The 710,240-nt window shown below is 69.4% G+C and carries 640 protein-coding genes, 2 tRNA genes and 3 pseudogenes; 375 read left to right on the plus strand and 270 right to left on the minus strand.

Features of this window, described 5'->3' with window-relative positions:
• Positions 1 to 340, plus strand: a pseudogene (locus tag C9F13_RS06165) (aldehyde dehydrogenase family protein); the annotation flags it as partial.
• A 47-nt stretch (positions 341 to 387) separates the two neighbouring features.
• Here the strand turns inward: C9F13_RS06165 and C9F13_RS06170 are convergent.
• The gene (locus C9F13_RS06170) at positions 388 to 1,215 is read right to left on the minus strand and encodes a helix-turn-helix transcriptional regulator (protein ID WP_108445368.1); all 828 of its coding nucleotides are present in this window, start codon (positions 1,213 to 1,215) and stop codon (positions 388 to 390) included.
• A 248-nt stretch (positions 1,216 to 1,463) separates the two neighbouring features.
• Here C9F13_RS06170 and C9F13_RS06175 point away from each other — a divergent pair, with 248 nt between their 5' ends.
• The 10 genes from C9F13_RS06175 to C9F13_RS06220 all read left to right on the plus strand — a co-directional run bounded on the left by C9F13_RS06175 (position 1,464) and on the right by C9F13_RS06220 (position 14,704).
• Entirely contained in the window at positions 1,464 to 2,408 is a 945-nt protein-coding gene (locus tag C9F13_RS06175; protein WP_108445369.1) for a cobyrinic acid a,c-diamide synthase, read from the plus strand.
• 47 nt (positions 2,409 to 2,455) lie between these two features.
• Positions 2,456 to 3,643 (plus strand): toxic anion resistance protein, encoded by a 1,188-nt coding sequence (locus C9F13_RS06180; RefSeq protein ID WP_108445370.1) that lies wholly within the window; start codon positions 2,456 to 2,458, stop codon positions 3,641 to 3,643.
• A 109-nt stretch (positions 3,644 to 3,752) separates the two neighbouring features.
• Complete coding sequence (locus tag C9F13_RS06185; RefSeq protein WP_108445957.1) at positions 3,753 to 5,057, plus strand: ATP-grasp domain-containing protein; 1,305 nt, start codon at positions 3,753 to 3,755, stop codon at positions 5,055 to 5,057.
• Between the two features lie 42 nt (positions 5,058 to 5,099).
• Positions 5,100 to 7,133 (plus strand): CocE/NonD family hydrolase, encoded by a 2,034-nt coding sequence (locus C9F13_RS06190; RefSeq protein WP_108445371.1) that lies wholly within the window; start codon positions 5,100 to 5,102, stop codon positions 7,131 to 7,133.
• A gap of 50 nt (positions 7,134 to 7,183) precedes the next feature.
• Positions 7,184 to 8,539, plus strand: coding sequence for an MFS transporter (locus C9F13_RS06195; protein ID WP_108445372.1), 1,356 nt, complete (start codon positions 7,184 to 7,186; stop codon positions 8,537 to 8,539).
• An 84-nt stretch (positions 8,540 to 8,623) separates the two neighbouring features.
• A complete protein-coding gene (locus C9F13_RS06200) occupies positions 8,624 to 9,145 on the plus strand; it encodes a retropepsin-like aspartic protease family protein (protein WP_108445373.1) in 522 nt (173 codons plus the stop codon).
• 70 nt (positions 9,146 to 9,215) lie between these two features.
• The gene (locus C9F13_RS06205; protein WP_108445374.1) at positions 9,216 to 9,524 is read left to right on the plus strand and encodes a monooxygenase; all 309 of its coding nucleotides are present in this window, start codon (positions 9,216 to 9,218) and stop codon (positions 9,522 to 9,524) included.
• Positions 9,525 to 9,556: 32 nt separating this feature from the next.
• Positions 9,557 to 10,600 (plus strand): NAD(P)H-dependent flavin oxidoreductase, encoded by a 1,044-nt coding sequence (locus C9F13_RS06210; protein WP_108445375.1) that lies wholly within the window; start codon positions 9,557 to 9,559, stop codon positions 10,598 to 10,600.
• A gap of 32 nt (positions 10,601 to 10,632) precedes the next feature.
• Positions 10,633 to 12,384, plus strand: coding sequence for a VRR-NUC domain-containing protein (locus tag C9F13_RS06215; protein ID WP_108445376.1), 1,752 nt, complete (start codon positions 10,633 to 10,635; stop codon positions 12,382 to 12,384).
• Complete coding sequence (locus tag C9F13_RS06220) at positions 12,377 to 14,704, plus strand: ATP-dependent DNA helicase (RefSeq protein ID WP_108445377.1); 2,328 nt, start codon at positions 12,377 to 12,379, stop codon at positions 14,702 to 14,704. The genes C9F13_RS06215 and C9F13_RS06220 overlap by 8 nt, the downstream gene beginning before the upstream one ends.
• 32 nt (positions 14,705 to 14,736) lie before the next feature.
• On the opposite strand, the gene C9F13_RS06225 is transcribed toward C9F13_RS06220, so the two are convergent.
• Positions 14,737 to 16,554 carry a monovalent cation:proton antiporter-2 (CPA2) family protein gene (locus tag C9F13_RS06225; RefSeq protein ID WP_108445378.1) on the minus strand — a complete coding sequence of 606 codons (1,818 nt, stop codon included), beginning with the start codon at positions 16,552 to 16,554 and terminating at the stop codon, positions 14,737 to 14,739.
• A 154-nt stretch (positions 16,555 to 16,708) separates the two neighbouring features.
• On the opposite strand from C9F13_RS06225, the gene C9F13_RS06230 reads away from it, so the two are divergent.
• Together C9F13_RS06230 and C9F13_RS06235 are read left to right on the plus strand one after the other, a co-directional pair.
• On the plus strand, positions 16,709 to 17,374 hold the full coding sequence (locus C9F13_RS06230) for a cupin domain-containing protein (RefSeq protein ID WP_108445379.1): 666 nt from the start codon (positions 16,709 to 16,711) through the stop codon (positions 17,372 to 17,374).
• 132 nt (positions 17,375 to 17,506) lie between these two features.
• Positions 17,507 to 17,686, plus strand: coding sequence for a PLDc N-terminal domain-containing protein (locus C9F13_RS06235; protein WP_108445380.1), 180 nt, complete (start codon positions 17,507 to 17,509; stop codon positions 17,684 to 17,686).
• A gap of 76 nt (positions 17,687 to 17,762) precedes the next feature.
• Here C9F13_RS06235 and C9F13_RS06240 read toward each other — a convergent pair whose 3' ends face one another.
• From C9F13_RS06240 to C9F13_RS06280, 9 genes are all read right to left on the minus strand, one after another.
• Positions 17,763 to 17,978: a DUF3565 domain-containing protein gene (locus C9F13_RS06240; protein ID WP_108445381.1), complete on the minus strand. Its 216-nt coding sequence runs from the start codon at positions 17,976 to 17,978 to the stop codon at positions 17,763 to 17,765.
• Positions 17,979 to 17,987: 9 nt separating this feature from the next.
• Positions 17,988 to 18,647 (minus strand): CerR family C-terminal domain-containing protein, encoded by a 660-nt coding sequence (locus tag C9F13_RS06245; RefSeq protein WP_108445382.1) that lies wholly within the window; start codon positions 18,645 to 18,647, stop codon positions 17,988 to 17,990.
• Between the two features lie 4 nt (positions 18,648 to 18,651).
• A complete protein-coding gene (locus C9F13_RS06250) occupies positions 18,652 to 21,756 on the minus strand; it encodes an efflux RND transporter permease subunit (RefSeq protein WP_108445383.1) in 3,105 nt (1,034 codons plus the stop codon).
• A 7-nt stretch (positions 21,757 to 21,763) separates the two neighbouring features.
• Complete coding sequence (locus C9F13_RS06255) at positions 21,764 to 22,921, minus strand: efflux RND transporter periplasmic adaptor subunit (protein ID WP_108445384.1); 1,158 nt, start codon at positions 22,919 to 22,921, stop codon at positions 21,764 to 21,766.
• Between the two features lie 103 nt (positions 22,922 to 23,024).
• On the minus strand, positions 23,025 to 24,053 hold the full coding sequence (gene mgrA / locus C9F13_RS06260; protein WP_108445385.1) for an L-glyceraldehyde 3-phosphate reductase: 1,029 nt from the start codon (positions 24,051 to 24,053) through the stop codon (positions 23,025 to 23,027).
• Between the two features lie 59 nt (positions 24,054 to 24,112).
• Positions 24,113 to 25,804, minus strand: coding sequence for a sensor domain-containing diguanylate cyclase (locus C9F13_RS06265; protein ID WP_108445386.1), 1,692 nt, complete (start codon positions 25,802 to 25,804; stop codon positions 24,113 to 24,115).
• A gap of 183 nt (positions 25,805 to 25,987) precedes the next feature.
• The gene (locus C9F13_RS06270) at positions 25,988 to 26,308 is read right to left on the minus strand and encodes a hypothetical protein (protein ID WP_108445387.1); all 321 of its coding nucleotides are present in this window, start codon (positions 26,306 to 26,308) and stop codon (positions 25,988 to 25,990) included.
• A 413-nt stretch (positions 26,309 to 26,721) separates the two neighbouring features.
• Entirely contained in the window at positions 26,722 to 27,960 is a 1,239-nt protein-coding gene (locus tag C9F13_RS06275; protein WP_108445388.1) for a ribonucleotide-diphosphate reductase subunit beta, read from the minus strand.
• Positions 27,961 to 28,045: 85 nt separating this feature from the next.
• A complete protein-coding gene (locus C9F13_RS06280) occupies positions 28,046 to 30,949 on the minus strand; it encodes a ribonucleoside-diphosphate reductase subunit alpha (RefSeq protein WP_108445389.1) in 2,904 nt (967 codons plus the stop codon).
• Between the two features lie 355 nt (positions 30,950 to 31,304).
• Here C9F13_RS06280 and C9F13_RS06285 point away from each other — a divergent pair, with 355 nt between their 5' ends.
• Both C9F13_RS06285 and C9F13_RS06290 read left to right on the plus strand, forming a co-directional pair.
• Positions 31,305 to 32,018 carry a winged helix-turn-helix domain-containing protein gene (locus tag C9F13_RS06285; protein WP_108445390.1) on the plus strand — a complete coding sequence of 238 codons (714 nt, stop codon included), beginning with the start codon at positions 31,305 to 31,307 and terminating at the stop codon, positions 32,016 to 32,018.
• Between the two features lie 3 nt (positions 32,019 to 32,021).
• Complete coding sequence (locus C9F13_RS06290; protein ID WP_108445391.1) at positions 32,022 to 33,638, plus strand: ATP-binding protein; 1,617 nt, start codon at positions 32,022 to 32,024, stop codon at positions 33,636 to 33,638.
• Here the strand turns inward: C9F13_RS06290 and C9F13_RS06295 are convergent.
• The gene (locus C9F13_RS06295; protein ID WP_108445392.1) at positions 33,625 to 34,539 is read right to left on the minus strand and encodes a LysR family transcriptional regulator; all 915 of its coding nucleotides are present in this window, start codon (positions 34,537 to 34,539) and stop codon (positions 33,625 to 33,627) included. The genes C9F13_RS06290 and C9F13_RS06295 overlap by 14 nt on opposite strands.
• Positions 34,540 to 34,642: 103 nt before the next feature.
• Between C9F13_RS06295 and metE the strand changes: the two genes are divergently transcribed.
• The 3 genes from metE (at position 34,643) to C9F13_RS06310 (ending at position 38,585) form a co-directional block, all read left to right on the plus strand.
• A complete protein-coding gene (gene metE / locus C9F13_RS06300) occupies positions 34,643 to 36,949 on the plus strand; it encodes a 5-methyltetrahydropteroyltriglutamate--homocysteine S-methyltransferase (RefSeq protein WP_108445393.1) in 2,307 nt (768 codons plus the stop codon).
• A gap of 151 nt (positions 36,950 to 37,100) precedes the next feature.
• Positions 37,101 to 37,856, plus strand: a complete 756-nt coding sequence (locus tag C9F13_RS06305) for a COG3650 family protein (protein WP_108445394.1) — start codon at positions 37,101 to 37,103, stop codon at positions 37,854 to 37,856.
• Between the two features lie 120 nt (positions 37,857 to 37,976).
• Positions 37,977 to 38,585 carry an FMN-dependent NADH-azoreductase gene (locus C9F13_RS06310; RefSeq protein WP_108445395.1) on the plus strand — a complete coding sequence of 203 codons (609 nt, stop codon included), beginning with the start codon at positions 37,977 to 37,979 and terminating at the stop codon, positions 38,583 to 38,585.
• Between the two features lie 81 nt (positions 38,586 to 38,666).
• On the opposite strand, the gene C9F13_RS06315 is transcribed toward C9F13_RS06310, so the two are convergent.
• Positions 38,667 to 39,734 carry a metal-dependent hydrolase gene (locus C9F13_RS06315; RefSeq protein WP_108445396.1) on the minus strand — a complete coding sequence of 356 codons (1,068 nt, stop codon included), beginning with the start codon at positions 39,732 to 39,734 and terminating at the stop codon, positions 38,667 to 38,669.
• 117 nt (positions 39,735 to 39,851) lie between these two features.
• Positions 39,852 to 40,388 (minus strand): DNA-3-methyladenine glycosylase I, encoded by a 537-nt coding sequence (locus C9F13_RS06320; RefSeq protein ID WP_108445397.1) that lies wholly within the window; start codon positions 40,386 to 40,388, stop codon positions 39,852 to 39,854.
• Positions 40,389 to 40,464: 76 nt separating this feature from the next.
• Here C9F13_RS06320 and C9F13_RS06325 point away from each other — a divergent pair, with 76 nt between their 5' ends.
• The gene (locus tag C9F13_RS06325) at positions 40,465 to 40,914 is read left to right on the plus strand and encodes a DUF411 domain-containing protein (RefSeq protein ID WP_108445398.1); all 450 of its coding nucleotides are present in this window, start codon (positions 40,465 to 40,467) and stop codon (positions 40,912 to 40,914) included.
• Between the two features lie 17 nt (positions 40,915 to 40,931).
• The gene (locus tag C9F13_RS06330) at positions 40,932 to 41,372 is read left to right on the plus strand and encodes a VOC family protein (protein WP_108445399.1); all 441 of its coding nucleotides are present in this window, start codon (positions 40,932 to 40,934) and stop codon (positions 41,370 to 41,372) included.
• A 24-nt stretch (positions 41,373 to 41,396) separates the two neighbouring features.
• On the opposite strand, the gene C9F13_RS06335 is transcribed toward C9F13_RS06330, so the two are convergent.
• Positions 41,397 to 41,801, minus strand: a complete 405-nt coding sequence (locus C9F13_RS06335) for a DoxX family protein (protein WP_108445400.1) — start codon at positions 41,799 to 41,801, stop codon at positions 41,397 to 41,399.
• A 103-nt stretch (positions 41,802 to 41,904) separates the two neighbouring features.
• On the opposite strand from C9F13_RS06335, the gene C9F13_RS06340 reads away from it, so the two are divergent.
• On the plus strand, positions 41,905 to 42,357 hold the full coding sequence (locus C9F13_RS06340) for an META domain-containing protein (RefSeq protein ID WP_108445401.1): 453 nt from the start codon (positions 41,905 to 41,907) through the stop codon (positions 42,355 to 42,357).
• 170 nt (positions 42,358 to 42,527) lie between these two features.
• Positions 42,528 to 43,997, plus strand: coding sequence for a DUF3360 family protein (locus C9F13_RS06345; RefSeq protein ID WP_108445402.1), 1,470 nt, complete (start codon positions 42,528 to 42,530; stop codon positions 43,995 to 43,997).
• 80 nt (positions 43,998 to 44,077) lie between these two features.
• On the opposite strand, the gene C9F13_RS06350 is transcribed toward C9F13_RS06345, so the two are convergent.
• The 4 genes from C9F13_RS06350 to C9F13_RS06365 form a co-directional block, all read right to left on the minus strand.
• Positions 44,078 to 46,924 (minus strand): valine--tRNA ligase, encoded by a 2,847-nt coding sequence (locus C9F13_RS06350; RefSeq protein ID WP_108445403.1) that lies wholly within the window; start codon positions 46,922 to 46,924, stop codon positions 44,078 to 44,080.
• A gap of 261 nt (positions 46,925 to 47,185) precedes the next feature.
• On the minus strand, positions 47,186 to 47,623 hold the full coding sequence (locus tag C9F13_RS06355; RefSeq protein ID WP_108445404.1) for a DNA polymerase III subunit chi: 438 nt from the start codon (positions 47,621 to 47,623) through the stop codon (positions 47,186 to 47,188).
• 278 nt (positions 47,624 to 47,901) lie between these two features.
• Positions 47,902 to 49,002: a branched-chain amino acid aminotransferase gene (locus C9F13_RS06360; protein ID WP_108445405.1), complete on the minus strand. Its 1,101-nt coding sequence runs from the start codon at positions 49,000 to 49,002 to the stop codon at positions 47,902 to 47,904.
• A 146-nt stretch (positions 49,003 to 49,148) separates the two neighbouring features.
• Positions 49,149 to 50,669 carry a leucyl aminopeptidase gene (locus C9F13_RS06365; RefSeq protein WP_108445406.1) on the minus strand — a complete coding sequence of 507 codons (1,521 nt, stop codon included), beginning with the start codon at positions 50,667 to 50,669 and terminating at the stop codon, positions 49,149 to 49,151.
• 135 nt (positions 50,670 to 50,804) lie between these two features.
• Between C9F13_RS06365 and lptF the strand changes: the two genes are divergently transcribed.
• From lptF to bfr, 5 genes are all read left to right on the plus strand, one after another.
• Complete coding sequence (lptF, locus tag C9F13_RS06370) at positions 50,805 to 51,887, plus strand: LPS export ABC transporter permease LptF (protein ID WP_108445407.1); 1,083 nt, start codon at positions 50,805 to 50,807, stop codon at positions 51,885 to 51,887.
• Positions 51,884 to 52,948: an LPS export ABC transporter permease LptG gene (lptG, locus tag C9F13_RS06375; protein WP_108445408.1), complete on the plus strand. Its 1,065-nt coding sequence runs from the start codon at positions 51,884 to 51,886 to the stop codon at positions 52,946 to 52,948. Before lptF ends, lptG begins: the two co-directional genes overlap by 4 nt.
• A gap of 12 nt (positions 52,949 to 52,960) precedes the next feature.
• Positions 52,961 to 53,434, plus strand: a complete 474-nt coding sequence (locus C9F13_RS06380; protein WP_108445409.1) for an RDD family protein — start codon at positions 52,961 to 52,963, stop codon at positions 53,432 to 53,434.
• A 117-nt stretch (positions 53,435 to 53,551) separates the two neighbouring features.
• Entirely contained in the window at positions 53,552 to 53,758 is a 207-nt protein-coding gene (locus C9F13_RS06385; protein ID WP_108445410.1) for a (2Fe-2S)-binding protein, read from the plus strand.
• 155 nt (positions 53,759 to 53,913) lie between these two features.
• Positions 53,914 to 54,396, plus strand: a complete 483-nt coding sequence (bfr, locus tag C9F13_RS06390) for a bacterioferritin (RefSeq protein WP_108445411.1) — start codon at positions 53,914 to 53,916, stop codon at positions 54,394 to 54,396.
• 119 nt (positions 54,397 to 54,515) lie between these two features.
• Here the strand turns inward: bfr and C9F13_RS06395 are convergent, their stop codons facing one another.
• From C9F13_RS06395 to C9F13_RS06410, 4 genes are all read right to left on the minus strand, one after another.
• The gene (locus C9F13_RS06395; RefSeq protein WP_108445412.1) at positions 54,516 to 54,740 is read right to left on the minus strand and encodes a DUF1653 domain-containing protein; all 225 of its coding nucleotides are present in this window, start codon (positions 54,738 to 54,740) and stop codon (positions 54,516 to 54,518) included.
• Between the two features lie 44 nt (positions 54,741 to 54,784).
• Positions 54,785 to 55,615, minus strand: a complete 831-nt coding sequence (gene tcdA, locus C9F13_RS06400; RefSeq protein ID WP_108445413.1) for a tRNA cyclic N6-threonylcarbamoyladenosine(37) synthase TcdA — start codon at positions 55,613 to 55,615, stop codon at positions 54,785 to 54,787.
• 4 nt (positions 55,616 to 55,619) lie between these two features.
• Positions 55,620 to 56,369 carry a pseudouridine synthase gene (locus C9F13_RS06405; RefSeq protein WP_108445414.1) on the minus strand — a complete coding sequence of 250 codons (750 nt, stop codon included), beginning with the start codon at positions 56,367 to 56,369 and terminating at the stop codon, positions 55,620 to 55,622.
• Between the two features lie 132 nt (positions 56,370 to 56,501).
• Complete coding sequence (locus tag C9F13_RS06410; RefSeq protein WP_108445415.1) at positions 56,502 to 56,978, minus strand: peroxiredoxin; 477 nt, start codon at positions 56,976 to 56,978, stop codon at positions 56,502 to 56,504.
• A 265-nt stretch (positions 56,979 to 57,243) separates the two neighbouring features.
• On the opposite strand from C9F13_RS06410, the gene aceK reads away from it, so the two are divergent.
• From aceK to C9F13_RS06430, 4 genes are all read left to right on the plus strand, one after another.
• On the plus strand, positions 57,244 to 58,989 hold the full coding sequence (gene aceK / locus C9F13_RS06415) for a bifunctional isocitrate dehydrogenase kinase/phosphatase (protein WP_108445958.1): 1,746 nt from the start codon (positions 57,244 to 57,246) through the stop codon (positions 58,987 to 58,989).
• Positions 58,990 to 59,071: 82 nt separating this feature from the next.
• Positions 59,072 to 59,491: a SpoIIAA family protein gene (locus C9F13_RS06420; protein WP_108445416.1), complete on the plus strand. Its 420-nt coding sequence runs from the start codon at positions 59,072 to 59,074 to the stop codon at positions 59,489 to 59,491.
• Between the two features lie 249 nt (positions 59,492 to 59,740).
• Positions 59,741 to 60,481, plus strand: coding sequence for an SIR2 family NAD-dependent protein deacylase (locus C9F13_RS06425; RefSeq protein WP_108445417.1), 741 nt, complete (start codon positions 59,741 to 59,743; stop codon positions 60,479 to 60,481).
• Positions 60,482 to 60,533: 52 nt separating this feature from the next.
• Positions 60,534 to 61,286: a tRNA-uridine aminocarboxypropyltransferase gene (locus C9F13_RS06430; RefSeq protein ID WP_108445418.1), complete on the plus strand. Its 753-nt coding sequence runs from the start codon at positions 60,534 to 60,536 to the stop codon at positions 61,284 to 61,286.
• A 57-nt stretch (positions 61,287 to 61,343) separates the two neighbouring features.
• On the opposite strand, the gene C9F13_RS06435 is transcribed toward C9F13_RS06430, so the two are convergent.
• The 8 genes from C9F13_RS06435 to def all read right to left on the minus strand — a co-directional run bounded on the left by C9F13_RS06435 (position 61,344) and on the right by def (position 69,497).
• A complete protein-coding gene (locus C9F13_RS06435; protein WP_211310918.1) occupies positions 61,344 to 61,685 on the minus strand; it encodes a c-type cytochrome in 342 nt (113 codons plus the stop codon).
• A gap of 285 nt (positions 61,686 to 61,970) precedes the next feature.
• Positions 61,971 to 63,209: a TraB/GumN family protein gene (locus C9F13_RS06440; RefSeq protein ID WP_108445419.1), complete on the minus strand. Its 1,239-nt coding sequence runs from the start codon at positions 63,207 to 63,209 to the stop codon at positions 61,971 to 61,973.
• 88 nt (positions 63,210 to 63,297) lie between these two features.
• Complete coding sequence (locus tag C9F13_RS06445) at positions 63,298 to 64,746, minus strand: TrkH family potassium uptake protein (RefSeq protein WP_108445420.1); 1,449 nt, start codon at positions 64,744 to 64,746, stop codon at positions 63,298 to 63,300.
• A 43-nt stretch (positions 64,747 to 64,789) separates the two neighbouring features.
• Complete coding sequence (gene trkA / locus C9F13_RS06450) at positions 64,790 to 66,163, minus strand: Trk system potassium transporter TrkA (protein ID WP_108445421.1); 1,374 nt, start codon at positions 66,161 to 66,163, stop codon at positions 64,790 to 64,792.
• 117 nt (positions 66,164 to 66,280) lie between these two features.
• Positions 66,281 to 66,487: a dodecin gene (locus C9F13_RS06455; RefSeq protein WP_108445422.1), complete on the minus strand. Its 207-nt coding sequence runs from the start codon at positions 66,485 to 66,487 to the stop codon at positions 66,281 to 66,283.
• 36 nt (positions 66,488 to 66,523) lie between these two features.
• Positions 66,524 to 67,876, minus strand: a complete 1,353-nt coding sequence (rsmB, locus tag C9F13_RS06460) for a 16S rRNA (cytosine(967)-C(5))-methyltransferase RsmB (RefSeq protein ID WP_108445423.1) — start codon at positions 67,874 to 67,876, stop codon at positions 66,524 to 66,526.
• Positions 67,873 to 68,862, minus strand: a complete 990-nt coding sequence (gene fmt / locus C9F13_RS06465; protein ID WP_108445424.1) for a methionyl-tRNA formyltransferase — start codon at positions 68,860 to 68,862, stop codon at positions 67,873 to 67,875. The genes rsmB and fmt overlap by 4 nt, the downstream gene beginning before the upstream one ends.
• A gap of 122 nt (positions 68,863 to 68,984) precedes the next feature.
• Positions 68,985 to 69,497 (minus strand): peptide deformylase, encoded by a 513-nt coding sequence (def, locus tag C9F13_RS06470; protein WP_108445425.1) that lies wholly within the window; start codon positions 69,495 to 69,497, stop codon positions 68,985 to 68,987.
• Between the two features lie 170 nt (positions 69,498 to 69,667).
• Between def and C9F13_RS06475 the strand changes: the two genes are divergently transcribed.
• Genes C9F13_RS06475 through aroE form a run of 5 tightly spaced genes read left to right on the plus strand, consistent with a single transcriptional unit; the run spans position 69,668 to position 74,322 of the window.
• Complete coding sequence (locus C9F13_RS06475; protein WP_342747783.1) at positions 69,668 to 70,765, plus strand: LysM peptidoglycan-binding domain-containing protein; 1,098 nt, start codon at positions 69,668 to 69,670, stop codon at positions 70,763 to 70,765.
• Between the two features lie 49 nt (positions 70,766 to 70,814).
• Positions 70,815 to 71,936 (plus strand): DNA-processing protein DprA, encoded by a 1,122-nt coding sequence (gene dprA / locus C9F13_RS06480; RefSeq protein ID WP_108445961.1) that lies wholly within the window; start codon positions 70,815 to 70,817, stop codon positions 71,934 to 71,936.
• Between the two features lie 58 nt (positions 71,937 to 71,994).
• Positions 71,995 to 72,552 (plus strand): L-threonylcarbamoyladenylate synthase type 1 TsaC, encoded by a 558-nt coding sequence (tsaC, locus tag C9F13_RS06485; RefSeq protein WP_108445426.1) that lies wholly within the window; start codon positions 71,995 to 71,997, stop codon positions 72,550 to 72,552.
• A gap of 31 nt (positions 72,553 to 72,583) precedes the next feature.
• Positions 72,584 to 73,513, plus strand: a complete 930-nt coding sequence (hemF, locus tag C9F13_RS06490; protein ID WP_108445427.1) for an oxygen-dependent coproporphyrinogen oxidase — start codon at positions 72,584 to 72,586, stop codon at positions 73,511 to 73,513.
• Positions 73,510 to 74,322 (plus strand): shikimate dehydrogenase, encoded by an 813-nt coding sequence (aroE, locus tag C9F13_RS06495; protein ID WP_108445428.1) that lies wholly within the window; start codon positions 73,510 to 73,512, stop codon positions 74,320 to 74,322. The genes hemF and aroE overlap by 4 nt, the downstream gene beginning before the upstream one ends.
• Before the next feature lie 62 nt (positions 74,323 to 74,384).
• Here the strand turns inward: aroE and C9F13_RS06500 are convergent, their stop codons facing one another.
• Positions 74,385 to 74,645, minus strand: coding sequence for a hypothetical protein (locus C9F13_RS06500; protein ID WP_108445429.1), 261 nt, complete (start codon positions 74,643 to 74,645; stop codon positions 74,385 to 74,387).
• A 17-nt stretch (positions 74,646 to 74,662) separates the two neighbouring features.
• On the minus strand, positions 74,663 to 75,463 hold the full coding sequence (locus tag C9F13_RS06505) for a M48 family metallopeptidase (RefSeq protein ID WP_108445430.1): 801 nt from the start codon (positions 75,461 to 75,463) through the stop codon (positions 74,663 to 74,665).
• 133 nt (positions 75,464 to 75,596) lie between these two features.
• Between C9F13_RS06505 and C9F13_RS06510 the strand changes: the two genes are divergently transcribed.
• Positions 75,597 to 76,463, plus strand: coding sequence for an ATP-binding protein (locus tag C9F13_RS06510; RefSeq protein ID WP_108445431.1), 867 nt, complete (start codon positions 75,597 to 75,599; stop codon positions 76,461 to 76,463).
• 65 nt (positions 76,464 to 76,528) lie between these two features.
• Here the strand turns inward: C9F13_RS06510 and C9F13_RS06515 are convergent, their stop codons facing one another.
• The 15 genes from C9F13_RS06515 to trmJ all read right to left on the minus strand — a co-directional run bounded on the left by C9F13_RS06515 (position 76,529) and on the right by trmJ (position 90,662).
• Positions 76,529 to 77,149 carry a hypothetical protein gene (locus C9F13_RS06515; protein ID WP_108445432.1) on the minus strand — a complete coding sequence of 207 codons (621 nt, stop codon included), beginning with the start codon at positions 77,147 to 77,149 and terminating at the stop codon, positions 76,529 to 76,531.
• A gap of 196 nt (positions 77,150 to 77,345) precedes the next feature.
• Entirely contained in the window at positions 77,346 to 78,749 is a 1,404-nt protein-coding gene (gene der, locus C9F13_RS06520) for a ribosome biogenesis GTPase Der (RefSeq protein WP_108445433.1), read from the minus strand.
• The gene (gene bamB, locus C9F13_RS06525; protein ID WP_108445434.1) at positions 78,746 to 79,894 is read right to left on the minus strand and encodes an outer membrane protein assembly factor BamB; all 1,149 of its coding nucleotides are present in this window, start codon (positions 79,892 to 79,894) and stop codon (positions 78,746 to 78,748) included. The genes der and bamB overlap by 4 nt, the downstream gene beginning before the upstream one ends.
• Positions 79,891 to 80,547 (minus strand): YfgM family protein, encoded by a 657-nt coding sequence (locus tag C9F13_RS06530; RefSeq protein WP_108445435.1) that lies wholly within the window; start codon positions 80,545 to 80,547, stop codon positions 79,891 to 79,893. The genes bamB and C9F13_RS06530 overlap by 4 nt, the downstream gene beginning before the upstream one ends.
• A 28-nt stretch (positions 80,548 to 80,575) precedes the next feature.
• Positions 80,576 to 81,886 (minus strand): histidine--tRNA ligase, encoded by a 1,311-nt coding sequence (hisS, locus tag C9F13_RS06535; protein ID WP_108445436.1) that lies wholly within the window; start codon positions 81,884 to 81,886, stop codon positions 80,576 to 80,578.
• Positions 81,887 to 81,912: 26 nt separating this feature from the next.
• Entirely contained in the window at positions 81,913 to 83,028 is a 1,116-nt protein-coding gene (gene ispG / locus C9F13_RS06540) for a flavodoxin-dependent (E)-4-hydroxy-3-methylbut-2-enyl-diphosphate synthase (RefSeq protein WP_108445437.1), read from the minus strand.
• A 10-nt stretch (positions 83,029 to 83,038) separates the two neighbouring features.
• Positions 83,039 to 84,043: a RodZ domain-containing protein gene (locus C9F13_RS06545; RefSeq protein WP_108445438.1), complete on the minus strand. Its 1,005-nt coding sequence runs from the start codon at positions 84,041 to 84,043 to the stop codon at positions 83,039 to 83,041.
• Positions 84,044 to 84,073: 30 nt separating this feature from the next.
• Complete coding sequence (gene pilW / locus C9F13_RS06550; protein ID WP_108445439.1) at positions 84,074 to 84,820, minus strand: type IV pilus biogenesis/stability protein PilW; 747 nt, start codon at positions 84,818 to 84,820, stop codon at positions 84,074 to 84,076.
• A 122-nt stretch (positions 84,821 to 84,942) separates the two neighbouring features.
• Positions 84,943 to 86,070, minus strand: a complete 1,128-nt coding sequence (rlmN, locus tag C9F13_RS06555) for a dual-specificity RNA methyltransferase RlmN (protein WP_108445440.1) — start codon at positions 86,068 to 86,070, stop codon at positions 84,943 to 84,945.
• A 62-nt stretch (positions 86,071 to 86,132) separates the two neighbouring features.
• A complete protein-coding gene (gene ndk, locus C9F13_RS06560; RefSeq protein ID WP_108445441.1) occupies positions 86,133 to 86,558 on the minus strand; it encodes a nucleoside-diphosphate kinase in 426 nt (141 codons plus the stop codon).
• Positions 86,559 to 86,817: 259 nt separating this feature from the next.
• Complete coding sequence (locus C9F13_RS06565; protein WP_108445442.1) at positions 86,818 to 87,144, minus strand: HesB/IscA family protein; 327 nt, start codon at positions 87,142 to 87,144, stop codon at positions 86,818 to 86,820.
• A gap of 25 nt (positions 87,145 to 87,169) precedes the next feature.
• Entirely contained in the window at positions 87,170 to 88,327 is a 1,158-nt protein-coding gene (locus tag C9F13_RS06570) for an IscS subfamily cysteine desulfurase (protein WP_108445443.1), read from the minus strand.
• 43 nt (positions 88,328 to 88,370) lie between these two features.
• Positions 88,371 to 88,838, minus strand: coding sequence for a Fe-S cluster assembly transcriptional regulator IscR (iscR, locus tag C9F13_RS06575; protein ID WP_108445444.1), 468 nt, complete (start codon positions 88,836 to 88,838; stop codon positions 88,371 to 88,373).
• Between the two features lie 82 nt (positions 88,839 to 88,920).
• A complete protein-coding gene (gene cysE / locus C9F13_RS06580) occupies positions 88,921 to 89,817 on the minus strand; it encodes a serine O-acetyltransferase (RefSeq protein WP_108445445.1) in 897 nt (298 codons plus the stop codon).
• A gap of 80 nt (positions 89,818 to 89,897) precedes the next feature.
• On the minus strand, positions 89,898 to 90,662 hold the full coding sequence (trmJ, locus tag C9F13_RS06585; protein WP_108445446.1) for a tRNA (cytosine(32)/uridine(32)-2'-O)-methyltransferase TrmJ: 765 nt from the start codon (positions 90,660 to 90,662) through the stop codon (positions 89,898 to 89,900).
• 146 nt (positions 90,663 to 90,808) lie between these two features.
• On the opposite strand from trmJ, the gene C9F13_RS06590 reads away from it, so the two are divergent.
• Positions 90,809 to 91,603 (plus strand): inositol monophosphatase family protein, encoded by a 795-nt coding sequence (locus tag C9F13_RS06590; protein WP_108445447.1) that lies wholly within the window; start codon positions 90,809 to 90,811, stop codon positions 91,601 to 91,603.
• Positions 91,604 to 91,716: 113 nt separating this feature from the next.
• Here the strand turns inward: C9F13_RS06590 and secF are convergent, their stop codons facing one another.
• The 5 genes from secF to queA form a co-directional block, all read right to left on the minus strand.
• Entirely contained in the window at positions 91,717 to 92,640 is a 924-nt protein-coding gene (gene secF / locus C9F13_RS06595; RefSeq protein WP_108445448.1) for a protein translocase subunit SecF, read from the minus strand.
• Positions 92,641 to 92,649: 9 nt separating this feature from the next.
• The gene (gene secD / locus C9F13_RS06600; protein ID WP_108445449.1) at positions 92,650 to 94,500 is read right to left on the minus strand and encodes a protein translocase subunit SecD; all 1,851 of its coding nucleotides are present in this window, start codon (positions 94,498 to 94,500) and stop codon (positions 92,650 to 92,652) included.
• Positions 94,501 to 94,658: 158 nt separating this feature from the next.
• Positions 94,659 to 94,994 (minus strand): preprotein translocase subunit YajC, encoded by a 336-nt coding sequence (gene yajC, locus C9F13_RS06605; protein WP_108445450.1) that lies wholly within the window; start codon positions 94,992 to 94,994, stop codon positions 94,659 to 94,661.
• 64 nt (positions 94,995 to 95,058) lie between these two features.
• Complete coding sequence (gene tgt / locus C9F13_RS06610) at positions 95,059 to 96,177, minus strand: tRNA guanosine(34) transglycosylase Tgt (protein ID WP_211310919.1); 1,119 nt, start codon at positions 96,175 to 96,177, stop codon at positions 95,059 to 95,061.
• A 117-nt stretch (positions 96,178 to 96,294) separates the two neighbouring features.
• Positions 96,295 to 97,347 (minus strand): tRNA preQ1(34) S-adenosylmethionine ribosyltransferase-isomerase QueA, encoded by a 1,053-nt coding sequence (gene queA, locus C9F13_RS06615; RefSeq protein WP_108445452.1) that lies wholly within the window; start codon positions 97,345 to 97,347, stop codon positions 96,295 to 96,297.
• A 141-nt stretch (positions 97,348 to 97,488) separates the two neighbouring features.
• On the opposite strand from queA, the gene C9F13_RS06620 reads away from it, so the two are divergent.
• The 10 genes from C9F13_RS06620 to C9F13_RS06655 all read left to right on the plus strand — a co-directional run bounded on the left by C9F13_RS06620 (position 97,489) and on the right by C9F13_RS06655 (position 104,737).
• A tRNA-Leu gene (locus tag C9F13_RS06620) sits at positions 97,489 to 97,575 on the plus strand.
• Positions 97,576 to 97,675: 100 nt separating this feature from the next.
• Complete coding sequence (locus C9F13_RS06625) at positions 97,676 to 98,953, plus strand: tyrosine-type recombinase/integrase (RefSeq protein ID WP_108445453.1); 1,278 nt, start codon at positions 97,676 to 97,678, stop codon at positions 98,951 to 98,953.
• Between the two features lie 98 nt (positions 98,954 to 99,051).
• Positions 99,052 to 99,867, plus strand: a complete 816-nt coding sequence (locus C9F13_RS17465) for a hypothetical protein (protein ID WP_157955174.1) — start codon at positions 99,052 to 99,054, stop codon at positions 99,865 to 99,867.
• Between the two features lie 91 nt (positions 99,868 to 99,958).
• Positions 99,959 to 100,219, plus strand: coding sequence for a helix-turn-helix transcriptional regulator (locus C9F13_RS06630; RefSeq protein ID WP_108445454.1), 261 nt, complete (start codon positions 99,959 to 99,961; stop codon positions 100,217 to 100,219).
• Positions 100,216 to 100,674 carry a hypothetical protein gene (locus tag C9F13_RS06635; RefSeq protein ID WP_108445455.1) on the plus strand — a complete coding sequence of 153 codons (459 nt, stop codon included), beginning with the start codon at positions 100,216 to 100,218 and terminating at the stop codon, positions 100,672 to 100,674. The genes C9F13_RS06630 and C9F13_RS06635 overlap by 4 nt, the downstream gene beginning before the upstream one ends.
• A gap of 87 nt (positions 100,675 to 100,761) precedes the next feature.
• On the plus strand, positions 100,762 to 101,727 hold the full coding sequence (locus C9F13_RS06640) for a primase/helicase family protein (RefSeq protein WP_157955175.1): 966 nt from the start codon (positions 100,762 to 100,764) through the stop codon (positions 101,725 to 101,727).
• Positions 101,717 to 103,654, plus strand: a complete 1,938-nt coding sequence (locus C9F13_RS06645; protein WP_108445457.1) for a DUF927 domain-containing protein — start codon at positions 101,717 to 101,719, stop codon at positions 103,652 to 103,654. Before C9F13_RS06640 ends, C9F13_RS06645 begins: the two co-directional genes overlap by 11 nt.
• Positions 103,651 to 104,331 carry a hypothetical protein gene (locus tag C9F13_RS06650; RefSeq protein WP_108445458.1) on the plus strand — a complete coding sequence of 227 codons (681 nt, stop codon included), beginning with the start codon at positions 103,651 to 103,653 and terminating at the stop codon, positions 104,329 to 104,331. Before C9F13_RS06645 ends, C9F13_RS06650 begins: the two co-directional genes overlap by 4 nt.
• Positions 104,328 to 104,546, plus strand: coding sequence for a hypothetical protein (locus tag C9F13_RS17470; protein WP_157955176.1), 219 nt, complete (start codon positions 104,328 to 104,330; stop codon positions 104,544 to 104,546). The genes C9F13_RS06650 and C9F13_RS17470 overlap by 4 nt, the downstream gene beginning before the upstream one ends.
• Entirely contained in the window at positions 104,543 to 104,737 is a 195-nt protein-coding gene (locus C9F13_RS06655; RefSeq protein WP_108445459.1) for a ribbon-helix-helix domain-containing protein, read from the plus strand. Before C9F13_RS17470 ends, C9F13_RS06655 begins: the two co-directional genes overlap by 4 nt.
• A gap of 154 nt (positions 104,738 to 104,891) precedes the next feature.
• Here the strand turns inward: C9F13_RS06655 and C9F13_RS06660 are convergent, their stop codons facing one another.
• The 5 genes from C9F13_RS06660 to C9F13_RS17475 form a co-directional block, all read right to left on the minus strand.
• Positions 104,892 to 106,943, minus strand: a complete 2,052-nt coding sequence (locus C9F13_RS06660) for an acyltransferase family protein (protein WP_108445460.1) — start codon at positions 106,941 to 106,943, stop codon at positions 104,892 to 104,894.
• A gap of 272 nt (positions 106,944 to 107,215) precedes the next feature.
• On the minus strand, positions 107,216 to 107,350 hold the full coding sequence (locus tag C9F13_RS17780; RefSeq protein ID WP_281261064.1) for a hypothetical protein: 135 nt from the start codon (positions 107,348 to 107,350) through the stop codon (positions 107,216 to 107,218).
• Between the two features lie 452 nt (positions 107,351 to 107,802).
• Positions 107,803 to 108,627: a DUF1206 domain-containing protein gene (locus C9F13_RS06665; protein WP_108445461.1), complete on the minus strand. Its 825-nt coding sequence runs from the start codon at positions 108,625 to 108,627 to the stop codon at positions 107,803 to 107,805.
• 40 nt (positions 108,628 to 108,667) lie between these two features.
• Positions 108,668 to 109,276 carry an exopolysaccharide biosynthesis protein gene (locus C9F13_RS06670; RefSeq protein WP_108445462.1) on the minus strand — a complete coding sequence of 203 codons (609 nt, stop codon included), beginning with the start codon at positions 109,274 to 109,276 and terminating at the stop codon, positions 108,668 to 108,670.
• Entirely contained in the window at positions 109,266 to 109,421 is a 156-nt protein-coding gene (locus tag C9F13_RS17475) for a hypothetical protein (protein WP_157955177.1), read from the minus strand. Before C9F13_RS17475 ends, C9F13_RS06670 begins: the two co-directional genes overlap by 11 nt.
• Before the next feature lie 213 nt (positions 109,422 to 109,634).
• Between C9F13_RS17475 and rnk the strand changes: the two genes are divergently transcribed.
• Positions 109,635 to 110,048: a nucleoside diphosphate kinase regulator gene (gene rnk, locus C9F13_RS06675; protein ID WP_108445463.1), complete on the plus strand. Its 414-nt coding sequence runs from the start codon at positions 109,635 to 109,637 to the stop codon at positions 110,046 to 110,048.
• A gap of 74 nt (positions 110,049 to 110,122) precedes the next feature.
• Here rnk and C9F13_RS06680 read toward each other — a convergent pair whose 3' ends face one another.
• A complete protein-coding gene (locus tag C9F13_RS06680) occupies positions 110,123 to 110,353 on the minus strand; it encodes a hypothetical protein (RefSeq protein WP_108445464.1) in 231 nt (76 codons plus the stop codon).
• Positions 110,354 to 110,613: 260 nt separating this feature from the next.
• On the opposite strand from C9F13_RS06680, the gene C9F13_RS06685 reads away from it, so the two are divergent.
• Positions 110,614 to 111,231: a LysE family translocator gene (locus C9F13_RS06685; RefSeq protein ID WP_108445465.1), complete on the plus strand. Its 618-nt coding sequence runs from the start codon at positions 110,614 to 110,616 to the stop codon at positions 111,229 to 111,231.
• Between the two features lie 172 nt (positions 111,232 to 111,403).
• Entirely contained in the window at positions 111,404 to 112,624 is a 1,221-nt protein-coding gene (locus tag C9F13_RS06690) for an EAL domain-containing response regulator (protein WP_108445466.1), read from the plus strand.
• On the opposite strand, the gene C9F13_RS06695 is transcribed toward C9F13_RS06690, so the two are convergent.
• Positions 112,564 to 114,219, minus strand: coding sequence for an acyl-CoA dehydrogenase family protein (locus C9F13_RS06695; protein ID WP_108445467.1), 1,656 nt, complete (start codon positions 114,217 to 114,219; stop codon positions 112,564 to 112,566). The two genes, C9F13_RS06690 and C9F13_RS06695, sit on opposite strands and share 61 nt — an antisense overlap.
• Before the next feature lie 119 nt (positions 114,220 to 114,338).
• On the opposite strand from C9F13_RS06695, the gene C9F13_RS06700 reads away from it, so the two are divergent.
• The 5 genes from C9F13_RS06700 to C9F13_RS06720 all read left to right on the plus strand — a co-directional run bounded on the left by C9F13_RS06700 (position 114,339) and on the right by C9F13_RS06720 (position 119,415).
• Entirely contained in the window at positions 114,339 to 114,908 is a 570-nt protein-coding gene (locus C9F13_RS06700; protein WP_108445468.1) for an NUDIX hydrolase, read from the plus strand.
• The gene (locus tag C9F13_RS06705; RefSeq protein ID WP_108445469.1) at positions 114,883 to 115,809 is read left to right on the plus strand and encodes an AAA family ATPase; all 927 of its coding nucleotides are present in this window, start codon (positions 114,883 to 114,885) and stop codon (positions 115,807 to 115,809) included. Before C9F13_RS06700 ends, C9F13_RS06705 begins: the two co-directional genes overlap by 26 nt.
• Positions 115,806 to 116,762, plus strand: a complete 957-nt coding sequence (locus C9F13_RS06710) for a DUF58 domain-containing protein (RefSeq protein WP_157955178.1) — start codon at positions 115,806 to 115,808, stop codon at positions 116,760 to 116,762. The genes C9F13_RS06705 and C9F13_RS06710 overlap by 4 nt, the downstream gene beginning before the upstream one ends.
• A complete protein-coding gene (locus tag C9F13_RS06715; RefSeq protein WP_108445471.1) occupies positions 116,759 to 118,864 on the plus strand; it encodes a transglutaminase TgpA family protein in 2,106 nt (701 codons plus the stop codon). The genes C9F13_RS06710 and C9F13_RS06715 overlap by 4 nt, the downstream gene beginning before the upstream one ends.
• A 65-nt stretch (positions 118,865 to 118,929) precedes the next feature.
• Positions 118,930 to 119,415, plus strand: a complete 486-nt coding sequence (locus C9F13_RS06720; RefSeq protein ID WP_108445472.1) for a glutathione peroxidase — start codon at positions 118,930 to 118,932, stop codon at positions 119,413 to 119,415.
• A 13-nt stretch (positions 119,416 to 119,428) separates the two neighbouring features.
• Here C9F13_RS06720 and C9F13_RS06725 read toward each other — a convergent pair whose 3' ends face one another.
• Positions 119,429 to 119,815 carry a DUF7079 family protein gene (locus C9F13_RS06725; RefSeq protein ID WP_108445473.1) on the minus strand — a complete coding sequence of 129 codons (387 nt, stop codon included), beginning with the start codon at positions 119,813 to 119,815 and terminating at the stop codon, positions 119,429 to 119,431.
• A 199-nt stretch (positions 119,816 to 120,014) separates the two neighbouring features.
• Here C9F13_RS06725 and fabV point away from each other — a divergent pair, with 199 nt between their 5' ends.
• The 4 genes from fabV (at position 120,015) to C9F13_RS06745 (ending at position 123,504) form a co-directional block, all read left to right on the plus strand.
• Positions 120,015 to 121,211: an enoyl-ACP reductase FabV gene (gene fabV, locus C9F13_RS06730; protein WP_108445474.1), complete on the plus strand. Its 1,197-nt coding sequence runs from the start codon at positions 120,015 to 120,017 to the stop codon at positions 121,209 to 121,211.
• A 62-nt stretch (positions 121,212 to 121,273) separates the two neighbouring features.
• Positions 121,274 to 121,489: a hypothetical protein gene (locus tag C9F13_RS06735; protein WP_108445475.1), complete on the plus strand. Its 216-nt coding sequence runs from the start codon at positions 121,274 to 121,276 to the stop codon at positions 121,487 to 121,489.
• Between the two features lie 106 nt (positions 121,490 to 121,595).
• Complete coding sequence (locus C9F13_RS06740) at positions 121,596 to 122,573, plus strand: GlxA family transcriptional regulator (RefSeq protein ID WP_211310920.1); 978 nt, start codon at positions 121,596 to 121,598, stop codon at positions 122,571 to 122,573.
• A gap of 22 nt (positions 122,574 to 122,595) precedes the next feature.
• Positions 122,596 to 123,504 carry a DMT family transporter gene (locus C9F13_RS06745; protein WP_108445476.1) on the plus strand — a complete coding sequence of 303 codons (909 nt, stop codon included), beginning with the start codon at positions 122,596 to 122,598 and terminating at the stop codon, positions 123,502 to 123,504.
• Here C9F13_RS06745 and C9F13_RS06750 read toward each other — a convergent pair whose 3' ends face one another.
• Positions 123,505 to 124,122, minus strand: coding sequence for a class I SAM-dependent methyltransferase (locus tag C9F13_RS06750; protein WP_108445478.1), 618 nt, complete (start codon positions 124,120 to 124,122; stop codon positions 123,505 to 123,507).
• 370 nt (positions 124,123 to 124,492) lie between these two features.
• Here C9F13_RS06750 and C9F13_RS06755 point away from each other — a divergent pair, with 370 nt between their 5' ends.
• From C9F13_RS06755 to C9F13_RS06795, 9 genes are all read left to right on the plus strand, one after another.
• Positions 124,493 to 126,019, plus strand: coding sequence for a Na+/H+ antiporter NhaC family protein (locus C9F13_RS06755; protein WP_108445480.1), 1,527 nt, complete (start codon positions 124,493 to 124,495; stop codon positions 126,017 to 126,019).
• A 189-nt stretch (positions 126,020 to 126,208) separates the two neighbouring features.
• Positions 126,209 to 127,423, plus strand: a complete 1,215-nt coding sequence (locus C9F13_RS06760) for an aspartate aminotransferase family protein (protein ID WP_108445481.1) — start codon at positions 126,209 to 126,211, stop codon at positions 127,421 to 127,423.
• Positions 127,424 to 127,473: 50 nt separating this feature from the next.
• Positions 127,474 to 128,547, plus strand: a complete 1,074-nt coding sequence (locus C9F13_RS06765) for an arginine N-succinyltransferase (RefSeq protein WP_108445482.1) — start codon at positions 127,474 to 127,476, stop codon at positions 128,545 to 128,547.
• On the plus strand, positions 128,547 to 129,593 hold the full coding sequence (astA, locus tag C9F13_RS06770) for an arginine N-succinyltransferase (RefSeq protein ID WP_108445483.1): 1,047 nt from the start codon (positions 128,547 to 128,549) through the stop codon (positions 129,591 to 129,593). Before C9F13_RS06765 ends, astA begins: the two co-directional genes overlap by 1 nt.
• Positions 129,593 to 131,062, plus strand: a complete 1,470-nt coding sequence (gene astD, locus C9F13_RS06775; protein ID WP_108445485.1) for a succinylglutamate-semialdehyde dehydrogenase — start codon at positions 129,593 to 129,595, stop codon at positions 131,060 to 131,062. The genes astA and astD overlap by 1 nt, the downstream gene beginning before the upstream one ends.
• Entirely contained in the window at positions 131,059 to 132,447 is a 1,389-nt protein-coding gene (astB, locus tag C9F13_RS06780) for an N-succinylarginine dihydrolase (RefSeq protein ID WP_245888719.1), read from the plus strand. The genes astD and astB overlap by 4 nt, the downstream gene beginning before the upstream one ends.
• A 103-nt stretch (positions 132,448 to 132,550) precedes the next feature.
• Complete coding sequence (zapE, locus tag C9F13_RS06785; RefSeq protein ID WP_245888720.1) at positions 132,551 to 133,714, plus strand: cell division protein ZapE; 1,164 nt, start codon at positions 132,551 to 132,553, stop codon at positions 133,712 to 133,714.
• Positions 133,715 to 133,784: 70 nt separating this feature from the next.
• A complete protein-coding gene (locus tag C9F13_RS06790) occupies positions 133,785 to 134,552 on the plus strand; it encodes a trimeric intracellular cation channel family protein (protein WP_108445487.1) in 768 nt (255 codons plus the stop codon).
• Between the two features lie 92 nt (positions 134,553 to 134,644).
• Complete coding sequence (locus tag C9F13_RS06795) at positions 134,645 to 135,700, plus strand: DUF3541 domain-containing protein (RefSeq protein ID WP_245888721.1); 1,056 nt, start codon at positions 134,645 to 134,647, stop codon at positions 135,698 to 135,700.
• Here the strand turns inward: C9F13_RS06795 and C9F13_RS06800 are convergent.
• From C9F13_RS06800 to nhaD, 5 genes are all read right to left on the minus strand, one after another.
• Positions 135,688 to 136,500: a PEP-CTERM/exosortase system-associated acyltransferase gene (locus C9F13_RS06800; protein WP_108445489.1), complete on the minus strand. Its 813-nt coding sequence runs from the start codon at positions 136,498 to 136,500 to the stop codon at positions 135,688 to 135,690. The genes C9F13_RS06795 and C9F13_RS06800 overlap by 13 nt on opposite strands.
• Positions 136,501 to 136,554: 54 nt before the next feature.
• A complete protein-coding gene (locus C9F13_RS06805) occupies positions 136,555 to 139,389 on the minus strand; it encodes a bifunctional diguanylate cyclase/phosphodiesterase (RefSeq protein WP_108445491.1) in 2,835 nt (944 codons plus the stop codon).
• Between the two features lie 33 nt (positions 139,390 to 139,422).
• On the minus strand, positions 139,423 to 140,643 hold the full coding sequence (locus C9F13_RS06810; RefSeq protein ID WP_170121133.1) for a hypothetical protein: 1,221 nt from the start codon (positions 140,641 to 140,643) through the stop codon (positions 139,423 to 139,425).
• On the minus strand, positions 140,612 to 141,043 hold the full coding sequence (locus C9F13_RS06815; protein ID WP_108445492.1) for a hypothetical protein: 432 nt from the start codon (positions 141,041 to 141,043) through the stop codon (positions 140,612 to 140,614). Before C9F13_RS06815 ends, C9F13_RS06810 begins: the two co-directional genes overlap by 32 nt.
• Positions 141,044 to 141,442: 399 nt before the next feature.
• Positions 141,443 to 142,924, minus strand: a complete 1,482-nt coding sequence (nhaD, locus tag C9F13_RS06820; protein WP_108445493.1) for a sodium:proton antiporter NhaD — start codon at positions 142,922 to 142,924, stop codon at positions 141,443 to 141,445.
• Between the two features lie 256 nt (positions 142,925 to 143,180).
• Between nhaD and C9F13_RS06825 the strand changes: the two genes are divergently transcribed.
• From C9F13_RS06825 to C9F13_RS06845, 5 genes are all read left to right on the plus strand, one after another.
• Positions 143,181 to 143,894: a DUF3581 domain-containing protein gene (locus C9F13_RS06825; RefSeq protein ID WP_108445494.1), complete on the plus strand. Its 714-nt coding sequence runs from the start codon at positions 143,181 to 143,183 to the stop codon at positions 143,892 to 143,894.
• Between the two features lie 130 nt (positions 143,895 to 144,024).
• Positions 144,025 to 144,993, plus strand: a complete 969-nt coding sequence (locus tag C9F13_RS06830) for a magnesium transporter CorA family protein (protein WP_108445495.1) — start codon at positions 144,025 to 144,027, stop codon at positions 144,991 to 144,993.
• Positions 144,994 to 145,088: 95 nt separating this feature from the next.
• Positions 145,089 to 146,324, plus strand: a complete 1,236-nt coding sequence (locus C9F13_RS06835) for a DUF3422 domain-containing protein (RefSeq protein WP_108445496.1) — start codon at positions 145,089 to 145,091, stop codon at positions 146,322 to 146,324.
• A gap of 182 nt (positions 146,325 to 146,506) precedes the next feature.
• Complete coding sequence (locus tag C9F13_RS06840) at positions 146,507 to 146,959, plus strand: hypothetical protein (protein ID WP_245888722.1); 453 nt, start codon at positions 146,507 to 146,509, stop codon at positions 146,957 to 146,959.
• Positions 146,960 to 147,004: 45 nt separating this feature from the next.
• Entirely contained in the window at positions 147,005 to 147,589 is a 585-nt protein-coding gene (locus tag C9F13_RS06845) for a GNAT family N-acetyltransferase (RefSeq protein ID WP_108445497.1), read from the plus strand.
• A gap of 55 nt (positions 147,590 to 147,644) precedes the next feature.
• Here C9F13_RS06845 and C9F13_RS06850 read toward each other — a convergent pair whose 3' ends face one another.
• From C9F13_RS06850 to C9F13_RS06860, 3 genes are all read right to left on the minus strand, one after another.
• Entirely contained in the window at positions 147,645 to 147,860 is a 216-nt protein-coding gene (locus C9F13_RS06850; RefSeq protein ID WP_108445499.1) for a DUF3820 family protein, read from the minus strand.
• A 64-nt stretch (positions 147,861 to 147,924) separates the two neighbouring features.
• Positions 147,925 to 148,866, minus strand: a complete 942-nt coding sequence (locus C9F13_RS06855) for a sensor domain-containing diguanylate cyclase (RefSeq protein WP_108445501.1) — start codon at positions 148,864 to 148,866, stop codon at positions 147,925 to 147,927.
• Complete coding sequence (locus tag C9F13_RS06860) at positions 148,863 to 149,684, minus strand: EAL domain-containing protein (RefSeq protein ID WP_108445503.1); 822 nt, start codon at positions 149,682 to 149,684, stop codon at positions 148,863 to 148,865. The genes C9F13_RS06855 and C9F13_RS06860 overlap by 4 nt, the downstream gene beginning before the upstream one ends.
• A gap of 257 nt (positions 149,685 to 149,941) precedes the next feature.
• On the opposite strand from C9F13_RS06860, the gene nfsA reads away from it, so the two are divergent.
• A complete protein-coding gene (gene nfsA / locus C9F13_RS06865) occupies positions 149,942 to 150,673 on the plus strand; it encodes an oxygen-insensitive NADPH nitroreductase (RefSeq protein WP_108445505.1) in 732 nt (243 codons plus the stop codon).
• Positions 150,674 to 150,988: 315 nt separating this feature from the next.
• Here nfsA and C9F13_RS06870 read toward each other — a convergent pair whose 3' ends face one another.
• The 5 genes from C9F13_RS06870 to C9F13_RS06890 all read right to left on the minus strand — a co-directional run bounded on the left by C9F13_RS06870 (position 150,989) and on the right by C9F13_RS06890 (position 155,443).
• A complete protein-coding gene (locus tag C9F13_RS06870) occupies positions 150,989 to 151,606 on the minus strand; it encodes a TPM domain-containing protein (RefSeq protein ID WP_108445506.1) in 618 nt (205 codons plus the stop codon).
• Between the two features lie 62 nt (positions 151,607 to 151,668).
• Positions 151,669 to 152,430 (minus strand): TPM domain-containing protein, encoded by a 762-nt coding sequence (locus tag C9F13_RS06875; protein ID WP_108445507.1) that lies wholly within the window; start codon positions 152,428 to 152,430, stop codon positions 151,669 to 151,671.
• Complete coding sequence (locus tag C9F13_RS06880) at positions 152,427 to 153,047, minus strand: LemA family protein (RefSeq protein WP_108445967.1); 621 nt, start codon at positions 153,045 to 153,047, stop codon at positions 152,427 to 152,429. The genes C9F13_RS06875 and C9F13_RS06880 overlap by 4 nt, the downstream gene beginning before the upstream one ends.
• A gap of 278 nt (positions 153,048 to 153,325) precedes the next feature.
• A complete protein-coding gene (locus C9F13_RS06885) occupies positions 153,326 to 154,096 on the minus strand; it encodes a DUF1499 domain-containing protein (protein ID WP_108445508.1) in 771 nt (256 codons plus the stop codon).
• An 18-nt stretch (positions 154,097 to 154,114) separates the two neighbouring features.
• Positions 154,115 to 155,443, minus strand: a complete 1,329-nt coding sequence (locus C9F13_RS06890) for a glycerophosphodiester phosphodiesterase family protein (RefSeq protein WP_108445510.1) — start codon at positions 155,441 to 155,443, stop codon at positions 154,115 to 154,117.
• 178 nt (positions 155,444 to 155,621) lie between these two features.
• Between C9F13_RS06890 and C9F13_RS06895 the strand changes: the two genes are divergently transcribed.
• Positions 155,622 to 156,005, plus strand: a complete 384-nt coding sequence (locus tag C9F13_RS06895) for an HAD family hydrolase (RefSeq protein WP_245888746.1) — start codon at positions 155,622 to 155,624, stop codon at positions 156,003 to 156,005.
• Between the two features lie 147 nt (positions 156,006 to 156,152).
• On the opposite strand, the gene C9F13_RS06900 is transcribed toward C9F13_RS06895, so the two are convergent.
• Both C9F13_RS06900 and C9F13_RS06905 read right to left on the minus strand, forming a co-directional pair.
• The gene (locus tag C9F13_RS06900) at positions 156,153 to 156,644 is read right to left on the minus strand and encodes an Lrp/AsnC family transcriptional regulator (protein WP_108445512.1); all 492 of its coding nucleotides are present in this window, start codon (positions 156,642 to 156,644) and stop codon (positions 156,153 to 156,155) included.
• Between the two features lie 493 nt (positions 156,645 to 157,137).
• Entirely contained in the window at positions 157,138 to 158,586 is a 1,449-nt protein-coding gene (locus C9F13_RS06905) for a dihydrolipoyl dehydrogenase (protein ID WP_157955179.1), read from the minus strand.
• Between the two features lie 679 nt (positions 158,587 to 159,265).
• On the opposite strand from C9F13_RS06905, the gene C9F13_RS06910 reads away from it, so the two are divergent.
• From C9F13_RS06910 to C9F13_RS06935, 6 genes are all read left to right on the plus strand, one after another.
• Positions 159,266 to 160,066: an enoyl-CoA hydratase gene (locus tag C9F13_RS06910; RefSeq protein WP_108445515.1), complete on the plus strand. Its 801-nt coding sequence runs from the start codon at positions 159,266 to 159,268 to the stop codon at positions 160,064 to 160,066.
• A gap of 158 nt (positions 160,067 to 160,224) precedes the next feature.
• On the plus strand, positions 160,225 to 161,865 hold the full coding sequence (locus C9F13_RS06915) for an acyl-CoA synthetase (protein ID WP_108445516.1): 1,641 nt from the start codon (positions 160,225 to 160,227) through the stop codon (positions 161,863 to 161,865).
• 99 nt (positions 161,866 to 161,964) lie between these two features.
• A complete protein-coding gene (locus tag C9F13_RS06920; protein WP_108445517.1) occupies positions 161,965 to 163,683 on the plus strand; it encodes an NADH-ubiquinone oxidoreductase-F iron-sulfur binding region domain-containing protein in 1,719 nt (572 codons plus the stop codon).
• A 10-nt stretch (positions 163,684 to 163,693) separates the two neighbouring features.
• A complete protein-coding gene (fdhF, locus tag C9F13_RS06925) occupies positions 163,694 to 166,552 on the plus strand; it encodes a formate dehydrogenase subunit alpha (protein WP_108445518.1) in 2,859 nt (952 codons plus the stop codon).
• 33 nt (positions 166,553 to 166,585) lie between these two features.
• Positions 166,586 to 167,068 carry a methylenetetrahydrofolate reductase C-terminal domain-containing protein gene (locus C9F13_RS06930; protein WP_108445519.1) on the plus strand — a complete coding sequence of 161 codons (483 nt, stop codon included), beginning with the start codon at positions 166,586 to 166,588 and terminating at the stop codon, positions 167,066 to 167,068.
• Complete coding sequence (locus tag C9F13_RS06935) at positions 167,065 to 168,108, plus strand: methylenetetrahydrofolate reductase (protein ID WP_108445520.1); 1,044 nt, start codon at positions 167,065 to 167,067, stop codon at positions 168,106 to 168,108. Before C9F13_RS06930 ends, C9F13_RS06935 begins: the two co-directional genes overlap by 4 nt.
• 258 nt (positions 168,109 to 168,366) lie before the next feature.
• Here C9F13_RS06935 and C9F13_RS06940 read toward each other — a convergent pair whose 3' ends face one another.
• The 5 genes from C9F13_RS06940 to C9F13_RS06960 form a co-directional block, all read right to left on the minus strand.
• Positions 168,367 to 169,941 carry a BCCT family transporter gene (locus C9F13_RS06940; protein ID WP_108445521.1) on the minus strand — a complete coding sequence of 525 codons (1,575 nt, stop codon included), beginning with the start codon at positions 169,939 to 169,941 and terminating at the stop codon, positions 168,367 to 168,369.
• An 80-nt stretch (positions 169,942 to 170,021) separates the two neighbouring features.
• Positions 170,022 to 170,882 (minus strand): bifunctional methylenetetrahydrofolate dehydrogenase/methenyltetrahydrofolate cyclohydrolase FolD, encoded by an 861-nt coding sequence (gene folD / locus C9F13_RS06945; protein WP_211310921.1) that lies wholly within the window; start codon positions 170,880 to 170,882, stop codon positions 170,022 to 170,024.
• A gap of 14 nt (positions 170,883 to 170,896) precedes the next feature.
• Positions 170,897 to 171,886 carry a formyltetrahydrofolate deformylase gene (purU, locus tag C9F13_RS06950; protein ID WP_425432870.1) on the minus strand — a complete coding sequence of 330 codons (990 nt, stop codon included), beginning with the start codon at positions 171,884 to 171,886 and terminating at the stop codon, positions 170,897 to 170,899.
• Between the two features lie 27 nt (positions 171,887 to 171,913).
• Positions 171,914 to 172,378: a methylenetetrahydrofolate reductase C-terminal domain-containing protein gene (locus C9F13_RS06955; RefSeq protein WP_108445523.1), complete on the minus strand. Its 465-nt coding sequence runs from the start codon at positions 172,376 to 172,378 to the stop codon at positions 171,914 to 171,916.
• A gap of 212 nt (positions 172,379 to 172,590) precedes the next feature.
• Positions 172,591 to 173,760 (minus strand): glycine cleavage T C-terminal barrel domain-containing protein, encoded by a 1,170-nt coding sequence (locus C9F13_RS06960; RefSeq protein ID WP_211310922.1) that lies wholly within the window; start codon positions 173,758 to 173,760, stop codon positions 172,591 to 172,593.
• A gap of 502 nt (positions 173,761 to 174,262) precedes the next feature.
• Here C9F13_RS06960 and C9F13_RS06965 point away from each other — a divergent pair.
• From C9F13_RS06965 to C9F13_RS06985, 5 genes and pseudogenes are all read left to right on the plus strand, one after another.
• Entirely contained in the window at positions 174,263 to 175,192 is a 930-nt protein-coding gene (locus tag C9F13_RS06965; protein ID WP_108445524.1) for a LysR family transcriptional regulator, read from the plus strand.
• A gap of 432 nt (positions 175,193 to 175,624) precedes the next feature.
• Positions 175,625 to 176,335: an IclR family transcriptional regulator gene (locus C9F13_RS06970; protein ID WP_108445525.1), complete on the plus strand. Its 711-nt coding sequence runs from the start codon at positions 175,625 to 175,627 to the stop codon at positions 176,333 to 176,335.
• Positions 176,335 to 177,282: a formimidoylglutamase gene (gene hutG, locus C9F13_RS06975; RefSeq protein ID WP_108445526.1), complete on the plus strand. Its 948-nt coding sequence runs from the start codon at positions 176,335 to 176,337 to the stop codon at positions 177,280 to 177,282. Before C9F13_RS06970 ends, hutG begins: the two co-directional genes overlap by 1 nt.
• An 83-nt stretch (positions 177,283 to 177,365) precedes the next feature.
• Positions 177,366 to 178,571, plus strand: a pseudogene (gene gltS / locus C9F13_RS06980) (sodium/glutamate symporter).
• 406 nt (positions 178,572 to 178,977) lie between these two features.
• Positions 178,978 to 179,346: a nuclear transport factor 2 family protein gene (locus tag C9F13_RS06985; RefSeq protein ID WP_108445527.1), complete on the plus strand. Its 369-nt coding sequence runs from the start codon at positions 178,978 to 178,980 to the stop codon at positions 179,344 to 179,346.
• Between the two features lie 88 nt (positions 179,347 to 179,434).
• Here the strand turns inward: C9F13_RS06985 and C9F13_RS06990 are convergent, their stop codons facing one another.
• Positions 179,435 to 179,722, minus strand: a complete 288-nt coding sequence (locus C9F13_RS06990) for a sll1863 family stress response protein (protein ID WP_108445528.1) — start codon at positions 179,720 to 179,722, stop codon at positions 179,435 to 179,437.
• A gap of 350 nt (positions 179,723 to 180,072) precedes the next feature.
• Between C9F13_RS06990 and C9F13_RS06995 the strand changes: the two genes are divergently transcribed.
• The 4 genes from C9F13_RS06995 to C9F13_RS07010 all read left to right on the plus strand — a co-directional run bounded on the left by C9F13_RS06995 (position 180,073) and on the right by C9F13_RS07010 (position 183,294).
• The gene (locus C9F13_RS06995) at positions 180,073 to 181,473 is read left to right on the plus strand and encodes a selenium-binding protein SBP56-related protein (protein WP_108445529.1); all 1,401 of its coding nucleotides are present in this window, start codon (positions 180,073 to 180,075) and stop codon (positions 181,471 to 181,473) included.
• The gene (locus tag C9F13_RS07000; RefSeq protein WP_108445530.1) at positions 181,474 to 182,145 is read left to right on the plus strand and encodes a hypothetical protein; all 672 of its coding nucleotides are present in this window, start codon (positions 181,474 to 181,476) and stop codon (positions 182,143 to 182,145) included.
• A gap of 213 nt (positions 182,146 to 182,358) precedes the next feature.
• A complete protein-coding gene (locus C9F13_RS07005; protein WP_108445531.1) occupies positions 182,359 to 182,688 on the plus strand; it encodes a DUF427 domain-containing protein in 330 nt (109 codons plus the stop codon).
• Positions 182,689 to 182,751: 63 nt separating this feature from the next.
• Positions 182,752 to 183,294 (plus strand): DUF6624 domain-containing protein, encoded by a 543-nt coding sequence (locus tag C9F13_RS07010; protein WP_108445532.1) that lies wholly within the window; start codon positions 182,752 to 182,754, stop codon positions 183,292 to 183,294.
• A gap of 38 nt (positions 183,295 to 183,332) precedes the next feature.
• On the opposite strand, the gene C9F13_RS07015 is transcribed toward C9F13_RS07010, so the two are convergent.
• Together C9F13_RS07015 and C9F13_RS07020 are read right to left on the minus strand one after the other, a co-directional pair.
• The gene (locus C9F13_RS07015) at positions 183,333 to 184,349 is read right to left on the minus strand and encodes a TauD/TfdA dioxygenase family protein (RefSeq protein WP_108445533.1); all 1,017 of its coding nucleotides are present in this window, start codon (positions 184,347 to 184,349) and stop codon (positions 183,333 to 183,335) included.
• A 108-nt stretch (positions 184,350 to 184,457) separates the two neighbouring features.
• Positions 184,458 to 186,650: a heavy metal translocating P-type ATPase gene (locus tag C9F13_RS07020; protein ID WP_108445534.1), complete on the minus strand. Its 2,193-nt coding sequence runs from the start codon at positions 186,648 to 186,650 to the stop codon at positions 184,458 to 184,460.
• 122 nt (positions 186,651 to 186,772) lie between these two features.
• Between C9F13_RS07020 and C9F13_RS07025 the strand changes: the two genes are divergently transcribed.
• Positions 186,773 to 187,255 carry a MerR family transcriptional regulator gene (locus C9F13_RS07025; protein ID WP_108445535.1) on the plus strand — a complete coding sequence of 161 codons (483 nt, stop codon included), beginning with the start codon at positions 186,773 to 186,775 and terminating at the stop codon, positions 187,253 to 187,255.
• 25 nt (positions 187,256 to 187,280) lie between these two features.
• Here the strand turns inward: C9F13_RS07025 and C9F13_RS07030 are convergent, their stop codons facing one another.
• On the minus strand, positions 187,281 to 188,237 hold the full coding sequence (locus tag C9F13_RS07030; RefSeq protein WP_108445536.1) for a LysR substrate-binding domain-containing protein: 957 nt from the start codon (positions 188,235 to 188,237) through the stop codon (positions 187,281 to 187,283).
• Between the two features lie 122 nt (positions 188,238 to 188,359).
• On the opposite strand from C9F13_RS07030, the gene C9F13_RS07035 reads away from it, so the two are divergent.
• A complete protein-coding gene (locus tag C9F13_RS07035) occupies positions 188,360 to 189,064 on the plus strand; it encodes an FMN-dependent NADH-azoreductase (protein ID WP_108445537.1) in 705 nt (234 codons plus the stop codon).
• A gap of 17 nt (positions 189,065 to 189,081) precedes the next feature.
• On the opposite strand, the gene C9F13_RS07040 is transcribed toward C9F13_RS07035, so the two are convergent.
• The 10 genes from C9F13_RS07040 to C9F13_RS07085 all read right to left on the minus strand — a co-directional run bounded on the left by C9F13_RS07040 (position 189,082) and on the right by C9F13_RS07085 (position 200,219).
• Positions 189,082 to 190,077, minus strand: coding sequence for an ion transporter (locus C9F13_RS07040; protein ID WP_108445538.1), 996 nt, complete (start codon positions 190,075 to 190,077; stop codon positions 189,082 to 189,084).
• 176 nt (positions 190,078 to 190,253) lie between these two features.
• Positions 190,254 to 191,468 carry an MFS transporter gene (locus tag C9F13_RS07045; protein WP_108445539.1) on the minus strand — a complete coding sequence of 405 codons (1,215 nt, stop codon included), beginning with the start codon at positions 191,466 to 191,468 and terminating at the stop codon, positions 190,254 to 190,256.
• 3 nt (positions 191,469 to 191,471) lie between these two features.
• On the minus strand, positions 191,472 to 192,404 hold the full coding sequence (locus tag C9F13_RS07050; protein ID WP_108445540.1) for a hydroxymethylglutaryl-CoA lyase: 933 nt from the start codon (positions 192,402 to 192,404) through the stop codon (positions 191,472 to 191,474).
• Positions 192,401 to 194,362 (minus strand): aconitate hydratase, encoded by a 1,962-nt coding sequence (locus tag C9F13_RS07055; RefSeq protein ID WP_108445541.1) that lies wholly within the window; start codon positions 194,360 to 194,362, stop codon positions 192,401 to 192,403. The genes C9F13_RS07050 and C9F13_RS07055 overlap by 4 nt, the downstream gene beginning before the upstream one ends.
• Complete coding sequence (locus C9F13_RS07060; RefSeq protein ID WP_108445542.1) at positions 194,355 to 194,876, minus strand: TRAP transporter small permease; 522 nt, start codon at positions 194,874 to 194,876, stop codon at positions 194,355 to 194,357. Before C9F13_RS07060 ends, C9F13_RS07055 begins: the two co-directional genes overlap by 8 nt.
• Before the next feature lie 10 nt (positions 194,877 to 194,886).
• Positions 194,887 to 195,933: a TRAP transporter substrate-binding protein gene (locus C9F13_RS07065; protein WP_108445543.1), complete on the minus strand. Its 1,047-nt coding sequence runs from the start codon at positions 195,931 to 195,933 to the stop codon at positions 194,887 to 194,889.
• A gap of 58 nt (positions 195,934 to 195,991) precedes the next feature.
• The gene (locus tag C9F13_RS07070) at positions 195,992 to 197,281 is read right to left on the minus strand and encodes a TRAP transporter large permease (RefSeq protein ID WP_108445544.1); all 1,290 of its coding nucleotides are present in this window, start codon (positions 197,279 to 197,281) and stop codon (positions 195,992 to 195,994) included.
• Between the two features lie 12 nt (positions 197,282 to 197,293).
• Entirely contained in the window at positions 197,294 to 198,499 is a 1,206-nt protein-coding gene (locus C9F13_RS07075; RefSeq protein ID WP_108445545.1) for a CaiB/BaiF CoA transferase family protein, read from the minus strand.
• A gap of 42 nt (positions 198,500 to 198,541) precedes the next feature.
• On the minus strand, positions 198,542 to 199,237 hold the full coding sequence (locus tag C9F13_RS07080) for a GntR family transcriptional regulator (protein ID WP_170121134.1): 696 nt from the start codon (positions 199,235 to 199,237) through the stop codon (positions 198,542 to 198,544).
• A gap of 325 nt (positions 199,238 to 199,562) precedes the next feature.
• A complete protein-coding gene (locus C9F13_RS07085; protein ID WP_108445546.1) occupies positions 199,563 to 200,219 on the minus strand; it encodes a 5'-methylthioadenosine/S-adenosylhomocysteine nucleosidase in 657 nt (218 codons plus the stop codon).
• A gap of 432 nt (positions 200,220 to 200,651) precedes the next feature.
• Here C9F13_RS07085 and C9F13_RS07090 point away from each other — a divergent pair, with 432 nt between their 5' ends.
• Positions 200,652 to 201,116 carry a DUF2846 domain-containing protein gene (locus C9F13_RS07090; protein WP_108445547.1) on the plus strand — a complete coding sequence of 155 codons (465 nt, stop codon included), beginning with the start codon at positions 200,652 to 200,654 and terminating at the stop codon, positions 201,114 to 201,116.
• 350 nt (positions 201,117 to 201,466) lie between these two features.
• Here the strand turns inward: C9F13_RS07090 and C9F13_RS07100 are convergent, their stop codons facing one another.
• The 5 genes from C9F13_RS07100 to recC are packed head-to-tail and all read right to left on the minus strand — an operon-like array spanning position 201,467 to position 214,112.
• The gene (locus C9F13_RS07100; protein WP_157955180.1) at positions 201,467 to 202,099 is read right to left on the minus strand and encodes a DUF2290 domain-containing protein; all 633 of its coding nucleotides are present in this window, start codon (positions 202,097 to 202,099) and stop codon (positions 201,467 to 201,469) included.
• A gap of 51 nt (positions 202,100 to 202,150) precedes the next feature.
• The gene (locus tag C9F13_RS17480; RefSeq protein WP_157955181.1) at positions 202,151 to 204,238 is read right to left on the minus strand and encodes a DEAD/DEAH box helicase; all 2,088 of its coding nucleotides are present in this window, start codon (positions 204,236 to 204,238) and stop codon (positions 202,151 to 202,153) included.
• 39 nt (positions 204,239 to 204,277) lie between these two features.
• Positions 204,278 to 206,476: an exodeoxyribonuclease V subunit alpha gene (gene recD / locus C9F13_RS07115; RefSeq protein WP_108445549.1), complete on the minus strand. Its 2,199-nt coding sequence runs from the start codon at positions 206,474 to 206,476 to the stop codon at positions 204,278 to 204,280.
• On the minus strand, positions 206,473 to 210,495 hold the full coding sequence (gene recB / locus C9F13_RS07120; RefSeq protein ID WP_245888723.1) for an exodeoxyribonuclease V subunit beta: 4,023 nt from the start codon (positions 210,493 to 210,495) through the stop codon (positions 206,473 to 206,475). The genes recD and recB overlap by 4 nt, the downstream gene beginning before the upstream one ends.
• Positions 210,492 to 214,112 (minus strand): exodeoxyribonuclease V subunit gamma, encoded by a 3,621-nt coding sequence (recC, locus tag C9F13_RS07125; RefSeq protein ID WP_108445550.1) that lies wholly within the window; start codon positions 214,110 to 214,112, stop codon positions 210,492 to 210,494. Before recC ends, recB begins: the two co-directional genes overlap by 4 nt.
• 183 nt (positions 214,113 to 214,295) lie before the next feature.
• On the opposite strand from recC, the gene C9F13_RS07130 reads away from it, so the two are divergent.
• The 4 genes from C9F13_RS07130 to C9F13_RS07145 all read left to right on the plus strand — a co-directional run bounded on the left by C9F13_RS07130 (position 214,296) and on the right by C9F13_RS07145 (position 217,773).
• Positions 214,296 to 214,784, plus strand: coding sequence for a metallophosphoesterase family protein (locus C9F13_RS07130; RefSeq protein ID WP_108445551.1), 489 nt, complete (start codon positions 214,296 to 214,298; stop codon positions 214,782 to 214,784).
• A 76-nt stretch (positions 214,785 to 214,860) separates the two neighbouring features.
• Positions 214,861 to 216,351: a glutamate-cysteine ligase family protein gene (locus C9F13_RS07135; protein WP_108445552.1), complete on the plus strand. Its 1,491-nt coding sequence runs from the start codon at positions 214,861 to 214,863 to the stop codon at positions 216,349 to 216,351.
• Entirely contained in the window at positions 216,352 to 217,380 is a 1,029-nt protein-coding gene (locus C9F13_RS07140) for a M14 family metallopeptidase (protein ID WP_108445553.1), read from the plus strand.
• A 57-nt stretch (positions 217,381 to 217,437) separates the two neighbouring features.
• On the plus strand, positions 217,438 to 217,773 hold the full coding sequence (locus C9F13_RS07145; RefSeq protein WP_108445554.1) for a hypothetical protein: 336 nt from the start codon (positions 217,438 to 217,440) through the stop codon (positions 217,771 to 217,773).
• Between the two features lie 36 nt (positions 217,774 to 217,809).
• On the opposite strand, the gene C9F13_RS07150 is transcribed toward C9F13_RS07145, so the two are convergent.
• Positions 217,810 to 218,301: a methylated-DNA--[protein]-cysteine S-methyltransferase gene (locus tag C9F13_RS07150; protein WP_108445555.1), complete on the minus strand. Its 492-nt coding sequence runs from the start codon at positions 218,299 to 218,301 to the stop codon at positions 217,810 to 217,812.
• 213 nt (positions 218,302 to 218,514) lie between these two features.
• Here C9F13_RS07150 and C9F13_RS07155 point away from each other — a divergent pair, with 213 nt between their 5' ends.
• Positions 218,515 to 219,129, plus strand: a complete 615-nt coding sequence (locus tag C9F13_RS07155; protein WP_108445556.1) for a flavin reductase family protein — start codon at positions 218,515 to 218,517, stop codon at positions 219,127 to 219,129.
• 159 nt (positions 219,130 to 219,288) lie between these two features.
• Here the strand turns inward: C9F13_RS07155 and C9F13_RS07160 are convergent, their stop codons facing one another.
• The 7 genes from C9F13_RS07160 to dctP all read right to left on the minus strand — a co-directional run bounded on the left by C9F13_RS07160 (position 219,289) and on the right by dctP (position 226,587).
• Positions 219,289 to 220,038, minus strand: a complete 750-nt coding sequence (locus C9F13_RS07160) for a haloacid dehalogenase type II (protein ID WP_108445557.1) — start codon at positions 220,036 to 220,038, stop codon at positions 219,289 to 219,291.
• 85 nt (positions 220,039 to 220,123) lie between these two features.
• On the minus strand, positions 220,124 to 220,726 hold the full coding sequence (locus C9F13_RS07165; protein WP_108445558.1) for a 2-hydroxychromene-2-carboxylate isomerase: 603 nt from the start codon (positions 220,724 to 220,726) through the stop codon (positions 220,124 to 220,126).
• Between the two features lie 8 nt (positions 220,727 to 220,734).
• Positions 220,735 to 222,252, minus strand: a complete 1,518-nt coding sequence (locus C9F13_RS07170; protein WP_108445559.1) for a malonate--CoA ligase — start codon at positions 222,250 to 222,252, stop codon at positions 220,735 to 220,737.
• Positions 222,249 to 223,622, minus strand: coding sequence for a malonyl-CoA decarboxylase (locus C9F13_RS07175; RefSeq protein ID WP_108445560.1), 1,374 nt, complete (start codon positions 223,620 to 223,622; stop codon positions 222,249 to 222,251). The genes C9F13_RS07170 and C9F13_RS07175 overlap by 4 nt, the downstream gene beginning before the upstream one ends.
• A gap of 27 nt (positions 223,623 to 223,649) precedes the next feature.
• Positions 223,650 to 224,978: a TRAP transporter large permease gene (locus tag C9F13_RS07180; RefSeq protein ID WP_108445561.1), complete on the minus strand. Its 1,329-nt coding sequence runs from the start codon at positions 224,976 to 224,978 to the stop codon at positions 223,650 to 223,652.
• The gene (locus C9F13_RS07185; protein ID WP_211310925.1) at positions 224,979 to 225,506 is read right to left on the minus strand and encodes a TRAP transporter small permease subunit; all 528 of its coding nucleotides are present in this window, start codon (positions 225,504 to 225,506) and stop codon (positions 224,979 to 224,981) included.
• Between the two features lie 85 nt (positions 225,507 to 225,591).
• Positions 225,592 to 226,587: a TRAP transporter substrate-binding protein DctP gene (gene dctP / locus C9F13_RS07190; RefSeq protein ID WP_108445562.1), complete on the minus strand. Its 996-nt coding sequence runs from the start codon at positions 226,585 to 226,587 to the stop codon at positions 225,592 to 225,594.
• A 243-nt stretch (positions 226,588 to 226,830) separates the two neighbouring features.
• Between dctP and C9F13_RS07195 the strand changes: the two genes are divergently transcribed.
• Complete coding sequence (locus C9F13_RS07195) at positions 226,831 to 227,511, plus strand: GntR family transcriptional regulator (protein WP_108445563.1); 681 nt, start codon at positions 226,831 to 226,833, stop codon at positions 227,509 to 227,511.
• Positions 227,512 to 227,683: 172 nt separating this feature from the next.
• On the opposite strand, the gene C9F13_RS17620 is transcribed toward C9F13_RS07195, so the two are convergent.
• The 3 genes from C9F13_RS17620 to C9F13_RS07205 all read right to left on the minus strand — a co-directional run bounded on the left by C9F13_RS17620 (position 227,684) and on the right by C9F13_RS07205 (position 231,014).
• A complete protein-coding gene (locus C9F13_RS17620) occupies positions 227,684 to 227,812 on the minus strand; it encodes a putative transporter small subunit (protein WP_211310926.1) in 129 nt (42 codons plus the stop codon).
• 56 nt (positions 227,813 to 227,868) lie between these two features.
• Positions 227,869 to 229,524 (minus strand): sodium:solute symporter family protein, encoded by a 1,656-nt coding sequence (locus C9F13_RS07200; protein WP_108445975.1) that lies wholly within the window; start codon positions 229,522 to 229,524, stop codon positions 227,869 to 227,871.
• Between the two features lie 602 nt (positions 229,525 to 230,126).
• Complete coding sequence (locus C9F13_RS07205; protein WP_108445564.1) at positions 230,127 to 231,014, minus strand: DMT family transporter; 888 nt, start codon at positions 231,012 to 231,014, stop codon at positions 230,127 to 230,129.
• Positions 231,015 to 231,119: 105 nt separating this feature from the next.
• Between C9F13_RS07205 and C9F13_RS07210 the strand changes: the two genes are divergently transcribed.
• Both C9F13_RS07210 and C9F13_RS07215 read left to right on the plus strand, forming a co-directional pair.
• Complete coding sequence (locus tag C9F13_RS07210) at positions 231,120 to 231,986, plus strand: LysR substrate-binding domain-containing protein (protein WP_108445565.1); 867 nt, start codon at positions 231,120 to 231,122, stop codon at positions 231,984 to 231,986.
• A gap of 90 nt (positions 231,987 to 232,076) precedes the next feature.
• Positions 232,077 to 233,546, plus strand: a complete 1,470-nt coding sequence (locus C9F13_RS07215; RefSeq protein WP_108445566.1) for a protein adenylyltransferase SelO — start codon at positions 232,077 to 232,079, stop codon at positions 233,544 to 233,546.
• Between the two features lie 84 nt (positions 233,547 to 233,630).
• Here the strand turns inward: C9F13_RS07215 and C9F13_RS07220 are convergent, their stop codons facing one another.
• From C9F13_RS07220 to C9F13_RS07230, 3 genes are all read right to left on the minus strand, one after another.
• The gene (locus C9F13_RS07220) at positions 233,631 to 234,026 is read right to left on the minus strand and encodes a cupin domain-containing protein (protein WP_108445567.1); all 396 of its coding nucleotides are present in this window, start codon (positions 234,024 to 234,026) and stop codon (positions 233,631 to 233,633) included.
• A 322-nt stretch (positions 234,027 to 234,348) separates the two neighbouring features.
• Positions 234,349 to 236,514, minus strand: coding sequence for a catalase/peroxidase HPI (gene katG, locus C9F13_RS07225; protein ID WP_108445568.1), 2,166 nt, complete (start codon positions 236,512 to 236,514; stop codon positions 234,349 to 234,351).
• A 241-nt stretch (positions 236,515 to 236,755) separates the two neighbouring features.
• The gene (locus C9F13_RS07230) at positions 236,756 to 237,700 is read right to left on the minus strand and encodes a LysR family transcriptional regulator (protein WP_108445569.1); all 945 of its coding nucleotides are present in this window, start codon (positions 237,698 to 237,700) and stop codon (positions 236,756 to 236,758) included.
• 197 nt (positions 237,701 to 237,897) lie between these two features.
• Between C9F13_RS07230 and C9F13_RS07235 the strand changes: the two genes are divergently transcribed.
• The 7 genes from C9F13_RS07235 to C9F13_RS07265 all read left to right on the plus strand — a co-directional run bounded on the left by C9F13_RS07235 (position 237,898) and on the right by C9F13_RS07265 (position 246,953).
• A complete protein-coding gene (locus C9F13_RS07235) occupies positions 237,898 to 239,397 on the plus strand; it encodes a CoA-acylating methylmalonate-semialdehyde dehydrogenase (RefSeq protein ID WP_108445570.1) in 1,500 nt (499 codons plus the stop codon).
• Positions 239,398 to 239,711: 314 nt separating this feature from the next.
• Entirely contained in the window at positions 239,712 to 241,655 is a 1,944-nt protein-coding gene (locus C9F13_RS07240; protein WP_108445976.1) for a DUF3604 domain-containing protein, read from the plus strand.
• A 63-nt stretch (positions 241,656 to 241,718) separates the two neighbouring features.
• Positions 241,719 to 243,614 (plus strand): DUF3604 domain-containing protein, encoded by a 1,896-nt coding sequence (locus C9F13_RS07245; RefSeq protein WP_245888724.1) that lies wholly within the window; start codon positions 241,719 to 241,721, stop codon positions 243,612 to 243,614.
• Positions 243,615 to 243,632: 18 nt separating this feature from the next.
• Positions 243,633 to 244,091 carry a YbaY family lipoprotein gene (locus tag C9F13_RS07250; RefSeq protein WP_211310928.1) on the plus strand — a complete coding sequence of 153 codons (459 nt, stop codon included), beginning with the start codon at positions 243,633 to 243,635 and terminating at the stop codon, positions 244,089 to 244,091.
• Positions 244,092 to 244,229: 138 nt separating this feature from the next.
• Entirely contained in the window at positions 244,230 to 245,003 is a 774-nt protein-coding gene (locus tag C9F13_RS07255; RefSeq protein ID WP_211310929.1) for a hypothetical protein, read from the plus strand.
• A 115-nt stretch (positions 245,004 to 245,118) separates the two neighbouring features.
• The gene (locus C9F13_RS07260; protein WP_108445571.1) at positions 245,119 to 245,961 is read left to right on the plus strand and encodes a peptidyl-prolyl cis-trans isomerase; all 843 of its coding nucleotides are present in this window, start codon (positions 245,119 to 245,121) and stop codon (positions 245,959 to 245,961) included.
• Entirely contained in the window at positions 245,958 to 246,953 is a 996-nt protein-coding gene (locus tag C9F13_RS07265) for a HupE/UreJ family protein (protein ID WP_108445572.1), read from the plus strand. The genes C9F13_RS07260 and C9F13_RS07265 overlap by 4 nt, the downstream gene beginning before the upstream one ends.
• Positions 246,954 to 247,032: 79 nt before the next feature.
• On the opposite strand, the gene C9F13_RS07270 is transcribed toward C9F13_RS07265, so the two are convergent.
• Positions 247,033 to 248,412 carry an FAD-binding oxidoreductase gene (locus C9F13_RS07270; RefSeq protein WP_108445573.1) on the minus strand — a complete coding sequence of 460 codons (1,380 nt, stop codon included), beginning with the start codon at positions 248,410 to 248,412 and terminating at the stop codon, positions 247,033 to 247,035.
• A 514-nt stretch (positions 248,413 to 248,926) separates the two neighbouring features.
• Here C9F13_RS07270 and C9F13_RS17785 point away from each other — a divergent pair.
• The 4 genes from C9F13_RS17785 to C9F13_RS07285 all read left to right on the plus strand — a co-directional run bounded on the left by C9F13_RS17785 (position 248,927) and on the right by C9F13_RS07285 (position 251,849).
• On the plus strand, positions 248,927 to 249,061 hold the full coding sequence (locus C9F13_RS17785; protein ID WP_281261065.1) for a hypothetical protein: 135 nt from the start codon (positions 248,927 to 248,929) through the stop codon (positions 249,059 to 249,061).
• A gap of 154 nt (positions 249,062 to 249,215) precedes the next feature.
• A complete protein-coding gene (locus tag C9F13_RS07275; protein ID WP_108445574.1) occupies positions 249,216 to 250,199 on the plus strand; it encodes a sensor domain-containing diguanylate cyclase in 984 nt (327 codons plus the stop codon).
• Between the two features lie 226 nt (positions 250,200 to 250,425).
• Positions 250,426 to 251,013, plus strand: coding sequence for a peroxidase-related enzyme (locus tag C9F13_RS07280; protein ID WP_108445575.1), 588 nt, complete (start codon positions 250,426 to 250,428; stop codon positions 251,011 to 251,013).
• A 62-nt stretch (positions 251,014 to 251,075) separates the two neighbouring features.
• A complete protein-coding gene (locus tag C9F13_RS07285) occupies positions 251,076 to 251,849 on the plus strand; it encodes an HNH endonuclease (RefSeq protein ID WP_108445576.1) in 774 nt (257 codons plus the stop codon).
• Here C9F13_RS07285 and C9F13_RS07290 read toward each other — a convergent pair.
• Positions 251,846 to 252,520 carry a hypothetical protein gene (locus C9F13_RS07290; protein WP_108445577.1) on the minus strand — a complete coding sequence of 225 codons (675 nt, stop codon included), beginning with the start codon at positions 252,518 to 252,520 and terminating at the stop codon, positions 251,846 to 251,848. The genes C9F13_RS07285 and C9F13_RS07290 overlap by 4 nt on opposite strands.
• Positions 252,521 to 252,743: 223 nt before the next feature.
• Here C9F13_RS07290 and C9F13_RS07295 point away from each other — a divergent pair, with 223 nt between their 5' ends.
• Genes C9F13_RS07295 through C9F13_RS07305 form a run of 3 tightly spaced genes read left to right on the plus strand, consistent with a single transcriptional unit; the run spans position 252,744 to position 257,315 of the window.
• Entirely contained in the window at positions 252,744 to 254,375 is a 1,632-nt protein-coding gene (locus C9F13_RS07295) for a hypothetical protein (RefSeq protein ID WP_108445578.1), read from the plus strand.
• Positions 254,372 to 256,060: a dihydroxy-acid dehydratase gene (ilvD, locus tag C9F13_RS07300; protein WP_108445579.1), complete on the plus strand. Its 1,689-nt coding sequence runs from the start codon at positions 254,372 to 254,374 to the stop codon at positions 256,058 to 256,060. The genes C9F13_RS07295 and ilvD (C9F13_RS07300) overlap by 4 nt, the downstream gene beginning before the upstream one ends.
• 13 nt (positions 256,061 to 256,073) lie before the next feature.
• Positions 256,074 to 257,315, plus strand: coding sequence for an arginine deiminase (locus C9F13_RS07305; protein WP_108445580.1), 1,242 nt, complete (start codon positions 256,074 to 256,076; stop codon positions 257,313 to 257,315).
• Positions 257,316 to 257,349: 34 nt separating this feature from the next.
• Here the strand turns inward: C9F13_RS07305 and senA are convergent, their stop codons facing one another.
• Positions 257,350 to 258,687 carry a selenoneine synthase SenA gene (gene senA / locus C9F13_RS07310; protein ID WP_108445581.1) on the minus strand — a complete coding sequence of 446 codons (1,338 nt, stop codon included), beginning with the start codon at positions 258,685 to 258,687 and terminating at the stop codon, positions 257,350 to 257,352.
• A 94-nt stretch (positions 258,688 to 258,781) separates the two neighbouring features.
• Between senA and senB the strand changes: the two genes are divergently transcribed.
• The gene (senB, locus tag C9F13_RS07315; protein ID WP_108445582.1) at positions 258,782 to 259,771 is read left to right on the plus strand and encodes a selenoneine biosynthesis selenosugar synthase SenB; all 990 of its coding nucleotides are present in this window, start codon (positions 258,782 to 258,784) and stop codon (positions 259,769 to 259,771) included.
• Between the two features lie 19 nt (positions 259,772 to 259,790).
• Here the strand turns inward: senB and C9F13_RS07320 are convergent, their stop codons facing one another.
• Together C9F13_RS07320 and selD are read right to left on the minus strand one after the other, a co-directional pair.
• Positions 259,791 to 260,753 (minus strand): DMT family transporter, encoded by a 963-nt coding sequence (locus C9F13_RS07320; RefSeq protein ID WP_108445583.1) that lies wholly within the window; start codon positions 260,751 to 260,753, stop codon positions 259,791 to 259,793.
• Positions 260,750 to 263,086 (minus strand): selenide, water dikinase SelD, encoded by a 2,337-nt coding sequence (gene selD, locus C9F13_RS07325; protein WP_108445584.1) that lies wholly within the window; start codon positions 263,084 to 263,086, stop codon positions 260,750 to 260,752. The genes C9F13_RS07320 and selD overlap by 4 nt, the downstream gene beginning before the upstream one ends.
• A gap of 130 nt (positions 263,087 to 263,216) precedes the next feature.
• Between selD and egtD the strand changes: the two genes are divergently transcribed.
• Positions 263,217 to 264,179 carry an L-histidine N(alpha)-methyltransferase gene (egtD, locus tag C9F13_RS07330; RefSeq protein ID WP_108445585.1) on the plus strand — a complete coding sequence of 321 codons (963 nt, stop codon included), beginning with the start codon at positions 263,217 to 263,219 and terminating at the stop codon, positions 264,177 to 264,179.
• A 78-nt stretch (positions 264,180 to 264,257) separates the two neighbouring features.
• Here egtD and C9F13_RS07335 read toward each other — a convergent pair whose 3' ends face one another.
• From C9F13_RS07335 to C9F13_RS07350, 4 genes are all read right to left on the minus strand, one after another.
• On the minus strand, positions 264,258 to 267,374 hold the full coding sequence (locus C9F13_RS07335) for a molybdopterin dinucleotide binding domain-containing protein (RefSeq protein ID WP_108445586.1): 3,117 nt from the start codon (positions 267,372 to 267,374) through the stop codon (positions 264,258 to 264,260).
• Positions 267,367 to 268,572: an NrfD/PsrC family molybdoenzyme membrane anchor subunit gene (gene nrfD, locus C9F13_RS07340; RefSeq protein WP_108445587.1), complete on the minus strand. Its 1,206-nt coding sequence runs from the start codon at positions 268,570 to 268,572 to the stop codon at positions 267,367 to 267,369. The genes C9F13_RS07335 and nrfD overlap by 8 nt, the downstream gene beginning before the upstream one ends.
• Positions 268,556 to 269,332, minus strand: coding sequence for a sulfate reduction electron transfer complex DsrMKJOP subunit DsrO (gene dsrO / locus C9F13_RS07345; protein WP_108445588.1), 777 nt, complete (start codon positions 269,330 to 269,332; stop codon positions 268,556 to 268,558). The genes nrfD and dsrO overlap by 17 nt, the downstream gene beginning before the upstream one ends.
• 265 nt (positions 269,333 to 269,597) lie before the next feature.
• A complete protein-coding gene (locus tag C9F13_RS07350) occupies positions 269,598 to 269,882 on the minus strand; it encodes an XRE family transcriptional regulator (RefSeq protein WP_108445589.1) in 285 nt (94 codons plus the stop codon).
• A gap of 392 nt (positions 269,883 to 270,274) precedes the next feature.
• Between C9F13_RS07350 and C9F13_RS07355 the strand changes: the two genes are divergently transcribed.
• The 6 genes from C9F13_RS07355 (at position 270,275) to C9F13_RS07380 (ending at position 277,814) form a co-directional block, all read left to right on the plus strand.
• Complete coding sequence (locus tag C9F13_RS07355) at positions 270,275 to 271,714, plus strand: APC family permease (protein WP_108445590.1); 1,440 nt, start codon at positions 270,275 to 270,277, stop codon at positions 271,712 to 271,714.
• A 139-nt stretch (positions 271,715 to 271,853) separates the two neighbouring features.
• Positions 271,854 to 272,834, plus strand: a complete 981-nt coding sequence (glaH, locus tag C9F13_RS07360; RefSeq protein ID WP_108445591.1) for a glutarate dioxygenase GlaH — start codon at positions 271,854 to 271,856, stop codon at positions 272,832 to 272,834.
• A gap of 89 nt (positions 272,835 to 272,923) precedes the next feature.
• On the plus strand, positions 272,924 to 274,120 hold the full coding sequence (gene lhgO / locus C9F13_RS07365) for an L-2-hydroxyglutarate oxidase (protein ID WP_108445592.1): 1,197 nt from the start codon (positions 272,924 to 272,926) through the stop codon (positions 274,118 to 274,120).
• 168 nt (positions 274,121 to 274,288) lie between these two features.
• Entirely contained in the window at positions 274,289 to 275,248 is a 960-nt protein-coding gene (locus tag C9F13_RS07370; RefSeq protein WP_108445593.1) for a TAXI family TRAP transporter solute-binding subunit, read from the plus strand.
• Positions 275,249 to 275,254: 6 nt separating this feature from the next.
• On the plus strand, positions 275,255 to 275,773 hold the full coding sequence (locus C9F13_RS07375; protein ID WP_108445594.1) for a DUF1850 domain-containing protein: 519 nt from the start codon (positions 275,255 to 275,257) through the stop codon (positions 275,771 to 275,773).
• A 37-nt stretch (positions 275,774 to 275,810) separates the two neighbouring features.
• Positions 275,811 to 277,814 carry a TRAP transporter permease gene (locus C9F13_RS07380; RefSeq protein WP_108445595.1) on the plus strand — a complete coding sequence of 668 codons (2,004 nt, stop codon included), beginning with the start codon at positions 275,811 to 275,813 and terminating at the stop codon, positions 277,812 to 277,814.
• A 58-nt stretch (positions 277,815 to 277,872) separates the two neighbouring features.
• Here C9F13_RS07380 and C9F13_RS07385 read toward each other — a convergent pair whose 3' ends face one another.
• Positions 277,873 to 278,292: a hypothetical protein gene (locus tag C9F13_RS07385; RefSeq protein WP_108445596.1), complete on the minus strand. Its 420-nt coding sequence runs from the start codon at positions 278,290 to 278,292 to the stop codon at positions 277,873 to 277,875.
• A gap of 236 nt (positions 278,293 to 278,528) precedes the next feature.
• Here C9F13_RS07385 and purE point away from each other — a divergent pair, with 236 nt between their 5' ends.
• Positions 278,529 to 279,041: a 5-(carboxyamino)imidazole ribonucleotide mutase gene (gene purE, locus C9F13_RS07390; RefSeq protein ID WP_108445597.1), complete on the plus strand. Its 513-nt coding sequence runs from the start codon at positions 278,529 to 278,531 to the stop codon at positions 279,039 to 279,041.
• Between the two features lie 13 nt (positions 279,042 to 279,054).
• Complete coding sequence (locus C9F13_RS07395) at positions 279,055 to 280,167, plus strand: 5-(carboxyamino)imidazole ribonucleotide synthase (RefSeq protein WP_108445598.1); 1,113 nt, start codon at positions 279,055 to 279,057, stop codon at positions 280,165 to 280,167.
• A gap of 112 nt (positions 280,168 to 280,279) precedes the next feature.
• Here the strand turns inward: C9F13_RS07395 and C9F13_RS07400 are convergent, their stop codons facing one another.
• Both C9F13_RS07400 and C9F13_RS07405 read right to left on the minus strand, forming a co-directional pair.
• A complete protein-coding gene (locus tag C9F13_RS07400; RefSeq protein ID WP_108445599.1) occupies positions 280,280 to 280,831 on the minus strand; it encodes a DUF2231 domain-containing protein in 552 nt (183 codons plus the stop codon).
• The gene (locus C9F13_RS07405) at positions 280,828 to 282,267 is read right to left on the minus strand and encodes an ethylbenzene dehydrogenase-related protein (RefSeq protein WP_108445600.1); all 1,440 of its coding nucleotides are present in this window, start codon (positions 282,265 to 282,267) and stop codon (positions 280,828 to 280,830) included. Before C9F13_RS07405 ends, C9F13_RS07400 begins: the two co-directional genes overlap by 4 nt.
• 191 nt (positions 282,268 to 282,458) lie before the next feature.
• Here C9F13_RS07405 and C9F13_RS07410 point away from each other — a divergent pair, with 191 nt between their 5' ends.
• The gene (locus C9F13_RS07410; protein WP_108445601.1) at positions 282,459 to 283,670 is read left to right on the plus strand and encodes a cation:proton antiporter; all 1,212 of its coding nucleotides are present in this window, start codon (positions 282,459 to 282,461) and stop codon (positions 283,668 to 283,670) included.
• A gap of 72 nt (positions 283,671 to 283,742) precedes the next feature.
• Here the strand turns inward: C9F13_RS07410 and C9F13_RS07415 are convergent, their stop codons facing one another.
• Positions 283,743 to 284,738 (minus strand): YeiH family protein, encoded by a 996-nt coding sequence (locus C9F13_RS07415; protein ID WP_108445602.1) that lies wholly within the window; start codon positions 284,736 to 284,738, stop codon positions 283,743 to 283,745.
• Between the two features lie 111 nt (positions 284,739 to 284,849).
• Between C9F13_RS07415 and C9F13_RS07420 the strand changes: the two genes are divergently transcribed.
• Positions 284,850 to 285,755 carry a LysR substrate-binding domain-containing protein gene (locus C9F13_RS07420; RefSeq protein WP_245888726.1) on the plus strand — a complete coding sequence of 302 codons (906 nt, stop codon included), beginning with the start codon at positions 284,850 to 284,852 and terminating at the stop codon, positions 285,753 to 285,755.
• Here C9F13_RS07420 and C9F13_RS07425 read toward each other — a convergent pair.
• A complete protein-coding gene (locus tag C9F13_RS07425) occupies positions 285,729 to 286,538 on the minus strand; it encodes a TraX family protein (protein WP_108445604.1) in 810 nt (269 codons plus the stop codon). The two genes, C9F13_RS07420 and C9F13_RS07425, sit on opposite strands and share 27 nt — an antisense overlap.
• Positions 286,539 to 286,665: 127 nt before the next feature.
• On the opposite strand from C9F13_RS07425, the gene C9F13_RS07430 reads away from it, so the two are divergent.
• Complete coding sequence (locus tag C9F13_RS07430) at positions 286,666 to 287,385, plus strand: glutamine amidotransferase-related protein (RefSeq protein WP_108445605.1); 720 nt, start codon at positions 286,666 to 286,668, stop codon at positions 287,383 to 287,385.
• Positions 287,386 to 287,501: 116 nt separating this feature from the next.
• Here C9F13_RS07430 and C9F13_RS07435 read toward each other — a convergent pair whose 3' ends face one another.
• The 6 genes from C9F13_RS07435 to C9F13_RS07460 form a co-directional block, all read right to left on the minus strand.
• Positions 287,502 to 288,266, minus strand: coding sequence for a transporter substrate-binding domain-containing protein (locus C9F13_RS07435; protein ID WP_108445606.1), 765 nt, complete (start codon positions 288,264 to 288,266; stop codon positions 287,502 to 287,504).
• A 150-nt stretch (positions 288,267 to 288,416) separates the two neighbouring features.
• The gene (locus tag C9F13_RS07440) at positions 288,417 to 289,148 is read right to left on the minus strand and encodes an ABC transporter permease (RefSeq protein WP_108445607.1); all 732 of its coding nucleotides are present in this window, start codon (positions 289,146 to 289,148) and stop codon (positions 288,417 to 288,419) included.
• Positions 289,148 to 289,852 (minus strand): ABC transporter permease, encoded by a 705-nt coding sequence (locus C9F13_RS07445; protein ID WP_108445608.1) that lies wholly within the window; start codon positions 289,850 to 289,852, stop codon positions 289,148 to 289,150. Before C9F13_RS07445 ends, C9F13_RS07440 begins: the two co-directional genes overlap by 1 nt.
• Positions 289,853 to 289,880: 28 nt before the next feature.
• Entirely contained in the window at positions 289,881 to 290,651 is a 771-nt protein-coding gene (locus C9F13_RS07450; protein ID WP_108445609.1) for an ABC transporter ATP-binding protein, read from the minus strand.
• Positions 290,652 to 291,048: 397 nt separating this feature from the next.
• The gene (locus C9F13_RS07455; RefSeq protein WP_108445610.1) at positions 291,049 to 292,035 is read right to left on the minus strand and encodes a succinylglutamate desuccinylase; all 987 of its coding nucleotides are present in this window, start codon (positions 292,033 to 292,035) and stop codon (positions 291,049 to 291,051) included.
• Between the two features lie 140 nt (positions 292,036 to 292,175).
• Positions 292,176 to 292,715 carry a lipocalin family protein gene (locus C9F13_RS07460; protein ID WP_108445611.1) on the minus strand — a complete coding sequence of 180 codons (540 nt, stop codon included), beginning with the start codon at positions 292,713 to 292,715 and terminating at the stop codon, positions 292,176 to 292,178.
• 139 nt (positions 292,716 to 292,854) lie between these two features.
• Here C9F13_RS07460 and C9F13_RS07465 point away from each other — a divergent pair, with 139 nt between their 5' ends.
• Together C9F13_RS07465 and wrbA are read left to right on the plus strand one after the other, a co-directional pair.
• Positions 292,855 to 293,742: a class I SAM-dependent methyltransferase gene (locus C9F13_RS07465; protein WP_108445612.1), complete on the plus strand. Its 888-nt coding sequence runs from the start codon at positions 292,855 to 292,857 to the stop codon at positions 293,740 to 293,742.
• Between the two features lie 92 nt (positions 293,743 to 293,834).
• Entirely contained in the window at positions 293,835 to 294,431 is a 597-nt protein-coding gene (gene wrbA / locus C9F13_RS07470) for an NAD(P)H:quinone oxidoreductase (protein ID WP_108445613.1), read from the plus strand.
• Positions 294,432 to 294,507: 76 nt separating this feature from the next.
• Here wrbA and C9F13_RS07475 read toward each other — a convergent pair whose 3' ends face one another.
• Complete coding sequence (locus C9F13_RS07475; RefSeq protein ID WP_108445614.1) at positions 294,508 to 295,581, minus strand: tartrate dehydrogenase; 1,074 nt, start codon at positions 295,579 to 295,581, stop codon at positions 294,508 to 294,510.
• Between the two features lie 105 nt (positions 295,582 to 295,686).
• Here C9F13_RS07475 and C9F13_RS07480 point away from each other — a divergent pair, with 105 nt between their 5' ends.
• Both C9F13_RS07480 and C9F13_RS07485 read left to right on the plus strand, forming a co-directional pair.
• A complete protein-coding gene (locus tag C9F13_RS07480) occupies positions 295,687 to 296,637 on the plus strand; it encodes a LysR family transcriptional regulator (RefSeq protein WP_108445615.1) in 951 nt (316 codons plus the stop codon).
• Positions 296,634 to 297,962: a glycosyltransferase gene (locus C9F13_RS07485; RefSeq protein WP_108445616.1), complete on the plus strand. Its 1,329-nt coding sequence runs from the start codon at positions 296,634 to 296,636 to the stop codon at positions 297,960 to 297,962. The genes C9F13_RS07480 and C9F13_RS07485 overlap by 4 nt, the downstream gene beginning before the upstream one ends.
• Before the next feature lie 3 nt (positions 297,963 to 297,965).
• Here C9F13_RS07485 and C9F13_RS07490 read toward each other — a convergent pair whose 3' ends face one another.
• Both C9F13_RS07490 and C9F13_RS07495 read right to left on the minus strand, forming a co-directional pair.
• Complete coding sequence (locus tag C9F13_RS07490; RefSeq protein ID WP_108445617.1) at positions 297,966 to 298,646, minus strand: TVP38/TMEM64 family protein; 681 nt, start codon at positions 298,644 to 298,646, stop codon at positions 297,966 to 297,968.
• Between the two features lie 97 nt (positions 298,647 to 298,743).
• The gene (locus C9F13_RS07495; RefSeq protein WP_108445618.1) at positions 298,744 to 299,916 is read right to left on the minus strand and encodes a TauD/TfdA family dioxygenase; all 1,173 of its coding nucleotides are present in this window, start codon (positions 299,914 to 299,916) and stop codon (positions 298,744 to 298,746) included.
• Between the two features lie 108 nt (positions 299,917 to 300,024).
• Between C9F13_RS07495 and C9F13_RS07500 the strand changes: the two genes are divergently transcribed.
• A complete protein-coding gene (locus tag C9F13_RS07500; RefSeq protein ID WP_108445619.1) occupies positions 300,025 to 300,900 on the plus strand; it encodes a LysR substrate-binding domain-containing protein in 876 nt (291 codons plus the stop codon).
• A gap of 45 nt (positions 300,901 to 300,945) precedes the next feature.
• Here C9F13_RS07500 and ltaE read toward each other — a convergent pair whose 3' ends face one another.
• From ltaE to glcD, 7 genes are all read right to left on the minus strand, one after another.
• Positions 300,946 to 301,950 carry a low-specificity L-threonine aldolase gene (gene ltaE, locus C9F13_RS07505; protein ID WP_108445620.1) on the minus strand — a complete coding sequence of 335 codons (1,005 nt, stop codon included), beginning with the start codon at positions 301,948 to 301,950 and terminating at the stop codon, positions 300,946 to 300,948.
• Between the two features lie 43 nt (positions 301,951 to 301,993).
• Positions 301,994 to 302,815: a M90 family metallopeptidase gene (locus tag C9F13_RS07510; RefSeq protein WP_108445621.1), complete on the minus strand. Its 822-nt coding sequence runs from the start codon at positions 302,813 to 302,815 to the stop codon at positions 301,994 to 301,996.
• Positions 302,816 to 302,819: 4 nt separating this feature from the next.
• On the minus strand, positions 302,820 to 304,391 hold the full coding sequence (locus tag C9F13_RS07515) for a bifunctional GNAT family N-acetyltransferase/carbon-nitrogen hydrolase family protein (protein WP_108445622.1): 1,572 nt from the start codon (positions 304,389 to 304,391) through the stop codon (positions 302,820 to 302,822).
• 140 nt (positions 304,392 to 304,531) lie between these two features.
• A complete protein-coding gene (locus tag C9F13_RS07520; RefSeq protein ID WP_108445623.1) occupies positions 304,532 to 304,933 on the minus strand; it encodes a heme-binding protein in 402 nt (133 codons plus the stop codon).
• A 398-nt stretch (positions 304,934 to 305,331) separates the two neighbouring features.
• The gene (gene glcF, locus C9F13_RS07525) at positions 305,332 to 306,564 is read right to left on the minus strand and encodes a glycolate oxidase subunit GlcF (RefSeq protein WP_108445624.1); all 1,233 of its coding nucleotides are present in this window, start codon (positions 306,562 to 306,564) and stop codon (positions 305,332 to 305,334) included.
• Between the two features lie 21 nt (positions 306,565 to 306,585).
• A complete protein-coding gene (gene glcE / locus C9F13_RS07530) occupies positions 306,586 to 307,689 on the minus strand; it encodes a glycolate oxidase subunit GlcE (protein ID WP_108445625.1) in 1,104 nt (367 codons plus the stop codon).
• A 9-nt stretch (positions 307,690 to 307,698) separates the two neighbouring features.
• Positions 307,699 to 309,198, minus strand: coding sequence for a glycolate oxidase subunit GlcD (gene glcD / locus C9F13_RS07535; protein WP_108445626.1), 1,500 nt, complete (start codon positions 309,196 to 309,198; stop codon positions 307,699 to 307,701).
• Positions 309,199 to 309,390: 192 nt separating this feature from the next.
• On the opposite strand from glcD, the gene glcC reads away from it, so the two are divergent.
• Positions 309,391 to 310,170 carry a transcriptional regulator GlcC gene (gene glcC / locus C9F13_RS07540; protein ID WP_108445627.1) on the plus strand — a complete coding sequence of 260 codons (780 nt, stop codon included), beginning with the start codon at positions 309,391 to 309,393 and terminating at the stop codon, positions 310,168 to 310,170.
• 131 nt (positions 310,171 to 310,301) lie between these two features.
• On the opposite strand, the gene C9F13_RS07545 is transcribed toward glcC, so the two are convergent.
• A complete protein-coding gene (locus C9F13_RS07545; protein WP_108445628.1) occupies positions 310,302 to 312,002 on the minus strand; it encodes an L-lactate permease in 1,701 nt (566 codons plus the stop codon).
• A gap of 338 nt (positions 312,003 to 312,340) precedes the next feature.
• On the opposite strand from C9F13_RS07545, the gene C9F13_RS07550 reads away from it, so the two are divergent.
• Together C9F13_RS07550 and C9F13_RS07555 are read left to right on the plus strand one after the other, a co-directional pair.
• Entirely contained in the window at positions 312,341 to 313,048 is a 708-nt protein-coding gene (locus tag C9F13_RS07550) for a glutathione S-transferase N-terminal domain-containing protein (RefSeq protein ID WP_108445629.1), read from the plus strand.
• A gap of 190 nt (positions 313,049 to 313,238) precedes the next feature.
• Positions 313,239 to 313,595, plus strand: coding sequence for a phasin family protein (locus tag C9F13_RS07555; protein ID WP_108445630.1), 357 nt, complete (start codon positions 313,239 to 313,241; stop codon positions 313,593 to 313,595).
• A gap of 149 nt (positions 313,596 to 313,744) precedes the next feature.
• On the opposite strand, the gene C9F13_RS07560 is transcribed toward C9F13_RS07555, so the two are convergent.
• Entirely contained in the window at positions 313,745 to 314,368 is a 624-nt protein-coding gene (locus tag C9F13_RS07560) for a phosphoribosyltransferase (protein ID WP_108445631.1), read from the minus strand.
• 274 nt (positions 314,369 to 314,642) lie between these two features.
• On the opposite strand from C9F13_RS07560, the gene C9F13_RS07565 reads away from it, so the two are divergent.
• Together C9F13_RS07565 and C9F13_RS07570 are read left to right on the plus strand one after the other, a co-directional pair.
• Complete coding sequence (locus tag C9F13_RS07565; protein WP_108445632.1) at positions 314,643 to 315,515, plus strand: hypothetical protein; 873 nt, start codon at positions 314,643 to 314,645, stop codon at positions 315,513 to 315,515.
• A gap of 181 nt (positions 315,516 to 315,696) precedes the next feature.
• Positions 315,697 to 317,136 (plus strand): uracil-xanthine permease family protein, encoded by a 1,440-nt coding sequence (locus C9F13_RS07570; RefSeq protein WP_108445633.1) that lies wholly within the window; start codon positions 315,697 to 315,699, stop codon positions 317,134 to 317,136.
• Between the two features lie 199 nt (positions 317,137 to 317,335).
• Here C9F13_RS07570 and uraD read toward each other — a convergent pair whose 3' ends face one another.
• Complete coding sequence (gene uraD, locus C9F13_RS07575) at positions 317,336 to 317,860, minus strand: 2-oxo-4-hydroxy-4-carboxy-5-ureidoimidazoline decarboxylase (RefSeq protein ID WP_108445634.1); 525 nt, start codon at positions 317,858 to 317,860, stop codon at positions 317,336 to 317,338.
• A gap of 199 nt (positions 317,861 to 318,059) precedes the next feature.
• On the opposite strand from uraD, the gene uraH reads away from it, so the two are divergent.
• From uraH to C9F13_RS07590, 3 genes are all read left to right on the plus strand, one after another.
• Positions 318,060 to 318,413 (plus strand): hydroxyisourate hydrolase, encoded by a 354-nt coding sequence (uraH, locus tag C9F13_RS07580; protein WP_108445635.1) that lies wholly within the window; start codon positions 318,060 to 318,062, stop codon positions 318,411 to 318,413.
• A 72-nt stretch (positions 318,414 to 318,485) separates the two neighbouring features.
• On the plus strand, positions 318,486 to 319,730 hold the full coding sequence (locus tag C9F13_RS07585; RefSeq protein WP_108445636.1) for a urate hydroxylase PuuD: 1,245 nt from the start codon (positions 318,486 to 318,488) through the stop codon (positions 319,728 to 319,730).
• A 124-nt stretch (positions 319,731 to 319,854) separates the two neighbouring features.
• A complete protein-coding gene (locus C9F13_RS07590) occupies positions 319,855 to 320,595 on the plus strand; it encodes a GntR family transcriptional regulator (RefSeq protein WP_108445637.1) in 741 nt (246 codons plus the stop codon).
• A 90-nt stretch (positions 320,596 to 320,685) separates the two neighbouring features.
• Here C9F13_RS07590 and C9F13_RS07595 read toward each other — a convergent pair whose 3' ends face one another.
• From C9F13_RS07595 to C9F13_RS07645, 11 genes are all read right to left on the minus strand, one after another.
• Positions 320,686 to 322,161, minus strand: coding sequence for an amidohydrolase family protein (locus C9F13_RS07595; RefSeq protein WP_108445638.1), 1,476 nt, complete (start codon positions 322,159 to 322,161; stop codon positions 320,686 to 320,688).
• Positions 322,162 to 322,190: 29 nt separating this feature from the next.
• Positions 322,191 to 323,378: an amidohydrolase family protein gene (locus tag C9F13_RS07600; protein ID WP_108445639.1), complete on the minus strand. Its 1,188-nt coding sequence runs from the start codon at positions 323,376 to 323,378 to the stop codon at positions 322,191 to 322,193.
• A 38-nt stretch (positions 323,379 to 323,416) separates the two neighbouring features.
• A complete protein-coding gene (locus tag C9F13_RS07605) occupies positions 323,417 to 324,106 on the minus strand; it encodes a flavin reductase family protein (protein ID WP_108445640.1) in 690 nt (229 codons plus the stop codon).
• A gap of 33 nt (positions 324,107 to 324,139) precedes the next feature.
• The gene (locus C9F13_RS07610) at positions 324,140 to 325,237 is read right to left on the minus strand and encodes an ABC transporter ATP-binding protein (protein ID WP_245888727.1); all 1,098 of its coding nucleotides are present in this window, start codon (positions 325,235 to 325,237) and stop codon (positions 324,140 to 324,142) included.
• Between the two features lie 13 nt (positions 325,238 to 325,250).
• Positions 325,251 to 326,291 carry an ABC transporter ATP-binding protein gene (locus C9F13_RS07615; protein ID WP_108445641.1) on the minus strand — a complete coding sequence of 347 codons (1,041 nt, stop codon included), beginning with the start codon at positions 326,289 to 326,291 and terminating at the stop codon, positions 325,251 to 325,253.
• An 11-nt stretch (positions 326,292 to 326,302) separates the two neighbouring features.
• A complete protein-coding gene (locus C9F13_RS07620; protein ID WP_108445642.1) occupies positions 326,303 to 327,238 on the minus strand; it encodes an ABC transporter permease in 936 nt (311 codons plus the stop codon).
• Between the two features lie 11 nt (positions 327,239 to 327,249).
• Positions 327,250 to 328,239 carry an ABC transporter permease gene (locus C9F13_RS07625; protein ID WP_108445643.1) on the minus strand — a complete coding sequence of 330 codons (990 nt, stop codon included), beginning with the start codon at positions 328,237 to 328,239 and terminating at the stop codon, positions 327,250 to 327,252.
• 77 nt (positions 328,240 to 328,316) lie between these two features.
• Positions 328,317 to 329,891: an ABC transporter substrate-binding protein gene (locus C9F13_RS07630; protein WP_245888728.1), complete on the minus strand. Its 1,575-nt coding sequence runs from the start codon at positions 329,889 to 329,891 to the stop codon at positions 328,317 to 328,319.
• A gap of 744 nt (positions 329,892 to 330,635) precedes the next feature.
• Positions 330,636 to 332,087, minus strand: a complete 1,452-nt coding sequence (locus tag C9F13_RS07635) for an NCS1 family nucleobase:cation symporter-1 (RefSeq protein ID WP_108445981.1) — start codon at positions 332,085 to 332,087, stop codon at positions 330,636 to 330,638.
• A gap of 95 nt (positions 332,088 to 332,182) precedes the next feature.
• Positions 332,183 to 333,559 (minus strand): NCS1 family transporter, encoded by a 1,377-nt coding sequence (locus C9F13_RS07640; protein ID WP_108445644.1) that lies wholly within the window; start codon positions 333,557 to 333,559, stop codon positions 332,183 to 332,185.
• A 104-nt stretch (positions 333,560 to 333,663) separates the two neighbouring features.
• On the minus strand, positions 333,664 to 334,410 hold the full coding sequence (locus tag C9F13_RS07645; RefSeq protein ID WP_108445645.1) for an aspartate/glutamate racemase family protein: 747 nt from the start codon (positions 334,408 to 334,410) through the stop codon (positions 333,664 to 333,666).
• 434 nt (positions 334,411 to 334,844) lie between these two features.
• Here C9F13_RS07645 and C9F13_RS07650 point away from each other — a divergent pair, with 434 nt between their 5' ends.
• The 5 genes from C9F13_RS07650 to C9F13_RS07670 all read left to right on the plus strand — a co-directional run bounded on the left by C9F13_RS07650 (position 334,845) and on the right by C9F13_RS07670 (position 338,767).
• On the plus strand, positions 334,845 to 335,507 hold the full coding sequence (locus tag C9F13_RS07650; RefSeq protein WP_108445646.1) for an aspartate/glutamate racemase family protein: 663 nt from the start codon (positions 334,845 to 334,847) through the stop codon (positions 335,505 to 335,507).
• 115 nt (positions 335,508 to 335,622) lie between these two features.
• The gene (puuE, locus tag C9F13_RS07655; protein WP_108445647.1) at positions 335,623 to 336,555 is read left to right on the plus strand and encodes an allantoinase PuuE; all 933 of its coding nucleotides are present in this window, start codon (positions 335,623 to 335,625) and stop codon (positions 336,553 to 336,555) included.
• Positions 336,556 to 336,626: 71 nt separating this feature from the next.
• On the plus strand, positions 336,627 to 337,163 hold the full coding sequence (locus C9F13_RS07660; protein ID WP_108445648.1) for an ureidoglycolate lyase: 537 nt from the start codon (positions 336,627 to 336,629) through the stop codon (positions 337,161 to 337,163).
• Positions 337,160 to 337,999, plus strand: coding sequence for a bifunctional allantoicase/(S)-ureidoglycine aminohydrolase (locus tag C9F13_RS07665; RefSeq protein WP_108445649.1), 840 nt, complete (start codon positions 337,160 to 337,162; stop codon positions 337,997 to 337,999). Before C9F13_RS07660 ends, C9F13_RS07665 begins: the two co-directional genes overlap by 4 nt.
• Before the next feature lie 225 nt (positions 338,000 to 338,224).
• Positions 338,225 to 338,767: a GlcG/HbpS family heme-binding protein gene (locus C9F13_RS07670; protein WP_108445650.1), complete on the plus strand. Its 543-nt coding sequence runs from the start codon at positions 338,225 to 338,227 to the stop codon at positions 338,765 to 338,767.
• Positions 338,768 to 338,820: 53 nt separating this feature from the next.
• On the opposite strand, the gene C9F13_RS07675 is transcribed toward C9F13_RS07670, so the two are convergent.
• The 6 genes from C9F13_RS07675 to C9F13_RS07700 all read right to left on the minus strand — a co-directional run bounded on the left by C9F13_RS07675 (position 338,821) and on the right by C9F13_RS07700 (position 344,412).
• The gene (locus C9F13_RS07675; protein ID WP_108445651.1) at positions 338,821 to 339,528 is read right to left on the minus strand and encodes a GntR family transcriptional regulator; all 708 of its coding nucleotides are present in this window, start codon (positions 339,526 to 339,528) and stop codon (positions 338,821 to 338,823) included.
• Positions 339,529 to 339,660: 132 nt separating this feature from the next.
• Positions 339,661 to 340,425: an aspartate/glutamate racemase family protein gene (locus C9F13_RS07680; RefSeq protein ID WP_108445652.1), complete on the minus strand. Its 765-nt coding sequence runs from the start codon at positions 340,423 to 340,425 to the stop codon at positions 339,661 to 339,663.
• Positions 340,426 to 340,541: 116 nt separating this feature from the next.
• On the minus strand, positions 340,542 to 341,822 hold the full coding sequence (locus C9F13_RS07685; RefSeq protein WP_108445653.1) for a TRAP transporter large permease: 1,281 nt from the start codon (positions 341,820 to 341,822) through the stop codon (positions 340,542 to 340,544).
• A complete protein-coding gene (locus tag C9F13_RS07690) occupies positions 341,819 to 342,376 on the minus strand; it encodes a TRAP transporter small permease (RefSeq protein ID WP_108445654.1) in 558 nt (185 codons plus the stop codon). Before C9F13_RS07690 ends, C9F13_RS07685 begins: the two co-directional genes overlap by 4 nt.
• Positions 342,373 to 343,371: a TRAP transporter substrate-binding protein gene (locus C9F13_RS07695; RefSeq protein ID WP_108445655.1), complete on the minus strand. Its 999-nt coding sequence runs from the start codon at positions 343,369 to 343,371 to the stop codon at positions 342,373 to 342,375. Before C9F13_RS07695 ends, C9F13_RS07690 begins: the two co-directional genes overlap by 4 nt.
• A gap of 342 nt (positions 343,372 to 343,713) precedes the next feature.
• Positions 343,714 to 344,412, minus strand: coding sequence for a GntR family transcriptional regulator (locus C9F13_RS07700; protein ID WP_108445656.1), 699 nt, complete (start codon positions 344,410 to 344,412; stop codon positions 343,714 to 343,716).
• A gap of 180 nt (positions 344,413 to 344,592) precedes the next feature.
• Here C9F13_RS07700 and C9F13_RS07705 point away from each other — a divergent pair, with 180 nt between their 5' ends.
• From C9F13_RS07705 to C9F13_RS07730, 6 genes are all read left to right on the plus strand, one after another.
• Positions 344,593 to 345,330, plus strand: coding sequence for a maleate cis-trans isomerase family protein (locus C9F13_RS07705; protein WP_108445657.1), 738 nt, complete (start codon positions 344,593 to 344,595; stop codon positions 345,328 to 345,330).
• Between the two features lie 76 nt (positions 345,331 to 345,406).
• Complete coding sequence (locus C9F13_RS07710) at positions 345,407 to 346,450, plus strand: TRAP transporter substrate-binding protein (RefSeq protein WP_170121135.1); 1,044 nt, start codon at positions 345,407 to 345,409, stop codon at positions 346,448 to 346,450.
• Between the two features lie 52 nt (positions 346,451 to 346,502).
• Positions 346,503 to 347,138 carry a TRAP transporter small permease subunit gene (locus C9F13_RS07715; protein ID WP_108445658.1) on the plus strand — a complete coding sequence of 212 codons (636 nt, stop codon included), beginning with the start codon at positions 346,503 to 346,505 and terminating at the stop codon, positions 347,136 to 347,138.
• Positions 347,135 to 348,436: a TRAP transporter large permease gene (locus tag C9F13_RS07720; RefSeq protein WP_108445659.1), complete on the plus strand. Its 1,302-nt coding sequence runs from the start codon at positions 347,135 to 347,137 to the stop codon at positions 348,434 to 348,436. The genes C9F13_RS07715 and C9F13_RS07720 overlap by 4 nt, the downstream gene beginning before the upstream one ends.
• Positions 348,437 to 348,669: 233 nt before the next feature.
• Positions 348,670 to 350,100 (plus strand): dihydropyrimidinase, encoded by a 1,431-nt coding sequence (gene hydA, locus C9F13_RS07725; RefSeq protein ID WP_108445660.1) that lies wholly within the window; start codon positions 348,670 to 348,672, stop codon positions 350,098 to 350,100.
• 2 nt (positions 350,101 to 350,102) lie between these two features.
• Positions 350,103 to 350,876: a fumarylacetoacetate hydrolase family protein gene (locus C9F13_RS07730; protein WP_108445661.1), complete on the plus strand. Its 774-nt coding sequence runs from the start codon at positions 350,103 to 350,105 to the stop codon at positions 350,874 to 350,876.
• A 137-nt stretch (positions 350,877 to 351,013) separates the two neighbouring features.
• Here C9F13_RS07730 and cynS read toward each other — a convergent pair whose 3' ends face one another.
• On the minus strand, positions 351,014 to 351,484 hold the full coding sequence (gene cynS / locus C9F13_RS07735; RefSeq protein WP_108445662.1) for a cyanase: 471 nt from the start codon (positions 351,482 to 351,484) through the stop codon (positions 351,014 to 351,016).
• A gap of 19 nt (positions 351,485 to 351,503) precedes the next feature.
• Positions 351,504 to 352,163 carry a carbonic anhydrase gene (locus tag C9F13_RS07740; RefSeq protein ID WP_108445663.1) on the minus strand — a complete coding sequence of 220 codons (660 nt, stop codon included), beginning with the start codon at positions 352,161 to 352,163 and terminating at the stop codon, positions 351,504 to 351,506.
• Positions 352,164 to 352,275: 112 nt separating this feature from the next.
• On the opposite strand from C9F13_RS07740, the gene cynR reads away from it, so the two are divergent.
• The 11 genes from cynR to C9F13_RS07795 all read left to right on the plus strand — a co-directional run bounded on the left by cynR (position 352,276) and on the right by C9F13_RS07795 (position 364,193).
• Positions 352,276 to 353,169, plus strand: coding sequence for a transcriptional regulator CynR (gene cynR, locus C9F13_RS07745; RefSeq protein ID WP_108445664.1), 894 nt, complete (start codon positions 352,276 to 352,278; stop codon positions 353,167 to 353,169).
• A gap of 314 nt (positions 353,170 to 353,483) precedes the next feature.
• Positions 353,484 to 355,259, plus strand: a complete 1,776-nt coding sequence (gene gcl, locus C9F13_RS07750) for a glyoxylate carboligase (protein ID WP_108445665.1) — start codon at positions 353,484 to 353,486, stop codon at positions 355,257 to 355,259.
• Positions 355,260 to 355,347: 88 nt separating this feature from the next.
• On the plus strand, positions 355,348 to 356,124 hold the full coding sequence (gene hyi / locus C9F13_RS07755; protein WP_108445983.1) for a hydroxypyruvate isomerase: 777 nt from the start codon (positions 355,348 to 355,350) through the stop codon (positions 356,122 to 356,124).
• A 51-nt stretch (positions 356,125 to 356,175) separates the two neighbouring features.
• The gene (locus C9F13_RS07760) at positions 356,176 to 357,063 is read left to right on the plus strand and encodes a 2-hydroxy-3-oxopropionate reductase (RefSeq protein WP_108445666.1); all 888 of its coding nucleotides are present in this window, start codon (positions 356,176 to 356,178) and stop codon (positions 357,061 to 357,063) included.
• 202 nt (positions 357,064 to 357,265) lie between these two features.
• Positions 357,266 to 358,606, plus strand: coding sequence for a glycerate kinase type-2 family protein (locus tag C9F13_RS07765; RefSeq protein ID WP_108445667.1), 1,341 nt, complete (start codon positions 357,266 to 357,268; stop codon positions 358,604 to 358,606).
• Positions 358,603 to 360,093 carry a pyruvate kinase gene (gene pyk / locus C9F13_RS07770; protein ID WP_108445668.1) on the plus strand — a complete coding sequence of 497 codons (1,491 nt, stop codon included), beginning with the start codon at positions 358,603 to 358,605 and terminating at the stop codon, positions 360,091 to 360,093. Before C9F13_RS07765 ends, pyk begins: the two co-directional genes overlap by 4 nt.
• Before the next feature lie 84 nt (positions 360,094 to 360,177).
• On the plus strand, positions 360,178 to 360,912 hold the full coding sequence (locus C9F13_RS07775; protein WP_108445984.1) for a GntR family transcriptional regulator: 735 nt from the start codon (positions 360,178 to 360,180) through the stop codon (positions 360,910 to 360,912).
• 110 nt (positions 360,913 to 361,022) lie between these two features.
• On the plus strand, positions 361,023 to 361,823 hold the full coding sequence (modA, locus tag C9F13_RS07780; protein ID WP_108445669.1) for a molybdate ABC transporter substrate-binding protein: 801 nt from the start codon (positions 361,023 to 361,025) through the stop codon (positions 361,821 to 361,823).
• Entirely contained in the window at positions 361,823 to 362,491 is a 669-nt protein-coding gene (gene modB / locus C9F13_RS07785) for a molybdate ABC transporter permease subunit (protein ID WP_108445670.1), read from the plus strand. The genes modA and modB overlap by 1 nt, the downstream gene beginning before the upstream one ends.
• Complete coding sequence (locus C9F13_RS07790; protein ID WP_245888729.1) at positions 362,484 to 363,644, plus strand: ABC transporter ATP-binding protein; 1,161 nt, start codon at positions 362,484 to 362,486, stop codon at positions 363,642 to 363,644. Before modB ends, C9F13_RS07790 begins: the two co-directional genes overlap by 8 nt.
• 9 nt (positions 363,645 to 363,653) lie before the next feature.
• A complete protein-coding gene (locus C9F13_RS07795; RefSeq protein WP_108445672.1) occupies positions 363,654 to 364,193 on the plus strand; it encodes a DUF192 domain-containing protein in 540 nt (179 codons plus the stop codon).
• Here the strand turns inward: C9F13_RS07795 and C9F13_RS07800 are convergent, their stop codons facing one another.
• Entirely contained in the window at positions 364,194 to 365,054 is an 861-nt protein-coding gene (locus C9F13_RS07800) for a DMT family transporter (RefSeq protein ID WP_108445673.1), read from the minus strand. It lies immediately after the preceding gene.
• Between the two features lie 206 nt (positions 365,055 to 365,260).
• On the opposite strand from C9F13_RS07800, the gene C9F13_RS07805 reads away from it, so the two are divergent.
• From C9F13_RS07805 to C9F13_RS07815, 3 genes are all read left to right on the plus strand, one after another.
• Entirely contained in the window at positions 365,261 to 366,283 is a 1,023-nt protein-coding gene (locus C9F13_RS07805; protein WP_108445674.1) for a DctP family TRAP transporter solute-binding subunit, read from the plus strand.
• Between the two features lie 96 nt (positions 366,284 to 366,379).
• Positions 366,380 to 366,856, plus strand: coding sequence for a TRAP transporter small permease (locus C9F13_RS07810; protein WP_108445675.1), 477 nt, complete (start codon positions 366,380 to 366,382; stop codon positions 366,854 to 366,856).
• On the plus strand, positions 366,846 to 368,141 hold the full coding sequence (locus C9F13_RS07815; RefSeq protein ID WP_108445676.1) for a TRAP transporter large permease: 1,296 nt from the start codon (positions 366,846 to 366,848) through the stop codon (positions 368,139 to 368,141). Before C9F13_RS07810 ends, C9F13_RS07815 begins: the two co-directional genes overlap by 11 nt.
• 11 nt (positions 368,142 to 368,152) lie before the next feature.
• Here the strand turns inward: C9F13_RS07815 and C9F13_RS07820 are convergent, their stop codons facing one another.
• Entirely contained in the window at positions 368,153 to 368,680 is a 528-nt protein-coding gene (locus C9F13_RS07820; RefSeq protein ID WP_108445677.1) for a macro domain-containing protein, read from the minus strand.
• Between the two features lie 349 nt (positions 368,681 to 369,029).
• Here C9F13_RS07820 and C9F13_RS07825 point away from each other — a divergent pair, with 349 nt between their 5' ends.
• From C9F13_RS07825 to C9F13_RS07850, 6 genes are all read left to right on the plus strand, one after another.
• A complete protein-coding gene (locus C9F13_RS07825; RefSeq protein ID WP_108445678.1) occupies positions 369,030 to 370,007 on the plus strand; it encodes a TAXI family TRAP transporter solute-binding subunit in 978 nt (325 codons plus the stop codon).
• A 126-nt stretch (positions 370,008 to 370,133) separates the two neighbouring features.
• Positions 370,134 to 372,728, plus strand: a complete 2,595-nt coding sequence (locus C9F13_RS07830; protein WP_108445679.1) for a TRAP transporter permease — start codon at positions 370,134 to 370,136, stop codon at positions 372,726 to 372,728.
• A gap of 13 nt (positions 372,729 to 372,741) precedes the next feature.
• A complete protein-coding gene (locus C9F13_RS07835; RefSeq protein ID WP_108445680.1) occupies positions 372,742 to 373,170 on the plus strand; it encodes a universal stress protein in 429 nt (142 codons plus the stop codon).
• Positions 373,171 to 373,493: 323 nt separating this feature from the next.
• Positions 373,494 to 374,309 (plus strand): DUF2189 domain-containing protein, encoded by an 816-nt coding sequence (locus C9F13_RS07840; RefSeq protein ID WP_108445985.1) that lies wholly within the window; start codon positions 373,494 to 373,496, stop codon positions 374,307 to 374,309.
• 143 nt (positions 374,310 to 374,452) lie between these two features.
• On the plus strand, positions 374,453 to 375,010 hold the full coding sequence (locus tag C9F13_RS07845; protein ID WP_245888731.1) for a putative pterin-binding protein: 558 nt from the start codon (positions 374,453 to 374,455) through the stop codon (positions 375,008 to 375,010).
• Positions 375,011 to 375,033: 23 nt separating this feature from the next.
• A complete protein-coding gene (locus C9F13_RS07850) occupies positions 375,034 to 377,211 on the plus strand; it encodes an ATP-binding protein (RefSeq protein WP_108445681.1) in 2,178 nt (725 codons plus the stop codon).
• Here the strand turns inward: C9F13_RS07850 and C9F13_RS07855 are convergent.
• A complete protein-coding gene (locus C9F13_RS07855) occupies positions 377,188 to 377,700 on the minus strand; it encodes a hypothetical protein (protein ID WP_108445682.1) in 513 nt (170 codons plus the stop codon). The genes C9F13_RS07850 and C9F13_RS07855 overlap by 24 nt on opposite strands.
• A 1,298-nt stretch (positions 377,701 to 378,998) precedes the next feature.
• On the opposite strand from C9F13_RS07855, the gene C9F13_RS07870 reads away from it, so the two are divergent.
• The 8 genes and pseudogenes from C9F13_RS07870 (at position 378,999) to C9F13_RS07915 (ending at position 388,391) form a co-directional block, all read left to right on the plus strand.
• Complete coding sequence (locus C9F13_RS07870; RefSeq protein WP_108445684.1) at positions 378,999 to 379,847, plus strand: transketolase; 849 nt, start codon at positions 378,999 to 379,001, stop codon at positions 379,845 to 379,847.
• The gene (locus C9F13_RS07875) at positions 379,844 to 380,881 is read left to right on the plus strand and encodes a transketolase family protein (protein ID WP_108445685.1); all 1,038 of its coding nucleotides are present in this window, start codon (positions 379,844 to 379,846) and stop codon (positions 380,879 to 380,881) included. Before C9F13_RS07870 ends, C9F13_RS07875 begins: the two co-directional genes overlap by 4 nt.
• Positions 380,882 to 380,933: 52 nt before the next feature.
• Positions 380,934 to 381,686 carry an SDR family NAD(P)-dependent oxidoreductase gene (locus C9F13_RS07880; protein ID WP_108445686.1) on the plus strand — a complete coding sequence of 251 codons (753 nt, stop codon included), beginning with the start codon at positions 380,934 to 380,936 and terminating at the stop codon, positions 381,684 to 381,686.
• A 105-nt stretch (positions 381,687 to 381,791) separates the two neighbouring features.
• Positions 381,792 to 382,772 (plus strand): D-2-hydroxyacid dehydrogenase, encoded by a 981-nt coding sequence (locus C9F13_RS07885; protein WP_108445687.1) that lies wholly within the window; start codon positions 381,792 to 381,794, stop codon positions 382,770 to 382,772.
• A gap of 10 nt (positions 382,773 to 382,782) precedes the next feature.
• A complete protein-coding gene (locus tag C9F13_RS07890; protein WP_108445688.1) occupies positions 382,783 to 383,919 on the plus strand; it encodes a glycerate kinase in 1,137 nt (378 codons plus the stop codon).
• Between the two features lie 6 nt (positions 383,920 to 383,925).
• Complete coding sequence (gene tkt, locus C9F13_RS07895; RefSeq protein ID WP_108445689.1) at positions 383,926 to 385,911, plus strand: transketolase; 1,986 nt, start codon at positions 383,926 to 383,928, stop codon at positions 385,909 to 385,911.
• 1,029 nt (positions 385,912 to 386,940) lie between these two features.
• Positions 386,941 to 387,287 (plus strand): annotated as a pseudogene (locus C9F13_RS17860) (ATP-binding protein).
• Between the two features lie 45 nt (positions 387,288 to 387,332).
• The gene (locus tag C9F13_RS07915) at positions 387,333 to 388,391 is read left to right on the plus strand and encodes a LysR family transcriptional regulator (protein WP_211310930.1); all 1,059 of its coding nucleotides are present in this window, start codon (positions 387,333 to 387,335) and stop codon (positions 388,389 to 388,391) included.
• 36 nt (positions 388,392 to 388,427) lie between these two features.
• Here C9F13_RS07915 and C9F13_RS07920 read toward each other — a convergent pair whose 3' ends face one another.
• Genes C9F13_RS07920 through C9F13_RS07930 form a run of 3 tightly spaced genes read right to left on the minus strand, consistent with a single transcriptional unit; the run spans position 388,428 to position 391,260 of the window.
• On the minus strand, positions 388,428 to 389,684 hold the full coding sequence (locus C9F13_RS07920; RefSeq protein WP_108445693.1) for a TRAP transporter large permease: 1,257 nt from the start codon (positions 389,682 to 389,684) through the stop codon (positions 388,428 to 388,430).
• Between the two features lie 17 nt (positions 389,685 to 389,701).
• Entirely contained in the window at positions 389,702 to 390,289 is a 588-nt protein-coding gene (locus tag C9F13_RS07925) for a TRAP transporter small permease (protein ID WP_108445694.1), read from the minus strand.
• On the minus strand, positions 390,289 to 391,260 hold the full coding sequence (locus tag C9F13_RS07930; protein WP_108445695.1) for a TRAP transporter substrate-binding protein: 972 nt from the start codon (positions 391,258 to 391,260) through the stop codon (positions 390,289 to 390,291). Before C9F13_RS07930 ends, C9F13_RS07925 begins: the two co-directional genes overlap by 1 nt.
• 659 nt (positions 391,261 to 391,919) lie before the next feature.
• On the opposite strand from C9F13_RS07930, the gene C9F13_RS17625 reads away from it, so the two are divergent.
• Both C9F13_RS17625 and C9F13_RS17630 read left to right on the plus strand, forming a co-directional pair.
• Positions 391,920 to 392,234: a DDE-type integrase/transposase/recombinase gene (locus C9F13_RS17625; RefSeq protein ID WP_211310931.1), complete on the plus strand. Its 315-nt coding sequence runs from the start codon at positions 391,920 to 391,922 to the stop codon at positions 392,232 to 392,234.
• A gap of 57 nt (positions 392,235 to 392,291) precedes the next feature.
• A complete protein-coding gene (locus tag C9F13_RS17630) occupies positions 392,292 to 392,480 on the plus strand; it encodes a hypothetical protein (RefSeq protein WP_211310932.1) in 189 nt (62 codons plus the stop codon).
• Between the two features lie 79 nt (positions 392,481 to 392,559).
• Here C9F13_RS17630 and C9F13_RS17485 read toward each other — a convergent pair whose 3' ends face one another.
• The gene (locus C9F13_RS17485) at positions 392,560 to 392,847 is read right to left on the minus strand and encodes a hypothetical protein (RefSeq protein ID WP_157955182.1); all 288 of its coding nucleotides are present in this window, start codon (positions 392,845 to 392,847) and stop codon (positions 392,560 to 392,562) included.
• Between the two features lie 329 nt (positions 392,848 to 393,176).
• Here C9F13_RS17485 and nosP point away from each other — a divergent pair, with 329 nt between their 5' ends.
• Together nosP and C9F13_RS07950 are read left to right on the plus strand one after the other, a co-directional pair.
• A complete protein-coding gene (nosP, locus tag C9F13_RS07945) occupies positions 393,177 to 394,334 on the plus strand; it encodes a nitric oxide-sensing protein NosP (protein WP_108445697.1) in 1,158 nt (385 codons plus the stop codon).
• Positions 394,264 to 395,670, plus strand: coding sequence for a hybrid sensor histidine kinase/response regulator (locus C9F13_RS07950; RefSeq protein ID WP_108445698.1), 1,407 nt, complete (start codon positions 394,264 to 394,266; stop codon positions 395,668 to 395,670). Before nosP ends, C9F13_RS07950 begins: the two co-directional genes overlap by 71 nt.
• On the opposite strand, the gene C9F13_RS07955 is transcribed toward C9F13_RS07950, so the two are convergent.
• A complete protein-coding gene (locus C9F13_RS07955) occupies positions 395,662 to 396,351 on the minus strand; it encodes a response regulator (RefSeq protein WP_108445699.1) in 690 nt (229 codons plus the stop codon). The two genes, C9F13_RS07950 and C9F13_RS07955, sit on opposite strands and share 9 nt — an antisense overlap.
• Before the next feature lie 151 nt (positions 396,352 to 396,502).
• Between C9F13_RS07955 and adhP the strand changes: the two genes are divergently transcribed.
• From adhP to C9F13_RS07970, 3 genes are all read left to right on the plus strand, one after another.
• Positions 396,503 to 397,531: an alcohol dehydrogenase AdhP gene (adhP, locus tag C9F13_RS07960; protein WP_108445700.1), complete on the plus strand. Its 1,029-nt coding sequence runs from the start codon at positions 396,503 to 396,505 to the stop codon at positions 397,529 to 397,531.
• 157 nt (positions 397,532 to 397,688) lie between these two features.
• On the plus strand, positions 397,689 to 399,209 hold the full coding sequence (exaC, locus tag C9F13_RS07965; protein WP_108445701.1) for an acetaldehyde dehydrogenase ExaC: 1,521 nt from the start codon (positions 397,689 to 397,691) through the stop codon (positions 399,207 to 399,209).
• A gap of 135 nt (positions 399,210 to 399,344) precedes the next feature.
• A complete protein-coding gene (locus C9F13_RS07970) occupies positions 399,345 to 399,971 on the plus strand; it encodes a class I SAM-dependent methyltransferase (RefSeq protein WP_108445702.1) in 627 nt (208 codons plus the stop codon).
• A 9-nt stretch (positions 399,972 to 399,980) separates the two neighbouring features.
• Here C9F13_RS07970 and C9F13_RS07975 read toward each other — a convergent pair whose 3' ends face one another.
• A complete protein-coding gene (locus C9F13_RS07975) occupies positions 399,981 to 400,922 on the minus strand; it encodes a carbon-nitrogen hydrolase family protein (protein WP_108445703.1) in 942 nt (313 codons plus the stop codon).
• 65 nt (positions 400,923 to 400,987) lie between these two features.
• Positions 400,988 to 402,361, minus strand: a complete 1,374-nt coding sequence (locus tag C9F13_RS07980) for an MFS transporter (protein WP_170121136.1) — start codon at positions 402,359 to 402,361, stop codon at positions 400,988 to 400,990.
• Between the two features lie 140 nt (positions 402,362 to 402,501).
• Here C9F13_RS07980 and gcvA point away from each other — a divergent pair, with 140 nt between their 5' ends.
• Entirely contained in the window at positions 402,502 to 403,404 is a 903-nt protein-coding gene (gene gcvA, locus C9F13_RS07985; protein WP_108445704.1) for a transcriptional regulator GcvA, read from the plus strand.
• A gap of 74 nt (positions 403,405 to 403,478) precedes the next feature.
• Here gcvA and C9F13_RS07990 read toward each other — a convergent pair whose 3' ends face one another.
• The 5 genes from C9F13_RS07990 to C9F13_RS08010 form a co-directional block, all read right to left on the minus strand.
• Entirely contained in the window at positions 403,479 to 404,162 is a 684-nt protein-coding gene (locus C9F13_RS07990) for a hypothetical protein (RefSeq protein ID WP_108445705.1), read from the minus strand.
• A 139-nt stretch (positions 404,163 to 404,301) separates the two neighbouring features.
• Positions 404,302 to 405,012, minus strand: a complete 711-nt coding sequence (locus C9F13_RS07995) for a response regulator (RefSeq protein ID WP_108445706.1) — start codon at positions 405,010 to 405,012, stop codon at positions 404,302 to 404,304.
• Positions 405,009 to 406,448 (minus strand): ATP-binding protein, encoded by a 1,440-nt coding sequence (locus tag C9F13_RS08000; protein WP_108445707.1) that lies wholly within the window; start codon positions 406,446 to 406,448, stop codon positions 405,009 to 405,011. Before C9F13_RS08000 ends, C9F13_RS07995 begins: the two co-directional genes overlap by 4 nt.
• A 146-nt stretch (positions 406,449 to 406,594) precedes the next feature.
• On the minus strand, positions 406,595 to 407,521 hold the full coding sequence (locus C9F13_RS08005) for a LysO family transporter (protein ID WP_108445708.1): 927 nt from the start codon (positions 407,519 to 407,521) through the stop codon (positions 406,595 to 406,597).
• Between the two features lie 83 nt (positions 407,522 to 407,604).
• Positions 407,605 to 408,291, minus strand: a complete 687-nt coding sequence (locus C9F13_RS08010) for a hypothetical protein (RefSeq protein ID WP_108445709.1) — start codon at positions 408,289 to 408,291, stop codon at positions 407,605 to 407,607.
• Between the two features lie 155 nt (positions 408,292 to 408,446).
• Between C9F13_RS08010 and C9F13_RS08015 the strand changes: the two genes are divergently transcribed.
• The 3 genes from C9F13_RS08015 (at position 408,447) to C9F13_RS08025 (ending at position 410,546) form a co-directional block, all read left to right on the plus strand.
• The gene (locus C9F13_RS08015; RefSeq protein ID WP_108445710.1) at positions 408,447 to 409,007 is read left to right on the plus strand and encodes a DJ-1/PfpI family protein; all 561 of its coding nucleotides are present in this window, start codon (positions 408,447 to 408,449) and stop codon (positions 409,005 to 409,007) included.
• Between the two features lie 52 nt (positions 409,008 to 409,059).
• Positions 409,060 to 409,683 (plus strand): TetR/AcrR family transcriptional regulator, encoded by a 624-nt coding sequence (locus C9F13_RS08020; protein ID WP_108445711.1) that lies wholly within the window; start codon positions 409,060 to 409,062, stop codon positions 409,681 to 409,683.
• A 125-nt stretch (positions 409,684 to 409,808) separates the two neighbouring features.
• Positions 409,809 to 410,546, plus strand: coding sequence for an SDR family oxidoreductase (locus tag C9F13_RS08025; protein WP_108445712.1), 738 nt, complete (start codon positions 409,809 to 409,811; stop codon positions 410,544 to 410,546).
• Positions 410,547 to 410,676: 130 nt separating this feature from the next.
• Here the strand turns inward: C9F13_RS08025 and C9F13_RS08030 are convergent, their stop codons facing one another.
• From C9F13_RS08030 to C9F13_RS08045, 4 genes are all read right to left on the minus strand, one after another.
• Positions 410,677 to 412,023: a nicotinate phosphoribosyltransferase gene (locus C9F13_RS08030; protein WP_108445713.1), complete on the minus strand. Its 1,347-nt coding sequence runs from the start codon at positions 412,021 to 412,023 to the stop codon at positions 410,677 to 410,679.
• Positions 412,020 to 412,586: a nicotinamidase gene (locus C9F13_RS08035; protein WP_108445714.1), complete on the minus strand. Its 567-nt coding sequence runs from the start codon at positions 412,584 to 412,586 to the stop codon at positions 412,020 to 412,022. The genes C9F13_RS08030 and C9F13_RS08035 overlap by 4 nt, the downstream gene beginning before the upstream one ends.
• Before the next feature lie 98 nt (positions 412,587 to 412,684).
• The gene (locus C9F13_RS08040; RefSeq protein ID WP_108445715.1) at positions 412,685 to 413,626 is read right to left on the minus strand and encodes a 2-hydroxyacid dehydrogenase; all 942 of its coding nucleotides are present in this window, start codon (positions 413,624 to 413,626) and stop codon (positions 412,685 to 412,687) included.
• 69 nt (positions 413,627 to 413,695) lie between these two features.
• Positions 413,696 to 415,336, minus strand: coding sequence for a methyl-accepting chemotaxis protein (locus tag C9F13_RS08045; protein ID WP_108445716.1), 1,641 nt, complete (start codon positions 415,334 to 415,336; stop codon positions 413,696 to 413,698).
• A gap of 390 nt (positions 415,337 to 415,726) precedes the next feature.
• On the opposite strand from C9F13_RS08045, the gene doeA reads away from it, so the two are divergent.
• The 12 genes from doeA (at position 415,727) to C9F13_RS08105 (ending at position 431,316) form a co-directional block, all read left to right on the plus strand.
• Positions 415,727 to 416,926 (plus strand): ectoine hydrolase DoeA, encoded by a 1,200-nt coding sequence (gene doeA / locus C9F13_RS08050; RefSeq protein WP_108445988.1) that lies wholly within the window; start codon positions 415,727 to 415,729, stop codon positions 416,924 to 416,926.
• A gap of 209 nt (positions 416,927 to 417,135) precedes the next feature.
• Positions 417,136 to 418,149, plus strand: coding sequence for a N(2)-acetyl-L-2,4-diaminobutanoate deacetylase DoeB (gene doeB / locus C9F13_RS08055; RefSeq protein ID WP_108445717.1), 1,014 nt, complete (start codon positions 417,136 to 417,138; stop codon positions 418,147 to 418,149).
• Positions 418,146 to 418,619 (plus strand): Lrp/AsnC family transcriptional regulator, encoded by a 474-nt coding sequence (locus tag C9F13_RS08060; RefSeq protein ID WP_108445718.1) that lies wholly within the window; start codon positions 418,146 to 418,148, stop codon positions 418,617 to 418,619. Before doeB ends, C9F13_RS08060 begins: the two co-directional genes overlap by 4 nt.
• 185 nt (positions 418,620 to 418,804) lie before the next feature.
• Positions 418,805 to 419,674 carry a carbon-nitrogen hydrolase family protein gene (locus C9F13_RS08065; protein WP_108445719.1) on the plus strand — a complete coding sequence of 290 codons (870 nt, stop codon included), beginning with the start codon at positions 418,805 to 418,807 and terminating at the stop codon, positions 419,672 to 419,674.
• Between the two features lie 149 nt (positions 419,675 to 419,823).
• Complete coding sequence (locus C9F13_RS08070) at positions 419,824 to 421,296, plus strand: biotin carboxylase (protein ID WP_108445720.1); 1,473 nt, start codon at positions 419,824 to 419,826, stop codon at positions 421,294 to 421,296.
• A gap of 47 nt (positions 421,297 to 421,343) precedes the next feature.
• Positions 421,344 to 422,342 (plus strand): C45 family autoproteolytic acyltransferase/hydrolase, encoded by a 999-nt coding sequence (locus C9F13_RS08075; protein ID WP_245888733.1) that lies wholly within the window; start codon positions 421,344 to 421,346, stop codon positions 422,340 to 422,342.
• A 53-nt stretch (positions 422,343 to 422,395) separates the two neighbouring features.
• Complete coding sequence (locus tag C9F13_RS08080; RefSeq protein WP_108445721.1) at positions 422,396 to 425,179, plus strand: aminotransferase class I/II-fold pyridoxal phosphate-dependent enzyme; 2,784 nt, start codon at positions 422,396 to 422,398, stop codon at positions 425,177 to 425,179.
• Positions 425,180 to 425,395: 216 nt separating this feature from the next.
• A complete protein-coding gene (locus tag C9F13_RS08085; protein WP_108445722.1) occupies positions 425,396 to 426,877 on the plus strand; it encodes an NAD-dependent succinate-semialdehyde dehydrogenase in 1,482 nt (493 codons plus the stop codon).
• A gap of 131 nt (positions 426,878 to 427,008) precedes the next feature.
• A complete protein-coding gene (locus C9F13_RS08090; RefSeq protein ID WP_108445723.1) occupies positions 427,009 to 428,436 on the plus strand; it encodes an aspartate aminotransferase family protein in 1,428 nt (475 codons plus the stop codon).
• A gap of 105 nt (positions 428,437 to 428,541) precedes the next feature.
• The gene (gene eutB, locus C9F13_RS08095) at positions 428,542 to 429,534 is read left to right on the plus strand and encodes a hydroxyectoine utilization dehydratase EutB (protein ID WP_108445724.1); all 993 of its coding nucleotides are present in this window, start codon (positions 428,542 to 428,544) and stop codon (positions 429,532 to 429,534) included.
• 74 nt (positions 429,535 to 429,608) lie between these two features.
• On the plus strand, positions 429,609 to 430,556 hold the full coding sequence (locus C9F13_RS08100) for a cyclodeaminase (RefSeq protein ID WP_108445725.1): 948 nt from the start codon (positions 429,609 to 429,611) through the stop codon (positions 430,554 to 430,556).
• Positions 430,557 to 430,632: 76 nt separating this feature from the next.
• A complete protein-coding gene (locus tag C9F13_RS08105; protein ID WP_108445726.1) occupies positions 430,633 to 431,316 on the plus strand; it encodes a haloacid dehalogenase type II in 684 nt (227 codons plus the stop codon).
• A 103-nt stretch (positions 431,317 to 431,419) separates the two neighbouring features.
• On the opposite strand, the gene C9F13_RS08110 is transcribed toward C9F13_RS08105, so the two are convergent.
• The gene (locus C9F13_RS08110; RefSeq protein ID WP_108445727.1) at positions 431,420 to 431,989 is read right to left on the minus strand and encodes a carboxymuconolactone decarboxylase family protein; all 570 of its coding nucleotides are present in this window, start codon (positions 431,987 to 431,989) and stop codon (positions 431,420 to 431,422) included.
• Positions 431,990 to 432,098: 109 nt separating this feature from the next.
• Positions 432,099 to 432,716, minus strand: a complete 618-nt coding sequence (locus C9F13_RS08115; RefSeq protein WP_108445728.1) for a TetR/AcrR family transcriptional regulator — start codon at positions 432,714 to 432,716, stop codon at positions 432,099 to 432,101.
• A 129-nt stretch (positions 432,717 to 432,845) separates the two neighbouring features.
• Here C9F13_RS08115 and C9F13_RS08120 point away from each other — a divergent pair, with 129 nt between their 5' ends.
• The 3 genes from C9F13_RS08120 (at position 432,846) to C9F13_RS08125 (ending at position 436,408) form a co-directional block, all read left to right on the plus strand.
• Positions 432,846 to 435,248: a PqqD family peptide modification chaperone gene (locus C9F13_RS08120; RefSeq protein WP_108445729.1), complete on the plus strand. Its 2,403-nt coding sequence runs from the start codon at positions 432,846 to 432,848 to the stop codon at positions 435,246 to 435,248.
• A 169-nt stretch (positions 435,249 to 435,417) separates the two neighbouring features.
• Positions 435,418 to 435,687: a hypothetical protein gene (locus tag C9F13_RS17490; protein WP_157955183.1), complete on the plus strand. Its 270-nt coding sequence runs from the start codon at positions 435,418 to 435,420 to the stop codon at positions 435,685 to 435,687.
• Positions 435,688 to 435,796: 109 nt separating this feature from the next.
• Entirely contained in the window at positions 435,797 to 436,408 is a 612-nt protein-coding gene (locus tag C9F13_RS08125) for a DinB family protein (protein ID WP_108445730.1), read from the plus strand.
• A gap of 45 nt (positions 436,409 to 436,453) precedes the next feature.
• On the opposite strand, the gene C9F13_RS08130 is transcribed toward C9F13_RS08125, so the two are convergent.
• The 9 genes from C9F13_RS08130 to C9F13_RS08170 form a co-directional block, all read right to left on the minus strand.
• Positions 436,454 to 437,143: a DUF3047 domain-containing protein gene (locus tag C9F13_RS08130; RefSeq protein ID WP_245888734.1), complete on the minus strand. Its 690-nt coding sequence runs from the start codon at positions 437,141 to 437,143 to the stop codon at positions 436,454 to 436,456.
• 49 nt (positions 437,144 to 437,192) lie between these two features.
• Positions 437,193 to 437,396 (minus strand): zf-HC2 domain-containing protein, encoded by a 204-nt coding sequence (locus C9F13_RS08135; RefSeq protein WP_108445732.1) that lies wholly within the window; start codon positions 437,394 to 437,396, stop codon positions 437,193 to 437,195.
• Complete coding sequence (locus C9F13_RS08140; RefSeq protein WP_108445733.1) at positions 437,393 to 437,971, minus strand: sigma-70 family RNA polymerase sigma factor; 579 nt, start codon at positions 437,969 to 437,971, stop codon at positions 437,393 to 437,395. The genes C9F13_RS08135 and C9F13_RS08140 overlap by 4 nt, the downstream gene beginning before the upstream one ends.
• 170 nt (positions 437,972 to 438,141) lie before the next feature.
• Positions 438,142 to 438,804 (minus strand): TIGR04282 family arsenosugar biosynthesis glycosyltransferase, encoded by a 663-nt coding sequence (locus C9F13_RS08145; RefSeq protein WP_108445734.1) that lies wholly within the window; start codon positions 438,802 to 438,804, stop codon positions 438,142 to 438,144.
• Positions 438,794 to 439,486 (minus strand): TIGR04283 family arsenosugar biosynthesis glycosyltransferase, encoded by a 693-nt coding sequence (locus C9F13_RS08150; RefSeq protein ID WP_108445735.1) that lies wholly within the window; start codon positions 439,484 to 439,486, stop codon positions 438,794 to 438,796. Before C9F13_RS08150 ends, C9F13_RS08145 begins: the two co-directional genes overlap by 11 nt.
• A gap of 36 nt (positions 439,487 to 439,522) precedes the next feature.
• On the minus strand, positions 439,523 to 440,167 hold the full coding sequence (locus C9F13_RS08155) for an ATP-binding cassette domain-containing protein (RefSeq protein ID WP_211310933.1): 645 nt from the start codon (positions 440,165 to 440,167) through the stop codon (positions 439,523 to 439,525).
• Positions 440,164 to 441,843 carry an ABC transporter permease gene (locus C9F13_RS08160; protein ID WP_108445990.1) on the minus strand — a complete coding sequence of 560 codons (1,680 nt, stop codon included), beginning with the start codon at positions 441,841 to 441,843 and terminating at the stop codon, positions 440,164 to 440,166. The genes C9F13_RS08155 and C9F13_RS08160 overlap by 4 nt, the downstream gene beginning before the upstream one ends.
• Before the next feature lie 43 nt (positions 441,844 to 441,886).
• Positions 441,887 to 443,113: an ABC transporter substrate-binding protein gene (locus C9F13_RS08165; RefSeq protein ID WP_108445737.1), complete on the minus strand. Its 1,227-nt coding sequence runs from the start codon at positions 443,111 to 443,113 to the stop codon at positions 441,887 to 441,889.
• Positions 443,114 to 443,168: 55 nt separating this feature from the next.
• Positions 443,169 to 444,257, minus strand: coding sequence for an aminoglycoside phosphotransferase family protein (locus C9F13_RS08170; protein ID WP_108445738.1), 1,089 nt, complete (start codon positions 444,255 to 444,257; stop codon positions 443,169 to 443,171).
• A 233-nt stretch (positions 444,258 to 444,490) separates the two neighbouring features.
• On the opposite strand from C9F13_RS08170, the gene C9F13_RS08175 reads away from it, so the two are divergent.
• Entirely contained in the window at positions 444,491 to 445,171 is a 681-nt protein-coding gene (locus C9F13_RS08175; RefSeq protein WP_108445739.1) for a hypothetical protein, read from the plus strand.
• Positions 445,172 to 445,337: 166 nt separating this feature from the next.
• On the opposite strand, the gene C9F13_RS08180 is transcribed toward C9F13_RS08175, so the two are convergent.
• Positions 445,338 to 445,742, minus strand: coding sequence for a VOC family protein (locus tag C9F13_RS08180; protein ID WP_108445740.1), 405 nt, complete (start codon positions 445,740 to 445,742; stop codon positions 445,338 to 445,340).
• A gap of 101 nt (positions 445,743 to 445,843) precedes the next feature.
• Between C9F13_RS08180 and C9F13_RS08185 the strand changes: the two genes are divergently transcribed.
• The 6 genes from C9F13_RS08185 (at position 445,844) to C9F13_RS08210 (ending at position 452,225) form a co-directional block, all read left to right on the plus strand.
• On the plus strand, positions 445,844 to 446,158 hold the full coding sequence (locus C9F13_RS08185; protein WP_108445741.1) for a putative quinol monooxygenase: 315 nt from the start codon (positions 445,844 to 445,846) through the stop codon (positions 446,156 to 446,158).
• Positions 446,159 to 446,217: 59 nt separating this feature from the next.
• Positions 446,218 to 447,711: an NfeD family protein gene (locus C9F13_RS08190; protein ID WP_108445742.1), complete on the plus strand. Its 1,494-nt coding sequence runs from the start codon at positions 446,218 to 446,220 to the stop codon at positions 447,709 to 447,711.
• A gap of 58 nt (positions 447,712 to 447,769) precedes the next feature.
• A complete protein-coding gene (locus C9F13_RS08195) occupies positions 447,770 to 448,564 on the plus strand; it encodes a slipin family protein (protein ID WP_108445743.1) in 795 nt (264 codons plus the stop codon).
• A gap of 678 nt (positions 448,565 to 449,242) precedes the next feature.
• Complete coding sequence (locus C9F13_RS08200; protein ID WP_108445744.1) at positions 449,243 to 450,730, plus strand: SulP family inorganic anion transporter; 1,488 nt, start codon at positions 449,243 to 449,245, stop codon at positions 450,728 to 450,730.
• A 65-nt stretch (positions 450,731 to 450,795) separates the two neighbouring features.
• A complete protein-coding gene (locus C9F13_RS08205; RefSeq protein ID WP_108445745.1) occupies positions 450,796 to 451,650 on the plus strand; it encodes a universal stress protein in 855 nt (284 codons plus the stop codon).
• Between the two features lie 212 nt (positions 451,651 to 451,862).
• Positions 451,863 to 452,225 (plus strand): RidA family protein, encoded by a 363-nt coding sequence (locus tag C9F13_RS08210; protein WP_108445746.1) that lies wholly within the window; start codon positions 451,863 to 451,865, stop codon positions 452,223 to 452,225.
• Positions 452,226 to 452,259: 34 nt separating this feature from the next.
• On the opposite strand, the gene C9F13_RS08215 is transcribed toward C9F13_RS08210, so the two are convergent.
• The 4 genes from C9F13_RS08215 to C9F13_RS08230 all read right to left on the minus strand — a co-directional run bounded on the left by C9F13_RS08215 (position 452,260) and on the right by C9F13_RS08230 (position 456,309).
• Positions 452,260 to 453,783, minus strand: a complete 1,524-nt coding sequence (locus C9F13_RS08215) for a PhnE/PtxC family ABC transporter permease (protein WP_108445747.1) — start codon at positions 453,781 to 453,783, stop codon at positions 452,260 to 452,262.
• The gene (locus C9F13_RS08220; RefSeq protein ID WP_108445748.1) at positions 453,780 to 454,502 is read right to left on the minus strand and encodes an ATP-binding cassette domain-containing protein; all 723 of its coding nucleotides are present in this window, start codon (positions 454,500 to 454,502) and stop codon (positions 453,780 to 453,782) included. Before C9F13_RS08220 ends, C9F13_RS08215 begins: the two co-directional genes overlap by 4 nt.
• Positions 454,502 to 455,353: a putative selenate ABC transporter substrate-binding protein gene (locus C9F13_RS08225; RefSeq protein ID WP_108445749.1), complete on the minus strand. Its 852-nt coding sequence runs from the start codon at positions 455,351 to 455,353 to the stop codon at positions 454,502 to 454,504. Before C9F13_RS08225 ends, C9F13_RS08220 begins: the two co-directional genes overlap by 1 nt.
• Before the next feature lie 86 nt (positions 455,354 to 455,439).
• A complete protein-coding gene (locus C9F13_RS08230; protein WP_108445750.1) occupies positions 455,440 to 456,309 on the minus strand; it encodes a MurR/RpiR family transcriptional regulator in 870 nt (289 codons plus the stop codon).
• Positions 456,310 to 456,529: 220 nt separating this feature from the next.
• Here C9F13_RS08230 and zwf point away from each other — a divergent pair, with 220 nt between their 5' ends.
• The 3 genes from zwf to C9F13_RS08245 are packed head-to-tail and all read left to right on the plus strand — an operon-like array spanning position 456,530 to position 459,419.
• Positions 456,530 to 458,026: a glucose-6-phosphate dehydrogenase gene (gene zwf, locus C9F13_RS08235; RefSeq protein WP_108445751.1), complete on the plus strand. Its 1,497-nt coding sequence runs from the start codon at positions 456,530 to 456,532 to the stop codon at positions 458,024 to 458,026.
• A gap of 1 nt (position 458,027) precedes the next feature.
• Complete coding sequence (gene pgl / locus C9F13_RS08240; protein ID WP_425432872.1) at positions 458,028 to 458,705, plus strand: 6-phosphogluconolactonase; 678 nt, start codon at positions 458,028 to 458,030, stop codon at positions 458,703 to 458,705.
• Between the two features lie 51 nt (positions 458,706 to 458,756).
• On the plus strand, positions 458,757 to 459,419 hold the full coding sequence (locus C9F13_RS08245; protein WP_108445752.1) for a bifunctional 4-hydroxy-2-oxoglutarate aldolase/2-dehydro-3-deoxy-phosphogluconate aldolase: 663 nt from the start codon (positions 458,757 to 458,759) through the stop codon (positions 459,417 to 459,419).
• A 173-nt stretch (positions 459,420 to 459,592) separates the two neighbouring features.
• On the opposite strand, the gene pgi (C9F13_RS08250) is transcribed toward C9F13_RS08245, so the two are convergent.
• From pgi (C9F13_RS08250) to ptsP (C9F13_RS08265), 4 genes are read right to left on the minus strand one after another with little or no spacing between them, the layout of a single operon-like run.
• Positions 459,593 to 461,236 (minus strand): glucose-6-phosphate isomerase, encoded by a 1,644-nt coding sequence (gene pgi, locus C9F13_RS08250; protein ID WP_108445753.1) that lies wholly within the window; start codon positions 461,234 to 461,236, stop codon positions 459,593 to 459,595.
• A gap of 32 nt (positions 461,237 to 461,268) precedes the next feature.
• Positions 461,269 to 463,014 (minus strand): PTS fructose-like transporter subunit IIB, encoded by a 1,746-nt coding sequence (locus tag C9F13_RS08255; protein WP_108445754.1) that lies wholly within the window; start codon positions 463,012 to 463,014, stop codon positions 461,269 to 461,271.
• On the minus strand, positions 463,011 to 463,985 hold the full coding sequence (pfkB, locus tag C9F13_RS08260) for a 1-phosphofructokinase (protein ID WP_108445755.1): 975 nt from the start codon (positions 463,983 to 463,985) through the stop codon (positions 463,011 to 463,013). The genes C9F13_RS08255 and pfkB overlap by 4 nt, the downstream gene beginning before the upstream one ends.
• A complete protein-coding gene (ptsP, locus tag C9F13_RS08265; protein WP_108445756.1) occupies positions 463,985 to 466,852 on the minus strand; it encodes a phosphoenolpyruvate--protein phosphotransferase in 2,868 nt (955 codons plus the stop codon). The genes pfkB and ptsP (C9F13_RS08265) overlap by 1 nt, the downstream gene beginning before the upstream one ends.
• 216 nt (positions 466,853 to 467,068) lie before the next feature.
• Here ptsP (C9F13_RS08265) and cra point away from each other — a divergent pair, with 216 nt between their 5' ends.
• On the plus strand, positions 467,069 to 468,076 hold the full coding sequence (gene cra / locus C9F13_RS08270) for a catabolite repressor/activator (protein WP_108445757.1): 1,008 nt from the start codon (positions 467,069 to 467,071) through the stop codon (positions 468,074 to 468,076).
• 18 nt (positions 468,077 to 468,094) lie between these two features.
• On the opposite strand, the gene C9F13_RS08275 is transcribed toward cra, so the two are convergent.
• The 5 genes from C9F13_RS08275 to C9F13_RS08295 all read right to left on the minus strand — a co-directional run bounded on the left by C9F13_RS08275 (position 468,095) and on the right by C9F13_RS08295 (position 474,437).
• Positions 468,095 to 469,063, minus strand: a complete 969-nt coding sequence (locus C9F13_RS08275) for a carbohydrate kinase family protein (protein WP_108445758.1) — start codon at positions 469,061 to 469,063, stop codon at positions 468,095 to 468,097.
• 33 nt (positions 469,064 to 469,096) lie between these two features.
• Positions 469,097 to 469,981, minus strand: a complete 885-nt coding sequence (locus C9F13_RS08280) for a D-hexose-6-phosphate mutarotase (RefSeq protein ID WP_108445759.1) — start codon at positions 469,979 to 469,981, stop codon at positions 469,097 to 469,099.
• Between the two features lie 16 nt (positions 469,982 to 469,997).
• Positions 469,998 to 470,981, minus strand: coding sequence for a glucokinase (gene glk / locus C9F13_RS08285; protein ID WP_108445760.1), 984 nt, complete (start codon positions 470,979 to 470,981; stop codon positions 469,998 to 470,000).
• 73 nt (positions 470,982 to 471,054) lie between these two features.
• Positions 471,055 to 472,941 (minus strand): phosphogluconate dehydratase, encoded by a 1,887-nt coding sequence (edd, locus tag C9F13_RS08290; RefSeq protein ID WP_108445761.1) that lies wholly within the window; start codon positions 472,939 to 472,941, stop codon positions 471,055 to 471,057.
• Positions 472,942 to 473,042: 101 nt separating this feature from the next.
• Positions 473,043 to 474,437, minus strand: a complete 1,395-nt coding sequence (locus C9F13_RS08295; protein WP_108445762.1) for a coniferyl aldehyde dehydrogenase — start codon at positions 474,435 to 474,437, stop codon at positions 473,043 to 473,045.
• A gap of 110 nt (positions 474,438 to 474,547) precedes the next feature.
• Between C9F13_RS08295 and C9F13_RS08300 the strand changes: the two genes are divergently transcribed.
• The 13 genes from C9F13_RS08300 to C9F13_RS08360 all read left to right on the plus strand — a co-directional run bounded on the left by C9F13_RS08300 (position 474,548) and on the right by C9F13_RS08360 (position 485,992).
• Complete coding sequence (locus tag C9F13_RS08300; protein WP_108445763.1) at positions 474,548 to 475,684, plus strand: GNAT family N-acetyltransferase; 1,137 nt, start codon at positions 474,548 to 474,550, stop codon at positions 475,682 to 475,684.
• An 87-nt stretch (positions 475,685 to 475,771) separates the two neighbouring features.
• Positions 475,772 to 476,122, plus strand: coding sequence for a cell division protein FtsB (gene ftsB, locus C9F13_RS08305; protein WP_108445764.1), 351 nt, complete (start codon positions 475,772 to 475,774; stop codon positions 476,120 to 476,122).
• A complete protein-coding gene (gene ispD / locus C9F13_RS08310; protein ID WP_108445765.1) occupies positions 476,119 to 476,871 on the plus strand; it encodes a 2-C-methyl-D-erythritol 4-phosphate cytidylyltransferase in 753 nt (250 codons plus the stop codon). Before ftsB ends, ispD begins: the two co-directional genes overlap by 4 nt.
• The gene (gene ispF / locus C9F13_RS08315) at positions 476,871 to 477,362 is read left to right on the plus strand and encodes a 2-C-methyl-D-erythritol 2,4-cyclodiphosphate synthase (protein ID WP_108445992.1); all 492 of its coding nucleotides are present in this window, start codon (positions 476,871 to 476,873) and stop codon (positions 477,360 to 477,362) included. Before ispD ends, ispF begins: the two co-directional genes overlap by 1 nt.
• Positions 477,355 to 478,470 (plus strand): tRNA pseudouridine(13) synthase TruD, encoded by a 1,116-nt coding sequence (gene truD / locus C9F13_RS08320; protein ID WP_108445766.1) that lies wholly within the window; start codon positions 477,355 to 477,357, stop codon positions 478,468 to 478,470. The genes ispF and truD overlap by 8 nt, the downstream gene beginning before the upstream one ends.
• A complete protein-coding gene (surE, locus tag C9F13_RS08325) occupies positions 478,470 to 479,216 on the plus strand; it encodes a 5'/3'-nucleotidase SurE (RefSeq protein ID WP_108445767.1) in 747 nt (248 codons plus the stop codon). The genes truD and surE overlap by 1 nt, the downstream gene beginning before the upstream one ends.
• A gap of 19 nt (positions 479,217 to 479,235) precedes the next feature.
• Positions 479,236 to 479,871, plus strand: coding sequence for a protein-L-isoaspartate(D-aspartate) O-methyltransferase (locus tag C9F13_RS08330; protein ID WP_425432873.1), 636 nt, complete (start codon positions 479,236 to 479,238; stop codon positions 479,869 to 479,871).
• A 70-nt stretch (positions 479,872 to 479,941) separates the two neighbouring features.
• Positions 479,942 to 480,913 (plus strand): DUF368 domain-containing protein, encoded by a 972-nt coding sequence (locus C9F13_RS08335; protein WP_425432874.1) that lies wholly within the window; start codon positions 479,942 to 479,944, stop codon positions 480,911 to 480,913.
• On the plus strand, positions 480,906 to 482,048 hold the full coding sequence (locus C9F13_RS08340; RefSeq protein WP_108445770.1) for a peptidoglycan DD-metalloendopeptidase family protein: 1,143 nt from the start codon (positions 480,906 to 480,908) through the stop codon (positions 482,046 to 482,048). The genes C9F13_RS08335 and C9F13_RS08340 overlap by 8 nt, the downstream gene beginning before the upstream one ends.
• A gap of 125 nt (positions 482,049 to 482,173) precedes the next feature.
• The gene (gene rpoS / locus C9F13_RS08345) at positions 482,174 to 483,187 is read left to right on the plus strand and encodes an RNA polymerase sigma factor RpoS (RefSeq protein WP_108445771.1); all 1,014 of its coding nucleotides are present in this window, start codon (positions 482,174 to 482,176) and stop codon (positions 483,185 to 483,187) included.
• A 213-nt stretch (positions 483,188 to 483,400) separates the two neighbouring features.
• Positions 483,401 to 484,504, plus strand: coding sequence for an alanine racemase (gene alr / locus C9F13_RS08350; protein WP_108445772.1), 1,104 nt, complete (start codon positions 483,401 to 483,403; stop codon positions 484,502 to 484,504).
• A gap of 22 nt (positions 484,505 to 484,526) precedes the next feature.
• Positions 484,527 to 485,444: an LpxL/LpxP family Kdo(2)-lipid IV(A) lauroyl/palmitoleoyl acyltransferase gene (gene lpxL / locus C9F13_RS08355; protein ID WP_108445773.1), complete on the plus strand. Its 918-nt coding sequence runs from the start codon at positions 484,527 to 484,529 to the stop codon at positions 485,442 to 485,444.
• Positions 485,445 to 485,725: 281 nt separating this feature from the next.
• Positions 485,726 to 485,992, plus strand: a complete 267-nt coding sequence (locus tag C9F13_RS08360) for a hypothetical protein (RefSeq protein ID WP_157955184.1) — start codon at positions 485,726 to 485,728, stop codon at positions 485,990 to 485,992.
• A gap of 105 nt (positions 485,993 to 486,097) precedes the next feature.
• On the opposite strand, the gene C9F13_RS08365 is transcribed toward C9F13_RS08360, so the two are convergent.
• From C9F13_RS08365 to C9F13_RS08390, 6 genes are all read right to left on the minus strand, one after another.
• Entirely contained in the window at positions 486,098 to 487,435 is a 1,338-nt protein-coding gene (locus tag C9F13_RS08365; RefSeq protein WP_108445775.1) for a DUF2254 domain-containing protein, read from the minus strand.
• Positions 487,436 to 487,566: 131 nt separating this feature from the next.
• Positions 487,567 to 489,228 carry an energy-dependent translational throttle protein EttA gene (ettA, locus tag C9F13_RS08370; protein ID WP_108445776.1) on the minus strand — a complete coding sequence of 554 codons (1,662 nt, stop codon included), beginning with the start codon at positions 489,226 to 489,228 and terminating at the stop codon, positions 487,567 to 487,569.
• A 90-nt stretch (positions 489,229 to 489,318) separates the two neighbouring features.
• Positions 489,319 to 489,546 (minus strand): PA3496 family putative envelope integrity protein, encoded by a 228-nt coding sequence (locus tag C9F13_RS08375; protein WP_108445777.1) that lies wholly within the window; start codon positions 489,544 to 489,546, stop codon positions 489,319 to 489,321.
• 195 nt (positions 489,547 to 489,741) lie between these two features.
• Complete coding sequence (locus C9F13_RS08380; protein WP_108445778.1) at positions 489,742 to 490,176, minus strand: PAS domain S-box protein; 435 nt, start codon at positions 490,174 to 490,176, stop codon at positions 489,742 to 489,744.
• 115 nt (positions 490,177 to 490,291) lie between these two features.
• Positions 490,292 to 491,605, minus strand: a complete 1,314-nt coding sequence (locus C9F13_RS08385; protein ID WP_108445779.1) for an MFS transporter — start codon at positions 491,603 to 491,605, stop codon at positions 490,292 to 490,294.
• Positions 491,606 to 491,671: 66 nt separating this feature from the next.
• Positions 491,672 to 492,748 (minus strand): YkvI family membrane protein, encoded by a 1,077-nt coding sequence (locus C9F13_RS08390; RefSeq protein ID WP_211310935.1) that lies wholly within the window; start codon positions 492,746 to 492,748, stop codon positions 491,672 to 491,674.
• Between the two features lie 246 nt (positions 492,749 to 492,994).
• Between C9F13_RS08390 and C9F13_RS08395 the strand changes: the two genes are divergently transcribed.
• Together C9F13_RS08395 and C9F13_RS08400 are read left to right on the plus strand one after the other, a co-directional pair.
• On the plus strand, positions 492,995 to 493,264 hold the full coding sequence (locus tag C9F13_RS08395; protein ID WP_108445781.1) for an Rdx family protein: 270 nt from the start codon (positions 492,995 to 492,997) through the stop codon (positions 493,262 to 493,264).
• Between the two features lie 11 nt (positions 493,265 to 493,275).
• Positions 493,276 to 494,166, plus strand: coding sequence for a DMT family transporter (locus C9F13_RS08400; protein WP_108445782.1), 891 nt, complete (start codon positions 493,276 to 493,278; stop codon positions 494,164 to 494,166).
• On the opposite strand, the gene C9F13_RS08405 is transcribed toward C9F13_RS08400, so the two are convergent.
• Entirely contained in the window at positions 494,157 to 494,846 is a 690-nt protein-coding gene (locus C9F13_RS08405) for an arylesterase (protein ID WP_245888735.1), read from the minus strand. The two genes, C9F13_RS08400 and C9F13_RS08405, sit on opposite strands and share 10 nt — an antisense overlap.
• Between C9F13_RS08405 and C9F13_RS08410 the strand changes: the two genes are divergently transcribed.
• The 18 genes from C9F13_RS08410 (at position 494,845) to C9F13_RS08490 (ending at position 513,648) form a co-directional block, all read left to right on the plus strand.
• Positions 494,845 to 495,561, plus strand: coding sequence for an ABC transporter ATP-binding protein (locus C9F13_RS08410; protein ID WP_108445783.1), 717 nt, complete (start codon positions 494,845 to 494,847; stop codon positions 495,559 to 495,561). The two genes, C9F13_RS08405 and C9F13_RS08410, sit on opposite strands and share 2 nt — an antisense overlap.
• Positions 495,558 to 498,167 carry an ABC transporter permease gene (locus C9F13_RS08415; protein ID WP_108445784.1) on the plus strand — a complete coding sequence of 870 codons (2,610 nt, stop codon included), beginning with the start codon at positions 495,558 to 495,560 and terminating at the stop codon, positions 498,165 to 498,167. The genes C9F13_RS08410 and C9F13_RS08415 overlap by 4 nt, the downstream gene beginning before the upstream one ends.
• Positions 498,168 to 498,174: 7 nt before the next feature.
• A complete protein-coding gene (locus C9F13_RS08420) occupies positions 498,175 to 499,602 on the plus strand; it encodes a polyphosphate:AMP phosphotransferase (protein ID WP_108445785.1) in 1,428 nt (475 codons plus the stop codon).
• Between the two features lie 134 nt (positions 499,603 to 499,736).
• Positions 499,737 to 501,116 (plus strand): translocation/assembly module TamB domain-containing protein, encoded by a 1,380-nt coding sequence (locus C9F13_RS08425; protein WP_108445786.1) that lies wholly within the window; start codon positions 499,737 to 499,739, stop codon positions 501,114 to 501,116.
• A 132-nt stretch (positions 501,117 to 501,248) separates the two neighbouring features.
• Positions 501,249 to 502,517 (plus strand): serine hydroxymethyltransferase, encoded by a 1,269-nt coding sequence (gene glyA / locus C9F13_RS08430; protein WP_108445787.1) that lies wholly within the window; start codon positions 501,249 to 501,251, stop codon positions 502,515 to 502,517.
• A 215-nt stretch (positions 502,518 to 502,732) separates the two neighbouring features.
• The gene (locus C9F13_RS08435) at positions 502,733 to 503,653 is read left to right on the plus strand and encodes an HAD-IIB family hydrolase (RefSeq protein WP_108445788.1); all 921 of its coding nucleotides are present in this window, start codon (positions 502,733 to 502,735) and stop codon (positions 503,651 to 503,653) included.
• Complete coding sequence (locus C9F13_RS17795) at positions 503,650 to 503,772, plus strand: hypothetical protein (RefSeq protein ID WP_281261067.1); 123 nt, start codon at positions 503,650 to 503,652, stop codon at positions 503,770 to 503,772. The genes C9F13_RS08435 and C9F13_RS17795 overlap by 4 nt, the downstream gene beginning before the upstream one ends.
• Before the next feature lie 134 nt (positions 503,773 to 503,906).
• The gene (locus C9F13_RS08440; protein ID WP_108445789.1) at positions 503,907 to 505,316 is read left to right on the plus strand and encodes an MBL fold metallo-hydrolase RNA specificity domain-containing protein; all 1,410 of its coding nucleotides are present in this window, start codon (positions 503,907 to 503,909) and stop codon (positions 505,314 to 505,316) included.
• A gap of 132 nt (positions 505,317 to 505,448) precedes the next feature.
• Positions 505,449 to 506,330: an MBL fold metallo-hydrolase gene (locus tag C9F13_RS08445; protein WP_108445790.1), complete on the plus strand. Its 882-nt coding sequence runs from the start codon at positions 505,449 to 505,451 to the stop codon at positions 506,328 to 506,330.
• Between the two features lie 40 nt (positions 506,331 to 506,370).
• Positions 506,371 to 506,805, plus strand: a complete 435-nt coding sequence (locus tag C9F13_RS08450) for a protein tyrosine phosphatase family protein (RefSeq protein ID WP_108445791.1) — start codon at positions 506,371 to 506,373, stop codon at positions 506,803 to 506,805.
• Positions 506,806 to 506,808: 3 nt separating this feature from the next.
• Entirely contained in the window at positions 506,809 to 508,665 is a 1,857-nt protein-coding gene (locus tag C9F13_RS08455; RefSeq protein WP_108445792.1) for a SulP family inorganic anion transporter, read from the plus strand.
• The gene (locus C9F13_RS08460) at positions 508,662 to 508,853 is read left to right on the plus strand and encodes a YgaP family membrane protein (RefSeq protein WP_108445793.1); all 192 of its coding nucleotides are present in this window, start codon (positions 508,662 to 508,664) and stop codon (positions 508,851 to 508,853) included. Before C9F13_RS08455 ends, C9F13_RS08460 begins: the two co-directional genes overlap by 4 nt.
• Before the next feature lie 33 nt (positions 508,854 to 508,886).
• Positions 508,887 to 509,348 (plus strand): YeeE/YedE family protein, encoded by a 462-nt coding sequence (locus C9F13_RS08465; RefSeq protein ID WP_108445794.1) that lies wholly within the window; start codon positions 508,887 to 508,889, stop codon positions 509,346 to 509,348.
• Positions 509,345 to 509,773, plus strand: a complete 429-nt coding sequence (locus C9F13_RS08470; protein ID WP_245888736.1) for a DUF6691 family protein — start codon at positions 509,345 to 509,347, stop codon at positions 509,771 to 509,773. The genes C9F13_RS08465 and C9F13_RS08470 overlap by 4 nt, the downstream gene beginning before the upstream one ends.
• 137 nt (positions 509,774 to 509,910) lie before the next feature.
• A complete protein-coding gene (locus C9F13_RS08475) occupies positions 509,911 to 510,612 on the plus strand; it encodes a response regulator (RefSeq protein WP_108445795.1) in 702 nt (233 codons plus the stop codon).
• Positions 510,609 to 511,994, plus strand: a complete 1,386-nt coding sequence (locus C9F13_RS08480) for an ATP-binding protein (RefSeq protein WP_108445796.1) — start codon at positions 510,609 to 510,611, stop codon at positions 511,992 to 511,994. The genes C9F13_RS08475 and C9F13_RS08480 overlap by 4 nt, the downstream gene beginning before the upstream one ends.
• Positions 511,991 to 512,686 carry a c-type cytochrome gene (locus tag C9F13_RS08485; RefSeq protein ID WP_108445797.1) on the plus strand — a complete coding sequence of 232 codons (696 nt, stop codon included), beginning with the start codon at positions 511,991 to 511,993 and terminating at the stop codon, positions 512,684 to 512,686. Before C9F13_RS08480 ends, C9F13_RS08485 begins: the two co-directional genes overlap by 4 nt.
• A complete protein-coding gene (locus C9F13_RS08490; protein WP_108445798.1) occupies positions 512,683 to 513,648 on the plus strand; it encodes a c-type cytochrome in 966 nt (321 codons plus the stop codon). Before C9F13_RS08485 ends, C9F13_RS08490 begins: the two co-directional genes overlap by 4 nt.
• Positions 513,649 to 513,720: 72 nt before the next feature.
• Here C9F13_RS08490 and dsbG read toward each other — a convergent pair whose 3' ends face one another.
• Positions 513,721 to 514,479, minus strand: coding sequence for a thiol:disulfide interchange protein DsbG (gene dsbG, locus C9F13_RS08495; protein ID WP_108445799.1), 759 nt, complete (start codon positions 514,477 to 514,479; stop codon positions 513,721 to 513,723).
• A gap of 289 nt (positions 514,480 to 514,768) precedes the next feature.
• Between dsbG and C9F13_RS08500 the strand changes: the two genes are divergently transcribed.
• The 15 genes from C9F13_RS08500 (at position 514,769) to C9F13_RS08570 (ending at position 531,532) form a co-directional block, all read left to right on the plus strand.
• Positions 514,769 to 515,272: a copper chaperone PCu(A)C gene (locus tag C9F13_RS08500; RefSeq protein WP_108445800.1), complete on the plus strand. Its 504-nt coding sequence runs from the start codon at positions 514,769 to 514,771 to the stop codon at positions 515,270 to 515,272.
• A gap of 224 nt (positions 515,273 to 515,496) precedes the next feature.
• On the plus strand, positions 515,497 to 515,985 hold the full coding sequence (gene nrdR / locus C9F13_RS08505; protein ID WP_108445801.1) for a transcriptional regulator NrdR: 489 nt from the start codon (positions 515,497 to 515,499) through the stop codon (positions 515,983 to 515,985).
• Positions 515,982 to 517,130, plus strand: coding sequence for a bifunctional diaminohydroxyphosphoribosylaminopyrimidine deaminase/5-amino-6-(5-phosphoribosylamino)uracil reductase RibD (gene ribD / locus C9F13_RS08510; RefSeq protein WP_108445802.1), 1,149 nt, complete (start codon positions 515,982 to 515,984; stop codon positions 517,128 to 517,130). Before nrdR ends, ribD begins: the two co-directional genes overlap by 4 nt.
• A 206-nt stretch (positions 517,131 to 517,336) precedes the next feature.
• On the plus strand, positions 517,337 to 518,500 hold the full coding sequence (gene ribBA / locus C9F13_RS08515; protein WP_108445803.1) for a bifunctional 3,4-dihydroxy-2-butanone-4-phosphate synthase/GTP cyclohydrolase II: 1,164 nt from the start codon (positions 517,337 to 517,339) through the stop codon (positions 518,498 to 518,500).
• An 85-nt stretch (positions 518,501 to 518,585) separates the two neighbouring features.
• Entirely contained in the window at positions 518,586 to 519,080 is a 495-nt protein-coding gene (gene ribH / locus C9F13_RS08520) for a 6,7-dimethyl-8-ribityllumazine synthase (RefSeq protein WP_108445804.1), read from the plus strand.
• On the plus strand, positions 519,077 to 519,580 hold the full coding sequence (gene nusB, locus C9F13_RS08525; RefSeq protein WP_108445805.1) for a transcription antitermination factor NusB: 504 nt from the start codon (positions 519,077 to 519,079) through the stop codon (positions 519,578 to 519,580). The genes ribH and nusB overlap by 4 nt, the downstream gene beginning before the upstream one ends.
• 12 nt (positions 519,581 to 519,592) lie before the next feature.
• Complete coding sequence (gene thiL / locus C9F13_RS08530) at positions 519,593 to 520,609, plus strand: thiamine-phosphate kinase (protein ID WP_108445806.1); 1,017 nt, start codon at positions 519,593 to 519,595, stop codon at positions 520,607 to 520,609.
• On the plus strand, positions 520,606 to 521,079 hold the full coding sequence (locus C9F13_RS08535; RefSeq protein ID WP_108445807.1) for a phosphatidylglycerophosphatase A family protein: 474 nt from the start codon (positions 520,606 to 520,608) through the stop codon (positions 521,077 to 521,079). The genes thiL and C9F13_RS08535 overlap by 4 nt, the downstream gene beginning before the upstream one ends.
• Before the next feature lie 75 nt (positions 521,080 to 521,154).
• Positions 521,155 to 522,402, plus strand: coding sequence for a DUF945 family protein (locus tag C9F13_RS08540; RefSeq protein ID WP_108445995.1), 1,248 nt, complete (start codon positions 521,155 to 521,157; stop codon positions 522,400 to 522,402).
• A gap of 78 nt (positions 522,403 to 522,480) precedes the next feature.
• Complete coding sequence (gene lon, locus C9F13_RS08545; RefSeq protein ID WP_108445808.1) at positions 522,481 to 524,913, plus strand: endopeptidase La; 2,433 nt, start codon at positions 522,481 to 522,483, stop codon at positions 524,911 to 524,913.
• A 103-nt stretch (positions 524,914 to 525,016) separates the two neighbouring features.
• Positions 525,017 to 526,024, plus strand: a complete 1,008-nt coding sequence (gene thiB / locus C9F13_RS08550; protein WP_108445809.1) for a thiamine ABC transporter substrate binding subunit — start codon at positions 525,017 to 525,019, stop codon at positions 526,022 to 526,024.
• The gene (thiP, locus tag C9F13_RS08555) at positions 526,000 to 527,703 is read left to right on the plus strand and encodes a thiamine/thiamine pyrophosphate ABC transporter permease (protein WP_108445810.1); all 1,704 of its coding nucleotides are present in this window, start codon (positions 526,000 to 526,002) and stop codon (positions 527,701 to 527,703) included. Before thiB ends, thiP begins: the two co-directional genes overlap by 25 nt.
• Entirely contained in the window at positions 527,687 to 528,352 is a 666-nt protein-coding gene (locus tag C9F13_RS08560) for a thiamine ABC transporter ATP-binding protein (protein ID WP_108445811.1), read from the plus strand. The genes thiP and C9F13_RS08560 overlap by 17 nt, the downstream gene beginning before the upstream one ends.
• Positions 528,353 to 528,482: 130 nt before the next feature.
• Complete coding sequence (gene ilvD / locus C9F13_RS08565) at positions 528,483 to 530,327, plus strand: dihydroxy-acid dehydratase (RefSeq protein WP_108445812.1); 1,845 nt, start codon at positions 528,483 to 528,485, stop codon at positions 530,325 to 530,327.
• Between the two features lie 89 nt (positions 530,328 to 530,416).
• Positions 530,417 to 531,532 (plus strand): oxidoreductase, encoded by a 1,116-nt coding sequence (locus tag C9F13_RS08570; protein ID WP_108445813.1) that lies wholly within the window; start codon positions 530,417 to 530,419, stop codon positions 531,530 to 531,532.
• 37 nt (positions 531,533 to 531,569) lie between these two features.
• Here C9F13_RS08570 and nudE read toward each other — a convergent pair whose 3' ends face one another.
• Entirely contained in the window at positions 531,570 to 532,175 is a 606-nt protein-coding gene (nudE, locus tag C9F13_RS08575) for an ADP compounds hydrolase NudE (protein WP_108445814.1), read from the minus strand.
• A gap of 143 nt (positions 532,176 to 532,318) precedes the next feature.
• Here nudE and yrfG point away from each other — a divergent pair, with 143 nt between their 5' ends.
• The 9 genes from yrfG to C9F13_RS08620 all read left to right on the plus strand — a co-directional run bounded on the left by yrfG (position 532,319) and on the right by C9F13_RS08620 (position 542,329).
• Complete coding sequence (yrfG, locus tag C9F13_RS08580) at positions 532,319 to 533,017, plus strand: GMP/IMP nucleotidase (protein WP_108445815.1); 699 nt, start codon at positions 532,319 to 532,321, stop codon at positions 533,015 to 533,017.
• A complete protein-coding gene (gene hslR / locus C9F13_RS08585; protein ID WP_108445816.1) occupies positions 533,010 to 533,396 on the plus strand; it encodes a ribosome-associated heat shock protein Hsp15 in 387 nt (128 codons plus the stop codon). Before yrfG ends, hslR begins: the two co-directional genes overlap by 8 nt.
• 78 nt (positions 533,397 to 533,474) lie before the next feature.
• On the plus strand, positions 533,475 to 534,350 hold the full coding sequence (gene hslO / locus C9F13_RS08590) for an Hsp33 family molecular chaperone HslO (protein WP_108445817.1): 876 nt from the start codon (positions 533,475 to 533,477) through the stop codon (positions 534,348 to 534,350).
• Between the two features lie 279 nt (positions 534,351 to 534,629).
• Positions 534,630 to 536,198 carry a phosphoenolpyruvate carboxykinase gene (locus C9F13_RS08595; RefSeq protein ID WP_108445818.1) on the plus strand — a complete coding sequence of 523 codons (1,569 nt, stop codon included), beginning with the start codon at positions 534,630 to 534,632 and terminating at the stop codon, positions 536,196 to 536,198.
• 95 nt (positions 536,199 to 536,293) lie between these two features.
• Positions 536,294 to 536,791, plus strand: a complete 498-nt coding sequence (gene msrB, locus C9F13_RS08600; RefSeq protein WP_108445819.1) for a peptide-methionine (R)-S-oxide reductase MsrB — start codon at positions 536,294 to 536,296, stop codon at positions 536,789 to 536,791.
• Between the two features lie 56 nt (positions 536,792 to 536,847).
• Positions 536,848 to 539,199 carry a Tex family protein gene (locus tag C9F13_RS08605; RefSeq protein ID WP_108445820.1) on the plus strand — a complete coding sequence of 784 codons (2,352 nt, stop codon included), beginning with the start codon at positions 536,848 to 536,850 and terminating at the stop codon, positions 539,197 to 539,199.
• A gap of 104 nt (positions 539,200 to 539,303) precedes the next feature.
• A complete protein-coding gene (gshA, locus tag C9F13_RS08610) occupies positions 539,304 to 540,938 on the plus strand; it encodes a glutamate--cysteine ligase (RefSeq protein ID WP_108445821.1) in 1,635 nt (544 codons plus the stop codon).
• On the plus strand, positions 540,935 to 541,471 hold the full coding sequence (locus C9F13_RS08615; RefSeq protein ID WP_108445822.1) for a disulfide bond formation protein B: 537 nt from the start codon (positions 540,935 to 540,937) through the stop codon (positions 541,469 to 541,471). Before gshA ends, C9F13_RS08615 begins: the two co-directional genes overlap by 4 nt.
• Positions 541,472 to 541,480: 9 nt before the next feature.
• A complete protein-coding gene (locus tag C9F13_RS08620) occupies positions 541,481 to 542,329 on the plus strand; it encodes an alpha/beta hydrolase (protein WP_211310937.1) in 849 nt (282 codons plus the stop codon).
• A gap of 16 nt (positions 542,330 to 542,345) precedes the next feature.
• On the opposite strand, the gene C9F13_RS08625 is transcribed toward C9F13_RS08620, so the two are convergent.
• The 5 genes from C9F13_RS08625 to C9F13_RS08645 are packed head-to-tail and all read right to left on the minus strand — an operon-like array spanning position 542,346 to position 546,896.
• Positions 542,346 to 543,026: an ABC transporter ATP-binding protein gene (locus tag C9F13_RS08625; protein ID WP_108445823.1), complete on the minus strand. Its 681-nt coding sequence runs from the start codon at positions 543,024 to 543,026 to the stop codon at positions 542,346 to 542,348.
• 1 nt (position 543,027) lies between these two features.
• The gene (locus tag C9F13_RS08630; protein WP_108445824.1) at positions 543,028 to 543,771 is read right to left on the minus strand and encodes an ABC transporter ATP-binding protein; all 744 of its coding nucleotides are present in this window, start codon (positions 543,769 to 543,771) and stop codon (positions 543,028 to 543,030) included.
• Positions 543,764 to 544,780, minus strand: coding sequence for a branched-chain amino acid ABC transporter permease (locus tag C9F13_RS08635; protein WP_108445825.1), 1,017 nt, complete (start codon positions 544,778 to 544,780; stop codon positions 543,764 to 543,766). The genes C9F13_RS08630 and C9F13_RS08635 overlap by 8 nt, the downstream gene beginning before the upstream one ends.
• Entirely contained in the window at positions 544,773 to 545,693 is a 921-nt protein-coding gene (locus C9F13_RS08640; RefSeq protein ID WP_108445826.1) for a branched-chain amino acid ABC transporter permease, read from the minus strand. Before C9F13_RS08640 ends, C9F13_RS08635 begins: the two co-directional genes overlap by 8 nt.
• A 60-nt stretch (positions 545,694 to 545,753) precedes the next feature.
• Positions 545,754 to 546,896, minus strand: a complete 1,143-nt coding sequence (locus tag C9F13_RS08645) for an ABC transporter substrate-binding protein (protein WP_108445827.1) — start codon at positions 546,894 to 546,896, stop codon at positions 545,754 to 545,756.
• Positions 546,897 to 547,196: 300 nt separating this feature from the next.
• On the opposite strand from C9F13_RS08645, the gene rsd reads away from it, so the two are divergent.
• Together rsd and C9F13_RS08655 are read left to right on the plus strand one after the other, a co-directional pair.
• Entirely contained in the window at positions 547,197 to 547,697 is a 501-nt protein-coding gene (rsd, locus tag C9F13_RS08650; protein WP_108445997.1) for a sigma D regulator, read from the plus strand.
• A gap of 233 nt (positions 547,698 to 547,930) precedes the next feature.
• On the plus strand, positions 547,931 to 548,905 hold the full coding sequence (locus tag C9F13_RS08655) for a malate dehydrogenase (RefSeq protein WP_108445828.1): 975 nt from the start codon (positions 547,931 to 547,933) through the stop codon (positions 548,903 to 548,905).
• 88 nt (positions 548,906 to 548,993) lie between these two features.
• Here C9F13_RS08655 and C9F13_RS08660 read toward each other — a convergent pair whose 3' ends face one another.
• A complete protein-coding gene (locus C9F13_RS08660) occupies positions 548,994 to 549,650 on the minus strand; it encodes a histidinol-phosphatase (protein WP_108445829.1) in 657 nt (218 codons plus the stop codon).
• Between the two features lie 209 nt (positions 549,651 to 549,859).
• Here C9F13_RS08660 and C9F13_RS08665 point away from each other — a divergent pair, with 209 nt between their 5' ends.
• Together C9F13_RS08665 and ptsP (C9F13_RS08670) are read left to right on the plus strand one after the other, a co-directional pair.
• Positions 549,860 to 550,351, plus strand: a complete 492-nt coding sequence (locus C9F13_RS08665; RefSeq protein WP_108445830.1) for an RNA pyrophosphohydrolase — start codon at positions 549,860 to 549,862, stop codon at positions 550,349 to 550,351.
• A 66-nt stretch (positions 550,352 to 550,417) separates the two neighbouring features.
• A complete protein-coding gene (gene ptsP / locus C9F13_RS08670; RefSeq protein ID WP_108445831.1) occupies positions 550,418 to 552,679 on the plus strand; it encodes a phosphoenolpyruvate--protein phosphotransferase in 2,262 nt (753 codons plus the stop codon).
• Positions 552,680 to 552,760: 81 nt separating this feature from the next.
• On the opposite strand, the gene C9F13_RS08675 is transcribed toward ptsP (C9F13_RS08670), so the two are convergent.
• Positions 552,761 to 553,537 carry an NRDE family protein gene (locus C9F13_RS08675; protein ID WP_108445832.1) on the minus strand — a complete coding sequence of 259 codons (777 nt, stop codon included), beginning with the start codon at positions 553,535 to 553,537 and terminating at the stop codon, positions 552,761 to 552,763.
• A gap of 124 nt (positions 553,538 to 553,661) precedes the next feature.
• On the opposite strand from C9F13_RS08675, the gene C9F13_RS08680 reads away from it, so the two are divergent.
• The 8 genes from C9F13_RS08680 (at position 553,662) to C9F13_RS08715 (ending at position 561,761) form a co-directional block, all read left to right on the plus strand.
• The gene (locus C9F13_RS08680; RefSeq protein ID WP_157955185.1) at positions 553,662 to 554,768 is read left to right on the plus strand and encodes a response regulator; all 1,107 of its coding nucleotides are present in this window, start codon (positions 553,662 to 553,664) and stop codon (positions 554,766 to 554,768) included.
• Positions 554,765 to 555,559 carry a sulfite exporter TauE/SafE family protein gene (locus tag C9F13_RS08685; protein WP_108445834.1) on the plus strand — a complete coding sequence of 265 codons (795 nt, stop codon included), beginning with the start codon at positions 554,765 to 554,767 and terminating at the stop codon, positions 555,557 to 555,559. Before C9F13_RS08680 ends, C9F13_RS08685 begins: the two co-directional genes overlap by 4 nt.
• A 25-nt stretch (positions 555,560 to 555,584) precedes the next feature.
• The gene (gene lgt, locus C9F13_RS08690) at positions 555,585 to 556,373 is read left to right on the plus strand and encodes a prolipoprotein diacylglyceryl transferase (RefSeq protein ID WP_108445835.1); all 789 of its coding nucleotides are present in this window, start codon (positions 555,585 to 555,587) and stop codon (positions 556,371 to 556,373) included.
• Positions 556,374 to 556,506: 133 nt separating this feature from the next.
• A complete protein-coding gene (locus C9F13_RS08695; RefSeq protein ID WP_245888749.1) occupies positions 556,507 to 557,280 on the plus strand; it encodes a thymidylate synthase in 774 nt (257 codons plus the stop codon).
• A 14-nt stretch (positions 557,281 to 557,294) separates the two neighbouring features.
• Entirely contained in the window at positions 557,295 to 557,813 is a 519-nt protein-coding gene (locus tag C9F13_RS08700) for a dihydrofolate reductase (protein WP_108445999.1), read from the plus strand.
• Positions 557,814 to 557,941: 128 nt separating this feature from the next.
• Positions 557,942 to 559,075 (plus strand): ProQ/FINO family protein, encoded by a 1,134-nt coding sequence (locus tag C9F13_RS08705; RefSeq protein WP_245888738.1) that lies wholly within the window; start codon positions 557,942 to 557,944, stop codon positions 559,073 to 559,075.
• Positions 559,076 to 559,475: 400 nt separating this feature from the next.
• Positions 559,476 to 560,636, plus strand: a complete 1,161-nt coding sequence (locus tag C9F13_RS08710; protein WP_108445836.1) for a porin — start codon at positions 559,476 to 559,478, stop codon at positions 560,634 to 560,636.
• A 93-nt stretch (positions 560,637 to 560,729) separates the two neighbouring features.
• Positions 560,730 to 561,761 (plus strand): hypothetical protein, encoded by a 1,032-nt coding sequence (locus tag C9F13_RS08715; RefSeq protein ID WP_108445837.1) that lies wholly within the window; start codon positions 560,730 to 560,732, stop codon positions 561,759 to 561,761.
• 84 nt (positions 561,762 to 561,845) lie between these two features.
• On the opposite strand, the gene C9F13_RS08720 is transcribed toward C9F13_RS08715, so the two are convergent.
• From C9F13_RS08720 to C9F13_RS08730, 3 genes are all read right to left on the minus strand, one after another.
• Positions 561,846 to 562,064 (minus strand): hypothetical protein, encoded by a 219-nt coding sequence (locus C9F13_RS08720; protein ID WP_108445838.1) that lies wholly within the window; start codon positions 562,062 to 562,064, stop codon positions 561,846 to 561,848.
• Positions 562,065 to 562,154: 90 nt separating this feature from the next.
• Positions 562,155 to 563,354 (minus strand): hypothetical protein, encoded by a 1,200-nt coding sequence (locus C9F13_RS08725; RefSeq protein WP_108445839.1) that lies wholly within the window; start codon positions 563,352 to 563,354, stop codon positions 562,155 to 562,157.
• Positions 563,355 to 563,742: 388 nt separating this feature from the next.
• A tRNA-Arg gene (locus C9F13_RS08730) sits at positions 563,743 to 563,819 on the minus strand.
• A 130-nt stretch (positions 563,820 to 563,949) separates the two neighbouring features.
• On the opposite strand from C9F13_RS08730, the gene C9F13_RS08735 reads away from it, so the two are divergent.
• Positions 563,950 to 564,759: a methyltransferase domain-containing protein gene (locus C9F13_RS08735; RefSeq protein WP_108445840.1), complete on the plus strand. Its 810-nt coding sequence runs from the start codon at positions 563,950 to 563,952 to the stop codon at positions 564,757 to 564,759.
• On the plus strand, positions 564,756 to 565,802 hold the full coding sequence (locus tag C9F13_RS08740; protein ID WP_108445841.1) for a methyltransferase: 1,047 nt from the start codon (positions 564,756 to 564,758) through the stop codon (positions 565,800 to 565,802). The genes C9F13_RS08735 and C9F13_RS08740 overlap by 4 nt, the downstream gene beginning before the upstream one ends.
• An 84-nt stretch (positions 565,803 to 565,886) precedes the next feature.
• On the opposite strand, the gene C9F13_RS08745 is transcribed toward C9F13_RS08740, so the two are convergent.
• Entirely contained in the window at positions 565,887 to 566,270 is a 384-nt protein-coding gene (locus C9F13_RS08745; protein WP_108445842.1) for an EF-hand domain-containing protein, read from the minus strand.
• Positions 566,271 to 566,711: 441 nt separating this feature from the next.
• Complete coding sequence (greB, locus tag C9F13_RS08750) at positions 566,712 to 567,245, minus strand: transcription elongation factor GreB (protein WP_108445843.1); 534 nt, start codon at positions 567,243 to 567,245, stop codon at positions 566,712 to 566,714.
• 149 nt (positions 567,246 to 567,394) lie between these two features.
• Here greB and C9F13_RS08755 point away from each other — a divergent pair, with 149 nt between their 5' ends.
• The 8 genes from C9F13_RS08755 (at position 567,395) to C9F13_RS08790 (ending at position 574,717) form a co-directional block, all read left to right on the plus strand.
• Complete coding sequence (locus C9F13_RS08755) at positions 567,395 to 568,048, plus strand: TRAP transporter TatT component family protein (protein ID WP_108445844.1); 654 nt, start codon at positions 567,395 to 567,397, stop codon at positions 568,046 to 568,048.
• An 82-nt stretch (positions 568,049 to 568,130) separates the two neighbouring features.
• The gene (locus C9F13_RS08760; protein WP_108445845.1) at positions 568,131 to 568,781 is read left to right on the plus strand and encodes an NUDIX domain-containing protein; all 651 of its coding nucleotides are present in this window, start codon (positions 568,131 to 568,133) and stop codon (positions 568,779 to 568,781) included.
• Between the two features lies 1 nt (position 568,782).
• Positions 568,783 to 569,226, plus strand: coding sequence for a DUF1249 domain-containing protein (locus tag C9F13_RS08765; RefSeq protein WP_108445846.1), 444 nt, complete (start codon positions 568,783 to 568,785; stop codon positions 569,224 to 569,226).
• 79 nt (positions 569,227 to 569,305) lie between these two features.
• Positions 569,306 to 570,040, plus strand: coding sequence for a phosphodiesterase (locus C9F13_RS08770; protein WP_108445847.1), 735 nt, complete (start codon positions 569,306 to 569,308; stop codon positions 570,038 to 570,040).
• A gap of 154 nt (positions 570,041 to 570,194) precedes the next feature.
• The gene (gene cysD / locus C9F13_RS08775) at positions 570,195 to 571,166 is read left to right on the plus strand and encodes a sulfate adenylyltransferase subunit CysD (protein ID WP_245888739.1); all 972 of its coding nucleotides are present in this window, start codon (positions 570,195 to 570,197) and stop codon (positions 571,164 to 571,166) included.
• Positions 571,166 to 572,590, plus strand: coding sequence for a sulfate adenylyltransferase subunit CysN (gene cysN / locus C9F13_RS08780; protein WP_108445849.1), 1,425 nt, complete (start codon positions 571,166 to 571,168; stop codon positions 572,588 to 572,590). Before cysD ends, cysN begins: the two co-directional genes overlap by 1 nt.
• A 133-nt stretch (positions 572,591 to 572,723) precedes the next feature.
• Complete coding sequence (locus tag C9F13_RS08785; RefSeq protein ID WP_108445850.1) at positions 572,724 to 573,398, plus strand: zinc metallopeptidase; 675 nt, start codon at positions 572,724 to 572,726, stop codon at positions 573,396 to 573,398.
• A gap of 167 nt (positions 573,399 to 573,565) precedes the next feature.
• Positions 573,566 to 574,717 (plus strand): App1 family protein phosphatidate phosphatase, encoded by a 1,152-nt coding sequence (locus C9F13_RS08790; RefSeq protein ID WP_245888740.1) that lies wholly within the window; start codon positions 573,566 to 573,568, stop codon positions 574,715 to 574,717.
• Positions 574,718 to 574,759: 42 nt separating this feature from the next.
• Here C9F13_RS08790 and cmoB read toward each other — a convergent pair whose 3' ends face one another.
• Positions 574,760 to 575,752: a tRNA 5-methoxyuridine(34)/uridine 5-oxyacetic acid(34) synthase CmoB gene (gene cmoB / locus C9F13_RS08795; RefSeq protein WP_108445851.1), complete on the minus strand. Its 993-nt coding sequence runs from the start codon at positions 575,750 to 575,752 to the stop codon at positions 574,760 to 574,762.
• 1 nt (position 575,753) lies between these two features.
• Positions 575,754 to 576,497 (minus strand): carboxy-S-adenosyl-L-methionine synthase CmoA, encoded by a 744-nt coding sequence (gene cmoA, locus C9F13_RS08800; protein ID WP_108445852.1) that lies wholly within the window; start codon positions 576,495 to 576,497, stop codon positions 575,754 to 575,756.
• An 86-nt stretch (positions 576,498 to 576,583) separates the two neighbouring features.
• On the opposite strand from cmoA, the gene pgi (C9F13_RS08805) reads away from it, so the two are divergent.
• The 7 genes from pgi (C9F13_RS08805) (at position 576,584) to leuA (ending at position 587,508) form a co-directional block, all read left to right on the plus strand.
• Positions 576,584 to 578,266 carry a glucose-6-phosphate isomerase gene (gene pgi, locus C9F13_RS08805; protein ID WP_108445853.1) on the plus strand — a complete coding sequence of 561 codons (1,683 nt, stop codon included), beginning with the start codon at positions 576,584 to 576,586 and terminating at the stop codon, positions 578,264 to 578,266.
• A gap of 28 nt (positions 578,267 to 578,294) precedes the next feature.
• A complete protein-coding gene (locus C9F13_RS08810) occupies positions 578,295 to 578,969 on the plus strand; it encodes a YqiA/YcfP family alpha/beta fold hydrolase (RefSeq protein ID WP_108445854.1) in 675 nt (224 codons plus the stop codon).
• 3 nt (positions 578,970 to 578,972) lie between these two features.
• Positions 578,973 to 580,853: a DNA topoisomerase IV subunit B gene (gene parE / locus C9F13_RS08815; protein ID WP_108445855.1), complete on the plus strand. Its 1,881-nt coding sequence runs from the start codon at positions 578,973 to 578,975 to the stop codon at positions 580,851 to 580,853.
• 250 nt (positions 580,854 to 581,103) lie between these two features.
• On the plus strand, positions 581,104 to 583,356 hold the full coding sequence (parC, locus tag C9F13_RS08820) for a DNA topoisomerase IV subunit A (RefSeq protein ID WP_108445856.1): 2,253 nt from the start codon (positions 581,104 to 581,106) through the stop codon (positions 583,354 to 583,356).
• Between the two features lies 1 nt (position 583,357).
• The gene (gene serB, locus C9F13_RS08825; RefSeq protein ID WP_108445857.1) at positions 583,358 to 584,587 is read left to right on the plus strand and encodes a phosphoserine phosphatase SerB; all 1,230 of its coding nucleotides are present in this window, start codon (positions 583,358 to 583,360) and stop codon (positions 584,585 to 584,587) included.
• Positions 584,584 to 585,441, plus strand: coding sequence for an ion transporter (locus C9F13_RS08830; protein ID WP_108445858.1), 858 nt, complete (start codon positions 584,584 to 584,586; stop codon positions 585,439 to 585,441). The genes serB and C9F13_RS08830 overlap by 4 nt, the downstream gene beginning before the upstream one ends.
• Before the next feature lie 360 nt (positions 585,442 to 585,801).
• Complete coding sequence (leuA, locus tag C9F13_RS08835; protein ID WP_108445859.1) at positions 585,802 to 587,508, plus strand: 2-isopropylmalate synthase; 1,707 nt, start codon at positions 585,802 to 585,804, stop codon at positions 587,506 to 587,508.
• 109 nt (positions 587,509 to 587,617) lie between these two features.
• Here leuA and epmB read toward each other — a convergent pair whose 3' ends face one another.
• Positions 587,618 to 588,655, minus strand: coding sequence for an EF-P beta-lysylation protein EpmB (gene epmB, locus C9F13_RS08840; RefSeq protein WP_108445860.1), 1,038 nt, complete (start codon positions 588,653 to 588,655; stop codon positions 587,618 to 587,620).
• 108 nt (positions 588,656 to 588,763) lie between these two features.
• Between epmB and efp the strand changes: the two genes are divergently transcribed.
• Positions 588,764 to 589,330 carry an elongation factor P gene (gene efp, locus C9F13_RS08845; RefSeq protein ID WP_108445861.1) on the plus strand — a complete coding sequence of 189 codons (567 nt, stop codon included), beginning with the start codon at positions 588,764 to 588,766 and terminating at the stop codon, positions 589,328 to 589,330.
• 199 nt (positions 589,331 to 589,529) lie between these two features.
• Complete coding sequence (gene epmA, locus C9F13_RS08850; RefSeq protein ID WP_108445862.1) at positions 589,530 to 590,516, plus strand: EF-P lysine aminoacylase EpmA; 987 nt, start codon at positions 589,530 to 589,532, stop codon at positions 590,514 to 590,516.
• A gap of 231 nt (positions 590,517 to 590,747) precedes the next feature.
• On the opposite strand, the gene asd is transcribed toward epmA, so the two are convergent.
• From asd to rsgA, 3 genes are all read right to left on the minus strand, one after another.
• The gene (asd, locus tag C9F13_RS08855; RefSeq protein ID WP_108445863.1) at positions 590,748 to 591,587 is read right to left on the minus strand and encodes an archaetidylserine decarboxylase; all 840 of its coding nucleotides are present in this window, start codon (positions 591,585 to 591,587) and stop codon (positions 590,748 to 590,750) included.
• Between the two features lie 67 nt (positions 591,588 to 591,654).
• Positions 591,655 to 592,485, minus strand: a complete 831-nt coding sequence (locus tag C9F13_RS08860) for a sulfurtransferase (RefSeq protein WP_108445864.1) — start codon at positions 592,483 to 592,485, stop codon at positions 591,655 to 591,657.
• An 89-nt stretch (positions 592,486 to 592,574) separates the two neighbouring features.
• Positions 592,575 to 593,621 (minus strand): small ribosomal subunit biogenesis GTPase RsgA, encoded by a 1,047-nt coding sequence (gene rsgA / locus C9F13_RS08865; protein ID WP_108445865.1) that lies wholly within the window; start codon positions 593,619 to 593,621, stop codon positions 592,575 to 592,577.
• 85 nt (positions 593,622 to 593,706) lie between these two features.
• Between rsgA and orn the strand changes: the two genes are divergently transcribed.
• Complete coding sequence (orn, locus tag C9F13_RS08870) at positions 593,707 to 594,306, plus strand: oligoribonuclease (protein ID WP_108445866.1); 600 nt, start codon at positions 593,707 to 593,709, stop codon at positions 594,304 to 594,306.
• Positions 594,307 to 594,388: 82 nt separating this feature from the next.
• Positions 594,389 to 595,426, plus strand: coding sequence for a CNNM domain-containing protein (locus tag C9F13_RS08875; RefSeq protein ID WP_108445867.1), 1,038 nt, complete (start codon positions 594,389 to 594,391; stop codon positions 595,424 to 595,426).
• On the opposite strand, the gene queG is transcribed toward C9F13_RS08875, so the two are convergent.
• Positions 595,423 to 596,529 carry a tRNA epoxyqueuosine(34) reductase QueG gene (gene queG / locus C9F13_RS08880; protein WP_108445868.1) on the minus strand — a complete coding sequence of 369 codons (1,107 nt, stop codon included), beginning with the start codon at positions 596,527 to 596,529 and terminating at the stop codon, positions 595,423 to 595,425. The two genes, C9F13_RS08875 and queG, sit on opposite strands and share 4 nt — an antisense overlap.
• Positions 596,530 to 596,628: 99 nt before the next feature.
• On the opposite strand from queG, the gene C9F13_RS08885 reads away from it, so the two are divergent.
• The 11 genes from C9F13_RS08885 (at position 596,629) to C9F13_RS08935 (ending at position 609,930) form a co-directional block, all read left to right on the plus strand.
• Positions 596,629 to 598,164, plus strand: a complete 1,536-nt coding sequence (locus C9F13_RS08885; RefSeq protein WP_108445869.1) for an NAD(P)H-hydrate dehydratase — start codon at positions 596,629 to 596,631, stop codon at positions 598,162 to 598,164.
• Positions 598,145 to 598,648, plus strand: a complete 504-nt coding sequence (gene tsaE / locus C9F13_RS08890) for a tRNA (adenosine(37)-N6)-threonylcarbamoyltransferase complex ATPase subunit type 1 TsaE (protein ID WP_108445870.1) — start codon at positions 598,145 to 598,147, stop codon at positions 598,646 to 598,648. The genes C9F13_RS08885 and tsaE overlap by 20 nt, the downstream gene beginning before the upstream one ends.
• Positions 598,645 to 600,117, plus strand: coding sequence for an N-acetylmuramoyl-L-alanine amidase (locus C9F13_RS08895; RefSeq protein WP_108445871.1), 1,473 nt, complete (start codon positions 598,645 to 598,647; stop codon positions 600,115 to 600,117). The genes tsaE and C9F13_RS08895 overlap by 4 nt, the downstream gene beginning before the upstream one ends.
• 32 nt (positions 600,118 to 600,149) lie before the next feature.
• Entirely contained in the window at positions 600,150 to 602,126 is a 1,977-nt protein-coding gene (mutL, locus tag C9F13_RS08900) for a DNA mismatch repair endonuclease MutL (RefSeq protein ID WP_108445872.1), read from the plus strand.
• A gap of 168 nt (positions 602,127 to 602,294) precedes the next feature.
• Positions 602,295 to 603,233, plus strand: coding sequence for a tRNA (adenosine(37)-N6)-dimethylallyltransferase MiaA (miaA, locus tag C9F13_RS08905; RefSeq protein ID WP_108445873.1), 939 nt, complete (start codon positions 602,295 to 602,297; stop codon positions 603,231 to 603,233).
• A 122-nt stretch (positions 603,234 to 603,355) separates the two neighbouring features.
• Positions 603,356 to 603,607, plus strand: a complete 252-nt coding sequence (gene hfq, locus C9F13_RS08910) for an RNA chaperone Hfq (protein WP_089847152.1) — start codon at positions 603,356 to 603,358, stop codon at positions 603,605 to 603,607.
• Positions 603,608 to 603,615: 8 nt separating this feature from the next.
• A complete protein-coding gene (gene hflX / locus C9F13_RS08915; RefSeq protein ID WP_108445874.1) occupies positions 603,616 to 604,932 on the plus strand; it encodes a ribosome rescue GTPase HflX in 1,317 nt (438 codons plus the stop codon).
• A gap of 144 nt (positions 604,933 to 605,076) precedes the next feature.
• On the plus strand, positions 605,077 to 606,297 hold the full coding sequence (hflK, locus tag C9F13_RS08920; RefSeq protein ID WP_108445875.1) for an FtsH protease activity modulator HflK: 1,221 nt from the start codon (positions 605,077 to 605,079) through the stop codon (positions 606,295 to 606,297).
• A 2-nt stretch (positions 606,298 to 606,299) separates the two neighbouring features.
• The gene (gene hflC / locus C9F13_RS08925; protein WP_108446002.1) at positions 606,300 to 607,181 is read left to right on the plus strand and encodes a protease modulator HflC; all 882 of its coding nucleotides are present in this window, start codon (positions 606,300 to 606,302) and stop codon (positions 607,179 to 607,181) included.
• A 184-nt stretch (positions 607,182 to 607,365) separates the two neighbouring features.
• A complete protein-coding gene (locus tag C9F13_RS08930; RefSeq protein ID WP_108445876.1) occupies positions 607,366 to 608,562 on the plus strand; it encodes an ATP phosphoribosyltransferase regulatory subunit in 1,197 nt (398 codons plus the stop codon).
• 72 nt (positions 608,563 to 608,634) lie between these two features.
• Positions 608,635 to 609,930, plus strand: coding sequence for an adenylosuccinate synthase (locus C9F13_RS08935; protein WP_108445877.1), 1,296 nt, complete (start codon positions 608,635 to 608,637; stop codon positions 609,928 to 609,930).
• A 75-nt stretch (positions 609,931 to 610,005) separates the two neighbouring features.
• Here C9F13_RS08935 and C9F13_RS08940 read toward each other — a convergent pair whose 3' ends face one another.
• From C9F13_RS08940 to C9F13_RS08975, 8 genes are all read right to left on the minus strand, one after another.
• Entirely contained in the window at positions 610,006 to 612,642 is a 2,637-nt protein-coding gene (locus C9F13_RS08940) for a tetratricopeptide repeat protein (protein WP_108445878.1), read from the minus strand.
• Positions 612,643 to 612,692: 50 nt separating this feature from the next.
• Positions 612,693 to 613,940, minus strand: coding sequence for an alginate lyase family protein (locus C9F13_RS08945; RefSeq protein ID WP_108445879.1), 1,248 nt, complete (start codon positions 613,938 to 613,940; stop codon positions 612,693 to 612,695).
• A gap of 38 nt (positions 613,941 to 613,978) precedes the next feature.
• Positions 613,979 to 614,863 carry a polysaccharide lyase gene (locus tag C9F13_RS08950; protein WP_108445880.1) on the minus strand — a complete coding sequence of 295 codons (885 nt, stop codon included), beginning with the start codon at positions 614,861 to 614,863 and terminating at the stop codon, positions 613,979 to 613,981.
• A gap of 70 nt (positions 614,864 to 614,933) precedes the next feature.
• On the minus strand, positions 614,934 to 616,475 hold the full coding sequence (locus C9F13_RS08955; protein WP_108445881.1) for a PilZ domain-containing protein: 1,542 nt from the start codon (positions 616,473 to 616,475) through the stop codon (positions 614,934 to 614,936).
• A complete protein-coding gene (locus C9F13_RS08960; protein ID WP_108445882.1) occupies positions 616,468 to 618,441 on the minus strand; it encodes a glycosyltransferase in 1,974 nt (657 codons plus the stop codon). Before C9F13_RS08960 ends, C9F13_RS08955 begins: the two co-directional genes overlap by 8 nt.
• Positions 618,442 to 618,451: 10 nt before the next feature.
• Positions 618,452 to 619,798, minus strand: a complete 1,347-nt coding sequence (locus C9F13_RS08965; RefSeq protein ID WP_108445883.1) for a UDP-glucose dehydrogenase family protein — start codon at positions 619,796 to 619,798, stop codon at positions 618,452 to 618,454.
• 308 nt (positions 619,799 to 620,106) lie between these two features.
• A complete protein-coding gene (gene cobO / locus C9F13_RS08970) occupies positions 620,107 to 620,706 on the minus strand; it encodes a cob(I)yrinic acid a,c-diamide adenosyltransferase (protein ID WP_108445884.1) in 600 nt (199 codons plus the stop codon).
• A 65-nt stretch (positions 620,707 to 620,771) separates the two neighbouring features.
• Complete coding sequence (locus C9F13_RS08975; protein ID WP_108445885.1) at positions 620,772 to 622,280, minus strand: RimK family protein; 1,509 nt, start codon at positions 622,278 to 622,280, stop codon at positions 620,772 to 620,774.
• Between the two features lie 130 nt (positions 622,281 to 622,410).
• Here C9F13_RS08975 and C9F13_RS08980 point away from each other — a divergent pair, with 130 nt between their 5' ends.
• From C9F13_RS08980 to pepN, 4 genes are all read left to right on the plus strand, one after another.
• The gene (locus tag C9F13_RS08980; protein ID WP_342747788.1) at positions 622,411 to 622,953 is read left to right on the plus strand and encodes a GNAT family N-acetyltransferase; all 543 of its coding nucleotides are present in this window, start codon (positions 622,411 to 622,413) and stop codon (positions 622,951 to 622,953) included.
• A gap of 48 nt (positions 622,954 to 623,001) precedes the next feature.
• Entirely contained in the window at positions 623,002 to 623,487 is a 486-nt protein-coding gene (locus tag C9F13_RS08985) for a YajQ family cyclic di-GMP-binding protein (RefSeq protein ID WP_108445886.1), read from the plus strand.
• A 152-nt stretch (positions 623,488 to 623,639) separates the two neighbouring features.
• Positions 623,640 to 624,017, plus strand: coding sequence for a YbaN family protein (locus C9F13_RS08990; RefSeq protein ID WP_108445887.1), 378 nt, complete (start codon positions 623,640 to 623,642; stop codon positions 624,015 to 624,017).
• 72 nt (positions 624,018 to 624,089) lie between these two features.
• Positions 624,090 to 626,723, plus strand: a complete 2,634-nt coding sequence (gene pepN / locus C9F13_RS08995; RefSeq protein ID WP_108445888.1) for an aminopeptidase N — start codon at positions 624,090 to 624,092, stop codon at positions 626,721 to 626,723.
• Between the two features lie 91 nt (positions 626,724 to 626,814).
• Here pepN and C9F13_RS09000 read toward each other — a convergent pair whose 3' ends face one another.
• A complete protein-coding gene (locus tag C9F13_RS09000; RefSeq protein ID WP_108445889.1) occupies positions 626,815 to 627,102 on the minus strand; it encodes a hypothetical protein in 288 nt (95 codons plus the stop codon).
• Positions 627,103 to 627,272: 170 nt separating this feature from the next.
• A complete protein-coding gene (locus C9F13_RS09005) occupies positions 627,273 to 628,871 on the minus strand; it encodes a cation:proton antiporter family protein (RefSeq protein WP_211310939.1) in 1,599 nt (532 codons plus the stop codon).
• A gap of 155 nt (positions 628,872 to 629,026) precedes the next feature.
• Between C9F13_RS09005 and yegS the strand changes: the two genes are divergently transcribed.
• The 5 genes from yegS to C9F13_RS09030 all read left to right on the plus strand — a co-directional run bounded on the left by yegS (position 629,027) and on the right by C9F13_RS09030 (position 633,862).
• Entirely contained in the window at positions 629,027 to 629,929 is a 903-nt protein-coding gene (yegS, locus tag C9F13_RS09010) for a lipid kinase YegS (protein WP_108445890.1), read from the plus strand.
• A gap of 83 nt (positions 629,930 to 630,012) precedes the next feature.
• Positions 630,013 to 630,609, plus strand: a complete 597-nt coding sequence (locus tag C9F13_RS09015) for a LemA family protein (RefSeq protein WP_108445891.1) — start codon at positions 630,013 to 630,015, stop codon at positions 630,607 to 630,609.
• A gap of 10 nt (positions 630,610 to 630,619) precedes the next feature.
• Entirely contained in the window at positions 630,620 to 632,596 is a 1,977-nt protein-coding gene (locus C9F13_RS09020; protein WP_114446914.1) for a M48 family metallopeptidase, read from the plus strand.
• A 43-nt stretch (positions 632,597 to 632,639) separates the two neighbouring features.
• Complete coding sequence (locus C9F13_RS09025; protein ID WP_108445893.1) at positions 632,640 to 633,068, plus strand: VOC family protein; 429 nt, start codon at positions 632,640 to 632,642, stop codon at positions 633,066 to 633,068.
• A gap of 77 nt (positions 633,069 to 633,145) precedes the next feature.
• Entirely contained in the window at positions 633,146 to 633,862 is a 717-nt protein-coding gene (locus C9F13_RS09030; protein WP_108445894.1) for a prolipoprotein diacylglyceryl transferase, read from the plus strand.
• 107 nt (positions 633,863 to 633,969) lie between these two features.
• Here the strand turns inward: C9F13_RS09030 and C9F13_RS09035 are convergent, their stop codons facing one another.
• Positions 633,970 to 634,176: a cold-shock protein gene (locus tag C9F13_RS09035; RefSeq protein WP_040187864.1), complete on the minus strand. Its 207-nt coding sequence runs from the start codon at positions 634,174 to 634,176 to the stop codon at positions 633,970 to 633,972.
• A 304-nt stretch (positions 634,177 to 634,480) separates the two neighbouring features.
• On the opposite strand from C9F13_RS09035, the gene C9F13_RS09040 reads away from it, so the two are divergent.
• Together C9F13_RS09040 and C9F13_RS09045 are read left to right on the plus strand one after the other, a co-directional pair.
• Positions 634,481 to 634,906, plus strand: coding sequence for an NINE protein (locus C9F13_RS09040; RefSeq protein ID WP_108445895.1), 426 nt, complete (start codon positions 634,481 to 634,483; stop codon positions 634,904 to 634,906).
• A 72-nt stretch (positions 634,907 to 634,978) separates the two neighbouring features.
• Entirely contained in the window at positions 634,979 to 635,623 is a 645-nt protein-coding gene (locus C9F13_RS09045; protein WP_108445896.1) for a LysE family translocator, read from the plus strand.
• A gap of 83 nt (positions 635,624 to 635,706) precedes the next feature.
• On the opposite strand, the gene C9F13_RS09050 is transcribed toward C9F13_RS09045, so the two are convergent.
• Complete coding sequence (locus C9F13_RS09050; RefSeq protein WP_108445897.1) at positions 635,707 to 637,647, minus strand: transglycosylase SLT domain-containing protein; 1,941 nt, start codon at positions 637,645 to 637,647, stop codon at positions 635,707 to 635,709.
• A 159-nt stretch (positions 637,648 to 637,806) separates the two neighbouring features.
• Here C9F13_RS09050 and C9F13_RS09055 point away from each other — a divergent pair, with 159 nt between their 5' ends.
• From C9F13_RS09055 to C9F13_RS09095, 9 genes are all read left to right on the plus strand, one after another.
• Positions 637,807 to 638,175, plus strand: a complete 369-nt coding sequence (locus C9F13_RS09055) for a YkvA family protein (RefSeq protein ID WP_245888741.1) — start codon at positions 637,807 to 637,809, stop codon at positions 638,173 to 638,175.
• A gap of 45 nt (positions 638,176 to 638,220) precedes the next feature.
• Complete coding sequence (locus tag C9F13_RS09060) at positions 638,221 to 638,730, plus strand: PaaI family thioesterase (protein WP_108445898.1); 510 nt, start codon at positions 638,221 to 638,223, stop codon at positions 638,728 to 638,730.
• Complete coding sequence (locus C9F13_RS09065) at positions 638,723 to 639,205, plus strand: PaaI family thioesterase (protein ID WP_108445899.1); 483 nt, start codon at positions 638,723 to 638,725, stop codon at positions 639,203 to 639,205. The genes C9F13_RS09060 and C9F13_RS09065 overlap by 8 nt, the downstream gene beginning before the upstream one ends.
• A gap of 86 nt (positions 639,206 to 639,291) precedes the next feature.
• Positions 639,292 to 641,196 (plus strand): molecular chaperone HtpG, encoded by a 1,905-nt coding sequence (gene htpG, locus C9F13_RS09070; RefSeq protein ID WP_108445900.1) that lies wholly within the window; start codon positions 639,292 to 639,294, stop codon positions 641,194 to 641,196.
• A 264-nt stretch (positions 641,197 to 641,460) separates the two neighbouring features.
• The gene (locus tag C9F13_RS09075) at positions 641,461 to 643,032 is read left to right on the plus strand and encodes a Re/Si-specific NAD(P)(+) transhydrogenase subunit alpha (protein ID WP_108445901.1); all 1,572 of its coding nucleotides are present in this window, start codon (positions 641,461 to 641,463) and stop codon (positions 643,030 to 643,032) included.
• Positions 643,033 to 643,048: 16 nt separating this feature from the next.
• Positions 643,049 to 644,491: an NAD(P)(+) transhydrogenase (Re/Si-specific) subunit beta gene (locus C9F13_RS09080; protein ID WP_108445902.1), complete on the plus strand. Its 1,443-nt coding sequence runs from the start codon at positions 643,049 to 643,051 to the stop codon at positions 644,489 to 644,491.
• Between the two features lie 141 nt (positions 644,492 to 644,632).
• Positions 644,633 to 645,697: an NAD(P)H-dependent glycerol-3-phosphate dehydrogenase gene (locus C9F13_RS09085; RefSeq protein WP_108445903.1), complete on the plus strand. Its 1,065-nt coding sequence runs from the start codon at positions 644,633 to 644,635 to the stop codon at positions 645,695 to 645,697.
• The gene (gene sixA / locus C9F13_RS09090) at positions 645,694 to 646,197 is read left to right on the plus strand and encodes a phosphohistidine phosphatase SixA (RefSeq protein ID WP_108445904.1); all 504 of its coding nucleotides are present in this window, start codon (positions 645,694 to 645,696) and stop codon (positions 646,195 to 646,197) included. The genes C9F13_RS09085 and sixA overlap by 4 nt, the downstream gene beginning before the upstream one ends.
• Positions 646,194 to 646,514: an antibiotic biosynthesis monooxygenase family protein gene (locus C9F13_RS09095; protein ID WP_108445905.1), complete on the plus strand. Its 321-nt coding sequence runs from the start codon at positions 646,194 to 646,196 to the stop codon at positions 646,512 to 646,514. Before sixA ends, C9F13_RS09095 begins: the two co-directional genes overlap by 4 nt.
• A gap of 57 nt (positions 646,515 to 646,571) precedes the next feature.
• On the opposite strand, the gene C9F13_RS09100 is transcribed toward C9F13_RS09095, so the two are convergent.
• Positions 646,572 to 647,534: an AEC family transporter gene (locus C9F13_RS09100; protein ID WP_108445906.1), complete on the minus strand. Its 963-nt coding sequence runs from the start codon at positions 647,532 to 647,534 to the stop codon at positions 646,572 to 646,574.
• A 406-nt stretch (positions 647,535 to 647,940) separates the two neighbouring features.
• On the opposite strand from C9F13_RS09100, the gene C9F13_RS09105 reads away from it, so the two are divergent.
• The 12 genes from C9F13_RS09105 to C9F13_RS09160 all read left to right on the plus strand — a co-directional run bounded on the left by C9F13_RS09105 (position 647,941) and on the right by C9F13_RS09160 (position 662,281).
• Positions 647,941 to 648,900, plus strand: coding sequence for a 2-hydroxyacid dehydrogenase (locus C9F13_RS09105; protein ID WP_108445907.1), 960 nt, complete (start codon positions 647,941 to 647,943; stop codon positions 648,898 to 648,900).
• 281 nt (positions 648,901 to 649,181) lie between these two features.
• A complete protein-coding gene (kdgD, locus tag C9F13_RS09110) occupies positions 649,182 to 650,099 on the plus strand; it encodes a 5-dehydro-4-deoxyglucarate dehydratase (RefSeq protein ID WP_108445908.1) in 918 nt (305 codons plus the stop codon).
• Positions 650,100 to 650,146: 47 nt separating this feature from the next.
• The gene (locus C9F13_RS09115) at positions 650,147 to 651,196 is read left to right on the plus strand and encodes a type 2 periplasmic-binding domain-containing protein (RefSeq protein ID WP_108445909.1); all 1,050 of its coding nucleotides are present in this window, start codon (positions 650,147 to 650,149) and stop codon (positions 651,194 to 651,196) included.
• Positions 651,197 to 651,298: 102 nt separating this feature from the next.
• Positions 651,299 to 651,742, plus strand: coding sequence for a tripartite tricarboxylate transporter TctB family protein (locus tag C9F13_RS09120; RefSeq protein ID WP_108445910.1), 444 nt, complete (start codon positions 651,299 to 651,301; stop codon positions 651,740 to 651,742).
• A gap of 14 nt (positions 651,743 to 651,756) precedes the next feature.
• Entirely contained in the window at positions 651,757 to 653,265 is a 1,509-nt protein-coding gene (locus tag C9F13_RS09125) for a tripartite tricarboxylate transporter permease (protein WP_108445911.1), read from the plus strand.
• Between the two features lie 37 nt (positions 653,266 to 653,302).
• Positions 653,303 to 654,871 (plus strand): galactarate dehydratase, encoded by a 1,569-nt coding sequence (garD, locus tag C9F13_RS09130; protein ID WP_108445912.1) that lies wholly within the window; start codon positions 653,303 to 653,305, stop codon positions 654,869 to 654,871.
• 35 nt (positions 654,872 to 654,906) lie between these two features.
• A complete protein-coding gene (locus tag C9F13_RS09135; protein ID WP_108445913.1) occupies positions 654,907 to 656,232 on the plus strand; it encodes an enolase C-terminal domain-like protein in 1,326 nt (441 codons plus the stop codon).
• Positions 656,233 to 656,342: 110 nt separating this feature from the next.
• A complete protein-coding gene (locus tag C9F13_RS09140) occupies positions 656,343 to 657,926 on the plus strand; it encodes an aldehyde dehydrogenase (NADP(+)) (protein ID WP_108445914.1) in 1,584 nt (527 codons plus the stop codon).
• A gap of 405 nt (positions 657,927 to 658,331) precedes the next feature.
• Positions 658,332 to 659,090 (plus strand): FadR/GntR family transcriptional regulator, encoded by a 759-nt coding sequence (locus C9F13_RS09145; protein WP_245888742.1) that lies wholly within the window; start codon positions 658,332 to 658,334, stop codon positions 659,088 to 659,090.
• Between the two features lie 253 nt (positions 659,091 to 659,343).
• A complete protein-coding gene (locus C9F13_RS09150) occupies positions 659,344 to 660,159 on the plus strand; it encodes an alpha/beta fold hydrolase (protein ID WP_108445916.1) in 816 nt (271 codons plus the stop codon).
• On the plus strand, positions 660,156 to 661,103 hold the full coding sequence (locus C9F13_RS09155) for an alpha/beta fold hydrolase (RefSeq protein WP_108445917.1): 948 nt from the start codon (positions 660,156 to 660,158) through the stop codon (positions 661,101 to 661,103). Before C9F13_RS09150 ends, C9F13_RS09155 begins: the two co-directional genes overlap by 4 nt.
• Positions 661,100 to 662,281: a patatin-like phospholipase family protein gene (locus tag C9F13_RS09160; protein ID WP_108445918.1), complete on the plus strand. Its 1,182-nt coding sequence runs from the start codon at positions 661,100 to 661,102 to the stop codon at positions 662,279 to 662,281. Before C9F13_RS09155 ends, C9F13_RS09160 begins: the two co-directional genes overlap by 4 nt.
• A 36-nt stretch (positions 662,282 to 662,317) precedes the next feature.
• Here C9F13_RS09160 and C9F13_RS09165 read toward each other — a convergent pair whose 3' ends face one another.
• Positions 662,318 to 662,896, minus strand: a complete 579-nt coding sequence (locus C9F13_RS09165; RefSeq protein ID WP_108445919.1) for a Smr/MutS family protein — start codon at positions 662,894 to 662,896, stop codon at positions 662,318 to 662,320.
• A gap of 118 nt (positions 662,897 to 663,014) precedes the next feature.
• Here C9F13_RS09165 and prmB point away from each other — a divergent pair, with 118 nt between their 5' ends.
• The 5 genes from prmB to phaC all read left to right on the plus strand — a co-directional run bounded on the left by prmB (position 663,015) and on the right by phaC (position 668,112).
• Positions 663,015 to 663,971, plus strand: a complete 957-nt coding sequence (gene prmB / locus C9F13_RS09170; RefSeq protein WP_245888743.1) for a 50S ribosomal protein L3 N(5)-glutamine methyltransferase — start codon at positions 663,015 to 663,017, stop codon at positions 663,969 to 663,971.
• A gap of 41 nt (positions 663,972 to 664,012) precedes the next feature.
• Positions 664,013 to 665,098 (plus strand): chorismate synthase, encoded by a 1,086-nt coding sequence (gene aroC, locus C9F13_RS09175; protein WP_108445921.1) that lies wholly within the window; start codon positions 664,013 to 664,015, stop codon positions 665,096 to 665,098.
• A 57-nt stretch (positions 665,099 to 665,155) separates the two neighbouring features.
• Entirely contained in the window at positions 665,156 to 665,563 is a 408-nt protein-coding gene (locus C9F13_RS09180) for a hypothetical protein (protein ID WP_108445922.1), read from the plus strand.
• A 128-nt stretch (positions 665,564 to 665,691) separates the two neighbouring features.
• Positions 665,692 to 666,129 carry a phasin family protein gene (locus C9F13_RS09185; RefSeq protein WP_108445923.1) on the plus strand — a complete coding sequence of 146 codons (438 nt, stop codon included), beginning with the start codon at positions 665,692 to 665,694 and terminating at the stop codon, positions 666,127 to 666,129.
• A gap of 147 nt (positions 666,130 to 666,276) precedes the next feature.
• Complete coding sequence (gene phaC, locus C9F13_RS09190; RefSeq protein WP_108445924.1) at positions 666,277 to 668,112, plus strand: class I poly(R)-hydroxyalkanoic acid synthase; 1,836 nt, start codon at positions 666,277 to 666,279, stop codon at positions 668,110 to 668,112.
• Positions 668,113 to 668,197: 85 nt separating this feature from the next.
• Here the strand turns inward: phaC and lnt are convergent, their stop codons facing one another.
• The 5 genes from lnt to miaB form a co-directional block, all read right to left on the minus strand.
• Complete coding sequence (gene lnt / locus C9F13_RS09195; RefSeq protein WP_245888744.1) at positions 668,198 to 669,658, minus strand: apolipoprotein N-acyltransferase; 1,461 nt, start codon at positions 669,656 to 669,658, stop codon at positions 668,198 to 668,200.
• A gap of 29 nt (positions 669,659 to 669,687) precedes the next feature.
• Positions 669,688 to 670,557 (minus strand): CorC family transporter, encoded by an 870-nt coding sequence (locus tag C9F13_RS09200; protein ID WP_108445926.1) that lies wholly within the window; start codon positions 670,555 to 670,557, stop codon positions 669,688 to 669,690.
• Entirely contained in the window at positions 670,554 to 671,066 is a 513-nt protein-coding gene (gene ybeY / locus C9F13_RS09205; RefSeq protein WP_108445927.1) for an rRNA maturation RNase YbeY, read from the minus strand. Before ybeY ends, C9F13_RS09200 begins: the two co-directional genes overlap by 4 nt.
• Positions 671,063 to 672,151, minus strand: coding sequence for a PhoH family protein (locus C9F13_RS09210; RefSeq protein WP_108445928.1), 1,089 nt, complete (start codon positions 672,149 to 672,151; stop codon positions 671,063 to 671,065). Before C9F13_RS09210 ends, ybeY begins: the two co-directional genes overlap by 4 nt.
• A 73-nt stretch (positions 672,152 to 672,224) precedes the next feature.
• Positions 672,225 to 673,568 (minus strand): tRNA (N6-isopentenyl adenosine(37)-C2)-methylthiotransferase MiaB, encoded by a 1,344-nt coding sequence (miaB, locus tag C9F13_RS09215; protein ID WP_108445929.1) that lies wholly within the window; start codon positions 673,566 to 673,568, stop codon positions 672,225 to 672,227.
• 417 nt (positions 673,569 to 673,985) lie between these two features.
• Here miaB and C9F13_RS09220 point away from each other — a divergent pair, with 417 nt between their 5' ends.
• Both C9F13_RS09220 and C9F13_RS09225 read left to right on the plus strand, forming a co-directional pair.
• Complete coding sequence (locus C9F13_RS09220; RefSeq protein ID WP_108445930.1) at positions 673,986 to 674,615, plus strand: TIGR04211 family SH3 domain-containing protein; 630 nt, start codon at positions 673,986 to 673,988, stop codon at positions 674,613 to 674,615.
• 2 nt (positions 674,616 to 674,617) lie between these two features.
• Complete coding sequence (locus tag C9F13_RS09225; protein ID WP_108445931.1) at positions 674,618 to 675,247, plus strand: class I SAM-dependent methyltransferase; 630 nt, start codon at positions 674,618 to 674,620, stop codon at positions 675,245 to 675,247.
• A gap of 19 nt (positions 675,248 to 675,266) precedes the next feature.
• Here the strand turns inward: C9F13_RS09225 and C9F13_RS09230 are convergent, their stop codons facing one another.
• From C9F13_RS09230 to ggt, 6 genes are all read right to left on the minus strand, one after another.
• On the minus strand, positions 675,267 to 675,857 hold the full coding sequence (locus tag C9F13_RS09230; protein WP_108445932.1) for a YajG family lipoprotein: 591 nt from the start codon (positions 675,855 to 675,857) through the stop codon (positions 675,267 to 675,269).
• 55 nt (positions 675,858 to 675,912) lie between these two features.
• Positions 675,913 to 677,016, minus strand: a complete 1,104-nt coding sequence (locus C9F13_RS09235) for a sulfate/molybdate ABC transporter ATP-binding protein (RefSeq protein WP_108445933.1) — start codon at positions 677,014 to 677,016, stop codon at positions 675,913 to 675,915.
• Positions 677,013 to 677,840: a sulfate ABC transporter permease subunit CysW gene (gene cysW / locus C9F13_RS09240; RefSeq protein ID WP_108445934.1), complete on the minus strand. Its 828-nt coding sequence runs from the start codon at positions 677,838 to 677,840 to the stop codon at positions 677,013 to 677,015. The genes C9F13_RS09235 and cysW overlap by 4 nt, the downstream gene beginning before the upstream one ends.
• A gap of 1 nt (position 677,841) precedes the next feature.
• Positions 677,842 to 678,708 (minus strand): sulfate ABC transporter permease subunit CysT, encoded by an 867-nt coding sequence (gene cysT / locus C9F13_RS09245; RefSeq protein WP_108445935.1) that lies wholly within the window; start codon positions 678,706 to 678,708, stop codon positions 677,842 to 677,844.
• Positions 678,709 to 678,726: 18 nt separating this feature from the next.
• Positions 678,727 to 679,737, minus strand: a complete 1,011-nt coding sequence (gene cysP, locus C9F13_RS09250; RefSeq protein WP_108445936.1) for a thiosulfate ABC transporter substrate-binding protein CysP — start codon at positions 679,735 to 679,737, stop codon at positions 678,727 to 678,729.
• A gap of 181 nt (positions 679,738 to 679,918) precedes the next feature.
• Entirely contained in the window at positions 679,919 to 681,646 is a 1,728-nt protein-coding gene (ggt, locus tag C9F13_RS09255; RefSeq protein WP_108445937.1) for a gamma-glutamyltransferase, read from the minus strand.
• A gap of 157 nt (positions 681,647 to 681,803) precedes the next feature.
• Between ggt and rpe the strand changes: the two genes are divergently transcribed.
• The 3 genes from rpe to C9F13_RS09270 all read left to right on the plus strand — a co-directional run bounded on the left by rpe (position 681,804) and on the right by C9F13_RS09270 (position 683,764).
• Positions 681,804 to 682,502 carry a ribulose-phosphate 3-epimerase gene (gene rpe / locus C9F13_RS09260; protein WP_108445938.1) on the plus strand — a complete coding sequence of 233 codons (699 nt, stop codon included), beginning with the start codon at positions 681,804 to 681,806 and terminating at the stop codon, positions 682,500 to 682,502.
• A gap of 9 nt (positions 682,503 to 682,511) precedes the next feature.
• Positions 682,512 to 682,799, plus strand: a complete 288-nt coding sequence (locus C9F13_RS09265; RefSeq protein ID WP_245888745.1) for a GIY-YIG nuclease family protein — start codon at positions 682,512 to 682,514, stop codon at positions 682,797 to 682,799.
• Between the two features lie 104 nt (positions 682,800 to 682,903).
• Positions 682,904 to 683,764: a mechanosensitive ion channel family protein gene (locus C9F13_RS09270; RefSeq protein WP_170121137.1), complete on the plus strand. Its 861-nt coding sequence runs from the start codon at positions 682,904 to 682,906 to the stop codon at positions 683,762 to 683,764.
• A gap of 80 nt (positions 683,765 to 683,844) precedes the next feature.
• On the opposite strand, the gene C9F13_RS09275 is transcribed toward C9F13_RS09270, so the two are convergent.
• Positions 683,845 to 685,143 (minus strand): NAD(P)/FAD-dependent oxidoreductase, encoded by a 1,299-nt coding sequence (locus C9F13_RS09275; protein WP_108445939.1) that lies wholly within the window; start codon positions 685,141 to 685,143, stop codon positions 683,845 to 683,847.
• 104 nt (positions 685,144 to 685,247) lie between these two features.
• Between C9F13_RS09275 and C9F13_RS09280 the strand changes: the two genes are divergently transcribed.
• The 5 genes from C9F13_RS09280 to trpC all read left to right on the plus strand — a co-directional run bounded on the left by C9F13_RS09280 (position 685,248) and on the right by trpC (position 690,151).
• Complete coding sequence (locus C9F13_RS09280) at positions 685,248 to 685,913, plus strand: phosphoglycolate phosphatase (RefSeq protein ID WP_108445940.1); 666 nt, start codon at positions 685,248 to 685,250, stop codon at positions 685,911 to 685,913.
• 248 nt (positions 685,914 to 686,161) lie between these two features.
• Complete coding sequence (gene trpE / locus C9F13_RS09285; RefSeq protein WP_108446008.1) at positions 686,162 to 687,658, plus strand: anthranilate synthase component I; 1,497 nt, start codon at positions 686,162 to 686,164, stop codon at positions 687,656 to 687,658.
• A 52-nt stretch (positions 687,659 to 687,710) separates the two neighbouring features.
• On the plus strand, positions 687,711 to 688,295 hold the full coding sequence (locus tag C9F13_RS09290) for an anthranilate synthase component II (protein ID WP_108445941.1): 585 nt from the start codon (positions 687,711 to 687,713) through the stop codon (positions 688,293 to 688,295).
• A 30-nt stretch (positions 688,296 to 688,325) separates the two neighbouring features.
• Positions 688,326 to 689,345 carry an anthranilate phosphoribosyltransferase gene (trpD, locus tag C9F13_RS09295; protein ID WP_108445942.1) on the plus strand — a complete coding sequence of 340 codons (1,020 nt, stop codon included), beginning with the start codon at positions 688,326 to 688,328 and terminating at the stop codon, positions 689,343 to 689,345.
• A gap of 8 nt (positions 689,346 to 689,353) precedes the next feature.
• Complete coding sequence (trpC, locus tag C9F13_RS09300; RefSeq protein ID WP_108445943.1) at positions 689,354 to 690,151, plus strand: indole-3-glycerol phosphate synthase TrpC; 798 nt, start codon at positions 689,354 to 689,356, stop codon at positions 690,149 to 690,151.
• 94 nt (positions 690,152 to 690,245) lie between these two features.
• Here the strand turns inward: trpC and C9F13_RS09305 are convergent, their stop codons facing one another.
• On the minus strand, positions 690,246 to 693,476 hold the full coding sequence (locus C9F13_RS09305) for an FAD-binding and (Fe-S)-binding domain-containing protein (protein WP_108445944.1): 3,231 nt from the start codon (positions 693,474 to 693,476) through the stop codon (positions 690,246 to 690,248).
• A gap of 199 nt (positions 693,477 to 693,675) precedes the next feature.
• Between C9F13_RS09305 and serS the strand changes: the two genes are divergently transcribed.
• A complete protein-coding gene (gene serS, locus C9F13_RS09310) occupies positions 693,676 to 694,953 on the plus strand; it encodes a serine--tRNA ligase (RefSeq protein ID WP_108445945.1) in 1,278 nt (425 codons plus the stop codon).
• A 97-nt stretch (positions 694,954 to 695,050) separates the two neighbouring features.
• Here the strand turns inward: serS and C9F13_RS09315 are convergent, their stop codons facing one another.
• The gene (locus C9F13_RS09315; RefSeq protein ID WP_108445946.1) at positions 695,051 to 695,836 is read right to left on the minus strand and encodes an SIMPL domain-containing protein; all 786 of its coding nucleotides are present in this window, start codon (positions 695,834 to 695,836) and stop codon (positions 695,051 to 695,053) included.
• A gap of 123 nt (positions 695,837 to 695,959) precedes the next feature.
• Between C9F13_RS09315 and C9F13_RS09320 the strand changes: the two genes are divergently transcribed.
• Positions 695,960 to 697,054: an AI-2E family transporter gene (locus C9F13_RS09320; RefSeq protein WP_108445947.1), complete on the plus strand. Its 1,095-nt coding sequence runs from the start codon at positions 695,960 to 695,962 to the stop codon at positions 697,052 to 697,054.
• A gap of 72 nt (positions 697,055 to 697,126) precedes the next feature.
• Here C9F13_RS09320 and trxA read toward each other — a convergent pair whose 3' ends face one another.
• Complete coding sequence (gene trxA / locus C9F13_RS09325; protein WP_089847268.1) at positions 697,127 to 697,450, minus strand: thioredoxin; 324 nt, start codon at positions 697,448 to 697,450, stop codon at positions 697,127 to 697,129.
• Positions 697,451 to 697,794: 344 nt separating this feature from the next.
• Here trxA and cysB point away from each other — a divergent pair, with 344 nt between their 5' ends.
• Positions 697,795 to 698,766, plus strand: coding sequence for an HTH-type transcriptional regulator CysB (gene cysB, locus C9F13_RS09330; protein WP_108445948.1), 972 nt, complete (start codon positions 697,795 to 697,797; stop codon positions 698,764 to 698,766).
• A 101-nt stretch (positions 698,767 to 698,867) separates the two neighbouring features.
• On the opposite strand, the gene C9F13_RS09335 is transcribed toward cysB, so the two are convergent.
• The gene (locus C9F13_RS09335) at positions 698,868 to 699,674 is read right to left on the minus strand and encodes a phosphoadenylyl-sulfate reductase (RefSeq protein ID WP_425432877.1); all 807 of its coding nucleotides are present in this window, start codon (positions 699,672 to 699,674) and stop codon (positions 698,868 to 698,870) included.
• A gap of 6 nt (positions 699,675 to 699,680) precedes the next feature.
• The gene (gene pabB / locus C9F13_RS09340) at positions 699,681 to 701,102 is read right to left on the minus strand and encodes an aminodeoxychorismate synthase component I (protein ID WP_108445950.1); all 1,422 of its coding nucleotides are present in this window, start codon (positions 701,100 to 701,102) and stop codon (positions 699,681 to 699,683) included.
• 204 nt (positions 701,103 to 701,306) lie between these two features.
• Here pabB and C9F13_RS09345 point away from each other — a divergent pair, with 204 nt between their 5' ends.
• The 6 genes from C9F13_RS09345 (at position 701,307) to C9F13_RS09370 (ending at position 709,718) form a co-directional block, all read left to right on the plus strand.
• On the plus strand, positions 701,307 to 702,023 hold the full coding sequence (locus C9F13_RS09345) for a GntR family transcriptional regulator (protein ID WP_108445951.1): 717 nt from the start codon (positions 701,307 to 701,309) through the stop codon (positions 702,021 to 702,023).
• 30 nt (positions 702,024 to 702,053) lie between these two features.
• Positions 702,054 to 702,959, plus strand: a complete 906-nt coding sequence (gene prpB, locus C9F13_RS09350) for a methylisocitrate lyase (protein ID WP_108445952.1) — start codon at positions 702,054 to 702,056, stop codon at positions 702,957 to 702,959.
• Positions 702,960 to 703,003: 44 nt separating this feature from the next.
• Positions 703,004 to 704,131: a bifunctional 2-methylcitrate synthase/citrate synthase gene (gene prpC / locus C9F13_RS09355; RefSeq protein WP_108445953.1), complete on the plus strand. Its 1,128-nt coding sequence runs from the start codon at positions 703,004 to 703,006 to the stop codon at positions 704,129 to 704,131.
• A gap of 73 nt (positions 704,132 to 704,204) precedes the next feature.
• The gene (acnD, locus tag C9F13_RS09360; protein ID WP_108445954.1) at positions 704,205 to 706,847 is read left to right on the plus strand and encodes a Fe/S-dependent 2-methylisocitrate dehydratase AcnD; all 2,643 of its coding nucleotides are present in this window, start codon (positions 704,205 to 704,207) and stop codon (positions 706,845 to 706,847) included.
• A gap of 91 nt (positions 706,848 to 706,938) precedes the next feature.
• A complete protein-coding gene (prpF, locus tag C9F13_RS09365) occupies positions 706,939 to 708,129 on the plus strand; it encodes a 2-methylaconitate cis-trans isomerase PrpF (protein WP_108445955.1) in 1,191 nt (396 codons plus the stop codon).
• A gap of 107 nt (positions 708,130 to 708,236) precedes the next feature.
• Positions 708,237 to 709,718 (plus strand): bifunctional 2-methylcitrate dehydratase/aconitate hydratase, encoded by a 1,482-nt coding sequence (locus C9F13_RS09370; protein WP_108445956.1) that lies wholly within the window; start codon positions 708,237 to 708,239, stop codon positions 709,716 to 709,718.
• Positions 709,719 to 710,240: the final 522 nt, after the last annotated feature.

Consider the following 710,240-nt stretch of genomic DNA (forward strand, 5'->3'; position numbering starts at 1 on the left):
TGTTCGACGGCGTCACCGAGCAGATGGCCATCGGCCGCGAGGAGATCTTCGGCCCGGTGCTGGCGGTGTTCGGCTTCGACAGCGAGGCCGAGGCGGTGCGGCTCGCCAACGACAGCGACTACGGCCTGGCGGCCGGGCTGTGGAGCCAGGACATCGATCGCATCATGCGGGTGACCCGACGGCTGCGCTCGGGCCAGGTGTTCGTCAACAACTGGGCGGGGGCGATCAGACCATGCCCTTCGGCGGGGTCAAGCAGTCGGGCAACGGCCGCGACAAGTCCCATCACTCGCTGGAGGAGTACTCCGACCTCAAGAGCGTATGGATGACCCTCGCGACCTGAGCGTGGCCCGGGCCCCTGACGGCCGCCGCCGAGGGCGGCGCGCCGGCCTAGGGGCCCGCCTGGCGGCGGGAGACCAGGGCCACGTGGTCGAGGAAGAGCCGGAACAGCTGCGACTGGCTCGAGACCGCCAGGCGCTGGTAGATGTGCTTGCGGTGGACCTTGACGGTGCCGTCGCTGATGTCAAGCTCCCGGGCCGCCGACTTGGTGGAGTGGCCCGCCAGCAGCAGCCTGACGATATCGCGCTCCCTGGCGGTGAGGGCCTCCTGGCCGAAGCTGTCGAAGGCGGCCTCCACCGGCTCGCGCTCGGCCAGGCGCTCCTGGAAGCGCTGGCCCTGCCACTTCCAGTACTCCCCCAGCAGCACCTCCAGCACCGGGGCGACATGGCGCAGCGCCTGCAGGCCGCGCCGCGTAAGCCGAGGCGCGTCCTCGCGAAAGCCCAGCGACACCACCATCACCACGTCGGCGTCGACCCGGGCGAACAGGCCGACCTCGTCGGTCAGCCCCAGGGCGCGATAGTAGTGGTGGTAGTAGTCGCTTGACTCGAAGCGGTCCGGGGCCAGCTCGCGCAAGCGGTGGACGCCGCTCGCCAGGCCGTCGTGAACCGCCTTGAAGAAGGGGTCGAGCAGGTAGGCCTCGCTCAGGTAGCGCTCGATGCCCTGCTCGCGGCGCCGCGGCGGGTAGTTGTCGTGGATCAGCAGCGGCCGATGCTGCGCCTGGTAGGTGTTGACCAGGATGGTGTCGAAGCCCACCAGCTCGTGCAGGGTCTGCTCCAGCAGGGCGGGGAAACCGACACCGCCGGCCGCGAGGATCAACTGGGCGAGACGCTGGTGCCAGGCCTGGCTGTCGGCGGTGGCGAGGGTGTCGGTGGAGAGCACGGCGGGGCGTTCCTGACGGCGTGTTGGGGTCCTCGGACGCTCGAGCATAGCATGGCGCGGCGGGCGCTCCGCCGCCTCGCCGTCAACGCCATCGTCCGTGCCGGGGCCCGCGCCGCCAGCCTCGCGCGGGCGGCGTCCCGCCGCTGGGGGTGGCGGGATGGCGCGGCTGGCCTCATCATGGCGCCAGTCACTATCGTCATTCTATCGCCACTGTCACCGCGATCGATCCAAGGGGGCGCGACGACGCCATGCTGGGATTTCTTCAGGGCTTCTCCTACGGCCTGTTCCTGACCTGCCTGCCCTGGCTGCTGGTGGGCCTGATCAATCCGCGCCTGGCCGTGCCGATCGAGCCGCCGGGCCGGCTGCAGGTGATCCTGCGCTACTGCCTGATCGTGCCCTTCATCAGCCTGCTGCTGTGGCTGACCTCGCTATGGGGCGGCTTCGGCCCGACCCTCGCGGGCTGGCTGGCCGGGCTGGTGGCGATCCCCGTGGCCCTGCCGCTGGAGCGTCGCCTGCGTCGCTTCCTCGAGCGTCGGCGGGTGCGCCGCTTCCGCGAGCGCCTGGCCGCCGAGGCCGCCCGGCGGCGGGCCGAGGAGGAGCGCGACGCCCACGAGGCGGGACTGATGGTGCTCGACCCCGCCCGCCCCCCGGCCGAGGCCGACGACCTGGTGCTGGCACTGTGCCGCGCCAAGCAGGCGCTGCTCGACGTGCATCGCCCCGACCTGGCCGTCCAGGCCGACCGCCTCTACAGCCGCTATCGCCACCTGCTGGGCGTGCTCGAGGGGCGCTTCGATCGCGGCGAGCTGGCCTTCGCCCGCGCCCGGGAGCTGGTCTCCCAGGTCGGCCTCGGCGCGGTGGATACGCTGCACTCCATGGCCGCCCAGGCCGGCGGCGTGGTCAACGTGGACGGCGAATTCGTGCGCCGGCGCCTGAGCCGCGAGGGGCGCCGGCTCGGCACCCAGGAGCGCGAGGCCCTGCGCCGGCGCCTCGAGCTGCTCGAGGAGACCGAGCGTCGGCTGGGCGAGCTGGCCGCGCGCAACGAGGCGGCGCTCACCGTGCTCGACGACACCGCGGTCTCCCTGGCGCGCATCGAGACCGGTCGCCCCCAGGCCTCGGTGACCGCCGAGCGGGCACTGGCGGAGCTGAGCCGCTTCGTCTCCCGCGCCGACCGCTACGGGCGCAGCGGCTCGTGATGCCCGCCTGATCCCCCCTATCCGACCGACCCTTTCAGGAGATGCCCATGACCGAGCCATCCCAAGACGGCGACCGCCTGGCGCTGCCGCCGGTAGAGGAGATCGCCCGCGACCTCGAGGGCGCGGCCGGCGAGGGGACGACCGCCCGCGCCGATGACGACGCGAGCCTGGATGCCCAGGCCGAGGCCTTCGTCGAGACGCTGCTGGATGGCGGCGACGCCGAGGCCCAGGCGCGCCAGCGCCGCGCCGTCGACGAGCTGGGCCTGGAGCTCCAGCAGCAGGCCGCCCACCAGAGCGCCATGCTGCAGACCCCGCTGCGCCAGCTGGCCCACCATGGCGACGAGGGCGGCCCGGTGGCCAAGGCGCTGGTCGACCTGCGCGGGCGCATGCAGTCACTGGACCCCGCCCGGCACAACCTCGCCTCGGGGCCGCTGGATCGGCTGCTGGCGCGGCTCCCGGGGGCCGGCAGCCGCCTGCAGCGCTACTTCCGCAAGTTCGAGACGGCCCAGCAGGCGCTGGACGCGATCATCGCCGACCTGGAGGGCGGCCGCGACATGCTGCGCCGCGACAACCTGACCCTCGATGACGACCAGCAGGCGCTGCGCGAGACCCTCGCCAGGCTCACGCGCCAGATCGCCCTGGGGCGGCGCATCGACGATCGCCTGCAGGTCGCCATCGACCGCCGCGACGAGGAAGACCCGCAGCGGCGCTTCCTCGAGGAGGAGCTGCTCTTCCCGCTGCGCCAGCGCATCGTCGACCTGCAGCAGCAGCTGGCGGTCAGCCAGCAGGGCGTGCTGGCCCTCGAGGTGATCATCCGCAACAACCGCGAGCTGATGCGCGGCGTCGACCGCGCCATCAACGTCACCGTCTCGGCGCTGACCGTGGCGGTGACCGTGGCCCTGGCGCTGGCCAACCAGCGGCTGGTGCTCGACCGCGTCGAGTCGCTCAACGCCACCACCTCGGAGATGATCGGCGGCACCGCCCGGGCGCTGCGCCAGCAGGGCGTGGACATCCAGCGGCGCGCCTCGTCGGCGATGCTCGACATGCAGGCCCTGGAGGAGGCCTTCGGCGAGGTGATCGGGGCCATCGACGACCTCTCGCGCTATCGCCGCGAGGCCCTGCCGCGCCTGGACGACCAGATCGATCGGCTGGCGACCCTGGCCGGCCAGGGCGGCGAGGCCATCGACCGCCTGGCCCGAGGCCGCGACGCCGACGATGACGGGGCGCCGGCCTGAGCGCTCCCCCGATCACGCCGGCGTCCCCGCCTTCGCCCCTGCATCGCCCGCGCACTGGACTATGCTGCTCGAAGCGGCCCGGCCGGGCGAGCAGCAGGGGGAACGCGACATGGCGGATGCAAAGAACATCTTCGTGGTGGGGCTCAACGATTTCAATCGCCAGCGGCTCGAGACACTGCGCGGCGCCGAACACTGGCGCTTTCACGGCATCATCGCCCCCGAGGCGGTCTACGACACCGAGGAGTTCGACATCGCCGCCATGCTGGCGGAGGCGACGGACGAGCTCGAGGCCTTCGAGGGGTCCATCGACGCCGTCGTCGGCTACATGGACTTCCCCGTCTCGACCATGCTGCCGATCCTCTGCGAGCGCTTCGGCACCCAATCCACCTCGCTGGCGAGCCTGCTCAAGTGCGAGCACAAGTACTGGAGCCGCCGGGTGCAGAAGGAGGTCATTCCCGACTTCATTCCGGGCTTCACGGCCTTCGACCCCTTCGACGACGAGGCCCTGACCCACATCGGCGAGGCGGGGCTCTACTTCCCCTTCTTCATCAAGCCGATCAAGTCCTCGGGCTCCCGGCTGGGCTTTCGCATCGACACCCCCGAGGACTTCTACCAGGCCATCGAGCAGCTGCGCGACGCGATCGGCCTGATCGCCGACCCCTTCAATACGGTGCTGGAGCAGGCACAGCTGCCCGACGAGATCGCCGCCGTGGACGGCCACTTCTGCATGGCCGAGGAGATCATCGGCGGCTGGCAGTGCACCGTGGAGGGGTACGTCTACGCGGGGGAGGTGGTCAGCTACGGCATCGTCGACTCGCTGCGCTATCCCCAGGTGCTGAGCTTCTTCCATTATCGCTACCCCTCGGGGCTGCCCGAGCCCATCCAGGCCAAGATGCGCGAGTTGACCGACACGGTGATGACCCACATCGGCTACGACAACGCCGCCTTCAACATCGAGTACTTCTGGGACGAGGTGCAGGACCGCATCTGGCTGCTCGAGATCAACACGCGCATCTCCCAGTCCCACTGCGATCTCTTCGAGAAGGTCGACGGCATCAGCAACCAGCAGGTCACCATCGACCTGGGGCTGGGGCAGCGTCCCGACATGCCGCATCGCCAGGGCGACTTCGCCATGGCGGCCAAGTTCTTCTACCGAGTGTTCTTCACCGATGCCCTGGTGACCCGGGTGCCGACGCCGGCCGAGGTCGACGCGCTCGAGGCCGACTTCCCCGGGACGATGATCGACATCCAGGTGGCCGACGGGCAGTGGCTCTCCTCGCTGCCCGAGCAGGACAGTTACAGCTTCGCCCTGGCCCATGTCTGGATGGGGGCGAATTCGGCTGAGGACCTGCTCGCCGACTACGACCGGCTGGCGGCGCGACTGGCCTTCGAGTTCGATCAGATCCAGGGCTGAGCCCGCCCGAACGGGCCCTCACGGAACAGGGAGAGCAGCAGCATGCGCATCGTCAACGACTTCCCGCGTCGGGTCATGGAAGAGGAGACCTGGATCCCGCTGCCCGACGGCAGCCGGCTGGCCGCGCGCATCTGGCGGCCGGTGGACGCCGAGATCCATCCCGTGCCGGCGATACTCGAGTACCTGCCCTATCGCAAGCGCGACCTCACCGCCGAGCGTGACGTGCAGAGCCACCCCTACTGGGCGGGCCACGGCTACGCCGGGGTGCGGGTCGACATCCGCGGCACCGGCGAGTCCGACGGCGTGCTCACCGACGAGTACCTGCCGAGCGAGCTGGACGACGGCCTGGTGATCCTCGAATGGCTCCAGGCCCAGCCCTGGTGCACCGGGGACGTCGGCATGATCGGCATCTCCTGGGGCGGCTTCAACGGCCTGCAGATCGCCGCCCTGGGACCGCCCCAGCTCAAGGCGGTGATCACGATCTGCTTCACCGACGACCGCTACGCCGACGACATCCACCACATGGGCGGCTGCCTGCTGGGCGACAACCTCTCCTGGGCCTCGACCATGTTCGACGGCAACGCCTGTCCGCCGGACCCCGAGCTCGTCGGCGAGCGCTGGCGCGACATGTGGCTCGAGCGGCTCGACGGCAGCGGCCTGTGGCTCGCCCAGTGGCTCGAGCACCAGCGCCGCGACGACTACTGGAAGCACGGCTCGGTGTGCGAGGACTACGCGGCGATCCAGTGTCCGGTCTATGCCATCAGCGGCTGGGCCGACGGCTACTGCAACGCCGTCTTCCGCCTGCTGGCCGGGCTCGACGTGCCGCGCAAGGGGCTGGTCGGCCCCTGGGCCCACAAGTACCCGCACCTCGGCGTGCCGGGACCGGCCATCGGCTTCCTGCAGGAGTCGCTGCGCTGGTGGGACCAGTGGCTGAAAGGGGTCGATACCGGGATCATGGAGGAACCCATGCTGCGGGTCTGGATGCAGGAGGCGATGCCACCCTCGGCGCGCTACGAGGAGCGTCCCGGACGCTGGGTCGCCGAGCCCGACTGGCCGTCGCCGAACATCATCCCCGAGGCCTTCCGGCTCACCCAGGGCCACGATCTGATGGCCGAGGACGCACCGCGAGAGGACCCGCCGGAGGCCACCCTGGACGTCCGCTCGCCGCTCTCGGTGGGGCTCTATGCGGGCAAGTGGTGCTCCTACAATGCGCCCCCGGACCTGCCCCACGACCAGCGCGAGGAGGATGGCGGCTGCCTGATCTTCCAGACGCCGCGGCTCGAGGAGGCGCTGGAGATCTGCGGCTCGCCGCAGGTCGAGCTCGAGCTCAGCGCCGACCAGCCGGTGGCCATGGTGGCGCTGCGCCTCTCCGACATCGGCGAGGACGACAAGGCCACCCGGGTCTCCTACGGCCTGCTCAACCTCACCCATCGCGACAGCAACGAGCATCCCGAGCCGCTGGTGCCGGGCCAGCGCTATCGGGTGTCCATCCCGCTCAAGCACATCGCCCAGCAGTTCCCGGCGGGCCACGCCATTCGCCTGTCGCTCTCCACCAGCTACTGGCCGCTGGCATGGCCGGCGCCCGAGCCGGTGCGGATCACCCTCTGGCCCGGCGCCAGTCGGCTGGTGCTGCCGCGCCGCGACCCTCGCCCCGACGAGGAGGCGGCGCTGCCCGCCTTCGCCGAGCCCGAGGGCGCACCGGCGCTGGCCAAGACGCTGATCCAGCCCAGCCAGGAGAGCTGGCGGGTGATCCGCGACCTGGCCAAGGATCGCACCACCCTGGAGGTGGTCCACGACGAGGGTCGCTACCGGATCGACGACATCGACCTGGAGATCGCCGCCCGGGTCACCGAGCGCTACGGCTACGCCTACGGCAGCTACGACAGCGTCAGCGGCTGGACCGAGTGGCAGCGCAGTTTCCGGCGCGGCGACTGGGAGGTGCACACCCTGACCCGCACCCTGCTGACCTCGGATGCCGACAACTTCCGCATCCGCGCCACCCTGGACGCCTGGGAGGGCGAGACCCGCATCTTCGCCAGGACCTGGGACGAGACGATCCCCCGGGACCTCGTCTAGGGCGGGGGAGGCTGCTATCGTGGCGCCCTGACTCTCACAGGGATGCGCCGATGAGCCTCACCCCCGCCGCCGTGACCGCGACGCCGCGCGCCTCGCGCAAGGAGATCCTCGGCTGGGCGATGTTCGACTTCGCCGGCCAGGCCTACACCTTGCTGATCATCACCGTGGTGTTCGGCGAACTCTTCACCACGGTGATCGTCGGCGATCGCGGCGACGGCTATCGCCTGGCCAACTTCCTGTGGAGCCTGGCGCTGGCCATGAGCTACCTGCTGGTGGTGCTCACCGGCCCCCTGTGCGGGGCGGTGATGGACTACCAGGCGGCGAAGAAGCCCTTCCTGTTCGTCAGCTACCTGGCCACCGTGGCCGCCTCGGCGATGCTCTACTTCGTGGTGCCGGGGGCGGTGCTGCTGGGCGTGGTGCTGATCGTGATCGCCAACTACGCCTTCTCCATGGGCGAGTCGTTCATCGCCGCCTTCCTGCCCGACCTCGGCCCGCCGGAGGACCTGGGCAAGATCTCCGGCTTCGGCTGGGCGCTGGGCTACGTCGGGGGGCTGCTCGCCGCGGGCTTCTCGCTGTTCATGCTGGGCGAGGCCACGGCGGAGAACTTCGAGCGCGTCCGCTGGGTGGGGCCCTTCGCCGCGGGCTTCTTCCTGGTCGCCGCGGTGCCCACCTTCCTCTGGGTGCGGGAGCGCGGCACCCCCCAGCCGCCGGGCAAGACCTACCGCGAGATCGCCGTGGCGCGGGTCGCGACCACGCTGCACGAGCTGAAGCGCTTCCGCGACCTCGGCATCTTCCTGGTCTCGCTGCTCTTCTCCATGGCCGGCGTCTACATCGTCATCGCCTTCGCCTTCATCTATGGCGCCCAGGTGATCGGCTGGGACGAGGCGATCCGCAACCTGATGTTCATCATCGTGCAGATCACCGCCGCGGTGGGGGCGCTGGGCTTCGGCTTCATCCAGGACCGCATCGGCACCCGCATCACCTACCTCTTCACCCTGGCGCTCTGGGTGGCGGCGATACTGGCCATCTGGGCCACACCGGAGGTCACCGCCTTCCTGAACGGCCACTTCGGCCTCGCCTGGGAGGCGCAGCACCTCTTCCTGGTGGTGGGCTGCCTGGCCGGGCTCTCCCTGGGCTCCAGCCAGTCGGCCAGCCGCGCCCTGGTGGGACTCTTCTCGCCGCAGCGCAAGGCCGCCGAGTTCTTCGGCTTCTGGGGCCTGGCCAACAAGCTCGCCGGGGTGATCGGCATCATCGGCCTGGGCCTCTTGCAGTCGCTGGTGGGGCTCAAGGCCTCGATCCTGCTCTGCGCGGCGCTGTTCCTCGTCGCCATCCTGGTCTGCCTGTTCGTCGACCAGGCCCGCGGCCAGCAGGCGGCCCGCGACTGGGAGGCCCGCAACGGCCGCTAGACGGATCGCTGAACCGGCGTGACACGGTGGCGGCCCGCCGCTGTGGCATGATGGCGCCAGGGGCCACTGTCGGGAGGAGCGCACATGAGCGACGAGCGAGCCACACGCCGGGTCGGGCTCGGCATGATGCTGCTGTTCTGGGTGCTCTTCCTGGCGGGCGGCGCCTGGTGGTTCCAGGGCGTCCTCGATGCCCAGCGCAACCCCAACGCCCACCTCGCCGAGGTCGCGGTGGGCGAGGGCGGCCCGGTGGTGCTGGAGCGCAATCGCGCCGGCCACTTCGTGGCCACCGGGCGCATCAACGGCGAGCCGGTGGAGTTCCTGCTCGACACCGGCGCCACCTACGTGGCACTGCCGGAGGCGCTGGCCGACCGGCTGGGGCTCGAGCGCACCGGCAGCGCCTGGTTCAATACCGCCAACGGCCGGGTGCGCGGCGACCTCACCACCCTCGAGACGGTGCGCCTGGGCGGCTACGAGGCCCGGGACGTGCGCGGCTCGGTCAGCCCCGGGCTCGGCGGCGAGGCGGCGCTGCTCGGCATGAGCTTCCTCGAGCGCTTCGACATCGAGATCCGCGGCGAGCAGATGGTGCTGCGCCCGGCCAGGCGCTGAGGCGCCCGGGCTGGCAGGCGGCCGGCGAGACGCTATGCTGGGGGCCCATTCCCAGCCTGGAGGCCGTGTCATGGCCGTGATCCTGCAGATCCACTTCCCCTTCCCGGGCCCCTTCGGCGAGGCGATGGTCGAGGCCCTGACGCCGCTGGCCCAGAGCATCAACGACGAGCCCGGCCTGCGCTGGAAGGTCTGGACCGAGTCGCCGGAGCGCCACCTGGCCGGCGGCGTCTACCTCTTCGATGACGCCGAAAGCGCCGAGGCCTACCTCGACAAGCACAGCGCCCGGCTCGCCGACCTGGGGGTCGAGGGCATCGAGGCCGAGATCCTCGCGGTCAACGAGGGCCTCACCGCGATCACCCACGGCCCGCTCGGCGCCTGAGCGACCGACTCCCCCCATAGCAGGAGATGCCCATGTCATGGACGACCGCCCTCGGCCTGCGCTGGCCGATCCTCCAGGCCCCGATGGCGGGCGCCCAGGACAGCGCCCTGGCCATCGCCGTCTCCCGGGCCGGCGGCCTCGGGGCGCTGCCCGGCGCGATGCTCTCTCCCGAGGCCCTGGCAACGGAGCTCGAGGCCGTTCGCGCGACGGGGGCGGGGCCGATCAACGTCAATGCCTTCTGCCACGAGGAGCCCGCCCCGGACCCCGAGCGCCAGGCGCGCTGGCAGGCGCTGCTGGCCCCCTGGTACGCCGAGTTCGGCCTCGATGTCGAGGCGCTGCCGGCAGGGGGCGGGCGGCGCCCCTTCGATCATGCGGCCTGTGACGTCCTCGCGGCCTATCGCCCGAAGGTGGTCAGCTTCCACTTCGGGCTGCCGGCGCCCGACCTGCTGGCGCGGGTCAAGGCCTGGGGGGCGACGGTGCTCTCGTCCGCCACCACGGTGGAGGAGGCGCGCTGGCTCGAGGCCCGGGGCGCGGACGCGGTGATCGCCCAGGGGCTCGAGGCGGGCGGCCACCGGGGGCACTTCCTGAGCGACGACCTGTCGTGCCAGATGGGCACCCTCGCGCTGCTGCCCCAGGTGCGGCAGGCGGTGCGCGTGCCGGTGATCGCCGCCGGCGGCATCGCCGATGCCCGCGGCGTGGCGGCGGCGCTGGCCCTGGGCGCCGACGCCGTCCAGGTCGGCACCGCCTTCCTCTGCTGCCCGGAATCCCGGGCCTCGGCCCTCCATCGCGAGGCGCTGATGAGCGAGGCGGCGCGCCACACGGCGCTGACCAACCTCTACAGCGGCCGTCCGGCCCGGGGCATCGTCACCCGGCTGATGCGCGAGCTGGGGCCGCTCAGCGAGGCGGCGCCGGCCTTCCCGCTGGCCGGGGCGGCCATCGCCCCGCTGCGCGCCGCCGCCGAGGCGCGGGGGCTGGGGGACGCCTCGCCGCTGTGGGCCGGGCAGAACGCCAGCCGCTGCCGCGCGGTGCCGGCCGAGGAGATAGTGCGCGAGCTGGCCCGCGGCGTGGCGCGCTGACGCCGTCGCGAGGGCCCTGATACCATGGCGGCATGAACCCGATGCCTGCCGCCTCGGCGGTCACCGCCTCCCTGGACGACCCGCGCTACTACCTGGCGAACTTCCGCTTCGTGCTGGAGTGGGTGGTCGAGCGCCACGGCGATCTCCTGAGCGACGCCGAGCACGCCCTCGTCGCGCGCATCGCAGCCCTGCCCGAGGCCGCCCAGGCGCTGCTGGTGCGCATGGTGATGCGCAAGGGCGAGCACTTTCGCACCGCGCGCCTCGACTATCCGGAGATCGGCGACACCGAGGCCGCCCTCGCCCCGCTGATCGAGGCGGGCCTCGTCGAGGCCGACCCGCTCCTCGATGTTGAGACCCTCTTCCAGCAGCTGCGCCTGCCCGAGCTGCGCCGCGCGTTGGCCGCCGAGATCGCCGCGGCAGGGCTGCCCGCCGCCACCGGCAAGGCCGCGCTCCATGAGGCGCTGGCGCCGCGGCTCGCCGCACCCCGCCGGCTCGCTGACTGGTGGCCTGAGGCGCCGGATCGCATCGTGCGCCTCGCCGTGATGGCGACCTGCGACCGGCTGCGGCTGATGTTCTTCGGCAACCTGCGCCAGGACTGGTCGGCGTTCGTGCTCGCCGAGCTCGGCCTGCGCCACTACGAGCGGGTGGCGATCACCCCCGACTCCCGGGCCTTCGGCCGCCGCGAGGAGCTCGACGCCTACCTGGCGCTGCACCGGCTGCGCGAGCGCCTGGCGGCCGGCGAGCCGGTCGAGGCGCTGCACGCCGAGCTCCCCGCACCGATGATCGACAACGCCTGGCTGGCCTCGCGGCACCGAAGGCTCTGCCTCGCCCTGGGGCGCCAGGCGGAGAGCGAGGGGCAGGGCGAGGCGGCCCTTTCGCTCTATCACCGGGCCGGCTGGCCGGAGAGCGCGCCCGAGCGCGGGGCGGCGTCACCGCCGGCCGGCAGCGTGGAGGCGCGGATCCGCCACCTGCGCCTGCAGGAGCGTCGCGGCGAGCACGCCGAGGCGCTGGCCCTGGCCGAGCCCCTCGCCGCCGCCCCGGCGAGCGAGGAGGAGGCCCAGGCGATGGGGCGACTGGTGCCGCGACTCTGCCGCCGGCTCGGGCTCGCCCCTCCGGCGGCAAGGCCCGAGCCCGCCCATGAGCGCTGGTCGCTGACCCTGCCGCCCGGCCCGGTGGAGGCGGCGGTGCGCGATCACCTCCACGACGCGGCGGCCCCGGTGCACTACGTGGAGAACGCCCTGCTCACCGGGCTCTTCGGCCTGCTCTGCTGGGAGGCGATCTTCGCGCCGCTGCCCGGCGCCTTCTTCCACCCCTTCCACCAGGGCCCGGCGGATCTCTACCGGGAGGACTTCGTCCGCCGCCGCCGCGACCGCTTCGACGCCTGCCTGGCCCGCCTCGACGACGGCCGCCACCGCGAGGCGATACGGGCCACCTGGCTCGAGAAGCAGGGGCTCGCCTCGCCCTTCGTGCACTGGGGCGCGCTCGACGAGGCGCTCCTCGAGCGGGCCCTGGCCTGCCTGCCGGCCGCCGACCTGCGCGCCTGCTTCGAGCGCCTGCTGGAGGATCTGAAGGCCAACCGGGCGGGCCTGCCGGACCTGATCCAGTTTCACCCCGGGGCCCCCGAGGGCGAGCCGCGCTACCGGCTGATCGAGGTGAAGGGGCCGGGCGACCGGCTGCAGGACAACCAGCAACGCTGGCTCGCCTTCTTCCGCGCCCGGGGGATGCCCGCGGTGGTCTGCCACGTCGCCTGGCAGCCGGCGGCGGAGGCGCTCGAGGATGGCTGAGGCCGCGCCCCGGCGGGTGGCGGTGCGTGCGCTGTGCGACTTCACCGCCCGGGAGGGCGATCTCGATCATCGCTTCACGCCGGCTCCCAGCGCCCGGGAGGGCATCGCCGGCCACGCCCTGGTCGCGGGGCGGCGCGACCCGGGCTACGAGGCCGAGCTGCCGCTTGCCGGCACCTGCGAGGGGCTGACGGTGAGCGGGCGCGCCGACGGCTTCGATCCCGCGGCCAACCGCCTGGAGGAGGTCAAGACCCACCGCGGGCGGCTCGATCGCATGGCCGACAACCAGCGCGCCCTGCACTGGGCCCAGGTCTCGGTCTACGGCGCGCTGCTCTGCGCCGAGCGTGGGCTGGCCTCGGTGACCCTGGCGCTGGTCTACCTGGACGTCGCCAGCGGCCGCGAGACCGTGCTGACCCGGGAGGCGAGCGCCGCGGAACTCGAGGCCTTCTTCGCCACCCAGTGCCGGCGCTTCCTGGCCTGGGCCGAGCAGGAGGCGGCGCACCGCGCCCGCCGCGACGCGGCCCTGGACGCGCTCGCCTTTCCCCACCCGGACTTTCGCCCCGGCCAGCGCGACCTGGCGGAGAGCGCCTACAAGGCCGCGAGCACCGGGCGCTGCCTGCTCGCCCAGGCGCCCACCGGCATCGGCAAGACGCTGGGCACCCTCTTCCCGCTGCTCAAGGCGATGCCGCGCCGCGGGCTCGACCGCCTGGCCTTCCTGACCATGAAGACCCCGGGGCGCCGGCTGGCGCTTGATGCCCTGGCCGCGCTGGGCGCCGACGGCGATGGCCCGGACGCCGGAAGCCCGGACGCCACCCCGCGGGCGCTGCGGGTGCTGGAGCTCACCGCCCGGGAGAAGGCCTGCGAGTACCCCGGCCGGGCCTGCCACGGCGAGGCCTGCCCGCTGGCGGCGGGCTTCTACGACCGGCTGCCGGCGGCGCGCCGGGCCGCGGTGGCGCGGGGCTTCCTGGATCGCGCGACGCTGGCCGAGGTGGCCCGCCAGCATGGCGTCTGCCCCTACTACCTCGGCCAGGAGCTGGCGCGCTGGTGCGACGTCATCGTCGGCGACGTCAACCACTGGTTCGACGACAGCGCCCTGCTGCACGGCCTGGCCCGGGCCAACGGCTGGCGCACCGGGCTGCTGGTTGACGAGGCCCACAACCTGGTGGAGCGGGCCCGGGGCATGTACAGCGCCGAGCTCGACCAGCGCCGCCTGGCGAAGCTGCGCCGCGAGGCCCCCGCGGCGCTGAAGGGCCCGCTGGGGCGGCTTAGCCGCCAGTGGCAGGCGCTGGTCCGGGAGGCCGGGATGAGCGAGGCCGGCGAGCCGGGGCGGCCGGCCTATCGGGTGCTCGAGGGACTTCCCGACGGCATGGTCGCGGCGCTGTCGGGGGCGGCCAGCGCCATCACCGAACACCTCGGCGAGCATCCGGAGCAGGCCTCCCTGGCGCTGCAGGAGCTGCTCTTCGAGGCGCTGGCCTTCACCCGGCTGGCCGAGTCCTTCGGCGAGCACTCGCTGTGCGACCTCGCCCGCCATGGGCGCGGCCGGGCGGTGCTGGGGCTGCGCAACCTGGTGCCGGCGGACTTCCTCGCCCCGCGCTTCGCCGCCGCCCAAGCGGCCGTGCTCTTCTCGGCGACCCTGAGCCCGCCCCACTACCATCGCGACCTGCTGGGCCTGCCCGAGGCCACCGTCTGGCGCGAGGTCGCCTCGCCCTTCGCCGCCGAGCAGCTCGAGGTGCGCATCCGCGCCGACATCTCCACCCGGCTGCGCGACCGGGAGGCCTCGCTTGCGCCCATCGTCGCCGAGCTGGCCGAGCAGTTTCGCCGCCGGCCGGGCCACTACCTCGCCTTCTTCAGCAGCTTCGCCTACCTGGAGGCGGCCCTGGCGCGCCTTCGCGAGACGCATCCCGAGATCCCCGTGCGCTCCCAGACACGCGGCATGCGCGAGGAGGCGCGGGACGCCTTCCTGGCCGGGTTCACGCCGGGCGGGGCGAGCATCGGCTTCGCGGTGCTGGGCGGCGCCTTCGCCGAGGGGATCGACCTGCCCGGCGACCGGCTGGTCGGCGCCTTCATCGCCACCCTGGGGCTGCCGCCGACGGATCGCTTCAACGAGGCGCTCAAGTCGCGGCTGGCGGCGCGCTTCGGCCGCGGCGACGACTACGCCTACCACATCCCCGGGCTGATCAAGGTGGTGCAGGCGGCCGGACGGGTGATCCGCGGGCCCGACGACCGCGGCACGGTGGTGCTGATGGATGATCGCTTCGCCCGGCGCGAGGTGCGCCAGCGCCTGCCGGCCTGGTGGGGGCCGCCGGGCGGGACGCGTCGCTAAGGGCGAGGGGGCGGCCCCTGGAGCGCCGGCCGTCACGACTCGCGGTGGGGCGGCTCCTCCAGCGAGGTGGTGACATCCTCGTCGGCCTCGTAGAGGGCCTCGAGCTCCCGGGCCGCCTCCTGGACCGTCTGGATCTGCTTCTTCTCGTTGCCGAACACCTCGAGCTGGCGGCGCAGCGTCAGCTCGTCATGGGGCCGGAAGGTGTCGATGGTGTGCTGGGCCTGGTCGCGGGGAATGCCCAGGCCGACCAGCACGTCGCGGGTCAGCTCCAGGCTCGCCGGCAGCAACTCGCGGACCAGGTCCTTCACCCCGGCTCGCATCAGCAGGTGAGCGTGGTAGCGGTTGCGGGCCCGGGCATAGAGGCGCAGGTGGGGGAAGCGCTGCCGCACGCTGGCGACGATTCGCATCGAGGCCTCGGGGTCGCCCACCGCCACCACCAGCACCCGGGCCTGGTCGGCGCCGGCGGCCTCGAGGAGGTCGATGCGGGAGGCGTCGCCGAAATAGACCTTGTTGCCGTAGCGGCGGACGAAGGCCACCTGGTCGGCGTTGATGTCGAGCACCGTGTAGGGGATCTTCAGCCCCTGCAGGGCACGGCCCATGATCTGCCCGAAGCGCCCGAAGCCGGCGAGGATGATCTGCGGCGATTCGTCCGGCAGGGGGTCGAAGTCGGGACGGGCCTTCCGGGTCTTGAAGAGCGGGCGCACCAGCCTGGCGTGGGCCAGGAACATCACCGGCGTGGCGGCCATCGACAGCGACACCACCAGCACCAGCTGGTTGACCAGGGAGGCGGGCAGCAGCGCCGCGGCGCCGGCGGCGGTGAGCAGCACGAAGCCGAACTCGCCGCCCTGGGAGAGCAGCACGCCGAGGTTGAGGGCCTCGCGCCAGCCGGTGCCGAAGGCCCTGGCCGCCGCCACCACGCTCAGGGCCTTGGCCAGCAGCAGGACGCCGGTGAGGCCGAGGATCATCCCGGGGTGCTCGGCCAGCAGGCCGATCTGGGCGGTCATGCCCACCGCCATGAAGAACAGGCCCAGCAGCAGGCCGCGGAAGGGTTCGATGTCCGCCTCGATGCCGTGGCGGTATTCCGAGTCGGCCAGCAGCACGCCGGCGATGAAGGCGCCCAGCGCCATGGAGAGGCCGGCAAGCTCCATCAGCAGGGCGGCGCCGATCACCACCAGCAGGGCGGTGCCGGCGAATACCTCGCGGCTGCGGGTGCCGGCGGCGAAGCGGAACAGCGGCCGCAGCAGCAGCCGGCCGCCGACGATCAGGCCGGCGAAGGCGCCGACGGCCACCAGGATCTCCTGGAGCATCGGCATGAGCCCCTCCGCCAGCAAGTCCTCGGCGGCCAGCAAGGGGATGAGGGCCAGCACCGGGATCGCGGCCAGGTCCTGGAAGAGCAGCAGGGCGAAGGCGTTGCGGCCGTGGCGGCTCTGCAGCTCGTGGCGCTCCCCCAGCAGCTGCAGCACCAGCGGCGTGGAGCAGAGTCCCAGGCTGAAGCCCGTCACCGCCGCGGCCATGGGCGACAGGCCGAGCGCCCAGGCGCAGGCCGTGAGCAGCAGCGTGGTCACCCCGACCTGCAGGCTGCCGAAGCCGAAGACCGCCTTGTGCATCAGCTTGAGGCGCGAGGGCTTGAGCTCCAGGCCGATCACGAACAGCAGGAAGATGATGCCCACCTGGGAGAACTGCAGCACGGCCTCGGCATCGGCCACCAGGCCAAGGGCCGAGGGACCGATGGCGACCCCGGCGGCCAGGTAGCCCAGCACCTCGCCGAGCCCGAGGCGCTTGAAGATCGGCACGATCAGCACCGCCGCGGCGAGAAAGATCAGGGCGTTGAGCAGCAGGTCGATGGCCAAGGAGCACTCCTTGCGAATGGCGGGGGCGGTCCCCATGTTACCCGATGGGTACGACCGCGGGTCAGGCGGGCGCCGTGACCGACGGGAACGGCAGGCGTCATGTCCGGTCCCACTCGTCACCGACGCCCCTTCATTGCCGACAGGAGAGACCGCCATGCGACTCAATGCCGACTTCAGCCGCCGCGCGGTGGTCACCCCCGAGGAGTACCGCTGGGTGGACTCCCCCACGGCCGGCGTGGAGCGGATGATGCTCGACCGCGTCGGCGACGAGGTGGCCCGCGCCACCTCCCTGGTGCGCTACGCGCCGAACAGCACCTTCCCGACCCACGAGCACGGCGGCGGCGAGGAGATCCTGGTGCTGGAGGGGGAGTTTGCCGACGAGCACGGCCGCTACCCGGCGGGCCACTACCTGCGCAACCCCATCGGCACGGCCCATGCGCCCCGGGTGGGCGAGCAGGGCGCGCTGATCTTCGTCAAGCTGCACCAGTTCTCGCCGGACGACACCGAGCAGAAGGCGATCGACACCCGGGCCGGTGACTGGCGGCCGGGCCTGGTCGAGGGCCTCTCGGTGCTGCCGCTGCACGATTTCGAGGGCGAGCACGTGGCCCTGGTGCGCTGGGCGCCGAACACCCGCTTCCAGCCCCATGTCCACTGGGGCGGCGAGGAGATCCTGGTGCTCGAGGGCACCTTCCACGACGAGCACGGCGCCTATCCCGCCGGCAGCTGGCTGCGAAGCCCCCACGGCAGCCGGCACACCCCCTTCACCGGCGAGGACGGCGCGCTCATCTACGTCAAGGTGGGCCACCTGCCGCCCGCGTGAGCGGCCCGGTTACCCCTGCTGACAAATCGCTACCGGCCCCGATTGCGCGTGTCTCGCCCGCTGTGCTACCCCTGAGAGGGACCTTCCCTAGAGCGCCCTTCGCCGAAGGGCCACGGACAAGGAGACGTCATCATGGGTATTGAAGTCGGCGGCCTGCTGGGCCTCATCTGGCTGATCATCGTGATCTGGGCCATCGTCAAGGTGGCCCAGAGTTCGGCCGGGGGGCTCGCCAAGCTGCTCTGGATCCTGGCGCTGCTGGTCTTCCCGCTGGTCGGGCTGATCGTCTGGCTGCTGTTCGGCCCCAAGGGGTAGCGACGCCAGCCGCGATTCCGCCGCCATCGATTCGGGTCACCTGCGGGTGGCCCGACCTCGTCTGGGGGCCTCGCGCTCACGGTACCGGCGGGATGTCGCGGGGCTCGCCCCGGTCGCACTTCACGCACCCGAGCGTCAGGCCGAGCCGCGAGCGTCGGCCCGCCTCGCTGAGCACCCAGGGGCGCTCGACCCAGGGCGGGTTGTGGCGGACGTGCTGGCAGTGGCCGCAGGCGAGCTCGGCCACCCAGTGGCCCTCCTCGTCGCGGTGGTAGCCGACGATCGGCTGTTGCATGGGCCCTCCTCAGGTCGTGCGGGGTGACGCCGGGTCGTCGTCCGGCGCCGCATAGCGCGCGAGGTGCCCTTCGATCACCGCCTCGATGTCGGCGAGGGTCGCCGCGTCGAAGGCCGCGATCCCCAGGCGGCGCAGCAGCGGCTCGCGGCCGATCAGGAAGAAGACGATCTGGCCGATCAGGGTGTGGGTCTCGAGGATCACCCGGCGATCGTCGACCGCCCGGTCGGTGAGCCGGGCGATCAGGCCGCCCAGGGTCGCCTGGACCAGGCCGAAGGCCTCGGCCTGGAGGATCTCGAAGGCCTCGCCGGGATGCACCTGTTCGCGCATCACCAGCAGCAGCCACCGGCGGCACTCCTCGTCCTCGGTGAAGGTGCGCACCATGCGCCGGGTGACGGCGCGCAGCGCGGCCAGGGCAGCGTCGCGCTCACCGGCGGGCGCCGGCACGTCGAGCGCCAGCCGCGTCCTCAGCTGCTCGGCGATATGGCGCGCCGCGGCGAGATAGAGCCCGCGCTTGTGGCCGAAGTGGTAGGCGATGGAGCCGATGTTGGCCTCCGCCGCCTCGGCCAGCTCGCGGGTGGTGGTGGCCTCGAAGCCGTATTCGCCGAACAGCCGGATGGCGGCCTGGATCAGCCGCTCGCGGGTATCGAGGGACGCGGAACGGAGCACCATGGCGTCAGCTCCTCCCCGCCGGGGCGCGGGTGTCGATGCCGAAGAACAGGGTGTAGAGCACCGGCACCACGCCCAGGCTCATCACGGTGCCGATCCCCAGGCCGAAGGCCATGGCCGCGGCCATGCCGTAGAACAGCGGGTCGCGGCCGAGGATCAGCGGCAAAAAGCCCAGGATGGTGGTGATCGCCGACATCAGGATCGGCCGCAGGCGCCGGGCCGAGGCCTTGATCACGGCGTCGCGCCCGGAGAGCGCGGGGTCGGCGCGCTCGATGTCGATGCGGTCGATCAGCACGATGGCGTTGTTGATGATGATGCCGGCCAGGCTGTAGATGCCGAGCAGCACCATGAAGCCGAAGTTGGCGCGGGTGGCCAGCAGGCCCAGCGCCACGCCGACGATCACCAGCGGGATGGTGGCGACGATCACCAGTGGGCGCTTGAAGGAGTTGAACTGCCCCACCAGCAGGATGAAGATCAGCCCGAGGCACAGCGGCAGGTTGGCCTGCAGGGCGGCCTGCCCCTCCCGGGACTCCGCCACCACGCCGTCGAACTCGATCCAGTGCCCCGGGGGCAGCGTGGCCTCCAGCTCGCGCAGCGCCGGCTCGAAGCGCGGCACCATGTCCTCGGCGGTGTAGTGGCGGTTGCGCCCCTCGACCGTGATGGTGCGCACCAGGTTCTCGCGGTCGATGCGGTAGTAGCCGCTGTCGAGGCGCACCTCGGCCACCTGGTTGAGGGGCACGCCCGCCCCGGGGGTGCCCAGCGGATAGACGATCAGCGACTTCAGCCGCTCGACGCTCTCGCGCTGGGCGTCGGCGTAGCGCATCACCACCGGGATGATGTCGTCGCCCTCGCGGTAGTGGCTGAGGCGGTAGCCGTCGATGGCGCCGGTGAGCGAGCGGGCGATGTCCTCGGAGCTGATGCCCGCGCTGCGCGCCCGGGCCTGGTCGACCTCGATGGTCAGCGACGGAATCCGCGCCTCCCAGCTCTGGCGCACGTCCCGGGCGCCGTCCAGGTCGCGCAGGATCGCCTCGGCCCGCTCGGCGGCGGCGAACAGCACCTCCCGGTCCGGCCCCTTGACCTGCACCTTGAGCAGGGTGCTGTCGGAGGGGCCGAGGAACATCCGCGTGACCTGGGGCGAGAGGTCCGGGTGGCGGGTGGCGAGGAAGGTGCGGGTCGCCCGGATCACCGCCTCGACCCGCTCGCGGTCGGCGACGTTGAGCACCAGGAAGCCCTTGTTGGGCGCCGGGTCCAGCGGCGTGAGCGAGAGCACGAAGCGCGGCCCGCCGAAACCGGCGTAGGCGGCCACGCCGGTGACGTCGCCGGCGAGCGCCGGGGCCTCGAGCAGCGCGTCGCTCAGCGCCTGGACGCGCCGGCCGGTGAGGGTCTCGGCGATGTCCGAGGGGAAGTCGATGGTCACCAGCACCTGGTTGCGGTCGGAGTCGGGGAAGAACTTCTTGGGCACCCCCTGCATCATCGCCACCCCGACGACCAGCAGCAGGGCCATGGCGGCCAGGAACAGCCCCCGGTGGTGGAGCACCCCGGCGAGCCAGCGGCCGTAGCGCCGGGCGACCCAGCCGAAGGCGCGGTCGGAGAGCCGGGCCGCTCCATCTGGCTCGGCCGTGGCCGGCCGCTCGGCCGAGGGCGCCTTGAGGAAGCGGTGGCAGAGCGCCGGGGTGACCGTCATCGACAGGAACCAGGAGGTGAGCAGGGTGATGGCGATGACGATGGAGATCGAGCGGGTGTACTCGCCGGAGGCGTGCTCGGCGAGCATCAGCGGCAGGAACACCAGGATGGTGGTCAGGCTCGAGGAGAGCAGCGGCAGGGCGAGCTCGGCGCCGGTCTCGCGGATCGCCGCGTCGCGGTCGCTGCCGGCCTCCAGGCGGGTCTTGAAGTCCTCGGCGACGACGATGGCGTTGTCGACCAGCAGGCCCAGGGCGATCACCAGGGTGGCGAGGCTCGCCCGCTGCAGGGTCAGCTCGGCGAGCCCCATGATGGCCAGGGTCACCAGCATCACCGCGGGGATGATCGAGCCGACGATCAGCCCGGTGCGCAGGCCCAGGAAGAGGATCACCACCCCCAGCACGATGGCCAGCGTCTGCATGACGCTGGAGGTCACCCCGTAGACGGCGTTGGCCACCTGCTCGGGCTGGAAGGTCATGATGTCGAGCCGGTAGCCGGCCGGCAGGGTGGGGCGGATCTCGTCCAGGCGCGCCTTGATGGCGCGGCCGACGTCCAGCACGCTCTCGCCCTCGAGCATCGAGACGGCGAAGACGATCGCCGGCCGGCCGTTGAAGTAGGCGGGCCGGTCCGGGGGATCCTCGTAGCCGCGGCTGATCTCGCCCAGGTCGCGCAGGCGCAGGGTGCCGCCGTCGGGCAGGCGCAGCTCGGTGTCGCCCAGCGCCTCGAGGCTTGGGAACTCGCCGCTGACCTCCAGCGCCAGGCGCTGCTCGCCGGCCTCGAGGATGCCGCCGGGCGGGAAGATGTTGCGGCGCTGGATCTGGCCGGCCAGATCCCCGGGGGAGAGGCCGAGCTCGGCGAGGCGCGCCTCGGCGATGTCGATGAAGATGCGCTGCTCCTGCACGCCCAGCAGCTCGACCCGCTTGATGCCGGCGACCCCGTAGAGGCGGGTGCGGATGTGCTCGGCGATCTCCTGCTGCTCGGCCTGGGGGAAGTCGTCGGCGGTGAGCGCCGCGGTGACCACGGCGACGTCGCCGAAGTCGTCGTTGAGCACCGGGTCCCGGGTGCCGGCGGGCAGGTGGGGCCTCGCCGCCTCGACCTTCTGGCGCACCTCGTCCCAGATCTGCTCCAGGTCGAAGTAGCGGTCCTGGATCTCCACGTGGAGGATCGAGCGGCCGCGCATCGAGGTGGAGCGGATCCGCTCCACCTCGCCGATGGCGCGGATGCTCTCCTCCAGCGGCTTGGTGATGTTCTCCTCCACCTGGGCGGCCGGCAGGCCGGGGAAGTCGGTGGTGACCACGGCCTCGCGCACGGTGATCTCGGGATCCTCCCGGGCCGGCAGGGTGGCGTAGCTGTAGAGGCCGTAGAGCATGGCCACCAGGGTGGCCAGGTAGAGGACCGGGCGGCGCGTCAGGGCGAGCTGGCTCAGGTTCATGGCGGCCTCAGTGGTAGCGCTCGGGGCCGTGGCCGAGCAGGCTCACGGTCTGGCCGGGGCGCACGAACTCCACGCCGCGGGCCACGATGCGCTCGCCCGGGGCCAGTGCGCCGCGCACGCTGGCCCGGCCCTCGCCCAGGCTGACCACCTCCACCGCGACGCGCTCGAGGATCCCCTCCGCGGTGATGCGCAGCACATGGGCGTGGCGGAGGCCGTCGCCCTCGCCGCTCTCCTCGCCATCGCCTTCGCGATCGAACCCCAGGGCGGTCATCGGCACCGGCAGGGCCCCGTCGCCCTCGGTCGCGCGCGGGTCCAGCGATAGCTCGACCCGGGCGGTCATGCCCGAGCGCAGGCCGGGAGGCGGCGCGTCCACGCCGAGGATCACCGGGTAGTCGTTGGAGGAGCGGGGCTGGGTGCCGAGGTGGCGCAGGGTGGCCGCGCTCTCGGCGTTGCCCAGGGCGGGCAGGAGCACGCGGTGGGTCGAGCCCGGCGCCAGGGCGTCGACCAGCGTCTCGGGCACGCTGGTCTCGACCTCGAAGCCCTCCCGGTCGGAGATCACCTCGAGCACCGGCTGGCCGGCGGCGACCCGCTCGGCGGGCTCGGCCCGGCGCCGGCTCACCGAGCCGTCGAAGGGGGCCGCGAGGCGGGTCAGCGTCAGGTCGCGTTCGGCAAGCGCCAGGGCGGCCCGGGCCGAGGCCAGGCGGGACTCGGCGGTGCCCAGGGCGGCCCGGGCGGCGTCTAGGCGCGTCTGGCTGACATAGCCCTTGTCGGCGAGGCTGGCCTGGCGGCGGTAGTCCTCGCGCTTCTCGCGCAGCACTGCCTCGGCCTCCTGCCGCTCGGCGCGGCGCTGGTCGGCCACCAGGCGATAGCGGGCGGCGTCGAGCTCGGCGAGCACCTCGCCGGCGGCGAAGCGCTCGCCGACCTCCAGGGGCAGCCGGTCGAGCTCGCCGGGGATCTCGAAGCTCAGCGCGGTGCGCTCGGCGGCCGTGATCCGGCCCGAGAGGCGGGTGATGGCGGCGCCGTTGCCCGCCTCGATGACGTGGCTGTCGACCACGATGGGCGGCGGCTCGGCGGGCGGGCCGGCCTCCGGCGAGCAGCCGGTGACGAGCCACGAGAGGCCGGCCAGCAGCACGCAGAGGGCCGACAGGCGGCGGGGGAGCGGCATGGGCATTCCTCGACGGCAAGCGATGGGCATCGGGCACGCCCGAGGCCAAGCCGCAGTGTATTAATCAGCTGATTAAATCGCAACGGCGCCCGGCGCCGGCGGCTCAGTGCGCCGAGGAGGCCGCCCAGATGTTGACGCCGCCCTCCACCGCGTAGCGGTCGATCTCGGCGAGCTCCTCGTCGCTGAAGGCCGGCCCCGAGAGGGCGCCCACGCTGTCGATCACCTGCTCGGGCCGGCTGGCGCCGATCAGCGCCGAGGTCACCCGGCCGTCGCGCAGCGTCCAGGCGATGGCCATCTGGGCGAGGGTCTGGCCGCGCCGCCGGGCGATCTCGTTGAGCGCCCGCACCCGTTCGAGGTTCTCCGGCGAGAGGTGGTCATCGTTGAGCGCCTTGCCCCGCACCCGGCGGCTGTCCTCGGGGATGCCGTCCAGGTACTTGTCGGTCAGCAGGCCCTGGGCCAGCGGCGAGAAGACGATCGAGCCCATGCCAAGATCATCGAGGGTGTCGAGCAGGCCGTCGTTCTCGATCCAGCGGTTGACCAGCGAGTAGCTGGGCTGGTGGATCAGGCAGGGGGTGCCCAGCGAGCGCAGGATCTCGACCGCCTCACGGGTGCGCTGGGCATTGTAGGAGGAGATGCCGGCATAGAGCGCCTTGCCCTGGCGCACCGCCTGGTCCAGCGCACCCATGGTCTCCTCCAGCGGGGTCTCGGGGTCGAAGCGGTGGGAGTAGAAGATGTCGACGAAGTCGATGCCCAGCCGCTCGAGGCTGCGATCGAGGCTCGAGAGCAGGTACTTGCGGCTGCCCCACTCGCCGTAGGGCCCGGGGTGCATGCGGTAGCCGGCCTTGGTGGAGATCACCAGCTCGTCGCGGTAGCCGGCGAAGTCGCTGGCGAGGATGCGCCCGAACAGCGTCTCGGCGCTGCCCGGCGGCGGGCCGTAGTTGTTGGCCAGGTCGAAGTGGGTGATGCCGTGATCGAAGGCGGTGCGGCAGATCGCCCGGGCATTGTCGAGGCTCGCGGTCTCGCCGAAGTTCTGCCACAGCCCCAGCGACAGGGCCGGCAGCTTCAGGCCGCTGCGTCCGCAGCGGTGGTAGGGCATGCGCTCGTAGCGCTCGTCCGCGGGGGTGTAGGGCATGGGGATCTCCTGGTGAATGATCGTTGCGCCCGTTCGGGGAACGGGCGGGGCCATGGGCGTCACGCCGGGCAGGCGGCGAGGTGCGTGCGGTCGCGTCCGGCGCGCTTGGCGGCGTAGAGGGCGGCGTCGGCGCGCCGGAAGAGGCCGGGGTAGGGCTCCCCCGGCTGGTGCTCGCCGATGCCGCCGCTGACGGTCACGCCGAGCGTCTGCCCGTCATCGAGGGGCACCCGCCCCTGGCGCACGTGGGTCCGCACGCGCTCGACGATCTCCCGGGCCGCGTCTTCGCTGGCGCCCGGCATCACGATCACGAACTCCTCGCCGCCGCTGCGCGCCACGAGGTCGCCGTCGCGCAGGCACTCGGCCATCCGCGCGCCGAGCCAGCGCAGCACGCGGTCGCCGACGTCGTGGCCGTGGGTGTCGTTGATCGCCTTGAAGTGGTCGACATCGAGCACCGCCAGGGAGAAGGGCGAGGCACCGGCGTCGCGCGCCTGCATCAGCCGCTCGATGTGGCGCTCCAGGGCAGAGCGGTTGGGCAGGCCGGTGAGATGGTCGGTCATCGCCCGGTCGGCCATGCGGTCGCGCTCGCGGCGTACCCGCTCGAACTCGACCTCGTGGGTGATGACGCGCTCCGCGGCGTTGGCGATCAGCCGCAGCAGCTCCTCCTCGATCTCGCTGAAGGCTCGCCCGCGCGGGGCAGCGCTGGAGAAGTTGAGGGTGCCCCAGACCCGGCCGTTCACGCGCAGCGGGATGCCGATGTAGCTCTCCAGGCCGAAGGCCTGGTAGCAAGGGTGGCCGCTGACGCGCGGATCCTCGCCCGCCCTGACGGTGTGGAAGACGTCCGCCGCGTCGAGCATCAGCCGGCAGTAGGTGTCGCCCAGCGCAAAGGTGGTGCCCGGCGCGATCTCGGGGCCGCGGGAGGCGGCCCACCAGACGGTGTAGCGCTCCTCCTCGATGCGGCTGACCAGGCCGATCTCCAGGGAGAGGTAGGCCAGGGCGTCCTGGAGCAGCTGCTCGATGATCTCCCGGGTGCCGATATCGGTGCGGTTGATGCCCGTGTGCACGTCGCGCAGCAGCTGGATCATGCTCGCGTACTCGGAGATGTCCTGGATGATGGCGTAGAACCCGACCACCTCGTCCTCCAGGAAATCGGGCACGTAGTGGACCTTGAAGAAGGCGGTGCGGCCGTCTGCCAGCGTCAGGCGATCCTCGTAGTTGACCTCCTCGCCGGCCAGGGCGCGGCGGAAGCGCGGCGCCACCTTGGCGAAGGAGGCCTCGTCGAGCACCGACGACACCGGCCGGCCGTAGAGCGCCTCGCGGCTGAGGCCGATGAAGTCCAGGTAGGCCTGGTTGTTGAGGCGAAAGCAGCCCGCCGGGTCGACGTAGGCGACCATCACCGGCAGGCGGTCGGCGAGGCGCTGGATCACGCCCCCGTCGTCGTGGGGCTCGGCCGTCAGCCGCAGGGCGACGCTGCCGTCGGTCAGCAGGTAGACGCCGCAGGACTCGGTCTCCAGGGCCCGGGTCTGGCGCGGGCCGGGGGCGCGGGCGGTGAGCTGCTCGAGCAGGGTGGTGGCCAGGTGGGTGCGCGCGGGGGGCAGGGCGTCGAGCGGGCATCCGACCAGGGCCTCCGGCGGCTCCCCGAGCAGCGACACGGTGTCGCCGAGCGCCTCGAGGATGCGCCGCTCGCGGTCGACGTGCAGGTGGACGGTCCGCGACAGGGTCAGGACCTCCTCGCGCCAGGAAGGTGAGATCATGCAGTGAATCGCCTCTCGCTCATGTGACTCTGGCGATTCACGCTGCCGCAAGCCGTGGAGGATGTCCACGAAAAAGCGCCGCCGGCAAGCCGGCAGGCGAACGCTTCGGCATTTGATCGAGCATGCTGCCGCCTTCGGTGCGGGCCTGCGTCCCGCGCCGAAGGCGGTGTGGGGTGAAGGCTCCTAGCGGGGGCCGTGCGAGTGCCGACCGGCACCGGTTGGCCGGCGAATGAAGCGCACCGGCGGGTGGAGCCGGTCCTCCCCGGTGGCCCGCTCCGGGGCCGGACGCACCTGCCAGCCGCGGCGGGTCGCCCAGGCCTTGAGCTCCCGGTAGTCGAGCAGCGGATGTTGTCGGGGGGAGGGGGAGGGAGCAGGAAAGGCGTTGGCGAGATGGGGATAGCGGGCCAGGGCATCGGCGCCGTCATGGGCGCTCAGGGCGCGATCCAGGGCGGTCTGCCAGGCTCTGGCGTTTCGATGAATGCTATTGCCTTGAGTTGTATGCATTGGATTGCCCTCTTTAAGAGCTATGGCCCTGCATTATGTAACTACCAAGAGGCTCTAATAGCTCGAAAAAAGGGGCATCCCCTGGTGGGGAGCCCCTGTAACTGTCAGTTGGGAGTCGAGCGGTAATGCTCAGGAACGCGGACTTTTTTACCGTTTTGGTCGGTCCTTGTGTGCGCAGGCACATGGACCTTTTTTTTGCCAGAATCGGTTTTAGCCATGGCTAATATCCTCTGTCTATGAGGCGGCCAACTTGACCTTGGCTAACCTAGAGAGGACAATCTCTCCGCTTTTGGTAGCTAGCCTACCCGAGCCTTCAGGGGTGGCCACACGCCCTGACGCTCAAGACGCCCGAAGTTGCCGCTTCGGGCGTTTTTTATTGGCCCTTGTTTAGTACAAGGGCCAAATTCTTCCTATCAATCCCAGCTCAGCGCGCCGCCCACCTGGTACTCGGTGACGCGGGTCTCGAAGAAGTTCTTCTCCTTGCGCAGGTCGATGATCTCGCTCATCCACGGGAAGGGGTTCTTCGCGCCGGGGAACTGCTCCTTCAGGCCGATCTGGGCCAGGCGACGGTTGCAGATGAAGTGGAGGTACTCCTCCATGATCGCCGCGTTCATGCCCAGCACGCCGCGCGGCATGGTGTCGCGGGCGTAGGCGATCTCGAGCTCGGTGCCCTCGAGGATCATCTGGGTCACCTCGTCCTGGAACTCGGCCGTCCACAGCTGCGGGTTCTCGATCTTGATCTGGTTGATCATGTCCACGCCGAAGTTCAGGTGCATGGACTCGTCGCGCAGGATGTACTGGAACTGCTCGGCGACGCCGGTCATCTTGTTGCGCCGACCCATGGAGAGGATCTGGCTGAAGCCGCAGTAGAAGAAGATGCCCTCGGTGACGCAGTAGAAGGCGATCAGGTTGCGCAGCAGCTCCTGGTCGGTCTCCGTGGTGCCGGTCTGGAAGTCCGGGCGCGCCAGCGACTGGGTGTGCTTGAGGCTCCAGGCCGACTTGGCGGCGACGGAGGGCACCTCGCGGTACATGTTGAAGACTTCGCCTTCGTCCATGCCCAGCGACTCCACGCAGTACTGGTAGGCGTGGGTGTGGATCGCCTCCTCGAAGGCCTGGCGCAGCAGGTACTGGCGGCACTCGGGGTTGGTGATCAGGCGGTAGAGGGCCAGCACCAGGTTGTTGGCGACCAGCGAGTCCGCGGTGGAGAAGTAGCCCAGGCTGCGCTCGACGATGCGCCGCTCGTCCGCGGTGAGGCCTTCGGCGCTCTTCCACAGGGCGATGTCGGCGTTCATGTTCACTTCCTGGGGCATCCAGTGGTTGGCGCTGCCGTCCAGGTACTTCTGCCAGGCCCACTCGTACTTGAAGGGCACCAGCTGGTTGAGGTCGGCGCGCGCGTTGATCATCTGCTTGTCGTCGACCTCGATGCGCGCCGCGCCCATCTCGAGCTCCTCGAGGCCGGCGGCCACGTCGAGCTCCTCCAGGGAGCGCTTGGCGCGGGCCACGCGGTCCTCGTCGGCCGCGCGGTAGCTGCCGGCGCTCTCCGCCACGGCTGCCGGGGCGGGCTCGGGCGCCGGGGCCGGCGCGGGCTGGGCCGCGGCCGGCTGTTCGGCGACCGCGGTATCGTCTTCGTGAAACTCGTCCCAGTTCAGCATGTCGTGTTCCTCGATGTGTCGTGGGGCCGGAAGGCCGGCGTGGCCTTCCGGGCTTGTCAGGGGGATCGGCGCGGGCGCCGCGGCGTTACTGGCAGGCCTCGCAGCCCAGCTCGTCGATCTCGCCCGCGGAGGGCGCCCGGGAGCCGCTGCCGCTCTTGCCGGACAGGAAGTCCTCGACGCCGCGCGCCTCGGGCTTGGCCTGCGGGCTCGGCGCCGGAGCCGGGGCGGCGTCCGGGGCGGCGTTGCTCACCGCGTTGAGGGTGCCGCGCTCCACGGTGGACTTCTCCACCGAGGTGGCGCCCAGGGCGCGCAGGTAGTAGGTGGTCTTCAGGCCGCGGAACCAGGCCATCCGGTAGGTCACGTCGAGCTTCTTGCCCGAGACGCCCTGGATGTAGAGGTTCAGCGACTGCGCCTGGTCGATCCACTTCTGGCGACGCGAGGCGGCCTCGACCAGCCACTTGGGCTCGACCTCGAAGGCGGTGGCGTAGCGGGCCTTGAGATCGGCCGGCACGCGATCGATCGGCTGCACGCTGCCGTCGTAGTACTTGAGGTCGTTGATCATCACCTCGTCCCACAGGCCGCGCGCCTTGAGGTCGTTGACCATGTAGGAGTTGACCACCGTGAACTCGCCGGAGAGGTTCGATTTCACGAACAGGTTCTGGTAGGTCGGCTCGATCGACTGCGACACGCCGCAGATGTTGGAGATGGTCGCGGTCGGGGCGATGGCCATGACGTTGGAGTTGCGCATGCCCTGCTCGGCCAGCTTGTCGCGGATCCGTCCCCAGTCCTGGGTCTGGGAGGTGTCGACCTCGATGTACTTCTCGCCGCGCTCCTGCTTCAGTTTCTCGATGGAGTCGATCGGCAGCACGCCCTGGCTCCACAGCGAGCCCTCGTAGCTCTCGTAGCGGCCGCGCTCGGCGGCGAGGTCCGAGGAGGCCTCGATGGCGTGGTAGCTGACCAGCTCCATGGAGCGGTCGGCGAACTCGACGGCCGCCTCGGAGGCGTAGGCGATGCCGTGGGCGTAGAGGGCGTCCTGGAAGCCCATGATGCCGAGGCCCACCGGGCGGTGCTTGAGGTTCGAGCGCTTCGCCTGGGGCACCGCGTAGTAGTTGATGTCGATGACGTTATCGAGCATCCGCACCGCGGTGCGCACGGTCTTCTTGAGCTTCTCGCCGTCGAGCTCGCCGTCGGTCATGTGCTGGGCGAGGTTGACCGAGCCCAGGTTGCAGACCGCGATCTCGTCGACCGAGGTGTTCAGGGTGATCTCGGTGCACAGGTTGGAGCTGTGCACCACGCCGGCGTGCTGCTGGGGGCTACGCAGGTTGCACGGATCCTTGAAGGTGATCCAGGGGTGGCCGGTCTCGAACAGCATCGAGAGCATCTTGCGCCACAGGTCCTTGGCCTTGACCCGCTTGAAGAGCTTGAGCTGACCGTTGCGGGTCATCTCCTCGTACTCCTGGTAGCGCTGCTCGAAGGCGGCGCCGTACAGGTCGTGGAGGTCCGGGCAGGTGGCCGGCGAGAAGAGCGTCCACTCCTCGTCGTCGAAGACGCGCTTCATGAACAGGTCCGGCACCCAGTTGGCGGTGTTCATGTCGTGGGTGCGGCGGCGGTCGTCGCCGGTGTTCTTGCGCAGCTCCAGGAACTCCTCGACGTCGAGGTGCCAGCTCTCGAGGTAGGCGCATACGGCGCCCTTGCGCTTGCCGCCCTGGTTGACGGCCACCGCGGTGTCGTTGACCACCTTGAGGAAGGGCACGACGCCCTGGGACTTGCCGTTGGTGCCCTTGATGTAGGAGCCCAGGGCGCGCACCGGCGTCCAGTCGTTGCCGAGACCGCCGGCCCACTTGGAGAGCATGGCGTTGTCGCGGATGGCGCTGTAGATGCCGTCCAGGTGGTCGGGCACGGTGGTCAGGTAGCAGCTGGAGAGCTGGCTGCGCTGGGTGCCGGCGTTGAACAGGGTCGGCGTGGAGGCCATGTAGTCGAAGCTGGAGAGCAGCTCGTAGAACTCGATGGCCCGCGCCTCGCGGTCGTCCTCGTTGAGTGCCAGGCCCATGGCGACGCGCATGAACATCACCTGGGGCAGCTCGTAGCGCACCTCGTCGCGGTGGATGAAGTAGCGGTCGTAGAGGGTCTGCAGGCCCAGGTAGGTGAAGGCGTTGTCGCGGGTGTGGTCGAGGGCCTCGCCCAGCCGGTCGAGGTCGAACTCGGCCAGCGCCTCGTCGAGCTGCTCGAACTCGATGCCCTTCTCGATGTAGGCCTTGAAGGCCGGCGCGTAGAGCTCGGCCATGTCGCTGTAGGTGGCCTCCTCGGCCACGCCCAGGAAGGAGAGCGCCTCGCGGCGGATGTTGTCCTGCAGCAGGCGGGCGGTGACGTAGGTGTAGCTCGGGTCCTTCTCGACCAGGGTGCGCGCGGTCATGGTCAGCGCCTGGGAGACGCCGTCGGCGCTCACGCCGTCATAGAGGTTGCGCACCGAGTCGTCGACGATCTTCTGCGGCTCGGTGTTGGGCAGGTCCGAGCAGGCCTCATAGACCAGGGTCTCGATGCGGCCGAGGTCCAGCGGACGGGTGCTGCCGTCGGGCAGGGTCACGTTGAGGCTCGGGTGGGGCTTCTGGATAGCGTCACCGGCGGCCGCGCGGGCCCGGGCGTGCTCCTCGCGGTAGAGCACGTAGGCGCGGGCGACCTTCTGCTCGCCGCCGCGCATCAGCGCCAGCTCGACCTGGTCCTGGATGTCCTCGATGTGCAGGGTGCCGCCGTCGGGCATGCGCCGCACGAAGGCGTGCTCGATCGCCTCGGTGGACTGGCGGACGAAGTCGCGGACCCGGGAGGAGGCGGCGGCGTTGTCGCCCTCCACGGCGATGAAGGCCTTGCTCATGGCCACGGCGATCTTGTCGGCATCGAAGGGCATGACGTCGCCGTTGCGCTTGATGACGCGCAGGGCCTTGGGTGCGGTGACGGAAACGGACGACTCGTCCGGTGTGACATTGGTATCCATGGCGCCGGGTCCCTGACTCGGTGAAACGTGTGGTGAAGGCCGCCGTGCGGGCGACGGTTGACAGCTGTGGGTGTGATTGTTAGCGGCACATGATGTAGTGCTCGTGCTGGATCGAGGCACAAGATAGTGTGCTTTCTCGGCTTCATCAAGTGGATAACCTGTGGATGGGCTGTGACCTTCCGTGGGGTAGAATCGGGCCTCTCGCCAGGCCCCGTGGTTGGGCCCGGCGACGCCCCCTGTCGCCAGGTGGCGACGGGAAGGCGAGGCTCCGGTTTTCGGGTATCCTTCAGGCAAAGGCGTCGGCTCCGCCCCGGGAGCCCGCCCCGCTCACCTGCGCGCCAGGATGGAACAGAGGATGGACGACAGCTTGCAAGCCCAGGAACTGGATCACGTGCTGATCATCGAGGACGACGAACGATTGGCCGAGCTGACCCGCGACTATCTGGAGGCCAACGGCTTCCAGGTCACGGTCGAGGCCGACGGCGCCCGCGGCGTCGAGCGGATCCTTTCCCTGCAGCCGGACCTGGTGATCCTCGACCTGATGCTGCCCGGCGAGGATGGCCTGTCGATCTGTCGCCGGGTGCGCGGCGATTACGCCGGCCCGATCATGATGCTCACCGCCCGCACCGACGACATGGACCAGGTGCTGGGCCTCGAGATGGGCGCCGATGACTACGTGCCCAAGCCGGTGCAGCCGCGGGTGCTGCTGGCGCGCATGCGCGCCCTGCTGCGCCGCGCCGAGCCCGGGGCCGCCGGCGAGGAGACGCGGCTGACCTTCAGCGACCTGGTGATCGACAACGCGACCCGCGAGGCCTGGCTCGACGGCGAGCGCATCGACCTGACCAGCGCCGAGTTCGACCTGCTGTGGCTGCTGGCCAGCAACGCCGGCCGGGTGCTGACCCGCGAGGAGATCTTCGATCGCCTGCGCGGCATCCGCTACGACGGCCAGGACCGCTCCATCGACGTGCGCGTCTCGCGCATTCGCCCCAAGATCGGCGACGACCCCAACCAGCCGCACCGCATCAAGACGGTACGCAGCAAGGGCTACCTCTTCGTCAGGGATGGCTGACCCATGCGGCGGAGGCTGGCCGACAGCACCTTCCTGCGCGTCTATGTGCTGCTGGCCCTGGCGCTGCTGCTGACCTTCGGCCTGGCCCTGCTGGGCCTGGCCCTGGTCGACCAGGTGCGCCGCGAGCACTATCGTGAGCAGCTGGTCGAGCCGCCGATGCGCGTGCTGAGCCGCTGGGTCGAGTCGCTGCCCGAGGCGCGGCGCGAGGCGTGGCTGCTGGAGCGCTCCGAGCAGCTCGACATGACCCTGCGGGTGGTGCCGGTCGAGGCCCGGGCCCTCAACTACTTCTCGCGGACCCGCCTGCGCTCGGGGCGCGTGCTGGTGATCCCCCGCAAGGACCACGGCTGGCGGCTCTGGCACCTGCTGGACGACCAGCAGCAGCTGCTCGAGGTGGACGTGGCGACCATCAGCGAGCAGCAGCTGCGCGGGCTCACCGAGCTCTTCGCCGAGTGGCTCGCCCGGGTGCCGGCCGCCGATCGCCAGGCGCAGCTCGAGCGCATGGCCGGCGACGCCGTGCCCCTGGAGCTTCTGGTCACCGCCCCCGAGGGGCTGGATACCCGGCAGCTGGTGCGCCTGGCGGACGGCGAGGTGGTCATCCGCCTGATCCCGGGGCGCCTCTCCATGGCGATGTACCGCCTGCTGCCCAGCGACGGGCCCCGGGCGAGCTGGCTGGCCATCGGCCCGGTGAAGGCCTTCGAGCCGCTGCCCCTGCCGCTGCAGCTGACGCTGCTGATGCTGCTGCTCAGCGTGCTGGCGGCGATCATCTACCTGATCGTGCGCGGCGTTGAGGCCCGCATGGCGCGCCTCGAGCTCGCCGCCACGCGCATCGCCGGCGGCCGCCTGGATACCCGGGTCAAGGTCGAGAGCGGCGACTTCCTGGGGCGGCTGGGCATGGCCTTCAACGGCATGGCGGCCCAGGTGCAGTCGCTGCTGCGCGCCCAGCAGGACATGATCCGCGCCGTCTCCCACGAGCTGCGCACCCCGGTGGCGCGCATTCGCTTCGCGGTGCAGATGGTCGAGGACATGACCGATGACCCGGCGATCCGCCGCCAGCTCAAGGGCGTCGACGGCGACATCGCCGAACTCGACGAGCTGATCGACGAGATCCTCACCTATGCCCGGCTGGGCAGCGAGACCGCCAACGGCGGCGAGCTCGAGACCTCGCTGGTCGACTGTCGCGCCATGGCCGAGCGCGTCATCGAGGCCCTGCGGCCGCTGCACGGCGCCATCCGCATCGAGCTGGTCGAGGGGTCGGAGGTGGAAGTCCAGGCCGAGCCCCGCTACCTGCAGCGCGCCCTGCAGAACCTGGTGGCCAACGCCTGTCGCCACGCCCGCAGCCGGGTGGTGATCCGCCTGCAGGGCGAGCCGCGGCTGGTGCGCCTGGACGTGGAGGACGATGGCCCGGGCATCCCCGCCGCGCAACGCTCCGAAGTCTTCAAGCCCTTCGCCCGCCTCGACGACAGCCGCACCCGCCGCTCCGGCGGCTATGGCCTCGGGCTCTCCATCGTGCAGAAGGTCATGGCCTGGCACGGCGGCAGCGTGGTGCTGGATGCCAGCGCCGAACTGGGCGGCGCGCGCTTCACCCTGCTGCTGCCGCGCCGCGCCCCTACGCCGGCCTGATCCCCTCCAGCACCGCAAACGACGTCTCCCGGGCGGTGCGCAGGAAGTCCTCCATCCAGGGCGCGCCGCGGGTCTCCTCGCGGATCGCCGCGAACAGCGTGCTCCATATCCCCTTCTCGCCCAGCGCCACGGCCTTGACGTAGTCGCGCTCCAGGTACTCGGTCAGCGCCCAGTTGGGCAGCGCGCAGACGCCGCGCCCGCTGGCGACCAGCTGCATCATCATGATGGTGAGCTCGGCGGTGCGCACCTCCTTGGGGCGCACCCCAGCGGGGTCGAGGAACTGGGTGAAGACGTCCAGGCGCGAGTGCTCCACCGGGTAGGTGATCAGGGTCTCCTCGCCGAGCTCCTCGGGGGTGACGAAGGGCTTGCTCGCCAGCGGGTGCTGGCGCGCCACCGCCAAAAGCCCCTCGTAGCGGAAAAGCGGCTCGTAGTGCACCCCCGGCAGCGGCTGGGGGTCGGCGGTGATCACCAGATCGAGCTGCTCGCGGGCCAGCGCCGGCAGCGGGTCGAAGTGGTGGCCGCCGGGGATGTCGATCTCCACCTCCGGCCAGTGGTCGCGGAAGTGGTCCACGGTGGGCATCAGCCACTGGAAGCAGCTGTGGCACTCGATGGCCATGTGCAGCCGCCCCTGCTCGTTGCCGGCTAGCCGCGCCAGGTCGCGTTCGGCCATGCGCACCTGCGGCAGCACCTGCTCGGCCAGGGTCAACAGCCGCAGGCCGGCACGGGTGAACTCCACCGGCCGGGTCTTGCGCAGGAACAGCGGGCTGCCCAGGCGCTCCTCCAGGTCCTTGATCTGGTGGGAGAGGGCCGACTGGGTCAGGTGCACGCGTTCGGCCGCCTCCACCAGTGAGCCGGCATCGCGCAGGGCGACCAGGGTGCGCAGATGGCGAAGTTCGAGCATGGGAGTGAGCCTGATTCATCTTTAAGATGTGAAAGTTTAGTTTGATTCACCCTCCATGGCCAGCGAGACTCCCCAGCATCATTCATGAAAAAAGGATGTCATCATGACGATGGCTCATGTTATCGGCTATCCGCGCATCGGCGCGGACCGTGAACTGAAGCGTGCCACCGAGGCCTACTGGCAGGGCAGCCTGGACCGGCAGGCCCTGGAGGCCACCGGCCGGGAGCTGCGCCTGGCCAACTGGGCGGCCCAGCGCGAGGCCGGCCTCGACTTGGTGACCGTGGGCGACTTCGCCTTCTACGACCAGGTGCTCGACGTGTCGGTGATGGTCGGCGCGGTGCCGGCCCGCTTCGGAGCCGACGAGGAGCTGGCCCGCGGCGAAGTGGACCTCGACACCGCCTTTCGCATGGCCCGGGGCCGCGCCCCCAGCGGCGCGCCGGCCGCGGCCTGCGAGATGACCAAGTACTTCGATACCAACTACCACTACCTGGTCCCGGAGCTGCATCCCGGCCAGCGCTTCCGGCTCGCCAGCGCCCGGCTGTTCGACCAGGTGGAGGAGGCGCGCGGCGCCGGCCACGCGGTCAAGGTGGCGCTGACCGGCCCGCTGACCTGGCTGTGGCTCGGCAAGGGGCGCGGCGACGTGCCCGAGGACTTCGATCGCCTCGACCTGCTCGACGGCCTGCTCGACGTCTATGTCGAGATCCTCGAGCGGCTGGGCGGGCAGGGCGTCGAGTGGGTGCAGCTCGACGAGTCGGCGCTGGTGCAGGACCTGCCGCTTGCCTGGCGCCAGGCCTATGAGCGCGCCTATCACCGCCTGCAGGCCGCCCCGGTCAGGCTGCTGCTGGCCAGCCCCTTCGGCGGCCTCGGCGACAACCTCTCCCTGGCGATGAGCCTGCCGGTGGCCGGCCTGCACATCGACGCGGTGCGCGCCCCGGGGGAGCTTGATGCGGTGCTCGACCGCCTGCTGCCCCACAAGGTGCTCTCGGTGGGGGCGATCGACGGACGCAACGTCTGGCGGGCCGACCTGGCGCTGTGGCGCGAGCGCCTGGCCGTGGCGCGCATGCGCCTGGGCGAGCGGCTGTGGATCGCCACCAGCTGCTCGCTGCTGCACGTGCCGGTGGACCTCGCGGCGGAGACCGCCCTGGATCCCGACCTCAAGCGCTGGCTGGCCTTCGCCCGCCAGAAGCTCGACGAGGTCGCGACCCTGGCTCGCCTGCTCGACGGTCGCGCCGACGCCGCCGACCGCGAGCGCGTGGAGGCCGCCAGCCGCGCCCTCGAGGCGCGTCGCGAGGCCGAGCGCCTGCATCGCCCCGAGGTGGCCAAGCGGCTGGCCGGCGTCAGCGACGACGATGCCCGGCGCCGACGCCCCTACGCCGAGCGCGCCCTGGCCCAGCAGCGCCACCTCGCCCTGCCACTGTTCCCCACCACCACCATCGGCTCCTTCCCCCAGACCGGCGAGATTCGCGCCGCGCGGCGCGCCTTCAAGGCCGGCGATCTCTCCCGGGAGGCCTACGAGGCGCAGATGCGCGAGGAGATCGCCCGGGCCGTGGCGCGCCAGGAGGCGCTCGGCATCGACATGCCGGTGCACGGCGAGCCGGAGCGCAACGACATGGTCGAGTACTTCGGCGAGCAGCTCGACGGCTTCGCCTTCACCCGCTTCGGCTGGGTGCAGAGCTACGGCACGCGCTGCGTCAAGCCGCCGATCCTGTTCGGCGACGTGGTGCGCCCGGCGGCCATGACGGTGCGCTGGAGCGAGTACGCCCAGTCGCTCACCGAGCGGCCGATGAAGGGCATGCTCACCGGCCCCGTCACCGTGCTGCAGTGGTCGTTCGTGCGCGACGACCAGCCCCGCGAGACCACCTGCCGGCAGATCGCCCTGGCGCTGCGCGACGAGGTGCTCGACCTCGAGGCGGCGGGCATCCGCGCCATCCAGATCGACGAGCCGGCGCTGCGCGAGGGGCTGCCGCTGCGCCAGGCCGAGTGGCAGGGCTACCTCGACTGGGCCGTGGAGTGCTTCCGGCTGGCCTCGGCGGGGGTGCGCGACGAGACCCAGATCCACACCCACATGTGCTACGCGGAGTTCAACGACATCATCGCCGCCATCGCGGCCCTGGACGCCGACGTCATCACCATCGAGACCTCGCGCTCGGACATGGAGCTGCTCGACGCCTTCCAGGACTTCGCCTACCCCAACGCCATCGGGCCCGGCGTCTACGACATCCACTCGCCGAACATCCCCGAGGTGGACTGGATGGTGGCGCTGATGGAGCAGGCCGCCGAGCGCATCCCGGTCGAGCGGCTCTGGGTGAACCCGGACTGCGGCCTCAAGACCCGCGGCTGGGCCGAGGTGGAGCCGGCGCTCGCCAACATGGTGGAGGCGGCGCGGGTGCTGCGTCAGCGCCACGGCTGAGATCCGCCCTGCAAGCCGGCAGCCGCGAGTGGCTCATGGCGGTGGTTGACGCCGGGCGGCGCCAAGCCGTCCGGCGGCTGGTATCCTGCGGTAACGAAAGCGCACGCCAGGTAAGCGCACGTCAAGGAATCGTCTGCCAAGGAGCCCTGCCATGTCCCGCCATGTCCCCCTTCGTCTCGCCCTGCCGCTGCTGCTGGCCCTGGGGCTGTCCGGCTGCGTCACCGTCGTGAGCGCGCCGGCGCCCGAGCCGGCGCCGTCCTCCCCGGAGGCAGCCGACACGGCCCAGGGCGAGGCCACGGCCAAGGCGCCGTTGCTGCCCTCGACGCTGTTTCCCGGCCAGGCCGACAAGCTGACCGCCTGGCGCTGCACGCCGGCCCAGGACCTGGTCACCGCCGCCACCGAGGAGGAGCTGCGGCTCTGGTCCGCCCAGGGCGGCACGCGCCTCGACCCCGCCGTGGTGGCCAGCGGCGCCCGCTACCAGCAGGGCGACCTGAGCTTCTGGAACAAGGGCCGCGAGGCGCTGGTCGAGAGCCAGCGCGGCCGGCTCGACTGCCGGGTCGACGTCACCAACGACGCCCTGACCCGCCAGGAGCACCCCGGGGTGATGTTCCACGGCCAGGGCAACGAGCCGGGCTGGCACGTGGAACTCGCCAACGACGTCCCGGAGCTGACCATGACCCTGGACTACGGTCGCCGGGAGGTGACCCTGCCCTACCGGGTGACCACCCTGGACAACGAGGCCGGGCGGGTGATCCTGGCTAGCGGCCAGGCGGCGCGCCCCTTCACCCTGCGCATCGAGGCAAAGGCCTGCTTCGACACCATGAGCGGCCGGCCCTGGCCGGCCCGGGTGACCCTGGCCCTGAACGACGAGGTCTACCGGGGCTGCGGCCAGGGCATCGCGCCCTGAGGAGGTGAGCGGGAGGTTTCTTTCGTTTTTATCGAAAGAAACCGGCGGATCTTTGCGCTTTTCGTTGCATTTAGTGCACGTAGAATGGCTCCATCATCCGCTGACGCTCAGGAGATCGCCATGACCACCCGTGCCCTCATCCTCACCTCGTCCATCCTCGGCGAGCATGGCCAGTCCAACGCCCTGGCCGAGCACTTCCGCCACGAGGCCGCCGCCCGCGACGGTCTCACGCTCACCGTGCGTGACCTGGTGGCCGAGGAGCTGCCGCACCTGACCCAGCCGGAGCTCGCCAGCTGGCAGGCGCCGGCCGACGAGCGCTCGGACGAGCAGCGCGCCCTGGCCGCGCGCTCCGACGACCTGATCCGCGAGCTCAAGGAGCACGATGTCGTGGTGCTGGCGGTGCCGATGTACAACCTCGGCGTGCCCTCCCAGCTCAAGGCGTGGTTCGACCGCGTGCTGCGCGCCGGCGAGACCTTCCGCTATACCGAGAATGGCCCCGAGGGCCTGGTCGAGGGCAAGCGGGCGGTGATCCTGACGGCCCGGGGCGGCCAGTACGCCGGCACGGCAATGGACAGCCAGACGCCGCACCTCAAGGGCATGCTGGGGCTGATCGGCATCACCGAGGTGGACGTGGTCTTCGCCGAGGGGCTCGCCATGGGCGAGGCGCACCGCGAGGCGGCGCTCACCGAGGCGAAGCAGGCCATCGCGGGGCTGGTGGAGCGCCTCTGATTGTTCAGGCAGTGACCGAAAACGCGCACGGGGTGGCATCGGCCACCCCGTTCGCGTTCTGGGGCCCGGCACCGCGATCCCTCAACAGGTGCCGGGCGCGCCGATCCACCACTGGCGGGCGACGAAGTCGCTGGTGCAGAGCCGCGGCTGCGGGCTCAACAGGCGCTCGCCGAGCCGCGTCAGCGCCTCGCGGCGGTTGCGCCCGGGGGAGGCGAGCTGCTCGGAGACCGCCACCGGCCGCCAGGCGTCGCCCTCGCGGGTCGCCAGGGTGAAGGCGAAGGGGTGGAAGCCCGGGAAGCCGAGGCGCAGGTCGGTGGCCACCAGGGTGTCGCGGCCGCCATGGTCGCGCGTCTCATAGCGCAGGAAGGGACCGGCGAACCAGTCGAGCCGCCGGCCGCGGCGGCTCTCGAGCGCCTCGGCCTCCAGCTCGGCGCCGCGGGCGTAGGTCTCGAGCAGCGGGGCGCTGTCGCCGTCGAAGACGCCCACCAGGGCCTCGTGGTAGCGCGCGCCGTCGACCACGGTGACGCGCCACAGCAGGATGTTGAAGGGGGTGGGCTGGACCAGCCGCGGGGCCTGCTCGAGCCCCCGCTCGGCCAGCACCGGTTCGATGCGCGCCTCGACCAGCTGCCGGGCGCCCATGGCGAGCACCAGGTAGGCGCAGGCGAGGGCGAGGCCCCAGGTCGCGGGACGCGCCGCCCGGCCGGTGACCAGCGCCACGGCGATGCCGCCCAGCAGCGGCAGGGTGTAGAGCGGGTCGATGATGAAGACGTGGGGCCAGGCCGCGGGCCGCACCTCCAGCGGCCACCAGAGCTGGGTGCCGTAGGTGGTCAGGGCGTCGAGCAGCGGGTGGGTCAGCAGGATCAGTGCGAAGAAGGCGCCCCAGCGTGCCGGCGAGATGTCTCGGTGCTTCGCCAGGCGCGCCGACAGCAGCGTCAGGACCGCGGCGAGCCCCGCCAGCACGAACAGCGAGTGGGAGAAGCCGCGGTGCCGGGTGACGTTGGCCACGGCGTCGCCGTAGTCGATGATCACGTCCAGGTCGGGCAGGGTGCCGAGCACCGCGCCGATCAGCACCGCCTTCCGGCCCAGCCGCCGGCCGAGTACCGCGCCGCCGATCGCCGCGCCCAGCGCGGCCTGGGTCATCGAATCCATCGGTGGGCTTTCCTTCTAAGGAGAGTGCCCGGCCATGATGCCATGATCATGGGCCGTTGCGGGTAGGAGCAGGGCTCGGCGGTTTACCGGAGACAGGCCTCGCTCCGAGACCACGGCTTAGCTACTTGCCCAGGCCGGGCCGGCGGCGAGGATACGTGCCTGCACCGGGCAGTCGTCGCGGTGGGCGCCGGGCAGGTAGCCGCTGCTCATCAGGAACTCGCCGACGATCTCCGGCCCGGTAAAGCGGAAGGTGCGCTTGAACAGGCGCACCCAGTCGCCATGGGCGAGCGGGTGATGGTGCTCCAGCCACGCCTGGAAGCTGCCGTGCTCGGCGCGCAGCGCCTGGATCACGCCGGCATTGTGGATCGCCGCGTCGACCTTGAGCCGGTTGCGGATGATCCCGGCATCCGCCAGCAGCCTTGCGCGGTCGGTCTCGCCGTAGGCCGCGACCCGATCGATGTCGAAGCCCTCGAAGGCGGCCTGGAAGGCCGCGCGCTTCTTCAGCACGGTGAGCCAGGAGAGTCCCGCCTGGTTGATCTCCAGCACCAGGCGCTCGAAGAGGGTGGCGTCGTCGCCGACCGGGAAGCCGTATTCGCGGTCGTGGTAGGGGCCGTGGAACGGATGGCCGGGGGCCAGGTCGCAGTAGTGGCTCATGCTGTCGCTCCGGGGTGGCAGAGGAGCCGGGAGATGCCCGACAATCGACGACACCTTAACCCTTGGAGTGCCCGTCATGACACCACTGCACCGCCTGATCCTCGCCGGCGCCCTGCTGACCGCCGCCAGCCCCGCCTGGGCCGAGGCGCCCCTGGTGGAGATGCACAAGGATCCCAACTGCGGCTGCTGCACGGCCTGGGCCGAGCACATGGAGGCGGCGGGGTTCGAGGTGCGACAGCACGAGACCCGCGACATGCGCGCGGTAAAGATCGAGCACGGCCTGACCCCGGGGCTCGCCTCCTGCCACACGGCGGTGGTCGACGGCTATGTGATCGAGGGCCACGTGCCGGCGGCCGACGTGCGCCGCCTGCTCGACGAGCGCCCCGACCTGGCGGGCCTGGCGGTGCCGGGCATGCCCCACGGCTCCCCCGGTATGGAGACCGGACGCCACGACGACTACGCCGTGCTGGGCTGGCGCCATGACGACCGCACGCCGTCGGTCTTCGCCGAATACACCCACGACTGAAGCGACAGGAGTTCCCCATGCAGTACCTGCACACCATGGTTCGCGTCAGCGACCTCGACGCCTCGCTGCACTTCTACTGCGACCTGCTGGGCCTCAAGGAGGTGCGCCGCAAGGAGAACGAGAAGGGGCGCTTCACCCTGGTCTTCCTCGCCGCGCCCCAGGACGAGGCGCGCTCGGCCGAGCTCCAGGCCCCCGAGCTCGAGCTCACCTGGAACTGGGACCCAGAGGAGTACACCGGCGGGCGCAACTTCGGCCACCTGGCCTACCGGGTGGACGACATCTACGCCCTCTGCGAGCACCTCCAGGCCAACGGCGTGACCATCAATCGCCCGCCGCGGGACGGCCACATGGCCTTCGTCAGAAGCCCCGACGGCATCTCGGTGGAGCTGCTGCAGGCCGGCGAGGCGCAGCCGCCCAGGGAGCCCTGGGCCTCCATGGAGAATACCGGCACCTGGTGAGGGCCGCGGCGGCCGGGCGCTCGATCAGTCCGGCCGCCAGGCCATGCGTCCGCTGCCTAGGAAGACCAGCGCCAGGGCAGAGAGGAAGAACATGCCCTGCAGCTCAAGCTGCCAGCCGCCGTTGTCGTTGAGCATGAACACCTCGCCGGTGTGCACGAGCAGGAAGGCCACCAGCATGTTGCCGGCCATCAGCAGCCCGGCAAGGCGGCTCTGCCAGCCCAGGATGGCCATGATCGGCGCGAGCACCTCGCCGATCAGCACCCCGTAGGCCAGGAAGGAGGGCAGGCCGTAGCCCTGGAGCATGCCGCCGATCCAGTCGAGGCTGCCCGGGTTGAGCAGCTTGGCCACGCCGTGGAAGAGCATCAGTCCGCCCACGGCGAGGCGCAGGATCAGCTTGCCGAGGGCGTCATTGTGAAGCGCTTTGAGCATGTGGGGCGTCCTTGTCGATGGCGATGGTCTCAGCATTGTCCGAAAGGTCGGTTTGGGGCAAGCTTGGCGCCGGACCACTGCCCCGCGCCTCAAGGAAGATACCATGATGATCAAAATCTTACGCAACACCGCCCTGCTGGCCGCCGGCGCCCTGCTGCTCGCCGCCTGCCAGGGCGGGCCGGCGCCCCGCGTCGTCGACGAGCCCTCGGCTCGCCTCGAGGGGCCGGTGGTCGACCAGCGCTGGAACCTGCTGCTGGTGGGCACCAGCGAGCGCCTCGACATGCCGACGCGCCCCTACTTCGTGATCGACGGCGAGGGGCGGGTGAGCGGCAGCGACGGCTGCAACCGGCTGACCGGCCAGGCGGCGCTGGGCGACAACCAGCGCATCGCCTTCACCGAGCTCGCCACCACCCGGCGCGCCTGTCCCCGGGCCGAGGACGCGGCACGGGTAACCGGCATGCTGGAGAACGCCTACCGCTACCTGATCGATCACGACCGGCTGGTGTTCTTCGGTCCCGACCAGCGGGTGCTGGGGGGCTTCCTGCGCGTCGACTGAGCGCGTCGACTGAGCGCGTCGGCGGGGCGTGACGGAGCGGTGACGGGACGCCGCCTGCCACGGACCGGGCGCCCCATTATATTAGCCAAATGTCAGATTGTGGCTCGGGTCGGGCCTCCCTAGAGTGGGCGAGCTTTTTTTCCCACTCCGTCCTTCCCACAAGTGAGCCCATGACCGACTCCCACGACGACTATCGCCACCGCCGCCGGCCGCGCTCGGCCTTCGCCTCCCGGGCGGAGTACCTGGAGCACGAGCTGCAGAGCATGGCGCCCCGGCGCTGGCGACCTAACCTGCCCGGCCGGGACTACCGCTTCGAACTCGAGGACTGGGTGCCGGCCATGGCGGCCACCATCGGCAAGATCGTGATGGTCGCCGCCATCGTCGCGGCCTTCGCCGGCCAGCTCGGGCTCTCCGACGACTTCGTCATCGAGAACGTCCGCTACGAGATGCTGATCGCCGCGCTGCTGTTCGTGGTGCTGGTCTCGGGCTTCCTCAACCCGACCAGCAACCTGGCCGGCACCCACGGCCCGCTGATCCCGCTGGTGCCGCTGATCGTCGCCTCGGGCGGCCACCCCATGGCGCTGGGGCTGATGATCGGCGCCCTGGGCTTCCTGCTGGGCATCAGCAAGGGCGGCAGCCTGCTGGCCCGGCTGACCGGTAACGGGGTGTGCGGCGGCCTGCTGCTCTACCTCGGCTTCATCGGCATCAGCGGCCAGATCGAGAGCCTGTTCGCCTGGGCCGAGAGCTTCGACATGGCCCACCTGGCGTTCGTGGTGATCATCGCCACGATCCTCATGTACGCCTACCTGGAGCACGTCCAGATGCGCTGGCTGGCGATCCCGCTGGGCGCCCTGCTGGCCGGCGCGCTCTCCTTCGCGATGGGCGCGCCCTTCGAGTTCACTACCGAACCGGGCATCCCCACCCTCAACCCGCTCTACTGGTGGGGCGAGGACACCGGCTGGCAGCTCGGCCTGCCGTCGTTCCACCACTTCGTCGCCGTGGCGCCCTTCGCGGTGCTGGCGGTGGCCATGTGGTCGCCGGACTTCGTCGGCCACCGGGTCTTCCAGCAGCTCAACTACCCGCCGAAGACCGACCGGGTGGTGATGAACATGGACGACACCATGGTCACCGCCTCGGCCCGCCAGGTGGCCGGCAGTCTGCTGGGCGGTGGCAATATCAGCTCCTCCTGGGGCACCTACATCGTGCCGGCGGCGATCGCCCGGCGCCCGATCCCCGCCGGGGCGGTGCTGACCGGCCTGCTGTGCGTCGTCGCCGCCCTCTGGGGCTACCCGATGGACCTGGCGGTGTGGCAGCCGGTGCTCAGCGTGGCGCTGATGGTCGGGGTCTACGTGCCGCTGCTCGAGGCGGGCATGCAGATGACCCGCAAGGGCAAGACCACCCAGTCCGCGGCGGTGGTGATCTTCTCCTCGGCGCTGGTCAATCCGGTGTTCGGCTGGTCGCTGACGGTGCTGCTGGACAACCTGGGGCTGATCGGCTGCAAGGAGCGCGGCCGCGAGCTCGGCCACATGGGGCGCTGGATCATCCCCGGCGTGGTGTTCGCGGTCCTCTGCACGGTGATGGCGGGCATCGGGATGTTCCCGGGCGTGCCGGCGCTGTGGGAGAGCTTCCGCGGGCTCTAGGCCCTCGCGATGCGCAACAGAAGGGGCCGGGCGCCTGGCGCCCGGCCCCTTTGCCGTTCGGGATCACGACCCGCGGGTGATCAGAGCGCTTCGATCTTCTCGCGCTGCTCGACCAGCAGCCGGCGCGCGGCCTCGAAGTCGGCGAGCTTGGCGCGCTCCTTCTCGACCACCGCTTCCGGCGCCTTGGCGACGAAGCTCTCGTTGCCGAGCTTCTTCTCGATGCCGCCGATCAGCTTCTCCTGCTTGTCGATCTCCTTGGCCAGGCGCGCGAGCTCGGTGTCCTTGTCGATCAGGTCGGCCATCGGCACCAGCACCTCCATCTCGCCGACCAGCTGGGTCGCCGAGAGCGGCGCCTGCTCGGGGTCGTCGAGCCACTCGACGCGCTCGAGCTTGGCCAGCTTGGAGAGGAACAGGCGGTTGGCCGCCAGGCGCTCGGCGTCCTCCGGCCCGCCCTTGGTGAGCAGCGCCTCCAGCGGCTTGCCCGGGGCGATGTTCATCTCGGCGCGGATGTTGCGCACCGCCACGATCACGCCCTTGAGCCACTCGATGTCGCGGGTCGCCGCCTCGTCGACCAGCGCCTCGTCGGCCAGCGGCCAGGGCTGGTTCATGATCGAGTCGCCGTCCGCCGCGCGGGTGCCGGCGAGCGGCGCGACGCGCTGCCAGATCTCCTCGGAGATGAAGGGCATCATCGGGTGGGCGAGGCGCAGGATCGCCTCGAGCACGCGCACCAGGGTGCGGCGGGTGCCGCGCTTGGCGGCGTCACTGGCGGCCTCGTCCCACAGCACCGGCTTGGAGAGCTCCAGGTACCAGTCGCAGTACTCGTTCCAGACGAAGTCGTAGAGCGCCTGGGAAGCGTGGTCGAAGCGGAACTCCTCCATCGCCCGGGTCACCTGGGCCTGGGTCTGCTGCAGGCGCGAGACGATCCAGCGGTCGGCCAGCGACAACTCGACCTCGCCGCCGTCGATGCCGGTGTCCTGGCCCTCGGCGTTCATCAGCACGTAGCGCGAGGCGTTCCACAGCTTGTTGCAGAAGTTGCGGTAGCCGTCCAGGCGGCCCATGTCGAACTTGATATCGCGCCCGGTGGTGGCCTGGGAGAGGAAGGTGAAGCGCAGGGCGTCGGTGCCGTGGGGCTCGATGCCTTCGGGGAACTCGGCGCGGGTGGCCTTGGCGATCGCCTTGGCCTTCTGCGGCTGCATCATGTTGCCGGTGCGCTTCTCGACCAGGGTCTCCAGCGCGATGCCGTCGATCAGGTCGATGGGGTCGAGCACGTTGCCCTTGGACTTGGACATCTTCTGGCCCTGGCCGTCGCGCACCAGGCCGTGCACGTAGACCTGCTTGAAGGGCACCTCGCCGGTGAACTTGAGCGTCATCATGATCATCCGGGCGACCCAGAAGAAGATGATGTCGAAGCCGGTGACCAGCACGCTCGTCGGGTGGAAGGTGGCGAGCTCCTCGGTCTGCTCGGGCCAGCCCAGGGTGCCGAAGGTCCAGAGCCCGGAGCTGAACCAGGTGTCGAGCACGTCCTCGTCCTGGGTCAGTTCGAGATCGGCGGGCAGGCCGTGCTTCTCGCGGGCCTCGGCCTCGCTTCTCGCCACGTAGACGTTGCCCTCGGCGTCGTACCAGGCCGGGATGCGGTGGCCCCACCAGAGCTGGCGCGAGATGCACCAGTCCTGGAGGTCGCGCATCCAGGCGAAGTACATGTTCTCGTAGTTCTTCGGCACGAACTCGATGTCGCCGTTCTCCACCGCGGCGATGGCGGGCTTGGCGAGCTCCTCCACGGCGACGAACCACTGATCGGTGAGCAGCGGCTCGATGACATCGCCACTGCGGTCGCCGTAGGGCAGGGTGTTGCTGACCGTCTCCACCTGCTCGAGCAGGCCGGCGGCGTCCATGTCGGCGACGATGCGCTCGCGGGCCTCGAAGCGGCCGAGGCCGGCATAGGCGGCGGGCAGGCTCGGGTCGACGTCGGCGAGCGGGCGGCCCTGGAGATCGAACGCCTCGGCGGTCTCGCGCACCGCGGCGTCCTGGGTGAAGACGTTGATCAGCGGCAGGCCCTGACGCTTGCCGACCTCGTAGTCGTTGAAGTCGTGGGCCGGGGTGATCTTCACGCAGCCCGAGCCCTTCTCCATGTCGGCGTGCTCGTCGGCCACCACCGGGATGCGGCGCCCGACCAGCGGCAGTTCGACGAACTTGCCGACCAGCGAGGCGTAGCGCGGATCCTCGGGGTTGACCGCCACGGCGCTGTCGCCGAGCAGGGTCTCGGGGCGGGTGGTGGCGACCACCAGGTAGCCCTTGCCGTCGTCGGTGGTGACGCCGTCGGCCAGCGGGTAGCGGAAGTGCCAGAAGCTGCCCTGCTGGTCGCGGTTCTCGACCTCGAGATCGCTGATCGCGGTGTGCAGGGTGGGGTCCCAGTTGACCAGCCGCTTGCCGCGGTAGATGAGGTTCTCTTCATGCAGGCGCACGAAGACTTCCTGCACGGCCTTGTAGAAGCCGTCGTCCATGGTGAAGCGTTCGCGGCTCCAGTCGACGCTGGCCCCCATGCGGCGCAGCTGGCGAGTGATCTCGCCGCCGGATTCGTGCTTCCACTCCCAGATCTTGTCGGTGAAGGCCTCGCGCCCGAGGTCGTGGCGGCTCTTGCCCTCTTCCGCGGCGACCTTGCGCTCCACCAGCATCTGGGTGGCGATGCCGGCGTGGTCGGTGCCGACCTGCCACAGGGTGTTGCGCCCCTGCATCCGCCGCCAGCGGGTCAGGGTGTCCATGATGGTGTCCTGGAAGGCGTGGCCCATGTGCAGGCTGCCGGTGACGTTGGGCGGCGGGATCATGATGGAGAAGGGCTCGCCCTCTCCGGAGGGGGCGAAGCGGTTGTCGGCCTCCCAGCGCTCGTACCAGCGGGTTTCGATCTGCTCGGGTTGGTAGGTCTTGTCCATGGGGGCTTCCGGGTGTTCAGGGTGGCGTCGAGGCACGGCAGGCCGCGTCATGGCGGCGCCGCAGGGCGCGAAAAATGGGCCCGATTATAGCCTGCCCGGCGGGCCGGCGTCATGGGCGAGGGCCATGGCTGCCGGGACTCCGTCGACAGGTCTTCGAGCGGGGCCGGCCCTCCGGGGGCGCTGTGAACCCTTCCCTGGGCGCTACCGACGTCATCCCTGGCGTAGGACTCCCTCTGTGACCTGTCCCCGGCGTGCTATCTCTCAGGCTTGAGCGCGCAGGTGGTGCGGGGTGACCGGGTAGCCGCGCTTCTTGTAGGTCTGCCAGCACTCGCGCTTGGCGGTGAGCACGTCCTGGTGCTGGTTGATGATCTCGGCGACCCGCTCGAAGCGCGAGAACCACTCCGGGATGCCCGGATGCAGGTTGAGCAGCGCCTGGGCGCCCGGCTCCGGCGGGCCCTCCCAGCCGATGGTCACCGGCACCGTCGCCTCCTGGTCGCTGCCGAGCAGCGCATGGGGCAGGTAGGCGTCGGGGCGGAAGGTCCAGAGCCGGTCGTCGAGCTCGCGGGCCATGGCCTCGTCCTCGGCGTGCAGGTGCAGCCGATAGCCCTTGCGGTAGATCGTCTCGGTCAGCCGGCAGGCGAAGCCGAAGCGGGCCTCCAGGGTGGTGTCGGGGAGGATATAGAAATCGATGCGGGTCATGAGACTCCGTCTAAAACGGACTGCGCTCGGCCATACGGCGTTAAAAATCGGCTCAAGATACTCATTTAACAACCCGTAAACTCCGTTCTTTGACTCGCGACATCCCTGTCGCTCGCTTGGTGAGCAGCCGAGCTGCCCAAATCGGCTATCCTGCCGATTTGTCGCCGATTTTTGCCTTGTCTGGCCTTCGCTCGTCGGCGTTTTATCTCGGAGTCTTGGAAGGTAATGGAGCTATCTTGCCCCCGGCAAAGGCCGTCTTGCCGGGGGCCGGAAAGGGCTCAGGCGAGGCGGGTCAGCCAGCCGCGGGTGTCTTCGCTGCGGCCATACTGCAGGTCGAGCAGGCGGGTGCGCAGGCGCTTGGCCACCTCGTTGTCGCCCTCGGCGGCGAGCCGGATACTGCCCTCCTCGGTGACCAGCTCGCCGACCGGGGTGATCACCGCGGCGGTGCCGCAGGCGAAGACCTCGGTGATCTCGCCGGAGGCGGCGCCCTCGCGCCACTCGTCGATGCTGATCGGCCGCTCCTCCGGGGTCAGCCCCTCGTCGCCGGCCAGGGTCAGCACCGAGTCGCGGGTCACGCCCTCGAGGATGGTGTCGGTGAGGCGCGGGGTGACGATGCGGCCGTCCTTGAAGACGAAGAACAGGTTCATGCCTCCGAGCTCCTCGATCCACTTGTTCTCGGCGGCGTCGAGGAAGGCGACCTGGCTGCAGTCGTGGGCCGCGGCCTCCTTCTGGGCGGCCAGCGAGGCGGCGTAGTTGCCGCCGCACTTGGCGAAGCCGGTACCGCCCGCGGCGGCGCGCTTGTAGTGCGAGGAGAGCCAGATCGAGACCGGCTTCACGCCGCCCTGGAAGTAGGCTGCCGCCGGTGAGGCGATGACGTAGTAGTCGACCTCGTGGGAGGGGCGCACGCCGAGGAAGGTCTCGCTGGCGATCATGAAGGGGCGCAGGTAGAGGCTCGACTCGTCGGCCTCGCTGGCGGGGGTGGGCACCCACGCCTGATCCTGGGCCAGCAGCGCCTTCAGCGAGTCGACGAAGTCCTCGTCGGAGAGCTCCGGCAGCGCCAGGCGGCGCGCGCTGCGGCGGAAGCGCTCGGCGTTCTTCTCGGGGCGGAAGGTCCACACCGAGCCGTCGGCGTGGCGGTAGGCCTTGACCCCCTCGAAGATCTCCTGGCCGTAGTGCAGCACGGCGGCGGCGGGATCCAGGGTCAGCGGGCCGTAGGGGCGCACCTCGTGGCCGTGCCAGCCGGCGTCGAGGGTCCAGCGCACATGGGCCATGTGATCGGTGAAGTAGCGACCGAAGCCGGGGTTGGCCAGGATGTCGTCACGGATCTGTGGCGCGGTGGGCTGGGCGGTCGGCAGCACGGTAAAGCGTTCGATGGACACGGCAAGGGGTCTCCGCTTATGGCGGGGCGCCGTCGGGCGCCCTCGACACGAAAAAGGGAACCGGGCCGGCGAGGGCCCGGTGCATGAGAATCGTCATCCCACATGAAAAGGTCCGCGTGGGGAAAAGGCAACCCCGCCGGCGGCGATCAGTCGTCGGCGACCTCGACCTCGCTGTCGGCCTCGCGGTCCAGCAGGTACTGGGTCAGCAGGCCGACGGGACGTCCGCTGGCGCCCTTCTCCTTGCCCGAGGTCCAGGCGGTGCCGGCGATGTCCAGGTGCGCCCAGGGGAACTTGTCGGCGAAGCGCGAGAGGAAGCAGGCGGCGGTGATGGTGCCGGCCGGACGGCCGCCGATGTTCGCCAGGTCGGCGAAGTTGGAGGCGAGCTGCTCCTGGTACTCGTCCCACAGCGGCAGGTGCCAGGCGCGGTCCCAGGCGGTCTCACCGGCATCCAGGATATCCAGCGCCAGGTCGTCGTCGTTGGAGAGCAGGCCGGTGGCGTGATGCCCAAGGGCGATGATCGCCGCGCCGGTCAGGGTGGCGATGTCGACGACGCTGGCCGGCTCGAAGCGCTCGGCGTAGGTCAGGGCGTCGCACAGCACCAGGCGGCCCTCGGCGTCGGTGTTGAGCACCTCCACGGAGAGGCCCTTTAGGGTCTGGATGATGTCGCCGGGCTTGGTGGCGCGGCCGTCGGGCATGTTCTCGGCGGCGGCGACGATGGCCACCAGGTTGATCCGGGGCTTGATGGCGAGCACCGAGGTGACGGTGCCGAACACGCTGGCGGCGCCGCACATGTCGAACTTCATCTCGTCCATGGCCTCGCCGGGCTTGAGCGAGATGCCGCCGGTATCGAAGGTGATGCCCTTGCCGACCAGCACGTGGGGCGCCTCGTCGGGTTGCTCGGCGCCCTGGTACTTCATGACGATCAGCCGCGAGGGCTGCTCGCTGCCGCGGCCCACGGAGAGCAGGCTGTGGGCGCCCAGCTCTTCCAGCGCCGCCTCGTCGAGGATCTCGGCGGTCAGCGCGCCGCCGGACTCGGCGGCCAGCTGCTCGGCGCGTTCGGCCAGGTAGCTCGGCGTGCAGACGTTGCCGGGCAGGTTGCCCAGGGTGCGGGTGGTCGCCACGCCCTGGCCGATGGCGTCGCCGATGCGCGCGCCCTGGCGGGCCGCGTCGGCGTCGCCCTGCTCGCTGATCAGCAGGGTGACCTTCTCCAGGCGCGGCGCGGGCGCCTTCTCGGACTTGAAGTCGTCGAAGCGGTAGACGGCGCGATGGGCGGCCTCCGCCACCATGCGGGCCTTCCAGTCGCAGGCGCGGTCGGCGACCGGCACGTCGGCGAAGGCCACGGCGACGTCCTCGGCGGGCAGCGGCGCGATGGCGGTGAAGGCGGCGTCCACGGCCTTGCGGAAGGCGCCTTCATTGCACTTGGCGCGCTCGCCCAGTCCCACCAGCATCAGCCGGTCCGTGTTGAGCCCCGGGGCGAAGGGCACCATCAGGACATTGCCCAGTTTGGCCTCGAAATCGCCGCGCTCGATCAGCTGGCCGATCAGCCGTTCGCTGGCGTTGTCGAGCTTGGCGGCGGCGGGCAGCAGCTCACCGTCCTTGAATACCGGGACCACGAGACAGGCCGTCTCGACCTTGGCCGGATTGGCCGTCTGAACGGGGAATTCCATGGAGTCTCCACAAGACAAGCGAAGGGGGATTCTGGATAATGCCGGCACGTTGCCGAGTCATCCCAGTGTACCCAAGGCAAGGCGTCATTGCATGGAAGTTGGCCGGGCACCGGGGTGCCCGGCCGGGAGACAACGTTGATCATATTTCGCTACCTGACCCGTGAAATCCTGCTGACCATGTCCGCCGTGGCCGGCGTGCTGTTGCTGGTGATCATGGGCAGTCGCTTCATCCGCTACTTCTCCAATGCGGCGGAAGGCGAGATCCCGGTGAGCATCCTCGGCACCCTGATGCTCTTCCACCTGCCGGGCTTTCTCGAGCTGATCCTGCCGCTGGCCTTCTTCCTGGGGATCCTGCTCGCCTACGGCCAGCTCTACCTCAACAGCGAGATCACCGTGCTGGTGGCCTGCGGCACCAGCCCCCATCGCCTGCTGCAGGTCAGCCTGGTGCCGGCGACCCTGGTGGCGGTGCTGGTCGGGGTCTGCAGCCTGTGGCTGACCCCGGCCGGTGCCCTGCACAACGAGGTGATGCTCGAGGAGCAGCGCAGCCAGCTCGACTTCACGGCACTCGCGCCGGGCCGCTTCCAGGACTTCGGCGGCGGGCGCACGGCCTACACCGAGGGCTTCAACGACGACGGCACGCGGATGCAGGAGGTGTTCATCAGCGAGCGCCAGTCGCGCAGCGACGACACCCCCTCGACCGTGGTGACCCGGGCCGGTGCCGGTTACCAGACCGTCGATGAGGAGACCGGCAGCCGCTTTTTGGTCCTCGAGGACGGCGAGCGCTACAGCGTCGACCCCGGCCGCGCCCAGGCCGAGCGTCTCGAGTTCGGCACCTACGCCGTGCGCCTCTCCGGCGCCGCCCAGCGTCCCGAGCTCGACGCCCCCGAGTACGCCACCACCGCCGCGCTGTTCGGCGCCGAGGCCCTGCCGGCCCTGGCCCAGCTGCAGTGGCGCCTCGGCCTGCCGCTGATGGTCTTCATCCTGACCCTGCTGGCCATGCCGCTCTCGCGGGTCAATCCGCGCCAGGGGCGCTTCTCCAAGCTGCTGCCGGCGATCTTCCTCTACGTGGCCTACCTCAGCCTGCTGCTGGCGGCGCTGGACGCCATCGGCCGCGGCAGCTGGCCGGTGGCGATCGGCATGTGGCCGATCCACGGCGGCTTCCTGGCCATCGGCCTGGCCATGATGGTCAGGGCCCAGCACAAGGGAATGAGCGGATGATCACCGACCGTCTCGATCGCTATATCGCCCGCAACGTGCTGGGCGCCATCCTCGTGGTGCAGGTCGTGCTGCTGGGCCTGGACCTGGTGATCACCTACATCAACGACCTCGGCGACGTCGAGGGCAACTACGGCGCCTTCGAGGTGCTGCTCTACCTGCTGATGCGCCTGCCCTGGCGCTTCTACCAGTATGCGCCGGTGGGGGTGCTGATCGGCGCGCTGATTGGTCTCGGCAGCATGGCCTCGAGCAACGAGCTCACCGTGATGCGCGCCGCCGGCCGCTCCCTGGTGCGCATCCTCTGGGGGGTGATGAAGCCGATCATCCTGGTGATCCTGGTGGTGCTGACCATCGCCGAGTTCGTCAGCCCGCGCACCGAGCAGTTCGCCAGCGCCTGGCGCCTCGAGCAGATGCAGGGCGAGGGCGCGCTGCTCACCCAGCGGGGCGGCTGGCAGCGCGAGGGGGACGACATCTACCGCTTCGGCGCCATCCGCGCCGACGACACCGTGCTCGACCTGACCCGCTATCGCTTCGAGGGTCGCACCCTCGTCGAGGCGCTGCGCGCCCGCCGGGCGGTCTGGCAGGACGATCACTGGCAGCTCGAGCAGGTCGCCGTGACGCGCTTCGACGCCGGGCGCACCGAGGCCCGGCACCACGACACCCTGCCCTGGGAGACCGCCATGACCCCCGCGCAGCTCGACCGGCTGCTGCGCGACGTCGAGACCCAGGCGCCCAGCGAGCTGTGGCGCTATGCCCGCTACCTTGGCGAGCAGGGGCAGCAGGCGACCCAGCCGCTGCTCTATTTCTGGCAGAAGATGCTGATGCCGCTGACCATGGCCTCGCTGGTGCTGGTGGCGGCCTCCTTCGTGTTCGGTCCCCTGCGGACCGTGGCGGCCGGCACCCGCGTCTTCTACGGCGTGGTCACCGGCCTCACCTTCAAGTACCTCCAGGACCTGCTGGGGCCGGCGTCGACGGTGTTCGGCTTCTCGCCGGCCTGGGCGGTGCTGGCGCCGACCCTGCTGTGCGCCGGGGTGGGCCTGTATCTGTTGCGCCGTACCGGCTGAGACGAGGACCCCATGCAGCGACGTTTCGATCGACTCGACGAAGTCTGGCCGGCCGGCCTCGGCCGGCGGCTGGGCGCCATGCTCTACGACGGCCTGCTGGTGCTGGCGATCTGGATCGTCATCGCCGCGCTTCACCTGGCGGTGGTGCGGCTGGTGCTCGGCGTGCCGGCCGAGCAGGTCGGCGTGGGGGCCGCCCAGGTGCTCTCGCTGCGCCTGCTGATGGCGCTCGGTGCCTTCGTCTTCTTCGCCTTCTTCTGGACCCGGGGCGGCATGACGCTCGGCATGCAGGCCTGGCGGCTCAGGGTGCAGACCCGCGACGGCTGCTCGATCACCGCCCTCCAGGCGCTGCAGCGCTTCCTGGTGGCGACCATCTCGCTGGCCGCCTTCGGCCTCGGCTACCTGTGGATCCTCCTCGACGACGAGAAGCGCAGCTGGCCGGACATCGTCTCCAACACCCGGGTGGTGGTGCTGCCCAAGCGCCGCTAAGGCGGACGCACGGCCGGGCCGGAAAGGCTGACATCGATCAGTTTTTCACCACTCGGCGCTTGCGGTTACCCATGCGAATCATTTACATTTACTTCATGATCAGCGTGAGGTGATGACATGTACGTGTGTCTGTGCAAGAACGTGACCGACCATCGGATCCGCGGCGCCGTCGAGGAGGGCGCGCGCAGCTGGCGCGAGGTCCAGCAGCAGACCGGATGCGCGACCCAGTGCGGCAAGTGCGCCTGCACGGGCAAGGAGATCACCCGCGAGGCCATCAAGGCCGAGATGAACGCCGCCGTCGAGGGGCTCGCCTACGCCGTGTGACGGCAATCGTTATCGTTCGCCTTGAGTTTTGCAACTCTATGATTTCATTGAGTTATCTCTGACGATCTCTACACTGGGGTGTCACAGGCTGGTCAGGCTCCCGCGCCCATGCCAAGCTGGAAACGTACCGTGACAACCGTGATCGAGGTAATGAGATGAAAGGCGACAGCAAGGTCATCGAGCACCTGAATACCGCGCTCGGCAACGAGCTGGTGGCGATCAATCAGTACTTCCTGCATGCCAAGATGTACAAGGACTGGGGCCTGAAGGCGCTGGCCAAGTGGGAGTACGACGAGTCCATCGAGGAGATGAACCACGCCGACAAGCTGATCGAGCGCATCCTGTTCCTCGAGGGCATCCCCAACCTCCAGGACCTCGGCAAGCTCCACATCGGCGAGAACGTCCGCGAGATGCTCGAGTGCGACCTTAAGATCGAGCACGAGGGGCGCCAGGACTACATCGACGCGATCACCTACTGCGAGCAGGTCAAGGACTACGTCAGCCGCGACCTCTTCCGCGACATCCTCGCCGACGAGGAAGACCACATCGACCATATCGAGACCGAGCTTGGCCTGATCGACAAGGTCGGCATCGAGAACTACCTGCTCAAGCAGATGCAGGAAGCCGGCGACGAGTAACGCCCGCACGCCGACGAGCGGCCGTCGCTCGCGTTGCCGGAATCCCAAGCGCCCCGTGGCCCGTCGCCACGGGGCGCTTTGTCATGGTGGGGCGGGGTGTGCGTCGTGCCGGCGACGCCTCAGGGAAAGGCCTTCTCCAGGGCGAAGCGCGGCACCGGCTCGCCCTGCACCTCGACCGTCTCGAGGAACATCTCCAGCGGGCGCGTCCAGAGCCCGTAGTCGCCGTAGAGCGCGCGGTAGACCACCAGCGGCTCCTCGGTCTCGCTGTGCCGGGCGACGCCGAGCACCTCGTAGAGCGGACCCTTGTAGTGGCGGTAGATGCCGCGGGGGGCCTTGTGGTCCATGACAGCGGTTCCTCTGTGGACGGTGGGGAGTGTGAACGTGGGCGTCAGGGCGCGGCGGCGGCCTGTTTCGCCAGCCGGGCCAGCACCCGGGAGGCGGCGGTGAAGCCGAAGCTGCCGGTGACGAAGGTGGCCGCGCCGAAGCCCGAGGCGCAGTCGAGCCGGGTCGCCTCGCCGTCGCCGGGCTTCTGCAGGCAGACCTCGCCGTCGCTGCCCGGGTAGACCAGCTGCTCGTCGGAGTAGACGCACTCCACCGAGAAGCGCCGCTTGGGGTTGCGCGAGAAGCCGAAGTCGCGGCGCAGGCGGGCGCGCACCTTGGCCAGCAGCGGGTCGTGCTCGGTGCGGGTCAGGTCGGCCACGCGGATGCGGGTCGGGTCGGTCTGGCCCCCGGCGGCGCCGGTCACCACGATCGGCAGCTTGCGGCGCTTGCACCAGGCGATCAGCGCCGCCTTGGCGACCACGCTGTCGATGGCGTCGACCAGCTGGTCGGCATCCTCGGGGATGCGCTGGGCCAGGTTGGCGGGGGTGACGAAGGCGCTGTCGGCCACCACCTCGATGCCCGGCTGGATGGCGCGGCAGCGCTCGGCCAGCACCTCCACCTTGGGACGGCCGATGGTGCCGTCCAGGGCGTGCAGCTGGCGATTGACGTTGGAGACGCAGACGTCGTCCAGGTCGATCAGCGTCAGCCTGCCGATCCCCGAGCGGGCGAGCGCCTCCACCGTCCAGCTGCCCACGCCGCCGACTCCCACCACCACCACGTGGGCGGTGCGGAAGCGCTCGGCGGCGCGGCGGCCGTAGAGCCGGCGAATGCCGCCGAAGCGGGCCTCGAAGTCGTCGGGCGCGGAAGAGGGCGAAGCGAGCGGGGCGAAATCGGTCATGGCATCACGCTTGGGAGTGGCGGCGGGGCGGGGTCGGCAGATGGCCGGTCCAGCCGAACCGTTCGAAGAGGGTGGTCATGGTGGCGTCGAGCGGGCAGTGCAGCTCCAGGCGCTCGCCGCTGACCGGATGGTCGAGGGTCAGGCACACGGCGGCCAGCAGCAGCCGGGGGCAGGCCAGTTGCTCGGCGAAGAAGCGGTTGTGGTTGCCCTTGCCGTGCTTGGCGTCGCCGATGATCGGGTAGCCGCGCCGCGAGAGGTGGCGGCGGATCTGGTGGCGACGGCCGGTGAGGGGGCGCGCCTCCATCAGCGAGTAGCGGCTCTGGGGGTAGCGATCGACCCGCACCGGCAGCTCCACGCTGTCGAGCCGACGCACCTCGGTCGATGCCTCCATGGCGGGCATCTCCGCCTTGGGGCGGCGGCCGTCCTCCTCGCGCAGCGGATAGTCCAGGCGCTCCTGCGCCGGGCCGATGCCGCGCACCACCGCCAGGTAGCGCTTGGTCACCCGGCGCTCGGTGAAGGCCGCCTGGAGCGACGCCGCGATCTCGGGCGCGAGGGCGAAGACGATCACCCCGGAGGTGGGGCGATCCAGGCGATGCACCGGGTAGACCCGACGCCCCAGCTGGTCTCGCAGGCGCTGTAGCAGGAACTCGCGCTCGCCGCGGGCGAGCGCGCTGCGGTGCACCAGCAGGCCGGCCGGCTTGTGCACGGCGACCAGGTGGTCGTCCTGATGGAGAAGGCTGAGCGGTGGCGTCATCGAAGCGTCGGGGCCGGAAACCAGGGGGGCGCCATTGTCGCCCCCCTGGGGCCGCGCTGTCATCCCGGCCGTGACCGCTCAGGCCGCGCGCCCGGGACTCCCGCCCGTATCGGGGGCGGGAGAGAGGCGAGCCTAGAGGTGGGCCAGCACGGTCTCGGCGCTGCTTTCCTCGACGCCCTTGGCGTCGACGCCGAGGTATTCCACCACGCCGTCATTGGCGATCAGGGCGAAGCGCTTGCAGCGCAGGCCCATGCCGCCGCCGGAGGCGTCGAGCTCCATGCCCAGGGCGCGGGTGAACTCGGCGTTGCCATCGGCCAGCATGGTGATGGCCTGGGCGTTCTGGTCCTTCTGCCAGGCCCCCATCACGAAAGCATCGTTCACCGAAAGGCAGGCGATGGCGTCCACGCCCTTGGCGGCGATCTTGTCGGCATTGACCACGAAGCCCGGCATGTGGGTGTTGGAGCAGCCCGGCGTGAAGGCGCCGGGCACGGCGAAGAGCACCACCCGCCGGCCGGCGAAGAAGTCTCCGGTGGCGAGGTCCTCGGGGCCGTCGGGGCCGTTGGTCTTGAGGGTGATGTCGGGAATCTTGTCGCCCTTGGCAATCGTCATGGGGTGCTTCCTTGTCGTGAGGGTCGGTGGTTAAGGTCGATCGTGAAGGTCGAGGGTCGGGCGCGTCGCGCGACGCGCGCCTCGGGTCTGCCACGACAGTGTGGCGGGACGGCCGGCGGTTCGCCAAGGGGGAGGCCGCTCTTTCTCGCCATGCGCGCCGGCCACAATATCTCTGGCGGTGCGCGCGGCGGGCTCCACCATGGTCGGCTCGCCTCGGGCGGCACGATTCGTCATGCTGGAGGCGATCGCCGTCCGGAGTCCGACCATGTCGCATTCGCCCGCCTATCGCCTTGCCGCCACCGTGCTGCACGGCTTCGACGAATACCGCTCGCGCTTCAAGCAGATCACCGACGACGCCAGCCGACGCTTTCGCGACGCGGCCTGGCGCGAGGCGCAGCAGGCCTCGGCGGAGCGCATCGACCTCTACGACGAGAAGGTCCAGGACACCCTGGTGCGCCTCAGGCGCACCCTCGACGACGAGCAGCTCACCAACTGCGAGTGCTGGCAGGAGGCCCGCGGGCACTATGCCGAGCTGATCGACCAGCGGCTCGACTACGAGCTCGCCGAGACCTACTTCAACTCGATGTTCTGCTCGCTGTTCCACCATCGCCACATCCGCAACGACTGGATGTTCGTCTACAGCTCCCGTGAGCGGGCGGCGCACCACTCCGGCCTGGAGCTGTGTCGCGTGCGGCGTGTCGGCGGCGACTGGGCGGCGGGGCTTCGCTGGGCGCTCGGCGAGGCGCGCTTCGAGACACCCTTCGTCGATCTGGCCCGGGACGTCGAGCTCGGCAGCGAGGTGCTGCGCCGCCTGCTGCCCTCGGCGATCCTCGAGGATCCCGAGGCCGAGATCGAGCTGATCAAGAGCGTCTTCTATCGCAACAAGGGCGCCTACCTGGTGGGACGGGTGCTGGGTGGCGGCGAGCAGGTGCCGCTGGTGCTGCCGGTGCTCCACCGCGAGGGCGAGGGGCTGCACCTGGATACGCTGCTGATCGAGCCCGAGGAGGTCTCGATCATCTTCTCCTTCACCCGCGCCTACTTCCAGGTCAAGGTGGTGGTGCCCAGCGAGTTCGTGCACTACCTCCAGGAGCTGATGCCCGACAAGCCCCAGGGCGAGCTGTATGCCGCCATCGGCTTCTACAAGCACGGCAAGACCGAGTTCTTCCGCGCCCTCAACCACCAGGTGGCCCGGCGCGAGGACCAGTTCGTCATCGCCCCGGGGGTGCGCGGCATGGTCATGGCGGTGTTCGTGCTGCCCGCGTTTCGCACCGTGTTCAAGATCATCAAGGACCGTTTCGACCCGAGCAAGGAGATGACCGCCGAGAACGTCCGCGACAAGTATCGCCTGGTCAAGCGCCACGACCGGGTGGGGCGCATGGCCGATACCCAGGAGTTCTCCAACTTCATCGCCCGCCAGGACCATTTCGCCCCCGAGTGCCTGGCGCACCTCCTGGAGGTGGCGCCCTCCACGGTCTATCTGCGTGGCGACAAGGTGATCATCAAGCACTGCTATACCGAGCGCATGATGACGCCGCTCAACCTCTATCTCGAGACCTGCGACGAGACCGAGACCCGGACGGTGCTCAAGGACTATGGCAACGCCATCAAGCAGATGGCCGCCGCCAACATCTTCCCCGGCGACATGCTGCTGAAGAACTTCGGGGTGACCCGCCACGGGCGGGTGATCTTCTACGACTACGACGAGATCTGCTACCTCACCGAGTGCCGCTTCCGGCATATTCCCGAGCCCCTCTACCCCGAGCAGGAGCTGGCCGATGAGCCCTGGTACTCGGTGGGGCCCAACGATGTCTTCCCCGAGGAGTTCGGTCCCTTCCTGTTCGCCGACGTGCGCCTGCGCAAGCTCTTCTACCAGCTGCACCCGGAGCTGTTCGATGCCGACTACTGGAAGGGGCTGCAGCAGGCCATCCTCGACGGCCGCGTGATCGACGTCTTCCCTTATCGCAACAAGCGCCGCTTCGCCGGCGACGATGGCAACGGCCTGACCTACTAGCCGGCCCCGCCGGGCCGAGGCGCGCTATGCTGAAGGCAACCGAGCCTGCCTCGCCACCCCATCGACATCAAGGAGAGCACCCATGCTGGACCTCATTTCCCACCCGGCGGAGCATGTCGTGGCGATGAAGGCGAGTGGCGTCGTCACGGCCCAGGAGCTGCAGCGTGCCATCGATGCCGTCGAGGCCGCCAAGCGGGCCCATCCCCGGGTCAGCCTGGTGGTCGAGATCGACGGCCTGCGCTGGCTGACCCTGACCGCCCTGCTGAAGGATCTCGGCTACGGCCTGACCCAGCTCGGCGATCTCAAGCACTATCACCGGGCGGCCGTGGTCACCGACCAGGAGTGGGTCAAGCACCTCGCCCACCTGGAGGATCGCCTGTTCAAGGACGTGGAGATCCGCACCTTCCCCCCGCGCGACCACGCTGCGGCCATGGCCTGGGCCGCCGACCTGCCCAAGGGGCAGCACGAGGACCCCGAAGAGGACGGCTACCACGGCGCCTGACCGTGCCGTGGCACCCTGCCGCCCGGGCGACACCCAGTGTCTTCCAGGTGATCCACTCCCTGCCGATGATCAGGCCGCAGGGCGTCAGTGCTGCCGATGGAGAACATAAACGGTGCCGTCGCCGGGACAGCGTCTGGTCGCACCGGGGCGTGGAGTGGTAGCTTCGGCGATGACAACGTTGGGTTCCTGAAGCGTCGCCGGCGAGGGAAGGGGAGTCGCCGGTGGCCTGCGAGTGGCGAGAGGTGGTGAATGGTCGAGCAGCGACGCCCGCACCTGGTGGTGTTCACCGGAGCGGGGATCAGTGCCGAGAGCGGCATCCAGACCTTTCGCGCCAGCGACGGCCTGTGGGCCGACCATCCGATCGAGGCGGTCGCCACTCCCGAGGGCTGGCGCCGCGACCCCGAGCGGGTGCTGCGCTTCTACGACCAGCGTCGCGACCAGGTGCGCCGGGCACGCCCCAACGCCGCCCACAAGGCGCTGGCGAGCCTCGAGAAACGGGGCTTTGCGGTCAGCATCATCACCCAGAACATCGACGACCTGCACGAGCGCGCCGGCTCGCGCCGGGTACTGCACCTGCACGGCGAGATCCTCAAGGCGCGCTCCACGGTGGATGCGCGCATGCACTATCCGCTGCCCCGCGGCGGCATTCGCCTGGGCGATCTCTGCGACAAGGGCAGCCAGCTGCGCCCCGACGTGGTGTGGTTCGGCGAGGGCGTGCCGCATTTCGGCGAGGCCTGCGACATCGTGGCCGAGGCCGACCTGCTGCTGGTGGTGGGCACCTCGCTTGCCGTGATGCCGGCCGCGGCGCTGCTCGAGCATGCCCCGCTGGACGCGCCCTGCGTGCTGGTCGACCCCGAGGCGCGTGCCCTGGCGCCCCCCGGCACGCTCGGTCTCGAGCAGCCGGCCGGCAAGGGCGTGCCCGCCCTGGTGCGCCACTGGACGCGCGAGGGGCGCCTGTGGCTGCCGGAGACCCTGCTGGGCGAGGCATGAGCCGGGCGCCGTGCTAGAATGCCGCCCCTTTCGCCGTCGGGACCCAGCCAGCATGCAGGACGATACCCTCCAGGACACCGTCATCGAGCGCGACCCCGCCACCGGTCATCCGCGGCCGCCGCGGCGCGAGTTCAAGGCGCGCGGCAGCTTCGTGACGCGCTGCGAGGGGTGCAACCTGCCGGCGCTCAACTGCCTCTGCCCCTATCGGGTCCGCGCCGAGAGCGAGGCGAGGGTGTGGCTGCTGACCCATCCGCTGGAGCACCACAAGCCGACCAACACCGGCCGGCTGATCGGCGACGTGCTGGGCGATACCGAGGTCTTCACCTGGTATCGCACGGCGCCGGACGCGCGGCTGCTGGCGCTGCTCGACGATGCGCGCTACGACCCCTTCGTGATCTTCCCCGACGACCAGCCCGACTATGCCCACCGCGTGGTGGACATGGAGCGCGTCGCGGCCGGCAAGCGCTCGGGGCGGGTGCCGGTCTTCATCATCCTCGACGGCACCTGGCGCCAGGCGCGACGCATCTTCCGCAAGAGCCCCTACCTCGAGGGGCTGCCGGTGCTGCCCCTGGCCACCGAGCGGCTGACCCGCTACCGGCTGCGCAAGCCGGCCTCGGCGGCCCACCTGTGCACCGCCGAGGTGGCCATCGAGCTGCTGCGCCAGTCTGGCGACCGCGAGGCCGCCGAGGTGCTCGACGACACCTTCGACGCCTTCAACGACAGCTACGCCGCCAGCCGGCGCCATGAGAAGCTCGAGGCCCCCACGCCGGCGATGCGGCGGCTGCTGGAGCGGGCCGGCCGCTAGTCTGACGATCCTCGATCGCCGCTGGCGCCGCCGTCGCTCACCCCCGCCGCGCCGGCCTCACTCCATGGCCTTGCCGAGGATCCAGTCGACCAGCTGCTCGGCTTCCGCCTGGCTCACCTCGGGGCGCTCCCCGGGTTCCGGCATGGTCGCCGACCCCCAGTGCTTCTCGCCGCCGGTCATCACGACCTCGACCAGGTAGTGGTGCATCTCGCCATCCGCGTACTTGGCGGCGATGCTGTTGAAGCTCGGCGCCCGCGGGGTGTCGTCGTCCCGGGCGTGGCAGCTCAGGCACTGCTTCTCCTCGGCCAGCTGCTGCATGTCGGCATGCATGTCCGCCGCCGCGGAGGCGGCGCCCAGCAGCAGCCCGCCCAGCGTCAGGAATAGCACGGTCGTCTTCATCGTCTCGCCCCCCATGAATCGATTCTCAGGCACCCGGGAGGGTGCCTCGCCCTAGGCGACCACGAGGCCGTGGGCCCGGTGGCCGCTGCCTTGAACATAGGTCAGGGAGCCGGGGGGCGATTTCTGCTTTTTCTCATGCCGGGGTGGCGTCGCTCGCACGGGGCCTGCCGCCGCGCCTTTCCACGGGCCCGCCGCCGCGCCTTTTAATGGGCCCGCCGCCACCCGCACTTGGAGCGACAGAGGCGACGACGAGGGGCTCGGGTCGGAAGGAGGGGCGGCCCGGGATCAGCCGCCGAACAGCTTGCCGGCGATGCGGAAGCCGGCGATCCAGGTGCCGGCGGCGGAGCCGAGGGTGGCGGTGAGGAACACCAGCAGGGTGCGCGAGACCCGGTTGCGCCACCAGCCCTTGAGCTCGGTGACGTCGTGACGCAGGGTCGAGAAGTCCCGCACCTTGGGCTTGCGCAGCCACAGCTCGACCCCGGCGGCCACGAAGCCGGCGCCGATGGTGGGGTTGAGCGAGGTGAGCGGGGCGGCGACGAAGGTCGCCGCGACCGTGAGCGGATGCGCCAGGGCGGCCAGGGTGGCGGCGCCGGAGAGCACGCCGTTGATCAGGAACCACTCCGCCACCAGCTGCCAGCCGAGTTCGGTGTTGCGCGAGAAGCCGATGGCGAAGCCGGTCAGCACCAGGGCGGTGATCGCCCAGGGCAGCGCCTTCCAGACCTTCGACGGCGGCGGCGTGGCCTCCAGGGCCTCGCGCTCCACCCGCGGCGCCTCGGGCAGCGGCTGTTCCAGCTGCTCGGCCATGCCCTTCATGTGGCCGGCGCCGATCACCACCAGCACCCGGCGGTAGCGGCCGGGGGCGGCGTCCTCCGCCAGGCGCAGCACCATGTAGCGGTCGCGCTCGGTGATCAGCGGTTCGTAGAGCGAGGCCGACTCGGCGGCGAACTCGCTGAAGGTGGACTCCAGGACGTCGCCCTCCTTGAGCCGCTCGATCTCCTCGGCGGAGACCTGCTGGCGCGAGAGCACGCTGCCGAGCAGCCCCGAGAACAGCGAGAAGCGCTGCCACCAGGGCACGTTGTGATAGATGCGCTTGAGGGTGATGCCCACGTCGCGGTCGATCAGCAGCAGCGGCAGGTCGGCGTCGCGGCTCTCCTCCAGGGCGGCGCGCATCTCGGCGCCCGGCTCGATGCCCGACTGCTCGGCGACGCGCTGCTGGAAGGCGCCCAGCGCCAGGCTGGCGGCGACCATGCCGGCCTTGCCCTGGCGAAAGATCTGGAACAGGTCCTGCTCGCCCAGGGCGTCGGGGTTGGTCAGGCTGTGGTGGCGCGAGTCGCACAGCTCGATGGCCACGGCATCGAACTCGCCGGAGCGGATCAGCGCGCGCACGTCCGCGGCGCTCTCGGCGGAGACGTGGGCGGTGCCCAGCAGGGTGTAGCGGGTCTCGCCCACCACGAGCTCCTGGCGCGGGCCGCTGGTGGTCGCGTCCTGCGGGGGAGTGATCACGGAGTCCTGGGAGTCGGTCATGGACGCTCGGGCTGTGGGAGTGGAGGCTCGATTATCCACGAAGCGCCGGGGCAGGCCAAACCCGTCGCGCCGCTTGCATGGGCTTTCCCTACTTGCGCCAGAAGGCCGGGGTGAACAGCACCAGCACGGTGAAGATCTCCAGGCGGCCGAGCAGCATCGCCACCACCAGGATCCACTTGGCCAGCATCGGCAGGTCGCCGTAGTGGGCGCTGGCCTCACCCAGCGCCGGGCCGAGGTTGTTGAGCGCCGAGCCCACCGTCGACCAGGCGGTGACCTGGTCGACCCCGGTGGCCATCACCCCCACCAGCATCAGGAAGAACAGCATCACGTAGGCGGAGAAGAAGCCCCACACCGCCTGGGCGATGCCGTCGGGCACGCTGACCTTGCCGATCTTCACCGTGATCACCGCATTGGGGTGGATCAGGCGCATCACCTCGCGCATGCCCTGCTTGAGGATCAGGATGATGCGGATCACCTTCATGCCGCCGCCGGTGGAGCCGGAGCAGCCGCCGACGAAGGCTGCGACGAACAGCAGGAAGGGCAGGGCGCCGGGCCAGGTGGAGAAGTCCGCCACCGCGAAGCCGGCGGTGGTGGCCACCGAGACCACCTCGAACACCGCATGGCGCAGCCCCTGGGCGGTCGAGTAGACGTCGGTCAGCCACAGCGAGACCGCGGTGATCACCGTGAGGCCGCTCAGGAAGAGCATCAGGAAGCGCGCCTCGGGATCCTGGAAGTAGTGGGTCAGGCTGCGCTGGCGCCAGGCCAGGAAGTGCAGGCTGTAGCTGAACGCCGAGATCAGCAGGAAGCCGGTGCAGATCATCTCGATGGTGGCGCTGTCGAAGTGGCCGATGCTGGCGTCGTAGGTCGAGAAGCCGCCGATCGCCACGGTGGAGAAGCTGTGCCCCAGGGCGTCGAACCAGTCCATGCCGGCGGCCATGTAGGCGAGCATGCAGGCGATGGTCAGGGAGGCGTAGATGTACCACAGCGCCTTGGCGGTCTCGGTGATGCGCGGGGTGAGCTTGGAGTCCTTGAGCGGCCCCGGGATCTCGGAGCGGTAGAGCGCCATGCCGCCGACCCCCAGGGTCGGCAGGATGGCCACGGCCAGCACCACGATCCCCATGCCGCCCAGCCACTGCAGCTGCTGGCGATAGTAGAGCACCGCCTTGGGCAGGAACTCGATGCCGGTGATCACCGTGGCGCCGGTGGTGGTCAGCCCCGAGAAGGACTCGAACACCGCGTCGGTGGGCGACAGGGCCGTGTCGCCGGTGAGCATCAGCGGCAGCGAGCCGAACAGCCCCAGCACGCTCCAGAACAGCGCCGCGATCAAGAAGCCGTCGCGGGTGCGCAGCTCCTTGAGGGCGTGGCGGTTGGGCAGGTACATCATCGCCCCGGTGGCCACGGTGATGCCGATGGCCACCGCGAAGGCTTCCCACATGCCGTCCTGGTACAGCAGCGAGATCAGGATGGGCGGCACCATGGTCAGGCTGAACATCATCAGCAGCAGGCCCAGGATGCGCAGGATCATGCGCAGGCTCATCGGGCGGCTCTCCTCGGGTCGCCAGGGGGGACGGGACAGGCCATCAGAAGAACGTCAGTCCGACCTGGAAGAGCCGCTCGACGTCGCGCAGCCGCCGCTTGTCGATCACGAACAGGATGACGTGGTCGCCGGACTCCACCACCACGTCGTCGTGGGCGATCAGCACCTCCTTGCCGCGCACCACGGCGCCGATGGTGGTGCCCTGGGGCAGGTCGATCTCGCCGATGGCGCGGCCCACCACCTTCGACGACTGGGTGTCGCCGTGGGCGATCGCCTCGATGGCCTCGGCGGCGCCGCGGCGCAGCGAGTGGACGTTGACGATGTCGCCGCGCCGCACGTGGGTCAGCAGGCTGCCGATGGTCGCCTGCTGGGGGGAGATGGCGATGTCGATCTCGCCGCCCTGCACCAGGTCCACGTAGGCGGCGTTGTTGATCAGCGTCAGCACCTTCTTGGCGCCCATGCGCTTGGCCAGCATCGACGACATGATGTTGACCTCGTCGTCGTTGGTCAGGGCGCAGAAGATGTCGCAGTCCTCGATGTTCTCCTCCTCGAGCAGCCGCTTGGCGGTGGCGCTGCCGTGCAGCACCACGGTGCGGTCGAGGCGTTCGGAGAGCTGGGTGCAGCGATTCAGGTCGTGCTCGATGATCTTGACCTGGTGGCTGTGCTCCAGGTGTTCGGCGAGGCGCTCGCCGATGTTGCCGCCGCCGGCGATCATCACCCGGCGGAAGTCGCGGTCGAGGCGCCGAAGCTCGCTCATCACCGCGCGGATGTCGCGGCGGGCGGCGATGAAGAAGACCTCGTCGTCGGCCTCGATGACGGTGTCGCCGCGGGGGATGATCGGCCGGTTGCGGCGGTAGATGGCCGCCACCCGGGTGTCGACGCTGGGCATGTGGCGGCGCAGGAAGCCGAGCTCCTGGCCGACCAGCGGGCCGCCGTAGAAGGCCTTGACCGCCACCAGCTGCACCAGGCCGCTGGCGAACTCCAGCACCTGCAGAGCGCCGGGGTGCTCGATCAGCCGGCGGATGTGATCGGTGACCACCTGCTCGGGGCTGATCAGCACGTCGATCGGCACCGCGTCGTGGGCGAACAGCCCCTTGCGGGTGAGGTAGGCGGTGGCGCGCACCCGGGCGATCTTGGTGGGGGTGCGAAACAGCGTATGCGCCACCTGGCAGGCGATCATGTTGACTTCGTCGGAGTTGGTTACCGCGATCAGCATGTCGGCGTCCTCGCCGCCGGCCTGGCGCAGCACCATCGGGTAGGAGCCGGCGCCGGAGACGGTGCGGATGTCGAGGCGGGTGTGCAGCTCGCGCAGGCGCTCGCCGTCGGTGTCCACCACCGTGATGTCGTTCTCTTCCCGGGCCAGGTGTTCGGCCAGGGTGCCGCCGACCTGGCCGGCGCCCAGAATGATGATCTTCATCGATGTGCTATCCGCTCTGGTCAGACCCCGGGGATCGAGAGCGGCGCACCGTGTGCGCCGCAGCATACCGAGGCAAGCCTAAATCAGCCGTCGGCAGAAGAACAGGTCGCTCCGGCTTCAGTCCAGGGTGAAGCCGACCTTGATGGTGACCTGCCAGTGGGCGACCCGCGCGTGCTCGATGTGCCCGCGGGTGTCCACGACCTCGAACCAGCGCATGCCGTGCAGGCTCTCCGCGGCCTTGGTCAGGGCGTTCTGGACGGCGCTCTCGATGTCCTTCTCCGAGGATCCCGTCAGCTCGATGTGCTTGTAGGTGTGATGGCTCATGCCGCCTCCTGTCTGGCCTGTCGGACACCCCGCCGGTCAGGCGGGGCGCTTTCCCAGTCTGGCATAGAAGAAGCCGTCATGGCTGTCGGGCTCGGGCAGCAGCTGGCGGCCGGCGCCCGCGGCGCGGCCCCAGCCCAGGTCGGCCGGCATGGTGGACTCGGCGTCGGGGGTGCGCGCCAGGAAGGCCTCGATCTGCTCGGCGTTCTCCGCGGGCAGCACCGAGCAGGTGGCGTAGAGCAGGGTGCCGCCCGGGGCCAGCAGCGGCCAGAGGTTGTCGAGCAGGCGGGCCTGCAGCTCGGCCAGCTTGGTGATGTCCGAGGGGCGGCGCAGCCGCTTGATGTCCGGGTGGCGGCGGATCACCCCGCTGCCGGAGCAGGGCGCGTCGAGCAGGATGGCGTCGAAGGGCGTGCCGTCCCACCAGTCGCGGGCGGTGGCATCGCCCGCCGCCAGGGTCGCTTCGAGCCCCAGGCGGGAGAGGGTGTCCTCGACCCGGGCCAGGCGCACGTCGTCGCTGTCGACGGCCTGCAGGTCGAGGTCGTAGAGCTCCAGCAGGTGGGCGGTCTTGCCGCCCGGGGCGCAGCAGGCATCCAGCACCCGGGCGCCGGGGCGCGGGGCGAGCGACGGGCCAAGCAGCACGGCGGCCAGCTGGGCCGCCTCGTCCTGGACGCTGACGTGGCCCTCGGCGAAGCCGGGCAGCGTCTCGACGTCGCGAGGCTCCTCCAGCGTTAGGCCGTCCGGGGCGTGCAGGCAGAGGCGCGCCTGGATGCCGGCGCCGTCGAGGCGGTCCAGGTACATCTCGCGGTCGCCGTGGCGGCGGTTGACGCGCAGCGTCATGGGGCCGGCCAGGTTGTTGGCCTCGCAGATGGCCCGCCAGTCGTCCGGCCAGGCCTGGCGCAGGCTCTTGAGCCACCACTTGGGGTGCAGCAGGGCCACCGCCGGGTCGCGGTCCACCTCGGCCTCGAGCTCGGCGCTCTCGCGCTGCAGGCGGCGCAGGCAGCCGTTTAGCACCCGGGTGGCCCACTCCTTGCCGAGCAGACGCGCGGCGCCGGCGGTCTCGCCCACGGCGGCATGGGCCGGGATGCGCAGGTAGAGCTGCTGGTAGATGCCGAGCAGCAGCAGCGCCTGGATGTCGGCGTCTCGGGCCTTGAACGGCTTGTTCAGCAGCGTGTTGGCCAGCGCCTCGAGCCGCGGCAGGGTGCGGCAGCTGCCGTAGCAGAGCGCCTTGAAGAGGGCGCGGTCCCGGGCGACCACCTGGTGGTCGTCGAGGCCGGTGAGCGAGCCCTTGCCGGTGATCACCGGGGCGAGGGCGCGGGCGGCGGCGGCGCGAACGGCCTGGCCGTTGTCGCGGCGACTCTCCCGGGCGTGGGGGGCGGGCGTCTGCTGGCTCATGCCGGGCTCTCCTCGTCGTGATGTCCCAGGCGGGTGCCCGGGGTGAATCGCTCGGCGCGGGCCTTGAGCAGCTCGCTCACCGCCAGGGGCTTGCCGCCGGGCAGCTGGGCGCGGCTCACCGCCAGCACCTGGTCGCCGGCCTCGCCGCAGGCGATGCGCAGGGCCTCGGCCGAGGGCGAAAGCAGGGTGCCGGGCCAGGCCGGGGCGGCGTCCGGCGCCGACGGCTCGGCCTGGGCCATCAGCAGGCGCAGCCGGTCGTCGCCCAGCGCGCACCAGGCCACCGGCCAGGGGTTGAAGGCGCGGATGCGGGCGGCCAGCTCCTCGGCCGGGCGGCGAAAGTCGAGCTCCGCCTCGGCCTTGGAGAGCTTGGCGGCGTAGGTGACGCCATCGGCAGGCTGGGGCGTGGCGGCAAGGCCCTCGCCGGCCAGGGCCTCCAGGGCCTCGACCAGCGCCTCGCCGCCCAGGCGCGCCAGGGCGTCGTGGAGTTCGCCGCCGATGGTGGTGTCGGTGATCGGCGTGCGCCGGATCAGCAGCATGTCGCCGGTATCCAGGCCCGCATCCATCTGCATGATGGTCACGCCGCTCTCGTCATCGCCGGCCTCGATGGCCCGCTGGATGGGCGCGGCACCGCGCCAGCGCGGCAGCAGCGAGGCGTGCACGTTGAGACAGCCCCGCGGGGGGATGTCGAGCACGGCCTGGGGCAGGATGAGGCCGTAGGCCACCACCACCATGATGTCGGCCTCGAGGGCCGCGAGCTCGGCCTGTACCTCGGGGGCCTTCAGGGAGACGGGCTGATGGACCGGCAGGTCGTGGCGCTGCGCCAGCGCCTTGACGGGGCTCGGGGTCAGCTTGCGGCCGCGGCCCGCCGGGCGGTCCGGTTGGGTGTAGACGGCGACGACGTCATGACGGCTCGCCAGCAGCGCCGACAGGCTCTCGGCGGCGAAGTCGGGAGTGCCGGCGAAGATGACGCGCAGGGGTCGGGACATGTTGAGGGCCTTGCCAGTGGGCGATGGCCCTCATGATAACGGAGGCGACCGGAAACGACGAAGGCCGACGTGCAAACGTCGGCCTTCGAGGGCGGCAGGGCGCCGCCGGGTGCCACCGGGGCTCAGGCGGGCTGCATCTGCTTGTGGCGCTTCTGCATCTTCTTCATCACCCGGTCGCGCTTGAGCGGCGAGAGGTAGTCGACGAAGAGCACCCCCTCCAGGTGATCGTACTCGTGCTGGATGCAGTGGGCGAGCAGCCCCTCGGCCTCGAGCTCGTAGGGCTGGCCGTCGCGGTCCAGGGCCTTCAGGTGCACCTTCAGGGCGCGCGGCACCTCGGCGTAGTACTCGGGGATCGACAGGCACCCCTCCTGCATCGGGTCGCGCTCGTCGCCGATGGGGGTGTAGCTCGGGTTGATGAGCACCAGCGGGCTCGAGCGGTCATCGCTGACGTCCATGACGATGACCCGGCGGTGGACGTCCACCTGGGTCGCGGCGAGTCCGATGCCGCTGGCGTCGTACATGGTCTCGAGCATGTCGTCGACCAGGCGGCGCACCTCGTCGTCGACCGTCTCGACCGGCGCGGCGACCGTGCGCAGCCGCTCGTCGGGAAATTCGAGGATGGGTAATTTGGCCATGGCGTTGGAATCACCGTTATGCTGTCATTTACAAAATGACACTATTCTAGAAGGGCGCGGTCGACGGCGAAACCGCCGAACGTGCATCACATCGACAGCATCTGACTATACCACGTCGCCATCGTTCCATGGGCGACGGGCGTGGGGCCAGCAACCCGGGGAGAGCAGGGATGAAACAGACAGGATGCGCAGCGCGCTGGTGTCGGCGCCTGACGGTGGGGCTCGCAGCCGTGCTGATGGGGGGAGGGCTCGGGCTGGCCCAGGCGCAGGGGCTCTCCTGGGATGACGGCCTGAGGGGCGACGCCCCGGATCGCTACACCGTGGTGAAGGGTGACACCCTGTGGGACATCTCCGGTCGCTTCCTGCAGCACCCCTGGCAGTGGCCCGAGGTGTGGCAGGTCAACCCGCAGATCGAGAACCCCCACCTGATCTATCCCGGCGACATCGTCTACCTCTACGACTGCAACGGCCGGCCCTGCCTCGGCCTGGAGCGCGGCCAGGGCGTGGTGCGGCTGTCGCCGAAGGTGCGCACCTCGTCGCACCGCGAGGCCATCGAGCCGATCCCGCTGGATGCCGTGCGCCATTTCCTGCGCGACCATCGCGTGATCGAGGACCCCGAGGCGCTGGATGAGCTGGCCTACGTGGTTGCCGGGGACGACGGCCGGCTGGTCAGTGGCCGCGGCGATCGCCTCTACGCCCGCGGGCGCGTCGAGGGCGGCGGGCGCGTCGGCCTCTACCGGGTCGGCGAGCAGTACGTCGACGGCGCCACCGGCGAGGTGCTGGGCCTCGAGCTCGAGAGCGTCGGCGAGGCGCGCCGGCTGCGCCAGGAGGACGACATCGTGGTGATGGAGGTGACCGCCTCCCGCCAGGAGGTCCGCGACGACGACATCGCACTGCCCCTCGAGGATCGTCGCCTGGTGACCGAGTTCCTGCCCCGGGCGCCCGACCGCGAGATCGACGGCCGCATCCTGGCGGTGCCGGAGGGCGTGCGCTTCATCGGGCCGCTGCAGGTGGTGGCGCTCGATCGCGGTCGCCGCGACGGCCTGGAGACCGGGCACGTGCTGATGGTCGAGCAGCAGGGCGAGCTGGTCGACGACCCGCGCACCGGCGAGCCGCTGCGCCTGCCCGGCGAAGATGCCGGCCTGGTGATGGTCTTCCGGCCCTACGAGAAGATGAGCTATGGCCTGGTGATGGAGGCCAACCGCCCGCTCTCGGTGGGCGATCGCATCCACAGCCCCGAGCGCCGGCTGGACACGGCGCTGCGCTAGGAGCGGCGGCCGCCTTGCCACCCTGATCCGCCGCGTGCAGGCCCACGAGATGCAGTCCCGCGAGTGGCGCGCCCTGGCCCGGCTGCCCGGCCTCGGAGCGCGCCGGCTCGGCGAGCTGGTGGCGACGCGCCCCGACTGGCCGGCGGGCGTGATCGCCGCGCTGCCCCGGGAGGCCGCCACGGCCCTGCGGCTGTGGCTCGATCATCCCGCGCGCAGCCCCCTCACCGCCGAGCTCGACGCCGAGGAGGCCTGGCTCGCCGCCGGGCCCGACCGGCACCTGCTCCATCCGGGGCATCCCCACTGGCCGCGACTGCTCGACCAGATCGCCGATCCGCCGCTGGTGCTGTGGGCGATGGGCGATCTCGCCGTGCTCGCGCCGCCGCGGCTCGCCATGGTCGGCTCGCGGCGCTCCACTCGCGAGGGGCTCACCAACGCCGCCGGCTTCGCCAGGGAGCTCGCCGGGCGCGGCTGGTGCGTGGTCAGCGGCATGGCGCTCGGCATCGATGCCGCCGCCCAGGAGGCCGCCCTGGAGGCCGGCGGCGTCAGCATCGCCGTGCTCGGCTGCGGCGTCGACGTGATCTACCCGCCGCGCCATCACCGCCTGCACCGGCGGCTGCAGGCGCCCGGCGGGCTGCTGCTCTCCGAGCATCCCCCCGGCACGCGGGCCCGAGCCGGCTTCTTCCCGCGGCGCAACCGCATCGTCACCGGCCTGTCGCTCGGGGTGTTGGTGGTCGAGGCCGCCGAGAAGAGCGGCTCGCTGGTCAGCGCCCGGCTGGCCCTCGAGCAGAACCGCGAGGTCTTTGCCCTGCCCGGTTCCATCCACAACCCCATGGCGCGGGGCTGCCTGCAGCTGATCCGCGACGGCGCCGTGCTGGTGCGCCAGATCGACGACATCCTCGCCGAGCTGAGCCAGTGGGCCGTATCGAGCGCGGTGGGGAATGCCATGGAGAGCGCCGTCGACCCCGCCGCGGCGCCCGATCCGACGGCGGAGGGGGAGGAGTCGCTGCTGCGCTGGCTGAGCGATACCCCCACCCCGGTGGACGTGCTGGTGTCGCTGACCGGCCGCGGCGTCGCCGACTGCCAGCGTGGCCTGCTGGAACTAGAGCTCGAGGGGGCCGCGACCCAGGCCGCCGGCGGCTGGGTGCGCCTGCCGACCCGCCGGGGAGCGTGATAGCATACGCCTCCCAGGATGCCGCCTCGCGGCATCGACCCCCGAGGCGAGGAGACCCATGAACGACGCCAGCGCGCTTGCCGATGCCGTCGCCGCCCTGCGGGCCGGCGGCGTGATCGCCTACCCCACCGAGGCCGTCTGGGGCCTCGGCTGCGACCCCGACGACGAGGCGGCGCTGACGCGCCTGCTGCGCCTCAAGGCGCGCGACCCGGCCAAGGGCGTGATCCTGGTGGCCGCGAGCATCGCGCAGTTCGCTCCCTGGCTCGAGGGGCTGACGGCGGCGCAGCGCGCCCCACTTGAGGCGAGCTGGCCGGGGCCCACGACCTGGCTGGTGCCCGACAACGGCCGCGCCCATGCCCTGGTGCGTGGCGAGCATGATCGCGTGGCGCTGCGCGTCAGCGACCATCCGCTGGTCATCGCCCTGTGCGAGGCCTTCGGCGGCCCGGTGGTCTCGACCTCGGCCAACCGCGCCGGCGAGCCGCCGGCGATGAGCGCCGACGAGATCCGCCGCGTCTTCGGCGACACCCTCGATGGCGTCCTTGAGGGCGCGCTCGGCGGCCTCGAGCGTCCCAGCACCATCCGCGACCTGGCGACCGGCCAAGTCCTGCGTTCCTGACCCACTCCCCGATTTTCCCCAGGAGGCACCGGTGGCCCACGCCCATCTGGACGACGTCAAGACCTACCTGCTCGACCTGCAGGACCGCCTCTGCACGGCGCTGGCCGCCGAGGACGGCGGCTGCTTCCGCGAGGACAGCTGGCAGCGCGAGGAGGGCGGCGGAGGCCGCTCTCGCCTGATCGAAGAGGGCCGGCTCTTCGAGAAGGGCGGCGTCAACTTCTCCCACGTCTTCGGCGAGCGCCTGCCGCCCTCGGCCACCGCAGCGCGCCCGGAACTCGTCGGGCGCAGCTTCCACGCGGTGGGGGTCTCCTGGGTGCTGCACCCGGAGAATCCCCACGTGCCGACCAGCCACGGCAACGTGCGTTTCTTCATCGCCGAGAAGGCGGGGGAGGCGCCGGTGTGGTGGTTCGGCGGCGGCTACGATCTGACTCCCTACTACCCGGTGTTCGAGGACGTGGTGCACTGGCACCGGGTGGCCCGTGACGCCTGCGCGCCCTTCGGTGAAGCGGCCTATCCGCGCTACAAGGCGTGGTGCGACGACTACTTCACCCTGAAGCATCGCGACGAGACCCGCGGCGTCGGCGGGCTCTTCTTCGACGACCTCAACGAGGAGGGCTTCGAGGCGAGCTTCGCCTTCCAGCGCGCCGTGGGCGACAGCTTCCTCGACGCCTACCTGCCCATCGTGCGGCGCCGCCGCGATACGCCCTACGGCGAGCGCGAGCGCGACTTCCAGCTCTACCGCCGCGGCCGCTACGTGGAGTTCAACCTGGTGTGGGATCGCGGCACGCTGTTCGGCCTGCAGAGCGGCGGGCGCACCGAGTCGATCCTGATGTCGATGCCGCCCCTGGCGCGCTGGATCTACGACTGGCACCCGGAGCCGGGCAGCGCTGAGGCGGCGCTGGACGACTATCTTAAGCCCCGCGACTGGCTGGGCGAGGCGGCAGAGGAGAACGAGGCATGATCGATCGCTACTGCGTCTTCGGCCATCCGGTCGGCCACTCGAAGTCGCCGGCCATCCATGCGGCCTTCGCCGAGCAGACCGGCGAGCGCCTGGCGTACACCGCCATCGAGGCGCCCCTCGACGACTTCGCCGGCGCCTGGCGCGCCTTCGTGGCCGAGGGCGGGCGCGGGGCCAACGTCACCGTGCCCTTCAAGGAGGCGGCCTTCGCGCTCTGCGACACCCTGAGCGAGCGCGCCCGCCGCGCCGGGGCGGTGAACACCCTGATCCTCGGCGGCAACGGCCTCACCTATGGCGACACCACCGACGGCGTCGGCCTGGTGCGCGATCTCCAGCGTCACGGGGTGCGCCTCGCCGGGGCGCGGGTCCTGGTGCTGGGCGCCGGCGGCGCGGTGCGCGGGGTGCTGGAGCCGCTGCTCGCCGAGGCGCCCTCGAGCGTGCGGATCGCCAACCGCACCGCGGCCAAGGCGGAGGCCCTGGCGGAGGACTTCGGCGACCTGGGGCCGATCGTCGGCGGTGGCTTCGCGGCGGTGGAGGGGCCCTATGACCTGGTGATCAACGGCACCAGCGCGAGCCTCGCCGGGGACCTTCCGCCGCTGCCCGACGCGCTCTTCGCGCCCGGGGCGACGGCCCACGACATGATGTACGGGGCCGCGCCCACGGTCTTCCTGCGCTGGGCGGCCGAGCGCGGCGCCCGGCCCGTCGACGGTCTGGGCATGCTGGTGGAGCAGGCCGCCGAGTCGTTCTTCCAGTGGCGTGGCAAGCGCCCCGACACCGCCCCGGTGCTCGAGGCGCTGCGCCGCTCGCTATAAGCGCCGGGGACGCTCTCAGCGGCGCTTCACGTAGAGCCCCCAGCGGCTTTTATGAAGCGCCCTCAGCGTTTCTTGACGTACAGCCCCACCATGCACATCGCCATGCCGGCCACCGAGAGCAGCATGCCGCCGTTGACCAGCCAGGGATGGCGGTCGACCCAGGGCACGAAGGGCTGGGCGGCCTCGCGGCAGACGCCGGCGCGATAGTCCCAGTGCCCCTCCTGGAGCAGCACGCAGTCCCGCACGTCCCCCAGTTCGACGAAATAGACGCCCATCAGTACCAGGATGGGCAGTATCAGCAGCAGCAGTCCGATCTTCAGCATGGAAATCGTGCGTTCCTTCAGGGTCGTGGGCAGTTGGGGGTGCGGCCGGCCCGGCGGGCCTGCTCGTAGCGCGCCATGGCCTCGCCCAGGCCCGCTTCCAGGCCGCCGATGCGCTGGCCGTGGCTCGGGTGGGTGGAGAGCCAGGCCGGCGGCCGGGCGCCGCCCGCCGCGCTCATGTTGTTCCACAGCGCGACGCTCTCCCGCGGGTCGAAGCCGGCGTCGGCCATCAGGGTCAGGCCCAGGGTATCGGCCTCGCTCTCGTGGCTGCGCGAGAAGGGCAGCAGGATACCGTACTGGGCGCCCATGCCCAGCGCCGCCATCATGGTCTCGCCGCCGGCGCCCTGCATGCCGGCGGCCGACGAGATCGCCGACAGGCCGATCTGGGTGGCGGTCTCGGTGGAGGCGCGCTCGTTGGCATGACGGGCCAGCACGTGGGCGATCTCGTGGCCGATCACGGTGGCGAGCTGATCCTGGTTGCGCGCCACGTCGAGCAGGCCGGTGTTGATACCCACGTAGCCGCCGGGCAGCGCGAAGGCGTTGGCCTGTTCGGAGGCGAAGACCTTGACCTGCCAGTTCTGGTCCCGCGCCTGGGGCGGCAGGGCACGCACCACGGCATCGGTGACGCACTCCACGTAGCGCAGCGGGGCGCCGCCGACCGTCGGCAGCTTCTTCTGGTATTCGGCGAAGGCCTGGGCGCCCATCTGGTCGAGCTGATCGTCGGAGAGCAGCGTCAGCTGGGAGCGACCGGTAGGCGAGGTGGTGCAGGCGGCGAGGCCCAGGCTCAGGGCGCCGATGGCGAGGCAGTGAATCCAGCGCATGATGGGCTCCTGTGGGGTCCAGGTCACTATGACGCTGGACGGGGCGTCGAGGTTCGCCACAAGATACCCCGACCACCGGTCAGGTCAACCGGGAACTGGACTCACCGTGCCTTGCCCAGAGGGAGGAACCGCCATGGACGCCGAGCTCTCGCGTCGCCTGCTCACGCTGCTCGATCACCTCGAGCCCTGGCTGCCGCCGCCGCCCCAGGAGGTGGACTGGACCCGGGACGTCGCCGCGCTCTGGCAGCGCCATGCGCTGGGCGGGCGGCTGCTGCCGGTGCCGCCGCGGGACGCCCTGGGGCTCGACGACCTGCTCGGCATCGAGCGCCAGAAGCTGGCGCTGGTCGACAACACCCGCGCCTTCCTGCAGGGGCTGCCGGCCAACCACGCCCTTTTGTGGGGCTCGCGGGGCAGCGGCAAGTCGTCGCTGATCCGCGCCCTGCTCAACGAGCTTTCCGCCGAGGGGCTGCGCCTGGTGCAGGTCGACCGCCACGACCTCGCGGCGCTGCCGACGCTCGTGGAGCTGCTGCGCCGCGAGCCCCAGCGCTTCGTGGTCTACTGCGACGACCTCTCCTTCGAGGGCCATGACGACGCCTACAAGGCGCTCAAGAGCGTGCTCGACGGCGCCCTGACCGGGCCGCCGCCCAACGTGCTGCTCTACGCCACCTCCAACCGCCGCCACCTGCTGCCGGAGTCGATGGGCGACAACGACGCCTCGCGCCTGGTGGGCGACGAGCTGCATCACGGCGACGCCGTCGAGGAGAAGATCTCGCTCTCCGACCGCTTCGGGCTTTGGCTCGGCTTCCACCCGTTCAACCAGGACGTCTACCTGGAGGCTTGCTGTCACTGGGTCACCCAGCTTGGCAGCCGCGAGGACTGGAACGCCGAGGCCCGGGCCGACGCGATCCGTTTCGCCACCCTGCGCGGCGGGCGCAGCGGCCGCGGCGCCTGGCAGTTCGCCACCCAGTGGGTGGGCCGGCGGCGCCTGCACGGGGCGTAGCGCTCCTGCAAGGCAGCTAAGCCGCAGACAGGTCTCCGGCGCTCCATTTCGGCGTCGATGAAGGATTAGCCCTGGGGAATCAGGCTGCCGTCCTCGCCCACGCCCAGGCGCACGGTGGGGGTGAGCAGCCCGGCGGGCAGGGTCATGCCGAGCCCGCTCAGGTCACCCGGGGTGATGGCGAGCTCGCTGCCGGCGGGCAGCTCGCCCTGGCGGGCCAGCTGGCGCGCCAGTTCCACCATCGGCGCCAGGCGCTCCCGGTCGCCGCCCAGCAGGTCGAAGGCCACCGGCAGGCGCAGCTTGGCATCTTCACCCGAGGTGAGGGTGACCGACTCCTCGTAGTCGCCGCTCACCGGCTCCACCCCGGGCATGTCCAGACTCCAGCGAAAGCCGGACATCTCCACCGGCGGCATGCCGACCGGCAGGCCCAGGCCCATGGCCAGGGTCGCCTGTACCGGCAGGCTGCCGGCGCCGAGGCCGGAGGCGATCAGCGAGGTCAGGTCGCTGGTGTCGAGGCGCGCATCCACGGCGAGCGGCCCGATGCGCACCTCCTCCACGCCCAGCGAGGTCACCGCCAGGCGGAAGGCGAACAGGCCGGTCTGGGGGAGCGCCAGGCAGCCGCCGAGCAGGGCGGCCAGGCAGAGTGGGGCGAGCAGGCGCCAGCGGCGCACGAGGGGGCGAAAACGCATCGGGGGATCCTCCGGAAGGGCGGTGCTGCAACGCAGCGCGGAGGCGTATTTCAGGGCCAGCGGCCCGCTGCGTCAAGGCGTGGGCGCCCTTCGTTGTGCGCCTCGCAAGCGGGCCTGTCGGCCCCAACCGACACCGCCCGGCCCGTCGGCGATGACGGGACCGGGCGGTGGCCGGGTCGGCGAGCAGAGTGAGGGCTCAGCGGCGGCTCTTGCGCGCCTCCTTGGTGCGGCCCAGTTCCCGCTTCTTGGCCTTCTCCCGGTCGCTGGCCCCCGCCATGCTGTCGTAGGGGTTGTCGCCGGAGCGGAACTCGAAGCGCATCGGCGTGCCGCGCACCTTGAGCACCTTGCGGAAGGTGTTGGTCAGGTAGCGCTTGTAGGCCTCGGGCAGTGAGGCGGTCTGGTTGCCGTGGACCACGATGATCGGCGGGTTGCTGCCGCCCTGGTGGGCCATGCGCAGCTTGATCCGCCGGCCGCGCACCATGGGCGGCTGGTGCGCCTCGGTGGCGTCCTGGAGGATGGTGGTCAGCCGGTTGGTGGACCAGTGGGCGTTGGCCGAGGCGAAGGCGCGCTCGATGGAGGGGTAGAGATCGCCCACTCCGGTGCCGTGCAGCGCCGAGATGAAGTGCAGGTCGGCGTAGTCGGCGAAGCCCAGGCGGCGCTTGATCTCGGTGCGCATCTTCTCCTTGGCCTCGCTCTCCAGGCCGTCCCACTTGTTGACCGCGAGCACCAGGGCACGACCGCTGGTCAGCACGTAGTCGAGCAGGTGCAGGTCCTGCTCCACCAGCCCGGAGCGGGCATCGAGCACCATGATGGCGACGTGGCACTCCTTGATCGCCTCCAGGGTCTTGATGATCGAGAACTTCTCGGCCACCTCGCGGACGTTCTTGCGTCGCCGCACCCCGGCGGTGTCCACCAGCACGTAGGGCTTGCCGCGGCGCTCGAAGGGGATCTCGATGGCGTCGCGGGTGGTGCCGGCCTCGTCGAAGACCACCACCCGCTCCTCGCCGAGCAGACGGTTGACCAGGGTCGACTTGCCGACGTTGGGGCGGCCGATCACGCCGATGCGGATGCCCTTGGTGCCGGTGTCGGCGGGGATGCTCTCGTCGCGGGCCGGGAAGGGCGAGAGCACCTCCTCGATCAGCGTGGTGACGTTGCGGCCGTGGGCGGCGGCGATGGCGTGGGGATCACCGAGTCCCAGCTGCCAGAAGTCGGCCATGGCGCTGTGCTCTTCCAGGCCGTCGACCTTGTTGACCACCAGCCAGGTCTTCTTCTGGTTGACCCGCAGGTGGTTGGCGATGGCCTCGTCGGCGACGTTGAGGCCGGCGCGGGCGTCGACCAGGAACAGCACGATGTCGGCCTCGTCGATGGCCGCCAGCGACTGCTCGGCCATGGCCGCGTCGATGCCCTCCTCGTCGCCGCTGATGCCGCCGGTGTCGATCACCGTGTAGGCCTTGTCGCCGAGCATGCCGTTGCCGTACTTGCGGTCGCGGGTCAGGCCCGGGAAGTCGGCCACCAGGGCATCCCGGGAGCGGGTCAGGCGGTTGAAGAGGGTCGATTTGCCGACGTTGGGACGGCCGACCAGGGCGATCACCGGGGTCATGGGCGAAGCTCCAGGGCGTCCAGGGTGCCGTCGTCGGCCAGCGCGTAGACGCGGCGACGATCGGTGAGCGGGCGCACGCTGAGGCCCGAGCCGTCGATGCGGGTGCGACCGACGAGCTCGCCCTCGCGGGCGTCGAGCAGGTGCAGGTAGCCCTCGGCGTCGCCCACCACCAGGTGGTCGGTGGCGAAGGCCGGGGCGGTCAGCGAGCGACCCTCGAGGGCCTCGTTGCGCCACAGCTCGTTGCCGTTGCCGGCATCCACGGCGATGACGTGGCTGGCCTCGTCGATCACGAACAGGAAGTCGCCGACCAGGATCGGGGTCAGGTAGCTGGAGAGCTCCCGGGCCCAGAGCACCTCGCCGGAGCGGGCGTCCAGCGCGGCCAGGCGACCGTTGTAGCTGGTCACGAACAGGCGGCCGTCCTGGGTCAGGACCGGCTGGCCGGCCAGGTCGACCAGGCGGTCGATCTCGCTCTGCCCCCGGGGCACGGCGATGCGGCGATCCCACAGCGGCTGGCCGCTGCGGTTGTCCAGGGTCACCAGGCGGCCGTTGGCGAAGCCGGCGAAGGTCACCGGATCGATCACCGTCGGCGTGCCGGTGCCGCGCAGGCTCAGCGAGGGGCGCGGGCCGCTGTAGACCCAGCGCTCGGCGCCGCTGGCGCGATCCAGGGCGGTGACGCGGCCGTCGACGGCCTGTACCACCACGAGCTCGCGGTTGGCCTGGGGCGCGGCGAGCACCTCGCTGGTGACCCGGGCGCGCCACTGGACGCTGCCGTCGACCTGGTCGAGGGCGAGCACCTCGCCGTTGCGGGTGGCCAGGAAGAGGCTCTCGGCCACGGCGGTCAGGCCGCTGGAGACCGGGGTGTCGAGCTCGACCGCCCAGCGGGTCTCGCCGCTGTCGGCGTCCAGGGCCTCGACCAGGCCGCGGCCGTCGGCGGCGAACAGGGTGTCGCCGTCCTGGGCGGGCGCCACCGGGTAGCCGGCGTCACCCAGCCCCTTGCCGACGCGCTCGCTCCACAGGGTGTCCAGCTCGGTGGTGGTCGCGATGTCGGTGAGCGCGCGGGGCGCGTATTCGGGCTCGGGGGTGGCGGCACAGCCGGCCAGCACGGCCAGGGCCGCGCCCGCGGCGATCAGCAGGGGGGATCTCATAGGATGGCCTCCTCGGTGCCGAGGTCATCCAGCTTGAGCTGGACGCCGTAGAGCGGTTGATCGTGCTGCTCGGCGAGGGAGAGGGCTTCCTGCCAGGCCTGGCGCGCCTGGTCGACGCGACCCAGGGCGTGATGCGCATCGCCGACCACCTCGGCGCGCTGCGCCGCGAGGGCCTCGGGCACGCCCTCCAGGGTGGTCAGGGCGGTCTCGGCCTCGCCCTCGACGAGCTGCAGGCGGGCCAGGCGCAGGCGCGCCAGCCCCTCGAGATAGCCGCGCTCGCTCTCCTCGATCACCGCCTCCAGGGCGGCGCGGGCGCGCGCCCGGTCGTCCGCCTCGACGGCCAGGCGGGCGTCGAGCAGGCGGGCCAGGTCGGCGTAGAGGGTCGTGCCGTGCTCGTCGGTGATCTCGGTCACCAGCTCCTCGGCGCGACGGCGGGCGTCGTCGCCCAGCTCGTCGCGGCCGGTGAGGTCGATCAGCTGCTGGTAGCGCAGCGAGGCGGCCTCGCCCTGGCTCGCCTGGTAGTCCTGCCAGGCGTTCCAGCCGAACACGCCGGCCGCCGCGATGGCGGCGCCGGCGATCAGCGAGGTGCCGTTCTCCTTCCACCAGCGCTTGATGGCCTCAAGCTGTTCTTCCTCGGTTCTCAGCTCCGCCACGGGCGGTCTCCTTTGATGCGGGTGTCCGTCAGGCGAGCGATTCGCCGTTCAGCAGGGATGTCAGGGTGTCGACGAGCGCGCTCTGGGACAGTCGCTGCTGCTCGCGCTCCTCGCGCAGGAACTTCAGGGTCACGCTGCCCTCTGCCAGCTCGTCCTCGCCGAGCAGCAGGGCCAGGCGGGCGCCGCTCTTGTCGGCCTTCTTCATGCGGCTCTTGAAGCTGCCGCCGCCGCAGTGCAGCTGGACGCGCAGCTCGGGCAACGCCTCGCGCAGGCGTTCGCCGAGCAGCAGGGCGGGGCCGGAGGCCGCGTCATCCATGGGCAGCAGGTAGACGTCCAGCGCGCCGCGGGCCTCGGCGGGCACGAGCTCGAGGGTCTCGAGCAGCAGGATCAGCCGCTCGATGCCCATGGCGAAGCCCACCGCCGGGGTCGGCTTGCCGCCGAGCTGCTCGACCAGGCCGTCGTAGCGACCGCCGGCGCAGACGGTGCCCTGGCTGCCGAGCGCGGTGGTGGTCCACTCGAAGACGGTGCGGCCGTAGTAGTCCAGTCCGCGCACCAGTCGCGGGTTGATCACGTAGGCGATGCCGGCGGCGTCGAGCATCGCGCAAAGCCGCTCGAAGTGCTCGCGGGAGGCCTCGTCGAGGTGATCCAGCAGCTTGGGTGCGCCCTCGATCACCTCGGCCATCGCCGGGTTCTTGGAGTCGAGGATGCGCATCGGGTTGCTTCCCAGGCGACGCTTCGAGTCTTCGTCCAGCGCCTCGGCATGCTGCTCGAAGTAGGCCACAAGCCGCTCGCGATAGGCGGCGCGCGCCTCCGAGGAGCCCAGCGAGTTGAGCTCGAGGGTCACGTGCTTGTCGAGGCCGAGCTGCTGCCAGAGGCGCGCCGAGAGCAGGATCACCTCGGCGTCGATGTCCGGCCCCTCGAGGCCGAAGGTCTCCACGCCGACCTGGTGGAACTGGCGATAGCGGCCCTTCTGGGGGCGCTCGTGGCGGAACATCGGGCCCTGGTACCAGAGGCGCTGGGTCTGGTTGTGCAGCAGGCCGTGCTCCATGGCGGCGCGCACGCAGCTCGCCGTGCCTTCGGGTCGCAGCGTCAGGCTGTCGCCGTTGCGGTCGTCGAAGGTGTACATCTCCTTCTCGACGATGTCGGTGACCTCGCCGATGGAGCGCTTGAACAGCGCGGTCTGCTCGACGACCGGGGTGCGGATCTCGTCATAGCCGTAGCGGCCCATCAGCGCGCGCACCTGGCCCTCGAAGTACTGCCAGAGCGGGGACTGCTCGGGCAGCAGGTCGTTCATGCCACGGATGGCCTGGATCTTCTTGCTCGTGTCGGACTTGCTCACTGCTTGCTCCTTGTGGGGGCGCCGGCTCAGGCGTCCCGGGCGATCACGTCCTGCTCGGCCTGCTGCTTCTCGCGCACCTTCTCGCGGATCAGCCGCTCCAGGTCGTCGACCAGGTGGTCGTTGCGCAGCTTGCTGGCCGGCTTGCCGTCGAGGTAGACGAGGTTGGCGGGGCTGCCGCCGGTCAGTCCGACGTCGGTCTCCTTGGCCTCGCCCGGGCCGTTGACCACGCAGCCGATCACCGAGACGTTCAGCGGCGTCATGACGTCCTCTAGGCGCTCCTCGAGGGCGTTCATGGTGCCGATCACGTCGAAGTTCTGACGCGAGCAGCTGGGGCAGGCGATGAAGTTGATGCCCTTGGCACGCAGCTTGAGGCTCTTGAGCATGTCGAAGCCGACCTTGATCTCCTCGACCGGGTCGGCGGCCAGCGACACGCGGATGGTGTCGCCGATGCCGTCCATCAGCAGCATGCCCAGGCCAATGGAGGACTTGACGGTGCCCGAGCGCAACCCGCCCGCCTCGGTGATGCCGAGGTGCAGCGGCTGCTCGATGCGGGTGGCGAGCTGGCGGTAGGCGGCCACGGCCATGAAGACGTCGGAGGCCTTGACGCTGACCTTGAAGTCCGGGAAGTCGAGGCGGTCGAGGTGGTCGATGTGGCGCATCGCCGACTCGACCAGCGCCTCGGGGGTCGGCTCGCCGTACTTCTTCTGCAGGTCCTTCTCCAGGGAGCCGGCGTTGACGCCGATGCGGATCGGGATGCCGTTGTCCCGGGCGGCGCTGACCACGGCGCGCACGCGCTCCTCGCGGCCGATGTTGCCGGGATTGATGCGCAGGCAGTCGACGCCGAGCTCGGCGACGCGCAGGGCGATCTTGTAGTCGAAGTGGATGTCGGCGACCAGGGGCACCTCGACCTCGCGCTTGATGCGCCCGAAGGCCTCGGCGGCGTCCATGTCGGGCACGCTGACGCGCACGATGTCGGCGCCGGCGGCCTCCAGCTGGCGGATCTGGGCCACGGTGGCCGCCACGTCCAGGGTGTCGGTGTTGGTCATGCTCTGGACGGAGATGGGGGCGTCGCCTCCGACCGGCACCTTGCCGACGTGGATCTGGCGCGACTTGCGACGAATGATGGGGGATTGTGCGTGCATGGTGACGGAATCATTCTCCCAGGGTGAAGCGGGCGACGTTGTTGGCGCCGGCCCGGGCCGTGAGGTCGACGGGCTCGCCGCCCCAGCGAAGCTCGACGCCGGTGGCGTTGCCCACGGTCAGGCGGAAGGGCGGGGTGCCCTCGACGCGCGCCGAGGTGCCGGGCTGCTGGAGGCCGACGAAGATGCGCTGGTTGTCGGCATCGAAGATCTCGGTCCAGGACTGCTCGTTGAAGGTCAGCTCCAGCACGCCGGCATCGGCGGTCTCGCTCGCCGCCTCGGCCTCGCTTTCCGCGGCGTCGGTCTCGCTTTCCGCGATATCGGTCTCGGCGGTCTCGGCGGTCGGGGCCTCGGCGTCGGTCGCGGCCGGTTCGGCCTCGCCCTCGGCGGGCGCCTGGGCGTCAGCGTCGGCCGCGGCGGAGGCCTGTGCCGGCGCCTCGTCGGTGGGCTCGTCGACCAGGCCGAGCTCCGCCTCCTGCTCGGGCAGCGGCGGCAGGTCGTCGGCCTCGGCACCGGGCTCCTCGGTGATGGTGGTGCTGCCGTCGAGGCTGTCCACCGCCACCGGGCCGCTGTCGCCGGGGGTGGGCGGCTGGCTGCCGCCGCGGCTCTGCCACCACATCAGGGTCAGGCCGATCATGCCGGCGATCACCAGCAGGGTGACCAGGCGGAACAGCCAGGCGCCGAGCCGCGAGGGCGGCCGGTTGATCTGCACCGGCGTGACCCGCTGCTCGGCATCCTCGCTGCCGAAGTGCGTCTTGTAGGCGTCGAGCACCGCGCGGTCGTCGAGGCCCAGCAGCTGGGCGTAGCTGCGCAGGTAGCCGCGGCGATAGGCGGGAACGGGGACCTCTTCGTAGTGGTCGTTCTCCAGCCCCTCGATCACCGCCGGGCGCAGGTTGAGGGCGTCGGCGACCTCGTCGCGATCGAGCCCCTGGGACTCGCGCTCGCGACGCAGCAGTTCGCCGGGCGAGGCCAGGCGGGGCGAGGTCTCGGCGGCGGCGTCGTTATGAATGTCGCTCATGTCTGAGCATCCTTCGTCAGAAAACGGTGGTCAGGGCCCGGCACGCGTGCCCTCCAGCTGATCGGTATAGAAGTCGGCGGTCGCCGCGTCGCCGCGCCGGCGGGCCAGGTCGCGGGCCAGGCGCAGGGCCTCGGCCCGGGGGCCGGCCAGGCGCATGTAGCGCTCCAGCTGCCGTTCGGCGCGCTCGAGGTTGCCCTCGGCGGCCTCGAGCTCGGCCAGCAGCAGATAGCTGCGCGCGCCGCGCGGATCGATGGCCTGGGCGCGGGCGAGGCTCTGGCGTGCGGCGGTGACGTCGCCCATCTCGAGGCGGCACTGCCCGAGGTTGGCGAACAGCTGCCCGCGATTCGCGTACTGGGTGTCCTCGGAGGCGCGCTCGAGCTGCTCGCAGGCCTCGGCAATACGGCCCCGATCATACAGGAAGGCGGCGTAGTTGTTGCGCGTGCGGGTCAACGTCGGGTCGGCCTCGATGGCGCGGCGGAACATCTCGCCGGCCAGGGCTCCCTCGCCCTGGCGCTGGTGGACCATGGCCATGGCCTGCAGCGCCTCTGCATCGTCGGGATCGATCTCGAGTGCCCGGTCCAGGGCGTTCAGGGCGCGGGGCAGGTTGTCGCGCTCCAGGTAGGCCACCCCGAGGCGGGTGTAGGCCGCGGCGGCGTCGCTGCCGTTGTCCGCGGGAAGGTTGGCCTGGGTGGCGCAGCCGGACAGCCACAGCGTGCCCAGCAGCATGAGGGCGGCGGGTAACTGCCGAAGGCCGGTCATGCTCGGGCAAGGGGTCATGGCATCCTCTCCAGATAGGCACGCAACCGGGGGCCGCGGGAGGCGTGCGACACGCGGCCGACGGTGAAAAAAGGCCCGTCCATCAAAGCGCCGAGACCGGTTGAAGTCAAGGCGCCCCCCGCTCAGTCGGCGTCGATCTGGATCGACTGGATGTAGCGCGCATGGCGCTTGGTGCGATCCTTGACGCGGCCCACCAGCTGGCCGCAGGCGGCATCGATGTCGTCGCCGCGGGTGGAGCGGATCGGGGCCGTGTAGCCCAGCTCATAGAGCCACTGCTGGAAGCGCATCACCTGGTTGCGCGACGGCTTCTCGTAGCCCGAGTGCGGGAAGGGGTTGAACGGGATCAGGTTGATCTTGCACGGCAGTTCCTCGAGCAGCTCGGCGAGCTGACGGGCGTGCTCCTGCTGGTCGTTGACGTCCTTGATCACCGTGTACTCGATGGTCACCTGGCGCGTGTCGTGGCACTTGGCCAGGTAGCGCTGGCAGGCATCGAGCAGACTGCGGATGTTGTACTTGCGGTTGAGCGGCACCAGCTCGTTGCGCAGCTCGTCGTTGGCGGCGTGCAGCGAGACGGCCAGGCTCACGTCGAGCTCGTCGCCGAGCTTGTCGAGCATCGGCACCACCCCGGAGGTGGAGAGCGTGACGCGGCGCTTGGAGAGGCCGTAACCGTCGTCGTCGAGCATCAGTTTCATGGCCGGCACGACGTTGTCGTAATTGAGCAGCGGCTCGCCCATGCCCATCATCACCACGTTGGTGACGGGGCGGTTGGCGGTGTCGCGCCGCGGCCCCACGCTGCGCTGGGCCACCCACACCTGGCCGATGATCTCGGCGGCGGTGAGGTTGCGCTGGAAGCCCTGCTTGCCGGTGGAGCAGAAGCTGCAGTCCAGCGAGCAGCCGACCTGGGACGAGACGCACAGGGTGCGCCGCTTGCCGTTGTCGGCGGGGATCAGCACCGTCTCCACGTAGCTGCCGTCTTCCACTTCGAGCACCCACTTGCGGGTGCCGTCGCTCGACGAGCCCTCGTAGACCACGCCCGGGCCGCGAATCTCGGCGACCTCGGCCAGGCGGGTACGCAGCGCCTTGGAGAGGTTGGTCATGGCCGCGAAGTCGTCGCAGCCCTCGATGTGGATCCACTTCATCACCTGGGCGGCACGGAACTTCTTCTCGCCGATGGAGAGGAAGAAGGCTTCCATCTCCTCGCGCGTCATGCCGAGCAGGTTGGTGAGTCGGGGAGCAGTGGTGGCGGTCATGGTGGTCAGCGCGTCGGTGGGGCAGGGGGCGGGGGTGGGAACACCCCCGCGGGAAGGCCGGATCAGCGTGCGCAGATCTCGTCGGCCTCGAAGAAGTAGGCGATCTCGCGCTCGGCGGATTCCGGGGAATCGGAGCCGTGCACGGCGTTGGCGTCGATGGTCTCGGCGAAGTCGGCGCGGATGGTGCCGGCGGCCGCTTCCTTCGGGTTGGTGGCGCCCATCAGGTCACGGTTCTTGGCGATGGCGTCCTCGCCCTCGAGCACCTGCACGATCACCGGGCCGGAGGTCATGAAGCCGACCAGATCCTTGAAGAAGGGGCGCTCCTTGTGTTCGGCGTAGAAACCGCCGGCCTTCTCTTCGGAGAGCTGCATCATCTTGGCGGCGACGATCTTCAGGCCGCCCTTCTCGAAACGGCTCTCGATCTCGCCGATCACGTTCTTGGCAACGGCGTCGGGCTTGATGATGGACAGGGTGCGCTGGTTAGCCATGGGGCATGTCTCCGGTTGGACGTGGGCTAGCCGCGGATCGGGCTAGCGAAGGATGGAAGCTGTGCTCGTCGTGCGCCGGGATCGCCGCGCGTCCCTGGCGTCTGCCGACGATGGATAGCGCCGCGCCGCCCGGGGCTCCGCTTCTGGAGCATCGGACGGCGCGGCGAATCGGGTATAGCGTGCGGCGCGGTTCGCCGTCGGGCCGGGGATTATAACGCCCTGGGCCGACGTTGAACAATCGTGCGGGCGCCGCCGCCGGTCAGACGGTGAAGCTCTCGCCGCAGCCGCACTCGTCCTTGACGTTGGGGTTGTTGAAGCGGAAGAAGCGGTTGAGGCCCTCGCTGACGTAGTCGACCTCGCTGCCGTCGAGCATCTCCAGCGCCTCGGGGGCGACGAAGACGGTCACGCCGTGCTCCTCGAAGCTCACGTCGTCGTTGGCGGCCTCGTCGGCGAAGTCGAGCACGTAGCTGTAGCCGGAGCAGCCGCTGGGCTTGACCGAGACCCGCAGGCCCAGGCCGTGGCCGCGCTCGTCGAGTACCCGGCGGATCTGCTCGGCGGCGGACGTGGTGATCGAAAGATGCGCCATGGTCTCTCTCCTGGTCGGGATGGGGTCAGACCGCCCGGCGACGCAGCCCCGTGAGGGCGTGTCGCAGGGCGTCCAGGGTGCGGTCGATGTCGGCCTCGGTGGTGAAGCGGCCGAAACTGAAGCGTAGTGAGGCCAGCGCCAGGGGGCGCGGCACGCCGATGCCCTTCAATACGTAGGAGGGCTCGACGCTGGCCGAGTTGCAGGCCGAGCCGGTCGAGAGCGCGATGTCGCGCAGCGTCATCAGCAGCGACTCGCCGTCCACGCCCTCGAAGGCCAGGTTGAGGATGTTGGGCACCGCCGCCTCGACCGCGGTGTTGCGGTGGATGCCGTCGAGGTCGGCGAGGCCGTCCAGCAGGCGGTCGCGCAGCGCTTCGATGCGGGCCTGGTCGGCCTCGCCCTCTGCGGCGGCGATGGCGAAGGCCTCGCCCATGCCGGCGATCTGGTGGGTGGGCAGGGTGCCGGAGCGCATGCCGCGCTCGTGGCCGCCGCCGTGGATCAGCGCCTCGAGGCGCAGGTCCGGGTCGCGGCGCACGTAGAGCGCGCCGATGCCCTTGGGGCCGTAGGCCTTGTGGCCCGAGAGCGACATCAGGTCGATGCCCAGGCGCGCCACGTCGAGCGGGAGGCGCCCCACCGCCTGGGCAGCGTCGACGTGGAAGGTCGCGCCGCCGGCGTGGGCCACCTCGGCGAGCGCCGCCAGGTCGTGGATGACGCCGAGCTCGTTGTTCACCGCCATCAGCGAGACCAGCACGGTGTCCTCGCGCATCGCCTCGCCGAGCTGTGGCGGCGTGATGCGCCCGTCGCGACCCGGGGCGAGCCAGGTCACCTCGAAGCCCTCGTCCTCCAGCGCCTTGGCGGTGTCGATCACCGCCTTGTGCTCGATGGTGGAGGTGATCAGGTGGCGGCCCCGGGCGCGGTTGGCACGCATGAAGCCGGTCAGCGCCAGGTTGTCGGCCTCGGTGGCACCGCTGGTCCAGACGATCTCGCGGGGATCGGCGCCGATCAGGTCGGCGACCTGGCGGCGCGCGCTCTCCACCGCCTGCTCCGCCTGCCAGCCCAGCATGTGGCTGCGCGAGGCGGGGTTGGCGAAGATGCCGTCCATCGTGAGGTAGCGGCTCATGACCTCCGCGACCCGCGGGTCGACCGGGGTGGTGGCGGCATAATCGAGGTAGACGTGTGCGCTCATGGGCTCGCAGTCGGTTCCGGAGTGGGGTGGCAGGGGCGGCGGCTCAGAGGGTCGAGGCCAGGATACCGTCGTCGCGGCGGCCGCGCTGGCGGCTGGCGATCTCGAGGATCTCCTCGCGTCCGGCCAGCTGTCCCAGGGTGACCTGCTCGAGGAAGTCGTGGATATGCTCGGAGAGCTCGCACCACAGGTGGTGGGTCAGGCAGGTGTCGCCCTGCTGGCAGTCCGAGAGGCCGCCGCAGCGGGTCGAGTCCACCGATTCGTTGACGGCCTGGATGACCCGGGCCACGGTGATCTCGGTCGGCGCCATGGCCAGCAGGTAGCCGCCGCCCGGGCCGCGCACGCTGCCGACCAGCCCCGCGCGACGCAGCCGCGCGAACAGCTGCTCCAGGTAGGAGAGCGAGATCTCCTGTCGCTTGGAGATGTCGGCGAGGCTGATGGGGCCAGAGTCGGCGTTCATCGCCAGGTCGAGCATGGCGGTGACGGCGTAGCGTCCCTTGGTGGTCAGGCGCATGAGGAGCTCACCTCGGCACCGACGCGCGGGTCGGCAGTCAATGTACGTGATCGGCCATTATGATAAAGGCCGAGTATCATGGTCAACCATTATGCCGGCGAGGGGGCGTCTCCCGCTGCGGGTCCTGCGCCTGCGGGTCCTGCTCCCGCTGGGGGCGTGACCCTGCCGCGGCGGCGTCCGCACCCTGGACCGGCGGGCAGCCGTCGTCGAGGATGTCGGCGAAGTCCTCGTCGCGCAGCTCCGGCAGGCGACCGTCGCGGTAGCTGGCGTCGACCTTGCGCAGGGTGGTGCACATGCGCTCGATGCGCTCGTCCACGGCGTGCATGTGGTCGAGCATCGCCTGGATCGAGCGGGCCACCGGGTCGGGCATGTCCTGGCTGACACCGTAGGCGTCGAAGCCGAACTTGCGGCGCATCGCCTCGCGGCGCTCGGGGTCCACCGCGATCGCCTCGGGATCATCGGGCTCGCTGCGCTGGACCACCTTGCCCGGGATGCCGACCACGGTGGCGCCGGCCGGCACCTCCTTGGTGACCACCGCGTTGGAGCCGATCTTGGCGCCGGTGCCGACGGTGAAGGGGCCGAGGATCTTGGCGCCGGCACCGACGATCACGCCGTCGCCCAGTGTCGGGTGGCGCTTGCCCTTGTTCCAGCTGGTGCCGCCCAGGGTCACGCCCTGGTAGAGGGTGACGTCGTCGCCCACCTCGGCGGTCTCGCCGATCACCACGCCCATGCCATGGTCGATGAAGAAGCGTCGGCCGATGGTGGCGCCGGGGTGGATCTCGATGCCGGTCAGCAGGCGCGCCAGCTGCGACAGGGTGCGCGCCAGCCACTTGAGGTTCTTGCGCCACAGCCAGTGACTCAGCCGATGCGCCAGCAAGGCGTGCAGCCCCGGGTAGTTGGTCAGCACTTCCAGGAAGTTACGGGCCGCCGGGTCGCGGGCGAATACGCTGTTGATGTCCTCGCGCAGACGTTGAAGCATGCAGCGGTCCTTGGGTGGCGTGGCGAACGGGGATGGCTTTCATAGTGGGGGCGCGCCGCGCCGGCTTCAAGGCGCGGGGCTCATCGGCCCTGGGCGTCGTTCGGTTGGCGCTCGACCTGCCGCTCGGTGGCGGTGAGGATGCCGCGCAGGATGTTGAGCTCCATGCGCTCGGGGCGCGCCCGCAGGGTGAAGCGGCGCAGCCGGGCCATCAGCTGGCGCGGCATGGCCGGGTCGTGGAAGCCGATGCCGATCAGGGTGCGCTCGAGGTGCTCGAAGTAGCGCTCGAGCTCCTCGTGGCTGGCCAGCGGCTGGGACGGGGCTGGCTCGGCCGGCTCGCCCGCCTCCTGCTGGCCGAGCCAGGCCTGGCGGCACTCGTAGGCCAGCACCTGCACCGCGGCGGCCAGGTTCAGGGAGCTGAAGTCGGGGTTGGTGGGGATGTGCACGTGGGCGTGGCAGCGCTGCAGCTCGGCGTTGGTCAGCCCGCTGTCCTCGCGGCCGAAGACCAGCGCCACCCGGGCCGCCGGGTCGGCGAGCTCGGTGGGCAGCCGCTCGCCCAGCGCCCGGGGCGTGATCATCGGCCAGGGCAGGGTGCGCGAGCGGGCGCTGGCGCCGACCACCAGGGTGGCGTCGCCCACCGCTTCCTCGAGGGTCGCGACCGTGCGCGCATCGTGAACGATGTGGTCGGCGCCCGAGGCACGGGAGACGGTGTCGGCGGTGAGCGGCTCGCAGCGCGGCGCCACCAGGGCCAGGTCGGAGAGCCCCATGTTGTGCATGGCGCGGGCGGTGCCGCCGATGTTGCCGGGGTGGCTGGTGCCGATCAGGACGATGCGGATGCGCTCGAGCATGGTGAGGGCCTGTGGATCCTGGGAGAAACGGGGAGCGGCGATTCTAGCATGGCGACCGGTGGCGACGAATGGCGCATCCGGTGCGCTTCTGCTAGGATTCGCGCCCGATCCGTTCTTTAACACCACCGACTCCCCAAGGCCCGATCATGCATCCGATGGTCCAATTCGCCCTGCGTGCCGCACGCAGTGCCGGCGAACAATTCCTGCGCATCCGCGAGCGAATCGAGAACTCCCACCAGGAGCCCAGCCTCGACCGCCTGCTCGAGGATGCCGCCCGCAATGCCGAGACGCTGATCGTTCGTCAGCTCGCCCGCGGCTACCCCCAGCACGGCGTCCAGGGGCGCTTCACCCCGCATCGCCTCGGCGAGGGCGAAGGCGCCGACACCCTCTGGAAGATCGAACCCTTCCACGGCTACTCCGACCTCACCGTTGCCGCCCCCGGCTTCGCCATGTCGGTGGTGTGTCTCGTCAAGGGCCGCCCGGAGCACGCGGTGGTGATCTGCCCCTTCAGCGACGACGAATACCTGGCCAGCCGCGGCCGCGGTGCCCAGCTCAACGGCAAGCGCATCCGCGTGACCAAGCGCACCGCCGTGGCCGGCACCCGCGTCGCCATGGGCCTGCCCGAGACCTGGCTGCGCCCGCGTCTGCTGCCCTCCTACCTGACCCTGGTCCAGCAGCTCGGCCCGCAGATCGAGCAGCAGCGCGCCTCCGGCAGCGGCCTGCTCGACATGGCCGAACTGGCCGCCGGGCGCGCGGATGCCGCCTTCGTGCTGGGCCTCGAGGAGCAAGACCTGCACGTCGGCTCACTGCTGCTCAAGGAGAGCGGCGCGCTGATGGGCACCCCCGACGGCCAGCCGAGCATCGAGGTCGAGGGCCGCCTGATGGCCGCCGGCCCGCGCCTCTACAAGGCGCTGGTGCAGCAGCTCAAGCCGCACTTCTGATCCCGGCCGGCGCGACACCCGGATGACGGTGTCGCCTGCCGTGCGCCGGCAAACGAGAACGCCCCCGCAGCCAGGCTGCGGGGGCGTTCTCGTTTCCGGGGGAGGGGGCGGCGTCAGGGCAGCTCCTCGGCCTCCGGGTCCTCCTTCTTCGCGGGGATCAGGTCCTCGCGCTGAAGGTTCAGCGGCAGCAGCAGCGCCGCGGAGACGTAGATGGAGGAGAAGGTGCCGACCACCACGCCGAGGATCAGTGCCACCGCGAAGTAGTGGATCATGTCCCCGCCGAGGGTCACCAGCGCCAGCAGCACCAGCAGGGTGGTGCCGGAGGTCGCCAGGGTGCGCGACAGGGTCTGGTTGATGGACTCGTTGAAGATCGTCGGCATGTCGTCGATGCGCGACTTGCGGATGTTCTCGCGGATGCGGTCATAGACCACGATGGTGTCGTTGAGCGAGTAGCCGATCACCGCCAGCACCGCCGCCAGCACCGTGAGGTCGAACTCGAAGCCGAACAGCGCGAAGACGCCGACCACGATGATCACGTCGTGCAGCAGGGCCAGCAGGGCGCCCACGGCGAACTTGTACTGGAAGCGCGCCGCGACGTAGAGCATCACGATGCCCAGCGCCACCAGCATGCCCATGCCGCTCTGGTCGCGCAGCTGGTCGCCCACCTGGGCGCCGACGAACTCGGCGCGCACCAGCGAGACGTCATGGCCGGCGTCCTGCAGCAGGGTGACGATCTGGTCGCCGACGCCGGCCTCGAAGGCCTGCTGCAGGCGGATCAGCACCTCGGTGGAGGCGCCGAAGGTCTGCACCGAGACGTCCTGGAAGCCGGTGGCCTCCAGCGTCTGGCGCACCGTCTCCAGCGCCGGGGCGCTTGAGAAGCGCACCTCGACCAGGGTGCCGCCGGTGAAGTCGAGGCCCAGGTTGAGGCCCAGCGTCAGCATCGCGACCACCGACACCAGCAGCATCGCCACCGAGATCCCGAAGGCGATCCGGCGCTTGCCCATGAAGTCGAACTGTCGTTGTGTCAGGGATTTCATAGGCACCTCTTAAATCCAGAGCTTCTTGATGGGCTTGCCGCCGTAGCACAGGTTGACCATCGCGCGGGTCACCATCAGGGCGGTGAACAGCGAGGTCAGGATGCCCAGCGAGAGCGTCACGGCGAAGCCCTTGACCGGCCCGGTGCCGATCGAGAACAGGATCAGCGCCACCAGCAGGGTGGTGATGTTGGCGTCGACGATCGAGGTGAAGGCGCGCTGGTAGCCGGCGTGGATCGCCTGCTGCACCGAGAGCCCGCCGCGCAGCTCCTCGCGGATGCGCTCGAAGATCAGCACGTTGGCGTCCACCGCCATGCCCAGGGTCAGCACGATGCCGGCGATGCCGGGCAGTGTCAGGGTGGCCCCGAGCAGCGACATGGCGGCCACCAGCAGGGTCAGGTTGAGCGCCAGGGCGACGTTGGCGAAGACCCCGAAGACCTTGTAGCGCGCCAGCATGAAGAGCACCACCAGGAGCAGGCCGATCTGCACCGAGAGCACGCCGCGCTCGATGTTCTCGGCGCCGAGGCTCGGCCCGATGGTGCGCTCCTGGGCGAAGTAGATCGGCGCGGCCAGCGAACCGGAGCGCAGCAGCAGAGCGAGCTCCGCCGCCTCGGTGGGCGAGTCGAGCCCGGTGATGCGGAAGCTGTTGCCCAGCGCGCTCTGGATGGTGGCCAGGCTGATGATGCCGCGCTCGGTGTAGGGGATGCGCTCCACCACCTCCTCGCCGTCGACCATGCGGGTGGTCTCGCGGGTCTTGTGCTCGATGAACAGCACCGCCATGTTGCGGCCGATGTTGGTGCGGGTGGCGCGGTTCATCAGCGTGCCGCCGGTGCCGTCGAGGTCGATGTTGACCTGCGGGCGGCCGTTCTCGTCGAAGCTGTGGTTGGCGTTGGAGACGCTGTCGCCGGTGATGATGACGTCGCGCATCAGGTCGGCGCGGCGCCCCTCACCGTTGCGGAATTCGAAGGACTCGGTCTCGCTCTCCGGGGTGTCGGGCCGCGCCTCGAGGCGGAACTCGAGGTTGGCGGTGGCGCCGACGATGCGCTTGGCGGCCACGGTGTCCTGGACGCCGGGCAGCTCCACCACGATGCGATCCGGCCCCTGGCGCTGCACCAGCGGCTCGGCCACGCCCAGCTCGTTCACCCGGTTACGCAGGGTGGTGAGGTTCTGGTTGATGGCGTAGTCCTGGAGCTCGTCCACGGCCTGGTCGGTCATGGTCATCACCAGCCGCGCACCGCGATCGTCGCCCTCGCTCTGGTAGGTGAACTCGGGGAACTCGCGGCTGAACAGGCTGCGCGCCTCGTCGCGATCCTCGGCGTTGGCGAAGGCCATGGAGACGGTGCGGCCGTCGATCTGGGTGTCGCGGTAGCGGATCCGCTCCTCGCGCAGCTGCTCGCGCATTGCGCTGGCGTTGACCTCGAGGCGCTGCTCCAGGGCGGCGTCCATGTCGACCTCGAGCAGGAAGTGCACGCCGCCGCGCAGGTCGAGGCCGAGGGTCATGGGCGAGGCGGAGAGCGACTGCAGCCATTCGGGGGTCGATTCGGCCAGGTTCAGCGCCACCACGTAGTCGCTGCCGAGCATCTCGGCGATGCGGTCGCGGGCCTTGATCTGGTCGTCGGCGTTGTCGAGGCGGATCAGCACGCGGTTGGCGTCGCGCTCGGCCTCGGTGATCTCGATGCCGGCTGCGTCGAGGTCGTCGCGGATGCGCTCGAGCTGGCGCTCATCGAGGGTGGCGTCGCCCCGCTCGCTGCTGATCTGGACTGCCGGATCCTCGGGAAAGAGGTTGGGAAGGGAGTAGACCAGGCCGGCGAGGAGGACGATGAGTATCAGCAGATACTTCCACAGGGGGTAACGGTTGAGCATGGGGCCCTGTCCTCAGGTTGCGGACGTTGGAGGCTGACAAGGCGGACCAGGCGGGCAATGAAGGAGGGAGCCGGTCGCGCGGCTCCTGCCGCACCGGCCGCAGGGCGGTCCCCGTCACGGCCGAGGAGGGCCGGCGACGGGGACGAAGGGCGCCCGGGTCAGATGGACTTGATGGTGCCCTTGGGCAGGACGGCGGCCACGGCATTCTTCTGCACGTTGACCTCGGTACCGTCGGCGATTTCCATGCTCAGGAACTCGCTCTCGTCGCTGACCTTGGTGATGCGGCCCAGCATGCCGCCGCCGATGACGATCTCGTCACCCTTGGAGAGGTTGCTGATCAGCTGCTTGTGCTGCTTGGCGCGCTTGGCCTGGGGGCGCCACAGCAGGAAGTAGAAGATGGCCACGAAGCCGACCAGCATGACGATCTGGGCGATGCCACCGCCGGGGGCGGCCGCGTCCTGGGCCATGGCCGGGGAAATGAAGAAGTCCAGCATGTATGACGATCTCCTGAGGGATGAAAGCGGGTGTCGATGACCGGCCCGACGGGCCGGCCACGGGTCAAATCGGTGCGGGAGGAACCGGCAGGCCGCGCTGCGTATAGAAGCCTTCCACGAAGTTCGCCAATGTACCCGCTTCGATGGCACCGCGCAAACCGGCCATCAGGCGCTGATAGTGGCGCAGGTTGTGGATGGTATTGAGCATCGAACCGAGCATTTCGCCGCACCGATCGAGGTGATGCAGGTAGCTGCGCGAGAAGTGCTGGCAGGTGTAGCAGTCGCAGACCTCCTCCAGCGGCCGGGTGTCGTGGCGGTGCTTGGCGTTGCGGATCTTGACCGTGCCCTCGGCGGTGAAGAGGTGGCCGTTGCGCGCGTTGCGGGTCGGCATCACGCAGTCGAACATGTCGACGCCGCGGCGCACGCCCTCCACCAGGTCCTCGGGCTTGCCCACCCCCATCAGGTAGCGCGGGGTGTCCTCCGGCATCCAGGTCGGCAGGTAGTCGAGCACCTTGATCATCTCCTCCTTGGGCTCGCCCACCGAGAGGCCGCCGATGGCCAGGCCATCGAAGCCGATCTCCAGGAGGCCCTTGAGCGAGGCCTCGCGAAGCGCGGGGTACATGCCGCCCTGGATGATGCCGAACAGCGCCGAGGGCGAGTCGCCATGGGCCTCGCGGGAGCGCTTGGCCCAGCGCAGCGAGCGCTGCATGGAGAGCTCGGCCTCCTTCTCGGTGGCGGGGTAGGGCGTGCACTCGTCGAAGATCATCACCACGTCGGAGCCCAGCGAGCGCTGCACGGCCATCGACTCCTCGGGGCCCATGAACACCTTGGCGCCGTCCACCGGCGAGCGGAAGTGCACGCCCTGCTCGGTGATCTTGCGCATGGCGCCGAGCGAGAAGACCTGGAAGCCGCCGGAGTCGGTGAGGATGGGCTTGTCCCACTGGGCGAAGTCGTGCAGGTCGCCGTGGCCCTCGATCACCTCGGTGCCGGGGCGGAGCCAGAGGTGGAAGGTGTTGCCGAGGATGATCTCGGCGCCGATCTCCTTGACCGACTCGGGCGTCATGCCCTTGACGGTGCCGTAGGTACCCACCGGCATGAAGGCCGGGGTCTCCACGGTGCCCCGGGGGAAGGTGAGGCGGCCGCGCCGGGCCCGACCGTCGCTGGCCAGGCGCTCGAATGTCATGAAGCTCTCTTTACGCATGGGAGTCTCGCTGTGCCTCGAAAGGACCCCGCGCTAACGGCAGGCGGGGCCCGGGTGTCAGGGCGGTCCGAAAAGGATGGTCGAAAGAGAACGGGCGGCTCAGCGCGCGCGCTCCAGGAACATGGCGTCGCCGTAGCTGAAGAAGGCGTAGCGCTCGGCCACCGCCTCCCGGTAGGCCACCATCGTCGTGTCATAGCCGGCGAAGGACGACACCAGCATCAGCAGGGTCGACTCCGGCAGGTGGAAGTTGGTCACCAGGGCGTCGACCACCCGCCACTCGTAGCCCGGGTAGATGAAGATGTCGGTCTCGCCGCGGTAGGGGGCGATCTCGTCCCCCTGTTGACGATCAGCGCCGCTCTTCAGGCAGGCCGACTCCAGGCAGCGCACGCTGGTGGTGCCCACCGCGATCACCCGGCGACCCGCGGCGCGGGCGCGGCGCACCTGTTCGCAGGCGGTCTCGTCCACCTCGATCCACTCGCTGTGCATCTGGTGATCGCGGATGTCGTCGGCGCGCACCGGCTGGAAGGTGCCGGCGCCCACGTGAAGGGTGACGTAGGCGCTCTCGACGCCCTTCGCGGCCAGCCGTTCGAGCAGCGGCTCGTCGAAGTGCAGGCCGGCGGTGGGCGCGGCCACCGCGCCGTCGCGGCGCGCGTAGACGGTCTGGTAGCGCTCGCGGTCGGCCAGCTCGTCCTCGCGGGTGATATAGGGCGGCAGCGGCATGTGGCCGTGAGCCTCGAGCAGCGCGATCAGCGGCGTCTCGCCGAGAAAGCGCAGCTCGAAGAGCGCGTCCCGGCGGCCCTCCACCACGGCGCGGATGTCGCCCTCGAAGATGATCTCGGTGCCGGGCTTCGGCGACTTGCTCGAGCGCAGGTGCGCCAGGCCCCGGTGGGCGTCCAGCGGGCGCTCGAGCAGCATCTCCACCTTGCCGCCGCTGGCCTTGTGGCCGTGCAGGCGGGCGGGGATCACCCGGGTGTCGTTGAACACCAGCAGGTCGCCGGGCTCGAGCAGCTCGACCAGGTCGGGGAAGCGGCGGTGGGCAAGCTGGCCGCTGGCGCCATCGACGCACAGCAGGCGGCAGTCGCTGCGCTGTTCGGAGGGGTAGCGCGCGATCAGCGCCTCGGGGAGCTCGTAGTGGAAGTCGGCACGCTGCATGAGACGTTTCGGTCCGAAAGAGGGGCGTCGTGGGCGGCTCGCGGTGAGCCGCGCAAAGCCCGCTAGGATACCGCCTCGACGCGGCGAAGTCAGCCGGCCGATTGACCTCCCCCGGCGCCCACGTATAATGCCTCCCGCGTTGCCGGCGTGGCGGAATTGGTAGACGCAGCGGATTCAAAATCCGCCGGGGGCAACCTCTTGTCGGTTCGAGTCCGACCGCCGGTACCAGCAAGAACAGCTACTTACCTCTCCCTCCTTGTGGCTTTGCGTGGCATAGACTAGCTTCCAATAACATACCCTATGTTGGTAAGGATGTTGGTAAGCGGCCATGCCCAAGAAAGCCCATCCCCTGTCTGCCCTTGAGGTGAAGCGCCTCACCACCCCTGGCTATCATGCCGTTGGCGATGTGGCCGGCCTACTGCTGCGCGTGGATAAGAGCGGCGCCCGGTCATGGATACTGCGCTACACCACTGGCGAGACTCGCCTGGCCCAAAGCGGCAAGCCCTACAAGGTGCGCCGAGATCATGGCCTAGGCGGCTATCCCGATACATCGCTGGCGCTAGCCCGCGAGAAGGCCCGCAAGGTCCGCGAGATGCTTGCCCAAGGCATCGACCCCCTGGCAGAGCGCAAGGCCGCCAAGCAAGCGCGGCTGGCGGCTGAACTGGCGCGCCTGACCTTCAAGGAGGCCGCCGAGGCCGTCATTAAGGTGAAACAAGCCGAGGCCAGCAACCCCAAACACGCCAACCAATGGCGGCAGAGCCTAGAGGCATACGCCTTACCAACATTGGGCGCCATGAGCGTGGCCGATATAGAGCTGGTCCACGTCAAGCAAGCCCTTGAGCCTATCTGGCAGAGCAAGCCCACCACCGCCGCCCGCGTGCGCCAGCGTATCGAATCCGTGCTGGCATGGGCGACCGCCCACGGCCACCGCACCGGCCCCAACCCGGCCACGTGGAAAGGCAACCTGGATGCCGTGCTGCCGGCGCCAGCCAAGATCAAGAAGAAGGCCCACCACCGCGCCATGCCCATTGATGAGATGCCGGCGTTCTGGACGCGGCTGAGCGAGCGCGACGATATGCCGGCCAAGGCGCTGGCGTTCACCATCCTGACGGGCAGCCGGTCCGGCGAGGTGCTGGGCGCCCGCTGGGAGGAGTTCGACCTAGCTGGAGCAGTCTGGACGATACCGCCGGAGCGCATGAAGGGGCGACGCGAGCATCGTGTACCGCTGGCGCCGGCTGCCGTTGAGATACTGCGTTCGCTGCCCCAGGCCGATCGAGGGCTGGTATTCACCCGCGACGGCGGACGCAAGCTGTCCGACCGGGCGATGACCGACCTGCTGGCCGCCATGGGCGAGAAAGAGCGGGCGACCGTCCACGGCATGAGGTCCACGCTTCGCGACTGGCTGAGCGAGCGCACGTCTACCCCACACGATGTTGCCGAGATGATCCTGGCCCACGCCATCGGCAACCAAGCCGAGGCTGCCTATCGTCGCGGCGACCTGCTGACAAAGCGCGCCCGCGTGATGAGGCAATGGGCCGCCTTCCTGGCCACCCCGGCCAGCGCCAGAGACAAGGTGACGGCGATTCGCAAGGCATCCACCGATTAACCGATTTGGCCGGCTAGGGCCGTACACCCGAAAGCGCGGCGACTCCACCGCGCCCGCCGGCCAACCTTCCCTGGAGTGAGCGCGAAGGAGTAGCGCCGATGACCATGCAGGCCCGGCTGCTGAGCCGTAAGAGGTGGTACACGCTAGATGATGCTGCCCGGCGATTGAGCGTTGAGTTTGGCGAGGATGTAGAGCTAGAAGATATTGTTCAATTTGTGCTGGATGGAGATTTGCAGCCTAGCATCTACCTTTCGATGGTTCCCGCTTGTCGTATATACCCTGACGACAGCCATGAAGCGGCTGAAATTGAGAAAAGCGGAGAGACGCTAGTAACGGCGCCACGCGCTCGGTATGTGGGCCCAATGAGGCGGCATGATGCTGATGCAAGCCTTGATGGCATCTATCACTTACATTTAACACTGTTTGCCATTGACGCTTGGCGTATGTGGCTCCAAGGCGAAGGCGCTCCCTGTGATGAGTTTTTCAGAAAACTGCCCTCGTATTGGTACGTTACGCCACTGGACGGCAGTGAGAAAACCTTTGTGCCGTGTGAGATTGACCCTGATGCCCCCCCTGGCCTAGACACGTATGAGTCAAAGCGCCCCCCCGACATTGCTGAATGGATTATTGCCCGCCGCGATCTAGATGCTTTCATTGCAAGCCCAGCGGAGCAATCCCCAGGCCAACCCACCGAAGGCGAGGAGCTGCGAGCCCTTGAGGCGCTGGGGCTACTGGCCGTGACGTTTGCTAAAGGGCGCGGACAATACATGCATGAACGGTCCTGCAAGCCCAACTGCGCGCAGATAGCCAAGGCCATGCAGCCACATGCCGGCGAGGTCTACGGGATGGGCGAGAGGAAACTAGCCGGCCTTATCAGCGATGCCCTGGCCGCATGGGAGGAAAAGCGCGGCTAACCGTTTTGCATTTTGCATAAATGCATCTGCACCAATGCGCGAAAGCGCCACGCCATGCTGCCCGTGAATCCACAATGCGAGGCAGAACCACATGGCAGACCCCACCCGCGCCGCCACTACTGGCGGCCACGACACTCCCGCACCGGAGCAGCAAGGCGCCAGCAATGCCTGGCACGCCTGGCTGTCCGTCAAGCATCTTCGCCATCGCTTTGGCGTACACGATGCCACCATCTGGCGTTGGGTCCGTGAAGGCCGTTTTCCCCAGCCGGTAAAGCTGGGCGGCAACCTTACCCGCTGGTCCCTGAGCGACGTTGAGAGCTGGGAACAAGCCCAGCGGGAGGCGTCGGCATGAAAGCCTTTTATCACTACACCAGCGAGCGCCACCACCTGCCGGCCATCCTGTCGAGCGGCGAGCTGAGAGGCCGCGCCGACATGGCAGGCGAACGCCCGCTGGTCTGGTTCTCTGCCCACCCGTTCTGGGAGCCCACCGCCACCAAGCCGCGCTGGATAGGCGGCCTGCTGGTCCCGCAAACCTTCGAGGAATACTACGACGTATTCGGCTGCGTGCGCTTCGCCCTGCCCGCCACTGATGGGCGACTGATGGAGTGGCGCCGAGCGTGCAAGTTTGCCGGTATCCCCAGGCGCGCACGCTGGGCGATGGAGTCCGTAGGCGTCGAGGCCGGCGGCGATCCGCGCGAGTGGTTCGCCCTGGCTGGCCCCTTGCCCCTGGAGGAGCTGAAAGCCGAACGGTTGGAAGGCGGCCAATGGTTGCCTATGACCGTAGAGGAGGGCGCCAGTCATGTTTGAGCTTTCGCATCTGCTGGCCGGCGCCTGGTGCTGGCTCACTGGCCAAGGTGGACAAAGTGAACAAGGTGGACGCGAGGAGGGCGAGGCATGACGCCAGAAACGCAAAAGGCCCGGCTCCCTGCCAGGAGCCGGACCCATAACGAAGCGCCGCCTAAAGAGCCCCCCAAGCATAGCACCATCGAGGCCGCACTGGCCGAGGCATTGGTCGCCCATGGCGTGATGCTGGCGCCCAGGGCGTCGGGGCGGTTCGAGCGGTTCGACGCACCCGACAAGCCAAAGGGCAACGCCAACGGCTGGTATCGCATCCATGGCCCCCTGGCGGCGAGCTTTGGCATCTGGCACCTGGACGTTTCCGAGGTGGTGACGCTTCACGGCGCAAGCGACCCCGAGGCCGCCGCCCAGGCCCGGCTGGACGCCATGCGTGACCGCGAGCGGCAAGAGCGCGAGCGCCAGCAGCAAGCGGCCAAGACGGCCGATCAGGCCCGGCGCTGGTGGGCGCAGTCTCGACCCGCTGACCCTACCTATCCCTACCTGACCGCCAAGGGCCTGCCGCCCTACAACCTGCGCCAGCGAGGAAACATGCTACTGGTGCCGCTGTACGTCGAGGGCGAGCTGGTCAACCTGGAGCGCATCTTTCCCGACGGCAGCAAGCGCCCCTTGAAGGGCGGGCGCGTCAAGGGCGTGGCGAGCCTGATAGGCGATCTGGCGGGCGCCGAGCGCGTGCTGATGGCTGAGGGCTGGTCCACCGCCGCCGCCTTGCATGAGGCTTTGGGCGCGCCTGTGGTGGTGGCACGCAATGCCGACAACCTGGCGCCTGTCGCCCGGCGCCTGCGCCAACGGCTGCCGGCTGAGGTGGCCATTACCATCTGTGGCGATGATGACCGCCACCTGCCGGCCCAAGGCAAGGCCAACAAAGGCGCGGTTGAGGCTCGCCATGCTGCCCTGGCCATTGGTGGCGAGCTGCTGATGCCGCAATTCTGCGAGGGCTGCCGGGGCTGTACCGACTTTGCCGACGTGCGCCTGTGCTGGCTGGGAGGTGGTCATGGTGAGTGAAGTCCGCGATCCCGATACCGTCGATATGTTCGGGCAGCCGCCGGCCACTGAGCCCGTCCATACCCCGCTGGACGTGTCCAAGGTGTCCAACGTGTCCCAGCCCAGCAATAGCGCGGCTTACCGCCGGGACACTACCGGGACACCATCTGTCCCAACGTGTCCCATCGCCCGCGAGGTAGACCCTAGCGAGGCCGAGCCGGCCAAGGTGCAGGCGCCCAGGCGCCCCGCCTTCGCCTGCTACTTGCACCCCAGCCAGTTCGGGCCGGCGGGGCTGTACTACCACGGGCAGCGCCAGCCCAAGGGCGACGGCGACCCAACACCCTTCGACGTGTGGATATGCAGCCCCGTCGAGTGCCTGGCCGCCACCCATGATGAGCGCGGCGATAACCACGGGCTGCTGCTGCGCTTCAAATCCCCCTATGGGCCGTGGCGCCAATGGGCGATGCCGTTGCGGCTGCTGAAGGGCAGCGGCGAGGAGATGCGCGGCGAGTTGCTGGACATGGGCGTGCGGATCAATCCCGACGGCTTCAAGCCGTTGCACCGCTGGGCGTCCCAATGCCGGCCCGATGAGGTGGTGGTGGCCGCTACCCGCGTGGGCTGGCACCGCGTCGAGGAGTCGCTGGTATTCGTCATGCCCCGGCGCACCATCGCCCAGGGCGAGCTGGCGCGTCGAATCACCTTCCAGAGCGAGGTGGCCGGCCAAGACGAGTACGCCACCGCTGGCAGCCTGAAGAGCTGGCGCCAGCACATCGGCACCCTATGCAGCGGCAACCCCCTGATGGTGCTGGCCGTGTCCACTGCCCTGGCCGGCCCGCTGCTGTACCTGTGCCACCGGCAAACGGCAGGCATCCATCTGGTGGGCGATTCGAGCAACGGCAAAACCACGCTACTGGAGGTCGCGGCGAGCGTGTGGGGCGGTCCCGACTTCAAACGCACCTGGCGAGCCACCGGCAACGGGCTGGAGGGCGTGGCCGCCGCCTTGAGCGACACGGCGCTGGTGCTGGACGAGATAGGCGAGGCGGATGGCCGCGAGATCGGCGCCACCGTCTACGCCTTGGGCAACGGCACCGGCAAGGCCCGCGCCAGCCGCACCGGCACCGCCCGCCGCCCGCACCGCTGGCGCATCGCGGTATTAAGCAGCGGCGAGCGCACCCTGGCCGCCCATATGAGCGAGGCCGGCAAGCGCTCCCATGCCGGGCAGGCCGTCCGGCTGCTGGATATGCCTGCCAAGCGAGCCTACGGCGCCTTCGACACCCTGCACCACCTGGCTGATGGCCGCGCCTTTGCGGATCACCTGAAAAGCGAGGTGACGCGCCACCATGGCCACCTTGGGCCGGCGTTCATCGCGCGGCTGGTGGCCGAGGAGCGCGACCTGGCCGGCGAGGTAGAACGCTTCGCCCAGGTAGACGGCTTCGCCACGTCCCGCCCGCTGCAAGGCCGGGCTGCGAAGGTGCTGGCGCTGATCGGGCTGGCCGGCGAGCTGGCCACCGAATACGGGCTGACGGGCTGGCAAGCGGGTGAGGCCATGGCCGCCGCTATCGAGGCGTTCCACGCATGGGCCGCCGGGCAGGGCGGCGCGAGGTCCGAGCATGAGCAGATATTGACCAACGTGGCCGGCTTCATCGAGCGACATGGCGATGCCCGGTTCAGCAGCATCGAGGGCGACCCGGCCCATACTCCCTCGGTGCGCGACCGGGCCGGTTGGTGGCGCGACGATGCCCAGGGGCGAACCTACCTGTTCAACGGCGAGGGGCTGGCCGAGGCGCTGGGCGGATTCGACGTGAAGCGCGGCACCGAAGCCCTGGAGGTCGCCGGCTGGCTGGTTGAGCGAGAAAGCGAGAAGCGATCCATACGGCTGTGGATCAACGGCAGCCGCCACCGCGTCTACGCGATCCGCCCGGCTGAGGCCGAGGAGGACGCGGCATGAGCCTGGACGACGTTTACCGCGCTTTCGCTGGGACACGTCGGGACACCACCTGTCCCGAAGGTGTCCCGCCGCCAACCCGCATGGTTGAGCCCTTGGGACACGTTGGCCCCGTGGGACACCACAAAGAGCAGGCAGGGCAGGACACGGCAGGGCCGGCGCATGAGGTCGAGACGCTGCTGGCCGCCTTGGCTGACATGGGCCGCGATATTGGGCCGGAGCTGGAGCGCCAACTACGCGAGACGCTGGCGCCTCTGAGCCGGCAGGTACGGGCCGAGCTGGTGGCCGTGATAGACGACGCCTTCGAGGTGGCGCCGAGCCTTGAGGATGCCAGACAGCAGGCACGACGGTTGTTAAGGAATGCTAAGGCGCTGGAGGCCGCCAAGGTCGTTTGGCCGGCGTACCCCATGCCATCGCCCACCGAAGCCCAGGCGCCAGCCACAAGCGATGTTGAGCCGCCCTGGCTGGCCTATGTCGCGCACCACTGCGCATTGGTGCCGGATGACCGGCGCTACCTGCTGCACCACCTGGCCAGCCTATCCGACGCCGAGGCGATGCGCCTGGTCCATCTCTACGTTGAGGCGTGGGCCGCTGGTGCCGCCGCTGAGCCCCAGGCCCATCGCCGCGCCAATGCCGGTAGACGGGCCGCTAACGCGATGCTGAGAGGTGCCACACCATGAGGCGACGTTACCCAAAGGCGCGGCCATCCAAGGCCGCCCAGGACGCCTATCGCCGGCTACTGGCGGGCAGTAATGATGATTCTTCCCGACTAGAAAAGGGCGCCATCGACCTGGAGACGTTGCCGGCCATCGACCTGGACACCCTACCGGAGCTTGACCTGGCGCCGCCTGCTATTGACCTGACCCACGACACCGGAGAGGAGAGCGAACGATGAGCAAGAACCCCAGGCGCTTTGCCGAGTCCGTGCGGCTGATCGTGAGTGCAGAGGCTGAGCTGGTGGAAGCCATTGACCGGCTGATGACCCAAGGGCGGCATCATGGCCACCGCAACCGGGCCGAGTTCGTGCGCCTGGCCATCGAGCGAGAACTGGCACGATGTCGGTCTGATGATTTTCGCACCCCCTAATAAGGGCCGGCGGTTGAAAAACAATCAAAGGCTATTGAAGGGCGCCCTAGGCTGGGCGCCTTTGCTATGCCTGGCCGTCTGATGATTTTCGGACCAAAACGCGCGCCTTGTTTGCCGGACCATCTCTGGCGATCTGGAGCCTTGGCCTTTAGATCTAGTTTTTTGCCACTGAGGCAACAGTATGCTCCGGTAGCCAGCCCTCTGCGCGCATTTCGTTCAGTATTTCCTCGGCAATCATGCGTGCGCCGATCTTGTTAGGGTGGTCGTCATCAAAGTATAGCGGCCGACCGTCGGGGAGTTGGGCGACGCAGCGATCGGAGATGAGTCCGTCACAGAATAGCTCTGACGGACGCACACGAATAAGGTTGTCGGTGCCCGAGATAGCATTAAGATAGTCTCGTGCGTTGGCACTACGCTCCAGATAGACTTGATAACTGGTTGAGATAGGCGCCTGCATCTTCTCACCTAGAAACACATTCCGCGCTAACTGCTGGGGGACGTTCCAGCCGACCTCAGGTACGGGGTAGATAAGGACGACGCGGTGGCCGGCTTGGCGGAGTTTTGTCACGGTTCGATCTACGGCCTGTCCAACCTGATCAATACGTTCTGCATTGGAGCCGCCTTGCCAGTCTTTGGGAAATACTGTTGCCTCACCACCCGATTCCACCCCTCCTTCTCGGTTGTTGAATCGGGATCCCTCTATATTTAAGGGCCATCGTGCGACCAAGACGATGGTGCTGGGTGCGACCTCTTTAGTTAGGTAATTAAAAGTTGCAATGTTCCTTTCAGAGCACTCCTGACCTCCAATTCGACGAACCCCGATCGTCGGCTGACAGCCATCATTTGTAAATGGCATGACCGGGATCTTCGCGGGCTTGAGCCTCTCGCTCAACTGCCATGCGAGTTCAACTCCGTGGCTGTCGCCCCAAACATAGATCGGTGGTTGGTCCCCTTCCCCTATCACACAGGCCGATTCGGGAGAGCCGGGATTGCTGCAAGTGTTCCGATAGGGGCTTTTGCTTTCTCCCCAAACGGTCCACTCAGACACGGCATCATTTCGCGAGGTATGCCCTTGGTTCGCCCAGCCGAGACCGCCGACGATGCCGACACCAACGCAGCCAGCAACGGCGGCGGCGAGAACTTGGGGCCGGGGCAGTTTGAGATGCTTGCGAGCCGGTATTTCAATGGTCAGCCAGGTTAGCCATGCCAACACGAAGGTCAAGGCAATCAACATCCCGTAGACCCACAAGGGCACACCCTCGAAGAGGCGGATTCGAGCGAAGGCGAACAGCGGCTGGTGCCAAAGATAGGCGCTATAGCTTATCAGACCGATACCGACGAGCAGACGCAGGCTCAGTATGCGCCCGACAAGGGTTTGGCGATTAGCGGAGAGGATGATAAGTGCGGTGCCGAGGACGGGTGTCAGGGTCCAGAGGCTGGGGAAAGGGGTGGTTTCGTCGAAGGCGATGATGGAGTAAACGATCATGGCCAGGCCAAACAGGCCGGCGACTTCGCGCAGCGGCCTCACCAAGGGTGAACTGGCGTTGTCTCTCGGGGTGGTCTCGTAACGCGGCTGTTGCAAGTACAGCGCCACCAGGGCGCCTACACCGAGTTCCCAGGCACGTGTAGGCAGTAGATAGAAGTTGGCCGAGAGGTGCGTAGAAGATGCCCATTGCGCGAGGCCGAGGCTGGCGAGTGCACCCAGGCTGATGATTACGAACAGCAGCCTTGGAACGAAGCGATAGAGTGCGAGCAGCAGCGGGGGATAGAGGATGTAGTACTGCTCTTCGACGGCGAGTGACCAGGTATGCAGCAATGGCTTGAGTTCGGCGGCACCAGCGAAGTAACCGCTCTCGCGCCAGAAGAGGATGTTGGAAGTAAAAGTGGCCACGCCCACCAGGCTCTGGCTGAAGTCCTTGAACTCGTTGGGCAGCATCCAGAGCCAGGCAAATGGAATACAGGCAAGGCAGACGATGAACAGGGCAGGGAGGATGCGCCGGGCGCGACGTTCGTAGAAGCGCCACATGGAGAAGCCGCCTTGGGCCATCTCCTTGTAGATGATGGTGGTGATCAGGTAACCGCTGATGACGAAAAAGATGTCTACGCCGACGAAGCCGCCTGAGAATGCCGAGAAGCCAGCGTGGAACAGAATAACCGGGATGACCGCGACGGCACGAAGGCCATCGACTTCAGGGCGGTATTGCATGGAAGTTCCCTTTCCTCAAGCTTGATGGCACTTTGGTACCAAATAGGTCAGCCATTGTAGTGTTTTTTCTCATACAAGTTAAGTTAGATCCTGATCCCCCTCTACCCCCTGCGGGCGATCCGCACCCTGCACCTGCCTGCCAATTCAGCAACCGGGCCTGCCACCTGCGAGCGATCTGGTGGGGGTATTAGCGCCAGCCAAAAACCCCAAGGTACTGGCTGTCCCCACCCCGCCGACCACGAGGTGCCTAGAGCCTGGCCGTCGGCAATTTTTCAGCATTGCCTGCTCGCCACCACCATCTGGCCTAAACCCGCATGGTTGAAGGGCTGAGAGGTGTTGATGCTGCCGGTTTGATGTTGGGTTTTGTTGAGGTGCTGGCGCTGGTTCGCGCGGTTGGTACGCACCATAGGTACGCACCCGGCGCAAGCAGAGTAGGGGTGGCCTGATTCCTGAGCTACTGGCGCCTGCGACCGGGGCAGCAGTTTCTCTATATCGCTAACTCAGTTTTTCCGTGCTCGCTGCTGGTGGCCAGTGAGGTTCTGTGTGGCTGATACCGGGCAGGTAGGGCAGAGAGAGGGCCGTCATGGTTGCGGTACAATGGTGTATGACGTGGCAGCCAAGCGCTTTATTAGATGTTGGTAGGTATGTTGGTAAGTTGAAAGTCTTTCATATAAATGCCTGATTTATATGATCCTGCATCGGATTCAAAATCCGCCGAGGGCAACCTCTTGTCGGTTCGAGTCCGACCGCCGGTACCAGCATCACCACGCCCTCAACGGCGTCTCCCCAGCACCACCCCCCCCATCTCGATCTTCGATTCCCGCGCTTAACAGCCAGCGTGGCGTTGTCGCGTGCCCGCTCAGTCGAGGCGGGTCTCCCGAAAGCCGGCGTTGATCAGGCAGTAGAGCCCGTAGCCGAAGAGCCCCAGGGCCACCGCGCCGAGCAGCCAGGGGCCGAAGGGCTGGGCGGCGAGCACGGCCAGGGCGCCGCCCAGCCCCTGGGCCTGGCTGGGGTCGGTTCGCCAGGCGGCGATGCACAAAAACAGGCCGATGATCAGGAAGACCACCCCGCGCGCCGAGAGGCCCCAGCGGGTGATGCCCTCGAACAGGCGGCGCTGGCCGGTGCTCATCTGTCGGTAATGCCAGTTGCCGAGGTAGGTGCGGGCGAGGGCGCGCCACAGCTGGCGCAGGCCGATCCCCAGGAACACCAGGCCGACGGCGAAGACCAGGATGACGCCGCCCCGGTGGCTCATCAGCAGGGCGGTGCGATCCTGCGTCTCGGCCTCGCCCGAGGCCATCGCCGCATGGCGCAGCAGGTCGAGGCAGTAGGTCCCGAGGCTGGCGTGGATGAGGCCGCTGATGGCGAAGCCCAGGCGGGTGACCAGCCCCTTGAACCCGCGGCCGACCATCTCGGTATCCAGCAGCGCCTGCAGCAGCCGCCACAGGGCGTAGGCGAAGAGTCCGATGCCGAGCAGTCCCAGCATGGTGTCGCCGAAGGGGCGATGCACCAGCTGGTTGATGGCCGCCTTGGTGCCGGCATGGTCGCCGCCCAGGCCGGCCGCGGCCAGGGCGGCCAGGCCCCCGACCAGCAGGTAGACGACGCCCTTGGCGACATAGCCAAGCCTCGCCGCGAGGGCGAGGCCCTGCTTGAGGCGTCTCTTGGGGTGGGGGTGCGGGGCTCTCATGGAGGCTCCGAGGCGCGGGGCGCCGTCGAGAGGGTGTGCCTCAGGCCAGGCCGACGATGACCAGGGCCAGGGTGCCGAAGGTCAGGACGTAGCCTAGCAGGGCCATCAGACCGTCGTGGGCGAGCAGCGCCAGGGCGAACAGCGTCAGGGCGAGCCCCGCGCCGTTGGCGGTGAAGGGCACCACCTCCATGGGCGGCATGGCCAGGGCGATCAGCAGGCTGGTCAGGGCCACCGGGAGGTGCGCCGGCCGGCGGATGAGCCACGTCAGGCGCGGCTTGAGCAGGCGGTCGACCCAGCACGCGGGCCGCTCCATCCCGCGGATGACCGCGACGAAGCGCGCCCGGGAGACCCGGCGGCGCAGCAGCCAGTGCGGCAGCCAGATGTGCTCCCGGCCGGCCAGCAGCTGCACGGCGGCGAGCACCACCAGCATCGCCATCAGGGTCGGCACGCCGGGGATATCGCCGATCAGCGGCGCCAGGGTGACGAGCCCCGCCACCAGCAGGAAGGGGGCGAAGGAGCGTCGCCCGAGGCTGTCGAGGATCGCCTCCAGGCTGACGCTCTCGGCGTGGTGCCCGGCCTGCTGGACCCGCGCCAGCAGGCGGGTCAGGTCGTCCCGGGGACGCTCCGGCTCGGCGGCCTCACCGGCCATGGCGCTTGCGCGTCCACAGCAGCAGGGCGCCGAGCAGCAGCAGGGCGGGGCCGACGAAGCCGATGGGGCTCTCGGTCTGCCAGCCGATGACCGGCAGCAGGGCGCCGGCGATCAGCAGGGCGATGGCCAGGGTGCGAACCGTCATGGATGCTCTCCGTGCGAGTGTCCGGCCAGTGTAACTGCCTGATCGCCCGGGCTGCAGTCCCCCCGATGGCCGACCGTGGAGGGACTGTCGCCGCCTGACGGGATGGCGTAGAGTAGCTGATTCACAGTCCTTCGCCCCTTCGTCGGTGGAGGGCTGTTTTCGTTGGCAACCCCGCAAGCGTGCAATCAACGTTGACGGTGTCCTGGAGGCCTTATGACGACGCGTCCCCCCCTTATCATCAACCGGCTCGATGCCGAGCGGCTGCAGCGCCTCATCGACGCGGCCGACGACGACACCCTGGCGGTGGCCGAGGCCCTCGAGGAGGAGCTGGCGCGCGGCGAGGTCGTCGACCCGGAGGACGTCCCCGAGGACGTGGTCAGCATGTGCAGCCAGGTGCAGTTCACCGACCTGGACCGCGACCGCCAGATCATCCGCACCCTGGTCTATCCCCATGCGCTGAGCACCACCGAGGACGGCATCTCGGTGATGGCGCCGGTGGGCGCGGCGCTGCTGGGTCTGCGCATCGGCGATACCATTGCCTGGCCGCTGCCGGGCGGGCGTGAGTCGCGGCTGCGCATCGACGCCATCCTCTGGCAGCCCGAGCGGGAAGGCCAGTTTCACCGGTAGGCGCCTGTCGTGCCTCTCCCCCGCTGTTCAAGTCCAGTCGATCACTCTGGCCGGTGACCTCACCTTGCAGAGCATCACGGCGTTGTGCATCGGTGTTCCGGGGTCCTCGAGGCGATCGCCATGGCCTCGTCCAGGCTGGTGGCCACCGCATCCCAGGGCAGCGTCGATCCGGCGTGGTGGCAGTGGTAGAGTGCGTCGCCATCGATCTCGACACGATGGATGTCGTTGCCTAGAGCGTCCTGCCACCAGTCGGCATGGACGTGTTGCCAGCGGGATGCGAGCGGGGTGGCAATGGCGATTGTCATGACGGCTGTCTCTCTTCAAGTATCTTGCAGGGGCGCTGGCTCAGGATGCTTGACAGTATGTGCGGGTGAGGGTCTTGTCGGCCGTGCCAGCGGGAGCGGAAACCGAGTCTGGGGCTACACGATTGCCCACACTCCCAGGCTAGTATAAAAACAGTGTTTGTAAACGCTGTTTCCTAACTATTGACTCTAGGTGCTGTGGCTATGAGATCGGCGAGAATAGCCGTGAACCACAGCAATGCCCGAGATACAGGAGGCGGTACATGCCCTTATCGTTATGGCTCTCCCTGGCGGCGGTCTGCGCCATGGGCGCCATGTCGCCCGGCCCGAGTCTCGCCACGGTGCTGCGCCATACCCTGGGCGGCGGGCGCATGCCGGGCATCTCGGCAGCGCTCGCCCATGCCCTGGGCGTGGGCCTCTATGCGCTGCTGACGGTCTGGGGGCTGGGCGCGGTGATCGTGCGTCTGCCGACGCTGTTCCAGGTGATCACCTGGGCCGGGGCCGCCTACCTGGCGTGGCTCGGCCTGCAGGCGCTGCGCGCCGGCCGTGCGGGCGCCCTGGAGGCCGCGGGCCGCGCCACCAGCCGCCGCCAGGCCGCCCGCGAGGGCATGCTGGTGGCGCTGGCCAATCCCAAGCTGATCCTCTTCTTCATCGCGCTGCTCAGCCAGTTCGTCACCCCGGGGATGAGCCTCGGCGCCAAGGCGCTGGTGGTGGGCACGGCGATGGTCATCGATGCCGGCTGGTACGTGCTGGTGGCGGTGGGCCTCTCGCACTCGCGGGTGCTGCCCTGGCTGCAGGCCCGCGCCCACTGGCTCAATCGCCTGACCGGGGTGCTGCTGCTGGCGCTGGCGCTGCGGGTGGTGGCGGGGCCGCTCGGCTGATGGCGGTACCGGCCCCATCGTTTGAGCGTATCGAGTGAGCGCATCGAGTGAGCCAGCCGGCTCAGTCGCTCGATGGAATCCCAACGTTGATTGGCATGATGCTCCCCGAGCCGGTGAGTCAGGCGTTTTGCTGATAGGCTGAGAACGAGTCTTCTGGCCGGAATCATCCTGGATGAACGATCTGACAATGCAGGCCTCACGGCTGGTGGTGGTGCTCGAGGAGGATCCCGATGCCGCCGCCACGCTCTCCCTGCAGCTGCGTACTCTGGGCATGGAATCGCGCTACTGTCGCCAGGGCCAGCACCTGATCGGCGAGGTCGTGGCGCGCCGTCCGCACCTGGTCATCATGGCCCTCGAGTTCGGCCAGCATGACGGCTTCGCCATGCTGCGCCGCCTCGCCGAGAGCGGCTACCGCGGCCGGGTGCTGCTGCTCAGCGGGGTGGAGCGCAAGATCGTGCGCATCGCCGAGCGGCTGGGCCAGGCGCTGGGGCTTTCGATGCTGCCTTCGCTTGGCAAGCCGATGCGCCTCGCCGACCTGCGCCAGCGCCTCGAGGACCGGGTCGCGGACGGCGAACCCGATGCCCTCCAGCCGTGTCGCCTCGAGGAGCTGGACCGCGCCTTCGCCCGACAGGAGATCACCCTCCACTACCAGCCCCAGTTCGACCTCTCCACCGGTCGCCTGAGCGGCGTCGAGGCGCTGGTGCGCTGGGCCCACCCGGTGGCGGGCCTGCTGGTGCCCGGGCGCTTTCTGCCGCTGCTGACTCCCGACCAGAACCGCCACCTGACCCGCCGCGTGCTGCAGCTGGCCCTCGAGGACGCCCATCGCTGGCGCCAGGCCGGGCTCTCGCTGTCGCTGTCGGTCAACGTCACCGCCGACGACCTGATGTGCCCGGAGCTGCTGGCGCTGGTCAGCGAGGGGCGCCGCACCCTGGGCGACGCGCCGGTGGTGCTGGAGATCACCGAGACCGCGGCCATGGAGGACGAGCTGCTCGGCGGCGAGGTCGCGGCCCGGCTGCACCTGAGCGGCCTGGAGGTCTCGGTGGATGACTTCGGGGTGGGCTTCTCGTCCCTGGCGCGGCTGCAGCTGCTGCCGATCAGCGAGCTCAAGGTCGACCGCAGCTTCGTCAGCCGCCTGCTCGAGGATCCCCAGGACGCCGCCATCGTCGAGGCGGTGGCGCTGCTCGGGCGCCGGCTGGGCATCCGGGTGGTGGCCGAGGGGATCGAGGATCTCGCCTGCCTGCCGACCCTGGAGCGCTTCGGCTGTACCCACGCCCAGGGCTTCGGCCTGGGGCGGCCGATGCCCGCCGCGGATATCCTGGCGCTGGCCGGCGCTCAGTCGCCGATCCGCGCCAGCAGCGCCGCCAGCGGGGCGTCGCCCGGCAGCACGCCGTAGGCCGGGCCGGCCTCGCCCCCCAGCCGCGAGCGGCAGAAGGTCTCGGCCACCGCCGGCGGGCCGTGGCGCAGCAGCAGCGCCCCCTGCAGGCACTGGGCGAGGCGCTGGGCCAGCCAGCGGGCGCGGGGCTCCAGCGTCGCCGGCGCCGCGCCGAGCTCGGCTTCGAGGCCCGACCAGGCGCGGTCGAGATCAGTCTGGCGGCCGCGCGCCGCGTTCACCTCCTCGCGCACGGCCGCGAGAGATGCCGGATGACGCGCCAGCACGCGCAGCAGGTCCAGGCAGATCACGTTGCCCGAGCCCTCCCAGATCGAGTTGACCGGCGCCTCGCGGTAGAGCCGGGCGAGCGGCGTCTCCTCCACGTAGCCGATGCCGCCCAGGCACTCCATGGCCTCGGCCATGAAGGCGGGGGTGCGCTTGTTGTGCCAGTACTTGGCGAGGGTCGGCAGCAGCCGCGCCAGGGCGGCTTCGCTCGTCTCGCCGCGGGCCGCGCCGTCGAAGGCCCGGGCGGCGCGCAGCGAAAGCGCCAGGCCGGCCTCCACCTCCATGGCCATGTCGGCCAGCAGTACCCGCATCAGCGGCTGCTCGGCCAGGGCGCGGCCGAAGGCGTGACGCTCGCGCACGTGCCGCCAGGCCTCCACCAGGGCCTGGCGCATCATGCCCACCGGGGCCGTGGCGGCATCGAGCCGGGTCTGCTGGACCATCGCCAGGATGGTGGCGATGCCGCGCCCGGGCTCGCCGATCGCCTCGGCCCAGGCGCCGCGGTACTCGATCTCCGCCGAGGCGTTGGCGCGGTTGCCGCACTTCTCCTTGAGGCGCTGCAGCTCGATGGCGTTGCGCTCGCCGTCCGGGGTGAAGCGCGGCACCAGAAAGCACGAGAGGCCCTCGTCGGTCTGGGCCAGCGTCAGGAAGGCATCGGACATCGGGGCGCTGCAGAACCACTTGTGGCCGGTCAGCCGCCAGCCGTCGCCGCTCAGGCGCTCGGCCCGCGTGGTGTTGGTGCGCACGTCGCTGCCGCCCTGCTTCTCGGTCATCGCCATGCCGATGGTCAGGCCGTGCTTCTCGCTGGCCGGCCGGACGCGGGGATCGTAGTCCCAGGCGAGCAGGCCCGGGGCCCAGCGGGCCTCGACGGCGGACGCCTGGCGCAGCGCCGGGAGGGCGGCGTGGGTCATGGTGATCGGGCAGCAGAACCCGGGCTCGGCCTGGGTCAGCAGGTAGAGGGCGGCGACGTGGGCCTGGTGGCCGCCGCGACCCTCCTCCTGCCAGGCCACGGCGTGCCAGCCGTGGTCGATGGCGAGATGCATCAGGGCGTGATAGGCGGGGTGGTAGTGCACCTCGTCGAGCCGCCGGCCGTGTCGGTCGAACAGGCGCAGCTCCGGCGGATGGCGGTTGGCGGCCTCGCCCAGCGCCTGGACCTCGGTGCTGCCGGCCTCGCGGCCCAGGGGCGCGAGGCGTCGGGTCACCCAGGCCGGCGCCTCCCGGGCCAGCGCCTCGCCGAGCGGGGCGTCCTCGGCAAGCAGGTCGCGGGCGCCCGGCGGGGCGGGCTGGTTGGTCACCACGTGGGTCGCGAGGCGGGTGCGGGCGGCGGTGTCGGGCATGGTCGAGCTCCGCGAGGGGCCTCCCCTGAGCATGGTCGGCGCGCCGTGGCCGGTCAACGCGTGGCGTGACGCTTCGGCCGCGACTGGTTAGGCTGAAGGCAACTTCATCGGAGTCCCCCATGACCGCCCAACCCTCCCCGGCCGACGCGCCGCCCGAGCCCGTCATCGCCGACGAGCAGATCCAGCTGGTGGATACCCGCAACCGCCCCTGCGGCAGTGCGCCCCGGGCCGCCATGCGGCGCTTTCGCTTCTGGCACCGGGCCACCTACATCGTGGTGCACAACGCCCGCGGCGAGCTCTGCGTGCAGCGCCGCACCCTGACCAAGGAGGTCTTCCCGGGCGGCCTGGACCTGGCCGCCGGCGGGGTGGTCGGGGCCGGCGAGGCGGTCCACGTGGCGGCGCGCCGGGAGCTTGCCGAGGAGCTCGGCATCCGCGGCGTACCGCTGCGCCACGCCCTGGAGTTCGTGCATGCCGAGCGCGGCAACCACATCTTCGGCAGCGTTTTCCTGGTCCAGCACGACGGGCCGCTGATCCTGCAGGCCGAGGAGGTGGCCGACGCCTTCTGGCTGTCGCCCGATGCGGCCCTGGCCCTGGAGGGTGTCACCCCGGACACCCGCCAGGCGGTGGAGGCGCTGCGGGCCGCCGGCGAGCTGGAGAGTGGCGATGAACCGCCCCGCGCAGCTCGATGACCTGGACGCGCTGCTCGCCGCCCTCGAGGGGGTGGTGCTCGGCAAGCCCCGGGAGGTGCGCCTGGCCCTCTGCTGCCTGCTGGCCCGCGGCCACCTGCTGATCGAGGACCTGCCGGGCCTGGGCAAGACCACCCTGGCCCAGGCCCTGGCGCGGGTCACCGGGCTCGAGATGCAGCGCCTGCAGTTCACCAGCGACCTGCTGCCCGCCGACGTGCTCGGCGTCTCGGTCTTCGATCCGCGCGAGGGGCGTTTCCGCTTCCATCCGGGGCCGATCTTCCACGGCCTGGTGCTCGCCGACGAGATCAACCGCGCCACCCCCAAGGCCCAGAGCGCGCTGCTCGAGGCGATGGAGGAGGGGCGGGTGAGCGTGGAGGGCGAGACCCGCGCGCTGCCGGACCCCTTCTTCGTCATCGCGACCCAGAACCCCCAGGAGCAGGCCGGCACCTTCGTCCTGCCGGAGTCGCAGCTCGACCGTTTCCTGATGCGCCTCTCGCTGGGCTACCCGGACCCGCGGGCCGAGCGGGAGATCCTGCGCGGCCAGGCCGGTCGGGTGCGGCTCGCCTCACTGCCGGCGCTGCTCGACGCAGAGCGGCTGCGGGCCTGGCAGGCGCGGCTGGACGGCATCCACGTGGCCGAGGCGCTGCTCGACTACGTGCAGGCGCTGGCCGCGGCCAGCCGCGAGCATGCCGAGCCCGCCTGGGGGCTCTCCACCCGTGGCGTGCTGGCCCTGTTGCAGGCGGCGCGGGGCTGGGCGCTGCTCGAGGGGCGCGACCACGTGCTGCCCGAGGACGTCCAGGCGGTCTGGGTCCCGGTGGCGGGCCATCGGCTCAGCAACGGGCCGCGGGAGGAGGGCGAGGCCCTGGCGCGCCACCTGCTGAGCCGCGTGTCGGTGATGGGGTGAGCGTGGCGGCCGGGGTGGCGCCCCCTGCGTCCCGCCGCGAGCGGCTGCGCCGCTGGTGGCGGGGGCGCCTGGCCACCCCGATCGACGCGCCGCTGCCCCAGCGGCGGCTGTTCCTGATTCCCACCCGCTTCGGCCTGGGCTGGGCGACCCTGGTGGTCGTGCTGCTGCTGTTCGGCATCAACTACCAGAACAACCTGGCCTACGCCCTGGCCTTCTGGCTGTTCGCCATCGCCGTGGTGGCGCTGCTGCGCGGCTGGCTCAACCTGCTGGGCGTCACCCCCGCGCTGCGCCTGCCCCGGGAGGCCTTCGCCGGCGGCGAGGCGTGCCTTGGCGTGGTGCTGCGGACCCGCCGCCCGCGCTCGGCCCTCGAGTTGCACTGCGCGGGTGCCGACGCCTGGCTGGAGATCGCCGACGGCGTCGGCGAGGCCGAGCTGCGGCTGCCGACGCCCACCCGCGGCCGGCTCGCGCTGCCCTGGCTGCGCCTCGAGACCCGCTGGCCGCTGGGCCTGGTGCGGGTGGTGGCCTGGGTGAGCCACGACGCCGAGCTGCTGGTCTGGCCCCGCCCGCTCGAGGAGGAGGCGCCGGCGGCGCGCCGGGGGAGCGCGGATGAGGCGGCCGGCGACTTCGCCGGGCTGCGCCGCTTCCAGCCCGGCGACAGCCCCGGCCAGGTGGCCTGGAAGCAGTGGAGCCGCAGCGGGGTGCTCGCCACCAAGCAGTTCAGCGCGCCGCCCCGCCGCGAGCGCTGGCTCGACTTCGACGCCTGTCACGGCGATCCGGAACGGCGCCTCTCGCTGCTCTGCGCCCGGGTGCTCGCCCACCATCGCGCCGGGGAGCGCTTCGGGCTGCGGCTGCCGGGCCTGACATTGGCGCCGGGGGAGGGCGACGGCCATCGCCGCCGGGCGCTGGATGCCCTGGCGCGCTTCGGGCCGCCGGCGGGGGAGGCGGCGCGGTGAGCACGCCTCGCCCGGCCGTGAGCCCGCTCGCCGAGGAGCGGCGCCTGGAGCGCGGCCTGCTGCGTGAGCTCTTCATCGGCCAGTGCCTGGTGCTGGCGCTGCACCTGGCCTGGATGCCCGCCTGGCTGGCGGCGCTGGCCCTGGCGGTGGCCGGCTATCGTGGCTGGCAGTGGCGTCGCGGCCTGCCCCGGGTCGGCGTGGTGACGCGGCTCGCCGCCGTGGGGGGGCTGGTGCTGGCGCTGCGCTGGGAGTACGGCACCCTCGGCAGCATAGACGGCCTGATCGGTCTGCTGCTCGGGGTCTACCTGCTCAAGCTGCTCGAGACCCAGGATCGCCGCGACGCCCGGGTGGTGGTGATGATCGGCCTGATCGCCACTGTCGTCGCCTTCCTCCACGACCAGGGCGTGCCGATGGCCGCCGGGGCGCTGCTGGCGCTCGCCTGGCTGCTGCAGTCGCTGGTGCGGCTCGCCGGCGGCCGCGACCGTCGCCAGGCGTGGCGCGAGGCGGCCTGGCTGCTGGCGCTCTCGGCGCCGCTGATGGCGCTGCTGTTCGTTGCCTTTCCGCGCCTGGGGCCGCTGTGGAGCATGCCGCGGCTGGACCGCGCCGCCACCGGGCTCTCCGACTCGATTGCCCCGGGCGATATCGCCGAGCTCTCGCGCAGCGCCGACCGCGCCTTCCGCGCCCGCTTCGAGGGTCCCGAGCCCGCCCCGGACGAGCGCTACTGGCGGGTCTATACGCTCTCGTACTTCGACGGCGTCCGCTGGTCGCGGGCGTCGCCCGAGCAGCTGGCCGCGACCCTGGAGCGCCCCGTCGAGGTCTTCGTCGGGGCGGGCACGCGCTCGCCCTGGCAGGCGCCGGCGGCCGCGCGCTTTCGCGCCGAGCTGCTGCTGGAGCCCGACAGCCGCCCCTGGCGCCCCTCCCTGGGCGCGCCGCTCGCCACCGGCCGGGCCCAGCGCTACCTGGGCGACGGTACCCTGGAGGGGCTCGCCGCGTTGAGCTCGCGCGCACTGCTGCGCGTGGACAGCAGCGGCGCGGCGCCGGCCTATGCCGATCCCGCCGGGGCGCGCTGGCACCGCCTGCTGCCGGTGGACGCCAACCCGCGCACCCGGGCGCTGGTCGAGCGACTCTGGCGCGACAGCGGCGGCGACCCGGACGCCTATCTCGCGGCGATGATGGCGCGCTTCGGCGAGGCCCCCTACCGCTACACGCTCTCGCCGCCGCGGCTAGGAGGCACGGATCGCGTCGACGCCTTCCTGTTCGACACCCGGGCCGGCTACTGCAGCCACTACGCCTCGGCGGCCGCCGTGATGGCGCGCATGGCGGGCATTCCGGCGCGAGTGGTGGCGGGCTTCCTGGGCGGCGAGCGCCATCCCGATGGCCATTACACGGTGCGCGACTACGATGCCCACGCCTGGGTGGAGGTGTGGCGGGAGGGCGGCTGGCAGCGCCTGGACCCCACGGCGGTGATCGCCCCGGAGCGCATCGAGCAGGGTCCCCAGGCGGTCGAGGAGGGGGCCGAGGCCTTCCTGGCCGACGCCCGCTTCTCGGCGCTGCGCCTGCGCGAGCTGGGCTGGGCGAACCGGCTGCGGCTGGACTGGGAGCGGCTGGAGTATCGCTGGCAGCGCGGGGTGATCGGCTATCAGCGCGAGTCGCGACGCTCGCTGCTGGCGCGGCTGGCGGAGGGCTGGCGTGCGCTCTGGACGCGGCTGGAGGCGTGGCTGCCGGGACAAGGCGCCTTGGCCACGACCCTGGGCCTGGCGGCCGTGCTGCTGATGGCGGCGGGTGTGGCGCTGCTGGCGCGCCTGGGCGTGGGGCGATGGCGGCGCCAGCGGGACGAGCGGCGCCTGGTCGGCGCCCTGCAGGCCTGGCTGGCCCGTCGCGGGCTGGCCGCGGTGCCCGGGGAGTCGCCCGCCGCCCACCTGCGGCGCATCGCCCCCGAGGCCGGCCCGGCGGGCCGGGCCCTCAACGACTGCGCCCACGACCTCGAGCGGCTCGCCTATGCCCCCCTCGAGGCGCCCGAGCGGGCCGCGCGGCGGCGCCGGTTGTCGCGGCGGGTGGCCGAGGTGCGCCGCCGCCTGCCGAGGCCTCGGCGAGGCGGATAGGGGCGGGGCTGGCGCCCGGGAAACCGGCATGGCATCGTAGGAGGCTCAACGAGCGAGCCCGATTGATGACCATTCACGACCACGAATGCCGCACCCAGAGCGGCCAGCCCTTCAACCTCCGTGCCCTGCGGGGTCAGGTGCTGCTGATCGTCAACGTGGCCAGCCAGTGCGGCTTCACCTCCCAGCTGCGCGACCTCGAGCACCTCTACGTGCGCTACCGCGACCGCGGCTTTACCGTGCTGGCCTTCCCCTGCAACCAGTTCGCGCGCCAGTCGCCGGAGTCGGCACTGGACTTCAGCCGCTTCGCCGAGCAGGAGTTCGGCGTCTCCTTCCCGCTGATGGAGAAGGTGCGGGTCAACGGCAACGGCGCCCATCCCCTCTTCGTCGAGCTCAAGCGCCAGGCGCCGGGGGTGCTGGGCACCGGCATGATCAAGTGGAACTTCACCAAGTTCCTGGTCGGCCGCGACGGCCGGGTGATCCGCCGCTTCTCACCGCGCGACGGCGAGACGGAGCTGCGCGAGGCGCTGGAGAAGGCGCTGGACGAGCCCTGATTTCGGTACGGGCTCAGGGGGCCTCGCCGCGCTCGACCATCAGCCGTCCGATCAGCTCGTTCCAGCGATGGCGAGTCATCATGGTGGTCAGTCCCGAGAACAGCGCCCAGCTCTTGCGGCGCCACCCCTTCAGCCGCAGGTTGTGGGAGACCAGCTGCTGCATCAGCCGGTAGTCGTCGAAGGAGCGCCACTCGCCGGCCACCGAGAGCTGGTGGCGGGCCATCACCGGGGCAAGCTCCAGGCGGAAGATCCACTCCAGGTCGCGCACGCTCAGCGCGTGGCGCTCGATCTCGGCGATCATGCGCGCGTAGTCGGTCTCGCGGGGCTCGCGTTCCAGCCACAGCGGGGCCAGCGCGAGCCACAGCTCGCCGCGCTCGTCGACCAGGGTCTGCGCATCCATCCACTCTCTCCTGCCAGGTTTGCCGCTCGGGCCACGCTGGCATCCTGCACCAGCCGGGCGGTGGCCTCAAGGGCGGACAGCCGGCGCCCTTGCCGCTAGAATGTGGCCCACTCCGGCACGCCGCAGGCGTGCGTGCCACTCATTCGAGCCCGGCGGCCGTCTCTGGCCGTCGGGTCCGCCAGCAAAAACGAGGTCTGTCGTGATCATCAAGCCCAAGGTTCGCGGTTTCATCTGCACCACCACCCATCCCGTCGGCTGCGAGCAGAACGTGCTCGAGCAGATCGAGGCGACCCGCGCGCGCGGCCTGGACAAGGCCCAGGGCCCGAAGAAGGTGCTGGTGATCGGTGCCTCCAGCGGCTATGGCCTGGCGGCGCGAGTCACCGCGGCCTTCGGCTATGGCGCCGACACCCTGGGCGTGTTCTTCGAGAAGCCGGGCACCGAGAAGAAGCCCGGCACCGCCGGCTGGTACAACAGCGCGGCCTTCGACAAGTTCGCCAAGCAGGAAGGCCTCTACAGCAAGTCGATCAACGGCGACGCCTTCAGCCACGAGGCTCGCGAGAAGGCCATCGAGCTGATCCAGCAGGACATGGGCCAGGTGGACCTGGTGGTCTACTCGCTGGCCTCGCCGGTGCGCAAGCTGCCCGATAGCGGCGAGCTCAAGCGCTCCAGCCTCAAGCCGATCGGCGAGACCTACCGCGCCACCGCCATCGACACCAACAAGGATGCCATCATCGAGGCCGAGGTCGAGCCCGCCACCGAGCAGGAGATCGAGGACACCAAGGCGGTGATGGGCGGCGAGGACTGGGAGCTGTGGATCGAGGCCCTGGATCGTGCCGGCGTGCTGGCCCCGGGCGCGCGCAGCGTGGCCTTCAGCTACATCGGCACCGAGATCACCTGGCCGATCTACTGGCACGGGGCGCTGGGCAAGGCCAAGGAGGACCTGGATCGCGCCGCCGGCGAGATCGACCGGCGCCTCTCCGCCACCGGTGGAAGTGCCAACGTCGCGGTGCTCAAGTCGGTGGTCACCCAGGCCAGTGCCGCCATCCCGGTCATGCCGCTCTACATCGCCATGGTCTACCGGGTGATGAAGGAGAAGGGCCTGCACGAGGGCACCATCGACCAGCTCAACCGCCTGTTCGGTGAGCGCCTGTACGGCGGCAGTGCCGAGACCGACGAGGCCGGCCGCCTGCGCCTGGACGACTGGGAGCTGCGCGACGACGTGCAGCAGGCCTGCAAGGACCTGTGGCCCCAGGTGACCACCGAGAACCTCTTCGAGATCACCGACTACGCCGGCTACAAGCGCGACTTCCTCAAGCTGTTCGGCTTCGAGCGCGACGACGTCGACTACGACGCCGATGTGAACCCGGTGGCCGACTTCGATGTCGTGAACCTGTAGGACCCGCGTTTGCGAGAGGTGGGCAGGGCGCGGGATCGGTTCCAAAGCGAAGGAGGCGTGCCATGGACACCCGCGACGACAGCAAGACGCCGGAAGAGGAACTCAAGCATCTCAAGGAAGTGAGCCAGCCCGAGGACTACGAGCATCCCGAGCCGGACGTGGAGCAGCCCGAGGCCAAGACCCCGCCCGGCGGGCTCCACCGCGTGCTGCCCCTCGTCATCGTGATCCTCGGGCTCGCCGTGGCGGCCATGCTGCTGCTCAGCGGCAACGGCCCCTAGTCCCTCTCGCCCCGTCCCGCCGGCGGGGCTGTGGATCCCGCCCGGCCTTGGGTAAGATAGGGGGCTTTCCCCGTGCCTGCCGGCGCCGACCCAAGGCCTGATCCGCATGCCCGACTCCGTTTCAACCCCTCGCCTGACGTCGCTGACCCGCCACGTCGGCGTGGTGGTGCTGCCCGGCTTCTCCCTGCTGGCCGAGGCCTGCGCCACCGAGCCGCTGTTCGTGGCCAACCGGCTGGAAGGGCGTCCGCTCTATCGGCTCACCACCTTCGCCACCACGGCGGGCCCCGTGGCGAGCGCCTCCCAGCAGGCGCTGATGCCCCAGGCGGCCCTCGGCGAGGTGGATGACCCCCTCGACCTGCTGCTGGTGTGCGCTCCCGGGCCGCTCGCCGGCCGCGTCCCCGAGGCCCTGGTCGACTGGCTCGGCCGGCTCGCCGGCGCGGGGGTAGTGCTGGGCGGCATCGGCGGCGGCACCGAGGTGCTGGCCCGGGCCGGGGTACTCGACGGCTACCGGGCCACGCTGCCCTGGCAGCGCTTCGACGCCGTCGCCAACGACTTCCCCCAGGTGCGCCTCTCGCGCCAGCTCTTCGAGATCGACCGCGATCGCCTGACCTGCGGCGGCGGCACCGCCGCCATGGACATGATGATGACCCTGGTCGGCAGCCAGCACGGCCCGCGGCTCGCCGAGCGCATCTCCGAGCACTTCGTGCTGGAGCGCATCCGCATGGGCGACGAGCCCCAGCAGATGCCGCTGCGCTCGCGGCTCGGCCATGCCCCCGAGAGCCTCTCCGAGGCGGTGGCGCTGATGGAGGCCAACATCGAGGAGCCGCTCACCACCCACGAGCTGGCCGAGCACCTGGGCATCTCGCGGCGCCAGCTCGAGCGGCTCTTCAAGAAGTACCTGCAGGCGGTGCCGAGCCGCTACTACCTGGACCTGCGCCTGCAGCGGGCGCGGCGCCTGCTGCGCGAGAGCGACCATCCCGCCGGGGAGATCGCCCTGCTCACCGGCTTCTCCTCGGCGGCCCACTTCTCCACGGCCTACCGCAACCACTTCGGCATGACGCCCCGCGAGGAACGCCTGGCCTGACCTGTCCTGCCATGGAGGCACCATGCGCGCGCTGCGCCCCCACCTCTGCCTGCTGCTGGTGGTGATGATCTTTTCCGGCAACATCCTGGTCGGCAAGGCCCTGGCGGGCCTGCCGCCCTTCACCATCTCGCTCGGCCGGGTGGCCATCGCGCTGCTCGTCGTGCTGCCGCTGGGCTGGAAAGAGGCGCGCCGCGACTGGCCGCGGCTCCGGCGCCACTGGCGTCCGCTGCTTGGCCTCGCCCTCACCGGGGTGACCTTCTTCCACGCGCTGATCTACGCGGCGCTGACCTTCACCTCGCCGACCAACGTCGCCATCCTCGAGAGCCTGATTCCGGTGGCGACCCTGCTCGCCAGCGCACTGCTGCTGGGCGAGCGCTTCCGTCCCCTGCAGTGGCTCGGCGTGGCGCTCTCCCTGGTCGGCGCCGTGGTGGTGATCAGCGCCGGGGAGGGGGCCGCGCTGGCGCCCGGCGGGCTCAATCCCGGCGATCTGATCATGGGGCTGGCGGTGCTGGTCTGGGTGGGCTATTCGCTGCTGATCAAGCGGCACATGGCGCGCTTCCCGCGCTACGGCGGGCTTCTGGTGATGCTCGCCATCGCCAACCTGACGCTCTTGCCCATCGCCCTCTGGGAGGGGGCCTGGCAGCTGGTGCCGCGCCTCTCCGCCGCCGAGTGGGCGGGGCTTGGCTATCTCGGCCTCTTCCCCTCGGTGGTGGCGCTGCTGCTCTACGGCAGCGCGCTGGGCGAGCTCGGGCCGACCCGCGCCGCGATCTACCTGAACCTGCTGCCGGTCTTCACCATGCTGGGGGCCTGGTGGTGGCTCGGCGACACCATCCTCGCGGTGCAGGTGGTCGGCAGCCTGGTGGTGATCGGCGGCTTCTGGTGCACCCTGGCGCCGCCGCGGCGGGCCTGCGCCCCCGGCCGCTCGCGCTGATCAGCCCGGGCGGGCCAGCAGGGCGCGGAACAGCGAGCCCATCATCACCGGGGTGTCCTGCTCGATGACGAAGCCGGCGCCCTCCAGCAGCGGCCGGGCCTGGCGGGTGATGTCGGTGGCGATGGCCGAGGTGAGGGCGTTGAGGCCGCGGCGGGGCAGGCTCGCCCGGCGCGCGTCGGCCTGGAACTTGTCCATCACGCAGAGCTGGCCCTCCTCCTTCAGGACCCGGCGGGCCTCGACCAGGCCCCGCTCGGGGTCCGGCATCACCGCGAGTATCAGGTGCATCACCACCACGTCGAAGTGCCCGTCGGGATAGTCGAGCCGTTCGGCGTCCATCACCTCGGCCTGGACGTCGCGACCGAGCCCCTCGGCGCGGCGCGCCAGGCGCCGCACCATGGCCGGCGCCAGGTCGGTGGCGTGCAGCTCGATGTCGCGGGGCAGCCAGGGCAGGTCGAGCCCGGTGCCGGCGCCGACCAGCAGCACCCGCATGCCGGGGCGCCAGTCCACCTGGGCGAGGGCCCGGCGGCGCGCCTCGCGAAAGGCGCGCTCGGCCACCAGGTCGTAGACGGGCGCGTAGAGTCCATAGCGGACCCGGTTCCAGGCCGTGGTGTTGAACATGAGGGGCTCCCGGCGGATGAGTTCCTTCAGCCTACCCCATCCGCCGCCGAGCCGGGCAAGGGCAAAGGGGCTGGGAAACGGGAGAGGGGGGAAAGGGAGAGCGACAGGCGGTCGCGATAAGGCGTTGTCGGCGTAGTCGAATTTGCTAAAATCGCCGCCGCTTCAGCCGTGCAGCACGTCATGGCAGGGCGCGGCGAGAGCCACGACGACGGCTGAACCCTCCTCGCCCCTCGCGTCACCGCCACATGTCACGGGGCGAGCGCGTCGAGACGATTCATCGACGTGCCGCGCTGTCACCCTGCGTCCCTGTACCGGCGCTTCCTCCCGCCTTCGGGTATCACCGACACCAAGTAAAAAAAGGATTCTCCAGATGGAACACATGGGCTTCGTCTCGCTCATTCCGCCCCTGCTGGCCATCGTGCTCGCGGTACTGTTCAGAAACGTCATCATCTCGCTGTTCGTCGGCATCTTCACCGGGCTGATGATCCTCTCCGGCGGCAATCCCATCGCGGCGACGACCGGCACGATCCGTGACTACCTCTCCCCCCAGCTCACCGACAGCTACAACGCCGCCGTGATCGTGCTGCTGCTCTTCATCGGCGGCTTCGTGTCGCTGGTCGAGCACTCCGGCGGCGGTGCGGCGCTGGCCCGGCGCACCATGCACCTGATCGATACCCGGGTGAAGACCCAGGTCTCGGCCTGGCTCGGCGGGCTGATCATCTTCTTCTCGGACATGGGCACGCCGCTGATCGTGGGGCCCGTCTTCGAGAAGCTCTTCGACAAGGTCAAGGTGTCGCGGGAGAAGCTGGCCTGGGTCCTCGACTCCACCGCCTCGCCGGTGGCGATCATGATTCCCTTCATCGGCTGGGGGGTCTACGTCATGGGCCTGATCCGTGAGGAGTTCCAGCGGCTCGGCATCGACGCCTCCGAGTTCACCACCTTCGTCCAGGCGATCCCCTTCCAGTTCTACGCCATCCTGACCGTGCTGGCGGTGCCGGTGGTCGCCCTGGCGGGCATCGACTTCGGCGCGATGCGCCGCGCCGATCGCCGCGTGCGCGACACCGGGGCGCTCAGCTGGCCCGAGTCCAAGCCGCTGCGCAAGCTCGAGCCGCAGGCGGATGCCGGGGCGGGTGAGAGCCACCCGATGCTGATCTGGCTGCCGCTGCTGGTGCTCTTCGTCACCCTGTTCGGCCTGCTGGTCTCCTACGGCTTCCCGTTCGAGTCCGTGCCCGGCAGCGACTTCCGGGTCGCCCTGAGCACCGGCTACCTGTTCGCCGCGGTGGTGCTGATCGGCCTGATGATCCGCTTCAAGGTGAAGCGCCTCGGCGAGATCTTCGACACCTACATCGCCGGCATGCAGAAGATGGTCAACGTGGTGCTGATCCTGGTGCTGGCCTGGGCGCTGGGCTCCCTTCTCGGCGAGATGGGCACGGCCCGCTACATCGTCGAGCTGATGGAGGGCAGCGTGCCGGCCTTCATCGTCCCGGCGATCATCTTCCTCTCCGCGGCGGTGATGTCCTTCGCCACGGGCAGCTCCTGGGGCACCTTCGCGATCATGCTGCCGCTGGCGATCCCCATGGCCCTCGGCCTCGATGCGCCGATGGTGGTCAGCATCGGCGCCGTGCTCTCCGGCGGCATCTTCGGCGACCACTGCTCGCCGATCTCCGACTCGACGATCCTCGCCTCCACCGGCGCCGGCTGCGATCACATCGACCACGTGCGCACCCAGCTGCCCTACTCGCTGACCAACGCGGCCATCGCGCTGGTCTCGTTCGTCGTCGCCGGCATCACCGAGAGCGGCCTGACGGTGCTGGCGAGCGTGGCGCTCATGCTCGCCACCTTCGCCGTGCTCTCCCGGCGCCAGCAGCGCCAGGCGGCGCTCGCCCAGGGCCACTGAGACCGCCGTCGGGGCGGGCGACAGGGCCCGCCCCGGCGCGCGAACGTGCGCCATTCCCCCCGCCGGGGCCGTGTCGGCCCCGGCTGCCTTTTACACAACTCCCCGTCCCATTGCTGAAAGCCCCCCGTCGCGGCGCTCCCTATACTCGAGGTATTCCAAGAATCCCTCATTCCGACCATGGAGAGCGACATGAGCCAGACCCCGACCCGCGCCGACTTCGACCAGTACATGGTGCCCAACTACGCCCCCCAGAAGGCGATCCCGGTGCGCGGCGAGGGGAGTCGCCTGTGGGACCAGGAGGGCAAGGAGTACATCGACTTCGCCGGCGGCATCGCCGTCAACGCCCTGGGCCACTGCCACCCGGTGCTGGTCGACGCCCTCACCGAGCAGGCCCACAAGCTCTGGCACCTGGCCAACGTCTACACCAACGAGCCGGCCCTGAAGCTCGCCCAGGCGCTCGTCGAGCGCACCTTCGCCGACAAGGTGTTCCTCTGCTCCTCCGGCGGCGAGGCCAACGAGGCGGCGCTCAAGCTGGCGCGTCGCTGGGCCTACAACGAGCACGGCGAGCACAAGGACAAGATCATCTCCTTCCGCCAGTCGTTCCACGGCCGCACCTTCTTCACCGTCAGCGTCGGCGGCCAGCCCAAGTATTCCCAGGGCTTCGGGCCGATCCCCGGCGGCATCCTGCACGCCGAGTTCAATGACCTCGAGGCGGTGCGCGAGCTGATGGGCGACGACACCTGCGCGGTGATGGTCGAGCCGATGCAGGGCGAGGGCGGCATCGTGCCGGCCACCCAGGCCTTCCTCGAGGGGCTGCGCGCGCTGTGCGACGAGCACCAGGCGCTGCTGATCTTCGACGAGGTGCAGACCGGCGTCGGCCGCAGCGGCTCGCTCTACGCCTACATGGAGTACGGCGTGACCCCGGACATCCTGACCAGCGCCAAGTCGCTGGGCGGCGGCTTCCCGGTGGGCGCCATGCTGACCACCGACGCCATCGCCCCGGCCATGGCCATCGGCACCCACGGCTCCACCTACGGCGGCAACGCCCTGGCCTCCGCCGTGGCGCTGGCCGCCGTCGAGTACATCGACACCCCCGAGGTGCTCGAGGGCGTCAAGCACCGTCATGACCTCTTCCGCGAGCACCTCGAGGCGATCAACCGCAAGTACGGCGTGTTCAAGGAGATCCGCGGCATGGGCATGCTGATGGGCGCCCAGATGTCCGACGAGTACGAGGGGCGTGCCAAGGAGATCCTGCCGCTGGCCATCGAGGAGGGCGTCATGGCGCTGATCGCAGGGCCCAACGTGCTGCGCATGGCGCCGTCGCTGGTGATTCCCGAGGAGGACATCGCCGAGGGCATGGCACGCCTCGAGCGGGCGGTGGCGCGGCTGGTGGCGGCGCAGTGAGGCAACGCTCCGCCATGCGCGACGATCCATCCCCCATCGGAGATCCTGCCATGCTGGTCATTCGTCCCGTTCGCCCGGCGGACCTGCCGTCCATGGAGCGGCTGGCCGGCAGCGCCACGCCGCGGCTGACCAACCTGCCGGCCCATCGTGACCGCCTCGAGGAGCGCATCGCGCGCTCCCAGCGCGCCTTCGCCGGCGACATCGAGGCCCCCGGCGACGAGCACTACATCTTCGTGCTCGAGGACCTGGAGCGCGGCGAGGTGGCCGGCACCGCCACCATCCGCGCCCAGGCCGGCGCCCGCGAGGCCTACTACACCTATCGCCAGGAGACGCTGATCCACGCCTCCCAGCAGCTCGACGTGCGGCGCGAGGTGCCGACCCTGGCGCTCTCCCACGAGGTCTCCGAGGCGACCCTGCTCTGCGCGCTGTCGCTGGATGCCCGCTACAAGGGCACCAGCGCCGAGAGCCTGCTGCGCCGGGCGCGGCTGATGTTCATCAGCCAGTACCCCGAGCGCTTCGCCGACCTGCTCGCCATGGCCTTCCCGGGCTACCTGGACGGGGAGGGCGAGTCGCCGTTCTGGAACAGCGTGGGTCGCCACTTCTTCGTGCGCGACTACCAGGAGATCAACTACTTCGCCGGGGTCCGCTCGAAGAGCTTCGTCGCCGAGGTGATGCCGCAGTTCCCGCTCTACCTGGCGCTGCTCACGCCCCAGGCCCGCGCCGCCATCGGCCGCGAGCATCCCGACCATGAGTCGGCGATGAACGAGATGCTGGCCGAGGGCTTTTTGCGCAGCCGCCACGTGGACATCTTCGATGCCGGCCCGGTGATCAAGGGCGAGCGCGAGCGCCTGGCGAGCTTCCGCCGCGCCGCCTGGCATCCGGTGCGCATCCGCCCGGCCCACGCCCTGCCCGACGCCGAGCCGGCGATGATCGCCAACCAGCGGCTGGCGGACTTCCGCTGCGTGGTGGCGCGCTATGCGCTGTCGCCCACCGGCCAGCTGATGCTCTCGCCCGAGCACGCCGAACTCCTGGGCGTGGAGGAGGGGCGCGCCGTGCTGGCCGCCCCCCTGGCGCTGCCGGGCGCGGACGCCGACGAACCGGGCTACGACGAGGGAGAGCTGTAATGCGCATGAGACCGATCGTCGAGACCGACATCGACGAACTCCAGGCCCTGGCCCGGGAGACCGGCGTGGGCTTCACCTCGCTGCCCGACAACCGCGAGTTCCTGGCCGCGCGGATCGCCTCGACGGTGAGCGCCTTCGAGGAGCGCACCCCGGTGGACCAGCGGCTCTACTTCTTCGTGCTGGAGGACGAGGAGACCGGCAAGCTGGCCGGCTGCTGCGCCATCGAGGGCCAGGTGGGACGCGAGACGCCGTTCTACCACTACCGCCTGGGCACCCTGGCGCACTCCTCGGTGCAGCTCGACCTGCACCGCACCATCGACACCCTCTTCCTGAGCTCCGACCACACCGGCGACGCCGAGGTGGCCTCGCTGTTCCTGCGCCCCGAGTACCGCGGCGGCGAGCATCGCCACCAGCGCAACGGGGCGATGCTGTCGATGATGCGCTGGCTCTTCATGGCCGAGTTCCGTGACCGCTTCCCCGAGAAGGTGCTGGCCGAGATGCGTGGCGTCTTCGACGAGCGCGGCCGCAGCCCCTTCTGGGAGTGCCTGGGCAGCAACTTCTTCCCGCTGGAGTTCAACGAGGCGGACAAGCTCACCGGGCTCGGCCAGAAGAGCTTCATCGGCGAGCTGATGCCCAAGTTCCCGATCTACACCCCGTTCCTCTCCGAGGAGGCGCGCGCCTGCATCGGCCAGGTCCACGAACACACCCGTCCGGCGCTGGCCATGCTCAAGAAGCAGGGACTGCGCTGGGAGGGCTACATCGACATCTTCGACGGCGGCCCCACCGTCGAGGCCTACATCGACGACGTGCGCGGCGTGCGGCTGTCGCGGCGCTGCCGGGTGGAGGTGAAGGCCGGCACCCTCGAGACGACGTCGCGCCCGCGCTGGCTGGCGGCCACCACCGCCATGGCCGGCTTCCGGGCCGCCTGGCTGGGCCGCGGCCCGGACGAGCAGGGCGTGGTGACCCTCGACGAGGCCGAGGCGCGCCGGCTGGAGGTCGCCTCCGGCGACACCCTGCGCATACTGGATACCGAGGAGGAGGCGTGATGAAGGCAACAGAACAGCTGCTGATCGGCGGCACCTGGCAGGCGGGACGCGGCGAGGCGTTCGCCAAGCGCGATCCGGTCTCCGACGAGCGTCTCTGGGAGGGCCAGGCGGCCGACGAGGCCCAGGTGGACGCCGCCGTGGCGGCCGCCCGCGAGGCCTTCCCGGCCTGGGCCCGCACCCCCTTTGCCGAGCGCCAGGCGCTGGTCGAGCGCTTCCGCGAGGTGCTCGAGACGCATCGCGAGGACCTCGCCGCGACCATCGCCCACGAGACCGGCAAGCCCCTCTGGGAGGCGCGCACCGAGATCGGCGCGATGATCGGCAAGGTGGCGATCTCCCTGCGCGCCTATCAGGAGCGCACCGGCGAGCGCAGCCGCGACGTGGGCGACGCCACCGCCGTGCTGCGCCACCGCCCCCACGGCGTGATGGCGGTGTTCGGCCCCTACAACTTCCCCGGCCACCTGCCCAACGGCCACATGGTCCCGGCGCTGCTGGCCGGCAACAGCGTGGTCTTCAAGCCCAGCGAGCAGACCCCGCTGACCGCCGACCTCACCCTGCAGTGCTGGCAGGAGGCGGGGCTGCCCGACGGGGTGATCAACCTCGTCCAGGGCGCGGCCGCCACGGGCCAGGCGCTCTCGGCGCACCCCGGCATCGACGGCCTGCTGTTCACCGGCAGTGCCCGGGTGGGCGGCATCCTGCATCGCCAGTTCGCCGACCAGTTCGACAAGATCCTGGCCCTGGAGCTCGGCGGCAACAACCCGCTGGTGGTCAAGGACGTGCCCGACCAGGAGGCCGCGGTGCTGACCATCCTGCAGTCGGCCTTCCTCTCCGGCGGCCAGCGCTGCACCTGTGCCCGGCGGCTGATCGTGCCCGAGGGCCAGGTGGGCGATCACCTGCTCGACGCCCTCAGTGACGCCATCTCGCGGCTTCGGGTGGCCGGCCAGTTCAGCGAGCCGGCGCCCTTCTATGCGGGCCTTGCCAACGTGGCGGCGGCCGACGGCCTGCTCGCGGCCCAGGAGGACCTGGAGGCGCGCGGCGGCACGGTGCTCTCGCGCATGGAGCGCCTGGAGGCCGGCACCAGCCTGCTCAGCCCCGCGCTGATCGACGTCACCGGCCTCGAGGTGCCCGACGAGGAGCACTTCGGCCCGCTGCTCAAGGTCTATCGCTATCGCGACTGGGACGAGGCCCTGCGCCTGGCCAACGACACCCGCTACGGCCTCTCGGCGGGGCTGATCGGCGGCGAGCGCGGCGACTGGGACGACTTCCTGCTGCGCATCCGCGCCGGCATCGTCAACTGGAACCGCCAGACCACTGGCGCCTCCGGCGACGCGCCCTTCGGCGGCGTGGGCGCGAGCGGCAACCATCGCCCCAGCGCCTACTATGCGGCCGACTACTGCGCCTATCCGGTGGCCTCCATGGAGAGCGAGGCGCTGGTCCTGCCCGAGACGCTGCCGCCGGGGGTGACACTATGAGCGACGGGATGAACGACCTCGGCGAGCAGCCGGTCGCGGACGTGCGCGAGGTCAACTTCGACGGCCTGGTCGGCCCGACCCACAACTACTCCGGCCTGGCCCTGGGCAACCTGGCCTCCATGACCCACCAGGGGCTGGTGGCCAATCCCAAGGAGGCCGCCCTGCAGGGCCTGGGCAAGATGAAGTCGCTGATGGACGCCGGCTATGCCCAGGGCGTGCTGCCGCCGCAGCAGCGCCCCGACCTGGGGGCACTGCGCCGCCTGGGCTTCCAGGGCAGCGATGCCCAGGTGCTGGCCCGGGCGGCCGGCGAGGCGCCGCAGCTGCTGCGCGCGGTCTGCTCGGCCTCGAGCATGTGGACCGCCAACGCGGCGACCGTGACGCCCTCGGCCGACGCCCCGGACGGCCGGGTGCACTTCACGCCGGCCAACCTGCAGTCGAGCTTTCACCGCTACCTGGAGCCGGACACCACCGGCCGGGTGCTGGCCTCGCTCTTCCGCGACGCGCGCCACTTCGCCCACCATCCGACCCTGCCGGGAACGCCGGCCTTCTCCGACGAGGGCGCGGCCAACCACACCCGGCTGTGCGGCGAGTACGGCGAGCCCGGCGTGCACCTGTTCGTCTACGGTCGGGCGGCCTTCGGCTGGGGCACCGGGGAGGGCGTGGCGCCGCGTCGCTACCCGGCGCGCCAGACCCTGGAGGCGAGCCAAGCCATCGCCCGCCAGCACGGCCTGTCGGAATCCCAGGTGGTGTTCGCCCAGCAGCATCCCGAGGCGATCGATGCCGGGGTCTTCCACAACGACGTGATCGCGGTGGGCAACGGCCCGGTGCTGCTCTATCACGAGCGGGCCTTCCTCGACGAGGAGGGCACCCTGGAGGCGCTGCGCGCGAAGATGGCCACGCCGCTAATCCCGGTGCGGGTGCCGGAGGCGGCGGTGAGCCTCGAGGACGCCGTGGCCTCGTATCTGTTCAACTCGCAGCTGCTCACCAACCCCGACGGCACCATGACCCTGGTGGTGCCTGGCGAGTGCCAGGAGCGCGAGAGCGTGTGGCGCGCCATCCAGGATCACCTGCTGGCCGGCCACAACCCCATCGCCGAGGTGGTGGTCAAGGACGTCAAGCAGAGCATGCGCAACGGCGGCGGACCGGCCTGCCTGCGCCTGCGGGTGGTGCTCTCGGCCGCCGAGCGGGCCGCGCTCTCCGGCCGGGTGCTGCTGGACGACGGCCTGCACGGCGATCTCACCGCCTGGGTCGAGCGCCACTATCGGGACCGCCTGGCCCCGGAGGACCTGGCCGACCCGCAGCTCGCCGCCGAGACCCTCACCGCCCTGGACGAGCTGACGCGGCTGCTCTCGCTGGGTGCCGTCTATCCCTTCCAGCGCGGCTGAGGCCGTCGCGGGCAGCCGCAGAGCGGGCCCGCCCCGGGACGGGGCGGGCCCTCTCCTGTAGGATCCTCATTCATACTAGGGAGGCGGATCCGCAGGGGGCGGGATGACCAGCGACGGCATGACCAGTGACGCCATGGCCGACGGCGAGGCGAGGTCGCCGCAGGCGGCCTACCGGCAGGCGATCGCGCGGGGCGGTATCGTTGACGACGCCGCCCAGCGCGAGGCGGTGGCGCAACTCGAGGCCTGCTTCCACGCTGTGCACGAGAGGCCGGAGGGCGTGCCCGGGGTCTATCTCTGGGGGCCGGTCGGGCGCGGCAAGACCTGGCTGATGGATCTCTTCCAGCGCCACCTCGGCGTGCCCTCGCGGCGCCAGCACTTCCATCACTTCATGCGCTGGGTGCATCACCGCCTGTTCCAGCTCTCCGGCACCGCCGACCCGCTGACGGCGCTGGCCCGGGAGCTGGCCGGCGAGGTCCGGGTGCTGTGCCTCGACGAGCTGTTCGTCAGCGACATCGCCGACGCGATGATCCTCGGCGGCCTGTTCGGCGCGATGTTCGACCACGGGCTCACCCTGGTCTGCACCTCGAACCAGGCGCCGCACCAGCTCTACGCCGAGGGCTTCAACCGCGAGCGCTTCCTCCCGGCCATCGCCGCCATCGAACGGCACAGCCGGGTGGTCGCCCTCGACGGCGGACAGGACCATCGCCTGCATCCCGGCCGGGCCCATCCCCGCTACTGGGTCTCACGCCCGGGGCAGCCGAGCGTCCTGCCCGCGGTCTTCGAGCGGCTGCGCGGGGGGCAGCCCGTGTGCCATGACTCCATCGAGCTGGGACACCGCGAGATCGCCGTGGTCAGCCGCAGCGAGCGGGTGCTCTGGTGTCGCTATGGCGACCTGTGCGAGGCGCCGCTGGCGGCCCTGGACTTCATCGCCCTCGGCGACCGCTTCGATCACGTGCTGCTCGGCGAGGTGCCCCGGCTAAACCGTCACGCGCCGGCGGACACCATCGCCCGGGGCACCGAGGACGGCGCGGCGCGGGTCGCGGCCGGTGATCGCGACTTCCCCGAACTCTCCCGCCACGACGACGGCGTGCGGCGCTTCATCGCCCTGGTCGACGAGTGCTACGACCGGCGCATCCCGCTCTACCTGGAGGCAGAGGTGGCGATGGAGGCGCTCTATCCCCACGGCTATCTCGCCTTCCCCTTCCGGCGCGTGCTCAGTCGCCTGCGCGAGATGCAGCTCGAGCGCTTCGGGCGCGACCTGTCGTGAGGCTTGCGATGAGGTCATCCGGCGCCGCGGATGCGCTATGCTGCCGGCGTGTACCCAAGGGAGAGACGACGTGACGGGGCTGGTCTACTGGCTGGACATGGCGGGGGTGATCGTCTTCGCCCTCTCGGGAGTGGTGCTGGCCTGCCGCACGCGGATGGACCCCTTCGGCATGCTGGTGCTGGCGGCGGTGACCGCGATCGGTGGCGGTACCCTGCGCGACCTGGTGCTGGGGGTGCGGCCGGTGTTCTGGGTCACCGACCCGACCTACCTCTGGGTGATCCTCGCCACCGTGGGCCTTTCGGTGCTCGGCTTCCACTATATCCACCGCCTCTCACGGGGCTTCCTGCCGGTGGCCGATGCCTTCGGCCTGGCGCTATTCACGGTGATCGGTGCCCACAAGGCCCTGACGCTCGAGGCGCCCGGCGTGGTGGCGGTGCTCATGGGCCTGCTCAGCGGCGTGGCCGGCGGCATGACCCGCGACGTGCTGGCGCGCCGGGTGCCCATGGTGCTGCGCCGCGAGATCTATGCCACCGCCTCCATCGCCGGCGGCGTGGCCTTCGTCGGGCTGGAGGCCCTCTCCGCGCCGCTCGGCATCTCCATTGCCACCGGACTCGGTGTCACCTTGGGGCTGCGGCTCTCGGCCATCTACTGGCAACTCTCCCTGCCGGTGTTCGCCTGGGTGACGGTGCAGCCGTCCCAGGCGCCCGAGGTCCAGGCGCCGGGCGGCCAGGACGACGAGGCTCCGCCGCCGACCGCACCACCGCCGCAGCGGCGCGCCAAGGCGCGAGTGAGGATGATCACGCCCGGCCGGGCCCGGCGGGGAGGCAAGTCGCGATGAACCTGTGGTCGCCCGGCATGTCATCGAAAGCGCCGTCTGCAGCGCAGCCGAGCGCCCGACCTGAGAGTCGCCCCGGGCCGCAGGCAGGCTCCTTGCGCGTAAGGCTCACCAGCTGGCTGCTGGTGGTGGTGCTGGCGCTGGGCGGCTGCGCGCTGCCGGCGCGCGACACGGCACTCGACGACGAGGCGGTGGCGCGGTCGATCCAGGCGCGCTACGAGCAGGCCCTGCCTGACCTGCCGCCGGGCAAGCAGCGCCACTATGCCCAGCGGCTCTATCGCATGACCGGCGAGGCGCGCTATTTGCCCCTCAACCGCGCCTACGGGCGGCGCCTGGTGAGTGCCCTACGTGCGGAGATCGATGGCCTGGCCGACCCCGACCATGCGGCCCGTCGTGCCCGCGAGGCGGTAGCCGCCTACCCGGTCGGCAGCGAGAAGCAGCGTCGCCGCCGGCGCATGCTCGCCGAGTGGGGAGAGATCGCCTATGCGAAGGGGCTCGCCTTCAAGCTGACCCAGGCGAAGTATCATGGGCTTCTCGACGACGTCGCGCTTCCCGGTCATCAGCGGGCGCTGGACTACCTGGCGAGCGTCGATTTCCGCGCCTTCCTGCTCGATCCCCAGGTGATGGCGGTCTATGCCGCCCAGGTCGCCAACCTGGTGTATTACCTCGAGGATCTGGGCATCGCCGATCTGCGCGAGGAGGTTGTCTCGGCCTTCCGCCACCAGTATCCACCGGCGCGAGATGCGAGGCTCTCGACGGCCGAATACCGCAACAAGATCTACGGCATGACGCACTTCGTGATCGCCGCCAGCGACTACTACCAGCAGCCCGTGGACGCCGAGGAGTTCGGCTGGGTGCTGGACGAGTTCGCCGCCGGGCTGGATCGCATCCTCCTCGACACCAAGGAGGACATCTATGCGGAGGTGGGAATCAGCTTCCTGCTGGCCGGGGAGGAGGAGCATCCGGCCGTGAGACGCCTGCGTGACGCCCTTCTGGACGCCTATGATCCGCAGGTGCGGATGGTACCGTCAGAGCAGGGCGGCACCGACCTGGCCAGCGGTGAGCACCGCAACGTGCTGGCCATCATGCTGCTGGACTGGCCGGACCGCCTCTACCCGGGGCCGGTGCTTGCGGTGCGTCAGGAGCAGTAAACGCTGGCTTCCGTCATCGACAGATCTTTCAGCTGAGGAGACAGCTCATGGCGGATATGCAGGTACAGCGGCATCAATGCTGCGTGCATGCCCTTTTCTGCTTGCTGGCTATCGATGTAATAAGCACTTCGCCGGCCATGAAAGTCTATTGTTTCTCCCACCTTGGTGAAGTGGAAGCCTGACATGGCAAGCAGTCGAGGAAGCCTAGGCTCCATCATGGCAAATACCTGAATTTTACCTGTCATTCTGCCCAAGGCGTAACCTGCCAGGAAAAGCCCACTAACCAGTAGAGGGAATATCTGTTTCTCTTGGGGCGTAAATACCGCAGGGTTGCCTGATACGCCCGGCACATCATTGTCTTGGATCTTGGAGCGGAAGATCCGGTTGACGGCCAGTCGTGAAATTTCGTAGTAACTCTCAGGTGGAAGATGATCCGGGTGAAGCGTCGGGTGTGTCAGGCTTTGATAGCCATAGGACTGAAGCGGAAGCTGATTCAGTGGGGGTGGGCTGGAGGGGTTGGGTATCACGAGCCTAACACAACCTGCGATCAGTCCGGTTCTGCGGTGTTCTATGAAGCAGTGGATGGAGTTTTGGTCATGAATGTCCCACTCGAGCTTCTTCGATGGGTCTCTGGGCTCTTCATACCCAAGTTCTTCGCAGTAGATGTCATACCTTAGGCGGTAGATCCTTTCCTTTTCCTGCGCGCTTATTGCCAGCTTGAAAATGAATTCATTCATGAATTGTTCAAGCAGTGACGAGAACTCTTTGCTGTCCTTGGAAGATGCTAGGAAAGGCTTCATTCGATATTCCTTTCGATGGCAAAGCGAGAGGGCCTTTGCATTAAGTGATCGGAACTAGGCATGTCCGGCTTCACCGAATGCTTCAGCCAGTAGAATGGGTTTGCCGAGGTGGAAGCCCTGACCATAAGTGATGCCATAGGACTTCAGTATCGGCAGCAGGGCTTCCTGATCGACGAATTCGGCGATCGCCTGCTTGCCGAACCCGGCGGCGATATCGGCAATGGCCTGGACGATCACTCGGCTCTCCGGGCTGATCAACAGGCTGCGAATGAAGGAGCCGTCGATCTTGATGTAATCCACCGGCAACTGCCCCAGATAGTGGAAGCTGCTGAACCCTACACCGAAGTCGTCCAGGGCGGTTCGGCATCCGAGGTCGCGCAGTGCCTGCAGTACGCCACGTGCCGTGGAGAAGTCGGTCACGGCGGCGGTCTCGGTGACCTCGAGGATGAGGTGGTGGGGATCGGCTCCGCTGGCGGCCAGTTCGTCGGCCAGATACTGCTTCAGGCACTCGTCATGCAGGGACTGGCCGGAGAGGTTGACCGCCAGGCAGATGCCACGCTCCTGGATCTGGCTGAGGAGACGCAGGCTGTGGCGCAGCACCCAGCGATCGATCTGCACGATCTGGCCGCTGCGCTCCGCTACCGGGATGAAGGCGGCGGGAGAGACCAGGCTGCCATCGGCATCGCGCATGCGCAGCAGCACCTCGTAGTGCTTCACGTCGCGATCTTCCAGCCGCATGATCGGCTGCACCATCAGCTCGAAGTCGTCCTCCGCCAGGGCGCTGCGCACGCGCTCTACCCAGTAGACGCGTTCCTGCAGCTCGTCCTTGGCGTTCTCGGATCGCGAGAGCAGGTGCCACTGCTGGATGCCGCTCTCCTTGGCCTTGTACATGGCCACGTCGGCGCTGGCCATCATGTCGGCCGGGGTCTTGCCGTGAGAGGGGAAAAGGGCAATGCCTACGCTGGCGGTGACCCGGTGGCGTCGTCCTGCGGCAGTGAACCCCAGCGTGTCGAGCAGCTGGTCGATGTGCTGGGCAACCTGTATCGCCTGGTCCGCCTCGGCATGCTCCAGCAGCAGCGAGAACTCGTCGCCGCCCAGACGGGCGATGACCCCGCGATGCCCCAGGTTCAGCAAGAGGGTCTCGGCTACCTCGCGCAGCAGGCGGTCGCCGACATGGTGACCGCTCAGCTCGTTGACCTCCTTGAACTGATCGAGATCCAGCAGGAGCACCGCACCTCGCGACTCGCGCGATAGCGCCTGCTGCAGGGCGTCCTGGAAGTAGCGTCGGTTATAGAGTTCGGTCAGGGGGTCGCGTTCGGCCAGCCAGGTCAGGCGTGCCTCCGCGGCCTTGCGCTCGGTGATATCGAGCCCCACCGAGATCCGTGACTTGCCGTCGTCGCCGCCCGAGGGCAGTGGGGCGTGGTACCAGGCGATGGTGTGCAGGCGCTGGTCCGGGGTATGCAGCGTCCGCTCTTCCTGCTGAGGGATGTCGAAGGTGCTCACCGGCGAGGGGCGTCCGGCCTCGAATACGTCGACGAAGTGGCGCCCCAGCAGGGAGGGATCGTCCAGGTCCAGCATCGAGCGGGTATAGTCGTTGACGAGGCTGATCCGACCCCGGCTGTCCTGGGCGATGATGAAGACGCGGGCGGTATCCAGCAGGCTGTTGACGAAGTCACGCTCCTTGGCCAGCTCGTCGACACGTTCTGCCAGTTGGTCTCCGCGCTCCTGAACCTCCTCTTCCAGCATCTCGAGCTGCCGTGAGAGTGCCAGGGTGGTGCCCTCCAGCACGTCGATCTCGTCGGGCAGGCGATGGCGGGTCGCGGGAATAGCTGCCCTGACATCCTCGAATCCCCCGCTGGCGAGCGTCGGCAGCAGACCGGCGATCCGGCGCAGGCGTGCCATGGGGCGCAGCAGGATCAGCAGCAACATCAGCTCGGCGGCCAGCCAGCCGGTCAGGCCGACACCCATCAGGGTACGGGTGTCCTCGTTGATGGCCCGTATCTGGGACGAGATATCAGAGATCAGCAGGAAATAGCCGTTGCCTCGACCACCGGCATCCTCATCCATGCGAACCGCGCTGAGTTCGAGATGCTGTCCACGGTCCTGCAGCTGCACCGGCCGCTGCAGCAAGGCCCCGATCGGGCTGAGATGTGAAGCCCTTTGCAGGAGGGGGAGGCTTTCTTCCTGTCGCGTCAGCGCCAGCAGGTAGCCGTCCCAGGGCGCCAGCTTGCGCTCCTCGAGCATGCCCTGGTTTTCCAATGGTCCCGTGACCAGGAGGGCCACCTCGGCGTTGGAGACCTCTCGGGCCTGGCGGGTCACATCGGCCAGCGAGCGGGAGAGCACGACCAGGCCGACGCTTTCGCCATCTACCAGCACCGGGACGGCGGCCACCTGCTGACAGTTCGTCGTGCAGCGCAGCCGCGTGATGGGCATCTCGGTGCTCATGACTCGCTGCGCCCAGGCCTGGATTGGCAGGCTGCCATTTGACAGGCCGGCGCCCCAGTGTCCCAGGAGCCGTCCCTGGGTATCCGCGATTCGTATCTCGTCGACGCCGGCCTCGAGCTGCAGCGTCGGCCACTGGGAGGCCAGCGCCTTCTCGACCCGCTCCGCATCTCCAGCCTCGAGCGGAGGGCCCAGGCGCGGGGAGGCCGCGGCCAGGCTCGCCAGCTGGCGAAGGTTCTCTGCCGAGCGCTGAAGGGCGAGGCGGATCTCGCGCTGCTGGCGTTCGTGATGCTCGTGGCGGCTCTCCTGGAACTGACGGGTCAGGTTCTCATGACCCAGCCAGGTGAACAGCACCACGAGACCGACCAGCAGCAGGCTGCTCAGGGCGATGACGCGCCACGTCAGGCTGAGTCGATGACGGGTTTGGAGAGACGGAGGAACGGTCATCTCTTTGGATACCAGGTCAGTGACATGGAGCCGTCAGAAACGCAGCGAGAGCTGGAACAGGAGCATGTTCCAGCGACGACTGGTTTCCGATGGGTCCGGATTATCCTGGACGGGTAGCCAGCCAGTGCCATCCACATGGTGATATTCGCCTGACAATAACAACCTGGGATGTGGCGTCCACTGGAGTCCTAGAGTGACATCATCCGCGAACTGTGAATGAGCTGGTCCAAGCCCACTGGCTTCGTACTCCTTACCGGAAACGTCATCACGATTGTTGGTCAGGCTGTCGTATCGAATCAGCCACTGCCAATCGTCCAGGAACCGCCTGGTGTACTGCACGTACCAGCTTTCACCCGTGGTATCGAAGTTCAAGCGCGGGTCATTGAAGTTCTCGAGCCCCGACTGTCGCAAGGCATATTCCGCCGTCAGGCTCCAGAGTTCCTGGTTGTACTGCAGTGAGAAGATCCACGGCTTAAAGAAGAAGTCACCATCGCTCAGATTGGGGGCTTTTGAATCGAAGACGGCCTTGGCATTGGCAGTGCTCAAGGCAGCAACAATTCTCCCGCCATCGTGCTCGTATCGGATCTGCCCAATGGCGGATTGCTCTGGATCCAGTGAACCCGGAATTTGGTCCAAGCGGAGTGTCTGCCTCAAGTCATCTTCTGCTTGAGGTGCCCCCAAACCCAGCTGTGCCCTGATAACCCCCTTGGGTAGACGCTCCTCAAGGTAGAAGGTGAGTCCATCACCCGTCAGTGCCAGGGAGCGCGTCCGATCGAAGTAGATGGACTGAGGCAGCAGTATGCTGGGGCGTGTAAAGGCGACATCACGTGTTTGGTTGTAGAACCCAAAGGGGTTCTTGATTCTTCCCAGCTGAATGCCAAAAGTCCGCTGCTGATTCGACAGCATCTGGTAATCGATCAGGCCGTAGTCCAGTTTTGGACTGGCATCGCTGCCGTCTCCCCCGGCGCGTCGGCTCAGCACCTGGGCGGCCAGCAGCACGTCCTCGTGGGGGCGCAGCGAGACGTTGGCACCGATCTCGGTGAACTTGAAGCTCCCTTCATCTTCGCTGCTGGGGCCGAAGAAGTTGTTGTCGTCGGTGATGACCAGCGCCTGGCTCAGGAAGCCATGCATCTGGAGGGTATCCAGCACGCGCTCCTCGCTCCTAGCCTCGGCCGACAGGCCCAAGGCCAGCCCGGCGATGATTGCGGTGACGGAGCGCGCTTCACTCCATTGAAATGACTTGGACGCGATCATCCAGGTACTCCCTTTCAAGATATCCCAGGGCACCAGGCGTGGTGGCGATGCGCTCGAGCATCTCCTGCTGGTCTTGCACCCGATTGGGGGCCTGCCCGGTTCCCGAGAACACCATGCGATCCCACGCCAGCTGCAGCTGGTGCGGATAGACGGCCAGCTGCTCCTTGGCAAAGCGCGCATGCACGGGATGGTTGTTGTCTAGCACGAAGACACGTACGGCCTGGCCATCGGGCCAGGTACGCTGGCGCATGGCGAAGATGGCGCGGGTGGTGTCGCGCGTCAGGTGCTGAGTGGTCACGTCCGGGTGAGCCACGACCGCGAGGGCCATCTCCTGGGCACTGGCCATGGTGCTGCCCAGCAGCATCAGGATGGTCAGCACGAGGGTGGTCAGTCGCGCCATGGTGAGCGCCTCCCTGGTCTGCGTCCATCAGCGGAGGTCGCTGCCGCGCCGAGGGAGTGGATCAGGACGTAAGCCGGCATCGGGGGGGGTGTTCCCGTTGTCTTGTTAACGACAGGCTCATGGGCCGTTCAGGAGTAGCCCACACGTGTTGTGTGTATGAGTCGATGACGCCCTCTCCCTGCAGATCATGAGGTCTGTATGTTTTTTATCCTAGCGCGTATTAGCGGCGGGCCCTGATAGACATTAGAAGAGCCACCCTGCCATGTAGGCACTGGTCATCCTTATACGCTACATCACTTTAACGAGATTTACAGGCCGGAGTATCAACGTCTAAGAAAAATTCCGGCGGCTCGCAGGCCGCCGGAAAGCAATGGCAGGGCATGGACGCGCGAGGCGCGATCACATCACGGTGAAGCTCTCGGCGTTGAGCCACAGGTGGGCCAGGACGCTGGCGATATAGCCCAGCGCGATCACCGGGCTCCAGCGCAGGTGCCCCATGAAGGTGTAGTTGCCGCGGGCCTGGCCCATCAGGGCGACGCCGGCCGCCGAGCCGATCGACAGCAGGCTGCCGCCGACGCCGGCCGTCAGAGTGATCAGCAGCCACTGGCCATGGGACATGTCGGGCTCCATGGTCAGCACGGCGAACATCACCGGGATGTTGTCGACCACTGCCGAGAGCACGCCCAGGGTGACGTTGGCCCCGGTGGCGTTCCAGCCGGTGTAGAGGGCATCGGAAAGCATCCCCAGATACCCCATGAAGCCCAGGCCGCCGACGCACATCACGACCCCGTAGAAGAACAGCAGGGTGTCCCACTCGGCGCGCGCCACGCGGTTGAAGACGTCGAAAGGCACCACGCTGCCCAGGCTCTCGAGCTTCTTCCAGTCGCCTCGCTGGCTGTAGCGCGTGCGCTTGCGCTCCAGGGAGCGGGGCAGGGTGCGACGCAGGAAGTAGCCGAAGAACTGCAGGTAGCCAAGGCCCGTCATCATGCCCAGCACCGGCGGCAGGTGCAGCAGGGTGTGGCAGGCCACGGCGGTGGCCACGGTGAGCAGGAACAGGGCGATGATGCGCCGCGCGCCGCGCTTGAGCCAGACGTCCTCTTCCAGGCTGTCGGGCTTGCGGTTCTTGATGAAGATGCTCATCACCACGGCCGGGATCAGGAAGTTGATCAGCGAGGGGATCAGCAGTTCGAAGAACTCGTAGAACTCGACGATGCCGGCCTGCCAGACCATCAGGGTGGTGATGTCGCCGAACGGGCTGAAGGCGCCCCCGGCGTTGGCGGCCACCACGATGTTGATGCAGGCCAGGTTGATGAAGCGCTTGTCGCCTTCGGCCACCTTGGTCACCACGGCGCACATCAGCAGGGCGGTGGTCAGGTTGTCGGCGATCGGCGAGATGACGAAGGCCAGCACGCCGGTGATCCAGAACAGCGAGCGGTAGCTGAAGCCCTTGCGGACCATCCAGGAGCGCAGGGCATCGAAGACGCGCCGCTCCTCGAGGGCGTTGATGTAGGTCATCGCCACCAGCAGGAAGAGCATCAGCTCGGTGAACTCGAGCAGGGTGACGCGAAAGGCGTGCTCCGACTCGGCGGGCATGCCCGCCTTCACGTAGACCCAGCCGATCAGCGCCCAGATGATGCCGGCGGCGACCAGCACCGGCTTCGACTTGCGCATGTGGATCTTCTCTTCGGCCATGACCAGGGCATAGGCGAGCACGAAGATGGCGACAGCGAGCAGGCCCACGAAGGAACTGGTCAGGTCGAGCTCACCGGTCACGGCGAGCACCGGTCCGCTGGCAAGCATTGTAAGAAGGGCAAGCATCAGCATGCCCGGCCAACGGGCGAGTTGCCGCGGCCTGTGGGGGGAACGACAGGTGGTCAGCATGGCTGCAATCATCCTGAGGCAGTAGGTGGCGGGAAGGGTGTAAAAGTGAATCGATCTTATCACAGCGTGCTGCAGCGCAGTGTGCCCCCTTCTTTATTACCTCGTGCATCTTTGGTATGAGTCAAGAACCCGCTGATATGGGCAAGTTTGCCTTTGCCGGGGTCCGCGCACGCCGTTTTTTTGTGGCATCATCTGCCCCTTCCGGCCGCTGCCGGAGACCACGGATTGCCAATGACTCGGGGCAGGCTCACGACACATGTTTCTTGACGATTTCCACACGCGCACGGACGGCTGGATCCGGATCTCCGCCGAGCAGGCCAGCCGTTTCGCCAAGCGCGTCGCCGGCGACTTCAATCCCATCCATAACGTCGATGCCCGGCGTTTCTGTGTGCCCGGCGACCTGCTGTTTGCGCTGGTGCTGTCGCGCTATGGGCTCTCCCAGAACATGAGCTTTCGCTTCCTGAGCATGGTGGGCGACGGCGTGCCGCTGTGCTTCCACGAGGATGACGACGGCCTGATCCGCGTCTGCGACGAGCAGGGGAAGGGCTACCTGGAGGTCACCCGCAGCGGTGAGACGACCCACGACGAGGCCGTGGTGGAGGCCTTCACCCGCTGCTACGTGGCCTTCTCGGGCAAGAACTTCCCTCACTATCTCAAGCCGCTGATGGAAGAGCAGGGGGTCATGTTCAACCCGCGTCGCCCGCTGGTGATCTATGACAGCATGGGCTTCTCGCTGGAGCGGCTGAACGGCCGCCTGCCGGGCCTCGAACTCCTCGACTCCTCGCTCTCCGTGGCCGGCAAGCGCGGCGATGCGCTGCTGGAGTTTCGCATCACCGCCGGCGGCGAAGCGGTCGGCAGCGGCTCCAAGAAGCTGGTGGTCAGCGGCCTGTGCGACTATGACGCCGCCGCCATGGACGAGGTCGTCGCCGAGTTCTATCGCCTCAAGGCCGCCGACGAACGCCAGCCCTGATTCGCCGGGCTCCCTGCGCCGTTCGCGTCGGGCTCGACCGAGCCATGTCCGATGAGCCGCGCCGGTCTCGGCGCGGATGCCTGTCCCGGGCCGTACGGCGCGCAGGATTTCGTCAGAGGAGGACGCTACGATGATGCGAGTGTTGCTGCTGGAAGCCGATGGCCGGGTGACGAGAGGCGGTGAAGAGCTGATCGCTCGCTGGCGCGAGGCGCCCGAGAGTCGCATCTGGATCGACCTGCAGGGCGAGCGCCGGGAGCGCACCCGCGAGCTGCTCGAGGACTTCGGCTGTCATCCGCTGGCCATCGACGATGCCGAGCGTGAGCGACACCCGCCCAAGGTGGAAGAGTTCGAGACGCACACCCTGATTCTCTATCGCGGCATCTCGTCCTTCGATGCCGAGCTCAACTTCCAGCCCCAGCAGGTCGCCTTCTTCCTCGGCGAGCGCTATCTGATCAGCCTGCATCCCGGCAAGGCGCTGAGCATCGACCGCCTGATGGCGCATGAGGGGGACACGCTGCTGCGCCGCTCGCCCGAGCATGTGGCGCTGAAGGTCATGTACGTCTCCGCCGGTTTCTACCTGGACAGCCTGCTGCAGTTCGAGAATGCCCTCAGCGACCTCGAGGATGCGCTCCTGGACGACGGCAGCGACGCCTTGATGCGCCGGGTCATCGCCTATCGCTCGCGGCTGGTCAAGATGCGCCGGGTGTTCAACTATCACGTGGGCATCACCCAGGAGCTGACCGCCTACGACTATTCGCACCTGCCCCGCGATAACGAGGACACCCTGCATGCCATCAACGACGTCCACGAGCGGTTCGAGCGCCTGCACAGCCTGACGCAGATGTACTACGACATCTGCGGCGATCTGGTCGATGGCTATATCTCGCTCTCCTCCCATCAGCTCAACATCACCATGCGGGTGCTCACGGTGATCACCGCCATCTTCGTGCCGCTGACCTTCCTTGCCGGCATCTACGGCATGAACTTCGCCCACATGCCGGAGCTCACCTATCGCTTCGGGTATTTCGTGGTGCTCGGCGTGATGCTGGTCATCGGCCTCGCCCTGCTGTGGATGTTTCGGCGCAAGAGGTGGCTGTGAGGCCTTACCGCCAGGCGGTTCGTTGAGGCGTCGCGCTTGGCCTGGCCCCCGCCAGGCTCTAGTCTCGGGGACCCCCTTTCTCTCCAGGCTTCGACATGCACCCACAACGCGCACGCTTGCACAACGAGCTCCATGCCCGGCCCTCGATCTATTTCGAGGAGCCGGCGCACCTTCACCACTATGCCTTCCTGGACGAGGGCGAGATCGCCGCGGCGATCCTCGACCGGATCGCCGAGGTCACCGGCCGGACGCCCGATCGCGATGCCGCCCAGGAGATCATTGACCTCGGCGACCAGGTCCTGAAGTGGGAGCGCCACACCGAGTTCTTCACCCTCACCCTGCTGGTGCCGAGGCCCGTCGGCCAGAGCGAGCCGTGGCCGGCGCCCCCCGCGCCGCTGGCGAGGATCGTCGCCGCGCATCACCAGGCCCTGATCAACGCGAGCCTGCTCCTCGTGGAGTCGGAGGCGGCCTGGCAGGGCGACGCCGAGGCCTACGGCTTTCGCGATCCCGCCGGCTCCAGCGTCGGCGGCGGTGACGCCACCGTATGGAGCGATTTCCGGCTCACCGCGTCGGGCATCAACCGCGTGCTGCTGGTCAATCGCGGGCTCAACGCCTTCCGTCTGGGGCGCATGACCCGACGGCTGCTGGAGATCGAGACCTACCGCATGATGGCGTCGCTGGCGCTGCCGGTGGCCAAGGAGTTGAGCCTCGAGCTGCGCGACTACGAGCTCGAGCTCGGCGAGCTGTCGGAGCGCAACACCCACGGCAAGGAGGAGAGCCCGCGTCCGCTGCTCGCGGCCATCTCCGCGCTCTCGGCGCGACTCGAGCGCAGCGGGGCCCGTTCGCGACAGCGTTTCAGCGCCACCGAGGCCTATGCGCGGATCGTCTTCACCCGCATCGAGGAGCTGCGCGAGGAGCGCCTCGGCGACCGCCCGAGGCTGGGCACCTTCATGCTGCGCCGCTTCCGGCCGACGGTGCATTACTGCGCCGCCATCAACCAGCGCCAGGAGAGCCTGGCGGAGAGCGTGGCGCGACTCAACGACCTGCTGCGCACCCGCGCCCAGGTGGAGATCGAGGAGCAGAACTCCGAGATCCTGCAGAGCCTCAACGAGCGCACCAGCAGCCAGCTGAAGATCCAGAAGGCGGTCGAGGGACTCTCGATCATCGTCATGAGCTACTACCTCATCAGCCTGGGCAAGCTGGGGCTGGAGGGGGCCGGCGCCCTGGGCATGGCCATCGAGCCGAGCGTCGCCGCCGGGGTGCTGGGCCCCCTGGGGCTCGGCATCATCGGCGTGCTGGCCTGGCGCATCCAGCGCGTGAAGAACCACTGACGGTCGCCTGCAGGGGGCGCCGGAGGGCGCTACGCTGAGGGAAGGGCAGGTCGCGGACCCCGTGGCTTGCGCGTTCGGCACGAGTCCATCGCCCGTCTACCGACTGACAGGTCGCCAACCGCTTGCCGAGGGCTCGTCCCCTGGCGGCTTGTCGAACGATCAGACCGATCGAGAGGTGCTTCATGACAACGCCCATCGTCAACGACGTCCTTACCCCCCGCCGGCTGCTGCTCGGCCTGCTCCTCGCCGCCCCGCTGGCCCTGGCCAGCGAAGGGCACGACCTGACCTTCCAGGGCGATGCCAGCTTTGCCGGCGCCCACGGCGGACAGGCCGTGCAGGCGGCCCTGGTCGATGCCGAGACCGGCGAGGTGCTCGAGACCGACTCCGGCACCGTCTCCGCCGATGCTGACCCGACCTTCACCTTCGACTTCCCCGGCGCCCTGCGCGAAGGCGGCCGCTACGAGGTGCACTACTGGATCGACTCCAACTTCGGCGGTGGCAGCGAGGGTAGCTGCGATCCCATGGGGACCGACCACCAGTGGCGCGTGGCGCTGGAGGCCTCGGGCGACGCGGTCACCCACGTGGCGAGCCACGATCCCGGCGCCCAGTCCGAGGTCTGCGCCACCTTCGAGTGATGCGCCGTCCGCCGGGCCTTCATGGCTCGAGAGCTGGAGAGGATGATGCGACTACGCGATGCCACCCGGGCCGATGCCCGGGACCTGGCCTACCTGATCAACCTGGCGGGAGAGGGGCTGCCCGAATATCTGTGGGGACAGATGGCCGAGGGCGGTGTCTCGCCCCTGGAGGTCGGCGCGCAGCGTGCCGACCGCGAGGAGGGGGGCTTCAGCTACCGTCATGCCCGGGTGTGCATCGAGCGCGGGCGGATCGTCGGGATGATTATCGCCTACCGGTTGCCCGATCCCTACGGCCTCGAGGACCTGGACGACGCGCCCGCCCCCGTTCAGCCCCTGTTGCGTCTCGAGGCCCGGGTGCCGGGCAGCTGGTACATCAACGGCATTGCGACCCTGCCGGCGGCACGCCGCAAGGGCGTCGGGCGCCTTCTGATGGCCCAGGCCGAGGCCTCGGCGATCGGCGCCGGCTGTCGCGAGCTGAGCCTGATCGTAGCCGAGGAGAACCGCAGGGCCTGTGCGTTCTACCACCGGCTGGGCTTTCAGGAACTCGCCTCCCTGCCGCTGGTGCCCTGGCCCGGCTGCCCGCACGGCGGCCGCTGGCTGCTGATGACCCGCCGCCTTGAGGGCCAGTAACCAAGAGAGCGTCGACGCCCTCCGAGCCGGCGAGCCCCGACGAGCGGAACGGCGCTCAGGTACGCTGCCGCAGGGGATCGAGCAGCCCGCTCAGCCCGTTGTGGTCGATCTCGTGCATCAGCTGCAGCAGGCGGCCGATCTGGCCGTCGGGAAAGCCCTCGCGGGCGAACCAGTTGAGGTAGGGGCCGGGCAGGTCGGCGATCAGCCATCCCGCGTGCTTGCCGAAGGGCATGCGCAGGGTGACCAGTTTCTCGAGGTCTTCGGGGTTCACGAGCGGCGCTCCATCGGGAAAAGGGGCGAGCCTATCATGCTCGCCCGGTCGTGAGGCGCCTCGCTCATCCCGCGAGGGTGCCGCGCGGCGGCCAGGAGGCCGACTCGCCGAGCGCCGTCGCCTCGACGGTCTCCCGCACCTGGTTGCGCCCCGCATGCTTGGCGCCGTAGAGGGCGCGGTCGGCGCGCTCCAGCAGGGCCTCCGCGGTCTCGCCGTCGACGAGCTGGGCGATGCCCGCCGAGAGCGTGAGGCCGATCCTCGCCGCGGCGATCGGGGTCGAGGCCAGGCGTTCGCGCAGGCGCTCCACGGCCTGGGTGGCTTCCTCCTGGGCCACGCCGGGCAGCAGGAGCAGGAATTCCTCGCCGCCCAGGCGGATGACGTGATCGTGCCGCCGCATCGTCGCCTGCATCAGCTCGGCCGCCTCGCGCAGGACCTGATCGCCCACCGCATGGCCGTGGCGGTCGTTGACCCGCTTGAAGTGATCCAGGTCGCAGCTCGCCACACAGAGCGGCGTGCCGTAGCGGCGGCTGCGGCGGATCTCCTCCTCGAGCAGGCCGAGCCCCGCGCGTCGGTTGAGCAGGCTGGTCAGCTCGTCGTGGTGGGCGAGGAACTCGAGGCGCTGCTCCATGGCCTTGCGCTCGGTGATATCGACCACGAAGGTGACCTTCTTCACATGCCCCTGGTCGTCCTGGATGCGGGCGGCCTTGGCCAGGATGCTTCTCGGCCGGCCATCCTTGTCCCGTACCTCGCACTCGTGGGAGACCTCCATGTCGCCGTCGCCAGCGATGAAGCGCGCGTGCAGGTCGCTCATTCGCGCGTGATCGGCCTCGGGCACCACCAGGGTGAAGTGGTGGCCCAGCAGCTCCTCCTCGCGATAGCCGTAGAACGCGCAGTAGGCGGGATTGACCATCTCGAAGCGGCCCTCGGCGTCGGTGATGCAGATGCCGATGGGGGCGGCGCGGATCACCGTCTCCGTGGTATCGAAGGGGTCGAGCAGCGGCATCATGAGAAGGCTCCGGCGACCCGAAGGGGGACGTCTTGGTGGGGGGCGGGGGCATCGAGCACCGCCGCCAGGCGCGCCTCGACATCTTCTGCCAGGGCATCGAGGGCGGGATGCGCGAAGTAGTAGCCCTGCTGCAGGGTAATGCCCGCCGCATGGAGCCAGCGCGCCTCGGCGGCTGTCTCGACGCCCTCGGCGACCAGCCGGATCGCCAGCGGGCGCGCCAGGCCGATCAGCGCCTGCAGCAGGGCCTGGCGGCGCGGATCGGCGTCGCAGCCCATCACCAGCTGGCGGTCGATCTTCAGCTTGTCGGGCCGCTGGGAGGTCAGCACGTCGAGGTTGGCATGGCCGGTGCCGAAGTCGTCCAGGGCGACCCGAAAGCCCATGCGGCGATAGGCGGTGATGATGGCGCTCAGGTGCGCATGGTCCTGGATCCGTTCCGACTCGACGACCTCGAAGATCAGCCGGTCCAGCGGCCAGCCCACCCGCTTCGAGACCGCCAGCGTGGCCTGGATGCATGCCTCGGGCTCGTAGACGGCGTTGGGCAGGAAGTTGATCGACAGGCTCTCCTGCATGCCCAGGGCGCTGGCCTGCTCGATGGCCCGCACCCGGCACGCCTGGTCGAAGCGGTAGAGCAGCGCCTCGGTCACCTGATCGAGAATCTGGCTCGCCGGCTCCCCCGCGGGGCCGCGCACCAGGGCCTCGTAGGCGTGCACGCGCCGCCGCTGCAGGTCGACGATCGGCTGGAAGGCCATGGTGAAGTCGAAGGGCAGCTCCCGTTCACAGCGGCCGCAGTGTCCGTTCCTTCGTGCGCAACGCCCCATGGGACATCTCCTGGTGTTGATGGCTCTGGCCGTTCGTCGCGAAAGCGGGCCGGTGGAGTAAGTTCTTATATTAGTTTTGTCCATGTATCGGTGTTGTACAAGTATTTTCGGCCTCCGTCCGCCGCCGCTACCGCGCCCGGCCACCGGGGTGGGCGCGACAAGGTCCCGAAAGATAGTAAGCTGGCTAGGTATTCAGGCCGCCCGGGTCGCTGTCGGTCCGGGCACTGCCGATCCATGCTCATCGTCGAGGAGACGCCATGAATCCCACCATCGAACTGCTCAAGTCCCACCGCTCGATCCGCAAGTTCACGGACCAGCCGGTCTCCCGCGAGCTGCTCGAGGAGCTGATTCGCGCCGGCCAGGCCGCGGCCACCTCCAGCCATGTGCAGGCCTACAGCGTCATCCACGTGACCGACCCGGCCAACCGCGAGGCGATCGCCGAGCTCGCCGGCGGCCAGTCCTACGTCGCCACCTGCGGCGCCTTCCTGGTGTTCTGCGCCGACATGAAGCGTCCCACCGAGGCCGCCGAGCGCACCGGCGCGCGCGTGGTGCGCGGCATGACCGAACAGCTGCTGGTGGCCAGCGTCGACACCGCCCTGATGGCCCAGAACGTCGCCGTCGCCGCGGAGTCCGAGGGGCTCGGCATCTGCTACATCGGCGGTATCCGCAACGATCCCCAACGGGTCAGCGAGCTGCTCGGCCTGCCGGCGCACGTCTACCCGGTCTTCGGCATGTGCCTCGGCTACCCGGCCCACCAGCCGGACGTGAAGCCGCGCCTGCCGGTGGAGGCGATCCTCAAGCAGGACACCTACACCGACGATCACGAGCAGGTCGCCGCCTTCGACGACACCATGCACGCCTACTACCGGTCGCGGAAGGGCGGCACCAAGCAGAGCGACTGGTCGCACAACCTCACCCCGCTGTTCGACACCAAGCTGCGCCCGCACATGCGCGAGTTCCTGGTCGAGCGCGGCTTCGAGATGAAGTGAAGGGCGACTGACCCAGGGCCTAACGACGAGCGGCGGCCATCGGGCCGCCGCTCGCGCGTGCTGCTTCGTGAAGGATCGGCGTGTCGCTCAACCGCCCACTCGCGCCTCCAGGGCCTCGAGAGGGGATCGGGTGCGCGTCACCTTGCTCCCCACGTCGCTCGTGCCGAGCCGCGAGGCGGAGCGCATGTGCCATGCAGTCGTGCGTCATGCCGTTTCCTCGCATCGGTCGGCGCATCTCGAACGGCGGCAGCCCTTCCGGTGAGGATCGGACGGGGAGAAGCGCTCACAGTGGCCGTGTGCATGGGCAGCAGTGGGTCAGTCCAGCACGATCAGGTGATTGGGCAGTTCATTGCGCTCGTGGGTGGCCGGCACCTGCTCCTTGAGATGTTCGCCGCAGGCCTCGATGCACTCCAGGAAGCCCTTCAGGGTCTCGCCTTCCTTCACCCGCCGGGTGAAGGCCGCCACGATGGACTGCCAGGCCTCGTCGCCGATGCGCGCCGAGATGCCCCGGTCGACCAGGATCTCCACGTACCGCTCGGCCTCAGAGACGAAGATCAGCATCCCCGTTTCCCCCTCGGTATGGTGCAGGTTCTGTTCCAGGAACTGCCGCCGGGCGAGGTTGCCCGCCCGCCAGTGGCGAACCGATTGCGGGATCAGCCGGGTGGTGATGGCGGGGCGGCGGAACGCCAGGCCCAGCACGATGAAGGTCGCCCACTGCACCAGCGTCAGCTCGTAGGCCGTCAACCAGCCGGGGAAGTAGTTGACCGCACCGGGCACCACCAGGGCCAGCAGGCCGGCCCAGAGCAGCGGGATGTAGGCATAGTTGTCCGCTTGCGGAGCCAGCACGGTGACCAGCTCGGCATCGGTATCGCGTTCGACCCGATGAATCGCCTCGGCGACCTGGCGCTGCTCGTCTTCACTCAATAAAGCCATGGGGATCGTGATCTCCGAATCCTGATTGTCATGTGGGTGTCGCCGCCGGACGGAAGGCGGGATTACCAGCCGCCGGACGCGCCGCCGCCACCGAAGCCACCGCCGCCGCCTCCGAAGCCGCCGCCTCCACCGAAACCGCCGCCGCCGCCGCGGGACCGGCCGCCGAGCGCACCGCCCAGCAGCATGCCGGCCAGCAGGCCGCCGCGACCGCCGCGTACCAGGGTCATCACGATGACGAACATCACCAAGAAGAGAATCGAGGCCGGTCCCTCGGGTTTCTGCTGGCCGGCCTGGGCGCTGGCGGAGGTGCTGGTGTCCAGGGGCTCGCCGCCCAGCACCCGGATCATCGCCTCCACCCCCTCGGTGATGCCGCGGGTGTAGTCGCCCTCGCGGAAGGCCGGCGTCAGGATGCGGTTGATGATCACCGAGGACTGGGCGTCGGTCAGTCGCCCCTCGAGGCCATAGCCGACCTCGATGCGCACCTTGCGCTCATTCGGCGCGACGATCAGCAGGGCACCGTTGTCCTTCTCCTCCTGGCCGATGCCCCAGTGGCGCCCCAGCTGATAGCCATACTCCTCGATGGTCACGCCCTGCAGGTCGGGCAGGGTGGCCACCACCAGCTGCTCGGTGGTGGCCTCCTCGTGCGCCGCCAGCTGCTCGCTCAGGCGTGATTCGGTGGCCTGGTCCAGCAGGTCGGCCTGATCGACCACGCGACCGGTCAGTTCGGGGAAGTCGAGTTGCTGTGCCTGAAGGTCCTGGGCCTGGAGGCCCAGGGTCCCCGACAGCAGCAGCGCCAATAACGGAATGCGCAGAAGATCGATCATTCAAACTCCACCTGGGGGGCCTGGTCGGCGTTCTCGGTCGTGGCGTCGAAGGTCTCGCGAAGCTGCATGTCGCTGTAGAGGACGGTGTGCCACAGGCGACCGGGGAAGGTGCGCAGCTCGGTGTTGTAGCGCTCGACCGCGGTGATGAAGTCGCGCCGCGCCACGGCGATGCGGTTCTCGGTGCCTTCCAGCTGCGACTGCAGGGCCAGGAAGTTCTGGTTCGACTTCAGGTCGGGATAGCGCTCGGACACCGCCATCAGGCGGCTCAGTGCCCCGCTGAGCTGCTGCTGGGCCTGCTCGAACTGGCGCATCTTCTGCGGGTCGTCCAGCGACTCGGCGTCGATCTGGATGGACGTGGCCTTGGCCCGCGCCTCCACCACGGCGGTCAGGGTCTCCTGCTCCTGCCGGGCGAACCCCTTGACCGTCTCGACCAGGTTGGGCACCAGGTCCGCACGCCGCTGGTACTGGTTCTCCACCTGCGCCCAGGCCGACTTCACCTGCTCGTCGTAGGTGGGGATGTTATTGACGCCGCAACCGGCCAGCAGCATCGCCATGATCAGCACAAGGGCGAACCGCCAGACGCGAGGGTCGGGAAGCGTGGAGTGTCTCGTCAGCATGGGGTCGGTCATTCCTGTCATTGCGATTCGATGATCTCCAAGGTACAGCTCAGGCTGATGCGAAGGAAGCAATGCCATGCCGACCTTCTGCCGTTGTCCGGCACGACTACGCCCCCACCTCCTTGTTGGGCACCAGGCTGCGCCCGCACCTGGGCGAGTTCCTGGTCGAGCGGGGCTTCGAGATGACGTGAAGGGAGGACTGGCGTAGGCCCTGAACGACGAGCGGCGGCCATCGGGCCGCCGCTCGCGCGTGCTGCATCTGAAGATCGGAGTACCGCTCACTCGCCCACGCGTGCCTCCAGGGCCTCGAGGGTGGCCCGGATGCGCGCCGCGTTGGTGCCCACGTCGCTGGTGCCGAGCCGCGAGGCGGAGCGCATGTCCACCCGCACGCCGCGGTCCGTCTCGCGCAGGCGGATCACCACATCGTCCTTGAAGCCGAACCAGAAGGTCGTGTCGGTGGCCTCGAGCCGGCGGTCGCCCACCGCGGCGATCGTCCAGCCGGCCTCCCGGGCCACGGCCTCGACGGCGTCCCGCACGGCCGGCAGCGGCGCCTGGAGCACCAGCGGCCCGAGCTCAGGATAGCCCTCGCGCTGCTGCTTCGCGGTCGCCTCGCCGGGGTAGGCCACGGCATTGGGTGCGGCCTCTCGCGCCTCGGCCAGCGCCTCGAAGGCGGGCGGCGCCTCGAGATCGGTGGTGATGTCGTGGATGGGCGGCACCGCGCGGGCCTCCTGCAGCTGCTGCCAGGGCACCGCGACCAGCGCCAGGCTGGCCAGGATCACCAGCGCGGCGAGCAGAGCCGAGAGGCCGCGGCGGGTGATGGCGGCGATCAGCAGGCCCACCGCACCCAGCCCGGCGGCGCCCAGGGCGACCAGCGCCCCGTAGCGCAGCAGGCCGAAGGCATCGCCCAGCGAGAGCAGCTCCAGGCGATAGGCCGGCCCGGCACCGGCCATCGAGAGGGCCGCCAGGCCGGCCAGGATGCCCCCGGCGATGGCCACCTTGAAGGCCACTCCCTGGCCCTTGCGGGTGGTGGTCGTGCGGCGTGACGTCATGTCGATCCTCGCGTGGCGTCAGGAAGCGGGCGCGGGGTTGAGGCAGTTGTCGTAGAGGGTCACGGTCGCCGGCCAGTCCGAGAACAGGCCCATGATGCCCACATCCTTGGCCAGCACGTCCAGCACCAGCAGCTTGTCCCCCTCGTTGTCGATCACCGCATCGACGCTCTGGTGGTACCACTCGCCGTCCTCGGTGAGCGGGCCGGAGCGCTCGAAGGTCCAGGCGATCAGCCCGAGCCCGGCCGCCTTGGCGCGTTCGGCGTAGGCCGAGGGCACGATGCGATCCTCGTTCTCGCCGGCCTCGGGGCGCGCCTCGAGCAGCATCCACATCGGCGGCGCGAGGATCTTCACGCCCTGCTCGGCGAGCTCCTCCATGCTCGGCGACCAGGTCGCCGGGTCGCGGTGATCGAAGGTCTCGACGTCGTAGCGGTCGTCGAGGTAGACCGCCTGGCCGGCGAACTCGGGGGCGTTGTCGATCCAGTAGCGCACGTCGTCGAGGTTGAACGACTGCGGGTAGACGTCCTCGGGCGGCACGCCGGCGTCGCGGTACTCGTCGAGCAGCTTCTGGGCGTAGTCGGTCTGGCTCATGCCATCGAAGGGCATCGCGACGCTGGGCGCCTTGAGCTCCGGGGTCATGCGCACGCCCAGCGCCTGGAAGAGCGCGATGCTCTCGGCATGGGTCATCAGGGTGCCGCGGGTGGCGTAGAGGTCGGTGCGCCAGTCGGGCGTGCCGTCGAGGTAGGCCGCCAGGGTGCCGGCCTCGGTGTTCACGCCGTCCATGCGGCCCTCGAGGCGCTTGAACTCGGCCAGGGTGATGTCGCTGGTGCAGCACTGGACCGCCTCGGCGTTGGTCAGCGCCCCGGTCTCGGGATCGAAGACCGGCGGCACGCTGCACTGGTCGGCCAGGTCGGTCTCGAGGATGTTGGTGGTGGCGTGCAGGTCGCACTGGGAGTGGCGGCACACCAGCGCCTTGTCCTCGGTGAAGGTGACGTCACACTCCAGAATGCCGGCGCCCATCTGGGCCGCGGCGATATAGGATTCCCGGGTATGCTCAGGGAACTGCATGGCCGCTCCGCGATGGCCGATCGAGAAGTCCCGGCGCTGCCACCGTTCGGTGTCGGCGGCGCAGCGCATCAGGGTCTCCTTGAGCTGGCGCTCGCGCTGGGTGCCTTCGTCCATGTCCTGGATCAGGAACAGCGGGCGCGGGCCCAGGGTAACGTTCTGCGCCGCCTCGATCGCGCCGACCTTCGCCGGGCTGGTGGCCAGTGCGGCGGTCGCCGCCAGGCAGCCGAGGATACCCAGGGCCAGCGCCGAGACGAGCCTCGGCCGTGCGCCGTTCCGTGTCATGGGGTTAGTCCCTTTCATGATGCGCCTCGCGTGTCGTTAGGGGAGGGGGTGACCCGCTCAGCGTAGCAGAGCCTTCGTGAGCCGCTGATGACAGCGCATCGACGCGCCCCCGACGCCCCGGGTACGCTGCCGTTGCCTTCCGTTCCCCCTTTCTTCATCGACGAGCGAGCCGATGCCCATGTCTTCGACGCCAGTTCCTCCTGCGACAGCCTCCCGGACGAAGCCCGATCCCGACCTGCCGCGGCGCCTGCGCGCCTGGCTCGAGCGCCTGCCCGAGGCGCAGCTGCCGGTCACCTACCAGCAGGCCGCCGAGGCGCTGGGGCTGGTGCCGCCGCGCACCATCCAGCGCGTTGCCCTGGCCCTCGAGGCGCTGATGCGCGAGGACGCGGCCGCCGGCCGCCCGCTGATCGCCGCTCTGGTGGTGAGTCGCCGCGGCGAGCTGCCCCGGCCGGGGTTCTTCGAGCTGGCCGTCGAACTCGGCCGCCTGCCCGCCGACTCGGCAGCTCACGAGAGGGCCTATCGGCAGGAGGTCAAGCAGGTGCTGGCGGCGCGCTCGGAATGACGCGAAGAGCGGGGGCGGCTCACAGGGCGCTATGGGCGGCGGTCGCGCCCCGCTCTCTCAGTGACTGGGCCAGTGACCGGGCTGCATGCGGGGGCATGCGGGATGACACCGGCTCCAAATGAGGCGACGAATCCGGCTCCTGGCGGTTCAGCTCCTGGTGTTAGGCACCAGGGTGGTGAGGTTGGGTTGAGAGGATTTGATCTCTCGGGTGGTGATGTACGTCATGTAGCGATCGATCCCTAGATCCGCTGAAAGCAGTTCGTCCATCACGCCCTGAAAAGCGGGCAGGCTAACCGTCAATACCTTCAATACGTAATCCATTCCTCCCCCCGTCGCCGTGCATTCGACGATCTCATCGATTCGATGGATGTGCTGCTCGAAACGTTGGAAATCTGCCGTCCGATGCCCCTTGAGCGAGACCGTGACGATCACCCTGATGACATCTGCGAGCTTGTCGAGCGCGATGTCCGCATGGTAGCCGCGAATCAGTCCCGCTTCCCGTAAGCGGTTGAAGCGGATCCAGCACGGTGTCGGGGAAAGATTGACGATCTCTGAGAGGCGGATCTTGCTGAGATGCCCGTGATGTTGCACTGCGCAAAGAATGCGAATGTCTGCAGCATCAAGAGCGATTTTTCTCATTGTTCTCATCCTCCAAGGTGATCTCCAACGCAGGCGCTGGTTCAGGAGTGAGGCGAAGCTATGTTGCGATGCTGGATACGGCGCCTTGAGATCGAGATCAATCCAAAGGGAAGATTGAGCTGGAGCGGAGATGCAGCACACTCGGGTGCGTCGATGATTCGACTCGCAGGAGGATCGAGGTTCTCGCACCCGAGGGCAGTTTCTTCTTTACTACATTACCAGACTAGACGCGGCCAGCCGATGAAGCAATGTGCCCGCTGCCACCCGGGAAGGCGTGGGGGTGGCGCCCGGGGTGCTCCATAATCCACTGATTTAATTGTTGATATGGAGACAGCTCCCGGGCGCCGACGGAGGGGGCACCTTGCGGGTCGCGTGAATCGGCGAGGTGTTCATCGAGTCCGCGGCTCATGGCGAGTGGCCCTCTGGGATCCTGTGGTTCGTGGAACCCGCCGATTCCCAGAGCAGCCGCCATGCACGATTTTTCAGGCCTGATTCATGAATATGCCGGGACGGTGTTCGAATGCATCATGGTTTCGGCCGCATAGACCCGACGCTTTTCCCTGGCATCGATCAGCACATCCCTTAGCAGCTCTTCGGCACTGGGGTGATAGACCGGCATCATCAGTACCTGCTCGGCGGTCATGCTGTGGGTGATGGCCAGGGCAAGCAGGTGCGCCAGGTGTTCGGCCTGGTAGCCAAGCAGCTCGGCCCCCAGGATCACGCCGGTGCGCGCGTCCAGATAGACTTGAATGCGCCCCTCGACCTTGTTCCACACCACATGACGGGGGCTGGCAAAGGGCAGCTCTCCGATCACGATTTCCATGCCTTCGAGTTCCCGAAAGCTTTGCCCGATGATGGCGATCTGAGGATCGGTGAAGAACACCATCAATGGCGGTCTACGATCCACTGGCACCGGGTCCGGGTAGTTCAAGGCGTTATCGGCGGCGATACGCCCCTCATCGAAGGCTTCATGCCACACCGGCAGGTATTCGGACGCATCGCCGGCGATGAAAATGGGGGAGTCGGAGCAGAGCATCGTCTGGGGATCGAAGGCCACCTTGCCCGCTTCGGTGAATTCCGCGCCGGTATGCTCCATCCCCAACTGGTCGACATTGGAGATCCTCCCCGTGGCGACCAGTATTCTGTCGAACACCTTGGTGACCCGCTGACCATTCGGCTGTTCGAACTCGATCCAGGCACCTTCCGCATCCTTCCAGGTACGCACCACCTGGCCGCTGGGGTAGATATCCAGTTCGGCACTGAGGATATCGAGCGCTTCCTGCTGCATGTCCGGGTGGGTGAGGGCGTTGATCTTACCGGACCGGCCATAGATGGTCGTGTCGACGCCGAGGCGGTGGAGCGCCTGCCCCAGCTCCAGGGCGATGACCCCCATCCCGATCACCGCGACCGAGCGGGGCAGGTCCTCCAGCTCGAAGACTGTATCGCTGGTGAGGACGTGGTCCATGACCGGCTCGAATACCTCACTGACCGCGGGCCTGGAGCCGCAGGCGAGGATGAACTTTTCCGCTTTGACCTCGACCGATTCGCCCACCCTGAGGAGGCCCGGGGCGATGAACCGGGCGCGCCCCTCGAGCTTGTGATGGGGCGGAATCTTGCCGACGTAGCGCAGGTTGTTGGCGACAAAGCGCTGATCGCGCTCTCGGCGCAACCTCTCGAGCACCTTGCGTCCATCCACGTGCCCCTCGGAGGTAACGCCAAAAAACTCGCTGGTGGTCAAGTGATGCGCGTAGTCGGAAGCGGTGATCAGCAACTTGCTGGGCATGCAGCCGACCCGTGCGCAGGTGGTCCCATAGGGACCGTCCTGGATCATCAACACGCTGTCAGTCTTGCGACTGATCTTCGAGTAGGCGCCAAGTCCAGAGGTGCCGGCACCGATGATCGCGTATTCAACATTAATGGTTTTCATCGTGGATTCGCTCATGGGGCGCCTCATGTTCCAGGTGCTGGGTTTTTCAAGGCGTGCCGTGATAGGGGACGTCGTCGCGCTTGGCTGTGGTCGCTGTCCAGGTCGTTAGCGCCTGTCGAGCCAGGTGTAAAAGTTGTCATTGTTTGCAGTGTGATGGCCTGGAGGCCATTTACCAGATGCAAGCTACGCGTGGGGCGATCCAGCGGTAAAGCGATAGTTTCTAAGTGTTTGGCTTATTTTTCGTAATCCATGGGTGCGGGCTGGCGGCCCGGGGAAGATAGGGGGTGAAGTGGGTGCTGCACCCAGGCCATCATCGCCATGGCCCGCGGCTCCTCGCGTTAGCCAGGCTAATCCAGCGGCTTAGAAATTGTCGCTTTCCAAGGCTTTCCTGGATCACTTACGCTGAAGGTATCGTGAGGCAGGACGCCTCTCCGAGTCGGCCTGTCGGCTCGCCATCCGCTGGCGAAGTTGGCAAAGAAAGATAGCCCAGTCGGCTACCCGGAGCGAAACGAAAAAAGGACGGAGATGAGGCGTGTTGTCCTGGTCCCGTGTATTACCTTGGTGAAGGCGTGGTGTTGGAAAGAATATCTGGCATTACTGCTGACGCCGAACTTGATGGTTTCTTTCGCAACTCGATCACCGCCGAGGTGACGATAAACCTTATCTAATCAGCCATCTCTGGCGGGAGTTGTTTATGAATAACGATCAGTCTTCAGAAAGTGTGGTTCTCAGGGAAGATAAGGCAGGCGCTGTCTATCTCACGTTGAACCGTCCGGATAAGTTCAACACGCTCTCCGAGGAAGTGCTTGCCTCACTGCAGCGAGAGCTGGATGCGATCGCCGCCGATCCCGCTGTCCGCTGTGTGGTGATCAAGGGCTCGGGACGCGGATTTTGCGCCGGCCACGACCTGCGTGAAATGCGCTCACATCCCGACCACTCCTACTACCAGGAACTGTTTCGTAACTGCAGCCGAGTGATGAAGAGTGTCGTCGGGCTGCCGGTGCCGGTGATCGCCCAGGTCCATGGCATGGCCGTGGCGGCGGGGTGCCAGTTGGCGGCCAGCTGCGATCTGGTCATCGCCGCCCAGTCGGCCAGCTTCGGGGTGTCCGGCATCAACGTGGGCCTGTTCTGCTCGACCCCCGCCGTGGCGCTGTCACGCAGCATTTCCCCCAAGCGGGCGTTCGACATGCTGGTGACCGGCGAGTTTATCGATGCGGATACGGCCCTGGAGTGGGGGCTGGTGAGTACCGTCGTCGCGGATGCCGAGCTGGAAGCCGCCGTGGCCAACAAGGTGGACACGATCCTGAGCAAGAGCCCGGCGGCCGTGCGCTTTGGAAAGGCCATGTTCCATCCCCAGCGTCAGATGGCGTTGGCCGACGCCTATGACTTTGCCGGCAACATCATGGCCGACAACATGATGAGCCCTGACGCAAGCGAGGGCATCGATGCCTTTCTTGCCAAGCGTAAACCCGTCTGGGAGCAGCCCGGCCGCTAGTGCCACAGCCGTCGCCTCGGTCAGGGCCGCGACTCCCAAGGCGGCTTGGCCGTGGAGAGGGGGCTGACAACCGAACCGTCAATGTCCTGGTAAGGCCGTCGTGCCGATTGAACGGCTGGAGACGTACCCTTCCCTAAAAAAACAACAGGGGTAAGACCATGAGTGAAGCCTGCCATTACAATGATGCGCTCGAGAAAACGGCGGCGAATTACGTCGCGCTGTCACCCTTGAGCTTCATCCGACGGGCAGCCGCCGTATATCCGGACAGGACGGCGCTGATCTACAACGAGACGCGGTACAGCTGGCAGCAGACCTATGAGCGCTGCTGTCGACTCGCTTCCCTGTTGAGGCAGTTCGACATCGGCAGGGGCGATACGGTGGCCGTCATGCTCCCGAACGTCCCCGCCATGTACGAAGCCCACTTCGGCGTGCCCATGGTGGGCGCCGTGTTGAATGCCATCAACATCCGCCTCGATCCGGAGGCGGTAGCCTTCATCCTCGAGCACAGCCGCTCGCGCCTGCTGCTGGTCGACCCCGAGTACGTCGACGTGGTCGAAAAGGCCCTGGCCCGTCTGGAAGGGCCGGCGCCCACGGTGATCAACGTGCCCGATCCGAGCCAGGGCGTGGAGCGCGCCATCGGTGAGCTCGAGTACGAGACGCTGCTGGCCGATCAGCCGGTGTGGGAGGAGTGGCAGTTACCCGCCGACGAGTGGGACGCGATCGCGCTGGGGTACACCTCAGGCACGACCGGCAACCCCAAGGGGGTGGTCACCCACCATCGCGGCGCCTACCTGAACGCGACCAGCAACGTGCTGGCCTGGAGCCTGCCCTCCTCGGTGGTCTACCTGTGGACCCTGCCGATGTTCCACTGCAACGGCTGGTGCTTCCCGTGGACGCTGGCGGCCATCGGCGGGACCAACGTCTGCCTGCGGCGCGTGGACCCCGAGCTGATCCTCAAGCTGATCGGGCAGCACGGCGTAAGCCATTTCTGCGGTGCCCCCATCGTCCACGCCATGATCGCCGATGCGGCCGATGCCGCGCAGGCGGTGGTCGAGCACAAGGTCTGCGGGCTGATCGCCGGGGCGGCGCCGCCGGCGTCCGTGTTCAAGCGGATGGAAAAGCTCGGCATCGAGCTCACCCACGTCTACGGGCTGACGGAGACCTACGGCCCGGCCTCGATTTGCGTCAAGCAGGATGGCTGGGATCAGCTTCCCCTGGAGGAGCGGGTCCGGCTCAATGGCCGCCAGGGCGTGACCTATCCCCTGCAGGAAAGCATCGCGGTGCTCGACTCGGTCACGATGGAGCCCGTCCCCGCCGACGGCCAGACGGTCGGCGAGATCATGTTCCGTGGCAATATCGTCATGAAGGGCTACCTGCGCAACGAAACCGCGACCCGTGAAGCCTTTGCCGGCGGCTGGTTTCACTCCGGCGACCTGGCCGTGATGGAGCCGGACGGCTACGTCAAGATTCGCGACCGACTGAAGGACGTCATCATCTCCGGCGGGGAAAACATCTCCTCACTGGAGGTGGAGGAGATCATTCAGCGGCATGCCGATGTCGAATACGTGGCGGTCGTGGCGATGGCGGATGCCAAGTGGGGCGAGGTGCCCGCCGCCTTTGTCCAGTTGCGCCCCGGCAGCGAGCTGAGCGAAGAGGAGCTGATCCGCTTCTGCAAGGAGAACATCAGCCGCTTCAAGGTGCCCAAGAAGGTCATCTTCGGCCCGCTGCCCACCTCTTCGACGGGGAAGGTCCAGAAGTTCCAGCTGCGCCAGAAGCTCGAGACCGGCCCGTCCGCCTGAGTCGCTCAGGCACCAGGAGTGGAGCCGCCCATCGCCCTGGCGAGAGCCAGGGCGAACACGCCAGGTAGGCCAACGCCCACCGATAACAACGAGCCCGCCATGACCGTCGAGACCCTCACTCCCCCGCGTCGTTTCCGTGGCAAGCCACGAGGCCGTGACCTGCCTCCCGTCGCCCTGGTCGCGCTTCGCCAGCTGCTCGGCGACGAGCGCAGCGACCCGGACCGGCGGCGGCGAGACCTGCTGATCGAGCACCTGCACGCCCTCCAGGACGCCCATGGCCATCTGTCGCTGGTGAACCTTAGGGCGCTGGCCACCTACATGAACCTGCCGATGGCGGCGGTCTACGAGACGGCGACCTTCTATGCCCACTTCGATGTGGTGCACGATGACCAGTCGCCGCCCCCGGAGGTGACGGTGAGAGTCTGCGACTCGCTCTCCTGCCAGCTGGCCGGTGCCGCGACGCTCAGGGCGGAACTGGAGGCCGGAGTCGACCCTCGCGCGGTACGCGTGGTGAGGGCGCCCTGCATGGGGCGCTGCGAGACCGCACCGGTCGCGGAAGTGGGGCATCACCACGTGCTGTTCGCCACCCGCGAGGGGGTCGAATCGGTGATCGATACGGGCCATTTCCATCCCGAGGCGATCGACTGGCAACGCCTCGCCGCCTACCGGGAGCAGGGCGGTTATCGGCTGTTGACCGACTGCCGCGAGGGGCGCGTGGCCCTCGAGACGCTGATGGCCGAACTCGAGCGTGCCAACCTGCGCGGCCTGGGCGGCGCCGGCTTTCCCACGTTCAAGAAATGGACGTTCGTGCGAAAGGAGCCGGGGCCGCGCTACTGCGCCATCAACGCCGACGAGGGCGAGCCCGGTACCTTCAAGGATCGCTACTATCTGGAGCGGGCACCGCATCGCTTCCTCGAGGGCGCGCTGGTCAGTGCCTGGGCGGTGGAGGCCAGCGCGCTCTACATCTACCTGCGCGACGAATACCCCGGCCTGCATCGGGTCCTCGGCGAGGCGATCGGCGAGCTCGAGGTGGCCGGCCTCGCGCCGCCGGGCTATATCGTGCTGCGTCGCGGCGCCGGGGCCTACATCTGTGGCGAGGAGTCGGCGATGATCGAATCCCTGGAGGGCAAGCCCGGCAAGCCGCGCCATCGTCCGCCCTTCGTCGCCCAGCAGGGGCTCTTCGGCCGCCCGACCCTGGTCAACAACGTCGAGACCGTCTTCTGGATCCCGCTGATCCACGAGAAGGGCGCCGACTGGTTTGCCGGCCACGGCCGCCATGGGCGCAGCGGGCTGAGAAGCTTCTCCCTCTCGGGGCGGGTCAAGCGCCCCGGCGTGCACCTGGCACCGGCCGGCATCACCCTGAACGAGCTGATCGAGGAGTACGGCGGGGGCATGGCCGACGGCCACCGCCTGGCCGGCTACCTGCCGGGCGGGGCCTCCGGCGGCATCCTGCCGGCCAGCAAGGCCGATATTCCGCTGGACTTCGATACCCTGCAGGCCGAGGGCTGCTTCATCGGCTCCGCCGCCGTGATCGTGCTGTCGGATCGCGATGACCTGCGTGCCGTGGCCGCCAACCTGCTGGCCTTCTTCGCCGACGAGTCCTGCGGCCAGTGCACGCCGTGCCGGGTCGGCACCGAGAAGATGCTGAGCCTGGTCGAGCGGGACGAATGGCGGGTCGAGGAGCTCGAGCGGCTGGCCCAGGTGATGCAGGACGCCTCGATCTGCGGCCTCGGCCAGGCGGCGCCCAATCCGGTGCTGGGGCTGCTCAAGGAGTTTCGCGGCGAACTGGCCGACCAGCACGTGATCGTCAGGGGGTAGGGAGATGAGCATGAATGAACCGAGCGGGAACGAGCGCTTCACCCTGACCCTGGACGGCACCGAGGTCACCGCCACTGCCGGGGAGACCCTCTGGCAGGTGGCCAGGCGCGCCGGCGAGACCATCCCGCACCTGTGCTTCAAGGACGTCCCCGGTTACCGGGCCGACGGCAACTGCCGCGCCTGCATGGTGGAGATCGAGGGCGAGCGCGTGCTGGCGGCGAGCTGCCTGCGCGAGGCGGCGCCCGGCATGGTGGTCAAGAGCGCCACCTCCGAGCGGGCCCGCGTGTCTCGGGAAGGGGTGATGGAGCTGCTGATCGCCGACCAGCCCGAGCGCGACGCGAGTCCCGACCGCTCCAGCCACTTCTGGGCGATGGCCGATCTGCTGGCCATCGACGCCGGCGCCGTGCGTGAGCGGCTGCCGGCGCGGGCCGAGCGCGACGCGCCCACGGTCCACCATGTCGCCGCGCGGGCGGGGTCTCTGACCCATGACACCAGCCACTCGGCCATGAACGTCAATCTCGATGCCTGCATCGAGTGCAACCTCTGCGTGCGCGCCTGCCGCGAGGTGCAGGGCAACGACGTCATCGGCCTGGCCCACCGCGGCGCGGCCTCGAAGGTCGTCTTCGACTTCGACGACCCCATGGGCGACAGCACCTGCGTGGCCTGCGGCGAATGCGTCCAGGCCTGCCCGACCGGGGCGCTGATGCCGGCGACCCTGATCGACGCCACGGGGCGCGGCGACTCGAAGGCCGCCGATCGCACCGTCGACTCGGTCTGCCCCTACTGCGGGGTGGGCTGCCAGCTCACCTACCATATCCAGGGAGCTCCCGGCGAGGACGAGCGCATCCTCTTCGTCGAGGGGCGTGATGGTCCTTCCAACCAGAACCGCCTGTGCGTCAAGGGCCGCTTCGGCTTCGACTACCCCCGCCACCCCTCACGGCTGACCACCCCGCTGATCCGCCGCCCCGGGGTGCCCAAGGGGCTCGACCCCGCCTTCGACCCGGCACGACCGCTGACCCATTTCCGCGAGGCCAGCTGGGACGAGGCGCTGGACGCCGCCGCCGACGGGCTCACCGCGCTCAAGGCCGCCCACGGCCCCGACGCCCTGGCCGGCTTCGGCAGCGCCAAGTGCTCCAACGAGGAGGCCTGGCTGTTCCAGAAGCTGGTGCGTACCGGCTTCGGCTCCAACCACGTCGACCACTGCACCCGGCTCTGTCATGCGAGCTCGGTGGCGGCGCTGATGGAGTGCATCGGCTCCGGGGCGGTGACCGCCTCCTTCATGCAGGCCCTCGAGGCCGACGTGGTAATCCTCACCGGGTGCAATCCGACCATCAATCACCCGGTGGCGGCCACCTACTTCAAGCAGGCGGCCCGAAAGGGCACCAAGCTGATCATCCTCGACCCCCGCGGTCAGGCGCTGGATGCCTATGCCCACCGCAGCGTGCGCTTCACCCCGGGGGGCGACGTATCGCTCTACAACGCCATGCTCAACGTGATCGTCAGCGAAGGCCTGTATGACGAGGCCTACATCGCCGAGCACACTGAGGGCTTCGCGGCCCTCAAGGCGAGCGTCGCGGACATGACCCCCGAGGCGATGAGCGCGCTGTGCGGCGTGGCGCCGGAGACGATCCGCGAGATCGCCCGGCTCTATGCCACCGCCGACAAGGCGATGATCTTCTGGGGCATGGGCATCTCCCAGCACGTGCACGGCACCGACAACGCCCGCTGTTTGATCTCGCTGGCGCTGGCCTGCGGCCAGACCGGTCGCCCCGGCACCGGCCTGCACCCGCTGCGCGGCCAGAACAACGTCCAGGGCGCCTCGGATGCGGGGCTGATCCCCATGGTGCTGCCGGACTACCAGCCGGTGGGCGATGCCCAGATTCGCGCCGCCTTCGAGGAGCTGTGGAACACGACCCTCGAGGAGAAGCCCGGGCTCACCGTGGTCGAGATCATGGACGCGATTCACTCAGGCCAGATCAAGGGCATGTACATCCAGGGCGAGAACCCGGCGATGTCCGACCCCGACCTGAACCACGCCCGCGGGGCGCTGGCCCGGCTCGAGCACCTGGTGGTGCAGGACCTGTTCGTCACCGAGACCGCCCAGTTCGCCGACGTCATCCTGCCGGCCTCCGCCTGGTCGGAGAAGGACGGCACGGTGACCAACACCAATCGCCAGGTGCAGATCGGCCGCGCCGCCGTGGCGCTGCCCGGCGATGCCAGGCCCGACTGGTGGATCCTCCAGGAGATCGCCCGGCGCTTCGGGCTGGGCTGGGACTACACCCATCCCCGCGAGGTGTTCGCCGAGATGAAGCGGGGCATGGCCTCGCTGGACAACATCACCTGGGAGCGCCTCGAGCGCGAGGGCTCGGTGACCTACCCCTGCCCGGCAGAGGATGCCCCGGGGGCCGACGTGGTCTTCTCCGAGAGCTTCCCCCGGGCGGGTGGCAAGGCGAAGTTCGCCCCCACGCGCCCCTTGCCCCCGGATGAGCCCGTCGACGAGGCCTTCCCCACGGTGCTGATCACCGGGCGTCAGCTCGAGCACTGGCATACCGGCTCGATGACCCGGCGCAGCCAGGTGCTCGACGCCCTGGAGCCGGAGGCGGTCGCCAGCGTTTCGCCGAGTGAGCTTTTGCGGCTGGGGCTGAATCCCGGGGACGCGCTGACCATCACCACCCGGCGCGGGCCGATCACGCTCAAGGCGCGGGTCGATCCGCTGCTGATGGACGGCATGGTGTTCGTGCCGTTCTGCTACGTGGAGGCCGCGGCCAATCTGCTGACCAACCCGGCGCTGGACCCCGACGGCAAGATTCCGGAGTTCAAGTACGCCGCCTGTCGCCTGGGGCCGGCCATAGAGGCCGTGGCAGAGTGAGGGAATCGCCCCTGAACGAAGAAGGATAATGTCATGTACAGGATGCGTCGCTGGGTGGTTCGCCACTCCCGAGCCTTCGAGACGATCTACCGGTGCTTCGAGCCGTTGCTGGTCAGGCTCGATCCCGTGTGGAGGCGATTGGGGCACGAGCGCATCGAGACGCCGGTGAAGGTCGTTGAAAAGACCGTCAAGGGAGCGCTCTTCGACTGCCAGATGTGCGGTCAGTGCATTCTCTCCGACACCGGCATGTCCTGTCCCATGAACTGCCCCAAGTCACTGCGCAACGGGCCCTGCGGCGGGGTGCGTGCCAACGGGCACTGCGAGGTGAAGCCCGACATGATGTGCGTCTGGGTCGATGCCTGGGAAGGAAGTCGTCGCATGAAGCATGGCGATCGCATCAACGCTGTCCAGTTGCCGGTCGACCATCGCCTCAAGGGAACGTCAGCCTGGCTGCGCCAGGTTCGCCAGAAGAACGGTAGTGCCTCTTCAACCGCCAAGAGCGAGACAACAAGATGAAATTCGATGACGAGCCCGTACCGGGCTACTCCCTGCCGATCCTGCCCGGCCATGTTTCCCCTGGTCGGCTGGAGCGGGTGCTGCGGGCGGGCAAGTTCGCCATCACCAGCGAGATCGACCCGCCGGACTCCGCCGACCCGGCGGAGGTGCTCAAGCGGGCGGCCATCTTCGATGGCTACGTCGATGCCATCAACGCCACGGATGGCTCCGGTGCCAACTGCCACATGTCCAGCGTCGGCGTCTGCTCGCTGCTGACCCGGGTCGGCTATGCCACCATCCTGCAGATCTCGTGCCGTGACCGAAACCGTATCGCCATCCAGGGCGAGATCCTCGGTGGGGCGGCCATGGGCGCCTGCAACCTGCTGTGTCTGACCGGTGACGGCGTGCAGGCCGGCGATCATCCCCAGGCCAAGCCGGTGTTCGACCTCGACTCCATGTCGCTGCTCGAGCTCGCCCGCGCAATGCGCGACGAGCAGCGCTTCCAGAGCGGTCGACACATCGAGACGCCGCCGCGGATCTTCCTCGGTGCCGCCGAGAACCCCTTCGTGCCGCCGCTGGACTGGCGTCCCCATCGCCTGGCCAAGAAGGTGGCGGCCGGGGCGCAGTTCATCCAGACCCAGTACTGCTTCGATATCGAGCGGCTGCGGGACTTCATGCTCAAGGTCAACGACCTCGGGCTGCTGGAAGGCCCCGACCGCGTGTTCATCCTGCCCGGGATCGGGCCGCTGGCCTCGGCGCGCAGCGCGCGCTGGATCCGTGCCAATGTCCCCGGGGTGCACATTCCTGACGCGGTGATCGCGCGGCTCGAGGGGGCCGAGAACCAGAAGGAGGAGGGCAAGCGGCTGTGCATGGACCTGCTCAATGAGATCCGCGAGATCCCCGGCGTCAGCGGCGCCCACATCATGGCCTACCGCCAGGAACACACCGTGGCCGAGATCATCGAGGCCACCGGCGTGCTCGAGGGCCGCGTGCCCTGGTACCCGGGGCGCGACGACCCGAAAGCGCTCAACCCCGAATCCTCCGAGGCGCTGCTGAGCTAGAGGCCAGCCGTCACGGACGACTCATGGAAACGCTGGCGACCCGCCAGCGTTTCTGTTTCGGGGGGACTGGATCGCTGACGCTTTCCCCCGTTCCACCCGTCACACACGCCGGTCGGCGATAGCCAGGGGGAGATGCTCCCGGGCCGGCCTGACCCGGGGCCCGTGGTGCCCGATCCGCCCGAGCGCTTCACCCATATAGGGGCGCAGAAACGACGACGCCCCCGAATGGGGGCGTCGTCGGTGGTTGGAAAGCCTCTGTCAGGACGCGCTCGCCAGCTTCAGCTCGCGATGTTCCTCGCGCAGGCCCTTGATCAGCCCCACGCACATCACCAGCAGCACGATGGTGAAGGGCAAGCCGGTGGCCACGGCGCCGGCCTGCAGGGCCCCGAGGGCCTTGTCGCCGCCGCCGTAGAGCAGCACGCCGGCGATCACGCCTTCCAGGGTGGCCCAGAACACTCGCTGGGTGCGGGGCGCATCGACCTTGCCGCCGGCGGTGATGCTATCGATCACCAGCGAGCCGGAATCCGAGGAGGTAATGAAGAACACCAGCACCAGTACGATGGCCATGGTGGACGTCAGGGTGGTCAGCGGGAGGTGCTCGAGCATCTGGAACATCGCCAGGGAGACGTCGCTGATGCCGTTGGCCAGCTCGCCGACGCCGTTCGCGGCCTGGGAGAGGGCGTTGCCGCCGAAGGCGCTCATCCAGACGATGGTGACCAGGGTCGGGACCAGCAGCACGGCAGTCAGGAACTCGCGCACGGTGCGCCCCCGGGAGACCCGAGCGATGAACATGCCGACGAAGGGCGACCAGGAGATCCACCAGGCCCAGTAGAACACCGTCCAGCCATGGAACCAGGTGGTGTCCTCGCGGCCGATCCAGCCGGAGAGGGGCAGGATATGGCTGGCGTAGGCCAGGGTGGTGTCCCACAGGCCGTTGAGGAACAGCAGGGTGGAGCCGGTCAGGACCACGAACAGCAGCAGCAGCAGCGCGATCACCATGTTGATGTTGGAGAACAGCTTGACGCCGCCGTCGATGCCGCGCCACACCGAGAACAGCGCCACCGCGGTGACGCCGACGATGATGGCGATCTGGGTGCCGATGGTGTTGGGCACGCCGAACACGTAGTTGAGGCCGCCGGCAGCCTGGGAGGCGCCGAACCCCAGCGAGGTGGCCAGGCCGAAGATGGTCGCCAGCACTGCGGTGATGTCGATCACATGGCCGGTCCAGCCGCGTACCCGGTTACCCAGCAGCGGGGTGAAGGCGGAGCGCAGGGTCAGCGGCAGGCCGCGGTTGTAGGCGAAGAAGGCCAGGGAGAGTCCCACCACGCCATAGATCGCCCAGGGATGCAGCCCCCAGTGGAACATGGTGGCGCCCATGGCGGCGCTGGCGCCCTCGGGGGTGCCGGCGGCGGCATTCAGCGGGGTGCCGTACCATTCGGTGTAGTAGGCCACCGGTTCGGCCACGCTCCAGAACATCAGGCCGATGCCCATGCCCGCGGCAAACAGCATGCTGAACCACGAGATCAACGAGTGTTCCGGTCGGGCGGCCTGGCCTCCCAGGCGGATGCGCCCCAACGGCAGTACGATCAGCACCAGGCACAGGATCACGAAGAGGTTGCCGGCGATCATGAACAGCCAATCGAAGTACTCGATGGACCAGGTCCGGGCCGCGGTCAGCTGAGAGTTGGCGGCGTCGGGGTAGACGAGGGCGTAGAGGATGAAGGCGATGATCGCCAGGGCAGACAGGGGAAAGACTGGGTTGTGGAAGTCCAGCCCCATTATCTGGGTGTTGTCATGGCCCGGGGCCATGGTGGGATCGTGGTCGAGGTTCATGCGAGGTCCTCTGTTGTTATTGTCACGTCGCCTGGGGCGACGCCAACCTTGCTGGGTGCGAGTGGCGGCGGATCTAACGGTCAGGTCAACTGGAGCCTTGCTGCACGTGTCGTGTTCAGCAGCAGGCAGGCGATCGTCATCGGGCCCACGCCACCGGGCACCGGCGTAATGGCGCCGGCGACCTGAGCGACCGATTCGAACGCCACATCACCTACGAGCTTTCTCTTGCCATCGACGTCCCTGGCATTGATACCGACATCAATGACCGTGGCACCGGGCTTGACCCAGTCCGCATTGATGAACTCCGGCCTGCCGATGGCGGCGACCAGAATATCGGCCTGGCGGCACAGGGATTCGATGTGTTGCGTGCGTGAATGCACGATCGTGACGGTACAGTTGGCCTGCAGGAGCAGTGCCGCCATCGGTTTGCCCACGATATTGGAACGACCCACCACCACCGCATGTTTGCCACTGAGATCCGGATGGACCTGACGCAGCATGATCATGCAGCCCTGCGGCGTGCACGGGACCAGCGATGGGCGGCCGGACGCCAGGGCGCCGACGTTCAGTGGATGAAAGCCGTCGACGTCCTTGGCCGGATGGATGGCAGAGATCACCGCATCCTCGTCGAGATGCGACGGCAGTGGCAGCTGCACCAGGATGCCGTGCACCTCGGGATCGTTGTTCAGGGCATCGATGAGCTCATTCAGGGCAGCCTGGGTGGTATCGGCGTCGAGGCGGTGCTCAATGGAGCCCATCCCCGCCTCTATCGCCCGCTTCACCTTGTTGCTCACATACACCTGGCTGGCGGGATCCTCTCCCACCAGCACGACAGCCAGGGTCGGCTTGATGCCATGCTCGGCCCCGATCAGCTCGACTTCAGCGGCCACTTCCTGCAGCACCTGAGCCGAAATCAGCTTTCCGTCTATTAATTGAGCCATGATGACCTCTGGGTCTATTTGAAGATGATGGTCTTGTTGCCCGAGATTAATACACGGTTTTCGGCATGCAGCTTGACGGCGCTCGCCAGGGCTTTCGTTTCGGTGTCCCGGCCAAGGGACACGAGCTCATCGGGGTAGTAGGCGTGACTGACCGGCAAGACGGACTGCTCGATGATCGGGCCTTCGTCCAGATCGGCGGTCACGTAGTGCGCGGTGGCACCGATCAGCTTCACACCACGCTCATATGCCTGATGGTAAGGCTTGGCACCCTTGAATCCGGGCAGGAAGGAGTGATGGATGTTGATGGCCCGGCCATGGAGGTGCTTGCAGAGATCGTCAGACAGGATCTGCATATACCGCGCCAGCACCACCAGGTCGGTGCCGGTCTCGTTGATGATGTCGAGCAGCTCGGCTTCCTTCTCCGCCTTGGTGTCTGGCGTCACCGGCAGGTAGATGAAGCGAAAGCCTTCGCGCTCGACGATCGATTGAAGATCCTGGTGGTTGGAGACGATAGCGGTGATGTCGATGTTCAGCTCGCCCTTGTTATAACGGTAAAGAAGGTCGACCAGACAGTGGTCGAACTTGGATACCATGATCAGCACCTTTGTCGGGGTGCTGACGTCATGCATGGACCACTTGATGCCATGCTTTTCGGCCAGTTTATCGAAGCCGTTGCGTATGTCTTCGAAGGTATGCTTGGATTCCGTGGTGATATTGAACAAGGTTCTTAGAAAGAACTGACCGGTGATCTTGTCATCGAACTGAGAGAGTTCAGCAATATAGCCGCCACGCTCCGTCAGGTAGGATGCGATGCCGGCCACGATGCCAGCTGCCGTCTTGCAGTTGACGGTAAGCACGTACTGGTTGGAGTAGTCCACGATTTTTCTCATGCCAGAAAGCCTTTTATGTATTGATGCTTGTTGGTTGACTCGCCAGATGACAGGTTTCAATCTTTCATCTTGTTCGATGTTGTAGCGTGGACGGCCTGGCGGATTGCCCACCATGGCGATCTCGTTCCACGGAATTGACGCTTACTTATGTTCTTGTTGTGGCTCTGCCGCGGCCCGTGCCACACGCAGCCAGGACGAGCTTCCCTTCAGGCTGTGATCCACGGGCAGTTGCACCACATGGATCTGTCCGCCGCCTTTCATTTTCTGACTGCCATCCCAGGCGTCGACCCAGACACAGCGCATGTCGGGCTTGACTTCGCAATTTCCATTCTGCTGCACGCCGCCACAAGGGCCGTTGCGCAACGTCTTGGGGCAGTTCATCGGGCAAGACATCCCGGTGGAACTGAGGATGCACTGTCCACACATCTTGCAATCGAACAGCAGTCCCTTGCTGAACTTCTCCACCATGCCTACCGGCTTTTCCGCGCGCTGGTAGCCAACCGTCTTCCAGATCGGCTGCAGCCTGACGATCACCGGCTCGAACATTAGGTAGATACGCTCGAACACTCTCGCGTGCCGCACGGCCCATCGACGAATGGGGTACATATCCCTCTCCTTTCACGGTGCCACGACGGTGGAGAACGTTGTCGAGTCCTGAATCCGTGAGTTGCTTGTGAACTGCTTGCCCTCGACGATGATCCTTTCCTTGCCCGGGTGATGCCGTTTGATTCGGGCGGGATCTCGAGAGTCAGTCAGTCTTTCTGGGCCGCTCACGGATGCAGGTGTGTTTCAATGCCGCCTTGTTCCTGGGATGCCATTCAAGACGCGATGGCTTTCTGCTTCTTGGGATCGAAGAACGGCTTTTCGACAACGGTGGCCGTCACGGATCCGGAGTCGGTGGGAATCTCCAGTGTCGTGCCGAGCTCTGACAGTTCCGTGGCCACCATGGCCAAGGCGATGTTCTGCTCGAGACGAGGGGAGTAGACCGCCGACGTCACTTTCCCGACGGTCTGGCCATCTTTCATCAGCGACCAGAACCGGGTGTTGGGCTTCTTGAGCGGGGGCATGTCGATGATCAGGCCAACTTCCTTGCGGCTCACGCCATTGTCCCGGATGCGCTGCAGTGCGGCCTTGCCGATGAAATCGGCTTCCATGTCCGGATTGACCAGGCGGTCCAGCCCCAGTTCGTAAGGGTTGGTATTGATGTCCGCGTCAGCGTGATAGGAGAGCATCCCGCCTTCGATACGGCGAATCGTGGAGGTATGACCGGGCTTCAGGCCAAAGGACTCGCCTGCCGCCATGATCTTTTCCCAGAGTTCATCACCCCGCGTGCCGTCTTGGAGGTAAAGCTCATAGCCCAGCTCGCTCGACCAGCCGGTGCGCGAGACGATCAGCGGAATGCCGTCGAGGTCCAGTTCGCGCAGCCAGTAGTAGCGAAGATCCATGATGCTCTCACCGAAGAGCTTCTTCATCACTTCGCCGGACTTCGGGCCCTGAAGTTGCAGCGGGGACACATCGGGTTCGCCAATGGTGACGTCCAGCCCGGCATGCACCGCAACACCCTGTGCCCACAGCAGGATGTCGCTATCGGCCAGCGAGATCCAGAAGTGATTCTCTGCCAGACGCAGCAGGATCGGATCGTTGAGAATGCCACCGTCCTGGTTGGTGATCAGGATGTACTTGCACTGTCCGACCGCCATTTCCGACAGGTCACGCGGAGTCAGGCTCTGCATGAACTTCGCGGCATCCGGACCGGTGATTTCGACCTGACGCTCGGCGGCGACATCGCAAAGGATTGCGTCATTCACGAGATTCCAGAAGTTCTGGACGGGATCTCCGAAGTCACGCGGGATATACATGTGGTTGTATACCGAAAACCCTTTTGCGCCCCACCGGACGGTGGCGTCGAAGTAGGGAGACTTCCGGATCTGAGTCCCGAATCCAAAATCATCTTCTTTTTCAATGCTGACGGCGGTAACGTTTGTCATTTTTATCGACCTTCGATGTTATGCAATTGAACGGGGAGCGTTCACTCACTGGCTCGGCACGCTCAATATAGTCGCGCCTGGCATTACAAGGCGGCCTAAAGCAGCGGTGGAAGCAGCCAAAATGGTCCAACTTTTCACGGGATCCGGACCTTTTGGTTCTTCGCCGCCTGCCGCGGGGCTCGAGGCCTCGACCCCGGTCCGCAGGAGGGGAAACCTGCGTCTCGGCAGCGAGCCGGGGGATCACGTGCGGGGGAATGCCAGCCGCTTATCGCCTTCAGTCAGGTCGGATTCGGCCGACTCGCAGCCGCCTCTGCGGGTGAATCCAGGGCTTTATGCTGAGGAAGCGCCAGACATCAGCCTGAATGACTGATGGGATCGGCGATGAGGGTGGGTACCGCCGCCCGGGAGCGGGCGGGTTTATCCGGCGGCAGTGTTGATAGCGAGGGTTACGCGTGTCACTTTGAAGTGCCGGTGGCGCTCCGCCATGTTGCGAGTATTGGCCATGCTACGACTCCCGTCGCTGATCGCTCTGTCCTATTTCGAGGTCGCTGCACGCACCAAGAGTTTCGCTGCGGCGGCCAAGGAGCTGAACGTCACACCGGCGGCGATCAGTCATCAGATCAAGGCACTCGAGGAGTATCTGGGCGTCAAGCTGTTCATCCGTCACCACCGGCGCGTCAGCCTGACCCCGGCCGCACGTGCGGCCCTGCCGGAGCTGCACGAGGGATTCCAGACCCTGGCCAGCGCGGTGGACAAGATTCGCGCCTACGGCGAGGAGCGCCTGACCGTCACCGTGTGCTCCGAGCCGCTGTTCGCCACCAAGTGGATCGTGCCGCGGCTGCACCGCTTTTACGCCATCTGCCCGGACGCCGAGGTGCGCCTGCAGGCCAGCCTGCATACGGTGGACCGATCCCGTGACAGCGTCTTCGGCGCGACCGAGCTCAAGCGCTCCGGCATAGACGTGTCCGTTCGCCTCGGCTACGGCAACTACGCGGAGATCACGCCGCAACGGCTGATGGGGCTCGAACTGGTGCCCATGTGCGCCCCCGAAGTGGCCACCACCGTGACCGGGATCGACACCCTGCGCCAACACCCGTTGCTGTGCGACAGCACCCTGACCCGCTTCGAGGAGCCGTGCGGCTGGAAAGAGTGGTTCAAGCAGCAGGCATGTGAGGTCGGTGCCTTCCGGGAACTGCGGTTTGGCAACGGCCTGCTGGCGCAGGAGGCCGCCGTGGCCGGTCAGGGCATTCTGCTGGGCAGCCGGGATCTGCACCAGGCGGAGTTGAATGCCGGAAAGCTCGAGGTGGTGTGTGACAGACCGCTGAACTGCGAGCAAGCGTACTACGTGGTCAGCACGGGTAACGACCAGGAGCGCTCGATCGCCGGAAAGTTTCGTGAATGGCTGCTGGAGGAGGCGAACAAGCCGGCTTGAGCACGAGCGTGACGTGATCGTCGCCACGGTGGCACAGGCCCCAGGCCAGGAACGCCTCGACCGGTGGGATCGATCACGAGCCAGCAGCACGGCAGTACCGGCGTGGCAGCGCTTCGCCATCGGCAAGTGCCGGATTCCCCACCCCTCGGCATCCCCGTGCACAAGGCGCAACGACGCCGGGGACGCTATGCTCCCTTTCCTTCCCCCTCCGAGGCCGCGCCACGCCGACCCCGTTGATCCCCCGTCGCACTTAACGCGCTGATCTGCCCGCTGAAACCGCCCCTCGAGGTGTCCCACGCGGAGCGTTTGCATGGCCGAGTCGCGGCCGGTCTACAACCAAAGTATAGGGTGTTGGGTTATCATAAATTGATAACCATTTTTTGTATCACAAGATTCCGCGCGTATCGTTTATCAAATTATGAGGTGAGAGCCATGGGTCCTTCCGATCGCATGTTGGCGCTGCTGTGCTGCCTGGCCAACCAGGGCGCGCCGCTGACGGTAAAGACACTGGCCGAGCTGACCAGTCAGCCGGTCTCGACCGCCTATCGCCACCTGCGCCAGCTGCTGGCGTGGGGCATGGTCAGCGAGCGGGAGGGCGGCACCTACGCCCCCGGTCCCCAGGCGGTGCGCCTGCAGCAGGGCTTCGAGCAGCGCAACGACCTGCTGCAGTGGGCGCGGCCGGTGCTCACGGAGCTGACCGACATCACCCAGGAGAGCTCGGCGCTGCTGATGGCGGTGCGCGATCACGCCCTCTGCGTGGAGATGATCGACAGCCCCCAGCCGCTGCGCTGCTGCTACCACCGCGGCCAGGTGCAGCCGCTGCTCCGGGGCGCCAGCGCCCGGGCGCTGCTCGCCTTCATGGGCGAGGAGGAGCGCGAGATGGCGCTGACGCTGCGCTCCGAGGCCGAGCGCGACGAGGCCCTGGCGGGGCTCGAGGCGATCCGCGCCGAGGGTGTGGCGGTCAGCCTCGGCGAGATCGACCAGGGCGTCTGGGGCGCGAGCGCCCCGGTCTTCAACGGCCGCGGGCGGCTCAAGGCCGTGATCAGCGTCATGGCGCCGGAGGCCCGCACCCGGCAGCGTACCGCCTGGCTTTCCGAACAGACACGCAACAGTGCACAGCGATTGGGAGAACTCCTCGAGTGATGCAGCAGAATGACAACGAGGCGCGGATCGACCCCTGGCAGGGCCGCGTGGACAGCGAAGAGAGCGGCAACTCGCGCCGCTGGCACCAGGTGGTGCGTCCGGTGGCCGAGGCCGAGCGGCCGGGGCGCGCGCTGGTCGGCTTCTGCTCCGATGCCGGCGTGGCGCGCAACAAGGGCCGCGTGGGCGCCAGCGAAGGCCCCCTGGCGCTGCGCCGCCAGCTGGCCAACCTGGCCTACCACCTCGAGGCGCCGCTCTATGATGCCGGCGACGTGGTCTGCGAGGGCGACGCCCTGGAAGCGGCCCAGCAGGCCTTCGCCGCGCGGGTGACCGGCCTGCTCGACCAGGGCCACCGGGTGATCGGCCTGGGCGGCGGCCACGAGATCGCCTTCGCCAGCTTCTCCGGGCTACTCGCCCACGCCCGCGGCCTGGCCGACCGGCCGCGCATCGGCATCCTCAACCTCGACGCGCACCTCGACCTGCGCCACGCCGAGCGAGCCAGCTCCGGCACGCCGTTTCGCCAGTGCGCCGAGCTCTGCGAGCAGGAAGGCATCGAGTTCCGCTACACCTGCCTCGGCGTCAGCCAGACCGGCAACACCTCGGCGCTGTTCGAGCGTGCCGAGTCGCTCGGCGTCGAGTGGGTGCTGGACGACGCCTGTCGCTCCATCGCGAGCCCCGAGGTCAAGGGCGCGCTGGACCGCCTGCTGGCCCGGGTCGACGTGGTCTACCTGACGATCTGCCTCGACACCCTGCCCGCCTGGATTGCCCCCGGCGTCAGCGCGCCGGCCGCCCGTGGCATCGAGCTCGCCTTCGTCGAAGACGTCATCGACTACCTGGCGGCGCGCACCGAACTGCCGATGGTCGACGTCGCCGAACTCAATCCGCGCCTGGACACCGAGTCGCGCACCGCGCGTGTCGCGGCGCGCCTGGTGGAGCGGCTCGCCCGCTGAGCCCCTTTCATGATCCAAACCGCTCCCTAGCGGCAACAACCACCTGGACCGCCACCTGGCGGCAGTAAGAACGGAGCATCGCCATGCACTTCTCCCTGGATGCCGTGACCACCACGGCACTGGCCCTGCTATTGCTCGCGCTCGGGGCCGGCCTCAAGCGCCGGCTCAAGTGGCTGGAACACTTCTGCGTCCCCACGCCGGTGGTCGGCGGCTTCGGCTTCGCCCTGCTGGCCTGGCTGCTGCGCGACCTGGGCCTCGTCACCTTCGAGCTCGATACCGCGATGCAGAGCCCGCTGATGATCGCCTTCTTCACCACCGTGGGCCTCGGCGGCAGCCTGGCGCTGCTCAAGAAGGGCGGCAAGGCGCTGGGCGTCTACCTGGTGGCCTGCTGGCTGCTGGCGCTGATGCAGAACGGTGTGGGCATCGGCATGGCGAGCCTCTTGGGCCTCGACCCGCTGATCGGCCTGATGGCCGGTGCAACCTCGCTGGAGGGCGGCTTCGGCGCCGCGGCGGCCTTCGGCCCCGAGGCGGAAGCCCTGGGCGTGCAGGGCGCCACCACCGCAGCCATCGCCTCGGCCACCTTCGGCATGATCATCGGCGGCGTGATCGGCGCGCCCATCGCCCGCTGGATCATCGATCGTCGCCAGATCCCGGTGGTCGCCGAGGACGTGCATGATCTCGAGAAGCTCACCGCCGAGGAGCACCCGACCGTGGCCAGCATCGACGGCCCGGTGCTGCTGCGGGTGCTGGCTATCGTCGTGCCGATCATGGTGCTCGGCCTGTGGTTCAAGGCGAGTCTGGCGACCCATCTCGGCATCATCCTGCCGAGCTACGTGGGCGCGATGTTCGTGGCTATCCTGCTGCGCAACCTCAACGACCGCTTCGAGTGGATCAGCATGCCCGACAACGCGCTCTCGAGCGTCGGCGACGTGGCGCTGGGCATCTTCCTGACCATGGCCATGATGAACCTCAAGATCTGGCAGCTGCAGGAGATGGGCGGCTCGCTGCTGACGATCCTGCTGGTGTAGACCCTGGCCATCGTGGTGCTCGGCGTGTTCGTGCTGTTCCGCCTGCTCGGCCGCAACTACGACGCCGCCGTGCTCACCGCCGGCTTCATCGGCCATGGCCTGGGTGCCACGCCGAACGCCGTCGCCAACATGAGCGCCGTGTGCGAGCACTACCGCGTGATCTCCCACAAGGCCTTCATCATCGTGCCGCTGTGTGGCGCCGTGCTGATCGACATCGTGGCCATCCCGGCCATCACCTGGTGCCTCAACGCCTTCGCCTGAGGGATACCGGAATGATGTCTCGGTGATCGCCGAGGCATCCCGACGGGGGCTTCTCGACTGAGCCTTCTCGACGCCAGCCTGGTCCTGCCAGGCTGGCGTCTTGCCTTTTCTGGACCCGACTCGATGTCACCGCGGTGTTTCGTCTTTCTTTACTCCCGCCGTCGACAAGCTCGCCGGCGCGATTACGCTTGTTATAGGGCCCTCGTGCCGGCGTGTCGTGCTGCACTGACGGCGCTTGGCGCGAGGCTCACGCAGGGCATGCTTCCAGCGTTGAGTGGCGTCAGCGTCGAGTTTGAACAAGCCGCTGGAGAGGTCAGGTTGACGACGGAGGCAGACCGTCATCGGGGGATAAATGGGGCCGAGCTATCCAGGGCACTGGGGAGCTAACCGAGTGGAGGATGAGGCAATGAACGCAGCAGACCACCTGAGCGCCTATGCCGAAGGCTGGACCCACGGCGATGCCGACAGGATCCTGAAGGCCACCGCGGAGGATTTCACCTTCGATGACCCGAACGTCGGCGTCATCACCAGAGACGCGTTTTCGGACTACCTCGCCGAGCTGAAGGAGGCCATCGCCTCGCAGGGCGCGGGCCAGGTGCCGGACCCCCTGATGGCGCTGACCGAGGTGCTCACCCAGGAGGCTGACGGTCGTCTCACCGCCTCGTGCTGGTGGGCGGTGCCGGGTACGGCACTGAAGGGCGCCGGGCTGATCAAGGCGGACGCCGACGGCGTGCACTCCGAGGTGATCACCTATCACGCGAAGCCCGGCGGCTGAGGGTCACCCCCGTAGGGTCAGACGAACAATCGGCCCGGACCGGGAGGTCCGAGCCGACGTGGCAGCCATCGACGAGGCCGGTGGTCGATCACTTGAAGCGAGAACGCGCCCGCTCGATCGCCTCGCTCAGCGATTCCCAGGCGCGCTCCGCGCCGGCGCGGATATCGTCCCAGGCCTCGTCGCCGGAGTGGCGAAGCTCCTCAAGCTTCTTGCGCATCTCCTCGCGGCGGGCCTCGAGCCGGTCGATCTCCTCCTCCCGGTCGATGCGCGCATCCGCCTCGGCGCTTCGGGCGCGGGCCTTCAGCTTCTCTACCTCGGCCTGCAGCTCATCCATCTTGGCGCGCAGCTTCTGCTCGTAGGCGTCTCGATTGCTCATAGGTGCTCCTTCCGATGTGAGGGCGGGTCCCCCTGAGGATAGCCCGCTCTCGGAGTGTCACCCCATGAACTGCGTGCGACGTCGTGGCATATCAAGGGCAGCGGAAACGGGGTCAGCGTTAGAGCGCGAAAACGGGTCTACCCTCGCACTGGGCAGTCAGGTGAAGGTGATCGGAGTGTCCTAGACTCATGGATATGGCGGGGCCGCCGGCGAGCGTGGCCATTTTCCGGTACTGCTCGCCCGCAGCGCCTACGGGCGTGCGGCCGCCTCCTCGGTGGAGCGATCCAGGGACGGCGGTGTTCTTGTGAACGACGCAGGCGGATTTCCTGCCCTTTCCAAGGGAGGTCACCATGACTTTCCGACCCGACCCGACATTCCACGCCACGGCGCAACTGGCCATGCAGGCGCCCGTGGAGAACTATGGCTTCACCGTGATGCTCAGCCCGGACGGCGCGCAACCGGACGCGCTCGCCGTGGTCGATCTGAATCCGAACTCCGACCGCTATGGCAGCATCGTGCACACCCTGGCCATGCCCTACACGGGAGACGAGTTCCATCATTTCGGCTGGAACGCCTGTTCCTCGTCGCTGTCGCCAATGTCCGGTCATGCCTTCCTCGAGCGCCGCTACCTGATCGTGCCGGGGATCCGGTCCTCGCGCATCTACGTGATCGACGTGAAAGACCCGCTTGCCGCCCGGATCCACAAGATCATCGAGCCCGAAGAGGTTTTCGAGAAGACCGGTTATTCGCGCCCCCACACCGTTCATTGCGGGCCCGAGGGCATCTATGTCTCGACACTCGGTGGCGGCGGTGCGGACGGCACGAACGGCCCGCCCGGCATCTTCATCATGGATTGCGAAACCTTCGATATTCTCGGCCGTTACGAGATGGACCGGGGCAAGCAGGACAAGCATTACGATTTCTGGTGGAATCTGCCGCAGGACTACATGGTCAGCTCCGAATGGGGGCTGCCGCCGCAGTTCGAGAATGGCATCGTCGCCGAGGATCTGCTGGCGAACCGGTACGGCCATTCGATCCACTTCTGGGATCTGCGCCGGCGCAAGAACATCCAGACGATAGATTTCGGCGAGAACTACCAGATGGCGCTGGAGATCCGGCCCGCCCACGACCCGAAGAAATCCTACGGGTTTTGCGGCGTTGTCGTGGACACCACGAACCTGCAAGGCGCGATCTTCACCTGGTGGCGCGGTGACGATGGCACCTGGCAGTCCAAGAAGACCATCACCATCGATCCACGCCCCGAGGCGGCGGAAAACCTGCCGCCGCTGCTGCAGGGATTCGAGGCGGTGCCACCGCTGGTCACCGACATCGATCTCAGTCTCGACGACAAGTACCTGTACGTGGCCTGTTGGGGCCTGGGCGAGATGCACCAGTATGACGTGTCGGACCCCATGAACCCGGTCCTGACCGGAAAGGTGGAACTGGGCGGCATCGCCCGTGGCACGCCCCATCCCGGCGGCGGGGCCTTCGCCTTTGGCCCACAGATGGTCGAGATCAGCCGCGACGGCAAACGGGTCTACTGGACCAACTCGCTCTATTCCTCATGGGACAACCAGTTCTATCCCGGGCAGGAGGGCGGCCAGATGGTCATGGCCCGTGTCGGTGACAATGGCGGTCTGACGCTCGATCCCGATTTCTACGTCGATTTCCCCAAGGGCTATCGCGCCCACCAGGTCCGGCTAGAGGGCGGCGATTGCTCGACCGACAGTTTCTGCTATCCCAACCTCTGAATGGGGCTCGACGCGGGTACGGTGACGGCCCTTTGGGGGGCCGTCCTGCTTTCCGGTGCCTATCACGGCGTCAATCCCGGTATGGGGTGGCCGCTTGCCGTATCGTCCGGCTTGATGGACGGGCGGGGCCAGGCCATGGTCAAGGCGCTCGGGGCGCTGGCGGCCGGCCACCTTCTGGCGATGCTGGCGATCCTGCTGCCCTTCTCCATGATGACCGTACTGCTCGACTGGCAGACCGAAATTCGCGTCGCTGCCGCAGCACTGGTGATCGCCGCAGGCGCCTACCTGCTGATCAATCGCCGGCACCCGAGGGTTCTTGCTCGGGTGCATCCCTCGCGTCTGGTGCTCTGGTCGTTTCTCGCCGCGATGGCGCACGGTGCCGGCTTGATGCTGCTGCCGATCTACCTGGGCATTTCCGGAACGGAGCCGGGCGAGGCCGGCCACGCGGCCGCGCGTGAACTGATGGGGCGCAACATCGGCTCGGCGTTCCTCGTGGCGCTGGCGCATACCGCCGCCATGATGGTGGCCGGCGGCGTGCTCGCCGTGGGGACCTATTACTATCTCGGGCTCAGGTTTCTGAAGCGCACATGGTTCAACCTCGATCTGGTCTGGGCGTTGAGCCTGATCCTCGTCGGTCTCTCGGGGCTGTATCTGGCCATCAATGGGCACTGACGCAGGCGCGGATACGATCTCGGGCCCGCTTTTTCCGGTTGTGGTGCAGGGCCTGTGGGGATAGCCCGCCCTTGGTGTGTCACCCACCTCATGACCTGCTTGCGACGCCTCGGCGTATCCAGGGCGGCGGTGGCTTATCCCCTGGCGGCGCGCCCGTCCTGGACCGATGATGTTACGCTGCCGGGAGACGAGACACCGCCACAGGGAGCGCGCATGGACGATACCTCAGAGCCCCGCATCACCCTGCATCCTCACGCCCATCGGGTGCGCGTCGTCATCGACGGCACCCAGCTCGCCGACACCACCCGCGCCATCGAGCTGCGCGAGACCGGCTATCCGCCGCGCCAGTACCTGCCCCGGGACGATGTGCGCATGGAGCTGCTGACGCCCTCCGAGACCGTGACCCACTGCCCGTTCAAGGGCGATGCCGGCTACTACTCCTTCGGTGAGCACGAGGACGTGGCGTGGAGCTACGAGAGTCCGCTCGCGAGCATCAAGGAGATCGAGGGAAGGGTCGTGTTCTACCAGGGCGTCGACGAATGAGCGCGTCGCCTGCGAACGGCCGGCATCACGCGTCTCGTCTCGTCCTCATCGAGGGAGATGGCCATGCCGCCTCGCGTCGCCGATGAGCTGGTCACGATGATGGCCGACGACCAGCGCCTCCTTAAGCAGCTGTTCGATGCCGGAGAACTCCCCTCCACGTCCTATCACCCCCGCATGAAGGCCCTGCATGAGCGCAACGTCTCGCGCCTGAAGGCGATCATCGGTCGCCACGGCTGGCCCGGCCTTTCGCTCGTCGGGGAGGAGGCGGCCAAGGCGGCCTGGCTGATCGCCCAGCACGCCGTCTCCGACCCCGAGTTCATGGCGGAATGCCTCGGCCATCTGGAGGCCGCCGTCGCCCGGGGAGAGGCCCCGGGGTGGCAGCTGGCCTTCCTGCAGGATCGGGTGCGCACGCTATCCGGCCAGTCCCAGGTCTACGGCACCCAGTTCGACGTCGATGACGGCGGCTGGCCGACGCCGTGTCCCATCGAAGCGCCGGCGACGGTCAATGAACGTCGGGCCGCGCTGGGGATGAACTCCCTCGAGGAGCGGCTGGCGCAGATGACCGAGCGGGAGCGCCGGCGCCGCGAGAGGGCCCGGCAGGCCTAGGCCACGGCGGCGCGCTCGGCTTCCCCGTTGCGCCGCGATCAGTTCTGCATGGGCACGCCATCCGCCCACCGGAAGCCGATGCCGCCACCTTTCCAGACGCCTTCACCAAGGGGGTTGGGCCCCTGGATATCGACGTGCTGTGGCAGGCCGAAGCCGGGGGCGAGGTCCTGCACGCCGCGCACGGTGCTGCGGTGCATGATGCGCAGGCCCTGCTCCTCGGCGGGCAGGTGCGCCTCGGGGGCGGCGCGGTGCGCCACGGCGAGGTTGTCGATGAAGACGCAGTCGTTCTCCCGGTACTCGAAGGCGATGGCGTAGCCGTCTTTCAGCCCCGCATTCAGGAGGTCGTTGTACTCGTGGCAGAGCTGTTTCAGCTCGTCCTCGTGCAGCAGCCGGAAGGCCTCTTCATCAGGGAGCTTCTCGATCACCGCGCCGGTCATGCCGAGGTGCAGCCAGACGCACTTGCGCCCGGTGACGGGATGCGTGTGCACCACGGGATGCACCACGCCCGAGGCGGAGTTCACCGAGGCGAGCCGGCTCCAATACTCCTTTCGCTCCTCGGGGAGGGCGTCGAAGGCCGCGCCCTGGTGGGCGAAGTAGGTGCCGCCGCCTTTCTCGGCCGGACGGATGATGTGATAGCCCGAGTGAGAGAAGGTGTCCGCGTTGAAGCTGCCGTCGTTGTGCCACTGCGGCCCCACGTCGGGGATGCCGTGACGGCGATCGTTCGAGAGGCGAAAGATGTGCGGATTGCCGTCCGGAGTGGCGGGGTGGATGCCGTGGGTGCTGTGCAGCTCGCGCCCGCCCCACCAGCAGCTCGCCCGCAGGAAGTCCTCGGCGGCCAAGGGCGTGTCGTTCTTGAAGACGAGAAAGCCGCGGCTCGCCATCTCGCGCTCCAGGGCGTCGCGCACCTCCGCCGGCGGCGCCTCCTGGGCGGCGAGGTCGATGCCCCGCACCTCGGCGCCCAGCGGCTCGAGCGGCGTGATGGTGGCGCCGAAGGCCTCGAGGGTGGCGACGCGGGCGGGGTCCAGGGGCGGAATCGTCGAGGGGCGGGTGGTCATGGTAGCCTCCCGTGGCTGGTGGCAGTGGCCGAGCGCTATGCGCGGCTCATGCTGACAGACACCTCTCCATCTGCCAAACGCGCGCCCGGCGTCGACCGGGCGCGGGCGTCACGACGCAGCGGCGGGCCGAGCCTCCGCCGGCGCGGGCCCCGGCGAGAAGCGGTAGCCGAGCAGGCGCATGGCGTTGAGCGTCACCAGCACCGTGGCGCCGGTATCCGCCATCACCGCGATCCACATGCCGGTGATGCCGAGCGCCGTGGTGACCAGGAAGACCGCCTTCAGGCCCAGCGCCAGGGCGACGTTGGTCTTGATGTTGCGCAGCGTGGCCCGAGAGAGGTCGATCAGCTCGGCGATGCCGCTCACGCGGTCCTTGAGCAGCGCCGCATCCGCCGTCTCCAGCGCCACGTCGGTGCCGCCGCCCATGGCGATGCCTACCTCGGCGGTCGCCAGCGCCGGGGCGTCGTTGATGCCGTCGCCCACCTTGCCGACCGGCCCCTCGCCGGCGGCCTGCCACTCCCGCACGCGGTGGGCCTTGTCCCCGGGCATCAGCTCGCCGTGGGCCTCGATGCCCAGCTGCTCGCCGATGGCGGTGGCGGTGCGGGCGTTGTCGCCGCTGAGCATCACCGCCCGCACGCCGAGGCGCGACAGCGCCGCCAGGCCGTGGCGCGCATCCTCGCGGGGCTCGTCGCGCACGGCGATCAGCCCCAGCGCCCGCTGGCCCTCGACCAGCACCGCGAGGCTCTTGCCGGCCTGCTCCAGCTCGGCAATCCGCGTGTTGAGTTCGTCGCCGAGCGCGACCTGCTCGGCCAGGTGGCGCGGGGTGATCAGCGAGAGTTCGCGCGCCTCGACCCAGCCGGCGATGCCGCGCCCGGCCAGGGCGCGGCCGTCGCTCGCCCGCGGCACCGAGAGCCCTTGGCGCTCGGCGTGGGCCAGGATCGCCGCGGCGATGGGATGGCTGGAGTCGCGCTCCAGGGCCGCGGCGAGCCGCAGGATCTCGCCCTCGTCGTGCCCGGCGTCCAGGGCCTCCACGTCGGTGACGCGCGGGCGGCCTTCCGTCAGCGTGCCGGTCTTGTCCAGCGCCACCAGCTTGAGCTTGCCGAGCTGCTCCAGCACCGCGCCGCCCTTGATCAGCAGGCCGCGCCGGGCGCCGGCCGAGAGCCCGGCGGCGATCGCCGCCGGCGTCGAGATCACCAGCGCGCAGGGGCAGGCGATCAGCAGCAGCGCCAGGGCGCGATAGATCGCTTCCGACCACGCCATGCCCGCGACCAGCGGCGGCGCCACCGCCATCAGCAGGGCGAGCCCGATCACCGTCGGCATGTAGTAGCGCGCGAAGCGGTCGATGAAGCGGGCGACCGGCGCCTTGGCGGCCTGGGCCTCCTCGACCAGGCGGATGACCCGAGCGATGGTGTTGTCCTCGGCGCGCCGCGTCACCTCCACCTCCAGGACGGCCTCCAGGTTCACGGTGCCGGCGAAGACATCGTCGCCGGGCTCCCGCGCGCGGGGCACCGACTCGCCGTTGATCGGCGACTCGTCGAGCTCGGAGGCCCCGGCGAGGATGCGCCCGTCGCAGGGCACCCGATCGCCCGGGCGGATCAGCACCCGCTGGCCGGGCGCGAGGGTGGCGGCCGGCACCTCGCGGGTATCGTCGCCGTCCAGCAGGCGCGCCGTCGAGGGCGTGAGGTCCGCCAGCGCCGAGATGCTGCGCCGTGCCCGGGAGGCGGCCACGCCCTCCAGGAGCTCGCCCACGGCGAACAGGAAAACCACCACCGCGGCCTCGGCGGCGGCGTCGATGGCCAGCGCCCCCAGCGCGGCGATGCTCATCAGCATCTCGATGGTGAAGGGGTTGCGCTGCTTCAGCGCGCCCCAGGCGCCCTGCACGATGGGCACCAGCCCCACCGCGGTGGCGGCGACGAAGGGCCACTGGCCGAGCACCGGCCAGGCGAGGCGCAGCGCGAAGGCCACCGCCAGCAGGCCGCCGGTGACCATCACCAGCCGCCCCTTGGCGGTGCGCCACCAGGGCGCCGGGGCCTCCGGCGCGGCCGCCTCCTCCTCGCTGACGACGCGATAGCCGAGCTCCTGGATCGTCCGCTCGATCTCGGCGTGGGAGGGCGTCGAGTGTGCAGGCGAGTGCGCAGGAAAGTGCAGCTTGACCGACCCGGTGACCGAGCTGGCCGAGACCTCCGCGATGCCCTCCAGGCGACCCAGCGCCGACTCGACCTTGCGCTCGCAGCCGCCGCAGTCCATGCCCTCGACGCGCAGCGTCAGGGTCGCGGCGGTGGACGTGGATGCCGATGCTGACATGGCGGGGCTCCTCTGCGTGGGGTAACGTCTTAAGCCTAAACCCTGTAGCAACTACAGGTTCAAGTGGCGGTCTGACGTGACAGTTCCGAGTAAAAAAACATCCCCTGTAGCGAGGAGCCCCCATGTCGGAGAATTCCCCCACCATCGGCATCGGCGCGCTGGCCCGGCGGGCCGGCTGCCAGCCGGAAACCGTGCGCTACTACGAGCAGATCGGGCTGCTGCAGGCGGCCTCGCGGACCGAGGGCGGGCAGCGCCGCTACGGGGAGGAGGCCGTGCGGCGGCTGACCTTCATCCGCCACGCCCGGGACTTCGGCTTCTCGGTGGAGGCGGTGCGCGAGCTGCTGGCGATGTCGGACCGGCCCGACATGTGCTGCGACGAGGTCGACGCCCTCGCCAAGCATCACCTGGAGGAGGTGGAGTCGCGACTGCAGCGGCTTGCCGCGCTGCGCGACGAGCTGCAGCGGATGATCGGCCAGTGTGCCGGCGGCAAGGTGGAGAGCTGCCGCATCATCGAGGTGCTCAGCGACCACCGGCTGTGCGACAGCGACACCGCCCACGGCGGCGCCCACGACCTGGGCGAGCCGCCTGCGGCGCGGCGCAGCTGAGGGTGCCACCCGGGCGCCATGGCGTTCAGCTCGGCGGCCGTCGCGCTCCGTCTTCGCTGTCGTCCGGGCTGCCCTCCGCGGGATGGGGGCGGCACAGCCCACCCGGCACGCGCATGACCCAGTCGCGGATCGCCCGAATGGTCGGGTCATCGCGGCGGCTCTCCGGATAGACCAGGTAGAAGGGCTTGCCCTCCAGCACGGGCCCGAAGGGCTGCACCAGCCGTCCCTCCGCCAGCTCATCGGCGATCAGCGGCCGGCTCATCAGGGCCACGCCCTGGCCGCCGAGGGCGGCGTAGATGGCGTGGGTCTCGTCGGAGAACACCAGCCCGGCGTTCACGTCCAGCCCCGGCACCGCGGCGCGCTTCTGCCAGCCGGCCCAGTCCAGGGGCGTCACCGAGGCGCCCTGGGGGCGGAAGTGGATCAGCGGATGCTCGGGCAGCTGGGCCGGGTCGGTCAGGTTGAGCCCTGGGCTGCAGGTCGGGACGAAGGCGTTGTCGAACAGCTTCTCCGCCACCAGCCCCGGCCAGTGGCCGTCGCCATAGCGAATCGCCAGGTCGGCGGTCACACCGTCCAGCGCCACCGGCTCGTGGGCGGCATGAATGCGCAGGTCGATGTGCGGGTGCGCCTCCGTCAGCAGGCACACCCAGGGCAGCAGCCAGCGCACGGCCACCGCCGGCGTGGTGGAGAGCGTGGCCGCCTGGCGCGCGGGCGGCGCCTTCAACCGCGCCACGGTCTCGCCGATGCTGTCGAACGCCGTCTCCAGGGTCTGGAAGAGCTCCTGCCCCTTCGCGGTCAGCACCAGCTGCCGGGGCCGGCGCACGAAGAGTTCCACCTGCAGGGCATCCTCCAGCCCGCGGATGTGATGGCTGATGGCCGTGGCCGTGACGGACAGCTCATCGGCCGCCTGCTTGGCGCTCTGGTGGCGGGCGGCGGCCTCGAAGGCCCGCAGGGCCGCCAGCGAGGGTAGTCGGCGAGGGTTCATGGATGAGTTCAACTCAGCTGTATCGGCAAGTATTCATCGTTTGTCGCCCATCATGGCGGGGCATAGGCTCGAATCATCCCTCAACGATGAGTGAGTTCAGCTCACAAGACAAGGAGCCCGACATGACCCACCTCCTGCAACTGGACGCCAGCGCCCGCCCCGGCCTCGCCGGCATCGACGAGCACGGCTCCCTCAGCCGTCGCCTGACCCACCGCTTCGTCACCGGCTGGCAGGCCCGCCAGCCGGAGGCCACCGTGACCCATCGCGATGTGGGCGCCACCCCGCCTGCCTTCATCGACCAGCGCTGGATCCAGGCCGCCTTCACGCCGCCCGAGCGCCACGCGCCCTGGATGGCGGGGGTGCTGGCCGAGAGCGATCGGCTGATCGACGAGCTGAGGGCCGCCGACGTCGTGGTGATCGGCGCGCCGCTTTACAACTTCGGCATGCCGGCGGCGCTGAAGGCCTGGGTGGACCAGGTCGTGCGCATGGGGCGCACGGTGGACTACGACCCCAGCCGGCCCGAAGATCCCTTCATCCCCCTGCTGGACGACCGGCCGCGCCACGCCATCATCCTGTCGTCACGGGGCGGCGCCGGCTTCGAGCCCGGTGGCGCGCTGGCGCATATGAATCACCTGGAGCCGGGGCTTGCCACGGCGCTGGTCTTCATCGGCATCACCCGGATCCATCGCGTGGCCATCGAGCACCAGGAGGAGGGCGGGGAGCGGCTGGCCGCCTCCCTCGCGGCGGCCGAGCGCCGGGTGGAAGAACTGATCGTTCGGTTGCAGGCGCCCTCGCCGGCGAGCCCCCAGCCGGCGCTCACGGCCTGAGGGCAAGAGAGCCGGGCTCACTGATAGCGGTGCTGCCAGCCCTTCACCGCGATCTGCTCCTTGAGCAGCTCCAGCATGTCGACCAGCACCTGCTCGGTGATCCGTTCGGTCTCGGGGTCGGTGCGCAGCCAGGCATCGAAGCCGCTCTCGGCCAGGTGCTCCACCAGGGCGGAGAACTCCGCCGACTTGAGGCCCGCCAGGGCCTCGTCGACCAGGCGACAGGCGAGGTCGGATAGCGAGGCCTCGAGCCCCCGGGTCAGCTGGCCGCCCAGCGGCAGGCGCCCGAGCCTCTTGAGCTCCGGGCTTTCGGCCAGGGTGCGTCCGACCAGCCCGCGCACGTAGCGCAGGGTGTCGTCGCGGTTGTGGGCATAGGCGTCGCCCGCCATGGCCTCCAGCCGCTGGCCGATCTCGTGGATCAGCGCCTGCTTGCGGGGCCGCACCACCCGCTCCATCAGCGGGGCGGAGAGCCCGTCGCTCTGGCGGATCTCCTGCTGCACGTTGTCGAGCATGCGGATGGCGATGCGGTCGGTGAGCTCCTCCATCAGGATGTCGTAGTACTTGGCGACCACGCCGTAGAGGTACCAGCGGCGCACGTCGATCAGCCCCATGCGCTGCAGGCGGTGCAGCAGCGAGACGACGCGCAGGATGCGCAGCAGCCGAAAGCCGCCCAGCGGGATGCAGCCGAGCACGTCGTACCAGTGCACGAAGGGGTAGAAGAACCAGCGATGGTAGTGGCGCTCGGCGATGGCCACCGCCCAGCCCAGCAGCACGTCGAACAGGAAAATCGATACGAACGCCAGGTCGATGGTGAGGAAGCGGGCATGGATGTGCTGCTCGTAGGCGGCGTGCAGGCCTGGAGCCACGGCCTCGAAGGCGGCGTTCAGCGGCGGCAGCAGGTAGAGGCTGTCGAACAGCAGCAGTGCCAGGTTGGCGATCACCAGCACGATGATGAGCAGGTCCCAGACCAGGTGGACCCGCTCCAGGGCGGGGGAGGTCGTGCGGGTGGCGGGCATGATGGCTCCTCGAGCTGACGGGATGTCCCTTTCCAGCCTAGGAGGTTCTGCCCGAGGTGTGTCGGTGCATGCCGGGTGGCGGCTGAGGGCGCCTGGCGTTCACGCTTCCTCCCTCATATGACGCGATCGCGCCCGCACCGGCCGGCGGCCGGAGCCAGGCCCAGCAACCCACCTGGCTAACCCGCTGCACCGGCTTGGGGCTCGGTCACCGCCTCCTGCTCCCTGGCCTGCCTGGCGTGGCGGATCAGCCAGAGACTCAGCGCCGAAACGCCAGCGAGGACGACGAAGACCGTGGTGTAGTGGCCGAGCAGGCCGTGCAGCACGGTGACCGTGGGCAGGCCGAGCAGCACGCCGCCGTAGGTGAAGACCAGGCAGCCGCCGGCGGCATCGGCAATGCGGCGGGGCGGCGCCAGATGGGTGATCTCGGCCAGGTAGACGCCGTTCCAGCCCAGCGAGGAGAGGCTCAGCAGGCCCAGCAGCCCCGCGACCAGCCACTTGGGCCAGGCCGGGGTCATGCCGGCCACCAGCAGGGCCCCCACGGCGGTGGTGCAGGCGATGATGGCGAGCGCCGTCAGGCGGTCACCCAGCCGGTCGCCGATCCAGCCCCAGCCGATGCGCCCCGCCACGCCGCTGACCTGCACCCCGGACATGACCAGCCCCGCCTCCACCAGGCCGAACTCCAGATCCTCCACCAGCAGCGCCACGGTGAAGGCCGAGACCGAGAGCTGGATCGCCGAGAAGCAGAGGCTGAGCAGCGCCACGTAGCGCAGCGACCGCTGCCGCCAGACCACGGCGAGTCCGGAGAAGGGCGACGCCAGCCAGGACGTGCGCGGGTCGCGCTGGTCATCCCAGCGCGCCCGGGGCCATTGCAGCGCGGCGATGCCGAGCAGGGCGATGGCGCTGAGCAGGAGCAGCCCGGCCTGCCAGCCCACCGCCAGGGCCAGCACGGGCGCGCTGGCGCCGGCGATCACCCCGCCCAGGGGTACCCCCGACTGCTTCAACGAGAAGATCAGGCCGCGCCGCTCGGGCGGGGTGAAGCGCACCAATAGCAGCGAGGCGGAGGGGTTGGTCATCCCGTAGCCCAGGCCGGCGACCAGCGAGGCGATGGCGAAGGTCGGCAAGGCGGGGATCGTCAGCAGGGCGGCGCCGCCGCCCAGCAGGGCCAGGGAGAGCTGGCTGGTGCGGCAGGGCCCGAGGCGGCGGGTCAGCGGGCCTCCCACCAGCGAGGTGAGCATGGCGCCGGCGAAGATCAGACTGACCTGCAGGCCCACCGTGGCCGAGGAGACGCCGAGCGCCCCGGCCAGCTCCGGGGCGATGGCGGCGGGGAACAGTGCCACCAGCGAGGAGAAGGCCAGGACCAGGGTGGTGGAGAGCAGGACGATGATCGGCACGAATCAGCTCACCCGTTCCCGCGGCACCTGTCGCAGGTGGCTGGCGGTCTGGCCGCCGGGCAGGGCGGCGATCCGGTCGGCAGCCTCGAGCAGGCTCGGCAGGTCGATCCCGGTGGCCACCCCGCCGCCCTGCAGGGCGTAGAGCAGATCCTCGGTGGCGGTGTTGCCGGTGGCGCCGGGCGCGAAGGGGCAGCCGCCCAGGCCCGCGCAGGCGCTGTCCACGGCCGTGGCACCGTGATGGATGGCGAAGAGCGCATTGGCGACGCCCATGCCGAAGGTATCGTGGCCGTGGAAGGCCCAGGCCAGTCCCTCGCGGGCGTGGCGCTCGCGCAGCCGGGTGAAATGGTCGGCCACCTGGTAGGGGGTGGCGCGGCCGGTGGTGTCGCACAGCGCCACCTCCATCGGCAGTCCGTCGGCCAGGTGGATGGCCTGGCCGAGCACGCGGTCGACCTGCTGCCAGCCGATGGTGGCCTCATAGGGGCAGTCGAAACAGGTGCCGAGGTCGAGGCGCAGCCGGGTGCCCTCGGTCTGGCGCAGGCGTTCGATCACCCGTCCCAGGTCCTCCAGCGACTCGTCCACGCTGCGGCGCACGTTGCCGCGGTTGTGCGACTCCGACACCGAGATCACGTAGACCACCTCCCGGATGCCGTGCTCCAGGGCCAGTTCGGCGCCCTTGAGGTTGGGCACCAGGGCGGAGAGTCGCAGCGACGGGCGGTCGGCGAAGGCCGCGATGAGCTCGCCGGTGTCGGCCATCTGGGGAATGGCCCTGGGACTCACGAAGGAGCCGATCTCCAGGCGGGTGATGCCGGCGTCGACCAGTGCCTCGATGCAGCGCTGCTTGTCGGCCGTGGGCAGCGGATCGCGGATCGACTGGAAGCCGTCGCGGGGCGCGACCTCGACGATCTCCACGCTCGCCGGGGGGGTGAGCAAGGTCATGACAGGGCCTCCTGGGTCGTCGGGGTGGGGCGTTGCCGCAGCCAGTTGATCACCCCGCCGGACACGAGGATCTCGATCTGGCGCGGGCTGAGGTGATGCTCGAGGCTCAGTGGCTCGCCATCCAGGGTGGCGCGAAGCGTGCCCCCTTCGCGGAGCTGGCCGGGGACATCGTCGATGACCAGTGTCTGGGCCTGGCCGACGCGGTCGTAGTCCGCCGGGTCGGCGAAGGTCAGCGGCAGCACCCCGAAACAGGGCAGGTTCTGCCAGTGGATGCGGGCGATGCTCTTCGCGACGACCACCTGGAGGCCGAGCAAGCGAGGCACCAGGGCCGCGTTCTCGCGGCTCGACCCCTGCCCGTAGTTGGCACCGCCGACGATGACATGGCCGGCCTCGCCGCGCTGCCGTGCGCGGTCCACGTAGCCGGGATCCAGGGCCTCGAAGGTGTGCTCTGCCGAGGCGTAGACATTGCTCCACAGCGGCAGCACCTTCGCCCCCGCGGGCATGATGTCGTCGGTGGAGACGTTGTCGCCTGTCTTGAGCAGGACCGGGGCTTCGATACGTTCGGGCAGGGCGTCCAGCACCGGCAACGGGGGCGTATTGTCGGTGGCCAGCAGCGAGACTCCCCGCGCGCGCTCCGGCGGTAGCGGCGGCACGAACCAGCTGTCGTTGACCACCATGCGCGCCGGCTCCTGGACGCGCGGATAGGCCATGTCGAGGCTGCGGGGGTCGGTGATCACCCCCGTGAGGGCCGAGGCGGCGGCGGTCTCGGGGCTGCACAGGAAGACGCTGTCCTCGCGGGTGCCGGAGCGCCCGGGGAAGTTGCGCGGGACGGTTCGCAGGCTGTTGCGTCCCGCCGCCGGGGCCTGGCCCATGCCGATGCAGCCGTTGCAGCCCGGCTGGTGCAGGCGCGCGCCGGCGTCCACCAGGGTGCTGAGGTGGCCCTCATTGATCAGGGCGGCCAGGACCTGGCGGGTGGAGGGGTTGATGTCCAGCGAGACGTTGTCGGCCACGCTGCGGCCCCGAACGATCTCGGCGACCACGGCAAAGTCGCGGTAGCCGGGGTTGCCCGAGGAACCGATGTAGGCCTGGTAGAGCGGTTGGCCTGCCGCCTCCGTCACCGGCACCACCTTGTCGGGGCTGGACGGCAGGGCGATCAGCGGCTCGAGCCCGGCGAGATCGATATGCTCGGTCCGGTCGTAGCGACACCCCGGGTCGGCCGCAAGGGGGTGCCAGTCGGCCTCCCGCCCGCGCGAGCGCAGGAAGTCGCGGGTGACCTCGTCGCTCGGGAAGACGCTCGTGGTGGCGCCCATCTCGGTGCCCATGTTGGCCAGTACGTGCCGGTCCATGGCATCCAGGGCCGCGAGGCCGGGGCCGTGGTACTCGAGGATGCAGTTCTTCGCCCCGGCGACCCCGTGGCGACGCAGCAGCTCGAGGACCACGTCCTTGGCGCTGACCCAGTCGGGCAGCTCACCCTCGAGATGCACGCCGATGATCTCCGGCATCGGCAGGTAGAGGGGCTCCCCTGCCATGGCCATGGCCACCTCGATGCCGCCGGCGCCGATGGCCAGCATGCCCAGGGCACCGGCCGCCGTGGTGTGGCTGTCGCAGCCCACCAGGCTCTGGCCGGGCACGCCGAAGCGCTCCATGTGCACCGGGTGGCTGATGCCGTTGCCGGGGCCGCTGTACCAGACGCCGAGCCGCTCGCAGGCGCTCTTCAGGAAGAGGTGGGCGTCGGCGTTGATGTTGTCCTGCTGGATCAGCGTGTGATCGATGTACTGCACGCTGGGGTTGGTGTGCACGCGCTCGATCCCCATGGCATCGAGCTCCAGCATGACCAGGGTGCCGAGGATGTCCTGCAGCAGCGCCTGGTCCATGCGCAGGGCGATTTCATGCCCCGGGATCATCTCGCCGCCGACCAGGTGGGCGGCGATCAGCTTGTGGCTCAGGGTGTCAGCCATGGGAGGTTGCCTCCTTGTCGGCGTTCCCCGTCACGCGAGGGATGGCGGAGAGAGCATCGATCAGAAACTGCAGGCCCAGGGCGGCGAAGCCGATCGGCAACAGCGCATAGGGGTAGACCATGGGGGTGCCCAGCGAGCTGGAGACGCGCTCCCCGTACTCCAGGGCCTGCAGGGTCATGATCCCGCCACGCCAGACGAGGATGCCGCAGAACACGGCTCCAAGTAGTCCGGTGAAGAGATCGATGGTGCCGCGCACTCGGGCCGGCAGCTTGTCCTTGAAATAGGTGATGCGGATATGAGCGTCGTGGCGCTGGGCCTCGGCGGCGCCGATCACCGCGAGGTAGACCAGCAGGAAGGAGTTGATCTCGAGGCTCCAGCTGGTCGGTGCCGAGAAGGCGTAGCGCATGATGGCGTCGTAGCAGATCGACGCCATCATGAACACCAGCACGGCCCGCGAGGTCCAGAGCAGGACGGCCAACAGGCCGTCCCAGCCACGCAAGGCGGTCGTGGTCATGGTGGTCTCCTCAAGCCTTGCCCAGTGCCAGGGCGATGGCGCGTTCCCCGACGTCCTGGCCGACCTCGGCCTTCCAGTGGTCCCATACGGCCTCGACGCCGGCATTGAAGGTCTCGACCTCCTCCTCGCTCGGCTCGATGATCTCGACGCCGGCCTCCTTGACCTGCGGCCAGTACTCGTTGGCGTAGATGTCGTTGTTGCAGTGTTCGATGAAGTTCTCGTCGTACCAGTCGGCGGCGCGTTGCAGCACGGCGCGCGCGTCGTCATCCAGGCTGTCCCAGGTGTCGCGCAGCATGAAGGGCGCCACCGAGAAGCCGGTCATGGGCAGCTTGTAGCAGTACTTCAACTGTTCCTGGAGGCTGCGGCCGATGACCGTGGAGATGTTGAACACCCCGGCATCCACGGTACCGCGCTGAAGCGCCATGTAGGTCTCGGAGGAGGGAATGCGGGTCGCCCCGATGTCGTAGGGTTCGAGGGCTTTGGTGGCCTCGAAGCTGACGATGCGCACCTTCTTGCCACGCACTTCATCGAGGGTACGGATCGGGCTGGCCTCGGTACTCCAGATGTATTCCGGCTCGAGGATGCCACCCCCCGAGGTGAGCAGGTACAGGTTCTCCTTGGCGAGGACCTCGTTGATCAGCTCCATCAGCGGGCTGCCCTGCTTCAGGCGCTCGGGGTGGCGATAGAGCTCGCCCACGACACCGGGTAGGCCGGTCACCCCGAGGATGGGCACCGAACGAGTGATGTAGGAGAAGGTGTGGAACATGAAGTCGATGCTGCGCGACCGCAGGGCGGGCAACTGCTCATCGGCCTTGAGCAGCTGGCCGGAGTCGTAGAACTCGACCGACAGCGCGTCACCGCCTTGCTCCTTGAGCATCTCCACGAACCGGTTGGAGCCGTAGGTCAGCGCCTTGTAGGAGGGGGGCAGGTAGGTGACGCCGGTCATGGTAGTGGCGGCATGGCTGTGCGGTGCCAGCAGGCTCTGGGCACCGAACAGCGTGGCGCCGGCGGAGGCGAAGGTACCGTACTTGAGGACTTGGCGACGGGACAGTTTCATGGCGAATCTCCTGATTGTTGTTATGGAGCGAGGGGTCGCGAACGTCGCGACGCCGGGGTTACATCAACCCCGGTAACCAAAGGCTGAGGCTGGGTACTAGCACGAACAGCATCAGCACAAGGAACTGCACGATGACGAAGGGCAGGGCACTGCGGATGATTTCCTCGACACTCAGCTCGGGGCAGACCCCACGCAGGGCATAGAGGTTGAGGCCCACCGGCGGCGTGACCACCGCGATCTCCAGGTTGAGCACCATGACGATGCCGAACCAGAGAGGGTCGTAGCCCAGGGCGGTGATCAGCGGCAGCAGTACCGGCGTGGTGACCACGATCAGCGAGACGGCATCGACGATCATGCCCAGCAGGATCAGCAGCAGCATCACCGCGACGAGGATGGCCCAGGTCGGCAGGCCGCTCGCGGTGAGGGTCTCGGTGAGCAGCTGCGGCACGCGGACCATGTTGAGATAGTCGCCGAAGATCTTGGCGCAGCCGATGATCAGCAGGATGGCGCCGCTGATCCGGGCCGTGGTGCCGAGGATCTGGAGGAACCTGCCCCAGCTGAGGCTGCGGAACACCACCGTCGCGATCAGGAAGGCGCCCAGGGCGCCGATGCCAGCAGCCTCGCTGGGCGTGGCCAGGCCCGAGTAGATCGATCCCAGCACCGCGAGAACCAGCAGGGCGGCATGCCAGATATTGGCGAGGCTCGCCCAGCGCTCCTTCCAGGTGAAGCGTTCGGGGCTCGCCGGGGCCTCATCGGGATTCATCCGCACGCGTACGTAGATGAACACCGAGAGGGCCAGCGCCAGCAGGAGACCGGGCACGATGCCGCCGATGAACAGGTCCGCCACCGAGACGCTGGAGACGGCGCCGTAGATGATGAAGGGCACGCTGGGCGGAATCAGCATCGCCAGGGCCCCGGCGCTGACCACCGAGCCGGCAGCCAGCGAACGGCTGTAGCCGCGCTCAAGCATCTGGGGCACCGCGATGGAGCCCACGGCCGCGACGCCGGCCAGGCTGACGCCGGACACGGCGCCGAACATCGCCGAGGCGCCCACCGAGGAGATCGCCAGGCTGCCGCGCAGCCAGTTGAGCCAGCGCACAGCCGCGGTAAACAGGCTCGAGCCGACCGGTGTCGCCCCCAGGAAGTTGCCCATCAGGATGAACAGGGGCAGGGCGATCAGCTCGAAGGCGTTGAGCTGGCCGAACAGCGACGAGGGGGCGAAGAAAAACGCCAAGGAGCCGCGGGCCATGTACAGGCCCAGCAACCCGGACAGACCCAGGGCCAGGAAGATGGGAAAGCCGATGGCGATCAGGCCCACCAGGGCGAGAAGGACAAGAACGGGATCCATGGGGTGTCTCCGTCAGATCACGTGGTCGTCGCGCAGGGCGTCGAGGTCGTCGGCACCGAGACCCAGCCAGTCGGTGAGAACGGTCTCGGTGTGTTCGCCCAGGGTCGGTCCCACGTGGCGCACGCACCCAGGGGAGGTCGAGAGCCGGGGAAAGACGTTCTGCATCGGCAGGGGGGTGCCATGGTGGTCCGGCACCTCGATGATGGCTTCGCGCGCCTGGAAGTGGGGATCCTCGAGCATGTCCGGGGCCCGGTAGACCAGGCCGGCCGGCACCCCGGCCTCGGCGAGAAGGTCGACGACGTGCTGGGCGTCGTGCTGACGTGTCCAGGCCGCGACCAGATCGTCGATGGCCTGCTGGTGCTCCCCGCGGGCGCGATGGGTGGCGTAATCCGGGTGATCCGCCAGGGTCGGCTGGCCCATCGCCTGGCAGAGGCGACGGAAGACTGTGTCCTGGTTGGCGCCGATGATCACGTCGCGTCCGTCCCGGGCCGGGTAGGCATTGGACGGGGCGATCCCCGTCAGGAAGCTGCCGCTGCGCTCGCGGACCTTGCCGGCCCGCGCATACTCGGGGACCAGGCTTTCCATCATCGCCAGCACCGACTCGAAGATGCTGCTGTCGACCACCTGGCCACGCCCGGTCCGCTCGCGCTGATGGAGCGCCATCATGGTGCCCAGGGCCGCATGGAGGCCGGCCAAGGTGTCGCCGAGGGAGATGCCGACGCGGACCGGCGGGCGGTCCGGGTAGCCGCTCAGGTAGCGCAGCCCCCCCATGGCCTCGCACACCGAGGCGAAGCCGGCCCGTGAGGCGTAGGGTCCGTCCTGGCCGAAGCCGGTGACGCGGACCATCACCAGGCCCGGGTTAGCGTGCGAGAGGACGTCGTAGCCGAGCCCCCAGCGTTCCATGGTGCCGGGGCGGAAGTTCTCGATGATCACATCGGCGTCGCGGGCCAGCTCGCGCAGCAATTCCTGCCCGCGCTCCTGGCGCAGGTCCAGGGTGATCGACTGCTTGTTGCGGCCGATGACGTTCCACCAGAGCGGTTCGCCCGTCTCGCGGTCCGCCGCACCCCACTGGCGCATGGCGTCGCCCTTGCCGGGCGGTTCGACCTTGATCACCTGGGCGCCGAAGTCGGCCAGGACCTGGCCGCAATAGGGACCGGCGATCAGCTGGCCGAGCTCCAGGACCTTGATATCACTGAGGGGAGTCGAATGTTGGGTCATTGTTGTTGTATTGCCTCTATAGCGCTGTCGGGTTGAGGGCACCTAGCCGTCGGGGGCCACGGGAAAGCGGAAATGCAGTGCCTGGGCCGCGAGCAGGTGGGCACGCATGATGTGCTCGGCCCACGCGGGGCTACCCGCGCGGATGGCCTCCAGGATCTCCTGGTGATGGCGCATGCTCCGGCGCAGGTTGGTGAGGTCGTAGTTGCCGAAATTTCGTCGTATCACCGAGGTGCGCACCACGCTCTCCAGCATGGTGGCCAGTCGCTGGTTGCCGCTGGCGAGGATCAGTTCGCGGTGGAACTCGTGGTTGAGCGAGGCGATCTCGTTGCGAACCGAGGGATCCGCCTCGACCCGCTCGGTGAGCTGTTCCATGCGGGTGGCCATCGCCCCGAGATGGGCAAGACACTCCTCGTTCATGCGCTCGCTCGCCAGGCGCACCGCCATGGGCTCGAGGACCAGCCGGAGTTCGAAGACCTCGCGAGCGTCCTTTTCCGTCCAAGCCACCACGCGGGAGCCATGATGGGGTATCGCTTCCAGCCATCCCTCCGACACCAGCTCGCGCAGCGCTTCGCGGACGGGCGTCCGGCTCACCTCGAGCTCGCGGGCCAAGTTCGCTTCGCGGATGTACTCGTGGGGCTGGTAGTGGCCATCGAGAATCCGCTGCTTGATGACGTCGTGCACCTTCGTCGTGGCCGTCTGGACCACCTGGGAGGGCGGTGTGGAAACTTCGTCTGCCATCTCGGCTCCTGACATTGCATGCAATGTGGAAGGTAGCCCAGGGAATGAGGCGGTTCAATTGCGACTTTTGTCGATTGTTGTATGCAATCTATGCTGAGACCAGGAAGCGGCGCCCCACGGCGGCAGCCGTTAGAGGCTGTCGAACAGCAGCATGATAATGAGCAGGTCCCACACCGGGTGGACCCGCTCTAGGGCGGGGGAGGTCGTGCGGGTGGCGGGTATCTTGGCTTTCCTAGGTCTTTGCGAAAGGTGCGGTGCGAAACCTCCTCCCCAGCCTGGAAGCTCGGCGCCCGGGCGGCACTGAACGGCACCCCGGGCCCGGCGCTCAGCGCGTCAGCAGCCCCTCCCGGATCGCCGCATCGAGACGGTCCACGGCGCCGGCCAGTTTCTCGTCGATGACGTGCAGGTACTCCGTCCAGTCATCGATATGGTTCAGCTCCGTCTTGCCGTCGGATATGCCGCGCAGCACCATCAGCGGCACCGAAAAGCGCGTGCAGGCGCGCAGGCCGGCGTAGCTCTCCATGTCCACCATGTCGGCGGCGATGGCGTCATAAGCCGCGCCCGAGACGATACCGGCGCCGGTCGAGAGCGTCGCCTCGCGAATCCCGGGGATGCGCAGCGGCAGGGGCAGGGTGGCCGGCAGGTCGAGGAAGGGCGTGACGCCCGTGGCGAAGCCGAGCGGTGTGGCGTCCATGTCGCGGTAGGCGACCGAGGTCGCCTGGTAGACCTCGGTCTGCTCCAGCGCCCGGCTGCCCGCCGAGCCCAGCGACACCACCAGGTCCGGCAGCCGTCCGCGCGCCTCGAACCCCGCCAGCGCCGCGGTGAGCTCCACCGCCGCCTCGACCGGCCCCACGCCGGTCATGAAGGGCACAAAGCGCTCCTTCAAATGCGGGCCGTATTCAGGCTCAGCCGCCATCACGAAGAGGATCGACTGGCCGCCCAGTTCCGTCAGCGGCGCCGGCGCGCGTGGTGTCTTGTTCATCCCGAGAGTCTCCTTAAGTTCATCAACACGAATTCAAAACATCTTGCCAGATGGTGACAGGCTACATGCTGTCGGTCTAAGCTAGCGACCGGGCCTATGTGCAAAGGAACTGCCACGGCCAATTATGTGATTTATTTTCTGAGGGTCAGGTTTTCTGCCAGACTCTCTCCGCCAAGACAGTTCCCTAGCAGTAGTTCCCCGTCAGTGAATGTTTTCACGGACCGGGTTGCCTGCCAGCAAGATCTTGCTGCGAAAAATGCGTGACCAGACTCATGGCTTGGACGTCACTTTCCTCACAGGGGAGTACGTTCTTCGCTTATGGTCGGCTCTGCCGAGAAACCCAGAGAAGTATGTCTGGATAAGGAGGTTTGCAGAGTTTCAGCTTAGTAAGCTGGTGGTTATGACAAAAACATATTGAAACGTAGGGATGTCATGTTAAAGAAAAGTATTCTGGTTTTTATTGCACTGGCAGTGCTTCTTCTGACAGGTTGTGCCTCAGTGCCCATGGAAAGCCCAGGAAAGTCGGAAAAACTGAAAGCATTTAATTCGCCTTCTGATGGTATGGCAGGCCTATATATCTACAGAGAAGCCGGGGTGGGGGCGGCGCTTAAAAAAGACATATGGGTCAATGAGGAGTGTGTCGGGGAGTCTGCTCAGGAGGTGTTTTTTTATAAGGAAGTTCCGGGTGATGAGCGCCACAGTATAGCCACGGAGTCTGAGTTTTCCCCGAATGTTATCTCTCTGGAAACCGAGAAGGGGAAAAACTACTTTATCAAGCAGTACATAAAAATGGGTGTTTTTGTCGGCGGCGCCAACCTAAAGCTGGTGGGCGAAGAAGAGGGGCGTAATGCCGTTTCCGAGCTGGACCTTGCCGTCAGTGGGACCTGCTCATCCTAATAATATGCTCTCTTAATAATTATCCGACAGGGAAATAGAAGCCTGCGCGGCGGTGAGCTCCACCGCCGCCTCGACCGGCCCCGCGCCGGTCATGAAGGGCGTGAGGCGCTTCCGAAGATGCGGGCCGTACTCAGGCTCAGCCGCCATCACGAAGAGGATCGATTGGCCTCCGAGCTTCGTCAGCGGCGCCGATACGGCGGTGTCTTATTCATCCCGAGAGTCTCCCGAAGCCCAATAAAGCCACCATCATGGCGGGCTAGGTCATGTGTCATGTGGTTAAAGTTTTTTCACAAATTTTATCTTGGTTTTTACCCTTTCTGCATAAGGGCTAGTGGATATATGTCGGAATTTTATATTCCTGATATTATGTTTATATGCATTTTTCTTTTTTGATGTTCGGTCAATGTGTCTTTCCCTGGAAAAGACTTTATCTTTGTTATCAGCGGGGAGTTTGAGTGTAGTTCAGGGTAGAAGTTTTCTACAATAAATTTGAGAAATTTTTGCAAGCAGAGCGGAGTGCGAACAGGGATTCTGCAGCTTTCAACACTCATGTGCATGTGTACTTCTGGGTGTTCGTCTGTCGCGTCAGCTTCACAATAGTCAAACCTTATTGGGCTTTTAGGTATGAACTTCTCAAGATCTCCGTTGCCCATGTGTTCCAGTATCTTATCTGTTATGCTTTCTACTTCTAGATCTGTTGACTCTAGGTCAATAGGTGATGGATACCAGCAGAGACGGTGTTTGATTATCCTGTTTCTTTTCAAAGAAAAGGAGAATTGAAGTATTGCACCATCTGATAAAAGCACTGAATACTGTCTGTTTTCTAAAAGTGATGTATATTCAGAAAGAGAACAAAACTTCTCTTTGTTTAATACGTAACCGTCATTCCCCCAAGTTACTTCAAGGATTTCGTCGGCCTTTCTGAAAACACTGTGAGCTCTTGAGTCTAGGACAAGACCTGCCTGTTGCCATAAATAGGTCAAATCGTTAATCCAAGAGACTAGGTTTTGTGGCGTAGCTTGCATATTCCACCTTTATATAAAAATGTCCCTTAGATCCTCAGGTACATCTTCAATAGACATTTCCCCTTTTTCTAACATCTGCCTTAATTTCTTTATTTTGCTAAATCCTTCTTGGATTTCTTTTTTCTCTTCATCATTTTGATCTTTATATGCGTCTTCCAGTTCAATAAGCTCTTCCTTTGTAGGGTATTTGAAATCCAGCATGAAGTTGTTTTCAAAAGTGTTCTCTATTTCTGCGCAGAGGGCTTTCATTGAAGGCCCTACGCCAGTGATTCTAACCCATGCCTTGGCTCGAGTTATCGCCGTGAAAAGTGCATTTCTTTTTTTTCCAAGTTCAAGGCCAGCGTAGCAAAAGTGAGAATTTGCAGCATATATCATAGGAGCCTCGTTGCCTTTCGCTCTATATATATGCGTTATAGCGATGGAGTTATCAATAAACACTGTGTTACGGCTAGTGCCTTTCCCCACGATGTGGCTGTCAATTCCATGTTTACGTAGACTGTGAACCAGATGAGATGACTCGCTAGCTAAAGTATAAGCGTCAGGGAAGACTACAAGTATATCTTCGTGCTCTAGTTCGTCTTGAGTTAGGTTCTTGTTTATTTGACTGGCTATCCACTCTGCTTGTGAGCCTTTGCTATCAAAAGCGCTATATAGAATTGCTTCATCAGGGTGGATGAATTCGTAAAAATAGTCTGGCGTTCTATCTTGGCTTCTTTGTAAAGTGACTCCCTCTCCCAGTTTGAGTTTTCCCCCGTAAGTTTCGTAGCCGATATTCTTCCATAGTGCCGGATCAGAAAACATTCTAACTAGCCCGCTTTTACGGTAGATCCCTAATCCTAAAGCCAGAGCTAGTGTGAGCGTCCAAGGAGGGTTTCGGTAGCATATGGGAAGCATTATATCTTGTTGGGGTTTACCTTCTTCATTCTCTAGAGAAACATACGGCGTAGAATTAGCGTCTTTTCCAAATAAAACTTCAGGTGGCTGCATAGAAAAGTCACCCAAGTTTTGAAGTTCATCATAAGCCCAGACAATTTTCTTTGGGTGCTTTACAAAATGATAAATAAGCTTGAAGAATGATTCCGGAAAGTCTTGTGCTTCATCAATCAATATGTAGTCATAAATTGGGTCGTTATTACCATGGCGGTCTATGAAGTCAAGAAGCTCTTGGCATGCGCCGCCGAACGCATTTTCTTGTCCGTATTTGGCTTTTGCAGACGAAAAGTTTAATGGCTCAACTCCTAGTCTTTCACATATCTCAGAGTATATGCCAACATCTGAGTTGCTTCCCCAAGCATGCCTGATTTTTAGGTTGGTATAGTCAGGTTCATCTCGAGTATGTTCAAAGTAGAATTTCTCAATGAGCTTCTGGAATTGTTGGTACAGGGCTCTTGATTGAAAGGTTACGGCTACTTTTTTTTCTGGTTCATATGCATGAAGATATGCTGCCTTCATGGCAAGTATGATGGTTTTTCCGCATCCAGCAAGGCCGCGAATCCTTTGCGGTTTATCTGGAGTTTCGATAGCTGCTTTTTTCTGCCAACTGTCTAGGTTGGCAATTTCTTTTTCGATTTTTCGCATTACGCCACCAAAAGATTCATCCTTTGTGACGTTTTTCCTTTTTTTGGAGGGTTTTAGCACTCCTGTTTTTTGAATTGTTGCATTTATTACTTTGAATTGGGTTTCGTTAATCGGTTGGCATTCTGATAGAGACTCTTCCATAGAGTCAGGTGTTACAATTTCTACATCATCTAAGTCATCGGTGTTGCGTAAAGAGAAAACCTCTATCTCAAAGGTGAGTTTTCTTTTTTTCACAAGCTGTTTTTCAGCAAGAAACTTCTTAAGAAGGCCTCTAAAAAGATCGTCTTGGTACTCTGTTATTTTTTCTGGAGAAGTCTCTGATGCTGTGGTCAAGTCAAACGCGATGACTCCGTTCTCTTGACTAATCAATAATGCATCTGTGAGGAGTGATTCATCATCGACATCGAATATTGGGTATCCTATGTATAGAGTTCCACTGGCAGAAGATTGTTTTAAAGATTCGACAAGGATGTCGACAGCTTGAGGGTTGCTTTTTTTTCCAAAAACTATATCAAGCATTACTGCACCATAAGTTATAAGATTTTAATATAATACTAATTAATAGCGACCAGAAAATCCACTCACTCGCATCACTCGCCGCTGCGCCGCGTCCATCAGCTGGCCGCGGCCGGTTTCCACCAGCGTCAGCCAGTGGCGGGCGCGGGTGATGCCGGTGTAGACCAGCTCCCGGGTGAGGATGGGGTTCGGCGCGTCCGGCAGCACCAGGGCGGCGTGGGTGAACTCCGAGCCCTGGGACTTGTGCACCGTCATCGCGAACACCGTCTCCACCGCCTGCAGGCGCGAGGGCAGCACCCACTTGATGCGGTCGGTGCCGTCGCCGGCGGGGAAGGCCACCCGCAGCATGCGGCGGCTGCCGTCGCCGGGTGAAACGTCCGGGCGCGGCATGTCCAGGGTGATGCCGATATCGCCGTTCATCAGCCCCAGGCCGTAGTCGTTCCTGGTGACGAGCACCGGGCGGCCGGGGTACCAGCGCTGGCGGCCATCCTGGCTGTCGATCAATTTCTCTCGCTCCAGCGCCTGGCGCACCCGCTCGTTCAGGCCCTCCACGCCCCAGGGGCCGCGGCGCAGCGCACACAGCAGCTGGAAGTCGCCGTGGGCTTTGAGCACCTTTCTTGCCCAGTCATCGAAGGCTGCCTGATCTGCCTCGTCCGCCGGTCGTCCCTCGGCCATCACGCTCAGGAAGTGGCGATAGCCCACCGGCGGTGCGTCGGCTGCCTTGGCATTCGGAAAGCGCTCGGGGCAGCCGGTCACCGCCAGGCGGGCCAGGCCGCGCTCGTCGTCGGCGGAAAGCTTGTGGTGCGAGAGGTCCGTGAAGCCGTGGGTAAGCGCCGTGGTGATGGTACGGCGCTTGGCGGCGGGCTCGGCGTCCAGGTTGATCGCCGCGGCCAGCTGGCCGATGCCGCTGTCGGCGGTGAAGCGGTGGCTGACGCGCAGCATGGCGATGGCCTGGTCGAGTGGCTTGCCATCGGCATCCAGCGTCTCCGCGGGCAGCGGCTGGCCGGTGGCCTCACTCAGCCACTCGGCGGTGGCCGGGGTGTAGTGGCCGCCCTCGGCCCGGGCGCACAGGTCGCCGAGCACCGAGCCCGCCTCCACCGAGGCGAGCTGGTCCTTGTCGCCGAGCAGCACCAGCCGCACCCGGGGCGGCAGCGCCTCGAGCATCGCGGCCATCATGCCCACGTCGACCATCGAGGCCTCGTCCACCACCAGCACGTCCAGCGGCAGCGGGTGGTGGCGGTCGTGGCGGAAGCGGCGGGTGTCGGGGCGTGAGCCGAGCATCCGGTGCAGCGTCGAGACCTCCTTGGGAATCACCCCGCGCAGCCGCTCGGGATCGTCGGCCAGGCCGTCGAGGTCGAGCTTGGCCACCTGGCCGGCGATGGACTCGTTGAGCCGGGCGGCGGCCTTGCCGGTGGGGGCGGCCAGGCGGATGCGCAGGGCCTGTTCTCCTTCACTCTCGCCTTTCCCCTGGCCTTCAAGCGCCAGCGCCTGGAGCAGGGCGAGCAGGCGCACCACGGTGGTGGTCTTGCCGGTGCCGGGGCCGCCGGTGATCACCGCGAAGCGCGAGCGGCCGGCCAGGGCACAGGCGGCCTTCTGCCAGTCGATCGCGTGCGGGGCATCGCCCCGGTGGGGGAAGAGGGCGTCGAGGATCGGGCGCAGGCGGGTCGCGTCCGGGGTCTCGTCGTCGCTTTTCGCCTCGCCGAGCCGCTCATTGATCCGGGTGTGGATATCCTGCTCGTGCTGCCAGTAGCGGCGCAGGTAGAGCCGGGGGCGGGCGGCGGTGCCGGCGAGCACCAGCGGGGTGCTGCCGGGGCCATCGGCGACGAGCTCGGGCTTGGCCAGCGCCGCGCGCCAGGCGTCCAGCTCGAGCGCGGCCATCACCCGGCTGGGCAGCGGCGGCGGGTCCTCCAGGCTGTCACCCTCCGGCGGCAGCGAGAGCGCGAGGTCCGGGGTGGCGAGCGTCTGGGCCAGGTCCAGGCAGACGTGGCCGCGGCCGAGCTGGTGACTGGCCAGGGCCGCCGCCAACAGCAGCAGGGGTGAGGCCTCACTTACCCCATTTTCCCCCTTCGCCTCGCGGTGCAGGAAGGCGGCGAAGGCGCGGTCCAGCGAGCGCAGCCAGCCGCGCGCCACCCAGCGGTCGAGCAGGGCGAACAGCGCCGCGTGATCGGCCAGCGCCTGTTCGGGCGCTTGCATCAGCGCGGCTTCGGGCGCGGCAGTGTGGTTCGGGGTATCCGGCATCATGCGGTGGCCTCCTCGGCGGCGCGAAACAGGGCATCGAGCGCGAGGATCAGCTCGCTCGGCGGGCGTTCGGCGTGCACGCCGCGGGAGGGCGCGCGGGTGCCGCGCAGGAAGACGTAGAGCGCCCCGCCCAGGTGGCGCTCGATGTCGTAGTCCGGCAGCCGGGCCGCGAGCAGCCGGTGCAGGGCCAGCAGGTAGAGGCAGTACTGCACGTCGTAGCGCTTCTCGAGCACGGCCTCAGCCATTGCCGCCTCGGTGTAGGCGGCGTCGTCGGCGCCCAGGTGGTTGGACTTCCAGTCGAGCACGTAGAAGCGCCCCTCGTGCTCCACCACCAGGTCGATGAAGCCCTTGAGCATGCCGTTGAGGGTATCGGGCTCGAGCGCCGGCCGCGGCCGGCCGCCGAGTGTGTGAGCGCTTACGAGGGCGTCCAGCCGGCGGGTGTTCACCTGGTGGGCGGCGAACCAGAATTCCAGCTCGACCCGGTAGCCGTCCAGGGCGTCGAGGCGCAGCGGCGCGGCCTCGCCATCGTCCGAATCCGGCACCGGCAGCGGTGTGGTCAGTAACTCCGGCAGCCACTGCTCGAGGGCGGCGATCTGGCCCTCCCAGCCGCGGCGGTTGGCGCGCCGGGCCAGGGTGTCGGCGCGCAGCTCGGCGTCCTCGGCCACCCGGGCGAAGCCCTCCTCGCCGGCCCACTCCAGCAGGCCGTGCAGGAAGGTGCCCGCCGAGGGGCCGCGGGGGAAGCGGTGAAGCGAGCCCTCGCTCACTGTGGCGGCCGCCGCGTCGAAGGGCTCGTCGATCACCTCCATCGCCGTGGCCTCGTCGGCGGTGGTGGGCTCGGGCGTCGGCTCGGCCTGGACGGCGGACTCAGCTTCTTCATCCGGGGTGGCGCCGGTACGCAGCGCCGAGTAGCTGGCGATCCACCAGTGCTCGCGGATCGTCCGGCCGGGCGCGCGGGCATGGCCGAGCGGCGTGTCGTCGGTGGCGAGTTCGACCGGCGTGGCCTCTGCCTCGGGGGCGTCGATCACCGTCACCCGACCTCTCTCGTGACCCTCCGCGTCCGCCAGCGCCTCGAGGGCCGGGCGCAGGGCCTCGGGCGAGAGCTCCTCGCCGCCCTTGAGCAGGTGGCCGACGGCGCTGCGCTCCATGGCGTCCAGCGGCGCCAGGCCGAGCCAGGTGGCGTGGCGGGCGCGGGTCAGGGCGACGTAGAGCTTGCGCAGGTCCTCGCCCAGGCGCTCGCGATCGGCGCGGGCCAGGGTCGCCTCGTCGGCGGAGAGCGTCAGGCGCAGGTGGCCGTCGTCGTCGTGCCAGCGCAGTGGCAGGTCGCCCTGCTTCACCGGGCGGAAGGCGGCGATGAAGGGCAGGAACACCAGCGGGTACTCCAGGCCCTTGGACTTGTGGATGGTCACCACCTGCACCAGGTCGGCGTCGCTCTCCAGGCGCAGGCGGTGGGTGTCAGACTGCGCGTGGGGATGCGCGCGGGATTCGGCGAGAAAGCGCAGCAGGGCGTGCTCGCCGTCGATCTCGGTGCTGGCCTCCTGCAAGAGCTCGCCGAGGTGTAGCAGGTCGGTGAGCCGTCGTTCGCCCTCGGGCACGGCCAGGAGCCGACCGGGCACCGCAAAGTCGGCCAGCAGCCGGTGCAGCATGGGCAGCACGCCGCGGCGTTGCCACTGGCGGTGGTAGTCGCGGAACTGCATCACCCGTGCCTCCCAGGCCAGCTCGTCCTGCTGGGGGCCGCCGTTCAGGGCGTCGAGCTCGGCAAGCGAGAGCCCCAGGCTCGGCGTGGCGAGCGCGGCGCGCAGGCAGCGCTCGTCGTCCGGCGCGGCGCAGGCGGCGAGCCACCCCTCCAGCTCGGCGGCGGCCTCGGTCTCGAACACGCCCTCCTTGTCGGAGAGGTAGACGCTGCGGATGCCGCGGGCCAGCAGGGCGGCGCGGATGGCGCGGGCCTCGGAGGCGTTGTTGACCAGCACCGCGAGATCCGACGGCGCCAGTGGTCGCAGCTCTCCCTGCTCTTCACCACTGGCCTTCACAAAACCCGTCTGCCCGGCCTGACCCTCGCGCAGGAGGCTGGCCATCTCGGTGGCGCAGCGCCCGGCCAGCTCAGCCAGGTAGGCGCCCTTGGAAAGCGTCTCGTCGGCGGCCAGGTGCCAGAGGGTCAGCGCCGGCTGTGTGGCGCCGTTTCGCGTGAGTGAGTCCTTCCTGCCGTTTGCCTCTACCGGGCTGAACGGCACCGGATTGTCGTCGCCGCGACGGAACAGGAAGGCGCCGGCGTCGCTCTGCTCGGCGTGTTCGAACACCCGGTTGACCGCCGCGACCATGGGTTCGGCGGAGCGGAAGTTGGTGCCGAGCGTGACGTGGCGGCCGGCGGTGTCGCGCCGGGCCTGGAGGTAGGTGTGGATATCGGCGCCACGGAAGGCGTAGATCGCCTGCTTGGGATCGCCGATCAGCAGCACGGCGCTGTCATCGCGATTCTGTTCCAGTTCGTAGACCCGATCGAAGAGGCGGTACTGCACCGGGTCGGTGTCCTGGAACTCGTCGACCAGCGCCACCGGGAACTGCTCGCGGATGCGCGCGGCGAGCGTCTCGCCGGCCTCGCCCGCGAAGGCGGCGTCCAGGCGGTGCAGCAGGTCGTCGGGGCCGAGCTCGGCGCGGCGGCGCTGCACGGTCTCACGGCGCGCGGCCATCCAGTGCACGGCGTGGGCGAGCAGGTCGGCGAACGGGTCGGGCAGCGCGGCGAGCTTCTCCGGCAACTCTTCCAGCGCCTCCAGCGCCGGCAGGTTCGGGGCCGGCTCTTCCTTCCAGATCTCGGCGATGCCGTCGGGCGTCAGCCGCTTCCAGGCGGCGGGGGTGAGATCGGGGCTCGCGAGTTCGGGGTCATGGGCCCACTCGCGCAGGGCGGCGAGCCAGTTGGCGCGGCTTTTGGCGTTGAGCTTCTGGCCGTTGAAGGCCTTGCGCTGGGCGGCGGCCTCGAGCAGGGCTTCCAGTTCGTCGAGCCAGGCCTGCCAGGGCGCCTTGAGCTCGGCGAGTGCCGCGGCGCGCTGCTCGCGGTAGTTCGCGAGCGCCTCAAAGGGCGGTGGCGCCGCGGGCAGGGCGGCGGCGTGGGTGCGCAGCCGGGCGGCGGTGTCGTTGAGGGCGTCCGGCGTGGTCCAGTAGCGCGCGACGATCGCCAGCGCCTCGGGGTCGAGGTCGTAGTAGAAGCAGCGCCAGTAGTCCCGGGCGATCTCCAGGTCCATCTCCGACTGGTCCAGCGACATCTCCAGGGCGAACAGGCTGCCGCTGTCGAAGGCGTGCTCGCGCAGCATGCGGTGGCACCAGGAGTGGATGGTGGAGACCGCGGCCTCGTCCATCCACTCGGCGGCCAGCCGCAGCCGGCGGGCGCAGGTCGGCCAGCTCTCGTGGGGGTAGCTGTCGCGCAGGGCGAGCAGCGGATCGCTGCTCGGCGGTTCACTGCTTGGTGAGAGTTCTGCTTCGGGCTCTGTGTTATCCACAGAAGGTTCTGCGAAGAGATCGCCGGTTTCGTTCTGGGACGGGGCTGATCCGGCGGCAGGTCGCCGCGGAGGCGCTGTGAACCCTTCCGTGGGCGCTACATTCGACATCCCTGTCGAATGACCTCCGCTTTGACCTGCCCCCGGCGCCCCTTCGTGGCTATCGCAACCTGCCACGGAATCAGAAGTCGCCCCCGATTTGGGCGCGTCGTCGGGCGCCTGTGGAGAGAAGGCCTCTGCCGCCTCGACCAGCCGCGCGCGGATGCGGTCGCGCAGCTCCTGGGTAGCGGCGTTGGTGAAGGTGACCACCAGGATCTCCGGCGGGGTCAGCGGCCGCGGAAAGCTGACCGCGTCCTCCTCGTTCCGGGGGCCGAGCACCAGGCGCAGGTAGAGCAGGGCGATGGTGAAGGTCTTGCCGGTGCCGGCGCTGGCCTCGATCAGCCGGCTGCCGGTGAGCGGTAACGCCACCGGGTCGAGGCGCGGGGTCTCGGCCGCCTGCACGGTTTCCACGTTATTTCGAGCGGTATCGGGCGAGTTCATGAGTTGCTGCCTCCCTGGCCCTTGCCGCCTGCCTTTTTATCGCCGCCGCCCTTGGCCTTCACGGTGTCGTGGAGCGGGGCGTAGAGCGCCGCGGTCAGCTCGGTGAAGCGCCGGCCGGCGGCCTGGTGGCGAACGAGGCTTGCGAGGTCACGCCACTGGCGGGCGAGGTAGGGATCGCGGTCACGCTCGCCGGCGGTGTAGTCGTCGCCCTCGAAGACGCGTGCGGCGGCCTTCCAGGCCTTGAGGTCGGCTTCTTCCGCCTTCTCGTCGCTGCCGAAGACGCGGGCCAGGGCGTTCTCGTCGCCGCCCTTCTCATGCCAGGCGAAGGCGGTGTCCCGGGCCAGTGGCAGCGGCGCGGCCATGCCGGCGAGCCAGGCGCGGGCGATGGCCTCCAGGTGCTGGCGCGCGGTGGCTTCGTCCAGCGGCGCCAGGGTGCCGCCGCCGGCGCGGGAGAGCAGCACCGTGGTCATGGGGCCGAGGGCGAGCTGACCGGCGAGATGGCCGACCCAGGGGGCGAGCCAGTGCTTCCAGTTGTACTTGCCCTTGTTGACCAGGCTGCTGGTCATCAGCACCAGCCGGCAGCGCTCGCCCTCGTCGTTCTCGCGCAGGCCGTCCAGCCAGTCCTCGATCTGCAGCGGGGCCTCGCCTGTGGCGAGTTCCAGCGACACGGACGCCGGCGTCTCCCAGGCGTGGGGCCAGGCCTCGAGCTTCTCGGCGTAGGCCTCGAAGAGGTCGTCCAGCGGCTCGACGAGGTGCTCGCGCATCAGCTCGGCAAAGCCGCCCATGGCGAGCCGCCCCTCGCGCTCCAGGCGCGCCAGGGTGTCGTGGACGGCGGGTGTCGGCGAGGCGCCCTCGTCCACGGCGCGGCGCCCGGCCTCGATCAGCGCCTGCTGGAGCTGCCAGTGGTCGAGGCCGTCCAGGGCGAAGGGTTCGTGGTCGGGGCTCTCCAGCGCCTCGCGTTCGAGATAGACGCCGAGCCGGGTAGTGAAGAAGGCCTTCACCGGGTCCTTGAGGAAGCCGCTGAGCCGCGCCAACGGCAGGGCGGTGTCGAGTTCCATCGGCGGCAGCTCGCCGTCGGCCACGGCCTCCGGCGAGGCCTGGTGAACGGCCCGCCACTCCCGGGCGTAGGTAAACAGCCTTTCTCCGCCAGCAAAGTAGCTGCGACTGAACGGCTGCAGCGGGTGCTCGGTGGTCAGGGCGTCGAGCAGCGCCTGGCCGGCGTCCTCTTCGTGCTCTCGTCCGGCGAGTCGCCAGCCGGCGGCCAGGTGGTCGCGCAGCTGGCCGAGCAGCACCGAAGGCGGGCGAAGCGCGTTGTCGTGGATGCTGCGGCCGACCCAGCTGATCATCAGGCTGTCCCGGGCCGAGAGCAGCGCCTCGAGGAAGAGGTAACGGTCGTCCTCGCGGCGGGAGCGGTCGCCGGGGCGGTAGTCGTGGCCCATCAGGTCGATGTCCAGCGGCCGCTGCACCCGCGGGTACTCGCCGTCGTTCATGCCCAAGAGGCACACGTGGCGGAACGGGATGGCGCGCATCGGCATCAGGGTGGCGACGTTCACCGCGCCGGCCAGGAAGCGCTGGGAGAGGTTGGCTTCGTCGAGCTGGCCGAGCCAGTGCTCGCGCACCACCGAGAGCGGCAACGCCTCGGTCAGGCCGGCGTCCTCGGTGGTCTCCTGCCACTCCTCGAGTAGCTCCTCCAGGCGGCTCAGGGTGGCGAGGTCCGCCTCGTCCTCGGCGGCGAAGCACGTGGCCAGCAGCCCGCGCAGCCGCCGGCACCAGGTGGCCACGTCGGCGGGCTCGGAAAGCGCGCGCCACTGGGCCTCGAGGGCGTCGAGCAGGTCCATCAGCGGGCCGGCGAGCGCCGCCTCCAGGCCGCCGATGTCGCCGAAGGGTTCGATGTCGTGCCAGGGACCGTCGGCGGTGTCGCCGACGGCGTAGCCCAGCAGCAGCCGGCGCAGGCCGAAGGCCCAGGTGTTGGCGGTGAGCCCGCCGGGCAGGTCGAGCCGGGCGCGCTGCGTGGCGTTCAGCCCCCAGCGGATGCCGGCGCCCTCGATCCAGCGGCGCAGCACCGGCAGGGCGTCGGCGTCCAGCCCGAAGCGCCCTCGCAGGGCCGGTACCTCCAAAAGGTCGAGCAGGTCGCTAACCGTGAGCCGCGCCTCCGTCAGGTGCAGCAGCGCCTCCAGCGCCACCAGCAGCGGCTGGCGGTGGCGGCTGGTCTGGTCGGAGAGCGTGAAGGGGATATGGCGCGGGTCGTCCGGCGCCAGGCGGCCGAACACCGCCTGCACGGCGGCGGCGTAGGTGTCGATGTCCGGCACCATCACCAGTACGTCGCGCGGGCGCAGCGTGGCGTCGGCGTCGAAGGCGGCGAGCAGCTGATCGTGGAGGATCTCCACCTCGCGCAGGGGGCTGTGGGCGACGTGGAAGCGCAGGCTGCGATCGTGCGCCGGGTCGACGGCAGGCCAGGTGTCGCGGGTCTCCTGGGGCGGGCGCAGCTCGAGGATGTCGTCCTGCAGCTGCTGGAGCAGCCCCGGTGCTTCGGCCTCGGCGGGCGAGTCGAACAGATCGATGCGCATCGCCTCGGCGTCGAACAGCGCCCGGTAGGCGTCCTGGTCGTCGAACTCGTCGAGCAGGCGCAGGTAGTCGCGGCCCTGCTTGCCCCAGGCGGCGAGCAGCGGCTGGGCGTGGAGATGCAGCTCGGTGTCGTCGAGCTCCAGCGGCATGCCGGGGCGGTGGCGCTGGCGCCGGCGGGCGGCTCTCAAGAGATCCTTGTGCTCGATGATGTCCGCCCAGTAGTGGCGGCAGGGGTTGTGCACGCAGAGCAGCACCTGGGTGACCCTCGACACCGCGGCCAGCGCCTCCAGCGTCTGGCGGGGCAGCGAGGAGATGCCGAACACCACCACCCGGCGCGGCAGGCCGGGTGGACGCGTCTCGGGGGTGAGCTCGCGGCACGCCTCGAGGAAGCGGGTGTGCACCCAGGCCCGGCTGGTGGCGAGGCCGGCCTCGCCGATGTCATCGCGCAGCCGCCGCCACAGCGCCGGCTGCCAGCGCTGGTCCTCGGCGAGGGGACGCGCCTGGCCGCGGGCGTCGATCAGCTCGTCGCGGCCCTCGGCCCAGGCGGCGAGCCAGTCGGCGCGGTAGACCTGGTACTGGTCGAAGAGGTCGGCGAGGCGCTCGGCGAGCTGGTGGCGCTTGCGGCGGTCCTCGTCGTCGGCCAGGAAGCGCGCCAGGGGCGCGAAGGTTTCGTCGTCCGTGAGCTCCGGCAGCAGGCGCATCAGCCGCCAGACGAGCCGCGGCTTGTCGAGCGGCGAGGCCGGCGGCACGGCGTCGGGGCCGTCCTGCTGGGTCAGCACCGCGCGGTAGGCCTGCCACAGGTAGCGCGCCGGCAGGGTGACGTCCATGGCCGCGGCGATGCCGGCGCCCGCGGGCGGGTCGGCGGCCAGGGCGAGCTTCAGCCACTGGCTGATGCCGTTGCTCTGCACCAGGATCACCTCGTCCTCGAGCGGCCCCAGCGGGTGGTGGCGAATCCACTCCACCGCCAGGTCGCGCAGCGCCTCCAGGCGGTTGCCGTGGATCACCATGAAGCCGGGAGTGAGCTCGGTTCCCTGGGAGAGGCGTGAGAGCATGGCGAATCCTTCGCGGTGGGCGGGCAGGCTGCCATGGTGCCGCAAAAGCCCGCCCGCATAAACGTGGCCGGCACCTTGGTGAGCCAGGACTCAGTCGTCGACGGCGTTGCATCCTGACGCTCTGGCATGGCCAAGCCCGCGGCGTCACCATGGAGCCCAATCGCATGAAAGGGAGCCTGGCGCATGGAGACCGAGCGTTTCGACCTCGACGCCCCGGTCGGGGTGATCGCCGACACCCACGGCACGCTGCGCGACGAGGCGCTGGCGATGCTCGAGGGGTGCGGGCTGATCCTGCATCTCGGCGACGTGGGCAGCCGGGACCGGGACGAGGCGATCCTCGAGCGGCTGGCCGAGCTGGCGCCGGTGCACGCCGTGCGCGGCAACGTCGACACCGCGGCCTGGGCCGAGCGGCTGCCCTGGAAGCTGGATCTCGCGATCAACGGCTGGCGGCTGCACCTGGTGCACGATATCGCCGACTTCGACGCTGCCACCGCCTGCGATGCCGTGCTCCACGGCCACTCCCACAAGGCGCGCAACGAGTGGCGCGAGGGCCGGCTGCTGTTCAATCCCGGCGGCGCCGGCCGGCGGCGCTTCTCGTTGCCGCTGACCCTCGGCAAGCTGTGGGCCGACGAGGCCGCCCTGCGCGGCGCCATCCTCCACCTGCCGCTGTAATTCGCCTTTGGCATCCCATCCCCGGCGCCTTTACCTAGACTGGTGAAAAAGACGGCCGCTCCGGGGAGTGGATGCCATGGGCGCGATCATCGACCGCGACACCTTCGCGGCGTCGGACTTCCGGCGCTTCGGCAAACGCCTGCGGGACAGCGTCGAGGTGCTGCGCGAAGTGCTCGCCCAGCCGGGCTTTGGGGCGGGGGCACCCAGCATCGGCGCCGAGCTGGAGGCCTACATCGTCGACGACCGGGGCCGGGTCGCGCTGCTCAACCAGGCCCTGGTCGAGGCCCTGCACGATCCCCAGCTGCAGCTCGAGCTCAACCGCTTCAACATCGAGTACAACCTGGCGCCGCTGCCGCTCGCGGGCGGCCCGCTGCATGCCCTGGAGCGCCAGTTGCTGCAGGCCCTGTCGCGACTCGAGACGGCTGCGGCGGCGCATCGGGCCCACGTGGTGCCGATCGGCATCCTCCCCACCCTGCGCCGGACGGACCTGGGGGAGCATGCCATGAGTGACCTGCCGCGCTATCGCGCCCTGGAGCAGAGCCTCAAGCGGCTGCGCGGCGCGCCCTTCGATGTCGAGATCCGGGGCGAGGACAGCGTGCGGGTCAGCAGCGACCATGTGGTCCTGGAGGGGGCCAACACCTCCTTCCAGCTCCACCTGAGGGTGCCCCCCGAGCGCTTCGCCGCGACCTTCAACACCGTCCAGATCGTCACCCCGCTGGTGCTGGCGCTCTCCGCCAACTCACCGCTCTTCCTGCAGCGCCGGCTGTGGGACGAGACCCGCATCGCCCTGTTCAAGCAGGCGGTGGATTGCCGGATGCGCGGCGCCGATCGCTGGCAGCAGCCGGCGCGGGTGACCTTCGGCCAGGGCTGGGTGCGCGAGGGCGCCTTCGAGCTGTTCGCCGAGGCGGTGGCCCTTTACCCGCCGCTTTTACCGCTCATGTCCGACAGCCGCCCCGAGGAGCGGCCGCCCGGCACTACGGCGCCGGGGCTTTCCGAGCTGCGTCTGCACATGGGCACCATCTGGCCCTGGAACCGGGCGGTCTACGACCCCGGCGACGGCGGCCACCTGCGGGTGGAGATGCGCGCCCTGCCGTCGGGGCCGACCGCCGTGGACATGGTGGCCAACGCGGCGCTGCTGCTGGGGCTGGTGGCGGCCCTGCGCGACGACATCACCGAGTGGCTGAGCGCCATGCCGTTCCGCTATGCCGAATACAACTTCTATCGTGCCGCCCAGTCGGGGCTGGACGCCCGGCTGATGTGGCCGCATCGCAAGCATCACCGCCTGGAGGAGACGCCGGTGGTGACGCTGCTCGAATGGCTGCTGCCCGAGGCCCAGCGGGGGCTGCGGGCCCTGGGCGTGGCGGATGCCGACAGCCACCCCTACCTCGGGGTGATCGCCGAGCGCCTCCAGGCGCGCACCAGCGGTGCCCGCTGGCAGCGTCGGATGCTGGCGCAGCTCGAAGGGCAGGGCCTGTCCCGCGCCAGGGCCTGTCATCGCCTGCTCGACGCCTATCGGGCGGCGGCGGCAACCAACCGGCCGGTGGCGCGCTGGCCCCAGGAGGAGTGAATGGAGGGACTGTCGCTGCCGGTCATCACCGACCCGCCGGTCGACGATCGCGAGGTCCTGGCCTGGCTCCAGAGCCTCGGCGGGCCCGTCTGGCTGATGCTCGAGGGCGAGGATGACCGGCGCTGCCGGGTGGTGACCACCTTGCTGCACGGCAACGAGCCCTCCGGCACCCTGGCGCTGCACCGCTGGCTGGGGGAGCGTCCGCGGCCCCGTACCCGGCTGGCGGTGCTGCTGGCCAACGTCCGGGGGGCGCTGTCGCATCCGGCCTTCACCCATCGCCATACCCCGGACGACCGGGACCTCAATCGCTGTTTCCGGCCCCCCTTCGAGGGGCCGGCCGGCGAGCTCGCCCGGGCCATCATCCGGGACCTGGAGGCCTGGTCACCGGAATGCATCATCGACCTGCACAACACCTCCGGCAACGGGCCCGCCTTCGCCGTGGCCACCGGTCGCCACCCGGTCGTCGAGGCCCTGACCGGGCGTTTCTGCGAGCAGCTGATCGTCACCGACATGCGGCTGGGCAGCCTGATGGAGCTGCCGCTCCAGCGGCCGCGACTGGCGGACTGTCCCGTCTTCACCCTCGAGTGCGGCGGCGCCCTGCAACCCGCCGCCCGTGACGTGGCCGAGGGCCTCTATCGGCTGCTCGCCGAGTGTCCGGACCTGACGGCCCTGCCTCCCGCGGCGGGGCTCGAGGTGCTGGTGCATCCCTTGCGGGTGGAGCTTCGCCCCGGCGCCAGCGTCGCCTACGACCGCTTGCCCCGTCCCGATGTGGATGTGACGCTCTGGGCACGGATCGACGAGCACAACCGCGGCGTGACCTCCTCGGCCGCGCCGCTCGGCTGGCTGGGGCCCCAGGGCCTTTCCTGCCTGCAGGCGCGGGACGGGGATGGCCGGGAGCATGTCGACGAGCTGTTCTGCGTGCGGGAAGGGCGGCTTCATGCTCGCCGCCAGCTGCGCCTGTTCATGGCCACCACCAACAGCGAGATCGCCCGCAGCGACTGCCTCTTCTATGTGGTCCCCCTGGCGTAGGCGAGGCGGCCACCGCCGACGCGTCTTCCTCCCCCTGACCCGGAGTCACGCTTCACCATGACCGCCTCGACGCCCCTCACCACCCCGGACGGCCGCTATATCGTGGTGCGCGGCCGCCTCTGGCGATGCACGAACCCGGCGCTTCCCGAACCGGAGCGTCAGGCGTGGGTCGAGCGGCTGATGCGCGCGCGGCGGGCCGTGGCCCAGGCGAAGCGCGGGAGTGACCCGCAGGCAGAGCGCGAGGCCCGCGACGGGGTGGACGAGGCGAAGCGGGCGCTCGGTGAGCGTGGGCCGGTGTGGTGGACCGACGGGGCGCCGGACTTCACCCGGCGCAAGGTGGAGAACACGCCCTACGCCGCCTGGTATCGCGACGTGGCGGCGCCGAACGAGTGATGCGCTCGGCGTTTAAGGGAGTCGTCGGGGCGGCGCTCAGGTCAGCGCGAAGGGCACCTCGCCGGCCTCATGGGCCAGCAGCCACTGCTTGCGGCCGAGACCGGCGGCGTAGCCGGTGAGGCGGCCGTCGCTGCCGATCACCCGGTGGCAGGGCACCACGATGGCCAGCGGGTTCCTGCCGTTGGCGGCGCCCACCGCGCGCTGGCCGCCGCGGCAGTGCAGCTGCTCGGCGATCTCGGCGTAGCAGCGGGTCTCGCCGAAGGGGATGTCGGCGAGCGCCTGCCAGACGCGCCGCTGGAAGTCGGTGCCCTCGGGGGCGAGGGGCAGGTCGAAGGCGTGGCGGGCGCCGGCGAAGTACTCGTCGAGCTGGGCGCGGGCCTGCTCGGTGGCCGCACTGGGACGGGCCGGTTCCTCGGCCTCCATCACGAAGGCGATCTCGGTGAGGCCGTCGGCGCTGGCGCGCAGGCGGATCAGGCCGAGGGCGTCGGATTCCGGTGGACGATAGTAGTCCAGGGCGTGGTCCGTCATCGTCGTGGCTCCCTGTTGAGGCGACCTGGGTCGCGCGGCGTGTCCTATCAGTCTAGCCGCTTCGCCGCGTCGAATTGAATGAAAAAGGGCCCCCGCCGGCGGCCGCCGCCAGGGGGCGTGACATGTCGGGACGGCGCCGGAGAGGGGGCTCGGCGATGGGCGGTCGAGCGGTTACCATCGAGTGACCTTCCATCAGCGACCGGAGAGAAGTCCATGAGCGACTACCTGCTGGACGAGCACGGCCTGAGCCCCGGCAAGATCTACCGTCTCTTCTCGGGCAGCATCTGCCCCCGGCCCATCGCCTGGGTCTCGACCCGGGATGCCGCAGGCAACGACAACCTGGCGCCGTTCTCCTTCTTCAACGTGGTCAGTGTCAATCCTCCGGTGCTGGGCTTCTCGCCACTGCTCGACAGCGACGGCAACGCCAAGGACACCATCCGCAACCTGGACGAGGTGGCGGAGTGCGTGGTGCACATCAGCGGCGAAGGGCTGGTCGAGGAAATGAACGCCACCAGTGCGGGCCTCGGGCCCCATGAGGACGAGTTCTCCCATGCGGGGCTCGAGAAGCACCCGATGCCAGGGCTGTCGGTGTCTCGGGTGGCAGGCGCACCGGTGGCCTTCGGCTGCCGCCTGCGCGAGATCATCCGCTTCGGCGACCAGCCCCTGGCCGGCAACCTGGTGCTCGCCGAGGTGATCTCGATCCACGTCGACGACGCCATCTGGGACGGGCGCCACATCGACCGCGAGGGCCTCAGGCCCATCGGGCGCATGGCCGGCAGCGACTATGCCCGCACCACCGACCTCTTCGTGGTGGAGCGCCCGGCCTAGGTTTGCGTCATGAGCCAGGAGGCAGGCAGTCGCTGACTCCACGCCCGGAAAGGGGCGTCGGGTCAGCCGGCCTCGGCGAGATTGACGATGGGCTGGCCAGCCTGTCGAAGGCGTCGAGGTGGCGCACGGCGTCCTGGTAGTCGTCGGGGATCACGATCTTCATCGGCGGGGGCCCTCGGAAAGGCCGAGCTGGTCGGCCAGGTCGTGGAAGTCGTCGGCCACCCGGTCGAAACAGGGATCGACGGAGAGGTCTGGCGTGGCATCGGGGCCATGCTCCAGGGGGCGCTTCACGAAGGCGGTACGAAAGCCCTCGCGGTGGGCCGCCTGCAGGTCGTCCTGGTGGGCGGCGACCATCATGATCCCCTCGGGGGGCAGGTCGAGCAGGCGTGCGACCATGCGGTAGGCCTCGGGGTCGCGCTTGTAATGGCCGGCGAGCTCCGCGGAGAGCACGCAGTCCCATGGCAGTCCGGCGCGTTTCGCCATGTTCACCAGCAGCGAGACGTTGCCGTTGGAGAGGGTGGTGAGCACATAGCCCTGGCGCAGCCGGGCGAGGCCGGTCACGCTGTCCGGCCAGGGATCGAGTCGGTGCCAGACGCGGTTGAAGTGTGCCCGGTCCGCCTCGTCCAGGGCCTCGGCGATGGCGAAGCGCTCCAGCAGGTCGTCCAACGTCATGCGGTGCAGGTCGTCTAACCGGGTCCAGGGCAGCTCGCCGTGGCGTACCCGATCCATGGCCGGCGCATAGCCGGCCCGCCAGGCATCGGCGAAGGCGGCCCAGTCCACCTCGAGGCCGCGCGCGGCGCCAAGCGCCTCGCCCTCGCGGATCACGCTGCTGCGCCAGTCGACCACGGTGCCGAAGACATCGAAGGCCAGGGCCCTGACCTCGGCCAGGTCGGAGGGGGGGTGGGGCATCGGGGATCTCCCTGGGGTTGAACGGAGGGACGAACCGGTGTCGAGGAGGGCCCGGGCGAGCGGCGCCGGCCCGGGACCGCTTTCCTCAGAGTCGTCGACCGACGGCGGCCTCGACCAGCTCCAGGCGGTCCTGTCCCCAGAACGGCTCGCCGTCGACCACGTACCAGGGCGCCCCGAAGCAGCCGTCGGCCAGGGCCGCCTGGCCGGCGTCCTCGAGGCGCTGGCGTCCGGCATCGCTCTGGGCCTCGTCGAGCAGCGCCCGGCCCTCCAGCCGGCAGGCATCGGCGATCTCGCGCAGCGTCTCGAGGTCGGCGATGTCGCGCTCCTCCACCCAGCAGGCCCGCATCATGGCCAGCGACAGGCCGGCGATGTCGTGGCCCCGGGCCTTGGCCGCCAGGGTCAGCCGGGCCGACGGGCGATCATCGGTAGGGAAGTACGCCGGCTCCACGTTGAGGGGGATGCCGAGCCGCGATGGCCAGCGCCTGAGCTCCGCCATGCGGTAGGCCTGGCGCTCGGGCGCGCGCTTGGCCAGCGGCAGGCCACCGGTCCGAGGGAAGATCGTGCCCATGCTGATCGGCACGTAGTCGATGACGGCGCCATGGCGGGCGGCGATGCCGCCGAGGCGCTCATGGCCGAGGTAGCTCCACGGCGAGACGTGGCTGTAGTAGTAGCGGATCGTCTTGGTCATTGGAGGGCTCAGCGGTAGGTGTCCCGGTACTTATCGCGCAGCTGGTTCTTCTGCACCTTGCCCATGGTGTTGCGCGGCAGGCTGTCGGCAAAGAAGACCCGCTTGGGCTGCTTGTACTTGGCCAGTTGCCCCTGCAGGAAGTCGAGTACCTGTTGCTCGCTCAGCGTCACCCCCGGCTGCGGGACCACCACGGCCGTCACGCCCTCGCCGAAGTCGGGGTGTGGCAGGCCGATCACCGCGGATTCGTTGACGCCCTCGAGCTCGTCGATCACCTGCTCGACCTCCTTGGGGTAGACGTTGTAGCCCCCCGAGATCACCAGGTCCTTGTCGCGGCCGACGATGTGGATGTAGCCGCGCTCGTCGACCATCGCCAGGTCGCCGGTGATGAAGAAGCCGTCCTCCAGCAGCTCCTCGCGCGTCTTCTCGGGCATGCGCCAGTAGCCGACGAAGACGTTGGGCCCGCGGATCTGCAAGATGCCGATCTCGCCCTCGGGCACCGGCTCGCCGGACTCGCGGTCGGTGATGCGGTACTCCACGCCGGATAGCGGCATGCCCACGGTGCCGGCGCGACGCGCGCCGTCGTAGGGGTTGGAGAGGTTCATGTTGGTCTCGGTCATGCCGTAGCGCTCGAGGATGGCATGGCCGGTCTTCGCCTCGAACTCCTGGTGGGTCTCGGCCGTCAGCGGGGCCGAGCCGGAGACGAACAGGCGCATGTTGGCGGTCACCTCCGGGGTCAGGCGCGGGTCCTGAACGAGCCGGGTATAGAAGGTCGGCACGCCCATCATCACCGTGCCGTGGGGCATCTCCTCGAAGATCACGTCGGCATCGAACTTCGCCAGGAAGAGCATGCTGGAGCCGGCCATCAGGGTGACGTTGCAGGCCACGAAGAGCCCATGGGTGTGGAAGATCGGCAGGGCATGGATCAGCCGGTCCTGCTCGTTGAAGTGCCAGGCCTCGACCAGGGTGGCGGCGTTGGAGCCGAGGTTGCGATGGGTGAGCATGGCTCCCTTGGAACGTCCGGTGGTGCCCGAGGTGTAGAGGATCGCCGCCAGGTCGTTGGCATCGCGCTCGACGATATCGTCGCGCGGGGTGGCGCGCTCGGCCTCCTCCATCAGGCTGCCGTCGCCCTGGATGCCGAGGGTCGCCACCTGCGGGCAGCCCGTGTCGGCGGCGATGCCACGGGCCGTGTCGAGATTCTCCGGGCGGCAGACGAACAGCGCCGGTTCGGCATCGGCCAGGAAGTAGTGAATTTCGTCGCCCGTGTAGCCGGTGTTGAGCGGCAGGTAGACCCCGCCGATCCGCAGGGTGGCCAGGTAGAGCAGGATCGTCTCGGGACTCTTGTCGACCTGCACGGCGACCCGGTCGCCCGGCGTCACCCCCAGCGCAGTCAGGGCGCCGGCCAGGCGCTCGGTGGCGGCCAGGGCCTCGGCATAACGGTAGCCCGTGCCCTGGCGGGTGGTGATGAAGTCGGCGTCGCCTCGCTCGCGCATGCGTTGGGCAAAGGTGTGGAAGAGGTTCTGGTTCATCTGGCGGGTTCTCCCTTGAGCAGCTTACGGGCACGGCGGTTCAGGTCACGCACGGCCGAGGAGTGGGCGATCTTGCCGCTGGTGATGTATTGCTCGTGGTTGCGTTCGATGTCGTCGAGGACATAGAGGTAGTTGACCATCAGGCCGGCGGACTGCTGCATGCCCTTCTGCGAGATGTCGCCCAGCCAGTTGAGGCGGTGCAGTTCGGCGCCGTTGCCGAGGTGGAAGCGGGCCACGGGGTTGAGCGGCAGTCCCTTGGCGTTCTTCTCCTCGAGCAGGTAGCGTGCGGCGAGCGGCCGGATCAGGTCGCGAAGCTGCTCAGAGCGCGCCTGGTCCTGGAGCCATTCCGGATCGTCGAGGGATTCGAGCAGCGTACGCGACTCGGCGTCCAGGGAGCCGGCATTGTCGTCATCGGCCGTGAGATAGGTCGCCTCCAACCACGCCCGGAAGCCGGGCACCGGCGACAGCGTCACGAAGTGCTTCAGGTCGGGCAGCTCCTGCTTCAGTTCCTGGACGACCTGCTTGATCAGGAAGTTGCCGAAGGAGATGCCGCGCAGGCCGGTCTGGCAGTTGCTGATGCCGAAGAAGGCGGCGGTGTCGGCGGCCTCCGGGTCCTCGATGTCGTAGGTCTCGGGGTCGAGGATCGCCTGGATCTGGTCTGGCAATCCCTTGTGCAGCGCCACCTCCACGAAGATCAGCGGCTCGTCGCCGAGGGCCGGATGGAAGAAGGCGAAGCAGCGACGGTCGCGATCATCCAGCCGACGGCGCAGGTCCTTCCAGTCATGGATCTCGTGCACCGCCTCGTAACGGATGAGCTTCTCGAGGATCGCCGCGGGGGTGTTCCAGTCCATGCGCTTGAGCACCAGGAAACCGCGGTTGAACCAGGAGCCGAAGAGGTGCGCGAAGTCGGCATCCAGCGCGCGCAGCTCCGGCGTCTCGCGCAGCAGGCCGAGCAGGTCCTCGCGCATGTGCACCAGCTCGTGGGTGCCGTCGCTGGTCAGGTTGAGCCGACGCAGCAGTTCCTGGCGGCTGGGTTCGCAGGTGTCGAAGAGTACCTGCAGGTCGCGGTTGTCGCGGCTCTCGCGATAGGCGGCGTAGGCTTCGTCGACCGCCGCCGGGTCGGCGGAGAACTCCGCGGTCAGGCACTCGAAGAAGCGCTGCTTCTCGGTGGGGTCGAGCCCGGCATAGATGTCCAGGGCGCGGCTCGCCAGGGCGATGCTGGAGGCCTCGCCGTCGCTGTTCAGCAGGGTGCGGCAGGCCTTGAGCAGGTCGGTGTGGACGAAGTGGTGGCGGCCCTTCCTGCGATGCCGAAGCAAGGCCTCACGTCGGGTGATGCTGCTGAAGAGCTCCTGCAGAAAACTGATGTTCATGTCGTCTTGCTCCGTGTCGAGCGCATGTCAGTTCATGATCAGGTCGGGCAGCCAGGTGGCGATGCCGGGGAAGAAGCACAGCAGGACGATGCCGAGCACCATGCACAGCGCATAGGGCAGGCTGCCCAGCAGGATGTCTTTCAGGGCGATGTCCGGCGCGATCCCCTTGATGATGAACAGGTTCAGGCCCACCGGCGGCGTGATCAGGCCGATCTCCAGGTTGATGGTCAGCACCACCGCGAACCAGTAGGGGTCGAAGTTGGCCGCCAGGATGATCGGCAGCAGGATCGGCGCGGTCATCACGATCACCGCCACCGGGGGCAGGAAGAAGCCGGCCACCAGCAGGAAGAGGTTGATGATCCCCATCAGCACCCAGCGGTTGACCTCGAGGTCGGCGATGGCGCCGGCCACGGTCTGGGTGATGAACAGCGAGGAGAGCGCATAGGCGAAGATCTCCGCGCAAGCGATGATCAGCATGATCATCACGCTCTCGCGCAGGGCGTCGCGGAAGACCACCTTGAGCGGCTTCACCTGCCACATGCGGTAGACCACGATGGCCAGCGCCAGGCACAGGAAGGCGCCGGCGCCCGCCGCCTCGGAGGGGGTGGCGACGCCGCCATAGAGGGCGAAGAGGATCCCGGTGACCACTACCAGGAAGGGCAGCACACGCACCAGGGCCTTCATGTTGCCCTCGACGTTCTCCTTGATCTGGTTCGCCGCCGCGGCGACCGGGTTAGGGGTGTCGTAGCCGCCGGCCATTTTGCAGGCGATCAGCGTCCAGGCCATGAACAGCAGGGCCAGCATCAGCCCCGGCACGGCGCCGGCGATGAACAGTCGGCCGATGGAGGTCTCGGTGGAGATGCCATAGACGATCATGGTGACCGAGGGCGGGATGAGGATGCCCAGGGTGCCGCCGGCGGCGATGCAGCCCGCGGCCACGCCGTCGGGATAGCCGCGCTTGCGCATCTCGGGGATGCCGAGCTTGCCGATCGCCGCACTGGTGGCGGGCGAGGAGCCCGAGAGGGCGGCGAAGATCGAGCAGGCGCCGATGTTGGAGATGGCGAGGCCGCCGGGCACCTTGCCGAGCCATAGGTCCAGCGAGCGATAGAGGTCGCGACCGGTCGGCGAGGAGGCCACGGCGGCGCCCATCAGGATGAACATGGGGATGGCGACGAAGCCGAAGGAGGCGAGGCTGCCGAAGAAGGTCTCGCCGAAGTAGGTCAGCTCGCTCATGCCCTGATTCAGGATGAGCGCGGCCAGGGATACGCCGCCCAGGGCGAAAGCGATCGGGGTACCGATGGCCATCAGTCCGAACAGCGCCACGACGATGAGGATTCCGCTGGTTACCGGGTCCATTCAGGTGTCTCCGCGTAGGATTTCTGCGACGTATTGCAGGGACAGCAGGCTGATGCCCACGGCCATGGGCAGCAGGGCCGGCCAGAGCGGCGGGTTCCACACCGTTCCGGTGGTCCAGCCCCCGTGCAGGGCCTCCAGCACATAGAGCCAGGCGGCATAGGCCAGGGCGACGCAGAACGCCAGGCCCACCAGCGAGGCGGCGAGGTTCATCAGTCGCCGGGCCAGGCCACCCAGGGCGTCGGGCAGGACCGTCACGGCCACGTGCCCCCCGGTCAGTAGCACATAGGGGGCGCCGAGCAGCATGGCCCCGGTGATGGAGAAGACGGCGAATTCGGTCTGCCAGATGGTGCTCTCGCCCAGCGCGTAGCGCATGAAGATCATGTGGCAGACGACCAGCACGCCCCCCAGCAGCAGGGCGCCAGCGAGGACGGCGGTGGCGCACGAGAGGCCGTCCATCAGGCGGATGTAGAGGCCGATCACGCCACGCCTGGACGCAATCGTGTGGCTATGAGTGTTCATCATGCGCATTCCGGTCTCGAGGAGGGGAAGGCCGCCCTGGTCGGGGCGGCCGTGGAAGGAAGGGCCGGTTGACGCATCCGGCCCATGGGCCCGCTCACTCGACGGCCAGGGCCGCGTCGATCAGTGCCTGCCCGTTGGGCACGTTCTCGGCAAAGGTCTTGTAGGAACTCTCCTTGGCGATGTCCAGCCAGGCCTGGTAGTCCTCCGGCGACATCTGCACCACCTCGACACCGTTCTCCTCGAACACGTCGGCCATCTGCTGGTCCAGCGCCGCGGCCTCCTCGGCGAAGAAGGCCTCGGCCTTCTCTCCGGCTGCGGTCAGGGCCTGCTGCTGCTCCTCGCTGAGGCCTTCCCAGCTCTGCTCGGAGATCAGGATCGGCTCGTACATGAACCAGAGGGCGTTCTCGCCCGGGGCGGTCAGGCAACTGACCTGCTCGTAGATGCGGTAGGAGACGAAGGAGCCGGAGGAGGTGTTGGCCCCGTCGAGGACCCCAGTCTGCATCGCGGTGTAGATATCCGAGGAGGGCATCGAGGTGATCGAGGCCCCGGCGGTGGCCAGCATTTCATCGAAGGCCGGCCCGGCGGCGCGCATGGTCTGGCCCTCGACGGTCTCCGGCGAGGTGATGCAGCGGATGTCGGAGGCGAAGCCGCCCGCCAGCCAGGCATCGGCCAGCACGCGGGCCCCGGCCTCGTTGATGACCTCCTTGATCATGCCCATGAACTCGGAGTCATTGAGCCGCTGGGCTCGCTCGTGGTTGCGCACCAGGCCCGGCATCAGCGTTGCCGAGAATTCCGGGTGGCGACCGCTGGCGTAGTCGAGCGGCAGGGAGGTCATGTCGAGGCGACCGCGCACCAGGGCGCCCCACTGCTCCTTGGCCTTGAACAGCGACTGGCCGGGATAGACCTGGATCTTCAGGTCGACGTTGGCGGCCTCGACCTCATCGGCCATCATCTGGACCATCTCGTCACGCACGTCACCCTGACCGCCCGGAAACTGGTGGGAGGCGCGCAGCACGGTCTCGGCGCTGGCGGAGGAAGCGAAGGCGAGGGTCAGCGCGGCAGCTGCCACGGGGGTGAAATTGGCATTCATGGTTGGCATCTCCTGGGACTCTTATTGTTGTGAATCGTCATGAAGCGCTCGTCGTGAGACGACGCCGTAGAAGCTTTGGTCCTGAAGCAATCTTGTTGTGAAGTATCCATCAGCTAAGCTGATGTATACTTGAATAGCCTTGAAGTCATATTACTGTCAATTCTCAGGGCTTAGACAAAAGTGGGGTAGCGAGCCCGATGGTCCATCGTCGAGGCGCGTCAGATCGGTAGAGGGAGAGAGTCCGTGAACAGCAAGCGATCCAATGCCCAGCGACTCAGGGACGCACTGGAAGATGACATCATCAATGGGCGACGAACGCCCGGCGAGCGCCTCGATACCGAGGCCCTGTGTCGAGAGTTCGACGTGTCGCGGACCCCGGTGCGGGAGGCCGTCCAGCAGCTGGTGGCGAGCGGTCTGGTGACGGTGGTGCCGAAGAAGGGCACCTTCGTGGCCAAGGTGGGCCTGGACCAGTTGATCGAGATGTTCGAGGTGATGGCTGAACTCGAGGGCATGTGCGGACGCCTCGCCGCCCGGCGCATCTCGGAGGAGGAACTCGTCGCCCTGCGCGAGGCGATGGAGCGCTGCGAGGTGGCGGCGAGGGGCGGCGACACCGACGAGTACTACTACGAGAACGAGGGCTTCCACCACGCCATCTACGCGGCCAGCCACAATGGCTTCCTGGCCGATGAGGCCCGCCAGCTCAAGCAGCGCCTGAAACCCTATCGTCGCCTGCAGTTGCAGGTCCGCCAGCGCATGGGGCGCTCCCTGGCCGAGCACCGCGAGATCCTCGACGCCATCGAGGGCGGGGATGCTGCGTCGGCGGAGCGTCTGATGCGCGACCACGTGCTGATCCAGGGAGAACGCTTCAGCGACTTCGTCGCCAGCGTGCGTCGTTTCGAGGCCTGCCAGGAAGAGACCGACTGAGCCGCCCGGCCGGGCGGACTTTGCAAGGCACGTCGGGCGGGCCGGTCCCCGTCAGGTGAGTTCCAGCGGGCCGTCGCCCGCCTCGAAGGCGAGCGGCCACTGCTGGCGGCCGATGCCGCCGGCGGCTGCCGGCGGGGCCTCGGTCGTGTCCGCGATCAAGGTCGCGAGTGGATCACACGAGCTCGCGATGCTCGCGCTTGGCGTCGCGGCGGTCGCGCAGCACGGCGCGACAGATCAGCACCAGCACGCCCAGGGTCAGGGCGGGCCAGACGAGCACGTAGAAGCCGTAGAGCAGGGTCATGGTCGTTCTCCTCATGGCGGCGCCGGAGGCCGGCGCCGCGGTGGATAGGTGTCGGCTCAGCGCTGGCCGGCCAGGGTGGCGGTGGCCGGTGCCGCGGCCCGGCGCGGGGCCGCCTTGGGCGCGACCGGGGCCTGGTCGTAGTCGCCGACCCGCTCGCCGATGGTGGCGAAGTCGAAGCGCACCTGGCGGCTTGCCAGGCTCATCACCACGCAGACCAGGGTGCTGGTGCCGTAGGCGGTCAGGGAGGCCAGCAGCACGGTGTACTCGCGCAGGAAGCCGGTGGCGAAGACCAGCATCGCCACCAGCGCCAGGCCGCCGGCGAGAAAGCCCAGCGCGCGGCCGAGGAAGCCGAAGGCCATCAGGCCGATGATCACGCCGCCGCCGATGCTCGCCAGCAGCTCGAAGAGCAGGCCGGTGGCGCCCGAAAGCGGCAGCCACTCGAAGCGCGCCAGGCAGAACATCACCATGGCCACCAGCACCGAGGTGGTGAAGGCGGCGTTGGTGATGCGGTCCCAGAAGCAGCTCGCGATCACCGGGAAGACGATGGCGCCCCACAGCGCGCCGACGAAGACCAGCATCACCAGGATATCCAGCGAGAAGCTGGCGAAGACGATGCCCACCGCGGTGGCGACGATCATCGTCAGGCGGCCCACCAGCAGCATGCGCTGGGGGTCGGCCTTGCCGCGGGCGATGTTCTTGCCGTAGACGTCGGCCATCATGATCGCCGACAGCGCCGAGAGGTCGGAGTCGGCGGTGGAGGAGAGCGAGCCGATCACCAGGATGAAGAACAGCGCGATGAAGATCGGCGGCAGGTAGCCCGAGACCATCTGCGGGATCAGGTTGTTCATGTCGCCGTTGAGCGGCTCGATGCCGAGCGTCAGGGCCATCAGCCCGATCATGCCCAGGCCGATGACGATGGCGCCGTAGCCGACGGTGGCGGTGAGGAAGGTCGGCTTGATGTGCTCCTCGTTCACCGCGAAGAGGCGCTGGGAGATGGTCTGGTTGCCGATGGCGTAGGCCAGCACGGCGACGAAGAAGGGCGCACCCTGGTTGAGGATGGCGTCCATCGAGAAGAAGTCGGCCTGTTCGGGCGTCAGGTTGTCGAGGCCGGCGACCAGCTCGGTGGGGCCGCCCATGGCGAAGAACACCGCGGGAATGATCACCACGGCGATGGCCATCAGCGCCACCAGCTGGGCGAAGTCGGTCAGCACCGAGGCGCGGAAGCCCGACCACAGGGTGTAGAGCAGCACGCCGACGCCGGCGATGATCACCCCGGCCTGGAAGGAGAGCGGCGAGAGCACCGAGACCAGGGCCCCGGCGGCGGTGAAGTTGACCATCAGGCTGATCACGCTGCCGAGCACGTTGGAGAGCGCCAGGATCAGCTGGCTGGAGCTGCCGTGGCGGGCGTGGATCAGCTCGCCCAGGGTGTGGGCGTTGGGGGCGAGCTTGCGAAAGCGCCGGCCGAACGGATAGATGAAGAGGATCATCAGCGCCCCCCACAGCCCGTAGTGGATCGGGCCCGAGACGCCGTAGGTGTAGCCGGAGGTGGCGGCGGCGTAGAAGGAGGCGGCCCAGATCCAGGTGGCGGTCATGCTGGCCGCGCCGATGCCGAAGCCGATGCGGTGGTTGGAGACCATGAAGGCGTCGGCGTCCTCCTTCTTCTTGCGGATGCCGAGCGTGAGCAGGTAGGTGCCGCCGTAGAAGGCGAGCATCAGCAGGATGACGGTCAGGGTCGAGAATTGATGGAGCGATGCGCTGTTCAAAAGCAGTCCCTCGGTGAGTGGAACGGGCCCGTCACGGGGCGGCCGCGCAGGGCGGCGGCCCGACGCGATGGTCGGTCAGGGTGGGGTGATGATCGCGCACGCGGCGTTTGTATCGGGCCTGGGGCCGACAGGGTCGGGATCGGCGCTCGTGGAGCGCGATTCAATCGGTGCGGTCCGTCGGCGGGACGGTGCACAGGCGCACGGGCCGTCTCAGGCGGCGCCGCGTGGCGTTACCCGGGGAAGGAGCGGGCTGGCGGCGGGCGGCGCGGCATGCAGCGGCCCTGTTCGGCGTAGTGGGGCGACATGGATTCCTTCTCTATCGATGACGTCGGCGACGGACAGTCGAAAGTGCCGGTGATCCAGTCTGCGGTGAAGCGAGACCAGTCGGTCACGGGGAGTGACCGCCTCGGGGCGTTGTCGATGTTTTCACCCGAGGCGCCAATACCCTACTGGCATGACAGCAAGATGTCCAATCGTCTTCGAGATGGCGGGGAACTGCCGTCAGCGTCTCGAAAAATAAGCAATCGCTCAGTCGCGGCCCGGGTCGGCGATCAGCGCGTCGAGGCCGTGTAGCTGCCCCACAGCACCAGCCCGGCGGCCAGCGGCAGGCGCCAGTCCGGCGAGGTGACCCCGGCGATCACCAGGAAGAGGGTCGCCAGCACCGGCACGGCGTGGGCCAGGTTGCCCAGCCGATGCGCCTGGGGATCGCCGAGGGCGCGGTCCCAGGCGAGCATGGCGATGCCGTAGGGCCCCAGGCCCAGGGCGGCAGTGGCCAGCAGTTCCCGCGACGACGGCAGTTCGCTGACGCCCTCCAGCGCCAGGCTGGCGACGCCGGTCATCACGCTGGCGATCAGCAGCAGGTGCGGCATGCGCTCGCCGAAGCGGAAGCCCGGTACCTGGCTTGCCAGTGAGAAGAGCGCCCAGCACAGCGCCGTGGCGAAGGCCAGCAGGTAGCCGCTCCAGGCGCCCGAGACGCCGCCGCTCAGCGCCTGGGGCACCACCAGCAGGGCGGCGCCGGAGAAGGCCAGCAGCGCGCCGCCGACGGTGGCCAGCGGCAGGCGCCGTAGCCTCAGCCAGCGGCTCGCCAGCAGGAAGATCACCGGCCAGGTGTAGGTGATCAGCGCCGCCTCGGCGGGCGGGGCCAGGGAGAAGGCGGCGACGCAGGCGCCCACGGCCCCGGCCATCAGCAGCGCGCCGAGCAGGTTGATCGCCACGCCCTGGGTACGGGAGGGCCCGACCGCGCGGGTGCGCCGCTGGCGGGCCATGGGCAGGGTGCCCAGCGCGCCGGCCAGCAGCGCCATGGCCGAGAGGCGCAGGGGCGGCAGATCGCCGGCGGCGATCATCAGCAGGGGCACCAGCGCCCAGAGGAGGACGGCCAGCGCGGCGGCGCCGGCGCCATGCCATGGAAAACGTGAAACGCCTAGCGTATGACCCAGCATGATCGCAACCTCCTTGCCCAGTGAGTGACGAGGGCATGCTATCCGGTCCATACTCATCACAAAATCGATCGTTATTGATATGAACCATCAAGTTTGGTGATGTTTATGCGCGCCCCGACGCTCGACCTCGGCCTGTTGCGAACCCTGGTGGCGGTGGCCGACACCGGCAGCGTGACCGCCGCCGCGCGACGCCTCTCCTACACCCAGTCCACCGTCAGCATGCAGCTGCAGCGCCTGGAGAGCGCGCTGGACGTGACCCTGCACGAGCGAGAAGGGCGGCGGCTGCGCTTCACCGCCGAGGGGGAGCGGCTGCTCGGCCATGCCAGGAAGCTGCTACTGCTCAACGACGAGGCGCTCGCCGACATGCGCATGCGGCGGGTCACCGGCGAGCTGAACCTGGGCATTCCCGAGGACTACGCCAGCCTGCTGACCTCGGTGTTCTCCTGGTTCCACCAGCTCTATCCCGAGGTGCGCCTGCAGGTGACCTGCGGCACCAGCGCCCACCTGATGGAGCAGGTGCGGGCCGACGAGCTGGACCTGGCGCTGGTGACCCGCCAGCGCCGCTCGCCGGGCGGCGAGTTCATCCGCCGCGAGCCGCTCGCCTGGGCGGTGGGCCTGCAGTACCAGCCCTCGCTGACCGACCCGCTGCCGCTGGGGCTCTACTCCCAGGGCGCCGACCTGTTCCGCGAGGTGGCCGAGCAGTCGCTGGCCGCCGCCGGCCGCGACTGGCGAGTGGCCTACACCAGCCAGTCGATGGTCGGCCTGGGCCCGGTGGTGCAGGCGGGCCTGGCCATCGTGGTGGTGACCCGCAGCATGCTGACCCCGCAGCTGCGCGCCCTGGACGAGTCGAGCGGCCTGCCGGCGCTGCCGGCCGTGGAGCTGGCGCTGCACCGCGCCGCGCGGCGCCCCACCGAACCGGCCCGTCGCCTGGCCGAGCTGATCCGTGAGGAGCTCTCCCTGGGGGAGGGGTGAGGTGGCGGCGGGTCGATAAGCGCAATTCCGAGCGATATACTCGGGTATTCATCCTCCGCTGCCCCGCGGCAGCCGCCGATCGGAGTCGCCATGTTTCCCGAGTTCACCCTGCGCTACGCCCGCCTGCCGGACCGTTTTTTCCTGCGCTTCGACCCCGTGCCGGTGAAAGCGCCGCGGCTGCTGGCCTTCAACCGGCCGCTGGCCGAGGAACTGGGGTTCGATACGGCGGCCTTCGACGAGAAGAGCGCCGCCGAGGTGTTCTCCGGCAACGCCGTGCCGACCGGCGCCGAGCCGCTGGCACAGGCCTATGCGGGCCACCAGTTCGGCCACTTCAACCCGCGCCTGGGCGACGGCCGCGCCGTGCTGCTGGGCGAGGTGACCGACCGCGAGGGGCGACTGCGTGATCTCCAGCTCAAGGGCGCCGGCTGCACGCCCTTCTCCCGCGGGGCCGACGGGCGCGCGCCGCTCGGCCCGGTGCTGCGCGAGTACCTGATCAGTGAGGCGATGCACGTGCTGGGCATTCCCACCACCCGGGCGCTGGCCGCGGTGGCCACCGGCGAGCGGGTCTTTCGGCGGGTGCCCGAGCCGGGTGCCGTGCTGACCCGGGTGGCCTCGAGCCACCTGCGCGTGGGCACCTTCCAGTACTTCGCCGCCCGGGGCGACGAGGAGGCCATTCGCCTGCTGGCGGACCTGGCCATCGAGCGGCACTATCCCGAACTCGCCGCACTGCCCGCGCAGACGCGCTACCTCTCGCTGGTGGAGGCCGTGCAGGCGCGCCAGGCCCGGCTGGTCGCCGGCTGGATGGGGCTCGGGTTCATCCACGGCGTGATGAACACCGACAACACCTCGATCTCCGGCGAGACCATCGACTACGGTCCCTGCGCCTTCATGGAGGCCTTCGACCCCGAGCAGGTGTTCAGCTCCATCGACGAGGGCGGCCGCTACGCCTATCGCAACCAGCCGTGGATTGCCCAGTGGAACCTGGCGCGCTTCGCCGAGACCCTGATTCCGTTGATCGATGACGATGCCGACCGCGCCGTGGAGCGCGCCACCGAGGTGATCCAGGCCTACCCGGCGCAGTACGAGGCCGAGTGGCTGGCGGTGATGCGCAAGAAACTGGGACTGGTCGGCGAGGAGGAGGGCGACCGCGAGCTCGCCGAGGCCTTCCTCGAGGCCCAGAAGGCCGGCCGCGCCGATTTCACCCTGGCCTTCCGTGGCCTGAGCGAGGCGGTGGAAGAGGACGCCCCCGGGCTGCTCGAGCGGTTCGATAGCGGCGAGGCGCTGCGGGAGTGGCTGCCGCGCTGGCGTGCGCGGCTGGCCCGGGAAAACGCGGACCCGACGACGATCGCCGCGCGGCTGCGCGGCACCAACCCGCTCTATATCCCCCGCAACCACCAGGTGGAGGCGGCGCTGGCCGCCGCCGCCGAGGGGGACCTCACGCCCTTCGAGACGCTGGCCGAGGTGCTGGCGACTCCCTTCGAGGCCCAGCCCGGCCGCGAGGCCTACGCCCGGCCGGCACCGGCCGGCGAGGCGGTGTTCCGCACCTTCTGCGGGACCTGAGGGGGCTTCGCGCAAGACGACGGCCGATCGGGCGAGCCGGTCGGCCGTCGTGGCGGACGCGCGACGCTCATGCCTGCCGCGGCGTCATTCGGGCTGAGCCACCATGAGGGGCTCACCGGTCGGACCGATCTGGAAGACCGTGAACTTGACGCCCTCGGCGCTGACGCTGCGCCCGACCATCGGCTGGTTGGGCTCCTCGTACAAGACTTCCCCCGCCGCAACGGTCTGTGGCTCCCTCCCCTCCACCGCGACCTCGAGGGAGCCCTCGGTCACGTGGACGAAGACATGGCCAGGGTGGATATGGCGGTCGGTGACCCAGTCGGGCCCAACATCGTAGTCGACGATATTGACCTCCATGCCGTCGACGCCCTGGAGCTCGGTCTTGATCAGCGGGGTCGAATCGCCGGCTGCCAGCCCCGGAACGCCCAGCGCCACGATGAGGGTCGCGGCGGCACAGGTGGTGGAGAACTGCAGGTTCATGATGGCCTCCCTCCGTCATGGCGACGGTAGGGTGTAGTGGATGAGCGGAATGCATCCAGGCCATGGAGAGAGGCGGGCCTGCACGGGAGGACGGGGAATCCGTCCGGCCATGTCGTGAATCCGTCCCGGGCCCGGCCTGCATTTCGGAGCGACAGCCGTCTGCCGCTCCTTTTTGGCATAGTCCCATCGCGGGAAGCGGTCAAGGCCGCTTCCCGCCGGCCGGCGGCACGAAAAAAAGCCGCGCCGCCCAAGAGGGCTGGCGCGGCTCGGTCGACCGATCGGTGGCGCCGGGCCGCCCGTGGCGGCGGCCCGGGGCGGGGCCTCAGTCGAGGTCGAAGCGGTCGGCGTTCATCACCTTGGTCCAGGCGGCGACGAAGTCCTTCACGAACTTCTCCTCGTTGTCGTCCTGGGCGTACAGCTCGGCGTAGGCGCGCAGGATGGAGTTGGAGCCGAACACCAGGTCGACGCGGGTCGCGGTGAACCGGGTGTCGCCGCTCCGACGATCGACGATGGCGTATTCGTTCTTGCCGGTGGGCTCCCAGCGGTTGCCCATGTCGGTCAGGTTGACGAAGAAGTCGTTGGTCAACTGACCGACGCGGTCGGTGAACACGCCGTGGGCGGTGCCGCCGTGGTTGGTGCCGAGCACCCGCATGCCGCCCAGCAGCACGGTCATCTCCGGCGCGGTCAGGCCCATCAGCTGGGCGCGATCCAGCAGCATCTCCTCCGGCTTGACCACGTACTCCTTCTTCTGCCAGTTGCGGAAGGCGTCGGCCAACGGCTCCAGCGGCTCGAAGGATTCGGCGTCGGTCATCGCCTCGGTGGCGTCGCCGCGGCCCTTGGCGAAGGGCACGTGGACGTCGTGGCCGGCCGCCTTGGCCGCCATCTCGACGCCCAGGTTGCCGCCCAGCACGATGACGTCGGCGATGCTGGCGCCGGTGTCGGCGGAGATCTGCTCGTAGACCTTCAGTACCTTGGCCAGGCGCTCCGGCTCGTTGCCCTCCCAGTGCTTCTGCGGGGCCAGGCGGATGCGCGCCCCGTTGGCGCCGCCGCGCATGTCGGAGCCGCGGAAGGTGCGGGCGCTGTCCCAGGCGGTGCAGATCAGCTCGTTCAGGGAGAGGCCGGCCTCGGCGATCTTCTCCTTGACCACCTCCTCGATGTAGTTGGTCTCGCCCTGGGGCACCGGGTCCTGCCAGATCAGGTCCTCGGCCGGCACGTCCGGGCCGATGTAGCGGGCCTTCGGCCCCATGTCGCGGTGGGTCAGCTTGAACCAGGCGCGGGCGAAGGCGTCCTTGAAGTACTCGGGATCGGCCATGAACTTCTCGCAGATCGCCCGGTACGTGGGATCCATCTTCATCGCCATGTCGGCGTCGGTCATGATCGGGTTATGGCGCTTGGAGGGGTCGGTCGCATCGACCGGCTTGTCCTCCTCCTTGATGTCGACGGGCTCCCACTGGTTGGCGCCGGCGGGGCTCTTCTTGAGCTCCCACTCGTAGCCGAACAGCATGTCGAAGTAGCCCATGTCGAACTGGGTCGGGTTGGAGGTCCAGGCGCCCTCGATGCCCGAGGTCACGGCATTGGCCGCCTTGCCGCCCATGTTCGGGTTCAGCCAGCCGAAGCCCTGGTTCTCGACGTCGGCGCCTTCCGGCTCCGGCCCGAGGGCCTCGGCATCGCCGTTGCCGTGGGTCTTGCCGACGGTGTGGCCACCGGCGGTCAGCGCCGCGGTCTCCTCGTCGTTCATGGCCATGCGGGCGAAGGTGACGCGCACCTGCTCGGCGGTCTTGAGCGGGTCCGGGTTGCCGTTCACCCCTTCCGGGTTCACGTAGATCAGGCCCATCTGCACGGCGGCCAGCGGATTCTCCATGGTCTCCGGCTGGTCGACGTCTTCGTAGCGGTTGTCGGAGGGGGCCAGCCACTCCTTCTCGGCGCCCCAGTAGATGTCCTTCTCGGGGTGCCAGATGTCCTCGCGGCCGAAGGAGAAGCCGAAGGTCTTGAAGCCCATGGATTCATAGGCCACGTTGCCGGCCAGGATGAACAGGTCGGCCCAGCTGACCTTGTTGCCGTACTTCTTCTTGATCGGCCACAGCAGGCGGCGCGCCTTGTCCAGGTTGCCGTTGTCGGGCCAGCTGTTGATCGGGGCGAAGCGCTGGTTGCCTGTGCCGCCGCCGCCGCGGCCGTCGGCCAGGCGGTAGGTGCCCGCGGCGTGCCAGGCCATGCGGATCATCAGGCCACCGTAGTGTCCCCAGTCGGCCGGCCACCACTCCTGGCTTTCGGTCATCAGCGCGTGCATGTCCTTCACGAGGGCGTCGTAGTCGAGGGTCTTGACCGCCTCGCGGTAGTCGAAGTCCTCGCCCATCGGATTGGTCTTGCGATCGTGCTGGTGGAGGATGTCCAGGTTCAGCGCTTCCGGCCACCAGGCGGCCACATCGGCCTTCTCCTGGGTGTTGGAACCGTGCATCACCGGGCACTTGCCTGCTTGTTGATCACCCATGTCGCTCTCCGATCATTGCTGCATTGATGGAACTGTCTGGTAGTCATAGACGACGTCGGCCCCTCGGGACAATGTCTTCCGTCGTCCTCTTCCGCTGAGGGACGTCGTCATGCCGAAGCATGGCAGCGGACGTCGCTACCTTTGACTACACCCTACGCCGCGATGATTCATAGGCCCAAGTGCCATTTCCGACCATCCCGATAGTTATTTCATATCGGTAATCGTGCATGCAGGGCGCCGCCTAGGGGGCGGAGGGCAGCACCAGCGTTCGACTCTCGCCCATCAGGAAGGCGCGGTTGGCGTCCAGGGCCTCGCGCAGGAAGTCCCACAGCAGGCGTACCCGGGCCAGGCGGCGCTGCTCCTGGCGGGCGGTGATCCAGAAGTGGCGCACGATCTCCACGTCGTCATCCAGCACGTTGGAAAGGGTCTCCGAGGTGCTCGCCATGAAGCAGGGCAGCACGGCGAGCCCGGCGCCCTGCAGGCAGGCGGCGTGCTGGGTGGTCACGCTGGTGCTGCGCATGGCGAAGTGCGGGCCGGGATGGCCGACCACCGCCGGGTCGAGCAGCGGCTCGAGGTAGCTGAGCTGCTCGCTGAAGATCAGGTCGTCGACGTAGCCGATCAGCCGATGCGCGCCCAGCTCGGCGAGCCGTGCCGGGGTGCCGTGGCGGGCCAGATAGCCCTGGCTGCCGTAGAGGCGCAGCCGGTAGTCGCAGAGCCGCGAGATGACGAGCCCCGGGCTCACCGGGCGCTCCACGGTGATCGCCAGGTCCGCCTCGTGGCGGCTCAGGTTGACCACCCGGGGCAGGGCCAGCAGGTCGAGGGTCACGCCCGGATGGCGCTCGCAGAAGGCCGAGAGCAGCGGGGCGATCACCCAGGTGCCGAAGCCCTCGGTCACCCCGAGGCGGATCTGGCCGCTGATCTGGTGGTTCTTGTCGGTGAGGCTCTCGCCCGCCTCGAAGGCGTGGCGCGCCATCTCCTCGGCGTGGGCGAGCAGCTGCTGGCCGGCCTCGGTGAGGTGGTAGCCGTGGGTGCTACGCTCGAAGAGCTGGGTGTTGAGCGCCTGCTCGAAGCGCCGCGTGCGCCGCGACAGGGTGGAGTGGTCCAGCCCCAGCCGCCGGGCGGCGTCGGTGAGCCGCTCGCTGCGGGCCACCTCGAGGAAGATCTGGATGTCCTGCCAGTCCAGCATGAAGCCGTCTCCTGCCGCGTTTGGTTGTGCATGGATGCACAAGCAATGTGCCCGAGTGCGCGTTGTCAGGCCATCCGACCTCTGTATAGACTCGAGTAACCCAGGCTTCGTGCCGGTATGCACACGATCTCGAGCACAGCCTCAACGACACCATCGAACACGATCTCCCACAATCACAACACGCCAGGAGCACGATCATGTCCGTTCGCGAAACCCCGATGTACATCGACGGTCAGCCCGTCCAGTCCCAGAGCCAGGAGTGGCGCGACGTGGTCAACCCGGCCACCCAGGAGGTGGTCGCACGGGTGCCGTTCTGCACCGCCGAGGAGGTCGAGCGGGCCGTGGCCAGTGCCAAGGAGGCCTTCAAGACCTGGCGCAAGGTGCCGCTGGGCAAGCGCATGCGCATCATGCTCAAGTTCCAGGCGCTGATTCGCGAGAACACCGACGAGCTGGCCGCGCTGATCAGCGAGGAGCACGGCAAGACCTTGCCGGACGCGGTCGGCGAGGTGGGACGCGGCCTGGAGGTGGTGGAGCACGCCTGCTCGATCACGTCCCTGCAGCTCGGCGAACTGGCCGAGAACGCTGCCAACGAGGTGGACGTCTACAGCCTCAACCAGCCGCTGGGCGTGGGCGCCGGCATCACCGCCTTCAACTTCCCGATCATGCTGCCCTGCTTCATGTTCCCGCTGGCCATCGCCACGGGTAACACCTTCGTGCTCAAGCCCTCCGAGCAGGACCCGACCTCGACCATGCGCCTGGTCGAGCTGGCCCACGAGGCGGGCGTACCGGCCGGCGTGCTCAACGTGGTGCACGGCGGCCCGGACGTGGCCAACCAGATCGCCGATCACGCCGACATCAAGGCGCTCTCCTTCATCGGCTCCACCCACGTCGGCTCGCTGCTCTACGATCGCGCTGCCGCCGCCGGCAAGCGCATGCAGGCGATGATGGGCGCCAAGAACCACTGCGTGGTGATGCCGGACGCCAACCGCAGCCAGGCGATCAACAACCTGCTGGGCTCCGCCTTCGGCGCCGCCGGGCAGCGCTGCATGGCCAACTCCGTGGTGGTGCTGGTGGGCGAGGCCCGCGAGTGGCTGGACGACATCGTCGAGGGTGCGCGCAACATGAAGGTCGGCCCCGGCACCCAGCAGGACGCTGACCTCGGCCCGCTGGTCTCGCCCCAGGCCAAGGAGCGGGTCGAGCGCCTGATCGCCACTGGCGAGCAGGAAGGCGCCAAGCTGCTGGTCGACGGCCGCGGCTGCCAGGTCGAGGGCTACCCGAACGGCAACTTCGTCGGCCCGACCCTGTTCAGCGACGTGACCCCGGAGATGACCATCTACCGCGAGGAGATCTTCGGCCCGGTGCTCTGCGTGGTCAGTGTCGAGACCCTCGACGAGGCGATCGCCTTCGTCAACGCCAACCCCAACGGCAACGGCACCTCGATCTTCACCAACTCCGGCTGGGTGGCGCGGCGCTTCGAGAGCGACATCGACGTCGGCCAGGTGGGCATCAACGTGCCGATCCCGGTGCCGGTCGCCTACTTCAGCTTCACCGGCTCGCGGGGCTCCAAGCTCGGCGACCTGGGTCCCAACGGCAAGCAGGCCATCGCCTTCTGGACCCAGACCAAGACGGTCACCGCGCGCTGGTTCGAGCCGGAGAACGTCTCCAGCGGCATCAACAGCACCATCTCGCTGAGCTGATTTTTCTCATCCCTTGAGCATCGGCGGCCCCGTCTCGCAAGAGGCGGGGCCGCTCTCGTTGTGGCCGGCATCCTCTCCGGAGCGCCGCTTCTTCGACGCCGGCATGGCAATCTCGGCCGCCGAAGCGGTCTGTCGAAACGCTGCTATGTTGGTAGTTGCCGGTTTCGTCTCCCACCGCCGAGGACGTTCAGTCAGGGCCCATGGAGCGCGCCGACACCTCTTCGCATGGGCCACTCCATGGTCATGCGTGTGAAGAGGGTAACGCCCCGGGGGCAGGCGTGATGGTCCCCTTGATCCCGCTCAAGGAGACCTTCATGCGCTGGACGATGCTGACCTCGACGTCGCTTGCCACCCTGCTGACCCTGGCGGCGATGCCAGCCGCTGCCCAGGTCACGACGGATGCCGGCACCATCGATCCGGAAAGGATCGAGCGGTTCTTCAACCAGCCGGGCTACTCGCCCTATGCGGGGCGCAATTTCCCGATGCGGCCACTGTGGGGCGAGCAGCACCTGCACACCTCATGGTCGCCGGATGCCTTCGGGGGAGGCACACGCGTCGGGCCCGACGAGGCGCTGCGTTTCGCCAAGGGGGAGGAGATCACCTCCAGCACCGGGCAGCCGGTCAGACTCTCCCGCCCCTATGACTGGATGGTGGTCGCCGACCACTCCGATGCCATGGGGGTGATCGCCAACGTCTATGCCGGCGATCCGGCGCTGCTGGCCGATCCCGTGCTCAAGCGATGGCACGACGACATGAATGCAGGCGGCGAGGCCGCCACGGCCGTGGTCATGGAGATGATCACGCTGCAGGGAGAGGGCACCCTGCCCGAGGCCATGACCGACAAGGACACCCAGTTCGATATCTGGCGCAACATGACGGAGATCGTCGAGAGCCATGACGAACCGGGCACCTTCTCGGCGATGATCGGCTACGAGTGGACCTCGAATTACGGCGGCGGCAACAACCTCCACCGCAACGTCATTTATCGCGACGGCAAGGCCCTGGCCGACCGGGTACGGCCGCTGACCACTTTCGATACCGAGATCCCCAACGAGCTCTGGGACTGGATGGCGAACTTCGAGGAGGAGACCGGCGGGCGAGTACTGGCGATTCCCCACAACGGCAACCTCTCCAACGGCCTGATGTTCGCGACCGAGACGCCGGACGGCGAGCCGATCGACGCCGAGTGGGCGGCGGCGCGCCAGCGCTGGGAACCACTCTACGAGGTCACCCAGGGCAAGGGCACCTCCGAACAGCATCCGAGCCTGGCACCCGCCGACGAGTTCGCGGACTTCGAGATCTGGGACAAGGGCAACCTCAACGTCGTGCCGAAAGAGCCCGGCATGCTCGAGTACGAGTATGCCCGCGAGGCCCTCAAGCGTGGCCTCAAGCTCGAGGAGGAGTTCGGCACCAACCCGTTCAAGTTCGGACTGATCGGCTCGACCGACGCGCATACCGGCATCTCCTCGGCGGAGGAGAACAACTTCTTCGGCAAGTTTCCGGCCAGCGAGCCCGGGGCGGAGCGCTCGACGGGCAACGCCTTCGACTTCGACGGGCGCACCGTCAAGGACTGGAAACTGGGGGCGTCGGGCCTGACCGCCGTCTGGGCGACGGAGAACACCCGCGCCGCGATCTGGGACGCCATGAAACGCAAGGAGGTCTACGGCACCACCGGCACGCGGATGTTCGTGCGCTTCTACGGCGGCTGGGAGTTCGTGGCCGAGGACGCCCAGGGACGAAACCCCGCGGCCATCGGCTATGGCAAGGGGGTTCCCATGGGCGGCGACCTGCCCCCTGCGCCGGAAGGCGCCGAGGCGCCGAGCTTCCTGGTCGCGGCGCTCAAGGACCCGCTCTCCGGCAATCTCGACCGCATCCAGATCGTCAAGGGCTGGCTCGATGCCGAGGGCGAGACGCAGGAGCACGTCTACGACGTGGCCTGGTCCGGTGATCGCGCACCGGGCGATGACGGCAAGGTCCCCCCTATCGGCAGCACGGTGGACGTGGAGAACGCCACCTGGACCAACACCATCGGGGCCTCCGAACTGATCACCGTGTGGCAGGACCCCGACTTCGATCCGGCGCACAAGGCCTTCTACTACGCCCGGGTCATCGAGATCCCGACGCCGCGCTGGACCGCCTTCGATGCGGCCTATTTCGAGGAGGCCGACTTCGCCGACGAGGTGCCCATGACCGTCACCGAACGCGCCTATACCTCGCCGATCTGGTACACGCCCCAAACCGGGTCTGACGACGTTTAGGACAGACTCCATATCAGCATACGCCGCGAGCCACGCCGCCGTGCGTCGCGGAAGGAGAATCACATGCGTGTCTTGAGAGCTACCGCCGCCCTTGCCACCCTTCTGACCGTGCCGGCCATGGCGCAGGAGTACCACGCCCATACTCACCCCGTAGAGCGGGATGACATCCAGTACTCGCCCTATCCGAAAGAGACATTTCCCAACAACGTCTACTTCGGCGATACCCATCTGCACACTTCTTACTCGACGGATGCGGGCATGGTCGGCAACACACTCGGGCCGGAAGAGGCATACCGGTTCGCGCGCGGCGAGACGGTGACTTCCAGCACCGGCCTCGAGGCACGGCTGAGCCGGCCACTCGATTTCCTCGTGATCGCCGATCACTCCGAAAATCTCGGGCTCGCACCGGCCATCGAGGAGTCGAACGCGGAACTTCTTGAGAACGAGTGGGGCAAGGAGCAGCACGACCTGGTCAAGTCCGGTCAGGAGGGAGCGCTCGAGGCCTATGAAAACTGGATGGCGAAGAACGCTGCCCAAGACGATCCGCTGGCCGAGATGACAGAGCTTAAGGCCGAAATGTGGCACAACCTCACCGCGGCCGCCGAACACTTTAACGAGCCGGGCCTTTTCACCGCGCTGATTGGCTACGAGTGGACCTCGATGCCGAACGGCAATAACCTGCACCGCAATGTCATCTTCCGCGACGGCAAGGAGGAGGCTGATCAGATCGTTCCGTTCTCCCAATACGACAGCTTCGATGCCGAGGACCTGTGGGACTGGATGCAGATGTACGAGGAGAAGACCGGCGGGCAGGTCCTGGCCATCCCGCACAACGGTAACCTCTCGAACGGCCTGATGTTCGACGATGTCACCTTTTCGGGCGATCCGCTGACCGAGGCGTACGCCGAGCGCCGCCAGCGGTGGGAACCCGTCTACGAGGTCACCCAGATGAAAGGCGACGGCGAGGCGCACCCAATGCTCTCGCCCAACGACGAGTTTGCGGATTTCTCGACCTGGGACCTGGCCAGCTTCGGCCCCGAGCCCAAGTCCGATGACATGATCCCCCGCGAATACGCCCGTGAAGCACTGAAACGCGGTTTGGCCCACGCGGCCGACTTGGGCACCAACCCGTTCAAGTTCGGCATGGTTGGGTCGACCGACGCGCATACCTCGCTCGCTTCCACCGAAGAGGACAATTACTTCGGCAAGGTCGTCCTCCTCGAACCGTCACCGGACCCGATCCGCTTCGAGGAGGTGATTGCGGGCCGGCCGGCGCCTGAGGGCCACCAGATCTATGCGCGGCAGATCAGTGCGGCCGGCCTTGCTGCCGTGTGGTCGCGCGAGAACACCCGCGAGGCGATCTGGGACGCTTTCAAGCGCAAGGAGGTCTTCGCGACCACCGGCACCCGGATGCGGGTGCGCGTCTTTGCCGGCTGGAACTTCGCCGAGGATGATTTGGACCGCAGTGACTTCGCCGCCTATGCGTATGAGAACGGCGTGCCGATGGGCGGAGATCTCACCGCCTCGGCTCACAGCGAGGCGCCCAGACTGCTCGTGCGCGCGCTGCGTGATCCGGACGGCGCCAATCTCGACCGCGTCCAGCTCATCAAGGGCTGGGTCGATGTCAATGGCGAGACGCAGGAGAAGGTCTACGACATTGCCTGGTCTGGCGACCGGGCAATAGGGGACGACGGAAAGGTACCGGCGGTGGGCAACACGGTGGATGTGGAGGATGCGAGCTACGACAACTCGATCGGGGCGCCATTCCTCCAGGCCTTTTGGGTCGATCCCGAGTTCGAGCCGTCACAGCGCGCCTTCTACTACGTTCGGGTCCTGGAAATCCCGACGCCGCGTTGGACCACCTATGACGCCAAGATTTTCGGTGTCGATCTGCCTGAGGACGTGCCGCCATCGATCCAGGAGCGCGCCTACACCTCACCCATCTGGTACACGCCGTAAGGCTTACGAGGAGCAACGATGAGCATGAGCAACGGAATCACGTCAGGAATCGGCGGCTGGGTCGTCGGCGTTGGTGCCCTGCTGCTGGCAGGGTGCAGCGCCCAGATGACCTCGGGGGAGGAGGCGATGCAGCAGCCGGACAACTCGCTGATGCAGGTCATCCGCGGCGAGGTGTGGTACCGGGAGCGCATGGCGCTGCCGCCGGGCGCCGAGGTGGTGGTGACACTCGAGGATCAGTCACGCGCGGATGCACCGGCCACCGTGCTTACCGACTACACCCATACCGTCGACGGCGGCCAGCCGCCCTATCCGTTCCGGTTGGTGTATAACCCTGATGCCATCGATGACCGCATGACCTATGGGCTGCGGGCGCGGATCGTTCATGAGGGCGAGTTGCTATTCACCAGCACGGAGCATATCGATCCCTTCGCGGGCGCGCCCGGTGACCCCGTGCGCATCCGGGTCTCGCGGCAGTGACCGAGGCTCTGGAAGTGCCCGGCTTGCCCTGGGGGGCGATCGCACCGGGTGGATGACGGTGCGGGATAGGGATCCGTGCCCGTCCCTCGCCGGGCCGGGCACGCGTTGAGGGACGGCATGCCATCGGAGGCAACGACCATGGGAATACTGCAACGGCTGACGGCCGCCTGTTGCTTGGCGCTCACCGCAACGGGGACGACCCAGGCCCAGGAGGATGACCTGGGCACGGCGGCCAACGATCCGACGGCCTCCGTCACGGCCTTCCAGCTGCAGGACTTCTACACCTACCGCTACCACAACCGCTCCGACGAGGAGGGCAACCGCCTGCAGTTCCGCGCCGCGATTCCGTTCTCCGCGGGGGGCATGAACCACATCTTCCGGGTGACGCTGCCCTACGTGACCGACGCCCCCGGCGGCGCCGACGGCTGGTCCGATACCACCCTGTTCAACCTGGTCACCTTCGATCGGCCCTGGGGGCGGTTCGGGCTCGGTGGTGTGGCGCTGCTGCCGACCGGCGAGGGCGACCTGAGCGCCGAGCAGTGGGGCCTCGGGCCGGCGGCCGGCTTCGTGGCCAACCAGCCCTGGGGCATCTGGGGACTGTTCAACCAGAACGTGTTCACGGTGGCGGGAGATGACGACTACCGCGACGTGAACATCTCGATCCTCCAGCCGATCGTGAACTACAACCTCGGCAACGGCTGGTCGGCAGGCGCTTCCGACATGTCGATCACCTACGACTGGGAGCAAGAGGACTGGGTGAGCCTGCCGCTGGGCGTGGCCGTGAACAAGCTCGTGACCCTCGGCGGTTTTCCGGTGCAGTTCACGACCAGCTACGAGCACAATTTCCATGATGAGGGCATCAGCCCGTCAGACACGTTCAATGTCACTGCCAAGCTGCTGCTCCCGAGGTAGCGGGCGGCCGAACGGGTGAAGCGCCATGTTCGGCGACCGACTTGACCGACGGAGAGAAGCGGCCCCTTGCGGCTCGCACACTTAAGCCGCGCATGACCCAAGGAGGGAAGGCCCCATGACCCTGCGCATGATACTGCTCTCGCCGCTCGTCCATTTCTTCCTGCTGGGGGGGCTGATCTTCGGGTCCTATGCGCTCGTCGAGGATGAGCCAGAAAGGCCCGCCGTGACGGCCGAGGCGATCACCCTGACGCCGCAGCAGGCCGCGCGGCTGGCCGAGCAGTTCGCGGCGACCTGGAACCGGCCGCCAAGCGTCGAGGAGCTGGAAGGGCTGATGCGCGCCTGGGTACTGGAAGAGGCTCATGTGCGCGAGGCCCGGGCGCTCGGCCTGGATCGGGGCGATGCAGTGATCCGGCAGCGGTTGAACCTCAAGATGCAGTTCCTGGCGGAATCCGGGGCCGCCGCGCTGGCGCCGGACGACGCGACCCTCCAGGCGTATCTCGACGACCACCGGGACGACTTCCTGCGGCCCGCGCGGGTGGCCTTCGAGCAGGTCCAGCTGCCGCCGGGGCAGGGCGACGAGGCGCGCGCGATTCGCGCCGCGCTGGAGAGCGATGCGGCTCCTTCATCGCTGGGCACGCCGAGCCTGCTGCCGACCTCGCTTGCGATGACGCCGGCGCCCGCCGTCGATCGTCTCTTCGGCCAGGGGTTTCATGCCGCCCTGGCCGAGGCGCCCCGGGGGCGCTGGCATGGCCCGGTCGAGAGCGCCTACGGCCGGCACCTGGTGCGGGTGACCGGTCGCGCCGAGGCCGTGTTGCCGCCGCTTGGTGAGATCCGGGCGCGCGTCGAGGGCGAATGGCGTGCGGCGCAAACCAGGGAGATGCGTGAGAGCTTCGCGCAGGCGCTGCTCGAACGCTACGCCGTCACCACTCCCGAGGCGGCAGAGGTGCTGGCACCATGAGACGTCTCCTGCTGGCCCTGCTGATGGTCGTCACGACCTCGCTGCCGACCCTGGTATCCGCCCATGCCCTCGACCCCGGCTACCTGAACCTCGCGTCCCTCGACCAGGACCGCTGGCGGGTGACCTGGCGGGTGCCGGACGTGAGCGGTCGCCCGATGCCCATCGCGGCTCGCCTGCCCGAGTCCTGTTCCTACGAGCCGCCGCCACCGATCTTCGACGGACGCGCCTGGACGAGTGCCTGGGTGGCCCACTGCACCAACGGGCTGGCCGGCGGCAGGATCGAGATCGCGGGGCTGGAGCGGACCCGGACCGATGTGCTGGTGCGTTACGAGCTGGAGCCGGGCGACACGCGGGTCCAGCGCCTGACCGCCGCCGAGACCGCCTTCACCGTGTCCGGGCAGGCCGGGGTCACGGAGATCCTCGGCAGCTATATCGGCCTCGGGGTGACGCACATTCTCGAGGGCATCGACCACCTGCTGTTCGTCTTCGCCCTGCTGCTGCTGATCCGCGATCGCAGGCGCCTGTTCTGGGCGGTCACGGCCTTCACCCTGGCCCACAGCATCACCCTGGTGGCCGCCACCCTGGGCTGGCTGAGTCTGCCGTCACCGCCGGTCGAGGCCCTGATCGCGCTGTCCATCGTGTTCCTGGCCTATGAGCTCACCCTCCCGCCCGAGGCGCGCGATCCGCTGGCCCAGCGCTTTCCCTGGATCGTGGCCTTCGCCTTCGGCCTGATCCACGGGCTGGGGTTCGCCGGGGCGCTGCGCGACATCGGCCTGCCGGAGGGCGATATTCCGCTGGCGCTCTTCGCCTTCAACATCGGGGTCGAGCTGGGGCAGCTCCTGTTCATCGGCGTCCTGCTGGGCATCGGTGTCGCGGTGCGACGCCTCTATCCCGCGATCAAGCAGCAGGCAACATGGCTGATGCGCGGTTCGAGCTACGCCATCGGCAGCCTGGCCGCCTTCTGGGTCATCGAGCGCATCGCCTCCTTCTGAGTGGACATGACACGCCCCCCTCTCGAGAGAGAGGGGGGCGTGTCATGTCACAAGGACCGATGATTCGATCGTCGCCGGGTCAGGCCGGCGCGATATTGTGATTCAGATGGAAGAGGTTCTGCGGATCATACTGGGCCTTGATCCTGGCCAGCCGCTGGTAGTTCTCCTGCCCGAAACCGGCGATGACCCGCTCCCTGCCCTCGTCGCCGATGAAGTTGAGGTAGACGTTGCCGCTGGCCCAGGGGCGCAGGTCCTCACGCAGTCGGCGCGTCCACTGCCGGCCGCGCTCGTCATCGGCCGGGTTCTCCCACAGGCCGAAGGGGTGCACGACCCAGGGAGCGTGGCGCCAGGAAATCGGAACGTCGGTGGGCCCTTTCGCCACGGCACCTCCCTGGGGAAACAGCACATGCTGGGAGGGGGAGGGCACGATCATGTCGCCTGCCCGCTCACAGAACCGCTCGATTGCCTCGTCGGGGAAGGCCTTGAGGTATTCGGCCGACCAGTAATTGCGATACCCGGGTGGGTCATCGAGCATGCACTGCAGATCGGCATAGGGCATCTCGGCGATCATTTCGCCCTCGTGGCCGAGCGCGAGCAGCGGGGCGGCGACATCACGGGCCTCGGCTTCCGGCCCGGCATAGGCGACCAGGATGACGAACGCGAGGTGGTCGACCAGGTGCCCGGGAACGAAGTCTTCCGGCGGGGCCGTGATGTAGAGGGCGCCACCGCCCACCTCGTCCGGTGCCGTCTCCAGATAGTCGCGATAGACACGCAGGACCTCCGGCGCCTTCGCGGGTGACCACAGCAGCAACAGGGCGGTGACGCCGGCCAGTTCGTGGAGCCGGAAGGTCAGCGAGGTGGCCACGCCGAAATTGCCGCCACCACCGTGCAGCGCCCAGAACAGGTCAGGGTTCTCCCGCTCGCTGGCGCACACGACGTTGCCGTCGGCGGTCACCAGCTCGGCGGCGAGCAGGTTGTCGCAGGCCAGGCCGAACTTGCGCGCCAGCCAGCCATCGCCCCCGCCCAGGGTGAAGCCGCCGACGCCGGTGGTCGATACCCGACCGCCCGTCGTGGCCAGGTCATGGGGTTGGGTGGCGCGGTCCAGGTGGCTCATCGTCGCTCCGCCGGCGACCGTGGCCGTCCGCGCGTCGGGATCGACGGACACGCCATTCATGCGTCGCAGGTCGATCACCAGACCGCCTTCCGTCAGGGCCTTGCCGGCGACGCCATGCCCCCCGCCTCGAACGGAGATCTCCAGCCCCGCTCGAGCGCCGAAGTTCACGGCGCCGACCACGTCGTCCACATCGGCGCACTGGGCGATGAGCCCGGGACGGCGTTCGATCATCGCGTTGAAGAGCCGGCGGGCCTCGTCGAAGCCCGTGTCCTCGGGGAGCAGGATCTCCCCGGAAAAATCCTTGCGTAACTCCTGCAGTGCCAAAGAATCGATATGCGTTGTCATGACACCCTCCTCGGGAGGGCAAGACGCAGGGGACTCGACACCTGTGCCTTGCCATACCCCGCCTGGCGTCATGTGCCATCGCCCCCGGGTCGGTCCGACGCCAGGCAGTCGGCGCCGACCCTCTGGTCCGGATCAGGACCCGGCCTTGCCGCCTGGAGCCTGGAAATCACCAGTGAGCTGACGAGTCACAGGGCACTGATCCGCTCCTGTCGACAACCGTTGATCGAGGACCTGTCTCGGGGAACAGGGTCTGACTTCAGTATAGCGCCCGGCGATGAGACTCACGGTCGGGAACGTGACCGGCCCCGCCCTGTCCCCGGCCGTTCCTTCATCTGCCGATCGTCTCCATAGGCACATTTCTTCTCCCCGATGCCGGTAAGATCTTGTTCGTACCGAACGGTACATTCATGCCTTGAGGAGAGTCGTCCGTGTCGCAGGTCGTCCCCATGCCTCACTGTTCGAATCCGGCAGCATCGCCGGCCAGTGGCTGGCCAATCGCCTGGTGCTGGCACCCATGGCGCGCACCAGCGCCGAGTCCGACGGACGCGCGACGCCGCGCATGCGTGATAACTATCGGGACTTCACCCGTGGCGGCTTCAGCATGCTGAACGCCAATGGATCCCCGGGCGATCCGGCCAGGGCCGAATGACCCGGATGAAGAGCCGCGTCACTCCCGCTCGGGAGTGAAAGCCAAGCCGTCATGAAAAAACGTCCCGTCCTTGTGTTCTCGCATGGTGGAGGTATGGGCGAAGGCGTACCCTTCATCTGTTATTGCTTGAATACCGGGATCGGGAGGCATCGAGATGTTCGAGGTGAAACTGGATGATGAAGAAGGGCGAATCCGGGCGCTGGAGCGCCTCGAGATCCTTGATACCGATGAAGATTCGGCCTTCGAGAATGTCGCCACTCTCGTTCGTCAGGTCTTCAGGATGCCGATGAGCGGAGTGTCGCTGATCGATCGCCGTCGACACTGGTTCAAGGCCAGGCGGGGCATCGGCGAGCAGGAGTTCGCGCGCGAGCTCTCCTTCTGCTCCAGGACCATCGACCAGTCCAGCGCGTTGCTGATTTCCGACGCCCGCACGGATTCGCTCTATGCCGACCATCCCTTCGTGGTGGGAGAGCCCAATATCGTCTCCTACGCCGGCGTCCCGCTCACCACGCCGGATGGATACAACATCGGGAGCCTGTGCGTGATGGGCACGTCACCACGGGACTTCACGCCCGACGAGGTGGATATCCTTTCCAGTTTCGCCAGGATCCTGATCGACAGCATCGAACTGCGCCAGACGGCATCCTCGGACGTCCTGACCGGGACCATGAACCGGCGTGCCTGGATGATGCGGGCGAAATCGGAATTGCGACGCGCGGCCCGGTACGGGCACCCGGCGTCCCTCGCCATCCTGGACATCGACAAGTTCAAGTCGGTCAACGATGCCTGGGGGCATCCGGCCGGGGATATAGTGATCGCCGCTCTCGCCAACCTGACGATGGACATGGTGCGCGACTCCGACCTGTTTGGCCGGTTGGGCGGGGAGGAGTTCGCGCTGTTGATGCCGGAAACGTCGCAGGAGCAAGCGGCGATACTGGCCGAACGGCTCCGTTCGAGCTTCGAGCACCTACCGCTCGACATCAAGAAGGGGGCCCCGATCGCCTGCACCGTCAGCATCGGTGTCACGACCGTCGGCGGGGAAGACGACACGCTCGAGGAGATGCTGGAACGCGCCGATCAGGCGCTCTACCGCGCCAAGAGGGACGGGCGAAACCGGGTGGTGTTCTCCGACGAGTGAGATCGACAATCGGTTCCTGGCGTCTGAGGCCTTCGTTCGCTCATGTCCGTATTTTTTACGCCCCGACACTTAGGTCCTGATGCCGAGTTCCACGCGCGGCAGAAGCGCTATCTCTCAGTGGCCTGAGCAGAGGGGAGGGCTACGCCGAAGGGATCATGGTCAACGTCCAGACGTTGACGTTCACTGCGGGTAGCACAATACCACCACGACAACGACAGGACGCTCCATGCCCGCCCCGATCAGCCGCTTCCCCATCCCCGAATCGATCCACGACCTGCCGGACGACATCCGCGACACCATGCTGGCGGTGCAGGAGAAGGCCGGCTTCGTGCCCAATGTCTTCCTGATGCTGGCCCACCGCCCGGCTGAGTTCCGGGCCTTCTTCGCCTACCACGACGCCCTGATGGAGCGGGAATCCGACACGCTCACCAAGGCCGAGAAGGAGATGATCGTGGTGGCCACCAGCGCCCGCAACCGCTGCCTCTACTGCGTGGTGGCTCACGGTGCCCTGGTGCGCATCTACAGCAAGGACCCGCTGCTCGCCGACCAGGTGGCCGTCAATCACCGCACCGCGCTGATCGGCGAGCGCCACCGCGTGATGCTCGACTTCGCCCTCTACTGCGGCCTGGAGGTGGGGGAGCTCACCGACGAGTGGGAGGCGCGCCTGAAGACAGCCGGCTTCACCCACGACGACATCTGGGACATCGGCGCTATCGCCGCCTTCTTCGGCCTCTCCAACCGGCTGGTGACCCTGACCGGCACCCCGCCCAACGAGGAGTTCTACCTGATGGGGCGGGTGCCGCGGGAGAAGTGAGGCGCCGTGGTTCCCGGGAATGCCTTGGCGTAGGCTAGCGGTATTCAGAAGCCGGAGGGCGCATGGCAGCGGAAAGAAAGGCATGGACGGATCACGAGCGGTTGCTGGCGCTATCGCTCTACTGTCGGCTGACGTTTGGCCAGCTGCACAGCGGACGCCCCGAAGTCGTTGGGTTGGCCGAACGCCTGGGGCGCTCGGCCAGTTCCGTGGCCATGAAGCTCACCAATTATGCGAGTCTCGATCCCGAAGTCTTGGCGCTGGGCAAGAAGGGACTTCCCGGTGCTTCGCAGAAGGATCGTTTGCTCTGGCAGCGCTTCATCGCCGAGCCGGAAACCGTTTCCCGCGAATGCGAGCAGGCCTGGGCGGGGCTCGTCGAAGCGGCAGACGCCGCCGAGAGTGCGTCTTTGACTACCGGTGGCGACACCCTGGGCCGGGACGTGATGAGCCTGCAGAAACGGCGGGTGGGGCAGGCGCTGTTTCGCAAGGCCGTCATGATTCGTTACGACACTCGCTGTGTCATCACGGGGCTTCGTCATGAAGACCTGCTGATCGCTAGCCATATCGTCCCGTGGCATTCGCTTCCCGATTCGCGTCTGGATCCCGCCAACGGACTGTGCCTGAATGCCCTGCACGATCGCGCCTTCGACAAGGGCCTGTTGGCCATCGATGGGCAGGATCGCATTCGCATCGCCCCGGAATTGACCGATGCCGGTGCCAGTGGGCGGCTCCAGCATCAGCTGTGCGACCTCGATGGACAGCCGTTGAATCCATCGGCATCGGCGTTTCCCAACCGCGATTATCTCGCTTGGCACTACCGCGAGTGCTTCCGGCGCTAGGCGTCGTGGCCCGCTTCCAGTAGCTGCAGCACCGGCGTCAGCTGGCTCTCGTGCAGCAGCAGCACGCTGTCGCCGTCCTCATTCTCCTGGGGCGCCACCACGGCGAACTCTCCCTCCTCGAGGTGGAACTCGTGGATCTCGCGCAGTCCCTGGGGCGTCTGGCAGCGGATCGCGCGGTAGGCGTCGTCTTCGCTGTAGGTCAGGCGGTGGTAGACCTTGAAGAAGGTGTAGAGGGTCAGGCCCTGGGTGAAGGCGGGCCAGCGGGCGGGGATGGTGCGAGTCTCTGCGTCGAGGGCCTGGCCCTCGGCCTCGGCGGCGGCGATGGCCCGGGCCAGGGGCTCGGCCAGGAGGCCACTGCCGTCGCAGGGCAGTGGCTCCCCGTGCTCGAAGGCCCGGCGGTAGTCGTCGGCCACGCGGCGCAGCGTCGCCAGGGTGTCCAGCCGATGATCGCTGTGGCAGAGCTCGGCGGGCTCGAAGCTGCCGTTCTGCCAGCCGTGGATGACGCGCAGCACCAGCCGGCCCGCGCGCATCGGCGCAAGGATCAGCGCTTCGCTGGCCACGCGCAGGTGCAGCAGGCGCTCGGTGGCGGCGTTGTCGAAGGCGCTGTAGGGATCGACGAAGATCCCGTGCAGGCGTCCGTGGGCGTGTTCCTTGGCTTCGGTGTAGGGCATCTCGGGGCTCCGGCACGGGTGGTCGTCACGGCGGGGCGACGCGATGATGCCCCTCGATCCTGACTTTATCGGCCGTTTCGGCGCCGGCTTGAGGCGCGATCCCGCGATCCGTTCCCGTCGCTGTGCTTCGACCGGGGCGGGCGCCTGCAACCCGGGACGTTGCCTCCTCGCGCCGGGGCGCCCACCCTGAGAGGGTCCATCCGCGTTCTCGAGGAACCGCTCCATGCCTGTCTGGTCACCGCTGCGCCTGGCAGGGCTCGTCCTGGTCGGACTGCTGGCGGGCTGTGCCGCCGGCCCCGAGGGGCGACCGGCGCTGGCCGACCTTGACTCGCCAGACGCCCGCTGCCTGGCGCGGCTGGCCGCCTTCGATGCGGCGGTGGCCGAGGCCGGGGTGACCGACGCCGGGGCGGCGCGTGTGGCGGGCTTTCCCTATCTGCGCACCGACCGGCTGCTCGCCAGCTTCGCGGACGACCTCGATACCCCCGCGGCCTTCGCCGACTGGGTGACCCGGATGCGCGCGCTGGACGCCGAGGCCCGCGCCATCGAGGCGGCCAATCTGCCGGCGTCCCGGCGCGACGCGCTATCGTCGTCTCTCAACGCGTCACCGGCTGCCGCCGTCGAGGCCTGCGCCACGCGCCTGATGCACCGCGAGCTGCTGGCCGAGGAGGGCACGGGACCTGCCCGCGAGCGGCTGCGCTCGGCGATCGTGGCGCCCGACCACTACCAGACCTGGCGACGGGTGCTGGGACTCTATCCCCTGACTCGCCTCGGCTTGGCCATCGGCTACAACCGCTGGAAGGCGGGCCACCTGGACACCTTCGCAGTCCCCTTCTCGGCGCTGCCGGTCGAGGCTCCCCTGGTCCGCTATGCGCCGTCCGCCGGGCGGCCTCGTGAGGCCACCGTCGCCGCCCGCTGGCTGCGCGAGGCGCCACGCAGCCCGCTGGGCTTCGTCGAGCTCGATCGCGAGGCGCTGCTGCGCCTGGCGGCGCACCATGCCCCGGTGTTTCTCGTCGAGACCCGGGGACACGACGACCGCTTTGGCGCGCCCTACTGGTTTGCCGGCCCCGAGGGCCCCCTGCCGCTCGTGGATACCAGCCGTCCCGTGGCCGACGTGCGACTGAGCCATACCCGCTTCGAGGGCGATCTGTTGCCGCAACTGGTCTACACCCTGTGGTTCCCGGCGCGTACCCGGCAGGGCGCGTGGGACCTGCTCGGCGGTCGCCTCGATGGCCTGGTGTGGCGAGTCACCCTCGACGCGCGGGGCCGACCGCTGATCCACGACAGCATCCACCCCTGCGGCTGCTACCACCTCTTCTTTCCCGTGCCGCCCCTCCGGCGCGTCGCGGTGGCCGCGGACGCGGACCTTCGCGAGGCGCCGCTGACGCCGCTCGCCGCACCCCGCCTGGCGGCGGGAGAGCGGCTCGCGGTGCGCGTCGCCGCCGTCAGCCACTACGTGGAGCACCTCGGCGTGGCGGCCCCCCGGCGCGAGGTGGCCGAGACCCGCCGCTACGCCCTCGAGGCGGTGTCGACGCCGCCCGATTATGGTCGGCGCTCACTGGCGCTGCCCGGTGGCGGACGGCGCAGCCTCTATGGTCCTGAGGGTCTGGTGTCGCATACTGGGCGACTGGAGCGCTTCCTGCTGTGGCCATCGGGCATCCTGAGCCCCGGCGCCATGCGCCAGTGGGGGACCCATGCCACCGTTTTCGTGGGCCGGCGCCATTTCGACGACCCGCGGCTGTTCGAGGCGGCCTTCGAGCGGCCGGCCTCGTCCTTCGCCGCGACGCGCGACCCTGCTGCACCCGACGACCACCCCCGGGGAGAGTCCCCGACACTGCAAGAGGAGACCCGACCATGAGTGATACGCCCGTGGATCCGCGCCGCCGCCATTCCGCCAAGGTGGTGGACGGCGTCGGCAAGTCCGCCAGCCGCGCCATGCTCCGGGCGGTGGGCTTCACCGACGAGGACTTTGCCAAGCCCCAGGTGGGCATCGCCTCGACCTGGAGCAACCTCACCCCCTGCAACAGCCACATCGACGAGCTGGCCCGCCGCGCCAGCGACGGCGCCGACGAAGCCGGCGGCAAGGGGGTGATCTTCAACACCATCACCATCTCCGACGGCATCGCCAATGGCACCGAGGGCATGAAGTACTCGCTGGTGTCCCGGGAGGTGATCGCCGACTCCATCGAGACGGTGGCCGGCTGCGAGGGCTTCGACGGCCTGGTGGCCATCGGCGGCTGCGACAAGAACATGCCGGGCTGCCTGATGGGGCTGGCGCGGCTCGACCGCCCCAGCGTCTTCGTCTACGGCGGCACCATCCAGCCGGGCGAGGGCCACACCGACATCGTCTCGGTGTTCGAGGCCATGGGCGCCCACTCCCGCGGCGACATGGATCTGATCGAGGTGAAGCAGATCGAGGAGACGGCGATTCCCGGCCCCGGCTCCTGCGGCGGCATGTACACTGCCAACACCATGGCCTCGGCCATCGAGGCACTGGGCATGAGCCTGCCCGGCAGCTCGGCCCAGAACGCGGTCTCCCAGGCGAAGCGCGAGGACTGCGAGGCGGCCGGCGCGGCGGTGCTCGAGCTGCTCGCGCGGGACATCAAGCCCTCGGACATCATGACCCGTCAGGCCTTCGAGAACGCCATCACCGTGGTGATCGCCCTGGGCGGCTCCACCAACGCCGTGCTGCACCTGATCGGCATGGCCAGCACCATCGGCGTCGAGCTCTCGCTTTCCGACTTCACCACCATCGGTAAGCGCGTGCCGGTGGTCGCCGACCTGCGCCCCAGCGGCCACTACATGATGAGCGAGCTGGTGGAGATCGGCGGCATCCAGCCGCTGATGAAGACCCTGCTCGAAGCAGGCCTCTTGCACGGCGACTGCCTGACCGTGACCGGCCGGACGCTGGCCGAGAACCTGGCCGAGGTCGCCCCCTATCCCGACGACCAGCAGATCATCGCCCCGCTCGACCGGCCCGTGAAGGCCGAGAGCCACCTGCGCATCCTGCATGGCAACCTGGCGCCGGAAGGGGCGGTCGCCAAGATCACCGGCAAGGAGGGCACGCGCTTCTCCGGCTCCGCCCGGGTGTTCGGCTCCGAGGAGGAGGCCCAGGCGCGCATCAACGACGGCACCGTGGTGGCCGGCGACGTGGTGGTGATCCGCTACGAGGGCCCGAGGGGCGGGCCCGGCATGCGCGAGATGCTGACCCCCACTTCGGCGATCATGGGGCGCGGGCTCGGCAGCGAGGTGGCGTTGATCACCGACGGGCGCTTCTCCGGCGGCAGCCACGGCTTCGTGGTCGGCCACGTGACGCCCGAGGCGATCGACGGCGGCCCCCTGGCGCTGGTGGAGGACGGCGACACCATCACCATCGACGCCGAGGCCGACACCATCGACGTCGCGCTCACCGTCGAGGAGCTCGAACGGCGCCGCGCCGCCTGGCGGGCGCCGGAACCGCGCTATACCCGCGGGGTGCTGGCCAAGTACGCCCGCACGGTGAGCTCGGCCTCCACCGGCGCGGTCACTGACCTGCCGAGCTGAGCCGGCCCGCGCCATGAGTGACGCCCTGGGCGTGCACTCCGAGACCGGCATCCTGCGGCAGGTGATCGTCTGCCGCCCGGGGCTGGCCCACCGGCGGCTGACGCCCGCCAACTGCCGGGCGCTGCTGTTCGACGACGTCTTCTGGGTCAAGCAGGCCCAGCGCGATCACGACGTCTTCGTCGAGGTGATGCAGGGTCGCGGCGTGGAGGTGCTCGAGGTCCACGACCTGCTCGCCGAGACCCTCGCCATCGAGGCGGCGCGCGCCTGGCTGCTGGACCATCGGATCACCCGCGACCACGTCGGGGTGGGGATGATGGCGGACCTGCGCGCCTGGCTGGACGCCCTGCCGGGCGCGGACCTCGCCGAGACCCTGATCGGCGGGCTGGAGGTGGCCGACCTGCCCTTCGCGCCGACGGGGCTCTTCGGCGCCCACCTGGGGCCGCTCGGCTTCGTGCTGCCGCCCCTGCCCAACCTGCTGTTCACCCGGGACAGCAGCGCCTGGATCCACGACGGCGTCACCCTCAACCCGATGCGCTGGCGCGCCCGCCGCCCGGAGACCCTGGTGATGGCGGCCATCTATGCCTTCCACCCCCGGTTCGCCGGCCGGGTGAGGGTGGCGTGGGGCGACCCGCTGGTCGATCACGGCCTCGCCACCCTGGAGGGCGGCGATCTGATGCCGCTGGGCCACGGCACCCTGCTGGTGGGCATGGGCGAGCGCTCCTCGCCCCAGGCCATCGGCCAGCTGGCCGAGGCGCTGTTCGCAAGGGCCCGCCAGGGGAGCGGCCAGGTGCACCGGGTGATCGCCTGCCAGCTTCCCCGGCGCCGCGCGGCCATGCACCTGGACACGGTGTTCACCCTCTGCGGGGGCAACGTGGCGACCGCTTTCCGGGAGGTCGCCAACGCGGTGACCTGCTTCGACCTGCGCCCCGGCGAGGGCGGCAGGCCGCTCGCGTTCCGGCGCGACCCGCGCCACCTGTTCGCGGTGGTCGCGGAGGCCCTTGGCTATCCGGCGCTGACGGTGGTGCCCACCGGTGGCGATACCCCGGAAGAGCGTGCGCGCGAGCAGTGGAGCGATGGCAACAACGTGCTGGCGCTGAGCCCCGGCGTCGTCGTCGGCTACGACCGCAACGACGACACCAACGCGGCGCTCGAGGCGGCGGGCATCGAGGTGCTGGCGATCCCCGGCGCCGAGCTGGGGCGCGGCCGCGGCGGCGGGCGCTGCATGAGCTGCCCGACCCGCCGAGATCCGCCCTGACGGGCCCGCGGGCGAGTCGGAGGCGTCGCGGGACTCACCGCGCGCAGGTGCGAAAGCCGGCCAGGATGTCGCTACGTTCCGGGGTGAAGAAGTTGCGGTAGGCGGTATGGATCAGCCGCGAACGGGTGGCCCAGGCGCCGCCGCGCAGCACGTAGCGCCCCTCCTGGAACCAGGGCGCCGAGTAGTCGCGGTAGAGCTCGGGCGCGAAGCCCGGGAAGGGGGCGAAGGGCGAGGCCGTCCACTCCCAGACGTTGCCCACCAGCTGGCGACAGCCGAAGGCGCTGTCGCCCGCGGGCAGCGCCGCCACGTCCACCGGGCCCAGGCGCCAGCCGTCGAGGTTGGCCCGCTCGGCCTGTGGTGGCGCCTCGCCCCAGGGGAAGCGGCGCTTGCCGGGAGCGAGCGAGGCACCATCCGCGCTGGGTGCGCGGCTCGCGGCCACCTCCCACTCCGCCTCGCTCGGCAGGCGGCGCCCGGCCCAGCGACACCAGGCCTCGGCCTCGTGCCAGCTGACATGCACCACCGGCTGGTGGGGGGCCAGCGGCTGCCAGCGGTCGAAGCGGCGCGTCTCCCAGCGGCCCTGGGCGTCACGGCGCCAGTAGGCCGGCGCCTGGCGCCCCTCGGCCTCGCGCCACCGCCAGCCGGCCTCGCTCCACCAGTCGCGCCGCGCGTAGCCGCCATCGTCGACGAAGGCGGCGAACTCGGCGTTGGTGACCGGCGCCCGGGAGATCGAGAAGGGCGCCACCTCGACCTCCATGGGCGGCTTCTCGTTGTCGAAGCGGAAGGGCAGGGTCGCATCAGAGCCCAGCCGATGGCGCCCGCCGGGAACGGCGACGTCGCCCGGCAGGGGGCCGCGTCCGGCCTCGCCGGGAGCCTGGTCCGACGGCGGCGTGCCGAGGTCCGGGGCCGGGTCGCCCAGCGTCTGGCGGGTGTAGAGGAAGGCCTCGCCGTGCATGTCCTCGTGCAGGGTGGTGAGCTGGTAGACGTAGCTCTGGGCGGCGCTCGCCTCCCCCTCGGGAAGGCGCGCAAGCATCTCCGCCTGCACTCGGGAGAGGTAGTCCAGGGTCTCGTCCCGGCTGGGCAGCGGTAGCGCCCAACGCTCGTCATGGGCGATGCTGCCGGAGTCGAACAGCCGCTCGGCGCCGGGGAGCCGGTAGTCGGGCAGCCCAAAGAGGCCGCGCAGCGCGAAGTGGTCGTGGAAGAAACCGAGGTGGCCGAGTTCCCACAGCGGCGGGTTGACGATCGCCAGCCGTGGGCCGAGCTCGCGGCGCTCGAGGGTATCGCGCATCAGCGCCAGGCTGCGCGAGCGGGCATCGATGAGCATCCCCGCCAGCGCGTCGGCGGGGCGAGGGGGCGTCGGCGGGGTGGCGATCATGGGGAGCTCCTCGTGACGGGGCGGCAACGGATGAGGCGCAGCAACGGATGACGGGGCGAGCGATGCCAGACGAGACAGGGAAGGGGGAACAGTGTTGAAGGTAGCCCTGATCACCCCGGCGGGTCGAGGCTCCCACGCCGGCAACCGCGCCACGGCGACCCGCTGGGCGGCCCGACTGCGCGAGCTGGGCTGCCGCGTGCGAATCACTGGCCCCGAGGAGGCCCCGGCGGGCTGGCGCGTCGACGGCCAGGCACCCGATCTCGTGATGGCGCTGCACGCCTGGCGCAGCCACGGGGCCATCCTCGCCGGCCGCCGGGCCTTTCCGGCGGCCGCCCTGGCCGTGGTGCTGACCGGCACCGACGTCTACCGCTTCCAGCACAGCCACCCCGAGGCGTTTGGCGAGAGCCTCGCGGCGGCGGACGTGCTGGTCGGCCTGCACGACGCCCTCGCCGAGGATCTGCCCGCGGCCGTGTGGCCGCGCCTGCACGTCGTGCACCAGTCGGCGCTGCCCCTGCCGCCCGCCGCCCCGCGGCCGGGCCGGCGGCACTTCGCTGTGCTGGTGGCAGGCCACCTGCGCGAGGAGAAGGACCCGCTGCGCGCGGCGCTTGCGGTGCGCGAGCTGCCGGCGGCGTCGCGGCTGCGGGTCGTCCAGCTCGGCGGTGCCGTGGAGGAGCGCTGGGCCCAGGCGGCCTTTGAGGAGATGGCCAGGAACCCGCGCTATCGCTGGCTCGGCGACCTGCCGCGCTGGCGGGTGCGCCAGTGGATGGGGCGCGCCCGGCTGATGGTGATCAGCTCACGCATGGAGGGTGGGGCCAACGTGGTCAGCGAGGCCTGCGTGGCGGGCCTGCCGGTGCTGGCCTCTGATATCCCGGGCAACCGCGGCCTGCTGGGTAGCGACTACCCCGGCTATTTCCCGGTCGCCGATACCGCGTCGCTTCGCGGCCTGCTGCGTCGCGCCGAGGCACAGCCGGCCTTCGTCGACGACCTGCGCCGACGGGTGGCGGCCCAGGCGGCGCGGTTCACGCCCGAGGCCGAGCGCGAGGCGCTGGCGCGGGTGATCGCCGCCTGCGGCCTGTCACTCTGACGCCTCGAGGCGCTCGACGTCACGATCGTCCGTCGGGCGCGCCCTCGTGGCGGGCCGTCGAGGCGCGTTCTTCCCGCGTCGCCGTTTTGACGGGAGCGCTGATACATACCAGGCAGGCGAGGATCAGCGCGATGCCGCTCCAGCCCAGCGCGGGTAGGCGTTCGCCGACGATGACCACCGCCAGTCCCGCTGCCACCACCGGTTCGAAGAGTGTGATCGTCGTGGCGGTGCTGGCGGGAATGCGGGCCAGACCGTGCCCGAAGCAGAGATAGCCCAGGAACATCGGGACCAGGGCCATGTAGAGCCCGACCGCGGCATTGCCCCATGAGGCCAGCAGCGGCGCACCGGTTACCAGCAGCACCGGCATCAGCAGCAGGCCGCCGATCCCGAAGGTGGCGCCCATGGCGGCTCGGGGCGCACTGCCACCTTGCATCAGGCGACGCGCCGTCCACGAATAGAGGGCATAGCTGAGCCCGGCCAGCAGGCCCAACAGCACGCCGGGGACGACGCTCGAACCGGCCCCGGTCGGCCCATGGCCGCTCCCCTCGGCCAGGCACAGCAGCAGCATGCCGGCGAGTCCCAGGCCGGCGCCGGTCATCCAGCGCCTGGTGAGTCGCAGCCCATCCAGGCGAGATTCGATCAGCGCCGCGAGCAGCGGCGCCGAGCCGATGGAGACCACCGTGCCGATGGTGACGCCGGCCTGGCGCATGGAGGCATAGAACGCCAGCGGATAGATCGCCACGGCGACGGCCCCCAGCAGCAGGCAGCGCCACCGCGCTCGCAGCGGGCCGGCATGGCGGCGGATTCGCCCGGCAGAGAGGGCGGCCTGCATCAGGCCGCCGCCCCCCATGGCCACGGCACCGATCGCCACGGCGCTGACGTCGGGAGCGAAGGTCGCCGCGGTGCCGGTGGTGCCCCAGAGCGTGGCGGCAATGAGGACCGTCGCGATGCCCAGCAGACGTTCCCGGGCCGCCGGAGTCATGACGTCTCCAGCATGGTGGTCGTGAGCGTGATGGGCGCCAGTGCCTCGCCGGCGGGGGTGATGCGGCCGACGATCGCGGCCTGGGCGTAGCCGAGGGCGTGCAGGGCCGCGAGGCAGCTCTCGGCGCGCTCGGCGGGCACCCCGGCGAGCAGCCCCCCGGCGGTCTGGGGATCGAAGAGCAGCGGGTAGCGGGGGTGCTCGACCCAGGCGGGCTGGTCGCGGATGGCCCGGCGCAGGCGCACGTTGGCGGGCTGCAGGGAGCTCAGGATGCCGGCGGCGACGGTCTCCTCGGCGCCCTCGAGTAGCGGCAGGGCCGCCAGGTCGAGTTCGGCGTCCACCCCCGAGGGGCGGGTCATCTCCACCAGGTGGCCGAGCAGGCCGAAGCCGGTGAGGTCGGTGCAGGCGTTGGCGCCGTGCTCGTGCAGGCAGGCCGCCGCCTCGCGGTTGGACTGCACCATGCTCGCAAGCGCCGCATCGATCCAGCGCCCCCGGGCGGCGAGCCGCGCGTGGGCGGCGAACAGCGTGCCGGTGCCTATGGGCTTAGTGAGGATCAACACCTGGCCGGGGTGGAGGCCGCCCTTGGTCATCAGCGCCGTGCCGCCTCGGCCGTCCTCGTCGGCACTGCCGCTGTCGATCAGGCCGTTGACGGCGAAGCCCAGGGCCAGCTCGCTGCCCTCGCCGGTGTGCCCGCCCACCAGGGCGCAGCCGGCGGCGTTGAGCACCTCCACCGCACCGCTCATCATCTGGAAGACGGTGTCCTCGACCTTGGCCTCGAGCCCCTGGGGCACCGTGGCCACGGCGGTGGCGGTCTGCGCCTCGGCGCCCATGGCGAAGATGTCGCCCAGGGCGTGGTTGGCGGCGATCCGGCCGAACACGTAGGGGTCGTCTATGAAGGCGCGGAAGAAGTCCACGGTGTGCACCATGTCCTTGCCCGGCGGCACCCGCACCACGGCGGCGTCGTCCGGGGCGTGCAGGCCGATCAGGACCTCCTCGCGCGCCACCGGCTCAAGCGTCGAGAGCGCCCGGGAGAGGGTGGTGGCCCCCACCTTGGCGCCGCAGCCGCCGCAGCGCATGGCGAACGCCGAGATCGCCTGGGCGCTCTCCTCCTCGTCGAGCGCCACCCGGCTCGCGGCCGGCGCCTTCATGGCGCCTTCTGTCATCGGCGGCAGGTCGTTGAAGCGGGCCATGAAGCGCCGGTCGATCCAGTCCTTCCAGCGCCAGGCCCAGTCGCCGGCGAGGTAGAGCCCGCCCCGGGAGGCCACGGCGTGGCGGTCGCCGGTGCTGATCAGCGCCAGCCAGCGGCGCTGGGGGCGGTAGGGCGAGAGCGGCCGGCCGAGGACGGCAGCGCGCAGGTTGTCGGCCAGCGGGCGGCCCTGGCGCACGGCGAAGACGCCGGCCTTCTCCCGGGGGTGATCGACCTGGTGGGCGATGTCGCCGGCGGCGAAGATCCGCGGGTCCGAGCGCGACTGCAGGGTCTCGCCGACCTCGATGAAGCCGTCGTCGTCGAGCGCAAGCCGGGTCTCCTTGAGCCAGTCGGCGCCGCCGGCGTTGGTCACCCAGACGATCTCGTCGGCGGGGTGCCAGGTACCGTCGCTCGCCTGCAGCCGGCCCGGCTCGACGGCGACCACCTCGGTGCCGGTTTGCACCGCGACGCCCCGGCGGCGCAGCGTGGCCTCGAAGTGGGCGCGCACCCGGGCGTTGTGGGTCGGCAGGATGCGCTCGCCGCGGGTGAAGAGCGCGAAGTGAAGCTCCCCCGGGTCGCGCCCCCGGGCGGCCAGCTCGCGCCCCAGCCGGTACTGCATGGCGAGCAGCAGCTCGACCCCGCCGGCCCCGCCGCCGACCACCGCCACCCGGGTGGTGCCGGGGTGCGCCTCGAGGCGCGCGAGCAGCGAAAGCCAGCGGTTGTTGAAGCGGTGGATCGGCTTGACCGGCACGGCGTGGGCGTCGGCGCCGCTGACCGTACCGACGCGGGGCGTCGAGCCGATGTTGATCGACAGCCAGTCGTAGGGCACCGGAGGGCGCGAGCGGCAGAGCACCCGGCGCTCGTCGTGGTCGATGCCGACGGCCTCGTCGGCGAAGAAGCGCGCCCCGGCGTACTCCGCCAGCCGGCGCAGGTCGATGTGCACGTCATCGTAGCCGTAGTGGCCGGCGACGTAGCCCGGCAGCATGCCCGAGTAGGGGGTGTGGGTGTCGCGGCAGATCAAGGTGAGCCGCACGCCCGGTTCCGGCTTCATGGCGAAGCGCTTCAGCACGCCGACGTGGGTGTGGCCGCCGCCGACCAGCACGATATCGCGTAGCGTCGGTGACCCCGGGGACTGCTGCAGTTGCTGCATGAGGGGGCTCGCTCTAGATTGGTGAGAGGGTTGCGCGTGGGGAGCAGGGCTCGCGCCGCCGCCCAGTCTAGCCGGATTCCGGCGACGGAATCTTCCCGGCGTCGCCGCCCGCCGTTCGCGAGGGACCCCGATGGCCATCGCCGTGCACGTCCACGATCAGCATGTCGAGCGCGCGCCGGACGCCTTCCGTGACGACGTCATCGAAGGCCTTCGCGCCTCGCCCAAGGCGCTCTCGCCCAAGCACTTCTACGACGCGCGGGGCTCGCGGCTCTTCGAGGCCATCTGCGCCCAGCCCGAGTATTACCTGACCCGCACCGAGGAGGGCATCCTCGCCGCGGCCGCCGACGAGATCGCCGCGCTGGTGGGCCCCGACGCCCTGCTGGTCGAGCTCGGCAGCGGCGCCAGCCGCAAGGTGCGGCGGCTGCTCGAGGCGCTGCGTCCGAGCCGCTACCTCGGCGTCGACATCTCCCGGGACTTCCTGCTGAAGAGCACGCGCCGCCTGGCGGCCGACTATCCCTGGCTCGAGGTGCACGCCGCCTGGGGCGACTACTCGGCCGGCGTGCGCCTGCCCTCGGGCCTCGCGGGGCGCCGGGCGGTGGCCTTCTTCCCCGGCTCGAGCATCGGCAACTTCTCGCCGGCCGAGGCCGAGGCCTTCCTCGCCCGGCTGCGCCGGGCGCTGCCCCCGGGCAGCGGGGTGCTGATCGGCGTCGATCTCGTCAAGTCCCGCGACCGGCTGGAGGCGGCCTACAACGACGCCGCCGGGGTCACCGCGGCCTTCAACCTCAACCTGCTCGAGCGCATGCGTCGCGAGCTCGGCGCCGAGGTGAGGGTGGAGGCCTTCGGCCACCGCGCCATCTTCAACGAGGCGGCCTCGCGCATCGAGATGCACCTGGTCAGCCGGGAGCGCCAGGCCATCGTGCTCGACGGGTGCCGCTTCGCCTTCGCGGAAGGCGAGACGCTGCACACCGAGAACTCCTGCAAGTACCGCCTCGAGGCGTTCCAGGCGCTGGCCGCCCGGGCCGGCTACCGCTCCTGCGCCGTCTGGCTCGATGAGCAGGCGCTGTTCAGCGTGCACTATCTGCTGGATCACTGAGCCCGATCCTCACCGACGCTGCATGAAAAACGCCCCGCCGGGTAGGCGGGGCGCTTTCGCGTGGGTGTCGGCGGCCGCTCAGGCCTCGACGCGGGTGACCCGGACCGGCAGCCCCTGGCGCACGGCGGCGCCGCTGATGGGCTCCAGCCAGGTGCCGGCCACCCGGCGGGTCGGGTCCTCGAAGCCCAGGTCGTTGATGTTGATGCCGGCGCGCAGCCACTCGAGGTCTGGCTGGGACTCGCCGTCGATCACGTGTGGCGTGGCGCCGAGATCGCGGTGGCCGTAGCCGTGCTCGATGGCCAGCGCCCCCGGCGCGACCCCCTCGCCGACCAGCGCCAGCGCGGTCACGCTGCCGCCGGGGCTTTCGATGCGAATCACGTCGCCGTGAGCGATGCCGAAGCGCTCGGCGTCCTCACGATGCAGCATCACCGGGTTGTAGGGCTTGATCATGCGCAGCCGCTCGAGGCCGATGGCGTAGGAGTTCATCAGGTTCGACTTGAACGAGAACGCCAGTAGCGGCCAGGCCTCCTCGGTGAACACTTCGCGCATCGCCCGCCCGTCGGCCAGGGACGGCAGGCCGTGGCAGGGCACGCCGCGGTTGGGCACGCCGGTCTGGGTGTTGATGCTGGTGCCGACCCGCTCGTTGTAGACGCACAGGGTACGCGTCCAGGCGCTGGTGAGGTTCTCGCCCTTGAAGTGATCCGAGAAGTCCTCGAAGCGCCCGCCGCGGGCGTAGAGGTAGGCCACCGGGCCATGCTCCTCGGGCGGCAGGGTGCGCACGAGCTTGGGTATCAGCGGCGCCAGGCCGGCGTGGTCGATGTCGCTCTGTTCGGCGGCCGGCAGCGGCTCGCCCTGGAAGGCGACGTTGGCCGCGGCGCGCAGGAAGAAGTCCTCGGCGCGATTCAGCGGGTGCAGGGTGCCGTCGGCGGCGGGGATGGCCCCCTCGCCGAAGCCGGGCAGGCCCAGGCGCTTGGCCACGGCGATGAAGAAGCTCTCCATGGAGACCGGCTCGCCCTCGTCGGTCTTCTCCTGGCGCGGCTCCACCACCGGCCAGCAGGCGGTGGTCATCTTGCCCAGGGTGCCGCGCCAGGCGCCGGTGAAGCCCCACACCTCGTACATCACCGAGTCCGGCACGATGTAGTCGGCGTAGCGGTTGGTCTCGTTGATGAAGCCGTCGACCGCCACGTAGAGTCCCAGGCGCCTGGGGTCCTTGAGCTTGTCGGCGATCAGCCCCTCGAGGCCGGCCTGGCCGTAGATGGGGTTGGCCATGCAGCCGATCACCGCCTTGATGGGGTAGGGGTAGCCGTCCAGGGCCGAGGGCAGGTGCTCGGTGAGCGCGGGCGGCGCCAGCGAGCGCCACGGCGCCCGGGCCGGGTAGGGAGCCTCGCCGGCGGCGACCTTGCGCCGGTACTCGGAGGACTTCTCGTAGGGGAAGCGCGAGCGGGAGAGGAAGAGGCCCTGGGGGCCGCGCTTGCCGGGGAAGTTGGCCAGGTCGTAGCGCGGGCCGGACCCGACGCCGTTGAACTGGCCGCCGCCCGGGGCGCTGCCGCCCTTGCGGTTGTGGTTGCCGGCCAGCAGGTTGAGCATCTGCACCGCGAAGGCGGCGTAGAAGCCGTTGCCGGACATCATGCCGCCGTGGCAGTTGACCACCGCGCGGCGGCCGTGGCGGGCGTAGCGCTCGGCCAGCGCGACGATGGTCGCCTCGGGGATGCCGCAGTGGGCGGCGTAGTCGGCGAGGCTGTGCTCGTGGGCCGCCTCGCGCAGCAGGGTCAGGCTGCTCTTGATCCGCACCCGCTCGCCGCTGCCGTCCTGGGCGGCGCCGAGCTCCACCTCGCGGTCGACGAAGAGCTCGGCGGCCATCACCGACTCGGCGTCGACGAGCTCGCCATCGGCGATCACCAGCGGGGCGTCGTCGTCCGCGCCCGGCTCGGCGCGGCCCAGGTCGCTGGCGCGCAGGAATCGGCCGCGGCGCGGGTGGCCTTCGCTTTCGATCACCAGGTGGGTGGCGTTGGAGTGGGTGGCCTCGCCGGCGGCATCGGCGGCGGCCTGGCCGGGCATCTCGAGGAAGTCGGCGGCGTAGCCCTGGTGGTCGAGCAGCCACTGGATCAGCGCCATGGCGAAGGCGCTGTCGGTGCCGGGACGGATCGGCACCCAGCGGTTGTGGTCGGCGGCGTGGGAGGTCGAGGCGTTGAGCGCCGGATCGACCACCACGTACTCCAGGGTGCCGGCGGCGCGCGCCTGGGCGATCAGCCGGCCCTGGCGCTTGAAGGGGTTGCCGGCCTGGCTGGGGGCGCAGCCGATGTACATGATGAAGCGCGCGTTCTGGATGTCCGGCTTGACGTGGACGAACTTCTTCATGTCGTTCATCACCGCGCCGGAGCCCATGCGGAAGGCGAGCCCGCAGTAGGAGCCGTGATGGCCGTAGTTGCGGGTGCCGAAGGCGTTGAAGGCGAAGCGCTTGAGGATCGCGGAGCGGCCGTAGTCGGTGGCCTCCATCACCATCAGCTGGTTGGCCCGGGGGCCGTACTCGGGATTCGCCGGGTCGATCGGGGTCTCGACGTCGTGGATGGCGCGCAGGCCGTCGACGTGGCCCTCGCCGAACAGGTCGCCGCCCTCGCAGATCTCTTCGATCACCTGCTCGAAGGGCACCTTCTGCCACTCCCGGCTGCCCCGCTCGCCGACCCGCTTCAGGCAGTGGGTGACCCGGAAGGGGCTGTCGATCTGGCTCATCATGGCGTTGCCGCGGGCGCAGGCGGTGGAGCGGTTCTGCTGGCCGTGGTCGCCGAAGGCGCTGAGGCCGCGCAGGGCTTCCGCCACCGGGGTGCGCATCGGCAGGTGCTCGTCGGCGGAGAGCGGATGGTAGGGGTTGCCGGCGACGCGCAGCACCCGGTCGCTGTCGTTGTCGACGCGCACCCGCACGCCGCACTTGGTGGTGCAGCCGTAGCAGACGGTGAAGGCCAGGCGCTGGTCGGGGTTGAGGGTCAGCTCGCCGCTGGCCGGGTCGACGCGGTACTCCGGCGCCAGGGAGTTGCCGTGGATCGGGTGGTCGGGCGTCTCGCCGGCGCTGCCGGTGAGGCCCTTGCCCATCTTGAGCAGCGGGTCGGCGTAGCCGGCGGCGAAGGTGGCGGCGCCGCCGGCGGCTGCGGCGCCCTTGAGGAAGCGACGGCGTGACGGATCTGCGGACGACTTAGCCATGATGGGACGCTCCTTCGGGGGCATGTTCTTGAGAGGAGTCGGAAGAGGACTCGCGCACGGACTCGCGGGGGACATCGGCGGCGCTGCCGCCCTGGCGGGCCTGGCGCCACGGCACGAAGAGCTCGATCAGCATGATGGCGGCGAGCCACAGGCCGAAGGTGCCGACGATGCCGAGCACGCCGGAGGAGCCGGCGGGGATGCCGTAGTGGTGGAAGCCGGCGCTGTGGCGAGCCACGGTCTGCACGTCCATCAGCACCACCCAGCGGAACATCCAGCCGACGTGCAGGGCGACCAGGCCCAGCAGCCAGGCCCAGGCGTAGAGCGCCGGGCGCCGGGCGGCGGGGCGGGTGAGCAGGTAGAGCACGGCGCCGAACAGCAGGGCGCCGGTGAGCGCGCCCCACTGGGCGGTGCGCCGCCACTCGGGGCTACCGCGCACCGACTCCAGGGCCGCGGCCACCGAGCCGACGTGGGCGTTGATGCCGTCGAGGAACCAGCTGCCGGCGATCAGGCCCGCCGCCAGGCAGGCGACCAGCATCACCTTGAGCAGCTGGCCGACCACGCTGGCGTCGCGCAGGCCGCTGGCGCGGTTGAGCACCAGCAGCAGGCCCGCCGCGGCGATGAAGCCGGTGGCCACGAACATCGGCGGCAGCCAGACGGTGTGCCACAGCGGGCGGGCCTTGACGATGGCCACCTCGGCGCCGGTGTAGAGCATGATGCCGGTGGAAAGGGCGAGGGCGATGACGCCCACTAGCACCGGCAGCGCCCGCGGAGTGGGCGACGTGCCGAGCGATGCCCAGCGGGCGACGAGGCCCGACAGGCCGGGTGCCTGGCGCCGGGCCTGCAGCGCCGGGCGCCAGGCCAGCCAGGTCAGCACGATCACGGCGACCACGTAGAGCGGCAGGAGCAGGCTGCCCACCGACATCCAGGAGTGGCCATTGGCGTAGGCGTAGAAGTGCCAGAAGCGCAGCGGCTGGTGCAGGTCGGCGAGCAGCGCCACCGGGGCCACCAGGGTGGTGGTCAGGCAGGCCAGCAGCGCCAGGCGCGCGGTGGGCAGCCAGGCGGACCGGCCGGCCACCAGCGCCGGGGCGGCCAGCCACAGGCTGGCGTAGGAGAGGGCGATCATGAAGAAGTACTGCACCGCCCAGGGGTACCAGGCGATGTCGTAGCGCGGGGCGAGCAGCTCAATGGCCGAATTCATAGCCCATCTCCTTGCCGTGGGGGTCGAGGACGTCCAGGGCCACCGGTTTGGCCTCGGGACGGGTGACGAAGCGCTCGTCCATGCCGAGGTAGAAGACCTGGGGGAGGGTGTTCTTCTCGGGCTGCAGCACCATCAGCTCATCGCGATACTCCTCGATCATGCGGCTGATCTGGCTGTCCGGGTCGCGCATGTCGCCGATGATCCGCGCGCCGCCCACGCAGCTCTCCACGCAGGCCGGCAGCAGGCCGGCTTCCAGGCGGTGGGCGCAGAAGGTGCACTTGTCGGCGGTCTGGGTGCGCGCGTTGATGAAGCGGGCGTCGTAGGGGCAGGCGTTGACGCAGTAGGCGCAGCCCACGCAGCGGTCGCTGTCCACCACCACGATGCCGTCCTGGCGCTGGTAGGTTGCCTCCACCGGGCAGACCGGCACGCAGGCCGGATTCTCGCAGTGGTTGCAGAGCCTCGGCAGCATGAAGGTGGCGACCTCGCCGCTCTCCTGGTGCGCCACCTCGTACTGGGAGACGGTGGTGCGAAAGCTGCCCAGCGGCGCGGCGTTCTCGATGTGGCACGACACCGTGCAGGCCTGGCAGCCGATGCACTGGCGCAGGTCGATGAGCATGCCGTAGCGCTTGCTGGGATCGCCTTCACGGCGGGGCGGCTGCTGGTTGATGCCGGCGCGGGCGACGCTTGTGAGCGGCACCATCGCGGCACCCGCGCTGAGGCGGGCCAGCTGGCCGAGAAGGGAGCGGCGAATGGGGTCCATGGCGCCTCCGGTGGCCTGGGTGGGGCGGGATCTTCCGCTCGCGGGCGGAAGGGGCTTTCCGGAAGGCTACCCGCGACGCGGGGCGCGCCACTTGACGCCGATCAAGGGTTAATTAGCAGGCTCTTAATGTTGGCGTAATCTTTACGCAAGCTGCTGAATCAAAAGCGGATTGAGGGGGAGGTCCCGGCAACAAAAAAAACGCCCCGCCGGTGGGCGGAGCGTTCGCTGTTCTCGTGGCCGGGGCGCGGCCCGCGGCGGTCATCGATCAGGGCGGCGTGGGTGACCCGCCGGTCTCGATGCTGTGATAGACCAGGCGCAGCTCGTCGATGGAGAGATGTTCCAGCTTCCCCGAGAGGAGGTCGCTGATCTTCTGCATCGGCAGGCCGGCGCGGCGCGCGATCTCGCGGCTGCCCAGGTCGGACACGGCGATCAGCCGTGTGATGATGCGCATGAGGCGCGTACGTTTTTCCAGGTCCCTGACATCGAGGCCAGGGCTACTTCGCGGAGGGTCGGTGGGTTCCGCGTGGGCGGGGTGACGTGCCGTGCTCATGATGCTCCAGTTGGCGATTGCGACAAGCACACTATGGCGGCTGTAGGACGTTTTTGCCAGTCTCCATTGGGGGAATTTTCGGGGAAAAATCGTCGCGGCGGCGGGGCCCGGCGAGGTGCCGGGTGTGTGGAATATCAAACATCGCGGCCGGGCGGCGGCGCGGCCTCGCCCGCGGGGATCTCCGGCGCCCTACCTTTCTTTATATGTCTGTTCTACATGATTTTATTGCCACGTTTCCTCGTTGCGTTCGGGGGAAGACGCCGCCAGATGAGACAAATGTCTACGCTGGCGGCGTTTCATATCCCTTGAACGTTTTTCTATCGTTTACTACTTTGTAGACGTTTTTAGAAAAAATCGTAAATCACATAACGACAAACGACGACGAGGCTGACATGAACAACGAGACGTCGCATGAAACGCACCTGAAACGCGTCCTGGCGCGCAAGGACGTGCTGGCCCTGGCCTTCGGCGCGATGATCGGCTGGGGCTGGATCGTGCTGACCGGCAGCTGGATCCAGTCGGCCGGCAGCCTGGGCGCGATCACCGCCTTCCTGATCGGCGGGCTGATCATCGTGCTGGTCGGGCTGACCTACGCGGAGCTCGCCTCGGCGATGCCCCAGGTCGGCGGCGAGCACGTCTACAGCTACCGCGCCATGGGGCACTTCGCCTCCTTCCTCTGCACCTGGGCCATCACCCTGGGCTACGTCAGCGTGGTGGCCTTCGAGGCCGTGGCGCTGCCCACCGTGGTGGAACACCTCTTCCCGGACTACGCGGTGGGCCAGCTCTGGACCATCGCCGGCTGGGACGTGAAGGCGACCTGGGTCGCCGTCGGCGTGGCCGGGTCGCTGGCCATGATGGCGATCAACTACATCGGCGTGCGCACCGCCGCCCTGGTGCAGAAGGTCGTGACCCTGCTCATCCTGGCGGTGGGGGTGATGTTCATCACCGGGGCGCTCTTCCAGGGCAGCGCCGAGACCATGCAGCCGCTGTTCAGCGTCGAGGAGGGCGTGCTGGGCGGCATCATGATGGTGATCATCATGGTGCCCTTCATGTTCGTCGGCTTCGACGTGATCCCCCAGGCCGCCGAGGAGATCGACCTGCCGTTCAAGGAGATCGGCCGCGTGCTGATGATCTCGGTGATCCTGGCCGTGTTCTGGTACTCCTTCATCATCCTGGGCACCGCGCTGATGCTCGACCCCGCGGCGCTGGGCGCGAGCTCCCTGGCGGTGCCGGACGCCATGCAGGCCGCCTTCCAGGCGCCCTGGGCCGGCAACCTGATGATCCTGGCCGGCATCGCCGGCATCATCACCAGCTGGAACGCCTTCTACATCGGCGGATCGCGGGCCATCTACGCCCTGGCCCACGCCGGCATGCTGCCGGCCTTCCTGGCCAAGCTGCACCCCCGGCATCGCACCCCGACCAACGCCATCCTGGTGATGGGCGTGCTGTCCTCCCTCGCGCCCTTCTTCGGCCGGCAGGCGCTGGTATGGCTGGTGGTCGCCGGGGGGCTCGGCATCGTCATCGCCTACCTCTTCGTGGCGCTCTCCTTCGTGGTGCTGCGCCGCAACGAGCCCGAGATGGCGCGGCCCTTCCGGGTCCGCCGCGGCAAGACCGTGGGGGCGCTTTCGGTGCTCCTCTCGCTGGCACTGATCGGCATGTACCTGCCGGGCAGTCCCTCGGCGCTCTCCACCATCGAGTGGGTCATCTTCGCCGGCTGGATGCTGATCGGCCTGGCCCTCTACGCCTGGTCGCGGGCCCGTTACGGCGTCGCCTACAGCGACACCATGATGCGCCGCGAGCTGGCCGGCGCGGATCCCTATCCCGGCCGCTGAACGATGCCGCCCGCCCTCGCCGCTCCGGCGGCGAGGGCCTCGGCCGACGAGGATGGCGATGGCCATCCTTTATTTTTGACACAATTTAAAAATGTAGATATTTTTTGAAGGTATCAACATACAACATGGAGCCCCCGAGATGACCGTCCTCACCCAGCTGCCCGAGACCGCCATGCCCCTGCCCGCCGCTCTGTGCGGCTTCACCCTGGCCCCCTCCGCCCAGTCGCCGCGCCTGCTCGAGCTCACCGTCGGCCGCGAGGTGGTCGCGGCCTTCCTCGAGGCCGTCGCCGAGTGGCCGGTGCAGGCGCTGGAGTACAAGTCGATGCTGCGCTTCCGGGTGGCCAAGATCCTCGACGACCTGTGCGACAACACCCTGCAGCCGGTGCTGATCAACACCCTGGTGGACCGCGCCACCGGCGGCCTGCAGGTCACCCCCGAGGGGCTGGACGACGTCGAGCAGGCCGACGAGATGGTCAAGTTCGCCACCGCCGTGGCGCACCTCATGGGGCGCTCCAATTTTGATGCCATGAGCGGCCAGTACTACGCCCGGTTCGTTGTGAAGAACGTCGATGACTCCGACAGCTACCTGCGCCAGCCGCACCGGGTGATGGAGCTGCACAACGACGGCACCTTCGTCGAGCAGGACACCGACTACGTGCTGATGATGAAGATCGACGAGCAGCACATGCAGGGCGGCGACTCCCTGCTGCTGCACCTGGACGACTGGGAGGAGCTCGAGCGCTTCTACTGCCACCCGCTGGCGCGCCGCGAGATGCGCTGGACCGCACCGCCCAGCAAGAACGTCGCCCGCGACATCCACCATGCGGTCTTCGACGTGGACGCCGAGGGCCGGCCGATCATGTCCTACATCGACCAGTTCGTGCAGCCCAAGGACTTCGAGGAGGGCAACTGGCTGACCGACCTCTCCGAGTCGCTGGAGAACAGCCCGGCGATCCTCTCGGTGCCCAACCCGGTGGGCAGCTTCCTGTTGATCAACAACCACTTCTGGCTGCACGGTCGGGATCGCTTCACGCCGCACCCGGACCTGCGCCGCGAGCTGATGCGTCAGCGCGGCTACTTCACCCACGCCAAGACCCTGCGCAATCCGCGCCAGGTCTGAGGCGCATCGCCGCGATCGACGCGTTACCCTGACGAGGCCACGCCGGCATGACGGCGTGGTCGTCGCATTATTAGAAGAACGAGGACGGCATGTACGATTTCATCATCATCGGCGGCGGCATCCTGGGGATGTCCACCGCCATGCAGCTCCAGCAGGCCTGGCCCGATCGCCGCATGCTGGTGGTGGAGAAGGAAAGTGAGGCGGCGCGCCACCAGACCGGCCACAACAGCGGCGTCATCCACGCCGGGGTCTACTACACCCCGGGCAGCCTCAAGGCGCGCTTCTGCCTGGAGGGCAACCGCGCCACCAAGGCGTTCTGCGACGCCCACGGCATCGCCTACGACACCTGCGGCAAGCTGCTGGTGGCCACCAACGCGCAGGAGCTCGAGCGCATGGAGGCGCTGTGGGAGCGCACTGCGGCCAACGGCCTCGAGCGCGAGTGGCTTCAGGCCGGGGCGCTTGCCGAGCGCGAGCCCAACATCACCGGCATCGCCGGGATCTTCGTGCCCTCCAGCGGCATCGTCGACTACGCCGAGGTCACCCGGGCGATGGCCGCCGAGTTCGAGCGCCTGGGCGGCGAGATCCGCTACGGCGCCGAGGTCACCGCCCTGGAGGAGCGCCGCCAGGAGGTGGTGGTCACCACCGGCGCGGGGACGTTCACCGGGCGCTACCTGGTCTCCTGCTCCGGCCTGATGGCCGACCGGGTGGTGCGCCTGCTCGGCCGCGACCCCGGCTTCAGCATCTGCCCCTTCCGCGGCGAGTACTACCGGCTGCCCGCCGAGCACAACGCCATCGTCAACCACCTGATCTACCCCATCCCGGACCCGTCCATGCCGTTTCTGGGCGTGCACCTGACGCGGATGATCGACGGCAGCGTGACCGTGGGGCCCAACGCCGTGCTGGCGCTGGCCCGCGAGGGCTATCGCAAGCGCGACGTCTCGCTTGCCGACATGGCGCGGATGTTCAGCGACCCGGGCATCCTCAAGGTGCTGGGCAAGAACCTGGGGCCTGGGATCAAAGAGATGAAGAACTCGCTGCACAAGCGCGGCTACCTGGAGCTCGTGCGCAAGTACTGCCCGAGCCTGACCCTCGAGGACCTCACGCCCTATCCGGCCGGGGTACGCGCCCAGGCGGTGACCCGCGACGGCAGGCTCGTCGACGACTTCCTGTTCGTCAACACGCGGCGTACCGTGAACGTCGGCAACGCCCCTTCCCCGGCGGCCACCTCGGCGCTGCCCATCGGCGCGCACATCGTCGACAAGGTGAAGGAGCTGGTCGAGGCGTGAGCCGCTATCGACTTAAGGGGGATTGCCGAAAATATCAGAGAACGTAGAAATAGTGACATGGTGACTCACGCTCGCCCCTGCTAGCGTTGCCTGAGGCGTCGCGACCCGACGCCGGACCATTCATAACAATCGTTCACGACAACCTGGTTCCAGGACCGGAGGAATGCCATGCGACTCCTGAAGTACGCCGCCACCGCCACGCTGCTGGCCACGGCCCCGCTGGCCGCCGCCCAGCAGCTCTCCATCGCCACCGGCGGGACCGGCGGCACCTACTACCCCTACGGCGGCGGTCTCGCCGAACTGATCGGCAACCATATCGAGGGCGCCGAGGCCGTCGCCGAGGTCACCGGCGCCTCGGTGGAGAACATGGGACTGGTGTGGCGCGGCGACTCCGACCTGGCCCTGGCGCTGGCCGACACCGTCTACCAGGCCTACAACGGCACCGGCGACTTCGAGGGCCGCCAGCTCGAGAACATCCGCGCGCTGGCCTCGATCTACCCCAACGCCGTGCAGATCGTCACCCTGGCCGATTCCGGGATCGAGTCGCTCTCCGACCTCGAGGGCAAGACGGTCTCCGTGGGCGCGCCGGGCAGCGGCACCGAGGTCAACGCCCAGGCGCTGCTCGAGGCCAACGGCATCACCTACGAGGACATCGATGCCCGTCGCCTGAACTTCAACGAGACCGCCGACGCCATCCGCGACGGCGACATCGACGCCGGCTTCTGGAGCGTGGGCCCGCCCACCAGCTCGATCATGAACCTGGCCACCACCCGCGACATCCGCCTGGTCGGGCTGACCGACGAGGAGATCGCCAAGGCCAAGGAGGCCGAGCCCGTGTTCGCGGCCTACCAGCTCAAGGCCGGCCTCTACGAGGGCATGGACGAGGCGGTGCAGAGCATCGGCATCCCCAACGTGCTGGCCGTGAGCAGCGAGATGGACGAGGAGATGGCCTACCAGATCACCAAGGTGCTCTTCGAGTACACCGACGAGCTGATCGCCATCCACCCGGCGGCCAACGACACCACCGTCGAGTTCAGCGTGGAGTCCACCCCGATCGCCTTCCACCCCGGGGCGCTGCGCTACTACGAGGAAGTGGGCGCCGAGGTCGGCGACCACCAGCGTCCCTGATACGTGATGCGCGCATCGCGCCTGATCGCGGGGCGGGCCTGGCTGCCCGCCCTGCTGCTTTGTGCGGGGCTGTGGGCCGCCGCTCCAGCGCCCGGCGACAGCGCCGCGCCCCCGGCGAGGCTCGAGGTGCGTGACGCCGACGGCGAGCGCCTGGTGAGCCTGCCCATGCCCGAGGGCGACGGGTGGTGCCTGGAGTGGAACCACTCGGTCGAGGGCTTCGCGGTGCTCGACTGCTACCGCCACCGCGACGGGCGCATGGTGCTCGAGCGCAGCCACCTGCCCGACTTCGCCGCGGGGCTCGACCACATCCCCGGGCGCGGCCGCCAGGTCTCCGACGGCGAGGGCGGCTACTGGATCGAGGCGATCGACGAGCCCGTGCCGGGCAACGCCTATCGGCTTCGGGTAGGGGCGATGCGCGTCGACCACCGCCTGGTGGTCGACGGCGAGCGCACGAGCCTGAGCCGCCTGGCGGCCAATGAGCGGGTGACGATCCGGCTGGCGCTGCCGACCGACGCATCCGACTGACCCACAACCCTGCAGACACTCCCGCGAGAGGATCACGATGAGCGATTCGGGCACCTCCCCCGTCATCCCCGGCAGCCAGGCGAACCATTCGCGCCCGGTGCTGTGGCTGATCACCCTGGTGGCAGTGGGACTGTCGCTGTTCCAGCTCTACTCCGCCGGCATCCAGCCGCTGGGGCTCTTCTACCAGCGCAGCATCCACCTGATGCTGATCATGATGCTGGCCTTCCTGATGTTCCCCCTGCTGGGGGCGAAGCACGATCGCGGGCCGATCAGCGGCCTGGTCGATGCGGTCTTCATCGGCGGGGCGCTGATCACCGGCGGCTACCTGGTGCTCTACCTGGACGACATCATCAATCGCGCCGGCTTCTGGAGCCAGACCGACATCGTCGTCGGCTGCATCGCCACGGTCACCGTGCTGGAGGCGGCGCGCCGGGCGGTGGGGCTCGGCATGACGATCATCGGGCTGATCGCCATCCTCTACGCCTTCGCCGGTCCTCGCGGCGAGCTGCCCTGGCTCGGCCAGTTCCTGCCGGGCATTCTCGAGCACCGCGGCTACAACCTGGATCGCCTGGTCGGCCAGCTCTACCTGGGGCAGGAGGGCATCTTCGGCCTGCCGATGGGCGTGGCGGCCACCTACATCTTCATCTTCGTGCTGTTCGGCGCCTTCCTGGAGATCACCGGCGCCGGCAAGTTCTTCATCGACCTGGCCTACGCCGCCACCGGCCGCCAGCGCGGCGGGCCGGCCAAGGCGGCGGTGATCGCCTCCGCCGGCATGGGCTCGATCTCCGGCAGCGCCATCGCCAACGTGGTCACCACCGGCGCCTTCACCATCCCGCTGATGAAGCGCCTGGGCTACAAGCCCCACCAGGCGGGCGGCATCGAGGCGGCGGCCTCCACCGGCGGGCAGATCATGCCACCGCTGATGGGCGCCGGGGCCTTCCTGATCGCCGAGTACACGCGCATGCCCTACCTGGATGTCGTCAAGGTGAGCATCCTGCCGGCGATCATGTACTTCGCCACCGTCTACCTCTTCGTGCACATCATCGCCCTGAAGCAGGGCATGCAGGGCATGGCGCGCTCGGAGCTTCCCCAGGTGCGCGACGTGATGGGCGCCGGCTGGCACTTCCTGCTGCCGTTGCTGGTGCTGGTGTGGCTGCTGGTGATGAACATGTCGCCGATGCGGGTGGGCTACTACGCCATCCTCACCATGCTGGCGGTGGCGGTGGCGCGCTTCGCGGTGTGGTTCCTGTTCATCGCGCCGCGCAAGGGTCAGAAGGTGACCGGGGAGACCCTGCGCGAGGCGCTGAAGGCCGGGCTGGTCAAGCTGGTCGGCGGTCTGGAACTGGGCGCCCGCAACGCCGTGGCGGTCTCCATGGCCTGTGCCGTGGCCGGCGTGATCGTCGGCGTGGTGGGGCTGACCGGCCTCGGCCTCAAGTTCTCCTCGATGATGATGGCCTTCTCCGGCGGCAACCTGCTGCTGGCGCTGGTCATGGTGCTGCTGGCGAGCCTGGTGCTCGGCATGGGGCTGCCGGTGACGGCGAGCTACATCGTGCTGATCGTGCTGGTGGGCCCGGCGCTGACCGCCGAGTTCGGCGTGCCGCTGCTGATCGCCCACCTGGTGGTGTTCTGGTACTCCCAGGACTCCAACGTCACCCCGCCGATCGCCCTGGCGGGCTTCGCCGGGGCGGCGATCGCCGGGGCCAAGCCCATGGATACCGGCTTCCAGGCCTGGAAGTTCGCCAAGGGGCTCTACCTGATCCCGCTGTTCATGGTCTACAACCCCGAGATCATCATGGGCGGCCCGGTGCCGCTGCTGGTCTGGACCGCCTTCACCGGCCTGCTGGCGCTGGGCGCCTTCGCCGCGGCCCTGGAGGGGTACCTGTTTACGCGCATGGGCTGGCCCTCGCGAGCGCTGCTGCTGCCGGCGATCGTTGCGGTCTTCTACCCGAGCCTCGCGGTGGAGGTCGCCGGGGCGGCGCTGATGGTGCTTGTCCTGGCCGGCAACTGGCTGGTCAGCCGGCGCTCGAGCGTGCCGGCCTGACGTGAAAGGCCCCGCCCGAGGCGACTCGGGCGGGGCCTTTTGGGAGTGTGCGTCACGCTCAGTAGGTGGCGTCGCCGTCGACGGCTTCCTCGGCCTCGTCCACCGCCTCCTCGGTCGCCTCTTCGGTGGCGTCCGCGGCGTCTTCGGCCTCGTCCATCGCCGCGTCGGCGGCCTCTTCGGTGGTCTCGCCGGCGGCCTCCATGGCGTCTCCGGCCTCGCTCATTGCCTCGTCGGTGGCCTCCTCGGTGGCCTGCATGGCGTCTTCGGTCTCGCTGGCGGCCTCCTCGGTGGCCTCTTCGACCTCCGCGGCGGCGTCGTCCAGGGCCTCGCCCGTCTCGTCGGCGGCCTGCTGCATCTCCTGCTCGATCTGCGCCTCGGTCTCGGCGGCCTCTTCGGCGGCGGTGTCGCTGCCGTCGTCGCAGCCGGCGAGCAGCAGGGCGGTGGACAGGGCGGCGATCAGGATCAGTGGCTGTTTCATGACTCTCTCCATCGTTGGGGGGATCCGCTGGGCGTGTTCCTTTGCCCTTCACTCAATGACCCTAGCAGCCAAACTGGCACTCAGGGTGAAAGTGTTGTCGCGCGTAGGCGACGGTCGCTCTCGGGTAAGGAAGCGGGCGTCGCCCTCTGCTAGAATGTTGGCCTTCCATTTTTGACCGTGCCACGTGGTGCCTGCCCCGTGGCCCTTTCGTCGTTCTTTCTTGCCAGGAGTCGCAGATGTCGTCATCGAAGCAGTCGCCGAAGGTCGGCGTGATCATGGGGTCGAAGTCGGACTGGCCCGTCATGGAGCATGCCGTGGCGATGCTCGAGCGCCTGGGCGTGCCCTGTGAGACCCGCGTGGTCTCCGCCCACCGCACGCCGGACCTGCTCTTCGACTACGCCAAGCAGGCCGCCGGGCGCGGCCTCTCGGTGATCATCGCCGGCGCCGGCGGCGCCGCCCACCTGCCCGGCATGGTGGCCTCCCAGACCGCGCTGCCGGTGTTCGGCGTGCCGGTGGAGTCCAAGGCGCTCAAGGGGCTGGATTCGCTGCTCTCCATCGTGCAGATGCCCGGCGGCGTGGCCGTGGGCACCCTGGCCATCGGCAAGGCCGGCGCGACCAACGCCGGGTTGCTGGCCGCCCAGGTGGTCGCCCTGCAGGACGACGAGGTGCGCCGCGCCGTGGAGGCCTTCCGCGCCGAGCAGACCGAGACCGTGCTCGACAACCCCGACCCGCGCCCCGCGGCCGAGTGACAGGAGAGAGCCCATGAACATCGGCGTACTGGGAGCCGGCCAGCTGGGCCGCATGCTGGCCCTGGCGGGCTATCCGCTGGCCAACCGCTTCACCTTCCTCGACACCACCGGCCACCCCAGCGTCGGCATCGGCGAGGTGATCATCGATACCGACCAGAAGCACCTGGCGAGCTTCCTCGAGCAGGTGGACCTGGTCACCTACGAGTTCGAGCACCTGCCGGTGCCGCTGGTCCAGGCCATCGAGGAGCACAAGCCGGTCTATCCCTCCAGCGAGGCGATCCGCGTCTGCCAGAACCGCGCCGAGGAGAAGGCGCTGTTCGACCGCCTGGCGATCCCCACGCCCGCCTACCGCCTGGTGGAGAGCGCCGTCGAGCTCGAGGCGGCGGCCCGGGAACTGGGCACGCCGGTGGTCGCCAAGTCGGTCACCGAGGGCTACGACGGCAAGGGCCAGGCGGTGGTGAAGGACCCGAGCGAGGCCGTCGAGGCCTGGCGCACGATCAACCACCCACGGCTGATCGTCGAGGCCTTCGTCGACTTCGTGCGCGAGGTGTCGATCATCGCCGTGCGCGGCCGCGACGGCGAGGTGGTCTTCTACCCGATGGCCGAGAACCAGCACGTGGACGGCATCCTGCGCTACTCCATCGCGCCGATGCCGGACCTCGACGACGGCGTGCAGCAGACCGCCGACGGCTACATTCGCGCGCTGCTCGATGAGCTCGACTACGTGGGCGTGCTGACCCTGGAGCTCTTCCAGACCCGCGACGGCGCGCTGCTGGCCAACGAGATGGCGCCCCGGGTGCACAACTCCGGCCACTGGACCATGGACGGCGCGGTGACCAGCCAGTTCGAGAACCACCTGCGGGCCATTCAGGGCCTGCCGCTGGGCGACACCGCGGCGCGCATGCCCACCTGCATGGTCAACGTGATCGGCCGGGAAGGGGAGGCGGCCGAGCTCCTCGCCCTGCCGGATGCCCACCTGCACCGCTACGACAAGGCCGAGCGCCCCGGGCGCAAGCTGGCCCACGTCAACCTGCTGGCGCCGACCCACGACGAGCTGCTCGAGCGGGTGCGCGCCTGCGCGGCCCTGCTGCCCGACGCGCCCGCGCCTCGCTTCAGCTTTGACTAGCCGCGCTTAAGCGTCGACTAGCCCTGCTTCAAACAGGGCGGGGCGACCCCGCCGGCAACGAGAAGGCCCCGCACGAGCGGGGCCTTCTGCCGTCTGGCGGGAGGGTGGCGAGTCAGGCGTTCCCGCGGCGCCCCTTCACGCCCAGGAACGCGCAGCCCACCCCGATGAGCACCATCACGGCGATCACCCACAGCGGGCTGTAGAAGGTGGTGTAGACCTCCCAGCCCATCAGGCCGAGCACCTCGGAGAATGCCGTCGGCGCGCCGACCAGGTGGCCGCCGATGGTGCCGGTGGCGGCGAAGAAGAGCCCGCCGATCAAGGCGAGCAGCACCAGCACCCAGCGTCGCGCGCCGTCGAAGGCGGCGGCCCCGGCCCGCCAGACCAGCACGGTGAGCATGGTGAAGATGCCCAGCGACCACAGCGACATCAGCAGGTGATTGCGCCCCAGGGGGCTGTGGGTATGGGCCGCCAGCGGCCAGACCAGAAAGCCCGAGACGACGGCGGCCAGGCCGCCGAGCAGGCCGAGCACCAGCACCGGCAGCAGGGCGGCGCGGCTCAGCTCGGCCAGCCGCCCGGGCAGCAGGGCGCCGACCAGGGTCATCAGGGTCGCGAGGGCCCAGAAGCCCAGCGGGAAGTGCACGAGCATGTGGTGAATGCCGGTCATGAGCGGTCTCCTCGAGGCGTCGGGCGGAAGGCGGGGAGCAGGGCCAGGGTCACGCCGAGCATGGCGATCAGGCCGGCCGCCAGGGTCATCCACCAGCGCGCGGTGATGGCGTCGTTGAACTCCATTTCCACCCCGTAGCGGGCCAGCTGCGCCTCGCCGTGGCGGGCGCGCACCGGAGTGCCCAGGGCGATGTCGTCGGCGCCGGCGTGGGCCTCGCTGATCAGCAGCGGCCAGTCGACCTGGCCGGGGTAGAACAGGGTCATGTCGAACCAGGTGTCGTCCCACGCGGGGGCGCTGCCGCGAAAGGCGGTGGCCTGGAGGTCCGCCTCGCGGCCGAGCCCCAGGGTGTAGGGGTGGGAGACATAGTGCCAACGGCTGCCGGTGGCGTTGCGGTACACGGCGATGGCGACGTCGTAGACCCCCTGGTCGTGGAGGATCTTGTCGTCCAGCGGGTGGCCGGTGTCCAGGTCGCGCACCAGGGTCACGTCCCAGTAGCCGTCCTCCCAGCGGGCCTGGCCGTGCACGGCGATGCTGCCCCGCGAGCCGTCGGGGGTGCGCAGCAGGCGCCGGGGGATCACGTCGCCGTCCTGCCAGTCGTGGTCGGGGTCGAAGTCGGTGCGGTTCTCCTCGGAGAGGTAGTAGACGCCGTCGAAATCGACCTCGCCGGAGATCACCTCTTCCCAGCGCAGGGCCCGCCGGCCGGTCTCGTCGGGATCGAGCATCCAGCGCGGCTGCTCGGCCTCGTCGTCCCAGTTGGTGGTGTAGGGACCCGTGCCGGCGTCGCTGTTGCGATACTCGCCCACCCACTGGTCGTCGGAGGCGCCGATGGGGTTGGAGCGCCCGGCGCGCCAGTGCCAGAGGTCGAGGAAGTAGCCGGCCTCGCGCTGGGCGGCGAGCACCTCGGCGTCCTCGACGCTGCGCCAGTCGTTCTGGTCGCGGCGGGTGGCCGGCAGGTACTTGCGCACGTCGTTCTTGCCCATCTCCTGGCCGAGGCGGGGGTGCTCGGCGACCTCGGCGGGGCTGGCCGAGTCGCTGAAGAAGCGCATCCGGTCGCCGGCGGTGATGTAGCCGCCGTAGCGACCGAACTCGGGCACGCCGCCGTCGTCCACCAGCATGGCGACCCGGTCCTCGTAGGTGCCGTCGGGGCTGGGGCCCGGGATGGATCTGCCGTGGCGGATCCATTCGCCATCCTCGAAGCGCAGCATGTCGTGGTAGACGTGGGGCTGCTCGGCGGGCCAGCGATAGCGGAAGAAGATCCGCTCGTCGTTGTACGCGGCCTGGACCTGCAGCGGCATGGTCAGCGCGTCGGGAATGACGATGTTGCGCTCGGGGTCGTTGCCGACCACGCCGCTGCCCTGGGTGACCCACGCGAGCCCTAGGGCGGCGGGCAGCCCCAGGACCAGCCAGGGCCTGACAGCCTTGTCGTGACGCGCCATATGACCTCCTGAATCGGCGGTAAGGACCGATGCGGCCCATCCTCAGTGTGGACCGGGATCGCGGAGAGGGATTGATGCAGGTCAAGCAATCGCCGGGCGGCGGCACGGCCGTCGCAGCGAGCGTCCCCGCCGTGGCATGCTAGGTGGCGACGTCAGCGGGGCAGGACGGCCACGGGGAGCGGGAGACGGTGATGGAAACGGGAAGCGGCGTGCAGGCCTGGCTGCCGGTGGCGGTGTCGCCCAGCGCGACGGCGCTGATCCTGCTGGGGGTGATTCTCTCCTCGAGCATCTTCGCCGATGCCGTGGCACGGCGCACCCGGCTGCCGCGCATCTCGCTGCTGGTGATGGTCGGCGTGGGCGTGGCCGTCATCCAGCAGTGGGTGCTCGGGGCGCCGGAGCCTCGCCCCCTGGACGGCCTCGGCGAGCCGCTGATCCAGGTGGCGCTGGTGATGGTGGCCTTCCTGCTCGGCGGCGAGCTGACCCGCGAGCGCCTGCAGAGCATCGGTCCGCTGCTGCTGATCCTGTCGCTCTCGGTGATCGGGGTGGGCGCCCTGGCCGTCGGCGTCGGCCTGCTGGCGCTGGGCTTCCCGCTGGTGGTCGCGGTGTCGCTGGCGGCGATCTCGGTGGCCACCGATCCGGCGGCCGTCCAGGAGACGGTGCACGCCAGCGGCGACAGCCGGCTGCGCGCGCGGCTGCTGCTGGGGATCGTGGCCATCGACGACGGCTGGGGCATCGTGGTCTTCGGCCTGGCCATGGCGGGTCTGGGCTGGGGGCTCTCCGGTGCCGGGGGCGGCGAGCGGGCCCTGCTGGAGGCCGGCTGGGAGCTGGGCGGCGCGCTGCTACTCGGCGCCGCGGTGGGCCTGCCCGCCGCCTGGCTGACCGGGCGGCTGAAACCCGGCGAGCCGACTCAGGTCGAGGCCCTGGCGCTGATCCTGCTGCTGGCCGGGCTCTCGGCTTGGCTGGGGGTCTCGTCGCTGCTGGCCGCGATGATCACCGGGGTGCTGGTCGCCAACCTCTCCACCCACCACACCCGCTCCTTCAACGAGATCGAGCACATCGAGTGGCCCTTCCTGGTCTTCTTCTTCGTGCTCTCCGGGGCCAGCATCGACCTCTATCACCTGGACGACGCCCTCGGCCTGACCCTGGCCTACATCCTGCTGCGCCTGCTGGGGCGCTACCTGGGCGGGATGCTGGGGGTGCGCCTGGCGCGGGAGCGCCAGGCGGAGCTGCCGCGCAACATCGGCCTGGCCCTGACGCCCCAGGCCGGGGTGGCGATGGGCATGGCGCTGCTCGCCGCCGAGCAGTTCCCCGCCTACGGGTCTCTGCTGCTCTCCGCGGTGGTGGGCTCGACGGTGGTCTTCGAGATCCTCGGGCCCGTGCTGGTGCGGCGGGTGCTGAGATAGCGGATACGAAAACGGCCGCCAACCGGGGCGGCCGACTCGAGGGTCGATCGGCGAAGGACGCCGCCGCGTCATTCAGCCCATCAGCAGGCGGCTGGCCAGGAAACCGCCGCCGAGCAGCAGCACGAACAGCGTCAGTGCCAGGATGAAGGGGCGCAGGCCGAGGCTTTTCAGCTTCTCGATCCGGGTCTCGTAGCCCAGCGCCGCCATGGCCATGGTCAGCGCCAGCTGGCCGGCCAGCACCAGGCCGTCGTGGAGGGGGGCGGGCAGGCGCACGAAGCTGTTGAAGACCACCATGGCCATGAAGCCGAAGGCGAACCAGGGGATCACCAGGCCGCCGCCGGCCGCCTGCGCCTCGCCGCCCTCGCGGCGGCGCATCCACCACTGGCCGACGATCAGCAGGAAGGGCACCAGCAGCATCACCCGCACCAGCTTGACGATCACCGCGTTGGCCAGGGCATCGGGGCCCACCGCCTCGCCGGCGGCCACCACCTGGGCGACCTCGTGAACGGTGGCGCCGATATAGACGCCGTAGAGGCCCTCCTCCATGCCCAGCAGCGGATAGAGCAGCGGGTAGAGCAGCATCGCCAGCGAGCCGAACAGCACCACCGTGGCCACCGCCATGGAGGTGGCCGCCGGGCGCGAGCGGATGGTCGATTCGGTGGCCAGCACCGCGGCGGCGCCGCAGATGGCGCTGCCGGCGCTGGTCAGCAGGGTGGTCTCGCGGTCCATGCCCAGCACCCGGGTGCCGATCAGGTAGCCGGTGACCAGCACGCTCGTGATCACCAGCACGTCGAGCATCAGCACCCGGGGGCCCAGGGCGGCGACCTGCTGCAGGGTCAGCGAAAGGCCGAACAGCACGATGCCGCTGCGCAGCAGCCAGCGGGTGGCGAACTTGAGCCCCGGGGCGGTGTGCTGAAGGCGCCCGGCCAGCGGGGTGTTGCCAACCAGGATGCCCAGCAGCAGCGCCACCACCAGGGGGCTGATGCCGGCGCCGGCCAGCAGGGGGAGTTGCGCCAGTCCGAAGCCAACGACGGTCAGGGCGGTACAGACCGCCAGGCCTTGCCTCATGATGCTCTCCTCTCGAGGGAATGATCGGGGCTATGCTAGGCGAGGCTCAGGTCGTATGGTTATCAGTTAATAACGAACTGGCTTTTCGGAAAAACCGATATGACTCCCACGGTGAGTTTTCGACAGCTGCAGGTCTTCGCCGCGGTGGCGCGACTCGGCACGGTCAGCGCGGCCGCCGTCGAGCTCAGCCTCTCCCAGTCGGCGACCAGCCAGGCGCTCTCGGACCTCGAGCGGCACCTGGGGATCGCGCTCTTCGAGCGGCTGGGGCGCCGCCTGCACCTCAACGACCTGGGGCGCCGGCTGCTGCCCCGGGCCGAGGAGCTGCTGGACGGCGTCGCCGGCTTCGTGGCCGAGGCCACCGAGCCCGAGGGGCGGCTGCAGGGCGTGCTCAGCGTCTCCGCCAGCGCCACCGTGGGCACCTACCTGCTGCCGGCCCTGGCCGGCCGCTTCAGCGAGGCGCACCCGGCGGCGGACCTGCGGCTCAGGCTGCGCAACACCTTCGAGGTGATCACCGACGTGCTGCGCCTGGAGGCGGACCTGGGGCTGATCGAGGGGGAGTGTCGTGAGCCGGCGCTGGCCAGCGAGCCCTGGTGCGAGGACCGCATGGTGGTGGTGGCCGCACCGGGCCATGCGCTGGCCCGGCGCGGCCGGCTCGACGAGGCGGCGCTGGCCGAGGCCGACTGGATCCTGCGCGAGACCGGCTCGGGCACCCGCGGCGTCTTCGAGCAGGCGATGCGCGCCCGGGGTGCGCCGCCCAAGGTGCGCATGGAGCTCGGTCAGCACGAGGCGATCAAGCAGGCGGTGCGGGCCGGCCTGGGGCTCGGCTGCCTGTCGCGGCTGAGCGTGGCCGGCGAGCTCGAGCGTGGCGAATTGATCGCCCTGGAGACGCCGCTGCGACTGCGCCGCACCTTCTCCCTGGTCTGGCACCCGCAGCGCTATCGCAGCCCGCTATGGCAGGCCTTCAAGGTGTTCCTGGTGGAGGCCCGCCACTCAGGCCAGCCCGCCGCTGAGCCCTAGCCACAGGGCGATGGCCGCGAAGTGCCCGGGGTACCAGCCGAGCCACAGCCGGCGCGGCATGGTGAACGGCACGGCCGGGGGCAGGCGGTGGGCACCGGCGGCCAGCAGCAGGATCGCCAGGCAGGTGGCGACGGTGAAGGACTTGGCCATGTCGGAGCTGTTCATCAGCCCGGCCACCGTCAGCACCGGCAGGGCCATGGCGGTGGCGGCGAGGCGCTCGGCGAGGGCCTCGCCGCCCTCGTGCAGGGCCCGCATGGCGACCATGTAGAACGGGATCATCAGCAGGCCCAGGTGGCTATACTCGACCCAGGGACCGGCCGCGGCCCAGGCGGCGACGGCGAGGCCGACCTCGGCGGCCAGGCGCGGGACGCCGAGCGCGCCGCGTTCGAGGCGCTCCCTGAGGGCCTGCAGCCAGACGCCGCCGGTCAGGCCGAGGGAGAGGGTGAAGCAGATGTTGAGGATCAGGCCATCCGCCTCCCGGGGCATCAGCATGTAGGGCAGCTGGGCCACCAGGCCGATCACCAGGATGCGCCGCGCGTAGCGCAGCGGGTTGCGGGTGTTGAAGAGACCGTGCCAGGCGACCATGGCGGCGAAGAGGGGGAAGGCGATGCGGCCGATGGAGGAGCCGGCCCAGCCCAGCCCCCAGTCGTCGGGGACGACGTAGCGGGCCAGGTGATCCACCGTCATGGTGACCAGGGCCAGCCACTGGCCCCAGCCGGTCCAGGTGGACGAAGGACGGTGCACGGCGGCGGTTCGGAAGGCGGCACTTTGCGGCTGAGTCATCGGAACCTCGCTGAGTGGATGGGAACCGCATGGACCCGAGGCCCGCGAGGGAGTTCCGGGTCGCGATTCGGCAACAGGCGCGGGGCTCGCGCGTCGCCGGATCGCCACGGTGAAGGAGGGGCAGGCGATGGTGATCGGACTGCTGCAGTGCGATGACGTGGCGCCCGAGCTGCGCGAGGTCCACGGCAACTATCCCGCGATGTTCGAGGCGCTCTTCCATCGCGTCGACCCGACCCTCGCGTTTCGCGTCTGGCGCTGCCTCGACGGCGAGATCCCCGACGATCCCGAGGCGGTGGACGCCTGGATGACCACGGGATCGAAGTTCGGGGTCAACGACGCGCGGCCCTGGCTCGCCGCGCTGGAGGCCTTCGTGCGCGACCTGTGGGCCGCGGGCAAGCCGCTGGTCGGCATCTGCTTCGGCCACCAGCTGATGGCCCAGGCCCTGGGCGGCGAGGTGGTGAAGAGCGAGCGGGGCTGGGGCGTGGGCCTCTCGTTCAACCGGGTGACCGAGCGCGCCGACTGGATGGTGCCCTGGCAGCCCGGCCTCGACCTGCTGGTCAGCCACCAGGACCAGGTGGCGCGCCTGCCCCCGGGGGCGCGGGTGCTCGGCGGCAGCGACTTCTGCCCCTGCTACCTGATGCAGCTCGGCGAGCACTTCCTCGGCGTGCAGGGCCACCCCGAGTTCACCAAGGCCTATTCCCGTGACCTGATGGCGCTTCGCGCCGACCAGGTCGGTCACCATCGGGTGCGCCAGGGCGAGGCGTCCCTCTCGGCCCCGGTGGACGATACCCTGATGGTGCGCTGGATCCTGGCCTTCCTGCGCCGGGCGATCGCTTCACGCCGCTAGCGCCGCTAGCGCCCGGCCGACAGCCGCGGCGCTGCTCGCTCGACGCCCCAACGCACGACCGGGGCCCCTGCGGGCCCCGGTCGTTGTCGGAGGGTCGGCGCGTGGCGCCCTTGGACTCAGTCCTCGCCGAAGTACTTGGCGTGGATCTCGTCGTAGGTACCGTCGGCCTTGAGGGTGGCCAGGGCCTCGTTGAAGGCGGCGGCCAGTTCCTTGTCACGCTGGCGGAAGGCGATGCCGAAGCCCTCGCCGAAGTACTCCTTGGGCTCGGTGACCTTCTCGCCGACCACCTTGTAGTCGCCGGCGCCGCTCTCGAGCAGGGTGGACTTGCCGATCGGGAAGTCGAGGAAGGCGGCGTCGAGGCGGCCGGAGTCCATGTCCAGCACCATGTCGTCGGCGGTGGCGTAGCGGTTGACCTCGGCCACGTCGCCGTACATGTCGGTGACGTAGTTGTCCTGCAGGGTGCCGCGCTGCACGCCGAGGGTCAGGCCCTCGAGGGTCTCGTCGGACGGAGTGCCGATCTCGACGTCGGCGGGAGCGAACCAGGCCGAGGGCGGCGTGATGTAGGGGTCGGAGAACAGCACCTGCTCGCGACGCTGCTCGTTGATGGTCATGGAGGACATGATGGCGTCGTACTTGCGCGCCTGCAGGCCGGGGATGATGCCGTCCCAGCCCTGCACGACCCACTCGCACTGGATGCCGATCTCGGCACACAGGGCGTTGCCCAGGTCGATGTCGAAGCCGGTCAGCTCGCCCTCGGGGGTGCGGAACTCCATGGGCTCGTAGGGCACGTCGACGCCGATGCGAATGTCGCGGACCTCGGCGTTGGCGCTGCCGGCGATCAGGGTGGCGCCGATGACGCCGAGACTCAGGAGGTGGTTCATTTTCATGGGGGTTGTCCCTGTTGTTGGTGCGTTCACCTTGTGGGTGCTGACTCGATCACGATATTCGATGATCGGGTCCATCGGAAGGGGCGAGCGCGTGATTCGAGCGCCCGCTTCCAACGCTTGTTTGACGCTCCTTGTCGTCGACGGTCAGCCGCTGGCCGGCTTGAGGTGCGCCAGCAGCCGCCTTTCCAGGTAGCGGAACAGGTAGAGGATCGCGAAGGTGAGGCAGAGGTAGATCGCCGCCACGAACAGGAAGGCATCGAAGGGCGCGTAGAAGCGCGCATAGACGAAGCGCGCCGCGCCGGTGAGGTCCATGATGGTGACTACGCTGGCGATGGCGCTGGCGTGGAGCATGAAGATCACCTCGTTGCCGTAGGCCGGCAGCGCCCGGCGGAAGGCGCTGGGCAGCACGATGCGCCGTAGCATCAGTCCCTTGGACATGCCGTAGGCGCGCGCCGCCTCGATCTCGCCGCGATCCGTGGACTTGATGGCGCCACGGAAGATCTCGGTGGTGTAGGCCGCGGTATTGAGGGTGAAGGCGATCAGCGCCGGCACGAAGGGCTCCTCGAGGATCACCCACAGCCAGGTCTCCTGGATGCCTTCGACGAAGACCACGCCGTAGTAGATCAGGTAGAGCTGGACCAGCAGCGGCGTGCCGCGGAACACGTAGCAGTAGAGGAAGATCGGCAGGCTCACCCAGCGGTACGTCGAGCCGCGGCCGATGGCCAGCGGCACCGCCAGCACCAGGCCGATGATCAGCGACAGGAACACCAGCTGCACGGTGGTGACCAGGCCCTCGCCGTAGTAGCCGAGGGTCTGCAGGGTGAAGATGCTGTTGTCGGCCAGCCGGGCCTCCAGCCAGGTCATCAGGGCGTCCATCAGTCTGCCTCCCGGTAGCCGACGTTATAGCGTTTCTGCAGCCGCGCGAAGCCCCACTCGGAGACGCTGGCGATCAGCAGGTAGATGGCGGCCACGATGATCATGAAGGTGAACGGCTCGCGGGTCGCCTTGGAAGCCTCGGCGGCCACGCGGACCATGTCCGAGAGCCCGATCACCGAGACCAGCGCGGTGGTCTTGAGCAGCACCATCCAGTTGTTGGAGAGCCCCGGGATCGCATGGCGCATCATCTGCGGGAAGCGGATGCGCCGGAACACCAGCCACTGGTTCATGCCGTAGGCGCGGCCCGCCTCGATCTGGCCGCTGTCGACGGCCAGGAAGGCGCCACGGAAGGTCTCGCCCATGTAGGCGCCGAAGATCAGGCCGATGGTGAGCACCCCCGCCACGAACTCGTTGACGTTGATGAAGATGTCGATCCCGAAGTGGTTGTAGAGGGCATCGGTGATCTGGTTGATGCCGATCTGGCCGCCGAAGAACAGCAGCATCATCAGCACCAGGTCCGGCACGCCGCGGATGATGGTGGTGTAGAGGGTGCCGATGCGGTGGGCCACCCAGCTGCGCGACATCTTGGCGCTGGCGGTGAGAAGCCCCAGCACGATGGCCAGCGCCAGGGAGAGCACCCCCAGCTGGATGGTGATCATGGCGCCCTCGAAGAGGCGCGGGCCGTAGCCATGCAGGTCGATCATGTCTCTCTCCTTGTCCCGAGCCGGCCCATCAGTGCTTGGGCGCCAGGAACTGCTTGAGGCGCTCGGAGCGGGGGTTGCCGAGCACCTCGTCGGGCGGTCCGGCCTCCTCGACCTGGCCCTGGTGCAGATAGATCACCTGGGTGGAGACATCCCGGGCGAAGGCCATCTCGTGGGTCACCACGATCATGGTGCGCCCCTCCTTGGCGAGGTCGCGCATCACCTTGAGGACGTCGCCCACGAGCTCCGGATCCAGCGCCGAGGTGGGCTCGTCGAACAGCATCACCTCCGGGTCCATGGCCAGCGCCCGGGCGATGGCGCCGCGTTGCTGCTGGCCGCCGGACATCTGGGCCGGGTAGTAGTCGGCGCGCTCGGCGAGGCCGACCCGCTCGAGCAGCTCGCGGGCATGGGCGATCGCCTCCTGCTTGGGCTTGCCGAGCACGTGGACCGGGGCCTCGATGATGTTCTCGAGCAACGTCATGTGGGCCCAGAGGTTGAAGCCCTGGAAGACCATGGAGAGCTTGGCGCGCATGCGCACCACCTGCTTCCAGTCGGCCGGCTCGCGGCCGTGCTTGGTCTCCTTGAAGCGGATCTGTTCGCCGTGGACGATCAGGTCGCCCTCGTTGGGCTGCTCGAGCAGGTTCATGCAGCGCAGGAAGGTACTCTTGCCGGAGCCGGAGGCTCCGATCAGGGTGATCACATCGCCCTTGTGGGCCTTCAGGGAGAGGCCCTTGAGGACTTCGGTATCGCCGAAGCGCTTGGTGATATTGCGCACTTCCAGCGGAATCGGGGTATCGGCCATGAAACGGGCTCCAGATCGTGGGTGGTCTGCCGCATCGAGGATCGGCCGGCGCGGGGCTGCGATCATCGCAGGTCTGTGACCAGCATGCTTCCGTGATCAACATAGGTCCTTGATCGCCGCCGCGGCGTGATGGCCCGGGGCCGATGATCAACGTGGGGCCGGGCATCACAGAGGCCTGCGAGATGCGCGACGCGATCATCGCGGGCCCGCGACAGCGGATCGGCGATCAAAAAGGAGGCGATTCTAACAGGCCGGAGACATTCCGGCAGGGGGCCACGACGTCTCGGCGAGTCCGGCGTGATCCAGGGGGCGCGGGGCATGGGTCATGGGGTGTCTCCTGTCTGTTGTTATTGTCCGTGATGGGGGTCGGGCATGGCCCCCGGGCGGGGCCGGGCCATCAGGCCGGCGGCGGGCTCGGGACCACCAGCAGCGCCGCCCGGGCGCCGATCTCGACCTTGGCATTGGGGAAGACCACCGACAGCGGCGTCTCGCCGACGTCGAAGGCGCCGGCGCTGGCATCCTCGGCGAGCCGGGTGCCCGGCGCGAATTCGGTGAAGTTCGGCGTGTCGTCGGGGAAGCAGAGCCGGAAGTCGGTGTCCTGGCGCATCAGCTCGTGCTCGGCGCGGAAGAAGGCCATGCGCGCCGGGTCGTCGCGCTCGGGCGCGCGGCCCTCGACCAGCGCCTCGAGCAGCCGGCCCATGGGAGCCAGGGGGGCGAGGTCGTTGGCGCCGAAGGGCAGGGCGCGGCCCAGCTCCAGGGTGAAGGCCACCGCGCCGTGGTAGTGCTTCGAGTAGTGCGAGAAGGTCCAGCTGTGGCGGTGCTGGTGGAGCACCGCCTGGATATCGGCGCCGGCCAGCCACTGCCACTGGGCCGGCGGCGTCGGCGTGTCGCCGAAGGGCTCGACCACGAAGCGCGGGAAGCGGCTGTCGCGGATCGCCGTGTGCAGGTCGTAGTGCAGCGGGGCAAGCGAGGCGTGGCGACCGTAGAAGGCGTCGACCTCGCCCATCAGCGTCCGGGCCCGGTCGGGCTCGTCACCCGCCTCGTCGAGGTCGCGCCGGAACAGCCGGTTGAGGTTGGTCGCGACGAAGCGCTCGCCGCGGCGGATCGCCTCCGGATTGCCGAGCAGCACCAGCAGCGGCGCGCCAAGCGTCAGCAGGCCCGCCTCGAGCCGCGCGAGGAGCGCGCCCACGAGCTCGATGGGCGCGGTCTCGTTGCCGTGGATGCCCACCGAGAGCACGCAGGCCCGGGCCTCGTCGGCGCAGGCATCCGGCGCGAGCTCGAGCACCCCGGGGGCGAGCAGCCGGAAACGCCCGCCGGGCACGCGGCCCTCGCGAGTCGCGGGCGTGCGCCCCTCCAGTCCCTGGTCCAGCCACTCAGACAGCATGTTCACCTCTCGTCTCGGAGGGCCCCTCAGCACCCGTCGTTGGTCTCGTTGCATCCGCCGACACCTTCCCGTCCTGGCCCGGCGGACTCAAGGCCCCGCGTCGGTCGGATGAAAGTGACGGGGCCCAGAGTGAAATTTCCTCAGCGCCAGGCGGCGCAGGCCTCGCCCTGTTCCACCTCGATCAGCCCCTCCACCGGGAAGTCGAGGGCCCGGGCTTGCTCGACCAGCGCCTGGTAGGTGGCTGGTGCGAGCTCGGGGGTGCGCGAGAGGAGCCACAGGTAGTCGCGGTCGGGGCCGGCCACCAGGGCCCAGTCGTACGCCGCGTCCAGGGCGAGCACGTTGTAGCCGGCGTAGAAGGGGCCGAAGAAGCTCACCTTCAGCCGCCCCTCGCCCGGCTCGCCGATCGTGTAGGCCTTGCCCTCGGCGACGCTCACCTCGCCGGCGGCGAGGTCCACGCCGCGGTTGATCACCCGCACGCCGCCCGCGTCGCGACGCCGATAGTCGGCGGTGACGCAGTCAAGCCCCTCCTCGAAGCCGTGATCCAGGCGGGCGATCTCGTACCACTGGCCGAGGTAGCGGTCGAGCTCGAAGCCGGTGACGGCGCGGGTGCCCTCGGGCAGGCCGGTGCAGCCGGCGAGGCCTAGCCCCAGCAGGGCCGTGGTGAGCAGCGGTCGGGACATCGCGGGGACTCCTCGTCGAGACATGGTCGAGTGGTGCCGGCCACGGCGACGGCTGTGACCTTTGCACGATGGGGTGCCGGGCCTTCGCCGGCTAGACTGGCGACGCCCTCCAACCTCTGCACGCCGCCAGGACGCCGCCATGACCGACCCCGTGGATCGCTTCGCCGCCCGCCCCCTCGTGGCCCACTATGATGCGCCCCGCGCCGTCGGCGGGCCAGGCCTGACGGCGCGGCTGCGCGAGGCCTTTCGCGCCGCGGGACGCGACCCGGACCGGCTGACCCTCGACGAGATCGCCGGCATCGACCAGCTCCACCTGGGTGGGCGGCGGGCCAGCCGGTCGCTGGTGGCCCTGGGCGAGCTGGCGCCCGGCGCTCGGGTGCTCGACGTGGGGTGCGGCACCGGCGGGGCGAGCCGCCTGCTGGCCGCGGAGGTCGGCTGTGACGTGACGGGGCTCGACCTCACCCCCGCCTTCGTCGAGGCGGCCGCCTGGCTGAGCCAGGCCACCGGGCTCGAGGCGCGCACGCGCTTCCTGTGCGCCGACGCCGCCCGGGTGCCGCTGCCGGACGCTGGCGTCGAGACGATCTGGTGCCAACATGCACTGATGAACATGCCCGACGCGGCGGCGGTGCTGGCCGAATGGCACCGGCTCCTGGTGCCGGGCGGGCGGGTGCTGCTGCACGAGGTGGTGGCCGGGGACAATGCCGAGCCGCTGACCCTGCCGGTGCCCTGGGCCCGGGACGCCGCGACCAGCCACCTGCGCTCTCGCGAGGCCCTGGAGCGCCTGCTCGCCGAGGCCGGCTTCGTACCGGTGGTGGTGCAGGACGTCACCGCGGCGGCGCTGGCCTGGCGGCAAACCCGCACCGAGCGCGAGAGCGGTGGAGCCGCGCCGGCGCCAGGGGGGCCGCTGCCCGGGCCCGAGCGGATCTTCGGCGACGACTTCCCGCTCATGGGGCGCAACCTGCGCGACAACCTGGCTGCCGGGAAGGTGCGCATCCTCGAGGGAGTGTGGCGTCGGGGGAATCGATGAAACCGAACCGCGCCGACGAAAACCTTCGCTTTTTTGCATGACGTGAGCTCTCTATGCTGTGGCTGTCAATCAGTCAGCGACAGGAGGTTGTCATGACGAAGGTTCTCGTGCTCTACCACTCCATGTACGGCCATATCGACACCCTCGCGCGGGCCGTCGCCGAGGGCGCGCGCCAGGTGGCGGGCGTGGAGGTTACCGTCAAGCGGGTGCCGGAAACCATGGACCCGGAAGCCTTCGCCAAGGCCGGCGGCCAGCAGTTCGATACCCCCGAGGCGACGCCCGGGGAGCTGGCCGACTACGATGCGGTGATCTTCGGCACCCCCACGCGCTTCGGCAACATGAGCGGCCAGATGCGCAACTTCCTCGACCAGACCGGCGGCCTGTGGGCCAAGGGCGAGCTGCGCGGCAAGGTGGCAAGCGTGTTCACCTCCACCGGCACCGGCGGTGGACAGGAAACCACCATCACCTCCTTCTGGCACACCCTGGCCCACCAGGGGATGGTGATCGCGCCGCTCGGCTACGGCATCGGCGAGCAGTACATCTTCGACCAGGCCGGCGGTGGCAATCCCTACGGCGCCTCGACCATTGCCGGCGGCGACGGCTCGCGCCAGCCCGACGAGCGCGAGCTCAAGATCGCCCGCTTCCAGGGCGAGCACGTGGCGGGGATCGCCGCCAAGCTTGCCGGCTAACCCCCCAGCGAAAGCTGGCGTTACCAAGGCCCCGTCCGACGCGCCCGGGCGGGGCCTTGCCGTGTCGGGAGCCGCCTCAGCCGGCGATGCGCGCGGCGATGGCGCGCCCGAGGGTCTCGGTGGTGCCGCGGCCGCCCAGGTCGGGGGTGAGCAGGTCGGCATCGCCCTCGGCGAGCACCGCCTCGAAGGCGTCGACGATGGCCTGGCCGGCGTCCGGGTGACCGAGGTGCTCGAGCATCATGGCGGCCGACCAGATCTGGCCGATGGGGTTGGCGATGCCCTGCCCGGCGATGTCCGGGGCGCTGCCGTGCACCGGCTCGAAGAGGCTCGGGAAGGTGCCGTCGGGGTTGATGTTGGCCGAGGGCGCCACGCCGATGGTGCCGGTGCAGGCCGGGCCCAGGTCGGAGAGGATGTCGCCGAACAGGTTGCTCGCCACCACCACGTCGAACCAGTCGGGGTGCATCACGAAGTTGGCCGCCAGGATGTCGATGTGGAACGCCTGCACCGAGACCTCGGGGTAGCGCTCGCCCACCGCCTTCACGCGCTCGTCCCACCACGGCATGGTGATGGCGATGCCGTTGGACTTGGTGGCCGAGGTGAGCTGTTTCCTGGGGCGGCTGGCCGCCAGCTCATAGGCGTATTGCAGCACCCGGTCGACCCCGGTGCGGGTCATCACCGTCTCCTGGATCACCACCTCGCGCTCGGTGCCCTCGAACATCCGGCCGCCGACGCTGGAGTACTCGCCCTCGGTGTTCTCGCGCACCACGTAGAAGTCGATGTCGCCGGGCGCGCGGCCGGCCAGCGGGCTCTTCACCCCCGGCAGCAGCTTGCAGGGGCGCAGGTTGACGTACTGATCGAAGCGGCGGCGAAACTGCAGCAGCGAGCCCCACAGCGAGACATGGTCGGGCACCGTCTCCGGCCAGCCCACCGCGCCGTAGAAGATGGCGTCATGGTCCTTGAGCGTCTCGAACCAGTCGTCGGGCAGCATCTGGCCGTGCTCGAGGTAGTAGTCGCAGCTGGCGAAGTCGAAGGGCTCGAGGGCGAGGTCGAGGTGAAAGCGCTCGGCGGCGGCCTCGAGGGCGCGCAGCCCCTCGGGCATCACCTCCTTGCCGATGCCGTCGCCGGGAAGGACCGCGATACGGTGGGTCATGGGGGGACTCCAGGGTCGTGGATGATGGCGGTCAGTCTAGTCCTCTACACGAGAAAGATAATCGCGTTACTCTTCAATGCATTGTTGATCTCAAGTGGAGAGTGCATGTCGCCCCTGGACGACCTGGCCTTCTTTCGGCACCTGGCCCGCGCCGGCAGCCTCACCGCCACGGCCCGGGAGCTCGGCCTCTCGCTGTCGGCGGTGAGCAAGCGCCTCAAGCAACTGGAGGCGCGGCTGGGGGTGGAGCTCGCCCGCCGCACCACCCGTCGCCTGGCGCTCACCGCCGAGGGCGAGCGCTACCTGGCGCAGGGCGGTCGGATCCTCGACGAGCTCGGCGAACTCGAGGAGTCCCTGGGCGCGCATCGCGCCGGACTCTCCGGCCCGCTGCGGATCAACGCCACCTTCGGCTTCGGGCGTCGTCACGTCGCCCCGCTGCTCTCGGCCTTCTGCTCCGAGCATCCCGGCATCGAGGCGACGTTGGAGCTCTCCGGCTTCCCGCTGAGCCTCGGCGACCAGGCCTTCGACATCGGCGTTCGCGTGGGCGAGCCGCCGGACTCGCGTCTGGTGGCCCGCCGGATCCTGGCCAGCCGACGGATCCTCTGTGCCGCGCCCGAGCTCGCGGTGAGCCTGCCGGCGCTGCGCTCGCCGGCTGACCTGTCGGCGCTGCCCTGCCTGCTGCTGCGCGAGAACGACAGCGACTTCGCCGTGTGGCGATTCCACCGCCGCGACGCTCCCGAGGTCGAGCAGGCGGTCAAGGTGGCGGGGCCGCTCGCCAGCAACGACGGCGAGGTGGTCATGCGCCTGGCGCTGGACGGTCACGGCATCGTCCTGCGCTCCTGGTGGGACGTGCACGAGCATCTGGCGGGCGGTCGGCTGCTGCCGCTGCTGCCCGAGTGGCAAGGCGTGCGCGCCGACTTCCACGCGGTCTATCGTCAGCATCGCCACGTGCCGGCGCGCATCCGCGCCTTCGTTGCCTATCTTGAACAGGAGATGGCCAGCCGCCTGCCTTCCCTGCAGAATGTCGCCACTGCCCGCCGAGGAGCCCCGTTCCCGTGAATGTGCTGATGTTCACCAACACCTACCTGCCCATCGTTGGCGGGGTCAGCGAGTCGGTCCAGCGGCTAAAGCGCCAGCTGCAGGCCTCCGGCCACCGGGTGCTGGTGGTGGCGCCGCGCCTGGAGGGGCAGCCCGCCGAGGAGGACGACGTGGTGCGGGTGGTGGCCATGCAGCACTTCAACGGCAGCGACTTCTCGCTGCCGGTGCCGATCCCGGGCCAGCTCCACGAGGAGATCGAGGCCTTCGAGCCGGACATCGTCCACGCCCACCACCCCTTCCTGCTCGGCGATACCGCCGCCCGGGCCGCCGAGACCTACGGCCTCCCGCTGATCTTCACCCACCACACCCTCTACGAGCACTACACCCACTACGTGCCCGGCGACTCGCCGCGCATGCAGCGCTTCGCCAAGGCGCTCGCCACCCAGTACACCTGGCTGTGCGACGAGGTGATCGCTCCCAGCGAGAGCATCCGCGACCTGCTGCGCCGGCGCGAGGCCAACCCGGCCATCAGCGTGGTGCCGAGCGGGGTGGACACCGCGCGCTACGCCCTGGGCGACGGCCGCGCCTGGCGCGCGCGGCTCGGCATCCCCGAGGAGGCCTACGTGATGGGCCACCTGGGGCGCCTGGCCCGGGAGAAGAACCTGGCCTTCCTGGCCGAGGCGCTGGCCGGCGCGCTGGTGGCGCGCCCCGAGGCGCACTGCCTGGTGGTGGGCGAGGGCGACGCGCGGCGCGACATCGAGGCGGTGATGGTGGCGCGCGGCGTGGCGGAGCGCCTGCACTTCACCGGCCGCCTCCAGGGCCAGGCGCTGATCGACGCCTACCACGCCATGGACGTCTTCGCCTTCGCCTCCCACAGCGAGACCCAGGGCATGGTGGTGGCCGAGGCCATGGCGGCCGGGCTGCCGGTGGTGGCCCTCGACGCCCCGGGGGTGCGCGAGGTGGTGGTCGAGGGCCGCAACGGCCGGCTGATCGCCGGCGACGATCTCGACGCCATGGCCGAGGCGCTGGCGGCGCTGGCCGTTCGCGAGGCACGGGCGCCGCTGGCCGAGGCGGCGCTCGCGACGGCCGCCGACTACGACGAGGCGCGCTGCGCGGCGCGCTGCCTGGCCGTCTATCGCCAGGCGATCGCCCGGGGCGGCCCCTTCACCCACGCCGACGAGGGGGGCTGGGAGCGGATCCGCCATCGGCTGGGCGCCGAGTGGCAGATCCTGCGCCATCGCGGGCGCCTGCTGCGCCACCTGGTGCAGGAGGAGTGGGAGCAGGAGCGCCCCGCCTGGTGGCCCGGCCACCGCGAGGAGGACGAGCCCGAGGCGCCGCGGGAGTAGCCCTCAGCGGGCGCGGCGGCGCCGGTCCGCCCAGCGCTTCAGCCCCACCAGCAGGGCCACCCCGACCAGCAGGCCGCCGACCGCCCAGTAAAGCTCGCCGCGGCTCTCGGCGGTGGCCAGCTGCCCCAGCTGGCTGCCCAGCAGGGTGACCCCGGCGAGCCCCGGGGCGATGCCCAGCAGCGAGCCGATCATGTAGTCGCGAAAGCGCAGGCGGAAGGCCCCGGCCATCATGTTGGTCAGGGTGAAGGGCGCCAGCGGCAGCAGGTTGACCAGGGTCATGGTGCGGATGCCGCGCCCCGAGAGGTAGCGCGAGAGGCCCTTGAGGCGCCGGCCGCCGTGGCGCATGAGCGCCTCGCGGCCCAGCCGGCGCCCGACCCACCAGGTCAGCATCGAGGCGGCCAGGGTGCCGGCCAGGGCGTAGGCGAAGCCCCACCAGGGCCCGAACAGCAGGCCGGTGAGCGCCACCAGCAGGCTGAGCGGGAACATCACCAGCGAGGCGCCGGCGTAGACCGCCATCACCACCGCGACCGCCCAGGGGGCGTCCCGCCAGGCCAGTGCCCCCGTCGCCAGCGTCATCAGGGTCTCCACCGTCAGCAGATCGCGCATGGCGAGCCACTGCCAGAGCAGGCCGAGGGCCAGGAGGGCGACCAGCAGGCCGGTGACGAGGACGAGGCGGTGGCTCATGTCGCGCGGTTCCGTGGAGGCGGGGCCCCCAAGCATACGGCAGCGCGGGCGAGCGCCAAAGCGCCGGCGCGAGCCCGCCCGCGATCCTCCCGCCGCCTCAGGCCTGGCGGGCCAGCACCCGCAGGCGGGACTCGCACATGTCGAGGTCGAGGTAGGTGCCTTGCAGGTGGCGCCGGCCGGTGCTCGGGTCGAAGGCGTTGCGCCCGTGCATCACCCGGCGGTTGTCGAAGGCGACCATCTCGCCCGGGGCCAGGGAGAACTCGAGCCGGTTCCGGGGATCCTGTGCCAGCGCCCAGAACACGCGGTAGGCGTCGTACCAGGCATCGATCTCCTCGAGGGGGAGGCGCAGGGTGTCGCGGATCCAGTTGTTGAGCCGGACCTCGACGACCCGGTCCTGCTCGTCGAGGGAGAACAGCGGCGCGCTCCACACGAGGTCATGCCCCTCGTCCTGGAAGCGGAAGTCGATCTCGGTCTCGGCCAGCCGGCGGAACGCCTCCGGGTCCTGGCGACGCAGGGCCTCGGCCGCGGCGAAGCCGTCGAAGAAGGTGGACTCGCCGCCCTCGGCGTCGTTCTCCAGGCAGTAGAGCAGCTGGATGTCCGGCGGATGGCGCCAGTTGGGCAGGTCGGTGTGCAGCGCCAGGCCGATGGCGGTGTAGGCGGCGTTGTTCGGGTTGGGCTTGGACTGCACGTCGAAGCGGGCGCCGAAGTTGGTGGCGCGCAGGGGCCCGATGCGGCCCGCCAGGCGGCTGACCTCCTCGTCGGCCAGCGGGCCGTTCTCGAGCAGCACCAGGCCATCGCGCAGCAGGGCGGTGAGCCAGGCGCGCTCGCCCTCTGCGCCGGCCACGAAGTCGGCGTGGTCGACGCGGGTCGGGCGATAGTCCGGGGCCCAGGGGCGGCGAGCCGGCACGGCATCCTCTCGCGCCTGGCCCGGGCGGCGCTGATGCAGCCAGACGGCGTCGAAGCGGCTGACGTGGCCGTCGGCCCAGGTCAGGATCAGGTTGCCGTCCTCGAGCTCCGTGGCCGGGGCCCGTTCCGGCACCTCGAGGGCCATGTAGAGGCGCTCGCGGGTCATCGGGTGGCGGCACTCGGCGCAGGCGCAGTGGTCGCGCAGCCAGGTCAGCGGAAACCGGGCCCGGTCGCCGTTGCGCCAGCCAAGGGCCAGCTGTCGTCCGGCCTCCGTGGCCTCGATGAGCGCCGGCCCCTCGGCGTGCGGGGCAAGTTCGCCCATGGGCAGCACGGCGCGTGCCTCGGCAATCGGCGTATCGGTCATGATCGGCTCCTCCCTTATCGAAGGCGCTCATGGTGGCGGCTGGCCGGTACGCCGACAAACGATTAATCTGGCCCCTATGACCCCATTCAGCTTATGCGTAGGTTATTCATGAGTCGGCTTCCCCCCCTGCTGTGGCTGCAGGCCTTCGAGACGGCGGCGCGCACCCTGAGCTTCACTGCCGCCGGCCAGGAGCTGGGCGTGACCCAGGCGGCGATCAGCCAGCGGGTGCGCCTGCTCGAGGATCGCCTGGGCCAGAAGCTCTTCGTGCGCCATCCTCGCAGCCTCGGCCTGACCCCGGCGGGGCAGGCCTGGCTGCCGTGCCTGCAGGATGGCTTCACGCGCCTGGCCGAGGGCACCGAGGAGGTCTTCGGCGGCGGCGGGGAGGCGCCGGTCACTCTGCGCACCACGCCGGTGGTGCAGCAGAACTGGCTGGCGCCGCGCCTGTGCGCTTTTCGCCGCGAGCATCCCGAGGTGGCGCTGAGGCTCGTCAGTGCCATCTGGCCGGATGACTTCGGTCCCGAAGGCGCGGATCTGGAGATCCGCTACGGTCAGGGCAACTGGCCAGGCATGGAGGCGGTCTCCCTCGGCAGGGAGACGATGCTGCCGGTGTGCGCCCCGGCGCTGGCCGAGCGCATCACCGAGCCTGAGGACCTGGCGGAGCACACCCTGCTGCATGCCGTGGGGTTCGAGGTGGGCTGGCCCACCTGGCTGGAGGCCGTGGGGGTGCCGACGCTGGCCTCGCGCTGCGCGCCGCTGACCTGCGATACCCAGGCCATGACGCTGTCGCTTGCGGCGCTGGGCGAGGGCGTCGCCTTGACCCATCGGCGTCTGGTGGAGAACCGCGACGATCTGGTGGCGGCGCTCGATTGGCCGGTCGATAGCGATGAGTCGTTCTGGCTGGTACGCCCGGCGCGCCCGCCCGCCCGGCCGGAGGCGGCGATGCTCTGGGACTGGCTGAGGGAGCGTCTGGCCCTGGACGCTTGAGGAGACCGCCGGCGCCTGGCGCCCCGGGAGCCACGGGCCAGGGCGTTACCCCGCCAGATAGCTCCTGAAGGCGGCCAGGGTCGCGTCGATGGCGTCATCGTCCAGGTCGCGGTGCACCACCAGGCGCGTATCGTAGAGCACGTCGATCAGGATCCGGCGCTCGGCCAGCCAGGCGCGCAGCGGGGCGATGTGCCGCTTAGCCACCCGCAGGAACACCATGTTGGTGGCCCGGGAGACCACCTCGATCTCCGGCAGCGCCTCGAGACCCTCGGCCAGCCGCGCGGCGCGGCGATGGTCCTGGGCGAGATCCGCCACCTGGTGATCCAGCGCGTGGTGGCAGGCGGCGGCGATGATGCCGGACTGGCGCATGCCGCCACCGAGCATCTTGCGCCAGCGGCGGGCGGCGTCGATCAGCGGCCGGGGGCCCACCAGGGCCGAGCCCATCGGCGCACCCAGCCCCTTGGAGAAGCACAGGGAGACGGTGTCGAAGGGCGCGCAGAGCCTGGCCAGCGGGGTGTCGGTGGCCACCGCGGCGTTGAACAGCCGGGCGCCGTCGAGGTGGGTTGCCAGGCCGTGCTCTCGGGCCAGGTCGGTGGCCGCGGCCACGTAGTCGGCGTCGATCACGCGACCGCCGATGGTGTTCTCCAGCGCCAGCAGGCGGGTGCGGGCGAAGTGGATGTCGTCGGGCTTGATGGCGGCCCGAATGCGCTCCAGCGGCAGCGAGCCGTCGTCGGCGTGCTCCACCGGCTGTGGCTGGATGCCGCCCAGCACCGCCGCGCCGCCGCCCTCGTACTTGTAGGTGTGGGCCTGCTGGCCGGCGATGACCTCGTCGCCGCGCTGGCAGTGGACGAGCAGGGCGGTCAGGTTGCTCTGGGTGCCGCTGGGGAAGAGCAGGGCGGCGTCCTTGCCGGCGCGCTCGGCCACGGCGGCCTCGAAGCGGGCCACGCTGGGATCGTCGCCCCACACATCGTCGCCCACCGGGGCCGAGTACATGGCATCGCGCATGGCGGCGCTGGGGCGGGTGACGGTATCGCTGCGCAGGTCGATCATGAGGCTTCCTGGCCGTAAAGGAGAAAGGGTCCGTGGCGCCCGGCTACCAGGCGCCTAGGGGGCCGGCGTCCGCCGGGAGACGCGCCAGCGGATCCTGGTGGAAGTAGCGGGAGAGCAGCCCGTAGAGGGCCGGATAGGCGCGGTGGAGGCGGTCGGGGTCGCTGAAGAAGTGCTCGCAGCAGACCGCGAAGCACTCGCCGGGGTGGCTCGCGGCGTAGTCGTCGATGGGCGTCTCCTCGCCCCGGGCGAGGCGCGCCTGGAGGTCCTCCCAGACCCCCATGAAGATGCGGTACCACTCCCGCGGGTCGATCTCCCGGGGCAGCGGCGGGAAGCCGTCGACGTCCAGGGAGTTGCCGAGGTCGAGCTTGTGGGCCAGCTCGTGGATCAGCACGTTGAAGCCGTCGAGCCCGCCGCTCGCCATCAGGTCGGGCCAGGCGACCACCACCGGGCCCTGCAGCGAGGTCTCGCCGGCGCGCTCGTCGTCGTACTCGTGCACCACGCCGAACTCGTCCATCTCCTCCACGCGGCGCTGGAAGGCGTCGGGCAGGATCAGGATCTCGTGGACGTTGGCGAAGGCATCGATGTGCTCGCTGTCGCACCAGCCCAGGGTCAGCAGGCAGGCCTGGCCCGCCAGGGCGAGCCGCGCCGGGGCGTCGAAGGTGACCGTGCCGGCGAGCTCCGGGTGCAGGCTAAGGCGCTTGGCATGCACGAACGCCCAGGCCCGATGCCCCAGCCGCTCGGCCTGGTCGTCGGGCAGGGCGGCGAGCAGCGGTATCCGCGCCCGGGCCTCGGCCCAGTCGGCGGCGGGGAAGGGGTGGCGCGCCTCGAAGCGCCGGCCCCCCAGGCGCAGCAGCCGGCCGAGCATGGCGTCAGCTCTCCTCCAGGTTAGCGCCCGACTTCCAGGACCAGTCGCGCCAGCGCAGGTCGAACAGGTCCTTGCGCCGGTCCTTGAGGTTGGTCACCGAGCCCTCGGCGCGCACCACGGTCAGCCGGGTCAGGTCGAGGTCCGAGAACATGATCATCTCGGTGTTGGGCGTGGTCTCGGAGAGCACGGCGTCGTGGGGGAAGGCGAAGTCCGAGGGCGAGAAGACCGACGACTGGGCGTACTGGATCTCCATGTTCTCGATGGAGGGCACGTTGCCGACGCTGCCGCACAGCACCACGTAGCACTCGTTCTCGATGGCCCGTGCCTGGGCGCAGTGGCGCACCCGCAGGTAGCCGTTCTTGGTGTCGGTCCAGAAGGGCACGAAGAGGATGTCCATCTCCTGGTCGGCGAGCAGCCGCGAGAGCTCGGGAAACTCGACGTCGTAGCAGATCAGGATGCCCACGCGGCCGGCGTCGGTGTCGAAGACCTTGAGCTCGTCGCCGCCCTCGATCACCCAGTCGCGGCGCTCCTGGGGGGTGATGTGCAGCTTGGACTGGGCGTCCACGCTGCCGTCGCGGTGGAACAGGTAGGAGACGTTGAAGAGCTGGCCATCCTCGTGCTCCTCGATCATGGAGCCCGCGATGATGTTGATGTTGCAGGAGATCGCCATGCGCGACAGCTCGGTCTTGAACTGTTCGGTGAAGCCGGCCAGAAAGCGGATGGCGGCCATCTGGTCCTGCTGGGCGGCGCGGTCCTGCAGGCCCATCAGTGGCGCGTTGAAGAGTTCGGGGAAGACGGCGAAGTCGCTCTGGTAGTCGGAGAGGGCGTCGACGAAGTACTCGACCTGCTGCAGCACCGACTCCACCGAGGAGAACTCACGCATCTGCCACTGCACGGCGCCGACCCGCACCTGGGTCGGGCGGTTCTCCAGCACCCGCTCGGCCGGCTCGAAGAGGATGTTGTTCCACTCCAGCAGGGTCGCGTAGCCCTGGGACTTCTCGTCCTCCGGCAGGTACTTGCGCAGCAGCCGCTTGACCTGGAAGTCGTTGGCCAGCTGGAAGGAGAGGATCGGGTCGTGGATCTCCTTGCGGGCCACCTTGTCGAGGTACTCGGCCGGGGAGAGCTCCTGGGCGTGCTGGTAGTAGTGGGGGATGCGCCCGCCGGCGAGGATCGAGCGCAGGTTCATGGAGCGGCACAGCTCCTTGCGCGCCTCGTAGAGGCGACGGCCCAGGCGGTAGCCGCGGTAATCCGGGTGGATCAGCACGTCGAGGCCGTACATGGCGTCGCCGTCCGGATCGTTGAGGATGGTCTCGCGCTTGCCGATCAGGTCGTCGTAGCGGTGCGGGTTGGAGAAGGTGTCGTAGTCGACCAGGGCCGTCAGGGCCACGCCGACGATGGTCTCGTCATCCTCGATGAGGATCTGACCGTCGGGGAACTCCGCGATCAGCTTGTCGATGGTGGCCTTGGGCCAGGCGCCGCCGATGTCGTGGTAGACCCGGTCCATCAGCGCCTTGAGCTGCGGGTAGTCGTCCGGGGTCAGGTTGCGCAGGTTGAGATGCAGGTCGTCGAGGGACATGGCGCGTCCTTTCTTCTGGGCAGGGGACTGTCTTTCGGGAGTCTATCATGCCTGGCGCGCCCCCCGCCGCGGGCCTGTCTCGCGCGCCGGACACGACGAGGCCCCGCCGTGGCGGGGCCTCGATAGGGGACGCGGGACTATCAGCCGAGGGCGGCGACCGCGGCCTTGGCCACCTGGACGTCCTGGGGCGGGGTAACGCCGGAGATGCCGACGCTGCCGGCCACCTGGCCCTCGACGATCACCGGCACGCCGCCGGCCAGCAGCGCCTGCATCGGCGCGGTGACGAAGGCGGTGCGGCCGTTGTTGATCATGTCCTCGAAGACCTGGGTCTCCTTGCGGCCGATGGCGGCGTTGCGCGCCTTCTCGGTGGCCACGTCGGCGCTGAAGGGCGGGGCGCCGTCGAGGCGGCGCAGGCCGAGCAGGTGGCCGCCGTCGTCGGCCACGGCGATGGTCACGGCCCAGCCGTTGGCCTCGGCTTCCTTCTGGCCGGCATCGAGCAGGGCGTTGACGTCGTCCAGGGTCAGCACGGGTTTGGTTTTCATCGGAGGAACTCCTTGGGTTGATGGAAAGCGACTACTTATTGCAGGTGACTCGTGGCGGCTTCGGCGACAAGCCAGCGGGGAGGCGCTATGAATACTTCCCTGTACGCTACCGACGCCATCCCTGGCGTAGGACCTCCCCTTTGGCTTGCCACCGACGCCCCTCGTTAAGAGTGTGAGGCGAGCATCAGGCCAGGGCCTCGTCGACGCTCTCGATCCAGTGGCGCACCGGGGTGCGCTGGGCACCGGCCAGATGAGTCTGGCAGCTGAATGTTGGAGCGCGGTGACGATGCGTCATGCCAGGGCCTCGTCGACGATCTCGATCCAGTGGCGCACCGGGGTGCGCTGGGCACCGGCCAGGTGGGTCTGGCAGCTGAATGTTTGAGCGCGGTGACGATTCGTCATGCCAGGGCCTCGTCGACGATCTCGATCCAGTGGCGCACCGGGGTGCGCTTGGCACCGGCCAGGTGAGTCTGGCAGCCGATGTTGGCGGTGACGATCATCTCGGGGTTGCCGGCCTCGAGGTTGTCGAGCTTGTTGTCGCGCAGCTGGGTGGCGAGCTCCGGCTGGGTGACGGAGTAGGTGCCGGCCGAGCCGCAGCAGAGGTGGGCGTCCTGGACCGCGGTGAGGGTGAAGCCGAGCTCGCGCAGCACCTGCTCCACGGCGCCGCCGAGCTTCTGGGCGTGCTGCAGGGTGCAGGGGCAGTGGAAGGCGAGCCGCCGGCTCTCCTTCACCGCCAGCGCCGCGAGGTCCTCGTCGCGCAGCACCTCCACCAGGTCCTTGGCCAGGGCGCTGATGCGCGTCGCCTTCTCGGCGTAGTCGGGATCGTCGGCGAGCACCTCGCCATACTCCTTGACCATCGCCCCGCAGCCGCTGGCGGTCTGGACGATGGCCTCGCAGCCGGCCTCCACGTGGGGCCACCAGGCATCGATGTTGGCGCGCATGCGCGCCCGCCCGGCCTCCTGGGCGTTGAGGTGGTAGTCGATGGCGCCGCAGCAGCCGGCCTCCGGCGCCGGGGTCAGGCCGATGCCGAGCCGGTCGAGCACCCGGGCGGTGGCGGCGTTGGTGTTGGGCGAGAGTCCGGGCTGCACGCAGCCCTCGAGGATCAGCATCTGGCGTGCATGGCGCTTGCCCTCGGGGCGCACGCCGGCATCCACCGGGGCCGGCGGCATCTTGTCGGCCAGCGCCCCGGGCACCAGCGGGCGGAAGGTCTGGCCGAGCTTGAGCAGCGCCTTGAAGCGGGCGGGCTCGACCAGCGCCTTGCGCAGCCCGAAGCGCAGGGCGCGCTCGGCGGGCTTGCGGGGCACCCGCCGCTCGATCTCGGCGCGGCCGATGTCGAGCAGCTTGTGGTACTCCACCCCGGAGGGGCAGGTCGTCTCGCAGTTGCGGCAGGTGAGGCAGCGGTCGAGGTGCAGCCGGGTCTCCTCGGTGACCCGGTGGTCGTCATCGCGGCTCTCGAGCATCTCCTTCATCAGGTAGATGCGCCCGCGGGGGCCGTCGCGCTCGTCACCCAGCAGCTGGTAGGTGGGGCAGGTGGCGTTGCAGAAGCCGCAGTGCACGCAGCTGCGCAGGACCCGGTCGGCCTCGCGGATGTGCGGCTTCTGGAGATCTTCCTCGGTAAAGTGCGTCTGCATCTCGGGCTTCCCGTTCAGGTCTCAGAGTGCCGCGTAGAGTCGGCCAGGGTTGAAGATGCCCTTCGGGTCCAGCTGGGCCTTCAGGGCGCGGTGGTACTTCTCCACCACCGGTTCCAGCGGCATGAAGGGGTCGGCCTGGCCGGCGCCCTCGCGGGGGCCCAGGCAGGTCGCGTGGCCGCCGGCGCGGGCGCTGGCCTCGCGCAGCGTGGCCGCGTCGAGGTCGCTGCGCAGCCAGCGCTGGGTGCCGCCCCAGTCGTAGAGCAGGTCCGCCTCCTCGACGCCGGGCAGGCCCAGCGAGGGGGTGTTGTGGGGCAGCGAGAGGCGCCACAGGGGACGCGCATCCTCGCGGGAGAAGAAGGCCAGGCGCTGCTCGCGCAGCTTCGCCCAGTAGCCGTTGTCCAGGTCGTCGCCGCCCAGCTTGGCCCGGGTGGCGGCCACCGAGCTCGGTCCGCCCTCCAGGCGCAGGTGCAGGGCGCCGTCGTGCCAGGCGGCGGCGGTGAGGGGCAGCGGCGAGCGGCCCCACTCGGCGAGCCTGGCCATGGCTTCGGCCCGGGGCATCTCCAGGCGCAGGCTGTGGCGGGCGCCGGGGCGCGGCAGCACCTTGAGCGAGACCTCGGTGACCAGCCCCAGGGTGCCCTGGGCGCCGACCATCAGCCGCGAGAGGTCGTAGCCGGCGACGTTCTTCATCACCTCGCCGCCGAAGCGCTGCTGCACACCGTCCTGGGTGATCAGGCGGATGCCCAGCACGAAGTCGCGCACGCTGCCGGCCCAGGGGCGGCGCGGGCCGGAGAGGCCGGTGGCGACCATGCCGCCCACGGTGGCGTCCGCGCCGAAGTGGGGCGGCTCGCAGCCGAGCATCTGGCCCTGCTCGGCCAGGGTGGCCTCGAGCTCGGCCAGCGGAGTGCCGGCGCGCACCGAGACGATCAGCTCCACGGGGTCGTAGGAGGTGATGCCGCGGTGCTCGCGGGTCGAGAGCGTCTCGCCGTCGACGGGGCGGCCGTAGAAGGCCTTGGTGTCACCGCCGACGATGCGCAGCGGGGTGCCCGCCTCGGCGGCCCGGCGCACGCGCTCGCCGAGCGCCTCGCTGATGTCCTGGTCGGTCGATGTGGAACGTGTCTCGGCCATGGAGAATCCTCAGAATCGGGGCAGCTCGGGGTGCGGGAGCTCGTTGTTGTGGACGTGCATGGCGCCGAACTCGGCGCAGCGGGCCAGCGTCGGGATGTTCTTGCCCGGGTTGAGCAGGCGGTTGGGGTCGAAAGCCGCCTTCACCGCGTGGAAGAGGGTCAGCTCGCTCGGGGTGAACTGGGCGCACATCTGGTTGATCTTCTCGCGGCCCACCCCATGCTCGCCGGTGATCGAGCCGCCGGCCTCGACGCACAGCTCGAGGATCTTGCCGCCGAGTGCCTCGGCCTGCTCGAGCTCGCCCTCGCGGTTGGCATCGAAGAGGATCAGCGGGTGCATGTTGCCGTCGCCGGCGTGGAAGACGTTGGCGACGCGCAGGCCGTAGGCCTCGGAGAGCTCGGCGATGCCCTTGAGCACCCGCGGCAGCTCCCGGCGGGGGATGGTGCCGTCCATGCAGTAGTAGTCCGGCGACATGCGCCCCACTGCCGGGAAGGCGTTCTTGCGCCCGGCCCAGAAGAGCGCGCGCTCGGCCTCGTCCCGGGCCTGCTGGATGTCGGTGGCGCCGGCCCGCTCGAGCACCTCGCGCACCGTGGCGCAGTCGTCGTTGACGTCGGCCTCCACGCCGTCGAGCTCGCAGAGCAGGATCGCCTCGGCCTCGACGGGGTAGCCGGCGTGGATGAAGTCCTCGGCGGCGCGGATCGCCAGGTTGTCCATCATCTCGAGCCCGCCGGGGATGATGCCCGCGGCGATGATGTCGCCGACCGCGCGGCCGGCCTTCTCGACGTCGTCGAAGCTCGCCATCAGCACCTTGGCGGTCTCGGGCTTGGGCAGCAGCTTGACGGTGATCTCGGTGACCACGCCGAGCATGCCCTCGGAGCCGGTGAACAGCGCCAGCAGGTCGAGGCCCGCGGCGTCGAGCGCCTCGCTGCCCAGCGTCATGCGCTCGCCCTCGATGGTGATCACCTCCACCTTCATCACGTTGTGCACGGTCAGCCCGTACTTCAGGCAGTGCACGCCGCCGGCGTTCTCGGCGACGTTGCCGCCGATCGAGCAGGCGATCTGCGACGAGGGATCGGGGGCGTAGTAGAGCCCGTAGGGCGCTGCCGCCTCGGAGATGGCGAGGTTGCGCACGCCGGGCTGCAGGCGGGCGATGCGGGCGTCCGGGTCGACGTCGAGGATGCGGTTGAAGCGCGACATGACCAGCAGCACGCCCTGCTCCAGGGGCAGGGCGCCGCCGGAGAGGCCGGTGCCGGCGCCGCGGGTCACCACCGGCACGCCCAGCGCCCGGCAGCGCTTCATCAGCGTCTCGACCTGCTCGAGGGTCTCGGGCAGCGCCACCAGCATCGGCAGCACGCGGTAGGCCGAGAGGCCGTCGCACTCGAAGGGACGCAGGTCCTCCTCGCGGTGCAGCAGGGTGAGCCCGGGAGCCTCGCGCTGCAGGTCGGCCAGGACCTCGGCCTTGTCGATTGTCGCCAGCTCGCCGTCGAGCCGCTCGTCGTAGAGGATGTTCATGGGGCTTCCTCGCTGGAGTGCCCACTGCCCACCCGGGCCGGGCACATGACCTGTGTGGGTCCAATCTGTGCCTTAATGGCGGGCGTGTCCAGTCTCTGGTTCGCTGGTCAGACCAGTCGTTGGTAGTATTGTGGAAAGTTTTTCCACAATACACCCTCGAGCCTCGCCCTGGCATCCCCGGAGAGCACGATCATGCCCCGTTACCATGAAGAGCTGCGGATCACCTCGCGCACCCCCGACGCCATCGCCGCCCGGCTCGAGGAGCTGATCCTCGACGGCGTGTTCCGCCCGGGCCAGCTGCTGCCCTCCGAACGCCGGCTCAGCGAGCGCCTGCAGGTGTCGCGGGCCTCCCTGCGCGAGGCGCTGCGCACCCTGCGCAGCAAGGGCGTCATCGAGACCCGCCAGGGGCGGGGCTCGGTGGTCGCCCCGCTGGTGGCCACGCCCCTGGACTCCCCGCTGATGCACCTCTTCCGCGACCATCCGCGGACCCTGTTCGACCTGCTGGAGGTGCGCGCGCTGCTCGAGGGGGAGTCGGCGAGCCTGGCGGCCAGCCGCGGCACGGCCTCGGACCGGGTGCTGATCACCCGCCGCTACCAGGAGATGGTCGACTACGTGGAGCGCGCCGAGACGATCGAGGCCGAGCGCCTGGCGCGCTTCGACCACGGCTTCCACCTGGCCATCTGTCAGGCCTCCCACAACCCGGTGCTGGTCCACACCCTGCAGAGCCTGACGGACCTGCTGCTGAGCTCGGTGTTCGCCTCGGTGAAGAACCTCTATCACCGGCCCCGCTGTCGCGAGATGATCAATCGCCAGCACGCCCGGCTCTATCATGCGGTGATCGAGGGCAAGCCCGAGCTCGCCCGGCGCGCCGCCCTGGAGCACCTCTCGAGCATCGGCGAGCAGCTCAGCGAGATCGAGGCGGAGGAGCAGCGCCTGGAGCGCTCGGCGATGCGCCTGGAGGACTGGGAGTAGCGGCGCCGATTGCCGTCGGCGCCCGCAAAAGCGCACCGCCCCCACGGCCGGGCCGTGGGGGCGGTGCGTTTTCGTGGGTTCGCCTGGCCTCGGGCCAGGCTCACCTCAGGCGCCTGCGAGGCTCGGGCCGATCAGCCCAGCCCCAGCAGCGGGTCGCCGATCCCCAGCACGTAGAAGGCCACCAGGCCGATCGCGCCGGCGGCGAGGATGTAGTAGAGCGTCGGCAGGATGGTCTTGCGGATGGTCTCGCCCTCGCGGCCCAGCAGGCCCACGGTGGCGGAGGCCGCGACCACGTTATGGATGGCGATCATGTTGCCCGCCGCGGCGCCCACGGCCTGCAGGGCGACCATCATGGTGGTGGAGACGCCGAGCTGCTGGGCGACGTTGAACTGGAAGTCGGAGAGCATCAGGTTCGAGACGGTGTTCGAGCCGGCGATGAAGGCCCCCAGGGCGCCCACGGCCGGTGCGAAGAGCGGGTAGATGCCGCCCACCCCGTCGGCGACGAGCTGCGCCATGGCCACCGGCATGGAGACCAGATCGGCGGCGTTGACGCCCGAGTTGATCAGGATCCGCACCATGGGGATGGTGAAGATCAGCACGAAGCCCGCGCCCAGCAGGGTGCGGCTCGACTCGCCGAAGGCCGCCTTGAGCTCGCCCAGGCGCATGCGGTGCAGCACGGCGGTGACCAGCACCACCGCCAGCAGGATGCCGCCGGGCAGGTAGAGCGGCTGGATGCTGCCGGAGATGCCGGTCTCGCCGAGGATGTTGCTCCAGCCGAAGGCGACGGAGGTGAGGGCGCTCTTGAGCGGCTCGATGGTGCGCGAGGCGACCAGGAAGACGGCCAGCAGCACGTAGGGCACCCAGCCCATGAAGGTGGTGATCGGGGTCTTGCCCACCACGTCCTCGGTCTTGATCACCAGCTTGCCGATCCACTGGTCAGGCCAGGCGGAGGAGGGCGGGAAGTCCCAGGTGTCCTTGGGCAACAGGAAGCCGCGACGGGCCGCCGGCACGACGATGGCCAGGCCCACCATGGCGCCGATCATCGACGGGAACTCCGGCCCCAGCAGCACGCCGGCCAGGGCGTAGGGCACCACGAAGGCGATGCCGGCGAAGAGCGCGAAGGGGGTGATGGAGAGCCCCTCCTTCCAGGAGCGGTTGGCGCCGAAGAAGCGCACCATGATCACCACCATGATCAGCGGCATCAGCACGCCGACCAGGGCGTGGATCACCGCGACCTCGCCGGCGATCAGGTGGTAGTAAGACAGCCAGCTCTGGCCGCCGGCCTCGAGGGTCTCGGTGATGCCGGCGCGGTCCAGGCCGCCGGTGACCCCGACCACGATCGGGGTGCCCACGGCGCCGAAGGAGACCGGCGTGGACTGGATCATCATGCCCACCACCACGGCGGCCAGCGCCGGGAAGCCGAGCGCCACCATCAGCGGCGCGGCCACGGCGGCCGGGGTGCCGAAGCCCGAGGCGCCCTCGATGAAGCAGCCGAAGAGCCAGGCGACGATGATCGCCTGCACGCGACGGTCCGGGCTGATCCCCGAGAAGCCGTTGCGGATGGCGGTGATGCCCCCGGAGTGCTTGAGGGTGTTGAGCAGCAGAATGGCGCCGAAGATGATCCAGAGGATCGCCACGGTCAGCATCAGGCCCTGCAGGGTCGAGGCCAGGACCCGGGTGAAGCTCATCTGCCAGGCGAGCAGGCCGATCAGCGCGGTGACCACGAAGACGATCGGCATGGCGACCCGGGCGGCCATGCGCAGGCCGATCAGCAGCACCCCGGCCAGCACCAGGGGCACGAAGGCGAGCAGCGCGAGTGTGGTTTCGTTCATGGAAGGTTCCTTTCACTGGGAACGGTGGAGCGTTGGCGTGCCCGCTCGGGGCATGGTGAGCTGGCGACCTTAAGCGCAAGTTGCGGCCTTGACCACTGCTGGAACATTGGTCTGACCAAAGTGGAAGGCCCTTCTCGTCGCGTCGTCGCTTCGTGAAAGAAGCTTCTATTCAATGACTTGTCATGACCGAGAGGTCCTGGCGACGGCCCGGAGCTGGAGGCGGGGGTTAGACTAATGGGCAAGCCGCTGTCGCCGGATTACCGGCCCGGCGCGGCGTTGGCGGCGGCCGGCAAAGGCTGGCACTATCGAGGGCCCTGAACCCGACACGAGGAGGCGGCATGACACGGGTGCTCTACGATCTCTGCGGCATCGAAGAGGGGCTGCGGTTCTCGCCCTTCTGCTGGCGGGTGCGCTACGCCCTGGCCCACAAGGGGCTCGAGGTGCAGACGCGCCCCTGGCGCTTCAACGACACCGAGGCCCTGGCCTTCGCCGATCACGACCGCGTACCGGTGCTGGTCGACGGAGATGAGGTGATCACCGACAGCTACGAGATCCTGCGCTACCTGGATCGCGCCTATCCCGAGGCGCCGCTGCTCGGCGAGGGGCTGGCCGAGGCCCGGGCACGTTTCTTCAAGCACTATGCCGAGGGGGTGATGGCCCCGGCCATGCTGCGCACCATCATCATGGACCTGCTCAACGCCATTCATCCCGACGACCGGGCCTACTTCCGCGAGACCCGTGAGAAGCGCTTCGGCCGCACCCTCGAGGAGTTCCACTCCCCGGCCAAGGGGCTGGCCCAGCTGGATGCCGCCCTGGCGCCGCTGCGTGCCCAGCTCGCGGACAGCGACTTCCTCGACGGCGACGCCCCGGCCGGCGCCGACTACCTGGTCTTCGGCAACTTCATGTGGGCGCGCTGCGTCTCCAGCGCCGACCTGGTCTCCAACGCCGATCCGGTGCACGGCTGGCTCGAGCGCATGCTCGACCTGCACGGCGGCCTGGGGCGCAATGCCCTGCGCATCACCGACATCGAGGGCGCCTATCGCTGAGGGGCCCGCCGGCCCCTGGAGCGCCCTTCTTCCGCAGCGCCCGGCCTCGGCCGGGCGCCGTCGTTCGGGGCCTCTCGGCCGCGCAGACCACCTTCGTCGCGGAGATGTTGCGCTGCACAAAACGGGCTGCTATGTTGCATTGCAACACGGGGCCGCACGCCCCGTCGTCCTCAACCGATGGAGGTGTTTCATGAGCAAGGCAACCCCCCAGCAGGCGACCGAGCAGTTCGAGTCCACCTTCGTGGCCCCCGCCCGTCGCCTCGGCGCCCTCAACCTCGACTACACCGAGAAGCTGGTCGCCGCCCAGTTCGACGCCGTGCGCGCCCTGACCAACATGGGGCTCGCCCAGGCCCGCGGCTGGCTCGACGTGCGCGACGCCGAGGGCCTGAAGAAGGCCGTGGACGCCCAGCAGAAGGCCACCGAGCAGCTGGGCGAGCGCCTGCGCGGCGACGCCGAGACGCTCATGAGCCTGAATCAGGAGTACGTCCGCGAGAGCCAGAAGCTCGCCGAGGACGGCCTCAAGGCCGCTGTCCCGGCCGGCAAGTAAGGCGTTCCCTGGCTCGTGCTCGCCCGGTAGGGCGAGACGAGCGCCAGACGCGACGCATGACGGGCGCCACCTTCGGGTGGCGCCCGTTTGCGTGATGGTCCCGCCCATGATGCCTGGGGTCGCGACGCCTCGCCCTGCCGCGACGCGGCTCAGTCGCCCTCGCGCCCCAGCAGGGCGATCACCTCCTCGTCCTCCACCTGGCCGAAGTCGGCGAAGAACTGCCCCACGGCCCGGAAGTGGGGGGAGGCCTCCAGGCAGACCACCTTGTCGGCCAGCGCCTCGAGCCGCGCCACGGTGTCGGGCGGCGCCGCGCCCAGGGCGGCGATCAGCCGTTCCGGACCCCGGGCCCGCAGGGCATTGAGGGCGGCGGCCATGGTCGCCCCCGTGGCGCTGCCGTCATCCACCACCACCACGATGCGCCCACTGGGGTCGACGGCCGAGCGCACCGGGGTGTAGCGCCGGCGGCGCTCCTCGATCAGCGTGCGCTGGCGCTCCACCTCCCGGTCCACCGCGTCCTTGCGGTAGTAGGTGGCGGCGGGCTCCAGGGCCACATGCCCCGCCTCGTCGACCGCGCCGATGGCGTACTCCGGATTGCCCGGCGCGCCCACCTTGCGCACCAGTACCACGTCCAGTTCGCCGTTCAGGGCATCGGCCATCCGGCGCCCCATGGGCACGGCGCCGCGGGGGATGGCCAGGATCAGCGGGTTCTCGGTCTTGAGGTAGGCGAGGCGCTCGATGAGGCGCTCGGCCGCCTCGCGGCGATCACGAAACATGGCGGGCTCCCGGCAGGCAGGTGTCCTTTCAGTGTAGGTCCTCGCCTGTGCCAGGGGGCCCGTTCGCTAAGGCGATGGCACCGCGAGCGGGACCGGCTCGGCCGCGTTCTGCCGGAAGAGTGTGTCCCGTTTATGTATTTAACGGAAATTATTTCCAGTATACAAAAATGTTAGGTAGTGTTGGACACGTTGTCCGTCCTGTGGCGACATCCTGTGGATGCCACCCCGGCACGGAACGCTCTCGGTACAACACCAACAACCGGAGATGCCTGACATGTTCCCACGCTCCTCCCAGCCGCTGGCCGCGGGCGCGGCCCTGTGCCTCGCCGTCGCCTCCCTCTCGGCCCAGGCCGCCACCTGGAGCGATACCGCCATCGGCTATCGCTACGGCACCCAGTTCCAGGAACCCGGCAATTCCAACGACGTCGCCAAGCACGTGCTGCAGTTCACCCACGCGAGCGGCTACGCGCTGGGCCAGAACTTCGTCAACCTCGACCTGCTGCAGTCCGACAGCGCCGACCCCGCCCGCAACAGCGACGAGGGGGCCACCGAGGCCTACCTCGTCTATCGCCACCAGCTGCACGCCGGCAAGGTGTTCGACGCGCCGCTGGCCTTCGGGCCGGTGAAGGACGTGGCGTTGAGCGGTGGCTTCGACCTCAACACCAAGAACACCAACTTTGCGCCGCGCAAGCGCCAGCTGCTGCTGGGGCCGACGCTGAAGTTTGACGTGCCCCGGGGCTTCCTCGACCTCAGCCTCTTCTACTCCCACGAGTGGAACCACTGCGGCCTCGATTTCCCGGATTCCTGCTCGTCGCAGGGTAACGAGAACGACATCAGCTTCGATCCCTACTACCAGCTCAACCTGGCCTGGGGCCTGCCGTTCGAGGCGGGGGCGCTGCCGATGAAGTTTCAGGGCTTCTTCAACCTCAACGGGGAGAAGGGCGAGGACTATGTCGGTGAGGAGACGGCGGCCGAGCAGCTGATGCGCACCTCGCTGATGCTCGATGCGGGGCAGCTGGCCGGCATGGGGGAGAACACCCTGTGGGTCGGCGCCGGCTACGAGTACTGGCGCAACAAGTTCGGCAACCAGGACAAGCCGGGCGTGGATACCGATGCCCTGATGTTCCAGCTGGAGTGGCATCTCTGAGTCGCGTGGATGAGGCCTCGGGTCTCGCGACTCACTGTCGACGATAACTGTATACGTTTGCCTGCTGCTACTGTGTACGACTTTGTATTTAGTTGCATTTCAAATTGTACGCCAATGTGGCAGCTTGGCTGGCATACAACAATTATCACTCCCTCCCCATAACAAAAGCTGTGGTCCAACCATGCCAACCAACCCCAGTAACACCTCGATCTTCGATTTCCACGGCAAGCCACCCCTCGGGAAGGCCCTGCCGCTCTCCCTGCAGCACGTGCTGGCGATGATCGCCGGCGTCATCACCCCGCCGATCATCATCGCCGGCGTGGTGGGGGCGACCCCGGGAGAGAAGCTGCTGCTGATCCAGATCGCCGTACTGGCCTCGGGGATCTGCACCCTGTTCCATCTCTACGGCGTCTGGAAGTTCGGCGCCCGCCTGCCGGCCATCTTCGGCGTGGGCTTCGCCTATGTGCCGACCCTGATCGCGGTGGGCGGCCAGTTCGGCATCGAGGGTATCCTCGGCGCCCAGCTGGTGGGCGGCATCACCATGATGGTGGTGGGCTACTTCATCCAGTACATCCGCCACCTCTTCCCGCCGGTGGTCGCGGGCACCGTGGTGCTGGTCATCGGCCTGTCGCTCTATGACATCTCGATCCGCTACATGGCCGGCAGCGGCAACGTCAACGCGCCTAACTTCGGCGATCCGCTCAACTGGGTGGTGGGCATCGTCACGCTGCTGACGGTGCTGGCGGCCTCCCAGTTCGGGCGTGGCGTGGTCAAGCTCTCGGCGATCATCGTCGGCATCCTGGTCGGCTACCTGCTGTCGCTGGCGCTGGGCATGGTCAGCTTCGACGCCGTGGCCGATGCCCGCTGGATCGCCGTGCCGGAGGTGATGCCCTTCGAGATGGAATTCCACACCGCCGCCATCGTCTCCATGGTGGTGATCTGCGTGATCAACTCGGTGCAGACCATCGGCGATCTCTCGGCCACCAGCGTGGCGGGCATGAACCGCGAGCTGAAGACCAAGGAGCTGACCGGCGGCCTGCTGGGTAACGGCCTGACCACCGCGGCGAGCGCCTTCTTCGGTGCCCTGCCGACTTCCACCTTCAGCCAGAACGTCGGCATCGTGGCCATGACCAAGGTGATCAGCCGCTCGGTGCTGGCCATCGCCGGCCTGTTCATGATCGCGGCGGGGCTCAGCCCCAAGTTCGGCGCCATCATGACCACCATCCCCTATCCGGTGCTGGGCGGTGCCACCATCACGGTGTTCGGCATGATCACCATGACCGGCATCCAGCTGCTGATCAAAGACGAGCTCTCCGCCCGCAACATGACCATCGTCGGGCTGGCGCTGGCGCTGAGCCTGGGCATCTCCTCGGTGCCGTCGGCCATCGAGCAGTTCCCGGCGATGCTGCAGAACGTGATCGGCGGCGCGCCCATCGTGGTGGCGGCGATCACCGCCTTCGTGCTCAACATCGTGCTGCCGAAGAAGTCGCTCACCGACGAGGCGCGGGAGCGTGAGGAGATCGCCAAGGCGGATGCCGAGGCGGCCGCGGCGGCGGCGGGTGAGGCCGTCGATGGCGGCAATGGCCGCTCGGCTGCGACCACCGGCGCCTCCTCGAAGTAACGACGCGACGCGTGGCGCAGGACGCGGGCGCCCGGCCGATCCTTGGCCGGGCGCCCGCGCCCGCGTGTCGGGAGAGTGCAATGAAGAGGGCGATAGCGCGGCGACGCGCGGCCGGACATGAAAAAACGAGCCGCCGGCAGGCCGGCGGCTCGTGGTGCAAGGCGCGCTCGGCGGCCCCGGGAGGGGCCGCCGCCGGGGCTCAGCTCAGGCGGGCCTCGAGGCGGAAGCGGGCGATGCGGTTGATCTGCTCGACCGCGGTGCGGCGCTCCTCGGCCTGGTCGTTGTCCAGGCGCGTCTCGAAGGCGGCCAGGATGTCGTGGCGGTCATTGCCCTTGACGGCCATCACGAAGGGGAAGCCGAACTTCTTCTTGTAGGCGGCGTTGAGGCGCTCGAACCGCGCCATCTCCTCGGGGGTGCACTGGTCCAGGCCCGCGCCGGCCTGCTCGCGGGTGGAATCGTCGGTCAGCTCCCCGGCGATGGCCGCCTTGCCGGCCAGGTCCGGGTGGGCGCGGATCACCTCGAGCTGGCGCTCGGGGCTGGCGCCAGCAAGCACCCGACCCATGGCCTCGGCCAGGCCTTCGGGGGTGTCCTGTTCGCGGCCCAGGCCCTGCTGCCAGGCCAGTTCGGCCACCCAAGGGGAGTGCTCGTAGATCTCGCCGTACTGCTCGACGAAGCGCGCCTGGTCGAGCTCGCTGGGGCGAGGGGAAAGGGTGTTGTCGCTCATGCCGTGACCTCCATTGCGGGTGGTGTTGCGTGTCTCTCAGGACAGACTTCGACTGTATACAAAAAATGCTTTGAAATGTACTCCATTTCAAGCTAAAAATGTGTGTATCGACATCCGGGAGGTCGCCCGGGGGTCGCCATACACTTGCTCGCCGGCCGCCCACGCCACGGGAGCCGGCTTCCGCGTAGAGGAGAGACTCATGGGACGCTTGACCACACACGTGCTGGACACGGCACAGGGCCGCCCGGGGCAGGGCATTCGCATCGAGGTCTACCGCCTCGAGGGCGAGAGCCGTCGCCGGATCGGCGAGGTCGTGACCAACGACGACGGCCGCTGCGACGCGCCGATTCTGGAAGGCGAGGCCTTCACCGCGGGCGAGTACGAGCTGGTCTTCCATGCCGGCGAGTACCTCGATCGTCAGGGCCTGGCCGGCGACACCCCGCGTTTCCTGGACGTGATCCCGCTGCGCTTCGGCGTCGCCGACGCCTCCCAGCACTATCACGTCCCCCTGCTGGTCTCGCCCTACAGCTACTCCACCTATCGCGGCAGCTGAGCCCCTCGGCGCCGCCGGCCCGGGTTCCCCCTGCCCGGGCGATGACGAACAACACAAGACGAGAGCTGACTCATGCAAGCGTATCTACTGGACTTTGCCAACCTCCTGCTGCGGTGGTTGCACGTGATCGCCGCCGTCGCCTGGATCGGCGAGTCCATCTACTTCGTGATGCTGGACAACGGCCTGCGGCCGCCCAAGGCCGCCGAGGACAAGAAGAAGGGCGTGTTCGGCGAGATGTGGGCCGTGCACGGCGGCGGCTTCTACCACAATCAGAAGTACGCCAGCGCCCCGGAGAAACTCCCCGAGGACCTGCACTGGTCGTTCTGGAAGGCCTACACCACCTGGCTCTCCGGCTTCGGCCTCTTCGTGCTGCTCTACATGACCAACCCGGGCTTCTACCTGGTCAACCCGGGCAGCGACTGGGCCTGGGCCGCCGAGCTGACCGGCTGGCAGGCCAACGCCGTGGCGGTGCTCTTCCTGCTGTCGGGCTGGGTGGTCTACAACGAGCTGTGCAAGCGCATCAGCCCCAACATGGAGCGCGACGGCGTGCTGAGCCTGGCCGTGGCGGTGATGATGGTGGTGGTCGCCTACCTGAGCACCCAGATCTTCGCCGGCCGCGCCGCCTTCCTGCTCACCGGCGCGGTGATGGCGACGGCCATGTCGGCCAACGTCTTCTTCTGGATCATCCCCGGCCAGCGCCGCATGGTGAAGGCGATGAAGGCCGGCGAGACGCCGAACCCGATCGACGGCAAGCGCGGCAAGCAGCGTTCGGTGCACAACACCTATTTCACGCTGCCGGTGGTGCTGCTGATGCTCAGCAACCACTACTCCTTCACCTACACCCACGAGCTCTCCTGGGTGATCATGGCGCTGTTCATCTTCGCCGGCGCGCTGATCCGCCAGTTCTTCGTGCTGATGCACGCGGGCTCCATCCAGCCGGCCTACCCGGCGGCGGGCGTGGCGCTGATCCTGGTGGCGATCTGGGTCGGTGCGCCGAGCGGCAACGACGGCGTGGCCACCGCCGCCCCGGTGTCGCCCTCGGTGAGCGATGAGGCGCCGGCGACGGTCGCCGCCTCGGGCTCGCTTGCCGAGGTGCACGCCATCATCGAGCAGCGCTGCGTGAGCTGCCATGCCCAGGCCCCCGAGCACGCCGGCTTCGCGGCGGCCCCGGCCGGGGTGATCCTCGAGACCGAGGACCAGCTGCTGCGCCAGATCGAACAGGTCCAGCAGGTGGTGGCGAGCGGCTACATGCCGCTGGGCAACATCACCCAGATGACCGACGAGGAGCGCGCCGCGGTGGCGGCCTGGACGCCGTAAGCCGCGCGCCCGCCATGCCGGCGTTGACAGCCGCCCGCCTTTTTGGCGGGCGGCTGTCGTGTTGGGGGGCACAAAGCGTATACAATGATCGGCATATCGGGTTTTTTCACGGAGCGTAGCGTCCATGAACCAGCGTCAGTTCGTTGCCGGGGGCAAGTCCGGCGACGGCGGCGGTCGCCCCGGCAAGAACGGCGACGGCCCCAAGCGTCACGAGGCGATCTACCAGTCGATCAGCGATGCGATCATCGAGCATCGCCTCAAGCCCGGGGCGCGCCTGCGCGAGGATGCCCTGGCCGAGGTGTTCGGCGTCAGCCGCACCGGGATCCGCAAGATCCTGCAGCGCCTGGCCCTGGAGCAGCTGGTGACCCTGACGCCGCGCCGCGGGGCCAGCGTGACCCGGCCCACCGCCGACGAGGCCAAGGACGTCTTCGATGCGCGGCTGATGGTCGAGTGCGGCCTGATGCCCGAGATCGCCCGGCGCATCACCGCCGACGACCTCGCCGCGCTGCGCGACATGGCCAGGCGCGAGCGCCAGGCCCTGAAGGCCGGCGAGCAGAGCACGGCGATCCGGCTCTCGGCGGACTTCCACACGCGCCTGGCGAGCATCTCGGGCAACGCCACCCTGGCCGACTTCGTCGAGCGGCTCTGCTCGCGCTCCTCGCTAATCCTCGCGGTCTACGGCAACGCCGGCCACCTGGGCTGCGAGTCCCACGACCACGACGACCTGATCGGCTACCTGGAGGCCGGCAACGGCGAGCGCGCCGAGGCCTTCATGGGCCGCCACCTGAAGGCGATCGAGGCCTCGCTCTCGATCCACGTCGAGGAGGACGAGGCGCCGGACCTGTTCGAGATCTTCTCCGGCTAGCGCCGCCCCGCCGTGCGAACGACGACGCGCCCCGTGCCATCGGCACGGGGCGCGTCGCGTTTCGGGGCGCTCGAGGCGCCACTACCGTCGCTACAGGGAGGTGCGGCGCACCGGGAAGGCGCCGGGGAAGATCTCGTGCTCCGGCGGGTGGCGGTGGGTGCGCTCCGGGTAGGAGGCGCGCAGGCGATCGAACTGGCGCTGGGCCTGCTCGGCCAGGCGGTCGAGGTCGAGGCCGCGGATCCGGCGATCCTGCATGACCGTGCGGCCGTTGACGATGACCCGGCTGAAGTCCCGCCCGGAGCCGCTCATGACCATGGTCTGGATGGGGTCGATGAGCTGGCCGAGGTGGAAGCCGCCGAGGTCGAAGACCGTGATGTCGGCCCTGGCGCCCGGCGCGAGCCGGCCGAGGTCGGGGCGGTTCAGCGCCTTCGCCCCGGCCAGGGTAGCGGCCGTGTAGTAGTCCGCCGCCGAGCAGGCCGACTCGTCGCCCTCCACGATCCGGGTCGCCATGATGCCGGTGTGCAGGTTGGTGATGACGTCCGGGGGGAAGGTATCCGTGCCCAGGCCGACGTTGATGCCGCGGCGTTTCATCCTGGTGAACGAATCCATGAAGTGCCCCATGCGCGCGCTCACCAGCGGGCACTGCACCAGGGTGGCCTGCGACGCCGCCAGGATGTCGAGGTCGCCCTCGACGCTCGCCGGTGTCGGCCGGTGGCCGCCGAGGCGGATGCCGTGGGGCAGCAGGGCGCGGCGGTCCAGGAAGCCGATCTCCTTCAGCACGGCGAGGGAGGAGCGACCGAAGCGCTCCTGCATCGTCTCGACCTCCAGCGGCGACTGGCAGCAGTGCAGGCGCACCGGGCAGTCCAGCGAGCGGGCCGCCTCGGCCGTGCGTTCCAGCAGTTCCCGGGTGCAGCACTCGATGCGATCGGGGGCGAGCATGCCGCGCACCAGGCCGTCGGCGTAGCCCTCGTAGTCCTTGACGAAGGCGATGGCGGCCTCGAGCCCCCGCCTGCCCCGCGCCTCGTCCCAGTGGATGTCGAAGCGCCCGTCGGGGTGCACCACCGAGGCCCCGGTGCGGTAGGCCGGCCCCAGGTAGAGGCGGATGCCGAGCTCGGCGCCGATCGCCGCGGCGCGGGCGAACTCGGTGTAGGTCTCGTCCCACTCCCGGTAGAGCAACGAGGTGATGGGCAACGCCGTGGTCACGCCGTTGAGCAGCAGCTGGGCGAAGGCGTACTCCTTCTTGGCGTCCTCCTCCTCCGCGGTGTAGGCCTCGCGGGGGCCGCGCTCGACGTAGGTGCTGGCCCAGACCCGGCCGTGGCGCCAGCCCGGCGCGTTGTCGAAGCCGAGCACCGTGGAATCGAGGTCCGCCAGGGCGTCCAGGTCGATGAAGCCGGGGCCGACCACGGCGTTGCCGGCGTCGATGCGCTCGTCCACCGGCCCCTCGTAGCCGTAGCCGACGTGGATGATGGTGTCGCCCTCATAGACGACCTCCCCGTCGGGGAGGATGACATGGCCCTGGCCGTCGTAGCCGACGACGTAGCGGCCGGTGATCAGTGTCCTCGTCATCGAGGCCTCCTGTGTGGGATCGGTCGGTCTCAGATCAGGCACTCGCCGTCGGCGGCCACCAGGCGGCCGTTCTTGATCACGGCGATGCGCGGGGAGCGGTTCATCATCGCCTCGACGCGGGTCTCGCCTTCCACCACAACGAGGTCGGCCCGGCAGCCCGGCGCCACCCCGTAGGCCTCGGCTTCCATGACCGTTGCGCCGCCGTGGGTGACGATGCCGAGGGTGTCCTCGAGGTCCTCGTCGCGCCGGAAGCCGCTGCGAAAGCCCACCAGCATGGCGCGCTCGAGCATGTCGGCGTTGCCGTAGGGGCCCCAGGAGTCGCGGATGCCGTCGGAGCCGCAGCAGAGGGTGACGCCGGCGTCGAGCAGGCGGCGCACGGGCGGGAACTCGATGTGGCCCGGGCCGTGGGTCATGATGGCGATGCGGTTGTCGAGCAGCAGCCCCGTCAGCTGCTCGAGGTAGGCGTCGTCGACCATGCCCAGGCAGAAGGCGTGGCTCACCGTGACCCGCCCCTGCATCCCCAGCGCCCGGGTGCGCTCGGCGATCAGCTCCAGGGCGAAGGCACCCAGCATGCCGGGCTCGTGCAGGTGGATGTCCACGCCGCGGCCCTGCTGGTCGGCGATGGCGAAGATGCGGTCGAGGTGGCCGACGGGGTCCCGGTCCATGCTCGAGGGGTCGATGCCGCCCACCAGGTCGGCGCCGACGCGCAGCGCCTCGGCCATCAGCTCCTGGGTGCCGGGGCGCACCAGCAGCCCGCTCTGGGGAAAGGCGACGATCTCCATGGTCAGGGCGTCGCGGAAGCGCTCGCGGGTCGCGAGCACCCCCTCGAGGTGGGCCAGGCCGACGTCGGTATCGATGTCGACGTGGGTGCGGATATGGGTGGTGCCCATCCTGATGGCCTGGCGCACCTGGTTGGCCGACTGCTCGGCCGGCGAGTAGCCGAGCCGGTGGCGGACCTCGCGTTCGTTGGCGATGCGCTCGGCGATGGTGGGGCCGGCGCTGTGGCGGTGCCACGGCTGGCCCCAGTGGGTCTTGTCGAGGTGGGTGTGGGCATCCACCAGGCCGGGGAGCAGGATGCCGCCCCGGCCGTCGACGACGCGTGCCTCGGGCGCCTCGAGGGCGGGGCCGACGCGGCTGATGTGGCCGTCGCGGATCAGCACGTCCTGGGTCTCGCCCTCGAGGGGGCGGACGTTGCGCAGCAGCAGGGTGGTCGACATGAACGTCTCCTTGTCTGGTCGATGGTTTAGTCGACGGGCTAGTCGAGCTCATGGCTCATGATGGGGGTGGCGCAGGCCGCGGCGGCGCCGTGCTCCGCCACGGTCTCCTGGGTGGCCCGCCACTCCTCCAGGCTCGGCCGGGGCAGCTCGAAATGCGTCTCGGCGTAGAGGTAGGCGTCGGCGTGCAGGCGCGCCAGGGGGTGGTAGGCCTCGGGACGCACCCGCAGCGTGGCCGGGTCGATGTACTCGTCCTGCACGTGCATGTGCAGCACCTCGCCGACGATCACCGAGCGGTTGGGGTACTCCAGGGACTCGGTCTTGCGGCACTCCAGGGCCACCGGCGCCTCCTGGATGCGCCCGGCGCGCAGGTGGCGGCTGGGCACCAGGGTCAGCCCCGCGGCCGAGACCTCGTCCTCCTCGGGGGCGAAGTCCAGGGAGGTGGTGATCATGTGCGGCGCGATGCGCTCGTTGACCAGGTTCACCACGAACTCGCCGCTGTCGTGGATGTTGCGGGTGGTGTCCTTGAAGCGCCCGTCCGGGCGGTGCTGGATGCCCAGGATCAGGATCGGCGGCTCGTCGCCGAACACGTTGAAGAAGCTCATCGGCCCGGCGTTGGACACGCCGTCGGCGTCGATGGTGGTCACCAGGGCGATGGGCCGCGGGACGATGAAGCTGACCAGGAGCTTGTAGCGCTCCTGCTTGGTCAGCTGGCTGAAATCGAAGTCCATGGTCTCTTCCTTCGGCAGTCTCGGTCAGGGGGCTCAGTCGGTGGCGATGAGTCGCCCTTCCTCGACCGCGTGGCAGGCGACGAAGCCGCGCTCGACGTTGTGGATCGGCTGGGGCACCTCCTGCTGGCAGCGCGCCGTGGCGTGCGGGCAGCGGGGGTGGAAGGCGCAGCCGCTGGGCGGATCCAGCGGGCTTGGCACCTCGCCGCCCACCGGGGTACGCGCCCGGCCGGTCATCTCCAGGTCGGGAATGGAGTCGAGCAGCATGCGGGTGTAGGGGTGCTGGGGGCGGCGGAACAGCTCGTGCTTCTCGCCGACTTCGACGAGCCGCCCCAGGTACATGACGCCCACCCGGTCGGAGATGTGGTAGACCACCGAGAGGTCGTGGCTGATGAAGAGGTAGGTGAGCTCGTGCTGCTGCTGCAGCTCCTTCATCAGGTTCAGGATCTGCGCCTGCACCGAGACGTCCAGCGCCGAGGTCGGCTCGTCGCAGACGATGAACTCGGGGTTGCTGGCCAGCGCCCGGGCGATGGAGATGCGCTGGCGCTGGCCGCCCGAGAACTCGTGGGGGTACTTCTCGCTGTCCTGGGCGTTGAGGCCGACCCCCTCGAGGAGCTCCCTGACCCGCCGGGTGATCGCGGCCTTGTCGTCGAGCAGGCCGAAGGTACGGATCGGCTCGGCGATGATGTCGCCCACCCGCCAGCGCGGATTGAGGCTGGCGTAGGGGTCCTGGAAGATCATCTGCAGCCGGTGGCGCACGGCGTCCATGTCCCGCCGGCTGTGGCGGGCGATGTCCTGGCCCTCGAACTCGATGCTGCCCTCGGTGGTGCCGTTGAGGCCCACGACCAGCTTGGCGATGGTCGACTTCCCGCAGCCGGACTCGCCGACCAGGCTGAAGGTCTCGCCGCGATAGATCTCGAAGTCGACGCCATCCACGGCCTTGACGATCTGCCGGCCCTTGCGCTCCAGCAGGCGGTTGAGCAGCGGCGGAGAGACGTCGAAGTGGCGCTTCAGGTTGGTGATGCGAAACACCGGCTCGACCGCAGGCGCAGCGGCGCGGTGCCCCGCGCCCGGCGCGGCGGACGGGGTGGCGGCCTCGCGCCGGGTCGGTGTCATGGTCTCGGTCATGTTCATGGTCCCTGCCTCCTCAGTCTTGGTGCTCGACGAGCGTGTCGGCGGTGGCGCGCGCGGCGGACGCCGGGGCGGCGTCCTCCTCGACGAGCCAGCAGGCGGCGGCACCCTCGCCGGCCGCCATCAGGTCCGGGCGTTCGGCACGGCAGCGCGAGAAGGCGTGCGGGCAGCGCGGGTTGAAGGCGCACCCCGGGGGGATCGCCGTCAGCCGCGGCATCGAGCCCTCGATCTGCTCCAGGCGATCCACGTCGTGGAGCACGGTGGGAATGGAGTTCATCAGCCCCTGGGTGTAGGGGTGCTTGGCGGACTTCACGACCTCGGCGACGGGGCCGACCTCGACCAGCCGCCCGGCGTACATGACTGCTACCCGGTCGGCGGCCTCGGCGATCACCCCCATGTCGTGGGTCACCAGCATCACGGCGGTGCCGTGGTCGCGGCACAGCCGCTTGAGCATGGTGATGATCTGCGCCTGCACCGAGACGTCCAGGGCGGTGGTCGGTTCGTCGGCGATCACGAGCTTGGGGTCGGCGCACAGCGCCAGGGCGATCACCACGCGCTGGCGCATGCCCCCGGAGAACTGGTGCGGGTACTGGTCGATGCGCGTCTCCGGCGCCGGCAGGCCGACCTCGGCGAGCAGCTCGATGGCGCGCTTGCGCGCCTGGGCCTTGCTCATCGGCAGGTGGGTGCGGATGGTCTCGATGAGCTGGCGGCCGACCGTGTAGAGCGGGTTAAGGCTGGTCAGCGGGTCCTGGAAGATGGCACCGATGCGCCGGCCGCGCAGGCGGCGCATCTCGTCCTGGGAGAGGTTGTCGATGCGCTGGCCCTCGAGGCGGATCTCGCCGCCCGAGATGCGCCCGGGGCGCTCCAGCAGGCCGGTGATCGCGGTGCCGGTGAGCGACTTGCCGGCGCCGGACTCGCCGACCACGCCGAGGATCTCGCCCGGGGCGATCTGCAGCGAGACGCCGTCGATCGCCTTCAGGGCGCCGTGGCGAGTGTCGAACTCGATGTGAAGGTCGGCCACGTCGAGCACGGGGGAGGTGTTGTTGTGTTCTGTCATGATCGCCTCGCTCAGCGCAGTTTGGGGTTGAGGGCGTCGCGCAGCCAGTCGCCCAGCAGGTTCACCGACAGCACCAGCAGCACCAGCACGGCGGAGGGGAAGATCACGACCCACCAGACCCCGGAGAACAGGAACTCGTTGCCGATGCGGATCAGCGTGCCGAGCGACGGTTCGGTGGGCGGCATGCCCACGCCCAGGAAGGAGAGGGCGGCCTCGATCAGGATGGCGATCGCCAGGTTCACCGTGGCCACCACCAGGATCGGGCCGATCACGTTGGGCAGGATGTGCTTGGCCATGATCGCGCGGGAGCGCAGGCCGATGACCCGGGCCGCCAGCACGTACTCGCGGTTCTTCTCGACCAGGGTCGAGCCGCGCACGGTGCGGGCGTACTGCACCCAGGTGGTCAGGCCGATGGCGAGGATCAGCACGAAGATCACCGCGTCGTGCTGCATCTCCGGCGGCAGCACGCCGCGGGCCACGCCGTTGATCAGCAGCGCCACCAGGATCGGCGGGAAGCTGATCATGACGTCGGCGATGCGCATGATCAGGGCGTCGACGGTGCCGCCCACGTAGGCGGCCAGCAGGCCCAGGCAGACCCCCAGGGTCATGGCGAAGGCGACGCTCGCCAGGCCCACCAGGATCGAGATGCGGGCGCCGTAGAGCAGCGCCGAGAGCACGTCGCGCCCCTGGCCGTCGGTGCCCAGCAGGAAGGCCGGGTCGCCGCCCGCCACCCAGGCGGGGGGCAGCTCGCTGTTGAGCAGGCTCAGGGTGCTGACGTCGAAGGGATCGTGAGGTGCGATCCAGGGGGCGAGGATCGCCGCCAGGATCAGGGTGACCACCACCACGAAGGCGACGATGGTGATCGGCGAGCGACGGAAGCTGTAGAACAGGTCACTGTCGATGAACCTGCGCCAGTCGTCGTTGAGGCGTTGCGTTACGGTACTCATGTCGGGACTCCTCAGGCGCCGGTGGTGTTCTTGCCCGCATCGACGCGCAGGCGCGGATCGACCACGAAATAGAGCATGTCGACGATGGTGTTAATGACCACGAAGATCAGCGACACCATGACCAGGTAGGCGGACATCACCGGGATATCCACGAAGCTCACCGCCTGCATGAACAGCAGGCCCATGCCCGGCCACTGGAAGACGGTCTCGGTGATGATGGCGAAGGCGATCAGAGCGCCGATCTGCAGGCCGGTGATGGTGATCACCGGCATCAGGGTGTTGCGCAGCGCATGGCCGAAGTTCACCACCCGGTTGGTCAGCCCGCGCGCCCGGGCGAAGCGGATGTAGTCGGTCTTGAGCACCTCCAGCATCTCGGCCCGCACCAGGCGCATGATCAGGGTGATCTGGAACAGCGACAGGGTGATCACCGGCATGATCAGCGCCTTGAGGCCGCTGACGGTGAGCAGGCCGGTGCTCCAGCCGCCGATCTCCACGACCTCGCCGCGGCCGAAGGAGGGCAGCCAGTTGAGCCATACCGAGAAGACCAGGATCAGCAGGATGCCGGTGACGAAGGTCGGCACCGAGATGCCGGTCAGCGAGAGCCCCTGGAAGAGGTGGCTCAGCCAGCTGTCGCGCCGCAGGGCGGTGTAGACGCCCATGGGGATGCCGATCACCAGCGACAGCACCACCGCGGCGAAGACCATCTCCATGGTGGCCGGCAGCCGCTCGGCGATCAGGTCCGAGACCGGCCGCTGGTTGCGGTAGGAGATGCCGAAGTCGCCCTGCACGGCGTTGGTGACGAAGTGGCCGAACTGCAGCGGCAGCGGGTCGTTGAGGCCGAGTCGCTCCTGGAGTTCGGTGCGCTGCTCGAGCGTCGCGTCCTGGGGCAGCATGTTGGTGACCGGGTCACCGACGAAGCGGAACATGCTGAAGGCGATGAAGGCGACGGTCAGCATCACCAGCGCGCCCTGCAGCAGCCTGCGAATCAGGAATGCAATCATGTTATTGCCCTATCCCGTTGGGAGGTGAGGGAGGAGGGGCGACGGCCCGCGGTGGGCCGTCGCCTGCCGGTACGGGCTCAGTCGACGGTGGCGTACCACAGCCGCACCTTGTTGTCGGGCGTCTGCGGCAGCTGGATGCCGTCGTTGGCGGCCCAGATCAGCGGCTGCTGGTGGAGGGGGATCAGCGGGACCTCGGCCTTGGTGAGCGCGAAGGCCTCGCCGATCATCGCCAGGCGCTCCTGCTCGTCCTGGGCGACGGAGATCCGCTTGACCAGCTCGTCGACCTCGGGGTTTTCATAGCCGCCGGGGTTCCAGGCGCCGTACTTGTCGTGGGGGCTGGTCAGCACCTGAGAGAGGATGCTGAAGGAGTCGAGCATCGGCAGGGTGGCCCAGCCGAACATCCAGACGTCGGAGCCGCCGTTCAGGGCCTCCTGCCAGTGGTTGCTGGCGTTGCGGGCGTTGACTCGGGTCTCGACGCCGATGCGCGCCCACATGGCGGCGATCGCCTGGCAGATCTCCTCGTCACGCACGTAGCGGTCGTTGGGGCAGTCCAGGCCGATGCTGAAGCCGTCGGGATAGCCGGCCTCGGCGAGCAGCTGCCGCGCGGCCTCGGGGTCGTAGGGGAAGCGCTCGTCGAGCTCGGCGTCGTAGCCGGGCACGGCCGGGGCCACCGGCAGGGCCGCGTTGCGCGACTTGCCGCGCATCAGCTTGTCGCGGATCAGCTCCATGTTGATGGCCTGGTAGAGCGCCTTGCGCACCCCCAGGTCGCGCAGCGGATTGCCGCCCTCGCCGCTGTCCGCCAGGGTCTCCGGCGACTGGTTGAGCGCCAGCATGATGGTGCGCAGTCCCGGCGTCTCGAGGATCTGGAAGCCCGAGGCGTTCTCCAGGCGGGAGATGTCCTGCAGCGGCACGCTCAGCATCATGTCGATCTGACCGGAGAGCAGGGCCGAGACCCGGGTCGCGTCGGAGGCGATGGGGGTGAACTCGATGCGCGTCAGGTTGTGCTCGGCCTCGTCCCACCACTGCTCGTTGACGGTCAGCACCGTCTCGGCGTCGGGGCGGCGGGTGTCCAGCACGAAGGGGCCGGTGCCGTTGGTGTGGGTGGTGGCGTAGCTCTGCTCGCCCTTGCTGGGGTCGACGGGATTGAGCGCGCCGTGCTCGTCCATCCAGGTCTTGTCGAGGACGTAGACGTTGGTGAGGTCGTTGAGCAGCAGCGGGTAGTTGCCGTTCAGGTGAATGTCGACGGTGTACTCGTCGACCTTCTCGACCTTCGCCACGGCGGGCAGGTTGCCGCGGATGGGCGAGTCCGGGTGGGTCGCCCGCTCGAGCGAGGCGACCACGTCCTCGGCGGTAAAGGCGCTGCCGTCATGGAAGGTCACGCCCTCGCGCAGGGTGAAGCGCCAGCGATCGGGCTCCACCGCCTCCCAGCCGGTGGCCAGCGCAGGCTCGATCTCCAGCTCCTTGTTGTAGCGGACCAGCGGCTCGTAGATATGGTGCAGGAAGGCCAGCGTCGGGCTGATGGCCTGGCCGTGGGGGTCCATCGAGTAGACGTCGGAGGTGTCCGCCCAGGTGATGGTCTTGGCCTGTGCCGCGCCGGTCGCCACGCAGGTGGCCAGCAGCGTCATGGCCAGGGTCTTTTCAATCGGCTTCATGGTTGACTCCCAGGAGTTGTTGTTGTCGATGGCCTCCGTCGCGCGCAATGCTCTTCGCCGGGGATGGCTCATCGGGTTGTGGGATGGTGGGTGGTTTTTCCTCTTTTCTTGCCGTGCTTCATGGATATTTCATGCATCGTTGTGACAGTTAACACTCGGGAATTAACGGCTAATAGGTCCAGTTTTTCATTACAGTTGGTGCCAGATGAACTTCGCCTTAATTCGTATGTTGTGGCGTAATGTCGACGAAAATATCGTCGATGGTGTGTTGCGAAAAAATAAACGGATTAATCTTTCCTTTTTGGGTGCTATGAGGCACGTGCTCATCGTCAACTGTATACACTTTTCACGCAATGATGGACGGCATGCGGAGTCGCTATGTCACCATTTTTCATGAGGTTTTTAATGATGAGGGTGGTCGGCGATGGGCTGGATTCCTGCGGTCAGGATGCGCGGTAGCGAGGCGAGGAAGAGGATGTTTTTTGGAGGGTGGTGAGTCGATACAGCGAAGGCGGTATGTCGGAGTGAATGGCGATAATACGGCGATATTGTCGGCAGGTTTTCGCCGTAATTGCGCGGGAGATGGTCGGCGATATGGTCGAAAGAAGGAGAGGGAGGTTAAAGAGGGTGTCGCGTCGACATGGTGTGGCGCTTCGCAGTGGGAGGGGGGAGGTGAGGAGGGGCGCCCCGACCCGTCAGGTCGGGGCGCTGAGTGGATCATCGAGAGAGCCTAGAGCGCGGGCTTCAGGAGTGAGCGGGAAGCGGCTCGCGCTGGTCGCGCATCAGCAGGTAGTAGAAGACGCCGCCCAGGGCGGCCCCGATCAGCCAGGCATAGCCGCCCAGCGCCTCGAGGGCCGGCACCCAGACCGAGGAGACCGAGAACAGCGCGGCCAGGCCGAAGGCGGCGAGCGCCCGCTTGTTCCAGCCCTTGACGTAGTGGTAGGCGCCGTCGGGGTCGCTCGAGAACATGTCCTGGATGTTGAGGCGCTGGTGCTTCACCAGGTAGTAGTCGACCACGATGATGCCGTAGAAGGGGGCCACGATGGCGCCCAGCGCATTGACGAAGCCGGCGATGCCGATCTGGCTGATCACCGAGACCCAGAGTGCGCCGACGAAGAAGGCCACCCCGGCGGTGATCAGTCCGCCGATGCGAAAGCTGATCTTGCGCGGGAAGAGGTTGGCCAGGTCGTAGGCCGGCGGAATGAAGTTGGCCACCAGGTTGATGCCCACGGTGGCGGCGAAGAAGGTGATCGCGGCGATGATGGTCAGCGGCAGCGAATCGACCCGCTCGATGATGTCCGAGGGGTTGGTCAGGGTCTCGCCGAAGAGCGCCAGGGTGCCGGCGGTGATGATCAGCGCGATGAACGAGAAGAAGGCGACGTTGAGCGGCAGGCCCAGCAGGTTGCCGAGCTTCATCTGCTTCTCGCTCTTCACGAAGCGGGTGAAGTCGCCGAAGTTGATCACCACCGCGGCGAAGTAGGCGATCATGGTGCCGGTGATGGCCAGGAAGGCGCCGACGGCGCTGCCCTGATACTCGCTCTCGCCGCTGAAGATGGTGCCTACCGCGGGTAGCAGGTCGCTGCCGGCCTGGAACCAGACGATGATCATCAGCGCCACCATCACCACGTAGACCAGCGGCCCCGCCCAGTTGAGGAAGTGCTTGATCTTCTCGATGCCCTGCCAGAACAGCGCGATCTGGAAGGCCCAGACGATCACGAAGGAGAGCCAGCCGATCGCCGTCATGCCGAGGAACTCGCCGCCGGGGTCGCCGAACAGGGCGGTGAGCAGCAGCGCCATCGCGGTGGAGGCGAAGTAGGTCTGCACCCCGTACCAGAAGATGCCGATGATGGCGCGCAGCATGGCGGGGAAGTTGGCGCCGTGCACCCCCATGCTGGCGCGGATCATCACCGGGAAGGGCACGCCGTACTTGACGCTCGGCTTGCCGGTCAGGTTGACCAGCCACATCACCACGAAGCCGGCCAGGATGATCGCCGCCATCACCGCCCAGCCGTTGAGGCCGTAGGAGATGAACAGCGAGGCCGCCAGGGTGTAGCCGAACAGGCTCTGGATGTCGTTCGACCAGACGTTGAAGATCTCGAACCAGCCCCAGTTGCGATCGCCTTTCTTGATCGGGGCCAGGTCATCGTTGTAGAGGCTCGGGTCGCGATGCTGGATCTCCAGCTCTTGGTCCGTCATGTCCGTCATGGGAGCTGCCTTGTGTGCTGGTGGTGATCCCGGCCCCCATGGAAGGGGCCGGGCGTCGGGGGGAGGCTATCCCCGCGGTCGAGGCGTCACTGGCAGAAGCGCTGGCACGGGGCCCAGTGCTTCATCAGCAGGAAGTAGGTGACACCGGCCGGAATCAGGCTGGCGTACCAGGAGACGGAGGAGAAGGTCAGGGCAGCGATGATGCCTACGGCGGTGGCGATCAGCGCCCCCGGGTTGACGCCGCGGTAGGGCCCCTGCTCGTCATAGAGCTTGCCGAGGTCCAGGGTGCGGCGGCGCACCAGGTAGTAGTCGACCACCAGGATGGCGAAGATCGGGCCGAGGAAGGCGGAGTAGGTCTGCACGAACAGCTGCAGGCCGTCGGCGGAGTCCGGCTGCACCAGTTCCCAGGGGAAGGTCGCGAAGGCCAGCAGGCCGACGATCACGGTGGCGGTGCGGAACTTCAGCTTGAAGGCGTCCATCAGCACGTAGGTCGGCGGCACCACGTTGTTGAGCACGTTGGTGGTCACCTGGGCGAAGGCGATGAACAGCAGGGTGGTCATCAGCAGCGGGGTGTTGTCCACGGCGTTGGCGAACACCTGGATGGGATCGGCCACGCCGGTGGCCTCGGAGACCATGTAGCCGATCAGGCCCATGAACAGGGTGCAGGGCAGGATCGACATGGCGTAGAGGGTGGTCAAAAGGCCCGGGCCGCTGCCCTCCTTGTGCTCGCGGGAGTAGTCGCTGACGTTGAGCATCATGGTGCTGTAGATGCCCAGGAACAGCATGGTGGCGCCCCAGAAGGGCATGCCCCAGGAGCCTTCCATGGTCAGCATGCTGGCGGAGAGCTCGTCGCCGTAGCGCTGCACGGTGCTGTAGAACATGTAGACCAGCGAGGCCAGGATGAAGGCGCTGCCGATGTTCTCCAGCCACTTGATGCCCTGGAAGCCGAGCACCGACAGGGCGATCTGCAGGAACTGGAAGGCGATGAAGAAGAAGACCAGGTTGTCGAAGCCGAACAGGGTCGCCGAGACCATGTTCAGGGCGCCGGCCCCGATCCAGCTCTGGAAGCCGTACCAGACGATGGCGGGCACGGCGCGCACCAGCCCCGGCAGGCGGGTGCCGGCGAAGCCGAAGGCGCTGCGCGCCTGGACCATGAAGGGAATGCCGTACTTGTAGCCGGCGGCGCCGTTCAGGGCCAGGGCGATGCCGATCACGAAGCAGCCGATGGCGATCGCCAGGGTCGCCTGCAGCAGGTTCAGCGTGCCGACCACGCTGGAGCCCATGGTGAAGGTGCCGATCGAGACGCAGCCGCCGAACCAGGCCAGCAGGTAGGAGGTGCGACCCATGATGCGGGTCTTCTGGGGGGCCAGCGACTCGCTGCCGGCGGCCTTGGTGTCGTGGTGGGCGTCGTGGGTCACCCGGGTATCATCGCCGGGGACGGCGCGGGAGGTCGAGAGGGTCATGATGCTTACCTCGCAAGGGGGTGCTGTCGTTGTGGTTGTTGTCCGGCCCGCTCGGGGGCCGGGGTCGCCGGCGCGGCGCGGCCGGCTAGCCGTCGATGCCGGCGTCAGCGCAGGCCGGCGCCATGGGAGAGGTGCTCGAAGCGCCCGGTGAAGGCCTTGGCCCGCGGGAAGGCGAGGTCGCCCACCTTGCTGGTGCCGAGCCCCAGGCCGACCAGCGCCTCACTGAGCTTGACCGCGGCGGTCACGCCCTCGACCACCGGCAGGCCGACGGCCGCGCTGATCTCGTCGGTGAGGTCGGCCATGCCGCCGCAGCCCAGCACGATGGCGCCGATGCCGTCCTCGTCGCGGGCGCGGCGGCCCTCCTCGATGATGCGGGTGAGCGCGGCGTCGCCGTCGTCCTCGAGGTCGAGCACCGGGATCTCGGCGGCGCGGACCCGCCGGCAGTGGTGGCTGAAGCCGTACTGCTCGAGCAGGTGCTCGGCGATGATGCCGGTGCGGCCCAGGGTGGTGACCACCGAGAAGCGGGTGCTGATCAACGTGGCCATGTGGAAGGCGGCCTCGGCGATGCCGATCACCGGGGCCCGGGTCAGCTCCCGGGCCGCCAGCAGGCCGGGATCGCCGAAGCAGGCGATGATATAGGCATCCACGCCGTCGCGCTCGCCGGCCATCACCTCCTCGAGCACGCCCACGGCGCTGATGGCCTCGTCGAAGTGGCTCTCGATGGAGACCGGCCCGTGTGCGGGTTGGGTGGCGGTGATGACGGTGCCGGGGGCGGCGATGCCCTGGGCGGCGGTGCCGATGGTGTCGGTCATGCCGCGGGTGGTGTTGGGGTTGATGACGCGAATCTGCATGGGAGGTCTCGCTGTCTCGTTATTCTTGTGAACAAGGAATTTGCTTCTTGTACACAAAATAGGATGGCGTGTTCGCCAAATCAAGTCCGGATGGGGTGGCGGTGCAGTCCATTAAACCCTTTAAAATCAGTAGTATGAATCATAGTTAGAGAAAAAGTTGTGCCGCCATGCAATGTATACAACATGTTGTCGTCAATTCCTCTCCTAAAATGCATACATTTTTGTCCTATCAATGAATACAATGACGACGACGACGCTTTGCCCCTGTCACTATGGTGCCCCGACGGTAACGCCGGCCCTCCGCTAGGGCGCTGACGCGGGCGAACCCGGCGCGACACGAGGGGGCGGCAGCTTTCCCTTGGCGTGGGGGTTGATTTCTTGTATACAAAAATGGAGTCTGAAGGCCACGACCCGGCTCCAGCGGAGGAGACGCGATGCGCCTGCTGATGCTCAACGGCAACACCAACGCCGCCATGACCGACGCCATGGCCGCTCGGGCCCGGGCCTTTCTCGGCGAGGCGGTCGAGGTGGAGGCCGAGACGGCCGAGCGGGGCGTGGCCTATATCGGCTCGCGGCGCGACTGCGCCCTGGCCGGCGCCGCCGTGGTGGCGAGCCTCGAGGCGCACGGCGGGCGGGATCACGCGGCGGTGCTGCTGGCCTGCTTCGGCGAGCCGGGGCTGGCGGCGGCGCGCGAGATCAGCCCGGTGCCGGTGACCGGCCTGCTCGAGGCCTCAGTGCTCTCGGCGCTGCAGCTTGGCGCGCGCTTCTCGATCGTGACCCCCGGCCGTCGCTGGCCGCGGATGATCGAGGACGTGCTGCACGACCTGGGCGCGGCGCGCCACTGCCTGGAGATCACCCCGGTGGAGGTTGGCGACCTGGCCCTGCCGGCCGAGCACGAGGCCGCCCGCGCGCGGGTGCAGGTGGCCGTCGACCGGCAGGCGCGGCGCTCGCCCGATGCGATCATCGTCGGCGGGGCCGCCTTCGCGGGCCTGGCCGCGGCGCTCGAGGCCCCGTCCGGGACGCGGCTGATCGACTCCCTGGACGCCGGCCTGGCCCAGAGCCTGGCGCTGATGCGGCTGACCGCCGACCGCGGGTAGGGGATCTTGCAACTCTAGTGGGCACACCCTATCCTTTAATTGTATACATTTAGTGTTGCTCAAAATGGCCGCCACGTGCCATCGAGCCAGCCCCTAACAAGAAGGAAGCTACGCCATGACCTCACCGACCCGAGGGGACTATCCCCGTGACCTGATCGGCTACGGCCGCACGCCGCCCGAGGCCAAGTGGCCCGGCAAGGCGCGGATCGCCGTGCAGTTCGTGCTCAACTACGAGGAGGGCGGCGAGAACTGCGTGCTCCACGGCGACAAGGGCTCCGAGCAGTTCCTCTCCGAGATCATCGGGGCCGACTCCTATCCCGATCGCCACCTGAGCATGGAGTCGATCTACGAGTACGGCTCCCGGGCCGGCGTGTGGCGGATCCTGCGCGAGTTCGAGCGTCGCGGCCTGCCGCTGACGGTGTTCGGTGTCGCCATGGCGCTGGAGCGCCACCCCGAGGTGGCCCACGCCTTCAAGGAGCTGGGGCACGAGATCGCCTGCCACGGCTATCGCTGGATCCACTACCAGAACGTCTCGGAAGAGCTCGAGTGCGAGCACATGCGCCGCGCCATCGAGATCTTCCAGTCGCTCTACGGCGAGAAGCCGCTGGGCTGGTACACCGGTCGCGACAGCCCCAACACCCGCCGCCTGGTGCTCGACGAGGGCAACTTCCTCTACGACAGCGACTACTACGGCGACGACCTGCCGTTCTGGACCCGCGAGGCGGACAGCCAGGGCCGCGAGCACAGCCATCTGGTGGTGCCCTACACCCTGGACACCAACGACATGCGCTTCGCCGCGCCCCAGGGCTTCAACACCGCGGATCACTTCTTCACCTACCTGCGGGATGCCTTCGATGTGCTCTACGCGGAAGGCGAGGACACCCCGAAGATGCTCTCCGTGGGCATGCACTGCCGGCTGCTCGGCCGTCCGGGCCGCTTCCGCGCCCTGCAGCGCTTCCTCGACCATATCGAGGCCCACGATCGCGTCTGGGTCACCCGTCGCGTGGACATCGCCCGCCACTGGGCCGATCACCACCCGGCGCCCTGATCCGGCGACATCCCCGAGCCCGGGGCGGGCGGTGCGCCGCCCGCCCCGCCCTGCGTTCTTCAGGAGCCGTCATGCTTGAACTCGAGGCCCAGCCCCTCACCCCGGAGGCCTTCGCGCCCTTCGGCGAGGTGATCGATACCCGCACCTCCGACTACTTCCACATCAACGCCGGCCGCACCCGGCGCTACCACGACCTGGCCCGGGTCGAGACTCTCGGTGAGCAGGCCCGCGCGCTGATCAGCATCTTCGTCAGCCAGCCGGTCGAGCTGCCCCTCGAGCTGCCCTTCCTCGAGCGTCATCCCCAGGGCAGCCAGGCCTTCGTGCCGATGCACGAGGAGCGCTTCATCGTGGTGGTGGCGCCGCCCGGCGAGGCGATCGCGCCGAGTGACGTGCGCGCCTTCGTCACCGACGGCCGCCAGGGCGTCAACTACCGCGCCGGCACCTGGCACGCCATCCAGTCGGTGCTCGAGCGCGAGGGCGAGTTCCTGGTCGTGGATCGCGGCGGCGAGGGCAACAACTGCGACGAGTACCCCATCGACATCCGCGTGACCCTGCCGCAAGGCGCGGCCGTCGCGCCGACCCACAGCGAACAGGAGTCCACCTCATGAGTCAGCCGCGTCAGTACTACGCCCCCCAGGGCGGCCACCCGAGCCAGAAGGTGATGACCACCGACCGCGCCATGTTCACCGAGGCCTTCGCGGTGATCCCCAGGGGCGTCTATCGGGACATCGTCACCAGCAAGCTGCCCCACTGGGAGAACACCCGGCTGTGGGTGCTGTCGCGGCCGCTCTCCGGCTTCGCCGAGACCTTCTCCCAGTACATCATGGAGGTCTCCCCGGGCGGCGGCAGCGAGCGCCCGGAGACCGACGCTGGCGCCGAGGGCGTGCTGTTCGTGGTCGAGGGCGAGATGACGCTGACCATCGACGGCGAGCGCCACCGCATGGTGCCCGGCGGCTACGCCTTCCTGCCGCCCGGCTGCGACTGGCAGCTGCGCAACGAGGCCGACGCCCCGGTGCGCTTCCACTGGATCCGCAAGGCCTACGAGTATGTCGACGGCATCGACGTGCCCGAGGCCTTCGTGGTCAACGAGAACGACATCGCGCCCACGGTGATGCCGGACTGCAACGAGGTGTGGGCGACCACCCGCTTCGTCGACCCGGACGACCTGCGCCACGACATGCACGTGACCATCGTCACCTTCCAGCCCGGCGGCGTGATTCCCTTCGACGAGACCCACGTCATGGAGCACGGCCTCTACGTGCTCGAGGGCAAGGCGGTCTACCACCTCAACCAGCAGTGGGTCGAGGTCGAGGCCGGCGACTACATGTGGCTGCGCGCCTTCTGCCCGCAGGCCTGCTACGCGGGCGGCCCGGGGCCCTTCCGCTACCTGCTCTACAAGGACGTCAACCGCCACATGGCACTGCCCTACAGCCAGCGCCGCTGAGGCGGGCCACGCCCGCGCGAGGCGACGACACCCGCCGATCGGCGGGTGTCGTGGTTTCAGGTCTGTACTCGGTGATGGCGATCGAGCTTGGCGATGGATGCACCGGCGGGCTGGACGTGATCGGCCTCGCTATGCTGCAGGAACGCCCGCATCGAGCCGACCGCAGGCCTGCAGCCGCGGACCGTCTCGATCGGATCTCCACCGACAAGCAAAGGTGAGTGTCCCATGACGTCCTCTCGTCTCTCATGCCTGGCTTCCCTGGCTTCCCTGGCTTCCCTGGCTTCCCTGGCCGTGGCACTGCTTCCACTGACCGCTTTCGCGGCCTCCTTGCCGACGACGCCCTACCTGCCTCTGGAGATGGCGCAGCGGGCTGCCAATGCCGCCATGACGCACTGCCTGGACGTGGGCGAGCGGGTCAGCGTGGCCGTCGTCGAGCGCGGCGGCGCCACCAAGGTACTGATCAAGGCGGATGGCTCGGGGCCGCACACGGTCAACAGCAGCACCGGCAAGGCCTTTGCCGCCGCCAGCCTGGGCCGCGAGACCCTGGCCTTCGCCGAGTTTCTCAAGGAGCACCGCGAGTTCGACGGTCTGCGCGACATGGACGACCGCATGGTGATCCTCGGCGGGGGGCTGCCGATTCGCATCGAGGGAGCACTGATCGGCGGCATCGGCGTCGGCGGAGCGCCGTCGGCGGCGATCGACGACGCCTGCGCCCGGGCAGGGGTCGAGGCCATCGGCGGCGAGTCGCCGTCACCGTCGACCCCCTGACACGGGGCCGGGCAGGGAGGGCCCGGGCGGATGACCGAGGCGGCGGTCAGGCCTCAGCCGCGATTGATCTGGGTGATCGACTCGCCGGTGTGCTGCACGTGGTCGGCCAGCAGACGGCTCGCCCGCTCGCCGTCCCGGGCCTTCAGTGCCTCGAGGATGGCGCGGTGCTCGTCGGTGGACTCCTGCCAGCGGCCGAGGCGGTCCAGCGCCAGGTAGCGGGCGCGCTCCAGGCGACCGAGCAGCCGCCGGTGGGTCTCCTCCAGCACCGGGTTCTTGGCGCCGGCCACCAGCAGCGCATGGATGCGCTGGTTGAGGGCGAAGTAGCCGTCCCGGTCGCCCTTGGCGTGGAGCTTCTCCAGGCGCTCCTGCAGGGCCTCGAGCTGCTTGAGCTCGGTGTTGGTCATGCGCCGGGCGGCCAGCCCCACGGCCAGGCTCTCGATGCCGGCCTCGACCTCGAACAGGTGCTCGAGCTCCTGGGGATCGATCCGCGTGACCACGGCGTTGCGGTTGCGCCGGGTGGCGATCAGGCCGTCGCCGGCCAGCATGCGCAGCGCCTCGCGCAGCGGGGTGCGGGAGATGCCCAGCTGCTCGCACAGCGCCGGCTCGGCGATGCGCTCGCCGGGGGCCAGCTCGCCGCGCACGATCATCCGCTGCAGCACCGCGTAGGCCTCCTGGGCCAGCGAGGTGGTCTGGATGCGGCGCCGGGCGGGCGGCGAGTCGGCGATGTCGGATGCGGGATCGGCATCGCTGTCCAGGGTCATGGGCAGGGCCTCCTAGGGGGCAGCGGCGGTGAGCGGGATGATGCCCGTCGGGCGAGTGGGCTCAGTATAGGGTGCGTCGCGGCGGAGCGGGAAGGCCGCCGGGGAGGCCCCGGCGGCCGACTCCGCGGCCGCTCAGTCCCGGGGGGCGGCCAGCGGCTGGCGGCCGACCAGCCGCGACAGCGCCTCGCCGAGCCCTTGGCACTCCTTGCTCGGCGGCGCGGCGAAGCTGCCGCCGCGGGGCGCGGCCGGGGCCAGGTCGACCATCGCCTGGGCCTGGTGCAGGGCGCAGGTCACCCCGTCCAGGGCCGGCACCGGCAGGCGGTGGGCCACGCTGCGGGCGAGCCCGGCCAGCGGCGCGCCGGCGAGTATCAGCACGTCGGCGCCGTCGTCGGCCACCGCCCGCTCGGCCAGCGCCACCAGGCGATCCCCCTGGTCCTCCTGGACGCGGCCGATGTGCGAAAGCGGCTCGTCCAGGGCGCGGATGCTGGCCAGGCGGTCGGCGAAGCCGTAGCCGGCGATGGTCTCGCGGTACCAGGCCTGGATGCGCTGGGAGATGGCGATCACCGAGAAGCGGCTGCCCTGCTGGCAGGCGGTGACCAGGGCGGCCTCGGTCATGCCCACCACCGGGATCGGCAGGATCTCGCGCAGCGCGGCAAGGCCGGGGTCGCCGAAGGCGGCGACCACCACGGCGTCATGGTCGGCATGGGCCTCGGCGGCGACCTGCATGGCCGCATAGCCGCCGATCTGGGACTCGGCCCGGGTCTCGATGTAGGCCACGCCGAAGTGGGCGGTGGCCAGGGTCAGCTCGGTGTCGGGGCGGATGCTGCGCCGCGCCTCGGCCTCGATCAGGCGGGTCACGTCGGTCGAGATGTTGGGATTGATGACCAGCAGTTTCATGGCGTGCTCTCGTGTTCAGGGTGTCGATGCCGCGCCTCCGGGCGCAGGGCCCCTCGCCACCCGCCGGCGAGGGCGGGCGGCGCGCGGTGGCGGCGTGCGTTTTTATCGGGTGGTGGTCAGTAGCCCAGGGTGCGAGGCAGCCAGGTGACGATGCCGGGGAAGGCGATGCAGGCGATCAGCACGGCGTACTGGAAGAGAATGAACGGCCAGGCGCTCTTCATCAGCTCGTTGAGGCTGAGGTTGGAGATGCCGCACATCACGAACAGCAGCACGCCCACCGGCGGCGTCATCATGCCGACCACCAGGTTCATCACGAACAGGAAGCCGAACAGCAGCGGGTCGACGCCGTAGGCCAGGGCGATCGGGGCCAGCAGCGGGACCAGCATGATGTAGGCGGCGTTGGACTCGATGAACATGCCCACCCCGATCAGCAGCGCCATCACCAGCAGCAGGAACATCAGCGGGTCGTCGGTGAGCCCCTGGATCCAGTTGGTGAGCTGCATCGGGATCAGGTCGATGGTGAAGGCGAAGGTCATGGTCGAGGCGAAGGCGATCAGCGCGCCCACCATGGCCGCGGTCACCGCGGCGTTGAACATCGCCTTGGGCAGGTCCGAGAGGCGCAGCTGGCGGGTCACGAAGAAGCCGATCAGCAGCGCATAGACCACGGCGATGGCCGCCCCCTCGGTGGGGGTGAAGGCGCCGGCGACGATGCCGCCGACCACCACGATGGGCATCAGCAGGATCGGCAGGGCGCGCCAGGTCTGCACCAGCACGTGGCGCAGCCCCACCACGCCGCCGACCAGCGGGTAGCCGCGGCGCATCGAGAGGAAGCTGGCCAGGCCCATGAAGCCCAGGGCGAGGATGATTCCCGGCACCACCCCGGCCATGAAGAGCCCGCCCACCGAGACCGAGGAGCCGGCCATCAGGGCGTAGATGATCATGGCGTTGCTGGGCGGGATGATGGCACCCAGGTTGGCGGCCGAGGCGACCACGGCGCTGCTGTAGCCGGTGTCGTACTGCTGGCGCATGGAGGGCACCAGGGAGCTGCCCAGGGCGCTGGCGCTGGCCACCGCGGCGCCGCTCACCGCGGCCAGTACCATGCCGGCGACGATGGCGACGTGGGCCAGGCCGCCGTGGACGCGACCGATCAGCGAGTTGGCGAAGTCGACCAGGCGCTGCAGGATGCCGGCGGCGACCATCAGCTCGCCGGCCAGCATGAACAGCGGGATGGCCATCAGCGGGAAGCTGTTGACCGAGTGCATCATGCGCTGGGGCATCACCGAGAAGTCCATGCCGCCGACGTAGAGGCCGACCAGCGAGGCGAGGCCCAGGGCGAAGGCCAGCGGCATGCGCAGCAGGGCGAAGCCCAGGAAGGTGAAGACGATGGCGGGGGTCATGAGGCGCTCCCTCCTCCAGGCTCCGGCGGGGCGCTGGGCAGCGGCTCCAGCCGGCAGGCCTGGGCGATCAGGTGCAGGCAGCAGTGGACGGCGCAGACCAGCACGGCGATGTAGAAGACGGCGGCGGTGATCGGCAGGGTCGGCATCATCTCCTGCCACTTGTCGGCCACCGCGCCGACGCTGATCCAGGCCAGCATCGCCATCAGCACGGCGCCGACCAGCGCCATCAGGCGGGCCAGCGACTCCTGCACGCCCTTCGGCAGCAGGCTGACCACGGCGTCGATGCCAACGTGGATGCCGACCTTGATGCCGTGGGGAATGGCCAGGAAGATCGCCCACACGAAGCAGAGGCGCGACAGCTCATCGGCGGAGTCGATGGAGGTGCCGAGCACGTAGCGGGCGAACACCTGGGCCGAGACCAGCGCGGTCATCAGCGCCATGGCCAGCAGGATGGCGAAGTAGGAGGTGCGATCCAGCAGCGCCAGGCCGTGCAGGAAGTGGCGGGTGAACGGGCTGGAGGCGTGCGCCTCCAGCCGGTGCCAGGCGGGTGTCATGACCCCAGCTCCTCGAGCACCCGGTCGACGATCTCCGCGCCGATCTTCTCGCGCAGGTCGTCGACCACGCCTTGGCTGGCGTCACGCAGCGCGCTGCGGGTCTCGTCGCTGATCGGGGTGAACTGCATGCCGCGCTCGATCAGCGTCTCGCGGGCCGCCGCGTCCTCCTCGGCCGCGGTCTCGCGCTGCCAGGCCACCGCCTCGTCCATGGCCGCCATCACCGCCTGCTGCTCGGCCTCGTCGAGCCCCTCGAACGTGTCGCGATTGGCGACCACCACGATGTAGTCGTAGAAGTGGCCGGTATCGGAGAGATACTCCTGCACCTCGTCGAGGCGCTTGGTGCTGATGATGCTGTAGGGGTTCTCCTGGCCGTCGAGCACGCCCTGCTGCAGCGCCCCGTAGACCTCGTTGATGTCCATGGAGACCGGGTTGGCGCCGATGGCGCGGAAGGTGTCCAGGTGGGTCTGGTTGGGCTGCAGGCGGATCTTGAGGTCCTGGAAGTCCGCCACGCTCTCGAGGGGACGAACGCTGTTGGTGACGTGGCGGAAGCCGAGCTCCATGTAGCCCAGCGCCGTGAAGCCGGCCTCGGCGAGCTTCTCGTCGAGCAGCTCGCCGACCTCGCCGTCGATCAGCGCGAAGGCATCCTCGCGGCTGTCGAAGGCGAAGGGCAGGCTCAGCGCCTCGAGTTCGGGCACGGTGCGCGACAGGTAGGAAATGCCGATCCAGGTGCCCATGATGGCGCCAGAACTGACCTGGTCCACGTTCTCGCCGGCGCCGCCGAGCTGCATGTTGGGGAACAGCTGGGCGGTCAGGTCGCCGTCGGTGCGCTCGGCGAGCCGCTCCTGGAAGATCTCCATGGCGCGGCTGCTGGAGTGATCGTCGGTGAAGTTGCCGCCGAAGCGCAGGGTGTCGGCGCCAGCCATCAGCGGCGCGCCGAGGCCCAGGGCCAGCAGCAGGGGGGTAGCGTAGCGGGTGGTGCGCGTTGTTGTTGTCATCCGAGGGTCCTTCGCGGCAATGGAGGGAGAACGGGGCGCGCCGGGGCACGCCGGCGGCTCAGGGAAACCATAGGTCAGGGCCTTGAAAAATTCAAAATACAGAATACGTTTTTTTTATTTTTAAAATAAAATCAGTGGTTTGAGTTTTTAAAAAATCGGATGTGATGGCTATTGTTGCGGTCCAGACGCCGAGGCGCATCCGCCCCATCCCTCCCTCCATGGGAAGGGCAGGCGGGCAGGGCAGGGAGGGGAATCGGGGCGCGAGAAGGGTCACGAGACCGAAGCGAGGCGAGAGGGCGAAGGCCGAGGTGGCCTGGCGCGGCCGGCGAGCGCCGGCCGGGCTCAGCGCGCCGCCAGGCCCTCGAGCACCGCGTCGCCGGTCTTGCGCATGTGGTCGCGCATGGCCCGGGCCAGCGCCTCGCCGTCGCGGCGCTCCAGGGCCTCGAGGATGGCCTCGTGCTCGCGGGCCGACTCGTCCCAGCGGCCGAGCTGCATGTTGGCGGCGTAGCGGGCGCGGGTGATCTTGAGGTTGAGCGCGGTCTCCAGCTCGAGCAGCACGCCGTTGCCCGAGATCTCGGCCAGCCGGCGATGGATCCGCTGGTTGAGGCGGAAATACTCGACCCGCTCCTGGCGCCGGTAGTGCTCCAGCATCTGGCGGTGCAGCGCGCGCAGCTCCTCGATCTGGGCGTCGCCGGCGCGCTGCGCCAGCAGCTGCCCGGAGAGCGCCTCCAGCTCCACCATCACCTCGAACAGGTCGGCCACCTCCCGCGGGTCCACCTCGGTTACCTTGGCGCCGCGATTGGGCAGCAGCTCCACGAGCCCCTCGTTGGCCAGCACCTTGAGCGCCTCGCGCAGCGGGGTGCGCGAGACCTCGAAGGACTCGCAGAGGCGCTTCTCGGAGATCCGGCTGCCCGGGAGCAGCTCGCCCTCCAGCACCATCTCGCGAAGCTGCTCCGCCACCACCTCGAAGAGCGCCAGGCGGCGCAGCGGCGCCGCGCCGTCATGGGCCTCGGGGGCCTTCACATCTGCGCTGTCGTCCATGGAGATCTCCTGTTGGAAGGCGACGCGGGGCCGCGTCGCCGGTTGCCGAAAAGTGTACTTGCAAAATCTCGATCTTGTGCGACTCTTTGCATACTGTATTTTGAATTCAAAATTCAAAGCACGCCAAAACCCGATACCCACGTCCGATCACAACGCCCCACAAGAACAAGGACCCTGCCCATGCCCCGCACCCTGATCGGGATGCTCACCCCCTCGTCCAACACCGTGCTGGAGCCCTACACCGCGGCCCTGCTCGGCGAGCTGATGCCCGAGGTCACCGCCCACTTCCAGCGCTTCACGGTCAAGGAGATCTCCCTGAGCGAGACGGCGCTGGCCCAGTTCGACCCGGCCCCGCTGCTCGAGGCCGCCGGCCTGCTCAACGACGCCCGCATGGACGTCATCGCCTGGAACGGCACCTCGTCGAGCTGGCTCGGCTTCGAGGCCGACCGCCGGCTGTGCGCCGCCATCACCGAGGTGACCGGCGCGCCGGCCACCACCAGCGTATTGGCCCTCAACGAGGCCCTCGAGCGCACCGGGGTGACCCGGCTCGGGCTCGTGACCCCTTACCTCGACGACATCCAGGCGGCGATCATCGACAACTACCGGGCCGAGGGGATCGAGGTGGTCGCCGAGCGCCACCTCAACGACCGCGGCAACTTCTCCTTCTCCGAGTACGACGAGGCGACCCTGGCCGCGATGGTGCGCGAGGTGGCCAAGGCGAAGCCCCAGGCCATCACCATCCTCTGCACCAACCTGCGAGGCGCGGGCATCGTCCCCGCGCTCGAGCGCGAGCTCGGCATTCCCATCTACGACTCGGTCAGCGTCACGGTGTGGAAGACCCTGGCCCTGGCCGGGATCGATCCCGCCCGCATCACCGGCTGGGGAGGGCTGTTCCAGGACCCGCGTCTGGCGGCGTGAGTCGGACAGCGCTCCCCGCTTCCCACGGCAAGACCACCATCAACAATCCCAATCACGAGGTGACCCGATGCCAACCATGACCCCCAAACGGATCGCGCTGGGCGGTACGCTTGCCACCGGCCTGCTGCTCGGCGGCCTGGCCCAGGCCGAGACCATGCTGCGCACCGTCGGCAACTTCTCCGGCAACAAGCTGCACGTCGAGGAGGTCGAGCGGCCCTTCTTCAACGAGCTCAACGCCCGGGACGACCTGGCGGTCGTCTACAACCCCATGGACGCCATCGGCGTCGAGGCGGCCGACGCCCTGCGCCTGATCCGCTCCGGCGCCTTCGACGTGATGTCGGTGCAGATCGGCATGGCCTCCCGGGACGAGCCCTTCTTCGAGGGCATCGACCTGGCCGGCGTGTCGCCGAGCCTCGATGCCCAGCGCGAGGCGGTAGACGCGGTGCGCGAGGCGTTCGATGCGCGCCTCCAGGAGCGCTTCAATGCCAAGCTGATGACGCTCTGGCCCTTCGGCCCGCAGATGATGTTCTGCAACGGCGACATCGACGGCGTCCAGGACCTGGCCGGCAAGAAGGTGCGCGTCTTCACCCCCTCCATGTCGCGCCTGGTCGAAGGCCTCGGCGCCACTCCGGTGACCCTGCAGTTCAGCGAGGTCTACCTGGCGCTGCAGCGCGGTGTGGCCGACTGCGGCGTGACCGCCCCCTCCGCCGGCAACAACGGCAAGTGGCCGGAGGTCACCGACACCTTCGTGCCGCTGCCGCTGGCCTACTCGGTGCAGGGCCACTTCATGAACCTCGATACCTGGAACGGCTTCGACGCCGAGCAGCAGCAGGCGCTGACCGAGGCCTTCGCCCGCCTGGAAGAGCAGATGTGGGGGCTCGCCTCCGACGTCAATGACGACGCCATCGCCTGCAACACCGGTCAGGCGAGCTGCTCCAGTCACGAGGCCTACGACATGGACCTGGTGGAGATCGACCCGAGCTCCCGCGAGCTCGTCGAGCAGATCACCAGCGAGGCGGTGCTGCCGGTATGGGCCGAGACCTGCAGCCAGCAGTACGACGACTGCGCCGCGGTCTGGAATCGCACCGTGGGCGAGGCCTCTGGCCTGAGCATCCAGTAAGCGTCGTCAATCCGCGCCCCGGCTCCGGCCGGGGCGCCCCTGGAGGTGCCCGATGCTACCCCGGAATCCCTACTGGCTCGCCCGCAGCCTGGCCCACGGCGCCGCCGTGGCCGCCGGCTACGCCGCGCTGGGCCTGTCGCTGCTGATCACCTTCGAGGTGATCGCGCGCAAGCTGTTCAACTTCTCCCTGCAGGGCGTCGACGAGATCGGCGGCTACGTGCTGGCGATCGGCGTCTCGTTCAGCTTCGCCTACGCCCTGCTGCACCGCGCCCATACCCGGGTCGACGTGCTGATGGCGCGGCTGCCGGCGCTGCTGCAGGCGCCGCTCAACGCCGCGGCGATGCTGATGCTCGCCGCCTTCTCGCTGTTCATGCTGTGGCGGGCGGTCGAGACGCTCCACGAGACCCTGGAGTTTGGCAGCCTCGCCAGCACCCCGCTGCAGACTCCGCTGTGGATCCCCCAGACCCTGTGGGTGATCGGCCTCGGCGTCTTCGCCCTGCTCACCAGCCAGCTGGCGCTGCACGCCCTGGCCCAGCTGGTCACCGGCCGCGTGCGCTCGCTCAACCGGGACTACGGCCCGCGCAGTGCCCAGGACGAGCTGGACGAGGCCCAGCAGGACTACGGCGGCAGCGTCTCCCCGACCGCTCCCGCCGCCACCACCGCCACCCAGGGAGGTGACGCGACATGATCGGCGCACTCGAGGTCCTGATCGGTTTCGGCATCATGCTCGGCATGATGGCGGCCGGCATCCACGTGGCGGTGGCGATCTTCTCGGTCGCCGCCCTGGGCACCCTGATGTACCTGGGCACACCGCTGCTCTACTCCTTCGGCGACACCCTGTGGGGCACGCTCAACGACTTCATCCTCACCGCCATCCCGCTGTTCATCCTGCTCGGCGAGCTGCTGCTGCGCAGCGGGATCACCGAGCGGATGTACAGCGCGCTCTCGGTGTGGCTCAACCGCATGCCCGGCGGGCTGCTGCACACCAACATCGGCGCCTCCTCGGTGTTCGCCGCCATGTCCGGCTCGTCGGTCGCCACCGCCGCCACCATCGGCACCGTGGCGCTGCCGGCCTTCGCCGAGCGCGGCTACAGCGAGCGTCTGGCGCTGGGCACCCTGGCCGCCGGGGCGACGCTGGGCATCCTGATCCCGCCCAGCATCAACATGATCATCTACGGCGCGATCACCAACACCTCCATCGGCAAGCTGTTCATCGCCGGCATCCTGCCGGGGCTGGCGCTGGCCGGGGCCTTCATGCTGGCGATCATGGCCTTCAGCCTGCTGCGCCCCGAGGTCGCCGGCGAGCGCGAGCCTAGGGTGGCGCTGCGCGCGCGGCTCGCCTCGCTGGTCGACCTGCTGCCGCCGGCCTTCGTCTTCGCCATCGTCATCGGCAGCATCTACAGCGGCTGGGCCACGCCCACCGAGGCCGCGGCGCTGGGCGTGGTGGCGGCGCTGCTGCTGGCCGCGATCAATCGCAAGCTGACGCTCACCATGCTCCACGAGTGCTTCCTGTCGATGGCGCGGACCACGGCGATGATCATGCTGATCATCGTGGCGGCCTTCTTCCTCAACTACATCGTCGGCATCCTCGGCATCCCCCACACCCTGACCCAGTGGGTCGCCGACCTGGGGCTCTCGCCGCTGGGGCTGATCCTGGCGCTGGTGATCTTCTACCTGGTGCTGGGCTGCTTCCTCGAGACGCTGTCGATGATGATCGCCACCGTGCCCATCGTGGTGCCGATGGTGGTGCAGTTCGGCTTCGACCCGGTGTGGTTCGGCATCTTCCTGGTGATCATGATGGAGATCTCGCTGATCACCCCGCCGATCGGCATGAACCTCTACGTGGTGCAGGGCGTGCGCGGTCGCGGCTCGATCTCCGACGTGATGCTCGGCAGCCTGCCGTTCCTCGCCATCATGTTGGCCTTCGTGGCGCTGATCATCCTCTGGCCGGGCCTGGTGCTGTGGCTGCCCGAGGCCATGGGGTAGCCGGCAGCCAATCGCTTTCTAAATGCCCGGGGGATGGGCGTCGGGGGCAAGCCGACGCGAGGGTCTTTTGCCAGGGAGGGCAAAAGTAGCGCCCAGGGAAGGGTTCACAGCGCCTTCGCAAAGGCTTGTCGCCGAGTAAGCCCATCACACTCCAGGGCTATCGAACGATTCTTTTTTCGCTTCGGCCGGTGCCTGCGCCGGCCCCATCCGACTCTCTCGACGAGGCACGCGACATGTCACGCTTCGACACCATCATCAAGAACGGCCAGCTGATCACCGCGGCCGACCGCTACACGGCCGACATCGGCATCAAGGACGGGCGCATCGTCGCCCTGGGCCAGGCGCTCGGCGAAGCCGACGAGGTCATCGACGCCCAGGGGCTCTGGGTGATGCCCGGCGGCATCGACGCCCACTGCCACCTCGACCAGCCGCTCGGCGACGGCGCGGTGATGGCCGACGACTTCTACACCGGTACCCGCTCGGCGGCCTGTGGCGGCACCACCACGGTGATCCCCTTCGCCGCCCAGCAGAAGGGCCAGAGCCTGCGCGCCGCCGTGGAGGACTATCACCGGCGCAGCGACGGCAAGGCCTTCATCGACTACGCCTTCCACATGATCGTCACCGACCCCACCGAGACGGTGCTCAAGGAGGAGCTGCCGGCGCTGATCAACGAGGGCTACAGCTCCTTCAAGATCTACCTGACCTACGACGACCTGAAGCTCAACGACCGCGAGGTGCTCAACGTGCTGGCCATGGCCCGGCGCGAGGGCGGCATGGTGATGGTCCACGCCGAGAACGCCGACTGCATCGCCTACCTGACCGAGCTGCTCGAGGCCCAGGGCCAGACCTCACCCTACTACCACGGCGTGGCGCACTCGGCGATCGCCGAGCGCGAGGCCACCCATCGGGCCATCTCGCTGGCCGAGCTGATCGACGTGCCGCTGTTGATCGTGCACGTCTCCGGCCCCGAGGCGATCGAGCAGATCCGCTGGGCCCAGGGGCGCGGGCTGCGCGTCTACGGTGAGACCTGCCCCCAGTACCTGATGCTGACCGCCGCCGACCTCGACCAGGAGGGCTTCGAGGGCGCCAAGTGCGTGTGCAGCCCGCCGCCCCGCGACGCGGCGGCCCAGGAGGCGGTGTGGCAGGCGCTGGAGAGCGGCGTCTTCCAGGTCTTCTCCTCGGACCACGCGCCTTTCCGCTTCGACGACCCCCAGGGCAAGAAGCTGCACGGCGAGTCGGCGAGCTTCGAGCACATCCCCAACGGCATCCCGGGGCTCGAGACGCGGCTTTCGATCCTGTTCTCCGAGGGGGTGATCAAGGAGCGCATCGACCCGACGCGCTTCGTGGCCCTGACCGCTACCAACCCGGCCAAGATCTACGGCCTCTATCCGCAGAAGGGCACCATCGCCATCGGCAGCGACGCCGACCTGACGCTGTGGGATCCCGCCGCGCGCTCCACCATCCGCAACGCCGACCTGCACCACGCCGTCGACTACACCCCCTACGAGGGCGTGGAGCTCACCGGCAAGCCGGTGCTGACGCTGTGCCGCGGACGGGCGGTCTCCCGGGACGGCGCCTTTACCGCGCCGGCTGGCCACGGCCGCTTCCTGACCTGCGACAAGCCCACGCCGGCCCGGCCGCGTGGCCAGGCGAAGGGGTTCTGAGCATGGTCGAGCAAGAGCGGATCGACGAGCGGCTCGACCGCGCCGCCCAGCGCCTGCTGGCGGCCTATCCCCCCGCGGCGGCGATCCCGGTGCCGACGGACCTGGCGCTTGCCGACGAGCGCGAAGCCCAGGCCGTGCAGGCGCGGGTCGCCGCCGCCCTGGGCACGCCCCGCGGCTGGAAGCTCGGCGGCATCGTGGCGGGCGAGACGCCGCGCTACTCGCGGCTGTTCGCTGAGTGGAGCCAGGCCTCGCCGGGGCGCTTCGCCCGCGACGCCTTCCATCGCGTCTTCCTCGAGCCGGAGCTCGCGGTGGTGATGGGCGAGGCCGTGCCCTTCCGCGAGACGCCCTATCGGCTCGACGAGATCGCCGCGCGGGTCGAGAGCCTGCATGCGGCCATCGAGCTCGTCGACAGCCGCTTCGTCGAGTGGCCGGCGGTGCCGGCGCTCTGGCAGCTGGCCGACGGGCTCAGCCACGGCGCCTTCGTGCTGGGCGAGGCGGCGCCGGCGGGGGACCTTCGCCAGATGCGCGACGCCGCCTACCGCCTCGAGCTCGACGGCGAGACGGTGCTCGACGGCCGGGGCGGCCACCCGGGGGGCGACCCGGCGCGGCTGCTGGTGGAGATGATCAACGATCACATGGCGGCCACGGGGCAGGGCATCGCGGCCGGCGAGGTGATCACCACCGGCACCTTCAACGGCGTGGTGGAGATGCGCGCCGGCCAGCGGGCCCGGCTCGCCTTCGCCGGCATCGGCGAGGCGATCCTGGACCTGGGCTAGCCGGCCCGCGACCCGACCCGATCCTCTGCCCTTGCTCGACGACCAACACCGCGGCGCCTTTCGGCGCCGCGGTGCGTGGCGTGCTCGACATGGCTCCCGGCCCCTTCCCGGCCATGCGCCGGGAAGGGGCCGGCCGCTCAGAACGGCTGATAGGGCAGGAACTTGCCGTCGAGGGTGATCACCGCGCGGTCACCGCCCTCCGGGTCCGCCACCTTCTTCACGTCGAGCTTGAAGTTGATGGCGCTGATGATGCCGTCGCCGAACTCCTCGTGCACCAGGGCCTTGAGCGTGGTGCCGTAGACCTGAATCATCTCGTAGAAGCGGTAGACGGTCGGATCGCTGGGGATCGCTTCCTCGAGGCTACCGCGCAGCGGAATGGTCTGCAGCAGCGCCACGTCGTCGGCGTCGAGCTCGAGGGTCTTGCCCACCGCCTCGGCGGCCTCGGCGGGCAGCGGGTGCTGGCCGAGCAGGGCGGCGGTGACGAAGGCCACGCTCAGGCCGGTGCCCTCGGTGATCTCGGCGAACGACAGGTCCTTCCTGTCCTTGGCGATCAGCACGCGGTCGGTGAGCGCCTGGCGGGCGTCCTGGCGGGTCTGGGATTGCAGCATGGGGGGCTCCTTGGGTGGCTCAGACAGCTGCGGGCAGCTGTTCGGGGGTGGCGCGGACCCCGGTGTGGTCCGCGAGGGAAACGAAGGTGTGGGTGCGGCCGTCGAAGGCGTCGATCCGGCCCGAGGCGATGTCGTAGACCCAGCCGTGCAGGGCCAGGCGGCCCGCGTCGAGGGCGAAGCGCACCGAGGGGTGCGTCCTGAGGTTGTCCAGCTGGGCGATCACGTTCTCGCGCACCAGCGCATCGACGCGCTCGCGCTCGCTGTCGTAGTGGCGGGCCTGGTGGACGATGCGCGCGGAGTCGGCGTAGCGCAGCCACTTGTCGACGGCGGGCATGTGCGCCATGCACTGGCAGTTGGCGATCGCCGTCATGGCGCCGCAGTCGGAGTGGCCGCAGATCACGATGTCGGCCACGCCGAGGGCCGTCACGGCATACTCCACCGTGGCACAGACGCCGCCGGGCTCCGGGCCGTAGGAGGGCACGATGTTGCCGGCGTTGCGGATCACGAACAGGTCCCCGGGCTCGCGCTGGGTGACCAGCTCCGGCACCAGGCGGCTGTCGGAGCAGGAGATGAACAGCGCCCGGGGCGACTGCCGCGAGGCCAGGTCCTGGAAGAGGGCGGCGCGCTTCGGGAAGGCCTCGCGCTGGAAGGTCAAGAAACCGTCGATGATGTCCTGCATGGTGGGGGCTCCGTCTGCGCCGATGCGATGCCGCGCAATCTACGCCCGCCTACTGATAAGGTAAAAGACCGATATATAATGATGCGCATAAGCACTCATTATGGGTCTCGCCATGCTGCTGCGTCATATCCACTACTTCCTCGCCGTCGCCGAGCACCACAGCTTCACCCGGGCGGCCGCCGCCCTGCACGTCTCCCAGCCGGCGCTCTCCCAGCAGATCAAGCAGCTCGAGGAGCGCCTGGGGGCGCCGCTGTTCGACCGCTCCGGGCGGGCGATCCGCCTGACCGATGCCGGCGAGGTCTACGCGCGCTTCGCCCGGCTCGCCCTTAAGGACCTCAAGGCGGGGGAGCGCGCCATCCACGACGTCGGCGATCTCAGCGAAGGCAGCCTGCGCCTCGCCATCACACCGACCTTCACCGCCTACCTGGTGGGGCCGCTGGTCGCCGCCTTCCACGCCCGCTATCCCCGGCTCACCCTGAGCGTCAGCGAGATGTCCCAGGAGCGCATGGAGGAGCTGGTCAACGAGGACCGCATCGACGTGGGGATCGCCTTCGACGAGGTGCACTCCGCCGAGCTCGAGGCGACCGAGCTGCTCCCCGAGACGCTGACCCTGGGAGTGGGGCGGGAGCATCCGCTGGCGGGCCAGGGGCGCCTCGCGCTCGAGCGGCTCGACGCCCAGCCGATGATCCTGCTCGACGACGAGTTCGCCACCCGCGAGCGCATCGATCGCTACTGCCGCCAGCACGGCGTCTACCCGCGGGTGGTGATGGAGGCCAACTCGATCAGCGCGGTGGTCGAGATCGTGCGCCGCACGCGGCTGGCCACCCTGTTGCCCGAGCCGATCGTCCGCCAGCACGACGACCTGCGCTCGCTGATCCTGGAGCCCGCCTCGCTGTGCCGCACGGCGGTGCTGCTGCAGCGCCGGGGCGCCTACCGAACCGCCGCGGCCCGCGCCTTCGTCGCCCTGGCCCTGGAGCACGCCCGGGCCGAGGCGTTGCGGCCCTGACCGGGGCGAGCGCGGGCGGCCGTCACGCCGCCCGCGTCCTCTCCTGTCGCACACTGTCTGCCAGGATTGCATACACTTGTTCGATGCCATGTCGCCCATGACAGGCCGCGGCTCGGTCGTGTCATCGATAAGCAGGCGAAGTTTTGGGAATTTTTTCCATTCATATATCTTTCTGATATCAGGGAGTTTTTTTTGGCACAAAAATAAGCTGGAAATGTTTTCCAGAAATTCTTGACGGACCCCGGGAGCGGCGCCTAGTCTCTGTATACAGAAATATTTTCCAAAGAATAAAACCCGCCACTGGAGGAATCGTCATGGCTCGCATGACCGCCGCGGAAGCTGCCGTTCACGTGCTGCGCAAGGAGGGCGTCGATGTCGCCTTCGGCTTGCCCGGCGCCGCCATCAACCCCTTCTACGCCGCGATGCGCAAGGTCGGGGGCGTCGACCACGTCCTGGCGCGCCATGTCGAAGGCGCCTCGCACATGGCCGAGGGCTACACCCGCACCCAGCCGGGCAACATCGGCGTGTGCATCGGCACCTCCGGCCCGGCCGGCACCGACATGATCACCGGCCTCTACTCTGCCTCCGCGGACTCCATTCCGATCCTGTGCATCACCGGCCAGGCGCCGTCCAACAAGCTGCACAAGGAGGACTTCCAGGCGGTCGACATCCAGGCCATCGCCGGCCCGGTCACCAAGTGGGCCATCACCGTGCTGGAGGCGGCCCAGGTGCCGCGCGCCTTCCAGCAGGCCTTCCAGATCATGCGCAGCTCGCGTCCGGGCCCGGTGCTGCTCGACCTGCCCATCGACGTGCAGATGACCGAGATCGAGTTCGATCCGGACACCTACGAGCCGCTCCCCGCCTACAAGCCGGCCGCCAGCCGCGCCCAGGTGGAGAAGGCGCTGGGCATGCTCAACGAGGCCGACAAGCCGCTGCTGGTGGCCGGGGGCGGCATCATCAACGCCGATGCCGGCGACCTGCTCACCGAGTTCGCCGAGCTGACCGGCGTGCCGGTCATCCCGACCCTGATGGGCTGGGGCACCATTCCGGACGATCACCGCCTGATGGCGGGCATGGTCGGCCTGCAGACCTCGCACCGCTACGGCAACGCGACCATGCTCGAGTCCGACTTCGTGATGGGCATCGGCAACCGCTGGGCGAACCGCCACACCGGCACGCTCGAGACCTACACCAAGGGTCGCAAGTTCGTGCACGTCGACATCGAGCCGACCCAGATCGGGCGCATCTTCGGCCCCGACTACGGCATCGTCTCCGACGCCAAGGCGGCGCTCGAGCTGTTCATCGAGGTGGCCCGCGAGTGGCAGGCCGAGGGCAAGCTCAAGGATCGCAGCGCCTGGGCCGAGGAGTGCCAGGAGCGCAAGCGCACCCTGCTGCGCAAGACCCACTTCGACGACGTGCCGGTCAAGCCGCAGCGCGTCTACGAGGAGATGAACAAGGCATTCGGCAAGAACACCCGCTACGTCAGCACCATCGGCCTCTCGCAGATCGCCGGCGCGCAGTTCCTGCACGTCTACAAGCCGCGCCACTGGATCAACTGCGGCCAGGCGGGCCCGCTGGGCTGGACCATCCCGGCCGCGCTGGGCGTGCGTCGCGCCGATCCGGATACCGACATCGTCGCGCTCTCCGGCGACTATGATTTCCAGTTCATGATCGAGGAGCTGGCGGTCGGGGCGCAGTTCAACCTGCCCTACATCCACGTGGTGGTGAACAACTCCTACCTGGGGCTGATCCGCCAGGCCCAGCGCGGCTTCGACATGGACTACCAGGTGCAGCTCGCTTTCGAGAACATCAACTGCCCGGAGATCAACGGCTACGGCGTGGATCACGTCTCCGTGGTCGAGGGGCTGGGCTGCAAGGCGATCCGCGTCACCGAGCCCGACCAGATCGCGCCGGCCTTCGCCGAGGCCCGCGAGCTGATGAAGGAGCATCGCGTGCCGGTGGTGGTCGAGGTCATCCTCGAGAAGGTGACCAACATCTCCATGGGCACCGACCTGGGCGGCATCAACGAGTTCGAGGCGCTGGCCGAGAACGTCGCCGACGCGCCGAGCTCCATCGCCGCCCTGCGTTAAGGAGCGTTAGGCTCGCCGTCGGTGGGGACCGGCGGCGGGCGCTCCGGCAAGACTGCCGACACACACGAAAAGAGACAGGGAGATGCACATGGCCAAGTTTGCCGCCAATCTCAGCATGCTGTTCACCGAGGTCGACTTCCTCGACCGCTTCGAGGCCGCCGCCAAGGCCGGCTTCAAGGGCGTGGAGTACCTCTTCCCCTACGATTTCGAGGCCGCCGAGATCAGGAAGCGTCTCGACGACAACGGCCTGACCCAGGTGCTGTTCAACCTGCCGGCCGGCGACTGGGGCGCGGGCGAGCGCGGCATCGCCTGCCATCCGGACCGCGTCGAGGAGTTCCGCTCTGGCGTCGACCGCGCGATCGCCTACGCCAAGGTGCTGGGCAATACCCAGGTCAACTGCCTGGCCGGCATCCAGCCCGAGGGCGTCAGCGACGACCAGGCGCGCCAGACCCTGGTCGAGAACCTGCGCTTCGCCGCCGAGAAGCTCGCGGCCGAGGGCATCCTGCTGATCGCCGAGCCGATCAACACCCGCGACATCCCGGGCTTCTTCCTCAACCGCACCGCCCAGGCGCTGGCGCTGTTCGACGAGGTGGGCTCGAATAACCTGAAGCTGCAGTACGACATCTATCACATGCAGATCATGGAAGGGGATCTGGCCCCGACCATCGAGGCGAACCTCGCGCGGATCGCCCACGTGCAGCTGGCCGACAACCCGGGCCGCCACGAGCCGGGCACCGGCGAGATCAACTACCCCTTCCTGTTCGCGCACCTCGATCGCCTCGGCTACGACGGCTGGATCGGCTGCGAATACAAGCCCCGGGCGGGCACCCAGGAAGGCCTGGGCTGGCTGGACGGCGTTCGCTGAGCCGCGCCGCGACATTCCACGACACGCATCTTAGGTGACAGGAGAGATATCATGAGCAAGATCGGTTTCATCGGACTGGGCATCATGGGCCGTCCCATGGCGGGACACCTGCTGGACGCCGGCCACGAACTGACCACCGTCAAGCGCGGCACCCTGGACGAGACCCTGGCCTCCAAGGGCATGCAGGCCCTCGATAACCCCAAGGCGGTCGCCGAGGCCTCCGAAGTGGTCATCACCATGGTCCCGGACACCCCGGACGTCGAGGAGGTGCTGTTCGGCGAGGGCGGCGTGATCGAGGGGCTCAAGCCCGGCACCCTGGTGATCGACATGAGCTCCATCGCGCCGATCCCCACCCAGGCGTTCGCCAAGCGCGTCCATGAGGCAGGCGGCGAGTACGTCGACGCCCCGGTCTCCGGCGGCGAGGGCGGCGCCATCAACGCGGCCCTGACCATCATGGTCGGCGCCACCGAGGAAGGCTTCGAGCGCGCCACGCCGATCCTCGAGCTGATGGGCAAGACCATCACCCACATCGGTGGACACGGCGCCGGCCAGACCTGCAAGGTGGCCAACCAGATCGTCGTCGCCCTGACCATCGAGGCGGTCTCCGAGGGGCTGCTGTTCGCCTCCAAGGCCGGCGCCGACGTGGCCAAGGTGCGCGAGTCGCTGCTCGGCGGCCTCGCCCAGTCGAAGATCCTCGACGTGCACGGCGAGCGCATGATCAAGCGCACCTTCGATCCGGGCTTCAAGGTCAAGCTGCACCAGAAGGACCTCAACCTGGCGCTGGAAGGCGCGCGCACCCTGAACCTCTCGCTGCCCGGCACCGCCAACGCCCAGCAGCTGTTCCAGGCCTGCGTCGCCCACGACGGTGCCGACTGGGATCACGCCGGCATGGTCCGGGCCCTGGAGTCTCTGGCCAACCACGAGATCGGCCAGGACTGAGTGACGACACGTCCATCGACAGGTCGTGAACTCTGCCCGCCGGCCGTCATTGTGGGCCGGCGGGTGACAGGGAGGTGACTGCTCCCTGACGGCAGGCGTCGGGTCGTCGTCTGCCGGATCGCCGCTGGCGATCGTTGCCCGGTGGTGGGTTCCCCCTGAAGTACCCTCCCGTCACCGGGCCTTTTTCGTGAAGGAGACTCCCATGAACACACTCAGCCCCCAGGTATCTCACGGCGCGCTGGCGGCGCCGAGCGACTGGCTTTGTCAGCTGGCGCACACCGCGATCGCGGCCGTGCATCCCGATACCCTGCTGCCTGAGCGGCTCCCCGAGCCGCCCCGCGGGCGCACCGTGGTGGTCGGCGCGGGCAAGGCCGCCGCCGCCATGGCCGCGGCCCTGGAGCGTAGCTGGCAGGCCCATCAGCCCGAGGCCCCCCTCGAGGGCCTGGTGGTGACCCGCTACGGGCATGGTCCACAAGGGCAAGGCCCCCAGGGGCCGGAGAGCGAGTGCCGGCGCATCGAGGTCCTCGAGGCGTCGCACCCGATGCCCGACGACCTGAGCGAGAAGGCCGCGCGCCGCATGCTCGAGGCCGTGCAGGACCTGGGGGAGGACGACCTGGTGATCGCGCTGGTCTCCGGCGGCGGCTCGTCGCTGATGACCCTGCCGGCACCGGGCGTGAGCCTGGCCGAGAAGCAGGCGATCAACAAGGCGCTGCTGCGTTCCGGCGCGCCGATTCGCGAGATCAACACCGTGCGCCGCCACCTCTCCGCCATCAAAGGCGGACGCCTGGCGGCCGCCGCGCACCCGGCTCGGGTGCTGACCTGGCTGATCTCCGACGTGCCCGGCGACGAGGCCTCGCTGATCGCCTCCGGGCCGACCCTGCCCGACGCGAGCCGGCCCGCCGAGGCGCTGGCGATCCTGGAGCGCCACGCCATCGAGATCTCCGACGGCGTGCGCCGGTGCCTGACGGAGCAGGGCACGCCGCCGCGGCCCGACGATCCCGGCTTCGCCCGGGACGAGAGCGAGATCCTCGCCCGGGCCCGGGACGCCCTGGCCGCCGGGCAGGCCGCCGCCGAGCACGACGGCGTCGAGGTGCGCCTGCTCGGCGACGACCTGGAGGGCGAGGCCCGCGCGCTGGGCCACGCCCAGGGCCGCATGGCGCTCTCCGCCCAGGACGGCCTGACGCGGCCGCTGCTGATCCTCTCCGGCGGCGAGACCAGCGTGACCGTCGAGGGCGACGGCCGCGGCGGGCGCAACGTCGAGTACCTGCTGGGGCTGTTCGCGACCCTCAAGGGCGCCCCCGGCATCTACGCCGTGGCGGTCGACACCGACGGCATCGACGGCTCCGAGGACAACGCCGGCGCGCAGTGCTCTCCCGAGGACTGGGGGCGGGCACAGGCCGCGGGACTCGATCCCGACGACTACCTGTCACGCAATGACGCGTATACTTTCTTCGAGGCCCTGGACGATCTGATCGTCACCGGGCCGACGCGCACCAATGTCAACGATTTTCGTGCCATCCTGGTACTGCCGAGGACCTCATGACGCTGCCGACTCACGCCCCGATTCACGCCCCCATCCGCCGCACCAAGATCGTCGCCACCCTGGGCCCGGCCAGCGACCGGGAGGGTGTGCTGGAAGCGATGCTGTCCGCCGGCGTCGACGTGGTGCGCCTCAACTTCTCCCACGGCTCCGCCGACGATCACCGCCAGCGCCTGGCGCGGGTGCGTGAGATCGCCGCGCGCCTGGGCCGTAGCGTCGCCGCGCTGGGCGACCTGCAGGGACCGAAGATCCGCATCGCCCGCTTCAAGGAGGGCGCCGTGACCCTGGAGGAGGGCCAGTCCTTCATCCTCGACATGGGCCTGGCCAGCGACCAGGGCGACGCCACCCGGGTCGGCTGCGACTACAAGACCTTGGCCGACGACGTCGCCCCGGGCGATCGCCTGCTGCTCGACGACGGCCGCGTGGTGCTCGACGTCAACCGCGTCGTCGACCACCTGATCCACACTAGCGTGGTGGTGGGCGGCAAGCTCTCCAACAACAAGGGCATCAACAAGCAGGGCGGCGGCCTCTCCGCGCCGGCGCTCACCGACAAGGACAAGGCCGACCTCGAGACCGCCGTCGACATCGGCGTCGACTACCTGGCGATCTCCTTCCCGCGCAGCGCCGCCGACATGGTCGAGGCCCGTGAGCTGCTCGGCGAAGCGGGTGCCGAGATCGGCCTGGTGGCCAAGCTCGAGCGCGCCGAGGCGGTGGCCGACGACGAGACCCTGGACGGCATCATCCGCGCCAGCGAGGCGGTGATGGTGGCCCGCGGCGATCTCGGCGTGGAGATCGGCGACGCCCAGCTGATCGGCACCCAGAAGCGCATCATCAAGCACGCCCGCACCCTTAACCGTGCGGTGATCACCGCCACCCAGATGATGGAGTCGATGATCGAGTCGCCGCTGCCCACCCGGGCCGAGGTGTTCGACGTGGCCAACGCCGTGCTCGACGGCACCGACGCGGTGATGCTCTCCGCCGAGACCGCCGCCGGCGACTTCCCGGTGGAGACCATCGAGGCGATGAACCGGGTCTGCCTCGGCGCCGAGCGCGAGCGCCGCGCCCAGGAGTCTGGCCACCGCATCCACGAGGGCTTCAGCCGCATCGACGAGACCATCGCGCTCTCGGCGATGTACGCCGCCAACCACTTGGCCGGCGTGGCCGCCATCGCCTGCATGACCGCCTCCGGCTACACGCCGCTGATCGCCTCGCGCATCAGCTCGGGGCTGCCGATCATCGGCCTGGCCCACAACCCGGTGGCCCAGCGGCGCATGGCGCTCTATCGCGGGGTGGTCTCGCTGCCCTTCGACACCAGCGAGATGACCGCCGCCGAGCTCAACGACCGGGCCCTGGCGCTGCTGGTCCGCCAGGGCATCGCCGAGCCGGGCGACCACGTCATCCTCACCCGGGGCGATCACATGAACGCCCACGGCGGCACCAACACCCTGAAGATCCTCGACGTGGGAGCGGAACACCGGGCGGATGCGTGATTCTTGTATACGATAGGTGTGTCTGCTGTGGCCATTCCGGCGACGGGATGAGAAGCTGTCGGCAAACAACCTAGAGGAATGATCATGCACGAGGAGTGGCAGGAGGAGGTGCTGGCGGAGGTCAGGGCCGGGCGTCGCATCAGCGACCGGGACATCGTCGACCAGGTGCGGCGCGCCGTGCTGATGCAGCGCCTGCCGCCGGGCACGCGCCTGCCGGAGGTGACGCTGGGCGAGGTGTTCGGGGTCAGCCGGTCGGTGGTGCGCAAGGCCCTCACCCGGCTCGCCTCCGAGCACGTGGTGGACCAGCGCCCCAACCAGGTGGCGCGGGTCCGCGCGCCGAGCATCGAGGAGACCCGCGAGACCTTCGCCGCCCGGCGCCTGGTCGAGGGCGAGGTCGCTGCGCTCCTGGCCGGCGGCCTCGACGCCGCCTCGACGGCGCGGCTCGAGCAGGAGGTCGAGCGCGAGATCGAGGCCCACGGGCGCGGCGACGAGCCTGCTCGCATCGAGCACTCCCTGGCCATCCACCACCTGCTGGCCGACCGCTCGCCGAATCGCGTGCTGGGCGCGATGCTCACCGACCTGATCCTGCGCACCTCCATCGTGATCGCCCTCTACAAGCGGCCGAGCCTCGGCTCCTGCTACCTGGAGGGGGATCACCCCTCGCTGCTGGACGCCCTCCGGCAGGGCGAGGGCGAGGCCGCCCGGCGGGCCGTCGTGGCGCATCTGGAGAGCCTCGAGGCGCTGCTCGACCTGAGCGCCCGGGAGACCCGCATCGACCTGATGGCGATCCTCGGCCAGGCCGACGAGGCCCAGGCCTGACCCGGCCTTGACGCGCATCAAGGCGGGCGCCGCCGCGGCGGTCCCCGCCTTGTTCCCTGCGCGGACCTGGCCGACAATGCGGGCTCGTTGATCGGGCTTTGGATCTCGCCATGACCGCTGTGCTTCGCCTCGCCCTGGCCGCCTGGCTGCTGGCGAGTGCCGTCCCGGCGCTCGCCGGGACGGCCACCGTGGCCGTCGCCTCCTCCCTGCAGTTCGCCTTTCCCGCCCTGGTCGAGCGCTTCCGCGCCCAGGGCGGGGCGCCGCTGCGCGTCAACTACGGCGCCTCCGGCAACTTCCGTCGCCAGATCGCCCAGGGCGCGCCCTTCGAGCTCTTCCTCTCGGCGGACGAGCAGAGCGTGCTGGCCCTGCACGAGACGGGCCACACCGAGGATGCCGGCGTGGTCTACGCGGTCGGCCGGCTGGCCTGGATCCAGCCCGCCGGGCGCGGTGCACTGCCGAGCGAGGCGACCCCGCTCGCCGCCGTCGAGGCGGCCATCGCCGACCACCGGGCGGGGGAGGGGCGCCCGCGGGTGGCGCTGGCCAACCCGGAGCACGCCCCCTACGGCATCGCCGCGCGCCAGGCGCTCGAGCAGGCCGGGCTCTGGGAGGCCTCGGCGCCGCTGCGGGTGATGGGCGAGAACGTCTCCCAGGCGGCCCGCTTCGCCCTGGCCGACGAGGCCCGAGGCGGCCTGGTGGCCTACTCCCTGGTCCTGGCCCCGACGCTGGCGGAGCGGGCCGAGCACGTGCTGATTCCCGCCGACCGGCACGCCCCGCTGCGCCAGCGCATGGCGCTGGTGCCCGGCGCCGGTGAGGCGGCCCGTGAGTTCTACGCCTGGCTGCAGGGCGAGGAGGCCCGCGAGATACTGGCGCGCTTCGGTTTTGAGCCGCCGACCCCGACGGGCGGCGCCTGATGGACTGGACGGCGCTCTCGGTCTCGCTGCGCCTGGCGGGCCTGACCTGCCTGCTGCTGCTGCCTGTCGGGCTGTGGCTGGGGCGTGCCCTGGCGCTGTCGCGCTTTCGCGGCCGCGCGCTCTGCGAGGCGCTGGTGGCGCTGCCGCTGGTCATGCCGCCCACGGTGCTCGGCTTCTACCTGATGCAGGCCTTCGGGGTGCAGGCGCCCTTCGGCGCCGCCTGGCAGTCGCTGACCGGCGGCGGGCTCAACTTCACCTTCACCGGCATCCTGCTCGCCTCGCTGGTCGCCAACCTGCCCTTCGCCGTGCAGCCGATCCAGCGCGCCTTCGAGACGATTCCCCCCAACCTGCGCGAGGCGGCCTGGTGCAGCGGCCTCTCGCCCACCCAGACGCTACTTCGCATCGAGCTGCCGCTGGTGTGGCCGGGGCTGGTCTCGGCCCTGGCGCTGACCTTCGCCCACACCCTCGGCGAGTTCGGGGTGATCCTGATGGTCGGCGGCGCCATCGACGGCGAGACCCGCACGCTGGCCATCGCCATCTACGACCGGGTCCAGGCCTTCGATGAGTCGGGGGCGGCGGTGATGTCGGCCATGCTGCTGCTGGTCTCCTTCCTGACCATCGGCGTGGTCTACGGGCTTGCCGGGCGACGCAGGTGGCGCCGTGGCTGAGTCGATGCAAGCGGTCGGGCCGGGGGCGAGCGGCGAGGGGCTGGCGGTCAGCCTGCACCAGCCGGGACCGATCCCGCTGGCCGCCGACTTCCACTGCGAGGCCGGGGAGCTGCTCGCCCTGGTGGGCCCCTCGGGCAGCGGCAAGACCACCCTGCTGCGGGCCATCGCCGGGCTCTACCGGCCGGCGAGCGGGATCATCCGCTGCGCGGGCGAGACCTGGTTCGATGCCTCGGCGGGGCGCTCGCGGCCCCCCCAGCGGCGCCAGGTGGGGCTGGTGTTCCAGGACTATGCGCTCTTCCCTCACCTGACCGCGCGGGGCAACGTCATGGTCGCGCTGGATCACCTGCCCGCCGCCGAGCGGCGCCGGGCCGCCGATCGCTGGCTCGCCCGGGTGCGCCTCGACGGCCTCGCCGAGCGCCACCCCGCGGCGCTCTCCGGCGGCCAGCGCCAGCGTGTGGCGCTGGCCCGGGCGCTGGCCCGCAACCCCCGGGTGCTGCTGCTCGACGAGCCCTTCTCGGCGGTGGACCAGGTCACCCGGCGCCGCCTGCAGCGCGAGCTGGCCCTGCTGCGCGACGAGATCCGCATCCCCATCGTGCTGGTCACCCACGACCTCGACGAGGCTGCCGCCCTGGCCGACCGGCTCTGCGTGCTGCATGCCGGGCGCAGCCTGCAGCAGGCGCCCGCCGAAACGCTCTTCCGGCGTCCCGCGAGCCCGGCGGTGGCGCGGCTGCTCGATCGCCACAACGTCTTCACGGGCCGCGTGGTGGACGACGCGGCGGGGCGCCGGCTGCAGTGGGGGCCCTGGCGGCTGGAGGTGACTCACGGCCTCGAGGGGCTGTCGCCGGGGCAGCGGATCAGCTGGTACCTGCCGCCGTCGGACGTGGTGCTGCACCGCCGCGGCCGCCCCTCCCGGGGCGAGCGCGAGAACCCCGTCGCGGGCCGGGTGGTGGAGATGGCGGTGCTCGGCGGCATCACCTATCTGGCGCTGGCCTTCGATCACTGCGACGATACCCTGCGCTTCGAGCTGTCCACCCACGCGGCGCGCCGCAACGGCCTGGCCCGGGGCGAGCGGGTGGGCGTCTCGCTGCTCGCCTCGGGCATCCATCTGATGCCGGACGCCGCCGACCCGTTGCATGCCCCCCCCGACCGCTGAGGAGACCCCATGAACACGACCCGTCGCCAGCTGCTGCTGGGCCTGGCCCTGCTGCCCGCGGCCGGCCTGCTGCCGCGCCCGCTTTACGCCGCCCCCGACGAGGCCTCGACGCTCGAGCGCGTGCCGCTGGTCATCCACGGCGCCCAGGGGCCGCAGCGCCTCGAGGTGGAGGTGGCCCGCAGCATCCGCGAGCGCAGCCGCGGCCTGATGGAGCGCGACCACCTCGACGCGGGGGCCGGCATGCTCTTCCTCTATCGCCATCCCCAGCCGTCGCGCAACGGCTTCTGGATGTACCGCACCCGGATCCCGCTGGACATCGCCTTCATCGACGAGGCGGGCCGCATCGCCGAGATCCACCGCATGACGCCCTGCACCGCCGAGGCCCCGGGCGACTGCCCGGTGACCCGCCCCGGCGTGCCCTACCGCGCGGCCCTGGAGGTCAACGCCGGTGCCTTCGAGGCGCTGGGCGTGGCGGCGGGGGACTGCGTCAGCTGGCCGGGCGGCGGCGGGCTCTGTGCGGGGGAGGCCGCCGCGTCGTCTGCGCCCTGATCAGGCGGCCGGGCGTTTCCCGCCGACGCGTAGCACGATCAGCGCCAGCCCGGCGATCACCAGCCCACCGCCGACGAGCTTGTGCACGCCCAGGCCGTCGCCCATCAGCACCACGCCCAGCAGCACCGCCCCCACCGGCATCAGCAGGGTCAGCGGCACCACCCGGTTGACCGGGTGGCAGCGCAGCAGGCCGTACCAGAGGCCGTAGGCCACGATCGAGGACATCACCGCGGTGTAGAACACCGCCCCCCAGCCGGCCCAGCCGGCCGCGGCGATGGCCTGCCACTGGCCCTGCTCGAACCACCAGGAGCCCAGCGCCACCTGGGGCGTGGCGAACAGCGCCACCCAGCCCGCCAGGGCCATGGGCGAGACGTTGGGGCCCTGCTTGATCAGCAGCTGCGAGATGGCCCAGCCCAGGGCGCTGGCCAGCAGCAGGGCGGTGGGCAGCGGCGCCGGGAGCGTGGGGCCGCCGGCCAGCACCGCGACCCCGGCGAAGGAGAGCGCCAGCCCTGCCAGGCGGCGCGGCTCCAGGCGCTCCCTGAGAAACACCACGGCGAGCAGGGTGGCGAAGGGCGTGCCCATCTGCACCAGCAGCGCGCCGGTGCCCGCCTCGGCCTGGCCGAGCCCGATGAACAGCAGCGCGAAGTGCAGGGTGCCGAAGGTCACCGAGAGCAGCGCCAGGAAGGGCAGCTGGTGGCGGGCCACCGGGTGGAAGGGCACCAGCAGCGCCGCCACCAGGGCGAAGCGCAGGGTGGTCAGCAGCAGCGGCGGCAGCTCGGCCACCCCAAGCTTGATGACGATGATGTTCAGCGCCCAGATGGCGATGACGGCGAGGCCCAGGGCCAGGTCACGAAGCGGCACGGTGTCTCCTCGGGGAGGGTCGGCGAAAAGCCTGACAGCATAGCAACTCCGTTGAATGCGGGGACAGCGAACGGGCACGGCATCCCTTGCATGACGTGTAGATGACAGGGCATCTTGAGGCTCGCGGCGTCGATGACGCTGCCACCTTCACGATGTCGGGGAGGCCGGCGACGGACCGCCCCGCGCCCAGACCGCAAGGATATGCCATGCCTTCGTCACGCTCCCCGCGCCGAGTGGCCGCCGCCCTGGCCGGCGCCGTTCTCGTCAGCGCTTCCCTCGCCGTCTCCTCGTCCGTCCTGGCCCGGGAGCTCTCCGTCTCCACCGTGCTCTCCGACGCCTTCCCCTGGGGACAGGCCGCCGAGAAGTGGGCCGAGCTGGTCGCCGAGCGCTCCGACGGCGACCTGACCCTGCGGGTCTACCCCAACTCCCAGCTGGTCAACGGCGACCAGACCCGCGAGTTCTCGGCCATGCGCTCGGGGCTGATCGACGCGGCCGTGGGCTCGACCATCAACTGGTCGCCCCAGGTGCCGGAGCTCAACCTCTTCTCGCTGCCCTTCTTCATGCCCGACGTCGAGGCGGTCGACGCCGTCACCGGCGGGGCGGCCGGCGAGCTGGTCTTCGAGGCCATCGCGTCCCGGGGCGTGGTGCCGCTGGCCTGGGGCGAGAACGGCTTTCGCCAGCTCTCCAACTCCCAGGGCCCCATCGAAGAGCCGGCCGACCTCGAAGGGCTGAAGATCCGCGTGGTGGGCTCGCCGCTCTTCCAGGACACCTTCACGGCGCTCGGCGCCAACCCCACCCAGATGAGCTGGGCCGACGCCAAGCCGGCGCTGACCACCGGCGCGGTGGACGGCCAGGAGAACCCGCTCTCGGTGTTCGACGTGGCGCGCATCGACCAGGTGGGGCAGGAGCACCTGACCCTCTGGAACTACATGAACGATCCGCTGGTGTTCGCGGTGAACCGCCAGGTGTGGGAGTCGCTCAGCGAGCAGGAGCGCACCATCCTGCGTGAGGCCGCCGAGGAGGCCGGCGCCTGGGAGATCGCCATGACCCGCGAGGAGGAGCCGGCGCGGCTGGCGGCGATCCAGGAGCGCGGCGTCACGGTCACCGAGCTTAACGAGGCGCAGCACCGGGCCTTCGTCGAGGCCACCGAGGCGGTCCACGACGAGTGGGTGCCGCGCATCGGCGAGGCGATCGTCGAGGCCGCCCGGGCCGACATGTCGCCGGAGTGATCCCGGCGCCGCTGACCGTTCCTCCCTCCATCGGCCCTTCATGTTCGGCCCCGTGCGGGGCCGATCTCGTCTCCACGCCTCCGACCCCCGACGCCCATGACACGTCCCGACGCAAGACTCGAACGCCTGCTGGCGACCCTCGCGATCCTGATCATCGGCCTGATCAGCCTGGCCAACGTGGTGGTGCGCTACCTCACCGGCGGCTCCTTCGCCTTCACCGAGGAGTTCTCGGTGTTCCTGCTGGTGGTGCTGACCTTCGCCGGCGCCTCGGTGGCCCTGCGCCGCGACCGCCATATCCGCATCGGCCTGCTGGAGCGGGCCCTGCCGACCGCGCCGCGCCGCGCCCTGATCCTCTTCCAGGGCGCCTGTGGCCTCGCCGTGCTGGGGCTGATCACCTGGTTCGGCGCCCGGATGACCTGGCAGGAGATCCAGTGGGGCTCGCTCTCCCCGGGGCTGGGCCTGCCGCAGTGGTGGTACCTGGCCTGGCTGCCGCTGCTCTCGGCGCTGATGATGCTGCGCCAGGTGCAGCAGACCCTGGATCGCCTGCGCGGGAGGCTCGAGGATGACGCCTGACCTCTGGATGCTGCTGGCCTTCGCGGGCCTGCTGATCAGCGGGGTGCCGGTGGCCTTCGCGCTGGGCCTGGGCGGGGCCGTGGGCATCCTGGCCGGGCTCTCGCCGGCCATGCTGGCCACGCTCGGCACCAACACCTATAACGGCGTGGCCAAGTACCCGCTGATCGCCATCCCGCTGTTCATCCTCACCGGCCTGATCTTCGAGCGCGCCGGGGTGGCGGCGCGGCTGGTGCGCTTCGCCCAGGCGCTGATCGGCCCGCGCCACGGCGGCCTGGCCGTGGTAGCGGTGCTGGTCTGCATGATCATGGGCGGCATGAGCGGCTCGGGCCCCGCCGACGCCGCGGCGGTGGCCATGGTGATGCTGCCGAGCATGACCAAGGCCGGCTACCCCAAGCCCTTCTCGGCCACGCTGATCGCCGCCTCGGCCTCCACGGCGATCCTGATCCCGCCCTCGGTGGCGCTGATCCTCTACTCCATCGTGGTGCCGGGGGTCGACCTGCGGGCGCTGTTCGCGGCGGGGCTCTTCCCGGGACTGCTGGCCGGGGCGGCGCTGCTGGTGCCGGCGCTGCTGCTCTCCCGGCACCATCGCTGGGAGGCGCCGGCCGGGGTCGAGCAGCCGGCGCTCGGCGAGAGTTTCCGTCAGGCGCTGCCGGCGCTGTTCGCCCCGGTGATCATCCTCGGGGGGCTTCGCAGCGGGCTCTTCACGCCCACCGAGGCGGCGGTGGTGGCGGTGGCTTACGGCGCCCTGGTCGGTCTCTGCCTGACCCGGGAGATGCGCTGGCGCGATCTCTGGGCGCTGCTCGGCGAGGCGGCGGTGATCTCCGGGGTGGTGCTCCTGATCATCGCCCTGGCCGGCATCTTCGCCTGGGCCGGTACCATGCTCGGCACCTTTCGCCACCTGGCGGAGTGGATCGTCGGGCTCACCGACAACGGCACGCTGCTGCTGGTGCTGATCATGCTGGCGGTGCTGCTGGCCGGCATGGTGCTCGATGCCATCTCGATCTACCTGATCATGATGCCGATCCTGATCCCGGTGATGCAGCACTTCGACTGGAACCCGGTGTGGTTCGGCATCCTGCTGGCGATGAATATCGCCATCGGCCAGTTCACCCCGCCGGTGGCGGTGAACCTGATGGTGACCACCGAGGTGGCGAAGATCCGCCTGGAGCAGACCGTCGGCTGGGCGCTGCTGTTCGTGGCGGCCATGGCCGCCGCCCTGGCGCTGGTGGCGCTGTTTCCCGCCATCGCCCTGTGGCTGCCGGCGGTGCTGGGCTACAACGTCTGAGGACGGCCCGCTTACGCCTGGCCGCCCTGCAGGGTGGCCAGGGTGCGTTCATGCAGCTCCCGGCTGGTGGCGTCGAAGAGCACGAAGCGCACCCGCTCGATGCCCGGGCAGCGGGACAGGGTGGTGAGCACCGTCGAGATCGCGATCCGCGCCGCCTCGGCCGGCGGGTAGCCGAAGGCCCCGGCGGAGAGGGCGGGGAAGGCGATCGAGGCGATGCCGTGGCCCTCGGCCAGCTCCAGGGCGTGGCGGTAGCAGGCCGCGAGCAGCTCGTCGGCCGGCTCGTCAACGCCGTAGATCGGCCCCAGGCAGTGGATCACGTGGCGGTTGGGCAGCGCGAAGGCCTCGGTGATCACCGCCTGGCCGGGGCGGATCGGCGCCAGCGGACGGCACGCCTCGGCGAGTTCCGGGCCGGCGGCCCGGTGCAGGGCGCCCGCCACGCCGCCGCCGCTTCTCAGCTGGGCGTTGGCGGCATTGACCACGGTATCGATATCGGCCTGGCGGGCGATATCCCCCTGCACACATTCGATTCGCTCGGTCATGACGCGACTCCTCGGTGGCCTGGTCTGATCTCCCTACCGCCCAGTCTGGTGTTCGAAGGGGAGGGGCATCAAGCTTCGCCCACCGGCGCCGGTGGGCGAGCCGGGCCGCCCGCCGGTGTGCTGTCTTCGCCACTGCCCTCGATCGTCCAGAGGCCCGTGCGTGGACAGCACCGCGGAAAATTAACGCTCAGGTGACCTACGCTATGTCTAGACTCCCTCATAAGCAAAAAGGCCTCATCATACGACCGCTTTTTTCGCTAAAGTAGGGGGGAGCGGCTCACAGCCGTCGGCGGTCCAGGATCGGGATCGCCACCAAGGAATCCGTTTGCACAACTCAAGAGGTGTGTCCATGAAACGTCATGCTTTCTCTGCCGCAGCCTTTACCGGCGCGCTGCTGGGAGCCTCGCTGTTCGCATCGCCGGCGATGGCCCAGGAAGAGAAATTCATCACCATCGGTACCGGTGGCCAGACCGGCGTCTACTACGTCGTCGGCCAGTCCGTCTGCCGTCTGGTGAACCGTCTGGAAGACGCCAACATCAAGTGCAACGCCCCCTCCACCGGCGGCTCGGTGGCCAACGTCAACGGCATCAAGTCCGGCGAGCTGGACATGGGCGTGGTGCAGTCCGACGTCCAGTACCAGGCCTACAACGGCACCGGCAACTTCGAGGGTGATGCCTACGAGGAGCTGCGCGCCGTCTTCCGTGTCCACGGCGAGCCGCTGACCATGCTGGCCCGCGCCGATGCCGGCATCGACGGCCTCGACGACCTGGAAGGCAAGCGCGTCAACATCGGCAACCCGGGCTCCGGCCAGCGCAACACCATGGAAGTGGTGATGGACGCCAAGGGCTGGACCATGGACACCTTCTCCCTGGCCTCCCAGCTCGACGCCGCCGAGCAGGCCGCGGCCCTGTCCGACAACAACATCGACGCCATGGTCTACGTGGTCGGTCACCCCAACGGCTCCCTGCAGGAGGCCACCACCACCGTCGACGCGCGCCTCGTGCCGCTCGATGGCCCGGTCATCGACCAGATCGTCGAGGAGCATCCCTACTACTCCAAGTCGGTCATCCCGGGCGGTCTCTACAAGGGCAACCCGGACGACGTGCCCACCTTCGGCGTGGCGGCCACCTTCGTGACCGATGCCAACACCGACGACGAGGTGGTCTACCAGACCGTCAAGGCGATCTTCGACAACTTCGATCGCTTCAAGCGTCTGCACCCGGCCTTCGAGAACCTCGACCCGCAGGAGATGGTCAGCTCCGGTCTCTCGGCGCCGCTGCACGAGGGCGCCGCACGCTACTATCGCGAGCAGGGCTGGATCGAGTGATCTCCGGACTCTGAGATCACCTCATCCAGGTGTTGAGTGCGCGGTCATCTCGAGGGGTGACCGCGCACTCTGGTTCTGACGAATGATTTACCAGTGTCAATCGATAACTTAGAGCAGGGCTCGCTTATGACCGAGGACAAGATGAGGTCTCCGGGTGACGAGGTCGACCTGGAGGATATGGTCGCCTCTACCGACTCGGGGGCGCGCAAGCCGACCGGAATGCCCGGCAAGTTGCTGGTCAGCATCGCCGCGGTGTGGTCGCTCTTCCAGCTGTGGATCGCCTCGCCGATCCCCTTCATGCTGGGCTTCGGGGTCTTCAATGCCACCGAGGCCCGATCGATTCATCTGGCATTCGCCCTCTTCCTGGCCTATATGGCCTATCCGGCGCTGCAGCGTTCGCCGCGTGACCGCATCCCCCTCCAGGACTGGGTGCTGGCGGCGGTCGCGGCCTTCTGCGGCGCCTACATGTTCATGTTCTACGAGCAGCTGGCCCAGCGTCCCGGCGCGCCCATCCTGCAGGACGTGATCATTGGGGTGATCGGCATCCTGCTGCTCCTCGAGGCGACGCGTCGCGCCCTCGGGCCGCCGCTGATGATCGTGGCCATGGTGTTTCTCGTCTACAGCCTGGCGGGTCCCTGGATGCCGGGCATCCTGGCCCACGGCGGCGTGAGCCTCTTTGGCCTGGTTAACCACCAGTGGCTGACGACCCAGGGGGTCTTCGGTATCGCGCTGGGGGTCTCGACCAGCTTCGTCTTCCTGTTCGTGCTCTTCGGCGCCCTGCTCGACAAGGCCGGCGCGGGCAACTACTTCATCAAGGTCGCCTTCTCGCTGCTCGGTCACTACAAGGGCGGGCCGGCCAAGGCCGCTGTGGTGGCCTCCGGCATGACCGGCCTGATCTCCGGCTCCTCGATCGCCAACGTGGTCACCACCGGCACCTTCACCGTGCCGATGATGAAACGCGTCGGCTTCTCTGCCGAGAAGGCGGGGGCCGTCGAGGTGGCTTCCTCGGTCAACGGCCAGATCATGCCGCCTGTGATGGGGGCCGCGGCCTTCCTGATGGTCGAGTATGTCGGCATCTCCTACGTGGACGTGATCAAGCACGCCTTCCTGCCGGCGCTGATCTCCTATATTGCCCTGATCTACATCGTGCACCTTGAGGCCCTCAAGGCCAACATGCAGGGCCTCGAGAGCAGCAATCCGCCCAAGCCCCTGGTGCGCAAGGTGATCGGCTTCCTCGGCGGCCTGCTGCTGATGATGATCACGGCCCTGGTGGTCTATTACGGCCTGGGCTGGATCAAGCCGCTGCTGGGCGATGCCACCCCCTGGCTGGTCGCCGTGGTGCTGGCGGCGGTCTACGTGGGCCTCTTGAAGGTGGCCTCCGGCTATCCCGAGCTCGAGCTCGACGACCCCAACGAGCCGGTCTATACCCTGCCGCAGACGCGCCCCACGGTGCTGGTCGGCCTGCAGTACATCCTGCCGGTCGTGGTGCTGATCTGGTGTTTGATGGTGGAGCGCCTCTCGCCGGGGCTGTCGGCCTTCTGGGCGACGGTGCTGATGATCTTCATCATGCTGACCCAGCGTCCGATCACCTCGATCTTCCGCGGCCGCAGCGACATGGCGACGGATCTCCGCGAAGGGGTGATGGACCTGTGGAGTGGCCTGGTGACCGGTGCGCGCAACATGATCGGCATCGGTATCGCCACCGCCACCGCCGGCATCATCGTCGGCGCGGTCTCCCAGACCGGCGTGGGCCTGGTGCTGGCCGACGTGGTCGAGGTGCTCTCCATGGGCAACCTCATGCTGATCCTGCTGCTCACCGCGGTGCTCAGCCTGATCCTTGGCATGGGCCTGCCCACCACGGCCAACTACATCGTGGTCTCGGCGCTGCTGGCCCCGGTGATCGTCCAGCTGGGCGAGCAGAATGGCCTGCTGGTGCCGCTGATCGCGGTGCACCTGTTCGTGTTCTACTTCGGCATCATGGCCGACGTGACACCGCCGGTGGGCCTCGCTTCCTTCGCCGCGGCGGCGGTGTCGGGCGGTGACCCCATGCGCACCGGCTTCCAGGCCTTCTACTACAGCCTGCGCACCGCGGCGCTGCCGTTCCTGTTCATCTTCAACACCGATCTGCTGCTGATCGACGTCTCCTGGTTGCAGGGGATCCTGATCTTCGTGGTGGCCACGGTGGCGATGCTGATCTTCGCGGCGGCCACCCAGGGCTTCATGGTGACCCGCAGCCGCTGGTACGAGTCCCTGCTGCTGCTGCTGGTGGCCTTCACGCTGTTCCGCCCGGGCTTCTGGATGGACATGATCCACGACCCCTATCGTGATGTGCCGCCGGCGCAGTTCGTCGAGACGCTGGGCAGCGTCAGCGATGACACCACCCTGCGGCTGCAGGTCGCGGGTCTGGACGCCTACGGCGATCCCATGACCACCTACATGACGCTGCCGGTGCCCGATGGCGAGACCGGCGAGGAGCGTCTAGAGAACCTGGGGCTGGAACTGTTCATCGAAGAGGATAGGGCCGTGGTCGACATGGTCGCCTATGGCAGCCAGGCCGCCGACATGGGCTTCGACTTCGACCAGGAGATCATCCAGGTCCTGGCCCCGGTGGACCGCTGGACCAAGGAGTGGATGTGGCTTCCCGCCTTCCTGGTGTTCGGCCTGGTCCTGTTGCTGCAACGGCGGCGGCGCGATCGCGACGCCGCCCTGGCTCAAGCCTGAAGGAGGCACAACCATGTACTCCAAGATCATGTTGCCGGTGGATCTGAACGAGGAGGCGTCCTGGGAGAAGGCGCTGCCCACGGCCCTGTCGCTGTGCCATAGCTTCGGTGCCTCGCTGCACGTGGTGACGGTGCTGCCCGACTACCGCATGCCGCTGGTGGGCTCCTACTTCCCCAAGGACTTCGCCGACAAGGCGCACCAGGCGGTCTCCGATGCCCAGCACAAGTTCATCCGCGAGAACGTGCCGGAGGACATCACCGTCCAGAGCGTGATCGTCGACGGCTCGCCGTGGGAGGCGATCATCAAGGCGGCGAAGCAGCTCGAGGTGGACCTGATCGTCATGGCCTCCCATAACAAGCGCAAGTTCGTCGACTACGTGCTCGGGCCCAACGCCGAGCACGTCGTGCACCACTCGAAGGTGTCGGTGATGATCGTGCGCTGAGGCGGCCCCGGTCCCTCAGGCTGCCATCGCCGTCGATGGCAGCCCGGCAGCACCCTGCGAACGCCTCTCCCGAGGGAGAGGCGTTCGCGCGTCTGGGGCTCCGAGCGCAGGCGAGGATGCCTGGGCGAGGCGGTCGCCGGTGCGCGAGGTGGGGACACTGTGCGTTGAGGGGCCGGCGCTTGCGCCCTCTGCGTGAACGGCGGCCGTCGTCTACATTAATGAGGCGTTAAGAGATGACGGGCGCCCCTCGATCACGGGTCGAGAGGTGCCCCGAACCGGCCCGGCAGACCCGGGACACTAAAGGCGGAAACAGGGGTGTGACCATGAATGCGGCAACCAGAGAGCGGGACAAGACTGCTGCGCCCAGTGTCAGGATCACCATCCGGTCAGTGGGTATGGACAAGCCACGTGCCTGGCTGGCGGCGGGCTTCGAGGACTTTCGCCAGGCCACCGCGGTCAGTCTTGCCTACGGCATGTTCTGGGTGGGGCTGAGTATCGCCGTCACCGCCGGGGCCTTCACGCTGGGACTGTGGCACTGGCTGCTGCCGCTGATCGCCGGGTTCATGTTCCTCGGGCCGCTGGTGGCCGTGGGCTCCTACGGCATCAGCCGGGCGATCGAGGCGGGGCGCGTCCCCAACCTCGGTGACGCCTTCGGCGGCTGGAAGGGCCACGCCGGCCAGCTGGCGATGATGGGCGTGATGATGATGATCTTCTTTCTCGCCTGGATCCGCCTGGCCACGCTGCTGTTTGCGCTCTTCTTCGGCCTCGAGGCGCCCAATCCCGAGACGCTCTACGCTTCGCTGCTGACCACCATCGACGGCGTGACCATGCTGGCGGTCGGCACCGCGATCGGTGCCGTGCTGGCCTTCGGCGCCTTCACCATCAGCGTCGTGGCGATCCCCACCCTGATGGATCAGGACCTCACCTTCATGGAGGGCATCGAGGCCAGCATCCGGTCGGTGGCCAAGAACTTCCGTCCGATGCTGCTGTGGGCGGCCATCCTCACCGGCTGCGTGCTGGTCGGGGTCATGACCTTCTACATCGGCCTGGCGTTGATCCTGCCGGTGCTGGGCCACGCCAGCTGGCACGCCTATGAGGACCTGGTGCGCATCGAGCCGGTCGAGAAGCTGGAAAGCTGAGGCGACCCCGTCGCCGGCATCGCATCGAGGCAAGAACCGCGGGGCGCCCTGGCGCCCCGCGGGCTTTTCGGCCGTCAGCGGCCTGACCTCGGGCGCCGAGTGACGTACTCTAGGGCCGCTCTCTTGTCTCAGGAATCCCGTTCATGTCGACCGGATGCATCGCTCGTCTGCTGACGCCGCTGCTGTGGCTGCTGATCGCGCTCCCCCACGCCCAGGCCCACCCCCGTGACGAGGCCCATCCCCCCGCCCAGGCCCGGCCGGCGCCGCTGCCCGAGCCCACCGGCCGGGTGCTGCTGACCCTCGACGGCGACATCGCCCGTGCCAACGTGGGCGACGAGGCCCACTTCGATCGCGCCATGCTCGAGGCCCTGCCGTCGCGGGTGATCGAGACCCACACGCCCTGGCACAGCGACAAGGGGCGCTTCGAGGGTCCCCTGGTCCGGGCCGTGCTCGAGGCCGCCGGGGCCGACGGCGACAGCCTGCGCATCCGGGCCCTCAACGGTTTCGAGGCGCGGGCCCCGCGGTCCGACTTCTACGACCACGACGTTATCCTCGCCATGTCGCGGGACGGTGAGCCCCTGGGGATCCGTGACTACGGCCCGCTGTTCGTCGTCTATCCCTTCGATGCGCACCCCGAGCTTCTCACCGAGGCGATACGCTTCCGCTCGGTCTGGCACGTCAAACGGATCATCGTGCCCTGAGGGGCCTCGGGCGAGGAGGCCTGATGCTGCACTATCCCCTGCGCCTGAAGCTGGGCGCCATCGCCGCGCTGCTGTTCTTCGCCGCCGCCCTGGTCGTGGTCGGGCTGGTCGCCTGGCGCCAGCACACGCTGGCCGCGAGCGTGGGCGGCAATGCCGCCTGGCACGCCTACAAGCTCGATCGCGACACGGTGGAGCTGCGCAGCTTCCTGGCGCGTCCCGACCCGGCGGCCGAGAGTCCGCTGCTGGCCCTGCGCATCCGCCTGGAGTTGCTCTACAGCCGCCTCAACCTGCTGAAGGAGGGCGACATCACCCAGCTGCTGGCCAAGATTGATATCGCCGACGAGCTGGTGGGGCAGGTCGAGTCGCACCTCGATGCCATGGACGCCCAGCTTCGCCGCCTGGACCGGCTCGATGCCGATGCCCGCAGCCATCTCATCTCGCGGCTGGGCATCCTGGGCGGCGTCACCGAGCGCTTGATCATCGCCATCAACGGTCACCTGGCCGAGGCCACCACCGAGGAACGGCGGGCGCTGCAGACCCTCTACGTCGTGCTGCTGCTGCTGATCCTGGCGATGAGCCTGGCGGCCCTGCTGGTGGTGGTCTTCCTGTTCCGGGAGTCCCGCGACAACGCCGCCGCCCGACGCGAGCTGGAGACCCTGAGCCGCGAGCTGGAGGTCACCGCGCAGCGCGCCGAGTCGTCGAGCCGGGCCAAGTCGGAGTTCCTGGCGACCGTCAGCCACGAGATCCGGACCCCGCTCAACGGCGTGATCGGCATGAGCGACCTGCTGCAGGACCAGCCGCTGCCCGTGAAGGCGCGCCACTTCGCCGACACCATCCATGACAGCGCCCAGCGGCTGCTCGAGCTGATCAACGACATCCTGGATTTCTCCAAGATCGAGGCCCAGCGCCTGGAGTTCGAGGAGCGCCCCTTCGACCTGGCCGAGCTGATCGAGGGCGCGGTGGCGCTCTTCGCGCCACGGGCCGAGGCCCGGGGGCTGCGCCTGGCGTGCGAGCTGGACCCGCGGCTGCCGGCGCGGGTGGTCGGCGATGCCGGCCGCCTGCGCCAGGTGCTGCTCAACCTGCTCTCCAACGCCATCAAGTTCACCGAGCAGGGCGAGGTGCGCCTGGAGGTGCGCGCCCTGGACGAGGGGCCGGTGCGCTTCGAGGTCGTCGATACGGGGATCGGCATTGCCCCCGAGAGCCAGCGTCAGCTGTTCGAGCCCTTCCAGCAGGGCGATCCCTCCACCGCGCGCCGCTTCGGCGGCACCGGCCTTGGGCTCGTGATCAGCCAGCGCCTGGTCGAGGCGCAGGGCGGGCGGCTCGCCTTCGAGAGCGAGCCGGGCCGGGGCAGTCGCTTCTGGTTCGAGTTGACGCTACCCGAGGCCACGGCCGATGAGCTCGCGATCGATACGACGCAAGCCGTCTCCGAGGGGGGGCTGGCCGACGCCCGGCTGCTGGTGGTCGAGGATGATCCGGTCAATCAGCAGGTGGCCCGTGCCATGCTCGAACGCCTGGGCTGTCGGGTCAGCGTCGCCGAAGACGCCGACGTGGCGCTCGCCTGGGCGGCCCGTGAGCGCTTCGACCTGATCTTCATGGACGTGCAACTGCCCGGCATGGACGGCCTGGAGGCGACGCGGCGGCTGCGCGCCCGCGGCGGCTGGTTGGCCGAGGTGCCGGTCGTGGCGATGACCGCCGGGGGGCCGAGCGGGGATCAGGCACGCTGCCTGGCCGCCGGCATGAACGGCTACCTGACCAAGCCGCTCTTCCAGCAGGCCCTGGTGGCGCTGCTGCATCGGCACCTGACGCGCGTCGAGCCGACGCCGGTGGACGACGCCACGCCCCGCGAGGCGCCGCTCGAGACGGCGACCCTGTCGTCGCTGGAGGAGAACCTGGGATCACAGGGGCTCGCGGCGCTGATCGCCCTCTACCGGCAGCAGGCGACGGAGCACCTGGCGGGCCTCGAGCGGGCCCTGGACGACGGGGTCGCCCGCCAGGTCGAATACCTCGCGCACCGGCTCAAGGGGGAGTCCTCGAGCCTGGGCGCAAGGCGGGTCGCCGACCTGGCCGGCCAGCTGGAGCGGCTCGGTGCCCAGGCACGGCTGGACGAGGTCGCCGCCCTCCTGGGCGCGCTGCATCGCGGCCTGGCCACGACGCTGGTGGCGCTGGAGGCCTGGTCGTCAGCCGAGGGAACCCGCGGCTAGGGCCGTGGCGGGGAGCCTGCCGCGTAGCTCCTCGAGGAGCCGGCACTCCTGGCGCTTGCTGTCGGCGAAGCGGGTGAGCAGGGCGTCGAGGCCCGCCAGCTGGCAGTGGCGGGCCATCAGCTCGCTGAACTGCAGCGAGTGCTGGGCGAAGGCCAGGGCGTAGCCCAGGGTCTGGGCGGCCATGGCATCGTCGCTGATGAACAGGTGCAGTCGGTACTGCTCCGCGATGGCCAGGCGCCGGGCCAGGGGCGCCGGCAGGCAGTAGCGCCGCTGCAGCCGTTCGGCGAGGGCCTCCAGGGCGCTCAGACGCTGCTCGCACTCGATGCCTAGCGTGGCCATCAGGCGACTGACGTGGGGGCGGGTCGGCAGGAAGCTCAGGGCCAGGCCGCGGTAGCGCTCCATCTCGCGGGATTCGTGGTCGTAGGTCAGTGACAGCGGCTGATCGGCGGGACTGGGACGGGCGTGCGTCTCGGGCGGGCAGGCAGGCATGGGCATCTCCGTTCTTGTCATCCGGGCCTCTTCCGGGCACCGTCCAGATAAGGTAGACGCAGGGGGACAGCTCCCTCCTTGATATTGGTCAATTTCGGTAGCGGATCAGCAGAAAGTACCAGGCCCCAGCCCCCCCCTGCCTCGTGATAAAGCCGCGCCCCGGGCCGGCAAACCTTCACCGGGGTCGCCATTGGATCTCGCCCGGTTGCGGGAACCGCCTAAGGACCCCACGCCCGGGGAGCGGGAGTTGCTCGCGGAGAACGCACGCCTACGGCGTATCACCACGGCGCTGATGGGAGTCCGCGAGCGTCGCGGGCGGTGCCCCCTATGCTGCCTTCGAGCATGCCGTACTGCTCGCGGAGCCGGTACGCGTGCGCAGCGAGACCCTGCAACAGACCTTGGCCGAGGCGGCCAACCTCTCAAAGACCCGCTTTCTGGTCGCGGTGAGCCATGACCTCATGCAGCCGCTGAATGCCGTCCGACTCTTGACCAGTGCCCTGGAGGATCACGACCTTGCAGAGCCCGGCTGGTGGGTCATGTCGGTCGTTCCCTCAAGGACGTGGAGTCGCAGCTCGGTACCCTGGTGGACCTCTCACGGCTCGATGCCGGCGGCTCGCCGTCGATCATCACCTCGCGCAACTAACCCGAATCCACTTGGCACTGCACGCCAGGGACCATATCGAGCACCGGTTCGTAGCAGCGGTGTTGACGGCTGATTACGGTGCTCTTCACCTGCTGCACCTAGCGGCGCAGGGTGAGGCCGACCTTCTCGCGCAGCTTGCGGGCGACCTGGACGCCGCTCAGCCGAGGGAAGGTGCGCAGCAGGTAGACGAGACGATGCAGTGGCGCTGGGCGTCGAGCTTCTCCTCGCGCTCCCGGTTCGTCTGCGCCGCCTCGCTTGTGGCCATGTCCTGGCGCAGGTGCTTGCGGGCGATGTTGTGCGAGATCCCCAGCTCCTTGCCGATGGCACGGGTCGAAAGACCCTGCCCCTCATCGTAACGCTTTGATCTTATAAATCATTCCCCCGTTATTAACGTCTCCGTCCCGACCCTTGGCTGCGCCGACACTGTAGGTGGATGGTGGCAGTGCTGCCACCTCGGGGATGGGTCAGAAGCGTTGGCGAATACTGGTTTACTTTACTTGGCCATGAACACCACGTGACGACCGTTTCTTAAGTGCAGGTTAACAGACGCTTAAGACCAGCTGATTGATTAAAAAAGCACAGAGATGAAAATGGATAACGACCAAGACCAATAATACGACCTGAAAGTACCCCGGGCAAAACAAGAGATATCACCATGACTACCAATCTAACCCATGGGGCTAAACCGAGCCTCGCCGAGCGGGCCTGGAATATTCGTCATAAATCCTTGCGTATGGGCGCCGTTCAGAAGCAGGGGTATGTCGGTCAGGCTCTCGGTGTCTCCGATGTGCTGGCTGTCTCTTATTTCCATGCCATGACGTTCCGCCCGGAAGATCCGGAGTGGGAAGGTCGCGACCGCTTCCTGCTGTCCATCGGCCACTACGCCATTGCTCTGTACGCTGCTCTGCTGGAAGCCGAGATTCTGCCGGAGTATGAGCTTGAAACCTATGGCACCGACGACAGTCGCCTGCCCATGTCCGGCATGGCTTCCTATACGCCCGGCATGGAAATCACCGGTGGCTCCCTCGGCCACGGGCTTGGTATTGGCGTGGGTATGGCCCTGGGCCTGAAGCGTAAGCGGTCTGACTCGTTTGTTTACAACCTTATGTCCGATGGTGAGCTGAACGAAGGCTCGACATGGGAAGCGGCTATGTCTGCCGCCCACCACAAACTGAATAATCTGATCTGCCTGGTTGACTTTAACAACCAGCAGGCCGATGGCAAATCCACCGAAACACTGAGTTCCGAGCCCGTTGATGGCAAGTTTGAGGCGTTTGGTTGGTATACCCAGCGGGTCGACGGCAACGACATCGATGCGCTGGTCAAAGCGTTCAACAATGCCCGCCATTACGACGGCGCTAAGCCACGGGCCATTATCTGCGATACCAAAATGTGTAAGGGCGTTCCTTTCCTGGAGGCGCGTGAAATCACCCACTTTGTTCGCGTCGACGAGGAAGAGTGGGATCTGGCTCTGAGTGTGCTTGAAGAGGGAAAACCATCATGAGTATGAGCCGCCGTCAATCGAAGTGGATACCCCGCAAACCGGTAGACGCCAGTGAGCGCCAACTGACCTCGGCGATGATCGCCTCGTTGTCTGCCGAGGGCATGCCAACGGTGTCCGCTCCTTTCGGCCACAAGCTGGTGGAACTGGCCAAGCAACGCGAAGACATCGTGGGCCTCTCAGCCGATCTGGCCAAGTATACGGATCTACATGTATTCGCCGAGGCCTACCCGGACCGCTTCTACCAGATGGGCATGGCCGAACAGGTCTTCGTATCGGCTGCGGCCGGGCTGGCAAAAGAGGGTTTCACACCCTTTGCCACCACCTACGCCGTGTTCGCCTCCCGCCGCGCCTACGACTTTATTGCCATGGCCATTGCTGAGGACAACCTCAACGTCAAGATCTGCTGTGCCCTGCCTGGCCTTACCACGGGTTATGGGCCGAGCCACCAGGCGACAGAAGACCTGGCGATCTTCCGGGGTCTGCCCAACATAACCATCGTAGATCCATGTGACGCTCTGGACACCGAGCAGGCGGTGGAAGCCATCGCCGATCACAAGGGACCGGTCTACATGCGTCTACTGCGTGGCAAGGTGCCGTCGGTGTTGCAGGAAATCGAAGACTACAAATTCGAACTGGGTAAAGCCAAGTTGCTGCGCGATGGTGCCGACGTGCTGTTCATCTCATCCGGGTTCATGACCATGCGCACCCTAGAGGCGGCCGACACACTGGCTAAAGACGGTATCCAGGCGGGCATTCTGCACACGCCCACCATCAAGCCCCTGGATGTGGACACGATTCTTGAGCATTGCCGGAAGCCGGGCCGCCTGGTGGTCACGGCGGAAAACCACACCGTGATTGGCGGCCTCGGCGAAGCGGTGGCCGGCACTCTGCTGCGCAACTCGGTTACCCCGGCGTTCCGCCAGATTGCCCTACCGGACGAGTTCCTGGATGCCGGCGCGTTGCCGGTACTGCATGACCAGTATGGCATTTCCACGGACGCGATCATCCGGCAGACCAAGGCCTGGCTGGGCTGATCAGCGCGCGGTTAAACCATCCCGTTAACAATGCCAAAAGAGTGACAACATTATGAGTATTCTGAGCGGAAAATTTGCCGTGATTACCGGAGCAGCCTCCAAAAACGGTCTCGGTAAGGCCACTGCTAAACTGTTTGCCGAACACGGCGCCACCGTCGCCATCCTCGATCTGGACCAGGCGGCCGCCGAAGAAGCGGCCCGGGACCTGGGCGAGCAGCACGTTGGCCTGGCCTGCAACGTGACCAACAGGGACGCCTGTCATACCGCCATCCACACCCTGATTGACCGCTGGGGGCAGATCGACATTCTGGTCAACAACGCCGGCATCACCCAGCCCGTGCGCCTGCTTGACATCGAGCCCCAGAACTACGACGCCGTACTGGACGTGAACCTCCGTGGCACCCTGTACATGAGCCAAGCGGTTATCCCGCACATGCAGAAGCGCAAGAGCGGCTCTATCGTCAACATTTCTTCCGTCTCCGCCCAGCGCGGTGGCGGCGTGTTCGGCGGTCCCCATTACTCGGCGGCCAAGGCCGGTGTGCTGGGACTGACCAAGGCGACAGCAAGGGACTTCGCGCCGGACAACATCCGGGCCAATGCTGTATGCCCCGGCTTTATTGCCACCGACATCACCGCCGGCAAGATGACCGAGGAGATGAACGCCAAAGTCATGGCGGGCATCCCCATGGGGCGTGCGGGCAAGGCCGAAGAAGTCGCCGGTTGCTGTCTGTTCCTGGCCTCCGGCCTTTCCAGCTACGTGACGGGCTCCGAAGTTGATGTGAACGGAGGTTCCCTTATTCACTGAGTCAACCCAGGAGCGTCAGACGATTTGGTATTCCTCTGAAGGATGGTCAGGCCATCCCTTTATGGCCGGAGCAAGCCTCCGGCCTTTTTTCAAAGGACGACGATCATGGCAAGAATTGTTTTTCTGGACCGTGAAACCATCGGACCCACCGTCAATCTGCATCGCCCCCGAGCCGACCACGACTGGGTATGCTACGACGCCACCGCCGAAGATCAGGTTGTCCAGCGATTACAGGGCGCACAGGTCGCCATTACCAACAAGGTGCCACTGAGTCGTGCCACCCTGGAACAGTTGCCGGATCTTAGGTTCATCACCGTGGCGGCCACCGGTTACGACGTCATTGATACCCCGGCATGTGCCGAGCTGGGTATTACTGTCTCCAATGTTCGAGGCTATGCGGTGAACACCGTGCCCGAACATACCATGGCCCTGATCCTGGCGCTTCGCCGCGCTCTGGTCGGTTACCGTCAGGATGTGATTGATGGCCAATGGCAGGCGTCCGGTCAGTTCTGTTTCTTCAACCACCCGATCCGCGATCTGCGGGGCTCGAAGATCGGCATTATCGGTACCGGCACATTGGGGGCGAGTGTGGCCCGGCTGGCGGAAGCGTTCGGCATGATACCCCTTTACGCCGGCCGCAAGGGCGAGCGTGTCAGCGATGCGTCTTATACTCCGTTCGATGAGGTTCTTGAAACGGCCGATATCATCACCCTGCATGCCCCGCTGACCGACACCACCCGGGACCTGATTGGCTTGCCGGAATTCCGGCAAATGAGGCGCAAGCCCCTGGTCATCAATACCGGACGGGGCGGTCTGGTGAATGAGGCGGATCTGGTGACGGCCCTGGACGAAGGACTGATTGCCGGTGCTGGCTTCGATGTCCTGACCAAAGAGCCGCCAGCGGTTGACAACCCCCTGCTGAGCATCCTGGATCGCCCCAATGTCATTCTGACACCGCACGTTGCCTGGGCTAGCGAGGAGGCCATGCAGTCCCTCTGGCAACAGGTTGTGGACAGTATTGATGCCTTTCTGGGGGATGAACCGGTTCGCACGGTGGTTCATGCCAAACGTCGTGACCTCGTCTGAGCGGCTCTGTATGAAAATTCTGATTGCCCCGGATTCATTCAAGGAAAGCCTCACTGCCCGACAGGCAGCCAGGGCTATTGCCGATGGCTTCCGGGCGGTTGTGCCGTCGGCCGACCTGGTGGAACTGCCGGCAGGCGATGGCGGAGAGGGAACCGCCGAGGCCTTGGTCTCCGCCCGTGCTGGCGAATGGTTCAGTGAAACCGCCACCGGCCCACTGGGAGAACCGGTCCAGGCCAGGTGGGCCATGCTGGAGGATGGCTGCACGGCCATCATTGAGTGCGCGGCGGCCTCGGGGCTGTGTCTGGTGCCCTTGCAGGCACGGGATGCCTCACGGACCACCACGCGGGGCACCGGCGAACTCATCACCAAAGCGCTTGATCGGGGCGCCCGGCAATTTGTTATCGCCCTCGGTGGCAGTGCCACCAACGATGCCGGGGCAGGCATGCTCCAGGCCCTGGGCGCCCGATTCCTTGACGCTGATGGCCAGGAGCTGCCACCGGGCGGCGCCGCCCTTGCCAATGTCTGGCGCATCGATCTTGACGCGCTTGACCCCAGGCTGGCCAAGGCCCAGTTCCGGGTTGCCTGTGACGTTGATAACCCGCTGATTGGCGAACACGGGGCGTCCGTCATCTTCGGACCCCAGAAAGGTGCCGATCCAGCGACGGTGCGCCATCTGGACCGCTGTCTGGAACGATTTGCCGAGGTGGCGTTTAACACCACTGGCCGGCGAGTTGTCGATCTGCCGGGCGCCGGGGCCGCCGGCGGACTGGGGGCGGCTTTCCTGGGCTTCTTCAATGCCGAGTTGCGCCCGGGTATAGACATTGTGCTCGATACGCTGGAATTCGACCGACACCTCGAAGGCGCTGATCTGGTGATTACTGGGGAAGGCTGCCTGGATGGCCAGACGATGCGGGGCAAGACGCCGGTCGGTGTCAGTCGGCGGGCAAAGGCGGCCGGCGTTCCGGTACTGGCTCTTGCCGGTGCCGTCAACGAAGGCGCTGAGGCCTTGTTTGACCAGGGCATCGTGGCGGTCCATGGCATTGTCCGCCGCGCCACCACGTTGCCAGAAGCCCTGGTGCACGCCGAAGAGAATCTACGATTCGCCGCTCGCAATGTTGCGGCGACCTGGTACACCGGAAAAGAATAATAAGCGATGAACAACACCGATTCCCAAAGCTTAGCCAATGCCATCCGATTTCTTTCAATTGATGCCATCGTAAAGGCCCAGGAGGGCCACCAGGGCGTGCCGCTAGGCATGGCAGAAATTGCCACCGCCCTGTTTACCCGGCACCTGAAATTCAACCCCGCCGACCCGCACTGGCCGGATCGGGATCGGGTTGTGCTGTCCAACGGGCATGGCTCGATGCTGTTGTATTCGCTGTTGTATCTTACCGGTTACGAAAAGATCGGGCTGGATCAGATCAAGACCTTCCGGGAACTGGGGTCCCATTGCGCCGGCCATCCCGAGATCGATGTCGACAGCGGTATTGAAGTAACCACCGGGCCGCTTGGCCAGGGGATCTGCAATGCCCTGGGCATGGCCGTCACGGAAGCTTCGCTGGGCGCACGGTTTGGCAAGGACCTTGTTGATCATCACACCTACGCCTTTGTTGGCGATGGCTGCCTGCAGGAAGGCATGGGCCAGGAAATGATTTCGCTGGCAGGCCACCTGCAACTGGGTAAGCTGATCCTGTTCTGGGACGACAACCGGATGACCGACGATGGCGATACCCGTCTCGCCATCAGTGAGAACGTGGCGGATCGGTTTCGGGCGGCGCACTGGCACGTTATCGAACTGGACGGGCACGACCTTGAGGCCGTCTCTGACGCCATCGCCGAGGCGAAGAAGGATCCGAGGCCCTCGATGCTGGCCTGCCGCACCGTGATTGGTTGCGGTGTACCACGGGTTCAGGGTACCCGTGGCGGCCACAGTGCCCGGCTGTCTTCCGAGGATTCGCGGGCGGCCCGGGAACTCCTCGGCTGGTCCCACGCCCCGTTTTCCATCCCCGATGACATACTGGCCTGCTGGCGGGCAGCGGGCCGTCGAAGCGAAGACGAGTACGCCACCTGGCAACAACGGCTGGACGCCATGCCCGTAGGACAGCGTGCATACTTCGACCGGATTCTGGCCGGTGACCTGCCCCAGGGGTGGGAGAAGGTCCTGCACTATTACAAACAGCGGGTGGTGAACGAGAACACGCCCAGGCCAGGAATCAGTGCCTCGGCGGAGATCAACGACCTGCTGGTGGACGTGCTGCCTGAACGGCTGGTGGCCTGTGCCGACCTTGAAGCGCCCACCTCCCACAAACGAAGTCTGAGCGCCTTCTCTGCCGCTGACCGCTCCGGTTCCTATATCCACTGTGGCGTGCGTGAGCACATGATGGGCGCCTTGGCCAACGGCATCGCCGCCCATGGCGGAGCGATCCCGTTGTCGGTGACCTACCTGGCGTTTTCCGATTACCAGCGAGGGGCCATGCGGATGTCTGCATTGATGGGGCTTCCGGTCAATTACGTCTTCAGTCACGATTCCATCGGCGTTGGGAAAAACGGGCCGACTCACCAGCCGGTTGAGATCCTGGCCTCGTTACGTGCCATGCCTAATATGCGGGTGTTCCGACCCGCTGATGCCGTGGAAGCCGCCGAGTGCTGGCAACTGGCCCTGGAGCACAAGTCGGGCCCTAATACCCTGGTGTTTGCTAAGCAGGATCTTCCAATAGTCAGGCACGCCGACTTGGAGGCAAACTACTCCAGCCGCGGTGCCTATATCCTGGCGGAAGCCAGCGACGGAGCGCGCGCCGTCACATTGCTGGCCACTGGTTCAGAAGTTGCGATCGCCGTGGCTGCCAGGGAAGAACTACAGCGCCAGGGCCTGCCCACGGCTGTCGTGTCCATGCCCTGCTGGGAGCTCTTTGATCAACAGGACGAGGCCTACCGTTCTCGGGTGCTAGGGGAAGGCACGATCCGAGTTGGCATAGAAGCAGCTTTGCGGTTCGGGTGGGATCGTTACCTTGGTGATGGAGGGTTCGTGGGTATGACGGAGTTCGGAGCCTGTGGATCGGCGCAGACGCTTTATGAACACTTTAATATTACCGCTGCAGCTGTTGTGGAGGAGGTGAAACAGCGTTGGCGCGTCCATTGAGCTGGAAAGCCCCCTGCTTTCGGGATTCAGCAAGGGGCAATCTGTCAGGTGATCCGAAGGATCGGGTCGACTTCAACCATCACCCTCCACACCGATGGGTTCGGTGCCAATCACTTGCTCCAGTTCGCTCGCCAGCGTGCCCCAGGTACATGCCTATGGGCCATTGAGGGTTCAGGCAGCTATGGCAGCGGGTTGACCACCTTACTGCTGGAAAACGCCGAATGCGTCGCTGAGATCGATCGACCAAGGCGTCCGGTACGCCGCAACGGCGCCAAGAGCGATGAGCTCGACGCTACACTTGAGGCTCGTGAGGCGCTCAGTCGAGCCTAGCTGGCTCAGCCACGGCGTCGAGGGATACGCAAAGCTGTCCGTGTGCTGGTGCACATCCGCCATGCCGCTGTACAGGCCATGGGCTGGCCGGTGCCTCATCTCAAGGCGCTGGTAGTGACGCCGCCACGACATCAGCTGCATCTGCTGTACACCAATACGCTGATCGTCCGTAGTACGCGACCGCCCAGTAGAGCATCGAGCATAGCGGTACGGTCATGGCCCTTCGCGCTTCGACAAGGCGGATTCTGGCTCTGGAGGCCGAAGCCAATGACCTGGAAGCGCAGATCGAGCGATGGGTCAGGGAGAGGTCGCCGGAGCTGCTGGATGAGTCCGGCGTGGGCCCGCTGACGGCCGCCTGCGCTCGGAAACCGCACTTGCCATGCTGGCCGGTGTCGCCAATTCCCGCCTCGTCGGGCCAGGTGGTGAGGTATCGGCTCAACCGCCATGAGGACCGAGCGCTCACCTGTACCCTGTGCACTATCGTGCTCAATCGATACATCTACCCCAAGGAAACTCCCCAGTACATGGCCTGCCTTGTCCCCAAGGGAAAGAGCCATCGGTAAATCCGACGCTGCCTGAAACGATATCTGGCCAGACGCTTATCCAAAGTGCTCGATGGCCATGAAATGGCGGCTTGACAGACATAGCAGCATCCTGCCGATCGGCATCTGCTAGAAGGCCATCTAGGCCGGCTACCGGGTGCTGTGCCGTAACGCCCTGGACCTGGTCGAGGAACTGGAGCTCGCCGAGATGAAAGGCGAGCTGAAGAAGACGCTGCACAAGCTCGCCAAGGTCGACGCCCTGGTGAATGACGAACTGGCTACTTGCCGATGAGCCGTGAGGCGCGCTACCCCCTGTTGCAGTTGACCAACCGGTTCCACGAGCACCGGTCGCTGATCATCACCGCTAACAAGAACTTTACCAGCTGGGGGAGTTCTTCCACGACGATAACGTGGCGGTGCCGATCGTCGGCCGGATCATCCACCACTCGCACTTCTACCTGCAGGGGAGCGGGCTGCCGGCTGAAGCAGAAGACGCTCATCTGACTGTCACGAGGGGCACTTTTGTTGACCGCTGGTGGGTCACTTCTGATGGCCATTGACACGAGGGTTGGCGACCACCACGATTCAACACCACAACGACAACACTTGATTGGTGACGTTATGTCCCGGGATCCCAGCCTGAATGGCATGATCTATTTTGAGGCGGTTGCAAGACACGGACGTGTTGCCAGGGCGGCCGACGACCTCAAGGTGTCGCCTTCGGCCGTCAGTCAGCAGATCAAACTGCTGGAGGAAATGCTTGGCGTCAGCTTGTTTCGCCGGGATAAACGCCAACTCAGCCTGACCCTGGAAGGGGAACAGCTGTTTATGGCCGTCACCTCCGCCTTTGGGCTGTTGCGTGATGCCCGGCAGACCATTTCCCGGCGACAGGTCAGTCACCAGCTCATCGTTCGAATCATGCCGAGTTTTGCGGTTCGATGGCTGGGGCCTAGACTGGCGGAGTTTATCGCGCAGAATCCGGAGTGGGACCTCAGAATTGATGCCAGTCCCGATCCATCCAATTTCGACCGGGAGGTTGTCGACTTCGATATCCGCTACAGTCCAACTCCCTGGGATGGACTGCACTGCGAGGAGGTGTTATCTGACTACGTGTTACCCCTGTGCAGCCCGTCTTACCGTACCAGACTGCGCGAGGAATGCGGGCCGGATGACCGAGAGGTGCTGCAGAATGCACGGCTAATTGACAGCGTGAAAGCGGTTGTTCAATGGGATAACTGGCTGGCGGGTCACCGCATTGTTCGCTCTCCAAAGTCTGCCGCGCTGCGATTCGATCGGTCATCGATGGCCTTGCAACAGGCGGTTAATGACGTTGGTGTGGTGCTGGAATCAACCACGCTGGCCACACAGGAGTTGCTGGAAGGATCCCTGGTCCCCCTCGTGCCCGAACTCGGCGCAGTGAATTTCCCGGCATACTGGCTTGTCAGCCCAAGCCGTCACAGGAGTCGCAAACTGGTTCAGGTTTTCAGGAACTGGATCATTGACGAGGCGGAGAAGCATGAGAAGACGATCTCGGCTTTTCTACAAAGTCATGACATCGCAATCAACAACATCCCGGATGCCTTCAACAATATTTCGTTCCAGAAATAGAACCACGCCGCCTGAAGCGGCGTGATTCTGGCTGGTTCAGTAAATCGTTACCGCGGGTACATAACTGATCAGCGCAAGTACCGCGAGCGCTAACAGATAAAACGGAACCAATTCCTTCACGACACTGCCCACGGATGCCTTGGCGATCGTTGAGGAAATGTATAGCGTTGTACCAACCGGCGGCGTATAGAGGCCGATAGCTAGGTTGACCACCATGATCAGTCCAAGCTGAACAGGGTCCAGACCGATAGCGGCGGCAATTCCGGTAAACAACGGCCCGAGAAGCAGCACCGCCGCCGGTAAATCAAGAAACGTCCCCACCAGCAGCATGATCACATTCATGGCCAGAATGACCTGCCATGGCTCGGAAAGCGATCCGGTCACCCACGCAGCCAGTTCCTGGGGAATTTGCTCCATCGTCAGAATCCACTGGATGATGGAGGATGCCATGATAATAACCATGACTGCCCCGGTCATGACTCCGGTCTCAAGGATGGCACTTAAGATTCCCTTCCAGCTCATATCCCGATAGATAACCGAGCCGACCAGCAGGGCATAGGCAACCGCCATCACGCTCACCTCGGTGGGTGTGGCAATTCCGAAGCGCAACGTACCGATCACGAAGATTGGCATCAACAAAGCCGGAAAAGCATGCTTTAGCTCGGACTTCCACTTCTTCCAGCCACCCATGACCTCGGATGGCGGAAAGCCTCTCCGTACGGCGGCGAACCAGGTCAGCGCCAGCATACCTACGCCCAGCAGGACGCCCGGAAGAATACCGGCCACAAACAGGTCAATGATGGAGGTATTAGACACCAAGCCATACAAGATCAAGGGGATCGACGGTGGTATCAGCACCGAAACGGTGGACGACGAAGCGTTCACCGCCGCCGCAAATCCTGCCGGGTAACCTTCCTTTTTCTGTACCGGAATCAACGCATTTCCCAAGGCCGATGCATCCGCAACGGCAGAGCCTGACACCCCACCAAACATCACGGACCCCACCACGCTCACATGGCACATACCACCACGGAAACGGCCGACCAGGAGCTTGGCAAAATTCACCAGGTGTTCACCAAAGCGCCCGGACATCATCAGGCTTCCGGCAAGGATGAAAAACGGGATCGCCAGCATAGGGAAGCTTTGTGTGGGGGTGTAAAGCCGTTGTGCGATAACCGCAAGCGACTGACCCTCGAACATCAGGGCGATGCCGGACGCACCGATCATCGCGAACGCAACTGGCACCGACACCAGCAGCAGAATGGGAAAAACCCAAATTAGTAAAGATGCCATTGTTTATCCCCCCCGCCTCAGCTGTAATTCTTCGCTGTAGGGTCCTGGGCTAATGCCCGGTTGCCGGTGATGTATTCGATGGCTGAAAGCATGCCGAGCAGCGCGATCAAAGAAAACGCGTACACCAGACTTGAATAGCCATAGATCTGTGGGATGCCCGTTTCAGCGAGTCTGCTGTACTGAGACGCTTTGATGATCGGCATGGAGTAGTAAACCACGCCGACCGACACTACACTCACAAACAGACTTACGGCGACGGCCACAGCCCGCGCGAATCCCTCTGGCAACAGTCCCGGAATCAGGTCCACCTTGATATGGCGCTCTTGTGCAGACGCCATCACCATGCCGCCGGCCACGGTCCAGGGAAACAGGATCGCGGGGATCTCGTAAGCCCAGGTTATGCCGCTACCGAAAAAATATCGGAGAACCACGTTCAGTAGGATGGCCAGAAACATCGTCACTAGCGTGGTGACAACCACCGCCGCTCCCGACAGGTACATTATCTGTACCATCCGATCAGACAGCCCCTTTACGAAGCCAGAGCGATTACGCTCTGGCTTTGCCTGTTTTGGCAGGTTCACAGTAGACACCTCAAACGTAGTCATCACTGATCCGTCGCTTTTCTCAGATCAGCGATAAACGAGCCGAATTTCTCTTCATACTTCTCATACACCGGCGCTACGGCGTCGACAAAGGCAGCGTGATCGACTTCAGCGAACTTGCCACCCTCATTCTTGATCGTGGCTTTCAGGTTCTCGTTCAGAATATAGTTCCGCCCCCGCTGATACCAACCGGCATGCTCCGCCGCCTCGGTGATACAAGCCTGACGCTCTTCCGGAAGCGAATTCCACCAGCCCAGACCAGCGACTACGGGCGTGCTTTGATACTGGTGCCCCGTCTGAGAAATGAAGGGGGTGATTTCATGTAGATTCGCGGAGTAAATGTTGGTTAACGGGTTCTCCTGGCCATCGAAGGTGCCACTTTGCAACGCGGTTGGCAGCTCACTCCAGCCCAGCGGTGCCGGGTTGGAGCCCAGGGCCTTGAAGATATCGATCGCAACCTGATCCGGTGGGGTCCGGATTTGCATGCCTTGCAGGTCGGCGGGGGTTGTCACGAACTTGTTGACGTGAGTCACGTGGCGGAAGCCGTTATCCCAAAACGTCACAATCTTGAGCCCTGATTCCTGAGCCAGCTTGTCCAGTTTGTCGCCAATAGGCCCGTCCAGAACCTCCCAGACCTCCATCTCGTTATCAAACAGAAAAGGCAGCCCCAACATACCCACTTCAGGCACAATCTGGGCAAGCGTTCCCTGGGAGTTGGCGGTCATCTGTATAATGCCCGCCGTGGCGGATGTCAGCATCTCCGCGTCGTCGCCCATGGTGGCGGACGGCGCAACCTTGACGTTCGTATCCGGTGCGCAGGACGGCACGATCGCGGCAAACACCTCAGCGGCCTCGTAACGGGGATTACCCGGATTCGCGCCATGAGCAAAAGTGAGCTGTTCGGCTTGGGCACTGGTGCCGACGCAGGCGGTAACAATGGAAGCGGTGATTAGACTTTTGGTAAGAGATGTCATGGCGTACTCCTGAGAGCGATTGGGTTTGTTGTTTTCTCAAGTGCATGAATACCGTCGTCAGGTCAATGCTGATACGGCATCCTCGGAATCCATACTTGACTTTACTCGGGCCGTTTTCAATGAGGAGGTCTTAACGGAAAGGTAAGCAGGGCTTAACAAAAACCGGGCTTTTCGGATGAAAGCTGCCGTTTCCAGTCAATTGGCCGGAGACGACGGTCGCGAATATCGGCCACGGCTAAGACAAACGACCCCCGGGGCGGATTATAAGAGCACGGTATCAGAGGGTGCGACACTCATCCTGACACTGGGGGTGTGCTTCAAGTACGACGTCCGCCTCAGCCACGAGAAGATTGCTCGGGCCTGCGGCCTCTCCAAGGGCGTGGTCAGCAAGTACGTCAGCTTGGCTCAGGCCGCCGGCATCAGCTGGCCGCTGCCCGACGGTACCGACGAGGCGGCGCTGGAGGCGCGGCTGCCCGGCCGAAACACCGCCGCTGCGCTTCTTAGCACCGGACTACTTCCTGGTCCACCCGGCCCTCAAGCACAAAGGCATGACCCTGCAGCTGCTGTGGGCGGAGTACGCCGAGGCCCACGGCAAGGCGTACCGCTACATCTAGTTCTGCCCACACTGCCAAACGTGGCGCGGCCCTCAACGGCGCAGCGTGCGCCAGGTCCACCGCGCCTGCGAGAGGCTGTTCATCGACTACTGCGGCCTGACCTTGCCTATCATCAACCAGGCCACTGGCGAGGTGCGCAACGCACAGCTGTTCGTGGCGGTGCTGGGGGCCTCCAGCGTCACCTTCGCCGAAGCCTCTTGGAGCCAGTCGCTGCTCGACTGGATCCTCTCCCACAAGCGTACCTTCCCGTTCCTCGGTGGGGTGCCAGAGTTGCTTGTCCCGGATAATCTGAAGAGCGCCGTCACGCGGGCATGCCGCTACGATAGCCAGCTGAACGCGACCTACGCTGAGCTGGCGTAGCACTACCAGGTCATCGTGTTGCCGGCGCGGCCCTACAAGCCCATGGTGGAAGCCGGCGTGCTGGTCGAGCGCTGGATCCTGGCCCGCCTGCGTCATCACATCTTCTTCACGCTGGCTTCACTGAATCAGGCCATCCGCGAGCTGCTGGAGGATCTCAACCGCTCGGCGAGGCGGGCATCATCTGCGTCGTCGTGCCCCTCACCGCCGAGACCGAGCACCGGATCGGCGAGCGAGAGTTTGCCCTGATGAAGCTACTGGCCCAGGCCAACGCCTTCATCGAGGGCAGTCTCAAGGGGGAGGTGGGCAGCGGCGGCCGGCCCGACCCCTATAGCTGCCCGGGCCACCGTCCCTCTAGCGTGCTGCTGATCGACGAGCTGACGCTGAGGCCCGCCAGCTGGCAGTGCCGGGCCATCAGCTCGCTGAACTGACGCGAGTGCTGGGCGAAGGCCAGGGCGTAGCTCAGGGTCTGGGTGGCCATGGCGTCGTCGCTGATGGAGAGGTGCAGTCGGTACTGCTCCGGGAGGGCCCGGCCACGGTAGCGCACCATCTCGCGAGACTCGTGGTCGTAGGTGAGTGACAGCGGCTGATCGGCGAGGCTGGGGAGGGGATGCATCTCGGGCAGGCAGGCATGGGCATCTCCGTTCTTGTCATCCGGGCCTCTTCCGGGCACCGTCCAGATAAGGTAGACGCAGGGGGACAGCTCCCTCCTTGATATTGGTCAATTTCGGTAGCGGATCAGCAGAAAGTACCAGGCCGCCTGGTCGCTCCCTGGCCGGATGCGAGCGTCGACCGACCGGCGTTGTCGCCCCCCGGCCGCGGGGCATACACTGCCCCAAACCCGACAGGCAGGCCGATATGCGTGATCTTTCCCCCGCCAGCCCCGGGCTCGGTGGTGCCTCTGACCGGGGCACGGCAGACCGGGGCGCGACGGCCCCAGGCACGATGGCCGAGGGCGAACCGCTGCCCACCGCCGTCAGCCGCCGCCGCGACCCCCGGGCCGCGGCGCGGGAGCTCGCCGAGGCGCTGCGCCACCCCGAGCTCGGCTTCGTGCTGTTCTTCTGCAGCGCCGAGTACCCCCTGGCGGCGCTCTCCGAGGCCCTGGAGGCGGCCTTCGCCGGCGTGGCGGTGGCGGGCTGCACCACCGCCGGGGAGATCACGCCGGAGGGCTACGGGCGCGGCGGCATCGTCGCCATCGGCCTCGACCGTCGTCACTTCGCGGTCTCCTGCGCGCTGGTCGAGAACCTGGCGGACTTCGACCTGATGCGCGCCCAGCGTCTGGTCGATGGCCTGCTCGACGACTGTCGCGATCGCGCCCTGGCCCCCCTGGCCGGGCAGAGCTTCGCCCTGACGCTGCTCGACGGCCTCTCCAGCTGCGAGGAGCAGGTGCTGGCGACCCTGGATGCCGCCCTGGGGCGCATTCCCAGCTTCGGCGGCTCCGCCGGCGACGACAATCGCCTGGCCCATACCCACGTGCATGCCGAGGGGCGCTTCCACGGCCAGGCCGCGGTGGTGGTGCTGATCAACACCCGGCTGCCCTTCGAGGTCTTCACCACCCACCACCTGCGACCGCGCACCGAGAAGCTGGTGGTCACCCGCGCCGATCGCGAGCGCCGCCGGGTGTTGGAGCTCAACGCCCTGCCGGCCGCGGAGGAGTATGCCCGGCTGGTGGGGCTGCCGGTCGCCGCCCTGGACGCCGCGGTCTTCGCGCAATACCCCCTGGCGGTGCGGCTGGGCGAGGCGCACTACGTGCGCGCCATCCAGCGGGTCAATGACGACGGCAGCCTGAGCTTCTACTGCGCGGTGGAGAACGGCATCGTGCTTACCGCCATGCGGCCCGCGCCCCTGCTCGAGGACCTCGAGGCGGTCTTCACCGGGCTCGGCGAGCGCCTCGGTGAGCCGGCGCTGATCATCGCCTGCGACTGCTTCCTGCGCCGCCTGGAGCTGGAAACGCGCCAGCAGGTGGACGCCGCCTCGCGGCTGCTGGCGCGCTCGCGGGTGGTCGGTTTCAACTCCTATGGGGAGCAGCACCATGGCATGCACATCAACCAGACCTTCACCGGGGTCGCCATTGGATCTCGACCGGCCGCGGGCGATACCTGACGACGCCTCTCCCCGGGAGCGCGAGTTGCTGGCGGAGAACGCACGCCTGCGCCGCATCGCCGGCGCACTGATGGAGCGGGTGGAGTCCGCCGGGGTGGCCGGTGCGGCTCCCTATGCGGCCTTCGAGCACGCCGTGCTGCTCGCCGAGCAGGTGCGCGAGCGCACCGAGGCGCTGCAGCAGACCCTGGCCGAGCTGCATGCCGCCAAGGCCGAGGCCGAGGCGGCCAACCTCTCCAAGACCCGTTTCCTGGCCGCGGTCAGCCACGACCTGATGCAGCCGCTGAACGCCGCCCGGCTCTTCACCAGCGCCCTCGAGGAGCACGAGCTGCCCGCAGACTCGACCCGGCTGGTGGGGCATGTCGGCCGCTCCCTCCAGGACGTGGAGGCGCTGCTCGGCACCCTGGTGGATATCTCGCGGCTCGACGCCGGGGTGCTCGAGCCGGACATCGCTCCCTTTCCCGTGGCGCGGCTGCTCGACGTGCTGGCCGAGGAGTTCCGCCGGATGGCCGCGGCGCGGGGGCTGGCGCTGCACTACGTGAGAAGCGAGGCGGTGGTCGCCTCGGACCTGGCGCTGCTGGCGCGGGTGGTGCGCAACTTCCTGACCAATGCCATTCGCTACACCGAGCAGGGCCGGATCCTGCTGGGCTGCCGTCGGCGCCCCGGCGGGCTCGAGATCCTGGTGGCCGATACCGGGCCCGGCATTCCCGAGGCCCAGCGCGAGGCGATCTTCCAGGAGTTCCAGCGCCTGGGCGAGCGCCGCGACGCCGAGGATCGCGGCCTGGGGCTGGGGCTGGCGATCGTCGATCGCATCGCCGGCATCCTCGACCACCCCCTGAGGCTCGCCTCGGTGCCCGGGCGCGGGTCGCTGTTCGCGGTGCGCGTGCCCGAGGGTCGATTGCCGGAGGCGCCCCCGAGCGCGCCGGCGCCGGCCTGGGAGGGCGATCTGCTGGCGGGCATGCGGGTCTGGGTCGTCGACGACGACCCCGGGATCTGCGAGGGCATGGCGGCGCTGCTCGCCGGCTGGGGGTGTGCGGTGCGCACCGCCACCGCCCTGGCCGCCCTGGAGGCCGACCTGTACGCTCATGCGCCCGAGGAGGCCGCTGACGTGCTGCTGGTCGACTATCACCTGGGGGAGGGCGATCCCGATGGCCTCGCGGTGGCCGCGCGGCTGGGCGAGCGTCGGCCGGGGCTCGCGGTGGTGGTGATCACCGCCAATCACGACGCCGCGATCAAGAGCCTGACCCGCCAGCGGGGCTACGGCTGCCTGCTCAAGCCCGTGAAGCCGCTGCGCCTGCGCATGCAGCTGGTCGCCCTGCGAGGCGCCCGCTCAGGCTGAGGGGGCATGGCGCTCGGCGAGCAGCGCCTCGAGGTCGAGGGCGCCGGCGGCGAGGATCGCCTGGACGCGGCCCGCGACGCCGAGCTTGCGCAGGATCGCCGAGACGTGGGTCTTCACCGTGGTCTCGGCGATCTCCAGCTCCCGGGCGATCACCTTGTTGGAGGCCCCCCGGGAGAGGCGGATCAGCACCTCGAGCTGCTTGTCGGTGAGCTCGGCCAGGCGCCGGCGCTGCGCGTCCTGCGGGGGAGCCTCGGCCGGCGGCGAGGACGGCGCGGCCGGGGGGCGGCGCATGATCTCCGCCGGCAGGTAGAGCTGGCCCTCCAGCAGGCGGGTCAGCGCCGCCTGCAGCTCCCGGCGCGGCGTCGACTTGGGGATGTAGCCCACCGCGCCGAGCTCGATGGCCTCGAGGACGGTGCGCCGCTCCTGGTCGGCGGAGAGGATGGCCACCGGCAGGGCGGGATGGGCCTCGCGCAGCGCCTTGAGCCCCTCGAGCCCGCTGGCATCGGGCAGGCCGAGGTCAAGCAGCACCAAGTCGACCTCGGCGTGCTGCTCGGCGCTCTCGAGGGCGTGCGCCAGGCTCTCGGCCTCCAGCAGTCGACTGCCGGGCAGCCCGGCGGTGATCACCGCGCCGATGGCCTCGCGAAACAGCGGATGGTCATCGGCGACCATCAGGGTGTGCATGGCAATCCTCCTGGCATCGTCTCGCCTCCTACCGAAGGGGGAGGCGCTCTCCTGCCAACGCAGTATGTCCCACCTGGCTCCGCTGACCAAGACTGGAGGAGGCCGCGTCCATCCCCCGGCGCGGCCCGCGAAAAGGAAAAGGAGATTCGAGATGGATGCAACGATGAAGGCCGCCGTGGTGCGCAAGTTCGGCGAACCGCTGGCCATCGAGGAGGTCCCGACGCCGCGGCCGAAGCGCGGCGAGATCCTGGTCAAGGTCGCGGCCTCGGGGGTCTGCCACACCGACCTGCACGCCGCCCACGGCGACTGGCCGGTCAAGCCCGAGCCGCCGTTCATTCCCGGTCACGAGGGGGTGGGGCACATCGTGGCCGTGGGCGAGGGCGTCACCCACGTCAAGGAGGGCGATCGCGTCGGGGTGCCCTGGCTCTACTCCGCCTGCGGCCACTGCGAGCACTGCCTGGGCGGCTGGGAGACCCTCTGCGAGTCGCAGCAGAACACCGGCTACTCGGTCAACGGCGGCTTCGCCGACTACACCCTGGCGGATGCCGGCTACGTGGGTCGCCTGCCCGACAACGTCGACTTCCTCGAGATCGCCCCGGTGCTGTGCGCCGGCGTCACGGTCTACAAGGGGCTGAAGATGACCGATACCCGTCCCGGCCAGTGGGTGGTGATCTCCGGCATCGGCGGCCTCGGCCACATGGCCGTGCAGTACGCCCGGGCCATGGGGCTCAACGTGGCGGCCGTCGACATCGACGACGGCAAGCTGGCGCTGGCCGAGCGGCTGGGCGCTGCGGTGACGGTCAATGCCATGAAGACCGACCCGGCGGCCTACATCAGGAAGACGATCGGCGGGGCCCACGGGGCGCTGGTCACGGCGGTCTCGCCCAAGGCCTTCGACCAGGCCCAGGGCATGCTGCGCCGGGGCGGTACCCTGGTGCTCAACGGCCTGCCGCCGGGGGACTTCCCGCTGCCGATCTTCGGCACCGTGCTCAACGGCCTGACCATCCGCGGCTCCATCGTCGGCAGCCGCCAGGACCTGCAGGAGTCGCTGGACTTCGCCGGCGAGGGCAAGGTCAAGGCCACGGTGGCCACCGACCGACTGGAGAACATCAACGACGTCTTCCAGCGCATGATCGAGGGCCGCATCGAGGGACGCGTGGTGCTCGACATGACGTCCTGAGCCGCCGGCGGTGACGCCCGGCGAGGCGGCTCGCCGGGCGCATCATCTCCTCCCGAAGGAGGAGCCCGGCTCCTGCCACCGGCGGATGTCGCCGGGCGCCGTGCTCGCCAACACTGAACGCTGCACCTCCATAACGACAATATCCAGGAGTCACGCCATGATCTATGCCAACCCCGGCCAGGCCGGTTCGGTCGTCAGCTTCGCGTCGCGCTACGGCAACTACATCGGCGGCGAGTTCGTGCCCCCGGTGAAGGGCCAGTACTTCGACAACATCAGTCCGGTCAACGGCGAGGTGTTCTGCCAGATTCCCCGCTCCACCGCCGAGGACATCGACCTCGCCCTGGACGCCGCCCATGCCGCCGCCCCGGCCTGGGGCAGGACCGCGGCCGCCGAGCGCGCCAATGCGCTGCTCAGGATCGCCGATCGCATGGAGCAGAACCTCGAGAGCCTCGCCGTGGCCGACACCTGGGACAACGGCAAGGCGGTGCGCGAGACCCTGAACGCAGACCTGCCGCTGGCCATCGACCACTTCCGCTACTTCGCCGGCTGCCTGCGCGCCCAGGAGGGCACCGCCGCCGACATCGACGCCAACACCGTGGCCTACCACTTCCACGAGCCGCTGGGCGTGGTGGGGCAGATCATCCCCTGGAACTTCCCGCTGCTGATGGCCGTCTGGAAGCTGGCGCCGGCGCTGGCGGCGGGCAACTGCGTGGTACTCAAGCCGGCCGAGCAGACCCCGGCCTCCATCCTGGTGCTGGCGGAGCTGGTCGGCGACCTGCTGCCGCCCGGGGTGCTCAACGTGGTCAACGGCTACGGCGCCGAGGCGGGCCAGGCACTGGCGACCAGCAAGCGCATCGCCAAGATCGCCTTCACCGGCTCCACCCCCGTGGGCGCGCACATCCTCAAGTGTGCCGCCGAGAACATCATTCCCTCCACCGTGGAGCTCGGCGGCAAGTCGCCGAACATCTACTTCGCCGACATCATGAACGCCGAGCCCGAGTTCATCGACAAGGCCGCCGAGGGCCTGGTGCTGGCCTTCTTCAACCAGGGCGAGGTGTGCACCTGCCCCTCCCGCGCGCTGATCCAGGAGAGCATGTACGACGCCTTCATGGCCAGGGTGATGGAGAAGGTGGGGAAGATCACCCGTGGCAACCCGCTGAACACCGACGTCCAGGTCGGCGCCCAGGCCTCCCAGGAGCAGTTCGACAAGATCATGTCCTACATGGAGATCGCCCGCGAGGAGGGCGCCGAGTTCCTGACCGGCGGCGAGCGGGAGTCGCTGGATCCGGCCATCAACAACGGCTATTACATCCAGCCGACCCTGCTCAAGGGCCACAACAAGATGCGCGTCTTCCAGGAGGAGATCTTCGGCCCGGTGGTGGCGGTGACCACCTTCAAGGACGAGGCCGAGGCGCTGGCCATCGCCAACGACACCGAGTTCGGCCTCGGCGCCGGCGTCTGGAGCCGCGACATCAACGTCGCCTTCCGCATGGGCCGCGGCATCCAGGCCGGGCGCGTCTGGACCAACTGCTACCACCAGTATCCGGCCCACGCTGCCTTCGGCGGCTACAAGAAGTCCGGCGTCGGCCGCGAGACCCACAAGGTGGCCCTCGAGCACTACCAGCAGACCAAGAACCTGCTGGTCAGCTACGACATCAACCCGCTGGGCTTCTTCTGATCGGTTGACGCCCCGGCGGGCCTCGAGCAGGTATTTCGGCGCGACGCGAGTCGCGCCTTTTTTTGGCCGCTGCTACCCGCTCCGCCCGGGGTGCGTCATCATCACGGGTGCCGCCTCCGACCGGACGACACGGCCATGACCGACCGCGAAGACCCCGACCTCCACCAGGCCCGCCTCGAGCGCGCGGCGTCGCTGATCCGCGCCAGCGGGGCGAGGCGGGTGCTCGATCTCGGCTGCGGTTCCGGGAGCCTGCTGCAGTACCTGCTGCGCGACGCGCAGTTCGAGCGGGTGGTCGGCCTGGAGCTCTGTGGCGAGCTGCTCGCCCAGGCCAAACTGAGGCTCGCGACGCTGCCCGCCGCCCGGGCGGGGCGCCTCGAGCTGATCTGCGGCTCCTATGCCGAGGCCCATCCGGCGCTGGTCGGCTTCGACGCCGCGGCCATGGTGGAGACCCTCGAGCACGTGCCCCCCGAGGGGCTCTCCCGGGTCGAGCGGGCGGTCTTCGCCGACCTGCGCCCCGGGCTTGTGGTGATGACCACCCCCAACGGCGACTACAACCCGCTCTACGGCCTTGCCCGCGGCGAATTTCGCGACCCCGATCACAAGTTCGAGTGGGGCCGCGCGCGCTTTCGCGACTGGGGCCGTGGGGTCGCCCGCCGCCACGGCTATGGCGTGCGCTTCTCGGGCATCGGCGAGCTCGACCCCGACCTCGGCCAGCCGACCCAGCTGGCGCTCTTCACGCGAAACCCGCCCGGGAGCGGCTGAGCCCGGGCGTCAGTCGTCCGAGAACCGGACGGGGGGCAGCGGGGCGCGGTTGACCGTCAGCGAGAAGAGGTCGGGCCGGGCGTAGTGGCCGCAGACGTCCAGCGAGCGGCGCGCGCGCCGGGCGCTCTCGACCTCGATCTCGGCATGCAGGATGCCCTTCTCGCGGTTTAGCGGACCCGCCACCACCTCGCCGGAGGGCGCGATGACCACCGCATTGCCGACGTTGATCCACTCCTCCGGAGTGAAGAGCCGGTCGCGCTCGGGGAAGGTCGCCGGGATGTCGCTGCCCTGGATCGCGGTCGCCGTGCCGATCACCCAGCAGCCGCCCTCCCGGGCGATGTGGCGCAGGCTGGCGAGGCCGGCGTCGCTCGAGTCCCAGGTCGGGTTGATGAAGATCTCCAGGTCCTGTGCGTAGAGGGCGTAGCGCGCCAGCGGCATGTAGCTCTCCCAGCAGATCAGGCAGCCGATGCGCCCGGCGGGCGTCTCGACGACCCGAAGCCCGCTGGCATCGCCCATGCCCCAGACCATGCGCTCGGGGTTGGTCGGCATCAGCTTGCGGTGGCGGTTCAGCAGGCGGCCGTCCGGGCCGATCACCACCACGCTGTTGTAGAGGGTGGTGCCGCTGTAGCGCCGGTCGATCTCGTGGAGGCCCGTCACCAGGGTCACGCCGTGCCGCGCGGCGGCGTCCTGCAGGGGGGCGAGGGTGTCGCCCTCGAGGTCGACGGCGTTCTCGCGCAGCCGGGCATGCAGCTCGCTTGAGAGCGCCATGTCGCTCCCGGGGGCGAGTCGCCAGATCCAGGTGGGGTAGCCGGGCAGGTAGGCCTCCGGGAAGACCAGCAGCGTCGCCCCGGCGCCGACCGCCGCATCGATGGAGGCCAGCATCTGGTGCAGCGTCTCGTCGCGCTGCAGCAGGACCGGGGGCGACTGGATCACCGCGACGTTCGTGGCCATGGCAGGGTCCTCGTGCGCGCGGCCGGCGCCGAGGGGCGTCGCTCACGGGCACTAGCCTGACTTCACTATAGCGGCGCGGGCCGGGGCGCGCCCTGCTCCGCCCAGGCGCCGTCATCCGTCCCTGCCTCGGCGGCCGCCGCCGGCTCGGCCTCGAGGTCGAGTTCCAGCTGCTCGGCCTCGTTGGCGGCCTCATCGGCCCAGGTGGTGCCCAGCGCCGCGCTGCCGGCCGGCATGGCGACATAGTGGCCGTGGGTCTCCGAGGCGCGGCTCGGGTAGTGCACCAGGCAGTAGAGGCCCACGGCGACGAGCAGGGCGTGGATCGCCGCCATGTCCCACATGAAGCCGTCGGGGCCGAGCCACTCCATCAGCAGGCCGGTGCTCACCGGGCCGAGGGTGGCGCCGATGCCCAGCGCCAGCACCAGGCTGCTGCTGGCCGCGATCACCTGGCTCGGGGTCAGGTCGTCGTTGGCATTCGCCAGGCAGAGCGAGTAGAGGGTCAGGCTGGTGCCGCCCAGCGCCGCCCCCAGCGCGATGCGCAGCAGCGGCGCGTCGGCGCCGACCGTCAGGCCGGCCAGCGCCAGCAGGGTGGCGAGGCCGGCCACTGCCACGATCACCTTCTGGCGGTCGGTCTTGTCCGACAGCTTGCCCAGCGGCCACTGCAAAAGCGCCCCGCCGAGGATGAAGGCGCCCATGAAGGCGGCGACCTCGTCCACCGCCATGCCCGCGCGGGTGGCGTAGACCGCGCCCATGCCGAACACGGTGCCGTTGGCGATGCCGGTGAGCAGGCAGCCGATGGTGCCCAGTGGCGAGAGGCGGCAGAGTCGCCGCAGGCTCATCGACTCCGGCTGGCTGGTGTCCGGCTGCGGGGTGTGGCTCAACAGGATCGGCACCAGCGCCAGCGACACCAGGATCGACACCAGCAGGAAGAGGATCACGCCGCCGGGGTCGGCCAGATTGAGCATCAGCTGCCCGCCACCCATGCCGAGGTAGCTGATCACCATGTAGAAGGCCAGCAGGCGGCCGCGCAGCTGGTTGGAGGCGTAGCCGTTTAGCCAGCTCTCGGTCACCACGTAGAGGCCGGCGTAGGCGAAGCCGGTGACCAGGCGCATGCCGGCCCAGATCCAGGGGTCGATGACCATCACGTGCACCAGGATGGCGATCGAGGTGATCGAGGCCAGCGCCGCGAAGACCCGGATATGACCCACCTCGCGCAGCTTGCGGGGCGTCAGCGTCGAGCCGGCCAGGAAGCCCACGAAGTAGGAGGACATGATGACGCCGGTGGCAGTGTTGCCGAACGCCTCCTCGGCGGCGCGCATGCCCAGCAGGCTGCCCATCAGGCCGTTGCCGAGCATCAGCAGGCCGACGCCCAGCAGCAGCGCCCAGAGGCTCCAGGCGGCGGAGACGGTGGTGGTGCCGGAACGGGGGGCCGTGATCGCCATGGGCGGCTCCTGACGAAAGAAAAAGTGGGGCTTGTCGATTCGGCGCCGGATCCGGCGCAGGCAGGTAAAATAGGGTCCCAGTGCTATGCTGACAAACGCGATTTGCTACATCGATGCACAAGAAAAACTAAGGGTCATCCATGCGCCGTCTGCCACCCCTCAACGGCCTGCGCGCCTTCGAGGCCGCCGCGCGCCACGAGAGCTTCGCCGCCGCCGGCAGCGAGCTTCACGTCACCGCCTCGGCGGTCAGCCAGCAGGTCCGGGCCCTGGAGGCCTGGCTCGAGGTCGCGCTGTTCGCGCGCCACGCCCGTGGCCTGGAGCTGACCGAGGCGGGCGAGCGCTACCTGCCGGAGCTCAGCGAGGCCTTCGACCGGCTGGAGCAGGCCACCCGCGTGCTGCAGAGCCGCGAGGCCGGCCAGGTGTTGACCCTCAACGTCACCCCGTCGCTGGGGACGCAATGGCTGGTGCCGCGGCTCTGGGAGTTCAACGCGCGCCATCCGGAGGTCGACGTGCGCATCGGCGCCACCGAGCGCAACGTCGACCTGCGACGGGAGGACGTCGACCTGGCCGTGCGGCTGGGGCCGTCGCGGGAGCCGGGGGTGGTCTCCGAGCTGCTGCTGCGCGAGACCCTGGCGCCGGTGTGCGCGCCGGCCCTGCTCGAGGGCAAGGATCCGCTGCTCGAGCCCGCCGACCTCGGCCGCCAGCGGCTGCTGCATATCTTCGACCCGCACCCCGGCCCCCCGGTGACCGGCTGGCGCGAGTGGCTGGCGATGGCCGGTGCGTCCCAGGTGGACGCCCGCTCGGGGCCGCGCTTCAGCGTCTGGTACCTGGCGATCATGGAGGCGGTGGCCGGGCGGGGCGTGGCGCTGGGTCCCTTCAGCCTGGTCCGCGAGGAGCTCCGGGCGGGGCGGCTGGTGGCCCCCTTCGAGCCCTGGCTGCCCGCCGGCGTCGACTACTACCTGGCCTACCGGGCCGATGCCCTGGGCAATCCCGCCCTGGCGGCCTGCCGCGACTGGCTCCACGAGCTCTGTGCCCGGGAGTGAGGCGGGCGTCCGGCGGACACGAGAACGGCGACGCCGGAGCGTCGCCGTCGTGAACCGCAGTCTGTCGGGGGAGCTCAGTCCTCCCCGGGCGCGGCCCCGTCGGCCTGACCGTGTCGCGCCACGCCGTCGCACGGGCGCGGCTCCAGGGCCTCGCGCATCTCGGCGAGCTGCTCGTCGCTGAGGATCTCGGCAAGGGTCGCCTGATGCTCCTCGCGCAGCTCCCGCATCGTCTCTCGACGCTCCTGGTCTGAGGCAAAGTCACCCTCACGCAGCGCCTGCATGTCAGCGTAAATCGCTTCGCGGGCCTCGCGCAGCGCCTCGCGCTCGGCGTCCGAGAGCTCCCAGGTGTCGACCAGCGCGGCCAGGCGCCGCTGCATGGCCTCGCGTTGCTCGGCGCGCCGCTCGTCGCGCCACTCCTGACGGAGTTCCCGGCGCGCCGTGGCCAGGGCCTCGCGCTGCTCGTCGTCGAGGAGCTCGTCCAGGCGCTGGCGGTGTGCCTCACGCAGTTCGCGGATGGCCTTGCGGTGCTCGCGGCGGGCCTCTTCCAGCGCCTCGCGGGTCTCAGCGTCGATGCCGGCCCGCTCGAAGAGGGCCTGTCGGCGTTGCTCGTGCTGCTCGCGATGTTCCTCGCTAGCGTCGTGCTGCCAGCCCTCCTTCCAGCCCTCCTGGGGAGCAGCGCTGGCGGAGAGCGCCAGGGGAGCGAGGGCGACGGCGAGCAGGGCGGGCGCCAGCAGGGTACGGGTGAGAGAGCGGGTCATGGCGGTTCTCCTTGGGTGACGCTGCCAGTCTCGTCGCTCGCGGTGCAGCCGGCATGCAGCGACGGTGCAAGAGCCGTGAATCCGCCGGTCTCCTCCAGTCTAGCCCGCCTGCGGGGGGCGCTCCGCCCGCCGTCGACGCCTACTCCTCCGGCTGGTACTTGTAGCCCACGCCGTAGACCGAGCGGATCACCTCGCGCTCCGGCCAGGTCTCGGCGATCTTGCGGCGCAGCTTCTTGATATGGCTGTCCACGGTGCGCTCGGAGACGATGCGATGGTCGCGGTACATGTGATCCATCAGCTGCTCGCGGGCGAAGATGCGCCCCGGCGACTGCATCATCACCTTCAGCAGCTGGAACTCCACCGCGGTCAGCCCCAGGTCCCGGCCGTCGGCCAGCGCCCGCCAGCCCTCCTCGTCGAGGACCAGGTCGCTGCCGCCGCCGGGGGCGGGATCCTGGGCCGCCCGGCTGCGCCGCAGCACGGCCTTGATCCGCGCCACCACCTCCCGGGGGCTGAAGGGCTTGCAGATGTAGTCGTCGGCGCCGAGCTCCAGGCCGAGCAGGCGGTCGACCTCCTCGACCCGCGCGGTGAGCATGACGATGGCGATCTCCGGCCAGCGCTGGCGTACCTCCCGGCACAGCGTCAGGCCGTCGGTGCCGGGCAGCATCAGGTCGAGCAGGATCAGCTCGGGGCGCGTCGCGCGACCCTCGAGCCAGGGCAGCACGGCGTCGCCGTGGGCCAGGTGGTGGCTGGTGAAGCCGCTGCCCTGCAGGTAGTCGGCAACCAGGCGGGCGATCTTGGGTTCGTCCTCGACGATCAGGATCTGGACCGGGTCGGTGTCGTGGGTGCTCATGCGGCGTCCTCCCTGGAAGCGGGGTCCTGGATGGCGGTGAAGGTGAGGGTCCAGCATAGCCCGCCGAGCGCGGAGGGCGAGGCCAGCATCCGGGCGCCGTGGGCACGCGCCAGGGCGGTGGCGATGGAGAGCCCCAGGCCGCTGCCGCCGCTGGCGCGACTGCGCGATCCCTCCACCCGGTAGAGGCGTTCGGTGAGGCGCGGCAGCTCGGCCTCGGGCACCCCGGGGGCGCTGTCCTCCCAGCTCACCCGCACCTCGCCGTCGCGGCAGGCCAGGGTCACGCGCAGGCGGCCCGGCGCGCGGGTGTAGGCGCAGGTGTTGTCGATCAGGTTGTTCCACAGCTGGCGCAGGCGCTGGACGTCGCCGCGGATCCAGGCCGGGCCGTCGATCGCGCGCTCCAGCCGGATGCCGCTGTCGTCGAGCCAGCCGGCGGCCTCGTCGAGTCGCGAGGCGAGGCTCTCGGCCAGGTCCAGCGGGGCCAGCTGGACCTCCAGGGCGCCGGCATCGCTCTGCGAGAGCAGCCGCAGGTCGGCGACCAGGCGCTCCAGCTGGCCCACCTCCTGGGCCAGCGAGTGCAGGTTGTCCGCGTCCAGCGCGCGGATGCCGTCCTGCATCGCCTCGATCTCGCCGCGCAGCACGGCGAGCGGCGTGCGCAGCTCGTGGGCGATGTCCGACACCCAGCGGTTGCGCGCCTCGCGGCTGGCCTCCAGGGTCGCGGCCAGCACGTTGAAGTCGTGGGCGAGGCTCGCCAGCTCGTCGCGACCGTGCTCCGCCAGGCGGGTGCTGTAGTCGCCCTCGGTGAGGCGCCGGGTGGCCCGGGCCATGCCCCGGGTGCGTCGCCCCAGCCACCAGGAGAGGCCGCCGGCCAACAGCAGCGAGGCCAGCCCCAGGGCGGCGACGATGATGCCGAGGTTGCGCTGCTGGCGGGAGAGGAAGATGCGGTCCATGCGCGCCATCAGCTGCTGGGGCGGCCGGTAGCCGAGCATGCCGACCTCCTCGCCGTCGCTCTCGATGGGCAGCCAGCGCAGCTCCGCCGCCTCCTGGTCGCCGTCCGGGGGCAGGCCGATCACCGGCAGGCCGCCGGCGTCGTGGAGCACGAAGTCCCGGGGGTCGCCCAGGCGCCGCTCGATGCCCTCCGGCGGCGGCGTGTCGCCCGGCCACAGCTGTCGGCGCACCAGGCGATGCCAGGCGAGAGGCGACTGGCGCAGCCACTGCCAGTCGCCGCGGCGCGCCCACTCCTCGGCGAGCCCCTCGGCCAGGGTCTCGGCGCGGCGGGTCTGGGTCTTGTCGAGGTATTCGATGAAGCCCTGGTCGAGGCTGCGGGAGACGGCCAGGAACACCAGCCCCGAAATGGCCACGTTGACCACCAGGATGATCGCGAACAGCTTGATGCCGAGTCGCGAGACGGCCGGGCGGGGGAGGCGAGGCGCACGCATGGGCAGGCTCCGGGGTCGAGGGATGGCGAGGGGCGCGATCATTCTCGCCGCCGGACGTGCAGCCTTCGTTCAGGCACTGTGCAGGCAATGTGCAGGTCGTCGACAGCCTCGCGCACTCGGCGGGGGCCGGCAAGCCCGCCCGCGCCTCACAGCGTGAGCAGGAAGAGGATCAGCGGCGGCGAGAGCAGCGAGAGGATGAAGCCCGAGACCACCGCCACCGGCACGCAGGCGACGCCGCCGTGCTGCTGGATCACCGGCAGCGTGAAGTCCATCGAGGTGGCGCCGCCATAGCCGATGGCGAGCGCCGCATGGCGGCGGATCACCAGCGGGATCAGCACGAAGGCGAGCAGTTCCCGGGCCAGGTCGTTGAAGAAGGCCACGCCGCCCAGCAGGGGGCCGAGCTGATCGCCGATCAGGATGCCGGAGAGCGAGTACCAGCCGAAGCCCGCTGCCATGGCGAGCCCCTCGTTCCAGGCGAGGTCGAGCAGCGGGGCGGCGAGCAGGCCGCCGACCAGCGAGCTGGTGGCCAGCGTCAGGGCGATGGCCAGCCCGAAGCGGTTGAGCACGATCTGGCGCAGCGGCATGCCGGAGTTGCGCAGCTGGCAGCCGATCAGCGCCAGCAGCGCGTAGAGCACCCACTCCGCCAGGCGCTCGGCGAGCGCGAACAGGCCGCTGCCGGCCAGCCACTCCAGCAGCAGGCCGATCACCACGCCGGCCACCACCACCGCGACCAGCGACAGCGAGCCGAGCATGGCGGCGAGCTTGCTGGTGGGCGCGCCGGCCACCACCGCCGAGGTGCCGGCGGTCAGCCCCAGTCGGCGCGACAGCCACCACAGCGCCGCCAGGTTGCAGGTCGAGATCACCGCGAACAGCAGCAGCGCCTGGCTGCCCAGGCGCGAGAGCTGGCCGCCCAGGTCGTCCAGGCCGGCGAGGCTCACGCCCATCAGCAGCAGGATCACGTAGATCGAGGCGTTGACGCCGTGGTTGATCGGGGCCATCCACCGCGGATCGCGGACCCGGACCAGGTAGCCCAGCACCAGGGGCAACAGCACGATCAGCAGACCGCTCAGCATCGAGATTCCCTTCCCGTCGGGGTCGCCGGCGGCGACCGAAAACCGCCCACTCTAGTCAATTTCCCTTCGGGGAGGAAGCGCGCTCAGCGCGGGGGGAGGGCGAGTTCGGTCAGCGCCAGGCGGCTGCGCCGCTCGCCGTCGCGGTGGTACTCCATGGCCAGCAGCAGCCCGGGCACGCCGGGATGGAAGCTGAAGCGCAGCCGGCGATCCGGTTCGTCGGGCTCGATGACCTCCACCCGCACCGCCTCGAACTCCCCGGCCGGCAGCGAGAGGGCGGCGCGCGGCAGCAGCCGGTATTCGACCAGCGTCTCGCGACCGCGATGGTCGAGGTAGCGCAGCCGGCAGGGGGCGGCGCACTGTCGGGCCGTGGCGCGCCGCGACAGCTCGAACAGCGCCGCCTGGCGGTCGGGCAGCCGGGCCAGGGCGTCCTGGTCAAGGGTGTAGCGCTTGCCGACCCCGAGCAGGGAGTAGCCGCTGGCGTAGTGCAGCGAGCGCACCGCCTCGCCGGCGAGAAAGCGGCTGCGTTCGCGGCCCTGGGCCAGGGTGATGTCGGCGCGCATGTCGCTCAGCCACTGGCTCCCGTCCCGGGAGAGGCGGTGCTCGATGGTGGCGTTCGGCCAGCCGTCGACCTCCAGGTGATAGCGGGCGTCGAAGGGGCGCGGCTCGGCGGCGTGCACGCCGGCACCGCCCGGCAACAGAAAGACCAGCAGCAGCCAGGGCAGCAGCGGTAACAGCCGCGGGAGGCGGCGATGACGCGAGGGTGAGGGCATGACGGCGCTCCAGGGCCAGCGGTCGGCAGGGGTGAGAGTCCCCACGCGCCGCGGGGTTCCCTGGCGCGGGCGTCTCGCGCGGCCCCACGGGGCTGCTAGGCTTGCGGTGAAGGACGCGCCCGCGTCCACGAGCTCATGCCAACGAGGAGACTCCCATGGCCAGACTCCTGCTGATCGCCGGGGACTACGTCGAGGACTACGAGATCATGGTGCCCTTCCAGGCCCTGCAGGCCATGGGGCACACGGTCGACGCCGTCTGTCCCGACAAGCGCGAGGGCGACAAGGTGCGCACCGCCATCCACGACTTCGAGGGTGACCAGACCTATTCCGAGAAGCCGGGCCACGACTTCGTCCTCAACGCCACCTTCGCCGAGGTGAGCGCCGAGGACTATGACGGCCTGGTGGTGCCCGGGGGGCGCGCCCCGGAATACCTGCGCCTGGACGAGCGCGTGCTGGAGCTGGTGCGCCACTTCTTCGAGTACGACAAGCCGACGGCGGCCATCTGCCACGGCGCTCAGCTGCTGGCGGCGGCGGTGCCCCTCGAGGGCTTTCGCGTCTCGGCCTATCCCGCCTGCGCGCCGGAGGTGCGCCTGGCCGGCGGCGACTTCGCCGAGATCGCGGTCGATCAGGCGGTCACCAGTGGTATGCTGGTCTCCGCTCCGGCCTGGCCCGCCCACCCGGCCTGGCTGAAGCAGTTCGCCGCCCTGCTGTCGTGATCGAGATCGGCGGGGTTTGACGCCACTAGACGACTGGTCTATTCTTTGCCCCATGAAGACGCAAGACACCCGTGACAAGCTGATCCAGATCGGCGCCGAGCTGATCGCCGAGCAGGGCTTCAACGCCACCGGCATCAACGCGGTGCTGAGTCGGGCAGGGGTCCCCAAGGGCTCCTTCTATCACTACTTCTCGAGCAAGGAAGATTTCGGCCTGGCCGTGATCGACGCCTTCGCCGAGCAGTACGACGCGCGCCTGGTGGCGCTTCTCCAGGCGCCGGATCAGCCGCCGCTCTCCCGTCTGCGTCGCTACTTCGACGCCGGCCGGGCCGACATGCACTCCTGCGATCATGCGCGGGGCTGTCTGATCGGCAACCTCGGCCAGGAACTCTCCTCGCGCAGCGAGGTGTTCCGTGCGCGGCTCGACCAGGTATTCCGCCAGTGGGAGCGTCACCTGGTGGCCTGCCTCGAGGAGGCCCGGGCCGCCGGCGAGGTCTCCGAGACGCTCGACGTCGAGCGCCTGGCCGGCTTCATCCTGGCCGGCTGGCAGGGCGCCATGCTGCGCGCCAAGACCACCAAGTCGCTGGCGCCCATGGAGGCCTTCGAGCAGGTGCTGTTCCACGAGGTGCTGGGGCGCGAGGCGGCCCCCCGGGCGATGGCCTCCCACGAGGCCTCCTAGCCCGACAGGCGGCCCTCCCGGCGAGCCGGGAGGGTGGTGTCTGGAGCCACATTCGATTTATCCCGTTTCTAGTAGACCGGTCTAGCAAGGCCGTTTCACGGTATCACTGCACAGGAGCCATATAGATGTCCGAGATCCAAGGCAAGGTCGTGATCATTACCGGGGCCAGCAGCGGCCTCGGCGAAGCCACCGCCCACCGCCTGGCCAAGGCCGGCGCCAAGCTGGTGCTGGGCGCCCGCCGCGAAGAGCGCCTGCAGGCCCTGCGCGACGCCATCGTCGAGCAGGGCGGCGAGGCGATCTACCGCGTCACCGACGTGACCGAGCGCGACCAGGTCGAGGCCCTGGCCGAGGCGGCGAAGGAGGCCTACGGCCGCATCGACGTGCTGGTCAACAACGCCGGCCTGATGCCGCTGTCGCCGCTGGACCAGCTCAAGGTCGACGAGTGGGAGCAGATGGTGGACGTCAACATCAAGGGCGTGCTCTACGGCATCGCCGCGGTGCTGCCGACCATGCGCGAGCAGCACGCCGGCCACATCATCAACCTCTCCTCGGTGGCCGGCCACGTGGTCTTCCCCTCCGCGGCCGTCTACTGCGCCACCAAGTACGCGGTCAAGGCACTCTCCGAGGGCATCCGCCAGGAGGGCGGCGAGGAGATCCGCTCCACCAACATCTCGCCGGGGGCGGTGGCCACCGAGCTCACCTCCACCATCAGCGATGAGGAGACCGCCAAGGGCGTCAACGAGCTCTACGAGATGGCCATCGACGCCGATGCCATCGCCCGGGCGATCGTCTACGCCATCGAGCAGCCGGCCGATGTCGACGTCAACGAGCTGATCATCCGGCCGACCAAGCAGCCGCTCTAAGCCGCGCGCCCGCCGGACGAACGGCCTGAAGGAACCCGGGCACGGTGCCTCGCACCGTGCCCGGTTTTTTGCGTGAGTGCCTTGTGTCGGTGCTTGATGGGTGAGCGTGATGCAGGAGTCCGGCCGGCCCTCAGGCGCGCGACTGCAGGCGCGCAAGGCGCGGGCTCAGGATGACCGGATAGTCGCTCGCGCCCGCCTCGAGGCGCCTGACATCGGCGGGGAAGCGGGGCAGGGCATCGGCGACCCGCTCCCGGGCGTCATCGGCGCGGGCCATCTCGGCCTCGACCAGCCGGCCGGCCTTCACCAGAGGGCGCAGCAGCGGCTCGCCGGCCGCGACCGGCTCGTCGCGCAGGGCGATGACGTCGCCGAGGTAGTGGCCCTGGTCGTCCCGGCGGCGATAGACCTGCTTGGGGCAGGGCAGGTTGATCTTGCCCGGCGAGTGCTTGACCCGCGGCTCGCCGGCGTAGGCGACCAGCTTGTAGGAGAGGTCGATCACCGGGGCGTCCGCGGAGACCCCCATCTGGGTGCCCACCCCGAAGGCGTCGATGGGCGCGCCCTCCTCGAGCAGTACCGCGATCTGGGCCTCGTCGAGGCCGCTGCTGGCGACGATCTGCACCTCGTCATGGCCGGCGTCGTCGAGCAGCCGTCGCGCGCCCCGGGCCAGCTCGCCCAGGTCGCCGGAGTCGAGCCGGATGGCCTTCACCGCGAGGGCCGGCTCCTCGCCGAGCAGCTCGATCACCTTCTGCACCCCCTCGAGGGTGTCGTGGGTGTCGACCAGCAGGGTGGTGCCAGGGTAGTGGCGGGCGAAGGCGCGAAAGGCCTCCCGCTCGCTGTCGTGGGCCAGCACGTAGCTGTGGGCCATGGTGCCGCTGAGCGCCAGGCCGTGGCGCAGGCCGCCGAGCACGTTGCTGGTGCCGGCGAGCCCGGCGGTGCGGTAGGCGCGGACCCCGCGCACCGCGGCATCGATGCCGTGCATGCGGCGCATGCCGAAGTCCACCACCGGCCGGCCCCGCGCCGCCATCACCACGCGCACCGCCTTGGAGGCCAGCACCGTCTCCAGCTGCACCAGGTTCATCGCCAGGCTCTCGAGGAGCTGGGCCTGGGCGATGGGCGCCTCCACCTCCAGCAGCGGCTCGTTGGCGAACACCGGCGTGCCCTCGGGCAGGGTCCAGATGTCGCCCTCGAAGCGCCAGTTGGCCAGCCAGTCGATAAAGCCGGCCTCGAAGAGCCCGGTGTCGGCCAGGCGCGAAAGGGCGGTGTCGCCGAAGCGCAGCCGGGCGAGCCGGGCGGCGGCGTGCTGCTGCCCGCAGGCGAGCATGAAGCGGCGCTCGGGCGGCAGCCGGCGAAAGAAGAGGCTGAAGGTCGCCACGCCCTCCATGGCCTCCTGCCAGTAGGCCTGGGTCATGGTCAGCTGGTAGAGGTCGGTGAGCAGGGCGAGCTCGTCCTCCTCGACCGTCAGGGGCGTCGGCGCGCTCATGGGCGCACCTCGACGCCGGCCTCGAGCAGCGTATCGCGCACGTCGTCCACGGCGGCGGGGTCGACCGCGGCGCTCAAGGCCTCGAGCAGGCGCACCTCGAAGCCCTCACGTCGGGCGTCCAGGGCGGTGGCCCGGACGCAGACGTCCAGCGCCAGGCCGCACACGATCACCCGTTCGACGCCCCGCTCGCGCAGGTAGCCGGCGAGGCCCGTGCCATCGAAGGCGGAGTAGGCGTCGGCATCGAAGGCCGTGGCCTTGCTGACCCGCACCGTCTCGGCGGGCAGCGCGAGGTCGGGATGGAAGGCCGCCCCCGGGGTGTCCTGCACGCAGTGCACCGGCCAGGGGCCGCCGCGATGGTCGAAGCTCGCGTGATCGACGGGGTGCCAGTCCCGCGAGGCGACGACCAGCGCCCCCGCCGCCCGGGCCGCCTCGATCTCGGCGTTGATGCCCGGCACCAGCGCCGTGGCGCCGTTCACCGCCAGGGCGCCGCCCTCGCAGAAGTCGTTCTGCAGGTCCACGACGAGCAGCGCGTCGCGGGGCTCATAGTGCTCGTTAACGCTCATCACGCACCTCCCGGGAGGTCGTAGGGTGTCCCTCCACAGGGTAGGGGCTGAGTCGCCGTTGTTGTAGGGGGCGGTCGCTGCCCGCCCCGCTCAGCCGCTCAGTACCCGGCCCGGGGATCGACGGTGTCGATCGGCGTCCCCGCCTCGAGGGCGCGCAGCGCCTCGGCCACCTGGTCGAGCGCCTCGGCGAGGGGCGTGGGGCCGGCCATGTGGGGGGTGATCATGACCCGCGGGTGCGACCACAGCGGGCTCGCCTCGGGCAGCGGCTCCTCGGGGAAGGCGTCGAGCAGCGCGCCGCGCAGCCGCCCGGTCGTCTCGTCCTCGGCCTCGCCCAGGGCGTCGAGCAGCGCCGCCTCGTCGATCAGGGCGCCGCGCCCCGGGTTGATCAGGCTCGCCCCCTCGGGGAGCCGCGCCAGAGCCTGGGCATCGATGATGTGACGGGTCGCGGGGGTGTCGGGGAGCAGCAGCACCAGGCTCTTGACCCGCTCGAGCAGCGCCTCGAGCCCTGCGTCTCCGTGGTGGCAGTGGATGCCGGGCAGCGTCTTGGGCGAGCGGCTCCAGCCGTGCACCGGGAAGCCGTCGGCGGCCACCATGGCCGCCACCCTGGCGCCGATGGCGCCGAGCCCCAGCACGCCCACCGGCCAGTCGGCCTTGTCGATCACCGCGTGCTCCCGCCACTGGTGGCGTGCCTGCTGGCGGCGATAGCGGTCGAAGTCGCGCTGGAAATGCAGCAGGCCGTAGCGCACGTAGTCGCCGATCAGCTCGGCCATGCCGGCATCGCGCAGCTTGACGATCGGCACCTCCCGGGGCAGGGCGGGATTGTTGAGCAGCGCATCGACCCCGGCGCCGAGGTTGACGATGCCCTTGAGCGCCACCGGCTCGCGCAGCAGCTCGGCGGAGGGCTTCCAGACGGCGAGATAGTCCGCGCTGCGACGCTGCTCCGCCGGGGCCGCGCTGGTGATCACCTCGGCCTCGGGTAGCCGTTCGGCCAGGGCCTCGCGCCACTGCTCGGCGTCGTCGATATGGACCAGCACTCGCATGGGAACCTCCGGGGGAAGATGAACGGTCGAGCCATCTTCCCGATTTCGGCGGCGCGAAGAAAGTCCCGCTCAGGCCGGGGTCGCGCGGCGCTCGCGGCGGGCCTCCGCCGGGGGCGGGTTCGCAGCGGCCGACGCCGGCGCCTCCTGCTCCTCGTGCTCGGCGGCGACCCGGAAGCGGGCGACCCGCTCGGCGAGCTCCGCCGCCTGGGCCTCCAGGGTCGCCGCCGAGGCGTTGGTGGCCTGCACCAGGCCGGCGTTCTGCTGGGTCGTGGCGTCGAGCTCGGCCACCGCCGTGCCGATCTGCGCCAGGCCGTCGGACTGCTCGCGGGTGGCCGCCCCGATGCGCAGCACCTCCTCGCCGAGGCGCTCGATGCCCTCGGTGGTCTCGCTCATACTGACGCCGCTCTGCTCCACCTGGCGGGCGCACTCGTCGAGCTGGCGGCGGGTGCCCTCCAGCAGGTTTCGGATCTCGCCGGCGGCGTCGGCGCTGCGGCTGGCCAGGGCCCGTACCTCGGTCGCCACCACGGCGAAGCCGCGGCCCTTCTCGCCGGCGCGGGCCGCCTCCACCGAGGCGTTGAGGGCCAGGATGTTGGTCTGGAAGGCGATGGTGTCGATGGTCTCGATGATGGAGTCCATGCGCCCGGCATCGGCGACCACGGCCTGGATCAGCGTCACGCTGCGCCTCACGCTGTCGTGGCTCTCCCGCGCCCGGGCGGTGGCGCGCTCGGCCAGGCCGTCGGCCTCCCGGGTGCTCTGGGCGTTCTGTGACACCGAACTGGTGATCTCCTCCATGCTGGCGGCGCTCTGCTGCAAGGCGCTGGCCTGCTGCTCGGTCCGCGAAGCCAGGTCCTGGCCGCCCCGGGCGATCGCCTCGGCACCCTGGTGGACGGCGAGGACAGTGTGGTGGATCGAGGCGACCAGGCCCCCCAGCGAGTCGGTCATCTGGCGCAGCGCGCCGAGCAGTCGCGCGGTCTCGTCGCGGCCGTGCACCTCGATGACCTGGCGCAGGTCGCCCCCGGCGACTCGCTCGGTGATCGCCAGCGCCTGGCCCAGCGGCCGGATGATGCTGCGGGTGATCAAAAGCGACAGGGCGACGGCCACCGCCAGGGCCAGGCCGGCGAACACCAGCAGGCCGGTGAGGGCACTGCCGTGGCGGGCCTCGATGCCGCTCGCGGCGTCGGCCATGTGGGCCTCGGCGCGCTCGCCGATGCCATCGGCGGTTTTCTGGAGCTGGTAGACCGCCGCCTTGTGCGCCGAGAAGGCGCGGTTGGCGTCGGCAGTGGTGGCGAACTCGCCGCCCTGCAGCCGGCGGTAGGTGGCCGCGAAGCCGGCGGCGTAGTCGTCCAGGGCCTCGCCGGCCTCCACGTAGAGCGCCTCGAGCGCGGGGGAGGGGGCCAGGTCGGCGCCGGCCGCCAGGGTGTCGGCGAGCCGCTCCCGGGCCGCGCGCCACTTGTCGTGATACTCGGCGACCTTTTCCGCCTCGCGCAGGTGGATGAAGGCGTCCTTCTCGTAGCGCCGGAGCTGCAGGGCCAGCCGCTGGACCCGCGAGGCGTTGAGGGCGATGGCGGCATCGACCTCCAGGGTGTCGACGGCGGTCGTCCTGACCTGGGACAGGCCGCGGATGCCGACGCCGACGGCGGCCAGCAGCAGCAGGACGATGAGCGCAAAGGCCAGGGCGAGGCGGGCGCCGATGGAGAAGCGTTGCAGCATGGGGGCAGGGACCTTGGGTGAGGGGTGACCCCCTTCTATCGGCCGGCCCTCGTCATTTCTTAAACTACTGTTTTCTAATATTTTAATGGCCTCGGCGCCGGGCCCGCTCGCCGGCGATCGTGGCGCCGCCCCGACGGCGGGCTCGCCGGCCGGAGCGGGCGGCGTCGGCATGGGCGCAGGGGCGGTCGTGACGCGGCGTCGGCGCCCTCCAAGAAATGCTTGACCGCCTACCATGGGTTGGCAGTAACCTGCTCTTAGATAAGCGATCGACTGTGCGACGCCACCCCCGGCCCGTGACCGGGAGGGCCCTCGGCAGTGATGCGGCACCCGGCCCGGCCTTCTCGTCGCAGAGAGGGCCGATTTGTTGATGATGCGATGGCGAGTGGCTTCATGATTCAGGTTTCCCTGCCCTTCACTCGTGAAGAATATGCGACCCGCCTGTGGAAGGTGCGCGCCGAGATGGCCAGCCGCGGTATCGACGTGCTGATCGTCAGCGATCCCTCCAACATGGCCTGGTTGACCGGCTATGACGGCTGGTCCTTCTACGTCCACCAGTGCGTGCTGGTCGGCCTGGAGGGGGAGCCGGTGTGGTATGGCCGGCGAATGGATGCCAACGGGGCCCTGCGCACCTGCTGGATCGACCCGGACAACATCACCTACTACCCGGATTACTACGTCCAGAATCCGGACATGCATCCCATGGACTACCTCGCCCAGACCATCCTGCCCGACCGGGGCTGGCACGAGGGCGTAGTCGGCATGGAGATGGACAACTACTACTTCTCGGCCAAGGCCTACCAGAGCCTGCTGCGCGAGCTGCCCCATGCGCGCTTCATGGACGCCAACTCGCTGGTCAACTGGTGCCGGGCGATCAAGTCGCCGCAGGAGATCGCGTACATGCGGGTGGCGGCGAAGATCGTCGAGGGCATGCACACCCGCATCCTCGAGGTGATCGAGCCGGGCCTGCCCAAGAGCAAGCTGGTCTCGGAGATCTACCGGGTGGCCATCGAGGGCTGGCGCGACGACCAGGGCAAGATCTACGGCGGTGACTATCCCGCCATCGTGCCGATGCTGCCCACCGGCTCGGATGCCGCCGCCCCGCACCTGACCTGGGACGACACCCCGTTCCGCAAGGGCGAGGGCACCTTCTTCGAGATCGCCGGCGTCTTCAAGCGCTACCACGCCCCGATGTCGCGGACCGTCTTCCTGGGCAGGCCGCCCCAGGAGTTCGTGCGCGCCGAATCGGCGCTGCTCGAGGGCATCGAGAACGGCCTGGCGGTGGCCAAGCCTGGCAACCGCACCGCGGACATCGCCATGGCGCTGGGCTCGGCCATGGACAAGTACGGCTTCGACCGCGGCGGTGCCCGCTGCGGCTACCCCATCGGCATCAGCTACCCGCCGGACTGGGGCGAGCGCACCATGAGCCTGCGTCCCTCGGACGAGACCATCCTGCAGCCGGGCATGACCTTCCACTTCATGCCGGGCCTGTGGGAGGACGACTGGGGCCTGGAGATCACCGAGAGCATCCTGATCACCGAGACCGGCTGCGAGACCCTGGCCGACTTCCCGCGCCAGCTGTTCGTGCGCTGAGTTCAACTTACCGCCCAAGGAGGGGCGCGGGGGCAAACCGAAGAGGAGGTCTTTTGCCAGGGAAGGCAAAAGTAGCGTACAGGGAGGTATCCACAGCGCCTCCTGTAGGCCGGCCCCGCTCGCAGGTTTGTCGCCGCAACGGCCCCGCGTCGAGTCTTCGCCCAGAAGGGAGTCTCGGCCAACCCCTAGAAGAAGATGGAGATCACCCCATGACCAAGCGCCCCAGCCCGATTTCCGCCACCGTCGACTTCGACGCCGACGGCGTGCAGCACGGCTTCCTGAAGCTGCCGATCTCCAACGACGAGTCGGCCTGGGGAGCAGTGATGATCCCGATCACCGTGGTCAAGAACGGCGAGGGCCCCACGGCGCTGCTGACCGGCGGCAACCACGGCGACGAGTACGAGGGCATCACCGCGCTGATGAAGCTCGCAAGCACCCTCGAGGCGACCGACGTCACCGGTCGGGTGATCATCGTGCCGATGATGAACACCCCGGCGGTGATGGCCGGCAAGCGCACTTCCGGGCTCGACGGCGGCAACCTCAACCGCAGCTTCCCCGGCGACCCGGACGGCAGCGTGACCGAGAAGATCGCCGACTACTTCACCCGGGTGATGGTGCCGATGAGCGACGTGGTGCTCGACCTGCACTCCGGCGGGCGCACCCTGGACATCATCCCGTTCGGCGCTTCCCACGTGCTGGAGGACGCCGACCAGCAGCGCCAGGCGCTGGAGGGGGCCAAGGCCTTCGGGGCGCCCTACGCCATGATGATGTTCGAGCTCGATGCCGAGGCGCTGTTCGATACCGCGGTGGAGCGCCAGGGCAAGATCTTCGTGGCCACCGAGCTCGGCGGCGGCGGCACTTCCACGCCGGAGAGCCTGGCCATCACCGAGCGCGGCGTGCGCAACTTCCTGATCCACTACGGGCTGATCGAGGGGCGGGTGGAGATGCCCGCCGAGCCCCAGGTCTACCTCGACATGCCCGATGCCAGCTGCTACGTGCAGAGCGAGCACTCCGGCCTCCTGGAGCTGACCCTGGCGCTCGGTGAGCCGGTGGAGCGGGGCCAGGTGATCGCCCGGGTCTACGACATGACCCGCAGCGGCACCCCGCCCGTGGAGTACCGTGCCGAGCGCAGCGGCATCCTCGCCGCACGGCGCTTCCCGGCGCAGGTCAACATGGGCGATACCATCGCGGTGATCGCCGAGGTGGTCGAGTCGCTGGCATGAAGCTCGATCGCTACGACCTGAAGATCCTCGAGATCCTCTCCCGCGACGGGCGCATCACCAAGTCGAAGCTGGCCGAGGCGATCAACCTCTCGGTCAGCCCCTGCTGGGAGCGGGTGCGGCGGCTCGAGAAGGCCGGGATCATCGAGGGCTACAGCGCCCGCATCAATCCCGATGCGCTGGTCAAGCGCACCCCGGTGTGGGTGCAGATCGAGCTCAAGGCACACAATGCCGAGAGCTTCGCTCGCTTCGAGGCTCTGGTCCACGCCACCCCCGAGGTCACCGAGTGCGTGGCCGTCGGCGGTGGCGTCGACTACCTGATCAAGTTCGAGACCGATTCCATCGATGCCTATCAGCGCCGCATGGATGCCTGGTTGACCGGCGAGGCCGGCATCGAGCGCTACTTCACCTACATCGTCACCAAGACGGTGAAGCGTCCCTCCCCGGGGTTCTCTCCCGACGATCTCGCCTGAACGGATTCGCCCCGACCGCGATGTCAGCGTTGATGTCATGCCGGCACATGTGTCATAAGCTGGTCTTGGAGGGTGGGCGAGTGTCCACCCGGCCGGGCGATCCTGCCGGCATGCATCCGCTGGTGCCGGTTCGTGTTCGATAGTGCCCCGGAAGTGTTCTAGATCGCCTGACGCAGAGAGCTCCTATGTCCTATTTCACGATTGCCGGTGTGCAGATGCACGCCCATCACCACGGTGACAACACCGAGGCCATGCGCCATCGCATCGACGTGCTGATGAGCCGCTTCCCCCAGGTACAGATGGTGCTGTTCAGCGAGCTGATGCCGATGGGGGCCTCGACGCATCATGCGCAGCCGCTGCCCAGCGACGCCGAGGCGATGTTCTGCCAGATCGCCGAGCAGCATCGCATCTGGCTGATTCCCGGCTCGATGTTCGAGCAGGCCGAGGACGGCATCTACAACACCCTCTCGGTGATCAACCCCCACGGCCAGGTGGTCAACCGCTTTCGCAAGCTGTTCCCCTTCCGTCCCTACGAGATCGGGGTCGAGAGCGGCACCGAGTTCGTGGTCTTCGACGTGCCCAATGTCGGTCGCTTCGGGGTCTCGATCTGCTACGACATGTGGTTCCCCGAGACCACCCGCACCCTGGCCGCCATGGGCGCCGAGGTGATCCTGCACCCGACCATGACCGACACCATCGACCGCGACATCGAGCTGTCGATGGCGCGCACCAACGCGGCGGTCAACCAGTGCTACTTCTTCGACATCAACGGCGCCGGGGCCCTGGGCAACGGCCGCTCGATCGTGGTGGGGCCCTCCGGCGACGTCATTCACCAGGCGGGGATCGGCGAGGAGATCATGCCGATCGAGGTCGACATGACGCGGGTGCGGCGTGAGCGCGAGGCGGGGCTGCGTGGCCTGGGCCAGCCGCTGAAGAGCTTCCGCGACCGCAAGGTGGATTTCTCGCTCTACCGCAGCGAGACCGGCTCCACGCCCTTCCTCGACACCCTGGGTCCGCTGGCCAAGCCGGTCCGGGCCAACGTCGAGGACTATTGACCTCTCGCCTGCGGGCGGGGCAGTGACAAGGAGACTCCATGCTGGACCCACTGCTTCGATGGCTGCGCCGCCTGTTTGGCAACTCCCCGGCGGCTCCTGCCGCGCACCAGGCGCCTGGCGCCTCCCCCGTAACCGATGGAGCGACCACGATGAGCACAATAACAACCATTGCCGACGTCCGCCGCCACTTCCTCAACAACAAGGAGCCGATCTACTTCATCTCGGCCACCAACTTCAACCTGCTGGGCATCGGCGACTGGGTGGGCAACTTCCGCCACATCAACTACATCGACTGCTTCGAGGGCCAGCAGCGCAACGTCTTCGTGCCCAAGGAGAAGTTTCCCCGCGACTTCGAGAGCATCGAGGACATCAACAACTACCTCCTCGAGCACAAGGAGGTCATCGACTTCATCCAGTCCCGCGCCCAGGGCGAGAATGCCGGCGTGGCCGCCTTCCTGATGTTCGACGAGCACACCGAGGAGGTCTGCGAGCAGCTCGGCCTCAAGGTGGCGTTCCCGCCGGCCAAGCTGCGCTCGCGCATGGACAACAAGATCGAGACGGTGCGCATCGGCAACAAGGCCGGCGTGCCCAGCGTGCCCAACGTGCTGGCCAAGGTGGGCAGCTACCAGGAGCTGTGCGAGGTGAGCCGGGAGCTCGGCGACGACCTGGTGGTGCAGACCGCCTTCGGCGACTCCGGCCACACCACCTTCTTCATCTCCAGCGAGGACGACTACTACAAGCACGCCGAGGAGATCGAGGCCGAGGCCGAGGTCAAGATCATGAAGCGCATCAACTGCCGCGGCTCGGCCATCGAGGCCTGCGCCACTCGCTGCGGCACCGTGGTCGGCCCGCTGATGACCGAGCTGGTCGGCTTCAAGACGCTGACCCCCTACAAGGGCGGCTGGTGCGGCAACGAGATGTTCGCCGGGGCCTTCGACCAATCGGTCCGCGACAAGGCCCGGGAGTACACCTTCCAGTTCGGCGAGGCACTGCGCGAGGAGGGCTATCGCGGCTACTTCGAGCTCGATTTCCTGATCGACATGGACAACGGCGAGGTCTACCTCGGCGAGCTCAACCCGCGGGTCACCGGGGCCAGCTCGCTGACTAACGTGGCGGCCTTCGCCCACTCCGACATCCCGCTGTTCCTGTTCCACCTGCTGGAGTTCTCCGACGTCGACTTCGATCTCGACATCAACGAGATCAACGAGCGCTGGTCGCACCCGGAGAGCGTCGACAGCTGGAGCCAGCTCGTCATCAAGCACACCGACGAGAGCGTCGACCTGCTGACCCAGGCGCCGCGCACCGGGGTCTGGAAGATGGCCGCCGACGGCAGCATCGGCTACCACCACTACAACTATCACCCCCACGCCGCCGAGGACGAGAGCGAGGGCTTCTTCCTGCGCATCAGCGGGGCGGGCGACTTCCGCTATGAGGGCGCCGATCTCGGCATCCTGATCACCCGCGGGCGCCTGATGGACGACGACTTCCAGCTCAACGAGCGTGCCAAGGCGTGGATCGACGGTATCCGCGGCCAGTACGCGGGCCAGTCGCTTCAGGATCCGGTGGTGGAGGAGGTGGCCGTCAGCCACGCCGTCGGCGGCGGCAACTTCAAGATCCTGTGAACACCGGGATCGGATCCCCTTCGTCGCGGGAGGTGCCGCCGGGCGAGATGGACAAGATGCTCGATTTCCGCACCGTGCATGAGGCGACGGCGGGGCCGCGCTGGCAGGCGCTGTTCGCCCACCACTGGCCGGCCTACGAGCAGTGGTACCTGAGCGAGGGGGAGCGCGAGCGGCCGGGGTATCTCGCCTGCTACAACGCCCTGCGCCGGCACATGCCGGAGCTGCTCGAGACCTATCGGGCGCTCTGCGATCTGGCCGGCGGCGGGGATCTGGCCGCGCGCTTCCTGAGCCTCTACCAGCCGCCGCCCTACATCACCGGCTGCTCCCAGGCGGTGCTGGCAAGCCCCGAGTCGACGGTGCTGGCGCGCAACTACGACTACCCCCCGGAGCTGTGCGAGGGGACCATCCTCTACACCCACTGGAACGCCCGGCGGGTGATCGCCATGACCGACTGCCTGTGGGGCGTGCTCGACGGCATGAATGACTCGGGGCTCGCCGTGTCGCTGGCCTTCGGCGGGCGCAAGGCGGTGGGGCAGGGGTTCGGTGCGCCGATCATCCTGCGCTACCTGCTGGAGTTCTGCGACAGCGTGCCCGAGGCCGCCGAGGTGCTGGCGCGGATTCCCACCCACATGGCCTACAACATTACCGTGGCCGACGCCGCCGGTCGCTACGTCACGGCGATGATCGCTCCCGACCGTCGCGCCAGCATCCGTCGGGTGCCGGTGGCGACCAACCACCAGAAGAAGATCGAGTGGTACGCCCACGCCTTGGCCTCGGAGACGCTGATCCGCGAGCGCCAGCTGTCGATCCTGGTGGACGACGAGGCCACCACCGAGGAGCGGCTGATCGCCGCCTTCTCGTCGCCGCCGCTGTTCCGCCACGACTACCGCCGCGGCCTGGGCACGGTCTACACCGCGGTCTATCGACCCGTCTCGGGTCGCGCGCAGTTCCACTGGCCCGGCCTGACCCTCGACCTGGGCTTCGACCACTTTCCCGAGGAGCGCATCACCGTGCGCTACGGGGTGCGAGGACTGCACTCCGGCTGATCCCGGGACCATCCCCGCCCCTTCAACAACAACGAACCTGGATGGGTGTTGCCATGCAAGAGTTGACGCAAACCGAGACGCCCTACACCGCCCTGGGCTTCTACCACAAGATCTCCCAGCTGCGTGCCGACACCTGGAATGCGCTGAAGCGTGACCTCGGGCAGCTGGTCCGCCTGGATGACGAGGGCCGGGCCAAGAACCTGGTCAAGGCGGTCGAGGTCAAACTGACGCGGCTCGAGATCATCGAGGACTATCACGCCTTCCCCTCCAAGGAGGACTTCCGCCACCTCTGGGCGCTGTTCGATCGCAAGGAGTACGGGCTCCTGGAGAAGGTGGTCAGGCGCCTGGTGCGGGCGCTGATCAGCGAGTCCTACCGGCGTCGCCACGTCGACCTCTCCGAGACCGATGCCGACGCCGAGGATCTGGAGACCCTCGACGCCCTGACGCAGCTGCGCCGCGGCCACCCCGCCTCCAGCAGCTCGGCCCAGCCCTACTTCGAGCTGCTGATCGTCGACAACCTCTCGGCCCCGGAGGAGGAGGTGGTCCGCGAGGCCTTCCACAGCATGCGCCGCCCGGAGGACCGCTTCGTCTACGACGTGGTCACGGTGCGCAGCTTCGAGGACGCGCTGATCGCGGTACTGGTCAACCCCAACATCCAGGCCTGCCTGATCCGCTACGAGTTCCCCTACAAGTCGAAGTACAACCTCAGCGCCCTGCGCAGCTACCTCGAGGGGATCTCCGAGCAGTCGCTGGAGCAGAAGTCGGAGGCCGAGCGCAGCATCCTGCTGAGCTCGATGATCCACGAGCTGCGCCCCGAGATCGACCAGTTCCTGGTCACCAGCGGCGACGTGGAGGCCACGGCCAGCCGCGACATCCGTCACTTCAATCGCATCTTCTACCGCGAGACGGACTACATCGAGCAGCACCACACCATCCTGCGGGCGATCGACAATCGCTACCGCACGCCCTTCTTCGACGCCCTGCGCGAGTACAGCAAGAAGCCGACCGGGGTCTTCCACGCCATGCCCATCTCCCGGGGCAAGTCGATCACCCGCTCGCACTGGGCGGGGCAGATGATCGACTTCTACGGCATCAACATCTTCCTCGCCGAGACCTCTGCCACCTCCGGCGGGCTCGACTCCCTGTTGCAGCCCTACGGGCCGATCAAGAAGGCCCAGGAGTACGCCGCCCGCGCCTTCGGTGCGCGCCAGACCTTCTTCGTCACCAACGGCACCTCCACGGCCAACAAGATCGTCGTCCAGGCGCTGGTCAAGCCACGAGACATCGTGCTGATCGACCGCGACTGCCACAAGTCGCACCACTACGGCATGGTGCTGGCCGGCGCCCACGTCAGCTACCTCGACTCCTACCCGCTCAATGACTACTCGATGTATGGCGCGGTACCGCTGCACGAGATCAAGAAGACGCTGCTCGGCTACAAGCGCTCGGGCCAGCTCCACAAGGTCAAGATGCTGCTGCTCACCAACTGCACCTTCGACGGCGTGGTCTACAACGTGCGGCGGGTGATGGAGGAGTGCCTGGCGATCAAGCCCGACCTGGTCTTCCTGTGGGACGAGGCGTGGTTCGCCTTCGCCGGCTTCAACCCGACCTACCGGCCGCGCACCGCCATGCATGCCGCCCGCACCCTGCGTGATCTCTACCGCAGCGACGCCTATCGCGAGGAGTACGCGGCCTGGAAGGCCGAGTTCGACGCCCTCGATCCCGACGACGATGCCACCTGGCTCGATCGGCGCCTGATGCCCGACCCCGATACGGTGCGCATCCGCGCCTATGCCACCCACTCCACCCACAAGACCCTGACCTCGCTGCGTCAGGGCTCGATGATCCACATCTGGGATCAGGACTATCGCCAGAAGGTCGAGGCGCCGTTCCACGAGGCCTACATGACCCATACCTCGACCTCGCCGAACTACCAGATCATCGCCTCGCTGGACGTGGGGCGCATGCAGGCCGAGATGGAGGGCTTCGAGCTGGTGCACGCCCAGGTCGAGGCGGCGCTGTCGCTGCGCGAGCAGCTCTATACCCACCCGCTGCTGCAGAAGTACTTCCGGGTGCTGATCAACCGCGACATGGTGCCGCTGGAGTACCGCGAGTCGGGGGTCGAGACCTTCTACGACCCGGTCACCGGCTGGAACAAGATGGAGGAGGCCTGGGCCAACGACGAATTCGTTGTCGACCCCAGCCGCATCACCATCGCCATCGGCGCCACCGGCATCGACGGCGACACCTTCAAGAACGAATACCTGATGAACAAGTACGGCATCCAGATCAACAAGACCTCGCGCAATACCGTGCTGTTCATGACCAACATCGGCACCTCCCGGGGGGCCATCGCCTACCTGCTCGACGTGCTGATCAAGCTGGCCAAGGAGTTCGAGTACCGCTGGGAGGAGAGCAGCCGCCCCGAGCGCAAGATCATCGAGAACCGCGTCCACTCGCTGACCAAGGAGCTGCCGCCGCTGCCGGACTTCAGCCGCTTCCACGACGCCTTCCGCCCCAAGGCTGAGAGCGCCACGCCGGAGGGGGACATCCGCCGCGCCTACTTCCTGAGCTACGACGAGGAGAACACCGAGTACCTGCGCTTCGACAACGGCGAGCTGCAGGCCCACATGCGCGACGGCCGCGACGTGGTCTCGGCGAGCTTCGTGATCCCCTATCCGCCGGGCTTCCCGGTGCTGGTGCCCGGGCAGGTGGTCAGCGCGGAGATCCTGCACTTCCTGCAGGCCCTGGACGTCACCGAGATCCACGGCTACAGGCCGGAGCTCGGCCTGCTGGTGTTCACCGAGGAGGCGCTGACCAACCCGCCCGAGGGCTGAGCCTCGGCGTCCGGAACGGGCGCCCACAGAAAAAACCGCGGCGTAGCGGCGCAGGACAAAAAATCCTGCGTCCTATTCGCCGGTGAACGAAAAGTCTCGTCCCGCCATCGCCCTTACCCTGTACCCATCGAGCCGTCCTGTGGCCTAGCGACAGGCGGCTCGTCCGTTTCTATCACGCCGGCCATGAGGTGGCCGGCGCGTCAGGGGAGGTAGCGCATGACTCTGTCCAACAAGCTCAGCGATCCGCGTCTGTTCCGTCAGTACGCCTACGTGGACGGCAAGTGGACCCACGGCGACGGCAACCGCGAGGAGGCCGTCTTCGACCCGGCCACCGGCGAGACGCTGGGCCACATCCCCTGGCTGGAGCCCCACCAGATCACCGCGGCCGTGGATGCCGCCGAGGCCGCCTTCGTGCACTGGCGTGCGCTGCGTGCCGACGAGCGCTGCGAGCGGCTGCTCGCCTGGTACGACCTGCTGCAGGTCCACCGCGAGGACCTCGCGCTGATCATGACCCTCGAGCAGGGCAAGCCGCTGCCCGACGCCCGGGGCGAGGTGGAGTACGGGGCCAGCTTCGTGCGCTGGTTCGCCGAGGAGGGCAAGCGCACCTTCGGCGAGACCATCCCGAGTCATATTCCCAATGCGGCGCTCGGCACCCTCAAGGAGCCGGTGGGCATCGCCGCGCTGATCACGCCCTGGAACTTCCCGCTGGCGATGATCACCCGCAAGGCCGCCGCCGCCATGGCCGCCGGCTGCACGGTGATCGTCAAGCCCGCCGGCGAGACCCCGTTCTCGGCGCTGGCGCTGGCGGAGCTCGCCGAGCGCGCCGGCATCCCGGCCGGGGTGTTCAACGTGGTGCTGGGCGATCCCCCCGAGGTGTCCCGGATCCTGTGCGACGAGGACCGCGTCAAGGCGCTCTCCTTCACCGGCTCCACCCGGGTCGGTCGGCTGCTGCTGGAGCAGAGCGCCAACACCGTGAAGCGCGTGTCTCTGGAGCTTGGCGGGAACGCCCCCTTCATCGTCGGGCCGGACATGGATCCCCGGGAGGCAGCCTTCGCCGCGGTGGCGGCCAAGTTCCAGACCGCCGGGCAGGACTGCCTCGCCGCGGACCGCATCCTGGTCCACGAGTCGATCCATGACGAGTTCGTCGAGCACTTCGCCGAGCGCATGGCGGCGCTGACCGTGGGCAACGGCCTGGAGAGCGAGGTCGACCTGGGCCCGCTGATCCATCGCCAGGCGGTGGAGAAGGCCGCGGCCATCGTCGACGACGCCATCTCCAAGGGCGCGACCCTGGTGGCCGGCGACCAGAGCCAGGCGCCGGGCGAGAACTTCTTCATGCCGGTGCTGCTGACGGGCGTGACCCACGACATGAAGATCTGGCACGAGGAGAGCTTCGCGCCGGTGGCCGGGATCACCGCCTACGCCGACGACGACCAGGTCATCGAGATGGCCAACGACACCGAGTACGGCCTCGCGGCCTACCTCTACACCCACGACATCCGCCGCATCTGGAAGGTCCTGCGGGCCCTGGAGTTCGGCATGGTGTCGGTGAACTCGGTGAAGATGACCGGCCCCCCGGTGCCCTTCGGCGGCGTCAAGCACTCCGGCCTCGGCCGCGAGGGCGGCGTCACCGGGATCGACGAATACCTGGAAACCAAGTATTACTGCCTCGGCGCCCTGGGCTCCGTCTCCGGGAGCTGAGTCCGAGACCCCGTGGGAGCCGGGCGAGGATCGTCCCGCCCGGGCTCCCCGACACGCGCGCCGAGCGGCGCCACACTCCACCACCCTCCCCGCCGCGGCGGGGAGCCTTCGATGAGCAAAGAGAGAACGAGATGAGCCAGCAGCACCGGGACCTGATCGAGCGCGACCGCAAGGTGACCTTCCACGCCTCCACCCACCTGCGCGACTTCGCCCATGGCGACGCGCCGGGCCGGGTGATCAGCGGTGGCAAGGGCATCCACATCGTCGACAAGGATGGCCGCGAGTTCATCGACGGCTTCGCTGGCCTGTACTGCGTCAACATCGGCTATGGCCGCACCGAGGTGGCCGAGGCCATCTATCGCCAGGCCCTCGAGCTCTCCTACTACCACACCTACGTGGGGCACTCCAACGAGCCGCAGATCGCGCTCTCCGAGAAGGTCCTCGAGCTCGCCGGCCCCGGCATGTCCAAGGTCTACTACGGCATGTCCGGCAGCGATGCCAACGAGACCCAGCTCAAGATCGTGCGCTACTACAACAACGTGCGCGGCCTGCCGCAGAAGAAGAAGGTGATCTCGCGGATGCGCGGCTACCACGGCTCCGGCATCGCCTCGGGCTCGCTGACCGGCCTCAAGGCGTTCCACGACCACTTCGACCTGCCCATCGACACCATCCGCCACACCGAGGCGCCGTTCTACTACCAGCGGGCCGCGGAGCTCGAGGGCATGAGCGAGCGCGAGTTCTCCAAGCACTGTGCCACCAAGCTCGAGGAGATGATCCTCGCCGAGGGCCCGGACACCGTGGCCGCCTTCATCGGCGAGCCGGTGCTCGGCACCGGCGGCATCGTGCCGCCGCCGGAGGGCTACTGGACCGAGATCCAGGCGGTGCTGGCCAAGTACGACGTGCTGCTGATCGCCGACGAGGTCGTCTGCGGCTTCGGGCGCATCGGCACCGACTTCGGCAGCCACTTCTACGGCATCAAGCCCGACCTGATCACCGTGGCCAAGGGCCTGACCAGCGCCTACCAGCCGCTCTCCGGGGTGATCGTCGGCGACCGCGTCTGGAAGGTGCTGGAAGCCGGCACCGGCGAGTACGGCCCGATCGGCCACGGCTGGACCTACTCCGGCCACGCCCTGGGCTGCGCCGCGGGCCTCGCCAACCTCGAGATCATCGAGCGCGAGGGGCTGACCCAGAACGCCGCCGAGACCGGCGCCTACCTGCAGCAGCAGATGCAGGCCGCCTTCGGCGACCACCCCATCGTCGGCAACGTGCGCGGCGTGGGCATGCTGGCGGCGCTTCAGTTCGCCGCCGACCCGACCCGCCGCCAGGACTTCGATCCGGCGCTCAAGGTCGGCCCGCGGATCGCCGCCGCGGCGCTCGAGGAGAACCTGATCGCCCGCGCCATGCCCCAGGGCGACATCCTGGGCTTCGCGCCGCCGCTGACCACCAGCCGCGAGGAGGTCGACGAGATCGTCGCCCGGGCCCGTCGCGCCGTGGATGCGGTGCTCGACGAGCTGGTCCGCGAGGGCGCCGTCAAGGGCGTGGCCGCCACCGTCGCCTGACGGCTCGCCCGCCGCCGGTCCCGCCCGGGGCCGGCGGCCGTCGCCATCGATCATCGTCGCCGCGGGCTCGCCCGCGGCGACGCCGTTGTCGGGGGAGGAAACACGATGCACCACCACGGTGTCACCCTGGAGCGAATCTACCAGGCGCGTCGGCGCCTCGCCGGCGAAGCGGTGCGCACGCCGCTGGTGCCTTCCGCGGCGCTTTCGGCACGCTTCGACGCCGAGATCCTGCTCAAGCTCGAGACCCACCAGCCCACCGGCGCCTTCAAGCTGCGAGGGGCCACCAACATGATCGCTGCGCTGATCGAGCGCCACGGCCGCGAGGCCCTGGCGGCCGGGGTGGTGACCGCCTCGACCGGCAACCACGGCCGGGCGGTGGCCTACGCCGCGGCGCGCCAGGGCGTGCCGGCGGTGATCTGCCTGTCGCGCCTGGTACCGCCTGACAAGGTCGCCGCCGTCGAGGCGCTGGGCGCCGAGGTACGGCGCGTCGGGGCCAGCCAGGACGAGGCCTTCGAGGAGGTCGAGCGGCTGGTGCGCGAGCGCGGCATGACGCTGATCCCGCCCTTCGACGATCCCCTGGTCGCGGCGGGGCAGGGCACCATCGGCCTGGAGCTGATGGAGGAGTGCCCGGCGCTCGACCGGGTCATCGTCGGGCTCTCCGGCGGTGGCCTGCTGGGCGGCATCGGCGCCGCGGTGAAGGCGATCCGGCCCGCCTGCCGAGTCACCGGGGTGAGCCTCTCCCGGGGCGCGGCCATGTGGGAAAGCCTCCGGGCGGGCCGCCCCGTGGCGGTCGAGGAGGTCGAGAGCCTGGGCGATTCGCTGGGCGGCGGCATCGGCGCGGACAACCGCTGCACCCTGCCGCTGGTGCGCGAGGTGATGGACGACCACTGCCAGGTCTCGGAGCGCGCCATCGCCGATGCCATGGTGACGCTCCTCGAGCACGAGAAGGTGCTGGTGGAGGGCGCCGCCGCGGTGGGGCTCGCGGCGCTGAGCGAGCACGGCCTCGACGTGCGCGGCCAGCGCGTGGCGCTGATCCTCTCCGGCAACGCGGTGTCGCTTGCCACCCTTGACCGCGCCCGGGCCCTGGCGGGACGCTGAGCCCTCAGCGTTTCCTGAAGGCAAGCCCTCAGCTCTTCCTGGAGGCAAGCCCACAGCTTTTCATGGAGGTTGCCATGCAGCTCTACCAGCGCGAGGCCATCGAACGGGCCGTCGGTATCGATCCGGCGGCGCTGGCCGCCGTGGAGGCGGGCTTCGCGGCGCTGGGTCGCGGCGAGGTGGTGCAGCCGCCGATCCTCTCCATGGCCATCGAGGAGGCCAACGGCGAGGTCGACGTCAAGACCGCCCATATCCGCGGCGCCGAGCGCTTCGCCATCAAGGTCAGCCCCGGCTTCTTCGACAATCCGCGGCTGGGGCTGCCGAGCCTCAACGGCCTGATGATGGTGTTCTCGGCCCGCACCGGCCAGGTGGAGGCGGTGCTCTTCGACGAGGGCTACCTCACCCGGGTGCGCACGGCCCTCGCCGGCGCCATCGCGGCGAAGCACCTGTCGCGCCCGGACAGCCGCCGGGTCGCGGTGCTCGGCGCGGGGGAGCAGGCCGAGCAGCAGGTCCAGGCGCTGCGGCTGGTGCGCGACATCGACGCCGTCGACGTCTGGGCGCGCCGCCGCGAGGGCGCCGAGGCTTACGCCGAACGGATGCGCGCCGCGGGGCTCGCGGTGACCGTGCACGACGCGGTGGCGAACGCCTGCGCGGCGGCCGATATCGTCGTCACCGCCACCCCCTCGCGCACGCCGCTGCTCCACGCCCGGGATTTGCCGGAGGGCGTGCACGTCACCGCCATGGGAGCCGACAGCCCCGAGAAGCGCGAGCTCGACGCCTCGGTGCTGACCCGCGCCGACGCCTTCGTCTGCGACACCCGGGCCCAGAGCGAAGCCAACGGAGAGCTCAAGGCCTTCGCCGGCGGCGAGGCGCCCTTCAAGGTCCATGAGCTCGGTCGGGTGATCGCCGAGGGCCAGCGCCTGCGCCTCTCCAAGGCGACGATGACGGTGTGCGACCTCACCGGCACCGGCGTGCAGGACACCGCCATCGCGGGCTTCGCCCTGTCGCGGCTCGCGGCCGGCTGAGACCCGGCGCGCCGACTTGTCGCAACGGCTCGCCTGGCGCACGCTGGGAGCCTTCACCGATGGAAGGAGCTAGGAGATGGCCACGATACTCGCCTTCGACGTCTACGGGACCCTGATCGATACCCACGGCGTGGTCGACGAACTCGCCCTGCGCCTCGCCGTGCAGGAGCGCTCGGACCTGGCGCCCGAGTTCTCGCGGCGCTGGCGCGACAAGCAGCTCGAGTACAGCTTCCGCCGCGGCCTGATGGGCGCCTACGTCGACTTCGCCCGCTGCACCCGCGAGGCGCTGGAGTTCACCGATCGTGCCCTGCAGACGCGCTTCTCGGAGACCGACAAGGAGCACCTGATGGGCGTCTATGCGCGCCTGCCGGCCTTCCCGGAGGCCGCGGCGGCGCTGGAGCGCCTCGTCGCGGCGGGGATGAGCTGTGTGGCCTTCTCCAACGGCGGCCGCGAGGCGGTCGAGGGCCTGCTCGAGCAGGCCGGTATTCGCGAGTGCTTCGACGACGTGGTCAGCGTCGACGAGGTCAAGCGCTTCAAGCCCGACCCGGCGGTCTACGCCCACCTGCGCTATCGCCTGGAGAGCGAGCCCGGCGATACCTGGCTGATCTCCAGCAACGCCTTCGACGTGATCGGCGCCCGCCACGCCGGCCTGCATGCCGCCTGGGTACGGCGCAGCCCGGATGCGCCCTTCGACCCCTGGGGCATCGACCCCGACCTCACCGTGCCCGACCTCGACGCCCTGGCCGAGCGGCTGGCCTGAGCCGGCAAGACTCACTCCGTTAAATCCAGAGCAGCTACGCCCGACACGACGACGCCCTGGCCGCATCGACCGGCCAGGGCGTCGTCGCGAGGTGCAGGCGGCCTCAGCCCTGCCAGGCGTAGTCGGCGAAGGCCTCGTCGACGGGCGGCTGGTTGACGTGATTGGCGTAGTTGGAGAGCGTCTTGACGGCCAGCGCCAGGACGATCTGCAGCACGTGCTGCTCCTCGAAGCCCGCCGCCAGGAAGGCCTCGACGTCCGCCTCGCCGGGCATGCCCCGGGTCTCGAACATCACTTGGGTGAAGGCGGCCAATGCCGCGAGGCGCGCGTCGGGGATCGGCCGGTCGTGGCGGATCGCCTCCAGCACCTCGGCCGGCACCTGGGACATCTTGTCGGCCAGCATGCTGTGGGCGGACATGCAGTAGCCGCAGCCGTTGAGCCGGCTGATGGTCAGAAAGACCACCTCCTGCTCGGGCGGGGCGAAGCCGGAGTCCTCGCGGAAGCGTTCATAGCCGTGCAGGTAGGTGTCAAGCACGCCGGGCGCCTTCGCCATGCCCTCGTACATGTTGGGAACGAAGCCCAGCGTCTCGTTGGCCTGCTCGAGCAGCGGCCTCGCCTTGGCGTCGGCGGTCTCGAGGGTCTGGGGAGGGAGTTGCAGCTTGTAGCCGGTGGACATGGGACTTTCCTCCTTCATCGTCATGGGGAGAGTGTCGCAGAGCGTGTCGCGCCATTTCTGTATCGATCGTTCCCGAAATGGCAAGGGGCGAGGCTCGGCGGCTTGCCGATCACGGGCGTCGCAGGCCGTCGAGCAGCAGCTCCACCGCCTGGCGGGCCTGCTCGGCGTCCGCACCGCTCTTCAGCAGGGTCCTGAGCCCGGCCATGCCCATCGTCAGGTAGCCGGCCAGGGCCTCGGCGTCTCGCTCGGGGGCGATGTCGCCCTCGGCCTGCGCCCGCGCCACGGCGAGTCGGAAGAGCGCCGTGATGGCGGCCACGCTCTGCTGCGCCTCCTGCGACGGTGCATCGCCGCGCTGGCCGAGCTCGCTGGCCGAGTTGAAGATCAGGCAACCCAGGGCGGCGCGCTCGCCGCCGGCCTCGCCGGCCGTCTCGCGGAAAAGGCCCTCCAGGAAGCCCAGGGCCGAGGGCGCCGCCGCCAGACGGCGTTCCAGCCGGCCGAGCAGCGACGCGCGATAGCGTCTCAGGGCCTCGAGGAACAGCTGCTCCTTGTTGCCGAAGGCCTGGTAGAGGCTGCTGCGCGACAGGCGCATGGCCTCAAGCAGGTCGCGGGTCGAGGCGCTGTCGTAGCCTCGTGCCCAGAAGACCTGCATGGCGGCGCTCGCGGCCTCGTCGGGGCTGAAAGCGATGGGGCGTCCTCGTGTCATGGCGGTGAATTTAGTACCGATCATTCCATAATTCAAGGCGCGACAGATCGCCCGGCGGTTGCTATCGCTGTAAGGAGCGCCGGGCCGCGACGACAGAGCGACCAGCGTTCACCGCCACGGCATCCCCCCGAGGCCGCACAGGAGAATCCGAGCATGACGGAGCAGCATTCGCCGAGACGTTTCTGGCTGGGCGGCAAGCGTGCCGCGGAACAGGACCGCTTCTTCCGCGAGGCCCTAGAGCCCCTGGGCTGGCGGGTGGGGGACGCCCAGCAGTGGGACGCCGCCTGGGTCACCGGCATGCCGGAGGCCGGACAGTTCCGCCGGGTCTCGCCGACGCGCCGGATGAACCACTTCCCGGGCAACGCGGCGCTCACCGTCAAGAGTCGCTTGCACGAGAGCCTCGCCGCCCTGCGCGAGCGTCTTGTCGAGAGCTACGGGCCCGATCATGACCTCGCCCGGCGCCTGGCCTTCTTTCCCCGTGCCTACGTGATGCCCGACGACTACCATGCGCTGCAGCAGGCCGCCCGGTCGCGTCCCGAGCAGCGCTGGATCCTCAAGCCCACCAACGCCTCCAAGGGCAAGGGCGTGCGCGTGCTCAGCGACGTCGCCGAGGCGCCCCTGGCCCGGGACTGGCTGGTGCAGGAGTACCTGGCCAACCCCCACACCATCCGCGGCCACAAGTACGTGCTGCGCCTCTACGTGCTGATCAGCTCGCTGGCGCCGCTGCGGGTCTACCTCTACCGCCAGGGCTTCGCCAAGCTGGCCTCGGAGCCCTGGGACCCCGACGATGCCGACAACCCCTTCAGCCAGCTGACCAACCCGGACATCAACGCCCTGAACGACCGCGCCGAGGTGCCGGTGGAGTTCATCGATCTCGACCGCTACCGCCGCTGGCTCCGGGATCAGGGGCACGACGACGCGGCCCTCTTCGCCCGCATCGAGGACCTGGTGGCGCTCACCGCGATCTCCGCCGTGGACGCCATGCGCGCCCGCACCGCCGAGGCCGGCGCCGACCCGCGGGGCTGCTACGAGCTGCTGGGGCTCGACTGCCTGGTGGACGACACCCTCACGCCCTGGATCCTCGAGTGCAACCTGAGTCCCTCGCTCGGCATCTGCGCCGCCCCGGAGTCGGGCGGGCGGGTCGAGGAGGCCGTCAAGGGGGGCCTGGTCCGGGACCTGGTGACGCTGCTCGACATCCCCGGCCAGGCGGCGAGCCAGCAGGCGGGCCGGGACGAGGCCGCGGCGCTCCTCGCCGAGGCCGAGGCGGAGCGGGCGCGCGCCGGCGGCTTCCAGCGGCTGCTGCCGGCCGCCGAGCCGGCGCGTTATCTGCCCTGTTTCACGCTGCCGAGCCTGGCCGACTGGCGGCTGGCCGCGGGGCTCGCAGGGCGGGCGCTGCCGGCCCCGCGCCTCGCGCGGCGTCATGTCGCGGAGATCGTCGACGGGGAGCGCCTCGCCCTCTACGACACCCGTCGCGGCGATCTCTACCGGCCCAACGACACGGCAGCGCTGATCTGGCTGCTGGCGACCGAGGGGCTCGACATCGAGGCCATCGTCGAGGCGCTGGCGAGCGCCACGAAGGAGGCCAGCAACGAGCGCACGACCGTTCACGAGCGCCTGCGCCGGGAGGTCTGGACCACCCTGCACGACTGGTGCCGCGTCGGCCTGCTCCGCCAGGCGGGCGAGGGGGACGCCGCGGACGCGACCGCGCCGGCCGCCGAAGCGCCCGAGGCGCCCTCCGATCCGCACGCCTTCGCGCTGCGTCTGGCGGGGCAGGAGTGGGCGCTGGAGGTGGCGAGTGCCCCGGCCATCGCGCGGCTCGTGGCCGGCTTCGGCGCGCGGCTGGCGCCGTTCGACGGCGAGGCGGCGAGCGGGGGGCCGCGGCTTCGGGTACTGCGCGAGGCGGCGGGCTATGCGCTGGCCGAGGGCGATCGACTGGTTGCCGCGCGGCTGACCCTGGACCGGCTGGTCCCCACCCTGACCGCCCACCTGCTGCGCCGGGTCGCGAGTCCCGACCGGCCGGTGATCGACGCGCCCCTGCTGGTCGGGCCCGACGGCACCGGCGTGCTCTGCCTGTTCCCCGAGGGCGCGCCGCGCCGCGACCTGCTAGTGCGGCTGGGCGCGGCCGGCGGCGGTCGGCTGACCCGCGGCGTGCGCCTGGACCTCGCGGATCCGACGCGGGCCGAGCTGCTGGACGCGCCCTTGGACTCGCCCTTGGAAAAGGCCGGCGCGGCGCCGGCGTCGACCCGCACGGCGAACGTGACCCTGCGCGGCGTGCTGCTGGCGGGCGACGCGCACGGCGATACGCCCCTGGCCCCGGTCGCCATGCTGGAGGCGCTGGGCACGCTGCTGCCGCACTGCCTGGCCGGGGAGGAGCGGCTGACGGGACAGGGCGTGGCGGCCCTGGGCGACTGGCTCGCCACCCTGGCCCTCGGCGCCGTCGCGATCGACTCGAAAACGGAGAGTGAGGCGCCGTCGAGCGCGGCGCTGGTCGCCTGGCTGGCCGAGAGCATTGCCCCCGACGCCCCCGTCCCCCGCGCCGCGGCGGCGGGGGAGTAGCGGGGCCCGAGCATTCGGCGCCGCTGCGGCGACGCCGATGACGGGGTCGGCCCCCTGGCCGGCCCGCGGCATGGCGACACGCACGGCGTGTCGCCATGCGATTCGAACGCGGAGGTCGAGCGCGTATCGACGCTGCGGATCGACATTGCCAATCGAGGAGGTCATGACCATGACACTGCACGACGAGAAACGTCGCCACCTGCTGGGCCGGCTCGGTCGACAGCTCGGCTACACGGCACCGGCGCTGCTGCTGGTGGCGAGCGGCGCGGCCTTCCAGGCCGTGGCCGGCGAGCCCGCCGCGACGCCGGAGACCGTCGGCGGCTACACCAGCGGCCAGGAGGCGTCCCTGATGCTGGCCGAGGCGCACGCCGAGGCCGAGGGGGAAGCGGAAGGCGAAGCCGAGGGTGAAGCCGAAGCCGAGGCCGAGGCCGAGGGGTGATCTCGCCATCGCCCCTTCCCTGAGAGGCCGGGCCGTCGCCCCGGGTGACGGCCCCGGCTGCCTCACCGCCTTCGGACGGGCCTGCCACGGACCCGACAGGAGCGCCACCATGTCCACACCCGCATCCCTGCCATCACGCCACGCCCCGGGCCTCATCGAGGAGAACCGGCAGGCGCTGGCCCAGCTGAGGCGCCTGCTCGACGACCTGGCCCCCGAGGCCTATCGACGGGTCTTCGGCGTCCAGGGACGTCACACCCTCGGCAAGCACGTTCGCCATATCATCGATCACTACGAGGCGCTGATCGACGGTCTCGAGGCGGGCGCCCGGACCCTCGACTACGAGCGGCGGCGGCGCGACCCGGCCCTCGAGACCCGGCCCGACGAGGCCGCCCGGCGCCTGGCCGCCCTCGAGACCTGGCTCGCGTCCCTCGAGACGCAGGCCGCGCCGGAGCGCCTGACCCTGCGCTATGGCCTGGACGCCGGCGCGGCCACCGACGACGAGGCGCGCCTCGCCCTGGCCTCCAGCCTGGCCCGTGAGCTGGCCTTCCTGACCAGCCACACCGTGCATCACATGGCGATCATCGGCCTGCTGGCCGAGCAGCTCGGCCTCGCCCTGCCGGACTCGTTCGGCGTGCACCCCTCCACCCTGCGCCACTGGCGGCGGGAGGCGGAGTCCGAACGTGGCGCACCCCTCCCATCGTCGGCTGCCGCCTCGTCCTGACCGGGCGCGAAGGCGACCGGCGCTGCTCGCCGTCGACCTTGCGCCTCAGGGGCAGTCGGGGGGCGTGGGGGAGGCGGAGAAGGCGAGGTGGGTGAACCAGGCCGTGGCATCGACGCCGGCGTTGTCGCCGTCGCTCATCAGGGCCAGGCCGTCGATGGTGTCCGGGCGGCTGCCGAAGAGGCGACGATAGTCCGCGCCGACGTCGCGCACCTCCGCCACCCACTCGCCGACCCGGGCGTCGCCGCTCTGTAATGCCAGCAGCCGGGCGCGGTCGGTGAAGGCGTTGGGCCAGGCGCTGCCGGCCGGCTGGGTCGAGGCCCAGACATAGTTCACCGACTCCACCTGCCAGGGCAGCAGGCCCGTCCGGCGGGCCACGTAGACCCGGGCCGGGTAGTCGTCGCCGGCCTTGCGCGTCTCGTCGAGCCCCTCGTGAATCCCCGAGACCCGCCAGCACCACTGCAGGTAGGGCGTCTCGCGAAGGTCGATCTCGCGCTCCAGGTACTTCGCCGAGGCCCGTCGGCGGGCGCGGGCCCGAAGCGCCCGGGTGCCCTCCAGGTCGACGACCCGGTACTCGGTCTCGCCGGCGAAGACGCGGGTCGACCAGCCGCGGATCTCCTCCGGCGAGAAGTGCAGGTCCTCGGCCGCAAGGACCTCCCCGGCACCGGGCAGCAGCGGGCCGGCACAGAGCACCGCCAGCATCGCCAGGCGGGACAGCAGCGGTGATCGAGGCCTCATGGGGGGCGCTCCCGAGATCGAGGCGGCGGCCACGCCGCGCGCCGGTGACTCATGACGACGAGGCCGGGGGCTCGTCGTCCTCCGCGGGGCCGAAGCGCCGGCCGACGCCGTGGAGCAGCGTGAACTGCCGGTCGCACTCCCGACAGGCGCCGCACATGGCGAGGTGTAGTCGCAGCGAGAGCCGCTCCTGGAAGGTGAGGGGGCGGTCCTGGCGCAGCGACATCAGGCGGGTCGCCTCCTTGCACATCATCATGAGGCGTCCCCCTCGAGCCAGCCCTGCTCGATGCAGGCGCGCAGTCGCAGCCGGGCGCGATGCAGCATCACCCAGCAGTTGTTCTCCTTGATGCCGAGCTCCCGGCAGATCTCCTCGGTGGAGAGCCCCATCAGCTCGCGCAGGGAGAAGATCCGCGCGGCGCTGTCCGGCAGGGCGATCATGCAGGCGTCGAAGACCTGCCAGAAGCGTTCGTTCTCGAAGGCGGCCTCCGGCTCTCCCCAGCTCTGGGGGCGCGCCTCCGGCTGCCAGCGGCCGTTCTGCTGGAACAGCCGGTCGATCGCCTCGTCGTCGTTCTCGTCCGCCAGCGGCTGCCAGCGGCCCTGGCGCTTCTGGGCGCGCATGGCATCGAGGATCTTGTACTTGAGGATGCCGAAGACCCAGGTCTCGTAGCCGGAGCGACCGGCGAAACTGTCGTGCTTCTCGAGGGCGGACACCATGGCCTCCTGAACGGCATCCTCTGCCTGGCTGCGATCCCGCAGGTGCATGAGGGCGAAGGAGACCAGCCGCGGCCTCACCGCCGCCAGCCGCTCCTGCCTGTGTGCCTTGTCGTCCATCGAGGAGTCCCCTGCCCGCCGTCGTGGTTGTTCATGATGCGGGATGAGTCTAGCAGTTGGGGGCTACCGCCGGGGAAGGAGGCTCTGCTGGGTCGCGGCTCGCCGGCCTTCCTTACAGGATTCGCGACGGCGAGGCCTCGCCTTCTTCCCTCCAGGCGCTCGGCGAGAGGCTAATCGGGACGTTCCTCGCGCCGAGGCGCGAGGAAGTCGACGCCGAGTGCCTCGCCCAGGCGGGCCAGCCGGGCGAGATCCTCGGGGCGGTCGACGTCCCAGAGCCGCGCCGGGCAGGCCAGCCGCCAGCCCAGCGCCGCGGCGCGCTCACGGGTCTGGGCCATGACGCGATCCGTGCCCCAGTCGACGCCACGAAACAGCTCGGGCTCGGCGCGCCGGACGCCGACCAGCGCGTAGCCGCCGTCCTCGACCGGCAGGAAGACGCCGTCGGCATCCATCAGCGCCGCCGCACAGCGTCGCAGCAGCGCCGGGGTCAGCGCCGGGCAGTCGCTGCCGATTACAAGCCCCGGCGCGTCCATGGCCGCGAGGGCCTCATGCATGCGCGTGCCGAGATCCCCCTCGGGCTGGGCGCGCAGCGCGATGCCGTGGCGCTCGGCCAGCTCCCGGAACAGCGGGTGGTCGTGCTCGAGCGCCGTCCACAGGGTGATGCGCGCAGGCGAGGTCGCCGCCAGGGCGGTGGCGACGGCGTGGCGCAGCAGCCGCGCGTGGAGTCGGCTGGCGCCCTCGGCGCCGAGCGCCGGGATCAGCCGCGTCTTGGCGCGGCCGGGAACCGGCGCCTTGGCCAGTATCGCCAGGGGAAAGTCGCGGGCGTCAGCGCACATGGCGATAGGCCCGGGCCAGGTCGTCGGGCGAGGCGCCGCGCCAGTAGCACCAGCGCAGCCGCCACATCAGCAGCATGGTGCGAAAGACGCCGCCCTGCTCCCAGCGTCGCCCCGAGGTCGTTACCATCGTGCGCAGGCAGGCCGGCCTCGAGATCCGCTTGAGCCGTCGCGACATCTCGATGTCCTCCATCAGCGGCTGCTCGGGGAAGCCGCCCGCGGCCGCGAAGGCCTCACGGGTCATGAACAGGGCCTGGTCGCCGGTGGCGATGCCCGTCCAGCGCGAGCGACGGTTCATGGCGAAGGCGATCACGGGCAGCAGCGGATGACGCCCGGCCAGCCGCACGTCGAAGCGCCCCCAGTCGCGCCCCTCGGCCAGCGCCGCGGCGATCGCGTGCTCGGCCCCCGGCGGCAGGCGCGTGTCGGCATGCAGGAACAGCAGCCACCGGCCGCGGGCCGCGCGGGCGCCGGCATTCATCTGCCGGGCGCGGCCCGGCGCGCTCTCGATCACCCGCGTGGCCAGCCCGGTGGCCCGGCTCCGCGTGTCGTCGTGGCTGCCGCCGTCGACCACCAGGACCTCCGCGCCGCCCGCCTTTGCCGCCTGCAGGTGGGTCAGGGTCGCCTCGATGATAGCGGCCTCGTTCAGCGTTGGGAGGATGATGCTCAGCCGCGGCGGGGTCGACATCGCGTGTCTCCACGGAGGGGGCGGTATGGCATCGCGTCACCGGCCGCCGGGCGAGAGTTCGATCACCCGCCCGCCGGCCGCCTCGGCGTCCTCGCGGTCGTGGGTTACCAGCAGGCTCGGCAGGCCGGCCTCGCGCAGGTGCTCGAAGACCAGCCGGCGCATCGCCTGGCGCAGGTGGGTGTCGAGCTTGGAGAAGGGCTCGTCGAGCAGCACCGCGCAGGGCGCCGAGAGCAGCAGGCGCATCAGCGCCACCCGCGCCTGCTGGCCGCCGGAGAGCGTGGCCGGGTCGCGCTCGCCGAAGCCGGCAAGCCCAATGTGCGCGAGCGCCTGCTCGACCCGGGCGGCCCTGTCATCGGCGGCGCGGGGCAGGCCGAAGCGCAGGTTGCCGGCCACCGAGAGATGGGGAAAGAGCAGCGGATCCTGGAACAGCAGGCCGAGGCCGCGACGCTCGGCGGGCAGGGCGGTGAGGTCGCGGCCGTCCAGCAGGATGCGGCCCGAGGCCACGAACTCGGGCGCCAGGAAGCCGGCCAGGAAGGCCAGCAGGGTCGACTTTCCCGCGCCGGAGGGGCCCATGACGGTGAGCACCTCGCCCGGGGCGATCTCGGCGTCGAGTTCGACCAGGGGCGTGTCGCCCAGGCGGATACTGACGTCGCGAAGTTCGAGTCGATGGGGCGTGGTCATGGGGCTCCCTGCATGCCGCGGCGGTTGGACCATAGCAGCTTCGGCAGGCCGATGGCGATCGCGAAGCCCGCGAGCGGCAGGCAGGCCTGGACCAGCGCCCAGACCCCGATCACCCGCCGGTTGCCGCCGGCGGCCAGCGAGACCGCCTCGGTGGTGACGGTGGTCACCCGTCCCGCGCCCAGCAGCTGGGTGGGCAGGTACTGGCCGATGCTCACCGCCAGGCCCACCGCGCAGGCGGTGAGCAGCGGAGCCAGCAGCATCGGCAGCCGGACCCGCCAGAAGACGGCGTTGCGCGAGGCGCCGAGGGTCAGGGCGAGCCGGGTCCAGCGCGGGTCGATCCGCCGGTAGGCCTCCGAGAGCGACAGGAAGACGTAGGGCAGCACGAACAGCAGGTGGCCGAAGACGATCAGGCCGTGGGTTGGCCGGGTGCCGAGCTGTTCCATCACCACCACCAGGCCGAACAGGAAGGCGATCTGCGGCACGATCAGCGGCAGGTAGAGCAGCCACAGCGCCTTCGAGGCGGTGCGCCCGGTGCGCTGCTCGTTCTCTAGGGCCGCCAGCACCAGCAACGCGGCGAGCAGGGTCGAACCCAGCGCGATCAGCGCCGTCGAGGCGAGGGGCCCGCCGAGGGCGGGTAGCGCCTGGGCCCAGTGATCCGGCGTCATGCTCCGGGGCAGGGCGTCGGGAAAGCGCCAGAACCCGGCCACCGAGTAGATCGCCAGGCCGCCGAGCCCGGCGAAGGCGACACCCGTGGCGAGCAGGATCGGCAGCCTGCCGGCGAGGCGCAGGCCCGCCTCGCCGCGGCGTCGCTCGCCTCGGGCGATCCAGGCCTTCATCAGCCTGGCCATGAGCCGCTCCAGCCCCCACCAGGTAAAGAGGGCCGCGGCGGTGACGCCGAGCTGCAGGATCGCGCCGGCCGAGGCCAAAAAGCGCTGGTCGAGGTCGGGGTCGCTGAACCAGGTCAGGATCGAGACGGCCAGCGTCGGCGGTAGGGTCGGGCCGAGGATCATCGCCACGTCCACCACCGAGGAGGCGTAGGCGATCACCGCGAACACCGGCAGGCGGATCAGCGGGTAGAGGGCCGGCGCCACCACCTTGAGCCAGGCGATGGCGGGGCGGTAGCCCAGCGAGCGGGCCATGGCCACGCGGCGCTCGGCGTCGAGCTGGGGCAGCGCCGCCAGGCTCATCAGCAGCAGGAAGGGCACCTCCTTGATGACCAGCCCCGCGATCAGCGAGAGTCCCCAGGGATCCTGGACGATCAGCAGGTCCGGCGGGCGCTCCCAGCCGGTCAGCGCCGGCGACGCCAGCCGCGCGAGCAGCCCCGTGGGGGCGATCAAGAAGGCCAGCCCGAAGGCCGCGGCGGCGTGGGGAATGGAGAGCAGCGGCGAGACCAGCCGGCGGATCCAGCGATCGAGCCGGCTGCCGCTCGCCGCGGCCAGGTAGAGCAGCACCACGGCGAGCGACAGGGCGGTGGCGATGAGGCCGCTGGCGAAACTGATGGCGACCGAGCGGCCGATGCCCGGCTGGGCGGCCAGCGCCCGCCAGGGGGCCAGCGAGAGGCTCTCGCCGCCGAGTGCCGGCAGGTAGCCGAAGGCCGGCAGCAGGGCCATGACGAGGCCCGCCAGGATGGGCGCGACCAGCAGGGTGACGATCAGCGCGGGGGCGAGGCGCAGCATCATCGGGCCGGCCCCGCCTCGCCCGCGTCGGAGGCGCTGGCCATCATTGCCCCACGTAGCGCGCCTGCCAGGCGTCCTGCAGCGCCGTCATCCAGCTGGGGTGCGGCTCGGGTAGGGTGCGCTCGAGGGCGCCCGCCGGCAGCATCGCCGGGTTCGCCTGGTCCAGCGCGAAGAGCGCCTGGTCGTCCGCCGGCAGCTGAGCGACGTCGAGCACGGTGCGATCGCCCCAGACGTCGAGGTCCTGCTTGGTCGCCTGGGCCTCCGGGGAGAGCAGGTAGTCGGCGACCACCATGGCGCCGGCCTTGTGGGGCGAGTTGTAGGGGATGGCGACGAAGTGCACGTTGCCGAGGGTGCCGCTTGCCGGCACGTAGCTGCGGGTGCTCGGGGGCAGCTCGTAGTCGGCTACCGCCGCGGCCGGCTCCGAGGGGATGAAGGTGAAGGCCAGTGACAGCGCGCCGTCGCCCATCAGGCTGCGCATCTCGGGGCCGCTGGCGGGGAACTGGCGACCGCTGCGCCACAGGTGGGGGTGCAGGGCGTCCAGGTAGTCCCACAGTGGGGCGGTGACGGCGGCGAAGTCGCTCTCCTCGACCTGCGCGTAGAGCGCCTCGTCCCGGTCGGTGAGCTCGATCAGCGCCTGCTTGAGGAAGGTGCTGCCGGTGAAGTCGGGAATCCGCGGGTAGGTGAAGCGCCCCGGGTTGGCCTTTGCCCAGGCGAGCAGCGCCTCGGTGTCTTGGGGCGGGGTCTCGATCACGTCGCTATCGTAGTAGTAGGTGATCTGCGCCCGGCCCCAGGGGGACTCGTAGCCCTCGGTGGGCAGGGTGAAGTCGGTGACCACCTCGGGATTGTCCGCCGGGCGGGTCAGGGCGAAGTTCGGCAGCGCGGGGGCGAAGGGGCCGAACAGCAGGTCGCTCTCCTTCATGGCGGCGAAGTTCTCGCCGTTGATCCAGATCAGGTCGACGTTGCCGGCGCTGTCGTTGCCGGCCTGCTTCTCCGCCAGCACCCGGGAGACCGCCTCGGCGGTATTGCCGACCTTGACGTGCTCGAGGGCGATGCCGAAGCGCGCGTCGACGCGCCCGGCCACCCAGTCGATGAAGTCATTGGTGCGCTGGTCGCCGGCCCAGGCGTACCAGTAGACCGTCTGGCCGCGGGCCTCCTCGAGCACGGCCGGCCAGTCGGCCGGGTCGGGGGCGGCCGACAGGCCCATGCTGGTCAGCAGGGCCGGCAGCAGGGCGGCGAGCCGGGGGATTTGCCGAGGGGAGAGTGCGCGCATCGTGGGGTTCCTCGTGGTGAAGGTGGTCAGGGGCGTGATCAAGGGGCCGGGAGTGTCAGGGCGTGAGCAGGCGATGCAGTTCGCGATGCTCGCGGCGCACGTGCTCGATGGCGGCCACTGAGAGGTAGTGGTCGACGCGCTCGCGCACGTGGGCGATCAGGGCGTCGTCGCTCAGCGTCGCGGACCAGTCCTCGCCGCGGCGCTGCGCATCCTGTTCCCGCCGGTGGCTGGCGCGCCACTTGGCGCACCAGGTCAGCGACCAGAGCCACATGGCGCGCCGGCACGCCAGCAGGGTCTCGACCTCGCCCGCGAGGCCCGTGGCCTCGAGCCAGTGGCGGTAGAAGGCGGCCACCTCGTCGGGCGTCAGCTCGGCGCGGCTGTGGAGATCCCAGGTGGTGGAGGTGTAGAGGCTGGCGTGGGCCAGGTCGAAGCCGACCAGGCCGTACCGGCACTTCTCCAGGTCCACCAGCACCGCACGACCATCCTCGGTGACCAGGAAGTTGCCGGGGTGGGCATCGAAGCTGATCAGCCGGGGCTCGGCGACGGGCCCGGGCGGCAGCTGGCGGGGCAGGGCGGCCAGCTCGCCCTCGATCAGGCCGCGGGCCGCGTCATCCAGCTCGGCCTGGTCGAGGAAACGCGCCTGCTCGCCCACCTCCTCGCGCATCGCCGCCCAGGGATCGGCAGGGGAGAGCAGCGGCGCACGGGCCGCGGCCGCCGGCACCGCCAGCGTGTGCAGGCTCGCCAGCGCCTCGGCGAGGCGGGGCAGGTCCTCGGGCAGGCGCGCCGGGCGGCCGTGGATGGCGTCGACCAGCAGTCCGCCGCGGGGCAGCTCCGGGCCGGGCGGCAGCAGGCCGTGCAGCGCGGGAGCGTGGCCGCCCCGGCTGGCGCGGGTGAAGCAGGCCGCCTGGTAGGCGAGGTTGGCCGCGGGGTCGAGGCGCATCTGGCTCTGCTTCGGCAGTCGCGCCACCCAGTCGTCGTCCTCCCGCTCGAGCCACAGGTGATGGTGGGCGAGGCCCGTGTCGGCCATCGGGTGCAGGGCCGCGATGCCCGCGTCGAGGCCGGCGCGGGCCAGCGCCGCGGCCAGCGGGTCGCAGAGGGTCGACGGGGCCCGCGGCGTGTCGGGGCGAGAGGCGGTGTCCGGCATGACGCTCCTTGTTCGGGGACGATAGTCATCGATGGTCGCACGGGGGCGCGTCTCCTTACACGCGCCTCCTGGTACGTGCCTTGGCGCGAACGGCCCTGCGCCGCGCTCCGGGTGCCCGAAAGCGGCGCGGCTGTAAGCCCGCGCGGCCCGGGGCGACACAACGGGAGCGCGCCGGCATCGTCGGCGTCGCGCCGCGTCTCAAATAAGCACAACGCACAACGGAGGGTGAGATCATGTCACAGCACGACGAACAACGCCGCAGGCTGCTCGGCCGCCTGCGGCGTCAACTGGCCTACACGGCCCCGCTGCTGGTGCTGGTGGCGGGCGGCGCCGCACTCCACGCAGCCCCGGGCAATGATTCGGCCGCGGCGGCTTTCTCCACTGCGGACGAAGCGCCCCTGCTGCTGGCCAGCTATCACGCCGAGGCGGAGGGTGAGGCCGAAGCAGAAGCCGAAGCCGAAGCAGAGGGCGAGGGCGAAGCAGAAGCCGAGGGTGAATCCGAAGCCGAAGTCGAAGCCGAGGGAGGCGCCTCCGCGGTCGCCAGGCCCGAGGGCTACGTGCCGGCCTACAGCGAGCGCGGCGACAATCCCGCGGAGATGCTGGCCCGGGGCGAGGCGCTCTATTACGACACCTCCCTGAGCAGCAACGGCCTGGCCTGCGCGAGCTGCCACGGCAGCGACGGGCAGGACTCCGGCTATCAGGCGACCTTCCAGCAGCCCTTTCCCCACCGGGTGGCGATGGCCGCCAACCGCTTCGGCATGGAAGAGGTCCACGCCGACGAGATGGTGCAGATCTGCATGGTCGCCCCGATGGCCGCCGAGCCGCTCGAGTGGGGCGGCGAGGAGCTGACCGCGCTGGCGGCCTACGTGGTGGAGGTGCAGCGGCGCGTGGCCGGCGAGCCCCACGACCTCTGAGCGCGACGATCCATCGCATCCCGGGCCATCCGCGCCGCCGGTTCACCGGGCCATGGGCCGTGGCGACGAAAAAGGGCGCCACCGTGGTCGGTGGCGCCAAACGAGTCAGCATGAAGGACATGCTCGGGGAGTCGGCGGCTCGTCGCCGCCGTCGTGCGCATCGGTCTCAGGCCAGGCGCTGGCCGGAGACGCTCGGGTGGTAGAGCGGCTGGACGCTGTTACCGTCCGGGTCCTTGCAGTAGAGGCTGCGCCCGCCGTCGCCATGGTCGTGGGCGCCGCGGGTCACCTCGACGCCCTGGTCACGCAGGAACGCCTCCCAGGCGTCCACGTCCTCGCGGGCGTCGACCACGAAGCCGAAGTGGTCGAGGCGCTGGGGATCGTCGCCGGTGGGTCCCTTGGCGCGGGAGAGCGAGACGTTGTCGTTGCCCAGCGTCAGGTAGACCAGGTCCTCGTGGGCCCGGCGCAGCACCGAGAGGCCCAGCACGTCCACGTAGAAGCGTTCGCAGGCCTCGAGGTCCTGGACCTGCAGGGCGATATGGCGCATGCCGTTGAACGGGGCGGGGCGTTGCATGGGACCTCCTCGACGGGGCGGGGGTTAATGAATATATTGGAAAATGTTTCCATAAATGCGTTCATTCCACAACCCTTGTCCACCACTCACGAGAGCCTGCCATGTACTGCATCATCGTCCAGACCCGCCTGAAGCCCGGCACCCGGGAGCGCTTCCTCGAGGCCATGCTGCCCAACGCCGAGGCCTCGGTGCGCGACGAGCCGGGCTGCCTGGTCTTCGACGTGATCGAGGATCGCGACACCCCGGACCTCTTCCACCTCTACGAGATCTACGTCGACCGAGAGGCCCTGGCGGCCCACAAGGAGACCGCGCACTACCGGGCCAGCCGGGCGGTGGTCAACGAGCTGATCGCCGAGCAGTCGGTGATTCGCGCCGACGTGCTGGCGACGAATCCCGGGGCGCGCGGCGAGGCCTGAACGAATCCCCTCGGCCAGCATCATAGGGATAATCTGATATGCCGAGGCGAGGGGGCACGATGCCGAATCGACCGGATGCCAAGCGTCGCGTCCTGCTCTGGCTGAGCGTGCTGTGCCTGGCGCTGGGTGCCCTGTTCGCCTGGCAGGCCCAGGCCCAGAAGGCCTCGCCGCAGGCGGGGCTGGCCCTGGCGATGACCATCGACGACGCCATCGGGCCGGCGATCGACGACTACTTCCGGCGGGGCCTGGCAGTGGCCCAGGAGCGCGACGCCGAACTCGTCGTGGTGCAGATGGACACCCCCGGCGGGCTCGACGCCTCGATGCGCGCGATGATCCGCGCCATGCTCGCCTCCCCCGTGCCGGTCGCCCTCTACGTCTCGCCGGCGGGGGCCCGGGCCGCCAGCGCCGGCACCTACCTGCTCTACGCCAGCCACGTGGCGGCCATGGCGCCGGCCACCCACCTCGGTTCGGCCACCCCCGTGCAGCTCGGCGGGGGCGGCGGCCTGCCGGGCCTCGGCGAGCCCGAACCCGAGAGCGACCCGGAGACGCAGGAGCGCGCGCCGGACGCCGTCGACGGGGAGGCGACCGAGAGCGAGGCGAGTGCAGACGCGACGGACGAGGCGGCCGTGGAGCAGGGCGATCCGGCGTCCGCCAAGCGCCGCGGCGAGACGGCCATGGAGCGCAAGGTGCTGGAGGATGCCGTCGCCTACATCCGCTCGCTGGCCGAGCGCCACGGCCGCAACGCCGACTGGGCCGAGCAGGCGGTGCGCGAGGCGGTCAACCTCACCGCCCGGGAGGCCCTCGAGCAGAATGTCATCGAGGTGGTGGCGAGCGACCTGAACGACCTGCTCGCCCAGCTCGACGGCCGCACCGTGGTGATGGACGACGGCGAGCGTACCCTGTCCACCGCGAACCTCACCATCGAGCGCTTCGATCCCGACTGGCGCACCCGGCTGCTGGCGGTGATCACCAACCCCAACGTCGCCTACTTCCTGATGATCATCGGCTTCTACGGGTTGATCTTCGAACTCTCCAATCCGGGCAGCCTGGTGCCGGGCACCATCGGCATCATCTCGCTGCTGCTGGCGCTGTTCGCCTTCCAGGTGCTGCCGGTCAACTACGCGGGGCTGGCGCTGATCCTGGTGGGCCTGGGGCTGATCGTGGGCGAGGCGCTGATGCCCAGTTTCGGCATTCTCGGCATCGGCGGCATCGTCGCCTTCGTGATCGGATCGGTGATACTGATGGACGCGGACACCCTGAACATCTCGCTGCCGATGATCGGCGGCATCGCGCTGCTCGCGGCGGGCCTGATGCTGTGGGTCATGACCCGCTTCATCGGCCTGCGGCGTCGCCCGCCGCGCACCGGCCAGGAGGAGCTGGTCGGCAGCGAGGCGCTGGTCCTCGAGGACTTCTCCGGCCAGGGCCACGTGCGCCTGATGGGCGAGCGCTGGCGGGCGCGCAGCCCTGAACCGCTCGCCCGGGGGCAGTCGGTCCGCGTCACCGCGGTCGACGGCCTGACCCTGGAGGTCGAACCGCTGGCCTCGTCGTCCTGAGGCCCGCTCGGCACGGTCGATGATCCGCATCGTCCGGCCCAACCAAGGAGCCGACACCATGCTGCTTTCCTACCTCGTCCCGGTCGTCCTGCTGATCATGCTGCTGGCGGCCTCGATCCGCATCCTGCCCGAGTACAAGCGCGGGGTGGTGTTCTTCCTCGGCCGCTTCCAGGCGGTGAAGGGGCCGGGCCTTTTGATCATCATTCCCGGCATCCAGAAGATGGAGGTGGTCGACCTGCGGGTGATCACCATGGACGTGCCGGAGCAGGACGTCATCTCCCAGGACAACGTCACCGTCAAGGTCAACGCGGTGCTCTACTTCCGGGTGGTGGACCCGGAGAAGGCGATCATCCAGGTGGAGAACTTCGTCAACGCGACCAGCCAGCTGGCCCAGACCACCCTGCGCTCGGTGCTCGGCAAGCACGACCTGGACGAGATGCTTTCCGAGCGCGACAAGCTCAACGACGACATCCAGGAGATCATCGACAGCTCCGCCGAGAGCTGGGGGATCAAGGTGGCCAACGTCGAGATCAAGCACGTCGACCTCGACGAGAGCATGATCCGCGCCATCGCCCGCCAGGCCGAGGCGGAGCGCGAGCGTCGCGCCAAGGTGATCCACGCCGAGGGCGAGCTGCAGGCCTCCAAGAAGCTGGTCGAGGCGGCCAACGTCATGTCCGAGAACTCCGCCGCGCTGCAGCTGCGCTACCTGCAGACCATGAGCGACATGAGCAACAAGAACGCCTCCACCGTGGTCTTCCCGCTGCCCATGGACATCATGGAGGCCTTCAAGCACATGAAGGCCTCGCCCGCCGCCCAGGCGCGCACAGGCGGCGCTTCTGACGACGCCTCCTGAGCCTTTCCGGCGCCCTCGCCACTCCCGCGGGGCGCCGTAGTACCCAAGGGCGATCGCAGATAGGTCGGCAACTCGGGGCTGACCTGGCGACTAGTCTGCGAGCGGGGCCGGCCCACCGGAGGCGCTGTGAACCCATCCCTGGGCGCTACCGACGCTCTGATGCGCTCTCGCGTCCCGCTCCACTTGCAGGACCGGTGCTGGCCATCCATGGCCAGCCCGTTCGAAGCAGCGCTTCTCACCCCTGGCGTCGGACCTCCTCTTCGGCTTGTCTCCAGCGCCCCATGATTCCGGTAGCTGCGATAGCCCTGGCAGTGCCGGCGCCTCGGATGCACCCCCGCGCCATCTCTGCTAGACTCCGGCGCCTTCGTCGGGTGCCGTCAGCCACGTTCGCTGCGCGCCGCCCCGCGGATGCAGAGCATGGGAGTCGGCAGACCGTGATGACACCCCCGGCAGGGCCGGCCACGCCGCCCTGGCGCCTCTCTCCCCTCTAATCGGCGCTGCCCGCCGGCATCGACCCGGGCAGCCTGCGGCGCCGCGCCGATGCCCGGGCGCCTTCTCCAGCGACACTCTTCCTGCTCCGCCCATGGCGCCTCGCCACCCGGGGGCGGGAGAAGACGCCTGCATCCGATGCGCCGACTGCCCTACGGCCCTTCCACCACCCCCTGACTGGACCGCAGCATGTACGAGACACTGAAACGGAGCTGGTTCTCCAACCTCAAGGGCGACACCCTGGCGGGGATCGTCGTGGCCCTGGCCCTGATCCCCGAGGCCATCGCCTTCTCCATCATCGCCGGCGTCGATCCCAAGGTGGGCCTCTACGCCTCCTTCTCCATGGCGGTGATCATCGCCTTCGCCGGCGGCCGGGCGGGCATGATCTCGGCGGCCACCGGCGCCATGGCGCTGCTGATGGTCACTCTGGTCAAGGAGCACGGCCTGCAGTACCTGCTGGCCGCCACCCTGCTCACCGGCGTCTTCCAGATCATCGCCGGCTACCTGCGCCTCGCCGACCTGATGCGCTTCGTCTCGCGTTCGGTGGTGACGGGCTTTGTCAACGCCCTGGCGATCCTGATCTTCATGGCCCAGCTGCCGGAGCTTACCGACGTCACCTGGCACGTCTACGCCATGACGGCGGCGGGCCTGGCGATCATCTACGGCTTCCCCTACCTGCCGAAGGTGGGCAAGCTGCTGCCCTCGCCGCTGGTCTGCATCCTGGTGCTGACCGCGGTCTACCTGCTCACCGGCATGGAGATCCGCACCGTAGGCGACATGGGCGAGCTGCCCGACACCCTGCCGGTGTTCCTGTGGCCCGAGGTGCCGCTGACCCTCGAGACCCTGATGATCATCCTGCCCTACTCGGTGATGCTCACCGTGGTGGGCCTGCTGGAGTCGATGATGACCGCGACCATCGTCGACGACCTGACCGACACCCCCAGCGACAAGAACCGCGAGTGCAAGGGCCAGGGCCTGGCCAACCTCGGCACCGGCCTGATCGGTGGCATGGCGGGCTGCGCGATGATTGGTCAGTCGGTGATCAACATCAAGTCCGGCGGCCGCACGCGCCTCTCCACCCTGATCGCCGGCGTGGTGCTGCTGCTGATGGTGGTCTTCCTCGCCGACTGGGTGTCGCAGATCCCGATGGCGGCCCTGGTGGCGGTGATGATCATGGTCTCCATCGGCACTTTCAGCTGGGAGTCGATCCGCGACCTCAGAAAGCACCCGCTGAGCACCAACATCGTGATGTTGGCCACCGTGGCGGTCACCGTCGGCACCCACAACCTGGCCATCGGCGTCTTCGTCGGCGTGCTGCTGGCTGCGCTCTTCTTCGCCAACAAGGTCGGCAACATCCTCTACGTCGGCGCCGAGACCCCCGAGGAGGGGCATCGCCTCTACAAGGTCGTGGGCCAGGTGTTCTTCGCCTCCTCCGAGCGCTTCGGCGCCGCCTTCGACTTCAAGGAGACCGTGGAGAAGGTCACCATTGACCTCTCTCGCGCCCACTTCTGGGACATCACCGCCGTCCAGACCCTGGACCGGGTGGTGATCAAGTTCCGCCGCGAGGGCACCGAGGTGGAGCTGATCGGCCTCAACGAGGCGAGCGCCACCATCGTCGACCGCTACGCGGTGCATGACGACCCGGCAGCCGTCGAGAAGCTCATGGGCGGCCATTGACCCGCCTGACGGATCCGGTAGAACGTGGAAGCGACGACAACACACGCCAGTTTCAGGACCAGACGATGACAGAACAGGTGATGGCCGCCATCGACGGCTCGCAGTTTTCCGAGGGGGTGTGCGATTACGCGGCCTGGGCGAGCCTCGCGCTCGGCGCGCCGCTGACCTTCCTGCACGTGGTGGACAACCACCCGCAGACCGCCGAGGCCGACCTCTCCGGCAACCTCGGGCTCGGCGCCCGAGAGCACCTGCTCGAGGAGCTGGCGCACCTGGACGAGCAGCGCGCCAAGGTGGCCCAGGAGCAGGGCCGGCTGATGCTCAAGGCGGCCAAGGAGCGGGCCGTCGAGGACGGCGTGGCGGAGCCCGCCACCCGCCAGCGCAACGGCACCCTGGTGGAGACCCTGGCCGAGCTCGAGGCCGACATGCGCCTGCTGGTGATCGGCAAGCGCGGCGAGGGCGCCCATCAGGCGAGCGACCACCTGGGCTCCAACCTGGAGCGGGTGGTGCGCACCCTGCATCGGCCGATCCTGATGGCGCCGGAGACCTTCACGCGCCCCGAGCGGGTGATGATCGCCTTCGACGGCAGCAAGACTACCCGCAAGGGCGTCGAGATGCTGGCCAAGAGCCCGCTGTTCAACGGCATCCCGGTGCACGTGGTCATCGTCGGCGCCGAGACCGGGGACAATCGCTCCCAGCTGGAGTGGGCGCTCTCGACCCTGCGCGAGGCCGGCCACGAGGCCGAGGGGGCGATCCGCGCCGGCGACGTCGAGGAGACCCTGCGCGGCTACCAGCAGGAGCACGGCATCGACCTGCTGGTGATGGGCGCCTACGGCCACTCGCGGGTGCGCCACCTGCTGGTCGGCAGCACCACCACCACCATGCTGCGTCGCGCCAGCCTGCCGGTGCTGCTGCTGCGCTGATCGCGCGCTTCCCGTCCGACGACACGACGACGCCGGCCCAAAGGCCGGCGTCGTCGTGTCGGGCCAAGGGAGGCGCCGGCACGCCGGGCGTGCGATGGCCCGGCGGCGATGGCAAGATGAGCCGTCGCGGCCCCGCCCGAGGCCCTCCGGGCCTTCGCCCAGCGCGGGCGGCGGCGCGCGATTCCATCCCTTGATTTCCCACGGAGAGCGACATGAGCATCGAACGTCACGACACCAAGGCCCGCATGAGCCGCGCGGTGATCCACAACGGCGTGGCCTGGCTGTGCGGCCAGGTGGCCGGCCCCGAGGCGCGCCACGGCGACATCACCGAGCAGACCCAGAGCATGCTGGCGCGGGTCGATGCGCTGCTCGCCGAGATCGGCTCCGACCGCGAGCACCTGCTCTCGGCGACGATCTACCTCAAGGACGGCAACGACGTGGCCGCCATGAACGCTGTCTGGGACGACTGGGTGCCCACCGGCCACGCCCCGGCCCGCACCTGCGTCTGCGCGCCGTTGCCCGCCGACGAGCTGAAGGTGGAGATCACCGTCACCGCCCTGGTGCCGGGCAACTGAGGGTCACGGCCGGGACGCCTCGCGTCCCGGTCGTCTAGCGCTGGCAGGGGTCGTCGATGACGGCGGCCTCGCGGGGGCGCAGCCGCCGCGAGAGGGCGTCCACGGCGATGTTGAGCAGCGCGGTGACCAGCAGCAGGAAGAAGGCGACGTCGAACAGCAGGTATTCGAAGTTGGCGTCGATGTAGTAGCCCAGCGTCGCCACGCCCAGCATGCCGAGGATCGCCGTCTCGCGCAGGATCACCTCGGCGCGGTAGTAGAGCAGCGCCAGCATCCCCGGGTAGACCCGCGGCAGCAGCTCGTAGGCGAAGCGCCCGACGCCGTTGGCGTCCGGCATGCCCGGGGTGATCGCATCGGCGTGGCGCGCCACCAGGAAGGCGATCAGCGCGCCGTTGTGCAGCGACAGCGCCAGCCAGGCGGGCAGCAGCGACGGGCCGAGCAGCAGCAGGAACAGGAAGGCCAGCATCAGCTCGGGGGTCGAGCGCAGGAAGAGCAGCAGTCCCCGCCCGGCCAGCCGGGTCGCCGGGTTGCCGAAGTGGCGGCAGGCGAGCGGCCACAGCACCAGGGCCACCAGCAGCGCCCCGACGCTGCCCAGCAGGCCGAGCAGCAGGGTGTTGCCGATGGCCGGCCCCAGCTCCGGCACCCGCGAAAGCCAGTCGAGCACTCCCGCCCAGTCCCCCGCCAGCAGCGCCGGCGGCCAGATGTCCTGGCTGACGAAGCGCCACAAGAGGCTCCCGCTCACCTCCGGCCAGGGTGCCAGCAGGAAGGCCCCGCCGAACGCCAGCAGCGGCAGCAGCCGGCGGTGTCCCCACCAGGGCAGGCTCGCGATCAGCAGATAGAAGAGCCACAGCAGCGCCCCCGCCTCGTGGTAGCGCCCCTCGCGAAAGGCGGTCTCCAGCTGGAAGCCCAGGGTCGGCAGGCCGACGAAGCCCAGCAGCACGCTGGCCCGCAGGGCGCACTCGAAGCGGTAGCGGGTGTAGGCGGCGAGCCGCGTCCAGGCCAGCGGCAGCTCCGCGTAGACGAAGCGCGACAGGCGCGAGACGCCGGGCGGCAGGGCATCCCGCGGTGCGCCGGGGATCTGCTCGAGGATCTCCGCGAAGACCTTGGCGAAGATGCCGGCATAGGGGATGGCCAGGGCCATCAGCGCGGTGGCGGCGGAGAGGCCGAACACCTGCAGGAAGAGCAGCGCCCAGAAGAGCTCGTGGATCGCCCGCACGAAGGCGCAGCCGGCGCGCACCAGCCGCGAGCGGGCGAACAGCAGCGCCAGGGGAAAGCCCAGCAGCAGCCCGCCGAGCGTCCCCCAGAGGGCCACAGCCACGGTCAGCCCCAGGGCCTCGAGGGGCGACTCCACCGCGCCCCAGGCGGGCCAGGCCAGCCCCCGGGCCATGCGCGCGAGCTCCCCCCAGGGATCCCGGGTCACCACCGCGAGGTCGGCGAAGGGCGTGAGCAGCATCGCCAGGGCCACCAGCGTCAGGGTGTGGCGGGCCAGTCGCAGCCCGGTGCTCTGGCCGGCGAGCCAGCCGGGGCGGGACGCGTCTCGCGTGAGGTCGGGCGGGCTCACGGCCTCGCCCCCGCGTTGCCCTCACCCTGTTGCGTGACACCGCCCGGGGCGGTGCCGGCGTCCGGGTAGAGGGCGTCCAGGTCGGCCAGGCGCAGCGAGTGTGCCGGGGCGTCGATCACCAGCCGGCCGTCGCGCAGCCCCCAGACCCGGTCGAAGTGGGTGAGCGCCAGCTCCCGCTGGTGCAGGGCGATCACCGAGGTGGCGTGGCGGGCGTCGATCAGCTCGAGCAGGCGCAGCGCCTGGTGGGGGTCGACGCTGGCCACCGGCTCGTCGCCGAGGAAGAGGGTGCGCCGCTGGTAGAGCGCCCGGGCGATGGCCACCCGCTGGCGCTGGCCGCCGGAGAGCTGGCCGACCGGTCGGCGCATCAGCCCCGCCAGGCCCAGGGCCTCGCAGAGCTCGGCGACCTGGCGCCAGGGCTCGGCCAGCGGGCGCACCAGGTTCCACAGGTTGGCCAGCGCCGAGTGTTCGGCGAGCCGTCCCATGTAGACGTTGTGGTAGACCGCGAGCCCCGGCACCAGGCCATGCTGCTGGGGGCACCAGGCGGCCGTCTCGCCCAGCCGCTGGCGCAGCGCCTGGAGCAGGGTCGACTTGCCGGCGCCGCTCTGGCCGAGCAGGGCGACCCGCTCGCCGTGGCGAAGGCCCAGGCGCAGGCCCGGCAGCACCACCCGGTCGCCGTGCCCCAGGTCGACGCCCTCCAGGGCGAGCAGCGACGCGTCCATCAGCGCAGCAGGCCGAGCTCTTCGGCGACGTCCTCGATGGGCGCGTAGAGGGCGTTGTCGGCGGGGATGAAGCCCTCCCGCGGGAAGCTCGCCAGGAGCGCCGGGTCGTCCATCTCGAGCAGGGCCGCGCGGACCCGGTCGGTGAAGCCCTCGCCGAAGCGCTCGTCGACGTCGCCGCGCACCGTCCAGTTGTAGTCGGGGTAGGGCGGCGTTTCCCAGATCACCTCGACCTTGTCGGTATCGACCCGGCCGTCGGCGACCGCGGCGTCCCAGACGCTGAAGTTGACCGCGCCCAGCTCCCAGGTGCCGGCTTCCACCAGGGCGATGGTGCGCGAGTGGTCCCCGGAGAAGCCGACCCGGGAGAAGAGCTCGTCGGGCGCGGCGTCGAAGCGCTCGCGCAGGTAGTGCTCGGGCATCAGGCGCCCGGAGGTAGAGGTGCGCGAGCCGAAGGTCAGGCTCTTGCCCTCGATCGCCTCGGGGAGGGTCTCGGCGGGTTCGAGGCCGGTGGAGCGGTGGGCGATGAGGTAGCTCTTGAACTCGGCGTCCTCGCTTCCCTGGGCCAGGGCCTCGGAGCCCGGGACCAGGCGGCGTGCCTGCACCCCGGAGAGGCCGCCGAACCAGGCCAGCTGCACCTGGTCGTTGCGAAAGGCGCTGACCGAGGCGCCGTAGGACTTCACCGGCACGTACTCCACCTCGACGTCCAGGCGCGACTCGAGGTAGTCCGCGACCGCCGAGAAGCGTTCGATCAGCCGCGACTGGTCCTCGTCGGGGATGGCGGTGAAGCGGAAGGTGTCGGCGGCGGCGCCCTGTGCGAACAGGCAGAGGGCGGCGGGTACGGCGAGCCAGCGCATGTCGGTCTCCGGAGTGGTCGATGGCCCGCCATTGTTGTGCCTCCCCGCCGGCCTGGCAAGTCGGGTGGGCCCTCGGCGCCGGGGCGTCAGCCCGGGTCGCGGCCGTCGAGGGGGTAGCGGGTCGGCTTGAGGCTGTCCTTGATCTTCTTCAGGTGCGGCAGGAAGTCCTCGCCGCGGCGCAGCGTCATGCCGGTGGCCAGCACATCGATCAGCGTCAGCTGGATCATCCGCGAGGTCATGGGCATGTAGTAGTCGGTATCCTCGGGGGTCGAGACCTCCAGGGTCTCGGTGCACTCGGCGGCGAGCGGCGAGCCCGGGGCGGTGATGCCGAGCACCACGGCGCCGTTCTCCCGGGCCAGCCGGGCGATGTCGACCAGGTCCCGGGTGCGCCCGGTCCAGGAGAGCATCACCACCACGTCGCCGGTGTGACAGGCGGCGGCGATCATGCGCTGCATCAGCACGTCGATGTAGGCGCTGACCGGGAGGTTGAAGCGGAAGAACTTGTGCTGGGCGTCCTGGGCCACGGCGCCCGAGGCGCCCAGGCCGAAGAAGTGCAGCTGCCTGGCCTGGATCAGGTAGTCGACGACGCGCTCGATGCGCTCCGGGGCGACCTCGCGGCGCGCCAGGTCCAGCGCGGCGATGGTGGCGCCGAAGATCTTGCCGGTGTAGTCCGCCGCGGTGTCGTCCGGTTCCACCGCCTGGCTGACGTAGGGCGTGCCGCCGGCCAGGCTCTGGGCCAGCTTGATCTTGAAGTCGGGATAGCCCTTGGCATCGAAGCTGCGGCAGAAGCGGTTGACCGTGGGCTCGCTGACCGAGGCGAGCTGGGCCAGGGTGGCAATGCTCATGCTGGTCGCCGAGGCCGGATCGTTGAGGATGACGTCAGCCACCTTGCGTTCGGATCGGTTGAGCTCGTCGAGCTGGCGGCGGATGCGGTCGAGCAGATCGTGTCGGACCATGGTCAGTGCAGTCTCCGGCGAGGCGCCCTCGGCGGCGCGGGATGGAACATGGGTGATGTGGTGATTTAACTACATTATGCTGGCTATCCTGAGGGAAGCGCAAAGGAGCGAGCGGTGATATCCTCGCAGTCCTCTGACATTGTAGTAAGCTTACAAGATTCTTTGCGGTGTGCCGCTTGATTGCGCTATTTTTTAGGTAAGTTAACTAGACGGGGCGGACATGACACAACGCAAGCGACCCGGCGAGGCCCGGAGCACTGAAATCGATCTGGCGCTGTTCGGTGCGCTCGGTGACCTGGCCCAGCGCAAGCTCTTTCCGGCGCTCTATCACCTCGATCGCGAGGGGCTGCTCGACGCGGGCACCCGACTGCTGGGACTGGCGCGCCACGACCTCGACCGGGAAGGCTTCCAGAACCGGGTCAAGGCGTCGCTCACGGCTCACGTGAAGGCCGCGGAGCTCGATCGTGAGGTGCTGGCGCGCTTTCTCGCCCGCCTGGATTTCCTGCGGCTCGACTTCCTCGAGCCCGAGGGCTACGGCGCCGTGCGCGAGTGGCGTGAGCCTGGGCGGGATCGCCCGCTGGTCGTCTACCTCTCGGTGGGGGCGAAGATCTACGGCGACATCTGCCGTCACCTCGAGGCCAGCGGCAGCCTGGATGAGCAGAGCCGCGTGGTGGTCGAGAAACCCATCGGGCACGATCTCGACTCCTCCGCCGAGGTCAACGATGCCATCGGCGCGGTCTTCCCCGAGTCCCGGGTCTACCGCATCGATCACTATCTGGGCAAGGAGACGGTGCAGAACCTGATCGCGCTGCGCTTCGCCAACCCGCTGTTCGGCACCCAGTGGAACCAGAATCATGTCTCCCACGTCGAGATCACCGTGGCCGAGAAGGTAGGCATCGAGGGGCGTTGGGGCTACTTCGACGAGGCCGGCCAGCTGCGCGACATGGTGCAGAATCACCTGCTGCAGCTGGTCTGCCTGATCGCCATGGATCCGCCGGCCAACCTGGATGCCGACGCCATCCGCGACGAGAAGGTCAAGGTGTTGAAGGCGCTCAAGCCTTTCACCGACGACATGCTGGGGCGTGACGTGGTGCGCGGCCAGTACATGGCCGGTACCCACGACGGCCAGTCCGTGCCCGGCTACCTCGAGGAGGAGGGGGCCAACACCGACAGCCACACCGAGACCTTCGTGGCCATGAAGACCGGCGTGGCCAACTGGCGCTGGGCGGGGGTGCCCTTCTACCTGCGCACCGGCAAGCGCATGCCGGAGAAGCTCTCCCAGATCATCATCCACTTCCGCCAGCAGCCCCACTACATCTTCGATCCCGACCAGCGCGGGCTCGCCGCCAACAAGCTGGTGATCCGCCTGCAGCCGGAGGAGGGCATCGCCCTGGAGGTGCTGACCAAGGACAGCGGCCTGGACAAGGGCATGCGCCTGCGGCGTGGCCCGCTGCATCTGGACTTCAGCAGCGCCTTTCCCAAGACGCGGATCCCGGATGCCTACGAGCGCCTGCTGCTGGAGGTGATGAAGGGGCAGCAGTATCTGTTCGTGCGTCGTGACGAGGTCGAGCACGCCTGGCAGTGGTGCGACAGCCTGGTCGCCGCCTGGGCCGACCGCGACGAGCCGCCCCGGCGCTATCCGGCCGGTTCCTGGGGGCCGGTGGCCTCGATCGCGATGATCACGCAGGATGGCCGCAGCTGGTATGAGGATTACTGACATGGGCGAGATGACACCTGATCCCCGCGAGGTCCTGGCCCGGCAGCTCGCCGAGGCCGTGGCCGAGGCGCTGCGCGCCGATCTGGCCGAGGCCGAGCTCGCCCTGCTGGTGGTATCCGGCGGCTCGACCCCGGTGCCCTTCTTCGAGGCCCTGGCGAGCATGGCGCTGCCCTGGTCGCGCATCGAGGTGACGCTCGCCGACGAGCGCTGGGTGGAGGCGTCCGCCGACGACAGCAATGCGCGCCTGGTACGCGACCACCTGCTGCAGGGGCCGGCCGCCGAGGCCCGCTTCGTGCCCTTGACCAGTGCCGCGGCGACCCCCGAGGAGGGGGCGGCCGAAGTGGGCGAGCGGATCGCGGCCCTGGCCTGGCCGGCCAGCGCGGTGATCCTGGGCATGGGCGATGATGGCCACACCGCCTCGCTGTTTCCGGACAGCCGCGAACTCGAGCTGGCGCTGTCCACCGCGGCCCCGGTGGTGGCGGTGCGCACCCCGAGCCAGCCCCAGCCGCGCATCACCCTGAGCGCCGACCGCCTGCACCAGGCGCGTCGCCACTTCCTGCACATCGCCGGCGAGGGGAAACGTAGCGTGCTGGCTCACGCCCTGGGGGGCGACGATACCCGCACACTGCCCATCCGCGCTTTTCTTGCCTGTCCGCTGGGCATCTATTGGGCGCCCTGAACCCGAGTCCCCGATCCGACGTTACGGCCCGATTCTTCTGGAGCAAACGACATGACCATCGACAAGCAGCTGCCCTCCACTCGCACCACCGAGCTCGACAGCATCTGCCTCAAGGCCGAGGTGATCCCGGTGCTGGCCATCCAGCGCGTGGAGGATGCCGTGCCGCTGGCCACGGCGCTGGTCGAGGGTGGCATCACCGTCCTCGAGATCACCCTGCGCACCCACTGCGCCCTGGAGGCCATCCGGCGCATCAAGGCGGCACTGCCCCATGTCAGCATCGGCGTCGGGACCGTGCTGACGCCTTCCCAGTATCGCCAGGCCGAGCAGGTGGGCGCCGACTTCGTGGTGACCCCTGGCACCACCGAGGCGCTTTATCGCTACGGCGTGGAGAGTCCGGTGCCGATGCTGCCGGGCATCGCCACCGTCTCCGAGCTGATGATCGGCTGGCAGTTCGGCTATCGCCGCTTCAAGTTCTTCCCCGCCGAGGCGAGCGGCGGGACCAAGGCGCTCAAGGCCTTCGCCGGGCCGATCGCCGAGGCCCGCTTCTGCCCTACCGGTGGTATCAACCCGGACAATGCCGGGGACTACCTGGCGCTGCCCAACGTGATGTGCGTGGGCGGGACCTGGCTGACCCCGAAATCGCTGGTCGAGGCCGGCGACTGGAGCGCCATCCGCCGGCTCGCTCGGGAGGTGGCCGACCGCTTTCATCACTGAGGGCTCGCTGCGCCCTCTCCCTGGCTTTTCTCTCCACCGCCAACCGCCGCCCTGTTGCCCCGGCCTTCTGCCGGGGTTTCTTCTTCTGGTCCCCCGTCCTCCGGTGTCCGTCACCGCCAGTGCCCGCCAGCGACTCGCGTCCCGCTGCGCGGCGGGCGAGCAGGCGGCATGGATCAGGCTTTGCGCCGCTTGTTGCCCCGGCTCGTGGGCGGTGCCGATGGGAGGTCGCGCGTTGGCAGCTGCGCCCGGACCAGTCGGAGCAGCCCCTGTGTGGAGGCGTCGAAGTCCTGGCTGTGGGCGTCCAGGCGCTCGCTGATCTCGCCGGCGATGCGCTTGCCGAGCTGCACGCCCCACTGGTCGAAGGAGTTGATGTTCCAGATCACCCCCTGGACGAACACCTTGTGCTCGTAGAGGGCGATCAGCGCGCCGAGATTCTTCGGCGTCAGCTCGTCGAGCAGCAGGGTGCTGGAGGGACGGTTGCCCGGGCAGCTGTAGGGGTCGAGTTCGCCGCCCTTGGCGCTGCCCTCCATGAAGGCATTGGCCTGGGCCAGCATGTTGGTGAGCAGGGCGAAATGGTGGTCTTCCATGCCGGCCTCGGGCTTGAGCGAGGCGATGAAGTCGATGGGCACGTAGCGGGTGCCCTGGTGGAGCAGCTGGAAGAAGGCATGCTGGCCGTTGGAGCCGGTCTGGCCCCAGACGATCGGCCCGGTCGTGTAGTCCACCGGCCGCCCGAAGATATCCACCGACTTGCCGTTGGACTCCATGTCGAGCTGCTGCAGGAAGGCCGGCAGCTGATGCAGCGCCTGATCGTAGGGCACGATGGCCTGGGTCTCGGCGCCCTGGAAGTTGATGTACCAGATGCCGATCAGTGCCATCAGCACCGGCATGTTGGCGGCCGTGGGGGCGGTCAGGAAGTGCTGGTCCATCGCGTAGGCGCCCTCGAGCATCGCCATGAAGCCCTCGAAGCCGATGGCCAGGGCGATCGGCAGGCCGATCGACGACCACATGGAGTAGCGCCCGCCGACCCAGGCCCAGAACTCGAAGACATTCTCCTCGCGGATGCCGAACTCCATGGCGGCCTTACGGTTGGTGGAGGCGGCGATGAAGTGGGCGCCGACGTCGGCGTCGGGGCCGGCCCGCTCGACGAACCAGCGCCGTGCGGTCTTGGCGTTGAGCAGCGTCTCCTGGGTGGAGAAGGTCTTGGTGGAGACGATGAACAGGGTGGTGGCCGGATCGAGGCGGCTGAGCACCTTCTGGATATGGGCGCCGTCGACGTTGGAGACGAAATGGAAGTTCAGCTCCGGGTGGCGCTGCTTGAGCAGCGCTCGGCAGGCCATGTTGGGCCCCAGGTCAGAACCGCCGATGCCGATATTGACCACGTCGCGGATACGCTCGCCACTGAAACCGGTCCATTCGCCGCTGCGTACCGCCTCGGAGAACTGCCGGATCTGCTCGCGGGTGCGCTGGATCTCCGGCATCACGTCCTGACCGTCGACCATCAGCGGTCCCTCGCCGAGATTGCGCAGGGCGGTATGCAGGACCGGTCGGTCCTCGGTGACGTTGATGATGTCGCCGGAGAACATCTGGGCGCGGCGCTGCACCAGCGCCGAGTGATCGGCGAGTTCGATCAGCTTGTCGAGCACCGCGTCGGAGATCTGGTGCTTGGAGTAATCGAGAAACAGGCCGCCCACGCGCAGGCTCATTTTCTCGAAGCGCTGGGGGTCGGCGGCGAAGTAGTCGCTGATGCGGTCATCGGCGGTCTTCGCCTGCAGGCCCTTGAGGGCCTGCCAGGTGACGCTGCGGGTAAGCTGGAACATCGTGGACCTCGTCGGTGGTAATGGCGGTATGGTCAGCCGGCGGCCCCGACCGCCACCGCCTGGCCGCCGCGCTTGAGCGCCGCGTAGCCCAGGCCGGTGATCAGCGAGCCGATGACGATCGCCGCCAGGTACAGCAGCACCGGGGTGATGGCGTTGGGGATCAGCAGCACGAAGATGCCGCCGTGGGGGGCCATCAGCTTGGCGCCGAACAGCATCGACAGCGCGCCGGTCATCGCACCGCCGACCATGCTGACCGGGATCACCCGCAGCGGGTCCTTGGCGGCGAAGGGAATGGCGCCCTCGCTGATGAAGCAGAAGCCCAGCACGAAGGAGGCCTTGCCGGCCTCGCGCTCCGGCTCCGAGAACTTCGACTTGGCGACGAAGCTCGAGATGCCCATGCCGATCGCCGGCACCATGCCCGCGGCCATGATCGCCGCCATCGGCGCATAGGTCTCGGAGGCCAGCAGCCCGACGCCGAAGGTGTAGGCGGCCTTGTTCACCGGCCCGCCCATGTCGAAGCACATCATGGCGCCCAGGAGCCCGCCGAGCAGCAGGGCGTTGGTGGAGCCCATGTTCTCGAGGAAGTCGGTCAGCCCGGAGAGGATCGCCGCCACCGGCTCGCCGACGATGTAGATCATCGTCAGGCCGGTCACGAGGCTCGCCACCAGCGGGATGATCAGGATCGGCTTGAGCGACTCGACGCTGGCCGGCAGCTTGACGTGGCGGGTCACGGCCTTGGCCACGTAGCCGGCGAGGAAGCCGGCCAGGATGCCGCCGATGAAGCCGGCGCCGATCTCGGAGGCCAGCATGCCGCCGATCATGCCCGGCGCGATACCGGGGCGGTCGGCGATGGAGTAGGCGATGTAGCCGGCCAGCACCGGCACCATCAGCGCGAAGGCCGTGCCGCCGCCGATCTGCATCAGTGCGGCGGGCAGGGTGCCCTCCTCCTGGAAGGCCTCGATGCCGAACACGAACGACAGCGCGATCAGAAGGCCGCCAGCCACCACCATCGGCAGCATGAAGGACACCCCGGTCAGCAGGTGCTTGTAGACGCCCTTCTCCTTGAGGCTCTTCTTGACCTCGCCGCCGCCTGCGGCCCCGGGGGCGTCCTCCACCGCGGCCTCGGCCAGCGCCGCCTCGATGGTCTGGCGGGGCTTCTTCAGGGCGCCGCCGGTGGAGGTGTGATAGACCCGCTTGCCGGCGAAGCGGGTGGGGTCGACCTCGATGTCGCAGGCCAGGATCACCACCTCGGCGTCGCGGATCTCCGCTTCGGTCAGCTGATCCTGGGCGCCCACCGAGCCCTGGGTCTCGACGCGCATGGGATGGCCGAGAGATCTCCCCGCTTCACTGAGGGCTTCTGCCGCCATGAAGGTATGCGCCACCCCGGTGGGGCAGGCGGTGACGGCGACGATCGGCCGGCCACCGGCCGCCTCGGATGGCGCCACGGCGTGAGTCTCGCCGCCGGGCACGAAGGCCTCGGCCTCGCGCCGGGCGCGCTCGAGGAAGCCGCCCGGGTCGGGCAGCGCCTGGTCGATGGGCGCGCGGAACAGCCGCTTGCCCTGGAAGCGCTGCGGGTCCGGCACGTGGTCGGCGGCGACGACGACGAGGTCGGCGGCCTCGATGGCCTCGGCGGAGGCCGGCTGCACCGGCGCGAGCTCGCCGTGCATCTCCACGGTGGTCTGCCAGCCGAGCCGCTCGGCGGCCTGCTCGAGGCGCCGGGCGGCGAGGAAGGTGGTGGCCATGCCGCTGGGGCAGGCGGTGACGAGGATGGCGTTCATGCGAGGGCTCCCCCCGCGTCTTCACCGTCGAGGCGGTGGACGCGCGTCTGTTGTTGGAGTGACGGGAAATCGGCGGCGCGGGCGTCGCCCACGCCGACATGGCGGACCGCTTCGGCGGACAGCGTGGTGGCCAGGCGCAGCGCCTCCTCGGGCGCCTGGCCCTCGAGCACGCCGTGCAGCAGGGCGGCCAGCAGGGTGTCGCCGGCGCCGACCGTGCTGGCCACCGTCATGGATGGCGGCAGCGCCTGCCAGGCGCCGCGGCGGCTGACCCACAGCACGCCCTCGGCGCCGGCGGAGAGCACCGCCTCCGCGATGCCGGCCTCGTGCAGGCGGCGGGCGGCGGCCAGGCGCGCGGCCTCGCCGTCGAGGGGCGTGCCGGCCCAGGCGGCCAGCTCCTGCTCGTTGGGCTTGACCGCGGTGGGGCCGGCGGCGATGGCGGCCTCGAGGGCGGGGCCGCTGGTGTCCACCCACACCGGCAGGTCGGCGCCGCGCAGTCGCGCGATCAGCTCGGCCAGCGCCTCGGGCGTGACGCCGGGCGGCAGGCTGCCGGCGATCACCACCGCCTCGGGGCGGCGGGCATCATCGGCGGCCAGCGCGGCGAGCCCGTCGAGCAGCGCCTGCCAGGCGGCATCGTCGATGGTCGGGCCCGGGCCGTTGATGTCGGTGACCCGGCCGTCGGCCTCGGCGAGCTTGGCGTTGATGCGGGTCTCGCCGGGCACGCGCAGGAAGGCGTCCTCGAGCCCCAGCGCCTCGAAGGCGCGCAGGAAGGGGCCGTCGTTGTCGGCGCCTAAAAAGCCCGAGACGCAGACATCGTGGCCGAGGGCGGCCAGCACCCGGGCCACGTTGACGCCCTTGCCGGCGGCCTCCAGGTGAGTGGCTCGTGTGCGGTTGACCTCGCCGAGCGCCAGGCGCTCGAGCGACACCGAGAGATCCAGGGCGGGGTTCAGGGTCAGCGTCAGCAGGCGAGCCATCAGCGAGCCTCCAGGGCGTCGCGGACCGCCTCGCCGGTGGCCTGAGCCAGCGCCAGCGCGGCCTGGGCTCGGGCTTCCTCGAGGTCGAACTCGCGCAGCCGTGCCTTGACCAGCGGCACCTGGCGGGCGCTGACCGAGAGCTCGTCGACGCCGAGGCCGACCAGCACCGGCACCGCGGTGGCGTCACTGGCCAGCTCGCCGCACACCCCGACCCACTTGCCCTGGGCGTGGGCCGCGGCCACGGTCATCTCGATCAGCTTGAGCACCGCCGGGTGCAGGCCGTCGGCCTGGGCGGAGAGCTCGGGGTGATCGCGGTCGATGGCCAGGGTGTACTGCGTCAGGTCGTTGGTGCCCACCGAGAAGAAGTCCACCTCGGCGGCCAGGGTCGGTGCCAGCAGGGCGCTGGAAGGCACCTCGATCATCACCCCGAGCTGGACGTCGTCGCTGCGCTGGGTGGTCGACAGCTCGTCGAGCAGCCGGTCGAGGATGGCGCGGGCGGCGCGGAACTCGGCCACGTCCTTGACCATCGGCAGCATGATGCGCAGCGGGCGGCCGACGGCGGCCATCAGCAGCGCCTTGAGCTGGGTCTCGAGCACCTCGGGCCGGGTCAGTGCCAGGCGGATGCCGCGCAGGCCCAGGAAGGGATTGGTTTCCTGGGGCAGCGGCCAGTAGGGCAGCGGCTTGTCGCCGCCCACGTCCAGGGTGCGGACCACCAGCGGGCGGCCGTCCAGCGCGTCCAGGGCCTCGCGGTACTCGCCGATCTGGGTCTCCAGGTCGGGCAGCTCGGCGTGGGCCATGAACAGGAACTCGGTGCGCAGCAGGCCGACGCCCTCGGCGCCACGCTCTACGGCGTCGGCGGTGTGGGCGGTGTTGCCGAGGTTCGAGGCCACCTCGACGCGATGGCCGTCGCGGGTACGCGCCTCCGCGAAGCGCGCCTCCCAGGCCTCGGCCTCGCGGCGGCGGCGTTCGACGAGGCGCTGCTCGGCGGCCTGGCGGCGCTCGGCGCCGGGATTCGGGGTCACCCGGCCGCGCTCGCCGTCGAGGATCAGCTCGGTGCCGCTCGCAAGCGTCAGGATGCGCTCGCCGGCGCCGACCACGGCGGGGATGCCCAGCGCCCGGGCCAGGATGGCACTGTGGGCGGTGGCACCGCCGCGGGCGGTCAGCAGGCCGCGCACGCGGCTGGTGTCCAGGCGCGCCACGTCGGAGGGGCCGATGTCATCGGTGACCAGGATGTAGGGGTGATCCGGCGGCGTGGGCAGCTCGACCCGACACAGGATACCCAGCACGCGGCGGCCCACGTCGCGCAGGTCGGCGGCGCGCTCGGCGAGCAGCCGGTCGGCGAGGCGCTCCTGGGCCTGGGCGGCGGTGTCGATCGCCTCCCACCAGGCGGCCTCGGCGGAGGCGCCCTCGTCGATGCCTTCGCGGGCGGCCTGGTGAAGCTCGGGGTCGCCGAGCATCTCCTCGTGCATCGACAGGATCTGCGAGACCTCGCCGCCGCGGGCGTGATGGATCAGCGCCTCGAGCTGCTCGCCGCCCTCGCGGATGGCCTCGTCGAGGCGGCGACGCTCGGCGGCCGGGTCGGCGGCGCGGGCCGGGTAGTCGAAGCTCGGCGTGGTGAGCACGAAGATCGGGGCGATGGCCAGGCCCGGCGAGGCGGCCACCGCGGGGTGGGGGACGTCGTCGGCCAGCGGCTCCAGGGCCGGGGCGTGCTCCGGTGCCCTCGCCAGGGGTTCGCGGTAGGCGTCGAAGGGCTCGACGTGCTCGCCGAGGCCGTCTTCCACGGCCTGGCAGACCGCCTCCAGGGCGGCCTCGGCGCCGTCGCCCTCGGCGGTGAAGATCAACTGCTGGCCGCGGCGGGCGCCGAGGTTGATGATCTTGGTCAGGCTGGCGGCCGAGACCGCATCGATGCCGCCCTCGGCCAGGCGCACGCGGACCGCGGTGCCCTGGGCGCGGGCCACCTGGACCAGCTGCTTGGCCGGGCGGGCGTGCAGGCCGTGGGCGTTGAGCACCGTGGCCAGGCGCTGGCTGGCGGCGGCGGACTCGCCGGCCAGCCGTGCCAGCAGGGCGTCGGCGTCGAGGCGTTGCAGGGTGTCGGGGGCGTCGCTCTCGAGCAGCGCCAGGATGCGCTCGAGCAGGCCGCGATGGGCCTGGCCCTGGGCGGCCAGGCAGAACACGCCCTGCACCGGCGCGCCGTCGGCCTGCAGCGGCTCGGCCGGGGTTGCCAGGGCCAGCGCCGGCACGCCGACGCCGCGGTCGCTGACCACCAGCCACAGACCGCGGCCCAGGGCGCGCGGGGCGGCCTCGGCGATGGCGGCGACGAAGGCGGCATCGACGCACTGGGCCTGGCGCAGCCGAGCGGCGCCGGCCAGCGCCAGCTCGCGGTGGTCGCGGGCGGGGAAACCCAGGCACAGGGTGTCGGCGTCCAGCCTGGCCTCGACCACCGCCTTCGACAGCAGTTCGGCGATCTCGTCCGCCTGCTCGGCGCCGGCCAGGCGCTCGGCGATGCCCGCCTGGTCCAGCACGTGGGTCAGCTGGCGCAGGATGTCGAGGTGCTCGTCGCTCTGGGCGGCGATGGTCACCAGCACGTGGACCCGCTGGCCGTCGTGCCAGTCGACGCCCTCAGGAAACTGCAGCACCCGTACCCCGGTGGCGCGCACGTGCTGGCGGCTCTCCGGCGTGCCGTGGGGAATGGCGATGGCGTTGCCGAGGAAGGTCGAGGACTGGGCCTCCCGGGCGTGCAGGCCGTCGCGGTATTCCGGGGCGACCAGGCCGGCGGCGTGCAGCGATTCGGCGGCCTGGTCCAGCGCGGCGCGCCAGTGGTCGGCCTGGCAGCCGAGCAGGACGTCATCCTGGCGTAGGGTCAACATCGAGGTCTCCGGTTCGTCGGGGGCGACGCTGGGCCAGTCCGTGGTACCCGGGGCGTTGCGGTGACTTGTAGGGGTTAGGTGAATCGTGTCACCTTCGATATGTCGAATGCTGGATCGCTTCATCCGGCTTGGCAAGGCTTCGGGTCTACGACTTTGGCAGGGGGTGGCGGCGCGGCGGTCACGCGTAGAATGCCCCGGTCAGTCTAGGAGGGATTCATGACGCTCGCGGAAATTGCTCGACTGGCCGGGGTATCGCGTACCACGGCCAGCTATGTCATCAACGGCCAGGCCGAGACACGGCGCATCAGCCAGGACACCGTCGACCGGGTGATGGCGGTGGTCGAACGCCATCGCTACCGGGTCGACCCCCAGGCGGCCGCCCTGCGGCGCGGCTCCAGCCGTACCCTGGGGCTGATCGTGCCCGACCTGGAGAACGTGACCTATGCGCGGCTGGCCAAGCGGCTGGAGCGGGGCGCCCGGGAGGCGGGCTATCAGCTGCTGATCGCCGGCTCCGACGACCGCCCGGAGGTCGAGCGTGACCTGGCGCTGGCGCTGCGGGCGCGGCGCTGCGAGGTGTTGATCACCGCCAGCAGCCTGCCGATGGACGATCCCTTCTACGCCGAGCTGCAGGCCGAGGGGCTGCCGGTAGTGGCCGTGGACCGCGGCTTCGACGCCGAGCGCTTCGCCAGCGTGGTCAGCAACGACGCCGAGGCCGCCGAGCGACTGACCGCCTCGGTGCTGTCGCCCGAGACCGCCCGAGTGGCGTGGCTGGACGCGGTGCCCTGGCTGTCGATCACCGAGGAGCGACGCCGCGGCTTCCAGCGGGCCCTGGCGGGGCACGAGGTCGAGGCCATCCCCGTTTCCGGCGAGCGCTACGATCGCGCCGAGGGCGCCCGGCTGATGCGTCGGGTGCTCGACGAACATGGCCTGCCGGATGCGCTGGTCACGGCATCCTACTCGCTGTTCGAGGGCGTGCTCGATACCCTGCTCGAGGCCGGCGGGCTGCCGGCCTCGCTGCGCCTGGCGACCTTCGGCGACAGCCGCCTGCTGGAGTTCCTGCCGGTGACGGTCAACTCCGCCGAGCAGGACCACGACCGCATGGCCGAGGCGGCGCTGGACAGCGCGCTGGCCGCCGCCCGGGGCGAGAGCGCTCCGGGGCGGAGAACGGTGCCGCGGCGGATGCGCTGGCGAGTGGCCGCGCCGGAGGAGGGCGCGGCCTCTTGAGGCGGCGTCGGGCGCCGATCAGTCCGCCCCGAGATCGCCCCGGGTGGGCAGGGCGAGGTAGCTGCCGGGGCGGGTGACGGCGTGGGCGCCGCAGCGGCTGGCGAAGGCCGCCGCGCGGCGCAGCAGGGCCGCATCCCGATGCCAGGCGTCGTCGGCGGGTATGGCGGCGGCGAGCTCGGCCAGCAGGCCGCCGGTGAAGGCGTCGCCGCCGGCCGTGGTGTCCACGGCCTCCACCGCGGGCGGCGTGATCCACTCGTCCAGTTCGACGGTTCTGAGCCGTATCGCGCCCGGCCCGTCGGTGATCACCGCGGCCTTCACCCCGGCGGCGAAGCGCTCGGCCAGCCAGCCGTCCCGGGGATGGTCGGCGCGCAGGTCGTCGAGCTCCTCGGACGAGAGCCGGATCAGGTCGGCGGCATCGAGCAGGCGGGTGACCAGGCTGATGTCGGCCGTGCCGCCGGCCCAGAGGCCGTGGCGCAGGTTGGCATCGACGCTGATCACGCAGCCGGCGCGGCGCGCCATCTCGACCATGCTGAGCGTGGTCTCGGCGATCTCGGGCTCGGTCAGGCTGTTGCTGCCGACGTGCAGGATCGAAGGCTCGGCGAACACCCCGGCCGGCAGGTGCTCCAGGCGGTAGAGCAGGTCGGCCGCCGGCGGGCGGTAGAACGTGAAGCGCCGCTCGCCCGCGGCGTCGCGATGGACGACGGCGAGCGCCGTGCGCGCCGCGTCGGTGCGCACCACGCCCGAGGTGTCGACGCCGTGGGCGGCGAGTTCTGCGGCGACCCGATCGCCGAAGGGGTCCTCGCCGATCATGCCGAGAAAGCGGCTGGGCACGCCCAGCCGGGCGCAGGCCACGGCGACGTTGGCCGGGGCTCCGCCGGCATAGGGGGTGAAGACTTCCGCGGCGTCTGCCGTGTCGCCGGCGGGCTCGCCAAGGCGGCTGGAGAGCAGGTCGACGAGGGCTTCACCGAAGGCGATGACGGGCAGCATGATCGAGGCTCCTCTCGCTGGATGGGACGGCGCTCAGGCGTCGTCCTCACGGGACAGGGTGGTGCCCAGCAGGTGCTGGGCGCCGGGCACCATCCACACCGGGTCGATCCGGGTGTTGGCCGACTCGACGCACAGGAAACGGCGGGCGGCCTCCACCGAGGTGTCGGCGGGCGGGGCGTCGCCCGGGTGCCAGATCACCGCCGAGTCGCTGCTCTGGCGGGCCACGCGCAGCCGGCGGCTGCCGTCGTCGAGCACCAGCTCGGCATTGCTGCGGTAGATGCGATCCAGGCCGCCGCGCACGCCGAGCTCGCCCTGCTGGTCACGCTCGGCGAAGTCGGCCAGCTTGTCCAGGTAGCTGGCGCCGGCCAGGCCCTCGACGCGGCAGGCGAAGGCGTCCTCGACGGCCAGGTAGGTGTGCAGGGCGCCGGTGATCTTCACCGGGGTCTCGCCGAGGTGCTCGGTGATCAGCTCCACGTGCAGGCGCCGAGCGTTGGCCTGGATCACCGCGCGGGGCACCAGCTGGCCGTGCAGCCGCTCGACCGGGGAGAGGTGCAGCTCCACGCCCTCCTCGTGCTCGTCCACGGCATCGAGGCGCCAGTCGGCCTTGCGCGCCGGGCCGTGCATGGGGCCGGAGCGATCCGTCGACTCGTCGGCGGTGTTCTCGTCGGCGAACCAGGGCCAGCAGAGCGGGATGCCGCCGCGGATCGCGCCGGGCAGCTCCTGGGGCGTGGGCGTCACCCACAGCCAGCCCTCGCTCTCATCGCCGGCAGGGCGGTAATGAAGCACCTGGGCGCCCTGAAGCGATACCGCCAGCTGCCCCCAGGCCTCGTTGGCCAGCCAGACCTCACGGCCGGCCCAGTGGGCGCGGCGTTGGCCGCGGGTCTCCTCGACCAGTGCGGCGAGCGATTCGGGAATCATGCGACCTCCTTGGTGGTCATTCGATCTCTGGATGGTGCAGGGCCTCGGCGGCGCCCAGCAGGCCCGTCCAGGGATCGGTCACCACCTGGACGGGGATGCGGCCGGCGTAGGCGGCCATGCGTCCCTTGGCACGAAAGGCCTCGAGGAAGCGGCTCTCGGGCAGCCACGCGAGGAGCCGGGGCAGGATGCCGCCGCACAGGGTGACGCCCCCGCGGGCCCCGAGGGTGAGTGCGGTATCGCCGCTGACGTCGCCGAGGATCTTCAGGAAACGCAGCAGGGTAGCACGGGCCCCGTCGTCGCCGCTGCCCGCCGCCGCGGTGACCTCGGCGGGCGTCCGGCAGTGCGGGGCGATCTCCTCCAGGGCGCAGTGGGCGCGGTAGAGCGCCAGCAGCCCCGGGCCGGAGAGCAGGCGCTCCACCGAGACGCGCCCGAAGCGCTGGCGAAAGCATGCTTGCAGCGCCCGCTCCGGCGCATCGGTGGGGGCGAAGGTGGCGTGGCCGCCCTCGCTTGGCAGCGGGATCCAGCGCCGGCGACCGTCGCGCCGGCCTGCCGGCAGCAGCCCGGCCATGCCAAGACCGGTGCCGGGGCCGATCACCAGGTGCACCGCACGGGGCACGGCCTCGCCGGCCTGGAGGACGACCCGGTGCGCCTCGCTCACGTGGACCACGCCGAGCGCCTGGGCGATGAAGTCGTTGATCAGCCTGAGGTGGGTAAGCCCAAGCGCCTTGCGCAGCTCGGCCCGGGTGAAATCCCAGGGGGCGTTGGTCATCGTCACCCGTTCGCCGTCGACCGGGCCGGCGACGGCCAGGCAGGCCTCGCGGGGCGCGGCGTCACCGTTGGCACCGACCCGCGCCAGGTAGTCACGGATCGCCGCCGCCGGACCGGGGTAGTCGGCACAGGCCAGGCACTGGAACGCGCGGGGGACCATGGTGCCTGGCGTCACCAGCGCGAAGCGGGCGTGGGTGCCCCCGATATCCCCGATCAGGGCCGGTCGTGTCATCGTCACTTCGTCCCATTAGGCCGCCAGGGCGGTGCCGGACGCTTGTCCGTGATCGCCCTTTTCCGGCCGTGGCTCAGGCGTCCTCGTCGTGGATCTGGTCGGCCTGGCGGGCGAGGTCGTCGGCCTCGAAGCCCCCGAACACCGAGGCGCCCTGTTCGCCGCGCATCGCCAGGTGGCGAAAGCCGGCGAACAGCTCGCGCCCCAGGCCCACGTGATGGGCGGCCAGCTCGCCGACCCGCCGCTCGCGCTCGGCCCAGGCCTGGGTGTCGAGCTTGACCTCGAGGCGACCGGTGTCGGCATCCAGGCGGATGATATCGCCGTCGCGCAGCTTCGACAGCGGACCGCCGTCCAGCGCCTCGGGGCTCATGTGGATGGCCGCCGGCACCTTGCCGGAGGCGCCCGACATGCGTCCGTCGGTGACCAGTGCCACCCGGAAGCCGCGATCCTGGAGCACGCCCAGGTAAGGGGTCAGCTTGTGAAGCTCCGGCATGCCGTTGGCCTTGGGGCCCTGGAAGCGCACCACGGCGATCACGTCGCGATCGAGCTCGCCGGCCTCGAAGGCGGCCTTCAGGTCGTTCTGGTCCTCGAAGATCCGCGCCGGGGCCTCGACCACGCGATGCTCCTCGGCCACCGCCGAGACCTTGATCACGCCGCGCCCGAGGTTGCCGCCGAGCACCGTGAGGCCGCCGGTGGGCGCGAAGGGCTCACTGACGCCGCGCAACACCTCGGTATCGAGGCTCGCCTCGGGGCCCTCGCGCCACGTAAGCGTGCCGTCATCGAGGAAGGGCTCCCGGGTATAGGCGGTCATGTCGGTACCGAAGACGGTGGGAATGTCGGCGTGGATCAGCCCGGCATCGATCAGCTCGCGGAACAGGTACGCCATGCCGCCGGCGGCCTGGAAGTGGTTGATGTCCGCCTGGCCGTTCGGATAGACCCGCATCAGGCTCGGCGTCACCGCGGAGAGCTCGGTGAAATCGTCCCAGGTCAGGGTGATACCCGCCGCGGCCGCCATGGCGATCAGATGCAGGGTGTGGTTGGTGGAGCCGCCGGAGGCGAGCAGGCCCACCACGGCATTGACGATGGCGCGCTCGTCGATCTGTTGGTAGAAGGGCCGATACTCGCCGCCCGGCTCGGTGTGGCGGACCGCCTGCTCGGTGGCGAAGCGGGTCAGCGCCTCGCGCATCTCGGTGCCCGGATTGACGAAGGAGGTGCCGGGCAGGTGCAGCCCCATCATCTCCATCATCAGCTGGTTGGAATTGGCGGTGCCGTAGAAGGTGCAGGTACCGGGGCTGTGGTAGGAGGCGGACTCGGCCTCCAGCAGGTCCTCGCGGCTCGCCTTGCCCTCGGCGAACAGCTGGCGGATGCGCGCCTTCTCCTTGTTGGGCAGGCCGCTCGGCATGGGGCCGGCGGGCACGAACATCGCCGGCAGGTGGCCGAAGCGCGCCGCGGCGATGAACAGCCCCGGCACGATCTTGTCGCACACACCGAGGTACAGCGCGGCGTCGAACATGTTGTGGGAGAGCCCCACGGCGGCGGCCATGGCGATCACGTCGCGGGAGAACAGCGACAGCTCCATGCCCGGCTGCCCCTGGGTGACGCCGTCGCACATGGCCGGCACACCGCCGGCGAACTGGGCGGTGGAGCCCATGGCGCGCGCCGCGGCCTTGATGGTCTCGGGGAAGGTCTCGAACGGCTGGTGGGCCGAGAGCATGTCGTTGTAGGCCGAGATGATGCCCAGGTTCGCCGAGTTCATCAGCTTCAGCGAATCCTTGTCCTGGCTGCCGCAGGCGGCGAAGCCGTGGGCCAGGTTGCCGCAGGAGAGTTCGCCGCGATGCACGCCGCGTCGATGCTGGTCGGCCATGCGGCGCTCGTAGAGGGCGCGGCGCTCGGAGGAGCGTTCGCGGATGCGACGGGTGACGTCGGCGACGGTGTCGTTGAGGGCGGGGATCTTGCTGGCCATGAAGCACCTCGGCTCTGTTTTGATTGGTAAGTTTACCAATATATTTTGCGTATCTCCCCCATGTTAGCCGCATTGCGGCCTTTTTTTGTAGTTTTGTTACTTCAAAGTCCCAGCAGGTTGAGCAGCCATTTCCGGTAGGGCGGGTTCAGCAGTCCGACGGGGCTGCGTCGAGACTGAACGAAGACGCTGCGCTGGTGGCTGAAGCGCAAAAAGCCGGCCTCGCCGTGGTAGGCGCCCAGGCCGCTCTCGCCTACGCCGCCGAAGGGCAGGCCGGGCACGGCGACATGCCACAGGGTGTCGTTGAAGACCACGCCACCGGAGCGGGTCTCCTCCATCAGCCGCCGATGCCGCGCCGGGTCGTCGGTGAAGGCGTAGAGCGCCAGCGGCCGTGGACCCTCGGCTACCCGGGCCAGGGCGGCCTCGAAGTCGCGCAGGCCGATCACCGGCAGCCAGGGGCCGAAGATCTCCTCGCGCATGATCGCAAGCCCCGCGGTGGGGTCGATCACCAGGGTCGGCGGCAGCTTGGCGCCCCGACTGAGCTCGATTCGCTCGCCGAGCTCGATCACCCGGCAGCCGTGATCCCGGGCCTCGGCGAGCATCGTCTCGAGCCGGGCGCGCGCCGTCTCGCCGGGCACCGCCGAATAGTCGTCGCTCGCCGTGCCACGAGGGTAGAAGGTCGCGACCGCCTCGCGCAGCGCCTCGACGAAGGCCGGCAATCGCGCGGCATCGATCAGCACGTGGTCCGGAGCGATGCAGGTCTGGCCGGCGTTGAGCCACTTGCCGAAGGCAATACGCCGGGCGGCATGGGTCAGGTCGGCGTCGTCGGCGACGATAGCCGGGGTCTTGCCACCGAGCTCGAGAGTGACCGGCGTCAGTCCCTCGGCGGCGACGCCGGCGACCTCTCGCCCGATCGAGGCTGGGCCGGTGAAGAGCAGATGGTCGAAGGGCAGGGCGGCGAAGGCGCGTCCGACCTCGGCGTCGCCCTCGACCACGTCGAGCTCGGTGGGGGCGAAGTAGCGCGCCACCAGCCGCGCCATCAGTGCGGCGGTGGTGGGGGCGTGCTCGCTGGGCTTGAGCATCACCCGGTTGCCGGCGGCCAGGGCGTCCACCGCCGGCAGCAGCGCCAGCTGCCAGGGGTAGTTGGCCGGGGCGATGATGCCCACCACCCCAAGCGGCTGGCGATGCACGCGGGCCCGGGCGGGTGCCAGCCGCCAGGGCACGGCCGCCTTGCGCGGCTTCATCCAGCGCTTGAGGCGTCGGCGGGCATGGCGCACGGCCTCCAGCAGGGTGGCGATCTCCGCCAGGCGCGTCTCGGCCTCGGCCCGGTGGCCGAAGTCCTGGCGGATCGCGCGGACGATCTCGTCGCGGTGCTGGCGGGTCATGGTCGCCAGCCGCGCCAGGCGGTCGCGTCGAACCGCCGCCGAGGGGTAGGGCTCGGCGGTGAAGGCGTGGCGCTGCTGTTCCAGGCGCGCCGGCAGTGCGCGGGCGTCGGCCATGCGCGTCTCCCTGTCGGTGATGGCGGTGGCATCGGGGGTTGGGTCTGCGCACAATGTAGGCGCAATGCCGGTGGCTTGTCAGCCGCCGGCCCGCTTTCCCGGGAGGCCCCATGCCGGAACTGGTCCTGAGCGAGCTGTCCGCCATCGAGGCGGTGCCGGCGGCGCGCTGGAACGCCCTGGTCGGCGACGATCACCCCTTCCTGCGCCACGAGTTCCTGCACGCCCTGGAGGCCAGCGGTGCGGCGAGCCCGGCCACCGGCTGGGTGCCGCGCCACCTGACCCTCTGGCAGGGCGAGGCGCTGGTCGGGATCCTGCCCCACTACCACAAGCACCACTCCTACGGGGAGTACGTCTTCGACTGGAGCTGGGCCGAGGCCTGGGAGCGCGTCGGCGGCGACTACTACCCCAAGGGGCTCTCGGCGATTCCCTTCACCCCGGCGCCGGGGCCGCGCCTGGCGCTGGCCCCCCATGTCGATCCGCGGGCCGCGCGTCGGCTGCTGGCCCGGGCCTGGGAGGCGGGGGAGCTCTCGAGCTGGCACCTGCTGTTCGCCGAGGCGGAGGAGGTCGCGGCCTGGCGCGCGGCGTGCCCCGAGCTGCTGGCGCGCCGGGGGGTGCAGTTCCAGTGGCAGGATCACGGCTACGGCGACTTCGCGGGCTTTCTCGCCGCCCTGACCGCCAAGCGGCGCAAGGCGATCCGCCGCGAGCGCCGCCTGGTGGCCGAGCAGGGCCTGACTCTTCACCGCCTGGAGGGAGAGGCCATCGATGCGGCGGCCATGGCGCACTTCTTCCGCTGCTACGAGATCACCTACCTGGAGCGCGGCCGCCACGGCTATCTCGGCCTCGACTTCTTCGAGCGCCTGCGCCGCACCCTGCCCGAGGCGCTGCTGCTGGTCCAGGCCCGCCACCGGGGCCGGCCGGTGGCCGCCGCGCTCTGCCTGCAGGGCACGAAGACCCTCTACGGTCGCTACTGGGGCAGCGAGGTCGCCGCCGACTGCCTGCACTTCGAGGCCTGCTACTACCAGGGCATCGAGCACTGCCTGGCGCGGGGCCTGACCCGTTTCGATCCCGGCACCCAGGGGGAGCACAAGCTCGCCCGGGGCTTCGCGCCGCAGCGGCTCACCTCGCTGCACCACATCACCGATGCCCGATTGCGCGACGGCGTGGCGCGCTTCTGCGCCGAGGAGCGCCGCCACGTCGAGGCCTACGCTGCGGCGGCCGAGGCGGCGCTGCCGTTTCGACGCGACTGATCCCGGGCATCGTCGACCGGGCCCTGCCGATCGCGCCTGAAACTGGCATAATGCCGCCATCGAACGCCTCGTGACGGACTCTCCTGCATGCTGAAGTGGCTGGCCATCGTGCTCACCCTGCTCATCGCCCTGCTGCAGTTCCGCCTGTGGCTCGGCGAGGGCGGGCTTCGCGAGCTTCACGAGGTGCGCCAGCGCGTCGCGGCCCTGGAGGCCGAGAACAAGCCGCTGCGCGACCGCAACGCCCGTCTCGCCGCCGAGGTCGTGGACCTCAAGACCGGCCTCGATGCCATCGAGGAGCGCGCGCGCAGCGATATCGGCATGGTGCGCACCGACGAGCAGTTCTTCTGGGTGCCCGGCGTGGCGGTGGACGCCAGCGGCCACTCGATCAACGCCGGGCTGGTCGGCCTGCCGGCGCCCGGCGCGGAGGCGCGCCCGTGAGCGACCGGCTATGGCTCGTGGTGCCCGCGGCGGGGCAGGGGCGCCGGATGGGCGCCGACCGCCCCAAGCAGTACCTGCCGCTGGCCGGCCGTACGGTGCTGGCCTGCACCCTGGCGCGGCTCCACGCGGCCTTGCCCGAGGCGCGGCTCTGCCTCTGCCTGGACCCGGACGACCCCTATTTCGATCCCGCCTGGGTGCCCTTCGCCGACTGGCGGCGGGCCCCCGGCGGCGCCGAGCGGGTCGATTCGGTGGTCGCGGCCCTGGCCGCCATCGCCCAGGAGGCCGCGGACGATGACCTGGTGCTGGTCCATGATGTGGCCCGGCCCTGCGTCACCGTCGAGGACCTGGCGCGCCTGGTGGCCACCCTGGCCGATGACGCCGTGGGCGGACTGCTGGCCGCGCCGGTCGCCGATACCATGAAGCGCGACGACGGTGCCGGGCGGGTGGCCGCCACCGAGTCCCGCGAGGGGCTCTGGCATGCCCTCACCCCCCAGGGCTTCCGCTTCGGCCCGCTGCGCCGGGCCCTCGACGCGGCCCTGGCGCGAGGCCTCCCCGTCACCGACGAGGCTTCGGCGGTGGAGGCCGCCGGGCAGGCGCCGCGGCTGGTCGCCGGGCGGCGCGACAATCTCAAGATCACCCATCCCGAGGACCTGGCCCTGGCCGAACTGGTGCTGCTGGCCCAGCAACAGGCCGCCCAGGCCGCCTCATCGACACCCGAGGCGCCCCCGGCGGGGGCGAACAGCGCATGATGCGAATCGGCCATGGCTTCGACGTCCATCGCTTCGGCGAGGGCGATCACCTGATGATCGGCGGCGTCGCCGTGCCCTTCGACCACGGCTTCGTGGCCCACTCCGACGGCGACGTGCTGCTGCACGCGATCTGCGACGCCCTGCTGGGCGCCTGTGGCCTTGGCGACATCGGCCGCCACTTCCCCGACACCGACCCGGCCTGGGCCGGCGCCGACAGCCGGGCGCTGCTGCGCCATGTCGCGGGCCTCGCCCGCGAGGCCGGCTACCGGGTCGGCAACCTGGACGCCACGGTGCTCGCCCAGGCGCCGAAGCTCGCCCCCCACGTCGCCACCATGGCCGAACGCATCGCCGAGGACCTCGGCGTCGGTGCCGCGGCGGTCAACGTCAAGGCCACCACCACCGAGCGGCTCGGCTTCACCGGCCGCGGCGAGGGCATCGCCGCCGAGGCGGTGGTGCTGCTGATGCGCGTGGGGGCGACCGCCGATGCGTGAGGCCGCGGCGGCGCACGCCCAGGACGCCATCGACTGGCCGCCGGCCTGGCCGCGGGTGCTGGATGATGCCTTCGGCCCGCCGCCGGCCGGCGACTACCGCGCCGCGCCCGAGGACTTCCGGGTCGAGGAGGTCCTCGACTTCGCCCCCGAGGGCGAGGGCGAGCACCTCTGGCTCTTCATCGAGAAGCGCGACCTGACCACCGCCATGGCGGTGCGCGAGCTGGCGCGGCTCTGCGAGGTCTCCCCCCGGGTGGTCGGCTATGCCGGGATGAAGGATCGCGTGGCGGTGACCCGCCAGTGGCTCTCGGTGCAGCTGCCGGGCCGCGAGGCCCCCGAGGGGCTCTCCGAGCGGCTCGCCGCGCGCGGCATCCAGGTGCTCGAGCAGGCCCGCCACCCCCGCAAGCTCAAGCGCGGCGTGCACCGCGCCAACCGCTTCTCGCTGCGCCTCACCGGCGCGGCGGTAACGGATGCCACCGTCGCCGCGCGCTGGGAGCGGCTCTGCCGGGAGGGGGTCGCCAACTACTTCGGCCCCCAGCGCTTCGGCCCCCACGGGCGCAACCTGCAGCGTGCCCGCGGCGTGCTGGCGCGGGGCTGGCGCAAGCGCGACGACCGCGACGGCATGCTGCTCTCGGCGACGCGCAGCTTCCTGTTCAACGAGCTGCTCGCCGCGCGCATCCGCGACGGCAGCTGGGCGACGCCGCTGCCCGGCGAGGTAGTGATGCTCGACGGCAGCGCCAGCCAGTTCGACGTCGCGCCGGACGATGCCGAGGCGCTCGCCGAGCTGCGCGAGCGGGCGGCGCGCCTCGACCTGCATCCGGCCGGCGCGCTGTGGGGCTCGGGAGACTCCCGCGCCACCGGCGAGGCGGGCGAGCGCGAGGCCGCCGTGGTCGCGCGCTACCCGCACCTCTGCGACGGGCTCGAGCGGGCCGGGGTGCGCCTGGGGCGCCGGGCGCTGCGGCTGCGCCTCGGCGAGCCGGCGCTGACCCGCGGCGACGACGCCCTGTGGCTCTCGTTCAGCCTGCCCCGGGGCTCCTTCGCCACCGCCGTGCTGCGCGAGCTGATCGCCCATCCGACCCTCGACCCCGCGTCCCCCGACAGGAGCCCCTGATGCGCCGACTGCTGCTTTCCAACGACGATGGCGTCCACGCCCCGGGGCTGCGCGCCCTCTACGACGCCCTGCTGCCCCATGCCAAGTTGCGGGTGGTGGCGCCCGACCGCGACAAGAGCGGGGCGAGCAACTCGCTCACCCTGAGCCGGCCGCTGGCGCTGTCGTCCCTCGACAACGGCTTCTACAGCGTCGACGGTACCCCGGCGGACTGCGTCTACCTGGGCGTCAACGGCGTCTGGGACGAGCGCCCTGACCTCGTGATCTCGGGCATCAACCACGGTGGCAACCTGGGGGACGACGTGCTCTACTCCGGCACCGTGGCGGCCGCCATGGAGGGGCGCAACCTGGGCATGGCGGCCATCGCCATGTCGCTGGTCGGCTCGCGCCACTTCGAGACCGCCGGGCGGGTCGCCTCGAGCCTGGTGGGCGCGGCCGACCGGCTCTCGCTGCCGCCGCGCAGCCTGCTCAACGTCAACGTGCCGGACCTGCCCTGGGACGAGCTGCGCGGCTTCAAGGTCACCCGCATGGGCCATCGCGGCCCGGCAGCGCGCCCCCTGGAGGTGCGCGATCCCCGCGGCCGGCTGCGCTACTGGATCGCCGCCGCGGGCGAGAACGCCGACGACGGCCCGGACACCGATTTCGCCGCCGTCGAGGCGGGCTATGTTTCCATCACGCCGCTGCAGACCGACCTGACCCGGCACGCAGCGCGCGACGACGTGCAGGACTGGCTGGATGCCCTCATCTGAACTGCTGCGCGGTGTCGGCATGACATCGCAGCGAACCCGGGACCGCATGGTACGCCGCCTCGCCGATCAGGGCGTGCGCGACCGCCGCGTGCTGGAGGTCATGGCCCGCGAGCCGCGCCATCTGTTCCTCGACGAGGCGCTGTCGCATCGCGCCTACGAGGACACCTCGCTGCCCATCGGCCACGGCCAGACCCTCTCCCAGCCCTGGATGGTGGCGCGGATGACCGAGCTCGTGATCCAGGAGGCCCCCGCCCGGGTGCTGGAGGTCGGCACCGGCTCCGGCTACCAGACCCTGGTGCTGTCGCGGCTGGTCGCGGAACTCTGGTCGGTGGAACGGATCAATGCCCTGCACCGTCGCGCCGCCGAGCGGCTGCGCGGGCTCGAGGCGAGCAACGTCCGGCTGCGCCTGGCCGATGGCGGCCACGGCTGGTCGGAGGAGGCGCCCTTCGACGTCATCCTGCTGACCGCCTGCGCCCGCGAGCTGCCCGGGCCGCTGCTCGACCAGCTCGGCGAGGAGGGGGTGCTGATCACGCCGCTGGCCCAGCCGGACGGCAGTCAGTGGCTGACCCGGGTGCGCCGGCGTGGTGACGGCTTCGCCAGCGAGCGGCTGGAGCCGGTGCGCTTCGTGCCCCTGCTGGAGGGGGTCATCCGGTGAGCAGGGCGTCATTCGTTGAAAGGAGTCGGCTGTGAAGCGTCATTTCGGGATCTTTTTCAGGGGCGCCGGCATGGGGGCCGCCGATGCAGTCCCCGGCGTCTCCGGCGGCACCATCGCCTTCGTCACCGGCATCTATGAGGAGCTGATCCACACCATCAAGCAGTTCGGGCCGAGTGCCTTCGTGGCGTGGCGGCAGGGGGGGCTTGCGCGTCTCGCGCTGCACCTCAACCTGGCCTTCATGCTGCCGCTGCTGGCCGGCATCTTCCTGAGCCTGTTCAGCGTGGCGCACCTGGTCGTCTGGCTGATCGAGGACTACCCCTTGCTGCTCAACGGTTTCTTCTTCGGCCTGGTGGCCGCCTCCGCCGTGGTGGTCAGCCGCCACCCGGACGACTGGCGCTGGTGGCACCTGGTGCCGCTGGCCGTCGGCCTGCTGCTGGCCCACGGCCTGCCGTCGCTGATGCCGCTGGTCGCCCAGCTCGGCCAGCCCGACCTGGTGCTGGTGGTGGGCGGTGCCATCGCCATCAGCGCGCTGCTGCTGCCCGGCGTGTCGGGCAGCTTCCTGCTGCTGACCATGGGGCTCTACGGCACGGTGATGGAGGGCATCCGCAGCGTCGACCTGGGGCTTCTGGCGCTGTTCGGCGCGGGCTGCCTGGTGGGCCTGTTCGGCTTCTCGCGGCTGCTCTCCTGGCTCCTGCGTCATCACCATACCGCCACCCTGCAGCTGCTGGTCGGCTTCATCATCGGCTCGCTGCCGGTACTCTGGCCGTGGCGCGAACTGGTACGCTACCAGCTCGGCGCCGAGGGCCAGATGATTCCCCTCGACTATCGCTATCTGACCCCGGCCGACTTCGCCGAGCTGACCGGCGAGCCCGCCCAGCTGCTGGCGGTGGCCGCCCTGATGCTGGCCGGTGCCGCCCTGGTGCTGCTGCTCGGCTGGGCCAACCGCTCCGCCGGCGCCGAGGCCGCGCCCCCGGCCGCCCGCCGCGCGGCGACCGCCGGACCCCGACAAGGTGCTGACAAGGAGGAAGGCTCCGATGCATAAGGTATTTCTGATTTCCGGGCTGGCGCTGGCGCTGGCCGGCTGCGCCGCCCAGCAGGGCGACAGCGTGCCGGTCCAGGTCCGCGACCTCTCGGCCGCTCGCGCGGACACTCGCCCCGCCCAGTACACCGTCGAGGCGGGGGACACCCTCTACGGCATCGCCTGGCGCCACGACATGGACTATCGCGACCTGGCGCGCCTCAACCGCATCGGGCCGCCCTATCGCATCGAGCCCGGCCAGACGCTGACGCTCGGCGGCGACGGGGCGGGCGGCGCCGCGGCGTCCGGCCAGGCCGACGCGCAGGGCGGTGGCGTGGTGGCGACCGGCCTCGGCGGCGCGGCCTCGGCCAGCGGCGAGGACCTCGACTGGCTGATGCCCGACGAGAGCGCCATCGAGCGCAACCGGCGCCTGGCGGCCGAGCGCTCGTCCCAGGAGGACGCCAGCGATGGAGCGGCCGACGCCGGCGCCGATGACGCCTCGGGCACTGAGGAATCGGGCCCGGGCCCGGTCTACAGCTACGACAGCCCCGGGGCGGATGGCGAGTTGAGCGAGCGCGACCTGGCCGAACGGCGCGAGCGCGACGCCCAGGCCCAGGAGGAGGGCGCCGAGCGCGCCGGGCCGACCGCCGAGGAGGGCGCCGAGCAGACCGCCCAGGCGTCGTCCGACGCGAGCGGCGAGGCCCCGGCAGCCACCGACGAGGGAGCCTCGGTGGCCGGCGAGCCCGACGCCCCGGCGAGCGACGAGCGTCGCTACACCCCGGTGGCGGAGGTGCCCTGGCAGTGGCCCGCGCCCGGTGAGGTGGTCGGCCGTTTCGGCGAGGGCAGCAGCATCACCGCCGGCATTGATATCGCTGGTCAAAAGGGGCAGTCTGTCAAGGCAGCCGGGCCGGGGATCGTGGTCTACGCGGGCAGCGGCGTCAGGGGCTACGGCAACCTGATCCTGCTCAAGCACAACGACCAGTTCCTCAGCGCCTACGCCCACAACCAGACCCTCCACGTCGAGGAGAACGATGTGGTCGAGGCCGGCGACGTCATCGCCACCATGGGTGACAGCGATGCCGAGGATGTCAGGCTGCACTTCGAGGTGCGCAAGGACGGCCAGCCTCAGGATCCTCTGGAGTATCTGCCGAAGCGCTGACCCCCGGTCGGCGGCGGCCACCACCCGAGGCAGAAGCTCCGGGGCTCTCAACAATAATAATCTCGTGCGTCGATCGTCCGGCCATGGACCTACGGCGCCCGGTCGCAACCATGGGGTAGGAATCGATGAGCATGCTTGAACGGGACCTTCAGGATGTGAATCTGGCGTCCGCCGAAGAGGCGGACGATGACACTGTCGAGGCGGAGGACGATCGCGAGGAGATCGACGAGGAGGAAGAGGAGACGCTGAGCGGCGACGAGGACGCCTTCGAGAAGGCCCTGAGCCGCGAGGACCGCCACCATCGGCACAGCCTCGATGCCACCCAGATCTATCTCAACGAGATCGGCTTCTCGCCGCTGCTGACGCCCGAGGAGGAGGTCTTCTTCGGGCGGCTGGCCCGCAAGGGCGATCCGCTGGGCCGCTCGCGGATGATCGAGTCCAACCTGCGCCTGGTGGTGAAGATCGCCCGGCGCTACCTCAACCGCGGCCTCACCCTGCTCGACCTCATCGAGGAGGGCAACCTCGGCCTGATCCGCGCCGTCGAGAAGTTCGATCCCGAGCGCGGCTTCCGCTTCTCGACCTACGCCACCTGGTGGATCCGCCAGACCATCGAGCGGGCGCTGATGAACCAGACCCGCACCATCCGGCTGCCGATCCACGTGGTCAAGGAGCTCAACATCTACCTGCGGGCGGCCCGCGAGCTGACCCAGAAGCTCGACCACGAGGCCACCGCCGAGGAGGTCGCCGACTACCTCGACAAGCCGGTGGAGACCGTCAAGAAGATGATGGGCCTCAACGAGCGGGTCTCCTCCGTCGACTACCCGATGGGCAGCGAGAGCGACAAGCCGCTGATCGAGACCCTGGCCGACGACAACGACCAGGGCCCCGAGTCGACCCTGGTCGACGGCGACGTTCGTCAGCACGTCGACGAGTGGCTGGCCGAGCTCACCGAGAAGCAGATGGAGGTGGTGGTGCGCCGCTTCGGCCTGCGCGGCCACGAGGCCGCGACCCTCGAGCAGGTCGGCGAGGAGATCGGCCTGACCCGCGAGCGGGTCCGCCAGATCCAGGTGGAGGCTCTGAAGAAGCTGCGCCGCATGCTCGACAAGCAGGGTCTCTCGCTGGACGCCATCTTCGAGTGATCCCCGGGGCGGTCCGCGCGACGCGGGCCGCCCCACGCTCGCGGGTGGGCGGTCGGCCTCGCCTCGTTCGTGGCAGTCGTTTCCACTGCTCATGAGCTCCTTGGCCAGAGGAATGCCTGGTTTGCTGGTCGGATGTGGCGTCTTTTGCCATGAACTCCCGGAGCGATTGAGGGATAATTACTGTTTTCCCCTCGACGCGACAGGATTCCGATCATGGCCCGGCCGCTGATTGCCGACATCGACCTCGACGCCCTGCGTCACAACTACCGCCTGGCCCGTGACCAGGCCCCCCACAGCCGCTCCGTCGCCGTGATCAAGGCCGACGCCTACGGGCACGGCGCGCTGCGCTGTGCCCGCGCCCTCGAGGACCTGGCACCGGCCTTCGCCGTGGCCTGCCTCGAGGAGGCCGAGACGCTGCGCGAGGGGGGCATCACCGCGCCCATCGTGCTGCTCGAGGGCATCTTCGAGGCCGCCGAGCTCGAGCGGGTCGAGGCGCTGGGGCTGTGGATGGCGGTGCACAGCGAGTGGCAGCTCGAGGCGCTGCTCGCCTACCGGCCCGCCCGTCCCATTCCGGTGTGGGTCAAGGTGGACTCGGGGATGCACCGCCTGGGCTTCCCGCCGGAGCAGGCCGAGGCGGTCTGGGCGCGGCTCGCCGCCGCGCCGGCGCACGCCTGCGACCTGCACCTGATGAGCCACTTCGCCACCGCCGATGCCCGGGAAGGCGACTACTTCGAGCAGCAGCTCGGGCTGCTGGCGGCCCTGGCCGAGCGGCTCGGCGCGCCCACCTGCCTGGCCAACTCGCCCGCCACCCTCGCCTGGCCCGCCTCCCACGGCGCCTGGAACCGGCCCGGGGTGATGCTCTACGGCAGCGACCCGCTGGAGGCCGCCAACGCGGCGAGCCGTCGCCTCGCCCCGGTGATGACCCTGCGCTCGGCGATCATCGCCGTCCGTGAGCTCGAGGCGGGGGAGCCGGTGGGCTATGGCGGGCGCTGGCGGGCGCCGCGCCCCTCGCGGATCGGCGTGGTGGCGGCGGGCTACGGCGACGGCTACGACCGCCACGCGGCCGACGGCACTCCGGTGCTGGTCAACGGCCGGCGCACGGCGATCGCCGGCAAGGTCTCCATGGACATGCTCACCGTGGACCTCACCGATATCCCCGAGGCCGACATCGGCAGCGAGGTGGTGCTGTGGGGCCGGGCGGCGAACGGCGAGGTGCTGTCGGTGGACGAGGTGGCCCGCCACTGCGACACCATCAGCTACACCCTGCTCACGGGGGTGCTGCCGAGGGTGCCCAGGCGCTATCATGGCGCGGACTGATCGCCGACCCACGGGAAGCCGCATGTCCAAGGACGACACCCCCCAGACCTCCTTCGCCCACCCGCGCTACTGGCCCGCCTGGCTCGGCATCGGGGCCATGTACGCGGTGGCCTGGCTGCCCTGGCGCCTCAAGCTGTGGATCGGCCGGGCCATCGGCCTGGCCGCCTGGCGCTTCGCCGGGCGCCGCCGGCACATCACCGAGACCAATATCCGGCTCTGCTTCCCGGAGCGCGATGCCGATCAGCAGGCCGCCCTGGTGCGGGAGAGCTTCATCGCCAACGGCATCGGCCTGGTCGAGACGGCCACCGGCTGGTGCCGGGACCACGAGCACCTGCGCCATCGGGTGATCTTCCGCGGGCAGGAGCACATGGCGCGGCTGCAGGCCCAGGGGCGGGGCGCCCTGATCCTCGGGGTGCACTTCTCGACCCTCGACCTGGGAGCTGCCCTGCATGCGCTCTACTTTCGCGCCGATGCCGTGCAGCGCCCCCACGACAACCCGCTCTTCGACCGCTTCATGGCGCGCGCCCGGGCCCCGTATTTCGATGCGATCCTCGACCGTCACGACCTGCGCGGCGTGGTGCGCCGCATCAAGGCGGGCCATGCGGTCTGGTACTCGCCGGACCAGGACTTCGGCCGCGAGGCCAGCGTCTTCGCGCCCTTCTTCGGCGTCGAGGCGGCCACGGTGCGCATGACCGCGCGCATCGCGCGCATGACCGGGGCGCCGGTGATACCGCTGATCTTCCATCGCAATCCGGACGATCGCACCTACACCCTGGAGTACCTGCCGCCCCTCGAGGACTTCCCCAGCGGCGACGAGGTGGCCGATGCCAGCCGCGTCAACGCGGTGATCGAGGCGGCGATCCGCCGTCACCCCGAGCAGTACCTGTGGCTGCACCGGCGCTTCAAGACCCGCCCGCGGGGCGAGGCGAAGCTCTACTGAGGCGACCCTCCTCGAGCGCTCTGCACGGGTGCCTGGCCGACAAGGGACTATACTGAATCGGCCAACGCCACTCTCCGCCGACACCGGCTGACAGGCAAAGCGCCAGGAACCTCGGCCGCGGTGTTACCGGGCCACTTTTCGCACGCGATACCTCTCCCCCGACGCCAGACGGTCATGGCCGTTCGCACGGTGCTTGTCCTTTTCTGCACCCCGGCTGCTGGACTGGCGCCCCTCACATGAGACGCCACGGGCTCGGGTGCTTCCTCGAGGAGTGTCTCGTCATGCAACGCTCAACCCTGATCGGTGTTTGCCTCGCGTCATCCCTGCTCGCATCCTCCGCCTGGGCCGCGCCCCTGGCCGATCGTGATCCCGACGTCGCGTCCGCCCCCCGGGACATCACCTGCAGCGGGCCGGGATTCGACGACTCGGACGGCCTCGCGTTCCTGTCCGATCCGGCGGCCACCGCCGCCCAGCGCCGCAGCGCGATCCGGCTGCTCTTCACGGCGGAGCACTATCGGCTGCGAGACGGCCTGACCGACTACGAGTGATCCGAGCGCCGAACGCCCCGAGGCGCCGGATCATGCGCTGTCTTGCGACCGGGCGAGCTGCCTGGCCGCAAAGGCGGCCACCCGGGGCGTGCGGCCCGACGTGGCTCAGCCGCCCTGCCGGCCGGGCAGGGCGGCCGGCAGCCGGAGCCGGTGCAGGCCGTCGTCCAGGCGCGCCGAGACGAAGCGGCGATCCAGCGGATGGCGCACCGCCCCGGCGAGCGTCTCCAGCACCCGATCGGCATGGGCCTGCAGCAGCGCGAGCTCCCGGGGCTCGGCGAACAGCGACAGTGTCTTGAGCGCCTTGAGCACGCCCAGGCCGATGCTCAGGTCGTGCCGGCCGTGGTGCAGGATGGGCTGGAAGAGCCGGTAGAGCAGGCTCTCGAAGTCCTCCACCCGCCAGGTCACCCGGCAGCGCCCGTCGCCATCGAAGCGCGCATTGCAGGGTTGCCACTCGAGGCGCCGGCGCAGCAGGTCGGTCAGGCGATGCAGGCAGAGCCGGGCGGTGCCGGGGTCGTTGATGCCCGGCGAGAGCGCCTTCAAGGCGATCTCCATCAGCTGGGTCATGCCGAACACGTGGTGCTCGGTGATCGCCTCGCCCTCCATGTAGACCAGGGCGGCGCGGGCCTCCTCGCACCAGGCCGCCTCGGGTGGGCTCGCGGCCTCAAGCGTTAGGATCGGCAGCCCCTCCACCACGTAGTCGCCGAAGCGGAAGTGCAGGTGCACCACGCCGTCGACCCGGCGCGCCAGCGCGGCCAGGGCGCTGAGGTCGGCATTCTGCAGGTACCCGGCGCGCCGGGCGGCCACGGGGTGGCGAGGATCGCCCGAGGTCGGGGCGACGCCGAGCAGGCGCCACTCCCGGCCCTGCTGGCGGCGCTGCAGGGCGTGCATCGAGGCAAGCGTAGTGCGGTGCAGGTCGGTGGCCACGGCGTCGATCTGGATCGACATCGAGGCGTTGTGGATGAAGTAGACGAACAGCGCCAGGCAGTGGATGACCATGGCGCAGGCCAGGTAGATCGCCAGTGAGCGCCAGGTCGCCTCGCCCTCGGCCACGTCCGGCACCATCAGCAGCATCAGGATGAAGAGGATGGTGCCCAGGTAGTGGCCCAGCACCCACTGGTGCGGGCGCTCCGAGACCAGCCCGAACACCAGCTTGTGGGAGAACTGTCCGCCGGCCTGGGAGAGCACCGACATCACCATGGAGAAGCTGAAGACCATCAGCGAGATCATGCCGCCGAGCAGGGCGGCGAGCAGCGCCTGGGTCTTCTCCGGCGCCTCGAGGCCGAGCAGCGTGAGCAGGGTCGGCAGCCGCTCGTCGGAGATCGGCAGCAGCAGGGCGGCGAGGCTCGCCAGGCCGTAGGCCAGCGCCAGCAGGGTGGGCAGGTAGGCAATGCTCTGCCGGAAGGCCTTGAGCAGGCGCACGGGCCAGATCATCGAGCGGTTCATGGGCGACTCCTCGCGGGACGAGTCCCCTTATGGCCCGCCGGGGCGCCTGGGACAACCCCTCCCTCGCCCCCACAATGCAAACCGCCCCCTGCCGGTGGGCGAGGGGGCGGTCGGGTCGCGACAGCGCTCGATCAGGCGTCGATGCGCTTGTACTTCATGCGGTGCGGCGTGTCGTTGCCGACGCGCTTCTTGTGGTCCGCCTCGTACTCGGTGTAGTTGCCGGCGAAGAACTCCACGTGGGAGTCGCCCTCGAAGGCGAGGATGTGGGTGGCGATGCGGTCGAGGAACCAGCGGTCGTGGGAGATCACCAGGGCGCAGCCGGGGAAGGCCAGCAGCGCCTCCTCCAGCGCGCGCAGGGTCTCGATGTCCAGGTCGTTGGACGGCTCGTCGAGCAGCAGCACGTTGGCGCCCTGCTTGAGGGTCTGGGCCAGCTGCAGGCGCCCGCGCTCGCCGCCGGAGAGCTCGTTGAGGCGCTTCTGCTGGTCGTTGCCCTTGAAGTTGAAGCGACCGACATAGGCCCGCGAGGAGACCTCGTAGCCGTTGATGTTGAGGATGTCCTGGCCGTCGGAGACCGCCTCCCACACCGTCTGCTTGTCGTCGAGGGCGTCACGCAGCTGCTCGACGTAGGCGATGTCGACGGTCTCGCCGATCACCACCTCGCCGCGATCGGGCTGCTCCTGGCCGGTAATCAGCTTGAACAGCGTCGACTTGCCGGCGCCGTTGCCGCCGACGATGCCGACGATGGCGCCGGGCGGCACCGCGAAGTCCAGGTTCTCGTAGAGCAGCTTGCCGTCGAAGGCCTTGGCCACGTCGTGGAACTCGATGACCTTGTCGCCCAGGCGCGGGCCGGGCGGAATGTAGATCTCGTTGGTCTCGTTGCGCTTCTGGAAGTCGCCGGACTGCATCTCCTCGAAGCGGTTGAGGCGCGCCTTGCTCTTGGCCTGGCGACCCTTGGCGTTGGAGCGCACCCACTCCAGCTCCTGCTTGATGGCCTTGTTCTTGGAGGCCTCCTGCTTGGCCTCCTGCTCGAGGCGCTTCTCCTTGGCCTCCAGCCAGCCGGAGTAGTTGCCCTCGAAGGGGATGCCCTGGCCGCGGTCGAGCTCGAGGATCCAGCCGGCCACGTTGTCGAGGAAGTAGCGGTCGTGGGTGATCGCCACCACGGTGCCGCTGTAGTCGTGCAGGAAGCGCTCCAGCCAGGCCACCGACTCGGCGTCCAGGTGGTTGGTGGGCTCGTCGAGCAGCAGCATGTCCGGGTTGGAGAGCAGCAGGCGGCAGAGCGCGACGCGGCGGCGCTCGCCCCCGGAGAGGTGGCCGACGCGGGCGTCCCAGGCGGGCAGGCGCAGCGCCTCGGCCGCCACCTCGAGCTTGCGGTCGAGGTTGTGGGCGTCGGAGGCCTCGATGATGTTCTCCAGGCGCGCCTGCTCGGCTGCCAGGGCGTCGAAGTCGGCGTCCGGCTCGGCATAGGCGGCGTAGACGGCGTCGAGCTTCTCCTGGGCCTCCTTGATCTCGCCCAGCGCCTCCTCCACGGTCTCGCGGACGTTCTTGTCGTCGTCGAGCTGGGGTTCCTGGGGCAGGTAGCCGACATTGATGCCCGGCATGGGGCGCGCCTCACCCTCGAACTCGGTGTCGACGCCGGCCATGATGCGCAGCAGCGTCGACTTGCCGGCGCCGTTGAGGCCCAGCACGCCGATCTTGGCGCCCGGGAAGAACGACAGCGAGATATCCTTGAGGATCTGCTTCTTGGGGGGCACGACCTTGCCCACCCGGTTCATGGTGTAGACGTATTGCGCCATGTAGAGCCACTTGGTTGGGGGATTTCGGTGGCCACGATGATAGAGCCCGGGGGCGGCAAAGACCAGCCTCCCCGCGGGCGCTGGAGAGGCTTACTCCTCCTCTTCTTCTTCCTCTTCCTCGAGGGCGTCATCGAGGGACCAGTCGTCGGCGATGGCGCGGTGCAGGCGGCGCTCCTCGATCAGCGCCTCCACGCGGCGTCGCGCCCGCAGGGTGTCGGCGCGACTCGTCGGGCGCGTCTGGGCGGGTTCGTCGTTATCGGCGCTCAGGTAGTCCTGGTCGTCGTCGAAGGGGGTGTCGAGAAGGGGTTCATGGCTCATGCGAAGTCCTCCCATGGCCTGGGCCGAGGGCTCGAGCCGTCGGCACGGCGATCGATCGCTTCGCGTCCCCGGCGGGGAGCCTGAAGCGCCAGCGGCAATACCTCTTGCCTGCTGGCTATATATCGTCACGGCGGGAGGAGAACAAGCCCCTGGCGGGAGTTTTTTCGCGCGCCCCGGGCGGGCGCCGGGGCGGGCTCAGGAGAGGCCGTGCTCGGCCTTGAGCCGCTCGAGCTCCTGCTGCGCCTCGACCCGCTCGGTGACGTCCTTCTGCACGCCGATGTAGTAGTTGAGGTTGTCGTCCTCGTCGTGCACCGGCGTGATGGAGAGCTCGTTGTAGAAGAGGGTGCCGTCCTTCCGGTAGTTGCGCAGCACCTCGCGGCAGGGGCGTCCCTCCTTGAGGGCGAGGCGGATGGCATCGAGCCCGGGCTGGTCGCGGTCCTCGTTCTGCAGGAAGCGGCAGTCCTGGTAGAGGATCTCGTCGGCGCTGTAGCCGGTGAGGCGCTCGAAGCCCTGGTTGACGTAGATCAGGATGTTCTCGTCGCCCTCCTGCTCGGCGACCACGATGCCGTCCTCCGAGGCATCGACGATGCGTTCCAGCAGTTCCGGGCTGATCAGCGGGGATCGTTTCATGCAGGGGCTTCCTGTCGCGATGCCCCCGGCGCGCATCCAGGCGTCGGCAGGGGCGGGGATATTAGCGGTATCATGGCCAGCCGGCGGCGGGATTTCAACGCGCGCGGCGCGCCGATCACTCCACCTCGGGCAGGCGTTGGGCGCTGGCGGCGGCGGCCAGGCCCATCAGGGCCAGCACGGCCAGCAGCCCGGCGCTGCCGAGCCACTGGGCCAGCAGGCCGACGAGGCCGCCCACGGCCAGCATCAGCACGCCGGTCAGCGTATTGGAGAGTGCCACATAGAGGGCCCGGTTGTCGGCCCCGGCCATGTCGACGACGTAGGTCTTGCGCCCCAGCCGCACGCCGGCGTGGACGATCACCAGCAGCGCATAGACCAGCGCGTAGGGCCAGACGGTCTCGCTCCAGGCCGCCGGCCACCAGGCGAAGGCCGCGCCGAGCAGGCAGCCGGCGGCGGTGCCGAGGCCGCCGTCGCGCATCACCCGCCGGCTCGAGGCGTCGGTGCGCTTGCCCCACACCGGGCTCGCCAGCATGCCGGCCACCCCCGAGACGACGATCAGGATGCCCAGCCCGCCGAGCTCGGCGCCGCTCTGCTCCTGGCCCAGCAGCGCCACGTAGGGCAGCGCCAGGGCGCTGGCCAGCAGCAGGGCGCGGGCAAGGTTGAAGTGCAGGAAGTCACGGTCGTCGCGCAGCAGGTGCAGGCCCGTCCTGACGCTCTCCCAGGCGTTCTCGCCGCCCTTCACGGCGCCGGGCACCTCCTCGATGCGCGCCGCGCACAGCGCGTTGACGGCCCAGCCCAGTGCGGCGACGCCGAGCAGGGCGGCCAGCGCCAGCTCCCCCGGGCGATCGCCGAGCAGCACCAGCACGCCACCGGCGGCCAGGGTGACGCCCCCCGCCACGCTGCCGCTCCAGCCCATCAGGGTGCCGCGGCGCTGCTTGGAGATGGTCTTGCCCAGCACGTCCTTGGTGGCGATCGACGACAGGCCCCGGGCCAGCGACAGCACCACCAGCACGCCGAGCACCAGCGCCCCGCCGAGGCCGCCCTGGCCGAACAGGGCCAGCAGGGCGAGCAGGCCCGCGGCGATCGCCTGGAGGGTACCGCCGAGCACCCAGACCCACTTGCGCTCGGGCTTGAGGCGGATGAAGCCGGCGATGAACACCTGGGGCAGCAGGGCGCCGGCCTCGCGGATCGGCACCAGCAGGCCGACCATCCACAGCGGCGCGCCGATCAGCCCGAGGAGCCAGGGCAGCACCAGCCGGGCGCTGGCGAGCTCGTCGGCCAGCTTGTTGCCCAGCGAGGCGACGAGGTGCAGGAAGAAGTTGCGCGGCTGCTCCCGGCAGGCCTCGTCGGGGATGTCCCGACACATCCGGCTGTCCTCGTCGCCGGTGAGCCACTCGTAGAGGCGGGTCTGGCTGATCTCGGGGGCGGCCATGCGCACTCCTTTCGCCGTCGGTAATGGGCGACATTGTTGCGGCATCGCCGGCGCTTGTCACCCCGGCTAGCCGCGTCCGCCGGCGGGGCTCGCGGCGAGCGACGCCTCGCCCGGCTCGCCCTGGCGCAGGGTGATCGGCGACAGCAGCAGGGCGCCGACCAGGAACAGCCCCAGGTAGCCGATCAGCGGATAGAAGAACGCCACCAGCTGGGTGAAGCCGGCGAAGCTCGCCACGAAGCCTACCGCCAGCGTCGCCAGGCCGAAGCGCCGGGCGGTGGGGGTGCGCAGCGCCACGAAGCGGGCGATGAAGGCGTAGAACATGCTGGTGGCGGTGCTGAAGATCATGCCGAAGAGGATGAAGGACATGAGCGTCGACAGCCACGGCGAGATGGCGTCGATGATCGAGAGCATCGGCATGGCGTAGCCCGCGACCGCCTCGACCTGGGAGAACAGCGCCAGGTGGCTGACCAAGATCAGCACCCCGATGCCCGCGCCGCCGAGCAGCCCGCCCCAGCCGGCGATGCGCTCGTCCTCCTCGGCGCCGCCCATCACCAGCGCCATGGCGGCGCCCACGGCGATGTTGAACGACACGTAGTTGACCGCCGAGACCAGCCAGTGGGGCAGGGTCGAGGGCAGCGCCTCGGCCAGCGGCGCCAGCTCGTCGAAGCCGCGCTCCAGGGTGAGCAGGCTATAGCCGCAGGCCGCCACCAGCGCCAGCACCAGCAGCGGCGTGATGCTGCCGATCATCGCCACCACCCGCTCGACGTCGAGCATCACCGTGACGCCCACCAGCACCGTCATCAGCACGCTGCCCACGGCGGGCGGGAGGCCGAACTGCTGCTCGAGGATCGAGCCGGCGCCGGCCAGCATCACCACCCCCACGCCGAACAGCGTGAAGATGATCACGTAGTCGACGATACGGCCGATATGGCGACCGCTGATCCGGTAGATCACGTCCCGGTGGGAGCGGGTGTGAAAGCGGCTGCCCAGCCGGGTCAGCATCATGCCCAGGTAGGCGAACAGCGCCGTGGCGACCGCCGCCGCGGCGGTGCCCCAGTGCCCGAAGCTGGTGAAGTACTGCAGCACCTCCTGGCCCGAAGCGAAGCCTGCGCCCACGATGACGCCGATGAAGGCGCTGGCCATTTTGAGTATTTTCCACATGATTCGCCGGATTCCTTGCTGGTATGGGTCGTTGGGTTGGTTTTTTCTTATAGGAAACAGGGTTTATTTTAGGATACGGAGTTTCGCGGCGTATCTTCGCCAAAGGTGGTAGACGCGCCCGAACGGGCGAAGCAAGGGCGGGGTGGCCGGGGAGGGAGGGCACAGACAGTGCCGCACGCTTGCCTTAGGATGAGGTGTCCATACTCAGCGTTGCGACAGGGAAGGATCGTGTCACGTATCAGAATTCACTACTGCACTCAGTGCCAGTGGCTGCTGCGCAGCGCCTGGTACGCCCAGGAGCTGTTGTCGACCTTCGGCGAGGACCTCGACGGCGTCGAGCTGGTGCCCTCGCACGGCGGCTATTTCGAGATCTTCCTCGACGAGGCCTCCCTCTGGGAGCGCAAGCGCGACGGCGGCTTCCCCGACGTCAAGGCGCTCAAGCAGGCGGTGCGCGACCGCCTCGACCCCGACCGCGATCTCGGGCACATCGACCGATGAGTCCGTCGATCATGGCTCAAGATCGTCAGGCGATGCTCTTCGGCCTGGGTGCGGTGGCGCTCTGGTCCACCGTGGCCACCGCCTTCAAGGTCGCGCTCGCCTACATGTCGCCGCTGGAGCTGATGTGGCTCGCCTCGCTGGTCTCCTGGGCGCTGATGGGCGTGCTGGTGGCGCGCCAGGGCCTGCTGCGCCAGGCACTGCGGCGCGGCTGGCGCACCGCGGCCTGGGCGGGGCTGATGAACCCGGTGGCCTACTACCTGGTGCTCTTCGCCGCCTACGATCGCCTGCCGGGCCAGGAGGCGATGGCGCTCAACTACACCTGGGCGCTGGCCATGGCCTTCCTGGCCGTGCCGCTGCTGGGCCAGCGCCTGACCCGCATGGACGTGGTCGCCGGGCTGATCGCCTACGCGGGGGTATGGGTCATCGCCACCCGCGGCGCGGTCTTCGACGTCGCCTTCGCCGACCCGCTGGGGGTCGGCCTGGCGCTCGCCTCGACGCTGCTCTGGGCGCTCTACTGGCTGCTCAACGCCCGGGATCATCGGCCGGCGCTGGTCGGCCAGTGGCAGAACTTCAGCGTAGGGGTGCCGGTACTGACGCTGCTGCTGCTGTTCGGCCCCGGCCTCGAGTGGCACGGCTGGGCGGGACTCGGCGCCGGGGTCTACGTGGGGCTCTTCGAGATGGGCATCGCCTTCGTGCTCTGGCAGCTCGCCGTGCACAAGGTGTCGCGCACGGCGAAGGTCTCGAACCTGATCTTCCTCTCGCCGCCGGTCTCGCTGCTGCTCCTCTACCTGGTGGTGGGCGAGCCGATCCTGCCCTCCACCCTGGTGGGCCTGGTGCTGATCCTCGGCGGCCTGGGGCTGCAGCAGTGGCAGAAGAGCCCGGTGCCGGCGCCTCAGTCCTGAGCGAGTGCGGCCAGCGCCACGCCGCTCTCTTCGAGCAGCGGCGCGAGCGCGGGCCAGACGTTCTCGAGGATCACCGGCTGGGCCTCGGCGGTGGGATGAATGCCGTCGTCCTGCATCAGCTCCTCGTCGAGGGCCACGCCCTCGAGCAGGAAGGGCACCAGCGGCAGGTCGTGGCGGTCGGCGAGCCGCGTGAAGACGCCGGTGAAGGCGTCGCGGTAGGCCTGGCCGTAGTTGGGCGGGATGTCGATGCCGAGCAGCAGCACCTCGGCGTCCGCCGCCTGGCTTTGCTCGATCATCGCCGCCAGGTTGGCGCGCATCTGCCCCGGCGGCAGCCCGCGCAGGCCGTCGTTGCCGCCGAGCTCGAGGACAACGATCTCGGGGCGATGCTGTCCGAGAAGGTCGGGAAGCCGGGCGGCGGCGCCGCTGGTGGTCTCGCCGCTGATGCTGGCGTTGACGACGCGCGCCTTTCCGTCCAGGCGGGCCTGCAGCAGACTGACCCAGCCGGCCCCCTGCTCGATGCCGTAGGCCGCGCTGAGGCTGTCGCCCATGACCAGCACCACCGGGCGCGACGCCGCCAGCGCCGTGGAACCGGCCAGCATCAGCACCAGCGCCAGCCAAAGCGCGGAGCGTGTCAGCGCCGCCTGCCGGCCCAACGCATTCACAGGGAAGCCCTTCGCCATGTCCATCTCCTCTCGCCCGGGTATCGATCCGATTCTACACGCCGACGCGCTCGCCAAGCAGGTCGAGAGCGGTGAGCGGCGACTGACCATTCTGAGTGGTTTATCGCTGTCGGTGTTCCCCGGGGAGAGCGTGGCGATCCTCGGCCAGAGCGGCGCCGGCAAGTCGACCCTGTTGGGGCTGCTGGCCGGGCTGGACACGCCCAGCGGCGGGGAACTCGCGCTGTTCGGCCGCTCGCTCGGCGAACTCGACGAGGACGGCCGCGCCGCGCTGCGTGCCGGGCGGGTGGGCTTCGTGTTCCAGAACTTCCAGCTGCTGCCGACCCTGACGGCGCTCGAGAACGTGCTGCTGCCGCTGGAGCTCTCGCCGAGCCCCGGCGCCGAGGCGCGGGCCCGGGAGTGGCTCGAGCGCGTCGGCCTCGGTGAGCGCCTGGATCACCTGCCCAAGCAGCTCTCCGGCGGCGAGCAGCAGCGGGTGGCCCTGGCCCGGGCCTTCGTCACCGGGGCCGAGCTGGTGTTCGCCGACGAGCCCACCGGCAACCTGGACCCGGTCACTGGCGAGCGCATCATCGAGGCGCTCTTCGCCCTCAACCGTGAGGCCGGCACCACCCTGGTGCTGGTGACCCACGACCACGCCCTGGCGCGGCGCTGCGATCGCTGCCTGCGCCTGGAGGGCGGCCGGCTGGTCGAGATGGCCCCCGAGGAGGTGATGGCATGAGCCGCACCGCCTGGCCGACCCTGCTGCGCCTCTCGGCGCGCGGCCTGCTCCGCGACCTGCGCGCCTCCGACGTGCGCGCCCTGGCGCTGGCCCTGGCGCTGGCCGTGGCGGCCTCCACCATGATCGGCTTCTTCCTCGATCGCCTCGACCGCGGCCTGACCCGCCAGGCCGGCCAGCTCTCCGGCGGCGACGTGGTGCTGGAGCAGGGACGCCCCTTCGGCACCGAGGTTCGCGAGGCCCTCGAGGAGGCGGGCCTCGTGCTCTCCGACCAGATCGACATGGTCTCCATGGTCAGCCGCGGCGACGCCTTCCAGCCGGCGAGCCTCAAGGTCGTCGATGGCGTCTACCCCCACTACGGCACGGCCCGGGTGGATCGCGGCAACGGCGTCGAGGCGCTGGCCCACGGGCCGGCGCCGGGGGAGGCCTGGGTGGCGCCGCGCCTGGCGCTGCTGATGGAGCTCGAGGTGGGCGATCGGATCCGCCTGGGCCAGACCGAGCTCGCGGTCGGCGGGATCATCGAGCGCGAGCCCGACCAGTCGGCCGGCTTCGGCAATTTCAATCCGCGGCTGATGATGCACGTCGACGACCTCGACGCCACCGGCCTCGTCCAGGAGGGCTCCCGGGTGGAGTTCGAGCTGCTGGCCGCCGGCAGCGCCGAGGCGGTGGCGCGGGTCGAGCCGCTGCTCGAGCGGCTGCGCCGCGAGGGCGTGGAGGTGCGCGACGTGCGCCGCGACCGGCCCTCGCTGGGCAACGCCCTGGCGCGGGCCGAGAAGTACCTGGGCCTGGCGGGGCTCGCCGCCGTGCTGCTGGCCGGGGTGGCCGTGGCCATGTCGACCCGCCGCTACGTCGATCGCCACCTCGACACCGCGGCGCTCTTGCGCTGCTTCGGCGCCACCCAGCGCGAGCTGCTGCGGCTCTTCGTGCTGCAGCTCGCCTGGCTGGCGCTGGCCGCCTCGGCGCTCGGCGCGCTGCTGGGGCTGGCCGGACAGGCGCTGCTGGTGCGCCTGCTCGCGGCCTTCCTGCCCTTCAGCCTGCCCGCGCCGGGGATGCTGCCGCTGTGGCTCGGGGTCTTCACCGCCCTGGCGGTGCTGGTCGGCTTCGCCGGGCCGACCCTCCTGCGCCTGAAGCGCGTCAGCGCCCTCAAGGTGCTGCGCCGCGAGCTCGACCCGCTGCCGCCCTCCGCCTGGCTGGTGGTGGGCGTGGCGGCGCTGGTCTTCGGCGGCCTCTTGTGGCTCTACTCCGGCGACCCGGGGCTCGCGGCCGGCCTGCTGCTCGGCGGCCTGGTGATGCTGGCGGTGCTCTGGGGGCTCGGCGGGATGCTCCTGGCCCTGGTGCTGCGCGCCACCGCGCGGCTGCCCTGGGAGAGCGGCAGGGCGGAGGGGCTGATCACGGCCGTGCGCCTGGGCGGCCAGCAGCTGGCGCGGCGCCGCCGGGCGAGCCTCGGCCAGCTGCTGGCCTTCTCGGTGACCTTCTTCGCCGTGGCCATGATCGCCCTGGTACGCGGCGACCTGCTCGCCACCTGGCAGGCCCAGCTGCCGGAAGAGACGCCCAACCACTTCGCCATCAATATCCAGCCCCAGGAACGGGACGCCTTCGAGGCGGCGCTGGCCGGCGCCGCGGACGCCCGCAGCGCCCTCTACCCCATGGTCCGCGGGCGCATCAGCGCCATCGACGGCGAGCTCCCCCAGGAGGTGGTGCCGGCCGAGTCCCGCGGCGACAACGCCCTGCGTCGCGAGCTCAACCTGACCTGGCGCGAGACCCTGCCCGAGGGCAACCGGGTGGTGGCCGGCGAGTGGTTCGCCGCCGACGGCGAGACCACGGGCTGGCTCGACGAGGTGGCCGCCGAGCCTCGCCCGGCGGCCGAGGGTGCGAGGGCCGGCGATGCGGCGGTGCCGATCTCGGTGGAGGACGGCCTGGCCGAACGGCTCGGCCTCGCCCTCGGGGATCGGCTGACCTTCACCATCGGCAGCGACGAGGTGGTCGGCGAGGTGACGAGCCTGCGCAGCCTCGACTGGGAGAGCTTCCGGCCCAACTTCTACGTGATCTTTCCGCCCGGGGTGCTGGAGCGCTTCGGCCACAGCTTCATCACCGCCTTCCACCTCGGCGACGACGACCGCGACCTGCTGCGCGAGCTGGTGCGGGAGTTCCCCGGGGTCACCCTGCTCGACGTGGAGGCGATTCTCGCCCAGGTGCGAGAGGTGCTGACCCAGGTCACCCGGGCGGTGGAGCTGGTGCTCGCCTTCGTGCTGCTGGCCGGCATCAGCGTGCTCTATGCGTCGCTGACCGCGAGCCTGCCGGTTCGCGCCCACGAGAGCGGCCTGCTGCGGGTGTTCGGCGCCGGCAACCGGCTGCTCTCGCGGATGCAGGCGGCCGAGTTCGCCGTGCTGGGCCTGGCCAGCGGCCTGATGGGCGCGCTGCTGGCGGAGCTCGCCGCCGCCGGGATCTACCTCGCCTGGTTCGACCTGGCGCCGCGGCTCCACTGGGAGCTCTGGCTGATCCTTCCGGTGGCGGGGGCCGTGCTGATCGGCGTCATCGGCCACCTGCTCTCCCGGGGCCTGCGTCGCCAGGCCCCGGCGGCGAGCCTCGGCCTGCTCGGCGAGGCCTGAGGTGACGATGGCGACCCACGCCCTGCGCGCCCGCCTGCTCGAGGCCCAGCTCGACCTCGTCCGGCGCCGCGAGCGGGCGGTGGTCGTGTTGCTGACCGGCCACGCCGTGACCCACAAGGGACGGCTGGTCAACGAGCTCGATCACTGGCTGGAGAACCGCCACACCGAGGTGCACGCCTTCGCGCCCGGCAGCGAGGAGCAGGAGCGCCCCTACTGGTGGCGCTACTGGCGGCGCCTGCCCGATCGCGGGCGCATCGGCATCTTCCTCCACGGCTGGTACGGCGATGCGCTGTTCAGCCGGGCGGAGCGGCGCCTCTCGCCGGGGGCCTTCCGGGACCGGTTGGCGGAGATCCGGGCCTTCGAGGCCGAGCTCGCCGCCGAGGGCGTGGACCTGCTCAAGCTGTGGATGGACATCGAGCGCCCCGTCCAGCGCCGCCGGCTCCAGGCGCTGCAGGCCGACCCGGCCCGCGCTTGGCAGCTCGGCCCCGGCGACTGGCGGCGCCACCAGCAGTACGGGATCATCGATGCCCTGGGGCGCGAGCTGCGAGAGGCCACCGCCGCCGAGCACGCCCCCTGGCGCCGGCTCGCCTTCCGCGACCCCAAGCCCCAGCTCGAGCGGCTGGCGGGCCTGCTCCACCAGACTCTGGTCGCGCCGCCGGGCCCGCCCACCGCCGTGGCGCAGGCGCCGGTCGAGGCGGCGCCGGCGGCCCCGTCGCTGCACCGCGCCGAGCCCCGGGTCTCGGCGCCGATGGACAAGGCGAGCTACGCCGCCGAGCTGGCCGAGGCCCAGGGCCGGCTGGCCCGCAGCGCCCGGGAGCTCTCTCGCCGGCGCATCCCCGTGGTTCTCGCCTTCGAGGGCCTCGACGCGGCGGGTAAGGGCGGCGGCATCCATCGGGTCACCGCGGCGCTGGACGCCCGCCAGTACCGGGTCCACCGCATCGCCGCCCCCAGCGACGAGGAGCTCGCGCGGCCCTGGGCCTGGCGCTTCTGGCGCCGCCTGCCGGCCGACGGGCGCATCGCACTCTTCGATCGCAGCTGGTACGGCCGGGTGCTGGTGGAGCGGGTCGAGGGGCTGGCCCCCGAGGCGGCCTGGCGGCGCGCCTATGCGGAGATCCGCGAGTTCGAGCGCCAGCTGCTGGCCCACGGCGCCGTGCTCGGCAAGCTGTTCCTCTCGATCAGCCAGGAGGAGCAACTGCGCCGCTTCGAGGCCCGGGCCGCCACGCCCCACAAGCGCCACAAGCTCACCGACGAGGACTGGCGCAACCGCGCGCGCTGGGAGGCGTATCGGGGGGCCATCGACGAGATGTTCGCCCGCACCCAGGCGCCCGGCGCCGAGTGGACGCTGGTCGCCTGCAACGACAAGCGCGCCTCCCGCCTCGCCGTGCTCGAGGCGATCAACCGGCGGCTGGAGGCGCGGCTCGCCGCCCCGGGCTGAGCCTGGCCCGGCCCCGTGCAAGGCGGCTAGACTGCCGGGCCGGGGGCCGTCTCCATTCGCTCACTCACGACTTGCCCAGTTCATACTTTTCCCATTCCCCTTCTTCCATGTCCCCAGGTTCGAGAGGTGTTGCCATGCGTTCGATGTCCCGCCAGGCCCTGCTGGTCGCGCTGTCGCTGTCGATCTCCCTGCCGGCGCTGGCCGGCGAGCGTGCCGAGCGGCTGGAGGCCGACCTGCGCGCGCTGTTCGCCGATGAGGGCACGCTTGAGATCGGCGAGGTCGAGGAGGCGCTCATTCGCGATCGCGTCACCGCCCACGACCTGCACTTCGCCGGCCCCGACGGCCAGCAGTTGTGGCTCGATCGCTACGTGGTCAGCGGCGACTACGATCGCCCCGACGAGGTCCGCATCGAGGGGATCCGCCTGGAGGCGCCCGGCCGCGAGCAGTCGCGGCTTGCCGCCGGGACGCTGCGCCTCGACGCCCCGTCCCGGGCGGTCCTGCCCCTGCACGAGGAGCGTTGGCCGGCGGACGTCACCGTCGAGGGGCTCGGCCTGGAGGCGTTCTCCGCCGAGTTCGACGGGCAGGGCGCCGCCAAGGCCCGCGGGCGGATCGCCGTCGAGCGCCTGGAGGCCGCGGGGGTGAGTCGGGATGCCCTCGACGCCCTGGAGGTGAGCGGGGTGAAGGGCAAGGCCGCGGGCGATGACGAGTTCGGCAGCGGCACCTTCGCCCTGGCCTTCGCCCGGGTCGAGGGGCTGCGCGGGCTCGAGGGACCGGAAGAGGCCCGTGAGCTCGACCGCCTCGAGGTGCGCGACCTGGCCCTCGACTTCGACCGACTGGTGGCGTCGCTGGAGTCACTCGAGGTCGACGGCGACGTGAGCGACGGCGAGGGCGGCGTCCGGCTCGAGGCGCTGGAGCTCGACCTGGCGCGGATGATCGCCCTGGCGCCGGAGGCGGAGCGCACACGGCTGCGCATGCTCAGCAACGTGCTGACCGACGGCAGCGGACGGCTGCGCCTCGACGCCGACTCCACCGGCCGCTGGACGGCGGAGGAGGGCGTCACCCGGCTGCTGGGCGAGCTGACCCTCACCGCCGACGAGGCCTTCGGCTGGGCGGTGGACGCCGACCTGCCGGTGCGCCTGCCTGCGGGCACCGAGCCGGCCGACGTCCTGACCCGTCAGGCGCCCCTGGAGGAGGCGACCCTGCTGGGCGGACGCATCGATGCCACCCTCACCGACCTGGGGCTCTTCGGGCGGCTGCCGACGATCATGGCGGCCCAGCAGGGCGTCAGTAAGGCGACCTTCCTGGATCAGGCGCGCACCCAGGCCCAGGGCTTCGGCATGATGCTCGGCCCGGAGATCGAGGCCCTCTTCACCGGCCTGGTGGCGATGATGGCGGGCGAGGCCAGCGAGCTTGCCATCGCGCTGCGCCTGCCCGCCGAGAGCGAGCTCGAGGCGCTCTCCGCCGATCCCCTGGCGCTGCCCGAGCGCCTCGAGATGCGCGTGGAGAGCCGCTGAGCCGAAGCCGGGCCCGTCGCCGGCGCTTGAACGATCCGGGGGTGCCGATGATCGCCTTTCATGTGAAAGCCGCCGGGGGCTGGGGTATCATGGGCCCCCCAGATTTTCCCCGTGATGCGAGGTTCCCCGCCGATGTTCAGCCGTGACATGCAGATTGCCGGTTTCGATGACGCCCTCTTCGACGCGATGCAGAAGGAAGTCGCGCGTCAGGAGGCGCACATCGAGCTGATCGCCTCCGAGAACTACGCGAGCCCGCGGGTGATGGAGGCCCAGGGCAGCCAGCTGACCAACAAGTACGCGGAAGGCTACCCCGGCAAGCGCTACTACGGCGGCTGCGAGTACGTGGACATCGTCGAGCAGCTGGCCATCGACTACGCCAAGGAGCTGTTCGGGGCGAGCTACGCCAACGTCCAGCCGCACTCCGGCTCCCAGGCCAACGGCGCCGTCTTCCAGGCGCTGGTCAAGCCGGGCGACACCATCCTCGGCATGAGCCTCGACGCCGGCGGTCACCTGACCCACGGCGCCAAGCCGAACTTCTCCGGCAAGCACTACGAGGCGATCCAGTACGGCCTCGACGACAGCGGCCTGATCGATTACGAGGAGGTGACGCGCCTGGCCCGCGAGCACCGGCCGAAGATGATCATCGCCGGCTTCTCCGCCTACTCCCAGATCATCGACTGGGCGCGCTTCCGCGAGATCGCCGACGAGGTGGGTGCCTACCTGCTGGTCGACATGGCCCACATCGCCGGCCTGGTGGCCGCCGGGGTCTACCCGACGCCGCTGCCCCACGCCCACGTGGTCACCACCACCACCCACAAGACCCTGCGCGGCCCGCGCGGCGGCCTGATCCTCTCCGCCGAGGGCGACGAGGCGATCGAGAAGAAGCTGCAGTCCGCGGTCTTCCCGGGCGGCCAGGGTGGCCCGCTGGAGCACGTCATCGCCGCCAAGGCGATCTGCTTCAAGGAGGCCATGGCGCCCGAGTTCAAGACCTATCAGCAGCAGGTGGTCAAGAACGCCCAGGCCATGGCCGGCGTGTTCATCGAGCGCGGCTTCGACATCGTCTCCGGCGGCACCGAGGATCACCTCTTCCTGCTCTCGCTGATCAAGCAGGGCCTGACCGGCAAGGACGCGGACGCCGCCCTGGGCCGCGCCCACATCACCGTCAACAAGAACGCCGTGCCCGGTGACCCGCAGAGCCCCTTCGTCACCTCGGGCCTGCGCATCGGCACCCCGGCGGTGACCACCCGCGGCTTCGGCGAGACCGAGTGCAAGGAGCTCGCCGGCTGGATCTGCGACATCCTCGACGTCATGGCCGAGGGCTCCGACAGCGCCGCCATCGAGGCTGAGGTGAAGGCCAAGGTCGAGGCGGTCTGCGCCCGCCTGCCGGTCTATCGCGGCTGACACGCGTCTCTTAGCCAAGCGCCGCCGCACCGCGGCGCCCCACGCCCCGCCAGGATGCCCCCTGGCGGGGCGTTTTCATGTGCGCTTCCGGTGCATCGGCGCGCTCGGGTCCCGTCGCGGCCGCCCCTGGCCCCCGCGGCGGCGCGCGTCGGCCGTGCCCTGGCACGCCCCCTGCATGGGCATGACGCGTCCACCCTCCTGGAGCCGGACCCGCCATGAGCCCCGCTACCGCTTCGCCCGCCGCCTGCCCGTCCCGCCTGCTCTTCACCGACCTCGACGGCTCGCTGCTCGATCACCACAGCTACGACTGGGCGCCGGCCCGGCCCTGGCTCGCCCGGCTGAAGGCCGAGGGGGTGTCGGTGATCCCGGTGACCAGCAAGACCCGCAGCGAGCTGTTGCCGCTGCGCCGCGAGCTCGGCCTCGAGGAGGCCCCCTTCGTCGCCGAGAACGGCGCCCTGGCGGGGCTCCCGCCGGCCTGGAGCCACGCCCGGCTGGACCGGGGGCCCGGCGCCGATGGCCTGGCGATCCGCCCCCTGGGGGTCGACATCGGCCTCATCCGACAGCGCCTCGCGGTCTGGCGCGAGCGGCTGGGGGTGCGCTTCACCACCATGAGCGAGATGCCCCTCGAGGAGGTGGTCGCCCTCACCGGGCTGGCGGAACCGCAGGCCCGCCTGGCGCGACGGCGCGAGGGGAGCGAGCCGCTGATCTGGGAGACGGGGAGCGAGCCCTCCGCGGCCTTTCGCGAGGGGCTCGAGGGCGACGGGCTGCGCCTGGTGCGCGGCGGGCGCTTCTGGCACGTCACCGGCGACTGCGACAAGGGCTGCGCCGTCGCCTGGCTGATCGAGCGCTTCGCGGCGCTGCGCGGCTGCCGGCCCCGGACCCTGGCGCTGGGCGACGGCCCCAACGACATCGCCATGCTCGAGATCGTCGACCAGGCGGTGGTGATCCGCGGCTGCCACGACCTGGCGGTGTCGCCGGAGCAGCCGTCGCTCTATCGCAGCCAGGCTACCGGGCCCGCCGGCTGGGCCGAGGGGGTGGCGCACTGGTGGGGGCGAGGCGGGTGCCGGGCGAGCGCGGCGGAGGAGGGTGAGCCGCCTGCCGAGCCTGGACCGCGAGACGGCAGGGCGACGGCATGAGCGACTGCCACCGGAACGGCCTCGTCACCGACGTCCTGGGCCGTCCCCGCGAGCGTCCCTTCATCCCCGGCGGGCATCGCGTCGAGGCGGCCATTCCCGACCTGCCGGAGCGGCGCTGACAGGCGGTGGAGCGCGGCCACGCCGGTGAGGTCTCGCCGCGCCGGCGCCGGCGTATCGCGAATCCGTTATGCTGGAAGGAGGGGAGGGCCATCGCGACGCCCCTCCCGCCACGCCAGCCACCGGGAGCGAGCGCATGTCGACACTGACCTTCCAGGGTGCGGTCAAGGAAGTCACCGGGTCCCGCTACCTCCTCGAGGTGGACGGCGATGCCCGCCCCCATCGGCTGCTGCTGGAGTGCGGCCTGCACCAGGGCGGCGGCGATGCCGACGCGGCCAACGCCCGCGGCTTCGGCCGCCTGCCCGGCGAGCTCGAGGCGGTGGTGCTCTCCCACGGCCACCTCGACCACTCGGGGCTGCTGCCGAAGCTCGTCCGCGAGGGGTATGACGGGCCGATCCACTGCACCCGCGGCACCCGGGACCTGCTGGAGATCATGCTCCAGGACGCCGCCTTCATCATGGCCAAGGACGTCGAGTGGGAGAACAAGTGGCGCACCCGCCACGGCAAGCCGCTGGTCGAGCCGCTCTACGAGCTGAAGGACGTGGAGCGCACCCTGTCGCTCTGCACCTCCCATGGCTACGGCCAGCCCGTTCAGCTTCCGGGCGGCGTCACCCTGGTGTTCCACGATGCCGGGCACATCCTTGGTTCGGCCATCGTCGAGCTGGCCGTGCCCTCGGGCGGCCAGACCCGCCGGCTGGTCTTCTCGGGGGATCTCGGCAACCCGAGCTCGGTGCTGATGAAGGAGCCCAAGAAGCTCCATGAGGCGGACCTGGTGCTGATGGAGAGCACCTACGGCGACCGCGACCACCGCCCCCTGGACGAGACCCTGGAGGAGTTCGCCCGGGTGCTGGAGGAGGCCCACGAGGCGGGCGGCAACGTGCTGATTCCCGCCTTCGCCGTGGGACGCACCCAGGAGATCCTCTACCACCTGAGCGTGCTCTACCACGAGGGGCGGCTGCGCCAGCAGCTGGTGTTCCTCGACAGCCCCATGGCGATCAGGGTCACCGAGCTCTACCACCGCGCCCGCAAGTCCCTGGACCCCGACGACCTCAAGGTGCTCAACGTGGCCGCCAGCGGCGATACCCACCGCTACCTGCCGATCCTGCGCATGACGCGCACGGTGGAGGAGTCGATGGCCATCAACCGCATCCACGGCGGGGCGATCATCATCGCCGGCGCCGGCATGTGCAACGGCGGGCGCATCCTGCACCACTTCCGCTACAACCTCGAGAAGCCCAGCACCCGGCTGGTGATCGTCGGCTTCCAGGCCGGCGGCACCCTGGGGCGCCAGATCGTCGACGGCGCCGAGCGGGTCCGCGTGATGGGCCAGGACCTGGCGGTCAAGGCCCGGGTGCACACCATCGGCGGCTTCTCGGCCCATGCCGGCCAGACCCAGCTGCTGGGCTGGGTCGGCGCCTTCCGCCATCGCCCCCGCGTCTACCTGGTGCACGGCGAGCCCGGCGCCCAGCAGGCGCTGCAGGCACTGCTCGAGGAGGGCGGCATCGAGGCCGAGATTCCCGCCTACGGGGATCGCATCGAGCTCTAGCCGACGCGGCCGGACCGATAACGACCGGCTTGAGTGTGTCGGCCTGTAATTCCAAAACAATATAAATTTATAACATTATATCGGTTATAGTGTGGCCATACCGTCAAGCCTCGATGCTACCGGAGGTCACCCATGTCCCTCTCTCCCTCGGCTCGCCCGCTCGTCACGCCCTTCTTCGACGAGCCCACCAGCACCTTCAGCTACGTGGTGCAGGATCCCGGGAGCCGCGCCTGCGCGATCCTCGATTCGGTGCTCGACTTCGACTACGCCGCCGGACGCACCGACGTGCGCTCCGCCGATGCGATCATCGCCTTCGTGCGCGAGCACGGCCTCGAGGTCGAGTGGGTCCTCGAGACCCACGTCCACGCCGACCATCTCTCCGCCGCGCCCTACCTCCACGAGGCGCTGGGCGGAAAGACCGGCATCGGCGCCAACATCACCGTGGTGCAGGAGGTCTTCGGCAAGGCCTTCAACGCCGGCACCGAGTTCGCCCGCGACGGCAGCCAGTTCGACCGCCTCTTCGAGGAGGGCGACACCTTCGCCATCGGCGGGCTCGAGGCACGGGTGCTGCACACGCCCGGCCACACCCCGGCCTGCCTGACCTACGTGATCGGCGACGCCGCCTTCGTCGGCGACACCCTCTTCATGCCCGACTACGGCACCGCCCGCTGCGACTTCCCGGGCGGCGATGCGCGGGCCCTCTATCGCTCCATCCAGAAGGTGCTGGCCCTGCCGGGCGAGACCCGGCTGTTCCTCTGCCACGACTACCGGACCCCGGACCGCGAGGAGTACCAGCACGAGACCAGCGTGGCCGAGCAGCGCGCCCACAACGTGCACGTCCACGAGGGCGTCGGCGAGGAGGCGTTCGTGAAGATGCGCACCGAGCGCGACGCCACCCTCGGCATGCCGCGGCTGATCCTGCCCTCGGTGCAGGTCAACATGCGTGCCGGGGAGATGCCGCCGGCCGAGGAGAACGGCCAGGTCTACCTCAAGGTGCCGATCAACCGGTTCTGATCCCCGTCGTCCCAGGCCCGAACGCAAGAGGAGCATGTCCATGCAGATCCGTGAACTCGAACCCGGCGTCGCCATCGCCGATGCCGTGACCCCCGCCGATCTCGACGAGGTCGCCCGCCGCGGCTTTCGCGCGGTGATCTGTCATCGCCGGCCCGGCGAGGCCGAGGATCACCCCGACGACCGCGCCCTGCGCGAGCGGGCCGCCACCCTCGGCCTCGAGTGGCGCGCCATTCCGGTGGCACCGGGTGACTACGGCGAGGCCGACATCGCGGCCGTCGGACAGGCCCTGGACGAGCTGCCCACCCCGATCCTGGCCTTCTGCAAGACCGGCAAGCGCGCCGTCCACCTCTGGGCCGAGGCCCGCAGCCGCGAGGCCGGCTGCAGCATCCCGGCGCTCATTGCGGCGGCCCGGGCCGCCGGGCACGACCTGGAGGAGCGCTGCGCGCACCTGGAAGCCGCGGCCGGGGCGCGCTGAGCGATGGGGCTCGCGCGCGTCCTGCCGATCCTGCGCTGGCTGCCGGACTACGGCCGCGGCGCGCTCGCGAGCGACCTGCTGGCGGCGGTGATCGTGACGCTGATGCTGGTGCCCCAGGCGCTGGCCTACGCCCTGCTGGCGGGGCTGCCCCCGGAGGTGGGGCTCTACGCCAGCATGCTGCCGCTGCTGCTCTACGCGCTCTTCGGCACCAGCGCCACCCTGGCGGTGGGGCCGGTGGCGGTGGCCTCGCTGATGACCGCCTCGGCGCTCTCCGGCATCGCGGCGCCCGGCAGCGCCGAGTACGTTGCCGCCGCCCTGGTGCTGGCCGCGCTCTCCGGCCTGGTGCTGGTGGCCATGGGCCTGCTGCGCCTGGGCTTCCTGGCCAACTTCCTGAGCCATCCGGTGATCTCGGGCTTCGTCACCGCCTCGGGCATCCTGATCGCCGCCAGCCAGCTGCGCCACCTGCTGGGGGTGGAGGCGTCCGGACATAACCTGCTGGAGATGGGCGCGGCGCTGATCGCCGGGCTCGAGCATGTCCACTTCACCACCCTCGCGACCGGGCTGGCCGTCTGGGCGTATCTGGTGGGAAGTCGGCGCTATCTCGCGGGCGGTTTCGCCCGCCTGGGGCTGTCGCAGGGGGCCGCGGCGCTGCTCGCCAAGGCCGCGCCGGTCTCGGCGGTGATCGTCACTACCCTGCTGGCCTGGGGACTGGGGTTCGGCGAGCGGGGCGTGGCCCTGGTTGGCGAGGTGCCGAGCGGCCTGCCGACGCTGGCGATGCCGAGCGTCGACCCCGCGCTGTGGTCGACGCTCGCGCCGGCGGCGGTGCTGATCAGCCTGGTGGGCTTCGTCGAGTCGGTCTCGGTCGCCCAGACCCTGGCCGCCAAGCGCCGCCAGCGCATCGATCCCAACCAGGAGCTGATCGCCCTGGGGCTCGCCAACCTCGGCGCGGGCACCAGCGGCGGCTCGCCGGTCTCCGGCGGCTTCTCGCGCTCGGTGGTCAACTTCGAGGCCGGCGCCGCCACGCCCCTCGCCGGCGCCTTCACGGCGCTGGGCATCGCCGTGGCGACCCTGGCCCTCACCGCGCCGCTGGCCTTTTTGCCCAAGGCGACGCTCGCCGCCACCATCATCGTCGCGGTGGGCACCCTGATCGACCTGCCCGCGATCAAGCGCACCTGGGCCTACTCCCGCAGCGACGGCGCGGCGATGCTGGCGACCCTGGCGCTGACCCTGCTCCACGGGGTGGAGAGCGGCATCCTGGCCGGCGTCGGGCTCTCCCTGGCCCTGCATCTCTACCGCACCAGCCGCCCCCACAGCGCCGTGGTGGGGCGGGTGCCGGGCAGCGAGCACTTTCGCAACGTGCGCCGCCACGCGGTCGAGACCGACGAGCGGCTGGCGATCCTGCGCATCGACGAGAGCCTCTACTTCGCCAACGCCCGCTACCTCGAGGACACCGTGATGGCGCTGGCCGCCCGCCAGCCCGGCCTGCGTCACGTCGTGCTGGCCTGCCAGGCGGTCAACGTCATCGACGCCTCGGCGCTGGAGAGCCTCGAGGCGATCAACGCCCGCCTGCGGGACGCCGCCATCGCCCTGCACCTGGCCGAGGTCAAGGGACCGGTGATGGATCGCCTGGCGCACACCGACTTCTGCCGGGCGCTGACCGGCCGCGTCTACCTGAGCACCTATGACGCCTGGCGCGCGCTCCACGACGAGCGCGCCACCGAGACCTCCCCGGCGGCCTGCGGCGGGGCCGGCCTCGCCGGCGGCGAGGCGTCACGCGCCCCCGCTGCGGGGCCCGAGCCCATCACCGGAACTGCCCTCGCTGTCGGACGTTTTCGCACCCATCGAGGAGACTACCCATGACCCACAATATCGGCGGGATCGACAAGCTCGCCCGCATCGTCATCGGCGCCGTGCTGATCGGTCTGGCCATCACCGGCCAGGTTGGCGCCTGGGGCTTCATCGGCCTGCTGCCGCTGGTCACCGGCCTGCTCAACACCTGTCCCGCCTATCGGCTGCTCGGTATCAGCACTTGCCGGCGGCAGAAGTAAGCGACCACTCATGCTTTCTGGAGGATCTTTCACGTGGATTGGACGGCAAGCCTGCAGGGGCTGATCGGGGGCATCCTGATCGGCCTCTCGGCCACCTGGCTGATGGCGACCCTGGGCCGCATCGCCGGCATCAGCGGCATCCTCGGCACCCTGATCACCCAGCGGCCCCGGGGCGACAGCGCCTGGCGGCTGGCCTTCCTGCTGGGGCTGATCAGCGGCCCGATCGTGCTGCTGCTCGCCGGCGGCGGGGCCGGCAACGTGGCGGGCGCGCCGGGCGAGGTGATCGGTGAACCCGCCGGGGGCGTGCCGCTGATGCTCGCCGCCGGCCTGCTGGTGGGGCTCGGCACCGGGCTCGGCAGCGGCTGCACCAGCGGCCACGGCGTCTGCGGCCTGGCGCGGCTCTCGAGGCGCTCGCTGGTGGCCACCCTGACCTTCCTGGCGGCGGCGATCGTCACCGTCTTCGTGGTGCGTCACGTGATCGGAGGTGGCGCATGAGGCGCGAGACCCAGAAGACCCTCATGGGCTACGTCGCCGGGCTGCTCTTCGGGCTCGGCCTCGCCGTCTCCGGGATGACCGACCCGGCCCGGGTGCTCGGCTTCCTCGATCTCGCCGGCGCCTGGGACCCGACCCTGATGTTCGTGCTGGGCGGGGCGGTGATCACCAACTTCATCGGCTACCGGCTGGTGCTGCGCCGCCCCCATCCGCTGCTGGGTGAGCGCTTCCAGCTGCCCACCCGCACCGACCTCGACGGCCGGCTGATCGGCGGGGCCGCCCTGTTCGGCATCGGCTGGGGGCTCTCCGGCTACTGCCCCGGGCCGGCCTTCGCCTCCCTCGCCGGGCTCACCGCGCCGCTGGCCGCGATGCTGGTGGCGATGGTGGTCGGCTGGTTCGCGGCTCGGGCGGTCCCCGCCCGGGGCTGATCGCCGCGCCCTCCCGCGCCTCCCTCATCCCGGGGGTGGCGCGCTATCGACCAAAGGACGGCCCGTCGGGCGGTGCAGCTTAACGCCCGCTTAATGGGCCGGTGACAAGATGTCGCAGTTCACGAGGATTTCCTGCCATGCACGTACTGCTCATCGAGGATGACGCCCTGGTGGCGTCGGGCATCCAGGCCGGGCTCGGCGTCTACGACTTCGTCGTCGACAGCGTGGGCACCCTGGCCGAGGCGCGCTCGGCCATGGAGACGGTGGCCAGCGACGTGGTGATCCTCGACCGCGGCCTGCCCGACGGCGACGGCATGACGCTGCTCGAGGAGTGGCGGGCGGCCGGCATCGACACCCCGGTGCTGATCCTCACCGCCCGCGACGCGGTGAGCGACCGCATCGAGGGGCTGCACGTCGGCGCCGACGACTACCTGGTCAAGCCCTTCGACCTCGACGAGCTGGTAGCGCGGCTGCTGGCGCTGCTGCGCCGGGCCGCCGGACGCGCCCGGGCGCTGGTCGAGCACGGCGCGCTCTGCCTAGACCCCGTCTCCCGGGAGGTGACGGTGGCCGGGTGGCCGGTGGCGCTGTCGCGCCGCGAGCTGGTGCTGCTGGAGGCCTTCCTCCAGGCGCCGCGCAGCGTGCTCAGCGCCGAGCAGCTCAAGGACAGCCTCTACGGCATGAACGAGGAGGTGGAGAGCAACGCGCTCAACGTCCACATCCACCACCTGCGCCGCAAGCTCGGCTGCCGGGTGATCGAGACGGTGCGCGGGCTGGGGTACCGGCTCGGCCCGCCCGAGGCGGTCGAGTCGCCGCGCCGCGCCGGGGCCGGTCGCCCATGAGCCTGCGCACGCGCCTGGTGCTGACCCTCGGGGCCACGCTGCTGCTGCTGTGGGGGCTCGCCGCCGCCTGGCTGATGCGCGATCTCTACCAGCAGGTGGAGGCGACCCTCGACCAGCGCCTCGCCCAGTCGGCGCGCATGGTCTCGGGGCTGATGGCGCAGCTGCCGGTGGAGGTGTGGGAGCAGGCCGATCGGCGGGCGCTCTCGATCCCGCCCATCGAGGGGCTGGCCTGCCAGGTGCACTCGCCGCGCGGAGAGATCCTGGCCCGCACCCACAGCGACATGCAGGAGATCCTGAAGGCCAGCGAGCCCGGGCACGCCTATCGCGAGGAGGACGGCGTGACCTGGCGGGTGTTCACCTACCAGCGCAACGGCCTGACCATCACCACCGCCGATCGCATGGACGAGCGTGACCTGCTGATGCGCAACGTGCTGGAGGTGGCGGTGGTGCCCTTCGTGGTGGCCCTGGCGGGCAGCCTGCTGGCGCTGTGGATCGGCGTGGTGCGGGGGCTCGAGCCGCTGGGCCGGCTGCGCGACGCCCTGGCGCGGCGCCATCCGGACGCCCTGGCGCCGGTGGCGACCCATGGCGTGCCCCACGAGATCCGCCCGCTGGTGGATACGCTCAACGGCCTGCTGGCGCGGATCCAGCAGGCCATCGTCCGCGAGCAGCGCTTCACCAACGATGCCGCCCACGAGCTGCGCACGCCGCTCACGGCCATCAAGACCCACCTGCAGGTGGCGCGACGGGTCGAGGGCGAGGCGGCACGCCGGGCGCTGGACCACGCCGAGGAGGGCGTGGCCCGGCTCTCCCGCACCCTGGACCAGCTGCTGATGCTGGCCCGGGTCGAGGGGCGGGTGCACTTCGAGGACGGCGAGGCCAGCTGCGCCGCGGACGTCGCGGAGCTGGCGCTGCGCGACGCCGCGGCGAACGAGCGGGCGCGCGTCACGCGCCCGAGCGCCTGGCCCGCGGGGGAGCTCGCGCTGCCCCGGGAACTCGCCATCACGGCGCTGCGCAACCTGGTGGACAACGCCCTGCGCCACGGGCCCGAGGGGAGCCCGGTGGCGATCACCGCGCGGCGCAACGCGCCGGACGGGACGCTGACCTTCGGCGTCAGGGATCACGGCCCCGGGGTCGCGGAGGCCGAGCTCGACCAGCTGCCCCGGCGCTTCTGGCGGGCGAGCCCCCAGCAGGGCAGCGGGCTGGGGCTCGCCATCGTGGCCGCCATCGCCGAGCGCTTCGGCGGCCGGCTGGCCTTCGCCCGTCCCGAGGGGGGCGGGCTCGAGGCGCGGCTGACGCTGCCGCTGACGACAGGGCCGGTGCCGCCGGCCCGACCAGAGTCCCTGCAAGGGATCAACGACAATGACGAGGGGAACCCTAGATGACGATCATACGGATCGCGAGTGGCGTCGGGCTGGTGCTTGGCCTGGCGTCGGTTCAGGCGTCGGCGCAGGCCCTGGAGGGCGACGCCGAGCGCGGCCAGCAGGCGGCCGGGGTCTGCGTGGCCTGCCACCAGGCCGACGGCATGGGCATGGACAATCCGAACGGCGAGTCCTGGCCGCGCCTGGCGGGACTGCCGGCGGCCTACATCGCCAAGCAGCTGCACGACATCAAGGCGGGGCGCCGCGAGAGCGCCACCATGATGCCGTTCGCCAACATGCTCGATGACCAGCAGATCGCCGACGTCTCGGCCTACTACGCCGAGATGGCGCCCTGGCCGGCGCTGCCCACGGCGTATCAACCGGCCGATCCCGAGGACGCCGCCGAGTGGCTGGCCAATCGCGGCGACTGGGCCGAGGACGCCATGATCCCGGCCTGCAACCAGTGCCACGGGCCCAACGGCCAGGGCGTGGGCGCGGTCTTCCCGCCGCTGGCCGGCCAGCACGCCGGCTACCTCCAGGCGCAGCTCGAGGCCTGGCGCGACGGGGCGCGCCACAACGACCCCAACCGGCTGATGGCGGGCATCGCCGAGCGCCTCGACGAGGCGCAGATCACGATGATCGCCGACTACTACGCCACCCTGCCGGCGACGCTCGCCGTGCCCGACGCCCCGTCATCCGAGGAGGACGCCCCATGAGCCTGCGCACATCCCAGCCGCTGAAGGCGGCGGCCCTGGTCGCGACCCTCGCCCTCTCGCCGGCCGCCCTGGCCCAGGACGAGGGCGTCGAGCGCGACTACCAGATCCCGCTGCCCCAGGCCCCCGAGGGCGAGGTGACCTTCACGCCGCCCCACGAGCGCGACCTGCCCGACAACCAGTACGGCGACATGGTGCGCAAGGGCCGCGATCTGTTCGTCGACACCCAGGCGCTGCGCGGCGAGTACGTCTTCAACGACCAGAACTGCGCCAACTGCCACCTCGACGCCGGCCGCCTGGCCAACTCGGCGCCGATGTGGGCCTCCTTCGGCGTCTACCCGGCCTATCGCGGCAAGAACGACAAGGTGAACACCCTCGCCGAGCGGATCCAGGGCTGCTTCACCTACTCCATGAACGGCACGCCGCCGCCCACCGGCAGCGAGCCGCTGGTGGCCATGCAGACCTACCTGCACTGGATGTCGACCGGGGCACCGATCAACGAGTCGCTGCCCGGTCGCGGCTATCCCAAGCTCGAGGAGGCCGAGCAGGCGCCCGACCGGGCCCGCGGCGCCGAGGTCTACGCCGCGCAGTGCGCGGTCTGCCACGGCGACGAGGGCCAGGGCCAGCGGGTCGGCGAGCGCCAGGTCTTCCCGCCGCTGTGGGGCGACGGCGCCTACAACTGGGGGGCCGGCATGCACCGGGTGAACACCGCGGCCAACTTCATCAAGGCCAACATGCCGCTGGGCAAGCCCTACTCTCTCACCGACCAGCAGGCCTGGGACGTGGCGGCGTTCATCAACGGTCACGAGCGGCCCCAGGACCCGCGGCGCCGCACCCTGGAGACCCTGGAGGAGACCGACGCGACCTTCCACAACCACCACGGCTACTACGGGGACGAGATCGACGGCCGGCGCCTGGGCGATCACGCCGACTTCGGCGAGAACCCGCGCCCCCTCGACGGCTGAGGCCGCGCCGGGGAAACGCCACGGGCCCCGCTGCTTCTGCAGCGGGGCCCGTGGCGTCTGGGGCAGGGGGAATCAGGGGCGCGGCGAGCCCATCAGCTCGATCAGGCGTTCTTCCTGGGGCGCGCCCTGGACCTGCTCCAGGCGGCCGTCGTCGCGGCGATAGTAGGTGGTGGGGGTGGCGATCAGCCCGAGGCTCTCGAAGCGCTGGTTGTTGGCCCGCACCTGCTCCTCGATCTCCCGGGGCTGGGCCGAGGCCGCGATGCCCTCGTCGCTCTGCTGGTGCGCCTGCAGCGCCGCGCCGGGGTCGTCGGCGCCGAGCAGGGCGGCGGCCTTGGCGGGGCTGTCGCTCTCCAGGATGCCGACCATGATGTGGCGCAGCTGGACCCGGCCCGCCTCGACCCAGGGGCGGCTCTGGGCGTGGAAGCGATCGCAGTAGGGGCAGTTGGGGTCGGTGAAGGTGTAGAGGATGCGCTCGGCGTCCGGGTCGCCGTCGCGGATCCAGTGGCTCTGCTCGAGCGACTGCCACACCTCGGCCTCCTGGGCGCGACGCACGTGCTCGTCCAGCGGGGCGGCGGAGAGGTCGTTGCCCTCGGCGTCGACCAGGGTGCCGACCACCGCATGCTCGCCATCCGGGGTGAGGTAGACGGCCATCTCGCGGCCGCGATGGCTGGCGGCGAAGCCTTCGAGCCCGCCCGGCGCCTCGAAGCGGGCGTGCACCTCGAGCCCCTCCTCGACCAGGGCCTGGATCGGCGCCGGCCAGGAGGTGTCGGCGGAGAGTGTCGTGGCGGCGGTCAGCGAGAGCAGGCCGACCGTGAGGGAGAGGGTTCGCATCGCGATGTCCTGTATGAAGGGCCGTGGTGAAACGCCGGAATGAAGCGCCGTGATGGCGCGCTGTCGTGACGCCTCGATGACGCAATGTCGTGGGGCGACGTCATGGCGCGAGGACGTCACGGGTGACGAGGGGACTCGCGCCATGCCGCGAAGTTCCCATCCTGACACGCCGGCATTAGCCGTGGATTAATCCCGCGGGGCGGCGGCGGGGCGAGATGTCGCATCCCGCTCGCCGGCATCGCCGTGGCAGGATAGGCCTCATCCCCCTCGACCGTCGGAGTCCATCGCCATGCGCCGCACCGCCCGCCCGCTGTTCCTGCTCTCCCTGCTCGCCCTGCCGCTGGTCGGTGCCGCCGCCGAGGCCCAGTCGATCGCCGTCGAGGACGCCCGGGTGCGCGCCGTGCCGCCCGGGGCGGCGACCACCGCGGCCTTCATGACCCTGACCAACCCGGGCGAGACGGACCGGGCGCTGGTCGGGGGCGCCTCGCCGCTGGCCGGGACCCTGGAGCTGCATAACCACGCGATGGTCGACGGCGTGATGCGGATGCGTCGGGTCGAGGCGATTCCGCTGCCGGCCGGCGAGAGCGTGCACCTGGCGCCGGGCGGCTGGCACCTGATGATGTTCGATCTGGCCGCGACCCCGGCCGAAGGCGAGAGCGTCGCGCTGACCCTGACCCTCGACAACGGCGAGACCCTGAACGTGGAGGCGCCGGTGCGCCGCGTGCAGCCGATGGCCATGCCCTCGGAGGCGGGCGGGGCGCACGAGGCGTCGAGCATGCCCTCGGCGCATTGAGCGTCGAGGCAAAGCGCACCGGGTTCTGACCAGGGACGCCGGGCACGGGTCGAAGAGAGGAGGGCGCGGCGCCCCTTCGATGGTGCGACGCTTCGGGTCCTGTCCACGGACCAGTCCCGAGCAGGCAATGCTAACTGCGATAGCCCTTCCGTGAGCGCTGGGCGCTCCGGCCGTCAGCCGTTACAATGCCGCGACAGCTTCCTATCGACGTCGGGTTACCCCCTATGCATTGCCCCTTCTGTGGCGCCAACGACACGCGCGTGACCGATTCCCGCCTGGTGGCCGAGGGTGATCAGGTGAGGCGGCGTCGGCAGTGTGCGGCCTGCGGCGAGCGCTTCACCACCTACGAGACCGCCGAACTCGTGATGCCGCGGGTGATCAAGTCCGACGGCACCCGCGAGGTATTCGACGAGGCCAAGCTGCGCGCCGGCATGCTGCGCGCCCTGGAGAAGCGCCCGGTCAGCGCCGAGTCGATCGAGGCGGCGGTGGAGCGCATCCGTCAGCACCTGCGGGCCCGCGGCGAGCGCGAGATCCACGCCCGGGACATCGGCGAGGAGGTCATGCAGGCCCTCAAGCGCCTCGACCAGGTCGCCTACATCCGCTTCGCCTCGGTCTACCGCCGCTTCCAGGACATCGACGAGTTCCGCGCCGAGATCGATCGCCTGGCCCAGGAACCCGGCTTCCCCGACGATCCCGCCGGAGGGCGCGGATGAGCGCCCCGACCCTGCCCGAGACCTGGATGGCCCGCGCCCTGAAGCTGGCCGAGCGCGGCCGCTACACCACCGACCCCAACCCCCGGGTGGGCTGCGTGCTGGTCAAGGACGGACGGGTCGTCGGCGAGGGGTGGCACGACCGGGCAGGCGAGCCCCACGCCGAGGTCCACGCCCTGCGCGCGGCGGGCGAGGCCGCCCGTGGCGCCACCGCCTACGTGACCCTGGAGCCCTGCTCCCATCAGGGCCGCACCGGCCCCTGCGCCCGGGCGCTGGTCGAGGCCGGGGTGGCCCATGTCGTCGTCGCCATGCAGGACCCCAACCCCCAGGTGGCCGGCCGGGGCATCGCCCTGCTGCGCGAGGCCGCTATCGAGGTGACGGTGGGCGTGCTGGAGGACGAGGCGCTGGCGCTCAATTCCGGCTTCGTGATGCGCATGTCCCACGGTCGGCCCTTCGTGCGCCTGAAGATGGCCATGAGCTTGGACGGGCGCACCGCCATGCGCTCCGGCGAGTCCCAGTGGATCACCGGGCCCCAGGCGCGCCGCGAGGTGCAGCGCCTGCGCGCGCGATCCAGCGCCATCCTGACCGGGGTGGAGTCGATCATCTTCGACAACGCCCGCCTCACCGTGCGCGCCGAGCAGCTGGCGCTGCCCGATGGCGAGGCGATCGCCGCCCGCCAGCCGCTGCGCGTGGTGGTCGACTCCCGCCTGCGCCTGCCCCAGGCGGCGGCCTGTCTGCGCGAGCCGGGCCGCACCCTGGTGGCGACCCTGGCCGAGCACGAGCCCGAGCGGCGCGCGCGGCTCGAGGAGGCCGGCGCCGAGGTGGTGGTGATGCCGGCGGCCGCCGACGGCCGGGTCGACCTCGACGCCCTGCTGCACCACCTGGCCGAGGTGGAGCAGGCCAACGAGGTGCTGCTCGAGACCGGGGCGACGCTCGCCGGCGCCATGCTCGAGGCGAACCTGATCGACGAGATGCAGCTGTTCGTGGCGCCGACCCTGCTCGGCGGCGAGGCGCGCCCGCTCTTCGCGCTGCCGGGCCTGTCGCTGATGGCCCAGCAGAAGGGGCTCGAGATCCTCGACATCCGTGCCGTGGGCCAGGATTGGCGTATCACCGCAAGGCCCACGCGTCCGACCACGTCTGCTTCCTGAGTACCCCGCCGCCCCGTGACGAGCGGTGAGCGGTGATACGCCACGGCCGCTATCTACTGGCGCCCACCGACGCGCCACGGATGCTATCTACTGGCGCCCACCGACGCGCCACGGTACCCTGACGCGGTTTCGAGGTGGCGACGCCGGAGGGCGACCCGATCGTCGCGGGACCGCGACGGCCACCACGCTGAATCAATGGAGACTCCATGGTGCACTCCTCATCCGGGGGCCTGGCCCCTATCGAAGAGCTGGTCGAGGACATTCGTCAGGGCAAGATGGTGATCCTGATGGATGACGAGGATCGCGAGAACGAAGGCGACATCATCATGGCCGCCGAGAAGGTCGAGGCCGAGCACATCAACTTCATGGCGCGCCACGCCAGGGGGCTGATCTGCCTGCCGATGACCCGCGAGCGCTGCGAGCGTCTCCAGCTGCCGCTGATGGTGCGCGACAACGGCTCCGGCTTCGGGACCAAGTTCACCCTCTCCATCGAGGCCGCCGAGGGCGTCACCACCGGGATCTCCGCCGCCGACCGGGCGCGCACCGTCCAGGCCGCCGTGGCCCGCGACGCCCGGGCGGAGGACATCGTCCAGCCCGGCCACATCTTCCCGCTGATGGCCGAGCCCGGCGGCGTGCTGCGCCGCGCCGGCCACACCGAGGCGGCCTGCGACCTCGCGGCGCTGGCCGGCCTCGACCCCAGCGGCGTGATCTGCGAGGTGATGAACGAGGACGGCAGCATGGCGCGCCGCGCCGAGCTCGAGCGCTTCGCCGTGGAGCACGGCCTGAAGATGGGCACCATCGCCGACCTGATCCACTACCGCATCCACAACGAGCAGACCGTGCAGCCGGTGGAGTCGAGCCCGGTCGAGACCGCCTTCGGCGAGCTCACCCTGCACGTCTTCCGCGACAGCATCCAGGGCGCCCATCACCTGGCGCTGGTCAAGGGACACCCGCATCCCGAGGTCCCGACCACGGTGCGCGTGCACCTGGCCAACGTGATGCGCGACCTGCTGGCCCTGCAGAAGGGCGAGCGGGAAAGCTGGACCGCCCATCAGGCGCTGGCCGAGGTGGCCGGCGCCGAGCACGGCGTCTTCGTGCTGCTCGACGACGGTCGCCCGCGCCAGGACCTGCACGACATGCTCGAGGTGTTCCTCGAGCGCCGTCGTCCGCCGCGCACCAGCGACTCCGACGGCGCCGGCAACTACCTGACCATCGGCACCGGCTCGCAGATCCTGCGCCACCTGGGCGTCGGCAAGATGCGCCTTCTGAGCTCGCCCTGGAAGTTCTCCGCCCTCTCCGGCTTCGACCTCGAGGTGGTGGAGCGCCTGGAACCCGGCGAGCCCGTGCCCGGCGAGGCGTGCGACGACTGACGCCGCGCCCGCCTTCATCATCACGGCATGGCCCGCGGCCATGCCCCCGGACCCTTCCGTACCGGATCTTTCAGGACACAGAACCATGCAACCGATTTCCCAAGTCGAAGGCAGCTTCGTCGACGTCGATGGCCGCTACGTGATCGTGGTCGGCCGCTTCAACCACCACGTGGTGGACAGCCTGGTCGAGGGCGCCGTGGACAGCCTGGTGCGCCACGGCGTGGACGCCGAGAACATCGACATCGTCCACGTGCCCGGTGCCTGGGAGCTGCCGCTGGCGATCAAGCGCGTGCTCCAGGTGGCGCGCCCCGATGCGGTGCTCGCCCTGGGCGCGGTGATCCGCGGCGGTACCCCCCACTTCGAATACGTGGCCGGCGGCTGCAACACGGCCATGGGCAACCTGCAGCTCGAGTTCGATACCCCGGTGGCCAACGGCGTGCTGACCGTCGAATCCATCGAGCAGGCCATCGAGCGGGCCGGCACCAAGGCCGGCAACAAGGGCGCCGAGGCGGCCATGGCGGCCATGGAGATGGTCTCGCTGCTGCGCTGCTTCGGCGACGCCGCCGGGGGTGAGGCATGAGCGGCGAGCGTACGCGGGCGCCCTCGAAGGCGCAGCAGTCGCGCCATGCGGCCCGTGAGCTGGCCGTCCAGGGCCTCTACCAGTGGCAGATGACCGGCAAGTCGATCAGCGCCGTGGAGGCGGAGTTCCGCAGCCAGGTGGCCGATGACGACCTCGAGGATCACGAGAACTGGCACAAGGTCATGGAGATCGCCGACCTGGCGCTCTTCCATGAGCTGCTGCACAACGTGGCCCGCGAGCGCCAGACGCTGGACGCCGCCATCGCGCCGCTGCTCGATCGCCGCCTCGAGGATCTCGATCCCATCGAGCTCGCGATCCTGCGCCTGGGCGCCTACGAGCTCGCCAAGCGCCTCGAGGTGCCATATCGCGCGGTGATCACCGAAGGCGTCGAGCTCGCCAAGTCCTTCGGGGCCACGGACGGGCACAAGTACGTCAACGGCATCCTCGACAAGCTTGCCGGGCGGCTGCGGTCCGCCGAGGTCACTGCCCGTCGCCGCTGAAGGCCCGTCCCGATGCACAGCGAATTCGAACTCATCAGCCGCTACTTCACGCCCGAGGCTCCCGGCGCGGATGCCGGCGTGAGCCTGGGGGTGGGCGACGACTGCACCCTGCTGGCGCCGACGGCGGGCCAGCGGCTGGCGGTCAGCGTCGACACCTCGGTCGCCGGGGTCCACTTCCCCGAGGCGGCCCCGGCCGCGGCGATCGGTCACCGGGCGCTGGCGGTCAGCCTGAGCGATCTCGCCGCCATGGGCGCCCGCGCCCGCTGGTGCCTGATGTCGCTGACCCTGCCGGCGGCGGACGATGACGCCTGGCTCGCCGACTTCGCCCGCGGCTTCCATGCACTCTGCGACGCCACCGGCACTGCCCTGGTGGGCGGCGACGTGACCCGCGGCGAGCTCGCCATCGGCGTGACGGTGATGGGGGAGGTGCCCCCCGAGCAGGCGCTGACCCGCAGCGGCGCGCGGCCGGGTGAGGTGCTGGCGGTGACCGGGGCGCTCGGCGGCGGCGCCGGGGGGCTGGCTCTCTGGCAGCGCGGTGAGCGCGATCTCGCCCATCCGCTGCTCGCGCGCTACCTGCATCCGCGGCCGCGCCTCAACGCGGGACTCGCCCTGCGCGGTCTGGCGAGTGCCGCCATCGACGTCTCCGACGGCCTGCTGGCCGATCTGGGCCACGTGCTCGAGGCCTCCGGCGTGGGGGCCGAGCTGATCCCCGAGGCGCTGCCGCTCGCCGAGGGGCTCTTTGATGCGCTCGGTGAGGCGGGCGCGCGCGAGGCGGCGCTGCACGGCGGCGACGACTACGAGCTGCTCCTCGCCCTGCCGCCCGAGCACCTCGCCACGGCGCGCGGCCGGCTGGCCGAGCTTGGCCTGGCGCTGACCGAGATCGGCCGGCTGGTCGAGGCGCCCGGCATTCGCGGGGTGGCGCTCGGCAGCGAGCGCGGCTGGCAGCACTTCCAGCCGAGCGGCGGTCCGTCGGGCGGCGCTCCGTCGGGCGGCGCTCCGTCGGGCGGCGCCCCAGGCGGTGCCTCATGAACCAGGCTCCCGCCAGCGTCTGGCGCCGCCCGGTGCACTTCCTGGCCTTCGGGCTGGGCAGTGGGACCGTGCCCTTCGCGCCCGGCACCTTCGGCACCCTGGCCGCCATTCCCTTCTACTGGCTGATGTCCGAGCTGCCGCTGGGGTGGTACCTCGGCCTGGTGGCGGTGACCTTCCTGTGGGGCATCTGGCTCTGCGACAAGACCTCCCACGACCTGGGCGTCCATGATCACTCCGGCATCGTCTGGGACGAGTTCGTCGGCTACTGGCTGACCATGGCCGCCGTGCCCTTCTCCTGGGAGGCGGCGCTGTGGGGGTTCGTGGTGTTTCGCGTCTTCGACGTCTTCAAGCCCTGGCCGATCCGCTGGGCGGATCGCCGGGTCGCCGGCGGCTTCGGCATCATGATCGACGATGTCCTCGCCGCGGCCTACGCATGGAGTACCATGCACCTGTGGTTCTGGCTCCACTGAATCGCCGCGCCGCGAAAGCGCTCCCTCGCGGTGCGGCACGGTGGCCCGGATTCGGCGCGGACAAGGAAGGCCATGATGCGCAAGGAACGACTGATCGTCCCGGTGGTGGTGGGGCTGGCGCTGCTCTGGGCGGCGGCCCAGGCCATCGCCAGCCTGCTCTTCGAGCGTGAACTGGCCCGGGCCCTCGAGGATCTCGCCGCCCGCGGCGACCTGCTGGTCGAGCGCACCGACGTCGAGCGCGGCTGGCTCGAGTCCAGCGGCACCCTCCACCTGACCCCGCGCTTCGGCCGGGCCTGGCACCTGGCGCTGCCCTACGAGGCGCGTCACGGGGTGATCACGACCCGCATCGACGGCACCCTCAAGCCGCACCTCGGGCGCGCCGACCGCCGGCTGTTCGGCGATCTGCTGCCCTCCTCGCCGCCGCGCTGGCAGGCCCGCTACCACACCCTCGGCGCGACCCTGAAAGGGCGCCTGACGCTCTCGCCCTTTATCGTCAGCCAGGAGGCGCGCGCGCTGGAGTTTCGCGGCGGCGAGCTCACCTTCAGCGGCGTCTACGGCGACTGGCGGCTGCAGGCCGACCTGGCGCCCTGGCGGCTCAGCGATGGCGCGATCACCCTCGAGGCCGGCCCGACCACCCTGGAGAGCCGCTACGCCTACACCGACGACGCCTACCACTTCACTCAGCAGGACCTGCTCAAGGTGCAAGGCGTCGCCTGGCGCCAGCCGGACCTCGCGCTGGACGCCAGCGGCCTGGTGCTGCATAGCCGCACCACCCTCGACGAGGCGGAGCTGCGCATCGAGAGCGAGCTGACTCTCGACCGGCTGATGGCCGCCGACGAGGTGCTGCTGACGGGCCGCCTCGCCCTGGAGCTCTCGCGGATCAACGCCGATGCGCTGCGCCGGGTGCTCGCCGTGCTGCGCGACGAGGCGGCCCGCGGCGAGACCGACCGCGAGGCGGGGGCGCTGCTGGCGCGCCTGGAGCCCGACCTGCTCGGCCTGCTCGAGGACTCGCCGCGGCTCGACCTCCATGCCGTCGACCTCGACAGCCCGATGCTGGGCCTGGACGCCCGCGGCGGCGGCGCCCTGTTCTTCGACGCGGACGACCTCGAGGCGCTGGACCCGGCCGCGCTGGACGAGCCCGAGGAGCAGGCCCGCTGGCGCGAGCGGCTCTACGGCGACGTGACCTGGGATCAGGTGCCGCCGGTGGTGGCGCTGTGGCTCGGCCTGCCGCTCGGCACCGAGGACCTGGCGATCGACGTGGTACGCGGGCGGGTCAGGATCAACGGTCGGCCGCTGGCGCCGATCCTCGAACGGCGTCAGTGACTTGAAGTCGGGCCCCGCTGCCCGCATCCCTCAAGGCAGCCCCCGGGAACCTTCCCGACGATTCAGGATGAGGACCGCATGAGCGACGACCACGAGATGCAGGATGGCCTGGACTGGATCCACGCCAACGACGACGAGACCTTCGACGACGAGCTGCCCGGCACAGAGGGCCACCACTCGGTGGTGCCCGCCAGCGAGTCGCTGCCCGAGCGCATCTACCTGCTGCCGATCCATAATCGGCCCTTCTTCCCCGCCCAGGTCCAGCCGCTGGTGATCAACCGCGAGCGCTGGGAGGAGACCATCCGTCGGGTCGGCAACACGCCGCATCGCACCGTCGGCCTGGCCTTCGTCGGCGAGACCGGCGTCGAGGAGCTGGGCGGCGAGGACTTCCCCGAGATCGGCACTGCGGTGCGGGTCCACAAGCTGCAGGGCGAGGATCAGCAGATCCAGTTCATCGCCCAGGGCATGCGCCGCTTTCGCATCACGCGCTGGCTCTCCAAGGAGCCGCCCTACCTGGTCGAGGTGAGCTATCCCCGCGAGCCGGTGGATGCCGAGGACGACGAGACCCGCGCCTACGCCATGGCGCTGATCAACGGCATCAAGGAGCTGCTGCCGATCAACCCGCTCTACGGCGAGGAGCTCAAGCACTACCTCAACCGCTTCAGCCCCCACGAGCCGGGACCGCTGACCGACTTCGCCGCGGCGATCACCTCGGCCAAGGGACCGGAGCTGCAGGACGTGCTGGCGACCCTGCCGGTGATGGGGCGCATGCAGAAGGTGCTGCCGCTGCTGCGCAAGGAGATCGACGTCGCCCAGCTGCAGAGCGAGATCAGCGAGCAGGTCAACGCCCAGATGCAGGAGCGCCAGCGGGAGTTCTTCCTGCGCGAGCAGCTCAAGGTGATCCAGCGCGAGCTCGGCATCTCCAAGGACGACCGCGAGAACGACGTCGACACCTTCCGGGCGCGCCTCGAGGGGCGGGTGGTGCCCGAGCGGGTCATGGAGCGCATCGACGACGAGCTCGACAAGCTCTCGGTGCTGGAGACCGGCTCGCCGGAGTACGGCACCACCCGCAACTACCTCGACTGGCTCACCGCCATGCCCTGGGGCGTGCACAGCCAGGACCAGCTCGACCTGGCCCACGCCCGCACGGTGCTCGACCGGGACCACGACGGCCTGAACGACGTCAAGGAGCGCATCGTCGAGTTCCTCGCCGAGGGCACCTTCAAGGGCGACGTGGGCGGCTCGATCCTGCTGCTGGTCGGCCCGCCGGGCGTCGGCAAGACCTCGGTGGGGCGCTCCATCGCCGAGGCCCTGGGCCGCGAGTTCTACCGCTTCTCGGTGGGCGGCATGCGTGACGAGGCCGAGATCAAGGGCCACCGGCGCACCTACATCGGCGCCATGCCCGGCAAGCTGGTCCAGGCCTTGAAGGAGGTCGAGGTCGAGAACCCGGTGATCATGCTCGATGAGATCGACAAGATGGGCCAGTCCTTCCAGGGCGACCCGGCCTCGGCGCTGCTCGAGGTGCTCGACCCGGAGCAGAACGTCGACTTCCTCGACCACTACCTCGACGTGCGCCTGGACCTCTCCAAGGTGCTCTTCGTCTGTACCGCCAACACCCTGGACTCGATCCCCCCGGCGCTGCTCGATCGAATGGAGCAGATCCGCCTCTCGGGCTACATCGCCGAGGAGAAGGTGGCCATCGCCAAGCACTTCCTGTGGCCCAAGCTCCTGAAGCGCGACCGCATTCCCAAGAAGCGTATCAACCTCACCGACGCGGCGCTGCGCCAGGTGATCGAGGGCTACGCCCGGGAGGCCGGGGTGCGCCAGCTCGAGAAGCAGCTGCATCGCATCGTGCGCAAGGCGGCGGTCAAGCTGCTCGAGGACGAGCAGCAGTCGGTGCGGGTCTCGGTCAACAACCTCGAGACCTACCTCGGCCCGCCGATCTTCCGCAAGGAGCAGGTCATGAAGGGCGAGGGCGTGGTCACCGGGCTCGCCTGGACCTCCATGGGCGGCGCCACGCTCTCCGTGGAGGCCGGCAAGGTGCACGCCCTGGATCGCGGCTTCAAGCTCACCGGCCAGCTCGGCGACGTGATGAAGGAGTCGGCCAACATCGCCTACAGCTACGTGCTCGGCCACCTCGGCGAATACGGGGCCGACGCGGACTTCTTCGACTCCGCCTTCGTGCATCTCCACGTGCCGGAGGGGGCCACGCCCAAGGACGGCCCCTCGGCCGGGGTGACCATGGCCACGGCGCTGCTCTCGCTGGCCCGGCACCACGCCCTCGACCGGCCGCTGGCGATGACCGGCGAGCTGACCCTGACCGGCCAGGTGCTGCCGGTGGGTGGCATCCGCGAGAAGGTGATCGCCGCTAGGCGCAGCGACATCTTCGAGCTGATCCTGCCCGAGGCCAATCGCCGCGACTACGACGAGCTGCCCGACTACCTCAAGGAGGGGCTGACGGTGCACTTCGCCGGCCGCTATCGCGACGTGGCCAAGGTGGTCTTCGGCTGACCCTGGACCCAGGCTCTATCCTCCCGCACGCACCCGCCGATGGCATAATGGCGGGTGCGTCGTTTGGTTTTGCGAAAAAGTGTGCGAACAACAAGGAATGCCCATGCCCTCCAAGGTTCATGCCGCCGGCGCGTCGCTCGCGGCGCTGCTGGTCGCCGGCCCGCTCCAGGCCGACCCGACCCTGACCGTCTACACCTACGACTCCTTCGTCTCCGAGTGGGGCCCCGGCCCCGGCATCGAGGAGGCCTTCGAGGCCCGCTGCGGCGGCTGCGACCTGGAGTTCGTGGCCCTGCCCGGCGGCGTCGACATCCTCCAGCGCCTGCGCCTGGAGGGGGAGGGCAGCCGGGCGGACCTGGTGCTGGGCCTGGACATGAACCTGATGGCCGAGGCGCGGGCACTCGACCTGCTCGCCCCCCACGGCGCCGAGACCGACGCCCTCGACCTGCCCATCGACTGGAGTGACGACACCTTCCTGCCCTACGACTGGGGCCACTTCGCCTTCGTCTACGACACCGAGCAGCTCGAGACGCCGCCGGGCAGCTTTGCCGAGCTGCTCGAGGCCCCCGAGGACGTCAAGGTGATCCTCCAGGACCCGCGCACCAGCGTCACCGGCCAGGGGCTGATGCTGTGGATCAAGAAACTCTACGGCGACCGGGCCCCCGAGGTATGGGCGCGGCTCAACGAGCGTACGCTCGCCGTCACCAACGGCTGGAGCCAGGCCTACTTCTCGCTGTTCATGAACGGCGAGGCGGCCATGGTGCTGTCGTATGCCACCTCGCCGGCCTACCACATGGCGGTGGAGGAGACCGACCGCTACCAGGCCGCCGAGTTCGAGGAGGGCCACTACCTGCAGGTCGAGACCGCGGCGATGCTGCGCACCACCGAACAGCCCGAGCTGGCCCGGGACTTCCTCGCCTTCATCCTGACGCCGGCCTTCCAGCGCCATATCCCGCTGGGCAACGTCATGAACCCGGCCATCGACCTGGGCGACGAGCTGCCCGAGGTCTTCGACCGGCTGATCGCCCCCGAAAGCCTGACGTTCACGCCCGAGGAGGTGCGCGCGCACCGCCGCGAGTGGATCCGCGAGTGGCTCAACGCCAGCGTCCGGTGAGCGGTGGGACGACCTCCCTGCGCTGGGAGAGCCGCTCGCGCTGGGCGCCGGGGCTTGGCCTCGCCGCCCTCGCGGCGGTAGCGGGGCTCGGGCTTGGCAGCCTCGGCGCGCTCCTGTGGCAGGCCCGGGGCGTGCAGCCGGCGGCGCTCTGGCAGGAGCCCTGGCTCGCCGCGGTGCTGCGCTTCACCCTCTGGCAGGCGACCCTCTCGACCCTGCTCGCGGTGGGGCTTGCCGTGCCGGTGGCGCTGGCCCTGGCGCGGCGACCGCGCTTCCCGGGGCGCGGGCTGCTGCTGAGGGCCATGGAGCTCTCGCTGGTGCTGCCCACGCTGATCGGCCTGTTCGGCCTGGTGGCCGTGCACGGCCGGCGCGGCTGGGCGGCGCCGCTCTGGGAGGGGCTCGTCGGGTCGGAGTCGGGCTATCTCTACGGCCTCTCGGGCATCGTGCTGGCCCACGTCTTCTACAACCTGCCGCTCGCCGCCCGGTTGATGCTGCAGGCGCTGGAGACGGCGCCCGCGGCCCACTGGCGGCTCGCCTCCCAGCTGGGCCTGACCCGGGCGGCGCTCTGGCGCACCCTGGAGTGGCCGCGGCTGAAACCCCTGCTGCCGCGGCTCGCGGCGCTGGTCTTCACGCTCTGCTTCACCAGCTTCGCCATCGTCATGACCCTGGGCGGCGGGCCGCGCTCCTCGACCCTGGAGGTGGCGCTCTACCAGGCGCTGAAGTTCGATCACGACCTGGCGCTGGCGGCCCTGCTGGCGCTGACCCAGCTCACCATCTGCCTGTCGCTGTGGCTGCTCGCGCTCTCCCGGGGCGGGGCGCCCTCGCTGGTGGTGGGCCACGTCGCGCTGCCCCTCGGCGGGCGCTGGCGCCGCCGCGATGCCCTGGGCCTCTCGCGACTCACCGATGCCGCCTGGCTCACCGCGCTGGCGGCGCTGCTGCTGCCGCCGCTGGCCGCCGTGGTGCTGGCGGGCCTGGCCGGGCTGCCGGAGCTGCCCCGCCAGGCGAGCCTGTGGGCCGCCGCGGCGCGTAGCCTGGTAATGGCCCTCGGTGCAGCGGGTGGGGCGCTGGCGCTGGCCCTATCGCTGCTCGTCGGCAGCCGCTGGCTCAAGGCCCGGCGACACGCCGTGGCGGCGCTCTTGATGGAGGGCGGCGGCCAGCTAATCCTGGTGATTCCCGCCCTGGTGCTCGGCACCGGGCTCTTCCTGCTGCTACGCCCGACGCTTGGCAGCGGCTGGCAGGGCTACGGCCTGGTGGTGCTGGTCAACGCCTTCATGGCGCTGCCCTTCGCCATGCAGGTGATCCGCGGGGCGCTGCCCGGGCTCTCGGCCCCCGAGGTACGCCTGGCCGACCAGTTCGGCATCCGCGGGCGGGTGCGGCTGCGCTGGCTGGTCTGGCCGCGGCTGCGCCGCCCCCTGGCCCTGGCGCTGGCCTACGCCATGACCCTGTCGCTGGGCGACTTCAGCGTGATCGCGCTGTTCGGCAGCCCCTCGGCGCCGACCCTGCCGATGCTGCTCTTCCAGCAGCTCGGCGGCTACCGCTGGCAGGGCGCCGCCGCCACGGCGCTGCTGCTGCTCTCGCTGGTGGTGCTGGTGTTCGTGCTGCTCGGCCTCTTGACCCGCCGCCCGCCCCGCTATCCCTGGAACCGTTTCGCCCGCGAGGAGCACCATGCTCGAGTGCCGTGACCTGAGCTTCCACTACGATCGCTGTGAGCCCGGCGAGACCCCGGACTTCTGCTTCGGCTTCCGGCTCGCCCCCGGCGAGTGCCTGTCGGTGGCGGGCCCCTCGGGCGCCGGCAAGAGCACCCTGCTGGGGCTGCTGGCGGGCTTTCTCGAGCCGGCCGGCGGGACCCTTGCCTGGCAGGGCGAGGACCTGCTCCCGCGGCCACCCTGGGAGCGCGGCATCACCACCGTCTTTCAGGAGCACAACCTCTTCGATCAGCTGCCGGTGTGGCTCAACGTGGGGCTGGGCCTGGCGCCGGACATGCGCCTTACCCCGGCGCAGCAGGTCCGGGTTCGCGAGGGCCTCGCCGAGGTGGGGCTTTCGGGGCTCCACGACCGCCTGCCCGCGGAGCTCTCCGGGGGCCAGCGCCAGCGGGTGGCGCTGCTGCGCGCGCTGCTGCGCGGCTCGAGGATCCTGCTGCTCGACGAGCCCTTCTCTGGGCTCGACGAGGCGACCCGTGCGGGGCTCTGGGACCTGGTGCGCCGCCAGAAGGCCGCGGGCGCCGCGGTGCTGCTGGTCAGCCACGACCGCGACGACATCGAGGCGCTGGCCGACCGGCGCGCCCGGCTGGAGGGTGGCCGGCTGCGCCTCGACGCCCAGGCGCCGGCCTGAGCCAGCCGAGGTGCTGGCCTGAGCGCCGGGCGCGTGACAGAATCCGTCGTCTGGACACACGAGAACCGCCCCGGGCTCCTCGCACGCCGAGGAGGCGAGGGCGGCATGCACGAGAAAAGAAGAGGACACCATGCCCGAGTACCGCTCCCGCACCACCACCGCCGGTCGCAACATGGCCGGCGCCCGCGCCCTGTGGCGTGCCACCGGCATGAAGGACGAGGACTTCCACAAGCCGATCATCGCCGTGGCCAACTCCTTCACCCAGTTCGTGCCCGGTCACGTGCACCTGAAGGACATGGGCCAGCTGGTGGCCCGGGAGATCGAGAAGGCCGGCGGGGTGGCCAAGGAGTTCAACACCATCGCCGTGGACGACGGCATCGCCATGGGCCACGACGGCATGCTCTACTCGCTGCCGAGCCGCGACCTGATCGCCGACAGCGTCGAGTACATGGTCAATGCCCACTGCGCCGACGCCCTGGTGTGCATCTCCAACTGCGACAAGATCACCCCCGGGATGCTGATGGCCGCCATGCGCCTCAACGTGCCGGTGATCTTCGTCTCCGGCGGGCCCATGGAGGCGGGCAAGACCAAGCTGCTGGACCACGGCCTCGACCTGGTCGATGCCATGGTGATGGCCGCCGACGACAGCGTGGATGAGGCGACCCTCAACGAGGTCGAGCGCAGCGCCTGCCCGACCTGCGGCAGCTGCTCGGGCATGTTCACCGCCAACTCCATGAACTGCCTCACCGAGGCGCTGGGCCTGGCGCTGCCCGGCAACGGCACGGTGCTGGCCACCCACGCCGACCGCCGCCGGCTGTTCGAGACCGCCGGGCATCGCATCGTCGAGCTGGCCAAGCGCTATTACGAGAACGACGAGGCGCACCTGCTGCCGCGTGCCATCGGCTCCAAGGCGGCGTTTCGTAACGCCATGACCCTGGACATCGCCATGGGCGGCTCCACCAACACCATCCTGCACCTGCTGGCCGCCGCCCAGGAGGCCGGGGTCGACTTCACCATGACCGACATCGACCGGCTGTCGCGGGAAGTGCCGCAGCTGTGCAAGGTGGCGCCCAACACCCAGAAGTACCACATCGAGGACGTGCACCGCGCCGGCGGCATCATGGCGATCCTCGGCGAGCTCGACCGCGCCGGCGTGCTCGATACCCGGGTGCCCACGGTCTATGGCGACAGCCTGGCCGAGGCCCTCGAGGAGTGGGACATCATGCGCTCCCCGAGCCCCGAGGTGGTGGAGTTCTTCCGCGCCGGCCCCGGCGGCATCCCCACCCAGACCGCCTTCTCCCAGAGCGCGCGCTGGCCGAGCCTCGACGGCGACCGCGCCACCGGCTGCATCCGCGATCTCGACCATGCCTTCTCCCTCGAGGGCGGCCTCGCCGTGCTCAAGGGCAACATCGCCGTCGATGGCTGCGTGGTGAAGACCGCCGGCGTCGACGACTCCATCCTGGTCTTCGAGGGCCGCGCCCACGTGGTGGAGTCCCAGGACCAGGCGGTGGCGGACATTCTCGCCGACAAGGTCAGCGAGGGCGACGTGGTGGTGATCCGCTACGAGGGCCCCAAGGGCGGGCCGGGCATGCAGGAGATGCTTTACCCGACCAGCTACCTCAAGTCCAAGGGGCTCGGCAAGGCGTGCGCGCTGCTCACCGACGGTCGCTTTTCCGGCGGCACCTCGGGACTCTCCATCGGCCACGTCTCGCCGGAGGCCGCCGCGGGCGGTGCCATCGGCCTGGTCGAGAGCGGCGATCGCATCCGCATCGACATCCCCAACCGCTCCATCGACGTGCTGCTCTCCGACGAGGCGCTCGGGCAGCGTCGCGAGGCCCAGGAGGCCCGCGGCCGCGACGCCTGGAAGCCGAGCCTGCAGCGCGACCGCAAGGTCTCGGCGGCCCTCAAGGCCTATGCGCTGCTGGCGACCTCCGCCGACAAGGGGGCGGTGCGCGATCTGACGAAGCTGGACTAAGCTGGAAGAACTAGGCTGGAAACAGCAGGGCCCGCATGCGAACCCCGGCCGGCGCCGGGGTTCGCGTCATCAGCAGGGAAGCCAGCACCATGAAGACACAGACGTTAAGCGTCGGTCTGGTGGGTTACGGCACGGCCGGACGCACCTTTCACGCGCCGCTCATCCAGGCGGCGCCGGGGTTGGAGCTCAGCGGTGTGGTCAGCACCCATCCCGAGCGGGTCCAGGCCGATCATCCGAGCCTCGAGGTGCTGCCCAAGCTGGCCCAGTTGCTGGCGCGACGCGACATCGACCTGGTGGTGATCGCCACCCCCAACGAGACCCACTTCCCGCTGGCCAAGGCGGCCCTCAACGCCGGCAAGCACGTGGTGATCGATGCTCCCTTCACCGTCACCGCCTCCGAGGCGCGCCTGCTCAAGGCGCAGGCCGACGGGGCGGATCGCCTGCTGAGCGTCTTCCACAATCGCCGCTGGGACAGCGACTTCCTGACCCTCAGGGCGCTGATCGACGATGGCACCCTGGGGCGGGTGGTGGACCTGGAGTCGCGGGTCGATCGCTTCCGGCCCCTTGTCACCGACCGCTGGCGTGACCGCCACAGGCCGGGCGGCGGCATCTGGTACGACCTGGGGCCGCACCTGCTCGACCAGGTCCACGAGCTGTTCGGCATGCCCCGGGCGATCCTGCTGGAGCTCGCCACCGCCCGGGAGGGGGCCGAGGTGGACGACGACTTCCTGGCCCTGCTGGAGTACGACCACCTGCGGGTGACCCTGCGGGCCAGCTCCCTGGTGGCCGAGCCGACGCCGCGCTTCCGGGTGCACGGCACCCGCGGCAGCTTCGTCAAGTACGGCCGGGACCCCCAGGAGGCGTGGCTTAAGGCGGGGCAGTCGCCGACGCCCGGCTGGGGCGTGGACGCCTCGCCCGGCACCCTGACCCTCGACGAGGCGGGAGAGGTGGGAGAGACGGGCGATGGCGAGCGCGAGTCGGTCGCCCTGGTGAGTCGCGAGGCGCCGGTCGTGCCGGGCGACTACGCCGCCTACTACGCCGGCATCGCCCGCACGCTGCTCGAGGGCGCGCCGCCGCCGGTCACCGGCGACTCGGCCCTGGAGGTGATGACGCTGCTGGAGCACGGGCTCGACAGCTATCGCCAGGGTCGCTGGGTGAAGCTCAAGGAGAGCGGCGGCAAGCTGCGCCGGCTGCACAGCCGCTAGGGAGGCGCCCGGTCATCGCATCGCCGCCCGGCCGGGCTCACCAGAGGCCGGTGTCGTCGGGGGCTTCGCTGCGCAGCTTGTCCCGGGCGATGTAGAGCGCCGCGATGGCGCGCGCCTCGTGGAAGTCCTCCCGCGCCAGCAGTCCCGAGAGCTCGTCGATGGCGTGGGTCTCGACGATCAGCGGCTCCGGCTCGTCGCCGGGCAGACGCTTCGGGTAGAGGTCGGTGGCCAGCAGCACCTGCATGCGGTGGCGCATGTAATTGGGCGCCAGCGACAGCTCCACCAGCGGCTCGATGCGATGGGCGCCGAAGCCGCACTCCTCCATCAGCTCGCGATTGGCCGCGGTGACGAGGTCCTCGCCGGGGTCGACGAGCCCCTTGGGCAGCGTCAGCACGTAGTCCTCGAAGCCGGCGGCGTACTCGCGGATCAGCAGCACGTGCTCCGGGTCCGGCATGGCCACGATCATCACCGCGCCGATGCCCTGACCGCCGGCGACCAGCCGCTCGAAGGTGCGCTCGGCGCCGTTGGCGAAGCGCAGGTCCAGCTCCTCCACGTGGAACAGGCGACTGCGCGCCACGCTGCGCCGGTCGAGGATGTGCGGCCGGATCGGCCAGGGCCGGGCGGTATCGTGCGGGTCTGACATGGCAGGACTCCGTGTGGCGAGCGAGTGGGGGCGGCGATGGGACGCGCTATCCAGGCCCGGGGGAGGGCGGTCGATATGCGTCACGCCGGGCGATTCGATACAATACTACGTCTCAACCGCCCCCGACTCACCCCGGAGTAGCGATGATCGACTGGCGCGCCATCGATACCGTCCTGCTGGACATGGACGGCACCCTGCTGGACCTGCACTTCGACAGCCACTTCTGGCTCGAGCACCTGCCGCGGCGCTACGTCGAGCTGCATCGCCTGGACGATTCGACCCAGGAGGAGATCCGCGCGCGGATCATCCGCGAGCAGGGCACCCTCAACTGGTACAGCCTGGCCTACTGGAGCCGTGAGCTGGGGGTCGACGTGGTCGCCCTCAAGCGCGAGGTGCAGCACCTGATCGGCCTGCGCAGCGACGCCCTGGATTTCCTGCAGTGGCTGAAGGCGGCCCACCCGCGGGTGGTGCTGGCCACCAATGCCGACCGCGAGAGCCTGGCGCTCAAGCTGCCGCTGACCGGGCTCGAGGAGTACCTCGACGCCATCGTCTCCTCGGCGGACCTGGGCGTGCCCAAGGAGGAGCAGGCCTTCTGGTTCGCCCTCCAGGAGGTCGAGCCCTTCGATCCCGCGCGCACGCTCTTCATCGACGACAACGCCTCGGTGCTCGAGAGTGCCCGGGAGTTCGGCATTCGCCACCTGCTGGGCATCAAGCAGCCCGACAGCCGCCGGCCCGAGAAGGAGCTCGAGGAGTTCATCGCCCTGGACCGCTTCGCCCGCCTGCTCCCCGAGGCGCGCCCGCGGCTCGAGGGCGATCGCCTCGAGGGAGGCCGGCATGAGTAGCGTTCGCCTCGACAAGTGGCTCTGGGCGGCGCGCTTCTTCAAGACCCGGGCGCTGGCCAAGAAGGCCATCGAGGGCGGCAAGGTCCAGTACAACGGCGCCCGGGCCAAGACCAGCAAGGCCGTCGAGGTCGGCGCGCTGATCCGCGTCCCCCAGGGCTGGGACACCCTGGAGGTCGAGGTGGTGGACCTCTCCGAGCAGCGGCGCGGCGCCCCCGAGGCCCGCGCCCTCTACCGAGAGACCGACGACAGCGTTGCCCGGCGCGAGCGCGAGGCCGAGGCGCGCCGGCTGACCAACCAGGCGATGCAGCACCCCCTCAAGCGACCCGACAAGAAGCAGCGCCGCGAGATCAAGCGCTTCCAGGAGCGCTCCGGCGAGTGAGCCGCGGCCGCATGGCCCGGTGCGCCCGCTCCTTCCTTTCTCCGTCCCTTGCTATTCACCCTTCAGGTGTCCGACGACATGAACGACCAGATCCAGCGTTTTCTCTTCGAGCGCACCAACGTGCGCGGCGAGATCGTTAGCCTCGAACGCGCCTATGCCGAGGTGCTCGACCGTCACGAATACCCGCCGGCGGTGAACCGGCTGCTGGGCGAGCTGCTCTGCGCGGTGGCGCTGCTCACCGACACCGTCAAGCTCGACGGCACCCTGAGCATCGAGGTGCGCGGCCAGGGCGCGCTCTCCCTGCTGATGGCCGAGTCCAACCCCGGCGGTGAGCTGCGCGCCATCGCCCGCCTCGACGAGGCGGCCGCGATTCCCGGCGACGACGCCGGCTTCCGTGACCTGGTGGGCGAGGGGCAGATCATGATCACCCTCGACCCGACCGACGGCCACCGCTACCAGGGCATCGTGGCCCTGGAGCACGACAGCCTGGCGGGCTGTCTCGCCGCCTACTTCGCCCAGTCCGAGCAGCTGCCCACCCGGCTGTGGCTCGCCGCCGACGGGCAGCGCGCCGGCGGACTGCTGCTGCAGCGCCTGCCCGACGAGTCGCTCAACCAGGACGACGACGCCTGGGAGCGTAGCGTGCACCTCGCCGAGACGCTCAAGGACGAGGAGCTGCTGGGCCTCGAGCCGCTCGAGGTGCTGCGTCGGCTCTACCACGAGGAGGAGGTGCGGGTCTTCGATCCCAAGGCGCTCTACTTCGGCTGCACCTGCTCCCGCGAGCGCATCGCCGGCGCGCTGCTGGGGCTCGGTGCCCAGGAGCTGCGCGAGGTGCTGGCCGAGCAGGGCGGCATCGAGACCCAGTGCCACTTCTGCCACACCCGCTACCCGTTCACCGCCGCGGAGGTCGAGGCGATGCTGGACGACCCCCAGGGACCGGCGCCCACCCTGCACTGAGCGGTTCCGCCCCCGGCGTCTTCGGTGCTGCAGAGCAGCATGAAATCTGGAGTGACCGGTAGTGAACGGCGTCGATGTAGTAGTAAAACTACAAGAACTTCGCCCAAGAACGGCGTTTCCTGGCGGCCGGCTTTTTGCCATAATGGCGCCGTTTTTTCGGTTCGATCGCCAAGCGAACAGAACGGGAACACCCCGCACGCGGCGATCCGGTACGACCCACGTTGCGTCATCGACGCCCGGCACACGAGAGAGAAGCGGCCGCAAGGCCCAGGAAACGACATGACCACGACTCAAGCCGCCCCCCAGCAAGCCGCCACGTCCCACGTCAACCTCAGCAGCGCCGAGCTGATCGAGCGGGCGGTGGCCAATGGGGAAGGTCGCCTGGCCGCAAGCGGCGCCCTGGTGGTGAACACCGGTGCGCGCACCGGTCGCTCCCCCAAGGACCGCTACATCGTCGACGAGCCGAGCACCAGCGACCAGATCGACTGGGGCAGCGTCAACCGTCCCTTCCCGGCGGATCGCTTCGACGCCCTCTGGACCCGCGTCGAGGAGTACCTGGGTAGCGGCGAGTCCTACGTCTCCGAGCTGCACGTGGGCAGCGACCCGGTCCACCACCTGCCGCTGCGCGTCACCACCGAGACCGCCTGGCACAATCTGTTCGGCCGCACCATGTTCGTGCGTCCCGAGGTGTTCAACCCGTCGTCCAAGGACGAGTGGACCATCCTCAACGCGCCCTTCTTCGCCTGCGAGCCGGCCCGCGACGGCACCAACTCCGAGGGCTGCGTGATCCTCAACTTCGCCCAGAAGAAGGTGCTGATTGCCGGCATGCGCTACGCCGGCGAGATGAAGAAGGCGATGTTCTCGGTGCTGAACTTCCTGCTGCCGGCCGAGGACGTGCTGCCGATGCACTGCTCCGCCAACGTTGGCGAGGACGGGAACACCACCCTGTTCTTCGGCCTCTCCGGCACCGGCAAGACCACCCTGTCCGCCGACCCGGCGCGTTTCCTGATCGGCGATGACGAGCACGGCTGGGGCCCGGGCACCGTCTTCAACTTCGAGGGCGGCTGCTACGCCAAGTGCATCGACCTCTCCGAGAAGAACGAGCCGATCATCTGGAACGCCATCAAGTTCGGCACCGTGCTGGAGAACGTGGTCCTCGACGACCGTCGCGAGCCGGACTTCGCCGACGACAGCCTGACCCAGAACTCCCGTGCCGCCTACCCGCTGGAGCACGTCGAGAAGCGCGTGGCCGAGAACCGGGCCGACGAGCCCAACGCCATCGTCTTCCTGACCTGCGACATGAGCGGCGTGCTGCCGCCGGTCTCCGTGCTCTCCAAGGAGGCCGCGGCCTACCACTTCCTCTCCGGCTACACCGCCAAGGTCGGCTCCACCGAGGTCGGTTCCTCCGCCGGCCTCGAGGCGACCTTCTCCACCTGCTTCGGCGCGCCCTTCTTCCCGCGTCCGGCCCGCGAGTACGCCGACCTGCTGATCAAGCGCGTGGCCGAGAAGGACGCCCAGGTCTACCTGGTCAACACCGGCTGGACCGGCGGCGCCTACGGCGAGGGCGGTGCGCGCTTCTCCATCCCGACCACCCGCGCCATCATCAGCGCCATCCAGTCCGGCGTGCTGCGCGACGTCGAGACGCGCATGGTCGAGGGCCTGAACCTCGCCGTGCCCACCGCCGTGCCGGGCGTCGACTCCAGCCTGCTCGACCCGCGCGAGACCTGGGAAGACAAGGCTGCCTACGACCGCCAGCTGGGCGAGCTGGTCGCCAAGTTCGTCGACAACTTCAAGAAGTTCGAGGGCGTCAACGAGGCCATCGTCAAGGCCGGCCCCAGCCTGATCTGAGGGTCGCATCGGCGCGAACCGTTGGCCTGGCCGACGGTCTGAGGGGGGAAGGGCGAGGGCCCTTCCCCCCTTTTCGTATCCGCACGGAGATCCCCATGAAGCGACGTCAATTCCTCGGGCTGGTCGGCGCCGGCGGCATCGCGGGCCTGGTGCCGGGCCTGGCCCTGGCGCGGCCCAAGCCCGATCTCACCCGCGCCGACGACATCGAGGTACTGGAGCTCTCCGAGGCCGAGTGGCGCGAGCGGCTCAGTGACGCCCAGTTCGAGATCCTGCGCGAGGCGGGCACCGAGCCGGCCTACTCGAGCCCGCTGGACAAGGAGACCCGCCCCGGCGAGTACCGTTGCGCCGGCTGCGATCTGCTGCTGTTCACCAGCGACATGAAGTACGACTCCGGCACCGGCTGGCCGAGCTTCTTCGAGCACGTCGAGGGGCACCTGCTGACCAGCGTCGACTACTTCCTGGTCTTTCCGCGCACCGAATACCACTGCGCCCGCTGCGGCGGCCACCAGGGCCACGTCTTCGAGGACGGTCCCGAGCCCACTGGCCTGCGCTGGTGCAACAACGGCCTGGCGCTGCGATTCGTCCCCGCCTGAACCCCGAGTGTGGTACCGTGTCGTGATCGTCTGGACGTTTGATTGCCAAGGATTTCATGGACGCACACGACAAGATCATCGCCCGCCTCGCCGAGGAACTCGCCGTTCGTCCGCCGCAGGTCTCGGCCACGGTGGAGCTGCTGGATGGCGGGGCCACCGTGCCCTTCATCGCCCGCTATCGCAAGGAGGTCACCGGCGGGCTGGATGACATCCAGCTGCGCCAGCTCCACGAGCGGCTCGCCTACCTGCGCGAGCTGGAGGAGCGCCGCGAGGCGGTGCTCGCCGCCATCGACGAGCAGGGCAAGCTCACCGACGACCTGGCCGCGAGCATCCGCGCCGCCGACACCAAGCAGCGCCTCGAGGACCTCTACCTTCCCTTCAAGAAGAAGCGGCGCACCAAGGCCCAGATCGCCCGCGAGGCGGGGCTCGAGCCGCTGGCCGAGGCGCTGCTGGCCGACCCGAGCCTCACCCCCGAGACCGAGGCGGCCCGCTACCTGCGCCCGGCGGAGGGTGACATTCCGGCCGTCGAGGACGCCAAGGCCGCCCTGGACGGCGCCAAGCAGATCCTCATGGAGCGCTTCGCCGAGGACCCCGAGCTGGTGGGGCGCCTGCGCGAACGGCTGTGGAACGAGGGCGAGCTCTCGGCCCGGCTGATCGCCGGCAAGGAGCAGGAGGGCGCCAAGTTCTCCGACTACTTCGAGCACGACGAGGCGCTCGCCAAGGTGCCATCCCACCGGGCGCTGGCGATGTTCCGCGGCCGCAACGAGGGCGTGCTGGCGCTGACCCTGCGCCTGCCCGGCGAGGACGAGGCGCCGGTCCACCCGGCCCAGGTGGCCATCGCCAGGCACTTCGAGATCAGCGACCAGGGGCGTCCCGCCGACCGCTGGCTCGCCGAGGTGGTGCGCTGGACCTGGCGGGTCAAGCTCTACACCCACCTCGAGACCGAGCTGATGGGGCGGCTGCGCGAGCGCGCCGAGGCCGAGGCCATCGAGGTCTTCGCCGCCAACCTCAAGGACCTGCTGCTGGCCGCCCCGGCGGGGCCCAAGGCGACGCTGGCCATCGACCCGGGCCTGCGCACCGGCTGCAAGGTGGCGGTGGTCGATGCCACCGGCCAGTTCCTCGAGCACGCCACCATCTACCCCCACGCCCCGCGCAACGCCTGGGCGGCCTCGCTGGAGGAGCTGGCGCGGCTGGTCAAGAAGCACGACGTGGCGCTGATCGCCGTGGGCAACGGCACCGCCAGCCGCGAGACCGACCGCCTGGCCGGCGAGCTGGTCAAGGCCCTGGCCGGCACCCAGCGGCTCGCCAAGGTGATGGTCAGCGAGGCCGGCGCCTCGGTCTACTCCGCTTCGGAGTACGCCTCCCGGGAGTTCCCGGACCTCGACGTCAGCATCCGCGGCGCGGTCTCCATCGCCCGGCGCCTGCAGGACCCGCTGGCCGAGCTGGTCAAGATCGAACCCAAGTCCATCGGCGTGGGCCAGTACCAGCACGACGTCTCCCAGCTGCAGCTCTCCCGGAGCCTGGAGGCGGTGATCGAGGACTGCGTCAACGCCGTGGGGGTGGACCTCAACACCGCCTCGAGCGCCTTGCTCTCCCGGGTCGCCGGCCTCAACGCGGCGCTGGCCGACAACATCGTCGCCCGACGCAACGCCGAGGGCGCCTTCACCAGCCGTCGGGCGCTGCTCGACGTCAGCCGCCTGGGGCCCAAGACCTTCGAGCAGTGCGCGGGCTTCCTGCGCATCATGAACGGCGACAATCCGCTCGACGCCAGCGCCGTGCACCCCGAGGCCTATCCGCTGGTGGAGCGCATCGCCGAGCGCAGCGGCCGCGACCTGGCCGGGCTGATCGGCGACAGCGCCACCCTCAAGTCGCTCAAGCCGGCCGAGTTCGCCGACGAGCGCTTCGGCGTGCCCACGGTGAGCGACATCCTCGCCGAGCTCGACAAGCCGGGCCGCGACCCGCGCCCCGAGTTCAAGGCGGCCGAGTTCCGCGAGGGCGTCGAGACCCTCAAGGACCTCGAGCCGGGCATGATCCTCGAGGGCAGCGTGACCAACGTCACCCACTTCGGCGCCTTCGTCGACATCGGCGTGCACCAGGACGGCCTGGTGCACATCTCGGCGCTCTCCGAGAATTTCGTCGAGGATCCGCGCAGCGTGGTCAAGGCCGGCGACATCGTCCGGGTCAAGGTGATGAGCGTCGACCTTCCGCGCTCGCGCATCGGCCTGACCATGCGCCTTGGCGACCAGCCCGAGGAGGCCCGCGGCGACGAGCGGCCCACCGGCAAGCCCCGTCGCCACAACGGCGAGTCGCGGGGGCGCGGCAAGCCGTCCCGCGGCCAGGCGCCGGAGCAGGGCGGCCAAATGGGCGCCCTGGGCGCGGCGCTCCTGAAGGCCAAGAAGGGGCGCTGATCGCGATGCGCCGCCGGGCCCGACGTTCCACTCCCCTTGAAGCGTCGCCCGGCGGCGCCCTAATCTGATGCTTGTCGGGCGCCCAGGCGCCCGCCCTTTCCCATATGGTGACCAACTTGTCCGAATCGCTTAACGCCCGCGTCGATCGACTCAAGGGGCTGGCCGACCAGGGTCGCGTCGGCCGACTGCGCCGCGGCATCGAGAAGGAAGGGCTGCGCGTCGACGGCGAGGGGCGCATCGCCGCCACGCCGCATCCGGCCGCCCTGGGGTCCAAGCTGACCCACCCGCACATCACCACCGACTACTCCGAGGCGCTGCTGGAGTACATCACCCCGGTCTACTGCCGGCCGGGGGATGCCATGGCCTTCCTCGGCGACCTGCACCGCTTCAGCTATCGCCACCTGGGCGGCGAGCTGATCTGGCCGGCGAGCATGCCAGCGCGCCTCGACGGCAACGACAGCGTGCCCATCGCCGACTACGGCGACTCCAACGTCGGCGTGATGAAGCATGTCTACCGCAAGGGCCTGGACCTGCGCTACGGGCGGATCATGCAGGCCATCGCCGGGGTCCACTACAACGTCTCGCTGCCCGACGACCTCTGGCAGGCGCTGCGCGAGCTCGACGGTGACATCGATACGCCCCTCGGCGACTATCGCTCGATGCGCTACTTCGGCCTGATCCGCAATTTCCGCCGCCACAGCTGGCTGCTGCTCTACCTGTTCGGCGCCTCGCCGGCACTCGATCGCAGCTTCCTGCCCGACCGCCGGGTGCCCGAGAAGCTCGAGCGCCACGGCGACGCGACCCTGGTGTCGCGCCACGCCACCAGCCTGCGCATGTCGGACCTGGGCTACCAGAACAAGGTCCAGGAGCAGCTCAAGATCTGCTTCAACTCGCTCTCCAACTACGTCAACACCCTGCGTCATGCCATCGCCACCCCCTGGGAGGACTACCGGCGGCGCGGCGTGAACGAGGGCGGCGAGTGGCGCCAGCTCAACGCCAACATCCTGCAGATCGAGAACGAGTACTACAGCGACATCCGCCCCAAGCGGGTGGCCCGCCACGATGAGACCCCCAGCCAGGCGCTGGAGGCGCGCGGCGTCGAGTACATCGAGGTGCGCTGCCTGGACCTCAACCCCTTCCTGCCGCTGGGGGTCGACGAGACCCAGATCCGCTTCCTCGACACCTTCCTGATGTGGTGCCTGCTCCGCGAGAGCCCGTGGATCCCCGACGACGAGTGCGATCGGCTGGACGACAACCGTCGCCTGGTGGTCGAGCGCGGGCGGGACCCGGCACTGCGCCTGCTGCAGGACGGCCGCCATCGCTCCATCGCCGACTGGGGCGGCGAGATCCTCGCCGAGATGGCCCCGGTGGCCGAGCTGCTCGACCGGCTGGAGGAGGGCGAGCCCCACGGCGAGGCCCTGGCCGCGCTGAGGCCGCGCCTCGAGGACCCGGCCCTGACGCCCTCCGGGCAGTTGCTGGAGCGGCTCGAGTCGAGCGGCGAGTCCTTCCTCGAGGCGATGCTAGGCCTCGCCCGGGAGCAGGCAAAGGGCTTTCGCGACACGCCCATGGATCCCGCCCGGGAGGCGCTGTTCAACGACCTGGTGGCGAGCTCCCGCGACCAGCAGGCGGACATCGAGGCCGCCGACGAGGAGGACTTCGATACCTTCCTGGCCCGCTACTTCGAGCGCGCCCGCGAGGTTCGCAGCATCACCCCGCTGGCGACGGGGGAGCGCTCATGATCGACGATCTCCGTCGCCTGGACGTGCGCGCCTGGAGCCTCGCCGGGCTCGCCTTCTGCGTGCTGATGATGGGCGTGGCCCTCGCGCTCGAGCATGTCGTCGGGCTGGAGCCCTGTCCGCTCTGCATCCTCCAGCGCCTGGCGGTGCTGGCCGCCGCCGCGGTGTTCCTGGTGGCCGCCCTCCACAATCCCGAGGGGCGCCGGGGTGCCGTGGTCTACGGCCTGCTGTCGCTCGCCGCCGTGGGCAGCGGCATCGCCGTGGCGTGGCGCCACCTGTGGCTGCAGTCGCTGCCGGCGGACCAGGTGCCGAGCTGCGGCCCGGGGCTCGACTACATGATGGAGATCCTGCCCTGGCAGCAGGTGCTCTCCCGGGTGCTCTCCGGTTCCGGGGAGTGCGCCGAGATCAGCTTTCGCCTGCTCGGCCTCTCGCTGCCCGGCTGGACCCTGATCGGTTTTCTGATCCTGGCGCTGGCCCCGCTGGGCCTGCTGCTGTTCGCCAACCGGCCGCGTCTCGGCTATCACTGGTCGGGCTAGGCGCGCCCCGTGGGCTATCGCCACCCGGCCACCCGGGAGGGGATCGACCGGGCCTATGACCCCATGCGCGGCCGCGACGGCGGGGCGCTGGTCGCCGACTGGCGCGCGCGCAGCGCCCGGTCGCGCGAGCGCCTGTCCCCGATCCCCGATGTCGCCTTCGGCCCGACCCTCGCCGAGCGCATGGACGTCTTCCCCGCCGGCGTCGACCAAGGCCCGGTGCACCTCTTCTTTCACGGCGGCTACTGGCGCGCGCTGAGTCACGCCGAGTTCGGCTTCGTCGCCGACGGCCTGGTGGCCGCCGGCATCACCGTGGCGGTAGTCAACTACGCGCTCTGCCCTGAGGTGCGTCTCGGCGAGATCGTGCGCCAGAGCCGCGCGGCGGTGGCCTGGATGCATCGTCACGGCGCCTCGCTCGGGGTGGACCCGGGACGGCTCAGCGTCTCCGGCCACTCCGCGGGCGGCCATCTCTGCGCCATGCTGCTCGCCACCCGCTGGGAGGAGGCCTACGGCCTGCCTGCCGACCTGATCCGCGGGGCGCTGTCGATCAGCGGCCTCTACGACCTCGCCCCCTTTCCCCGCTCCTGGCTGCAGCCCAAGCTGCGGCTCACCGCGCGCGACGTGATCGACTACAGCCCCGTGCACCAGCCCTGCTGGGTGCCGGCCCGGGTGCGGCTGGTCGCCGGTGGCGAGGAGTCCGAGGCGTTCGCCGACCAGATGCGCGCCCAGGCCGCGCACCTGCGCGGGCAGGGCTGCGCGGTCGACAGCGCGCTGCTGGCCGGCGATGACCACTTCTCGATCCTCGAGCACTATCGCCCCGGCGGGCGCTTCGTCGAGGAGATCGCCGCCTTCCATCGCTGAGGGCGCCGGCTCGCTCCTAGATGCCCAGGTAGCGCGCGCGCAGCGACGCGTCCAGCGCCGCGGGTCGCCCGGTCCACACCGTGCGCCCCTTCTCCAGCAGGGTGCAGCGGTCGGCGACCGGCAGCAGCTCGCCGAGCGACTTGTCGACGATCAGGATCGACTGGCCCTCGGCCTTGAGCCGGCGCAGCGCCGCCCAGATCTCCTGGCGGATCACCGGCGCCAGGCCCTCGGTGGCCTCGTCGAGCACCAGCAGGCGGGGGTTGGTCATCAGCGCCCGGCCGATGGAGAGCATCTGCTGCTCGCCCCCCGACAGGGTATCGGCGAGCTGCGCGCGCCGCTCGGCCAGCCGCGGGAAGAGCGCCTCGACGCGTCTCTGGTCCCAGGGCCCGGGGCGGGCGGTGGCGACCAGGTTCTCGCGCACCGAGAGGTTGGGGAAGCAGCGGCGCCCCTCGGGCACGAGTCCCAGGCCGCGCCGGGCGATGCGGAAGGGCGACAGCCGTCGCAGGTCCCGCCCATCGAACTCGATGCGCCCCCGTCGCGCCGGGGTCAGGCCGAACAGCGAGCGCAGGGTGGTGGTCTTGCCCATGCCGTTGCGGCCCATCAGCGCCACCATCTCGCCGGCCTCGACATGGAGGTCGACGCCGAACAGTGCCTGGGAGGGCCCGTAGCAGGTCTCGAGGTCGGTGATGGTGAGCATCTCAGTCTCCCAGGTAAGCCGCCTGCACGCGCGGGTCGCGACGGATGGCCTCACCGTCGCCGTGGGCGATGACCCGGCCGTCGACCAGCACCGACAGTCGATCCGCCAGCCGGAAGACGGCGTCCATGTCGTGCTCGATCAGCAGGATGGGCACCTCGTGCTTGAGGGTCTCGAGCAGCTCGGTGAGCCGCGCCGAGCCCTCCGGCCCGAGGCCGGCCATGGGCTCGTCGAGCAGCAGCGCCCGGGGCTCGAGCACCAGCGCGCAGGCCACCTCCACCTGACGGCGCTCGCCGTGGGAGAGCGCCGCGACCGGGGTGTCGGCGCGGTGGCCGAGGTGCACCCGCTCGAGCGCCTCGCGTGCCGGGCCCAGCAGGCGCGCATCGCGGGCCACCGGTTTCCAGAAGCGAAAGCTGTGTCCCGCCCGCGCCTGGGCGCCGATCATCACGTTGCCAAGCGCGCTGAGCGGTTCGGCCAGCGACGAGACCTGGAAGCTGCGCCCCAGCCCCAGGCGGGCCCGCGCGGAGACGCCGAGCGTGGTGATGTCGTGCCCGGCGAGCAGGATGCGCCCTGCGTCGGGCCTGAGGCTGCCGGCGATCTGGGCGATCAGCGTCGACTTGCCGGCCCCGTTGGGGCCGATCAGGGCGTGGATCTCGCCGGCGCGCAGCGTCAGCGAGACGTCGTGGGTGGCCTGAAGGGCGCCGAAGCGCTTGTGCAGCCCCTCGACCGCGAGCACCGCCTCAGCCATGGGGCGTCCCCCCGGCCAGCCAGCCGATCACGCCCTGCCGGGCGAACAGCACCACGCCGAGCAGCACCAGGCCGAGGAAGAAGAGCCAGTACTCGGTCAGCCCGCCGAGCAGGGTCTCCATCAGCACGTAGACGATGGCCCCGGCCAGCGGCCCGAAAAGGCGCCCGACGCCGCCGAGGATGACGATCACCATCAGCTCCCCCGAGAAGTGCCAGCTGAGCATGGCGGGGCTGACGAAGCCGTTGAGGTCGGCGTAGAGGGCGCCGGCGAGCCCGGTGATCATGGCCGAGATGACGAAGGCCGTGAGGCGGATGGGGTAGGGCGAGATGCCGGCGGTGGCGAGGCGCGTCTCGTTGAGGCGCGCCATGGTCAGGGCGGCGCCGAAGCGCGACCCCATCAGCCGCGCGGTGATCGCCATGGCGGCGAGCAGCAGGGCGAAGCAGACCAGAAAGAAGCTCAGCGGCTGCTGGCTGTCGATCAGCGGCAGGCCGTTGCGCAAGTAGATCGGCAGGCCGTCCTGGCCGCCGTAGCTCGGCCAGGAGGTGGCGAAGTAGTAGACCATCTGGGCGAAGGCCAGGGTGATCATGATGAAGTAGACCCCGGAGGTGCGCAGCGAGACGGCGCCGATGGCCAGCGCCAGCAGGCCGCAGGCGGCGAGCGCCACCGCCCAGATCACCAGCATGTCGTCGCTGCCGGGCAGGCCCAGCAGCAGGCTGCCGTCGAAGGCGTGGAAGGCGCTGATGCCCGCCACGTAGCCGCCCACGCCGAAGTAGGCGGCATGGCCGAAGCTGATCATGCCGCCGTGGCCGAGCGCCAGGTTGAGTCCCACTCCCGCCATCGCGATCAGCACGATGCGGGTGGCCAGGTTGACGTAGTAGGCCTCGCCCAGCAGGTGGGCCACCAGCGGGGCGAGCAGGGTCAGCGCCAGCAGGCCGGCGTTGACCAGGCACTGGCGCCCAAGCCGGGGTGCGGCCGTGGGGACGGTGGCGTCGGTGGAAGGGTCAGTCATGGGCGGCGAAGAGTCCCTGCGGCTTGAAGGCGAGGATGACGGCCATGAGCACGTAGATCAGCATGGCGGCGAGGGCGGTGCCCACCCCGGCGGCCTGGGAGGGGGGCAGGAAGTGGCCGAACAGCGCCGGCAGGAAGACGCGCCCCAGGGTGTCCACCACGCCGACCAGGATCGCCCCCAGCAGGGCGCCCTTGATCGAGCCGATGCCGCCGATCACGATCACCACGAAGGCGAGGATCAGCACCGGCTCGCCCATGCCCACCTGCACCGACTGCAGCGCGCCCACCAGCGAGCCGGCGAGCCCCGCCAGGGCGGCCCCCAGGGCGAACACCAGGGTGTAGAGCCGGCGGATGTCGACGCCGAGTGCACCGATCATCTCGCGATCGCTCTCGCCGGCGCGGATGCGCATGCCCAGCCGGGTGTGCGAGATCAACAGGTAGAGGCCGGCGGAGATCAGCACGCCCACGGCGAGGATCATCAGCCGGTAGACGGGGTAGCGGGCGCCGCCGGGCAGGGCCACCGAGCCCGCGAGCCAGTCGGGCGGGCTGAGCCAGAGTGGCGAGGAGCCGAACAGCCAGCGCGTGCCCTCGGAGAAGATCAGGATCAACGCGAAGGTGGCGAGCACCTGGTCCAGGTGCGAGCGATGGTAGAGACGTCGGATCACCAGCACCTCGACCACGGCGCCCGCCGCGGCGGCCGCGAGGCTGCCGGCGGTCAGGCCCAGCAGGAAGGAGCCGGTCGAGGCGGTGGTGACGGCGGTCACAAAGGCGCCGACCATGTAGAAGGAGCCGTGGGCCAGGTTGATCAGCCCCATGACGCCGAACACCAGCGTCAGGCCGCTGGCCATCAGGAACAGCATGGTGCCGAGCTGCAGGCCGTTGATGAGTTGCTCGATCAGCAGGGTCGCGCTCACGTCGTGGGGTCCATGGTCGGGGAGCGGGGGAGTCGGGCCGCGGGCGGCCCGGGGCGTCGGTCACATCCGGCACTGCTCGGCGTAGACGTCCTGGATGTCCTCGATGGCGAGGCCGACCAGGCGGTTGGTGGGCTGGCCGTCCTCGCCCTCGACCACCTCGCGGACGTAGATGTCCTGGATCGGGTGCTGGTTGGGGCCGAAGCGGAAGTCGCCGCGCACCGAGGCGAAGTCGGCTGCGCGCAGGGCCTCGCGGAAGGCGTCCTGGTCGTCGGGGTGCGCCTTCTCCAGGGCACTCAGGATCAGGCGGGCGGTGTCGTAGCCCTGAGCCGCGTACAGGGTCGGGGTGCGCTCATGGGTTGCCCGGAAGGCCTCGACGAAGGCCCGGTTGGCTGCGTTGTCCAGGTCGTAGGCCCACTCCGAGGTGTTGATGGCGCCGAGCGCCGCGCTGCCGACCGCCTGGATGATGATCTCGTCGAAGGAGAAGGCCGCGCCGAACACCGGCATCTCGACGCCCGAGCTCTGCCACTGCTTCATGAAGGAGATGCCCATGCCGCCGGGCAGGAAGAAGAACAGGCTGTCGGCATCGCTGGCGCGGATCTGGGCGATCTCGGCCGCGTAGTCGGTCTGGCCGAGCTGGGTGTAGAGCTCGTCGGCCACCTCGCCCTCATAGAGGTGCTTGAAGCCGGCCAGGGCGTCGGTGCCGGCGGGGTAGTTGGGCGCCATCAGCAGCGGGCGCTCGAAGCCCTGCTCGCGCATGTAGGCGCCCATGGCGCCGTGCAGGTTGTCATTCTGGTAGGCCACGTTGAAGTAGTTCTCGTGGCACAGCCGGCCCGCCAGGGCCGAGGGCCCGGCATTGGGGGAGAGGTAGAAGGTGCCCTGTCGCACCACCGAGGGCACCACGGCCATGGCCAGGTTGGACCAGATGAGGCCGGTCATGATGTCGACCTCGTCGCGCTGCAGGAACTCGTTGGAGAGCGTCTTGGCGAGGTCGGGGCGACGGGCGTCGTCCTGGATCAGCACCTCGATGTCGTCGCGTCCCGCCTGGTCGATGGCGAGCATGAAGCCGTCGCGCACGTCGACGCCGAGGTGCGAGCCGCCGCCGGAGAGCGTGGTGATCATGCCGATCCGGACCTCCTCGGCCTGGGCCAGGGAGACGGCGGTCGTCATCAGCAGGCCGAGGCCGGCGCGGGTCAGGATGTTCATGGAGAGGCCCTCTGGTGTCTGTGTGGATGGCGGCATGCCGCCTCGCGGCGAGGCGTCGGCCCGCCGCGATGACGGGCCGGCCGGTTCGTTGTCGCGTTTCTCGCTACCTTACTACGAACCGGCCGGCGGCCTCTCCACGCTTGGCCATCGCTCTGCTTCGGCGGCCGGCCCTCGGGGAGGCGTCGCGAGATGTCCTTCGAGCGGCGCGGCGGCATTGACACCGTCATCGGCAGGCGCGAGTCTGTCAGCTCGCGGGTCGAGCATGCCGTCGCGGCCGGCCGTCGAGCAAGGGAGGTGTCCATGCTGGAAGATTGCACGAATGCCCAGGAACGCTGGGGTGGTGTCCACCAGCTGATCGATCGTTGGCTCGAGGCGCGCCGGGCGCTGCTGGTCCACTTCGTCGACCTCAAGGCGTCCTGCGATGCCGAGCTGGAGGCCGTCTCCAAGGCCCATATCGATGCCTTCAGCGAGCTGCTGATGGACTACATCAGTGCCGGCCACTTCGAGATCTATCCGCAGCTGCGCGAGGAGGCCCGCGCCTTCGACGACGAGCCCGCCCTGGCGCTCGCCGACCGGCTGATGGAGCGGCTCGAGATGTCCACCGAGCTGGTGCTCGCCTTCGACGAGGACTACGCCTCCCCGGCGCGCTGCGAACAGCACCTCGCCCGGCTGCCGGCCTGGATCGATCGCCTCACCAAGGGGCTCGGCGAGCGCTTCGAGCTCGAGGATCGGCTGATCGCCCGGCTGCACGCGGCCCATTCGCCGGACGCCACCCGCGCCGAGGCCGACTCCCGGGCCTGAGGGCCCCGACGGCGCTCGTCAGCGGCAGACCCCGCGGGATCTCGCGTCCCGCGGGGTCTCGTCGTGTCGGGTCGGCAGAGGCCTGGCGGCGGGCCTAGCCGCAGGTCGAATTGAGTTTTGTGCAGTGCAGGCATAACATCTTGGCGGTTCGCATCCCGGCCAGGGTGGGCAGCCGCTCCACCAGGCTTATCCTCACGGCGACAACCCCTGCGTTGACAACCCAAGGAGCCACCATGAAAGACCCCGTCCGTATTGCCATCACCGGTGCTGCCGGCCAGATCAGCTACTCCCTCGCCTTCCGCATCGCCTCCGGCGACATGCTCGGCAAGGACCAGCCGGTCATCCTGCAGCTGCTGGAGATCACTCCGGCCATGGACGCCCTCAACGGCGTGGTGATGGAGCTCAACGACTGCGCCTTCCCGCTGGTGCAGGAGATCGTGGCTACCGACGATGCCAACGTCGCCTTCAAGGATGCCGATTTCGCCCTGCTGGTCGGCGCGCGTCCGCGCGGTCCGGGCATGGAGCGCAAGGACCTGCTCGAGGCCAACGCCGCGATCTTCTCCGCGCAGGGCAAGGCGCTGAACGACCACGCCAGCCGCGACGTGCGCGTGCTGGTGGTCGGCAACCCGGCCAACACCAACGCCCTGATCGCCTCCTGCAACGCGCCGGACCTGGACGCCGGCCAGTTCACCGCGATGATGCGCCTGGACCACAACCGCGCCAAGACCCAGCTGGCCCAGAAGACCGGCAAGCATGTCACCGACGTCGAGTCCATGGTGGTGTGGGGCAACCACAGCGCGACCCAGTACCCGGACCTGGCCCACTGCAAGGTCGACGGCACCCCGGCCCTGGAGCTGGTCGAGCGCGACTGGTACGAGAACGACTTCATCCCCACCGTGCAGCAGCGCGGCGCCGCCATCATCAAGGCGCGCGGGGCCTCCTCCGCGGCGTCTGCCGCCTCCGCCGCCATCGATCACATGCGTGACTGGGCGCTGGGCACCGACGAGGTGGTGAGCATGGGCATCCCCGCCGACGGCAGCTACGGCGTCGAGCCGGGCATCATGTACTCCTACCCGGTGGTCTGCAAGAACGGCCAGTACGAGATCGTCCAGGGCCTCGAAATTGACGAGTTCAGCCGCGGCCGCATGCAGGCGACCGAGACCGAGCTGCGCGAGGAGCGCGCCGCCGTCGAGCACCTGCTCGGCTAAGCCTCGCCGCTTCCGCGACACGAAAAACCCCGCCGGCCGGCGGGGTTTTTTGCGTCTGGACCTCGCCTCGGCGAGCGAGGCGAGCGGCTCAGTCGCGCAGGCTGATGATGCGCCAGCCGCGGGCCTTCGCCACCTCGCGCAGGCTCGGGTCGGGGTCCACCGCCACCGGATGGTCGACCTCCTCGAGCAGCGCCAGGTCGTTGTGGGAGTCGCTGTAGAACCAGCTGCCGTCCAGGGTCAGGTCGTGGTCGGCGAGCCACGCCTCGAGGCGCTTCACCTTGCCCTCCCGGTAGCTCGGGATGCCGAGGGCGCGACCGGTGTAGCGGCCGTCGACCATCTCGGGCTCCACGGCGATCAGCTCGTCGATGCCCAGGCGCTCGGCGATCGGACCGGTGATGAAGCGGTTGGTGGCGGTGATGATCATCAGGGTGTCGCCGCGCGAGCGGTGACGGGCCACCAGCTCCTCGCCCCGGGCGAGGATGTGCGGCTCGATCTTGCTCGCCATGAACTGCTGGTGCCAGGCGGCGAGCTGCTCCGGCGTATGCGCCGCCAGCGGCTGCAGGGCCACCTCGAGGAAGGCCTGCATGTCCAGGGTGCCCGCCTCGTAGTCGGCCATGAAGCGGTCGTTGGCCTCGCGGTAGGCGACCGGGTCGACGGCGCCCTGTTCCAGCAGGAACTCGCCCCAGGCATGGTCGCTGTCGATCGACAGCAGCGTGTTGTCCAGGTCGAAGATGGCCAGGCTCACTGCGTTCCCCTCGGGTGTTGTTGATATGGATGGACGCGCGCGCGGCGGTCACGGCAAGACCATCGATTATGGCAGAAGCGATGACGCGCTTCGAGCGCCCGGCCCGGCCGCGAGCGCCGCGTGTTGGCCGCCGGCCGACGCCTTGTATTGATGCGCTTTGTGGCCTTGTGGAAGAATGGCCTCAATACTGAAACTATAAGGTGAAGTCCGTGATCGACGCTGACGGCTTTCGCCCCAATGTTGGCATCATCATCGCCAACGAGATGGGGCAGCTGCTTTGGGCGCGTCGGGTAGGGCAAAACGCGTGGCAGTTTCCCCAGGGAGGCATCAAGGCTAACGAGACTCCGCAACAGGCACTTTTTCGTGAGCTCCACGAGGAGATCGGCCTCACCGCCGAGGACGTCGAGATCCTTGCCTGCACCCGGGGCTGGCTACGCTATCGCCTGCCGCGACGCATGGTGCGTACCCACTCCCGGCCGGTGTGCATCGGCCAGAAACAGAAGTGGTTCTTGCTTCGGATTCGCTGTCAGGAGAGCCGGATCTGCATGGACCTGTCCGGCAAGCCGGAGTTCGATGGCTGGCGCTGGGTCAGCTACTGGTACCCCCTGGGACAGGTGGTGCCCTTCAAGCGTGAGGTCTATCGCCGCGCCCTGCGCGAGCTGTCCCCCCGGGCCCAGCGGCTGGCCCTCGGTCATGGATGAGCCGATGGCCTGACGGCCACCCCCTCAGCGAGGCGAGAGACAACCACAATGGAAAAAAAGACGCCAATGCTCGAGGTATTGCGACGCATCATTCAGGAAGTCAACGGGGCTCGCAACTTGGACGCGGCCCTGGCCACCATGGTGCGACGCATCCGCAAGGCGATGCGCACCGACGTCTGCTCCTTCTACCTCTTCGACCACGCCATCGATCGTCTGGTGCTGATGGAGACCATCGGCCTGCGCGCCCAGGCGGTGGGTCGGGTGAGCCTCGAGGTGGGGGAGGGCCTGGTGGGCCTGGTGGCCAAGCGCGAGGAGCCGCTCAACCTGGAAGATGCCCAGGCCCATCCGCAGTTCCGCTACTTCGAGGCCACCGGCGAGGAGCGCTACTCGAGCTTTCTTGGCGTGCCGATCATCCACCAGCGCCGCATGCTCGGCGTCCTGGTGGTGCAGCAGTCCGAGAAGCGTCGCTTCGACGAGGAGGACGAGGCCTTCCTGGTCACCATGGCCGCCCAGCTGGCCGGCGTGCTGGCCCACGCCCTGGCGACCGGTGGGCTCAATCGGCCGAGCATTCCCGGCGGGCAGGCCCGCTTCACCGGTGTGGCGGCCTCGCCCGGCATGGCCATCGGCGAGGCGGTGGTCATCGCCGCGCCGGCCGACCTCAACAGCGTACCGGACCTGATCCCCACCGATGTCGAGTACGAGATCGCCCGGCTCAAGGAGGCCATCGGGCGGGTGCGCGACGAGATTCGCGCCGCCGGCGAGCGCCTGGCGAGCCGCATCTCCGCCCAGGAGCTCGCGCTGTTCGACGTCTACCAGCAGATGCTCAGTGAGGCGGCCCTCTCCCAGGAGGTCGAGAAGCGCATCCGCGAGGGGCAGTGGGCGCCCGGAGCGCTGGCCGACGTGGTGCGCCGCCATGTGCAGTACCTGGAACGGGTCGACGACAACTATCTCCGCGAGCGGGCGGCGGACGTCCGGGACCTGGGGCGGCGCGTGCTGGCCCACCTGCAGGAGGAGACGCCCCAGACCCCGGAAGTCTACCCCGACAGCACCATCCTGGTGGGCGACGAGATCAGTGTGGCGATGCTCGGTGAGGTGCCCCGCGACAAGCTCGCCGGGCTTGTCTCGGTGCGTGGCTCCAGCACCTCCCACGTGGCCATCGTCGCCCGTGCCATGGGCATTCCCACGGTGCTCGGCATGGTCGACCTGCCGCTGCCGCGCCTCGGCGGCAACCGGGTGGTGCTGGATGGCCATCGCGGGCGCCTCTTCGTGCGCCCCTCGCCGGAGCTCGAGAGCCACTATCAGAGCCTGATCGACGAGGAGCGGGCGCTGATGGCGGTGCTGGAGCAAGAGCAGGACCTGCCCAGCCGCACCCCAGATGGCCACGACATGCCGCTGATGGTCAATACCGGCCTGGCGGTGGATGCCGTGGCGTCGCTCAAGTCGCGGATCGGCGGGGTAGGGCTCTACCGCACCGAAGTGCCCTTCATGATCACCGAGCGCTTTCCCGGCGAGCAGGAGCAGACGCGCCTCTATCGCGACCAGCTCGAGAGCTTCGCGCCGCTGCCGGTGGTGATGCGCACTCTCGACATCGGCGGCGACAAGGACCTGCCCTACTTCCCCATCGAGGAGGCCAACCCCTTCCTCGGCTGGCGCGGCATCCGCGTCACCCTCGACCACCCCGAGGTGCTGATGGTGCAGCTGCGGGCCATGCTGCGCGCCTCCCAGGGGCTCGACAACCTGCAGGTGCTGCTGCCCATGGTCACCAACGTCGACGAGGTCGACGATGCGCTGCGCCTGCTCGATCGCGCCATCCTCGAGCTCGGCGAGGAGGGCGTGGCGGTCAAGCGGCCCAAGGTGGGGGTGATGCTGGAGGTGCCGGCGACCCTCTACCAGCTCGATGCCCTGGCCGCCCGCGCCGACTTCTTCTCGGTGGGCAGCAACGACCTGACCCAGTACCTGCTGGCCGTGGACCGCAACAACCCGCGGGTCGCCGAACTCTACGACGCCAACCACCCCGCCGTGCTGGCGGCCATGGCGCGGCTGGGTGAGGATTCGCGGCGCCTGGCCATGCCGACCTCGGTGTGCGGCGAGATGGCCGGCGACCCCGCCGGGGCGCTGCTGCTGATGGGCATGGGGTTCACGACGCTGTCGATGAACGCGCCGAGCCTGCCGCGGGTGAGGGCGGCGATTCGTCGGGTGAGCCTCGCGAGCGCCCGGGAGCTGGTCGAGGAGACCCTGCGGCTCGATTCACCCCACGCCGTGCGCCAGCACCTGGAGACCCGCCTGGGCGAGTGGCAGCTGGCGCACCTGCTGCCGCCCAAGGACTGAGCGGGATCGAGCCCCTCGCTTCGGCCCCCGGGGGAGCGCGCATGGCGGCGCCCGGCCGGGCCGAGCCGGGAAGCGAAGGGGCTACTGCGGGTGCAGCGTCAGCCGCTCGATGCTCTCCCCCAGCCGGATGCCCAGTGGCCCGAAGCGCCGTTCACCGATCTCGATGAGCCCGTCGGCGTGCCAGCTCAGCCAGCTGGTGGCGCGGGTGCCGTAGTCGCGGCCGACGATGAAGCACGACGACAGCTGGCGCTCGCGCTCGAGGCCCACGCCGGTCTCCGGCAGGGTGTCGTCATCGGCGGGCCGGGCATCGCCGAGCACGGGCAGGGCGTCCTCGGGGAAGCGGCCGTAGCGAAGGCCGCGGCCGAGTCCCTGGCGGGCCGCGATCAGCTTGGGCCAGGGCGTATCCAGGCTGGCGTTGGAGAGGCCGTGCAGGCCGGGCGGCACGCGCCGGAGGCGAAGGGCGTCGAGCCCGCTGTGCAGGTGCCAGAGCGTCTCTCCGTCGCCCACCAGCAGGTTGAAGCCGGCATAGGCGCGGGCCGCCCCGTCCGCCAGCCGCTCGAGCCAGGCCGTCAGGTCGTCGCGCTCCAGGGCCTCGCGCACCAGTTCGCCGCGGCTCGGCGAACCCGGCGGCACCGTGAGGCGCGGGTCGCGCACGTTGGTCACGGCGGCGAAGCGCCCGCGGCGGTGAACGGCCAGCCAGCTGCCGCCGGCCTCCAGATCGCGGCCGCCGACGATCGCGGGGGCCGCCTCCCAGGCGCCCAGGGGCGCCGTCGGACGGGCATGGAACTCGTCACGGTTGGCGATCAGGCGCAGCGGGCAGGTGCTGCCGGGACGGTGGTCGAAGGCGATCAGGCACATCGGGCCAGCTTAGCCGGCCGCCGGCGCGGGGGTAAAGGCGCCGTCATGACAGCCCGGGCCCGGCCGCGTACACTCTTTCGCTCATCGTGCGTGCACAGGGATGAGAATGCAGGACGATATCCGCTTGGATCGCTTATGGTCGCGCCTGGTGTGGCCGATCTTCTGGCCGCTGCTGCTGACCCAGCTGGCCCTGGTGGTGCTCTGTCTGCTGGTCGGCCTGCTGCTCTGGTGGATGATGCCGGCCCACGCCTCCTGGAACACCGCCTTCTGGCTGCCGGTGGCGCTGCTGCTGGGCAGCTGCCTCAACGTGGCGGTCTTCCTGACACTGCTGCGCCAGCGCATGCGCGGGATCCAGCGCGAGGTGGACGAGGCCCTGGCCGGGGTCGAGGGCTACCTGGCGCGCCATCACCGGCCGCAGCGCCAGGACCTGCCGCTCTCGCAGCGCCTCAGGGCCCTGGCGAGCGCCTGTGAGGATCTGGTGGAGGGCTGGCGCAACGATCTCGGCGAGAGCCATGCCGCCGAGCGCCGCCTGGTCGACGACCTCGAGGCCTTCAAGGAGCGGGTCGAGCGCCTGGAGGCCGGGCGCGTCCGCGCCCGGGAGGAGTCGCGCCTGAAGTCCGGCTATCTGGGGCACCTGCGCCAGTCGCTCGGCCCCCTGATGACCTCGCTCACCGAGGTGCTGGAGAGCGAGACCCTGCGACCGAGTGGCGGCGAGCACGACCGGCGCGCGCTGCTGGCGCTGCGCGAGCGGCTCGCCGACGCCATGCTGCTGCTCGAGAATCTCGATGCGCCCTCCGACACACCCGCGTTGCCCGCGGCTCCCGGGGCCGAGGCCAGCGGGCGGGTGCTGATCGTCGATGACGGCCCGGTGAACCTCACCCTCGCCCGCCAGGTGCTGGAGCGGCAGGGGCTCGAGGTCGCCACGGCCACCAGCGGCGAGCAGGCCCTGGCGCGGTTCGAGGAGGCTGCCTTCGACCTGGTGCTGATGGATATCTTCATGCCCGGCATGGATGGCGTGGAGGCCAGCCGGCGCTGGCGCGAGCGCGAGGCCGGGATGGCCTCCCGTCGGCGCAGCGTGCTGGTGGCGCTGACCGCCAACGCGAGCGACGAGGACCGTCGCCGCTTCCTCGACGCCGGCATGGACGACTTCCTGGCCAAGCCCTACCGCCCCCAGGCGCTGGTCGACATGGTGCGCCAGTGGCTGGTCCTCCCGGAGCCCAACCCCTCATGAGCCTCATCGCGACTTTCCTGGCCTACCTGGCGCTGGGCGCCGCGGCCGGCACCCTGGCCGGCCTCTACGGCGTGGGCGGCGGCCTGATCATCGTGCCAGCCCTGATCGTGGCCTTCGAGCTGCAGGGCGTGGCCGCCGAGGTGGCCATGCACCTGGCAGTGGGCACTTCGCTCGCCACCATCGTGGTGACCGGTGCCTCCTCGGCCTGGGGACACTTCCGTCGCGGCAGCATCCGCCGCGACTGGTTCCTGGCCTTGCTGCCGGGGCTGATGCTCGGCGCCATCGCCGGGGTCTTCGTCGCCGGCAGCCTCTCCGGCGGGCGGCTGGGGACCCTGTTCGGCCTTTTCGTGATCCTGGTCGCTCTGAAGATGGCGCTGGGGCGCGGCCCGCGGCTCGGCAGCGTGGCCCCTGGGCGTGCCGTGATGGGTGTGGCGGGTGCGGTGATCGGCGGCATCTCGGCACTCTTCGGCATCGGCGGCGGTACCCTCAGCGTGCCCTGGCTGTCGCGCTGCGGGGCCACCATGACCCAGGCCGTGGGCACCTCCTCGGCCTGCGGCCTGCCCATCGCGCTGTTCGGCGCGGCCACCTTCGTGGCGGTGGGGTGGGGCAACCCGCTGCTGCCTGCCGGGGCCATCGGCTTCGTGATGCTGCCCGCCTTCCTGGGCATCGTGCTGGCCAGCGTGCCCTTTGCACGCCTCGGCGTCTGGCTGGCCCATCGCCTCTCGCCCCGGACGCTGCGCCTCTCCTTCGCCGCCCTGCTGACGGCGGTGGGCCTCAAGTTCCTCCTCTGATCCTCCTGTTACCCAAGGGCTTAGCATGCTGAACTATCCCGATATCGATCCCGTGGCCATTGCCCTCGGACCCTTCCAGGTCCACTGGTACGGCCTGATGTACGTGGTCGGCTTCGTGGCCGCCTGGTTCCTCGGACGGCGCCGGGCCGAGCGCATCGGCCTGACCCGGGACGATGTCGGCGACCTGCTGTTCTACGCCGCCATCGGCGTGGTGGCGGGCGGGCGCCTGGGCTATGCGCTCTTCTACGGCATGTCGCAGTGGCTCGAGGACCCGCTGTGGATCTTCCGTGTCTGGGATGGCGGCATGAGCTTTCACGGCGGCCTGATCGGCGTGCTCCTCGCCGCGCTCTGGTTCGCCCGCAAGAAGCGCCTGGCCTTCTTCACCCTGACCGATTTCGTGGCGCCTCTGGTGCCCATCGGCCTGGGCGCCGGGCGCATCGGCAACTTCATCAACCGGGAGCTTCCCGGGCGGCTCACCGAGCTGCCCTGGGGCATGCCCTTCCCCGGCATGGGGTCCGCGCCGCGCCACCCGTCGTCGCTCTACGAGGCGCTGCTCGAGGGGGCGGTGCTGTTCGCGGTGCTGTGGTGGGTCTCGGCGGTGCCGCGCCGCCGCGGGCTGGTCTCCGGCCTGTTCCTGCTGCTCTACGGCCTGTTCCGCTTCCTGGTGGAGTTCGTGCGCCTGCCCGACCCCCATCTCGGCTTCATCGCCCTGGGCTGGGTGACCATGGGCATGCTGCTGACCCTGCCGATGATCGCCGCCGGCCTCGCGCTGATCGCCTGGTCGCGCCGCCAGCCGGTGGATGCGAAGCCCTGAGCGGGGTAGGGGGCGGCCCGGGATGGGCGCCCCCGGTCCGGGCATGTAGAATATGTCGTCCATTTCCCAGCCGCCGACCTTGCCCGTGACCGCCATCGCTCCTCCCGCCCTCGAACAGCCCTACCTCGACCTGATGCGCCTGGTGCTCGATCACGGCACGGAGCGTGACGATCGCACCGGCGTCGGCACCCGCTCGGTGTTCGGCCACCAGATGCGCTTCGATCTCTCGCGGGGCTTTCCGCTGGTGACCACCAAGAAGCTGCACCTGCGCTCGATCATCCACGAGCTGCTGTGGTTCCTGGCCGGCGACACCAACATCGCCTACCTGAAGGAGAACGGGGTGCGCATCTGGGACGAGTGGGCCGACGAGAATGGCGAGCTGGGTCCGGTCTACGGCTACCAGTGGCGCAGCTGGCCGGATCCGCGCGGGGGGCACGTCGACCAGATCGCGACCCTGCTCGAACAGATTCGCGTCAATCCCCGCTCGCGTCGGCTGATCGTCTCGGCCTGGAATCCGGCGCTGGTCGACGAGATGGCGCTGCCGCCATGCCACTGCCTGTTCCAGTTCTACGTGGCCGACGGGCGGCTCTCCTGCCAGCTTTACCAGCGCAGCGCCGACATCTTCCTCGGCGTGCCGTTCAATATCGCCAGCTACGCGCTGCTGACCCAGATGATCGCCCAGGTCGCGGGGCTCGCGCCGGGCGACTTCGTGCATACCCTCGGCGATGCGCACCTCTACCTGAACCATCTCGAGCAGGCCGAGGAGCAGCTCTCGCGCACGCCGCGTGCGGCGCCGCGCCTGGTGCTCGACCCCTCGGTGGATGACCTCTTCGCGTTTCGCTTCGAGCACATCGCCATCGAGGATTACGATCCCCATCCGCATATCAAGGCCCAGGTGGCCGTATGAGCGAGGCCCGCGCCATGACCGACGAGACCCTGATTCCCATCGCGATGATCGCCGCCATGGACCGCCATCGCGTGATCGGCGTGGACAACCAGCTGCCCTGGTACCTGCCTGAGGACCTCAAGTTCTTCAAGCGGATGACCCAGGCCAAGCCGCTGGTGATGGGGCGCAAGACCTACCAGTCCATCGGCCGACCGCTGCCGGGCCGCCTCAATATCGTGGTGACCCGCGATCCCGGGTTTCAGGCCGAGGGGGTGCGGGTCTGTCACGACCTCGCCGCCGCCCTGACGCTGGCCGACCAGCAGGCCACCATCGACGGCGTCGAGGAGATCATGGTGATGGGCGGTGCCGAGATCTACGCCCAGGCGCTGCCCTTCGCCAGCCGGCTCTACCTCACTGAGGTGGACCTCGAGGTCGAGGGCGATGCCCGCTTCCCGCAGATCGACCCGAACGCGTGGGAGGAGGTGCAGCGCGTGGCCGGCACGCCCGCCGAGGGCCAGCCGGACTATCACTTCGTGCAGTACCGGCGGCGCTGAGGGTGTCGCGCGTCGGCGACATTTGTCACCACGCCATGGCTGGCACAGACTGGGCTGCAAGGGGCATCGCCGGTTAACGCCGGCGACGGCTGGAGGAGTCAGGGCAAGGCGCACTGGAGGGACAGGACGTGATCGAGGAAGGCTCAACCCGCCTGCTGGAACGGCTGGAGCAGCGCGCTTCGGCACTGCTCGCGCTGCTGAGGGAGTCGCGCGTGCAGCAGGATGCCCTGCAGTCACGGCTCGCCGAGCTGGAACGTCGTCGAGTCGAGCTGGAGGCGAGCCAGGCCGAACGGGCCGCCGAGGTCCGCGAGGAGCAGGCCGCCCGCCAGGCCCTGGCCGAGCGCTGCAGCGAGCTCGAGGCGCGCATCAGGGACCTGGAAGCCACCCGCCAGGAACTCGCCGAGGAGAACCGCGAGCTCGACGAGCAGAACCGCGAACTCGAGGCCCACAACCGGCGCCTGCTGGCACAGGCTCCCACCGAGGCCGAGGCCGGGAGCATGCTCTTCCATCGTCAGGCGCGACGGGCCCAGGGGCTCTCCGCGCTGATCGGCGATCGCTCGCGTCGCCAGCCGGGCGACGAGGCCGCTGCGCCGTCGCCCGCCCACGACGACGCGCCCGACGAGCCCGCTGCCAGCGAGCACGCCGAGACGGCCGCCGCGTGCTCCGCCGACGAGGCCCAGGTGCCGGCCGAGACGCAGCCACCTGGCGGTGACGAGGCGCCGTCTCCCCAGGCGCTGCTGGATCAGTGGTATCGGCGCTACTCCTCCACCTTCTTCAAGGGCCATACCCGGCCGCTCAAGGTCGGCATCCACGAGGAGCTGACCGCGCGAGAGCCCTGGCCGGAGAAGCTCGTGCGCCGGGCGTTGGCCTGCTACGTCAACCTGCCGCGCTACCTCAAGTCGGTGCGCGAGGGCGCCTGGCGCCTCGATCTTGCCGGCGAGCCGGCGGGACAGGTGGATGCCGCCGCCGCCGAGCATGCCCACAAGAAGCTCGAGCGGCTGCAGGCCGACCGCCGTCAGCGAGGGCGGCCCGCTCGCACCCGGGCGCGAAGCGCCGCCAATCGTGACGGTGAGGCCGACGGGAAGGCCCGTCAGGGCAGCGCTCGAGAGCAAGCCGCACCGGCCGGCAGCAAAGGCACCGGCGACTCCCGCACCGCCCAGCCCTCGGCTGAGCGGCCGGCCGCCAGCGCTCCGGAAGGCGCCCCCGCCGCCACCCTGGACGAGAAGCTCTCCGCGCTGCTGGCCAAGCACAATCAGCGTTGATCTCCCCCCGACTTGTCTTCGTCATATTCGCAGGGCATGATGGATTCGCTCATCGCGCCAGGCGCTCGATTCGGCGGCCGTCACGCCGGTTCGAGCATTGGGCTCGCCGGGACGGCGCCCGATTCGCCAGGCAGGAGGATGCACGGACGAACGGTGTTCGCGACGAATGAAAACAGTGTTTTTTTCTTGTTGCGTTCCCCCAAAACCCGGTATAGAGTTCCTCTTGCGAGCATTGGACTATAACTAAGGCTTCGCCGCGGTCTGGCTCGCGATCTGTCCTCCCGGGAGGGAGTTGCAGTCACGAGAACCGGCACCAAGACCGGCCAAGCCCGCTGACCCGCTCACCAAGACCGGGCAGCCACGATCGAAACAGCAAGCTAGTCAATAAGGAACTATCGCAATGAAAAAGACACTGTTAGCGACTGCTATCGCCGGTGCTCTGGCCGCTTCCGGCGCCCAGGCTGCGACCGTCTACAACCAGGACGGCACCAAGCTCGATCTGTACGGCAACCTGCAGTTCGCCTACGCGAACACCAATAACGACGAAGGTGAGAGCACCGACGAGTTCGCCGACAACGGTTCCACCCTGGGTGTGGCCGGCGAGCACGTGATCTACGACGGTCTGACCGGCTACTTCAAGTACGAGTTTGAAGGCGACGCCGACGAGATCAAGGGTGCCGGCGGGCTGGACACCGGTGACCAGGCCTACTTCGGCCTGAAGGGCAACTTCGGTGACGCGCGCCTCGGTTCCTGGGATCCGCTGATCGACGACTGGATCCAGGATCCGATCACCAATAACGAGTACTTCGACGTCTCCGACTCCAACCAGAACATCGTTGGCATTGCTGATTCTCGTGAAGGCAACAAGCTGCAGTACATGTCGCCCTCCTTCAGCGGCCTCCAGTTCGCCGTGGGTACTCAGTACGAAGGCGACGCAGAAGCTGGTAACAGCGCTGACTTCTCCGCTGCTGCTGGTGAGTTTGCCGGTGACACTTACCAGGCTGACAACGACGGTGACAGCAGCGCCTCCTTCTTCGGTGGCCTGAAGTACACCGCTGGCGCCTTCTCCATCGCCGCGGTCTACGACAACCTGGCCAACAACGATGGCGAAGTTCGTTCTTATACGCTCAACGCCGATGATGAGCGTGAGTTTGGTGCTAGCGAAGACTTCGACGCCGGCGACCAGTATGGCATCACTGCCCAGTACACCGTCGATACCCTGCGCGTTGCAGCCAAGATCGAGCGCTTCCAGTCCGACAGCGACCTGGTCGAAGACGTCAACTACTACGGCGTGGGCGCTCGCTACGGCTACGGCATGGGCGACATCTACGGCGCCTACCAGTACGTCGACGTGGGCGGCGGCGACCTGACCGACACCGCTGATGACGCCTTCACCAGTGGCGACTGGCCGAACGAGGAAGGTGAGAGCTACAACGAGGTCATGATCGGGGCGACCTACAACGTCTCCGACGCCATGTACACCTTCGTCGAGGCCGCCTGGTACGACCGTGACGAAGATGCTGGCGACGGCGTGGCCGTGGGTGCCGTCTACCTGTTCTAATCCCCTCGCAGGATCCTCCTGCCCGTAGGGTGGAACACCGAAAGCCGATCCTCCGGGGTCGGCTTTTTTCATTCAGGATACACGCGAGGGTTCATGAAACAGCCGATCATCACCGCAAGCCTGCTGGCCCTGGGGCTGGGGCTCGCCAGCGCCCCGGCGCTTTCCAGCGAGATGGCGGAGCGCTTCCGGGAGCAGGGCAAGCAGCTCGACCTGACCGGCTTCTTCCAGGCCGAGAACGACGCGCGCAGCCGCAGCTTCCTCTACGGCAGCCCCCACGAGCACGACTTCACCGTCAAGCAGGCGGGGGAGTACCTGTTCGAGAGCTCGGTACCGGGGGGGGAGTCCGAAGACTACCGGGTGGCCGCGGTGCTGCTGGATGACCAGGGGCGGGTGATCGCCCGGGGCGAGGCACTGGGGCAGAACGGCGGCCTGGCCCTGCGCCAGCGCCTCACCCCGGGCGACTACGTGCTGCGCGTCGAGGGACGCAAGTTCGGCACTCGCAGCCGGAGTGGCAACAGCTTCTACATCACCGTCGCCGGCCTGGACGAGAACGGGCGCCGCCTCGAAGAGGGCGTCAGCGACGGCCAGGGGCTGGTGTTCAGCGGCAGCGCCCGCGAGGGCAACCGCAGCGTCTTCGTGCGCAGCCGGGACGACGTGGCCACCATCGCCGCCCCGACGCCCGAGGCGAGTGCCGATGTGACGGCCGGGGCTTCCGCCGGTGCCCTCCCGCAGGCCGAGGCCCCGGCGTCCTCCGCCGAGAGCGCTCAGGCCCAGCCTGAGGCCCAGGCCTCGAACGGCGTGGAAACCATCGTCACCGACGTGAAGATTCGCGCCCGCGGCGAGGTGCTGACCTTCGACATGGCCGAGCGCGGCGCCGTGGCCATCACCACCTCGACCTATCCGACCGGCTACGAGGATACCTACCGCCTCGAGCTCGAGGTGCTGGATGCCAACGGCCGGGTGGTGGCCGAGGGCGCGGGCGAGGGCTTCGATGGCGACGTGGACATGGAAACGGAGCTGTCACCGGGCCGCTATCGCATCCGCGTGCAGGGCCAGAAGTTCGGCTCGGCGATGTCCGGCGTCAACAACTACGAGCTCAAGGTGCAGAAGCTGGATCGTCCCTGAGCCGACGCGATGATCTCGTGAGACACAAAGGCCCCGGCGTACAGACGCCGGGGCCTTTGCATTGGGCGCGAGGCTCGATGGTCGTCATGAATCCTGATCGTCGAGGATCATCTGGATCATCTCCTCCAGCGCCTCGACCTTCTGCCCGAGTGCCTCGACCTCGCCCTCTTCCTTGGACGTCTGTACGTATTGCTCGTTGATCTTGGCCATGTGCTCCTCGATGGCCGCGGAGTCCATGGCGTGTGCGGCACCGCCCATCAGCAGCAGGGTCAGGAGGCCGGCAGTCAGCGTCTTGATGTTCATGGGGCACCTCAGGTGTGACGGAGTCGAACAGGACCCGTCGCCAGGTCCTGCTCCCTTGGTGTCTCCCGGCGTGTCTGCCTTACAGCGGCATCAGAAGTGGTACTTCACCATGCCCTGCAGGCGCAGGGCGTCGCCGTCGCGGCCATCGACCACCTCGCGAGTGTGGTAGCCCGCCTCCACGCCATAGCTCACGCGCTCGATGGGCGACCAGACGTAGTTCAGGTGCAGCGCCTCGAACTGCTCGTTGGCGCCCTCCACGCCGGCGAGGCCGGCGTCGCGGGCATCGTCGAGATCGGCCTTTGAGATGCCGTAGCCCAGGTTGACGGCACCGGGCCCGGCCCGGAGGTTCATGCCGACGTTGGCGCCCCAGGCGGTGATGGTCTCGACCTCGTCCTGTGACAGGTAGCCCGGCGCCGAGGGGTTGTTCTGCAGGTATTCGCCGATGCCGTCGCCGTAGGTCAGCGCGCCGCGCAGGGTCAGGCGGTCGCTTGCCCGGAAGCGGGCCGCCAGGTTGAGGCCCCAGCCGGTGGCGCTGTCGTCGATGGAGGGGCCGTCGTCACTCTCCACTTCCAGCTGGCGCAGCATGGCCGAGGCGGAGTAGTCGACGCCCGCGGCCCGGCTCTGGTAGCGCAGGGTCAGGTCGGGCAGGCCGGTCTTGGCATCTCCATGCTCGCTATAAACGCCTCGTGGATGTTGTGCATTTTTCGGATTTAACCAGTTGATCGCCACACCATCCTTGTAATCTTCCGGATCCGGGTTCTCCAGGGCGAGGTGCCACTGGCCCCAGGAGTAGCGCAGCTGCGCCTTGCGGCCGATCTTGCTCTGGCCCGGCTGGGGCGCGAGGTCGATGGTGGGCGTCTTGCCCAGCCGGCTGCCGAAGTTGGTCCAGGTCTTGCCGGCCAGCACGCCATTCCAGCTGCCGTAGGCGTGGCGCAGTCGCAGGTCGCCGCCCTCCGGCGCGTTATCGAACCAGTCGACCTCGACCCGGGTGACGAGCTGTCTGCCGCCGGCCGGGGTGGCCGTCCTGAAGCCCAGGCGCGACTGGTAGGCGTGCAGGGTGGTGTGCCCGTCGCTGCCCCGCTGACCGTCGATCAGGATGCGCGGACGTGCCGCCAGGTCGCCCAGTTCGTTGTCCACGTCGTAGATCATGTCCAGCTTGGCGAAGCCATAGAGGCTGGCGGTGGTGTCGCCGAGCTCGATGTCCACGGCGTGGGCCGCGCCGGCGATGGCCATGGCGAGGGCGCCGGCCGACAGGCAAGAGGCGCGCTTGAGGGAGGCGTGAGATGTCATCGGGTTGTTTCCTTCTACGGGTTCACCGCCGAAGCGGAGGGAGACGGCGACGCCCATGGGTCCCCTGATGATCCCGGTGCCGCCGATGGTTGACATGCTAACCATCCCTCGGCGGGCTTCCCATATAAGCAAGGACTTAAAACTTGATGTATCTCATTGAATGGCAAGAATCGCGTTTTTCGCGTAATTAGGCGGCATTATCGGATCTTTTTGAAGATTAACGGCACATTATGTTCCTGCGCTAAATCAACCTGCTGGCAGGTTCGCGCAGGAAAGATCGGCGCCGATCGAGGCGCGGATGGCGCGACGTTGCCAACGGCCGGACGGATCGCCGCACGGAATGGGGCAGAGCAGAAACGGGGATGGTGAGAGCGATGCAGGAGGGGAGTGGCGCCCCCATCAGGATTCGAACCTGAGACCTTCCCCTTAGGAGGGGGACGCTCTATCCAGCTGAGCTATGGGGGCGCGACGCAGCGCATTATAAGCGCCTGACTCGCCGAGATAAACCCGCGCCCGCCCTGGGCGGCGTCGCCGGCCATGAGTCCGGCGCGATTCCCGGGTAGAATGCCTCCCATCTTCGCTTCCGGTGGCCGGCATGACCGAACCCGTCTCTCCTCTCTCGCCGGCAGGCGATCGCCACTTCGATGGCCTGGCCGACAAGTTCGCCGCGAGCCTCTACGGCGGTGCCCGGGGCGAGCTGCGCCTGGCGCTGCTCGACCGCCTGCTGCCCGAGATGCTCGCGCTCGAGGGACAGCCGCTGCTCGACGTCGGCGGCGGCCTCGGCCAGCTGGCCGGCTGGTTCGCCGACCGTGGTCACCCGGTGACCCTGACCGAGCCCTCCGGCGAGATGCTCGCGCGGGCCCGGGAGCACCTGGCGGGGCAGCAGGTGCGCTTCCTTCAAGCGCCGCTGCAGGCCCTGCCCGAGCAGGTGGCCGGGCCCTGGTCGCTGATCGCCTGCCACGCGGTTCTCGAGTGGCTGGCCGACCCGCGCGAGGCCCTGGCCATTCTGGCCGGCCTGCTCGCCCCGGGCGGCCAGCTCTCGCTGATGGTGTTCAACCGCGACGCCCTCAGGCTCTCCAACGTGGTCAAGGGCAACCTGGAGAAGGCCCTGGCCGACCGCCTGGAGGGCAAGGGACTGCGCAAGCGGTTGACGCCGATCTCGCCGCTGACCCACGGGCAGATCGAGGCCTGGAGCGCCGAGCAGGGGCTCGTGATTCGCCGGGTGGCGGGCATTCGGGTGTTCGCCGATTACCTGCGTCAGCCGCCGGAGAGCGAGGCCGATCGCGAACGCCTGCTGGCGCTCGAGCATCGCTACTGCCGGGCCGATCCCCACTGGCGGCTCGGCCGCTACCTGCTCTACACCCTGGAGCGCCCGATTCACCCCCTACAGGAGGCCACCCCATGAGTGCCGAGACCCCCGTCTGCCAGCTGCTGGAGCGACAGGCGTTCGACTACCGCGGCTGGCTCTGGGTGGCGCCGCCCCGGGACGCCTGGCTGGAGGCGGGGCAGGGGAGCCTGCTCAGCGCCGATGCGGCGCTGCGCACGGCCTGGCAGGCCAAGGGGCTCCCGACGGCCTCGCCCTTCGAGGCCGTCGACGCGGCGCCCGCCGGGGCGGTGCTGTTCTGGCCCAAGAGCCATGCGCTTGGCGAGTGGTGGCTGCTGTGGCTCTGCGCCCACCTGCCGCCGGGCACCCCGCTGCAGCTGGTCGGCGAGAACCAGGGCGGCATCAAGCGCGTGCTCAAGGTGCTGGCGGCGCTGGGGCTCGGCTGTCGCAAGCTCGACACCGCCCGGCGCTGCGGCCTCTACGCGACCCGCCTGGATCGAGTGGGCATCGACCCCGACGCGGCCTGGACGCGCTTCGAGGCCGAGGGTCTGACCCTGATCAGCCACCCCGGCGTCTTCGGCCACGGCAAGCTCGACGACGGCACCCGACTGCTGCTGGGCGAGCTGCCCGGGGCGCTGGGGCTAGGCGAGTCCGCTGCGGCGATCGGTAGCGAGGCGCCTGCGGCGGTCAGTAGCAAAAAGCCCGGCGATATCCTGGATCTGGGCTGCGGCGACGGCATCCTCGCCGCCTGGCTGGCGCGCCGCGGCGCCCGGGTCACCGCGACGGACGTCAACGGCTTCGCGGTGGAGGCGACCCGACGCACCTTCGAGGCCAACGGCCTGGTCGGCGAGGCGCTGGCGAGCGACGTCTACTCGGCGCTCGGCGCCCGACGCTTCGACGCCATCGTCAGCAATCCCCCCTTCCACCAGGAGCGGGCCATCGACTACGGCCCCGCGGGCCGGCTGATTCGTGAGGCGCCCCAGCACCTGACGCCCGGCGGCCGGCTGCTGCTGGTGGCCAACGCCTTCCTGCCCTATCCGGACCTGCTGGAGGCCGCCTTCGGCGGCTTCGAGATCCTCGCCGACGATCGCCGCTTCCGGGTCTATGCCGCGACACGCGACTGACAGTCGGAAACGCCTCGGCGCCCGCCGAGTATGATCATCGGCGGGCGCGGGGCAGCCGGGCATGCCGGCTGCACTGGGGAGAGATCACTCGTAGGTGGTGCTGTTGGTCTGACTCGTTCCGCCCATGGTCGAGCTATCCATGGTCGATGAGCCCTCCATGCTAGCTGAGCCTTCCATGTTGGCTGAGCCTTCCATATTGGTTGAGCTTTCCATGCTTGATGCGCCTTCGGCACCTCCCGGCATGCCGGTGCTGGCGGCCTCGAACTCCTTCCGACTGAGGGCGCTGTCGCCGTCGGTATCCGCCGTCTCAAGGTTCAGGCCTTCCACGACGACCGTCTCTTCGGCGCTCAGCATGCCATCGCCATTGCTGTCCAGGTCATCGAAGGCGGGGGTGCCGGCGGCCACGGCGCTGGCGCCGAACAGCAGGGTGAGGGGAAGCAAGGTGGTCTTCAGCAGTACCTTCCGCATGATTTTCCTCCTGTGCTATCGCACTTTGCAGGCCACGAGCCGGATGGCTCGCTTGCCATGCACACTGCTAACGTCATGCCGTGATATGGATTTTCTCTTTATTAACAGCATATTGGCGTAGGTGGGCGGAAGGTGCTGTTCCGGGAATGTGTCCGCATGCGGCCAATACCGTCGGTGTCAGACAACGCCTCGGGGCGCCCGGAGCCGAATCGCCCAGCATGCGCGCCTCTTCGCTGTCGCCGCTGCACTACAGCGTCATCCCTCCACGCCGCTCGCCGAGGATGCTGGCAGGGAGGTGGACGTCATCCGGCGGGGCAGCCATGGGGAGCTTTCTCGACCCCGGATCCGGACGGCGACGCCCCGGACATCAAGCGCGTGCGTGTGATGATCGCCGTCGCCTGCGCCTTGAAGCGATAATCACGGGCCCCGAGGGGGCCTTTGCTAGGGCTGTCGATAGGCGATATCGGTGATCAGGTAGGTGGTCTCGCCGCCCGGTGCGGCCACCGTGGCCTCGTCGTCGAGCCCCTTGCCCAGCAGCGCCTTCGCCAGTGGGGCGTCCACGCTGATCCAGTGCCGGGTGGTGTCGGTCTCGTCGTGGCCGACGATGCGGATGGCGAGCTCCTCGCCTTCCTCGTCTTCCAGGGTGACGAAGGCCCCGAAGTACACGCGCTCGGTATCCGCGGGGAGCCGGTCCACCACCGTGAGCTCGTCGAGGCGCTTGGTGAGGTAGCGGATGCGCGCGATGACCCGGTTGAGCTCCTTCTTGTTGTAGGTGTAGTCGGCGTTCTCGCTGCGATCGCCCAGCGCCGCCGCCTCACCCACCTTGGTGGAGAGGGCGGGGCGCTTGACCCGCGAGAGGTGGTCGAGGATGCCGCGCAGCCGCTCGGCCCCCTCGGCGGTGATCAGGTTGCTCTTGGGTTCCTGCCGCGGGTCCTTGGCGGGATCGCGCCAGCGCGTCATGTTGCGGCCCTTCATCGCTCGCCTCCTCCTGCTGTCGAGAGAGGCAAGATACGCCATCGCCTCGGCGCACGCCACGGTGTCCACGCTGGCCTGGCAGTTCATTCGAACGTTCGTTACATTGCGGGTGGCACGCTCACAACAACAACCCGACCCGGAGTCCCGCCATGTCCCGTCGTCCGCGATTCGCCACCGTTCTCGTCACCGTCATCGGCCTGGGGTGGAGTGCCACCTCGCTGGCTCAGACCGAGCCCCAGGGCTGGGAAGCGGGTGTGGCCGACCTGCGCCAGCGCTGGGAAGCGATCACCACCGCGATGCCCGAGGAGCGCCGCGAGGCCGCGCTGGAGTCGCTGGCCGAGCAGAGCGAGGAACTGCTCGGCGCCCATCCCCGGCAGGGCCCGGTGCTGGTCTGGCGAGGCATCGTGCTGGCCTCCCATGCGCGGGCATCCGGTGGGCTCGCCGCGCTGGGCTCGGCCAAGCGGGCGCGCGAGGTGCTGGAGCGCGCCGTCGAGCTCGACCCCGAGGGGCACCACGGCTCCGCCTGGGTGACCCTGGGGGCCCTCTACGATCGAGCCCCCGGCTGGCCGGTGGCCTTCGGCGACGCCGAGACCGCCGAGCGGATGTTCCGGCGGGCCCTGTCGATCCGCCCCGAGGGGATCGACGTTCACTACTACTACGCCGCCTTCCTCGCGGAGGAGGGCCGAGGCGACGAGGCCCGCGAGCACGCCCGCCGCGCCGTCGCGGGCACGGCGCGAGCGACTCGGACGCGTTCCGACGAGGCGCTGCGCGACGCCGCCAGGGCGCTGCTCGCCACGCTCTGAGGGGGCGCGGCGGGGTCGCGGGTGGTTGGCATTCTCGTCGTCGGTCCCGATAATGGGCCCTTTGCACGATCGGGAGACCGGCATGAGCGACACGCGCCCGCCCGCGGACGATCACGACCTCACCCGCGAGCTGCCCTTCACGGCGGCCGACGTGGAGCTGGAGGAGCGGCGCTGCCTGCACGACGGCTTCTTCCGGCTGGAGGCGCTGCACCTGCGCCACCGCCTTTTCGAGGGCGGCTGGAGCGCGCCCATGGTGCGCGAGGTGCACCATCGCCACGACGCGGTGGGCGTGCTGCTCTACGACGTGGAGCGCGACGCCGTGGTGCTGATCGAGCAGTTCCGCGCCGGGGCCCTCGACGATCCCGCCTCCCCCTGGAAGCTCGAGGTGGTCGCCGGGCTGGTCGAGCGCGGCGAGAGCGCCGCCGAGGTGGCCCGCCGCGAGGCCATGGAGGAGGCCGGCTGCGAGGTGGGCGAGCTGATCGAGCTGCACGCCTACTACCCCAGCCCCGGCGCCTGCGACGAGCGGGTCACCCTGTTCTGCGGGCTGGTCGACAGCCGCGGCCTCGGCGGGGTGCACGGCCTGGACGAGGAGCACGAGGATATCCGCGTGCATGTGCTACCGTTCCTTCGTGCCTGGGAACTCCTGCAGGCCGGACGACTCGACAATGCCATGTGCCTGATCGCCTTCCACTGGCTGGCCGGTGAGCGTGCATCGTTGCGAGCAAGGAGGTAGCGTGCCGAGAAACGCCTATGTCACCGACCTGAAGACCCTGCAGGGCGAATGCGCGGCCAACTTCATCCGCTTGAGCCGGCTGCTGGGCGACCTGGAGGCCGGCGAGACCCGCGAGGTGGCGCTGGTCAACCGGGGGCGCTGCCTCGGCGCGCTCTGCCTCGAGCTCCAGGAGCGCGCCCCCTACACCAGCATCGTGCGCGTCTCCCAGCGCGGGATGCTGGATGCGGTGATCGAGTCGCCACGCATGCGCGTGCACCTTTACCACGACGTGCGCATGGCCGAGGTCACCGACTTCCAGCGTCAGCGCCACTTCCATGGCCGCTACCGCTATCCCAACGCCCGCATGCACCAGCCCGACGAGAAGCTGCAGCTCAACCGCTTCCTCGGCGAGTGGCTGGAGCACGGCCTGGCCCACGGCCACTCCGACCTGCCGGAACTGCCCTGAGGCCCGCTCGTCGAAGCGCCGTCCGGTCCTCCTCACGCCGAACGCCTCATCTTCGCCTCCCGACACGAGAGCCCCTGCGATGCGCCTGGTCCAGATCAGCGACTGCCATCTCCACGCCGACCCCGCGGCGCGCGGCCGCCTCGGCGTGCCGCTTGGCCAGCTCGAGGCCGTGGTCGCGGCGGTCAACCGCGAGCACCCGGATCGGGTGGTGGTCAGCGGCGACATCAGCCAGGACGAGACGGCGGCCTCCTATGGGCTGGCCGAGCGCACCCTGGCACGTCTCGATGCCCCCTGGGCCTGGCTGCCGGGCAACCATGACCGACCCGACCTCATGGCCGAGCGTCGGCCGCTGCCCGCCGAGCTCGATCTGGGCGAGTGGCGCGCGCTGCTGCTGGATACCCGAGTCCCCGGTCGCGAGGGCGGCGAGCTGGGTCCCGAGCGGCGGGCGGCCCTGGACGCCCGCCTGGCCGGTGACGATCGCCCGACGCTGGTGTTCATGCACCACCCGCCGCTTCCCATCGGCACGGCCTGGCTCGACGCGATCGGCCTGGCCGACGCCGAGGCCTTCTGGCGCCTCATTGCCCCGCATCGCCAGGTGCGGGCGGTGTGCTTCGGCCACGTCCACCAGGCCTTCGAGGGCGCCAAGATCCTGGCTGACCGGCGGGTGGCGGTCTACGGCTGTCCCGCCGCCAGCGACCAGTTCCTGCCCGGCGCCACGACCTTCGCCCTCGACGAGGCGGGCCGTCCCGGCTATCGCGTGCTCGACCTCGGTCCTGACCGCCTCGAGACCCGGGTGGGGCGCGTCGCGCCCTGAGGGCCCCGGGCGGCTCCGGGCTCTCCCAGGGAAAGTCGAGTAGTTGAAATAAGTATAAAAAGATAGTTATTGATTCTTTTGGGTTATTATCGACCCGGAGTTACCCTGTCCCGCATGATCTCTCCCGCCCAACGTCATGCGAGGTAGCCGGGCCATGAGCCATCTTTCCACACCGTCCCGCGAGAGCGCCGTGGAGGCCGCCGTCGGCGACCCGACGCCGTCGCGTCAGCGCCTCACTCATCTGCAGCAGCTCGAGGCCGAGTCGATCCACATCATCCGCGAGGTGGTGGCGGAGTTCGCCAACCCGGTGATGCTCTACTCCATCGGCAAGGACTCCTCGGTGATGCTGCACCTGGCGCGCAAGGCCTTCTATCCCGGCCCGCCGCCGTTCCCGCTGATGCACGTCAACACCACCTGGAAGTTCCGCGAGATGATCGAGTTCCGCGATCGCATGGCCGCGGAATCCGGCATGGAGCTGATCGAGCACATCAACGAGGAGGGGCGCGCCGCCGGCATCAACCCCTTCGACCACGGCTCCAGCGGCTACACCGACGTGATGAAGACCCAGGCCCTCAAGCAGGCGCTCGACAAGTACGGCTTCGACGCCGCCTTCGGCGGGGCGCGTCGCGACGAGGAGGCCAGCCGCGCCAAGGAGCGGGTGTTCTCCTTCCGCGACCGCCACCACCGCTGGGACCCCAAGAACCAGCGCCCGGAGCTGTGGAACCTCTACAACGCCCGGGTCAACAAGGGCGAGTCGATTCGCGCCTTCCCGCTCTCCAACTGGACCGAGCTGGACATCTGGCAGTACATCCACCTCGAGGGCATTCCCATCGTGCCGCTCTACTTCTCGGCGCCGCGCCCGGTGGTGGAGCGCGACGGCATGCAGATCATGGTCGACGATGACCGCCTGCCGCTCGCCGAGGGTGAGGTGCCCGAGGAGAAGTGGGTGCGCTTCCGCACCCTCGGCTGCTACCCGCTGACCGGCGCCGTGGAGTCCAAGGCGGCCACCCTGCCCGAGATCATCCAGGAGATGCTGCTGACGAGGACCTCCGAGCGCAGCGGCCGCGCCATCGACCACGACCAGGCCGGCTCCATGGAGAAGAAGAAGCGCGAGGGGTATTTCTGATGTCACACCAGTCGAACCTGATCGCCGACAACATCGATCAGTACCTGCACGAGCACGAGAACAAGGACCTGCTGCGCTTCATCACCTGCGGCAGCGTCGACGACGGCAAGTCGACCCTGATCGGGCGGCTGCTCCACGACTCCAAGATGATCTTCGACGACCAGCTGGCGGCGATCACCCAGGCCTCCAAGAAGAGCGGCACCACCGGCGAGGCGGTGGACCTGGCGCTGCTGGTCGACGGCCTGCAGTCCGAGCGGGAGCAGGGCATCACCATCGACGTGGCCTACCGCTTCTTCTCCACCGACAAGCGCAAGTTCATCATCGCCGATACCCCGGGCCACGAGCAGTACACCCGCAACATGGCGACAGGGGCCTCCACGGCGAGCCTGGCGATCATCCTGATCGATGCGCGGTATGGCGTGCAGACCCAGACTCGTCGGCACAGCTTCATCGCCGACCTGCTGGGCATCCAGCACCTGGTGATCGCGGTCAACAAGATGGACCTGGTCGGCTTCGACGAGACGCGCTTCGAGGAGATCGTCGCCGAGTATCGCGCCTTCGCTGAGCAGCTCGACGCACCTGACATCCGCTTCGTGCCGCTCTCGGCGCTGGAGGGCGACAACGTCGTCAATCGCAGCGAGAAGACCTCGTGGTACGCCGGCCCGCCGCTGCTCGAGCTGCTGGAGAGCGTCGAGGTGAGCCGCGATCGTAACCTGACCGACCTGCGCCTGCCGGTGCAGTACGTCAACCGTCCGGACCTCGACTTCCGCGGCTACGCCGGCACCCTGGAGGCGGGCATCCTGCGCCCGGGCCAGGCGATCCGGGTGCTGCCCTCCGGCAAGACCTCGACGGTTGAGCGCATCGTCACCTTCGATGGCGACCTGGATATCGCCTGGCCGGGCCAGGCGATCACCGTCACCCTGGAGGACGAGCTCGACATCTCCCGGGGCGACTGGATCGTCGCCGAGGACGCCGAGGTCACCCAGGCCGACGCCTTCGAGGCGGACATCGTGTGGATGCACGACGAGCCCCTCGTCCCCGGGCGACCGGTCGACATTCGCCTGGCCGGGCGCTCCGTGGCGGGTCGGGTCGGAGAGATCCTCCATCAGGTCGACGTCAACAGCCAGGCGCGCCATCCCGCCGAGCGCCTCGAGCTCAACGCCATCGCCCGCTGCCGGGTCGAGCTGACCGCCGAGGTGCCGCTGGACGACTATGGCACGAGCCCCGGCACCGGCAGCTTCATCGTCATCGACCGGCTCACCAACGTCACGGTGGGCGCCGGAATGATCCGCGGTGTCGCTCAGTCGGGCAGCCGGCCGGCCGGCGAGGTGGACTGGGCCGGCTTCGAGCTGGAGCTCAACGCCCTGGTGCGCAAGTACTTCCCGCACTGGGAGGCGAAGGACCTTCGCGAGCTGCTCAAGTAGTCCGATGAATCCGGCCATACACGAGCCCGGCGACCTGTGTCGTCGGGCTCGTTGTCGTCTGGAGCAGGCGGTTGGGAAACCGGCTCTGGTAGGCTGGGTCCAATGAGCTGACCCCGCCCCGGAGCCCGACCCGATGATCGTCCTGGCAATCGCCCTGCTGCTGGCCCTCTTCCTGCTGCCCAACGTCTGGGCCAAGTGGGTGCTGTCGCGTCACGCCCGGGGGCGCGAGGAGTACCCCGGCACCGGCGGCGAGCTCGCCGAGCACCTGATCCGGCGGCTGGGGCTTGAGGGCGTGCGGGTGGAGGTGACCGAGCAGGGCGATCACTACGACCCCGAGGCGCGCCGGGTGCGGCTCTCCCAGGAACACTACACGGGGCGCTCGCTCACGGCGGTGACGGTGGCGGCCCATGAGGTGGGCCATGCCATCCAGCATCGGGAGGGCTACGCGCCGCTGCTGGCCCGCTCGCGGCTGGTGGCCGTGGCGCAGAAGGCCGAGAAGGTCGGGGCGCTGCTGATGATGGCCGCGCCCTTCCTGTTCGTGCTGACGCGCCTGCCCGGCGGCCTGGTCGTCGTGGTGGCCCTGGCGGTGGCGAGCTTTGGCACCGCGGCGCTGGTGCACCTGGTGACCCTGCCGGTGGAGTTCGATGCCAGCTTCGGGCGGGCCCTGCCGCTGCTCGCCGAGTACATTCCGGCCCGCGACCTGCCCGGCGCCCGCCACGTGCTCACCGCCTGCGCCTTCACCTACGTGGCGGCGTCGCTGGCCAGCATCCTCAACCTGGGGCGCTGGCTGGTGATCCTTCGGCGCTAGGCCTGGCGCGGCCGGCGGGCGACCGGCAGCGGTGGCGGCTTGTGTCGTTGAAGGACGAAAGGTGTGACACCCGTCCGGCCGCGAGTAGGCTTAAGGCATCGTCATCACCCGAGGCGGCCGACCATGGACGACAGGATGCGACCCGATCCCGAGACAGGGCGACCGGCATGACGCCGACGCTGCGCCGCGCCGCCCTGTTCGTGAAGCGGCTGGTGGGGGGCCTGGCCCGGCCGATGAAGCACCCCCAGGGCAGCAGTGGCCTGACCGTCACCCCCTATCGGGGCTACGGTTCGCGGCGAGAGGCCTTCCTCACCGGCCGCGTGTTTCGCCAGGTGCCGCTCGGCAGGGGCGTGCCGGGCCGCGGCTTCCTGCGTGACCTGCTCGACGTGGCACGACGCATCGCCCGGCGCGGCGTGGCCGAGGCCGGCGTCGAGATCCGCCTGGGCGACAATCACGTGGCCGTGACCACCGACCCTGACGGCTACTTCGAGGCCCGGCTGCCGCTCGCCTCGTCGCTGCCCCGCGATCGGGTCTGGCACCTCGCCGAGCTGTGGGTCACCGCGGCCGAGGAGGGGCCGGTGCGTGCCAGTGTGGAGGTCTTCATTCCCGCGTCCGAGCCCGACCTGCTGGTGATCAGCGACATCGATGACACCGTGATGTTCACCGGCGTGGCCGACAGGCTGCGCATGCTCTACCGGCTGTTTCTCGAGCGGCCCGACCAGCGCATGGCCTTTCCCGGCGTGGCCGCGCTCTATCAGGCCCTGCACCGCGGCGCCGACGATCAAGGCGAGCGGCCCATCCTCTACGTGTCGCGGGGCCCCTGGCTGATCTACGAGATGCTGGAGACCTTCTTCCAGCTCAATCGCATTCCGGTCGGGCCGATCCTGTTCCTGCGCGAGTGGGGCGTCTCCCTGCGCCATCCCTGGCCGCGTCGGGCCGAGGAGCACAAGGAGCAGCTGATCGGTCGCATGCTGGCGACGTTCGAGGGGGTGCCGTGCCTGCTGATCGGCGACAGCGGCCAGCACGATCCCGAGGTCTACACCCGCATCGTCCAGGCCCACCCCGGACGCGTCCAGGCCATCTACATCCGGCGCGTGGAGAACCGGGAGGATCGCCAGCGTGCCATCCAGGCGCTGCGCGACCAGCTGCGCCACACCCGCTGCGACCTGGTGCTGGCCGCCGATAGCGTGCTGATCGCCGAACATGCCCAGGCGAGTGGCTTCATCTCCGATTACGGTCTCGAGGCCGTGCGTCGCGAGGCGGCCACGGCAGCTGAGGATAACGGGCCCGAGGAGGCGGGGCCGGGCGACGTTGCCTGAGGCCCGGGTCCGCCATGACGCCTCGCGATCGCGCCGCGGGGGTCAGTGCGGCCGGTTGGCGATGACCACCGCGCGGCGCGGGGCCGGGTGGCCCTCCCGGGTGCGGGTCGGGTCCTCGGGGTCCAGGAAGTCGGCCAGCGACTGGAAGGTCATCCAGTCGGTGGCGCGCTGCTCGTCCGTGGTGGTCACCGCCTCGTCCACCACCCGCACGTTCTGAAAGCCGCAGCGTTCGAGCCACTGGCAGAGCGCGGCGGAGGAGGGCAGGAAGTAGACGTTGGGCATGGCGGCGTAGCGCTCGCCCGGCAGCAGCACCGTGGTGGCATCGCCCTCGACCACCAGGGTCTCCAGCACCAGCTCGCCGCCCGGGCGCAGGGCCTCCTTGAGCTGCACAAGGTGCTCCAGCGGCGAGGGGCGGTGGTAGAGCACGCCCATGGAGAACACCGTATCGAAGAAGGCGAGCCGCTCGGGCACCTCCTCGATGCCCACCGGCAGGAAGTGGGTGCGGTGGCCGTCGGCATCGCCGACGAAGTGGCGCACCGCACGGAACTGCCAGAAGAAGCGCGGTGAGGGGTCGATCACCAGCACGAAGGCGGCCCCGGCCCCGGCCATGCGCCAGGCGTGATAGCCGTTGCCGCCGCCCACGTCGAGCACCCGGCGGCCGGCGAGCGGCGCCAGGTGCGGGGCGACCCGCTGCCACTTCCAGTCCGAGCGCCACTCGGTGTCGATCTGCACCCCGCCGAGGTCATAGGGGCCCTTGCGCCAGGGCATGAGCTTTCTCAGCAGGTTCTCGGCCTGGCGGCGCTGGCTGTCGTCCAGTGCCGCCTCGACGCTCACGGTGTCATGGGCGAGGTCAACGCGGCGAGTCGCGGGCAGCGCGGGGAGCTTGGCCACGGCCTTCTCCCAGGCCGGCAGGTCGCCGTAGCGCTGGCGGTCCAGCCCCCGGGCCAGCTGTTCGGGCAGGCGGGCCAGCCAGGCGTCGAGTCCCTGGTCGAGGAAGGCGCGGTAGAGGTCGCGGTGTTCCGGCGCGATCGGCATGTCAGGCGTCCTTGAAGGCGATCAGCGAGGCGAAGTTGAGGAACTGGAACCAGGTCTGGCTGCGCGGGAAGCCGGCCCGGGCCAGGCGGGCGTGGTGCTGTTCCAGGGTGTCCGGCACCAGCACGTTCTCCAGCGCCGTGCGCTTCTGGCTGATCTCCATCTCGCTGTAGCCGTTGGCGCGCTTGAAGTCGTGGTAGCGCTCCACCAGCCAGGCGTTCTCCTGCTCGTCGGCGGCCTGGATCTTCTCCGAGAGCACCAGCACGCCGCCGGGCTCCAGCGCCTCATAGAGCCGGGCGATCACCGCGTCGCGATCCTCCGGGGCGAGGAACTGCAGGGTGAAGTTGAGCACGATCATGCCGGCCGGGGCGTACTCCAGCCGGCGGATATCGCCCTCGAGCACCTCCATGACGTGGTCGGGGCACTCCGCGGCCAGCGTTTCCCGGGCACGGGCGACCATGGCCGGGGAGAGATCCACCCCGGTGTAGCGGAAGGCCTCCGGCGGCAGGCTGCCGGCCAGCGCCAGGCCGGCGGCGCCCAGCGAGCAGCCGAGGTCGTAGACCTGGGCGCCGTGGCGCAGGTGGCGGCCGGCGATCAGGCCCAGCATGCCGAGGATCTGACCGTAGCCCGGCACCGAGCGGCGAATCATGTCGGGAAAGCAGGCGACGACCTTCTCGTCGAACGAAAAGCGCGCCACCCGGTCCAGGGGTGTCGAAAAGATCGCGTCACGGTAAGATGCGTCACTCATGGAACAGGCCGGATATCGTGGGGAAAGGGGCATTATTCTACGCCTCGCCCGCATCGGCTGCACGACAGGAAGCTCAGGAGACGCCCATGATAGAGCCTACCATCGACCAGGGGGCCGCCTGGCGGGCCCTGGCCGAACACGCCGAGGGGATGCGCAGCACGCATCTGAGCGAGCTCTTCGCCGGTGAGTCGGGGCGCCACGGCGCCTTCACCCGCCAGGCCGCGGGGCTGACCCTGGATCTGTCCAAGCAGCGCTGGGACGCCGAGACCCTGAGCAAGCTGCTCGATCTCGCCCGGGAGGCCGAGGTCCCCGAGGCGATCCGCGCGCTGCTCGAAGGCGAGCGGGTCAACCGCAGCGAGGATCGTCCCGCCCTGCACACCGCCCTGCGGCTGCCGGCCGAGGCGAGCCTGGTGGTGGAGGGCGAGGACCTGGTGCCCTCGGTGCACGCCACCCTGGAGCGCATGGCGACCATGGTCGAGCGCTTCCACGCCGGACAGTGGCGGGGCGCCACCGGCAAGGCGATCCGCGACGTGGTCAATCTCGGCGTCGGCGGTTCCGACCTGGGGCCGCTGATGGTGACCCATGCCCTGGCCGACTATCGGCCCCAGGGCGTGCACGCCGTCGACGTGCACTTCGCCTCCACCATGGACGGCTCCCAGCTGGCCGACTACCTGGCCCGGCTCAACCCCGAGACCACGCTCTTCGTGCTCTCGTCGAAGTCCTTCACCACCATCGACACCCTCTCCAACGCACGCACCGCCCGCGACTGGCTGATGGCGCGCCTGCTGGGCGAGGAAGGCGAGGAGGGGGTCGACGCCGAGCTCGTCCTGCAGCAGCACTTCATCGGCATCTCGGCGAGCCCCGAGAAGATGAGCGAGTGGGGCATCGCCGAGGCCCACCAGCTCGAGTTCTGGGAGTGGGTCGGGGGCCGCTACTCGCTGTGGGGCGGCATCGGCCTGCCCATCGCCCTGGCCGTGGGCATGACGCACTTCCGCGAGCTGCTCGCCGGGGCCCACGCCCTGGATACCCACTTCCGCGAGGCGCCCCTCGAGGACAACCTGCCGGTGCTGCTGGCCCTGGCGGGCATCTGGAACGTCAACTTCCTCGACGTCCGGGCCCACTCGATCCTGCCCTATGACGGCCGGCTGGAGTACTTCGCCGCCTATCTCGAGCAGCTGGAGATGGAGTCCAACGGCAAGTCGGTGACCCACGACGGCCGGGCCGTCGGCTACTCCACCTGCCCGGTGCTGTGGGGCCAGCTCGGCCCCAATGCCCAGCACGCCTTCTACCAGCTGCTCCACCAGGGCACCCAGGCCGTGGAGTGCGACTTCATCGCGCCGCTGGTGCGCTACGAGGACGTCGAGGATCCGGCCACCCGCGACCACCTGATGGGCCAGCATCGCCTGACGCTCGCCAACTGCTTCGCCCAGTCCCGGGCGCTGATGCTCGGCGACCAGGCCATCGAGGAGGAGGGCCCGCGCCCGGTGCACAAGCGCTATCGCGGCAACCAGCCCTCCAGCACCCTGCTGCTCGAGCGGCTGACCCCGGCGACCCTGGGGGCGCTGGTCGCCCTCTACGAGCACAAGGTGTTCGTCCAGGCGACCATCTGGGACATCAATCCCTTCGACCAGTGGGGCGTGGAGCTCGGCAAGCAGATCGCCGGCGAGACCCAGCGCATCCTCGAGCATCACGCCGACCTCGCGAGCATGGACGATTCCACCCGAGGCCTGATCGAGGCCGCCTGGGCAGCGGAACGCGGTTCGCGATGACACTGGCTGCATGTACAGGGGTTGCGGTATGCTGAGCGCCGCGCCGAGAGGGCCGGTGGCCAGCGGGGTGCTCTACCTGCACGGGTTCAACAGCGGCAGCGGCTCGCCCAAGGCGCGCCTGATGCGCGAGGCCTGCGCGCGGCTCGGGCTGCCCTGCGCCACGCCGCAGCTGCCGCATCGGCCGCGGGCCGCCCTGGCCCTGGCCGAGGCGCACCTCGCCGAGCTGGGCCCCGCCCCGCTGGTGGTGGGCAGCTCCATGGGCGGCTTTCTGGCCACGCTGATCGCCGAACGCCATGACCTGCCGGCGGGGCTGATCAACCCGGCGGTGGCGCCGGCGACGCTGGTGGCCGGCTGGGTCGGCCAGCGCTTCGAGAACGCCTACACCGGTGAGCGCTTCGCCATCGTGCCCGAGCATCTCGAGGAGCTCGAGGCCCTGACGCCCGCGCGGGTCATGGCCGGGCGCTATCTGCTGCTGCTGGGCACGGCCGACGAGACCCTGGATCCCCGGCGGGCCTTCGCCCTCTACCGGGGTGCGCGCGCCATCCTCCACCCGCGGGGGGATCACGGCTTCGCGGCCCTGGCGTACTACCTGCCGGCGCTCCTGGCCCACGGTGGCCACGCCCTGGCACCGGCGTGGCAGGGCGGCGTGCCCGCGGGCGCCGGGCTCTCGGGCGACACGAACGATCGTAACCACTTTGGGTGATGCATGACGCAATACAGTGCCAGCTCCATCGAGGTCCTCTCCGGCCTCGAGCCGGTGCGCAAGCGCCCCGGCATGTATACCGATACCGCGCGGCCCAACCACCTCGTCCAGGAGGTCATCGACAACAGCGTCGATGAGGCGCTGGCTGGTCATGCCGGGGCGATCACCGTCCGCCTGTTCGAGGACGGCGGCGTCGAGGTCGCCGACGATGGCCGCGGCATGCCCATCGACATCCACCCCGAGCACGGCGTCTCCGGGGTCGAGCTGATCATGACCCGGCTGCACGCCGGCGGGAAGTTCTCCCAGTCGAGCTATCGCTTCTCCGGCGGCCTGCACGGCGTCGGGGTCTCGGTGGTCAACGCGCTCTCCAAGCGCCTGGAGATCGAGGTGCTGCGCGACGGCAGTCGCCACGGCATGGCCTTCGAGCACGGCGAGAAGGCCTCGCCCCTGCAGGTGATCGGCAGCGCCCCCAAGCGCGCCCGCGGCACCCTGGTACGCTTCTGGCCCGAGGAGGGCTACTTCGACAGCCCGCAGCTCTCCCTGTCGAGACTCAAGCACCTGCTGCGCGCCAAGGCGGTGCTCTGCTCGGGCCTCAAGGTGACCCTGGTCGAGCCCGACGGCATCGAGAGCGTCTGGCAGTACGCCGACGGCCTGCGCGACTACCTGGCCCAGGCCACCGACGGCTACGAGGTACTGCCGGCCTCGCCCTTCGTCGGCCACTTCGCCGACGACGAGCACGGCGTCGACTGGGCGATCCAGTGGCTGCCCGAGGGCGGCGAGGCGCTGCTCGAGAGCTACGTCAACCTGATCCCCACGCCCCAGGGCGGCACCCACGTCAACGGCCTGCGCTCGGGCCTGCTCGAGGCGCTGCGCGAGTTCTGCGAGTACCGAAGCCTCTTGCCGCGGGGCGTCAAGCTCACCGCCGAGGATCTGTGGGAGCGGGTCTCCTACGTGCTCTCGGTGAAGATGCTCGACCCGCAGTTCGCCGGCCAGACCAAGGAGCGGCTCTCGTCGCGCACCGTGGCGGGCTTCGTCTCCGGGGTGGTCAAGGACGCCTTCTCGCTGTGGCTCAACCACCACGTCGACCAGGCCGAGGCGCTGGCGGAGCTCGTGATCAGCGCCGCCCAGCGCCGCCAGAAGAGCTCGAAGAAGGTGGCGCGCAAGAAGGTCACCTCTGGGCCGGCGCTGCCCGGCAAGCTCGCCGACTGCTCGGGCCAGGACCCGGCCGGCAGCGAGCTCTTCCTGGTCGAGGGCGACTCGGCGGGCGGCAGCGCCAAGCAGGCGCGAAACCGCGAGAGCCAGGCGATCCTGCCGCTGCGCGGCAAGATCCTGAATACCTGGGAGGTGGAGTCCCACGACATCTACGGCTCCCAGGAGGTGCACGACATCGCCGTGGCCGTGGGCATGGACCCGGGCAGCGACGACCTCTCCAAGCTGCGTTACCACAAGATCTGCATCCTCGCCGACGCCGACTCCGACGGCCTGCACATCGCCACGCTGCTCTGTGCGCTCTTCGTGCGCCACTTCCCGGCGCTGGTCGATGCCGGCCACGTCTTCGTGGCCATGCCGCCGCTCTACCGCATCGACCTGGGCAAGGAGGTCCACTACGCCCTGGACGAGAGCGAGAAGGCCGCCATCCTGCGCAAGCTCGAGGGCAAGCGTGGCACGGTGAACGTGCAGCGCTTCAAGGGCCTGGGCGAGATGAGCCCGCTGCAGCTGCGCGAGACCACCATGGCGGTCGAGACCCGCCGCCTGGTGCAGCTCACCCGCGAGGTCGGCGACGGCACCATGGAGATGATGGACATGCTGCTGGCCAAGAAGCGTGCCTCCGACCGCAAGAGCTGGCTCGAGGACTACGGCAACCTGGCGGACATCGAGGTCTGACACGACCTTGGCGCGAGCGTTAGCCGTCACCGGCAAGCGGGAAGAAACGGCGAGGTGAGCGGCACCGGGGACAGCCCGTAGCGGAGGTCCGATGCCAGGGATGGCATCGGTAGCGCCCAGGGAAGGGTTCACAGCGCCTCCGCGCAGGGCTGTCACCGGAGTGGCCGCGATTCAAAGCCGCGGACTCCGATAAGTTTTCAGTGGGGCGATCCCCAAACGATTCCACGATCGTGAATAAGGTCAAATTGCTATGACCATGGATATCCAGGTGGCGGAGGGCGACGTCGAGCGCCTCTCGCTGCGCGAATACACCGAGAAGGCGTATCTCGACTACTCGATGTACGTCATCCTCGACCGGGCCCTGCCCCATATCGGCGACGGCATGAAGCCGGTGCAGCGGCGCATCGTCTACGCCATGCGCGAGCTGGCGCTCGGTGCCAATGCCAAGTACAAGAAGTCGGCGCGCACCGTCGGCGACGTGCTGGGCAAGTTCCACCCCCACGGCGACAGCGCCTGCTACGAGGCGATGGTGCTGATGGCCCAGCCGTTCAGCTACCGCTATCCGCTGGTCGACGGCCAGGGCAACTGGGGCAGTCCCGACGATCCCAAGTCCTTCGCCGCCATGCGCTACACCGAGGCGCGGCTGTCGAAGTTCGCCGAGGTGCTGCTCGCCGAGCTCGGCCAGGGCACCGTCGACTGGACCCCCAATTTCGACGGCACCATGAACGAGCCGGTGGTGCTGCCGGCGCGGCTGCCCCACGTGCTGCTCAACGGCGGCACTGGCATCGCCGTGGGCATGGCCACCGACATCCCGCCCCACAACGTGGGCGAGGTGGTCGAGGCCACCTGCCACCTGCTGCGCCACCCCGAGGCGACCACCGTCGACCTGCTCGAGCACCTGCCGGCCCCGGACTTCCCCACCGAGGCGGAGATCATCACCTCCCGGGCCGACCTGCGGAAGCTCTACGAGAGCGGGCGCGGCTCGGTGAAGCTGCGCGGGCGCTACGTGCGCGAGGAGGGCAACGTGGTGGTCACCGCGCTGCCCTACCAGGTCAGCGGCGCCAAGGTGCTCGAGCAGATCGCCGCCCAGATGCAGGCCAAGAAGCTGCCCATGGTCGCCGACCTGCGCGACGAGTCGACCCACGAGGAGCCGACCCGACTGGTGATCGAGCCGCGCTCCAACCGCGTCGACATCGAGGCGCTGATGGCGCACCTGTTCGCCACCACTGACCTCGAGAAGAACATCCGCGTCAATATGAACGTGATCGGCCTCGACGGACGGCCGCGGGTCATGCCGCTGCCCGACCTGCTCGGCGAGTGGCTGCGCTTCCGCCGCGCCACGGTGCGCCGGCGCCTCGAGCACCGCCTGGGCAAGGTCGAGGACCGCCTGCACATCCTCGAGGGCCTGCTGGCCGCCTACCTCAACCTCGACGAGGTGATCCGCATCATCCGCGAGGAGGACGAGCCCAAGGCCGCGCTGATCGAGGCCTTCGGCCTCAGCGATCGTCAGGCCGAGGCGATCCTCGAGCTGCGCCTGCGCCACCTCGCCAAGCTCGAGGAGATGAAGATCCGCGGCGAGCAGGACGACCTCGAGGCCGAGCGCAAGCACCTGCAGGAGCTGCTCGGCAACGAGGCCAAGCTCACCGACCTGATCGAGACCGAGCTGCGCGAGGCCGGCGAGGCGCACGGCGACGCGCGTCGCTCGCCGCTGGTCGAGCGCCAGGAGGCCAAGGCGCTCTCCGAGGTCGAGCTGGTCGGCGCCGATCCGGTCACCGTGGTGCTCTCCGAGAAGGGCTGGATCCGCAGCGCCAAGGGCCACGAGATCGATCCCGCCGGGCTCTCCTACAAGGCCGGCGACCGCTTCCACCTCGCCGCCCGGGGCAAGACCAATCAGCCGCTGGTGCTGCTCGACGACACCGGCCGCGCCTACACCCTGTCGGCCCACAACCTCCCCAGCGCCCGCGGCCAGGGCGAGCCGGTCACCGGCCGGGTCAACGTGGTGGCCGGGGCGCACATGGCGGGCCTGATGCTGGCGCCGCCCGAGACCCGCTACCTGCTCGCCTCGGACGGCGGCTACGGCTTCGTCGCCCGCCTGGAGGAACTCACCGGCAAGAACAAGTCCGGCAAGGCGATCCTCTCCGTGCCCAAGGGTTGCAACGTGCTGCCGCCGGTGGAGGTGCCGGCCGCGGAGGGCGCCAGCGTGGCGGCGATCTCCAACGAGGGACGGCTGCTGGTCTTCCCCCTCGAGGCGCTGCCCGAGATGGCCAAGGGCAAGGGCAACAAGATGATCGACATCCCCGGCGCCCGGGCCGCCCGTCGCGAGGAGTTCCTGCGCGACCTGGTGGTGCTGCCGGCCGGCGCCGCCCTGGTGGTGCACGCCGGCAAGCGCAAGCTGACCCTCAAGGCGGCCGACCTGGACTATTATCGCGGTGAACGCGGCCGGCGGGGCAGCAAGCTGCCGCGTGGCCTGCAGAAGGTCGACCGCCTCTACGTGGAAGAGTGACATGACGAGACGACTGCTGATCCGTGCCACCGGCCCGGCACGCCCCGGCCAGCTGGCCGGTCTGGGCAAGGCGCTGGCGACCAGCGGCGCGCGCCTGCTGGATATCAACCAGAGCGTGACCTTCGGCATGCTCTCCCTGGAGGCCCTGGTGGGCCTCGCCCACGAGAGTGACCTGGAGGCGGCGCTCGCCGCGGCGGGCGATGCCCTGGGCCTCGAGGTCCAGGCGTTCCAGGTCAGCGCCGAGGAGTACCAGCGCTGGAGCTGTCAGGCCAGCCAGCCACGGCTGATCCTGACCCTGCTGGCGCCGCACCTGCCCGCCGGGATCCTCGCCGAGGTCGGCGCGCTGACCGCCGAGCATGGCCTGACCGTGGAGCTGATCCACCGCCTCTCTGGGCGCGAGCCGCTGGACGGCGGCGTGCCGGGCGATCACGACGCCATCCAGGGCGCCTGCGTGGAGTGCTGGCTGCGCGGCGAGGAGGTCGACCTCGACGCCCTGCGCGAGAAGGCCCTGGCGCTGGGCGCCATGCACGGGGTGGACATCGCCCTGCAGGAGGACTCGATCTGGCGTCGCCATCGCCGGCTGGTCTGCTTCGACATGGACTCGACCCTGATCCAGACCGAGGTGATCGACGAGCTGGCGCGGCGCCACGGCGTGGGCGACGAGGTGGCGGCGGTCACCGAGCGGGCGATGCGCGGCGAGCTGGACTTCCAGCAGAGCTTCCGCGAGCGCATGGCGAAGCTCAAGGGCCTCGACGAGGCGGTGCTCGCCGAGATCGCCCGGGAACTGCCGCTGATGGACGGCGTCGAGCGGCTGATGCGCCAGCTCAAGCGCCTGGGCTATCGCACGGCAATCCTCTCCGGCGGCTTCACCTACTTCGCCCGCCACCTGCAGGAGACCCTCGGCTTCGACGAGGTGCACGCCAATGAGCTGTTGATCGAGAATGGCAAGGTCACCGGCGAGGTGCGCGAGCCGATCCTCGACGCCGACCGCAAGGCCGAGCTGCTGCGCCAGATCGCCGAGCGCGAGGGGCTTTCCATGGAGCAGACCATCGCCGTGGGCGACGGCGCCAACGACCTGAAGATGCTCGCCGCCGCCGGGCTCGGCATCGCCTTCCGCGCCAAACCGCTGGTGCGCCAGCAGGCCAGCCACTCGATCTCTACCCTGGGGCTCGATGCGGTGCTCTACCTGATCGGCTATCGCCAGGGCGACCTGGAGGAGCCGTCGCGGTGAGCACCACCTTCGAGACCTGGCGGGGCCACTTCGAGCGGCTGCGCGCCCACAAGGCCTTCGAGCTGACGGTCATCACCATCATCATCCTCTCGGCGCTGTTGATCGGGGCCAAGACCTACGAGGAGACCGGGCGTTTCCAGCAGTGGCTGCTGGCGATGGACGTGGCGGTGACGGTGTTCTTCCTGGTGGAGATCCTGATCCGCATGGGCGCGGAGAAGCGCCTGCGCGACTTCTTTCGCCAGGGCTGGAACGTCTTCGACTTCCTGATCGTGACCGCCAGCCTGATCCCCCTGGACGACTCGGAGATGGTGCTGCTGGCACGGCTGCTGCGCATCTTCCGGGTGCTGCGTCTGGTGTCGATGATCCCCGAGCTGCGCTTGCTGATGGCGGCGCTGGTCAAGTCGATCCCGCGGATGGGCTACGTGGCGCTGCTGATGTTCATCATCTTCTACATCTACGCGGCGCTCGGCAGCTTCCTGTTCGCCGAGGTCGACGAAGTCCTGTGGGGCAACATCTCGATCTCCATGCTGACGCTGTTCCGGATCGCCACCTTCGAGGACTGGACGGACGTGATGTATGCCACCCAGGAGCTGCATGCCTGGAGCTGGATCTACTACCTGACCTTCATCTTCCTGACCGCCTTCATCTTCCTCAACATGATGATCGGCATCGTGCTCGACGTGATGCAGAAGGAGAGCGTGCAGATGGAGATCGAGAGCGGGAAGGGCGAGGCCGCGGAGCTGCACGGCCTGCGCCACGACGTGCGCGCGCTGCGCGACCAGCTCGATCGCATGGAGGCGGCCTTGGGGGCGCGGGGAGAGCGGCGCGGAGTTGACAGGCACGGCGAAGACTGATCTTCTAGGGGTCATGAACATGACATCGCGCCACCTCGTTCTCGACCTACGACTACCCCTAGCCCGCCGCTGAGCGCGACGGGCGGTGCAGTCCGCATCGCCGTCGCCTCGCCCGCCGCTAGCGAGCACGTCCCGGTCGAAACGAGGTTGCAGCATGTCCACCATCCGCAGTACCCGCACCATGAACATTGCCGTTGTTGCCATCGCCCACGGGTGCCGCCAGGCATCTCGTCCGTGCGCGACAATGTCTGCCTTCACGACGCCCCGTCCGCCCCTGGCCGACGGGGCGTCGCTGTTTCCGCCCGATCGTTTTTGACGACTCGTTACCGAACACCGCCGCTCACCTGGGAGAACGCCACCATGATGCTCGATAACCCCGCTACCAAGTACCGCCCCTTCGTGGCCGTCGACCTGCCCGACCGCCAGTGGCCCAGCCGGCGCATCGAGACGCCGCCCCAGTGGTGCGCCGTCGACCTGCGCGACGGCAACCAGGCGCTGATCGACCCCATGGACCAGGAGCGCAAGCAGCGTCTCTTCGACCTGCTGGTGAAGATCGGCTTCAAGCAGATCGAGGTGGGCTTCCCCTCGGCCTCCCAGACCGACTTCGACTTCGTGCGCGCCCTGATCGAGGAGGACAAGGTCCCGGACGACGTGCAGATCCAGGTGCTCACCCAGGCGCGGCCGCACCTCATCGATCGCACCTTCGAGTCGCTGAAGGGCGCGAAGAACGCCATCGTCCACGTCTACAACGCCACCGACCCGGTGTTCCGCCGCGTGGTGTTCAACGTCGACAAGCCCGAGTGCATCCAGATCGCCGTGGACGCCACCACCCGGATCCGCGAGCACATGGCGGCGGCACCGGAGACCCACTGGACCTTCCAGTACTCCCCGGAGCTCTTCTCCACCACCGAGATGGACTTCGCCGTGGAGATCGTCGACGCCGTGGAGGCGGCCTTCGGCGCCAGCGTCGAGGCGCCGATGATCGTCAACCTGCCGGCCACCGTGGAGTGCGCGACGCCCAACAACTACGCCGACCAGGTGGAGTGGTTCTGCCGCCACGTCGCCAAGCGCGACCACCTGATCGTCAGCGTGCACCCGCACAACGACCGCGGCACAGGCGTGGCCGCCGCCGAGCTCGCGGTGATGGCCGGCGCCGACCGGGTCGAGGGCTGCCTGTTCGGCAACGGCGAGCGCACCGGCAACGTCGACCTCGTCACCCTGGCGATGAACCTCTACACCCAGGGCGTGCACCCGCGGCTCGACTTCTCCAACATCACGCCGATCATGCGCGAGGTGGAGTACTGCAACCAGCTGCCGGTGCACCCGCGCCACCCCTACGTGGGCGACCTGGTGTTCACCGCCTTCTCCGGCTCCCACCAGGACGCCATCAAGAAGGGCATGGCCGCGCGTCGCGAGGCTCCGAACGACCTCTGGGAGGTGCCCTACCTGCCCATCGATCCGCTGGACGTCGGCCGCAGCTACGAGGCGGTGATCCGCGTCAACAGCCAGTCCGGCAAGGGCGGCATCTCCTACCTGCTCGAGCAGGAGCACGGCATCGAGCTGCCGCGCCGGCTCTCCATCGAGTTCAGCCAGGTGGTCCAGGAGGTCGCCGACCGTCTGGGCAAGGAGATCACCTCGCAGATGATCTACCAGGCCTTCGTCGACGAGTACCTGGAGCAGCACGAGCCCTTCGCCCTGATCAGCCACCGCATGTCCTCGGAGCCGGACAGCCCCACCGTGAGCCTCGAGGCGACCATCGAGGAGCACGGCGAGCGCCGCACCATCCAGGGACAGGGCAATGGACCGCTGGCCGCCTTCGTCAAGGCGCTGGCCGCCGAGGGCCATGACGTCGAGATCATCGACTACCATGAGCACTCCCGCGGCCAGGGCGCCGACGCCGAGGCGATCGCCTACGTGGAGGTGCGCGTCGGCGGCGAGGCGGTGTTCGGCGTGGGCACCGACGAGAGCATCACCAGCGCTTCCATCAAGGGCGTGATGAGCGCGATCAACCGCAAGCTCTCCACCGAGGCGCCGGCGGCCAACGTCACCGCCGAGACGCTGGCCTGATCCGCAGCGGCTGAGCCACTCCCGTCAACGCGCGGCCCCGCCAGTCTCTGGCGGGGCCGCGCTTCTGTAGGTGGCCAGCTCGGGGCGGGGTGCCTGGCGGGGTCCTGGGCTACAGCGGGGTCTTGCTGGCCTCGCCGGGAATCTCCCGGACCAGCCGCGGCATCAGAAAGCCCGGCAGCACCTCGCGCAGCGCCGCGACCAGCGTCCGGGCGTCGTCGTCGTTGACATCGAAGTGGGCGGCGCCGGCCACCGGGTCGAGCACGTGCAGGTAGTAGGGCAGGATGCCCGCCTCGAAGAGCCGCTCGGAGAGCGCGGCCAGGGCGTCGACGTCGTCGTTGATGCCGCGCAGCAGCACGCTCTGGTTGAGCAGGGTCACGCCGGCCTCGCGCAGTCGCCGGCAGGCCGCCACCACCGCCTCGTCGATCTCCTGGGCGTGGTTGATGTGCAGCACCATCACCGTCTGCAGCCGCGTGCCGCCCAGCCAGTCGAGCAGGGCGTCGTCGATGCGATCGGGAATCACCACCGGCAGGCGCGTGTGGATGCGCAGCCGCTTGAGGTGGGGGATGGCCCCCAGGCGCTCCACCAGCCAGGCGAGCCGACGGTCGTTGGCCGCCAGGGGGTCGCCGCCGGAGAGGATCGCCTCGCGGATCGTCGCGTCTTCGCGAAGGTAGTCGAGGCTCGCCTCCCACTGCGCCCGGGAGGGGGCGTTCTCCTCGTAGGGGAAGTGGCGGCGAAAGCAGTAGCGGCAGTTCACCGCGCAGGCGGGGCTCGCGATCAGCAGTACGCGGCCGGCGTACTTGTGGATCAGCCCCTTGGCCGGGGTGTGCTCGGCTTCGGCGAGGGGGTCGGCCACGTAGCCGGGCGTGACCTCGGTCTCCTCGCCGAGCGGCAGCACCTGGCGCAGCAGGGGGTCGGCCGGATCATGGGGGCGGATGCGGGCGAGGTAGGCCTCGGGCACCCGCACCTCGAAGAGCGCATGGCCGCGTTCGGCGCCGCCGTGCCAGGCCTCGTCGAGGCCCAGTCGGCGGCAGAGCTCGCGGGGATCGCGGATCGCCCTTGCCAGCTGGGTCTGCCAGCGCGCCTGCACGGGCAGGGGCTGCGTCGCCGGGGTGGGGCGCTGCAAAAGGGCGCTGCTTCGGGTTATCATGCGGCACACCAGTCAATGCGTACGGGGGCCGGGCCCCCGTGACACTTCATCTGCTTGCGCGAGTCGCCGGCCTCAGCCGGTGGCACGCTCGAATATGGATAAGCGATCATGGCGAACTATTCTACCAACGAATTCAAGGGCGGTCTGAAGGTGATGCTCGACGGCGATCCCTGCAGCATCGTCGAGAACGAGCTCGTCAAGCCGGGCAAGGGTCAGGCCTTCAACCGCGTCAAGCTGCGCAACCTGATGACCGGTCGCGTCCTCGAGCACACCTTCAAGTCCGGCGACTCCCTGGAGTCCGCCGACGTCATGGAACTGGAGATGGAGTACCTCTACACCGACGGTGACATGTGGTACTTCATGAAGACCGACGGCTCCTTCGAGCAGTACGCGGTCGAGAAGCGCGCCCTGGGCGACACCGAGAAGTGGCTCAAGGAGCAGGTGCCCTACACCGTGACCCTGTGGAACGACAACGCCATCAGCGTCACCCCGCCGAACTTCATCGAGCTCGAGGTCACCGAGACCGACCCGGGCCTCAAGGGCGACACTGCCCAGGGCGGCTCCAAGCCCGCGACCCTCTCCTCCGGCGCCGTGGTCCGCGTGCCGCTGTTCATCAACGAGGGCGAGGTGCTGAAGGTCGATACGCGCAGCGGTGAGTACGTCTCCCGCGCGTGAGGCGAGGCCCTTCCTGCGCTCGCTCATACGGCGTTGAATCCCGAGACGGCTTGCTCATTTAGCGCTGCTAAACTCCGCCGCCTTACTCGGGATTCGCCTGGTCTGAGCATCGCTCGGAGAGGGCATAACTTGGGCGACCTGCCCTACAAGGCCACGCTGGTTTCTGGCGTGGCCTTCGTCGTTTCTGGAGGAGTCTTTCATGTCCATCGACTGGCGCCCCAGCGCCGAGATCGCGACGCTGCGCGAGCGCGCAAGGCTGATCGCCGAGGTGCGGGCCTTCTTCGCCGAGCGCGATGTGCTTGAGGTGGAGACCCCGGTGCTCGGCCACGGCGGCAGCACCGAGGTCCACCTGGCCTCCCTCTCGGCGGAGGCGACCACCCCGGCCGGCCGCGAACGGCTGTGGCTGCAGACCTCCCCGGAGTTCGCCATGAAGCGCCTGCTGGCCGCAGGCTCAGGGCCGATCTTCCAGCTGGCGCGCAGCTTTCGCGATGGTGAGGTGGGGCGGCGCCACAATCTCGAGTTCACCATGCTGGAGTGGTACCGCCCGGGCCTCGGCCTCGAGGCGCTGATCGAGGAGACCGCCGCGCTGGTGACGCGGGTACTCGGGCGAGGGGCGGGGGATAAGCCGGGGCCGCTGCGCCGGCGCCGCTACCGCGAGCTCTTCCGCGAGGCGCTGGGCATCGATCCCTTCACGGCGTCCCTGGCGACGCTGCGCCGGCTGGCCGGCGAGCGGGGAGGGCTCTCGATGGATGACAGCGATCGCGACGGCTGTCTGGACCTGCTGATGAGCTTCGTCATCGAGCCGGAACTCGGGCGCGATGGGCTCGATGCCGTGGTCGACTACCCCGCCAGCCAGGCCGCCCTGGCACGTCACCATCGCGACCCCGAGGACGGCGCGTCGGTCGCCTCGCGCTTCGAGCTCTACCTCGACGGGCTCGAGCTCGCCAACGGCTACGACGAGCTCACCGACGCCGCGGAGCAGCGCGCGCGCTTCACCGAGGACAACGCCGCCCGGCGCGCCCTCGGGCTCGCCGAGGTGGCGGTGGACGAGCGCCTGCTGGCGGCCCTGGAGAGCGGGCTGCCCGCCGGCAGCGGCGTGGCGCTGGGGCTCGACCGGCTGATCCAGCTGGCGCTGGGCAAGGCGAGCGTCGCCGAGGTGATGGCCTTCGCCACGCCGCGCTGCTAGTCATTCTTTCAGGCGCTCGTGAGGCCCTCACCGTGTAGGGCTGATCCGTCGACAGGCTGGTGAGGAGGTGCTGTGAACCCTTCCCTGGGCGCTACCGATGCCCTGCTGCGCTCTCGCATCCTGCTCCGCTTGCAGGGCCGGTGCTGGCCATCCATGGCCAGCCCGTTCGGAGCAGTGCTCCTCACCCCTGGCATAGGACCTCCTCTTCGGCCTGTCCCCGGCGCTCCCTCGCTATGAGTATTTAAGCGCTCCCAGCGACTGCCCCATGCGCACCTTCTGCTCGGGCGCCAGGCCGTCGAAGTCCACCGGCTCGGCGAAAGCCATCACCACGGTGGAGCCGAGCTTGAAGCGGCCCATCTCCTCGCCCTTCTCCAGGCGCACCGGGGTGTCGAAGCGGATGCGCTGCACCTCGCCGGAGAGCGGCGTGACCTGTCCCGCCCACACCGTCTCGATGGCGGCGACGATCATCGCGCCCACCAGCACCATCACCATGGGGCCGTGCTCGGTGTCGAAGTGGCACACCAGCCGCTCGTTGCGGGCGAAGAGGTTGGGCACGTGGTGGGTGGTGGCGGCGTTCACCGAGAAGAGGCGCCCCGGCACGTAGACCATCGAGGTCAGGGTGCCGCCGATGGGCATGTGCACCCGGTGGTAGTCGCTCGGCGAGAGGTAGACGGTGGCGAAGCTGCCGCCCAGGTAGCGCCGGGCCGCCTCGCCGTCGCCGCCAAGCAGCTCCATGGCCGAGAAGCGGTGGCCCTTGGCCTGCATCAGCTGGCCGGCCTCGATGGGCCCGAACTGGGAGAGGGTGCCGTCGGCCGGGGAGACCACGCCCTCGCCGAGCGGGCGGGCGTCCTCCTCCAGGGCGCGGGTGAAGAAGTCATTGAAGGTTGCGTAGGCCGTCGGGTCGGACTCGGCGGCCTCGTCCATGTCGACCTCGAACTGGCGGATGAAGGCCCGGATGAGGGCGTTCTTCAGCCAGGGCACGCGGCAGTCGGCGAGCCGGCCCACCAGCCGCGAGAGCAGGTGGTGGGGCAGGGGATACTGGATCAGGGCGAAGAGTCGGGCGAGAGACAAGGGCGGTCGTCCATCAGGAGGGTGGGAAGAGGCGGCCACGCCCGGGCGTGGCCGTCGAAGCGGGCGTTCAGGTCTCGATGGGGGTGTCGTCGCGGTTGCCCCACTCCTGCCAGGAGCCGGCGTAGGCGCGGATCTTCTCGAAGCCCAGCGCGCGGCCCACGAGCCAGGTGAAGCCGCTGCGGTGGTGGCTCTGGCAGTGGGTGACCACCTCCATGTCCGGCGTGATGCCGATGGCCTCGAGCTCGGTGATGAGCTCGGCGTAGTCGCGCAGGCGCAGCCCGTGCTCGGCGTCCATGGCCTGGGTCCATTCCATGTTGACCGCCCCGGGCATGTGGCCCAGGCGACGGTTGTTGCCCTTCTCGCCGTCGTACTCGGCTCGCGAGCGGGCGTCCCAGATGGCGAAGCCCTTGTCGCCCAGGCGCTCCTCGAGCTCGAGGCGATCGATGGCGACCTCGGGATGGAGGAGCTCGGCCTGGTAGTCGCTGGGCGCGGGCGTGCGGGTCTCGGTGGAGAGGGGGAGACCGGCCTCGCGCCAGGCGTGGAGGCCGCCGTTGAGGTAGGAGTAGCGGGTGTGGCCGATCAGCTCCAGGGTCCACAGCAGGCGACCGGCCCAGCCGCCGCCCTCGTCGTCGTAGGCCACCACGTGGGTGTCGCGGGTCAGGCCGAGGGACGAGAAGAGCCGCGACAGCGCCTCGGGCGAGGGCACCTCGTTGGGCACCTCGCCCTCGCCGGCCAGCAGCCGCCGATGATCGAGGAAGAGGGCGCCGGGCACGTGGCCTGCATCATGGCTCTCGGCCCGGGCGGGGACGTCGATGATCAACAGCGACGGCTCGTCGAGCCGGGCGGCCAGCTGGTCGGGCTCGATGATCAGCGGGAGCAGGTTGTCTTCGGAACTCATGGCACACTCTCCTTAAATTCGGCTCCTTGAGGTAGGCTCCGCGATGCGGGCACCCGCGCCTCAGAATAGTCGCCCGGCGCTCGCTCCTGTCAGTTCGTCTCGAGGCTCTCGACGATACGGCGGTAGCTGGCGAAACGCTCGGGGTGGATCTCGCCCCGCTCCACGGCGGCGAGCAGGGCGCAGCCCGGCTCCTGGCGGTGGCGGCAGTCGCGAAAGCGACAGCGCCCCAGCACCTCGCGAAACTCGATGAAGCCCTCGGTGACCTGCTGCTCGTCCAGGTGGGTCAGGCCGAACTCGCGGATCCCGGGGGAGTCGATCAGCTCGCCGCGCCCGTCCTCTGGCAATGCCCCGTCATCCGGGGCGGGCAGGGCGTAGAGCCGCGCGGTGGTGGTGGTGTGGCGGCCCTTTCGGGAGTCCTCGGAGAGCGCGCCGATGCGCAGTTCCTCATCCGGGAGCAGACGGTCGATGAGCGACGACTTGCCCACGCCGCTCTGGCCGACGAATACCGAGGTGCGCCCCGCCAGCCGCGCGAAGAGCGCCGAGAGCCCGCCCTCGCGCTCGGTGGTGGTGGTGACCACCGGGTAGCCCAGCGCCTCGTAGCGGGCCAGCAGCCCGCGCAGCTCGCCGCCGTGCTCCGGCAGCAGGTCGATCTTGTTGAGCACCAGTACCGGGGCGATGCCGGTGGCCTCGGCGGCCACCAGGTAGCGGTCGATCAGGTTGGCGTGGGGCGCGGGCTCCACCGCGAAGACGATCAGGATCTGGTCGATGTTGGCGGCCACCGGCTTCAGCTGGCCGCGGGGGTCGGGGCGCTCCAGCACGTTTTCGCGCTCGCCCCGGGCCACCACCACGCCGTCGCGGGCGTCGTGAGCGGCGCGCCAGATCACCCGATCGCCGGTGACCAGACCCTCGAGGTTGGCGCGCAGGTGGCAGCGCACGGCCTCGCCGCCCGCGTCGGGGCGTACGTCCAGGGTGCGGCCGAAGTGGGCGATCACGCGGCCGTTCTGCTCCGGCCCGTACTCGCCGGCGGCCAGCTTGTCGCTGTCCTTGGCGTCGCGCCGATCGGCGCGGCGGGCGCGCTCGGCCTGGACCTTCTCGATGCGCCAGCGCTGCTGGCGGCTCAACTTGCGTTTGCTCATGGGGGCCCGAAGCTCGCTACAATAGGGCGCATTGTACTCACCCAAGGCGCCCGCTGTCGTCAGCCGGCGCCCCCAAGGATGCCCCATGACCGAGCACGCCACGCCCGCCAACGCCGATGCGCGCCGCCAGCGCCTGATCTGGATCGACCTGGAGATGACCGGACTCGACCCGAACCGCGAGCGCATCATCGAGATCGCCACCCTGGTCACCGACGCCGACCTCAACACGGTCGCCGAGGGCCCGGTGATCGCGGTGCACCAGCCCGACGCGCTGCTGGACGCCATGGACGAGTGGAACACCCGGACCCACGGCGCCTCGGGACTGGTGCAGCGGGTCAAGGAGAGCCGGATCGACACCGCCGAGGCCGAGCGGCGCACCCTCGAGTTCCTCGCCGCCCACGTCGAGGCCGGCGCCTCGCCGATGTGCGGCAACAGCATCCACCAGGATCGCCGCTTCCTGGAGCGCGAGATGCCCGAACTGCTGGCCTTCTTCCACTACCGCAACCTCGACGTCTCCACCCTCAAGGAGCTCGCCAAGCGCTGGAACCCGGGCGCCCTGGCGGGCTTTCAGAAGCGCAACGTGCATCTCGCCATGGACGATATCCGCGAGTCCATCGCCGAGCTCGCCCACTATCGCACCACCTTCCTCAAGACGGCCGACGAGCGCGACGACGAGGAGGAGTGACGCCGCCGACGGCGGTGAACACGCCCTGCCGACTCCCCCGGACGCCGCCCGGCGGCGTCCCTGACCCCCGAAGCGAGGCCCCATGTTCCTGCTAGCCGCGTTCGCGATCCTCTCCATCGGCGTCTCCTTCGTCTGCTCGCTGCTCGAGGCGGCGCTGCTCTCCATGACGCCGAGCTACGTGGCCGGGCTGCGCGAGACCCGGCCCGAGCTGCACCGCCGCCTGGCCCACCTCAAGCAGAACATCGACCAGCCGCTGGCCGCCATCCTGACCCTCAACACCATCGCCCACACCGTGGGGGCCACCGGCGTGGGGGCCCAGGTCACGGTGGTGTTCGGCGAGGCCTGGCTCGGCATCGCCTCGGCGGTGATGACGCTGCTGATCCTGTTCGTCTCCGAGATCATCCCCAAGACCATCGGCGCCACCTACTGGCGCCAGCTGGCGGGAAGCCTGGTCAAGGTGCTGGGGGCGATGGTGTGGGCGATGAAGCCGTTCATCTGGCTCTCCGAGGTGATCACCCGGCGCATCGGCCGCCATGAGCACGACACCGACATGCGCGGCGAGATCAAGGCGCTGGCGCAGATCGGCCTGGAGGAGCGCGCCCTGGACGCCGACGAGGTGCGGGTCATCACCAACATCATCAACCTGCACGAGATCGGGGTGAAGGAGGTGATGACCCCGCGTACGGTCTCGGTGACCGTCAAGCCGCAGATGAGCGTGGCGGAGTTCGACGAGCAGCTCGGGCGCTCGGCCTTCACCCGCTTTCCGGTGATGGACGGCGGCGAGCAGGCGCTGGGCTACGTGCACAAGGCCGATACCTACCACGCCGCGCCGGAGACGACCCTCAAGTCGCTGATGCACCCGGTGCGCAGCGTCCAGGTGGACGACAACGTCGAGCACCTCTTCGCGGTCATGCTGCGCGACCGGCAGCACCTCTGCGTGGTCTACGACGAGCTCGGGACCTGGGTCGGGCTGGTCACCCTGGAGGACGTGCTCGAGGCGATCCTCGGCCAGGACATCGTCGACGAGACCGACAACGTGGCCAACCTGCGCAAGTACGCGCGCCAGCGCTGGACCAAGCGGCTGCGGCGAGGCACGGAGGCCGGCGGGGAGGCGAGTTAGCCGGCGCTGACGATGCGCGCCTCGCGCTTCGCGCGCTGGCGCGCCAGTGCCCAGCGCACGTGTTCGCGGACCAAATCGGAGGGATAGGCCAGCCGCGCCATCAGCGCTGCCTCCACGGCCTCGCTACAGGGCGCGTTGCCGAGCCCCACGGCAAGGTTGCGCAGCCAGCGCTCGTAGCCGATGCGCCGGATCGGGTTGCCGGCGGTCTTCTCCAGGAACTCCTCCTCGCTCCAGGCGAACAGCGAGACCAGGCTCGCCCGGTCCAGGTCGTGGCGGGGGGCGAAGTCGGGCTCCCGGCTGACCCTGGCGAAGCGGGTGAAGGGGCAGACCAGCTGACAGTCGTCGCAGCCGAACACCCGGTTGCCCATGGCCTCGCGGTAGCGCTCCGGGATGGCGCCGAAGAGCTCGATGGTGAGGTAGGAGATGCAGGCCCGGGCGTCGACCACCCTGTCCTCGACGATCGCGCCGGTGGGGCAGGCGGTGCGACAGGCGCTGCAGCTGCCGCAGTGGTCGGTCTCGAAGGGCGCGTCCACCGGCAGCGGCAGGTCGGTATAGAGCTCGCCGAGGAAGAACAGCGAGCCGGCCTTCGGGTTGAGCAGCATGGCGTTCTTGCCGAACCAGCCGAGGCCTGCCTTGCGCGCCAGGGCGCGCTCCATCACCGGGGCGGAGTCGACGAAGGCGCGATAGCCGAAGGCGCCGACCTCGCCCTCGATCCACTTGGCCAGCGTCGCCAGCCGCTTGCGCATCAGCTTGTGGTAGTCGCGCCCGGTGGCGTAGCGGGAGACGTAGGCCAGCGATGGACGCCCCAGCACCTTGGTGGTCTCCACCTCGGCGGGCAGGTAGTCCAGGCGCACGCTGATCACCCGCCGGGTGCCGGGCACCAACTCCGCCGGGCGAGTGCGCTTGGTGCCGTGCTTGGCCATGAAGCCCATCTCGCCGTGGTGGCCGGCGGCCAGCCAGGCCTCGAGGTGGGCCTCGTCCTCGGCCAGGTCGACGTCGGTGATGCCCAGCTGCTGGAAGCCGAGCTCGCGGCCCCAGGTCTTGATCCTCTCGGCGAGGGCGGCCATGTCGGGGGCGTCACCGGCGGGGGACACTGGGCTCATGATCGAGAAAACACCATGCAGAACGGCCCCGCGGCTTGGCGTGGGGCGCAGAGAATTTACACTCGGTATGGTAAAGCATCCCGACCCAGGAGGCACCGCATGACCCGGGCAGACGAACCCCATCCCCCGTTGCTGCGTCCCCTCTATCGCGCCGAGCAGGTGCGCGAGCTCGACCGGCGCACCATCGAGGGGGGCATCGCGGGCTTCGCCCTGATGCAGCGCGCGGCGGCGGCCGCCTGGCAGGCGCTGCGGGCGCGCTGGCCCGAGGCACGCTCGCTCACCGTGCTGTGCGGCGGCGGCAACAACGGCGGCGACGGCCACGTGCTGGCGGCGCTGGCCGCCGCCGAGGGGCTCGCCGTGCAGCGCCTGCTGCTCAAGCCGGTCGATGCGCTGACCGGCGACGCCCGGCGTGCCGCTGACATGGCCGCGGCGGCCGGGGTGGCCGCCGAGGCCTGGCAGGCGGGGCTGCCCCTCGAGGGGGACGTCGTGGTCGACGCCCTGCTCGGCACGGGGCTCGGCGGCGAGGTGCGCGGGGCGGCCCGCGAGGCGATCGAGGCGGTCAACCAAAGCGGCCGACCGGTGCTGGCCATCGACATCCCCTCGGGGCTTCATGCCGACACCGGGGCGGTGCTCGGCGCCGCGGTGCGGGCGACGCGTACCGTGACCTTCATCGCCGACAAGCTCGGGCTCTACACCGGAGCGGCCCCGGCGCATGTCGGCGAGGCGGTGCTCTGCGCGCTCGGCGTGGACGCGGAGGCCGAGGGCGATCTCGCTCCCGCCGCCCGCCGCCTGGAGGCCGGGCTGATCGCGGCCCGACTGCCGCCCCGGGCGCGCGATGCCCACAAGGGCGACTGCGGCCACGCCCTGGTGCTCGGCGGGGCCCCGGGCTTCGGCGGGGCGGCGCTGCTCGCCGCCGAGGCCTGCGCGCGGCTGGGCGCCGGCAAGGTGAGCCTCGCCACCGCGCCCGAGCACGTCACCGCGAGTCTGGTGCGCCGCCCCGAGGTGATGGTTCACGGCGTGCGTGGCGCCGGCGATCTCGGCGTGCTGCCGGCGGGCGCCGACGTGCTGGTGGTCGGGCCGGGCCTTGGGCAGGGCAGCTGGGGGCAGGGCATGCTGCAGGCGGCCCTCGCGGCGTCGCGGCCGCTGGTGGTGGATGCCGACGGCCTCAACCTGCTGGCCACGCGGTTCGCGGGGCAGCGGCGCGACGACTGGATTCTCACCCCGCACCCCGGCGAGGCGGCGCGCCTGCTCGGCTGCGCCGCCGGCGAGGTGGAGGCCGACCGGCCCGCCGCGGCTCGGGCGCTGCAGCGCCGCTACGGCGGGGTGGTGGTGCTCAAGGGCGCCGGCACCCTGGTGGCCGGGCCCGAGAGGCTCGCCGTCTGCCCCCACGGCAACCCGGGCATGGCCAGCGGCGGCATGGGCGATGCGCTCTCCGGCATCCTCGGCGCGCTGCTGGCCCAGGGGCTCGACCTCGAGGCGGCGGCCCGGGTGGGCGTGCTGGTGCATGCCCTGGCCGCCGACCGGGCGGCCCGCGAGGGCGGCGAGCGTGGCCTGCTGGCCGGCGATCTGGCATCCTGTGCGCGAATTCTGGTCAACCCGACGATGGGCGAGAACGATGCTGCTGCGACTCGATGACGAAGACCGCCAGGTCGCCTTCGGCGCCTGCCTGGGGCGGGCCCTCGAGGGCCATGGTCGCGTGCACCTGACCGGCGAGCTGGGCGCCGGCAAGACGACCCTGACCCGCGGCATCCTGCGCGCCTATGGCCACGCCGGCGCGGTCAAGAGCCCGACCTACACCCTGGTGGAGCCCTACGCCCTCGACGGCGTGCTGGTGCACCACTTCGACCTCTATCGCCTGGGCGACCCCGAGGAGCTCGAGTTCATCGGCGGTCGCGACCTGCTCGCCGAGGACGCGCTCTGCGTGATCGAGTGGCCGGAGCGCGGCGAGGGCTGGCTGCCCGCGCCGGACCTGGAGGTTCGCCTGCGCCTGGCCGACACGGGCCGCGAGGCTCTCCTCGCGGCGCGCAGCGCCCACGGCCGCGCGGTGCTTGAGCGGCTGGCGGGCATGTCCGAGCTGTCGCGCGAGCTCATCGACAGGGAAGGCAGCGCGGCGTCATGAGGCCCAGGATACCCGCAAGGCGGCTGCTGACCGGCCTCGGCCTGCTGGGGCTCGGCCTCTCCGCTGGCCTGGCCGCCAGCCTGGCCCAGGCCGCCAGCGTCGATAACCTGCGCCTCTGGGCGGCCCCCGACCATGCGCGCCTGGTCTTCGACCTCTCCTCGCCGGCCGAGGCCAACGTCTTCAGCCTCGACAACCCGCGCCGCCTGGTGATCGACCTCGACGACAGCCGGCTCAACGCCCGCGTCGACGCCCTGGACCTAGAGGGCAGCGCCATCAGTACCGTGCGCACCGGCGTTCGCGACGGCAACGGCCTGCGGGTGGTACTCGAACTCGAGAGGGAGATCGAGCCGCGCCACTTCACCCTGGCCCCCAACGATCAGTACGGCCATCGCCTGGTGGTCGACCTGGAGTACCCCGGCGAGAGCGCCGTGGAGGATCCCATCGACCCCATCGAGGCGATGATCCGTGAGCAGGAGATCGCCGCCCAGCGCGCCCGCAGCGAGGCCGTGGTCGAGGGCAGGAACCCGGCCGAGGTCGCCGCGCCCGACGTGATGGAGCCCGCCGCGCCCCATCCCCGGCGCGACATCATCATCGCCGTGGACGCCGGCCACGGCGGCGAGGACCCCGGGGCGATCGGCCCCTCGGGCACCCGCGAGAAGGACATCGTGCTGGAGATGGCCAAGCGCCTCGCCCGCCTGGTCAACGCCACCGAGGGCTTCCGCGCGGTGATGATCCGCGACGGCGACTACTACGTCGGGCTGCGCCAGCGCACCCGTATCGCCCGGGAGCAGAAGGCCGACTTCTTCGTCTCGATCCACGCCGACGCCTTCAACAGCCCGCGGCCCAACGGCAGCTCCGTCTACGCGCTCTCCCAGCGCGGCGCCACCTCCGAGACCGCCCAGTGGCTGGCCGCCAGCGAGAACGAGGCCGACCTGATCGGCGGCGTCGACGGCAACCTGTCGCTGGACGACAAGGACGAGGTGCTGCGCGGCGTGCTGCTCGACCTGACCATGACCGCGACCCTCAACGACTCCCTGACCATCGGCGGCCAGGTGCTGGATCGCATGGGCCGGGTCAATCGGCTGCACAAGTCGCGGGTGGAGCAGGCCGGCTTCGTGGTGCTCAAGTCGCCGGACATCCCCTCGCTGCTGGTCGAGACCGGCTTCATCTCCAACCCGGACGAGGAGCGCCGGCTGCGCGACGGGGCCTACCAGCAGAGGATGATGGACGCCGTCTTCGGCGGCATCCGCAACCACTTCCAGCGCAACCCGCCGCCGGCCAGCCTGCTGGCCTGGCAGCGCGACAACGGTCGCAGCACCGCGAGCAACGAGTACCGCATCCAGCCCGGCGACACCCTGTCGGAGATCGCCGCCCGCCACGGCGTGCCGGTGGCCCAGATCCGCCAGGTCAACGAACTCAACGGCGACGTGATCCGGGTCGGGCAGGTGCTGCGCATTCCCCGTTCTTGATCCCGACCCGCCTGACCAAGCCCCGGAGCGACATGCCTGAGCAACGACACATCCAGATCCTCGACCCCCGCCTGGCCAACCAGATCGCCGCCGGCGAGGTGGTCGAGCGTCCCGCCTCGGTGGTCAAGGAGCTGGTCGAGAACGCCATCGATGCCGGCAGCACCCGCGTCGAGGTCGAGCTCGAGAGCGGCGGCGCCCGGCTGATCCGGGTGCGCGACGACGGCAGCGGCATCGGCGAGGAGGATCTGCCGCTGGCGCTGTCGCGCCACGCCACCAGCAAGATCCTCTCCCTCGAGGAGCTCGAGGGGGTGGCGAGCCTTGGCTTTCGCGGCGAGGCGCTGGCCTCCATCAGCTCGGTCTCGCGCCTGGAGCTCACCTCCAACGTGAACGAGGACCCCCGCGGCGGCTGGCGCGTGGTCGCCGAGGGGCGCCGCATGGAGCCCCGCGTCACCCCGGCGCCGCACCCCCGCGGCACCTCGGTGACGGTGCGCGACCTGTTCTTCAACACCCCGGCGCGGCGCAAGTTCCTGCGCACCGAGAAGACCGAGTTCGGCCACGTCGAGGAGGCCTTCCGGCGCCAGGCGCTGTCGCGCTTCGACATCGGCTGGGTGCTGCGCCACAACCAGAAGACGCTCCACCAGCTGCCGCCGGGCGACGACCCGGTCACCCGGGAGCGGCGCCTCGGCGCCCTGCTCGGCAAGGGCTTCCTGGAGAACGCCCTGCACCTGGACCTCGAGGTCGGCGGCCTGCGGCTGTGGGGCTGGGTCGGCCTGCCCACCCACTCCCGGGCCCAGGCCGACCAGCAGTACTTCTTCGTCAACGGCCGCGTGGTGCGCGACCGCCTGGTGGCCCACGCCATCCGCCAGGCCTACCGCGACGTGCTCTTCCACGGCCGCCATCCCGTGTTCGTGCTCTATCTGGAGGTCGACCCGCGGGTGGTGGACGTCAACGTCCATCCCACCAAGCACGAGGTTCGCTTCCGCGACGGGCGCATGGTCCACGACTTCCTGTTCTCGAGCCTGCACCGGGCGCTGGCCGAGGCGCGCCCCGGCGAGCGTGACGAGGCGCACGGCGAACAGGCGGAGCAGGATGCCGAGTCCGCGACGGCCGGGGGCGTGCGCGAGGCCGCGCCGGCCTGGCAGCAGCAGCCCATGGCGCTGCCCGGCCACGGCGCCGGCAGTGGCGATGGCCGCGGCGACGGCCGCGAGGGCGTGACCCCCGACCGGGTGCGGGCCTTCATGGAGGGCTACCGGGCGCTGCATCCCGAGCACGAGGAGACCCTGTTGACCCCGCAGCCCGCCGCGCCGGCCCCCGGCGGCCGTGCCGCCGGGGTGGCCCTCGACGAGCGCCGCGCCGCCCGGGGGGAGGGCGTGGCGCGCCCGGCGATGCCCGAGGAGGACGCCACCCGGGCGCCGCCGCTCGGCTACGCCGTGGCCCAGCTGCACGGCGTCTACATCCTCTCCCAGACCGAGCGGGGCCTGGTGGTGGTGGACATGCACGCCGCCCACGAGCGCATCGTCTACGAGCGCATGAAGGCGCAGGTGCACGGCGAGGCCGGCGACGGGGCCGGCCTGCAGGCGCAGCCGCTGCTGGTGCCGGTGTCGCTCGCCGCGACTCCCGCCGAGGTGGCCACCGCCGAGGCCGAGCGGGAGGCCTTCTCGCGCCTCGGCGTGGAGCTCGACGCCGCCGGCCCCGAGACCCTGCTGGTGCGCCAGGTGCCGGCGCTGCTGGCCGACGCCGACGTGGAGCCGCTGGTGCGCGACATGCTCGCCGACCTAGAGCGCTACGGGCGCTCCGATCGGGTCGAGGCGCGCATCAACGAGCTGCTGGCGACCATGGCCTGCCACGGCAGCGTGCGGGCCAACCGCCAGCTCGGCCTCGAGGAGATGAACGCCCTGCTGCGCGACATGGAGCGCACCGAGCGCAGCGGCCAGTGCAACCACGGCCGCCCCACCTGGACCGAGATGAGCATGAAGGAACTCGACCGACTCTTCTTGAGGGGGCAGTAGGTATCATGGTCGCCCTCGTGTCGAGAAGCGCCGGTGGCCGGCCCCAGAGGAGGTCCTACGCCAGGGAGGGCGTCGGTAGCGCCCAGGGAGGGGTTTACAGCGCCTCCTTAGGGGGCGGCCGCGAGGCAAGCTTCTCCACACCACCTCAAGAGAATGCCTGAGAATTCCATGCCAGACGCTCGTCCCCCCGCCATCCTGCTGATGGGCCCCACCGCCGCCGGCAAGACCGACCTCGCCATCGAGCTCCACGAGCGGCTCGGCTGCGAGCTGATCAGCGTCGACTCGGCGATGGTCTATCGTGGCCTCGACGTCGGCAGCGCCAAGCCCGAACTCGAGGAGCTGGCCCGTGCGCCGCACCGGCTGATCGACCTGCGCGACCCGGCCGAGCCATACTCGGCGGCCGATTTTCGCGAGGACGCGCTGCGCGAGATGGCCGCCATTACCGCCGCCGGCCGGGTGCCGCTGCTGGTCGGCGGCACCATGATGTACTTCAAGCGCCTGCTCGAGGGCGTGGCCAACCTGCCGGCCGCCGACCCGGCGGTGCGCGCCGAGCTCGAGCGCCAGGTGGCCGAGCAGGGCCTTTCCTCCCTGCACGAGGAGCTCGCCCGGGTCGATCCGGTTTCGGCGGCGCGCATCCACCCCAACGATCCCCAGCGCCTGACCCGGGCGCTCGAGGTGCACCGCCTGGCGGGGCGCTCGCTCAGCGAATTGTGGGATGAGCAGCGCCAGGAAACCTTTCCCTTTCGCACGTTGTCGATAGGCCTCGCGCCGGCCGATCGCGGCGTGCTGCACGAGCGCATCGCCCGGCGCTTCCGGGCCATGCTCGACGCCGGGCTGATCGACGAGGTGGCCGTGCTGAAGGGGCGGGGCGATCTCGCGCCCTCGCTGCCGTCGATGAAGAGCGTGGGCTACCGTCAGGTGTGGTCCTACCTCGACGGCGAGATCGACCGCGACGAGCTCGAGCGGCTCGGCATCATCGCGACGCGTCAGCTGGCCAAGCGCCAGCTGACCTGGATGCGCAGCTGGCCGGGGCTCCACTGGGTCGACAGCCTGGGCCCCGACCCGCTGGGCGAGGTGCTGAAACTGGTGCGCGAATTCGGCACTTAGCGTAAGATGGCGCTCTCGGTGGCCGGGTAGACAGGCCCCTCAGGGCATACGGCGTCGCCCCTGGCCGGAGCGACCATGACCGACATAACATCAACCCCCAGAGACACTTCAGGGAGAGCAACATGTCCAAAGGGCAGTCCCTTCAAGACCCGTACCTGAACATCCTGCGCAAGGAGCGCATTCCGGTATCGATTTTCCTGGTCAACGGCATCAAGCTGCAGGGGCAGATCGAGTCCTTCGATCAGTTCGTCATCCTGCTGCGCAACACGGTCAGCCAGATGGTCTACAAGCATGCGATTTCCACCGTGGTGCCGTCGCGCAACGTGCGCCTGCCGGCCCCGGATGCCGGCGCACCGTCGGACACTGATGCGTGAGGTACTGATTGTTTTTTGAACGCCCCGACGCCGGTGAGACGGCGGTCCTCGTCCATGTGGACTTCCAGGACGAGCAGGAGCGCGAGGACGCGGGAGAGTTTCTCGAGCTGGTGCGCTCGGCCGGCGCCGAGCCGGCCACGCTGCTGACCGGCAGCCGCAAGCGCCCCGACTCGCGCACCTTCCTGGGTTCGGGCAAGCTCGAGGAGCTGCGCGAGGCGAAGGCCGTGCACAAGGCCGAGCTGGTGATCTTCAACCACGCGCTCAGCCCCTCCCAGGAGCGTAACCTCGAGCGCGAACTCAAGTGCCGGGTGATCGATCGCACCGGCCTGATCCTCGATATCTTCGCCCAGCGTGCCCGGACCCACGAGGGCAAGCTGCAGGTGGAGCTGGCCCAGCTCGAGTACATGTCGACGCGCCTGGTGCGCGGCTGGACCCACCTGGAGCGCCAGAAGGGCGGCATCGGCCTGCGCGGGCCGGGCGAGACCCAGCTCGAGACCGACCGCCGCCTGCTGCGGGCGCGCATCAAGGCGATCCACAAGCGGCTCGACAAGGTGCGCAGCCAGCGCAGCCAGAACCGTCGGGCCCGCTCCCGGGCCGAGATCCCCAGCGTCTCGCTGGTCGGCTACACCAACGCCGGCAAGTCCACGCTCTTCAACGCCCTGACCACCGCCGAGGTCTATGCGGCCGACCAGCTCTTCGCTACCCTCGACCCGACGCTTCGGCGTGTGGAGATCGAGGACGTCGGTCCGGTGGTGCTCGCCGACACCGTGGGCTTCATCCGTCACCTGCCCCACAAGCTGGTCGAGGCCTTCCGTGCGACCCTGCAGGAGGCCGCGGAGGCGAGCCTGCTGGTCCACGTGATCGATGCCGCCGACCCCGACCGCGAGCTCAACGTCGCCCAGGTCGAGGCGGTGCTCGAGGAGATCGGGGCTCGCGACCTGCCGACGCTCAAGGTGATGAACAAGATCGACCTGCTCGACAGCGCCCCGCGCATCGAGCGCGACGGCGAGGGCCGGCCCGAGGTGGTCTGGGTCTCGGCCCAGGAGGGCAAGGGGCTCGCGCTGCTGGAGCAGGCGCTCTCCGAGTGCCTGGCCGACGACATCATCGACTTCGAGCTGGCCCTGGCCCCCGAGCAGGGCAAGCTGCGCGCCGGCCTGCACGAGCTGAATGCGGTGCGCGAGGAGCGCTTCGACGAGGCGGGCCACAGCCTGCTGACGGTGCGCCTGCCGCGGCGCGACTTCCTGCAGCTGATGGCGCGCCTGGGTGAGCGCGCCGACGACTACCTGCCGGCGACCCTGCAGGAGAAGCCGGTCTGGGAGGCGTAGGACGAGCGGGGCAGGACGCCTCGCCGCGACCACAACATCACAACAGGGACGCCGGGCACGGCCGGGCGGCACCCGAAGGATCGCAACGGACGCCCGTCACCGGCTGTCTTGGCGACGGGACGCAACGCAGAGTGGAGACGACGAATGGCCTGGAATGAGCCTGGTGGTGGCAACCAGCACGACCCCTGGAGCGGTGGTGGTCGTGGTGGCAACGGCGGCGGCAAGGGCGGCGGCAATCAGGGGCCGCCCGACCTCGACGAGGCCCTGAAGAAGTTTCAGGACAAGCTCAACAACATGCTGGGCGGTCGCGGCGGCAAGCGCGGCGGGGCCGGGGGCAAGGGCGGCGGCGGCAAGCCGCGCAACGCCTTCACCCTGCCGGGCCTGCTGATCGTGGTGGCACTGGCCATCTGGGCGGCCTCGGGTTTCTACCTGGTCGACCAGTCCGAGCGCGGCGTGGTGCTGCGCTTCGGCAAGTTCCAGGAAGTGGTCACCCCGGGCCTGCAGTGGAACCCGCCGCTGATCGACGACGTGCGCATGGTCAACGTGACCCGCGTGCGCTCGCTGACCCAGACCCAGTCGATGCTGACCCAGGACGAGAACATCGTCTCGGTCGAGATCTCGGCCCAGTACCAGGTCGCCGATCCCCGTTCCTACGTGCTCAACGTGCGCAATCCCGAGCTCAGCCTCGAGAACGCCCTGGACAGCGCGCTGCGCCACGTGGTCGGCGGTACCGACATGATCGATATCCTGACCTCCGGGCGTGAGATCCTCGGCAGCTCCGTGAACAGCCGGCTGCAGTCGTATCTCGATAGTTACGGCACCGGCATCCTGCTGCAGACCCTCAACGTGGAGTCCACCGCGCCGCCCGATCCGGTGCAGGACGCCTTCGACGACGTCATCCGTGCCCGCGAGGATCGTCAGCGCACCATCAACCAGGCACTCGCCTACGCCAACGCCGTGATCCCGGCGGCCCAGGGCCAGGCCCAGCGCCTGGTCGAGCAGGGCCAGGGCTATCGCGAGTCGGTGGTCGCCGAGGCAGAGGGTCAGGCCAGCCGCTTCAACGCCATCCTGACCGAGTACCGCCAGGCCCCCGACATCATGCGCGAGCGTCTCTACCTCGACGCCATGTCCGAGGTGTACGGCGAGACCGCGAAGGTGATGGTCGACGTGGCCGAGAACAGCCCGCTGATGGTGCTGCCCCTCGAGCGCCTCTCCGGCGCCGGCAGCTCCGGCGCCAGCGCCCAGGGCAGCGATGACGGCCTGGACCCCCGGGTCCTCGAGCGCCTCGGCAGCCAGTCGTCGAGCAGCAACAGCAGCAGCAGTAACAGCAGCAACAGCAACGGCATCCGCAGGGAGGGGCGTTAATGATGATCAATAATCGATCCCTGCTCGTCGTGGGCGGCCTGGCCGCCATCGCCTGGCTGGCCAGCAACAGCCTCTACGTGGTGGACGAGACCGAGCGTGCGGTGAAGCTGCGCTTCGGCGAGATCATCGAGGAGGACATCCAGCCCGGGCTGCACGTCAAGGTGCCGATCACCCAGACCGTGCGCACCTTCGATACCCGGGTGCTGACCCTGGATACCGATCCGAGTCGCTACCTGACCCTCGAGCAGAAGGCGGTGATCGTCGACTCCTACGTCCAGTGGCAGGTGATCAACCCCACCCGCTACTACGAGGCGACCTCCGGCGACGAGCTGCAGGCGGTACGCCTGATCCAGCCGCGCGTCGACGAGAGCCTGCGTAACGAGTTCGGTCGCCTGAACCTGCAGCAGATCATCTCCGAGAAGCGCGATGACCTGATGAGCGGGCCCACCAACGACCTCAACGCGCTGATGCGCGACGAGCTCGGCGTGGCGATCCTCGATATCCGCGTCAAGCGCATCGACCTGCCGCCGGACGTCTCCTCGGCGGTCTACGACCGCATGCGCTCCGAGCGTGAGCGCCAGGCCCGCGAGTGGCGTGCCCAGGGTCAGGAGGAATCCGAGCGGATCCGCGCCAACGCCGATCGCCGGCGCCAGGTGCTGCTCGCCCAGGCCCGGGCGCGCTCCGAGACGCTGCGCGGTGAGGGCGATGCCGAGGCCGCGGCGATCTTCTCCGAGGCCTACGGCAAGGACGAGGAGTTCTTCAGCTTCTGGCGCAGCCTCGATGCCTATCGCCAGAGCTTCGAGGCCGACGGCAACATGCTGGTGCTGGACCCCTCCAGCGACTTCTTCCAGTACCTGAAGAGTCCGGCCGCGACGGACCAGTGAACCGCTCGGCGGGCGGTGCGCCGCCCGCCGGTCGGGGTTCAACCGGCCTGCAAACGTGATAGAATCCTCGAACCGGGCGTGGCCCGGTTTTTTTGTGGCCTCACCCCGGCGCCCCACTCGCCGATCCGCCTCGCGCGACCCGGGAATCGCCGAAGGCCCACCATCGTCTAGCAGGATGAACGACATGACCATCGCTGACCGCTGGCTGCTCCCCGACGGCATGGACGAGGTACTGCCGCCCCAGGCCAGTCGCATGGAGGAGCTGCGCCGAGCGCTGCTCGACCTCTATCACCGCTGGGGCTACGATCAGGTGATGCCGCCCCCCGTGGAGTTTCTGGATTCCCTGCTGACCGGCACCGGGACCGACCTCGATCTGCAGACCTTCAAGCTCACCGATCAGCTGACCGGGCGCATGATGGGCGTCAGCGCCGACGTCACCCCCCAGGTGGCGCGCATGGATGCCCACTCCCTGCGTCGCCAGGGGCCGGTGCGGCTCTGCTACTGCACCAACGTGCTGCGCGCCAAGGCCGACCAGTACCAGGGCGGTCGCAGCCCGGTGCAGGTCGGCGTGGAGCTGTTCGGTCATGCCGGCCTCGAGGCCGACCTGGAGATTCTGCGCCTGGCGCTGGCCAGCCTCGAGACGGCCGGCGCCACGGAGATCCACTTGGCGCTCGGTCACATCGGCATCTACCGCAGCCTGGTCGAGGCCGCCGGCCTCGACGCCGACCAGGAGCGGGCGCTGTTCGACGCCCTGGCGCTGAAGTCGCCTGGCGAGCTCGCGGCACGGGTCGAGGAGAGCGTGAAGGATCCGGGACTGGCGGCGATGTTCCTGGCCCTCGGGGACCTTCACGGTGGGCGCGAGGTGCTGGACGCGGCCCGTGAGGCCTTCGAGGAGGCACCGCAGCCCGTGGGGGCCGCCCTGGAGCAGCTGCGGGCATTGGTCGACGGCGTGCTCGCCGAGTACCCGGGGATCGAGCCCTACTTCGACCTGGCCGAACTGCGCGGCTATCAGTACCACACCGGCATGATGTTCGCCGCCTACGTGCCGCACTACGGCCAGGCGCTGGCCAAGGGCGGGCGCTACGACGATACCGGCCGGGCCTTCGGCCGCGCCCGGCCGGCCACCGGCTTCTCGATGGACCTCAAGCTGCTGGCCACCCTGGCCCCCGGCGAGCCCGCGCCCGACGGCATCTGGGCCCCGGCCGAGGGGGAGGGGCTGGCCGACGCCCTGCAGGCGCTGCGTCAGCAGGGCGAGCGGGTCGTCCAGGCGCTGCCCGGGCAGCGCACGGGTCCGGCGGAGCACCGCTGCGACCGCCAGCTGGAGCGTATCGACGGTCGCTGGGAGCCACGCTTCCTCGAGACCCAACAGGACCGCGCCTGACGGCCAGCGGTCAATGACCTCGGCCCTGGGCCTTTTCAAGGGCGCGGTGCCGCAACGAGAGACGAGAGCACAATGGGCAAGAATGTAGTCGTACTGGGCACCCAGTGGGGTGACGAAGGCAAGGGCAAGGTGGTCGACCTGCTCACCGAATCCGCCTCCGCGGTGGTGCGCTTCCAGGGCGGTCACAACGCCGGCCACACCCTGGTGATCGACGGCGAGAAGACCGTGCTGCACCTGATCCCCTCCGGGATCCTGCGTGAGGACAAGCTCTGCGTGATCGGCAACGGCGTGGTGCTGTCGCCCGAGGCGCTGATGAAGGAGATCCGCGAGCTCGAGGAGAAGGGCGTGCCGGTGCGCGAGCGCCTGCGCCTGTCGCCCTCCTGCCCGCTGATCCTGCCCTACCACGTGCGCCTGGACCAGGCCCGTGAGAAGGATCGCGGCATCGCCAAGATCGGCACCACCGGGCGCGGCATCGGCCCGGCTTACGAGGACAAGGTGGCGCGTCGCGGCCTGCGCCTGGGCGACATGCTGCACCGCGAGCGCTTCGCCTCCAAGCTCGGCGAGGTGCTGCAGTACCACAACTTCGTGCTCAAGGAGTACCACCGCGAGGAGCCGGTGGACTTCCAGCAGGTCTTCGACGAGGCGATGGCAATGGCCGAGGAGCTGCGCCCGATGGTCTGCGACGCCGTCTCGCTGGTCCACGACATGCGCCGCGCCGGCGAGAACATCCTCTTCGAGGGTGCTCAGGGCTCGCTGCTCGACATCGACCACGGCACCTACCCCTACGTGACCAGCTCCAACACCACCGCCGGCGGCACCGCCACCGGCTCCGGCGTGGGACCGCTGTATCTCGACTACGTGCTGGGCATCACCAAGGCCTACACCACCCGCGTCGGCTCCGGTCCCTTCCCGACCGAGCTGTTCGACGACCATGGCCGCCACCTGGCCGAGAAGGGCCACGAGTTCGGCGCCACCACCGGCCGCGCGCGCCGCTGCGGCTGGTTCGATGCCGTGGCGCTGCGTCACGCGGTGCAGATCAACTCCGTCTCCGGCATCTGCCTGACCAAGCTCGACGTGCTCGACGGCCTGGAGAACATCCGCGTCTGCGTGGGCTATCGCAGCAAGGATGGCGAGGTGCTCGACACCCCCGTGGACTCCGAGGGCTACGAGGCCATCGAGCCGGTCTACGAGGACCTGCCGGGCTGGAGCGAGTCGACCCTGGGCGTCAAGCGCGTCGAGGACCTGCCGGCCAACGCCCGCGCCTACATCAGCTTCCTTGAGGAGAAGGTGGGCACCTCCATCGACATCATCTCCACCGGCCCGGATCGCAACGAGACCATCGTGCTGCGCAATCCGTTCGGCGGCTGATCGCGCCACCGTCCACCGGAATGCAGAAGGCCGGCCCCCAGGGGCCGGCCTTCTGCGTTGGAGGCGCCGGGCGGGTCAGCCGGCGGCGGCCTGCGCTTCCGCCTGCAGGGCCTGGATGGCCTCGTCGTCGGAGAGCAGCTCGTGGAGGGTCTGGAGCGCCATGCTGCTGTCGCCCTGCATGACGTCGTCGAGCCACAGCAGGGCCTGCTCCCGGCTGGCATTCTCGAGCCCGTTGGCTGCCAGGTAGGCCTTGGCCAGCGCCAGGCGGGCGCTGGCGTGGCCCTGTTCGGCGGCCTGGAGCAGGTAGTCGGCGCCGCGGCGCACGTCCTGCTCGAGGTGCTCGCCGCGAATGTATTCGCGGCCCAGGGTGGCCATGGCCCCGGGGTGCCCCTGGTCGACGGCCTGCTCGAGCAGCTGGCGGCCCCGCTCGCCGTCGCGGGGCACGCCGTCCTCGCCCCGCAGCAGCACGCGACCGAGGTTGGCGCGGGCGGAGGCGTCACCGCTCTTCACGGCCTGGTTCAGCCACTGCTCCGCCTGCTCGGGGTCGGCCGCGACGCCGTTGCCGGCCAGGTAGGCCTGCCCGAGCAGCAGGGCGGCGTAGGGGTTGCCGGCCTGGGCCGCGGGGCGCAGGTAGGCCACGCCCTGTTCCGGGTCGGCCGCGACCGGCCCGCCCTCCAGGTAGGCGCGTCCCAAGGTGAGGCGGGCGCCCTGGTGGCCGCGCTCGGCGGCGCTGCGCAGCAGCGTCATGGCGCGCTCGGGGTCGCTGTCGAGCAGCATCTCGCCGAGGTCCGCCCGGGCCCCGTCGTGTCCCGCCTTCGCGGCGCGCTCGAGCCAGGTCCTGGCATGGGCCCGGTTCTGCTGCACGCGCTCTCCCTCGAGGAAGGCGCGACCGAGGTCGGCCATGGCCCCGGGATCTCCGGCCTCGGCGGCCTTGACCAGGGCCTCGATGTTGCCCCGGGCGCCGAGGTCGCGGTTGACCCGGGTCATCGCCGCCTCGGCCGACTCATGGCCGGCCTCGCGGGCGCGGGTCAGCCAGCGGGCGGCCTTGTCCAGGTCCCGGGGCAGCCCGCCTTCGCCCTTGCGATAGGCGCGGCCGAGCACGACCATGGCATAGCCGTCGCCCTGGTCGGCGGCCTGGCGCAGCAGGGAGAGGCCGCGCCCCGGGCGCGCCTCGAGGGGGCCGGCCAGGTAGGCCTCGCCCAGGGTGGTCATGGCCGAGGTCTCGCCGGCCTCGGCCGCCGCCTGGAGCAGCTCCTCGGCGCGGCTGGGATGGAAGGGCAGGGTCTCGCCCTCGAGGTAGGCCTGCCCCAGCAGGCCCAGGGCCGCGCTCTGGCCCTGGTCGGCCGCCTCGCGCAGCAGCGCCTCGGCGCGCTGCGGATCGGCGGACACCCCGCGGCCCTCGAGATATGCCCTGCCCAGCAGCTGGGTGGCCCAGGGGTGGCCGAGCTCGTGGCCGCGCTTCAGGTAGTCGACGGCGATATAGGGCTGAGTGGCGGTCACGTCGCCGCTCAGGTAGTGATCGCCCAGGGCCGCCAGGGCCAGCGGGTCGTCCTGTTGCGCCGCCTCCTCGAGCAGGGCCACGCCGCGTTGCGGGTCGGCCGGGCCGCCGGCGCCGTCGATCAGCAGGCGGCCCAGGGCGACGCGGGCGTCGAGGGAGCCCTGGCGTGTCGCCTCCTCGAGCCAGCGCCGCGCCTCGCCGGGGCGACGTTCGGTCAGCGCCCGCCCCAGCTGCGTCATGGCGTCGACGTCGCCCTCCCGGGCGGCCTCCTCCAGCATGGCCAGCCCCTGACGGGTCTGGCCGGCCTCGAGCAGGGCATTGCCGGCGTTGCTCAGGGCATCCTCGTCGCCGGCCTGGGCCGCCTGGCGCAGCCAGTGCAGGCGACGCTCGGGCTGGTCGCCCAGCACGCCGTCCGGCGCATGCAGCTCGGCCAGTTCGACCATCGCCTCGGTCTCGCCGGCCGCGGCGCGCTTTCTCAGCCCCTCGGCGTAGCGGCGGGCATAGTCCATGGCGCGGGCGGGATCCTCGCCGAGCCAGCCGTCGGGACCGTGGGCCTCGGCCAGGGCCAGCAGCGCCTCTTCCTGGCCGGCTTCCGCGGCCTTGGCATAGAGCGCCGCGGCCCGTTCGGGGTTGGCCTTGACCCCCTCGCCGCCCTCGACCAAGAGGTCGGCCAGCATCAGCCGGGCGTCGCGGCCGACCTCCTCGCGGATCGCCTGGCGCAGCAGGTGATAGGCCAGCAGGTCGTTGCGCTCGACGCCGTCGCCGGCGCGATAGAGCTTGGCCAGGTTGAGCGAGGCGTGGCCGAGGATGTAGGAGGGGGTGCTGACCGCCTCGGCATAGTGGCGTGCCGCCCGGGCCGGGTCTCGCTCCAGGGCCTTGCCCTGGTCGAAGAGCTTGCCGAGCTCGTAGTGGGCCTGGGGAAAGTCCTGGTCGGTCAGCAGGCCCAGCAGCCGGATCGCCTCGCGGGGATTGCCGGCGGCGATCGCCTTGTCGGCCTTCTTCACCGTCTGCTTGTGCATCCACTCGAGGTTGTGGGCCCGGCCGCCGTCGAACCAGTCGTGGTACTGCTCGGGCAGCGGGGCGTTGGCCTGGGGGGCGGAGTCGATCGCGGAGCTGGCGCAGCCGGTCAGCAGGGCCAGCAGGCCGGCCGAGGCCGCCAGGCGAAGGCCTCGGGTCCGGAGATGCGGGGGCGTGTGGAAGGGCGTCATGTTCATGCGGGTCGGGCCTCGCGGTGGGTGGAAAGGGGGTGCCGACAGCGTGACGATCACGGCTGCCCCAGTCCCTTGAAGGCGGTGGTTTCCTGTTTCTCCTCGTCGAGCACGACGTGGGTCTGTGCCGCGGGATCCATGAAGTAGAGGGTCATGTAGCCGCCGGCGCTGCGGTTGTAGAGCGGGCGCATGCGACGCACGAATTCCTCGACCCGGGGCGCCTCGAAGCGCCTCAGGTAGATCTCCATCCAGGTGAAGTACTGCGGGTCCTTGAGGAAGCCGGTGTACTGCTCGCGCGGCGCCAGGTCGCCCAGGGCGGCCGGGTCGTCGAGGATCCTGAAGAGGAAGTCCACGGCGTCGTGGATGGTGCGGCCCCCGATCTCCAGATCGAAGATGTCATAGCCCTGACGGGAGATGACCTGCATGTTGGTGATCAGGTAGAGCAGGCCGTAGTTCTGGTAGTGGGTGGCGCGACGCCCCCGGGAGACCTCGAGGGGGAAGGCGCCCTGCTCGGTCATGTCGTGGAGCGCGGCGTGGATGGCGCTGACGCCGAAGCGGAAGAGCTCGTCGTCCTCGGTGAGCACGCCGACCATGCTGGCGTAGAGCGCCCGGCGGTAGAAGTGGTTGTTGCAGCAGCTGTTGCCCTCGCCTCCGGGGATGCCGGCGTGCTGATGCGCCAGGCCGTTGAGCCAGCGCTCGACGTTCGCTCGTTCCTTCTCCAGGCCCTCGACGAAGGGCCGCACGTTGGCGTAGGCCATGGCGGCGGCGAAGATCATCGACTCGGTGGCGAACCACGCCTGGGGCTCCTTGGAGTCGTAGTAGAAGTCGGTCAGGGCATCCTGCTCCGCCCAGTGATCGAGGAAGCGCACCAGGCACTCGGCGTAGTAGTCGTCGCCCGTGGCGACGAAGGCGCCGGCCAGCCCCGAGACGTTGTCCTCGAACTGGAACAGCGGCTCCGAGGCCAGTTTCCACTCCTTCGGGTTGGGGTAGTAGCCCGGTACCCGCAGGTGGGTGGTGATCGGCTCGTACTCCATCATCTGCTGGCAGCTCGGCCCCTGGGAGAGGGTATCGAGCTCCTGGAGCAGGATGGCGTTGTCGGTGGAGGCGAGCTCCTCCATGCGCGCCGCCACGTCGAAGTAGCCGGCGTCGGGCGCGGTGACGCGATACTCCGACAGGTCGAGGGCCTCGCGCTCCTCGATGGTGAGGATCTCGGCGGCGCTCGCGGTGCTCGCCAGCCCCGCCAGCAGCAGGGCCAGGGCGGTATGCAGCGGTCGGCGGGTCAGCCGGTGTCGGGCATGAGGCATGGCGGGCATGGCTCCTTGTCGAGAGGGAAGGTCCCCGGTCAGGGCGCGGGGACGTAGAAGCGGAAGGCGGCGAAGTCGGCATGCTGGTCACGCGGGGTGCGCCACTCCTGGCCGTGGCCGCCGAAGAAGGTCGAGAACATCAGGCCGTCGATGGTCACCTCATCGGTGCTGCGGTAGACGATGTTGCCCTGCTCGAGGACGGGCACGCCGTCGATCCACACCCGGGCCAGGCCATCGGCCGTGCCGGGGGTGTTGAGCACCAGCTCCTGCTCGATGGTGATCCACTCGCCGGTGGGGAAGCTCCACAGGCCCCGGCCCACGGAGGCGCCATACTCCTCGTCCTTGCTGGCCACGTACTCGTAGAGTTCGCCCTGGCCGGCCTGGCGCCACATGAAGCGCATCGAGAAGCCGGTCTCGCCGGTGACCTCATCCCCGCCGCTGGGGGCATCGCCGCCGAAGAGCCCCGGTAGCTTGCCGCCCTTGACGAAGTCGAAGCCGGGCTCGAAGCGCACCCGGTAGGTCAGGCAGGCGCGCTCGGCGCCGGCGAGGCCGTCGGGCTCGCTGTAGAAGCCGGCGCCGCCCTGCTGCGTATCGCCGGGGGAGGAGGTGCCCGCCGGGTAGCGCACCCGCAGCCCGGGCTCGCCCAGGCCGGTGGCCTCGGCGTCGAGCAGCGTGACGTTGGCGTCGACGCCCCAGGAGCGGGTGGTGGCGAAGCCCTGGCGCACGCCCTGTCGGGCATCCTCGGCCGAGAGATCGGGGCGGGGCGTCGCCACCTGGCGATAGCGCTCGGAGCAGGCCGCGACCTTGGGGTAGGAGAGGTCGTTGCCCGCCTCCTCGGCCCAGGCGCCGGCCGGGGAGAGGCTCGCCAGCAGGGCCGAGAGGGCCAGGGCGGGATGGCGGAGGGGGCGAAGTTCGGTGCTCATGATGTCTCCTTGGCGATGGGCCGCGACTCGCGGTGTCGCGGCGGTGGCCGTCGGGCGGCGGGCGAGGGGATCAGCCCGTGCCCTGTGTCGGCTCCTCGCTGATGGCCGTGCGGTAGAGGCGGTCGCCGAACTGGATCACGGCGCGTACGCCCTGCCAGACCCACTCGGCGGTGGCGCCCAGCATGGGGGCCTCGGTGAAGCGCACGTCCACCGGCTTGCCGACGCTTTCCGCCGGCAGCGTCTCCTCGGGCACCAGCAGCACGCTGGCCACGTTCTGCTGCTGACGCACCCAGCGGGGGAAGCCGGCGCGCGGCTGGCGCTCGATGTCCAGCGCCACGTTGCGCACCCGGGCGCGGATCGGCGTGGAGGCGTTGGGCAGCGAGACGTAGGCCGTCTGGTTCGGCTCGATGCGGGCGATGTCGTCCATGTGCACCAGCGCCTCGACCATGACGTCGTCCTCGCCGGTGCGAATCAGCGTCATGATCCGCTCGCTCTCGTTGACGTAGGTCCCGTCGGCGCTGCTCAGCGCCCAGGCCACCAGGCAGTTGCACGGGCTGAAGATGTCGTTGCTGGACTGGCGTGCCTCGAGGGCCGTGATGCGCGAACTCTCCAGGTCGCGTGCCGTCTTGAACTGGTCGATGCGGGCCCGGGCGATCTCCGGCGATACCGTCTCGAAGTTCATGGCCTCGCCGCTCTCGGGACGGGCCGAGCTGGCGATGCTGACCGGACCGCCGCCCGCCGACTCGAGGTGCTCCTGCAGGTTCGAGATGAGCTGGTCGTTGTAGCGGAGCGCGGCCTTGGAGAGGATCAGCTCCGATTCCAGGTCGCTGTTGGCGATGCTGGTCAGCGGCTGGTCGCGTTCCACGCGGTCGCCGGCCTGCAGGTCGTGGGCCTCGACGATGCCGGGGTTGGGTGCCCGGATGTCGATGCGGGGCGCGGTGACCGCGGCGAAGCTCGGCTCGATCAGCATGAAGTTGCGGTACGCCGTGGCGGCGGCCACCACGGCGAGGATCGCGATGGCGGTGAACAGCAGCAGGTAGCGCCCCCGCGGCTTGGGGGGGCGCGACGTCGGCTGGGGCGTGGACGCCTTCGCGCGCCGCTTGCGCGGGGTCTGGGCGTCCTCGCCCTCCATCAGCGCTTCGATGTTGGCCTGGCGCCCGGTCAGGCAGCTGCGCACGACCTGGCGCAGCAGTTCGCGGTGGGGCGGGTCGATATCCGTGATCTCGAAGCCGTTGACGTGCTGCCGGCCGTCGGCGGTGGCATGACGGCACTCGGCGCGCACGGGGACGATCAGCTCGGTGGCCCCGGCCGTCAGCAGCAGCGAGGCCGAGCGTTGCTCCCCCGGGCGCATCGGGCGCGAGGTGCGAACGGCGAAGCCGCCCACCGAGACATCGGCCCCGGTGAGTTCCTGGCCGTCCTCGAAGCGCACCCGGAAGGGCGGCGTCACGCGGATGAAGCGACGCTCGTCGCGCCGCTCGTGGCGGATCTGGTCCGTCGGGGCGTCGTGCTGGCCCGACGACCGGCCGGACGCGCCGTTGCCGCGAGGCCCGTCCGGGCCCAGGGTCGGCTCGTGGCGATCGATGTCGTGCATGTCGGAATGATGATCAGACATCCTGCGGATTCTCCTTGCTCTGCGTGGCGCTCGACGCGCGGGTCGACGCCAGGGTGTTGCCGGCACGAGCGGGATCCACCCGCACCGTCAGCCCCGTGAGGGTCATCGAGTGGTGCTTCAGGGTCAGCGTGCAGCCGGCGGGGGCGGGGCAGGCCGCGGCCTCGGCGACCGGACGGCCGCGCGGGTCGTGCAGGTCGCGGGCCAGCTCGGGGGAGACGATCAGGCGGGTGCTGCCCTCGTCGGCGCCCAGCACGTGGCGGGCGCGGAGCCGGTCGGCCCCGTCGTCGTCGGCCAGCCGGTCGGCATCGAGGCGAAACTCGCCGGCCGGGAGCCGCACGCGCCCCCCCTCCGGGGCGTCGGCGAGGGCCAGCGACAGCCAGCGCTCGTCCATTTGCGCCTGGGTATCGCCATGGCCGGCGCCGGTGAGGAGGGAGAGCGAGGTCCGGTCCGGCGGCTGCAGGACCCCGGTGGCGATGACCAGCACGTAGAGCAGCAGGCCGTAGGCGAAGCCGTGCAGCACGTGGCCCATGCGCCGCTGGCGCTTGACCGCCTCCGGGTCGCCCGGTTCGCCGGCGGAGATGCCCTGGCGCGACCAGGCCTGGCGGTTGAAGCGAAAGCTCACGTAGGTCTTGAGCAGCGCGCCCCACACCTGGTTGTAGTAGATCAGCGGTATCCACAGCAGGCTGAACCGGCCGTGCTGCCAGGAGAGGATCAGCGTCACCAGGCCACGGGTGAAGAGGATCCACAGCAGGTAGGCGAAGATGAAGGAGGGCCGGATGAACAGCGTTACCAGCACCGCCACCGTGGGACCGATCAGGGTCGTCCACATGGAGAGCCGCTGGTCGACCAGGCTCCACCAGGTGAACAGGCCCATCGGCCGGGGGCCCAGGGCGATGGCGCGGTTGCTGGTGCGCAGCATGTTGCCGTACCAGCGGCGCATCAGGTCGGTGGTGGAGTGGAAGAAGCGCTTGCGGTCGGGCAGCTCCTCGAACCCCGAGACGTGGACGTCCGGGATGTAGAGCATCCGCCAGCCGTGCTTCAGCAGCCAGTACCAGGTCGACTTGTCGTCGCCGGAGAGGAACTTGAAGGTGCCGAAGCGCCAGTGGTCGACGTGGTCGTTCTCCACCAGGTCGATGAAGTCGGGCTGGGTGGCGAGGTCGGCGCGAAAGGCGCTGTAGCGACCGGTCAACACCAGCAGGCGCCTGGACACGGACATCGAGCTCATCACCAGGTGTCGCTGGGCATAGCGGATGTCGTACCACTCCTTGGTGGCGTCGCCGCCGGTGACGATGGCGCTGTTGTTGGTGGTCAGGGCCCCCAGGTCCTCCTGGACGCTGAAGAACGACAGCGAGCGCGACAGGGTGCCCGGCTCCAGGCGGATGTCGCCGTCCATGGAGACCAGCAGGGCGCCGGGGGCCGGCATGCGCCGGGAGATCGCCCGCAGCACCTCGGCCATGGCCGAGCGCTTGCCGTCCCCCTTCTGGAACATGTAGCGCAGCTCGATGTTCTCGGGCCAGCCGTTCTCCTCCATGACGTGGGTGATGACGTCCACGTCGGTGCGGTCCGAGACCGAGGCGAAGATGGTGGTCGGCACGCCATAGTCGGCGACCTCGCGGACCAGGGCCTCGTAGACCTGGAAGCTGACCTCCGGCTCGATGCGAAAGGAGGTGCAGAGCACGTAGAGCTCCGGGGGGAGCGCCTGCTCCCCCAGGGCATCGGCCTCGGCGCGCAGGCGCGGGAAGATCCGGCGGTTGTACCAGACCGAGCGCACGGCCTGGATCAGCCACCAGCTGTAGCGCCAGATGCCCACGGCCCCGACGGCGAAGAAGAAGCTCTTCGACTCGGTCGAGAAGACGTCCAGCGGCAGACCGTCGAGCACCACGATCAGCAGGGCGATCCCCAGGATGAAGGTCGCGAGCTCCGTCGCCTTGCTGGCGACGGAGCGATCGTCAGGGCTATTCGACATCTCGACTCCCTCAGGCGAGCACGGGACGCACGGAGTCACCCCGGCCGATGGCGTAGTAGGCGAGGCCCGCCGCTTTCACCGACTCGGGGGGGAAGAGGTTGCGACCGTCGACCACCACCGGCGAGGCGAGGGACGCGTGGAGCTCGGCGAAATCCACGGTGCGAAAGGCCTTCCACTCGGTGCAGATCACCAGCGCATCGGCGCCCTCCAGCGCCTGGTCGCGCTGGCCGGCCAGCACCAGGTCGTCGCGCTCGCCGTAGAGGCGGCGACACTCCTCGCTGGCTTCCGGGTCATAGGCCTGGACCCGCGCGCCGGCCTCCCACAGGGCCTCCATCAGGGCCCGGCTGGGGGCCTCGCGCATGTCGTCGGTGTTGGGCTTGAAGGCCAGCCCCCAGAGCGCGATGGTCTTGCCGGCGAGCTGGCCGTTGAAGGCCTGGCAGAGCATCTCGAACAGCCGGGACTTCTGGCGGGTGTTGACGTTCTCGACGGCGGCGATCATCTCGGCCGGGTGGCCGACCTGCTCGGCGGTGCGCGCCAGCGCCTTGACGTCCTTGGGGAAGCAGGAGCCGCCGTAGCCGCAGCCCGGGTAGATGAAGCTGTAGCCGATGCGCGGGTCGCTGCCGATGCCGTGGCGCACCTCCTCGATATCGGCGCCGAGGCGCTCGGAGAGGTTGGCGATCTCGTTGATGAAGCTGATCTTGGTGGCGAGCATGGCGTTGGCCGCGTACTTGGTCAGCTCGGCGCTGCGCACGCCCATGAACATCAGCTTGTCCTTCTGGCGGTTGTAGGGGCCATAGCACTCGCGCATGGCGCGCCTGACCCGCTCCGAGTCGGTGCCCACCACGATCCGCGAGCCGCGGGAGAAGTCCTCGATGGCCGCGCCCTCCTTGAGGAATTCCGGGTTGGAGCAGACATCGAAGTCCAGCGAGACGCCGCGCCGCTCGAGTTCGTCGGCGATGGTCCGCGCCACCCGGCTGGCGGTGCCCACCGGGACCGTCGACTTGTCGACGACGATGCGGTAGTCGTCCATGTGCCGGGCGATGGTCTCGGCGACCTTGAGCACGTGGCGCAGGTCGGCGCTGCCGTCCTCATCGGAGGGCGTGCCCACGGCGATGAACTGCAGCAGCCCGAAGGCCACCGCCCGTTCGGCATCGGTGGTGAAGTGCAGCCGTCCGGCCGCGCGGTTCTGGCGGATCAGGCTCTCGAGCCCGGGCTCGTAGATCGGCACCTCGCCGGCGTTGAGCCGGGCTACCTTGTCCTCGTCCACATCGACGCACATCACGTCGTGGCCGACATCGGCCAGGCAGGCGCCGGTGACCAGGCCCACGTAACCGGAACCGAAGATGGTGATTCTCATGATCGCTTGCTCCTTGCTCGATGACCGTGACGGCCCCGCGCAGGGCGGGGACACGCAACGTCGCATTGACGATCAGCGGAGGGAGCAAGATGCGTGCCACTCTTCGGCAAAGCGGCATGGCCGGCCGCTTGGCGCGGGATCGGGGAGCGGCGGGGCAGGCGCGATCGCCCGCCCGGCAGGGCATAACCGTCGCGGTGACGCGACGGTTATGGTGTGGACATTGAAAGGCCTTTCAAATCAGGAGTTTGAGTGTTGCCTGGCGACGACGATGCGGCCGTCGGCCTTCGCAAGTGCCTGAAAGTGCCGGGTCAATAATCGATGCCGCGGCGCGCCTGGAGGCCGCTGTTGAAGGCGTGTCGCACCTCGTTCATCTCGGTGACGGTATCGGCCATGGCGGTAAGCTCCCGGTGGGCGTTGCGCCCGGTGACGATCACCGTCTGCTCGGCGGGGCGGTTCGCAAGCGCCGCCTTCACGGTGGCGATGTCCAGGTAGCCGAACTTGAGCATGTAGGTGATCTCGTCGAGCACCACCAGATAGACCGTGGGGTCGGCGAGCATCCGCTCGGCCTCGGCCCAGACCTCCCGGCAGGCACGGGTATCGGCCTCGCGGTCCTGGGTGTCCCAGGTGAAGCCGGTGGCCATGATGGCGACCTCGAGGTTCGGGTCCTCGGCCAGCCGCTCGCGCTCGCCGCACTCCCAGAGCCCCTTGATGAACTGCACCACCCCGACCCGGTAGCCGTAGCCCAGGGCCCGGGTCACGGTGCCCCAGGCGGCGGTGGTCTTGCCCTTGCCGTTGCCGGTGAAGACCAGCAGCAGCCCGCGCTGCTCGGTCGCCTCGGCGACCTTCTCGTCGACCCGGGTCTTGAGTTTCTGCATCGCCTGCTGGTGGCGGGTGTCGCGATCGTTCATCGGAGCTCCGTGGCGTGTACAAGGCTTGTCCAGGACTGGCAGCATACGCCAGAACCGCCCGGGCGTCAGCCTTCGAGGCCGTCGCGCTGTCCCACTCGGGCCTCCATGCGCGCCAGGAAGACGGCCATGATCCGCTCATAGAGCGCCCGGCCGAGCACGGCATCCTCGATGCCGGCATCCACGTTGGGATTGTCGTTGACCTCGATCACCACGACCCGCTCGCCGACCTGCTTGATATCGACCCCATAGAAGCCGTCGCCGATCAGCCGGGTGGCACGCAGCGCCGCCTTGATCACGGCGGGGGGAACCTCGGCGGGATCGTGGGTGGTGAAGCCGCCGCTCTTCACGCGCCCGCCGGCGTGGTGGTAGATCTGCCAGTGGCCTCGGGCCATGTAGTAGCGGCTCGCGAACAGCACCTGGCCGTCGAGCACGCCGATGCGCCAGTCGAACGCGGTGGGCAGCCACTCCTGGAGCAGCAGCAGGGCCGAGGTGGCGAAGAGCCGTTCGGACTCGTGCGCGAGCTCCTGCAGCGAGGCCACCTTGACGATGCCGCGGGAGAAGGCGCCGTCGGGAATCTTCAGGACCAGCGGGAAGCCCAGGCCCGCGACCCGTTCGGCCAGCGGTCGACGATCGCCGCGCTTGAGCAGGATGCCCTCCGGGGCCGGCACGCCCTTGGCCCGCAGCAGGGCGTGCAGGTAGACCTTGTTGGTGCACCGCAGGATGTCGCGGGGAGCATCGATCACCACCAGCCCCTCGTGCTCCGCGCGCCGGGCCATGCGATAGGTATGGTGATTCAGCGCGGTGGTCTCGCGAATGAACAGGCCGTCGAACTCGGCAAGGCGCCCGGCGTCACGGCGGGTGATCAGCGAGACGTCGATGCCCTGCCGGCGTCCGGCGCGGATGAAGGCCTTCAGCGCCCCGCGGTTGCTCGGTGGCAGCGTCTCCTCGGGATCGACCAGGATCGCCAGATCGAAGCGGTAGCGGCGACGCGCCTTGGGAGTGCGCCATACTTGCCGCGAGTGGCGGTTGAGCGCCGTCGCGAACAGGTCCTGCTCGTCGACGGTCAGCTCCCGCAGTCGCAGCGGCTTCAGGCGCGCCAGTCGCCAGGTGTCATGGCGACGCACCAGCCGCGCCTCGAGCAGCGGACAGGGCAGGCGCTCGAAGAGCTTGCGCGCCAGGCGGGAAAGGCTCGGCTCCCGGCAGTCACCGAACAACACCCGCAGGGTCAGCCGGTCGCCGCACAGGGCGCCCTGGCGGCTCAGGTCGTCGAGCAGGGCCTTCAGGCCATCGAGCTGCAGGTCGACCAGCGCCTTGCGCCCAAGTGCATTGAGCGTCTCCACCGTGGGCAGCACGCGCTGACCTCGTGCCTGGGCCAGCAACGACACGTAGTAGCCGGTGCCCAGGTCGTCGAGCTCGCTGCACAGGTTGATCACGCGGGTGGTGCGGTCTGGCTCATCGGCGAGCCGGGGCTGCCGCTCCTCGGCGAGGAAGCTATCGGCGGTGATCACATCCTCGGAGGGGAAATAGGGGCGCCAGTCTTCCAGGCGGTCGACGACGATGCGCAGCGGACACATGTCAGGCTTCCAGGCAGGGCGGCGGAGTGCCGCCGGAATGCGGGCAGCATGCGCTCGAGGCCAGGCGTCGACAAGCGCCGGGGAGGGTGAAAAGATTTCATGATCAGCGCCGATGACATCGACATTGGCCATGATCACAATCGTCGCCAAGACCTCCTGGAGACTCGAGATGACCGTCATCCTGCGCCAGGCCACTCCTCATAACCTGGACGCCCTCTATCGCCTGGAGCAGGTGGCCTTCAGCGGTGACCGCTTCAGCCGCCGCCAGCTCTGGCACCTGCTCAATCGGGCCCATGCCTTGACCCTGGTGGCCCAGCGTGACGATCGCGACGAGCGTCATCCCGCGGTCCTGCTCGGCTACGGCACCCTGCTGTTTCGCCGCGGCAGCCGACGCGCCCGGCTCTACTCCTTCTGCGTGCACCCCGAGGCGCGGGGCAGCGGCCTCGGGCGGCGGCTGCTGGAGTCGCTGGAGGCCCGGGCGCGCGCCCGAGAGGCCGAGGTGCTGGGCCTCGAGGTACGGGCCGACAACGACGTGGCGATGGGGCTCTACCGGCGCATGGGCTTCTACCCGGAGCGCTGGCTGAGCGACTACTACGAGGATGGCTGCGCCGGCTGGCAGATGGCCAAGCCGCTGGTCGCCCTCGAGGAGGCCGCGCCCCGGCGCGCGGGCTGATAGAATCGCCTTCTTTCGTTCATCTTTCATGACCCGCAGGACATCGCCATGCCCTCCTTCGATATCGTCTCCGAATTCGACAAGCACGAAGCCAGCAACGCCGTGGATCAGGCCAATCGCGAGATCCAGTCCCGCTTCGACTTCAAGGGCGTCACCGCGAGCTTCGAACTCAGCGGCGACACCGTGACCCTCGAGGCCGAGGTCGACTTCCAGCTCAAGCAGATGCTCGACGTGCTGCGCAACAAGCTGATCGCCCGCGGGATCGACGCCCGCTGCATGGACGTCGAGGAGCCGGTGCTCTCTGGAGTGCGCGCCCGCCAGGAGGTGACCCTCAAGCAGGGCCTCGACCAGAAGGAGGCCAAGGACATCGTCAAGCGGATCAAGGAGAGCAAGCTCAAGGTCCAGGCCCAGATCCAGGGCGAGAAGGTGCGCGTCACCGGCAAGAAGCGCGACGACCTTCAGGCCGTCATGGCGCTGCTGCGCGGGGAGGGCGGCCCCGACCTGCCGCTGCAGTTCGACAACTTCCGCGACTGACCGCTGCGACGGAGCGTCGAGAGCGAGCGGGCCCCGGGCCGGGCGGCATGATCCCGGTCATCCCGATGGCGCTCATAGGCGTTCGCGATTGGCACCGCGCGGCGAAATGCTCTTCAATGAGAGGCATGCCGAATCACGGGAGAGAGCGCCAGATGCCGACCCTGCAACGTCTCGCCTTCCTCGGCCTCGCCTGGGTCAGCTTCGGGGTGGGCGTGATCGGGGCCTTCCTGCCCCTGCTGCCGACCACCTGCTTCATGCTGCTGGCGGTGTGGGCGGCCTCCAAGGGCTCGCCGCGCTTCGCCGCCTGGATCCGCGAACACCCCCGCTTCGGTCCCGCCATCACCGCCTGGGAGGCCGAGCGGGCGATACCCCGCCATGCCAAGCGGCTCGCCGCGGCGATGCTGGCCCTCTCGATGCTGGTGCTGGCCCTCACCGTCAGCCTCTGGTGGCTCAAGCTCGGCCTCATCGCGGGCCTGGCGCTGGTCACCGCCTGGGTCCTGTCGCGCCCCGAGCCCATCGCGGCCCGCTGAATACCCGGCTTTGAGGTTCGGGCTCGGCGGGCCGTACAATGGATCGCAATTACCGACAGGAGCCCTTCCTAGATGTCAGAACCGCAGCCGATCTACCTGAGCGACTACCGTCCGCCCGCCTACCGCGTGACCCATACCGAGCTGACCTTCGACCTCGACCCCGCCGCCACCCGGGTCAAGGCGCGCCTGCACCTCGAGCGCCACCCCGAGCGCGAGGCCGGCGCACCGCTGGAGCTCGACGGCGAGCAGCTCGCGCTCAAGGCCATCGCCATCGACGGCCAGCCGCTTGGCGAGGACGAGTACGCGGTCGGCGAGGCGGGGCTGGTCGTGCACCGGGTGCCCCAGGCCTTCCGGCTCGACACCGAGGTGGAGGTCGCACCGGACGCCAACACCGCGCTCTCGGGGCTCTACCGCTCCAGCGGCATGTACTGCACCCAGTGCGAGGCCGAGGGCTTCCGGCGCATCACCTTCTATCCGGACCGCCCGGACGTCATGGCGACCTTCTCCACCACGGTGATCGGCGATGCCGAGACCCTGCCGGTGCTGCTCTCCAACGGCAACCCGGTCGAGCGCGGCACTCTGCCCGGCAATCGCCACTTCGTCACCTGGGAGGACCCGCATCCCAAGCCCAGCTACCTGTTCGCGCTGGTGGCCGGCGACCTCGAGAAGGTCGAGGACCGCTTCACCACCATGAGCGGGCGCGAGGTGACCCTGCAGATCTGGGTCGAGGCGGAAAACCTCGACAAGACAGACCACGCCATGGCCTCGCTGAAGCGCGCCATGGCCTGGGACGAGCAGGCCTACGGCCGCGAGTACGACCTCGACCTGTTCATGATCGTCGCGGTCAACGACTTCAACATGGGCGCCATGGAGAACAAGGGGCTCAACATCTTCAACTCGGCGGCGGTGCTGACCCATCCCCACACCGCCACCGACGCCGCCTTCCAGCGCGTCGAGGGCATCGTCGCCCACGAGTACTTCCACAACTGGTCCGGCAACCGCGTCACCTGCCGCGACTGGTTCCAGCTCTCCCTTAAGGAGGGCTTCACGGTCTTTCGCGACCAGTGCTTCTCGGCCGACACCAACTCGGCGCCGGTCAAGCGCATCGAGGACGTCTCCTTCTTCCGCACCGCCCAGTTCGCCGAGGACGCCGGTCCCACCGCCCACCCGGTGCGCCCGGACCACTACATCGAGATCGGCAACTTCTACACCCTGACCATCTACGAGAAGGGCGCCGAGATCGTGCGCATGCTCTCGAACCTGGTGGGCGAGGAGGCCTTCCGCCGCGGCAGCGACCTCTACTTCTCGCGCTTCGACGGCCAGGCGGTGACCATCGAGGACTTCGTCGACTGCATGGCCGAGGCCTCGGGCGAGGACCTCGGCCAGTTCCTGCGCTGGTACTCCCAGGCCGGCACCCCCGAGATCGACGCCCACGGCGAGTACGACTACGCCAACGCCGAGTACCGGCTGGTGCTGCGCCAGCGCACCCCGGCGACCCCCGGCCAGGCCGAGAAGCAGGCCCTGCACATCCCGATCCGCCTGGGCCTGGTGGGCACCAAGTCCGGCCGCGACCTGCCGCTGACCCTGGACGGCGAGGCGCTCGGCACCGACGGGGTGATCCACCTGCGCGAGGACGAGCAGGAGTTCATCTTCACGGACGTCAGCGAGGCCCCGGTGCCGTCGCTCGCGCGCGGCTTCTCGGCGCCGGTCAAGCTGCACTTCCCCTACAGCCGCGAGGACCTGGCGTTCCTGCAGGCCCACGACTCCGACGGCTTCAATCGCTGGGACGCCGGCCAGCGTCTGGCGCTGCTGGCCCTGGACGACCTGATCGCCGCCCACCGCAACGGGGTCGAGAAGGTGATGGACCCGCGGGTGGTCGAGGCCTTCCGCGCCGTGCTGGCGGCGGAGATCGACGACAAGGCGGTGCTGGCCCAGATGCTGACGCTGCCCTCGGAGGCCTACATCGCCGAGCAGCAGCCGCTGGTCGACGTCGACGCCATCCACGCCGCCCGCACCTTCGTCAAGCAGTCGCTGGCGACGGCGCTGCGCGACGACTTCCTGCGGCTCTACGAGGAGAACCGCTCGGAGGCGCCCTACGCGCCGGAGCCCGAGCAGATCGCCGCGCGCAGCCTCAAGAACGTGGCGCTCTCCTACCTCATGGCCATCGAAGACGAGGCGGGCCTCGAGCTCGCCCAGGCGCAGTTCGCGGCGGATCACAACATGACCGACGTGCGCCACGCCCTGACCCTGCTGGTCCACGGCTCCCGCGGCGACCTCGCCGACCCGGCGCTGAAGGCCTTCGGCGAGAAGTGGGCCCACGACCCGCTGGTGATGGACCAGTGGTTCAGCCTCCAGGTGACGCGCCCCCAGGCGGACGTGCTGGAGCGGGTGAAGTTCCTGATGGCGCATCCGGCCTTCTCGCTGAAGAACCCCAACAAGGTGCGCGCGCTGATCGGCGCCTTCGCCAACCAGAACCCGGTCAACTTCCACCGGGCCGACGGCGAGGGCTACCGGCTGCTGGCCGACACCGTGATCGAGCTCAACCGGCTCAACCCGGAGATCGCCGCGCGGCTGGTCACGCCGCTGACCCGCTGGGCCCGCTTCGACGAGGCGCGCCAGGAGCTGATGAAGGCCGAGCTCGAGCGCATCCGCGCCGAGGAGCTCTCGCCCAACGTCTACGAGGTGGTGGAGAAGGCCCTCGCCTGAGGGCGCTCCCCGCCTGGCAGGGACGCTTAGGAAACGACGGCGCCGCCCGGGAGGGCGGCGCCGTCGTCGTTAGGAGGGCCGGGTGAGGGTGTCAGTGGATCAGCCAGCTCAGCACCGTCACCCCCAGCAGCCACCAGATCAGCATGACGATGAAGGCGCCGCGCAGCAGGGCGGCCACGCCCTTCCAGAGCAGCCACAGGCCGAACGCCAGCACCAGCAGGCTGATCAGGGTGATCGGGATGCCCAGGCCGTCGGAGAGCCCCTGCATGAAGCTGCCGGCCGCCTCGTCGAGGCGGGAGAAGAAGCCGGTCAGGCCCGCGACGAGAAAGCGGATGAACTCGCCGAAGGCGCTGCCGATGAAGCTGAAGACGTCGTCCATGGGGTGGTGTTCCGGTAGGGGGAAGCCGCGGCGCGGCTCGGCTCGTGGGGGCGAGGCCCGCGGCGTGCCGGCCGCGCCCTGACATCGGGCGATGGGCAGAGTATCGCGACAAGCGGCCCGCCCTGACAAGCGGGGGCGTCGCTCGCCTCAGTTGGCGAACCCCGGCGGGCTCACCCCAGCTGGCTCGCCCGGGAGACCACCCCGGCCTCTTCGGCGGCGCTGTCGGCGAGCGCCCGGCCGGCCTCGTCGTAGACGTGGAAGACCGCATTGGCCCCCAGCTCGCGGATCGGCTCGATCTCCTCGGGGTATTCCACCACGGCGGTGATGCGCCCCGGGAACTCCCGGGAGCGCAGCTGCTTGAGGGCGAAGAGGTTGCCCGCATGGTGCGGCATCGCCAGCACCACCATCTGCACGTCGCGGGACATCAGCAGCTTGTCCCAGAAGTCGGAGTCCACGGCGTCGCCCTCGAGGACATTGAAGCCGCGGCCGCTCAGGGTCTTGACGCTCTGGGGATTGCTGTCGATGCCCAGCACGCGCAGGCCGTACTCCTTCTGCAGGCGACGATAGACGCTGCGTCCGATGCGCCCCATGCCGAGCACCACCGCCTCGGCGTCGCCGACTTCGATGGGGCGGTCGCTGGGCGAGAGCTCGCCGACGCTGATCCGCGGCAGCCGCGGCTCCAGCCAGCGATAGACCCGCTCGCTCACGCCGTTGAGCACCGCCGACAGGCCGAAGCTGAGCGCCACGGCCAGCGAGATCACCACCAGCCAGTCCCCCGAGAGCCAGCCGCTGGAGACCGCGATGGCCCCGACGATCAGGCCGAACTCGGAGTAGTTGGTCAGGCTGAGGGTGGCCAGCACCGAGGTGCGGTGGCGCATCTTGAAGCGCATGAAGATCGCCTGATAGATGACGCTCTTCAGCGGCAGGATCAGCACCAGCAGCAGGGCCGCGCCGAGCATCTCGGCGCTCGGCATGGCGGTCAGCCCGATGCTCAGGAAGAAGCCCACCAGCAAGAGCTCCTTGAGGCTGAACATCGAGCGCGCCAGGGTCTGGGCGGCGGGGTGGGGCGCCAGCAGCAGGCCGATGATCAGCGCGCCGAGGTCGCCCTTCACGCCGACGGCGTCGAACAGCGCGTAGCCCAGCACCAGCGCCAGCAGCATGCCGAAGAGCATCTGCATCTCGCCGTGGCCCAGACGGTCGAGCAGGGCGCGCAGGGCGGGGGCCAGCGGGATCAGCAGCACCAGCCCCAGGGCCCAGGGGCTCGGCAGCTCGCCGGTGGAGGCGGTGATGAAGAGCACCGCGAAGATGTCCTGCATGATCAGCACGCCGATCGCCAGCCGGCCGTAGGCGGTCTGGGTCTCGCTGCGCTTCTCCAGTACCTTGACCACGAAGACGGTGCTCGAGAAGGAGAGCGCGAAGCCGAGCAGGGCCAGGGTGGACCAACCGGTGTCGGCCAGCAGCGAGAGGCCCAGCCCCTTGAACAGGGCGAGCAGCAGCACCATCACCAGGGTCGAGGCCAGCATGTGCAGCGAGGCGCCGCCCCAGACGTCGCGGCGCAGCAGGGTGCGGACGTCGAGCTTCAGGCCAATACTGAACAGCAGCAGGACGACCCCGATGTCGGCCAGGGTCTCGAGCAGCGGGGTCTTGTCGAAGCCCAGCGCGTTGAGCGCGAAGCCGCCGGCGAGAAAGCCCACCATGGGCGGCAGCTTCAGCAGCATCGCGGACATGCCGCCGAGGAAGGCCGCGAGAAGAAAGGCCGGTTCGATCATGCACACTCCCTGTTCTGCAATCTTCGGCAAGACGGATAGTGTAGGGAAGTCGTCAGGTGAATGGCATTCATGATTTGGTGTATGCCCGTCGGCGATGACGCGGGCGTGACAGGGGGCGGCGCCTGCCAAGGGCGAAACGGGCGAGAGGAGCGACGATGGCCAGACTGATCCTCAACGGCAAGTCGGCACAGCTGCCGGCGGTGCGCGAGGCGGTCTTCGCCCGGCGGGCGGCGGGCGATGCCCTCGAGGTGCGCGTCACCTGGGAGGCCGGCGACGCCGCGCGCCTGGCGGAAGAGGCCGCCCGCGAGGGCGTCGATCGCGTGATCGCCGGCGGCGGTGACGGCACCGTCAACGAGGTGGTCAACGGCCTGATGCGCGTGGCGCGGGAACGCCGCCCGGTGCTCGGCATCCTGCCCCTGGGCAGCGCCAACGATTTCGCCACCTCGCTGGGCCTGCCGCTGGCCAGCGAGCCGGCCCTCGCGGCGGCCCTTGGCCTGCCGGGGCATCCCGTCGACGTGCCCCGCCTCGACGACTGGCATTTCCTCAACATGGCCACCGCCGGCTTCGGGGCCGAGATCACCTCCTCCACGCCCAAGGGCCTGAAGCGGCTGCTCGGCGGCGGCGCCTACTCGCTGATCGGGGCCGTCAAGGCCTGGCACATCACCCACTATGCCGGGCGGCTGCGCTGGCCGGGGGGCGAGCGCCGGGTCGAGGTCTGCCTGCTGGCCATCGGCAACGGTCGCCAGTCGGGCGGGGGGCACCTGCTCACTCCCCAGGCGACCCTGGACGACGCCCACCTCGACGTGCTGATCCTGCACGACATCGGCTCGCTCACCCAGCTGCGCGCAATGCGCCACGAGCTCGAGACGCGTCCTGCCCGCGGCACCCACGTGGATACCCTGCGGGTCGATCGGCTCACCTTCGAGGCCGACGAGCCGGTGCCCCTCACCCTGGATGGCGAGCCCGACCAGCGCCAGGGGTTCACGGTGTCGATCGAGCCCGCGGCGCTGTCGCTGGCGATGCCGCCCGACTGCCCGCTGCTCTCCCGGCCGGCATGAGGCTACTATGAACGCTCGGACATGAGATACGTGGCCACCGCCCTCGGGCGGACCGATTCGAGTCGACAAGGGAAGACGACATCATGAGCCTCTCGCTGATTCTCCCCGTGGTACTGCTGGGCCTCCTGCTGGTCTACGGGGTGGCCATCTACAATCGCCTGGTGGCACTGAAGAACCGCTACCAGAACGCCTTCGCCCAGATCGAGGTGCAGCTCAAGCGCCGTCACGACTTGATCCCCAACCTGGTCGAGACGGCGAAGGCCTACATGAGCCACGAGCGGGAAACCCTGCAGGCGGTGACCGAGGCGCGCAATGCCGCCGAGGTGGGGCTCCAGCACGCCGCGGCCCGGCCCGGTGAGCCCGGCCCGATGGCCGAGCTGGCTGGCGCCGAGGGCGCGCTGGGCGCCGCGCTCGGACGCCTCAACGTGGTGATGGAGGCCTATCCGGACCTCAAGGCCTCGGAGAACATGCGTCAGCTCAGCGAGACGCTCACCACGACCGAGAACCGGGTGGCCTTCGCCCGGCAGGCCTACAACGATGCGGTGATGCAGTACAACACCTATCGGCAGAGCTTCCCCCCGGTGCTGCTGGCCGGCTCCTTCGGCCACAAGCGTGAGGCAGCCCTGCTTGAGTTCGATGACAGCGCCGAGATCCAGACGGCGCCTCGTGTGACGTTCTGAGTCACTGCCCATGGACTTCTTTACGGCACAGGATCGTGCCCGCCGCATGACCGGCCGGCTGGTCATTCTGCTGGTGCTGGCGGTGGCCGCCCTGATCGTCGCGGCGTCCCTGGCGGTGGCGCTGGCGGTGACCCTGCTCGATGTCGGGTCGCTTGCCGCCGATCCCCTGGCACGGGCCCTGGAGCCACGCCTGCTGGGCGGGGTGGCCACGGTGGTGATCCTGGTGGTCGGCCTGGGAAGCCTGGTGCGCCACCTCCAGCTGCGCGCCGGCGGTAGCGTGGTAGCCGCGGCCCTGGGCGGACGACCGCTCAACCTGGAGACCCGCAACGAGGAGGAGCGCCGGCTGCTCAACGTGGTGGAGGAGATGGCCATCGCCTCCGGCATGCCGGTGCCGGAGGTCTTCGTGCTCGAGGATCAGGCGATCAATGCCTTCGCCGCGGGCCATGACCTCGACGATGCGGCCATCGGCGTCACCCGGGGCGCCCTCGAGGCACTGGATCGGGATCAGCTGCAGGGGGTGATCGCCCACGAGTTCAGCCATATCCTCCACGGTGACATGCGCCTGAACCTGCGGCTGGTGGCGCTGCTGCACGGCGTGCTGGTGATCGGCCTGGCCGGTCGCCTGCTGCTGCACTCCTCCGGCGGCAGCCATCGGACGCGCTCCCGGCGGGGTGGGGGACATGTCGCGGTGCTGGGCCTCGGCGCGGCGCTGACGGTGCTGGGCTATGCCGGCACCCTGTGCGGCAACTTGATTAAGGCGGCGGTGAGCCGCCAGCGGGAGTTCCTGGCCGATGCCAGCGCCGTCCAGTACACCCGCCATCCCGAGGGGATCGGCGGGGCCCTGAAAGTGCTGGCCGCCCATCGCCTCGGCTCGCGACTGCTCGCCGCCCATGCCCAGGAGTTCAGCCATCTGTTCTTCGGTAGTGGCGTGCGTTCGCTGTCCCGCCTCACCGCCACGCATCCGCCGCTGGAGGCGCGCATCCGCCGCCTAGAGCCCCACTGGGACGGTAGCCTGCCCCCCGCGCCGGCCATCCGACCGGCATCGCCACCTGCTGCGGCCATGCCGCGCAGGGGGACCGCCGCCCTGACGGCGGGGGCGGCGGCCGGCCAGACGAACGCCGGTACCGCGGTGGTCGAGGAGAGGCTCGCCGACGCCGTCGTGGCCAGTGTCGGCCGCCCGAGCGCCGGGGACATCGACCGCGCTCGTCGGCGGCTCGGCGAGATCGACGAGCGCCTGATCGAGGCCGCCCACGAGCCCTCTGCCGCCCGGGCGCTGGTCTACGGAATCCTGATGGGCGCCGATCCTGCCAGTCGCGAGGCACAGCGCGAGGCCCTGATTGGCCAGGCTCAGCCCGATGTGCTCGTCGAACTCGCGTCGCTCGAGGGGCCGCTGTCACGACTGTTGCCGGGCCAGCGCCTGCCGCTGATGGAACTTGCGCTGCCCGTGCTGCGCCGGCTCTCGGTGGTGCAGTCGACGCGGTTCCAGGCCTGCCTGCGCCGGTTGATGGCCCTGGAGTCGCATCCGGGGGCCCTGCAGTGGGCGCTGCACCGGATCGTGCTGCAGGGGCTTGCCGGCGAGCGCCGGGCTCGGCGCGACCGCCATCTGGCCGACCTCTCAGGCCCGCTCTCCCTGCTGCTCTCGACGCTGGCTCGGGCCGGCCGGCAGGATGAGCTGCCGACGCACGATGCCGTCGAACGGCTCTCGGCTGCGCTGGGCGTGCCTCTGGATGTCGTCCCCGAGCCGGCGCGGGCCACGGATCTCGACTGGGCCATGGCACGACTGGTGCGTCTGGCCACGTCCGAGCGGGCCCCGCTGCTGGCGGCCATGAGCTGCTGCGTGACCCACGATGGCCGGATCGAGCCCGAGGAGGCGGAGCTGCTGTGTGCGGTGGCCTGGACACTGGGGTGTCCACTGCCGAATCCGGCGCGCCCGCTCGATGAGTCGGAAGGCGGTGTGGCTGGCGAGTCGGCGGAGGAGACGGCATGATGAGGAATCGTTTGCCCATCTCTCATCAGCGGAGGACGTCGCGATGCTCACCCCCTTTCACCTGGCCGTCCAGGTCCGTGACCTCGACGAGGCCCGGCGCTTCTACGGCGACCTGCTGGGCTGCCCCGAGGGGCGCGCCAGCGATACCTGGATCGACTTCAACCTCTATGGCCACCAGTTCGTCTGCCACCTGAACCCGGCGCTGGGCGAGCGGGGCCTCGACGACCATCGCAATCCGGTCGACGGCCACGGGGTGCCGGTCCCTCACTTCGGCGTGGTGCTGGAGATGGCCGACTGGGAAGCCCTGGTCGATCGCCTCACCGCGGCGGGCGTGCGCTTCGAGATCGAGCCCTACCTGCGCTTTCGCGGCGAGCCGGGCGAGCAGGCCACCATGTTCTTCCGCGACCCCAGCGGCAATGCCCTCGAGTTCAAGGCCTTCCGCGATATCGCCGGCCAGCTGTTCGCCACCTGAGACACCCCGTCACCTTGCGGCCGTGAGGGGGCTCTGGTGCAATGGCGCCCCTTTTCGGCAGCAACAGGAGAACGCTCATGAAACCCTGGATGCCGCTGGTCACGGCCCTGGCGCTGGTCGCGGGGCTCGCCGGATGCGACGGCGGGGAGGAGTCGCCGACGTCGGGGCAGGGCGACGGGGCCCCGTCGACGGCGAGCCAGCCGGCGGAGCCGGCGCCCGCGACGACCGAGGCGCCGCCTGCCAGCGAGGAGACGACCGAGCCGCTCGAGGAGCCGCCCGCCGATCAGGCCGACGAGGCGTCGGCCGCGACCGAGCCGGCCAGCGAGGCATCGGCGGCCGAGACGTCGGGAGTGGCGGGCGAGATCGCCGTCGAGGCAGCGGACGATGCCGGGCCCGCGATGAGTGACGAGGCGCTGCCTGGCGAGACGAGCCGCACCGACGTCGATGCCATCCTCGAGGAGACCGAGCGGCGCTTCGAGGAGGCCAGCCGGCGCATCGACGAGCAGTTCGAGCAGGCGGAGCGGCAGCGGCCCGAGGGCGAGGCGCTCCCCGAGGTCGAGAGCTCGACCGATCTGGACGCGGTGCTGGAGGAGTCCTCCCCGCTACCGGAGGAGGTCTCGACGGTGCCGGACGAACTCGGCGAGGCGGAGGTCGACGCCATCATCGAGGAGACCGAGAAGCGCTTCGAGGAGGCGAGTCGCCAGATCGAGGCGCAGTTCCAGGAGGCCGAGCGTCAGGCACCGGAAGCCTCGTCCGAGCTCGAGATCGACGCCGGCCCCGACGCGGCCGAGTGAGCCACGCGCCCCTGCCGAGCGCCCACGAAAAAGGCCCACCGAGGTGGGCCTTTCTCTGTGACGCTCGGGCGGGAATGCCGCCCGGTCGTCTCCGTGTCAACCGAGGATCAGTCGGCGGCGCGGATGTTGGAGGCCTGAAGGCCTTTCTTGCCCTGGGTCACTTCGAAGGTGACTTTCTGGCCGTCCTGCAGGGACTTGAAGCCTTCAGCCTGAATCTCGGAGAAGTGAGCGAACAGGTCATCACCGCCGTCGTCCGGAGAGATGAAGCCGTAGCCCTTGGTGTCGTTGAACCACTTGACAGTGCCAGTTGCCATTGTCGATTTCCTTAACTAACTAAATAATGGTGCTGGGCCTGGGAGGGTCGACCTCGCCATGGACCCGTAATACGTGGGCAGGACAAGAAGCAAGTGCGCACCGGGTATATCGAAGGAATCGAAGTACAACTGACGACTTTTCTGCTTGCTGACCAACGTAGCGGATAGTGCTACAGCGCCAGGGTTGCGTCAACACGGTGTCGCAGGGAGACTGGCGCTGCCGCCCGCAAAAACACTGTAGATGGAAAGCCCGGGAGCGTCCAGCCTCCATCTCGCCCCCTTTTTCACCGAAAAGAGAGCTTTCATGACCCAACCGCATCTCGCCTCCAGCGACACCCACAGCAAGGTGGTCGGCTACCTGCTGTGGCTGTTCGGCTTCCTCGGCGCCCACCGTTTCTACTATGGCAAGCCGGTCACCGGCACCCTCTGGTTCTTCACCCTGGGGCTGCTCGGTATCGGTTGGCTGATCGATCTCTTCCTGATCCCCTCCATGGACCGCCAGGCGGACCTGCGCTTCCAGGCCGGCCCCACCAACTACACCCTGGCCTGGCTGCTGCTGACCTTCCTCGGGGTGTTCGGCATCCATCGCTTCTACCTCGGCAAGTGGCTGACCGGCATCCTCTATCTGCTGACCTTCGGCCTCTTCGGCCTCGGCGTGCTCTACGACTTCTGGACCCTCAACGACCAGATCTCCATGCGCCATGCCCGCCGCGGCATCTTCAACGGCTGATCGTCGGGCGCCGTTTATCGTGGAAGGCAATCGCCTTCGTGAGTCTGGGGTGAATGAGGTCTGGAGAGTGGCATGTTGATCGACGCACAGTTCTGGCCGTTCCTGGTGGCCATCACCCTGCTCAGCATGAGCCCCGGGGTGGATACGCTGCTGGTGATCCGCAACACCGCACGGGGCGGCTGGCGCGACGGCGTGGCGACCAGCCTGGCCATCTGCTGCGGGCTCTTCGTTCACGCCACCGTCTCGGCGCTCGGGATCTCGCTGATCCTCTTGCAATCGGCCTGGGCCTTCGGGCTGCTCAAGCTGGCCGGCGCTGCCTACCTGGTGTGGCTGGGCGTGGCGAGCCTGCTGGCCGCCCGCCGGGGCCAGGGGCTGCCCGTGGTCGCCGTCGGCACGGAGCGCGCATCGGTGCCGCTGTGGCGGCCGGTGCGGGAGGGGCTGCTCTCCAACGTGCTCAATCCCAAGACGGTGGTCTTCTACATGGCCTTCCTGCCGCAGTTCATCGCCCCGGGGGATCCGGCGCTCGCCAAGTCGCTGTGGCTCGCCGGGGTGCACTTCGTGGTGGCCAACCTGTGGCAGATCGGCATCGTGGCGATGGTCGGCAGCGCCGGTCGGTGGCTCGCGAGCGCCGCCTTCGCGCGCTGGCTCAACGGCCTGACCGGGGGCGTGCTGGTCGGCTTCGGCGTCAAGCTGGCGCTGACCCGCCCCCCGACCTGACGCGGATGCCGAAACGCCAGCGGCCCCGGGACTTCCCGGGGCCGCTTTCGTCTGGGGCTGGTGAGTGGAGGCGCGGCTCTGGCTCAGTTGCTGGCCAGCAGCGAGCGGTCGTAGCGCACCGAGGTCTCCGCCGGGGTCAGCAGCGAGACACCGGCGCTGTCGCCGCCGTTGGCCAGGCTCTCGAAGATCACCCGGTAGGCGAGCACCGCCTGCACGTAGTCGCGGGTCTCGCGGAAGGGGATGCTCTCGACGAAGAGATCGAACGCCTGGGGCGCCTCGCGCAGCCAGCGGTCGACGCGGTGGGGGCCGGCGTTGTAGGCCGCCGTGGCGGCCAGGCGGTTGCCCTGGTAGCGGTCGAGCATGTCGCGGATGTAAGTGCTGCCGAGCCGGATATTGACGGCGGGGTCGAGCACGCCGTAGGGCCCCGGGTCGCTGATGCCGAGCTGCCGGCTGACCTGGGTGGCGGTGCCCGGCATCAGCTGCATCAGGCCGCGGGCCCCGGCCGGTGACAGCGCCTCGGGATTGTAGGCGCTCTCGCGCCGGGCGATGCCCATCAGCAGGTAGGGGTCGACGCGGGTCTGCTCGCCCCAGTGCAGGAACTGGTCGCGATAGGCCTCCGGGAAGCGCCACGCCAGGTCGTCCCACAGCTTGCCGGCGATGGTGGTCTGCACCAGCCGGGCCTGCCAGCCGCGCCGCTGGGCGTAGTCGGCCATCAGCCGGGCCTGCGCCTCGCTGCCGCGCGCCACGGCGGCGTACCACTCGCTGGCGGCGAGCCCCGGCTCGCCGATGCGCAACAGCGCCTCGGTGCGGCGCACGGCCGGCCACTCGGCCACCGCCCGGCGGCTCGCCTCGTCGATATGGGGGCGGGCCTGGTTGAGGGCGTAGGGGCGATCGAGGCGATCGGCGGCGGCGAAGCCGAAGAAGTTGCGCTCCCCGGCGGCGCGGGCATAGGCCTCGCGAGCCCGGGCGTCGTCGCCCTGCTGCTCCAGGGCTCGCGCCCGCCAGTACTGCCAGCGACTCTCGCCTTGCTGGGCGGCGTCCATCCGCTCGATCCAGGCGATCACCCCCGCCCAGTCGCGCTCGCCGAGCGCCGTCCTGACCCTGAGCTCGAGCAGGTCGTCGTCATCGCGCCGCGTCAGCAGATCATCGACCCAGCCGAGGTTCTGGTCGACGTCGCGGACCATGGAGTAGAAGGCCAGGTCGTGCTCGATCTCGCGGCGATGGCGTTCCTGCAGGGCGAGGTGAGGGGCGAGCTTGCGCCACGCCTCCAGGGCGGCCTCGGTATCCGCCCGGGTGAAGCCGTGCATGGCGGCGGCATAGAGCGCGCTGGTGCCGCGGCACTCCGGCCCGAGGCAGGCGGGCGTGCGGGTGACGGCGGAAAAGTCCTGCTCGAGCACGCGCATGGCCGTGCGGCCGTTCTGCCACTCGCTGCCGAGCATGCGGCCGAGGTAGTCGGCAAGCCCGTTTTCGCCGGCTTGCCAGGCGAGGGTCATGCGCTCCCAGACCGCCTCCTGATCGATCTCTCCACTGGCTCGCAGGGTGTTAAAGAGGGTGTCGCAGGCGTCCGGCTGGGAGCGGCCGACCCGCCACAGCTCGCGCCCCCCCTCGGCGGCCGCCTGCGGGTCGGTGCCCAGCAGGGCGGTGTAGTAGTGGCACTGGCGCTCGGTGCCTGCCGGCACGCCGTTGGCCACCGCCCTGAGGCTTTCGTAGCGTCCCGCCTCGCCGTACTGCTCGATGGCCTGGCCGCGCAGCCACCCCCCCAGCGGGCTGTCCTCGTGGCGCGCAATGAAGGCCAGCACGGCCTCGGGCTCGGCGCCGGGCAGCCGCGCCTTGAGGCGATGGTAGTCGACGTAGCCGACCAGCACGTGATCCTCGATGGCGCGCTGGTCGATCTTCTGCCACTGCTGGCTGCGCGCGGCCTGCAGGGCGTCCTGCATGGCGCGATCGCTGCCCTGGGCGAGCAGCGGCAGGCAGCAGAGGGCGGCGGCGATCAGGGACTTGCAGTGACCGAGTGACGGGGGCATGGGGTGACCTCTTGCGGTTCGCGATCGGCGGCCGGCCATGGTGGCCGATGGCGGCGGCCTTGAGTAGTGTCGCCGTGGCCCGACAGGTGCCGGCTGTCCGGCGCCGCGGGGATCATCTATCGTGTAGCGGGATTCGTGGCTGGCGGCAAGGAGGAAAGGATGACCAGATTCAGCGCAGGCGGGCTGGTGGAGCGCCTGCGGCGACGCTCCCGGGTGCTCGGGCAGATGGGGCGCGCCCTGCGGCTCTTCCTGCCCATGATCCGCGACGTGCTGCTGCGTCGCTACCGACCGGTGCCCTGGGGCGCCTTCCTGTGGATGCTGGTGGCCCTGGCCTACCTGGTCTCGCCGCTGGACCTGATTCCCGATGTCCTGCTGCTGCTCGGCCTGGTCGACGACGTGGTGATCGTCGGCTTGCTGCTGACCCGGGTCGATCGCCACCTGGCGGGCTATCGCGCCTGGCGGGAGGGGCGCGAGGGGGCCGGCGAGGCCCCCGGCGAAGGTCGACGCGACGACGAGCGCCTGCCCTGATACGATCGTTTGAATCCTTTCCGACAGGCGCCCCACGAGGTCCGCATGCCCCCCGATCACACCCCCAGCACCGCCGACTGGCGCCGCGCCCTGGCGCGCTTCGTCGCGGTCATCCCCCACACGCGCGCGCTGGGCCTCGAGGTGCTCGAGGCGACGCCGGAGGGCGTCACCCTGCGCCTGCCCTGGCACGAGGACCTCACCGGCGACGCGACTCGGGGGCTGGTGCACGGCGGCGCGCTGACCATGCTGCTCGATACCGCCTGCGGCGCGGCGGTGCTGCCGGCGCTGCCGGCGCCCGAGGTCTGCCCGACCCTCGACCTGCGCGTCGATCACTACCGGCCGGGCGTGGCCGGGCAGGCGATCATCGCCGAGGCGCGGGTGGTGCGGGTCACCGCCTCGGTGGTCTTCACCGAGGGGACCCTTTATCAGCAGGCGGGCCCGCTGGCGCGGGGCATCGGCAACTTCGTGCGCCTGGGGCCGCGCAACACGCCGCCGGGCTTCGCCGAGGCGCTGTTCGCCGATCAGGAGAGCGATAGGGAGAGCGACCATGGGTGATGGCTTCCACGACGTCGAATGGCTGGCGCGCACCCGGGAGGCAGGGGACGTGGCGGCGTGGCTGTCGCTCATCCCCTATGCCCGGCGCATCGGGGTCTCGGCCGAGGCGGATCCGGACGGCGAGGGGCTGCTGTTCCGCCTCGACCCCCGCGAGGAGAACGTCGGCAACGTGCTGCTGCCGGCGCTGCACGGCGGGGTGGTGGCCGCCTTCATGGAGACTGCGGCGACCCTCGACCTGATGCTGGCCGCACGGGAGCCGCGCCTGCCGCGCATCGTCGATCTCTCCATCGACTACCTGCGTACCGCCCGGGTGGTGCCGACCCTGGCCCGCTGCACCCTGCTGCGCGAGGGGCGGCGTATGGGCAACGTCCAGGTCACCGCCTGGCAGGAGCGCGAGGCGCTGCCGGTGGCCACCGCGCGGCTGCACTTCGTGCTCGGCGACCCTTCCGCGCCTCGGCGCGACGGGGGTGCTTGAAAAGCCGGCGAGGGGCCCCATATCGACGACAGCCTACACCGGTGGCGTTGCCACCATCGTCATGTCGAAAGAGGGGTCCGAGCCACATGACCACTGCCACCCATGAAGAAACCCTCGGCTTCCAGACCGAGGTCAAGCAGCTGCTGCACCTGATGATCCACTCCCTGTACTCCAACCGGGAGATCTTCCTGCGCGAGCTGATTTCCAACGCCGCCGACGCTTGCGACAAGCTGCGCTACCAGGCGCTGGACAACGACGCGCTCTACGAGGGTGACAGCGAGCTGCGCATCGAGATCGAGCACGACGCCGAGGCGCGTACCGTCACCGTGCGCGACAACGGCATCGGCATGAGCCGCGACGAGGTGATCGAGAACCTCGGCACCATCGCCCGCAGTGGCACCGCCGAGTTCCTCAAGCAGCTCTCCGGCGAGCAGCAGAAGGACGCCCGGCTGATCGGTCAGTTCGGCGTCGGCTTCTACTCCGGCTTCATCGTCGCCGACGAGGTGACCGTGCGCACCCGCAAGGCTGGCGCCGCCAAGGCCGAGGGCGTGGAGTGGCGCAGCAAGGGCGAGGGCGAGTTCACCGTCGCCGACGTCGAGCGCGAGACCCACGGCACCGAGATCGTGCTGCACCTCAAGGAGGATGCCGCCGAGTTCGCCGACGACTTCCGCCTGCAGAGCCTGGTGCGCAAGTACTCCGACCACATCGAGGTGCCGGTGCGCATGCCCAAGGTCGAGACCGCCCGCGACGAGGACGGCAACGAGATCGAGGGCAGCGAGACCACCACCTGGGAGACCGTCAACGAGGCCACCGCCCTCTGGGTGCGTCCCAAGAGCGAGCTCACCGACGACGAGTACAAGGCCTTCTACAAGCACGTGGCCCACGACTTCGCGGACCCGCTGACCTGGAGCCACAACAAGGTCGAGGGCAAGCTCGAGTACACCAGCCTGCTCTACGTGCCGGGCCGCGCGCCCTTCGACCTCTACGAGCGCGACGGCGCCCGCGGCGTGAAGCTCTACGTGCAGCGCGTCTTCATCATGGACGACGCCGAGCAGTTCCTGCCGCTCTACCTGCGCTTCATCAAGGGCGTGCTGGACACCCGTGACCTGTCGCTGAACGTCTCCCGCGAGCTGCTGCAGCAGGACCCCCAGGTCGACAAGATCAAGTCGGCGCTGACCAAGCGCTCGCTCGACATGCTCAAGAAGCTGGCCAAGGATCCCGAGGCCTACCAGACCTTCTGGAACACCTTCGGCAGCGTGCTCAAGGAGGGGCCGGCGGAGGACTTCGCCAACCGCGAGAAGATCGCCGGCCTGCTGCGCTTCTCCACCACCCATACCGACAGCGCCACCCAGGACCAGTCGCTCGCCGACGTCGTCTCGCGCATGAAGGAGGGTCAGCAGAAGATCTACTACATCGTCGCCGACGGCTTCAACGCGGCCAAGAACAGCCCGCACCTGGAGATCTTCCGCAAGAAGGGCATCGAGGTGCTGCTGCTCCACGATCGCATCGACGAGTGGCTGATGAGCCACCTCACCGAGTTCGACGGCAAGGCCTTCGTCGACGTCGCTAAGGGCGATCTCGACCTCGGTGAGATCGAGGACGAGGAGGAGAAGAAGGCCCAGGAGGAGACCGCCAAGGCCAAGGAGGAGCTGGTCAAGCGCGTCAAGGAGGCGCTGGGCGACGAGGTCCAGGAGGTCAAGGTGACCCATCGTCTCACCGACTCCCCGGCCTGTGTGGTGCTGCCCGAGCACGAGATGGGCTTCCAGATGCGTCGCATCATGGAGGCCGCCGGCCAGGCGATGCCCGAGGTCAAGCCGATCCTCGAGCTCAACCCTGAGCATGCCCTGGTGGCCCGTCTCGAGGGCGTCGAGGGCGGCGACTTCGAGGACCTGGCGCGCATCCTGCTCGACCAGGCGATCATCGCCGAGGGCGGACACCTCGACGATCCTGCCGCTTACGTCAAGCGCCTCAACGCCCTGTTGAGCGCCTGATCGCCAGCCTGACAGCGACATCGCCCGCGATGTCGCCATCCCAAGAGGCCGCCTTCGGGCGGCCTTTTTCGTGGGTGTCTTCCCGCCGGTTGCCGTTGGCGTCAAGGGGCCTTTTGGCTCGACCGGGACGCTTTTTTTCGTCGGAAAGCCGCTATCCTGTCTCCCTCCGCGACCCTCGGTTGGCTGTTGTGCATCGCGGCATGCTCAGGTATGAATATCTGGTCTGACCCATGCAAGATTCCAATAACTAGCGGGAGATCCAACGTGAAGATTGGTGCACCCAAGGAGCTCGCCAAGGGTGAGGCGCGTGTCGCGCTGACCCCCGACAGCGCGAAGTTCATCCAGAAACTCGGACACGACTGCCTCATCGAGAGCGGGGCCGGCGCGGCTGCCGGCTTCGACGACGCCGCCTACCGCGATGCCGGCGTCACCGTGGTCGACGGCGCCGAGGCGCTGTGGACCGAGGCCGAAGTGGTGATCAAGGTCCGCGAGCCCCTCGAGGAGGAGGCCGAGCGCCTGCGCGAGGGCCAGACCCTGATCAGCTTCTTCTGGCCGGCCCAGAACGAGGCGATGCTCGAGGCGTGCCGCGCCAAGGGCGCCACCGTGGTGGCGATGGACATGGTGCCGCGTATCTCGCGGGCCCAGAAGATGGACGCGCTGTCGTCGATGGCCAACATCGCCGGCTACCGCGCGGTGATCGAGGCCGGCAACCACTTCGGGCGTTTCTTCACCGGCCAGGTGACCGCCGCCGGCAAGGTGCCCCCGGCCAAGGTGCTGGTGATCGGCGCCGGCGTGGCGGGCCTCGCCGCCATCGGCACGGCCACCAGCCTCGGCGCGGTGGTGCGCGCCTTCGACGTGCGGCCCGAGGTCGCCGAGCAGATCGAATCGATGGGCGCCGAGTTTCTGTTCCTCGACTTCGAGGACAGCCAGGACGGCTCGGAGAGCGGCGGCTACGCGGCCCCCTCCAGCCCCGAATTCCGCGAGAAGCAGCTCGAATGCTTCCGCGAGCAGGCGCCGGACGTCGACATCGTCATCACCACGGCACTGATCCCCGGCAAACCGGCGCCCAAGCTGTGGCTCGAGGACATGGTCGCGGCCATGAAGCCCGGCTCGGTGATCATCGACCTGGCGGCCGAGAAGGGCGGCAACTGCGACCTGACCCGGGCGGACGAGAAGGTGGTCTCCGACAACGGGGTGATCGTGGTCGGCTACACCGACTTCCCCTCGCGCATGGCGACCCAGTCCTCGCTGCTCTACGCCACCAACGTGCGCCACATGCTGACCGATCTGACCCCCGAGAAGGAGGGCGTGATCGAGCACAACATGGAGGACGACGTCATCCGTGGCGCCACGGTGACCCATCAGGGCGAGGTCACCTTCCCGCCGCCGCCGCCCAAGGTGAAGGCGATCGGCGCCGCGAAGCCCAAGCCCAAGGAGAAGGAGCCGACGCCGGAGGAGAAGAAGGCCGCCGAACACGCCGCCTTCAAGGCGCAGACCAAGCGCCAGGTGACTCTGCTGGCGGTGGGCGGCGCGCTGATGCTGCTGCTCGGCCAGGTGGCCCCGCCCTCCTTCATGCAGCATTTCATCGTCTTCGTGCTGGCCTGCTTCGTCGGGTTCCAGGTGATCTGGGGCGTCAGCCACTCGCTGCACACGCCGCTGATGGCGGTGACCAATGCCATCTCCGGCATCATCATCCTGGGCGCGGTCCTGCAGATCGGCTCGGGCAGCGTCGTGGTCGGCGTCTTGGCGGCGATCTCGGTACTGATCGCATCCATCAATATCGTGGGTGGCTTCCTGGTGACACGCCGGATGCTGGCCATGTTCCAGAAATCCTGAGCGGCGGAGAGACGACATGTTGGGTCAAGGATTCGTTTCTGCCGCGGCAATCGCGGCAAGTGTATTGTTCATCCTCTCGCTGGGGGGGCTGAGTAACCAGGAGAAGGCCAAGCGCGCCGTCTGGTACGGCATCGTCGGCATGGCCGTGGCGGTCTTCTTCACCGCCTTCGGGCCGGGCATCGGCGGCTACTGGTGGATGATCCCGATGATGGCCATCGGGGCGGGCATCGGGGTCTACGTGGCCGGCAAGGTCGACATGACCGAGATGCCGCAGCTGGTGGCGGCGCTGCACAGCTTCGTCGGCCTGGCCGCGGTGTTCGTGGCCTGGAACGCCGACCTGGAGCGGCGCCGGGTGATGGCGGCCCGCGCCGTCGAGGCCACGTCCCAGGAGTTCTCGGCGTTCGCCGCCCTGGTGGCCGAGAAGACCCCGGCCGAGCTGACCTTCCTGCAGGTCGAGGTGGTGCTGGGCATCTTCATCGGCGCGGTGACCTTCACCGGGTCGGTGATCGCCTTCGGCAAGCTCGCCGGCAAGGTCGACGGCAAGCCCAAGCAGCTGCCCGGCGGGCACCTGCTCAATGCTGGTGCCGCGGCGCTCTCCCTGCTGCTGGCCATCCTCTACCTCAACGGCGCCGGCTTCTGGACCCTGCTGGTGCTGGCGGCCCTGGCGTTCTTCATCGGCTACCACCTGATCATGGGCATCGGCGGCGCCGACATGCCGGTGGTGGTGTCGATGCTCAACAGCTACTCCGGCTGGGCCGCGGCGGCCATCGGCTTCACGCTCTCCAACGATCTGCTGATCGTCACCGGCGCCCTGGTGGGCTCCTCGGGCGCGATCCTGTCTTACATCATGTGCAAGGCGATGAACCGCAACTTCGTCAACGTGATCCTGGGCGGCTTCGGTGGCACCCAGGGCCCGGCGGCGGAGATCGAGGGCGAGCAGGTGGCCATCGATGCCGGCGGCGTCTCCAGCGCGCTGAACGATGCCGACAGCGTGATCATCGTGCCGGGCTACGGCATGGCGGTGGCCCAGGCGCAGAACGCGGTCAGCGAGCTGACCCGCAAGCTGCGGGCCGCCGGCAAGGAAGTGCGCTTCGGCATCCACCCGGTCGCCGGCCGCCTGCCGGGTCACATGAACGTGCTGCTGGCCGAGGCCAAGGTGCCCTACGACATCGTGCTGGAGATGGACGAGATCAACGATGACTTCGCCTCCACCGACGTGGTGATCGTCATCGGCTCCAACGACATCGTCAATCCCGCGGCCCAGGAGGATCCCAACAGCCCGATCGCCGGCATGCCGGTGCTCAAGGTGTGGGAGGCCAAGCAGGTGTTCGTCTGCAAGCGTGGCCAGGGGACCGGCTACTCCGGCATCGAGAACCCGCTGTTCTTCAAGGAGAACACCCGGATGTTCTATGGCGATGCCAGATCGAGCATCGACTCGCTGCTGCACCTGATCGACTGACCCCGCCCGCCCGAGCCGCTTGGCGGCTCGGGTGCGGCTTTCCCTCTAGCGGCCCGTCGCGTCGACGGGCCCCTCCAGACGCCCCTTTACGGGGCGTTTTTTCGTTACAATCCCCTCTCCATTCAGTTTCCCGGGGCGATCATGTCAGACCAACCCATGCGCGTGGCGGTGCTCGGCGGCGGCAGCTTCGGCACCGCGCTTGCGAGCATCGCCGCCGACAACGGGGCCGAGGTGCGCCAGTGGCTGCGCGACCCCGAGCTGGCGGCGCAGATCAACCGCGAGCACCGCAACGGCCGCTACCTGCCCGACTATGCCATCAATCCCGCGGTGGTGGCCTCCACCGCCATGGACGAGGTGCTGAAGGGCGCCGGCCTGGTGCTGGTGTCGATTCCCTCCAAGGCCTTTCGCGAGGTGGTGCGCCAGGCGCGCCCCTGGCTCGATGCGGACCAGATACTCGTCAGCACCACCAAGGGCATCCAGGAGGAGGGCTTCAAGCTGATGAGCGAGATCCTCGAGGAGGAGACCGGCTTTCCCCACATCGGGGTGATCTCGGGGCCGAACCTCGCCTCGGAGATCGCCCAGAAGCAGCTCACCGCCACGGTGATCGCCAGCGACGACGCCGAGACCCGCACCCGGGTGCAGACGGCACTGGGCTGCGAGTATTTCCGGGTCTACGCCAGCAACGACCGTTTCGGCGTGGAGCTGGGCGGCGCGTTGAAGAACATCTACGCCATCGCCGCCGGCATGGCAGCGGCGCTGGGCATGGGCGAGAACACCCGCAGCATGCTGATGACCCGGGCGCTGGCCGAGATGAGTCGCTTCGCGGTGAACCAGGGCGCCAACCCCATGACCTTCCTGGGGCTCGCCGGCGTTGGCGACCTGATCGTCACCTGCTCCTCGGCGCTCTCGCGCAACTATCGCGTCGGCCAGGCCCTGGGCGAGGGGCGCACCCTCGAGGAGGCCGTCGATGCCCTGGGCCAGGTGGCCGAAGGGGTCAACACCGTGCGCCTGGTGCGCGACAAGGCCCGCGAGGACGGCGTCTACATGCCGCTCGCCGAGGGGCTCTACCAGGTGCTCTTCGCGGGCGTGCCGGCCCGGGAGATGGCGCGGCTGCTGATGCAGGGCGAGCAGAGCAGTGACGTGGAGTTCGTGCTGCCGCGCGCCGACGTCCGCCAGGATCGCCGCGACGGCGGGGGCGCGGCATGACCGGCGCCGAACGCCTGCTGATCATGCGCCACGGCGAGGCCGCGGCCGGCGCGCCGGACGCCGAGCGCGCGCTCACTCCGCGCGGCGAGCAGGAGGCCGAGCGGATGGGCCGCTGGCTCGCCGCGCGCCCCGATCTCGAAGCGGCGCGCCTGCGCCTGGTGGCGAGCCCCTACCGGCGCGCCCGGCAGACCGCGGCACGAATCGCCGCGCCGTTGGGCCTCGAGGTCGAGACCCTGGCGCTGATCACCCCCGACGACCCGCCCGGCGCGGTGATCGACTGGCTGCTCGACGAGCCCGACGACCGCCCGCTGCTGCTGGTCAGCCATATGCCGCTGGTCGCCGCCCTCACCGGGCTGCTGGTGGAGGGCCGCCCCGAGCGCGGCCCCGGCTTCCCCACGGCCGCCGTGGCCGAACTCACGGCCGAGGTGCGCGCCGCCGGCTGCGCCCGCCTGGCACGATTCACCACGCCCGCCGACATCAATGACCAGGAGGTCCCGTGAGCTATATCGTCACGAACCGCATCCATGTGAACCCGGGCTTCGAGGAGGCCTTCGAGACGCGCTTTCGCGCCCGGGCCGTGGAGATCGACAGCCAGCCGGGGTTCAAGGCAATGCGGGTGCTGCGCCCCCAGGGCAACCAGGCGCCCTACGTGGTGGAGACGGAGTGGGAGAGCCAGGCGGCCTTCCGCGCTTGGGTCGGCAGCGACGACTTCAAGCGCGCTCACGCCAACCCCTTGCCGGCCGAGGCCACCGCCGAGGGCGGCGGCATCGAGCAGTTCGAGGTGGTCGAGGGCACCGTCGCCGGGGCGTTTCGCTAGTCCACGTCTCGTCGGCAACCTACCGACTGGTCCGGTGAAGTGTGGCGCCGTGCTGCTCTAGATCAGCCCCGTGGCCCGCAACACGAAGACACCCAGCGTCACCGTGATGCTGGCCATCAGTGTGGTCATGGCGATGATGTTGGCGGTTACCGTCTCGTCGTTGCCCATGGCCTTGGCCATGACGAAGGCCGCCGCCGCGGTGGGACTGGCGAAGAACAGGAACATCACCCCCAGCGTCGGGCCCGAGAAGCCAGCCGCCACGGCCAGTAGCGTCGCCGAGGCGGGCACGACCACCATCTTGGCCAGGCTGGCGCTCAGGGTGGTGCGATAGCCCTTCTTCAAGGCGCGCGTGGAGAGGGTGGCGCCGATGCAGATCAGCGCGAGGGGCAGGGTGAGCGAGGCAAAGTAGTCGCCGGTGGTGGTGAGCCAGCCGGGCAGCGGTATTTCAAACGCGGCGAAGGGTGTCGCCGCGAGGACGGCCAGGATCAAGGGGTTGGTCAGGATATGATGGAGGATGCTGCCCCAGTCGACTCCCTTGGAGGTGTCGTCCTCCCGGGGCTGGTAGGTCGCCAGTGCGATCACCGACAGCACGTTATAGCTCAGGATCACCACGCCGAGCAGCAGGCCACCCAACGATAGCCCCTCGTCGCCGTACATGCCGGCGGCCAAGGCCAGGCCCACGATGCCGCAGTTGCCGCGAAACGCGCCCTGGACATAGACGCCGCGCAACGGGCGTCGTACCCGCAGCATGGCCCACCCCCAGGAGGCGGCGAAGGTCGTCAGGGTCGCCAAGGCGAAGAAGCTCAGCATCCAAGGGTCGAGGGTTGCCTCCAGGTCGGCCTCGGCCAGGCCAAAGAACAGCATCGCCGGCAGGGTGCCGCGAAAGACCAGTTTGGACGCTGTGTTGACGAAGGCCTGGTCGATCCAGTGCAGGCGTTTCAGGCCGACACCGATGAAGACCATGACGAATACCGGCAGTGTGACATTCAGCGTCGAGAGAAAGATATCGGTCAATGACATGGATGCGCTCTGCGGAGATTATGAGGTGAGGCAGGGAAGGCGCCCCATGGTACATGTCTGAAAAAAGATGCCTCTTCAATCAATTATCGGCATCCCAGTGCCTGATGTTCGTGGTTCAGGTGTGCAATCGGCCTGACCAGGCCAAGCCGTTTTAGACTTTAGTCTCACCCGCGACACTCATGTAGCAGGCTACCAGATTGCAGATGGGACTGCTATTTGTATGATGTATGACTATGATGGCGGGGCGTGGTGAGCCGCCGGGGCCGAGCCGCTCCGGCGTTGCGATCATCACCTCCGCCATGGTCATGACGGGTGACATACCCCCCAGGCCAGTCCTCATGCTTACGACGCTTGTGCCGTCCTGTAAGAAAAAACTTCATGGGCTCCCATTGAGAGAGGTGCTTCGATGAGAAGGAAACTGGTGGCGGTACACGAGCTGTACCCGCAGTTGCTCGACGAGCTATCGGCATCGTTCGATCTGACGCATTTTACCCGTCTCGCCAGCGATGCCGATCACCGGGCGTTTGAAGAGGCCATGTCCGAGGCCGAGGCATATGTCGGATCGAACGTGGCATTCACGGAGGCGTTGTTGGACAAGACCCCCCACCTCAAGGTGGTGGCCAGCGTCTCGGTCGGCGTCGACGCCTACCCGGTCGAGTCCATGCGTGAGCGCGGTATCGTGCTGACCAACACGCCGGATGTGTTGACGGAATCCACGGCGGACACCGGTTTTCTGCTGCTGATGATGGCGGCGCGGCGGGCCGGTGAAATGCTGCGCATGGTGCGCAACCATGAGTGGAAGGCTTCCCTATCGCGCCGGCACTTCGGTCTCGATGTACACGGCAAGACGCTAGGGATCGTCGGGATGGGGCGAATCGGCCAGGCGGTGGCCAAGCGTGGCCACGACGGCTTCGGCATGTCGGTCCGCTACTACAACCGTTCGGCCAAGCCGGAGGTCGAGTCCGCACTCGATGCGCGTCGCGTCGATCTGGATGCCCTTTTCCGCGACTCGGACTTCATCTGCGTGACCATCCCGCTATCGGCGGAGACCGAGGGGCTGATCGGCCGTAACTGCTTTTCGCTGACCAAGCCGCATGCCGTTTTCGTCAACATCTCCCGCGGCAAGGTCGTGCGAGAGGATGAGCTCGTCGCCTGCCTGCAGGATGGAACCCTGCACTATGCCGGTCTGGACGTATTCGATCAGGAACCCCTGCCGGTAAATTCGCCGCTCTTGGCGCTGGATAACGCCGTATGCCTGCCGCACATCGGCTCCTCGACGTTCCAGACACGCAACGCCATGTGCGACCTGGCGGTCGACAACGTCAAGCGGGTGCTGGACGGTGAGGAGCCTCTAACAGCTGTGTGACGCCGAGTGTGACTTAGGAAGAGGGGAGACCGTGCAGGCTGAAGCGTCCAGCCTGCACGGTTCGTTATTTGCTTTTGGTTTATGTCCTCCTGGCCAAGGCGGCGCCTGGGGGGATCGCGGGCCGTGCCCTGGCTGGGCATGCCCCTGAGACCTTGGTCTAACTTCGACTTTGGGCGTATTGCCAAGCCTCTTGGGGGCGTATAGCTTTCCACTTGTATGATGTATGACATGAGGATGACGCCTTCCTCGTGTCACCTAGAGGCTGACAAGAGGACCATCAGGTGACCTTTACACGCGACGATGTCAAGCAAGCGATCAGCGACGGGCTGCTCTCCTTCCCGATCACCGATTTCGACGCTCAGGGGCGTTTCGATGCCGAGAGCTACCGCCAGCGGTTGGAGTGGTTCATCAGCCACGAGATCTCGGCGGTGTTCGTCGCCGGTGGCACCGGTGAGTTCTTCAACCTGTCCCAGGAGGAGTTCCGCGAGATCGTGCGCCTGGCGGTGAAGGTTGTCGACGGCAAGTTGCCGGTGATCGCCAGCGCGGGACTGAGCGTGGCGACGGGCAGCGCCTTCGCGAGGATCGCCGAGGAGGAGGGCGCCGACGGCATCCTGCTGATGCCGCCTTACCTGACCGAGTGCCCCCAGGATGGCCTGGTGGAGTACGCGCGCCAGATCTGCGCCTCGACTTCAATCAGCGTGATCTACTACAACCGCGGTAACGGCATCATGCAGCCTGCTGCGGTGCAGCGCCTGGCCGATGCCTGCCCCAACCTGATTGGTCTCAAGGACGGCAAGGGCGATCTGCAGGCCTTGAACCGGATCATCAGGACGGTCGGCGATCGGCTGGCCTTCGTGGGGGGCGTACCCACCGCCGAGATCATGGCCGAGGCCTATCTCGCGATGGGAGTGAATACCTACTCCAGCGCCGTCTTCAACTTCGTGCCGGACATGGCGGTGACCTTCTACAAGGCCCTGCGGGCCGGCGATACCGACACCGTGCGCCGCATTACCCGCGAGTTCTTCCTGCCCTTCGTCGACCTGCGCGATCACAAGGCCGGCTATGCGGTCAGCCTGATCAAGGCCGGTGCCGAGATCATTGGGCGTCCCGCCGGCAGCGTGCGTGCGCCGCTCGAGATGCCCAGTGCTGAAGAGCGGGTTCGACTGGAAACCCTGGTCGAAACCGCCAAAGGCTTGTAAGCCTGACCATCACCCACTCTTAACAATGACAGCGAAGAGGTGAACCCATGAGCATGCCCAACGTTCCCAAGACCCTTGGTGTCTCCGTCCTGATGGCCGGCATGGCCTTCGGCAGCGCCGCCGTGATGGCTGCCGACGGTCCCCTGCGTGGCAATATCCGCGTGGTGATCGGCTCGACCTCCACTGGGGGTGACACCTACCAGAACTCCAGCATCGTCGTCGATGCCCTGTCCGAGAAGCTCGACCTCAACATGAAAGTGGATGCCGTGGGCGCCAGCTCGGCCTTCCGTTTCCTGGATCGGGATTCGCGTGGCAATACCCTGATGATCTTCCACGATCAGTCCTACCTCGGCTACCTGTACGGCGTTGAGGGATACGACAACATCTTCGAGAAATACACCATCGGGCCGACCGTCGCCATCAATCCCGGCAACGCCTACCTGGTGCCCAAGGATTCGCCCTACGAGAACATGGAAGAGGTGATCGAGGCTGTGGGCAACGGCGAGGAAGTTCGCGTCGCCATCCAGCCGGGCGGCGTCTCCGAGATTGGCTTTAGTGCGCTGAAGAATGCCATCTCCATCGAGTACCCGGGCATGGAAGACAATCTGGTGGCGGTCAATACCGGCTCCCAGGCGGACAAGAATCAGCAGCTCTTCGATGACCAGGCGGACCTGATCAATGGCACCGTTCAGGCCAATGAGCAGTATACCCGCCTGCCGGAAGACGATCAGAAAGCCATGCGCTTCGTGTGGCTGACCGCGCGTCAGAGCACCATCGAACAGGCCCCGGAAGAGGGGCTGGGACAGACTTCCCGCGAGCAGCTACTGCAGTATGTGGAGCCGAACGTGAGCGTCACCATGGGTGACGAGAACTTCACCTTCGATAAGGAGTTCTTCTTCCTCTACAACAAGGATATGGATCCGGCCATCGTGGAGCAGATCGACACGGCCTTGAGCGAGATCTATGCCGAGGGTGAGATCCAGGAGGTTCAGAAAAAATCCTTCTTCATCCCCAACTTCAAGCCCTCCGACGAAGCGGCTGAGTACCTGGAGAACAAGATGACCGTCTACAAGGAAATCATCGAGAATATCCAGTAAGCCACGAGCGCCGGCGGGAATACCCGCCGGCGTTATCCGCCGTTGTTCAACTCCTATAACGTCGAAAGGCTCGCTTGAACGAAAGCCTTCATCGGAGCCGCTATGGAATCAGGACTGACATCCCTGCTCAGTGTCTCGATCGATTTCGAGACTTCTCACTTGTTCTTTCCTCGTATTATTCATTGGTTGATGGGAGGGCTGTTCGCGCTAGTTCTGGCCCTCAATGTGGTGCCCTTTCTCGCCGCGGTCAGGCGAGGGGAGAGGACATTGCCGATCCTGGGCGAGTCCATGGACAAGTTTCGCTTCTTCGGAACCCTGGCGTTGATTGCCGCCTATTTCTACCTGATGGATGTGGTCGGCAATCTGTTTCCCTACACGGGCTACGGCTTTCTGTTTGTCTCGGTGGTCTTCGTTTTCCTGATGTCGCTGATGTACATGCATACCAGGACCAAGCGTAAGGTCGTCACCGCTGCCATCAATGCCATCGTGGCGCCGAGCCTGGCGTGGTTCATCCTCGCTAAGCTGTTTCAAATCACCCTGCCGTAGCGGAGTCGTTCCCGATGCTGGATATGCTGTCGTTACTCGATATCACCTTCTTCCTGTTGGCGGCCCTTGGGGCCCTGGTCGGCATCATTTTCGGGGCCATCCCCGGGATGACCGCGACCATGGCAGTGGCCGTGTGTCTGCCGCTCACCTATGCCCTGGGGCTTCACCATGGTCTGGCGCTCCTGCTGGGGCTCTATGTGGGGGGAATCTCCGGTGGCATGGTACCGGCCGTTCTGCTCAACATCCCCGGCACCCCATCCTCGATCACCACCACTTTCGACGGCTACCCCATGGCCCAGAGGGGGGAAGGGGAGCGCGCCTTGCGTGTCTGCGTGGTGGCTTCCGTGGTTGGTGGCCTGATCAGTGCCGCCGTGCTCTTCCTGTTCGCGCCACTGCTCGCAGAGTTCTCCATCAAGTTCTCCTATGTGGAAAAGTTCCTGATCATTCTGCTGGCACTGACGGTCATTGCCTCCATGTCTCGCAACATGCTGGTAGGCATCTTCAGCGGCGTGCTGGGAATCTGGTTGAGTCTGATCGGTACCTACAGCATTTCCGACGGCGGCAACGGCAAGACACGACTGATGTTCGATTTCCTCGAGCCCTACCTGTTCGAGGGCTTTTCCCTGCTGCCGGTACTGATCGGCATCTTCGGCATCGCCACCATCCTGCTGGAGGCGGAGGCAGGCGTGAAAAGTGGCCTGTCCGACAAGGAGATCAAGATCGGCAAGGGCGGTGGCTTCTCCATGGGCCTCTTCAGGGGGCGTTTGACCAACCTGGTGCGTTCCTCCTTCATCGGCACCTTCGTGGGCATGCTGCCGGGTGTCGGCGGTAGCGCCGCCTCGGTGCTGGCCTACACCCAAGAGAAGAACCTGTCGCGGGATTCCAGCGAGATGGGCAAGGGCGCGCCCCAGGGGCTGATCGCCTCCGAGTCGGCCAACAATGCATTGACCGGCGGCGCGCTGATTCCCCTGCTGTCGCTCGGCATCCCGGGGGACTCCACCACGGCGGTATTGATTGGCGCCTTCACTCTTCAGGGCATCCAGGTCGGGCCGCTGTTCATTCCGGAAAACCACGATACCTGGTACGTGATGATGACCGCCCTGGTGTTCGCCAATATCGTGATGTTCTTCCTGATGTTCTACGCCATCAAGCATATCGCCAAGGTGGTGCTGGTACCCAAGTATATCCTCTATCCCCTCATCGTGATGATGTGCGTGGTCGGGGCCTACGCCATCAACTACGGCATCATGTTCGACGTCTGGACCCTGCTGATCTTCGGCGTACTGGGCTATCTGATCCAGAAGGTCGGTCTCGAGGTGGCGCCCTTGATCATCGGCTTCATTCTCGGGGGGCAGGCGGAGATCTACTTCGTCAAGAGCCTGGAGTCCTTCGGCACCTTCTCGATCTTTTTCACCAAGAGCCCCATCGCCATGGTGCTCTGGGGCTTGATTGCCGCCTCGGTGGCCTTCTCGGTGGTGATGGGGCTGAAAAGCCGCGCTAAGCGTCGCCTGGAAGCGGCGTGATGCTTGCTCATCTCTCTTTTGACCGCGAGGGCCGAACATGACGTACATACGCACCGCTCCCAGGGTGATTCGCACTCACCCGAAGGACAATGTCGCCGTGGTCGTCGAGCAGGGTGGCTTGTCCGCCGGTGAGTGGCTCGATGACATCATCGAACTCCAGGTGGCGGTTCCTCAGGGGCATAAGGTGGCGCTTGAGGCATTGTCAGAGGGCGACGAGGTGATCCGTTATGGCGAAGTGATCGGGATGGCCGCCACGGCCATTCCCCAGGGGGGGCATGTCAACGAGACCAACCTGCACATGCCCACGCCACCGCCCCTGGAGAATTTGGCGCTGGCCACGCGCCAGGCGCCGCATGTGGAGCCGCTGGAGGGCTACACCTTCGAGGGTTTCCGCAATGCCGACGGCAGCGTGGGCACCAAGAACGTGCTCGGCATCACCACCAGCGTGCAGTGCGTGGCGGGCACCGTCGATCACGTGGTCCAGCGCATCAAGCGCGAGCTGCTGCCGCGCTTTCCCAATGTCGACGACGTGGTGGGGCTTAACCACAGCTATGGCTGCGGCGTGGCGATCAATGCGCCGGCCGCTGTGGTGCCGATCCGCACCCTCAAGCACCTGGCCCTGAACCCCAATTTCGGCAATGAGGTGATGGTCATCGGGCTCGGCTGCGAGAAGCTGCAGCCCTCGACCCTGGTCGAGGATCGACCGGTGAAGGTCTTTGAAAACACCGCGGCAGCCGATCCTGAGGCCAACGTACTGAGCCTGCAGGACGAGTCCTTCACCGGATTCGACGAGATAATCGCGGGCATCATGGCCATGGCCGAGCGCCATCTCGAGCGCCTCGAGCGGCGACGCCGCGAGACATGTCCGGTTTCCGATCTGGTGGTGGGCATGCAGTGCGGCGGTAGCGACGCCTTCTCCGGGCTGACCGCCAACCCGGCGGTGGGCTTCGCCACCGACCTGATCGTGCGCGCCGGGGGCAGCGTGATGTTCTCCGAGGTCACCGAGGTGCGCGATGCTATCCACCTGCTGACGCCGCGCGCGGTGGATCGCTCGGTCGGCCAGGCGCTGATCGACCAGATGGCCTGGTACGACGACTACCTCTCCCAGGGCCAGGCGGATCGCAGCGCCAACACCTCGCCGGGCAACAAGAAGGGCGGGCTCTCCAATATCGTCGAAAAGGCGCTGGGCTCGGTGATCAAGTCCGGCAACTCGCCGATCGTCGACGTCATCGGCCCGGGTGAGCGGCTGCGCGAGCGCGGCTTGACCTTCGCCGCCACCCCGGCCAGTGACTTTATCTGCGGCACCCTTCAGGCGGCCGCGGGCATGAATCTGCAGGTCTTCACCACCGGGCGTGGCACGCCCTACAACCTGCCGATGACCCCGGTCATCAAGGTTTCCAGCAATTCCGCCCTGGGGCGGCGCTGGCACGATCTGATCGATCTCGATGCCGGGCGTATCGCCACCGGCGAGGCGAGTATCGAGGATGTCGGCTGGGAGCTGTTCCAGCTGATCATCGAGGTGGCCAGCGGCCGCCGCCAGGTCGCCGCTGATCGGCTTGGCCTCTACAACGATTTGGTGCTGTTCAACCCGGCGCCGGTGACCTGAGTTCCTTAGCGATTTCGATAGGAGGCAAGAGCCCCATGTTTCCCAAGATTACCAAGATGAACATCGTGCCGGTGGCCGGTGAAGATGGTTTCCTGCTCAACCTGAGCGGCGGCCACGCGCCCTGGTTCATCCGCTGCGTGCTGGTGCTGGAAGACGAAGCCGGCAACCGCGGGGTCGGCGAGATTCCCTCCAGTGACGGCATCCTGAAGGGACTGGACAAGTGCCGCCCGCTGGTGGAAGGCGCTTACGTCAACGAGGTCAAGAAGGTATTGAGCCGGGCCCGTGATCTGCTGGCCCAGGGCGGGCCAGAGGAGCGTGGTCGCCAGACCTTCGATCTGCGAGTGGCCGTGCACGTGGTCACAGCCATCGAGTCGGCGCTGTTTGACCTGTTCGGCCAAACGCTGGGCATGCCGGTCGCCGACCTGCTTGGCCAGTACGGTCGTCAGCGAGACGAAGTCGAGGCGCTAGGCTATCTGTTCCTGCTCGGCGACCCGGACAAGACCGATCTTCCCTACCCGAAAGTCACCGACCCCAAGGATGCATGGGACGAGGTGCGTTATCGCGAGGCCATGACCCCTGAGGCCGTCGCCAACCTGGCCAAGGCCGCCTACGAGCGCTATGGCTTCAAGGATTTCAAGCTCAAGGGCGGGGTGTTGCGCGGCGAGGAGGAAGCCGACTGTATCCGTGCGCTCCATGAGGCGTTCCCCGAGGCACGCCTGACCCTCGATCCCAATGGGGCCTGGAAGCTCGACGAGGCGGTGCGGGTGCTGGAGCCTATCAAGCACCTGCTGAGCTATGCCGAGGATCCCTGTGGCCAGGAGGGGGGCTTCTCCGGCCGTGAGACCATGGCCGAGTTCAAGAAGCGCACCGGCATGCCCACCGCCACCAACATGATCGCCACCGACTACAAGCAACTGCAGCTGGCGGTTCAGCTCAATGCCGTGGACATCCCGCTGGCCGACTGCCACTTCTGGACCATGCAGGGAGCCGTGGCCGTGGGGGAGCTGTGCAACGAGTGGGGAATGACCTGGGGCTCGCACAGCAATAACCACTTCGACATCTCGCTGGCGATGATGACCCACGTGGCCGCCGCCTGCCCGGGCGAGATCACCGCCATCGACACCCACTGGATCTGGCAGGACGGTCAGCGCATCACCAAGGCGCCGTTCCAGATTCGTGACGGCAAGCTCGCCGTGCCGACCACGCCGGGCCTCGGCATCGAGCTGGATGACGACAAGCTCATGGAGGCGCACGAGAAGTACAAGCGCCTCGACGTGACCCAGCGCAACGACGCCATGGCGATGCAGTATCTGATCCAGGGCTGGGAGTTCGATCCCAAGCGGCCCGCCCTGGTCCGCTGATGGTCGTGCGCTGATACCCCCTAGATCCCATTGCTCGGCGAGATGACTCGCGTCGCCTCGCCCGACCTGAACGGCGCCGTGCTCCGGCGTCCCATGACAGGAGAAGCTCCATGACTCTGGAAGGCAAGCAACTGATCGGCCAGCGTGCCGTGACCGCCGATGGCAAAGCGATCCACGCCACCAACCCCGCCACAGGCGAGACCCTGCCGCCGGCCTATGCCGCCGGCGGCCAGGAGGAGGTTGACCAGGCCTGCGAGCTTGCCTGGGCGGCCTTCGAGACCTATCGCGAGACCGGCCTCGAGGCGCGAGCGCGCTTCCTGGAGACCGTGGCCGAGGAGATCGAGGCTATCGGCGATGCGCTGATCGAGCGTGCCATGGCCGAGTCCGGCCTGCCGCGTGCCCGTCTCGAGGGCGAGCGCGGCCGCACCTGTGGCCAGTTGCGCCTGTTCGCCTCGGTGGTTCGTACTGGCGAGTGGCTCGACGTGCGCATTGACCCAGCGCTGCCCGAGCGTGAGCCGATGCCGCGGGTCGACCTGCGCCAGCGCCACATCGCCTTGGGCCCGGTGGCCGTGTTCGGCGCCTCCAACTTCCCGTTGGCCTTCTCGGTGGCCGGCGGCGACACCGCCTCCGCGCTGGCCGCCGGCTGCCCGGTGGTGGTCAAGGCGCACTCGGCCCACCCCGGCACCAGCGAGCTGGTCGGCCGCGCCGTGCAACGCGCCGTCGCCCGGTGCGAGCTGCCCGAAGGCGTGTTCTCGCTGATTTACGGCTCCGGCCAGGACGTGGGCCAGGGCCTGGTGCGTGACCCGCGCATCAAGGCGGTGGGCTTCACCGGCTCGCGCAGCGGCGGTACGGCGCTGGCGAAGGCCGCCCAGGAGCGTCCCGAGCCGATCCCGGTCTACGCCGAGATGAGCTCGATCAACCCGGTGTTCCTGCTGACCGAGGCCCTTAAGGCGCGCGCCAAGGAACTGGGCGAGGCCTTCATCGGCTCGCTGAACATGGGCGCCGGCCAGTTCTGCACCAATCCCGGCCTGGTCATCGCCCAGCGGGGCGACTCTCTGGAGGCGTTCCTCGCCGCCGCCGGCGAAGCGATCAAGGGCGCCGCGGCGCAGACCATGCTGACCCCGGGCATCCATGACGCCTACACCCAGGGCGTCGATGGCCTGGTCGCCAGCAGCAAGGCTCGCGAAGTGGCACGCGGCCCGGCCGGCGACGGCCCCAATGCTTGCCAGGCCGGGCTGTTCGTGGCCTCGGCCGACGACTTCCTGACGGATGAGGCCCTGCAGGCCGAGGTCTTCGGTGCCACGTCCCTGGTGGTCGAGTGTGCCGATCAGGCCGACGTGAAGCGCGTGGCCGAGCACCTGGAAGGCCAGCTGACCGCGACCCTGCAGATGGACGACGGCGACCTGGACGCCGCCCGGCGTCTGCTGCCGATTCTCGAGCGTCGCGCCGGCCGTGTGATGGCCAACGGCTGGCCCACCGGCGTCGAGGTGTGCCACGCCATGGTCCACGGTGGCCCCTACCCGGCCACTTCGGACTCCCGCACCACCTCGGTGGGGAGTGCGGCGATTCATCGCTTCCTGCGCCCGGTGTGCTACCAGAACCTGCCTCAAGGCCTGCTTCCCGAGGCGCTGCGTGACGGCAACCCGGCCGGCGTCAGCCGCTTGGTTGACGGTAAGCGGGAGTGTACGCAGTGACGGGCAGGCAGTAAGCTCTTGGCGGCCTTCGGGCCGCCTTTTTAACGTTGCTTCGCCCGCTCCGCGTCTGTTGCCGGCGACGAGGGCCATGAACGGGCAAGGTCCTGGTCGGGATGACCAGGAAAGGCAAGGAAACCTACCGCCGGTCACGCGGCACCTTGTGAAGTTTCAGGGATGACAACGCGCCGTAGGCACACCAGGGGGCGGAGCCCGTCATGCGTGGATAGGTAGTGAGATGTATGATTAATGTCGGCGTGGGGCTCTGTGCATGGCGCGAAATGCGTCAGCGAAGGGGCAGGTGACGCTAGCGGTGCACGGTCGATAGCTGCCGTGGTGAGATGGTGGATCCAGCCCATGAAGGCCGGTTCGTCGGCATCTCGCCACGTGACATGATAGGACTGGTTTATGGCAAAGGGTTCTGAAATGGCGATATCGGGTTCATGGGATGTCCAGCGCGTCACCCGCGAGGGCAGCCTTTCCCAGGCGGTGGTGGAGCAGCTCGAGCGCCGCATCGCCTCCGGTGAGGCGCCGGTGGGGAGCAAGTTGCCCACCGAGAGTGAGCTTTGCGAGGCCTTCGGCGTCAGCCGCACGGTGGTGCGTGAGGCGATCACTCACCTCAAGTCGCTGGGGCTGGTCGAGACCCGGCGTGGCGTCGGCACCACGGTACTGCGTAGCGAAGCGGCCGAGCCGCGGCCGGCCGTGCATATCAGTCCCCGCACCGTGGAGGACATTCTCGAGGTCCTAGAGCTGCGCCTTGCTCTGGAGCCGCGGGCGGCGGAGTTGGCTGCCCTGCGTCACGACGCCGAGGACCGCCAGCGCCTGGAGGCCCGGCATGCTGAATTCATCGAGGCCCAGTCGGCGAAGTCGAAGTCCCAGGCGCGCCGCGAGGATTTCGCCTTCCATCATGCGATCATCAAGGCCACGCACAACGTCTGCTTCGATCGCCTCTACGAGCCTTTGAGCGACAGCATCATCCCGCGGGCCAAGCTGTTGAGCATCGACATCGACCCCAGTGCCGCCTCGCGCTACCTCGAACTGGTGTATGAAGAACATTCCCGGATCCTCAAGGCCATCCTCGACCGCGATGCGCCGGCGGCCCGGGCGGCCATGCAGCAGCACCTTGAGCGCTCCCGCGATATGTATGCTCGCTATCGGGACACCTAGACGGCGCCTCGGGTGCGCCGTGACATGAGGCTCTTCAGCGTGCCAGCCATAGGCCGACGACCACGGCGGTGATCACGGTGACGAAGAACACCCGGTTGCGTGCGCGGGTATCGCGGGCGGGCTTGCGGGAATCGGCCAAGGTAAGCTCCTCTCTGTGGGGTTGCCGCCAAGGGACGACTTGGCGAACCATGGTAATCCCGTTAGCCTGCTATCGCCAGAAGGGCACCGGCCGGCTGCCCTCGAAGGAGCCCCCATGCGCCGATCCGACCAGACCTCGCGTCTTCCCCTCGTCTTCGCCCACGCCAACGGCTTCCCGGGCCGGAGCTATCGCAGCTTCCTGGCGCCGCTGGCCGAGCGCTTCGACGTGCACCCGCTGGACCGCCTCGGCCATCACCCCGACTTTCCGGTGGGGCACAACTGGCTGGCCCTGCGCGACGAGCTCCTCGCGCACCTCGCCGAGCGTCCCGGGCCGGTCATCGGCGTCGGCCACTCCATGGGCGGGGTGCTGATGGCGATGGCCGCCGAACGTGCGCCCGAGCGCTTCCACGCCGTGGTGATGCTCGATCCGCCGCTGATGCTCGGCCTGGACGCCTGGGTGATGAAGGCCGCCAAGCGGCTGGGGCTCGCCGATCGCGTCACCCCGGCCGGCCGCACCCTGGGGCGCCGCGACAGCTGGCCCAGCCGCGAGGCGATGGTCCAGTACCTGCGCCGCCGCGGGCTGTTTCGCGGCTTCACCGACCGGGCCCTCCACGACTACGTGGACGGTGGCACCCGGGAGCTCGACGACGGCCGCGTGGTGCTGCTCTACGACCCCGACATCGAGGTGCAGATCTTCCGCCACCTGCCCGATCACCTGGATGACCTGCCCGCCCGGGTCCAGGTCCCCCTCGGGGTGCTCGCGGGTGACGAGTCCCGCGTGCTCACCGCGCACCGCCGGCGCCGGCTGCGCCGCCGCGGGGTGCGCGTCGCCGAGGTCCCGGGCGGGCACATGTTCCCCATGGAGGTACCCGAGGCGACCCGCACGGCGCTTGTGGCGATGATCGACGAACTGCTCGGGCGATCGACATGAGCGCGCCGCACGCTCACCCGCAACCTCAGCCCTTGAGCCTGTGCGACGGCCGCCTGGCCGCCCTGGCCTGGGGCGACCCCGCGGGCCCCACCTGGCTGGCCCTGCACGGCTGGCTCGACAACGCCGCGAGCTTCTCGCGCCTGGCCCCGTACCTTGTCGAGCGCCTGGGGATCCGCGTGGTGGCCCTCGACTTCGCCGGCCACGGCCTGTCGGCGCATCGCGCGGGCGGCTATGCGCTCTGGGACTACGTCCACGACCTGCTCGACGTCGCCGACGCCCTCGACCTGGCGCGGCCGACCCTGCTGGCCCACTCCATGGGCGCCGGGGTGGCCGGGCTCGCCGCGGCGGCGCTGCCCGAGCGGGTCGAGAGGCTGGTGCTGATCGATGGCCTGGGCGCGCTGACCACCGAGGCCGAGGAGGCCCCCGCCCAGCTGCGCAAGGGGCTGCTCGCCATGCGGCGCAGCCGTGCACGGAGCGCCTCTGGCGCCCGGGCACCGAGCTATCCTGATAGTGAGGCCGCCGTGGCGGCACGGGTCGCCGGTGGGGCGACGCCCATCGACGCCGAGACGGCGCGCCCGCTGATGCGGCGCAACCTCGAGGCGCTGCCCGACGGGCGGGTCCGGCTGCGCACCGATGCGCGCCTGCTGCGCCCCTCGCCGGTGCGGCTCTGCCCCGAGCAGCTCTCCGCCATGCTGCGGGCGCTGCAGTGTCCGGTGCTGCTGGTGGAGGGCACGACCGGCATCCTCGGCGACCGGCCGCGGGCGTGCCGGGCACGCCGCGAGGTGGCCCGGCTCACGCGTCGGGTGCTGCCGGGCGGGCACCACCTGCACCTGGAGCCGGCGGCCGCGGAGGAGGTGGCGAGGACCATCGCCGACTGGCCGGCCCTCGAACGGGCGCACGAGCACCCCCATGATCGCAGGCACGAGAGGGAGGGCGGAGCATGAATCAGCAGCAGCAGGGCGCAAGCCCCCGCGACAAGACGGTCGCCCTGGTGCTCGGCAGCGGCGGGGCGCGCGGCTATGCCCATATCGGGGTGATCGAGGAGCTCGAGGCCCGCGGCTATCGCGTGGTGGCGATCTCGGGCTGCTCCATGGGCGCGCTGGTGGGCGGGGTCTATGCGGCGGGCCAGCTCGCTGCCTACCGCGACTGGGTCTGCCAGCTCGACTACTTCGACGTGCTGCGCCTGGTCGACGTCACCTGGAGCCCGATGGGCGCGATGCGCGCCAACAAGGTGATGAGCAAGCTCGAGAGCCTGATCGACGATACCCGCATCGAGGACCTGGACATTGCCGTGACCACCGTCGCCACCGACCTGACCCGCCAGCGCGAGGTGTGGTTCCAGAGCGGCTCGCTGCTCGAGGCGATCCGCGCCTCCATCGCCGTGCCCGGGGTGATCACCCCGGTGCATTGCGGCGACCAGGTGCTGGTGGACGGCGGACTGCTCAACCCGCTGCCGATCATTCCCACGGTGTCGGCGCGGGCGGATTTCGTGATGGCGGTCAACGTCACCGCCCACAGCCCGCGGCCGGTGAGCCTCGAGGAGCTGCTGCCCCCCGACGAGGCCGCCGAGGAGAAGGCCCGGGAGGAGGCCCGCGATGCCGGCGGCGTCGACTTCGCCAGCTGGATCGATGGGGTGCGCGGCGCCGCCCGGCGGCTCTTCGACGGCTTGAGCAATGGCAATGCTAACGGCAACGGCGGCGCGCTTCCCCCCGCCGCCAACAAGAAGGGTCAGGTGGACGAGGCCCTGGAGCGCGATCGAAGGGAGTGGGGGCGGCTGGACATGGTGCTGGCCTCCTTCGACATCACCCAGGCGGCGCTGGCCAAGTACAAGGTGGCGGGCTATCCACCGGACGTGCTGATCGAGGTGCCCAAGACGGTGTGCGGCGCCTACGAGTTCCACCGCGCCGAGGCCCTGATCAGCCTCGGTCGCCACCTGGCGGTGGACGCCCTGGACCGCTTCGAGGGGCTGACCCATCCGGGCTGGGGCGATCAGGCGATCGTCGTCGAGCCGACGGGCGAAGAAACGGACGAAGAACCGGACGTAGGACCCGTAGAAGAAGCGGACCAAGGAACGGGAGAGGAAGCAGGCGAAGAGAGCGGAGAGGAGAAGGCCCCGTCCTGAGGCGCCGTGCCGCGTCGCGGGCCGGCGGACCGCCGCTCAGGCCTCGGCGCCGCGCCGGCGCAGCAGCACGTAGACCGCCCCGGTGCCGCCGTCGATGGCGGTGGCCGAGCAGAAGGCCAGCACGCTGGGCCACTCGCGCAGCCAGGCGTTCACGTGGCTCTTGATCACCGGGTAGTCGCGGGTGCTGCCCCAGGCCTTGCCGTGCACCACCAGCACGCAGCGCCGCCGGCGGTCGGCGGCGTCGCGCAGGAAGGCCTCGAGCTCCTCCCGGGCCTCCTCCAGGGTGTGGCCGTGCAGGTCGAGCCCCGCCTCCCAGGCGAGCTGCCCGCGCTTGAGCTGCTGGCGGGTGCGCCAGGGCAGGTCGGGGAGGGCGAAGTCGAGGAACTCCGAGGGGCGCACCGGCTCCACCCGGCCATCCGAGGTGCGCCCGCCGCCGGCGAGGTCGTCGGCGACCGTGGTGGCGGCCGCGCGCCGCTCGGCCGCGGCGACGTCGCCCCGGCGCCGGCGACCGGGATCGGCCCGGTTGCTGGCAATGGGGCGCACGCCGGCCTCGCGCAGGGCCTGGCGGAAGGCGTTGATCTCGTCGTCGTCCGGGACGTGGCGATCTCGACTCATGGGACCATCGGGTGGAGGAGCGAGCCGTCAGTATACCGCCCCAGCCGTGGCTGTGAACCGCGGGCCCGGTTACAATCTGGCGTCGTCATCCCCGAACCCCTCGACACCAGGAAGCCCCGTGGCCGAATCTCTCCCCGACGCCTCTACGTCCACCCTCGTGCTGAGCGACCAGGCCCTAAGCGATGGCCTGATCACCCTGCGTGACTGCCTGCGCTGGGCCGCCAGCGAGTTCCACCTGGCCGGGCTGCACTACGGCCACGGCACCGCCTCCGCCTGGGACGAGGGCGTGGCGCTGACCCTGGGCGCCCTGCACCTGCCCTGGAACGTCGATCCGGCGGTGCTCGAGGCGCGGTTGCTGCCCATGGAGCGCGCGCGCATCGTGGCCCTGGTGCGGGCGCGTATCGAGACGCGCCGGCCGCTGCCTTACCTGCTGGGCGAGGCCTTCTTCGCCGGTCTGCCGTTCAGCGTCGACGAGCGGGTGCTGATCCCGCGCTCGCCGATCGCCGAGCTGATCGAGCACGGCTTCGCCGCCTGGTTCCCCGACGAGCCGCCCGCCCGGGTGCTCGACCTCTGCACCGGCTCGGGCTGCATCGGCATCGCCACGGCGCTGCACCTGCCGACCTGCGAGGTCGACCTGGCCGATATCAGCCCCGAGGCCCTGGCCGTGGCGCGCCAGAACATCACCCGCCACGACGTGGGCGAGCGGGTGCGCGCCGTGGAGTCCGACCTCTTCGCGGGTCTCGCCGGTCGGCGCTTTGAGCTGATCGTCTCCAACCCGCCCTACGTGGACAGCCGCGACCTCACCACCATGCCCGCCGAGTTCCGCCACGAGCCGTCGCTGGCGTTGGGCGCCGGCCGGGACGGCCTGGACATCGTGCGGCGCATCCTGCGCGAGGCCCGCGACCACCTCACCGACGACGGCGTGCTGATCGTCGAGGTCGGCAACTCCGATCACCACCTGGAGGCGGCCTTCCCCGAGGTGCCCTTCCTGTGGCTGGAATTCGAGCACGGCGGCCAGGGGGTCTTCGCCCTGAGCGCCGCCGAACTCGACGCCCATGCGGCGTCCTTCGCCTGATTCCCCCTTTTCCCTCTCTCCCGACCCCAGGAGGCGCGCCCATGTCCGGTAATACCTTCGGCAAGCTGTTCACCGTCACCACCTTCGGCGAGAGCCACGGCCCGGCGCTGGGGGCCATCGTCGATGGCTGCCCGCCGGGCCTGCTGCTCTCCGAGGAAGACCTGCAGCACGACCTGGACCGCCGCCGTCCCGGCAGCTCCCGCCACACCACCCAGCGCCGCGAGGCCGACCGGGTGCGGATCCTCTCCGGGGTCTTCGAGGGGGTGACCACCGGCACCGCCATCGGCCTTGTGATCGAGAACACCGACCAGCGCTCCACCGACTACTCGAAGATCAAGGACCAGTTCCGGCCGGCCCACGCCGACTACAGCTATCACCACAAGTACGGTATCCGCGACTATCGCGGCGGCGGGCGCTCCAGCGCCCGGGAGACCGCCATGCGGGTGGCGGCCGGGGCCATCGCCAAGAAGTACCTGGCGGCCCAGGGCATCACCGTGCGCGGCTACATGAGCCAGCTCGGCCCCATCGCCATCGACTTCAAACAGTGGGAGGCGGTGGAGGAGAACCCCTTCTTCTGCCCCGACCCCGAGCGGGTGCCCGAGCTCGAGGCCTACATGGACCAGCTTCGCCGCGACCAGGATTCGGTGGGGGCGAAGATCAGCGTGGTGGCCGAGGGCGTGCCGCCGGGGCTGGGGGAGCCGGTCTTCGACCGCCTGGACGCGGAACTGGCCCACGGCCTGATGAGCATCAACGCGGTGAAGGGCGTGGAGATCGGCGACGGCTTCGCCTCGGTGGCCCAGCGGGGCAGCGAGCACCGCGACGAGATGACCCCCGAGGGCTTTCTCTCCAACCATGCCGGCGGCGTGCTGGGCGGCATCTCCAGCGGCCAGTCGATCATCGCCCACCTGGCGCTCAAGCCCACCTCCAGCATCACCACGCCCGGGCGCTCCATCGATGTCCATGGCCAGCCGGTGGAGATCGTCACCAAGGGCCGCCACGATCCCTGCGTGGGCATCCGCGCCACGCCCATCGCCGAGGCGATGATGGCACTGACCCTGATGGATCACCTGCTGCGCCAGCGCGGCCAGAATGCCGAGGTGAAGGTCTCGACGCCGCGCTTGCGTTGAGCCGCGCCGCGCGGCATGGCTGCTACACTTCAGGCGTCCACCCACACGAGTGACGCCATGAAGATCAACGTCGAATTCGACCTGACCCCCGAGGAGTTTCGTCAGGCGCTGGGCCTGCCCGACGTGGAGGCCTTCCAGAAGGATCTGCTCGACCGGATCCAGAAGCAGATGGAGTCGGGCGTCGAGGGCTACGATCCGATGAGCCTGATGCAGCCCTTCCTGCAGCAGCAGGGGTTGTCGCAGAACCTGACGCAGGGGCTCTCCCAGGGCCTCTCCAGCTTCGGCAACTACCAGCAGATGATGCTCGACATGCTCTCCAAGGCCGCGGCCAGTGCCGGCCGCGGCGAGGCCGCCGACGAGGCCGCCTCGGGCGAGGCGTCGTCCTCTTCCAGCAAGAAGTCCTCCTCCTCCGGCAAGGCGTCCTCCACGGCCAGTGCCCGCTCCCGCGCCAAGCGCGAGAGCTGACGGCGGGAGCCGCTCTTCGACCTTCGCCGGGGGCGGCCGCAATCCGGTTGCAAGCCCCGGCGACGCCGACTAGGCTTTGTGCAGTGCAACAAGTCGTTCGTTAACGCGCCTCCAGGAGGGATTCGACAATGCAGGACAAGATGATCGATGCATTCAACGAGCAGACCCGTCAGTTCTTCGAACCGATGCGCAAGCTCAACTCCCTGATGCTGAACAACATGGAGAAGATGACCCAGTATCAGATGGAGTCCATGAAGCGCTACAGCCAGATGGGCACGGAGCGCCTGCGCGATGCCGGCGAGCTCTCCGACGCCGAGAGCGTGCGCGAGTTCGGCGCTCGCCAGGCCGAGATGATGAACGAGCTCTCCAAGCAGATGCTCGAGGACGCCAAGGCCATGAGCGAGATGAGCCTGGAGTTCAAGGCCGAACTCGAGAAGCTCTACGCCGAGTCCGGCAAGCAGCTCGCCGAGCAGGCCGAGAAGGCCGGTCAGGCGGCCAAGGAGGAGGCGACCCCGTCGGATCAGCCCGCCAAGGCGACCAGCCAGTCCGCGTCGCGCAAGCGCTGATTTCCCAGACCGTCACCACGTCGCGCCGATATCCGCCTCGCGGGTATCGGTGCCCGGCGTTCCGGCCATGGCCGACGCGAAGGGGACCGATGACAAGGGTCGGTCCGAGCGGTCTTAAGCGGTCCATATGAACAACAGGAGGGGTCAATGCAGTCAGGGGTGCAAGCACCGACACCGGCAGAGCTGGAGGCGTGGAACGCCCAGCTCTCGGCGATCGGCGAGGAATATCGGGCCTTGATGCAGGATCTGCTGGCGCGCATGGTGCCCAGCGACGCCGCGGAATCGGTCCATGACGACATGCGGCGCAGCTTCCAGGCCGGCGCCGAATCGCTGATGCGCAATCCGCCCCTGCTGTGGCAGACCCAGTCGCGTCTGCTCCAGGACCAGGCTCAGCTGTGGCAGCAGTCGCTGCGCCGGCTGGCCGGCGAGGACGTCGAGCCGCTGGTCACCCCGGCCAAGGGGGATCGCCGCTTCAAGGACGACGCCTGGCGCGAGGATCCCTACTACCTGGCGATCATGCAGCAGTACCTGTTGTTCTCGCGCCTGGTGGAGGAGCTGATCGAGCGCCTGGACGGCCTCTCGGCGGACCAGAAGCGCAACCTCGGCTTCTACGCGCGCCAGCTGGTCAACGCCATGGCGCCGACCAACTTCGTGACCACCAACCCCGAGGTGATGCGCAAGACCCTCGAGACCCGCGGCCAGAACCTGGTCGAGGGGCTCGCCCGCCTGCGCGAGGACCTGGCCAACTCCGCCGAGGGCCTCAACGTCACCATGACCGATCGCAGCGCCTTCGCCATCGGCGAGAACATCGCCGTCACGCCGGGGGCGGTGGTCTATGAGAACGAGCTGATCCAGCTGATCCAGTACACGCCGACCACCGAGCAGGTCTACAAGACGCCGCTGCTGGTGGTGCCGCCCTGGATCAACAAGTACTACATCCTCGACCTGCGCCAGGACAACTCCCTGGTGCGCTGGCTGGTGGAGCAGGGCCACACCGTCTTCCTGATCTCCTGGCGCAACCCCGGGCCCGCGCAGCGCGACCTGACCTGGGCCGACTACATGCAGCTGGGGCCCATCGACGCCATGGGCGCCATCGAACAGGCCACCGGCGAGAAGTCGGTCAACCTCCTGAGCTACTGTATCGGCGGCACCCTGACCGCCTCCACCGTGGCCTACCTGACCAGCACCCGGCGCGGCCGCAAGGTCAAGTCGGTGACCTACATGGCCACCCTGCAGGACTTCCGCGATCCCGGCGAGATCGGCGTCTTCCTCTCCGAGCCGGTGCTGGAGGGCATCGAGGCCAAGCTCGAGCGCGACGGCTACCTCGACGGCCGGGTCATGGCCTACTCCTTCAACCTGCTCCGCGAGAACGACCTCTTCTGGTCCTTCTACATCAACAACTACCTGAAGGGGGATGCCCCGGCGCCCTTCGACCTGCTCTACTGGAACACCGACGGGACCAACCTGCCGGCCGGCACCCACGCCTGGTACCTGCGCCACATGTACATGGAGAACCGGCTGGTGCAGCCCGGCGGGATCGAGCTCGACGGGGTCAAGATCGACCTGCGCAAGATCTCCACGCCGAGCTACTTCGTCTCCACCCGCGAGGACCACATCGCCAAGTGGAACAGCACCTACTACGGCGCGCTGCTGCCCAAGGGGCCGGTGACCTTCGTGCTGGGCGGCTCCGGGCACATCGCCGGGATCGTCAATCCGCCGAGCAAGAACAAGTACGGCTACTGGACCAACGACGAGCTGCCGGAGACCGCCGAGGCGTGGCTCGAGGGGGCCCAGCAGCACGAGGGCTCTTGGTGGCCGCACTGGCAGGCGTGGATGCTCGACAACGGCTACGTCGATCCCGAGAAGACGGTGCCAGCGCGCCAGCCCGGCGACGGCGAGCTCGACATCCTCGAGCCGGCCCCGGGGCGCTACGTGTGCATGACCATCCCCGAGGTGCTGGGCGAGGCCGAGTCCGAGGCGTAGCCGCCGCCCGACCGTCCCCCGAGACAGAAAACCCCGCCAGCGGCGGGGTTTTTTGTTGCCCGAGGGGTGCGGTGTGCCGGCCCGCTCAGCGCCGGCGGCGCAGTCCCGGCAGCACCAGCAGGGCCGCGAGCAGCCAGGCGGGCCAGCTGCCGGTGCGGGTGAAGGGGGTGAGGCCGTCAGTGGCCGTGACCTCGCCCTCGAGCACGGCGGTCTCGAACTGTGGGGCCCGGGCGGTGACACGGCCCCGGGCGTCGATGAGCGCGGTGACGCCGTTGCTGGTGGCGCGGATCACCGGGCGGCCGTTCTCCAGGGCGCGGAGGCGCGCCATCTGCAGGTGCTGCAGCGGCCCGATCGAGGCGCCGAACCAGGTGTCGTTGGAGACCGTCAGCAGCACGCCGGCCTCGCGGGCCTGCTCAGCCACGAGATCGGCGTAGATGATCTCGTAGCAGATGGCGTTGCCGATGACGAGGCTGCCGACCCGCATCGGCGCCTGCTCCTCCGGGCCCGGGGTCATGGCCGGAGCCGGCAGGTCGAAGAAGGCGATGGCGCCGCGCAGCAGGCTCTCCAGCGGCAGGTACTCGCCGAAGGGCACCAGGTGCGCCTTGCGGTAGGCCCCCTCCACGTCGCCGCGGCCGACCACGCTGTTGTAGTAGAGCCCGCGCGCGTCGCGCTGCAGGATGCCGGTCACAAGCTCGGTGCCTGCCGGCAGGGCGGCATGGGCGCGCTCGAGGATCGGCGCGGCCTGGTCCTCGAACATCGGCAGCGCGGCCTCGGGCCAGATCACCAGGTCGACGTCGTCGTCGAGCCCGCGGGTCAGGCCGAGGTAGGTGTCGACGGCTTGGCGCTGGCCCTCGGGGCGCCACTTGATCAGCTGCGGCAGGTTGCCCTGCAGCAGCGCGACGCGCACCGGCTCGCCCCGCGGCGTGGTCCACTGGTCCGGCAGGGCCAGCGGCACCAGCCACAGCGCGGCCAGCGGGACGGCGGCCCAGGCGCGGCGACGCAGCAGCTCGACGCCGAGGCTGCCGGTGAGGGCGACGATCAGCGACAGCAGGTAGACGCCGCCCACCGGGGCCCAGGGGGCCAGGGGCGAGTCGACCTGGGCGCTGCCGAGCAGCAGCCAGGGAAAGCCGGTGAACAGCCAGGTGCGCAGCCACTCGCCGAGCACCCAGGCGCCGGCGAAGGTGAGGGCGGCGAGGCGCGGCCCGCACAGGCGGCGATAGCCCCACAGGGTGGCGGCGAAGAACAGTGCCAGGCCGACGACGAACAGCGCCGTCAGCAGCAGCGCCAGGGGCACCCCGGTGTAGCCGTAGTCGTGGATCGAGACGTAGACCCAGGAGGCCCCGGAGCCGAACAGGCCGATGCCGTAGCAGAGGCCGCGCAGCGCGGCCTGGCGGGGCGTCAGGGCGGGCAGCCCGAGATAGAGCAGGCCGGCGGCGACCGGGCCCAGCCACCAGAGCGAAAAGGGGGCGGTGCTGAGGGTGGTAAGTCCCCCGGCCACCAGGGCCAGCAGGCAGCCCAGGGCCGGGGGCAGGCGAACGTCAGCCATCGTGTCCATCCATGGAAGGGGGCGGCGGGTTACTCCTCGTCGCCGTCGTCGCAGCGCGAGGCCTCGAGCAGGCGGATGCGCCGGTTGTCGGCGTTGAGCACGGTGAAGCGCCAGCCGCTGAGCTCGGTGTGCTCGCCGCGACCCGGCAGGTGGCCGAAGCGCTGCATCACCAGGCCCCCGAGGGTGTCGAACTCGTCGTCGGAGAACTGGGTGCCGAAGCGCTCGTTGAAGTCCTCGATGGGGGTCAGGGCGCGGATCGCGTAGCGTTCCTCACCCAGCTCGCGGATATCGATCTCCTCGTCGATGTCGTGCTCGTCCTCGATCTCGCCGACGATCTCCTCGAGGATGTCCTCGATGGTGACGATGCCCGCCGTGCCGCCGTACTCGTCCACCACCACCGCCATGTGGTTGCGGGTGTCCTGGAACTCCTTGAGCAGGCTGTTGAGGCGCTTGGACTCGGGCACGAACATCGCCGGGCGCAGCACCTCGTCGAGCTGGAAGGGGCGGCCGTTCTCCTGGCCGCTGCGCAGCAGCGGCAGCAGGTCCTTGGCCAGCAGGATGCCCTTGACCTCGTCGAGGTTCTCGCCGATCACCGGGTAGCGGGAGTGGCCGGTCTCCAGTATCACCGGCAGGTACTCCTCGAGGGGCTGGTCGAGGGCGATAGCGGTGATCTGCGAGCGGGGGATCAGCACCTCGCGGACCTGCTGGTCGCTGATGCTCAGGGCACCCTCGATGATCATCATGGCGTCCTGGTCGAGCTTCAGGCGGGAGCCCGCCTGGCGGAGGAACTCCAGCAGTTCGCCGCGGGAGCTGGGTTCGTCGCTGTCGTTGGACAGGGCACTGAACAACTTATCGAGCCAGGACCTGTTGCCCTGGCCACTCGATCGGTCTTCGCTCATGCGTCGGCTCTCTCGTCCTCGTGGTCGGTATCGCGGTGCGGAGGGCTGGGGGTGAGATACGGGTCGGCGATCCCCAGCGATGCCAGGATCTCGCGCTCGAGGGCCTCCATGATCACGGCCTCGGCGTCGTCGATGTGATCGTGACCCAGCAGGTGCAGGGTGCCGTGGATCACCATGTGAGCGTAGTGAGCGGGCGTCGACTTGTCCTGCTCGCGGGCCTCCCGGACCACCACCGGATGGCAGATCACCAGGTCGCCGAGCAGCGGCAGGTCGATCCCCGGCGGGCCCTCGAAGGGGAAGGAGAGCACGTTGGTGGGCTTGTCGCGGCCGCGGTAGTTGCGGTTCAAGGCCTGGCTCTCCTCGGCGTCGACGAAGCGCACGGTCAGCTCATGGCGGGTCTCGTCGGGCGTTTTGGCGAGCACGGCCGCGACCCACGCCTCGAGCTCGGCCTGGGACGGCAGGGCCTCGGCCGCGAGGGCCACCTGGCGATCGACGATGACCTCGCTCACGCGTCGCCCCGCTCGTCATGGCGCAGGCGCGCCTGGCGCTCCTCGGCCTGGGCCTCGCGGCGCGCCTCGCGCTGCTCCCGACGTTCGCGTTCGGCGGCTTCCTCGCCGGCCTCGAAGTGGTCGTAGGCCTCGATGATGCGCTGGACCAGGGGGTGGCGCACCACGTCCTTGGCGGCGAAGTGGGTCACGCCGATCCCCGGCGTGTCCTTGAGCACGTCGAGCACCTGGATCAGCCCCGAGGTCTGGCCGCGGGGCAGGTCGACCTGGGTCACGTCGCCGGTGATCACCGCCGTGGAGCCGAAGCCGATGCGGGTCAGGAACATCTTCATCTGCTCGCGGGTGGTGTTCTGGCTCTCGTCGAGGATGATGAAGGCGTTGTTGAGGGTGCGCCCGCGCATGTAGGCCAGCGGGGCGATCTCGATCACCTGGCGCTCGATCAGCTTGGCCACCTGCTCGAAGCCGATCATCTCGTAGAGGGCGTCGTAGAGTGGGCGCAGGTAGGGATCGATCTTCTGGGCCAGGTCGCCGGGCAAAAAGCCGAGCTTCTCGCCGGCCTCCACGGCCGGGCGCACCAGCAGGATGCGACGCACCTCCTGTTGGTTGAGCGCCTCCACCGCGGCGGCCACGGCCAGGTAGGTCTTGCCGGTGCCGGCCGGACCGATGCCGAAGTTGATGTCGTGGGCACGGATGCTCTGGACGTAGCCCTGCTGGTTGAGGCCGCGGGGCTTGATGACCGTGCGTGGTGTGCGCAGCAGCACCTCGTCGTCGGCCTCGTCGCCCTCTTCCTCGTCCAGCGCCTCGAGGCCGGACTCCTGCAGAAAGAGGTGCACCGTGTCGGGCTCGAGGTCGCTGGCCTCGGTCTCCCGGTAGAGGTGCTCCAGCACGTTGGCGGCGGCCTTGACGCGATGGGCGGGCCCGGCGAGCTGGAAGATGTTGCCGCGGTTGCGCAGGGTGATGCCCAGCCGGGCCTCGACCAGCTTGAGGTGCTCGTCGCGCTGGCCGCAGAGGTTGGCCAGGCGTCGAGGATCGTTGGGTTCCAGGTTCAGGGTGATGATGCGGTTGGCCTGAGAAGATGGCTGGCTCAAGACGGGGGGATCCGTGCGTTGTGGATGTGGCTCCCAGCTTACTGCCCCGGCGCCGGCCGGGGCAATCGCTGACTCAGAAGCGCTCGGGGGAGGCGAGCTCGCCGCGCAGGGAGTTGGGCAGCGCCTCGGTGATCTCGACGTCGACGAAGTAGCCGATCAGCTCGAAGGGATTGGCGGCGCGGAAGTTGACCACGCGGTTGTTCTCGGTGCGTCCGGAGAGCTGGCCGGGGTCCCGGGGCGAGAAGCCGGTGACCAGGATGCGCTGGGTGGTGCCCACCATGCGCCGGCTGATCTGCATCGTCTGCTGGTTGATGCGCTCCTGGAGGATCGCCAGGCGCTGCTTCTTGACGCTCTCCGGGGTGTCGTCCTCGAGTCCCGCGGCCGGGGTGCCGGGGCGCGCCGAGTAGACGAAGCTGAAGGAGTGATCGAAGCCGATGCGATGGATGAGGTCCATGGTCGACTCGAAGTCCTCGGCGGTCTCGCCGGGGAAGCCGATGATGAAGTCCGAGGAGAAGCTGATGTCGGGGCGCAGGGCGCGGATGCGCTCCATCTTGGCGACGTACTCCTCCACGGTGTGGCCGCGCTTCATGGCGGCGAGCACGCGGTCGGAGCCCGCCTGCACCGGCAGGTGGAGGTGGCTGACCAGCTCCGGGATCTCGCCGTAGGCCTCGATCAGGCTGTCGGAGAACTCCACCGGGTGCGAGGTGGTGAAGCGGATGCGGTCGATGCCCTCGACGGCGGCCACGCAGGCGATCAGCTCGGCCAGGTCGATCTCGTCGCCGAGCCGGTTCTCGCCGCGGTAGGCGTTGACGTTCTGGCCCAGCAGGTTGATCTCGCGCACCCCCTGCTCGGCCAGGTGGATGACCTCGTCCATCACCGCCTCGAAGGGGCGCGAGACCTCCTCGCCGCGGGTGTAGGGCACCACGCAGAAGGTGCAGTACTTGGAGCAGCCCTCCATGATGGAGACGAAGGCGGTGGCGCCGTCGGAGCTCGGCTTGGGCAGGTGGTCGAACTTCTCGACCTCGGGGAAGGTGACGTCGACCACCGAGATCTTGTCGTCGGCCCGCGCGTCGAGCATGCCCGGCACCCGGTGCAGGGTCTGGGGCCCGAACACCATGTCGACATGGGGCGCGCGCTTGCGCAGGGCCTCGCCCTCCTGGCTGGCCACGCAGCCGCCCACGCCGATCACCAGTTCCGGGTTGGCCTCCTTGAGCTTCTTCCAGCGGCCGAGCTGGTGGAAGACCTTCTCCTGGGCCTTCTCGCGGATGGAGCAGGTGTTGAGCAGGATGACGTCGGCATCGCGCTCGTCGTCGGTGAGCTCGAGCTGATGGGATTCGCCGAGCAGATCCGCCATGCGCGCGGAATCGTACTCGTTCATCTGGCAGCCGTGCGTCTTGATGAAGAGTTTCTTCGCCATAAGAGTAGGTCGCGGCAGCTGGCGCGACGGGACACCGTTGGATGGACGTGGGGGGATGGCCGGATGGCCACCCGAGACAAGACCCTGCATTATACGCCGCAGCCGGCAGCGGGGCCAGCGTGGGCCCGCGGTCGCGCGCCCCGACTGTGGTACCCTGTGGGCCTTTCGAGGACGGGGCCAGGCGTCGGCCGGGGATCATGGGCTGGTCAGAAAATGACCGGATTGTGACCGAGACGATGGTCGCGCCGGCTTGCGGCGGGTTTCCAGCGGTTTTCCCGATGGTTGTCCACAGCAGCTGTGGGTAACCCGTCCGTGCGAACCACGCATCGCCGTCGTGCCCGGCATGGACGTCCGGGCGCGGCGCACGCGTCACGACAGAGCAACGACACGCGAGCCTTGGACAGCCAGGACGATGGCATGACGATACACAGACTCAAGATTCTGACACTCGGCGTCGCGCTCGCGACGCTGCCACCCGCCCTCCACGCCCAGGACGCCGCCGATGACGGCGCCTGGGTGTCGGACGAACTCACCACCTTCGTGCGCAGCGGCCCGACCGACGGCTACCGCATCATCGGCACCCTGACCGCCGGCGAGCCGGTGACCGTGCTCGAGACCAGCGGCGACTACAGCCGGGTCGAGGACGCCGAGGGCGACGTCGTCTGGGTGCTCAGCAGCGAGCTCCAGGCCGAGCCCAGCGCCCAGCAGCGGCTGCCGGCCCTGGAGGCCCGGGTCGAGGAGCTGACCGCGGAGCTCGCCGGCATCAACGAGACCTGGGAGACCCGCACCGCGACCATGACCGACACCCTCGAGATGCGCGAGGCGCGCATCGAGGAGCTCGAGGCCCGCAACCAGGCCCTCGAGGAGGAGACCGCGCAGTCGCGGGCCACCATCCGGGAGTTCCAGGCGCGCCTGGACACCCAGGAGGAGGACCTGCTGATGCGCTACTTCATGTACGGCGGCGGCGTGGCCGGGGCGGGCCTGCTGGTCGGCCTGATCGTGCCCCACCTGCCGCGTCGTCGGCGCAAGCGCGACCGCTGGTTCTGAGCATGGTGGACGACTGGTTAAAGCGCTGGGAGGAGGGACGCATCGGCTTCCATCGCGATGCGCCCCACCCGGCCCTCGTTCGTCACTGGCCTGCCCTGAAGGTGCGGGCCGGGACCAAGGTGCTGGTGCCGCTGTGCGGCAAGAGCCTGGACATGCGCTGGCTGGCGAATCGCGACCACCCGGTGCTGGGTATCGAGCTCGCCCAGACGGCCATCGAACAGTTCGTCGCCGGGGGCAGGGGCGAGATCACCCGCTACCACCAGGACGGCTTCGACATCTGCCGCCAGGGCAGCGTGGAGCTGTGGTGCGGGGACTTCTTCCACTTCCATATCGATCAGGCCGCCGAGATCGGCGCCTTCTACGATCGGGCCGCGCTGATCGCGCTGCCCGAGGCCACCCGCCAGCGCTACGCCTTCCACCTGGCGCAGCTGCTGCCGCCGGGGAGCCGGGGCCTGCTGATCAGCCTGACCCGGGAGGGCGGCGGGCCGCCCTACAGCGTCGATGCCGAGGAGGTGCGGGCGCTCTTCGAGCCCAACTTCCGGGTCACCCACCTGGAGGACGGCGAGCCGGAGCCGGGCAGCGGCTTTCGCGAGAGCGTCTGGGCGCTGGAGCGTCGCGGGCCGCTCACCTGAGGCGGCCCGACAGATGGGCTCAGCGCGCCAGCAGGCGCCCGAGCTCCGGGTCGCGGAAGGCGCGATCCAGGCCGTCGGCGATGAGCGCGTTGACCATCCGGGTGTTGGCTTCCTTGTCGGGGCGCAGGGCGTAGCCCTGGGTGCGGCGCGAGGTGTAGGTGCCGGTGTAGGTGGTGCCGGCGTTGACCGCTTCGGCGATGAGCACCGCCTCGAGCCGCGCCTCGTCGATGAAGGGGCGGCTCTCGCCACGCTCGTAGCCCAGGTGCTCGAGGGTCAGCGTCAGGCTGGGCCGTCCCTCGGCGCGCTCGGTGGTGGGGGTGAAGCCCATCTCGCGCACCGCGCGCTCGGCCTCGGCCTGGAGCTCGGGCACCAGCTCGTGGGCGTTGACGGTGATCACCGCGGTGGACATGGCGCTGCCGGTCCGGGTGCCGAGCACCTCGCTGTCGCGGCCGTCCACGGCCGTCACGGTCACGGCCTGGCCGCTGCCCGTCTGGGGCACGGCGGCCGTGCGCCGGGGGTCGAGCTGCAGGTAGTGGGGGCTGGCGCAGCCGGCCAGCCAGCCGGCGGCGAGTAGCAGGGCGCAGGCCCGAAGGACGCGTCGACGCTGCATGGTAAGGCTCCTGATGAAAGATCGGCCCCGAGTATATCGCCCCCGGGGCGCCCCATCAGCCCGGGGTGGCGAGGCTCGGGCGCGGGGCCGGGCGCGCGGCCCGGTCGTCGAAGCGATGCCAGCGGCGCGGCAGCGCAAAGAGGCGCTTGCCGCGGGCCAGTGCCAGGTGTTCGAAGTCGGCGTGGCGCACCGTGGCGAGCCACGGCTCGGCGAGCCAGTCGGCGGCGAGCTCCACGCGCACCTCGGCACCCACCGGCGAGACGGCGGTGACGGTCATCGGCAGGTGCGCCTCGGCGCTCGGCGCAGTGGCCAGCGCGAGCTCATGGGGACGCATCAGCAGCTCCGCCGGGCCGTCGGGCAGGTCCACCGCCAGGCGCGCCTCGCCGCAGGTGAGCACGCCCTGCCGGACCTCGCCCTCCAGATGGTTCACGTCGCCCAGGAACTCGAAGACGAAGCGGTTGGCCGGCGCGCGGTAGAGCGCCTCGGGGGTATCGATCTGCTCGATGCGCCCGTTGCTCATCACCGCCACGCGATCCGAAAGCTCCAGCGCCTCCTCCTGGTCGTGGGTGACGAAGACGCTGGTGAAGCCCAGCTCGTCGTGGAGGTGGCGCAGCCAGCGCCGGAGCTCCTGGCGCACCTTGGCGTCCAGCGCCCCGAAGGGCTCGTCGAGCAGCAGCACCTCGGGGCGCAGGGCCAGGGCGCGGGCCAGCGAGACCCGCTGCTGCTGGCCGCCGGAGAGCTGGGCGGGGTAGCGGGTCGCCAGCTGCTCGAGCTGGACCATCTCCAGCAGGCGGTGCACCCGGGCGCGAATCTCGCCGGACGAGGGGCGCTCGCGGCGCGGCAGCACCGTCAGGCCGAAGGCCACATTGTCGAAGACACTCATGTGGCGGAACAGCGCATAGTGCTGGAAGACGAAGCCGATGCGCCGGTCGCGCACGTGCACCCGGGTGACGTCGCGCTCGCCGAAGCGGATGCGCGCGGCGGGGTCGCGGTCGGGGGACTCGAGGCCGGCCATGATGCGCAGCAGGGTGGTCTTGCCCGACCCCGAGGGGCCGAGCAGGCCGATCAGCTCGCCGTCGCCGATCTCCAGGTCGATCGGCTCCAGGGCACGGGCGCGGGGCCCGTAGTGCTTGGCGATGTTCTCGAGACGAATGCTCATGCGAGGGCCTCCCGGCGCGCGGCGCGCCACTCCAGGCCGGCCTTGGCGGCCAGGGTGAACAGGGCGATCAGGGCCAGCAGGGCGGCGCTGGCGAAGGCGCCCACGGTGTTGTAGTCCTGATACAGCAGCTCGACGTGCAGCGGCAGGGTGTTGGTCTCGCCGCGGATCGCCCCGGAGACCACCGAGACCGCGCCGAACTCGCCCACCGCCCGGGCGTTGGTCAGGATCACCCCGTAGAGCAGCGCCCAGCGGATGTTGGGCAGGGTGACCCGGCGAAACAGCGTGAAGCCCGAGGCGCCGAGCGTCACCGCCGCCTCCTCCTCCCGGGAGCCCTGGGCCTGCATCAGCGGGATCAGCTCCCGGGCGACGAAGGGGCAGGTGACGAAGACGGTGACCATCAGGATGCCCGGCCAGGCGAACATCAGCTGGATGTCGTGGGCGTCGAGCCAGCCGCCGAGCCAGCCGTTGCGGCCGTAGAGCAGCAGGTAGACCAGGCCCGCCACCACCGGCGAGATGGCGAAGGGGATGTCGATCAGGGTCTGCAGCAGGCGCCGACCGGGAAAGGCGAAACGCGTCACCAGCCAGGCCAGCATCACCCCGAACACCAGGTTGATGGGGATGGTCAGGGCGGTCACGAACAGCGTCAGGCCGATGGCGGCCAGGGTGTAGGTGTCGCTCACGTTGGCCCAGAAGGTGCCGAGGCCCTGGGCGAAGGCCTGGGCGAAGATCGCCACCAGCGGCAGCAGCAGAAACAGCGCCGACAGCGCCACCGCGGCGCCGATCAGCAGGCGGCGCAGGGCCGGCGCATCACCGATGCGTTGCATGTCAGGAGCCTCCGTGCAGGCGGCGGATGAAGCGCCCCTGCCACAGGTTGATGGCCAGCAGCAGCGCGAGCGAGGTGGCGAGCACCACCGAGGCGATGGCCGAGGCGCCCACGTAGTCGTACTCCTGCAGCTTGACGAAGATCATCAGCGAGGTGATCTCGGTCTCGTAGGGCATGTTGCCGGCGATGAAGATCACCGCGCCGAACTCGCCCAGCGAGCGCACGAAGGCGAGCCCGGTGCCGGTGACCAGCGCCGGCCACAGGTGCGGCAGGATCACCCGCCGGAAGGCGACGCCATCGCGGGCCCCCAGGGTCATGGCCGCCTCGTCGATCTCGTGGGGCAGGTCCTCGAGGATCGGCTGCACCGTGCGGACCACGAAGGGGATGCTGGTGAAGGCCATGGCCAGGGCGATGCCGACCCAGGTGTAGGCCACCTCGAGGCCCAGCGGGGCGAGCGCCCGGCCCATCCAGCCGTTGCTGGAGTAGAGGGTCGCCAGGGTGATGCCGGCCACCGCAGTGGGCAGGGCGAAAGGCAGGTCCATCAGCGCGTCCAGGGCGCGCTTGCCGGGGAAGTCGTAGCGCACCAGCACCCAGGCCAGCAGCAGGCCGAAGGCGGCGTTGACCAGCGCCGCCACCGCGGCGGCGCCGAGGGTGATCGCGTAGCTGGCCACTACCCGGGGCTCGCTGACGATGGCCCAGTACTCGCCGAGCGACAGACCGGCCAGCTGGCCCACCAGGCCGGTCAGCGGCAGCAGCAGCACCAGCGAGACGAAGGTCAGGCTGATGCCGAGCGAGAGCCCGAAGCCCGGCAGCACCCGCTGGGTGCGGCCGGAGAAGGGCAGGGCCAGGCGCGCGGCGCGTTGACTCATGGCGAAGGCTCCGCGCGCTTAGCGGCGCTGCAGCTGGTCGAGCCGGCCGCCGCTGGCGAAGTGGGTCTCCATGGCCGCGTCCCAGCCGCCGAAAACCTCTTCCACATTCAGCAGCTCGGTCTCGGGGAACTGGTCGGCGAACTCGGCCACCACGGTCTCGTCGTGCACCCGGTAGTTGAAGCCGGCCAGCAGCCGCTGGGTCTGTTCGGCGTAGAGGAACTCGAGGTAGTCCCGGGCCAGTTCGAGGGTGCCGTTGCGCTCGGCGTTCTCCTCGACCACGGCCACCGGGAACTCGGCCAGGATGCTGACCGGCGGCACGATCACCTCGTAGTCGTCGCTGCCGTACTCCTGGCGGATGTTGTTGACCTCGGACTCGAAGCTGATCAGCACGTCGCCGATGCCGCGCTCGATGAAGCTGGTGGTGGCACCGCGGCCGCCGGTGTCGAAGACCTTGACGTTGCCGAGGAAGTCGCGCATGAACGCCGTCACCCGCTCCTCGTCGCCGTCGAAGGCGCGCTCGGCGGCGCCCCAGGCGGCCAGGTAGGTGTAGCGGCCGTTGCCGGAGGTCTTGGGGTTGGGGAACACCAGCTCGACTCCCTCGGCGGCGAGGTCCTCCCAGCTCTCGATGCCCTGGGGGTTGCCCTTGCGGACCAGGAAGGCGGTGGTGGAGTAGTAGGGCGAGGCGTTGTTGGGCAGCTGCTGCTGCCAGTCCTCGGCGACCAGGCCGGCATCGGCCAGCACCTGGACGTCGGTGACCTGGTTGTAGGTGACCACGTCGGCGCGCAGCCCCTGGAGGATGGCCCGGGCCTGGGCCGAGGAGCCGCCGTGGGACTGCTTGATGGTCAGGGTGTCGTCGTGGGTCTCCTCCCAGTGCGCCTGGAAGGCCGGGTTGACGGTCGCGAAGAGCTCCCGGGCGATGTCGTAGGAGGAGTTGAGCAGCTCGCGCTCCTCGGCCATGGCCGGACCGACCAGGCCCAGGGCGATGGCGGAGGCGACGAGGGTGCGGCGAAAGAGGGGCAGCGGCGACATGGTGACTCCTTGGGCGACGGTTTCCTTAGAAGGCTAAGGTAAGCAGCGCGTACTGGAATTACAATGCCGTCTTTTATTCTATTTTGGAACTAGTGTATCCGCCGACGCTGAACCGCCGGCGCCCTCGGTGAGACCGAGGGCGCCGGGGTCGAGCGGGGATGAGGGTAGGGCGGTGACGGGCCTAGAGCCCCATGGCCGAGGAGGTGGAGCGCCGCGGGTCGGCGCCGCCGTAGAAGCGGCCGTCCTCGATCACGATCGACTGGGCGGCGCCCATCGCTTCCTCCTGGCTGAGGGTGTGGCCCTTGCCCTCGAGCAGCTCCAGGGTGTCGGGACTGAAGCCGGCCTCGATGCGCAGCTCGTCGGGCAGCCACTGGTGGTGGAGGCGTGGGGCGCTGACCGCCGACTGGATGTTCATGTCGTGGTCGATGACGTTCATCAGCACCTGCAGGGTGGTGGTGATGATCCGCGAGCCGCCGGGGCTGCCGGTGATCAGGAAGTTCTTGCCGTCCTGCTTGACGATGGTCGGCGTCATCGACGACAGCATGCGCTTGCCGGGCTCGATCTTGTTGGCCGCGCCGCCGATCAGGCCGTAGGCGTTGGGCACCCCGGGCTTGGCGGAGAAGTCGTCCATCTCGTTGTTGAGCAAAAAGCCCGCGCCGTCGACGGCGATCCCCGAGCCGTAGCTGAAGTTGATGGTGTAAGTGTTGGAGACCGCGAGGCCGTCGTCGTCGGCGATGGAGAAGTGGGTGGTCTCGTTGGATTCGTAGGGCAGCGGGTTGCCCGGGGCGATCTCCTCGCTCGGCGTGGCGCGATCCATGGCGATCTCGGCGCGCAGCTCGTCGGCGTAGCCCTCGGAAGTGATGCCCTCGAGGGGCACGTCGACGAAGTCGGTGTCGCCCAGGTACTCCGAGCGGTCGGCGTAGGCGCGCTTCATCGCCTCGGCCATGACGTGCATGGTGTTGGCCGCGCCGAAGCCCATCTCGCCGATGTCGTAGGCCTCGAGGATGTTGAGCATCTGCACGATGTGGGCCCCGCCGGAGGAGGGTGGGCTCATGGCGTAGACGTCGTAGCCGCGGTAGTTGCCGTGGCTTGGCTCGCGGATCACCGGCTGGTAGGCGGCCAGGTCCTCGTGGGTGATCAGGCCGTCGTGGCGCTCCATCTCGGCGACGATCAGCCGGGCGGTCTCGCCCTCGTAGAACTCGCGGGCGCCCTGCTCGGCGATGCGCTTGAGGGTCGCCGCCAGGTCCGGCTGGCGGAAGGTATCGCCGACCTCATAGGGGCTGCCGTCCTCCTTGAAGAACATCGCCTTGGTCGAGTCCCACTGGGTCAGGCGCTCGCGGGTCGCGCTCACGCCGTCGACGAAGCGCTGTGGCACCGCGAAGCCCTCCTCGGCCAGCCGGATCGCCGGCGCCAGGGCCTCGGCGAGGCTCAGGGTGCCATACTCCTCCAGCGCTAGGGCGAGGCCCGCCACGGTGCCGGGCACGCCAGCGGCACGATGGGTGAAGCGCGACCATTCGGAGACGGCATTGCCGTCCTCGTCCTGGAACATCGTCTCGGTGGCGGCCGCCGGGGCGGTCTCCCGGTAGTCGATGGCGATCACCTCGTCGCTCTTTTCATCGGAGATCAGCATGAAACCGCCGCCGCCGATGTTGCCGGAGCGGGGCTGGGTGACGGCCAGGGCGAAGCCCGCGGTGACGGCGGCGTCCACGGCGTTGCCGCCGGCGGCGAGGACGTCGTGGGCGACCTGGGAGGCGAGGAAGTGGCTGGTCGCCACCATGCCCTCGGCGCCCTCCTGGGGGTGGAAGCGCTCGCCCTCGAGGATGGCCGGCTGGGCGAGCAGCGGCGGGGCGACGAGCAGCGTGCCGGCGAGCAGGCCGGCACCCAGCGGGCGAACAATACGGTGAGGCATCGGGACATCTCCTTGTCGAGGATCGTGTCGAGGAGGGGGACTCGACTGATCACTATCGACCCGGATCGGCGATCTCGCAAGGGGCACCCGGGGCGGCCAGATGCGTTAGAATGCCGCCCATCGTGCCCCTCGACTCAAACAGGAACCGATCGTCGCCATGACCGACTCCCGACTCGACTTCCAGCTCGCGCCCTCGATCCTCTCCGCCGACTTCGCCCGCCTGGGCGAGGAGGTCGACGACGTGCTGGCGTCCGGCGCGGACATCGTCCACTTCGACGTGATGGACAATCACTTCGTGCCCAACCTGACCATCGGCCCGATGGTCTGCGAGGCCCTGCGCAAGCATGGCGTGACCGCACCCATCGACGCCCACCTGATGGTCCGGCCGGTGGACCGGCTGGTCGGCGACTTCATCGATGCCGGGGCCAGCTACATCACCTTCCATCCCGAGGCCTCCGACCACATCGACCGCTCCCTGCAGCTGATCCGCGACGGCGGCTGCAAGGCGGGCCTGGTGTTCAACCCGGCCACGCCGCTCTCCTACCTCGACTACGTGATGGACAAGGTCGACATGATCCTGCTGATGAGCGTCAACCCGGGCTTCGGCGGCCAGTCGTTCATCCCGGCGACGCTCGACAAGCTGCGCGAGGCGCGCCGGCGCATCGACGCCTCGGGGCGCCCGATCCGCCTGGAGGTCGACGGCGGGGTCAAGGTCGACAACATCGCCGAGATCGCCCGCGCCGGCGCCGACACCTTCGTCGCCGGCTCGGCGGTGTTCAAGGCGCGCAACGCCGCCGACCCGCACCGCTACGACAGTGTGATCGGCGACTTCCGCCGGGCCCTGGCCGGCGCCTGAGGCGGTCCGGTGAGCGCCGCCGATGCGCCGGGCCCGGCCGCCGATCGCCGCTGGTACCTCTACCTGATCGAGACCGCGGCGGGCGCCCTCTACACCGGCATCACCACCGACGTCGACCGGCGCCTGGCCGAGCATCGCGCCGGTCGCGGGGCCAAGGCGCTGCGCGGCAAGGGGCCGCTCACCCTGGTGCATCGCGAGTGCGTCGGCAGCCACGGCGAGGCGCTGCGCCGCGAGGCGGCCATCAAGCGCCTGCCCGCCCGGGAGAAGCGCCGCTGGCTTGCGCGCGCCAACGATTGACGCCATAAAGGGCGCATCCGCCCGGCATCGGGCGGCGGCCCGGCGCGTCGCGCCGTCATAACCCCCTTTCGAGCAACACGCGGTCAAGGAACGAGGAGACGTCCATGGACGGCATCAACGGCATCGACCCCGGTGGGCTGCTGGCCTACCTGCAGAGCACCGGACTGAGCTTCGCCACCAACCTGGTGGCGGCGGCCGCCATCTTCGTGATCGGCCGCTGGGTCGCCAAGGGGCTGCACCGCCTGCTGATGAGGGGCATGCAGCGGGCCAAGGTCGAGCCGCTGCTGGTCAAGTTCCTGGGCAACATCGCCTATGCCCTGCTGCTGACCTTCGTGGTGCTGGCGGCGATCAGCCGGATCGGCATACAGACCGCCTCGCTGATCGCGGTGATCGGTGCCGCGGGCCTGGCCGTGGGCCTGGCGCTCCAGGGGTCGCTGGCCAACTTCGCCGCGGGGGTCATGGTGATCCTCTTTCGCCCCTACAAGATCGGCGACTACGTCGAGGCGGGGGGCGTGGCCGGAGTGATCGAGGACGTGCAGATCTTCACCACCGAGCTTCGGACCGGCGACAACCGCAAGATCCTCGTGCCCAACGGCCAGATGATGAGCGGCGCCATCACCAACGCCTCGGCCCACGCGACGCGCCGGGTCGACCTGGCTGTCGGGGTCGGCTACGAGGCCGACATCGACACCGTGCGCCGGGTGCTCGAGGGCGTGGTGGCCGACGACCCGCGGGTGCTGGCGGATCCCGCGCCCAACATCCGCATGAGCGCCATGGGCGACTCCAGCATCACCTGGATCGTGCGGCCCTGGGTGAAGGCCGGCGACTACTGGGACGTCCACTGGGAGATGACCGAGGCGATCAAGCGCCGCTTCGACGCCGAGGGCATCAGCATTCCCTTCCCCCAGCGCGACGTGCACGTCTATCACCACGGCGAATCCGCGGGCGGGCTCGATGAGCGCTGAGCGCCACGCCGTCCAGCATGACGCGGGCCGCCGGAGAGATCCGGCGGCCCGCGTCGTTCAGGGGCGGTGGTGGCGTCGCCTCAGTGCAGCTTGAGGCGCGGCTTGAGGAAGCGGTTGAGCCCGTCCACCACGACCATCAGGCCGGTCTTCAGGGTGCCGTGGATGGCGCGCTGGTGCAGGCGGTAGAGCGAGGCGTAGAAGAACTTCGCCAGGTGCCCCTCGATGAACAGGCTGCGCGCCGAAGCGCCGCGCATCAGGCTGCCGATGGCATCGAAGTGCGCCAGCGAGATCAGCGAGCCGCGGTCCCGGTAGACGAAGGCCTTGAGCGACTTGCCGGCACGTTGGGCCTGCAGGTTGTGATAGAGCGTGGCGACCTGCTGATGGGCGGCCTGGGCCCGCGGCGGCACCGTGCCGCCGTCCGGCTGCGGGCAGCTGGCGCAGTCGCCCAGGGCGAAGATCCGCGGATCCTCGATGCTCTGCAGGGTGTCGTGGACCTTGAGGCGGTGGTTCTGCTCCGTCGGCAGGCCCAGCGCCGAGAGCAGCGCCGGGGCCTTGATGCCCGCCGCCCAGACGCCGAGGTCGATCTCGATGCGCTCGCCGTCGGCGGTGTGGATCGCTTCGGCCTCCACCCGGGTCACCCGGGTCTCGGCATGGATCCTCACGCCCAGGCGCTCCAGCTCCCGGTGCACCGCCTCGCTGATGCGCTCCGGCAGCGCCGGCAGCACCCGTGGGGCAGCCTCGATCAGGTGCACCTCGAGCCGGTCGCTGTCCAGGGGGGTGACGCCGTAGCTGTGCAGCATCCGCGAGGCCTCGTGGAGCTCCGCGGCGAGCTCGACCCCGGTGGCGCCGGCGCCGACGATGCCCACCGCCATGCGTGCCGGCCGCTCGAGGCGCGGATCGTTGTGGCGCAGGAAGGTGTTGAGCATCTGCTGGCGGAAGGCCTCGGCCTGCTGGGGGCTGTCGAGGAAGTGGCAGTGCTCGCCGACCCCGGGGGTGTCGAAGTCGTTGCTGACGCTGCCCAGGGCCAGCACCAGCTGGTCGTAGGCGAGCTCGCGGGCGGGCAGCACCTCGTCGCCGGCGTCGTCGAGCACCGGGGCGAGGGTCAGGGTGCCGGCCTCGCGATCGATGCCGCTCAGGGTGCCGCGCTGGAAGCGGTAGCCGTGCTGGCTCGAGTGCGCCTGGTAGGAGATCTCGTCCAGCCCCGAGTCCAGCGCGCCGGTGGCGACCTCGTGCAGCAGCGGCTTCCAGATGTGGGTGGCGTTGCGGTCGACCAGCACGATCTCGGCGCGGCCGCGTCTCCCCAGCTTGTGGCCGAGCTTGGTGACCAGCTCGAGGCCACCGGCCCCGCCGCCGACCACGACGATGCTTGGCAGGTTCATGTCATTCTCCCGAAAGATTGGAGGCTCCAGCATAAGCTGTCGGCGATTTCCTGCCCATGGCCGCTGCGGCATAATGGGGCTCGATTCCCCCGACGAGAGGCGTCATGCACCCCATCCTCCACGACATCCGGCTGGTGGCCTTCGACCTGGACGGCACCCTGGTCGATTCCGTGCCGGACCTCGCCGCGGCGGCGGATGCCGCCCTCGCCGAGCTCGGCCTGGCGCCCCAGGGCGAGGCCCGGGTGCGCGACTGGGTCGGCAACGGCTCGCTCATGCTGATGGCCCGCGCCCTGGAGGGGGCACGGGGCGAGGTGCCGGACGAGGCGCTGCTGGCGCGCGCCCATGCGGGCTTTCTCGATCACTACGGCCGCGCGCCCAGCGCCCGCACCCGGCTCTATCCCGGGGTGCGCGAGGCGCTGGCGGCGCTCGATGCGCGCGGGCTGCCCCTGGCGCTGGTGACCAACAAGCCGAGCGCCTTCATCGCGCCGCTGCTCGAGGCCTTCGATCTCGATGGCCACTTCGCGCTCTGTCTGGGCGGCGACAGCCTGGCGGCGAAGAAGCCCGACCCGGCGCCGCTGTTGCACGTGGCGGCCCATTTCGACGTGGCGCCGTCGGCCTGCCTGATGGTCGGCGACTCGCGCCACGACATCGAGGCCGGTCGCGCCGCGGGCTTTCGCACCCTGGCGGTCCCCTACGGCTACAACCACGGCGAGCCGGTGGCGCTGAGCCGCCCGGATGGCACGGTTGAATCGCTCGCGGAACTCGTTTAGGGTGATTTTGACTGGGCTATAATGAGCCTGATAACGATAGTTTTTTGTTATAACGGATCTCGCGATCTCCTCCGATGGACACCCCATGACGCTGGATGCCCTTGCCCGCCGTGCTACCGACCGCCTCCTCTCGCGCCCCGGCCTGATCGGCGGCTGGCGATGGTGATGCTCGCCTGACCGGGCGCCCCCCGCGGCGTCCCACCCCCGAACACCAGTGTCTTTCTCTCCACCGCGAGGACCCGGGCATGATGACTCCCGAGCGCTTCCATGAGCTGGCCGAGGCCGGCTACAACCGCATTCCGGTCACCCGCGAGGTGCTGGCCGACCTCGACACCCCGCTCTCCACCTACCTGAAGCTCGCCGACGCTCCCTGGACCTTCCTGCTCGAGTCGGTGCAGGGCGGTGAGAAGTGGGGACGCTACTCGATCATCGGCCTGCCGTGCCGCGAGCGCATCGAGGTGAGCGGCTTCACCGTGCGCCACATCGTCGACGACGAGCAGCGCGGCGCCGTGGAGGTCGAGGACCCCCTCGAGTGGATCGAGCGCTTCCAGGCCCGCTTCAAGGTGCCGCGCCTGGACGACCAGCCGCGCTTCGACGGCGGCCTGGTGGGCTACTTCGGCTACGAGACCATCCGCTACATCGAGCCGCGCCTGCGTGGCCCCCACGTCGACGCCAAGCCCGACCCGCTGGGCGTGCCGGACATCCTGCTGATGGTCTGCGACGACCTGGTGGTGTTCGACAACCTCTCCGGCCGGCTGACCCTCTGGACCCACGCCGACCCGGCCGAGGAGGCCGCCTACGCGCGGGCCGTGGAGCGCCTGGAGCGCCTTGAGGTGCGCCTGCGCAGCGCCACCCACACCACCGTCAGCCCCGGCACCGGCCGCGCGGCGGTGGAGGAGGGCGACTTCACCTCGGGCTTCACCGAGGAGGGCTTCAAGGCGGCGGTGGAGCAGATCAAGGAGTACGTGCTGGCCGGCGACGTCATGCAGTGCGTGCCCTCCCAGCGCATGTCGATCCCCTACCGGGCGGCGCCGCTGGACCTCTATCGCGCCCTGCGCAGCCTCAATCCCTCGCCCTACATGTTCTACCTGAACCTGGGCGATCATCAGGTGGCCGGCTCCTCGCCGGAGATCCTCACCCGCCTGGAGGAGGGCGAGGTGACCGTGCGCCCCATCGCCGGCACCCGCAAGCGCGGCCGCGACGAGGCCGAGGACCGGGCCCTCGAGGACGAGCTGCTGGCCGACCCCAAGGAGCTCGCCGAGCACCTGATGCTGATCGACCTGGGGCGCAACGACGTCGGCCGCATCAGCGAGACCGGCTCGGTCACCGTGACCGACCGGATGGTGGTGGAGCGCTACTCCCACGTGATGCACATCGTCTCCAACGTGGTGGGACGCCTGAAGCCCGGCCTCTCCGCCATGGACGTGCTGCGCGCCACCTTCCCGGCGGGCACCGTCTCCGGCGCCCCCAAGATCCGCGCCCTGGAGATCATCGACGAGGTGGAGCCGGTCAAGCGCGGCGTCTACTCCGGCGCCGTGGGCTACCTCTCCTGGCACGGCAACATGGACACCGCCATCGCCATCCGCACCGCGGTGATCAAGGATGGCCAGCTGCACGTTCAGGCCGGCGCTGGCATCGTCGCCGACTCGGTGCCGGAGATGGAGTGGCAGGAGACCCTCAACAAGGGCCGTGCCCTGTTCCGCGCCGTGGCCATGGCCGAACGCGGCCTGGACAACCTCGAGTGACCCCTGATTCCTGTCGCCCGGCGCTGGCCGGGCGAGTGCCGGAGAGCGCACCATGTCCGTGCTGATGATCGACAACTACGACAGCTTCACCTTCAACGTGGTCCAGTACCTCGGGGAGCTGGGCGCCGAGGTGGAGACCCACCGCAACGACGCCATCACCCTCGATGAGATCGAGGCCCTCGCGCCGAGCCACCTGGTGATCTCGCCGGGGCCCTGCACCCCCGACCAGGCGGGCATCTCCATGGCCGCCATCCGCCGTTTCGCCGGGCGGATCCCGGTGCTCGGCATCTGCCTGGGGCACCAGGCCATCGGCCAGGTCTACGGCGGGCGCGTGGTGCGCGCCCCCCAGGTGATGCACGGCAAGACCTCGCGGATCCGCCACCTCGGCCAGGGCGTGTTCGAGGGCCTCGAGGAGCCGCTGGAGGTGACCCGCTACCATTCGCTGGTGGTGGAGCGCGAGGGCCTGCCCGACTGCCTGGAGGTCACCGCCTGGTGCGACGAGGACGACGTCACCCCCGGGCTGATCATGGGGCTTCGCCATCGCGAGCTCGACGTGGAGGGCGTGCAGTTCCACCCCGAATCGATCCTCACCCGCCAGGGCCATGAGCTGCTGGCCAATTTCCTGAAGCGTCGCTGAGCCGTGTTCCAGCCAGAGGAGAAGAATCCCATGCAGATGCGAGAGGCCCTCGGCGCGGTGATGCGCCGCGAGCACCTGAGCTTCGACCAGACCCACGCCGTGATGCGCCAGATCATGACCGGCGAGGCCAGCGAGCCGCAGATCGCCGCCTTCCTGATGGGCATGGCGATGAAGGGCGAGACCGCCGAGGAGATCAGCGCCGCCGCCCAGGTGATGCGCGAGCTGATGACCCCGGTGCGGCTCACCGCCGAGAACGTGGTTGACATCGTCGGCACCGGCGGCGACGGCGCCAACCTGTTCAACGTCTCCACCGCGGCGAGCTTCGTGGTGGCCGCCGGCGGCGCCCACGTCGCCAAGCACGGCAACCGCGGCGTCTCCTCCTCCTCGGGCAGCGCCGATCTGTTCGCCGTGGCGGGCATCCACCTGGACCTCGACGCCGAGCAGGTCGGGCGCTGCATCGAGCAGGTGGGCGTCGGCTTCATGTTCGCCCCCAACCACCATCCCGCGATGCGCTACGCGGTGGCGCCGCGGCGCGAGATGGGCGTGCGCACCCTGTTCAACATCCTCGGGCCGCTGACCAATCCCGCCGGCGCGCCGAACCAGGTGCTCGGCGTCTACGCCCCGGAGCTCGTGCCGCTGATGGCCGAGGTGCTCAAGCGCCTGGGCAGCGAGCACGTGCTGGTGGTCCACGCCGAGGATGGCCTGGACGAGATCTCGCTGGCCCAGCCGACGCTGGTCGCCGAGCTCAAGGAGGGCGAGATCAGGGAGTACACCATCACCCCCGAGCAGTTCGGCATCGAACGTCAGTCCCTCGACCCGCTGCGCGTCAAGACCGCCGAGGACAGCCTGCGGCTGGTCGAACAGGCGCTGGTGGGCGAGGGGCCGGCCGCCGACATCGTCGCCCTCAACGCCGGCGCCGCGCTCTACGCGTCCGGGGTCGCCGATACCCTCAAGGAGGGGGTGGCCATGGCCCAGGATGCCCAGGCCTCGAAGCTGCCGCTGGAGAAGCTCAAGGAGCTTGCCAACTTCACCCGCGTGTTCAACCAGTGAGGCCCGCCATGACCGACCTGCCGACCATCCTCGAGCGCATCCTCTCCCGCAAGGCGGAGGAGGTGGCCGAGCGCTCCCGGGCCGTCTCCGAGCAGGAGCTCTTGCGCCTGGCCGCCGAGCAGGACGCCCCTCGCGGCTTCGTCGCCGCGCTGGACCGCGCCATCCGCGCCGGGGACCCGGCGGTGATCGCCGAGATCAAGAAGGCCTCCCCCTCCAAGGGGGTGATGCGCGAGGACTTCCGGCCCGGCGAGATCGCCGCCAGCTACGCCGAGGGCGGCGCCGCCTGCCTCTCGGTGCTGACCGACGCCGACTTTTTCCAGGGCCACGAGGACGACCTGATCGAGGCCCGCGCCGCCTGCGAGCTGCCGGTGATCCGCAAGGACTTCATCACCCACGGCTACCAGGTGAGCGAGGCGCGGGCCATCGGCGCGGACTGCATCCTGCTGATCGTCGCCGCCCTGGACGACGCCCAAATGGCGGACCTGCACCGCCAGGCCACCGAGCTCGGCATGGACGTGCTGGTGGAGGTCCACGACGCCTTGGAGCTCGAGCGCGCGCTGGCACTCGACCTCGCCCTGGTCGGCATCAACAACCGCGACCTGCATACCTTCGATACCCGCCTCGAGACCACCCTGGAGCTGCTGCCGCGCATTCCCGCGGGCGTCACCGTGGTCACCGAGTCCGGCATCCACCGCCGCGACGACGTGCTGCGCATGCGCGAGCACGACGTCAACGCCTTCCTGGTGGGCGAGGCCTTCGTGCGCGAGGCCGAGCCCGGCGAGGCGCTGCGCCGGCTCTTCTTCTGATCCCTCGCACGCAAGTACGAACGACCGCGGGCAGCCCTTGGGCTGCCCGCGGTCGTTCGTGGCCGTCGGCGGCACCCAGGTGCGCCGCGGCGGCTCAGCGCTGCTTGAGCCAGCCCAGCAGGGCCTGCAGCGGGTGGGGCAGGGCGCGGTCCGAGAAGCGCTTTGCCTGGCTGCGGCAGGAGTAGCCGGTGGCGAGCAGCCGGCCGGCGTTGGCCTCGTCTTCCACCTGGGGCTGCCAGGACTGGGCGTAGATGGTCCGCGAGGTCGCGAGGTTGCGCGCCTCGTGGCCATAGGTGCCGGACATGCCGCAGCAGCCGGTCGCGAGCAGCTCGAGCTCCAGGCCGAAGGCGGCGAAGAGCTGCTGCCAGGCCTTGGGGCTGCCCGGGGCGTTGGTCTTCTCGGTGCAGTGGGAGAGCAGCCGGAAGCCTGGGTCCTCGCCCTCGCCCGGGGCGGCGACGCGGGCCAGGCGCGGCGCCTGGGTCACCAGCCACTCCTGGAGCATCAGCACCTCGGGCACCGCGTCCGGGCCCAGCGCCTTCACGTACTCCTGGCGGTAGGTGAGGGTCATCGCCGGGTCGATGCCGACCAGCGGCACCCCGGCCTCGGCGAGTGTGCGCAGGCGCCGGGCCTGTTTCTCGGCGGTGCGGGCGAAGGCGCCCTGGAAGCCCTGGACGTCCAGCGGCTTGCCGTTGGGCGAGAAGGGCGCCACGAAGACCCGCACGTCGAGCCGCGAGAGCAGCTCGACGACGTCCATGACCAGCCGCGCCTCGAAGTGGCTGGTGAAGGCGTCCTGGACGAGCACCACGCTCTTGGCCTTCTGGGCCTCGGTGAGCAGGCCGAGCGAAGTGGGCGTGGCTGGGGCCACGCCCCAGGCGGCGAGCTGCTTTCTCAGGCTTGCCCGGGAGAGCCTAGGGCTGTCGACCAGGCCGACGGGGCCGGCCAGCAGGCGGTCGACCAGGCGGTTGCCCAGGGCGGCGTTGTAGAGCGGGGCGACCCGGGAGAGGGCGGGCAGCAGGAACTCCATGCCACCGACCAGGTAGTCCCGCACCGGGCGCAGGTAGCGGCCATGGTAGGCCTCGAGGAAGCGCGAGCGGGAGTCCGGCACGTTGACCTTGACCGGGCACTGGCCGGCGCAGGACTTGCAGGACAGACACCCCGCCATGGCGTCGTAGACCTGGTGGGAAAAGTCCGCCTCGCGGTCGTGGCGCCAGGTGTTGAGGGCGCGGCGCGGCAGGCGCCTGACGAAGCCCCAGGCCCCCTCGGTGCGCTGGCGGCGCGACTCCTCGATAAGGTCGGCGCCGGCCTCGCCCTGCAGGCGCAGCCACTCGCGGATCAGGCTGGCGCGCCCCTTGGGCGAGTGGACCCGGTCCCGGGTGGCCTTCCAGGAGGGGCACATGGCGTCGTCGGGATCGTAGTTGTAGCAGGCGCCGTTGCCGTTGCAGTAGACGGTGGCGGCGTGGGCCTGCCAGACCCGCTCGTCGATGGTGCGATCGAACTGGCCCCGGGTGGGCACGCCGTCGATGGCCAGCAGGCCGGGGTCGACGAACTTGACCGTCTGCTCCTCGGCATCGGCACTCGACGTCGCGCGCGTCTCATTCTCTGCCGAGGAGGCCCTACCCGCGTCGTCGGGCGGGATGGAGAGAGATGCGGCGTCGGGCGGGGTTCCCACGTCTTCGGGTGGGGTAGATAGGGAAAGCGGCGTCGCGATCTTGCCGGGATTGAGCTGGTTATGGGGATCGAAGGCCGCCTTGACCCGCTGCAGGCTGGGATAGAGTTCGCCGAAGAAGGCCGGCGCGTACTCGGAGCGCACGCCCTTGCCGTGCTCGCCCCACAGCAGGCCGCCGTACTTCTGCGTCAGCGCGGCCACCTCGTCGGAGACCTCGCGGATCAGCCGCTCCTGATCGGGGTCCTTCATGTCGATCGCCGGGCGCACGTGGAGCACCCCGGCATCCACGTGGCCGAACATGCCATAGGCGAGCCCCCGCGCGTCCAGGGCGGCGCGAAACTCCGCGATGAAGTCCGCCAGGTGCTCCGGCGGCACCGCGGTGTCCTCGACGAAGGGGATCGGGCGCTTCTCGCCCTTGGCATTGCCCAGCAGGCCCACGGCGCGCTTGCGCATGGCGTAGACCCGCTGGATCTGCGGCCGACCCTCGGCCAGGGTGAAGCCGAGGCGCTGGACGCTCGCGTCCGTTTCCAGGTGGCGGCAGAAGGCCTCAACCCGGCGGGCTAGGCGCTCGGGGTCGTCGTCGTTGAACTCGACCAGGTTGATGCCGCGCACCGGCGTGTCCCCGGCCGGGAAGAATTCCGCGACGCTGTCCCAGACGAAGTCCTCCATGGCGAGCAGCAGCACGGTGTCGTCCACCGTCTCGATGGAAGTCGGCGCCGAATCACTCGCCATCAGCGCCTTGGCGTCGCGCAGGGCGTCCATGAAGCCCGCATAGCGCACGTTGACCAGGGTCGAGTGCTTGGGAATCGACAGCACGTTGAGCACCGCCTCGTCGAGCAGGCCGAGCGAGCCCTCCGAGCCGCAGAGCAGGCTGTTGAGGTCGAGCTTGCCTTCCGCCGTCCTCAAGTGCGCCAGGTCGTAGCCGGTCAGGCAGCGGTTCAGCGGCGGGAAGACGGCCTCGATCCGCTCGCGCTGGGTGTCGATGATCTCCCGGGCGGTGCGGTAGGCGGTGCCGGTGACGTCGTCGCGCTCGCACAGCGGCGCGAGTTCCTCGTCGGCCAGCGGGCGGCTGACCAGGCGCTCGCCGCCGAGCAGCACCGTCGAAAGCTCGAGCACGTGGTCGCGGGTCTTGCCGTACTCGCAGCTGCCCTGGCCGCTGGCGTCGGTGGAGATCATGCCGCCGATGGTGGCGCGGTTGGAGGTGGAGAGATCCGGCGCGAAGAAGAGCCCGTGGGGCTTGAGCGCGGCGTTGAGCTGGTCCTTGACCACCCCCGCCTGGACGCGCACCCGGCGGTTCTCGACGTCGATGTCGAGGATGGCGTTCATGTGCCGCGAGACGTCCACCACCAGGCCGTCGGTGAGCGACTGGCCGTTGGTGCCGGTGCCGCCGCCGCGCGGGGTGAGCACCACCTCGCGATGTGCCTCGCGCCCGGCCAGGCGGGCGATCCGCTCGAGGTCCGTGCCGTGCCTCGGGCTCAGCACGGCCTGGGGCAGGCGCTGGTAGATGGAGTTGTCGGTGGCGAGCACCGTGCGGGCGGCGAGGTCCGGGGTGATCTCGCCCTCGAAGCCCTCGGCTTTCAGCGCCTCGAGAAAGCGCAGGTACCGGGCGTCGAGGCCCGGCAGGGTGCTGGCGTCAGCGGTGTCCAAGCGTGCGATCATGGCGTTCTGTTTAGTGGTGGCGCCGCCCTGGCGGGCCAGGGCAGGGGGAAGGGGTGGAGCTACTCTACCGCGAGAGGGCGGTGGCGCGCATCCCGGGGCCCCGCGCCGCGTGGCGCCCCTGCCGCCTTTTGCCTACAATGGGCGGCCTGATTCGGACACCGCCCGACCCTCCTTCACCGACTGCAACGGACTGGATGACATGCTCGATCCCAAACTGCTGCGCAGCGACCTCGACGCGGTCGCCCAACGACTGGCCACCCGGGGCTACGACCTCGACACCGCGCGTCTCGAGGCGCTGGAGTCCCGGCGCCGCGAGCTGCAGGCCGAGACCGAGTCCCTGCAGAACGAGCGCAACACCCGCTCCAAGTCCATCGGCAAGGCCAAGGCCCAGGGCGAGGACATCCAGCCCCTGCTGGCCGAAGTGAGCGACCTCGGTGACCGGCTCGACGCCGCCAAGGCGCGCCTCGCCGAGGTGCAGGCCGAGTGGGACGCCCTGGTCAGCGGCATCCCCAACCTGCCCCACGAGAGCGTCCCGGAGGGGCAGAGCGAGGAGGAGAACGTCGAGCTGCACCGCTGGGGCACGCCGCCGGCCTTCGACTTCGAGGTGCGCGACCACGTCGACCTGGGGGCGCTCCAGGGCGATCTTGACTTCGAGCTCGCCGCCAAGCTCACCGGCTCGCGCTTCGCGGTGATGCGCGGGCCGATCGCGCGGCTGCACCGGGCGCTGACCCAGTTCATGCTCGACAAGCAGACCCTCGAGCACGGCTACGAGGAGTGCTACGTCCCCTACATGGTCAACGAGGCCTCGCTCCACGGCACCGGCCAGCTGCCCAAGTTCGGCGAGGACCTCTTCCGCCTGGACGACGAGCGCGGCTTCCACCTGATTCCCACCGCCGAGGTGCCGCTGACCAACTTCGCCCGGGACGAGATCCTCGAGCACAGGCTGCTGCCGGTGCGGCTCACCGCCCACACGCCGTGCTTTCGCAGCGAGGCGGGCTCCCACGGCCGCGACACCCGCGGCATGATCCGCCAGCACCAGTTCGACAAGGTCGAGATGGTGCAGATGGTCGAGCCGGATCAGAGCTATGCGGCCCTGGAGGAGATGCGCGGCCACGCCGAGGCGATCCTCCAGGCCCTGGGCCTGCCCTACCGGGTGGTCACCCTGTGCACCGGCGACATGGGCTTCGGCGCCGCCAAGACCTACGACCTCGAGGTCTGGATGCCGAGCCAGCAGACCTATCGCGAGATCTCCTCGGTCTCCAACTGCGAGGAGTTCCAGGCGCGGCGCATGCAGGCGCGCTTCCGCCACCCCGAGCAGAAGAAGCCGCAGCTGCTGCATACCCTCAACGGCTCCGGCCTGGCGGTGGGTCGCTGCCTGATCGCGGTGATGGAGAACCACCAGAACGCCGATGGCTCCATCACCGTGCCCGAGGTGCTGCGCCCCTACATGGGCGGCGTCGAGACGATCAACGCCTGACGCCCTAGCGCCACGCGGAAGACCGAAACCCCACCCGGGCGATGCCCGGGTGGGGTTTTTCGTAATGCCTGGAGAAAGCGGGAACCGCGCGCGGCGCTCAGGGCGCGTCGGCGATCGTCCAGCTGACGTTGACCCCGGCCTCGATGGTGATGGTGCCCGGGCGATACTCGGCGCCGCCGGCGCCCTCCGGGCGAGCGTCGCTCATCGCCATCATCCGCGGCTGGAACACCGGGGCGCGGGTCTCGCTCACGGCGATCACCTCGCCCAGCTCGATCGCGAGCGTCTCGGCCATCAGCTCGGCCTTGTGGCGCGCTTTCGCCAGCGCCTTGACCAGCGCCTCGTCGGTGGCGGCCTCGCGGTCGGCGAGGTCGTAGCGCACGCCGTCCAGGGCGTTGACGCCCGCCTCGGTCAGGGCGTCGAGCAGGCCCGGCAGCCGGGCGAGATCCTCGATCTCGATGCTCACCGGGCGCTGCAGGCGGGTGCGCACCTGCGGCTCCGGCTTGTCGTCGCCGTGCTGTGCCACCGGCAGGCGCTGCGGCAGGACCTGCAGCGAGCCGGCGGTGATCGCCTCGCTGGCAAGGCCCTGGGCCTCCAGGCGCCGGATCAGCGTGGCGGCGCGTTCCTCCAGGCGCTGGCGCGCCTGGCGCAGGGCCTCGGCGTCGGTCTCGCGCTCGGCTCCCTCGGCCACGGCCGGGGTGTGCTCCCAGAGGCGCGCCTCGAGGGTGGCGCGATCCGGCACCACCGCGAGCTCGGCCTCGGCCTGGACGTCGAGGCGGCGGGGCGTCTCCCCCGCCAGGGCCGCGGCGGTCAGCGGCGGGACGAGCGAGAGCAGGGCGGCCAGGGCCGGAAGGCAGAGCGCGCGGGCGGGGCGTGGGAAGGACATGACGTTCTCCTTGTCGTCGGGGATACCGGGCTTCGAGGCCGCGGCCCGAGGATGGTTCCGCGCCTTGCAATTGCATCGTGCCCCGTCATCATGAGCAGACCATCGACGACCGCGAGATCGGGCATGCCCCCACCCCCCCAGAACGAGCAGCAGAGTATTCCCCTCAACCTGACCCTGGCGCTGGCCGCACTGGTGGTGATCGTCGCCGGCATGCGAGCCGGGGCCAGCCTGCTGGTGCCGCTGCTGCTGTCGCTGTTCATCGCCGTGGTCTGCACGGCGCCGGTGCAGTGGCTCAATCGCCTCGGCCTGAGCCTGCGCCTGTCGGTGTGGCTGACGCTGGTGGTGATCGGCGGTTTCCTCTCGCTGCTCGGCGTGCTGCTGGTCAACAGCGTCGGCACCTTCGTCGACGCCCTGCCCGGGATCGAGCAGAAGCTCTACCAGTACTACCTGGGACTGCTCGACGGCCTGGCCGGGCTGGGCCTGGCCATCGACACCGACCGTCTGGCGGAGCTGCTGGACGCCGAGCAGTTCGGCGGCTGGATCCCGGCGTTGCTCGGCGAGGTGGGCAACCTGATGATGCAGAGCGTCGTCGTGTCGCTGCTGGTGATCTTCCTGCTCTTCGAGACCCTCAACTTCCGCGACAAGATCTCCCGGGCGCTCGTCAACCCGGCGCCGAGCCTGCGGCGCTTCAGCGAGTTCAGCCACACCCTCAAGCGCTACCTGGCCGTGAAGACGCTGATCAGCCTGGCGACCGGCGCGCTGATCTGGCTGGCCTGCAAGCTCCTGGGGGTGGAGTTCCCCCTGCTGTGGGCGGTGCTGGCCTTCGCCCTGAACTACATCCCCAATATCGGCTCGGCCATCGCCGCGGTGCCGCCGGTGATGCTGCTGCTGGTCTCGCCCCAGGGCGGGCTGGTCGATGCCATGCTGCTCTCGGCGGCCTACCTGGGGGTGAACTTCGTGATGGGCAACATCATCGAGCCGCGGGTGATGGGCCGCGCCCTGGGGCTCTCCACCTCGGTGGCCTTCCTCTCGCTGGTGGTCTGGGGCTGGATCTTCGGCGCGGTGGGCATGCTGCTCTCGGTGGTGCTGACCATGACCCTGAAGATCGCCCTGGACAGCCATCCGCAGACGCGCTGGATCGCGCACCTGCTCGGGCCGGCGGTCGGCTCGCCCCTCGATCAGGCCGACCGGCCGATCTCCGAGCGCGACGACGAGTGACCCCGTGAGGAACCCCCAAACGACATCGCCCCGGCCGTGGCCGGGGCGATGAGCGCTCAGGGGAAGGCGCGATCAGGCGTTCTGGTCGATGAACTGGCTCAGCTGTGACTTGGACTGAGCGCCGACCAGGGACGCGACCTTGGTGCCGGACTTGAACAGCATCACGGTGGGCACGCCGCGGACGCCCTGCTCGGCGGCGATCTCCGGAGCGTCGTCCACGTTGATGCTGACGACCTTGAGGTTGCCATCGCGCTCTTCGGCAACCTCATCGACCACCGGCGCCATCACCTTGCAGGGACCACACCAGGGGGCCCAGAACTTCAGCAGGACCGGTGCGTCGGCCTTGAGGACTTCCTGCTCGAAGTTGGCATTGGTGACATCGACGTTGTTGGCCATGTGATTCTCCAGTTTCGTTGCGCTGCATCGAGCGGGTAAGGGGGCATGCGGGCATGCCCGGTCGGACGATGTTAGCGATCGTCCGGGGTGCTGGCAAATCCGCGCGGCCGGCGCGGGCACCGGTCGGCGGTTGCATCGGGGCCGTCATGTTATGCTATAAAGTGATTGTGGGTTATTTTTTTATGTCCTTAAGGTATTTTAAGGGCGCCCTGGCCGGCCGTCATTCACGCCATGTCACGGTCGGCACGCACGGCCAGTACGTATTCCATAAATAGCACGTACCGCACAGACAGCACGCAAAGTCAGCACGCATAGCAAAGTCAGCACGCATAGAGAGGGCGGCCATGAAGCTTCAGCAGCTGCGTTACATCTGGGAGGTGTCACGCCACAACCTCAACGTCTCGGCCACCGCTCAGAGCCTCTTCACCTCCCAGCCCGGCATCTCCAAGCAGATCCGCCTGCTCGAGGACGAGCTCGGCGTCGAGATCTTCGCCCGCAGCGGCAAGCACCTGACCCGCATCACCCCGGCGGGGCAGGCGATCATCGAGCTGGCCGGCCAGGTGCTGCGGCTGGCCGAGAACATCAAGGACGTCGCTCAGGAGCACAGCGACGAGCGCCGCGGCAGCCTCTCCATCGCCACCACCCACACCCAGGCGCGCTATGCGCTGCCGCCGGTGATCCGCGACTTCACCCAGAAGTATCCCGACGTGGCGCTGCACATGCAGCAGGGCACGCCCAAGCAGATCGCCCAGATGGTCAGCGACGGCCAGGCCGACTTCGCCATCGCCACCGAGTCCCTGGATCTGTTCAACGACCTGGTGCTGCTGCCATGCTACCGCTGGAACCGCTGCGTGCTGGTGCCCAAGGGCCATCCGCTGGCGGAGCTCGAGACCCTGACGCTGGAGGCGCTGGCCGACTACCCGCTGGTCACCTACGTGTTCGGCTTCACCGGGCGCTCCCAGCTCGACGACGCCTTCCGGGCGCGCGGCCTGTCTCCCAACGTGGTGCTCACCGCCGCCGACGCCGACGTGATCAAGACCTACGTGCGCCTCGGCATGGGGGTGGGCATCGTGGCGCACATGGCGGTGGATGCCGAGCACGACACCGACCTGGTGGCGCTGGAGGCGGATCACCTGTTCGAGAGCTCCACCACCAAGATCGGCATCCGTCGCGGCACCTTCATGCGCGGCTACATGTACGACTTCCTGGAGGGCTTCGCCGGCCACCTCCACCGGGACCTGGTGGACGCGGCACTGGCCGCCGGGCCCCGCCACGAGCAGTCGCTGTTCGAGGACATCGAGCTGCCGATCCGCTGAGGACTTGCCGGGCGCGCCAGCGCCGACGCCTCTTTTAGTCCGAGCACGCAGCGACAGGGCGCCCCGCGGGGCGCCCTGTCCTGTCGCGTGACGGGTGCGGCTCAGGCGCCCGACGAGGCCGACGGCGTCAGGTTCACGGCGTGCAGGCCGCACTCCTTGCCGCCCTGGTCCTCCCACCACCAGCGTCCCTCGCGCTCGTGCTGGCCCGGCAGGGTGGGGCGCGTGCAGGGCTCGCAGCCGATGCTCACGTAGCCGCGCTCGTGCAGGGCGTTGTAGGGCACGTCGAACATGCGGATGTAGGTCCAGACGTCGTCGCTGGTCCAGCGGGCGAGCGGGTTGATCTTGAAGAGCGGTGCCGCCTCGCTGCCGAAGGCGCTGTCGCGCTCGGCGATCTGCAGGCTGGAGCGGGTGCCCGGGCTCTGGTCGCGGCGCTGGCCGGAGACCCACACCGGCAGGCCCGCCAGCCGGCGACGCAGGGGCGCCACCTTGCGGATGCCGCAGCACTCCTGATGGCCGTCGCGGTAGAAGCTGAAGAGCCCCTTCTCGTGGACCAGGGCCTGCACGGCCTCGGTGTCGGGCACGCGCACGTCGATGGCGATGCCGTAGTGATCGCGCACCCGCTCGATGAAGGCGTAGGTCTCGGCGTGCAGCCGACCGGTGTCCAGCGAGAAGACCCTGACGTCCTCCTTCGGGGCGACCTTCAGGGCCAGGTCGATCAGCACCACGTCCTCGGCGCCGGAGAAGGAGATCGTCAGCTCGCCGAAGGCCCGGTAGGCGGCGCGCAGGATCTCCTTGGGCGTCTCCTGGTCGTGTTCGAGGACGAATCGGTTGGGGTCGAAGGCGGTCATGGCGGTCTCTGCTTGCGATATTGCCGCTACCCTAGCAGAGCCGTGGCGCCCCTCCCCAATACCGAATCATTGGATATCTATGCCTCTATTGACTAATAGAGGCGCTTTCTTATTCCAATCGTCGTCATCCGTCGGCGTCGCCAGGGCGCGCATCAGGTGGCGGATCTTGTCCAGGGTCTCGGCATACTCGGCGTCGCCCTCGGAGTCGGCGACCAGGCCGCCACCGCCCCACAGGTGGAGCCGCCCCGCCTCGGCCACCACGCTGCGGATGGCGATGGAGGTGTCCATCCGCCCGCGCACGTCGACGTAGCCCAGGCTGCCGCAGTAGGCGCTGCGCCGGCTGGGCTCCAGCTCGTCGATGATCTGCATGGCGCGCACCTTGGGGGCGCCGGTGATGGAGCCGCCGGGGAAGGCCGCCGCCAGCAGGTCCATGGGTCGGCGCTCGGCCGCCAGCTCGCCGGTGATCACGCTGACCAGGTGGTGGACGTTGGCGTAGCTCTCCAGGCCGCAGAGGGTCGGCACCCGCACGCTGCCGGGCCGGCAGACCCGGCCCAGGTCGTTGCGCAGCAGGTCGGTGATCATCACGTTCTCGGCGCGATCCTTGAGGCTCGCCTCGAGCTCGGCGGCGAGCCGCCGGTCCTCGTCGGAGGTGGCGCCGCGCGGTCGGGTGCCCTTGATCGGGCGGGTCTCGACGCGCCCGTCGCGGCACTCGAGGAAGCGCTCCGGCGAGAGCGAGAGGATCGCCTGCTCCCCCTCGGGGCCGGGCCAGGCCTGGTAGCCGGCGTAGGGCGTGGGAGTGGCCTCGCGCAGGCGCCGATAGGCGGCCCACAGGTCGCCGGCGTAGGGGGCGCTGAATCTCTGGGCCAGGTTGATCTGGTAGCAGTCACCGGCACGGATGTAGGCCTGCACGGCGTCGAAGCGCGCCAGGTACGCCTCGCGGCTGAGCTCGGCGACGAAGGGGGCGGTGAGGCGAAAGGCCTCGGCCGGGCGCGCCGCTGCCGACAGCCAGGCGAGCACCTGCTCGCGGCGCTCGGCGCTGCCCACCAGCCAGCTCTCCCGGCGCTGGTGATCCTGGATCAGCGCCCAGTCGTAGAGGCCGACCCGGCTGGCCGGCAGGGTGACGGCCGGGCGCGCCTGGCCTGCCACCGGCTCGAGGCCCCGGCCCAGGTCGTAGCTCCAGTAGCCGATCAACCCGCCGAGAAAGGGCAGTTCGCTTTCGGGCGCCTCGCGGGGCAGGCGGTCGAGCAGCGCCTGCTGGGCGGCGAAGGGGGAGAGGTTCGAGAGCGCCGGGTCGCCGTGGACGCGTCCCGCGTCGTCGACCTCGAGCAGGGCGAGCGGATCGCTGCTGAGGATGTCGTAGCGCCCGCCGGGCGCCGTCGGTCGGCCGCTGTCGAGCAGCACGGCGCTGGGCCGGTCGCGCAGCACCGCGAAATAGCCGAGCGGGTCCTCGTGGTAGGGCAGCGGAGTGATCTCGAGCGGTGGTCTCATCAGGCGTCTTCCCCAAACAGGGGGTCCATTCTAGGCATCGCGAGGCGACTTGTCCCTTCCGGTGATCGGCGCATTGTCGACAGGCCCGCCTTCATCGGCCATGTTGTCTACAACCAAAGGTGAAGGCTTTCTGCCGAGCGGCCGGTTGACCGGGAGTAAGGCAGTGGCTAAAGTTCCTCCATCATTTAATTGTCGACAATTGCCATGACCTCAGTCGCACCGGAACAGGCCGCCAACCCCGAAGTCCGCACCCTGGCGGAGCGGGTCTTCAACCAGCTGCAGGACGCCATCGTCCGGGGCGAGCTGGCGCCCGGCAGCAAGATTACCGAGCCGGGCCTCTCGCGCGCCTACGGCATCTCCCGCGGGCCGCTGCGCGAGGCGATGCGTCGCCTGGAGTCGCACCGCCTGATCCAGCGGGTGCCCCACGTGGGCGCCCGGGTGGTCCAGCTCTCCATGAAGGAGCTGCTCGAGCTGTTCGACCTGCGCGAGGCCCTGGAGAGCATGGCCGCGCGGCTGGCCGCCGAGCACATGACGCCCGAGGAGATCGCCGGGCTGCGCGAGGTGCTCTCGGTGCACGAGCGCCAGGCCGACCTCAAGCGCGGCGAGGCCTACTACCAGCGCGAGGGCGACCTGGACTTCCACTACCAGATCGTGCTCGGCAGCCACAACCGGATGCTGATGGGCCTGCTCTGCGACGACCTCTACTACCTGGTGCGGCTCTATCGTACCCAGTTCAGCGCCAGCGGCACGCGCCCGCAGCGCGCCTTCGTCGAACACCACCGCATCGTCGACGCCATCGAGGCGGGCGACGCCGAACTGGCGGAGCTGCTGATGCGCCGCCACGTCAGCGCCTCGCGAGCCAACGTGGTCGAGCGCTATGCGGCCACCCTCGAACCGCAGGAGAGCGACGCCTCCTCATGAGGCGCTCGACCCACTAACCGGAGACCCTCCATGACTCAAACGACGCCCGGCGCCCGCTTCCGCGCCGCCCTCGAGGCCAACCGTCCGCTGCCCATCGTCGGCACCATCAACGCCTATACCGCCATGATGGCCCAGCGGGTCGGCCACCAGGCGATCTACCTCTCCGGCGGCGGGGTGGCCAACGCCTCCTACGGCCTGCCGGATCTCGGCATGACCACCATGAACGACGTGGTCGAGGATGCCCACCGCATCTGCGGCGCCACCGACCTGCCGCTGCTGGTGGACATCGACACCGGTTGGGGCGGCGCCTTCAACATCGCCCGCACCGTCAAGGAGATGCAGCGCGCCGGCGTGGCCGCCGTGCACCTCGAGGACCAGGTGGCGCAGAAGCGCTGCGGCCATCGTCCCAACAAGGCGATCGTCTCCCAGCAGGAGATGGTCGACCGCGTGAAGGCGGCCGCGGACGCGCGCCTCGATCCGGACTTCTACCTGATCGCGCGCACCGACGCCTTCCAGAAGGAGGGGCTCGACGCGGCCATCGAGCGGGCCAACGCCTGCATCGAGGCGGGCGCCGACGCCATCTTCGCCGAGGCGGTGCACACCCTGGACGACTACAAGGCCTTCTGCGCGCGCGTCCAGGCGCCGATCCTGGCCAACATCACCGAGTTCGGCGCCACGCCGCTCTTCTCCCAGCAGGAGCTCGGCGAGGTGGGCTGTCGCATGGTGCTCTACCCGCTGTCGGCCTTCCGTGCCATGAACGCCGCGGCCCTCAAGGTCTACCAGAGCATCCACGACACCGGTCACCAGCGTGACGTGGTGGAGCTGATGCAGACCCGCGACGAGCTCTACGACTTCCTCAACTATCACGACTTCGAGCAGAAGCTCGACGCCTTGTTTGCAGAGAACGAGAACGCGGAGCAGGGCGGCAACGCCTGACACGCCAGGATACCGACAATAATCGACTCACGAGGAGACACGACATGGCAGACAAACCCATCGGTGGCGCCGGCCTGCGCGGCCAGAGCGCCGGCACCACGGCTCTGTGCACCGTCGGCCAGACCGGTTCCGGCCTGACCTACCGCGGCTTCGACATCAAGGAGCTGGCCGAGAAGGCGAAGTTCGAGGAAGTGGCCTACCTGCTGCTCAAGGGCAAGCTGCCCAACCAGGCCGAGCTCGACGCCTACATCACCAAGCTCAAGGGCCTGCGCGGCCTGCCCCAGGCGCTGAAGACCGTGCTCGAGCAGATCCCGGCCGACGCCCATCCCATGGACGTGATGCGCACCGGTGCCTCCATGCTCGGCAACCTCGAGACCGAGCAGAGCTTCGACGAGCAGCAGGACGTCTCCGATCGCCTGCTCGCCGCGCTGCCGTCGATCATCTGCTACTGGTACCGCTTCAGCCACGACGGCGTGCGCATCGAGACCGAGACCGACGACGCCTCGGTGGGCGGCCACTTCCTGCACCTGCTGCGCGATGAACCGGCCTCCGAGCTGCACGCCCGGGTGATGAACGTCTCGCTGATCCTCTACGCCGAGCACGAGTTCAACGCCTCGACCTTCACCGCCCGCGTCTGCGCCTCGACGCTGTCCGACATGCACTCCTGCGTGACCGGCGCCATCGGCTCGCTGCGCGGCCCGCTCCACGGCGGCGCCAACGAGGCGGCCATGGCGATGATCGAGAACTGGCAGTCGCCGGACGAGGCCGAGCGCGAGATCATGAGCATGCTCGAGCGCAAGGACAAGATCATGGGCTTCGGCCATGCCATCTACCGCGAGTCCGACCCGCGCAACGCCATCATCAAGCACTGGTCCCAGAAACTCGCCGAGGACGTGGGCGACAGCGTGCTCTATCCGGTCTCCGAGCGCGTCGAGGCGGTGATGTGGCGCGAGAAGAAGCTCTTCTGCAACGCCGACTTCTTCCACGCCAGCGCCTACTACTTCATGGACATCCCGACCAAGCTGTTCACGCCGATCTTCGTCTGCTCGCGGGTCACCGGCTGGTGCGCCCATGTCTTCGAGCAGCGCGCCAACAACCGCATCATCCGCCCGAGCGCCGACTACGTCGGGCCCGAGAAGAGCGAGTGGGTGCCCATCGAGGAGCGCGACTGAACCAGCCCCGGGGGCGACCGCCGGACGGTCGCCCCGCCTTCCTTCTTCACTCGACGACTTCCCGACGGACGCCATGAATACCGACTACCGCAAGCCCCTCCCCGGTACCGAGCTGGACTATTTCGACACCCGTGCGGCCGTCGACGACATAAAGCCCGGTGCCTACGATACCCTTCCCTACACCTCGCGGGTGCTGGCCGAGCAGCTGGTGCGCCGCTGCGAGCCGGAGCTTCTGACCGACGCGCTCACCCAGCTGATCGAGCGTCGCCGCGACCTCGACTTCCCCTGGTACCCGGCCCGCGTGGTCTGTCACGACATCCTCGGCCAGACGGCGCTGGTCGATCTGGCCGGCCTGCGCGACGCCATTGCCGAGCGCGGCGGCGACCCGGCCAAGGTCAACCCGGTGGTGCCGACCCAGCTGATCGTCGATCACTCCCTGGCCGTCGAGCACGCCGGCTTCGAGCAGGACGCCTTCGACAAGAACCGCGCCATCGAGGACCGCCGCAACGAGGATCGCTTCCACTTCATCGAGTGGACCAAGACGGCCTTCGAGAACGTCGACGTGATCCCCGCCGGCAACGGCATCATGCACCAGATCAACCTGGAGAAGATGTCGCCGGTGATCCAGGCGCGCCCCGACGAGAACGGCAAGCGCGTGGCCTTCCCGGACACCTGCGTGGGCACCGACAGCCACACCCCGCACATCGACTGCCTGGGCGTGATCGCGCTGGGCGTCGGCGGCCTCGAGGCCGAGACCGTGATGCTGGGCCGCCCCTCCATGATGCGCCTGCCGGACATCGTCGGCGTGGAGCTGACCGGCAAGCGCCAGCCTGGCATCACCGCCACCGATATCGTGCTGGCGATCACCGAGTTCCTGCGTCAGGAGCGCGTGGTGGGGGCCTACCTGGAGTTCTTCGGCGAGGGGGCCAGGAGCCTGACCATCGGCGACCGCGCGACCATCTCCAACATGACGCCCGAGTACGGCGCCTCCGCGGCGATGTTCTACATCGACGACCAGACCCTCGACTACCTGAAGATCACCGGTCGCGAGCCGGAGCAGGTCGAGCTGGTCGAGACCTACGCCAAGCAGGCCGGCCTGTGGGCCGACAGCCTGACCGAGGCGCAGTACGAGCGGGTGCTGACCTTCGACCTCTCCACCGTGGAACGCAACCTGGCGGGTCCGTCCAACCCGCACCGTCGCCTGCCCACCAGCGCCCTGGCCGAGCGCGGCATCGCCGTGAGCTCCTACATGGACAGCGACAAGGCCCAGGCGGCGGAGAAGGCGGGCAAGATGCCCGATGGCGCGGTGATCATCGCCGCCATCACCAGCTGCACCAACACCTCCAATCCGCGCAACGTGGTGGCCGCCGGCCTGCTGGCCAAGAAGGCCAACGAGCTGGGCCTTGTGCGCAAGCCCTGGGTGAAGTCCTCCTTCGCGCCGGGCTCCAAGGTGGCGCGCCTCTATCTAGAGGAGGCTGGCCTGCTGCAGGAGCTCGAGAAGCTCGGCTTCGGCATCGTCGCCTACGCCTGCACCACCTGTAACGGCATGTCCGGCGCCCTGGACCCCGAGATCCAGCAGGAGATCATCGACCGCGATCTCTATTCCACGGCGGTGCTCTCCGGCAACCGCAACTTCGACGGCCGCATCCACCCCTACGCCAAGCAGGCCTTCCTGGCCTCGCCGCCGCTGGTGGTGGCCTACGCCATCGCGGGGTCCGTGCGCTTCGACATCGAGCAGGACGTGCTGGGTACCGACCAGGACGGCACCCCGATTACCTTGAAGGACCTCTGGCCCTCCGACGAGGAGATCGACGCCATCGTCGCCGAGTTCGTCAAGCCGGAGCAGTTCAAGCAGGTCTACATCCCGATGTTCGACCTGGACGCCGCCGAGAAGGCCGAGAGCCCGCTCTACGACTGGCGCCCCCAGAGCACCTACATCCGCCGCCCGCCCTACTGGGAAGGCAACATGGCGGCCGTGCGCGCGCTGAAGGGGATGCGCCCGTTGGCGATCCTGCCGGACAACATCACCACCGACCACCTCTCGCCCTCCAACGCCATCATGGCCGACAGCGCGGCCGGCGAGTACCTGGCGAAGATGGGCCTGCCGGAGGAGGACTTCAACTCCTACGCCACCCACCGCGGCGATCACCTCACCGCGCTGCGCGCGACCCTGGCCAATCCCAAGCTCTACAACGAGATGGTGCGGGACGAGAAGGGCGAGGTGCGCCAGGGCTCGCTGGCGCGCATCGAGCCGGAGGGTGAAGTGACCCGCATGTGGGAGGCCATCGAGACCTACATGGAGCGCGACCAGCCGCTGATCGTCATCGCCGGCGCCGACTACGGCCAGGGGTCGTCGCGGGACTGGGCGGCCAAGGGCGTGGCGCTGGCCGGGGTGGAGGCGATCGTCGCCGAGGGCTTCGAGCGCATCCACCGCACCAACCTGATCGGCATGGGCGTGATGCCCCTGCAGTTCGAGGAGGGCACCACCCGCCATACCCTTCAGCTCGACGGCACCGAGACCTATGACGTCGAGGGCGCGCCGGCGCCGCGCGCCACCCTCGAGCTGGTGATCCACCGCAAGACCGGAGAGGTCGACCGGGTGCCGGTGATCTGCCGCCTGGATACCGCCGAGGAGGTGACCGTCTACTCCGCCGGCGGCGTGCTGCAGCGCTTCGCCCAGGACTTCCTGGAGTCCGAGGTCGAGGCGGTCGGCTGAACCGGGCGATGACCGTCACTCCCTGACCCACCCATCGACCCGGCGCCGCCACGGCCCCGGGTCGATCTTTCTCGAGAAGGACGCGAATTCCATGGCACAGCTTCCACAGATCAGGGTGCCCGCCACCTACATGCGCGGCGGCACCAGCAAGGGCGTCTTCTTCCGCCTCGACGACCTGCCCGAGGCCGCCCGGGTGCCGGGCGAGGCCCGCGATCGCCTGCTGATGCGGGTGATCGGCAGCCCCGACCCCTACCAGAAGCAGATCGACGGCATGGGCGGGGCGACCTCCAGCACCAGCAAGACCGTCATCCTCTCGAAGAGCGAGCGCCCCGACCACGACGTCGACTACCTCTTCGGCCAGGTCGCCATCGACAAGGCCTTCGTCGACTGGAGCGGCAACTGCGGCAACCTCTCCGCCGCGGTGGGCCCCTTCGCTATCAGCAACGGCCTGGTCGACCCCGCGCGGATCCCCGAGAACGGCGAGGTCGAGGTGCGCATCTGGCAGGCCAACATCGGCAAGACCATCGTCTCGCGGGTACCGATCACCGACGGCCAGGTGCAGGAGACCGGCGACTTCGAGCTCGACGGCGTGACCTTCCCGGCCGCCGAGGTGCCCGTGGCCTTCAAGGACCCTGCCGACGGCGAGGGGGCCATCTTCCCCACCGGCCGGCTGGTCGACGACCTGGAGGTGCCGGGTGACGTGGTCGCGGGCGGCCGCCTCCAGGCGACCATGATCAACGCCGGCATCCCCACCGTCTTCGTCAACGCCGCCGACCTCGGCTACACCGGCAGCGAGCTGCAGGAGGCGATCAACGGCGACCCGCGGGCGCTCGAGCGCTTCGAGACCATCCGCGCCCACGCCGCCCTGCGCATGGGGCTGATCAAGGAGCTCGGCGAGGCCGCCAACCGCCAGCACACGCCCAAGGTCGCCTTCGTGGCGCCGCCGGCCAGCTACACGGCCTCCAGCGGCAAGGCGGTCGAGGCCGATGCGATCGACCTGCGGGTGAGGGCGCTCTCCATGGGCAAGCTGCACCACGCCATGATGGGCACCGCCGCGGTGGCCATCGCCTCCGCGGCGGCCATCGAGGGCACCCTGGTCAACCTGACCGCCGGCGGCGGCAAGCGCAACGCCGTGACCTTCGGCCACCCCTCCGGCACCCTGCGGGTCGGCGCCGAGGCGAGCCTGGTCGACGGCCGCTGGGTGATCGATGAGGCGGTGATGAGCCGCAGCGCCCGCGTGCTGATGGAAGGCTGGGTGCGCGTCCCCGGCGACAGCGTCTGAGTCGCCATCGCCCTATGCCGTCCGCGCCCCGTGTCGGTGACACGGGGCGTTTCTATAGTGAAGAGTGGTAGAGACACCGACCGACCCGCGACCGCAGGAGGCACCCGATGAGCACCGTGGAAACCAACGTGCGCCCCGAGTACGACGTCGAGCTGCAGACCCTCGCCGACTATGTCCTCGGCTACACCATCGACAGCAACGAGGCGCTTCAGACGGCGCGCCACTGTCTGATGGACACCCTGGGCTGCGGCCTGCTGGCGCTGCGCTTCCCCGAATGTACCAAGCACCTGGGCCCGCTCGTCGAGGGCACCGTGGTGCCGCACGGGGCGCGCGTGCCCGGCACCTCCTTCCGGCTGGACCCGGTCAAGGCGGCCTGGGACATCGGCGCCATCATCCGCTGGCTCGACTACAACGACACCTGGCTGGCCGCCGAGTGGGGCCACCCCTCCGACAACCTGGGCGGCATCCTGGCCGTGGCCGACCACCTCTCCCAGCAGCGCGTCGCCGACGGGCAGGAGCCGCTGACCATGCGGCAGGTGCTTGAGGCGATGATCATGGCCCACGAGATCCAGGGCGTGCTGGCGCTGGACAACTCCTTCAACCGGGTCGGGCTCGACCATGTGGTGCTGGTCAAGGTGGCCTCCACCGCCGTGGTGGCGAAGCTGATGGGTGCCGACCGCGAGCGGCTGCTCGCGGCGCTCTCCCATGCCTTCGTCGATGGCCAGAGCCTGCGCACCTACCGGCACGCGCCGAATGCGGGCTCGCGCAAGAGCTGGGCCGCCGGGGACGCCACCTCCCGCGCCGTGCGCCTGGCCGATATCGCCATGCGCGGCGAGATGGGCATCCCGGGCGTGCTGACCGCGCCGCAGTGGGGCTTCTACGACGTGCTGTTCAGCCACACCAACCGCGATCTCGCCACCAAGCCAGCCGAGGAGCGTCGCTTCACCTTCCAGCGCGAGCTCGGCAGCCACGTGATGGAGCACATTCTGTTCAAGATCTCCTTCCCGGCCGAGTTCCACGCCCAGACCGCCTGCGAGGCGGCCATGACCCTGTACCCCCAGGTGAAGGATCGGCTCGACGAGATCGAGCGCATCGTGCTGACCACCCACGACTCGGCGATCCGCATCATCTCCAAGGAGGGGGACCTCGCCAATCCCGCCGACCGGGATCACTGCCTCCAGTACATGACCGCCGTGCCGCTGATCTTCGGCAGCCTGACCGCCGAGCACTACGAGGATGCCTTCCACGCGGCCCATCCGGAAATCGACGAGCTGCGCGGCAAGATGGAGGTGGTCGAGGACGAGCGCTACTCCCGGGACTACTACGACCCCCAGAAGCGCGCCATCGCCAACGCCGTCCAGGTCTTCTTCGCGGACGGCAGCGCCACCGAGCAGGTCGCGGTCGAGTACCCCATCGGTCATCGCCGGCGGCGGGCGGAGGGCATCCCGCTGCTGGAAGAGAAGTTCGCGCACAACCTGGCCACGCGCTTCCCGGCGGGGCGGTGCGCCGAGATCGTCGCGCTCTGCGGCGATCAGGCCCGCCTGGAGCAGACGGCGGTGCACCGCTTCGTCGATCGCTTCGTGATCTGAGACGGCTGCTCGCTCGCTACCCGAGGGTGTGGAGCGGGCGTCGTGGCCGGGTGTTTCCCGGCGGCGATCAAGAAAGGCGTGACGGGCCATGGCGGGCCCGCCCGGAGTGGGCTATATTTTTTCTTGGCCAGGGGCTTGCGCGGCCCCCGGGAAATCCGTAAAGTACGCATCCGCTGCCGGCAACGGGCAAACGTTGCAGGCGGTGATGGTGGCAGAAGTGCTTGTTTCCATTTGGGTTTTTCGAAGACGCTTTGAAAATTCCCGCTTGACGAACTCGCCGCATTCGGTAGAATGCACGCCACTCGATCGGCACTCGCAGCGCGCTAGCGCAACGAGGTTTCGGTCACCCGCTTCGCTTCTTCGGAACGCCTCGCAGGGTTGACAAGAAACGCCGGTCAGGTAGAATACGCCTTCCTCGCAGGGCGCCAGCGAGACCGCCGCTTCGCAAGAAGCTGGCCGGACACGACGGCAACAGCGAGATGCTCTTTAACAATCGATCAGGTAATTCATGTGGGCGCTTGT

Origin of the sequence: Halomonas denitrificans (assembly GCF_003056305.1) — a bacterium.
GTDB lineage: Bacteria > Pseudomonadota > Gammaproteobacteria > Pseudomonadales > Halomonadaceae > Halomonas > Halomonas denitrificans.

Bases quoted from the DNA above. Each gene is read 5' to 3' on its own strand.
- C9F13_RS08645 (WP_108445827.1), bottom strand. From the start codon at position 546,896: ATGAACATCCTGACCCGCGCCGGCCTCGGCCTGCTGATGACGACCGCC.
- C9F13_RS07645 (WP_108445645.1), bottom strand. From the start codon at position 334,410: ATGCAGATTCGCGTCATCAACCCCAACACCACCCGCGGCATGACCGAC.
- hflC (WP_108446002.1), top strand. From the start codon at position 606,300: ATGATCAATAATCGATCCCTGCTCGTCGTGGGCGGCCTGGCCGCCATC.
- C9F13_RS07275 (WP_108445574.1), top strand. From the start codon at position 249,216: ATGTTCGAGGTGAAACTGGATGATGAAGAAGGGCGAATCCGGGCGCTG.
- C9F13_RS07880 (WP_108445686.1), top strand. From the start codon at position 380,934: ATGAGTATTCTGAGCGGAAAATTTGCCGTGATTACCGGAGCAGCCTCC.
- truD (WP_108445766.1), top strand. From the start codon at position 477,355: ATGCGTGAGGCCGCGGCGGCGCACGCCCAGGACGCCATCGACTGGCCG.
- C9F13_RS07430 (WP_108445605.1), top strand. From the start codon at position 286,666: ATGGTGATCGGACTGCTGCAGTGCGATGACGTGGCGCCCGAGCTGCGC.
- C9F13_RS07510 (WP_108445621.1), bottom strand. From the start codon at position 302,815: ATGCTCGGCCGGCTGCTGCGCCTGGGGGGCCGGCGCTTCGAGGCGCGC.
- C9F13_RS07825 (WP_108445678.1), top strand. From the start codon at position 369,030: ATGAAACGTCATGCTTTCTCTGCCGCAGCCTTTACCGGCGCGCTGCTG.
- C9F13_RS06230 (WP_108445379.1), top strand. From the start codon at position 16,709: ATGCGACTCAATGCCGACTTCAGCCGCCGCGCGGTGGTCACCCCCGAG.
- C9F13_RS09315 (WP_108445946.1), bottom strand. From the start codon at position 695,836: ATGTCCTTCCCACGCCCCGCCCGCGCGCTCTGCCTTCCGGCCCTGGCC.
- C9F13_RS07670 (WP_108445650.1), top strand. From the start codon at position 338,225: ATGACGTCCTCTCGTCTCTCATGCCTGGCTTCCCTGGCTTCCCTGGCT.
- yajC (WP_108445450.1), bottom strand. From the start codon at position 94,994: ATGCTGGACTTCTTCATTTCCCCGGCCATGGCCCAGGACGCGGCCGCC.
- C9F13_RS06395 (WP_108445412.1), bottom strand. From the start codon at position 54,740: ATGGACCACAAGGCCCCCCGCGGCATCTACCGCCACTACAAGGGTCCG.
- recC (WP_108445550.1), bottom strand. From the start codon at position 214,112: ATGCTCTCACGCCTCTCCCAGGGAACCGAGCTCACTCCCGGCTTCATG.
- C9F13_RS07690 (WP_108445654.1), bottom strand. From the start codon at position 342,376: ATGACACCCGCCTGGCACCGGCTGGAGGCGCACGCCTCCAGCCCGTTC.
- C9F13_RS08005 (WP_108445708.1), bottom strand. From the start codon at position 407,521: ATGCTGAGCGGTCTGCTGATCGTGCTGTTGCCCCTGGTGCTGGGCTAC.
- fdhF (WP_108445518.1), top strand. From the start codon at position 163,694: ATGAATGAACCGAGCGGGAACGAGCGCTTCACCCTGACCCTGGACGGC.
- tsaC (WP_108445426.1), top strand. From the start codon at position 71,995: ATGAACGACGCCAGCGCGCTTGCCGATGCCGTCGCCGCCCTGCGGGCC.
- C9F13_RS07395 (WP_108445598.1), top strand. From the start codon at position 279,055: ATGAACATCGGCGTACTGGGAGCCGGCCAGCTGGGCCGCATGCTGGCC.
- C9F13_RS09045 (WP_108445896.1), top strand. From the start codon at position 634,979: ATGTTGATCGACGCACAGTTCTGGCCGTTCCTGGTGGCCATCACCCTG.
- C9F13_RS09105 (WP_108445907.1), top strand. From the start codon at position 647,941: ATGAGAAGGAAACTGGTGGCGGTACACGAGCTGTACCCGCAGTTGCTC.
- glk (WP_108445760.1), bottom strand. From the start codon at position 470,981: ATGACACGACCGGCCCTGATCGGGGATATCGGGGGCACCCACGCCCGC.
- C9F13_RS07085 (WP_108445546.1), bottom strand. From the start codon at position 200,219: ATGAACAAGACACCACGCGCGCCGGCGCCGCTGACGGAACTGGGCGGC.
- nhaD (WP_108445493.1), bottom strand. From the start codon at position 142,924: ATGCTGACCACCTGTCGTTCCCCCCACAGGCCGCGGCAACTCGCCCGT.
- C9F13_RS08125 (WP_108445730.1), top strand. From the start codon at position 435,797: ATGTCCACACCCGCATCCCTGCCATCACGCCACGCCCCGGGCCTCATC.
- C9F13_RS06475 (WP_342747783.1), top strand. From the start codon at position 69,668: ATGAAACAGACAGGATGCGCAGCGCGCTGGTGTCGGCGCCTGACGGTG.
- C9F13_RS08785 (WP_108445850.1), top strand. From the start codon at position 572,724: ATGATCGTCCTGGCAATCGCCCTGCTGCTGGCCCTCTTCCTGCTGCCC.
- C9F13_RS08440 (WP_108445789.1), top strand. From the start codon at position 503,907: ATGTCGACACTGACCTTCCAGGGTGCGGTCAAGGAAGTCACCGGGTCC.
- C9F13_RS07585 (WP_108445636.1), top strand. From the start codon at position 318,486: ATGCAAGCGTATCTACTGGACTTTGCCAACCTCCTGCTGCGGTGGTTG.
- C9F13_RS06285 (WP_108445390.1), top strand. From the start codon at position 31,305: ATGGACGACAGCTTGCAAGCCCAGGAACTGGATCACGTGCTGATCATC.
- C9F13_RS06425 (WP_108445417.1), top strand. From the start codon at position 59,741: ATGGTCGAGCAGCGACGCCCGCACCTGGTGGTGTTCACCGGAGCGGGG.
- C9F13_RS07475 (WP_108445614.1), bottom strand. From the start codon at position 295,581: ATGACCCACCGTATCGCGGTCCTTCCCGGCGACGGCATCGGCAAGGAG.
- C9F13_RS07000 (WP_108445530.1), top strand. From the start codon at position 181,474: ATGGGGCTCGACGCGGGTACGGTGACGGCCCTTTGGGGGGCCGTCCTG.
- C9F13_RS07590 (WP_108445637.1), top strand. From the start codon at position 319,855: ATGAACCAGCGTCAGTTCGTTGCCGGGGGCAAGTCCGGCGACGGCGGC.
- pgl (WP_425432872.1), top strand. From the start codon at position 458,028: ATGGGCGAGATGACACCTGATCCCCGCGAGGTCCTGGCCCGGCAGCTC.
- C9F13_RS06910 (WP_108445515.1), top strand. From the start codon at position 159,266: ATGAATAACGATCAGTCTTCAGAAAGTGTGGTTCTCAGGGAAGATAAG.
- recB (WP_245888723.1), bottom strand. From the start codon at position 210,495: ATGAACTCGCCCGATACCGCTCGAAATAACGTGGAAACCGTGCAGGCG.
- C9F13_RS06350 (WP_108445403.1), bottom strand. From the start codon at position 46,924: ATGGACAAGACCTACCAACCCGAGCAGATCGAAACCCGCTGGTACGAG.
- C9F13_RS06670 (WP_108445462.1), bottom strand. From the start codon at position 109,276: ATGGCCGGTGAGGCCGCCGAGCCGGAGCGTCCCCGGGACGACCTGACC.
- C9F13_RS06340 (WP_108445401.1), top strand. From the start codon at position 41,905: ATGATGATCAAAATCTTACGCAACACCGCCCTGCTGGCCGCCGGCGCC.
- C9F13_RS07440 (WP_108445607.1), bottom strand. From the start codon at position 289,148: ATGGACGCCCTGATGACCTGGCTGGAGGCCCGGCTGGCCGACAACAGC.
- C9F13_RS17785 (WP_281261065.1), top strand. From the start codon at position 248,927: ATGGCGCGCACCAGCGCCGAGTCCGACGGACGCGCGACGCCGCGCATG.
- parE (WP_108445855.1), top strand. From the start codon at position 578,973: ATGACGCAATACAGTGCCAGCTCCATCGAGGTCCTCTCCGGCCTCGAG.
- C9F13_RS09140 (WP_108445914.1), top strand. From the start codon at position 656,343: ATGACTCTGGAAGGCAAGCAACTGATCGGCCAGCGTGCCGTGACCGCC.
- hslO (WP_108445817.1), top strand. From the start codon at position 533,475: ATGAACGACCAGATCCAGCGTTTTCTCTTCGAGCGCACCAACGTGCGC.
- C9F13_RS08100 (WP_108445725.1), top strand. From the start codon at position 429,609: ATGCAGCTCTACCAGCGCGAGGCCATCGAACGGGCCGTCGGTATCGAT.
- C9F13_RS08415 (WP_108445784.1), top strand. From the start codon at position 495,558: ATGAGCCGCACCGCCTGGCCGACCCTGCTGCGCCTCTCGGCGCGCGGC.
- C9F13_RS09020 (WP_114446914.1), top strand. From the start codon at position 630,620: ATGGACTTCTTTACGGCACAGGATCGTGCCCGCCGCATGACCGGCCGG.
- C9F13_RS06325 (WP_108445398.1), top strand. From the start codon at position 40,465: ATGACACCACTGCACCGCCTGATCCTCGCCGGCGCCCTGCTGACCGCC.
- efp (WP_108445861.1), top strand. From the start codon at position 588,764: ATGGCGAACTATTCTACCAACGAATTCAAGGGCGGTCTGAAGGTGATG.
- dsrO (WP_108445588.1), bottom strand. From the start codon at position 269,332: ATGGACCCCATTCGCCGCTCCCTTCTCGGCCAGCTGGCCCGCCTCAGC.
- C9F13_RS06345 (WP_108445402.1), top strand. From the start codon at position 42,528: ATGACCGACTCCCACGACGACTATCGCCACCGCCGCCGGCCGCGCTCG.
- C9F13_RS08715 (WP_108445837.1), top strand. From the start codon at position 560,730: ATGAAACAGCCGATCATCACCGCAAGCCTGCTGGCCCTGGGGCTGGGG.
- C9F13_RS08455 (WP_108445792.1), top strand. From the start codon at position 506,809: ATGGGGCTCGCGCGCGTCCTGCCGATCCTGCGCTGGCTGCCGGACTAC.
- glcD (WP_108445626.1), bottom strand. From the start codon at position 309,198: ATGAACATCCTCTACGACGAGCGGCTCGACGGCGAGCTGGCGACAATC.
- tkt (WP_108445689.1), top strand. From the start codon at position 383,926: ATGAACAACACCGATTCCCAAAGCTTAGCCAATGCCATCCGATTTCTT.
- doeA (WP_108445988.1), top strand. From the start codon at position 415,727: ATGATTCAGGTTTCCCTGCCCTTCACTCGTGAAGAATATGCGACCCGC.
- C9F13_RS07805 (WP_108445674.1), top strand. From the start codon at position 365,261: ATGCCTTCGTCACGCTCCCCGCGCCGAGTGGCCGCCGCCCTGGCCGGC.
- C9F13_RS08380 (WP_108445778.1), bottom strand. From the start codon at position 490,176: ATGAAACGATCCCCGCTGATCAGCCCGGAACTGCTGGAACGCATCGTC.
- C9F13_RS06960 (WP_211310922.1), bottom strand. From the start codon at position 173,760: ATGACAAACGTTACCGCCGTCAGCATTGAAAAAGAAGATGATTTTGGA.
- C9F13_RS06720 (WP_108445472.1), top strand. From the start codon at position 118,930: ATGACCATTCACGACCACGAATGCCGCACCCAGAGCGGCCAGCCCTTC.
- C9F13_RS09120 (WP_108445910.1), top strand. From the start codon at position 651,299: ATGGAATCAGGACTGACATCCCTGCTCAGTGTCTCGATCGATTTCGAG.
- lptG (WP_108445408.1), top strand. From the start codon at position 51,884: ATGATCACCGACCGTCTCGATCGCTATATCGCCCGCAACGTGCTGGGC.
- tcdA (WP_108445413.1), bottom strand. From the start codon at position 55,615: ATGACCGATTTCGCCCCGCTCGCTTCGCCCTCTTCCGCGCCCGACGAC.
- C9F13_RS07030 (WP_108445536.1), bottom strand. From the start codon at position 188,237: ATGAACCCTCGCCGACTACCCTCGCTGGCGGCCCTGCGGGCCTTCGAG.
- C9F13_RS09230 (WP_108445932.1), bottom strand. From the start codon at position 675,857: ATGCAGCGTCGACGCGTCCTTCGGGCCTGCGCCCTGCTACTCGCCGCC.
- C9F13_RS07205 (WP_108445564.1), bottom strand. From the start codon at position 231,014: ATGCTGGGTCATACGCTAGGCGTTTCACGTTTTCCATGGCATGGCGCC.
- hyi (WP_108445983.1), top strand. From the start codon at position 355,348: ATGGCCAAGTTTGCCGCCAATCTCAGCATGCTGTTCACCGAGGTCGAC.
- C9F13_RS08030 (WP_108445713.1), bottom strand. From the start codon at position 412,023: ATGAGCGCGCCGACGCCCCTGACGGTCGAGGAGGACGAGCTCGCCCTG.
- C9F13_RS06215 (WP_108445376.1), top strand. From the start codon at position 10,633: ATGAACCCGATGCCTGCCGCCTCGGCGGTCACCGCCTCCCTGGACGAC.
- aceK (WP_108445958.1), top strand. From the start codon at position 57,244: ATGTCGCATTCGCCCGCCTATCGCCTTGCCGCCACCGTGCTGCACGGC.
- C9F13_RS06275 (WP_108445388.1), bottom strand. From the start codon at position 27,960: ATGCTGAACTGGGACGAGTTTCACGAAGACGATACCGCGGTCGCCGAA.
- C9F13_RS08010 (WP_108445709.1), bottom strand. From the start codon at position 408,291: ATGCCCTCACCCTCGCGTCATCGCCGCCTCCCGCGGCTGTTACCGCTG.
- C9F13_RS06765 (WP_108445482.1), top strand. From the start codon at position 127,474: ATGCTGGTCATTCGTCCCGTTCGCCCGGCGGACCTGCCGTCCATGGAG.
- C9F13_RS08365 (WP_108445775.1), bottom strand. From the start codon at position 487,435: ATGAACCGCTCGATGATCTGGCCCGTGCGCCTGCTCAAGGCCTTCCGG.
- cra (WP_108445757.1), top strand. From the start codon at position 467,069: ATGACGCTCGCGGAAATTGCTCGACTGGCCGGGGTATCGCGTACCACG.
- C9F13_RS09135 (WP_108445913.1), top strand. From the start codon at position 654,907: ATGTTTCCCAAGATTACCAAGATGAACATCGTGCCGGTGGCCGGTGAA.
- C9F13_RS07720 (WP_108445659.1), top strand. From the start codon at position 347,135: ATGATCGGCGCACTCGAGGTCCTGATCGGTTTCGGCATCATGCTCGGC.
- C9F13_RS07465 (WP_108445612.1), top strand. From the start codon at position 292,855: ATGACCGACCCCGTGGATCGCTTCGCCGCCCGCCCCCTCGTGGCCCAC.
- purU (WP_425432870.1), bottom strand. From the start codon at position 171,886: ATGGTGGGCAATCCGCCAGGCCGTCCACGCTACAACATCGAACAAGAT.
- C9F13_RS07020 (WP_108445534.1), bottom strand. From the start codon at position 186,650: ATGTCAGCATCGGCATCCACGTCCACCGCCGCGACCCTGACGCTGCGC.
- C9F13_RS08595 (WP_108445818.1), top strand. From the start codon at position 534,630: ATGACCACGACTCAAGCCGCCCCCCAGCAAGCCGCCACGTCCCACGTC.
- C9F13_RS06905 (WP_157955179.1), bottom strand. From the start codon at position 158,586: ATGAGCGAATCCACGATGAAAACCATTAATGTTGAATACGCGATCATC.
- C9F13_RS07270 (WP_108445573.1), bottom strand. From the start codon at position 248,412: ATGACAACGCATATCGATTCTTTGGCACTGCAGGAGTTACGCAAGGAT.
- purE (WP_108445597.1), top strand. From the start codon at position 278,529: ATGTCGTCATCGAAGCAGTCGCCGAAGGTCGGCGTGATCATGGGGTCG.
- C9F13_RS06830 (WP_108445495.1), top strand. From the start codon at position 144,025: ATGATGCGAGTGTTGCTGCTGGAAGCCGATGGCCGGGTGACGAGAGGC.
- der (WP_108445433.1), bottom strand. From the start codon at position 78,749: ATGACCCCGGTGATCGCCCTGGTCGGCCGTCCCAACGTCGGCAAATCG.
- C9F13_RS07890 (WP_108445688.1), top strand. From the start codon at position 382,783: ATGAAAATTCTGATTGCCCCGGATTCATTCAAGGAAAGCCTCACTGCC.
- astA (WP_108445483.1), top strand. From the start codon at position 128,547: ATGCGCATGAGACCGATCGTCGAGACCGACATCGACGAACTCCAGGCC.
- C9F13_RS08460 (WP_108445793.1), top strand. From the start codon at position 508,662: ATGACCCACAATATCGGCGGGATCGACAAGCTCGCCCGCATCGTCATC.
- modB (WP_108445670.1), top strand. From the start codon at position 361,823: ATGGACTGGACGGCGCTCTCGGTCTCGCTGCGCCTGGCGGGCCTGACC.
- C9F13_RS06835 (WP_108445496.1), top strand. From the start codon at position 145,089: ATGCACCCACAACGCGCACGCTTGCACAACGAGCTCCATGCCCGGCCC.
- miaA (WP_108445873.1), top strand. From the start codon at position 602,295: ATGCCAGACGCTCGTCCCCCCGCCATCCTGCTGATGGGCCCCACCGCC.
- C9F13_RS06185 (WP_108445957.1), top strand. From the start codon at position 3,753: ATGGCGGATGCAAAGAACATCTTCGTGGTGGGGCTCAACGATTTCAAT.
- C9F13_RS08470 (WP_245888736.1), top strand. From the start codon at position 509,345: ATGAGGCGCGAGACCCAGAAGACCCTCATGGGCTACGTCGCCGGGCTG.
- C9F13_RS17470 (WP_157955176.1), top strand. From the start codon at position 104,328: ATGAGGCGACGTTACCCAAAGGCGCGGCCATCCAAGGCCGCCCAGGAC.
- C9F13_RS07080 (WP_170121134.1), bottom strand. From the start codon at position 199,237: ATGGCAGACGAAGTTTCCACACCGCCCTCCCAGGTGGTCCAGACGGCC.
- C9F13_RS08410 (WP_108445783.1), top strand. From the start codon at position 494,845: ATGTCCATCTCCTCTCGCCCGGGTATCGATCCGATTCTACACGCCGAC.
- C9F13_RS06920 (WP_108445517.1), top strand. From the start codon at position 161,965: ATGACCGTCGAGACCCTCACTCCCCCGCGTCGTTTCCGTGGCAAGCCA.
- C9F13_RS07265 (WP_108445572.1), top strand. From the start codon at position 245,958: ATGAGACGTCTCCTGCTGGCCCTGCTGATGGTCGTCACGACCTCGCTG.
- C9F13_RS07015 (WP_108445533.1), bottom strand. From the start codon at position 184,349: ATGACCACCCGCCCCTCGACGATTCCGCCCCTGGACCCCGCCCGCGTC.
- trmJ (WP_108445446.1), bottom strand. From the start codon at position 90,662: ATGCTCGAGCGCATCCGCATCGTCCTGATCGGCACCAGCCACCCCGGC.
- C9F13_RS08060 (WP_108445718.1), top strand. From the start codon at position 418,146: ATGAAGCTCGATCGCTACGACCTGAAGATCCTCGAGATCCTCTCCCGC.
- C9F13_RS06630 (WP_108445454.1), top strand. From the start codon at position 99,959: ATGGCAGACCCCACCCGCGCCGCCACTACTGGCGGCCACGACACTCCC.
- glcF (WP_108445624.1), bottom strand. From the start codon at position 306,564: ATGCAGACGCACTTTACCGAGGAAGATCTCCAGAAGCCGCACATCCGC.
- cysD (WP_245888739.1), top strand. From the start codon at position 570,195: ATGAGCCATCTTTCCACACCGTCCCGCGAGAGCGCCGTGGAGGCCGCC.
- yrfG (WP_108445815.1), top strand. From the start codon at position 532,319: ATGATCGACTGGCGCGCCATCGATACCGTCCTGCTGGACATGGACGGC.
- C9F13_RS09290 (WP_108445941.1), top strand. From the start codon at position 687,711: ATGTCCGTGCTGATGATCGACAACTACGACAGCTTCACCTTCAACGTG.
- C9F13_RS07250 (WP_211310928.1), top strand. From the start codon at position 243,633: ATGAGCATGAGCAACGGAATCACGTCAGGAATCGGCGGCTGGGTCGTC.
- C9F13_RS06700 (WP_108445468.1), top strand. From the start codon at position 114,339: ATGACCGCCCAACCCTCCCCGGCCGACGCGCCGCCCGAGCCCGTCATC.
- C9F13_RS07730 (WP_108445661.1), top strand. From the start codon at position 350,103: ATGGTCGAGCAAGAGCGGATCGACGAGCGGCTCGACCGCGCCGCCCAG.
- cmoA (WP_108445852.1), bottom strand. From the start codon at position 576,497: ATGAGTGACGCATCTTACCGTGACGCGATCTTTTCGACACCCCTGGAC.
- C9F13_RS06740 (WP_211310920.1), top strand. From the start codon at position 121,596: ATGCCCGACTCCGTTTCAACCCCTCGCCTGACGTCGCTGACCCGCCAC.
- C9F13_RS07490 (WP_108445617.1), bottom strand. From the start codon at position 298,646: ATGAGCCACCGCCTCGTCCTCGTCACCGGCCTGCTGGTCGCCCTCCTG.
- hflK (WP_108445875.1), top strand. From the start codon at position 605,077: ATGGCCTGGAATGAGCCTGGTGGTGGCAACCAGCACGACCCCTGGAGC.
- rpoS (WP_108445771.1), top strand. From the start codon at position 482,174: ATGAGCATGCTTGAACGGGACCTTCAGGATGTGAATCTGGCGTCCGCC.
- C9F13_RS06955 (WP_108445523.1), bottom strand. From the start codon at position 172,378: ATGTACCCCATTCGTCGATGGGCCGTGCGGCACGCGAGAGTGTTCGAG.
- C9F13_RS06330 (WP_108445399.1), top strand. From the start codon at position 40,932: ATGCAGTACCTGCACACCATGGTTCGCGTCAGCGACCTCGACGCCTCG.
- C9F13_RS06810 (WP_170121133.1), bottom strand. From the start codon at position 140,643: ATGATCGCGTCCAAGTCATTTCAATGGAGTGAAGCGCGCTCCGTCACC.
- C9F13_RS09035 (WP_040187864.1), bottom strand. From the start codon at position 634,176: ATGGCAACTGGCACTGTCAAGTGGTTCAACGACACCAAGGGCTACGGC.
- C9F13_RS06200 (WP_108445373.1), top strand. From the start codon at position 8,624: ATGAGCGACGAGCGAGCCACACGCCGGGTCGGGCTCGGCATGATGCTG.
- ettA (WP_108445776.1), bottom strand. From the start codon at position 489,228: ATGGCGCAATACGTCTACACCATGAACCGGGTGGGCAAGGTCGTGCCC.
- trxA (WP_089847268.1), bottom strand. From the start codon at position 697,450: ATGGCCAACAACGTCGATGTCACCAATGCCAACTTCGAGCAGGAAGTC.
- C9F13_RS07715 (WP_108445658.1), top strand. From the start codon at position 346,503: ATGCTACCCCGGAATCCCTACTGGCTCGCCCGCAGCCTGGCCCACGGC.
- glyA (WP_108445787.1), top strand. From the start codon at position 501,249: ATGTTCAGCCGTGACATGCAGATTGCCGGTTTCGATGACGCCCTCTTC.
- C9F13_RS07600 (WP_108445639.1), bottom strand. From the start codon at position 323,378: ATGTCGACCACCCTGCTGCTGCGCAACGTCCGCCCCCTCGAGGGCGAG.
- C9F13_RS07415 (WP_108445602.1), bottom strand. From the start codon at position 284,738: ATGAGGCAAGGCCTGGCGGTCTGTACCGCCCTGACCGTCGTTGGCTTC.
- lnt (WP_245888744.1), bottom strand. From the start codon at position 669,658: ATGGCTGACGTTCGCCTGCCCCCGGCCCTGGGCTGCCTGCTGGCCCTG.
- C9F13_RS06660 (WP_108445460.1), bottom strand. From the start codon at position 106,943: ATGCAATACCGCCCTGAAGTCGATGGCCTTCGTGCCGTCGCGGTCATC.
- uraD (WP_108445634.1), bottom strand. From the start codon at position 317,860: ATGAGCGACAACACCCTTTCCCCTCGCCCCAGCGAGCTCGACCAGGCG.
- C9F13_RS07130 (WP_108445551.1), top strand. From the start codon at position 214,296: ATGGAGACCGAGCGTTTCGACCTCGACGCCCCGGTCGGGGTGATCGCC.
- C9F13_RS17780 (WP_281261064.1), bottom strand. From the start codon at position 107,350: ATGGTGCGTACCAACCGCGCGAACCAGCGCCAGCACCTCAACAAAACC.
- C9F13_RS07145 (WP_108445554.1), top strand. From the start codon at position 217,438: ATGACCGCCTCGACGCCCCTCACCACCCCGGACGGCCGCTATATCGTG.
- C9F13_RS06355 (WP_108445404.1), bottom strand. From the start codon at position 47,623: ATGACCCGCATCGATTTCTATATCCTCCCCGACACCACCCTGGAGGCC.
- C9F13_RS07460 (WP_108445611.1), bottom strand. From the start codon at position 292,715: ATGTCCCGACCGCTGCTCACCACGGCCCTGCTGGGGCTAGGCCTCGCC.
- C9F13_RS08115 (WP_108445728.1), bottom strand. From the start codon at position 432,716: ATGATCGGTACTAAATTCACCGCCATGACACGAGGACGCCCCATCGCT.
- trpD (WP_108445942.1), top strand. From the start codon at position 688,326: ATGCAGATGCGAGAGGCCCTCGGCGCGGTGATGCGCCGCGAGCACCTG.
- C9F13_RS08130 (WP_245888734.1), bottom strand. From the start codon at position 437,143: ATGAGGCCTCGATCACCGCTGCTGTCCCGCCTGGCGATGCTGGCGGTG.
- secF (WP_108445448.1), bottom strand. From the start codon at position 92,640: ATGAAATCCCTGACACAACGACAGTTCGACTTCATGGGCAAGCGCCGG.
- C9F13_RS07155 (WP_108445556.1), top strand. From the start codon at position 218,515: ATGAGCGACTACCTGCTGGACGAGCACGGCCTGAGCCCCGGCAAGATC.
- C9F13_RS07815 (WP_108445676.1), top strand. From the start codon at position 366,846: ATGACGCCTGACCTCTGGATGCTGCTGGCCTTCGCGGGCCTGCTGATC.
- C9F13_RS08135 (WP_108445732.1), bottom strand. From the start codon at position 437,396: ATGATGATGTGCAAGGAGGCGACCCGCCTGATGTCGCTGCGCCAGGAC.
- C9F13_RS06365 (WP_108445406.1), bottom strand. From the start codon at position 50,669: ATGGAATTCCCCGTTCAGACGGCCAATCCGGCCAAGGTCGAGACGGCC.
- ltaE (WP_108445620.1), bottom strand. From the start codon at position 301,950: ATGATCGACCTGCGCAGCGATACCGTCACCCGCCCCAGCGCCGCCATG.
- rnk (WP_108445463.1), top strand. From the start codon at position 109,635: ATGACGACGCGTCCCCCCCTTATCATCAACCGGCTCGATGCCGAGCGG.
- C9F13_RS08045 (WP_108445716.1), bottom strand. From the start codon at position 415,336: ATGCTGCAACGCTTCTCCATCGGCGCCCGCCTCGCCCTGGCCTTTGCG.
- orn (WP_108445866.1), top strand. From the start codon at position 593,707: ATGACCGAGCACGCCACGCCCGCCAACGCCGATGCGCGCCGCCAGCGC.
- C9F13_RS07840 (WP_108445985.1), top strand. From the start codon at position 373,494: ATGAATGCGGCAACCAGAGAGCGGGACAAGACTGCTGCGCCCAGTGTC.
- C9F13_RS07245 (WP_245888724.1), top strand. From the start codon at position 241,719: ATGCGTGTCTTGAGAGCTACCGCCGCCCTTGCCACCCTTCTGACCGTG.
- C9F13_RS06705 (WP_108445469.1), top strand. From the start codon at position 114,883: ATGAACCGCCCCGCGCAGCTCGATGACCTGGACGCGCTGCTCGCCGCC.
- C9F13_RS08165 (WP_108445737.1), bottom strand. From the start codon at position 443,113: ATGCGCGCACTCTCCCCTCGGCAAATCCCCCGGCTCGCCGCCCTGCTG.
- C9F13_RS09015 (WP_108445891.1), top strand. From the start codon at position 630,013: ATGAGCCTCTCGCTGATTCTCCCCGTGGTACTGCTGGGCCTCCTGCTG.
- C9F13_RS08735 (WP_108445840.1), top strand. From the start codon at position 563,950: ATGACCGAACCCGTCTCTCCTCTCTCGCCGGCAGGCGATCGCCACTTC.
- C9F13_RS07680 (WP_108445652.1), bottom strand. From the start codon at position 340,425: ATGAAACTGCTGGTCATCAATCCCAACATCTCGACCGACGTGACCCGC.
- C9F13_RS08360 (WP_157955184.1), top strand. From the start codon at position 485,726: ATGCAACGCTCAACCCTGATCGGTGTTTGCCTCGCGTCATCCCTGCTC.
- C9F13_RS06995 (WP_108445529.1), top strand. From the start codon at position 180,073: ATGACTTTCCGACCCGACCCGACATTCCACGCCACGGCGCAACTGGCC.
- C9F13_RS06435 (WP_211310918.1), bottom strand. From the start codon at position 61,685: ATGAAGACGACCGTGCTATTCCTGACGCTGGGCGGGCTGCTGCTGGGC.
- C9F13_RS06695 (WP_108445467.1), bottom strand. From the start codon at position 114,219: ATGCCCGACACCGCCGCCCGCACCCGCCTCGCGACCCACGTGGTGACC.
- ptsP (WP_108445831.1), top strand. From the start codon at position 550,418: ATGCTCGAGGTATTGCGACGCATCATTCAGGAAGTCAACGGGGCTCGC.
- rsgA (WP_108445865.1), bottom strand. From the start codon at position 593,621: ATGAGCAAACGCAAGTTGAGCCGCCAGCAGCGCTGGCGCATCGAGAAG.
- glaH (WP_108445591.1), top strand. From the start codon at position 271,854: ATGACCGTCCTCACCCAGCTGCCCGAGACCGCCATGCCCCTGCCCGCC.
- C9F13_RS06930 (WP_108445519.1), top strand. From the start codon at position 166,586: ATGTACAGGATGCGTCGCTGGGTGGTTCGCCACTCCCGAGCCTTCGAG.
- metE (WP_108445393.1), top strand. From the start codon at position 34,643: ATGACGATGGCTCATGTTATCGGCTATCCGCGCATCGGCGCGGACCGT.
- bamB (WP_108445434.1), bottom strand. From the start codon at position 79,894: ATGAGATCCCCCCTGCTGATCGCCGCGGGCGCGGCCCTGGCCGTGCTG.
- C9F13_RS08220 (WP_108445748.1), bottom strand. From the start codon at position 454,502: ATGGACGCGTCGCTGCTCGCCCTGGAGGGCGTCGACCTGGGGCACGGC.
- C9F13_RS08980 (WP_342747788.1), top strand. From the start codon at position 622,411: ATGATCACAATCGTCGCCAAGACCTCCTGGAGACTCGAGATGACCGTC.
- C9F13_RS07160 (WP_108445557.1), bottom strand. From the start codon at position 220,038: ATGCCCCACCCCCCCTCCGACCTGGCCGAGGTCAGGGCCCTGGCCTTC.
- C9F13_RS07980 (WP_170121136.1), bottom strand. From the start codon at position 402,361: ATGGCGATCACGGCCCCCCGTTCCGGCACCACCACCGTCTCCGCCGCC.
- C9F13_RS17465 (WP_157955174.1), top strand. From the start codon at position 99,052: ATGACCATGCAGGCCCGGCTGCTGAGCCGTAAGAGGTGGTACACGCTA.
- C9F13_RS07335 (WP_108445586.1), bottom strand. From the start codon at position 267,374: ATGGCTAAGTCGTCCGCAGATCCGTCACGCCGTCGCTTCCTCAAGGGC.
- C9F13_RS06760 (WP_108445481.1), top strand. From the start codon at position 126,209: ATGAGCCAGACCCCGACCCGCGCCGACTTCGACCAGTACATGGTGCCC.
- C9F13_RS07285 (WP_108445576.1), top strand. From the start codon at position 251,076: ATGGCAGCGGAAAGAAAGGCATGGACGGATCACGAGCGGTTGCTGGCG.
- C9F13_RS08695 (WP_245888749.1), top strand. From the start codon at position 556,507: ATGCGCCTGGTGCTCGATCACGGCACGGAGCGTGACGATCGCACCGGC.
- C9F13_RS08300 (WP_108445763.1), top strand. From the start codon at position 474,548: ATGCCGGAACTGGTCCTGAGCGAGCTGTCCGCCATCGAGGCGGTGCCG.
- C9F13_RS07885 (WP_108445687.1), top strand. From the start codon at position 381,792: ATGGCAAGAATTGTTTTTCTGGACCGTGAAACCATCGGACCCACCGTC.
- C9F13_RS06805 (WP_108445491.1), bottom strand. From the start codon at position 139,389: ATGACCGTTCCTCCGTCTCTCCAAACCCGTCATCGACTCAGCCTGACG.
- C9F13_RS07035 (WP_108445537.1), top strand. From the start codon at position 188,360: ATGACCCACCTCCTGCAACTGGACGCCAGCGCCCGCCCCGGCCTCGCC.
- ndk (WP_108445441.1), bottom strand. From the start codon at position 86,558: ATGGCTAACCAGCGCACCCTGTCCATCATCAAGCCCGACGCCGTTGCC.
- C9F13_RS08570 (WP_108445813.1), top strand. From the start codon at position 530,417: ATGAAGACACAGACGTTAAGCGTCGGTCTGGTGGGTTACGGCACGGCC.
- C9F13_RS07375 (WP_108445594.1), top strand. From the start codon at position 275,255: ATGCGCGCATCGCGCCTGATCGCGGGGCGGGCCTGGCTGCCCGCCCTG.
- C9F13_RS17475 (WP_157955177.1), bottom strand. From the start codon at position 109,421: ATGACGGTTCGCACCCTGGCCATCGCCCTGCTGATCGCCGGCGCCCTG.
- C9F13_RS08480 (WP_108445796.1), top strand. From the start codon at position 510,609: ATGAGCCTGCGCACGCGCCTGGTGCTGACCCTCGGGGCCACGCTGCTG.
- garD (WP_108445912.1), top strand. From the start codon at position 653,303: ATGACGTACATACGCACCGCTCCCAGGGTGATTCGCACTCACCCGAAG.
- C9F13_RS06895 (WP_245888746.1), top strand. From the start codon at position 155,622: ATGTCTTCGACGCCAGTTCCTCCTGCGACAGCCTCCCGGACGAAGCCC.
- C9F13_RS07520 (WP_108445623.1), bottom strand. From the start codon at position 304,933: ATGAAAACCAAACCCGTGCTGACCCTGGACGACGTCAACGCCCTGCTC.
- C9F13_RS06965 (WP_108445524.1), top strand. From the start codon at position 174,263: ATGCTACGACTCCCGTCGCTGATCGCTCTGTCCTATTTCGAGGTCGCT.
- C9F13_RS07640 (WP_108445644.1), bottom strand. From the start codon at position 333,559: ATGACCCTCTCGACCTCCCGCGCCGTCCCCGGCGATGATACCCGGGTG.
- C9F13_RS08180 (WP_108445740.1), bottom strand. From the start codon at position 445,742: ATGCAACGCCCCGCCCCGTTCAACGGCATGCGCCATATCGCCCTGCAG.
- C9F13_RS07355 (WP_108445590.1), top strand. From the start codon at position 270,275: ATGAACAACGAGACGTCGCATGAAACGCACCTGAAACGCGTCCTGGCG.
- C9F13_RS06860 (WP_108445503.1), bottom strand. From the start codon at position 149,684: ATGGGGCGTTGCGCACGAAGGAACGGACACTGCGGCCGCTGTGAACGG.
- prpB (WP_108445952.1), top strand. From the start codon at position 702,054: ATGACTCAAACGACGCCCGGCGCCCGCTTCCGCGCCGCCCTCGAGGCC.
- C9F13_RS06205 (WP_108445374.1), top strand. From the start codon at position 9,216: ATGGCCGTGATCCTGCAGATCCACTTCCCCTTCCCGGGCCCCTTCGGC.
- cynS (WP_108445662.1), bottom strand. From the start codon at position 351,484: ATGCTGCAATCCCAGACCCGCCAGGACGCCCGCCAGGCGCTCACCGAC.
- C9F13_RS07830 (WP_108445679.1), top strand. From the start codon at position 370,134: ATGACCGAGGACAAGATGAGGTCTCCGGGTGACGAGGTCGACCTGGAG.
- C9F13_RS07060 (WP_108445542.1), bottom strand. From the start codon at position 194,876: ATGACCACGACCGCCTTGCGTGGCTGGGACGGCCTGTTGGCCGTCCTG.
- C9F13_RS07850 (WP_108445681.1), top strand. From the start codon at position 375,034: ATGCTGCACTATCCCCTGCGCCTGAAGCTGGGCGCCATCGCCGCGCTG.
- C9F13_RS06970 (WP_108445525.1), top strand. From the start codon at position 175,625: ATGGGTCCTTCCGATCGCATGTTGGCGCTGCTGTGCTGCCTGGCCAAC.
- C9F13_RS07305 (WP_108445580.1), top strand. From the start codon at position 256,074: ATGAGTGACGCCCTGGGCGTGCACTCCGAGACCGGCATCCTGCGGCAG.
- C9F13_RS07200 (WP_108445975.1), bottom strand. From the start codon at position 229,524: ATGCTCGCCTTCTACGGCGGCACCTACCTGCTCACGCTCGGCATCCGC.
- C9F13_RS07455 (WP_108445610.1), bottom strand. From the start codon at position 292,035: ATGCTGTCTGAGTGGCTGGACCAGGGACTGGAGGGGCGCACGCCCGCG.
- epmA (WP_108445862.1), top strand. From the start codon at position 589,530: ATGTCCATCGACTGGCGCCCCAGCGCCGAGATCGCGACGCTGCGCGAG.
- zapE (WP_245888720.1), top strand. From the start codon at position 132,551: ATGACCAGCGACGGCATGACCAGTGACGCCATGGCCGACGGCGAGGCG.
- C9F13_RS06255 (WP_108445384.1), bottom strand. From the start codon at position 22,921: ATGCCGCTCCCCCGCCGCCTGTCGGCCCTCTGCGTGCTGCTGGCCGGC.
- C9F13_RS07920 (WP_108445693.1), bottom strand. From the start codon at position 389,684: ATGGCATCTTTACTAATTTGGGTTTTTCCCATTCTGCTGCTGGTGTCG.
- C9F13_RS08340 (WP_108445770.1), top strand. From the start codon at position 480,906: ATGCATAAGGTATTTCTGATTTCCGGGCTGGCGCTGGCGCTGGCCGGC.
- C9F13_RS08070 (WP_108445720.1), top strand. From the start codon at position 419,824: ATGAGCACAATAACAACCATTGCCGACGTCCGCCGCCACTTCCTCAAC.
- aroC (WP_108445921.1), top strand. From the start codon at position 664,013: ATGTCCGGTAATACCTTCGGCAAGCTGTTCACCGTCACCACCTTCGGC.
- C9F13_RS06735 (WP_108445475.1), top strand. From the start codon at position 121,274: ATGGACACCCGCGACGACAGCAAGACGCCGGAAGAGGAACTCAAGCAT.
- bfr (WP_108445411.1), top strand. From the start codon at position 53,914: ATGAAAGGCGACAGCAAGGTCATCGAGCACCTGAATACCGCGCTCGGC.
- C9F13_RS07220 (WP_108445567.1), bottom strand. From the start codon at position 234,026: ATGAACCTGCAGTTCTCCACCACCTGTGCCGCCGCGACCCTCATCGTG.
- C9F13_RS07855 (WP_108445682.1), bottom strand. From the start codon at position 377,700: ATGCCTGCCTGCCCGCCCGAGACGCACGCCCGTCCCAGTCCCGCCGAT.
- ilvD (WP_108445579.1), top strand. From the start codon at position 254,372: ATGAGTGATACGCCCGTGGATCCGCGCCGCCGCCATTCCGCCAAGGTG.
- C9F13_RS08210 (WP_108445746.1), top strand. From the start codon at position 451,863: ATGAGCATCGAACGTCACGACACCAAGGCCCGCATGAGCCGCGCGGTG.
- nosP (WP_108445697.1), top strand. From the start codon at position 393,177: ATGGCCGAGGGCGAACCGCTGCCCACCGCCGTCAGCCGCCGCCGCGAC.
- C9F13_RS08280 (WP_108445759.1), bottom strand. From the start codon at position 469,981: ATGATTCCCGAATCGCTCGCCGCACTGGTCGAGGAGACCCGCGGCCAA.
- C9F13_RS09150 (WP_108445916.1), top strand. From the start codon at position 659,344: ATGCGCCGATCCGACCAGACCTCGCGTCTTCCCCTCGTCTTCGCCCAC.
- C9F13_RS07610 (WP_245888727.1), bottom strand. From the start codon at position 325,237: ATGAACATGACCGAGACCATGACACCGACCCGGCGCGAGGCCGCCACC.
- C9F13_RS08120 (WP_108445729.1), top strand. From the start codon at position 432,846: ATGACGGAGCAGCATTCGCCGAGACGTTTCTGGCTGGGCGGCAAGCGT.
- hslR (WP_108445816.1), top strand. From the start codon at position 533,010: ATGAGTAGCGTTCGCCTCGACAAGTGGCTCTGGGCGGCGCGCTTCTTC.
- C9F13_RS09030 (WP_108445894.1), top strand. From the start codon at position 633,146: ATGAAACCCTGGATGCCGCTGGTCACGGCCCTGGCGCTGGTCGCGGGG.
- C9F13_RS08720 (WP_108445838.1), bottom strand. From the start codon at position 562,064: ATGAACATCAAGACGCTGACTGCCGGCCTCCTGACCCTGCTGCTGATG.
- htpG (WP_108445900.1), top strand. From the start codon at position 639,292: ATGACCACTGCCACCCATGAAGAAACCCTCGGCTTCCAGACCGAGGTC.
- C9F13_RS07405 (WP_108445600.1), bottom strand. From the start codon at position 282,267: ATGGCGCGTCACGACAAGGCTGTCAGGCCCTGGCTGGTCCTGGGGCTG.
- C9F13_RS07605 (WP_108445640.1), bottom strand. From the start codon at position 324,106: ATGGACTTCGATTTCAGCCAGCTGACCAAGCAGGAGCGCTACAAGCTC.
- C9F13_RS08275 (WP_108445758.1), bottom strand. From the start codon at position 469,063: ATGCTGCCCGTCATCGCCTTCGGTGAAGCCCTCGTCGACCTGCTCTCC.
- C9F13_RS08420 (WP_108445785.1), top strand. From the start codon at position 498,175: ATGGCGACCCACGCCCTGCGCGCCCGCCTGCTCGAGGCCCAGCTCGAC.
- C9F13_RS07075 (WP_108445545.1), bottom strand. From the start codon at position 198,499: ATGACCCAACATTCGACTCCCCTCAGTGATATCAAGGTCCTGGAGCTC.
- C9F13_RS07635 (WP_108445981.1), bottom strand. From the start codon at position 332,087: ATGACGGACCAAGAGCTGGAGATCCAGCATCGCGACCCGAGCCTCTAC.
- C9F13_RS08205 (WP_108445745.1), top strand. From the start codon at position 450,796: ATGACAGAACAGGTGATGGCCGCCATCGACGGCTCGCAGTTTTCCGAG.
- cysW (WP_108445934.1), bottom strand. From the start codon at position 677,840: ATGCAACGCATCGGTGATGCGCCGGCCCTGCGCCGCCTGCTGATCGGC.
- katG (WP_108445568.1), bottom strand. From the start codon at position 236,514: ATGGGTGATCAACAAGCAGGCAAGTGCCCGGTGATGCACGGTTCCAAC.
- prpF (WP_108445955.1), top strand. From the start codon at position 706,939: ATGGCACAGCTTCCACAGATCAGGGTGCCCGCCACCTACATGCGCGGC.
- C9F13_RS07630 (WP_245888728.1), bottom strand. From the start codon at position 329,891: ATGAAGCCGATTGAAAAGACCCTGGCCATGACGCTGCTGGCCACCTGC.
- C9F13_RS08200 (WP_108445744.1), top strand. From the start codon at position 449,243: ATGTACGAGACACTGAAACGGAGCTGGTTCTCCAACCTCAAGGGCGAC.
- C9F13_RS08985 (WP_108445886.1), top strand. From the start codon at position 623,002: ATGCCCTCCTTCGATATCGTCTCCGAATTCGACAAGCACGAAGCCAGC.
- aroE (WP_108445428.1), top strand. From the start codon at position 73,510: ATGATCGATCGCTACTGCGTCTTCGGCCATCCGGTCGGCCACTCGAAG.
- phaC (WP_108445924.1), top strand. From the start codon at position 666,277: ATGCAGTCAGGGGTGCAAGCACCGACACCGGCAGAGCTGGAGGCGTGG.
- C9F13_RS07290 (WP_108445577.1), bottom strand. From the start codon at position 252,520: ATGCCCTACACCGAAGCCAAGGAACACGCCCACGGACGCCTGCACGGG.
- C9F13_RS07625 (WP_108445643.1), bottom strand. From the start codon at position 328,239: ATGATTGCATTCCTGATTCGCAGGCTGCTGCAGGGCGCGCTGGTGATG.
- C9F13_RS06845 (WP_108445497.1), top strand. From the start codon at position 147,005: ATGCGACTACGCGATGCCACCCGGGCCGATGCCCGGGACCTGGCCTAC.
- C9F13_RS07150 (WP_108445555.1), bottom strand. From the start codon at position 218,301: ATGACGGACCACGCCCTGGACTACTATCGTCCACCGGAATCCGACGCC.
- C9F13_RS07615 (WP_108445641.1), bottom strand. From the start codon at position 326,291: ATGACAGAACACAACAACACCTCCCCCGTGCTCGACGTGGCCGACCTT.
- gcl (WP_108445665.1), top strand. From the start codon at position 353,484: ATGGCTCGCATGACCGCCGCGGAAGCTGCCGTTCACGTGCTGCGCAAG.
- C9F13_RS08140 (WP_108445733.1), bottom strand. From the start codon at position 437,971: ATGGACGACAAGGCACACAGGCAGGAGCGGCTGGCGGCGGTGAGGCCG.
- C9F13_RS08940 (WP_108445878.1), bottom strand. From the start codon at position 612,642: ATGAACATGACGCCCTTCCACACGCCCCCGCATCTCCGGACCCGAGGC.
- def (WP_108445425.1), bottom strand. From the start codon at position 69,497: ATGGCCAAATTACCCATCCTCGAATTTCCCGACGAGCGGCTGCGCACG.
- cysT (WP_108445935.1), bottom strand. From the start codon at position 678,708: ATGAGTCAACGCGCCGCGCGCCTGGCCCTGCCCTTCTCCGGCCGCACC.
- C9F13_RS08155 (WP_211310933.1), bottom strand. From the start codon at position 440,167: ATGACCACGCCCCATCGACTCGAACTTCGCGACGTCAGTATCCGCCTG.
- adhP (WP_108445700.1), top strand. From the start codon at position 396,503: ATGGATGCAACGATGAAGGCCGCCGTGGTGCGCAAGTTCGGCGAACCG.
- C9F13_RS08190 (WP_108445742.1), top strand. From the start codon at position 446,218: ATGCCGAATCGACCGGATGCCAAGCGTCGCGTCCTGCTCTGGCTGAGC.
- C9F13_RS06305 (WP_108445394.1), top strand. From the start codon at position 37,101: ATGTCCCGCCATGTCCCCCTTCGTCTCGCCCTGCCGCTGCTGCTGGCC.
- C9F13_RS08960 (WP_108445882.1), bottom strand. From the start codon at position 618,441: ATGTCGAATAGCCCTGACGATCGCTCCGTCGCCAGCAAGGCGACGGAG.
- ftsB (WP_108445764.1), top strand. From the start codon at position 475,772: ATGCTGAAGTGGCTGGCCATCGTGCTCACCCTGCTCATCGCCCTGCTG.
- C9F13_RS06825 (WP_108445494.1), top strand. From the start codon at position 143,181: ATGTTTCTTGACGATTTCCACACGCGCACGGACGGCTGGATCCGGATC.
- C9F13_RS07685 (WP_108445653.1), bottom strand. From the start codon at position 341,822: ATGACCCCCGCCATCGTCTTCACCTTCCTGGGCTTCGCCCTGCTGCGC.
- C9F13_RS06190 (WP_108445371.1), top strand. From the start codon at position 5,100: ATGCGCATCGTCAACGACTTCCCGCGTCGGGTCATGGAAGAGGAGACC.
- C9F13_RS08175 (WP_108445739.1), top strand. From the start codon at position 444,491: ATGTCACAGCACGACGAACAACGCCGCAGGCTGCTCGGCCGCCTGCGG.
- C9F13_RS07565 (WP_108445632.1), top strand. From the start codon at position 314,643: ATGTTCCCACGCTCCTCCCAGCCGCTGGCCGCGGGCGCGGCCCTGTGC.
- C9F13_RS07240 (WP_108445976.1), top strand. From the start codon at position 239,712: ATGCGCTGGACGATGCTGACCTCGACGTCGCTTGCCACCCTGCTGACC.
- greB (WP_108445843.1), bottom strand. From the start codon at position 567,245: ATGAAGGGCCGCAACATGACGCGCTGGCGCGATCCCGCCAAGGACCCG.
- C9F13_RS08150 (WP_108445735.1), bottom strand. From the start codon at position 439,486: ATGTCGACCCCGCCGCGGCTGAGCATCATCCTCCCAACGCTGAACGAG.
- C9F13_RS08740 (WP_108445841.1), top strand. From the start codon at position 564,756: ATGAGTGCCGAGACCCCCGTCTGCCAGCTGCTGGAGCGACAGGCGTTC.
- C9F13_RS08450 (WP_108445791.1), top strand. From the start codon at position 506,371: ATGCAGATCCGTGAACTCGAACCCGGCGTCGCCATCGCCGATGCCGTG.
- C9F13_RS07710 (WP_170121135.1), top strand. From the start codon at position 345,407: ATGACCCCCAAACGGATCGCGCTGGGCGGTACGCTTGCCACCGGCCTG.
- C9F13_RS09100 (WP_108445906.1), bottom strand. From the start codon at position 647,534: ATGTCATTGACCGATATCTTTCTCTCGACGCTGAATGTCACACTGCCG.
- C9F13_RS07665 (WP_108445649.1), top strand. From the start codon at position 337,160: ATGAGTCAGCCGCGTCAGTACTACGCCCCCCAGGGCGGCCACCCGAGC.
- C9F13_RS06665 (WP_108445461.1), bottom strand. From the start codon at position 108,627: ATGAGAGCCCCGCACCCCCACCCCAAGAGACGCCTCAAGCAGGGCCTC.
- eutB (WP_108445724.1), top strand. From the start codon at position 428,542: ATGCACCACCACGGTGTCACCCTGGAGCGAATCTACCAGGCGCGTCGG.
- C9F13_RS08770 (WP_108445847.1), top strand. From the start codon at position 569,306: ATGCGCCTGGTCCAGATCAGCGACTGCCATCTCCACGCCGACCCCGCG.
- C9F13_RS08895 (WP_108445871.1), top strand. From the start codon at position 598,645: ATGAGGCCCAGGATACCCGCAAGGCGGCTGCTGACCGGCCTCGGCCTG.
- C9F13_RS06855 (WP_108445501.1), bottom strand. From the start codon at position 148,866: ATGATGCCGCTGCTCGACCCCTTCGATACCACGGAGACGGTGATCCGC.
- C9F13_RS06880 (WP_108445967.1), bottom strand. From the start codon at position 153,047: ATGCTGACGAGACACTCCACGCTTCCCGACCCTCGCGTCTGGCGGTTC.
- C9F13_RS08255 (WP_108445754.1), bottom strand. From the start codon at position 463,014: ATGAACGCCATCCTCGTCACCGCCTGCCCCAGCGGCATGGCCACCACC.
- C9F13_RS07480 (WP_108445615.1), top strand. From the start codon at position 295,687: ATGTCGCCCCTGGACGACCTGGCCTTCTTTCGGCACCTGGCCCGCGCC.
- C9F13_RS07795 (WP_108445672.1), top strand. From the start codon at position 363,654: ATGAACACGACCCGTCGCCAGCTGCTGCTGGGCCTGGCCCTGCTGCCC.
- C9F13_RS07090 (WP_108445547.1), top strand. From the start codon at position 200,652: ATGTTAAAGAAAAGTATTCTGGTTTTTATTGCACTGGCAGTGCTTCTT.
- pyk (WP_108445668.1), top strand. From the start codon at position 358,603: ATGACGCTGCCGACTCACGCCCCGATTCACGCCCCCATCCGCCGCACC.
- C9F13_RS07235 (WP_108445570.1), top strand. From the start codon at position 237,898: ATGTCCGTTCGCGAAACCCCGATGTACATCGACGGTCAGCCCGTCCAG.
- C9F13_RS08490 (WP_108445798.1), top strand. From the start codon at position 512,683: ATGAGCCTGCGCACATCCCAGCCGCTGAAGGCGGCGGCCCTGGTCGCG.
- C9F13_RS08405 (WP_245888735.1), bottom strand. From the start codon at position 494,846: ATGGCGAAGGGCTTCCCTGTGAATGCGTTGGGCCGGCAGGCGGCGCTG.
- C9F13_RS07760 (WP_108445666.1), top strand. From the start codon at position 356,176: ATGAGCAAGATCGGTTTCATCGGACTGGGCATCATGGGCCGTCCCATG.
- C9F13_RS07845 (WP_245888731.1), top strand. From the start codon at position 374,453: ATGTCGACCGGATGCATCGCTCGTCTGCTGACGCCGCTGCTGTGGCTG.
- C9F13_RS08185 (WP_108445741.1), top strand. From the start codon at position 445,844: ATGTACTGCATCATCGTCCAGACCCGCCTGAAGCCCGGCACCCGGGAG.
- tsaE (WP_108445870.1), top strand. From the start codon at position 598,145: ATGCTGCTGCGACTCGATGACGAAGACCGCCAGGTCGCCTTCGGCGCC.
- C9F13_RS06650 (WP_108445458.1), top strand. From the start codon at position 103,651: ATGAGCCTGGACGACGTTTACCGCGCTTTCGCTGGGACACGTCGGGAC.
- C9F13_RS07385 (WP_108445596.1), bottom strand. From the start codon at position 278,292: ATGAAACAGCCACTGATCCTGATCGCCGCCCTGTCCACCGCCCTGCTG.
- C9F13_RS06385 (WP_108445410.1), top strand. From the start codon at position 53,552: ATGTACGTGTGTCTGTGCAAGAACGTGACCGACCATCGGATCCGCGGC.
- C9F13_RS09060 (WP_108445898.1), top strand. From the start codon at position 638,221: ATGCCCCCCGATCACACCCCCAGCACCGCCGACTGGCGCCGCGCCCTG.
- tgt (WP_211310919.1), bottom strand. From the start codon at position 96,177: ATGACATTCGAGCGCCTGGCCAGCGACGGTCGGGCCCGGCGCGGCCGC.
- C9F13_RS06625 (WP_108445453.1), top strand. From the start codon at position 97,676: ATGCCCAAGAAAGCCCATCCCCTGTCTGCCCTTGAGGTGAAGCGCCTC.
- lhgO (WP_108445592.1), top strand. From the start codon at position 272,924: ATGTACGATTTCATCATCATCGGCGGCGGCATCCTGGGGATGTCCACC.
- C9F13_RS06405 (WP_108445414.1), bottom strand. From the start codon at position 56,369: ATGACGCCACCGCTCAGCCTTCTCCATCAGGACGACCACCTGGTCGCC.
- C9F13_RS06290 (WP_108445391.1), top strand. From the start codon at position 32,022: ATGCGGCGGAGGCTGGCCGACAGCACCTTCCTGCGCGTCTATGTGCTG.
- C9F13_RS06900 (WP_108445512.1), bottom strand. From the start codon at position 156,644: ATGAGAAAAATCGCTCTTGATGCTGCAGACATTCGCATTCTTTGCGCA.
- C9F13_RS07555 (WP_108445630.1), top strand. From the start codon at position 313,239: ATGAGCAAGGCAACCCCCCAGCAGGCGACCGAGCAGTTCGAGTCCACC.
- C9F13_RS07810 (WP_108445675.1), top strand. From the start codon at position 366,380: ATGACACGTCCCGACGCAAGACTCGAACGCCTGCTGGCGACCCTCGCG.
- C9F13_RS07495 (WP_108445618.1), bottom strand. From the start codon at position 299,916: ATGACCGATACGCCGATTGCCGAGGCACGCGCCGTGCTGCCCATGGGC.
- C9F13_RS09220 (WP_108445930.1), top strand. From the start codon at position 673,986: ATGACGATACACAGACTCAAGATTCTGACACTCGGCGTCGCGCTCGCG.
- C9F13_RS08245 (WP_108445752.1), top strand. From the start codon at position 458,757: ATGACCATCGACAAGCAGCTGCCCTCCACTCGCACCACCGAGCTCGAC.
- edd (WP_108445761.1), bottom strand. From the start codon at position 472,941: ATGGCCAGCAAGATCCCCGCCCTCAACGACACCGTCGCCGACGTCACC.
- nusB (WP_108445805.1), top strand. From the start codon at position 519,077: ATGAGCGGCGAGCGTACGCGGGCGCCCTCGAAGGCGCAGCAGTCGCGC.
- C9F13_RS08710 (WP_108445836.1), top strand. From the start codon at position 559,476: ATGAAAAAGACACTGTTAGCGACTGCTATCGCCGGTGCTCTGGCCGCT.
- C9F13_RS08630 (WP_108445824.1), bottom strand. From the start codon at position 543,771: ATGGCTGAGGCGGTGCTCGCGGTCGAGGGGCTGCACAAGCGCTTCGGC.
- C9F13_RS08755 (WP_108445844.1), top strand. From the start codon at position 567,395: ATGTCCCGTCGTCCGCGATTCGCCACCGTTCTCGTCACCGTCATCGGC.
- C9F13_RS09050 (WP_108445897.1), bottom strand. From the start codon at position 637,647: ATGCCCCCGTCACTCGGTCACTGCAAGTCCCTGATCGCCGCCGCCCTC.
- C9F13_RS08170 (WP_108445738.1), bottom strand. From the start codon at position 444,257: ATGCCGGACACCGCCTCTCGCCCCGACACGCCGCGGGCCCCGTCGACC.
- epmB (WP_108445860.1), bottom strand. From the start codon at position 588,655: ATGATAACCCGAAGCAGCGCCCTTTTGCAGCGCCCCACCCCGGCGACG.
- C9F13_RS09025 (WP_108445893.1), top strand. From the start codon at position 632,640: ATGCTCACCCCCTTTCACCTGGCCGTCCAGGTCCGTGACCTCGACGAG.
- C9F13_RS07260 (WP_108445571.1), top strand. From the start codon at position 245,119: ATGACCCTGCGCATGATACTGCTCTCGCCGCTCGTCCATTTCTTCCTG.
- iscR (WP_108445444.1), bottom strand. From the start codon at position 88,838: ATGCGCCTGACCACCAAGGGACGCTACGCCGTCACCGCCATGCTCGAC.
- cynR (WP_108445664.1), top strand. From the start codon at position 352,276: ATGCTGCTGCGTCATATCCACTACTTCCTCGCCGTCGCCGAGCACCAC.
- C9F13_RS06940 (WP_108445521.1), bottom strand. From the start codon at position 169,941: ATGAACCTCGACCACGATCCCACCATGGCCCCGGGCCATGACAACACC.
- C9F13_RS09040 (WP_108445895.1), top strand. From the start codon at position 634,481: ATGACCCAACCGCATCTCGCCTCCAGCGACACCCACAGCAAGGTGGTC.
- C9F13_RS06590 (WP_108445447.1), top strand. From the start codon at position 90,809: ATGCATCCGATGGTCCAATTCGCCCTGCGTGCCGCACGCAGTGCCGGC.
- C9F13_RS06655 (WP_108445459.1), top strand. From the start codon at position 104,543: ATGAGCAAGAACCCCAGGCGCTTTGCCGAGTCCGTGCGGCTGATCGTG.
- C9F13_RS07255 (WP_211310929.1), top strand. From the start codon at position 244,230: ATGGGAATACTGCAACGGCTGACGGCCGCCTGTTGCTTGGCGCTCACC.
- folD (WP_211310921.1), bottom strand. From the start codon at position 170,882: ATGGCTCAATTAATAGACGGAAAGCTGATTTCGGCTCAGGTGCTGCAG.
- C9F13_RS08990 (WP_108445887.1), top strand. From the start codon at position 623,640: ATGCCGACCCTGCAACGTCTCGCCTTCCTCGGCCTCGCCTGGGTCAGC.
- C9F13_RS08635 (WP_108445825.1), bottom strand. From the start codon at position 544,780: ATGACTGACCCTTCCACCGACGCCACCGTCCCCACGGCCGCACCCCGG.
- C9F13_RS06210 (WP_108445375.1), top strand. From the start codon at position 9,557: ATGTCATGGACGACCGCCCTCGGCCTGCGCTGGCCGATCCTCCAGGCC.
- C9F13_RS08700 (WP_108445999.1), top strand. From the start codon at position 557,295: ATGACCGACGAGACCCTGATTCCCATCGCGATGATCGCCGCCATGGAC.
- C9F13_RS06745 (WP_108445476.1), top strand. From the start codon at position 122,596: ATGCGCGCGCTGCGCCCCCACCTCTGCCTGCTGCTGGTGGTGATGATC.
- C9F13_RS09370 (WP_108445956.1), top strand. From the start codon at position 708,237: ATGAGCACCGTGGAAACCAACGTGCGCCCCGAGTACGACGTCGAGCTG.
- senA (WP_108445581.1), bottom strand. From the start codon at position 258,687: ATGATCGCCACCCCGCCGACGCCCCCTCGCCCCGCCGACGCGCTGGCG.
- C9F13_RS08560 (WP_108445811.1), top strand. From the start codon at position 527,687: ATGCTCGAGTGCCGTGACCTGAGCTTCCACTACGATCGCTGTGAGCCC.
- C9F13_RS06335 (WP_108445400.1), bottom strand. From the start codon at position 41,801: ATGCTCAAAGCGCTTCACAATGACGCCCTCGGCAAGCTGATCCTGCGC.
- ggt (WP_108445937.1), bottom strand. From the start codon at position 681,646: ATGCCTCACCGTATTGTTCGCCCGCTGGGTGCCGGCCTGCTCGCCGGC.
- C9F13_RS09225 (WP_108445931.1), top strand. From the start codon at position 674,618: ATGGTGGACGACTGGTTAAAGCGCTGGGAGGAGGGACGCATCGGCTTC.
- C9F13_RS06420 (WP_108445416.1), top strand. From the start codon at position 59,072: ATGCTGGACCTCATTTCCCACCCGGCGGAGCATGTCGTGGCGATGAAG.
- C9F13_RS07400 (WP_108445599.1), bottom strand. From the start codon at position 280,831: ATGACCGGCATTCACCACATGCTCGTGCACTTCCCGCTGGGCTTCTGG.
- C9F13_RS08425 (WP_108445786.1), top strand. From the start codon at position 499,737: ATGCGTTCGATGTCCCGCCAGGCCCTGCTGGTCGCGCTGTCGCTGTCG.
- C9F13_RS07650 (WP_108445646.1), top strand. From the start codon at position 334,845: ATGCGCCTGCTGATGCTCAACGGCAACACCAACGCCGCCATGACCGAC.
- C9F13_RS08615 (WP_108445822.1), top strand. From the start codon at position 540,935: ATGATCGACGATCTCCGTCGCCTGGACGTGCGCGCCTGGAGCCTCGCC.
- gcvA (WP_108445704.1), top strand. From the start codon at position 402,502: ATGCGCCGTCTGCCACCCCTCAACGGCCTGCGCGCCTTCGAGGCCGCC.
- C9F13_RS17490 (WP_157955183.1), top strand. From the start codon at position 435,418: ATGACACTGCACGACGAGAAACGTCGCCACCTGCTGGGCCGGCTCGGT.
- C9F13_RS07970 (WP_108445702.1), top strand. From the start codon at position 399,345: ATGACCGACCGCGAAGACCCCGACCTCCACCAGGCCCGCCTCGAGCGC.
- C9F13_RS06500 (WP_108445429.1), bottom strand. From the start codon at position 74,645: ATGCTGAAGATCGGACTGCTGCTGCTGATACTGCCCATCCTGGTACTG.
- C9F13_RS17620 (WP_211310926.1), bottom strand. From the start codon at position 227,812: ATGACCCTGCTCTACGGCTTCTACGTGCTCGTCTGGCCCGCCCTGACC.
- C9F13_RS09305 (WP_108445944.1), bottom strand. From the start codon at position 693,476: ATGATCGCACGCTTGGACACCGCTGACGCCAGCACCCTGCCGGGCCTC.
- C9F13_RS06570 (WP_108445443.1), bottom strand. From the start codon at position 88,327: ATGAGCGCACACGTCTACCTCGATTATGCCGCCACCACCCCGGTCGAC.
- ribH (WP_108445804.1), top strand. From the start codon at position 518,586: ATGCAACCGATTTCCCAAGTCGAAGGCAGCTTCGTCGACGTCGATGGC.
- C9F13_RS08935 (WP_108445877.1), top strand. From the start codon at position 608,635: ATGGGCAAGAATGTAGTCGTACTGGGCACCCAGTGGGGTGACGAAGGC.
- C9F13_RS08725 (WP_108445839.1), bottom strand. From the start codon at position 563,354: ATGACATCTCACGCCTCCCTCAAGCGCGCCTCTTGCCTGTCGGCCGGC.
- ptsP (WP_108445756.1), bottom strand. From the start codon at position 466,852: ATGTTGACCCTACGCCAGGATGACGTCCTGCTCGGCTGCCAGGCCGAC.
- C9F13_RS08015 (WP_108445710.1), top strand. From the start codon at position 408,447: ATGGCCAGACTCCTGCTGATCGCCGGGGACTACGTCGAGGACTACGAG.
- dsbG (WP_108445799.1), bottom strand. From the start codon at position 514,479: ATGCGAACCCTCTCCCTCACGGTCGGCCTGCTCTCGCTGACCGCCGCC.
- C9F13_RS06755 (WP_108445480.1), top strand. From the start codon at position 124,493: ATGGAACACATGGGCTTCGTCTCGCTCATTCCGCCCCTGCTGGCCATC.
- C9F13_RS07675 (WP_108445651.1), bottom strand. From the start codon at position 339,528: ATGACCCTGGACAGCGATGCCGATCCCGCATCCGACATCGCCGACTCG.
- cysP (WP_108445936.1), bottom strand. From the start codon at position 679,737: ATGTCGCCGCTGCCCCTCTTTCGCCGCACCCTCGTCGCCTCCGCCATC.
- C9F13_RS07765 (WP_108445667.1), top strand. From the start codon at position 357,266: ATGAACACACTCAGCCCCCAGGTATCTCACGGCGCGCTGGCGGCGCCG.
- C9F13_RS07550 (WP_108445629.1), top strand. From the start codon at position 312,341: ATGACACGGGTGCTCTACGATCTCTGCGGCATCGAAGAGGGGCTGCGG.
- serS (WP_108445945.1), top strand. From the start codon at position 693,676: ATGCTCGATCCCAAACTGCTGCGCAGCGACCTCGACGCGGTCGCCCAA.
- C9F13_RS07775 (WP_108445984.1), top strand. From the start codon at position 360,178: ATGCACGAGGAGTGGCAGGAGGAGGTGCTGGCGGAGGTCAGGGCCGGG.
- rlmN (WP_108445440.1), bottom strand. From the start codon at position 86,070: ATGACCGCCACCACTGCTCCCCGACTCACCAACCTGCTCGGCATGACG.
- doeB (WP_108445717.1), top strand. From the start codon at position 417,136: ATGACCAAGCGCCCCAGCCCGATTTCCGCCACCGTCGACTTCGACGCC.
- hydA (WP_108445660.1), top strand. From the start codon at position 348,670: ATGTCACGCTTCGACACCATCATCAAGAACGGCCAGCTGATCACCGCG.
- C9F13_RS08295 (WP_108445762.1), bottom strand. From the start codon at position 474,437: ATGGCCGACGCCCGCGCACTGCCGGCGCGCCTGGAACAGCAGCGCCAC.
- C9F13_RS06315 (WP_108445396.1), bottom strand. From the start codon at position 39,734: ATGGATTCGATGACCCAGGCCGCGCTGGGCGCGGCGATCGGCGGCGCG.
- lpxL (WP_108445773.1), top strand. From the start codon at position 484,527: ATGTCCAAGGACGACACCCCCCAGACCTCCTTCGCCCACCCGCGCTAC.
- C9F13_RS07570 (WP_108445633.1), top strand. From the start codon at position 315,697: ATGCCAACCAACCCCAGTAACACCTCGATCTTCGATTTCCACGGCAAG.
- C9F13_RS09055 (WP_245888741.1), top strand. From the start codon at position 637,807: ATGACCAGATTCAGCGCAGGCGGGCTGGTGGAGCGCCTGCGGCGACGC.
- C9F13_RS07700 (WP_108445656.1), bottom strand. From the start codon at position 344,412: ATGGACGACAGCGCAGATGTGAAGGCCCCCGAGGCCCATGACGGCGCG.
- C9F13_RS09085 (WP_108445903.1), top strand. From the start codon at position 644,633: ATGTCAGACCAACCCATGCGCGTGGCGGTGCTCGGCGGCGGCAGCTTC.
- C9F13_RS07835 (WP_108445680.1), top strand. From the start codon at position 372,742: ATGTACTCCAAGATCATGTTGCCGGTGGATCTGAACGAGGAGGCGTCC.
- C9F13_RS09115 (WP_108445909.1), top strand. From the start codon at position 650,147: ATGAGCATGCCCAACGTTCCCAAGACCCTTGGTGTCTCCGTCCTGATG.
- C9F13_RS09280 (WP_108445940.1), top strand. From the start codon at position 685,248: ATGCACCCCATCCTCCACGACATCCGGCTGGTGGCCTTCGACCTGGAC.
- C9F13_RS07995 (WP_108445706.1), bottom strand. From the start codon at position 405,012: ATGAGCACCCACGACACCGACCCGGTCCAGATCCTGATCGTCGAGGAC.
- C9F13_RS09235 (WP_108445933.1), bottom strand. From the start codon at position 677,016: ATGAGCATTCGTCTCGAGAACATCGCCAAGCACTACGGGCCCCGCGCC.
- alr (WP_108445772.1), top strand. From the start codon at position 483,401: ATGGCCCGGCCGCTGATTGCCGACATCGACCTCGACGCCCTGCGTCAC.
- C9F13_RS07740 (WP_108445663.1), bottom strand. From the start codon at position 352,163: ATGCAGGACATCATCGACGGTTTCTTGACCTTCCAGCGCGAGGCCTTC.
- C9F13_RS08535 (WP_108445807.1), top strand. From the start codon at position 520,606: ATGAACCAGGCTCCCGCCAGCGTCTGGCGCCGCCCGGTGCACTTCCTG.
- C9F13_RS08950 (WP_108445880.1), bottom strand. From the start codon at position 614,863: ATGAGCACCGAACTTCGCCCCCTCCGCCATCCCGCCCTGGCCCTCTCG.
- C9F13_RS08540 (WP_108445995.1), top strand. From the start codon at position 521,155: ATGCGCAAGGAACGACTGATCGTCCCGGTGGTGGTGGGGCTGGCGCTG.
- C9F13_RS06815 (WP_108445492.1), bottom strand. From the start codon at position 141,043: ATGGCGCGACTGACCACCCTCGTGCTGACCATCCTGATGCTGCTGGGC.
- lgt (WP_108445835.1), top strand. From the start codon at position 555,585: ATGCTGAACTATCCCGATATCGATCCCGTGGCCATTGCCCTCGGACCC.
- C9F13_RS06310 (WP_108445395.1), top strand. From the start codon at position 37,977: ATGACCACCCGTGCCCTCATCCTCACCTCGTCCATCCTCGGCGAGCAT.
- C9F13_RS08035 (WP_108445714.1), bottom strand. From the start codon at position 412,586: ATGAGCGTTAACGAGCACTATGAGCCCCGCGACGCGCTGCTCGTCGTG.
- C9F13_RS06875 (WP_108445507.1), bottom strand. From the start codon at position 152,430: ATGATCGATCTTCTGCGCATTCCGTTATTGGCGCTGCTGCTGTCGGGG.
- cysN (WP_108445849.1), top strand. From the start codon at position 571,166: ATGTCACACCAGTCGAACCTGATCGCCGACAACATCGATCAGTACCTG.
- C9F13_RS09125 (WP_108445911.1), top strand. From the start codon at position 651,757: ATGCTGGATATGCTGTCGTTACTCGATATCACCTTCTTCCTGTTGGCG.
- C9F13_RS09065 (WP_108445899.1), top strand. From the start codon at position 638,723: ATGGGTGATGGCTTCCACGACGTCGAATGGCTGGCGCGCACCCGGGAG.
- C9F13_RS08390 (WP_211310935.1), bottom strand. From the start codon at position 492,748: ATGGCCAGCGCCTTCATCGGCGTCATCGTGGGCGCAGGCTTCGCTTCG.
- C9F13_RS09200 (WP_108445926.1), bottom strand. From the start codon at position 670,557: ATGAGCGAAGACCGATCGAGTGGCCAGGGCAACAGGTCCTGGCTCGAT.
- C9F13_RS06870 (WP_108445506.1), bottom strand. From the start codon at position 151,606: ATGGCTTTATTGAGTGAAGACGAGCAGCGCCAGGTCGCCGAGGCGATT.
- C9F13_RS08085 (WP_108445722.1), top strand. From the start codon at position 425,396: ATGACTCTGTCCAACAAGCTCAGCGATCCGCGTCTGTTCCGTCAGTAC.
- cysE (WP_108445445.1), bottom strand. From the start codon at position 89,817: ATGCTTCAACGTCTGCGCGAGGACATCAACAGCGTATTCGCCCGCGAC.
- recD (WP_108445549.1), bottom strand. From the start codon at position 206,476: ATGATGCCGGATACCCCGAACCACACTGCCGCGCCCGAAGCCGCGCTG.
- astD (WP_108445485.1), top strand. From the start codon at position 129,593: ATGAAGGCAACAGAACAGCTGCTGATCGGCGGCACCTGGCAGGCGGGA.
- C9F13_RS07915 (WP_211310930.1), top strand. From the start codon at position 387,333: ATGGCCATTGACACGAGGGTTGGCGACCACCACGATTCAACACCACAA.
- C9F13_RS08040 (WP_108445715.1), bottom strand. From the start codon at position 413,626: ATGCGAGTGCTGGTCCATATCGACGACGCCGAGCAGTGGCGCGAGGCC.
- C9F13_RS08160 (WP_108445990.1), bottom strand. From the start codon at position 441,843: ATGCTGCGCCTCGCCCCCGCGCTGATCGTCACCCTGCTGGTCGCGCCC.
- rsd (WP_108445997.1), top strand. From the start codon at position 547,197: ATGCTGGAAGATTGCACGAATGCCCAGGAACGCTGGGGTGGTGTCCAC.
- nrfD (WP_108445587.1), bottom strand. From the start codon at position 268,572: ATGAATTCGGCCATTGAGCTGCTCGCCCCGCGCTACGACATCGCCTGG.
- C9F13_RS06430 (WP_108445418.1), top strand. From the start codon at position 60,534: ATGCAGGACGATACCCTCCAGGACACCGTCATCGAGCGCGACCCCGCC.
- C9F13_RS07210 (WP_108445565.1), top strand. From the start codon at position 231,120: ATGCGCGCCCCGACGCTCGACCTCGGCCTGTTGCGAACCCTGGTGGCG.
- C9F13_RS08885 (WP_108445869.1), top strand. From the start codon at position 596,629: ATGACCCGGGCAGACGAACCCCATCCCCCGTTGCTGCGTCCCCTCTAT.
- msrB (WP_108445819.1), top strand. From the start codon at position 536,294: ATGAAGCGACGTCAATTCCTCGGGCTGGTCGGCGCCGGCGGCATCGCG.
- glcE (WP_108445625.1), bottom strand. From the start codon at position 307,689: ATGGCCGAGACACGTTCCACATCGACCGACCAGGACATCAGCGAGGCG.
- C9F13_RS08675 (WP_108445832.1), bottom strand. From the start codon at position 553,537: ATGTGCCTGATCGCCTTCGACCACCGTCCCGGCAGCACCTGCCCGCTG.
- C9F13_RS06175 (WP_108445369.1), top strand. From the start codon at position 1,464: ATGCTGGGATTTCTTCAGGGCTTCTCCTACGGCCTGTTCCTGACCTGC.
- C9F13_RS08605 (WP_108445820.1), top strand. From the start codon at position 536,848: ATGGACGCACACGACAAGATCATCGCCCGCCTCGCCGAGGAACTCGCC.
- nrdR (WP_108445801.1), top strand. From the start codon at position 515,497: ATGCATTGCCCCTTCTGTGGCGCCAACGACACGCGCGTGACCGATTCC.
- pabB (WP_108445950.1), bottom strand. From the start codon at position 701,102: ATGAGACCACCGCTCGAGATCACTCCGCTGCCCTACCACGAGGACCCG.
- C9F13_RS07990 (WP_108445705.1), bottom strand. From the start codon at position 404,162: ATGACCCGCTCTCTCACCCGTACCCTGCTGGCGCCCGCCCTGCTCGCC.
- C9F13_RS08025 (WP_108445712.1), top strand. From the start codon at position 409,809: ATGTCCGAGATCCAAGGCAAGGTCGTGATCATTACCGGGGCCAGCAGC.
- C9F13_RS06510 (WP_108445431.1), top strand. From the start codon at position 75,597: ATGGACGCCGAGCTCTCGCGTCGCCTGCTCACGCTGCTCGATCACCTC.
- C9F13_RS07545 (WP_108445628.1), bottom strand. From the start codon at position 312,002: ATGAACGAAACCACACTCGCGCTGCTCGCCTTCGTGCCCCTGGTGCTG.
- C9F13_RS08075 (WP_245888733.1), top strand. From the start codon at position 421,344: ATGGACAAGATGCTCGATTTCCGCACCGTGCATGAGGCGACGGCGGGG.
- C9F13_RS08860 (WP_108445864.1), bottom strand. From the start codon at position 592,485: ATGAGTTCCGAAGACAACCTGCTCCCGCTGATCATCGAGCCCGACCAG.
- C9F13_RS08790 (WP_245888740.1), top strand. From the start codon at position 573,566: ATGACGCCGACGCTGCGCCGCGCCGCCCTGTTCGTGAAGCGGCTGGTG.
- C9F13_RS06245 (WP_108445382.1), bottom strand. From the start codon at position 18,647: ATGGTGCTCCGTTCCGCGTCCCTCGATACCCGCGAGCGGCTGATCCAG.
- ribBA (WP_108445803.1), top strand. From the start codon at position 517,337: ATGGTGCACTCCTCATCCGGGGGCCTGGCCCCTATCGAAGAGCTGGTC.
- C9F13_RS06800 (WP_108445489.1), bottom strand. From the start codon at position 136,500: ATGAAGCCTTTCCTAGCATCTTCCAAGGACAGCAAAGAGTTCTCGTCA.
- C9F13_RS07450 (WP_108445609.1), bottom strand. From the start codon at position 290,651: ATGGCCGATACCCCGATTCCGCTGGAAGTGCGCAATATCACCAAGCGC.
- C9F13_RS06640 (WP_157955175.1), top strand. From the start codon at position 100,762: ATGACGCCAGAAACGCAAAAGGCCCGGCTCCCTGCCAGGAGCCGGACC.
- surE (WP_108445767.1), top strand. From the start codon at position 478,470: ATGCGCCGACTGCTGCTTTCCAACGACGATGGCGTCCACGCCCCGGGG.
- C9F13_RS07320 (WP_108445583.1), bottom strand. From the start codon at position 260,753: ATGACTCCGGCGGCCCGGGAACGTCTGCTGGGCATCGCGACGGTCCTC.
- C9F13_RS07175 (WP_108445560.1), bottom strand. From the start codon at position 223,622: ATGAACATCAGTTTTCTGCAGGAGCTCTTCAGCAGCATCACCCGACGT.
- C9F13_RS06250 (WP_108445383.1), bottom strand. From the start codon at position 21,756: ATGAACCTGAGCCAGCTCGCCCTGACGCGCCGCCCGGTCCTCTACCTG.
- hfq (WP_089847152.1), top strand. From the start codon at position 603,356: ATGTCCAAAGGGCAGTCCCTTCAAGACCCGTACCTGAACATCCTGCGC.
- C9F13_RS07930 (WP_108445695.1), bottom strand. From the start codon at position 391,260: ATGACATCTCTTACCAAAAGTCTAATCACCGCTTCCATTGTTACCGCC.
- C9F13_RS06295 (WP_108445392.1), bottom strand. From the start codon at position 34,539: ATGCTCGAACTTCGCCATCTGCGCACCCTGGTCGCCCTGCGCGATGCC.
- C9F13_RS09270 (WP_170121137.1), top strand. From the start codon at position 682,904: ATGGACGGCATCAACGGCATCGACCCCGGTGGGCTGCTGGCCTACCTG.
- C9F13_RS08195 (WP_108445743.1), top strand. From the start codon at position 447,770: ATGCTGCTTTCCTACCTCGTCCCGGTCGTCCTGCTGATCATGCTGCTG.
- rsmB (WP_108445423.1), bottom strand. From the start codon at position 67,876: ATGAGCCAGCAGACGCCCGCCCCCCACGCCCGGGAGAGTCGCCGCGAC.
- C9F13_RS08945 (WP_108445879.1), bottom strand. From the start codon at position 613,940: ATGCCTCATGCCCGACACCGGCTGACCCGCCGACCGCTGCATACCGCC.
- C9F13_RS07820 (WP_108445677.1), bottom strand. From the start codon at position 368,680: ATGACCGAGCGAATCGAATGTGTGCAGGGGGATATCGCCCGCCAGGCC.
- C9F13_RS06515 (WP_108445432.1), bottom strand. From the start codon at position 77,149: ATGCGTTTTCGCCCCCTCGTGCGCCGCTGGCGCCTGCTCGCCCCACTC.
- C9F13_RS08445 (WP_108445790.1), top strand. From the start codon at position 505,449: ATGTCCCTCTCTCCCTCGGCTCGCCCGCTCGTCACGCCCTTCTTCGAC.
- C9F13_RS06505 (WP_108445430.1), bottom strand. From the start codon at position 75,463: ATGCGCTGGATTCACTGCCTCGCCATCGGCGCCCTGAGCCTGGGCCTC.
- C9F13_RS07975 (WP_108445703.1), bottom strand. From the start codon at position 400,922: ATGGCCACGAACGTCGCGGTGATCCAGTCGCCCCCGGTCCTGCTGCAG.
- C9F13_RS07380 (WP_108445595.1), top strand. From the start codon at position 275,811: ATGAGCGATTCGGGCACCTCCCCCGTCATCCCCGGCAGCCAGGCGAAC.
- C9F13_RS08745 (WP_108445842.1), bottom strand. From the start codon at position 566,270: ATGCGGAAGGTACTGCTGAAGACCACCTTGCTTCCCCTCACCCTGCTG.
- C9F13_RS09145 (WP_245888742.1), top strand. From the start codon at position 658,332: ATGGCAAAGGGTTCTGAAATGGCGATATCGGGTTCATGGGATGTCCAG.
- C9F13_RS06220 (WP_108445377.1), top strand. From the start codon at position 12,377: ATGGCTGAGGCCGCGCCCCGGCGGGTGGCGGTGCGTGCGCTGTGCGAC.
- C9F13_RS17795 (WP_281261067.1), top strand. From the start codon at position 503,650: ATGAGCGACTGCCACCGGAACGGCCTCGTCACCGACGTCCTGGGCCGT.
- selD (WP_108445584.1), bottom strand. From the start codon at position 263,086: ATGCAGCAACTGCAGCAGTCCCCGGGGTCACCGACGCTACGCGATATC.
- astB (WP_245888719.1), top strand. From the start codon at position 131,059: ATGAGCGACGGGATGAACGACCTCGGCGAGCAGCCGGTCGCGGACGTG.
- C9F13_RS07185 (WP_211310925.1), bottom strand. From the start codon at position 225,506: ATGCGCATGATGAACACTCATAGCCACACGATTGCGTCCAGGCGTGGC.
- C9F13_RS06320 (WP_108445397.1), bottom strand. From the start codon at position 40,388: ATGAGCCACTACTGCGACCTGGCCCCCGGCCATCCGTTCCACGGCCCC.
- C9F13_RS07435 (WP_108445606.1), bottom strand. From the start codon at position 288,266: ATGAACCACCTCCTGAGTCTCGGCGTCATCGGCGCCACCCTGATCGCC.
- C9F13_RS17480 (WP_157955181.1), bottom strand. From the start codon at position 204,238: ATGCTTGATATAGTTTTTGGAAAAAAAAGCAACCCTCAAGCTGTCGAC.
- wrbA (WP_108445613.1), top strand. From the start codon at position 293,835: ATGACGAAGGTTCTCGTGCTCTACCACTCCATGTACGGCCATATCGAC.
- miaB (WP_108445929.1), bottom strand. From the start codon at position 673,568: ATGGCGAAGAAACTCTTCATCAAGACGCACGGCTGCCAGATGAACGAG.
- trkA (WP_108445421.1), bottom strand. From the start codon at position 66,163: ATGAAGATCATCATTCTGGGCGCCGGCCAGGTCGGCGGCACCCTGGCC.
- C9F13_RS08000 (WP_108445707.1), bottom strand. From the start codon at position 406,448: ATGCGTGCGCCTCGCCTCCCCCGCCCGGCCGTCTCGCGACTCGGCATC.
- C9F13_RS06240 (WP_108445381.1), bottom strand. From the start codon at position 17,978: ATGCAACAGCCGATCGTCGGCTACCACCGCGACGAGGAGGGCCACTGG.
- C9F13_RS09275 (WP_108445939.1), bottom strand. From the start codon at position 685,143: ATGAACCTGCCAAGCATCGTCGTGGTCGGCGGCGGGGCCGGTGGCCTC.
- C9F13_RS08810 (WP_108445854.1), top strand. From the start codon at position 578,295: ATGCTGAGCGCCGCGCCGAGAGGGCCGGTGGCCAGCGGGGTGCTCTAC.
- pilW (WP_108445439.1), bottom strand. From the start codon at position 84,820: ATGACCCCTTGCCCGAGCATGACCGGCCTTCGGCAGTTACCCGCCGCC.
- C9F13_RS07695 (WP_108445655.1), bottom strand. From the start codon at position 343,371: ATGACAACAACAACGCGCACCACCCGCTACGCTACCCCCCTGCTGCTG.
- C9F13_RS06280 (WP_108445389.1), bottom strand. From the start codon at position 30,949: ATGGATACCAATGTCACACCGGACGAGTCGTCCGTTTCCGTCACCGCA.
- ispF (WP_108445992.1), top strand. From the start codon at position 476,871: ATGCGAATCGGCCATGGCTTCGACGTCCATCGCTTCGGCGAGGGCGAT.
- C9F13_RS06890 (WP_108445510.1), bottom strand. From the start codon at position 155,443: ATGACACGGAACGGCGCACGGCCGAGGCTCGTCTCGGCGCTGGCCCTG.
- C9F13_RS08110 (WP_108445727.1), bottom strand. From the start codon at position 431,989: ATGTCCACCGGCTACAAGCTGCAACTCCCTCCCCAGACCCTCGAGACC.
- C9F13_RS07070 (WP_108445544.1), bottom strand. From the start codon at position 197,281: ATGGATCCCGTTCTTGTCCTTCTCGCCCTGGTGGGCCTGATCGCCATC.
- C9F13_RS08965 (WP_108445883.1), bottom strand. From the start codon at position 619,798: ATGAGAATCACCATCTTCGGTTCCGGTTACGTGGGCCTGGTCACCGGC.
- cysB (WP_108445948.1), top strand. From the start codon at position 697,795: ATGAAGCTTCAGCAGCTGCGTTACATCTGGGAGGTGTCACGCCACAAC.
- C9F13_RS07295 (WP_108445578.1), top strand. From the start codon at position 252,744: ATGCCTGTCTGGTCACCGCTGCGCCTGGCAGGGCTCGTCCTGGTCGGA.
- C9F13_RS07620 (WP_108445642.1), bottom strand. From the start codon at position 327,238: ATGAGTACCGTAACGCAACGCCTCAACGACGACTGGCGCAGGTTCATC.
- C9F13_RS09345 (WP_108445951.1), top strand. From the start codon at position 701,307: ATGACCTCAGTCGCACCGGAACAGGCCGCCAACCCCGAAGTCCGCACC.
- C9F13_RS07010 (WP_108445532.1), top strand. From the start codon at position 182,752: ATGCCGCCTCGCGTCGCCGATGAGCTGGTCACGATGATGGCCGACGAC.
- C9F13_RS07500 (WP_108445619.1), top strand. From the start codon at position 300,025: ATGAGTCGGCTTCCCCCCCTGCTGTGGCTGCAGGCCTTCGAGACGGCG.
- C9F13_RS06265 (WP_108445386.1), bottom strand. From the start codon at position 25,804: ATGATCTCACCTTCCTGGCGCGAGGAGGTCCTGACCCTGTCGCGGACC.
- C9F13_RS07560 (WP_108445631.1), bottom strand. From the start codon at position 314,368: ATGTTTCGTGATCGCCGCGAGGCGGCCGAGCGCCTCATCGAGCGCCTC.
- modA (WP_108445669.1), top strand. From the start codon at position 361,023: ATGACCGCTGTGCTTCGCCTCGCCCTGGCCGCCTGGCTGCTGGCGAGT.
- C9F13_RS08955 (WP_108445881.1), bottom strand. From the start codon at position 616,475: ATGTCTGATCATCATTCCGACATGCACGACATCGATCGCCACGAGCCG.
- ispG (WP_108445437.1), bottom strand. From the start codon at position 83,028: ATGCACGCACAATCCCCCATCATTCGTCGCAAGTCGCGCCAGATCCAC.
- C9F13_RS09005 (WP_211310939.1), bottom strand. From the start codon at position 628,871: ATGATCGAACCGGCCTTTCTTCTCGCGGCCTTCCTCGGCGGCATGTCC.
- C9F13_RS06885 (WP_108445508.1), bottom strand. From the start codon at position 154,096: ATGACGTCACGCCGCACGACCACCACCCGCAAGGGCCAGGGAGTGGCC.
- C9F13_RS06235 (WP_108445380.1), top strand. From the start codon at position 17,507: ATGGGTATTGAAGTCGGCGGCCTGCTGGGCCTCATCTGGCTGATCATC.
- prpC (WP_108445953.1), top strand. From the start codon at position 703,004: ATGGCAGACAAACCCATCGGTGGCGCCGGCCTGCGCGGCCAGAGCGCC.
- C9F13_RS08400 (WP_108445782.1), top strand. From the start codon at position 493,276: ATGGCTCAAGATCGTCAGGCGATGCTCTTCGGCCTGGGTGCGGTGGCG.
- trpE (WP_108446008.1), top strand. From the start codon at position 686,162: ATGACTCCCGAGCGCTTCCATGAGCTGGCCGAGGCCGGCTACAACCGC.
- C9F13_RS07180 (WP_108445561.1), bottom strand. From the start codon at position 224,978: ATGGACCCGGTAACCAGCGGAATCCTCATCGTCGTGGCGCTGTTCGGA.
- C9F13_RS08685 (WP_108445834.1), top strand. From the start codon at position 554,765: ATGAGCCTCATCGCGACTTTCCTGGCCTACCTGGCGCTGGGCGCCGCG.
- C9F13_RS09160 (WP_108445918.1), top strand. From the start codon at position 661,100: ATGAATCAGCAGCAGCAGGGCGCAAGCCCCCGCGACAAGACGGTCGCC.
- exaC (WP_108445701.1), top strand. From the start codon at position 397,689: ATGATCTATGCCAACCCCGGCCAGGCCGGTTCGGTCGTCAGCTTCGCG.
- queA (WP_108445452.1), bottom strand. From the start codon at position 97,347: ATGCAGCGTGCCGACTTCCACTACGAGCTCCCCGAGGCGCTGATCGCG.
- glcC (WP_108445627.1), top strand. From the start codon at position 309,391: ATGCCCCGTTACCATGAAGAGCTGCGGATCACCTCGCGCACCCCCGAC.
- C9F13_RS08230 (WP_108445750.1), bottom strand. From the start codon at position 456,309: ATGGTCCGACACGATCTGCTCGACCGCATCCGCCGCCAGCTCGACGAG.
- C9F13_RS08090 (WP_108445723.1), top strand. From the start codon at position 427,009: ATGAGCCAGCAGCACCGGGACCTGATCGAGCGCGACCGCAAGGTGACC.
- C9F13_RS07065 (WP_108445543.1), bottom strand. From the start codon at position 195,933: ATGAAACTGTCCCGTCGCCAAGTCCTCAAGTACGGTACCTTCGCCTCC.
- C9F13_RS08475 (WP_108445795.1), top strand. From the start codon at position 509,911: ATGCACGTACTGCTCATCGAGGATGACGCCCTGGTGGCGTCGGGCATC.
- puuE (WP_108445647.1), top strand. From the start codon at position 335,623: ATGACCTCACCGACCCGAGGGGACTATCCCCGTGACCTGATCGGCTAC.
- C9F13_RS06690 (WP_108445466.1), top strand. From the start codon at position 111,404: ATGAACGATCTGACAATGCAGGCCTCACGGCTGGTGGTGGTGCTCGAG.
- C9F13_RS09000 (WP_108445889.1), bottom strand. From the start codon at position 627,102: ATGGACGACGTCTTCAGCTTCATCGGCAGCGCCTTCGGCGAGTTCATC.
- C9F13_RS06725 (WP_108445473.1), bottom strand. From the start codon at position 119,815: ATGGATGCGCAGACCCTGGTCGACGAGCGCGGCGAGCTGTGGCTCGCG.
- mgrA (WP_108445385.1), bottom strand. From the start codon at position 24,053: ATGCCCTACACCCCCGCGGACGAGCGCTACGAGCGCATGCCCTACCAC.
- queG (WP_108445868.1), bottom strand. From the start codon at position 596,529: ATGAGCCCAGTGTCCCCCGCCGGTGACGCCCCCGACATGGCCGCCCTC.
- acnD (WP_108445954.1), top strand. From the start codon at position 704,205: ATGAATACCGACTACCGCAAGCCCCTCCCCGGTACCGAGCTGGACTAT.
- C9F13_RS07595 (WP_108445638.1), bottom strand. From the start codon at position 322,161: ATGACGAGGACACTGATCACCGGCCGCTACGTCGTCGGCTACGACGGC.
- C9F13_RS08625 (WP_108445823.1), bottom strand. From the start codon at position 543,026: ATGCTCACCATCACCGACCTCGAGACCTGCTACGGGCCCTCCCAGGCA.
- C9F13_RS06180 (WP_108445370.1), top strand. From the start codon at position 2,456: ATGACCGAGCCATCCCAAGACGGCGACCGCCTGGCGCTGCCGCCGGTA.
- nfsA (WP_108445505.1), top strand. From the start codon at position 149,942: ATGAATCCCACCATCGAACTGCTCAAGTCCCACCGCTCGATCCGCAAG.
- cmoB (WP_108445851.1), bottom strand. From the start codon at position 575,752: ATGCCGATCGCGCCGGAACACCGCGACCTCTACCGCGCCTTCCTCGAC.
- pgi (WP_108445853.1), top strand. From the start codon at position 576,584: ATGATAGAGCCTACCATCGACCAGGGGGCCGCCTGGCGGGCCCTGGCC.
- cobO (WP_108445884.1), bottom strand. From the start codon at position 620,706: ATGAACGATCGCGACACCCGCCACCAGCAGGCGATGCAGAAACTCAAG.
- thiL (WP_108445806.1), top strand. From the start codon at position 519,593: ATGCACAGCGAATTCGAACTCATCAGCCGCTACTTCACGCCCGAGGCT.
- C9F13_RS08655 (WP_108445828.1), top strand. From the start codon at position 547,931: ATGAAAGACCCCGTCCGTATTGCCATCACCGGTGCTGCCGGCCAGATC.
- C9F13_RS07025 (WP_108445535.1), top strand. From the start codon at position 186,773: ATGTCGGAGAATTCCCCCACCATCGGCATCGGCGCGCTGGCCCGGCGG.
- C9F13_RS08335 (WP_425432874.1), top strand. From the start codon at position 479,942: ATGGGGGCCGCCGATGCAGTCCCCGGCGTCTCCGGCGGCACCATCGCC.
- C9F13_RS08975 (WP_108445885.1), bottom strand. From the start codon at position 622,280: ATGTGTCCGCTGCGCATCGTCGTCGACCGCCTGGAAGACTGGCGCCCC.
- sixA (WP_108445904.1), top strand. From the start codon at position 645,694: ATGACCGGCGCCGAACGCCTGCTGATCATGCGCCACGGCGAGGCCGCG.
- hutG (WP_108445526.1), top strand. From the start codon at position 176,335: ATGCAGCAGAATGACAACGAGGCGCGGATCGACCCCTGGCAGGGCCGC.
- mutL (WP_108445872.1), top strand. From the start codon at position 600,150: ATGCCTGAGCAACGACACATCCAGATCCTCGACCCCCGCCTGGCCAAC.
- thiB (WP_108445809.1), top strand. From the start codon at position 525,017: ATGCCCTCCAAGGTTCATGCCGCCGGCGCGTCGCTCGCGGCGCTGCTG.
- C9F13_RS09185 (WP_108445923.1), top strand. From the start codon at position 665,692: ATGCAGGACAAGATGATCGATGCATTCAACGAGCAGACCCGTCAGTTC.
- C9F13_RS07705 (WP_108445657.1), top strand. From the start codon at position 344,593: ATGCCCCGCACCCTGATCGGGATGCTCACCCCCTCGTCCAACACCGTG.
- C9F13_RS07165 (WP_108445558.1), bottom strand. From the start codon at position 220,726: ATGACCAAGACGATCCGCTACTACTACAGCCACGTCTCGCCGTGGAGC.
- zwf (WP_108445751.1), top strand. From the start codon at position 456,530: ATGACACAACGCAAGCGACCCGGCGAGGCCCGGAGCACTGAAATCGAT.
- yegS (WP_108445890.1), top strand. From the start codon at position 629,027: ATGGCCAGACTGATCCTCAACGGCAAGTCGGCACAGCTGCCGGCGGTG.
- pepN (WP_108445888.1), top strand. From the start codon at position 624,090: ATGTCAGAACCGCAGCCGATCTACCTGAGCGACTACCGTCCGCCCGCC.
- C9F13_RS09080 (WP_108445902.1), top strand. From the start codon at position 643,049: ATGTTGGGTCAAGGATTCGTTTCTGCCGCGGCAATCGCGGCAAGTGTA.
- C9F13_RS06935 (WP_108445520.1), top strand. From the start codon at position 167,065: ATGAAATTCGATGACGAGCCCGTACCGGGCTACTCCCTGCCGATCCTG.
- C9F13_RS06680 (WP_108445464.1), bottom strand. From the start codon at position 110,353: ATGACAATCGCCATTGCCACCCCGCTCGCATCCCGCTGGCAACACGTC.
- C9F13_RS06410 (WP_108445415.1), bottom strand. From the start codon at position 56,978: ATGACGATTGCCAAGGGCGACAAGATTCCCGACATCACCCTCAAGACC.
- C9F13_RS08485 (WP_108445797.1), top strand. From the start codon at position 511,991: ATGACGATCATACGGATCGCGAGTGGCGTCGGGCTGGTGCTTGGCCTG.
- C9F13_RS09165 (WP_108445919.1), bottom strand. From the start codon at position 662,896: ATGAGTCGAGATCGCCACGTCCCGGACGACGACGAGATCAACGCCTTC.
- C9F13_RS08385 (WP_108445779.1), bottom strand. From the start codon at position 491,605: ATGGCCGCCCCCGAGATCAGCCAGACCCGCCTCTACGAGTGGCTCACC.
- egtD (WP_108445585.1), top strand. From the start codon at position 263,217: ATGGCCATCGCCGTGCACGTCCACGATCAGCATGTCGAGCGCGCGCCG.
- C9F13_RS06645 (WP_108445457.1), top strand. From the start codon at position 101,717: ATGGTGAGTGAAGTCCGCGATCCCGATACCGTCGATATGTTCGGGCAG.
- C9F13_RS06990 (WP_108445528.1), bottom strand. From the start codon at position 179,722: ATGAGCAATCGAGACGCCTACGAGCAGAAGCTGCGCGCCAAGATGGAT.
- parC (WP_108445856.1), top strand. From the start codon at position 581,104: ATGACCATGGATATCCAGGTGGCGGAGGGCGACGTCGAGCGCCTCTCG.
- leuA (WP_108445859.1), top strand. From the start codon at position 585,802: ATGATGCTCGATAACCCCGCTACCAAGTACCGCCCCTTCGTGGCCGTC.
- C9F13_RS07955 (WP_108445699.1), bottom strand. From the start codon at position 396,351: ATGCACACCCTGATGGTCGCCGATGACCATCCGCTGTTTCGCGAGGCC.
- C9F13_RS07515 (WP_108445622.1), bottom strand. From the start codon at position 304,391: ATGTCCCTCGACGACCTGCATCTCAACCTGCGCAACCTGACCCCGGAC.
- C9F13_RS06545 (WP_108445438.1), bottom strand. From the start codon at position 84,043: ATGAGCGACATTCATAACGACGCCGCCGCCGAGACCTCGCCCCGCCTG.
- C9F13_RS06270 (WP_108445387.1), bottom strand. From the start codon at position 26,308: ATGCATACAACTCAAGGCAATAGCATTCATCGAAACGCCAGAGCCTGG.
- C9F13_RS08065 (WP_108445719.1), top strand. From the start codon at position 418,805: ATGTCCTATTTCACGATTGCCGGTGTGCAGATGCACGCCCATCACCAC.
- C9F13_RS07410 (WP_108445601.1), top strand. From the start codon at position 282,459: ATGGAAACGGGAAGCGGCGTGCAGGCCTGGCTGCCGGTGGCGGTGTCG.
- lon (WP_108445808.1), top strand. From the start codon at position 522,481: ATGAGCGACGACCACGAGATGCAGGATGGCCTGGACTGGATCCACGCC.
- C9F13_RS08020 (WP_108445711.1), top strand. From the start codon at position 409,060: ATGAAGACGCAAGACACCCGTGACAAGCTGATCCAGATCGGCGCCGAG.
- C9F13_RS07425 (WP_108445604.1), bottom strand. From the start codon at position 286,538: ATGACTCAGCCGCAAAGTGCCGCCTTCCGAACCGCCGCCGTGCACCGT.
- C9F13_RS06380 (WP_108445409.1), top strand. From the start codon at position 52,961: ATGCAGCGACGTTTCGATCGACTCGACGAAGTCTGGCCGGCCGGCCTC.
- C9F13_RS09180 (WP_108445922.1), top strand. From the start codon at position 665,156: ATGAAGATCAACGTCGAATTCGACCTGACCCCCGAGGAGTTTCGTCAG.
- C9F13_RS06195 (WP_108445372.1), top strand. From the start codon at position 7,184: ATGAGCCTCACCCCCGCCGCCGTGACCGCGACGCCGCGCGCCTCGCGC.
- C9F13_RS08875 (WP_108445867.1), top strand. From the start codon at position 594,389: ATGTTCCTGCTAGCCGCGTTCGCGATCCTCTCCATCGGCGTCTCCTTC.
- C9F13_RS07925 (WP_108445694.1), bottom strand. From the start codon at position 390,289: ATGACTACGTTTGAGGTGTCTACTGTGAACCTGCCAAAACAGGCAAAG.
- C9F13_RS08145 (WP_108445734.1), bottom strand. From the start codon at position 438,804: ATGTGCGCTGACGCCCGCGACTTTCCCCTGGCGATACTGGCCAAGGCG.
- C9F13_RS06750 (WP_108445478.1), bottom strand. From the start codon at position 124,122: ATGTTCAACACCACGGCCTGGAACCGGGTCCGCTATGGACTCTACGCG.
- C9F13_RS06915 (WP_108445516.1), top strand. From the start codon at position 160,225: ATGAGTGAAGCCTGCCATTACAATGATGCGCTCGAGAAAACGGCGGCG.
- C9F13_RS08105 (WP_108445726.1), top strand. From the start codon at position 430,633: ATGGCCACGATACTCGCCTTCGACGTCTACGGGACCCTGATCGATACC.
- C9F13_RS06440 (WP_108445419.1), bottom strand. From the start codon at position 63,209: ATGACCGACTCCCAGGACTCCGTGATCACTCCCCCGCAGGACGCGACC.
- C9F13_RS07050 (WP_108445540.1), bottom strand. From the start codon at position 192,404: ATGACCTTGCTCACCCCCCCGGCGAGCGTGGAGATCGTCGAGGTCGCG.
- gshA (WP_108445821.1), top strand. From the start codon at position 539,304: ATGGTGACCAACTTGTCCGAATCGCTTAACGCCCGCGTCGATCGACTC.
- C9F13_RS07135 (WP_108445552.1), top strand. From the start codon at position 214,861: ATGGGCGCGATCATCGACCGCGACACCTTCGCGGCGTCGGACTTCCGG.
- C9F13_RS07875 (WP_108445685.1), top strand. From the start codon at position 379,844: ATGAGTATGAGCCGCCGTCAATCGAAGTGGATACCCCGCAAACCGGTA.
- C9F13_RS07950 (WP_108445698.1), top strand. From the start codon at position 394,264: ATGGCATGCACATCAACCAGACCTTCACCGGGGTCGCCATTGGATCTC.
- C9F13_RS07870 (WP_108445684.1), top strand. From the start codon at position 378,999: ATGACTACCAATCTAACCCATGGGGCTAAACCGAGCCTCGCCGAGCGG.
- C9F13_RS08330 (WP_425432873.1), top strand. From the start codon at position 479,236: ATGACATCGCAGCGAACCCGGGACCGCATGGTACGCCGCCTCGCCGAT.
- C9F13_RS07280 (WP_108445575.1), top strand. From the start codon at position 250,426: ATGCCCGCCCCGATCAGCCGCTTCCCCATCCCCGAATCGATCCACGAC.
- C9F13_RS06840 (WP_245888722.1), top strand. From the start codon at position 146,507: ATGACAACGCCCATCGTCAACGACGTCCTTACCCCCCGCCGGCTGCTG.
- C9F13_RS07445 (WP_108445608.1), bottom strand. From the start codon at position 289,852: ATGATCGACCTGCATGGCTACGGCCCGCGCCTCTTCGAGGGCGCCATG.
- C9F13_RS09320 (WP_108445947.1), top strand. From the start codon at position 695,960: ATGCCCCCACCCCCCCAGAACGAGCAGCAGAGTATTCCCCTCAACCTG.
- rpe (WP_108445938.1), top strand. From the start codon at position 681,804: ATGACCGACTCCCGACTCGACTTCCAGCTCGCGCCCTCGATCCTCTCC.
- C9F13_RS08930 (WP_108445876.1), top strand. From the start codon at position 607,366: ATGACCATCGCTGACCGCTGGCTGCTCCCCGACGGCATGGACGAGGTA.
- C9F13_RS08080 (WP_108445721.1), top strand. From the start codon at position 422,396: ATGCAAGAGTTGACGCAAACCGAGACGCCCTACACCGCCCTGGGCTTC.
- ilvD (WP_108445812.1), top strand. From the start codon at position 528,483: ATGCCCGAGTACCGCTCCCGCACCACCACCGCCGGTCGCAACATGGCC.
- C9F13_RS07230 (WP_108445569.1), bottom strand. From the start codon at position 237,700: ATGCTGGACTGGCAGGACATCCAGATCTTCCTCGAGGTGGCCCGCAGC.
- C9F13_RS07040 (WP_108445538.1), bottom strand. From the start codon at position 190,077: ATGCCCGCCACCCGCACGACCTCCCCCGCCCTGGAGCGGGTCCACCTG.
- serB (WP_108445857.1), top strand. From the start codon at position 583,358: ATGACGAGACGACTGCTGATCCGTGCCACCGGCCCGGCACGCCCCGGC.
- pfkB (WP_108445755.1), bottom strand. From the start codon at position 463,985: ATGGCTCGCCTGCTGACGCTGACCCTGAACCCCGCCCTGGATCTCTCG.
- C9F13_RS06565 (WP_108445442.1), bottom strand. From the start codon at position 87,144: ATGGCGCATCTTTCGATCACCACGTCCGCCGCCGAGCAGATCCGCCGG.
- nudE (WP_108445814.1), bottom strand. From the start codon at position 532,175: ATGTCAGACCCGCACGATACCGCCCGGCCCTGGCCGATCCGGCCGCAC.
- C9F13_RS08760 (WP_108445845.1), top strand. From the start codon at position 568,131: ATGAGCGACACGCGCCCGCCCGCGGACGATCACGACCTCACCCGCGAG.
- C9F13_RS07005 (WP_108445531.1), top strand. From the start codon at position 182,359: ATGGACGATACCTCAGAGCCCCGCATCACCCTGCATCCTCACGCCCAT.
- C9F13_RS06445 (WP_108445420.1), bottom strand. From the start codon at position 64,746: ATGAGCCTGCGCATGATCCTGCGCATCCTGGGCCTGCTGCTGATGATG.
- C9F13_RS07215 (WP_108445566.1), top strand. From the start codon at position 232,077: ATGTTTCCCGAGTTCACCCTGCGCTACGCCCGCCTGCCGGACCGTTTT.
- C9F13_RS07055 (WP_108445541.1), bottom strand. From the start codon at position 194,362: ATGGCTGACACCCTGAGCCACAAGCTGATCGCCGCCCACCTGGTCGGC.
- trpC (WP_108445943.1), top strand. From the start codon at position 689,354: ATGACCGACCTGCCGACCATCCTCGAGCGCATCCTCTCCCGCAAGGCG.
- C9F13_RS08435 (WP_108445788.1), top strand. From the start codon at position 502,733: ATGAGCCCCGCTACCGCTTCGCCCGCCGCCTGCCCGTCCCGCCTGCTC.
- dctP (WP_108445562.1), bottom strand. From the start codon at position 226,587: ATGAATGCCAATTTCACCCCCGTGGCAGCTGCCGCGCTGACCCTCGCC.
- C9F13_RS08225 (WP_108445749.1), bottom strand. From the start codon at position 455,353: ATGCGCTGGCTCGCCGTACCCGCCGCCCTCTGCCTGTTCGCACAGGGC.
- C9F13_RS07370 (WP_108445593.1), top strand. From the start codon at position 274,289: ATGCGACTCCTGAAGTACGCCGCCACCGCCACGCTGCTGGCCACGGCC.
- secD (WP_108445449.1), bottom strand. From the start codon at position 94,500: ATGCTCAACCGTTACCCCCTGTGGAAGTATCTGCTGATACTCATCGTC.
- C9F13_RS09155 (WP_108445917.1), top strand. From the start codon at position 660,156: ATGAGCGCGCCGCACGCTCACCCGCAACCTCAGCCCTTGAGCCTGTGC.
- C9F13_RS07170 (WP_108445559.1), bottom strand. From the start codon at position 222,252: ATGAACCAGAACCTCTTCCACACCTTTGCCCAACGCATGCGCGAGCGA.
- C9F13_RS08500 (WP_108445800.1), top strand. From the start codon at position 514,769: ATGCGCCGCACCGCCCGCCCGCTGTTCCTGCTCTCCCTGCTCGCCCTG.
- uraH (WP_108445635.1), top strand. From the start codon at position 318,060: ATGGGACGCTTGACCACACACGTGCTGGACACGGCACAGGGCCGCCCG.
- C9F13_RS17485 (WP_157955182.1), bottom strand. From the start codon at position 392,847: ATGCATCCCCTCCCCAGCCTCGCCGATCAGCCGCTGTCACTCACCTAC.
- C9F13_RS07660 (WP_108445648.1), top strand. From the start codon at position 336,627: ATGCTTGAACTCGAGGCCCAGCCCCTCACCCCGGAGGCCTTCGCGCCC.
- C9F13_RS07140 (WP_108445553.1), top strand. From the start codon at position 216,352: ATGGAGGGACTGTCGCTGCCGGTCATCACCGACCCGCCGGTCGACGAT.
- dprA (WP_108445961.1), top strand. From the start codon at position 70,815: ATGCAGTCCCGCGAGTGGCGCGCCCTGGCCCGGCTGCCCGGCCTCGGA.
- pgi (WP_108445753.1), bottom strand. From the start codon at position 461,236: ATGTTCCAGCTTACCCGCAGCGTCACCTGGCAGGCCCTCAAGGGCCTG.
- C9F13_RS08375 (WP_108445777.1), bottom strand. From the start codon at position 489,546: ATGAGCCATGAACCCCTTCTCGACACCCCCTTCGACGACGACCAGGAC.
- fmt (WP_108445424.1), bottom strand. From the start codon at position 68,862: ATGTCCCGACCCCTGCGCGTCATCTTCGCCGGCACTCCCGACTTCGCC.
- C9F13_RS07350 (WP_108445589.1), bottom strand. From the start codon at position 269,882: ATGAGCACGGCACGTCACCCCGCCCACGCGGAACCCACCGACCCTCCG.
- C9F13_RS06635 (WP_108445455.1), top strand. From the start codon at position 100,216: ATGAAAGCCTTTTATCACTACACCAGCGAGCGCCACCACCTGCCGGCC.
- C9F13_RS06685 (WP_108445465.1), top strand. From the start codon at position 110,614: ATGCCCTTATCGTTATGGCTCTCCCTGGCGGCGGTCTGCGCCATGGGC.
- ribD (WP_108445802.1), top strand. From the start codon at position 515,982: ATGAGCGCCCCGACCCTGCCCGAGACCTGGATGGCCCGCGCCCTGAAG.
- C9F13_RS06985 (WP_108445527.1), top strand. From the start codon at position 178,978: ATGAACGCAGCAGACCACCTGAGCGCCTATGCCGAAGGCTGGACCCAC.
- C9F13_RS06455 (WP_108445422.1), bottom strand. From the start codon at position 66,487: ATGAGCCATCACACCTACAAGCACATCGAGCTGACGGGATCCTCGGAG.